The organism is Vibrio sp. STUT-A16, from assembly GCF_026000495.1.
GTDB lineage: Bacteria > Pseudomonadota > Gammaproteobacteria > Enterobacterales > Vibrionaceae > Vibrio > Vibrio diabolicus.
Window position 1 is genome coordinate 922,744 of record NZ_AP026766.1, and the last position, 922,746, is coordinate 1,845,489.

The 922,746-nt window shown below is 44.5% G+C and carries 832 protein-coding genes, 12 tRNA genes, 3 rRNA genes, 7 pseudogenes and 1 riboswitch (2 of these 855 cut by a window edge); of the genes and pseudogenes, 438 read left to right on the plus strand and 416 right to left on the minus strand.

The window, feature by feature from the left end:
- The 6 genes from OO778_RS20595 to OO778_RS20620 all read left to right on the plus strand — a co-directional run.
- Positions 1-637 carry the final stretch of an HlyD family type I secretion periplasmic adaptor subunit gene (locus OO778_RS20595; RefSeq protein WP_005392136.1) on the plus strand. It extends 755 nt beyond the left edge of the window, so 637 of the gene's 1,392 nt are visible here — the last part of the coding sequence; the start codon falls outside the window, past its left edge; the stop codon is at positions 635-637.
- Positions 638-751: 114 nt separating this feature from the next.
- On the plus strand, positions 752-1,435 hold the full coding sequence (locus tag OO778_RS20600; protein WP_005392134.1) for a transglutaminase-like cysteine peptidase: 684 nt from the start codon (positions 752-754) through the stop codon (positions 1,433-1,435).
- A gap of 5 nt (positions 1,436-1,440) precedes the next feature.
- Positions 1,441-3,354, plus strand: coding sequence for an EAL domain-containing protein (locus tag OO778_RS20605; RefSeq protein WP_031780239.1), 1,914 nt, complete (start codon positions 1,441-1,443; stop codon positions 3,352-3,354).
- A 15-nt stretch (positions 3,355-3,369) separates the two neighbouring features.
- Entirely contained in the window at positions 3,370-5,484 is a 2,115-nt protein-coding gene (locus tag OO778_RS20610; RefSeq protein WP_006740888.1) for a type I secretion system permease/ATPase, read from the plus strand.
- Between the two features lie 510 nt (positions 5,485-5,994).
- Entirely contained in the window at positions 5,995-6,588 is a 594-nt protein-coding gene (locus tag OO778_RS20615; protein WP_012842403.1) for a mechanosensitive ion channel family protein, read from the plus strand.
- Positions 6,589-7,447: 859 nt separating this feature from the next.
- On the plus strand, positions 7,448-8,032 hold the full coding sequence (locus tag OO778_RS20620; protein ID WP_264912787.1) for a flavodoxin family protein: 585 nt from the start codon (positions 7,448-7,450) through the stop codon (positions 8,030-8,032).
- Positions 8,033-8,095: 63 nt separating this feature from the next.
- Here OO778_RS20620 and OO778_RS20625 read toward each other — a convergent pair whose 3' ends face one another.
- Entirely contained in the window at positions 8,096-9,721 is a 1,626-nt protein-coding gene (locus OO778_RS20625) for an ABC transporter substrate-binding protein (protein WP_074190283.1), read from the minus strand.
- A gap of 141 nt (positions 9,722-9,862) precedes the next feature.
- On the opposite strand from OO778_RS20625, the gene mpaA reads away from it, so the two are divergent.
- Positions 9,863-10,573 carry a murein tripeptide amidase MpaA gene (gene mpaA, locus OO778_RS20630; RefSeq protein WP_031381642.1) on the plus strand — a complete coding sequence of 237 codons (711 nt, stop codon included), beginning with the start codon at positions 9,863-9,865 and terminating at the stop codon, positions 10,571-10,573.
- A 19-nt stretch (positions 10,574-10,592) separates the two neighbouring features.
- Here the strand turns inward: mpaA and OO778_RS20635 are convergent, their stop codons facing one another.
- Positions 10,593-11,444 (minus strand): SIS domain-containing protein, encoded by an 852-nt coding sequence (locus OO778_RS20635; RefSeq protein WP_033907250.1) that lies wholly within the window; start codon positions 11,442-11,444, stop codon positions 10,593-10,595.
- Between the two features lie 242 nt (positions 11,445-11,686).
- Here OO778_RS20635 and murQ point away from each other — a divergent pair, with 242 nt between their 5' ends.
- From murQ to OO778_RS20650, 3 genes are all read left to right on the plus strand, one after another.
- Positions 11,687-12,589 (plus strand): N-acetylmuramic acid 6-phosphate etherase, encoded by a 903-nt coding sequence (murQ, locus tag OO778_RS20640; protein ID WP_264912790.1) that lies wholly within the window; start codon positions 11,687-11,689, stop codon positions 12,587-12,589.
- Positions 12,590-12,617: 28 nt separating this feature from the next.
- Positions 12,618-14,072, plus strand: a complete 1,455-nt coding sequence (gene murP, locus OO778_RS20645; RefSeq protein WP_264912792.1) for a PTS N-acetylmuramic acid transporter subunit IIBC — start codon at positions 12,618-12,620, stop codon at positions 14,070-14,072.
- Between the two features lie 148 nt (positions 14,073-14,220).
- Positions 14,221-15,276, plus strand: a complete 1,056-nt coding sequence (locus OO778_RS20650) for a porin (RefSeq protein WP_264912793.1) — start codon at positions 14,221-14,223, stop codon at positions 15,274-15,276.
- Positions 15,277-15,365: 89 nt separating this feature from the next.
- On the opposite strand, the gene OO778_RS20655 is transcribed toward OO778_RS20650, so the two are convergent.
- Positions 15,366-16,031 (minus strand): peptidase E, encoded by a 666-nt coding sequence (locus OO778_RS20655; RefSeq protein WP_021484205.1) that lies wholly within the window; start codon positions 16,029-16,031, stop codon positions 15,366-15,368.
- Between the two features lie 37 nt (positions 16,032-16,068).
- Positions 16,069-16,980 carry a LysR family transcriptional regulator gene (locus OO778_RS20660; RefSeq protein ID WP_140271537.1) on the minus strand — a complete coding sequence of 304 codons (912 nt, stop codon included), beginning with the start codon at positions 16,978-16,980 and terminating at the stop codon, positions 16,069-16,071.
- Positions 16,981-17,068: 88 nt separating this feature from the next.
- Here OO778_RS20660 and catC point away from each other — a divergent pair, with 88 nt between their 5' ends.
- A complete protein-coding gene (catC, locus tag OO778_RS20665) occupies positions 17,069-17,728 on the plus strand; it encodes a type C chloramphenicol O-acetyltransferase (RefSeq protein ID WP_264912797.1) in 660 nt (219 codons plus the stop codon).
- 56 nt (positions 17,729-17,784) lie between these two features.
- Here catC and OO778_RS20670 read toward each other — a convergent pair whose 3' ends face one another.
- The 4 genes from OO778_RS20670 to OO778_RS20685 form a co-directional block, all read right to left on the minus strand.
- Positions 17,785-19,464 carry a FapA family protein gene (locus tag OO778_RS20670; RefSeq protein ID WP_264912799.1) on the minus strand — a complete coding sequence of 560 codons (1,680 nt, stop codon included), beginning with the start codon at positions 19,462-19,464 and terminating at the stop codon, positions 17,785-17,787.
- A 251-nt stretch (positions 19,465-19,715) separates the two neighbouring features.
- Positions 19,716-21,743 carry a GNAT family N-acetyltransferase gene (locus OO778_RS20675; protein ID WP_264911390.1) on the minus strand — a complete coding sequence of 676 codons (2,028 nt, stop codon included), beginning with the start codon at positions 21,741-21,743 and terminating at the stop codon, positions 19,716-19,718.
- A 105-nt stretch (positions 21,744-21,848) separates the two neighbouring features.
- A complete protein-coding gene (locus OO778_RS20680; RefSeq protein ID WP_264911391.1) occupies positions 21,849-22,823 on the minus strand; it encodes a ParB/RepB/Spo0J family partition protein in 975 nt (324 codons plus the stop codon).
- Between the two features lie 7 nt (positions 22,824-22,830).
- Positions 22,831-24,048 carry an AAA family ATPase gene (locus tag OO778_RS20685; protein WP_005374503.1) on the minus strand — a complete coding sequence of 406 codons (1,218 nt, stop codon included), beginning with the start codon at positions 24,046-24,048 and terminating at the stop codon, positions 22,831-22,833.
- A gap of 1,240 nt (positions 24,049-25,288) precedes the next feature.
- On the opposite strand from OO778_RS20685, the gene OO778_RS20690 reads away from it, so the two are divergent.
- Complete coding sequence (locus OO778_RS20690; RefSeq protein WP_104970358.1) at positions 25,289-27,259, plus strand: replication initiator protein RctB domain-containing protein; 1,971 nt, start codon at positions 25,289-25,291, stop codon at positions 27,257-27,259.
- Positions 27,260-28,514: 1,255 nt separating this feature from the next.
- On the opposite strand, the gene OO778_RS20695 is transcribed toward OO778_RS20690, so the two are convergent.
- From OO778_RS20695 to OO778_RS20705, 3 genes are read right to left on the minus strand one after another with little or no spacing between them, the layout of a single operon-like run.
- Entirely contained in the window at positions 28,515-28,952 is a 438-nt protein-coding gene (locus OO778_RS20695) for a transcriptional regulator (protein WP_074190279.1), read from the minus strand.
- A complete protein-coding gene (locus tag OO778_RS20700; protein ID WP_065645233.1) occupies positions 28,952-29,884 on the minus strand; it encodes an ATP-binding cassette domain-containing protein in 933 nt (310 codons plus the stop codon). The genes OO778_RS20695 and OO778_RS20700 overlap by 1 nt, the downstream gene beginning before the upstream one ends.
- A 2-nt stretch (positions 29,885-29,886) precedes the next feature.
- Complete coding sequence (locus OO778_RS20705) at positions 29,887-30,735, minus strand: ABC transporter ATP-binding protein (protein ID WP_104970357.1); 849 nt, start codon at positions 30,733-30,735, stop codon at positions 29,887-29,889.
- A gap of 361 nt (positions 30,736-31,096) precedes the next feature.
- On the opposite strand from OO778_RS20705, the gene OO778_RS20710 reads away from it, so the two are divergent.
- Positions 31,097-31,294, plus strand: coding sequence for a hypothetical protein (locus OO778_RS20710; protein ID WP_005392088.1), 198 nt, complete (start codon positions 31,097-31,099; stop codon positions 31,292-31,294).
- A 281-nt stretch (positions 31,295-31,575) separates the two neighbouring features.
- On the plus strand, positions 31,576-32,637 hold the full coding sequence (ribA, locus tag OO778_RS20715) for a GTP cyclohydrolase II (RefSeq protein WP_264911397.1): 1,062 nt from the start codon (positions 31,576-31,578) through the stop codon (positions 32,635-32,637).
- 71 nt (positions 32,638-32,708) lie between these two features.
- On the opposite strand, the gene OO778_RS20720 is transcribed toward ribA, so the two are convergent.
- Complete coding sequence (locus OO778_RS20720; RefSeq protein WP_074190276.1) at positions 32,709-33,464, minus strand: ABC transporter substrate-binding protein; 756 nt, start codon at positions 33,462-33,464, stop codon at positions 32,709-32,711.
- 68 nt (positions 33,465-33,532) lie between these two features.
- On the opposite strand from OO778_RS20720, the gene OO778_RS20725 reads away from it, so the two are divergent.
- From OO778_RS20725 to OO778_RS20735, 3 genes are all read left to right on the plus strand, one after another.
- Entirely contained in the window at positions 33,533-35,428 is a 1,896-nt protein-coding gene (locus tag OO778_RS20725) for a response regulator (RefSeq protein WP_264911398.1), read from the plus strand.
- Between the two features lie 100 nt (positions 35,429-35,528).
- Complete coding sequence (locus OO778_RS20730; protein WP_005374484.1) at positions 35,529-35,738, plus strand: DUF3283 family protein; 210 nt, start codon at positions 35,529-35,531, stop codon at positions 35,736-35,738.
- 135 nt (positions 35,739-35,873) lie between these two features.
- Positions 35,874-36,590, plus strand: a complete 717-nt coding sequence (locus OO778_RS20735; protein ID WP_005392082.1) for a YebC/PmpR family DNA-binding transcriptional regulator — start codon at positions 35,874-35,876, stop codon at positions 36,588-36,590.
- Between the two features lie 73 nt (positions 36,591-36,663).
- Here OO778_RS20735 and rodA read toward each other — a convergent pair whose 3' ends face one another.
- The gene (gene rodA, locus OO778_RS20740; protein ID WP_046875633.1) at positions 36,664-37,746 is read right to left on the minus strand and encodes a rod shape-determining protein RodA; all 1,083 of its coding nucleotides are present in this window, start codon (positions 37,744-37,746) and stop codon (positions 36,664-36,666) included.
- Positions 37,747-38,153: 407 nt separating this feature from the next.
- Here rodA and OO778_RS20745 point away from each other — a divergent pair, with 407 nt between their 5' ends.
- From OO778_RS20745 to OO778_RS20780, 8 genes are all read left to right on the plus strand, one after another.
- Positions 38,154-38,822 carry a hypothetical protein gene (locus tag OO778_RS20745; RefSeq protein ID WP_264911403.1) on the plus strand — a complete coding sequence of 223 codons (669 nt, stop codon included), beginning with the start codon at positions 38,154-38,156 and terminating at the stop codon, positions 38,820-38,822.
- 9 nt (positions 38,823-38,831) lie between these two features.
- Complete coding sequence (locus OO778_RS20750) at positions 38,832-39,530, plus strand: ABC transporter ATP-binding protein (RefSeq protein WP_005374479.1); 699 nt, start codon at positions 38,832-38,834, stop codon at positions 39,528-39,530.
- Positions 39,518-40,786 (plus strand): ABC transporter permease, encoded by a 1,269-nt coding sequence (locus OO778_RS20755; RefSeq protein WP_264911407.1) that lies wholly within the window; start codon positions 39,518-39,520, stop codon positions 40,784-40,786. The genes OO778_RS20750 and OO778_RS20755 overlap by 13 nt, the downstream gene beginning before the upstream one ends.
- Positions 40,779-41,564 (plus strand): outer membrane lipoprotein-sorting protein, encoded by a 786-nt coding sequence (locus OO778_RS20760; RefSeq protein WP_264911408.1) that lies wholly within the window; start codon positions 40,779-40,781, stop codon positions 41,562-41,564. Before OO778_RS20755 ends, OO778_RS20760 begins: the two co-directional genes overlap by 8 nt.
- Before the next feature lie 45 nt (positions 41,565-41,609).
- Complete coding sequence (locus OO778_RS20765) at positions 41,610-42,956, plus strand: hypothetical protein (protein ID WP_264911410.1); 1,347 nt, start codon at positions 41,610-41,612, stop codon at positions 42,954-42,956.
- Positions 42,957-43,979: a sensor histidine kinase gene (locus tag OO778_RS20770; protein WP_264911411.1), complete on the plus strand. Its 1,023-nt coding sequence runs from the start codon at positions 42,957-42,959 to the stop codon at positions 43,977-43,979. It abuts the gene before it with no gap.
- A 15-nt stretch (positions 43,980-43,994) separates the two neighbouring features.
- Complete coding sequence (locus OO778_RS20775) at positions 43,995-44,786, plus strand: LytTR family DNA-binding domain-containing protein (protein ID WP_171305985.1); 792 nt, start codon at positions 43,995-43,997, stop codon at positions 44,784-44,786.
- 68 nt (positions 44,787-44,854) lie between these two features.
- On the plus strand, positions 44,855-45,490 hold the full coding sequence (locus OO778_RS20780) for a DUF2268 domain-containing protein (protein ID WP_264911413.1): 636 nt from the start codon (positions 44,855-44,857) through the stop codon (positions 45,488-45,490).
- Positions 45,491-45,607: 117 nt separating this feature from the next.
- On the opposite strand, the gene OO778_RS20785 is transcribed toward OO778_RS20780, so the two are convergent.
- The 4 genes from OO778_RS20785 to OO778_RS20800 all read right to left on the minus strand — a co-directional run bounded on the left by OO778_RS20785 (position 45,608) and on the right by OO778_RS20800 (position 49,275).
- Positions 45,608-46,102, minus strand: a complete 495-nt coding sequence (locus OO778_RS20785; RefSeq protein ID WP_005374458.1) for a peptidylprolyl isomerase — start codon at positions 46,100-46,102, stop codon at positions 45,608-45,610.
- Positions 46,103-46,224: 122 nt separating this feature from the next.
- Positions 46,225-47,886, minus strand: a complete 1,662-nt coding sequence (locus OO778_RS20790) for a methyl-accepting chemotaxis protein (RefSeq protein ID WP_264911416.1) — start codon at positions 47,884-47,886, stop codon at positions 46,225-46,227.
- A gap of 180 nt (positions 47,887-48,066) precedes the next feature.
- Complete coding sequence (locus OO778_RS20795; RefSeq protein WP_046875624.1) at positions 48,067-48,453, minus strand: DUF393 domain-containing protein; 387 nt, start codon at positions 48,451-48,453, stop codon at positions 48,067-48,069.
- A gap of 27 nt (positions 48,454-48,480) precedes the next feature.
- Positions 48,481-49,275 carry a DUF4344 domain-containing metallopeptidase gene (locus tag OO778_RS20800; RefSeq protein ID WP_074190265.1) on the minus strand — a complete coding sequence of 265 codons (795 nt, stop codon included), beginning with the start codon at positions 49,273-49,275 and terminating at the stop codon, positions 48,481-48,483.
- An 865-nt stretch (positions 49,276-50,140) separates the two neighbouring features.
- On the opposite strand from OO778_RS20800, the gene gltS (OO778_RS20805) reads away from it, so the two are divergent.
- Entirely contained in the window at positions 50,141-51,376 is a 1,236-nt protein-coding gene (gltS, locus tag OO778_RS20805) for a sodium/glutamate symporter (RefSeq protein ID WP_006740921.1), read from the plus strand.
- 101 nt (positions 51,377-51,477) lie between these two features.
- On the opposite strand, the gene OO778_RS20810 is transcribed toward gltS (OO778_RS20805), so the two are convergent.
- From OO778_RS20810 to OO778_RS20820, 3 genes are read right to left on the minus strand one after another with little or no spacing between them, the layout of a single operon-like run.
- Positions 51,478-52,308 carry a hypothetical protein gene (locus tag OO778_RS20810; protein WP_264911419.1) on the minus strand — a complete coding sequence of 277 codons (831 nt, stop codon included), beginning with the start codon at positions 52,306-52,308 and terminating at the stop codon, positions 51,478-51,480.
- A complete protein-coding gene (locus OO778_RS20815; RefSeq protein ID WP_264911420.1) occupies positions 52,308-53,165 on the minus strand; it encodes an ABC transporter ATP-binding protein in 858 nt (285 codons plus the stop codon). Before OO778_RS20815 ends, OO778_RS20810 begins: the two co-directional genes overlap by 1 nt.
- Positions 53,162-53,533, minus strand: coding sequence for a GntR family transcriptional regulator (locus tag OO778_RS20820; protein WP_085344466.1), 372 nt, complete (start codon positions 53,531-53,533; stop codon positions 53,162-53,164). Before OO778_RS20820 ends, OO778_RS20815 begins: the two co-directional genes overlap by 4 nt.
- Before the next feature lie 415 nt (positions 53,534-53,948).
- On the opposite strand from OO778_RS20820, the gene gltS (OO778_RS20825) reads away from it, so the two are divergent.
- Entirely contained in the window at positions 53,949-55,175 is a 1,227-nt protein-coding gene (gltS, locus tag OO778_RS20825) for a sodium/glutamate symporter (protein WP_006740924.1), read from the plus strand.
- A gap of 156 nt (positions 55,176-55,331) precedes the next feature.
- Positions 55,332-56,198: a glycerol kinase gene (locus tag OO778_RS20830; protein WP_264911421.1), complete on the plus strand. Its 867-nt coding sequence runs from the start codon at positions 55,332-55,334 to the stop codon at positions 56,196-56,198.
- A gap of 91 nt (positions 56,199-56,289) precedes the next feature.
- On the opposite strand, the gene nagB is transcribed toward OO778_RS20830, so the two are convergent.
- On the minus strand, positions 56,290-57,090 hold the full coding sequence (gene nagB, locus OO778_RS20835) for a glucosamine-6-phosphate deaminase (RefSeq protein WP_006740926.1): 801 nt from the start codon (positions 57,088-57,090) through the stop codon (positions 56,290-56,292).
- A gap of 374 nt (positions 57,091-57,464) precedes the next feature.
- Between nagB and OO778_RS20840 the strand changes: the two genes are divergently transcribed.
- Positions 57,465-57,716, plus strand: coding sequence for a DUF3081 domain-containing protein (locus tag OO778_RS20840; RefSeq protein WP_005392042.1), 252 nt, complete (start codon positions 57,465-57,467; stop codon positions 57,714-57,716).
- Positions 57,717-57,868: 152 nt separating this feature from the next.
- Here OO778_RS20840 and OO778_RS20845 read toward each other — a convergent pair whose 3' ends face one another.
- Positions 57,869-58,222, minus strand: coding sequence for a DUF413 domain-containing protein (locus OO778_RS20845; protein WP_005392041.1), 354 nt, complete (start codon positions 58,220-58,222; stop codon positions 57,869-57,871).
- A gap of 148 nt (positions 58,223-58,370) precedes the next feature.
- On the opposite strand from OO778_RS20845, the gene OO778_RS20850 reads away from it, so the two are divergent.
- Entirely contained in the window at positions 58,371-59,264 is an 894-nt protein-coding gene (locus tag OO778_RS20850) for a LysR family transcriptional regulator (protein WP_005374436.1), read from the plus strand.
- Positions 59,265-59,345: 81 nt separating this feature from the next.
- Here the strand turns inward: OO778_RS20850 and OO778_RS20855 are convergent, their stop codons facing one another.
- The 3 genes from OO778_RS20855 to OO778_RS20865 form a co-directional block, all read right to left on the minus strand.
- Complete coding sequence (locus OO778_RS20855; protein ID WP_104970341.1) at positions 59,346-60,041, minus strand: pirin family protein; 696 nt, start codon at positions 60,039-60,041, stop codon at positions 59,346-59,348.
- Between the two features lie 9 nt (positions 60,042-60,050).
- Positions 60,051-60,494 carry a DoxX family protein gene (locus OO778_RS20860; protein WP_006740929.1) on the minus strand — a complete coding sequence of 148 codons (444 nt, stop codon included), beginning with the start codon at positions 60,492-60,494 and terminating at the stop codon, positions 60,051-60,053.
- 326 nt (positions 60,495-60,820) lie between these two features.
- Positions 60,821-61,024, minus strand: coding sequence for a hypothetical protein (locus OO778_RS20865; protein WP_017633816.1), 204 nt, complete (start codon positions 61,022-61,024; stop codon positions 60,821-60,823).
- Between the two features lie 194 nt (positions 61,025-61,218).
- On the opposite strand from OO778_RS20865, the gene OO778_RS20870 reads away from it, so the two are divergent.
- The 3 genes from OO778_RS20870 to OO778_RS20880 all read left to right on the plus strand — a co-directional run bounded on the left by OO778_RS20870 (position 61,219) and on the right by OO778_RS20880 (position 63,996).
- Positions 61,219-62,586: an AlkA N-terminal domain-containing protein gene (locus OO778_RS20870; RefSeq protein ID WP_264911423.1), complete on the plus strand. Its 1,368-nt coding sequence runs from the start codon at positions 61,219-61,221 to the stop codon at positions 62,584-62,586.
- On the plus strand, positions 62,583-63,065 hold the full coding sequence (locus OO778_RS20875; protein WP_264911424.1) for a methylated-DNA--[protein]-cysteine S-methyltransferase: 483 nt from the start codon (positions 62,583-62,585) through the stop codon (positions 63,063-63,065). The genes OO778_RS20870 and OO778_RS20875 overlap by 4 nt, the downstream gene beginning before the upstream one ends.
- A gap of 100 nt (positions 63,066-63,165) precedes the next feature.
- On the plus strand, positions 63,166-63,996 hold the full coding sequence (locus tag OO778_RS20880) for a hypothetical protein (RefSeq protein ID WP_264911425.1): 831 nt from the start codon (positions 63,166-63,168) through the stop codon (positions 63,994-63,996).
- 67 nt (positions 63,997-64,063) lie between these two features.
- On the opposite strand, the gene OO778_RS20885 is transcribed toward OO778_RS20880, so the two are convergent.
- Positions 64,064-64,672 (minus strand): YitT family protein, encoded by a 609-nt coding sequence (locus OO778_RS20885; protein WP_006740933.1) that lies wholly within the window; start codon positions 64,670-64,672, stop codon positions 64,064-64,066.
- Positions 64,673-64,873: 201 nt separating this feature from the next.
- Between OO778_RS20885 and OO778_RS20890 the strand changes: the two genes are divergently transcribed.
- Positions 64,874-65,269: a GFA family protein gene (locus OO778_RS20890; protein ID WP_074190257.1), complete on the plus strand. Its 396-nt coding sequence runs from the start codon at positions 64,874-64,876 to the stop codon at positions 65,267-65,269.
- A gap of 35 nt (positions 65,270-65,304) precedes the next feature.
- Here the strand turns inward: OO778_RS20890 and nhaD are convergent, their stop codons facing one another.
- Positions 65,305-66,735 carry a sodium:proton antiporter NhaD gene (gene nhaD, locus OO778_RS20895; protein WP_104970337.1) on the minus strand — a complete coding sequence of 477 codons (1,431 nt, stop codon included), beginning with the start codon at positions 66,733-66,735 and terminating at the stop codon, positions 65,305-65,307.
- 420 nt (positions 66,736-67,155) lie between these two features.
- On the minus strand, positions 67,156-68,181 hold the full coding sequence (locus tag OO778_RS20900) for an acyltransferase family protein (RefSeq protein WP_074190255.1): 1,026 nt from the start codon (positions 68,179-68,181) through the stop codon (positions 67,156-67,158).
- A gap of 251 nt (positions 68,182-68,432) precedes the next feature.
- Between OO778_RS20900 and OO778_RS20905 the strand changes: the two genes are divergently transcribed.
- On the plus strand, positions 68,433-69,023 hold the full coding sequence (locus OO778_RS20905; protein WP_005392013.1) for a TetR/AcrR family transcriptional regulator: 591 nt from the start codon (positions 68,433-68,435) through the stop codon (positions 69,021-69,023).
- A 130-nt stretch (positions 69,024-69,153) separates the two neighbouring features.
- Positions 69,154-70,011, plus strand: coding sequence for an alpha/beta fold hydrolase (locus OO778_RS20910; protein ID WP_074190254.1), 858 nt, complete (start codon positions 69,154-69,156; stop codon positions 70,009-70,011).
- Positions 70,012-70,185: 174 nt separating this feature from the next.
- On the opposite strand, the gene OO778_RS20915 is transcribed toward OO778_RS20910, so the two are convergent.
- Positions 70,186-72,732, minus strand: a complete 2,547-nt coding sequence (locus OO778_RS20915) for a glycosyl hydrolase family 18 protein (RefSeq protein ID WP_074190253.1) — start codon at positions 72,730-72,732, stop codon at positions 70,186-70,188.
- A gap of 369 nt (positions 72,733-73,101) precedes the next feature.
- Positions 73,102-73,605, minus strand: coding sequence for a DUF2850 domain-containing protein (locus tag OO778_RS20920; protein ID WP_041853152.1), 504 nt, complete (start codon positions 73,603-73,605; stop codon positions 73,102-73,104).
- 326 nt (positions 73,606-73,931) lie between these two features.
- On the opposite strand from OO778_RS20920, the gene OO778_RS20925 reads away from it, so the two are divergent.
- Both OO778_RS20925 and OO778_RS20930 read left to right on the plus strand, forming a co-directional pair.
- A complete protein-coding gene (locus OO778_RS20925) occupies positions 73,932-74,216 on the plus strand; it encodes a pyrimidine/purine nucleoside phosphorylase (RefSeq protein ID WP_005392006.1) in 285 nt (94 codons plus the stop codon).
- A 131-nt stretch (positions 74,217-74,347) separates the two neighbouring features.
- Positions 74,348-74,629, plus strand: coding sequence for a hypothetical protein (locus OO778_RS20930; protein WP_041853103.1), 282 nt, complete (start codon positions 74,348-74,350; stop codon positions 74,627-74,629).
- A gap of 3 nt (positions 74,630-74,632) precedes the next feature.
- Here OO778_RS20930 and OO778_RS20935 read toward each other — a convergent pair whose 3' ends face one another.
- Positions 74,633-75,781, minus strand: coding sequence for a GGDEF domain-containing protein (locus OO778_RS20935; protein ID WP_006740940.1), 1,149 nt, complete (start codon positions 75,779-75,781; stop codon positions 74,633-74,635).
- Between the two features lie 533 nt (positions 75,782-76,314).
- Here OO778_RS20935 and OO778_RS20940 point away from each other — a divergent pair.
- Entirely contained in the window at positions 76,315-77,655 is a 1,341-nt protein-coding gene (locus OO778_RS20940) for an MATE family efflux transporter (RefSeq protein WP_074190252.1), read from the plus strand.
- Positions 77,656-77,752: 97 nt separating this feature from the next.
- Here the strand turns inward: OO778_RS20940 and OO778_RS20945 are convergent, their stop codons facing one another.
- The 3 genes from OO778_RS20945 to OO778_RS20955 form a co-directional block, all read right to left on the minus strand.
- Complete coding sequence (locus OO778_RS20945; protein WP_264911428.1) at positions 77,753-79,432, minus strand: pseudouridine synthase; 1,680 nt, start codon at positions 79,430-79,432, stop codon at positions 77,753-77,755.
- Positions 79,433-79,549: 117 nt separating this feature from the next.
- Positions 79,550-80,170 (minus strand): DsbA family protein, encoded by a 621-nt coding sequence (locus OO778_RS20950; RefSeq protein ID WP_074190250.1) that lies wholly within the window; start codon positions 80,168-80,170, stop codon positions 79,550-79,552.
- On the minus strand, positions 80,164-81,030 hold the full coding sequence (locus tag OO778_RS20955) for an MBL fold metallo-hydrolase (RefSeq protein WP_025507420.1): 867 nt from the start codon (positions 81,028-81,030) through the stop codon (positions 80,164-80,166). Before OO778_RS20955 ends, OO778_RS20950 begins: the two co-directional genes overlap by 7 nt.
- A 126-nt stretch (positions 81,031-81,156) precedes the next feature.
- On the opposite strand from OO778_RS20955, the gene OO778_RS20960 reads away from it, so the two are divergent.
- Positions 81,157-82,044 (plus strand): LysR family transcriptional regulator, encoded by an 888-nt coding sequence (locus OO778_RS20960; protein ID WP_074190249.1) that lies wholly within the window; start codon positions 81,157-81,159, stop codon positions 82,042-82,044.
- Between the two features lie 95 nt (positions 82,045-82,139).
- Positions 82,140-82,943 (plus strand): Cof-type HAD-IIB family hydrolase, encoded by an 804-nt coding sequence (locus OO778_RS20965; protein WP_005497695.1) that lies wholly within the window; start codon positions 82,140-82,142, stop codon positions 82,941-82,943.
- Positions 82,944-83,049: 106 nt separating this feature from the next.
- Here the strand turns inward: OO778_RS20965 and OO778_RS20970 are convergent, their stop codons facing one another.
- From OO778_RS20970 to OO778_RS20990, 5 genes are all read right to left on the minus strand, one after another.
- Complete coding sequence (locus tag OO778_RS20970) at positions 83,050-83,439, minus strand: hypothetical protein (RefSeq protein ID WP_242657410.1); 390 nt, start codon at positions 83,437-83,439, stop codon at positions 83,050-83,052.
- A gap of 24 nt (positions 83,440-83,463) precedes the next feature.
- Positions 83,464-84,561, minus strand: coding sequence for a GGDEF domain-containing protein (locus OO778_RS20975; RefSeq protein ID WP_264911458.1), 1,098 nt, complete (start codon positions 84,559-84,561; stop codon positions 83,464-83,466).
- Between the two features lie 5 nt (positions 84,562-84,566).
- Positions 84,567-85,022, minus strand: coding sequence for a hypothetical protein (locus OO778_RS20980; RefSeq protein WP_005391987.1), 456 nt, complete (start codon positions 85,020-85,022; stop codon positions 84,567-84,569).
- Between the two features lie 451 nt (positions 85,023-85,473).
- Entirely contained in the window at positions 85,474-86,313 is an 840-nt protein-coding gene (gene fghA, locus OO778_RS20985; RefSeq protein WP_047009747.1) for an S-formylglutathione hydrolase, read from the minus strand.
- 61 nt (positions 86,314-86,374) lie between these two features.
- A complete protein-coding gene (locus OO778_RS20990; RefSeq protein WP_005391984.1) occupies positions 86,375-87,523 on the minus strand; it encodes an S-(hydroxymethyl)glutathione dehydrogenase/class III alcohol dehydrogenase in 1,149 nt (382 codons plus the stop codon).
- Between the two features lie 293 nt (positions 87,524-87,816).
- Between OO778_RS20990 and OO778_RS20995 the strand changes: the two genes are divergently transcribed.
- Together OO778_RS20995 and OO778_RS21000 are read left to right on the plus strand one after the other, a co-directional pair.
- A complete protein-coding gene (locus OO778_RS20995; protein WP_258430903.1) occupies positions 87,817-88,623 on the plus strand; it encodes an arylamine N-acetyltransferase in 807 nt (268 codons plus the stop codon).
- Between the two features lie 80 nt (positions 88,624-88,703).
- Complete coding sequence (locus OO778_RS21000) at positions 88,704-89,576, plus strand: LysR family transcriptional regulator (protein WP_020841645.1); 873 nt, start codon at positions 88,704-88,706, stop codon at positions 89,574-89,576.
- A gap of 98 nt (positions 89,577-89,674) precedes the next feature.
- Here OO778_RS21000 and OO778_RS21005 read toward each other — a convergent pair whose 3' ends face one another.
- The 3 genes from OO778_RS21005 to OO778_RS21015 form a co-directional block, all read right to left on the minus strand.
- A complete protein-coding gene (locus OO778_RS21005; RefSeq protein WP_264911468.1) occupies positions 89,675-90,448 on the minus strand; it encodes a siderophore-interacting protein in 774 nt (257 codons plus the stop codon).
- 211 nt (positions 90,449-90,659) lie between these two features.
- Positions 90,660-92,582 carry a S9 family peptidase gene (locus OO778_RS21010; RefSeq protein ID WP_104970332.1) on the minus strand — a complete coding sequence of 641 codons (1,923 nt, stop codon included), beginning with the start codon at positions 92,580-92,582 and terminating at the stop codon, positions 90,660-90,662.
- Positions 92,583-92,837: 255 nt separating this feature from the next.
- Positions 92,838-93,422 (minus strand): LysE family translocator, encoded by a 585-nt coding sequence (locus OO778_RS21015; protein ID WP_264911469.1) that lies wholly within the window; start codon positions 93,420-93,422, stop codon positions 92,838-92,840.
- 114 nt (positions 93,423-93,536) lie between these two features.
- On the opposite strand from OO778_RS21015, the gene OO778_RS21020 reads away from it, so the two are divergent.
- Together OO778_RS21020 and OO778_RS21025 are read left to right on the plus strand one after the other, a co-directional pair.
- Positions 93,537-93,977, plus strand: a complete 441-nt coding sequence (locus tag OO778_RS21020; protein ID WP_005374369.1) for an Lrp/AsnC family transcriptional regulator — start codon at positions 93,537-93,539, stop codon at positions 93,975-93,977.
- A gap of 214 nt (positions 93,978-94,191) precedes the next feature.
- The gene (locus tag OO778_RS21025; RefSeq protein ID WP_213963998.1) at positions 94,192-95,370 is read left to right on the plus strand and encodes a lytic polysaccharide monooxygenase; all 1,179 of its coding nucleotides are present in this window, start codon (positions 94,192-94,194) and stop codon (positions 95,368-95,370) included.
- 116 nt (positions 95,371-95,486) lie between these two features.
- Here the strand turns inward: OO778_RS21025 and OO778_RS21030 are convergent, their stop codons facing one another.
- From OO778_RS21030 to OO778_RS21040, 3 genes are read right to left on the minus strand one after another with little or no spacing between them, the layout of a single operon-like run.
- Positions 95,487-96,107 carry an HAD-IB family hydrolase gene (locus OO778_RS21030; protein WP_264911472.1) on the minus strand — a complete coding sequence of 207 codons (621 nt, stop codon included), beginning with the start codon at positions 96,105-96,107 and terminating at the stop codon, positions 95,487-95,489.
- A gap of 37 nt (positions 96,108-96,144) precedes the next feature.
- On the minus strand, positions 96,145-96,456 hold the full coding sequence (locus OO778_RS21035; protein WP_047725283.1) for a cupin domain-containing protein: 312 nt from the start codon (positions 96,454-96,456) through the stop codon (positions 96,145-96,147).
- Positions 96,457-96,465: 9 nt separating this feature from the next.
- Positions 96,466-97,116 carry a Qnr family pentapeptide repeat protein gene (locus tag OO778_RS21040; RefSeq protein WP_005460782.1) on the minus strand — a complete coding sequence of 217 codons (651 nt, stop codon included), beginning with the start codon at positions 97,114-97,116 and terminating at the stop codon, positions 96,466-96,468.
- Between the two features lie 495 nt (positions 97,117-97,611).
- Here OO778_RS21040 and ompW point away from each other — a divergent pair, with 495 nt between their 5' ends.
- From ompW to OO778_RS21055, 3 genes are all read left to right on the plus strand, one after another.
- On the plus strand, positions 97,612-98,256 hold the full coding sequence (ompW, locus tag OO778_RS21045; protein WP_005391962.1) for an outer membrane protein OmpW: 645 nt from the start codon (positions 97,612-97,614) through the stop codon (positions 98,254-98,256).
- Between the two features lie 214 nt (positions 98,257-98,470).
- Positions 98,471-99,496: an HlyD family secretion protein gene (locus tag OO778_RS21050; protein ID WP_264911493.1), complete on the plus strand. Its 1,026-nt coding sequence runs from the start codon at positions 98,471-98,473 to the stop codon at positions 99,494-99,496.
- Entirely contained in the window at positions 99,493-100,983 is a 1,491-nt protein-coding gene (locus tag OO778_RS21055) for an MDR family MFS transporter (RefSeq protein ID WP_264911494.1), read from the plus strand. Before OO778_RS21050 ends, OO778_RS21055 begins: the two co-directional genes overlap by 4 nt.
- A 96-nt stretch (positions 100,984-101,079) precedes the next feature.
- On the opposite strand, the gene OO778_RS21060 is transcribed toward OO778_RS21055, so the two are convergent.
- Positions 101,080-101,325, minus strand: a complete 246-nt coding sequence (locus OO778_RS21060; RefSeq protein WP_005460845.1) for a Rho-binding antiterminator — start codon at positions 101,323-101,325, stop codon at positions 101,080-101,082.
- Positions 101,326-101,505: 180 nt separating this feature from the next.
- Here OO778_RS21060 and OO778_RS21065 point away from each other — a divergent pair, with 180 nt between their 5' ends.
- The 3 genes from OO778_RS21065 (at position 101,506) to ygjK (ending at position 106,671) form a co-directional block, all read left to right on the plus strand.
- Positions 101,506-102,642, plus strand: a complete 1,137-nt coding sequence (locus OO778_RS21065; protein ID WP_264912819.1) for an MBL fold metallo-hydrolase — start codon at positions 101,506-101,508, stop codon at positions 102,640-102,642.
- Between the two features lie 455 nt (positions 102,643-103,097).
- Positions 103,098-103,865: a hypothetical protein gene (locus OO778_RS21070; protein ID WP_020841655.1), complete on the plus strand. Its 768-nt coding sequence runs from the start codon at positions 103,098-103,100 to the stop codon at positions 103,863-103,865.
- A 115-nt stretch (positions 103,866-103,980) separates the two neighbouring features.
- Entirely contained in the window at positions 103,981-106,671 is a 2,691-nt protein-coding gene (gene ygjK, locus OO778_RS21075; RefSeq protein ID WP_264911532.1) for an alpha-glucosidase, read from the plus strand.
- A gap of 141 nt (positions 106,672-106,812) precedes the next feature.
- Here ygjK and OO778_RS21080 read toward each other — a convergent pair whose 3' ends face one another.
- From OO778_RS21080 to OO778_RS21100, 5 genes are all read right to left on the minus strand, one after another.
- Positions 106,813-107,325, minus strand: a complete 513-nt coding sequence (locus OO778_RS21080; protein ID WP_258487624.1) for a macro domain-containing protein — start codon at positions 107,323-107,325, stop codon at positions 106,813-106,815.
- A gap of 59 nt (positions 107,326-107,384) precedes the next feature.
- A complete protein-coding gene (locus OO778_RS21085; protein WP_005497761.1) occupies positions 107,385-107,810 on the minus strand; it encodes a VOC family protein in 426 nt (141 codons plus the stop codon).
- Between the two features lie 154 nt (positions 107,811-107,964).
- Positions 107,965-108,369: a LysR family transcriptional regulator gene (locus tag OO778_RS21090; protein ID WP_264911534.1), complete on the minus strand. Its 405-nt coding sequence runs from the start codon at positions 108,367-108,369 to the stop codon at positions 107,965-107,967.
- 3 nt (positions 108,370-108,372) lie between these two features.
- Positions 108,373-108,807 carry a LysR family transcriptional regulator gene (locus OO778_RS21095; RefSeq protein ID WP_264911535.1) on the minus strand — a complete coding sequence of 145 codons (435 nt, stop codon included), beginning with the start codon at positions 108,805-108,807 and terminating at the stop codon, positions 108,373-108,375.
- Between the two features lie 151 nt (positions 108,808-108,958).
- Positions 108,959-110,266, minus strand: a complete 1,308-nt coding sequence (locus tag OO778_RS21100; protein WP_264911537.1) for a DUF1254 domain-containing protein — start codon at positions 110,264-110,266, stop codon at positions 108,959-108,961.
- Between the two features lie 141 nt (positions 110,267-110,407).
- On the opposite strand from OO778_RS21100, the gene OO778_RS21105 reads away from it, so the two are divergent.
- Entirely contained in the window at positions 110,408-111,322 is a 915-nt protein-coding gene (locus OO778_RS21105; RefSeq protein ID WP_029846112.1) for a LysR family transcriptional regulator, read from the plus strand.
- Between the two features lie 72 nt (positions 111,323-111,394).
- Here the strand turns inward: OO778_RS21105 and OO778_RS21110 are convergent, their stop codons facing one another.
- From OO778_RS21110 to OO778_RS21130, 5 genes are all read right to left on the minus strand, one after another.
- A complete protein-coding gene (locus OO778_RS21110) occupies positions 111,395-111,880 on the minus strand; it encodes a VOC family protein (protein ID WP_029846111.1) in 486 nt (161 codons plus the stop codon).
- Positions 111,881-112,018: 138 nt separating this feature from the next.
- Positions 112,019-112,336 (minus strand): DUF4144 domain-containing protein, encoded by a 318-nt coding sequence (locus OO778_RS21115; protein ID WP_085344589.1) that lies wholly within the window; start codon positions 112,334-112,336, stop codon positions 112,019-112,021.
- A 96-nt stretch (positions 112,337-112,432) separates the two neighbouring features.
- Positions 112,433-113,143, minus strand: a complete 711-nt coding sequence (locus tag OO778_RS21120) for an HAD hydrolase-like protein (protein WP_089202662.1) — start codon at positions 113,141-113,143, stop codon at positions 112,433-112,435.
- 25 nt (positions 113,144-113,168) lie between these two features.
- Entirely contained in the window at positions 113,169-113,705 is a 537-nt protein-coding gene (locus OO778_RS21125; RefSeq protein WP_089202661.1) for a DUF924 family protein, read from the minus strand.
- Between the two features lie 65 nt (positions 113,706-113,770).
- Positions 113,771-115,618: a M3 family metallopeptidase gene (locus OO778_RS21130; protein ID WP_258638787.1), complete on the minus strand. Its 1,848-nt coding sequence runs from the start codon at positions 115,616-115,618 to the stop codon at positions 113,771-113,773.
- Positions 115,619-115,901: 283 nt separating this feature from the next.
- Between OO778_RS21130 and OO778_RS21135 the strand changes: the two genes are divergently transcribed.
- Positions 115,902-116,264: a hypothetical protein gene (locus OO778_RS21135; RefSeq protein ID WP_047009761.1), complete on the plus strand. Its 363-nt coding sequence runs from the start codon at positions 115,902-115,904 to the stop codon at positions 116,262-116,264.
- A 69-nt stretch (positions 116,265-116,333) separates the two neighbouring features.
- Here OO778_RS21135 and OO778_RS21140 read toward each other — a convergent pair whose 3' ends face one another.
- On the minus strand, positions 116,334-116,507 hold the full coding sequence (locus OO778_RS21140) for a hypothetical protein (protein WP_005391896.1): 174 nt from the start codon (positions 116,505-116,507) through the stop codon (positions 116,334-116,336).
- Between the two features lie 234 nt (positions 116,508-116,741).
- Here OO778_RS21140 and OO778_RS21145 point away from each other — a divergent pair, with 234 nt between their 5' ends.
- The 3 genes from OO778_RS21145 (at position 116,742) to OO778_RS21155 (ending at position 120,548) form a co-directional block, all read left to right on the plus strand.
- On the plus strand, positions 116,742-117,884 hold the full coding sequence (locus tag OO778_RS21145) for a sugar diacid recognition domain-containing protein (protein ID WP_258638789.1): 1,143 nt from the start codon (positions 116,742-116,744) through the stop codon (positions 117,882-117,884).
- 158 nt (positions 117,885-118,042) lie between these two features.
- The gene (locus OO778_RS21150; RefSeq protein ID WP_006740985.1) at positions 118,043-119,395 is read left to right on the plus strand and encodes a GntP family permease; all 1,353 of its coding nucleotides are present in this window, start codon (positions 118,043-118,045) and stop codon (positions 119,393-119,395) included.
- Between the two features lie 16 nt (positions 119,396-119,411).
- Positions 119,412-120,548 (plus strand): glycerate kinase, encoded by a 1,137-nt coding sequence (locus OO778_RS21155; protein WP_258638791.1) that lies wholly within the window; start codon positions 119,412-119,414, stop codon positions 120,546-120,548.
- A 96-nt stretch (positions 120,549-120,644) separates the two neighbouring features.
- On the opposite strand, the gene OO778_RS21160 is transcribed toward OO778_RS21155, so the two are convergent.
- Complete coding sequence (locus OO778_RS21160; protein ID WP_264911545.1) at positions 120,645-122,081, minus strand: PLP-dependent aminotransferase family protein; 1,437 nt, start codon at positions 122,079-122,081, stop codon at positions 120,645-120,647.
- A gap of 92 nt (positions 122,082-122,173) precedes the next feature.
- On the opposite strand from OO778_RS21160, the gene OO778_RS21165 reads away from it, so the two are divergent.
- The 3 genes from OO778_RS21165 (at position 122,174) to OO778_RS21175 (ending at position 124,191) form a co-directional block, all read left to right on the plus strand.
- Positions 122,174-123,073, plus strand: coding sequence for a DMT family transporter (locus OO778_RS21165; protein WP_248380509.1), 900 nt, complete (start codon positions 122,174-122,176; stop codon positions 123,071-123,073).
- 67 nt (positions 123,074-123,140) lie between these two features.
- The gene (locus OO778_RS21170) at positions 123,141-123,425 is read left to right on the plus strand and encodes a hypothetical protein (RefSeq protein ID WP_047009765.1); all 285 of its coding nucleotides are present in this window, start codon (positions 123,141-123,143) and stop codon (positions 123,423-123,425) included.
- 238 nt (positions 123,426-123,663) lie between these two features.
- Positions 123,664-124,191, plus strand: coding sequence for a hypothetical protein (locus OO778_RS21175; RefSeq protein WP_054866721.1), 528 nt, complete (start codon positions 123,664-123,666; stop codon positions 124,189-124,191).
- On the opposite strand, the gene OO778_RS21180 is transcribed toward OO778_RS21175, so the two are convergent.
- The 5 genes from OO778_RS21180 to OO778_RS21200 all read right to left on the minus strand — a co-directional run bounded on the left by OO778_RS21180 (position 124,175) and on the right by OO778_RS21200 (position 127,035).
- Positions 124,175-124,687, minus strand: a complete 513-nt coding sequence (locus tag OO778_RS21180; protein WP_256936788.1) for a GNAT family N-acetyltransferase — start codon at positions 124,685-124,687, stop codon at positions 124,175-124,177. The two genes, OO778_RS21175 and OO778_RS21180, sit on opposite strands and share 17 nt — an antisense overlap.
- A 33-nt stretch (positions 124,688-124,720) precedes the next feature.
- Positions 124,721-125,188 (minus strand): HAD family hydrolase, encoded by a 468-nt coding sequence (locus OO778_RS21185; RefSeq protein ID WP_264911546.1) that lies wholly within the window; start codon positions 125,186-125,188, stop codon positions 124,721-124,723.
- A gap of 118 nt (positions 125,189-125,306) precedes the next feature.
- The gene (locus OO778_RS21190; protein WP_124008234.1) at positions 125,307-125,777 is read right to left on the minus strand and encodes a GNAT family N-acetyltransferase; all 471 of its coding nucleotides are present in this window, start codon (positions 125,775-125,777) and stop codon (positions 125,307-125,309) included.
- Position 125,778: 1 nt separating this feature from the next.
- Entirely contained in the window at positions 125,779-126,510 is a 732-nt protein-coding gene (locus tag OO778_RS21195; protein WP_047009769.1) for a glucose 1-dehydrogenase, read from the minus strand.
- 9 nt (positions 126,511-126,519) lie between these two features.
- Complete coding sequence (locus OO778_RS21200) at positions 126,520-127,035, minus strand: GNAT family N-acetyltransferase (RefSeq protein ID WP_047009770.1); 516 nt, start codon at positions 127,033-127,035, stop codon at positions 126,520-126,522.
- Between the two features lie 270 nt (positions 127,036-127,305).
- On the opposite strand from OO778_RS21200, the gene OO778_RS21205 reads away from it, so the two are divergent.
- Together OO778_RS21205 and OO778_RS21210 are read left to right on the plus strand one after the other, a co-directional pair.
- Positions 127,306-128,400, plus strand: coding sequence for a NapC/NirT family cytochrome c (locus OO778_RS21205; RefSeq protein ID WP_264911549.1), 1,095 nt, complete (start codon positions 127,306-127,308; stop codon positions 128,398-128,400).
- Between the two features lie 22 nt (positions 128,401-128,422).
- On the plus strand, positions 128,423-130,870 hold the full coding sequence (locus OO778_RS21210; RefSeq protein WP_264911550.1) for a trimethylamine-N-oxide reductase 2: 2,448 nt from the start codon (positions 128,423-128,425) through the stop codon (positions 130,868-130,870).
- 70 nt (positions 130,871-130,940) lie between these two features.
- Here the strand turns inward: OO778_RS21210 and OO778_RS21215 are convergent, their stop codons facing one another.
- The 8 genes from OO778_RS21215 to thiD form a co-directional block, all read right to left on the minus strand.
- Positions 130,941-131,666 (minus strand): phosphatase PAP2 family protein, encoded by a 726-nt coding sequence (locus tag OO778_RS21215; protein ID WP_264911551.1) that lies wholly within the window; start codon positions 131,664-131,666, stop codon positions 130,941-130,943.
- A gap of 182 nt (positions 131,667-131,848) precedes the next feature.
- Positions 131,849-132,463 (minus strand): thiamine phosphate synthase, encoded by a 615-nt coding sequence (gene thiE / locus OO778_RS21220; protein ID WP_264911552.1) that lies wholly within the window; start codon positions 132,461-132,463, stop codon positions 131,849-131,851.
- A gap of 63 nt (positions 132,464-132,526) precedes the next feature.
- Positions 132,527-133,318 (minus strand): hydroxyethylthiazole kinase, encoded by a 792-nt coding sequence (gene thiM, locus OO778_RS21225; protein WP_005391861.1) that lies wholly within the window; start codon positions 133,316-133,318, stop codon positions 132,527-132,529.
- Between the two features lie 18 nt (positions 133,319-133,336).
- On the minus strand, positions 133,337-133,999 hold the full coding sequence (tenA, locus tag OO778_RS21230; RefSeq protein WP_264911553.1) for a thiaminase II: 663 nt from the start codon (positions 133,997-133,999) through the stop codon (positions 133,337-133,339).
- 18 nt (positions 134,000-134,017) lie between these two features.
- Complete coding sequence (locus OO778_RS21235; protein WP_104216491.1) at positions 134,018-134,968, minus strand: ABC transporter substrate-binding protein; 951 nt, start codon at positions 134,966-134,968, stop codon at positions 134,018-134,020.
- 22 nt (positions 134,969-134,990) lie between these two features.
- The gene (locus OO778_RS21240) at positions 134,991-135,791 is read right to left on the minus strand and encodes an ABC transporter permease (RefSeq protein ID WP_074190220.1); all 801 of its coding nucleotides are present in this window, start codon (positions 135,789-135,791) and stop codon (positions 134,991-134,993) included.
- Positions 135,784-136,539: an ABC transporter ATP-binding protein gene (locus tag OO778_RS21245; protein WP_074190219.1), complete on the minus strand. Its 756-nt coding sequence runs from the start codon at positions 136,537-136,539 to the stop codon at positions 135,784-135,786. Before OO778_RS21245 ends, OO778_RS21240 begins: the two co-directional genes overlap by 8 nt.
- Entirely contained in the window at positions 136,529-137,389 is an 861-nt protein-coding gene (thiD, locus tag OO778_RS21250; protein ID WP_074190218.1) for a bifunctional hydroxymethylpyrimidine kinase/phosphomethylpyrimidine kinase, read from the minus strand. The genes OO778_RS21245 and thiD overlap by 11 nt, the downstream gene beginning before the upstream one ends.
- 96 nt (positions 137,390-137,485) lie before the next feature.
- Positions 137,486-137,593: riboswitch (TPP riboswitch) on the minus strand.
- Between the two features lie 312 nt (positions 137,594-137,905).
- Between thiD and OO778_RS21255 the strand changes: the two genes are divergently transcribed.
- On the plus strand, positions 137,906-139,291 hold the full coding sequence (locus OO778_RS21255; RefSeq protein WP_046875568.1) for a TldD/PmbA family protein: 1,386 nt from the start codon (positions 137,906-137,908) through the stop codon (positions 139,289-139,291).
- On the plus strand, positions 139,291-140,634 hold the full coding sequence (locus OO778_RS21260; RefSeq protein ID WP_074190217.1) for a TldD/PmbA family protein: 1,344 nt from the start codon (positions 139,291-139,293) through the stop codon (positions 140,632-140,634). The genes OO778_RS21255 and OO778_RS21260 overlap by 1 nt, the downstream gene beginning before the upstream one ends.
- Before the next feature lie 80 nt (positions 140,635-140,714).
- Here the strand turns inward: OO778_RS21260 and trmY are convergent, their stop codons facing one another.
- Positions 140,715-141,314, minus strand: coding sequence for a tRNA (pseudouridine(54)-N(1))-methyltransferase TrmY (gene trmY / locus OO778_RS21265; RefSeq protein WP_005391842.1), 600 nt, complete (start codon positions 141,312-141,314; stop codon positions 140,715-140,717).
- Positions 141,315-141,474: 160 nt separating this feature from the next.
- Between trmY and OO778_RS21270 the strand changes: the two genes are divergently transcribed.
- From OO778_RS21270 to OO778_RS21315, 10 genes are all read left to right on the plus strand, one after another.
- Positions 141,475-141,999, plus strand: coding sequence for a DUF3087 domain-containing protein (locus tag OO778_RS21270; RefSeq protein ID WP_074190216.1), 525 nt, complete (start codon positions 141,475-141,477; stop codon positions 141,997-141,999).
- Positions 142,000-142,514: 515 nt separating this feature from the next.
- Positions 142,515-144,063, plus strand: a 16S ribosomal RNA gene (locus OO778_RS21275).
- A gap of 90 nt (positions 144,064-144,153) precedes the next feature.
- Positions 144,154-144,229: transfer RNA gene (locus OO778_RS21280), tRNA-Glu, on the plus strand.
- A gap of 2 nt (positions 144,230-144,231) precedes the next feature.
- Positions 144,232-144,307 (plus strand) — tRNA-Lys (locus OO778_RS21285).
- A 28-nt stretch (positions 144,308-144,335) separates the two neighbouring features.
- Positions 144,336-144,411 (plus strand) — tRNA-Val (locus OO778_RS21290).
- A gap of 322 nt (positions 144,412-144,733) precedes the next feature.
- Positions 144,734-147,618, plus strand: a 23S ribosomal RNA gene (locus OO778_RS21295).
- Positions 147,619-147,711: 93 nt separating this feature from the next.
- Positions 147,712-147,826 (plus strand): 5S ribosomal RNA (gene rrf / locus OO778_RS21300).
- The 16S, 23S and 5S rRNA genes sit together here with 4 tRNA genes alongside, the layout of an rRNA operon.
- A 100-nt stretch (positions 147,827-147,926) precedes the next feature.
- Positions 147,927-148,017 (plus strand) — tRNA-Ser (locus OO778_RS21305).
- A 277-nt stretch (positions 148,018-148,294) separates the two neighbouring features.
- Positions 148,295-149,056, plus strand: a complete 762-nt coding sequence (locus OO778_RS21310) for a cytosolic protein (protein WP_074189712.1) — start codon at positions 148,295-148,297, stop codon at positions 149,054-149,056.
- A gap of 103 nt (positions 149,057-149,159) precedes the next feature.
- Positions 149,160-150,191 (plus strand): cytosolic protein, encoded by a 1,032-nt coding sequence (locus OO778_RS21315; RefSeq protein ID WP_074189713.1) that lies wholly within the window; start codon positions 149,160-149,162, stop codon positions 150,189-150,191.
- Between the two features lie 161 nt (positions 150,192-150,352).
- Here the strand turns inward: OO778_RS21315 and OO778_RS21320 are convergent, their stop codons facing one another.
- Together OO778_RS21320 and OO778_RS21325 are read right to left on the minus strand one after the other, a co-directional pair.
- Positions 150,353-150,709 (minus strand): YibL family ribosome-associated protein, encoded by a 357-nt coding sequence (locus OO778_RS21320; RefSeq protein ID WP_005374274.1) that lies wholly within the window; start codon positions 150,707-150,709, stop codon positions 150,353-150,355.
- A gap of 85 nt (positions 150,710-150,794) precedes the next feature.
- Entirely contained in the window at positions 150,795-151,790 is a 996-nt protein-coding gene (locus OO778_RS21325; RefSeq protein WP_269468970.1) for a 2-hydroxyacid dehydrogenase, read from the minus strand.
- Positions 151,791-152,079: 289 nt separating this feature from the next.
- Between OO778_RS21325 and OO778_RS21330 the strand changes: the two genes are divergently transcribed.
- Entirely contained in the window at positions 152,080-152,562 is a 483-nt protein-coding gene (locus OO778_RS21330; RefSeq protein ID WP_258622851.1) for a L,D-transpeptidase family protein, read from the plus strand.
- Between the two features lie 35 nt (positions 152,563-152,597).
- Here the strand turns inward: OO778_RS21330 and OO778_RS21335 are convergent, their stop codons facing one another.
- Positions 152,598-153,308 carry a glycerophosphodiester phosphodiesterase family protein gene (locus tag OO778_RS21335; protein ID WP_257888412.1) on the minus strand — a complete coding sequence of 237 codons (711 nt, stop codon included), beginning with the start codon at positions 153,306-153,308 and terminating at the stop codon, positions 152,598-152,600.
- Positions 153,309-153,547: 239 nt separating this feature from the next.
- Between OO778_RS21335 and OO778_RS21340 the strand changes: the two genes are divergently transcribed.
- The 10 genes from OO778_RS21340 (at position 153,548) to OO778_RS21385 (ending at position 163,948) form a co-directional block, all read left to right on the plus strand.
- A complete protein-coding gene (locus OO778_RS21340) occupies positions 153,548-154,501 on the plus strand; it encodes an L-lactate dehydrogenase (protein ID WP_257888413.1) in 954 nt (317 codons plus the stop codon).
- A gap of 147 nt (positions 154,502-154,648) precedes the next feature.
- On the plus strand, positions 154,649-155,314 hold the full coding sequence (locus OO778_RS21345) for a response regulator transcription factor (RefSeq protein ID WP_046873911.1): 666 nt from the start codon (positions 154,649-154,651) through the stop codon (positions 155,312-155,314).
- Entirely contained in the window at positions 155,314-156,687 is a 1,374-nt protein-coding gene (locus OO778_RS21350; RefSeq protein ID WP_257888414.1) for a sensor histidine kinase, read from the plus strand. The genes OO778_RS21345 and OO778_RS21350 overlap by 1 nt, the downstream gene beginning before the upstream one ends.
- Before the next feature lie 207 nt (positions 156,688-156,894).
- Positions 156,895-158,994 (plus strand): TonB-dependent siderophore receptor, encoded by a 2,100-nt coding sequence (locus OO778_RS21355; RefSeq protein ID WP_264911561.1) that lies wholly within the window; start codon positions 156,895-156,897, stop codon positions 158,992-158,994.
- 74 nt (positions 158,995-159,068) lie between these two features.
- Positions 159,069-159,836 (plus strand): DUF3450 domain-containing protein, encoded by a 768-nt coding sequence (locus OO778_RS21360; protein WP_053807981.1) that lies wholly within the window; start codon positions 159,069-159,071, stop codon positions 159,834-159,836.
- Positions 159,837-161,204 carry a MotA/TolQ/ExbB proton channel family protein gene (locus OO778_RS21365; RefSeq protein WP_104970308.1) on the plus strand — a complete coding sequence of 456 codons (1,368 nt, stop codon included), beginning with the start codon at positions 159,837-159,839 and terminating at the stop codon, positions 161,202-161,204.
- On the plus strand, positions 161,204-161,758 hold the full coding sequence (locus OO778_RS21370; RefSeq protein WP_104970307.1) for a MotA/TolQ/ExbB proton channel family protein: 555 nt from the start codon (positions 161,204-161,206) through the stop codon (positions 161,756-161,758). The genes OO778_RS21365 and OO778_RS21370 overlap by 1 nt, the downstream gene beginning before the upstream one ends.
- The gene (locus OO778_RS21375; protein WP_005374257.1) at positions 161,755-162,159 is read left to right on the plus strand and encodes a biopolymer transporter ExbD; all 405 of its coding nucleotides are present in this window, start codon (positions 161,755-161,757) and stop codon (positions 162,157-162,159) included. Before OO778_RS21370 ends, OO778_RS21375 begins: the two co-directional genes overlap by 4 nt.
- Positions 162,159-162,779 carry an energy transducer TonB gene (locus OO778_RS21380; RefSeq protein WP_256936771.1) on the plus strand — a complete coding sequence of 207 codons (621 nt, stop codon included), beginning with the start codon at positions 162,159-162,161 and terminating at the stop codon, positions 162,777-162,779. Before OO778_RS21375 ends, OO778_RS21380 begins: the two co-directional genes overlap by 1 nt.
- Positions 162,776-163,948, plus strand: a complete 1,173-nt coding sequence (locus tag OO778_RS21385; RefSeq protein ID WP_256936770.1) for a hypothetical protein — start codon at positions 162,776-162,778, stop codon at positions 163,946-163,948. Before OO778_RS21380 ends, OO778_RS21385 begins: the two co-directional genes overlap by 4 nt.
- 67 nt (positions 163,949-164,015) lie before the next feature.
- Here the strand turns inward: OO778_RS21385 and OO778_RS21390 are convergent, their stop codons facing one another.
- Positions 164,016-164,504 carry a hypothetical protein gene (locus tag OO778_RS21390; RefSeq protein ID WP_264911565.1) on the minus strand — a complete coding sequence of 163 codons (489 nt, stop codon included), beginning with the start codon at positions 164,502-164,504 and terminating at the stop codon, positions 164,016-164,018.
- Between the two features lie 378 nt (positions 164,505-164,882).
- Here OO778_RS21390 and OO778_RS21395 point away from each other — a divergent pair, with 378 nt between their 5' ends.
- From OO778_RS21395 to OO778_RS21440, 10 genes are all read left to right on the plus strand, one after another.
- Positions 164,883-165,512 carry a PepSY-associated TM helix domain-containing protein gene (locus OO778_RS21395; RefSeq protein ID WP_104970305.1) on the plus strand — a complete coding sequence of 210 codons (630 nt, stop codon included), beginning with the start codon at positions 164,883-164,885 and terminating at the stop codon, positions 165,510-165,512.
- A gap of 21 nt (positions 165,513-165,533) precedes the next feature.
- A complete protein-coding gene (locus tag OO778_RS21400; protein ID WP_006741224.1) occupies positions 165,534-166,073 on the plus strand; it encodes a DUF2271 domain-containing protein in 540 nt (179 codons plus the stop codon).
- Between the two features lie 15 nt (positions 166,074-166,088).
- A complete protein-coding gene (locus OO778_RS21405) occupies positions 166,089-166,919 on the plus strand; it encodes a DUF4198 domain-containing protein (protein ID WP_104970303.1) in 831 nt (276 codons plus the stop codon).
- A 42-nt stretch (positions 166,920-166,961) separates the two neighbouring features.
- Positions 166,962-167,282: a hypothetical protein gene (locus OO778_RS21410; RefSeq protein ID WP_046873904.1), complete on the plus strand. Its 321-nt coding sequence runs from the start codon at positions 166,962-166,964 to the stop codon at positions 167,280-167,282.
- Entirely contained in the window at positions 167,279-167,833 is a 555-nt protein-coding gene (locus tag OO778_RS21415; RefSeq protein WP_104970302.1) for a DUF6162 family protein, read from the plus strand. The genes OO778_RS21410 and OO778_RS21415 overlap by 4 nt, the downstream gene beginning before the upstream one ends.
- 22 nt (positions 167,834-167,855) lie before the next feature.
- Positions 167,856-168,782 (plus strand): zinc ABC transporter substrate-binding protein, encoded by a 927-nt coding sequence (locus OO778_RS21420; RefSeq protein ID WP_134645357.1) that lies wholly within the window; start codon positions 167,856-167,858, stop codon positions 168,780-168,782.
- Positions 168,782-169,510 carry a metal ABC transporter ATP-binding protein gene (locus OO778_RS21425; protein WP_017635536.1) on the plus strand — a complete coding sequence of 243 codons (729 nt, stop codon included), beginning with the start codon at positions 168,782-168,784 and terminating at the stop codon, positions 169,508-169,510. Before OO778_RS21420 ends, OO778_RS21425 begins: the two co-directional genes overlap by 1 nt.
- Positions 169,510-170,385: a metal ABC transporter permease gene (locus tag OO778_RS21430; protein ID WP_005393560.1), complete on the plus strand. Its 876-nt coding sequence runs from the start codon at positions 169,510-169,512 to the stop codon at positions 170,383-170,385. Before OO778_RS21425 ends, OO778_RS21430 begins: the two co-directional genes overlap by 1 nt.
- Positions 170,386-170,407: 22 nt before the next feature.
- Positions 170,408-171,277 carry a zinc ABC transporter substrate-binding protein gene (locus tag OO778_RS21435; protein ID WP_104970301.1) on the plus strand — a complete coding sequence of 290 codons (870 nt, stop codon included), beginning with the start codon at positions 170,408-170,410 and terminating at the stop codon, positions 171,275-171,277.
- A gap of 215 nt (positions 171,278-171,492) precedes the next feature.
- Positions 171,493-172,500, plus strand: a complete 1,008-nt coding sequence (locus OO778_RS21440; RefSeq protein WP_264911570.1) for a porin — start codon at positions 171,493-171,495, stop codon at positions 172,498-172,500.
- A 215-nt stretch (positions 172,501-172,715) separates the two neighbouring features.
- Here OO778_RS21440 and OO778_RS21445 read toward each other — a convergent pair whose 3' ends face one another.
- The 4 genes from OO778_RS21445 to speA form a co-directional block, all read right to left on the minus strand.
- Positions 172,716-174,881 (minus strand): S9 family peptidase, encoded by a 2,166-nt coding sequence (locus tag OO778_RS21445; protein WP_258431759.1) that lies wholly within the window; start codon positions 174,879-174,881, stop codon positions 172,716-172,718.
- Between the two features lie 311 nt (positions 174,882-175,192).
- Entirely contained in the window at positions 175,193-176,398 is a 1,206-nt protein-coding gene (gene emrD / locus OO778_RS21450) for a multidrug efflux MFS transporter EmrD (protein WP_005393574.1), read from the minus strand.
- 395 nt (positions 176,399-176,793) lie between these two features.
- Positions 176,794-177,729 (minus strand): agmatinase, encoded by a 936-nt coding sequence (speB, locus tag OO778_RS21455; RefSeq protein WP_264911574.1) that lies wholly within the window; start codon positions 177,727-177,729, stop codon positions 176,794-176,796.
- Between the two features lies 1 nt (position 177,730).
- Positions 177,731-179,653, minus strand: coding sequence for an arginine decarboxylase (speA, locus tag OO778_RS21460; protein ID WP_140343870.1), 1,923 nt, complete (start codon positions 179,651-179,653; stop codon positions 177,731-177,733).
- A gap of 311 nt (positions 179,654-179,964) precedes the next feature.
- On the opposite strand from speA, the gene OO778_RS21465 reads away from it, so the two are divergent.
- Entirely contained in the window at positions 179,965-180,690 is a 726-nt protein-coding gene (locus OO778_RS21465) for an MBL fold metallo-hydrolase (protein ID WP_046873896.1), read from the plus strand.
- A gap of 66 nt (positions 180,691-180,756) precedes the next feature.
- Here OO778_RS21465 and OO778_RS21470 read toward each other — a convergent pair whose 3' ends face one another.
- From OO778_RS21470 to OO778_RS21485, 4 genes are all read right to left on the minus strand, one after another.
- Entirely contained in the window at positions 180,757-181,185 is a 429-nt protein-coding gene (locus OO778_RS21470) for a RimK/LysX family protein (protein WP_005393584.1), read from the minus strand.
- Between the two features lie 62 nt (positions 181,186-181,247).
- Complete coding sequence (gene rimK / locus OO778_RS21475; RefSeq protein ID WP_005393586.1) at positions 181,248-182,153, minus strand: 30S ribosomal protein S6--L-glutamate ligase; 906 nt, start codon at positions 182,151-182,153, stop codon at positions 181,248-181,250.
- 299 nt (positions 182,154-182,452) lie between these two features.
- A complete protein-coding gene (locus tag OO778_RS21480) occupies positions 182,453-183,361 on the minus strand; it encodes a LysR family transcriptional regulator (RefSeq protein WP_114323499.1) in 909 nt (302 codons plus the stop codon).
- Between the two features lie 529 nt (positions 183,362-183,890).
- Positions 183,891-184,136 carry a hypothetical protein gene (locus tag OO778_RS21485; RefSeq protein WP_053807968.1) on the minus strand — a complete coding sequence of 82 codons (246 nt, stop codon included), beginning with the start codon at positions 184,134-184,136 and terminating at the stop codon, positions 183,891-183,893.
- A gap of 167 nt (positions 184,137-184,303) precedes the next feature.
- Here OO778_RS21485 and OO778_RS21490 point away from each other — a divergent pair, with 167 nt between their 5' ends.
- Positions 184,304-185,170: an AraC family transcriptional regulator gene (locus OO778_RS21490; protein ID WP_053807967.1), complete on the plus strand. Its 867-nt coding sequence runs from the start codon at positions 184,304-184,306 to the stop codon at positions 185,168-185,170.
- Between the two features lie 631 nt (positions 185,171-185,801).
- Here OO778_RS21490 and OO778_RS21495 read toward each other — a convergent pair.
- Entirely contained in the window at positions 185,802-186,140 is a 339-nt protein-coding gene (locus OO778_RS21495) for a 50S ribosome-binding protein YggL (RefSeq protein ID WP_005393599.1), read from the minus strand.
- Between the two features lie 266 nt (positions 186,141-186,406).
- On the opposite strand from OO778_RS21495, the gene OO778_RS21500 reads away from it, so the two are divergent.
- Positions 186,407-188,443 (plus strand): PhoX family phosphatase, encoded by a 2,037-nt coding sequence (locus OO778_RS21500; RefSeq protein ID WP_264911578.1) that lies wholly within the window; start codon positions 186,407-186,409, stop codon positions 188,441-188,443.
- A gap of 99 nt (positions 188,444-188,542) precedes the next feature.
- Here the strand turns inward: OO778_RS21500 and ascB are convergent, their stop codons facing one another.
- From ascB to OO778_RS21515, 3 genes are all read right to left on the minus strand, one after another.
- On the minus strand, positions 188,543-189,934 hold the full coding sequence (ascB, locus tag OO778_RS21505; RefSeq protein ID WP_046873891.1) for a 6-phospho-beta-glucosidase: 1,392 nt from the start codon (positions 189,932-189,934) through the stop codon (positions 188,543-188,545).
- Between the two features lie 191 nt (positions 189,935-190,125).
- Positions 190,126-191,253 carry a conjugal transfer protein TraF gene (locus tag OO778_RS21510; protein ID WP_006741246.1) on the minus strand — a complete coding sequence of 376 codons (1,128 nt, stop codon included), beginning with the start codon at positions 191,251-191,253 and terminating at the stop codon, positions 190,126-190,128.
- A 213-nt stretch (positions 191,254-191,466) separates the two neighbouring features.
- Positions 191,467-193,539, minus strand: a complete 2,073-nt coding sequence (locus OO778_RS21515) for an ATP-binding protein (protein ID WP_264911580.1) — start codon at positions 193,537-193,539, stop codon at positions 191,467-191,469.
- Between the two features lie 169 nt (positions 193,540-193,708).
- Here OO778_RS21515 and OO778_RS21520 point away from each other — a divergent pair, with 169 nt between their 5' ends.
- Positions 193,709-195,058, plus strand: a complete 1,350-nt coding sequence (locus tag OO778_RS21520) for a sigma-54 dependent transcriptional regulator (RefSeq protein ID WP_114323493.1) — start codon at positions 193,709-193,711, stop codon at positions 195,056-195,058.
- A 45-nt stretch (positions 195,059-195,103) separates the two neighbouring features.
- Here the strand turns inward: OO778_RS21520 and OO778_RS21525 are convergent, their stop codons facing one another.
- The gene (locus tag OO778_RS21525; RefSeq protein ID WP_258615525.1) at positions 195,104-196,312 is read right to left on the minus strand and encodes a diguanylate cyclase; all 1,209 of its coding nucleotides are present in this window, start codon (positions 196,310-196,312) and stop codon (positions 195,104-195,106) included.
- A gap of 103 nt (positions 196,313-196,415) precedes the next feature.
- A complete protein-coding gene (gene brnQ, locus OO778_RS21530; protein WP_258615524.1) occupies positions 196,416-197,726 on the minus strand; it encodes a branched-chain amino acid transport system II carrier protein in 1,311 nt (436 codons plus the stop codon).
- Positions 197,727-198,562: 836 nt separating this feature from the next.
- Here brnQ and OO778_RS21535 point away from each other — a divergent pair.
- The 5 genes from OO778_RS21535 (at position 198,563) to OO778_RS21555 (ending at position 203,967) form a co-directional block, all read left to right on the plus strand.
- Complete coding sequence (locus OO778_RS21535) at positions 198,563-199,573, plus strand: TAXI family TRAP transporter solute-binding subunit (RefSeq protein WP_005374185.1); 1,011 nt, start codon at positions 198,563-198,565, stop codon at positions 199,571-199,573.
- An 88-nt stretch (positions 199,574-199,661) separates the two neighbouring features.
- Positions 199,662-201,785, plus strand: a complete 2,124-nt coding sequence (locus OO778_RS21540) for a TRAP transporter permease (protein WP_258615522.1) — start codon at positions 199,662-199,664, stop codon at positions 201,783-201,785.
- Between the two features lie 8 nt (positions 201,786-201,793).
- Positions 201,794-203,026 (plus strand): L-2-hydroxyglutarate oxidase, encoded by a 1,233-nt coding sequence (gene lhgO / locus OO778_RS21545; RefSeq protein ID WP_050922992.1) that lies wholly within the window; start codon positions 201,794-201,796, stop codon positions 203,024-203,026.
- Between the two features lie 144 nt (positions 203,027-203,170).
- The gene (locus OO778_RS21550) at positions 203,171-203,488 is read left to right on the plus strand and encodes a GrpB family protein (RefSeq protein WP_005393624.1); all 318 of its coding nucleotides are present in this window, start codon (positions 203,171-203,173) and stop codon (positions 203,486-203,488) included.
- Complete coding sequence (locus OO778_RS21555) at positions 203,485-203,967, plus strand: hypothetical protein (RefSeq protein ID WP_005393627.1); 483 nt, start codon at positions 203,485-203,487, stop codon at positions 203,965-203,967. The genes OO778_RS21550 and OO778_RS21555 overlap by 4 nt, the downstream gene beginning before the upstream one ends.
- Positions 203,968-204,007: 40 nt before the next feature.
- On the opposite strand, the gene OO778_RS21560 is transcribed toward OO778_RS21555, so the two are convergent.
- The 3 genes from OO778_RS21560 to OO778_RS21570 form a co-directional block, all read right to left on the minus strand.
- Positions 204,008-204,406: a hypothetical protein gene (locus OO778_RS21560; protein ID WP_046873883.1), complete on the minus strand. Its 399-nt coding sequence runs from the start codon at positions 204,404-204,406 to the stop codon at positions 204,008-204,010.
- Between the two features lie 174 nt (positions 204,407-204,580).
- Positions 204,581-205,579: a cytochrome d ubiquinol oxidase subunit II gene (gene cydB / locus OO778_RS21565; protein ID WP_046873882.1), complete on the minus strand. Its 999-nt coding sequence runs from the start codon at positions 205,577-205,579 to the stop codon at positions 204,581-204,583.
- 10 nt (positions 205,580-205,589) lie between these two features.
- Positions 205,590-206,978: a cytochrome ubiquinol oxidase subunit I gene (locus OO778_RS21570; protein ID WP_074189741.1), complete on the minus strand. Its 1,389-nt coding sequence runs from the start codon at positions 206,976-206,978 to the stop codon at positions 205,590-205,592.
- Between the two features lie 162 nt (positions 206,979-207,140).
- Between OO778_RS21570 and OO778_RS21575 the strand changes: the two genes are divergently transcribed.
- Entirely contained in the window at positions 207,141-208,385 is a 1,245-nt protein-coding gene (locus tag OO778_RS21575; RefSeq protein WP_074189742.1) for an NADH:ubiquinone reductase (Na(+)-transporting) subunit B, read from the plus strand.
- 298 nt (positions 208,386-208,683) lie between these two features.
- A complete protein-coding gene (locus tag OO778_RS21580; protein ID WP_053808157.1) occupies positions 208,684-210,084 on the plus strand; it encodes a tryptophanase in 1,401 nt (466 codons plus the stop codon).
- A gap of 74 nt (positions 210,085-210,158) precedes the next feature.
- On the opposite strand, the gene OO778_RS21585 is transcribed toward OO778_RS21580, so the two are convergent.
- Together OO778_RS21585 and OO778_RS21590 are read right to left on the minus strand one after the other, a co-directional pair.
- Positions 210,159-210,770, minus strand: coding sequence for a DUF2913 family protein (locus OO778_RS21585; RefSeq protein WP_005393639.1), 612 nt, complete (start codon positions 210,768-210,770; stop codon positions 210,159-210,161).
- Positions 210,771-210,802: 32 nt separating this feature from the next.
- Positions 210,803-210,886: transfer RNA gene (locus OO778_RS21590), tRNA-Leu, on the minus strand.
- A gap of 562 nt (positions 210,887-211,448) precedes the next feature.
- On the opposite strand from OO778_RS21590, the gene OO778_RS21595 reads away from it, so the two are divergent.
- The gene (locus OO778_RS21595; protein WP_005393641.1) at positions 211,449-212,657 is read left to right on the plus strand and encodes a NupC/NupG family nucleoside CNT transporter; all 1,209 of its coding nucleotides are present in this window, start codon (positions 211,449-211,451) and stop codon (positions 212,655-212,657) included.
- A gap of 55 nt (positions 212,658-212,712) precedes the next feature.
- Here the strand turns inward: OO778_RS21595 and OO778_RS21600 are convergent, their stop codons facing one another.
- Together OO778_RS21600 and OO778_RS21605 are read right to left on the minus strand one after the other, a co-directional pair.
- Positions 212,713-213,801, minus strand: a complete 1,089-nt coding sequence (locus tag OO778_RS21600; protein ID WP_074189743.1) for a DUF3541 domain-containing protein — start codon at positions 213,799-213,801, stop codon at positions 212,713-212,715.
- A 69-nt stretch (positions 213,802-213,870) separates the two neighbouring features.
- On the minus strand, positions 213,871-214,476 hold the full coding sequence (locus tag OO778_RS21605; protein ID WP_104970278.1) for an alpha-ketoglutarate-dependent dioxygenase AlkB: 606 nt from the start codon (positions 214,474-214,476) through the stop codon (positions 213,871-213,873).
- A gap of 131 nt (positions 214,477-214,607) precedes the next feature.
- Here OO778_RS21605 and OO778_RS21610 point away from each other — a divergent pair, with 131 nt between their 5' ends.
- Positions 214,608-215,963: a diguanylate cyclase gene (locus OO778_RS21610; protein ID WP_074189745.1), complete on the plus strand. Its 1,356-nt coding sequence runs from the start codon at positions 214,608-214,610 to the stop codon at positions 215,961-215,963.
- A 388-nt stretch (positions 215,964-216,351) separates the two neighbouring features.
- On the opposite strand, the gene OO778_RS21615 is transcribed toward OO778_RS21610, so the two are convergent.
- Positions 216,352-217,908, minus strand: coding sequence for a DUF3612 domain-containing protein (locus OO778_RS21615; RefSeq protein ID WP_074189746.1), 1,557 nt, complete (start codon positions 217,906-217,908; stop codon positions 216,352-216,354).
- Between the two features lie 175 nt (positions 217,909-218,083).
- On the opposite strand from OO778_RS21615, the gene OO778_RS21620 reads away from it, so the two are divergent.
- A complete protein-coding gene (locus OO778_RS21620; protein ID WP_074189747.1) occupies positions 218,084-218,662 on the plus strand; it encodes a malate synthase in 579 nt (192 codons plus the stop codon).
- A 104-nt stretch (positions 218,663-218,766) separates the two neighbouring features.
- On the opposite strand, the gene OO778_RS21625 is transcribed toward OO778_RS21620, so the two are convergent.
- Positions 218,767-219,780: a GGDEF domain-containing protein gene (locus OO778_RS21625; protein ID WP_005393654.1), complete on the minus strand. Its 1,014-nt coding sequence runs from the start codon at positions 219,778-219,780 to the stop codon at positions 218,767-218,769.
- A gap of 366 nt (positions 219,781-220,146) precedes the next feature.
- Between OO778_RS21625 and OO778_RS21630 the strand changes: the two genes are divergently transcribed.
- Genes OO778_RS21630 through OO778_RS21640 form a run of 3 tightly spaced genes read left to right on the plus strand, consistent with a single transcriptional unit; the run spans position 220,147 to position 223,736 of the window.
- Positions 220,147-221,481: a DASH family cryptochrome gene (locus OO778_RS21630; protein ID WP_074189748.1), complete on the plus strand. Its 1,335-nt coding sequence runs from the start codon at positions 220,147-220,149 to the stop codon at positions 221,479-221,481.
- Between the two features lie 3 nt (positions 221,482-221,484).
- Complete coding sequence (locus OO778_RS21635; RefSeq protein WP_074189749.1) at positions 221,485-223,029, plus strand: cryptochrome/photolyase family protein; 1,545 nt, start codon at positions 221,485-221,487, stop codon at positions 223,027-223,029.
- The gene (locus OO778_RS21640; RefSeq protein WP_074189750.1) at positions 223,029-223,736 is read left to right on the plus strand and encodes an SDR family oxidoreductase; all 708 of its coding nucleotides are present in this window, start codon (positions 223,029-223,031) and stop codon (positions 223,734-223,736) included. The genes OO778_RS21635 and OO778_RS21640 overlap by 1 nt, the downstream gene beginning before the upstream one ends.
- 71 nt (positions 223,737-223,807) lie before the next feature.
- On the opposite strand, the gene OO778_RS21645 is transcribed toward OO778_RS21640, so the two are convergent.
- Positions 223,808-223,954: a DUF2256 domain-containing protein gene (locus tag OO778_RS21645; protein WP_074189751.1), complete on the minus strand. Its 147-nt coding sequence runs from the start codon at positions 223,952-223,954 to the stop codon at positions 223,808-223,810.
- Positions 223,955-224,005: 51 nt separating this feature from the next.
- Complete coding sequence (gene msrB, locus OO778_RS21650; RefSeq protein WP_047007986.1) at positions 224,006-225,148, minus strand: peptide-methionine (R)-S-oxide reductase MsrB; 1,143 nt, start codon at positions 225,146-225,148, stop codon at positions 224,006-224,008.
- 203 nt (positions 225,149-225,351) lie between these two features.
- On the opposite strand from msrB, the gene OO778_RS21655 reads away from it, so the two are divergent.
- Together OO778_RS21655 and OO778_RS21660 are read left to right on the plus strand one after the other, a co-directional pair.
- Positions 225,352-225,750, plus strand: coding sequence for an OsmC family protein (locus OO778_RS21655; protein WP_005393675.1), 399 nt, complete (start codon positions 225,352-225,354; stop codon positions 225,748-225,750).
- Between the two features lie 129 nt (positions 225,751-225,879).
- On the plus strand, positions 225,880-226,434 hold the full coding sequence (locus OO778_RS21660) for a sugar O-acetyltransferase (RefSeq protein ID WP_074189776.1): 555 nt from the start codon (positions 225,880-225,882) through the stop codon (positions 226,432-226,434).
- 81 nt (positions 226,435-226,515) lie between these two features.
- Here the strand turns inward: OO778_RS21660 and OO778_RS21665 are convergent, their stop codons facing one another.
- The 6 genes from OO778_RS21665 to OO778_RS21690 all read right to left on the minus strand — a co-directional run bounded on the left by OO778_RS21665 (position 226,516) and on the right by OO778_RS21690 (position 231,255).
- Positions 226,516-226,896 carry a hypothetical protein gene (locus OO778_RS21665; protein ID WP_074189777.1) on the minus strand — a complete coding sequence of 127 codons (381 nt, stop codon included), beginning with the start codon at positions 226,894-226,896 and terminating at the stop codon, positions 226,516-226,518.
- The gene (locus OO778_RS21670) at positions 226,884-227,828 is read right to left on the minus strand and encodes a glycine zipper family protein (protein WP_226977532.1); all 945 of its coding nucleotides are present in this window, start codon (positions 227,826-227,828) and stop codon (positions 226,884-226,886) included. Before OO778_RS21670 ends, OO778_RS21665 begins: the two co-directional genes overlap by 13 nt.
- A gap of 992 nt (positions 227,829-228,820) precedes the next feature.
- Positions 228,821-229,003 (minus strand): hypothetical protein, encoded by a 183-nt coding sequence (locus OO778_RS21675; RefSeq protein ID WP_021035913.1) that lies wholly within the window; start codon positions 229,001-229,003, stop codon positions 228,821-228,823.
- Between the two features lie 164 nt (positions 229,004-229,167).
- Positions 229,168-229,854 carry a YafY family protein gene (locus OO778_RS21680; protein WP_005374113.1) on the minus strand — a complete coding sequence of 229 codons (687 nt, stop codon included), beginning with the start codon at positions 229,852-229,854 and terminating at the stop codon, positions 229,168-229,170.
- Positions 229,855-229,901: 47 nt separating this feature from the next.
- Positions 229,902-230,216 carry a hypothetical protein gene (locus OO778_RS21685; RefSeq protein ID WP_025637937.1) on the minus strand — a complete coding sequence of 105 codons (315 nt, stop codon included), beginning with the start codon at positions 230,214-230,216 and terminating at the stop codon, positions 229,902-229,904.
- A 115-nt stretch (positions 230,217-230,331) separates the two neighbouring features.
- A complete protein-coding gene (locus OO778_RS21690; RefSeq protein ID WP_005384329.1) occupies positions 230,332-231,255 on the minus strand; it encodes a LysR family transcriptional regulator in 924 nt (307 codons plus the stop codon).
- A 138-nt stretch (positions 231,256-231,393) separates the two neighbouring features.
- Here OO778_RS21690 and yjjG point away from each other — a divergent pair, with 138 nt between their 5' ends.
- Positions 231,394-232,068, plus strand: a complete 675-nt coding sequence (gene yjjG, locus OO778_RS21695; protein ID WP_029800868.1) for a pyrimidine 5'-nucleotidase — start codon at positions 231,394-231,396, stop codon at positions 232,066-232,068.
- A gap of 51 nt (positions 232,069-232,119) precedes the next feature.
- Positions 232,120-232,659, plus strand: coding sequence for an NUDIX hydrolase (locus OO778_RS21700; protein WP_005393699.1), 540 nt, complete (start codon positions 232,120-232,122; stop codon positions 232,657-232,659).
- Positions 232,660-232,730: 71 nt separating this feature from the next.
- On the opposite strand, the gene OO778_RS21705 is transcribed toward OO778_RS21700, so the two are convergent.
- From OO778_RS21705 to OO778_RS21725, 5 genes are all read right to left on the minus strand, one after another.
- A complete protein-coding gene (locus OO778_RS21705; RefSeq protein ID WP_005393700.1) occupies positions 232,731-233,165 on the minus strand; it encodes a hypothetical protein in 435 nt (144 codons plus the stop codon).
- Positions 233,166-233,185: 20 nt separating this feature from the next.
- A complete protein-coding gene (locus OO778_RS21710) occupies positions 233,186-233,737 on the minus strand; it encodes a YtfJ family protein (protein ID WP_264911629.1) in 552 nt (183 codons plus the stop codon).
- Positions 233,738-233,815: 78 nt separating this feature from the next.
- Positions 233,816-234,535 carry a carbonic anhydrase family protein gene (locus OO778_RS21715; protein ID WP_264911631.1) on the minus strand — a complete coding sequence of 240 codons (720 nt, stop codon included), beginning with the start codon at positions 234,533-234,535 and terminating at the stop codon, positions 233,816-233,818.
- Between the two features lie 78 nt (positions 234,536-234,613).
- Positions 234,614-235,957: an outer membrane protein transport protein gene (locus OO778_RS21720; protein WP_264911632.1), complete on the minus strand. Its 1,344-nt coding sequence runs from the start codon at positions 235,955-235,957 to the stop codon at positions 234,614-234,616.
- A 707-nt stretch (positions 235,958-236,664) separates the two neighbouring features.
- Positions 236,665-237,921: a type 2 secretion system lipase gene (locus OO778_RS21725; RefSeq protein ID WP_005395362.1), complete on the minus strand. Its 1,257-nt coding sequence runs from the start codon at positions 237,919-237,921 to the stop codon at positions 236,665-236,667.
- Positions 237,922-238,387: 466 nt separating this feature from the next.
- Between OO778_RS21725 and OO778_RS21730 the strand changes: the two genes are divergently transcribed.
- Both OO778_RS21730 and OO778_RS21735 read left to right on the plus strand, forming a co-directional pair.
- Positions 238,388-240,421: a S8 family serine peptidase gene (locus tag OO778_RS21730; RefSeq protein WP_046873865.1), complete on the plus strand. Its 2,034-nt coding sequence runs from the start codon at positions 238,388-238,390 to the stop codon at positions 240,419-240,421.
- 9 nt (positions 240,422-240,430) lie between these two features.
- Positions 240,431-240,778 (plus strand): hypothetical protein, encoded by a 348-nt coding sequence (locus OO778_RS21735; protein WP_005395359.1) that lies wholly within the window; start codon positions 240,431-240,433, stop codon positions 240,776-240,778.
- 122 nt (positions 240,779-240,900) lie between these two features.
- On the opposite strand, the gene OO778_RS21740 is transcribed toward OO778_RS21735, so the two are convergent.
- The 3 genes from OO778_RS21740 to OO778_RS21750 all read right to left on the minus strand — a co-directional run bounded on the left by OO778_RS21740 (position 240,901) and on the right by OO778_RS21750 (position 242,965).
- Positions 240,901-242,157 (minus strand): PTS ascorbate transporter subunit IIC, encoded by a 1,257-nt coding sequence (locus tag OO778_RS21740; protein ID WP_264911633.1) that lies wholly within the window; start codon positions 242,155-242,157, stop codon positions 240,901-240,903.
- 9 nt (positions 242,158-242,166) lie between these two features.
- A complete protein-coding gene (locus OO778_RS21745) occupies positions 242,167-242,454 on the minus strand; it encodes a PTS sugar transporter subunit IIB (RefSeq protein ID WP_104970272.1) in 288 nt (95 codons plus the stop codon).
- A 67-nt stretch (positions 242,455-242,521) separates the two neighbouring features.
- Complete coding sequence (locus OO778_RS21750; RefSeq protein WP_005463973.1) at positions 242,522-242,965, minus strand: PTS sugar transporter subunit IIA; 444 nt, start codon at positions 242,963-242,965, stop codon at positions 242,522-242,524.
- A 249-nt stretch (positions 242,966-243,214) separates the two neighbouring features.
- Here OO778_RS21750 and OO778_RS21755 point away from each other — a divergent pair, with 249 nt between their 5' ends.
- Positions 243,215-244,243 carry a LacI family DNA-binding transcriptional regulator gene (locus tag OO778_RS21755; protein ID WP_025501411.1) on the plus strand — a complete coding sequence of 343 codons (1,029 nt, stop codon included), beginning with the start codon at positions 243,215-243,217 and terminating at the stop codon, positions 244,241-244,243.
- Positions 244,244-244,319: 76 nt separating this feature from the next.
- On the opposite strand, the gene phnX is transcribed toward OO778_RS21755, so the two are convergent.
- The 3 genes from phnX to phnW all read right to left on the minus strand — a co-directional run bounded on the left by phnX (position 244,320) and on the right by phnW (position 247,734).
- Entirely contained in the window at positions 244,320-245,135 is an 816-nt protein-coding gene (gene phnX, locus OO778_RS21760; protein ID WP_264911648.1) for a phosphonoacetaldehyde hydrolase, read from the minus strand.
- An 89-nt stretch (positions 245,136-245,224) separates the two neighbouring features.
- The gene (locus OO778_RS21765; protein ID WP_264911649.1) at positions 245,225-246,604 is read right to left on the minus strand and encodes an aspartate aminotransferase family protein; all 1,380 of its coding nucleotides are present in this window, start codon (positions 246,602-246,604) and stop codon (positions 245,225-245,227) included.
- A 26-nt stretch (positions 246,605-246,630) separates the two neighbouring features.
- Positions 246,631-247,734 (minus strand): 2-aminoethylphosphonate--pyruvate transaminase, encoded by a 1,104-nt coding sequence (gene phnW, locus OO778_RS21770; RefSeq protein WP_053808134.1) that lies wholly within the window; start codon positions 247,732-247,734, stop codon positions 246,631-246,633.
- A gap of 266 nt (positions 247,735-248,000) precedes the next feature.
- Here phnW and OO778_RS21775 point away from each other — a divergent pair, with 266 nt between their 5' ends.
- The 5 genes from OO778_RS21775 (at position 248,001) to OO778_RS21795 (ending at position 253,927) form a co-directional block, all read left to right on the plus strand.
- Positions 248,001-249,011: a putative 2-aminoethylphosphonate ABC transporter substrate-binding protein gene (locus OO778_RS21775; protein ID WP_005384363.1), complete on the plus strand. Its 1,011-nt coding sequence runs from the start codon at positions 248,001-248,003 to the stop codon at positions 249,009-249,011.
- A gap of 325 nt (positions 249,012-249,336) precedes the next feature.
- A complete protein-coding gene (locus OO778_RS21780) occupies positions 249,337-250,443 on the plus strand; it encodes a putative 2-aminoethylphosphonate ABC transporter ATP-binding protein (protein ID WP_065645641.1) in 1,107 nt (368 codons plus the stop codon).
- Positions 250,444-250,451: 8 nt separating this feature from the next.
- Complete coding sequence (locus tag OO778_RS21785; RefSeq protein WP_264911653.1) at positions 250,452-252,176, plus strand: putative 2-aminoethylphosphonate ABC transporter permease subunit; 1,725 nt, start codon at positions 250,452-250,454, stop codon at positions 252,174-252,176.
- 9 nt (positions 252,177-252,185) lie between these two features.
- On the plus strand, positions 252,186-252,887 hold the full coding sequence (gene phnR, locus OO778_RS21790; RefSeq protein WP_258488399.1) for a phosphonate utilization transcriptional regulator PhnR: 702 nt from the start codon (positions 252,186-252,188) through the stop codon (positions 252,885-252,887).
- 131 nt (positions 252,888-253,018) lie between these two features.
- On the plus strand, positions 253,019-253,927 hold the full coding sequence (locus OO778_RS21795; RefSeq protein ID WP_264911654.1) for an EamA family transporter: 909 nt from the start codon (positions 253,019-253,021) through the stop codon (positions 253,925-253,927).
- 47 nt (positions 253,928-253,974) lie between these two features.
- Here OO778_RS21795 and OO778_RS21800 read toward each other — a convergent pair whose 3' ends face one another.
- Both OO778_RS21800 and OO778_RS21805 read right to left on the minus strand, forming a co-directional pair.
- Positions 253,975-254,526 (minus strand): porin family protein, encoded by a 552-nt coding sequence (locus tag OO778_RS21800; RefSeq protein WP_145534312.1) that lies wholly within the window; start codon positions 254,524-254,526, stop codon positions 253,975-253,977.
- 52 nt (positions 254,527-254,578) lie between these two features.
- Positions 254,579-255,487 carry a VirK/YbjX family protein gene (locus OO778_RS21805; protein ID WP_005395337.1) on the minus strand — a complete coding sequence of 303 codons (909 nt, stop codon included), beginning with the start codon at positions 255,485-255,487 and terminating at the stop codon, positions 254,579-254,581.
- Between the two features lie 424 nt (positions 255,488-255,911).
- On the opposite strand from OO778_RS21805, the gene OO778_RS21810 reads away from it, so the two are divergent.
- From OO778_RS21810 to OO778_RS21835, 6 genes are all read left to right on the plus strand, one after another.
- Positions 255,912-256,271, plus strand: coding sequence for a DUF3316 domain-containing protein (locus tag OO778_RS21810; RefSeq protein WP_005395335.1), 360 nt, complete (start codon positions 255,912-255,914; stop codon positions 256,269-256,271).
- A gap of 217 nt (positions 256,272-256,488) precedes the next feature.
- Positions 256,489-257,889: an FAD-dependent oxidoreductase gene (locus OO778_RS21815; protein WP_264911658.1), complete on the plus strand. Its 1,401-nt coding sequence runs from the start codon at positions 256,489-256,491 to the stop codon at positions 257,887-257,889.
- Positions 257,890-258,002: 113 nt separating this feature from the next.
- Entirely contained in the window at positions 258,003-259,127 is a 1,125-nt protein-coding gene (locus tag OO778_RS21820) for a M14-type cytosolic carboxypeptidase (RefSeq protein WP_005395332.1), read from the plus strand.
- A 457-nt stretch (positions 259,128-259,584) separates the two neighbouring features.
- A complete protein-coding gene (locus tag OO778_RS21825; protein ID WP_257080982.1) occupies positions 259,585-260,565 on the plus strand; it encodes an OmpA family protein in 981 nt (326 codons plus the stop codon).
- A 136-nt stretch (positions 260,566-260,701) separates the two neighbouring features.
- Entirely contained in the window at positions 260,702-261,571 is an 870-nt protein-coding gene (locus OO778_RS21830) for a LysR substrate-binding domain-containing protein (protein WP_264911660.1), read from the plus strand.
- Between the two features lie 161 nt (positions 261,572-261,732).
- Entirely contained in the window at positions 261,733-262,506 is a 774-nt protein-coding gene (locus OO778_RS21835) for an aminoglycoside phosphotransferase family protein (RefSeq protein ID WP_264911661.1), read from the plus strand.
- Here OO778_RS21835 and OO778_RS21840 read toward each other — a convergent pair.
- Entirely contained in the window at positions 262,503-263,378 is an 876-nt protein-coding gene (locus tag OO778_RS21840) for a LysR family transcriptional regulator (RefSeq protein WP_264911663.1), read from the minus strand. The two genes, OO778_RS21835 and OO778_RS21840, sit on opposite strands and share 4 nt — an antisense overlap.
- A 256-nt stretch (positions 263,379-263,634) precedes the next feature.
- Between OO778_RS21840 and OO778_RS21845 the strand changes: the two genes are divergently transcribed.
- The gene (locus OO778_RS21845; RefSeq protein ID WP_264911665.1) at positions 263,635-263,871 is read left to right on the plus strand and encodes a hypothetical protein; all 237 of its coding nucleotides are present in this window, start codon (positions 263,635-263,637) and stop codon (positions 263,869-263,871) included.
- 77 nt (positions 263,872-263,948) lie between these two features.
- On the opposite strand, the gene OO778_RS21850 is transcribed toward OO778_RS21845, so the two are convergent.
- Positions 263,949-265,445: an MFS transporter gene (locus OO778_RS21850; RefSeq protein ID WP_182018804.1), complete on the minus strand. Its 1,497-nt coding sequence runs from the start codon at positions 265,443-265,445 to the stop codon at positions 263,949-263,951.
- A 332-nt stretch (positions 265,446-265,777) separates the two neighbouring features.
- Positions 265,778-267,148, minus strand: coding sequence for an L-serine ammonia-lyase (locus OO778_RS21855; protein ID WP_258615042.1), 1,371 nt, complete (start codon positions 267,146-267,148; stop codon positions 265,778-265,780).
- 131 nt (positions 267,149-267,279) lie between these two features.
- Between OO778_RS21855 and OO778_RS21860 the strand changes: the two genes are divergently transcribed.
- A complete protein-coding gene (locus tag OO778_RS21860) occupies positions 267,280-268,122 on the plus strand; it encodes a YdcF family protein (protein ID WP_258615044.1) in 843 nt (280 codons plus the stop codon).
- On the opposite strand, the gene OO778_RS21865 is transcribed toward OO778_RS21860, so the two are convergent.
- Entirely contained in the window at positions 268,112-268,768 is a 657-nt protein-coding gene (locus OO778_RS21865) for a hypothetical protein (protein WP_264911668.1), read from the minus strand. The two genes, OO778_RS21860 and OO778_RS21865, sit on opposite strands and share 11 nt — an antisense overlap.
- A gap of 249 nt (positions 268,769-269,017) precedes the next feature.
- Positions 269,018-269,284 (minus strand): DUF333 domain-containing protein, encoded by a 267-nt coding sequence (locus OO778_RS21870; RefSeq protein WP_005395313.1) that lies wholly within the window; start codon positions 269,282-269,284, stop codon positions 269,018-269,020.
- Positions 269,285-269,562: 278 nt separating this feature from the next.
- Here OO778_RS21870 and OO778_RS21875 point away from each other — a divergent pair, with 278 nt between their 5' ends.
- Entirely contained in the window at positions 269,563-270,081 is a 519-nt protein-coding gene (locus tag OO778_RS21875; RefSeq protein ID WP_005395311.1) for an NUDIX hydrolase, read from the plus strand.
- A gap of 436 nt (positions 270,082-270,517) precedes the next feature.
- On the opposite strand, the gene OO778_RS21880 is transcribed toward OO778_RS21875, so the two are convergent.
- From OO778_RS21880 to flgA, 4 genes are all read right to left on the minus strand, one after another.
- On the minus strand, positions 270,518-271,264 hold the full coding sequence (locus OO778_RS21880) for a lytic transglycosylase domain-containing protein (RefSeq protein ID WP_053808121.1): 747 nt from the start codon (positions 271,262-271,264) through the stop codon (positions 270,518-270,520).
- Positions 271,245-271,682: a flagellar protein FlgN gene (locus OO778_RS21885; protein ID WP_258615046.1), complete on the minus strand. Its 438-nt coding sequence runs from the start codon at positions 271,680-271,682 to the stop codon at positions 271,245-271,247. The genes OO778_RS21880 and OO778_RS21885 overlap by 20 nt, the downstream gene beginning before the upstream one ends.
- A 20-nt stretch (positions 271,683-271,702) precedes the next feature.
- On the minus strand, positions 271,703-271,984 hold the full coding sequence (gene flgM / locus OO778_RS21890; protein WP_006741305.1) for a flagellar biosynthesis anti-sigma factor FlgM: 282 nt from the start codon (positions 271,982-271,984) through the stop codon (positions 271,703-271,705).
- Positions 271,985-272,119: 135 nt separating this feature from the next.
- Positions 272,120-272,917, minus strand: coding sequence for a flagellar basal body P-ring formation chaperone FlgA (flgA, locus tag OO778_RS21895; protein ID WP_264911673.1), 798 nt, complete (start codon positions 272,915-272,917; stop codon positions 272,120-272,122).
- A gap of 77 nt (positions 272,918-272,994) precedes the next feature.
- On the opposite strand from flgA, the gene flgB reads away from it, so the two are divergent.
- Genes flgB through OO778_RS21955 form a run of 12 tightly spaced genes read left to right on the plus strand, consistent with a single transcriptional unit; the run spans position 272,995 to position 282,985 of the window.
- Complete coding sequence (gene flgB, locus OO778_RS21900) at positions 272,995-273,357, plus strand: flagellar basal body rod protein FlgB (RefSeq protein ID WP_005395306.1); 363 nt, start codon at positions 272,995-272,997, stop codon at positions 273,355-273,357.
- Positions 273,358-273,359: 2 nt separating this feature from the next.
- Complete coding sequence (gene flgC, locus OO778_RS21905; RefSeq protein ID WP_005395305.1) at positions 273,360-273,794, plus strand: flagellar basal body rod protein FlgC; 435 nt, start codon at positions 273,360-273,362, stop codon at positions 273,792-273,794.
- Positions 273,794-274,477: a flagellar hook assembly protein FlgD gene (gene flgD, locus OO778_RS21910; RefSeq protein ID WP_005395303.1), complete on the plus strand. Its 684-nt coding sequence runs from the start codon at positions 273,794-273,796 to the stop codon at positions 274,475-274,477. The genes flgC and flgD overlap by 1 nt, the downstream gene beginning before the upstream one ends.
- A gap of 27 nt (positions 274,478-274,504) precedes the next feature.
- A complete protein-coding gene (gene flgE, locus OO778_RS21915; RefSeq protein WP_005395301.1) occupies positions 274,505-275,701 on the plus strand; it encodes a flagellar hook protein FlgE in 1,197 nt (398 codons plus the stop codon).
- 12 nt (positions 275,702-275,713) lie between these two features.
- Positions 275,714-276,445 (plus strand): flagellar basal-body rod protein FlgF, encoded by a 732-nt coding sequence (flgF, locus tag OO778_RS21920; RefSeq protein WP_006741308.1) that lies wholly within the window; start codon positions 275,714-275,716, stop codon positions 276,443-276,445.
- 27 nt (positions 276,446-276,472) lie between these two features.
- Positions 276,473-277,258, plus strand: coding sequence for a flagellar basal-body rod protein FlgG (gene flgG, locus OO778_RS21925; RefSeq protein WP_005395297.1), 786 nt, complete (start codon positions 276,473-276,475; stop codon positions 277,256-277,258).
- 32 nt (positions 277,259-277,290) lie between these two features.
- A complete protein-coding gene (gene flgH / locus OO778_RS21930; RefSeq protein WP_005395295.1) occupies positions 277,291-277,962 on the plus strand; it encodes a flagellar basal body L-ring protein FlgH in 672 nt (223 codons plus the stop codon).
- Positions 277,962-279,083, plus strand: coding sequence for a flagellar basal body P-ring protein FlgI (locus tag OO778_RS21935; protein ID WP_031780462.1), 1,122 nt, complete (start codon positions 277,962-277,964; stop codon positions 279,081-279,083). The genes flgH and OO778_RS21935 overlap by 1 nt, the downstream gene beginning before the upstream one ends.
- A gap of 10 nt (positions 279,084-279,093) precedes the next feature.
- Positions 279,094-279,642: a rod-binding protein gene (locus OO778_RS21940; protein ID WP_074189794.1), complete on the plus strand. Its 549-nt coding sequence runs from the start codon at positions 279,094-279,096 to the stop codon at positions 279,640-279,642.
- Positions 279,643-281,016: a flagellar hook-associated protein FlgK gene (gene flgK, locus OO778_RS21945; protein ID WP_005395291.1), complete on the plus strand. Its 1,374-nt coding sequence runs from the start codon at positions 279,643-279,645 to the stop codon at positions 281,014-281,016.
- Positions 281,017-281,027: 11 nt separating this feature from the next.
- On the plus strand, positions 281,028-281,927 hold the full coding sequence (gene flgL / locus OO778_RS21950; protein ID WP_074189795.1) for a flagellar hook-associated protein FlgL: 900 nt from the start codon (positions 281,028-281,030) through the stop codon (positions 281,925-281,927).
- 17 nt (positions 281,928-281,944) lie between these two features.
- Entirely contained in the window at positions 281,945-282,985 is a 1,041-nt protein-coding gene (locus OO778_RS21955; protein ID WP_012842382.1) for a hypothetical protein, read from the plus strand.
- Positions 282,986-283,073: 88 nt separating this feature from the next.
- On the opposite strand, the gene OO778_RS21960 is transcribed toward OO778_RS21955, so the two are convergent.
- Positions 283,074-285,728, minus strand: coding sequence for a DUF2339 domain-containing protein (locus tag OO778_RS21960; RefSeq protein ID WP_264911683.1), 2,655 nt, complete (start codon positions 285,726-285,728; stop codon positions 283,074-283,076).
- Between the two features lie 424 nt (positions 285,729-286,152).
- On the opposite strand from OO778_RS21960, the gene OO778_RS21965 reads away from it, so the two are divergent.
- From OO778_RS21965 to OO778_RS21980, 4 genes are all read left to right on the plus strand, one after another.
- Complete coding sequence (locus OO778_RS21965) at positions 286,153-287,952, plus strand: sodium:proton antiporter (protein ID WP_264911684.1); 1,800 nt, start codon at positions 286,153-286,155, stop codon at positions 287,950-287,952.
- A gap of 239 nt (positions 287,953-288,191) precedes the next feature.
- Positions 288,192-289,211 (plus strand): type 2 isopentenyl-diphosphate Delta-isomerase, encoded by a 1,020-nt coding sequence (fni, locus tag OO778_RS21970; RefSeq protein WP_264911685.1) that lies wholly within the window; start codon positions 288,192-288,194, stop codon positions 289,209-289,211.
- A 192-nt stretch (positions 289,212-289,403) separates the two neighbouring features.
- The gene (locus tag OO778_RS21975) at positions 289,404-289,667 is read left to right on the plus strand and encodes a DUF3012 domain-containing protein (protein WP_005395285.1); all 264 of its coding nucleotides are present in this window, start codon (positions 289,404-289,406) and stop codon (positions 289,665-289,667) included.
- Positions 289,668-289,947: 280 nt separating this feature from the next.
- Positions 289,948-290,346 carry a GFA family protein gene (locus tag OO778_RS21980; RefSeq protein WP_005395284.1) on the plus strand — a complete coding sequence of 133 codons (399 nt, stop codon included), beginning with the start codon at positions 289,948-289,950 and terminating at the stop codon, positions 290,344-290,346.
- 96 nt (positions 290,347-290,442) lie between these two features.
- Here OO778_RS21980 and OO778_RS21985 read toward each other — a convergent pair whose 3' ends face one another.
- Positions 290,443-290,793: a rhodanese-like domain-containing protein gene (locus OO778_RS21985; RefSeq protein WP_264911686.1), complete on the minus strand. Its 351-nt coding sequence runs from the start codon at positions 290,791-290,793 to the stop codon at positions 290,443-290,445.
- Positions 290,794-291,062: 269 nt separating this feature from the next.
- Here OO778_RS21985 and OO778_RS21990 point away from each other — a divergent pair, with 269 nt between their 5' ends.
- The 6 genes and pseudogenes from OO778_RS21990 to OO778_RS22015 all read left to right on the plus strand — a co-directional run bounded on the left by OO778_RS21990 (position 291,063) and on the right by OO778_RS22015 (position 295,322).
- Positions 291,063-291,353: a co-chaperone GroES gene (locus OO778_RS21990; RefSeq protein WP_005373989.1), complete on the plus strand. Its 291-nt coding sequence runs from the start codon at positions 291,063-291,065 to the stop codon at positions 291,351-291,353.
- Between the two features lie 33 nt (positions 291,354-291,386).
- Positions 291,387-292,985 carry a chaperonin GroEL gene (gene groL, locus OO778_RS21995; RefSeq protein WP_264911704.1) on the plus strand — a complete coding sequence of 533 codons (1,599 nt, stop codon included), beginning with the start codon at positions 291,387-291,389 and terminating at the stop codon, positions 292,983-292,985.
- A gap of 105 nt (positions 292,986-293,090) precedes the next feature.
- Positions 293,091-293,300: a hypothetical protein gene (locus OO778_RS22000; RefSeq protein WP_104972270.1), complete on the plus strand. Its 210-nt coding sequence runs from the start codon at positions 293,091-293,093 to the stop codon at positions 293,298-293,300.
- A 154-nt stretch (positions 293,301-293,454) separates the two neighbouring features.
- Positions 293,455-294,426 carry a leukocidin/hemolysin toxin family protein gene (locus tag OO778_RS22005; RefSeq protein ID WP_264911707.1) on the plus strand — a complete coding sequence of 324 codons (972 nt, stop codon included), beginning with the start codon at positions 293,455-293,457 and terminating at the stop codon, positions 294,424-294,426.
- Between the two features lie 195 nt (positions 294,427-294,621).
- A pseudogene (locus OO778_RS22010) lies at positions 294,622-294,891 on the plus strand (LysR family transcriptional regulator); the annotation flags it as partial.
- Positions 294,892-294,950: 59 nt separating this feature from the next.
- On the plus strand, positions 294,951-295,322 hold the full coding sequence (locus OO778_RS22015) for a VOC family protein (protein WP_005395273.1): 372 nt from the start codon (positions 294,951-294,953) through the stop codon (positions 295,320-295,322).
- A gap of 100 nt (positions 295,323-295,422) precedes the next feature.
- Here the strand turns inward: OO778_RS22015 and OO778_RS22020 are convergent, their stop codons facing one another.
- On the minus strand, positions 295,423-295,644 hold the full coding sequence (locus OO778_RS22020; protein ID WP_074189802.1) for a hypothetical protein: 222 nt from the start codon (positions 295,642-295,644) through the stop codon (positions 295,423-295,425).
- 125 nt (positions 295,645-295,769) lie between these two features.
- On the opposite strand from OO778_RS22020, the gene OO778_RS22025 reads away from it, so the two are divergent.
- On the plus strand, positions 295,770-296,297 hold the full coding sequence (locus tag OO778_RS22025; protein ID WP_047008018.1) for a TetR/AcrR family transcriptional regulator: 528 nt from the start codon (positions 295,770-295,772) through the stop codon (positions 296,295-296,297).
- Between the two features lie 44 nt (positions 296,298-296,341).
- Here OO778_RS22025 and OO778_RS22030 read toward each other — a convergent pair whose 3' ends face one another.
- Positions 296,342-297,292, minus strand: coding sequence for a helix-turn-helix domain-containing protein (locus tag OO778_RS22030; RefSeq protein ID WP_264911708.1), 951 nt, complete (start codon positions 297,290-297,292; stop codon positions 296,342-296,344).
- Positions 297,293-297,476: 184 nt separating this feature from the next.
- On the opposite strand from OO778_RS22030, the gene OO778_RS22035 reads away from it, so the two are divergent.
- From OO778_RS22035 to OO778_RS22050, 4 genes are all read left to right on the plus strand, one after another.
- Entirely contained in the window at positions 297,477-298,889 is a 1,413-nt protein-coding gene (locus OO778_RS22035) for an ethanolamine ammonia-lyase subunit EutB (RefSeq protein ID WP_005388715.1), read from the plus strand.
- On the plus strand, positions 298,882-299,766 hold the full coding sequence (gene eutC, locus OO778_RS22040; RefSeq protein WP_264911710.1) for an ethanolamine ammonia-lyase subunit EutC: 885 nt from the start codon (positions 298,882-298,884) through the stop codon (positions 299,764-299,766). Before OO778_RS22035 ends, eutC begins: the two co-directional genes overlap by 8 nt.
- 11 nt (positions 299,767-299,777) lie before the next feature.
- A complete protein-coding gene (gene eat / locus OO778_RS22045) occupies positions 299,778-301,181 on the plus strand; it encodes an ethanolamine permease (protein WP_258615066.1) in 1,404 nt (467 codons plus the stop codon).
- A gap of 187 nt (positions 301,182-301,368) precedes the next feature.
- Entirely contained in the window at positions 301,369-302,424 is a 1,056-nt protein-coding gene (locus OO778_RS22050) for a nitronate monooxygenase (protein WP_264911711.1), read from the plus strand.
- 60 nt (positions 302,425-302,484) lie between these two features.
- On the opposite strand, the gene OO778_RS22055 is transcribed toward OO778_RS22050, so the two are convergent.
- The 3 genes from OO778_RS22055 to OO778_RS22065 all read right to left on the minus strand — a co-directional run bounded on the left by OO778_RS22055 (position 302,485) and on the right by OO778_RS22065 (position 305,110).
- Positions 302,485-303,885: a fructose-specific PTS transporter subunit EIIC gene (locus tag OO778_RS22055; protein WP_074189807.1), complete on the minus strand. Its 1,401-nt coding sequence runs from the start codon at positions 303,883-303,885 to the stop codon at positions 302,485-302,487.
- A gap of 11 nt (positions 303,886-303,896) precedes the next feature.
- Complete coding sequence (locus OO778_RS22060; protein WP_264911713.1) at positions 303,897-304,337, minus strand: PTS sugar transporter subunit IIA; 441 nt, start codon at positions 304,335-304,337, stop codon at positions 303,897-303,899.
- A 299-nt stretch (positions 304,338-304,636) separates the two neighbouring features.
- Positions 304,637-305,110, minus strand: a complete 474-nt coding sequence (locus tag OO778_RS22065; RefSeq protein ID WP_053808098.1) for a peptide-methionine (S)-S-oxide reductase — start codon at positions 305,108-305,110, stop codon at positions 304,637-304,639.
- Positions 305,111-305,303: 193 nt separating this feature from the next.
- Here OO778_RS22065 and OO778_RS22070 point away from each other — a divergent pair, with 193 nt between their 5' ends.
- Together OO778_RS22070 and OO778_RS22075 are read left to right on the plus strand one after the other, a co-directional pair.
- Positions 305,304-305,693 carry a VOC family protein gene (locus OO778_RS22070; protein ID WP_264911714.1) on the plus strand — a complete coding sequence of 130 codons (390 nt, stop codon included), beginning with the start codon at positions 305,304-305,306 and terminating at the stop codon, positions 305,691-305,693.
- A 91-nt stretch (positions 305,694-305,784) separates the two neighbouring features.
- Positions 305,785-306,525 (plus strand): DNA-binding transcriptional regulator YciT, encoded by a 741-nt coding sequence (locus OO778_RS22075; protein WP_258460293.1) that lies wholly within the window; start codon positions 305,785-305,787, stop codon positions 306,523-306,525.
- Between the two features lie 3 nt (positions 306,526-306,528).
- Here OO778_RS22075 and OO778_RS22080 read toward each other — a convergent pair whose 3' ends face one another.
- The 3 genes from OO778_RS22080 to OO778_RS22090 are packed head-to-tail and all read right to left on the minus strand — an operon-like array spanning position 306,529 to position 308,326.
- Positions 306,529-306,885, minus strand: coding sequence for a VOC family protein (locus OO778_RS22080; protein WP_074189810.1), 357 nt, complete (start codon positions 306,883-306,885; stop codon positions 306,529-306,531).
- A 29-nt stretch (positions 306,886-306,914) separates the two neighbouring features.
- Positions 306,915-307,568: an isochorismatase family protein gene (locus OO778_RS22085; protein ID WP_074189811.1), complete on the minus strand. Its 654-nt coding sequence runs from the start codon at positions 307,566-307,568 to the stop codon at positions 306,915-306,917.
- A gap of 32 nt (positions 307,569-307,600) precedes the next feature.
- Positions 307,601-308,326: an NUDIX domain-containing protein gene (locus tag OO778_RS22090; protein WP_005373953.1), complete on the minus strand. Its 726-nt coding sequence runs from the start codon at positions 308,324-308,326 to the stop codon at positions 307,601-307,603.
- A 299-nt stretch (positions 308,327-308,625) separates the two neighbouring features.
- Here OO778_RS22090 and pncB point away from each other — a divergent pair, with 299 nt between their 5' ends.
- The 4 genes from pncB (at position 308,626) to OO778_RS22110 (ending at position 312,315) form a co-directional block, all read left to right on the plus strand.
- Positions 308,626-309,936, plus strand: coding sequence for a nicotinate phosphoribosyltransferase (pncB, locus tag OO778_RS22095; RefSeq protein WP_074190011.1), 1,311 nt, complete (start codon positions 308,626-308,628; stop codon positions 309,934-309,936).
- 336 nt (positions 309,937-310,272) lie between these two features.
- A complete protein-coding gene (locus OO778_RS22100; RefSeq protein ID WP_005373947.1) occupies positions 310,273-310,632 on the plus strand; it encodes a hypothetical protein in 360 nt (119 codons plus the stop codon).
- Positions 310,633-310,846: 214 nt separating this feature from the next.
- Complete coding sequence (locus tag OO778_RS22105) at positions 310,847-311,365, plus strand: glycine zipper 2TM domain-containing protein (protein ID WP_053808093.1); 519 nt, start codon at positions 310,847-310,849, stop codon at positions 311,363-311,365.
- Positions 311,366-311,535: 170 nt separating this feature from the next.
- Entirely contained in the window at positions 311,536-312,315 is a 780-nt protein-coding gene (locus tag OO778_RS22110; protein WP_074189812.1) for a methyltransferase domain-containing protein, read from the plus strand.
- Positions 312,316-312,379: 64 nt separating this feature from the next.
- On the opposite strand, the gene OO778_RS22115 is transcribed toward OO778_RS22110, so the two are convergent.
- A complete protein-coding gene (locus OO778_RS22115; protein ID WP_005392661.1) occupies positions 312,380-313,276 on the minus strand; it encodes a DMT family transporter in 897 nt (298 codons plus the stop codon).
- Positions 313,277-313,370: 94 nt separating this feature from the next.
- Here OO778_RS22115 and OO778_RS22120 point away from each other — a divergent pair, with 94 nt between their 5' ends.
- The 3 genes from OO778_RS22120 to OO778_RS22130 all read left to right on the plus strand — a co-directional run bounded on the left by OO778_RS22120 (position 313,371) and on the right by OO778_RS22130 (position 316,878).
- Entirely contained in the window at positions 313,371-314,255 is an 885-nt protein-coding gene (locus OO778_RS22120; RefSeq protein WP_005392662.1) for a LysR family transcriptional regulator, read from the plus strand.
- A 180-nt stretch (positions 314,256-314,435) separates the two neighbouring features.
- A complete protein-coding gene (locus tag OO778_RS22125; protein ID WP_005373936.1) occupies positions 314,436-315,050 on the plus strand; it encodes an outer membrane beta-barrel protein in 615 nt (204 codons plus the stop codon).
- A gap of 160 nt (positions 315,051-315,210) precedes the next feature.
- Positions 315,211-316,878: an ABC transporter substrate-binding protein gene (locus OO778_RS22130; RefSeq protein ID WP_074189813.1), complete on the plus strand. Its 1,668-nt coding sequence runs from the start codon at positions 315,211-315,213 to the stop codon at positions 316,876-316,878.
- 75 nt (positions 316,879-316,953) lie between these two features.
- Here the strand turns inward: OO778_RS22130 and ompV are convergent, their stop codons facing one another.
- The 4 genes from ompV to OO778_RS22150 form a co-directional block, all read right to left on the minus strand.
- Positions 316,954-317,730, minus strand: a complete 777-nt coding sequence (gene ompV / locus OO778_RS22135) for an outer membrane protein OmpV (RefSeq protein ID WP_074189814.1) — start codon at positions 317,728-317,730, stop codon at positions 316,954-316,956.
- A 218-nt stretch (positions 317,731-317,948) separates the two neighbouring features.
- Entirely contained in the window at positions 317,949-318,485 is a 537-nt protein-coding gene (locus OO778_RS22140; RefSeq protein WP_074189815.1) for a copper resistance protein NlpE, read from the minus strand.
- A 250-nt stretch (positions 318,486-318,735) separates the two neighbouring features.
- The gene (locus OO778_RS22145) at positions 318,736-319,965 is read right to left on the minus strand and encodes a glycine betaine/L-proline ABC transporter ATP-binding protein (RefSeq protein ID WP_264911720.1); all 1,230 of its coding nucleotides are present in this window, start codon (positions 319,963-319,965) and stop codon (positions 318,736-318,738) included.
- Positions 319,958-320,857: a proline/glycine betaine ABC transporter permease gene (locus OO778_RS22150; RefSeq protein WP_046873819.1), complete on the minus strand. Its 900-nt coding sequence runs from the start codon at positions 320,855-320,857 to the stop codon at positions 319,958-319,960. Before OO778_RS22150 ends, OO778_RS22145 begins: the two co-directional genes overlap by 8 nt.
- Before the next feature lie 502 nt (positions 320,858-321,359).
- On the opposite strand from OO778_RS22150, the gene OO778_RS22155 reads away from it, so the two are divergent.
- From OO778_RS22155 to nqrM, 3 genes are read left to right on the plus strand one after another with little or no spacing between them, the layout of a single operon-like run.
- Entirely contained in the window at positions 321,360-321,650 is a 291-nt protein-coding gene (locus tag OO778_RS22155; protein ID WP_005392669.1) for a DUF134 domain-containing protein, read from the plus strand.
- Positions 321,647-322,162 (plus strand): NifB/NifX family molybdenum-iron cluster-binding protein, encoded by a 516-nt coding sequence (locus tag OO778_RS22160; RefSeq protein WP_167427264.1) that lies wholly within the window; start codon positions 321,647-321,649, stop codon positions 322,160-322,162. Before OO778_RS22155 ends, OO778_RS22160 begins: the two co-directional genes overlap by 4 nt.
- A gap of 1 nt (position 322,163) precedes the next feature.
- Complete coding sequence (nqrM, locus tag OO778_RS22165) at positions 322,164-322,373, plus strand: (Na+)-NQR maturation NqrM (RefSeq protein WP_005392671.1); 210 nt, start codon at positions 322,164-322,166, stop codon at positions 322,371-322,373.
- Here the strand turns inward: nqrM and OO778_RS22170 are convergent.
- Positions 322,351-323,145, minus strand: a complete 795-nt coding sequence (locus tag OO778_RS22170) for an aminoglycoside phosphotransferase family protein (RefSeq protein WP_264911722.1) — start codon at positions 323,143-323,145, stop codon at positions 322,351-322,353. The genes nqrM and OO778_RS22170 overlap by 23 nt on opposite strands.
- 210 nt (positions 323,146-323,355) lie before the next feature.
- Here OO778_RS22170 and OO778_RS22175 point away from each other — a divergent pair, with 210 nt between their 5' ends.
- Complete coding sequence (locus OO778_RS22175; protein WP_164665409.1) at positions 323,356-323,550, plus strand: hypothetical protein; 195 nt, start codon at positions 323,356-323,358, stop codon at positions 323,548-323,550.
- 71 nt (positions 323,551-323,621) lie between these two features.
- Here the strand turns inward: OO778_RS22175 and fusA are convergent, their stop codons facing one another.
- The 5 genes from fusA to OO778_RS22200 all read right to left on the minus strand — a co-directional run bounded on the left by fusA (position 323,622) and on the right by OO778_RS22200 (position 330,317).
- Complete coding sequence (fusA, locus tag OO778_RS22180) at positions 323,622-325,646, minus strand: elongation factor G (RefSeq protein ID WP_170892174.1); 2,025 nt, start codon at positions 325,644-325,646, stop codon at positions 323,622-323,624.
- 293 nt (positions 325,647-325,939) lie between these two features.
- Positions 325,940-326,932, minus strand: a complete 993-nt coding sequence (gene dgcA, locus OO778_RS22185) for an N-acetyl-D-Glu racemase DgcA (protein WP_264911725.1) — start codon at positions 326,930-326,932, stop codon at positions 325,940-325,942.
- Positions 326,933-326,982: 50 nt separating this feature from the next.
- The gene (gene dgcN / locus OO778_RS22190; RefSeq protein ID WP_065646382.1) at positions 326,983-327,987 is read right to left on the minus strand and encodes an N-acetyltransferase DgcN; all 1,005 of its coding nucleotides are present in this window, start codon (positions 327,985-327,987) and stop codon (positions 326,983-326,985) included.
- A 101-nt stretch (positions 327,988-328,088) separates the two neighbouring features.
- Positions 328,089-328,970, minus strand: a complete 882-nt coding sequence (locus OO778_RS22195) for a LysR family transcriptional regulator (RefSeq protein WP_264911726.1) — start codon at positions 328,968-328,970, stop codon at positions 328,089-328,091.
- Positions 328,971-329,108: 138 nt separating this feature from the next.
- Positions 329,109-330,317, minus strand: coding sequence for an MFS transporter (locus tag OO778_RS22200; RefSeq protein WP_264911727.1), 1,209 nt, complete (start codon positions 330,315-330,317; stop codon positions 329,109-329,111).
- Between the two features lie 200 nt (positions 330,318-330,517).
- On the opposite strand from OO778_RS22200, the gene soxR reads away from it, so the two are divergent.
- Complete coding sequence (gene soxR / locus OO778_RS22205; protein ID WP_005392679.1) at positions 330,518-330,949, plus strand: redox-sensitive transcriptional activator SoxR; 432 nt, start codon at positions 330,518-330,520, stop codon at positions 330,947-330,949.
- Positions 330,950-330,958: 9 nt separating this feature from the next.
- On the opposite strand, the gene OO778_RS22210 is transcribed toward soxR, so the two are convergent.
- Together OO778_RS22210 and OO778_RS22215 are read right to left on the minus strand one after the other, a co-directional pair.
- Complete coding sequence (locus tag OO778_RS22210) at positions 330,959-331,354, minus strand: DUF2391 family protein (RefSeq protein WP_005373896.1); 396 nt, start codon at positions 331,352-331,354, stop codon at positions 330,959-330,961.
- Positions 331,355-331,367: 13 nt separating this feature from the next.
- Positions 331,368-332,213 carry a tetratricopeptide repeat protein gene (locus OO778_RS22215; protein WP_005392681.1) on the minus strand — a complete coding sequence of 282 codons (846 nt, stop codon included), beginning with the start codon at positions 332,211-332,213 and terminating at the stop codon, positions 331,368-331,370.
- A gap of 200 nt (positions 332,214-332,413) precedes the next feature.
- Here OO778_RS22215 and OO778_RS22220 point away from each other — a divergent pair, with 200 nt between their 5' ends.
- Complete coding sequence (locus OO778_RS22220; protein WP_074189825.1) at positions 332,414-332,884, plus strand: ASCH domain-containing protein; 471 nt, start codon at positions 332,414-332,416, stop codon at positions 332,882-332,884.
- 50 nt (positions 332,885-332,934) lie between these two features.
- Here the strand turns inward: OO778_RS22220 and OO778_RS22225 are convergent, their stop codons facing one another.
- On the minus strand, positions 332,935-333,522 hold the full coding sequence (locus OO778_RS22225) for a class I SAM-dependent methyltransferase (protein WP_074189826.1): 588 nt from the start codon (positions 333,520-333,522) through the stop codon (positions 332,935-332,937).
- Positions 333,523-333,611: 89 nt separating this feature from the next.
- Positions 333,612-335,129 carry a phospholipase D family protein gene (locus tag OO778_RS22230; RefSeq protein ID WP_046873810.1) on the minus strand — a complete coding sequence of 506 codons (1,518 nt, stop codon included), beginning with the start codon at positions 335,127-335,129 and terminating at the stop codon, positions 333,612-333,614.
- A gap of 518 nt (positions 335,130-335,647) precedes the next feature.
- Here OO778_RS22230 and OO778_RS22235 point away from each other — a divergent pair.
- From OO778_RS22235 to OO778_RS22250, 4 genes are all read left to right on the plus strand, one after another.
- Complete coding sequence (locus tag OO778_RS22235) at positions 335,648-336,805, plus strand: efflux RND transporter periplasmic adaptor subunit (protein ID WP_074189827.1); 1,158 nt, start codon at positions 335,648-335,650, stop codon at positions 336,803-336,805.
- A 13-nt stretch (positions 336,806-336,818) separates the two neighbouring features.
- Positions 336,819-339,971, plus strand: a complete 3,153-nt coding sequence (locus tag OO778_RS22240) for an efflux RND transporter permease subunit (protein WP_258615103.1) — start codon at positions 336,819-336,821, stop codon at positions 339,969-339,971.
- Between the two features lie 341 nt (positions 339,972-340,312).
- Positions 340,313-340,579, plus strand: a complete 267-nt coding sequence (locus tag OO778_RS22245) for a hypothetical protein (protein ID WP_046873807.1) — start codon at positions 340,313-340,315, stop codon at positions 340,577-340,579.
- A gap of 390 nt (positions 340,580-340,969) precedes the next feature.
- Positions 340,970-341,803 (plus strand): DNAase, encoded by an 834-nt coding sequence (locus OO778_RS22250; RefSeq protein ID WP_074189829.1) that lies wholly within the window; start codon positions 340,970-340,972, stop codon positions 341,801-341,803.
- A 533-nt stretch (positions 341,804-342,336) separates the two neighbouring features.
- Here the strand turns inward: OO778_RS22250 and OO778_RS22255 are convergent.
- The 6 genes from OO778_RS22255 to OO778_RS22280 are packed head-to-tail and all read right to left on the minus strand — an operon-like array spanning position 342,337 to position 347,597.
- A complete protein-coding gene (locus OO778_RS22255; RefSeq protein ID WP_074189831.1) occupies positions 342,337-342,996 on the minus strand; it encodes an HAD family hydrolase in 660 nt (219 codons plus the stop codon).
- Between the two features lie 2 nt (positions 342,997-342,998).
- Positions 342,999-344,018, minus strand: coding sequence for an ABC transporter ATP-binding protein (locus OO778_RS22260; RefSeq protein ID WP_258615106.1), 1,020 nt, complete (start codon positions 344,016-344,018; stop codon positions 342,999-343,001).
- Positions 344,015-344,803: an ABC transporter permease gene (locus tag OO778_RS22265; protein WP_264911731.1), complete on the minus strand. Its 789-nt coding sequence runs from the start codon at positions 344,801-344,803 to the stop codon at positions 344,015-344,017. The genes OO778_RS22260 and OO778_RS22265 overlap by 4 nt, the downstream gene beginning before the upstream one ends.
- Before the next feature lie 2 nt (positions 344,804-344,805).
- Positions 344,806-345,696: an ABC transporter permease subunit gene (locus tag OO778_RS22270; protein WP_074189834.1), complete on the minus strand. Its 891-nt coding sequence runs from the start codon at positions 345,694-345,696 to the stop codon at positions 344,806-344,808.
- Complete coding sequence (locus OO778_RS22275; protein WP_046873802.1) at positions 345,693-346,517, minus strand: alkaline phosphatase family protein; 825 nt, start codon at positions 346,515-346,517, stop codon at positions 345,693-345,695. The genes OO778_RS22270 and OO778_RS22275 overlap by 4 nt, the downstream gene beginning before the upstream one ends.
- A gap of 12 nt (positions 346,518-346,529) precedes the next feature.
- Entirely contained in the window at positions 346,530-347,597 is a 1,068-nt protein-coding gene (locus OO778_RS22280; RefSeq protein ID WP_074189835.1) for an ABC transporter substrate-binding protein, read from the minus strand.
- Positions 347,598-347,807: 210 nt separating this feature from the next.
- On the opposite strand from OO778_RS22280, the gene OO778_RS22285 reads away from it, so the two are divergent.
- Positions 347,808-348,536 (plus strand): UTRA domain-containing protein, encoded by a 729-nt coding sequence (locus OO778_RS22285; RefSeq protein WP_264911733.1) that lies wholly within the window; start codon positions 347,808-347,810, stop codon positions 348,534-348,536.
- A 62-nt stretch (positions 348,537-348,598) separates the two neighbouring features.
- Here OO778_RS22285 and OO778_RS22290 read toward each other — a convergent pair whose 3' ends face one another.
- A complete protein-coding gene (locus OO778_RS22290) occupies positions 348,599-350,185 on the minus strand; it encodes a BCCT family transporter (RefSeq protein ID WP_005392697.1) in 1,587 nt (528 codons plus the stop codon).
- 304 nt (positions 350,186-350,489) lie between these two features.
- On the opposite strand from OO778_RS22290, the gene OO778_RS22295 reads away from it, so the two are divergent.
- Together OO778_RS22295 and OO778_RS22300 are read left to right on the plus strand one after the other, a co-directional pair.
- The gene (locus OO778_RS22295) at positions 350,490-352,898 is read left to right on the plus strand and encodes a glycoside hydrolase family 2 protein (RefSeq protein WP_264911734.1); all 2,409 of its coding nucleotides are present in this window, start codon (positions 350,490-350,492) and stop codon (positions 352,896-352,898) included.
- A 242-nt stretch (positions 352,899-353,140) separates the two neighbouring features.
- A complete protein-coding gene (locus tag OO778_RS22300) occupies positions 353,141-354,067 on the plus strand; it encodes a LysR substrate-binding domain-containing protein (RefSeq protein ID WP_005392445.1) in 927 nt (308 codons plus the stop codon).
- 94 nt (positions 354,068-354,161) lie between these two features.
- Here the strand turns inward: OO778_RS22300 and OO778_RS22305 are convergent, their stop codons facing one another.
- On the minus strand, positions 354,162-355,898 hold the full coding sequence (locus tag OO778_RS22305) for a BCCT family transporter (RefSeq protein WP_074189837.1): 1,737 nt from the start codon (positions 355,896-355,898) through the stop codon (positions 354,162-354,164).
- A gap of 319 nt (positions 355,899-356,217) precedes the next feature.
- Here OO778_RS22305 and OO778_RS22310 point away from each other — a divergent pair, with 319 nt between their 5' ends.
- From OO778_RS22310 to OO778_RS22340, 7 genes and pseudogenes are all read left to right on the plus strand, one after another.
- Complete coding sequence (locus tag OO778_RS22310) at positions 356,218-357,405, plus strand: aromatic ring-hydroxylating dioxygenase subunit alpha (protein WP_053307899.1); 1,188 nt, start codon at positions 356,218-356,220, stop codon at positions 357,403-357,405.
- Position 357,406: 1 nt separating this feature from the next.
- Positions 357,407-358,843, plus strand: coding sequence for an aldehyde dehydrogenase family protein (locus OO778_RS22315; RefSeq protein WP_264911738.1), 1,437 nt, complete (start codon positions 357,407-357,409; stop codon positions 358,841-358,843).
- A gap of 142 nt (positions 358,844-358,985) precedes the next feature.
- Positions 358,986-359,147, plus strand: a pseudogene (locus tag OO778_RS22320) (rubredoxin); the annotation flags it as partial.
- On the plus strand, positions 359,136-360,419 hold the full coding sequence (locus OO778_RS22325) for an FAD-dependent oxidoreductase (RefSeq protein WP_264912827.1): 1,284 nt from the start codon (positions 359,136-359,138) through the stop codon (positions 360,417-360,419). The pseudogene OO778_RS22320 and the gene OO778_RS22325, both read left to right, overlap by 12 nt.
- A gap of 12 nt (positions 360,420-360,431) precedes the next feature.
- On the plus strand, positions 360,432-361,748 hold the full coding sequence (locus OO778_RS22330; RefSeq protein ID WP_264911739.1) for an FAD-binding oxidoreductase: 1,317 nt from the start codon (positions 360,432-360,434) through the stop codon (positions 361,746-361,748).
- Entirely contained in the window at positions 361,745-362,095 is a 351-nt protein-coding gene (locus tag OO778_RS22335) for an ethanolamine utilization protein EutQ (protein ID WP_025768531.1), read from the plus strand. The genes OO778_RS22330 and OO778_RS22335 overlap by 4 nt, the downstream gene beginning before the upstream one ends.
- A 401-nt stretch (positions 362,096-362,496) precedes the next feature.
- A complete protein-coding gene (locus OO778_RS22340) occupies positions 362,497-364,542 on the plus strand; it encodes an EAL domain-containing protein (RefSeq protein WP_264911742.1) in 2,046 nt (681 codons plus the stop codon).
- 67 nt (positions 364,543-364,609) lie between these two features.
- On the opposite strand, the gene azu is transcribed toward OO778_RS22340, so the two are convergent.
- The 3 genes from azu to norR all read right to left on the minus strand — a co-directional run bounded on the left by azu (position 364,610) and on the right by norR (position 367,696).
- On the minus strand, positions 364,610-365,062 hold the full coding sequence (gene azu, locus OO778_RS22345) for an azurin (protein WP_005392455.1): 453 nt from the start codon (positions 365,060-365,062) through the stop codon (positions 364,610-364,612).
- 362 nt (positions 365,063-365,424) lie between these two features.
- The gene (locus tag OO778_RS22350) at positions 365,425-366,075 is read right to left on the minus strand and encodes an HAD family phosphatase (RefSeq protein WP_005392456.1); all 651 of its coding nucleotides are present in this window, start codon (positions 366,073-366,075) and stop codon (positions 365,425-365,427) included.
- A gap of 88 nt (positions 366,076-366,163) precedes the next feature.
- Positions 366,164-367,696 carry a nitric oxide reductase transcriptional regulator NorR gene (gene norR, locus OO778_RS22355; protein ID WP_264911745.1) on the minus strand — a complete coding sequence of 511 codons (1,533 nt, stop codon included), beginning with the start codon at positions 367,694-367,696 and terminating at the stop codon, positions 366,164-366,166.
- A gap of 190 nt (positions 367,697-367,886) precedes the next feature.
- Here norR and norV point away from each other — a divergent pair, with 190 nt between their 5' ends.
- From norV to OO778_RS22370, 3 genes are read left to right on the plus strand one after another with little or no spacing between them, the layout of a single operon-like run.
- Positions 367,887-369,389 carry an anaerobic nitric oxide reductase flavorubredoxin gene (gene norV / locus OO778_RS22360; RefSeq protein WP_264911747.1) on the plus strand — a complete coding sequence of 501 codons (1,503 nt, stop codon included), beginning with the start codon at positions 367,887-367,889 and terminating at the stop codon, positions 369,387-369,389.
- A gap of 9 nt (positions 369,390-369,398) precedes the next feature.
- A complete protein-coding gene (norW, locus tag OO778_RS22365; RefSeq protein ID WP_264911749.1) occupies positions 369,399-370,547 on the plus strand; it encodes an NADH:flavorubredoxin reductase NorW in 1,149 nt (382 codons plus the stop codon).
- Between the two features lie 44 nt (positions 370,548-370,591).
- A complete protein-coding gene (locus tag OO778_RS22370; protein WP_006742231.1) occupies positions 370,592-370,930 on the plus strand; it encodes a DUF1971 domain-containing protein in 339 nt (112 codons plus the stop codon).
- Between the two features lie 129 nt (positions 370,931-371,059).
- Here OO778_RS22370 and manA (OO778_RS22375) read toward each other — a convergent pair whose 3' ends face one another.
- A complete protein-coding gene (manA, locus tag OO778_RS22375; protein ID WP_104970219.1) occupies positions 371,060-372,292 on the minus strand; it encodes a mannose-6-phosphate isomerase, class I in 1,233 nt (410 codons plus the stop codon).
- Between the two features lie 76 nt (positions 372,293-372,368).
- On the minus strand, positions 372,369-374,276 hold the full coding sequence (locus OO778_RS22380) for a fructose-specific PTS transporter subunit EIIC (RefSeq protein WP_074189848.1): 1,908 nt from the start codon (positions 374,274-374,276) through the stop codon (positions 372,369-372,371).
- Positions 374,277-374,661: 385 nt separating this feature from the next.
- Between OO778_RS22380 and OO778_RS22385 the strand changes: the two genes are divergently transcribed.
- Entirely contained in the window at positions 374,662-375,504 is an 843-nt protein-coding gene (locus OO778_RS22385; RefSeq protein WP_006742228.1) for an AraC family transcriptional regulator, read from the plus strand.
- A gap of 34 nt (positions 375,505-375,538) precedes the next feature.
- On the opposite strand, the gene OO778_RS22390 is transcribed toward OO778_RS22385, so the two are convergent.
- Entirely contained in the window at positions 375,539-376,315 is a 777-nt protein-coding gene (locus tag OO778_RS22390) for a PTS sugar transporter subunit IIA (protein ID WP_074189849.1), read from the minus strand.
- An 8-nt stretch (positions 376,316-376,323) separates the two neighbouring features.
- Positions 376,324-376,626: a PTS fructose transporter subunit IIB gene (locus OO778_RS22395; protein ID WP_074189850.1), complete on the minus strand. Its 303-nt coding sequence runs from the start codon at positions 376,624-376,626 to the stop codon at positions 376,324-376,326.
- 267 nt (positions 376,627-376,893) lie between these two features.
- Between OO778_RS22395 and OO778_RS22400 the strand changes: the two genes are divergently transcribed.
- Entirely contained in the window at positions 376,894-378,765 is a 1,872-nt protein-coding gene (locus OO778_RS22400; protein WP_139059223.1) for a fructose-specific PTS transporter subunit EIIC, read from the plus strand.
- Between the two features lie 180 nt (positions 378,766-378,945).
- On the plus strand, positions 378,946-379,824 hold the full coding sequence (locus OO778_RS22405; protein ID WP_264911769.1) for an NAD(P)-dependent oxidoreductase: 879 nt from the start codon (positions 378,946-378,948) through the stop codon (positions 379,822-379,824).
- Positions 379,825-379,990: 166 nt separating this feature from the next.
- Here the strand turns inward: OO778_RS22405 and OO778_RS22410 are convergent, their stop codons facing one another.
- The 17 genes from OO778_RS22410 to malK form a co-directional block, all read right to left on the minus strand.
- A complete protein-coding gene (locus OO778_RS22410; RefSeq protein ID WP_258488218.1) occupies positions 379,991-381,430 on the minus strand; it encodes a catalase in 1,440 nt (479 codons plus the stop codon).
- Positions 381,431-381,719: 289 nt separating this feature from the next.
- On the minus strand, positions 381,720-382,337 hold the full coding sequence (locus tag OO778_RS22415) for a glutathione S-transferase (protein ID WP_006742223.1): 618 nt from the start codon (positions 382,335-382,337) through the stop codon (positions 381,720-381,722).
- A gap of 15 nt (positions 382,338-382,352) precedes the next feature.
- Entirely contained in the window at positions 382,353-383,387 is a 1,035-nt protein-coding gene (locus tag OO778_RS22420) for an NADP-dependent oxidoreductase (RefSeq protein ID WP_006742222.1), read from the minus strand.
- A gap of 149 nt (positions 383,388-383,536) precedes the next feature.
- The gene (locus OO778_RS22425) at positions 383,537-384,136 is read right to left on the minus strand and encodes a TetR/AcrR family transcriptional regulator (protein ID WP_006742221.1); all 600 of its coding nucleotides are present in this window, start codon (positions 384,134-384,136) and stop codon (positions 383,537-383,539) included.
- Positions 384,137-384,186: 50 nt separating this feature from the next.
- Positions 384,187-384,507: a N(4)-acetylcytidine aminohydrolase gene (yqfB, locus tag OO778_RS22430; protein ID WP_264911773.1), complete on the minus strand. Its 321-nt coding sequence runs from the start codon at positions 384,505-384,507 to the stop codon at positions 384,187-384,189.
- A 64-nt stretch (positions 384,508-384,571) separates the two neighbouring features.
- On the minus strand, positions 384,572-384,970 hold the full coding sequence (locus OO778_RS22435) for a VanZ family protein (protein ID WP_264911774.1): 399 nt from the start codon (positions 384,968-384,970) through the stop codon (positions 384,572-384,574).
- A gap of 2 nt (positions 384,971-384,972) precedes the next feature.
- Complete coding sequence (locus OO778_RS22440; RefSeq protein ID WP_005392477.1) at positions 384,973-386,280, minus strand: oligosaccharide flippase family protein; 1,308 nt, start codon at positions 386,278-386,280, stop codon at positions 384,973-384,975.
- A gap of 8 nt (positions 386,281-386,288) precedes the next feature.
- Positions 386,289-387,320: a glycosyltransferase family 4 protein gene (locus OO778_RS22445; RefSeq protein ID WP_264911777.1), complete on the minus strand. Its 1,032-nt coding sequence runs from the start codon at positions 387,318-387,320 to the stop codon at positions 386,289-386,291.
- Positions 387,317-388,150, minus strand: a complete 834-nt coding sequence (locus OO778_RS22450; RefSeq protein ID WP_047008449.1) for a putative capsular polysaccharide synthesis family protein — start codon at positions 388,148-388,150, stop codon at positions 387,317-387,319. Before OO778_RS22450 ends, OO778_RS22445 begins: the two co-directional genes overlap by 4 nt.
- A 15-nt stretch (positions 388,151-388,165) precedes the next feature.
- Positions 388,166-389,419: an O-antigen ligase family protein gene (locus OO778_RS22455; protein WP_104970209.1), complete on the minus strand. Its 1,254-nt coding sequence runs from the start codon at positions 389,417-389,419 to the stop codon at positions 388,166-388,168.
- Complete coding sequence (locus OO778_RS22460) at positions 389,385-390,437, minus strand: glycosyltransferase (RefSeq protein WP_168187731.1); 1,053 nt, start codon at positions 390,435-390,437, stop codon at positions 389,385-389,387. The genes OO778_RS22455 and OO778_RS22460 overlap by 35 nt, the downstream gene beginning before the upstream one ends.
- Positions 390,438-390,439: 2 nt before the next feature.
- Entirely contained in the window at positions 390,440-391,249 is an 810-nt protein-coding gene (locus OO778_RS22465; RefSeq protein ID WP_046873778.1) for a putative capsular polysaccharide synthesis family protein, read from the minus strand.
- Positions 391,227-393,407, minus strand: a complete 2,181-nt coding sequence (locus OO778_RS22470) for a polysaccharide biosynthesis tyrosine autokinase (RefSeq protein ID WP_264911781.1) — start codon at positions 393,405-393,407, stop codon at positions 391,227-391,229. The genes OO778_RS22465 and OO778_RS22470 overlap by 23 nt, the downstream gene beginning before the upstream one ends.
- A 15-nt stretch (positions 393,408-393,422) precedes the next feature.
- Positions 393,423-393,935 (minus strand): polysaccharide biosynthesis/export family protein, encoded by a 513-nt coding sequence (locus tag OO778_RS22475; RefSeq protein WP_031780257.1) that lies wholly within the window; start codon positions 393,933-393,935, stop codon positions 393,423-393,425.
- A 33-nt stretch (positions 393,936-393,968) separates the two neighbouring features.
- Positions 393,969-395,174 (minus strand): outer membrane beta-barrel protein, encoded by a 1,206-nt coding sequence (locus OO778_RS22480; RefSeq protein ID WP_264911783.1) that lies wholly within the window; start codon positions 395,172-395,174, stop codon positions 393,969-393,971.
- 10 nt (positions 395,175-395,184) lie between these two features.
- The gene (locus OO778_RS22485; protein WP_005392488.1) at positions 395,185-396,585 is read right to left on the minus strand and encodes an undecaprenyl-phosphate glucose phosphotransferase; all 1,401 of its coding nucleotides are present in this window, start codon (positions 396,583-396,585) and stop codon (positions 395,185-395,187) included.
- Between the two features lie 423 nt (positions 396,586-397,008).
- Entirely contained in the window at positions 397,009-398,127 is a 1,119-nt protein-coding gene (gene malK, locus OO778_RS22490) for a maltose/maltodextrin ABC transporter ATP-binding protein MalK (protein ID WP_005375271.1), read from the minus strand.
- 672 nt (positions 398,128-398,799) lie between these two features.
- Here malK and malE point away from each other — a divergent pair.
- From malE to malG, 3 genes are all read left to right on the plus strand, one after another.
- Positions 398,800-399,978, plus strand: coding sequence for a maltose/maltodextrin ABC transporter substrate-binding protein MalE (malE, locus tag OO778_RS22495; protein ID WP_005375272.1), 1,179 nt, complete (start codon positions 398,800-398,802; stop codon positions 399,976-399,978).
- A gap of 79 nt (positions 399,979-400,057) precedes the next feature.
- Positions 400,058-401,632 (plus strand): maltose ABC transporter permease MalF, encoded by a 1,575-nt coding sequence (gene malF / locus OO778_RS22500; protein WP_031780258.1) that lies wholly within the window; start codon positions 400,058-400,060, stop codon positions 401,630-401,632.
- A 12-nt stretch (positions 401,633-401,644) separates the two neighbouring features.
- Positions 401,645-402,535 carry a maltose ABC transporter permease MalG gene (gene malG / locus OO778_RS22505; protein WP_005375275.1) on the plus strand — a complete coding sequence of 297 codons (891 nt, stop codon included), beginning with the start codon at positions 401,645-401,647 and terminating at the stop codon, positions 402,533-402,535.
- 363 nt (positions 402,536-402,898) lie between these two features.
- On the opposite strand, the gene OO778_RS22510 is transcribed toward malG, so the two are convergent.
- The 3 genes from OO778_RS22510 to OO778_RS22520 all read right to left on the minus strand — a co-directional run bounded on the left by OO778_RS22510 (position 402,899) and on the right by OO778_RS22520 (position 404,852).
- Positions 402,899-403,144: a hypothetical protein gene (locus OO778_RS22510; RefSeq protein ID WP_005375277.1), complete on the minus strand. Its 246-nt coding sequence runs from the start codon at positions 403,142-403,144 to the stop codon at positions 402,899-402,901.
- Between the two features lie 171 nt (positions 403,145-403,315).
- A complete protein-coding gene (locus tag OO778_RS22515) occupies positions 403,316-403,801 on the minus strand; it encodes an acyl-CoA thioesterase (RefSeq protein ID WP_005392490.1) in 486 nt (161 codons plus the stop codon).
- A gap of 145 nt (positions 403,802-403,946) precedes the next feature.
- On the minus strand, positions 403,947-404,852 hold the full coding sequence (locus tag OO778_RS22520) for a DMT family transporter (protein WP_074189861.1): 906 nt from the start codon (positions 404,850-404,852) through the stop codon (positions 403,947-403,949).
- A gap of 98 nt (positions 404,853-404,950) precedes the next feature.
- Here OO778_RS22520 and OO778_RS22525 point away from each other — a divergent pair, with 98 nt between their 5' ends.
- Positions 404,951-405,739 carry a helix-turn-helix transcriptional regulator gene (locus OO778_RS22525; RefSeq protein WP_257889293.1) on the plus strand — a complete coding sequence of 263 codons (789 nt, stop codon included), beginning with the start codon at positions 404,951-404,953 and terminating at the stop codon, positions 405,737-405,739.
- On the opposite strand, the gene OO778_RS22530 is transcribed toward OO778_RS22525, so the two are convergent.
- Positions 405,734-406,651: a M14 family metallocarboxypeptidase gene (locus tag OO778_RS22530; protein ID WP_104972838.1), complete on the minus strand. Its 918-nt coding sequence runs from the start codon at positions 406,649-406,651 to the stop codon at positions 405,734-405,736. The two genes, OO778_RS22525 and OO778_RS22530, sit on opposite strands and share 6 nt — an antisense overlap.
- A gap of 172 nt (positions 406,652-406,823) precedes the next feature.
- Between OO778_RS22530 and OO778_RS22535 the strand changes: the two genes are divergently transcribed.
- Positions 406,824-407,729, plus strand: a complete 906-nt coding sequence (locus OO778_RS22535; protein WP_264911789.1) for a DUF808 domain-containing protein — start codon at positions 406,824-406,826, stop codon at positions 407,727-407,729.
- A 98-nt stretch (positions 407,730-407,827) separates the two neighbouring features.
- Here the strand turns inward: OO778_RS22535 and pyrC are convergent, their stop codons facing one another.
- Together pyrC and OO778_RS22545 are read right to left on the minus strand one after the other, a co-directional pair.
- Positions 407,828-408,856: a dihydroorotase gene (gene pyrC, locus OO778_RS22540; protein ID WP_237311266.1), complete on the minus strand. Its 1,029-nt coding sequence runs from the start codon at positions 408,854-408,856 to the stop codon at positions 407,828-407,830.
- Positions 408,857-409,011: 155 nt separating this feature from the next.
- Positions 409,012-409,176 carry a YqaE/Pmp3 family membrane protein gene (locus OO778_RS22545; protein WP_005375297.1) on the minus strand — a complete coding sequence of 55 codons (165 nt, stop codon included), beginning with the start codon at positions 409,174-409,176 and terminating at the stop codon, positions 409,012-409,014.
- Between the two features lie 267 nt (positions 409,177-409,443).
- Between OO778_RS22545 and OO778_RS22550 the strand changes: the two genes are divergently transcribed.
- The gene (locus OO778_RS22550) at positions 409,444-411,261 is read left to right on the plus strand and encodes a hybrid-cluster NAD(P)-dependent oxidoreductase (protein WP_150917770.1); all 1,818 of its coding nucleotides are present in this window, start codon (positions 409,444-409,446) and stop codon (positions 411,259-411,261) included.
- 82 nt (positions 411,262-411,343) lie between these two features.
- Here the strand turns inward: OO778_RS22550 and nadE are convergent, their stop codons facing one another.
- Positions 411,344-412,174 (minus strand): ammonia-dependent NAD(+) synthetase, encoded by an 831-nt coding sequence (gene nadE, locus OO778_RS22555; RefSeq protein WP_006742205.1) that lies wholly within the window; start codon positions 412,172-412,174, stop codon positions 411,344-411,346.
- A gap of 177 nt (positions 412,175-412,351) precedes the next feature.
- Between nadE and OO778_RS22560 the strand changes: the two genes are divergently transcribed.
- Positions 412,352-412,885 (plus strand): nicotinate-nicotinamide nucleotide adenylyltransferase, encoded by a 534-nt coding sequence (locus OO778_RS22560; protein WP_074189864.1) that lies wholly within the window; start codon positions 412,352-412,354, stop codon positions 412,883-412,885.
- A 14-nt stretch (positions 412,886-412,899) separates the two neighbouring features.
- Entirely contained in the window at positions 412,900-413,382 is a 483-nt protein-coding gene (locus tag OO778_RS22565; RefSeq protein WP_006742203.1) for a hypothetical protein, read from the plus strand.
- Positions 413,383-413,509: 127 nt separating this feature from the next.
- Here OO778_RS22565 and OO778_RS22570 read toward each other — a convergent pair whose 3' ends face one another.
- Complete coding sequence (locus OO778_RS22570) at positions 413,510-414,118, minus strand: hypothetical protein (RefSeq protein ID WP_047008435.1); 609 nt, start codon at positions 414,116-414,118, stop codon at positions 413,510-413,512.
- Positions 414,119-414,309: 191 nt separating this feature from the next.
- Between OO778_RS22570 and OO778_RS22575 the strand changes: the two genes are divergently transcribed.
- The gene (locus OO778_RS22575; protein WP_005392503.1) at positions 414,310-415,419 is read left to right on the plus strand and encodes a 1-acyl-sn-glycerol-3-phosphate acyltransferase; all 1,110 of its coding nucleotides are present in this window, start codon (positions 414,310-414,312) and stop codon (positions 415,417-415,419) included.
- A 74-nt stretch (positions 415,420-415,493) separates the two neighbouring features.
- On the opposite strand, the gene OO778_RS22580 is transcribed toward OO778_RS22575, so the two are convergent.
- Positions 415,494-416,093 (minus strand): hypothetical protein, encoded by a 600-nt coding sequence (locus OO778_RS22580; protein WP_031780261.1) that lies wholly within the window; start codon positions 416,091-416,093, stop codon positions 415,494-415,496.
- A gap of 316 nt (positions 416,094-416,409) precedes the next feature.
- On the opposite strand from OO778_RS22580, the gene OO778_RS22585 reads away from it, so the two are divergent.
- Positions 416,410-416,682, plus strand: a complete 273-nt coding sequence (locus tag OO778_RS22585; protein ID WP_005392505.1) for a YnjH family protein — start codon at positions 416,410-416,412, stop codon at positions 416,680-416,682.
- A gap of 74 nt (positions 416,683-416,756) precedes the next feature.
- On the opposite strand, the gene OO778_RS22590 is transcribed toward OO778_RS22585, so the two are convergent.
- On the minus strand, positions 416,757-417,056 hold the full coding sequence (locus OO778_RS22590) for a YfcZ/YiiS family protein (protein WP_074189865.1): 300 nt from the start codon (positions 417,054-417,056) through the stop codon (positions 416,757-416,759).
- A gap of 607 nt (positions 417,057-417,663) precedes the next feature.
- Between OO778_RS22590 and OO778_RS22595 the strand changes: the two genes are divergently transcribed.
- A complete protein-coding gene (locus tag OO778_RS22595) occupies positions 417,664-418,125 on the plus strand; it encodes a TetR/AcrR family transcriptional regulator (protein WP_005392508.1) in 462 nt (153 codons plus the stop codon).
- Positions 418,126-418,316: 191 nt separating this feature from the next.
- Here OO778_RS22595 and OO778_RS22600 read toward each other — a convergent pair whose 3' ends face one another.
- The 6 genes from OO778_RS22600 to OO778_RS22625 are packed head-to-tail and all read right to left on the minus strand — an operon-like array spanning position 418,317 to position 422,901.
- Complete coding sequence (locus tag OO778_RS22600) at positions 418,317-419,099, minus strand: heme ABC transporter ATP-binding protein (RefSeq protein WP_203347909.1); 783 nt, start codon at positions 419,097-419,099, stop codon at positions 418,317-418,319.
- The gene (locus tag OO778_RS22605; RefSeq protein ID WP_074189867.1) at positions 419,099-420,136 is read right to left on the minus strand and encodes an iron ABC transporter permease; all 1,038 of its coding nucleotides are present in this window, start codon (positions 420,134-420,136) and stop codon (positions 419,099-419,101) included. Before OO778_RS22605 ends, OO778_RS22600 begins: the two co-directional genes overlap by 1 nt.
- A gap of 9 nt (positions 420,137-420,145) precedes the next feature.
- Complete coding sequence (locus OO778_RS22610; protein WP_074189868.1) at positions 420,146-421,015, minus strand: helical backbone metal receptor; 870 nt, start codon at positions 421,013-421,015, stop codon at positions 420,146-420,148.
- A gap of 28 nt (positions 421,016-421,043) precedes the next feature.
- Positions 421,044-421,457, minus strand: a complete 414-nt coding sequence (locus OO778_RS22615; RefSeq protein ID WP_048625312.1) for a biopolymer transporter ExbD — start codon at positions 421,455-421,457, stop codon at positions 421,044-421,046.
- The gene (locus OO778_RS22620; RefSeq protein WP_005392513.1) at positions 421,454-422,152 is read right to left on the minus strand and encodes a MotA/TolQ/ExbB proton channel family protein; all 699 of its coding nucleotides are present in this window, start codon (positions 422,150-422,152) and stop codon (positions 421,454-421,456) included. Before OO778_RS22620 ends, OO778_RS22615 begins: the two co-directional genes overlap by 4 nt.
- The gene (locus OO778_RS22625) at positions 422,152-422,901 is read right to left on the minus strand and encodes an energy transducer TonB (protein ID WP_237311254.1); all 750 of its coding nucleotides are present in this window, start codon (positions 422,899-422,901) and stop codon (positions 422,152-422,154) included. The genes OO778_RS22620 and OO778_RS22625 overlap by 1 nt, the downstream gene beginning before the upstream one ends.
- 160 nt (positions 422,902-423,061) lie before the next feature.
- On the opposite strand from OO778_RS22625, the gene hutW reads away from it, so the two are divergent.
- The 4 genes from hutW (at position 423,062) to OO778_RS22645 (ending at position 426,186) form a co-directional block, all read left to right on the plus strand.
- Positions 423,062-424,432 (plus strand): heme anaerobic degradation radical SAM methyltransferase ChuW/HutW, encoded by a 1,371-nt coding sequence (hutW, locus tag OO778_RS22630; RefSeq protein WP_264911797.1) that lies wholly within the window; start codon positions 423,062-423,064, stop codon positions 424,430-424,432.
- Between the two features lie 29 nt (positions 424,433-424,461).
- The gene (gene hutX, locus OO778_RS22635; RefSeq protein WP_047008487.1) at positions 424,462-424,965 is read left to right on the plus strand and encodes a heme utilization cystosolic carrier protein HutX; all 504 of its coding nucleotides are present in this window, start codon (positions 424,462-424,464) and stop codon (positions 424,963-424,965) included.
- 56 nt (positions 424,966-425,021) lie between these two features.
- A complete protein-coding gene (gene hutZ / locus OO778_RS22640) occupies positions 425,022-425,552 on the plus strand; it encodes a heme utilization protein HutZ (RefSeq protein WP_139059240.1) in 531 nt (176 codons plus the stop codon).
- Between the two features lie 97 nt (positions 425,553-425,649).
- The gene (locus OO778_RS22645) at positions 425,650-426,186 is read left to right on the plus strand and encodes an ATP:cob(I)alamin adenosyltransferase (protein WP_074189872.1); all 537 of its coding nucleotides are present in this window, start codon (positions 425,650-425,652) and stop codon (positions 426,184-426,186) included.
- Between the two features lie 100 nt (positions 426,187-426,286).
- Here the strand turns inward: OO778_RS22645 and OO778_RS22650 are convergent, their stop codons facing one another.
- Positions 426,287-427,201, minus strand: coding sequence for a chemotaxis protein (locus OO778_RS22650; protein ID WP_005392519.1), 915 nt, complete (start codon positions 427,199-427,201; stop codon positions 426,287-426,289).
- A gap of 277 nt (positions 427,202-427,478) precedes the next feature.
- Between OO778_RS22650 and ppiC the strand changes: the two genes are divergently transcribed.
- Positions 427,479-427,757: a peptidylprolyl isomerase PpiC gene (ppiC, locus tag OO778_RS22655; RefSeq protein WP_005375342.1), complete on the plus strand. Its 279-nt coding sequence runs from the start codon at positions 427,479-427,481 to the stop codon at positions 427,755-427,757.
- Positions 427,758-427,881: 124 nt separating this feature from the next.
- Here ppiC and OO778_RS22660 read toward each other — a convergent pair whose 3' ends face one another.
- The 3 genes from OO778_RS22660 to rcnR form a co-directional block, all read right to left on the minus strand.
- Entirely contained in the window at positions 427,882-428,310 is a 429-nt protein-coding gene (locus tag OO778_RS22660) for a hypothetical protein (protein WP_074189874.1), read from the minus strand.
- The gene (locus tag OO778_RS22665; RefSeq protein WP_074189875.1) at positions 428,307-429,233 is read right to left on the minus strand and encodes a zinc dependent phospholipase C family protein; all 927 of its coding nucleotides are present in this window, start codon (positions 429,231-429,233) and stop codon (positions 428,307-428,309) included. Before OO778_RS22665 ends, OO778_RS22660 begins: the two co-directional genes overlap by 4 nt.
- A 197-nt stretch (positions 429,234-429,430) precedes the next feature.
- Positions 429,431-429,703 (minus strand): Ni(II)/Co(II)-binding transcriptional repressor RcnR, encoded by a 273-nt coding sequence (rcnR, locus tag OO778_RS22670; RefSeq protein ID WP_046873754.1) that lies wholly within the window; start codon positions 429,701-429,703, stop codon positions 429,431-429,433.
- Positions 429,704-429,840: 137 nt separating this feature from the next.
- Here rcnR and OO778_RS22675 point away from each other — a divergent pair, with 137 nt between their 5' ends.
- The 3 genes from OO778_RS22675 (at position 429,841) to OO778_RS22685 (ending at position 433,224) form a co-directional block, all read left to right on the plus strand.
- A complete protein-coding gene (locus OO778_RS22675) occupies positions 429,841-430,917 on the plus strand; it encodes a nickel/cobalt efflux protein RcnA (RefSeq protein ID WP_054867525.1) in 1,077 nt (358 codons plus the stop codon).
- A gap of 51 nt (positions 430,918-430,968) precedes the next feature.
- Positions 430,969-431,319, plus strand: coding sequence for a DUF3147 family protein (locus tag OO778_RS22680; protein WP_005392525.1), 351 nt, complete (start codon positions 430,969-430,971; stop codon positions 431,317-431,319).
- 345 nt (positions 431,320-431,664) lie between these two features.
- A complete protein-coding gene (locus OO778_RS22685; RefSeq protein WP_074189876.1) occupies positions 431,665-433,224 on the plus strand; it encodes a methyl-accepting chemotaxis protein in 1,560 nt (519 codons plus the stop codon).
- Positions 433,225-433,355: 131 nt separating this feature from the next.
- On the opposite strand, the gene OO778_RS22690 is transcribed toward OO778_RS22685, so the two are convergent.
- The gene (locus OO778_RS22690) at positions 433,356-434,255 is read right to left on the minus strand and encodes a LysR family transcriptional regulator (protein WP_264911804.1); all 900 of its coding nucleotides are present in this window, start codon (positions 434,253-434,255) and stop codon (positions 433,356-433,358) included.
- 142 nt (positions 434,256-434,397) lie between these two features.
- Here OO778_RS22690 and accD point away from each other — a divergent pair, with 142 nt between their 5' ends.
- Positions 434,398-435,261: an acetyl-CoA carboxylase, carboxyltransferase subunit beta gene (gene accD / locus OO778_RS22695; protein WP_264911806.1), complete on the plus strand. Its 864-nt coding sequence runs from the start codon at positions 434,398-434,400 to the stop codon at positions 435,259-435,261.
- Between the two features lie 31 nt (positions 435,262-435,292).
- Here the strand turns inward: accD and OO778_RS22700 are convergent, their stop codons facing one another.
- Positions 435,293-436,270 (minus strand): hypothetical protein, encoded by a 978-nt coding sequence (locus OO778_RS22700; protein WP_264911807.1) that lies wholly within the window; start codon positions 436,268-436,270, stop codon positions 435,293-435,295.
- Positions 436,271-436,718: 448 nt separating this feature from the next.
- Here OO778_RS22700 and OO778_RS22705 point away from each other — a divergent pair, with 448 nt between their 5' ends.
- Together OO778_RS22705 and OO778_RS22710 are read left to right on the plus strand one after the other, a co-directional pair.
- Positions 436,719-439,136: a M9 family metallopeptidase gene (locus OO778_RS22705; RefSeq protein WP_264911808.1), complete on the plus strand. Its 2,418-nt coding sequence runs from the start codon at positions 436,719-436,721 to the stop codon at positions 439,134-439,136.
- A gap of 284 nt (positions 439,137-439,420) precedes the next feature.
- Positions 439,421-439,651: a PAS factor family protein gene (locus OO778_RS22710; protein WP_005375384.1), complete on the plus strand. Its 231-nt coding sequence runs from the start codon at positions 439,421-439,423 to the stop codon at positions 439,649-439,651.
- A gap of 77 nt (positions 439,652-439,728) precedes the next feature.
- Here OO778_RS22710 and OO778_RS22715 read toward each other — a convergent pair whose 3' ends face one another.
- Both OO778_RS22715 and OO778_RS22720 read right to left on the minus strand, forming a co-directional pair.
- Entirely contained in the window at positions 439,729-440,106 is a 378-nt protein-coding gene (locus tag OO778_RS22715) for a carboxymuconolactone decarboxylase family protein (protein WP_053809605.1), read from the minus strand.
- A gap of 58 nt (positions 440,107-440,164) precedes the next feature.
- Complete coding sequence (locus OO778_RS22720; protein WP_053809604.1) at positions 440,165-440,521, minus strand: MerR family transcriptional regulator; 357 nt, start codon at positions 440,519-440,521, stop codon at positions 440,165-440,167.
- Between the two features lie 518 nt (positions 440,522-441,039).
- On the opposite strand from OO778_RS22720, the gene OO778_RS22725 reads away from it, so the two are divergent.
- On the plus strand, positions 441,040-442,389 hold the full coding sequence (locus OO778_RS22725) for an alpha-amylase family protein (RefSeq protein WP_264911811.1): 1,350 nt from the start codon (positions 441,040-441,042) through the stop codon (positions 442,387-442,389).
- Between the two features lie 108 nt (positions 442,390-442,497).
- On the opposite strand, the gene OO778_RS22730 is transcribed toward OO778_RS22725, so the two are convergent.
- Positions 442,498-442,791 (minus strand): metalloregulator ArsR/SmtB family transcription factor, encoded by a 294-nt coding sequence (locus OO778_RS22730; protein WP_164665806.1) that lies wholly within the window; start codon positions 442,789-442,791, stop codon positions 442,498-442,500.
- A gap of 245 nt (positions 442,792-443,036) precedes the next feature.
- Here OO778_RS22730 and OO778_RS22735 point away from each other — a divergent pair, with 245 nt between their 5' ends.
- A complete protein-coding gene (locus OO778_RS22735) occupies positions 443,037-443,330 on the plus strand; it encodes a hypothetical protein (protein ID WP_005392536.1) in 294 nt (97 codons plus the stop codon).
- 99 nt (positions 443,331-443,429) lie between these two features.
- Here OO778_RS22735 and OO778_RS22740 read toward each other — a convergent pair whose 3' ends face one another.
- The 3 genes from OO778_RS22740 to OO778_RS22750 form a co-directional block, all read right to left on the minus strand.
- Complete coding sequence (locus tag OO778_RS22740) at positions 443,430-445,388, minus strand: monovalent cation:proton antiporter-2 (CPA2) family protein (RefSeq protein WP_264911813.1); 1,959 nt, start codon at positions 445,386-445,388, stop codon at positions 443,430-443,432.
- The gene (locus OO778_RS22745) at positions 445,385-446,002 is read right to left on the minus strand and encodes an NAD(P)H-dependent oxidoreductase (protein ID WP_203347925.1); all 618 of its coding nucleotides are present in this window, start codon (positions 446,000-446,002) and stop codon (positions 445,385-445,387) included. The genes OO778_RS22740 and OO778_RS22745 overlap by 4 nt, the downstream gene beginning before the upstream one ends.
- 167 nt (positions 446,003-446,169) lie before the next feature.
- Positions 446,170-446,595 carry a universal stress protein gene (locus OO778_RS22750; protein WP_005392539.1) on the minus strand — a complete coding sequence of 142 codons (426 nt, stop codon included), beginning with the start codon at positions 446,593-446,595 and terminating at the stop codon, positions 446,170-446,172.
- Positions 446,596-446,986: 391 nt separating this feature from the next.
- Here OO778_RS22750 and OO778_RS22755 point away from each other — a divergent pair, with 391 nt between their 5' ends.
- The 7 genes from OO778_RS22755 (at position 446,987) to OO778_RS22785 (ending at position 458,849) form a co-directional block, all read left to right on the plus strand.
- Positions 446,987-448,558, plus strand: a complete 1,572-nt coding sequence (locus OO778_RS22755) for an ATP-binding cassette domain-containing protein (protein ID WP_264911816.1) — start codon at positions 446,987-446,989, stop codon at positions 448,556-448,558.
- A 206-nt stretch (positions 448,559-448,764) separates the two neighbouring features.
- Positions 448,765-450,924 (plus strand): prolyl oligopeptidase family serine peptidase, encoded by a 2,160-nt coding sequence (locus OO778_RS22760; RefSeq protein WP_264911818.1) that lies wholly within the window; start codon positions 448,765-448,767, stop codon positions 450,922-450,924.
- Positions 450,925-451,454: 530 nt separating this feature from the next.
- Positions 451,455-452,246 (plus strand): hypothetical protein, encoded by a 792-nt coding sequence (locus OO778_RS22765; RefSeq protein ID WP_005479226.1) that lies wholly within the window; start codon positions 451,455-451,457, stop codon positions 452,244-452,246.
- 90 nt (positions 452,247-452,336) lie between these two features.
- Positions 452,337-453,479 (plus strand): efflux RND transporter periplasmic adaptor subunit VmeP, encoded by a 1,143-nt coding sequence (gene vmeP, locus OO778_RS22770; protein WP_031816976.1) that lies wholly within the window; start codon positions 452,337-452,339, stop codon positions 453,477-453,479.
- Between the two features lie 10 nt (positions 453,480-453,489).
- Entirely contained in the window at positions 453,490-456,630 is a 3,141-nt protein-coding gene (vmeQ, locus tag OO778_RS22775) for an efflux RND transporter permease subunit VmeQ (RefSeq protein WP_264911821.1), read from the plus strand.
- A gap of 120 nt (positions 456,631-456,750) precedes the next feature.
- On the plus strand, positions 456,751-457,875 hold the full coding sequence (locus tag OO778_RS22780) for an outer membrane protein transport protein (RefSeq protein WP_264911822.1): 1,125 nt from the start codon (positions 456,751-456,753) through the stop codon (positions 457,873-457,875).
- A gap of 176 nt (positions 457,876-458,051) precedes the next feature.
- Positions 458,052-458,849 carry a hypothetical protein gene (locus OO778_RS22785; RefSeq protein ID WP_074189888.1) on the plus strand — a complete coding sequence of 266 codons (798 nt, stop codon included), beginning with the start codon at positions 458,052-458,054 and terminating at the stop codon, positions 458,847-458,849.
- A gap of 48 nt (positions 458,850-458,897) precedes the next feature.
- Here the strand turns inward: OO778_RS22785 and speG are convergent, their stop codons facing one another.
- Positions 458,898-459,437, minus strand: a complete 540-nt coding sequence (gene speG, locus OO778_RS22790; RefSeq protein ID WP_041853120.1) for a spermidine N1-acetyltransferase — start codon at positions 459,435-459,437, stop codon at positions 458,898-458,900.
- Between the two features lie 245 nt (positions 459,438-459,682).
- On the opposite strand from speG, the gene OO778_RS22795 reads away from it, so the two are divergent.
- Positions 459,683-459,835, plus strand: a complete 153-nt coding sequence (locus OO778_RS22795) for a hypothetical protein (protein WP_005375418.1) — start codon at positions 459,683-459,685, stop codon at positions 459,833-459,835.
- 118 nt (positions 459,836-459,953) lie between these two features.
- Here the strand turns inward: OO778_RS22795 and OO778_RS22800 are convergent, their stop codons facing one another.
- Together OO778_RS22800 and blaCARB are read right to left on the minus strand one after the other, a co-directional pair.
- Positions 459,954-461,003, minus strand: a complete 1,050-nt coding sequence (locus OO778_RS22800; RefSeq protein ID WP_048625291.1) for a sensor domain-containing diguanylate cyclase — start codon at positions 461,001-461,003, stop codon at positions 459,954-459,956.
- Between the two features lie 292 nt (positions 461,004-461,295).
- The gene (gene blaCARB, locus OO778_RS22805) at positions 461,296-462,147 is read right to left on the minus strand and encodes a CARB family carbenicillin-hydrolyzing class A beta-lactamase (protein WP_053809595.1); all 852 of its coding nucleotides are present in this window, start codon (positions 462,145-462,147) and stop codon (positions 461,296-461,298) included.
- A 239-nt stretch (positions 462,148-462,386) separates the two neighbouring features.
- Here blaCARB and OO778_RS22810 point away from each other — a divergent pair, with 239 nt between their 5' ends.
- Positions 462,387-463,736, plus strand: coding sequence for a ferric reductase-like transmembrane domain-containing protein (locus tag OO778_RS22810; RefSeq protein WP_264911825.1), 1,350 nt, complete (start codon positions 462,387-462,389; stop codon positions 463,734-463,736).
- 97 nt (positions 463,737-463,833) lie between these two features.
- On the opposite strand, the gene OO778_RS22815 is transcribed toward OO778_RS22810, so the two are convergent.
- The 5 genes from OO778_RS22815 to OO778_RS22835 form a co-directional block, all read right to left on the minus strand.
- On the minus strand, positions 463,834-464,415 hold the full coding sequence (locus OO778_RS22815) for a copper-binding protein (RefSeq protein ID WP_264911826.1): 582 nt from the start codon (positions 464,413-464,415) through the stop codon (positions 463,834-463,836).
- Positions 464,416-464,478: 63 nt separating this feature from the next.
- A complete protein-coding gene (locus OO778_RS22820) occupies positions 464,479-467,619 on the minus strand; it encodes an efflux RND transporter permease subunit (RefSeq protein ID WP_170891965.1) in 3,141 nt (1,046 codons plus the stop codon).
- A gap of 2 nt (positions 467,620-467,621) precedes the next feature.
- Positions 467,622-469,337, minus strand: a complete 1,716-nt coding sequence (locus OO778_RS22825) for an efflux RND transporter periplasmic adaptor subunit (RefSeq protein ID WP_264911828.1) — start codon at positions 469,335-469,337, stop codon at positions 467,622-467,624.
- Positions 469,338-469,440: 103 nt separating this feature from the next.
- Positions 469,441-470,862: a TolC family protein gene (locus OO778_RS22830; protein ID WP_264911829.1), complete on the minus strand. Its 1,422-nt coding sequence runs from the start codon at positions 470,860-470,862 to the stop codon at positions 469,441-469,443.
- A 218-nt stretch (positions 470,863-471,080) separates the two neighbouring features.
- The gene (locus OO778_RS22835; protein WP_264911830.1) at positions 471,081-471,500 is read right to left on the minus strand and encodes a hypothetical protein; all 420 of its coding nucleotides are present in this window, start codon (positions 471,498-471,500) and stop codon (positions 471,081-471,083) included.
- A gap of 242 nt (positions 471,501-471,742) precedes the next feature.
- Between OO778_RS22835 and fdhF the strand changes: the two genes are divergently transcribed.
- From fdhF to OO778_RS22850, 3 genes are all read left to right on the plus strand, one after another.
- A complete protein-coding gene (fdhF, locus tag OO778_RS22840) occupies positions 471,743-476,011 on the plus strand; it encodes a formate dehydrogenase subunit alpha (protein ID WP_264911831.1) in 4,269 nt (1,422 codons plus the stop codon).
- 78 nt (positions 476,012-476,089) lie between these two features.
- On the plus strand, positions 476,090-477,031 hold the full coding sequence (locus tag OO778_RS22845; protein ID WP_264911832.1) for an endonuclease/exonuclease/phosphatase family protein: 942 nt from the start codon (positions 476,090-476,092) through the stop codon (positions 477,029-477,031).
- A gap of 176 nt (positions 477,032-477,207) precedes the next feature.
- Positions 477,208-477,579: a hypothetical protein gene (locus OO778_RS22850; RefSeq protein WP_118780948.1), complete on the plus strand. Its 372-nt coding sequence runs from the start codon at positions 477,208-477,210 to the stop codon at positions 477,577-477,579.
- Between the two features lie 109 nt (positions 477,580-477,688).
- Here OO778_RS22850 and OO778_RS22855 read toward each other — a convergent pair whose 3' ends face one another.
- From OO778_RS22855 to OO778_RS22870, 4 genes are all read right to left on the minus strand, one after another.
- Complete coding sequence (locus OO778_RS22855; protein ID WP_005498311.1) at positions 477,689-478,786, minus strand: ABC transporter permease; 1,098 nt, start codon at positions 478,784-478,786, stop codon at positions 477,689-477,691.
- Positions 478,786-479,712, minus strand: a complete 927-nt coding sequence (locus tag OO778_RS22860; protein WP_047008399.1) for an ABC transporter ATP-binding protein — start codon at positions 479,710-479,712, stop codon at positions 478,786-478,788. The genes OO778_RS22855 and OO778_RS22860 overlap by 1 nt, the downstream gene beginning before the upstream one ends.
- A 4-nt stretch (positions 479,713-479,716) precedes the next feature.
- Positions 479,717-480,664: an HlyD family efflux transporter periplasmic adaptor subunit gene (locus tag OO778_RS22865; RefSeq protein WP_025442935.1), complete on the minus strand. Its 948-nt coding sequence runs from the start codon at positions 480,662-480,664 to the stop codon at positions 479,717-479,719.
- Between the two features lie 293 nt (positions 480,665-480,957).
- The gene (locus OO778_RS22870; protein ID WP_047008398.1) at positions 480,958-482,589 is read right to left on the minus strand and encodes a methyl-accepting chemotaxis protein; all 1,632 of its coding nucleotides are present in this window, start codon (positions 482,587-482,589) and stop codon (positions 480,958-480,960) included.
- A gap of 545 nt (positions 482,590-483,134) precedes the next feature.
- Here OO778_RS22870 and OO778_RS22875 point away from each other — a divergent pair.
- Entirely contained in the window at positions 483,135-484,157 is a 1,023-nt protein-coding gene (locus tag OO778_RS22875; protein WP_047008397.1) for a lactonase family protein, read from the plus strand.
- Between the two features lie 92 nt (positions 484,158-484,249).
- Here the strand turns inward: OO778_RS22875 and OO778_RS22880 are convergent, their stop codons facing one another.
- On the minus strand, positions 484,250-485,041 hold the full coding sequence (locus OO778_RS22880; RefSeq protein WP_047008396.1) for a PhzF family phenazine biosynthesis protein: 792 nt from the start codon (positions 485,039-485,041) through the stop codon (positions 484,250-484,252).
- 188 nt (positions 485,042-485,229) lie between these two features.
- On the opposite strand from OO778_RS22880, the gene OO778_RS22885 reads away from it, so the two are divergent.
- Entirely contained in the window at positions 485,230-485,763 is a 534-nt protein-coding gene (locus OO778_RS22885) for a YbhB/YbcL family Raf kinase inhibitor-like protein (protein ID WP_047008395.1), read from the plus strand.
- Between the two features lie 21 nt (positions 485,764-485,784).
- Positions 485,785-486,564: an AraC family transcriptional regulator gene (locus OO778_RS22890; RefSeq protein WP_046873725.1), complete on the plus strand. Its 780-nt coding sequence runs from the start codon at positions 485,785-485,787 to the stop codon at positions 486,562-486,564.
- Positions 486,565-486,606: 42 nt separating this feature from the next.
- On the opposite strand, the gene arsB is transcribed toward OO778_RS22890, so the two are convergent.
- Positions 486,607-487,662 carry an ACR3 family arsenite efflux transporter gene (gene arsB, locus OO778_RS22895; protein ID WP_264911833.1) on the minus strand — a complete coding sequence of 352 codons (1,056 nt, stop codon included), beginning with the start codon at positions 487,660-487,662 and terminating at the stop codon, positions 486,607-486,609.
- An 84-nt stretch (positions 487,663-487,746) separates the two neighbouring features.
- A complete protein-coding gene (locus OO778_RS22900) occupies positions 487,747-488,088 on the minus strand; it encodes a winged helix-turn-helix domain-containing protein (protein ID WP_047008393.1) in 342 nt (113 codons plus the stop codon).
- Positions 488,089-488,482: 394 nt separating this feature from the next.
- Here OO778_RS22900 and OO778_RS22905 point away from each other — a divergent pair, with 394 nt between their 5' ends.
- The 7 genes from OO778_RS22905 to OO778_RS22935 all read left to right on the plus strand — a co-directional run bounded on the left by OO778_RS22905 (position 488,483) and on the right by OO778_RS22935 (position 495,965).
- A complete protein-coding gene (locus OO778_RS22905) occupies positions 488,483-490,240 on the plus strand; it encodes an SgrR family transcriptional regulator (RefSeq protein ID WP_047008392.1) in 1,758 nt (585 codons plus the stop codon).
- Between the two features lie 431 nt (positions 490,241-490,671).
- The gene (locus OO778_RS22910; protein WP_005391226.1) at positions 490,672-491,115 is read left to right on the plus strand and encodes a PTS sugar transporter subunit IIA; all 444 of its coding nucleotides are present in this window, start codon (positions 490,672-490,674) and stop codon (positions 491,113-491,115) included.
- Positions 491,116-491,127: 12 nt separating this feature from the next.
- Entirely contained in the window at positions 491,128-492,552 is a 1,425-nt protein-coding gene (locus OO778_RS22915) for a PTS mannitol transporter subunit IICB (RefSeq protein ID WP_081442488.1), read from the plus strand.
- 47 nt (positions 492,553-492,599) lie between these two features.
- Positions 492,600-493,871 (plus strand): zinc-binding dehydrogenase, encoded by a 1,272-nt coding sequence (locus tag OO778_RS22920; protein WP_047008391.1) that lies wholly within the window; start codon positions 492,600-492,602, stop codon positions 493,869-493,871.
- A gap of 59 nt (positions 493,872-493,930) precedes the next feature.
- Positions 493,931-494,449 (plus strand): MltR family transcriptional regulator, encoded by a 519-nt coding sequence (locus OO778_RS22925; protein WP_005435522.1) that lies wholly within the window; start codon positions 493,931-493,933, stop codon positions 494,447-494,449.
- Positions 494,450-494,458: 9 nt separating this feature from the next.
- On the plus strand, positions 494,459-495,193 hold the full coding sequence (locus OO778_RS22930; protein WP_074189904.1) for a nucleoside/nucleotide kinase family protein: 735 nt from the start codon (positions 494,459-494,461) through the stop codon (positions 495,191-495,193).
- Between the two features lie 25 nt (positions 495,194-495,218).
- Positions 495,219-495,965 (plus strand): phosphatase, encoded by a 747-nt coding sequence (locus OO778_RS22935; protein ID WP_264911836.1) that lies wholly within the window; start codon positions 495,219-495,221, stop codon positions 495,963-495,965.
- Between the two features lie 215 nt (positions 495,966-496,180).
- Here the strand turns inward: OO778_RS22935 and OO778_RS22940 are convergent, their stop codons facing one another.
- Positions 496,181-496,516 (minus strand): helix-turn-helix transcriptional regulator, encoded by a 336-nt coding sequence (locus OO778_RS22940; RefSeq protein WP_104972794.1) that lies wholly within the window; start codon positions 496,514-496,516, stop codon positions 496,181-496,183.
- Between the two features lie 141 nt (positions 496,517-496,657).
- Here OO778_RS22940 and OO778_RS22945 point away from each other — a divergent pair, with 141 nt between their 5' ends.
- The 3 genes from OO778_RS22945 to OO778_RS22955 all read left to right on the plus strand — a co-directional run bounded on the left by OO778_RS22945 (position 496,658) and on the right by OO778_RS22955 (position 499,408).
- On the plus strand, positions 496,658-496,969 hold the full coding sequence (locus OO778_RS22945; RefSeq protein WP_006742087.1) for a hypothetical protein: 312 nt from the start codon (positions 496,658-496,660) through the stop codon (positions 496,967-496,969).
- Between the two features lie 696 nt (positions 496,970-497,665).
- Positions 497,666-498,823, plus strand: coding sequence for an aromatic amino acid transport family protein (locus OO778_RS22950; RefSeq protein ID WP_005391218.1), 1,158 nt, complete (start codon positions 497,666-497,668; stop codon positions 498,821-498,823).
- A gap of 237 nt (positions 498,824-499,060) precedes the next feature.
- Entirely contained in the window at positions 499,061-499,408 is a 348-nt protein-coding gene (locus OO778_RS22955) for a hypothetical protein (RefSeq protein WP_074189907.1), read from the plus strand.
- A 153-nt stretch (positions 499,409-499,561) separates the two neighbouring features.
- Here OO778_RS22955 and OO778_RS22960 read toward each other — a convergent pair whose 3' ends face one another.
- The 4 genes from OO778_RS22960 to OO778_RS22975 all read right to left on the minus strand — a co-directional run bounded on the left by OO778_RS22960 (position 499,562) and on the right by OO778_RS22975 (position 504,926).
- Positions 499,562-501,433, minus strand: a complete 1,872-nt coding sequence (locus OO778_RS22960) for a methyl-accepting chemotaxis protein (RefSeq protein WP_074189908.1) — start codon at positions 501,431-501,433, stop codon at positions 499,562-499,564.
- A 447-nt stretch (positions 501,434-501,880) separates the two neighbouring features.
- Positions 501,881-503,245, minus strand: coding sequence for a YjiH family protein (locus OO778_RS22965; protein WP_074189909.1), 1,365 nt, complete (start codon positions 503,243-503,245; stop codon positions 501,881-501,883).
- Positions 503,246-503,700: 455 nt separating this feature from the next.
- Positions 503,701-504,372 carry a YoaK family protein gene (locus OO778_RS22970; RefSeq protein ID WP_005391213.1) on the minus strand — a complete coding sequence of 224 codons (672 nt, stop codon included), beginning with the start codon at positions 504,370-504,372 and terminating at the stop codon, positions 503,701-503,703.
- 152 nt (positions 504,373-504,524) lie between these two features.
- Positions 504,525-504,926 carry a GFA family protein gene (locus tag OO778_RS22975; protein WP_012842460.1) on the minus strand — a complete coding sequence of 134 codons (402 nt, stop codon included), beginning with the start codon at positions 504,924-504,926 and terminating at the stop codon, positions 504,525-504,527.
- Between the two features lie 202 nt (positions 504,927-505,128).
- Here OO778_RS22975 and OO778_RS22980 point away from each other — a divergent pair, with 202 nt between their 5' ends.
- Together OO778_RS22980 and OO778_RS22985 are read left to right on the plus strand one after the other, a co-directional pair.
- A complete protein-coding gene (locus OO778_RS22980) occupies positions 505,129-505,758 on the plus strand; it encodes a hypothetical protein (RefSeq protein ID WP_150917873.1) in 630 nt (209 codons plus the stop codon).
- Between the two features lie 124 nt (positions 505,759-505,882).
- Positions 505,883-507,166 (plus strand): peptidoglycan DD-metalloendopeptidase family protein, encoded by a 1,284-nt coding sequence (locus OO778_RS22985; RefSeq protein ID WP_047008385.1) that lies wholly within the window; start codon positions 505,883-505,885, stop codon positions 507,164-507,166.
- A gap of 107 nt (positions 507,167-507,273) precedes the next feature.
- On the opposite strand, the gene OO778_RS22990 is transcribed toward OO778_RS22985, so the two are convergent.
- On the minus strand, positions 507,274-509,094 hold the full coding sequence (locus OO778_RS22990; RefSeq protein ID WP_074189912.1) for a GGDEF domain-containing phosphodiesterase: 1,821 nt from the start codon (positions 509,092-509,094) through the stop codon (positions 507,274-507,276).
- A 183-nt stretch (positions 509,095-509,277) separates the two neighbouring features.
- A complete protein-coding gene (locus tag OO778_RS22995) occupies positions 509,278-510,165 on the minus strand; it encodes a LysR family transcriptional regulator (protein WP_005391202.1) in 888 nt (295 codons plus the stop codon).
- 105 nt (positions 510,166-510,270) lie between these two features.
- On the opposite strand from OO778_RS22995, the gene OO778_RS23000 reads away from it, so the two are divergent.
- The 3 genes from OO778_RS23000 (at position 510,271) to OO778_RS23010 (ending at position 512,258) form a co-directional block, all read left to right on the plus strand.
- Positions 510,271-511,464, plus strand: a complete 1,194-nt coding sequence (locus tag OO778_RS23000; RefSeq protein ID WP_074189913.1) for a multidrug effflux MFS transporter — start codon at positions 510,271-510,273, stop codon at positions 511,462-511,464.
- A gap of 178 nt (positions 511,465-511,642) precedes the next feature.
- Positions 511,643-511,990: a hypothetical protein gene (locus tag OO778_RS23005; RefSeq protein WP_005391198.1), complete on the plus strand. Its 348-nt coding sequence runs from the start codon at positions 511,643-511,645 to the stop codon at positions 511,988-511,990.
- A gap of 133 nt (positions 511,991-512,123) precedes the next feature.
- Entirely contained in the window at positions 512,124-512,258 is a 135-nt protein-coding gene (locus OO778_RS23010) for a hypothetical protein (protein WP_005391196.1), read from the plus strand.
- A 126-nt stretch (positions 512,259-512,384) separates the two neighbouring features.
- Here the strand turns inward: OO778_RS23010 and OO778_RS23015 are convergent, their stop codons facing one another.
- The 3 genes from OO778_RS23015 to OO778_RS23025 form a co-directional block, all read right to left on the minus strand.
- A complete protein-coding gene (locus OO778_RS23015; protein ID WP_005391194.1) occupies positions 512,385-512,999 on the minus strand; it encodes a glutaredoxin in 615 nt (204 codons plus the stop codon).
- 44 nt (positions 513,000-513,043) lie between these two features.
- Positions 513,044-513,901, minus strand: coding sequence for a DMT family transporter (locus tag OO778_RS23020; RefSeq protein ID WP_005391192.1), 858 nt, complete (start codon positions 513,899-513,901; stop codon positions 513,044-513,046).
- A gap of 465 nt (positions 513,902-514,366) precedes the next feature.
- Positions 514,367-515,338 (minus strand): porin, encoded by a 972-nt coding sequence (locus OO778_RS23025; RefSeq protein ID WP_047008380.1) that lies wholly within the window; start codon positions 515,336-515,338, stop codon positions 514,367-514,369.
- Positions 515,339-515,412: 74 nt separating this feature from the next.
- Between OO778_RS23025 and OO778_RS23030 the strand changes: the two genes are divergently transcribed.
- The 3 genes from OO778_RS23030 (at position 515,413) to OO778_RS23040 (ending at position 517,842) form a co-directional block, all read left to right on the plus strand.
- On the plus strand, positions 515,413-515,691 hold the full coding sequence (locus OO778_RS23030) for a hypothetical protein (RefSeq protein ID WP_074189914.1): 279 nt from the start codon (positions 515,413-515,415) through the stop codon (positions 515,689-515,691).
- Positions 515,692-515,947: 256 nt separating this feature from the next.
- Positions 515,948-517,006, plus strand: a complete 1,059-nt coding sequence (locus OO778_RS23035) for a porin (RefSeq protein ID WP_258676725.1) — start codon at positions 515,948-515,950, stop codon at positions 517,004-517,006.
- A 221-nt stretch (positions 517,007-517,227) separates the two neighbouring features.
- Positions 517,228-517,842: a fumarylacetoacetate hydrolase family protein gene (locus OO778_RS23040; RefSeq protein ID WP_248380117.1), complete on the plus strand. Its 615-nt coding sequence runs from the start codon at positions 517,228-517,230 to the stop codon at positions 517,840-517,842.
- Here the strand turns inward: OO778_RS23040 and OO778_RS23045 are convergent.
- The 3 genes from OO778_RS23045 to OO778_RS23055 all read right to left on the minus strand — a co-directional run bounded on the left by OO778_RS23045 (position 517,839) and on the right by OO778_RS23055 (position 519,766).
- Positions 517,839-518,150, minus strand: coding sequence for an AzlD domain-containing protein (locus OO778_RS23045; protein ID WP_006742072.1), 312 nt, complete (start codon positions 518,148-518,150; stop codon positions 517,839-517,841). The genes OO778_RS23040 and OO778_RS23045 overlap by 4 nt on opposite strands.
- Positions 518,150-518,860 carry an AzlC family ABC transporter permease gene (locus OO778_RS23050; protein WP_074189916.1) on the minus strand — a complete coding sequence of 237 codons (711 nt, stop codon included), beginning with the start codon at positions 518,858-518,860 and terminating at the stop codon, positions 518,150-518,152. Before OO778_RS23050 ends, OO778_RS23045 begins: the two co-directional genes overlap by 1 nt.
- 78 nt (positions 518,861-518,938) lie before the next feature.
- Positions 518,939-519,766, minus strand: a complete 828-nt coding sequence (locus OO778_RS23055) for an AraC family transcriptional regulator (protein WP_145472094.1) — start codon at positions 519,764-519,766, stop codon at positions 518,939-518,941.
- A gap of 229 nt (positions 519,767-519,995) precedes the next feature.
- Here OO778_RS23055 and OO778_RS23060 point away from each other — a divergent pair, with 229 nt between their 5' ends.
- Together OO778_RS23060 and OO778_RS23065 are read left to right on the plus strand one after the other, a co-directional pair.
- A complete protein-coding gene (locus OO778_RS23060) occupies positions 519,996-520,628 on the plus strand; it encodes a LysE family translocator (RefSeq protein WP_258647151.1) in 633 nt (210 codons plus the stop codon).
- A gap of 79 nt (positions 520,629-520,707) precedes the next feature.
- Entirely contained in the window at positions 520,708-521,130 is a 423-nt protein-coding gene (locus tag OO778_RS23065; protein WP_264911842.1) for a GNAT family N-acetyltransferase, read from the plus strand.
- Positions 521,131-521,230: 100 nt separating this feature from the next.
- On the opposite strand, the gene OO778_RS23070 is transcribed toward OO778_RS23065, so the two are convergent.
- A complete protein-coding gene (locus OO778_RS23070) occupies positions 521,231-522,925 on the minus strand; it encodes a phospho-sugar mutase (protein ID WP_203347304.1) in 1,695 nt (564 codons plus the stop codon).
- 330 nt (positions 522,926-523,255) lie between these two features.
- Between OO778_RS23070 and coxB the strand changes: the two genes are divergently transcribed.
- The 4 genes from coxB to OO778_RS23090 are packed head-to-tail and all read left to right on the plus strand — an operon-like array spanning position 523,256 to position 527,542.
- A complete protein-coding gene (gene coxB / locus OO778_RS23075) occupies positions 523,256-524,419 on the plus strand; it encodes a cytochrome c oxidase subunit II (protein WP_264911843.1) in 1,164 nt (387 codons plus the stop codon).
- Positions 524,416-526,047, plus strand: a complete 1,632-nt coding sequence (ctaD, locus tag OO778_RS23080) for a cytochrome c oxidase subunit I (RefSeq protein ID WP_005391175.1) — start codon at positions 524,416-524,418, stop codon at positions 526,045-526,047. The genes coxB and ctaD overlap by 4 nt, the downstream gene beginning before the upstream one ends.
- Positions 526,048-526,066: 19 nt before the next feature.
- Positions 526,067-526,606, plus strand: coding sequence for a cytochrome c oxidase assembly protein (locus OO778_RS23085; RefSeq protein ID WP_005391173.1), 540 nt, complete (start codon positions 526,067-526,069; stop codon positions 526,604-526,606).
- 51 nt (positions 526,607-526,657) lie between these two features.
- Complete coding sequence (locus OO778_RS23090) at positions 526,658-527,542, plus strand: cytochrome c oxidase subunit 3 (protein WP_264911845.1); 885 nt, start codon at positions 526,658-526,660, stop codon at positions 527,540-527,542.
- A gap of 13 nt (positions 527,543-527,555) precedes the next feature.
- Here the strand turns inward: OO778_RS23090 and OO778_RS23095 are convergent, their stop codons facing one another.
- Positions 527,556-527,792 (minus strand): DUF2909 family protein, encoded by a 237-nt coding sequence (locus OO778_RS23095; protein ID WP_005391169.1) that lies wholly within the window; start codon positions 527,790-527,792, stop codon positions 527,556-527,558.
- Here OO778_RS23095 and OO778_RS23100 point away from each other — a divergent pair.
- Genes OO778_RS23100 through cyoE (OO778_RS23115) form a run of 4 tightly spaced genes read left to right on the plus strand, consistent with a single transcriptional unit; the run spans position 527,740 to position 531,032 of the window.
- Positions 527,740-528,582, plus strand: coding sequence for an SURF1 family protein (locus tag OO778_RS23100; protein ID WP_264911846.1), 843 nt, complete (start codon positions 527,740-527,742; stop codon positions 528,580-528,582). The genes OO778_RS23095 and OO778_RS23100 overlap by 53 nt on opposite strands.
- On the plus strand, positions 528,572-529,108 hold the full coding sequence (locus tag OO778_RS23105) for a hypothetical protein (RefSeq protein WP_047008370.1): 537 nt from the start codon (positions 528,572-528,574) through the stop codon (positions 529,106-529,108). Before OO778_RS23100 ends, OO778_RS23105 begins: the two co-directional genes overlap by 11 nt.
- 12 nt (positions 529,109-529,120) lie before the next feature.
- Positions 529,121-530,140 (plus strand): COX15/CtaA family protein, encoded by a 1,020-nt coding sequence (locus OO778_RS23110; protein ID WP_264911848.1) that lies wholly within the window; start codon positions 529,121-529,123, stop codon positions 530,138-530,140.
- Positions 530,133-531,032 carry a heme o synthase gene (gene cyoE, locus OO778_RS23115; RefSeq protein WP_074189923.1) on the plus strand — a complete coding sequence of 300 codons (900 nt, stop codon included), beginning with the start codon at positions 530,133-530,135 and terminating at the stop codon, positions 531,030-531,032. Before OO778_RS23110 ends, cyoE (OO778_RS23115) begins: the two co-directional genes overlap by 8 nt.
- An 81-nt stretch (positions 531,033-531,113) precedes the next feature.
- Here cyoE (OO778_RS23115) and OO778_RS23120 read toward each other — a convergent pair whose 3' ends face one another.
- A complete protein-coding gene (locus OO778_RS23120; protein WP_005391162.1) occupies positions 531,114-531,587 on the minus strand; it encodes an FKBP-type peptidyl-prolyl cis-trans isomerase in 474 nt (157 codons plus the stop codon).
- A gap of 13 nt (positions 531,588-531,600) precedes the next feature.
- On the minus strand, positions 531,601-532,233 hold the full coding sequence (locus OO778_RS23125; RefSeq protein WP_074189925.1) for a thiol:disulfide interchange protein DsbA/DsbL: 633 nt from the start codon (positions 532,231-532,233) through the stop codon (positions 531,601-531,603).
- A gap of 278 nt (positions 532,234-532,511) precedes the next feature.
- Here OO778_RS23125 and OO778_RS23130 point away from each other — a divergent pair, with 278 nt between their 5' ends.
- Positions 532,512-533,138 (plus strand): OmpA family protein, encoded by a 627-nt coding sequence (locus OO778_RS23130; RefSeq protein ID WP_041853166.1) that lies wholly within the window; start codon positions 532,512-532,514, stop codon positions 533,136-533,138.
- Between the two features lie 192 nt (positions 533,139-533,330).
- Here OO778_RS23130 and OO778_RS23135 read toward each other — a convergent pair whose 3' ends face one another.
- The 15 genes from OO778_RS23135 to OO778_RS23205 all read right to left on the minus strand — a co-directional run bounded on the left by OO778_RS23135 (position 533,331) and on the right by OO778_RS23205 (position 544,324).
- Positions 533,331-533,690, minus strand: a complete 360-nt coding sequence (locus OO778_RS23135) for a glutaredoxin (RefSeq protein ID WP_053809555.1) — start codon at positions 533,688-533,690, stop codon at positions 533,331-533,333.
- 111 nt (positions 533,691-533,801) lie between these two features.
- Positions 533,802-534,344 carry a hypothetical protein gene (locus tag OO778_RS23140; RefSeq protein WP_053809554.1) on the minus strand — a complete coding sequence of 181 codons (543 nt, stop codon included), beginning with the start codon at positions 534,342-534,344 and terminating at the stop codon, positions 533,802-533,804.
- Positions 534,331-534,876, minus strand: a complete 546-nt coding sequence (locus tag OO778_RS23145; RefSeq protein ID WP_264911851.1) for a YaeQ family protein — start codon at positions 534,874-534,876, stop codon at positions 534,331-534,333. Before OO778_RS23145 ends, OO778_RS23140 begins: the two co-directional genes overlap by 14 nt.
- A 263-nt stretch (positions 534,877-535,139) precedes the next feature.
- Entirely contained in the window at positions 535,140-537,896 is a 2,757-nt protein-coding gene (locus tag OO778_RS23150) for a hypothetical protein (protein ID WP_264911853.1), read from the minus strand.
- 25 nt (positions 537,897-537,921) lie between these two features.
- The gene (locus tag OO778_RS23155) at positions 537,922-538,026 is read right to left on the minus strand and encodes a GpE family phage tail protein (RefSeq protein ID WP_082038263.1); all 105 of its coding nucleotides are present in this window, start codon (positions 538,024-538,026) and stop codon (positions 537,922-537,924) included.
- Positions 538,027-538,070: 44 nt separating this feature from the next.
- Positions 538,071-538,370 (minus strand): phage tail assembly protein, encoded by a 300-nt coding sequence (locus OO778_RS23160; protein ID WP_264911854.1) that lies wholly within the window; start codon positions 538,368-538,370, stop codon positions 538,071-538,073.
- Complete coding sequence (gpM, locus tag OO778_RS23165) at positions 538,354-539,052, minus strand: phage terminase small subunit (protein ID WP_264911855.1); 699 nt, start codon at positions 539,050-539,052, stop codon at positions 538,354-538,356. Before gpM ends, OO778_RS23160 begins: the two co-directional genes overlap by 17 nt.
- A gap of 11 nt (positions 539,053-539,063) precedes the next feature.
- On the minus strand, positions 539,064-539,429 hold the full coding sequence (locus OO778_RS23170; protein WP_045419968.1) for a phage tail tube protein: 366 nt from the start codon (positions 539,427-539,429) through the stop codon (positions 539,064-539,066).
- Between the two features lie 3 nt (positions 539,430-539,432).
- Positions 539,433-540,578, minus strand: coding sequence for a phage tail sheath subtilisin-like domain-containing protein (locus OO778_RS23175; RefSeq protein WP_264911857.1), 1,146 nt, complete (start codon positions 540,576-540,578; stop codon positions 539,433-539,435).
- A complete protein-coding gene (locus OO778_RS23180; protein WP_045419972.1) occupies positions 540,578-540,778 on the minus strand; it encodes a DUF2635 domain-containing protein in 201 nt (66 codons plus the stop codon). The genes OO778_RS23175 and OO778_RS23180 overlap by 1 nt, the downstream gene beginning before the upstream one ends.
- Entirely contained in the window at positions 540,778-541,347 is a 570-nt protein-coding gene (locus tag OO778_RS23185; protein ID WP_264911859.1) for a virion morphogenesis protein, read from the minus strand. Before OO778_RS23185 ends, OO778_RS23180 begins: the two co-directional genes overlap by 1 nt.
- Entirely contained in the window at positions 541,341-541,808 is a 468-nt protein-coding gene (locus tag OO778_RS23190; RefSeq protein ID WP_088879228.1) for a phage tail protein, read from the minus strand. Before OO778_RS23190 ends, OO778_RS23185 begins: the two co-directional genes overlap by 7 nt.
- On the minus strand, positions 541,808-542,257 hold the full coding sequence (locus OO778_RS23195) for a head completion/stabilization protein (protein WP_264911860.1): 450 nt from the start codon (positions 542,255-542,257) through the stop codon (positions 541,808-541,810). Before OO778_RS23195 ends, OO778_RS23190 begins: the two co-directional genes overlap by 1 nt.
- Before the next feature lie 119 nt (positions 542,258-542,376).
- Positions 542,377-543,441 carry a phage major capsid protein, P2 family gene (locus OO778_RS23200; protein WP_264911861.1) on the minus strand — a complete coding sequence of 355 codons (1,065 nt, stop codon included), beginning with the start codon at positions 543,439-543,441 and terminating at the stop codon, positions 542,377-542,379.
- A gap of 43 nt (positions 543,442-543,484) precedes the next feature.
- The gene (locus OO778_RS23205; protein ID WP_264912832.1) at positions 543,485-544,324 is read right to left on the minus strand and encodes a GPO family capsid scaffolding protein; all 840 of its coding nucleotides are present in this window, start codon (positions 544,322-544,324) and stop codon (positions 543,485-543,487) included.
- Between the two features lie 132 nt (positions 544,325-544,456).
- Between OO778_RS23205 and OO778_RS23210 the strand changes: the two genes are divergently transcribed.
- Both OO778_RS23210 and OO778_RS23215 read left to right on the plus strand, forming a co-directional pair.
- Positions 544,457-546,214, plus strand: a complete 1,758-nt coding sequence (locus OO778_RS23210; protein ID WP_264911863.1) for a terminase family protein — start codon at positions 544,457-544,459, stop codon at positions 546,212-546,214.
- A 21-nt stretch (positions 546,215-546,235) separates the two neighbouring features.
- Positions 546,236-547,204, plus strand: coding sequence for a phage portal protein (locus tag OO778_RS23215; RefSeq protein WP_045419986.1), 969 nt, complete (start codon positions 546,236-546,238; stop codon positions 547,202-547,204).
- Positions 547,205-547,548: 344 nt separating this feature from the next.
- Here the strand turns inward: OO778_RS23215 and OO778_RS23220 are convergent, their stop codons facing one another.
- The 25 genes from OO778_RS23220 to OO778_RS23340 all read right to left on the minus strand — a co-directional run bounded on the left by OO778_RS23220 (position 547,549) and on the right by OO778_RS23340 (position 563,961).
- The gene (locus OO778_RS23220; protein ID WP_264911865.1) at positions 547,549-548,517 is read right to left on the minus strand and encodes a hypothetical protein; all 969 of its coding nucleotides are present in this window, start codon (positions 548,515-548,517) and stop codon (positions 547,549-547,551) included.
- Positions 548,518-548,935: 418 nt separating this feature from the next.
- On the minus strand, positions 548,936-549,442 hold the full coding sequence (locus OO778_RS23225; protein WP_264911866.1) for a hypothetical protein: 507 nt from the start codon (positions 549,440-549,442) through the stop codon (positions 548,936-548,938).
- A gap of 2 nt (positions 549,443-549,444) precedes the next feature.
- On the minus strand, positions 549,445-549,981 hold the full coding sequence (locus tag OO778_RS23230) for a lysozyme (protein ID WP_264911867.1): 537 nt from the start codon (positions 549,979-549,981) through the stop codon (positions 549,445-549,447).
- Positions 549,978-550,220, minus strand: coding sequence for a hypothetical protein (locus OO778_RS23235; RefSeq protein WP_182032943.1), 243 nt, complete (start codon positions 550,218-550,220; stop codon positions 549,978-549,980). The genes OO778_RS23230 and OO778_RS23235 overlap by 4 nt, the downstream gene beginning before the upstream one ends.
- A gap of 144 nt (positions 550,221-550,364) precedes the next feature.
- The gene (locus OO778_RS23240; RefSeq protein ID WP_264911868.1) at positions 550,365-550,718 is read right to left on the minus strand and encodes a phage tail assembly chaperone; all 354 of its coding nucleotides are present in this window, start codon (positions 550,716-550,718) and stop codon (positions 550,365-550,367) included.
- Complete coding sequence (locus OO778_RS23245; RefSeq protein ID WP_264911870.1) at positions 550,718-551,167, minus strand: hypothetical protein; 450 nt, start codon at positions 551,165-551,167, stop codon at positions 550,718-550,720. The genes OO778_RS23240 and OO778_RS23245 overlap by 1 nt, the downstream gene beginning before the upstream one ends.
- Complete coding sequence (locus tag OO778_RS23250) at positions 551,164-551,979, minus strand: hypothetical protein (protein ID WP_264911872.1); 816 nt, start codon at positions 551,977-551,979, stop codon at positions 551,164-551,166. Before OO778_RS23250 ends, OO778_RS23245 begins: the two co-directional genes overlap by 4 nt.
- Positions 551,979-552,530, minus strand: coding sequence for a hypothetical protein (locus OO778_RS23255; protein ID WP_264911874.1), 552 nt, complete (start codon positions 552,528-552,530; stop codon positions 551,979-551,981). The genes OO778_RS23250 and OO778_RS23255 overlap by 1 nt, the downstream gene beginning before the upstream one ends.
- Positions 552,512-553,558 carry a baseplate J/gp47 family protein gene (locus OO778_RS23260; protein ID WP_264911876.1) on the minus strand — a complete coding sequence of 349 codons (1,047 nt, stop codon included), beginning with the start codon at positions 553,556-553,558 and terminating at the stop codon, positions 552,512-552,514. Before OO778_RS23260 ends, OO778_RS23255 begins: the two co-directional genes overlap by 19 nt.
- Positions 553,555-553,941: a phage GP46 family protein gene (locus OO778_RS23265; protein WP_264911877.1), complete on the minus strand. Its 387-nt coding sequence runs from the start codon at positions 553,939-553,941 to the stop codon at positions 553,555-553,557. Before OO778_RS23265 ends, OO778_RS23260 begins: the two co-directional genes overlap by 4 nt.
- Positions 553,938-554,543 carry a phage baseplate assembly protein gene (locus tag OO778_RS23270; protein ID WP_264911879.1) on the minus strand — a complete coding sequence of 202 codons (606 nt, stop codon included), beginning with the start codon at positions 554,541-554,543 and terminating at the stop codon, positions 553,938-553,940. The genes OO778_RS23265 and OO778_RS23270 overlap by 4 nt, the downstream gene beginning before the upstream one ends.
- Positions 554,543-555,475: a phage tail protein gene (locus OO778_RS23275; RefSeq protein ID WP_264911881.1), complete on the minus strand. Its 933-nt coding sequence runs from the start codon at positions 555,473-555,475 to the stop codon at positions 554,543-554,545. The genes OO778_RS23270 and OO778_RS23275 overlap by 1 nt, the downstream gene beginning before the upstream one ends.
- Positions 555,472-555,795 carry a hypothetical protein gene (locus OO778_RS23280; RefSeq protein WP_231570804.1) on the minus strand — a complete coding sequence of 108 codons (324 nt, stop codon included), beginning with the start codon at positions 555,793-555,795 and terminating at the stop codon, positions 555,472-555,474. Before OO778_RS23280 ends, OO778_RS23275 begins: the two co-directional genes overlap by 4 nt.
- 8 nt (positions 555,796-555,803) lie before the next feature.
- Positions 555,804-556,667 carry a DNA circularization N-terminal domain-containing protein gene (locus OO778_RS23285; protein WP_264911883.1) on the minus strand — a complete coding sequence of 288 codons (864 nt, stop codon included), beginning with the start codon at positions 556,665-556,667 and terminating at the stop codon, positions 555,804-555,806.
- A gap of 280 nt (positions 556,668-556,947) precedes the next feature.
- Positions 556,948-557,601, minus strand: a complete 654-nt coding sequence (locus tag OO778_RS23290) for a DUF6710 family protein (RefSeq protein WP_264911885.1) — start codon at positions 557,599-557,601, stop codon at positions 556,948-556,950.
- Between the two features lie 87 nt (positions 557,602-557,688).
- Positions 557,689-558,747, minus strand: coding sequence for a hypothetical protein (locus OO778_RS23295; protein ID WP_264911887.1), 1,059 nt, complete (start codon positions 558,745-558,747; stop codon positions 557,689-557,691).
- 255 nt (positions 558,748-559,002) lie between these two features.
- Entirely contained in the window at positions 559,003-559,260 is a 258-nt protein-coding gene (locus OO778_RS23300) for an ogr/Delta-like zinc finger family protein (RefSeq protein ID WP_045420018.1), read from the minus strand.
- A 69-nt stretch (positions 559,261-559,329) separates the two neighbouring features.
- Positions 559,330-561,282 (minus strand): replication endonuclease, encoded by a 1,953-nt coding sequence (locus tag OO778_RS23305; RefSeq protein WP_264911888.1) that lies wholly within the window; start codon positions 561,280-561,282, stop codon positions 559,330-559,332.
- Positions 561,263-561,661, minus strand: a complete 399-nt coding sequence (locus tag OO778_RS23310) for a hypothetical protein (protein WP_264911890.1) — start codon at positions 561,659-561,661, stop codon at positions 561,263-561,265. The genes OO778_RS23305 and OO778_RS23310 overlap by 20 nt, the downstream gene beginning before the upstream one ends.
- A gap of 86 nt (positions 561,662-561,747) precedes the next feature.
- The gene (locus OO778_RS23315) at positions 561,748-562,026 is read right to left on the minus strand and encodes a hypothetical protein (RefSeq protein WP_264911892.1); all 279 of its coding nucleotides are present in this window, start codon (positions 562,024-562,026) and stop codon (positions 561,748-561,750) included.
- A complete protein-coding gene (locus OO778_RS23320) occupies positions 562,023-562,250 on the minus strand; it encodes a hypothetical protein (protein WP_264911894.1) in 228 nt (75 codons plus the stop codon). The genes OO778_RS23315 and OO778_RS23320 overlap by 4 nt, the downstream gene beginning before the upstream one ends.
- Positions 562,250-562,462, minus strand: coding sequence for a hypothetical protein (locus OO778_RS23325; protein WP_264911896.1), 213 nt, complete (start codon positions 562,460-562,462; stop codon positions 562,250-562,252). Before OO778_RS23325 ends, OO778_RS23320 begins: the two co-directional genes overlap by 1 nt.
- 2 nt (positions 562,463-562,464) lie before the next feature.
- Positions 562,465-562,881, minus strand: a complete 417-nt coding sequence (locus tag OO778_RS23330; RefSeq protein WP_264911898.1) for a hypothetical protein — start codon at positions 562,879-562,881, stop codon at positions 562,465-562,467.
- A gap of 20 nt (positions 562,882-562,901) precedes the next feature.
- On the minus strand, positions 562,902-563,450 hold the full coding sequence (locus tag OO778_RS23335; RefSeq protein WP_264911900.1) for a phage regulatory CII family protein: 549 nt from the start codon (positions 563,448-563,450) through the stop codon (positions 562,902-562,904).
- Positions 563,451-563,673: 223 nt separating this feature from the next.
- A complete protein-coding gene (locus OO778_RS23340) occupies positions 563,674-563,961 on the minus strand; it encodes a pyocin activator PrtN family protein (RefSeq protein WP_088879202.1) in 288 nt (95 codons plus the stop codon).
- Positions 563,962-564,142: 181 nt separating this feature from the next.
- On the opposite strand from OO778_RS23340, the gene OO778_RS23345 reads away from it, so the two are divergent.
- From OO778_RS23345 to OO778_RS23360, 4 genes are all read left to right on the plus strand, one after another.
- Positions 564,143-565,033, plus strand: a complete 891-nt coding sequence (locus OO778_RS23345) for a S24 family peptidase (protein WP_264911902.1) — start codon at positions 564,143-564,145, stop codon at positions 565,031-565,033.
- A 76-nt stretch (positions 565,034-565,109) separates the two neighbouring features.
- Entirely contained in the window at positions 565,110-566,108 is a 999-nt protein-coding gene (locus tag OO778_RS23350; RefSeq protein ID WP_264911904.1) for a hypothetical protein, read from the plus strand.
- 2 nt (positions 566,109-566,110) lie between these two features.
- A complete protein-coding gene (locus OO778_RS23355) occupies positions 566,111-567,229 on the plus strand; it encodes a hypothetical protein (protein WP_264911906.1) in 1,119 nt (372 codons plus the stop codon).
- A 4-nt stretch (positions 567,230-567,233) separates the two neighbouring features.
- Positions 567,234-567,908, plus strand: coding sequence for a hypothetical protein (locus tag OO778_RS23360; RefSeq protein WP_264911908.1), 675 nt, complete (start codon positions 567,234-567,236; stop codon positions 567,906-567,908).
- 253 nt (positions 567,909-568,161) lie between these two features.
- On the opposite strand, the gene OO778_RS23365 is transcribed toward OO778_RS23360, so the two are convergent.
- The 3 genes from OO778_RS23365 to OO778_RS23375 all read right to left on the minus strand — a co-directional run bounded on the left by OO778_RS23365 (position 568,162) and on the right by OO778_RS23375 (position 570,288).
- Positions 568,162-568,395: a hypothetical protein gene (locus tag OO778_RS23365; RefSeq protein WP_264911909.1), complete on the minus strand. Its 234-nt coding sequence runs from the start codon at positions 568,393-568,395 to the stop codon at positions 568,162-568,164.
- A gap of 314 nt (positions 568,396-568,709) precedes the next feature.
- Positions 568,710-569,765, minus strand: coding sequence for a site-specific integrase (locus OO778_RS23370; RefSeq protein ID WP_264911911.1), 1,056 nt, complete (start codon positions 569,763-569,765; stop codon positions 568,710-568,712).
- 313 nt (positions 569,766-570,078) lie between these two features.
- Complete coding sequence (locus OO778_RS23375) at positions 570,079-570,288, minus strand: cold-shock protein (protein ID WP_005375625.1); 210 nt, start codon at positions 570,286-570,288, stop codon at positions 570,079-570,081.
- A 365-nt stretch (positions 570,289-570,653) separates the two neighbouring features.
- Here OO778_RS23375 and OO778_RS23380 point away from each other — a divergent pair, with 365 nt between their 5' ends.
- The 9 genes from OO778_RS23380 (at position 570,654) to OO778_RS23420 (ending at position 580,773) form a co-directional block, all read left to right on the plus strand.
- Complete coding sequence (locus tag OO778_RS23380) at positions 570,654-570,941, plus strand: ribosome alternative rescue factor ArfA (protein ID WP_264911913.1); 288 nt, start codon at positions 570,654-570,656, stop codon at positions 570,939-570,941.
- 197 nt (positions 570,942-571,138) lie between these two features.
- Complete coding sequence (locus OO778_RS23385; protein ID WP_104970152.1) at positions 571,139-572,581, plus strand: sensor domain-containing diguanylate cyclase; 1,443 nt, start codon at positions 571,139-571,141, stop codon at positions 572,579-572,581.
- 117 nt (positions 572,582-572,698) lie between these two features.
- On the plus strand, positions 572,699-573,445 hold the full coding sequence (locus tag OO778_RS23390; protein WP_046873698.1) for an outer membrane lipoprotein-sorting protein: 747 nt from the start codon (positions 572,699-572,701) through the stop codon (positions 573,443-573,445).
- 34 nt (positions 573,446-573,479) lie between these two features.
- Entirely contained in the window at positions 573,480-574,709 is a 1,230-nt protein-coding gene (locus OO778_RS23395; RefSeq protein WP_074189927.1) for an FtsX-like permease family protein, read from the plus strand.
- Positions 574,699-575,934: an FtsX-like permease family protein gene (locus OO778_RS23400; protein ID WP_046873696.1), complete on the plus strand. Its 1,236-nt coding sequence runs from the start codon at positions 574,699-574,701 to the stop codon at positions 575,932-575,934. The genes OO778_RS23395 and OO778_RS23400 overlap by 11 nt, the downstream gene beginning before the upstream one ends.
- Complete coding sequence (locus OO778_RS23405) at positions 575,934-576,650, plus strand: ABC transporter ATP-binding protein (RefSeq protein WP_264911917.1); 717 nt, start codon at positions 575,934-575,936, stop codon at positions 576,648-576,650. The genes OO778_RS23400 and OO778_RS23405 overlap by 1 nt, the downstream gene beginning before the upstream one ends.
- Positions 576,640-577,848 (plus strand): hypothetical protein, encoded by a 1,209-nt coding sequence (locus OO778_RS23410; RefSeq protein WP_074189929.1) that lies wholly within the window; start codon positions 576,640-576,642, stop codon positions 577,846-577,848. Before OO778_RS23405 ends, OO778_RS23410 begins: the two co-directional genes overlap by 11 nt.
- Before the next feature lie 144 nt (positions 577,849-577,992).
- Entirely contained in the window at positions 577,993-579,993 is a 2,001-nt protein-coding gene (locus tag OO778_RS23415) for a methyl-accepting chemotaxis protein (RefSeq protein WP_074189930.1), read from the plus strand.
- A 300-nt stretch (positions 579,994-580,293) separates the two neighbouring features.
- Entirely contained in the window at positions 580,294-580,773 is a 480-nt protein-coding gene (locus OO778_RS23420) for a Dps family protein (protein WP_074189931.1), read from the plus strand.
- A gap of 99 nt (positions 580,774-580,872) precedes the next feature.
- Here the strand turns inward: OO778_RS23420 and OO778_RS23425 are convergent, their stop codons facing one another.
- The 5 genes from OO778_RS23425 to OO778_RS23445 form a co-directional block, all read right to left on the minus strand.
- Complete coding sequence (locus tag OO778_RS23425; RefSeq protein WP_074189932.1) at positions 580,873-581,493, minus strand: HAD-IA family hydrolase; 621 nt, start codon at positions 581,491-581,493, stop codon at positions 580,873-580,875.
- 142 nt (positions 581,494-581,635) lie between these two features.
- The gene (locus OO778_RS23430) at positions 581,636-582,712 is read right to left on the minus strand and encodes a PQQ-dependent sugar dehydrogenase (RefSeq protein ID WP_074189933.1); all 1,077 of its coding nucleotides are present in this window, start codon (positions 582,710-582,712) and stop codon (positions 581,636-581,638) included.
- 138 nt (positions 582,713-582,850) lie between these two features.
- On the minus strand, positions 582,851-583,999 hold the full coding sequence (yiaY, locus tag OO778_RS23435) for an L-threonine dehydrogenase (RefSeq protein WP_005391135.1): 1,149 nt from the start codon (positions 583,997-583,999) through the stop codon (positions 582,851-582,853).
- A 333-nt stretch (positions 584,000-584,332) separates the two neighbouring features.
- Positions 584,333-584,983, minus strand: coding sequence for an isoprenoid biosynthesis glyoxalase ElbB (gene elbB, locus OO778_RS23440; protein WP_074189934.1), 651 nt, complete (start codon positions 584,981-584,983; stop codon positions 584,333-584,335).
- A 12-nt stretch (positions 584,984-584,995) separates the two neighbouring features.
- Positions 584,996-585,145, minus strand: coding sequence for a hypothetical protein (locus tag OO778_RS23445; RefSeq protein WP_006742043.1), 150 nt, complete (start codon positions 585,143-585,145; stop codon positions 584,996-584,998).
- A gap of 120 nt (positions 585,146-585,265) precedes the next feature.
- On the opposite strand from OO778_RS23445, the gene yddG reads away from it, so the two are divergent.
- Entirely contained in the window at positions 585,266-586,168 is a 903-nt protein-coding gene (yddG, locus tag OO778_RS23450) for an aromatic amino acid DMT transporter YddG (protein ID WP_074189935.1), read from the plus strand.
- Between the two features lie 90 nt (positions 586,169-586,258).
- Here yddG and OO778_RS23455 read toward each other — a convergent pair whose 3' ends face one another.
- Positions 586,259-587,155, minus strand: a complete 897-nt coding sequence (locus tag OO778_RS23455) for a cation diffusion facilitator family transporter (protein WP_005391129.1) — start codon at positions 587,153-587,155, stop codon at positions 586,259-586,261.
- 176 nt (positions 587,156-587,331) lie between these two features.
- Positions 587,332-588,210 carry a LysR family transcriptional regulator gene (locus OO778_RS23460; RefSeq protein WP_006742040.1) on the minus strand — a complete coding sequence of 293 codons (879 nt, stop codon included), beginning with the start codon at positions 588,208-588,210 and terminating at the stop codon, positions 587,332-587,334.
- A gap of 171 nt (positions 588,211-588,381) precedes the next feature.
- On the opposite strand from OO778_RS23460, the gene OO778_RS23465 reads away from it, so the two are divergent.
- A complete protein-coding gene (locus tag OO778_RS23465; RefSeq protein WP_006742039.1) occupies positions 588,382-588,957 on the plus strand; it encodes a class I SAM-dependent methyltransferase in 576 nt (191 codons plus the stop codon).
- 141 nt (positions 588,958-589,098) lie between these two features.
- Here the strand turns inward: OO778_RS23465 and OO778_RS23470 are convergent, their stop codons facing one another.
- Positions 589,099-591,087, minus strand: coding sequence for an acetoacetate--CoA ligase (locus tag OO778_RS23470; RefSeq protein WP_074189936.1), 1,989 nt, complete (start codon positions 591,085-591,087; stop codon positions 589,099-589,101).
- Positions 591,088-591,309: 222 nt separating this feature from the next.
- On the opposite strand from OO778_RS23470, the gene phhA reads away from it, so the two are divergent.
- Positions 591,310-592,104, plus strand: a complete 795-nt coding sequence (gene phhA, locus OO778_RS23475; protein ID WP_074189937.1) for a phenylalanine 4-monooxygenase — start codon at positions 591,310-591,312, stop codon at positions 592,102-592,104.
- Positions 592,094-592,432, plus strand: a complete 339-nt coding sequence (locus tag OO778_RS23480) for a 4a-hydroxytetrahydrobiopterin dehydratase (RefSeq protein WP_005375563.1) — start codon at positions 592,094-592,096, stop codon at positions 592,430-592,432. The genes phhA and OO778_RS23480 overlap by 11 nt, the downstream gene beginning before the upstream one ends.
- A 70-nt stretch (positions 592,433-592,502) precedes the next feature.
- Here OO778_RS23480 and OO778_RS23485 read toward each other — a convergent pair whose 3' ends face one another.
- Positions 592,503-594,272 carry a choice-of-anchor I family protein gene (locus OO778_RS23485; RefSeq protein WP_256898514.1) on the minus strand — a complete coding sequence of 590 codons (1,770 nt, stop codon included), beginning with the start codon at positions 594,270-594,272 and terminating at the stop codon, positions 592,503-592,505.
- A 199-nt stretch (positions 594,273-594,471) separates the two neighbouring features.
- Between OO778_RS23485 and OO778_RS23490 the strand changes: the two genes are divergently transcribed.
- On the plus strand, positions 594,472-594,816 hold the full coding sequence (locus OO778_RS23490; protein WP_065646937.1) for a HopJ type III effector protein: 345 nt from the start codon (positions 594,472-594,474) through the stop codon (positions 594,814-594,816).
- A gap of 38 nt (positions 594,817-594,854) precedes the next feature.
- Here OO778_RS23490 and OO778_RS23495 read toward each other — a convergent pair whose 3' ends face one another.
- Positions 594,855-595,163, minus strand: a complete 309-nt coding sequence (locus OO778_RS23495; protein ID WP_082244968.1) for a cysteine-rich CWC family protein — start codon at positions 595,161-595,163, stop codon at positions 594,855-594,857.
- Positions 595,164-595,306: 143 nt separating this feature from the next.
- Between OO778_RS23495 and OO778_RS23500 the strand changes: the two genes are divergently transcribed.
- Positions 595,307-595,522: a DUF3820 family protein gene (locus tag OO778_RS23500; protein ID WP_005391112.1), complete on the plus strand. Its 216-nt coding sequence runs from the start codon at positions 595,307-595,309 to the stop codon at positions 595,520-595,522.
- Positions 595,523-595,562: 40 nt separating this feature from the next.
- Positions 595,563-595,808, plus strand: coding sequence for a hypothetical protein (locus OO778_RS23505; protein WP_046873683.1), 246 nt, complete (start codon positions 595,563-595,565; stop codon positions 595,806-595,808).
- A gap of 140 nt (positions 595,809-595,948) precedes the next feature.
- On the opposite strand, the gene OO778_RS23510 is transcribed toward OO778_RS23505, so the two are convergent.
- Both OO778_RS23510 and OO778_RS23515 read right to left on the minus strand, forming a co-directional pair.
- The gene (locus tag OO778_RS23510) at positions 595,949-596,197 is read right to left on the minus strand and encodes a hypothetical protein (RefSeq protein WP_046873682.1); all 249 of its coding nucleotides are present in this window, start codon (positions 596,195-596,197) and stop codon (positions 595,949-595,951) included.
- A 771-nt stretch (positions 596,198-596,968) separates the two neighbouring features.
- Positions 596,969-598,573 carry a S8 family peptidase gene (locus tag OO778_RS23515; protein ID WP_258459402.1) on the minus strand — a complete coding sequence of 535 codons (1,605 nt, stop codon included), beginning with the start codon at positions 598,571-598,573 and terminating at the stop codon, positions 596,969-596,971.
- A gap of 403 nt (positions 598,574-598,976) precedes the next feature.
- Between OO778_RS23515 and OO778_RS23520 the strand changes: the two are divergent.
- A pseudogene (locus tag OO778_RS23520) lies at positions 598,977-599,244 on the plus strand (IS1-like element transposase); the annotation flags it as partial.
- Between the two features lie 249 nt (positions 599,245-599,493).
- Here OO778_RS23520 and OO778_RS23525 read toward each other — a convergent pair.
- The gene (locus tag OO778_RS23525; protein ID WP_256936649.1) at positions 599,494-600,678 is read right to left on the minus strand and encodes a hypothetical protein; all 1,185 of its coding nucleotides are present in this window, start codon (positions 600,676-600,678) and stop codon (positions 599,494-599,496) included.
- Between the two features lie 484 nt (positions 600,679-601,162).
- On the opposite strand from OO778_RS23525, the gene OO778_RS23530 reads away from it, so the two are divergent.
- Complete coding sequence (locus OO778_RS23530; protein ID WP_029838613.1) at positions 601,163-601,642, plus strand: DUF1456 family protein; 480 nt, start codon at positions 601,163-601,165, stop codon at positions 601,640-601,642.
- Positions 601,643-602,181: 539 nt separating this feature from the next.
- On the opposite strand, the gene OO778_RS23535 is transcribed toward OO778_RS23530, so the two are convergent.
- From OO778_RS23535 to OO778_RS23545, 3 genes are all read right to left on the minus strand, one after another.
- Positions 602,182-602,748 (minus strand): hypothetical protein, encoded by a 567-nt coding sequence (locus OO778_RS23535; protein ID WP_005495314.1) that lies wholly within the window; start codon positions 602,746-602,748, stop codon positions 602,182-602,184.
- Positions 602,749-603,105: 357 nt separating this feature from the next.
- The gene (locus OO778_RS23540) at positions 603,106-603,321 is read right to left on the minus strand and encodes a hypothetical protein (protein ID WP_020332820.1); all 216 of its coding nucleotides are present in this window, start codon (positions 603,319-603,321) and stop codon (positions 603,106-603,108) included.
- Between the two features lie 73 nt (positions 603,322-603,394).
- Positions 603,395-603,880, minus strand: coding sequence for an outer membrane beta-barrel protein (locus OO778_RS23545; RefSeq protein ID WP_264911929.1), 486 nt, complete (start codon positions 603,878-603,880; stop codon positions 603,395-603,397).
- Positions 603,881-604,490: 610 nt separating this feature from the next.
- Here OO778_RS23545 and OO778_RS23550 point away from each other — a divergent pair.
- The 7 genes from OO778_RS23550 to OO778_RS23580 all read left to right on the plus strand — a co-directional run bounded on the left by OO778_RS23550 (position 604,491) and on the right by OO778_RS23580 (position 614,014).
- Positions 604,491-605,300 (plus strand): winged helix-turn-helix domain-containing protein, encoded by an 810-nt coding sequence (locus tag OO778_RS23550; protein WP_005495319.1) that lies wholly within the window; start codon positions 604,491-604,493, stop codon positions 605,298-605,300.
- Entirely contained in the window at positions 605,297-605,785 is a 489-nt protein-coding gene (locus OO778_RS23555; RefSeq protein WP_020332823.1) for a hypothetical protein, read from the plus strand. The genes OO778_RS23550 and OO778_RS23555 overlap by 4 nt, the downstream gene beginning before the upstream one ends.
- 805 nt (positions 605,786-606,590) lie before the next feature.
- Positions 606,591-608,063 (plus strand): group II intron reverse transcriptase/maturase, encoded by a 1,473-nt coding sequence (gene ltrA / locus OO778_RS23560; RefSeq protein WP_264909311.1) that lies wholly within the window; start codon positions 606,591-606,593, stop codon positions 608,061-608,063.
- 385 nt (positions 608,064-608,448) lie between these two features.
- Complete coding sequence (locus tag OO778_RS23565) at positions 608,449-610,767, plus strand: AAA family ATPase (RefSeq protein WP_264911930.1); 2,319 nt, start codon at positions 608,449-608,451, stop codon at positions 610,765-610,767.
- A 66-nt stretch (positions 610,768-610,833) separates the two neighbouring features.
- Complete coding sequence (locus OO778_RS23570; protein WP_264911931.1) at positions 610,834-611,847, plus strand: restriction endonuclease; 1,014 nt, start codon at positions 610,834-610,836, stop codon at positions 611,845-611,847.
- Between the two features lie 322 nt (positions 611,848-612,169).
- Entirely contained in the window at positions 612,170-612,946 is a 777-nt protein-coding gene (locus OO778_RS23575; RefSeq protein ID WP_069522899.1) for an MBL fold metallo-hydrolase, read from the plus strand.
- Positions 612,947-613,042: 96 nt separating this feature from the next.
- Positions 613,043-614,014, plus strand: a complete 972-nt coding sequence (locus tag OO778_RS23580; RefSeq protein WP_047009328.1) for a helix-turn-helix domain-containing protein — start codon at positions 613,043-613,045, stop codon at positions 614,012-614,014.
- A 552-nt stretch (positions 614,015-614,566) separates the two neighbouring features.
- On the opposite strand, the gene OO778_RS23585 is transcribed toward OO778_RS23580, so the two are convergent.
- Together OO778_RS23585 and bla are read right to left on the minus strand one after the other, a co-directional pair.
- Positions 614,567-615,031 carry a VanZ family protein gene (locus OO778_RS23585; protein WP_074189949.1) on the minus strand — a complete coding sequence of 155 codons (465 nt, stop codon included), beginning with the start codon at positions 615,029-615,031 and terminating at the stop codon, positions 614,567-614,569.
- A gap of 168 nt (positions 615,032-615,199) precedes the next feature.
- Positions 615,200-616,075: a class A beta-lactamase gene (bla, locus tag OO778_RS23590; RefSeq protein WP_074189950.1), complete on the minus strand. Its 876-nt coding sequence runs from the start codon at positions 616,073-616,075 to the stop codon at positions 615,200-615,202.
- Between the two features lie 846 nt (positions 616,076-616,921).
- On the opposite strand from bla, the gene OO778_RS23595 reads away from it, so the two are divergent.
- Positions 616,922-617,791 carry a LysR family transcriptional regulator gene (locus tag OO778_RS23595; protein WP_074189951.1) on the plus strand — a complete coding sequence of 290 codons (870 nt, stop codon included), beginning with the start codon at positions 616,922-616,924 and terminating at the stop codon, positions 617,789-617,791.
- 280 nt (positions 617,792-618,071) lie between these two features.
- A pseudogene (locus OO778_RS23600) lies at positions 618,072-618,617 on the plus strand (integrase).
- Between the two features lie 184 nt (positions 618,618-618,801).
- Here the strand turns inward: OO778_RS23600 and OO778_RS23605 are convergent.
- Complete coding sequence (locus OO778_RS23605) at positions 618,802-619,149, minus strand: helix-turn-helix domain-containing protein (RefSeq protein WP_203347148.1); 348 nt, start codon at positions 619,147-619,149, stop codon at positions 618,802-618,804.
- A 192-nt stretch (positions 619,150-619,341) separates the two neighbouring features.
- Between OO778_RS23605 and OO778_RS23610 the strand changes: the two genes are divergently transcribed.
- From OO778_RS23610 to OO778_RS23620, 3 genes are read left to right on the plus strand one after another with little or no spacing between them, the layout of a single operon-like run.
- Positions 619,342-619,749: a nuclear transport factor 2 family protein gene (locus OO778_RS23610; RefSeq protein ID WP_074189953.1), complete on the plus strand. Its 408-nt coding sequence runs from the start codon at positions 619,342-619,344 to the stop codon at positions 619,747-619,749.
- Positions 619,750-619,794: 45 nt separating this feature from the next.
- On the plus strand, positions 619,795-620,322 hold the full coding sequence (locus tag OO778_RS23615; RefSeq protein ID WP_249373364.1) for an alcohol dehydrogenase catalytic domain-containing protein: 528 nt from the start codon (positions 619,795-619,797) through the stop codon (positions 620,320-620,322).
- A gap of 16 nt (positions 620,323-620,338) precedes the next feature.
- On the plus strand, positions 620,339-620,776 hold the full coding sequence (locus tag OO778_RS23620) for a zinc-binding alcohol dehydrogenase family protein (protein WP_258459408.1): 438 nt from the start codon (positions 620,339-620,341) through the stop codon (positions 620,774-620,776).
- A 964-nt stretch (positions 620,777-621,740) separates the two neighbouring features.
- Here OO778_RS23620 and OO778_RS23625 read toward each other — a convergent pair.
- Complete coding sequence (locus OO778_RS23625; protein ID WP_074189956.1) at positions 621,741-622,115, minus strand: nuclear transport factor 2 family protein; 375 nt, start codon at positions 622,113-622,115, stop codon at positions 621,741-621,743.
- A 110-nt stretch (positions 622,116-622,225) separates the two neighbouring features.
- Here OO778_RS23625 and OO778_RS23630 point away from each other — a divergent pair.
- Both OO778_RS23630 and OO778_RS23635 read left to right on the plus strand, forming a co-directional pair.
- Positions 622,226-623,089 (plus strand): annotated as a pseudogene (locus OO778_RS23630) (LysR family transcriptional regulator).
- A gap of 362 nt (positions 623,090-623,451) precedes the next feature.
- Positions 623,452-624,471, plus strand: coding sequence for a hypothetical protein (locus OO778_RS23635; RefSeq protein WP_074189959.1), 1,020 nt, complete (start codon positions 623,452-623,454; stop codon positions 624,469-624,471).
- Between the two features lie 122 nt (positions 624,472-624,593).
- Here OO778_RS23635 and OO778_RS23640 read toward each other — a convergent pair whose 3' ends face one another.
- The gene (locus OO778_RS23640) at positions 624,594-625,400 is read right to left on the minus strand and encodes a sulfite exporter TauE/SafE family protein (RefSeq protein WP_074189960.1); all 807 of its coding nucleotides are present in this window, start codon (positions 625,398-625,400) and stop codon (positions 624,594-624,596) included.
- Positions 625,401-625,523: 123 nt separating this feature from the next.
- On the opposite strand from OO778_RS23640, the gene OO778_RS23645 reads away from it, so the two are divergent.
- The gene (locus OO778_RS23645; RefSeq protein WP_074189961.1) at positions 625,524-626,318 is read left to right on the plus strand and encodes a helix-turn-helix transcriptional regulator; all 795 of its coding nucleotides are present in this window, start codon (positions 625,524-625,526) and stop codon (positions 626,316-626,318) included.
- A 180-nt stretch (positions 626,319-626,498) separates the two neighbouring features.
- Entirely contained in the window at positions 626,499-627,749 is a 1,251-nt protein-coding gene (locus tag OO778_RS23650) for a DEAD/DEAH box helicase (protein WP_264911938.1), read from the plus strand.
- Between the two features lie 150 nt (positions 627,750-627,899).
- On the opposite strand, the gene OO778_RS23655 is transcribed toward OO778_RS23650, so the two are convergent.
- Positions 627,900-628,313 carry a VF530 family DNA-binding protein gene (locus OO778_RS23655; protein WP_005391068.1) on the minus strand — a complete coding sequence of 138 codons (414 nt, stop codon included), beginning with the start codon at positions 628,311-628,313 and terminating at the stop codon, positions 627,900-627,902.
- 486 nt (positions 628,314-628,799) lie between these two features.
- On the opposite strand from OO778_RS23655, the gene OO778_RS23660 reads away from it, so the two are divergent.
- Complete coding sequence (locus OO778_RS23660; protein ID WP_182035728.1) at positions 628,800-630,257, plus strand: DUF3360 domain-containing protein; 1,458 nt, start codon at positions 628,800-628,802, stop codon at positions 630,255-630,257.
- 196 nt (positions 630,258-630,453) lie between these two features.
- Here OO778_RS23660 and trpB read toward each other — a convergent pair whose 3' ends face one another.
- The 4 genes from trpB to OO778_RS23680 form a co-directional block, all read right to left on the minus strand.
- The gene (gene trpB, locus OO778_RS23665) at positions 630,454-631,677 is read right to left on the minus strand and encodes a tryptophan synthase subunit beta (protein ID WP_048625224.1); all 1,224 of its coding nucleotides are present in this window, start codon (positions 631,675-631,677) and stop codon (positions 630,454-630,456) included.
- Between the two features lie 391 nt (positions 631,678-632,068).
- Complete coding sequence (gene rnr / locus OO778_RS23670) at positions 632,069-634,315, minus strand: ribonuclease R (RefSeq protein WP_264911941.1); 2,247 nt, start codon at positions 634,313-634,315, stop codon at positions 632,069-632,071.
- A 294-nt stretch (positions 634,316-634,609) separates the two neighbouring features.
- Positions 634,610-634,822 (minus strand): cold-shock protein, encoded by a 213-nt coding sequence (locus OO778_RS23675; protein WP_005375644.1) that lies wholly within the window; start codon positions 634,820-634,822, stop codon positions 634,610-634,612.
- A gap of 307 nt (positions 634,823-635,129) precedes the next feature.
- Entirely contained in the window at positions 635,130-635,378 is a 249-nt protein-coding gene (locus OO778_RS23680) for a hypothetical protein (RefSeq protein ID WP_104970129.1), read from the minus strand.
- 288 nt (positions 635,379-635,666) lie between these two features.
- Here OO778_RS23680 and pcp point away from each other — a divergent pair, with 288 nt between their 5' ends.
- From pcp to OO778_RS23700, 4 genes are all read left to right on the plus strand, one after another.
- Positions 635,667-636,305, plus strand: coding sequence for a pyroglutamyl-peptidase I (pcp, locus tag OO778_RS23685; RefSeq protein ID WP_264911944.1), 639 nt, complete (start codon positions 635,667-635,669; stop codon positions 636,303-636,305).
- A gap of 197 nt (positions 636,306-636,502) precedes the next feature.
- On the plus strand, positions 636,503-636,766 hold the full coding sequence (locus OO778_RS23690) for a hypothetical protein (RefSeq protein WP_005391057.1): 264 nt from the start codon (positions 636,503-636,505) through the stop codon (positions 636,764-636,766).
- A 63-nt stretch (positions 636,767-636,829) separates the two neighbouring features.
- On the plus strand, positions 636,830-637,816 hold the full coding sequence (locus OO778_RS23695) for a GTP-binding protein (protein ID WP_017635758.1): 987 nt from the start codon (positions 636,830-636,832) through the stop codon (positions 637,814-637,816).
- A gap of 170 nt (positions 637,817-637,986) precedes the next feature.
- A complete protein-coding gene (locus tag OO778_RS23700) occupies positions 637,987-639,279 on the plus strand; it encodes a DEAD/DEAH box helicase (RefSeq protein WP_005386186.1) in 1,293 nt (430 codons plus the stop codon).
- Positions 639,280-639,343: 64 nt separating this feature from the next.
- Here OO778_RS23700 and OO778_RS23705 read toward each other — a convergent pair whose 3' ends face one another.
- The 3 genes from OO778_RS23705 to OO778_RS23715 all read right to left on the minus strand — a co-directional run bounded on the left by OO778_RS23705 (position 639,344) and on the right by OO778_RS23715 (position 644,258).
- Complete coding sequence (locus OO778_RS23705) at positions 639,344-642,370, minus strand: DUF6701 domain-containing protein (protein ID WP_258614131.1); 3,027 nt, start codon at positions 642,368-642,370, stop codon at positions 639,344-639,346.
- A 307-nt stretch (positions 642,371-642,677) separates the two neighbouring features.
- Positions 642,678-643,517 (minus strand): arginase family protein, encoded by an 840-nt coding sequence (locus OO778_RS23710; RefSeq protein WP_006742009.1) that lies wholly within the window; start codon positions 643,515-643,517, stop codon positions 642,678-642,680.
- 6 nt (positions 643,518-643,523) lie between these two features.
- Positions 643,524-644,258, minus strand: a complete 735-nt coding sequence (locus OO778_RS23715) for an IclR family transcriptional regulator (protein WP_005391048.1) — start codon at positions 644,256-644,258, stop codon at positions 643,524-643,526.
- A gap of 348 nt (positions 644,259-644,606) precedes the next feature.
- On the opposite strand from OO778_RS23715, the gene OO778_RS23720 reads away from it, so the two are divergent.
- Entirely contained in the window at positions 644,607-646,079 is a 1,473-nt protein-coding gene (locus tag OO778_RS23720; RefSeq protein WP_264911945.1) for an EAL domain-containing protein, read from the plus strand.
- Here OO778_RS23720 and modF read toward each other — a convergent pair.
- A complete protein-coding gene (modF, locus tag OO778_RS23725) occupies positions 646,067-647,521 on the minus strand; it encodes a molybdate ABC transporter ATP-binding protein ModF (RefSeq protein ID WP_074189969.1) in 1,455 nt (484 codons plus the stop codon). The two genes, OO778_RS23720 and modF, sit on opposite strands and share 13 nt — an antisense overlap.
- Positions 647,522-647,805: 284 nt before the next feature.
- Here modF and OO778_RS23730 point away from each other — a divergent pair, with 284 nt between their 5' ends.
- Together OO778_RS23730 and OO778_RS23735 are read left to right on the plus strand one after the other, a co-directional pair.
- Complete coding sequence (locus tag OO778_RS23730; RefSeq protein WP_074189970.1) at positions 647,806-649,356, plus strand: PAS domain-containing methyl-accepting chemotaxis protein; 1,551 nt, start codon at positions 647,806-647,808, stop codon at positions 649,354-649,356.
- 486 nt (positions 649,357-649,842) lie between these two features.
- Positions 649,843-650,097: a helix-turn-helix domain-containing protein gene (locus OO778_RS23735; RefSeq protein ID WP_011106029.1), complete on the plus strand. Its 255-nt coding sequence runs from the start codon at positions 649,843-649,845 to the stop codon at positions 650,095-650,097.
- Between the two features lie 144 nt (positions 650,098-650,241).
- Here the strand turns inward: OO778_RS23735 and OO778_RS23740 are convergent, their stop codons facing one another.
- The 12 genes from OO778_RS23740 to OO778_RS23795 all read right to left on the minus strand — a co-directional run bounded on the left by OO778_RS23740 (position 650,242) and on the right by OO778_RS23795 (position 663,796).
- Positions 650,242-650,535, minus strand: a complete 294-nt coding sequence (locus OO778_RS23740; protein WP_024703267.1) for a hypothetical protein — start codon at positions 650,533-650,535, stop codon at positions 650,242-650,244.
- Positions 650,516-652,546: a hypothetical protein gene (locus OO778_RS23745; protein ID WP_233262894.1), complete on the minus strand. Its 2,031-nt coding sequence runs from the start codon at positions 652,544-652,546 to the stop codon at positions 650,516-650,518. Before OO778_RS23745 ends, OO778_RS23740 begins: the two co-directional genes overlap by 20 nt.
- Positions 652,547-652,946: 400 nt before the next feature.
- A complete protein-coding gene (locus OO778_RS23750) occupies positions 652,947-653,474 on the minus strand; it encodes a hypothetical protein (RefSeq protein ID WP_069489907.1) in 528 nt (175 codons plus the stop codon).
- A 46-nt stretch (positions 653,475-653,520) separates the two neighbouring features.
- Positions 653,521-654,528, minus strand: a complete 1,008-nt coding sequence (locus tag OO778_RS23755) for a DNA-binding protein (RefSeq protein WP_069489843.1) — start codon at positions 654,526-654,528, stop codon at positions 653,521-653,523.
- Positions 654,529-654,596: 68 nt separating this feature from the next.
- The gene (locus tag OO778_RS23760; protein ID WP_264911950.1) at positions 654,597-656,111 is read right to left on the minus strand and encodes a hypothetical protein; all 1,515 of its coding nucleotides are present in this window, start codon (positions 656,109-656,111) and stop codon (positions 654,597-654,599) included.
- A 166-nt stretch (positions 656,112-656,277) separates the two neighbouring features.
- On the minus strand, positions 656,278-657,390 hold the full coding sequence (locus tag OO778_RS23765; RefSeq protein ID WP_264911952.1) for a site-specific integrase: 1,113 nt from the start codon (positions 657,388-657,390) through the stop codon (positions 656,278-656,280).
- Positions 657,391-657,987: 597 nt separating this feature from the next.
- Positions 657,988-660,153: a hypothetical protein gene (locus OO778_RS23770; RefSeq protein ID WP_069489846.1), complete on the minus strand. Its 2,166-nt coding sequence runs from the start codon at positions 660,151-660,153 to the stop codon at positions 657,988-657,990.
- Positions 660,150-661,370 (minus strand): hypothetical protein, encoded by a 1,221-nt coding sequence (locus OO778_RS23775; protein ID WP_069489847.1) that lies wholly within the window; start codon positions 661,368-661,370, stop codon positions 660,150-660,152. Before OO778_RS23775 ends, OO778_RS23770 begins: the two co-directional genes overlap by 4 nt.
- 318 nt (positions 661,371-661,688) lie before the next feature.
- Positions 661,689-661,886 carry a hypothetical protein gene (locus OO778_RS23780; RefSeq protein WP_069489848.1) on the minus strand — a complete coding sequence of 66 codons (198 nt, stop codon included), beginning with the start codon at positions 661,884-661,886 and terminating at the stop codon, positions 661,689-661,691.
- Positions 661,887-661,900: 14 nt separating this feature from the next.
- Positions 661,901-662,284, minus strand: a complete 384-nt coding sequence (locus OO778_RS23785; protein WP_114716753.1) for a hypothetical protein — start codon at positions 662,282-662,284, stop codon at positions 661,901-661,903.
- Complete coding sequence (locus OO778_RS23790) at positions 662,277-663,626, minus strand: tyrosine-type recombinase/integrase (protein WP_264911955.1); 1,350 nt, start codon at positions 663,624-663,626, stop codon at positions 662,277-662,279. The genes OO778_RS23785 and OO778_RS23790 overlap by 8 nt, the downstream gene beginning before the upstream one ends.
- A gap of 79 nt (positions 663,627-663,705) precedes the next feature.
- Positions 663,706-663,796, minus strand: a tRNA-Ser gene (locus tag OO778_RS23795).
- 329 nt (positions 663,797-664,125) lie between these two features.
- Here OO778_RS23795 and OO778_RS23800 point away from each other — a divergent pair.
- Complete coding sequence (locus OO778_RS23800) at positions 664,126-664,806, plus strand: MaoC family dehydratase (RefSeq protein ID WP_258676770.1); 681 nt, start codon at positions 664,126-664,128, stop codon at positions 664,804-664,806.
- Positions 664,807-664,865: 59 nt separating this feature from the next.
- Here the strand turns inward: OO778_RS23800 and OO778_RS23805 are convergent, their stop codons facing one another.
- Positions 664,866-665,690 carry a phosphate ABC transporter substrate-binding protein gene (locus OO778_RS23805; RefSeq protein WP_005391035.1) on the minus strand — a complete coding sequence of 275 codons (825 nt, stop codon included), beginning with the start codon at positions 665,688-665,690 and terminating at the stop codon, positions 664,866-664,868.
- Positions 665,691-665,956: 266 nt separating this feature from the next.
- On the opposite strand from OO778_RS23805, the gene OO778_RS23810 reads away from it, so the two are divergent.
- Positions 665,957-666,310 carry a DUF3024 domain-containing protein gene (locus tag OO778_RS23810; protein ID WP_104970115.1) on the plus strand — a complete coding sequence of 118 codons (354 nt, stop codon included), beginning with the start codon at positions 665,957-665,959 and terminating at the stop codon, positions 666,308-666,310.
- A 40-nt stretch (positions 666,311-666,350) separates the two neighbouring features.
- Here the strand turns inward: OO778_RS23810 and OO778_RS23815 are convergent, their stop codons facing one another.
- Positions 666,351-667,160: an AraC family transcriptional regulator gene (locus OO778_RS23815; protein ID WP_256952332.1), complete on the minus strand. Its 810-nt coding sequence runs from the start codon at positions 667,158-667,160 to the stop codon at positions 666,351-666,353.
- Positions 667,161-667,232: 72 nt separating this feature from the next.
- A complete protein-coding gene (rnb, locus tag OO778_RS23820) occupies positions 667,233-669,236 on the minus strand; it encodes an exoribonuclease II (RefSeq protein ID WP_046873665.1) in 2,004 nt (667 codons plus the stop codon).
- Positions 669,237-669,649: 413 nt separating this feature from the next.
- Here rnb and OO778_RS23825 point away from each other — a divergent pair, with 413 nt between their 5' ends.
- Entirely contained in the window at positions 669,650-671,584 is a 1,935-nt protein-coding gene (locus OO778_RS23825) for a DEAD/DEAH box helicase (protein WP_012842482.1), read from the plus strand.
- Between the two features lie 73 nt (positions 671,585-671,657).
- On the opposite strand, the gene OO778_RS23830 is transcribed toward OO778_RS23825, so the two are convergent.
- Positions 671,658-673,196 (minus strand): bifunctional diguanylate cyclase/phosphodiesterase, encoded by a 1,539-nt coding sequence (locus tag OO778_RS23830; RefSeq protein ID WP_031780182.1) that lies wholly within the window; start codon positions 673,194-673,196, stop codon positions 671,658-671,660.
- A gap of 363 nt (positions 673,197-673,559) precedes the next feature.
- On the opposite strand from OO778_RS23830, the gene OO778_RS23835 reads away from it, so the two are divergent.
- The 8 genes from OO778_RS23835 to OO778_RS23875 all read left to right on the plus strand — a co-directional run bounded on the left by OO778_RS23835 (position 673,560) and on the right by OO778_RS23875 (position 682,374).
- Entirely contained in the window at positions 673,560-674,753 is a 1,194-nt protein-coding gene (locus OO778_RS23835) for an acetate/propionate family kinase (protein WP_006742422.1), read from the plus strand.
- Between the two features lie 355 nt (positions 674,754-675,108).
- Complete coding sequence (locus OO778_RS25050) at positions 675,109-676,422, plus strand: methyl-accepting chemotaxis protein (RefSeq protein WP_074190857.1); 1,314 nt, start codon at positions 675,109-675,111, stop codon at positions 676,420-676,422.
- 236 nt (positions 676,423-676,658) lie between these two features.
- Positions 676,659-677,315, plus strand: a complete 657-nt coding sequence (locus OO778_RS23850; protein ID WP_031780180.1) for an ABC transporter permease — start codon at positions 676,659-676,661, stop codon at positions 677,313-677,315.
- 24 nt (positions 677,316-677,339) lie between these two features.
- Complete coding sequence (locus tag OO778_RS23855) at positions 677,340-678,509, plus strand: ABC transporter ATP-binding protein (protein WP_264911956.1); 1,170 nt, start codon at positions 677,340-677,342, stop codon at positions 678,507-678,509.
- The gene (locus OO778_RS23860) at positions 678,506-679,240 is read left to right on the plus strand and encodes an ABC transporter permease (protein ID WP_264911957.1); all 735 of its coding nucleotides are present in this window, start codon (positions 678,506-678,508) and stop codon (positions 679,238-679,240) included. Before OO778_RS23855 ends, OO778_RS23860 begins: the two co-directional genes overlap by 4 nt.
- Before the next feature lie 35 nt (positions 679,241-679,275).
- Positions 679,276-680,157: a glycine betaine ABC transporter substrate-binding protein gene (locus OO778_RS23865; protein WP_264911958.1), complete on the plus strand. Its 882-nt coding sequence runs from the start codon at positions 679,276-679,278 to the stop codon at positions 680,155-680,157.
- Between the two features lie 4 nt (positions 680,158-680,161).
- Positions 680,162-680,998 (plus strand): nitrilase-related carbon-nitrogen hydrolase, encoded by an 837-nt coding sequence (locus tag OO778_RS23870; RefSeq protein WP_264911959.1) that lies wholly within the window; start codon positions 680,162-680,164, stop codon positions 680,996-680,998.
- A gap of 14 nt (positions 680,999-681,012) precedes the next feature.
- Complete coding sequence (locus OO778_RS23875; RefSeq protein ID WP_264911960.1) at positions 681,013-682,374, plus strand: MmgE/PrpD family protein; 1,362 nt, start codon at positions 681,013-681,015, stop codon at positions 682,372-682,374.
- Between the two features lie 28 nt (positions 682,375-682,402).
- Here OO778_RS23875 and OO778_RS23880 read toward each other — a convergent pair whose 3' ends face one another.
- Positions 682,403-683,359 carry a GlxA family transcriptional regulator gene (locus OO778_RS23880; RefSeq protein WP_264911961.1) on the minus strand — a complete coding sequence of 319 codons (957 nt, stop codon included), beginning with the start codon at positions 683,357-683,359 and terminating at the stop codon, positions 682,403-682,405.
- A gap of 154 nt (positions 683,360-683,513) precedes the next feature.
- On the opposite strand from OO778_RS23880, the gene OO778_RS23885 reads away from it, so the two are divergent.
- The 5 genes from OO778_RS23885 to OO778_RS23905 all read left to right on the plus strand — a co-directional run bounded on the left by OO778_RS23885 (position 683,514) and on the right by OO778_RS23905 (position 690,120).
- A complete protein-coding gene (locus OO778_RS23885; protein ID WP_258587533.1) occupies positions 683,514-684,407 on the plus strand; it encodes an alpha/beta hydrolase in 894 nt (297 codons plus the stop codon).
- Positions 684,408-684,465: 58 nt separating this feature from the next.
- Positions 684,466-685,335 carry an amidohydrolase family protein gene (locus tag OO778_RS23890; protein WP_264911962.1) on the plus strand — a complete coding sequence of 290 codons (870 nt, stop codon included), beginning with the start codon at positions 684,466-684,468 and terminating at the stop codon, positions 685,333-685,335.
- Between the two features lie 55 nt (positions 685,336-685,390).
- Complete coding sequence (locus tag OO778_RS23895; protein ID WP_264911963.1) at positions 685,391-688,438, plus strand: FAD-binding and (Fe-S)-binding domain-containing protein; 3,048 nt, start codon at positions 685,391-685,393, stop codon at positions 688,436-688,438.
- A gap of 211 nt (positions 688,439-688,649) precedes the next feature.
- The gene (locus OO778_RS23900; RefSeq protein WP_048625206.1) at positions 688,650-689,528 is read left to right on the plus strand and encodes a DMT family transporter; all 879 of its coding nucleotides are present in this window, start codon (positions 688,650-688,652) and stop codon (positions 689,526-689,528) included.
- 40 nt (positions 689,529-689,568) lie between these two features.
- Positions 689,569-690,120, plus strand: coding sequence for a DUF2301 domain-containing membrane protein (locus OO778_RS23905; protein ID WP_104973799.1), 552 nt, complete (start codon positions 689,569-689,571; stop codon positions 690,118-690,120).
- 8 nt (positions 690,121-690,128) lie between these two features.
- Here OO778_RS23905 and OO778_RS23910 read toward each other — a convergent pair whose 3' ends face one another.
- From OO778_RS23910 to OO778_RS23930, 5 genes are all read right to left on the minus strand, one after another.
- Positions 690,129-691,037 (minus strand): hydroxymethylglutaryl-CoA lyase, encoded by a 909-nt coding sequence (locus OO778_RS23910; RefSeq protein WP_264911964.1) that lies wholly within the window; start codon positions 691,035-691,037, stop codon positions 690,129-690,131.
- The gene (locus OO778_RS23915) at positions 691,037-691,876 is read right to left on the minus strand and encodes an enoyl-CoA hydratase-related protein (RefSeq protein ID WP_213960748.1); all 840 of its coding nucleotides are present in this window, start codon (positions 691,874-691,876) and stop codon (positions 691,037-691,039) included. Before OO778_RS23915 ends, OO778_RS23910 begins: the two co-directional genes overlap by 1 nt.
- A 29-nt stretch (positions 691,877-691,905) precedes the next feature.
- Positions 691,906-693,510, minus strand: coding sequence for a carboxyl transferase domain-containing protein (locus OO778_RS23920; RefSeq protein ID WP_238842839.1), 1,605 nt, complete (start codon positions 693,508-693,510; stop codon positions 691,906-691,908).
- Positions 693,511-693,535: 25 nt separating this feature from the next.
- On the minus strand, positions 693,536-694,705 hold the full coding sequence (locus tag OO778_RS23925) for an isovaleryl-CoA dehydrogenase (protein ID WP_158159375.1): 1,170 nt from the start codon (positions 694,703-694,705) through the stop codon (positions 693,536-693,538).
- 66 nt (positions 694,706-694,771) lie between these two features.
- Entirely contained in the window at positions 694,772-695,146 is a 375-nt protein-coding gene (locus OO778_RS23930; RefSeq protein ID WP_017821195.1) for a MerR family DNA-binding transcriptional regulator, read from the minus strand.
- Between the two features lie 275 nt (positions 695,147-695,421).
- On the opposite strand from OO778_RS23930, the gene OO778_RS23935 reads away from it, so the two are divergent.
- The 15 genes and pseudogenes from OO778_RS23935 (at position 695,422) to OO778_RS24005 (ending at position 711,961) form a co-directional block, all read left to right on the plus strand.
- Positions 695,422-696,633: an acetyl-CoA C-acyltransferase gene (locus OO778_RS23935; RefSeq protein ID WP_025767662.1), complete on the plus strand. Its 1,212-nt coding sequence runs from the start codon at positions 695,422-695,424 to the stop codon at positions 696,631-696,633.
- Between the two features lie 23 nt (positions 696,634-696,656).
- Positions 696,657-698,150 carry a CoA-acylating methylmalonate-semialdehyde dehydrogenase gene (locus OO778_RS23940; protein ID WP_017634263.1) on the plus strand — a complete coding sequence of 498 codons (1,494 nt, stop codon included), beginning with the start codon at positions 696,657-696,659 and terminating at the stop codon, positions 698,148-698,150.
- Positions 698,151-698,169: 19 nt separating this feature from the next.
- Positions 698,170-699,324, plus strand: coding sequence for an acyl-CoA dehydrogenase family protein (locus tag OO778_RS23945; RefSeq protein WP_264911968.1), 1,155 nt, complete (start codon positions 698,170-698,172; stop codon positions 699,322-699,324).
- Between the two features lie 38 nt (positions 699,325-699,362).
- Positions 699,363-700,148: an enoyl-CoA hydratase gene (locus OO778_RS23950; protein ID WP_104970097.1), complete on the plus strand. Its 786-nt coding sequence runs from the start codon at positions 699,363-699,365 to the stop codon at positions 700,146-700,148.
- Between the two features lie 8 nt (positions 700,149-700,156).
- The gene (locus OO778_RS23955; RefSeq protein ID WP_258460786.1) at positions 700,157-701,296 is read left to right on the plus strand and encodes an enoyl-CoA hydratase/isomerase family protein; all 1,140 of its coding nucleotides are present in this window, start codon (positions 700,157-700,159) and stop codon (positions 701,294-701,296) included.
- A gap of 11 nt (positions 701,297-701,307) precedes the next feature.
- Positions 701,308-702,213 (plus strand): 3-hydroxyisobutyrate dehydrogenase, encoded by a 906-nt coding sequence (mmsB, locus tag OO778_RS23960; RefSeq protein ID WP_053307783.1) that lies wholly within the window; start codon positions 701,308-701,310, stop codon positions 702,211-702,213.
- A gap of 110 nt (positions 702,214-702,323) precedes the next feature.
- Positions 702,324-703,082: an SDR family oxidoreductase gene (locus OO778_RS23965; protein ID WP_213906892.1), complete on the plus strand. Its 759-nt coding sequence runs from the start codon at positions 702,324-702,326 to the stop codon at positions 703,080-703,082.
- 799 nt (positions 703,083-703,881) lie between these two features.
- Positions 703,882-704,763, plus strand: a complete 882-nt coding sequence (gene cyoA, locus OO778_RS23970) for a ubiquinol oxidase subunit II (protein WP_005388604.1) — start codon at positions 703,882-703,884, stop codon at positions 704,761-704,763.
- 5 nt (positions 704,764-704,768) lie between these two features.
- Entirely contained in the window at positions 704,769-706,805 is a 2,037-nt protein-coding gene (gene cyoB / locus OO778_RS23975; RefSeq protein WP_005375781.1) for a cytochrome o ubiquinol oxidase subunit I, read from the plus strand.
- Positions 706,795-707,397, plus strand: coding sequence for a cytochrome o ubiquinol oxidase subunit III (gene cyoC / locus OO778_RS23980; RefSeq protein ID WP_005375782.1), 603 nt, complete (start codon positions 706,795-706,797; stop codon positions 707,395-707,397). Before cyoB ends, cyoC begins: the two co-directional genes overlap by 11 nt.
- A complete protein-coding gene (cyoD, locus tag OO778_RS23985; RefSeq protein WP_005375783.1) occupies positions 707,397-707,708 on the plus strand; it encodes a cytochrome o ubiquinol oxidase subunit IV in 312 nt (103 codons plus the stop codon). The genes cyoC and cyoD overlap by 1 nt, the downstream gene beginning before the upstream one ends.
- Entirely contained in the window at positions 707,669-708,589 is a 921-nt protein-coding gene (gene cyoE / locus OO778_RS23990) for a heme o synthase (RefSeq protein ID WP_031780178.1), read from the plus strand. Before cyoD ends, cyoE (OO778_RS23990) begins: the two co-directional genes overlap by 40 nt.
- Positions 708,590-708,951: 362 nt before the next feature.
- Entirely contained in the window at positions 708,952-710,055 is a 1,104-nt protein-coding gene (locus OO778_RS23995; RefSeq protein ID WP_074190876.1) for an NADH:flavin oxidoreductase, read from the plus strand.
- A gap of 695 nt (positions 710,056-710,750) precedes the next feature.
- Positions 710,751-711,047, plus strand: a pseudogene (locus OO778_RS24000) (FAD-dependent oxidoreductase); the annotation flags it as partial.
- 719 nt (positions 711,048-711,766) lie between these two features.
- Positions 711,767-711,961 (plus strand): BBE domain-containing protein, encoded by a 195-nt coding sequence (locus OO778_RS24005; protein WP_257887786.1) that lies wholly within the window; start codon positions 711,767-711,769, stop codon positions 711,959-711,961.
- 105 nt (positions 711,962-712,066) lie between these two features.
- Here OO778_RS24005 and OO778_RS24010 read toward each other — a convergent pair whose 3' ends face one another.
- Positions 712,067-712,957, minus strand: a complete 891-nt coding sequence (locus OO778_RS24010) for a LysR family transcriptional regulator (RefSeq protein ID WP_074190877.1) — start codon at positions 712,955-712,957, stop codon at positions 712,067-712,069.
- 155 nt (positions 712,958-713,112) lie between these two features.
- Between OO778_RS24010 and OO778_RS24015 the strand changes: the two genes are divergently transcribed.
- From OO778_RS24015 to OO778_RS24045, 7 genes are all read left to right on the plus strand, one after another.
- Positions 713,113-713,511 (plus strand): RidA family protein, encoded by a 399-nt coding sequence (locus OO778_RS24015; RefSeq protein ID WP_170893292.1) that lies wholly within the window; start codon positions 713,113-713,115, stop codon positions 713,509-713,511.
- A gap of 72 nt (positions 713,512-713,583) precedes the next feature.
- Positions 713,584-715,044, plus strand: a complete 1,461-nt coding sequence (locus OO778_RS24020; RefSeq protein WP_257887787.1) for an aldehyde dehydrogenase family protein — start codon at positions 713,584-713,586, stop codon at positions 715,042-715,044.
- A gap of 69 nt (positions 715,045-715,113) precedes the next feature.
- A complete protein-coding gene (locus tag OO778_RS24025) occupies positions 715,114-716,103 on the plus strand; it encodes a membrane dipeptidase (protein WP_203347363.1) in 990 nt (329 codons plus the stop codon).
- Between the two features lie 109 nt (positions 716,104-716,212).
- On the plus strand, positions 716,213-717,814 hold the full coding sequence (locus OO778_RS24030) for a BCCT family transporter (RefSeq protein WP_005390956.1): 1,602 nt from the start codon (positions 716,213-716,215) through the stop codon (positions 717,812-717,814).
- Between the two features lie 101 nt (positions 717,815-717,915).
- On the plus strand, positions 717,916-719,652 hold the full coding sequence (locus OO778_RS24035) for a hypothetical protein (protein WP_258616126.1): 1,737 nt from the start codon (positions 717,916-717,918) through the stop codon (positions 719,650-719,652).
- Complete coding sequence (locus OO778_RS24040; RefSeq protein ID WP_074190880.1) at positions 719,649-720,380, plus strand: DUF3726 domain-containing protein; 732 nt, start codon at positions 719,649-719,651, stop codon at positions 720,378-720,380. Before OO778_RS24035 ends, OO778_RS24040 begins: the two co-directional genes overlap by 4 nt.
- Positions 720,381-720,524: 144 nt before the next feature.
- Complete coding sequence (locus OO778_RS24045) at positions 720,525-720,902, plus strand: nuclear transport factor 2 family protein (protein WP_074190881.1); 378 nt, start codon at positions 720,525-720,527, stop codon at positions 720,900-720,902.
- A gap of 82 nt (positions 720,903-720,984) precedes the next feature.
- Here the strand turns inward: OO778_RS24045 and OO778_RS24050 are convergent, their stop codons facing one another.
- Both OO778_RS24050 and OO778_RS24055 read right to left on the minus strand, forming a co-directional pair.
- Complete coding sequence (locus OO778_RS24050; protein WP_264911976.1) at positions 720,985-721,980, minus strand: ABC transporter substrate-binding protein; 996 nt, start codon at positions 721,978-721,980, stop codon at positions 720,985-720,987.
- Between the two features lie 141 nt (positions 721,981-722,121).
- The gene (locus OO778_RS24055) at positions 722,122-724,356 is read right to left on the minus strand and encodes a hypothetical protein (protein ID WP_074190883.1); all 2,235 of its coding nucleotides are present in this window, start codon (positions 724,354-724,356) and stop codon (positions 722,122-722,124) included.
- Positions 724,357-724,782: 426 nt separating this feature from the next.
- Between OO778_RS24055 and artP the strand changes: the two genes are divergently transcribed.
- The 5 genes from artP (at position 724,783) to OO778_RS24080 (ending at position 728,419) form a co-directional block, all read left to right on the plus strand.
- Complete coding sequence (gene artP, locus OO778_RS24060) at positions 724,783-725,511, plus strand: arginine ABC transporter ATP-binding protein ArtP (protein WP_102970230.1); 729 nt, start codon at positions 724,783-724,785, stop codon at positions 725,509-725,511.
- 96 nt (positions 725,512-725,607) lie between these two features.
- A complete protein-coding gene (locus OO778_RS24065) occupies positions 725,608-726,351 on the plus strand; it encodes an arginine ABC transporter substrate-binding protein (RefSeq protein WP_005390934.1) in 744 nt (247 codons plus the stop codon).
- A gap of 1 nt (position 726,352) precedes the next feature.
- Positions 726,353-727,042 carry an arginine ABC transporter permease ArtQ gene (gene artQ, locus OO778_RS24070; RefSeq protein WP_074190884.1) on the plus strand — a complete coding sequence of 230 codons (690 nt, stop codon included), beginning with the start codon at positions 726,353-726,355 and terminating at the stop codon, positions 727,040-727,042.
- Positions 727,039-727,707 (plus strand): arginine ABC transporter permease ArtM, encoded by a 669-nt coding sequence (gene artM, locus OO778_RS24075; protein WP_074190885.1) that lies wholly within the window; start codon positions 727,039-727,041, stop codon positions 727,705-727,707. The genes artQ and artM overlap by 4 nt, the downstream gene beginning before the upstream one ends.
- 139 nt (positions 727,708-727,846) lie before the next feature.
- On the plus strand, positions 727,847-728,419 hold the full coding sequence (locus OO778_RS24080) for a protocatechuate 3,4-dioxygenase (RefSeq protein WP_074190886.1): 573 nt from the start codon (positions 727,847-727,849) through the stop codon (positions 728,417-728,419).
- 74 nt (positions 728,420-728,493) lie between these two features.
- Here the strand turns inward: OO778_RS24080 and OO778_RS24085 are convergent, their stop codons facing one another.
- The 3 genes from OO778_RS24085 to OO778_RS24095 form a co-directional block, all read right to left on the minus strand.
- A complete protein-coding gene (locus tag OO778_RS24085) occupies positions 728,494-730,149 on the minus strand; it encodes an ABC transporter substrate-binding protein (RefSeq protein WP_074190887.1) in 1,656 nt (551 codons plus the stop codon).
- A 329-nt stretch (positions 730,150-730,478) separates the two neighbouring features.
- Complete coding sequence (locus OO778_RS24090; protein WP_005390925.1) at positions 730,479-731,096, minus strand: OmpA family protein; 618 nt, start codon at positions 731,094-731,096, stop codon at positions 730,479-730,481.
- 5 nt (positions 731,097-731,101) lie between these two features.
- Positions 731,102-732,415 carry a TolC family outer membrane protein gene (locus OO778_RS24095; RefSeq protein WP_074190888.1) on the minus strand — a complete coding sequence of 438 codons (1,314 nt, stop codon included), beginning with the start codon at positions 732,413-732,415 and terminating at the stop codon, positions 731,102-731,104.
- Positions 732,416-732,783: 368 nt separating this feature from the next.
- On the opposite strand from OO778_RS24095, the gene OO778_RS24100 reads away from it, so the two are divergent.
- A complete protein-coding gene (locus tag OO778_RS24100) occupies positions 732,784-740,403 on the plus strand; it encodes a VCBS domain-containing protein (RefSeq protein ID WP_264911983.1) in 7,620 nt (2,539 codons plus the stop codon).
- A gap of 159 nt (positions 740,404-740,562) precedes the next feature.
- On the opposite strand, the gene OO778_RS24105 is transcribed toward OO778_RS24100, so the two are convergent.
- A complete protein-coding gene (locus OO778_RS24105; RefSeq protein ID WP_104970786.1) occupies positions 740,563-742,224 on the minus strand; it encodes an electron transfer flavoprotein-ubiquinone oxidoreductase in 1,662 nt (553 codons plus the stop codon).
- Positions 742,225-742,362: 138 nt separating this feature from the next.
- On the opposite strand from OO778_RS24105, the gene OO778_RS24110 reads away from it, so the two are divergent.
- Positions 742,363-743,328, plus strand: coding sequence for an FAD-binding protein (locus OO778_RS24110; protein ID WP_074189706.1), 966 nt, complete (start codon positions 742,363-742,365; stop codon positions 743,326-743,328).
- Between the two features lie 66 nt (positions 743,329-743,394).
- Here the strand turns inward: OO778_RS24110 and OO778_RS24115 are convergent, their stop codons facing one another.
- Genes OO778_RS24115 through pdhA form a run of 3 tightly spaced genes read right to left on the minus strand, consistent with a single transcriptional unit; the run spans position 743,395 to position 746,610 of the window.
- Positions 743,395-744,543, minus strand: a complete 1,149-nt coding sequence (locus OO778_RS24115) for a dihydrolipoamide acetyltransferase family protein (RefSeq protein ID WP_074189705.1) — start codon at positions 744,541-744,543, stop codon at positions 743,395-743,397.
- On the minus strand, positions 744,540-745,523 hold the full coding sequence (locus OO778_RS24120; RefSeq protein WP_005395620.1) for an alpha-ketoacid dehydrogenase subunit beta: 984 nt from the start codon (positions 745,521-745,523) through the stop codon (positions 744,540-744,542). The genes OO778_RS24115 and OO778_RS24120 overlap by 4 nt, the downstream gene beginning before the upstream one ends.
- Positions 745,516-746,610, minus strand: a complete 1,095-nt coding sequence (gene pdhA, locus OO778_RS24125) for a pyruvate dehydrogenase (acetyl-transferring) E1 component subunit alpha (protein ID WP_012842500.1) — start codon at positions 746,608-746,610, stop codon at positions 745,516-745,518. Before pdhA ends, OO778_RS24120 begins: the two co-directional genes overlap by 8 nt.
- 657 nt (positions 746,611-747,267) lie before the next feature.
- Here pdhA and OO778_RS24130 point away from each other — a divergent pair.
- The 3 genes from OO778_RS24130 to yegD all read left to right on the plus strand — a co-directional run bounded on the left by OO778_RS24130 (position 747,268) and on the right by yegD (position 750,002).
- A complete protein-coding gene (locus tag OO778_RS24130) occupies positions 747,268-747,588 on the plus strand; it encodes a DOPA 4,5-dioxygenase family protein (protein ID WP_005375836.1) in 321 nt (106 codons plus the stop codon).
- A 325-nt stretch (positions 747,589-747,913) separates the two neighbouring features.
- Entirely contained in the window at positions 747,914-748,537 is a 624-nt protein-coding gene (locus OO778_RS24135) for a hypothetical protein (RefSeq protein WP_264911987.1), read from the plus strand.
- A gap of 112 nt (positions 748,538-748,649) precedes the next feature.
- Positions 748,650-750,002 carry a molecular chaperone gene (yegD, locus tag OO778_RS24140; protein ID WP_006742470.1) on the plus strand — a complete coding sequence of 451 codons (1,353 nt, stop codon included), beginning with the start codon at positions 748,650-748,652 and terminating at the stop codon, positions 750,000-750,002.
- Between the two features lie 306 nt (positions 750,003-750,308).
- Here yegD and OO778_RS24145 read toward each other — a convergent pair whose 3' ends face one another.
- Together OO778_RS24145 and OO778_RS24150 are read right to left on the minus strand one after the other, a co-directional pair.
- Positions 750,309-750,782, minus strand: coding sequence for a copper chaperone PCu(A)C (locus tag OO778_RS24145; RefSeq protein WP_074189702.1), 474 nt, complete (start codon positions 750,780-750,782; stop codon positions 750,309-750,311).
- 93 nt (positions 750,783-750,875) lie between these two features.
- A complete protein-coding gene (locus OO778_RS24150; protein ID WP_074189701.1) occupies positions 750,876-751,337 on the minus strand; it encodes a hypothetical protein in 462 nt (153 codons plus the stop codon).
- Positions 751,338-751,821: 484 nt separating this feature from the next.
- Between OO778_RS24150 and OO778_RS24155 the strand changes: the two genes are divergently transcribed.
- Positions 751,822-752,871 carry a Preprotein translocase subunit SecY gene (locus OO778_RS24155; RefSeq protein ID WP_074189700.1) on the plus strand — a complete coding sequence of 350 codons (1,050 nt, stop codon included), beginning with the start codon at positions 751,822-751,824 and terminating at the stop codon, positions 752,869-752,871.
- A gap of 488 nt (positions 752,872-753,359) precedes the next feature.
- Here OO778_RS24155 and OO778_RS24160 read toward each other — a convergent pair whose 3' ends face one another.
- From OO778_RS24160 to OO778_RS24180, 5 genes are all read right to left on the minus strand, one after another.
- The gene (locus tag OO778_RS24160) at positions 753,360-753,638 is read right to left on the minus strand and encodes a hypothetical protein (RefSeq protein ID WP_046875328.1); all 279 of its coding nucleotides are present in this window, start codon (positions 753,636-753,638) and stop codon (positions 753,360-753,362) included.
- A 3-nt stretch (positions 753,639-753,641) separates the two neighbouring features.
- Complete coding sequence (locus OO778_RS24165; protein WP_226977527.1) at positions 753,642-754,046, minus strand: hypothetical protein; 405 nt, start codon at positions 754,044-754,046, stop codon at positions 753,642-753,644.
- Positions 754,047-754,106: 60 nt separating this feature from the next.
- A complete protein-coding gene (locus OO778_RS24170; protein ID WP_226977526.1) occupies positions 754,107-754,274 on the minus strand; it encodes a hypothetical protein in 168 nt (55 codons plus the stop codon).
- Positions 754,275-754,566: 292 nt separating this feature from the next.
- Positions 754,567-754,866: a hypothetical protein gene (locus OO778_RS24175; protein WP_074189699.1), complete on the minus strand. Its 300-nt coding sequence runs from the start codon at positions 754,864-754,866 to the stop codon at positions 754,567-754,569.
- A gap of 125 nt (positions 754,867-754,991) precedes the next feature.
- Positions 754,992-756,191, minus strand: a complete 1,200-nt coding sequence (locus OO778_RS24180; protein ID WP_074189698.1) for a DUF5666 domain-containing protein — start codon at positions 756,189-756,191, stop codon at positions 754,992-754,994.
- Between the two features lie 90 nt (positions 756,192-756,281).
- On the opposite strand from OO778_RS24180, the gene OO778_RS24185 reads away from it, so the two are divergent.
- The 3 genes from OO778_RS24185 to OO778_RS24195 all read left to right on the plus strand — a co-directional run bounded on the left by OO778_RS24185 (position 756,282) and on the right by OO778_RS24195 (position 759,181).
- Positions 756,282-756,950 (plus strand): response regulator transcription factor, encoded by a 669-nt coding sequence (locus OO778_RS24185; RefSeq protein ID WP_074189697.1) that lies wholly within the window; start codon positions 756,282-756,284, stop codon positions 756,948-756,950.
- Positions 756,922-758,163: a HAMP domain-containing sensor histidine kinase gene (locus OO778_RS24190; RefSeq protein WP_074189696.1), complete on the plus strand. Its 1,242-nt coding sequence runs from the start codon at positions 756,922-756,924 to the stop codon at positions 758,161-758,163. Before OO778_RS24185 ends, OO778_RS24190 begins: the two co-directional genes overlap by 29 nt.
- An 88-nt stretch (positions 758,164-758,251) precedes the next feature.
- Entirely contained in the window at positions 758,252-759,181 is a 930-nt protein-coding gene (locus OO778_RS24195) for an SRPBCC family protein (RefSeq protein WP_047009264.1), read from the plus strand.
- Between the two features lie 147 nt (positions 759,182-759,328).
- Here OO778_RS24195 and OO778_RS24200 read toward each other — a convergent pair whose 3' ends face one another.
- The 5 genes from OO778_RS24200 to OO778_RS24220 all read right to left on the minus strand — a co-directional run bounded on the left by OO778_RS24200 (position 759,329) and on the right by OO778_RS24220 (position 765,960).
- The gene (locus tag OO778_RS24200) at positions 759,329-759,784 is read right to left on the minus strand and encodes a hypothetical protein (protein WP_054868032.1); all 456 of its coding nucleotides are present in this window, start codon (positions 759,782-759,784) and stop codon (positions 759,329-759,331) included.
- Positions 759,785-759,796: 12 nt separating this feature from the next.
- A complete protein-coding gene (locus OO778_RS24205; RefSeq protein ID WP_104970781.1) occupies positions 759,797-761,575 on the minus strand; it encodes a S8 family peptidase in 1,779 nt (592 codons plus the stop codon).
- Between the two features lie 249 nt (positions 761,576-761,824).
- The gene (locus OO778_RS24210; RefSeq protein ID WP_012842508.1) at positions 761,825-762,166 is read right to left on the minus strand and encodes a hypothetical protein; all 342 of its coding nucleotides are present in this window, start codon (positions 762,164-762,166) and stop codon (positions 761,825-761,827) included.
- A gap of 7 nt (positions 762,167-762,173) precedes the next feature.
- Entirely contained in the window at positions 762,174-764,087 is a 1,914-nt protein-coding gene (locus OO778_RS24215; RefSeq protein ID WP_264911991.1) for a tetratricopeptide repeat-containing diguanylate cyclase, read from the minus strand.
- 616 nt (positions 764,088-764,703) lie between these two features.
- Complete coding sequence (locus OO778_RS24220) at positions 764,704-765,960, minus strand: aromatic amino acid transport family protein (protein WP_047009261.1); 1,257 nt, start codon at positions 765,958-765,960, stop codon at positions 764,704-764,706.
- Positions 765,961-766,341: 381 nt separating this feature from the next.
- On the opposite strand from OO778_RS24220, the gene OO778_RS24225 reads away from it, so the two are divergent.
- The 11 genes from OO778_RS24225 to nirD (OO778_RS24275) all read left to right on the plus strand — a co-directional run bounded on the left by OO778_RS24225 (position 766,342) and on the right by nirD (OO778_RS24275) (position 779,715).
- Positions 766,342-766,776 (plus strand): N-acetyltransferase, encoded by a 435-nt coding sequence (locus OO778_RS24225; RefSeq protein ID WP_047009260.1) that lies wholly within the window; start codon positions 766,342-766,344, stop codon positions 766,774-766,776.
- Between the two features lie 292 nt (positions 766,777-767,068).
- Positions 767,069-769,714, plus strand: coding sequence for a nitrate reductase (locus OO778_RS24230; RefSeq protein ID WP_264911993.1), 2,646 nt, complete (start codon positions 767,069-767,071; stop codon positions 769,712-769,714).
- A 20-nt stretch (positions 769,715-769,734) separates the two neighbouring features.
- A complete protein-coding gene (gene cobA, locus OO778_RS24235) occupies positions 769,735-770,640 on the plus strand; it encodes a uroporphyrinogen-III C-methyltransferase (RefSeq protein WP_047009258.1) in 906 nt (301 codons plus the stop codon).
- Complete coding sequence (locus tag OO778_RS24240; RefSeq protein ID WP_047009257.1) at positions 770,637-771,590, plus strand: glycosyl transferase family protein; 954 nt, start codon at positions 770,637-770,639, stop codon at positions 771,588-771,590. Before cobA (OO778_RS24235) ends, OO778_RS24240 begins: the two co-directional genes overlap by 4 nt.
- Positions 771,591-771,760: 170 nt before the next feature.
- A complete protein-coding gene (locus OO778_RS24245; RefSeq protein WP_012842514.1) occupies positions 771,761-772,678 on the plus strand; it encodes a dienelactone hydrolase family protein in 918 nt (305 codons plus the stop codon).
- A 73-nt stretch (positions 772,679-772,751) separates the two neighbouring features.
- On the plus strand, positions 772,752-773,333 hold the full coding sequence (locus OO778_RS24250) for an ANTAR domain-containing protein (protein ID WP_047009256.1): 582 nt from the start codon (positions 772,752-772,754) through the stop codon (positions 773,331-773,333).
- Between the two features lie 265 nt (positions 773,334-773,598).
- A complete protein-coding gene (locus tag OO778_RS24255; protein WP_258642321.1) occupies positions 773,599-774,963 on the plus strand; it encodes a CmpA/NrtA family ABC transporter substrate-binding protein in 1,365 nt (454 codons plus the stop codon).
- 72 nt (positions 774,964-775,035) lie between these two features.
- Complete coding sequence (locus OO778_RS24260) at positions 775,036-776,001, plus strand: ABC transporter permease (protein ID WP_012842517.1); 966 nt, start codon at positions 775,036-775,038, stop codon at positions 775,999-776,001.
- 11 nt (positions 776,002-776,012) lie between these two features.
- Positions 776,013-776,849 (plus strand): ABC transporter ATP-binding protein, encoded by an 837-nt coding sequence (locus OO778_RS24265; RefSeq protein WP_074189684.1) that lies wholly within the window; start codon positions 776,013-776,015, stop codon positions 776,847-776,849.
- A 10-nt stretch (positions 776,850-776,859) separates the two neighbouring features.
- The gene (gene nirB, locus OO778_RS24270) at positions 776,860-779,379 is read left to right on the plus strand and encodes a nitrite reductase large subunit NirB (RefSeq protein WP_074189683.1); all 2,520 of its coding nucleotides are present in this window, start codon (positions 776,860-776,862) and stop codon (positions 779,377-779,379) included.
- On the plus strand, positions 779,380-779,715 hold the full coding sequence (gene nirD, locus OO778_RS24275; RefSeq protein ID WP_074189682.1) for a nitrite reductase small subunit NirD: 336 nt from the start codon (positions 779,380-779,382) through the stop codon (positions 779,713-779,715). It abuts the gene before it with no gap.
- A 95-nt stretch (positions 779,716-779,810) separates the two neighbouring features.
- On the opposite strand, the gene OO778_RS24280 is transcribed toward nirD (OO778_RS24275), so the two are convergent.
- Positions 779,811-780,215: a PPC domain-containing DNA-binding protein gene (locus tag OO778_RS24280; protein WP_074189681.1), complete on the minus strand. Its 405-nt coding sequence runs from the start codon at positions 780,213-780,215 to the stop codon at positions 779,811-779,813.
- A 1-nt stretch (position 780,216) separates the two neighbouring features.
- Entirely contained in the window at positions 780,217-780,792 is a 576-nt protein-coding gene (locus OO778_RS24285; RefSeq protein ID WP_005395660.1) for a TetR/AcrR family transcriptional regulator, read from the minus strand.
- Positions 780,793-780,936: 144 nt separating this feature from the next.
- On the opposite strand from OO778_RS24285, the gene OO778_RS24290 reads away from it, so the two are divergent.
- From OO778_RS24290 to OO778_RS24305, 4 genes are all read left to right on the plus strand, one after another.
- Positions 780,937-781,551, plus strand: a complete 615-nt coding sequence (locus OO778_RS24290) for a glutathione S-transferase (RefSeq protein ID WP_074189680.1) — start codon at positions 780,937-780,939, stop codon at positions 781,549-781,551.
- A 213-nt stretch (positions 781,552-781,764) separates the two neighbouring features.
- Positions 781,765-782,025: a hypothetical protein gene (locus OO778_RS24295; protein WP_074189679.1), complete on the plus strand. Its 261-nt coding sequence runs from the start codon at positions 781,765-781,767 to the stop codon at positions 782,023-782,025.
- 29 nt (positions 782,026-782,054) lie between these two features.
- Positions 782,055-783,248 carry a SpoIIE family protein phosphatase gene (locus OO778_RS24300; RefSeq protein WP_264911999.1) on the plus strand — a complete coding sequence of 398 codons (1,194 nt, stop codon included), beginning with the start codon at positions 782,055-782,057 and terminating at the stop codon, positions 783,246-783,248.
- Between the two features lie 23 nt (positions 783,249-783,271).
- Positions 783,272-783,769: an ATP-binding protein gene (locus tag OO778_RS24305; protein ID WP_005395666.1), complete on the plus strand. Its 498-nt coding sequence runs from the start codon at positions 783,272-783,274 to the stop codon at positions 783,767-783,769.
- 32 nt (positions 783,770-783,801) lie between these two features.
- Here the strand turns inward: OO778_RS24305 and OO778_RS24310 are convergent, their stop codons facing one another.
- From OO778_RS24310 to OO778_RS24320, 3 genes are all read right to left on the minus strand, one after another.
- Positions 783,802-783,993, minus strand: coding sequence for a hypothetical protein (locus OO778_RS24310; protein ID WP_012842175.1), 192 nt, complete (start codon positions 783,991-783,993; stop codon positions 783,802-783,804).
- Positions 783,994-784,027: 34 nt separating this feature from the next.
- On the minus strand, positions 784,028-784,363 hold the full coding sequence (locus OO778_RS24315; protein ID WP_005395669.1) for an Hpt domain-containing protein: 336 nt from the start codon (positions 784,361-784,363) through the stop codon (positions 784,028-784,030).
- 429 nt (positions 784,364-784,792) lie between these two features.
- Positions 784,793-786,943, minus strand: coding sequence for a serine/threonine-protein kinase (locus OO778_RS24320; RefSeq protein ID WP_192943735.1), 2,151 nt, complete (start codon positions 786,941-786,943; stop codon positions 784,793-784,795).
- A gap of 312 nt (positions 786,944-787,255) precedes the next feature.
- On the opposite strand from OO778_RS24320, the gene tagH reads away from it, so the two are divergent.
- From tagH to OO778_RS24430, 22 genes are all read left to right on the plus strand, one after another.
- Positions 787,256-788,449 (plus strand): type VI secretion system-associated FHA domain protein TagH, encoded by a 1,194-nt coding sequence (gene tagH, locus OO778_RS24325; RefSeq protein WP_074189676.1) that lies wholly within the window; start codon positions 787,256-787,258, stop codon positions 788,447-788,449.
- 11 nt (positions 788,450-788,460) lie between these two features.
- Positions 788,461-788,916 carry a type VI secretion system lipoprotein TssJ gene (gene tssJ, locus OO778_RS24330; protein WP_005395676.1) on the plus strand — a complete coding sequence of 152 codons (456 nt, stop codon included), beginning with the start codon at positions 788,461-788,463 and terminating at the stop codon, positions 788,914-788,916.
- 57 nt (positions 788,917-788,973) lie between these two features.
- A complete protein-coding gene (tssK, locus tag OO778_RS24335; RefSeq protein WP_242657399.1) occupies positions 788,974-790,263 on the plus strand; it encodes a type VI secretion system baseplate subunit TssK in 1,290 nt (429 codons plus the stop codon).
- Between the two features lie 11 nt (positions 790,264-790,274).
- Positions 790,275-791,567: a type VI secretion system protein TssL, long form gene (gene tssL, locus OO778_RS24340; RefSeq protein ID WP_046875354.1), complete on the plus strand. Its 1,293-nt coding sequence runs from the start codon at positions 790,275-790,277 to the stop codon at positions 791,565-791,567.
- Positions 791,568-791,583: 16 nt separating this feature from the next.
- Positions 791,584-795,102, plus strand: coding sequence for a type VI secretion system membrane subunit TssM (gene tssM, locus OO778_RS24345; protein ID WP_074189674.1), 3,519 nt, complete (start codon positions 791,584-791,586; stop codon positions 795,100-795,102).
- Entirely contained in the window at positions 795,084-795,779 is a 696-nt protein-coding gene (tagF, locus tag OO778_RS24350; protein WP_074189673.1) for a type VI secretion system-associated protein TagF, read from the plus strand. The genes tssM and tagF overlap by 19 nt, the downstream gene beginning before the upstream one ends.
- Before the next feature lie 9 nt (positions 795,780-795,788).
- The gene (locus OO778_RS24355) at positions 795,789-796,583 is read left to right on the plus strand and encodes a protein phosphatase 2C domain-containing protein (RefSeq protein WP_074189672.1); all 795 of its coding nucleotides are present in this window, start codon (positions 795,789-795,791) and stop codon (positions 796,581-796,583) included.
- The gene (gene tssA, locus OO778_RS24360; RefSeq protein WP_074189671.1) at positions 796,576-797,694 is read left to right on the plus strand and encodes a type VI secretion system protein TssA; all 1,119 of its coding nucleotides are present in this window, start codon (positions 796,576-796,578) and stop codon (positions 797,692-797,694) included. Before OO778_RS24355 ends, tssA begins: the two co-directional genes overlap by 8 nt.
- 15 nt (positions 797,695-797,709) lie before the next feature.
- Entirely contained in the window at positions 797,710-798,240 is a 531-nt protein-coding gene (gene tssB, locus OO778_RS24365) for a type VI secretion system contractile sheath small subunit (RefSeq protein ID WP_005396385.1), read from the plus strand.
- Entirely contained in the window at positions 798,240-799,733 is a 1,494-nt protein-coding gene (tssC, locus tag OO778_RS24370; RefSeq protein WP_005396386.1) for a type VI secretion system contractile sheath large subunit, read from the plus strand. The genes tssB and tssC (OO778_RS24370) overlap by 1 nt, the downstream gene beginning before the upstream one ends.
- A 52-nt stretch (positions 799,734-799,785) precedes the next feature.
- Positions 799,786-801,297: a type VI secretion system contractile sheath large subunit gene (gene tssC / locus OO778_RS24375; RefSeq protein ID WP_046875358.1), complete on the plus strand. Its 1,512-nt coding sequence runs from the start codon at positions 799,786-799,788 to the stop codon at positions 801,295-801,297.
- A 10-nt stretch (positions 801,298-801,307) separates the two neighbouring features.
- Complete coding sequence (locus OO778_RS24380) at positions 801,308-802,102, plus strand: type VI secretion system accessory protein TagJ (RefSeq protein ID WP_074189670.1); 795 nt, start codon at positions 801,308-801,310, stop codon at positions 802,100-802,102.
- Positions 802,103-802,109: 7 nt separating this feature from the next.
- Positions 802,110-802,574, plus strand: coding sequence for a type VI secretion system baseplate subunit TssE (tssE, locus tag OO778_RS24385; protein WP_012842186.1), 465 nt, complete (start codon positions 802,110-802,112; stop codon positions 802,572-802,574).
- Positions 802,571-804,394, plus strand: coding sequence for a type VI secretion system baseplate subunit TssF (gene tssF, locus OO778_RS24390; RefSeq protein ID WP_046875359.1), 1,824 nt, complete (start codon positions 802,571-802,573; stop codon positions 804,392-804,394). The genes tssE and tssF overlap by 4 nt, the downstream gene beginning before the upstream one ends.
- Positions 804,391-805,356: a type VI secretion system baseplate subunit TssG gene (gene tssG, locus OO778_RS24395; protein ID WP_046875360.1), complete on the plus strand. Its 966-nt coding sequence runs from the start codon at positions 804,391-804,393 to the stop codon at positions 805,354-805,356. The genes tssF and tssG overlap by 4 nt, the downstream gene beginning before the upstream one ends.
- A gap of 10 nt (positions 805,357-805,366) precedes the next feature.
- The gene (gene tssH, locus OO778_RS24400; RefSeq protein WP_264912003.1) at positions 805,367-807,934 is read left to right on the plus strand and encodes a type VI secretion system ATPase TssH; all 2,568 of its coding nucleotides are present in this window, start codon (positions 805,367-805,369) and stop codon (positions 807,932-807,934) included.
- A gap of 208 nt (positions 807,935-808,142) precedes the next feature.
- Positions 808,143-808,622, plus strand: coding sequence for a type VI secretion system tube protein Hcp (locus OO778_RS24405; RefSeq protein ID WP_005375967.1), 480 nt, complete (start codon positions 808,143-808,145; stop codon positions 808,620-808,622).
- Positions 808,623-808,670: 48 nt separating this feature from the next.
- Positions 808,671-810,506: a type VI secretion system tip protein TssI/VgrG gene (tssI, locus tag OO778_RS24410; RefSeq protein WP_264912052.1), complete on the plus strand. Its 1,836-nt coding sequence runs from the start codon at positions 808,671-808,673 to the stop codon at positions 810,504-810,506.
- Positions 810,507-810,517: 11 nt separating this feature from the next.
- Entirely contained in the window at positions 810,518-810,808 is a 291-nt protein-coding gene (locus OO778_RS24415) for a PAAR domain-containing protein (protein ID WP_005375969.1), read from the plus strand.
- The gene (locus tag OO778_RS24420; protein WP_104972671.1) at positions 810,809-811,648 is read left to right on the plus strand and encodes an NAD/NADP transhydrogenase subunit beta; all 840 of its coding nucleotides are present in this window, start codon (positions 810,809-810,811) and stop codon (positions 811,646-811,648) included. It begins immediately after the preceding gene.
- A 323-nt stretch (positions 811,649-811,971) separates the two neighbouring features.
- Positions 811,972-813,120 (plus strand): exonuclease SbcCD subunit D, encoded by a 1,149-nt coding sequence (locus tag OO778_RS24425; protein ID WP_114322987.1) that lies wholly within the window; start codon positions 811,972-811,974, stop codon positions 813,118-813,120.
- Entirely contained in the window at positions 813,117-816,173 is a 3,057-nt protein-coding gene (locus tag OO778_RS24430; RefSeq protein WP_114322988.1) for an SMC family ATPase, read from the plus strand. Before OO778_RS24425 ends, OO778_RS24430 begins: the two co-directional genes overlap by 4 nt.
- Positions 816,174-816,232: 59 nt before the next feature.
- On the opposite strand, the gene OO778_RS24435 is transcribed toward OO778_RS24430, so the two are convergent.
- The gene (locus OO778_RS24435; RefSeq protein WP_005396397.1) at positions 816,233-816,613 is read right to left on the minus strand and encodes a cystatin domain-containing protein; all 381 of its coding nucleotides are present in this window, start codon (positions 816,611-816,613) and stop codon (positions 816,233-816,235) included.
- A 315-nt stretch (positions 816,614-816,928) separates the two neighbouring features.
- Here OO778_RS24435 and OO778_RS24440 point away from each other — a divergent pair, with 315 nt between their 5' ends.
- The gene (locus OO778_RS24440; RefSeq protein ID WP_264912055.1) at positions 816,929-817,462 is read left to right on the plus strand and encodes a lipocalin family protein; all 534 of its coding nucleotides are present in this window, start codon (positions 816,929-816,931) and stop codon (positions 817,460-817,462) included.
- A 198-nt stretch (positions 817,463-817,660) separates the two neighbouring features.
- On the opposite strand, the gene OO778_RS24445 is transcribed toward OO778_RS24440, so the two are convergent.
- The 5 genes from OO778_RS24445 to OO778_RS24465 form a co-directional block, all read right to left on the minus strand.
- Positions 817,661-818,656, minus strand: coding sequence for a succinylglutamate desuccinylase/aspartoacylase family protein (locus OO778_RS24445; protein ID WP_264912057.1), 996 nt, complete (start codon positions 818,654-818,656; stop codon positions 817,661-817,663).
- A 109-nt stretch (positions 818,657-818,765) separates the two neighbouring features.
- Positions 818,766-820,298, minus strand: a complete 1,533-nt coding sequence (gene yfcC / locus OO778_RS24450; protein ID WP_264912059.1) for a putative basic amino acid antiporter YfcC — start codon at positions 820,296-820,298, stop codon at positions 818,766-818,768.
- A gap of 203 nt (positions 820,299-820,501) precedes the next feature.
- Positions 820,502-820,822, minus strand: coding sequence for a cytochrome c (locus tag OO778_RS24455; RefSeq protein WP_005396401.1), 321 nt, complete (start codon positions 820,820-820,822; stop codon positions 820,502-820,504).
- A 79-nt stretch (positions 820,823-820,901) separates the two neighbouring features.
- On the minus strand, positions 820,902-821,906 hold the full coding sequence (ltaE, locus tag OO778_RS24460) for a low-specificity L-threonine aldolase (protein ID WP_134645716.1): 1,005 nt from the start codon (positions 821,904-821,906) through the stop codon (positions 820,902-820,904).
- A 22-nt stretch (positions 821,907-821,928) separates the two neighbouring features.
- Positions 821,929-822,444 (minus strand): NUDIX hydrolase, encoded by a 516-nt coding sequence (locus tag OO778_RS24465; protein ID WP_047009230.1) that lies wholly within the window; start codon positions 822,442-822,444, stop codon positions 821,929-821,931.
- Between the two features lie 268 nt (positions 822,445-822,712).
- Here OO778_RS24465 and OO778_RS24470 point away from each other — a divergent pair, with 268 nt between their 5' ends.
- From OO778_RS24470 to dld, 6 genes are all read left to right on the plus strand, one after another.
- Positions 822,713-824,374, plus strand: coding sequence for an ATPase RavA domain-containing protein (locus OO778_RS24470; protein ID WP_005396405.1), 1,662 nt, complete (start codon positions 822,713-822,715; stop codon positions 824,372-824,374).
- Positions 824,375-824,383: 9 nt separating this feature from the next.
- Positions 824,384-825,838 carry an ATPase RavA stimulator ViaA gene (viaA, locus tag OO778_RS24475; protein WP_005396407.1) on the plus strand — a complete coding sequence of 485 codons (1,455 nt, stop codon included), beginning with the start codon at positions 824,384-824,386 and terminating at the stop codon, positions 825,836-825,838.
- 206 nt (positions 825,839-826,044) lie between these two features.
- Positions 826,045-826,118, plus strand: a tRNA-Cys gene (locus OO778_RS24480).
- 36 nt (positions 826,119-826,154) lie between these two features.
- A tRNA-Gly gene (locus OO778_RS24485) sits at positions 826,155-826,230 on the plus strand.
- A gap of 237 nt (positions 826,231-826,467) precedes the next feature.
- A complete protein-coding gene (locus OO778_RS24490; RefSeq protein WP_005396410.1) occupies positions 826,468-827,370 on the plus strand; it encodes a LysR family transcriptional regulator in 903 nt (300 codons plus the stop codon).
- 384 nt (positions 827,371-827,754) lie between these two features.
- Complete coding sequence (dld, locus tag OO778_RS24495) at positions 827,755-829,461, plus strand: D-lactate dehydrogenase (RefSeq protein WP_256936599.1); 1,707 nt, start codon at positions 827,755-827,757, stop codon at positions 829,459-829,461.
- 60 nt (positions 829,462-829,521) lie between these two features.
- On the opposite strand, the gene OO778_RS24500 is transcribed toward dld, so the two are convergent.
- Genes OO778_RS24500 through OO778_RS24510 form a run of 3 tightly spaced genes read right to left on the minus strand, consistent with a single transcriptional unit; the run spans position 829,522 to position 832,065 of the window.
- Positions 829,522-829,995, minus strand: a complete 474-nt coding sequence (locus tag OO778_RS24500; protein WP_046875380.1) for a GNAT family N-acetyltransferase — start codon at positions 829,993-829,995, stop codon at positions 829,522-829,524.
- Positions 829,988-830,911, minus strand: coding sequence for an ornithine cyclodeaminase family protein (locus OO778_RS24505; protein WP_104970753.1), 924 nt, complete (start codon positions 830,909-830,911; stop codon positions 829,988-829,990). The genes OO778_RS24500 and OO778_RS24505 overlap by 8 nt, the downstream gene beginning before the upstream one ends.
- A 2-nt stretch (positions 830,912-830,913) precedes the next feature.
- Positions 830,914-832,065, minus strand: coding sequence for an alanine racemase (locus OO778_RS24510; RefSeq protein ID WP_104970752.1), 1,152 nt, complete (start codon positions 832,063-832,065; stop codon positions 830,914-830,916).
- A 112-nt stretch (positions 832,066-832,177) separates the two neighbouring features.
- On the opposite strand from OO778_RS24510, the gene OO778_RS24515 reads away from it, so the two are divergent.
- Entirely contained in the window at positions 832,178-833,095 is a 918-nt protein-coding gene (locus OO778_RS24515) for a LysR family transcriptional regulator (protein WP_104970751.1), read from the plus strand.
- An 81-nt stretch (positions 833,096-833,176) separates the two neighbouring features.
- On the opposite strand, the gene OO778_RS24520 is transcribed toward OO778_RS24515, so the two are convergent.
- From OO778_RS24520 to OO778_RS24535, 4 genes are all read right to left on the minus strand, one after another.
- Positions 833,177-833,485, minus strand: a complete 309-nt coding sequence (locus tag OO778_RS24520; protein ID WP_017820198.1) for an AzlD domain-containing protein — start codon at positions 833,483-833,485, stop codon at positions 833,177-833,179.
- Positions 833,482-834,213: an AzlC family ABC transporter permease gene (locus OO778_RS24525; protein WP_031780544.1), complete on the minus strand. Its 732-nt coding sequence runs from the start codon at positions 834,211-834,213 to the stop codon at positions 833,482-833,484. The genes OO778_RS24520 and OO778_RS24525 overlap by 4 nt, the downstream gene beginning before the upstream one ends.
- 317 nt (positions 834,214-834,530) lie before the next feature.
- On the minus strand, positions 834,531-835,760 hold the full coding sequence (alr, locus tag OO778_RS24530) for an alanine racemase (protein ID WP_104970750.1): 1,230 nt from the start codon (positions 835,758-835,760) through the stop codon (positions 834,531-834,533).
- A gap of 199 nt (positions 835,761-835,959) precedes the next feature.
- Complete coding sequence (locus tag OO778_RS24535) at positions 835,960-837,591, minus strand: methyl-accepting chemotaxis protein (RefSeq protein ID WP_104970749.1); 1,632 nt, start codon at positions 837,589-837,591, stop codon at positions 835,960-835,962.
- Between the two features lie 552 nt (positions 837,592-838,143).
- Between OO778_RS24535 and OO778_RS24540 the strand changes: the two genes are divergently transcribed.
- From OO778_RS24540 to OO778_RS24555, 4 genes are all read left to right on the plus strand, one after another.
- Positions 838,144-838,230: transfer RNA gene (locus OO778_RS24540), tRNA-Leu, on the plus strand.
- A 37-nt stretch (positions 838,231-838,267) separates the two neighbouring features.
- Positions 838,268-838,341: transfer RNA gene (locus OO778_RS24545), tRNA-Cys, on the plus strand.
- A 308-nt stretch (positions 838,342-838,649) separates the two neighbouring features.
- Entirely contained in the window at positions 838,650-840,173 is a 1,524-nt protein-coding gene (gene amyS / locus OO778_RS24550; RefSeq protein ID WP_264912071.1) for an alpha-amylase, read from the plus strand.
- Between the two features lie 130 nt (positions 840,174-840,303).
- The gene (locus tag OO778_RS24555) at positions 840,304-840,558 is read left to right on the plus strand and encodes a hypothetical protein (protein WP_012842214.1); all 255 of its coding nucleotides are present in this window, start codon (positions 840,304-840,306) and stop codon (positions 840,556-840,558) included.
- 74 nt (positions 840,559-840,632) lie between these two features.
- Here the strand turns inward: OO778_RS24555 and OO778_RS24560 are convergent, their stop codons facing one another.
- A complete protein-coding gene (locus tag OO778_RS24560; protein WP_134645705.1) occupies positions 840,633-841,421 on the minus strand; it encodes a lipase in 789 nt (262 codons plus the stop codon).
- Positions 841,422-841,489: 68 nt separating this feature from the next.
- Entirely contained in the window at positions 841,490-842,419 is a 930-nt protein-coding gene (locus tag OO778_RS24565; RefSeq protein ID WP_264912074.1) for a CHAD domain-containing protein, read from the minus strand.
- 301 nt (positions 842,420-842,720) lie between these two features.
- On the opposite strand from OO778_RS24565, the gene OO778_RS24570 reads away from it, so the two are divergent.
- The 3 genes from OO778_RS24570 to OO778_RS24580 all read left to right on the plus strand — a co-directional run bounded on the left by OO778_RS24570 (position 842,721) and on the right by OO778_RS24580 (position 845,580).
- Positions 842,721-842,807, plus strand: a tRNA-Leu gene (locus OO778_RS24570).
- Positions 842,808-842,841: 34 nt separating this feature from the next.
- A tRNA-Cys gene (locus OO778_RS24575) sits at positions 842,842-842,915 on the plus strand.
- Between the two features lie 982 nt (positions 842,916-843,897).
- On the plus strand, positions 843,898-845,580 hold the full coding sequence (locus OO778_RS24580; protein WP_264912837.1) for an Ig-like domain-containing protein: 1,683 nt from the start codon (positions 843,898-843,900) through the stop codon (positions 845,578-845,580).
- A 71-nt stretch (positions 845,581-845,651) separates the two neighbouring features.
- Here OO778_RS24580 and OO778_RS24585 read toward each other — a convergent pair whose 3' ends face one another.
- Positions 845,652-846,938 carry a DUF11 domain-containing protein gene (locus tag OO778_RS24585; protein ID WP_264912076.1) on the minus strand — a complete coding sequence of 429 codons (1,287 nt, stop codon included), beginning with the start codon at positions 846,936-846,938 and terminating at the stop codon, positions 845,652-845,654.
- 680 nt (positions 846,939-847,618) lie between these two features.
- On the opposite strand from OO778_RS24585, the gene OO778_RS24590 reads away from it, so the two are divergent.
- Entirely contained in the window at positions 847,619-849,214 is a 1,596-nt protein-coding gene (locus OO778_RS24590; protein ID WP_258615407.1) for a DUF11 domain-containing protein, read from the plus strand.
- Positions 849,215-849,277: 63 nt separating this feature from the next.
- Here OO778_RS24590 and OO778_RS24595 read toward each other — a convergent pair whose 3' ends face one another.
- From OO778_RS24595 to rnk, 3 genes are all read right to left on the minus strand, one after another.
- The gene (locus OO778_RS24595; protein WP_258615405.1) at positions 849,278-851,062 is read right to left on the minus strand and encodes an Ig-like domain-containing protein; all 1,785 of its coding nucleotides are present in this window, start codon (positions 851,060-851,062) and stop codon (positions 849,278-849,280) included.
- Between the two features lie 479 nt (positions 851,063-851,541).
- Positions 851,542-852,495 (minus strand): sensor domain-containing diguanylate cyclase, encoded by a 954-nt coding sequence (locus OO778_RS24600; protein ID WP_046875474.1) that lies wholly within the window; start codon positions 852,493-852,495, stop codon positions 851,542-851,544.
- A 239-nt stretch (positions 852,496-852,734) separates the two neighbouring features.
- A complete protein-coding gene (gene rnk, locus OO778_RS24605; RefSeq protein WP_005394604.1) occupies positions 852,735-853,142 on the minus strand; it encodes a nucleoside diphosphate kinase regulator in 408 nt (135 codons plus the stop codon).
- Positions 853,143-853,671: 529 nt separating this feature from the next.
- On the opposite strand from rnk, the gene nirB (OO778_RS24610) reads away from it, so the two are divergent.
- The 4 genes from nirB (OO778_RS24610) (at position 853,672) to cobA (OO778_RS24625) (ending at position 858,550) form a co-directional block, all read left to right on the plus strand.
- On the plus strand, positions 853,672-856,236 hold the full coding sequence (gene nirB / locus OO778_RS24610; protein ID WP_258616140.1) for a nitrite reductase large subunit NirB: 2,565 nt from the start codon (positions 853,672-853,674) through the stop codon (positions 856,234-856,236).
- Positions 856,237-856,249: 13 nt separating this feature from the next.
- A complete protein-coding gene (gene nirD, locus OO778_RS24615; protein ID WP_005387969.1) occupies positions 856,250-856,573 on the plus strand; it encodes a nitrite reductase small subunit NirD in 324 nt (107 codons plus the stop codon).
- Positions 856,574-856,769: 196 nt separating this feature from the next.
- The gene (locus OO778_RS24620; RefSeq protein WP_046875392.1) at positions 856,770-857,618 is read left to right on the plus strand and encodes a formate/nitrite transporter family protein; all 849 of its coding nucleotides are present in this window, start codon (positions 856,770-856,772) and stop codon (positions 857,616-857,618) included.
- A gap of 173 nt (positions 857,619-857,791) precedes the next feature.
- On the plus strand, positions 857,792-858,550 hold the full coding sequence (gene cobA / locus OO778_RS24625) for a uroporphyrinogen-III C-methyltransferase (RefSeq protein ID WP_258616142.1): 759 nt from the start codon (positions 857,792-857,794) through the stop codon (positions 858,548-858,550).
- A gap of 13 nt (positions 858,551-858,563) precedes the next feature.
- On the opposite strand, the gene OO778_RS24630 is transcribed toward cobA (OO778_RS24625), so the two are convergent.
- Positions 858,564-859,004, minus strand: coding sequence for a DUF4174 domain-containing protein (locus OO778_RS24630; protein WP_012842228.1), 441 nt, complete (start codon positions 859,002-859,004; stop codon positions 858,564-858,566).
- Between the two features lie 117 nt (positions 859,005-859,121).
- Between OO778_RS24630 and OO778_RS24635 the strand changes: the two genes are divergently transcribed.
- Positions 859,122-859,610: an NYN domain-containing protein gene (locus OO778_RS24635; RefSeq protein WP_005394594.1), complete on the plus strand. Its 489-nt coding sequence runs from the start codon at positions 859,122-859,124 to the stop codon at positions 859,608-859,610.
- An 88-nt stretch (positions 859,611-859,698) separates the two neighbouring features.
- On the opposite strand, the gene OO778_RS24640 is transcribed toward OO778_RS24635, so the two are convergent.
- Positions 859,699-861,030 (minus strand): anaerobic C4-dicarboxylate transporter, encoded by a 1,332-nt coding sequence (locus OO778_RS24640; protein WP_005394592.1) that lies wholly within the window; start codon positions 861,028-861,030, stop codon positions 859,699-859,701.
- Between the two features lie 420 nt (positions 861,031-861,450).
- Here OO778_RS24640 and OO778_RS24645 point away from each other — a divergent pair, with 420 nt between their 5' ends.
- Positions 861,451-862,188: a siderophore ferric iron reductase gene (locus OO778_RS24645; RefSeq protein ID WP_264912094.1), complete on the plus strand. Its 738-nt coding sequence runs from the start codon at positions 861,451-861,453 to the stop codon at positions 862,186-862,188.
- 89 nt (positions 862,189-862,277) lie between these two features.
- Positions 862,278-864,449 carry a TonB-dependent receptor gene (locus tag OO778_RS24650; protein WP_264912096.1) on the plus strand — a complete coding sequence of 724 codons (2,172 nt, stop codon included), beginning with the start codon at positions 862,278-862,280 and terminating at the stop codon, positions 864,447-864,449.
- Positions 864,450-864,502: 53 nt separating this feature from the next.
- Here the strand turns inward: OO778_RS24650 and OO778_RS24655 are convergent, their stop codons facing one another.
- A complete protein-coding gene (locus OO778_RS24655; RefSeq protein ID WP_005376066.1) occupies positions 864,503-864,694 on the minus strand; it encodes a DUF2986 domain-containing protein in 192 nt (63 codons plus the stop codon).
- 136 nt (positions 864,695-864,830) lie between these two features.
- Between OO778_RS24655 and OO778_RS24660 the strand changes: the two genes are divergently transcribed.
- Together OO778_RS24660 and OO778_RS24665 are read left to right on the plus strand one after the other, a co-directional pair.
- Complete coding sequence (locus tag OO778_RS24660; protein ID WP_053808379.1) at positions 864,831-865,340, plus strand: GNAT family N-acetyltransferase; 510 nt, start codon at positions 864,831-864,833, stop codon at positions 865,338-865,340.
- Between the two features lie 13 nt (positions 865,341-865,353).
- A complete protein-coding gene (locus tag OO778_RS24665) occupies positions 865,354-865,743 on the plus strand; it encodes a nitrous oxide-stimulated promoter family protein (RefSeq protein WP_258616146.1) in 390 nt (129 codons plus the stop codon).
- 49 nt (positions 865,744-865,792) lie between these two features.
- Here the strand turns inward: OO778_RS24665 and OO778_RS24670 are convergent, their stop codons facing one another.
- A complete protein-coding gene (locus tag OO778_RS24670) occupies positions 865,793-866,953 on the minus strand; it encodes an MFS transporter (RefSeq protein ID WP_012842235.1) in 1,161 nt (386 codons plus the stop codon).
- A gap of 176 nt (positions 866,954-867,129) precedes the next feature.
- Entirely contained in the window at positions 867,130-867,564 is a 435-nt protein-coding gene (trxC, locus tag OO778_RS24675; RefSeq protein ID WP_264912100.1) for a thioredoxin TrxC, read from the minus strand.
- 162 nt (positions 867,565-867,726) lie between these two features.
- Here trxC and OO778_RS24680 point away from each other — a divergent pair, with 162 nt between their 5' ends.
- Entirely contained in the window at positions 867,727-868,821 is a 1,095-nt protein-coding gene (locus tag OO778_RS24680) for a ketoacyl-ACP synthase III (protein WP_264912108.1), read from the plus strand.
- 86 nt (positions 868,822-868,907) lie between these two features.
- Here the strand turns inward: OO778_RS24680 and OO778_RS24685 are convergent, their stop codons facing one another.
- The 10 genes from OO778_RS24685 to OO778_RS24730 all read right to left on the minus strand — a co-directional run bounded on the left by OO778_RS24685 (position 868,908) and on the right by OO778_RS24730 (position 882,270).
- The gene (locus tag OO778_RS24685) at positions 868,908-870,233 is read right to left on the minus strand and encodes a DUF1501 domain-containing protein (RefSeq protein WP_264912110.1); all 1,326 of its coding nucleotides are present in this window, start codon (positions 870,231-870,233) and stop codon (positions 868,908-868,910) included.
- A gap of 9 nt (positions 870,234-870,242) precedes the next feature.
- Entirely contained in the window at positions 870,243-871,811 is a 1,569-nt protein-coding gene (locus OO778_RS24690) for a DUF1800 domain-containing protein (RefSeq protein WP_085343775.1), read from the minus strand.
- Between the two features lie 406 nt (positions 871,812-872,217).
- Positions 872,218-873,480: a hydroxymethylglutaryl-CoA reductase gene (locus OO778_RS24695; protein ID WP_264912114.1), complete on the minus strand. Its 1,263-nt coding sequence runs from the start codon at positions 873,478-873,480 to the stop codon at positions 872,218-872,220.
- A 264-nt stretch (positions 873,481-873,744) separates the two neighbouring features.
- Positions 873,745-874,980, minus strand: a complete 1,236-nt coding sequence (manA, locus tag OO778_RS24700) for a mannose-6-phosphate isomerase, class I (RefSeq protein WP_257888306.1) — start codon at positions 874,978-874,980, stop codon at positions 873,745-873,747.
- A gap of 124 nt (positions 874,981-875,104) precedes the next feature.
- Positions 875,105-876,445, minus strand: a complete 1,341-nt coding sequence (locus OO778_RS24705) for an MFS transporter (RefSeq protein WP_213885563.1) — start codon at positions 876,443-876,445, stop codon at positions 875,105-875,107.
- Between the two features lie 6 nt (positions 876,446-876,451).
- Positions 876,452-877,954, minus strand: a complete 1,503-nt coding sequence (uhpB, locus tag OO778_RS24710; protein ID WP_264912116.1) for a signal transduction histidine-protein kinase/phosphatase UhpB — start codon at positions 877,952-877,954, stop codon at positions 876,452-876,454.
- Positions 877,954-878,562 carry a transcriptional regulator UhpA gene (gene uhpA / locus OO778_RS24715; protein WP_046875403.1) on the minus strand — a complete coding sequence of 203 codons (609 nt, stop codon included), beginning with the start codon at positions 878,560-878,562 and terminating at the stop codon, positions 877,954-877,956. The genes uhpB and uhpA overlap by 1 nt, the downstream gene beginning before the upstream one ends.
- Positions 878,563-878,700: 138 nt before the next feature.
- Positions 878,701-880,095 carry a hexose-6-phosphate:phosphate antiporter gene (uhpT, locus tag OO778_RS24720; protein WP_264912118.1) on the minus strand — a complete coding sequence of 465 codons (1,395 nt, stop codon included), beginning with the start codon at positions 880,093-880,095 and terminating at the stop codon, positions 878,701-878,703.
- Positions 880,096-880,501: 406 nt separating this feature from the next.
- Positions 880,502-881,332 carry a formate dehydrogenase accessory sulfurtransferase FdhD gene (gene fdhD / locus OO778_RS24725; RefSeq protein ID WP_258688560.1) on the minus strand — a complete coding sequence of 277 codons (831 nt, stop codon included), beginning with the start codon at positions 881,330-881,332 and terminating at the stop codon, positions 880,502-880,504.
- A gap of 53 nt (positions 881,333-881,385) precedes the next feature.
- Positions 881,386-882,270, minus strand: coding sequence for a LysR family transcriptional regulator (locus OO778_RS24730; RefSeq protein ID WP_046875405.1), 885 nt, complete (start codon positions 882,268-882,270; stop codon positions 881,386-881,388).
- A gap of 666 nt (positions 882,271-882,936) precedes the next feature.
- Here OO778_RS24730 and OO778_RS24735 point away from each other — a divergent pair.
- The 4 genes from OO778_RS24735 (at position 882,937) to OO778_RS24750 (ending at position 887,818) form a co-directional block, all read left to right on the plus strand.
- On the plus strand, positions 882,937-885,261 hold the full coding sequence (locus OO778_RS24735; RefSeq protein WP_264912122.1) for an FdhF/YdeP family oxidoreductase: 2,325 nt from the start codon (positions 882,937-882,939) through the stop codon (positions 885,259-885,261).
- Between the two features lie 297 nt (positions 885,262-885,558).
- On the plus strand, positions 885,559-886,035 hold the full coding sequence (locus OO778_RS24740) for a DM13 domain-containing protein (protein ID WP_074189630.1): 477 nt from the start codon (positions 885,559-885,561) through the stop codon (positions 886,033-886,035).
- A gap of 142 nt (positions 886,036-886,177) precedes the next feature.
- A complete protein-coding gene (locus OO778_RS24745; protein ID WP_074189629.1) occupies positions 886,178-886,978 on the plus strand; it encodes a PhzF family phenazine biosynthesis isomerase in 801 nt (266 codons plus the stop codon).
- A gap of 144 nt (positions 886,979-887,122) precedes the next feature.
- Positions 887,123-887,818, plus strand: a complete 696-nt coding sequence (locus OO778_RS24750; RefSeq protein WP_012842248.1) for an aspartate/glutamate racemase family protein — start codon at positions 887,123-887,125, stop codon at positions 887,816-887,818.
- A gap of 76 nt (positions 887,819-887,894) precedes the next feature.
- Here OO778_RS24750 and OO778_RS24755 read toward each other — a convergent pair.
- Positions 887,895-889,481: pseudogene (locus OO778_RS24755) on the minus strand (FAD-dependent oxidoreductase); the annotation flags it as partial.
- Between the two features lie 50 nt (positions 889,482-889,531).
- On the opposite strand from OO778_RS24755, the gene OO778_RS24760 reads away from it, so the two are divergent.
- The 8 genes from OO778_RS24760 to OO778_RS24795 all read left to right on the plus strand — a co-directional run bounded on the left by OO778_RS24760 (position 889,532) and on the right by OO778_RS24795 (position 898,289).
- Positions 889,532-891,184 carry a recombinase family protein gene (locus OO778_RS24760; RefSeq protein WP_226420717.1) on the plus strand — a complete coding sequence of 551 codons (1,653 nt, stop codon included), beginning with the start codon at positions 889,532-889,534 and terminating at the stop codon, positions 891,182-891,184.
- Positions 891,185-891,435: 251 nt separating this feature from the next.
- Complete coding sequence (locus OO778_RS24765) at positions 891,436-891,807, plus strand: hypothetical protein (RefSeq protein ID WP_264912128.1); 372 nt, start codon at positions 891,436-891,438, stop codon at positions 891,805-891,807.
- Between the two features lie 274 nt (positions 891,808-892,081).
- The gene (locus tag OO778_RS24770; RefSeq protein WP_264912129.1) at positions 892,082-893,782 is read left to right on the plus strand and encodes a hypothetical protein; all 1,701 of its coding nucleotides are present in this window, start codon (positions 892,082-892,084) and stop codon (positions 893,780-893,782) included.
- Positions 893,783-894,672: 890 nt separating this feature from the next.
- On the plus strand, positions 894,673-895,320 hold the full coding sequence (locus tag OO778_RS24775; protein WP_253658031.1) for a hypothetical protein: 648 nt from the start codon (positions 894,673-894,675) through the stop codon (positions 895,318-895,320).
- A gap of 14 nt (positions 895,321-895,334) precedes the next feature.
- Positions 895,335-896,072 (plus strand): hypothetical protein, encoded by a 738-nt coding sequence (locus tag OO778_RS24780; protein WP_264912132.1) that lies wholly within the window; start codon positions 895,335-895,337, stop codon positions 896,070-896,072.
- A 465-nt stretch (positions 896,073-896,537) separates the two neighbouring features.
- On the plus strand, positions 896,538-897,242 hold the full coding sequence (locus OO778_RS24785; protein WP_264912134.1) for a hypothetical protein: 705 nt from the start codon (positions 896,538-896,540) through the stop codon (positions 897,240-897,242).
- A gap of 7 nt (positions 897,243-897,249) precedes the next feature.
- Complete coding sequence (locus tag OO778_RS24790) at positions 897,250-897,669, plus strand: AAA family ATPase (protein ID WP_226420840.1); 420 nt, start codon at positions 897,250-897,252, stop codon at positions 897,667-897,669.
- Positions 897,666-898,289, plus strand: a complete 624-nt coding sequence (locus tag OO778_RS24795; RefSeq protein WP_264912135.1) for a hypothetical protein — start codon at positions 897,666-897,668, stop codon at positions 898,287-898,289. The genes OO778_RS24790 and OO778_RS24795 overlap by 4 nt, the downstream gene beginning before the upstream one ends.
- Positions 898,290-898,359: 70 nt before the next feature.
- On the opposite strand, the gene brxL is transcribed toward OO778_RS24795, so the two are convergent.
- The 13 genes from brxL to OO778_RS24860 form a co-directional block, all read right to left on the minus strand.
- On the minus strand, positions 898,360-900,399 hold the full coding sequence (gene brxL, locus OO778_RS24800) for a protease Lon-related BREX system protein BrxL (RefSeq protein ID WP_198288624.1): 2,040 nt from the start codon (positions 900,397-900,399) through the stop codon (positions 898,360-898,362).
- 144 nt (positions 900,400-900,543) lie between these two features.
- Positions 900,544-903,261 (minus strand): BREX-1 system phosphatase PglZ type A, encoded by a 2,718-nt coding sequence (pglZ, locus tag OO778_RS24805; RefSeq protein WP_264912137.1) that lies wholly within the window; start codon positions 903,259-903,261, stop codon positions 900,544-900,546.
- A 167-nt stretch (positions 903,262-903,428) separates the two neighbouring features.
- Positions 903,429-904,307: a hypothetical protein gene (locus OO778_RS24810; protein WP_226420710.1), complete on the minus strand. Its 879-nt coding sequence runs from the start codon at positions 904,305-904,307 to the stop codon at positions 903,429-903,431.
- Entirely contained in the window at positions 904,307-905,047 is a 741-nt protein-coding gene (locus tag OO778_RS24815; protein WP_264912139.1) for a DUF3944 domain-containing protein, read from the minus strand. Before OO778_RS24815 ends, OO778_RS24810 begins: the two co-directional genes overlap by 1 nt.
- A gap of 342 nt (positions 905,048-905,389) precedes the next feature.
- Positions 905,390-906,940 (minus strand): Hsp70 family protein, encoded by a 1,551-nt coding sequence (locus OO778_RS24820; RefSeq protein WP_264912141.1) that lies wholly within the window; start codon positions 906,938-906,940, stop codon positions 905,390-905,392.
- Positions 906,925-908,055, minus strand: a complete 1,131-nt coding sequence (locus tag OO778_RS24825; RefSeq protein ID WP_264912142.1) for a hypothetical protein — start codon at positions 908,053-908,055, stop codon at positions 906,925-906,927. Before OO778_RS24825 ends, OO778_RS24820 begins: the two co-directional genes overlap by 16 nt.
- Positions 908,048-909,139, minus strand: a complete 1,092-nt coding sequence (locus OO778_RS24830) for a hypothetical protein (RefSeq protein ID WP_264912144.1) — start codon at positions 909,137-909,139, stop codon at positions 908,048-908,050. The genes OO778_RS24825 and OO778_RS24830 overlap by 8 nt, the downstream gene beginning before the upstream one ends.
- A 167-nt stretch (positions 909,140-909,306) precedes the next feature.
- Positions 909,307-911,403: a DUF262 and DUF1524 domain-containing protein gene (locus OO778_RS24835; protein WP_264912145.1), complete on the minus strand. Its 2,097-nt coding sequence runs from the start codon at positions 911,401-911,403 to the stop codon at positions 909,307-909,309.
- A gap of 84 nt (positions 911,404-911,487) precedes the next feature.
- The gene (gene pglX, locus OO778_RS24840) at positions 911,488-915,207 is read right to left on the minus strand and encodes a BREX-1 system adenine-specific DNA-methyltransferase PglX (RefSeq protein WP_264912147.1); all 3,720 of its coding nucleotides are present in this window, start codon (positions 915,205-915,207) and stop codon (positions 911,488-911,490) included.
- Between the two features lie 105 nt (positions 915,208-915,312).
- Complete coding sequence (brxC, locus tag OO778_RS24845) at positions 915,313-919,059, minus strand: BREX system P-loop protein BrxC (RefSeq protein ID WP_264912148.1); 3,747 nt, start codon at positions 919,057-919,059, stop codon at positions 915,313-915,315.
- Between the two features lie 133 nt (positions 919,060-919,192).
- Entirely contained in the window at positions 919,193-919,756 is a 564-nt protein-coding gene (locus OO778_RS24850; RefSeq protein WP_045378184.1) for a DUF1788 domain-containing protein, read from the minus strand.
- The gene (locus OO778_RS24855) at positions 919,756-920,355 is read right to left on the minus strand and encodes a DUF1819 family protein (protein WP_253658044.1); all 600 of its coding nucleotides are present in this window, start codon (positions 920,353-920,355) and stop codon (positions 919,756-919,758) included. Before OO778_RS24855 ends, OO778_RS24850 begins: the two co-directional genes overlap by 1 nt.
- A 9-nt stretch (positions 920,356-920,364) precedes the next feature.
- Positions 920,365-921,270, minus strand: coding sequence for a WYL domain-containing protein (locus OO778_RS24860; protein WP_264912152.1), 906 nt, complete (start codon positions 921,268-921,270; stop codon positions 920,365-920,367).
- A 475-nt stretch (positions 921,271-921,745) separates the two neighbouring features.
- Here OO778_RS24860 and OO778_RS24865 point away from each other — a divergent pair, with 475 nt between their 5' ends.
- A protein-coding gene (locus tag OO778_RS24865; RefSeq protein WP_264912154.1) for an AAA domain-containing protein crosses the window boundary here: on the plus strand, positions 921,746-922,746 show its start. 1,810 nt of this gene lie beyond the right edge of the window; 1,001 of the gene's 2,811 nt are visible here — the first part of the coding sequence; the start codon lies at positions 921,746-921,748; its stop codon lies beyond the right edge, outside the window.

Consider the following 922,746-nt stretch of genomic DNA (forward strand, 5'->3'; position numbering starts at 1 on the left):
CCGCGAAATGACTTCCAGTGAGCTCAAAATCCCGGTATTAAAATCAGCGATTCGAGAATCCATGCTTAATCGTATTGATGTTGCGCTCAAATTCCGTTCAGAACAGCAAGAAAAGCTCAACAGCGCCCAAGACCAGTTATCTGCCTTGGTTGAATCAGCAGTGGGTTTAGAAGATAGAGTCAATCGAACCGTTGTGAATTCGCCAGTCACAGGCAAAATCAAAACGCTGAACATCAACACCGTTGGGGGAGTTATCCAGCCAGGCATGGATATCGTCGAAATTGTACCAACTGAAGATACGTTATTAGTAGAAGCGAAAATTGCGCCAAAAGACATTGCATTTTTGCGCCCAGACCTACACGCCATCGTGAAGTTTACGGCTTACGACTTCACTAAATACGGCGGCTTAGAAGGTGAGTTGGAGCACATCAGCGCAGATACAACCCAAGATGAAGAAGGAAATAGCTTTTACATCGTTCGTGTCCGCACCGATAAAACGAATTTTGGTCAAGATGCAGATTTACCAATCATTCCAGGAATGACGGCATCGGTCGATATCATCACAGGGAAGCGAACCGTTTTGGAATATCTACTTAAGCCGATTTTAAGTGCCAAAACGAACGCCTTGAAGGAGTAAATCACACCAAGGTACTCACAACGGCGAGTATTGAGCGATAAGTGACTAAATAAAAAGCACTTGTTTCTCACTGACGAACCCTTTAGAAGAGTATACTTGTGATATGAGTCGAATATGCGATCCAATTTGAAGCGTAAAGTTACATTATTAATCAGTTTAAGTTGTTTTTCGTTCCAAATTGGTGCGTTAAGCAGTAAAGAACAACAATGGGTCAATACGGTCACAGCGGTGTACGGCGAACGTGCGGGATTGCGCGTAAATACATGGCGAAAAAACCTCGACTTATTTAAACAATTAGAGACACATGAACAGCTCGCTGGCGTCAACGACTTTTTTAACCAGCTGTATTTTGTTGACGACATAAAACTGTGGGGAAAGACAGATTATTGGGCTACGCCACTCGAATTTTTAGGGAGTAATGCAGGGGATTGTGAGGATTTCACCATCGCCAAGTACTTCTCGTTACTCGAGCTAGGAATACCAGATTCTAAGATGCGTTTGATCTACGTAAAAGCCATCGAACTGAATCAGTTTCACATGGTATTAGCTTACTACCCAACCCCAAGCTCTGAGCCGCTCATTCTCGACAATATCAACCCTGATATTGTCCGAGCCTCTAAACGTAGCGACTTGCTACCGATATACAGTTTTAATGGTACAAACCTGTGGTTGATGAAGTCTTCTGCTAGCACTGGAGAGCTGGCAGGGAAAGCATCACGGTTGAGCCTTTGGAATGACTTACGCTCGCGCGAACGTAAGTTGCAGTTAAATAAACCTAAAATTAACTATGACGAGTGAGAAACATGACCCTATATAAGAAGCTTGTAGTGGGAATGGTTACGGTCTTTATACTCTTGTTGGCATCAGTATTCGTAATCCAATTCAACACGACTCGAGACAGCTTGGAACAACAGCAACGTTCAGAGGTCAACAACACCATTAACACCGTAGGTTTGGCATTGGCTCCTTACCTTAAAGACAAAGATAAAGTCGCGGTAGAATCCGTGATTAATGCTCTGTTTGACGGCAGCACCTACTCGGTTGTTCGCCTTACCGCTTTAGATTCTGACTACCAAATCGTGCGCACTTACCCGGTTAAACCAAGTACGGTGCCACAATGGTTTATCGACATGAATCTATTCAAAGCCATTCACGATAAGCGCGTAGTGACCAGTGGTTGGATGCAACTTGCTGAAGTGGAAATCATTAGCCACCCAGGAGCAGCTTACGAGCAGCTCTGGCAAGGCTTTATTGGTTTGTTATCTGCATTCAGCGTCATTTTCCTGGCTGGTTTAATTGCGATTTCGTACATCCTCCGTCGCTCACTAAAACCATTAGCGGCCATCGTGAAAAAAATGCATGAAATCGCTAATAACCAATTTGGTGAACCACTTGCTCGTCCAAGAACTAAAGATCTGATCGCGGTGGTAGATGGCATTAACATGATGTCTGCTCAAATTGAGCTGTCATTCAAAGAACAAGCGAAAGAGGCACAACGACTGCGTGCTCAAGCTTACCTCGACCCTATCTCCAAACTGGGTAATCGCTCGTTCTACATCAACCAAATAGACCAATGGCTTGCAGAGCAAACGCAAGGGGGTATCGCGCTACTCCATGCAGAATACATTGGTGACATTTACGAGACAAAAGACTACCAACGCGCCGATGCCCACGTAAAAGAGCTGTCTCAACGTCTGAAAAACACCATTGATGTGCCGGGAGCTACCATTGCACGCCTATCTAGTGATGAGTTTGGCCTGCTTTTCCCACACATGGATGAAAGCGAACTACGCATTTTGGCGGACAGCATCGTGAACTGCGTTAACGGGTTGAACACTGATCCAACCGGTCTAGCCAAACCAAAAGCAGCCTTAGGTGTTGCGCATAGTAAAGACCAAAAAACGCGCTCTGAAATCTTATCTATGGTGGATAATGCTCTCTCGAAAGCAAAAGCTCAACCAGACAAAGCTTACGGCTTTATCGGCAGTGACACACCTTCTAACTTAATGGGTAAACAGCAGTGGAAAGCGCTGGTTGAAGAAGCGATTCATAGCGATTGGGTTAAATTCCGCTTCCAAGCAGCGAAGAACACTTGGGGTAAAGTGTTCCATAACGAAGTGTTCTCAAGCATCGAAAAAGAGGGCGAAACGTTCCGTGCCAACCAATATTTATTCGCACTAGAGCAGCTAGACGCCACCAATATTTTCGACCAATACGTTATTGAGTCGATGATTAAGATGCTAGAAAGTGGCGAGCTAACCGATCCTGTCGCGATCAATATTGCGCAAAGCAGCTTGTCTCAGCCATCGTTCATTCGCTGGACCACCAGCATGTTGGAAAAACACGCAAAAGTGGCCTCTAAGCTACACTTTGAAATTCCAGAGGAGTGTTTTATTGATCAGCCTCACCACACGGCGCTGTTATGTAATGCCATTCGCCAATCCGGGGCTGAGTTTGGCGTAGATAACTATGGACGTAACTTCCAATCATTGGAGTACATCCAAGAGTTCCGCCCTAACTATGTGAAGCTCGATTACCTATTCACACACAACTTACACGACGAAAAACAGAAATTCACGCTAACGTCGATTTCTCGTACTGCCCATAACCTAGGCATTACGACTATCGCGTCGCGTATTGAAACTCAAATCCAGTTGGACTTCCTCACCGAGCATTTTGTTGAGGTATTCCAAGGATTCATCGTCGACAAGGAATAAAAAGGTTTACCACAGATGAAAGACCCTTTACTGAATTCGCTCATCTACGTTAGCCGTTACTATGGGTTAGCTAACTCGCCAGAAGCGCTGGTCAATGGCCTTCCGCTTTCAGACGGCAAGCTAACTCCATTTTTGCTACCAAGAGCAGCGGAAAGGGCCGGATTGGTTGCCAAGGAAAACCGTGCAGAGCTGGAGAACATCTCCAGCCTGATTCTGCCGGCAATCTTAGTTCTTAAAGGCGGTGACTCATGCGTTCTCAACAGCATTAACGCGGAGACACGCGAAGCCGAAGTCACCACCTTAGAAAGTGGAATGGTGCCAATCTCCATTCCATTAGAAGACCTACTTGAGCAGTACACTGGTCGCTACTTTTTAGTTAAAAAGCAATTCCGTTTCGATGAGCGCTCTCCCGAAGTGCTCAAAACCAACGAAGGTCACTGGTTTTGGTCAACCTTGTGGCAGTCAAAACGTATCTACCGCGATGTTTTAATCGCCTCACTTCTCATCAACCTCTTTGCCGTTGCCGCCCCGCTGTTCACTCGTTTGGTGTACGACAAAGTGGTACCGAATCTCGCGTTTGAAACCTTATGGGTATTGGCAAGCGGCATCTTTGTTGTCTTTCTATTCGATTTCATACTCAAATCGTTGAGAAACTACTTTATTGATGTCGCAGGAAAGAAGTCTGACATTCTGATTTCCTCCAAGCTGTTCAGCAAAGTGATGGGCATCCGAATGGAGTCCAAGCCGCCTTCGGTCGGCGCATTCGCTCGCCATCTTCAAGAGTTTGAATCTATTCGAGAATTCTTCACGTCTGCAACCGTCAGTGCCCTAATTGACCTGCCTTTTGCCATTCTGTTCTTGGTGATTATATGGCTAATGGCTGGCGATCTTGTGTATGTTCCAATGGTCGGCGTGGTCATTTTGATTGTTCATTCGCTACTGATACAAGGACCGCTGCGTCGCTCTATAGAGGAAGGGTCACGCTTAGCATCGCAAAAATACGCCAACTTAATTGAGAGTCTAGCGGGGCTAGAAACCGTAAAAATGCTCAGCGCACAAAGCCAATTCCAATACCGTTGGGAAGAAGCGGTGGCGCACATGGCGAACTGGAACATCAAAAGCCGCCGCATTACCGACAGCATCCAGAATGCGGCAGGCTTCGTGCAGCAAAGTAGTAACGTTGGGATGATCATTCTCGGTGTTTATCTGATTGCAGAGGGCGAGCTCACTATGGGTGGCTTAATCGCCGCAACCATGTTGAGTGGTCGCGCCATAGGGCCTTTGGTTCAGCTGTCTTTGCTCTCAACGCGCTACAACCAGGCGAAGTCTTCTATGACGATTATCAATCAAGTCATGGAAATGCCAGACGAGCAAGAAGAAGGGAAACGCTACATCCATCGCCCAATCATCCAAGGTAAGATTGAAATTGATCGCGTAACGTTTCATTACCCAGACTCTCCTGTCGCGTCTATACGTAACATTTCTCTCACGATAAATCCTGGAGAAAAAGTCGCTATCATCGGTCGGATTGGTTCGGGTAAGACAACGTTAGAGCGCTTGATCATGGGCTTGTATAAGCCAACAGAGGGACACGTACGTATAGATGATACTGATATCGCACAGCTTCACCACGTTGATGTTCGACGTAACATCGGCTGTGTTCCTCAAGATTCGAATCTATTCTTCGGTTCGATTCGCGACAATATTACCTTGGGTCGTCCACTAACCGATGACCGAGACGTGCTTGATGCAGCAAACCGTGCAGGCGTGACCGCATTTACACAATCGGATCCAGCTGGTTTAGAACGTCAAGTAGGTGAAGGTGGTGCGATGCTTTCTGGTGGTCAACGTCAAGCCGTCACGATCGCTCGTGCATTTTTGGGCCGTCCTCCCGTCCTACTCATGGATGAACCGACCAGCGCGATGGATAACCGCTCTGAAATGCATATTAAGCACCAGCTATCTCAGCTCAAACCGAGCGAAACATTGATACTGATTACGCATAAAACGTCGATGCTCGACATCGTTGATCGAGTAATTGTGATGGAGAAAGGCAGCATCATTGCTGATGGTCCTAAAGCGCAAGTGCTGAATGACCTGAAGCAAGGCAAAGTACGTGCGGTTAGCTAACCGAAATTAGCATTTAGAAAAGAGAAAGGCCCCGTTTGACTCATGTTTAACGGGGCTTATTTTATTGAGAATCCAAGATAGTTAAGCTCTTCAAGCACTATCCAAACGAGCACTAGCCCCACAATCACGACCAACATCATAATCGCCTTTTCATCTTCTTCCATTTGATAGATATCCTAGCAAGCCATTTCACTCAACACGTCTTAGGTTATCAGGACAAAAATCATATTCAGCACGTTTATACGCTCCTATCCTCATACAATACCGGATATGAGATACAGCTCAAATATTAAACACTTTAAAACCGCATCAACTTTGGTTGAATATATGCGGTGAGCGCAAACAGAAGCAAAGCTCTGCACACTATTGATAAAACTCTACAACTCTCCGTAGGTTCTAGGGCGAAGTTCCTAGGTAGAGAGACGAAAAATGGAGAGAGAAAATTTGTGATTACTTACATCAGAAAATCAGCTATAACGGCGGTTTTCTTAATATCGTCGAGTTGAAGAAATGAATGATTGGATCCATCTAGATCAAGTGAGCCAGTATTTCACCGCAGGCTCTCTCGGGTACAAAGTCTTAATGGGCATTATTGTCCTGATTGCTTATCGCATTCTGAAGAGAATCGTCAATCGAGCCATTTTAAACTTAGCGACCTCAAAAGGTGTAAAAAAGGCCCGCCTGAGTTTTATTCAGCGTTGTTTTAACGTCGTGCTTTTATTTTTAACCGCGTCTGTTTTTGCCATTATCACCGGGATTGGCTATGGCGATGTGTCATTGTTCCTATCGTCCATTTTCGCCGTATTGGGTGTGGCGTTTATTGCGCAATGGTCAATTCTGAGCAACATCACTGCCAGCTTTTTGATCTTTTTTGTCTTCCCATACCGAGTGGGCGATCGCATTAAAGTCGTAGACAAAGACGAAGACATCAGCGGCGAGATTCAAGAAATCAGTATGTTTCACGTGTTAATTAAGCACGATAACGGTAACTTGATCACTTACCCAAACAACCAGATTTTGCAAAAAGCGGTACTAAAGCTGGCGAAAAACAAGCCAGAGCCAAGTAAAGCAAAATCTCGGATTTATACTCGCAGAAAGAAATAACCCACTAAAAAGCCGATGTATCTACATCGGCTTTTTAGTATCAACTGGTGGTCACAAATAACCCAAAGTTAATGGCGAAAAACAGTGAAGAGACAAAACGTATAAGCTGAAGGTCACCACTGTATTCTTTCGTGATAAACACTTGACGCATCGCCGAAACCAAAAGCGCCACGTTAACCAAAGAAAGCTTCTTCTTTACGAATCTTAAATACGCGCAGAAAATAGAGATGGTGCAAGCAAAAAATTATTATTAATTATCCTACCTATAACGACCTGTTTATCGGTTACTATTATCTAAAGCATATCAAAGCTGTGGGAGCAAAAAAAATTGAGAAAACCAAATAGAATATAGCTAATCCAGTGCCTTTCTTCATCCTTCTGTCGACACCAACAATCCGAGGACAAAAAATAAAAATCAGACCAATAGATATAACGAAGTAAACCTTATAGTACTCTTGTATGTTGCTATGTATTGCAGGAAGTCCACCAAAAGCTAACTCTAGTAAGCCTTTTATACCAACCAAATTCACTGCAAACAAAATTGAGAAAAGCAATCGAGCATTCAAGTCTGGATCTGATTGACCTCGCTCTTCCATTAACTGTCGCATAGAGAAAAACACGTTAGACAAAATGTTCAAAGCTTGATCTCCAGTATTATTTGAACAAATATTATCTCTTATTGAGCATAAGAGGCAGCCGTAAAGTCACGAACTTCTCCTTTCACTATGAAAACTGCCCGATAGATCAAAATAAAATTTCCATCCTTTAAGCCATTTCAAATCTCTTCTTGACCTCAACTTAGCTTTAGGTTTTAGCCTTAGTCGCACGATTCAAAATCAACAATGAAAAAGGAACCATTGTGTCCAAAATTGCGATTATTTATTTCTCTAAAACCGACGTTACTGGTCAGCTTGCTCGCGCGATTGCCGCAGGCGTTGAACAACAAGGCATTAAGCAGCAAGGTGAATGTGAAATCCTCTCTCACCGAATTGAAGGCAGTGAGATTATTGAGGGACGTTTTGTGAATCCTAACCTAATGGATGAGCTTGCTGAGTGTGATGCGATTATCTTTGGCTCACCGACCTATATGGGCGGTGTAGCAGCGCAGTTTAAAGCATTTGCCGATGCAAGCAGTGAATCTTGGTATTACCAAAAATGGGCGAGCAAAATAGCGGCTGGCTTTACCAGTGGTGAAGCAATGAATGGCGACCAATCTTGCACATTACAATATCTACAAACGCTCGCTAACCAACACGGCATGATGTGGGTCGGGTTGGATAAGATCAGCAATTCTGGGGAGCAAAACCTGAATCGTTATGGTGTACAAGGTGGTATTGTTGCACAAGGTGGTGAAGGTGGTCAGTTGCATGCCTCTGATGTTGCAACGGCGGAGTATCTTGGCAAACGAATCGCAATGCTAGTGGACAAGCTCTCCGCTCGCTAACAATAAAAAGAGGCCCCGTAAGACACATCTTCGGGGCTTCGTATTTATCGCTTGTTTTGAGCGCTACTTCTTGATGTAGAGATCTTTCGAGTAGATGCGCCCTTCTACGTTATTCTTTGCAAAGCCACCCACGGTTGGACGAACCAAACGTGCTTGCATGTAGTAATAGATTGGCGCGATAGGCATATCTGTCGCCAGCAACTGTTCAGCTTGATCGTAAAATCCTTGGCGCGCTTTCTCATTAGTTGCAGCCAATGCACTGTTCATCGCGTTGTCATACGCTTCACTGCTGTAACGTGCAAAGTTACCCGAAGAACCTGAGCGAAGTAGGCTCAGGAAAGTAGACGCTTCATTGTAATCACCACACCAGGAAGCGCGCATCACATCGAAATTGCCTTGTTTACGCGCCACTAAGTACGACTTCCACTCTTGGTTTTCTAACTCCACGTTTGCACCGAGATTTTTTTGTAGCATCGACGCTATCGCAACCGCGATCGATTTGTTTGCCTCACTGGTGTTGTACAGCAATTTAAAATCGAGCGGCTTGTCTTGGCTGTAACCCGCTTCTTTTAACAACTGACGCGCTTTCTCGTCACGTTGTTGCTGACTCCACTTACTATACTCAGGGGGCGTTGCATCAAACCCTGCGGTGTACTGATGCGCAAAAGTATAAGCAGGAAGGTTGCCCACTTGCGTGACACCATTCGTAATCACATCACGCATGATGGAGTACGACACCGCTTGACGCACTCGCGCATCATCAAATGGCGGACGAGTGGTATTGAACGCGTAGTAATACGTGCACAGTAATGGCACCACAGTGTAAGCCTGCTTGTAATCTTGTTGAAGCTTCTGTGCCATATGAGTCGGCACATCTGACGTAATATCCAGCTCTCCTGCCGCATAGCGATTGATCGAAGCGTTTTGGTTTTCAAACGGAATGTAAGTCACTCTGTTTAGATACGTATCTGCGCTGTCCCAGTAACTTGGACTCTTAACCAGTTCAATGCGCTCATTCACGACCCACTTATCCAATGTGAATGCACCGTTACTAACAAATTGGTCTGGATCGCTCCACGGCTTGTCGCGGTTTTCCACTGTCGCTTGATGCACTGGCATCATGGACGTGTGCCCAGTCATGGCAACAAAGTACGGAACTTGACTGTCCAACTCAAAACGTAGGGTGTATTTATCCACCGCCTTGATACCGAGCTCGTCCAAAGGCTTTTTGCCCTCTGCTACATCGGCGATGTTTTTGATCTTGGTGAGTTTGAGATACCAAACATTTGGAGAAGCGGTTTTCGGATCTACCGCTCGGCGCAGTGAATAGACAAAATCCTCCGCCGTCACAGGCTCGCCATTCGACCATTTCGCTTCTTTGCGCAAGTGAAAAGTAAAGGTTTGATTGTCGTTGGTTTCCCATGATTCTGCCACACCGGGAATGATGTTTCCGTCACGATCTTGAATCACAAGCCCTTCAAATAAGTCACGAATCACATGCATTTCTGGCAGACCTTCGGCTTTCGCTGGGTCAAGCGTCGCCGCCTCTGCGTCATTCGCACGTACTAAATGCTGTTCTGCGGCAAGTTGAACGCCGTTAGGTAAGGTCTCCGCAGCAACTGATGTAGCAAGAAAAGGGGTGAATAAAGAGGAAATCAGCAACGCCGTTGAATGTTTTTTAAAATCCATATCGTTTTTCGTTCTCCTAACGCGTCTTGTGAAGCAAGTGCCACAATTAACATTTCAACCGTTGACGAGTTTAAACGGTTCAGTTTAGCTAGGTGTAATTAGCTTAGATATTGATACTACTTCATCAATCAGGAGATTACGGTGAGTCTAATTCCAAGAACGGAAAGAGCGGCATTTTTAATTCGGCCAACAATATACGGTCAATCCGTGCTTGGTGCGCCATTACTGTATTTTCCGGCACAAGTCGAAAGTGCTTCGCGAGGTTTGATTTTAGCAGGCACTCACGGGGATGAGACGGCCTCGATTGCAGGTTTGTCCTGCGCGCTAAGAAGCTTGCCTGCTGAAAACTTACGACATGATGTGATTCTGTCACTGAATCCGGACGGCAACCAGCTAGGCACACGCGCAAATGCAAACCAAGTGGACCTCAATCGCGCGTTTCCAACCCAAAATTGGACTGAGCATGGCACAGTGTATCGATGGAGTTCTCACACACCCGTTCGAGACGTAAAAGTGAAAACTGGCACTAAAAACCAGCTAGAGCCAGAAGTTAGCGCATTAATTAACTTGATTGAACTGCGCAAGCCAAAGTTTGTGGTGTCGTTTCATGAACCGCTTGCGTTTGTAGATGATCCCAAACATTCCAACCTTGCCAAATGGCTCGGCGAGCAGTTTCAACTGCCAATCGTTGACGATGTCGACTACGAAACACCCGGCTCATTCGGCACTTGGTGTAGTGAACGTGATTTACCTTGCATCACGTTGGAGTTACCGGCAATTTCTGCCGATCTCACCATTGAAAAGCATCTCCCCGCCTTTATTGCTTTACTGATGCACGATCCGGATCTTTAGTTCGCTGTTGGTTAAGCGATCATGTGAGGATCTGTTTGATGTCGGTACTGATATCGCTGATCAACTGACGGGCACTGTCGTCTCTTTGCTGAACCAAGATGATAAACAGCAAATCGGTGATCACGTTTTGCGCGGTGCGTGAAGCAATGGATGAGCTGCGATGTTCCGTTTCATTGGCAATCGTATCAAACGTAATATCGGCAATACCGCGCAAGCGGCTTCTTCCAGGCGCAGATAACGCAATCACCTTCGCGCCCTGCTCTTTTGCCGCTTCTGCCGCGACGAGAATTTCTTTGCGCTCACCCGAAAACGAGATTGCGATCTGAACATCTTCTGGAGAGAGCGTGCGGGCAACAGCAATCTGCACGTGGCTGTCTTGTTCAGAAAGCGCCGTAATACCAAGTTTAAGCAGTTTAAAGCTTAAATCCTTCGCGGTCAGTGCAGAGCCCCCAATCCCGACCACTTGCACTCGACGCGCTTCACTCAACCATTTCACCGCTTGGTGACACGCTTCGTAAGACAGCGTATTGGTGGTTTGAAACATAGCATCGGTTTTCGCTTTCACCAGTTTCTGTGAAATAACCGCAATGGGGTCGTCAGCCAAAATATCACTGTGCAGCGGTGTCGACTGCATCGCATGCTTACGGCCAATCTCTTCATTCAGAGCTAATTTAAACTCGCTGTAACCTTTAAAGCCGATACGCTGAGTAAATTTCACAATGCTCGATTGACTCACTTTTACTTGCGCCGCAAGTTCTTGGCTGGTGAGCAGCGCCGCCTTTTCTGCGTTTTCAACAATCCAATCGCCGACCAAACGACCACTTTGCGAAAGCTGAGTACGCCTCGCAACTATCTTATTGATAACTGACACAACAAAAACCTCAAAAAATTTAAATAAATTATTCCAAAACAAAAATAATTGGAGTTTGATTTAACTCCATGATTATTCTAACCAAGCCAGTTTATACCGGATGTAATGGACGTATATTTTCTCTCATTATTCCAAATTTCGCCTGCACAAAGAATAACCTCAAGTGTGATTTTTATCACCAAAACAGAATATTTTATTCCATAGAATCGCCCTCAGATTGAACATGACGAAGAGTGTAAAACATGAAAATTGATTTAAGCCGATTGGTGACAGAAAGCCGTAATCCAGCCAGTGCAGAGATTGATACGCTTTCGACCATCGAGATGCTGCAAGTCATTAATGAAGAGGATCAAAAAGTCGCGCTCGCGGTCAAAGCAGTGCTACCACAAATTGCAAAGACGGTTGATGCAATTACTCAAGCGTTCGCCAATGGTGGCCGTTTGGTTTACATGGGAGCTGGCACATCAGGCCGCTTAGGAATTCTTGATGCGAGCGAGTGTCCTCCTACCTACGGCACGCATCCAGACATGGTGATTGGCTTAATTGCTGGTGGACACCAAGCGATTTTGAAAGCGGTAGAAAACGCAGAAGACGACGTGAAAATGGGTCAAGACGACTTAAAAGCGCTTCACCTCACCAAGCATGACGTGGTTGTAGGCATAGCTGCAAGTGGCCGCACGCCTTATGTGCTAGGTGGTTTGGAGTACGCTAAATCCATCGGAGCTACGACCGCATCTATCGCCTGTAATCCAGAATGTGCCATGGCAAAAGCGGCCGACATCGCGATTCTGCCGATTGTTGGCGCAGAGGTTGTCACTGGCTCTTCTCGCATGAAAGCCGGCACCGCACAAAAACTGGTGTTAAACATGCTCACGACAGGTGCAATGATTCGTAGCGGTAAGGTATTTGGCAACTTAATGGTGGATGTAGAAGCCACTAACGCCAAGCTCATCCAACGCCAAACCAACATTGTTGTCGAAGCAACCGGCGCATCAAAAGAAGAAGCAGAGCGAGCATTAACTGCATGCGATCGCCACTGCAAAACCGCCATCTTAATGATTTTGGCCGATTTGGATGCCAAACAAGCCAAATCACGCCTCGCCGCGCACAACGGTTTTATTCGCGCAGCACTAAATAATAACTAAATAATCCGAGTTCTGAAGGATAGACCCTATGGCAAAAATAACTTCAAACACAGTATCGCAGTTGCTGTCCGCAGTGGGTGGCAGTAGCAACGTAAGCAAATGTGGTAACTGTATGACGCGTTTGCGTTTATCGCTCGCCAACAATGGTTTGGCTGATCAGTCAGTTATCAAGCAGATTCCCGGCGTAATGGGTGTGGTGGAAAGCGATGAGCAGTTTCAGATCATTCTCGGTCCCGGAAAAGCTCAACAAGCGGCTGAGATGATGAATCAATTGATCGACAGCTTAACCTCTGGTGACAGTGAAGAACCAGATATGCCGCAACAAGATCTTTCTGCCGTCGCGGCCGAGCAAAAAAAGCAGATGAAGAGCAAACAAACCAGTGCGGTTCAGCGTTTTTTAAGCAAGTTTGCTACCATCTTTACGCCGTTGATCCCTGGTTTTATTGCCGCTGGTTTGTTGCTAGGTTTTGCGACATTATTGGAACAGATGTTTGTTCTCGACCAGACACCAAGCCAGTTTATATTGGATTTGATCGCCTACATGAAAGTCTTTGGTAAGGGTCTGTTTGCTTTCTTAAGTATTCTGATTGGTTACAACGCGCAGCAAGCGTTTGGCGGCTCTGGTGTTAATGGTGCCATTCTCGCCTCTTTGTTTGTGCTGGGTTACAACCCAGAGGCTACATCCGGCATTTACTCTGGCATGAACGAGTTTTTCGGCTTTGCGATTGATCCGCGCGGCAACATTATCGGCGTACTTTTGGCGGCGATCATCGGTGCGCAAGTCGAGCGTAAGGTTCGTCAATACATGCCAGATGATCTGGACATGATCTTAACGTCCGTTGTCACTCTGTTGATCATGGGTGCGGTAACCTTCTTGATCATCATGCCAATCGGCGGCGAGCTGTTTAAAGGGATGTCTTGGTTGTTCCTCAACTTGAACGATAACCCATTAGGCGCTGCAATCTTGGCAGGTTTGTTCTTAATTTCTGTGGTATTTGGCATCCACCAGGGTTTTGTTCCAGTGTACTTTGCATTGATGGAAGCACAGGGCTTTAACTCGCTATTCCCTATCCTGGCGATGGCTGGTGGCGGTCAGGTTGGCGCGTCAATGGCACTGTATTTCAAAGCAAAAAGAGACGCTCTACTGCGCACTCAAGTTAAAGGAGCTATTATTCCGGGTCTTCTAGGCATTGGCGAACCATTGATTTACGGCGTGACATTACCACGCGTAAAACCATTCGTTACCGCTTGTATTGGGGGCGCTGCGGGCGGCTTCTTTATCGGCTTAGTTTCTTACCTTGGCTTGCCAGTTGGTCTTAATACGGTGTTTGGCCCGTCCGGTATCGTGGCGATTCCTCTCATGACATCAGAAAATGGCATCTTCCCGGGCATGATGGTGTTTGTTGCTGGCCTGCTTATCTCTTACATCGTTGGCTTCCTCGCGACTTACTTCTTTGGCTGCAAAGACGTCGATTTAAGCTAAATCATTCTTCCCCTATAGGAATGGACTAGCTCGCGCCCTTGGCAAACAAGGGCGCACCCTCTCTCTACTTCACGACAATTTTTCTTATTCCGTTACTCGGAAGGGGCTTTGTCGTACCTAAAACAATAGAAATGAAAGGTCGTTAATCATGAAAAAGCACATTTTGACTCTACTTATCCCAACATTGATGGCATCAAACGCATTGGCAGCGCAGCTGTATCAAGCGGAAGATGGGTCAGTTTTAAATATTTACTCTCGTCTTGGTTTCAATGTCACCAGTAAAAATGACGAGCACGGCGATGCAAATGGCGAGTTTGATGGCCGTATTGGTTTAAACGGTTCACAAACCATCAACGAGTACGCGTCGATCATCGGCCAAGCGCAATACCAAGTGGGTGCCGCTGAATACGCAAACCAAGTAAACGACAAACCGTCTCTGACCGCACGTTATGTATGGGCGGGTATTGATGCGAAAGATTATGGTCGCATTACTGGTGGTCGCGTGGCTTCTGGGTTGATTATGTTTACCGACATTGGTGATGTGTTCGCCTCTTCCGATGTTTCTATGGCGCGCCAAGCGAATAAAGTCGACAAAACCGCGACGCAAGTTTTCCGTCAAGATGGCACGCTGCAATACCAAAACAGCCTAGGTAATTTCGATTTTTCTGTCGCGTACATTTTAGGAAACAACACTTCTGAACTCGACTACGGTTACAACACTGCACTGCGTTATACGCTAGATATGGGGAATTTGGGTACCTTGGCACCAGTGGTGGCGATGCAGAAAAATAAAGGTGATGCACGTGAAAGCAACGACACCGATTACACATTCTGGGGCGCAGGTACGCGTTACTACCTAGGTGATTTGATGTTGGGTGCGTTGTACTCGGAAGATGAACTAGAGGGCTATTACTCACAAACCAGTACCGACAAAGTGATGGAACTGACGGCGGTTTACAGTGTAAATGACAAATGGGCACTGCGTGCTGGTTATCGTTCTTTAGAAAACAGTGATGGTGACGAGCTAGAGCTGAAAGATACAACGCTAGAAGTGCAATACAAACTGACGCCTCGTTCTTCTATCTACACAAACTACGTTGATCGTAACGGCTCGCGTGGCTACAGCAATGGACAAGAAGTCTCGTTTGGCGGTGCGCACGCAGACGAAAGCTACTACCACTTAGGTCTGCGTTACGAGCTGTAAGCACGATATTTAATGTAAGTTAGCTGAATCCATGAGCTTCTTCTATGTCCGGTCAGTAGTTATTGCCTTTAATGCTGATTTGAAGAAGCTCACCCTCGCAATATGTTTTCTTCGTTACCTGTTTTGACCAACACGCCTGCATCAGGAAAGCTGGTGACAGTAGCTAACAATTTTCCATCTACAAAGTGCAATGCCGCATAATCGTGAATGCCATAACAAGTGATGCTCGGTTGAGAACGAGCAAAGGCTTGGAAAACCTCAAACTTCTCACCGACATGGGAAAAATGCGCCGCAGCCAAACCGTCAATTAATCCAAGACAACGCATAACTTGGTATGCTTCGGGATCACTGTCTGTCACCGCAAACTCAAACCAACAAATTGCACCAGCGCTCATGCCACAAATGATGATGCCTTGTTCATAGCACTGCTTGAGTATTCTATCGATTCCCCATTCGCGCCAAATGGCCAACATCGAACGCGTATTACCGCCACCGACGTAAATGATGTCTTGTTCAAATAGCGTTTCTTTCCAACCAGCATCAAACTTAAACAGCGGAAAATGGGTTACGTTTTCACTAAGCTTCGCATTGTAAAAACGTTCAATAACTTCATCGGCGTCTCCCGTGGCTGTCGGTAGAAAACAAATGTTTGGATTCTCCTTACCAGACAAAGACAAAATGTATTGATCGAGCGGGCTCGGATTCTCTCCCATCATCCAGCCACCACCACCAATCGCAATACAGTGTTTTCGCATTCCTTTGCTTCCTCTATTGTTACTAAGTTTGCTGTCGCTATTCGCCGACAGAATATATGTTCCTAAAGTGATCAATGAACGCTCGCGTTCTTCTTGGTAAGTGCTCACGTTTTGGGTAAAGCAGATAAAGCGGCAAAATCGCATCCGTTTGCCAATCTGGCAGCAAACTCACGAGTTGTTCTTTTTGTGCAGATTCGAGTTTAGCCAGTGCAAATTCATCTAACATGGCTACACCACAGCCAGCCAAAGTAGCATCCAACATGGACTGGACAAGATTAAAACTCAGCGTACTTTCTAACTCAATTCTGCACTGCTGTTGAGTTTGCTTATGCGTAAACGTCCACTTGTCTAACACCAAGTCACGACTTTTATAAAGGATGTGCTCTAAGTCACCAAGATCCTCTGGCGTACTTACATTTGGTTTATCAGCTAAATACGAGCGATGAGCGATCGGTTTACAGTGTAAAGTGCGTAGCTGATGGCCGACGTATCCCTCTGGGGGAGTATCGGTAAAGTAGAATGCGATATCAAACCCAGCCTCAATCAAGTCGAGAGGTGCCTCTGTGAAGATCACTTCGACGCTCACTTGTGGATGTTGCAATCGAAACTCGATCAATGTTTGGCTTAGTAATGCGGCTCCAAAAGAAGCGGACGCCGCTATTCTCAATTTTCCCGATACGATCTCGTTTGCCATGACTTGCTCATTGATCTGCTCAGCGCCTTCGAGCAGTTGCTTTACCTGCTGATAAAACCGCAAACCATCGTAGGTCAAATTAAACTGGCGCGTAGTTCGCTGAATAAGCTGCACCGACAATATCTCTTCAAGCTGTTTAAGTTGCCGACTTACATGCGCATTCGAACAATTCAGGCGCTTTGCCGCGCCAGCAATACTTCGCTCCTCGCACAAAGCGACGTAAAGTGGTACGTAGCTGAGCCATTTTATTTCCATACAGTAATTCTGAATCTCTAAAATTAAACTACTGGAAATAATAGAAAGCATCTAAACTCTGTACAACCTAAATTTGAAAGGATGAGTTATGAGTGTTTTCGACACGTGGTTAAAAGGTCAAATCATTAAAGATCACATCACTAATCCCAATATCATCGTTGGCGATTACAGCTATTACTCGGGCTTCTATCATCAAAAAAGCTTCGAAGAGCAAGCGGTACGCTACTTGTTGGGTGACCCCGTCACACTTCAAGAATGGCAAAGTAGGGAACCCGATAGCATCGACAAATTAATCATTGGCAAGTTTTGTTCCATCGCTTCTGGAGCCACCTTTATGATGGCAGGCAACCAAGGTCATCGCATTGACTGGATTTCGACCTTCCCCTTCTCTCCTGAAGAATTTGGAGAAGGCGTGCAAGACGGTTTCGAGCGTGCCGGAGACACGGTGGTGGGGAATGATGTTTGGATTGGCAGCGAGGCGATGATCATGCCCGGAGTGAACATCGGCGATGGAGCCGTCATCGGAGCACGCGCCGTAGTGACGAAAGACGTCCAACCTTATTCGGTGGTGGTTGGAAACAACCAAGTCGTACGTCAACGATTCAGCGATAAAGAGATTGAAACTCTACTCAATATCCAATGGTGGAACTGGCCAATAGAACACATTAAACAAGCAATGAAAGTAATGTGTAGCAGCCAAGTCGGTGCGCTTGCGGACTACTATCACGAGCACATTGTCGATTTGTAGATAAACAAAAGCCCACACATTTTGTTGCGACATGTGGGCTCAGTGAGTAAGAAAGCTTAAACCGCAGCGACGTCCTCTTCTTCCAAGTTCGCCGAGACTTGAATTTCGTATTGATTGAAACGGAACGAACAACCGCCATGAGTACGCTTTGTCGTTACTTGCTCGTCGCCAAACTGCACCGTCACACGAGTGAAGACACGCTCTTTGGCTTCGACAATATTTTCTTCTAACGCGACTTCAAAGTCATGTTCCGTTTGTTCTAACTTTTGCTTTATCGCTTCAAGCTGCTCGTTGTTTTGTGTTTTCATCACATCAATCTGAGCTTGTTCTTCGTCGGTACGTTCGGCTTTAGGACGTTTCTTAAATTCGAGCTCTTTACGAATCACATCCATCGTTCCTTCTTGAGCACGTTTGTATCGATCTTTGAGCTCTGCTAATCGCTCCTTAAATGCAGAATAGCGCGCGAACGCTTCTACCTTAGTGGCGGTGTCGCCTTCTACGCCCAATTGTAAGCACACAACTTTGTCACCGACTTTTGCATCTCCTCCGCTGAGCGTGCCGTTCCTACCGTTAGCATCCAGCACCATCAGATTGCGCCCACAAACAATATCGTTATTCATGCTGTGCACCGCCAACTCAATATCTTCGCCGGCTTGCAAATCACAATATTGGGCGTAGCTGGCACGAATCGAACCTTTGGCTTTGACGTGACAACTCTTTGGCTGGCCATCACTCACGGTGTGGCCAATGATCCCTTTACCAACTTGAATGTCGTCTTGCGCTTGTACGTCAGCCGATTCAATGAAGCCGCCTACAGTAATAGAGCCCGTCGCTTTAACAATCATTCCGGATTCAATGTTGCCACCGATAATCACATTCCCTTTAAATTTCACGTGACCTGTATTCACGCCAACGCTATTGAGACAGAGTGCGTTATCAACTTCAATGGTTTTGTCTTTAATTAGAGGCGTACCGGATACCGATGCAATCAATAGGTTTGGGTCGTGCTTGCTTATCTCGGTGCCCTTGCCTGGCTTCATTGGGCTGTCTTTTCCAGCTTGTGGAGGAATCACTCGCCCTTGAACAGTAAAACCTGGCGTACCTTTGGTCGCAGGCGTGCGGCGCATCACCTCATCGCCTACGTCAACCGCGATAGTTTCACCGAGGTTACGTAAATCAATTTTGTCGCTAGCAGATTGGCCGTCTTTGGGTTTGAGGATGCGTTTGGTGATGTCTTTAACGAGAGGAGTAAAAAGAGCGTCTTTGCCTTTGATAGGTTGCTTACCAACCGCTACAGGTTGAGAAAAAGTTTCGCCTGGTTTGAGCTGAGTGCTGACAACCAACACTTTCTTCAAAGCCAGTTTGTTGATGCCTTTCGAAACTCGCGCTTGAGCAAGGGCTTGAACAATCTCGGGGCTACGTAAACCTCGGCCTCCGTACGCGCCGACAACGTTCATACTGGCGAGCATGTCATTATTCGATAATTCAACCTCAACTTGCGCGTTGCGTTTTTCCGCAATGACGATGCCTTCGTAGGCCTCGGCTTTACGTTCTTTGGCGCAGTTAATGAATCTCACGACTTCCCCCTCAACAACAAACATCTTTTCAGCGTTCATTGCGACGAGCTGCTCGTTTAATTCATTTTGATTTAGCTCACCACCGAGGTCCACTTCTCCCGGAAGACGGGCTATCACCTTGGTCTTATCTTCAGATAACTCAAGACACAGCTTCCACATACCCTTACCACTTTGCTTCCCATCAACACTTTCAGTCTACCCAAATCCGTTTTCTGAACAAACCTCGCATTTCTTATTATAAGGCTCACGTCACTAAAGAAAGTAATCCATCAATAACGGTTAAACATATATTAAGAGAGCATTTCGATTTAACCTAAAGCTCAATCAAAATACACACTGAAATAAAAAGGAGCTGGATTTACAGTGTAAAATCAGCTCCTAATAATTTCATTTACAGTGTAAATCTCACCTTATTGTTTACAGTGTAAATCGTTCCAAATGTGTCTAACTTCGTCCCTTAACTGCTGCTCAACTTGCTTTCTTCCAGGTAGCCCAAATTGCTGAGCACATTCAGTCCAACTACGGTTAAGAAAAAGCTTACTGATCATCAAGTCGGAAGCGGAGTTCAAACCTAAGTTAAGTAACCACTGCTGAAGCCAAGCAGACACGGACTCATAACTGTTACCACCATCAGCATAGCATTCAATTAGTAATAACTTCGCGGGATGAAGTGGACTCATTCCCAAAGGTTGCGGTAATAGAGCTCGAAAAATTGAGGCTTCTAATTTTGGATAGACGTCAGCCACATTGTTAGACAACATTTCTTCAAATAGCGCCTGAGATTCATCGACCCAAGCCGTCTGTTTGGAATCACAAGCTTTGACCATCAAGACTGAATAACAACCGCTAGCAGCATCGCGCATTGACCCTAAGCGAATTGCACGGAAGTTCGATTGTCGCCAGAAATAGACCAACTCTTCCGTCGCACCGAAACTCGTGGATAAGTAAGCAATGTGTTTAGCCGACATTTGATCAAGTTGCTGCAGCATTTTTTGACCGATGCCTCTTCCTTGCAATTCCGGATGAACAGCAATTCTCATGACTCGCAGCGTCGATAGCTTCGCAACATTGGGGAATCCAAGGTGGTTTGCAATCGTAATTGGGGCTAAGTGTCCTTTAGGACGACGCTTACCAAGCTGAATTTCTTCAACCAATTCTGCGTCAAGCCCACCCTCTTCGACCGCTAATATTACCCCCACAACCGCATTATCTTGCTTAGCAAAATAGAGCTGACTGTTGTCGTCTTGCAAAAGGTGAATCAAATCATTCGGAGAGGTCTGATAATGAGCATTCACCAAAAGAGCGAAGCACTCACGCAGCAAACTAGGCTGCGATATCAAATCGTTCTTATCGGCTTTAGAAAGGGAAATTGAGTCGACCTGGTTAAGTTGATGGTGCGTTAACTCCGCATCCAACAAAAACGCGTCATAGAGCCATGATTCGAGCGCATCATTCATGCTCCAGCGGATGGGCTGTGTCATGTGCCATGTTTTCATTCCCGAACGCTGTTTCTGAAGCCAATCAACAAATTTAATCGTAAAGCCCCGGCCACAACCTTCATAACCGTGAATAGTCGTAGAAAAAACGAGTCGATGATAATGTTCGGTAATGCTTTTGAGCATAGGAACTGGAATTGCAGCCGCTTCATCGACAAGTAACAAATCACATTCAGGTCGGCTCGATAGAAGTTCGTCAGGAGCAATAAATTGAATGGCTCCCTGCCCTAATTCTAATCTGTCCTTATTAATACGCTGTGCGTTAGGGAGTAAACGTAAAGCATGTTGGTAAACAGGCTCAACAGCTTTTATAGATGGTGCCGTAATTAAGATTCTAAGTGGCTTCTGCTGTAATAAGTTCGCACACGCAATGCCGAGGGCACTTGTTTTTCCGCGCCCACGATCAGCGGTCAAAACTAACGGTCGCTTTCGATGTCCAGTTACCACCTTTTCAATTAGAGAAATGGCATGTTCTTGTTCCGTGTAGTGGCTTTCTTTTTCTGCTCGCTTGATGTCTGGAACCGTTGGCAATGGTCTGTCTTGCTCGATAACAACGAGCTTCTCCCATTGTTTGTGCATCCATTGCTGAGCAAAATTCGTAGGTTGTCGAGGCTCAGTAATGATAATAAGAAGACCACCGCCAACCAATGAGCCAAGCGCGGCGGTAAAGCTATTTGCGTCAAAACCATTTCGAGCATCAAACAATAGAATGTCACACTCTCTGCCTAACAACATGTGCCCTTGTTTAGGCGAAACACTGTATGCGTTTTCCAAACCAAAATCGCCGACACAAAACCAACGTTGATACATCTGTGTTTTATGGAACTCTGACACCAATGCATCTTGCCAAGAAGACTCGCCTTGAATGACGATGCCGAATCTTTGGAAAGATTGGTGAGCTTGTTGTTGAAGTGATGAAAGGAAATCAGATTGTGTCTGCATTTTGTCTATCCAACGTTGAACTGACGCAATGGTATCACATCTTTAATTTGACGCTTCTCAGATATAAAAAAACCGCCCGGAGGCGGTTGATTCAATCATCTTTTGTTATTGCAGCTTGTTTTGCACAAAGGCAAGAATCTCTTCCATCAAGCTGTCGTCAACTTTCTTCAAGTTCAACGCCAGACTGCTACCTTTTCGGCTGTAGCTTGCTCGACCTTTTACTAAGTCGACTTTTTCGGTCTTCTTGCCAGGTTTTGCTGGTGCAAGCTCAGCAATCCAGTTTTCGAGGCTTTCCGTGACTTCTTTTGTCAGACGAGCAACGCCTTGAGCTGTGCTTCGCTGCCATAAAAAGCCTTCGCTAGAGCGACACTTATCTAACAGCTCTTGCTGCTGCTCTGGCGTCAACGTTGAAAACTGTTTGTGCAGTTTCACGATAGTTGGACGACCAAGATCGCCGACATTGGGATACGCTTGAAGCAGTTCTAACGGTAATGCCGCCGCTTTTAAAGCGCCACTTACTAACGCTTCACTGCACTGGAACATTTTCGCCAATGCTTTCTGATCTTCAGCTTCACCACTATCTAGTTTAGCCTGCATCTCTTTACCTTTTTCGTACAAAGAGAGCGGCTTGTGAGCATTTGCCACATCAGACAAAAACTTTGCATGGTCAGTATTGATGTTGTCAGCAACATAAACCAAAAAATCTTGCTCCGCGAGGATACAAGACATGCGACGACGGCTACCATCTAAAACTTCAATCTTGCCATCTTTAGTTCTACGACCCACAGCTGGATATTGTTGGCCACGCTCTTTGAGTGTGACTAAAACATCAGATAAAGCATGTTCGTTTAAGAACGATTGCTCACGAGCGTTATCAACAAACACCGTTGTTTCTGTCGCGACTTTCTCTGCAGGAATACGAACAAGTTCAAACTGAACAATGTTTTCACCTGCGACAGCTAGCTCAATCGTTTGAGCTTTTTCTTTTGCCGCGGTTTGCGCCTCTTGTGGAGTCACAACACGACGTTTATTCGTTTTGCCAAATAATTTCGCGTTTAATTCAGACGTTTTCAAAGCCATTTACTTATTACCCCTGATTCAATGACGGCCAATTAGAATGCAGCACACGCTCTAATTCCAGTGCGCTTTTATGTACAGCATCTTGTGCGGTGGCTAGCGTCTTCTTACCTCCTTCAAAATCGCTTACTGTCAGATCAAATACTGTGCTGTAGGTATCGGCACAGGTTTCAAACGCACGGCTACGAGGGATAGTAGCCATCATAACTTGGTCACCTAGAAGATAGTTCATTTCAGTTAAAACAGAAACTTGCTTCTTATTGTCGTCCTCAAACATGGTTGGCATCAAGCGAACAAACTCAAGACCATTCCAGTCTTCCGGAAACATTTCATATACCGTAGGCAAATGCTGGAAGAAGTTTACTGTTGAAGCCCAATCCAGACGCTTAGCCGCACAAGGGATTAACAATGCATTTGATGCATACATCGCATTCCATACTAGTGGGTCAACGTGTGGGCCGGTATCAATCATGATGATATCGAAGTCATCAGCAATTTTATCAATCAGTTGCTCTTTTAGCAGACGAACGATATCGAGTGATGGGTCTTCAGATAGCGTTTGCCATGCTTCAGCATTAAACATTGCGTCTTCTGGAAACGCTGAAATTGACTTTAAATTCGGGTACTGCGTTGGCAGTAATACGTTTTTACGCAAAAATTCACTGTCAATTTCTACACCATCAGGCACGTTACCCAACATAATGTCTACAGCAGAATAGATATTGTCATGCTCTGCCATGCTGATTTGTGGGTTGAGGAATAAACGTAGCGAGCCTTGTGGGTCTAAGTCGATTAAACAAATACGGTAGCGTTTATCCAAATTTAGCGCTAAACATGCCGCTAAATGGACCGCTGTCATTGATTTTCCTGTACCACCCTTCTGGTTCTGCACGTTAATAATCCAAGGTTTGTTACCTGAATTCTTCTTACGCTCATGAAATTTAGGCACTTCAGCCGCATCCATAAGCATATGTGCTTCTTCTAACGTAATTGAATAATGATTCGCGTTATTTTTAGTAAATTGATGGCCAGCCGCTTCCATCTTACCAATCGCGTCATCGAGCTTACGACGAGTTAAACCTGAACGGGTTTCCATCATCGCCTTAGACATTGGTGGGAAATAGTTATCGCTTCGCTCTTCTAAAACAATTTCAATACGGTCAGCTTGAACCTGCTGAGTCAGCTCCGCCAACTCAAGAAGGTTTTCAATCGTTTTTTCTCTTTTCATGCCAAATTCCGTTGGAAGGATTTATGCTTGCAATTGTACAGCAGTAAAGACCAAAAACAACAAAAAGGTGCACGAACATTTTGAATAACCATCACATAAAAAAACACTCAAATCGACGCTTTTATGATTTATGGTAAAAAACATAACTATTTTTAATTAAATAATCTTCGAATAAATGGACACCTTAAACTTAAAAATAAAAGTGTTACAGCGTCACCCATTTACAATGTAAATCAATTTTCTACCGGAACGATTATATTCTTAAGCTAAATTACGGATTATGTTAGGCCAACCTAATTTAAACAAAAAATAGAAAGCAATCTTTCAACATGAACGCTAATAACAACCTTGATCATGTATCCGAGCCAAAAAGGGCAGTTCAAGTGATGTTCCTATGGAAGTATGATCAAGGTATGCTTATGATCATGCTTCCATGATAAAACACAAATACGAAAGCATGATCATGGAAAAATAGAGTAGACGAGGGTGTAAACACGCGGATTAAATAAGATCCATCAATCGGAAATATGATCAAGCTATAGAATCTCTCGGAAGCATGAGTTTTTGTCTCTAATTTACGGTTGAATGCAGTCAGAATGGGGGATGGAGAAGAAATTAGTGGATAGAGAAGCCGGAACAATGAAATTGTTCAAGTTACTATGATAAATCTTACTCTCATGATCATGCTTCCTAAGAATAGTCCGAAACTAGGTTTTACTGCGGAATAAGAGCTACTTGGATGCATTTTCATCACATGAGTAATTTATCATCAATATTGTCTCCAGAACGATAGCTATCTCAGCTCTTGATCATCGATCCGAGTATCAATAACATCGACAATGCTCAATAAAATTCTCATTAAGATCATTATTAAACACAGCATCTGTGGATAACCTGTAAAAACATCATGATCATCGTTTCAAGACTCTTTTGATCATCTTTTCATAAACTTAATGATCATGCTTACGAGCAAATGTGATCATGCTTTCAGGCTATTGTTGATCATAGTTTCAGAATTAACATGATCATAGTTCCGACATGCATGAAAATAATCACTTTATAGAACATGCACTTAGCGGCAAAACGATAGCCAGATCATTAGATCATATAATCAATTAAGATCAGATTAATCAAAAAGATCAGTTATTTAAAAAACAATCTTTTTTCTTTATTTATGATCTGTTTTTCTTTATTCTTCGGAACCATAGCACAACTACGGCTAGTGTGATCTGGATCTAAAATGACGGCTGATGAAAAAATTCTGATTAAAGCACCTAGAAGCCATAAGGATGGCCATCTTTTTGAGGTACATGAATCCTCTGCAGATTGGGTAGAGCAGTACCAACATTTCAAAGGGGTGACCAAAAGCATCTTAGAGTTGCTTAATCTGATCTCATTGCGAGGTTTCAGCAGCAAAGATGGATTGGTTTCAACCACAGAGATTGTGGAAGCAACGGACGGACAACTCACTCGTGCAGCTCTGCAACAACGCTTACGTGCAGCAGTAAACATTGGTTTGTTTACTCAAACTCCAGTGCGGTTTGAAGAAGGACTTGCTGGTAAGACGATGTTACATAAGTTTGTTAATCCTAATCAGCTTATTTCAGTGTTGGGTGCAACAAGTCTTGTTACAGACAAAGTACGCCAAAACGAAAAGCAAAAACGTTCAAAAGCATTGGCTCAAACCCAAGTCAACAAGCGTTTGTTGAATGAACATGGGTTGAATACCCCTCCAACGATGAAAGATGAAGCCGATCAATTTGTCGTGTCTCCAACGAATTGGGCTGGGATCATTGACCAAGCACTTGCACCACCAAGAACTCGAAAAAGTTATCAGAAATCCATGGTGTCGATCTCTGGTACCAAAGCGGTTATTGAAACGCGATCATCCAAAAATATCATGACTGTGGATGATCTGATGACCTTGTTTGCTCTGTTCACGTTGACCGTGCAATACCATGATCATCACAAAGATCAGTATCAACTCGATGCAGCACACGTGCCGAACAAGACGCCGTTATACATTACTGATATTTTGTCGCTTCGAGGCAAAAAAGACAGTGGTCCAGCACGTGATTCTATTCGCGACAGCATTGATCGTATTGAGTTTACCGATTTCCAGCTGCATGAACTTACTGGTCGTTGGCTAAGTGAAAACATGCCAGAAGGATTCAAAAGTGATCGTTTTCGTTTTCTTGCTCGAACCATCACTGCGTCTGAAGAAGCGCCTGTAGAGGGAAGCGATGGTGAAATTCGTATCAAACCAAACTTGTACATTTTGGTTTGGGAGCCTTCGTTTTATGAAGAACTATTAACGCGTGATTATTTCTTCTTGTTCCCACCAGAGATCTTGAAGCAACATACTTTGGTATTCCAACTGTATTCTTTCTTCCGTAGCCGCATGGTGCGTCGTCACACTGACGGCATGCTGCTGAGTGAATTAAACCAGAAGCTGGCACGGAACATCGAATGGCGACGATTCTCGATGGATTTGATCCGAGAGCTGAAGCGTTTATCGGATGGTAAGGGAACGGATGAGCTGTTTGTCGTGAATTTGTGGGGTTATCACCTGACGATCGAAACTATGATCGAGAATGACAAAGTGATGGACTACCAGATCGATATTAAATGCGATGTGGAAGAAGTCTTACGTTATTCACGTGCGCGAACAACCAACGCAGGAAAGCGTAACATGGCGCCTACGCTGCCAAACCCACTTCGTAATGAGATGGTTACCCGACAACAGCTTGAAGAGCTCTCAGGCATCATAGACGGCGAATTTGAGCCTATCCAACGCAAAGCGCCATCCCCAAGAGGGAATTTAGGCCGCCGTGTGAAGCAAAGAAAACACCTGGTAGAGATCAATGCAGACGAGATCACCATTACTTTATCTAAATATACCTCACCAGAGGCTCTAGAACGCAGTATAACGGCTTTATCTGCGATGACAGGGCACTCGTATGCCTCAATCAAAGAAGAGTGTTCTGATTACATAGAGAAGCTTGATTGGCTAAGGGTAGGGGATGAGCCAATTCCTTATGAGACATTAAGCAAAACCGTCGAGCTGTTTAACACTCAAAATGATATTAAGCATCTTACCATTGAGCGCTTGATTGCTGGATTAGCGGTACGTCGGAAGGTGTGCCGTCAAATCTTCGATGGCCACATGGATGAAATGGTATTCCGCGCTCTGGATGAAATGGCGATTTAAAAGCGTTGCTTGATGTGTATCAAGCAATAGGCGTGGCGTATTGATTTGAAATGTAACAATGTCTTTCGATGATAAAAAACAGACTTAACTCTAACAAATCACTGACATTAGGAGCCAAGCCTGAGACTACTATTTATCACGAATAGACAACCTTTTGTCCTTTCTGATGATTAATAGATTGGCTCATATTGTTACATTCATTCTGAATAGACTTCGCGAGTTTCTCCTCAGGAAACTCGCTTTTTTTTATTTCTGCATTTCCAATTAACACAAAAACCAACTTTTGCTATTGTATATAAAACTTTTTGTAATCTATAATATTTATTTAAGAAAAAATAAGATTATTACTTCAAATGAGTTAAGTGAAAAATAGAACGACAATAGCCAATAAATACTCGTTACACCTTCTAAAAGTAAACTTATAACTTAAGGTGAAGCTTACTATCAAATAGTGGATAATAAATCTCTTAAAAATATAGCTATTAGTATAAATATATCAATGTGGCTAAGTATGTTTTAGTTAGATAAAATGATTTTATTACAAAAATAAAAAGAAAATATTAAGAGTTGGTATTGGTTCTCTTTATATAATTGAATTTTTAATGCTCCTAAAAATAAGAATTAACCTAAAAAGTATGTGATAATTACACATAATAATTTCACTTTTCATGTAAACGAGTCTAAGGTGGATGAAAACACATAATCTTGTCTATATCGATATTTATATATCGTTGATTCGAGTTATACAAATGAAAGCTTAGGCCTGTAAAACTAAAAATGTTATTGAAGACCATTAGAGAATGGAAATTGACCTTCTATACTGTAAATAAAGTGATAATTTAAAAATTAGCTAGCTTGTAATTATTATACTTCCTTTTCAATAAGCCCCTATCTTAGAGGATCTTTGTACTTTGTAGGCGAACTATTAGGCTTTTTAGAAAAATAAATTCATTACTGAATGAGATTGTATCATTTAGTAATGAAACTAGTGGATATGAGTCTGTTTTTTTAATTATAAACCTAATATGTGCAATCAGTGAGTGTGAAATGAGTTTTAAACTATTTATTATTTCATTCTCCTGACTTTTTATTGACAAAAGTAATAGTATTTGAGGTATCATATGTCTTGTAGAAGTGATTTCTACGATTTCATGAAAAATGTAGAAGCTGCCTCCAACAGCATCTACGCCTTAATAGAGGGCTACTTCAGCCCTCTATTATTCGTACCATAACCCCGCAATTTTATTAGACTGAGCTACATCTCCAATTTTAAAAATCGCATCAAAGCAACATGCGACTCGATCAGGTTATGTGCTTGTTGTTGCCACTCATTTTGATCGCATTGCTGATTACAAAACTCTAAAGCTAAAACGGTAAGGTGCTGAAGTCGCTTTAAACACCAATCTTTGATCAGAATATCGGTCGATACCTGACATGCCGCTTGCTCGAGCTTTGCGCTCGTGTAAAGCAAGGTTTGATACGCTTTTTGAGGATCTTGGTACCTAGCATGTTGAAACACACGTAAACAACCGTCTAGCCAGCAAGCAATCGCTTTGCTTTGAACTTCGTTCAGTTCTGGGCCAAACACGCCGTCGGGCGCTTGATATAAGATCGTTTCCAGTTTTTCAACTTGATCATGCTTCCGATGTTCATACCACATGGCGATCTGATCTTGCCAAGTCCTCAATTCCATTACGCAGCCTCAGTCCATTGTTTTACATAGTGATTGGGTCCTATTTGATCAAATTCGTCGACAATGATGCTGCTACGACTACGAATTTCATCGGCATCTATCGAATAGTTTGGCTCACTTTTCACTAAGTTACCAAAAGGAAGATCTGGATCGGGAACGGCTGAAATCAATAGTTTGGTGTACGGGTGCTGCGGATTCTTCAGTATTGAGTGTGTATCACCCCATTCAACGATTTGCCCTTTGTACATCACAGCTGTTTCTTCCGCGATGTAGTGTGCGGTCGCCAAATCATGAGTAATGTACAAAAAGCCGATTCCTAGCTCTTGCTTCATGCGCTGCATTAGATTCAGTACCCCGAGGCGAATGGAGACATCCAGCATCGATGTTGGCTCATCCGCAAGAATGATTTGCGAACCGACGGCGAGAGCACGTGCTAAGTTTACTCGCTGACGTTGTCCACCACTAAGCTCGTGAGGAAACTTATTTAATGTCTCTTCAGGTAGTTCCACCAGCTTTAAAAGCGCTTCCAAGCGGGCAGGAATGTCACGCTCGCTTTTGATTTGCTTGTGAATCTTTAAAGGGCGTGTTAGATGATGGCGAATGGTATGAGTTGGATTGAGTGAACCAAACGGATCTTGAAACACCATTTGTACTTTACTGCGATACTCTTGGAGCGCTGAACGTGACGTAATCTCATTGATATTAGTGCCATTGAAAAGGATCTCGCCTTCTGTTGCCGGATAGACTTTAGTGATCAAGCGAGCACACGTACTTTTACCGCAGCCTGATTCTCCAACCAAAGCCAGCGTTTTTCCTGCATACAGATCAAAGCTCACGCCTTGGAGCGCACGGAAGGTTTCCTCTTTCGCTAAACCACCGCCTACTCTGAACTCTTTAATCACGTTTTTCATTTGGATGATAGGCTGATTCATGATTACGCTCCTGGTTGCTCTGGTTGTTTGTGGACGTCGTGGATGTTTGGAAAAGAAGCCCATAGCTTTTGTGTGTAGGGATGTTGAGGATTATTGCGAATTTCGTATGCCTGATTGACTTCGACGATTTCTCCATGCCGCATGATGGCAATGCGATCACACAATTGGCTCATCAGCGCCAAGTCGTGCGTAATAAAGAGTACTGAGAAGCCAAATTCATCTCTAAGCTGATAGATTTGCTGTAAAATCTCCCTTTGTACCACCACATCTAAAGCGGTTGTGGGCTCATCCATAATGATCAGCTTAGGGTTCAAAGACAAAGCAATGGCAATCACCAAGCGCTGACGCATTCCACCTGAAAATTGGTGAGGGTATTCCGTTAACCGTTCTCGCGGAATATTGACCAAGTCCAATAGTTTTTCTGCTCGATCTTTCGCTTGAGCGTTGGTGAGTCCTTGGTGATGACGCAATACGTCTGCGAATTGCTCTTGGATCGTTAAGACAGGGTTGAGTGAGTTCATCGCGCTTTGAAACACCATGGCGATTTCACTCCACCTCAGAGCGGTTAGCTCAGAATCTGAGAGGCTAAGAATGTCTTTGCCATCAAACAATATTTTACCGCCAGAAATGAACGCTGGCGGCTTATGGAGACGATTGATCGAGAATGCGATCGTGCTTTTGCCACACCCCGATTCACCAGCAAGTCCAAATACTTCTCCTTTGCCGATATCGAAGCTGACGGATTTTACCGCATTGAAATCACCATTATCGGTGATGTAATCGACGCATAAATCTCGGATCTGTATGACTGGATTATTGTGGTATGCATGATTTAAGTTAATACCATCCATATAAACACCTTACTAATGTAAAAGATAATTATTATCATTATCAGGTATGGTGGTTTTTAGAAAGTGGCAAGCGGCGAATCAGTGAAGTGACTCGAAAGTTAGGCGAAATAAAAAGTGGTATCCGGCGTTGTTAATGAAGTCAAGGAAGACGAGAATTGAGAGCTGGATCAGCACACTTTTCTTAGGGGGAATTATTCAAATTTAATCGTAAATTTGCCCCTTGGCAAAACTTAAATGATGGATCTATTAAGGAGTTAACGAAAGGGCGGGAGGGGTCACATTTCCCTACAGTTTTTCTTACCACCTCGTTCCTGTTTTGCTATAGATTACGCATCGAAAACATGGTGTGTTCGGAGGAAATATGTCCATTAATTCTATCGACCATGACGAGATGACCAACATCGCTCACAAATGGGAATTACCTGATGAAGAAGCCGTTGTGAAGCCTGAGAAAACAGTGAAATCAGCAGAAGCCAGAAGACGCATTGAAGCGCTACGTGAAATCCGTGAAAGTGGATTGACCATTGAAGAAGCAAGGGAGCTTGGCTTGATACACTGATTGCTCTAGTTTGGTATAGCAATCCATAGGGTAGTCGTCGGGCTGCCCTTTTTATTTTTCGCTCCATTTTAGCCATAGCGTCTCACTACAACATCTCACATCTCTTTATTTTTCTTATCCAAACGTTCTAATTCACCTCTCTTTCACCTAAAAAGTTCTAGATCCAAACTCATTTTCATCTGTGTAGAAGTTTGACAATCTTACCTAGCGTTACTAAAAGATATATCAATAGCGATATGCTTTTTGTTGATTATCGCGACCACAAAGCAAGGAGCGCGAGTATGGTTGACCAAATCCTTTTTTATGAGCCCGATGAGCCCCACGGTTTTCTTTCCAATTTTTGCCATGCCCCAGTTAATATATCCTCCCAAACTTGGCCCACCAGCGAACATTATTATCAAGCCCAAAAGTTCCTCGATGCGCAGTTACAAAGCAAAATTCAACACGCGAGCACTCCCGATGAAGCATTCGCCTTAAGCCGAAAGTACGAACATTTCGTCAGAAGTGGCTGGGAGGATATGAAGTTGGCCGTTATGGCTTTCATCGTTAGAGAAAAGTTTCTGCAAAATCCACCTTTAGCGCAGCAGTTAATGAGAACGGGTAACGCTTGTCTTACAGAGCATTCTCACAAAGATGCCTTTTGGGGGGATGGGGGAGACGGTAAAGGAGAAAATCATTTAGGAGAAATTCTGATGAACGTTCGGGCTGAGCTGAGACATGTCGAGCCCTACAATCTCGTGAAGTTCATCGATAAAGCCAAATTGCCAACCCAATGGGGCACATTTATGATGTATGGCTTTGTTGAAACTGCCACGAACAAAGAGCATCTTGCCCTCGTGTATGGAGAGCCTGCAAGCAGCGCTGCACCGCTTATTCGGTTGCATTCGGAGTGCCTTACTGGCGATGCCTTGTTTAGTACGCGTTGCGACTGTGGTTTTCAGCTCAATAGGGCGCTACAAAATATTGTCGAAGAGGGATGTGGTGTACTGCTTTATTTGCGTCAAGAAGGACGTGGTATTGGCTTGATTAATAAAATTCGAGCTTATCACCTCCAGGACGATGGCGCCGATACTGTAGAAGCCAATGAACGTTTGGGCTTTGCTGCCGATATGCGTGATTACGCATTCTGTAAAGGGATGTTAGAGCATTTGGGCATTGATGCGGTGCGACTAATGACGAACAACCCACGTAAGCTGGCTGCGTTAAAAGCGGTTGATATCAACGTCATTGAGCGTGTGCCCTTGCAAGAAGGTAATAATCCGAGCAATCAACACTACTTGCAAACTAAGGCGAGTAAATTAGGGCACATGTTTGATCCTAAGTTTGTCAATCACACCAAGTAAAGCATCATCTATGTCTCAATAGATGAAAACGCCAACGATACTATCGTTGGCGTTTTCATTCGTTAGGTCATTTATTGATATCTTTGAATGATCTCATCAATTTCGCCCGATGTTTTTAACTCAGCCAAACGTGTATTGATGTAGTCCTGAGTTTCTGGCTGCATTTGGGGCGAAAAGGCCAAATAGATCGAGTAGTTGGGGATAACTGAACTGAAAGATTGGATCTGAAAATCTTCTAGCGACAAATTGAGGCGTTTTAAGTTGTACATAACGCGTGATTCCATTTCGACGAAGGCTGTATCTCCTGGTGTTCGGGTTATCACTCGATATGCGGCATCATAATCTTTAACGCGTATTTCATTCACACTACCATCCTCAAAGAATGGGATTAAATTCGGATAATCAAAACCGAGTAGTAATACGATAGATCGGCCATGCATGGTGTCCATATTCTTGAACTCTAACGGTTTCTCACTACTCGATACCAATACATGTTTTACAGTGTAAATGGGCTCTTCAGACAAGTTTTCTGATTGCACCTTGCCCCAATTTGGGCTGCCGTAAGTTAGCCAGTTTGGTTCCCCACCTTCTTCTAATATGGAGATCATTCGTTTAAACGGATAAGTATGATAATTCACCTGATAATCCGATTCAGCGAAAATGGCACTGACGATGTCAGTCACAATCCCGGAATGCATTTGCCCCTGTTGTTCTATTTGAAATGGCCTTGCTTGGTCGGCGATAACGTAATAGTTCACTTCAGCGGCAGTAGCATAAGTTCCTATCGCAATAAAACTAAAAGCCAATCTAAGTAGAAGTCTTTTCATCGTATCCTCGATTATTATTTGCGCGTGGCTATATTTAGAGTAGCGCAAGTTTATCGGAGCGATTTCATATGGATGAAAAAGAGCGATCTCAACGTCGATTTAGTATCGGCAACCAACTTATGTTGGCGGTGTTAACGTTGAGTTTAATCTTTACTGTCATCATTTCCGCTGTGAGTTTATATCGAGTTTTTAACGAAGATTTAGCCCATTTGCACGTCGAGCTAAAGCAGGTCGAATCCAGTTACTTATCGAGCTTTTCTGCCAGCTTATGGGTGGAGGATAGGGAGCTGTTACTCACTCAAGCAGAGGGCGCAATGCGCATGCCCTCTGTGGATTATTTACGTATCGCTAATGAAGATGAAGTTATCGTCGAACTGGGTACCGCACTTTCTGAGGATGTCGTAGAAAGAAGTTGGCCGATGCAATATCGTGTTGGTGATAAAACCTATGATCTGGCGACATTGACTGTTCAGGCGGATCTGAGATCGATTTATGAAGATCTTTGGCAACAATTTTTTTTCTTACTCACGACAGAAGCGATCAAGATCCTATTGCTCATAATTGGCGTGCTTTGGGTCGCCTTCCGCCTCTTGGTCAATCCTCTCCAACTGCTTTCTGGCGCCGTGAGCGATTTTAGTGGCGGGAAGGTCCCAAGCAAAGTTACGCTCCCAAAGCGTTGGTGTTTTGATGAAGTGAGTGTGTTGGCGGAGAAATACAACCGAAGCGTTGAGAAAGTCCGTGAACATCAGACTGAACTTGAAGAAGAAAGAGATAGAGCGGAAGTCGCCAACCGCAAAAAAAGTGAATTTCTTGCCACCATGAGCCATGAAATTCGAACACCGATGAATGGCATTATTGGTGTCGCTTCATTACTGGGTGACACCAAACTCGATCCTCAGCAAAAAGAGTTTGTAGAGATCATCGATAGTTCTTCTCACTCTTTAATGACGATCATCGACGATATTCTCGACTTTTCTAAAGTCGAAGCAGGTAAAGTCGAATTAGAAAATGCGAGCTATGATCTGCGCCGTATTTTGGATGATGTGATCAGCTTACACGCCGTCAAAGCCAAGCAGAAGAACCTGCAATTGCTTAGCGATATTGATCCTCACTTGCCAGCGGAAGTGCAAGGTGATGCTGCACGCTTAAAACAGGTATTGAACAATTTGTTGAGCAACGCGATCAAATTTACTGATCGTGGTCATGTGAAGCTTCTTGTTGAGTTAACACGTCAAGAGCATGATGTCGCCATGATTCGATTTCGCGTCGTTGATTCTGGCATTGGTATTGCGAAAGAGAACCAACAAGCGATCTTCGAACGTTTCCAACAAGCCGATGGCAGTACAACCAGAAAGTACGGTGGTACCGGCCTTGGTTTGGCGATTGGTGCTCAGTTGGTGAACTTAATGGGAGGAGAAATCCTGCTGACAAGTGAGTTGGGGCTAGGTAGTTGTTTTGAGTTTTCGATTCCAGTTGTAGTAAAAGCACGGTCTACCTACACGGAACGACCTAATGTTTTGACGTTTCCAAAAGTTGAAGATAATGAAACCAGCCTCCAGCATGACAATCAACCTTGGGTATTGATTGTTGAAGATACCATCGTAAACCAGAAAGTCGTGCGTATTATGTTGGAAAAGCTCGGCGTTCGAGTGAGCGTCGCAAATCATGGTGAAGAAGCGCTTCAGCTATGTGAGAAGCAAGCTTTTGACTTGGTGTTTATGGATTGCCAAATGCCAGTGATGGATGGCTTCATTACTACTGAGCGTATTCGACAAATGGGAGAGTGGGGGAAACACGTTCCCATTATTGCGTTGAGTGCCAATGTTATTAAAGAAGATCAACAACATTGCTTTGACGTCGGTATGAATGAGTTTGTCGCCAAACCTGTGACCAAAGATCGGTTGCATCAAATATTCGAGCAGTTTTTACCAAAAGCGCTGAAAATCAGTGCGGGTCCCAAATAGTTAACTTGAAATTGATCAAGTTAAGTGCGTTTCTATTCTGCAATTGTAACTCTGTATGCTATAGTGCGCGGCTAGTATTTAAAGTACCTTGAGGCTGTAAATGTCGTTCAATCTATCCCTATTGCCGCCTGATGAAAAAAACAAAATCGAACTGGATAAACAAGCGTCGTTTTTGGTTTGGAAGCTCAGAGAGGCCAAGTCTGGTCCTGAAGCAATAGAAGAACAGTTGTCCAAGATTAACGATGCTGATGAAAAAGCGTTTTTTCAGCAATCGGTCGAAAAGTACAAACGAGTAATGGGTGTCGCTTAACGCGAATCGTGACAACGGTATAAAACTATGTGGCGAATGAGGTAACCTCCCCATTCCTTTGCTAAGCGAAATTGAAAAGGTTTCGCTTTTTGCTAAAATCCTTCGCATTAAATTTGAATTTAGAGAGACATCCCGATGGGAAGAAGTTTTGAAGTGCGCAAAGCCTCTATGGCGAAAACTGCAGGCGCGAAAATTAAAGTTTATTCCAAATACGGTAAAGAAATTTACATGTGCGCGAAAAACGGCGGTAGTGACCCAGACATGAACTTGTCTCTTCGCCACCTGATCGCGAAAGCGAAAAAAGATCAGGTACCAGCGCACGTTATCGACAAAGCACTAGACAAAGCGAGTGGCGGCGGTGGTGAAGATTACCAACCAGCGCGCTACGAAGGCTTCGGCCCTGGCGGTACTAGTGTTATCGTTGACTGTCTGACCGATAACGGCAACCGTACTTTCCAAGATGTACGCCAATGCTTTGTTAAAGTGGGTGCGAAAATTGGTGTTGAGGGCTCAGTTTCTCACATGTTCGATCACCAAGCGGTATTCCAGTTCAAAGGCGACGATGATGAAATCATCCTAGAAACGCTAATGATGGAAGATGTGGACGTAACTGACGTTGAGCTAGAAGACGGTGTGATCACTGTATTCGCTCCTCACACAGAGTTCTTCAAGACGAAAACAGCGCTAAATGGTGCGTTCCCAGATCTAACGATCGATGTGGAAGAAATCACTTTCGTTCCTCAAACTCACACTCCAGTAGCGGGTGAAGATGCTGAGAAGTTCCAGAAATTCCTAGATCTTCTAGATGACTGTGACGACGTTCAGCAGGTTTACCACAACGCAGAGCTATAATTTCTTAGCTTCCACCGTTGTAAAAAGGCTTCCCGAGGGAAGCCTTTTTTGATCGCACTCTTTGCTAGCAGCATTATGCGTTGCGATATTTGGAATAACACAGTGACATGATCACACCAAAACAGATGCCTTGCGTCAGCATGGCCGTGCCGCCGTAACTAAAGAACGGCAGAGGGCTTCCCATTACTGGCAACAAGCCGCTCACCATACCTGTATTGATAAAAGCATACAGGAAAAAGCTCATCGCTAATGCGCCACTCACAAGCCGACTAAAAAAGTGGTCAGACTGACATGCAAGCAACATGACGCGGGCGGTAATAAACAAGTACAGTGCGAGCAAGACTAAACTACCAACAAAACCCCACTCCTCGGCATAAGTCGAAAAAATAAAGTCCGTATGACTTTCTGGAATAAAGCCAAGTGTTCCTTGCGTAGCATTCATCCAACCTTTGCCTTTCATTCCGCCGGAGCCTATCGCAATCAAAGATTGGATGATTTGGTAGCCCGAACCTAACGGATCCGACTCCGGGTGCAAGAACTGAGTAACGCGGCTTTTTTGATACGTTTCCATGACGAAGAACCACAAAATTGGCGCCAACGTTAATATACTCGCGACAAAGCCACCGATTATTTTCCAGCTCATGCCAGCTAAAAATAAAACGAATAAGGCGTAAATGACGGTAAAAACCGCACCGTCTAAATCCGGTTGTAGCGCGATTAATCCGGCAGGAATCATAGTGATGAGTAAGCAAAATGCAATTTTCCTACTATCTGGTCTGCCGCCTTCAATATGTAGCATCCACGCGATCATGATTGGAATCGAGAGTTTGATTAGCTCCGAGGGTTGAAAGCGAAAAAAGCCAATATCGAGCCAACGTTGAGAGCCATTAGTGCTATCGCCAAACAAAGCGACAGCAAGTAGCAGCGCAACCGCAATAATGTAGAGATATGGAGCTGAGCGTTGATAGCTAGCGGCGGGAATCGATGACATGACCAATATACAAACCAAGGTCAGTCCGCAGCGTGCTAAATGCTTGAAGAGCATGGCCTCATTAAAGCCACTGGCACTCCAAAGTGTTAGTGTACTCAATAGCATGATCGGAATGATCGCCATCAGCAGTGGCAAATCGACCCTGGGGAAAAAACGCTTATTCATTTTCTACGACCTAATAACGCACCCAGTTCGAGCGCGAAAACAACCAGAACTCGAGAGTTCGAACTATTCCGATGCTAAGAATCCTATTTGGAAATAACAGACACCATGCAAAGGTGTGTATGAGAGGAGCGTCGATGTCGTCTGTTATGGGTAAGCTGCTTGGAAAGCTGTGGAATGGATAAATACACTAGACGCAGGTTTTAAGCCAGTATTTTTATTCCTATTGTGGTGAAAGACAGACGCTTATAAACAAGCAGGGATATATGCTCTCTTTAAGAAGGGAATGTCATTCATCGCAGCAAACAACCGTTCATTCTAAATAACTGCCATTGGTCGCATGCAAAAGCAGTGTGCGATCTTCTCCATTAATCTGAAACCATCAAATCACGTTCAACTAAGGACAGTACATGATGGTTTCTCAATCTCGCTCAGTCAAAGCTCTTAAACTGGCAAGTACGTTTATCGCCGCATTTGCACTCAGCAGCAATCTGGCTCTAGCTAACCCAAGCGAGCGCACACTCAGTCAGTTCAACCAAGCAGCGCAGGGTGATTCTGGTTTGGTTGATACCGTTTACGGCGAACTATCCAAACAACTCGAAGAGCAGGGCGCAACGCCGGTGACCTTGGTGTATTTAGGCAGTGCTGAGACGTTGCAAGGTCGTGAGGCGTTTATGCCTTGGAACAAGATGAAGTTCACCGAGCGCGGTCTTGCCACAATCCAAAAGGGTTTGGATTTAATGGCGAATCAGCCAGTACCACTTCAAGAGCAACAACGTTTACAAGGCTTGCCGGAATACCAACTAGCCACCGCCATGGCAGCCACCACCTTTACTGCTCTACCTGACATGTTCAATCACTTTGAGCGTGGCTACGAGCTGTACCTTTCTCTGCTCGATGAACCGAGTTTTAGTCAGCAACCTTTTGCGGCAACGTCTTGGATTTATCGCTACGCCATTGAAGCGGCACTGCGCGCTGAAGACGTTCAACAAGCCAAAACATGGTTAGCGCAAATGGAGCAGTTGGGCGACAGCAATCTAGAAACGCAAACCGCGAAAGCGCTGCTAGCGAAGTATTAGGGAGGCGTCATGATCGTTTTTAATCAACTTAGCCGCGATTACGCCCTTGGCAGCCAAACCGTACGTGCATTGCGAGACGTGTCTGGTGAAGTGTTTGCCGGCGAAATGGTGGCATTGTGCGGACCGTCTGGCTCAGGCAAAAGCACCTTACTTAACGTGCTTGGTATGCTGGATACTCAATACCAAGGTCAGGTGACATTTGCAGGCAGCCCATACCCAACCGGGCAAATGCAGGCGGCGAAAATGCGCCGTGAAAAGCTTGGTTTTGTGTTCCAGAAATTCAACCTTGTGCCTGTGATGACAGCGTTGGAGAACGTGGCTTATCCGTTGCACCTCAACGGCTTTTCAAAAGCAGAACAAACCGAGCTCGCCACACAAATGCTAGAGCACGTAGGTTTGGGCGAGTTTATTCATCACATGCCCGATAACTTGTCGGGCGGCCAGCAACAACGCGTGGCAATCGCGCGCGCCTTAGTGCACAAACCAGCGTTGGTTATTGCTGATGAGCCAACCGCAAGTCTTGATAGCCAAACTGCCAACAAGGTCATCGACATTATGAAAGGGCTCGGACACGAGCTTGGCACCACTTTTATCGTTGCCACACACGACCCTCGCATGGCATCCCGCTGCGATCGCACCATTGAGCTGGTGGATGGCAAAATTACCCAAACGCACGCAAGTGTGGAGGAGGTTTCATGGGCAAGCTAATTCCTGTTTCGGTTCGCCTTGCTTGGTTGAACCTGCAACGCAATCGCCGCCGCAGTTTGTTGTCGATGTTGATCATTGCCATTGCCGTGTTTGCCTTAACCAGTGCGGGTGGTTTTGGTCTGTACACCTACGACAGTTTGAAAGAATCGACAGCGCGTGATACGGGGCATCTGACGTTAACCACGCCAGGTTACTTCGCTAAAGAAGAAGAGATGCCACTGAGTAATGGGTTAACTCATGCGGACGACATCACCAAGCAATTGATTGGTTTAAATGAAGTGCGAGGCGTTCAACCACGAGTTGAGTTCAGTGGTTTGATTTCCAACGGCAACAAGTCCTCGATCTTTATCGGCATTGGCGTGAACGAGCGCGAATTCGATATGAAAGGCCCGTTTTTGGATGTGCGCGAAGGGCAGAAGCTGTCCAACATTCATGCATCGCGTTATGACCCAGCAGAGCCAGAAGTGATGCTCGGCGTTGATTTAGCGAACAATCTAAGCGTGCACGTTGGCGATTGGATTACCTTACTGGCGACCACAACCGATGGTGCATTGAATGCGTATGACTTCAAAGTTCGTGGCATCTATTCAACCGGCGTGCCTGAGCTTGATAAACGCCAGCTTTACGTGCACATCAACAGCGCGCAATCGTTGTTGGGCTCCGACAAAGTCAGTGCGTTATCGGTCTTCCTGTTCGATACCAATTTAACTAATCAAGTCGAGCAACAAGTGGCTTCGGTTCTGAGTAAGCAAAAACAGAACTTTGGAGAGCAAGATATTGAGATTACGCCTTGGCAAGAGCGTGCGTTCTTCTATCTCAAAGTGAAAGATTTGTACGACCGCATCTTCGGCATCATGGGCGCAGTAATGGCGTTGGTGGTCTTTGTCGCGCTGTTCAACACCATGACCATGTCGGTCACCGAGCGTACACGTGAAATCGGCACCTTGTCGGCTCTTGGTAGCTACCCTCGCGAAATCATTGCTGGGTTCTTGCGCGAAGCAGGGTTACTTGCGGTGATTGGTAGTTTAATCGGCGCTTTGTTTACTGCGTTAGTTACCGTCTTACTGATGGTCGTGGATGTGCAAATGCCGCCACCGCCAGGACGCACAGAAGGTTACCCATTAACGATTTACTTCTCTTGGGAGCTGGTGGCCGTCGCAGGATTCGCAGTATTGATGATTTGTTTGGTTGCGGCGTTTTTCTCGGCGCGCAAAGGGGTGAACAAGCCAATTACGGAGGCTCTGATTTATGTTTAATTTCAAATCACTATTACCAATTGCACTGCTGACGGTTAGCGGCATTGCAAGCTTGAGTGCCAGTGCAAATGAAACAGCGCTAGATGCACAGCAAGTTGCGCAATTGATTGAAAAAGCGGACAGCTACCGCTTGCAAGATGATTCCTCCAAAGTGGTGTCATTGGTGCGCTTATATCAAGACCAAGAATTAGATAAAACCCGCCTTTACCACGTGTACACGCGTCCAAATCGTGAATCGTTGGTGGTGTTCAAATCGGCAGTCGAAGCTGGGCAAAAGATGCTGATGATGGGCGACAACTACTGGCTGCAAATGCCAAAGAGCCGCCGTCCGATTCGCATTACGCCAATGCAAAAGCTGCTTGGTGAAGCGTCTATCGGCGACATCTCAACCCTGACGTGGAGCCAAGATTATCAAGGTGAATGGAAAGCGACAGAAACCGTTTCGGTAAACGGGGAAAGTGTCGCGGCTTATCACCTTGCTTTAACCGCGAAAACCAAAGGGGCGAGCTATCAGAAGATCGACTTGTGGTTGTCTGAGCAAGATGCGTTTCCAATTAAAGCTGATCTCTACTTGCGCTCTGGCAAGCTCGCCAAGCAAGCGCAATATGGACGTGCAACCAACAACGGCGAAGACTACGTCAGTGAGATGACCTTGCTTGATAGCATTCAGCCGAGCAAAAAGACCGTTATCGAGTACCAAGAAATCGTGCCTTGGCAACTGGATAACAAGTTCTACAACCCAAGTTATTTGCCTAAAGCCAACACGACTCAGCTTTAGTCTGAGCTTCGTAAATAGAACCATGAAAACGAGCAAGGAAGTCACATGAAATCGCGCCAGCCTAACCTTAACAAAAGCACCAGTCTGTTGATTGCTGCGTCATTGTGTGTGGGCGCGGCAGCCCCAGCTTTTGCCAATGATGAGCTGAGTTTTGAGTGGGATTGGGCTGTCAGTTACGAAACGGCCAAGCAGCGTGATAGCGCATTTATGCAGGCGCAGGGCAGTTCTCGTGATTCACTTAATGCACTGTTGGATGTGCAGGTGAATTATCAGAACTTCAGTGGTTTGTTCGCTCTGTATAGCCAAGGTTTGTACCTCAATCAACAAGGAAAGAGTGATTGGTGGAGTGAGGCTGATAACCAATTGCTGATTAGAGAGCTGGCCTGGCTAGGGGAGTGGCAAGTCGGTGATACCACTCTTGATGTGAGTTTGGGTAAGTTGCGCGTGGATTGGGGGGTGGGTTATGGCTACCGACCATTGGATCTGTTTAAGCCGTATCGACAAAACCCTGTTGGCTTAGTCGCAGAAGAGGGGGCGGGTGTGTTTTCACTTTCACACTACGATATGGCCGGCGAGTGGACAGTGATTGCGACCGATTCAAGCTGGGGGCAACAAGACCAGAGTGCTCTTGATCAAGCCGCAGAGCAGCAAGGTGTTGGTATTCGTCGTTATGCGCTGGTGGGTGACACTGAGTATCAACTTATTGGTTATTACGATGATGTGCGCCGAGGTTTGCTTGGAGCCAGTGCCATTGCGGTGTGGGATGAATCCATCGCCATGCACGGATCAATACTGTGGCAAAAGCAAAGTGTCGGCTATCAGTTTCAGCAGGGTGATCTTTACCAACCCGTTTCGGTTGAGGAGCAGGGCAGCGCATTCCAAGCTTTAGTTGGTGTGAACTGGGCAAACCAAGCCGGACACAACGTGATTGCGGAATATTGGTACGACAGTCGTGCATGGTCGAAAAGCGAATGGCAACAAGCAATAGAGCGTGGTGAATTACTCTCTCAGATCCCTGATCCTAACAACTCTCTGTTGGCTAGCAGCGCTCTACTTGCGACAAGCTACGCCCAAGGGTTTCAGCATGCCAATATCGTTCAGCATAACGTAATGCTGCACTGGAGTTGGGATGTGGAAGCATGGGCTGCATGGAACGGCAAAGGGGATATGGGCTGGCTAAGTGATGTAACCCCTACGTTGGATGTGATGCTGTCGCCACAAGATGGTGGTGTGATCGTCACGCAGTGGCTTAAGTACCAATGGATTGATACTGGCGATCAAAGTGTAGAAGTGGAAGTTGCCGCACGCTTTTTAACCGGAGACGACCAATCTGCTTACGCACAAATCAATGATAAGCATATGATTGTATTTAACATCAAAGGGAAATTCTAAATGTGTTCAGCAAAATCAGTGGTGAAAAGTGGATGGCCGCGTAGCTTATTAGTGACCACGGCATTTTGTTTCTTTATTGCAGCGATGACGCTCTCGGTTTGGGGCGGTCCATTTTATATTCATGTGGCGGTTAGCTTTGGATTTGGCTATTCGGCTATCTTCTTCTCATGGCTTGTCGACCGCCTGTTTCCTACCATTCCTCGTTTGGCGGAAGTGGCTATCTCGCTGGCAGCATGCTTATTGTTTGGTGTGGTGAACGCTCAGCTTTGGCTTGGGGAATACTTCGGTATTTCGGGCATGCTGTCGGTTGGTCTAATGGGGTTGTTATTCAGTGCCATGTGCTTTTTCTATTTCTACTCACGCGAGCAACATGCAATCGCTCAACGAGAGTTGGAAGCCATCAAACGCGAGAAAGCAGAGCAAGACCGTGCGCTGCTGCTGAGTCAACTTAAGCAGATGCAAAGCCAGATTGAACCGCATTTTCTATTCAATACCTTGGCGAATATCAGTGCGCTCATGTCGCAAGATGTCGATAAAGCCAAGCTAATGCTAGAACAGTTAACCGCGCTACTGCGTGCAACGCTCAAAAGCTCACGCGAAGAACACACCACCATAGACAATGAAACGGCGTTACTTGAGGCTTACTTAAGCATCCAGCAAACCCGTTTAGGTGACCGACTCAGCTACAAGATTGAGGTGGAAGAGGGACTAGGCAGAACCGAGTTACCGCCGATGATGCTCCAACCTTTAATCGAAAACGCCATCATCCATGGTATTGAACCGAAGCGAGAAGGTGGCGAAGTCCGTTTGCTCATCAAGCGCGAACAACAGAACTTGAAGATTGAAGTCAGAGACACAGGTGTTGGCTTGAATCACGTTAGTGGGCACATGGGGTCTGGCGTGGGTCTAAGTAATCTCAAGCAGCGAGTGGAAGCTTTGTACGCTGGGCAAGGAGAGGTTTCTATCAGTGAGTCTGCTCAGGGTGGCGTTTGTGTTCGCCTGAGTTGGCCAATAGAATCGTAATCAAGGAAGAAAGGAATGAATACAGGGTTTACTGCCATTATTGCTGATGATGAACCGTTATTGAGGCGTCATCTTGATAAAAGCCTAGCTGAAGTGTGGCCTGAGCTAGAGGTAATAGCCAAAGTCGCCGATGGTGAACAAGCATTGCAAGCCATTGAGCAAAATCAACCTGACATTGCGTTTCTAGATATTCGTATGCCAGTTCTGGATGGCATGACACTAGCGCAAAAACTCAATCAACTCGCCAATCCACCTTTGATTGTGTTTGTTACCGCGTACGATGATTACGCCATCAAAGCTTTTGAGCAAAATGCCGCCGATTATTTGCTCAAGCCTATCTCGGATGAGCGCCTCCTGACGACTTGTGAAAGAGTGAAAGCACGCCTTGCTAAGCGAGAGCAAGAAAGCAGTAATGTGCAGATGAGCAGCTTGTTAGAACAGTTACAGCAATTATCCGCGCCACAAACGCCGCAATATCTTCAGTGGATTAAAGCGACGCAAGGGGAAGATATTCATTTGATTGCTACGTCTGATGTGTTGTATTTCAAAGCGGAAGAAAAATACGTTTCTGTGTATGCCCAACAAGGACAAGGCAAAGTGCAGGAGTATTTGATTCGCACATCGTTGAAAGAGTTGATAGGGCAGCTTAACCCAGAGCAGTTCTGGCAAGTGCACCGATCAAGCGTGGTGCAAGTGTGCAAAATTAACAAAGTAAACAAAGACTTTGCTGGCAGAATGTTTGTTCACGTTGGAGAAAACAAGCTCCCTGTGAGCCGTGCATCTCAAAGTTTGTTCAAAGGGATGTAATCGCTAGAGCTGCTCACTCTTTACACTGTAAACTCCTCGCTCTTAACCAACATTATCAAGGAAGATAAATGAGTTATCGCGTAACCCTGTTAAATGCGACGGGAGAGTTGTCTCCACTCGCTGAGTATTTACATCAGAAACTTGATGATCTGAGCTCACGGCTTTCGAGTTACTTTGATCTCAGTAACATCGACCTGACCGTTAGCCCGTTTGATCGCAATGACGTACCGCAGACAGGGATTGGTGGCTATTGCTTAAGCGCCTATCGTGTAGAGATTCTGCTTGATACGCAACGTACAGATATTAAAAACGTTATTGAGAGAGAACTAGCCGCGGTGCTAGCGCATGAGTTGCATCACCTGTTCCGTATGCGATCGGGAGAGAATGGCGTTGCGCTTGGTGATGTACTGATTATGGAAGGGTTAGCTTGTCATTTCGAACGTAAGGTGAATGGCGGCATCACACCGAGCTTGTTTGAGCAAATCAAAGATCAAGATTGGCGCCCTTTCTATGCTGAGATGAAAGACAAGTTGACCAGCTTAGATTACAACTTCGACGCTTACTTTCTTGGCAGTGATGAAAGTCGCTGGCCGAAATACATGGGGTATTGGGTTGGGTACAACCTTGTCGCTGAATATCTGGTGGACTTTCAAGGCTCTGAGCTTGATTTAGTCGGAGCAAAAGCCGAGCTTTTTTATCAATAAATCCGGTACAAGCCAAACTCATCGATTGAGTCATAAAAACAAAAAGCGCCTAAGTCATAAGACATTAGGCGCTTTTTTCGTTTTGTAGCGACGATTTCTACCAAGAGGAAAATGGGCTTATTCGCTGATCGTCACTTTCTCGATAATGATTGGATCGCATGGCACATCATCATGACCAAGCTTAGAAGTTGTTTTCACTTTCGCGATGCGGTTTACGACATCCATACCCGCAGTCACTTTACCAAACACGGCGTAGCCCCAGCCTAGGTTGGTAGTTGCGGTGTGATCTAGAAAATCATTGTCTTCCAAGTTAATGAAGAACTGAGCCGTTGCAGAGTGGGGTGCATCGGTACGCGCCATTGCGATAGTGCCAACAAGGTTCTTTAGACCACGGTTTGCTTCGTTTGCGATTGGGGCGCGCGTTGGCTTTTCTGCCATGTCTTCGGTGTGACCGCCACCTTGGATCATAAAGCCGTCGATAACGCGGTGGAAAATGGTGCCGTCGTAAAAGCCATCTTCACAGTATTTTTTGAAGTTCTTTGAGCTAACTGGCGCTCGTTCTAGATTCAATTCAATTTCGATGTCACCGAAATTGGTGGTCATGATAATCATCTGGTTTTGCCCTTATGGGTGCTTAGTTGGCGGCATTATAGCTAAGTCGCTTGAGGATAGCAGAAATAAAAACAGCGACGTTAAGGCGTCGCTGTTTCTACTATTAAGTATGGTTAAGGAAGTTAAACCGTGAAGCGTCCCACCAAGCCGTAAAGCTCGTTGGCTTTGTGATTGAGGTTTTGGCTGCCCGAGCGATTTTGATTGGCAAGGTGCGCCGATTGACTACTTTGCTGAGAAATGACTTCGATGCGTTGTGAAATCTCTTGTCCAACTTGGCTTTGCTCTTCGGTCGCGGTCGCGATCAGCGTGTTCATGTCCATGATATTCGCAATCGCTGCTTGAATATCTTGCAGCGCAACCGATGCAGCACGTGCTTCTTCTACTGTCGCTTCGCCACGTGCTTGGCTAGATTCCATCGCTTTTACTGCGGCATCCGATCCTGCTTTAAGTTGATCGATCATCTTGTGAATGTCACCTGTGCTGTCCTGAGTGCGGCTTGCAAGCTTACGCACTTCATCCGCGACAACTGCGAATCCGCGTCCTTGGTCGCCCGCTCGTGCCGCTTCAATGGCGGCATTTAGCGCAAGCAAGTTGGTTTGTTCAGCAATATCTTGGATGACTTCAAGTGAGGATGAGATGTTCTGCACGTCACTCTCTAGACGTGAAATTACAGTGCTTGCTTCAGAGACCTCATTCGCTAGCGCTTCAACGGAATTAGCGGCGGAGTCTACGATGTGTTTCGCTTGTTGTGCGTTGTCATCGGCGTTTTTAGCGGAACCGGCGGCTTGGTTTGCGTTGCCAGAGATCTCGTGAGCGGTGGCCGTCATTTCTGTCATTGCAGTCGCGACTTGTTCCGTTTCCTCACGTTGACCAGAAGCCAATTCATCCACTTGTGAGGCGCGTTGAGACATGTTGTTAGTTTCTGATACTACCTCTTGTCCGACATGGCTGACGCTCTTAATAATTCCTTGCAAGCTCTCAACGAAGATATTGAAGTTATGCGCGAGCTGCTTAAATTCTGGCACGCTAGATTCTTCCATACGCGCGGTTAAGTCGGCGTCACCTTGCGCGAAAGATTGGATTGAGCTGTCAAACTGTTCGATAGGGCGCATAATGCTACGGTTGACGAGTACGGCAAAAATGGCCACGACAACGGCAATAGAGACACAAAACATAGCAATAGCGGCTAAGGTATTGTTTAGCTCATCGTTTGCTGTGTTTTCCATCTCTGTAATGATCGCATCGATGTCATCAGTATAAAAACCTGTGCCAATCATAATATCCCACTTGGGAATGAACATGGAGTAGCTGAGTTTTGGTAATGCTTCGGTTTGCCCTAACTTAGGGAAGTAGTAGGTTGTGAAGTCACCCGTTTTGGCGTTTTTCAACAGGTCTTGGATCAGGTAGTTGCCTTTTTTGTCTTGAAGGTTATAGAAGTTTTCTCCAACCCCTTTGTTGTTTTTTCCGACAACAACACGCACACCTTTTGAGTCGTACGCAAAAATATAACCTGATTGGCCGAACTCTAGCTCTTTGAGCACTGGAATGGCTTCTTGCAATGAGGCATTACGATCCAATAATGGTTTGAGTGCGGAATGAGCCATCTGCACATAGTTTTTCAGTTCCGCTTTCTTCATCGCCATCATCGTCGTGTGCGTATGATTGATTTGTTGTTGGTTGTAGGTACTGGTTTGGAGGTAGGTAAACCACATCATACCCAAAGCAATCGTTAACACGGGAATGATGGAAAGAATATAAAGTCGCTTTCTTATCGTTAGATTCATAGGTACTTCCTTACGTCTCGGCGCAGCGTTACAAACTGGTAAACTTCAATAGCTTTACCAAATAAAAGTGTTAATAATTATTTTTGTACTGATTGCAGATTAACCGAGTTGGCGGGTGAGAAGTACAGGAAGTTGGTGATCGTGGACGAGAGAGACTCACATTTTTAAGCAGGATCACAATTAGCGAGAGCATTGGCCCGAGTTGCAGCGGGAGCTACCAGTAAGCCAGTATGAGACACGATACCTATTGTTGGCAAAGCGCAGGTAAAGCCAGTCTGCAATTGGCTTGAGTAATGGCCAACGTAGTGGAGCATATAGCCAACCTCGTCCTACCAACTGCCATGCTCGGTGAGTCACATCAAGACCAAGTATCAGTTCATTGTTGTCATTCAGCGCATGCAAAATCGTATTGGCTTTTTGCGCGTCTATCTGTGGGTAATCAGAAAATTCATCGCTGTAGATATCGACAATTTTTATCGCTTGTTTTACATCTCGTTGCTTAAGTGCGTGCATTTCTTTGGCGCACAGTGGGCAAGTTCCGTCATAAAATATGGTGAGTTTTGTCATTGCGATCGTCTTATTATTTGATTTGTCTTACTGAGTTCTACGTGGCGATTTTTCTTTTGGTTCATTATGTTGCAGGTAGTGGTTCCAATTCGCGCGTATGTTCTCGTAGTTGTATTGGCAAAAGTCTTTGCGATCACGTAGGTAGTCTTTTTCAACTTCATCGAGAAGAGACTTGTACTGGTCCGGATCACTGCCGTACACCAAACATAAGGTAGAGAAGTAGCGTTGCAAATCAAAACTGTGCTCATCAATGTACTCACCGAAGTCGTAGTAGTCCGGTCTGTCATCGGACTCAAATGCGAACATGTCGGCGGCGCGAATGGCCATCTCTGCGCCATCTTCTAGGAAGTCAATCATTAAGATCGTGGCAAAATTATCGACGGCATCTTCTTCTTTTCCGAGAACAGGGATGTTTTGATCTTCGATGTAAGCATGCCCTGCTTCATGCAGCAAGGTGTGTAATAACGTATCTAACGCCCCTGTTTTTGGGGATTTTCCAAGGCGTTCTTCATACTGGTTATTGGAGAAGTAATTGAGTGATTCCAAATAAAAAGTGTAAGGAATGTGTATCGTGTGCGTATCGGGATCGTACATTGGGCCATCTTCTCCGCCGTAAACCAGTGTGAGTGGTTTGCGAAATGGAAAGTGGATCTGAGATAGCTCAAGAAAAATTGGGTTTACATCGCTGTTTTGGATAGATTGCAGGGCGATTTTTTCATGGGTTGTTTCCACGGGAGAATATTCAATACGGATATTTTCCGCTGCAGTGGCAGATGAGATGGCACAGAGTAATAGCACAGGGAAAAGCGAATGAATTTTCATGTAGGGCTCTTGTTATTTGAATAACTTACATAAAAATTATACATGTTTTTGTGTGATGCATAATTGGGATTGTTTTTATCACCCAGAATCGGGTAGTTAGCCTCGAAAGACTACCATGACAACACCGTACATTTGGTTGCTGGGCCCTCCAGAAAGCCTATCAAAACACATTGAACTCAGTAGACCATAGATAAGTGATTGGCTTTTAAGGTTTATTTTTTTGGTGAGGCTAAGTTGAATTCGCTTCGCTCTTTTGTCTGTAAAAATGCTATTCAGCAGTTAATCATTATGGAGTGGAGTTATGGGAGTGGTGAATGTCACTGAATTGAAGAAAATTATCAGCAATATGTTATAATCCGGCTCCGTTGTGACGAAAACGTTTGTTGCAGCTTGAGAATTTCCTTGGATTCGGTTCGTTTACACACCATGAGCCAGAGTTAAAAAACTACGACAGGAACAAGCAAACCCAATTGTTTTGAACGCGATCTCGGCGTTTAGAGGTTACAACGGGAAGGAACTTTGTTTGATAGTAATTGACACATTCTGTTTAAGTAAGGGAGCCCAACGTGGTTCAGAAAGTGTCACCCAGAATTTACTCACAACACTATACCCCAAGCAGTCACGCACAGGTATTGCGAGGGGGCATTTGAAGGAGCTATATCGGCTCCTTTCACATTTAAGGGCTGGCTAACAGCGGAAAACTGACACATCGCTAAAGGAGCGTCCCTTAAACTAGCCTAAGGCGCATCTACACCAACTTTTGAGTATTTTCGAAACAGTAAAGCGAGAACATTTGCTATTGAATGAAGGTTAAATTAACACTCGATCATTACGGAGGATGAAGAGAACAATAATAAGAGGCGATATGAATCATTTAATATCTGTAGGTGCACTGGAGTCCTTCTTGGTCGCAATCAGTGTGCTTTTCCTGGGGCATTTTATTAATGCTAAGCTACCGATTTTAAAGAAGTTCAACATACCTGAGCCGATTGTAGGTGGCCTTATTGTGGCCTGCATGATTACTGCTCTTCATTTCAACGGCATCGACTTGGAGTTCGATTTGCCGTTACAAAATACGTTTATGTTAATGTTTTTTGCGACGGTTGGTTTGGCCGCAAATTACACTCAGTTGATGAAAGGAGGTGCGAAGGTTTTTATCTTCTTAGCTGTCGCATCGTTTTACATCATCATACAAAACGGCGTTGGCGTTTCACTCGCGGCGGCGCTCGGTTTAGATCCTTTGATGGGGTTAATTGCTGGCTCGATTACTCTGTCTGGTGGCCATGGTACAGGTGCAGCGTGGTCACAAACCTTCCAAGACGTGTATGGATTGGATAACGTTTTGGAAATAGCGATGGCATCAGCCACTTTTGGTTTGATCATCGGCGGTATCATTGGTAGCCCAGTGGCACAGCGCCTCGTAGAAAAAAACAGCATTGAATCGGAGTATGGTCGTGGTGGTCGAGATGCCAAAACTCACGAAAAATTCCCTGAGTTGGTGACCTACAACGAATACGAAGAAGATAAAGTAACGGCGAAAAAAGTGGTGGAGAAACTCTTCTTCCTACTGATCTGTGTTACGGGTGCGAAGTATGTTGAGCAATGGGTCAGCACGTATGAAATCTCATGGTTGATGATTCCAGACTTTGTATATGCGCTGTTCATTGGTGTGATCATCACGAACTTCTTAGAGGTGACCAAGCTTCGTAAGTTAGATGCAGAAACTGTCGATATGCTCGGTACCGTTTCTTTGTCATTGTTCTTGGCGATGGCATTAATGAGCTTGAAGTTATGGAATATCTTTGACTTAGCGATTCCATTCTTGGTCATTTTGGCTGTGCAGTCTGTGGTCTTAGCTATCTTCACTTACTACGTTACGTTCAAAGTGATGGGACGCAATTACGACGCTGCGGTTATTGCGGGGGGTCACTGTGGTTTTGGCTTGGGGGCAACCCCAACAGCCGTGATGAACATGGGCTCTATCGTTAACCGATTTGGCCCGTCGCCGCAGGCATTTATGGTGGTGCCAATTGTGGGGGCTTTCTTTATCGACATCGTTAACTTAATCATTTTACAAGGTTACATTTCATTCCTTGGTTAAATTTAAGTTCATGATCTCCTAAGGTCGAAATAAAAACGGTCACAACACAGGTTGTGACCGTTTTTTTATGGCTCGATTTTGGCCGTTTATCGAACGACGGATTATTGAATGGTTCGGCTGAACTTGAGACTAGCTGTCCAACCAAGAACGCCGATGAAAGCGTAAATGCCAACGTTTAACCAGCCCGCCTGAGGAATTGCATTAAATGGGCTTGGTGCAACAATGGCGTGCAGTGGAAGGTAAAGCACTTCGGAGAAGAACTGATCTAGGCCGTAATAGCCAAATAGTGCGATTGGCATCCAGCGCAGCGCATAAATGGCGATAAACAAAATGACCAGTGGTGAATTCACTTTCTGAGAAATAGCCATTGCGGTTAATGCCAGCGGTAACAGTAGAATACCGGCGAACAATATTCTGATTAAAAACTCTCCCCAATGCAGCAGCACGCAACCTAACGAGGCTTGGCGGTACAATAAAGCCAATTGGTGATCGGTAGAGATGTTCAGCAACCACAACATCAAATCTGCTGCGAGCACAAGCGCCGAGCAAACGAGCGGAATCACCAATAAGCCAAACCCTAGCTTCACTAAGTGAGTTTTTATATCGCTGACCGGCATACTACGCCAAAACATAATACTGCCCTCCGCACGTTCTTTGCGCAGTGTTCTCGGGAAGTATTGAACGGCTAACAAGATAGACAGCAGTCCCGCCCCGCCGGTAATCAACATGTTTACATCGTCACCAAGCTCTTTGTGAATGTCACTAACATCACCACCAAAGCTCATTTGAAAAAACATATTGTGTTGTAGTGTGTCGTTACTCATTAAACTGACAAAGAGGATAAGTCCACATGCCAACACAAACAGTGGAATACGTAAAACAAGAGGGTTTTCTAACCACTCTTTTTGCAACATCGCGACAACTGAACGCATTACGCTGCCTCCTTCTGCAATGCTAAAAATAGATCCGCTAACTTCACCCCATGGATGGCCCCCATTGTTTCTGCTTGTTGGGCATACTGGGCTTTGAGTAACCATTTCGTTGAACCGAGGCCTTTTTGTGACGAGAGTGGGTTCATCGCTTCAATTTGTGTGCAGTGCTCGTCGTTGGCTTCAAGAATGAAATAGTCTTCACTGATACTGTCCATCGAGGTTTGTAGTACAGGGCGGCCATGCTTGAGAATCAGCACATCAGTCAGTAAGTGCTCAATCTCTGATACTTCATGACTGGCGATGATCAACACGCGTTCGCCGTCGTGAAACCATTCCAACAAGTGACGATAAAACGTATCACGATACACGAGATCTAACCCGAGTGTCGGTTCATCCAATATGAGGATTTGGGTGTTAGTCGCGATTACAATCGCGAGGTGCAATTGCACCTTCATCCCTTTGGATAAAGATTTGATGCGCGCACGAGGTTTGATGTCCGTTTGACGAAGCAGCGTATCTGCTTGAGCGCGATTGAACCCTGGATGCACGCCTTCGGTATAGTTAAGCAGTTGAGCGACAGTCATCCAATCTGGCAGAACGTTCACATCCGAGATATAGGATAAGCTCCGCATTATTTTGTCGCGTTGCATAATGGGTTCAAATCCGTTGATACGAACAGTGCCTTGATATTCATGTGCGCCGAGTAGGGCATTAATAAGCGTTGATTTACCTGCGCCATTATGGCCGAGTAAGCCAAGTACTTGTCCTGCATGTAGGTCGAAACTCACTTCATGCAGTGCTTCTCCTTGTTGCTGATATTGCTTGGAGACGTTGTTTACACTGACTAATGCGCTCATTGGTCACCTTTCAAGTGTGGTTTTAGTTGTTGAATGAATTCGTCGAGTGACATATCCAGACGCTGTATTGTGCCGGCTATCTGCGGAATTTGTTGTTGAAGAAAACGTGCCTTCTCGTCTGCGAGCAATTTGAGCTTTGCCCCTGAAGCGACAAACATACCTTGACCGCGTTTTTTCTCTACTAACCCCTCATCAACAAGCAATTGATAGCCTTTCATGACGGTGAGGTGGTTAATTTTCATATCCGCAGAGATGCTACGAACTGAGGGTAGAGCATCGCCTTCTTGCCAGATACCTTGCAGTATTTGTTGAGTGATCTGGTCAGCCAACTGTCGAAAAATCGGTTGGCGATCATGCCAATTGGTCATGAGTGAATCTCTTGGCTGAAATGGTGTTATATATAGGTATAACACCTAGTGTGCCAGAGAGAAAGTAATAATTTAAAATTAAGCGTATGTTCCAGCCTTCGCTTTCCCTAAATATCTACCTATGTGATAGCTATTTTGAAGACTTTATTGTGAACATAAATTAGACACTTCTCATAAGTTGAGAAGTGTTATTTTTCTAATCCAATCAAGGTATTTACCACCAGCTTGGTATTGGTATTCTCATATAATGATAATCAGTGGGATTTTGGGTGCATCCATTTCTTACTTGATGAGAATTTGTGGCAAATACACCCTAGAAAACAAAAGGTTCGAGAGGCAATCTGATTGACTTAGGCACCTATCTCACGTTGAGCGCTTGCTCAATGAATGAGAAAGAGGAGAGTAAAGAGGTCTCATGAATCAGGTAATATCTATCGGCCCACAAGAGTCGTTTCTCGTCGCAATTTGCGTGTTATTTTTAGGGCAGTTCATTAACACCAAATTACCAACCTTAAAGAAATTCAATATCCCAGAGCCAATTGTTGGTGGTCTAGTCGTGGCTTGCGTGATCACGACGATGCACTTAAATGGTGTGGATGTATCATTTGATTTGCCACTGCAAAACACCTTTATGCTGATGTTTTTTGCAACCGTTGGCTTAGCCGCGAATTACACCCAACTTATTAAAGGCGGTGCGAAGGTTTTCATCTTCCTTGTTGTGGCATCGGTCTACATTCTTATCCAAAATGCGGTCGGCGTATCCTTAGCAACCGCATTGGGGTTAGATCCACTCATGGGGTTGATCGCCGGCTCTATTACGCTTTCTGGCGGACATGGAACTGGTGCGGCGTGGTCGCAAACTTTTCAAGAAATGTATGGTTTGCACAATGTCCTAGAAGTGGCGATGGCTTCTGCTACGTTTGGCTTGGTCATGGGCGGGATTATTGGCAGCCCTGTCGCGCAAAAGTTACTCAACAAGCACAACTTAGAATCGGAATACGGACGCACCAACCAAAGCCATCAGAGTTTCCCTGAATTGGTGACCTATAACGAACATGAAGAAGATCGTGTCACGGCGAAAAGAGTTGTAGAAAGCTTATCCATTATTTTGCTTTGCGTGACAGGCGCGAGCTATCTGGAGAGTTGGGTGAGCAGTTTTGGCATCAAGTGGTTGATGATCCCAGATTTTGTTTATGCGCTGTTTATTGGTGTTGTCATCACCAACATCATGGAAGTGACCAAGGTGCGCAAGGTTGATTTAGAAACCGTTGATATTCTTGGTACGGTTTCGCTATCGCTGTTCCTTGCCATGGCTCTGATGAGCTTGAAATTGTGGAATATCTTTGATCTTGCGATCCCATTCCTTATTATTCTTGCCATTCAGTCTGCCGTACTCGCGGTGTTCACTTATTACGTAACATTCCGCATGATGGGCAGTAATTACGATGCCGCGGTGATCGCCAGTGGACATTGTGGTTTCGGTTTAGGTGCCACACCGACTGCGGTCATGAATATGGGCTCTATCGTGAGTCGTTATGGTCCATCACCACAAGCATTTATGGTAGTACCAATTGTCGGTGCATTCTTCATCGACATTGTGAACTTAGTGATTTTGCAAGGCTGCATTGCTTTTATTAAATAGCCCCGCTTCTTTCAGCTTAACATAACAAAGCCAGTCCCTTGAGATTGGCTTTGTTATTTGTAACACGAAATCTTGTTTCTCTGACTTCAAGCCGTGAAATCAATACGTTACTATGATGACATAGTGTTCAGTTTTACAGCAGCATGAGGTACCCACATGTCTGAAAAAATATCGACGTCGGCATTAGCGAAAATGCGCAAGGTTGAAGCCAAGCTGTTGTTTGCCGATCTCAAACGTGCTGGCTACATTGTTCGCCAAGACGAAAAATGGATTCTGACGGAAGAAGGCGCCAAGTTTGGCGGCGAGTATGTGGATCACCCTAAATTTGGCCAGTTCATCGTCTGGCCGACCAATTTACATATTGAGCTGACTTCCAGCTCAGGGAAAACATTAAGCGCCACGCTGCTGGGTGAAAAGCTGAAACTGAATGCGAAGCGCATGAACCAACTGTTGAGTGAGTTGGGGTGGATCGCCAAATCTGAAGAAGGTTGGAGGGTCACTGAAGCTGGTATACGCGCTGGTGGCCAGCAAAGAACCGATAAAGAGACACAAAATACCTTTGTCGTATGGCACGATGTGGTGCTGCGTAATAAGCATCTTAAGCAGTCTGTCATTGAATTTTTAGGGCAAGATGCGGAGTCACACTCCACGGATAAATCGTACTCAAGCTTTCGCCAAAAGTTTGAAGCCAAACACCGAACATTAGATGGGCATTACGTGCGCTCTAAGGGGGAGTTGCTCATCGACAACTGGCTGTACTTGGCTGGTGTGGTGCACGCTTATGAACGTCAGCTGCCGATTGACCAAGATGTCACCAGTGATTTTTATTTGCCAGGCGGTAAAGTCTATTTACAGTTTTGGGGAAGTGATACTGGGGAGATGGCTGAGGCTGACCGTGAGACCATTCGTACTGTTTATGAGCAGCATCATTTTAACCTTATCGAAGTCGAACCGAGTGAACTAGACAAGTTAGATGAAGTGCTGCCTAAGCGTCTTCGTCAGTTTGGTATTAAAGCTTATTAACGACTTAAGCCCGCTGTTCAGATAAGAAAAAACCCGTGATTGATCACGGGTTTCGTATTTTTAGCGTGCATCTAGGCTGTCATTCTATGGATTAAAAACCTTTGATGTTTTCCGCTTCTAGCTCCGAGAAGTACTTCACTGTCTTCACTTTCAGTTCTTGTTGAGCTGGCTCGTCACATACGATCACTGCTTTAGGGTGAAGTTGAAGTGCAGAAACCGTCCATAGGTGGTTTACACAACCTTCTACTGCTGCTTCAAGTGCTTGAGCTTTGTTATGACCTGTTACCAGAATCATCACTTCTTCTGCGTCTAGCAGTGTACCCACACCGATAGTCAGTGCGTATTTAGGCACTTGGTTGATATCGCCGTCAAAGAAGCGAGAGTTCGCAATGCGAGTGTCTTCAGTCAGTGTTTTGATGCGAGTACGAGAAGACAGAGATGACGCTGGCTCGTTGAACGCGATGTGACCGTCGTTACCCACGCCGCCCATGAACAGGTTGATCTTGCCGTAAGACTTAATTTTGTCTTCGTAACGCTTACATTCTGCGTCGTGATCGTCAGTGTTACCGTTCAGTAGGTTGATGTTTTCTTCTTGGATATCAATGTGATTAAAGAAGTTGTTGTACATGAACGAGCGGTAAGACTCTGGGTGATCTGCAGGGATGCCAATGTACTCATCCATGTTGAAAGTCACGACGTTTTTGAAGCTCACTTCGCCGGCTTGGTAAAGCTCGATTAGGGCTTTGTAGGTTGCTAGAGGAGTGCCACCAGTTGGTAGACCCAGAACGAATGGACGCTCAGCAGTAGGTTTAAAGTCGTTGATACGCTTAGCGATATGCGCAGCTGCCCACTTACCTACTTGTGCTGCTCGAGTTAACGGGATAAGTCTCATTTTGTGCCCCTAGTTATTGGAATTTACGATGTACCGAAACATTAATTCGCATTATAAAATAAGTAATGACGAACTGCTATTGTTTTAGGTCAAAATTTTGCTTTTTATTTAACCAGTGTTGATTTTATCGACTGTTTTTATATCTAAATGCTTTTATAAGCCGATTTTTTACAAAGAAATTGCATTATGAAACTGACGAATTGATAGATAAAATTTATGATCTAAATTAAGTTCTGTCTTCGCACTTAACCTTGTTTTTTAACAACCTACAGAGTGTGAAATCGCACACGAACTTCAAATATTATGGGATGGACATGGCACGACGCTCATTCCTTAACCATAATTGAAATGTGTAAACCAGTGAGGAATTCGGTATGAAAAATGAGTTAGATCCGAGCAAAGTACTACAGGCTTACGAATGTGTGATGAACAACGGTACACCAACCGAATTTGGCAAAATGTATGAAGGTGTAGAAGCGTTTTCCGATTACGACGGGTACAACGTTTTCTTACGAGGGAATGGTGTTGAGCTAAAGGTTGGCTTCCACAATACCTATCAATTGGAGTACGACCAAGAGCACTTGAAAGAGAGCTTTTTGAAAAAGATCGCGATGCTTGCAAAGTAGACTAGCACTAAATACTAAAAAAGCCCTTGGGAGAACGCGCCCTTGGGCTTTAGGAGAAGAAATGAGCTTGTTTTTGCTCGCTCAGTCAAACCAAACGAGCTTTCGCCTACTGCCTACTGCTAGAAAAAGGCGAGAATTAGTTTATTTGGTTATTAATCGTCTTCGACCAAACTCTCTTCAATGTAATCTTCTGTCGCGTCAGGCTTATTACGACCATTTAGCGTGTGGAAGCGCTTGCGACCACGAGCAAGTTGGGTGTACTTTAGCCACGTACGCTCAAGTTTTGTTTTTGCTTTGCCTGGGTTTTCTAGCACCTTGATGAAGTGTTTCTCTTCGCTATTTTCAGGTGTTAGTTCGCCTGACTCTAAGCCAAGCATAGTATCCCCATAAATTGTTAGGATTTCCTCTTCCGAGAGAGTAAAATCGCCAGACTTTGCAAAGCCGCGTGGGAATTTTACGTTGTCGTAAAAACGTTTTTTGCCATGACGGAATTCAGTGTCAGACATGTCAACAGCCTCTGTAACCGTTATTGATGAATGTAGTGAACTACGGCGAAAATTAGGCGTAAAGCTAACAAAAGAAAAACAAAACTTTTTTGTCGTCATGATTTTAATTAGTTGTTAATCTGGTTTTATATTAACCAGGAGATGGTTTATGGATGTAAAAGTCTTTCGAACATTTTTAGAGCTGGCAAGGGTTCGTCACTTCGGACGCGCCGCTGAGAATCTTTATATTACCCAAGCTGCAGTGAGCGCACGTATCAAACAATTGGAAAGTTACTTCGATACGCAATTGTTTATTCGTGATCGAAATAACATAAAGTTGACCTCTGCAGGTGAGCGCTTAATCAGTTATGCAGAGGTGATGGTCACCACATTGCAACAAGCGAAGCTAGAGTTATCGCTTGAAGATGGCAAAGCGCTGCAATTAACGTTAGGCGGTACGCCAAATATTTGGGACGCCTACTTGCAGAACTGTTTAAGTGTCGTCACGGATTCATTTGGAGGCTATGGCTTCATGGCAGAAGTGATGGGGCGGGAAATGCTCAGTCGCAGCTTGCTAGAGCGCACGTTAGATATGGCATTTGCGTTCGACCAAATCAAAGCTGATGAGCTTAACTGCAAAAAAGTGGCCGATGTTGTTCTCGTTCTGGTATCGACTGAGAAAGACTCTTTAGACACCGTTTTTGAAAACAAATACGTGTATGTGGATTGGGGAACGCGCTTCTCATCAGAACATTCTGAACGTCACCCTAAGATCCCGGCTCCGTATCTGCGCACCTCAACAGCGCGTATAGCATTGGACTTTATTTTAGAGAAGGGCGGTGCCGCTTACTTACCCATCTCTCTGGTAGAGCCCTTTATCGCCAATGGGCAGCTTCACAAGGTGTCTGGCGTAGAAGATTGGTGTCGCCCTATCTATTTGAGCTATCGTAAAGCTAGCTCGTCTGTAGACGCGATTAAGCAAGTGGAAGAAATTGTCAAAGAGATTGATCCACTGACGGCTTACAGTTTTCAGCAAATTGGTTCCGGCACTTCCGACGAATAGCGTTGAGTGAAAAGTCAGAGAAATTAAAAAGCCGCCTTGGAAAATCCAGGCGGCTTTCTTTTTATCTCGATGAATCGATAGTTATGGCAAGTCAAATAGCAGGGCGGTTGTGCTCTCGTTCGATGTATTGCGTAAAACAACCTTACTTTGCTGTTCGACCTTCGCGCCGTCTCCCGCCGTCAAGGTGGTATTGTCGATGCTAAGGCTTCCCGTTACTTGGTGAACGAATAAGTTTCTACCCGATTCTATCTCAAAGTTAAGTTCGCTATTTGGTTCAAGAATTAACTGATGTAATGTGGCATCTTGCTTAATAAGTAGCGTACCGTTTTCTCCTGTTGGAGTCGCGATAGTTGTTAGTCCAGGCGTGCGACCAAAGTCTTTTTGCTGATAACCTGGCTTGGTTCCAAATGTATTTGGCTGAATCCAAATTTGTAGAAAGCGCAGCGTGTCGTGGTTCGACGCATTGTACTCACTGTGGTAAATCCCTTTCCCTGCCGACATGAGTTGGAATTCCCCAGCAGGTAATGTTTTCACGTTACCTTCGCTGTCTTTGTGTGCGATAACACCTTCCAGCACATAGCTGATGATCTCCATATCACGATGGCCATGTGTATCAAAACCTGCGCCAGGTTGGACTACATCGTCATTGATGACTCTCAATTCAGAAAAGCCCATATGTTGTGGATCGTAATAGCTACCGAAAGAAAACGTATGTTTGCTATCAAGCCAGCCAAAGTTTGCTCGACCTCGGTCTGCTGCATGTCTTACCGTAATCATAGAGCCTCCTTAAGAGAGCTTTTTGTTTAAGAAGTTATCTAATGCTGCTTTACCTGCGCCAGAAAACGCCAGTGAAACACTTGCTGCCAGTAAAGCTAAGCCAAACTCGTAACCGTTGTTTGCCATGAACAAACCGTTTTCAAAGTGGACAGAGAATATCGCTACCACCATCGTGAACGCTAAAGCAACGGCTGCTGGGCGAGTTAGTAGGCCAAGCAAGATGAACAAGCCGCCAAAGAACTCTGCGCTGCCAGCAAGGAATGCCATTAGCACGCCAGGACCTAAACCGATGGATGCCATCCACTGACCTGTACCTTCTAACCCATAGCCACCAAACCAACCAAACAGTTTTTGTGCGCCGTGCGCCATAAAGATAATGCCGATTGGAATGCGAAGTGATAGTGCGCTGTAACCTGCGTTTGAAGTGGTGATTTTCTGTAATAGTGCTTTCATGATTCTGTCCTCTGACTCTTTTCAATGAGTGGGAAGCGTGTGCTCCCGTGCTGTTGAGAACAGTTTAGGTGGCGGTGAGAATAAAAATAACGGGAGTATTTTGATAAACTCGTTCTAAAAAATTGAATAACGGTTTTTTGTTATTTTTAATCAGTTGCTTGAGTGTTTTTTATGAGTTTTTTTATGCCAGTTTTGTCGTGTTTTAAATCAGGTTCCATCATTATTTTCGATAAACATTTTTGCTGTTAAACAAAAAAAGAGCACAGGTTGCTGTGCTCTATTGCTTTCGCTATTAACAAGGGAGAAAGGTGTGTTAAAGAAAACCGTCAGAGGTTCATTAAGCTCTCTAGTGACTCCTCTACATTGTTGTAGTGATAGGTTCGAATATTACGTCCATCCGTGGCATTAATTTGAATTTCTGAGATCTCGTTATCTGAGTCTCGTTCGATAATTCCAATTGAATGATCTACGGATTTACTGGTAATAACCTTTTGGTTTCTTAGTACAATTACGCAAGTGTGTAAGTCCATGCCAATTCCCTTTAGCCGACGTTGTTGTGATGTTCTGAATCTAACTTTAGTGTACAAAAGCGCTAATGCCAATAAATCTCAATATTGAGTTCCGAAAATGGCTAATGGTAGGCGCTTAAGCAAGCTACAATAACACTATATTGAACGATGCCTATGAACAATAAATGACAAAAGGCATGAGCAAGGAAAGCACTATGTTTATTCGCCCCCATACCTCACTGACTTTCGAGCAGTGTCATAAGGCGCGAGTCGCGCGAGACAGCCGTTTTGATGGGCGATTTTATGTGGCAGTGAAAACAACGGGGATCTTTTGTCGCCCAATTTGTCCGGCTAATTTACCTAAAGAAGAAAATGTAGAGTACTTCACCGATAAAGCGCAAGCTCTCCAAGCGGGGTACCGTCCTTGTTTGCGCTGTCGACCTGATAGCGCGCCGGGTTCTTGGGCATGGAAAGGCGTAGAAACGACCTTTCAACGAGCGATTTCGTTAATTGATCGAGGGGAACTGCATCACCACTCGGTGTCTGAGCTAGCAGAGCGTGTTGGGATTTCGGATCGCTACTTACGTATGTTGTTTGAGCAGTATCTAGGCATGTCACCCAAGCAGTATGCGCAATATCAACAATTAATGTTCGCCAAACAGTTGCTTCATTCCAGTTCTATGTCGGTCACCGAAGTGGGGTTTGCGTCTGGTTTTAACAGTACACGCCGCTTTAACGATGCTTTCCAAAAGTTTCTCAAACTGACGCCTTCTCAAGTCCGTCGCAAAGAGTTTGACGGTATGGGTAGCAATCGAATTGCCTTGCCTTATCGAGGTGAATTGAATTGGCAGCACATGCTGAACTTCTACCGTTTACGAGCGATTGAGGGGGTTGAGCTGGTGAGTGATGAGAGTTATCAGCGCAACGTTTGTCTGGATACCAGTAAAGCATGGTTTAAAGCGACCAAAGGTGAAGGGTACCTAGAGCTAGCGTTTGAAATTGAAGATGTAACGAAGCTGCAAAACTTGGTGTCTGACATTCGTCGTATGTTCGATCTCGACGCCGATATTTGTACTGTCGAGCAGCATTTGGATTATGTCGCACCAGGGCTTGTGTCGAGTAAAGGTATTCGGATTCCTGGTGTATGGAATGCATGGGAGGCTGGAGTTCGAGCGATTTTAGGCCAACAAGTGTCGGTTAAAGCGGCGATTGGTCAACTTAACTTATTGGTGACCACACTTAGTGGAGAGTCAGAAAAACGCTTTTTCCCGACACCAGATGCGATAGCGAATACCGACGTGAGCTTTTTGCGCATGCCGCAAAGCCGTAAAGAGACGCTAGTGCGCTTCGCCCAGTTCATGCAGGACAACTCAGAAGCCGACCCCCAGCAGTGGCTTGCTTTGAAAGGCATTGGACCTTGGACAGTCAGTTATGCTCAACTGCGAGGGCAATCTCAACCCGATTGCTTTTTAGATAAAGACTTAGTGGTGAAAAAGGCGATGCAGCGTTACCCATCACTGAATACGCACACTGCGGCCCCTTGGGGAAGCTACGCGACGTTTCACTTATGGAATCAATCATGAAAACATTTTATACCGAAATGCCGAGCCTATTAGGAACGGTGACCATCCAATCTAACGCTGAGGGCTTGCTTGGCATTTGGTTTGAAACATGCACCACTAAGCCGAGTGAACTGGGAGCGCGAGACGATCAACACCCGATTTTGCGCCAAGCTGTTACCCAGTTGAATGAATATTTTTCTGGCCTACGTTATGAATTTGAGCTGCCTTTGGCGGCTACAGGCACGGATTTTCAAAATCAAGTTTGGCAGGCACTAACGACCATTCCATACGGCGAGACGTGGAGCTATCAAGATCTCGCCAACGCGATTGGCAACCCTAAAGCTGTGCGCGCTGTTGGGTTGGCAAACGGAAAAAACCCTATTTCTATCGTGGTGCCTTGTCATCGCGTTATTGGCAAAAGCGGTAAATTGACAGGGTATGCTGGTGGAGTAGAGCGCAAGCAACGTTTACTTTCGTTGGAGCAAGGTACACCACTTTAAGTGAGGCGATTCTCATATTGTGATTAAGCGTGCTACACAGGGGAAACGATAGTGTAGAGTTTCATATTCGTTATACGAATAGAAAAAGGATAATAAGGACATGCCTTTCAAAACGGATTTTGATGCATTCATGAGTGAGTGTTGGCAGCATCACGAAACACAGCCCGAACAAACTTATGCTCAATTGGAAACGTCTCTGAGTGAGGTGGAAAACGTTAACCACATCGAGCGAATATTCGCATTGATGCTGCACACCGCGATTGGACACCTCCAGCGTCCAGAACCGTTTCTTGCTTGTTTAGAGCGCTTTGATGAACGCAAGGTTGCCGAGAGTTCGGCATTGCAACGCAATATTGCCATTGCGCGCTACTTCGTAGATGGCACTGACAATATGGAATTATTGGAAGAGCAAGACCAACGACGAGTTTACGCTTTGATTTCGAATGAACTGTCTGCGCTTGCTCAGCTTGAACTGGCGAGCCAATGGCTGGCGAAAGCCGCGCTAGGTATGACACCACAAGATGCTGAAGGGCCGCTAGCGCGCTCTATCGCAATCACAGCAAACAACTTGGCGTGCCAGTATGAAGCGCTGGCTGAGCGCACGGATGTGGAAAAATCGAGGATGCTAGAAGCGGCGAAGCTCGCGTTGGATTACTGGAAAGTGGCGGGTGGTTGGATGCAAGAAGAACGTGCTGAGTATCGCTTAGCGATGAGTTTACTCAAAGCGGGTGAAGCCGGACAAGCCAAGCAGCATGCCGAGCGCTGCGAAGCCATTTGTCAGCAAAATGGTGGTGACGCGTTTGAGCTGTTCCATGCGCATGATTTGCTGATGCAAGTGCACTTCCATCTTAGCCAGAAATATAAAGCTCAAGTGGATGTGGGGATGCAGCAATACTGCACAACGAGTTCGTTGACATGCTCTCAACGTTGAATAAAAAAGCCCCGAGCGAATGGCTCGGGGCTCATATTTTGTAAGTTCACTCATTACACGATGTTGATTAAGCTATTTGCGCTTTTGCCTGGTATCGTCCTGGTTTATGGTTCATCGCCAAAATCAAGTTTGTCGCCACGGCACCTAGGACGGATAGAGCGATAAGGTGCACATCCACAATGAACAGCGACATCACTACGATGGCACAATCGAGCGCCATCTGAACTTTACCAGCTCGAATCCCAAAACGTTCCTGAAGGTACAACGCTAGAATGTTAAAACCGCCTAAACTCATCTTGTGACGGAAAATCACCAACATACCTATTCCAATTAACCCACCACCTAGAAGTGCTGCATAAAAAGGTTCGATTCGTGAAATTTCAATCACATGGTGCAGATGATCGACCGCAAAAGAAACAATCGAGACCGCAATGAAGGTATTAATGGTGAAGCGCCATCCCATGCGCATTACAGACAAAATATAAAAAGGGAGGTTGAGAGCGAAAAATATCTGACCAAAGCTGAAGTCACTCACTTTGGTAAGGAAGATCGCCAAACCAGCCGTACCGCCGGTGAGCAATCCTACTTTGCTGAAAAATATTACCCCAAGCGACACTAACGCACTGCCGAGCGTCAGAGCCAAGAGGTTCTCTCTTAGGCTATGATCTTTATCCATAAAATTTTTTCCTTGGTTTAAAAACCTCGCCGGAGACAACACGTCCATTCAACGAGATAAACAGTTGCCAAAATAGCAACTAACAAATCGGCCAATAAAATGTCGCGAAAAGTGATGAATGTCGAGTTTTTGGACAAGATTGTGCTGATGCTAGCCTGTTTAACATAATGTACACAGGTAGAAAAACAACAAGGAAAAGTTATGATTAAGAAAGTCGGCACTACCCAAATCACCGCATTACATCGACTGAGTTGTCACTGCGGAAAAGTTGAGCTGGAACTTGCATTACCTAATGGTATTGAGAAGCCGAGACGATGTGATTGCTCCATGTGTCGACGTCGCGGCGCGATTGTGGCATCTGTGCCTCTGAATGGTATTCGTATCGTGCAAGGCGAAGACGTTTTGAAGCTGTATCAATTTAACACTTGCACAGCGAAGCACTTTTTCTGTGGCGAATGCGGTATTTATACGCACCATCAGCGTCGCTCTGACCCGAGTGAGTATGGCTACAATGTCGGCTGTTTAGAGGGCGTCAACCCATATGAATTGGGAACTATCGAAGTGATGGATGGCGTTAACCACCCATCAGACCGTTAGGCCGCATAGCAAGTGAAGAACGTGAGTTGCGGTGCTTAGGTAAATAAACCGCTATTCATCCACAAATGCACTGCAATACTGGCGGCATAACCCAAGGCGATGACGGGAGCCCATTTTAGGTGGCCAAAGAAGGTATATTGACCACGCGCGGCTCCCATTAATGCGACACCTGCCGCAGAGCCAATTGAAAGCAAGCTGCCCCCCACACCCGCAGTCAATGTGACAAGTAACCAGTTCCCCATCGACATGCTTGGTTCCATAGTCAGTACAGCAAACATAACCGGAATGTTATCGACGATGGCAGATAGAACACCAACCATCACGTTGGCCCAGACAGGGTTCCATTGGTTGTACATGACGTTTGAAACCAGTTCGAGATAGCCAAGTAAGCTCAAACCGCCGACACACATCACTACGCCGTAGAAGAACAGCAAGGTATCCCATTCTGCGCGAGATACACGGTGGAACACGTCAAACGGAACGACTGAACCTAAGCGTTTTAATGCGTGATCGTCGCCATTGGCAATTGCCATGGCCGCTTTTTTTGCCAAGGAGTGTTTGAGTGTTTGGCGTAAGAAGTAGCCGAAAAATTGTAAGTAGGCCAAGCCCATCATCATGCCCATAACGGGTGGGAAGTGCAGCAAAGCGTGGAAAGAGACTGCGGTGGCAATCGTCAGAATAAATAGTGCGACAATACGTCTCGCGCCGCGTTTCAGTTCTACGTGTTGGTGAATCGTATTCGGTTTGGTGCTTGGAACAAAGAGTGACATCAAAAATGCAGGAACCAAATAGTTCACCAGTGACGGGACGAATAACGGGATGAATTCAGCAAAGCTGACATGTCCGGCTTGCCACACCATCAGGGTCGTAATGTCACCAAATGGGCTGAATGCACCGCCAGCGTTGGCGGCGATAACAATGTTGATACAAGCAAGATTCACGAATCTAGGATTATCACCAGAGACTTTCATCACTACAGCGCACATCAAGAGGGCTGTGGTTAAGTTATCGGCAATCGGTGAAATAATAAAGGCGAGAAACCCCGTCAGCCAAAACAGCTTTTTGAAGCCAAAGCCTTTGCCGACCATCCACGCCTGTAAGGCATCGAAGAGTTTGCGCTCTTCCATAGCATTGATGTAAGTCATCGCTACTAACAAAAACAGCAGCAGTTCCGCGTATTCCAACAAGTTGTGCTCTAGTGCGGATTTGGCGATTTCAGGCTGGTTGTGTTGAGCAAAGGTGTAGCCAATCAGAATCCAAATTAACCCTGCAGCGAGCAGCACAGGCTTGGATTTTCTCATTTTCAGATACTCTTCCAACATAACCAGTATGTAAGCAATCGAAAAGATAATGAGAGCCGCGTAACCGACACCAGAATTAACAAGGTTCAGTTCATTGGTGGGGGCAGCAAAGGTGGCGCTAGAGAACAACAAACAGCAGAAAGCCACAATTGGATAGATTGGCATAGACATTTCTCCTTTGTCTGGTTGGAGAAATATTAGCCACAAATTAATGAGTTAGTTGTGAGAGAGCTCGAATTAACAGTAGGAGTTAGGAAATGATAGTGTGCGCCACTATTTTCTGAGTGACGCAATGCTTGCTGCGCCAAATAAAACCACAGCGGCATACAAACCGTAAGTTAACCAATGGCTAATCTCTAAAAAAGGAACGAGTCCTTGACCTGCCCACATACAGCCTCCGTTTAATGAGCAATGTTGTAATAGTCGAGCCAATTTAAAGGAAATGAACAATGTTTTTTGTGAGTGACGGCAAATTCTGAAGGATTAGAAAGTCAAAAATTGGTCAGTGAGAGAGAAATCTCATTTTTAACTGGCTAGCTCTAACCCTTTTGAGCTAGAGCTAACTATATCGAGCGCTGAATGGATTTAGCGCAGCAGCCATTTTCTCAACGGTGAAGCCTCAATTGCTTTCACAAGCAGTATGGTTGCGACAATCGTTGCAGGATAAATAAACACATCTTTCGCAAGGTGTTGCAACCCGATAAATCCAGCGACATTCATCATAATAATTATCACAAGCAGATGGCTAACATAAATGCCTAACACGCTAGGAGATAGTTTGAATACCCAAGGCATATCGCCAAAATGTGGGTGGACTAAGAGCCACGTGAAGACACCCAGGGCCCAGACAACAGTACCAAACAGGAAGTCGTGAGAATTAAAAGCGACCTCGTGTTGCATTAGCCAATAAGCTTCACCAAAATGCAGCGCCATACCAAGAAGAATGCATCGAATCGTATTGTTTCGCGACCATCGCCACTGTTCTTCTCGTGCTAGATAACCCAGTGTTACCAGCAAAGTACTGAAAAACGGCCCATTACGAGTAAAGAAAGGCGCTGGCAGATCGGTAATGGTCGAATAACTGCCGGCAAACACGCCGTATATGTATAGCAATACGGCGGTTGGCAGTACCAATTGAGCCATATTGATATGCACGAGGAAGGCAATTAAGGCAACGGCAATGACCAGAGCTGGAATAAACCACAGGTGAACGAGCCCGCCTTCGACGAGTGAATTGAACGGGGTCGACATTAAGTAGCCCCAGTAGCCCTGCCTTTCGGCGAGATACCCCGCCTCAGCGACAGTTTGCCACTGGAATGGCATCAATAAACTGATCACGCTCCAAATGAGCCAAACCTTCATCAGTGGTTTGGCGTAGTTTTTTAGTGTTTCGATAGGTGCGCGGCTTAACTTGGGCTGGATAAGATAACCAGAAATGAGAAAAAACAGTGGCACAGCAAAACGAGCCAATTGGTTGAGCATATAGCCAACCCACGGTGTTCCATCCCATTGCCAGTATGTCAGGGCCATCTGGCAGTGCAATCCTATAATTGCAAACATCGCAATAATACGCGCAAACTCTAAGCTGGCTATTTTTTGTTTCTTTGCCATTACATTACTTACCTAAATAAAAAAACTTAGGTGAAAGTAGCAGGTTGTGGCTGAATTAATGCGTGAAAAAGTCAACAGACTCGCGCTTACACTGAAGCTGTGTTTAAATTTAAGACTTACTTCAAACTTCTTAATTATTAACCCATTAACCAACTCAATACGTGATTAGCGAGTCGAAAATGACACTAATGTATGGTTAGACCAGTTAACTCTAGATTGCAAAAAAGAACGATCGTGCTAAAAATAAGATTATGCAAAAAGGAAAAGTGACAAAAGAGTTTATTCTGCAACGGGCTTTTGAGATCGCCAGCGAAGACGGATTAGAAAGTCTTACGATTGGTGAGTTAGCCAAGCAATGCGGTATGTCGAAAAGTGGTCTGTTTGCCCACTTCAATTCGAAGTTGAATTTACAACTATCGGTATTGGAGCACGCCAATAAAGTGTTCGCCGCCCGAGTTATTGAGCCTGTTCGTGAAGCAGGGGATGGCAATATCGAACGTAAAATTCGAGGGTTGCTCGACTCTTGGATGACTTGGAACCACGCATTTCAAGGAAGTTGTATGTTTCTAGACGCTTGGAATGACACGGCAGATAAAGATTGCCCACTTCAGGCTGGACTGCGTAAATCCATAGACACTTGGCTGAGCTATTTGGAGATCCAAATAACGAAAGGCAAAGAGAAGCAAGAATTTGCAGCAGACTTAGATACACGCCAAGCAACGTTTGATTTATACGGTCTTTATTTGAGTGCGCATGTTTTTTACTCAATTAAAGGTGAGGAAGAAAGCTTGCGCCTGTTTTGGCAAGGGATCGACAACTTATTTTCTCGCTGGAAAGGCTGATACCAGTTATTCGCTTTCCAGATTTGTAGACATAAAATCATAAAGAGCGGCTGAGTTCGCTCTTTCTTATCAGTATAAAAAGCACGACCGTTCTATTTTTTGTGCGAAGCTGATAGTTAAGGACATAATCATGAGTGAAAAAATTTACTTTAATACATCGCAACGTTTCAGTATTAAGCGCAGTTTGGTTAACATCAGTACGCGTTTACACCATACGCTGGCCCCTTCCCATGCAAAGAATACCGCGCGTAAGTTGCTCCTGACACCTGCTCGCACAGCACCTAAAAACACCGAACCTCAAGGACTTGCCAAAGGTGAAATTAAAGGGCATGCAGGCATTATCAAAACCTACACTTTGGGCTCTGGACCTATTTGGGTGTTAACTCATGGTTGGTCTGGCACCGCAAGTCAGTTTTATCCGTTGATGGAACATATTGCGTCGAAAGGTTTCACCGCTTTGGCATACGATCATCCAGCACATGGTGAGAGTGAAGGGCAGTATGGGCACATTCCGGGTTTTGTCAAAGGGTTAGAAGATGTGTTAGATACGGTAGACGATATTGTTGGTCTAGTTGGGCACAGCATGGGCACCGCTTCTGCTCTTGAGTGCCGACATAGCAAATTAGAAAACAAGCCTTTACTGCTTATTGCACCGGTATTGAATTACGTAGAGAACCTATTCGGTAGCATTGCGCGTTCAGGTTATTCGATGAAGCTTTTTAATGCCGTAGTTTCTGAAGTTGAAGATCAATTTGGTTACCCATTACAGTCAATTGATCCGCTGAAGCGTTTGGCTGAGCGCTCGTCTCCAGCCATCATTGTTCATGATGAGCAGGATAAGTTCACTAAGTACAGTATTTCTGCACAAGCCGCTGAAGAGATTGAAAATGTTGAGTTAGTGACAACGCAAGGTCAAGGCCATGGCCGAGTGATGAAGTGTGCACAAGTCTTCAGTAGTTTTGACCGTTTACTCGATCGTGCTTGGTAATATTCATTCTTACTAATCGGCTCGAGCCGTTTTGGGCTAATTAGATTTGAAAGTAATACCTCGGATTGTTTTTCGTCTATGGTATCGCTTTTCTCATTATGAGATAAAAACAAAAAAGGACAGCCGAAGCTGTCCTTTGATCGTTAACTTTACAGAAAGTCTGCAAGGTTGGGCTTAGTTACAGTTAGCTACGCCAACTTCTTTCCAAACGCCCCATTCGCCAGATTGGCTAGGATCGTCACCCTGAGTCCACCATTTCGCTTCCCAAGTTTTACCCGCATGCGTGACTTGGTTGCCGCCTGTGTACACCGCGCTTGCATCCCATGCGTTGTCACAGGTGCCTGGGTTTGGATCGGTGGTATGCTGTGCAACAACCACAGTTGCGCTTGCTGTTGAAGACGCTTTGCCGTCGCTCACACTTACGGTAAAGCTTAGGCTAGTGTCTTGCGGATATTCAGCAGCAGTGAAAGTTACTTTAGAACCTTCAACCGTTGCGTTCAAACCTTGAGGCAGCGTCCAGTTGAAAGTAAGAGTATCGTTGTCTGCATCGCTAGAGGCTGACGCATCTACAACCACAACGTCACCAGCGTTTGCTGTTGCTGGAGCAACAACTTGCGCTACTGGCGCATTGTTCGCTGGGTCAACCACACCTGCTGGCTTCACAGTTACTACAACAAGGTCAGATGCCGTTGCACCTTCGTTGTCAGTCACCGTTAGCTTGAAAGTTAATTGCTCCTCAACGGTAACTTCTGCTGCATCAAAGCTTGCTTTCGCAGTGTTGGCGCCTGCTAGTACCACTGCAGTGCCAGAGACTTGCTCCCAAGCGTAGCTTGCGATAGTGCCGTCAGAGTCTTTCGATAGGCTGCCATCTAGAACCACACTTGCAGGGCCAGTTACAGATTGATCTGCGCCAGCAGCTGCGGTTGGTTTACGGTTTGGTTGAGGAACCACACCGCCAGCCATACCTTCGTGCATTGCGTTGAGAATGTCGCCGTTATCCGCGTCGATTTCCCAAGAGAATAGACCCGCAAGACCTAGAGACTTAGCGTAGCTACCTTTTGCTAGCACTGAGCGGTGGTCATCAAATGTGATCAACTCGCCCGTAGTGCGGTTCCATACCCATGGTGCTTCTGCTTGTGCATCATAGCCGTACTCGAAGCCGTTAATGCCAGTGTTGTTTGCACCTAGCATGAATGACTTAATGCCTTTGTAGTCAATTACGCCATCTTCCCAAACACCTTGCGCTGTACTGCCCTTCAGTTTACCTGTAGCAGTACCTGTCATTGGGTCATTTGGATCGGTTAGCGTATCTGGCGTTACGCCTTCCCAGCCACGACCGTACATTGCTGTACCAAGTACTAGCTTGTTCGCAGGAACGCCTTGAGCAAGAAGAAGCTGGATGCCGTTATCTGCTGTGTAAGCAGGACCTTTGTACGGTTCGCCGTTCTCATCTACGCCACTACCGTCACACTGACCAGGGCGCATGAATGAACCACAGTAAAGCGCAGTCTGGTGACCAGGAACGTTGTTCCAACCGCCATAGAAGTCGTAAGTCATCGCGAAGATGTAGTCCATGTATTGAACCGCATCTGCATAGTCTACGTCTTCAATCTTGTCGTAACCGACACCGATAGCTGACGTTAGCTCGTAAGTACGGCCTGTCTCAGCTTCTAATTCATCAAGCATTACGCGCAATTCACGCATCAGTGCGATGTAAGCAGGGCCATCGTTTACAGGGTCACCCTTATCCGCGGCTGCACCGCCGCCACCTGGGAATTCCCAGTCGATATCAACACCGTCGTAGAATTTCCAAGTTTTCAGGAACTTCTTAACCGATGCGACGAATGTGTCTCGGTTTTTCTTGTCCACGAAATCGAAGAATGGGTCAGACAATGTCCAGCCACCGATAGATGGGATGATTTTTAGATCAGGGTTACGTTGTTTCAATGCCATTAGCATTGCGTAGTTACCCTTGATAGGTGTGCTGTATTCATGACCAGCTTGTGGGAAGCTCTTCTGATAAGCGGCCCAAGGGTCGTGGATCACGACTTCGTAGTCAGGCACGCCTGTACAAGCGGTTTGTAGTGCATTGAAGCTGTTGCCGCCAACAGACTTCACAGACTCATTTGGGCCACAAATTGGGATAAAACCGTAAAGGATGTGAGTCAAGTTGTCGACTGGCATGTTATCGACCGTGTAGTCACGACCATAGATGCCCCACTCAACAAAATACGTACCCATCACGACGCTTGGATCGGTATTGTACGTTTTGTTGTTTGGATCAACGTTCATCGTCAGTGGCTTCAAGTGAGAACCATCGGTATCTGCAATCGTGATTTCAGCTGGTGCGCTTTTCGCACAACCTGTCGCATCACACGCTTCGATTTCCATTTGGTATAGGCCGCCCTGACCATATTCAAATGTCGCTGTTGTTTGGCTACCAGTGATTGGGCCGGTTGCTACTTTTGCACCATCAAAATAGACGTTGTAAGTATCACCTGGCGTGCCACTCCACTGGTTAAATTTAACAGTGATCTTCGCTTGCTCATGGTATTTCACCATGTCGTAGTAGCCTGACGTGGTTTCCATCGCGAGTTCAATTTTAGAAAACTGAAGGTTGTTGGAACCGTACATATCGATACTTGGCGCGGTTGGAGCCGCAACTGCAGCACCTGATAGTGCTAAAGCAACGCCAGCTGCACATAGGTTAAATCGAATCATAACTTCTCTCTCAATCCTTGGATTCATGTTCTACCTAGAACATAGGCTGCTCTTGCACCAGATAAGATGATTGGATTTACTCCATGTGCAAAAGCATCACACTCAGCATTTCAGAGAGTTTTTTTTCGTCAAAAAAAATTAAGACGGTTTTCGAGGCACTTGAGAGAACTTAACTAAAACTCGCACTCTGTTACACAGAAAGTGTCAGACTGAGTCAATAATTTATAAAATCTCAGCAGAAACTAAAATTATTGTTTACTCAGTATCGGGTGGGATAAATGCGATGAATACCTTATTTCATTGTTTATTAAGGTTTTGTTTCATCGAAGTAGAAAGATAATTGAAAGGAGAAATAGCCGTGAAGACGTGCTAGTCACGGCTGAAATGTTCACTTAATGCAGCGCGACGTTTTGAAGCCGCTCCGGTTTCTGAGCCTTGAACGGTATGCTCAAATCCCTTACGGATGAATCGTTGGTCTGGAATAAGAGGCTCAATACGGCGAATCTGAGGTGAAAGGTGAGAGCCCGAGATCTGGTACGCGGTTTTTCCTAATCCAGTGTTCAACGTGATGACCTTTCCATCGAATTCAAATTCTGTCGTGATGAGTCGATGGTTTCGATATACCCCATCCTCTGTGAAAGTCAGACGTTCTGTTTGGTAGGGTGGCGCGCCGATCTCAATCCACTCGCCGTAGACTTTTTCCGGGTCAATATGGTCTTGATAGGATAGGTGGATTTGATAGCTGAAAAACGCCAAAAGACCCACCCCGAAAACGGCAAATGCGCTTTTGAGGGCTTTGGATTGGTGGCGAGCCCAAAATGAAAGTTTTGGTTCCTGTCTTGTTTTCCGCCTTCGGCGAGCTGAGTCCGTCATTGGTCTACTTTTCTTCCCTTTTTTAATATGGTGGAAACCTTCCTTCTCAAAAACAAACAATCCCGCCATTAAGACTAAGAAATTATGATCTAATGTCCACTTTTACATTCAGATACACTCTTATTGATGATTTTATTGATTGCTAGCGTTAACTAATTCACCGACTTTATCTCACTAATTACGTCGTCTGGTTAAGCCTAGAAAAAGGTGGCCTCGCTCAGTAGCAAAGGATGTGCTTTATAACGTTGAGCTTAATGACTTTCAGAGCTTGAGTAACAGGAAGAAACAAGGTAAAAAAGAGCGGACTTTTGATAAGGAAACCAATAATGAGTATTAAGGAAAACAGCTATTTTGCAGGTAGTGTAAAATCACTAGGCTTTAACCAGAATGATCAGGACGTTAGCGTTGGTGTAATGCTTCCTGGTGAATACACGTTCGGCACTCAAGCGCCTGAGCGTATGACGGTTGTAAAAGGTGCGCTTGTGGTCAAGCGTGTCGGCGAAAGTGATTGGACGACTTACCAAAGTGGTGAGTTTTTTGAAGTGGAAGGGAACTCTTCATTTGAGCTTCAAGTGAAAGACGCGACTGCGTATTTATGTGAGTACTTCTAAAGCGTCCTTTTTGCCTGTAATAAAGCCACCTTCGGGTGGTTTTTTCGTCTATGTGCTTCACTTATAACGCATCTTTTGGTTATTTGGGTATATACTTAATAAAAATGCACCCATCGACCAGGGAGGAAGTGATGGCAGTACAACGCAAGCATTCTGATCTCCCTCCTCGTTACGAGGACAAAGATCTCACCAATGAGCAAAGACATCGTTTTACCGAGGTCGCCAATGCAGCCCATAAGAGACGTGAATTCTATCGACGTGCTCTAGGAAAAGGCTTAATGGGCAAAGTGAAGGACCGTGCGTTTAAAGGCCAATTCGGTCGCCAGCAAGATAAGCCGAGCAGAGTGCTGCAAGCTGTGTGGCTAATCGTATTTCTGGTGCTGGGGCTATGGGTGATGCATGTATTCGCTTAACCGTTAGCAAGCTTCTGACACAGCCGGCGTTTCAGAGGCTGACTTCTCTTCGGTATTGCAGTGCTCGTAATACGCGTATTGGTTTTTCCCTGTGTGTTTAGCCGCATACATTGCTTTATCTGCGCACCGAGTCAATTCAGATAAATCCTTCGCATCTTGTTTGTAGATAGCAGCGCCCACACTCATCGTTAACTCGTTAATCATATCGTAGCTTCGGTAGCCTTTTGGGAATAGATTCACAATACGCTTCAAAATGCTGTCTAGGTCACCTTTACTGTTTATGTCGTACAGCATGAGCACAAACTCGTCGCCCGCAAATCGAGCGATGGAGTAGTCGTGTTTGTCGGTTTTTCTGTCTTTATGGCGAACATTGTTTTTTAATCGAGTTGCAAAGGCTTGAAGCACTTGGTCACCAATATCGTGTCCGTAGGTGTCGTTAATATGTTTGAAGTTATCAATATCAAGGAAGACCAGAGCAGTGATACTGTCATCAGATGAATGGTTGATCTCATCGAGCTTTGCTCGCGCCCAAGTTTCAAAGCTCCAGCGGTTGGCAAGCCCTGTGAGTTGGTCAAAATACGCCAACTCTTCAATCCCTTCACGATAAAGTGTTTGAATGTAGTTGAGGACTTTTGTGTAGTAATACGAGAATGTGTGACACACAAATGCAGTTGCTATCAGGGTCAGCATAAATCGTCGTTCTATGATGTCACTGGCTGTTGGTAGCCGATCTAAAAAAACGACGCCAAAAAAGATCAGTAAGATATAGGTACCACTAAACAGCAGACCGACTTTAAACTCATTGATCAGCACCAGAGTGGCGACAATGGGGTATAGCCATAGCAGTTTGCCTGAGGGGGCATCGTTATACAGAAGTAGCAATAACCCTTCGAACATCAAGACTGCACTCAGCCATAGGTCGGCATATTGATGATGTCGTTGAACCTTTATCACATAACTGATACCTAAACAGGCTAAGGCACACAGAGCATGGAAAAAGCTTAATCCCCAATTATCCTCAAACAATTGAGCAATGGAGCCATAAGTTAAACATGCCGCGGCGATACTGGAGCATAAAAAGACAATTTTCTTTTTTCTTGTTGAGCGGATATCCGCCATTTCCTCTAAGCGTGCTCCAGCCAATGTCGACATTACGTATCCTTGCTTAATTAACGTGTACGCTTATTCTAGGCGGTATTTTAGCGATAAATAGAACAACAAAGTTTCCAAATGTGATGTCAGTCATTTTTAGTATGGTCCTAGAAGTGTGGTTTGGTGAGAGTGCTCAAAGCACAACAAAGGCTTATAAAGTTTTCCATGGCGGATCTTTATGGCTTCAGATGGTTCGATTAATAATTCAAAGTAATGCATTTTCACCGCCGTATTTGCAGGATCTATCCTGACTCAACTCTGTTGGGAGTAGCATGAATGGCGCCTTCTACCTATTGAGCTCATTGTTCGTCAATCGACGATCTCTAAATTCCGGCAATGAGTTTTTCGTTGTGAAAAAGCATTAGAAATATTTTTCCGAAACAGAGCGAAATATTGTTGTCGTTGTGACCAATATGCGACTAGAATCCGCGCTAAATCACGACCTCATATCGAGCTTCATTCGAGTTACTCTTTTTCCAAACTGCTTCACACATTTTGTGGGGCAGTTTTTAGTTGTAGGAAAGGTTAAAAACATGCCTAAAAGCCAGAACATCAACCAGCGAATGTCCATTGTGGCGTTAGCTTGGCCGATTCTTGTCGAAATTTTGCTACGGACGGCTTTAGGAACCAGTGACGTGTTCATGCTGAGTGGCTACTCGGACAAAGCCGTATCCGCTGTTGGTGTGATCACGCAGATTACCTTTTTCTTAATCATCGTTTCGACGTTTGTCAGCAGCGGAACGGGGATTTTGATTGCCCAATACAACGGCGCTGGGCGCGAGCAAGAGTCTGTGAACGTCGGCGTTGCAAGTATTGCGCTGTCTGTGATTGTCGGTGCGTTCTTGAGTGTGATTGCCGTGCTTGGCGCGATATTCCTGCTCCCGTATTACGGTTTGGAGGCACAAGTCGAGCAATACGCACGTGAATATCTGCTGATCAGCGGTGCGATGACGTTTAACGTTACGATTGGCGTTGTTTTTACGACCATTCTGCGTAGCCATGGCTATTCACGCTCTCCAATGGTGGTGAACTTGATCTCGGGTGTGTTCAACATCATTGGTAACTATATTGCGCTTTACCAGCCATTCGGTTTACCTGTGTATGGTGTGCAGGGTGTAGCAATAGCAACCGTCGTCAGCCAAGTCATCGGTACGTTAATGTTATGGTTTATTCTCGCACGCAGTAGCATTGAACTACCAATGTCGACCATGAAACAAGTGCCCGCAGAGATTTATAAAAAAATCTTAAAAATCGGCGGCATGAACGCGGGTGAAGTGCTGTCTTATAACGTGGCGCAAATCTGCATTGTGTACTTTGTGGTGCAAATGGGGACGGCATCGTTGGCGGCTTTCACTTATGCACAAAACATTGCCCGTTTCTCGTTTGCTTTCGCGTTGGCAATTGGTCAGGCTGCGCAAATTCAGACTGGTTACTACATCGGCAAAGGTTGGGTGAGCAGCATTTTAAAACGCGTACAAATCTACTTCTTAGTGGGATTTGTGGCATCAACGGCGGCAACCACACTGATTTACCTGTTTAGAGAAGAGATTCTGCGCGTATTTACCGATCAACCAGAAATACTCGCATTGGCAGGTTCGTTAGTCATGGGCTCAATTTTGCTCGAGGCCGGACGTGTGTTTAACCTGATTTTTATCGCGGGGCTCAAAGGCGCGGGTGACATCAAGTTCCCAGTGCAAATGGGGATTTTGAGTATGTGGGGACTAGGCGTGCTTTTCTCTTACATCTTTGGCATCCACTTGGGTTATGGCGTTTTAGGGGCTTGGATGGCAATCGCACTCGATGAATGGGTGCGTGGTATCATTATGGCAAGGCGTTGGCGCTCTCAGGTGTGGACCAAGTTTAAGGTGAGCTAACGGTTTTTGGTATCGCGCATCACGCTTATTCTGTTGTTAGAAACCAAAAAAGGCACTGTTAGTCAGTGCCTTTTTGTTATTTAAAATCTGGAAGGCGTTAGAATTCGCACTCAGCTTTGAACACCATGCGCTCTTTGCTGTATGGATGATCCAGCTCTAGCATCTCAGCATGCAGGTGTAAGCGATTCGCTTTTTCGCCGTATAAACCATCACCAACCATTGGCATGTTTAATCCCATGTGATGAGCACTGTGTACACGTAGTTGGTGAGTTCGCCCGGTTTTCGGATACATGTATACCTTGCTGCGTCCATCTTTGACTTCAATCAGTTGCCAGTAGGTTTCTGCATGTTTCCCGTGTTCAAAACACACCAGTTGACGTGGGCGGTCGTCGGGGTCACCACGCATTGGCAGTGAAATTTCCCCTTCTGGCGCGTTCAATACGCCTTCGAGTAGTGCCATATAGCGTTTTTGTACGCCGCGAGCCATAAACTGTTTTTGCAGACTTTTGTTCGCGCGCTTGGTTAAGGCAAACACCAAAATGCCAGAGGTCGCCATGTCGAGGCGATGAATCACAAACGGCCCTTCCACATCAGGGAACATCGCTTGTAGGCGAGTATAAGCAGAGTCTTTGATGGTTTTACCCGGCACTGAAAGTAAGCCCGAGGGCTTGTTGACGACGACCATAGCGTCGTCTTGGTAGATTATCTCTAGCTCTTTGTCTTCTGCCCAATTCTCCGCCAATGGGTTAGGTTCGACATCCAGCCCTTGCATCATATGGCCCAAAATCGGCTGACATTTGCTGTTGCACGATGGGTAGAATTTTTTGTGTTGGCGAACTTCAGACTTTGGCGACACACCCCACCAAAATTCTGCTAACGCCAGCGGTTTGAATCCGTATTTAAACGCGTATTGGAGCAGTTTTGGCGCAGCACATTCCCCTGCACCTGCTGGTGGTACTGGGTTTGTGGTGTCCGCAAAAATGTCCACCAAGTCGCGTGTTTCGCCATGGCTGTTTAGAAAGCGGTACTGTTTATGCAGTTTGTGCTGTAAAGCGTTGGAGAGTGTTTTGCGCTGCTCTTTCAGATGAGCAAGTTGCTGCTCTAACTCGGCCAAGCGCGCTTCTTTGATTGCAAGCTTTTCATCCCACGCTTGCTTTAAGTATTTGAGAACGTTTTTCTCGGCGACACTTTGCTTACCCAACTCATCCAACAAGATTTTGAGATCATCGGCATTGAGCGTTTGCTCGCCCTGTTGGCGCTGTCGCTTGCGTGCTGCTCGGCCATCAATCATCACTTGGCGCTGTGTTTGCTCCTCTTGCTGATAAGCGGCTCGGTCGGCTTGGATTTGCGCTTTAAGCTCCGCCAATTCCGGTTTCGTGGCACAGGTTTTGTACTCCGCATTGGCGGCGTTGATGGCATCCGTTTCTGCGCGGAAGAAGCCTTCATCGGTCAGCATGTCATACACAGGAGGGACAAATCCTGGAATCAAGTTTTGGTCAGCAATTTTGCCAGAAAACGCACTTAAGAAGCCGAGCTCGCCTTGAGGGCTTTTTACCAGCAATACGCCAAACATTTTGCCTCGCCCCGTTTCTTCATTAACCAAACCAAAATCGTGTTCGAAGTCGGTTTGCGCTAATAAGTGCTCTTGCAATTGCTTTGCGGCTATAACGCAAAGAGGATGCGGCGTGTAGTAGAACGGAAACGTAAACTGCGTTGGTATTTCATAGTCAGAAGTATCAGCAGTAAAACGAGTAAAACAATGTTCAGGCGAGTGCATGGTGGGTATCCGCGCGAGTAAAAAATCGAGCGAGGATTGTACCTGTTTGAGTCAGGATTGCCATGTCGGTGTTGGCACTCGCTCTTGGATTAAGAACAAGAGCGAGTGGGGAAGAGCTTATTGCAGTTTTTGTAATGCAAGCTTCCACTGCGCCGGTTTGTCGTAGTAGGTCGAGTGCGGCAAGGTCAAGTACTCGCCATTTACTTCTGCAATCAGGGTTGGATAACCACCAACGTGTAACTGGCGCATCAACTGTCGGCTAGAGCGAATTCTCTCGTTTAGTTCGGCTTCGCTTAACGTCATGTTTTGCTCCCACGCATCGTTTGCTAAACCTAGCGATTCTGCAATGGCTTTGAGCGTCGATGCTTCATTCACTTTTAACCCGAGCTGGTAATGCGCGGATTGGATGGCCTTTAGCATGTGCCATGGATTCAGCCCCATTTTCTCCGCACTCAAGATCGCTTGTGTTGGTAGGTAAGAATCAAGAACAAACGTATCTTCGCTTTTCACGCGTTGCAGATATGCTTCACCAAATGTTGCTCCGGTTTCGGTTGCGATACGAGCGTCACTGTTGATGATGTGCTGACGAAATTCAGATTCAATCGCGCGTTTCTCAATCATACCGCCGGGATGAAACTCTACCTTAAATTGAGAGGTGTCCATCAAGGCTTCGATGAGTGGTGATGCCCCGTAGCACCAACCACACATGGGATCGAAGAAGTAATGCACGGTTACCATGACATTTCACCAGTATGCACTTTCGCACCGATTTCTAGCGCGATTGGCAATTGAGCTTCTGGGTATTTCGCTGACATGGTGTCAATGAGTTGAACGCTGTTATTGCTGTGTTTTTTCGCTTGCTGAAAATCCTGCAAATATTGTTGCGAGTAGCGAATGGTGTCTGCGTTCAGCTTTGTGCCTGCTTTCATGTGACCAGGGATGACCACTTGAGGTTTAAGCGCAAGCATCTCGCTAAGCTGTTGCTCCCAAGCATTGATAGCGGTTTGGTCAGCGGCATCGGCCATCCACAAATGTACGTTTGAGTACACGGCTACGTTACCTAGAATCGCTTTGTTATCTGGAATCCATAGGTAAGGGCGGTGTGCTGATGTGCCATGGTTACCACGAATTTCAATCTTATGACCTTCTAGCTCTAATGATGCTTTATCGTACGCGACAGGGATCACTGGTTTTACCGGTGCGTTTGCGCCCAGCTTTGGTCCCCAGTACGCCAGCTTTCCAGCCAATTTCTCTTTAATAATTTTTTGAACCGCAGGTGTTGCGATGATCTGCGCATCAGGGAACTGTTGGTGTAAGGCCTCTGCGCCAAAGTAGTAGTCTGGGTCCGCTTGGCTGATAAAAATGGTTTTAAGCGTTTTGCCTGAGTCCAACACTTTAGCGGCAATGCGCATCGCGTCAGCTTTGGTGAAGCCAGTGTCGATGACCATGGCGTCAGTCTCACCGTATACCAAGGTTGAGTTAACGTGGAAGCTGTTACCGTCGGCGTTGTAAACCTCAAGAGTAAGGGGAGAGTGGTTTGCCGCTAGGACAGGGCTTGCCATTAAAATGGATGCAGCAATCAAAGTGAATTTTTTCATAATAAGCTCCTAAAGAATTTGGGGCCAAGCGACGATGGCTTGGGAACGGGAGCTATATTAGAAAATTGATACGCTCGGAAAAATACACAATAATGTGCATCACTATTTCTTATTTCGAGCAAATGTATGGACAGAGTAACGGCAGCAAAAGTATTTGTGGATGTGGTGTATTCTGGCAGTTTTACCGCGACCGCAGAGCGGTTAGACATGTCTCGGCCAATGGTGACTCGTTATGTAGAGGCGATGGAGAACTGGCTGCAAACTCGTTTGTTGCACCGCACCACGCGCAAGGTGTCGCTCACCACCGCAGGGGAGCGCAGCTTGCCTCAGATTGAGCGCTGGTTAAAACAGGCCGATACGTTGACGTCGAACATTGCCGTTGATGGTGAGCTGTCCGGAAAAATCCGTCTCGCGTCTAGCACTTCATTTGGATTCTCACAGTTGATCCCAGCAGTAAACAGTTTTATGCAAAAGCACCCCAAAGTGCATATCGACATAGATCTGCAAGATTCAGTGAGTGATCTAACCGAGCAACGTATCGATCTGGCAATCCGAATTGCGTCAGATCCCGATCCTTCTTTGATTGGTAAGCCGATTGCGGTGTGTGAATCGGTGTTGGTGGCATCGCCGCAATACTTGCAAGCTCACCACGTGATCACGCATCCGCGAGATTTATCTTCACACGACTGTTTGGGTTACAAAAACTTTGAGCGTCACGTGTGGCATTTGTCTCAGGGCGACCAGTTCGAATCGGTGGGAATTGAGTGTCGCCTAACCAGCAATGAGGCTACGGCGTTATTGTATGGAGCGTTACAAGGCATGGGTATTTCGATGCTGCCAACCTATTTGAGCAATACCTATCTGCAATCGGGTCAGCTTGAGTCGGTGTTGCCGAATTGGAAGCCAAATGATCTCAACATTTACGCGCTGTATTCATCGCGTAAACACTTGTCTCCTGCGGTGAGAGCCTTCATCGATCACAGTGAAGATTACTTTAAACTGCACCCTTGGTAATCGCGAAAGGCGTCGTCATCCCGACTTGAGATTCATACAAGATCCTGTACCTTACATGGATATATTTTTCGCAGCGTCATTTAGAGTTTTAGTTAATGTCACAAGTTCGCATCAAATTTATTGCTTCCGATATGGATGGCACATTGCTTGACCAATACGGTCGTTTGGATCCAGAGTTTTTCGACCTGTTTTTGCAACTGGAAGAGCAAGGCATTTTGTTCTCCGCTGCGTCTGGTCGTCAGTATTACAGTCTGCGAGACACGTTCGCGCCAATCAAAGATCGAGTGTTGTATGTGGCCGAAAACGGCACCTTGGTGATGTACCAAGACAAAGAGCTCTACAGTTGTACCATTCCTAAAGCGGAAGTGGCGGAGATTGTGCAAGCGGCTCGTGAAATTGACGGAGCGAACATTGTATTGTGTGGCAAGCGCTCTGCGTACATCGAAACGCATGATCAGCAATCACTGGAAGAGTTTCAAAAGTACTACCATCGCTGTGAAACGGTGACGGATTTGCTTGAGGTCGAAGACGAGTTCATCAAGGTAGCGATTTGTCACTTTGACGGTTCGGAAGAGCTCCTGTTCCCGACCATGAACGCGAAGTTTGGCGCAACGCATAAAGTCGTAGTGAGCGCAAAAATTTGGCTGGATGTGATGAATGCCGAGGCGTCTAAAGGCGCGGCCATTAAGCATCTTCAAGAGACGATGAATTTTACTCCGGCAGAAACCATGACGTTTGGTGATTACCTCAATGACCTCGAAATGCTGCAAGTCAGTGAGCATTCGTACGCGGTTGCCAATGCGCATGAAGAGATTAAGAAAATCGCTCGTTATTCTGCGCCAAGCAACCAAGAGGCTGGGGTACTAAAAGTGATTAAAGAGAAAGTGTTAGCGAAGTAACGCTCATCCTTTCGATGTTCTTTTCTTCTTAACGTAAAAAGCCCCGCAGTGTATGCGGGGCTTTGTTTTTTTGTGTGGTGGGAGGGGGTAGTAATGTTCCCGTTTTTTAGCGCACGTACTTAGCGGTTGCGCTGACCAAAAAGTGCTGCAACTTTCCATTCGATTTTGGTACCCACAAGTCGTTGTGGTATTGGTAGATACGGCCATTGACGGTCACAGACAAGGTGCTATCACCCGTTTGTTCCATGCGAATAAACTGATCCGAAGTGACCAAAAACGGTTCTTGCTCTTCAATGCTCTGGCCCGTTGCCAATACGAAGTAGCCGAATCGGTTGCCAGCATCCGGATCGGTTGAGTAGATTCGATGCCCAACGAGGCTGTAGTCGTCGTTGAGTGCTTGCTCAAGCGTTTTTTGCCCGATGGTTTCGTGCGATGGAATAAATACCCAAGCCAACACACCTGCCGCAATGACTGCCAGTAGAAGCAGTATTTGCATGAACTTTCTCATCATAAATACCGTTTAACGTTGAAATTTCATTTTGTACATGCGCTTATCCGCTATGCTGATAAGAAAGTCAACATTGTTACTGTCTTTTGGGTATTGGGCTAAGCCCATGCTGGTTGATAGTGTTGCGACGTTGTCGGAGTTTAGTATTGGCGCATCAAATACCGCATTGATATGCTCACGAACGCCTTCTTCATCAACATGCTCCCCTTCGAGGATGACGGCGAACTCATCGCCTCCCATGCGATAGACGGTAAAATCATTCAACGCCATAGATTTAAGCCGTCTAGCAATTTCACGCAGTACGGTGTCTCCCACTTGGTGACCGTGTGTATCGTTGACACTTTTAAAACCATTTAAATCTAAAATCCACAGAGAAAAAGGCTTTTTCTCTTGAGTGAGCTCATTCAGCTTGATAAATAGTGCATTGCGATTTCCAAGATGAGTCAGTGGGTCGCTGAGCGCCAGTTTTCTATGGAAATGGGATTCACGATAAAAGAAATAAGTCAGAGACAGGATCGACAAAACGAACGTAGCAAACAGCATATACTGCGCTTGCATTAACCGTTGTGTTTCTCCTTTCTGCGCCTCATAGACTTTGCTGCTTAGGCGAAAGTTCTGATTAACGAAATCGACCAAGCTTAAGTACAGCGTTTGAGTGGATCGATAAAATTGAGCCGCAGCTTGGCTATCGCCAGTTCTTGCTTCAACTAATTGCGCTTCCAACCCCTGAAATTCCTCAAAAAGATCAATGAAATACTGATGCATATTATTTCGAGAGAAAAAAGTGTAGGCTTCATTACTACTAATTAATAAATCGAATCTACTCCAGGCCAGTTCATATTGCAGCTCTGCACCTTCGATATTTAATACATTTTCATCGACTCGTCTCGCTTCTCCGACAAGTTCCGAAAGCTCTTTAGAGAGTTGGAATAAAAACCAGGTTGCTTGTTTTTGCTCATTATTAAAGTTTTGTGACAGTGCGCGTGTCTGCTGCAGAAGCAATACATTTGCGAGAAGCAAAGAAGTGGCAAACACCACAAGCAACATTTTACTGGTTGTAGAGTATTGTAGTGCTCTCTGCTTCTGATAGGTGGGTTCTGATAACTTCATTCTTATTATTTTGCTTTCATCTCATTTACTTGCCAGACCATTTGCGCGTGATATTTATTGTAGTTGAGCTCAGGATAGAGACTAAGAGAGTATATTACCCAAAATGGCCCCTTATTCCTGACTTTTATATAGTGTTGATCTTGTTGGTAAGCCAGTATTGGTTGGTATCTAAGAATGTCTTGTCGAGATAGTGTCGAGTGATAGTCATTCAAGCTACTGACATCAACTTGTTCTGGCACTTTGCCATAGACGTGGGTGAGGAGCGTGCTAAGTTTGACCCCAAGAAATTCAGAAGAAGCAGGGATCCAAGGCAGCGTGGTTGTGTAGCTGGTGGTTGGTAAAGATTGAATCTCTTCCAGTTTTAATGTGACACTAGGTTGTTGGCTACTGCTAAATACGATCGTACTTGCAGATAAGAATGGCGCAACAAAAAACAGACCTAGCGCGACTATCTTTTTCATCATATGCCCTTTGAGTTTTATTCTTTTTGCTGAGCTAGGACAAAGGTGCTAGCGGTACTTTATTTGTAATTGTAATAATAGAGCCAACCGGATGAGATTTTATAATATGTTATGTTTGAAAAGTAACTGTCGGTTTACTGTACGTCAAGGTTATTAAGTGACTTCTTAATTAAAAGGTCAGAAATATGCGTTATTATTTCGCTCTATAACGAATTCGTGTCAGTTCGCAGATTTTTAATGGAAATTAATCCTATTTTCAACCGATGAATTGTATTGTGAATGAGAATTAGAAGGGGTAATGATTGAGGTATAAGCGAACCCGGTTTCATCCTTACATTGTTCTCTATCTATATTCCAATGTTATTTAAGATTAGTATGTTAATACGCACCAAAAATAAAGCCACCTAGGTAGGTGACTTTATTTTTTAATTCATCAAGTTACTTCTATGAATTAGGCAAACAAATACTTCGCATGGAAGTTGAGATGATCGTCAATAAAGCTTGAGATGAAATAATAGCTATGGTCGTAACCAGATTGCATTCTTAAGTTCAGGTTTGAATCATGCACTTTTGCTGCAGCAACCAGCGCTTCTGGCCTAAGTTGCTCGTTAAGGAAGCCATCAGCATCACCTTGATCAACCAAAATAGGAAGTGGTGATGGTTTTTGCTTGAGAAGCTCACTTGCATCGTATTGCTTCCAGCTCTCAATATCTTTGCCTAAGTAAGCAGTAAAGGCTTTTTGTCCCCAAGGGCATTGGACTGGGTTACAGATAGGGCTAAACGCCGATATTGAGCGATATTGTTCTGCGTTTTTCAGACCAATGGTTAATGCTCCGTGACCTCCCATGCTGTGCCCAGAAATGGATTTTACTTCTGAGACAGGGAAATTGCTTTCAATGATCTCTGGTAACTCTTTAGTCACGTAATCGTACATGAAGTAATGCAGTGACCAAGGTGCTTGAGTCGCATTAAGGTAAAAGCCAGCTCCTTTACCTAGGTCATAGTTTTCATCGTCAGCGATACCTTCGCCTCTTGGACTAGTGTCCGGAGCAATGATCGCAATGCCAAGCTCGGCCGCCATACGAAATGCGCCCGCTTTCTGCATAAAGTTTTCATCGGTGCAGGTTAAACCAGATAGCCAGTACAAAGCGGGTACGGGGTTCGATTTAGTTGCATTCGGTGGTAAGAAAATCGCAAAGCGCATCGTGCAGTTTAGGGCTTTGGATTCGTGTGTATATTGTTTGTGCCAACCGCCAAACACTTTGGCCTGGCTTACATTTTCAATGGTCATGAATAAACTCTCTAACAACAGAATGAATTCAGGCTCCCCAAAAGGAGAGCCTGAGGCAGCATTATTGATCCATATGAATAACAGTACGGATGCTCTTACCTTCGTGCATCAGATCAAACGCTTTGTTTACGTCAGCCAATCCCATTGTATGAGTAATGAACTCTTGCAAGCCAAACTCACCAGCCATGTAACGGTTTACGATTTCTGGAAGCTCAGAGCGGCCTTTAACACCACCGAAAGCCGAGCCACGCCATACACGACCAGTAACTAGCTGGAATGGACGAGTTGAGATCTCTTGACCAGCACCCGCAACACCGATGATCACCGACTCACCCCAACCTTTGTGACAACACTCAAGTGCCTGACGCATCACGTTTACGTTACCGATACATTCGAATGAGTAGTCAACACCACCGTCAGTCATTTCAACAATCACTTCTTGGATAGGCTTGTCGAATTTCTGTGGGTTAATCACATCGGTTGCGCCTAGCTGTTTTGCAAGATCGAATTTGCTTTCGTTGATATCGATACCGATGATGCGGCTTGCACCCACCATGCGTGCACCGATGATTGCTGAAAGACCGATACCACCCAGACCGAATATCGCAACCGTGTCGCCTTTTTCAACTTTTGCCGTATTCATAACTGCGCCCATACCGGTTGTTACGCCACAACCTAACAGACACACTTCTTCAAGTGGTGCATCTTTGTTTACTTTCGCTAGCGAGATTTCAGGGAGTACCGTGTACTCAGAGAAAGTAGAACAACCCATGTAGTGGAAGATGGTTTCACCGTTGATAGAAAAACGACTTGTACCATCGGGCATCAGACCTTTACCTTGTGTTTCACGCACGGCCTGACAAAGGTTGGTTTTACCCGATTTACAGAACTTACACTCGCCACATTCTGCGGTGTAAAGAGGAATCACGTGGTCGCCAACCTCAACGCTGGTAACGCCTTCGCCAACCATTTCAACAATACCGCCACCTTCGTGACCAAGAATAGAAGGGAAGATGCCTTCTGGATCGTCGCCTGACAGTGTGAATGCATCAGTATGACAAACACCTGTTGCGACGATGCGCACTAGCACTTCACCCGCTTTAGGAAGCTGTACATCCACTTCTTCCATTTTCAGTGGTTCGCCAGCGGCCCACGCAACCATTGCCTTGGATTTGATGTGAGTTTGACCAGGTTTGATTTCAACAGTCATTGGATTTTCCTTTATATTCTCAGTATATGGAGTGACGTAATAAGCGTAGTTAAGCTTTGCTTACTGCGCTGCGTCGTTTTGTTGATATCTATTCTAGGTGTTTCAATAAAAATGATAATCCGTCCATTTTGAAAATTATTTTTACATATACGTAATAATGTTAAGGTGAGTGGACAACAAGAGTGTGATGCCTCCTCAAAGCGGAAGGGAAAGCGGAAAAGGCAGTTGACCTGAAGTTAGGTAGAGGGGCTAGAGTAGAACGCAATCAACCCATCAGCGAAGTAAGAGTGATTATGAACAAGACGGATCTGAATGCCTATTTAACCAAGCTCGGTTTGCCAAGAGAGCTACCTGCCGATTTAGAAACATTACATAAAGTACACGTGGCGCAGCACCGCAGCCTGCCGTTTGAGAACTTTGATATTGCGTTGCAGCGCGGCATCTCTGTTGAGATTGAAGACATCATTCAAAAAACCGTGTATCACTCTCGCGGTGGTTACTGCTTTGAATTGAATGGCTTAATGCTTGAGGTACTCAATACTCTCGGATTTGAAGCACGCAGTTTACTAGGACGTGTGCATGTGTCGGGCACACCAACGGGCCGTAGTCATCAAATCACGTTGGTGACGCTGGATGAACAAGCATGGATTGTCGATGTGGGCTTTGGCTCCAATACGCCGCGCGCGCCATTACCGTTTATCCTCAACCAAGTGATTCAGACGGATTTACAAACCTTCCGCTTTGTCGAAGATGCTCAGTTTGGTTACTTCCTTCAAGTGTTGTCAACGGATGGAACGGACACATGGAACAACCTTTATAGCTTCGATTTAGAGTTTGTGTTTGCGGGTGATATCGCGTGTGGCAACTTTTTTACTTCCACTTCTCCTCACTCGCGTTTTACCAGCGCAAGAGTCGCGGCGAAAGCAACAGAAAGTGGGTTGGTGACATTGCTTAACTACACACTCAAATACACCAGCCAAGGTGAGCAGACAGAATTGGAGTTAGAGCCAGGCCAAGCTTATCTGGATGCCTTGAAAGAACACTTCGGCATTGAACTTGATGCGCAGTACGGCGATCTTCGTCCGTTGCCTGACGCGTAAAGTTCTCCCGTTTTCAAAGCGTAGCGCGACGAGAATATTTTCATCACTATTTGTCTAAAAGAGGTCGACAGGAATACAGCATGGCGAATTGGGAAGGGGTCAGCGAATTTGTTGCTGTGGCGGAAACCAACAGTTTTACCGGAGCAGCAGCTAAGCTGAAAACATCGGTGGCACAAATCAGTCGTCGGGTATCAGCACTTGAAGAACGACTTGCGGTGAAATTGCTGCATCGCACGACGCGAAAAGTCTCCCTGTCTGAAGCCGGACAACTCTATTACCAGCAGTGTAAACATTTGGTGGAAGGGTTAGAACTGGCCGAGCTTGCCGTCACGCAAATGCAGACCGAACCGCGCGGCTTGCTGCGCGTGACGGCTCCTGTGACGTATGGGGAAATGAACCTCGCGCCGCTTTTGCATCAGTTTTTGGAAAAGTACCCGCGTGTGGATCTTGATTTAGTGCTGACCAACCAAAAGCTGGATTTGATTGAGCAAGGTGTAGACGTAGCGATTCGTCTTGGCCGCTTGCAAGATTCCAGCATGATCGCCAAGCGTCTTTCCTCACGTCAAACCTACGTGTGTGCCAGTCCGATGTACTTGGAGCGTTTTGGTGAGCCACATACGTTGTCGGAATTGGGACGGCATCAGTGCTTGGTTGGCTCTGTCGACTATTGGCACTTTAAGGAAAATAAACGCGATAAATCTTTACGCGTGTCGGGACGGATTAAATGCAACAGCGGTTTTGCTTTGGTGGACGCAGCGAAACGCGGTCTGGGTTTAGTGCAGCTGCCGGATTACTACGTTCAAGAAGCGTTAGACAGTGGTGAGTTGGTCGAGGTGCTGACCGATTACCGCGACGATCGCGAAGGCATTTGGGCACTGTATCCGCAAAGTCGCAATTTGTCGCCAAAAGTGCGGTTATTGATCGACTTTTTGGCGCAAGAGCTTGTTGATTAGCGGCTTAAAGTGCTCATTACAAGGTATGTTGCTAAAACGCCCGGTAATGCCGGGCGTTTTTATTGGGATGAGAGCTGGAATCGAAAAGACATGAACCACTATTGATTGGATTCCGCGTCTTCACGTTTAATCACTTTGTGCCCGTCTTCCGACACGCCTTGTTTCCAATAGCTGCTGATGTAGATATTTTCACGATCAACTTCTTTCTCGTTGCGGAAGTATTGGCGTAGCGCGCGCATTGAGTCGAACTCACAGGCACACCATACTGCGGCGTCCCCATCTAGCCATTTTTGTTCGCGTACCGCTTCTGCTAGGGTTTGACCTTCTGTAAGCCAAATTAGCTCCATACCACCAGGTGCGTGCAGAGGTTGGATGTCTGCCGCAGACATCACACTGATCACGGCGTAGCCTTTTGCCTCTTCTGGTAGCGTACGAATTTTCGCAGAAAGCGCTGGAAGTGCCGTCATATCGGCAGCCATAAAGAACCAGTCAGCCTCGGTATTCAAATTAGAGATACTGCCTGGACCTACGATATTAATCGTATCGCCTTTTTGTGCGGCCATCGCCCAACGCGCGGCAAAGCCACACTGTAAATCTTGTGTGGTGTGGCGGACAAAATCGACTTCGATGGTGTGTGTTTCCGGATGGAAACGACGAATAGTATAGGTTCGCATTAATGGTCGGTCATCGTCGCTTAGCGTGCTCAAATCGGTACTGCCCATCTCATTGAACAATAGCTTGATGTAGCTACCTTCGCAGTCGCGTGGAAACTGGCTTAGCGCTTCACCTTGCAAAGTAATACGCTGCATATTTGGGGTAATTGTCTCTGTATCTGTGACAAGAATCGTTTTAGGTTGAGGCTTCTTCTTCATCTTTGACTCTACTCGATAATTATTCTCTTTCTCATTTAAGGTTATCAAGATCTCTCATAAGAGGGTAGTGTCTTTATATAAATTTACACTGTGAATTGAGCTGGATTATTGGAGTATTGAAGTGGTACTGGGGACTGGGGCGAGCAAAATACGTAGAAAAAATAAGAAAGGGCACGCCAACATGCCCTCTCGAACTTAACGATGTAAAGGCTTACTGAGTCTGCTCAAGTAAATGTGTTTTTAGGAATCTATCCATCGCTTGGTAACCATCAAGACGGTTCTCTAAAGAGCGGAATCCGTGCCCCTCATTTTCCTTCACGATGTATTCGACCTCGACGCCTCGTTCACGCAGTGCATTAACGATTTGGTCTGACTCGCTCTTCACCACGCGTGGATCTTGTGCTCCCTGTAGAACCAATAAGGGTGCCTTAATTTGGTCGACATGGAACACTGGTGAGTAGGCTTTCATCATTTTCGCGTCTTCAGGATCATTCGGATTGCCTACTTGCTCGTGTAACATTGCAAGGAATGGTGCCCAATAAGGTGGAATGGAGTCCATAAAGGTAAATAAGTTAGATACGCCAACGTAGTCGATTCCGCACTTATATAAATCCGGAGTGAATGTCACCCCCGCCAGAGTTGCGTAGCCGCCATAAGAGGCACCATAAATACATACGTTGCCATCTTGTGCGTAACCTTGTTCGGTAGCCCATTTGACACCGTCGGTAATGTCATCCTGCATGGATTGTCCCCATTGCTTGAACGACTTCTCCCAAAACTCGCGACCATAACCAGTTGAGCCCCTGAAGTTCATTTGCAGCACGGCGATACCACGATTAGCGAATAATTGTACCTCAGGCTGAAATCCCCAGTGATCACGAGCCCATGGACCACCGTGTGGGAGCACAAGCAAAGGCAGATCTTTGGCTTCTCGACCCTTCGGCAGCGTTAGGTACCCATGAATGGTTTCTCCATCGCGAGCGGTGTATTGGATAGGCGTCATCTTCGCCATATGTTCTGGCTTATGCCATGGAGCGTTTTCTGCCAATTTCTCCAATTTATCTGCTTTACGATCGTAGAAGTAGTAATTTGGTCGATCGACATCGCTGTAGGTGACGACAATCATTTTACTTTCATCTCGCGTCGCACTGGTTACAGAAATTTCTACATTTGGCAGTTTCTCTGAGAGGCGTTCGAAGGTTTGTTGGTAGGAATCATCTAAGAAGTGATAGTGGTTTTTATCTGTCACGTAAGAGACTGAAACCAGCTTATTAAGCGCTTCAGAGTAGTGAGCGCTATTCACGTCAACTTCCGGGTGAGAGAAGATTTCTCGTATTTCTTTATTGGCTTTTACATCGTATTCAACGATGGCTGATTTATCACGCGTAATTCGTGATGCCACATATAAGTTTTTGTTGTCCGGCGTGAATGAAATGGGGCTAAAGCTCTCTTTGAAAGTGAGATTCTTTAGCGGCTTAAATTCATCTTCAACCGTATCGCGATATAAAACGGAGGTATTAACACCATCTGATGTGGTGATGACACGAATGTTGCCATCGTGATCGGTACCCCATGAGCGCACATTGCCCGGGTTTTGCGCAACGAGAGTATTTTCGCCTGTTTTTAGATTATGTCGATAAACATCAAAGACTTGCGGGTTGCGCTCGTTACTCGAAATCAAAATGTCATCGGGTTGATTGTCTAGTGTGTCGATAACGTATGCCACAACACCGGATGTCGGTGTGATGGTTTTCTCTTCGCCTGTTTTGACATTAACCGTCACGAGATAAAAGTTCTCATCTCCTCCCGTATCACGAGAGTAAATTACGGTGTCTTCGCCAACCCAGTAGTAGTATGCAATGTCGCGCCCTGTTACGGATGTGACGCGTTTTATCTGATCGGGGTTATCTGTGGGATAAACAAAGACGTTCTTACGGTCTTGCCATGGCTTCATCATTGAGATGTAGTCACCAGCAGGAGAGATTTGATAGCTAGAAACTTCGCTGTTTTTAAAGAAATAATCCACTGGATACTCGGGTGGAATGACTTCAGCATTGGTTGTGGTGGATGTTTGACTGCAACCCGCCAATAATAATCCAAAAGTGGCAGCAAGAATAAGCTTGCGAGTGTGCATTGTGTAACGCTCCTTGTGTAAAGGACCTTAAGCTCATGAGCTTTTGGCCAGGGTGATAGATTCATCGCAGTTACTGCGAGCAAGCAACGAACATTAAAATAGCTGTGGCTTATGATTAGTGTGTCTTTAATAAATAGCGCATTGCTTCGCTACTATGACCCTGGCATTGTCCAAAAGTGGCGTTAGATTGTGATTATTGATTCAGTATCTACCTGAACTTTGTATTAGATCACGGTTTTACGGCTATTTTGTCTTCTATATCATTGGGATAGTAGACAGCAGTAAAAGCGCTGCCATCCCATAGTTAAACCCTTTTACACGCCTAGATGTGGTCAACCAGCGTTGAAGTTGCATGCCTGCCGCGGTCCAAAATGTTACCGATGGCAAGTTAGCTAAGCAGAAGATACCGGCGATAAAAGTCAGTTCGAGCCATGCACCGCCACTGCTGTATACCGTAATGGCCGTCAACGCCATCGACCAACCTTTTGGGTTCACCCATTGGAATGCGACAGCCCCTAAAAAAGACATTGGGCGAAAATCGTGTTTTGCTTCGGTTTTGCCGCTCGTGGCGATTTTGTACGTCAAGTACAGCAAATAACTCAAGCTCAATACTTTCAAAATGGAGTGAGTAATCGGGTAAGCGTTGAAGAGGCTCATCAAGCCAATGCCCACGAAAATTAGCATGGCACCAAAGCCAAAGGTAATGCCCAACATATGTGGGATAGTGCGTTTAAAGCCGACATTTGCCCCTGAGGTCATCAACATAATGTTATTGGGACCCGGCGTAAAAGTGGAGACAAAAGCGAACAACGCCAAAGCGCCCAGTTGATGATATTCCATAGATTGTTCCTTGAATCAGTTCTCGATAAGTAAAGAACAACTATAAGTAGAACTGAGGTCAATATTGTGCTTTTATTTGATGATTAGAAACTAAATAAGCAATGAAACATCATCATGGATAGATTTGACGAAAGAATATTGCAAGTGCTTAAACGCGACGGAAGAATCTCCAATGTAGAGCTGTCGGAACGTGTTGGTTTATCTCCATCTGCCACCTTACGCCGAGTGCAAGATTTAGAGCGTAAAGGCGTGATCAAAGGCTACCGAGCAGTACTGGATAATCAGCAACTTGGCGTGGGTTTTGTCGCTTATGTGTCGATTGGTTTGGCCTCGCACTCTAAGCAGGCACAGCTGGGTTTCGAAGAGCATGTGCGTTTTGTAAACGAGGTGGTGGAATGTCACAACATTACGGGATCTAACGAATATCTCATACGCGTAGAGACGCAAGATCTCGCCGCTTATAAAGCGTTCCATGCTGATGTGTTGGGTGAGTGCGAACACGTCAAGTCGATCACAACGATGGTGGTGATGGACACACCAAAAGACGAGCGATAGCCAAACGAGAGTGACAGTTTTTGTGGCACATGAATTTGAAGTGACTCGAAAGAGTCAGTCGAGTATGAGAATGGTTCACAACAAATGCTGGAAAGCAGATGGCACTCTGACAATTTCCATATTTATTCTCACCTTCTAAATAATCCCATCCTGCTAGTTTTGCTTAAACCGCTTGTGTTTCAGAGCGGCGAGTCAGCAAAATTAAGGATGCACGATGAAATCACATGTAACACTTCCTCTTTTGAGCTTAAGCGCTGTTGCCGCATTGAGCTCATTTAACGTCAACGCCCACGGCTGGGTAGAGTTTCCAAGTGCTCGTCAAAATACGTGTTATTTAGACGGTGGCTTTTGGACCAACGAGATCCCTAACCAAGCGTGTAAAGCGGCTTTTGAAGAATCTGGTGCGTACCCGTTTGTGCAACGCAGCGAAATTGCAGCAAACGTACCAAATTACCGAGATATGGAGCATGTGAAAGCCGTGGTTCGCGACGGTGAGCTATGTTCTGCTGGCGATGCAGCTAAGAAAGGCTTGAACATTCCTTCTCCAAACTGGCAGCGCACCAATGTTACGCCAGATGCAAATAACCAGATTGAATTGGTGTTTTACGGCAAAGCGCCGCACAACCCATCGTACTGGGAATTCTATCTCACCAAGCCAACTTATGATGATTCAAAACCTCTTACTTGGAGTGATTTAGAGCTGATCGACACCGCAGGTGATGTGTATGTTGATGCGGAAAAACGCTACCGTATTCAGGTGACTTTCCCTGCTGATCGTTCGGGCGATGCGGTGCTTTATACTCGTTGGCAGCGTATTGATGTTGCCGGTGAAGGTTTCTACAACTGTAGTGACATTACGTTAAACGGAACGGGCACGACGCCACCGACTGACCCTGTTGATCCAACCGAACCGGGCAATAATCTGACATCTCTGGGCTACTTTGTTCAGCAAGGTTTCGGACCAGTAGAAGCGGGTGACACCATCCGTTTTCGTACGTTTAATGCGACAGGCAATGAAATTGTCGATATTTCACTACCAATCAGTGCAAACAATACGGCGACTTGGGCGGCAGAAATTGCGGATCAATTTAATGCGCAGCAAACGGGCGATTGGTATGTGGGTATTTGGCATCAAGAGATGAATCACTACATGTTCGACAGTAACAACGTGAATGCGAACCAAGTATTAGCGCCAAGTGCAGACTTCAGTTATGCGTTGTCACTGATCAAAGCGGATGTCACGCCACCAGTTGAACCAACCAACTTGTGGGACAAGACAGCCGTTTACAACCAAGGTGATGTGGTGACGCACAACGGCAAAGAATGGACTGCCCAGTGGTGGACGTCTGGTGAGGAACCTGGCACTACGGGTCAATGGGGTGTATGGCGTTAAGCCAGTTATTCGGGCCCTGAACAGTAAAACCCTTCTCATGTGAGAAGGGTTTGTTTTTTCAGTCTAAAACGACCATTTTGGTCGAGTGATTGTCTTGAAAATCAGAGCACATATCGTTATTCGCTTGCTCTCCACTCGCTCCAGTTGAGCATCGCGTAGTCTGCCAGTTTTAGCATCGGAATGTCTTCGTGCGTATCACCGTAGGCATAAATAGACGCAAACTCGTCGAGCGAAAACGCGGCCTTAACGCGCGAGACTTTTCTTTCTAAACTGCAATCACCTTGCTGGTAAAAGCCACTCAGTTTTGGCTGTTCTGAGATCAGTTCACTGCACAGCAAGTGGCAACCGTTCGCCTCACACCAAGGCTTGAGATACGCATTGAGTGATGCCGACACCACTACAATGGTATCGCCTCGGTGTTGATGCCAAGCCAGCCTTTCCATCGCTTCTGGCCGTAAGTACAGCGGGATCACTTCATGGGCAAACTGAGTGCCAATCGCTTCAATTTTCTGCGTTTCTTTCCCTGAAAATGCAATAAAACTGCTGAGAGGGCGCATAACACGAGCGGGTAACACTCCGAGTTTGTACAGCGCATAAAATGGCATGATAGCGACCTTTCCTACTCGTTTGCGCAGGCCATAAGCAGAATAGTGGAGGAAAAGGCTAAACATATCCTCTCGGGTGATGGTGCCATCAAAATCAAACAGTGCCAGTGACGGCTTAGTAGTATCGAGCAAACTCGCGCCTATTTTTTGGTTTAAGATCGTTTTGTGTTTATTGATAAAACACCGCCAACCAGATGGTTTCTTGCGTTGGGTCAGTCCAGCTCACTTTGTGTTTGGTATGAGCTGGAATCGTAACGTGATCGCCTGCCTCAAGTCGTTGCACTACATCTGATTCAAAAGTCAGCTCTCCAGCTCCTTTAAGAACCAAGACCCATTCATGTTCTTCTTGATCGTACCAGCCACTTTCGGGCGAGGTTTGCCCCGTAGAGACAATGCGTTCTATACGCAGGTTTTTGTGGGTCAGCAGGTCTTCGAACACTTCCTCGTCGAGGTTATTCGGTAAGTCTTTAAAAAGATTCATGGCCTTTCCTTAGAGAATGATCAGTCCAAAAGGCGCAAGTAATTGCTCTTGTTGCCAATCACAAATCTTAACACCAAACAGAGAAACGCGGCGCACATCCAGCCCGTCTAGTTCGACATGAGTCAGATCACATTGCTCAACGTTAAAGGTTCCCCATTGTTCTGGCGAGAATTCGCAGCGAGATAAATCCGAGCCTTTGAGAGTTGCCCCTGCGAGGTTCGCACCGTTCCAACGGTTTTCAAAGAGGTCACATTTTTCTAGTAACACTCGTTCGAAGTTACAGTAGGTGAGGTTGCAGCCAGTAATAAAAGCAGAACAGAAAAACATGGTGTTACTGACGCGATTAGCAAAGTTCGCACCTTGGAAGTTTGCCCCTTTGAGATCGCACTTACGCAGCTCCAAGCCCATACAATTTGCGCCGTTAAACAGGCTCATCGCCAACATACAGTTCGTGAAGCTGGCATCTTTTAAGTTCGCGAAACGAAAACTACACCCTTCTAGCGCTTTGGATTCGATAAAGCGACAGTCGATGAACTTAGCATCGCGCAGATCGGCATGGTCGAAACTGCACATATAAAAGTGGCAGTTTTTAAAGGTGGCATTCTGAAAATCGTGATGAGAAAAGTTTTCTCGTTCAAAAATGAGATCGGTTTTTAACATGTCTTCTCCTTAGCTGCGAGCAGACTAGCACTCCAAGTGACTGATTTTCCATAAAAATAACTTCTTGTATTTCAGTGCTTTACAAACCCCTCAAATCGCGATTTTAAGGGGGCAAACGAGCGTTTTAAGTGGGTTGTTTTTTGAAAATAGAAGACGTAGAGGACGAAAAAAGTTTTTGCTGGCTACGAGCCTTAACGAGAGGATTCGCATTTATGGGTATGCATGGCAACTCACACGCACAGTTTGCATTACAGAATTGTATCCTATTTGCATAATTTGTTGATCAATATGGCGTTTCTCCATACAAAAAACCTATATTTTTCACAAATTGATTTCCATCAAAATAGTAGGGTTTCTATGTGCTAGATTGCGCACAGCTCAAAAAGATATAGATACCCGTGTGCTTCAAGGCGCTGAGTTTACTTGAAATCTCAGATCAGTTAGTAGGCACCCCTTTGGGTACGACATAACGAAGCCCTACGAAAGGAAATAAAAATGAAAAAAACAATCTGCAGTCTAGCAGTGGTTGCTGCACTCGTGTCACCAAGTGTTTTCGCTCATAAACAAGGTGACTTCGTTCTTCGTGTTGGTGCGGCGTCTGTCGTTCCAAATGACAGCAGCGATAAGATTCTTGGTTCTCAAGAAGAATTGAAAGTGGATTCAAATACGCAGCTTGGTTTGACGTTTGGCTACATGTTCACAGATAACATCAGCCTAGAGCTTCTAGCAGCAACACCATTCAGCCACGATATCTCAACAGATTTGTTAGGTCTTGGTGATATCGCGGACACCAAACATCTTCCACCAACGCTTATGGTTCAGTACTACTTTGGCGAGCCACAAAGTAAGTTCCGTCCATATGTTGGTGCAGGTCTCAACTACACCATGTTCTTTGATGAGGGTTTCAATAGCACGGGTAAAGGCGCTGGCCTTTCAGATCTTAAGTTGGATGACTCATTCGGTCTAGCAGCGAATATTGGTGTGGACTACATGATCAACGATCAATGGTTCCTCAACGCTGCTGCGTGGTACGCAAACATTGAAACAGAAGCAACTTACAAAGCAGGTGGAGCGAAGCAAAAAACCGACGTCAAAATTAACCCTTGGGTATTTATGATCAGCGGCGGTTACAAGTTCTAAGAAAAACCAGTAGTTACACGCACATTACTATTATTGGCATGACTTTGGGGGCGGTTACGGGGACTGCCCCTCTTTTTTATCCTCGTTTTGATTGCACATCATTTACTCAACTTAGCAACACGCAAAATTGGATCTTTACCTTGCAGATCATTTTATTGTCCGAAGATCGAAAAGTCCTACACTGATCACATAATTGAACAAGTGGACAATATAAATGAGCGACGACATCGCAAAGCATTCTTCCTCCAGATCTAAGCTGGTAAAAACTCTTTTCTTTACTCTCTGTGTTATCGCATTTGGTGCGATGTATTGGTCTTGGCAGTATTCAGACAGTCATCCAAGTACGGAAGATGCCTACGTTAGGGCAAAAATTTTGTCGGTAGCGCCTCAAGTAAAAGGCCAAGTGGTTTCTGTGGATGTCAAAGACTTCCAATCTGTTAACAAAGGTGACCTACTGCTGAAGATAGATTCACGCCCATATCTGTTGGCAGTGAAGCAAGCAAAAGCGGTATACCAATTGGCGGTCCAGCAACATGACGTTGCCGATAAGCAGGTAACTGAAGCCGTTGCGGGCTTAGATGCGGCGCGCTCTAACCTGACAGAAGCGCAAGTAGAGTACAAACGTACGGATTCCCTAGTGAAACGCAAACTGGCGTCGGACCAAGATTTAGATACGGCGAAAAACAAACTAGCCAATGCCCAAGCGAGCCTAGAGCAAGCGCGTGCGATGGTAGAAAAAGCCATTGCGAACCGTGGTGAAGAAGGCGCAGAGGCTGCGGTTGTTCAACAAGCGGCCGCACAGTTAGCGCAAGCGGAGCTGAACTTGAGCTACACCGACATTACGTCACCAGTGGATGGCATTGCCGGTGAAATCAATACGCACGTGGGCTCGGTTGTTAGCATGGGTCAAACGCTGTTCCCTGTGATTTTAAAAGACAGCTATTGGGTACGCGCGAACTTTAAAGAAACCGATCTTACTAATATTAAAGCTGGCATGCATGCGGATGTGGTGATTGATATGTACCCAGACGTGGTGTGGAAAGCAACGGTAGAACAACTGTCGCCTGCGAGTGGTACATCGTTCTCCTTGATGCCACCAGAAAACGCAACGGGTAACTGGGTCAAAATCAAACAGCGTTTCCCTGTACGTTTGGCATTAGAAGTACCAGCCGATGCGCCGCAACTTCGCGTGGGTGCGAGCTCAGAAGTCACCATTGATTTGCAAAGTAGCGTGCAATGAGTCATCAAATTACGGCAGGCAAACGGGGGATTGCCACCGTCGCCGTGATGCTTTCTGCCATCATGGTGTTAATCGATATGACCGTTGCGAACGTGTCGCTATCGCACATGATGGGCGCATTGGGCGCAACGGCAGACCAAATTACTTGGGTGCTGACGGGTTACAGCATGGCGGAAGCGATCTTCATTCCGATGACCAGTTTCTGGGTGTCGCGCTTTGGTGAACGCAAAGTCATGCTGGTTGCCGTGATCGGTTTTGTGATTGCCAGTGCGCTTTGTGGGCAAGCACAGTCTCTTGAAGAGATGGTGCTATTTCGCATTATCCAAGGCGCTTTCGGCGCGTCGGTGATTCCATTGGCGCAGTCGACGTTAGTGCAGATTTATCCGTATGAGCAAAAAGGCAAAGCGATGGCGATTTTCTCCATCGGCATTTTGCTTGGTCCTATTTTGGGCCCAGTTGTGGGTGGCGTGATCACCGACAATATCAACTGGCGCTGGATTTTTTACATTAACTTGCCATTCGGTTTGATCTGTACCTCTTTGATTTATCGCTATATCCATATCGACAACAAATCCAAACCTAACTTTGACTGGTGGATCATCGGTTACATGGCGTTAGGTGTGGGCGCGTTGCAGTTTGTGTTGGATAAAGGTAACGAAGAAGACTGGCTCAACTCACGCATGATCCAGACGGCGATATTGCTCGCAGTCATGGGATTGGTGATGTGGATTTATCGCAGTTGGAAAACCAAAAGCCCAATAGCGCCATTATGGCTGCTTAAAGACCGAAATCTTATGGTCTCGTCGCTGATGATTGCTGTGGTGTCGATGGCGATGTTTGGTCTGACGACTCAACAACCGATGTTGTTGGAAAGCTTGCTGAATTATCCGGTCTCAACCACTGGCTTGTTAATGGCACCGCGTGGATTGGCGTCAGCGGCGATGTTGATTTTGGTGATTAAGCTCAATCCGCAATTCGATCCCAGAATCAAAATAGTCTTTGGCTTGAGCTGCATCGGGATTGGTAGTTATTTGATGACGCAATACTCACTGCAGATCGATACATTTTGGATTGTGATGCCGAGTATGATTCAGGGGATGGGGCTTGGTTTAACCTTCTCGACGCTGTCCACCTTGGCGTATTTAACGATTCCGAAAGAGCAATCTGTCGCGGCGGCGAGCATTTACAATCTGTTCCGTACCATTGGTAGTTCGTTTGGTATTTCTATCGCCACCACGTTCCAATATCGAGATAGTCAGCAGCAATGGCATGCGCTGGGAGAGGGTATTAATCCTTATAACCCCAACTTGCATGACTGGGCGGCCAATCAGGGGCTTTCCATTACTGACCCGGTTGCGTTAGACCAATACCAACAGATGTTGCAGCAGCAATCGCAAATGGTCGCGTTTGTGCACACCTTCCAGCTTGTGGGAGTGATGTTCGTGATCATGATGCCGATGCTGATTTTCATCCGGTCGCGTGAATAACAACAAGTTCAGGTGAACCGTGTAAGAGGACGCCTCTCAAGTTGTGTCAGCTTGAGAGGCATTTTTTATTGGACGGCGTCAGTGAAAGAAGGACGTTTACTCAAACGTCACTTCGTCAAAATGCGGATTGGCTTTGAGTGCGCGCATTGCGACTAATTGTTCAGTCGGGAAGGCGGTGTGCTCACCATCCATATCTAAAAACAAGCACTCTTGTCGCTGCATGTCGTAGCCTGTGTCGAACGCGTTGCCCTGATGAGTTTCACCATTTTTTAGCGTGATCTCGATAGGGAGCTTAAACATACAGGCGATTTCAATAAAATCGTATTGGCTGCAAGTCACCATAGTTTTCTCCTTTCAAACCGACGCAGTATTCAGAAGGTTTGAGAACCGTATCCTTAAATAGAAGACGTTTGATTGAAACTGAATCTTCATCTTACACCTCATTTTGGTCACGAAATAGACATACACGCACGTTTTAATAAACCTACTGTTGAGCGTTCGCAAGCGAGACAAAACTACGATATGTCTGAGACGATACTTAAGCGCACATACCTAACGAGTGAACAAAAGACACAAAAGCCAAGTTCACTGATTCCGCCTCAAACCTACCATGCGCAGTTGGCGCACCGTGTTCACCACTCGCCTCAATTTGAAAACGGCCGCGTTAAAAACGAGATGCCAAATGTGCCTAGTCCGCAATCATTCTGGCAGGTTTGTTGGAGTTATCTTGGTGGTAGAACGCCGTTGAGTCCTAACGAACATCTGCCACATTCCCCAATTCAACCCACGCAGTTTGCGCAGCGAAGTGAATCGATGCGCCTTACTTGGCTGGGCCATTCCACTATGCTGGTGGAGGTCGATGGCATTCGAATTCTGACCGATCCGGTATTTGATTACGCTTCTCCGTTCATCGCAAAAGCGTGGTTTGAACGCAATATTCCCAATACTCACGCCAGAGATTGTTTGCCGATTCCTGAAATTATCGTGATTTCGCACGATCATTACGACCATTTAGAAGCATCGACCATACGTTTCTACGCCGATAAACCCGTGACGTTTTATGTGCCCTTAGGGGTTGGCAAGCATCTGATAAAATGGGGCGTTTGCGCAGACAACATCGTGGAATTCGATTGGTGGGATAGCGTGCACTATGCTGGAATCGAACTGATTTGTGCGCCCGCTAACCATAATTCGGGTCGTACTTATTTCGATAAAAACTCGACCTTGTGGGCTTCTTGGATCATCAAAGGCAAAGAAGAGACGCTCTATTTTAGTGGCGATTCAGCTTACGATTCGCACTTTTCTGAGATCGCACAGCGATGTGGACCAATCGACATTGCCTGTTTGGAAGTGGCTGCCGATGTAAAAGGCCAAGGTTATCCGGTCGAAAACTGGGGGCACATGCAGGCTCATCATACCGTGCAAGCGTTTCGCGATTTAAATGCGAAAAAACTGTTGCCAGTACATTGGGCTACATACGAACTGTTTACTCACCGCTGGGACGAACCGATTTTAGATTTGCTTACCCATTGTCAAAAAGAACATATAACGCTGCTGACGCCAATGCCGGGGGAGAGTTTTTACGTTCATCAAGAACATATAAATAAACAATGGTGGCGAGAAAAAGAAATATGTGAGCCAGATATAATTTTGACTTAATAATATGATCTTACTTCAATAATTATTTTATAAATTAACCTTGTTATTTTCAGAATATAACAAGGTTTTTACTGGTCATTGAAATTAAAAATTTCCATAGGTTCACTTTCCAATTGTGATCTCACGCTTTTATAAATCGATTGGTGTCATTTTTTGATACTTTTCATCTGAAAATTTGCGCTCTTATCAGAAAAGTTTTAGTAAAAATCTTTGCCATCTTAATTTTACTCTTCAAAACAATTATACTGACTATTATCTTGATAAGCCCATAGAGAAATGGCCATAACTTGTTCAGGGTGGGTAAAATACATCCAGTTAAAGAAAAGTAAAAAATTTAATGGATAAGATATGTTTTACGCCAACAAGATAGAATATTGAGACCAAAATCACAAGAGTAGGACTCTCTTGAATTTATCATCATGGATGCTGAATAAATAAAATACAGGCATTGTTAGATGAATAATTCTGCAACGTATTTACTTGCTGCTTTACGAGAAAAAATAAAAGAAAAAGGCATTGGATATTCCGAGCTTTCTATTGGACTTGGAATCCCGCTTTCCACTATAAAAAGGCAGCTTCACAATACGTCTCTTGGTTTAGATAAAATCTTGTTGTACGCCACGCACCTTGATACGGATTTGGTTGAGTTATCCATGCGAGGTAAGCAACTGCAGCAAGAGAGTGAACAGTTTATCACCGACACCAACAGTGAGATTTTTCATCAATATCCTCACTTATTTGATTTTCTTTATCTTTTGCGTCGACCTGAGTGGTCTTTAGAAGAGATCGCACGGAGATACCAGCTGAGTGATACTTCCGTTGCGCTCTATTTACGTGCACTAGAAATGATGGATTACATTGAACTGAAAGGGGATAAACACTATCAATTTAAAGATACAGGCCGCTTTATTTTTGAAGAAGGTTCAAATTTAGACACGCTATTTGCACAGCGCTTTCGTGAAGAAGTGTTTAGTCACGATATTCGACCCCCAATTTGTGTTGGACGTATTGCGATTACCGAAGAACAAGAAGAAAAGCTGGCAAATGAAGTGTACAACAAATTAATTGAGTTTGATGTTCAAAATAAAACCAGTGAAAACAGTCAACGACTAAAAAACGTTTTACTCACTTTTACACCTGGTAATCAGATATTTTTGGCTGACACAATTCCGAATATTAATGGCGATTTATTAAAAGCCATCACTATCGCTAAAGAAAAATAAAAGAATAATTATCGGAAGCTTGTGCTTATTTAGTGCGAGCCGGGCTTCTGCACACTAAAAACACTCATTTATATAAATGAGAATATAAAAATAACGTAAATAATAGGGAAAAAGTATGTTTAAAAAGAGCACACTTGCCATTCTGATCGGGGCTACTATTTCGCTTGTTGGATGTGGTTCCAATGATAAAACTGAAATCCGTTTACCACAGGCGCCAACTTCGGAATTTACTAACGTGATTGATCGTACTGGTAATCCAACTTACCTGCGTGATTACGACAGTTATTCGAACCTGAAGTACAACGCGTTGACGGATAACGGCGCGTGGCATGGCCATTTGCTACCTGAAGATGCGGCGGGTTATGGCGCTTTCGGCGGTATTATGCAAGTGACGCAAGAGTACGCGCATTTTATGTCTGGCCAAACGTTCGACAAGCTCACGTTGACCGACAAAGTGAGTGGCCAAACTTACGACTTATCGAACGCAGAAGCGAAAGTCTATTCCATTCCAGGTGCGTTAGTGCAGGTGTTGGACTTGGAGGATATTCACGTGCAAATGGTGCTGCGCTTCGTCACTGATCGCTCTTCGCTGGTGGAAACGCTCATCACTAACAAAACTGATCGTGATATGAACTTGGCGTTGGAGTGGGACGGCGAGTTGGTGAAATACGCGCTGTCGACGCGCAAAGACCAAACCGTTGCGCAGTACTACCCAGATTACAAGCGCCAGATTTCGACCATCGAGAGCGGCATTAAAATTAACTTTAGCGAGATGAAAGACAACTGGGCGATCCGTAATGATCGCGATGCCGAGTTCCGCATTACTCGTTCTCTACCGACGAAGACGTTCACCAACGAAACCTCATTCAGTTCTACCGCGGAGATGAGCCTACCAGCTGAGCAAACATCGGCGGTTTATACGGCGTATTCTAACCTGCATAATGCGAAAGAAGTGCAGTCAGAATCGTTGAAATTGCAAGATGTATTGGCGAATCCAACTCAATACATGGAAGCGTCGAAAGCGCGTTGGGACGGCTATTTAGCGAATGGTCTTATCAACAAAGAAGCGACAGCAGACCAAGCTCGCGTAGCGGTAAAAGCGATGGAGACCCTAAACGGTAACTGGCGCTCTGCGGCGGGCGATATTGAACAAGCGACAGTCACGCCATCGGTCACTGCGCGTTGGTTCTCTGGTAACTTAACGTGGCCGTGGGATTCGTGGAAACAAGCGTACGCGATGGCGCATTTCAACCCAGATGTTGCGATGGACAACATTCGCACGGTATTCCAAGAGCAAGTTCAAGCTGATGACAAGATCCGTCCGCAAGACAAAGGCTACTTGCTGGATGTGTTGACGTACACCAAACCTGTTAGTCGTGGTGGTGCTGGCTCTGAAAACTGGAACGAACGCAATACGAAACCATCGTTGGCGGCATGGTCTGTGATGGAGGTGTATTACGCTCTCGTGAACCAGTTTGATCGCCCAGAAGACGCGCAAAAATTCATTGATGAAATGTATCCGAAGTTGGTGGCATACCACGATTGGTGGCTATCCAACCGCGACCACAACCAAAATGGTGTGCCTGAATACGGCGCGGCAGTGGACCCAGCACACAACACGGAAGAAGGCGTGATGTACGTTTGGGTAGAAACGCGCGATCCTAACTTCACGACCATTATTCCAGCAGAAGACATCATCGAGCAAAACGGTAATTCTTATAAAGTAAAAGGCATGGCGTCTTACAATAAGATTCTCGATGAAGTGGATTACATGACGATTCACGTCGGCGCACAAGAAGCGGCGGGCTGGGAATCGGGCATGGATAACGCGGCTCGTTTTGGCTTTATCTACAACATCCACAATATGAATTCGCAAGCTGAAGACATCAGCAATCCAGACAAAAATGTGGATCAACTTGGTCGCTACGCGGCAAGTGCGTACGGCTTTGATAACAGCATCAAGCTGGAAGGCGAAGAGTGGGTGTACAGCAATACGTCAGCGGAAAACTTAGCGAAACTCGATCTTGCGAAGAAAGATTGGGAAGTTCGTTTTGCAGAAAATCGCACCAACAATAATGCTGCGGACGGCGAGTTGCTTGGCTTCTCTATGCTGCAAGAATCGGTGGATCAAGCCTCTTACATGTACTCAGACAACAAATACTTAGCGGAAATGGCGAAGTTGGTGTCCGATGGCGTAGAAGGTAAAGATCGAGCGCAAGAATTCCTAAATGGCGCGGAAAAAATCAAGACTTACATTAACCAATGTATGTTTGATGAAAGCACAGGATTTTTCTACGACATTCACTTAAATGTGGCTGAAGATGGCACTACTCCTGCGCCTCTTGCAAATGGCTGTGCGGGTTTGCCGATTGTAGAGCGTGGACGTGGCCCTGAAGGTTGGTCGCCGCTGTTTAATGGTGCAGCAACGCAAGAGCATGCCGATAAAGTGATCGCGGTGATGCGTGATCAAGACGAGTTCAACACGCCAGATAAATTCCAAGGAACGGGAGTGCCTTTGCCGACCGCATCGCAAACCAACCCTGCTTACGGTAAAGATGTGTACTGGCGTGGTCGCGTGTGGCTAGACCAAGTGTACTTTGGCTTCCGTGCGATGGAAAACTACGGCTACAAAGAAGAAGCGATTGCAATGGCGAATGAGTTGTTTAACAACGCAGAAGGTATGACGGGTGACATGCCAATCCGTGAAAACTACAACCCAGAGACGGGCGCGGTACAAGGTGCGTCGAACTTCTCTTGGTCTGCGGCGCATTTGTACATGATGTACAACGGATTCTTCAAAAACTAGATCGCACACATTAGGCGCTTTGGATGACCCCCCTAGCATTCGTAGCGCTTAACGAACGATAATTCATTGATAAATAAGACAAACTGGACTGTATTGGCATATTGGCAGTCCGGTTTTTTTATGTCTCTTGTCATACAGATTTCAGTGCTGGGTCAGGGCGTGTTGCCAAATCGAAAGCATCTCTTCACTAAACAAGTAAAAGCGCATGTCGAGTGCCGCGTATTCCGGTCTTTGGCAAACGGCCATCGCGACTTCTGCTGCTTCTTGAAGTGGGTAGCCATACACTCCGCAAGAAATCGCAGGCAGCGCCACACTTTGGCAGTGGTTGGCGAGCGCGAGATCCAGCGAACGTTGATATGCAGATTCCAACACCGCCTTTGGATCGGCGAATTTATCGTAAATTGGGCCAACGGCATGAATGACGTAACGCGCGTTTAAATTGCCAGCCTCAGTAATGCGTGCGTCACCAAACGGGCATCGAATACCGTCGACATCATCAACGGCATAACACGCATTGATAAGCGCAGGCCCTGCTGCGTGATGAATGGCACCATCGACGCCACCTCCGCCGAGCATTCTCGGGTTTGCTGCATTCACGATGGCATCGACATGTGCGGTGGTGATGTCGCCTTGGACTAACGAGATCGCGTTCATTTTTTTGAGCCTTCTACAATGATGAGAAACAAATGGTCAGTAACACAGTTAAGTGTAGCTTACTCATCAATGACTTGAGGTTTTAACTCGACGACATTTCCTTCCGGATCATGTATATAGAGTGATCTACCGAACCCTTGTGCTCCATACCGCTTCGCAAACTCTTCGGTTTCAATGCCGTTCGAACGCAGATATTCCAGTATTTCATTTTCGCAAAAAGGCGCTAGTTGCAGGCAAAAATGGTCAATATTACGACCATTTTGAACTGGTGGCTTTCCGCCAAGTTGCCCTAACTCGCTGTCCACCGTCACCACATCAATCAATGCGTTACCAGCCCTAAGCTGGGTTAAACCAAGCTCCATTACTTCGCGCTCGACAGGGCAGCCCAAAATATCTCGATAGAAATGCAACATGGCGTCGAGGTTGCACGTTCTTAGCACAACATGATCAAGTGCTTGGATTGCGATTGGGTTGTTGGTGGGCATGCTTCACTCCTTTTGTGCGGTTATGGAAAAGTATACGACCTGAACGTCCATATTGATCGTTAAGCCATTTTTAACATATGCACATTTGGTCATAAAGAGTGCACTTAAGTAGAGAGAAAGAGTTTTTGGCGAAACGCCTTGATGTGCGACCGCGTCAGGCGTTTAGGCCTGTAGCAAATTGGTCACGCGCCCAAACTCGCAGACGTTGATGGGAAGTACTCGATTCATCTCGTTTATGGAAAATCAGTTTATAGCTGACCAGCTCGGAAAACATTGGAGTTTTAATGACTTGCAGATTCAAAGCCGATTGCCATTTCTGCGCCAAAGACAGGGGAAGCACGCCTAAGCAATCGTGTTTCGCCACATAAAGCATCATGCCAGAGAGTGATGTTGTCATCATTTCCACAGAACGCTCTTGCAGCCCTGGCTGGTGAATTTCGGTGTTGCTAACTGGGAAGTCTTCGTCTCCGACAAACCGACAGTGCTTTTCAGAATAAAACTGTTCTTGTTCGATTTTTCCTGCGATACGTGGGTGATCTTGACGACAAATCACCACCATTGGCTATTCAAAAACTGATTCACTGATAAACGATGGGTCATGAATGGTCGTTGGGCTAATAATCAAATCGATCTGTTTAAGTCGTAGATCATTCAATAACGAAGGTAAATCCGTATCGGCGCAAATGCTTATCGTGTTGGTTGGTGTGATGCGGTGGATCAGCGCTTCGTTACAGATCAGGCGGAAAGTGCTTTGATCGGATATGGCATCATTGATCATCGCAAACGCCTGATGAAATTTAGGTAGCAACTGATGCGCTACAGAAGTGAGTTTGATTTGTCGCCCATCCTTCACAAATAACGATTTGTTGGTTTCTTTTTCCAAACGCTTCATGGATGCGCTAATCGCTGGCTGAGTTAGCCCTAGGTGCTCTGCAGCGCGAGAGTAAGATTGATATTCAGCAACAATTAAAAAGGTTTGGATTAGATTAAAATCCATACGATACCTAAATAAAAATAATCACTAGATTGAGTGGGTGGCTCTTTGATTTTTGGGCTTGATGTTCGCCCTAGACACCCACCTTGAAATAAGCCCCCTTAACGCACTTACGAGCTAAGGAGGCGACAGAGCAGTGGTTCGTTAAAACGAATTATTTAACTACTTTGATTTCAGGCATTTGATACTCACCACTTTGGATTACATCGTCTGCGCCGTAGAAACGCATGATGGCGTAGAACGGTTTTTCAGGTACTGGCAAGAAGTTTGGATCGTCTGCACGGCCTTTTTCGTTCGCACTCATGTAAATGGTGTAGTAACCGTCTTTGTCCGCTTTCATGGTTCGGTCGCCACGACTGTGACGGTTTAGGTCGTTTTTCGCCATCAAACGGTTGTCGTTGCCGTAAATAGTAACAGACCAGAATTCGCTGACGTTCGGCGCTTTAAAGCGCATCACGTAATCATGCTTCGAACCATCCAGTTTTTGACCAGTGCTGTCGAAATCTGATTTACGGTAAGACGCTTCGATAGGTGGTAAGCCCCACTGACCGAGGTAAGTACCTTCTGCAAAAATATCGCGTGGCGCATCACCCAAGGTATCGCGTGTACCAAGCAACGTACGAGCATCTGTCATTTTAGGCGCAAGTTCGACGAGGTGTTCCATGCCTTTCTTCTCACCAATTTTTGCCAGTTTTAGCTGCTCAGGTGTGAAGTCAGTTTTGCATGGTTCAACGCCGATAGATTGGTATTTGTCCAACCACTGTTTGTCCGCATTGCCCATCGAACCATCACATAGCACGAAGTTCACGCGTTCAAGCCATGTTGATTTTTTTGGACCTGGGTACGTTCTTTGTACTGGTTTTGGCCCGTTCTTACCTAAATATTCCGATAGGGTACGAATGTTCCATTGGTCCATGTAGTTAAGCGCGACTTTTGCATCTTCGTCATTCACTGCCATGATGCGACCCATCAGCTTCACAAGATTGCTGTCTACGCGGACCACTTCGTCGACAGACGCTGGCACTTCACCTTGCCAATCTTGTGCTGCAAACATGAACTGGCCACCTTTTGTGCCGCGAGTACGAGAACTGAACGCTGCGTTGGTGTAATGGCCCATGTCCATTGTGTGCAAGATCCAGTAACGGCCTTCATCCATATCAGGCACGCTCACAATGACAGGTTCTGCAGCAACATCTAACCAGCCCATAAGGTGAAGCGTATCGTTATTAATGGTTGGGTGAGCGGTGTAAGAGTCATCAGCTAGAGCACGAATATTCTGAAAGCGGTTCAGTGGATAGTTGTTTTCTACCGCCGTGTGATAGAAAAACTTGTACGCTTCATCAATTGAGTAGCCGTAGATATAAGCATCTTCTGCAAGATCAACATTGGTGTTAGCCGCAAATACAGAGCTGGCTCCTAGCGCTGATAATCCCAATAGAGTAACGAGTAATTTTTGTTTCATGGCTGGTTTCATCCATTTGTTTGTGAGGATATGTTTCCAGCTAAGCTTAGTCGTTAACCCGTTTATTACAGAAATGAATTGTGAGTATTTAGTCTATATCAAAAGTGATATGGTTTGAGAAAAGCTAAAGAGATAACGTTGATGAACTTTGATTACAATTTGCTCAAGGTGCTGGCAGTGATTCTTGAAACACGCAACACCACAACGGCTGCGGAGCGTTTGTGCACCAGCCAGCCTGCTGTGAGCCGAAGCTTGCGTAAAATTCGGGATTTATTTAACGACGACATTTTAGTGCGCAAGGGCACCAATATGGAGCTCACGCCGAAAGCCGAAGAGATCAAAGCGCAGCTTTCTGGGATCATCAACGACATCGACAAGCTAGTGAATGTTTCTCATAGTTTTGATCCCGCGATCGAAAGCTGTGTTCTGCGTGTTGCGATCAACTCGTCCATTGCGCAATGGTTTTCTGCCGCGTTTACTCAGCTGCTAGCCAAAGAAGCGCCGTTTATGAACTTGGTGATCGAAGACTGGACGGAAACCACGCCAGACAAAATCGATGCGGGTGAAATCGCTTTTGGCATCAACTATTTCCCTATGGAATTGCCGAAGCATCTGGTTCAGAAAAAAGGCGGGCGGGACGACTTTGCTCTGGCCTGTCGCGCGACGCATCCGCATGGTGGCAAACGCATGTATTTGGATGACATTTCAGAGTACGCGTACGCGGTTCACATCATCCAACATTGGAATGAAAAAGAAGATCACATCTCGCGCTTATTACAGCCTTTTTCAGTTGTCCCAAGAATTCAACTGCGTACCACGCACATCAACACCATTTTGAATTTGGTTGCGGATAGCGATGTGCTGTTTCCTTGTTCGCGTCACTTGATCAATCAGTTAGATAAGCGTTTTTCTTTTATCGAATTTGATGACGCGCTGCCGAAATTAGAGGGTAACTTCGGTTACGTTTACAGCGTAAAGCGCCGTAATGATCCGTTGATATTGTGGGTTAACAATACCGTTGAATCGTTGATGAAGTCGTTAGGCATTGAGTCGTAACAATGGTTGGTGAAACGGTTTGAACAACCGGGTTCAGTAACGCACTGATCCCGGTTGTGTTGCATGATGTAATTACTCGTATTCAGAAGCGTAAGTTTCTTCATAAGTGTGCGAGTAAAGCTCGAACAGGTTGCCGAATGGGTCTTCTAGATAAACCATTTTCGCAGGCTTGTTATCGTCTTCTGGGTGGTAACGCATGATGTCCATACGAACTTTGCCACCAAACGCTTCAGTGCGCTTGATTGCACCTTCAAAGTCGTCCGTCTGCAAACAGAAATGGAAGATACCGATGCGAGAAAAATCCACTTCATGGCGCTCTTGACGCTCTTTCATTTCAAATAACTCAAGTCCGATGCCATCGCTTGTCACTAGATGCGCGATGTTGAAGCCTTTAAAGCCCTTACCAAAGACCGCAATACACATTCTGCCAATTGCGGTTTCGCGTTCTTCAATCACTTTCGTGTTACCCATAACGACTTTTAGACCAAGCGCTTGTGTGTAAAACTCAACCGCTTTATCCATATCTCCGACCATAATACCGACATGATTCATTTTCATTTGTTTGCTCCCAACATGTGTGCTTAAACGTTGTTTTGTTTCGATGTGGGAGAGTATATGGCGCGGTTTTAATTACATGAAATTATCATAAATTATAAAAATAATAATTTTGTGTAATCATTATGAGCGGGGTTCGAGCTAATTGGCTAATGCCTCAACAGCTTGCTGTACCGAGGTGAAGTGAATTTTGATGATGCACCTTTGTGCGAGACTAAACTCATGCGACTGGATGAGCGACGTAACTTCCTCGACGGACAGAGTGCGTTCTCCCGGTTGTAAAACGGTGGTGTTCGAATCGTTGTATTGCAACCCGAACGTGTTGCCATTTGAGTCAATTACGTAATCATCTGGCCCCCAAATGAGCGCTTCGCATTCGGAATCAAGATCGGCATGAGAACGCAAATAGATAAGTTCATCGTCGCCATCGAGTTTCAATAAACATGGCCATGTAACCATGGGGCCTCCAGTGTAGTGGCTAAAATTGTTTCAATGTCTGAAAGGGCAAGGTGAGCGCTGGCATTCAAGGTGTTGGCCTTAAACCGCAGTCAAAAATTACGTGTGTTGAGCAATAATCGAAAACAGCTCGTCAACCGTTCTTGCCACGTAATCTGGTTGCACGCTCCAACGCTCTGGCATCGCGCCGCTGTACGCTGCTGCAACGGCAATCACCTTACTTTGGCCACCCAACTGCTGTTCGATGTTGCGTGCGAATTGCGTGTCGGCTTCATGGTCACCGATGTACATCAGCTGTCTATTTTCTGCGCGACCAAAAATCGACTCAACGCATTTGATGCCACTGTACGCATCGGGCTTTTGGTGCCCATTCGAGACGTCATCATACCCGACGATGGATTTAAACGGCGCGCTGATACCGTTGTCGGACAGCACTCGACGAATATTGCTTTGTGAGTTTTGAGAGCAAATGCCGTGAGTCAGCTGTACAAACTCTTTAATGACGCCATCAATGCCTTCAAACAGGGTTACTGGTGTTTGGTTTTTCTCTTGATGCTCTGCCCATAAACCGCCAGCTTGTAGCATTTCATCATGGGACATGCCGTAGTAATCCACGTAGAGCTCTTGCCAGTTTTTCGCCGCGTGGTTTGCGTAGTGATAGTTGGCTTCTGAATGGAGATATTTCGGTAAATTATCGCCAGTTAAATGCGGGGCAACGATGGATAAGATCGCTTTGGTGATGTCGATGTTTTTCGGTACAGAGTTTACGAGTGTCCCATCGTAATCCCACAATATGGCGTCTAATTTCATTCAACGTTCTCGTTGTTATTGATGGTTAAAAACTGGAACCGGGTTGCTGCAAAAATGCTAACTCTTCAGGTGTGCTTTCTCTACCCAAGATGGCGTTGCGATGTGGGTAACGTCCAAATTGGTCGATGATGGCTTTGTGTTTTAGCTCAAAATCGTAGTTATTTTCAAGCCCTGGTGCGCGAAACAATTTCTCAGCTTCGACATGAATTAGGCGAGATTCGCTGTGCATAAAAGGCATGTACAAAAAGCTTAGCTGCTCAGGCGCTAATTCTTGATCGTGTCCTAACCGAATTGCTTCTTGAGCCAATGCTAATGAGAGCGGGTCTTGCGCAAAAGCTTTTGGGGTGTTGCGATACACATTCCGTGAAAACTGGTCGAGCACGATGATTTCGGCCAATCGCCCTTGTACGCTGTCTCGCCAGCTAAAAAGCTCACAGCGAGCGGCTTGCTCTAATACAGAGGTAAATCGTGACGCAATATTTTTGTCCAGTTCTGGGTCGTTTTCAAACCAGTTTTGAGGCGTTAGCTCTTCGAACCAGAACTTGATGATTTGTTGATGCATGGCGCTTCCTTTTGTTGTGCCTTAATAGTAAAAAGCCAGAAGCGTGGCTTCTGGCTCTTGGCGTGTTATCGACCGTAAGTCTCTACGATGTAACGTTCAAAATCGTCACACATTTGTTCGTCAGAGATGACGTTGCTTGCCAGTTCTTTACTGCCGTCGACGACTTTAATCGTCGCGTTCAGTGAAGCAACTGGTGCTCGTTCTCGTGTTGCAAGTGAGTCGATTTTCTTCTGCTGTACTTCCCACGCTTGCTCTGGCGATAGATTACATACATCTGCCAAGTACTTAGCATTGAACCCCTCGCCAGTCAGGCTGAAAATGGTTTCGTTGTGCGACAAATGATTGCCTGCGTGCCAGTAGTGTTTTGCCAGCAGTGGGCCAATTTCTGGGTTATCCGTCAGATAGCCAAACTTCTCAAGGAAGTATGCACGGGTCTGGTACACCGCCATGTGCGCGAGTAGGTAACCTTGATACGCACAAGCCGCTTCGTCGGATAGCAAATGTGGAATCGCCATCAGTGGGCGAGGGCTGCATTCCAAACCAAGGATCTGTTTTTCACAATCGCGAGCCAGCTTAGTGATGCGCTCTGGCGTTAACTCGTCATCGCTAAGTTGATATAACGCGCGTTCAAAGTACGGCACAACCAAGATGCTACGTTCTTCATAAGCTTTGAATGGCTGACGACTGTTGATCATCGCTTGAATGATCTCATCAGGAACCGGATTCCCTTCATCATCCAGTGCGTATTGTTTTAGCCAATCGGCATCGGTTAACAGGCTGTCACAGAACATCGACTGAGTTTCTGCATAAGCCATTGAAGTCGGCGCAAACTCCTGCGAGAAACAAGGCGCGTTCATTTTTACGTTCGCAAAGTGTGCTGCGTGGCCACCTTCGTGGAACAGCGTGTTAATGCCATCGTAGCCGCTGCCCACTTGGTCTGGTTTGGCATTGCTGGTGAAGTTCACCTGTGCTGCGACCCATTCGCCTTGATTGTAGAAAGAAGGGATCGGGCCGTGGCAGAACCCGTTCGGGTACTTACCTTTGCGGTCTAACAAATCCAGCGTTAGCGTCGCGCCAGAGTAATCAATATTCAGACGACCAAACGATTCTACCCAGCGTCTCAGAGATTTTGAGAACGGCACGTATGGGTCAAGGTCACGCATGACGTCACCCGCGAACGAGTAAACAAAGTTGAAGCCTGTTAGCGCGCTTGCGCCTTTCTCTTTCGCCAAGTTTTCTAAGCTGTTTAGGTGCGCATCTCGCGTGCGTTGTTCGAAATCTTCCAAAATCTCGAATAGCTGTTCAGAGCTCATCTTTTCCGTTTTTTGCACGGAGTAATCAAAGAAGGTCGCATAACCCAGTGAGCGAGCGAACTGGTTGCGCAGTTTGATCAGTTCTATAAAGCCGTTTTGCAGTAGCCATTGTTCAAGGTTCAGCAACGCTTGGTGAGCCGATTGGCGAACTTCTTCATGATTGTTGGTGCGAATGGTTGAGCTCAATACTGGCAGTGAACCTTCCACTTGCTCGCCGTTTTCATTGGTAAACGTTTGTACGTGGTTCTGTTTTTTCTCGAACAGCTCAGCTTCAAAGGCAATGAGCTGATTTTTCAACGCTTGTGCTTTTTCGCCCTCGATTGCGTGAGATTCAAACATCGCCAGCCAACCAGAAAGACCCGTAATGGTTTGCTGTTTCTCTTGTGGGTCGGTAATTGAGTCCGCGGCTTCAAGCTGTTGTTTGATGGCAGTAATTTGCTCGGCGTTGCTCAAAAAGCTTGTCCATGCGGTTTGTGCTTGCGTCGAGCCATCATGGTCATCGCTGATCCCCATGTAAGTTTCCCAAAAGAAATCTTCTTTGGTGCGGTGAATCGCGAGGTAACGTTGATTGAGGTCGTTGAGATAATCCGTTGCGGTCATTTTGATCCTTCAAATGGTTGGGAGTAGACCCCTAATTATTGCACGCTTGTTGATAATAAAGGAGGGACAAATTAATTTGCTGGTAGTGTACTGCGTAAACGTGATTTTACTATTTGTTTACATTTTAATGAGTTAGCAAGAGTTGTTACGAGTTTGGAGTGCGCAGTGTTAAGACTGGCACGGGTTTTACAGTTCATCAGTTAATTAATCTGCGAGGTGCTCTCGATGATCTTTGTCATGTGTAATAATATTTCTATATCGCGGCAGTACATATGGAAACGATATGATAAATAAGACAAAAGTTACGCTATTGGCGCTAGGTACGATTTTGGTTGGATGCTCTTCAGTCACGCCGCCAAGAAATGATGCGGTTGAGAACATTCAACAAAAGTGCTCTGTAATTTTAAGCAGTGATGTTTCAGGTGAACAGCGCTGGCAGACATACAACGGCTTGCTTGTAGAATATGCTGTGCATGGCATTAAAACTCAGGCGCAGTTAGAACGCTTTGAAGCGTTTGTGCAGCGAGTACAAAATGATGAATCTGGACAGTTAGTTACCGAGCTGATTGAAGTCACCGATTGGGGATGCTCAAACGGCAATTATCTTGAAGAGATGGGCTTGTTTATTCAAGAAGTTCAAAAGTAAAAAACCGAGCGTTAAGTCGCTCGGTTTTTCTGTTTATGGAGCGCTTTGTGCGCTGGCCCGTCAGGACGTTTACTCCTCTGGGTACTCGCCCATACCTTGCGTTTTACCTTCCGCTTTCCAATGCTCACCGGGGTCAAATGCTTCATCGCATAAATCTACGGTGTAGCCCATTTCTGTGATTTCCTTCAAAGTGAGATTATCTGCAATTTTTGCGACTTCACCCGATTTATTACGTAATTCCATGTTGTTTCCTCCTCTGTAGATAGACGAGCGGTATCGATGCACAGTGACGAATGCATCGGTGACCTTTGTTCTAAGTATATAACTCTCAGCTCAAAATGAGGGTTTAATCCATTTTTATCGTGTGGTTAATTGAGTAATGCTTTGAGCTGCTTCAGTTATTTTTAACTGTATCGTCGCGATAGTTGGCTATTTGTGATTTATTGAATGATTAAATTGTCAATCTGGAAAATCGAAATGGTTATTCTCGACCACTCCTTAGCACAGCAAATTGTCGATCGAACCATGTCCATCATTGGTCACAACGTAAATGTGATGAACTCAGCGGGCATCATCATTGGCAGTGGCGATCCAAAACGCGTTGGGCAAGTGCATGATGGCGCGGTATTGGCGTTGAATCACGGCGATTCGCTAGAGCTGAATGAGCAGCAATGTTTGACGTTGCAGGGTGTCAAACCCGGAATCAATATGCTGTTGAAATTGCATGGAGACGTGGTCGGTATTGTTGGTGTGACAGGCGAGCCCGAGAAAATTCGAGATTTCGCCAAACTGGTCAAAATGACCGCTGAATTGACAATCGAGCAAGCCGCGCTGGTGGAAAAATTTCAGTGGGACAGACGTCATCGCGAAGAGTTTATTCTGGCTTGGATCAATGGCAAATTGACCGATGAAGAGCTGAAAGATTGGGCGATGCGTCTTTCTATCGATATTACTCAACCACGGGTGGCAACGGTGATTGAAGTCTCGACGCCGTCCGCTTCAAAAAGCATGAAGAGTGTGCGCAATATTGTTGAGCTGCTTGAATACCCAGAGCGTAACAACCTCGTTGCGATTGTCTCAGTGAATGAAATTGTGGTGTTGAAACCGTGTCATTCCGCCAAGCTGTGGGATAGCCAAATCGAAAGTGAACGCATTGATAAGTTGATGTCGCGTTTAAGTGATCACGATTCGCATACGTTTCACATTGCGCTGGGGCAGCTGTTTAATGAGCCTAAAGATGTCGCGTTGTCATACCAAAGCGCGAAGCAGGTATTAGCTATTGGCAAGCAGTTCTACCCAGAGAAACGTAAGTACCTGTTCGATGAACTTCGTTTGCCTGTGCTGTTGGCGCCGTTGGCGGATATTTGGCAAGGTGAACAAATTATTGATGGCGTGAAACGGTTGAAAGAGAAAGACAAATCCGGGCAATTGCTGAAAACCCTAGATGCATTGTTTGAATGCAATGGCAATGTAACGGAATGCTCTAAAATGCTGTTTATTCACCGGAACACTCTGCGTTATCGGTTAGAAAAAATCACCGAGATAACAGGGCTGCCAACCACCAATTTTGTGGGGTTAGCGGAGCTTTATATTGCGACTCGGCTCTCAAAAATGGCGTGAGATTGTGCATTTGCACAATACGCGTCATTTTTTGACCACATCATTTGTCACTCCGCCTAAAGGAATTCGAAAGCAAACGATTAATAATTCATGCGTCCCTACATGTTGAGTGAGCCAACACGGACTCGCTCAGCAAAATAAGAATAAATGGAGTTATCATGAACCTAATATTAATCCTGCTCGGGGTGATCGCATTTATTGTGCTCACGACCACCAAATTCAAATTACATCCCTTTTTAGCGCTGATCATCGCGGCGTTCCTTGCGGCATTTGCTTACGGCTTACCGGCAGATAGCATTGCCAAAACCATTGCTTCTGGCTTTGGCGGCATCCTTGGTTACATTGGCTTGGTTATCGTTTTAGGTACCATTATTGGTGTTATTTTGGAGAAAAGTGGTGCGGCGATCACCATGGCCGATACGGTTATTAAAGTGTTGGGTGAGCGTTTCCCAACATTGACTATGAGCATCATCGGTTACATCGTTTCTGTTCCGGTATTTTGTGATTCAGGCTTTGTCATTCTGAACTCGCTCAAAGAATCACTCGCGAAGCGTTTAAAAACCTCAAGCGTTGCGATGAGTGTGGCGTTGGCTACTGGCCTATACGCGACGCACACGTTTGTGCCGCCAACTCCTGGCCCGATTGCCGCTGCGGGTAACTTAGGCCTGGAATCTAACCTTGGTTTAGTGATTGGTGTGGGTGTGTTTGTTGCAGCGGTTGCGGCGTTAGCGGGTATGTTGTGGTCGAACCGATTCCAGCATGTAGAACCAGATGGCATTGAAGCAGCAGAGGAAATTCAGCATGACTGGCAAGCACTCAAAGCGTCTTACGGCAAATTACCAACGGCAAGCCAAGCATTTGCTCCTATTTTTGTTCCAATCTTATTGATCTGTTTTGGCTCTATCGCGAAATTCCCAAGCTTACCGCTGGGCGAAGGTTTTGTGTTTGATGTTCTGACTTTCTTAGGACAGCCACTAACGGCGTTGGTGATTGGCCTGTTCCTTTCTGTTCGCCTACTCAAATCAGACAACAAGATTGAAGAATTTGGCGAGCGAATCAGCCAAGGTATTACGGCTGCTGCGCCTATTCTTTTGATTACCGGTGCGGGTGGTGCATTTGGCGCGGTATTAAAAGCAACGCCGCTAGGTGAATACTTGGGTACGACGTTATCGGCGCTGGGCGTGGGTATTTTCATGCCATTTATCGTTGCGGCTGCGCTAAAATCGGCGCAAGGGTCGTCAACGGTTGCACTGGTGACCACATCGGCTTTGGTTGCGCCTATGCTTACCCAATTGGGGCTAGATTCAGAAATGGGCCGCGTATTAACGGTGATGGCGATCGGTGCAGGTGCGATGACGGTTTCTCATGCAAACGACAGCTTCTTCTGGGTAGTTTCGCAGTTTAGCCGCATGTCGGTGGGCTTAGCGTATCGCGCGCAAACCATGGCTACGCTCGTTCAAGGTGTCACGGCAATGGCATTGGTGTACATTTTGAGTCTCGTTCTCTTATAAGTCTCTGGAAATACGTATGAAAGTGGTAATTGCACCTGATTCATTTAAAGAAAGCTTAACCGCCAAACAAGTGAGCGAGGCGATCAAAACGGGTCTTGCTCGCGTATGGCATGGTGCCGAATTTGTTACGGTTCCGGTCGCAGACGGTGGCGAAGGCACGGTTCAATCTTTGATAGATGCAACTCAAGGCGAACAAGTCTTTACAACGGTGACCGCGCCATTAGGGAATGATGTTGAAGCGTTTTATGGCATCCTCGGCGACGGCGAAACCGCGGTTATTGAAATGGCGGAGGCCAGTGGGCTGCACCTTGTGCCGAGTGACGCTCGCGACCCAAAACTGACCAGTAGCATTGGTACCGGACAGCTGATCAAACACGCGCTAGACCGCGGTATTCAACGCTTAATCATTGGTTTGGGCGGCAGCGCTACTAATGATGGTGGCGTGGGCATGTTGACCGCGTTAGGGGTAACGTTTCTTGATGAATCTGGTCATGCAATTACCCCAAATGGAGGTGGGTTAGCGGCGCTTGCCTCCATCGATATTTCTGGTCTTGACCCACGTTTAGCAACTTGTGAAGTGTTGGTAGCATGCGATGTTGACAACCCACTCTGTGGCGACAAAGGCGCGTCGGCTATCTTTGGCCCGCAAAAGGGAGCGACGACGTCAGACGTCACTCTGCTCGATAACGCATTGCGCAAGTTTGGCGAGTTGACGGAACAAGCGACGGGTAAGCACGTACTGACGCGTGAAGGCGCAGGTGCTGCTGGTGGTATGGGGGCGGCCTTGCTCGGGTACACACCGGCACGTTTGCAACCGGGAATTGAGATTGTGCTTGAAACGGTCAAGCTTGCTCAGCATGTTGCGGATGCGGATATTGTATTCACAGGCGAGGGTCGAATCGATCATCAAACCGCACATGGCAAAACGCCGATGGGAGTTGCTCAGGTGGCCAAGCAGTTTGATTTACCAGTTGTTGCATTGGCTGGTTGTGTGGGCGACAACTATCAGGCGGTTTATGAGTGCGGCATTGATGCGGTGTTTGCTTGTGTACCAAGGGCGATGAGCTTATCTGAGGCCATGAAAGAGGCCGACGTCAACGTTGCCAATTTAGCCGAAAACGTCGCGAGAATGTGGCAAATTAAGTCGCACTGAGGGCGATAACGATACGAGAAAACTCCACCTTTGCGTGGAGTTTTTTGTTGTTACCAGTCTGCGTATGCGGGCATAAGTTCATTTAGCAAGAGCGAGTTAACGAACATGCTTTGCTATCAACTTTGCCAGTGTTTGCATCGCGTGAATCCAATCGGTTTCACTACCAAAGTTTGCCACGCTGAGGCGCACGCAATGTCGATATTGCTCTTGAGTGCCAAATACGGTGCCGGGAAGTAGGCTGATTCTGTGCTTATTGCACGCTTGATACAACGCATAGCTGTCCGTTTCTTTGGGCAGGCGCAACCAAAGCAAGAACGAACCTTGCACGGCGTTGATCTGGTATCGATTTTTTAGAGATTCGTATTCATCCAAGTATTGATGAAGCATCTGGATAAATCGGCGCATGTTGTTTTGATAAACCCGACCCATTCGCGAAGTATGCGTTCGATACTTACCGGACGTTAGAAACGTTGCCACGGCTGATTGCATCAGGTTCAAACTGCCCATGTTCTCACACAGTAGATATTGCTCAATTTGATCTCGATATCGCCCCGCCAACATCCAACCAATTCTCAAACGCGAATCGAGCGTTTTGGATAACGAATTCACGTAAATTACGCGTTGCTTGTCATCGAGCAACCTCAAGCTTGGCAAAGGCTTGTTATAACTTAACCCACCAAATACATCGTCTTCGATAATAGGAACATTGCCGGACGCCAATAGCAATTGCCGGCGCTTTTCTAGCGGCATCATGGCACCAGTTGGGTTGGTGAAGTTTGGCGTTACGATGATCGCTTTTATGTCCCATGCCGCCATTGCTTTTGCTAAGGCTTCGGGGCACATACCGTCTCGTGGGCAACTCGGAATTTCCACCACTTTTAGGCCGAGTGATTCGAGCATCAATAAATTACCAAAATAGCAAGGTGACTCCACCGCGACGATATCGCCTTTTTGTGTCGTTGCGCGCAGCGCTAGGCTAATTGCTTGCTGCGCGCCGTGCGTCACCATGATCTCATCCAACTTGGTTGGTGTGCCCAAATCTTGTGTGGTTTTCGCCAGTTGTTTGATTAAGAGGTGATCACCGGGTGGTAATTGGTAATGGCTCGGTACATGCGTTTGCTGGCGGCTGTGGCGGCCAATCTCGGCGTACAAGCTTTTGATCGCGGGGGAGTCAATGTTTGGGTGGGCAGAGCCTGCGGGCAAACGCTCTTGGTATTCAGGGTACGTGAGGATTTCTTTGCAGATCGAGAGCAAATCCACGCGAGTCGGATCCGGAATTGAGCGAGAGGTCGGCAAGGCGATTTTTACTCGATAACCCGACTTGGGAACCGAGTACACCAAGTTTTGCGCTTCCAGCTCTTGATACGCACGAATCACGGTGTTTTTGCTGACGCTTAATTCTTGGCTCAATGAGCGAATGGAAGGCAGTCGATCATCCACTTGGTAAACGCCAAAATTGATGGCTTGTTTAAGGTGCTTTTCCACCACGAGGTACTTATTCCCTTCACCGCTTTCCAATAAATCTGTACCCATAAAAACACTTCCATCTGTCACTTTTTGAAAACACTGTACCTAATTACATTAACAGTATCTCAAAACATAAAACAAGCGTGAGTGAGGCGATCATGTTAATCCGAGCCATCCCTTTTGTATTTGTCATCCTTTGGGCTTCTGGATTTGTTGGTGCGCGTTTTGGTTTGCAGTATGCCGAGCCAGCGACACTACTTTCTATCCGTATGGCATTCAATGTCTTACTGTTTTTGGTTCTTGTGGCGGTATTGCGCAGAAGGTTGCCGACAGGAAGCGATTTCTGGCACAGCTGTGTGGTGGGTGTGTTGATCCATGGCTTCTATTTAGGCGGCACTTATTTCGCTATTGATTTGGGTATGCCAGCAGGGCTGAGTTCGTTGTTGGTGGGCATTCAGCCGATTTTAACCGCGGCTTTGCTGGTGGTGTTTGTTCGTGAGGAATTTAAACCCTCGCAATGGCTGGGTTTGGCTCTTGGCTTTGTCGGCATCGCCATGGTGCTGATGGGAAACATGGAGTGGCAGTCTGAGCAACATAAGTTCTTAGCCATTGGAGTCTGTTTACTGTCTTTGGTTGGTATCACGTTAGGGACGCTGTATCAGAAAAAACATTGCCAACAGGTGGATATGGTTGGTGGTGCGACGGTGCAATATTTGGCCGCACTCATCATGTTTTTGCCTGTTGCGATGCAGTTTGAAACCATGCAAGTTCAGTGGGAACTGGAGTTTATTTTGACCGTGTTGTGGTTGGTCGTCGTGCTCTCTTGTGTGGCTATCCTACTGCTGCTGTACATGGTGAGAAATGGCGCGTCTTCGAGTGTGGCGTCTGTGTTTTACCTGGTGCCGCCAACAACAGCGATTCAAGCTTGGCTCGCGTTTGGTGAGTCGTTTGATTGGATGGGCATTTCTGGCTTTGTATTAGCGGCCACGGCGGTCTATCTAGTGGTTAAAAAGCCAGAGCTGACGATAAAAAAATCGGTTCAAACAGAATATACCTAAATTGGGTAGGGACATTCACGTGCCAGTGAGTACAATTCTGCTTCATCTTAATCCGTGGAGCAGAGTGATGACGTTAAAGCCAGATCGAATGACCGCGATGCGTAATATCATCGAGCAAGTAAAAGCTGAGCTACCGATTTACGAACCGGAAACCTTTGTGTGTGGGCCGGAAGGGCAGTGCATCGGCTGTCCAAAGAAATTATTAGAAATGGTCGATTCAGAGGTTACTTATTGGGAGTCGGCAATGGAGCGGGGTGTGATTCCGCAGTTTGATGAGATCCGTCGTTTCGGGAAGATGTGCACTAACGTACGTCGCGGACTTGTTCGTAATAACGTTCCACTACTCGGGTAATCTACTTCAGTAAATAAGTGATTGATAAATAAAGTCCTAAAATTGACACATAAATGTGTGCGTTTGCATAGTAACTTGGCGAGCGGTCTCAACTTTGGCCCATGACTCTTGTTTGTCATCTACTAGGGCTTTAAACGTTTTAAATCAGCGATATATTGGCAAGGTCTCACATGGATGTGAGGCAAACGACCATTCATTCTGCTGAGATAAAAAAGTGAGATTAAAGGGATTTACGCTGATGGAAATCACCATAGTGCTCGCCACTTTGGCTTTCATCGCTTTGGCTGCGTTGCCAACACTACTCCACATTCATCGCCAAGCCTATGCGTCGATGTTACACAGTTCCAATTCGTCATTGGGTACCGCGCTTAAATTTTTTAACGCCCGAGTGGCGATAGACAATGCTGCCGAGCAAAACCAAGTCCACTATATTGATAGGAACGTAAAAACCTTAAGTGGTATGCCAGAAGCGAGCGCCAATAGCATTGGTGCGTTATTAGAAATCGATTTGCCGCAGAGTGGCGTGTCCAAAATTGATGTTCCCTGCAAAGGCAGTGACTTTTGTATTATTGGTCAGCAACACCCAAATAGTACCCACTTTGTGTCTATTCCCGATTATCAATTTGTCGACCAGTCAGGTCTTGATCGGGTGGTGTACATTTGGCCGCAAGGGTATACCTTGGCAGAAGAGGCATGCTATTTCTATTATGTAAATCAAGCATCCACAGAGTCTATCGTCCGAGGACACGTTACTGAGGGTTGTTAGGCGCGCTTAACATCATCTTCTGACTCATCAACACTTCGCCATTGGGGAGAGTGACTTCTCCTAGTTCACCATGGTGCTCAAATCCAAATCGTTCGTACAACGCTATCGCGGCAAGGTTGTCCTTATAAACATTAAGTACAATGGTGTCGTAACCATATTCCCAGGCACTTTTAAGTGCAACAGACAATAGCTGCTTACCTAGCCCTTTTCCTCTGAATGTTCTATCGATATGAATACCTAAAATGCCTGTGCTAGTGAGTTGACCGCCTTCATAACCGCATAGTTCGGCAGGAAAAACCTCTACACTACCAACCAGAATGTGATGGTCCAAAGCAACAAATTGAGGAATCGATTCAAGTTCTACGCGACGTAAAATATTGGTCAGGGTGTCTTTATCTGGAGCCGGACTGCGCAGGTATTTACCTTCGGCATAGACTCGGTTCCACAGTTCGGTAAAGCGCTCGATATCGCTTACCTGGATGGGTCTGATTTGCATTCATCTTCCTTGATTAGTGCAGGTTAGTGATGGTTAAGGTACGAGTTCAGATAAACAGCGAATTTGATTCGGAATGGGATCGGCTGGCGCATTGGCTCCTGTTGGATTAAACCAAATCGTATTTACGCCAGCTTGCATTGCAGGGGAAATGTCTTTATGAGGCAAGTCGCCAACCATAGTTAACTCACTCACGTTAACCCCTAGCTGTTTTGCGATAGCAAGATAAAACTCAGGTTGTTTTTTAGCGATGCCGAGATTGGCAAAACAAAAGTAGCCATTTAAGTGCTGGTCTAAGTCGACGCGGACGAATGCACGCTGAACCTCTTCCATGTTGGAATTAGACGCACTGGTCGCGATGTAAATAGCATGATTTTGGGAAAGTGTTGCCAGTGTTTCTTTGGCCAGAGGAATCGTTTCTACGTGTTCCCAATCGCACATTTTTCCTTGTGCGTGAGGGAAATCCACCATTAAGGTGTTCCCCCAATCGAAAAGATAAATCATGTTCGAATCTCCTTTATCCGCACATCATATCGTCTTTTCTAAAATCAGGGGATAAATTGCATCGATAAATGCGATTTAGGTGGCTTTAGTCGTGAAAAGCGCTTAATTGTCGTTATCGTTACAAATGTTTCAGCATAATGCGTGAGTTAGTTTTAAAACCTTGCTTGTCGTAAAACCGCTGTGCTGGTTGATTGAATTCCATCACTTCTAATCGAACTTGTGTAGCATTGGCATCGCGCGCCCATTGCTCACAGACCTCAAGCAGTTGGCGACCGATGCCCTGCTGCTTCTGCTCCTCATCGACAACAATCGTTCCTACTCGACAAATTGGATCTTTGATCAGAAAGCTGACGGTTTCATTCTGAGTGATCATCGCGGTTAAAAAGCCGACTACCTCCTTTTCATGTTCTGCGACTAAAAACAAGCGTTCATCATTCTCGAGAGCCTGAGTGAGGAACGCTCGGTCGTCTTCCGAAGGTGCTACAAAAGCTTCAGGCGCGTTGGCAAAATGCAGTGCGTTGATTTGTAGGTTTAATTCAAAAATTGCATCCAAATCGTCAGGAGTTGCTTGTCGAATGTTGACTTCCATTTTACTTACCGCCTGAAAGATCGATAAAAGAGCCTGTAACATAAGAAGCTTCATCACTGAGTAGCCAAGCGATCGCATTCGCCACTTCTTCTACCGTGCCGCCCCGTTTCAGTGGAATTTGAGGGCTGAGCCTATCCACTCGGTTTGGTTCTCCACCATCGGCGTGCATATCGGTATAAATGAAACCAGGTCGAACGCCATTGACGCGAATATTTCGGTCTGCCAATTCAAGCGATAGCCCTTTGGTTAAGGTATCCATTGCGCCTTTTGATGTGGCGTAATCGACATATTCGAATGGCGCGCCTGAGCGTGATGCCCCAGAAGAAACATTCACAATTGCGCCACCAGTACTGAATCGCTTCGCCGCTTCTCTACAACAGAGAAAGCAGCTATTCACATTAGTGTTCATTACTTTCTGAAAGCGTTCCAAGCTGATTTCCGCCAACGGTGACTGAGTAAATAGAATGCCAACGTTGTTGACCAAATGGGTGACTGAGCCTAGTGCGTTTTCTGTTGCATCGAAAAGATTGAGCACTTGTTGCTCGTCCGATACATCTGCTTGAACGGCGATCGCTTTTCCGCCATTTGCTTGTATGTCTCTGATCACTTGGTGAGCTGCTTCACTTTGCGCACGGTAATTAACACACACGGCATAGCCTTGCTCGGCCAGTTTTTTCGCCGTTGCGGCTCCAATGCCTCGGCTTGCGCCAGTAACGATGACTACTTTATTCAAAATACATCCTTATTTTTGTAGCGAGTAGATTTTGTCGGCGTAACGCTTGTCGCCAATTTGGTATGCGTCAGGAATGACTTCAGATAGCTCGAATCCGCACTTCATGAGAACACGCTCTGAAGCAATATTCCCTTCAGTGACCGTAGCGGAAAAGCGGTCGATGTCATGTGTTGCTCTCGCCCAATTTAGAAGCGCTTGAAGGGTTTCTGTTCCAAACTGTCGGCCATGAAATTCAGGCAAAAGTAAGTAACCCACCTCTGCGTTACCTTCTTCAATGGCAAGGCCAGTGACGCCAATCGGTTGTTCAGATTGCTTATCGAGTATGACGAGGCAAAGCCAGTGCTGACTGTCTGGTGTCCATGGTAATAATCGCGAAGCAAATTTTTCTTTTATTTGTTTTTCGCTCGGGCGATCAAAACAGAGCTCAATGATCTCTGGTTCGGAATGTAATCGCTGAAATAGTTCCCAATCGCTGGCTTCGATAGGTCTTAATCGGCTTCGGTGAGTCTCAATATAAACTGACATGCGTGTCCTTACAGCATTTATGTAGAGAGCCAGTTTCTCATCCTCTTATCTCTTTAATCAAACGGTTGCACTTACAAAAGTGATTTGTGTGGTGAATGTCTAGTTGGGGAATGAATTCTTACTGAATACTCATTTGTGGGATGAAAATAACGAAATTTCATACTTGAGACACATAGAGCAACACGGAAATGATGTGGATCAAGAGAGAACTACCCATAAAGTAGTATTTTGCGATCTATAATTACATTTTATTTGGAAGTGTTGCTAATTATGTCAATAAAAAAACGATATGTTGCACTGCTGGTTGCTGCCGGCATTGGTGTGGGCTGGTTAACATTAGGTGGTACTGCAGCGGTAATGCATTACACCTCTGATACTGAGTTCTGTCTCTCGTGCCACTCTATGGAAATCCCTTACAAAGAGTACCAAGGCTCAGTGCACTTCAGTAATGCGAAAGGCATTCGTGCCGAGTGTTCTGATTGCCACATCCCACAAGAACCGATGGACTACCTGATCACGAAGATTCGTGCATCGAAAGACATCTACCATGAGTTCGTGACTGGCAAGATCGACACGCCAGAAAAATACGAAGCGCACCGCAAAGAGCTTGCGGAGATGGTGTGGGAGCAGTTCCGTGAAAACGACTCTGCAACGTGCCGTTCTTGCCACGACTTTGACGCGATGGAAGAATTTGAGCAATCTCGCGATGCAGCGAAAATGCACGAGTACGCAAAAGCGAACGATCAAACGTGTATCGATTGTCACAAAGGCGTTGCTCACTTTGCACCAGAAGCTGAGCTAGACAGCAAGGCATTTGAAACGTTGATGAGCTTCACCACAAAAACATCACCTGGTGCCAAAGTCGTTTACCCTGTGACTGAAATCGCAATGGGTGAAATGGGTAAAATTAACCCAACGACGAAGTTAGAAGTAATCAGCTCTGAAGGTGATGAGCGTACTGTTAAGTTGGACGCATTCCAAATGAAAGGCGCAGAGCAAGTGCTGTACATGGGTGAAGGTCAACGTGCCATCGTAGCAACGCTAAACGAGCAAGGTCAGCAAGCTCTTGAGGGCGGTGAGTTTAAGGCCGACGTTTACGGCAACGAATGGCGCGCAGTGTCACTAACAGGCACGATCGATTCTCCTGTTGTGGATACACTTGACCCAGTTTGGTCATACGCAGAAGAGCTAGACAACGTTTATTGTGCAACTTGTCACGCGAAAATTCCTTCAAATCACTTCACAGTGAACGCATGGGGACCAGTGGCGAAGAGTATGGGTGATCGAACAGACATCACTGCCGAAAACCTAGAAATTCTTACTAAGTTCTTCCAGCACCACGCGAAAGATGTGGTTGGTCACTAACGATAAATAGAAGGATAAGATTATGACTAATTTAACCCGTCGTGGATTTCTAAAAGGCACAGGTATGGCGGCTGGCGCCATGGCATTTACTTCTTTTGCGCCTATGTCTGTTGCGTCTTCAAACCAGCGTGGCAAGGGCATTTTGACAGCGGGCCGCATGGGCCCAATGTTATGTGAAGTGAAAGATGGCAAGCTAGTATCGACCACTAATGCTCTGCCACAAACTGTACCAAATAGTCTACAAACTACAGGGCCTGACCAAGTGCATACCAAGGCGCGTGTGAAGTACCCAATGGTACGTAAAGGCTACTTGGCAAACCCATCGTCGCCAGAAGGTGTGCGCGGTAGTGATGAGTTTGTGCGTGTGTCTTGGGATGAGGCTTACAAGCTGATCCACGAGCAGCACATGCGAATTCGCAAAGAATATGGCCCAGCTTCTGTGTTTGCTGGTTCTTACGGCTGGCGTTCAAGTGGCGTGCTGCACAAAGCACAAACCTTGCTGCAACGTTACATGAGCATGGCGGGCGGCTATTCAGGCCACTTGGGTGACTACTCAACGGGTGCTGCGCAGATCATCATGCCGCACGTTGTGGGCTCTATCGAAGTGTACGAGCAACAAACTACATACCCAGTGATACTAGAGCACAGCGATGTGGTTGTGCTTTGGGGCTTAAACCCAATCAACACTCTAAAAATCGCGTGGAGCTCAACAGACTGTGCTGGTCTTGAATTCTTCCATCAATTGAAAAAATCAGGCAAGACGGTTATTGCGATTGACCCTATTCGTTCTGAAACCATCGAGTTCTTTGGTGAGAATGCGGAGTGGATTGCTCCTCACCCAATGACCGACGTAGCAATGATGATGGGTATCGCACACACCTTGGTGAAACAAGGTAAGCACGATAAAGCCTTCCTCGATAAATACACCGCAGGCTACGATAAGTTTGAAGCGTACCTGATGGGCGAAGAAGACGGCGTAGAAAAATCAGCAGAATGGGCATCACAAATCTGTGGCGTACCTGCGAAGCAACTTGAGCTACTGGCGGACATCTTCAGTAAAAACCGCACCATGTTGATGGCTGGTTGGGGTATGCAGCGCCAACAATACGGTGAGCAGCGTCACTGGATGCTGGTTACACTGGCAACGATGTTGGGTCAAATCGGTTTACCGGGCGGTGGTTTTGGTTTCTCTTACCACTACTCAAACGGTGGTAACCCTGCTCGTGATGCTGGTGTACTTCCTGCGATTTCGGCATCACTGGGTGGTGGCTCTTCTGCGGGTAACGACTGGGCGGTGTCTGGCGCGGTGCAAAGCTTCCCTGTGGCGCGTATTGTCGAGGCGTTGGAAAACCCAGGTCAATCCTACCATCACAACGGTCATGAACTGACGTTCCCAGATATCAAGATGATTTGGTGGGCAGGTGGTGCGAACTTTACTCACCACCAAGACACCAACCGCTTGATTAAAGCATGGCAAAAGCCTGAGCTGATCGTGATTTCAGAGCCTTACTGGACGGCGGCTGCGAAGCACGCGGACATCGTTCTGCCAATCACCACATCGTTCGAGCGTAACGACTTAACGATGACGGGTGACTACAGTAACCAACACTTGGTGCCAATGAAGAAAGTGGTTGAGCCGCAAGGTGAAGCGCGTAATGACTTCGATGTATTCGCGGACATGGCAGAGATGCTAGCTCCGGGTGGCCGTGACGTGTACACCGAAGGCAAGACTGAAATGGAATGGCTGTACGGCTTCTACAAGGCGGCGCAACAAGGTGGCCGTGGCTCTCGCGTAGCAATGCCGAACTTCAGCAAGTTCTGGGAAGATAACCAACTGATCGAGATGAAGTGGAACGAGAAGAACGCACAGTTTGTTCGTTACGCAGATTTCCGTGAAGACCCGATCATGAATCCACTCGGTACACCAAGTGGTAAGATCGAAATCTTCTCGAAAACCATTGAAGGTTACCAGTTGGAAGACTGTCCTCCACACCCAACGTGGATGGCACCAACCGAGTACACCGGCAATGCAAAAGATGGCGAGTTGCAGCTAATGACCGCGCACGCAGCGCATCGTCTACACAGCCAGTTTAACTACGCGAAGATTCGCGAAGAGTACGCAATTGCAAACCGTGAACCTATTTGGATTCACCCTGAAGATGCGAAAGCGCGTGGTATTAAAACGGGCGATCTAGTTCGTGCGTTTAACAACCGTGGCCAAGTATTGGTTGGTGCAGAAGTGACTGACCGAATCAAGCAAGGTTCAGTGTGTATTCATGAAGGCGGTTGGCCGGATTTGGATCCGAAAACCGGCATTTGTAAGAACGGCGGTTGTAACGTGTTAACGTTGGATATTCCGACCTCTCGACTTGCAAACGGCTGTGCGGCGAACTCGGCACTGGTTCGTATTGAAAAATACACTGGCCCAGAATTAGAACTAACGGCGTTTGAACCACCAAAAAATGGCTAGAAAAAAGTAGCGCTTGAAAGCAAGAAGCCAGCGAATCGCTGGCTTCTTTTTTATCTAGTCATCGTTCACATTAGCGCGAAGCGAGAGAAACAAACGGCATCTGTTTCTTAATCTGAAATGTCGGGAGTAAAGTAAATACAATCGCGACAAACAAGACCGAACCTATTAAATCTTCAGGGCGATGCATGCCCAGCCATAAGCGGCTATATGCGACGCTCATTCCCCACATCCATAATGACAGTGCAGAGATATAGCACTTGTTCTGTAAGAACAACCCACCAAAGAAAGCCAAACAAATCGAAACGAAAATCGTATGGCCGGATGGGAAAGAATAGTCTTTCTCGCCTTGCCAATGGCGTGTCCGCCAATCACTGACGTGTTCAGAAATCTGGTTAATTACGTTGGCTTGTTGCTTTGTCTCCAACTGATAAAACGTTTCTGGTGTTTCAATCAATTGTTCTGCTGCGAGCAATTCCGTGTATGGGCGCGGGCTTTCTGTCATCAGTTTTAGCCCCGTTTTGCTGGCAAAGCCAATCACAAGTAACAGCCCTAACATTGAGAGTTTTTGCATCCACTCAGTGCGACTTGGTTTAAAGCGAAATAAAGAAAGCAGTAGCAGCGTTAAGGTAATTAAAAAGCCTTTGCTTCCAGCAGAATCTGTGAGCAAAGTAAAAGTAATACCCAGACTTTCAGGCACCTGTGAAGTGAGATTGTGATAAGAGCCAAACAGCGACATTGGGATGATGCCAAGAACAAACAAGGCGAGCATCATCAATCCATATTTTTTGGTTTTCATTGAGAGCGTTTTGTTTTTATTGAGGGTTATTCAACCACGTGAAAATAAGGGGCTTATCTTACGTTATCTGGCGTGAAAAACTTATCAACGCTTTGTCAATTTGACGAGAGAATGAAGGTTGAGTGATGAATTGATGGCATTTATCCGGAGGGTAAAGGCGCTCATCCTTAAGCGTTGGGGTCTTAATCCATCAGAGAAAGTAAGTACTCTGCTGCTTTGGTTGGGTTTTCTGCATGACAAATGGCAGAAACCAAAGCCAAACCATGCACACCTGTCGTACTCAGGGCAGGAATGTTGGTTTCGTTGATGCCACCAATAGCGACGATTGGTAAAGACGTGGTGTTCAGCGCCATCTTCAAACCTTCAATACCCCAGTGTTTTTTGGTGTTGGTTTTGGTTGGTGTAGCGAAGATGGCACTCAAACCGATGTAATCAATGGGCAGAGAATCCGCCTCTGCCAACTGCTCTTCAGTCTCAATCGACAAGCCTAGAATCTTGTTTGGGCCAATCAATTGACGAGCGATCTCTGCTGGCATGTCTGACTGCCCGAGGTGAACCCCATCGGCATCGACGGCAAGGGCAACATCAACACGATCATTGATGATTAACGGGACGTCAGTGCCTTCAAGGATCGTCTTGACGGCTTGAGCACGTTCGATAAACGCACGTACATCACCGTGCTTTTCGCGAACTTGCACCATGGTGACCCCACCTTCTACCGCCATTCTTACAACGTGTTTGAGAGTGGGTAAATCTTGTTGGTCGTCGGTGACCAAATACAAACGATAGGCGTTCATTGTGTTTCCTTTCGCCTCCCACTTTAGTTGGAGTGAGAGGCGTTTAAAGCATTGAGAAGCGATTTATCTCACTTGTAATTTAAGACGTGTTGCCAGTGTTTCTTCATCCAGTTGGTAAAGCTCATCCAAAAGATGCATTTGCAAGCTACCTGGCCCTCGCGCTTGCTCAGCCGCAATTTCACCCACAACGCCAAGCACCGCTGCCGCAGCAAGGCCTGTTTCGTCGCCGATTGCTGCGAAAGCGCCAGTCAGTGCCGTCAGTGTGCAGCCCATGCCCGTTACGTATGGCATCATCTCGTGACCATTATTCAACTGGACGGTTTGCTCTTTTGTCACGATGTAGTCAGTTTCGCCGGAGATCACCACGCTCGCTCCATATTCTTCAATTAAGAAGTGAGCCGCCCCAAGGGCTGCATCACTACTGTCGAGTGCATCTACACCTTTGCTTTGCGCTTGCTCACCAGCGAGAGCAATGATTTCGGACGCATTACCACGAATGATTAACTTGTTTGCAAGGCGGGCGATTTCGCGCGAGGTTTCGGTACGTAGTGAACTTGCACCGCAACCGACAGGGTCGAGCACAACGATTTTACCGTTCGAGTTGGCTTGCTCGACGGCATAGCTCATGCGCGGCGTCCAAACGCTGTCTAGGGTGCCGATGTTGATCACCAAAGCGCCAGCAAACGACATCATTTCTGCCATTTCTTGCTTTGAATGCGCCATGATTGGCGAAGCACCGATAGCCAACAAAGCGTTCGCCGTGTTGTTCATCACCACGTAGTTGGTAATGTTCACGACTAAAGGCTTTTGCTGACGCACTGCGGTTAATGCTTGAGTGATTTGTTCTATTAACATGAGATTCTCCAATTAACCTTATTGCGCGTTTAGACCTTGTTGCCAAAACGCCACTTCCATACGCGTTGCAGTTTTGAAGACCTGAATCAGGTTTTGACCGCGCTGGCTGTGGATGTCGATTTCAGCCAGCAACTGGTTAAAGTGTTCGGCCCCACTTGTCACGCCTGATTGGAACTCTTCACCGCCGTACAAGTTAATCCAACTTGCGTAAGGATTGCCTTCGAATACCGTGTTTTCATCTTCAATCAGCATTTTACCAATGACGGCGTAGCCGATGGAGCAAGGGGCGAGCGCGGCATACAAGTCAACTAAGTCGCCCGTCATGCCTGCATCCAATACGTAGCGCGTGTAAGCCACCGTGCCAAAATCTTCCGGCTCGTTTTCGAGATCAGATTCCGTCAATCCCCACTGACCGCAGTAGGTAACATGGTGGGCAATCTCTGAATCTAAAAGCGCATGTACACTTGGTAGTGCGCGGCGCATGTCGCCTAACGTACGTGCTTTGTAGATTGCCAGCGCATAAGCTCGCGCGTACTGTTTTAGGAATAAGAAATCTTGTTTCAAGTAATGCAGAAAACAAGGTTGAGCCAGCGTGCCTTTGGCCAATTGCTGCACGAAGGCATGCTCAGTGTATTCTTGCCAATCTTGGCGGCAAGCGTCGATCAAATCTTGGTATTTCATAATGGGGCAGCCTCGTAATTAGTCAAAACTCGGTACGTAATCTTTTGCTTTTGGTAGCGTTTCGATGATTTTTTGTGAGTACATGAACTCGGCGTAATCGTCATAGCGTTTTAGGTCGACTGCCGATGGGCGAAGCGCGAAACGAGTTAACGTGTCGTTCCAAGCGCGTTGGTTGAGCTCGTTGTTTAGCGTGTCTGGTGAGTAAGCGACAAACTCTTTCCAGGACTTTTTCGGATGGTTGACGATGTAAGTAGTCGCTTGCTCCAGCGCTTTGTTGAACGCTTTGATAGCGGCTTTGTCGTAGGTTTTTGCATTCGCCACAAACACCAGTTCGTCATACGCTGGTACGCCGTGTTCTTCTGGGAAGAAGGCTTTGGCTTTGTAGCCTTCTAGGGCAAGTTGGTTGGTTTCGAAGTTACGTAGGCCGCCCCAAATCGCATCCACCTTGCCAGAAGCAAGAGAGGAAGACAGCGCCCAACCTACGTTGATGATTTGTACGTCAGAAAACTTCACGTTCTCTTGCGCAAGCATGGTGCCGATTGTCGCTTCTTCGTTACCGGCGATCGCAATACCAATTTTCTTGCCTTTCAAGTCGCCAAGGTTTTCATTCTTACCGTTGTCCAACACCATCAACGTGTTGAGGGGAGTTGCAATTAAGGTCGCAGAGCGAATTAATGGCAAGCCAGCCGCTACGTCGATGGTCAGGCTAGGTTGGTATGAAATCGCCATATCGACTTTGCCAGCTGCAACTAGTTTAGGTGGTGTGCTTGGGTCGGCGGGTTCTTGGATATCTACCTTCAAACCTTGCTGTTTAAAGTAGCCTCGTTCTTGTGCAATCACTATAGGGCCATGGTTCGGGTTAACGAACCAATCCAGCATTAAAGTAAGCTCTTTTTCGGCAGCAAGTACGTTAGTTGAAACAATTGATGCGAGCAGAGCAACAGCGCTCATGAGTTTGTTTTTATTCACGGGGTTCTTCCTTTTTCTTTCCCTATTTGTTTTCCCAGGGAATGGCTTTTTTCAGTAATTTGTCAGTGGTGAAATAGAGTGTGATAGACAGTGCGGCGAGAATAAACAGCGCCGCGAACATCTCATCGATGATCATGCGAGCGTTGGCTTGCAGCATCAGATAGCCTAGGCCCTCACTTGAACCAACCCATTCACCTACCACGGCACCAATCGGCGCAATAACGACGGCAACACGAATACCAGACGCTAACGTTGGTAGGGCGGCAGGGAGTTGAATATGGCGCAGTAATTGCCATTTCGATGCGCCCATGGTTTTGGCAAGATCGAGGTAACCAGTTGGTGTATTGCGTAAACCGTCGTAGCAGCATGTCGTGACGGGGAAAAAGATGATGATCGCCGCCATTACTACTTTCGATGCAATGCCGTAACCCAGCCAAAGCATGAGCACTGGCGCGATAGCAAATACTGGAATTGCTTGGCTAGCGATAAGAATCGGCAATAGCCAGCGTTTGAGCGGCTCGAACATCAGCATTTGCAAAGCGAATAGCAAACCCATCGATAAGCCGAGTGCGAGGCCAAGTAGGATCTCTTGCGCGGTAACCCAAGTGTGTTTGAGTAGCACGTCGTATCGAGTGACTAATCTATCCAATACTTCAATCGGCGAAGGCAAGATGAAGCTTGGCATGTCAAACACCACTACAATGAGTTGCCACAAACCTAAGATCACGGCTGCGCTGATTAGCAGACGCAATGCCGGATGAGTCACGCGTTCCTTTTTACTGATACGCGCCGAAACGGAGTTGTACTGAGTCATATCACTCATAGTCTTTCTCCAATTGATTCAAAATCGCTTGTTGTAGAGTTGCGCATTCTCCATCGAGAGATCTTGGTGGCTTGGCGTCCGGAACAACCAAGTGCTGCGCTTGAGCAGGCGTGCCTTGTAACACATAGAGTTGGTGTGCCAATCGCACCGCTTCTTGTGGGTCGTGGGTAATCAGAACAACCGTCTTATCTTTCAATAATTCGGCAGACAAGGTTTGCAACTTATGGCGAGTAACCGCGTCCAGCGCAGAGAAGGGCTCATCCATCAGAACCAGAGGCTTGTCTTGCATCAGAGTACGAGCAAGGGCAACACGCTGTCTCATACCGCCAGAGAGCTGAGCTGGCTTAGCATCCGCGTAATCGGCGAGTCCCACTTGGCTGAGTAAAGTCAGTGCACGTTGTCTATTTTGCTCTGGTGCTTGCTCTTGAGAAAATCGAGAACTGAGGCAGACGTTGTCTAACACATTCAACCACGGTAGCAATAAATCCTGTTGAGCCATGTAAGCGATACGGTCATGCAGTGCAGCGCCATCGGTTGTGATGAGTTCGCCATGCCAGTCAACTTGGTCATCCAGTAGGCCAGCTAAGTAACGCAATATTGTGGTTTTCCCGCAGCCACTTCGTCCGAGTAATACCGTCCATTTACCGACGGGAATGGTCATGTTCACTCCCGCTAAAGTCGGTGTTTGGCTATCTTTGTATTGCAGACTGGCATCGGAAAGCTGAATGCCAATCGCGTTAGCGAACATAGGTATGACCCGCAAAGAAGTGATTCACTGGTCCGTGACCTTTCCCCACTTCCAATTCATCCGCGTGTGCGATAGCTTGGCTGATGTACTGCTTACCAAGGTGCACCGCTTTGTGCAGGTTGTTGCCTTGACTAAGGTAAGACGCAATGGCGGAAGACAGTGTACAGCCCGTACCGTGGGTGTTTTTGGTCGGAAAACGCTTGGCGCTGATTAACTCCGCACTGTTTTGCATGATCAGCAGATCGTTGCTGTTTTCATTTTCTTCAAGATGACCGCCTTTGAGCAGAATAGCTTTGGCACCAAGTGCACGAAGGTCGGTAATCATATCGTTCATTTCAGATTCTGATTGAGGCACTGGCTTACCCGTCAATGCTGCACCTTCTGGCAGGTTAGGAGTGATGATGTCTGCCAGTGGAATTAGTTCTTCTTTTAATGTGCTGATTGCTGATTGCTCAAGTAGCAAATCACCGCTGGTGGCGACCATGACGGGATCAATCACAAGATGCTTGGGTTGGTACTGTCTTATTTTGCTTGCCACCACTTTGATGATGTTCGAATCCGCCAGCATGCCGACTTTTACCGCCACAATATTGAGATCGGTAAACACCGCATCGAGTTGGCTTTCAACGTGATCAAGTGGGATCGGGAAAATCGCAGAAACGCCTTGCGTGTTTTGTGAGGTGATGGCGGTAATCACTGAGCAGGCAAAGCTGCCAGTTGCGGACATCGCTTTGATATCGGCTTGGATGCCTGCGCCGCCGCCGCTGTCGGAGCCTGCGATGGTTAAGACAACAGGGGTGGTTATAGGTGATTGTGCCTGGTGTAAAGATGGCTGTGATTGCTGCGTCATGGTCGCTCCTACTACAAGACGTATAGGAACTGACTTTGACCGTTGTGGATAGATCGATTGTTCGATCGTTTCGCTCGCCAAAGAGGAGCGGCGAAAGGCAAAGTGCGCATAGTTCCCTACGTCAGTGCTAACTGAATCAGGTTCAACGGGTCTCGAATCTCGATCTCAGCCAACGCTTATCGCGTGGCCCCCCGACTATTTCGCTCGGATGATAGCAGGACCCTTGTAGAAGGGATACGTTTTTTGAGAGTAATTATTATTGAGTATTCAATTATGCGAGGTGAGTGATAGAGTAAGCATCTAAATGGTTCGTCGTGTGGAATTTACTAGTGCAACGCTCTGGTGAAAGAGCTGAACCTGGAATATTTAATAAATAATCGTGGTCTCGCTAAGCAAGGATTAGCACAAAACAAGGTTAAAAAACTGTTAAAATTTAACGCGTTGCCAATTTAACTTTGTTGAACTTTTCGACAGTTAATTAGGAAGGCTAAGACGATCATCGAGCAAGGAGACTTCATGCTTAATTCTGCAACAGCGAAGTCAGTGATCGATCATGCTCTCTTTTTAGGGGCTGATTTCGCTGAACTATTCGTTGAACATCATCAAACTAACACCGTCCAGATCGCATCTGGTGAGGTGGACAAGATCAATTCGGGGATTGATTTTGGTATCGGTATTCGCCTCTTCTTCGGTCACAAAGTGCTTTATGGATACACCAATAGCACGGACGAAGCCGAGCTAAAACGCGTAACCTCATTGCTTGCGGCAAAAGACAAGCGTGAGCAAATCGCGTCAGCAGGTTCTTTAAATTTGAACCGCTACCCAATCCAACACGGTTGCCGCATGCCGTTAAGTCAGGATGCCAACTTAGATTCAAAAATCGCGTTTCTATTGAAAGTTGACCAAGCTGCGCGTGCAGAAAGTGAGTACATCAGCCAGTTCATTGGTAGTGTGCTTCAGCGCGAGCAGCAAGTGTCTATCTTCAACTCAGAAGGTTTGCATGTAGACGATACGCGTCACTACATTCGTGTGGCGGGTAACACCGTTGCTCAAAAAGGTAATGAGCAGTCTTCTGGTATGGAAGGTCCTGGCGCTCTTGCTGGTTGGGAGTTCAGCGAACAACTTGATTCGAAAGAGCTGGGTCAAACTATCGCGCAGCAAGCGTTAGTGAAACTTGGCGCGGATGCTTGTCCATCAGGTGAAATGCCAGTGGTAATTGGTAACGGCTTTGGCGGCGTTATCTTCCATGAAGCGTGTGGCCACTTACTCGAAACCACTTCGGTTGCGAAGAAAGCGTCCGTATTCCACGACAAGATGGGCGAAATGGTTGCTCACACCGCAGTGAATGCAGTTGATGATGGCACCATGACCAACGAATGGGGCTCGATTCATGTTGATGACGAAGGCATGAAGACTCAGCGCACTCAATTGATCAAAGACGGTAAGCTAACCAGCTTTATGGTCGATAAAATGGGTGGCATGAAGACAGGTTATGAGCCTACGGGTTCTGGTCGTCGTCAGAACTACAAGTTCGCACCAACCTCGCGGATGCGTAACACCTTTATCGAAGAAGGCGAGCATTCACTTGACGACATGCTGGCAGGTATCGAACGTGGTATCTATGCGAAGAAGATGGGCGGCGGCTCGGTTCAACCGGGAACGGGCGAGTTTAACTTTGCTGTTCGTGAAGCTTACCTCATTGAAAATGGCAAAATCACCAAACCTCTGAAAACAGCAACGCTTATCAGCACGGGCCCAAAAGTGTTGAAAGAAATCAGCATGGTCGGCAAAGACATGGCGCTTGCGCCGGGCATGTGTGGTTCAGTAAGTGGTTCAGTACCAACAACAGTCGGTCAGCCAACACTGAAAGTAGATAATATTCTGGTAGGAGGCGGTAACTAATGAGCCAAGAAAAACAACTTCTTAATGCGGTTGATTACGTCCTATCAGAAGCAAAGCGTCAAGGCGCAGAAGCGGACGTCATTGTAAACCGCAACAGCAGCTTTTCTCTGAAAGCAAACCAAGGCAAGCTGGATGAGTACAAAGTTAGCTCAAGCCAAGTGCTGGGTGTTCGAGTTATTAAAGATGCTCGTGTCGCGACAAGTTATTCTGAATCACTAGAGCAACCAAGTTTAGATTTGATGCTCACAAACGCGCTGCAAAGTGCTCGCTTTTCCAAGCAAGATGAACATCAGAGCATTAGTTGCGTGAACAGCCAAATCACGACTGACGTGGCTGAGATTGCTCAAGAAGACACAACTTCGGTTGAGGAAAAAATTGAACTGTCTCTCGCACTTGAGCAAGGCGTAGTAGCTCTGCCTCACGCCTCTAGCGCACCATACAATGGGTACAGTGACGGTGAAACTCAGCTCATCATCGCGAATACTCAAGGTACGTTATGTCAACATTTCGAGCGATCGTTCACTTGTTACGCGTATACCCTGTTTGAAAAAGACGGCAAACAGTCGATGGCGGGAAGAATGTCGCTAGGTCGCCGTTTTGATGAGTTGGATCCAGCTTATTGTATAGAAGGCGGTTACAACCTTGCTCGTGATCTTCTTGAAGGTGTACCGGTTGCGACGGGTAACTACCCCGCTATTTTCCACATCAATGCGCTGGCAAGTTTATTCGGTGCTTTCGGCAGTGCTTTCTCTGGTGTAAGCGCGATGAAAGGCATTACGCCACTGGGTGATAAGCTTGGTCAACGTGTTGCGAGTGACTTGATTACCTTTACTGATACGGCTTACATGCCAAATGGTATGGCAATCGCGAGTTTTGATAGTGAAGGCTTCGCTACTCAAGATAATGTGATGATTGCTAATGGTGAGCTGAAAACCTTGCTACACAACAGCCAGACCGCAAGTTACTTGGGCGCAGTCTCGACAGCAAGTGCCGCTCGCGGTGCAAAATCGAGCTTAGACGTATCAGCGAATCACAAAGTGATTGCGACAGGCAACAGCAGTGCGTCAGAAGTCAAAGCAGGTGAATACCTAGAATTAGTGGAGCTGCAAGGGGTTCACTCTGGTGCAGATGCTGTCAGTGGTGATTTCTCATTTGGTGCGAGTGGTTTCTTGTGCCGTGATGGTCAACGTGTTCAACCTGTGCGCGGAATTACAGTTGCAGGTAACTTCTACAAGATGCTGCAAGAAGTAGAAGCTGTGGGTGATACCCAGCTTATTAATGATAGCTGCACTTTCTTCGCGCCAGATGTGCGTTTTGCTCGCTTGAGTATTGGCGGCAAATAAGCGCGGTATAGAAAATCAGAAACAAAAAAGAGGACTCAATCGAGTCCTCTTTCATCATCTAGCAACGTGTACGCGAATAACTAGAATTCGCGGATATCCAGTTCGTTGTGGATCAGTACTACACACTGAGAAGCAAACAGCATCTTAGGCCCAAGGCTGATTTTCTCAGTACCTAGGCGCTTCAAGCTGTTGAACGACTTCTTTGGCATCGGAATGTGATCGGTTAGTAAGAAACATGGATTTTCACCAATTTCTGCGTCACGAACAAATTCGCCTTTCTTGTCCAACATATAAAGTTGGTGGTCTTCCGCCAGTTCTTGCACCAAGCGTTCAAAGCTCACTGTACGAACCGTAATACCGGGTTCAACTTCACGAAGCTGCTCTTTACCCATACCAACAGATGCGTCTAACGCACGGGCAACGGCATCGATCAACGTTGACTCGTGAAAACCACCAATATTGGTAATGTCGTTTGAACGAATGGTAATCGTGCGCGAGTAATCCTTCGTGCTCTCTAATACCAAGTGGACAACCACATCTTCACGGTGAGATTGTGCCACGAACATGGTGTTCATCATGGTATGAGCAAGGATCTCGGTATGCGCCTCGTTACCAACACCTTCTAATAGTGCTTTGCTGGTCGTTGGCGCCGCGCGAGCTCGTAAAACAAAAGAGCGCATGAATTTAGCCTCTATATAGGAAGAGTGAATGCGCGGAAGTATATACCCAAGCAGGGAAGGGATGCGAGTTTAATAGTAAATGTGAACTTACTTACAAAGCTTCGATTGTCGTGCGGAGTGTGCTGGTTAGAATAGGAGGCAACCCTGTTAGGAGCGGTATATGGAAATCAAAAAGATAAATAAAGACATTTATAAAAAGAAAGTAAACCTTGTGATTGGCGCTTTTGTTGCGTTGCTCGCTATCTCATCTCTTGCCTTTAGTACCTTGCTTATTGTTTTGTTTGGCAACACTGAAGTCGTACCTGAACAATCAACGGGAAACTTTCATTGGAATTTGATTGGTGTCCTTCTCGCAGTCGCAACTTCCCTCTCTTTATTGAATCAAATTAAAACTCGGCCATACATGGAAGAGGTGTTGTACGTTTGGAAGCTCAAGCAACTGCACAACAAAATATTTCGTAAACTAAAAAGCATTAAAGCAGCCGCGAGCAATGACGATGTAAAAGCGCTCACTACGCTTAAGTTCTATTACACAACGCAACAACAAGTGTTTGAGTTAGACAACAACACATTGACGATGAGTAGTGTAAATAAAGAATTAGAGGCAATTGAGCAAATCGAAGCGGAGCAATCACTGGATCTTGATATCACCAGCTTTAAAGAGAGCTGGGTAGACACATACTGATTGCCTATTTGCTACTTGAAGTTAACAACTGAGTGCTAAAAATAAGCGTTTGAGTGAGATTTAATCACTCGACGTTTTTTTTTAGTTTTTTTTCTAAAAAGGGGTTGCCAAGAAAAATCATCTCCCTATAATGCGCCTCCGTTGTCAGGGCAAAGCGGAAACGCAAAAGCGGTTGGCAACAAGGCGAAAGAAAAGCTTCTAAAAATTAATTTAAAAAAGTGTTTGACACTGAAAGTTAATTCCTTAGAATACGCCTCCGCTTCGATAGCAAAGCTTACGAAGCAAGCTCTTTAACAATATAGACCTATCAATCTGTGTGGGCACTCGTTGATGATAATCCAATTAGAAGCTTCGGCTTCAAGTTAGGTTTCAATGAAACGAAGTGACCATTCGAATTGGAAAGCAGCCTTGAGCTGTTTTATTTCACTTTTTAAAAGTGAAAACCAATAAGAGCACAGTCAATTCAAACATTACTTTATGTAATGTTCAGTATTCATTGAGCCGAACAAAATCTTAAATTGAAGAGTTTGATCATGGCTCAGATTGAACGCTGGCGGCAGGCCTAACACATGCAAGTCGAGCGGAAACGAGTTATCTGAACCTTCGGGGAACGATAACGGCGTCGAGCGGCGGACGGGTGAGTAATGCCTAGGAAATTGCCCTGATGTGGGGGATAACCATTGGAAACGATGGCTAATACCGCATGATGCCTACGGGCCAAAGAGGGGGACCTTCGGGCCTCTCGCGTCAGGATATGCCTAGGTGGGATTAGCTAGTTGGTGAGGTAAGGGCTCACCAAGGCGACGATCCCTAGCTGGTCTGAGAGGATGATCAGCCACACTGGAACTGAGACACGGTCCAGACTCCTACGGGAGGCAGCAGTGGGGAATATTGCACAATGGGCGCAAGCCTGATGCAGCCATGCCGCGTGTATGAAGAAGGCCTTCGGGTTGTAAAGTACTTTCAGCAGTGAGGAAGGCGGAGTCGTTAATAGCGGCCTCGTTTGACGTTAGCTGCAGAAGAAGCACCGGCTAACTCCGTGCCAGCAGCCGCGGTAATACGGAGGGTGCGAGCGTTAATCGGAATTACTGGGCGTAAAGCGCATGCAGGTGGTTTGTTAAGTCAGATGTGAAAGCCCGGGGCTCAACCTCGGAATTGCATTTGAAACTGGCAGACTAGAGTACTGTAGAGGGGGTAGAATTTCAGGTGTAGCGGTGAAATGCGTAGAGATCTGAAGGAATACCGGTGGCGAAGGCGGCCCCTGGACAGATACTGACACTCAGATGCGAAAGCGTGGGGAGCAAACAGGATTAGATACCCTGGTAGTCCACGCCGTAAACGATGTCTACTTGGAGGTTGTGGCCTTGAGCCGTGGCTTTCGGAGCTAACGCGTTAAGTAGACCGCCTGGGGAGTACGGTCGCAAGATTAAAACTCAAATGAATTGACGGGGGCCCGCACAAGCGGTGGAGCATGTGGTTTAATTCGATGCAACGCGAAGAACCTTACCTACTCTTGACATCCAGAGAACTTTCCAGAGATGGATTGGTGCCTTCGGGAACTCTGAGACAGGTGCTGCATGGCTGTCGTCAGCTCGTGTTGTGAAATGTTGGGTTAAGTCCCGCAACGAGCGCAACCCTTATCCTTGTTTGCCAGCGAGTAATGTCGGGAACTCCAGGGAGACTGCCGGTGATAAACCGGAGGAAGGTGGGGACGACGTCAAGTCATCATGGCCCTTACGAGTAGGGCTACACACGTGCTACAATGGCGCATACAGAGGGCGGCCAACTTGCGAAAGTGAGCGAATCCCAAAAAGTGCGTCGTAGTCCGGATTGAGTCTGCAACTCGACTCCATGAAGTCGGAATCGCTAGTAATCGTGGATCAGAATGCCACGGTGAATACGTTCCCGGGCCTTGTACACACCGCCCGTCACACCATGGGAGTGGGCTGCAAAAGAAGTAGGTAGTTTAACCTTCGGGGGACGCTTACCACTTTGTGGTTCATGACTGGGGTGAAGTCGTAACAAGGTAGCGCTAGGGGAACCTGGCGCTGGATCACCTCCTTAAACGATGATTATTGCGATGAGTGTTCACACAGATTGATACGGTTTATGAAGTTTAAGAGATAGAACATCCCCCAAGATGTTCAACTTAGTGTCCCGTTCGTCTAGAGGCCTAGGACACCGCCCTTTCACGGCGGTAACAGGGGTTCGACTCCCCTACGGGATACCATTGGGTCGTTAGCTCAGTTGGTAGAGCAGTTGACTTTTAATCAATTGGTCGCAGGTTCGAATCCTGCACGACCCACCATTTCCTTCCACGGAAATCAAAATAATGTGGGCGATTAGCTCAGTTGGGAGAGCACCTGCCTTACAAGCAGGGGGTCACTGGTTCGAGCCCGGTATCGCCCACCATTCTCTAAGTATTTTTGGAATAAAACGTCCAAACCAGAACAAGCAATTGATACTGGTTGGCATTTTTGACTCTGAAAGTCTTTAGAAAATGTAACTTCCTTGTGAAGAAACATAGCTCTTTAACAATTTGGAAAGCTGACAAAACAACAATTTATTGTTGTTTGTAAAGTTCTCAAAGTATTCATTTATGAATACAACTAAAAACACATTCAAATGTTCTTGGAATTTGAGTCCGGCAAAATCGAATGTCTCTCGCTCATTCAAATAATGAGAGACAACTTTGGTGATTTGAACATCAACTCGAAACTCCTTCGGGTTGTATGGTTAAGTGACTAAGCGTACACGGTGGATGCCTTGGCAGTCAGAGGCGATGAAGGACGTATTAACTTGCGATAAGCCCAGATTAGGCAGTAAAAGCCACTTGAGTCTGGGATTTCCGAATGGGGAAACCCACTTACATAAGTAAGTATCGTTATGTGAATACATAGCATAACGAGGCGAACCGGGGGAACTGAAACATCTAAGTACCCCGAGGAAAAGAAATCAACCGAGATTCCGAAAGTAGCGGCGAGCGAAATTGGACTAGCCCTTAAGCTTTATAGGCGTTAGGTGAACAAGCTGGAAAGCTTGGCGATACAGGGTGATAGCCCCGTAACTGACGACGCATATTCAGTGAAATCGAGTAGGGCGGGACACGTGATATCCTGTCTGAATATGGGGGACCATCCTCCAAGGCTAAATACTACTGACTGACCGATAGTGAACCAGTACCGTGAGGGAAAGGCGAAAAGAACCCCTGTGTGGAGTGAAATAGAACCTGAAACCGTGTACGTACAAGCAGTAGGAGCGGGCTTTGTCCTGTGACTGCGTACCTTTTGTATAATGGGTCAGCGACTTATATTCAGTGGCAAGGTTAACCATCTAGGGGAGCCGTAGGGAAACCGAGTCTTAACTGGGCGTTCAGTCTCTGGATATAGACCCGAAACCAGGTGATCTAGCCATGGGCAGGTTGAAGGTTGAGTAACATCAACTGGAGGACCGAACCGACTAATGTTGAAAAATTAGCGGATGACTTGTGGCTAGGGGTGAAAGGCCAATCAAACCTGGAGATAGCTGGTTCTCCCCGAAAGCTATTTAGGTAGCGCCTCGGACGAATACTACTGGGGGTAGAGCACTGTTAAGGCTAGGGGTCATCCCGACTTACCAACCCTTTGCAAACTCCGAATACCAGTAAGTACTATCCGGGAGACACACGGCGGGTGCTAACGTCCGTCGTGGAGAGGGAAACAACCCAGACCGCCAGCTAAGGTCCCAAATTACTACTAAGTGGGAAACGATGTGGGAAGGCTCAGACAGCCAGGATGTTGGCTTAGAAGCAGCCATCATTTAAAGAAAGCGTAATAGCTCACTGGTCGAGTCGGCCTGCGCGGAAGATGTAACGGGGCTAAGTAGTAAACCGAAGCTGCGGCAATACTCTTTGAGTATTGGGTAGGGGAGCGTTCTGTAAGCGGTTGAAGGTGTGTGGTAACGCATGCTGGACGTATCAGAAGTGCGAATGCTGACATGAGTAACGATAAAGGGGTGAAAAACCTCCTCGCCGGAAGACCAAGGGTTCCTGTCCAACGTTAATCGGGGCAGGGTAAGTCGACCCCTAAGGCGAGGCCGAAAGGCGTAGTCGATGGGAAACGGGTTAATATTCCCGTACTTCTTACAATTGCGATGGGGGGACGGAGAAGGCTAGGTGGGCCTGGCGACGGTTGTCCAGGTTCAAGTGCGTAGGCTGAAGAGTTAGGTAAATCCGGCTCTTCTTAAGGCTGAGACACGACGTCGAGCACCTACGGGTGTGAAGTCATTGATGCCATGCTTCCAGGAAAAGCCTCTAAGCTTCAGATTGTAAGGAATCGTACCCCAAACCGACACAGGTGGTCGGGTAGAGAATACCAAGGCGCTTGAGAGAACTCGGGTGAAGGAACTAGGCAAAATGGTACCGTAACTTCGGGAGAAGGTACGCTCTCGACGGTGAAGTCCCTCGCGGATGGAGCTATTGAGAGTCGCAGATACCAGGTGGCTGCAACTGTTTATTAAAAACACAGCACTGTGCAAAATCGCAAGATGACGTATACGGTGTGACGCCTGCCCGGTGCCGGAAGGTTAATTGATGGGGTTAGACTTCGGTCGAAGCTCTTGATCGAAGCCCCGGTAAACGGCGGCCGTAACTATAACGGTCCTAAGGTAGCGAAATTCCTTGTCGGGTAAGTTCCGACCTGCACGAATGGCGTAATGATGGCCACGCTGTCTCCACCCGAGACTCAGTGAAATTGAAATCGCTGTGAAGATGCAGTGTACCCGCGGCTAGACGGAAAGACCCCGTGAACCTTTACTACAGCTTGGCACTGAACATTGACCCTACATGTGTAGGATAGGTGGGAGGCTTTGAAGCGCAGTCGCTAGATTGCGTGGAGCCGTCCTTGAAATACCACCCTTGTAGTGTTGATGTTCTAACGTCGACCCCTCATCGGGGTTGCGGACAGTGCCTGGTGGGTAGTTTGACTGGGGCGGTCTCCTCCCAAAGCGTAACGGAGGAGCACGAAGGTGGGCTAATCACGGTTGGACATCGTGAGGTTAGTGCAATGGCATAAGCCCGCTTGACTGCGAGAATGACAATTCGAGCAGGTGCGAAAGCAGGTCATAGTGATCCGGTGGTTCTGAATGGAAGGGCCATCGCTCAACGGATAAAAGGTACTCCGGGGATAACAGGCTGATACCGCCCAAGAGTTCATATCGACGGCGGTGTTTGGCACCTCGATGTCGGCTCATCACATCCTGGGGCTGAAGTCGGTCCCAAGGGTATGGCTGTTCGCCATTTAAAGTGGTACGCGAGCTGGGTTTAGAACGTCGTGAGACAGTTCGGTCCCTATCTGCCGTGGGCGTTGGAGAATTGAAAGGGGCTGCTCCTAGTACGAGAGGACCGGAGTGGACGAACCTCTGGTGTTCGGGTTGTGTCGCCAGACGCATTGCCCGGTAGCTAAGTTCGGGATCGATAACCGCTGAAAGCATCTAAGCGGGAAGCGAGCCTTGAGATGAGTTCTCCCTGATACTTTAAGTATCCTAAAGGGTTGTCGTAGACTACGACGTTGATAGGCAGGGTGTGTAAGCGTTGTGAGGCGTTGAGCTAACCTGTACTAATTGCCCGTGAGGCTTAACCATACAACACCCAAGGGGTTTTGATGGACTCAATGAAAGAACGTTGAATGTGTAAGAACGAGAATTAAGAAACAGCTTTCCGAATTAAAGAATTTGCTTGGCGACCATAGCGTTTTGGACCCACCTGATTTCCATGCCGAACTCAGAAGTGAAACGAAATAGCGCCGATGGTAGTGTGGGGCTTCCCCATGAGAGTAGGACATCGCCAGGCTTTAAATATCGCTTTCAAGTTTTATCTTAATTGAGATAACTTAAGGCAAAACTAAAAATTAGCATCGATAGTATAAGACTAAGTTTTAGTGACAATTTGTGGAGAGATGGCTGAGTGGTTGAAAGCACCGGTCTTGAAAACCGGCATACGTTAATAGCGTATCTAGGGTTCAAATCCCTATCTCTCCGCCACCTTTAAAAAACCGCTGTTCTTACAGCGGTTTTTTTGTATCTGCTGTTTTTTAACAGCTGTTATCGAAAACTTCTAATTGGCTTTTCTCCGGCCCTTTCTCTAAGTTCTTTAGCGTACTCACTTTGGGTTTAGTTTACGCAGTAATATCTGCAATCGAAGACATTTTCATAGGTCATTTAGGCTTTAAGTAGAGCTTTGTTAAGTCTCAACGTGGGATGCTTAAAAGCATTTTGATAGAGTTTCAGTCTAAATACTGCTGATGTACTTGGAGAAAAAATGAAGCTACTTTACTGGTTAGATGAATGGCAAGCGCTTACTCAAAAAGAGCAAAATGCTGCTTTACCAATTTCTGGCTACGATTTACTTGATGATGTTTTTGTGAAGTATGAATTCGTCGATATTAACAAGCCATTGTTGTTCACGTTTTCTCCTTCCGGTACTGATGCTCAGGTACAAGACTTAACTCCGGATTTTTCTCCTTGGGGCTACGACCTCGGAATACAACAACAAGTAAATATTATTGCCTTTCAACATTTAGGTAAAAGCAATTGGTTCCGTAGCCGGAATTTGATTTTCTTTCTGGAGCAGTTATCTGAGTTGCTTAAGCCCTTCAAATGTCGTTTGGGTTATGGGCAGAGCCGAGGTGGTTTTGCTATTGGCGCATTCGCTGACTTACTGAAGTTGGATCATCTTTTGTTGTTTTATCCTGTTAGCACAAAAAATAAAGCGTTAGTGCCATGGGATGATCGGCCCAGCACTGAGCTTGCTCAACAGTTCGATTGGGAAAGCGGCTACCATGATCGAGATTTGGGCAATGCCAAAGGTTACATTATTTATGACCCCACCAATCGTATTGATCGTCTTCATGCTGAACGTTATCCAGAGCTTACTCATTTAAAAGTCGTTGGTATGGGGCACGGCACTCAATCCACACAATTAGATAAATTAGAATTTTTTAATCTGGTGGCGAAGGAGTTTGTTCGTCATCAAACCATAGATATTGACCAATTTAATAAGCAAATTCACGCTTTGTTTTAAAAGAGGACTGATATCAGAGTCCCCTGTAACCAGGGGGAGATGATCACACACTAAAAACTAGATTTTTAACACAATTGCTAGGCGCAATTTAGATGGAGGATTAATGAAGTTACTGTACTGGTTGGATGAATGGCTGGCTCTTTCTCGTGAAGAACAGCAAACCAGGCTACCGATGTCCGGGGAGGACTTACTTGATGATGTGTTTGTTAAGTATGAGTTTGTCGACCGCAATAAACCGCTGTTGTTCACCTTTTCCCCTGCTGGTACGAATCTACAAGTACAGGACTTACACTCAGACTTTGCGCCTTGGGGCTATCGATTAGCCCAGAAACAAAAAGTAAATATTATCTCTTTTCAGCACCTTGGGAAAAGTAACTGGTTTCGCAGCCGTAATTTGATTTTCTTTCTAGAGCAGTTATCGACATTACTTGAGCCTTTTGAATGCCGTTTAGGTTATGGCCTTAGCCGCGGTGGTTTTGCTATTGGCGCTTTTTCCAATCTATTAAAGTTGGATCAAGTATTGATGTTTCACCCGGTCAGTACAAAAAACAAAGTGCTAGTGCCATGGGATGACAGGCCAAGTACTGAACTTGCCCAACAATTTGATTGGGAAGGAAAGTACCACGACCTCGACCTTGGAGATGCAAAAGGTTACATCATTTATGATCCAACCAATGAAATCGACCGCCTTCACGCCAAACGCTACCCAGAGCTCACTCACTTGAGAGTCTTCGGTATGGGACATGGTACACACGCGACGTATTTGAATAAATTTGGTTTTTATAAGCAAGTGGCTGTAGACTTTATACGTTATCAGAAGATAGATATAGCGCAGTTTCGTCATCAGACGAAAACGCTGCGATTAAAAGAAGATTACTATCAGTGTCTTAACAAGGCGAATGCGAGTTCACAACATCGTTTGAGCCTACTGAGTACCGCTCATAATGTGCTAATTGAAGAAAAGAAAGAACATGTGAAGGAGCATCAAGCGCAAATCGATATTCAGCCACTTGTTGATATTGCGATGAAGCATGAGCATGACAATCCGCAAGATGCAGTACAACTTTTGGAAGTGGCTCAGCAGTTAGTTCCGAATGATCCCGTTGTGGAGCACAAGTTGCAGCAACTGTCGTAGCGTTGAGATGTAATGCAGACTGGCATTTTGAATTTGGTCAGTGGCTTTTGTCGCTGGCCTTTTTAAGAGCTTATGGGTTGATATTTCGATGAAATTTAATGAAGCAGTACAAAATAAAAAGCCCAAGCAAATTCTTAGGCTTAACGAGTATTAATATGAGTTTAAAACTCTTTTGGCGCAAAGCCTGTCATGACATCGAGGCGAAGCTCTTTACCAACTTTTGTTAGTGGGTGAACGATTACTAAGCCGCGTACGCGTTTTTTCAGTTTGCCGATGTCCGCTTGTTCTGCTTTGGTGATTTCACGAGAGAATGGCATATCAAGTAAGCTTTTACGTTCTTTGTTCAGCTCATAGTTTTGCTTATGCTTTAACTGGTTAAGCTTTTTGGTTAGCTGTTCTACTTCATCCGTGAACTTTGTAATCATTTCGTGATCACCACGAGAACGTGCCGCATCAAGTTTACGTTGGCATGTATCTAAACGGTTGTGCAGCTTTTGAATATCAGTTTTTATGCTCATGGTAATTTGGCTCAAATTTTAAATAGTCGAGAAGTATAGCATAGCTGAGATCACACGCTCTACTATACTTCTCGATTGTCTGGCTTTAGTTAATCAGTTCATTGCCCGATACGTTACCAGAGAAGAAGGCTTCGACGTTATCAAGCGTTACAGAGGCAATATTATTAAGTGCTTCGTGAGTCAAGAATGCTTGGTGGCCAGTAAACAGCACGTTATGACAAGCCGATAAGCGACGGAAAACATCGTCTACGATGACATCGTTAGATTTATCTTGGAAGAACAAGTCTTTTTCATTGTCATACACGTCTAGACCAAGCGCGCCAATCTTACCTTGTTTCAATGCTTCTATCGCTGCTAGTGAATCCAGCAACTCGCCTCGACTAGTGTTAATGATCATCACACCATCTTTCATTTGTGCGAAGGCTTTTTCGTTCAATAGGTGATAGTTTTCTTCACTCATTGGACAATGGAGAGAGATAATATCCGCACTAGCGTAGATTTCTTCAAGCGAACAGTAACGCGCTCCCATTTCTAGTGCTAATGGATTTTCGTAAGGATCATAGCAAAGCAGCTCCATGCCAAGCCCTTTGAAGATACGCATCGTCGCGATACCAATCTTACCTGTACCAATGACACCAACGGTTTTTCCGTAAAAGTTAAAGCCAACTAGGCCCTCTAGCGAGAAGTTGGCGTCACGTGTACGTTGGTAGGCTTTGTGGAGGCGACGATTTAGGCACATCATCAAACCGACTGTGTGCTCTGCCACCGCCTCTGGTGAGTAAGCTGGAACTCGAACTACTTTTAAGCCAAGTTCTTTAGCAGCTTGTTGATCCACTTTATCAAAACCCGCGCAGCGCATGGCAATAAGCTTCGTTCCGCCTAGAGAAAGCTGTTTAAGAACGGGAGCTGAAAGGTCATCATTGACGAAAGCACACACGACATCGCAACCATGTGCCATTTTGGCGGTTTTTTCGGTTAGCCGGAAGTCGTGATAGTGGAATTCAAAATCTCGGTTATTTTTAATTTTATTAAAAGAGGCCTCGTCGTAGGATTTTGCACTAAAAAAAGCAATATTAATCATGGTTCCCTCTCAAAAAGTGCGGACTTTATAAATAAATATACTTATAAAGTAATGCAACTTCGCCGGAATGAATAGAGAAATCTTCTCTTTAACTTTTGCCATATCAAACAACGATAACGATCACGCCTTTCAATGAGTATTATCTTACGATTCTGCACTTGCGGATTCATCCCATTAGCTCCTGAGGTAATACAGGTTCTACCCCAGATACTGTTTGCTTTACGGGCGCTAACTGACTAGCATAATCGCTCTTTTCTTGTTCACTTTAGTTAGGTTAGGCGTTCCGGCAATGTCAGTGAAATGGTGCTCTATGTTCTTGTGTTGCGTGTTGGCTTCTGGCGTCCATGCAGCTGTAGATCTTGTTAAAGTCGACAAGTCAAAGCGTCGAATGTATTTAATGGAACAAGGCACAATACTAAAAGAATACCGCATTGCTTTAGGAGCGAACCCTAAAGGGCATAAACAAGAAGAGGGAGACAATCGTACACCTGAGGGCGAATACACCTTAGATTACGTTATAGAAGACTCTGCTTTTTATCGTTCTGTGCATATTAGCTACCCTGATGCGATTGATACGTTGGAAGCGAAGCGCCGAGGTGTGTCCCCTGGCGGGAACATCAAAATTCATGGTTTAAAAAACGGTGAGAGTCAGTTGCCGATTTATATCCAAAGCTTTGATTGGACCAATGGGTGTATTGCGATTACCAATGAAGAGATGGATGAATTTATCCAGCTTGTCGAGATGGGGACACCAATTCAGATTGAGTGGTAACGAAATGGTGCCTCTGAAGCTCAAGGTGGTATGTGCTATGGCATAAAGCGTTGTGGATGATCACTGAATATACCGTCTAACTGAGGTAGGTACTTCAGTTTGTTTGGATTGTTCACTGTATAACACATCACTTTGTAACCCGCCTGCTGGAGTTTGTTTATTTGGCGCGAGCGAACCCAGTTAATGTTTAGGTTGCAGCTATAGGCGTTAACTTCTTCCAAAAGGCGTTTATCTTTTCTCGTTAAGAATTCACTCAATACACCTAATCGATACTCATTGCAGTATTTATGCAGCGCTCTAATGACATCATGACTAAAACTGGAGAGTAGTACCTTCTCTTGCGGCATGGGACTTTTTGCTAGTACGTTTGCGAGAATTTGTGCCACTTCTTCTGCTGGGTGGCGATCTACCTTAACTTCAATATTCAAGTTAAGCTTATGCTCAGTAGCTAAAGTGAGCAGCTCATCTAATGTCATGATTTTCTCACCTGAAAAATCTGCGCTGAACCAGCTACCAAAATCCAACGCCTTTAACTCTTCCAGAGTCATTTCATCGACACGCCCTTGTCCATTACTGCATCGATTTATGGTGTGATCATGGCAAACCACTAAAACATTATCTTTGGTCGGTTGTACATCAACTTCAACCCAATTTAATTCGAGGTCAATGGCGGCCTGAACGCTCACTTTTGTATTTTCTGGGTAGGAGCCAGCAACACCACGATGACCAATTACTAATGTTTCCATGTTCTTCATCTTCTGCTTTGTGATGAGCCGATTGTACTCGCTTTTTGCTTTGAAGATATACCTCAAGGTGCATGTTGTCAGATCGTCTTAATAAAAGCCACATCGCCCATTCGTCAAGGTAGATCGTTGGAAGCACTCCTGTCGAATCATGAACCAAAGTTGGACTTTTATTCTCCTGCCGCTCATTTTTAAAGAGCAAGGTAGTTGCGAGTGCATCATGGTTATCGGGAGAGAGAAATATGAAGATCGGTGTTATTGGTGCAGGAGCTGTTGGTGTGGGAGTATGTAATTACTTACTCACTCTGGGTGGTTTTAGTGAGCTTGTTCTACTTGATAAAAATTTAGAACGTGCCGAGGGTGAAGTGTTTGATTTTCGTCACACGATGGCACTGACTTTTTCAAAAAACACACGCATTATGCCGTCGGATGATTACTTAGATTTACTCGAAGCCTCTCTTGTTGTTATCACCGCTGGTACGCAGATTAAACAAGGACAAACTCGTTTAGATATTGCTGAGGTTAATGCTCAAATTGGAGTTGATATTGCGCGTCAAATAGAACGCGTATCGCCAAATGCGGTGTTGATTGTTGTGTCAAACCCATGCGATATCGTGGCGCACTTTATTGTCACCAACACCGGTTTTGAGCCGAGTAAAGTTATTAGCAGTGGCTGTGTAGTTGATACCGCTCGTTTAATGAGTATTGTTGCTGGCCGTGTAGACCTAGACCCGAAGAACGTGTTTGGTTATGTATTAGGAGAGCATGGTAGCCATTGCTTTACTCCTAAGAGCTTAATTTCTATCGCTGGGCAACCGGCCGACTATTACTGCGATACCCATAACATTGAGAGAATTGATCCGCACGCACTTCTTGAGGCGGTGAAACAGGCGGGATACGAAATCTTTCGGCGTAAGCAGAACACAGTTCATGGCATTGCCGCCAGTGTCTTTCGAATCATTCAAGCTGTGACGATTAACGAACGATCGGTGTTGCCCGTCGGTACGATGATGTCGGGGCAATATGGTTTGCATGATGTTGTTCTCAGCCTACCTACGGTTATTGGAAAAAACGGAGCAAATTCAGTTCTGATGCATCCCTTCACTGAAGAGGAGCTTGCCACATTAAAAACGATCAGCACCCATTTAAAACACATCGTGGAAAATGTCGCTAAGCAGACGAATCTAACGCCCTGATCTACCCTCATTATCAGGTGCTAGTTAGCTTAGCACTCCGGTCTACTGCCATAGAGCTATTTGTACTAAAGCCCTAGGATGTGTAGTTGTTTAATTTGTAAATGAGTAATAGAATGCGAACCATTTTTATTTGAATGGTGAGTGGTAATGTCTCGAGTTTTGATAGTGGATGATGACGTTCCTTTGTGTGAGCTATTAGAAGCAGTTTTGCAAGAGGAGGGCTATATTGTCTCTTCTGTACATTGCGGTGAAAGTGCTTTGCAATATATGGAAAAAACGCCGGTAGATCTTGTACTGCTTGATGTCATGTTACCAAACCTTAACGGCATGCAAGTTGCTCGTAGAATCTGTCAACGCTTCGCGACACCTATTCTAATGCTTACTGCTCTTAATGATGAAAACTCGATGCTTGATGGCTACCAAGCGGGAGCCGACCAGTACATAGGAAAGCCTTTTAATGTTGCTGAGCTTCTGATGCGCATCAAAGCGATTCTTCGTCGTGTTGGTTTAGAGCGCCAACGTCAGGCGATGTGCAGTACCGTTCAAACGATCAGTGATCAGCTCAATAGCTTACCACTCACAAGCACGGAAGCCGAGTTACTGAGCTATCTAGTCAAAAACCAAGGTGTGGTGATTTCAAAAGCGGAACTCCAAACCGAAGTATTAAAGAAAGAGCTAAGCCCTTTTGACCGCAACCTTGATATGCACATCAGTAATATACGTCGCAAGCTAGTAGAAGCAGGGCTCTCTAAGCAACATATCAAAACCTTCCGTGGCAAAGGTTACAGCTACCTAGAGGCTGTAAACAATTAATGAAGCTCACGTGCCCACTTTTTATCGCGAAACGTAAAGATAGCTTAGCGTTTAAGTTGTTTAGTTATATGACTGCAATTGTGATAAGTATTTTGGTCGTACAAGCAATGGCTGAGCAAGCTCTCGTGAAAGCCATGCTAAAAGTGCCGGACAGTGTGCGAGAAGAAATGCTCGATCTTGCACATCAAGCCAATGTGCTGATTGAGCACGGAGATATGGACGAACTTGCGGATTGGGCGAACGCGCAAAACTTTTATCTGTTTGTGCTGAATGAGCACCAGCAACCCGTCACTCACCGTTTAATGCATCCACACTTCGAGTTCAAACTTCAATTTAAAAGAAGTATTGATGATCAACTTGAGGGAAAGGTAAATCGCCCGATTATCAATATCCCTTTGGTTAAAGATAATAGCCTGGTGATTCAACTGCCACATCGACTGCATCCCGCACATGACTTCATTTTATATTTCTCTATTCTCAAAGTGGTGATTGCGGTAGTTATTTTGGCGTTGTTCTCATTGCTAATGGCACGCAACTTACAACAGCCGCTTGATCGCTTAAGAGAAGCAAGCAAAAAGCTATCTAACGGCGACTTTAATGTCAGTGTGGTGAAAGAGTTAAAATCGAATACGCGCGAGTTTAACGAGCTGGCGCAAGACTTCGACCACATGACACAGCAAATTCATTCTCTTGCCGAAAAGCAGCGATTGCTTATAAGAGATGTCTCCCACGAGCTCCGAACGCCGTTAGCAAGACAGAATTTAGTTCTACACCTTTTGCGGAAGCGAGTTGGGGAGAACGAGCAAAGCTTGGTGACCAGGCTAGAAGATGAAGCTAAAGAGCTAAACCATTTGATAAGCGATATCTTGGAGTTCAGTCGCTTGGAAAATGCGCGTTTCGACAAAGGTGCGAAACGCCGTGATTTAGAGGTGTTGCTCGCACCGCAAGTAGAGCGATGCAAAATCGATTTAAAACCAGAACAAACATTGTCATTCCTTTCAGAAGCAATATGCGCCAAAGCTTTTTGCGAAGAAACGCTCATCATTCGTTGTTTGAATAACCTTGTTGGAAATGCCATCAAATATTCAGGGCAAGCATCTCAGATAGAAGTTTCTCTGGCTAATCATGTCAAAGATGGGCAGCAATTGATTTCCATGTCTGTATCCGACAATGGGCCTGGTATTCCAGAGAACAAGTTGGTCGATATTTTTGACCCGTTTACTCGCTTAGATGCATCAAGAGATAAGAAGCTTGGCGGCTACGGCTTAGGTCTCGCGATTGTCAAAGAATCCATGCGCATTATGGGTGGATCCGTTACGGCGAAAAATCGTGAACAAGGAGGTCTGAGTGTTACTTTGGTGTTCAAGCAGTAAGTATAGTTAAGTCTTATTAAGTGTGATGTTGATCGCGTTATTGTGGTGCGTCATCAGAGAGTACTTTACAAAAGTTTGCAAATGCAAAGAATGTAAATTTAATGCAAATGGTAATACTTATCACTTATATTCACCCGCGAAATAATTAAGAGGGAATCGCATTCAATAAGTATGTGACCCGAAAAATAATAATCGGAGTGAAAGGATATGTTTACTAAGAGCCATTTGGCGCTAGTGATCGGTGCGGTGTTAGCAACACCTGCAGTGGCGGACGTTCAAACAGACGAACATGTAGTTGTAGAAGGTCGAGAGTTCGGCTACAAGGCGGATACAAACAGTACAGCAATGCGCATGGAAATGACGCAGCTAGAAACGCCAGGACAAGTAGCGGTTATCGATGAAACGGTAATTGATGAGCAGCGTGCAAGTACACTTGGTGAAGTGTTACGTAACGATGCAAGTGTTAGCGCGGGTGGTACAAGCCGTAACCGCGAACGTTTCTCTCTACGTGGTTTTGAGCTTAGCAGTTCAGACGGTTTTCTTCGTGATGGCCGTCAACACTGGTCACACTACCGTCAGCCAATTGAGCTTTTAGAGCGTGTTGAAGTGCTTAAAGGTCCATCAGGCTTGCTATACGGTAAATCTGAGCCGGGTGGCTTGGTAAACATGGTTTCGAAAAAACCAACAACTCAAACACAAGCTAGTTTGAGTCAAGATCTAGGTTCGAATGATCACTCACGCACGGTGCTTGATGTGAGTGGCGCGCTAAATGATGCAGAGACACTGCGCGCGCGCGCAATTTTTGCCAAAGAAAGCTACGGCTCTTGGCGCAGCTACGGCGATGGTACCGAGCCAGAAACGGATCGTACGGTTGCGGGCCTAGTGGTTGAGTACGACATCACCGACAACTTTATGGTGTCAGCGCATTACGATCGCACGAAAGACGATGGTAGCGTGGATTCTGGTGCTTACATTGTGGATGGTAAAGCGGTTCGCGGTGATAAGTACATCTGGGATGCGCAGTGGTCTGAAATTAATAACGATGTAGAAAACTATGGCATCGATATTAATGCTCAAGTGACTGACAATGTAAACGTAAAAGCGGGTTACAACCGCCAAGACTTTAAGCGTTTTGATGTGGAGTCTTACCCTAAGTTTGACAATTATGACAAAGACGGTGTGATTCGACACAAAGGGAATGATCGCTCCGATAATTGGGTATTTGATACTGCATATATAGATGTGACGACGGACTTTACTTTGTTCGGTACGGAAAACACGTTGTTAGTGGGCGCTAACTACTTAGATTACAGTTATGATCGCTTTATGGCATTTCATAATGAGGCGAGTATTGCGCCAGGAGAAACGGTGCCTAAGCCTGGCTATCGTAGTTCGAAGAAATCACCAACAACTGAGTACGATACTTGGGGTATCTACGCGCAAAACATGATGACTATCAACGAGTCTTGGCAAGTACTTGCAGGGGTTCGTTATGATGAAAAGCGTGATGATGACCTGACAGAGAATCAAGTTTCTCCTAAGTTTGGTGTGATTTTCCACCCAGCGACAAATGGCTCGGTTTACGTTCAGTACTCTGAAAGCTTTATGCCGCAAGGTGAAGTCAGCAGTGGTCGTGGCAAAACTTACGTGAACGATGGCGAGAAGCTAGACGCAGAGCGTGGTATCTCTTACGAGATCGGAACTAAGTGGGAACTGTTCGATCAGCGCTTATTTGTATCCGGTGCAGTGTTTGATATCACATTAGAGAACATCTCGCTGGATGTTGAAAGCGGCAAAGACGCGGGCGGTAATCTCCTACACAAGAAAACGCAAGGTGGTGAGCAAGTTCACAAAGGTGCTGAGTTAATGGCTCAAGGTTTTGTGACCCCAGAGTTGTCGCTAACGGCTTCTGCAATGTATTTGGATGCAGAGTTGACGAAAGCGGATAAAAAATTCGAGGGTAACCGCCCTGCAGATGTGCCAGAGTTCTCGGCAAGTCTATGGTCTAGCTACAAGGTTCAGGACAATACGAACCTAAACCTCGGTTTGATTTATGAAGGTGATCGCTACGGTGATGCAAAGAACACCTTCAAGAAAGATGGCTACGCTCGCGTTGATATGGGCGTGTCATACAAACATAAGTACGATGAAAACTTGGATATCATTGCTCGATTCAATGTCGAGAACTTATTCGATACCGACTACTTCGCAGGTGGCGGTAGCACGAATAGCGAGCAAAAAGGTGCGAGTGGGGTTGTGGTTGGAGAAGACCGCAACTACATGGCAACAATCCAGTTCAAGTACTGATAACAATTTGATTATTAAAGGGGAAGGGTAGTCTTCCCCTTTGGTCGTTTTTGGAACACAGAAATATAACTCGTATGAATCTAATGAAATCAAGTATCGCTCTGTTGATATCATCGGTTTTGATTCCCGCTCACGCGGCGAACTTAAACGATGCACAAGCTGTGCAGAGTAAAACAAACCAGTCGTCGGCGGTAAGCCAAAAACGTATTGATGCAAGCGCAGAAAAATCACTTACTCTAGAAGCTGAAATTGAGCAGCTGCAAGAGGAAGTCGGTAACTTGAAGATTTATCGCGATCATCTTGCAAGCCTTGTTGAGAGCCAAAATCAAGAAGTTGATAGCTTGAACGAGCAAATTGAGCAGATTGCTCAAACTCGTCAAGGTGTCGTGCCTTTGATGTATCACATGCTTGAGGGCTTAAAAGTGCTCGTCGCTAACGACAAGCCTATACGCAAAGCGCAACGTGAGGAGCGAATTGCAAAGCTGGATTCCATGATGACGCGTGCAGACGTTGCGGATGCAGAGAAGTTTCGTCGTATTTTAGAAGCGTACCAAATTGAAATGGATTACGGCACCAAGCTTGGCGTTTACCAAGGCAAGATTAACCTTGGTGACAATGAAGCTGTGGAGGCGGACATTCTCTATTTAGGGCGTTTGTCTTTGGTAGCACGTAGCTTATCTGGTGAGACATTCTGGAGCTGGTCACAGCAACAACAAGCATGGCAACAAGTGGGTTCTGAGCAAAAATCAGAGCTAGATAAAGCGTTCGCTATGGCGAATAAACAGATCGCGCCGAGTATGTTAACTCTGCCAGTGTCGTTAACCGCTGCGGAGGGCAAATAAATGATGAAAAAATGGTTATCGGTTGCACTAATCTCGACATCCGCATTAATGCCTTATACAACTTTTGCTAGTGATGCGTTGTTACAAAAGGCGCAGCAAGAAAATCGTCAACAGCAATCGCACAATGTCGCGCGTGAATCAGGTTTTAAGAAAACAGAGCAAGAGCTACAGGCTATAAAGAATAAATTGGCCGCAGAGCGAGCGGCTCTTCAAGCAGAAGCGGACTCATTAAGTGTTACTTTCGGTGAAAACGAAGCGGAACTGGCGCAGCTAGAAGAAAAGCTACGTCTAGAAACCGGGAGCTTAGGTGAGCTATTTGGCGTCGTTCGCCAGAACGCAAAAGAGCTAGAGTCAGAGCTCAAGAGCTCAGTAACGGGTGTTGATGCAAACTCATATCAGAAAGATATCGATGCTATTGTTGCAGCTAAATCACTGCCAACGTTGACCCAACTTCAGGCGATGTGGCGCAGCATGGAAGAACAAATCAAAGCAAGTGGTGAGATGGCAAACGTCTCTTTCACACTGCTAAATGGCGAAGGTCGTGAACAAACGGTTAATGGTGTTCGTCTTGGTTCTATGGCGCTGCTGGATGACACTGGCTACGTTAAGTGGAATGGTCAACGCGGAGATGCGGTAAACTATCTTCGTCAGCCTGAAAGCGGTCCAACAGCGAATACTATTTCCTCTGGTGACATTGATGCGCTTGTCATTGACCCGTCACGCGGCATTCTTCTTGAGCAGCTCGCAAACTCACCGACTTTGGCTGATCGCCTAAATGCAGGCGGCGTTGTCGGTAAAATCATCCTTGGTTTATTAGCTATCGGCCTATTGATTGCTCTCGTACGTGGTGCATCTCTGATGATTTCGCGCCAGAAAATCATGAAGCAACTGAAAACTCCAGCACAGCCAGGAGACAACCCTTTGGGTCGTGTGCTTGCGGTGTATCAGAAAGATAAGCATCGCAGCGTAGAAGCGTTAGAGCTACGTCTATTGGAAGCCGTTGTTGATGAGCAAACCCACCTAGAAAAAGGGTTGTCGATGCTGAAGCTTCTTGCTGCGCTGGCCCCTATGCTTGGTCTACTGGGCACGGTAACGGGTATGATCGAAACCTTCCAAGTCATCACTCAATTTGGTAATGGTGATCCGAAAGTAATGGCGGGTGGTATTTCGATGGCGCTTGTAACTACTGTACTTGGCCTTGTTTCAGCCATGCCATTGTTATTGGCGCACAACGTATTGAGCTCTCAAGCAGAAAATATTCGCAGTATCTTAGAAAAGCAAGGCATCGGTTTAGTTGCAGAACAAGCTGAGCGTGATATGCCGAGCAACAAAAGTCACTCTAACACCTTAGCGGAGAACGCAGCGTAATGGAGCAGATCCTACTCAGCACATTGGGTTTGATCAGTGAGGATTGGGCCACAACCTTGATGAGCTTTATGCAACAAGGTGGTCAAATCCTATGGTGGCTGGCTGCCGTCGTGGCGGTGTGCTGGCTGTTGGTCATGGAGCGAGTTATTTATCTCACAACAGTTTTTCCTGGGGTAAAGAAGCAGCTTTGTGAGCAGTGGCAAGCAAGAGCAGAGCACCACTCTTGGTACGCACATCAAATCCGTGAAGGATGGATTGCAAAAGCGCAAATCGAACTGCGCCAAAACCTATCGACCATTAAGCTGCTTGTGGCGGTTTGCCCAATGTTAGGGTTGTTAGGGACGGTGACGGGCATGATTACGGTGTTTGACGTGATGGCATCGCAAGGCAGCAGCAATCCAAAATTGATGGCTTCTGGCATCTCACTTGCTACGCTGCCAACCATGGCGGGTATGGTAGCAGCGCTGGCGGGCATGTTTATTCATGCTCGCCTTAGCAAAGTGTGTGAACGAAAAGCTATCCAGTTAGAACAATCTTTAAGGAGTCAAAAGTGAGACTCGGACGCAGACCTAACCAACAAGATGAAGCTCAAGTCGATTTAACGTCGATGCTTGATATCGTCTTCATCATGTTGATCTTCTTCATTGTGACCAGTTCGTTTGTACGTGAATCCGGTGTAGAAGTGAACCGCCCTCAGGCTTCTAATGTGGTAAGCCAAAAAGATGCGGGCATTTTTATCGCGGTAACGGCAGCAAATGACGTGTACATCGACAAACGAGTGGTTGATATTGAGCGTGTTGAGGCTTCTATTGAGCACCTGTTACTTGATCAGCCTGATGCTTCGTTAGTTATCCAAGCTGACGAGCATGCTTATAATGGCACTGTCGTGAAAGTGATGGACGCTGCAAAAGCGGCGGGCGTGAAAAACATCGCATTGGCGGCGGAGAAACCTTAATGGGCAGGCTGTTACTTGCACTACCAGCATCACTGTTAATTTCTGTGAGCCTGTTTAGCTTTATGGCGTGGATGGTTGATAAAGGCAACCAGCGTGCGCCAGAAGCTTCGGAAGCGGTTCGTTTTGATATGGTGATGGTAGAGAATGAAGCAGACGTGCAGCGTCGTCAACGTTCAGTGCCGGAGCAACCAGAACCACCCCAAGCGCCGGAGCCAATGGATCTGTCTCAAGCTGACACTCAAATGGAGCCGATGAGCCAGATGACGCCAGTCAGTGCTTTAGGTTTGAACATTGCCCTTGAAGGTATCGCGATCAGTGCGCCAAACTTGAAGGGAACAATGGGCAACCAACAAGCACTGCCGTTGTATCGTGTTGATCCTCGTTATCCAAGTAAGGCGCTGAAACGTAGAGTTGAAGGCTATGTCATTATGCGTTTCACGATCGATGCAACTGGACGACCAAAAGATATTGAAGTGATCGAGGCTGAGCCACAGCGTATGTTCGAAAGAGAAGCGATTCGTGCGCTTAAAAAATGGAAGTATCAGCCAAAAGTTGAGGATGGTGTGTCAATTGAGCAGTATGGACAAACCGCTAAAGTGGAGTTCAAGTTAGCCAAATGATGAAAAAATTCTTAATCGGTACGGTATTAAGCCTGAGTGCACTTTCAACCATTGCCAGTGAGTTAAGCCAATACACTGCCGCGAGAGTTCAACGAGCACACAACTTGGCTCAAGAGGAGAAACTAAAAGAAGCGATTTCATCTCTTGAAGCTATGGAGCTTTCTCGTGGATATGACCAAGCTTATGTCGCTCGAATGTTGGGTATTTTTTACTGGCAGAACGAGCAAACTCAAGCAGCAATTGAGCAACTTGAGTTGGCAGTCAATAGTGGTTTGCTACAAGATGAGCAAGCATGGCAAACCCGAAAAATGTTGGCAGATATACTGCTGAACGAGCAACGCTTTTCTAAGGCGTTACCTCATTACTATGCCTTGAGCAAAAACATTCCTAAAGGTCAAAAAGCGCATGAGCTATGGCTGCGTATTTCCCAATCTCATTATCAACTGAGTCAGTGGCAGAAAGTGCTTTCAGCAATGGCTCGTTATGAGAAGTTTGGTCAGCCAGACAAGCTTGGCGCATTGTCGATAAAGCTTTCTGCTGAGCTAGAACTGAAAAAGTGGAAGCCGGCAATCTCGACCATCAAACGCTTGATCGCGATTGAACCTGAGCGAATTGAATGGTGGCGTCAGCTTGTTGCTCTTTACCTGCGTGTTGATGACAACAAACGTGCTCTGGACTCTTTGGCGTTGGCAAAACTGAAAGGGTTACAACTTAGCCAAGATGACTTAAAGCTGCTGGCACAATTGTACGCGAAACGAGGTATTCCTGAGAGAGCTGCGTTGGTGATGAACGAGCTAGAGGATGTAAACTCGAATAGTAAACTGAAAGCTCAGCAAGCGACGTATTGGCAAATGGCAAAAGAGTGGGAAGAGTCTATCGATAGTTGGCGTGTTGCTGCTCAGTTAGACCGACAGTATTACTGGAACTATTCTCAATTATTGGTGCAAGAAGGCCACTATAAAGATGCCCTTGCCGCGCTCGATAAGGTCAGCGGTCGTAAAGCGGATGTCGCACTTATCAAAACTCGCGCTTATTACAAACTTAAGCGGTTTGACGATGCACTCGCTAATGCCAAAAGAGCGAATGAGATAAAACCGTCGAATCAGGCAAAAAGTTGGGTTAAGTATCTATCACAGCTACGCAAAGTAGAATCGACGCAAAACTCATAGCGAACACTTTTATTAAATACCCGAGCTCAATCTCGGGTATTTTTTTGTCTAAAGTCATAAAGGCTATTTAATGTATGAGCTTTTCATAAAAGGCTAACGCATCAAATGGTCGGGAGAAAAAGGGGCTTTTCTCTATATATTCTTGATGTACTTTGCTCAGTGTTTCAAACTTTTCTCTCGATGTAGGTTCGATGTGAAAAGTAAGGCTTTCAGTCGATTCTACAAGCTTTAATGTTGAAGTTCTTGAAGCGTTATTTTTTGCTATTAATAGATAATACGCTAGTTCTTGCTTCTCTTTTAATACACAAGCCTCAAAAGCTTTCTCGCTTAAAAACGGCAGAACAGGAGTAAATGCTTCTATGTGCTTCTTTGAATACTCTAGAGTTTGTTTGTCAGGTGTATTCTGGTCTGCCATAGATTCGCACTGCTTTATTTTCGCACCATAATTATCGATAGATTGGCTTACGTTGTTAAACAAACTGGCTTCAAACTTTTCACTTGCGAAAGTGACACTTGAGAAAAGTGATAAGAGAATTATTACAACATTCTTGTCCATATTTTTCCTTCTGAACTGCACTATAACGTTTGGCTAGCATCAGAAAATCTTCTCTATCTAACCCTACACTAACTTCTTAGCTTACCTTTTTAATCTAGCTTATCGATAGCTTTAAGTTTTTCATTAAATATACATAACGGCGCATTTTGGTGGAGTCTGTCCCACTTTTTAGTATTGGAAATATCATTAAATTTTGAGTCATTAAAATCAATAGGGTTATTATCTAGAGGGTAGGCAATTGGTCACTCATATTGGCGCAAATAGTTACAACATGCGCCAACCAAGCTGAATTGAAAAAGTAAACAATGTAAATTAAATGCCAATACGAATGATTATCACCTAAATTATGCTCCACATTTATTGGTGATGATTGTTTCTATGCTGCTTAAAAGCAAAGGTGTTCAAACTTGGGCTCGCCGCCTACATATCTATATTTCGATGGCTCTTCTCTTAGTTACGCTGTTTTTTGCAATAACTGGAATTACCCTCAATCGCCCCGAATTATTTGAACGCCGTGAACCTATCATTCAACAACATACTCTGACGGTTCCGCACTCAGTTCTATTCTCACATTCAGATACCTTTCAACCTAATCGTGAAGGGCTGGTGGCTTTCTTGACTAAAGAAACCGAGCTTCGCGGCACTCCCTCCGCACTAGATGTGTATACCGAAGTTGAGCAAGGTGAGTTGTTACTCGGAGAGCTGTCTATGGATTTTAAAGGCCCAGGTTATAACGCTACGGTCTTTATCGATATGACCACCGGTGCGGCAGAGGTTGAAACGACGCACTACGGTATTGTTGCGTTGTTGAACGATCTACATAAAGGCCGCAACAGTGGTGGTATTTGGAAGTGGTTTATCGACGTCACTGCGCTTTTGATGGTGTTTTTTGTTCTAACAGGTGTGTGCTTATTACTGCCTAAGAAGAAGACGCTTAGAAAGTCAATGCAATGGATGAGCTTTGGTACGTTACTGTCGCTCGTGATTTATTTTTTTGCTGTTCCATAACAGCTTTTTTAGAGAACACTTATGTTGAACACAGGAAGATTTTTCCGCCGTAATCACTTTTGTAAAGCCGCTTTGATCGCGGCTTTTGCTCCTTTCTCTCTTTCTGCGGCTCCTCTACCAGATAACGCGAAGATCGATTTCGAATTCGAACTTCCAAAGATAGACACTTCAATGTACGCACGCCCTTATGTGGCGGTGTGGGTTGAAAATGACCAGCGTAAACCGGTTAAAACCATTCAGCTATGGGTAGGAAAAGACGAATGGCTAAAAGACCTGCGCAGCTGGTGGAGAAAAGCGGGTCGTTATGATCGTGAACTTGTTGATGCGGTGACGTCTGCAACGCGCCCTGCTGGACAGTACCGTTTTGTCTGGGACGGAACCAATGATGCAGGAAAGCGTTTGGAGCAAGGAAATTACACGTTGTACGTCGAAGTTGTTCGTGAACATGGTGGGCGAAACTACTTACGTCAAAAAATAACGCTAGCGGACAGTGAAGTGCGCTATGAGCTTAAACCAACACAAGAGACGGGTGTCATCACCGTCAATTATCAAGTTAAGTGATTAAAGGACACAACAATGAAAACCAAAATCAAAGCAGTGGCATTGGCGAGTGTAATGGCAATGGGATTGGCTGCAACAACCACCGCACAAGCGCATCCACGTTGGGTTCTGCCTTCTCACTTTACGGTTTCAAAAGAAGGCGGTGACTGGCTGACATTTGATGTTACTGCTTCTCACGGAACGTTTGTTTTTGATAAGCCTGCGGGTAGTGACCAAGCGTTCGTGGTGATGCCGGATGGCCGTTCTGAGCGTCCTAACTTTGTTGTTCGTGGCAAACGTCGTTCTATGTTTGATTTCTTTTTTACGGAAGAAGGCACGCACAAAGTCGCGATCAATAATCAGCCGAGCTACTACACCCAATACAAAGCGGGTCGTCGTGATACGGTGAAATGGGCGCGAGCAAACAAAGCTGAGCGTCATGATGTACTTCCAGAACAGGCGCGTGATGTGGTTACACAACTGAGCTACACCCGAGCAGAAAGCTACATCACGGTTGGTATGCCAACGGAAAAAGCGTTGGAGATTGAAGGAAAAATGCTGGAGATGAAACCGATCACGCATCCATCGGATATCATTGAAGGTGAACCAGTCACTTTCCAGTTTTTCTTCAATGGTGAGCCACAAGAGGGCGTCACAGCGGAGATCACACGTGAAGGCACCATGTACCGAAACCATCAAGAACAAATCGATGTGGTGAGTGATGAAGATGGCAAAGTGATCTTCACGCCAGAGGTCGCAGGGCGCTACTTAATGAAAGCGAACTACAAAGGTGAATTAAAAGATAATCCATTGGCGGATAAAGCGAGTGCCAATGTTCACCTTACGTTTGAAACTCAACTTAACTAATCGAATTAGGCTCAGCAATTGCTGGGCCATTTTGGAATCATCATGAATAACACTTCTCTTCTCAAAGCTGCTTTGCTTTTTTCTGGATTTGCTTCTTTTCACGCTGCTGCACACTTCCCTCTGATGAGTTGTCACTTGGCGCAAGATAAAGTGATTTGTGAAGCGGGCTACTCGGATGGATCGACAGCGGTCGACTACGATGTCGAAATGTACGATTACGACGACAATCTGATCGCCAAAGAAAAAACAGATAAGCGTTCCATCGCAGAATTTACTCACCCTGAAACAGATTTCTATTTGGTATTTGATGCCGGACATGAAAGCCCGGTGGAAGTGGATATCGTTGAGCTGAAAGAGAAATGAGTGTACAGAAAGTTCGCCCTGATGATGGTAACCGAGAAGGAAAGTGGGTCGCACTGACAATCGCAGTGATTCTCGGTTCTGCAGCCATAATTATGCCCTACCATCAGGTCGCGACTGAAAAGCCAGACATACAGGCTCATCAAGTTTTAATCACGGACTTACATCAAAACGAGTTGGGTTTGATCGCTGAACTTAAGCTTGCTCATGAAGAGATTCGTGATTTGCAGCTAGAAACTGGAACTTGGCCTGAGGTTTCTGACATGGAGGCGCTTTGGATTGCTCCATTCGTAAAAGACCAAAATTGGAAGCGCAAAGGGTCTCATCAGTGGAAACGAATCGATGACGGAGTATACATTGGCATGAAGACAAATGCCCAAGGTTCTGCCTCTATGCTTCTGGATAGCCGTGGCTCTCAAGCTGATATTTGGTTTAGTGATTCTAGCCGATCGTTAAATGCGGAGGTACTAAGCGATCTAGCAAAACGCCGCCAGCATGGCTGGCAACAAATCGTTCTGTCAGATTCCTCTTCTTCCCATTCTCACGCCCATTAAGACAACATAATTGATAAGTACTATGATCAAACGCTCTCTTTTACGTCGTATTCTTACAGCCACCGTGTTCTTGACGGTGTCTTCTACAGGCTTTGCTGCCGATAAACTCAGTATTGGTATTACGCTTCAACCTTATTACAGCTATGTCAAAGCTGTTGTTGATGACAAGGCGAACATCATTCCTCTGGTCGATGCTGGTTTTAACCCTCATAACTATTTACCGCAACCCAATGATCTTAAACGCTTAAATGAAATGGACGTAATAGTGATCAATGGTATTGGTCATGACGATTTTGCACTGAAAGTGATCAAGGCTTCTCAGCGTGATGATCTCGTGGTTATCGAAGCGAACAAAGAAGTGCCTTTATTGCCCGCTATGGGGCAGTCTGTTGGTCAAGGAGCAGTGAACCCTCACACCTTTGTTGGTCTATCGACCACTATTCAAAAGGTTTACACCATCGCGAGTGAGCTAAGTAAACTGGACCCAGACAACGCTACTTTTTATCGCCAAAATGCTCGTAAATATGCGAAAACTTTCCGCCTGATGAAGCGTGATGCAATGTTGTCTCTTGGTGAGTTGGACACGGCTGGTATGAAGGTGGCGACAACCCACAATGCTTACGGATATATCCTTCAGGAGTTTGGTGTTGACGTTGCCGCTGTCATTGAGCCTGCTCATGGTGTTGAACCAAGTGCCAGTCAGTTGCAGGAAACGATTGAGAAAATTCGTGAATCGGGTATTGATGTGCTGTTTTATGAGCTCAATATGCCGAACCGTTTTGTTGATACCATCGAAGAGGCGACTGGCGTGCAGCTTTATCGCTTTTCTCACATGACTCACGGTGAGTATGAGGCCGATAAAGTCGAGGTTGAGATGCGAGATAATGTGGAAACACTAATCGAAGCCATGAAATTTGTGGCGAGTAAGCGAGCAGGGGAAAAGGCGTAATGACTGGACCTTCCGTTTCCTTAAGTAACGTGGGCCTAAAATACGCCGACAATATCATTTTGCAGAACATCAGCGCCGAATTCGAGAACGCGAAATGTCACGTGATTATGGGACCGAACGGCGGTGGTAAAACCTCTTTGCTTCGTTCGGTACTTGGACTCACGCCATTTTCGGGAAACATAGCGCTCAATTGGCCAGAGCCATCAGCTGCATCGGGGAAGATAGGGTATGTGCCACAAAAAGCGATGTTCGAGGCAAGCCTCCCGTTAACCGTGATGGATTTTGTACTGCTTAACCAAACTCGTATCCCTCTATTTTGGCGACGTAAAACGAAACAAACTCAACATGCCCTAGCCCAGCTGGATCGCGTGGGTATGGCAACGCGTAGCGACCGTCGTATGGGGCAACTCTCTGGCGGTGAGCAACAGCGTGTTTTGTTTGCGCAAGCTTTACTGGATGAGCCCAATTTATTGGTTTTAGACGAACCTACAACTGGCATGGATGAGCAAGGTGTTCGATATCTTGAAGGTTTGATTCATGAAGTCGTTGGAGAAGGCAAAACGGTACTGGCAGTACACCATGACGTGACTGCAGTGCGCCGTTTAGATGCGCAGGTCCATGTTGTAAATCGTCAAATTGTGGCGTCAGGGCACCATTCAGATGTGCTAAGTCCTGATCGTATAGAAACATTATTCAAGCACTACACAGCAAAAGTGGAGGCTGCATAATGGATTGGTTACGAGAGTTAGCGGTTAGCGGCGTTGAAGCTGGATGGTTAAGCGATAGCTTTTCTTATGCCTTCATGGTGAACGCAATTGTGGCAGCGCTGATATTAGGACCATTACTTGGTGGCCTTGGTACATTAGTCATCGCCAAGCGACTGGCTTTTTTCTCTGAAGCGGTTGGGCACGCTGCGCTTACCGGAATCGCGATTGGTGTGTTGCTCGGTGAGCCGCCAGAGAATCCGATCATCGGCTTGTTTAGCTTTTGTATGATTTTTGCGCTGTTGCTTCACTTTGTTCGTAATCGTACGAATGTACCTTACGACACACTGGTTGGGGTTTTTCTTGCACTAGCGTTAGCGGTTGGTGCTGCGCTGTTAATGTACGTCGCTCGTAAGATCAACATTCACATGTTGGAGAACGTGTTGTTTGGCTCGATCTTGACGGTGACGGACAACGATATCCTTATTTTAGCGATCAGTTGTTTGATCATATTACTGCTTCTTATTCCAACGTTTAACCGCATTTTGCTGACTTGTATTAGCCCGGATATTGCACGTGTACGCGGCTTTAATACCAGCTTTTATGATTACTTATTTGTCATGATGATCACCTTGGTCACCATTGCCGCGGTAAAGATTATTGGCGCGGTATTGGTTGGTGCATTGCTACTGATTCCTGGTGCAACGGCTAGGTTATTGACTAAACGCATGGGCAGTTTCGTTCTCCTTTCTTCTTTATTGGCAACCATTGCGTGTTTAGTAGGAACCATACTGCCGATGGAGCTTGAGCTACCAGTGCCATCAGGCGCATCCATCATCATTGTTTCTGCGGCATTTTTCCTAACAGCAACGGTTTACCGAATTATCCAAAAAGCGTAACCCTCTTTATAAAGTAATGAGCATGAAGATAAAAAAATTAGTGATAACTTTTGGTTTAGTAATATCGACGACATTTCCATCGTTGGCAAGCGCCAAAGACATTTTAACCAGCACTCCCGTCACGTACATGTTGTCTGAGCAACTCATGAAAGGTACAGGGATAGAGACTCAGTATCTGCCTCCAAAGCGTTACGGCGTTGAGCGTCTTGAGAACTGGTTCGTAAATAAAGGTACAGAGCAAGTTAAGCAAGCGGGTCAAGCCGCGACGGTTGCTATTACTCTTGGTGCGATTTGGAAACAAGACCCGACTTATGTTTACGCTCGACAGGGCAACATTCACTTGATTGAAATCGATGCATCGCAGGCCATTTCTCCTAGAGCTCAAGGAGTTGCAGTACTGACATTGGAAAACGGGTCAACATCGAAGTACGCATGGCTGAACCCTACAAACTTAATCCGAATGGCGGGCATTGTTGGAGAGGATCTACAACGTGTATATCCTGAACACCAAAAGGCGATTCAAACGAATCAACAGGCTTTTATGCTCAATGTGCGTGAACTGATCAACCAACAACAGGCAGAGATCTTCGATAAAGGCATCGATTCAGTGGTACTGATGAGTGAGTCACTAGAGGACTTTGCCTCTGGCAACCAATTGTTTGTGGTTGGGCGCGAATTTAAGCCAGAACTCGAGTGGACAGAAGAAGACAAATTATCTTTAAAAGCTCAGTTTGAACAAGATAAAACGCTATGGTTAGTGACGGATAAACGACCGTCGAAAACCTTGACATCGCTTATTAAACCGAGTCGTATACTGCAAATTGATGTTATTGACCGCTGGGGCAGTAAGGGTATCAAAACTGAGAAGCCACTCGCACGTTGGGAGATGTGACACGTAAAAAGCCACAGATTTTATGATGGGGAATGAAAAGTTCCCTATTTTTTTGTGACTTAGTTCAAAACGTGAGCATTAATACCACTGGTTGCATAAGAAAGTGTTTGTTTCATTTCTATTTCATTACTACTTTGTTATGTGTTCGTTGCGATTGATTCGGATTTAATCTGTCTCTAAGCGAACCGGTACAAACAACTATACGGATGTTAACAATGAAAATGAAAACTCTAGCCGTTGCAGTGGCGGCACTAGCATGTGGTTCACAGGCCTTCGCAGCAGAAGTTTACAACAGCGATGGTACATCTTTATCGATCGGCGGTCACGTTTCAGTTGGCGTGGGTGAGTATTTCGAAGAAGAAGTAAAAGTTCACCAAGTATCTCCACGTATTAACGTTGCGGGTAAGAAAGACATTGGCAACGGTATTACTATCGATGCTAAAGGCGAATGGGCACTTAACTACCTAAATGGTGGTGAACAGTCATTCAAAACTCGTCTAGGTTACATCGGTGCAACTCACGAGCAGTACGGTCGCCTTGTTGCAGGTACTCAATGGTCACCTTACTACGATGTCGCTGGTGTTGCGGATCTACCAATCGCGTTTGCGAACGATTTCTTGTACAGCAACCACGGTAGCCTAGGTTCAGCGCGTGCTGATAAAATGCTTAGCTACCGCAAAGGTTTTGAATTTGGTGAAGGTTTTGCTTTCAACCTAGGTCTAGGTTGGCAAGGTGAGCAAACTTCAGACGCCGTAACTTACGAGCAACGTGGTCAAATTGCATTGAGCGGCTCTGTAGCTGGCTTTGGCTTGGGTTACGTATACAGCGGTGGTGATATTAAGGAACAGAGCCTAGGAACTAAAACAGCTGAATCACACCTATTCTCTGTAAACTATGGTCAATACGGTTCAGGTCTATACGCAGCAGTAGTATACGGCATGAATGATTACTTCTTTACTTATGATGGTGCTCTTTACGAAGAGACTGCTCAGTTGGAGGCTCTACTTGCCTACGGCGTAAATGATTGGACATTCAGCGTTAACTACGAAGCTGTTGAAGATGATAAAGCTAACGATACGCTATTTAGCCAATCAGCTCTACAAGCTGAGTATGCTGTAACTCCGGCGTTTGTAACGTTTGCAGCTTACCAGTTTGACCTAGGTAATGACATCGACGTTGAAGAGAACGATTACTGGACAATCGGTGCTCGTTACTACTTCTAATAAATAGGCCAGTTTCTACTGCCTAAACACATTTATTGTGTTAACGCCTACTCGTTGTGAGTAGGCGTTTTTCTTTCTGCTATCCTTTGGCTATAAGAGACACTGGTAATGATGTGCTTAGGTAACCCAACTCTCTGTTTAGAGAGCGCGTCTATAAAAAATGCCCGCAAGTTGCGGGCATTTTTGTTGTTAGAGATGCAGTTCAATTGAAACGATTATTTTTTATCGAGTAAATCGAGGAAGAACGCATACTCTAGCGCATCTTCTTTTAAGCGTTTAAATCGACCAGATGCGCCGCCGTGTCCGGCTTCCATATCGGTTTTGAACAACAAGACGTTATCGTCTGTCTTCATTTCACGAAGTTTGGCGACCCACTTCATTGGTTCAAAGTACTGTACTTGAGAGTCGTGCAAGCCAGTCGTTACCAACATGTTTGGGTAGTTTTGCGCCTTGATGTTGTCGTAAGGCGAGTAACTCAACATATAGTCATAGTATGTTTTGTTATTTGGGTTACCCCATTCATCATATTCATTGGTGGTCAATGGAATTGATTCATCGAGCATGGTGGTTACCACGTCCACAAACGGAACATGTGCACCGATACCGCGATACAATTCTGGTGCTTGGTTGATGACTGCCCCCATTAAGAGACCACCTGCAGAGCCACCAACAGCGAAGACTTTATCTTTCGCGCCGTAGCCTTGTTCAACCAAACCTTTAGTTACATCAATAAAGTCGTTGAATGTGTTTTGCTTGGTGAGTTTTTTACCATCCTCATACCAAGGACGGCCAAGCATTTCAGAACCGCGAATGTGAGCGATGGCGTAAACAAAGCCGCGGTCTAATAGACTCAAACGTGTCGAGCGGAAAGTTGGCTCAATGGTTGCGCCATAAGATCCATAACCATATTGGTAGAGTGGATTCGTACCATCCTTCTTAAATAAGTCTTTACGATACACCAAAGAAACGGGTACTTCTTTACCGTCACGGGCTGTGATCATAATGCGTTCTGATTGGTAATTGTCAGGATTAAAATCACCAAGTACAGGTGTTTGCTTCATGATTTCTGACTCGCCCGTTTTTAGATCGAAATCGTAGTAGGTTCCTGGAGTGGTTAAACTGCTGTAATAAATACGAACTTTCTCGTTATCCAGCTCTAGGTTACCTGTCAAATAGGCAGCAAACGCATCGTCATTAAATGTGAGGGGGAATTCTTTTCCTGTTGAGAGTTGACGTACAGTGACGCTTGCTAGGCCGTTAGAGCGCTGCTCATAGACGAGGTGATCATCGAATAGCTCGAAGTCGACAAGTTGAGTGTTGTCGTCTGCGGCAATCACGTCTTGCCACTTAGAGCGATCGTGCATCTCTTCTTGCTTAACTTTCATCAAACGGAAGTTCACGGCTTGATAGTTGGTATAAATGTAATACCAATCGCCTAGCTTAGAAATGCTGTATTCAATGCCATTTTCACGAGGATAAAAAGGCTTCGCCTTTGCTTTAGGGTTGTTCGCATCGATGATGGAGACGCCGCTGGTTTCTGTACTGGAATGCCAGATATAAATATCTTCGCCATCTTTGCTTTTGCTTAGAGAGGTGTAATAGGCGCTGTCGGTTTCTTCAAAAATCAACTCATCGCTGCTTTGTGGCGTGCCTAAAACATGACGATACACTTGGTAGCCCAGCAAGGTCTGTGGATCTTTTTTGATGTAGTAAAAGGCGTTGTTATCGTTCTGCCATGCAATCGCGCTTGAGGCGCCTTCAATTTCATCTTGTAGGTAATTGCCTGTTGTCAGGTCTTTGATCTTAAGAGTGTAAACGCGGCGGCTTAATGTATCTTCGCCATACGCCAGTAAGTTTTCATTCGGACTAACGTACAAGCCGCCAATACTGAAGAACTCATGTTCTTTTGCAAGTTCATTGACATCTAAAATGACTTGCTTGTCTTTGCCTGCAAAATCTTTCGCTCGAAGATGAACTTCGTATTCGTTATCTCCGGTCACTTCACTTGAGTAGAAGTAGTTGCCTTTACGCACAGGAACGGAGTTGTCGTCTTTTGCTATACGACCTTTAATTTCTTCAAATAGCTCATTTTGAAGAGCTTCAGTGTGCTTGAGAACGGTTTCCGCATACTGATTTTCTTGCTCTAGGTGCTGCAAAATTTCCGGATCTTTACGTTCGTCGTCACGCATCCAGTAGTAGTTATCAACGCGAGTATCACCATGAATAGTCATCGCGTGAGGGACTTTTTTCGCAACCGGAGCTTGAGTTTGTTGAGCAACGATCTGTGATTGGGAGTATTGAGTCATGCTGGGAGTTCCTTGATTGCTGCATCCGGCGACAAGCGCGACCGAGACGGCCAACGTAGTTAAAGTGAAACGCATCTGTTTTTGTCCTTATTATACACCCAAGTGGCCTCATCCTGAGGGCTGGGCTTTCATTTCGTTAGTGGTTTTCAGTTGTCCATTCTTTGTTATGGGGTGTGCCGAAAAAGTGAGAATTCTCAATATTTCCGAGTTGGCTACTCAATTTGAAGGGAGCTGAAAACACATTGTGTAAGCAGCTGTTATTTTTAACAAATATCAATTCGAAAGTTAAATCATTCTCATCGGTAAATCGATATAGTGTGATATGAAAAAAGGGACACACTAGTTTAGTGTGTCCCTTTTGGATTTTGAACGTTAGTCGATAATGATCAGATGACTTGCGGCACTTCGTTTGAGTGGTTGTGCGCTCGATTTACCCACATGAGCCCAAGCATTGCAATTACCGACATTGCCATCATCAAAACACCAAGCGGCATTTGGTTATGCGCTGGGAACAGCGATGCAAGCAAGGTTGCAATACCGGCGCCCAAGTTCTGCATGCCACCCAGAGTCGCACCAGCTGTCCCCGCGTGGTAAGGGAACGGAGCAATTGCTCCGGTTGTTGCGGCTGGGAATAGGATACCCGCACCCAAAAAGTACACGGTTGCGCCACCAACCAGCGTTAACGCCGTGGTTAAACCAAACAAGCCAGGGATGAGCACAATAGCAGAGCCAACAAAAATCGATACCAAGCCCACATTTAAAGCACGACGCTCAGAGCGACGCTGCGCGATGTAGCTAGATAAGCCGGCACCCACCAAGTAACCCGGGATCGGCAAGATAAACAGCAAACTTACTGTGGTCGCTGGTAATGCCAATACACCACCTAGCAATACCCCAGCTGCTGCCTCGAACACACCTACGCCAGCAAACGTCGCAACTAGGCAGATCAAAAAGCCTTGGAAGCGGCGGTCAGACAAAACGTGTTTGTAGCTTTTGGCTACTGGTTCGAACTTGCGTTTCTCTTTTGGTAGCGTCTCCATCATGCTGGTCATCATGGTAATCACCACTGCAATGCCAAACAGCGCTAAGAATAGGTAGCTAGAGCGCCAGCCAAACGCTTCGGTTAAGTAGCCGCCAAGTACGGGAGCCAACAATGGTGAGAAAATCACACACATGCTAATTAAGCTATTTGCTCTGTGTAGCTCAGAACCTTCAAAGCAGTCGCGAGTCAGAGTACGTGACATCGCACCACCGCAGCCAATACCTAAACCTTGGATGAAGCTACCAATCAAGAACCATTCAAATTGGTGTGCAAAGAGCGCCACCAATGTACCTACGATGTAGATAAGTAGGCCTGCTATGATTATTGGCTTGCGACCTAAGCGGTCCGATAACGTACCGTACACGAATTGCGATAAGCCATATGGAATCAGGTAACAAGCCATCACAGCTTGAAGTGATGACGCAGACACCAAAAACTCACCCGCCATATGACCGATTGAAGGCACGTACATTGTTTGGGTCATTTGACCCACGGCAGTCAATATTGCGATTAAAAAGGTAAGTTTCGCTAATGGAAACGAAGCAGACATTTGCGTATCTCTCCAAAAAATTTAAGACGTAAAAACCCTTAGCGCTCTAATGCAGAGTGCCAACAGACTTTTGGTGTTACGGGGCTATTTGCGCGAGATATTAGTCTTTGCGTGTACAATTAGCAATCAAAAAGTGTGAAGTTGAGCAAGATAAAAATCTATAATATAGATTAGAAAAACTAATCTTAATTTGCGTTCGGAAACAGGCTGCTTTTCTTTGTTGAATTACGTTAAATCTCTTATTTGTTGTGAATGTAAACCCACTTATAGGTTATTGGTTTTTATGGTTAAAACCGAGGGGAGAAGAATTGTTTTGGTTAGCCAGAGCAAGACATGGTTCGAACGAAGAAAAGACAGGAGAAGGCACCATGAACAAAAAGGGAGCCGAAGCTCCCTTAGAAATGATTATGTTTATTCGCGCCAGATGCGTATACGTAAAGCATTTCTAGCGCGATGGTTGCTCCCGCTAATGCGGTAACATCACTGTGGTCGTACGGAGGCGATACTTCTACAACATCCATACCCACAATATTCATTCCGGCTAAGCCACGAATGATCTTCAGTGCTTTGTCTGAGTTCAAGCCACCACAAACGGGTGTACCTGTTCCTGGTGCGAAGGCTGGATCCAAGCAGTCGATGTCAAAAGTAACATACACTGGCTTGTCTGCGACGGTGCGACGAATCTCTTCTAAGATCTCGTTCACCGACATGTCATTCGCTTGCATCGCATTAATCACATTGAAGCCGTGATCTTGCTGTTTGTATTCAGTACGAATACCGATTTGTACTGAGTTCTTCGCAGAGATCAAACCTTCTTTCGGCGCATGGTAGAACATCGTACCGTGGTCGTATGAACTGCCATTTGCGTAGGTATCCGTATGAGCATCAAAGTGAATCAGAGCCATTTGACCATGATGCTTCGCGTAGGCACGCAGGATAGGCAGTGTGATGAAGTGGTCACCGCCCAATCCCAACATGGTTTTACCGCTTTTTAGAATTTCACTGGTTGCCGCCTCTAGACGGTAAGTGAAATCTTCCGCATCACCACAGTCAAACACGAGATCGCCCGCGTCGATCACTTTCAGCTTATCCAATACGTTGAAGTCCCAAGGGAACTTCTTACCTTCCCATGCCAAGTTGACTGAGGCACGGCGAATCGCATCTGGACCCATGCGCGCGCCTGGACGACCAGATGTAGCCATGTCCAGAGGAACCCCTAGCACCACAACGTCTGCGTCTGCCGATACCGGATTACGAATGTACGGTAGACGTAAAAACGACATAGAGTTGGAGTAAAGCGAATAATCGGTTTTAGTAAACAAATCATTCATATCAGAAGTCCTCTAAATAGGTGTATCCCGCTAGACCTTGTTCTAGTTCTGCTAGGATTTGTGCTTGTTCATTGGCTTCAACTCTTTGGGAAACCAATTGTTTGTAATTGTCACGAATCGCATCCACGTCGATATGAACGTAGCGCATCATGTCTTCTACACTATCACCTTCATTGATGTAACTGATCTCAAATTGACCGTGTTCATCAACATTGACTACTGCACTGTGGGTGTCACCAAATAGGTTGTGCATGTCACCAAGGATTTCTTGGTATGCGCCTACTAGGAAAAAGCCCATTAGGTATGGTTTGTCTTTGCTCCAAGCTGGTACAGGTAGCGTGCTCTCGATGCCTTGACCATCAACGTAGTGATCGATCGCGCCATCAGAGTCACAGGTGATGTCCAACATTACCGCACGACGCTCTTCCGCATCGCCAAGGCCAGAAAGTGGCAGAACAGGGAACACCTGATCAATACCCCAAGCATCTGGTAGAGATTGGAAGAGAGAGAAGTTCACGAAGAACTTATCTGCAAGACGTTCGCTCAACTCGTCCAGAATCGGACGGTGGAAGCGATTCTTAGTACTCATCTTGCGGCTTAGTTCGAAGTAAATGCGCAGTGACAGTTGTTCTGCCCATGCACGCTGCTCCAAGTTAAGCACGCCAGTTGCGAATTGAGAATGTACCTCTGCCAAATCACTTTGGGTATCGTTGTAGATCTCAATTAACGCACGAGCGTCTGTACCATCTTGTAAGTTTTCCCAGTTTCGCCACATGTTTTGTAGCAAAAGTGGTGCATCTACGCCCAGTTCATGCACTTCTTCCGGTTGGTATGTTTCGGTACCAATTACGTTCGAAATCAATACAGCGTGGTGTGCTGTCAGTGAACGCCCGGATTCAGAAATGATCACTGGCATTGGTTGTTCGTATTGCTGGCACACATCGCCCACTGTGTTGACGATATTACGAGCGTACTCTGCAAGGCCGTAGTTCATCGAGTTTGATGATTGGCTGCGTGTGCCGTCGTAGTCGACTGCCAAACCGCCGCCCACATCGAAGTATTCGATGTTTGCACCCAGTGCGCGCAGTTCGCAGTAGAAACGTGCGGACTCATTCACACCATTACGTACGTCACGGATGTTTGCCATCTGTGAGCCAAGGTGGAAGTGAACCAATTGCATCGCATCTAGGCTGCCTTCGCGTTTCAGACGTTCAATAACGCTAAGCACTTGCGATGCAGACAAACCAAATTTCGATTTTTCACCGCCACTTGCTTGCCATTTCCCCGCACCTTGAGAGGCGAGGCGAATACGCAAACCAAGGCGCGGTTTTACGCCCAAGCTTTTCGCTTCTTCTAGCACCAGATCCAGCTCAGAAAGCTTCTCTAGTACGATGAATACTTTGTGGCCTAGCTTTTCACCGATCAGTGCAAGACGCACATACTCACGGTCTTTGTAGCCGTTACACACGATCACGGAGCTGCCTTGTTGAGCCAATGCAAGTACTGCCAACAATTCTGGCTTGCTACCCGCTTCAAGGCCAAGCTGCTTGGTTTCTAGTTGAGCTTGGCTCGCTAGAATTTCATCCACCACTTCACGTTGTTGGTTTACTTTAATTGGGTACACCAACAGGTATTTGTTTGGATATTGGTATTCTTCAATTGCTTGGTTGAAAGCGTGGCAAATTCCATGCACACGTTGGTGCACGATTTGCGGGAAGCGCACTAATACAGGCAGATTTAACTGCTTCGCTTCTAGCTCGTTTACAATGGCACTGAAAGGGATTTGATGTGCACGATCACTACGAGGTGATACGTAAACCTCGCCTTGGTCATCAATACCGTAGAAACCTTGGCTCCAGTAGTGAACGTTGTAGTCCGCGCGGATGCGGTCTAATTTAGTTGCTTTTTCCAACTCGATTCTCACAAAAATGTACTTAAGTCCTTAATTAATTAGAAGGAAAAGTACAAAAAAGCAAATCATGAGGCATTAACCTCATACCCTGACACGAACTCCGTGTGCGCGCATTAACGGATAAAAGTGCCGCTGAGTCTAATGATTAAAATCTATCATCTCGATTATAATTTCTTGTCGTGCGCTGATGTGAACATTTGTTTACCAGTGCGTCCATTCAGCTGTTATAGTTGGTCTGACCAGCATGGAAGCGGTCATGAAAAATCTCACTCAAATAAGGACATATTTTGCAGCTGCACAGAATTCAGGGATACATTCAGACCATGTATCTCGCCGAATATCCCGATAAATTAATGTTGCTTGATGGTGCAAGTCGAGCAGACATTCCTCACCTTAAAGATTTTATTGAACATCAACTCCATCGTCCTTTTTCTGACCTAAAGTTGGTCGTTGTAACTCACATGCATCCAGACCACGCTGGTGGCGCGCACAAACTGCGTGATTTAACTGGATGTAAGCTATTGGCCGCAAAGCGAGAGAGCCAGTGGTATAGCGGTGTAGACGGTTGGCTAATGCATTTGACCGATTTGATGTTAGCGCGCTGGATGGCGAACCGGATGCGTAAACCAAAGCAAAACCTGTGGTATTCGCGCAAGTTAAAGCCCGATATCGAACTCATCGATGGTGAGTGTATTCCGGGGTTTGATGATTGGCAGGTGCTAGAAACGCAGGGACATACCGATAGAGATTTGTCGGTTTATCATTCTGAACAAGATGTATTGTATGTGGCGGATTTGATGGTGCAGGTTAAGAAACACCTGATTGCGCCGTTTCCCATATTTCATCCAAACCAATATCGCCAATCATTAAAGCGTGTGTTTGAGATGAATCCGCAATGTTTGCTTTTGGCGCATGGGGGAGAGGTGACTTTTGATGAGAAAGCGTATCAGCACATTCTGCATACTGCGCCGACTAAGCCGATGACCCATTGGCGCGTTACAAAGGTCAAAGCGAAGGGCTTGTTGTTTGCGCTATTTAGCAGGAAGTAGACGAAGATAAAGCCAGACGAGTGATGCTCAACAAAGATGCTCGATCACTCATCTGAAGCTACGGGGTTAAGATGCCAATAAATGAGATTGGCTAGGGTCTACCAGCACTTTGTCTGCCATGCCCTGACGACCTAACAGCATCATGTAAGTCATTTTTTCACGGTTGGTCAACGTAATGTCGATTGGCCATTGTTTGTCACCCATGCGCAGCATGGTGGTGATAACGCAGCGATGCTCAAAGGTACCGTTTGAAGATTTAACTTTACGGTTTGCCTTTAGCTTCGCTGTGCAGCGAACCACTTGTTCTAAATGATAAACATCCGGGTGTAGATCGAATGCAACGTAAGACTGACCATCTTTTTCAAAGCAATCAATGTTATCTACATGCAATGAAGAGGTTTGTGCGCCCGTATCAATGCGCGCTTCAAGGTGAGTAATCCCTAACTCAGGTAAGCAAATAGCTTCGGCGTTCCCAATGATCATTTTCTGATTCATAGTGTCATCCTAGCGATGAGTAATACGAGAGCCTACTGAGCAGGCTCTCACTCAAACAATTATCAACCTTTACCACGAGTACGGTTTGCGTGTGGTTTTGCGTTTTTCTCGATAAAGTCGAAAATCATACCAGCAACGTCTTTTTCTGTAGCGAGCTCGATACCTTCAAGACCTGGTGAAGAATTCACTTCCATTACCACTGGGCCGTTTTTAGATTGAAGGATATCTACACCGCATAGGTTTAACCCCATGACTTTTGCCGCGTTAATCGCAGTAGCGCGTTCTTCTTTGCTTAGTCGCACTAACTGTGCAGAGCCGCCGCGATGTAAGTTAGAGCGGAACTCGCCTTCTTTCGCTTGGCGCTTCATCGCTGCAATCACTTTATTACCGACAACAAAGCAACGTATGTCAGCGCCTTTAGCTTCTTCGATGAACTCTTGCACCATGATGTTTGCTTTCAACCCCATGAATGCTTCGATCACGCTTTCCGCTGCTTTGTTGGTTTCAGCAAGCACAACACCGATGCCTTGAGTACCTTCTAGTAATTTAATCACTAGAGGTGCGCCACCAACATTTTTGATCACGTCCTGAATGTTGTCAGGGTGGTGAGCAAAGCCAGTGCGCGGCAAACCGATGCCTTTACGCGATAACAGTTGCAACGAGCGTAATTTGTCACGAGAGCGGCTGATCGCGACCGATTCGTTGACACAAAATGTGCCCATCATTTCAAACTGACGTACAACCGCGGTACCGTAGAATGTGATGGATGCACCGATGCGAGGAATCACAGCGTCGTATTGTGGCAATTCTTCACCCTTATAGCGGATCTTAGGGTTGTTGCTCGTAATGTCCATATAACAGTGCAGAGTATCGATGACGTCTACTTGATGTCCACGCTCTTCACCTGCCTGTTTTAGGCGCATGGTTGAATATAAATTCTCATTACGAGAGAGAATAGCAATACGCATGGCAATTCCTTAGTAAGTCAGTACCAAATTAAAAATATAAGTATAGAGTATAGAATGCAGCAGGTATGTGATATTTAGGTGATATTACCTACTGACTTCAACGATTTAGATGTGTGGTTGGACAACCACTTCGTTAGAGGTGCGCACCTTAGGTTTTTTTCTCGCGAGAAGAAAACGAAAAAAACTCGTCGTTACGACAAAAATAATTTGTTGAATCATCGGGCATTATCAGCGTCGTAAGCCGGAAGTTGTCTGTGGACTTTTTTAAGCAAACGGATTACGACGATTAAAACGCTAGGCTATTCTGTAGTTTGTTTTGAGTTTGTGATGACGCCCAATAACACATCTTTAATTGTTTGATAGCGCAGAGGCAGAACACGACTTCGTTTGCGAACTAAAAATAACTCTTCACACACGGTGTTTTTCAGTTGTGCGATGTGCAAGGTATCTTTTTGTGGGAAGTTGTCGACAGCACTTTGAGGCAGTACGGTGAAACCGAGTCCTTTACTCACAGGCAGTAAAATTTGGCTTAATTGATTCACGTAGCCGGATAATGGTAAATCGCTCATCTTAATTTCTTGGAGCTCTTGTTCCGCGCATTGGTCAAAAAATAGCGTCATGTAGTGCTTGGCATCAGGATGGGCAATGACACCACAGTCGTGCAAGAGTTGTGGTGTTATCTGCTTTTCGCGGTATTGATTAGGTAGGACTAAGCACAACTGCTCCTTACCAATTCTTTCACTGTGAAATAAACCTTTGTGAGGAACATCAGTTACGATACCAATATCAATGCTTCCTTCCGTTATTGCATTGAGAATCGAGTGATTGGGTGCGGCTTCTAAATGCAGCGATAAACCTGGGTGCTGTTTTTGCTTTTCTAAAAGAGGGCCATACAGCATCAATGCCATTGCGCCAGAACAGGCCAGTTTACAGTGACCTGAAAATGCATCATCAAAACTGAGTTCTTCGAGCAACGCTTTCTCTCTTTCTTCTAACTCCAGCGCGTAGGCGTAAACAATCCGACCTTGCTCTGTTAATTCGAAGCTTTTGTTTTCACGTTTGATCAGCGCATGCTGACAACTTTGCTCTAACTTTTTGATGTGTTGGCTGACACCAGGTTGGGTCATAAAAAGTTTTTCTGCCGTTTGTGTGAAATGACCGACTTCAATCAATGTCTTAAATGTATGTAACCAAACAGGATTAAGCATAATGTGAGATTTGCTGTGAGCTTGCTGAAAGACGTAGAGAAAATGATAGCACGGCACGAAATAAATCGACGCAAGAGAATCGGGTGCCTCGCGAATAATAAATAGCAGACAAAATAAAACCCCGCCTGGTTTCCCAGACGGGGCTTATTCTTTTTCGCAGCAATCCGGCTACTATAGGTGCTCCCTGCATCTATCCTTGATTGTGGTTAAGTCCTTTAACCGAGTTCCTTGTTCATCGCCTTCCTAGCGGTGTCCATTCTTGCCTATCATCCTGACGGGCGAACTCTATCCTAGAGCTTAACTACATCCTTGCTGATAACTCATCCTAAGCTACCAAATCTTCATCCTGAAGATACCTAGTCCATTAGGTTTTTTTCCTGTTCCCGCCAACATCCTGTCGACACAATCAGTATTGATGTTTTGCTGATTACTCTCAATTAGCTAGGTAAAAAAACTTTGGCAGCGAATATTGTTTGAAATGATATAACTGATAATTTTCAATGGCTTATTTTAATTTTTCGATTTTGTCTTAGTCAGTGATGGTCGTTTTGCTTACATTGCTTGTGAGAGATGTCGCACAAGGTGTCGAGCAAATGTCCGAATTGGTGTCGTTTTCATCCTGTTTAAGAATTTGCTCAAGATCACAACTCGATTTGTAGCCGTAAAATTTAGCGATAGTGTTAGGTGGAATTTCCATTTCTTTGATGGTGAATGTTGCCCATTCATCACGTGTTTTGTGCAGGACTTGGCGTAGCTTGACAGTGAAGTGACTCATGAAAGCCTCCTTAGTTATCTTGTCTTTCAAGGCAACAATAAGGAGCGTGACGACACAAAGTTGATAGTATGCCGCTTAATATCAATACTATTTCGGCGTGATGAAGATTAAGCTGGCAATACTGATATTATTTGAGCGTGAAACAATACTATTTTGTGGAGTAGCCAATGGCACACATCGAAAAAGTACCGCAAAGACCAGGTTTTTCTTGGCGCTATCGTCGCATTGATGAGCCAGAAAAAGAGTACGATCTCCATTTTCACGATGATGTGTTTGAATTAGTCATCCATCGCCACTTCACTGGCAGTTTGCATATTGGTCATCACGAATTAGAAGTGACTCACAACCAAATGCTATTGATCGCGCCTGGTGTGCCTCATTCAATTCACTCCACATTGGTCGAAAGCAAGTGCGAGACTCATGTGATTTGGTTTAAGCGTGAGTGGATTGCCAATTTGATGTTCTATTGCGCAGAGCTTAGAAAGCTTGATCCGCTTTTAAAGGCGGCCAACAAAGGTGTGCTGTTTTCTGAGCGGACAGCTCAGTACGTTGTGGATCTTCTGCATGAGCTCATGACGTTTCCTGCAATGGAGCAACTCTCTAGATTCCTCCATGTTTTGTCTCTGATTGCTCACGATGAAGGGGCGAAAACACTGATGACTCACTCTTATTTATCGATGAGTGAACACGAATTACAGGAAAGAGAGCGAGTGGCAAGTATTAACGCGTATCTCGAACAGCACTTTGCTAGCAAAGTGACGCTCGCGAACTTGGCGAACCATTTATCACTGAGTGACAGTGCGGTCACAAGATTGTTTCAAAAGCACTTTAAAGAGCCGTTTAGCCAACGCCTAATGAAATTGCGGATCAATCATGCCGCAGATTTGCTGCAATCAACGCCTTTGCCGATTGGAATTGTGTTTGAGAGAGTAGGGTATCGAAACCAAGCCCTGTTTAATCGTCACTTCAAAACGTATAAAGGGCTTACGCCACGCGAGTACCGCCAGCAATATCAGCAGCGAATCCAGCCGTAATTGGGTTGCACACAACTGCGATCACGAACGCGAAAAGAGTTACTCGGCTGAAAGTGAAGGGCAATTGATATCTTACTTGCAAAATTTTTCAGGAATCATTATTAAGATTCAGTGACAGATAATATAGGGAACTTGATTGCCATTTTTCTGTCATATCTGGTGAGTAAGTTAACCGTGTCAGAGAGATAATACGCCGTTTACTAGCCAAAGATGACTGCAAGAAATCGGTAATTATCATTATGTTGTGAAATTGGTCACGGTTAAATAATTGGTTCCCTTATAGATTGAAGGGGATTCGACCTTAGACAATAAGCTCCATAAGGAGCGTTACTTATATAAGATGAGGGATTTTACTATGAAAAAGACTAGAAGAGCTCAGCTACATCGTGTGCGTATTCAATACTGGAAAGACACGAAAGACGCACCAGCTAAAAAATCATAGTTAATGATACCTAAAGGCACGAGCTGGCAGTGGAACGCCGTTTCCCGCTGATTGCCAGCTCAAAAACGCCACAATTACATTCACTCCGCACAACCTCCCAGCACTCTACTTTTACTATCACACACTTCCAAAAGTAAAAAAGCCAGTCCGGAGACCAGCTTTTTATTATTGTCAGTATGACTCTGTAACTTACAGGTAGTTTGCGTCAACCAAGTCGCCAGCTTTTGCGCTTTTCACTTCTGGACGCGCTTCTAACCATGCAATGACTTGTGCTTTTTGCTCTTCAGTAGCACTGCCGTAACGGTCTGTAGAGCATAGGAAGCCTTCAAACAGTTCTAGACCACCGCCGCCGAAGCAAAGGCCAAGCCCATCAATATAGTCGATAAAGTCATCAACGAATGCATCGTAACGGTCGAAGTCGTTGATGTCTGTTTCACAGCTGATCTCGAAACCTAGGATTGCGAACTCACCTAAGAACAGCTTTTTACGGATACGACGGCTCTTGTTATCGATCTTGTCTAATTTCATGATTATCTCTCGTAGATGATTTGAATTCGTACACCTTATACCTTCTATCACACTTTAGCCCAAGTAAAATCAGAATGAAGCGATACAGTTGGTGATTATGTGACCAAAACTTAATTGCTCAATTGGTAACGCTGCTGAGTTTGCTGAACTGCTGAAACACAAGTTTCATATGTTTTAAGCACTTTTGTCATTTTTCTTCTCCAAACTTCTTGCCGTTCAACTAATCACTTATTTATTAATTAAACTATAAGATCGGGAAAGTAAAAATGAGCAAGGAAACCTTTGACGCGACGCGTTATAACCAAAGTGAAAACAAACCATTTGAAGAAGTATTAGAAGCGAGCCTATCTCGACGCAGCATTCTGAAAGGTGGTTTAGGCATCAGTGCGATGACAGCGTTTGGTGCTTTCGGGTTGGCTGGTTGTAATTCATCGGACTCAGGGAGTACAGTAAGCAGTGGCTCGGGCGTATCTAAAGCCGTTCTTAACTTTGAATCTATCCCTGGCTCACTCACTGACGCCGTTTCAATTCCACAAGGCTACACTGCACAAGTATTGGTACCTTGGGGAACACCACTTAATGCACAAGGCAGCGCATGGCAAAATGATGGTACCAACACCAGTACCGATCAGTTAAATGCGCTAGGCATGCACCATGACGGCATGCACTTTTTCCCATTGAACGATAGCACCACAGATGGCTTGCTATGTATTAACCACGAGTACATTGATACATCAGCACTGCATCCAAACGGTCCGACGGTTGAAAATGGCGTACGTACCATTATAGATGAAGTGCGTAAAGAGATTAACGCGCACGGTGTGTCAGTGGTTCGTATTCAGCTTGAAAATAACATGTGGAAGCTAGTCGATACCGATCCATTAAACCGTCGTTATACTGGTGCGACAGCAATGGACTTATCTGGCCCGGTCGCGCACACGTCACTAACCGTCACTCGTTTCTCGCCAGATGGCAGCCAAGCACGTGGTACGTTAAACAACTGTGGCAACGGCTACACGCCATGGGGCACTTACTTAACTTGCGAAGAGAACTGGCCAGGTTACTTTGTTAACGTCGGGACTCGTACAGAAGAACAAGATCGCATTGGTGTTGATGACCAAAGCACACGCTACTTGTGGGAAACACTTGCAGGAAATGCAGAAGAGCGTCTCGATGAGTTCTCTCGCTTTAATGTGGCTCCAACAGGAGCAAGTGCAATGGATGATTACCGTAATGAAGCCAATGGTCACGGTTACATCGTCGAGATTGACCCTTACACGCAAAACTCGCGTGCGAAGAAGCGTACTGCACTAGGTCGTTTCCGTCACGAAGGCTGTACTTTTGGTAAGCTTGAAGAAGGCAAACCAGTGGTATTCTACTCTGGTCACGACTCTCGCTTTGAGTACCTATACAAATTTGAATCTGCGGCAGCGTGGGATCCAGCAGATGCTAACCCTGATAACCGTTTGGCGATGGGTGACAAGTACATGGACAAAGGCACACTGTATGTTGCGCGCTTCAATGAAGACAGCACAGGTACTTGGTTACCGTTGACGCTTGATAGCGTAACAAAATCTGGTGGTACGTTAGCGGATCACTTTAACTCATTGGCTGAAATTATCATTAATACGGCAGGCGCGGCTGACCTCGTTGGGGCAACTCCAATGGATCGCCCAGAGTGGTGTACGGTTGATCCATTTACAGGCTCGGTTTACTTAACATTGACGAATAATACGCGCCGTACTGATGAAACCAATCCTGCGAACCCACGTTTGAACAATAAGTTTGGTCACGTTATTCGTTGGGATGAAGGGGCTTCAGCTACAGACTTTACTTGGGATATTTTTGTCTTTGGTTCGCCAGCAAATGGTGATGCAGATACCAACCGTTCTGGCCTGAATGAGCTAAACCAGTTTGCTAGCCCTGACGGATTAGCGTTTGATGGCCGTGGTATTTTGTGGATTCAGACCGATAACGGCGCAGATGAAGTTACGTCTTACACTAATGATCAAATGTTGGCCGTTGTGCCATCTAAGCTAACAGATGAGAATGGTGACCAAGCAGTGATTGGTGCGGATAACCAAGCGGAGCTTAAACGCTTCTTTGTTGGACCAAATGGTTGTGAAGTGACAGGCTTTACTATCAGCCCTGATTACAAATCATTGTTTGTGAATATTCAGCACCCAGGCAACTGGCCATACAGTGAAGATGCCGCCGAAGAAACGCCTGCTGGTGTTTCTGTGCGTCCACGAGCGGCGACGGTTGTCATTCGACGTGAAGACGGTGGAGAGATTGCAGTTTAATCTCTAAATGCATTAACACCTTAAAATTCAAGCCCTGCAAATGCAGGGCTTGATGGTTTAGGCGAATGCCTAGTCGCACTTTATATCCAGACAACAGGCTTAGCTTTTCAATGAACCGCCTGAAGTACGAATCACGTCTTGATACCAGTAGAAGCTCTTCTTGCGTTTACGCTCTAGCGTTCCTTGCCCATCATCATGACGATCGACATAAATATAACCGTAACGCTTGCTCATTTCGGCTGTTGAGTTAGCCACCAAGTCGATAGGCCCCCAGCTGGTGAAGCCCATCAACTCAACGCCATCAAGAATCGCTTCGTGTGCTTGAACCAAATGATCATTAAGGTATGAAATTCGATAATCGTCTTGGATTTCCCCGTTTTCATCGAATTCATCGCGAGCGCCTAAGCCATTCTCGACGATAAATAGCGGCTTTTGGTAACGATCGTGAAGGAAGTTAAGCAAAACGCGCAGGCCTTTTGGATCGATCAACCAGCCCCATTGGCTCTTTTCAAGGTATGGGTTTGGTACGCTATCGACGATGTTACCCACTTCTTTCTGTTTCGGATCGGCACTCGCACAGCCACTTGCGTAGTAGCTGAAGGAAATAAAATCGACACTTGCTGAGGCAATTTCTTCTAAGTCGCCAGCTTCCATTTGTATTTCAATGCCGTTTTCACGGAAGTAACGTTTCATGTAGCCTGGGTACTGACCACGAGTCTGCACATCACCGAAGAACAACCACTTATTGTTTTCATGCATAGCAGCAAGCACATCATCAGGGTTGCAGGTGTATGGGTAGTTGATTGCGCCAAGCAGCATGTTACCAATCTTGCCGTTTGGTACGATTTGCTGACACAGTTTTACCGCTTTCGCGTTTGCTACAAGCTGGTGGTGAATCGCTTGATAAATGTCTTGTTCACTGGCGTCTTCTTGCAAGCCCACTCCCGTAAATGGCGCATGAAGTGACATGTTGATTTCGTTAAAGGTAAGCCACAGCTTCACTTTGTCTTTGTAGCGTTCTAACACGGTTTTAGCGTAACGCTCGAAAAACTCGATCACTCGACGATCGCCCCAACCACCATAATTCTCAACCAAGGCGTAAGGCATCTCGTAATGAGAAAGCGTTACAAATGGTTGCATATCGTGTTTGGCCAGCTCATCAAAAATTTTGTCGTAAAACGCCAGTCCTTCTTCGTTTGGCTCAAGCTCATCGCCATTAGGAAAAATACGACTCCAAGCGATGGACAAGCGCAGGCAGTTGAATCCCATCTCTTTAAACAGGGCAATATCTTCTGGATAGCGATTGTAGAAATCGATCGCAAGATCTTTGATGCCAGGCGTTCGTTCTTCACGCGTTTGATGCGGGCTTAGAATGCCGTTTGGCAACATATCTGATGTTGATAAACCTTTCCCCCCAAGGTTGTATGCCCCCTCTACCTGGTTTGCCGCAATGGCACCACCCCAAAGGAAATTATCTGGAAACTTAATCATGTTTCTCACTCTTTATATCTAGGAAATGTTTGTGGATTTATTGCTTGAGAATAGTGTAGGAGACATCTCGATACTTGTAGCGAGATCGTGTTTTTATCAGTTCATCACCAAACGTCAGTAATGATAAACATTGAGATATAGGATGGTTGTTAACAATGCCAACCTAAGTGAATTTAGGTTGGCATTCGTATTCAAAACGTAAATGCTAAATTCGCCGCCGCGCCAAACTGGTTATCGCCAGCGTAAGACCCTGCTAGGTCTACACTGATCACATCAAAAGGACTGATGCCAATGCCACCTGTCACCGAGTTATCGAGATTATTTTCTAGGTCAACTTCATAACCAGCGCGGAGTTGCGCCCATCCCCAAGCATTCCCCTCGATACCAACTCGAATAAACTGGGTGTCATCGTCGAGCTCTTTAAAGCGCTTTTGTTTGGTGAGATCGGCGTCTAGGCTCAGAGCGACATAATCCCCGACATAGCCGATACCAAGGGTCGCTTGTGGCGTGAGTTCGTAGGTATAGTTGCCTAGTTTTGTTTCTATATCTTGCTCGAAGACGTCTTTTAACGAGAGACCAGCTCTAAATGCGTTGTGATACCAAGCGACCCCAAGATCCATATTGAACGTGTTCTTTGATACTTCACTTTTGTCGTAATCCTCGATATCAAAGTCATCTAGTGTTGTACGCTGCGTATAGGTTTTAAGTTGTTGGTATTTGGGCGTAATACCAAATGCGAATTGCTGCCCACCTATCGTGTATGCGCGAGCTAAGGCAACGCCATATTCCGCACTACCGAAAGCCGCTAGGTCGACGGCAGAATTGAGGTATCGATCTGCGGTGTTTGTTGAATCTGAGATATCGGGTGCCGCAAGTATCTCCACATAACCAGCGCTAAAAAGGTTTACCGACATGTAGCGTGTCGGAATCGCAATCGCGAGGCTCAGACCTCCGTTAATGACGACTGGAGCACTCTTATCTAATTGATCGAGTAGTCGATTAAGTTCGGCTTCGTTCGCAGGTGTGGGAATGCCCTGAATACTATCGTAAAGGTCTTGAACATCATCAACGGCTGATAAAGCTTCATCCTCATCGTGAATATTGACGCCGAGAGCAGGAATGAGTAGGCCGATATCGTCATTTTCTCGATAGAGAGCGCCTAGGGCTGGGTTGTGTAGAGGAGCGGTTAAATAGTCAGCGGAAACGACGCCTGTATTTCCCATTCCGTGACTTCGAGCGTCTGCTGCGTAAGGTGCTGCAAAAGCGTGAGGTGATAAAATAAAAAGCGCCCCTGTTGCTGCTAAAGTTAGTTTTCTCATAACGCATCCATTCTTACTTTAAATAATTACTTATCAATAAATTAGATGGTGGGAGCTAAAACTTGGTGTCAACCACCAAAAATTGTGCTGATGAATAGCATGTGGCGATTCATCAAGTTAAGCGTAGGTTAGGCAACTCGCTTTATAAAGTTGATCAAGATTTATTGCTCTTTAATTGTGTGGAGAAAAGCTGAAGAGGTGGATGGTATTGGGTTAGCTACGATGAGGAGCGAGCTCAAACATTAAGGTGAAGGACATGCCTTTATCAGCGTTGAGCTGCGCACTGACTTTCCCTTGCATATCTCGCATATTGTTGGCGGTGATGGAAAGTCCTAACCCCAGTCCTTCACCAATTTTTTTGCTGGTTTGGAAAGGCTCGAACATGGTATCGAGTTGGTCCGAAGGTACCCCACACCCATTATCACTTACCACGACCTCGACATTATCGGAAGTGGGTGTAACGGCAATCATTAACTGTGGATCTTGGGTCTCTTTCATCGCATCTAATGCGTTAGAAATTAGGTTGCCGAGCACTTGTTGTAGGCGTTGCTCTTCGCCAATGATATTGGGTAAGTCGTTGGGAATGCGTACCCGAACATCTACCTTCGCGAGTTGAGATTGATAGACGCGTAGCGTCTCTTCTAAAGCGTTTGTCAGCGATATCTCGTGCAGTGTTTCTGGTTTATTGTAGGCAAACGTTTTTAGCTGACTGGTCATGCTTGCCATGCGGTCAATCAACTTTTGAATCAACTTGTTATTGGCTTTCATCATGTCTGTTTGTCCACGTTCTGCTAGCAACTCGTTGGTGGTTAAAAGGGTACGCAGGCCAGTCAATGGTTGGTTTAACTCGTGGGTAATCGCGCTCGACATTCTGCCCAATGCTGCCATTTTGCTTGATTCAATCAATTGCTCTTGGGCTTGTTTTAAAGCTTGAGTTCGCTCTTCCACCCTTTGAGCGAGCTCTTGGTTAATCAGCTGCAGCGATTGTTCCGCTTTTTTACGTTTGCTAATGTCGATTACGGTAGCAAGGAAATACTGCTCACCGTGCCATGGGAAGCTAGTGAGTGAAAATAGTACAGGAAATACGCTGCCATCACTTCGTCGCGCCATGGTTTCTACAGCGCTAATCTCTGCCAGTTCCTTATGCTTTGGCAGATCTCTAAGCAAAGTGAGTGTGGTTGAATTTGAATTACCTGCATCAAATAACTCCCAGGCGAAGGTATGACGATTCACACTTTCAGGAAGACAAAAAAGGCGTTTTGCCATTGGGTTGAGGTCGAACAATAGACCTTGTTCATCAATCAACAACAAACCAACATGTGTTTTATTGATCATCTGTTTAAGTCGGCGTTGCGATTCTTCTAGTAAGGCTTGAATACGCTGCTGATTGAGATGCTTTTGTCGACGCTGTAAACCAATGATCACCAACAGGATAAGGAGCAGGAGGAGCGCTGCGATGCTCCATCCAATGACACTAATCGTTTGCTGAACAGGTTTGGTCGGAATAAGGTAACTGACAAACCAGTTTAAGTCGTCCAGCTTTACTGTGTGTGCAAAGTAGCGCTGCTGATTGAGAGTCCAGAAATGAATCACCGTATTGTCATACAGCGTTTGAGTTTCGACTTTGACTTGGTTATTCGGTTCATTAAACCAGTCGGCGTTATAGTTTGTACTGCTGGAGAGGAAGAAGCGTTGATGGCGATTTTGTAGCGTGATGATGTCTTGGCTGGTGATGGTCTGCTCCGTTAGCAAACTCAGGTTGATTTGAACAACAACGATGCCCGCTATCTCCAAACCATCAAAAATTGGTGCAGAGAGGTAGTAAAGCGGACTAGAACCTTTTGTTTTATTCACCAGTGAGACGCCTTCTCCCTGACGTTGTATTTGTTCGACAATTGCACGGCGGTCAGAGCGGCTGAACCGTTCATCGATCAGACTCGATACCAACACTTCTCCCGAGGTTGAAAGTATCAACCAACCCTCTGTATTCGCGGCTTTATCGAGCTGTGTCAGTTGTGCTTGAAGTAGCTCATAGTAGTTTAAATTGCCTTTAACAAACGCAATTGTTTCTGGGTTATTCGTGACGAGATAGGGAAGGTGATAGAAACGTTTTAATGCTCGGCGGACTTCACCAATGTAGTCGAGGAGTTTCTGTTGTGCTTCTTGTTGAGTTTGGACGCTCAGCCATTGATGGGCCACCTCTCGGCTAGCACCATAGAAAAAGATCACCAGCGCACTGATCAATACGGCGGTTAGCCACATTTTCCCATTCTTAGTGCGCTGCATTCGGACTCCGTTTGGCTGAATATAGTTATCGTAGTTGGTAGTGAAAGAGTGCGCTTAACTGATTGGATGTTAAAGAATTGTGATTAAGAAGTGGGATCTAGCTCCTTTTCTATAGCATGGTTTTTGCTAACTTTAGCAAAGACTTCTATCACCGATCAGGCAGTAACTCATGACTTTTGACGACATTCCGCGTATCGCCCTAATTGAAGATGATGACATCGTTCGTCAAGCAACAAGCCAATGGCTGCAATTGGCGGGGTTTGACGTCATAGCTTTTAGCTCGGGGGAGGAAGGCAAAACCGCCATTCTGAACCAAGAGTTTGATGCGATAGTTAGTGATGTTCGTTTGCCAGATACTGATGGAATTTCAATTTTAGAGAGCCTTATTGCGAATCACATTCCAACACCAATGATACTAATTACTGGTCATGGTGATGTGGATATGGCGGTGAATGCGCTACAAAACGGCGCGTTTGATTTTATTGAAAAACCTTTCCAGCCGGAGCGTTTGTCTCAACGCGTCACAGATGCGGTCGAGAGCCATCGCGCGCAAACATCGACGCTTCACCGCCAAGAGTATCTAGCTAGCGTGAGTGGTTTAGAAGAGGTGCTCATTGGTCAAAGTCGAGTGATGCAGCAATTACGCGAGCAAGTTGCGAAACTGGCGAAAATCGATACTAACGTGATCATTTACGGCGAAACAGGTTGTGGTAAAGAGCTGGTGGCGACCAGTTTGCACAATGAAAGCCAACGCAGAACCCATCATTTTGTGCCAATCAACTGTGGCGCCATTCCTGAGAACCTGTTTGAAAGTGAGCTGTTTGGGCATGAAGCTGGGGCATTTACCGGAGCGGGTAAAAAGCGCATTGGCAAATTGGAATACGCGGATAAAGGCACCTTATTCTTTGATGAAATCGAGAGTATGCCGCTGTCGATGCAGGTGAAAGTGCTGCGTTCATTACAGGAACATACAGTTGAGCGCGTTGGAGGCAATCAACAGATCTCGGTTGATTTACGAGTGATCGCGGCGGCGAAAGAAGATCTCAATGATCATGAAGAGTTTCGGCAAGATTTATACTATCGGCTCAACGTCGCGCAAATTTATTTGCCGCCACTCAGGGAGAGAGAAGAAGATTCACTGATTTTGTTTGAGCACTTCACCTTGCAAACTAACCCTGAAACCAGACCATTGAGTGATGCCGACAGAAACGCTGTGCTTTCCTACGCTTGGCCTGGAAATGTTCGAGAGCTGCGAAACGTGGCTATGCGTTTTGCTTTGGATGAAACGGTATCCGTGATGGAAATTCTCTCTAGCCGTCCTTCGTCAACCACGGAGGAGACGCAAGTGGGTGTTCCACTGGTTATTCAATTACATAATTTTGAGCGCAAGGTGCTGCATGATTCATTGGTCAGGCATCACGGACGCATCAATGAAGTGATGCAGGAGTTGGATTTACCACGTCGAACCCTTAACCAAAAAATGCAAAAGTTTGGTTTAAATCGCTCTGATTATACTTAACGCAATTTTTAAGCTGACTTACCGCTATGGGCGTCACAAATATGATTATGCGCTTTTCGAGGGAGTTGGGACAAACTTATAAGTTAGGCCTTTCCCTTCTCCAAACAAGGTGACTTGGTTTCTGCCCGTATGTTTAGAGCTATACAGCGCTTCGTCTGCTTCAGCAACGACCTCGTGAAGCGATTGTCCCTCTGATAACTCACTGATTCCAAAACTCATGGTGATCTCATTTTCGAATGACTGCAATGAGGCTTCAGTTTCCACCGCCAGGCGAATTTGCTCGGCAACAATTTTGGCGCGTTGTGCTTTTTCAAGTAAAACAATCATGAACTCATCACCACCAAATCGTACTGTGCAAGCTGACTCTGGGAGGTGTTTCTTAAAGATAGCGGCAATCGTAGCCATGACGGAATCGCCTACCGTATGGCCATAATGATCATTAATCGCTTTGAACTCGTCCATGTCGGTCATGATGATGCTTATTGATTGGTTCCGTTTGTGCGCTTGATTAACAAGATTTGGAACAATTTCTTCCATCGCGCGACGATTATGAAGCCCTGTGAGGGCGTCTAAATGTGAGAGATCATTGATTGACTGTATCAAGCGGCCATTAATTAGCCACAACATGCTAAAGCTCATAGCGACAATCAGACAGATGCTAAGTAAAAACGTCATCTGGTGGATAAAACCTGCGGTCATAAAATTTGGCACTTCATTGGCGAAAGCGCTCCAAAGTGCTCTGAAGCCCATAAAAATACTGAAGCAAAAGAAGGAGCACGCCATCACTATGGTTGGGAGTTTTTGGTCTTTCTTAGTGCCTTTCAGCATGGCGATCCCACTAAAAAACGTAACGATGCAGATATAAACACTTAAGTAAATGATACGGCTTTTAATTGAATGGTCATGGAAAGTGAAATAATAAAACGAACCGCTGAAAATGGGCGTTAAAAAAGCGAGTGAGTGGGCCAGTTTTAGAGGGAATTGACGAAAAATGCTCACGCTGTAAAGCGTAAGCAAGAAGCCGATTAATATGAGCGTATTAGCTATGACGATGGTAAGCCAATCTGGTGCGGAGCCTCTAAATCCCAGTAAAAAAGGCCCAAAGCCAATGAATAACAGCGAGAGAGAAAAAGTCTTTAAGCCTTTGATTTTTTTCTGTGTGTATTGGTAACAAAGTAGACTGATTGAGTAAATGCAAGAGAACAGAATAACGATAAAGTTGAGCGTTCTGATGTCTAAATACTGATTGTCCATAAGCGCTCCACATCAATCCATAGTTCAGGCAACTCCTTTGCCTGATATCAATAAGCGAACTACATATTAACTTACTTATTGAGTGATGTCTTATGTTAAACGGCTATTCATTTACCAGCTCGAATTGTTCGGCTTTGTTGGTTTTCGTCGTAAATAGCAGACCAACAATCATCATAAATACGCTAGGTATAATCCAGCTAGCAAAGTCATTGTACAGAGGCATGTAATTACCCATCCACTCATCGGTGGAATCTGGCATGTAACCTAGGATGTGCAGCGCATCAACACAACCAAACATTAGAGCAGTGAATGCGGTCGTAACCACCATGATTTGCGACATCTTGTTGCGCACCGGTGCCATGATCATCAACGCAATCGCGACTGGATGAAGCGCCACAACCGCTGGTAATGTGATAGCCAATAGTTGTTCTAGACCTACGTTAGCGATCAAACCTGCCAACACCATGGTCGTGATAACGCAGCCTTTGTAGTTCACTTTGCTGAAAGTGTTGTCGTAGAACTCACTGCCTGCGGTGGTTACGCCGATAGCAGTAGTCAAACACGCCAATACCATCACGGCACCAAGTAATAGTGAACCAAATGCGCCGAAGTGGCTGAAGGTGAATGCCGTTAAGATGTCGCCACCATTGCTGAATTCAGAGCCTAAGTATGAGCTTGTTGAGCCAATGTAAGCCAATGAGATGTAAACAAATGCCATGGCAACGGCGTACATCAAAGCTGCAATTAGCGTGTATTTTGCGGTGGCTTTCGGACAATCCACACCCATGCTGCGAATCGCGCGGAAGATGATCCAACCAAAACCGATAGAACCTAGCGCATCCATGGTCATGTAGCCTTGGGTTAAGCCTTCAGCAAATGCGCTAGATACATATGGTCCCGTTGCGGCAGTTAGCTCGCCTGCAGGAGAAACCAAAGCAGTTACAGACATGATGATCAAGATTGCCATCAATGCGGGCGTTAAGATCTTGCCTAGGTTGTCGACCAACTTACCCGGATATAGGGCAAATAGAATGGTGATAGCACAGAAGGCAATAGTGAAAGGCACCAAAGCGGCATCACCAAACATTGGCGCAAAGCTGAATTGGTAAGCCACAGTAATCGCACGTGGGATTACGAACGCTGGGCCAATCACGATAAACACCATCACCCAAAAACTGGTCGCCAAAGATTTAGGTAGGGCGGCGGTTAATTTGTCTGAACCGTTTACGATAGCGACCATCACCAGTGCCATCGCAGGCAGACCTACGCCCGTCAAGAGGAAGCCAGACATCCCGCTCAGAAAGTTTTCACCTGCTTGGTAACCCAAAAATGGAGGGAAGATCAGGTTACCCGCGCCTAAGTACATGGCGAAAGTCATGAAGCCCAAAGCGGCGATATTGCGTGCGCTTAACATTGTTATTCCTCTTATGTTTCGCTTGGAAGAAACTGAAAGGAATGGGAGGAGTATGTGGTGTTCCCGTCAGCTTCTTCTCAAGCTGACAGAAAGTTAAGATATAGCCTGTCAGCTCTGAATCAGTTTCAGAGAGAGCAGGAGGATCGCAGCAGCAACGCCAGATGGGCGTTTTAAAGCGAATTGTAATTGCGCAGTTGCTGACATGGATGATCCTTAATGACGAAAAAATACCAAGGAATACGTTTGCCTTGGTGTGTTGTTACCCTAACGAACATAGGGCTATTGGCACAACCCCGAAGTAGAAAATAAGTTGATACGGTTAATGTTTGTTTCTTAACTGGTGGATCGAACTGCTTTTTAAATTCAAAATCAGAATAAATGACTTTTCATTTCTGTAACATGGCTTGTTTTGCTGTATTTTTGTGCTATTTGTAGTCGTTTAGGCTATAAACCTCTGCTGATAAAGTGATCAGTTTAGAATGATGCGCTTTTTCTTCTTATTGTTAAGACGCTCATTAGTTGCAGTTCAATCCAAAATTGCATCGGCAAAATATTGCTTATTAGTGAATAGTGCATTTATTTTGTCTTGATCACACTTTATTAACCTTTTGCGATCTAGGCGTGCAACCTTCTTCTCTTCAATGAGCAAGATCTTGCTCATTACTTTGCTATCAAATCAGCATGATTTTGCTCATTCTTGATATCTTTCAGCACTTAGTTCAATAAATACAAAGGGTTAAAAGTTGGCATTTCAATTGCTCTAGGGAATGTGTTGTTAATAAAGATTTAACATGATGTAAATCCCCAATCGTGAAACGACTACACGGAGAGTAATAATGAAAATGAATAAGCTGGTAAAAGCTTTGGCTGTCGCTGTGACTTCTTTTGGTATTGCTGCTAACGCTGCGGCAGAAGATCGTAGCTACATTCTTGCAACGGCATCGACAGGTGGTACTTACTACCCTGTGGGCGTAGCGTTGGCGACTTTAAGCAAAGTGAAATTGGCACCAAAGCACCACTTCTCCCTTTCTGCAATCAGCTCTGCGGGCTCTGGTGAAAACGTCAAACTGCTGAACGAAAACGAAGCACAGTTCGCGATTCTGCAAGGTCTTTACGGTGCATGGGCTTGGTCTGGTGAAGGTCCTTATGAGAAGAGCGGTCGTCAAGAACAACTGCGTTCAGTCTCTATGCTGTGGCAAAACGTTGAGCACTTTATTGTTCGCTCGGATCTAGCAAAAACGGGCACAGTGACTGATCTGAACAATCTAGACGGTAAGAAATTCTCTATCGGTAAGAAGAACTCTGGTACTGAGAACTCGGGTCGTCAAATCATGAAAGGTCTGAAGGTAGACCCTGATAAATTCAACCTTGCTTACATGGGCTACGGTGGCAGCGCGAGCGCACTTCAAAACGGCACCATTGACGGCATGAACACGCCTGCAGGCGTACCTGTAGGTGCGGTCACTCAAGCTTTCGCTGCGTTGGGTAAAGACATTTCGATTCTTTCGTTTACTGACGAACAAATCAAAGAGGCGAATGGTAACTACAACCTATGGACGAAGTACGAGATCCCAGCGAACACGTATCCTGGTCTAGATAAGCCGATCACTACCATTGCACAGCCGAACTTCTTGGCTGTTCGTGAAGATATCTCGGAAGAAGACGTTTACCAGCTAACCAAAGCGATCTACGAGAACCTGCCTTTCTTACAAGGTATCCACAAAGCAACAAAAGCAATGGCGATTGAGAAAGCGATCGCTGGCTTACCAGTGCCTCTTCACCCAGGCGCGGCGCGTTACTATAAAGAAATGGGCATCGAAATCCCATCAGACCTAATGGCGAAATAACGCTAACTTGGCCCCGAGTTTTGGCTCGGGGCATTTTATCCCTACCGATTTCTAAGATGGAAAAAGCCGCCAGAGCTTGGAGTATGAGATGAGCGACTCAATAGAAAAGGAATTGCAGAAGTTTGAGCTGCCCACGCGCACTGATTTTCCGTGGGTAACCACCACAATTACAGTGTTTGGCGTGGTGTTGTCTGCTTTGCACATTTGGTTTAATACCTTATCGACGTTACCAGAGTTATGGATTTCCGCGACCCACTTTGCTGGCTTTGCGGTGATTTGTGCGCTTTGGTATCCGGCTCATATCTCTCTCAAGCAGAGTAAGGTTGCACTCGGCATCGATGTGTTAATTGCTATGGGGGCGGTCGCATGTTTGCTCTACATTCCTTATGCCGAAGACGCGCTGTATGAACGTGGCGTGAAGTTCGTGACCAGCGATTGGGTCTTCGCCATCATGGCAATTTTGATTGTTATTGAGCTGATCCGACGCACCATGGGCTGGTTTATTCCAGTGCTGATTGTGGTGTGTCTGAGTTACGTTGTGCTTTGGGGTAAGTGGACAACAGGTATTTTCCACTTCCCGGGTTTGAGCATGGAAACCTTGCTCTACCGCAGTTTCTATTCTTCTGAGGGTATGTTTGGCTCTATTTCGCGCATCAGTTGGACTTTCGTATTCATGTTCATTCTGTTTGGTGCATTTCTTGTGCGCTCTGGTGTTGGTGATTACATCATCAATGTGGCACGTGCTGCGGCTGGCAAAATCATCGGTGGTCCCGGTTTTATTGCGGTGATTGGCTCCGGTTTGATGGGCTCAGTATCTGGCTCTAGTGTGGCAAATACGGTTTCAACTGGTGTTATCAGTATTCCTTTAATGCAAAAAGCAGGTTTCCCTTCGCGCTTTGCGGCGGGTGTTGAAGCGGCGGCGTCGACAGGTGGTCAGTTGATGCCACCAGTGATGGGCGCGGGTGCTTTCATCATGGCGTCTTACACGCAAATTCCGTATGTTGATATCATTGCGGTGTCTTTCATTCCTGCTCTTATCTATTTCTTGTCTGTGGCGTTCTTTGTGCGTATTGAAGCCAAACGCAGCGGCGTTCAAAAAATCACGACCAGCGATGAATCATTACTTAAAGTGCTGATCAGCGGTTGGCACAACCTTATCCCACTGGCGGTATTGGTCACGTTGTTGGTTCAAGGTTTTACACCGACTTACGCTGCGGGCTTGTCGATCATCTCAGTGGTGGTGGCTTCTTGGTTCTCGAAAGATCATAAGATGGGACCAAAAGCGATCATCGAAGCGCTATCGCAAGGTGCGAAAAATATGGCGACAACTGCCGTATTGCTGGTGGGTATTGGTTTGGTGATCAACGTGATCAGCACCACGGGCATCGGCAACACGTTCTCACTGATGATCGACGGTTGGGCGAATGGCGACTTGTTCATTATGATCGTTCTGATTGCACTCGCTTCTCTTGTTTTGGGCATGGGTTTACCCGTGACAGCGGCGTATATTGTATTGGGCACACTGTCTGCCCCTGCGCTTTACAAGTTGATTGCGGAAAACCAATTGCTTGAATTGATGGTGTCGGGTCAATTGCCTGAACAAGCGAAAGCCATCTTTATGTTGGCGGCGCCAGAAAAGCTGGAACTGCTTAATGCACCAATGGCGTTGGAAACCGCGAAAGAAATGGTGGCGCTAGTTCCTGCGGACTTTATGGAAACCCTACTAGAGCAAAGTTTGGGTATGGAAGCGGTAGGTTTGGCATTGCTGGCTGCTCACCTCATCATCTTCTGGTTATCGCAAGACAGCAACGTAACACCACCAGTGTGTTTGACCGCTTTTGCAGCAGCAACCATCGCTAAAACACCGCCAATGCGCACCGGTTTGATGGCGTGGAAAATCGCCAAAGGTTTATATCTTGTTCCGTTGTTGATTGCTTACACAGGTTTGGTGAGTTGGGATGTGACATCGGTGATCACTGTAGGTTTCTTTGCCATCATCGGTACCTATGCATTGATTGGTGCGATTGAAGGTTACTTGGAAGGCCCTCTGAACATTCTGACGCGTCTCTTGTTGGTAGTGGTGGGTACATTGCTTGTTTGGCACGACATCCCAATGTTGGTTCGTGTAGCAAGTTGCGCAGTATTTGTCGCGATTTTTATTTACAGTGGTCGCAAGTTCAAATTGCAACAATCTCAACTATCGGTTTTATAAGAGGTCGTATGAAATCAGTCTATGACTACATCATTGTTGGTGGCGGTATCGTTGGTGTGTCGACAGCATGGCAACTGCAGCAACGTCACCCAGACAAATCCATTCTATTGGTTGAGAAAGAGTCCGGCTTTGCTAAGCACCAAACCGGACACAATAGCGGCGTGATTCATGCCGGGGTGTACTACGCACCGGGCAGCTTAAAAGCCGATTTTTGTAAGCGTGGGGTAGAGCGAACCATTTCGTTCTGCGCTGAGCACGATATTCCGGTGGAGAACTGTGGCAAGTTACTGGTTGCGACCAACGAGCAAGAAGTCGAACGCATGAATGCCCTCTATGAGCGCTGTCATGTCAACGGCATCGACGTAAAGCTACTCGATGAAGTTCAACTCAAGCTGGCTGAGCCAAACATCACTGGCTTGGGCGCGATTTATGTCAAAACCACCAGTATTGTCGATTATCGTTTGGTCACTGAGCAGATGGCGGAAGAGTTCCAAAAGCTCGGCGGGCAAATTAGCCTGAGAACTAAAGTGGTGGCTGCCGAAGAGAAGGACGAAGAAGTCCAATTGACCTGCATTTCAGACGGTCAAACCATGCAACTTAATACCAAGTTCTTGGTCACTTGCAGTGGCTTGATGGCGGATCGCATGACTAAGATGATGGGCATTCCAACCGATTTTCAAATCATCCCTTATCGCGGCGAATACTACCGTTTGGATAGTAAGCACGACCAAGTGGTGAATCATCTTATTTACCCAATTCCAGATCCTGATTTGCCTTTTTTGGGTGTCCACCTAACTCGCATGATTGATGGCAGTGTGACTGTTGGTCCAAATGCGGTGCAAGGCTGGAAGCGAGAAGGGTACGATAAGGTCAACTTTAGCCTGCAAGATACCATGCAAATGCTCAGATTCTCCGGTTTCTGGAAAGTGACACAAAAGCATCTAAAAACCGGACTGGATGAGTTTAAGAACTCGTGGTGGAAGCCGGGCTATCTCAAACTGGTCAATAAGTACTGCCCAAGCATCAAGGTCGAAGATCTCAAACCATATCCTGCGGGTATTCGTGCGCAAGCGGTGTTATCTGATGGCACTTTGGTTCATGACTTCTTGTTTGCCGAGAGCGCAAGAAGCTTGCATGTTTGCAACGCCCCCTCTCCCGCAGCGACATCTGCAATGCCGATTGGGGAATACATTTGCGATAAGGTGAATGAGAAGATAGAGGCGAAAACCGAGACGGTTTAACAGTAGAAAGCCAAACCAAAAGTACACCAGAGATGACTCTATTTGTTGAGTAATTAGTGTCGGGTGTGCCGGAAGTTTGGCTTTTACTTTGGTGATTGGATAATTTCCTTCTTATGATATTTGGGTTTATTAGGAGAGGGATGGATGAAATTAGGTTTAGCCAATTACAACGTAGGTGTTGTTAAGCATGATCCTGCATGGCGACAGGATTTTGCACGCAGCCGATCTGAACTGGCGTTAGTGACGGAGATGATGTCAACTCAAATCGAGCATATTGGCAGTACTGCCATTTTGGATATGCCTGCCAAACCTATTATCGATATGGTACTAGGTATTGCGCACTTTCCTCATGTTTCTCTAAAACTTTCTTTGGTGGAACAAGCTGAAATTACCATCGAAAAATATACGGATGCTAAGGCAAACTTCGTACGTAAAGTCATAAATGAGTTGAAGACAAAATGAAGAAACGGCTTGGATTCATTTTACTTTGTAGTGCATTTCATTCTTTTGCGTATCAACTGCATGAGCGCGACGAGAGCTATGTATTAATTGGTCATGAGCTCAGTGCTGGCTATATCGTTTATGTACCAGGCTCTATGGAAGCAGAAATTACCAATGTGTTTAAATTTGATTGTGAAGGCAGTCGTGTTGAAGCCGTGAAAATTGGTAGCGAGATTAATAACGCTGCGACATATGGCGAGCATCTCCAATACTATTTCTTTCTCGTGAGAGATCATCAGTTTCACGTTCCTCTAAGAATTATTGAATCTTTTAAAACGGTTGATAAAAAGTCAAAAGAGGTTCTATCAGAACATTTACCTTTCACAAAGCATGATGACCTTGGGTTAGCTTGTGATTTGATTAGACCTCAGGTTAAAAGCTATTACTTTTCCCAAGCTTTTGAAGCGATACCTAAACATACCCACAGTAAAGGCGACTGACTCAGCCGCCTTTACTGTTTTGACTGTAGAGCTGCAGTGTTTATTGCTCTTTGGAGCAAAGCTCACCTTTCTTGGCGTGTCTTTCGATCATGTAATCGCCTCGGGCACTGTGCAACACAATCGCATTCCAGACTTGGCCATCTTGCAACTCGAACTCAAATGCATAATGGGTGCCGCCGACCATTTTCGTTCTCACCTCATGAATTGCTTTCAATTTATCATCGGCATTCATTTGATAAAGCACCATGTTGAGTGAGCGTCTGGCGTCAGGAGTTGCTTCAGCAATTTGCCAATGGCCCTGTTTGTCTGTTGTGGAGCAAATAGACCGCATTTTACTTTTCATGGCGGATGACATCTGCTTGTCTACGGACAATGCATTTGGTGAAAACAGTAGACCTGTCAAAGGAATCAAAGTTGCCAGAATCTGCTTTAAGGTCATAAAAACACTCCGTTGTTTTACTCTTGCTTGAGTATAGACCTCAATGACTTCAGATGTGGTGCAGTAGACTCTTGGCCTACAATATCGCAGCTCGTATCAACGAACTGATGATAAACAAGGCGACCACGCTTGCCAGCCAAATACCAATGAACCACAAAATGGGTTTTAGTTTCATTAGTGATATCCCTCTCCACGTTTCATCTTACCGCGGAAAACCCAATACGAATAAGCCGTGTAGGCTATGATCAGAGGAAGTAATACCACCGCACCGACAAGTAAAAATGCCAAACTTTTATCTGGCGCGGCGACGTCTTGATAAGTGAGTGCGAAGGGAACCAAGTAAGGAAATGTACTGACACCGAAACCCATCGCGGAAACAAGAAACAGGCCGATGGCAAGTACATAGGCACGAACAGCTTTGTGGTCGAGTAAGGCTTTGAATAGCTGCCAAATGAATGCCGCTGCAATGATTGGTAAAATGAAAAACAGCAGCGAGTTTGGTAATGAGAACCAACGTTCAAATACGATATTTTGGCTCAATGGCAGCCACAAACTGGCGATGAATATACAGGCTACCATCGCTAGTCCCCATCGTCGCGCGACCACGTAATAGCGCCCCATCAGCTCTTCTGGAAGCTTGATTAATAACCAGCATGAACCGAGCAGAATATAAGCACAAACAAGCGCCAGGCCACAAAATACGCTAAATGGTGAAAGCCAATCAAACCATCCACCTGCGTATGCTCGTTCACTAACCTCTATACCTTGGAGCAGGGTTCCGAGCATAATGCCTTGCATCAATGCCGCGGTGAGTGAACCAATGAAAAAAGCGCTATCCCATAAAAACTTTCCGCGTTGTGTTCGGAAGCGATACTCAAAAGAAACCCCGCGCAGAATTAACCCGAGCAGCATTAAAATCAGAGGAGCATAGAGTGCTGGCATAATGACCGCGTAGGCGAGGGGGAACACGGCAAAAAGCCCACCACCGCCAAGAACTAGCCAAGTTTCATTCCCATCCCAAACAGGAGCGATGCTGTTCATCATCATGTCGCGCTCTTCATCGTCATTAGCGCTGAGGAATAGGATACCAATACCGAGATCAAAGCCATCTAACACGACATAAATCAGAACGGCGAGCCCAATCAAAGCGTACCAAATTAATGCGTAATCCATGAGTTAGCTCCTAGGTTAGATGGTTAGAATGTGTGATGGCATCAGTTTTCGTGCCATCAGGAAGTCGGCTATCTAGACCTTCTTCATATCGAGTTGGAGACTTGCGCATCAAACGTAGGAGATAGAAGAAGCCAGCTCCAAAAACCACAAAGTAAACCACGATGAACGCCGTCAGGGAGACGCTCACCGCGGCGGCATCAATAGGCGATGCCGAATTGGCTGTGGTTAAAAGACCGTATACGGTGTAAGGCTGTCGACCGACTTCGGTAGTTATCCAGCCTGCTAAAACTGCAATGAACCCCGCTGGGGCAAACAGGACACAAATACGTTGAAGTGCCCTTGAATCAAAAAGTTTGCGACGTTTTCTTAGCCATAGGCTCCACAAACCAATAACAAGCATGCCAAAACCAAGCGCGACCATTACTCGGAAAGACCAGAAAACGATAGAGACAGGAGGGTGTTCCTCCTCTGGAAAAGCATCTAATCCCTTCACTTCACCGTTGAGGTCATGAGTTAAAATCAAACTACCGAGTTTGGGGATTTCCAGTGCGTATTCCATACGTTTTTCTTCATCGTTAGGGATACCGAAGAGGATCAATGGCGCGCCTTGGTGAGACTCATAGTGCCCTTCCATCGCGGCGACTTTGGCGGGTTGATGTTCAAGGGTGTTTAATCCATGCATGTCTCCAGCAACGATTTGAATTGGTGTCACGATGGCAGCCATCCACATTGCCATCGAGAACATAATTCTGGCTAGAGGGTTATGGTTTGATTTTAGCAAGTGATAAGCGGCAACGCCGGCTACAACAAAAGCAGTAGTAAGGTAAGCGGCGAGCAACATATGAACGAGCCGGTAAAGGAAGGAAGGGTTGAAGACAATCGCCCACCAGTCTTCTGGGATAAACTGTCCGGCTTCGTTGATACTGTAGCCCGCTGGTGTTTGCATCCAACTATTAACCGAAAGTATCCAAAACGCAGACAAAAACGTCCCGAATGCAACAATACAAGTCGCGGTGAAGTGAAGCTTCTTACCCACCTTATCCATACCGAAAAGCATCACGCCTAAAAACCCCGCTTCGAGGAAAAACGCAGTAAAAACTTCATAACCCATTAACGGGCCTAAGATTGGGCCTGTTTTGTCGGCAAATACGCTCCAGTTGGTCCCGAATTGATAGCTCAACACGATGCCACTTACCACACCCATACCAAAACTGATGGCGAAGATTTTGAGCCAGTATTTATAGATCTGCATGTACTGTTTGTTGCCCGTTTTTAAGTACAAGCCCTCTAACACGGCGAGGTAACTTGCCAAACCAATCGTAAACGCTGGAAAAATGATGTGGAAAGAGACAGTAAAGGCAAATTGGAATCTGGCTAAATCGATGGCGAGTGTGTCCATGGGCATTCCCTTTTAAATTTCGAATTAACAGTTCGCCGAATTAGAAGAGATGAGGGAAGAGCGACGAACAAAATGGAATACGAAGAAGGAAGGCTAAGAGATTAAAAAACGATCGCTTTTTACGGCAGTGCGTACCATCTTTTAGGTAAAGGAGGAGTTGTTATGAGCCTTAAACACTACTTTGAGAAAGCGACACCTAAGTTTGGCCCAGGTGGGAAGTATCACAAGTTCTATCCATTGTTCGAAGCTGTCGAAACCATTTTTTACACGCCTGGTAAGGTTAATCAGGGCATGACTCACGTTCGAGATAGCATCGATTTAAAACGTATTATGATCATGGTGTGGCTGGCGGTCTTCCCTGCCATGTTCTGGGGTATGTACAACATAGGTCAGCAGTCCAGCGATGCTTTGTTGTATGGAATGGATCAAGCCTCAGCTCAGCAAGCGCTGGCTTCTTCGTGGCAACTGAGTTGGGTATGGGGCTCGTTAGATGCGGTTTCACAAGCGGGGTGGGCAAGTAAAATGTGGCTTGGTGCTACTTACTTTCTCCCGGTTTATGCGACGGTGTTTATCGTTGGTGGTTTCTGGGAAGTTCTGTTTGCTATTGTGCGAAAGCATGAGGTAAATGAAGGTTTTTTTGTCAGCTCTATACTCTTTGCGCTGATCCTTCCACCGACAATTCCACTGTGGCAAGCGGCTTTAGGTATCACTTTCGGTATTGTTGTGGCGAAGGAGATTTTCGGTGGTACGGGGCGAAACTTCCTAAACCCAGCTCTGGCAGGGCGCGCGTTTTTATACTTTGCCTATCCTGCCAACATGTCCGGTGGTGCCGTGTGGGTCGCGGCTGATGGTTACTCTGGCGCTACTCCACTTAGCCAATGGTATGAAGGTGGGCAAAGTGCCTTGATAAATAATATGACGGGACAGCCAATTTCATGGGGAGATGCTTTTGTTGGTAATTTGCCAGGCTCGATGGGTGAAGTCTCCACGTTATTGATTGCACTAACAGGCTTGGTTCTTATCTTTATGAAGATTGCGTCGTGGCGAATCGTTGCAGGCGTGTTGGTTGGTTTAGTGGCGGCTTCATTACTATTGAATGCGATCGGTTCGGACTCTAACCCAATGTTCTCCATGCCGTTTTACTGGCACTTCGTGATTGGTGGGGTCGCGTTTGGTACCTTCTTTATGGCGACAGATCCCGTCTCGGCGGCTTTTACCAATGGCGGTAAATGGGCATACGGACTATTAATCGGTGTGATGACGATTTTTATCCGAGTGCTGAACCCAGCGTATCCAGAAGGCATCATGTTAGCGATTCTATTTGCTAACTTATTCGCGCCACTTTTCGATTATTTAGTCAAAGAAAGTAATATCAAACGCAGAATGAAAAGGGCGAGACCTTCTTAAAATGAGGGTGACTTCACTGAAAGTTGATTGAAAACTGCACTATATTGAAAAGGTCAGAAACATGGGGTTTCTGGCTTTTTATTTTTATCAGGAGGACGAAGACGATGAGAATAAAGGATATTCTCGATAGCCGTTTGGTGCTGTCGTTCTGGTACAACCTAGACTACTGCTTGTCTCTTCTTAGTAAAATCTCTTCTCGTTGATTTCCTCAATGAAACTGCATTGAAAAGCATTTTATCTATTTGTTTTTTAGTCTTACGTGATAGCGCGTAGGACAATGCGTATAAGGAAATTAACAATGAAACGTATTCCAGAACCTTTCCGTATCAAAATGGTTGAGCCAATCAAAATGACCACTTTGGCAGACCGTGAAGTCGCGTTAAAAGAAGCGGGTTATAACCCATTTCTTCTTCGTAGTGATGATGTTTATATCGATTTGCTGACTGACTCTGGCACTGGTGCCATGAGCGATAATCAGTGGGCTGGCATCATGATGGGGGATGAATCCTATGCGGGTAGCCGAAATTACTACAACCTGTGTGATGCAGTAGAGCACTTCTTTGGTTACAAGCTCACCGTGCCTGCGCACCAAGGACGTGGTGCCGAGCAAATTTTGTTCCCAGCTTTGATTGAGCGTATGCGTCAGGTTCGTGGTGGTGAAACGCCAGTATTTATATCGAACTACCATTTTGATACCACCGCGGGTCACATCGAGCTCAATGGCGGTAAAGCGATTAACGTGGTAACGGAAGAAGCATTCGACACCACTACGCCTTATGATTGGAAGGGCAACTTTGATATCGATAAGCTGGTGGCAACAATTGAAGCGCACGGTTCACATAACATATGTGCGATTATCACCACGATTACTTGTAATAGCTCCGGTGGCCAGCCTGTGTCGATGGAAAACATGCGCAGCGTGTACGAAATCGCAACCAAGTACGATATTCCGGTGGTGATTGACTCGGCTCGTTACTGTGAGAACGCCTACTTTATTAAGCAGCGTGAAGAAGGGTACGAAGATAAATCGATTCTGGAAATCATTCGCGAGATGTATCAATACGGCGATATGCTCACCATGTCAGCTAAGAAAGACCCGATGGTAAACATTGGTGGCATGTGTTGTATTCGTGACCATAAGGAGTTGTTCCAGGCGGTGCAGACGCGCTGCGTACCCATGGAAGGATTTGTAACATACGGCGGCATGGCTGGGCGTGATATGGAAGCGCTCGCTCGCGGTTTGTATGAAGCGGCAGATGAAGATTTTCTTCACTACCGAATTAGCCAAGTTCAATACTTAGGTGAACGCTTACGTGAAGGCGGTATTCCGATTCAATACCCAACGGGAGGTCACGCGGTGTTTGTGGATGCCGCTAAGATTTTGCCACACATTCCAGCGGATCAGTTCCCTGCGCAGGTATTGTGTAATGCTTTGTACTTGGAGGCGGGTATTCGAGCAGTAGAGATAGGATCGTTGCTGCTTGGTCGAGATCCGGAAACGGGTAAACAAAAAGCGTCAGAGCTTGAGTTGATGCGTTTGACCATTCCACGTCGTGTCTATACAAACGATCATATGGATTACATTGCGGATGCGATTATCGAACTGAAAAATCGTGCACATGAGTTAAAAGGGCTCACTTTCGAGTACGAGCCACCAGTGCTGCGCCACTTTACTGCTCGGTTTAAAGAAATCGATTAATTAAGGTTTGAATATAGAAAAACAAAAGGCCGCGAGTTTCGCGGCCTTTTTCGATTTGTTTCTTAGCGTTACAGTTACGCCAACTCTAATGTAATGCGAACGAACTGATCGTCCTGGTACTGCACTTCATAATTGAATGTACCACTGGCGTAAATGCTGCCAAGGAAAAGTGAGCGTTGACTCATTGGTCCACGGAACAGCATCGAAATAGGAGCGATTAGGGCGTTATTATCATCGAAGTGCTGATTTAAGTTCTCAGAAAGCACACACAGCAAACAGCCGTGTTGGTCGTGAGATAAGTCGACGTCTTCCGGTCGAGATAATAATACGGTAGTCCCCAACTTCTTCTCAATCTCGTTAATCAACAGCAAGTAGCTATCTAGATCAGGTTGAGGGTTACTTGGTTTATCTGCACCCACGCAACGTTCGAGTAACGCTTCCAGATTTCCGTTCTCGCCTTTTGCCTGTTGAGTCAAAGACTTTAACGGCTTTTTAATCAGCTTATAGCGATTACTCTTCAGTTTTGGCTTCAGCCATTTCTGCAGTAAGTCGTTACGCTCTTTAAGGGAGAGACCATCTGAGGACGCGTGAATTTTAAAGTGCAGGTGCAATAAAGCGTGAACCGCAAGCTCACTCAGAAGTTGGTTAGCATCTGTAGACTGTCTTGCCTGCTTAGAACTTTGCATTACACTCGAACAAAATTAGGGAAGAAGGATAATGGTGCCGAGAGAGGGACTCGAACCCTCACACCAAAGGCACTAGCACCTCATGCTAGCGTGTCTACCAATTTCACCATCTCGGCATCATGATGCTCTGAATACTCAGAGGCCTCGAAAAGAAGCACCGCGAATTGTATAACCAAAATCCATCTGTTGGCGAGAGCAAAATGACGAATTTTGGATCTTTCGAGTTTGATTGCGTATTTATTGGTCACTTTTGCGTTTTTTACCATCAAAGTCTGTCCTTATGCCCTTACTTTTATTAACAGTATGACGACAAAAGAACGTTTTTGCCTAAATTTTGAACGCTTGAACGTTTGCGTAAATAAATGTGATGAATATCTCTTTTTGTTGGCTATACTTGCGTCCCGTTTAAGCGGGAATTAGGGTTTAGTTGTTCAGGACCCTTACCCATACAAGCCGTCACATGGAGCAGGCCAAGCAATACGCTCGCCAGCAGTGAATGACCCCACGGACCGGACCAGCTACGTTCAATTGCTTGTATAAGGTAAAAATAAGATGTCGAACTATTCGTTCTGTCTACATTCTGGATCTGAAGGCGAGTTATCACTCGCTGCGTTGTCCCTTTCTTCTGCCAATTCCTTTGGCTCTTTTTTCTTTTTCAACGTTCAGTAGGTCCAGCTCATGAGTGTTCTATTTAGTCTATTTGGTATTGTTGCACTGCTAGGTTGTGCTTTCCTACTTTCTGAGGGCCGTTCTTCCATTAATTGGAAAACCGTATCTCGCGCCTTGATGCTACAAATGGGATTTGCTGCCTTAGTGCTTTATTTCCCGTTAGGTCAGGCGGCGCTGGCGAGTTTAAGTAATGGTGTCGCGGGGCTACTCAGCTTTGCTGATGAGGGGATTAAATTCCTCTTTGGTGACCTCGCTTCTTCTGGCTTTATCTTCGCTATTCGTGTCCTTCCTATCATCATCTTCTTCAGTGCTCTTATCTCCGCCCTTTACTACTTGGGCATCATGCAAAAAGTGATTCAATTTATTGGCGGCGCTATCCAGAAGTTCTTGGGCACTAGCAAAGCAGAGTCTCTGGTTGCAACAGGCAACATTTTCTTATCTCAAGGCGAGTCCCCACTTCTTATTCGTCCATTTCTTTCGAACATGACTCGCTCTGAACTGTTTGCTGTGATGGCTGGTGGTATGGCTTCAGTGGCGGGTAGTGTGCTTGGTGGTTATGCCGGTTTAGGTGTCGACCTAAAATACTTGATTGCGGCAAGCTTTATGGCAGCTCCAGGTAGTTTGATGATGGCAAAAATCATTGTTCCTGAACGCCAAACGCCAAGCGATTACAACGATATTGAGCTAGATAAATCAGAAGAAAGCAACGTTATTGATGCGCTAGCAAGCGGTGCCATGGGCGGTATGAAAGTGGCCGTTGCTGTTGGTACCATGCTTATCGCTTTTGTTAGTGTTATCGCGATGGTGAACACGGGACTAGAAAACTTAGGTGACATACTTGGTTTCTCTGGTGTGACGCTACAAGCGATTTTTGGTTACTTGTTTGCACCTCTAGCGTGGTTGATTGGTGTGCCAAGCCACGAAATTCTTGCTGCGGGTTCATACATTGGTCAGAAAGTTGTGATGAACGAGTTTGTTGCGTTCATCGATTTTGTACAGCACAAAGCGACGCTGTCTGAGCATACTCAAGTCATCATCACTTTTGCGTTGTGTGGCTTTGCAAACATTGGTTCAATTGCTATTCAGCTGGGTTCTATCGGCGTGATGGCACCTGAGCGCCGCAAAGATGTAGCAAGTTTAGGCCTAAAAGCGGTTGCTGCTGGCACACTCGCTAACCTGATGAGTGCGTGTTTAGCGGGTATTTTCATCTCGCTCTAATTTAGATTGAAGATGCACACTAAAAAACCCGCCTAAATGGCGGGTTTTATTATTTCTAAGGCTTAGGTATTAAGCCGTAGGGTATTGATTTAAAAGCGTCAGGGTGCTCTTGATAAGTTGGCGCTTTATGTACCCCTTTCCAATCGAGCAGCATGATGGCTAGCACATTACGGTGCTCGCCGTACTTGAGATCAAAACTCCCATCGACCGATGGAATCATCCCTTTTTCAGCGTTGATTGCGTGACGAATAGCTTGGCGGGTTTTCTCGACGACCGGATCGTGATCCAAGCCTGCTAACAAAAACGAAATGCCGACTTCTGCAATCACGTCTTCTTTGGCGCGCAGTAGGATAGTGTCGATGTTGTTGCGAAAGTAATCATAAATCCATTGGTGTTTCTTTTCGCTTACTCGCTCCTGATAATACTGTGAATCGGCAAAGATGATGTGCGTCATCCCATAGAGTTTGTTCCAATACTGCTGAGCTGAAAGCATCTTATCTTTATCGTCGGGGTAGGTGTTACGGAAGGTTTGAGTGAATTCCTCAACCACATCTTGCTCGCCTAGCTGACGAAGCCAGTAGACTTGGTTTGCAAGCTGAGCTGCCCATGCTTCTATCATCTCTTTGTCCGTAACGTAACGCGAGAAATCGTAGCGCCTAATAATTTTTCTCAGCGTTTTGTCTTTCTTATGTTTCAGACCATATTCGTTTGCTCTTGCCATTGCGCCAAGCAAATCCACGCCAAGATAAAGATATTCAGGATGGTGCTTAGTGACGGTATAGCGTCGTTGCCCTCGCTCACTTTCTTTCTCTTGATACGCGGTCAGTCTTTGTGATGAATAAAGAATAATGTCTTCAGGTTCAACGACTTCATTAGCAAATCGGTTTAATCGGCTAGCTACTTGTGCCATGTCGGTCCAAACGGCAGCGTGATATTTCTCATCTAACGTCTGGCGGTACATGCGTAAGCCAAAGTGCCCCTCTTTAAACGCAGGTAAAGTGAACAGTCCCTGCTCGTAGGTACTACGAATCAACTGTGCTGATTGAGCATTATTTAGGAGCGGTATCTCTTCCTGTGATGCCTGAACAGCAAAGGTAAGTGAGCAAGAGAGTAAGACCGCTAAGCTAAGAGGTTTGATACGCATAAATCCATTCCCTATGAAGTCCTGAATCTAAACCTACCATCAATATTAATTAAGAATGTAAAAGCTGAGTCAATAGTTAAAAATCTGTCTAAAAGTCAGATTGATACGTTCAGCTTTGGTTTTCGCGGTTTTTGGTACACAGTGTTTCCAGTGATGTTGGAGCTCGCCAGCCATAACCAGTAAGGAGCCGTGAGAAAGCTCATATTCAATCTCAGTTTTACAATGTAAATTTCTGAGCAAAAATCGACGTGTTTCACCTAAATTCAAAGAGGCGATAACCGGGTTTCTACCTAGCTCTGGTTCATTGTCTTGGTGCCAGCCCATCGAATCTTGGCCGTGTCGGTATAGGTTGGCAAGTACAGAGTTGAAGGCTACATCCGCAATCGTCTCACAGCGCACTTTGAGCTGAATTAACTCAGGAGTCCAAGGGTGAGGCTGCATGGTTAAGCCTGAGTAAGTATATGCTGCATCACCGTGCCACGCTTGTAAACGAGGTTGAAGTACTGACTTGCCGAACATGGTAATGCGCTCTTGATGCCATGGCAGTATTTCCAGAAGTTGGTCAAAGTAGTGATCCGCTTCTAGATGGCTAAGAAAGTAAGGATCGTAATAGAGTTTACCCCTTTCTACTTCTTGCCACTGAGTACCGCCAAATAAATCGCCTTGTTGATGCATCATCTCATACCTAAAACATAAAAAATTTTAATCACTGTTACCTTTCCGATTGGGATTGGTTATTCTTGTGATAATAAGAATTTTAACAATAAATAAAAATCTCGTAACGATATACGAGTTGTGGGGAGAAAATGCGTTATTTACCCAGAAAGCGATACTATTTTGCATTGTTCTTCCTCTGTTTTTTCGCTTTATGCGTTGGGGTTATTGAGCTGTTGCATCGAAATCAGCAAGAGCTTCACCAAGAGCGAGTTCAAGTTGAGGCCAAAGAACAACTTTCCACCCTCCGTTCCAATTTGGAAGCGGTACTTATGGCGGATATCTATAAAGCCAGTACCTTGGCGACACTCATTACTTTACTGCCTAAAAACCAAGAAGACGAATTGAACATTGCGGCTCACCGCATCCTGAGCAAAAGCAAACATATTACGATCATTGGCATTGCGAAGAATGATGTTATCAGTCATATATTTCCCCGCCAAGGTAATGAGCGTTTAATCGGCCTCGATTACCGAACGGTGCCACAGCAGTGGGTACAGGTGCAAAAAGCTAAGGATATACAAGAAATATTTATAGCAGGGCCTGTCAACTTGATTCAAGGCGGCAAAGGCTTGATCGTGCGGGTTCCGGTTTTTCTTGATCCACCGTTGAACCAGGATTATTGGGGGGTGATCAGTGCGGTGATTAATTTTGATGCTCTGATGCGAGAAACTGGCGTGATCGATTTCTCTTATCGCTACCCTTTGATGATTCGTGGTTACGACAGTGGCGGTGCTTTTGGTGACGTTTTCTTTGGCGCACTGAGTGAAACCAAAAGGCCATACGCGAAAGAAATGGTTCATTTTCCTTATGGTGGGTGGAGTATGGTGGTTTTCTCCGGAGACAAACTCGACCATAAAATTCCTTGGCATCAGCTTTATTTAGCAAGGCTCATCGGTTATCCCATTGTTTTTGCACTGAGCCTCGCGCTTATAGCGATTTATCGCTTGTACACCATTGCGGATGATAGAGCACTGCATGATGAACTGACGCACTTACCAAACCGTCGCTATTTTATGAAGTTTTACAAGCAGCAGTTTGAAATAGCGAAACGTTACAAAAAGCGTTACAGCTTCGCCTTAATCAATATAGATCTGGATAGGTTTAAACATATTAACGATACCTATGGTCATGACGCAGGCGACAAGGTCTTAGTCGCTACGGCTGAAAGAGTGAGAAGCTCTCTGCGTAAATCAGATATAGTGGCCCGAATGGGAGGTGATGAGTTTTTAGTTGTCGTTCATAACCCTGGGACGGAAGAAAATGTTCAGTCTCTGCTACAAAAGCTCAGGTTAGCTTTATGTTCGACGCCCGTGATTTACGATGAAGCGCTCATTTACCTGAGAACCAGCATTGGGTACGCGATATTTGATCCGGACATGTCATCTCCAGAGCAAATGATGAAAATAGCCGATGAGAGAATGTATCAACAAAAACATGGCGGATGAACCTGAGCCCAGTTTCAATCAGGGCTTTGGAGCAGTGGTAAGGTTAAGAATCCGAAATCTCACCATCATTTGGGTATAAGAATATATGGCTTTACATGTCAATAGACTCTTTGCTGAGAGAGTCATTATTAGCAGTGCATAAAGTGGCATATTTGCATATTGTTGCATTTTGCAAATGCAGTTTGCGAAATTTATGGTTAATAAAGCAACGATATGCATCTGGATCTATTAAAAAACGGCCTTTTTAAAGTTGGCACGCATCGTGCTTTATCTAGAGTGACCCTTATTAAGCCGAGGGTCACCTAGCCAACTGACGTTGTTAGTGAATACACATTGTTCACAAGTAAATACCGCCAATCACGATTATTGTGATTGGCGTTTTTTCTTTCTAGAGACCAATAATATTCACATCGTCACCTGTCTCATCAGCTTCTCCGCACTTACTGTAACAACTAGGCTGCCTTGGACAAACGGCCCCTCTTGAGCAGATTAGCCTAGCTTGGGTTTGAATACCTCGTTCTATCCAATTGATGTTTAATATCTTAGCGATGGTTGTTAAGTCTTTTTTGATGTGGGGAGGAATGACACTACTTCCGCCGGAAGCGACACAAAGTGACTTCAGCTCTTCCGCAATAGAAACCGCATCACCACCTTGTGCAGAAATCGCAGGGTTTAAATCTATCCCCGCGCACAACACTCGGTTGTTCCCCGCAGGGTCAAATACGTTGACTGATTCACAACAGTAAATACGTGGCTCGTCGCCCACATTCAAAATCGAAATTTGCGCTGAACTGGTATCCAAAGGTTGGGCTAGACGTCTAAATACGGCCCAGTGTTGGCAAGGATCGTTCACTTTGCGCATATTGCCCCAAGGAAGCGGGATGCCATTTCCACGATATACCGCTTTCAACTTGCCCGGACCATAGGCATCAAAGTAGTGCCAATGAGGGTACGGAGAAACCACGGTCATACGACGCATCGCAACGGAAGGAGAAACGCCGGCCTTTTTGTGAACATCAATTTCGTAACCGGAACGGTCAAGCAACTGACGAAATGGTACTTTGGGGCAAAGCAGGGCACCAGCAAAAAAGCTGGACTCAAAATCGCGCCAAGCTTGTAGGATATCTTGCGAGTTGAGCTCAGAGTTGGAAACTGGGCTGTCCATTTGCTCCCAGTTGTTTTGATGCCCAATAGATAAAACGTTATTCATTGCATCACTGCTATGGAGCACGCGATGGCCGATGTATACCGCCAAGTCATATTTCAATCGGGTTGGGTAGTCACGCATTCGTTTATTGAGATAAATGGTGCCAGGTGGTTCCATGAAAGACGTAATCAACTGTTTGGCGCTGACGCCCAGTTCATCAATCACATCCTGTGGTGCTCGGTCTACCCAGCGAATATCCAACCCCATGTTTTTCGCAATATCTATCAGATCTTCTACCGATAGATTCAGGCGTTTCAAGCCGACCTCTTCGGCTGCGCGTTCTAAATCAGGAAAATGGTTTTGATGGTTCTCTTGGTGCGCACGGATCAACAAGTGGGCGAATTGACGTCCAGTAATACCCGTTTGAGACAACATCTCTGGAATCGCGATTTGGAGAATATCATTGGAGAACAAAAAGCTCGGCTCCAATGCCATACCGTTGATACCGCCACGATTCCCTTTGTTGGGGGTAATGGCCTCTAATTCCGGTTCATCATCTAAAAACCACGCAGGATCTTTTTGAAAAACTTCCGCGATTACTTCGAGCATATCAATACTCGGAACGCGTTTTCCGCGCTCTATCATCGAAAGGTAAGATACCGACGGTGCGTACTCAGGATTGATCCTTACACAGCGTGCAGATAAATCCTCCATAGTTAAATGGTTGTTTTTCCTTAGGTTGCGAATTTTCGTACCTAGAAAATGGGACTGACGAATAAGGCTTTTTGACACAGACATTTTGTAAAATTCACATTGTAAAATTTTTGTTGTGAAATTGTAGTAAATATTTCGCTAGTCTACATAATAAGCAGGCAAGGAAATTAACCATCAACTTCACAGAATTGCCTGAAACTTAAACGAAGGAATTAAGTTTTTACTCTAGGACGAGTTTTTTAAGTGCGAGGATATGACGATGAATATGCTGAACTTCGATAAAAAAGAGATGCAACAACAACAACGCCCATTTATCGCTGAAGCTGTATTTGCCGTCGAAGCGGTAAGTGCTGAGCAGCAGAGCGAGAAGCAAGTAAAAGCGAAGCAACTACTAGACCGCATGTTCCCATTGGAGAACGGGTCGCACCAAGATGTATCAAGTTACGTAATTGATTACCACCATGTATTGGCTTACTTCAAAGACGGCACACACAGCGGCCTGAAAAGCCCAAAACACTTTGTGGCGTATACGGGTGAGAAAGAAGATCCAAAATCGATCTTGTTTAAAGACGATTCAGGTAACCACGTAGAAGTGCTATTTGGCTGTCATAAAGGCACCGGTTGTGTGGAGTTGATGGATATTGATGACATTCAACTGGAAACACGCACTACGTTTAATCCTGAACTAACGGGTAATGCGCCGACGGCGATGCGCCACTGGATCAGCTTAATCAAAGGCGACAAAAAAGGTAAGCCGATGGCATGTAGTGAAGATAAAGAATACACTGCGAAAAACGGTGACGACTATATTCTAAGCTACTGCTACAGTGTCGATTAAGATGTGAAGCGCCAGATAAATAGACCCCGCACTCAATAGTGCGGGTTTTTTATTCTATTTCGAAAAAGTCGGTCCTATTAACCAAGCTTACATAACAAATTGATTTAAATGGGCATTACGCGGTTACGACCGAGTTGTTTTGCCTCATAAAGTTGCTTATCGGCTTTATTGACCAGAGCTTCAGGTGTATCACCCACCTCATATTCTGCTACCCCAAAAGAAGCGGTAATGCTGTGAACTTGTGTACCAGAACGCTTATCTCTGATGCGCAGTTTTTCTATCATGCGGCGTAGGGTGTCTGCATATTGGCGAGCAATTCGCAGAGATTTATTGGGCACAATTAAAGCGAACTCTTCACCACCAAAACGATACGCGCATATTCCATCTCGACAGCTTTGTTGTAGTCGACGGGCAATGGCTTTTAGTACCGTATCGCCGAAAAGGTGGCCATAATTGTCGTTAAATGACTTGAAATGGTCGATATCAAGCATGATCAAGGTCATTGCTTGATTTGATGCGATAAGCGAAGACAGATCTTTATCAAAAGCTCGACGGTTGTAAAGGTTGGATAGGCCATCAAACAATGCGTCTTGCTGTACTTCAGCCAGCTGATTTTTGAGGCGAGAAATTTCTTCACTCGCATTAGTTAATTGGCTATTCAAAAACTTTGTCGAGTGACGAATTTCGTGTGACTCTGCGACAAGTTGACGAATCACCACCATCACTTCTTCAATACTTAAGCTGTTGTCTTCAACTTTTTCTAGCTTATTAAAACTTTTGTCTACCATTTCAGAAAAGGAAGAAGTATCTGAAAGTGTATCGCTCATCGAGCTGGACACTTCATGCAGCAGAACTTCTACATTGGTTCTAAGATCTTCAAGGCTAGTTTCTGCTTTACTGGCAACATAGTTGTTATAAAGCTGTTTATTGGTTGCAGGCGGGCAGATACCGTAGTTTTCTAACACCGTATCCAACTCAAAGTTGAGTTCAGGAATGGTCTTGTCAACGTAGGTATACCAAAGCGCATAGTTGGCTGGCGTGGCAGCAACATGATTTTTGATCATTAGTGGGACCGCTTTTTTCAAATTAGCGGTCGATTTTTTAAACTCGTCGGTCATTTCTGCGATGGTACTAGCAAAATGGAATTGGACTTAGATTAACGGATATTAACCAATATCGCTTTAATTTTTATCATTTTTGCATGGTTTATATAAAAAATGAGTGATTAAGACCGTTATCAATATCGCCAAATTTTAATTTTATAAAATCTTAGTATGAAACATGCGCGAACGATGTTTTGGTGTTAAGAGCTCTAAGATGACCAGCCAATTGGTTTAGTGAGATTGTCAGTAACCTAATGATCGTAAAGCTCTATTGCCCGTACAACAACGAGTGGAATAAAAGACTTAGCGCTTAGGCTATTTGCAACAAGAACGCGGGACTCCGAGTTTACAAAAAACGAGTTTACAAAAAGAGGGTGCGACTTGGATAAGAAAATAGGACTGTATTGGTTCACTAATGACCTGCGTTTGCATGACAACCCGCTGTTGATAGACGCTTATGCAGAAATGGATGAGTTAATTTGTTTGTATTGTCGCCCCTCGGTGACACCTTACTTGCAGCATTTTGCGCAGGAGACCTCTTTAGGGCGTGCGAAATTGCAGTTTCTCGAGGCATCGCTTAATGAACTTAATCAATCTTTAGCTAAATTGGGGCAACGATTATGGACGGTGGAACTGACGCCTTATCAAGCGATCAAATATGCCATCAGTCATTTCGGTATCACTCATATTTATGCTGATGCGTTTGCTGGTTCGGATGAGCAACAGGCACTAGAGCGTGCAATTAAAGGCACTCCCCATGTGAACATCAAACAGCAAGCGATCCGCACTTTGTTGTGCGAAGAACAGTTACCATTTGAATTAAGGCAACTGCCTGCGACCTTCACGAAATTTAGAAAGCAGGTCGCAGGTTTAGACCTCTCTCAGCCTTACGAGAGCGTTCATGTTTTACCGCCAGTACCTTCAGGTACGAATTTTCCTACCGCCACGACATATTACTTTGACACCAAACCAGCATTTGATGGCGGAGAACTGAGCGGTCTTGAACATTGTCGACGCTATTTTGCTTCAAGTTTAGCGAGCGAATATAAACAGACGCGCAATGGGCTTGATGGGGTGGAGTATTCAACTAAATTTTCACCTTGGTTAGCTCATGGTTGCGTCTCTCCTACAATCATTTATGCCATGCTCAAACAATATGAGCGGAAGAACGGAGCAAATGATTCAACCTATTGGATCTATTTCGAGTTGTTGTGGCGGGAATACTTTTATTGGTACGCGAGAAAGTATCAACAGAAGTTGTTTCGATTTGGCGGTATCGCCAACCAGCCACCACTGACCAGTTTTTATGCGCAACGCTTTAAGCAGTGGAAGAAAGGCGAGACACCTTTTCCAATAGTTAACGCATGTATGCATCAGCTTAATAAAACGGGTTATATGTCTAACCGAGGGCGCCAACTGGTCGCGAGCTGTCTGGTTCATGAACTCGGACTCGACTGGCGCTACGGTGCTGCTTATTTTGAAACTCAGTTGATTGATTACGATGTCGGCTCTAATTGGGGCAACTGGCAGTATTTAGCTGGTGTTGGCGCTGACCCACGTGGCTCACGTCAGTTTAATCTAGAAAAGCAGACACAAACTTATGATCCAGATTTTTCATTTATCGACAAATGGCAGGGGAGATGCGTAGGCGTACATCTTGATAGTGTCGATATGGTGGATTGGCCGATTGCGCCAAAAAAAGAGAGCGGGAGATAACCAATGCATTACGAGACGGTTCGGCTCATTCTTGGTGACCAACTTAATAGCGAGCATTCGTGGTTTCAACGTGTAGACGACTCGGTGCTTTACCTTGTTGCTGAGTTGAAACAAGAAAATACTTACGTTACGCATCACATTCAAAAGGTGTGTGCTTTTTTCTCTGCGATGGCGAATTTTGCTAACGAGCTGCAGGAAGAAGGGCATCAAGTTTTACACCTCACGTTGGATGACACACAATCTTTCGAGGATCTTGCGCAAGTCTTACAACACTACGTGAGTGAAGTTGGTGCAAGTAAGTTTGAATATCAACGCCCCGACGAATACCGTTTACTAGAGCAGTTAGCCAAACTAAAGCTTGATGGGGTCGTGATGCGTAGCGTCGATTCGGAACACTTTTTGTTACCGTTTGAGGAAATAGAATCGCAGTTTCCTCAAGGTAAACACATCATGATGGAGCACTTTTATCGCCGTATGCGTAAGCGCTTCGACATCTTGATGCAAGACGGTAAGCCTATGGGTGGAAAGTGGAACTACGACGCCAATAACCGAAATAAACTTAAAGCAAAAGACATTGAACAGCTGCCAAAGCCATTAATGTTCAGTCATGACGTCAGTGATATTGTTGAGCGCTTAGGTCGGCACAACATTCAAACCATAGGTAAATTAAATGGTGATTTAATTTGGCCAGTAAATCGCTCTCAAAGCTTGTCTTTACTTGCGCATTTTTGTCAGGTCTGTTTGCCACTGTTTGGTCGTTTTCAAGACGCCATGACAGGTCAGCACGAGGCTAAATGGAGCTTGTATCACAGCCGGATTTCGTTCTCGCTGAACAGCAAGCTGCTGCATCCGAGAGAGGTGATTGACGCTTCACTTAAGGCATTTCATGCCAATGCCGACATAGACATTTCTCAGGTAGAAGGTTTTATTCGTCAGATCTTGGGATGGCGAGAGTACATCAGAGGCGTTTATTGGGCGAACATGCCTCATTACCCGAAAAAGAATGAACTGGAAGCGGGTAGAAAGCTGCCAGACTTCTTCTGGAACGGCGAAACCAAAATGGCCTGTATGCGAAACGCGATTGGCCAGTCTCTTGATTACGCTTACGCGCACCACATTCAGCGCTTGATGGTAACCGGTAACTTTTGTTTATTAACCGAGATCGACCCAGACCAAGTGGATGAATGGTATCTCGGTATCTACGTTGATGCGATTGAATGGGTAGAAATGCCCAATACGCGCGGTATGGCACTGTTTGCAGATGGTGGGATTGTTGGCACCAAACCGTATGCGGCGAGTGGCTCTTACATCAACAAAATGAGCGATTACTGTAAAGGATGTCACTACGATAACAAAGCACGCAGTGGTGAAGGTTCATGTCCGTTCAACAGCTTATATTGGCGCTTTATGAATAAACACGACAAACGCTTAGCAACGAATCCACGTGTAGGGATGATTTTCCGATCTTGGGACAATATGGAAGAGCAGCAACGCCAAGCGATATTAGATACCGCTGAGCACTATATGGAAAACTTGGAGAGCTTGTAATGGACATACTGATCGTTGGTGGAAATGGCGGCATTGGATTGGCGATGGTTCAACAAGCGCTAGTTCGCTTTCCTCAAGCTCGCGTGCATGCCACTTATCGTAAGCATCAACCAGACTGGCAACACCCAAATGTAGCTTGGCATCAAGTGGATGTATCGCAGGACGAGCAGGTGACAGCGTTCAGTGAACAAATTGAACATGTTGATTGGTTGGTGAACTGCGTTGGTATGTTGCACACCCAAGATAAAGGTCCTGAGAAAAATCTTAGCTCGCTCGACGCAGACTTTTTTCAGCAAACCATCATGGTTAATACTTTGCCGAGTTTACTGTTGGCGAAATATTTCACGCCCAAGTTAAAATGCAGTGCCAACCCTAAGTTTGCGACCATTTCGGCCAAAGTTGGCAGTATTAGTGATAATCACTTAGGCGGTTGGTACAGCTATCGTGCATCGAAAGCCGCGTTAAATATGTTCCTCAAAACCATGTCGATTGAATGGCGGAGAATGGTCAAACACGGGACTGTACTCGCTCTTCACCCAGGCACAACAGATACGGCTTTGTCGGCACCTTTTCAAGCGAATGTACCTGAAGGAAAGCTGTTTAGCCCAGAGCGTGTCGCGCGAGACTTATGGGGATTGATTGACAAAGCTACCCCGCAGGATAGTGGGGCATTTTGGGCTTATGATGGTGCCTTGTTACCTTGGTGAAGCGCAGCTTGGTCTGGGCAAAGTAACCTTGGAAAATAAGGCTAGCAGTGCGGCATAAAGTTTTTGTGGTTCTAACTTTTGACTGATTTGTTTCTTCGGCAGCGCTCAGAACAGTAAACGACTTCGTCCCAATTTCTTGCCCATTTCTTTCTCCAAGAAAATGGGCGATGGCAAACAGAGCAGATTTTGGTTGGTAATTGTGTTTTAAAACCTTTCATCTGGTCCTCCCCATTCGCCATCGTATGCCCTTGAAGTTGAATGAATACGAACTATTTATCAAAGAGATACAGATACTCTTCATACCCCTGCGTTTTCATTTCACTTACAGGTACAAATTTCATTGCCGCAGAGTTCATGCAGTAGCGTAATCCTGTTGGCTTCGGACCGTCTTTAAAAACATGACCAAGGTGAGAATCGCCAAACTTACTGCGAACTTCCGTTCTTGGATAAATCAGCTTGTAATCGGTTTTTTCAACGATGTAACCTGGGTTGATTGGCTTAGTGAAACTTGGCCAACCCGTCCCCGATTTGTATTTATCGGTAGAAGAAAACAACGGCTCACCAGTTACGATATCAACGTAAATCCCCGCTTCTTTGTTGTCCCAATATTCGTTGTCGAACGGACGTTCGGTGCCTTCTTCTTGTGTTACGTAGTATTGCAACTCCGTTAAGTTTGATTTGATCTCGGACTTAGCAGGCTTACTGTACTCTTTCACTTTTGATAGCAACTTTTTTTCTTCGATCAACTGACGAAGCGTTTTTGGGGTCTCTTTACGATCATCACCAAATACTTCATCCAAGTATTTATCTCGACCAGACGCATAGCGGTAATACTTATACTTTAAGCTGCTCTTTTTGTAGTAGTCTTGGTGATACTCTTCTGCGGGATAAAACTTTTCAAACTCGATCAATTCTGTTTTCAACGGTTTTGGATAGATCATCGCCTTGTCGATTTCCATTATAAACTGTTCTGCGATCTGCTTTTGCTCAGCGTTATGATAGAAAATAGCAGGGCGATACTGTGGGCCACGGTCGACAAAAGAGCCTTTATCGTCAGTAGGATCGATATGACGGAAAAAGTAGTCCAACACTTGCTCGTAACTAACCACTTTAGGATCGTACTTAACTTCGATCACTTCTATGTGACCGGATTTACCTGATGAAACTTGGCGATAAGTTGGGTTTTCAACATGACCACCAGAATAGCCTGATACGACATCGACTACGCCAGTCAACTGTTCCAAATCCGATTCTGTACACCAGAAACAGCCGCCAGCTAGTGTGGCGATTTCTGCATTCTCTGAAGCCTTCATCTTATCCATCGTATCGGCGGTGCCTGTTTTACTCAAAAGTAGAAACAAGACAGGAAGTGCGAAAGAGAATCCGACCAATAACTTAGATATATTCTTCATAGCTACCTCAACGTTGTTTTCCGTAGAAAGTGTGACTGAAATAAAAAGTGTTACGTATAGAGAAAGGCAACCGAGCGAAAAAATTACAGCAATGTTGAAAATTCCGTTGCCCTTTTATGCGAGAAAGCTAAAGTATCGACACGAAATACACCGCTTGATAGGGCAACGATGTCTTCAACGAGCGATGCTAAATGAGGTAAATCATGCAAGCAGAAGTTAAATGGGTAGAAGATTTTAAATTCCTTGGGCAATCTCAGTCGGGTCACTCCGTAGTGATGGATGGCAATGGCGGTGCAACGGCACCAAGCCCAATGGAAATGGTACTAATGGCCGCTGGTGGCTGTAGCTCTGTCGATGTTGTCGACGGTTTGAAAACGGCAGGACAAAAGGTCTTGTCTGTTAATGCCAAGCTAACCACAGAGCGTCGTGAAACCGCACCACGTATCTTTACGCAAGTGAATATCCACTTTGAAGTGTCAGGTGATGAGCTTGACCCAGAAGTCGTAGCAAAAGTGGCGGCTGACTCGCTAGAAAAATACTGCTCGGTTTGCTTAATGCTAGGTGAAGGTGTTGAGATGACCCACAGCTGGGAAATCGTGTAAGTCGACAGGCTCCACAAAATATAAAAACAGGAAAGAGAAAAGTGCAGGCTTTTCTCTTTTTTTATTCCGCAATTCACGTACCGTGTGATTAATCTGAAAGTAGTAATTGTAGGTTGTAGGAGTCTCCCAGTGACAGAACTCGAAAAAATGATGTCTGGTCAAATCTTTGATGGCATGGACAAAGAAATTGACGCCATTAGAAGTCATGCTCTTCAAGCACTTAGAGCACTCAATAACAATACCGACGAAAGTAAGCGCGACGAATTACAAAAACAGCTGTTTGGCAAAGCGGGTCTTTGCATTGTTCAAGCCCCTTTCCATTGCGAATTCGGTAAAACCATCGAAATCGGCGAAGAGACCTTTATCAACATGAACGTGGTCATGCTCGATGGTGCCAAAATTACCATCGGGAACCACGTGCTAATCGGTCCAAGCGTGCAATTGTATACGGCTTCTCATTCTGTTGATTACCGAAGTCGCCGACGTTGGGAGACGTTTTGTAAACCTATCACGATTGAAGATGATGTGTGGATTGGTGGTAACTCCGTCATTAACCAAGGTGTAACGATTGGTGCTCGCTCGGTGATTGCGGCGAACTCGGTCGTCAACCATGATGTGCCGCCAGATTGTCTATACGGAGGCACGCCAGCTAAGTTGATTCGTCGTCTCAACGAAGAAGAGTAGAGGGCTGTTGGCAAAACACTGGCGATTAGAGAGTTCTACCTGAGCTCTCTTCGTCCATCGTTATATTTAAGTGTTAATTCCTCACTCAATTGCTAAAAGAACGGTCCCAATTGATAAAGTCAGGGCAACGACAACAGAGTTAACAATGATAATAACGAGTAATAGAATCGACAAATAACGATACCATTTTGGTACTTCTCCAGAAATATTAGGTAATTTTCGCTTTTTACCTGAGCTAGGTTGGACGATTAAACGAACAAACATCAATGTCCGGAAAAATGCGTAAGGCCACCCCGTGAATAGAGAAAGCTCAAATTCATTAAAATATGGTTTTTTAAAATAGTTCCCAACAATCTTCTTTGGCATCAGAAAGTGCATGACACCGATAAAAATGGTTTGTAAGAAAATAATAACCACACCAGTCATTAAAGTGTAAAAAAGAAATGTGATTACTTGCTGCATATGGCTTCTATTCCAGTACTAGCGACTAAGTTTGGCTTGCTTTCACTTGAATTATAAAAGCCTTTTGCCACTTTGCCGGAAGCGTAGCCTACAGCCGTTGAACCTGCAGCGAGTACAATAGCAGTCCCCCAACCAATAGGATTTGATACTAAAAATAGACCGACTAACGCGCTGGTACCCATTCCTACAGCTGTGCTAGTTATTGACTCAACAAAAATTTCATTCTTCTCATGTTGGTCTTGTGTATTCGCGATTTGAATACAGGAAGCCGTTAGACCAACACCTACTAAAACATGTCCGCCAACTTTAGATGCCTGAGCTATTTTATTCAGTTTTTCGGCCTGTTTAACTATATGAGCATTAGCTGGTAATCCTCCATTTCGAGCAATACGAATAGACTGGTGAGTCGTTTTGTTGCCAAACAACAGCTTTTCCATAGGGCCAACATTTTTCTTTAGTAGATCTAGATGTTTCTTACGTCGACCATCATATTGTCCTTTACTTATTACTCCGTTTTTATAGTTTGCGTAAAGGTCGTTGATGTTCTCAATGAGCTTAATATTTCCTTTACTCATCAAGTTTCCTGTAGCACCCATCAAGGTACCTCCTGGAATAGTAATCATATTGGCGTTGTTTTCTAACCATGCTAACGCCCAAAACATATCAGCATGTTGTGGTGGAACTTGATTTGAGATCGATTTTGGAGGTTGATTGTAGCTGAGAATATTGGGAGGCAAAACTTTATGGGGCGGAGAACTAGACATTTGAGGTTTAGACGCTGGGTAAGTCCCTAGCTTCGCGATACTTTTAGGAGGTAAAGCATTGTTACGTTGAGTGTTAAGTTGGGTGCTTGATTTGGGTAGAGCTGATAACCAAATGATATCGCCTGCTTTAATGCGGTTAGGATCTGAAATATGCTTGTTCAATGTCATTATATGAGTCAGTACTCTCTGTCTCTGATAGTCCTTGCTACCATATGGAGTGCCATACATGTTTAATATAATTGATGATAAGTTATCATGAGTTTTTATTTTATACTCAAATTATCCCGACATAGAGCACCTCTAGCTAATAATTAATATGCTCAGATACTAACAAAAAACTATATTTAGGAAGTTTATTTTTTTGCATTCTAGACTTTCATTTTAAAAACATCCAAATTGGATGATATATTTGTCATTTACGTGCAATTGTTAGTGTAGTTATTTACATTTAAATTGTGATGTTGGATTTAACTGGATAAGTCAATATCATAAATGATCCGCTAGTGCTAAGAAAGCTGCGATAAAAAATACAAGTGTTAACATTGTAGAGTTTATCATAATTACCCATATTAATATGAAGGATAATAGACGGTACCATCTAGGCACCTCTTGGGATACATCGGGTAACTTTCGTTTTTCACCTGAGTTAGGTTGAACGATTAAACGAACAAACATCAATGTTCGGAAAAATGCGTAAGGCCAACCTGTAAATAGAGCTAGTTCGAAAGTGTTAAAATAAGGTTCTTTAAAGTAGCTATTGACAATGTCTTTTGGCATTAAAAGGTGCATGATACCTATAAAGAATGTCTGGAAAAAAATAACTAATACACCAGAGAACATTAAGTATCCAATAATGTTCCAAATCAATTGCATATTGCACCTATCCTTATAATAAACCGATGCTTTTTGAAAGGTTTTATCCTATTTATAGGGTGTTGATATCCTAATCTTTATCATGAAGAAATAAAGAGACTAACAGATAACCTATATCTTAGCTATGAATGGAAGGGCGTTTTAGAAGAATGTCGAGAATGAAAATAAGAATTATATTATTGTTTTTTGTAAATATAGGTGGTCGTATATAAAATTGATAACGTATAATGGCGAGATGTAAGCCTTGCGTAACTAACAAAGGTTGGTTAAACAAGGCTAATAGTCGGTTATGGATGAATAACGATTTGTTGCTCCTCTGTCATCACAAGTGTCGCTTTGCTTTGTTCGATAAGTTGGGCAGCATAAGAAGGGGTAACGGCCTGCATATCACCTTTAGATCGAAGAGTTAAAGACTCCCACGCTTGATCTCGATATTTCCCTGCTTGGGTGTATTGAATCAGTACTTTCATAGCTTCACGCTCCGGTGTGGTTGACGTGCTACTTAAGTTAACGATCTTAGGTTGGTTGCGCATCTGTTAAAAATGAAACATTGGTTTAACCAAATGTGCCTTTCCAAATATCGCGTATTGAGCAGAGCAATTTGGAATCCTTGTGATGGAAGGATGAAGGGCACTCAATCTTTCGATTCATACTGCGCAATATAATGTTTGAGAGATTTAGTTTCCGCACTCTGAAACTCTTCATCGTGCATACGCAATGCTTGGATACGGTCGAGGCGGAACTGGCGGTAGTCATCGCGCAATTCGCACCAGGCGACCAGCGTCCAGACTTTGCCCCAAAAGAACTGGCCTAACGGTTGGATTTTTCTCTCGGTCACCTGTCCGCTTTCATCTTGGTAATCCAAACTGACCTTAAACTGATGATCAATCGCGTGGCGCAGAAGCTGCCCTCGTTTGGCAGTCTCGGATTGGGTGTGATAATCGGGCACAATCAGCGGACAATCTTCCACTTGTTGTTTGAGCTTATCGGGCAATACCGAAAGTATTTTGGTGGACGCAGAGTGAGACGCTTCGGCAAGTTCAACATCCGACCAGGCTCGAACCATCCGCATACCCAGTTCAAGCGCCATCATCTCCTTTTCTGAGAACATCAAAGGCGGCAGATGAGAGCCAGCTTGCAACAGGTAGCCGACACCTGCTTCACCTTGAATCGGAACACCAGAACTGAGCAACGACTGAATATCGCGATAAATCGTACGTTCGCTGACTTCCATTCTTTCTGCGAGCTCTTTCGCTGTCACGGCGTAACGCTTTGCGCGCAAAAGCGTCAGTAGCTCAAACAGTCGTTCTGATTTGCTCATGATGTTCCTTATCTAGACCTACTGGTTGTTAGTAGTAGTGTGGCTGATTACTTCTCTAGCTCACTGCACATTTTTAAGTTGTGATGTTTAAGCTCGAAGCTTTCGCAGTCAATCATTGATAACAGAGGCTGAAATTCAACGGCTTGCTTAATCTGTTTTCCCGCCTGTTTTGCATCGTCCATTGAACGCCAGTAAATGATGTCTGTCCACACACCGTCCGTCGCTTCGTGACTGAGCGATCGGTACAAAAAGCCCGGCAGATTCTTCACAAACGTTTGTGACTGTTTGGCAGCGGCGATCACGTCTTGCTCTGTTGTGCCTGCGGTTAGACGAAATTGCACAGTTTCGATAACGGTTTCCATATTGTGATTCCTTATTGGTTTTGGCGGATTGCCTGTTGAGTTCCAAATAAGGTTACGCGGATGGAATGTCAGAACATGTCAGTAGTGAAATCTCACTCACTTATCATCAATATGGTTATTTTTCTGGGCTGTTGTAACGATCCCAGTAAGGTAAATCTGTACCGAGTTTTTCGCTGATAAAATCGATAAAGGCTCTTACTTTCAACGGCATGTGCTTGCGCTCAGGAAAAACCGCATAAATGGCGTGTTCTGGTAGAGAATACTCTTCCATCACCGGTTTTAGATTTCCTGCGGCAAAGTCTCTTCCTGCAATAAATGTTGGCAGTTGCGCAATGCCCGAACCTCTTAACAGCAACTGGCGAATGGCTTCGCTGTTATTGACGATAAAGTTTCCTTTTGGAAGCACCTTGTATTCGCTGCCGTTGTTGATGAACATCCATTCGACGCCGCCACGGAAATAGGAGTAGCGCAGGCAGTTGTGACTGACTAAATCACTTGGTTTTTGTGGTGTTCCAAACTCCGCTAAGTAATCTGGCGAGGCACAAAGCACACTTTTACAAGGGGCGAGACGTTTTGCGATTAGATTGGAAGAGGTGAGTTCACCAATACGTATCCCCAAATCAAAACCGTCTTTAACCAAATCGACCATTTTGTCTTCGAGGTTTAAATCCACTTCAATTTTCGGGTAACGAGCGAGAAACTCGCTGATCAAAGGCGCGATATGCAGTACACCGAAAGACATCGGCACGGTAATTTTGAGCCGACCTTGTGGCGAGCCTTGCAGCTCCGATACCGCGTCCACGCCTTGCTGGGCTAGGTTGAGCGCTTGAGAGGCGTACTCAAAATAGCGTTCTCCCGCTTCGGTCAGGCTCAGCTTACGCGTGGTTCGGTTAAGGAGACGAATGCCCAAATCGTCTTCTAGTTGGTTGATGCGTTTGCTGATCGCCGATTTCGTCAGATTCAGCTGTTTGGCCGCAAGGGAAAAGCTGCCGCATTCGACAACAGCAACAAAAACGGGCAGGGAGGCAATCGCGTTCACATCAATCTCCTATCATCGTGAAGCATTTATTGTTGAGCATAAGGATACAATTAATTTCCAATTATAGAGATTATCTTCAAGAAGAAAACAATCTAGACTATGCACCAGTATTACGACCTTGATTTTGGGAAGAAGAAAATGAAGTACGATTGGATCCTGTTTGACGCTGACGAAACCTTATTCCACTTTGATGCTTTCAAAGGTTTGCAGCTTATGTTTTCTCGCAAAGGCGTAGATTTTACTGAACAAGATTTTGCTCATTACCAAACCGTAAACAAACCGCTTTGGGTGGATTACCAAGACGGCAAAGTAACGGCAGATGAGCTAAAACATAACCGCTTTACCGAGTGGGCTGAGAAGTTGAATACCACAACAGCCGATCTCAATAGCGCATTTTTAGAAGCAATGGCCGATATTTGCAGTTTGTTGCCAGGTGCAAAAGAGCTGATGGAAGCGCTGCAAGGCAAAGCTAAAATGGGCATCATCACCAACGGTTTTACAGAGTTGCAAGCAATTCGCCTTGAGCGCACAGGGATGACTGAGTACTTCGATAAAGTGGTGATCTCTGAACAAGTGGGCGTAGCAAAACCGGACTTAGGTATTTTTGAATACGCGATGCAGCAAATGGGCAACCCATGCAAAACGCGCGTACTGATGGTGGGTGACAACCTGCATTCCGATATTCTGGGTGGTAATAATTTTGGTATTGAAACTTGCTGGTTAAATACCACAGGCGCAAGCGTCGATGAGCGTATCGCACCAAATTACACCGTTGAGTCTTTGAGTGAACTAAAGAACATTTTGGTGGCGTAACCGAATCGGGTATTATTCCGCAGTAACCCTCAGAAAAATCAAGGAATAACCATGCCAGACATCAAACAGCTAGACAGCAAAGTCGTTTACCAGAATAAGTGGATGACGGTGCGTGAGGACAAAATTTTACGTCCGAGCGGCGCAGAGGGCATCTACGGTGTGGTCGACAAACCTGATTGTGCTGCGATTCTGGCTATCGATAATGGGATGATTCACTTGGTTCAGCAGTACCGTTACACCGTAGGTCAACGTTGCTGGGAGATCCCACAAGGGGCGTGGGAATCAAACCCAGATGCGGATCATCTTGAGCTCGCCAAAGGTGAGCTACGTGAAGAAACGGGCATGCAGGCGAGCGCCATGGCGTATGTCGGCGCGCAGTTTATCGCATACGGCTTTTTGAATCAGACATGTCACGTCTACTTCGCCAGTGATTTAACGGACGTGGGCAATCAACTCGACAGTGAAGAAGAGGATTTGATCACGCGCGCTTTTTCTGTTGAGGAGTTCGAACAAATGATGATCGACGGCACGATCAAAGATTGTGTCACTATCGCGGCTTATGGTTTGGCGAAGCTGAAGAAATTCATTTAATGATAATTTTTAATGAAAACAGCGGCCTAGTGCCGCTGTTTTTAGTTTGGGAGAGCTCGTTGAGCCATCGCTTACTCGTCGATTTTCTTACCTAAAATTTCTACTTTCGCTTTCTTGGTCACCCCCGCGACTTGCAGCGCTGTGCTGCCAACCGATTCATAGTTCAACTCGATCTTGTCTAATTTCGCGTTATCTTTCGTTGGTAGGCTTAAGCTTCTTGATGACATGCCTTTAGTCAGAACACCTAAACTGTCGAACGTCTTTTCCTGACCATCTTTCATGATCACTTTAACGCTTTTCAGATCGACCGTACCTTGCGTACATTTGATTTTGATGTGGCTGAAACGAGCGTTAGCAAATGGTGACAGTGGATTGACTGTGTCGGTTTCCGATTTAAAACTGACGGTTTTATCTGCAATCTTGTCCCAATCGTTGTCTCCAGCAACCGATTGGAAAGAGGCTACAGCCGCTAAAAGACAGAGTGCGATGGTGTTGAACAGTTTCATAGCTTTTCCTTACCTTAGGTTTAGATATTCTGTTTAATCAGTTCGATGACGTGTGTGACTTCGTCTTGAGTTAAAGCCCCTTCTTTCACGAATAAAATTTCGCCTTGTTTATTTTGTACGATAATCGCAGAACTTTCTTGCTGTAGATCCCAAGTTGTTGCTAATACGCCATTTTTGTCTAACACCATGGAAGACCAAGAGAATGTCTTTTTGCTGTCCTCTGCCGACGATTTTACAAATATACCGGTTCCCCAAATGGCGTCTTCTTGGTTGATCACGGTCGTGGTCTGATACTGATCTTCAGGAAAGTGAGCGGCAGTGATTGCTGACATCAGCGGCGCGTTCATCTCTTTAGCTTTACTACGACCTGCAATGGCTTGTATCACACGGACTTTGCCTAACATCTGCTGAGTTGCCCAAGGTTGATAAGCCACATCGTCTCCTTGCAGCGTCATTTCGCCATAGGTATCAATGCTGACGGATGGGGTAGTTTGACCGACAGAAAGGTTATGAGAGAAGGCGAGTGTCGGGGCGAGTGCGAGTAAGAGTGACAGAACAGATGGAGTTTTCATTGAGATTCCTGTAACGAAGTGAGGTTAGAGCGAATCAAAATAAGGGGCAAATACGATGCCCCTTATCGGATTTGGCGATTAGTTAGAAAGTACAACGCGCGCATTTAGCGGTTGCAGCGGACGATTGTTTTGTCCTATGACTTCCATCAGTTTCGCGGCTTGATCTTTGGATAAGGTTTGAGTCTCTTTAAGCACAAACCAGCGCACACCTTCTGAACATGGTGGTGTGGTTAAAGAGCCGTTAAATCGATAGTAGTTTGCAGTTTTTGGCAGTAAGTCGTTAATCTCAAACGTATCTTTAAAGAACGTGGTTTGATTCTCTTGTGGGATTGCGCTGATCAGTTTAGACAGTGCTGCGTTTTGATCGCCAGCATCAAACATCACCGAAATTACCGCCAACTCGCCGTCTGCGTTGGCGTGCACAAAGTGCGCTTCAAGTGGATATTGGCGGCCTTTGATTTGGTTTTCTGAAGGTGTGTGGAAATGGAACTGTTGCAGCTCGAACGTCTCGCCATCGATGGTGAAGCTGTTACGTCCGTTCACTTGCGCTTGCAGCGTATGACCATTGTTGGTTAAACCAATGACCTGACCAGTGTACGAAAGGTTCAGTGCTTCCAGTTTTGCATCGGCTGGGTTGTCGATGTTGATTGGGCTTTGGTTTTTCGTGGTTGCGCAGTCTTTGGCGATTTCTCCCCAGTGCTCTGGCCCGTGTTTGTCATTGCCATAGCCCCATTCCGAAGCCTGAGCCGCGCCTAGAGTGAGAAGTGAGAGTGAAAAAGCAAGTAGTGTTTTGTTCATAATAATGTCTCTGTTCGGTCGCTTTGATAAGCGTTGTTACAAGGCAATGACCTAGAGGTTTGATCACTGCCTGACAAATTAGAAACGGTGGCTGAGCTGGGCACCAATTAGGAACGCATTTGAATGGGTAACGCCCGTCACCATCGGTGCAGGAACACCTTCATACGCGTACTCTTCTACGTTGACATCTTCACCAATCAAGTACGTCATGCCGATGTCAACCGTGGTATCTGATGACCATCGGTAAGAGGCCCCCGCAGATAACCAGTGACGGTTCGAATCTGGAATAGAAAGCGAAGTCAGCTCATCGACAGGTGTTTTGTCGAACATGTAACCCGTGCGAAGTGTCCAACGTTCATTGGCGTACCAAGTCGCACCGATGGAGTAGTGCGCGGAGTCTTGCCACTGAAAATCTTTTAGCAACTGATCATCAGTTTTCAAGTTGTCAAATGCTGACCAACCAATCCACTGCATAGAATAGTGCAGGGCAAATTTAGGTAAGACGCGGTGATAACCGGAAAACTCCGCAATATCCGGTAGCGGCATAGCAAGTGAGTCGTACGATTCGCCAGCAAAGTGGATGTCGCCCTTGGCATCAATGTTAGGGCTGTGCTTGTAGCTTAAACCTAAGCGATGACGTTCGTTAAACTCGTACATCATGCCAATATTCGCACCAAGCCCAATGCCGCCAGCTTCCACATCAAGTGCGTTGCCTTTTACGGATCCACAACGTTGTTCTAGTTCGTTTCCAAGGATGTTCCCACCAACGCAAACACCCACGTCCATATCGCGGTACAGCTCACCAGAGCCGTAAATCACATCAATACCACCACCGATACTAAGACGGTCGTTCACCTTGTATGCCAAGCTTGCGCCAAGGTTGACACTCGCTACGCTGGTGACACCGCCAAAAACAGGTGCGCCATAGTTTGGTTTAAACTCCATGTCGGTTCCGAAGTTGGAGTATGCCGATAAGCCTAGATACCAGTCGTCGTTGATAGGGTGAATAAAGTAAAAATTGGGTACAACGGCTGGTTGACCAACGCCATCGACGTCATCAATGTCGGTCACGGTTTGAGAGAAGGACGGGGTAATGTCAACTTGAGGGGACGGAGGAAAACCGCCCATACCAACATTGACATCTGCATTAATGTTAGCTTGATGATATTGCGCATTTTTAACGGTAACGTCAGGTTTGACGTAAGTGACACCGAACGATAAGGCATTTTGTTTAAACAGCGTCATCGCTGCGGCGTTACGGCTGACTACAGACGCATTATCACCAATGACGGCATCACCAGCAAAAGCACGACCAAGACCCGTCGCCGAATGTTCGTTAATTTGAAAACCACCGGCATACGCCGTCGATGAGGCTAACCCGATTAATAAATAAATCGGTGAAAGAGTTAATTGTCGCTGCATGTTTTTTCTCATGAATTAATTAGAGGTTGTATTGCAACGAAAAGCAGTAAAATAAACAAATCTGACCAGTATATTTAGGAGTAAAACTAACAGTATGTTGACAATAAATAAATTTAACTTAATAAATATTTATTGATGAATGTATTAATGGTTCATGTCGTGAATGTGGTGATTATTTTACGTGTAAATTAAACTCAGAGCCTCTATTTTTATTTTTGCGGTATTACTTCTCTATTTTTATTGTGCTGACTGTTCCCTAACAAACAGAGGAAAATCCAGCGATAAAGTTTCCGTGATGGAAACTCTGAGTCATTTGTATTTCCATTGCATCCCAACGTTGGTAGTTCGAATCAGCAAGAGAACTATCGTTTAAACCCACATGACACACTCCTCTCGGTCTTACCTGTGTTATGTGGGTATTTTTTATTTAACTTGCCACTTAACTCCTCTTTAAATTCAATAACCATAATTAAATTTAAATGGATAGTATATTGAATAATTTTTTATTTTACTGGTTTGTTGGTATTTAAAAGTTTTGTTTATAATACTTATAACTTGAAATTTTGTATTTCAATTATTGTTCATCTATATTTAAATATAAAGTAGACTCATGTATATGAAAACAAAATGGCCACGATATTTCGTGGCCATTTTTAATTATCAACGTATTTATGATGATTAAGAGTTTAGCTTATAAGAAAGTCTTATTAAAAGCGAAACTCTTCTAAGTTATTGCTGCTTTCCAACATTTTTTCAGCAACATAACGATGCGTGGCTGTGGTTGGGTGAGTCACATCCCAGAACACAAACTTATCTGCGCCAGATGCCGCACACTCAGAGCGTAATGAATGGGTGTACATGTAATCCACAGAAGATGAGCGGTTGATGTCCAGACAAGGATCACTTGCATTCACGAACCCGTGTTCTTCTGGTGCCGAGGTTAACGTCTCAAACAGCGCGTGCGTATCAAACAATGAAATGTTGTAACCTTGAGCTTTATAGTACATCGCTTGTGCTTTGATGAACTCGTTCATTTTCAATACTTTCGCGCGAATCGTTTCAATTTCTTCCTGCGTTGAGTATTTGAACTGTGGTGCTTTGGTTGCGTCTGGCAGTGTCATCAACATGAAGTTCTTCGCGCCCGCGTCTGTTAGACGAATCAGAGCTTCAGCGTAATCCGCTTTTACTTCCGGCACGCTACGGTTGTAGTTCATGAAATCATTTAAACCAAACTCCAACGTAAACAATGTGTTTGCTGGGTTGTAGTTTTTCGCCAGTTTTGTGTAGGTCAAGTAAGAAGAAACTTGTTCGCCGACACCTGTTAGCGCAATGTATTGGTTCTCACCTGCTGCGCCGCCAACTGCCCAGTTATAAAGCGGTAAGTTTTTGGCTTTAGCAACGTATTCCGTCCAAACAAAACCGTTCGAGAAGTGACCTAAGAACCAGCTGTTTGGGTTAGGGAAGCGCCATTGGGAAGCGTTAAAGATGTTGCCTGTATCAGATAAGCTGTCGCCCAAAGCCACTACTTTGTTGATTTGATCTGGTTGCATTGCAGCATCATTGCTCCAGATCGTGTGGTTATAAGAATAGCGATTGTCAGCAGCAAAAAACGTAATGTCTGCGTTCTCGTTCGCCAGATCTAGTGTTTCTTCACAGCGCTGGCGAATCACGTTTTGTGAAGTGTTGGTGTAGAACATGTTTTTAAATGAAACAGAGCTCCACCAATAACCGTCGATAGTGAAGTCACTACCATCTTGGTTTTTTGCCCATTTCCAGTCGGTAGCCGCATCATCCTTAGAGTGGCTCGTACGATACCAGCAGCGAACGTAAGTATAGGTTTGATTTTCTTGCGTGCTGACCACTTCAGACGCAGAAACCATTTCTGGTGATAATGTTGGCTCCTCTGCAACGGCAGAGGCAAGCGGAAGTAATGCAGTTAATAGTGTGATTGTTTTTTTCATCATTCACTCTTCTTGTAATGGTTATGGTTCCGAATACGTGAATACGCTCGGCTATAACAGTATTTAGATGAGAATTTTTCTCACTAAACCTTCTAATTCTGAGTAAATACTCAAGACAGTCAACAACTAAATATTCAATATTTCAGTTTTGGCACCACAGTCAAAAAATCCATTCAGCATAGCAATCGATTAAATGCGTGTTATTTAGAATAATTACTCACTAACATTAATTTAACATTCACTTTTTGTTAATTAAGTGATTGCTTTATAAGGTTTTGTTTATGCTTTTTGATGTTAACTAAAAATGTTTATTGAATGATCTTTTGTACAAAGTTGTATATTCATGAAACAAATTGTTTGGCATTTTTGGCCTATAAACTATAGCTGAAGCTCTCATGCGAACATCATGGTGATGACTTTTCATGAGAATATAGTGAATAAAAATTAGCTCAAATAAGGAATAGGGCAAATGCACTACACAACAAGTAAAAAACAAGGCTTATTTTCGTTGTCTGCCGTAGCGATAGCACTGACCACTTCTATGTCAGCGTTTGCGGCTCCACCAATGGGATTTGATGAATCTAAGTTACCGACGAAGTACATCGTCAAATTCAAAGAAGATGCCGTCAGCCGATCTTCAATGGGTGGTAACTCATTTTGGGGACCACGAATCGCGCAGGAGTCTGTTTTACAACAGGTGAAGGCACGTAAGGTGGAAAAACTGGGTAATCGCGCCATTTACAGCGTTGAGTTGGATGGTGATGACTTAGAACCACTTCGTAATCGCAGTGATGTGGAATATGTCGAAGTCGATCCGCCTCGCTATTTGCTCAGCGAAACTACCCCGTGGGGTTATGAAGCGGTTAATGCTCAACAGTTAGACGACTTCAATGCTGGTAATCGCACTGTATGTATTATCGATTCAGGGTACGACATCTCGCACAACGACCTAAGCGGTAACCGTGTTGCAGGTACCAACGATAGTGGTACAGGATCATGGAGCGATCCGGGTAACAATAACGCCCACGGTACTCACGTTGCAGGTACTATCGCAGCGATTGCCAACACCGAAGGTGTGAAGGGTGTGATGCCAAACCAGAATGTGAATTTGCACATCGTGAAAGTATTTAACGAATCAGGTTGGGGTTACTCATCTGGACTTGTTAAAGCGATCCAAACGTGTGCAGATAATGGTGCCAACGTTGTGAACATGAGTCTTGGTGGTAGTCAATCAAGCCGAACTGAGCAAAATGCACTGCAAAACATTTACGATCAAGGTGTTCTGCTAATCGCCGCAGCTGGTAATGACGGTAACACCGCACACAGCTACCCAGCTTCTTACGATTCAGTTATGTCTGTTGCTGCTGTCGATAACCAAAATGATCATGCGGCGTTCTCGCAATCTACTGATCAAGTTGAGATCTCTGGCCCAGGTGTGGCGATCTTATCAACGGTTACGGTAGGCGAAGGTAAACTTTCTGATATTACCTTGAATGGCGTAAGCCAATTTGATCGCGGCATTGTCCCTCACAATCGTTTGATCAATAACGGCTCTTCGTATGTGCCAGATCCAATCGCTGGTTCAGTAACAGCAATGCTAGATAGCTGTGATGTATCTGGCGGTAACTTTAACTGTGGTGATATGTCGGGCAAAATTTGTTTGACTGAACGTATTGGCAACCAGTCTTCAGGTAACTACCCAGAAGTGGATGCGGTTCAGGCTTGTTACAATGCGGGTGCGCGAGCGGCAATCGTATACAGCAACTCTGAACTACCTGGTTTACAAAACCCATTCTTGGTAGACACAAACAACGCTTATCGTATGGTTTCGGTAACGGTTGATCGTGCATTTGGTCAAGAGCTGTTGGGGTATGTTGGTCAAGAAATTACGGTTTCAACCACCTCTGGTGAAGATTACGAGTACTACAATGGTACATCGATGGCAACACCTCATGTAACTGGCGTAGCAGGCTTGGTGTGGAGTTACCACCCAACGTGTACAGCAGCGCAAGTACGTAATGCCCTAGTTCAAACGGCAACAGACATTGATGTCGCTGGACGAGACAACCGCACAGGTCACGGCCTAGTGAATGCGGAAGCGGCGAAACTATTCTTGGATGCGGGCTGTAACGGTCCTGACGGTGGCGGTAGCTCTTCGGACTCTAGCTTCTCAAACACCAGCCCTGTTGCGATTCCTGACAACAAATCTTCTGGCGCAATCAGCGCAGTAGATGTCGATCGCTCTGGTGATTCAGGTACAGTAAGTATTGACGTTGATATTAGCCACACTTACATCGGTGACCTACGAGTGACGCTAACTTCACCTACTGGTGGAGAAGTCGTGCTTCACGATAATACTGGCGGCAGCGCTAACGATATCAAAGCCACTTTCCAAGCGGATTTCTCTGGTTTTGAATCACAAGGTTCTTGGGAACTAAAAGCGGTAGACAGTGCCAGAAGAGACACAGGCACAATCAACAGTTGGACTCTGACTTTTCAATAAGGAGTGGCTATGAAGAAGTTGACCTTACTTTCTTTGTCTGCGGTGAGTGCTACCGCACTATTGGCAATCGGACTAAGCTCGGCCAGCTTGGCGAACAATCAAGGATTTCCGCTCGTGGATGAACGTTCTGAACAAGCTGAGCAACAACCTACGCGTTACTTTGTTAAGTATCACAAAGGGAAAGAGAGCGAAGTGAGAGCGCTTCTTCGTCAACATAACCTTAAAGTGGTTGATGCGTTGGTGAAGCAACAGGTACTGGTGGTGAGCGGCGAACAAGCTGACGTCGATAAGCTATCTGGTAACGAATCCGTTGAATACACCGAGCAAGAACCAACGAGAAAGTTGTTGTCTCAATAAGATAGCCTCAATATGAAAAACGCCCCTCACGTGAGGGGCGTTTTGTTTGAGTACTTTTCCTGCTAGAGCCTTTGAGAGATGAATGCCGACGAGCCTAATTCTGCATTCACAAGAATAAAAGCTTAGCGCACAATCAGGCCAAGTAGGATACCTACAATGCCGAAGTCAGCATCACTGAATGTTGTGTTTGCAAAGCCAAGATCACCCAGTACTGGCATTAGGAAGACAGGTAGGAAAGTAATCAGTAGACCTTGTGCAAAAGCACCCAAGATTGCGCCGCGACGACCACCTGTTGCGTTACCAAATACACCCGCAGCCGCACCCACAAAGAAGTGTGGAACTACACCAGGGATAATCACAGTAAGACCCATCACGTACAGCAGGAACATGCCCACTAGACCGGCTGCAAAGCTAGATAGGAAGCCCACCAATACCGCATTTGGTGCGTATGGGAACACAACCGGACAATCCAGTGCAGGTTTTGCGTTTGGAACCAGTTTGTCTGAGATGCCTTTAAATGCAGGAACGATTTCTGCGATAACCATACGTACACCTTGCAGGATAACGTACACACCACCTGCAAATGTGATGGATTGCATTAGCGCAAACATAGACCAATGTTTACCGCCACTGACTTCACGGACAAAATCACCGCCAGCGAACAAACACGTCACCACAAAGATGATGCCCATGGTGAACGAGATCGCCACTGGTGTATCACGTAGGAACAGCAAGCTTTTAGGGACATTCATCTCTTCAGTAGAGTGTTCTTTGCTACCGAACTTGCTGCCAATAAAGCCAGCGAGCACGTAAGAAAGGGTAGAGAAGTGACCAATCGCAACGTCGTCAGAACCTGTAACTTGCTTCATGTACTTGTGAGCGATCGCAGGGAAGAACACCATTACAGAACCCACAACCACAGAGCCAAGCGCGATCAGTGGAACGCCTTTCATGCCGCTAGATGCCAGAATCGCTGCTACCATCATCGACATAAATAGTGTGTGGTGACCGGTTAGGAAGATGAATTTCCATGGCGTGAAGCGAGCGATCAAGATGTTCACTAACATACCGAAGAACATGATCATCGCCATCTCTTTACCAAACGCTTCTTGCGCGATAGAGACGATAGCTTCGTTGTTTGGAACCACGCCTGTAATGCCAAATGCGTGTTGGAAAATCGTCGCGAAGTCGCCTAGCGAGCTCACAACTAAGCCTGCACCTGCGCCAAGCACGATGAAACCAAGAATGGTTTTTACCGTGCCTTTAATGCACTCGGTGACTGGTTTTTTCTGGGCAATTAAGCCGATTAGAGCGATGAGACCGACCAGAACCGCTGGCTCTGATAGGACATCGTTCATTAAGAAACTGAAGAATTCCATAACGCCACCTTATAGAGCGCCAAGCTCTTGAAGTGCCAAAGATAAACGCTCTTTCATTGCGACTTTGTCGACCATGTTATCAAGCGCTACGATACGTTGTTCAACGCCAAGTGCTTCCAACTGTTCTGCAATATCTTTTGTGGCGATGAAAATGTCGCAACTTGTGCCTTTTGCTGAGCCAAGATCGATGTGATCCACAGCGGCATCGACGTTCAATTCTTTTACGATGCTTTTGATGCTCATTTCCATCATTAGGCTAGTACCAAGACCGTGACCGCAAACAACCATAATTTTCATAATTCAGACCTTTTCTTTTTTATAGGGGGTATACCCATTTGTGAATGGGGTATGTCAGGAGTAAAACTTAGTATTTGTCGATGATCGCAAGAACATCTTCTTTGCTTTGAGCGTTGCAGATGGCCTCTACATGCTCTTCATTCATAAACAATTCCGCCAGTTTCGAAATCGCATCAACGTGGCTATTACTGTCCGTTGCCGCTAGCGTGACCAGCATTTTTACTGGGTCATTTTCTTCAGAGTTAAAGTTGACGCCGTTTTGGATCACCGTGATCGCCAATGACAAGCGGTTAACGCCATCTTCAGGGCGAGCGTGTGGCATCGCCATGCCCGGACCTACCACGTAGTAAGGACCAAGCTCTTCGTGCGAGCGGTAAATTGCCTCAACGTAACTTGGTTCTATCGCGCCATTTTCAATCAAAGCTTCACAAGATTTGCTGATCGCATCTTTCCAGTCGGTTGCGTCAGAATGGATGCGAATGACATCAGAGGTAATCAGTTCACGTAGCATTGGAATGTTTCCGATTTGTTGTTTTGTTGCTGCGTACTTTATCGATCAATTTGCCAGAAAAACCTGAGAGTGATCACAAATGGTAGCGCTATCTGATAGCGCTACCATTAATTGTGATAGCGCTATCATTTTTATCAGGCATCGAAGTTTCATGTGCTGGTGTTCGAGTTCTAATGCGCTAATATCAAAACCATTAAAGCGCTGTGATAAGATGTCGCAGCTGAAATTAGAGAACATTAAATAAAAACAATGAGCGAACCTCGCAAACGAAGAAGTACCGGCAATGTCACTTTGGCTGATGTCGCCAAACAAGCAGGCGTAGGCACTATGACGGTGTCGCGAGCATTACGAACGCCAGAGCTGGTATCCGATAAGCTGAGAGAAAAAATTCAACAAGTGGTTGATGAGCTCGGCTATATCCCGAACAAAGCCGCAGGGGCACTCGCATCTGCAGAAAGTTATTCCATCGCTCTAATCATTCCGTCACTGTTTGAAAAGGCATGCGCGCATTTCTTACCAAGCTTCCAACAGGCGTTAAACAAAGCGGGTTATCAATTATTACTGGGTTACAGCGACTACTCGATTGAGCAAGAAGAAAAGTTGCTTTCGACTTTTTTAGAGAGCCGTCCTGCGGGCGTGGTACTGTTTGGAAGTGAGCATAGTCAGCGAACGCATCAACTGTTAGAGGCATCAAATACGCCAGTGTTAGAGATTACCGAACTGAGCTCAAAGGCCAGTTATCTCAACATTGGCGTGGATCACTTCGAAGTGGGTAAGGCCTGTACCAGACACCTGATTGAACAAGGTTTTAAGAACGTTGGTTTTATTGGGGCGCGCGGGAATCACTCAACGTTGCAACGCCAGTTACACGGTTGGCAAAGTGCGATGATTGAAAACTATCTCACCCCAGATCATTTTCTGACGACTCATGAAGCGCCATCTTCACAATTGGGTGCGGAAGGATTGGCGAAGTTATTGCTGCGCGATTCAAGCTTGAATGCTTTGGTGTGTAGCCATGAGGAGATAGCAATTGGTGCGCTCTTTGAGTGCCATCGCCGCGTGCTCAAAGTCCCGACCGACATTGCCATTATTTGCCTTGAAGGCTCTTCTATGGGGGAGCATGCTTACCCAAGTTTGACATCGGCAGAATTTGATTACGAGCGCATGGGCACCAAGGCGGCAGAAAAACTGTTGCATGCCATCAAAGGTGAGCCAGAAGAAAGACCAACCAGTATGGGCTTTAAGCTAAAGCGTCGAGCAAGTACTGCGATTAACTGACCCCTCCGCTTTCCATAAATGTAAAAAGCCTCTCAATATGGAGAGGCTTTTTACATTCTGAATTCGCGAGCGAAAACTACGGACGTTCGCCCGCGGCTAGGCGTTGTTCGATATCTACGATCACCTCTGGCAGATCGGAGATGGTGTCGATTAAGTAGTGAGGTGCACTCTTGATAAACTTCGCGCGTGCTTTTTCACGAGCTTTCTCTAAGGTTGCTTCGTCCGCGGCTTGGTATTCTTCAAACGTTAGACCTGCTTCGTTACCAGAAAGCAGCAAACCAACGGTCCACATACCGGCGTTGTGACCTTCATCGATGCCCGGTGCTGCGTCATCCACTTTGATACACGCATTAACGTCAGTAACATTCAGCTCAATCACGTTCTTCAGTGCCATAAATGGTGCCGGGCGACCACCTTGGGGCAGATCGTCTGTCGCGACAACATAATCTGGTTGGTAGCCGTAATCCGCTGCAACTGGAATCAGTACGTCCATCACCTCACGCGGGTAACCCGAACAAGAACCGATCTTCATGCCTTTGTCTTTCAGACCGTTCACAACTTCAATCGCATTAAGGATTGGGTCTGCATGGTCAGCCACTTTTGCTTTTTGCAGAGGCATAAATGCTGCGTAGATAGCGTCAATGTCTTCGCTGGTCATTGAGCGACCAAACTTATCATTCCAACGCTTATCAACCGCAGGAATGCGACCCACAGCTTGGATGTGATCCCATTTACCAAGCCCCATTGGTTCGCGAGCTTCTTCAAGGTTGATATCAAAATCAAAACCTTGTTTGAATGCTTCTACAAAGATGCTGGTTGGCGCAAAAGAGCCGAAATCGACGATAGTGCCAGCCCAGTCAAAGATCACTGCTTGAATTGGTGATTTGCTCATGTTCAATCCTTTTTCTTGCTTGCCAGAGCGCTTGCCTACACGTTGAACCGCGCTCTGGGTAAATTGGTTTTTGTTGAGGTCTATTGACCTTAAAAGTAGTTAAAGTCTTCACACACTTTGGCGATCGCTTCTTCGAAGATCGCCAATGCTTCTGTCAGTTGCTCGCGAGTGATGATCAGCGGTGGGCTGAGTTGAATCACATTGCCTTGCGATACCTTGAAGCTCACGCCATTGTTAAGGCATTGGTACAACACAGCTTCCGCTTCGTCATACGCGCGTGCTTTGCTTTCGTGGTCAGTAACCAGTTCAATGCCCCACAACATGCCGATGCCACGTACATCACCAATCACTGGGTACTTGGCTTTCATCTCTAACAGCTTTTCACGCATAAACTGGCTGTCGACTTTGGCTTTATCTAGCAAGCCGTCTTGCTCAATGGCTTCCATGGTTGCCAGTGCTGCAGCACAACCGATAGGGCTTTTCTCATGAGTGTAATGACCCATGGAGATTTGCTCGGCAGTGTTGTATTTGTCTTTGGTTACCATGGCTGCGATAGGCACTAAACCTCCGCCCAAACCTTTACCGATGCACAGCATATCTGGCTCGATGTCGTAGGCTTGATAGGTGAACCATTCACCGCTGCGACCCATGCCGTTAGGAATGTCGTCGATGATCAGCATGACATTGTGTTTGTCACAGATTTCACGGATGCGTTTCCAGTAGGCTTTACTTGGCACTTGAACATCCGTGTTGCGAACTGCTTCTGCGATAAACGCGCCCACGCCACCTTCTTTCTCAATCACGTATTCAAGGTAATCGGCGTAATGCACATCGCTGCCGTCCGCGACTGGGAAAGCGCCACGGTAAGACACCGCTGGTGGAATGCGCTCAATACCTGCCATTAATGGTCCCATGCCTTGACGGAAACACGCTTCACCACCCACTGAGATGGCATCTAACGATGCGCCGTGGAAGGAATCCCACAACGACACCACCTTGTAGTTGCCCGTGATGTGGCGTGCTAATTTAAGTGCCATGCCGACTGCTGATGTGCCACCTGGCGCAAACAATACGCGGTTCAATTCGCCGCCACAGATTTGGGTGAGTTTTTCGGCACATTCAATCGCGGTCTCGTTGGTAAAACGACGTGGTGAAAACGGCAGTTTGGCAATTTGCTCTTGCACACGTTTAATCACATGCGGATGACCGTAGCCCAACTGATGGACGTTATTGCCATGGAAGTCCATGTACTTTTTGCCTGTAGCATCTTGGATGTAGATGCCTTCCGCTGCTTCCAAGGTATCTAAGCAAGGCGTCGACATGGCTTGATGAAGAAAGACCTCGGAATCGCGCTTCAATAATGCTTGCGTGCGTTCGTCGTCCATCGACGCATTCCAAGCTTGGCGCGCTGGCGTCGTGTTGACATCGCCTTCGCTACGGAAATGAGTCGGTTTGATATTCTGAGTCATAACGCTCTCTCAACCAGAAGGCTGCTTTACGCAACTTGCCAGTACATTGCTTTTTCAATCGCACCGATTAAGCGCTCGATATCTGCTGGGTAAACTTCACCAATGTTGCCGATACGGAAGCAATCTGCGTTCGATACCTTACCCGGATAAATCACAAAACCTTGCTCTTTCAAGCGCGTGTAGAACGCTTTGAACTGGTAATCACTGTGAGTCGGAGAGTAGAAAGAAGTGATGATTGGCGAGTGAAGTTCATCACTCAGTAGTGGCTCAAACCCCAAAGAACGCATACCTGCAACCAGTGTTTTCTGGTTAGTTTGGTAACGGTTATGACGAGCCTCAATGCCGCCTTCTTGTTCCAGCTCTAGCAAGGCTTGATAGAAAGCGCGAACCGTGTGCGTTGGAGACGTGAAACGCCATTTGCCGTGGTTCACTTCCATGCAGTGCCACTGGTCGTAAAGATCAAGGCTCAAAGAACGTGCCTGACCTTGGCACTTTTCTAGCTCAGTTTGTTTCGCAATCACAAAGCCAAAGCCCGGTACGCCTTGGATACATTTGTTCGCTGAGCTGATCATAAAATCGATGCCTAGCTCAGCTATATCGATAGGAATACCACCAAAGCTCGACATGGCATCGAGAATCACCACTTTACCGTGTGCTTTTGCCGCAGAAGCAAATGCCTCAATTGGGTTAAGCATGCCAGTGGTTGTCTCACAGTGAACAATCGCCACGTGTGTGATTGTAGGATCCGATGTCAATGCAGTTTCCACCTCGTTCAAGTGTGGCTGTGATGTTTCGCCTGGGGAAACTACATGGCATGGAATATTTAGATAATCAGCGATCTGAGCGATACGCGCACCGTAAGCACCGTTGTCGACAACCAACAATTTTCCATCTTTGCCAATGGCACTGCCAATCGTTGCTTCTACTGATGCGGTGCCGCTACCTTGCATTAGTACGCTGGTGTAGCCGTCTTGCTCCGTCGCCAGTTTTACAAGCTTAGTGCGGATCACTTCTACAATGTCTTTGTTGTATTCATCATCCCAAGTACACCAGTCTTTTAGCATGGCTTCACGTACTGTTTCAGAAGTAGATAGAGGACCTGGAGTCAGTAGTAGGTATTCGTTTTTCATCTCGATTTCCATCAGAATAGGCTAATTGGTCTACACCAAATTTCGAGTTAACTCTAGCGAGGAAGAAAAGGGCAGTAAATAGGCGAATGTCCAATTTCATAAAACTTTAATATCCAGAAAATTGCGGATCAATTGAACGATTATTCATCGCAAATTTTCGTAAAACTGCCATTTAATGGTCATGATTTCGTCACAAAGGCTCAGTAGGGTGGTTATCGTCAACTGGTACAGACCAAATGAAAACTTGGCCAAATTAACTGGAGAAAATGATGAAAAACCGTTTGATGAAAGGATCGCTGGCTGCACTTGTCTCTCTGCTAGCTACGAATGCAATGGCAGCACAGGAAGTCACGGTTTACACCGCTTTCGAAACTGACATTCTTGCTAAATACAAGTCTGCGTTTGAGAAAGATAACCCAGATATCAAGATTAAGTGGGTTCGCGATTCAACCGGTATCATGACGGCGAAATTGCTGGCAGAAAAGAACAACCCTCAAGCGGAAGTGGTTTGGGGTCTGGCTGGCTCGTCAATGGCACTGCTTAAAGATGAAGGTCTTCTTAAGCCTTACACACCAAAAGGTTTGGAAGAGCTGCACGCGAACCTAAACGACCCTCAATCAAACCAAGCTTGGTTCGGTAACGATGCGTTCTTTAACGCAGTGTGTTTCAACGAAGCGGTAGCGAAACAACTTAACCTACCGAAACCAACGTCTTGGGAAGACCTAACGAAGCCGGTTTACAAAGGTCACATTGCAATGCCGAACCCAGCGTCTTCAGGTACTGGCTACATGCAGGTTTCTGCTTGGCTACAAAACATGGGTGAAGATCAGGCATGGAACTACATGCGTGACTTAGACAAAAACATTGCACACTACACGCACTCTGGCTCTAAGCCATGTGTTCAAGCGGGTATGGGTGAAGTGGCTATCGGTATTTCGATGGCGAGCCGCGGCGCGAAGTTGAAAACACAAGGCGCGCCATTAGCGGTGATCACACCAAAAGGCATCGGCTGGGAATCAGAAGCTGTTGGTCTAGTAAAAGAGTCTGATGCAGCGAAGCGTGTTGTCGACTGGTCAATCTCTAAAGCAGCAAACGAGCTTTACGTAGAAATGTACCCAGTGGTTGCACATAAAGAAGTGAAAGCGACCGTTTCTAACTTCCCGAACGTTCAAGAGAACATGGCGAAGATGGACTTCGCGCAAATGGGCAGCAAGCGTGCAGAGATTCTAGCGGCATGGTCTGAGAAATTTGACGCGAAATCAGAGCCAAAGTCTTAATGGAATTTGCTCTAATTTGAATGCTGAAATCCACCTCGGTTGAGGTGGATTTTTTGTGTTCCCTGTTATTTCAGAGTTCGCTACAAGTAGATTCCTAGTCTCACCTAGGTTCGCTGGAATGACGGACTTGAGAAAGTTGGGTACTTCTATCCGCACTCACAACGTCATTCTCGAGAGTGAGGAAGGAGTGAGTCGGGAATCTCTAATTACCACTTGAACAAACGTCATCGCCCTTCATCTATTTGTCATCTTCTGGCTATAAATTTGTCATTGGAACGTAACACTCCAAAACTAAAGTTGGTATATACCATTTGGAGCGTGTGTTATGTCAACTAACCAACATTACCTAAATATCGAAAATGTAGTGAAGCAATTCGGACAATTCACTGCATTAAAGAAAATCTCGCTAGCGATTGAGAAGGGCGAGTTCGTTTGTTTTCTAGGTCCTTCTGGCTGCGGTAAAACCACTCTGCTACGTGCCATTGCAGGTTTAGACTTGCCAACGTCTGGTGCGATTTTTCAAAACGGTCAAGAGACCACATTCTTGCCACCAGAGAAGCGCGATTTCGGCATCGTATTCCAATCTTACGCGCTGTTTCCGAACCTAACCGTGCAAGAGAACATTGCGGTGGGTTTGAAGAACCAAGGCATGTCGACCAAAGAAGCGTTAGAGAAGGTGGATTACTGGTTAGAAACCATTGGTCTTCCAACCTCTGGCGAGAAATTTCCTAACCAACTTTCTGGTGGTCAGCAGCAGCGTGTTGCTTTGGCTCGAGCATTGGCGTTGTCACCGGGCCTACTGTTACTTGATGAGCCGCTTTCAGCGCTGGATGCAAAAGTACGTGTTCACTTACGTGATGAGATTTGTAAGCTGCAACGCAAGCTTGGTATCACCACCATCATGGTTACGCACGATCAGGATGAAGCGTTGTCGATGGCGGATCGTATCGTGGTAATGAACCATGGTGTGATTGAGCAAGTCGGCACACCTCAAGAGATCTACCAACAACCAGCTACGCGCTTTGTTGCTGAGTTTGTCGGCAGCATGAACTTTATTGAAACCTCAGTTGCAACGGACTCCCAAGTGCGAATTGCAGAAACCCTGATGCCAGCGCCAAGCTTGACCAATCGTAAGATCCAACGTGGTGACCGCTTCGACCTTGCGGTGCGCCCTGAAAGCATCAAGTTTGTTGAAAACTACACCAATTCTTTACCAGTGCGAGTTACGGCAACCGAGTTTCTGGGGGCGTTTTTCCGCATTGATTGCGTATTGCAAAACGACAGCGCCACGAAAACCATCGTAGTGGATGTGCCCGTGGAAACGGTTCAAAAACTCAATATCAAAGCGGGCGATGTACGTTACATCCAGTTTGCTGAAGAAGGGTTGCATGGTTACGCCGTGCCCTCGGTTGATAAAGCGCTAGCGGCGTAGGTGTAAACATGGATGCGAAGACAATGACGATGAATAGCCTGACCACACAAGACAAAGCAAAATCCCTACTCGGACGTGTCAGCCGCGACAACCTTGTGTTGTTCGGTTTGCTCGCAGGCTTGTCGACCATGATGGTGCTGTTCATCTTAATGCCGCTTTGGGCAATGTTGACCAAGAGTGTGCAAAATGCCAATGGCGAATTCGTTGGTTTGGCAAACTTTGCGACGTACTTTTCCTCTTCAAGCTTATGGGTATCGGTGGGCAACACCTTCACTCTGGGCGTGATTGTGACCTCGGTAGTAGGCGTGCTTGCGTTTGGTTATGCCTACGCGCTGACTCGTTCATGCATGCCGTTTAAAGGTTTGTTTCAAATCCTAGGTACCGCGCCGATCCTCGCGCCTTCGTTGTTGCCGGCAATCAGTTTGATCTTCCTTTTCGGTAATCAAGGTATTGCCAAAGAGATGTTGTTAGGAAACTCAATTTACGGGGTGATTGGTATTTCGATGGGTTTGATTTTCTGGACTTTCCCTCATGCATTGATGATTTTGACCACTTCGCTGCGTACTTCAGATGCCCGCTTGTATGAAGCAGCCCGCGCATTGAAAGCTTCACCAATCAAAACCTTCTTTATGGTGACGTTACCTGCGGCGAAATACGGTTTGATCAGTACGCTTATCGTGGTCTTTACACTGGTTATCACGGACTTTGGTGTGCCGAAAGTGATTGGTGGCAGCTACAACGTTCTGGCGACTGACATCTTCAAGCAAGTTGTGGGACAGCAAAACTTTGCCATGGGGGCGGTGACCAGCATTATGTTGCTATTTCCTGCGGTAATGGCGTTCGGCGCAGACCGCTGGGTACAGAAAAAGCAAAAGAGCTTATTCGATACACGCTCGGTGCCTTATCAGCCAGAACCTAACAAAGCGCGCGACAGCATTTGTTTGGTTTACTGCAGCATCATTTCTATCGCAGTGTTGGCTGTGCTTGGCATGGCAGTGTATGGCTCGTTAGTTACGTTCTGGCCTTGGAACAAAGCGCTGACGCTAAACAACTACAACTTTGCTGAAATGAGCACTTACGGTTGGAGCCCATTCTTCAACTCGCTAACGCTGGCAGGTTGGACGGCAGTGATCGGTACTGCCATCATATTTGTCGGTGCTTACTGTATTGAGAAAGGGCGTGCGTTCGGTCCAATTCGTCAGGTGATGCAAATGCTTAGCGTGGTGCCAATGGCGGTTCCGGGTATGGTGCTTGGCTTGGGTTACATCTTTTACTTCAATGATGCGAACAATCCTCTGAATGTGCTTTATGGCACCATGGCATTCTTGGTGATTAACACGGTAGTGCATTACTACACCGTGGGTCACATGACAGCACTGACAGCGCTAAAGCAGTTGCCATCGGAGATTGAAGCCACGGCGGCATCGGTGAAGCTTCCTCAATACAAGTTGTTCTTTAAAGTGACATTACCTGTGTGTTTACCTGCGATTTTGGACATTGCGACTTACTTGTTTGTTAATGCATTGACCACCACTTCTGCGGTAGTATTCCTTTACTCAACCGATACGATTCCGGCTTCGGTCTCGATTCTGAATATGGACGATGCAGGTCAAACTGGCGCTGCAGCGGCAATGGCTGTGATGATCATGATTGCTGCCGCAATTGCGAAGATTGTTCAGATGACTTTGGGTAAATTGTTAGAGAATCGCACACAAACTTGGCGCAAAAGATAAGGACACTTCGTGCAATACGTAAAAATTAAAGATTCGATTGTTGAACAGATTGAAGCGGGCATGCTATCGCCGCGTCAAAAACTGCCAGCAGAGCGTAAGTTGGCGGAGTCGTTCGATACTACACGCGTCACTTTGCGTGAAGCTTTATCACTGCTCGAAGCGGAAGGTCGAATCTATCGCGAAGACCGCCGAGGTTGGTTTATCTCACCTGAGCCATTGCGTTACGACCCAACCCAAACGTTGAACTTCCCAAACATGGCAAAAGCGCAAAATCGCGTGCCAAAAACAGAAGTGATAGCCGCAAAAGGCACTTTGGCTAATAAATTGGCCGCTCGTTTGTTGGACCTTCAGCCGTTTTCAGACGTATTTCGTGTCGACCGCGTTCGTTACCTAGAAGAGCGTCCGGTGGTTTATGTCACGAACTACATTCGACCAGACATATTTCCCAACTTATTGTCTTATGATTTATCAAACTCGTTAACCGACATTTATCGTGAACACTATGGTGTGACGTATCAAAAAATTCGTTACCGCATTTCGACTAGTACTTTGTTGGGTGAGGTGGCACAGGCATTGCGCGCGACGTCTGGTACGCCTGCAATGGTGGTTGAACGTATCAACTACAACCAACATGGCGAGTTGATTGACTGTGACATCGAACACTGGCGTCATGATGCCATCAGCATCGAGTCTGTCGCGGAGCTGAATTAATCTCTGTTTGCTGGGCATCTGTCTAGTTGGCAGCGAGCAATTTATATCTCAAATTCAAAGGCTCCATATTGGGGCCTTTGTTGTACCCAAGCACCATGAGGGGATCTAAATATCATAAACAGGAAAACGGAATGGATCTCTTGGCAATAGCACTCGTTGTATTGTCTGCGGTTATGCATGCTGGCTGGAATATTCTTGGTAAAAGCAACGCTGGTTCAGGGCTCGCGTTTACGATGGCGGCAAGTTTATCTGCTTGCCTTCTACTCACGCCCTACCTTATTTGGTATCTCTTTAACATTGGCTGGGCGACGTTGCCCAGCGTGTTTTGGGGAATGCTGTTTATCAGTGGTTTATCTCAAATCGTCTATTTGGTTGGTTTGATCGTGGCCTACAAGCACGCCGATGTGGGAGTGATTTATCCGATTGCGAGAGCACTTCCTGTAATGATGGTGGGCGCACTCACCGTCGCCTTAGGTTATGAGTTGAATGCTCAGCAGTGGTTGGGTTTCCTGCTTATTACTTTAGGTTGTGTCCTAGTTCCAGTGACCAGTTTTCGTCAAATTACTCTTGGGGAGTACCTGAATGTTGGTGTGTTTTGGGCCTTGATTGCGGCGTTTGGCACGACGGGTTACTCCGTTGTGGACAAGCAAGCACTGAATCTGCTAACTCAACAAACATCGACCATTCTTAACGACCACTATAGCGCGATTTTTTATCTAGGCGTGCAGTTTTGGGTTATGGGAGTACCGGTTTTATTGTGGTGTATTGTTTCGGGGAGTCAGCAAGAACTACAAACCGCTTGGATGATTCGCAAAAGTGCGAGCATGGCTGGCATCATGATGGCATCCACCTACGGCTTGGTGCTGTTTGCGATGACTATGACTGATAACGTCAGCCTTGTTGTGGCTTTGCGACAAATCAGCATTGTATTTGGTTTATTAATGGGCGTGTGGTTGTTGGCTGAAAAATGGTATTTCACGCGAGGCGTCGGGGTGCTGTTGATCCTGAGCGGAATCATTATGTCATTGAGCCCTTCTTGAGGTATAAGGCACCGATGTCGATTCGGTGCCTTGGCACAGCTAAATTTTTAAAATCGCAATTGTGCACCAAACATCACACCGCCAGAATCAAAATCGCTATTCTTGGCGTAGTTGTACTCCAAGTTCAAACCAAAGTGTTTATAGGCCCAAGCGACACCAGCAGCGGCCTCGCCTCCAAGGCTGGACTCATCATATTCTTTGCTCTGACCATTATTTTTAAATGTATAACTTAACGTGTAGTAAGTGACACCGCCTTTCCCGTAAAGCTCAAAGCCAGCTCCCAGAGGGTAACTTGCGTAACCGCTGAGTCGAGGTCCGCCATAACTGACATCGGTGATTTCTGTTAAGGGACTGATAAGTACGGAGCCAATGCCGTTAAATGCGCCCTTATAGCCGGCTTCAATACCAAAGTTGTGATCGAACATGTAACGGTAATATACATCACCAAGGAACATGTCACCTTCATCATGGCTATTGTTCACATCGTAACTAACATTACCGTAGCCTAAATTTGCTCCAACAACATGTTGGGTTGGTTGTGCTTGAGCCGTTAAGGAAAGTGCGGATAGTAAGCATGCAACGGCGTATTTGTAAGACATAAAAACTCCGAATCATAAAATGAAAAAACAAAACGTCATGTGGTGCGTTGGGTTAACGTAGCCTTGTCATGAACTCCGCTTTGGTATTGTCTAACCATTCGTAACGACGTCGATACATCGAACGCTTAGAACGCGACATGCCTTCGATATCACGACGTGGGGCATTTACATCGAGTGAGTAGAAATGACGGTTGTATTCGGTGCCGCCCAACTCTTGCCAGAGTGCATCGTAATCCGTTTTGATTCGTCCTTTACTGTAGCGTCGTGCAGCATAAGTATGGGATTGTGTTTTTACCGCTAGAATCGTATTCACTTCCCAAATTTGCGCGAGTAAAGTGAGCAAACTCACCATCAAGCTTTTTGGTCTTTGCCCGTAAAGTTTACGAGTTAACTTTTTAATTTTCGCGTTGTTCTCTTCACTGCTGCGTGGCCCTTGCAAGCCGCCAATCATAATGCTGCGTCCAGATTCTATGTGGCCGAGAGTAAATGAGAGCGTATAGAAGTTGCCATCCTCCGCGCTGTGTAGCACTAGGCTCATGTCGCCTTCTTTTTGGTAACGCGCTTCGTACACCAATCGCACAGAGTACAATGTCTCGTCGATTTCAAATGATGTTAATGTTAAGCCTGTCGAATCGGTATAGATCTCTTCAATGGTCTGTTTAGAAAACAGCTCTGAAATGGTTTTGTAGTGATCAACCACTAGGTTTGAACGATCGAACGCTGAGTTATTTTTGATGATGTAGGGACGAAACGGTTTTTCTAAAAATCGATGTGTACGTGTACAAAGCAACTCTAACAATGACGATTCAATATTGTCTGACAGGTGTTTAAACGCACGTTTGTAGTAAAGTGCGCGCAAGATAAACTTCGCTCTGTAGGTCCAAATTGGCTTATAGACATCAGCATAATCATCTGAGTAAATCGATTTGCTATGGTAAAAAATGGATTTGTTCGCGGTCATTTTCACTCCAGATTAACGTGTGCTCAACAGCCACAATTAAGAACCGACGGACGAGCAGCGAAGAACCCGAAAAAGGGGGAAATGCAAAGCACTACTAAAAGGGGAGGTTTTGCTGTGCCCGACGTTTATATAAGGTTTTGAACACTGTTCTTTTGTTGGAATTCTAAGAGAAAATTGACCTTAGGTATTGTATGGGTTGGTAAGGAAATGTCAGTTTGGAAGCCACTTTGAACGTTGTGATTACGAGGTAGAAAAATGCTCGTGTTGGCAGAGTATGATGCCGTGTTGCTAAGTTAAAGTGAAATGAGTTGAACAAGAATTGAACGTTATTTGAAATTATTTTGACGTGTTTCTGGTCTTTATACGTACCTTATAAATATCGAGCCAATTTAGGCCCGATATAAAGGTAAGTAAGGAGAGGTTTATGAAACGCTTAATGACTTTAGCAAGTATGATTGCTCTGACTGCTGCACCTTCTGTTGTTTTTGCTGGTGGCTATCAGTGGACAAACGATACCGAAACGATCCATGGTGATGTTATGGATAGCAAACAAGCGGCTTATGAAATGGGTCGTGACATGATTCAGAACTATCAAAGCAAATCACCAGGTCAGCTTCGTGACGAGTTTACAAGCCTTACAGAGTATGTTGATCGCCAGTCGTTTTCTATCACCGACTCAAAAGTCATGGTGAATGAGTTCTTGCAAAGTGACGGGCAAGTTGTATACCAGCCTATTCTCAATGTTCAATACGAGTACCGCATGCGTGAAACCGGTAAATACTAACCAGTAAGACGGTCTCGATTTTCCGATAATTTATATCCTTGCTGTTTGTTTTGGGGAGCGCTGCTCCCCATTTTTGTATTCATTGATAGCAGAAACTTCCACTCTCTCAGCGCAACATTTGCTATCGCTCAGCGTTAGATATTCTTGCTCGTTGATTGTGCTCATCGTTTGTAAAGTGTTTGCGGAAATGGATGTAACGCACTAACGAGGATACCCGATGACACATCATTCATATTGGTTCAAGAAGGCAATTGAAGCTGAGCAACCAGAAACGCCGCAACCGTTACAGCAGAACATTAATACTGACGTTGCTATTGTCGGTGGCGGATACACCGGACTTTGGACAGCGATTATGATTAAGCAGCAATCTCCTGAAAAACAGGTGGTTGTTATCGAAAAGGGCTTGTGTGGCAGCGGGGCATCTGGCGCGAATGGCGGCTGTATGCTGACATGGTCTACCAAGTTCCCGACGTTGAAACGGTTATTCGGTGAAGAACATGCTGTTTGGTTGGTAAAAGAGTCGGAACAAGCGGTGTTGGAGATTGACGACTTTTGTCAGCAATACAATATCGATGCGCAATTATCGTTAAAAGGGGTTTATTACACCGCAACCAATCAGGCTCAGAAAGGTGGAATGCAACCAGTTGTCGACGAGTTACAACGGCTAGATGTGAACAGTTGGCGTCGTTGCTCGGTGGAGGAACTGTGTGCTAATGCGGGTTCACCTCGCCATATTGCAGGCTACCACTCTCCGGTTGCTGCTAACGTACAACCCGCCTTACTTGCGCGAGGGTTACGCCGTATTGCTATTGATCTGGGTGTAGAAGTTTATGAGAACACGCCAATGACGCGTCTAGATTATGGAAAACCTGCCACCGTCTGTACACCTAAAGGAAACATTCAAGCGCAGCAGGTGGTGTTGGCATTAAATGCATGGATGGTGGAGCAGTTTAAACAGTTCAAAAACAGTATCGTGGTGGTCTCTTCCGACATGGTGATCACCAAGCCGCTTGGTGATACTTTGTCTCAATCTGGTTGGCAAGCGGGTTCGAGTGTGTTGGACTCACGCATCTTCGTACATTATTACCGAGATACGCCAGATGGCCGTTTGATGCTAGGTAAAGGCGGTAATCAGTTCTCTTTCAACAACCAAGTTGACGCGATGTTTAACAAGCCGACGCGTTATCAAACGCTACTAAAAAAATCATTCGACAACCTTTTTCCTCGCTTAAAAAGGGCTGAATTTGAGTACTCTTGGACTGGCGGTTCGGATCGCTCCGCAACTGGTTTTCCTTTCTTTGGACAATTGGATGAGCAAAGTAATGTCTTTTACGGGTTTGGTTATTCAGGTAATGGCGTTGCCCAAACTCGAATGGGTGGAAAGATTTTATCGTCGTTGGTGTTAGGGCTAGATAACGAATGGACGCGAAGTGGTTTAGCGCAAGGACCGCTTGGGTATTTTCCACCAGAACCAATACGTTGGCTGGGAGCAATGATGGTACGAAATGCTGTTCGCCGAAAAGAGGAAGCGGAAGACAATGAGAAACATCCGTTTGTTTGGGATAAATGGCTAGCGAAACTCGCAGGACCAGCAGGCAAAGCGGATAAGCTCGACTAAACTGAAGACTTTAGCCACAAACGAGACAGTTTGCAGTGAAAGTCATTGGGGGGCGATGTAGCCTTGTGTTAGCCTCTGTCTTTCAAGCTCAGATTTAAAAGGTGAGTAATATAATGAAAGTATTCAGCAACTTCGATAGCGGCAGCATTCACGTAGTGAAAGCGGACGACAAAAATGACATCCAACTTAAAATCCCTAATGACAATATGTCGGAATTCTACCAGTGGTTCCATTTCCGTCTAGAAACCGAAGCCGAGCAGTCGCACACGATCAAACTGCTTGATTTGGCTAAGTCGGCTTATCCAGAAGGGTGGCAAGGTTATGATGTCGTAGCGTCTTACGACCGTGAAGAATGGTTCCGTATACCAGCAGAGTTCGATGGCGACACGCTGACTTTCACTGTTATCCCTGAGCGTAGCTCAATTTACTTCGCGTACTTTGCGCCTTACACATACGATCGTCATTTAGACTTGTTACACATGGCACAAAGCGCGCACCACTGCCAACTAGAAACACTAGGCCACACATTAGACGGCAATGACATGAGCTTGCTAACGTTTGGTGAGCCGGAAGAAGGCAAAAAGAAAATCTGGATGATTGCACGCCAACATCCGGGTGAAACCATGGCTGAATGGTTCATGGAAGGCATGATCCAACGTTTACTGGATGAAAATGACACGGTTGCGCGTGCATTACTGGAAAAAGCAGTGCTTTACGTGGTACCAAACATGAACCCAGACGGTGGTATTCGTGGTCACTTACGTACGAACGCGGTAGGCGTGAACTTGAACCGTGAGTGGCAAACTCCGTCTATGGAGAAAAGTCCAGAAGTCTACCTTGTGCGTCAACGTATGCTGGAAACGGGTGTTGACATGTTTTTAGATATCCATGGTGATGAAGCGATACCGTATAACTTCGTCGCTGGCTCAGAAGGTATTCCTTCTTACGATGAAAATCTTGCCGCTTTAGAGGCATCATTTAAGCAAGCGCTACTGACTATTACCCCTGAATTCCAAGATGAGATTGGTTACGATAAAGATGAGCCTGGTAAAGCGAATTTGACGGTGGGCTCAAACTGGGTCGCGGAGCAGTTCAAATGCCTGTCGTACACGATCGAGATGCCATTTAAAGACAACAACAATCACCCAGATCCACTTTATGGTTGGTCACCAGAACGCAGTGTATTATTTGGGCAAGATGTCTTAGCTGCAACGCTTACCGTGGCGGATAAAATCTAGTTCGATAACTTAACGTCTGTTCATTATTTCGAAAACAGCTCATTTTAAATGAGCTGTTTTTTTATGCCTTCGATATCCATTCTCTCCTGTAAAAATTTGTTGCCATTCACAGGCTTAAATGTCGATTCTTAAATTTGAGAATATGGGTTTTTATGGTGATTTGCGTCACAGAAAACTGGCTATTTTGTGATATTCTCCGCAACGAATTGACTATGGCTAAACCAACGCAACGAGACTTTATTTCTCGGTTGGGTATGCGGATGAAGCTCATGAATAGATGGTCTTGAGGTTATCTTTCTCCGTTTTACGTCATTGGCGTTTGAATATCATTTTTTGATTCTTTCCTACGCTATTTAGCTATTTCTGTTCGAAGAAAAGAGAAAGTTACGGCTTCATATTTTACGGCAGTATGCTGCCTCGATGTGTTGCTTTGTGTACAAGAAAAAGGAAAAGAATAATGAAAAAAATCGCTATAGCAGTGGCTACTGTACTTGCTGGTGGTGTGATCTCAAACGTTGCACTTGCTGACACTTACATGGGCGGTAAAGTAGGTTACAACTCTCTAAATGATGCGTGTTACCTAAACGAACCTTGTGACGACGACAGTTTTGCAGCATCTATGCACCTGGGCTACAGCTTCAACGAGTACGTTGCAGCAGAGTACGGTGTTGATTACCTTGGTGACTTCACTGCAAACTTCAAAAAGCCGGGCCTAAACACCGTTGACGGTGATCTTTGGGCGTTGACGCTTGCTCCTAAATTCAACCTACCGCTAACGGATTCTTGGAATCTATTCGCGAAAGTTGGTGCTGCATACATGATGGCGGGTGACGAAAAAGATTTCGTACCAACAGGCTCTCTAGGTGCTGAGTACAAAATCAACTACAACTGGAGCCTACGTGCTGAATACCAACGTTACCAAGATATGTCTGATGACGTGATTGAAGATATGGATTCAGATTTCTTCGGTATTGGTTTTAACTACAAGTTCGGCTCTGAGCCAGTAGTTCAAGAAGAAGTGGTTGAGGAAGTAGTAGAAACACGCCCTGCAACACGTATTGTTGAGCATGTTTACCCTGCTCAAACAACAGCGACAGTACAATTCGACCTAGAAAGTGCAGAAGTGAAAGATGCATCGACCCTTTCTGGTACCGTTGAGCTGATGAACACTTACCCACAAGCTCAAGTTGAGATCACGGGTTACAGTGATACGACGGGTTCTGCTGCGTACAACCAGCAACTTACAGAAAAACGCGCGAAAGCCGTTGCTGACGAGTTCCAAGCAAAAGGTATTGCGGCTGAGCGTATGACAGTGAAAGGCATGGGTGAAGCTAACCCAGTAGCAAGCAACGAAACACGTCAAGGTCGTCAAATGAACCGTCGTGTTGAAGTAGTTGTCCCTGCGTTTGAATACCAAACCACTGAGAAAGCAGAATAATTCCTGCTTAAGAGACAGTTCCAAAAGCCAGCGTGTATCACGCTGGCTTTTTTGATCCCGCTTAACAAACTCAGCACTTTCATCAATTTGTCATCACCAGTTCATACCATGGCTGCCAAGTATTTGGGAGAGTGTTATGCAAAGTTTACCGCCGCTTAATTTGCTCCGAGCGTTTGAAGCCACGGCGCGATTACAGAGCTTCACTAAAGCCGCAGAGGAGCTAAATGTGACCCGTGCGGCCGTCAGTCAGCAGGTGAAATCGCTAGAACTGCAGTTAAATGCAACATTATTCGAGCGCAAGGGTACGCACCTTACGCTGACCAGCTCAGCAAAAGAATACTGGCCTGTGGTTAACCATGTGCTTCAAACCTTATCAACCTCGACCCATCATTTATTTACTCGCCCACAGAACAAGCAAATTACCTTACATGTCGCCCACAGTTTTTGCTCGCAATGGCTAATGCCAAGGCTGGCCGATTTTCAGCGTCAATTTCCAGATGTTGCCTTTAAGATCTCGACAACCGCGAATACGGTTCCAAACGCCAGTGCGATAGCAGATATAGAAATTATTAACGGAGATGGCGATTGGCAAGAACAACAAGCTATTCAGCTTACCCAAGAAAACTGGATCGTTGTAGCAAGCCCCGGCTTTATTCAGTTAAATCCGATTGATGACCTCACGAAGCTGTCTCAAACACCTAAAATCTGCACCGGCGGTTATCATGAATCTTGGCAGGTATGGTTTGCGTACCAAGGTTATCAAGGCAAGGTGAGCAAAGTGATAGCCGAATTTGAACATTCATTGCTTGCTATTCAAGCTGCAACCAATCAACTTGGTATATTGCTGGTGAGAGACTTTCTTGTTGAGGATGAGTTACAACAAGGGATATTAGTACAAATCGGAGATTGGCGTATGCCCAGCTCCGGCGCACACTATATGATGGTTAGAGCATCAGAAAAGTCACACGTAAACACCTTTGCCCAATGGTTAATACAAAGCCTTTGATGTTTTACGGTCTATTTTTACAGCGGTACTTATTCTTGCGATTTACCTAACAAAATGCGCGGTTTCTTATAGGGTCAGTCAACCTTCTCTAAAAGCTTTGAGTGTATGATGAGCTAGCTTTACGTTATCTGATGCGCACTTAATCCACACAGGATACTGTTATGGAAACAATGCAAGGCGGTAGAGAAAATGCCATCTATCGAAAAGGGAATTTGATATCTCGTCCTGTCAGTTATTGGACGATGACTATCCATCAGCTACTTACCTATCTTCATTCACGAGGCTTTACGGCATGCCCTAAAGCGGTTGGTATTGAAAAAGGAAAAGAGTGGGTTAGCTATGTCGAAGGAGAGACTGACAACTATCCATTGATTGGCAACATTGCTTCTGTTTCCGCGCTCCAATCTGCGGCAAAAATGTTACGCGATATGCACGATGCATCTGAGGGTTTCCTTAAGCAATATCAAAATGAAACGCTGCACTGGATGCTGCCACCACGAACACCACAAGAGGTGATTTGTCATGGTGATTTCATGCCATATAACGTGGCACTCCGTGGAGAGTTTGTCGTTGGTGTGTTTGATTTTGATACGGCGCATCCGGCGCCAAGAGTTTGGGTTGTCGCTTTTTCGGTCTATGGTTGGGCACCATTTAAAACCGATGAGCACGATAAAATGGGCTGTTTGGAGCAACAAATTCAGCGTGCAAAACTCTTCTGTGACGCTTATGGGTGTTCGAGATTGGAACGGGAAGAGCTGGTGGAGGTGATGACACATCGACTCTCCGCGTTAGTTGATTATATGAGAGGGGTCGCAGCTCAAGGTGATGATAGGTTTCAAGCGAACCTAGAAGATTGCCATCATACCGCTTACCTCAACGATATCAAGTACCTAAGAAAACATAGACAAGTCATCACCCTAGGACTTTTAGGTTAGGGCTGGGTGATATCTTTAATGACATTGAATAACCACTGGTTTATCGGGGCTCGCTGTTGTGATCGACGACAGCTCATCACGTAGCGAACATCAAGCTCTAACCCGCCAGGAAGCGCGATACTTCGGCAGCCCTTAGGCACATGTCCACTCATGGTTATACCAAAATGATCCGTTTGTAGGAGCACTTTTTGAATCATCGCAGGGTGTTCAATTTCTACCTTAGGTGTGGTTCTGAACCCCATATGATTGAGCCTTTCCAACAACGGGTATCGGTAGTCGTTCCATCCCGGCGTTTTGAAAAGTAAAAAGGGGTAGTTTTCTAGCTCTTGGAAATGTTGAGCGGGATGCTCATCTCGAACAAAAAATACTGCTTTTCCTCGACCTAGTTCGTTTTGAATAATTGACTGCGGAAGATCCTCATCAAAATAATGAATCGCAATAGCGTTTTCACCCTCAGTTAATCGCTTTTTCGCGTTGCTCCCCCAACGTAAACAAGCGAACTTTGCTTTTGGGGCGTGTTTTAGTAATTCTAAGTAAAACTTGTCACCAAAGTAATCCCAAAACAATGTGTTCGCATAAATAGTGATCGAGCCGTCAAAATTAGCGGGTGAAAAACTCTGTGGTTTGATGGAATCAATACTGGTGAGGATTTGTTCAAAGTGTGGCATGTTCGCTTCGACAAAAGCGGTCGGCTCAAAGCCATTTTTAGTCTGAATGAACAAAGGATCATCGAGCTGCACTTTCATTTTTGTCAGGTTTTTGCTGATTGATCCGGACGTCTTTCCGAGTGAATCTGCCACCAATCGGACGCTACGTAACTCATACATCCGTTTTAGTACCAATACGTTGTGAATGTCCAGATTAATGCTCATACATCGTCTCATTTGTCTTCTGCCGAGAAATCATATCTCTGGATTGCTGAACAAAAGACAACGTTCGGTCAATTTAAGCATGCTGTCGTATCTTATGGTTTATTGAAGGCGACGGTGGACAGCAAATATGCTTGGTCATATCAATTTAGTTGTTTGGATTTCCATTTGGTAAATGATGACTTTCCTCGTATGAACACGTTTCTGTTGTTACAGTTTTTTCATCGAAAGAAAGTAAGAACAAAAACAGAGGTGACGTATGAAAAAATTAATCGCACTTGGTTTGATGGTTTGCTCAACAAACATAGCATTAGCTGGCGATGGGTCATACACGGGCACGATTGATATGACGATGGCTATGAAAAATCAGGTCGACGTCGAGCGCGCAGATTCTCAACTGACGCTGAAAGGTCGAAATGAAACGGCCTATGGCGGGGTAATCATCCAAACGGATGCTGCTACACAAAAAATTGAACTTCGTGGTCGACGTGATTAATCGAACATGTTGTTGTTAAGAAAATGCCGCGAATATCGCGGCATTTTTTATATTTTGAGATAGGTAAATCATCAAACTCAGCTTTGAACTTCAACCCCAGCTTCGATCTCGACTGGTTGCGCTTGAGTATCGCTTTCTTTCGCCGCATCAAGCATCTTGCGAATAATGAGTGACGCTGCCATTGCGATAGCGACCATGACGACAGCAAGGACAGTGAGCAGTTGGAAATAATCACCATATACGTTTTGTACAATGTCTTGTGTGATGGTCTGTCCTTTCTCTAACGCGATAGAGGTTGAGAATGCAGCACCAATAATACCGCTCAATGCGATTGCCACAGAAAATAGGCTAACAGAGAAGTTTTCGATGTGCTTCGGCGCGACGGAAAGAATAAACGCTACGACCATCGAACCCACGATGACTTCTGCAATCGCCTGGAAGAAGTGAATAGCGAGAAAGATTTCTGGCATGATCACGACATCTTCACCCACGGTAGTCACGGCAAACGTCAAGATACCAAACGCTATCGCGGTCAGTACAAATGCCAAGGCGATTTTTGTCGCGGTAGAGAGGTAGATATCGCGCTTTTCCAGCAACCCAAAAAAGCCAGCTACGATAGGACCACCAACCATACACCAAAGCGGGTTCATTGCCATTGCTGCTTCTGGTTCGAGCGGAATAAAACCAAATAGAGAGCCTTTTAATGTGTTGATAGCAACCATGTTCATCGAGGTCATCATTTGTCCGTAGTAAACAAAGAAACAGGTTGTCAGCAAGGTCACAATTAAGATGGTCCCCATCTTCAAAGACTCAGCTTTGCTTGCTTTAAGCATCAGAGATATGAAGTATGCGATCGCCGCCCCTCCGATGGCATATACGATATTTTGGCCAATATCCATGTTTGAAAACATGAAAAATACCAACGCGATCATTGCCAATGAAATCAATGCAAAGAGTACCCAGTTTTTTAAACTTACGGTTTTTTGATCAAGCTCAGAGGCTACGCCAACAAGATCTTTGCGGAATACCAATAGCATGATCAATGCCGCTACTGCCATAACAGCAGAGATGGTAAAACCGCCATTAAAGCCGATCACAAGGACAATCATTGGGAACAAATATTGACCTAAAAAGGCGCCAACATTATTCACTGAATAATTGATTGGGTATCCTTTTTCAAAATCTTCTTGTGATTTGAAAGTTCGTTTATAGAGGCTAGGGTAAGAGGGTGACATCAGGCCGCGGCCATAACTGGCGAGCGCAATACCACACATTGAAAGTGGAACGTTAGAAGCAGAAGCCCCCAGCACGAGTAATACGTAACCGGATGCAAAAGCGAAATATGCGATAGAAAGTGAGCGATAAGCGCCTAAAAACTTATCTGCAATAAAGCCGCCCGCAATCGCGAAAAGTGGCCCGATCGCCGAAAAAGCACCAACGATCATCATCGTATCGGCTTCGTTGTAATTTAGATCCTCTAGAAAAAATCGAGTTAGACTTACTAATACACCGTAAAATGATAAGCCAAACATCATTTGGCAGAACATCATGGATTTATTGAGTTTATTCCACATAATTTTGTACTCACATTAGCGGAGAAAGGTAGGTATTGTTATTTCTATTAAATAGTAATGAAACGAAAGATTGAGTATTGAAATAATTGTCGCATAACGTGGAAATGCTGCACTATATTTTCTAATGCTTAGGTGGCTAAATGCTAATGTGTTGTTCTAGATCAATTTGAATAAAGCAGTGCTTAATTCTGCTTTTGTTTAATTTTGTTATATTTATTACTGATTGGGGCTAAAGGGGGGGATAGGATTACTGGCAAATAAAAAGAGGTCTTGCGAGAAAGGAAATTGCTGACGAAGTGCATCGCCAGCAATGATATAGCGGGCTTATTTGATTATTCGCATGGCGGTGCCATATGAATGACGGCCAAGCCACCTAAGGAAGTTTCACGGTATTTTTTGTTCATATCTTTACCAGTTTGATACATGGTTTCGATAACTTTATCTAATGAAATAAGGCATTTGCTCGTGCGCTTTAATGCCATACGTGAGGCATTAATGGCTTTCATTGCGCCCATGGCATTTCTTTCAATGCAAGGCACTTGAACCAAGCCGCCGATCGGGTCACAAGTCATTCCTAATGAATGCTCCATCGCAATTTCCGCAGCAATACAAATCTGCTCGTTACTGCCGCCTCTGAGTGCCGTTAAACCAGCGGCTGCCATGGATGAAGAAACCCCGACCTCTCCCTGACAACCCACTTCGGCGCCGGAAATTGATGCGTTAGTTTTGTATAAGATGCCGATAGCGCCAGCGACTGCAAGAAAGTCTTTCAGCTGTTTAATATCAAGCTCTTTGATGAAGCGATGGTAGTACATCAATACCGCCGGAATAACCCCTGCGGCGCCATTAGTTGGAGAAGTAACGACTTGTCCTCCAGCTGCATTTTCTTCGCTAACCGCAAAGGCAAAGAGATTAATCCAATCCATGATCTCCATTGGATCATTCTCAACTGCAGCGTTGGCTTCGAGCTTCTTCAAAAGGTTTGGTGCACGACGAGTGACATTGAGACCACCTTCTAAAATCCCTTCCGTATCGAAACCACGTTGCATGCAGAGCGACATCACTTTCCAAATTTGTTCTGCTCTTTGGCTAATTTCTTCATCTGAGCGGAATGCCAGTTCGTTTTGTAGAATCATACCTCCCAAACTAAAACCGTTAGTCTCGGCTTTTTCCAGCATCTCATCCGCTGATGTGAAAGGAAATGGTACCGCGACTTCATCTTGTTGCGTGCCGTTTTCTAGTTCGTCAGCGGTGGCGATGAATCCGCCTCCGATGGAATAATAAATTTCAAACACCACTTGGTCTCCCGCAGCGTCTAGTGCAGTAATCGTCATTCCGTTTTCATGCAGGGGAAGGTTGTCACTATGAAAGACGATGTCATGGTCGTAGCTAAACTCAATCTGGTGCGTACCAGCGAGCAGCAGCGTGTTGTTGTCTATAGTATTTTGTAGCGCACTTTTAGCGCTACTCATTTTAATGGTATCGGGTTTATTTCCCATCAAACCAAGGACAGTGGCTCGGTCTGTGTGGTGCCCTCTACCAGTGAGCGATAATGAGCCATAAAGGTCCACTTGCACCCGATGCACTTTCGCCATAGAGTCGCTAACTAGTTGAGTGAAATGGAATCCGGCAAGCATAGGACCATTAGTGTGGGAGCTAGAAGGCCCGACACCAATCTTAAATATATCGAAAATCGACAGCATAATTGACTTCCTTTAGCAGTGAACCTTTATAAAGGTCTCTAGAACAGTGTTGTTAACTAGATGTTAAAGCCTGTAGGCCGGGAGTGAAAGAAGATTTTTGTAACACTGCCAACTAAGCGCGAGATTTTGAAATGAAGTTATACAATGTGGTCATCGTTTTAGGTAAACGCCTCGTCAATAGCAGATTGACCGTTGAGGGGGTCACAAGAGTCGAAGCGTTATCTAATACGATTGCGTCATTGCCGACAGAGCGAACGGCGATTATTTTTTGTGGTGGATTAACGCAAGGCCAATGCATTTCTGAAGCAGATGCAATGTACAGTTATTTTAAATCTCTAAATGCGGCCGCTGTGCATCCGTTCCCTGAACATCAAGTACTTTTAGAAAATCGTTCTTTGAATACGTTTCAGAACATGCGTTACGCTTCTCGCGTTTTGTGTGATAGTGGTTTGTTCCAGTTATGGTCAGCGCGTCCGGTTGAGGTCACCTTGTTGTCGAATGACTACCACCTTGAGCGAATCATAGAAATCCAAACCTTGATGGATGAGCAGGGATTATTACGAGTACTAAAATCTGAGTGCGCATCCATGGGCGTTACTCTCAACTTACCATTGGATATCAACAAACATATCAGCGTACCATACCCACATAAAGGGCCTATGGCGGCGGCATTTTTATTACTGGATGAACTCACGACTTACCGAGTTTATTTGGAAGGGGTCAAGCAGGGAGCATTTTTACGAGACTTATCGGTTGTCCGAAAGAAGCCGCTTATGATCGCGAGACATGCCATTCAGCAATTGCTCGCTTTACCACTCGATAAAGATAGTTTGCAACAGATTGAAGATATGAAAAAGGCCATCGAAATGACGGCCTTGGATGAATCTGTAGGAGCTGCGGAACAAGCGTTAAGGAGCGTTCATCCGATATTAACTGCATTGAACCGCCGCTTGGATCCTGAGTCTATTCATTAAGTTCGCGTTTTGTGCGGACTGCGCTCAATGCGATCAAACAGTAGCAAAGGAGTTCCATACCTTCTTCCGAAATATTTTTAACATCACGGATGTAGTTCGCGTCCATCACTTGTTGCCAAAAACTGCCCATGCCATACAAGCGAGAGAAGACCAACAATAGCATTACGGCACCAATTAACAGTTTCATATGGGGCACCGTTAAGATGGTCGCCATTTCGCTCATGGTACCTTTACCACCTTGGTAAGCTTTGGCGCAAGCCAGTGCGGTTACAGCGAGCGCAGGGAAAACCCAAGAACCATGACGAATCATGTCTGTCCAATAGTCTGTTTCACGAATAATGAGCACCGCGAAAAAGCCGGCAATCAAAATGGCCGCATGCTTTAGCTGAGGCTGTTGTTTAGATAGGCTAAAAAATGACCATGATGCAATCGCGAGCATCACAAGCTGGAGTGTTTCTGTTATGGAAAGCTCACCAAGGCTTGAACCCAACACGACATAATCAAGGCGAAGACTGAGGTTAACGAGAATACTGATAGCGACAATCATCAATGCGCTTAAACTCGATTTATAAATGATGCGCTTTGACTCTTCAGTAACAACGTTGCTTGGGGCTGACTCGGCTTCTTTTACTATTTGTGTTTTCATCTTGCTCACCTGTTCCAGAAAATGTGGAAGAAATGTGAATTAGTGTGATCTGTGCTTGGGATTTTATTGTCCAAGTGGAAAGTTATGTCAGAGGGATGTCAAGAATAGAACACTGTTCGATATAGTATCGATGTGCGGTAAAGTCAGAGGTATGTAAAAATGAAGTGAGAAAGTTTTGATAAATCAAATAAAAAAGGAGCCTAAAGGCTCCTAAGTGATAGAGGGAATCTGGCGTGTCGACAAAAAATTTTAGTAGTCGCCACTCTCACTTTCTTTATGATTGTCGCGATAGTATTCCCATTGCTCGACACGATTATCGTCAGACAGCACGCAGTAAGTCACACGTTCGCCATTTTCCGAAACGGTATCCAACTCACCACCTTGCTGAACACAGTAAACGGCTGCAGGATTTGCGACGGAGGTATACTCAGTCGAGCGAGTGGCACCTTCGTAAGTTGAACAACCAGCCAGTACCAACGTTGCAGCCATAGCCATCATTAAATTTGTCTTTTTCATTCTTTATCTCCGCATGGGGTGGGCGAGTATTGTATTGATTATAGGCAACTTTCAGAGATTATTGTCTTATCGATGTTAAAAGTAAGAGGGACGTATAAGAATTTAGATATTCTCATCTTTTACTGGTTATCACGTCACACTTCTATTTGTTGCGGATTGTTACGAAGGTTAGAACCGTTGCGTTCAAACCAATGTCTTGAACGCATTTGGACCGACAACGATGATTTAAAGCGTGAAGTTCGGTAATATGCGCGCAAAACATGACAGTGGTATTTTCGATGAGACACTTAAAATCGACCGTTCATCCGGACATTGAGCACTTGGACGACAAAATTATTTTCCAGCGCAATGCGGCACGCGCCATCGTACTAGATGGTGAAGATGTGTTATTGCTCTATACAGAGCGTTACCATGACTACACTTTGCCAGGTGGTGGTATTGATGATGGTGAAGATGTGATTGCTGGACTAGTTCGTGAACTAGAAGAGGAAACCGGCGCGCAGAATATCCATGGTATTAAGCCTTTCGGAATCTTTGAGGAGTTTCGTCCTTGGTACAAAGACGACGCTGACGTAATGCACATGGTGTCGTATTGCTATACATGTAAAATCGATCGTGAGTTAGGCGAAACGGCTTATGAAGACTATGAAGTTAAAAATGGAATGCGTCCAGTATGGATGAACATCCACGAAGCGATAGCGCACAATGAAAAGACCATGGCAGAAAGCCCAAAAAAAGGCATGAGCATCGAGCGCGAAACGTTTTTGCTTCAGTTGATTTCTAAAGAATTACTATAAATAACTTAGCTCGCCTCATAGTGACTTACCCACTCGTTGCTCTGTTGATAGGTCAGCTTTTAAATCGATAAAAAAAGTCCGGACTCCCCCCCGGAACCCGGACTTATTCCAGACGCGCAAGCGAAGCGTCATCTTGATATTTTAAATTTGTTTCGAACTATGAAAACAATAGCTGTTTTACATTTAGTGTGTAAATAATTATTAGGTCCAACCATTGGTTTTCATGTTTTTTGCAAAAGCAATGTGACGCATATCTGCCCAATTGGCAAGCGCAATTTGGGTACCTTTTAATAAACCACTACTCTTTCTTATCTTTGAGATACCTTACCTCAACTTTTTTGCACACGTTTGCATAGAGATCACGAGTTTTCAAATTGGCCGAACACGATCTTGTAATTTTACGTTTTTCTGACATTGGATTTTGTCGTGATTTTTATCACAAATTGACCAACGGAGGTAGTGGACTAAAGTCGATCAGCGGTTGCGAAACCATCGGAGCATCTGAAGCAAATAAGAGAAAAGGTTGAAATGATGAGGATTGTAACTGACCGATATCTATCAACTTTTCCAGCGCGAAAAATCGACTAACGTATTGGCGAGTCTCTTTAGGTAGTGTGAGCTTCTGAAAGTCGTTACTGCCTGCTCGCTGAATGGCGCGTGCGACACGCCCTTCGCCTGCATTGTAGGCCGCTAATGTCAGCGCCATGTTTTGATCGAATTTGTTGTATAAAAACGTCAGATACTTGAGTGCTGCAGCTGTGCTTGCTTCTGTATCAAAGCGATCGTCTTGTTTTGTATCTACAGTCAACCCGAATCGTTGAGCTGTTGCTGGTATCAGTTGCCAAAGTCCGGCGGCGTTGGCATGAGAAACGGCTTTGGGGTTGTAAGAGGATTCCAACATTGGCACTAAGGCTAGACTCTTTGGTAAAGAGTGGCTTTGCAGTTGTTTGAAAATGTGATGAATCACCGGGCTGGATGAATCGAGACGCTTGGCAATTTGTGGCTTGTATGGGGCTAAAACTTGATATTGCGTTTGAATATCAGCTGGGCTTGGTTTCGCCTGACTGGTGATTGAAAGGCAGGATAGTAAGGCGATAAAAATAAAAAGGCCTACAGTACTCAGCCGAGATGGCGACTGAATCTGTAGGCAAGACGAACATCGTTTAGAACGATTTATCTTCATAAGTGTGTTGCACAGGTTGTTTGAGTTGACTGACCAACTCATGGAACGCCGCAGAGCTGTGGCCATTGCTCTGATTGTATTGTTGGCACTGACTTACCAACGTTTCCAATAGCGCCCATTGTTTTCTAGCTTGCATACCTATTTGGGCAGGCAAAGCATTGAAAATTCGTTTTACGCTGGCGTCATTACACGCTAACCCCAGCTCTCGCATACACTGGCTTCTATCACTGGCTGAGCGGCTAAGTTTATTGAGTATTGGTATTTGTTTCTGAACATTGTTGCTCAGTGCCTCACCATCAAACTTTAAGTACAACGTTTTTTGCTGTTGAAGCAAAGGGATAAGTTGTTGATAGAGCTTGATATCCTCAGGTATTGAGCGAATAAATTGTTGAATTCGCTGCGATACTGCGCTTGCCATGATCTCTTCCTAGTGTGTTATTACTCGTGACCTGTATGGAATTGCATGATCGCCTTTGATAGTGCTTTGGTATCTAGGCTAAGTTCGCCACGCGCTAATGCGTTACGTACTTGTTCTACTTTTTCCATATCAACATCAGGTAGTGATGCCATTTCAGCTTGAGCGCGATCTATCGCTACGGTATTCGCTTGAAATGCAGGCTCGTGTACCTTGCTCTGTTCGACGACGTCGACAGGCTGTTTGCTTGCTTGCTGTAATTTTGTTTGTGGGACATGACCGCCCGCGACTTTGTCGATTTTCATGCTGTGGTCCTCATCATCATGTTCTAAATTAAGTAGGCGGTTAGGATGTGATAAACATTAAATATTTTTTTTGTACTCGAAGTTCAGCGTTACTGACGAGAGCCAAAATTAAAAAATGTTACTCTGAGTCCAAAATCAAAATTGAGTATGAACTTGGTTTAACCCGGTTACGACAGCTCTAATGACCTTGCCAGAACTTAGGTTTTCTACTTCAATTTGTTGCCCTTTCGCACCATCTTCTAAGGCGACTCCTTTCGTGCTGGCGCTAAATCCATTTTTGCTCGCAATCACTATGACTTCATTGCCTTTTTCGATTAAAGGTGGAGCCGATAAATTGGATGGGTTGACCACTTGCCCTGCACGTAAACGGCGAGAGGTTTCTAAGCCTATTGCTTGTCCTGGGCGAGTATAAAAATCGTCTTGTCGCGAGATGGTGCGCGTTTCCAGTTTAACGTGCTTGGCAGTCACAACTTCATTTCGACCGACCGTGGTTGTGGCAACCAAGACAGGCAGTGTCAGAGAAGATTTTATCGTGACGTTAATTCGCCAGGGTGAAGCGATGTCATCGCAACTTACTGAGCGCTTAAGGTTTCCAACTGGCAACGCTTGATTGTCGCGACCAGTGATGACCAGAGGCGATTCACACTCAGGTAGGTGATTCGCCGAGCCTGGCACCCACATGTCGAAATCCAGTTGGTATTCTCCCCACTGGTTAGAGTGAGTATTTTGGGCCACTTCTTGTTTGAAATGCTCTGCTACAACAGATTTTATCTCCTCAACGCTTAGGGTTCTGCCAGAGGTCTTGGCGAAAGTTTGTCCTGGTATTAGAGCAAGCAGAGTTAGCATTAATGTTGAGGAAGTAAGCACTTTCCCCTTGCTTTTAATGCTTTCCGTGAGCCGGAAGTTTGGCTTCCATCCTTGTTTGTAAATCATTGATATATATAACTATTTTTTATGGCACGCATCTTGTTTGTATGTTGGCGTATTCGAGCCAACTGTAAGGAAGATGCATGGCGATCACATTTGAAAATGCTTTAGGTGTACATCCAGAGGCACTTAATTTTCGCGTTCAGCGTACCAAAGTCCTTGCCAGTAACCTAGCAAATGTTGACACCCCTGGGTATTTGGCGAAAGACCTAAGTTTCACCACCGTAATGAACCAGGTGGCTGCAGGCGGTGTGAACAAACCAGTGCCTAAGTTTCAGGTTCAGGCCCAATACTCGGTGCCTTACCAGAACAGCAAAGATGGCAACACTGTAGAACTGGGTGTTGAACAAGCGAAATTCACGCAAAACAACATGGACTTTCAAACTAGCCTGACGTTTCTCAACATGAAATTTAATGGCTTAACGAAAGCGATTGAGGGACGTTAATTATGTCATTCACTGATATTTACTCGATCACTGGATCCGCGATGACGGCACAAACTGTGCGTCTTAACACGGTCGCCAGTAACTTAGCTAACGCGGACGCGGTGTCTGCAAATCCAGATGACGCTTATAAAGCGCTGAAGCCCGTATTCGCGACTGTGTACCAAAAAGCGCAGCTGACAACGGAAAACGGGGTTTATCCCAATGCTGAAGTTCGCATTGTTGACGTTGTGAAAAATGCGGGAGAAGCCGAGAAACGCTTTGAGCCAAACAACCCGTTGGCCAATGGTGAAGGTTATGTGTATTACCCAGATATCGATGTCGTGGCTGAAATGGCAGACATGATGTCAGCGACACGTAGCTTCGAAACCAATGTTGAAGTGTTATCAAATGTGAAAAGTATGCAGCAAGGTCTGCTTAGATTAGGGCAGGGCAGTTAATGAGTCTCGCACAATATACACCTTTATCGTCAGATGCTCCGGTGAGCACTAAAGCAAAAGAGAACAATGGCATTGCACCAAACCCTAAAGATATGAACAGTGCTTCTTCATTAGAGAACGAATTCATTTCTTTGATGGTGGCGCAGATCCAAAACCAAGATCCACTTAACCCACTTGATGGCACGGAATACGTTGGTCAGTTGGCTCAATTCTCTCAAGTTCAAAGTACCGAGAATATGTCCAAGACAATGCAACAGAGCATGATTCTCCTCGACAACATGCAAGTGCTATCGACAGCGGGGCTCGTCGGACAAACTGTTTACGTCAACTCCAAAGAATTTGAGCTTGGTGAAGGCGTACAGAACGGAAAAATCGAACTCGCTCATAGCTCAAACCAAGTGACGTTAGTTGTGAAAGATGAGTTTGGTCAATCTACTAAAGTGCCATTAGGTGCTCACGGCAAAGGTGACGTCGACTTTTCAATTAATCCTGAAGAACTTGGTCTTAAACCAGGCAAATACTCAGTGGCAGTAGAAGTGCAAGAAGGGCAAGCAAGTCCAAATGTGCTCATGGCTGGCACTGTTGAGCAAGTGCGTATTCCAAATACTGGCGGCGCAGCATTAGTCAATGTCCATGGCGTTGGCAACGTTCCTTTCTATCAAATCACTCAGTTTGGTGCTTAACCAAATAGGGAAATCAGAGGTCTTTTTATGAGTTTTAACATCGCACTAAGTGGTCTGGACGCGACCAACACAGAGCTAAACACAATCAGTCACAACATTGCCAACGCATCAACGTATGGTTTTAAAGGTGGCCGCACAGAATTCTCCGCAGTATACAACGGCATGCAACCTGGTGGTGTAGAAGTCGCGTCAATTTCACAGAACTTCGACAAAGACGGCAGTATCTCAGGAACTGGCCGTGCGATGGACTTGGCGATCAACGGTGGCGGATTCTTTGTCACTAAAGACAACATGGGTCAAACGCTATACACGCGTTCAGGTGTATTCGCGACAGATAAAGATAACTTTGTTACAGCTAACAGTGGCGCAAAACTGCAAGGTTACAGTGTGGATAGCAACAACAACCTGATGACAGGCTCTGTGGGCAATATCCAAGTATCTACGTCATCACTGAATGCAAAAGCGACAGACGGTCTTGATTTTGTTGCAAACTTTGATGCAAGTGCGTCTGCCATTGATAAAACGGTAACGCCGTTCAATCCGGACGATCCAAACTCATTCAATTCGTCTTACACCACAAAAGTCTATGACTCGCTGGGTAACTCGCACACGGTAACCCAGTACTTCACTAAGACCGCTTCTAACTCTTGGGAAGTGAATGTTCAAGTGGATGGTGGCGCAACACCAGTGACAACGGTACCAGTAACGTTTGACAAAGACGGTTCGCTTTCTTCACCGACGGCTCCGTTTAATGTTTCATTCCCTGCGGCAGGCGCAAACGCGATGAGTGTCGACATTAACTTGAAGGGCAGTACGCAGTTCGGTGCGAAATTCGGCGTAAGTACTAACAGCCCGAACGGCTACACATCCGGTGAGCTTGCAGGTGTACGCGTTGAAGGTAATGGCATGGTTTACGCGACCTACACTAACGGCCAATCACAGCTGCAAGGTCAAGTTGTACTTGCAGACTTCGCCAACACACAAGGTTTAGCAAAAGTGAGTGGTACGGCATGGACTCAAAGCTTCAGCTCTGGTGCGCCAATCACGGGTGTCCCTGGTTCAGGTACGTTGGGTGATTTAACCCCAGGTGCGCTAGAAGGTTCTAACGTTGACCTAACCAGTGAGCTTGTGGCGCTTATGACCGCACAGCGTAACTACCAAGCAAACGCGAAAACCATCTCTACCAGCGACAAGCTAACTCAAGCTTTGTTTAACGCGGTGTAATGGGAGTTTTGCATGGATAGCTTGTTATTTACTGCAACGTCAGGTGCGAGTCGAGTTCTTAAGGCTCAGCACGTGCGTTCAAACAACTTATCAAACGCTGATACTGCTGGCTTTCGAGCGGATATGGAGCGCGTGCGCAGTGTAGAAATGCAAGGCCCAGGTTTTGATGGTCGCACTATGGTTGTGACCAACTCTGCCTCAACGCGCTTTGATTCTGGCGACATTATGAAAACGGGACGCCCGTTGGATGTCGCCATCATGGGTGAGGGTTATCTTGCTGTTGAAACCCCTGCGGGTAACGAAGCGTACACGCGAGCGGGCAATATCCAAGTCGACACTTTTGGTGCCATGACCATCAATGGTTTCCCTGTTCTTGGTGAAAATGGGCCTTTGGTTGTGCCTGATTATCAAAAGATTGAAATCAGCGAGCGTGGTCAAGTATCCGTGATTCCACCAGGTGGTGGCGCAGAAATCGTCGCGGGAACGTTGAAGTTGGTTAAACCAGAAATGAACCAACTTCAAAAAGAGAGTGACAGCCTACTGCACAGTGTAGATGGCGTGCCATTCGCTGCCGATGAAACCGTGCAACTTTCTCCTGAGCACATTGAGGGCAGTAACGTATCTGCCATTGATGAGTTGATTAGCGTGATGTCGTTAACGCGTAACTTCGAGATGCAAGTTCGCATGATGAAAACGGCCGAGACGTTGGCACAAGCTGGTAATAAATTAATGGCGGCGAGATAAGTCTCGCCCCGCAAGGAGTAATAAAAAATGCATTCAGCATTATGGGTAAGTAAAACAGGCATGGCAGCGCAGGACACGAAGATGACTGCCATTTCTAACAACCTAGCGAACGTAAATACAGTTGGCTTTAAGCGTGACCGAGTTGTATTCGAAGACCTTTTCTACAGCATTCAGCGTCAACCTGGTGCTCAAGTAGACCAAGTTAACGAGTTGCCAAGTGGTATTCAGCTAGGTAGCGGTGTTCGCGTAGTTGGCACGCAAAAAGTGTTTACGCAAGGTAACACTCAAAATACAACACAAGAGTTGGACCTTGCCGTTATGGGACAGGGTTTCTTTCAAATCGAAAACTCGGATGGACAGATCATGTACACACGTAATGGTCAGTTCCATGTCAACTCTGAAGGCTTAATGGTGAACAGCCAAGGCTTGCCGTTAGAGCCACAAATTCAGATCCCAGATAATGCCTCTTCATTCTCTGTTGGTGTTGATGGCACGGTAACAACAACGACGGCGGACGATCCAACGCCACAGCAGCTTGGTCAAATCACGCTCGCAAAATTCATTAACCCAGCAGGCTTAGAGGCCGTGGGTGGTAACTTGTTCCGTGAAACGGAAGCCAGCGGCCCGGCAGATGAACTGATTGCAGGTGAAGATGGCGCAGGCCTCATCAAGCAAGGTGCATTGGAAGGTTCAAACGTACAAGTAGTGGAAGAGATGGTCGACATGATCACGACTCAACGTGCGTATGAGATGAATGCGAAAGTGGTCTCTGCTGCAGATGACATGCTGAAGTTTGTTTCGCAATCAATGTAAGTATGAAATTGGTGATGATGAAGGAAAAAGCAATGAAATGGCTTTCTAAGAGTTGGGCAGTAGCCGCCGTGTTGCTGGTGGGATGTGCCGGCCGTCAGGAATTTATTCCGCCTGAGCCAAATGCCGAGGAATATGCACCACCAACGCTCGATTACACGTTGCCGGAAACCCAGTCTGGTAGCCTTTATCGTCACCAATACACGATGACCCTGTTTCAGGATCGTCGTGCTTACCGAGTTGGCGATGTGTTAACGGTTCAACTATCAGAAGAAACCTCATCGAGCAAAAAAGCGGGTACTAAGTTTGGCAAAAGCTCAGCGGTTAACTTCGCGGCGCCGACCATAGGAACGAAAACGTTCGATGAGTTAGGGGTTAGTGTCGATGGCAGCCGCAACTTTGATGGCAGCGCTTCAAGCTCACAGGGTAACAAGCTGCAAGGTGCTATCACCGTAACGGTACACGAGGTGTTACCTAATGGTGTATTGCGTATCAGTGGCGAAAAATGGCTGCGCCTTAACCAGGGAGATGAGTTTATTCGTCTCACTGGCATTGTTCGTGTGGATGATATTAATCGCAGCAACCAAGTTTCTTCTCAACGAATTGCTGATGCACGAATTACCTACGCAGGTCGCGGAGCTCTGGCTGACAGCAACGCAGCCGGATGGCTAACTCAATTCTTCAACAGCCCATGGGTACCTTTCTAATGAAGACAATGCAATCTTTCTTTACGTCTTTCCTATTGGTGTTGACCTTGGGATTACCAACCACTTCACATGCTGAAGTGGAAATTCCGATCATGGACTTGGTCGATGTACGCGGCATTCGAGAAAACCAATTGGTTGGTTATGGTTTGGTGGTTGGCTTAGCTGGCCAGGGTGACCGAAACCAAGTGAAATTTACTTCTCAATCTATCACCAACATGTTACGTCAGTTTGGGGTTCAAATTGATGACAGTATGAACCCTAAGCTACGAAATGTGGCTTCTGTGAGCGTGACAGCAACCGTTGATCCAATGGCGGGCCCCGGACAAACTTTGGACGTGGTCGTGTCTTCAATTGGTGACGCGAAAAGCCTCCGTGGCGGTACGCTATTGTTGACGCCTTTACGCGGTATTGATGGTGAAGTGTATGCCATTGCACAAGGAAACGTCGTGGTGGGCGGTTTGTCTGCAGAAGGGCGAAGCGGCTCCAAAGTCGAAGTTAATACGCCAACGGCAGGTCGCGTCCCGAATGGTGCGACGTTAGAGAGAGAAATCAAAACTGATTTCAACCAGCGTGATGAAGTCACCTTAAACCTGCGTAAACCAAGCTTCACGACGGCAAAAAATATCGCGCGTGAAATTAACAATACTTTTGGGCCTAACGTTGCTGTTGCGATCAATAAAGCGCGCATTGATATGCGTGCACCAAAAGATACCCAACAGCGCGTAGTGATGATGTCGATGCTTGAAGAAATGAGCGTCGTGGAAGGCCGCAAGCCGGCTCGAATTGTCTTTAACTCTCGCACGGGAACGGTCGTGATCGGTAAGAGTGTCAAAGTGAGTGAGGCGGCAGTGAGCCACGGCAACTTAACCGTGCGAATTTCTGAATCACAACAAGTCAGTCAGCCAAATGCGTTTGCAAATGGCGATACGAAAGTCGTTAACCAAACGGATCTTGATGTGAACGAAGATTTAGCTCAAATGGTGATTTGGCCTCCAGGCACGGAGCTCAACACTATTGTGACTGCGGTAAACAGCTTAGGTGCTACACCTACTGACTTAATGTCTATCCTGCAAGCACTTAGCGAAGCGGGTGCATTGAACGCTGAATTGGTCGTGATTTAAGGAGTTAAGGATGAAACTAGACAGTACCAATGAACAAACTCAACTGAATTCGATGCTGTATCACGACAACAGCGCACTTGCCAACATCAAGCAGAGTCGAGATCAGGAAGGCGCGCTTGAAGTAGTGGCGGGTCAATTTGAGGCGATGTTTTTACAAATGGTGCTGCGTCAAATGCGCAGCAGCAGCGATGTTCTAGCGGATAAAGACAGCCCGTTTGCAAGCCAGCAGCAAGGTGTTTTCCGCGATATGTACGATGGGCAACTGGCAATGGAACTGGCAAAAAAGCAGAGCTCCGGCATTGCCAATATGCTCATCCAGCAACTTAGCCCCTCTATGCGCGAAGTCGCCTTTGATGCTGCGCGTAACATCTCATCTGCAAACGATGGTAAAGGTGCGAATTCTGAATCTATCTCACAGCTTGATGCTAACGAGATTGAGGGGAGCTCAAGCTTATTTAATACCGCCTCTCAAGCCGTCGCCTCTGTAAAACAGGTGCTCGGTGAGGCCGGTATGACTACCGCGTTTTCTCAGCCGTTGATCAGGAAAATGGAGCTGTAAATGAACCTAGTTAATATTGCCCTTTCAGGTTTAGGCGCGAACCGCGTGGCCTTAGACGTAACGGCACAAAACGTGGCGAACGTGAATACTGTGGGCTATAGCCGTCAACAAGCATTGATGGCATCAGTCGATGACGGAAAAGCTAACCGCTTAAGCCCTGGTTTAGGGGTAGAGGTCACCAGCATTCGCCGCGTTACAGACCAATTTCTGATTAAGCAAACGTGGTCAACTAACAGTATGGCGGCGTACGCTTCTGGTTACACCAGCAACATGAGCCAATTGGAAAATACGCTAGGGGCCGATGGCTTCAGTATTTCTGCTGGTTTGGACTCTCTAAACGCTGCGCTTAACGATGCCACGGTTAAGCCTGAGTCGATCCCTTACCGTCAACAAATCATCAACGAATCTGAAGCGTTGGCACGCCGCTTTAATACGCTGACCGAGTCTTTGCACAATCAACATAAAGATATGAGCGATCAGCGTAATGCGGCACTCAACCACGCGAATAGCCTCATGGAAAACATCGCGAAGGTAAACAAGCAGCTGGTTGAAATGCAAGGAACAGGCGGCAACCCATCGCAACTTATGGATGAACGAGATAAATTGATCGGCGAGTTATCTCAAACCATCGAAATCAGAACAACAGAGCAGCCTGACGGCAGTGTTCAGGTAACGTTGACCTCTGGTCAGCCACTTGTGATGGGCACGGACCATGGCAAACTCGCAGCCGTTCCAGACCCTAGTGACCCTTACGTAGCAGACTTACACGTAACATTCTCAAGCCAAAGTTTTGCGATTGGTGACTCTCTTGGTGGCAAATTAGGTGCGATTAACGATTATCAAACCGATGTATTAAAACCAAACCAATTGGCTTTGAATGACATGGCGAAAGCGTTAGCGGATGAATACAACGCTGTGCTCGCTACTGGACAAGATTTAAATGGTAACCCAGGTAAACCATTGTTCAGCTACGACCCTGCCAACCCAGCGGCAAGTTTGGATATCACTGAGTTGACTCCAGGTGAGCTTGCGTTTTCAAGTGATGGTACGCCAGGTAATGCGGATGTATTGCAGTCGTTGATTAATTTAAGCAACAAGCCTGTTTCTGTGACTGGCTATGGCTCTGTGAGTTTGAATGACGCATTCAGTTCTATGGTGGGTCAAACCGCGATTAAAGCACGCCAAGCAGACGCCGATTACCAAGCTAAGTTAGCCATGAACAAGCAAGCACATGCGGCTCGTGACAATGTGAGTGCCGTTAACAGTGATGAAGAAGCGGCTAACTTAATGACGTTTGCTAATGCACACAATGCCAACATGAAAGTGATCAGCACAGCGAATCAGCTGTTCGATTCTGTATTGCAGTTATTCTAAAGGAAACCCAGATGCGAATCAGTGACAATCAATTTAGCCAAATGATGCTGCAAAGCCTGCAAGGTAACAATGCAGGTCTGGGGCACGTGCTACAACAAATGACGACAGGTGAGCGTCTAACTAAACTATCTGACGATCCAATGGCATCGATTAAGCTGCTTAATTTGGATCGTGAAAACAGCGCCATCGCCCAATATCAAAACAATATCGCAAACGTCAAAACCACGCTTTCGAGTCAAGAAACACATTTAGACTCAGTGAAAGAGAGCCTAATGAGCATGCGTGATATTGCATTATGGGGCGCGAATGGCTCACTGACTGATCAAGACCGTACCGGTATGATCACGGAGCTAAAGAGCTATCGTGATTCAATTGAGTCGTCTTTCAATGCTCAGGATGAAGAAGGGCACTACCTATTTTCAGGCACCAAAACTGATACCCCTGCTATAAACAGTACAAGCGGTAGTTATGTCATCGAGGGCAACAGCGATAAACGTGTCGTGACGATTGCGAAAGGCGTAACGATGGATTCCAACATGACGGCAAAGGACATTTTGGACCTTGGTGGCGGCAAAAACGTACTGGATCAAATTAACAATCTAATTACAGAATTTGAGAACCCGAGTCCGAATTTCCAAGCTGAAGTGGACGCAAGCCTGAGTGCCATTGATGATACGTTGGCAAGCGTACTTGGCACGATGACGGAGATTGGTGGCCGACACAATAACCTAGATTTGGTTGGCGGTGCCCATGGTGAGAATAAACTGTTCGTCGATAAAGTATCAGGTGACCTCTCAGCTCTGGATTACGGTGAAGCATCGGTACGCTTGAGCAATTACATGGCGGCTTTGCAAGCAACGCAAGCGAGCTATGTAAAGATCAATGATCTATCGTTGTTTGACCGTCTATAAGGTTAGGAAGTTCTTTTATGGTAATGAGTACAGTAGAGGTTAGACCCCATAGCATACGCTTGGGTGGGCAAGAACAAGCCTCTATCATGCCGACCCGTTCTGCAGACTCAAGTACTGCAATTAAACCGCGCCCGGCGCAAGTTCAGGCTGACACTGCGTCAGCCTACTCTGTCTCTGGGATTCAACTGACCCAAGGTCAGCAGCAAGCGACGGCAGTGCAGATCGCATCGAAATCGTTGCAGGTGATTGGCAAAGAGCTGACTCAAATTAAACGTGGTTTGACGCAAGCGGTGAATCAAGGCGTGCAAAATGTACCTGGCTTGCAGGATACATTGGTTCGTTCTAAAGCCACCATTCAGAACGTTGTGGAGCATGCTCGTTTCGACGGCCAGAAAGTGCTCAACAACGAACTGCATTTAAAGCTAGATAAAGCAGACATTCGTCGCTTTTCTATTCCTGGCTTGAATGTGCATCGCTTAAGTGACAAAGCTGAGCAAATTCGTTTGGATTTCCCTCAGGGTCAAGCGGTAATGATTCAGTTCGATGGACAAGCCGATGGTGCTCGAACTGTCAAAATGCTTGACCGAAGCTTGATTGCTTTAGGGATGCGCGCCTCATTAGCTGACGATGGCAGCATTTTATTTGAAGCCAGAGACAACGCTTATCAGCAAATGCAGCAGAAAGTGATGGTCACGGGCGAAGGGCACCGTTTTCCTGCGGGCCAGCCGAACGTTCTAAATCTAAAGTCAGAGCCAGATGGTATTGCAGAACTTGGGTTTGATTTGGCATCACGCGATGGTATGAAACAGACGATTGCCAAAGTGAACCAGCACCTAAGACAAGTGCAAACGAGCTTGCAGGAAGCGAAAGCATTTCATGGAGAGTTGAACACTCAAATGCGCTCAATTCAAAATAAAACCGCGCAGCTTTCTGTGGATGATGTGAATGCAAAACTGGATGGTTTTGTGCAGAAGTCTGGTGAGTTCACCTCGACTTTTCAAGCGTTGAATGCACAAGCAAACGTGCGTCGTCATACGGTTGTTGCGTTGCTAAAATAACGAACACTCCAATGATTCCCGGCTTTGCATCGCTATCGCCCCCCAATAACGAGAACGGTGCATTGTCGGGAATCTCTCTTTAATTCGTTTATGGTTCGAGTGCTTTTGCCACCGAGCGATTCAATTTCTGGAATAACCACCCAAGCGCGATTAAAGATGCTCCTAAACCTAAGAAGCTGATTGCTCTCCAGAACCCATCCAGAGAACTAACATCCCATAAGAATACTTTGAGTGCGACAAAAGCTAAAACCACTAGACCCACGCGCTGCATCATCAACCCTCTGTGTGTCACACCGCGCCAAGTAAGCAATCCACCCACGAGCAAACCTGCTACTGAATAACTGAACAGTTCTGCCATGCTGGTCGGTTGGTACAACATCATGGATGTGGTTTGCCAGAATTGACGGATAGACATACCTAACCAAATAGCAGCAAGTGCAAAGCCTAGGTTAGCAACCGAAAATCGATGAACCTGTAACGTATTCCAGCCTCTAAAGGTTGCGATAAGTAGGATGCAAGCTGGCAGCAACCAGCCGACGCTTAGCATATTAATGACGGGAAGAGCTTGGGCTGAGACGTTGTCAGTCACCAATGGCGACTCTGCCGTATTAAGCAAAATTATCAGCAATGCGAAGGCACACCAAAGCAGGTAGCTGTAGGCTTCATAGATGCGGCTTAAGCGTTGTGCAAATTGGCTACGGTAGCTGTACACCAAACCCATAACCAGCGCTTGGTTAGCAAAAACGATGGCGCTTGTGAAATCAAGGTGTCCCAAATAGCCGTACTGCCCAGTTAACCAGTAGTTGGTTTGGGTGAATAGCGCCATTAAGAATACATGCAAAAATGCGCCTTCAAACCAGTTGGTCAGTTCGAGGTCCACTTGCTTTAGCGTGGCTCGAGCATAGAGCAGGATGATGAGAGACGGTAGGTAACTCACAATAACCCAAGCCCAATGTCCTGCTTCTACGGGTTGCCATTCAGGGATGAAGGGTAAAAGTGTGAGGCGGATGACCAGTATCCCCATCGCCACTTTAATCGCCCAACTTGCGGGGCGAAATAACCCTGATTGCGTCTGTAGCGCCATTACCGCAACTTGTATCGAGATTGCTGTCGTCAACCAGGTATCGCTTAACCAAACAAAGGCGACGCCTACGATTAAAGCGTGCATGACGGCAGAACATTCCAATGCTAGCGAATGTAAGCGCTGACCAAGTACAACGTAATAAACGGTCACCAATGCGCAGAATGCAGTCCAGTGCCACAGGTAGCCTTGCATAAATTCGTCGACATAAAACAGCGTAATCAAACTCATTGCAGGAGCCAGTACTAACAGAAGTACGCCGCTAAGTTGCGATCGGTCACTGAGTGACTGGCAATAAGTTCGACAGCAGATCAGTGCAATACTGGTGGCCAATGCGAGTAAGATACTGGCACCATGTTCTGGCATATACAAAGCGTCAAACGCGACAGTGAGGACAACAAGTGCGGTCGCAGAGACCAATATGGAAGGCAAAAATACGCGCAATGACCAACCTGTGCGAACCGCTGGGAGCCATACTGTCGCAACGAGCAGCGCATAACAGTACACCATTTGCAGTGTGTCCAATTCTGGCATTCTGGTGACAGCCGAAAAGGTCAATAACGCAATCGCGAGAGAGGTAGCGGTCGGCGGATTTGTCCACTTATTCTGGCAGTGATGATAACGAGGATTGAGTGTCCAACCCAGTCTTGGAACGGCGAAAATAAGATAAAGAGTAATGGAGAGATAAATAGCCAGCCAAGAAAAAAGTGTCTCAAGCGGCATGCTTTCAATGAGCAACAGCATCCAAACAACATGTGGAAGCGCGATGCTTGGAGAAATCCATGCACTACGTACTTTTTGCATTAGCAATGTTGCCGCGACCGAGATCGCGCTGATATACCCAGCCAGTAAGAAGTAATTAGGCTCGCTTCCACCAATCCATAACGGTGCGGTATATCCACCAATCAGACCAAGCACCGCCATCAACGGTCCTTGCTGTAAAGATAGAGCCAAGCTGCAAAATGCGGCAGCGGCTAAGATGATAAGCGAGACACTAGGCGTCAGCATTTGATAAACAACAAACGCAAAGATAACCGTGCAGTAAATACCAGTTAGCCCGGTTCCGGTAACGGCGGCAGGCACATAAGTAAAGCCTTGGGCTCGTGTTGCTCGTTGAGGATTTTGTTGTTCTTTGCGGTGGAACCATTCGCCAACAAGCACCATAAGTAACGAGAGTACAAACGCAAAGGACACACGCATAAATGGCGAAAATTCAATGTGACTACCAATAACCTGTACGAGATACCCCCCACCAATTAGCATTGCCAGCGCGCCCACCCAAACCAACCAGTTTTCTTGAATGTTGCTAAACAGACTCTGCACTCTACTTGGCAATATAGACTCTTGTTCTTGACTAAAAACGTCCAGTTGAACTTCGCTTGTCTGGTATTGAGCTTGATGTGTTGCGTTTGGATAAGATGCTCGGTCGGTAATCGGGTCATGCTCCTTAGAGGATGAGGAGTTTGCTTCTTTTGTTACCTCTTCAACACTGGATTGTTGGCACGTTGGTTGGTTCGAGTCCTTATTTAGACTGACTCGCAGTGATGTTACCTCTTCACGAAGTTTGGTTAGCTCTTTTTCTAAAAGTGCTGCTCGGTTGGCGGCTTTCACTCCGATGAGGATGGCGAGCAATGCCATGAATAGTGCTAGTATTACGTACAATCCATTTCTCCTTGCGTACGTCGCGTGACACACGATTCTTAACTTTGAGCACGTACGCTAAAGCTTAGTCCAAGCGCTTTGCCTTAGCTTCATATAGTGCTAGGTTCCGCGCTTTCTTTAAGAATCATTCTACATAATGAAACTCAATGCGTAATGATGAATTCGACGAAGCGACATACTTGTATGTCACTTTAAGACCTGATGAACAGAAATGAGTCGTTAAGTCATTGGGGTTCAACTATATTCATAATTCTGATGCGATACCCAAGTGACCTCAAAAATGTGTATTTCAGAGGCATGCTGTCGAAGAGTCGAAGGTAAGCCGTTTAGTCTGCATGCTAAGTCATGCTTATTGAACCGCACGCCCGAGGTTATTTGGGTATAGCGCATTCACGCGAAAAAAGACAAAACAGGTAAATGATTAATGCAAGTGGGTAATGAAGCGCTGGTGCTATCAGCGGTTGGGGTCATTGGTTTAGGTTGTCAGTGGTTGGCATGGCGATTGCGCTTACCAGCGATTTTATTTTTGCTGCTAGCCGGGTTGATTGTCGGGCCATTTATGCAGTGGTTAAATCCAGATGAGATTTTAGGGAATTTGCTCTTTCCGTTGGTTTCATTGGCGGTTGCGGTGATTCTTTTCGAAGGCAGCTTGACCCTAAACTTCAAAGAAATTCGCGGTGTGAGTGGCTCAGTCTGGAGTATCGTTTCCTTCGGGGCCATCATTTCGTGGGCAGCAACCAGTATTGCGACGCACTATTTCCTCGGTTTTACTTGGGAGCTCGCCATGTTGTTCGGCAGCTTAACCGTGGTCACAGGTCCGACGGTGATAGTGCCACTTCTTCGGACGGTAAGGCCTAACAGTACGCTTGCTAATATTTTGCGTTGGGAGGGGATCTTGATTGATCCACTCGGTGCGCTTTTTGTTGTGATGGTTTATGAGTTCATCGTATCGCACAGCGCGATAAATAGCGTCGAAGTGTTTGGGACGCTCATTGCCGTGGGCGTCATTCTTGGTGCGGCCTCCGGCGCAGCAGTCGCAACAATTATGCGCCGTGCGTGGCTACCGGAATACTTGCAGCCATTTGCGGTTTTGATGATCGTGCTCGGCGTATTTTCCGTCTCCAACCATATTGAGTCTGAAGCCGGATTACTCACGGTTACTGTAATGGGTATGTGGCTTGCCAACGCAAAGGGCATCAATATTCAACAAATTCTGCACTTTAAAGAGCACTTGACCATATTGCTGATCACCGGCCTATTTATTTTCCTTGCTGCACGCATTAGCTTGGATGATTTTGCTGCGCTGGGTAGTGGCGCGTTATTGCTGTTTGTATTTATGCAGTTGGTGTCGCGCCCGTTGTCGATTTTCCTCTCAACCATCCGCAGTAACTTGAGACTTAAAGATAAACTGTTTCTGTCTTGGGTTGCACCGCGCGGTATTGTCGCTGCCTCTATTTCTTCTCTTTTCGCGATCAAATTGACCGAATACGGTATTGATGAAGCGATTTTACTGGTTCCTATGACCTTCATGGTGATCATCGGAACGGTTGTTTTACAAAGTGCAACGGCACGTCCTGTCGCATTGATGTTGGGCGTCGCGGAGCCAGCGCCACGCGGCTTCTTGTTGATTGGTGCTAACCGAGTAGCCAGAGAAATTGGTCAAGCGTTGGCACGCTATGACCGCCGCATATTGATGACCGATTCTAACTGGGAGTACATCAGTCAAGTTCGTATGTTGGGGCTGGATTACTACTACGGGAATCCGATTTCTAGTCACGCAGATGACAATTTGAACCTGATAGGGGTGGGACAAGTCGTTGCATTAACGCCTGACCAGCATTTCAACATTATGGCTTGCATGCAATTTGTCGACGAGTTTGGTGAAGATAAAGTTCACTGCTTGCAAAAAGTGAAAACCAACGGCAATGGTAGCGAGAAGCACTCCGTGGCTCAGGAGTACCACGGTAAATTGCTGATGGGCGGTAACGTAAGCTATACCCAACTGGCCAGTTTGTTGAGCCGCGGTGCAGAGATAAAACACACGAAATTGAGCGACAACTTTACGTATCAAGACTATTTAGCGCACCACAAAGGGAACTCGGTAGTACCGTTGTTCCACGTTGAAGAAAAAGGGAAAATTCAATTCTGTGATGATCCTGAGCAGTTTGCTCCAACCACCACAAGCACCGTTGTGTCTCTGATTCTGTCAGAAAGCGCAAAGTAAATTAGAGAAGTATGCGGCTCATTTTTATCGTGGTGTCTCGCACGCTGATTACTTCAACTTGGTGAAACACTCGCCTGCTTGTTTAAAACAGAAGGCGAGTTTCTCTTTCTATAATGTCAGAGTAAGTCGTGATTCATTACTGGTTTCGGAAAAGTAATCTCGTGAATTCAGAAAATTCGCATTGACGTTACTGATAAGGATCGCAATACTGCGCGACTGTTTTACTTTAGGGTGACATTATGGCTCCGCAAACTAACCGAAAAGATTTACATCTAGACGCTGTTTTACATCATGACATGAGCATGAAGCATAAAACGGCGGGCTTTGAGTCTGTCGAGTTTGAACACTGCGCGCTGCCAGAATGTGACTTTCAGGCGATCGACCTATCGACAGAGTTTCTTGGCCACCGACTGGCGCTGCCGTTTTTGATTAGCTCGATGACAGGTGGAGCGAAAGACGCTGAAGTGATCAATTGTCGTTTGGCTGAAGCTGCCAGTGAATTAGGCATTGCGATGGGCGTGGGGTCGCAGCGTATTAGCTTAGAAGAGCGCCAACACGCAGGTCTAGGTGAAACCATTCGTGATTTAGCCAAAGATGTGCCGCTTTATTCCAACCTTGGAGCCGCTCAGTTGCGCGACAAAGGTAAACTTGATAATGCGCAGTGTGCGGTTGAATCCATTCAAGCGGATGCGTTGTTTGTACACGTAAACCCAATGCAGGAAGCGTTTCAGAAAAATGGCGACCATAATTGGATTGGGGTCTTACACGCTATCGAGCAGCTTAAATCTCGCGTGAATGTTCCGATCATTATTAAAGAAGTCGGTTTTGGTATTAGTGGTCACGTTGCGCAGCGATTGGTTAACGCCGGTGTGGATGCCATTGACGTAGCGGGCGCGGGTGGCACAAGTTGGAGCGCGGTTGAAGGCTATTGCCAAGATAACCCGAAAATGCAGCGTGCAGCCGAACTTTTCCGCGATTGGGGCATCCCAACGGCAAAATGTTTGACTCAAATACGAGCACAGCATCCTACATTACCTTTGATCGCCTCAGGTGGTGTGCATAACGGACTTGAAGCGGCGAAAACCATACATTTGGGCGCCAATCTCGTTGGGCAAGCGGGCGCAGTCTTGAAAGCGGCTACCATAAGCACTCAAGCGGTGGTCGAGCACTTTGAGCAAATGGCGTTAGAGTTACGTTTAGCATGTTTTGGCACGGGGTCTTCTAAGATCAGCGCATTAACGCAAGCGCGCTGCCTATAGGTGTTTATGGTGTCGTTTACGCAGCTTGGCTCAATAATTTTTCGGTGTCTTAACACGTAGACTGATAATTTCGTTATAGTTGATACAAAAGTCACTTCAACAAGTGATTGCTTAGTTCAGACCGTTGAATGGGCATTTGTTGAAGCGATTGAGTTTTATTTTAATATTGTTTGCAACTGGAACCTTAAATTTATGAAAAAACTAGTCATGCTGATGTTGGCGGCTTCTGCTTTAACCGCTTGTAGTGATGAAGTGGGCACTGAAGGCTGGTGTAACGACATGCGCGATAAGCCAAAAACAGAATGGACAGCAGACAACGCAGTAGACTTTGCGAAGCACTGTGTTCTTCAAGATGGTGTGGGTAGCGAGCAATGGTGTGAGAACTTGAAAGATAAGCCAAAAGGTGACTGGAGTGCAAACGAAGCCACCAGCTTTACTAAGCACTGCATTTTCTAAGCACTACACTTTCTCAACACGGCGTCTCTCATTAAGAGCGATGACTGTGTTAGACAAAATATTAAGAAAACACCAAGCGTCTTGCTTGGTGTTTTTGTATCGACAATAGCTTGAGCTCTCACGTGCTGAGCACACCTATCTTTCCTCTGAGTAGAGTGTTTTGCATTTTCGTTTCATTTTTGAAAACCTGTATTACCTGCCTTTAATTTTTCGTATTGCAGTGGCAAGGTGTCGGTGTATTCGTCTAATTCAATTAGATTCATAACAAAAAGGGACTCAAATGGAAGTACTCAAAGGCTCATGTCTGTGTGGTAAGGTGAAATTGGAAGTGGCAGATGAATTCAAGTACATGGGAAACTGCCATTGCTCGGAATGTCGAAAATTTACTGGCTCTGACTATTCATCTGCGGGCGGTATTGCTCTAGATAAGTTGCTCATTATCCAAGGAAAAGAGGATATTCAAACTTATCAGAAAAGCGAAAATACCATGTTATGTTTTTGTCGCCATTGCGGGTCGAGCCTGTATTCGAAAAAGAACAATGGGATTGTCAATATTCGCCTAGGTGTCTTGGATGATGCTCCATCCCACAAGCCAAATTTCCATATTTTTGTCGCGTCCAAAGCGCCGTGGCTTGAGATATCGGATAACCTGACTCAGTTTGAGGCCGGGCCCAAATAGAGTAGTAGCGGAAGAGAATTATTTAGTAACAGAGGGCGTTGCAATAAGTCTACAACGCCCTCTGCGCTTTTATTTTTGAAATTAGAACAGAGATGATTATTTGGCGTCTTGCAGTTCTTCTAAGCCACCTGCATTGTGCAGATTCGTGAACCCTTGTGATTGCAAATATTGATACGCTTTACCAGAGCGGTTACCACTGCGGCAATACAATACGATCGCTTGATCTTTATCGACGTCTTGGAAATATTTATCAAGCTCAGATAGAGGGAAATTGACCGCATTGTCTAAATGCCCCTCAGAGAACTCTTGCGGCGTGCGTACATCAACAATCATTGCGCCTTGCTCAATCAGTTGCCACCCTTGCTCAGCACGCTCAGAAGCCGCCACGTTGGGAGGAAGCAAGCCAACGCACAATGTTGCAAGAAACAGAGATAAGACCTTTTTCATTGTTTGATTATCCTTTTTAAGAGTATGTAACCACTCTAGATTTGATTGAACACATTTTCCATCATAAAGAGGTTTTAAGTGGTCGTGAATGTCAAAAGTTTCGATAGAAGATTTTATTCAATTCAATAAAAAATTTTTATGAAATCCACCTCTTGAACTCCAATTTTTCGACCTTATTATTCTCATCGAAAGCGAGCGGTCGACTCGCAAATCCATCTTGATGTTTATTCTGTCTTTTATTTTTGGTTCCAAGTAGGAGGCACTTAAAAATGAAAATTCGTCCTTTAAATGACAAGCTAATTGTTGAAAGACAAGAGGTGGAAAATAAATCTGAAGGGGGAATCGTTTTAACTTCTCAGTCGGTGAAAAAATCAAACCGCGGGAAAGTCATTGCTGTTGGTTTAGGTAAACGCCTTGAAAATGGCGAACGCGCTGCGATGGAAGTCAAAGTGGGCGACCAAATCATTTTCAATGACGGTTACGGGGTGAAAACCGAGAAAATTGACGGCGCAGAATACTTGATTCTGTCCGAATCTGATGTGTTAGCAATCGTTGAGTAATTATTTTTGTAGTAGTTTTTTGAGGAGATAATTATGGCTGCAAAAGACGTATTATTTGCTAATGACGCACGTCAAAAAATGCTGAAAGGTGTGAACTTACTGGCGGACGCAGTAAAAGTGACACTAGGCCCTAAAGGCCGCAACGTTGTGCTTGATAAATCTTACGGCGCGCCAACCATTACTAAAGATGGTGTGTCGGTAGCGAAAGAAATCGAACTGAAAGACAAGTTCGAAAACATGGGCGCACAAATGGTGAAACAAGTGGCGTCCAAAGCGAATGATGAAGCAGGTGACGGTACAACGACCGCTACTGTACTGGCGCAATCTTTCATCAATGAAGGTCTTAAAGCGGTAGCTTCTGGCATGAACCCAATGGACCTAAAACGTGGTATCGACAAAGCTACTGAAGCGGCGGTTGAGAAACTACGTGAAATGTCTAAGCCATGCAGCGACAAAGAATCCATCACCCAAGTGGGTAGCATTTCTGCAAACAGCGATCGCGCGATCGGTGAAATCATTGCAGAAGCGATGGAAAAAGTGGGTCGCAATGGCGTGATTACGGTGGAAGAAGGCCAAGGTCTAGACAACGAATTGTCTGTGGTTGAAGGTATGCAATTCGACCGCGGTTACTTGTCGCCATACTTCATCACTAACCAAGAAAATGGCAGCGTAGAGCTAGACAACCCTTACATCCTATTGGTGGACAAAAAAGTCAGCAGCATCCGCGAGCTATTGCCAGTGCTAGAAGAAGTGGCGAAATCTTCTCGCTCGCTATTGATTATTGCTGAAGACATCGAAGGTGAAGCGTTAGCGACATTGGTTGTGAACAACATGCGCGGCATCGTGCGTGCGACTGCGGTGAAAGCACCTGGTTTTGGTGACAACCGTAAAGCGATGATGGAAGACATTGCGGTACTAACCGCAGGTACGGTCATCTCTGAAGAAATCGGCCTAGAACTCGAAAAAGCAACGCTAGAGCAACTAGGTAGCGCGAAGAAAGTGACCATCACCAAAGACACAACAACTATTGTGGGTGGCGCAACAGAAGCAAGCGCGATTGCTGATCGTGTGGCTTCGATTGAAAAACAAATCGAAACAACCACTTCTCAATACGACAAAGACAAGCTTCAACAACGTGTTGCGAAGCTTTCTGGCGGCGTAGCGGTGATCAAGATCGGCGCTGCAACTGAAGTTGAGATGAAAGAGAAGAAAGACCGCGTGGACGATGCGCTACACGCTACTCGCGCAGCGGTTGAAGAAGGTATTGTTGCTGGTGGTGGTGTTGCCCTAACTAAGATCGCGAAAGAATTGGCGGATCTAAAAGGCGACAACGATGACCAAAACGTGGGTATCCGAGTTGCGCTACGTGCAATGGAAGAGCCTCTTCGTCAAATCGCAACCAACGCAGGTGACGAAGCTTCAGTCGTAGCGAATGCTGTCAAAGCGGGTGATGTCGATTACGGTTACAACGCTGCAACAGGTGAATACGGCAGCATGATCGAAATGGGTATCTTGGACCCTGCGAAAGTAACACGTTCAGCGCTTCAATTCGCGGCGTCTGTTGCTGGCTTGATGATCACGACTGAAGCGATGATCACCAACCACGTTGAAGACAAAGAACTTGATATCTAACGTTATCAATCGTTAGTGATTAAGTAAGCGTTAAAACAACAATAACATTGCAAAACCTAAGCGGGCTCGCTTGAGCCCGCGAATCAGTCATTTGAGGTAAGTGTTATGACCCGTTTACCTGCGTTTTCTTTCTCAATATCTGAGCCGAGCGGTAATGAAGCTTCGTCAACGTGGCCGACGGCTATTCACTTCCCCCTAGTTCCAGCTGGGCCAGAGTTTTCGATCGAAAATGCTCTGCCTAAACGTCCGACAGTGACGATATTCACTATCGATCTGTCTCAGTTACTTAAAGGGGACGCTCGGGTCATTCATTAACTGCATCGAAACAGCCAACGTAAGTTGGCTGTTTTTTTTCATTTCTGGGTGTAGGTCAAATTATTGATAATGTGAATCGTTTTCGTTTGATTGTTGCTACTTGTTCAATGTGTTAGCTTAAATTGGGATTGTTCCCAAGTAAGGTAATAAAATAATGAATAAGGAAATACTGCTTCCCTTAATGTTAGGGATTTCCGCTACTGCCGCTGCTTCTGATAACAAGGTTGTAGAAAGTGTCTTGATTGATGACATCGCGCTAGAAGGTTACGTGAAAAAAAGCTATGAGGTCGTGATGCAAAGCGAGCCTGAGCTTTTCCCATACGCGTTTCGTGGTAGCCGTGTGCAAATGAAGTTACTGGTTGAGTTATTCCATAATTCAAAGAACGACAAAAAAGCGGCTCGCGTGATCACTCTAGGGAATGGTTATGTACCAGGTAATCCGGGTGTAAAACACACTTACGATGCTGCGATTGTGGACCGTTTTACTCAAAACTACCCAGTCGCGTTCGACTACAGTATCTATCAAGCTGGTGGCACGCCGGTATTTAGTGAGGATTACTCACCGCAAAACGAAGCCAATGATGTTTCCGTATCGACAACCACGGTTGCTCCGTCTATCGGCTTAACTGCGACTGCAACACCGGGCTCGGCACCAAGTTTTTCTGGCTCGTTGACGACCGATCTCGGTGTGGCTTATACGTCTCGCTACTCAAGTAAGGATTACGTCACCGCAGCCAAACCAAAGGCTTCCATGGAACGCGGTATGGGCGTTAAGTGGACCACCTCTCTTAGCCAAATTTACACCAACGACTACCAGTACTACGGTAAATGGGCGGGCGTTTACCACTACACAGGTTGTTCAAACGAGAACCTATTACCAGAAGAGAACTTGCCGCGTTTGATCTACGGTTTCAAACCGAAATTCCAGTACGTGTTCACACCAGAATTTGAGCGCGGAGAAGAGCCAAAAACGGAGATGATCGCACGAGCTGGCATGAAAGAAGTTGAAGAAGGTTTCTCTCGCAATGCGTGTAACTGGTACGATCAAGGCACAACGAGCCACTACACTGAGGCGCAAATTCGCTTCATGATTGATTGGGATACGCTCACCGTTATCACTCAATAAACGTTTCACTTATCAGGCTGAAGGTTTGTGGATTGTAATGCGGCTCCAGTAGCCGCATTTTTTGTGTTCAAAATCTGACCGCAAACGTATTAAGTCTTTAAGCCCAGCATCGCGCCGAAAATGACCAATCCCGCCCCACATGCTTGGGCGGATTGGCAGCAATCAACACGTTGTGAAACCTTCAACGGCAACACTCAGCAATCATTTGCGCATTTTTATTTTTGCATACAAGCCGCGGTGGATGGCTTAGGCGCGGCGATGGGATCGTATCCTTTTGTTATGGACGATATTAAGCGCGGTAATTTGGTCGCGCCATTTGGTTTTGTGCTATCAGGTTGCAATTATGTTTTATTGAGCCAAGATAAAAAGCGTACAGAACTCGAACATAAATTCATCACGTGGTTACAAACGCAAATGGTAGAGTGTGTACCACTACCATCGCAGCAAAATACGCAAGGCGAATAGAAGGCGTAGAGCGTGATTATGTCAGTCAGTTTGATGGAAAAGGGCTTAGGAAATTGGAAATGGAAAACCTCAATATTGTTGAAATCAAATCATTTGTTCCAGCGAAAGATTACGCGCTCTCAAAACGTTTTTATGAGGCGATAGGCTTTGATATGGCGTCAGACTTCGGTGATGTGGCGTACTTCTCTCAAGGCAGTTGCGCGTTTCTTTTACAGAATTTTTATGAGCCTGAACACGGCAACAACTTCATGATGCATTTGCTCGTAGAAGACGCAGAAAGCTGGCATCAACACTTATCCAAAGTAGGCCATGAGGAATTTGGTTCGCGTTTAACTGAGCTGGTCGAGCAACCTTGGGGTATGCGCGAATGTTGTTTGTTTGACCCTAGTGGCGTTTTATGGCGAATCGGTCAGAACATGAATACTGATTAACGCCAGTCCTCTTTTCACCACATCTATATCGCGCAGGTATTGAGATCTCGATACCTGCGCGTTTTGTTTTTGCTTAACCTTGCCAACGTTTCTCGCGCACTCACGCCTTTTTCGAGGTGGTGTGTGATGGACTGACCCCAAAAAGCTCCTCAAGCAGCATGGCTTTGAGTTCTGTTCTGACTTCTGCCCCACCGATTAACGCCAAAAGTGCGAGTCCACCTGGTATGAGAATCACCATCAATATTGGTCTTAAAATATAAGAAAAGCAGAATATGGTCGGCAAGAAAATCAATCCTTGGCCTAGTTTGTTTAATACGTACATGAGCGATTCCTTTTGTTTTTATATAAAAATTGAGCGTGCTCATTTTTTATAATTGAGCGCGCTCAATTTGTCAATGTCAGCCGCTCAAGGTATGATCCTTTCAGGCTCATTAAGCAGATACATCAATGACGAAGCGACAACAAACCAGAGACAAAATCCTAAAAGCCGCGTGGGCATCTTTTGCTCAGAATGGCTATGACATGACGACCACAAGGCAGATTGCGAGAGAAGCAGGAGTCGCCGATGGTACGGTATTCAGCCACTTCCCGACCAAACTGTCGATTTTGCGCGAAGGGATGCTGACGCAACTGCAACAGATCAGCCAAGAGACGCTAGTCAGTGTGGAAGGTAAGACAGCTATCGACATTGGTTTGGCGCTGACGGAGAAATACTATCGCTACTATTTTGCGAACGTCGAGCTGAGCCGAGCCTTGTTGAAAGAGGTGATTTGGGATTTGGATTATTACCAGTCGTTTAACCAAGCTTTGTTTCAATCTGCGAGCGTAAGTTCTGTTCTTGAAGACAAAATGCCGTTGATTTTTGACTGCTACTTCATGACGCTAATCGCACATTTAAGCCGAGCAGAACCGGATGTTGAAGCCGCGCTTACAGATCTTCATGCTAAGTTTCAGCAAATCATTGCGACTACATAAAATGGCCCCAACGCAGAATCTGAAAGAATATACTGCCTGTCATTTTATTTGCTGGACTCCCATTTTCTCGTTTCAGTTGGCGTCTCACCAAATAGCCGCTTGTAGCTTTGGCTGAACTGCCCGAGATGAAAAAAAACAAAGTCAAAAGCGATTTCTGCAATTGTTCGATTATCTTCAGGGCTTTGTAGCACTCTACGTACTTGATTCAGCCGCATTCGGTGTATGAATTGCTTTGGCGAAGTATTACAGCAATGTTCAAAGGTGTACTGTAGTGTGCGACGACTGACGTGTACTGCGTCACACAGTTCACTGACGGTTATCGGTGTACGGTAGTCTAGATCCTGTAGCTGTTGTTTTATACGGTGCATCACGTGTTGACGATGAGAGATTGATATCGGATGGCTCGTGTGCAGTGAACTGAGTGAGAACAACTCCAGCACAATATCTTTTAAGATTGCTTGATGTGTGGTTTCAGACCATCTTGGCTCGGCGGAACCAAGTAACGTGCCTAAGTAGTATTTAAGTTGTTGAATGTGTTTTTCCGTCAAACCCGTTAAGTGCAATGTGTTGTTTTGGATATTCCCAAGCTCAAGTTGATTTTCTATGATGTGAACGAAGTTTTTGTCGAGCACTATTCCATAGATAGAAAACTGCTCCGGTGTCATTAACTCAAAATCAGCGCCACCTTGCCTAAGCAAAAGTTGGCTTGAATTAAACTGACTGTGATTTAGGTGTAGCGGCTTATTTTCCGCACTCAAACCCAACCAAATACCTCCCTGTTCAACCCTGCATTGCTGTCTTAGCGAGCGGTTACTGTCTTCACGAAATACATGGAAATTGGGAAATCGTCGTTCTCGAATTTGACCTAAAAATCGACCATCGCTGAGTTGGTCATATTCCTGTTGCCAGTTTATCAGACTCGCAGCTTGTTGGTTTGCATCCTTTGTGTGATGGATGCACAGCATTGGTGCAGTTTGGGGCATTTGGTTACTCATCCTTGTGATACTCATTCCTTTTTTGTGAGTCATGTTGGAGCAGTATTTATATAACTCATTGTTTATTATTAGTTTATAAATATTGCCAGTTTTTGATAACGCTACGGAACACATTTGGCAATACTTTCTTAAAGCTTATTGATAGTTCAGCAAAAAGCGAACCAAACAGTGAAGAGGAAGAGCAATGACGGCAACTTATCGTCGGCAACAAGGCAGTAAAGTCTATACCTTTAAGTCATTAGCTGACTTGATGGCGAAAGCGACACCGGAGCGCTCAGGCGATGCGTTAGCCGGGGTTTGTGCTCAGTCAGCGGCAGAACGTGTAGTCGCACAAATGGCGCTGTCTGAGTTACCACTTAAAACGTTTCTCAACGAGGCGGTTATTCCATACGAAAGCGACGATATCACTCGCCTAATTATCGATACGCATGACCTTGAAGCCTTTAAGCCGATTGAGCACTTGACGGTCGGAGATTTTCGAAATTGGCTACTGAGTGAAGAAGCCGATGGTGAAACGTTGGCTAAAATTCGTCAAGGTTTAACACCAGAAATGGTGGCCGCAGTCAGTAAGATTATGCGCAACCAGGATTTGATTCTCGTTGCTAAAAAATGCCAAGTTGTCACGGCTTTTCGGAATACGATTGGTTTGCCGAGTCGCCTGTCTACTCGCTTACAGCCGAATCACCCCACTGATTCTCTCAACGGTATCGCAGCGACCATTTTTGATGGTCTGATGTACGGAAATGGCGATGCGGTTATCGGTATCAATCCGGCAACAGATAATGTGCCTCAAGCTATTAAGTTAATGAACTTAATGGATGAGGTGATTCAACACTATCAAATACCGACTCAGTCTTGTGTGTTAACTCATGTAACGAACACGATCGAAGCCATTGAAATGGGTGCACCAGTCGATCTCGTTTTTCAGTCGATAGGCGGCACGCAAGGAACGAACGATACCTTCGGAATAGACTTATCAATTTTGAAAGAGGCCCATGAAGCCGCGTTGTCTTTGAATCGAGGTAGTGTAGGAAACAATGTGATGTATTTTGAAACCGGACAAGGTACAGCGTTGTCTGCGAATGCATTTCATGGGGTCGATCAACAGACTTGCGAAGCTCGTGCTTATGCTGTCGCGAAACAGTTCGATCCTTTGTTGGTTAATACAGTTGTTGGGTTTATTGGCCCAGAGTACCTGTTTGATGGCAAGCAGATCATTCGTGCTGGGCTTGAAGATCATTTTTGTGGGAAGCTGCTTGGTTTACCCATGGGTTGCGACATCTGTTACACCAATCATGCCTATGCCGATCAGAATGACATGGATAATTTGCTGACACTGTTAGGCGTGGCCGAGTGCTCTTTCATCATGGGTATTCCAGGGTCTGATGACATCATGCTCAACTATCAAACTACCTCATTTCACGATGCCCTTTACGCAAGAAAAGTGCTCGGTCTGAAGCCAGCTCCAGAGTTTGAACAATGGTTAATGGAGATGCAGATTTTCGAGAGCGTGCAAGACGTTCGGTTAAGTGAGCAAATCTCTCGCTCGTTTTCGGGAGCAATTAATCAACTGAATAAGGGGTATTCTCATGGGTAAAGTGATCACCATTGCTCAGTCCACACAAGACGAGTCTGAAGTTGTCACACACAACCCTTGGGGCAAGTTACGCGACTTCACCTCTGCTCGGATCGCTCTGGGTCGCAGCGGAAACAGTGTACCAACCAACGAGTTACTCTCATTTCAGCTGGATCATGCCCAAGCTATGGATGCAGTGCATTGCAGTTTGAATATTGAGTCTCTCGTTGCTGGTTTGTCGGACTCTTACTCGATTCTTGAAAATACCTTAGAGCCTCCAGTGGTAGTGAGCAGTCAAGTGAGTGATCGGCTTATGTACTTGCAAAGGCCCGATTTAGGACGGCGGCTCGATGAATCTTCTTGGCAAACGCTCAACTCGATAGCAAATGAGCATAACACTGACATTGATCTTGCGATTGTTATTGCTGATGGACTTTCTTCTGTCGCAATTCAAAACCATGCCGTGCCTGTTGTTACACGATTGATTTCTCTTTTAAGCGCTGATGATGAACATCAATGGAAATTCGCACCTATCACAATCGTAAAGCAAGGAAGAGTAGCGGTAGGGGATGATGTTGGTGAATGTTTTAACGCTAAGGCCGTGCTGGTTTTAATTGGAGAGAGGCCAGGTTTAACTTCTCCGGATAGCATGGGTATGTATCTCACTTGGGGGGCTAAACGAGGCTCTAAAGATTCCCAAAGAAACTGCATTTCCAATGTGCGCCCTCAGGGGCTCAATTATGACGATGCCTGTGAACGCGCATTTTACTTGCTCAAGGAGGCTCGAAAATTACAACTGTCAGGAGTGAACCTGAAAGATCGCTCCGACATCAATGAGCCAGGTGGCGCAAGCGTTGAAGATAAACACAGCGACAACTTTTTAATTTCATCAAAGTAGAAGGATTTACTATGTCTAAACATCAGGAGTACTTGGCCAAAAGGCAGCTAAAAAGAGGCACCGCAGGTTGGATTTTACTTGCTGGCTTAGGTGTCTCGTATGTTATATCTGGTGACTTTGCCGGTTGGAACTTTGGCATCGCTCAAGCAGGATGGGGAGGCTTTCTTATTGCTGCTATCGCGATGGCAGTAATGTATTTCACGCTAGTATTGTCTTTAGCTGAAATGTCTGCGGCTATTCCTGCTGCGGGTGGTGGTTACAGCTTCGCAAGACAGGCGATGGGGCCGACAGGAGGCTTTTTCACGGGCTTATCAGTTTTGATTGAATATGCGCTCGCACCTGCTGCGATAGTAATTTTTATTGGCTCAGCAGTGAATGAATTGATTGGTATCGATGGCCCTGTTGTTTACGCACTTTTCTACGCCGTCTTTATCGCTATTCATATGGCAGGGGTTGGCGAAGCTCTCAAAGTAATGATGGTCATCAGCGGTTTGGCTGTGCTAGCTATTCTAATCACTACTGCTGTGCTTATTGGTCACTTTGATGTTAATAACTTATTCGATATTGCTCCGGCGACGGCTCAGGCAACAGAAATCTTGCCGTTTGGGTGGTATGGCGTATGGGCTGCGTTGCCATTTGCAATGTGGTTGTTTCTTGCAGTTGAAGGTGTGCCTTTAGCGGCAGAGGAGGCAAAAAATCCGGCGAAAGATGTTCCAAAAGGCATCATTGGTGCGATGTTGTTTTTATTACTAACCGCAACTCTGGTAGTCGTTCTTTTGGCTGGTGCGGTTGGTTCACAGGTCATAGGCGATAGCGCGGTGCCATTAGTTGACGCGCTGAAGCTTACAGGCAATTCAACGATAGCAATGGCCGTGAACTTACTTGGATTGGCTGGTCTTATCGCTTCTTTCTTCTCTATCATTTATGGTTACAGTCGCTTGGTGTTTGCGCTTTCCCGCGCGGGTTATTTGCCGCAAACTTTGTCATTAACCAGTGACAAAAAAGTGCCTTCTCGTGCGCTTTTGGTTCCGGGCGTTTTTGGGTTCTTGGTTTCCCTTACGGGAGAGGGGGACTTAATCTTGGCGATGGCAGTTGTCGGTGCGACGGTATCGTACGCATTAATGTCCTTGAGCCATATTTTATTGCGAATTAAACAGCCGGAGTTAGCTCGCCCATATAAAACGCCTGGCGGGGTAATCACTTCGAGTATTTCTCTGGTGCTTTCTTTGATCGCAATGACAGGTGTTTATGCTTTTGATCCCTCTGCCTTTTTCATGACAATGGGATTGTTTCTTATCGGTGGTGTTTATTATGGTTTATACAGCCGCAACAAATTGGTGGCAGCAACCGCGGAGGAGGAGTTTGCCATGCTGTCGGTTGCAGAATTAGAGCTTGAATCAGATGTAGCACGATAGCCATTTCAATTATTGTTCGCCACTACATCAAGGGAGCCATGTGCTCCCTTTGTCATTTCTATCAAAAGTGCATAGCGCACAAATGCATCACTTTAACTTTATAAGTGGTTAATCATGTGAAAGTCTAGTCTGGATAACTATGGCGCAGAGCCATCACAGGTAAAGGTTAAGTTTTCAAGGAAAGATCATGATAAATAAGGTATTTAATACACTTTTGGGAACAGAGTTACCGATTATTCAAGCGCCAATGGCCGGCGTGCAAGACAGCCAAATGACCATAGCTGTCAGTAATGCTGGCGGGCTTGGCTCGTTACCTTGTGGAATGCTGAATAAAGACGCCATCGTTAAAGAACTTCAACTTATTCAACAGGCGACCAATCGACCGTTCAACCTCAACTTCTTTTGCCATGAAATGCCGGAATACGACGCTAACAAGCACGAAGAGTGGCAAAAAACGTTGCAACCGTATTTTGCTGAAGTTGGTGCAACCGTACAGGCTCAGCCAAACGCTCCGACAAGGATGCCTTTCAATCATGATATTGCTGACGCGATTGAACCATTTGCACCGCCAGTGATCAGTTTCCACTTTGGTTTGCCTGCCGATGACTTGTTAGCGCGAATTAGAGGTTGGGGAGGGAAGATCCTTTCGACAGCGACCACAGTGGATGAAGCACTGTGGCTGGAAGCAAAAGGCGTTGACGGCATTATCGCTCAAGGCTTGGAGGCTGGTGGACACCGAGGCATGTTTTTATCGGATGATTTATCTATTCAATTAGGCTTGATCGCGTTGTTACCGCAAATCGTCAAGCGTGTGAATTTACCTGTTATTGCAGCGGGAGGAGTTGCCGATAGAAACGGTGTTGAAGCCGCACTGAAGTTAGGAGCAAGTGCCGTGCAGGTTGGCAGCGCCTATTTGTTGTGTGATGAGGCAAAAACCTCATCTTTACATCGATATGCCATTGCTAGTGAACGCGCGCAACATACCGCTGTGACCAATGTTTTCTCGGGCCGACCAGCGAGAGGTATTGTGAATCGCGCGATGTCGGAGCTAGGTTACATCTGTGAGTCTGCGCCGAAATTCCCATATGCTTCCATTGAAATGACTCAGTTAAGAGCGCTTATGGAGAAGCAAAACCGAGATGAATTTACGCCGTTGTGGTGCGGACAAAATTCGTCGGGTTGCAAAGAAATTTCGGCGGCAGAAATGACACTGTCATTAGTGGAAGGGATTGATTGGAATTGACTTATTCGTAATAAATAGAGCCCTTTGGGGGAAGGGCTCTTAGGGGGAGGAGCTTAAGGTTTAAGCTTTCACAAGAGTCGCTGCGTTACGCATCGCTTCTTTCGTTGAACACTCAACAACGTTTGCTTTTGCAAAGCGGTGAGCGTCTTTTACTTGGATATCGTGAGCTAGAATAACCAGCTTCGCGTTTGCCACATCTAGGTCAGTGATGCGGTTCTGGATACCGTTTTGACCTTGAGTTTCTACTTTGATCTTCAGACCCGCTGCTGCACCTGCTTTCTCTAGTGCTTTCGCTGCCATGAATGTGTGTGCTACGCCAGATGGGCAACATGTTACTGCTACGATGTCGTACTCGCCTTCGCCTGCTGCTGGAGCAGCTTGAGCTTGTGCTGGTGCTGCTTCTACGATTTCGTCTTCTGCTTCTTCTTCAGCGACTGGTTTCCAGAAGCCAACGATAACTGCAGTTGTTAGTGAGCCTAGTGCGATACCCACAACGTACATTGGGATGTTGCTTGATACAGGTGCTGTGATTAAACCGCCCCATGGTGCGTGTAGTAGTACGTTTGTTAGGAAGCCGAACACACAGCCAACGATACCACCAGCAACGATTGAAGGAAGAACGCGTACAGGGTCGTTTGCTGCGAATGGGATAGCACCTTCAGAGATACCGATAGAACCCATGATTGCTGCTGCTTTACCTGCTTCTTGCTCTTGCTTAGTGAACTTCTTCTTGAATAGGAATGTTGCTAGTGCCATACCTAGAGGAGGCGTACAGATTGCGATACCAACACCGCCCATTAGCCATGGTTGAGTATCAACTTGAGTTTGAGCGAATAGCGTTGCTACTTTGTTGATTGGACCGCCCATATCGAATGCAGTCATACCACCAAGAATCGTACCTAGAACCACTTTAGAAGCGCCAGCCATAGAAGCTAGGAATTCGTTCATAGAAGCCATGAAGATCTTGATTGGCTCACCGATACCCCATAGAACGATACCTGCAGAGATAAGCGTACCAACAAGTGGGTAGATGAAGTAAGCGCCCAACGCAGTCATGTTAGCAGAAAGAGGGATCTTCTTAAGTTGTAGAACTACACCACCAGCGATAAAACCAGCGACGATACAACCTAGGAAGCCGCCGCCCATGTCAGCCATGATGCCAGAAGAGATCATCGCTGGCGCTAGTGCTGGTTTGTCTGCAATTGAGTAACCGATGAAGCCACCAAGAATAATTGGGAACAACACCAGACCTTTAATACCGATATTAGAAATATCAGCCAATAACCCGTCTGCAGGAACCGCACCTTTACCGGATGCCATTACCGCCAGAGCCAGTAGTACACCACCCGCAACGATAAATGGAAGCATGTGAGAAGTACCGAATAAAAGGTGACCTTTCATGGTACTTAGGAGTTTTTTGAAATCGCTATTATTGCTAGCTTGAGCTGTGATTGTACTCATAATTTCACGCCTTATGAATTAATTAAAATATTTAGTATTTGGTTTTCGTCTTTTGCGTTATGAATATCTTCAATAAACTCTTCGCTAAATTTTCCGAATAATTCTTGAAGAACATAAATATGGTGGTCGGTACCGTTATCTGGTGAAGCAATCATGAAGAATACGGTTGGTTTGACTCCCTCTTCGTCGCCATACTCGATGCCTTCGCGCTTTACGCTAACGGCGATTGCAGGCTCTGTAACCGCTTTGCTTTTTGCGTGTGGGTAAGCGATGCCGTCCATTGAAGTCACGCTTAATGCTTCGCGTGCTTCGATGTCGATTAAAAAAGCCTCTTTGCTACTGATTCGATTATTTTCGAATAGCATCTGTGCTAGCTCTTCAAAGACTTCTTTTTTATTATTTGCTTGAAGGTTGCCTTTAATAAAATTGACGTTTGTTAGTTCTGTAATCATTTTTTGACTCATTGGTACTGAAGTAATGAGGCAAATTTAATTAATGTTACGGTTTTCTGAAATAGTAAAAAAAAACCAATAACTATATTTTTGTATCACTGAGAGCTAAGTGTGATAGCCGTCATTAATAATGCGGAATATTATAAAATTTATTATGTGATTTATATTCCAGTTATTTTGAAATAAATAACTGGACATGAAAATGAACTGGAGGAGGATCAATAGCCCTGGTTAGGATCCAAAAAGAGGCGTTGCGCCTCTTAGTTTGAGATAATAGAAACAGCGATAAAGGCTGGCCATTAATTTTTATATTTATGCAGCAAATCTAACGGGATATGGCAGTAGTCATTTGGAAAGCGCGTGAGTCGGTCTTGGTGCTCATCATCACTTGGCACGTAGTTTGTGAGTGGCAGCACTTCTACGGCGATTTTATCGGCATCCGGTCTTGCTGCGATAAACGCTTTAGCAATAGTTAGGTGTTGCTCGTTTTGGCTATAAACACCGGTACGGTACTTTTCACCTACGTCTTCACCTTGCTTGTTAACGCTGTGCGGGTCGATGATCTCAAACAGATACCCCATCAAAGTTTCAACCGAAACCAGCTCAGGGTCGAATTGGGTTTTCACGCATTCTGCGTAACCATCGTATTCGGATTGAGTATTATCCGTCGTGCCATTTGCTCTCCCTGCTTCGGTGCCAATTACGCCCGGAAGGTGGCGCATAAATTCTTGCACGCCCCAAAGGCAGCCGCCTGCGAAGTAAATCTCTTCCATCATTTTATCCTGTAAAACTTTGCGCCATTATGGACATCACTTTCGCTCAAACACAACTCCAACCATAGATTTAATGACTCATCGATGAGCAGTTCGGACATAAAACAGGAACAACTCGATGATGATTTGCTCTCTTTTTTGTGCTGCTTTTCCTCGTTAGATTTAGCGCAGTTAAGAGCTAAGGGGAATCCTAATGAAAATTGAACATATCGCGATTTGGACAGAACGTTTGGAAGAATTAAAAGCCTTCTATGATAAATATTTTAACGCGGTGTCTAACGATAAATACCACAACCCAACTAAGCAGTTTTCGTCTTACTTTCTTTCGTTTGAAAGTGGTGCACGATTGGAGTTGATGTCGATGGAGGGTGTGACCGCTTGTGAAAAATCTCATGCAATGCAGGTAACAGGGTTGGCACACTTTGCCTTCGCCCTAGGATCAGAGCAGGCGGCGGACCAATTAACTAAAACCTTAGTGGATGATGGCTACCAATGGATCGACGGTCCGAGACAAACAGGTGACGGTTACTACGAAAGCTGCATCTTAGATCCGGACGGCAACCGTCTTGAGCTTACGGTGTAACGCGACTTAGCTTATTTCTATCGTTCACAGGCTGCTTTCATATGAAAGTGTTCGGGCGTATACTGCAAGCTCATCAATAAGGAGCGAGCCTGTGAACTCAAGACAAAATGAAATCCTGCAATTAGTTAATGACCGCAAACGCGTTCAAGTGACGGAGCTTTCTGACATCATTGGCGTGTCGGGTGTGACCATCAGGCAGGATTTGAATTTTCTGGAGCAACAGGGCTATCTAAAGCGCGTACACGGCGCAGCTACCGCATTGCAAAGTGATGATATTGATACCCGATTAGAAGTCCGTTTCGATATTAAACAATCACTTGCAAATAAAGCGGCAGACTTGGTCGCGCCAAGTGAGACAGTGCTGATTGAAGGTGGGAGTGCAAATGCATTACTGGCTCGCACTTTAGCTGAACGCGGCGATGTGACCATCATTACCCCATCGGCGTACATCGCCCATCTCATCCGTAACACCTCTGCCAACATCATCTTGCTTGGTGGTGTGTATCAGCATCAAGGTGAGAGCCTCGTTGGCCCGCTCACCAAACTCTGTATTGAGAACATTCACTTCAGCACGGCTTTCTTGGGTATCGACGGATTTCACCAAGACACTGGTTTTACTAGCCGAGACATGATGCGTGCCGACATCGCAGAGGCCATTCTGGCAAAGAATAGACGGAACATCGTACTGACGGACTCCAGTAAGTTTGGACAGATTTATCCTTCTTCAATTGGAAATACCAACGAAATATCGGTGTTGTTAACCGACAAAGCCGCTCCGAAAAGCGACCTTGAGCAAATCAAAAAGCTAGGTGTGGAAGTGGTGTTGGGGTAAGTACTAACGGCTTTCCGACCATACTGCGAATTCATTTCCACTTGGTTCGGTAAAGTGGAATCGGCAGCCGCCGGGAAATTCGAAAATAGGGCGGATAATTTTTCCACCATGCTGCTCAACTTTTATCTGCGTGGCCTGAATATCTGAGCTATAAAACACTAAAAGTGCGCCACCATTTGCGGTTTGGTTTACAAACTCAGATTTGAAGAATCCGCCATCTAACCCTTGTCCTGAAAATGCAGAGTATTCAGGACCATAATCGATAAAGGTCCAGTCAAAGGTACGCTCAAAAAATTGTTTTGTAGCGTTAATATTGGTGGAACCAAATTCAACGTAATTCAATTTTTCATGTTGATGCATAGTGAAATCCTTCTCGGTTACTATCGTCTCTAGGCGAATTTTTCTACGATGATGTCATCCGCTTTTTCGACAAATAATGCGCCTTGATCCTTGAGCTCTGTCAGCACATTTTCAATATTATCAGGCAGCACTGCGCGAGTTGAAGCAAGGTTGACCACCACATTGTAGCCAAGATCCAGTGCTTGCATGACGGATTTCTTTACACAAAAATCTAGCGCGAGACCACCGATCACTAGAGTATCAATCCCGTTGAATTTTAGAAATTCATGTGCGCCTGTCGTTTTAGTATCGGCAATATCATGGAAAAAAATACCGTAAGGGTGCGCGTCAGGATCCATGCCTTTATTAACTTGAAAATCGTAGTCCAACACGGGTGGTAAACCGTCTAGCAGTTCAGAACCTGTTGTGCCAAGCACACAATGGCGGTTCCATTTTATATCCACATTGGGTAGACCGACGGGTTCAAGCATGTTGGCTGGTGTTTCTGCATCCCATTTTGCTTTCGGTGGGTGCAAGTCACGGCTCACCAGTTTTAATAGGCCTTTGGCATGATTACTCAGAAGCTCCGGTACGATTTCCAACGCACCTGCAACGGGTAGTTCATTTGGACATAACTCACTAAAGCCTTTCTCTGGATCAACGTCGATCACTGCTGTAGTTTGATAGTTTACTCGAACAGTCATGGCAGACTCCTTGTCTGTCTGATTGCCTGCGTTTATCCACGCAAACAGTTTTGAAAAAAGGTTACTTCGTCGCTGGTCAGCGTATATACCATTGCGGGTTTTCCACCTTTGCCTTTGTTGGTAGAAGCGACTTTATTGGTGGGTTTTAGTACGCCTGAATCTATCAAGCGGCGCTTAATCGTCATTCGGCTAATATCAATACCAAACTCTTGATAAGCAGAAATGATGTCGGCAACCAAAAACTCTTTGTCTAATGCAAACAAAAGAACCGATGTGTATTCAATGGATGCACGAAGCTTCTGCCACGCTTTTTCAATGGTTTTTTGATGGTCAAACGCGAGGGTCTCTTCTCCATTGAGTATAGCCTGTAGCGAAAACCATTTAAGTTGGCACTCTGGTACACCTGCATTGTTGATTTGCTCTACATTGTTACGATCGACCAAGGCGTAGTGCGTAATGTTTAAGCTCCAGTCTTCTGGATCACGCTTGGGATCGCCGTCGATAAAAGCTTCACTAAAGTGACGAGGGTAAGTATGGATTTTCTCGCGGCAAATTCGGCGACGCGCCGCCTCAAAGTTTTCATCGGCCGGGCGTCCTCCTTCACTGGTTAAGTCTTTATCAAAGACAAATCCGCCCGGTAGTGCCCAGACTCCATGGTATGGCCGATTTGGATTTGAACGTTTAATCAACAACACTTCCAATCCCTTATCGGCACAGCCTGATAGCCTGAATGGAATAATGTCGACAGATACGATCATGGTTGGGTCCTAATATTGATTTGTAAGTAATCTAGCGCATAACAAGTGGTCAATCAATGGGTAAGTAACGAGTTGTGCGAAACGTTTTCGGTAGTGCTTCATAGTACGCCTTGAGTATAAATCTACGAATAAATCTGACTTATTCACAATCTGTGTGCGAATTCTAGACAGAAAAACCTTATAAAAATGAGTGGTTAGTAACAAAAGTTGACAAACTATAGATGGGTGTTTATTGTTTACGCAAATTAGTTAGTAACAAAAAGTTATATACCCAGGAAGGGCGTGTAGAAGGGCACCTAATGACCACCAAACTATTTTCTTCCCGCATCATTCAAAGCGCTTTGGATTTTGATGTCTACAAAGTCAATATGATGAGCGCAGTAACAGCGCTTTACCCTGATGCGATGGTGTCATACAAATTTATTGTGCGTAGCGAGGAAGATCTCTCTGAACTGCTACCAGAGGTAAAAGCAGAAGTTCTTAAACTGCAAGACATTCAATTTACGCAAGAAGAAATCGAATACATCAAGCGTGTCGCGCCTTACCTGAATCCTGACTTTGTTGATGCACTGCGCCATTTCCGTTTCAATCCACAAAGTGATGTCTCTTTCCACAATAAAGCCATGGCTGATGGCTCAAGCCAGTTACGCATTACTATCAATGGTTTGTGGCGAGATACTATTTTGTACGAAACGATCATCATGAGCATCGTGTCTGAAGTTCGTAGCCGTCAGCGTTGGTCAGATATCCCTGTAGCGCAATTTACCACCGTTTTAGAAGAGAAAGTTCGGTACCTAAAATCCGAACTAAAACGTCGTAACATCACTAACTTTAAGTTTTCTGATATGTCGACGCGTCGACGTTTTTCCTTTCAAGCTCAGCGCACCATGCTGGAGTTCTTGTGCCAGGAAGTGCCGGAATGTTTGACAGGAACAAGCAACTACCACTTAGCAAAAGAACTGAATTTGACGCCTATCGGTACCGTTGCTCATGAATGGTTTATGGGCCATCAAGCTCTGGTGAATGTGCGAGATTCGCAAAAAGTGGCTTTGCAACGTTGGCAAAAAATGTTTAACGGTGCACTAGGTATTGCACTGACCGACACGATTGGTATTGATGCCTTCCTTAAAGACTTTGATGAAGAGCTAAGTAATGCGTATTTCGGTGTACGTCACGATAGTGGTTGCCCTTATAGCTGGGGTGAAAAAATGATTGCACACTACCAGTCGCTTAATATAGACCCATTAACAAAAACACTGGTGTTTACCGACGGACTTAACTTCGAACAAGCGTTAGATATTTGCGAGTACTTCCAAGGACGTATTCAGGTGAGTTTTGGTATCGGTACTTTTCTTGCGAACGATATGGGTGATTATGTCAATAAAGAGGGTGAAGCCTACCAGCCACTTTCTATCGTGATCAAAATGGTCACGTGCAATGGTTCACCAGTTGCAAAAATCAGTGACGAACCTGAGAAAGCCATGTGTGAAGATATCTTCTTTTTGATGAACCTCAAGCGCCGCTTCGAGCAACCTCTTGATTTAAATGAGTGTCGTAAACTGATTGATCGTCTAGAAACTGAAGGTCAAAACTATCTCATCGACGCGTAGGCGTTATCCTCCCATCCTTGATAAGCACCCTCTATCGTTACGACAAATTTATATAGACAAACGTAGAGGGTGATTTCGTTATAGTAATATTCAGAAGTAACCAGATACAGCGTAGGAAAGCACTCGAAAATGAGGTTGTTTTTTTTGATGTGCTATGTGCCTATGATTGGTGTAAATCGATACGTTACAGCATCGTGGAGGGTGTATTTTCATCAGACACTAAACTCAGTCTAATCACGTAGTTTATTCCCATGTACCATGAGGTCACTCGGGTATAGACGTCTATCTGCTTTTATGACTTTGGGCTTCGCGTAATTGCTTGAATCAGGAGTCAAAATGAACCTAGTAGTACATTTGCAAAAGAAAGCGATCCGAAAATATGGCTATGAGATGGCAACTCGGCAGGCATGGAAATGTGGCATCAAGGCAAATCTTGTTAAGCGCGTGATCGGCCTTTTTAAAGGACAAATTGTTTGTGTGGTTGAAGGCTGTCGCGCAGAGTTTTCTTCTCCTCTTAATAACCCCCTTCACGAAGATGACAAGCAAGGGCGATATGTGTTTGTTGGCGGTGTATGCTGGGAACCAAACAACATTATTGCTCCTGGCTTTCCTGATTTTATGTTTATGCATGTGCGTAACCTGAGTCACCGTCATAAGTATTTAACCGACGACGAACTGTTTTTAAGCTTGGCTTAAAAATAAGCCTCATAGGTTAATCAAGCCTAATCATAATCAGTAATGATACGGTTTTAGCTCAGTTGACATTCTGTTGAGTGTTTCTTGACGTACCTTTTATAAAACAGTGTTTCTTTACTCGTTAATGACAGAGGGTTTGTTTTCGCCTGATGTGATTTCCTAATTGCGATTTACTATACCGCTCATCAAAGCAAACCATACTGGGATGTAAATCATGAATATGAAATCTATCGCAATTGCAACGGCAGTTGTTGCTGTACTAGCAGGCTGTAAAGACAAAACGCCACCAGCTCCAACCCAAGCAAACATTACTTTGGTTGAAGCGGTGACTGAAACTGTGAAAAATCCACACCAAGTATGTAAAGACGTGGTAGTAACGGAGCAAGTTGCTCCTACGGATGATAATAAAATAATTGGTACGGTCGGCGGCGCAGCAGCTGGCGCGGCATTGGGTAACCAAATCGGTGGCGGCTCAGGTAAAGTGATTGCAACTGCAGCTGGTACGATTGCTGGTGCATTAACGGGTCGTAAGATTCAGGAGAACGTGCAACAAGGCGATGTAGTGACAACGACGAAAAAGCAGTGCCACACAGAATACACAACATCTGAAAAAGTAGTGGGTTACGATGTCACTTATGAAGTTTCAGGTGCGCCAACGACGGTTCGCTTAGAGAGCAAGCCTGCGACAAAAACGTTCCCAATTCAAGATGGCAAAGTTGTTCTTCCGCAATAACTAGCTCCTCAACCGAAGTAATTAACAAGCCCTTTTATCTTTGAGATGAAAGGGCTTTTTCACATAAGCGGTGTTTTCATCTATTTTCCCGCGGGAATGTGCAGCCAGAATTACCAGCTAATTTCAGCGTTCGATACAATCACTTTTCGAAAAGTACGAACGGAAAAAACATGGAAGATTTTTACCTGACCGATCGCGGTTTAGCTGGTTATTTCGAAGCGCAATGGTTCGACAAGTTCATCGAAGATAAGCAGATTGAGACGATAAACAGTCGCTCAAAACAAGTCCCACTCTCTTTTTTGTCATCACCACATTGTTCCCAAGTCGCTGACTTTATTGCGCAGACGGCACTCGAGAGCGGCGTTCAGCCGTGTTCCCTACTTGAGGTTGGGGCGGCGCTGGGAAGAAACTATTATGAGTTAGTGCAACGCTTACCTAGCCTTAAAGAAGCGACGCTGGTTGAGCCTTCAAATAGGTTAATGGATGGTTTTAAGCAGCTTTTAATAGAAGAACAACGGGTCGAGTTAACTTATCTGCACGATGTGAACACCATAAACACGTTAGAAGTAGAGAATAGAGATATCGTGCAAAAATGTGCTCATGTTGATTTGACGCTAATTAATCAGCCTTTTGAGCTCGATACTCTCCAATCTCGCTTTGATTTAGTCGTATGTTTAAATGTGATTGATCAATGTGAGTCGCCACTTAGCGTGATCAACGCTCTAAAAGAAGCCACCAAGGTTGGCGGGCTGATGGTTGTCTCTTGCACTTATCAGTGGAACGCGAAACACATCAAAAATGAAGAAGAAGCGGTCGATGATATAAAAGCGTACTTTGCTGAAGGTTGGCGTTTAGTATCGGAAGCCGATCATGAATATCGCATCCGGTTTAATGATCGTTTTGCAAGGCAGTTTTTATCTCATGTGGTCGCTTACATCAGAATGGATTAGAGCCACAGAAAAAAACCGAGTACTTACGACTCGGTTTTTTTAGTCTTTGAGATAGAGCGCGATTTTAAGTAACGTGCGCCTCTTGTTGCTCTCGCTCTTGTTGAGCTTGCAGCTTTTTCTTGCGACGTTCTCGTTTAGAAAGCCAAACCAGCGGCACAACAATCATTATTGTTCCTATCGCCATAAATATGTCTGGCACTTCTCCAAACCAGATTAATCCCACAAACACGGCACCAATTAAACCACTGTATTCAGCGCTGGCAATTTTGTTGCTATCAATCGAGCGGTAAGCGATCACACATGTTGCCGCATAAATCATGATGAACAAACTTGAGCCAGCAGCGACAGGGAAAGCACTCCAGTCCCAAGGTTCCGCTTCGATCAGAACAAGTAAGAAAGCCACGGGAATACCTGCCAAGTTTGTCATCAATAACGTTTGCATGACAGATTGATTTTTTGGCAGTTTTCGAATGAGCAAGTTATTGATTGCCAGGGTAATAGCCACAACTAAAGCCGAAATCGCTGCCCAGTCGATTTGATCTGGACGAATGATGACCAACACACCAGCAAAGCCCATGATCGCAGCCGCGACCGATTGTTTAGACAGCTGTTCGCCAAAAAATATCGCGGCAAGCGGCAGCATGATTAATGGCGCGGCGTAGAAGATTGCGTTCGCAGTTGCGAGCGGTAAAGATGAAATCGCCAAAACCATAAATATAGCACCAAGCAACCACACGTGAGCGCGGACAGCATGCCATTTAAATCCTTCAAGAAAATGAGTCTTTTTTGTCAGCAAGCAGACAGGCAGTAGGAAAAGCACTGCGGAAATTTGTCGGAAAAAGACAAACTGAAAAATAGGCACTTCATTTCCGACACTTTTAATTAAAGAGTCCGAAAGCACCGCAATGAGATTCCCAACAATTAATAGCAGCATAGCTGCGCCGACCGATGTAACTTTCACTTATTTCCTCTCCTCTTTCTTTGCCAAAGAGTAGGTGATGTCATAGGATGAAGTGAAGTGATATTTATTAGTTTAAGTATGAGATTTTTAGATAATGAAATTGCCACCACTCAGAGCGGTTCACTGTTTTGAATCTGTCGCTCGAAACTCTAGCTTTTCGCTTGCGGCTGAAGAGCTCAATGTGACGCAAAGTGCCGTTAGTCATCAGATACGATTATTGGAAGATTATTTGGGCGAGTCATTATTTATTCGTCAAGGAAGAAAGCTCTCTTTATCGGATACTGGTGCTCGTTATTTAGAGGATATTAGCCCGGCAATTAGCTCTATTGCGATGGCCAGCCAAAAGGTGAGAGAAGGGGACAAAGGCAGCATACGTTTAGCGATTTATAGCTCGCTTGCCGTAAAGTGGCTTATTCCGCGTTTGTCTGATTTTAAGCGGTTACATCCGGAAATCGATCTGACACTCAATATGGTTGTTGGTGATCCTGAGCAGACAGATAGCGTTGGTGATTGCTTTATCACGGTAGAGAAGCCAAAGCGCAACTATATGTCGGTGAAGTTATACGCGGAAACGCTGTATCCGGTATGCAGCCATAAAATTTGGAAAGAGTTACAAGATCAACCCATTCCAGAAGCGCTTTGGCGATATCCTATTTTGTCGACAGATTCTATTTATCGTGAGAGAGGAAAAGACTGGGCAGAGTGGTGCAGAGCGGGTGGTTACACTTTGCCAAAAGATGTCGATGTTCAACATTTTAGTCATATGTTGTTGGCAATTGAGGCTGCACGTTATGACCAAGGCATCGCATTTGCGAATGATTTTATGCTCAATGAAAGAGATAAAGCGCATGATTTGGTGTATATCCCTTCTCATGGATTAGAGACGGGGGACAGCTTTTATTTTATTCATAAAAAGAGCCGAGCCAAGCAGGCGGAAATTATCAAACTCACTAATTGGTTGAAGCAACAGTGCTTGTAAAATGACTAAATTGTCATAATTAAGAAATAAAGTGGCAAAGTTGTGTTTAAATATTTCATGTTTTATTGAGTTTTTATTCATTAACATCAATTTGGTTTTGAAACCGAGTGAAATGGATAGCATGACGTGCTTAAGGATGGGCAAAACACAACCTCAATAATTAACAGGCAGTGAAATACAATGTTTAAAAAAACATGGCTAATGACAGCCCTTCTAGCAACATGTTCTGTTGCAAACGCAGCTCCTTACGTTGGTGCATCGGTAGGTCAAGCATCGTTTGGTGATGTTAATGGCTCTATCAATGGTGGTGGTACTAACGCTAGCACTAAACTTAAACTTGAAGATGACTCAAGCCTTTCAGGCAAAGTATTCGGTGGTTACAAATTCAACGAATACATTTCTCTAGAAGCAGCCATTGGTGGCTACGATGCTTTAGACGGCAAAGTTGTTACTGTTGGTGATATGAAGTATTTATCGATTCAACCAAAAGCGACTCTACCTATTGGTGATCGTTTCAACCTTTTTGCTAAAGCTGGTCTTTCTTACTTCAATGCTGAATTCAAAATTAGCAACTCTGTGATTGACGGTAGCGCAGGCCATACCACCATTTCTGACAGCACTGTGACAGGCATGTACGGTTTAGGCGCAGAGTTCGCTATTACAGAAAACTTTGCTCTACAAGTTGAATGGGAATACATGATGCCTGAGCTAGACATTGCGAAATTTGGTAATGAAAAAGTAACGGTTGATGCTGACATCAACGTGTTCTCTGTAGGTATGAGTTACCGTTTCTAAGAATACTTATTCAAGTTACCTCTTGGCTTAGTACACGTTTTTGACTTCTGTTGGTCGAGCTGAGTCCAAGCTTTGAATATGTTTAGATATAGCACAGGAAGTTTAGTTGCTAAGCGTCCTGTGCTATTTTTTTGCTTTGGAATAACTCTTAGGAATCTTTGTGAACGATGTCAATCTTAGGTATCTGGATCTACTGTTAAAGCACTTTGAACCTCATCAATATCACTTCGTTACGCTGTCTGAGCTTGAAGTGGTAATTTGTACGTCAAGGCGCAATGTTTCTATTGTGATGAAAAAGCTTGCCTCTTACGGTTGGGTAGATTGGAAACCTGCAATTGGCAGAAGTAACGCTAGTCGTCTGAATATTACTATTTCCCTTCAACAAGCGATGACCGAATTTTTGGTTGAGGAGCTTGGTCGGGGAAGAATGAACTCGATAACAAAACTTATCGATTGGTTCGGCCAAAGTGCTGTCAGGGCGCTGACGATTGCCTCTGAAAAAGTGAACCAGTTGAATGAGTCAAATAACGCTATTTTGATCTCCTCTTATCCTTGGGTGTCTAAGGTCGATCCTGCGAACACTTATCGTCATACTGAACTGCATGTGGCGAAAAGTGTTTATGATGTTTTGCTGACTCAAAATTCCAATGGTGGCATTGAGCCTTCGCTAGCACATGAGTGGAAAATGGAAGGCAATGTGATGACGTTATGGTTGAGACCTGGAATATATCGTCACGATGGCGAACTTCTCAGCATACAAGATGTTGTTTGGAGCATAGAAAGACTTAAGGAAATAAAAGGACCAGTACACGAGCTCTGGCAATGTATTGACAGTGTGATTGCCGAAACATCGAGCTGCTTAAAAATTACATTGAAACATCCGAACATGTTTTTTCCATACATGCTAGCCACTCCTCACGCTTCTATTCTTTGTCGAGATGTTGTTTCTTTCGGTTCTGGTTATTCTTACCACATAGGCACCGGACCATTTAAAATCAGTGGTTGGAACCAAGAGAGTATGCTTCTTCAAGCACACAAAGAATATTTTTCAGCACGCGCGTTGTTGGACCAAATTACGCTGTCTCATGGTAATGTTAAGACCTTGAATATGTTGAGTTTTAACCAAACCTCTGATCACGTTGAAGTGGAAAAAATCAGCGCATTTTCATATTTGACCTATCGGCAGCGCGCGGACTCTAATCTCGCAAAAGAAGACTGGCATCAACTCGCCGATTACATCAATGCGCAAAAGAGAATCTATGAGGCGCAAAGTGCCGTTGACAGCATTCAGTTAGCGACTCAAGAGAAAGATTTACTAATAGCAGAGGCTGTTGTGACGCCTAAGCTACAAGGTAAAGTAGCGCTAGCCGAGCCAATCTGGACGATACCAAGTTTAATTCGTCACTCTGAGTGGTTGCACCGAGTGATTCGGGCGACGGGATTAGAGCTAGAGATCGTCATTATTGATGACATTAGTTTTCCTGAAGTCGTATCACATCGAGCGGACTTGCTCCTAATTGAAGAAGTCATGGAAGCGCCGTTTGAGTATGGCGTATTTGAGTGGCTATCGATAGCAACAGGTTTGCGTTTTAGTTTTGATCAAAGCCAGATGTTGATCCATCGAGAAAACCTTCGCGAAGCCATGACAAATGCTCAATCTTTACAATCTCTTTTAGGCGTAGAAAAAGCGTTACGAGAGCAGTACCTTTATTTGCCTTTATTTGTTGGCTATGAAGAGGTGACAAAAACACAGCAAGTGCGCGGTGTTCAGGTGAAAAATACGGGTTATAGCGATTTGCATCGTCTCTGGATCGCTCACTCTAACTAGCATATTTCGATACGGTGAGCATAGAGTATGAATACATAAAGCCATCGCAATGATGGCTTTATGTGGAATGTAGAGTTAGAAGTTGTACGACACACTCGCACCAACAACCCATTGATTTGCACTATCAACAATCGAGGAATCGCTGATACCGCTGCCTAGGCGAGCGTATTGTGTCATTTGGCTCACTTGCCAGTTATCGTTGATTGGCATGACTAGCTTGTAGCCTAAACCATAGCTTACTGTTGAATCACCTTTGTACGCTTTGCGGTTTGCATTTGCTTCGCGTTGTTTTACGCCAAAGTAGTAATCTACGTAGTCTTCACTTTGATAAGTTAGGTTAGCAAAAGGAACAAAATCAACACTACCGAAGTTCATAATGTGGAAGTAAGTCGCGCCCGCTAAGTAACCTTTGTAAGCACCACTGATATCATGTTGAAGGTATGTTGAAATCACATTGTGTTGATCTAACGTAAAGTCAGTGTTCAAACCTAAATCGACAGCAAAGCGACGTTTATCCGTGCCTTTCAGGCTCTTTGCAATATCACCGTCACGCATGACACCACTGCCAACAAGGTAAGCACTCATGTTGATTAATTCATTGGTGTTACCGAAGAAGCGGTAGTTAATGCCACTTAGATCGGCGTTAAAGTCGTCACCATGGTAACCGCCATTTAGAATTGGAGCTGTATTGTATTTTTGATCTTTGAAAAGATCGCTGCCATGAGCCACTCCGACTTCCGCGTTCCAGCCACCTTCATTGTTGTAGATGTTACCGTTACGAATATAAGTATCACCAGCAACCGCTGAACCAGCAGCAGTCAGAGTTAGTAGTGCAATTAATGTCTTTTTCATCATTTTTCCGAGTTGTTCTGATTTGTTTTGAACACTGTACAAAATGAAGTTGTAAGCCTCTATCAGCAAAGCGTATGGAAATGTAATGAACCATCAGGATAAGAAGCGGAATGTAAGATCAGAGGAGGAAGATAAGAAAGGCAACCGCCGTCGATGGAAAGAAAAATCCGAGCTGGGGTAGCTCGGATTTAGATTATTTATCAGGTATCGATACGAACTTATTGTTGTTTCGTTAAGTTGTATAACGGTGCTAGGTCACCTGTTACTTTTTCGCCATTCATGTCTAGCTTCATAAGTACATTTTCACCAACAAAGTATTGGTTTGGCGCATCTTCGTTTGTCAACGTTACGATGCTGCCGTTTGCATCCCAAGTGAATTGGCCTTCAGACTTTGACTGACCGTCTTGTTTGTCTTGGTAGCTTTCTTCAAGTACGTAAGTGCCATCTTGATTTAGTGTGATGGTCATGTCGATACCTGAACAATCCGCACATGGAAGCGTACCTTTGTATGTGCCGTTCCAGTCCAGGGCATTTTGTGCGTTATGCTCAGAGTCTACAAATGTTTCTTCAGTGATGACTTGTTCTTCTGCTACTGGCAGCGTGTCAATTGTCTCTGTAGTAACTTCTGCGCTAGTAGTGACTTCAGTTTCCGTCGCTTGAGGTACTTCAACTGCGCTTGTTTCGGCAGGTTTCTCATCTTGACAGCCTGCAAGAATGATTACCGCGCCTGTTAGTGCCAACATTGTTTTTTTCATTTTATCCCTCTTTAAATCAAGATTTTGTATGAGAGTAATAGTAGACATTTATCAGGTATTTGCGTCATCAAAAAGCAATAGAATGATCTATCTATGTCAATAAAACCGAATATGAGCGTGAAATTGTCAGGAAAATCAGAACAATGTAAATGTTGATTGGGATATCAAGCTTGAGTCTACAAATAAATATCTAGAGGGGCAGAGATAGTGAAAACAGCCCACATTGCTGTGAGCTGTTTTATTAAATCAGTTAAGAGGCCTTATCGATGTTTGAACGTGAGGTGCTTCGTTTTGTGCTGTCTTCATCAGCGAATAAACCAGCAACAGTACGACGCTCTAATTCACCTTTCAAATGGCCATGCTCATCGACAACGGGCAGTGAGTATTCGCACGACATGGTTTCAGTCAATATTTGCTCAATGGCTGAATGGGGAGAGATGATAGGCACTTCTTCATAGATATCATCATCCCAGCTTGGGGTTTGAGTTAACTTCGTCGCGTCTAGTAACCCTTGTTGCGTTATCACGCCTTGATAGCCTGCATCGGTCACATGATAAGCATAATCACGTTTAACACGTTTCATCTCACTGAGCGCTTCTTCAATGGTTTTAGCGGCAATGCGATATGAAGGTGGCTGCATCACAGTCTCAACCGTCAATGCTCGCGCTCTATTGACGTCTTTTACAAAGGCTTCAACGTACTCATCGGCAGGATGCAGCAATATTTCGTCTGGTGAACCTTGTTGGACAAGCTCACCGTCTTTAAGGATCGCAATGCGATCGCCAAGGCGCAATGCTTCATCTAAGTCGTGAGTAATAAAAACAATCGTTTTGTGTAACTGCTGTTGCAGTTCTATTAACTGATCCTGCATTTCGCTCCGAATCAGAGGGTCCAACGCTGAAAATGCCTCGTCCATTAACAATATTTCGGCGTTGGTTGCCAATGCTCGCGCGAGGCCTACGCGTTGCTGCTGACCACCTGATAGCTGAGCTGGGTATTGGTTCTCATAACCCGTTAATCCAACGGTATCCAACCATTCGTTTGCTTTTGATAAGCGCGCTTCTTTACTTATTCCTTGAATTTCCAAACCGTAAGCGATGTTGTCGATAACAGTGCGATGGGGCAATAAGCCAAAACGTTGAAACACCATCGACATCTTATGACGACGAAACTGCTCTAACTCCTTGTTAGAAAGCTGCATGACATCTACCCCTTCCACCAAAATCTGTCCCATGGTTGGATCGATTAGGCGATTGAAGTGGCGAATCATGGTGGACTTTCCTGAACCGGATAAACCCATGATGACGAAAATCTCGCCCTTTTTAATTTGGAGGTTGATGTCTTTTAGCCCGACCGTGTGGCCCGTTTCCGCCAACACGTGTTCTTTACTATGTCCCAACTTGACGCGCTCAATCACGCTGTTGGGTTTGGGGCCGAAGATTTTATACAGACCGCTGATTTCGATAAGTGGACTAGTCATGCTTTAAATCTCCTAGATGGGCTTGAGTGCGTTTCGCATACGCTTGTGAAGCGCGGTCGAAAAGAATCGCTAGAGCGACAATGGCTAGACCATTTAAAAGACCAAGAGTGAAATATTGATTGGTAATCGACTTAAGAACGGGCTGGCCCAAACCTTTTACCCCAATCATCGATGCGATGACGACCATCGACAGTGCCATCATGATCGTTTGGTTGATTCCTGCCATGATGGTTGGCATTGCGAGCGGAAGTTGGACCCCAAAAAGTCGCTGTTTACTGCTGGCTCCAAATGCAGTTGCTGCTTCCAACACTTCTTTATCCACCAAACGAATACCCAAATTAGTTAAACGAATAACAGGTGGAATCGCGTAGATTACTACTGCGATGAGGCCAGGAATTTTGCCGATCCCGAGTAACATAACAACTGGGATGAGGTACACAAATGCCGGCATGGTCTGCATGACGTCGAGTAATGGTGTCACAACTGACTGAATACGATTAGAGCGCGCCATAGCGATGCCGATTGGGATCCCGAGTGTGATTGCCAGCATGGTACACACCGTGATAATACTGAGCGTGCGCATTGTGTCTTCCCACATGCCGAAGTAGCCAATCAGGATAAGTGAGCCAAAACATGCGATAGCCAGTTTCCAAGAGCGACTAGCGGCATAAACGAGGGCGGTGCAGACGCCTAAAACAACGACCCAAGGCGTTGAAATAAGCAGTTTTTCAAACCAGACAAGAAATGAAAGGAGCGGATCAAAGAGAGACTCGATAAGTTCACCATATTCACGAGAGAAATCTCGGTAGGCGCCATCGAGTGTTTTGCGAATCGCTCTAAGATCAGAGCGATCCATTTCTGGGAATTCGCTGAGCCAATTCGAGTCAGACATATTTACTTCCTTTTCTGATATATCTAGGTGCCCTCAAGAGATGTGATTCAGCAAGAATGGCTGGGATCGTAGACCAAGTAATGATTGGTGGTTCGATAGGTCCTCCATCTATTGTTTTACCCTTTAGGCTCATTTCAATGCGGTCGACCTGCACTTTATAGTTACTTAGGTAGACACCCTTTTAATAAAATAATCATTAGTGTTCAAATGAATGATTTGATCGGATTATAGTTTTTCTTCTCCAATAAAATGAATACATTAGCGCGTATTTGTATGAAAAGTCTGCGCAAACTAACGTTTTTATTATCTAGATAATTAGAATTGATCTTTTTGCTCGTTTGTCACCAAAGTTTGTCAATTCTTAGATATCTAATTAATCCTGATGTCTTACGTATTTATCGTGTCGATTTTTGCAAACTTAGTTTATTGGCATATGCTAAAAATGTTATTGGCATATGCCAGTTTAAGGCGTAATTTGACCCTGTGTTTTCGAGGGATAATGATGGCAAGACCAAAGATAGAAAGACGAATATGCGGACGTGCTGCACACCATTGTTTCAAACCCAATGGCGTGCCATTTCATCAGTTGGAGCAAGTCGCCATATTACCAGAAGAGCTAGAAGCACTGCGTTTGGCCGATTTAGAGGGTCTTAGCCAGCAGCAAGCTGCTGAACAGATGGGCGTCTCTAGACAAACTTTTGGTAACACAGTAAAAAGTGCAAGATTGAAAGTCGCAAAAAGTTTAGTTGAAGGTCATGCATTAGTTTTTCCGGATGAGGAGTCAAACTTATGATTTATGCTATTCCTAATGATGGTGAGCGGGTGGCAAACCACTTTGTTAAAGCACCATATATTGCTATTTATTCTGATACTGACGGTATGCTGAAAAACTTAGCGAACATTGCTTCGATGCCACAAGCAGGTTGCAATGCGAAGTCTCAGTTAATTCAGTCTCTGCAAGAGTACAATGTGGATGCTGTACTTGTACGAAATATCGGTGAACGCGCACTAGCCAAATTACTTCGTAGTGGCACGCAAGTATTCAGGCTTTCTACCCGTAGCTCATTGGAAGATGTACTTGCGGTTCCAAGAGAGCCTCTCATTGAGCCGTCTCAAGGTCGTCCCTCAAACAATCATAAGAAAAGTGCTCACAAGCCAAAAGGCGGTTGCGGTTCCTGTGGTTGTGGTGGCAAAAAATCCAAACCCTCCTTGCTGACAAGACCGAAAGCACCAACAGGGCTACTTAAAGTGACATCTCGCCCTGCTATACTTAGGCTAAAGACGATGGCTAATAAGGCAGGTTAATATGGTTTGGTTATTTACCTTTCTTGGTTTTCTCGCAATCATTTTGTTGATGTCGCTTGGCGTCATTTTCCACAACAAGCGTATTCAAGGGAGTTGTGGCGGATTGAATAATGTCGGTGTTGATAAGGTGTGCAATTGTGAAACCTCTTGTGCAGAGCCTGAAAGACGTTTGTATCAAATATCCGAACCTAACTCGTCATCTGAGCGCTAAGATCTTTTGCCCATTTCGGTAAGGTGTGTTTAAACCAGTCAATGTATTTACTGGTCTGTGGGTTCTGTCTCGAGACCAGTATGTTCACCACTTCTACCACCATCCACGTTTTAGCTACTGCAATCGTTCTTGCCAAATTACTCGCATCGCCTTGATTTGCAGTCTTGGTATAGGTATGCGCCACATCAAGATAATCTTCGAATGTGCCCATGCCTTTGACTAGTGGCGCTAAATCTATCGCGATATGCCCTGTCGAAAAACGTTCCCAGTCGAACAGCACCAAATCGCCATTATCTCGTCGCCCCCAGTTCCCGGCATTGGTGTCTCCAGAGATCAAATTTTTGGCGTTGAAAAGCGGGCCGGATTGCTCTTGTAGCTGATAAAAGAACCGCTCTGTTTTTGCGTCTAGTTTGAGCGTGCTTAAAGCTTGGGAAGTGGCTGGTTGTGTCCACTGATGAGGATGATAAACACCATTTGATGTCGGAGATAGTCTATGTATTTTAGCTAGTTGTTCTATCACGCGCGGCTCTTCAAGCAGGAATTCTTGATTGACAGAGTGCGGAATATACTCGATTCGCAACGTATTTTGTTGGTGATCGTAATCAATGAGCTCAGGTGCAAGAATGCCAAGTTCATTGAATGGTTTAGCCTGGTGTTGATAAAAAGCGACCTCAACCTGTTCTACCTGCTGCTTTTCAATGAATGAAATGCCGTGTTTTTCTACCAGATAAACTTTGGCACTGCCCATCTGGTTAAGCTCTTGCTTTGACATGAAACATCCTGTCTTTTGATGGTGGAATCTTCACTTATCTTAAACGCGAAAGGTGTGCGCACCAAGAATACTTAAAGAGAACATTGAAACAAAATAATGCAATGGTTTGAGTATAAAATTGTCGCTAGTGTCTAAATTTTACACAGAGGCTTTTACGCATCGCTAACCACGTTCTACGCTTAATGTTCGATTTAAACAAGGAGAACCACTATGGCTGTAATAAAGCAGGATATTCCAAATCGTGTAACGGTTTATCATGACAATATCGATCAAGAACAAGAGCTGAAAAATGCGATGCTGCCAGAGAAACCGCGCTACTTTAACGGTGCTCCGACTTACAAAGCGAACAGCATCGAAGAGTTTGAAAACAAAATCAGTCAGATCGGTTTGTCTCTCGATAAATAAATTTTAATTTACCTAAAAGCGCCCTCATTTTGAGGGCGCTTTTTTATTTGATTGATTTGAATCTTAGGGAATTAACCTTGTTGAGCACTGCCTTGGCAGACTTGTTTTTGCACTGCTGGTGGCGCGGGCTCGTAATGGCTTAAAGTCATACTAAAACTGCCTTCACCACCCGTGATAGCTCGCAATCGACGAGCGTAATCTTGCAACTCGTTTACTGGCGATTTGGCTTTCAACAACGTGAATTGGCTATCAATCGGTTCGGTGCCTTCTATTAATCCTCGATTACCTGACAAATCCCCAGACACGTCACCGACGTTTGTGGTTGGGACGTGTAACTCCATTTGGACAATGGGCTCCAGCACAATAGGATCAGCGTTGTTGATCGCATCTAAAAAGGCTTTCTTACCTGCGATGACAAACGCAATTTCTTTCGAATCGACGGAGTGATATTTACCGTCATAAACGGTGACTTCCACATCCTTAATTGGGTTGCCAGAAATCGCCCCTTCTTCGAGTGCTTGTAAAATACCTTTTTCGACCGCGGGAATAAGCGCGGTTGGAATGGCGCCACCCACCACTTTGTTGATGAACTTAAATCCTGCGCCGCGCTCGAGTGGGCGAACCTTCAATTGCACTTCACCAAACTGGCCTGCACCGCCACTTTGTTTTTTGTGTCGATAATGCCCTTCTGCAGGTTTGGTGATGGTTTCAAAGTATTCGACGCTTGGTTGGCAGGTTTCGACGTCCAGTTTGTACACGTTAGCCATCTTTTCTAATGCGACTTTGAGGTGAAACTCCCCTTGGCCGCTGATGATGGTTTCGTTGGTGCGAGCGCGATGTTCGATGCGCAGCGAAGGATCTTCGCTGGCGATTTTATTCAGTACATCGCCTAATTTTTGCTCATCTCCACGCTTAAGAGGCTTCAAGCACAAAGAATACATGGAGTCAGGAAGGTCTAACGTCTTGAGCTGAACACCATCTTCTTCGTGAGAGTCATGAACGATTGAATCGAATTCGAGATCATCCACTTTGGCTAAAACGCAGAAGTCGCCTGCAAGCGCACGAGGGATCTCGGTTCTATCTTTGCCCTGCAGTTGATATAAGTGCCCAACTTTAAATGCCTTATTGCTTTCGCCAATATAAAGCTGGCTGCCCGCATTGATTTCACCCTGATACACACGTAAGTAGGCAAGTTTTCCCATATATGGGTCGACGCTGACTTTGTACACGTGTGCGACGGTGTGCTCTAAGGTTTCGCAATTTACTTTGATTTTTTTGCCGTTCTTTTCCAATAGAGGAGGGTTACCTTCGTTTGGCATGGGCATGATCTCCGCCAAGGTACGAAGCAGAAGCTCGACGCCCGCGCCGGTTTGTGCTGAGACAAAACAGACCGGAATCACATGTCCAGTTCTCAGTGCTTCTTCAAACGGATCATGCAGTTGCTCTGCGGTGAGTTCGGAACCTTGTTCCAGATACAGTTCCATCAGTTCTTCATCGACTTCGATAACTTGGTCAATCAAGGTCTCATGAGCTTCATCTACCGTTGCAAGTAAGGTTTCTCGTCCCAATTCTGGTTCGAAATAGCAGTCAACTACAGATTCCCCGTCAGCCGAAGGTAAGTTGATCGGTAAGCAGTGGTCCCCAAAATGCTCAACGATGTTCTCCATCAATCTCTCTAACTGATGACCGTGGTTATCGAGCTTATTGATGATGATCATCTGACATTTTTGCTGCTCTTTAGCAAAGGTAAATAAGCGATCGGAAGTTTGGTTTAGTGGTGTTTGAGGGTCGATGACAAGGGCGGATGTTTCAACGGCAGGAAAGACGCTGATCGTACGGCCAAGTAACTCGTTTTGTCCCGGAGTGTCGATGATATTGAGCCGATGTTTATTCCAGCGCAGTGCGACTGGCGTTGCTTCAATGCTGTGTTGATATTGGATGGATTGAGGGTCGAAGTCGGTAACGGTATCGCCTTTTTCTACGCTGCCTAAATGGTGAGTGGCATCGCAGGTGAAGAGCAGTTTTTCTATCAGCGTGGTTTTACCGGTCCCGGTTTGGCCGACGAAAGCGATATTGCGTATTTTGTTTATAGGCATAGAGCCTCCTTGCAAGATGGCGTGAAAAACCTACGAATTGCTAGGAAGTGGGTTGTTAGAGAAACCCACGCACTGCATTGGAGTAGGGCGGGATTACCGCCTATTCGTCTTCCATGTCATTTTCCGGATGACTCGATGCATAAGACCACCTTCTTGGACTACTGTAATCTTAGCATGCCGTAATAACCGTATAATTTATGTGACTTATTTCATGATGGGGCTGATTGTTTTTTAATCGAGATCATAAACTCAGAGGTTCTGACTTTTCGATCAAAACCTCTGGATTGTTTAGGCTATTTGGAAAGAACGATTTCGCCGTCGCGATAAACTAAGCTCGGCGTTATATCTTGTCCGAGCAACACCGGGCCATCAACATCGACAACGCTCGCCTGAGCAGCAATGGGTAACGCAGCACGCATCGCCAGCGACGTCCCCAACATACAACCGGACATGAGGCTAAAACCGAGTTTTTTTGCATCGTCGGCCAGCAATAATGCTTCACTGAGCCCGCCCGTTTTATCTAGCTTAATATTCACCATTTCATATTTGCCAAGCAGTTGATGCAATTGCTCTCTGGTGTGACAACTTTCATCGGCGCAAAGTGGAATGGGGTGCGGAATGCTAGCGAGTACGTCGTCGCAGTCTTGTGGCAACGGTTGCTCGATCATGGTGATATTAAACGGTTCGAGTTGATCAAATACCGTCGCGATGTCGAGGTTTCGCCACGCTTCATTCGCATCTAAGACAATTTGTGCGTGCGGCGAGGCGTCACGTACTGCTGCAACGCGCTCAATCACGTGTTCACCATCCAGTTTTACCTTAAGCAGTTTTGCGCCTTGGCTAAGGTAAGCTTGCGCCTGTTTTGCCATCGCTTGCGGCGTGTCGATAGAAACCGTCATCGCCGTCACAATCGCCTCGGGTAACGTAAAGAGGTCGTGAACCTGCTGCTTGTGGCTCAAAAGCGCAAGAAGATGCCAAAGCGCGCAATCCAATGCATTTCTTGCCGCTCCTGCGGGCAATAACGATTGAAGCTGGCTTTTGAGAGCCATGACATCAGCTTCGCCTTTGGCATACAAACTTTGCAGTTCATGCGCGGCGTGAGAAATCGCCTTAATTACCGATTCAACTGATTCACCATAACGAGGGTATGGCGTGCATTCTCCTTGGGCGATCATGCCTCGATGTTCAATTGTCACGCGGACTACGTGGCACTCTGTCCGACTGCCGCGAGAGATGCGAAATGGTGTCGCCATAGCAATCGTGACGGGTTCTACATGAATTTTCATCTCACTAGTTTTCCCTAAACCGCAGTTATTTTCTAAACCGTAAATGTTTCTTAAATAGTAAGGATCTTATCTGCAACCGCATTAACGCCAAAACGCACAGGGTCGGTGACGGGCACCTGATATTTGTCGCTCCAATCCTGGCATAACTGGACAGCATCTTCTTCGCTGATCGCCGAAGTGTTTAAGCAAATACCCACTAATTGAGCTTTTGGATTTGTTAGGCGAGCAGCGGCCAGATTCGCTTCTATCGTTTGTTCAATGGTTGGCAAGCTCGCATGTGGTAAGTTGCGGATGTGTGGGCGACCAATCTCATGGCACAGTACCAGAGCGTCCGCTTGTGCGCCGTGAAGTAAGCCCAAACTTACGCCAGAAAACGAAGGGTTAAATAACGAACCTTGCCCTTCGATGATGTCCCAATCGTGGTCGGTGAAGTCGGGGCTGATCGCTTCTACTGCGCCGGAGATAAAATCGGCAACTACGGCATCAATTGAAATGCCACTGCCTGCGATGAGAATTCCCGTTTGACCCGTTGCTTTGAACTCTGCGCGACAGTTTTTACGCTTTAATGCGTGTTCAATGGCAAGGGCAGAGTACATTTTGCCAACGGAGCAATCTGTTCCTACAGTAAGTACTCGCTTGCCTGCGCGAGCTTTGCCATTGCCGACCTTGAGCGGGGCATCATAATGGCGAACATCATATAGTTTGGTTAATCCGCGTTGTTCTAGATCGGCAAGAGGAGCAAATTCCGCCAAACGTTGGTGCATGCCCGATGCAATTTCAAATCCCATTTCTGCCGCTTCAAGTAAGGTTGCTTGCCAAGCTTCGGGAATGACGCCTCCTGGATTTGCCGTGCCGAGCACCAGCGTTTTTGCTCCTTGCTGCTGCGCTTGTTGTAGTGTCATGTCGGTTAAACCAAGCGATACGGTTTCTGGCGTCAGGCGGATTTGGCCAAGACAAATCTCAGGTCGCCATTGATATATACCACGCGCGGTTTTTGCTGCGAGTGGATCGGTTACATCGCCAAGAAAGAGTAGGTAAGGTTGAGCAATTTGCATGATGGTTCCCTTCGTCATCGTTATTGCTCATTAATGTAGCCAGACTGATTTAGGAAACCGAATGCTTATTTGTTAGGCAGGTATGACTTCAGGTTATACCTTTACACCATCTGTTGTTTTAGGGCGGTGATAAATTGCTTTGTCGCAATGGATTGAGGCGTGTGCTCTGCGAATAAAATAGAGACAGAGAAGGACATATTTGGCTCCAAAGAATGCACGGAAACGGCATTATCTTGGCGATATTGTTTTGCAGTCCAAGGGTCTACAATGGCGAATCCTGCTTCGTTTTTCACCAGTTCAGCCGCCGCGGAGTAGCTGCGGACGGTAATGGCATGTTGATAATGCTCGTCACGCGCCGATAAGGTTTGATGCAGCAATAAGCCCAGAGGATCTCGGCTATCTAAACCGATAATGGGTAAATCGTGACTGATGAGTTCTTCTAAAATGACGGTTTTTTCTTCGGGTATCGCTGCACTTTTAGGGGCGATTAGCACCAAGTTTTCTTTTAATAACATGTGTCCCATGATCGCTGGTGGCGTTTCTTCACCGAACGCAATGGCGACATCCAGTTCATGTTTCAGCAATCCTGAGCACAGCTCATCGCGATTGGCCGTTAAGAGCTCAAAGGAGATGCCGTGCTCTTTCGACAACAACGCGACAGTCGGCGCTAACAAGTGTGCGGCCAAAACAGGCGGGGCACCGACTCGTAAATGTTGAGTTCCCTGTTTGACTTTGTTGGTCAGAGATCGAAACTGTCCGAGTTGTTGATAGACTTTTTCTGCCTCTGGCAATAAGGCTTTGGCTTCTTGAGTGGGAACGAGACGACCTTTTACACGCTCAAATAAAGCGAAGCTCAGTTGTTGTTCTGTATGGGCGAGAACTCGAGTGACATTAGGTTGGGAAACGTGCAGTAAGCGAGCCGCGCCTGACACCGTTCCTGCTTGCATAATGGCGTAAAAGACTTCCAATTGTCTTAAGTTCAATGTGAATTCCTTCTGCTCATGTTGGTCGCCTCAGAATACCCAACCTTGCTGATGAGCGATAGAGGCAAAAGTGCTGGCATAAAAAATAGGAAGACGATGTTGGTTGCCTTCCTTTTCGTCATCTCTATTTCTATCGCTTTACTTTGCAGCCGCATTAAGGGGCAGGTAGTTAAACGGCTCGACGTCTCGACTGAGTAATCCCATCAAAACCACTGCTAACACCATGACAACAGCTGCTATTGCAAAACCGTATTGTGTTAGCTCGTAATGACTCAACATCGCGATTAACACGTAACTGAGAGATTGAATGGTGGTGGCAAACATGCTGATGCCGCCATCGACGCGACCTCGTTGATGAACCGCTACGGTGTGATGCATCCAGTTGACTCTCGCAATGCGATTTAGCGCGTTAAACACACCAAACAGAGCCGTAAACAATAAGATGGTCAGCGGGCTTATCGCAAAACTCATTCCGATAAACGCTAGAGATACCATGACCATCGAAGCAAACATAATGTGGCTATGGGAGGCGCGACTCAGCACTTTGGTGACAATGAAACCAGTTAGCAACGAGCCGAGACCAAAACTGATGTTAAACCCTGCAAACCAATCGCCAGAGATGCCTTGTTCAGAAAACCAAATCGGCACCAATTTGCTCAAATACGTCAATGCAGGATAAGAGAGACAAGAGAGCAGAATAAAGCCATAAAAGCGGGGTTCGAGACGGAATATTTGTTTGCTCTCTTTGAGTTGTGCGATGAAAGCAACAGATTTTGATGCCCTTAATTGTTGGGTATACGGCGTCAGAATATAAAACATCGCCGCCAAAGCGGATGCGCTGGCTGCAAACAAAGCAAACTCTTTCATGCCCCACATTTCAAGCAAAACAATACCCAACGCGCCAGCTCCGAGGGTCGTGGATTGCATTACAATTTCTTGCTGACCCGAAATTTTCGCATACTCATGGTGCTGATAATTTTCTTGGGTGAAGGCGTTGTTGGTCGTCCATGCAAAATTACTCGAAACCCAATACACCAATTGCGCAAAAGCAAGCAGCCAGTGGGACTCAAAACCCAACCAATAAGCAATGAACACCACCAAAGCCATGCCCGATTGAATCCATTGATTGAGCACGAGTAGTACTTTGCGTGAATGTCGGTCAACTAAAGTGGAAAAGAAAGGCGTTGCCAGAAAAGAAATCGCGGTGCAGCTCAGAGAAACTAAAGCGACGAATGTACCCATGTTAGGTTCGGAAAGCATGACCCATGGCAGCGCCATCATGAATAAGCCAGAGGAGATACTGTCGAAGAAGCGGCCTGCTAAGTACGGCTGAGTTTTATTTTTCATTATGTTTGCCTCAAGTTCCCTTTGGATTTCAAAACGTTGACTTATAACGGTGCTATGTTTGTCGACCAACTTGTTCATTCCGAACGCATTATTTCGAGACCATCTGGGTTTAGCGTTAATTAAGATGGTGCAACTTTAAAACCTTAAGTAAACTTGAGGTAAAGCATTTTTTAACAAAATTGATACACAGGGAGTCAAGGATGGAAATCAGCGTAGGAGAAGTGGCAAAACGTTCTGGAGTGAAAGTATCTGCCCTACATTTTTACGAGCAAAAAGGACTGATTTCGAGCTGGAGAAATCAAGGTAATCAGCGCCGCTACCACCGCAGCGTTTTGCGCCGTGTTGCGGTGATTAAAGCGGCGCAGCAAGTGGGGTTGTCGTTAGAAGAGATCAAACATGCGCTAGATGAGCTGCCGAAACATCAAGCGCCAAACAAACAGCAATGGGAAGTCATGGCGAGCCATTGGCATGAACAGTTGGAGCAAAAAATTCAAAAGCTCAAAGCCCTGCAAAACGATTTGGGCGGATGCATTGGCTGCGGGTGTTTGTCGTTAGAAACCTGCGCACTGCGAAACCCAGAAGATGTGTTAGGCAAAGACCACTCGGGTTCTAACTTAACGTTAGAAGAGTAGGTGTTATTCCTATTCTTTGTCGAAACTGTCCACCACAATCGCACCCATTGACGCCGGCATTGTGATGACGATGACCCGTTTTATCGCAACCAAAGGCTCATTCATGAGTGGCAGCTTATCAAGACAGAAAAGAACTAACGCCACCACAACGGCCGCAATGAGGTACGCGATAACCACACGAAAAATAAAAATGGATACGCGATTTTTTATGTGGCTTTGGAACACGCTTTGATAGGCGAAAAAACTGAGGAAAATGACAGAAAGGCTTAACAGCATGAGCAGGTTTGCCATTGGCAAGCTTTCACCCAGTCGCCACGCCTCTTCAGAAAAAGAGATGGGGACGGCGAGGGCAAAAGCGCCAACCAACACTTGGCTGGCGTCTTCTAAGTTAAAGTGACTACTCATGCTGCTCATTCCATTATTCGTTTGCTAGGTGTAAGAGCTTTTCAAAGCGCTCGTTACCATGCAGCAATTCGAGGTCTCGCTCTTCGGCAAGCAAGTCACGAATAGATGGGCTGTATTCAATAGCGCGTTCCAAGTCTTCAATGGCTTGCTCTTCAATGCCAAGACGAGAGTATGCACAAGCGCGTTGATACAGTGCAGGACCATTGGTGTAATCGACTTCAAGTACGCGGTTACAGATGCTTAGTGCCCAGTGGTATTCGTTGATTTCCATCGCGGCGTCTGCTTTGTAAGTCAACGCTTCTAAATCACCTGGGCGAATCAGCAAGATCTCATCATAGATTTCAATACGTTGCTCTGGTGTTTGTGAGCTTTGCGCACGCAACCATAAGTTATGGATCTCGTTGATTTTCTCAATTTCTTTATTGTTTTCACTGATAATGCGAGTTTTGCGTTTTAAATCTCGCTCAAGGGCGACAAATTTCTTCTCGTATTCTTGGGCGATCTTTTCTAATCGTTTATCCGCCATCTCTTTGGTGTTGTGTTTAAACTCACGCAGAGATTGCCAGCCTACAAAGGCGATCAGCGATGCGACACCTGCGATGATGTAGAAGAAGTAGGTTACGGTCACGTTGGCATAGTTCAACGATTTATCCGCAACCGTCAGCTCGCGGTCGGTGATCTCTGTGATCATTCGTTTTTCTAGGCTCTGATAGTCCTGACGCAGTGCTTTTAGCTCATCTAAAATATAGCGTTCCATTAATGGTCTATCTAACAGATCCGATTCTGAATACTTTTCGTCCGATGCCATCGTCGGCAAGGCAAGTATCAGCGAGAAAAAAATACCAATAAATAAGCGCATAAAACGTCCTTTCACGAGAAGAGTACAGATAGACCATGCAACAATAGCAAATAGCACAAACGTTTAGCAAAGTTATTACAAAAGAAATAATTGTCGTCTACGTAAAAGTCATATTCTTGTTGTTTTTCAGTTTGTTCCTGGTGGTTATTTGCCGTGATATCTTTTATCCTCCTTGCGAATTTATGATTAATGGAGTGAGCATGGACGCGCGAGCTAAGGATTACTTAGAGCAGTATCTAAAATTATTATCACCAGAACAAAGAGCAGCCGTACCATCAGTTAGTGCTGACTATTATTGTGCCGATGAATACAACGCGAATTTATGCGCAGACTTGGTTCGTATTGGACAGAAAACTGCATCGTGCAGTTTGGAGCTTTGGTATCGAGAGCATGGCGAAACCATGCCACAAGTCGGCCATTTACAAGTCGTCACGAATTGGAACGGTGACCCCGTTTGTGTGATACGAATTACTGATGTCAGCACATGCAAATATGAGGATGTAACCGCAGAGTTTGCCTACGCAGAAGGCGAAGGTGATAGAACCTTAAACTGGTGGCGTGACGCGCATACTGCATTTTTTAAAGCTGAATGCGATGAGTTGAACATAGATTGGCATGAGAAACGTATGCTAGTTTTGGAGCGTTTTGAAGTGGTTTATCCAGTCAATTAATCGCTGATAGCAGCACTGATTTGAAGTGCTGCTTTCTTGAGAGACCGCTTTTAGCGCTTGCGAGCGGTTACACTAAACATGTGCCAGTGTTTTGGGCTTCCGACTACCGTGGTTCCGTCTTCATCTCTTTCATTCAATGAAATGAGTTCGTAATCCGCGAATAAACTTTCCACTTCCTTTTTCGTTAATGCGGTAATGTTCGGATGCATTTCTGATGCAACCCAGGAGTCTTTTACTCCTAAGAAATCACCGCAAAAGATACCGCCAGGTTGTAAGGCACTGTCTATTTTGGTCCAAACTTGCTCAAAGCCTTCGTCCGGGCAAAAGAACAAACTGGCATTCGCGATAACCAGGCTGCATTGAGGGTAGTCAAACTCAGTAAAACAGCACTGTGAAATTGAGAAACGCTTCTGGCCTTCAAAGCGTGTTAAACAAGTTTTTACTGCATCTTCATGGCTATCAAATGCGTGAACGTTAAACCCCTGTTCGAGGAGGAAATGACTGTCTCGACCTATTCCGCAGCCAATATCAAGAGCGACTTTGCTCTCGAGTTTCAATAGGTTTACGGCATTTTCTACGTTTGGGCGGTGAGGTTGGTTTAAAATTTTCTGATAGTACTCGTTCCATTGTGCAGACATTGAACTTCCTTGTATTTATTGTGTTTCCCCAAATCTAGTGTCCATTCTTGTCTTGCTTTATCGGGGAGGTTTTGAAACATTGGCAATTGTTATAGCTGATCTTCAATTGGCAATATGCCGGAGAACCAAGCGCCCATTTTTCGCCATACTCCGGCCTCTGGTTCAGAATCATATTCTTTGCCTGTTTTTATGTCGGTCCAGACAATGTCTCCGTCGCGCAGAGTTAAGGCATAGGCGTTATTCGACAATTGATTCGGCAGTTGTTCTAGAAACATTTGCACATATTCTGGCTGTTCGATAACAACGGCCATTTCGGTATTCAAAGCGGCTGAACGTGGATCCCAGTTCATCGAGCCAACAAACAGAGTTTTGTCATCAATCGTCATTGCTTTTGCGTGTAAACTTGCTCTGCTGCTCCCCGTGAGGCTCCACTTGCTTTTGAGTTTCGCGCTTGCTTTTACTTCCCATAGCTTGACCCCAGCTTCGAGTAGGTCTGTTCGATATTTTGCGTACCAACCATGCACGGCAAACACGTCGTTAGAGGCGAGACTATTGGTCACAATCGTGATATCAACGCCTCGCTTGGCCGCGTTACTCAATGCTTGTGTGCCGACTTCGGTTGGGACGAAATAGGGGGAGATAAGAACAAATGAATGTTCAACACTTTTAACCAGCTCCGTTAAATTATCAATAAGTTGGCTCTCTCGGGTCGCAACTTTATCGGGTAAGTCAAACCATACTTTTGCTTCTCCCCAGTAGAGCTTGAGATTGCCTTGTTTGAGAGCTTGGTACATATCCAGTTTAGTGAAGTCATAACGGCCGGTTGAGAACTTTTCCTCTAGCTGGAGTTTGTCGACCTGCTTTTGAATCGCCAGGTCGGTAATTTGCTGTGAGTCCGGTGTTATCCATTCCATTGGTATCGCATAGGCGCTATTCCAGTAGAGGTCGAACTGATCTGCAGTTTGTTGTACCGCCTCACCATAGAGCAGTAGATCAAAATCACCAAATTCGACCTGTGATTCAAAAGAAAAGTACTCATTGCCGATATTCCTACCCCCGACAATGGCAGAAACACTGTCTGCAATCAGAGATTTATTGTGCATACGGCGATTAAGACGTTCAAAGTCACTGGCAAGTGCGAACCAGCGGGAGTCGCGATACTGATGCGGATTGAATAAGCGGATTTCGATATTAGGATGTGCATTGAGGGCAGCCATCACGTCATCGTTTCGCTTTTGCATATCGTCAAGCAACAGCCTTACTCGGACTCCACGCTTTGCAGCTTCATACAAGCGCCACGTTATTAGCTGACTCGTTTCGTCACCACGGTAAATATAGTATTGAAGATCAAGGCTTTTTTGTGCGGACTCGATTAGAGAGGTGCGAGCAAGAAGGGCATCGTGTCCTTGATTTAAAGGAGAAAAGCCAGTGATTGACTTTGGGTCTTTCCCGTAAGCTTCAAAGTACTGTGCAAGCACAGAGTCACCTTGATACCCAAGTTGGAAGCTAGTGGATTTTTCACTGGGATCGTTCAATGACACGGATGAACACGCCGATAAAATTGTGAATAAAGAAGGGAAGAGCAGCTTAGCGAGTGTATGTAACAAAGTACATTTCCTTGTCTTACAGAGTGTTACTTATCAGAAATTATAGACCTAAGTTGCCGCAGCGTGCATCCAACAAGGTTGGATAACGGGCTATTAATCAATGAATTGTCATGTTCTCGGGATTAAGTTCACCTTTTTGAACGCAGATAATCATTTATTTTAATTATGATTGTGTCTGAATTGGTCATAATCACTAATATCTGGTGATTATGACCAATAGCACACTGGTTAAAATCGTTGAGTAATAATAACTCTTTGAATTTTAATAAATAAATGCCTGGCACGTCCCTTGCTATTTAAAAGAAGAGTTAAGTCAGGGCAACTTGCGAAGTTAGTTAATTTTTTGTTAATTTTATTAACTTTGAATTGGCAATAACTCTGTAGTTAGCAACCGAAAAAGCAAGGTACGCGCTGCTTTGACGTCTATTCAAATGTAATTCCCTCACCATCATGCTTACAGGGAGTCAAAGATTTAATAAAAGCATGGTGATGAAAACAACAATAAAAAAGGATTTTCGATGTTAGCAAAACCCGTATTACGTTGGCTTTTACCTTTCGTTGTCGTTGGTGGATCTTATGCAGGATATGCCGCAATCGCTGCGACAGCTCCGGAAAAAGAGTCAACCAAAGATGCCATTACAGAGCCTACCGTTCAGGCCTCTTCTCTTTTTCCTACCGATCATAAAGTGGTGATAACCAGCCATGGTGAGTTAGTCCCTTTTGAAAAAACACATCTTTCCGCGCAAGTCAGTGGTGAAGTGATAAGTTGGCACCCTAATTTTGTAACGGGTGGGATCGTGAAACGAGGAGAAGTACTGTTCACGATTGAAAGTGACAACTACGAAGCGTCGGTTTTGCAAGCCGAGGCCAATTTAGCTAGCGCACGTGCGAGCTTGATTGAGGAGCAAGCCAAAGCGGAAGTGGCAAAACGCCAGGCTAAGAGACTGAGCGATAAGCAAGTGACAGACCTGTATTTACGTAAGCCTCACGTTTTGAGCGCGCAAGCGCAAGTGAAGTCGGCTCAAGCGGCACTCAAACGAGCAAAAAGAGATTTAGAAAATTGCAAAGTCGTTGCACCTTACGATGCGCTGGTTGTTGAGCGTGATATTGGTGTTGGTCAATTTGTCACATCTGGCTCTCGAGTTGCCACGCTAAACAACATTGAAGTGGCGGAGGTGCACGTACCAATCGCCGGTTTTGATAGTGCATTTTTACCCGAATCCATTGATGAGCTCACTGCGACAGTGACGCAGCAAGGTGTATTTTCTACCACTAGAGAAGGTCGAGTGGTTCGTGATTTAGGCATGATTGATAGCGCTACCCGAATGATTAACATGGTCATTCAAATCGCTGACCCATATGGTATTGATAATCAGCAGCCTCCAATTAAATTTGGCTCCTACGTTGAAGTGAGCTTCACAGGTAAGGAGCTAAAGCATATCTATCGCCTGCCACAGGAATTAGTCAAAAATCGCACGGTATGGGTAGTGAATGGTGAGAATCAACTTCAACCTCGGACGGTAACGGTCTTGAGAGCAGAAGGTGAGTTTTTACTCGTGGGGGAAGGCTTAGAGCAAAGTGATAAGTTGGTACTTACCTTGCCGGAGTACCCTCAAAAAGGCATGGCGGTACAAATCGCAAAAAAGAGTGACGACTCCGAAACCGTCGTACAGTAAGTAGGAGTTTGTCATGGAAGATAATAAACAAAAGGGCTTAATTGCCTATTTTGCGAATAACCCCGTCGCTGCCAACCTTTTGATGGTGTTCATCATCATCATGGGTGTGGTGAGTTTTCTCTTTATTCAAAGGCAGATGTTTCCGAATATTGAGGTTAACTACATTGATGTTCGTGCGACTTATCCTGGCGCTTCACCTCAAGAAATTGAAGAAAGCATTCTCGTTAAGGTTGAGGAATCGATTAAAGATGTCACCGGGATTAAAAAAACGGTCTCAACGGCCTCTAGAGGTAGCGCGTATGTCTCTATCGAGGTAGACGTTAATGCTGATATCAAGCGTGTCTTGGATGATGTAAATCAACGCATTGATACTTTATCCAACTTACCTGCCGGTATGGAACCGATCAATGTCTACCAAGTTGAGTGGCGCCAAGATGTAATCGAAATGGGGTTAGTTGGGGACCGACCGCTTGAAGAGCTCAAACCCATTGCTAAGCAAGTCGAGGATGAATTACTTCAACTCAAAAATGTCATGTTGGTGTATTTGAGTGCACCAGAGGAAGAGATAGCGATTGAAGTTGATCCACTCGTTCTTCGTAAATACGACTTGACGTTGAGCGATATCAGCAGCGCGATCAGTCGTTATTCTGCCAACTTTTCTGCGGGCGAAGTCAAAACAAACTCAGGGATGATCGCAGTAAGGATTGAAAATCAGTACTACCGTGGTGATGAGTTTAGGAATATTCCTGTAAAGCTTGGCGCAAATGGTGCGAAGGTTTTACTGCAAGATATCGCCACGATCAAAGATGGCTTTACGGAAGAAGAGCGCTACTTTGAGTACTCAGGGCAAAATGCGATCTACATGTCTGTTGAAGCGACTCGCGATCAGAACATTATCCCTGTTGCCGAGTCTGTTCGTAATTATATCGAAGCAAAAAATAAGACATTACCGCAGGACGTTAAGCTCAAAGTCTTAGTGGATACGACCTATTATTTAAATGGTCGTCTCGACATGATGTTGAAAAACTTGCTGCAAGGCGCAGCTCTAGTAGCGATTATGCTGACCATTTTTTTGCGCTTTCGCTTGGCAATGTGGGTAATGATTGGGCTGCCAGTGTGTTTTCTTGGCGCGGTGATGATGATGCCTGCATTAGGGATCACGGTAAACATCGTATCTCTTTTTGCCTTCATTATGGTGCTCGGTATTGTGGTCGATGACGCCATCGTGATGGGAGAGAGCGCCTACAGCGAAATTGAAGAAAAAGGCGGTGGCGTCGAAAATGTGGTTCGCGGTGTAAAACGTGTTGCCACGCCAGCTACTTTTGGCGTTTTAACCACAATTGCCGTGTTTGCCCCTTTCTTGTTGTCTAGCGGTATTGATAGTGCTTTCTTCTATGGTATCGCGGGTGTTGTGATTCTTTGTTTGATCTTTAGTTTGATTGAATCGAAGTTAATCCTTCCTGCTCACCTTGCACATACTCACTTTAAGCCAGTTAAACCTGGTGGCTGGCGTGACCGATTTAACCAACGTTTTTTTGGCTTTGTAAACGGTACGTATCGTAACTTTGTAACGACATGTACGCATTGGCGCTGGACCGTGTTTGCTGTGTTTTGCGGTTTACTGCTGATCAGTGCGGCTTTGGTCAACGCGAATTATGTTCGGGTGATCCCTAACCCTAAAGTGCCTACTGATTATCCTGCGATCACTATTGAAATGAACGATACCGTTTCAAGTGAGCAAACAATCAGCGCTCTTAAGACCATCGAACGTGTGATGCAAAAAATTGAATCAGAGACCATCGCAGAACATGGTCAAGGTATGATTCGTGATGTGCTTTCGTACAACCGAAGCCGTACCGAAGGCCGTGTTTTAGTGCCATTGGTTGATGAGGAATTACGCCCGTTCAATACATTTGAACTTGCTCGACGTTGGCGTGAAGCTATGCCAGTTATTCCTGGAATGAAGAGCATCAAAATCCGCGAGCAGAGCGCGGGTGGCGGTGACAGAGATGAGTTTGGTTACTTGCTGTTTGGTTCTAATATTAATGAATTGAACGAGGCTGGGCGTTACTTGATAGAGCGTTTACAGCAGGAAGAAGGGTTATACGATATTTCATCTTCTATTGATTCAGGAAGCAAAGAAGTACTCCTCTCTCTTGCGCCTGTAGCGTACGATCTCGGACTGGATCTCACCATGATCGCAGAGCAAGTGGGTGGCAGCTTCTACGGTGGTGAAGCACAGCGTCTTATTCGTGATGGTGAAGAAATCAAAGTTATGGTGCGTTACCCGCAACTGACACGTGAAGCATTTTCATCATTACGTTACGCTGTGATTACCACGCCAGCAGGTAAGAAGGTCATGCTGGGTGATGTGGTGAAGATCAACGAGCAGCCGGGCGTGAGTAGCATTCGACGTGAAGGCGGGTATCAAACCGTTTATGTCTATGGTTCGATAGACGAAGAATTGGTTGAACCTCAAGAAATCGTGAAGATCATCGACGACAATATCTTACCGGACATGAAGCAAGTCTTCCCGAGTGTGAAAACGGAATTGGGTGGTGATATTGAAGAGCAGGCAGCGCAGCGTAATGAACAGATTCTGTTCTTTATTGCAGGCATGATCATCGTCTACATCTTGTTAGCCGTACCGTTAAAAAGTTATACCCAACCTTTGATTGTAATGTCAGTCATTCCATTTAGTCTGACGGGGGCGATTTGGGGCCACTTCTGGCTAGGTTTGGATATCAGTATGATGTCGACATTTGGTTTGATCGCCGCTGCTGGCGTGGTTATCAACGACTCTCTGGTTATGACAGATTACGTAAACCAAGTGAGAGAAAAGGGTATGAACATCAAACAAGCGGTGGTTGAAGCGGGCTGTGCACGCTTTCGAGCGATCACGCTCACCTCAATAACGACGTTTGCGGGTGTATTGCCGATTATGTTTGAAACGAGCTTGCAGGCGCGTTTTGTCATACCAATGGCTGTCGCTTTGGGCTTTGCGGTGTTGTATGCAACGGTTCTGACTTTAGTGCTGGTGCCTTGTTTGTATTTAATGCTTGAAGATATTAAAAATATTTTCAGATCTATTAAGGGGTTTATTCATCGCTTTATCAATCGTTTCAGAAAGTCGCCAGTGACGTCGAGCGTTGAAGTAAATATATAGAGTTAACAAGCTTGATGTTAACGATTAGGAGCAGCCTTCGGGCTGCTTTTTTATTTCTGTATTTTGATTCAAAGCAGTTCTAGAGTGGGTTGTTATGTAATTTATTCGATGAAAGAACAGCGAGAAAATCTCCTGATAAATTATTCTTATTATGAATGCTTTTGAGTTTTTAATTTCCCTGGTTAATTTAACACTTGGTTAGCGAAATTTACCAGATGGAGATAATGATGAATATATGGTTTTGTTTAAGTTATTGAAAAATAACAAAATAAAAGTTGGCATCGTATGTGCAATATATAAATTGTAACTAAAACGAACTGCTAATCCTCAAGGAGCTTATTATGAAAAGCGTATTTCTATCTACTCTAAGTCTTATTGTTGTAATGTCATCACCAATCGCTGCTGCTAACACTTTAGACAAAGAGGAGTGGAGCTCAGATTTACGTCAGGACTTTTCTGAAATGAAGCATGAAGCTGTAGCAGATATTCAGCAAATGAATATGGATGCCATCCACGCACGCGATGAGCGTATCGTGAAAAACATTAAAGATGAGCAAGAACAGTTAGTAAAGGTAACGTGCCACAAAGAGAAAGCAAGCAAGTCATAACCGCCGATAAAGAGACTAACAGACGAAAATGAATCCAATACGAGTTCAGTGCTAGTCAGCAGTAAGCACTGACCTTGTTGCTCTACTTGCCAGCCTTTTAAGGCTGGCTTTTTTGTTTCTCATTTCACAGGTGGAGCTCAGATCCTCAAGTTTATTATCAATCGTTGGCGTGTTTGATGAGCTATCGCTGGAGCTGATGTAACTTTTAAAAGTGTAGATTTCAGTAAACTGGAGGCGATGTTAGATATTTTAAATTTAGAAAAGAGCCGTTCTCCTTTTTGACCTTCATCATACCTTAGTATGTGCCTTACCTTTACTTGAATTAGAACTCATATTGCAGGCTCTCGTTTAAAGGTATTGATGCATATTTAAAGAACAAGAGTTAGAAATATGGGCCTTATTAAAATTTGTAAAGATGGCTTTCGAGGAAAACCAGATTTTTCAAACTTGCTACATAATGTATTCCAGATAGATGACTTAGTATTGTCATTTGAGTGTCCGAACAATATATATGAAGGGCATGTATACCAAGATCTTGTGGAGTTAAAACAATTCGATGTTGACTCAAAAGAAGAACGGCATGAAAAGTTAATAAAATTGGCTTCTATTTATTTCTCATTTCAAAAAAAAATATTAAACCCTCTATTACCTATAAATAAACAAGGTGGTTTATATATTAGGTTAAGGATCAAGTCTGCCAATGAGAATATTAGATCTGTCAATCAATTATCTTCATTCATAGAAAAAGAGTATGTGGAGTTTTATCATGCTCTAGAGTCTCCTGAAGGATCTAAGAAAGGAGATCATACAGAGATGATGAATGATGCTAACGATTACGCAAATCATCGCTGGGGATTAGAGCCGATAAACGAAGAAAAAAAGAGAGCGAAAGAAGAGTTTCTCGTAGGAGAGTTTCTTCGCAGCTACCCCCCAATTAAATGCCAGGCTATTGATGTTGGAGAGAAAACGTACTCAAAATACGTAGAAGGTAACTTGGAGTATAAGAGGGACTATCGAAGAGTTTACAATTTGCATATCAAAAATGAGTTTTACTTTAGTATCGAGTTTTTATACGAAATCGAGCCTATGTTTGCTCAAAAAAAGTTTTTAGATTGGGTGAGAAGTGCTGATGAAACCTTTGAGAAAAAGGTGTTAGAGTTACTAGAGTTGTCTCCGCTTGTTGATTCGTATACTACCTCCAAGGTAGAGAGATTGACCAAATAGAATTGATCCTGTGCGCTCTGACTTTCAACTTAAAGAAAAAAGCCCGCAAAGAATTTCCTCTGCGGGCGTAATAAAGGGCACCAAATTGGGTGTCTATTCATTTTGGAGGTGGTCGAACGTCCATATAAAACTGACAATAGGCTTGGTGAGAGGCTTACCACCAGCGCGACCAACGGAGCTAAAGTTAACATTGTTGCAATGATTGTTAAAATGTTAATTCTTCAATCAATGTTTTCATTATCGTTAGTCTGGATTGTGAATATGTTGTTCTATTGTTCCTGGAATGCTTGACTGTCGAATTTGAATACATCATGAGATATAGATGGCCCTTTCTTTATCCATTTTGGTTATATAAATCTTGTCATATCACACTGCTAAATCTTCATTATTTTTAATAATTCGACATGGCTTATGCCATTTTGTTACTGGTGTGTTTGTTTTTCGATGGTCTCAAATTTGAGTTCACGTATAACCAGGCAATTAAAGGAAAAGAGCAGCAGTTAGCTGCCCTTTATTGCTATAAAGACTGAAGGCTAATTCCAATGTAATAGCGTCCAATTTGATCGATTCGCGTGTTCTTTTAGTTGTGGGCATGGATTTACCAGGTAGGTGTAATCTGCGTATTCACATAAAGGCAAATCGTTGATTGAATCGGTATAGAAATGGATTTCAGAATAAGGCTCAGGCTGATTTTCTAGCCACTGTTTTAAGCGCGTGACTTTACCTTCACGATAACTAGGGACACCGTCGATTTCAGCAGTATAACGGTTGTCTTTCTCGATTAAATCGATGCCGAGTGCGGTTGGAATATTAAGACGGCGACCAACGGCTTCCACCAAAAAAGTGACGCTGGCAGAGATGATAACCATATCTATACCATCACGAGACAGTTGCTCAATCAGGGTTTTGGCTTGAGGAAACTGTTTAGCCAGAATATGGCTTTCAACACATTCTTCAACCAAGGCGTTTACTTCTTCAATCGGCATGTTTTCTAGTGGCTTCATGGAGAACGCTAGGTAATCTTCCATGTCCATTTTGCCTTCAGAGTACAAGGCCATTAGACGCTGATCTTCCTTAATAAATAAAGGATCAGTCGCGATGCCTCTCTCAACCATAAACTCGTTCCAAATCATTGCGCAGTCAGCGTTTATTAGGGTTTCATCCATATCAAAAACATACAAAGGTTTGGACATGTTTAGGCTCTCACTGGTTGAATTTCGTTTAGGTTAAAGAGTAGCTCTAGTTGGCTGCCATTCGCTAGTAAGCGTTCTGAAGAGCGGTTAAGCAAGTCCACAGTGAGCTCACACTCTTCAACGTTCACTTGATAGCGAATAACATTACCAAGAAGTTGGTGGTTGGTGATCGTACCTACTTGTGGCGCTGAGATGTGGCTTTCATATTGACGACCTTGCTCTTTTACATATATAGACTCTGGGCGAATCGCTACTTTCCATTCGGTATCAATGTTGAATAGTTGCTTGGCTTTATTGGCCTCTACAAGGTTGTAGTGTCCCATGAAACCGGCCACAAACTCGTTAGCAGGATGAGTATAAATTTCTTCAGGTGTTCCTGCTTGAACAATTTCCCCTTTACTCATTAGGAAGATACGATCAGACATAATCATCGCCTCTTCTTGGTCATGAGTTACGAAGATAGTGGTGAGATTCATTTCTTTCTGAATATCTCGGATTTGCTGACGAAGATGTTTGCGGATTTTGGCATCAAGAGCAGAAAGTGGCTCATCAAGCAATAATATGCGAGGTTTCACCACCAACGCTCGAGCGAGTGCGACACGCTGGCGCTGACCGCCAGAAAGTTGATGTGGATAGTGTTTTTCTTTACCTGCCAGATCCACCAGTTTGATGACTTTAGCTACTTCACGTCGAATATCATCATTCGCAAGCTTTTTCATTTTTAAGCCAAATGCAATGTTGCCTTCAACGGTCATATTGGGAAACAGCGCATACGATTGAAAGACCATCCCAATACCACGCTCTTGCGGGACTTGATGCGTGATATCTTCTCCGTTTACCCAAATCTCGCCGCCATCGACAGGGTTAAGCCCTGCAAGGCTGCGAAGTAGCGTCGATTTACCACAACCGCTAGGGCCCAAAAGCGTAATGAATTCACCTTGCTCGATGTTAAAGTGAATGTCCTCAAATACGGTGTTATCACCAAAACGTTTAGTCAGATTTTTCGCAGTGACGTAGCTCATTGTTTGACTCCTCGGCTGAAACGACTTGCCAACCAAGTCAGGAAAAAAATAAATAGGAAGTAGGTCATCACTAAGGCAGACGTGAAGTGGCCGCTTGTCTGACGCATGTTATACAAGTAGATTTGCAAGGTTTCATAACGTGTGCCGACCAAAATATTGGCGAACACAAACTCTCCCAATAGAAATGAAAATGAAAGGAAAAGCGATGCCATCAGCCCTTTTTTGAGGTTAGGTAAAATGACCACCAAAAACGCTTTGGTTGTGCTTGCCCCTAGCAAGTGTGCCGCGTCCATTAAATCATTAAGGTTAATTGCTTCGAAGCTATTGGAAATCGCACGATACATGAACGGTAACGCGATGGTGAAATAAGTGCCTATTAAAATCCAAGGGGTACCGATAAGAGATATTTCACTGTCAGCATAAAGTTGAAGCAAGCCGACGGATGACACCACTGGTGGTACAGCGAATGGTAGCAAAATTAGTACGTTCATGAGCTTATCGAGCTTCGGGAAGTAGTAAAACACCACGAATATCGCTGGCAGAACCAGAAGCACACTGAGGGTTAGCGAAGCAATACAAATAAACAACGAACGCCCAAACGCTTGCAAAAAACGTGGGTCGGTCAGCAATTTAACGTACCAATCAAAAGTGAAACCATCCGGAAGCACCGTGGCGCCCCAGCGTGATGAAAGCGAATAGACAAAGGTCGCTAAAATCGGGATGAGCATGATCCCAACAATGGAATAAACCACCGTTTTATGGAATCGAGTATTAACGTTGTGCATGACTACTTCCTACCTGCATAGCTTTTCGAAATGAGCCATTGGTTAATCACTGTGATAAAGGCAAGTAACGCCATTAGAATCACTGAAATCGCAGCGGCAAGATTAGGTTCAAGGAACAGATCTCCCGATACCAGACTCGCGATTCGAATTGTGATGACGTTATAGTTACCGGAGGTCAACGCATAAACACTAGCATATGCGCCAATCGCGTTGGCTATTAAGATAATAAAGGTACCGAACAAGGCTGGTGAGAGCACTGGCAGCGCGATTTTCGCCCAATACTGTGATGTTTTGGCTCCCAGTAGCGCAGCAGCGGCTTGCCAATCATCACTCAACGCGTCGAACGCAGGGTAGAGCAACAACATCGCCAGCGGGATTTGGAAGTAGATGTAAATGGCCAGCAGGCCCCATTTACCATAAAGGTCGAAATCACCGAGTAAGCCATACTGCTTGAGCAAAAGGGTAATCGCTCCATTGGTGCCCAAAATAATAATAAAAGCGAATGACAGAGGTACGCCTGCAAAGTTGCTGCTCATGTTCGTAAACGCAATCACACCGTCGCGGACTTTAGAATCGACTCTGCGTAGAGAAGAGACCAACAAAGTCGCAATGGCTAAGCCAAAAATGCTCGACCACACAGCTAACCACAAGCTGTTGCCAAACGCCTGCATCATAAAGGCGGAGTCGAGCACTTCAATGTAGTTATCTAAGGCAAACTCGCTATCGTAGATAAAGCTGTTTAACAGTACCCAAATCATCGGTGCGAGTTGAAATAGGTAGAAAAACAGCGCGAAAGGCACTAACCAAATGGCTGGCTTAAAGCGCTTTAACCAAGTACTTGCCAAATTTGAGCGTGATTCGCTAGAGCTTGGGGAGAGGACAGAACTGCTCATAGTGCTAACAATTCCTGAGTGTATGGCTTCGTGTGGTCAAGGTTTAGCAATTGACAAACGGTGCCACAAATATCAGTTTGCTTAATATGACAATCCTGATGGGTAAACTTATCGCCAATGACAAACAGAGGAACTTCTCGCTCTTCAGGTAAAATCCCACCGTGAGAAAGATCGTTGTTCATGCCATGATCGCTGGTCACAATGATTTGATACCCATCAGCAAGCCATTGTTCGATGTAGTTGGAAAGAATAATGTCTGCACCTCGCGCACAATTGCGGTATTGGCGAGAGTCTAGGCCAAACTTATGTCCTGTATCGTCGATATTCATCGGGTGGATCAGTAAGAAATCAGGTTGATAGTTTCGACGTAAATACTCTGCGTCCAGGAACAAGGCTTCATCAGGATAATGATCCCAATGGTAAAAGCAGCCGTGCTGGATATTCAGAGTTTCATCATGCGTGAAACGATCGCGAACAGGTTCAAATGGCGCGCGATTATAAAGCTCACTTACCCAGTGGTAGGCAGCCGCAGCGGTCACTTTGCCTTGGGCTTTTGCCAAACTGAAAATGGAATCGTGTTTGGATAGACGAACGATATTGTTGTTTACGATGCCGCTTTCTACAGGGCGAACGCCCGTTAAAATGCACTCATAAAGTGGGCGAGACATAGAGGGCAGCTCACATTGCACAGGATAAAGCGTTGCGCGAGTTTCTTGTTGGGAACGACTTTGTTCTAGAAGACCATTGAGGTAGCCCATGCAATCACGGGCTACCTGATAGTTCAGTCCATCTAGAACAACAAGGATGACCTTATTGCTCATAACGACTTACTCTTATTGCTGGTGGATTAAGACACTTTCTTGCCATTGACGTGGCAGCTTACGCGCGGACTTTTCCCAAGCTGAGAAGTCAGTCACTGGGTGAACATTGCTGTATTGGTCGTTAGCAATTAGCTTGTCTTGCACTGCTTGAGGCAGTGTGATGTTGGTGCGGATTGGACGCGCATAACCTTCTGCTAAGTTGATTTGCCCTTGATCGCTGAAGATGTACTCACGAGCAAGCTTTGCTGCATTAGGGTTCTTCGCATATTTATTGATTATGGTTGTATAACCAGAAATCACAGAGCCATCTTGAGGAATGCTCACTGTAAAGCGGTCGCGGTCAATTTTGTCGCGATAGTTCAACGCATTGAAGTCCCACATGATCGCCACTTCAACTTCGCCTTTTTCTAAGTTGGCGATGTTCGGATCGGTAAATGAAAGACGACCTTGCTTCGCGAGTTCAGAAAAGAATTTGAGCGCAGGCTTGAGGTTGGATTCGTCCCCACCGTTGGCGAACGCTGCGGCGAGAACTGCGTTGTTTGCCTGTGCTGCTACGCCGACGTCACCTACGGTCACTTTGTAGTCGCCTTTTAATAGGTCATCCCACGTTTTTGGCGCGTCTTTTACGAGGTTATTGTTGGAGATAAAAGAAATAGTGCCAGTGTAAGCAAGTGCCCAATGACCATCTTCGTCTTTTGCCCAATCTGGAATGTCATTCCAAGTTGTTGGTTTATATGGCTGAGTGACGCCTTTTTTAACCGCTACACGTGCGAAGGCAAAGCCTACGTCACCAATGTCTGCGGTCGCGTTGTTCTTCTCAGCTTCGAATTTTGCGATTTCTTGAGCCGAGCTCATATCTGTGTCTTGGTGCTTAAGGTTGTAGTTTGACTTTAAATCAGCCCAAGTGTCTTTCCAGTTCGCCCAACTGTCAGGCATACCTACACTGTAAACCGCCCCTTCTTTTTGTGCTGCGGTAACCAATGACTCAATATCGGCTTCTTTCGCTACTGTTGGTGCTGCGAGCGTTACCGCGATGATTGCCGCTGGTGCAGTAATTGAACGACTTAGCAAAGTTTTCATTGTCTCCATCCTTCTGGAGTAGGTCAGTAAGTTCGCTTTGTATGCTATGGATGGAATGTGACGATTTAGAGCAAGTAATTTGACAGTTTTTATTAATTTCTATGGCACTTATATTTCATACGCTCGGTATGTGTTCTGTTGATTAATGTCATATTTTTGTTACGCACACGCCTTATGTTGTTCATCAAATTATCGTTGGACTAGATCAGAATGAGAGCGACAGGCACCAGCCAATTTGGTACCCAATTAGGAAAAATTAGAAGCAGCTTAAAGCAGCAGATTCTTTCCGGCATCATGTCGGAAGGGCAAAAGCTGCCATCAGAAAGGGAGCTCAGTGAGCTATTTTCTACGACTCGAATCACTATCAAAGATGCATTGGTGTCTTTAGAAACAGAAGGCCTGATCTACCGAGAAGAGCGTCGTGGCTGGTACGTATCTCCAGAGCGGATCTGTTACAACCCGTTGTCTCGTTCTCACTTCCATCAGATGATTCGAGAGCAGCATCGTATTGCAGAAACCAAGTTACTCAACGTGCGAAGTGAAATGGCCGCAGGTGAGTATGCAAAATCGTTAGAGGTTGAGAGAATTACCCCAATTTATGTGATTGAACGGTTACGTTTTATTGATGGGCGAGCGGTATTGTTTGTTGAAAATATACTCAAATCAGCACTGTTTGAAGGTATATTGTCCGAGAACCTCATCATGTCACTGACGGGTATTTATCGTGAGACGTATGGCTACGAGACAAAGCGCTCTCGTTTTGATGTGATTCCAACGTCAGCACCTGCTCATGTCGCTAAAGCGTTGAACTTGGCTGAAGGACAGCCAGTTCTGAAAATTCGTCGAGTAAACTACAAACAAGATGGCAAATTAATGGACTGCGAATTCGAGTATTGGCGTCCAGATGCAGTGATGATTCGCATTGATAGCGTAGGATAGAGTGCAGAATTAAAAAGAGCCCAATGAAGGGCTCTTTTTCGCATATTGGTTAGAGAGGCGGTTTAAACGAGGCCTTGCTCTTTTGCCATTTTACTTGCTATGCCAGGCGCTTTCCAAATGCTTGGCAGCAAAATGAAAGACACAGGTACGGCGGTAATTACAATGAAAGACTGCAATGCAGAAATACCACCAGAGCCCATTGAGATAAGCGCAATAGCGACAATACCCATCATCAAGCCCCAGAATGAGCGAATCACTGCGTTTGGTTCCGTAGAGCCCGTCATTACCACACTGATTGTGTAAGTCATCGAGTCACCTGTCGTCACGATAAATGTTGTCGTTAAGATCAGGAACAGAACCGAAATGATCATTGGGTAAGGTAATTCACCGGTAATCGCTAGCAGTGCTGCAGGCAAGTTAAAGCCTTCAAACGCAGATGAAATCAAGCCAGGGTTATCAAGCTCAAACGCAAGGCCACTGCCGCCAACAATACTAAACCAGAAGCAAGTAATCAGCGGTGCTGCGATGCTAATAGACATGATCAGCTGGCGAATTGTACGACCACGAGAGATACGAGCAATAAAGATCGCCATCATTGGGCCATAACCGATAAACCAACCCCAGAAGAATACTGTCCACCAGCTTAGCCAGCCCGTATCACCACGGTAAAGCGCCATTGGGAAGAAGTTATCTACCATGCGACCAACGCCTTGTACGTAGCCATCAACAATAAAACTTGTCGGTCCAAAGAACAGGATGTAACCAATTAACAGCACAGACAAAATAATGTTGTAACGACTGACGATTTGAATACCTTTGCTCAAACCGCTTAGTGCGGAAAGGGTATACATCAGGATCGCTGCCATGATAACCATGCTTTGCGTTACGAACGTATCTGGCAGGCCAAACAATGAGTTTAGCGCGTAGCTAATTTGTAAACCTAAGAAGCCGATAGGGCCGATTGTTCCTGCTGCTACGGCAATAATGCTACATGCGTCAGCAACATCACCAATCCAGCCTTTAATGGCTTTATCGCCAAACACAGGGTAAAGCAGAGTACGCGGCTTAAGAGGCAGGCCTTTATCGTAATGCAAGTGCATTAAGACAATGGAAGATAAACCACCAAGGATCGCCCAAGCTAAGAAGCCCCAGTGCATAAAAGACTGAGATAGAGCATTGATTGCGGCAGTTTTCGGTGAAGCTTCACCGTATAAAGGCGGAGCAGTCACAAAGTGCGCGATAGGCTCAGCAGCGGCCCAGAACACACCACCACCTGCAAGTAAGGTACAGAGTACAATTGACAACCATTTAAAGTTATCAATATCAGGTTTCGCTAGACCACCTAGACGCACATAACCAGTGCGACCAAACGCAAGAGCCAAACCAATTAGGAAATTCAGAAGAAGCAGTACTTGCCAGTAAGCTCCGAAATATTTAGTAGCAAAGCCGAAGCCGGTGTTAACCATTGCGGTTAGAGAGTCGGTATTCGTTAGAGCAAGTAAAACGAATAGAGTGAGGAAGCTACCACTTAACCAAAAGACAGGATTGGTGAGTTCGAGGCGCTTGAGCAGAGATGGGGGATGAATAGCAGAATAGTCAGCATCCTGAATAGGCGCTGTGTGGGAGGCGGCATTCGTCATATTTGACATAATTACTTCGCTTTTTAGGGCTATGAAGCCGTGCATTTCCCCTCACATCGTTTCGACGAAAAGTGTGAGGATGTTCAAAAAGCCGATGATGTTAACATGTCGAAGTTGCAAATATAACCTTAGATTTCGATTAATTTTTAACAGGTTAGCCAAGTTACTGATTTTTGGGTAGAGATCAAAGGAAAGTGTTTTTACGTGAAGTGCACCGCATTTCGTATGTAAATAACATTTCCCTTGTTTTTGCATGGATTACTCAGGATTACATTGAGCAAACATGTTTCTTCTCCAAACTGAGGTTTACTCAATGGCTCACTTCGAACTTAATGGACCGTGGTTACTTACCTCGCCACAGCGTCCCGATATTGAAATTCCAATGTCTATTCCGGGCGATAATATTTCGGCGCTTTTACAAGCAGAGCGCATTCCGGATCCTTATTTTGCCGATAATGAAAACAAAGTTCGTTGGATTGAAGAGTGTGAGTGGCATATCTCGCGTGAGTTTGAAGTTGATGCGTTTACGTTGTCTGTCAAGCAAGTTTGGATGACGCTAACTCGTGTCGATACCTTGGCAACCTTCTATATTAATGGTGAGTTAGCACTAACTTGCAGCAACATGTTTACTCAACAACGAGTTGATATCAAACCTTATTTAAAACAGGGCATAAATACTGTTCTTGTTCAATTCGCAAGAGTCGATATAGAAGGTGTGGAACGCGCCAAAAAATTGCCTTTCCCAATCCCTTCCGCAATGGGAAATAATCAAATTCCGCACATGAATTTGATCCGAAAAACGCAATGTCATTCCGGATGGGACTGGGGCATTTGCTTGATGGTATCGGGTATTTACGACCCCATTCAAATCGACATTGTGAATGAGCTTTGGCTCAAAGGCTTCTCGACAGAGCAGCAATGGCAAGCCGATGAGAGTGTGTTTCTTGATGTAGTAGTTGAAGTGGAAACGGACAGTCAACGCCATGAACTGATTGTTGAATTTAATGGTGAGCGTCAATGTATTCAAACAAAAGGAAGTGGCCACTATCACTGCCAGTTCCACATTTCGGAGCCTCAACGCTGGTGGCCATCAGGTTATGGCGAAGCTTATCTTTACCCCATTACCATTTCTTGCAGAGAGCAAAAGTTAACGCGCAACGTTGGTTTGCGTCAGTTAACCCTAAATAACCAAGCTGATGAACATGGCTCTGCGATGGAGTTTATCGTTAATGGCGTACCAATTAATGCCAAAGGTGCCAACTGGATCCCTGTTGACGCAATGCCGGGGCGAGAATGCGAAACACGTTATCGCAACCTTTTGCAAAGTGCGGTTGATGCTAACATGAATATGATACGTGTGTGGGGTGGAGGTCAGTACGAGAGCGAGAGCTTTTACAATCTGTGTGATGAGCTCGGCTTGTTAGTGTGGCAAGACATGATGTTCGCATGTTCACTGTACCCATCTGATAATGACTTCTTAAAAGAGGTCGAAGATGAGCTTCGATACCAAATTCCGAGACTTAAGGAGCACCCATCAATAGCACTTTGGTGTGGTGATAATGAAGTGATTGGAGCTATTGGTTGGTACGAAGAATCTAAGCACAATAAAGTCAAATACACGGTTAACTACGATCGCCTCAACCGCATGATTGAGCAGGTGATTACCGAACAAGATAGCGTTCGTCGTTTCTGGCCAAGTTCCCCGTGTAATGGTGAACTGGATTTCGGTGACGCGTGGCATGATGATAGTAAAGGCGATATGCACTTTTGGGACGTTTGGCACTCAGGAAAATCATTCAATGCCTACCTTGACGTGAATCCTCGTTTTTGCTCTGAGTTTGGTTTTCAATCTTGGCCGTCTTTTGCAGAAGTTAAGCAGTTTGTCCCGGAGCAAGATTGGAATATCACGTCCCTAACCTTTGAACAACATCAGAAGAATCCTCGTGGTAACAGTATCATCACAGAGATGTTCACGCGTTATTTCCGTTTTCCCTCTGGATTCGAGAACATGCTGTATTTAAGCCAAGTTCAGCAGGCAATCGCGATCAAAACTGCGTGCGATCATTGGCGTGCCATTTCTCCAGTTTGTCGCGGCATGCTGTACTGGCAACTCAACGACAACTGGCCTGTCAGTTCTTGGTCTAGCTTGGAATACAGTGGTCGTTGGAAGCAGTTGCACTACCATGCAAAACGCTTTTTTGCGCCGCAGTATTTGGTATTTTCCGAGCATACAGGCAAGTTGAGCCTGCATTTGCTCAATGATGCCAAAGAGCCCGCAAGCGTCAACGCACTGCTCAAGTGGGTAGATTGGCAAGGGGAAGAAAAGCAATGTTGGAGCTTAGAACAAACGGTCATAGCAGACAGCAATACGATTTTGTGGCAATTGGATGAATTGATCGAGAAGGATGAACTTACGTCAGGCTTCCTCTATGTTGAAGCGCAAATCGGTGAAGACAGAATAAGCAACACATGGTTTTGCACTCACGAGCTGAAAACTTTGCCTATGGCAAAAGCCAATATTGATGTCTCTATTGAAGGAAGCCAAATTACATTGATTGCGGATAAGCCTGCGTTTTTTGTTCATTTGGAGAGTGATGCTGATGGAAGGTTCAGTGACTCCAGTTTTACTCTGTTGGTCAACGTTCCAATGACGGTTGAGTATTTAGGTGATCATGTTTCAGGTATGCAGCAGTCGTTGAGGGTATACCACCTTAATGATTAAAGCGGGCATAGAACATCTACATGCTGACAACTAAAAAGGGAGCGTTTGCTCCTCTTTTTGTGCTCGTTGTAGCCACGAAACTGTATACGGTTGCCTCTCTCACAACAATTTATGATTCATCTCTATTTTTTATCATTTATAAATTGTCGTTTTTGAGGTGTTGTCCAGAATGGCATTATCCACGTGCAACATAAGATTGCCGGGAATAAAAATAATTACAATACTGCCTTACTGGAAGATACATGAAAATCAAACCCCTCCCACCTTTAAATAGCCTCGTTGCGTTTGAAGCGTCGGCGCGGCATTTGAGTTTTACGTTAGCCGCTGACGAGCTAAACGTGACCCAAGGTGCTATCAGTCGCCAAATTAGACAATTAGAAGAATACTTAGGCAAGGCTATGTTCACGCGAGCCAATCGAAGTATTAATTTAACGCCTACAGGTCTTCAATATTATCAAGCTGTCAGCCAATCTTTGCTCGATATTGCTCAAATCACGGGTGAAGTGAAGAAATGGCAGGGCGAACAAAAGATCACGGTTGCGACGACAAACGCAATGGCCGCTTTGTGGTTGTTGCCTAAGGTCGCTCAATTTCAAAATGAACATGATGACATCGATATAAGGATTTTGGCCTCAGATAATGTGTTGGACTTACGCCGATTAGATTGCGATATCGCCTTGTTTTATTGTCGCACTCCACCTGCGGAAATGGATGTGACAACGCTATTTTCAGAAGAAGTATTCCCTGTGTGTAGCCCGCTTTATTTAGAGAAAATAGGCCAGCCTAGTGAGCCAGAAGAAATCTTCAATAAAACGTTACTCTATCTGGAAGAGTCTCAAAGAGATTGGGTGAATTGGGAGCAGTGGTTTGCGAGTGTTGGATTGCCAAATATTTCGCCTCGTAATCGCATGAACATTAATAACTATCCAATGCTGTTACAAGCGGCTATTAATGGTCAGGGCATCGCGTTAGCCTGGGGCTCATTAGTGGACGACTATTTACAAAGCGGCGCTTTGGTTAGGCCAGTCGAGCATGTTCTTTCAACACCTTCCAATTTTTCTATGCTTGAACCTAAAAATAGAGGTTTAATCCCAGCAAGCGTCAAACGTTTTAGAGAATGGCTTTTGCATCAGTTGCCAGATGAGGTGGGTGATCGAGGCTTAGCCTAAATCAATAAGCAGAGAAAATAACAGAGTTTGGTCATGTTAAAAAGCGGGAATATCAGTTCCCGCTTTGTTTGAATTGATTGGATGAAATGACGCACTAAGTGAGTGCTGGTCCTTGATTGAGTGTGGAATCATCTTTCAGCGAGGATGTTGAAGCGATAGGCTCGGAAGCCACAGTTTTGCTTTCAACAAGCGGTTCAACAGGACCATCAAGTTTCTCTTGCTCTGGGTGAACATGCTCTGGAAGCATTGCCCATGGCTTAGGTTCGCGTCGAATACTATGGAACAGCGTTAAGCTCATTACCGCGATAAAAATAGCGATAGGGAAACCGGCAATAATGGAGGCCGTTTGCATTGCTTTTAACCCTCCGGCGTATAGAAGCACTCCCGCAATGGCAGCGATCATGATCCCCCATAGTACCCGTATAGACGTAGGAGGCTCACTGTGCCCGGCGGCATCGAGGGTACATAGAACTAGGGTACCCGAGTCAGCTGAGGTAATGAAATAAGTACCGAGCAATAGACACGCAAGTACGCTAAGTAGTTTACCAAACATACCTGTATCTAGGTTGTCGAATAGCGTAAACAAAGCGCGTGTCGTATCAGCTTTAGTCGCTTCAAGAATCGGGCCGCCAGAAAAATCTGCAGGTGGTGTTTGTTTGGCTTCTTGTGCCGCAGTAACTTGCTCTTGATGAGCAACACGAGCGTCTTGCTCTACCTTCAACGCTGCGCCACCAAATACTGAAATCCATAAAAACGTGATCAGCGTGGGTACGATGAGAGCACCGCCGATAAGCTCACGTATTGTGCGCCCTTTAGAGATACGAGCTACAAACATGCCAACGAAAGGTGCCCAAGTCATCCACCAAGGCCAGTAATAAGCCGTCCACCAGTTTTGCCAGCCAGAGTCATTCTGTGCATCGCTCCATAAGCTCATACCGACAATGTTTTGTGCATAAAGCCCCGTGCTTTCAAGTAGCGTATTTAAGATATAGCGAGTTGGGCCAATATAAAGTACGACCAGCACGAGTGCGAGTGAAAGCAGCATGTTCCATTCTGATAAACGGCGAATACCTTTCCCTACACCAGATAGCACCGACGCAACCGCACAAGTACAAAGGGAAACGATAATAAAGAGTTGAATCCCCAAACTAATGTCTAGACCAAAGGCTTGATTCAAACCAGAGTTTATTTGGATAACTCCCATCCCCAAGGTTTGAGAGATACCGAAAGCAGTCACCGCGACTGTTAGGATATCAACCGTGTGCCCGATAGGCCCATAAATACGATCGCCAATCAAAGGGTACAAGATAGAGCGTAGGGTAAAAGGCAGATCTTTACGGTAGGAAAAGTAGGCTAATGCGAGTGCAACAATGATAAAGACAGACCAAGGATGTAGACCCCAGTGAAAGAATGTCAGTTTCATTGATGTTGTTGCGGCTTCATTGGTCAGGCCTTGAGTAAATGGGTTGTCAGCGTAATGCCACATCGGTTCGGCGACCGACCAGAAAATTAAGCCTATCCCCATGCCTCCGGAAAAAAGCATGGATACCCAAGACAAATAACTAAACTCTGGTTTTTCGTCATCTTTACTCAAACGAATATGTCCATATCGACTAACCATAAGATAAAGAAGAAAACCGACAACGAGTGAAACAAGTCCGATGTAAAACCACTTCATATTCTGCAGCAAAATGCCGGAAATCGTTTCGAAGTATTGGCCCGCTTGGTTGGCGAGAATGGCGCAGAAAAGTACAAAACCGATAACGACGATCTTTGATGCGATAGTCACAGTCGGATTGAGTCCTTTCAATATCCCAGATGTTGCTCTCATAGGCATCCCTCACAGTGCTTTTGTTTTAGCGTTATTGTTTGTTGCGTTATTGTTAATTTTTGAAAGAGAGTAGAGAGAGGGCTTTTGTGTTTCAACTGATTAATACTCATCGGTTAATGAGTATTAATCATGACAAGAAGAACCTTGTTAATTAAAAGGTTGTTTTGTTGTTTGAGATCAATGCATGAATGACAAAAACTCATCCAAACCCGGCGAAAAAGTCGTTTGTTTGTTGCTGGGTTGTTAATCAAAATCATCTCCACTAACACAACACGATGTTGTACGCACTGGATGCAACTCGACTCTCGGAGATAAGAATATGAGCAATGTCAACCAAACCATTATTCCTGTTGAACTTGTTGATAATGTACTGAACCCAATCAGTGAAGCAACAGGAATGCCGAATCAGGCCTACACCAGCGAAGAGTATTTTACCTTTGAGCGTGATCAGGTGTTTGGTAACACTTGGGTATGCATTGGTTTTGCATCAGACCTGCTTAAAAATGGCTATGTGATGCCACTTGATTTCATGAATCTTCCACTACTCATGATGAGAAATCGTCAAGGTGAAGTCCAAGTCTTCCACAACGTATGTAGTCATCGTGGTATGAAGCTGGTGCATGAGGCAGGCGAAGTTCAAGGCATGATTCGCTGTCCTTACCATTCATGGACGTACGATCTTGACGGCAATCTAAAAGGCACACCACACATCGGTGGTATCGCAAAACACAAAGATGATCGATTTAAGTGTGAAAAACATGGCCTTAAGCCACTTCGTTCAGCCGTTTGGATGGACATGGTATTCGTCAACTTATCGGGCAATGCAGAAAGCTTTGAAGAGCATATCGCGCCGCTAGAGCAACGTTGGCAGCAATTCTTAGGTGAAGAAGGATTAGGGCTTCTTCGCCGCGTGAACATGGGTGGCAACTTAGAGATAGAAGTGAAAAGTAACTGGAAGCTTGCCGTAGAAAACTACTGTGAAGCTTACCACTTACCTTGGGTGCATCCGAGTTTGAACAGTTATTCTCGCCTAGAGGATCACTACAACATCATGTTTGCAGAGCGTTTTGCTGGCCAAGGTAGTCTCGCATACAACCTCTCTGATACTGCAGGAACACACTTACCTAAATTTCCAAGCTGGCCAGAAGATAAACTGCGTCATGCAGAATATGTTGCACTCTTTCCAAACGTGTTGCTTGGTATTCAAGCCGATCATGCCTTTGCGATGATGATTGAACCAATCACTGCGAATAAGAGTGTTGAGCACCTACGTGTTTTCTATGTGGGTGATGAAGCAACGAAAGATGAGTTCGCTGCGTGCCGTACTGCTACCGTTGAGTCATGGCGAGTCGTATTCGGCGAAGATATTGGAGCGGTCGAGGGCATGCAGGAAGGTCGTTACTCACCTGGCTTTGGTGGTGGTGTGTTCTCACCAGAAATGGATGTTCCGACGCATTTCTTCCAAACCTGGTTGGCAAAGCAAGTGAAAGCGGCCCTGGAGCAGTAATATGATGCATTACCTTAATTATATTGATGGTGAGTGGTGCGATTCAGAGCAAGCGCTGACCGTCATGAACCCTGGTACAGCCGAAGCGTATGCGACGGTTGCAGAAGCCACTATCACCGATGCAGATCGCGCAATGGCAGCGGCACGTCGAGTAGTCAATCAAGGCCTTCTTTCGGACGTTCGTCCAGCCGTCAGAACCGAGTGGATGTTAAAAGCCGCCGCAGCTATTCGTGAAATGGTTGATGAAGGTGGGTTAGTTGCCTGTCGTGAAAATGGGAAATCTTTGCAAGATGCCAAAGATGAGTTTTTAGAGTCGGCACGTTACTTCGAATACTACGCTGGCATGGCCGACAAGCTGGAAGGCACGTCAATTCCGTTGGGTAAAGACTATGTCGACTTCACTCAATATGTGCCGTTTGGCGTGTCAGTGCAGATTGTGCCGTGGAATTTCCCTGTCTCTATTTGTGCACGTTCATTGGCACCTGCATTAGCCGCAGGTAACGCAGTGGTGATCAAATCGCCAGAGATTTCTCCACTTGCCATGACGTTGTTGATTAAAGCGATTGAAAAAGCGGGCTTCCCAAAAGGCACGATTAACTTGCTATGTGGCAAAGGCTCAGTCGTTGGCAGTCATTTGGTGCAGCACCAAGAGGTCGATCAAATTGTCTTTACGGGTTCCGTTCCAACTGGCCAACGCATCCTGCAAGATTCAGCGCAACGCGCTACTCCATCGGTGATGGAGCTGGGTGGTAAATCGGCTGCTATCGCGCTGAAAGATGCGAACCTCGAAACACTTTTGAAAAGCGTTCAGGTCGGTATTTTCTTTAACGCTGGTCAAGTGTGTTCGGCAATGTCTCGTTTGCTGATTCAAAAAGAGCGTTATGAAGAAGTAAAAGCGGCAGTAGTGGAAATGGCAAAAAGCCTAACTATTGGCCTAGGCGAAAGCCAGCCGGACATCACACCGTTGGTATCTGCTGATCAACAAGCACGCGTGCTTGAAATCATAGAACAAGCAAAAGCCGACGGCGCAAATATCCTAACGGGTGGCTACGCACCTGATTTATCGGGTTACTTTGTGGCACCAACGGTGATTGAAGCCTCACCAGATATGCGTATTGCTCAAGAAGAAGTGTTTGGCCCTGTACTGGTAATTACACCGTTTGAAACCGAGCAAGAGGCCGTTGAAATTGCGAATGGCACCGATTTTGGCCTGGTTGCTGGTGTCTTTGGTGAAAGCCTAAACCAGACATTGCGTGTGGCGCAGCAACTGCGTGGTGGGCAAGTGTTCATCAATGAATGGTTTGCTGGTGGTATCGAAACACCATTTGGTGGCGTGGGCTTGTCCGGTTTTGGGCGAGAAAAAGGACAAGAAGCGATTTATAGCTATGTCCAGACACGCAATATTGCCATTCGTTTGCAGCAAGACAGCAACGTATAGCTACTGTGTAACTTGATTTTCATCACCTCGCACCGGCTTGGATTTCAGACCACAAGCTAGGGCGAGGTTGATGGAATCGCTACAAATCTGACAGTGGTTTGTAAACACGGAAATTCTGAACAAGGTAGTTGGAGTAAAAGTGATGAGAAAGTGGCTCTGTATTATTTGCGGCTTAATCTATGATGAAGCACAAGGTTGGCCATCCGATGGCATTGCACCAGGAACAGCATGGGAAGATGTGCCGGATGATTGGTTATGCCCCGACTGTTTAGTGGGTAAGGCCGATTTTGAAATGATCGAAATCACCGACGATGCGCCAGTAGAAGAGGTCGCGGCAGTGTCTTCGGTGTCGGTAGGATCGTCTGTTCAGCCAAATGCGGCTCAGCCACTTCCATCTGAAGTCACTCAGCCTATATTTTCAGCTGACCCTATCGTTGTCATCGGTAGTGGCCACAGTGGTTACCAGTTGGCAGCGGCACTTAGAGCGCAATCTGAAACGGTTCCGATCACTGTCTTTACCGCTGATGATGGCGCACTGTACAGCAAGCCTGCCTTGTCTAATGCACTGGTCATGAATAAAGACGGCGACGCGCTACAAAGTGAAAGCGCGTTGGAGTGGGAAAGCCGTCTCAATATCCGCGTTTACCCGCATACCCGCGTTGAACATATCGATCGTGCCAATTCAACGCTACATACCTCCATCGGTAAATACGCCTACAGTCGCTTGGTACTGGCAACAGGTGCATCACCGATTGAAATCCCAATTGAGGGTGATCGCTCTTGTGTTATGAGTGTGAACGACTTAGTTGATTACCGCCGTTTCAGAATTCAGCTACAGAACAAAAAGCGCATCGCAATCCTAGGTGATGGCTTAATTGGCTGTGAGTTCGCGAATGACCTGATCGAAAGCGGTTATGAAGTGACAGTTATCGGGTTAGGTCAATGGCCAATGGAGCGTTTGATCCCGCAACAGTTGGGTGAATCATTACAAAGTGCACTTGCCGATCGAGGCGTGCAATGGGCTCTACAAGACAGTATCGCCAGAATCGAGCCAAGGTCCGAATCAAGCGCGGTTTTGCATCTAAACAGTGGCAAGCAGATTGAAGCAGACCTAGTGCTAAGCGCGGTTGGGCTCAAGCCAAATGTATCGCTGGCTGAGCAAGCAGGGCTCGAAGTGGGCCGCGGCATTAAAGTGAATCAATTCGGCCAGACGAGTGATGAGAGTATTTACTCGCTAGGCGACTGTGTTGAAACCGAGCAAGGTTGGCAGCCGTATATTGCGCCGATTAATCAAATGATTCCTTCCGTAGCGAAAAGCTTGCTAGGCGATGTCGCGTCAATCTCGTTAACGCCAACTCCTGTGATTGTAAAAACGCCGATTCTTCCACTCACTATTTTCCCGGTTGCCCCGAACGAACTGGGACAATGGTATATCGAGAGTCAGGCAGATGAATTGACCGCTGCGTTTTATTCTCCTGAGGGAACGATGCTTGGCTTTGCGTTGCTAGGAAGAAAAGTACAGTCATTACGAGGTCCTTGGCTAGATCAATTGTCATTGAAACTGTCAGCAGCGTAACGGAGAAAGAAGATGATTCATTTACCCAATGATGATGCAACATGTGGTTGGTACCATGCGTTGCCAAGTATTGCAGAAAAACCAGCGTTAAAAGGTAAACAAACTGCTGACTATGCCGTGCTAGGTGCCGGTTTCGCTGGACTAGCTATGGCAAGACGTTTAGCTGAGCTTCAGCCTAACGCACGAATTATACTGATTGATGCGCAACGTATCGGCCAAGGGGCGTCAGGGAGAAATTCGGGCTTTGTGATCGATTTGCCTCATAAGTTTTCACTTGAGCATCCCGATCCTGAGCACAAACAAAAGTTATTATCGCTCAACCGTTCTGCGATTGCTCAGCTAGACACTTTAGTGTCGAAGCACAGTATTTCTTGTCAGTGGTCAGCAAAGGGCAAATATCAAGGAGCCGTAGGGGCGCGCGGTGAAGCGTATCTCGATCACTTTGAGCACCTAATGAAAGACCTTGGCGAACCATACTTCCATGTTAATGGCAGTGAGCTGGCGAAAGTCTTAGGGACAAATTACTACAGCCGCGCAATTTACACGCCGGGCGGCTATTTAATGCAACCTGCTGCTCTGGTGCGTGGGCTAGGGGAAAGCCTTCCAGAGAACGTCGAGGTGTTAGAAAACTCGCCAATCCGCAAACTCAGTAAAGAAAACGGTTACTGGGTATTACATGGAGATAGTGGTTCTGTTGAAACCACTGAACTGTTACTTGGCACCAGCATTTTTACTCGTGAGTTTGGTTACCTTAAAAACAGATTACTGCCAGTGATGACGTTTGCAAGCTGGACGCGTCCATTGACCGACGCAGAAATGCAACGATACGGAGGTGAGCTGAATTGGGGTTTAACTCCAGCAGATCATGCGGGAACGACGTTACGTATGACCGCCGATCGACGTATTTTGATCCGAAATACTTACAAACACGTGCCGAAATATGGCTCAAGCATGAACGATAAAGTCAGAGAGCAAATCCGAGACGATCATCGTCAAGTCTTTTTGGCGCGTTACCCCGAGCTGGCCGACGTAACATTTACTCACACATGGGGTGGGGTGTATGCCATCTCTCGTAACTTTACTAACTTTTTTGGTCAATTAGATGAAGGTGTTTATGCCAGCGCTTGTGACAATGGTGTTGGTGCTGCGTGGGGAACCATTTCTGGAACGCTGTTAGCTGACTATGTCGTTGGTGCGACATCTAAATCATTGGATGACATACAGCAAGTGACAGGAATGCCTTGTTTGAATCCGCCAGAGCCTTTTTTAGGCATGGGAGTAAAAACGCGTATCCAATTAGCAAAATGGCAAAGCCGGAGTGAATTATGAAGCAAGTCAAACTCGTTGATAGTAAAAACCTCGATTTTAATGTTCGTGGTGATACGCCGGGAATGGCGTACGTAGCCCGAGCGTTAAGCCCGGAAATTTCACCAAACATTGGCGTAGGCTTTGCTAAATGGGAAGGCGCTCAAGTGGCTTGGACGGTGCTTTATGATGAGGTTATTTTTGTGATTGAAGGCTGTTTTGAGCTGACCGCAAACGGTGAGACACATTTTGTGCACCCAGGTCAGATGCTGTGGATCCCGGAAGGAACCGAGCTGGTTTATGGTGGGCATGCCCTGTTCGGCTATGTGGTTCATCCAGGAAACTGGAAAGAGCTACACGGGATTGAATGATTTTTTTACAGACGAGACAACGACTTGAAGTTCTACTCGTGCTAAATCAAAAATCGTTCACAGTGTATGTGAGCCAAATCAACTCGCCCGTTAAGGGCGTGTCACCGAAGCCTCCTTCTTGAAGTCATTAGGGTATATACATCAGTTTTAACGATAGCCATATCGAGATGTTTGGTATGGCTTTTATCGTTAAGGATAATAATCTCATTGGATCAAGGGGTATATAATCGTTAAATTGCACTTGCGACATCTTTGCGCTGTGACTGGCAATTCAAACTATTGTTTTAGCCAATAGAAACACTAAAAATTATCCACCAAATAATACGTTACTGAGTCTGGCCGTTGCATTTACGGCTGCCTATTTCGCAGCCGATGATTATTACTTAATATAAGAACTCACCATGCACACTCGTCGTGAACGCGTATTTGATCCCTTTCATCGTCTAACGGTATTTACAGATAAATGGCGACTTGGATCTAAATCTTATCTTACTGATCTCGCATCTATTGCCTTATTGCTGTTACCGCTGACGCTATCTAACGCACTTGCCATCTTTCTTGGTCACGCTTCTAGAATCCTAGGGGTGTCAGAGGTTTCTCAGTTATTGTTCCATCTTTCTGATATTTTAATCAACTTATATCCCACAGCGTTTTGCATTGTGGCTGGTTACTATTTATCGCATAAAGTGAATGTGTCGAGCGCGATTATCATCATTTATTCGTTGGTCATGTTCTATTTAATTTCAATAGAGAATGACAGCCTTTCTAGTAATTACATGTTGCCGAATAACCCGTTATTAGCACTCTTTAGTGCAACGGTGTCATACGTTTATTGTAAAAGTTTCCGAATTGAGCTGCTTGATCCTCAAGCAATGGACTTCTCTTCTCGTCTTTTTAAAGATGTCTTACATTTTTTCGTATTCGTTTTATTTGCGGTTAGCTTATCTCATCTCACCGCAGCGGTGATGGATGCTTTTACTACAACAGTGGCTGGACTTAACTTTGATCCGCTGACGTTCACAGGAGGATTATTTTATCAATCCATCTTGAGCTTATTAGGAGCGGCGGGCATTAATGGTCACAACATGTTGTTTTCCATCAAGCAGCAAATATACGCTGCGACCGAAGCCAACATGGCTGCTTGGCAAACAGGCGAAGCGTCGCTTAACGTCATTAGCCAAGGTTTTTACGACGCATTTTTATCCATGGGCGGGTCAGGGAATAGCATCAGTTTACTCCTGTGTCTGTTATTGTTCGCTAAAGAGCGCAATCATATTTTACTGGCGTTAGCGGCAGCACCATTGGTGATGTTCAACATCAATGAAGTGCTGCTATTTGGGTTGCCTATCATCTTTAATCCTATTCTGGTCGTCCCATTTGTATTAGTGCCGCTGGTAAGTTTTATCATCACCTACTGCGCAATTGCTTCCGGCTTAATTGCGCCTGTTGAAAATATTGTGAACTGGATGACACCGCCTCTGTTGAGTGGTTATGTTGCAATGGGGCATCAGGTCCAGGGGGCGATACTTCAACTGGTGGTGATTGCGATTGGTGTACTAATTTATCGACCTTTTTATCTAGCCTATGCAGGCAAATATGTGGGGCAGCTTGGGGTAAGTAATACTTACAATGGTTTAGAACAATCCCTATTTAAATCACTACTCAGTAGTGTGAAAGATGCGAACACATCGAGTATCAGCAAGTCATCCGCGCAGAAGCGTTTAACTTCCATTCTTCGTGAAGGCGAGTTGGTGATGTTTTATCAAAAGCAGCATTCAACAAAGGATGCGGAACAGTATTCTTACGAAGCGCTTATTCGATATAAAGATGAAGATGGAAACTTACTTTCACCAACGTTTATTGAAGATTTTCACCGGTTAGATGCTATGCCACTGCTCGATAAACTAGTTCTCGAAAAGGTGTTGTCGGATATGAAGGAAATGGGATTATCTGATCAGCGAAGAGTGGCCATTAATGTTTCTGTTGCTACCATTCAACAAGTGGATTTTGTTCAGCATTTACAAGGCAGGTTGGTCTATTTTGGAATCCCGGCTGAATGGCTTGAAATTGAAATTACTGAAGAAGCCGTATTAGACAATGAAGTTTCTTTAACTAACACCATGAAAGCTCTACAGAGTATGGGAGTTCGTATCACAATGGATGATTTTGGTACGGGCTACGCATCGTTTCCTCATTTGTTCAAGTATCCATTTAACAAGATTAAGCTAGACAGATCGCTGCTATTGGACGCTAACGATCATCGTGGACGTCAACTGTATCGATTGGTTGCTAAGTTAGGACATATTGCAAATTGCGAGGTCGTAGCGGAAGGGGTGGAAACGCAGTCTGACTATGACTTTGTGCGGTCAAGTGGGGTTGATAAAGTTCAAGGATTTTACTTAGCAAGGCCTGTACCTTTGGATGAGATTATCCATCGACGTGCTTAACTAACGTGCAATAAAAAGGGAAGCGATGGCTTCCCTATAGTGAGTCTTGTTTTGACTTAGTTAGCTCTTATTTGAACTCAAATTTACCCTGCATGATCGCCCAGTGACCAGGGAACGAGCAGAAGAATGAGTAGTCGCCGCCAGCTTTCATTTTTTCAGTGCTGAAAGTAATGCTGGTGCTTTCACCGCCGCCAATCACTTTTGTGTGAGCGTATACACGGTCGTCATTTGGCTTCACGTAATTGTTTTCTGCACCTGCTGCCATGCCGTCCGTACCTACTGCTTGTAGATTAGCGGTATCTGCGATAACGACGTTGTGACCCATTGATTGTGCAGGCATTTTACCTGTGTGGTTTAGCGTCAGTTTTACTTCTTTACAAGTGGCTGGAACGCTCAGTGTTTTAGTAGAAAACTGCATCATATCGTTAGCATCTAGGGACACTTCACACTCGGCACTGGCTTGGGCACCAAAGCTCATTCCTACTAATGCGAAGGTTGCTGCTAATAAACGTAAAGACATATAACACTCTCCATTTTATATTTTGGGCTGATTTGGATTAATCTCATCCAATAGTTCTCATTATCAGCCAATTTTCACTCGAAAAACGTGCTTCAAGCGGTATATTGACGTTTTGTTGCAAAGTTGTACTGGTTAGTTCCACTATTTGATCACTCATAGGCCCTATTTCATGCGATGGCGTGAGGTAAATCAAAAAAGAAAGGAATACGCTCCGTACAGAGATAAGGTCTATCTTATTAAGCCTTTGGAGCAGTATCTTGGCATTTATTAGAAGTAGATTAGAGAAGGTGAGGGGAGAGACTCAAGTATAAAAAAGCTCAGCCAAATTGCTGAGCTTTAACAGTTAGAGCGGCAGTTTACGTTTAGCGATTTTGCTTCAACGCATCTAACGCTTCATGTAATGACGGCACGATGGAATGACCAAATTGTTTTACCTCTTCGCAAGGTTCAACTAAATCCGGAATCTGATAAGTAACCATATTCGCTGCCACGGCTGCGCGAACACCGTTATTGGAATCTTCAAAGGCTAAACATTGGCTTGGTTCTACATCCAGACGATTCGCTGCCAGCAAATAGATTTCTGGATCGGGTTTACCGTGGTTTACCTCGCAGCCTGTGGTGAGGTTGTCGAAGTACTTACTCAAACCCGCTAATTCCAGTTTGATTTTCGCCACCTCTTTTGCCGTAGAAGTCGCTACTGCGATTGGTAAGCCTTGTGCTTTCAGCCATTCTAGCAGCTCAACAACACCATTTTTCACTGGGATGGCTTGGTGTTTGACGACAGCATTGTAACGAGTACGCCATTCATGATGCAGGCGGTCTAGGTTCTCACCGTAGGCTTTGCGGAAAATTGCTTCAATACCTGCCGCATTGCGACCAATGATCGAGAGATAAACATCTTCATAAAACGGAAGGTTTTGGACTTCACATGCTTCTTGGAAAATACGCATACAGACGCGCTCAGTATCAAGGAGCAAACCATCCATATCAAAAATAGCAGCTTGGTAGTTCATTACATTACAGACTTTTCGATTGTGATGGTGCATTTTGACATAAGCGAGATAGATTTTCTTGCGGAATTCAAACCGTCCGTATCCTTTTTTACTTTATACCTAGCCGTTTGGCTAAGCGGTGTAAATTACCATTATCGAGTTCTAGCTGACGTGCTGTTGCAGCCCAGTTTCCTTGATTCTGCTCTAGTGCTTTTAGAATAATGGCTTTTTGGAAGGTGTCAGTGGCTTGCTTTAAACCAGCGTCTGACAGTTCAAATGAAGAGCTAGGTATACCTGGCTCTTCAGTGATGGGCTGATTGTTCGATGCTTTGATATCGAAATCTTGTCCCACCAATTCGATATCCAGCGATTGAGTTCTAGCTTTGGCAAGCACGCCCGCTCGTTTGATTACGTGTTCCAGTTCACGCACGTTGCCCGGCCAAGAGTAATCTTTGAGTGCTTGAACTAGAGTGGGAGAGAGTCGAACACTGTTCAGCCCCAACTTGCTGCGTAGTTGCTCTGCAAAGAAACCAGCCAGTAGCACGACATCGTCTTCACGTTCACGAAGTGGGGGAACATGAAGAGGGAATACACTCAAACGGTGGTATAAATCTGCTCTGAAACGGCCAGCTTTTACTTCTTCATGCAGAACACGGTTCGTTGCCGCCACAATGCGCGTATTGACTCGAATATGGCGGTCATCACCCACACGTTGGATGTCGCCGTATTGGAGAGCTCGAAGTAACTTAGCTTGCAGTTCTAACGACAGTTCGCCGACTTCATCCAAAAACAGTGTGCCGCCGTCGGCTTGCTCGAACTTACCCTTGCGATTACTGATAGCACCAGTAAAAGCGCCTTTGATATGACCAAAAAGCTCACTCTCTGCGACAGACTCAGGTAACGCGGCACAGTTTAAGTACACCAAGGTATTATTGGCTCGGTGAGAGCGATGATGAATTGCGTTTGCGACGAGCTCTTTACCAACCCCTGTTTCACCCATTACCAACACCGATAGCTCGGTATCTGCCACCGCATCGATTTGCTCTTGAAGTGCTTTCATCCCAGCAGATTTGCCAATGATTTCGTTGCTTAGCGTGCGTTTCTCAGTGTAAGACTCACGTGGCAAGCTGGCTTGTGTTTCTAACTGCTCCAGTAGTAGCGCAGTGTGCAAGCCACCCGCGGCTAACGCACTTACAAAGCGTAGTTCTTGATTGAGTAAACCATCGAACTGATTCGGGTCGAAGGCATCAATAGTGATCGCGCCAATCAATTGATCGTCGATCAACAAAGGGAGGCCAATACATGAATGGACGTGCAGCTTGTCGTCGTGGTTCGGAATTAACCCGTCATAGGGATCGGGTAAGTCGCTATTCGATGGAAACCGTACGATATCGCCAGCGCGTGCAATGGCTTCCAATCTCGGGTGTTGGTTTATAGAAAAACGGCGTCCCAATACTTCCTTTGCTAAGCCATTGATAGCCAGCGGCTTAAAGTGCTGATCTTCATACAAAAGAAGAGCAGAAGCATCACATTTTAATATCTCGCGAATCGTTGTTAATAAGGTATCAAATCGAGCTTGCCGAGTGAGCGCTGAATTTAGGTCTTGCGTGATGTGTAGCCATTGCGCGATTAAAGAAGTCATAGCCAATACCAATTGTGTCAATATGACTATTTTAGTGTCTTAATGACAATTTTCAACTGTGTCTAAATGACAGTTGTTAAAGTTATATTTTAATTAAATTATTGAAATGTATAGCAATTAAAAGTTGGCATGCCCAGTGCAATACAAGAAGAAATTATTTTTGTTTATCCCGTCATTCAAGGTAGTAATTATGACAATTCACGTAAAAAACAACATCCACTGGGTAGGTCAACGCGATTGGGAAGTTCAAGACTTCCACGGTACAGAATACAAAATGACAAAAGGTACCAGTTACAACAGCTATCTTATTCGTGAAGAGAAAACCGTATTGATTGATACGGTCGATCATCGATTCAGCCAGCAATTTATCCAGAACCTAGAAATGGAAATCGATCTTAAGACGATCGATTTTATCGTCGTGAACCATGCAGAGGAAGATCACTCGGGCGCATTGTCTGCATTGATGGAGAAGATTCCGAACACGCCAATTTACTGTACGGAAGCGGCGATTGATTCGATTGTTGGCCATCACCATCATCCCGAATGGAACTTTAAAACGGTAAAAACGGGTGACAGCATCGATATTGGTAACGGTAAGCAATTGGTGTTTGTGGAAGCGCCAATGCTGCATTGGCCAGACAGCATGATGACATACCTAACTGGCGATGCAGTGTTATTCAGTAACGACGCATTTGGTCAGCACTACTGCGATGAACGCTTATTCAATGATGAAGTGGATCAAAATGAGCTGATGGAACAGTGTTTGCGTTACTACTCCAACATCTTAACGCCGTTCAGCAGCTTGGTAACAGCCAAAATCAAAGAAGTACTGAGCTTCAACTTGCCTGTCGACATGATTGCAACTTCACACGGTATTGTGTGGCGCGATAACCCAGTCCAAATCATCGAACAGTATCTAGAGTGGGCGGATAACTACCAAGAAGATCGTATTACCATCTTCTACGATTCTATGTCTAACAATACCCGAATGATGGCGGACGCGATTGCACAGGGCATTCACGATGTCGACCCGGGTGTCGCGGTTAAAGTCTTCAATGTGTCTAAGCACGATAAGAATGAAATTCTCGCCAATGTGTTCCGCTCAAAAGGCATCTTGGTTGGTTCGTCTACCATGAATAACGTCATGATGCCGAAGATTGCTGGCATGCTGGAGGAGATCACAGGTCTTCGTTTTAAAGCCAAGAAAGCCGCTGCCTTTGGTAGTTATGGCTGGAATGGTGGTGCGGTAGACCGTATCCACGCACGGTTGACCGACGCGGGTTTTGAAACGGCAGTCAGCCTGAAAACTAAATGGCGACCAGATGGTAAAGCGATGCGTGAGTGTCGTGAACATGGCAAGAGCATCGCGAAATTGTGGGCGAAACATTCACTAACAAGCCCTGTTGCGTCTCCGATGATGGCTGCGTCTGCACCGCAAGTTCAATCACAGCCCGTTGTACAAGTAGAAACGCAAGCCGTGGTCCAAAGGGAGCTTATTAATCCAAGCTCAGAGGCACATCCATCAGATTGCCAATGCATGATTTGCACCGTTTGTAACTGGGTGTATGACCCTGCTCAGGGGGAGCCTAATCAAGGAATTGAATCAGGTACCGTGTGGTCAGACGTTCCGGACTACTTCCTTTGCCCTGAGTGTCACTTGGGTAAAGATGTATTTGTTGAGTTCAAGGGGTAAGGAGCTGTGATGCAAGCACCAATTGTAATCATAGGCAGTGGCTTTGCTGCCTATCAACTAGTTAAAACTGTGCGTCGAATGGATGCACAGGTGTCAATTCAAGTATTCACCGCTGATGACGGTGCGGAGTATAACAAGCCCGATTTGAGCCATGTGTTCAGTAGAAAACAGACCGCGAGGGATCTGGTGGTAAAAACGGGAGAAGCGTTTGCTCAAGAGCATCATATCGAGTTATTAACCCACACTAAAATTGAGAGTGTGGATACGCAAGCCCAACAAGTGGTAGCAGATGGACAAGTTTATGCGTACTCCAAACTGGTTTTTGCAACGGGTGCAAAAGCTTTTGTTCCTCCAATGCGAGGTGATGCTTCTGGCGATGTCCTAACGCTCAATTCGTTACAAGAGTATCAGCTCGCAGAAGAGCGAATCAGTCAAGCAAAGCGCGTAATGGTTATCGGTGGTGGTTTGATTGGCGTTGAGATTGCAATGGATATTGCGAGCAGCGGCAAAGCCGTTACGGTGGTTGAATCAAACCAACGCTTGCTTGCCAATCTTATTCCTGAGTTTGTGGCGTTGCCTCTGGAAATCCAACTTAAGCAGCAAGGCATTCAACTGGCGTTGGGAAATGGGGTTGTTGAGGTGAATCGTACCGCCGATTCGTTGGTAGCGACTTTGAACAGCGGTGAAGTGAGCGAGATTGATGTAGTGATTTCTGCCGCTGGCTTACGTTCAAACACTCAATTAGCGAATGCTTGTGGATTAGAGGTTGGGAAAGGCATTGCTGTTGATGCTAAGCTGCAGACTTCTGCGAACAATGTATTCGCTCTGGGCGATTGCGCCGAGATACAAGGGCGTATGCTTCCATACCTTCAGCCAATCGTGTTGAGCGCTAATGTTTTAGGTAAGCAGTTGCTTGGGCAGGAAGCGCAATTGAAGTTGCCACCAATGATGGTAAAAGTCAAAACGCCGAGTTACCCAATTCAGCTTGCCGGGGACTTCAGTGCTGTCGCGAATTGGAATGTGCAGATTTCTCAATCTGGCATCGTAGCAAAAGCTGAAAATGAACAAAGCATATTGACAGGGTTTGTTGTGACGGGTGAGCAAGTGGCTCAGGCTTTTCTGTTACTGCGTGAACTGTCTCAAGTCGCGCAATCGTAACTCGCTTCAAGCAGCACAATTTTATATTCAAAGAGGGTATAACCATGTCACATCTTCGTATACCGAAAGACTGGACGGTTCAACGTTCGACGCCATTTTTTACCAAAGGCAGTGTGCCTCCAGCTCTTCTAACTCATCACAACACAGCCGAAGGCGTGTTTGGGCAGTTATGCGTAATGGAGGGGCAAGTCACCTATTATGGTTTTGCAGATGAATTCGCGACAGAGCCTGAAATGGTCGTCGTGATCAACGCAGGTCAGTTCGCGACAAGCCCGCCACAGTATTGGCATCGTATTGAAATGAGCGATGATGCACAGTTCAATATTAACTTTTGGTCGAATAAAGATAAAAGTGGACAAGCGATGTTCCATGCTAAGCAGTAAACCTTTCTAGACAATTTGATTATTGCGTGAATTTATCGGGAAAAGCGCATATTAAGTAAAAGAGCAGAGACGTTTCTCTGCTCTTTTTTGCTTATTGGCAGTAACGACATGCAAACTTAATCAGCGATATTAACTGTAAGCCCGCGCCACACGACCTTCGCAATTCAAACTGTATTGTTTGGCGTAAGCTGGGATGAAAACAGATTGGCCTTTATCTACTACACACGTTTCACCATTTGCGTGTGTAATCACGAGCGGGGAATCTAGCGGCAACAGGATTTCTGCGGTTCTTACATCAAGCGTTCGTTGGTTGGCTTGTTTTACAATCGCGAATTTGAAATCGTCGACGGGAATTGGGTATTCCAACATGTCGTCGTTTTCGATTGGCGCAAGCAGTAGGGTGTCGAATGGCTTTTCTTCGAAGCGTGTGCATGCAACGAGTTCTTTTATATCCATATACTTCGGCGTTAAACCGGCACGTAGCACGTTGTCTGAGTTCGCCATGATCTCAAGCCCCGTACCTTTCAAGTACGCGTGTGGCGTTTCTGCATTCAAGAACATCGCTTCGCCTGGTTTCAGCGTGATGACGTTGAGTAGCAAGGGCGCAAACAAACCAATGTCGCCCGGGTATTGCGCTTCTAACTCCAAGACCAGGTTGAACAGAGGTAAGTCGGTGATGCGAGCTTGTGCCAATAGCACCGTCAACGCCATCTCTTTCTGTTCGCCTTCCAGTGACAATAGACCGGAGAAGAAGCTCGCCAAGCCTTTGGAAGTTTGATTGTCGATAAGGTCATCCACCAAGCTTTGCAGCTCAGGAATCGCCAGCTCAGAGAAGAAGCTGATGATTTCACTTGTTGGGCGGAAGCCATTCATCGCTTGGTATTCGGTTAGCGCGTAAACCAATTCTGGTTTGTGGTTTGGATCTTTGTAGTTACGGTTTGCAGCGGTTAGGGGAATGCCTTGTTTTTCTTCCAGTGCAAAGCCTAGCTCTGCTTGTTGTTTGTTTGGGTGAACCTGAATCGACAGCGCTTTCTCAGCGGCAAGTACTTTAAACAGGTATGGAAGTTCACCAAAACGGTTTGCGACTTCTTCACTCAGAAAGGCGTTCATGTCTTGAGCAATCAGTGAAGAGAGTTTGGTCTCTTCACCGTTTACCATCACCACTGAGCAACCGTTTGGATGCGCGCCCATCCATACTTCGGCTTGTGGTTCGCCCGTTGGGTTTTCAATGCCAAACAGTTGGTTAACAGAAGTAGTGCTGCCCCAAGCGTAGTTTTGAATCACGTTGTTCATCAGGAAAAACATCGGATGCTTAGCTTGAGTTTGAATCGTTTGTGTATCGGACATCGTTAAATCAGACATAGAGTGTCACCATGAGAGAAAATCATGGCTTGGGCGACATTGCCCAAGCCATAGGAGCCATTTGGGGTAGGGGGGATTAAGCGGCTGCTTGCATCATTTTTGCTTTGCGAACTTTCTTCAGAGTTACACACGTTACTGCGGTAACGACTGCGCCAGCTGCCATACAAATCAGAGCAAGTACTGGGTGGTTCATCGCACCAAGTAGAGCGACAACTGGACCGCCGTGAGCAACACTGTTGGTAATGCCGAATGAGAACGCCATTACTGCTGCTACCATTGAGCCAAGTACGTTTGCAGGAATCACTGACATTGGATCTTGCGCTGCGAACGGAATCGCACCTTCAGAGATACCAACCAGACCCATTGCACCAGCTGCTTTGCCCGCTTCTGTTTCTGATTCTTCGAACAGGTCGAACTTGCGACCAAGCGCTGTTGCTAGTGCCATGCCTAGAGGTGCCACAGGGATTGCACACGCCATCGCACCCATAAATTGAGTTTGACCGCTCGCAATCATGCCCACAGAGAATAGGAACGCGACCTTGTTGAATGGACCACCCATATCGAAGCCAGCCATACCACCAAGTACGATGCCTAGTAGAAAGACGTTACCTGTACTCATGCTCGTTAGTAGCGCAGTCAGGCCGTCCATTAGGCTTGCGATTGGCGCGCCGATAACGAAGATGAAAAGACCAGCGATGAATAGCGAACCTGTGATTGGCGCAATCATGATTGGCACCAAAGGTTGAATGAATTTGTGGTAGTTAATCGACGTAATCCACTTCACGAAGTAACCCACAAGCAGACCTGCGATGATGGCACCGATAAAGCCTGTACCTGCTTCTGCGCCGTAGAAAGAACCGTTGTTTGCAATCCAACCACCGATCAAGCCAGGAGCTAGAGCTGGGCGGTCAGCAATCGCGTAAGCAATGTAACCGGCAAGGATTGGGATCATCAGGGTAAAGGCAACCACACCGACATTGAGGATTTGGTTCCACATGCTGCCTTCAGGAATCGCCATACCCGCTTCACTTGGCTGACCGCCTACAGCAAGAGCAAGGGCAATCAACAGACCACCGGTTACGACGAATGGGATCATGTGTGATACGCCATTCATCAAGTAGCGATATAAGTCAGAACGGGCTTGAGAAGCTTTGTTTGCAACTGACGCTTGCGTATTGCCATTGGACTTAGCTTGGTACGTCGGTGCGTTTAACGCTTCACTAATCAGTCCTTGAGCATCGCGGATTGGGGCTTTTACGTTAGTTTTAACCACGCGTTTGCCCGCGAAGCGGTTCATGTCGACTTGTTTGTCACAGGCGACGATGATGGCATCTGCACGCTCGATTTCTTCTGCGGTTGGGCTGTTTTTCACACCGATTGAACCGTTCGTTTCAACCTTGATTTCGTAACCCATCGCCGCTGCACCTTTCTCTAGCGCTTCCGCCGCTAGGTACGTGTGGGCAACGCCAGCAGGACAACCAGTAACACCAATGATGAAACCTTGGTTTGCTGGAGCATCTGTCACTGGTTGCGGTTCTTCTTTAGCAAGAAGGAGTGCCAGTGCGTCGTGGCTGTTTGTTGCGCCTAAGAACGCATCGATGAAACCATCTTCAATCAATTTTGAAGACAGTTCTGCAAGTACTTCGATATGGTGGTTATCGCCACCGTCTGGAGAGGCGATCATGAAGAACAGCTTTGAAGGTAAACCGTCTTCCGCGCCGTACTCGATACCTGATTTGCTTACGCCGATCACAACCGCTGGTTCAATCACAGCGGCGCTTTTCGCGTGTGGAATTGCCACGCCATCTTCAAATCCAGTATTTCCTAATTCTTCACGTGCTTTTATATCTGCAAGAAATTGTGTTTGGTCAGAAATACGACCTTGGGCATGAAGAACGGCAACCAGTTCTTTAAATACGTCTTCTTTTGAAGACGCTTTAAGATCAAGCTTAATTAAGTCTTTATTTATTAGTTTGGTGATCATTGTAGAACCCCTATAAATATAATTTTTATTTCAGGGATATTTTTAAATTAGTGAGAAAAAGACTGTAGTGAAGAAAAAATGCATTTACTGGAGGATTGTAACCGACTAACTATAGTGTGATTTAGATCGTTCACTGGACAAATCTAGCTGCATATCTGTGACATGATGGATAAGAAGCCAAACGATAAGTGAAATGTGGCTTTGCTCCCATTTGAAAAGGGATTGAGTGTTATTGATAAAGTTTTTGTTGCTGGAAAATTGATGCGTTAACTGAATTTTTGTAACATAAAAATGGAAGTGTGATTTTGCTCAATAGCACAAAAGTCCAGTCCGGTGTATATCTATAGTAAATAGCATCATTGATGCATATATAGAGTGTGAAACAATGATTTTTCATGATTTAATTTCAGCGGTATTAAATGAAAGAGAGCCATTTCATAATATTTGGTTTGCAGGAGATTTTCATACGCCGCCTGAATTTAGCTATCAAGTTAATTTCCCTCGCCTAGAGTTGGTTCTGGATGGGGAATATATTAATGAAATGGAAAGTCATGATCGAAAAGTAACGCACATCGTTGCTAAAAAAGGCGACGCGATATTTATTCCACCCAACTGTTGGAATAAACCAGACTGGGATACCGATTGCTCAGTGTTAAGTATTTTGTTTGGGCGTCGACAACTTGGGTTAAGTTTGGTGAGCAAACGCAAAGGTGAGGCAAACTTTTACGATATTCAAAAGCATAGCATCCAAACACGCTCAGGATTTGCGATAGATAACATCTTAGAAGCGTTGAGCTCACTGGCTCGTGAGAATACTAAAAAACCAATGGATGAGCTTTTACTGCAAGCATTACTGCAATACGCGAAGACGATGTTGGATGCTCCAGTCGAGCAGCAGTCACATAGCCGTGTACAAGATCTCTATCAAGGGATTTGTATCTACATTCAAGAGAACTTCCATCGCCCAATCACACGTGACAGCATTGCGTCGAGATTCAGTATTTCCTCGAACCATTTGTCGCGCTTGTTCCGTCAGCAGGGGCACATGACCTTGGCAGACTACATTACTTGGGTACGCGTGGATCGTGCGAAGTTTATGCTCAAGAAATACAACTTCAAACTCAATGACGTGTCAGTGCGCTGTGGATTTAAAGACGTGAACTATTTCTGCCGAGTATTTAAGAATCGTACAGGCAGAACGCCGACGGAATATCGTGGTTCGATTTAAGCCTTCAGTCAGAGTGCGTAAATCATAGAGAAGTTTAGGCGAGCAGCCTCGACATGGCGTACATCAGCAGCGCTTGTAAGTCGACGCTGCTTTTTGTTAGTAGTAGGCGTTCCGCCATTTGATCGGTAAGCAGATTTCGTGTGAGATTAGTGGCCGCAATGATCTGTTCTCGGGTCGGCTTTTCTGGCATCACCAGTGCTATAGCCAGATGAACATCACCCATCTTCGAAGCCCAATCCATCGACTTTTCATTCGCAATAACGGCAATAGAAATATGGTCAACACCTGAAAACATCACATGTGGGAGAGCGATCCCCGGAGTCACGCAAGTTGATGAACGTTCTTCGCGTTTAATAAAAGCAAGAATCAGTTCGTCGGGATGAATGGGGTGGATCAGCTGAGCTAATCCTTTAAGGCATTCAAACTTGGTGAGCGCGGTATGCGCTTTGGCGTAGTGCCATTTGATTTCACAAGGTGGGCAAATTTGCGGTAAACGCTCGGCCAGTTGGCTAGAAAACTCATAGTTGATATGAGATCCCACCACCGTAAAGTGTTCAGCAATCATGTCTTTGATGACGAAGCAGGCCAACTCTGCGTCAATGCCAATCGCTGTGATTTGACACAAATCACCTTGTTGTAGACCTGCTTGCAAAATCGCCACGGACTTGGTGAGTTCCGCAACACGATTTTGCGTTACATTAATGATATGTAAGGTACTTTTGAACTTCTTTGCCACTCGATTGAGTGGCTGAGCAACGTGCGCACTGGCATTTGCATTATCGACGAAAAAGGTGATTTGGTATTCGTTCATCTGCAAATTTAGTCGCGGCAGTGGACGAGGAATACTTTGTCGACGTTCAGCAAAACCACTTCAATGGGGATTTGAATTTTGCGCGTCCCTTCGAATCGGCCAGGTTGTTCTATCTCAATATCCGACACGATCAAAACCCGATCCGCTTGAGCGATATCGTGAGGAGTGAGCTGATTTTCTATCCCCATCGCACCTTGCGTTTCTACTTTAATTTGCACGTTATGTTTTGGCGCAGCTTTCATTAGTGCATCTGCTGCCATATAAGTATGAGCGATGCCTGTAGGGCATGCTGTCACCGCTACGATTTTCATGTTCTATCCATTTTATTTTTTGTGGATATTAGCACAGCCACCGCAGATTGAATTGATTTGAGCTGGATTAACGCAAGAGCTCTATCACAGTTTGAATCTCATGTTACATTAATCCAGTTAATGCACTTTTAGTCCTATATATCAAAGGGTAGGCACTGGTTAATCTATGCCCAAGTCAAATGAGTAGGAACGCATACGAGCCAGGGGATCCTATATCTCAAACTCACTTGGGTATATATTCGAGCGTGAATATTGGAAGGTAAAACAATGGACATCACAAACCTAATTGAGCTGGAAACGATATGTTTAGATCTAAAAGCTCAAACCAAAGATGAAGCGCTCAAAGAGCTGGTCGAGATGCTAGAGGCTGCCGGCAAGCTCAATAGTCAAAGCCAGTTCTTGGCAGATATCTGGAAACGAGAAGAGATCGGTAACACAGGATTTGATGATGGTATTGCGATCCCTCATGCCAAAAGTGATGCTGTAGCGCAACCAGCTGTCGCGGTCGGGATCAGCCGTAATGGGATTGATTATGGCGCCGAAGATGGCGAGCTGTCCGATGTGTTTTTCATGCTGGCGTCCCCAGATGGTGATGATCATCATCACATTGAAGTATTGGCACAAATTTCCACCAAAATTATCGAAGACGGCTTTGTTGAAAAGCTCAAGTTGGCTCAATCGCGAGAAGAAGCGCTTGAGATGCTGACTGATATTCAAACCCAATCCAATGAATTTCTCCCAACTTCTTTAGAATTTACATCAGAACCCCTAAGCCCTTGGGCGCAAAAACTTGGTCGCATTAAAGAGCACCTGCTGTTTGGCACATCTCACATGATCCCGTTTATCGTTGCGGGCGGTGTGTTGTTGTCGTTGTCGGTGATGATCTCTGGTCACGGTGGTGTACCACAAGAGGGCATTCTGGCCGATATTGCCCAAATGGGGATTGCTGGTCTGACATTGTTTACTGCCGTTCTTGGCGGATACATTGCTTATTCCATTGCCGACAAGCCGGGCCTTGCGCCGGGTATGATTGGATCTTGGATTGCGGTAAGTCATTACAATACGGGTTTTTTAGGTGCGATTGTGGTCGGCTTTTTTGCTGGCTTTGTCGTTTGGCTATTAAAGAAAATTCAGCTACCAGACAGCATGAGTTCGCTTGGCTCGATTTTTATTTATCCGCTAGTCGGTACGTTTGTTACTTGCGGCGCGGTGATGTGGGTGATAGGTGCTCCGATAGCCAGCGCAATGACCACCATGAACGAGGTGCTGACAGGCATGGCGGGGTCAGGCAAAGTGATGCTCGGAACTGTGCTTGGGGCAATGACCGCGTTTGATATGGGCGGCCCAATCAACAAAGTGGCGACGTTGTTTGCTCAAACCCAAGTGAACACGCAACCATGGTTGATGGGCGGGGTCGGTATTGCGATTTGTACGCCGCCATTGGGTATGGCACTAGCCACGTTTTTGGCGCCGAGTAAATTCAAGCGAGATGAACGCGAAGCGGGGAAAGCCGCAGGTATTATGGGGATGATCGGTATTAGCGAAGGTGCGATTCCTTTTGCCGCTGGCGACCCTGCACGAGTATTACCCGCTATTGTGGCGGGGGGCATCGTTGGTAACGTGATTGGCTTTATGTTCCACGTAATGAACCATGCACCGTGGGGCGGTTGGATTGTTCTCCCTGTTGTGGATGGAAAAATTGGTTACATCATCGGCACGATTGCGGGCTCTGTTACCACGGCGTTGATCGTGATTGCACTAAAGAAAACCGTCACCGAAGATGAAAGCTACACAGGTCATTCTCAAGTATATGGTTCCGTTCAAGGCGAAGGTGAGGCGGATGTTTTGGCGGTTACATCTTGTCCATCAGGTGTGGCACATACGTTCTTAGCGGCTAAGTCATTGGAAAAAGCGGCTTGTGCACTCGGCATTAAGATTAAAGTCGAAACCCAGGGCGCGAATGGCGTCATCAACCGAATTACCGAGAAAGACATCGAGAAAGCCAAGTTTGTGATTTTTGCTCACGATGTAGCGATTAAAGAACCGGAACGCTTTCGAAAAATCCAAGTCTTGGATGTCAGTACCAAGGATGCCATGTTGAACGCCACGGCTTTGTTGCAAGCTCGTAGAGTATCTTAACATTTAACTTCTGAGAAATGTCTCCTCGATGACCCTGATGAATGCTTTTGGTATTTACTCCAACATCGCGGTTCGCTTTTATTTGTGCCGCGAGTGAAGGATAAATTACGAGTAATGTTTTCAATTCTTTAGTAGCATGTTACAAAACATTTCAGTCAGGTGAACTAAGGGAAGCGTGCAATGGAAAAACAACGAGTAGCATTTATTGGTTTGGGTGTTATGGGTTACCCAATGGCGGGCTATTTGAGCAAAGCGGGATATGAAACCAAAGTATACAACCGCACCAAAGCCAAAGCTGATAAATGGGCTGCAGAATACAACGGCATTGCGTGTGAGACACCGCGAGAAGCGGCAGAAGGTTGCGATATCGTATTTACTTGTGTCGGTAATGACGATGACGTGCGCAGCGTTGTATACGGTGAAGAAGGCATTCTAGTCGGTCTAAAAGCAGGCGCGGTACTGGTTGATCACACCACGACTTCCGCTGATTTAGCCGTTGAATTGGCCGATGCTTGTACCAAATATGGCAATCACTTCATTGATGCTCCGGTATCTGGTGGTCAAGCAGGCGCAGAAAATGGCGTACTAACCATCATGTGTGGTGGCGAGCAGAACATTTTTGATCGTGTGTCTCCAGCGATGGACGTATATGCAAAGCAAATGACGCTTCTGGGTGAAAATGGCCAAGGTCAACGTTGTAAAATGGTAAACCAAATCTGTATTGGTGGTGTGCTTCAAGGCTTGAGCGAAGCGTTGTTACTCGCGCAGAAATCCGGTTTGGATATTGAACAAGTAGTTGAAACACTCAAGCACGGTGCTGCAGGGTCATGGCAAATGGAAAACCGCGCCAAGACGATGGCGGAAGATAAGTTTGATTTTGGCTTCGCGATTGATTGGATGCGCAAAGACTTAGGCTTCTGTTTGCAAGAAGCAGAGCGGGTTGGGCTCACCCTACCACTAACTAAAAAAGTGGATGAGCAATACGCAGACCTTCAACGCGATGGTTTAGGTCGCATGGATACATCTGTTCTGATTAAAGCCGTGGCTAAGAATCAGTAGTAGATAAACAGTTCTTTGGTATCAAAGAGCTTGAAGAAATTTAAGTTGATCATAATCGTTCCCCTTGAACATTAGTGTGTGACTAACGAACTTGAATGAGGAGGTGCTTTGGGGCACCTCCTTTTTTATGTCTACTTATCACAGCATTTGCTGGTGCAGTGTCCGTTTACTTGTTTAAGCCTAGCGCAATCTCAAGGCCTTTGCCGTAAGCTTCGTCCGCTTGATAGGCGTGGTTAACGTGACGTTCTTTGATGAAGTCTGGCACACCATCCATTGCACGAGCGGTGTTGTCGAACAGAGTTTGACGCTGTTCTTCGCTCATAAGACGGAATAGGTCACCCGCTTGGCTGAAGTAGTCTTCGTCTACACGGTGATCGTAATGATCAGCATTGCCGTTGATGCGTAGAGGTGGCTCAGAGTAATCTGGTTGCTCTGCCCATTCTTGTTTGTAGTTTGGCTCGTAACCTAGTGTTGAACCAAAGTTGCCATCAACGCGCATTGCGCCATCGCGGTGGTAGCTGTGTACCGGACAACGAGGCGCGTTAACTGGAATTTGGTGATGGTTTACACCTAGGCGGTAACGCTGCGCGTCTCCGTATGCAAACAGACGTCCTTGCAGCATTTTGTCTGGCGAGAAGCCAATTCCAGGAACGATAGCTGCCGGGTTAAACGCGGATTGCTCAACTTCCGCATAGAAGTTTTCTGGGTTACGGTTCAGTTCCAACTCGCCTACTGGGATCAATGGATAATCTTTTTGTGACCATACTTTTGTTAGATCGAACGGGTTAAAGTTCACTTCATCCGCTTCTAACTCAGGCATGATCTGGACGTACATCTTCCATTTAGGGAAGTCTTGACGCTCAATCGCTTCGTAAAGGTCACGGTGATGGCTTTCGCGGTCTTTACCTACGATCGCTTCTGCTTCTTGGTCAGTCAGGTTTTTGATGCCTTGCTGAGTTTTAAAGTGGAATTTCACCCAGTAACGCTCGTTTTCTGCGTTGATAAAGCTGAATGTGTGGCTACCGAAGCCGTGCATATGACGGTAAGACGCTGGAATACCACGATCACTCATAACGATCGTAACTTGGTGGAATGCTTCTGGTAGTGATGTCCAAAAATCCCAGTTGTTTGTCGAGCTGCGCATGTTGGTGCGTGGATCGCGTTTTACTGCGTGGTTTAGATCTGGAAATTTTAGTGGATCACGGAGGAAGAACACTGGTGTGTTGTTACCAACCAAGTCCCAGTTGCCTTCTTCGGTGTAAAACTTTAGCGCGAAACCACGGATGTCGCGCTCTGCATCTGCGGCACCGCGCTCACCTGCAACGGTGGTAAAGCGGGCAAATAGCTCGGTCTTTTTACCAATCTCCGAGAAGATCTTCGCGCGAGTGTATTTTGTGATGTCATGAGTCACAGTAAAGGTGCCGTAAGCGCCTGAGCCTTTGGCGTGCATACGACGCTCAGGAATCACTTCGCGGTCAAAGTGTGCCAGTTTTTCAAGGAACCAAACGTCTTGCAGTAGTTGGGGACCACGAGGACCTGCAGTCATCACATTTTGATTATGGGCGACAGGACAGCCTGCGGCGGTGGTTAATTTCTTATTTGTCATTTTTCTTCCCCTCCAGGGATCAATACCTTAGCAACTGAAGAGAAGATTATTACGGAAAAGCTGGAAGCAAAAACTGATACTGCTTATCAATTCAATAGGTGGTAACGATGATGAAAAGTAACTTAGAATCAAATTCTTAGCTGATTTTTATGATTGGTTTATTAACGTATTGGCGAAAAGGGTAAAAAGAGCACGCTGGCATTTGCATGAATTGCGCTTTGTTGACAAGGCTAATGTCGGAAATCGCCCCTTTGATATCGCTTTACTGAACATCAAAGGGGCGGAATGATTAGGAGTACTTCACTTCAATTTGCTCAGCTTTTTCAAACGCTGGATGCGTTGCGAGTTGTTTTCCATAACGCTCAATATTCGGGAAGTGACCAGCCAAACCGAACTTATGCACGAGCTCGACAATAAATGACATCATGATGTCTGCGCCAGTTAAACGTTCTTCTACTAGGTAAGTTTTGCCTTCTAGCGATTGCTCGAAATAACCCAGAACGTTCATCGCTTCTTTGTCAGCATAGCCTGATAGAAATTGAGTTTCGTTTGGCTCTTTGCTAATAAAGATTTTTAACAACATTGGTAAGATTGCTGAACTTTCAGCAAAGTGCATCCATTGTAGGTATTCAGTATGCGCCTTCGTCCCACGCTCAGGAGCCAACGCACCATCACTGTACTTCTCAATCAAATATTCGGTCATCGCGCCAGATTCAATGATGAACTCGCCATCATCTTCAAGCAGGGGCGATTTACCGAGCGGATGAACGCTCTTTAGCTCAGGCGGTGCCATGAAGGTCACTTTGTCACGAACATAAGGCACGATTTCGTAATCCACATTTAGCTCTTCAAGTAACCAAATGATGCGCTTTGAGCGAGACTGATTGAGATGGTGAAGTTTAATCATTTATTTATCCCTTCCTTATAATGGGTCGTTAATCTGTACTACAAGCTTGCCGAAGTTCTTACCTTCCAACAGACCGATAAATGCTTCTGGTGCATTCTCCAGTCCTTGTACTAGATGTTCACGGTATTGGATCTTTCCTTCTGCCAACCATTGATTAATATCTTGCGCAAATTCACCGTAACGATGTCCGTAGTCATCAAAAATGATGAAGCCTTGCACCTTGATTCGTTTAGTCAGCAGCTTACCCATTAATAATGGAAGATGGTCGGTACCTTCAGGCAGTTCTGTTGCGTTGTATTGAGAAATCAAACCACAAAGTGGGATACGTGCGCTGGTATTCAGAAGTGGCATTACAGCTTCGAATACTTTGCCACCTACGTTTTCGAAGTAAACATCGATACCTTGATCACAGGCGTTTTTCAACTGTTCTGCAAAGTCGTCAGCTTTGTGATCGATACATTCATCGAAGCCAAGGACTTCTTTGGCGTAACGGCACTTTTCTTCTCCGCCTGCAATACCAACAACTCGGCAACCTTTGATTTTGCCAATTTGACCAACAGTCGCTCCCACAGGGCCCGTCGCGGCTGCTACCACAATGGTTTCACCTGGTTTTGGCTGACCGATATCGAGCAAGCCCATATACGCGGTAAAGCCTGGCATGCCAGCAACACCTAGAGCGTATGAAGGGTTTTGTGGTTCTTTGCCTAGTTTAATCACCATCTCACCAGTTGAGATGGCGTAGTCTTGCCAGCCAACAGTGTATGCAAGAACCCATTCACCCGCTTCATAATCTGGGTGGTTCGATGCTTCTACCTGACAAACTGTGCCAGCGATCATTACGTCATCAACCGCAACAGGATCGGCGTATGACTCGGCATCGCTCATGCGACCGCGCATGTATGGGTCGAGAGATAAGTAAACGGTTCTCAGTAGCATCTCACCATCTTGAGGAGTCGGTTTCGCCACTTCTTCTAGACGAAAGTTTTCTTTTGTTGGTGCACCGTGGGGACGTGACGCGAGTACGATTCTGCGATTTGTTGCGTTAGTCATATTTATCTCACTTATTGATTAGACCGGTCGTCTAGTTTTGATTTCAAAATATCCCGCTCATAGAGCGGGAAGGTGTATTGTGCAATCACAGGAGTTATTACCAACTGTGAAACACATGTAGGGTGTTCATCTTACTTTTACGCTACCTACTATGGGCAAGTTCGCGTGTTTTGCAGTAGATGTTGAGTATAGGTCAGACTTTGCGTTAATGCTGCCTGATCTTGATACAGTTTGTTCAGCAAGCTTGCGCCGTTCCAAAGGTAGTATATCTGCCTTGCCAATAAAGCACTGTCACCATTTGGGATAGAGCCATCTTGAATGCCTACGTCAATGCAATCCGCCATTGCTTGAATGGTTTTGTCTGCACCTTGGCGTAACGCTAGACGCATGGACTCTGAGAGATCGGAGACTTCCGCACTTAACTTGACCAACAAACATTTGTTCGCATTACATACGTCGTCTTCTACTTTGACCATTTCTTCAAAGTAGCTCATTAGGCGTTGGTAGCCATTCAGATCGGTATTGGTAAAGCGTGCGTTTAAACGCTCAAAATACTTAGTAAAGTAGTCTTGAATCATCGCTTCACCAAATTGTTCTTTGGATTTGAAGTAATGATAAAACGAGCCTTTCGGCACCGCGGCCTTTTTTAAAAGCTCTGAAAGGCCAACACTCGTAAACCCTCGGTTTACGATTAACTCGTATCCGACGTCGAGAATATGTTGGCGTGTGTCGTTCGTCTTTGCGTTCATGAAGCGTACTATAGAATGAATTAGACCAGTCGTCTAGTTTTTGTTGTGGGTTATTTGATTAGCTCGTACTCAATCACAAATAGCGTGTCGGTATTTGGGTAGATTTCTCGAATTAACTGCTTGAGTTTTGGCAGTTCGATCGCTTCTTGTTCTGCATGAAACTCATTGATACCTTCAAAGTTGAGTGGTTCTACAGAGCGTATTTTGATGTTGCAGACTTTACGATCCGTCTCTAGGGTAAAAACTTCGACCTCTGTATTTGGAACGTAGTGACTTTCTGATTCATCTCGAATCGTAATCGTTTTTTTGCCTGATGTGATCAACGGGGTTAAGAATTCAAAAAAGGTAATCTTGGTTGGGTGGGATGACATGATGTACTCGTTAGTCTGATTGTTTGGCGTAATTATATACCCAAATAACCTTGAGGTGCTTATTTCAAGAGAACGAGTGAGTGCGCAGGACGCGAATCAACTTGGCACTAAAGTAACCCGAGATAATGCCTATCCAGTTGGTACTGAGATCATCAAAACTAAATGAGCGACTTGGAATAAAAAGTTGGCTTATTTCTTCCATTGAAACGATAGCCAACAGCAGTAGCAAAAGGCGAATGCCAAAGACGTCGGCTTTACTTGAACTTACTAAAGAGGGGAAGGTGAAGACCGATAAAAAGCCGATCAATAAACTGAAAGTAAAGTGAAGCGTACTCGATCCACCTAAGTAGGTTTCCATTTGCAGGTAAGTGGCATGGTGTAAGTCAGAGCTTTTCCACAAAGAGAGTGAAGCCGTAAGCGTCAGAACGAAAACAAAACTTATCCGTGTCAGTATTGAAACCATAATTAACCTATTGGAAAGAAGCCTAAGTAACGTTTTACAAAGTACAACGCTGCTAGATTCTGAATTGCCATGCCAATTGCCATCGCCCATGCTGCACCAATAACACCGAAGGTTTGGCAAAGCGCAATGAGCAAGCAGATAGAGATTGTGCCGGAGGAAATTGTAATGTATTTCATGGTTCTTTCGTGACCGCTCATGAGTAATAAAAATCCTACAGAGCCAGTCGCAACATTGACTAACTGCCCTAAAGACAGGACGACTAACAGTGGCGCAGCAGCAAGAAACTCTTCACCAAAAAACCGCATCACAAACTCTGGGAATAGAGTGCAAATAATCACGGGCACAATGGCCAAACCAACGTTGGCTCGGCAAGCTAAACGGCTCAGGCTTTGCAGTTTGATCATTTGGCGTTCTTTGTAGAGAGAGGCAAACATCGGGGCGACCACAAAGTTAATGGTAATCAGCACAAAGCCAATCAGTAGTGATGTACGTTGAGCTGCAGCTAATAGACCGAGTTCCGCTGTTGAGATAAAAAAGCCCGCAATGACAAGGCTTCCCCATTGAAGGACGTTCGTGAAGATACTACCAATCCAGACTTGCTTGGCAGAAGCGACCATTTTTTTGTTTGGTACGAAAGCCGATGTTTGATATTGACCTGAACCTAGCCAATTAACACTGGATATTACCGCGACGCTCATACTCGCTAGAAGCAGTGCGGTCATCAGATTGTTGATATTTTGCTGACCGATATAGTCCAAGCCAAAGACAAAAAAGACCATCAACATACTCACGCCAAGCTGTAAAGCGAACAGTGATGACACGACCTTTCTACATGCTTGAAGCACACGACTGTTGGTCTGTGCAAGCACCAAAAACGGTATGCAGAACAAGCCTAAAGTAATCGCATGCATTGGCGATTGGGTCTGGTTTAGCTGTTCAGGAAACAGATTAAATCCTACCAACAAAACGGCAATGGCCAGCAAGCAAAACGCCATACTTCGATAAAGTGCAGTTTTATAGTTGTGGCTTTGTTGAAGTGTCTCTTTGTTGTTAAAGGCGATCGCATTGTAGCGAACTAATGAGACATCAAAACCTAGCTGAGAAACGATCGCGAGTAGTGAGACTAGGTTGAATAAAAAGAAAAATTGACCGGAAGTCGAAGCGTCACTGGCCTTCGATACAATCAGTGTTAGTAAAAAAGCAAATAGCGCACTCAACACACGCGTGATTGCGGTTTTCAATCCAGTAGATAGCAAGCTTTTTTTACCGCTGGGCATCAACAGTAATTTTTGTTGAATAGTGTGAAACATAGAGGTATTTAACCGTAAATATTATTGAGTGCGAGGCGCTGTTTTTCTTCACTGAAGGCGTCGTTTAACGCTGTTGTATATTGGCAAAAATCAATTTCATCATAATGATTGACACAGTGCGCGATCTGCTTGGCCATTTCTTCAGGTGTTAGCGCTAAAAATGGGTAGTTGAGATCTTGGGTCGCGCCGATAGTTCGAATCACCATAGGAAGATGTAATTTGGCTGCTTCTAGAATAGTTAACGGCATCCCTTCCCATGCTGCAGTATGTAAGTAAAGGTCTGAACCCTTGAGCTTTTTAACCACCTCATCACGAGGTAACATGCCAGTCACATCCACATTTTCTGTACGCAATTTTTGTTCAAGTGTGTTGTCACCGCCACCTATCCAAGTGATATCTAATGGGCGGTTAAGCGCATATCGATTAAGGTGTTGCAATGTGTCGATGAGAAATTGCGGATCCTTTTGGGGGGCGACACGACCAAGCACAACGAGTCGCAGCGCTTCTTGTCTGTTTCGCAATAAACGCTCTTCACTTTGATAGGACACGTAGTTGTTGAGCAGTTCAGCACGTTTCGCGCCAATGCTAATCGCCAAGTCACATTCTCGTTGGCTACAGCCTGCCACCACATCAATTTTGCTTAGTTTTACTTTCTCTAGCACTCTATAGAGCTGGCGTGCGAATTCGGAGATATCTTCACGTTCGAAAGCATAACAGTGCGGCGTATAAACCAAGCGCGCCTTGCCAAGTTTTAGAAATCGCCCGAGAAATCCCGCTTTACTCGAGTGCAAATGCACAACGTCAGGCGCAAGTGATGCAATCATGTGGTTTGCATCGCGAACAAATTGAAGTAAGCCGCCTTCCACCCATTTGGTCTGTGTGAAAATATGATGGTTGTTCTCATTGGTTAAGTCGTTTTCTCGAGCTCTGGCTAGCAAGAAATGTTGATAGGGTTCGTCTCGAGAGGAGTGAGCATAACTATAGAGGGCGGTTTGAACGCCACCTCCGAAGGCTTCTGTAATATGGAGTACTTTTCTCATGATGATTTTGTTCCTGGTGTCTGCATCCATTTATGCTTGAAAGCATCACGTTCTTGTTCTGAATAAACGTGGCGATATAAGGGAAGATCGTACATATAGAAAAGCTTTGAAAAGTCGTAGTGATGCTTAAAGTGCTGGTGGATATTGGAGTACCACTTGTTTTTCGCTTCATTGCTGTTTTTCAGCACGAAGTCTTGCAGCCCGAGAAATTCACCAATTTCTTTATCGAGAGAACTGAGCTTTTCGCATTTGATTAGCATGACGTTGGCTTGCTCGTTCTTGAATGTGAAGAAAGGTTGAGTGTTGTCCAGTTCTTGACGCATCACATCGATATTGAAGTTACGTTTTAACTCGTTGTCGAACCAGTTCGCAAAATAGTTGAGATTGATATAGTTATCGAAACAATGTTCGAGGTGCTGATACGTGACTGCCATATCTCGGTGAATTGCATCATTCTTTTTGCCTTCGATAAATTGCAAATGGAGGTCTTGAAAGAAACGAGAAAAGACAGTTGCGATTGGATCACGGACCAGTGTGACGATTTTGATCTGTTCGCGTTTTTGTAAGATACGTTTTCGTTGCTTGAGCACTAAGCGGTAGAGCGCACGGTTTTTGAAATCGAAAAATTTACTCACGTCTTTTTTATTGTGATACATGTGAAATTCTTCGTGATCATCAAAGGTGTGGATGTGATAGCTTGGGATATTTCTTTCTCCCAGCGTGTGCTCAATTGACGATGAGCCAACTTTGCCCATTTGGTAAACTAAAACAAAATTGTCAGCTTGGAGTTCTCGGTTCTTTTCAAATTGTCGAGAGATTGAATACTTCATCTATCCTATCCTTGATTATTCAAATTCGTGGTGATGGTTTACCGGAAAAGTATGAGCAATGGTGTTGACCGTTGACTCGCGGCTCATGCTTATCATGACGGGTAATAAGAGTATTAAAATGATGGTGGTATTTACCGCAACGAAGAACACCATGATGAGGGCGTATATCGCGAGTAAGAGGCTTTTTCTGTTGTCATTGAGACTACGGAAGCAAAAGCGAATAAACAGAAAATAACCACCAAACAATAGGGCGATACCGAGCAACCCGTATTCAATTGCGGTATCTAACACAAAGTTGTGGGTGTAGATCGCCAGCTCATCATAGTTAAAGTAACTGATCATAAAGTTGGGCAGCATCTTCGCGCCGACACCTAAAATAGGGTGTTGAAGTAAAATATCTAACCCATTGGCAAGTAAGAGTTTTCTATGAAGGTTCGACACCCAGCGAGCTTCACTTTGGTTGGCAAATAAGACGTCTTCTTGGGTTATTTCCAATGTGTCTGCTAACGTTTCAAACCCAACATAGAGTGTAGTTGCGACGGCAGTGAACACCATAAAGCTTAAGGCCAATAAAATGGTCCACGTATACGTTTCATTAAGCGATTTTCTCATCAGGTTTTTTACGAGCAGCTGGTCAAAGAAGAAAAGCAGACAAAAACCAAGTAGTGCTTTTCTTTCTTGCGACAACACCAGTAATACCAAAGCAACGAGCATCAAAAGGTGGAAAGCGCGAATTTTATCCCGATAAAGGTACAGTAGTGAGCAAAGTACACCGAACCCGTATTTACTTACCCCGAGTAACTTAAACCCGCTTTGATAGCCTTGAGCAAAGTGCCATAAGGCAACGAGCGTACAGATGAAAAACAGCAGATAAGTGAAATAAACCATTACCCATTCATCATCAAACACGCCATAGGCGTACATTAGGCTAAGCAAGCAGAGAATCGCCAGCCATTGCACGGTTTCTATAACTAGCGGCATTAGGGGGACGCGATTTAGCAGGCCATTTAAGAACACATACCCAGTGAACAATACGAGGAACCCCATGCAGGGATGCATGAGTTTTTCAGCTTTTCCTTCCAATACCACTAACGCTGTAAAACCAATGGACAAAAGACTTACGATGTCTGATGGTGCTAGTGCTATTCCTCCAGCACGAAACTTCATAGGAATAAAGAACAATGCTAATAGGCATGCTGCAAACCATGAGGCTCGATGGCTCGATGGCGCGGAGCTATTTGTTGGTGCAAAGCTGCTGGTAGATTCCATAGTAACCTTCACGAAATTTATCGATGGTGTAGAGAGAGGCCCTATTGACTGAGTATTGACTTGCAGCGTCATACCGCTCAACACTTTCACACAGCTGGAGCACTTTCTGGCTCAGCTCATTTGAGTTACCAACCTGAAATAAATATTCGGCACGTCCGGTGACGTCATCCAAACCGGGTACGTCCGATGATAATACGGGTAAGCCTGCTGCCATGGCCTCAACCGCCGCCAAGCCAAAGCCTTCGACATGCGATGATTGCACGTAAATGTCCATGTCGTTCAAAAACGCTGGAACATCAGAAACTACCCCATGAAAGTGAACACGTTGCGTGACGTTGAGCTTTGTTGCCAACGCTTGCAGTGACGATTTTTTTTCGCCATCTCCAGCAAGATGGAGCTCGTATCGTCTCGGTAAATGGACAAGTGCTTGGATAAGAGTTTCATGATCTTTATGTTGGTGAAGTCGGCCCACCATGCCAATCTTGATGATTGGTTTGTCGATTAGGTGGCTGGAGCACTTCGGCATCATAGGAAACCTTTTTAAATCAACGCCATTGTGCACCACGTGATATTTATGTTGGTAGCGAGGCATGAACTTCACCAGTTCATCTTGTACTTTTTCACTAATACTGACCGTCAAGTCGTGGCCCCAATACAAGACATATTCCATGAACTTAAACAACGGATAGTCACGTCGACGGTTGTAAGAGCAGTGCTCAGTCTGGATTCGTTTTTTACCTACCGCCAATAGCGCTAGATAAATGGAAGGGTAGAGGTGCCCGTGAACGACATGCGGCCAACGCAGCAAACAGTATTTCTCACTCAATGACAAAGTGCGCCAGTTAAAACACTCTATCCCTTGGGCGGATAGCGTTGGTAAGTAATCATTTTCATCACACAAGACCAAAATTTTGATTTCGTATTCAGGCTTATGTTCTAAAACAAGGTCGACTAAGAACTTCTGAGCACCGCCGTTCTGAGAAAGATCATTAATAATATGTAGAATCTTGGTTTTCATGATTAATTAGTCAGATATTGCTGTTTAAGGTCGGTGATTTCTGCATTTGAGAAAAAGTGCTTCGTCAATTTAGAATTCAGCATTTCTTCAACGTACTCGGGTGTAGGTTGAAATTGCGTTTTGAATTCTTTCATTAGTGGCGAGTACCATTTGTTGTCTGACTGATTTTCATAAACAACATCCACGGGGTAACCTAAAAAGCCTTCAACTGCGGAGTTAGCCTGCTTTAGCTTGTCACTTCGAATGACCAACAGTGAAAAGTTATTGTTATGGTATGTCTGATAGCCTACTTCGTGATTAAAAGGTTCGTTAAACACATCAATCCCTGTTAGTTGTTTGATCTCGTTGTCAAACCACTGCAGCGCATATTGATGATTCATGTGCTTATCAAATGCCTCTTGGAGTAACTGCGGACGTTCGGTACGGATTGCGCTATCATCTTTTAGGTATTTGTCCGCCATCCAAAACGGAAGTGCTTGAAAGAACATTGAAACATTTCGTCCGATCGGTTCACGCACCAGTGAGATAATTCGAACTTTTTTCTTGTGCTTTAACATACGGCTCATCGCTATGCGCTTGAGTCGTCGCTTTAACGCATTGATCTGAGGTTTATGCAATTGCGCTCTAACAGGGGATATCTGTTTTTGCGCATCGACAGTCATAAGGTCGTGCAAGTGAATCGAGTTAGGAATGGAATGTTCTAATGCACTCGAACCTACTTTGCCCATTTGATAGATCAATACCGGTTGTTCTTGGCTTTTCAACGTTTGGTACCAAGATGCGTTTGAGTTAGTAGGCGTATTTCTGGACATAAAGCGTTTCTCCTTCCTTAGTCTTGGCTTGTGTGATTAAGACGCCAAGAGATGGAACTGAGTGTTGTATTTGTTTAGATAACGCAAGGTTAACCAGTGATGATTTTGTCGATTCTGAGCGAATGACGGTAATCAGACCATTGGCATACTGACCAAGAATAAGTGCATCACTCACTGACAGTAGGGGCGGTGTATCGATAATGATCCGGTCATACTTATTTTGAAAATGTTCGAGCAACTTTTTAAAGCGTTCAGAAGCTAGCAGTTCCTGTGGGTTTGGCGGAATTAGGCCTGCCGGTAATACATCTAAGTTGGCTTCTTCTATATGTGTAACACAATCTTTGATTGGCGTATCCATAGTCAGGATATGCGTTAAGCCTGGGCTTGATTCAGCAATACCAAACCGTTTTGCGATGGAAGGTCGGCGTAAATCGCAGTCGATGATCAATACCTTTTCCATTTTTGAAAACGACACCGCCATATTGATACTGGTCGATGTTTTTCCTTCTTCTGGAATGGCAGAAGTAAAGGGCAATATCTTTTGCTTCGTGTTGGTTAGTCTGAGCAGAAGCGAGGTTCTGACGGAGCGGCAAGCTTCACTAAATAGCTTTTCTTCATCATCTAAATACGCGGTATAACTGACGCCGTTTTTACGCAAATTGCGTTTTTTGACCATAGGAATCACACCTAAACACGTAACACCAAGTTTTTCCTGCACATCGGCTGTGCTTCGGATAACTTCTCGCATCGTTTCTAAGATGATGATCAGAGCGCAAGCAATGGCAAAGCCAAAAAAGGTGGCAATCACTACCAGTTTGATTCGTTGCGGTGCTACCGGAAATAGAGGGATGATGGCTTTGTCAGTAAAACGCGCAGTGACATTTTTGTAGTCGCTGGTGGCGTTGGTCTCTTTCTCACGATTTAAGAACGCTTCATAGAGTGCCTTATTGGATTCAACCTCGCGTTTTAACTGTTCATAACGCGCTTTTTGTGACCCTAACGATTGGAAGTCAGACTTTTTGTTATCGAGTTCTGCTCGAAGCATGTCCTCTTGCGCCTTTGCAGCAAGAAGGTCTTGTTGCTTGCTGAAGGAAATGTCACGAATGAGTTGCTGGGTTCTTGCTTGAATTTCAGCAAGCTGCGCTTTTGCCTGAATCATTCGGTCATGCTTGGGGCCGTAGCGCTGTGCCAGTTCAGAGAGATTTTTGGCTGCCTGTGCTTCCGATAATTTGAGGTCGCGGATCTGCGCTTGATTAGCGAATTCATCAATTGACAGCAAGCTGTCTAAACTTTGTGAAGATTTACGTCTTAACAGTTGGATTAACGTCTGCGCTTCAATGCGCTTATTAACAGCGACATTTAGCTTGCGAGTGAGTTCCTCTAGCTCATTGGCGTAAATTTCATCAATACCGTTTATATCGATCAACCCTTCTTTTAACAAGAACTCTTGCAGCGCTTGCTCAGAGTTACGTAATCGCTCCTCCAATTTTTGTGAGTTATTTGTCAACCAAGTAGCCGCATTTTGTGTAACGACCAATTTGGCTTCAAAATTTGCGTCAATGTAGGCTTGGCCGACCGCGTTAGCGATTGTCGTAGCAAGCTTAGGATCGGTAGAACGAAAGCGAATTCTGACTAATTGGGTGTTACGTACTGGCTCAATATCGAGTTTACTTCTGAAAGCTTGAAGTGCCTGATAATAGGACTCTGAAAATTGGGCGGTTTCTTTTGGGCTTGGTGCCACATTCAGTAGGTCTTGAACAAAAGGGATCGACTTTATTTGGTCGATCTTTTGATTTAATCCACCTGAGCGTGTGAACTCCGGTAGTTGAGTTAGGTTCAGCTCTCTAATGACCTTATCTGCGATATGATTCGATTTTAAAATAGCGATTTGCGTTTGAAAGTACTCTTTTTTTGTCGTGTCGACGCCATATACTTCCTCGATTGAAAGGGCGCTTTTTTGTTCTTCTTGGATGAGTAGCGTTGCTGTAGCTTGGTATATCGATGCTTTGGAGTAGATATACCAAGTACAAGTTAATGAAAACAGAAGCGTGAAAGCTGCGATGCTTAGCCAATTCTTTTTAATCGCTTTAAAGTGATGACCAAAACGAATCAGTTCTACTTTGTTCATCTGGAGATTATTTGGATGAGTCCCGTTCATTTGATTCCCTGTCACTTAAAAGAAGCTCTGGTCGATAAATACAATGTCACCAGGCTCAACGTTGCGGTGCATACTGACACCCTCTATCGTTTGACCCGTTTTATGTTTGGTGAGGTTAATGCCTTTGCGTGAGGCTCGGTCGGTCAAGCCACCCGCTAAAGCGATGGCCTTCTCTATGGTTAACCCTGGACGGTACTCAAATCCACCTGGTTTCCTGACTTCGCCATTAACGTAAAACAGACGAAAGTTATTGATAGTGACCATCACTTTTGGGTTGATGAGATAATCGCCTTTTAAGCCCGTTTCTATTTCGTACTTGAGTTGTTTCGGTGTTTTTTTGATTGCTTTGATTCGGCCAAGGTAGGGGTAATCAAAATAGCCATCTGACGTTATTAGAATATTTTTAATCGTAAGATCTTCTTCACCATAGACCTGCACGGAAATGGTATCGCCAGTATCGAGTAAGTAATCTTCCTCGTTTGAGTCAGCGTTGACCAAAGTGCTAAATAGCAACAACGCTACACTCATGAATGTGATGAATGCCTTCATTAATAATCCTTTTTACAGAGAAAACTGTGCGCTTAAAGTCCAAATGTTCTGTTCGAAGCTATAATCTGGTCGGTTAGAGGTTTTATCTTGGTATTGCCAGTCGGCTTGCAGCTGTACCCAGCGTTTAATTTGATAATCGATACCAAAAGATAGGGTGTAGCGATCGTCGTTTCTGGTGATCCCCGTATAGTCATCTTGTTGATAAATAGCACCTAAGCGAGTTGCAAGGTAACTATTCCAATCGTGCTTGAGGTTCAGTCGATAACGAGTTTGTAGGTTGTAATCGCCATCTTGGTCAGGGTTAACCGCTGCTTGAGTGGTTTTCACGCTGACTAGAGTTTGTTCTTGAGGCAACCATTCAAAGCCGATATCCCAACTAAAGCCTTTAAATGTCTCTCGGTGAGCGCTGTCAAAATCTTTGATTTGATAACCGAGTCGAGCGATGCCTTTGGTTTTTCCTGTGACTTCCCATTCGGCACCGGTGTAATAGAAACTGGTGTTGTTATCTTTGGATGGTTGCGAAGAATTTCGGTGCTGATAGTCGGTTACTATTTGTTTTGTCCCAACCAACCAATAGGTTCTTGGCGTCGCCCTTAAATAGAATTCCAAGTGTGCATTGGGGGCTCGAAAATCGTTGTATTTTGTTTTAGCGTTTGTGCGCCCAGGCAAGCCGTCACGGTAGTTTTGATAGGTTTTATCACTGTAGCCTAAACCGAATTCGAGTCTGCCTTTTGCACCGTTAGAGCCAAAGACATAATTGGTTTTGATATCGTTACGGTTGAACTCTATTGGTGAGTCGATTGCGCTACCATTACCTTCGGTAATGTCTTCCCCTCTAATTTCATGCTGGGCGCGAAAACGATAATCAACCACTAAACGATGACGATGATTGAACTCAAAAAAGTTGGAAAACTGAAAGGTATGATCGTCGAAGTCGTTGCGGTCATCGGATGAAAAACCTGCTTTCAACTTGTACAAAATATCTGCGCGATAGCGATTCCTTTCTATACGTGCTAATAAGCTTGGCTCTATACCCCAAATATTGACCGATTCTACATTGCCGGATTCCTCCGCTTTGTTGATGTTGTCATCGCCCTCGTAGAAAGTTCTTACGAGGGGAATAAACTCAATGCCAGACTCGGTTTGGTAAGCCATCGGTTCTGCGAGTAAGCCAGTTGAAAACAGACTCAATGCTATTGCCATTGTCAGTTTCTTCATAGTTTCAACCTTAGTAAGCGTTAGCACCAGTGAACCCTTTGAAAACGGTCATGAAGATGATTTTGATGTCCATCCAAACAGACCAGTGGTGGATGTAATCCAAATCAAACTCGACTCTCTTTTCCATTTTTTCTAAGGTGTCTGTTTCGCCGCGATAGCCATTAATTTGCGCCCAGCCAGTAATGCCCGGTTTTACTTTGTGACGTAGCATGTAGCGGTCAACAATCTGGCGATACTCTTCATTGTGCGCCACGGCATGAGGGCGTGGACCAACAATAGACATGGTCCCTTGCAGTACATTGATAAATTGAGGTAGTTCATCCAAAGAGGTGCGACGCAAAAAACCACCAAAAGGCGTAATGCGTGGGTCGTTCTTTGTCGCCTGTTTCACGTGAGGGCCTTGATCCATAGTGGTCATTGAACGGAATTTCCAGACTTCAATCTTGCGTCCATCGAGGCCGTAACGATGCTGTTTAAAAATGACCGGACCTTTAGAGGTCAGCTTAATGCCAATCGCAATGGTGAGCAGGACTGGAGAGATCAAGGCTAAAATAATGCTCGAAAACAAGATGTCTTCAAACCGTTTTACCCAGGAAGAAATTCCAGCAAATGGCGTATCAAATACGCTGAGCGTTTGAACTTGGCCGATTTGCGCCCAACGAGAATGCAAAAGGTTATAGGTAAAGAAGTCGGGAATCAGATACGTATTTGCGGTGGTGTCTGAGAATTGGTTAAGAAGCGATGCAATACGTTCTTTTGCGTGCATTGGCATTGCGATATAGACGTAATCCACTTCCCCTTTTTTGGCTCGCTCAAGAGCGTGGTCAACTGCCCCTTTAATAGGGTAAGCAGAATTTGGCAATCTGTCGGAAGAACGCTCATCGTAAAAGCCATCAAAAAGTACACCGTGTTCAGTGTGGTTTTGAATTTCGTTAGCAAGGGTAATGCCGTGAGGAGTTTGGCCGATGATTATTGCAGTACGAGTGTTGAATCCTTTTTTTCTTAAATAGGCTAATCCGGTACGGAATGTCACTCGCCATGCCAAAAGTAGAGCGGGCGTAATCGCAAACCACAATGCCAGAATAGTGTTATCAAATAAGTCATAGACTTCCGAAAAATACAGAACAATAAAGATAAGCGCGGAAGTTACTGCCCAGGCTACACAGACAATAATCATCTGCTCTTTAAACGAACTGGTTCGCCAAGAGCGGTACAGGTTGCCGCTTTCTGCCATAAATAGAAAGGAGATGCCTCCAACAAAAGCCAGTATGACGTAATCTTTCCCCATCGCAGTATTCATGTCTTTGAACACTAAAAGCAGCATAAAAGAGACGATGACAGCAAGATCTGAGATGCGATATAAAAAAGCGAACTCCATCTCGTGAGAGCGGATAAGTCCTTTTTGTTTCATGACTCAGTTTCCCTTCTTACACGCTACCGCCCTTGGGTGTCTCCCCCAATTGCCGTGTCGTGAGCGTTATTAGTAGTTGGTGAACAGAGCATTCTGTTGAATGCTTCTGAGTTTTTTGTCACGTGTAATTTCGTTGATAAGTGTAAAAATTTGCGTTGTTGAGGTAAGTGGAAATAAGAATGAAATTTAGACCTTTGGCTAAGTTTGGCGGGTTAGGAAAAAGCTGGTACTTACTCATGAGGGATGAGGAAAAGTATTAAAAATGAAGTATCAGTACAAAGACAATGGTTTATGTGAAGGTAGAAGAAACGGGTGATCTTATTCGTTAACGATTAATGATTTAGTATCGAATTACTTATATTTATTAGGATAAAAAAATCCCTCTCAAGTGAGAGGGATTTATTGTGAATCAGGACGAATGAATTATTCGACTTCTACGCCGTTTTCTTTGTATAGGCGGCGGCATGCACGACCATCACTGTGGAACAGGTGACAACGGTGTGCTGGAATACCAATCTCGATTTTATCGCCGGTATCGACTGCGAGCGTGTCAGGCTGACGGAAAATAACGTCTGCGTCTGCGCCTTCTAGGTTTAGGTATACTTGAGTTTCATTACCTAGCTTCTCTACAATCATCACTTCACCGTGAATGCTTGCATCAGCTTCAGAAGCGGATAATAGGTGCTCAGGGCGAATGCCTAAAGACATGCGATCGCCACGGTTAACCGTCGTGCCATCCACTGGAATCCAGAAAGATACGCCATTAGATAGTTGAACTTTGACGCGCTCTGCTTCTACTTCATCAATGAATACGCTCATGAAGTTCATTTTCGGAGAACCGATAAAGCCTGCTACAAAGCGGTTTTGTGGGTAATGGTAAAGCTCAAGCGGCTTACCAACTTGCGATACATAACCGCCGTCTAGTACAACGATTTTATCTGCCATTGTCATTGCTTCTACCTGATCGTGCGTTACGTAGATCATGGTGCAACCAAGTTGACGTTGTAGCTTAGTGATTTGCGCACGCATGTTTACACGCAGTGCGGCATCCAAGTTTGATAGTGGTTCATCCAGAAGGAATACATTAGGTTGCGATACCAGTGTTCGACCGATAGCCACACGTTGACGCTGACCACCTGAAAGCGCTTTTGGTTGGCGTTCAAGTAAGTGACCCAGTTGTAGAATTTCTGCAGCCTGTTCAACACGTTTGTCGATTTCTGCTTTGTCTGCTTTTGCTAATTTTAAGCCAAATGACATGTTGTCATATAAGTTAAGGTGTGGGTAAAGAGCGTAAGACTGGAATACCATACCAACACCACGTTTGGATGGTTCGACGTCATTCATGCGCTGGTCACCAATATACAAATCACCTGAAGTAATGTCTTCAAGACCGGCAATACAACGTAAAAGGGTAGATTTACCACAACCTGATGGACCTACGAAAACAACAAATTCACCTTCGTTGATTGTTAGGTCTACGTTCTTAGAAATCAGTACGTCGCCATACGCTTTACAAACATTTTTTAACGTGACACTCGCCATGTAGCTCGTCCTCGATCAATTTTTTATTATTCACCGCTCATCATTATATGAATTATCTAGCGAGCAGTAACAGTAGGAATCGGTAAGTTATTGCGGTTGGTAAGAAAAGTAGGGTAGCACTTCAATAAAATGTCCTGAATAGAAGTGCTACCCATCATAGCCAAGTACGAGTTTCTCTCCCCCACATTATTCGTGTTGTCTCCCCCGTGAAATAATTACCACAAACAACACCAATAATGACATTCCACTCGTCTGGCAATGCAAAACCAGCAAATCTTTTTCCTAATACGTAGGCACTGCTGGGAAAGGGTTCTTACCATCCACTCTTGGATGACTGAAGTTTGTAAGATTGTGCGAGGTGCGACATCCTCCTAATAGAAATAATTGTAGGGGGAGTAGGTAGGGAGGAGTAAAAAAGGAGAAGGAATAAAGCAGTTGGTCGGAAATCACATTATTGCCCCACCTAAAGTTGAAACCGATCACAGGAAGTATCCGTTTTGTGATTTGAGTCTCTTACCCTTGGCGATTTAGATCACGAAAATACGTCATAATTGTAAGGGCGTAGGGATTAGGAGGATGAGACATATTGGATTATTTCAGATGATATATGTCGAAATACGGCTGAACCTCAATGGACTAGCCCTACATCAAAAATATAAAAAGGATACGAACATGAAAAAGTTAAGCGCTGTAGCACTAGGTACTCTTGTTGCTTTGGGTTCTTTTGGTGCTAATGCTGCCATCGAAGAAGGACAACTTACTATCTGGATCAACGGCGACAAAGGTTACAACGGCCTTGCTGAAGTTGGTAAAAAATTCGAAGAAGACACTGGCATTAAAGTGACAGTGGCTCACCCAGATGGCCTTCAAGACAAATTCCCTCAAACTGCAGCGACTGGTGACGGTCCTGACATCGTATTCTGGGCTCACGACCGTTTCGGTGGTTACGCAGAAGCGGGCCTGCTAGCAGAAATTAAACCTTCGAAGAACATTCAAGAAGGTATTGTTGATTTCGCTTGGGATGCTGTACGTTATGACGGCAAATTGATCGGCTACCCAGTTGCAGTTGAGTCTCTATCTCTAATCTACAACAAAGACCTAGTTCCAAACCCACCGAAGTCTTGGGAAGAAGTTGCAGCGCTAGATGCAAAACTTAAAAAAGACGGCAAGTCTGCAATCATGTGGAACCTAAAAGAACCGTACTTCACTTGGCCACTAATGGCTGCTGATGGCGGCTACGCGTTCAAATACACTTCTGAAGGTTACGATGTTAAAGACGCTGGTATCGCGAAAGAAGGCGTTAAAGACGCAATGAGCTTCGTAAAAGGCTTGGTAGACAAAGGCGTAATTTCTGCAGATATGGACTACTCAGTATCTGAGTCTGCATTCAACCAAGGCAAGACAGCGATGACGATCAACGGTCCATGGTCTTGGGGCAACATCGAGAAGTCTGGCGTTAACTACGGCGTGACTACGCTACCTAAGTTCCAAGGTCAATCTTCTAAGCCATTCGTTGGTGTTCTAACGGCTGGTATCAGCACTGCGTCTCCAAACAAAGACCTAGCGGTTGAGTTCATTGAGAACTACCTACTAACAAACGACGGCCTACGTATGGTTAACAACGATAAGCCTCTAGGTGCGGTAGCGCTTAACTCGTTCCAACGTGAACTAGATTCAGATACTCGTATTGCTGCGACAATGGACAACGCGATGAACGGCGAAATTATGCCAAATATCCCTCAAATGAACGCATTCTGGGGCGCGGCTAAGAACGCAATCATCAACGTAGTTGATGGTCGTCAAACTGTCGATGCAGCATTGGCAGACGCAGAAAAACAAATGACTAAATAATTAAGTAAGACCTTTTTAAGGAGGGGGCAACTCCTCCTTACTTTTCTATATTTATTCTATATTCGCTAGCAGGTTCCCTATGCAGTCAGTTCAAGGTACAAATGCTATGACAGCACCAGAAGCCAGCCTTCCGAGCAGCAAAAAAGTGTTCATGAAATGGTCACTTTTAGGCACAGTCGGCATTATCAATGGCTACGCAACAATCCTTATGTATTCACGCGGTGAGATTGCGTTTGCACTACTTACGATCATTCTTACCGCTTTAGCGTTGTTCATCTTTGGTAGTAAAAAGACGTACGCACACCGTTACATCTACCCTGGTATCGCAGGGATGATCCTTTTCATTCTTTTCCCTCTGGCGTACACCATAGGTTTGGCGTTTACCAACTACAGCGCGAAAAACCAACTCTCTTTTGATCGTGCGCAGAGCGTACTTTTGGACAGAACTTATCAAAGTGGTGATAGCTACCCGTTCACTTTATATAAAACGGATCAAGGACATCAGCTTGTGGTTGAAAAAGATGGTGAGCTACTTGCTACGCCCACTTTTCAACTAGATAGCCTCTCAGCATCGGATCTTGACCTATCGCCAATTGAAGAAGCAACGGGCGAGAAAGAATCAATCAAGACGATTGTTAAGAGCCGTAATACGTTGAGCAGTGTTGATTTGCATCTGCCGAGCGGTGAAGACATCCGCATGAGCGGGTTACGTAAGTTTGCGGCAGTTGTGCCTTTGTACACGCTGCAAGAAGACGGCGAAACGCTTTACAACAATCGTACTGAAGAGACGTTACGTCCAAATATGGAAGTAGGTTACTACCAACCTGTCGATGAAAATGGTCAGTTTGTTGGTAGCACAGTGTCTCCTGGCTTTGTGGTGAACATTGGCACACACAACTTTGAGCGTGTGTGGAAAGATGATGGTATCAAAGAGCCGTTTATCAGTATCTTTATCTGGACGATTGTGTTCTCAGCACTCACCGTACTATTTACGCTTGTAATTGGTCTTGTTCTAGCAAGTGTTGTTCAGTGGGAAGCATTAAAAGGCCGTTCGGTTTACCGACTCTTACTGATTCTGCCTTATGCGGTACCGGCGTTTATTTCTATCTTGATCTTTAAAGGTTTGTTTAACCAAAGCTTTGGTGAGATCAACATGCTTCTGGAAGGTTTGTTCGGTATTAGCCCTGCTTGGTTCTCAGACCCGTTCATGGCGAAAACCATGATCCTGATCGTGAACACGTGGCTTGGTTTCCCTTACATGATGATTCTATGTATGGGTCTACTAAAAGCGATTCCTGATGATTTATATGAAGCGTCAGCAATTGATGGTGCGAACTTTATTACTAACTTTACTCGTATCACGCTACCAATGATGTTGAAGCCGTTAACACCGCTGTTGATTGCGAGCTTTGCCTTCAACTTCAACAACTTCGTGCTTATCCAGTTGTTGACAGGCGGTGGTCCAAACATGATTGGTACGTCAGAACCTGCGGGTTACACAGACCTATTGGTAAGTTACACCTACCGAATCGCATTCGAAGGTGCGGGCGGTCAAGACTTCGGTCTAGCAAGTGCAGTAGCAACACTTATCTTCCTATTGGTTGGCGCATTGGCACTTATCAACCTACGCGTAACTAAAGTAGCTCAGGACTAAGGAGAGATTACAATGGCAATGGTACAAGGTAAGTCATTAAAGTATCGTGTTTGGGCTACTCATATTGCGATGTGGGCATTCTTGGCACTGATTATTTTCCCTTTACTGATGATCATCGCGATTTCATTCCGTGAAGGTAACTTTGCAACGGGTAGTCTGATCCCAGACAACCCAACGCTTGATCACTGGAAATTGGCATTAGGTTTCTCGGTGACTAACCCAGACGGTACAGTTACACCGCCACCATTCCCAGTCATGACATGGCTGTGGAACTCAGTAAAAGTGGGTGGTATTTCTGCAATCCTAATCGTGGCGCTATCAACCACATCAGCTTATGCGTTTGCTCGTATGAAGTTCAAAGGTAAGAACACTATCCTAAAAGCGATGATGATCTTCCAAATGTTCCCTGCGGTATTGGCATTGGTTGCTCTATACGCGTTGTTCGACAAATTGGGTCAGTACATTCCTTTCCTTGGTTTGAACACGCACGGCGGCCTGATCTTCGCTTACTTAGGGGGTATCGCCCTGCACGTTTGGACGATTAAAGGCTACTTCGAAAGTATTGACTCGTCTCTAGAAGAAGCGGCGGCACTGGATGGTGCGACACCATGGCAAGCATTCCGTTTGGTATTGCTTCCATTGTCTGTGCCAATCCTAGCGGTAGTATTCATCTTGTCGTTCATCATGGTAATTGGTGAAGTTCCTGTAGCATCACTACTACTTTCTGATGTAGACTCGTACACACTTGCAGTGGGTATGCAGCAATACCTATATCCACAAAACTACTTGTGGGGTGACTTTGCTGCAGCTGCTGTACTTTCAGCAGTGCCAATCACTGCCGTATTCTTACTTGCTCAACGCTGGTTGGTTGGTGGTCTAACCGCTGGTGGTGTGAAAGGATAATCTCTTGTGGTCTGAGATTGATAAGAATAACTAGAAAAGGGCGACCACATGGTCGCCCTTATACGTAGCACGGATATTACAATTTTGGTTTGGCCGCCGATCAGTAATATCTTGGCTTTTATTGGCGTTACGCATAGCTGGCTGTTAGCTTAGTTCCTTACGATTCAATCACTAACAGTTTCTTGTAACCATAACCTGAGTCTAGACTCAGGTTTTTTTATACTTGTTAAATACAGTTGTTCAATAAGCAGGTAAAGATTAGCGGCTTTGCAATGGATTACACAGGGCTAGGGGAATGCCCTGCGTAGCACTTCACATAAATAACCTGAGCTCAGGTATCAGTAAAATTAAGGTAGGTAAGGATTAAAACTCTCGACTGGATGGGGCGCATCCAACGTATTGAAGCAGCGTGTATAAGCTTTCTTGCTGTAGTGCGACGCGACGAAATAAATTTGCAAAGGTGACATCACCGCCAAAGCAGGTTTGAATGTAATGGTTAATTTCTGTTTCGTTATACCCCTCGACGTACATGGTTCTTACCCACTGGTACTCGACCGCTTTTAAATTGGTCAACGTCTCTTCACTTAAGGTCGTTTCTTTTAGTCTCAAGATCCAAACTCTATCCAACTCCAAAATAGTGGATGGATTTAAGCAAAGCTAGGTGAAGGATTTATGACAGAGGAGGCCGAGTGTGAAGCAAATGGCAAAACCATGATGTTGCTCCACACTCTGGATATAAGTAACGTTGAGGTAGTCAATAGCGTTCTTAACGGATGTAGGTTACTTGAGATACTTTACGTGCGCTTCCATCTCTTCCCCGATTTCTTTGCGCATGTTCATAAGGCGGATAGCGGATTGTTCCAAGGCTTTATCTTCATCAGACTCTGGAACCCATTTCGGTACGTCGGTTGGTTTCCCGTTCTCATCTACAGCAACCATAATAACGATACAGTGAGTGGTGAGTCTGTTTTTCATTTGCTTTGGGTCACTGGCTTGCACGTCAATCGCGATGTGCATTGAGCTTCGTCCGGTATAAATGACTTTCGCGCTAACTTCGACTAAGTTGCCGACATGAATCGGCGCAACAAAACGAATACCACCTGCGTATGCAGTAATGCAATACTTGCCACTCCACGCTGCAGAGCAGGCGTAGGCTGCTAAGTCGATCCATTTCATTACGGCGCCGCCGTGCACTTTTCCGCCGAAATTGACGTCACTGGGTTCTGCTAAAAAGCGAAGGGTAATGTCTCTTTGACCACTGCTCATCTGTCTTTCCTTGATGGGTTATTGTTTTCCCAATTTAGCAGTAAGATGAATTTTCGGGAATAGCGAATGAAACAAAATATTAACTTTTATTCGAACGCTGAAAACAAAAAGCCACAGCGTAGTTCTGTGGCTTGGGAAACTGGGATTAATTGGCGGTGGAGGCAATCTCAGAATTGGGCAATGGCTTTCTGTGTCGTATTTTTATTTGCGACAGGATAACGCCAGAGATGACTAACAGCCCACCAATAATGTGGTAAGCGTAAATTTTCTCACCAATCAACGTTGAAGCAAGTACGACAGAAACCACGGGCATTAAGTTCATGAACATGGCACTTGAATCAGCGCCAATTGAATCGATCGCTTTCACCCACATTAACGGCGCAAAAATGGAAGCCGCAATGCCAGCATAGGCGATTAATGGTAGCGCGTCTTGGCTTGGTAACAGTTGCTCACTAGAGAGCCAAAGTGGTGTAAGCATCACAACCGAGAAGAAGCCTTGCATGTAAACCAGAGTCAAACTACTGAAAGGCATTTTCCAGCGTTTTAGCAGCACGCAATAAGCCGCGTATACCATGGCTGCAATCAGCATAAGGCTATCACCTTGGGTCATGTCTTGATGTAAAAAGTAGGTGATATCACCATGACCAAGCATAAACGCCAAGCCGCCGAGCGAAATCACACCACCGACGATACTTAACATTGATACAGACTTGCCTAACAGAGGAACACTTAAAAACACACTGATCAAAGGAACCAAAGAGGTAATCAGTGCCATGTTGGAAGCCGTTGTCGTTAAACCAGCGTAGTAGCCAAGTGATTGGTTGAGCACCATGCCAAGTAACGCAAGAAATGCCAGCTTAGTTAAGTAAGGTCGAATAATGTGTCGTTGTTTGATGATCGCAGGCAGACAAAATGGAGTTAGAAGTACCATTGCGACAAACCAACGATAGAAACTCATCGCACTTGGTTCAATGGCGCTTGCTGCCATCTTATTCACAATTGAGTTACCACCCCAAATCATAACGGTGAAAAACGGAAGTAAATAAATCATGAGAACCCTATAGCACAATTATTGATGGCGCTAGTCTGGCAGGTCTTTATAATAAAAAGTATCTCTTAAAAGACATCGTAAGCGATAGGAAGACAATTTTGAAAAAGAGCGCCAGAAATCTTCATCCCTCATTATCAATCGACCGCGCACCATCGGATGTATTTATGAATTTTGAAGCCTTTCTCTCTAATACAGAAACACGAATTCATAGCCATCCTTGGGGGCAAGTGCAGCTGATCAGCGGTGGGATCCTAGAGATGGATGCAGAAGATACAAGATTTCTAGCGCCTCCGCATCTTGCAATTTGGGTTCCTGCTGGAATCCGTCATACTAGTTACAACCGTAAACCTATCGAATATTGTTCTTTGAACATTGCCCCTGAATTGACGGCGCACTTTCCTACCAAAACGAGTCTGATCAAAGTGACTCCAATCGTGTCGTCCATTATTGAGGACTTTCGCCAACGAGACATTAACGTGGCGCAAAGTGATGAAGACAAGCGCTTGGTCCAGGTGTTATTGGACCAGCTCGCAAAGCAAGAAGTGGAACACCACTTTTTACCAACGACCGATAACAAGTATCTTGAACCGATCTTAAAAGCAGTAGAAGAATCGCCGACGGATGAGATCAGTTTGGCGGAGTGGGCGGAAAAAGTGCATACCACAGAACGCACGTTGGCGAGACACTGTCAGAGTGAGTTGGGCATGAGCTTTACTGAGTGGCGCTTACGTGTACGCTATTTGCATTCTATGGAGTTGCTGCGTAAAGGGCAGACCGTAAAGGAAGTCGCGTTGACGTTAGGTTATAACCAAGCTAGCCCTTTTATCGCGATGTTCAAGAAATACTCCGGCATGACACCGGAGCAATATAAGAGCCGCTTATTATAACTGAGCCAGAACGTAATTCAGACCACCGACCACGGCTGCAACTTGCGCATCGTTGCACTCTTCGTCGGTCACCGTTGGGCTGTCTGGGTACACTTCCGTTGTCGTGCCGTAAACGCAATTTGTTACGCCGCCACACAGACCCAGCTTCACCATTGGATAGTTGATAACGCCAAACTGTACGACTGGTGAACCAATGATTTCGCCATTTTCATCTGCAGGTGCAATGTGAGTCACTTTCGCAACCGATTCAATCACCGCTTTTTGAAACTCGGGTTGAGGGTTTTCACTATCTCCAACTGTGTAAAAACCGTCTGGGATCATGCCCTCGATGTACTCAATGCCATCACGAGCGGCAAGCGCAGGACGGAACTCTGTTTCATCGGAGTCTGTCGTCTCGTGCAAATCAATGTGCATTAATACATCGCCTAATGTAGCAACGAGCTTCATGAGGTTGGCAGATTCTTCGGCAGGGCTATCCTTATAGAAAGAGCGGTTTGGATCAATCGCGTTTGGGTTCCAGCGGTTGATCACCTCGTAACCCCAAGGGCTCACGCAAGGTGCAACGACAATATTGAAATGCTCTGCGTAGCGCTCTGCTTCTGTTTCTACAAACTTTAAAGCGCCATGTACACCACTCGTCTCGTAACCGTGCACGCCACCTGTAACCAAAACAACAGGCTTCGTTGAATCCCAGTTGCGAGTTTTGATACAAAATAGAGGGAAACGTGCCTCGTTGTATGAGAGCGCACCGTATTGTTCAACATCAAAACGCTCGCGTAGGGCATCGATTTTACTGACGACTTCATCTTGGTAGCTACGTTTTACTTCTTGCGTTGCTAACCAAGCTTTACGTTCTTCTTCGCTCCAAGGTTGGCCAGGGGTACCGATTGGGTAAATGTATCCACTTTTCATCTATACTTTTTCTTTTGACTGCTGAAAGGTATCACAAGACTAGACCTGTCTTATCTTAACGGCAATATAAAACACCATTTGGGATAGTATTCTTTGCAAAATCATCACTTTGATGAGTGATTTATTGGTGTTACATTTTGTTACTTACTCAATTTCATATAAGAGACAAAAAATGGCTGGAGCAAGTTTACTCACACTGTTGGATGATATTGCCACGGTACTCGACGATGTCGCCTTAATGTCGAAAATGGCGGCAAAGAAAACCGCAGGTGTGTTGGGTGATGACCTAGCGTTAAACGCTCAACAAGTGTCTGGTGTTGCATCTGAGCGAGAAATTCCAGTGGTTTGGGCGGTTTCGAAAGGCTCGTTCAAAAACAAATTGATTTTAGTTCCTTCAGCATTGCTAATTAGCGCGATTATTCCATGGCTTATCATGCCACTATTGCTAATTGGCGGCTTGTTTCTCTGCTTTGAAGGGGCAGAAAAGGTGCTTGAGAAAGTGTTCCCTCACTCGCATCCGCACGAAGAAAAAGAAGAGTTAGTTAATACTGGCGAGTCGATAGAAGAGTATGAAAAACGCAAAGTTGCTGGTGCGATTCGAACGGACTTTATTCTTTCAGCGGAAATCATTGTGATTGCGTTGGGTACCGTGACTGGGGCGAGCCTTGTGACGCAAATCTTAGTGGTGAGCTTAATTGCAGTCATCATGACCATTGGTGTTTATGGCTTAGTAGCAGGCATCGTGAAATTGGATGACTTGGGCTTCTACCTTGAAATTCGCTCAAAAGGTAAGGGCTGGATGGCAAAAGTCGGCAGTGCTTTAGTTGCTTTTGCACCAAAGCTGATGAAGTTGTTAACGATTGTGGGTACTGCCGCGATGTTTTTAGTCGGTGGGGGGATTGTAGTGCACAACGTGCCTGCCATTCATCACTTTGTAGAGCCGATTATTATGAACTTTAGTGGTCATTCGGTTGCTACAGCGATTCTGCCTATTTTGCTTAACGGTATTATCGGTTTTGTGGCGGGTTTGATTGTGGTTGCTGTGTGGACAGCTGTAGAAAAAATTCGCGGCCACTAATAATCACAGCTCAAAACAAGAAAAGAACAACAAGGGTCATGACTTCTTTTCACAGAAAGGCATGACCCTCTTTTATGGGTGGAACGTCAGTAAAGTACTTACTTCACTTTCCACTCAATTTGTTCATTTGCTCGAATAGGCACAACGATATCATTGCCAAATGGCATCGTTTCCGGCACATCCCAAGCGGATTTTTCTAACGTTACCGTATCTGTGTTGCGCGCAATGCCGTAAAAATCAGGACCATTGAAGCTTGCAAACGCTTCCAAGTTTTCCAGCTTACCTTCATTCTCGAATACTTCTGCATAAAGCTCTAGTGCTGCGTGTGCGGTGTAAGAACCAGCACAACCGCAAGCTGACTCTTTTGCCCCTTTCGCATGTGGCGCAGAGTCGGTACCTAGGAAGAACTTCTTGCTACCACTGGTTGCAGCTTCGATCAGCGCTTGCTGGTGGGTTCCGCGCTTAAGAATTGGCAAACAGTAGAAATGAGGTTTAATACCACCCACAAGCATATGGTTACGGTTGAAAAGAAGATGGTGAGCAGTGATGGTAGCAGCTACGTTATCTGAGGCGTTATTAACGAAGTTTGCTGCGTCGGCGGTAGTGATGTGTTCTAGAACGATTTTAAGATTAGGGAAGTCATTGACGATAGGAGCGAGGACAGTATCAAGGAATTCTTTCTCTCGGTCGAAGATATCAACATCGTGATGTGTTACTTCGCCATGAACCAAAAGTAACATTCCGACTTCTTCCATCGCTTCGAGAACGTGGTAAATGTTCTTCGCATTGGTCACACCGGAATCTGAGTTTGTGGTAGCGCCAGCAGGATAAAGCTTGGCAGCAACAATGTTTCCGGTGGCTTTAGCCTTACGTATTTCATCTGGTGTGGTGTTGTCTGTGAGGTAAAGCGCCATCAAAGGTTCAAACTGTTCGCCATGTTGCTCTTTTAGAATTCGGTCACGGTAGGCTAGGGCGAGCTCAGTTGTAGTAACTGGTGGGACGGTATTTGGCATGATCAGCGCACGGCCATTGTAGCGGCTGATGTCGCGAACGGTGTCTTTAAGAACTTCCCCATCGCGTAAGTGAACGTGCCAGTCGTCAGGACGAGTGATTGTCAGTGTTGTCATTAATTGCTCCCACCATTGAAAAGTTGTCTGATTGGAGCCCAAGCGCCGTATTTGCTTTTGAGCAAACGCTTGCGCTTAGGCGACAGGATGATAGAGGAATTGCCCTGACATTTCATCCCATTTTTCACTTTTCTACAGAGTGAGAGTGTAAGTGATTACTTCATTGTTAACCAAAGCGCGTGGATCGTACCCGGCAGAAAGAAGAAACACGTCAATATTAGGTTAATCAAAAAGTCTTTATTTAGACCTTTCTCCATAAACACCGCGACAGGCGGAAGAAAGATACATAACAAAATCAGAACCAGTTTTCTTGTATCCATAATTAAGCTCCAAATCAATAAATGGGGGCAGTGATAACTTGGGTGAATTATGTGTGTCGTATCACACTTTATCAAACGGTATTTGGTCAGAACGGTGTTAAAAAACGCGAATATTGAGTGTAGTAAATACTTGTCACTAAAACCAAATTTATAAGAATATGGTTTCGAGAAAGTTGCGATGGATGAAGAGGCAGTAGACTCTGCAACTTAATGTGATTTGAGTATACAATACCGCAACAAATAAAAAACACCCGTAGGAAGAAGGCCATGTCGCAACCCGTTTTATCCCAAATTAATGTTTTTCCGGTTAAGTCAGTTGGCGGATTATCGCTGTCGTCCGTATGGGTTGAGAAGCAAGGATTGAGCTTCGATCGTCGCTTTATGATTGCGAAAGCTGATGGCTCGATGATCACTGCGCGAAAGTATCCGCAAATGGTAACCATTAAGTCTGCCTTATTATCCGATGGGGTTGTGTTTAGCAGTTTGGGGATGGAGCCGCTTAAAATCCGTTATCAAGACTTTAAAATGCAGGAAACGCCAGCAACAGTTTGGAAAGACACCTTTACTGCATATACCACCACAGATGATGCAGATGATTGGTTTAGTCGTGTATTGGGTCAACGTGTTGAGTTGTTGTTTAGTGGTGAGCAATCGAATCGTGTTCGCGAAAAGCTAGGACAAAACGTTAGCTTTGCCGATGGTTATCCGGTGTTAGTGATTAGCCAGGCTTCCCTTGATGAACTGAACCGAAGAAGCTCTGAGCAACACTCTATGGATCAGTTCCGTACTAACTTAGTGGTCTCTGATACCAAGCCGTTTGAAGAAGATTCATGGAAGCGCATACGAATCGGTGAGGTAGAGTTTGAGTCTCTCAAACCTTGCGAGCGCTGTATCCTGACTACGGTGAATACCCAAAGAGGCACATTCCGTGAGAGCAAAGAGCCGCTCAAAACCTTGCAACAGTTCCGTGCAAACGATGTCGGTGGTGTGTTCTTTGGCCAGAATCTTGTCGCGCGAAATGAAGGCATTATTCGTCAAGGCGATAAAGTTGAAGTATTGGAGTACAAAGAGCCGGAGTTTTACGCAGATAACTCGCCAGTGCGCATGACGTTAACATGTGTTGAGCGTGAAGAAATCGCCCAAGACTTCGTGACCTTATGGTTAGAACCAAACAAAGGTTCTTTACCTAATTACTTGCCAGGACAACACCTGCCAATAGAAGTGAATATTGATGGTAAGAAAGTAGGTCGACGCTATACGCTATCATCCAGTCCGTCTCGTCCGGGTCGCTATGCTATTTCTGTTAAGCGTATTGCAGGTGGAAGAGTCTCTAATTCGCTCTTAGACAATTTACAAGTCGGTGATGTTTTAGAGGCAGAACAACCTGATGGCCAGTTCCACCTAAAAACTCATGAAGCGCAGCCTCTATTGTTACTCTCTGCAGGCAGTGGAGTAACACCAATGCTATCGATGGTACGTTACTTAGCGGATCACAATCAGTTGGAGAACGTGGTTTTCTACCATCAATGTCGTACCGAAAATGATATTCCTTGTCGCTCTGAGTTGGAGCAGTTAAAGCGTAAGCACCCGGGGTTAGAAGTGAAAATCTGCTTGACGCAGCCTGCCGTTGATTGGTTTGGGTTAAAAGGGCGTTTAAGCTTGTCACACATTAAGCAAATCAAAGATATTGAACAGCGCCAAGTGTTTGTGTGTGGTCCTGATGGTTTTATGGAGAAAGCGAAAAATCTCCTACTAAGAAAAGGGCTGCCAGAAGAAAACTACCATCAAGAAGCGTTTGGCGTATCTTCAGTCACTTCAAGACCAGAGAAGAGCATAGCGATCGATTTTAATGGGACGAAAGTTGTAGGGAATAATCAGAAAACGTTGTTAGATCAGCTTGAAGACGCAGGGAAGGTTGTTAGCAATAGCTGCCGTGCTGGCTTATGCGGAGCGTGTAAGGTTCAGCTTACGTCGGGTCAAGTACATCATCCGGACGTGCCTGCGTTGACAGATGAGGAACGTGCGATGGGAACCGTATTGGCGTGTTGTGCTGTTCCAGAGACGGACGTGACGGTAACAAACTAAGCGAGAAGGCTCCCCGGTTCTCAATAAAAACGCTGCTAACTTTAGCAGCGTTTTGAGTTTAAAAGTGAACGGAAAATATCGCTTAGTCGTAAATCGTCGGGATTGGCTGACGTTTGTGCTGCGTTGCTTTGTAAATCGCTACCAGACGATCACTCACTTGCTGTGGAACGGGTTTGCCTTCTAAGAAGTCATCGATCTGTTCATAAGTTAAGTTCAGAGCATCTTCATCTGCTTTTTGCGGCTCTAGTTCTTCTAGATCTGCCGTTGGTACTTTCTTAACAAGTAGTTCTGGTGCGCCTAATGTTGCAGCCAACTCGCGGACTTGACGTTTGCTTAAACCAAATAGAGGGGCAAGGTCGCACGCGCCGTCACCAAACTTAGTGTAAAAACCGGTGATGTTCTCTGCTGAGTGGTCTGTTCCCAATACTAAGCCGCCAACGTAACCAGCGATTTCATATTGTGCAATCATACGAGCTCGCGCTTTTACGTTACCTTTTACGAAATCAATTTTGTCGGCTTCAGTCGGAAGCAGGCCCGTCCCTTGCAACGCGGTATCAGTCGCCGCATGCAAACCGTCAACACCATCTTTAATGTTCACAGACACAGAGTGTGTTGGCTTGATGAAAGAGAGTGCCAGTTGCGCTTCATCTTCATCTTTTTGCTCACCGTAAGGCAGACGTACTGCGATAAACTGATATTTGTCAGTACCAGATTCCGCATTCAATTGTTCTACTGCAAGCTGGGCAAGGCGACCTAACGTGGTTGAGTCAACACCGCCACTAATGCCAAGCACCAGTGACTTACAACCTGCTTCTTGTAGCTTACGCTTAATAAAAGCAATACGGCGTTCAATTTCAAAATGCGGATCAATTGAAGGGAGTACACGCATTTCATCACGGATGGATTGTTCCATTTAGGGTTCCTTTTCCTGCAAATATTTCAGACACTAAAGCCCGCTTGCTCAAATGGTGATAAACCATGCAATTGAGACTGATAAACACGACTTTAGGGTCAAAAGCTGTAAAGATTAGTAGTATCATACCGAAATCATCAGATTAGAAAACTCTCTTCAACCAGGTAATTACCGGATATGAAAAAAATCGCCATTTTTGGTAGTGCATTTAACCCACCTAGTTTAGGGCACAAAAGTGTTATTGAGTCATTGAGCCACTTTGACCTTGTGCTACTTGAACCTAGCATTGCACACGCTTGGGGCAAGAATATGCTCGATTACCCAACTCGGTGCAAAATGGTTGATGCATTCATCAAAGATATGGGACTTTCTAATGTTCGGCGTTCTGATGCAGAGCAAGCTTTGTACCAACCCGGACAAAGTGTGACAACCTATGCGTTGTTAGAAAAAATTCAAGAAATCTACCCAACAGCCGATATAACTTTTGTCATAGGTCCTGATAATTTCTTCAAATTTGCTAAATTTAGTAGAGCAGAAGAGATTATGGAACGTTGGACTGTTATGGCGTGCCCTGAAAAAGTAAAAGTCAGAAGCACGGATATACGTAACGCATTGGTTACGGGTGAAGACATAAACGCCTACACAACCCCGTCCGTCTGTGAATTGTTGCTTAACAAAGGCTTATACAAAGAAACATTATCTGGGAACTGAGAGGTCAGATTTTCATGGTCAGATTAGCCGTATTTAGTGCATGTGCGCTGCTTGTGGTCACACAAGCTCATTCTGCGTGTAACTATTTTTCTGATCGTTCTGTTGTGTTTGAAGATAACACCCTTCCTATCTGTGAAGAAATTTTAGATTCCATTGGCGTATTAAGTACGGATGCGTTGATTTGGTATGCTGCGGAAGCGAAATTCGAAGGGCCAACAGAAAACTATTGGGAAGAGTGGGCGATTAAGCCGGAAGACACACCACTCCTAACCCAAAATCTAGAAAAGAATTATTTTGGGCTTGGTTTTTGGATGCCGGAAGAGCTCCGAGACGAAGAGAGCAAAATGGACACAGAAGAGTGGCTCCGTAGTCATGGCCTGATGTTCAGCGTGGGTTTTGGTGATAAATCCGACGGACAGCCAAGAATGCGATTTGATTATCGTTGGCACGAATATTACGACGCTGACTGGATGATGCAGATAGAAGTTCCCTTCTAGTCACCTTGAGCGAACATAAAAAGGGCGTACATCATCCATGTACGCCCTTTTTATTATTATCTGAGTCTCTATTTTCTGCGCGCGTCACTCTGCGTAATACTAAAAAGATGGCTCGTTAGAATGCGAGTTATAGCGCTTCTCCAAAGACCAAAAAGCAAAGTTGCTCATATTCTTCTGTGTTACCCGCAAAAAGCGTATCGACAATCTGCTCTTCTTTCTTTCCCGACAGCTTCATTTTTCTTGCTTCACGGAGTGTGAGTACCAAGCACAGCTCTTTAGAAATGTCCATGTCACAACCAGGTGTCCACTGATTGATGGTTTTTGTTAACGTTGAGTGCGCTAGTTTAGGAGAGAGAGTCAATACTTCATGTCTTACTACCGTCAGCAGATCGGTTTGCAAATCCGAGCGCTCGGCTGTTGTTGCTAGTTTCTCGACGAGGGCTTTTAGCAGCGGTGAAGGTTTCACAAACCCTGCTTGTTGTGAGAAGTCATCATTTAAACGCACAGAAAAATCACAACGATATACACGAGAATTAGGTAAAAAGGTGAGGGAGCTCAAACATCCTTGAGGAATCCAAAAATATTGGCCTGGTTCAATGGCATACTCCTGCTTACCCAATTTAATGACGGCTAACCCTTCGACGACAGACAGCAGACTGTGCTTCAGTGCTTTTTTGCGCGCAGCTACTTCAAGAAAGGGGTATTTAGCGTCGTGAAATTCAATTGCGTAGTTCATTATGAGTACCAGTGTTTTTTGGCGCTAAGGGTAACGTTAAACCTATACGATTCCAACCAGCTGAGAGAATTTTTTAGCATGAGAAATTGTAGTCTAACTGGTATGACCATGTTAAAAGTATGGGTTGAAATGCTGCTTGTCAGCAAAACTATGCGTAAAATGTGCCAGCTTTTTTTGATATGTAATGAACAATGACTGCCAATACCGATCCTTATATTGAAATTCGTCCTTACAATGACGAAGAAATTCCAGCAGCGCTGGATCGTCTAATCCAAGATGATGAATTTATCACTGCTATTCTCGATCATCGCTTTGCTAATAAAGCAGCGTGGTTTAAAACGCTAATGAGCCCTATCCTGCGCATCTACCTGAAAGCTAAATGGAGCAAGCTTGATTCTGTAGAAGCGATTCAGATTGAAGTGAAGAAGTATCTGAAAGATACATTGAATAAGACAACGGATGGCGTCACTTTTTCTGGTTTGGATAAGCTGGATAAAAACACGTCGTACTTATTCGTTTCTAACCACCGTGATATTGCGATGGACCCTGCGCTAGTAAACTATGGCTTGTACCAAAGTGGGCACCGTACAGTTCGTATTGCGATTGGTGACAACCTGCTGAAGAAGCCATGTGCGACTGAATTGATGCGACTCAATAAAAGCTTCATCGTTAAGCGCTCTGCTAAGGCGCCTAGAGAAATGATGAAAGCATTAGGACAACTGTCGAGCTACATTAAACACTCGCTTGATACCGGTAATTCAATTTGGATTGCCCAAAAGGAAGGTCGTGCCAAAGATGGAAACGACTTTACTGATCCTGCGATTTTAAAAATGTTCCATGTTGAAGGCCGCAAGCAGAAGATCAGCTTTGGTGAATACACGCGTTCTTTGAAAATCGTTCCTGTCTCGATTGCCTATGAAAATGATCCATGTGACATTGCCAAAGCAAAAGAGCTGTACGAAAAAGCTGAAAATGGCCGTTATGAAAAAGGTGAATTTGAAGATATCGAAAGCATCATTCAGGGCATCATTGGTTATAAAGGCCGTGTGCATGTCGCGTTTGGTGATGTGATTGAGCAAGAGTTTGAAACGCCAGAATCTCTTGCCGGTGAAATCGATCGCCAAATTCACAATAACTACAAGTTGTACCCAATCAACTTGTTAGCTGCTGGACGTGAAGATTCGAGCATCATCACAGAGGCGGTGAAACGTCATCTTGCGGATAAATTGGAGCAGTTACCTGAAGGGGCAAGACCTTATTTGGTGGCGAGCTATGCCAACCCAGTGAACAATCAAGAGTAGTATTCATCGCTGAACTTGATGGATTATGAACGCCTTAAAGCCTCGGTTTTCCGGGGTTTTTTCTTGTTTGCTTTTTAAGGAGCAACGGCCCCGCCAAGGGTTAAATTGCTAGGCCACTTGGTGATCTTGTTACCACCTAAAAAGATATTCCCTTTCACCGTCATCGTGTCTGGAAATACTTGTAGCGCTGATCCTCCTATATAAAGGTTACCATCAACCACCAATCCTTCAGGAAGAGCAGAGATAGGAGTGCGAATAACACTTAAATCGCCTTTGACTCGAAGTTTAGCTGGGAGCGTTTTTAATGGTGTATCCGTCAAGTTCAGATAACCGCCGAGTTTGATGCCCCTAGGCCAGCTTTCGATCTTACTACCCAGTAGATTCGCATAACCTTTTATCTTTGTACCTGAGCGAATGGTTTTGAGTGCGCTGTTGGTTGCTTCCAAACTGCCTCCAACATCAAGCCCCTTAGGCAGCTTTTTGATCGGGGTTTGCGAGATATTTAAGTTGCCTTTGACCACTAACCCAGAAGGTAATTGGGTGTAAGGTTTGTTTCGTAGATCAAGATTACCGTAATTATCGGTGTGACCAAACTTAGAGTAGTAATCTAGCTCATATGCGAAAGATGGGAAGCAGAGCAGCATCAAGGTAAGGAAAAGGGAAACAAAACGCATAGCCAGAGACTTAGTAAACATAGAGATCTTAAGTGCTCATCTTATACTTAAATAGACTCATTATGCATACTTTGTTAACAGTTTTTGATTTTTAGCCCAAGAACTTCAAATTAGGGCTTTATCTGAAAGCATACACGCTCTCACGATGCCGGGTTGCTTCAGTGTGCAAGTTAGGGAATGATTAAGTGATTGATTATATAGTTTATTTAAAAGTAAATGTGAGAAAAATATCAGTAGAGATATGAAGAATATGAGGTTCTGCCAAGAACTGAACAAGCGTCCTTGTTAGTATCATGAGCGTCTGAGGGAGATTTTCATGAAGTTAAAAAGAGTGTTTATTTTTGCCGCTGGTGTTGTAGCAGTACTACTATCTGGGGCCGCTTTTGCTAAATCATACAGTACGCCAGAAAGCAAAGCGCTGGTGGTCGCTGACGGCAAGGTAGGTCAGCGTATCTGTTACTACGATGATAAAGCCTACACCACCGGAGCCGTGATTAATGTTGAGGGTGTATTACTGATGTGTACAGCTGAGAACGATTTTGAAACGAATGGTTCGTTAAAGTGGGTGGTATTCAAAAAAGATAAATAAACGCCAAAAAACGGTCTGTTTAATATTAGGATAACGGAAAAATAAAAAAGCGAGCACAGAGCTCGCTTTTTCCATTAACGCGCGATTGAGCGAGTTTTTAATTCAAAGATAAGCTTTTCAGCACTTACTTCAAATTTGAATCGAGCCGTCGCTTGGTTTGACTCTTCTGTTATTTCAGAAACATTGTATTCAACATCAGCACATACTGATTTAGCGAGCTCAATGTATTTTTGTAGTTCAGACTCTAGCTCTGTTTTTGTCTGTGCGAAAACCGTTACGTCGGCAACTTCGTCACCTTCTTTGATGATGAAGCCAATCTCGCCTGCGCAGCCGCAAGCTTCACATACTTGGTTTTTTTCTAATTCGACACTCATAACGAATCCTCTTGTAAATACTAAGGGTATTCTATCAGGTATTTGATCTGTATCTACAAAAATGACGAGTTTTGAATAAAAAAAGAACAGAATAGGCGCTTGTTAAGTAAGGGTTAAAGATTGGATTACTAAATCATCAAGAACGTTAATGTGATATATATCAACATTTAAAATCAATTAACGAACATAGTGACGAGATTTCGCTCAGCCCAGTTGAACTAATGGACAATTTATAAGACTATTTCTTGATTGATTATTTTTAATAATTATCATTCTTGGTCTTTGAATAGTTTCGATGAATAAATGGCGCAAGGTTTTGATGAGACTAACTTTTCGCCTTATTTTGAGTAGCATGTATTGACAAAAACATAACTGCAAATTGCACATTACGCAGTGTAAAGACGTTATGATTTGGAACTTAACTTTATATTAAGTAGTCGCAGTACATATATCCAAATGGCCTTAATGCGCAGGTGTTAGCGGTTCAATTTTTAGGTTTCGCTTAACGAAGTGCCTTGGGCAACTTGGGTATAATGCTAAGAATGATTTCATTCTGGCCTCATTTAATAGTGAGTTAGATGGATTTACAAAGAGAAGAGCTTAAAATATGCCAAAGCGTAGTAAAGAAGATACCGAAATCACTATCCAAAAGATCATGGATGCCGTTGTTGATCAGCTACTAAGACTAGGTTACGACAAAATGTCGTACACGACTCTAAGTCAGCAGACAGGTATATCTCGTACCGGTATTAGCCATCACTTCCCTAAGAAAACGGACTTCACGGCCGCACTGGATGGCCGTATCTTTAAAATGTTTATTGAACACCTAGAGTTTGATAAAGGGCTAAGTGCATTTTCACAAAGTTGGATTAAAGCACTGGAAGATGCTGAGTTCCTCGCGATTTTACGACTGCTATTCCATCACATTGTCACGGCCGAAAATGCGCAAGAATTTGCTGCTAACGGTATTGACCGTTTATACAAAATGGTTGAAAGCCAGTTTGGCGCAGGTGGTGACAAAGAGCTCGAGTGGTTGATTGGTCGTTCATTGATCCAAATGAGTAAGTAATAGCAATTGAGAGCGATAGATGAACACTTGTTTGCTGCTTTGGTTGTAAAGCCAAGGCAGAACACAGTAATTTTCTCGCCGCTCTTTTGAGCCCAAGATTCGATTAAATATCAAAGCAAAGGCCCGCAATATGATTATTGCGGGCCTTTGTCGTTTGGAAAGCAGAAGAGACGGCTCAGAAGAGATACACGCTAAGCGGCGGCGTGTACCTGAGGAAAGTCTAAAGTTGGATGTTTTGTCACGATGGAGCGGTAGCCATAAACGTGCTCAATGCGCTCTGGCGTCAGTGCATTCCATGGTGTGTCATCACAAACCAGTTTTCCGTTATGTAAAAGTACAAGTCGGTCTGCGTACTGGGAGGCTAAATTCAAGTCATGCAACACGACAACGACTGCGGCGTTCTGTATTTTCGCGGCCTCACGAGCAATCTTTAACGTGTTGTGTTGGTGGGCGAGATCTAACGCAGAGGTTGGCTCATCAAGCATCAAGATTCGTTCCTCGCCAGATTGGTGTAGCTGTGTCATCACGCGTGCTAGATGTAATCGTTGCTTTTCGCCACCAGATAAAGATGGATAGAGGCTTTCTGCCAAATGCATTACATCGGTTTGTTTCATGTAATGTAAAGCTAACTTAGTGGTTTCTTTATTGGACAGCGATAGCGGAATCGCGCCTAATTCGACCACTTCTCTGGCTAAAAATGGGAAGGTCAACGTACTGTGCTGTGGGAGCATCGCAATGTGTTTTGCGCTTTTTTCAGGCTCCCAATCATGTTTTTGTTTACCGAAGTAGGCGATGTCATGATTTGAAGAGATTTCACCACACAGAAGCTTGAGCAAAGTACTTTTTCCCGCACCATTGGGGCCGAGTAGGGCGGTCACTTCACCAGCTCGGATATCAATATTGATGTCATCGAGAACAATGCGCTTGCCATATTTCATCGAAATGTTTTTACCCGATAAAACGATCTGGTTCATTACAAAATCTTCCCTTTCTGCTGGAACAATAAGTAGATGAAGAAGGGTGCACCGATCAAGGCGGTCACGATACCGACGGGTAATTCTGCTGGTGCCACGGCAATACGAGCAAACATATCAGCAGCGGTAAGAAGCAGCGCTCCCATGAGTGCAGAGATTGGCAGTAGCGTTCGATGGTCGGGGCCTGCTAGCATGCGTCCTAAGTGAGGAATCACTAGCCCGATAAAACCAATTGCACCACTAATACTCACCGTAATACCAACCCCCAATGCAGAGAGCAAAATAAGCTGTCGTTTGAGTTTTTGGACCGGAACTCCCAAGTGTCTTGCTTCTGATTCCCCTAGTAGAAGAGCATTCAGCGCCATCGATTTTTTCTGGAACCAGAATAATAGGACGACCAGCGTGACAGCGGATAGGCCTATCCCCGACCAATTTGCGCCAGCTAATGAGCCCATCGACCAAAGTGTTAGATCTCGTAGCATCTGATCATCAGCAATAAAGTTCATGTAACCGATCGCCGCTCCTGAAAGCGCGCTGATGGCAACACCAGCTAACAACATAATCGTAACTGAGGTACCAAATTTACTTGTGCCGAGCTTATAAACGAGAATAGTCGTCAACGCACCACCTAGGAAAGCAAAAAGAGGCAGCGCAGCGAAGTTCATTAGTTGCGGATAGTTTTGGCTAAACTCTGCAAATACAACAATAGCGAACGCACCGCCAAGTGCAGCACCAGCAGACACACCAATGATGCCGGGCTCGGCCAGCGGGTTACGGAATAAGCCCTGCATAACCACACCACAAATTGCCAAAATGGCGCCGATGAACATACACAAAATGGTGCGAGGTAATCGGATCTCGTTAATCACCAACTGAATGTGAGGAGCGAGATCAGAACTGCTTCCTGTTAGGCTACGCAAACTGTCAGTGAAACTAATGCTCATTGGACCTACTGTAATAGAGGCGATAGCAACAAATGCTAAAAAGCCGCTAAGTACGGATAACGTCGTTGAAAGGGAGATACGTCTTAACAACATGTCATGTCTCTATGGGTAAAGCAGCGCATTCAAACGTTCGGCTTCTACAAGGCTTTTAAGACCCAAACCACCAACAAGGGCGTGACCGTCAATCGTGATGATATTTTTATTCATTCCCGCAGGTGTTGCGGCGAGAAGTGGCATTGCTTTTAAAATCGCATCGGCACCGCCCAGCGTTTCATAGCTGCGACCGCTAACGAGAATAACGTCAGGCTGCATCTCTACCATGGCTTCTGTGGATAAAGGCTTGTAAGAAGACAGCTGGTCAGCAGCTGGGTTTAGTCCGCCTGCTAGCTGAATAATTGCATCGGGTGTGGTTTCTGATCCTGCAACGTTCGCAGGTCGACCTTTATGGATGAGTAGAAACAGTACTTTCTTTTTCTGAGCTTGAGCAGGTTGATTTGCATTGAGTGCTTGAACTTGCGCTTTCACATCTTGCTTTAAATCTTCCGCTTTAGCCTGGCGATTCATAAGGTTCGCAATTTGATCGATACGTTGGTAAAGGCCCTCAACGTTGGCATCGGTATTGACGATTTCTACATCTACCCCCGCCGCTTTTAATTGGTTCAATGCTGTTTTCGGTCCCATCTCATCAGAGCCAATGACTTTTGTCGGACGTAAGGCGAGCAACCCTTCTGCTGAAAGGCGGCGATGGTAGCCTACTTTAGGCAGTTCCATGCCTTTTGGTAACTGACTGGTTACGTCGATAGCAACCAAGCTATCTTTGGCGTCGAGTTCAAGCAACAGTTCAGTGACGGCACTGCCTGCACTAACAACACGCTCTGATGATGGTGTTTCATTGGCAAAAAGTTGGCTACTCGCAAGTAGGGAAATGGCTGCCGTAACAACAGCATGAATGGTGGCACGTGTGTTCTTCATTTTGAAAGGATCTCTATCTTACTTATTTTTATGATGGCTCTTCAGTGAGCAACTGAGTTGCCTGAATTCCGTTTTCTTGCAAAAAGCCGAGAAGTTGAACTAGCGACTGAATGTTCGCGGTTTTTTCTGCTCCAATCACAATCGGTTTATCGCTTGATTTACTCTCTTCTAGCAGCGCGAGGGTAAAGTTGTCCCAATCGATGTATGTCTTGCCGTTAATGGCCCAGTAAGGCTCGTCTTTGAGAATATTTACCGTGATGGATTGCTTATCGACATTTGCAACGGCCTGAGATTCTGTACTCGGTAAATTGACATCTAATGAATCGAGCTTGACCGCTGCAGTTAACATCAGGAAAACCATTACGATAAAAATGATATCCAACAGCGGTGTTAAATCAGGAGTTAAGTCGTTACGAGTGTTGTCTTGTGGCGTTTTAATCATTGTGCTTCAGCCTCGACCTTTGCAGAAGAGCGCACTGCTAATGTTGAATTGTCTGGCGACACGTGTTGCAGAGAGATACCTTCAAGCCATAAGTTGACATAGTTTAATGTGTGTTCGAGTTTGGCGATCACACGATCCGCCCACAAACCAATGATTTGTGCTCCTGAAATCGCAGGAAGGGCGATAATAAGACCTGCTGCAGTAGTGCGCATGGCCAAACCTAGACCGTCTGCCAAATCATTCGGGGTGATATTCCCCGTTGAGACAGCGATGCCTTTGAACATCTCAATTAAGCCAAGTACCGTACCAAGCAAACCAATCAAAGGGCTAATGACGCCAATCAACGTCAGTAAGCGAAGGCCAGAATGCAGCTGATGACGTTTTTCTTGCAGCCAAATGCCTGCGGCATCTTCTCTTAGAGACTTTGAGAAAGAGTGATGGGCAAGCAACATGGCAACGCCACGATAAAGGAGCGGTCGCTTATGTGACAATTCTTCTGCAAGCGTCTCAAGATCGTTTCCATTCGTTGGGTCTAACCCAATGAGTTTTTGGCGAATGGCTCGTTTCCCGACGCCAAGGCTAATCAAAACGTGGAATAACCGCTCGGTAATGATCATGACGGTGAGGGCTGAGCAAATGATCAAAGGCCATGTCATTAGGCCAAGTTGAGTTTGTAATTCTTGTAGTTGTTCCATTATCCATCCAACTTAAAACGAACAGGTACTTGTACTCGGTGAGCCACTTTTAGCCCGCCCGAAATATGTGGTGTAAATTGCCACTGTTTGATGGCACGAAGCGCTGAGGCGTCCAGCGATTCTGTGCCGGAAGACTCAATCAAAACCTGTTTAATTTGATTGCCATTTTCATCGAGCCATATTTCATATAAGGCTACGCCTTCGATACCGCGTCTTTGTGCAGATCTTGGGTAGCGAGGCTGAGTTGGTTGATTAACAAACGTTGGTTTGTCGACCAAAATAGGTTGAGACGTTGCCCCTTTGGATTGGCTCGCTGGCGCGGTTTGCTGAGCGACCATCTCTTTCTTCGCCGGTTCCGTTTTTTTCTTCGGTTTGGCTTCGGGCTGATTCTCTTGTTTTGTTACGGCTTTGGCTGGTTCCACCGTCTTAGGCTTAGATTGTTTAACCGGCTCTGTTTTTTTCTTCACTACCTTTTTCTTAACAGCGTCTTTCTTGACGACCTGTTTCTTTACGATCTTCTTTTCTGGCTCAGGCTGCTCCTGAGGCTGCGGCTCTTTTGGTGGTGCCACATTTTCTGGCGTGGATGTTTCGACGGTAGGTGGTGGTGCCGATACAAGGTTTAAACTTACCGAACTTGCTGGATTTCCAGCAGGCATCGCGAACACTTTCGTTTCTTGAGAAACAAAAAGAAGTGCGGCATGGATGGCAAGGGAAGCACCTCCTGCAATGACATATCTTTGTACGTTCACGGAATATCTCGGGAAACTATGAAAACTTGAGCAGATTATTACTCACAACCGAAATAAGATCAATTATCAATTGCATTATCATTACGCTCAAATTATGATTCTTGCAGATTTTTAAAGACCAGCCTCTACCCCTTATATGGTGGGAGCTAAGCGAGTATATATGAGCGTCGATATCGATAAATTTGACGAATCAGTGTTGGGAAGCGATAGCCCTGACCCATTGCGATTTGCCTTTGTTAAGAAACATTCGGCACACGCTGGCGGAGCGAGCGTGCCTGTACCTCCACCTCAGCAGCAGGCGATTTTTTCAAGCGTTACCGCTAACTCGGTTAAAGCGACCAATAAACGTTGTCTTTATATTCACGTTCCATTTTGTCGCGTACGTTGCACCTTTTGTAACTTCTTTCAAAATGCTGCGAGCCGCGCACTGGTTGACGAGTACTTTGACGCACTGATGCAGGATCTCAAGGAGAAAGCTGCATTGCCTTGGACACAAAACGGTATTTTCCATGCTGTGTATATCGGTGGAGGAACGCCAACGGATCTGTCTCCAGCACAGGTTCGCGTGTTAGGTCAGGCGATTCATGAGCACTTTCCTTTGGCCGCGGATTGTGAAATTACCTTAGAAGGCCGTATCAACCGTTTTTCTGATGAGCTATACCAAGGCGCTCTCGACGGTGGATTTAATCGTTTCTCTTTTGGTGTACAAAGTTTTAATACACAAGTGCGTCGCAGCGCGAAACGATTAGATGATAGAGAAGATGTGCTCAAGCGAGTTAGCGAGATTGCCAACGAAGACAAAATTCCTGTCATTATCGATTTACTCTACGGCTTGCCTTATCAAACCAAAGAAGTGCTAGAGCAAGATTTAAATGATTTTCTCTCGACTGGCGCACACGGGTTGGACTTATATCAGTTGGTAGTCGGTGGTTCAGCACCCATGCTTAACCTTGTAGAAAAAGGAAAAATCCCCCCACCAGCTACCACGCCAGAAAAAGCAGGCATGTATGAGCTCGGTGTGAACTTTATGGACAAACACCATATGAAGCAACTGAGTGTGAACCATTGGGCAATCGATAACCGTGAACGTAGTTTATACAACAGTTTAGCCAAGACATATGCAGAGGTACTGCCAATTGGCTGTGGCGCTGGAGGTAATATCGGTGGTTACGGGGTGATGCAACATCGCACATTGGCGACCTATATTAAAGCCATCAAAGAAGGGCAAAGCCCCATCGCTATGATGATGAAGCAAAGCCCTCTAGATCCACTATTTGCTGCACTCAAATCCGGGTTTGATCGCGGTATCGTTCAGGCAAACCAACTGCCATCGTTTATGGGGGAGGACACGTTCGGATTTTTAATGCCTCTATTTAAAGTGTGGCAGCAAAAAGGTTTAGTGGAACTGCATGAACGCAGCCTAGTTCTTACTCTTGCTGGTAGTTTCTGGGCTGTTTCATTGGCTCAAGGTTGTATTCAGGTACTTACGTCAGAGATGAACGAAACCGTACCGAAAGTATCCAATAATTAATGAAAAAATTGAAAAAAGACGGAAAACATATGGAATCAATCAAACAACAAGTTGAAGCATTACTAGAGCAAGAACCGCAATTATTGCCAGCAGCAATGGCAGAACGTCTCGGTATTTCTGAATTTGAGGTTGTTGCGGCTTTGCCGCAGGAAATGGTGGCCATCGCTCCAGGAGCGCAAGCACAAAGCATTCTAGAAGGTTTGGTTGGTTTCGGCCCGGTGACGACTATTGTTCACTCTTTTGGCTCTATTTTTGAAGTCAAAGCGCCATTCCCAAAGGGAAAAGTGGCGCGTGGCTATTACAATTTAATGGGCAGAGAAGGTGAGCTACACGGTCACTTGAAGCTAGATAATGTTAAAAATGTAGCGTTGGTCAGCAAACCGTTTATGGGTAGAGAGAGTCACTATTTTGGCTTTTTCTCTGAGTGCGGAAGCAATATTTTCAAAGTTTATTTAGGCCGTAACGAAAAGCGCGAGCTACTTGAAGATCAAGTCACCGCATTCCGCGCCTTACAAGCCGAATTGAAAAAGTAATCACAAACATAATCGAGGCTCAACTCGAATACTAATTAGTAAAGTCAGGTATCATTATGGATCAACAAGTTAAACAAGAGCGTTTGCAAGGTCGTTTAGGGCCAGAGATCAAAGAGTTTCGTCAGGAGCGTCGTACGCTTCAGCTTGCAACTGTCGATGCAGAAGGTCGCCCTAATGTAAGTTACGCGCCTTATGTCCAAAATCAGGAAGGTTACTTCGTACTCATTTCTAAAATCGCTCGTCATGCTCGTAACCTTCTAGAAAATCCAAACGTTTCTTTGATGATGATCGAAGATGAAGAATCTTCAAAGCAGTTGTTTGCTCGTAAGCGCTTAACTTTTGATGCTGTGGCAAATATGGTTGAGCGTGACACGGAGATGTGGCACCAAGTTGTTGGACAAATGAAAGAACGTTTTGGGGAGATAATTGATGGTCTCAGCCAACTAGAGGATTTCGTGTTGTTTAACTTAAAGCCAGAATCGGGGCTATTTGTTAAAGGCTTTGGTCAGGCGTATCAAGTGTCTGGTGATGATTTAGTAGATTTTGTTCACCTTCAAGAAGGTCACAAGAAAATCGAAAGTGCTTGATTGTAAATCGGTCATGTAAATATCGATCATTCGGAATAATGAACGCATAAGGGGAGTTAGGTTATACTGGCTCCCTTTTTTATATTGGAACAAAAGCATGAAGCCTGTGAGCAAGGAATTGAGCGAGATTTGCTATCCGTTTATTTACGAGGACAGTCCGGTTTGTGACTTTGAAATCACGGCTGATGAACTTTGTAGTCGTATTGGTTTAGTTCTCGCGATGGATCTGGACGAGTTTAGCCGCGACATACTGACAAGAATGCAGCCTAATGTTTATCACCTAAATGGTTCGGTTCGCGGAAAGCTAGCGATTACAGAAGCGGAAGTTGAAGAGCTAAAGGCAGATTATGACTTGCTTAAGCAACGCATTGATGGTGGATTCAAAGGTTTCGTTCTACCCGGAGGGCACCCTGCATCCAGTCAATTGCATTTGTGCCGTTGCCAAGCTAAAAAAACGGTACGAGCATTAGTTGCGATCGAACATGCAGGTAAGAAGCAACCTGCCCCCATTCTATTTCGTTACGCGAACTTATTGGCGAATGTACTTTATAGCTTGGCTTCTTATATTAATCACATCAATCAAGTCGAAGAGACAGAGTTTGTATCTCGTAGTTACTCGATGCCAAAGAAGTGACCTGAGAAACTAGCAGCTGCGAACATCAAAGCTTCTGCGCGAAAAAATGGCCGCAAAACACCATATTCGACAATTTGCTTCTTGGCTGTTTAGTTAAGAGTTAAGAAGCCATAGCTTTGGCTTCTAGTTCTTTTGCACCGCGCAGCATGGCTTCAATCAGCTCACCAGCATTGAACTTCTCAAGCGCCTCGTGTGCGCCAACTTGGTGAGCTCTGTCTACACAGATTTCGCTCGATAACGATGTATGCAAAATGCGGTATGAGTGATTAAGAGCGGAGTCATTTTGTACTTCGAATGCTAGCTCGTAGCCGTCAAGCCCTGGCATCTCAATATCACTGACCAAAATATCGATTGGTCGATGAGCCTCAGCCTCGCTTTTCATCAGCTCTAATGCGTCTAAACCATTTTTACAAATTTGGTATCCGATATTGATACTATCAAGAGCATCACACAGCTGTTTACGAGCGATGGAAGAGTCATCCACCAAAAGAATGCTTAATGCTTTTAGGCGCTCACGTTCAACATCTGTCAGCATCGGGATCTTTGAGTTTTCGTATTGCGGATAAATTTTGGAAAGTAGCAGTTCTACATCCAGCATCTGAACCGTTTTGTCTTCGTAGCGAGTAATACCTGTTACGAAAATATTTTTCCCAGCGCTCGCTGGTGGGGTTTCAATGGCTTTCCAATCGCATTCAATGATCTTCTCAATACTACGAACCATAAAGGCGACCACGGTTCGCAAACAGTCTGTCACGATCAAGTAGCAATTCTTGTATTCTTCTTCACTGATAGGACGAAAGCCGACAGCCGCTGACATGTCGATCACAGGCACTGTTAAGTTACGTATTGTAACGGTGCCAATGACGTGATGATGCGAGTAAGGGATCTTCGTGGTTGGCATATACGGAACGATTTCACGGACTTTTAGCGTGCCTATCGCGAAACTCTGTTGCAGGGTGAGTTTGAACATCAACATGCCCTGAGATTGATTCGCTTTACTAACGACTTTTGCCATGAAATAACCTTATAAATACCACCGAATTGTGTCTAATCTAATCTTATCAGACGAAGGCTTCAACCATCGGAGAGACAAATGTGAGCTTTTTAGACAATCTCTTAAAGAATAGTGATTAACTGAGCAAAACTTGGTTGTATTTTAATCTTGTTATGCCGAAAGTTTTATAGTCCCATGTATTTGAACCTTGAAGCCGCCTAGGTATAAACAAGAAATGTTTGGCGTGTTAAAAGGGATTGGGTACACTTGCGCGACCAGAATAGTGAGAGATAGATCAATGGCAAATACAGCAGCCGCATTACATATTCTTGTGAAGCACAAAGAGCAAGCAGAAGACATTATCAAGCAACTGAAAAAAGGCGCAAAGTTTCAGACACTAGCGAAGAAGTATTCCACTTGCCCGTCAGGTAAGCGCGGTGGTGATCTTGGTGAGTTCCGCCGTGGTCAAATGGTACCTCAGTTCGACAAAGTGTGCTTTTCTGGCGAGGTTCTGACGCCACATCTAGTCAAAACCAAGTTCGGCTGGCATGTTGTAAAGGTGCTTTACAGAACGTAGTGATTTCTTACAGGTAAGCTTGAGCTTTTTAAATATTACCTGTTTCTGCATATTGTGAGTAATACATGACAGGCATAAGTTAAAGCCATGTATTACTCATAAATTTCCTCTATTTTCCCTACTGTTAGTCAGTACAAAGAGATGCCGCATCAAGTTTGATTTGGCATGAGTAAGGTTTTGGGGAGTCCCAATAGATCTTATCAAATTCTGAGTTGCAACCTGCATCTTCCATTAGTGCTGTATCCCCGTCACATATCAACATAACTGCATTATTACCTTGAAACTCTGAAAGAATTCGATAATTAGAAATGTTTCCATCGATAGCTAACTGTGAGAGTTTGGTGATTTGAGCTGGATTAGCTGACATCGCATTTTCGAATATTTCTTTCTCTGTTAGTCCTGCTGTTTCTCCAAACTTGAGCTCACCGTCAACAGCTTGGGCTACATCTTTTAAAATCGAGGCCATATCAAACATGACTTCTTCAGAATATTGAGATTTGGTGGCGCAAGAAGTCAATGAGAGAAGAAGGGTTATAACGATGATTAGCTTCATAGATTTCCCCAAGCACTAAGCTGTCCGTTTTCATTTCGACCAGTGTCTAAATTCCAATTTTCAAAAAAGCCAGTGTCTTGGTTTTCATAAATGGAAGCTGCCAGCTTTTCCCAAAATATTTGGATTGTCTTAATCGCCTTATCAAAAATTTCATCGTAGTGCTTAATACCATCTGGCGTTTCTAAATCCTGAATATAAGTAGAATCAACTTCGTTTGGAAGTGGGTAAGTTAACCCTAGTTTAGAAGCCACATGCCTCGCCCAAGGAAATAAGCGATGCGACTCCTCTGCATTATCCACAACGGATTGAAATCCTTCGTGCCAGACGTTTACGTCAGGTTCGCATTCTTTAGCATATTCAGGGTAAGTAGCTGAAAGGGCACTAGACCAAATAGTACGAATAACTGGATCTATTAGGTTGTTGTTAATTTGGTCCACACAACTGCCGATGTTTTCTCTGACTCTATCTGCAAGGCCAATACTTCCGAGTTGCATCCTGGATGGCCAAATATAAGCATCTTGGTGCATTTCGCAAATTCTGTGGTGCTGGGCGTTTTCTGCGTAAGGGCCCACTTTTAATTCAACAACAGGATGAAGAGTAATATCGGTTGCTACATGTGCTACAAAGCCACATAACCATGAGAAGGTTTTTTCAAAGTGTTCGTTATCTGCGGCTTTTACATGCTGAATAAGAGCATCAATTAGCTTACCAACGTGGTTGTAATGCATTTTATCTGCCCATTTATTTTGCGCAGAATTCATTAGAGCAAGGTAAGGATAGTCGGGGCTCACACAACCGAGCTCTAAATACCGTTTATTTTGAGCTAAAGCCTTTTTTGCTTCTTGAGGTATGTTTAACTTCATCAATGCATTATTAGCAGAAGCTTCATTTACCGCTGTGATATGTGCGAAAGCACCAGGCATAGTAACCTCCATGTACAGTTTAAATGCATGGAGTTTACTATGCAGACAATATGTTCGTTGCGACTCGAGTCTTATAAAAAATAAATGTTTATGTGTTGGATATCGAGCGAGGCATTTGCAAATTATCGCCTTAGGACGTGCGTTATCTATTTTAATGAAATTCGATAATGGCACTTCAAAAAATTCATGAAATCGTGTTATTTGATATAGGAGTCCAACACTTTCAGTACAACTTCCATATCAGCTTCACGTTTTTCTAATTCTTCCTCCAATACGACGTGTTCGATCAGATGGCCTTTGATCACCTCTTTCATTAAGCCATTTACAGCCCCTCGAATTGCAGCGATTTGTTGCAACACATCTTGGCACTCATGTTCTTCTTCCAGCATTTTTTTGAGACCATTCACCTGACCCTGTATTTTGCTGACACGGGTATTGAGCTTCTTTTGATCTCTGGTTGTATGGGACATGACTTATCTTCTTTAAGTTACTGACTGCGAGATTCTAACTGATAATGTAGCACTTATCTTATACTGGGGGGTAGTATTTAATACTAGGGGGGGAGTATAGTTTGGGGCAACTTTAGAAGAGCATATTGAGAATAACAATGGATTTTGTCGCATTATTACAACAAGGTAATGGATGGTTTTTTATACCCAGCGCCATTTTATTAGGAGCGTTACATGGATTAGAGCCAGGACATTCAAAAACGATGATGGCGGCGTTTATTGTGGCCGTAAAAGGAACAGTGAAGCAGGCGGTGATGTTGGGGTTGGCTGCAACGCTTTCCCATACGGCGATCGTATGGATAATTGCTGCGGGTGGGATGTATATAAGTCAAAGATTTACTGCAGAAGCTGCGGAGCCATGGATGCAGCTTATCTCTGGGGTAATTATCGTTTCGACGGGTTTATGGATGTTCTGGAGAACGTGGAGCGATGAGCGAGCTTGGCACAAAGCTCATAAGCAAGCTCGAGACTGGAGAACGCAAGTTGTCGATACTGGTCATGGGCATCTATCGCTTTCTATCGTAGAAGAAGGGCATCACTGCCGTTTTCAGTTACGCACACTTAACGGTAAGCCTTTAACGGCTGAAAACGTTAAACTAGTGCTACCTAACGCAATCAGGCAGCCTTCTGATATTTATCACTTTATTGAGCGCGATGGCTATTTGGAATCCGCCTCCTGTATTGAAGCCTCTGATGATTTTTTCGTCACGTTGATGGTCGGGCACCATGATCACACCCACGATTTCGAGGTGCATTTTCATGCGGATTCCCACTCGGAAGGTGAGAATAAAGAGTACCAAGACGCTCATGAGCGTGCTCACGCTCTAGATATTCAAAAGCGCTTTGGCGATCGAGATGTTACCAATGGACAAATACTTCTGTTTGGTTTGACGGGTGGGTTAATACCATGCCCGGCGGCGGTCACTGTTTTACTCATTTGTTTGCAACTTAAGGCCATGACACTTGGTGCAACCTTGGTGGTGTCGTTCAGTATTGGTCTAGCGTTAACTTTAGTTGCGGTTGGTGTTGTCGCGGCAGTGGGCGTTCAAAAAGCAACATCGAAGTGGAGTGGTTTGAACGATGTGGCTCGTCGTGCACCTTATCTATCGGGGATCTTGATTAGTGCCGTTGGTATGTATATGGGCATGCACGGGTTTACGACGTTAATGAGCTAAGCTCTGTTGTAATTATTACGTCGCTTTTTGTTTATTAAAGGTAGCTCTTTCATGTTGTGGATGATTACTAAGTACGCGTTAACCGCAGGAATAGTGGTGCTGATATCTGAAGTTGCCAAGAGAAGTGATAAAGCGGGAGCGCTGATTGCCGCGCTCCCGACGGTCACTATTTTAGCTTTGATTTGGATGTATATTGAAGGTCAAGGTCAGGAAAAGCTCGCGAACCACGCGTTTTATACTTTTTGGTATGTACTGCCTACATTGCCGATGTTTCTAGTTTTTCCTTTCTTACTGAGCCGATATTCGTTTTGGTTCTCTTTGGGAATTTGCGCCATTATTTCAATCGTTTGTTTCTTCATTGTGACCATCGTTATCAAAGAGTTTGGAATAGAATTAACTTAATTGAGCAAAGGAGAATTGTAAGAATATAGGTCGAAGCGCTCGCTTATTTATATTTTCAAGGCTCTAACTAGAACTCTTTCTTTAACGCTCGATGCTAGTGTGGCCGCTTACTTTAAGTTAGCGATTGCTCTCTTGTCTTTCAGCCAAACCTCGTAGAAATGTGACGTTTTGAAGACTTTTCTTCCTTCATTCTAAAGTTATCGGTAATCAGGCAGATACAGTGGCTACAAAGTTACGTCTAGCTTTGCCAGACAGGCTAAAAATATAGTTTGTGTTGGTTATAAGAGGCGAAAGGCTTAACGCTCTGTCGTGAGCATCACATTGAATTGTACCGAGACAATTAAAATGAAAAGAATCATCATATTAGCCGTTTGCGCCATGTTTGGTATTGCTGTCGTAGCAAGTATGGCATCAACGTACCTAATTTCGAGTCAGAAAATCGATGACATCATCTTAAACAAATCCCAAGTTCAAGCTGAGTTTTTAGCAGGAAATGCAAGTTATATTTTGGAGAACTCAGCCAACCCAATGCAAGACTTACAATCGCTCGTTGAGGGTTTGAAACAACGTTCAGACGTAAGCTATGCAGTCGTAATTGATCGCAATGTGACGGCGGTTGCTCACAGTGATAAGCAAAAGCTAAATAAAACCTACAATGATAACTACACCGTTGAAGGTGCAACCAAGGGTGTACAACAGTATTCAAAGTGGTATGCCGATGTCCAGAAAGTGTGGGTGTTTGATATCATGGCGCCGATCTACGTGAATGGTCAGTTGTACGGAACGTTTGATATTGGTATTCCTATTACAGAAGTAAGCCAAGCGACGAATGGAATTATTACTTCCCAACTGATTTCCATGGTGGTGATCTTCGTTCTGTGTGTTTTGGCTCTATCGCTTCTACTCAACAAGCTGATGCGACCGCTCTCTGCGCTTAAGGAGGCGTTGCAAGACATCTCGAAAGGTGACGGAGACTTAACGGTTCGTTTGCCAGCAAAAGGTAATGACGAAGTCGCACAAATTTCTTCGGCGTTCAACGTGTTTGTTAGCAAGGTACATGAAATCATTACACAAGTTGTAAATACTGGTGTAGAGCTGAATGGTTCTGCTGTTGCGCTGCGTGGACAATCTCAACAAGCGCTCGCAAGAGGGCAGGAGCAGAATGAGCAAACCATGTTGGTTGTCACGTCTATGAACGAAATGATCGCGACCGTCAACGAAATCGCGTCAAATGCTGCTGGTGCAGCAAGTGCTGCGAGCACGGCAAGTAATGAGACTCAAGATGGCTACAAGACGCTAGAACGCACCAAGACGGCGATGACGAATCTTGAAAACGAGATGAACAGTACTTCCAATATTATCGTAAGTCTTGCGGACAACACTCAGTCGATTGGTAGTATTCTCGAAGTCATTAGAGGGATCTCTGAGCAAACTAACCTATTGGCGTTAAATGCCGCTATTGAAGCAGCGCGCGCCGGTGATGCCGGACGAGGTTTCGCCGTAGTGGCAGACGAGGTTCGTAATCTTGCAACTAAAACGGCTCAGTCCACTGATGAAATTGACAACATGATCCATCAGTTGCAAACCGAAGCCCAAAGTGCGGTTAATTCAATGAGTAACAGTAGAACCCTAATTGAAGAAGGCACTGCAGAAACGGAGCTCGCTCGACAAGCACTAGAGGCAATTGCAGATCAAGTGACCACTATTTTGGATATCAATACTCAGGTGGCAACGGCAACAGAACAGCAATCGACGGTAGCAAATGAAATTAACATGAATATGGATACCGTCAGTCACTCCGTGAAAAACGCGCTAACGGCGAGTGAGCAATTGGAAGAATCAAGTCAACAACTTGCGGAATTATCGAGAACTCTCGATCGTCACGTAGGAGCGTTTAGAATTTAAACGCCAGCGGAAATCCTTTTGCAAAAGCCAGTAAATCTCGATTGCTGGCTTTTTTATTTGAGAAAATCGAATGTCGATTTGCTCTACTATGCCAGCTTTTATAGTTATTGGGATAAACGATCAGTGATTAACTAGGCGTTAAGCTTCGCGTGTTGTTTTAAGTGCTCAACAAACATAGAGATTTTCTTGGCTAAGTGCTTTCTAGAAGAGTAAAACGCATAAAGCACTAAATCTTCAGGTTCGTATTCTAGAGGGATGACTCCAAGCTTGCCGCTCTCGATCTCATCTTTGCATGATTCTATTGGAAGTATTGCGTATCCAAGCCCTGATAACGCGCCAGATTTAGCGAGATGGCCACTGTTTACTTTGAACGATGATTGTACTGTTTGCGTAATATGACCTCCGTCGGGATTTTTAAACACCCAGGGAGCGCCATTTACTGCAGTAAGTGTCGTGATACAGGGAACATGATTTAAATCCGTAATTTTGTAAGGGCGGCCGCACTTATTAAGCAGTTGAGGCGCAGCCAAAATAGCACTGGGCCAGCGTTTTATTTCCCTTGCTACGCAATTGCTGTCAGACAAAGTCCCTCTATGAAAACTCAAAATGACATCAAAGCTATCAATAATCTCATCTTTAGGGTTTAGCGTTGTATCGCAAGATAAAGAGATTGACGGGTATTGCGTGCAAAAGGTGACAACCGCTTTGGCCAGTACAGGTGTGTCTGGCATAAGAATACGTAGCTCTCCCGTTACAGTGTGCGAGTGGCGAGTCACGGTTTCTAGCGCGTTGTTGAGTTGTTCCAATAATGGACGAGTGCTGCTATAGAGCTCTTCTCCAGCCTCGGTAGGCGTCATTCGCCTTGTTGTTCTATTGAACAACCTGATGTTTAACTTTTCTTCAAGCAGGGCAATATGTCGGCTGACATTCGATGTTGGTATATTCAAACACTCAGCGGCTCGCTTAAAGCTGTTGTTCTCATAAACACAATGAAAACTTTTTAACCAGGTTTGGTCGACGTTATCAAACATTCTATTGTCCCACTTTGTTGGATTATCAAGCCAGCATATTGCACTTTATCCTCAGACTGAGTTGCATACAATTTTATTTAACAGTCAGAGCGGGCAAACGATGCAGATGTCGTGCTACGAGGTGATCAATAATGAGGTACTCATGAGTTGGCTAGAAAGGTTATTTGAGAATAAGAATATAATAGGTTCGCGCAAAGCGTCTATTCCAGAGGGCGTTTGGACAAAATGCCCTGAATGTGAACAAATACTTTATCGCGCGGTATTAAAAGAGAATTTGGAAGTATGTCCTAGGTGCTCTCATCACATGAGAATGGCTGCACGTCAAAGGTTGAACACTTTTCTGGATCATGGAACACAGCAAGAGTTGGCAAGTGAGTTGGAACCGCAGGATATTTTGGGTTTTAAAGATTTAAAACGATATAAAGAGCGAATTGCCATCGCGCAGAAAACGACTGGAGAAAAAGATGCCTTGGTTGTGATGCAGGGGAAGTTGCTAGGCTTGCCTGTTGTAGCTTGTGCGTTTGAATTCTCTTTCATGGCTGGTTCGATGGGGGCGGTGGTTGGCGAGAAATTTGTCCGCGCCGTTGAAACTGCGATTAATATAAAATCTGGGCTAGTGTGTTTTTCTGCTTGCGGAGGGGCGCGCATGCAAGAGTCTCTGGTAGCACTAATGCAAATGTCAAAAACCAGCGCCGCGTTAAACCACTTATCTGAGCACAGATTACCCTATATCTCAGTATTGACGGACCAAACTTATGGTGGCGTCTCGGCGAGTTTAGCCATGTTGGGAGACATCAATATTGGTGAGCCTAAAGCAAGCATCGGCTTTGCGGGAAGGCGTGTTATTGAACAAACGGTACGTGAAAAGCTACCAGACGAGTTCCAAAGAAGTGAGTTTTTATTAGCACATGGTGCATTAGATATGATTGTAGACAGACGTGAAATGCGTGATCGCGTTGGCGGCTTATTGGCTAAGTTAACCAACGCGAGGGTGGTCTCAGAATAGGTTGTATTAAAGTTAGGCTTAGTACTTGCGTTTATTGAGCCGTAATCATTACAAACCGTTCATTTTGCCCCCATCTTGGTTCCGCATTCATTAGGCTGAGATCCAACGCAGTTTGGTATGGGTCAACAGCAAAATGGTCGCTTACTAAACCCCAGAGCATCCAGTTGATTGCGGTTTCATTCTCGGTAAGCTCTTCGAGTGGCGCTTGGAGGAAAAAGTACTCATCTTCGCCATCGTAACCGAGCCGATCATAGATAATGTTGCGTAGCTCTCGATCCAAATCATGTTGGAGATTGATTGAGTCGCACAGTTGCTCTTCTGTTGGGCCATTCTCATGGCGATAAACATTGCGTTTTGACTCTTTGCGTAAAGTACCTGAGCCAGTTTTAATGCTTACTTTCTTTTGCGAGTGTTGCTCAAGAACTTGAATGATTTCATCCTCTAGTTGGTCGAGTTTACTCAGCAAAACTTGATTGTTTATGTCACCAGCGGGGGAGGCCATCGTTTGGAAGGCTTTCACTCTCTCGTAGACTGCTTTCCCGTGAGGAAGGGCTGCAAAACACTGTTCTCGGAGCGCTTCATTGGCTTGCCAAATGCCCGAGTAGAGCTCGTAATCATGTGGATATGGTGGAAGATCTTCAGTATCTTCCCCTAATAATTCTCGCCAGCGCTTTTGCCACTGTTCTTCTTTTGCGTGTTTTACACGCGCGTATTGCTTAACCCAGCGGTTACGAAGTTTTACCCCAAAAATGGCAAGTCCCCATGGAGCGAGCAAATAAAAATAATAGTGAGAAGAGTTATCCCAAAAGTAACCGTAAACGTAAACACCAAAAGCAAGCACCCAAGTTCCAATAGTACAAGCAATAACCCCGGACATTATTGATGATTGGCGCTTTGTTTCTCTTAATGTATTACCTTCAGCACATAACCAAAAAATGCCGCCAAAAACAAAGGCAAACGTTGTCATGAAGTAGGCAATCCCCGCTCCCAAAAATCCCCAAAGTGACATGTATTATCCCTAGCCAAATATCTGCTTTATTCACTCATCAATGACTCGAGGAGTAAATGTGTTTGATTTGGCGGAGAATTTACCATTAATGCCAACCTTTTGATATGCACTCGATGACTTATTGGGAATGAGTCACAAATAAAAATAGATGGTATCAAGCATCAAAATTTAATTTAGAACCTTTGATTGTCGTGAACTCTATCTGGAAGAGTTAAGGGGGGCGTTTAAGAGCAATTTTCCTCATAAAGTCGTTATTTAGAAAAAGGTAAATTAATGTTTTTATTGATAATTGTGAGAAATCTTGGGTTGGGATTGATCCCATAAATTTAGAGTAAAAAGCCTATTTTTGGGAGCGATTTCATAAATTTTATGACACTGATTTCACTGTTTGAGCTGTAAAGAATATAAACCCCCACTCCATGTATGTTAATAATCAATGAGTGTTGTTATGTCTCATATCCGTTTTTTCCCGCGCCATCGTTTGGCGCTTGCTTGTATGCTAGCGAGTGTGTCTAGCTTCTCTTTTGCACAAAACCAGTGCGCTGTTGCTGATTTACAACAATCGAGAGACTTGGCTGCTGCCGTTTCTGGTGCAGAGTATGATTGCTACCACGCTTGGTTTTCAGCTCCTTCCGCAACGCTGAACGATATTTACAGCGAAGCGAGCTTAAGCCGTATCCAAGTCGCGTTGGATCAAGAAATTGCCCTCTATCGTGGAGAAGCAGAGCAAGCTCGTGTTATAGAAAATCTGGGCGAGTTTATTCGTGCTGCATACTACGTTCGTTACAATGCTGGCACAGGTACACCTGAGTTTTCGCAAGCGTTGAGTCAGCGTTTTGCTCAGTCGACGAACCTATTCCTAAACAATCCTCATGCTTTGGATCAAGGTCGTGAACAAGTTGGCGCAATGAAGAGCCTGACTTTGATGGTTGATAACGTGAAGCAGTTGCCGCTGACCATGGATAGCATGATGGCCGCGTTGATGCACTTTAACCGTGAAACCGCGCAGGACACGCAATGGGTCGATGGTTTAAACAACCTGTTCCGTTCTATGGCAGGTCATGTAGCAAACGATGAGTTCTACCGCTACATGGCAAACAATACTCACCATATTGATACATTAGCTAGATTCGCATCTGATAACGCTTGGGCATTGGATACGGATGCGAGCTTTATTGTTTTCAATGCATTACGTGAAACTGGTCGTTTGCTTGCGAGCCCAGATCAGGAGACCAAACGCAAAGCCTTGGCTGTGATGCAACAAGTGATGCAGCGTTACCCATTGGGCAGCGAGCATGACAAACTGTGGCTTGCTGCCGTAGAGATGATGGGCTACTACGCACCAGAAGGCCTAAATGGTCTGAATATTGAGCAAGCTAAGCAAGATCTAGCTGCGCGCGTGATGCCAAATCGTTTTGAGTGTCAGGGGCCTGCCATCATTCGCTCTGAAGATCTAACTGATGCTCAAGCTGCAAAAGCGTGTGAAGTACTGGCTGCGAAAGAAGCCGACTTCCATCAAGTGGCGAATACGGGCAATCAACCTGTTGCTGATGACTTGAATGATCGTGTTGAAGTGGCGGTGTTTGCTAGTAACGACAGCTACGTTGATTATTCTTCGTTCCTGTTTGGTAACACAACGGACAACGGTGGTCAGTACCTTGAGGGGAATCCATCAAAAGCGGACAATACCGCCCGTTTCGTGGCTTATCGCTATGCGAATGGCGAAGATTTATCGATCTTGAATCTAGAGCATGAGTACACGCACTATTTGGATGCGCGATTTAACCAGTACGGCTCATTCAGTGATAACTTAGCCCACGGTCATATCGTGTGGTGGCTGGAAGGTTTTGCTGAATACATGCATTACAAACAAGGCTACCAAGCGGCGATCGAACTGATTGCAGGCGGTAAACTGAGCCTTTCAACTGTGTTTGATACCACATATTCTCACGATACTAATCGTATCTATCGTTGGGGTTACTTGGCCGTTCGATTCATGTTAGAAAATCATCCGCAAGACGTAGAAAGCTTGTTGGCGTTGTCGCGTACTGGTCAGTTTGAACAGTGGGCGCAACAGGTGACGACATTAGGTCAACAATATGACGCAGAGTTTGAGCGCTGGTTGGATACGTTAGAATTGGAGCCAGAGCAACCAGGTACTGACCCAGAAGAGCCAACAGAACCTGAAGCACAAGTGACTGAATTGACGGCGAACCAAAGCCTTCAACTCAGTGGCGAAGCGTATAGCGAAAAACTGTTCTACGTTGACGTACCAGCCAACACCGTTCGCTTTAATGTATCTATTGAAGGTGCGGGGGATGCGGATCTTTACATGAGCTACAACAAAGTTGCGCATTACTACGACTTTGAAATGAGCCAGTATGGCGATGGCAGCAATGAAGAGATTGTATTTGAGCCAGAGCAGGATGGTTACGTGAAAGCAGGTCGTTACTACATCAGTTTAACTGGCCGTGATAGCTATGACTCTGTGAATCTTGTGGCTGCTTTAGACGTTGAAGCGCAAACACCGCCAACACAAGTGCAAGACGATTTGGCACCGGTGGTACTAGAGTCTGGTGAAGCAAAAATGCTGACCGTTCACAAGCAGCGTTATGCGGCAGTGTATGTACCTGAAGGTGTTGAAGAGATTCGTGTATGGCTAACGGCTCACTCTCAAACGGGTAATGTCGATCTATACGCCAGCAGAGAGCATTGGCCTACGGTTGAGCAACACGAGTACGTGTCTAACTATGCAGGTAGCAACGAATACCTTGCGATTCCTGTTACTGAAGCGGGTTATGTGCACTTCTCTCTTCAAGCACCAGAACAAGGTGATGACGTTGAAATGTTAGTGCACTTCAACTAAAACATGCTTGATTAGCTGAAATCGAGATAAAAACGTCGCTCATTGAGCGGCGTTTTTGTTTGTATCGGACGCTATTGTAATCAAACAGCGGCGAATGCCAGTTAATCGGCTGATTTATCGAGTTATCCTTTGCTCTTTTTCTAGACGGCTTTAGGTTTGTATTACAATTTACCGTGCACATAAACTTTTTTAGCGACGCGTTCTGTGACCTAGCTTCTGATTTGTGCTTTCCAAACGGATACAATATATATGCACCCCGTGCAATAAAGTGAAAAGGGAAAGACATGAAAACGCTTATTTATGAAACGTTGATTAGCCTTGCTAACCAAGAACCAGAACAACATGCAAGAATCCGACAAAATCTATATGAACAGTTGGATCTGCCGTTCGATAAGCAGCTGGCTTTGTATTCTTGTGCCCTTGGTCCTGCAAGTTCAGGCAAGTTGGAGAGTAGTCAAGGCATTAACAACGCGGTAGATTGCGCGGTTAAACTGCTTGAAACCCCTGAGCGCTAATTCACTCGTTGTTTAAATCACGGCCCGATCCCCAAGGGCCGTTTTTAATTGCCTTTAAATTGATTTCAACGTCGTGATTACTCTGCTCTTTCCGCCAGCACTTCTTTGAAGGCAAACATGCCGTTTAATGCCGCTGGAAACCCTGCGTAGACGGACATCTGTAAGATGACTTCTTTAATTTCAGCCTCGCTGCAGCCTACATTCAGTGCTGCATTGAGATGTACTTTCAGTTGTGGCGAACAATTCCCCATTGCCGTTAGCGCGGCGACGGTTGCGATTTCTCTCGATTTTAGGTCTAAGCCTGGGCGAGCATAAATATCGCCAAACGGATACTCAATGGTGTACTGAGCTAAATCTGGGCAAATATCTTGTAAGCTTTCGATGACGTTATGACCAGCGTCGCCATCAATGTGAGAGAGTAGTTCTAATCCTTTGTTAAAGCGTGATTGTTCCATTGATATGTTCCTAGTGAATAAATGCAAACATACCTTAATCCTTAGAGTTAACTCTAAGTCAACGAACTTTTCCGCTTTTATACAAGGCAATTTTTTCTTCTAGAGCCGTTAAGTGCTTCTGCTGCTGTTCAATGTGGATCTTGAGGTTTTCTTGATGTTGCTCTAGCAAGGCTTGGCGTTGTCGTACAGACTCTGAGCCGACTTCCCTTAATTTTGCATATTCCAGAATCTCTTCAAGTGGCATTGCAGTTTCTTTTAATCGCTTTACGAAGCTAATCCAGCTTAGATCTTTCGCACTATACACTCGATGCCCACTCGCGTTTCTATGGACATGTTTAAGTAAGCCAATTTTTTCATAGTATCGAAGTGTATGAGCAGACAAGCCGACGAGGCTAGAAAACTCTTTGATATTCATGATTACCCTCCAAGGTAATTCATACCAATAGGCATAAGCTAAGTTCCGCATTTTGAAGTCATTTCGGGATAGATACAAACGGTAATCTTCCATGTTTTAAGGTGGGATACGCAGAAGGGGGCTATTTTGAATACGCGCCAAACGTGATCCACCTGCCAGTTTCACTTTATTAAAAATTAGTTACTCAATAGAGTGGTTTGGCTGTTTTTAGTCTTTGGCCTCCTTTAGGGCGTACCCGGGCATTTTCTTTCATATATTTTGAATGTAATCTTTTTCAATACAAAACAATGACTTAGTGTGTTTTGTGTGCGGTGTGCTTGAATGTCATCTACTCGTTTACGTCCAGAACCGTTTCTACTTGGGCAATGGAGGAGTCACTACGCCTTCATTTTCAGCCTTGAGTTAGGGCGAAAAGGGTGAGGGCGTCTGATGAATAGCTCTTATAATTTCGACTATTGAATTCACTCACAAAAAAATGCAAACAAGTAATCGTGAGTGAAAACGAGTAGGAGAACAACATGAGTGGCTCACAGGAAATACAATCATTCGGTGCGAATGTTATCTTACATGCGTTTGATTGGAAGTATGCTGACATTGCCCAACGAGCAAAAGAAATCCACGAGCTAGGTTACGGCTCCGTGTTGGTTTCGCCACCAATGAAAAGCGCCCACGATGATCGCTGGTGGCAGCGCTATCAACCTCAAGATTACCGTGTCATCGACAATGCGTTGGGTGATACCAAAGACTTTATCCGTATGGTTCGTGAACTGGAGCAAGTTGGCGTGTGGGTTTACGCTGACGTGGTGTTTAACCATATGGCAAATGAGGCCCACCTTCGCCGAGACCTCCAATACCCAAGGCAAGAGGTCTTGGAGGAATACCAACAAAACAAACAGAAATATCAGTCGCTAACGTTATTTGGCGACTTATCTCAACCGCTTTTTGATGAAGAGGACTTTGTTGAAGCGTTCGGTATTAAAGACTGGAAAGATAAATGGCAGGTACAAAATGGACGCATCACAGGTGGACCAACCGATCCTGGCTTGCCAACCCTCCGTGTTTGTGACCATGTCGTTGAGCAGCAACGCGCTTACCTAAAAGCACTGAAAGCCATTGGTGTGAAAGGTTTTCGTATTGATGCCGCGAAACACATGACGTTAGAGCATCTTAAACGTGTTTGGACAGACGACATCACGCGCGATGTGCATATATTTGGCGAAATTATTACCGATGGCGGTGCGACAGAGGAAGAGTATCAGTTGTTTCTTGAGCCGTATTTACAGGAAACTCGCTTAGGCGCTTACGATTTCCCGTTGTTCTCGACCATTTTTAAGGCGTTTGCTAAAAAGGGCAGTTTCAAGTCGTTGATTGACCCATACTGTTTCGGTCAGGCCCTTTCGCCCGGTCGCGCGATTACATTTGTTGTCACGCATGACATTCCTAACAATGACGTTTTTCTCGATCTGATCATGGATGAGGAAAATGAATGGTTAGCTTATGCCTACATTCTAGGCCGCGATGGTGGTGTGCCATTGGTTTATACCGACTTAAACACTAGCGGTATTACAGATAAAAATGGCAAGCCAAGATGGCAAGGCGCATGGAACGATCCGCGAATGGCGAAAATGATCCAATTCCATAATATGACGCATGGCGAGTCGATGAGTGTTCTTGAAGGTAACGATGATATGCTGGTATTGAAGCGAGGGAGCAAAGGCGTTGTCGTGCTTAATAAATCGCAGCGTCAGCAGTCTTTGACATTGAAAATGGATGGTGACTGGGTGGATTTGATGACGGAGCAGGACGTTCCATCTGACGGTAAGTTAATTGTGCCACCTAAAGCTTCAATGTTGCTCGTCGAAAACTAAAAAATAAAACACCGAGCTTAGTGAGCTCGGTGTTTATGTTTGTCGGCGGTCATTCAAGAACGGGTAAAGTCTAATGTAAAACCGAAGTCTTTCGCCTCTGCTATAAGGTTATGAGCACTCATTAACGCAACATTCAGCCTTTAAAAAGCTGATCACATCATCTAAACATTGGTACTCTGCAACGCAAAAAAGGGTTCGCCCCTCACGACGTTGGGTGAGAAGCCCGGCTGAGGCTAGACTAGAAATATGATGAGAGAGAGTGGATGCAGGAATGCCAAGCTTTTCTTGTACGCCGCCTACCGCGATACCTTTGTATCCCGCTTTGACAACTTCTTTGTAAATACTTAAACGAGTAGGATGCCCTAACTCTTTTAGTGCTTTAGCGACGGCTTCAAGCTCCATACTGACCTCTAAAGAATGACTACAGTAAATTTGTTTCGATAATAGGGAAAGTCTCGGTAAATGCCAACTCTTGTGATCTAGGAACGATTTAAATCAGATGAGATTCATACCGGCTCATACCAGCACAACAATAATTGTCTACTCCAATGAGACAGATCAATCTTCATTATTATTTCACCCCACGTTCAAACTCCCTCGTCTACACTCATGGGTGAGTTGTCAGTTGGCAGACCAAGGAGGCGGCCATGATTGCGGTTCATAGAGATTATTGTTTGTCTAACAGTTCGGATTTACATGCTCACGTTAAAGTTAACCCTGTCGGTAAATTAGAAGTTGAGATTGTAGAACTTCAAGAGCGCCATACCACAGAGTTTGATGATTTGTCTTTTGAGAGTCGTGGGTGTGAAACTCGAATCTGTGGTAAAGAAGACACAACTCCGTGGCAGTTCAATCTTGCAGTTACTGATGCGTTAGAGCTTTCTCATTTAGTGGAAGAAGCAAACGAAGAGTATGAGATTTTAATGAATGATCTTATGTAATCTCGTGAGAAGATCATTTTATCCTGCACGGCATGTGACTCGGTACTGAAAAAGAAAAACCTCCCAAACGGGAGGTTTTTAATATTGAGCAAGTTACCGTCAGAGCGGCTCTTCTCTCGGCGGTGTTAGTTCTTGAACGTTATCTTCATTGAAGTCATCGGCGTAACCTTTCGGCGGTGGCGTCCAACCACGTTCTGAGCGCGAGAGTTTGTCATGGCGATCTTTTTGCATCTCTTCCGCCATTTTTTCCTCTAACTGAATAAACAGTTGTCGGAAATTGTTGTCATAACGTTCGCCTTCAGAATCATCTTCCCAAGCTTTGTAGAGTATCTCGGACTTGCGTGCTTCAACACGCTTGTATGTCGCTTTTTGCTGCTCAACAAAGAAGGGATGAATACCAAGTGCTTTCATCGTGTGACCGCCCATCTCCAATGCGGAATGGTAGGTTTCCGATTCAATAATATCAGCCCCAGCTTGACGCAAAAGATAGCCGTGACCACGGTCAAAGGCGCGTGCGATCACCGTTACTTTGGGGTACGTGTGTTTGACGTACTTCACCAGTTCCACACTCGATTCTTGGTTATCAATTGCGACGACCAACGCAGCCGCATGCTCGATGCCTGCAGTGTGTAGCATATCTGGTCGAGTCGCATCGCCAAAATAAGCACGAGTGCCAATCTGGCGCATGTTATCAACTTGGTTGGCTTGGTGATCGAGCACCACTGTTGTTACACCATTAGAAACAAGCAAGCGGTTAACAATCTGACCAAAACGGCCGATACCAGCGATGATTACTGTGCCTTTTTCTTCAATCGTATCGCTTTCTCTTTCGTTTGATTGAGTTTCAAAACGCGGCAGTATTAATTTGTCAAATAGAATGAACAAGCCTGGCGTTAAGAACATTGAGATAGCAACAACCAGCGCAAGAGTTTGCGAGAGTTCAAACGGAATGACGTGGTTTTGCACAGAGAAGCTTAGCAACACAAAACCAAATTCACCCGCTTGAGCCAAGCTTAAGGTAAACAGCCAGCGGTTGCTGCCTTTCACTCTAAATATCAGCGCGAGAATAAATAGCACCAAGGCTTTCAATACCATCACGCCAATGGTCAGTGCCATGATCAACCAGAAGTCACCAAATAGAACTGAGAAATTGATCCCAGCTCCGACTGTGATGAAGAACAGACCCAGCAGCAACCCTTTAAATGGTTCGATATTGGACTCTAGCTCGTGACGGAATTCGCTGTTCGCCAATACAACGCCAGCCAAGAAGGTTCCTAAGGCAGGAGATAAGCCCACTAAACTCATCAGTGCTGCGATGCCGATCACCAGCATCAATGCGGTGGCGGTAAAAATCTCACGCAGCCCAGAGCTAGCAACATAGCTCAACAGAGGTCGACTTAAAAAGTGACCACCAACGACGACAATCGCAATCGATGCTATGATGACTATTCCGTACGCCCAGCCCGGTAAATCGGCCACGAGGTTTAAATCGTCATGATGCTGCGCAGCCGTTTGAACAGCATTTTGTGCTTGTTCGACTAACTCCGGCAGGGCCAGCAGTGGAATAAAGGCCAACATCGGGATAACAGCGATATCTTGGAAAAGCAAAACAGAGAACGCGTTTTGTCCGCCTTCTGTCTTCGTTAACCCTTTTTCGCTAAAAGTTTGCAAAACAATTGCGGTAGAAGAAAGGGCGAAAATCAAGCCGATGGCTAAGGCAATGGTCCAAGGCTGCTCAAAGTACAGGGCAATACCCATAATCGCCGCGATGGTACCGCCAACTTGAAGACCGCCTAAGCCCATTAAACGATTTCGCATTGACCAGAGCATTTTAGGCTCTAGCTCTAACCCCACTAGGAATAGCATCATCACCACGCCAAATTCGGCAAAGTGCTGAATTGTCGTTGTTTCCTCACCGACTAAACCGATAATTGGACCAATTACCACACCAGCGATGAGGTAACCTAAAACGGAACCGAGCCCTAAACGCTTGGCAAGTGGTACCGCAATCACAGCGGCAATCAAATACACGAAGGCTTGTAAGAATATCCCTGTCATGAAGCCTCCTTGATGAGCTTCGGAAGTGCGCTGTTGAGTTTGATTAATGACGCAGCTGCTTCAACATCTAGTCTATCTTCGACTAATGCTGTTAGCAGGCTTTTGTACCGTTCGGCATGACGGGGAATTCGTCCTTCCTCTTCGGCTGTACGTGCGCCGAACAAAGCAAGAGGCGCAATGTAGTGCATACCCGTGAGCGCTGACATTTGCTCGATAGGAGCGAGCAGTTCCCGAATCGTAAAATGGTTGTAGCCTTCGGCTTTATAGGCTTCTTCCTTGCCACCGGCCGAAAGTACGCACAGCATGGTTTTACCTTGTAGTTCGGTTCCTTCAGTGCCGTAAGCAAAGCCATACTCCAAAACCAGATCTTGCCACTCTTTTAAAATTGCTGGGGTTGAATACCAATATAGTGGGAATTGAAAAACCACTACATCATGCTCACGCAAGCGTTGTTGTTCACGGTCGATATTGATATCGAAACGAGGGTATTCACCATAGAGATCAACACATGTCACGCCTTCAATTTTTTGAGCTTCTTTGAAAAGTGGAGTATTCACTTCTGAACGATGCTGGGAAGGATGAGCAAAGAGAATTAATACTTTTTTATTCGCCATAAGGATCCTTGCTATCTAAATAACCATGCCCGGTAGGAGCGCAGGTTGGTTAGAAAATGTAACTCATAAATGGCCGTCAAGCTAGCTTGGAAAAGTGCTTAAGCTGTTTCAATATCAATAAAAAACCACCAAATAAGTTGGTGGTTTTGGCAAGCGTCAAATTCTAATTAATCATGAATAGGAACGACTAAAATATCGACTGGTGACTTGTTGATAAGATGTCTTGAGTAGGAAATGATTTTGCTCCAGAAATCTTGGTGATGGCCACAAATCAGCAAGTCCACTTCTTGCTCTTTGATGGTAATTTCGAGCTTATCGGCTAAATCACCAGTACCCACGAAGAAGTGTTTGAGTGGATAATCCATGTACTCACTGAATGTTCTCAAACATTCCATAGAGTGCTCATTCAGCGGCCTTTGGTCTGGGTTCTCTTTAATGTCTACGAGCTCACGATAAATTTCCCCGTGAGTTCCATCAATATGGATGAATGAAATATCGGAGTCGAGATAGTTAGCCATCGCTACGGCTCTGTCGATCAGAACTGTGCTCTCATCGGACAGTTCGAGTGCAACAAGGATATGTTTGTATTTCATTACCACGCCCTTATGTGGATTAGCTTTACTGTAAGCATAGTATGGCTTGGGCAAAATTTGTGTAGATAAGATCTCGAAATCGTTCAAAGTTTTGATAAATAATGCTGCTTGCTTTTTAGTCAGAAAACCCGCTAAACTTCGAAAATCATTTCTCTAGGAGATTACGCCAAAATGAAGAACTAAACCTGTTATCCATATTTTTACTTATTTTTTGGATCTGCAGGGTTAGTAGGCGTAGCTCACTTTCCGATATTTCTTTGCAACAAGACAAATTTTTGATTTGACGTTTATCGTCGAGCTTTACATAAAGCTTAATGCGTTTGTGCACGCGTTTTGTTGCAATCTCAAATCATAGCTACGGCTGTTGTCCCTGTCATACAGGAGGCAAATTATGCCAGTTTTACAAGCTTTTAATGTTAGCCATCAGTTTGATAATGGCGAGACGCTATTCCAGTCTATTTCTTGTTCCATGACTAAACGACGTGTTGGTTTGGTTGGGCGCAATGGCATCGGTAAGTCGCTTTTGGCTTCCATTTTGGCGGGCGAAACTCAGCCTTCCAGCGGTGTAGTGACTTTTCCCTCTTCTTTCATGATGTATCGCCAGCAGCCGTCTGATTTGCTTTCAGGTCAGCAATCGATCGCCCAGTTTCTGGGCAAAGATGCGGTCTTGCATGCTTTAAAGCAGATTGAACAAGGTGATGTTTCTGAGCATTGGTTCGAACTGGTTGGCGAACAGTGGGATATTGAACCGAAACTCAAACAGCAGCTTGCTGCGATGGGCTTGCCGCAAGACCCTGATTTCTCATGTGCTCGGCTCAGTGGTGGTCAGTTGGCGCGTTTGCAGTTATGGCAATTGTTTGAAAACGAAACGGAGCTTTTGATTATCGATGAGCCATCCAATCACCTCGATACCGAGGCGAAACAATGGCTGATAGAGTCTATGAGGCATTTCGGTGGCGCGATTTTACTCATCAGTCACGATCGTGAGCTGCTGCGAGCAATGGAGGAAATTTGGGAACTATCGGGCCTAGGCTTACAGGTTTTTGGTGGAAATTACGATGTGTATGCCGAGCAAAAACGCACTGAGCTGCAAGCGGTCGAAAGGCAGTTAGTGCAGGTCGATAAACACAAAAAACGGTTAGCTGAGCAAGCCCAGAAAAATCGTGAAAAAGCAGACCAACGCGCCGCGCAAGGGAACAAACTGCGCAAAGACGGCAGTCAGCCCAAAATTTTGCTTGATGGCAAAAAGGATAGCGCGACCGCCAGCACATCAAATCGCAATAAGAATGAGCAACTCAGACAAGCGCATTTACAAGCCAAAGAGCGGGCGTTGCAATCGCGACATGAGCAGCTCAAAGCGCAAAAGCTTTATCTTGCAGATAATCCGAACCGTTCGAGAAAAGTGTTGTCGATACAAGAAGGTATATTGCCTTTTGGGGATTCTACTCCTATCACTTTGCAGATTTTTGCGAACGATAAAGTCCATCTCAAAGGGAAAAATGGCTGCGGAAAGTCAACCTTGTTAAAGACGTTGCTTGGCGAGTTATCGTTGCTGAGTGGTGAGCTGCAAGTGAATACACCCTTGTATTATCTCGACCAACACTTTGGCGCAGTGAATCCAAATCTTTCGTTACTTGAGAACGTAATGGAGACCTGCCAAGAGATGACGGAAAGTGAAGCGAGAACCTTATTGGCGGGGATCGGTTTTCGTCGAGACGCTGTGTTTCGGTTGGGGCGCGTACTGAGCGGTGGCGAGAAGATGAAGCTCGCGATGCTGATCGTCAGCCATCAAAACTCCCAGCCTTTGCTGCTGCTTGATGAGCCAGATAACCATCTCGATCTCGATTCAAAAATAATGCTTAGTCAGGCGTTAAATGCATACAAAGGTGGATTTGTTCTGATTAGTCACGACCAAGATTTCGCTTCTGAGTCTGGGGTTTTGCGTCAAATCGAACTGAATTAAACGAAAGAGAGCAAACGCCATCGTAGCTCTTCAGCGTTGTTCCTAAGCTCTACACTTCCACTTACCGATATGTAGAATTCGCAGGAAATGAGGGAGTTAGGATGGCTTTCACAACTCGTTTAATGAAATTAGATTCATTTTGTCGATATATAGTAGAGTTCTGATGTATTGCACAAAAAGACAACAGAAAAATAAAAAGGAATTTCATGAAAAAGAACACCCTAGCATTAGCAACGGCTCTCGCACTCGGAAGTGTGTTGTCTGTGGCGCATGCAAATGAAGCGGCGCAGTCGTCGGCTGAACAGGTAAATCCGAAAGCCGTCACGTACCCAACCACACAAAAAGTGGATGTTGTCGATGACTACTTTGGTACAAAAGTGAGTGATCCTTATCGCTGGTTGGAAGACGATCTCAGCCCAGAAACCGCAGAATGGGTGAAGGCACAAAATGCAGTGACGTTTGATTATCTGTCGAAAATCCCTTATCGCAAGCAGATTGAAGAGCGCATTACTAAGCTCATGGATTACGAAAAACAAAGCCAACCGTTCAAAGAGGGTAAGTTCACTTACTTCTACAAAAATGACGGGTTACAAAACCAAGACGTGCTTTATCGGCAGCTAGGTGATGGTGAAGCAGAAATTTTCCTCGATCCAAATACTTTTAGTGAAGATGGCACCACATCGTTAGCGGGAGTGAGCTTTTCACGAGATGGATCTTTGGTTGCATACAGCATTTCGGAAGGCGGTAGCGATTGGCGAAAAGTCATAGTTCTAGAGACAGAAACCAAAAAGCCCGTCGGCGAAACGCTGGTGGATATTAAGTTCAGCGGCATCAGTTGGCTCGGCAATCAAGGCTTCTATTACTCAAGTTATGACAAGCCACAGGGGAGTGAACTCTCCGCGAAGACAGATCAACACAAGCTCTACTTTCATAAGCTTGGGACGAAACAAAGTGAAGACCAGCTGATTTTCGGCGGCTTTGAGGAAGAGAAATACCGTTATGTTGGCGGCTATACGTCGGAAGATGAACGCTACTTGTTTATCTCAGCCAGCATATCGACATCGGGTAACAAACTGTTCTTTAAAGATCTGAGTAAGCCAAACAGCCCGCTTAAAACCATTTTAGATAACACCAGTTCTGATACTTGGGTAATAGACAACCAAGGCACGAAACTGTACTTGGTTACGAACCTTAATGCGCCGAACAAACGCGTCGTGACGGTGGATGCGAGTCAGCCGCAGCCCAAAAACTGGAAAGATTTGATTCCTGAAACAAAGAATGTGTTACGCGTTTCTACCGCGGGTGGCAATTTGTTTGCGAGTTATATTGTTGATGCGATCTCGATGGTGAAGCAATACGACATGAACGGCAAACTCATCCGAGAAATCAAATTGCCTGATATTGGCAGCGCATACGGTTTCTCGGGTAAAAAAGAAGAAACCGAAGTCTACTATTCTTTCACCAACTACAAGATGCCAAGCACTACGTATCGTCTGAACATCAAAGATGGTGATAGCGAGGTGTACTACAAATCTAAAGCGCCATTTGACCCTACTTTGTATGAATCTCGCCAAGTGTTTTACACCTCAAAAGACGGAACAAAAGTGCCGATGATCATCACCTATAAAAAAGGGACACCGATGGACGGCAGCGCACCAACCATCCTATATGGTTATGGCGGCTTCAACATTAGCCTCACACCATCTTTTAGCCCGACACGTGCGGCTTGGCTGGAGCTTGGTGGTTTTTACGCGGTAGCGAACATTCGTGGCGGTGGGGAGTATGGTAAAGAGTGGCACAACGCTGGCATTCAAATGCAAAAGCAAAATGTGTTTGATGACTTTATTGCGGCGGCTGAATACCTAATTGATGAAAAGGTAACGTCATCAAACAAGTTAGCCATTAACGGTGGATCGAATGGTGGCTTGTTAGTGGGGGCAGTTATGACGCAACGTCCAGAGCTGTTTAAAGTGGCGCTGCCAGCAGTCGGCGTACTGGACATGCTACGTTATCATACTTTTACCGCAGGTGCTGGTTGGGCGTATGACTACGGTACGGCAGAGCAAAGTAAAGAGATGTTCCAATATCTGAAAGGTTATTCGCCAGTGCACAATGTAAAAGCGGGGGTGGAATACCCAGCAACATTGATTACAACGGGTGATCATGATGATCGTGTTGTTCCTGCTCACTCTTACAAATTTGCTGCTGAGTTGCAGTCAAAACAGGCGGGTTCAAATCCGACCTTGATTCGCATCGAAACCAATGCAGGACATGGTGCTGGCACACCAACGCGTAAAATAATTGAGACAAATGCAGATATTTATAGCTTTGCACTGTTCAATATGGGGATAGAGAAACTGCAATAGTGCGAATCGTTTGCGTTTTTAGTTAACGAAATGCATTGGTGCTTTTGCACTCGAAAATAAAAGGAGATCACAGAGTGTGATTTCCTTTCAATTTATTGTGGAGTAACTATTCTAAATTGACCGCAAGGCTAATTAAATTAAGGTATTTGCAATTTATTACAACTCTCTTCTTTACCTGAAGAGTAATATACGATACAAATAAAACTTGATCGCGATCACCTAACACCATTGCACTCCTTATTTATATGGTAAATTTAATTAATCATTTGTTCTAATGATAATTGAATTTTCATAAGTTTTAATATTCCCTTCTTCGTAAAGCTTACCAAATTTCAAGTTATATAAGATATAAGTAGCAGTGATTGAACTTTTACGACGCTTTATTTTATTTTAATTAAAACGTCTAATGTTTCGTCATTATTAAATTTGCTTTGATAATTTATATTATCCAAAGCGAGTTGTGTTGCTTGCTATTTATGATGACCTCATGACGTGAATAATTTTATAATCATTAAAATGGATACAGTTTTATGAATTTAGTGAAACCGTCTGTTGTTATCATGGCAGCAGCCCTTCAACTCGCGTCTTCTGCTTATGCTCAGACAAATAATGACGAAGAACTACAAGATATGTCTGACCCACTTGCGGTTTACACCCAAGCGGGCTTTGGTATTACTGACAAAGGCGCGAACATCAAAATCGGTCAAACTTACCAATCTAGCCAGCCTGGCACCATGGCGATGAACATCATCGAAATGAAAGGCATTGGTGGTGAGCTATTTGGCATTCGCGACAATGACGATCCAATGTATGCCAATGTTGATGACAGCATTGACTCTTTCCGACTACGTAATTTCCAAGTAGAAGTCGCAAAAGGTCTAGGCCGTCAATTAGATGTAAACTACGATGTTGATAACGATAAATTAGATGCATCTTATAGCTTTATTCAAGGCCTACCTAAGTTTGGCATGTTGCAGTTATTTCCTTTAGCTGGTGCGGGTGTCACTATTGCTAATGATTTTAGTGGTGATGACAAAGGTTATGAAATTCCAGGTACTTTCACCGTTGTCGGTATGTACTCAAAAATTGAATTAACCGATAAAATCTGGATTAACTACAACCCAATGTATATGCATACATTATCAGGGTCTAGTCAATATAAAGATACTTATTACGCGGGTGAAGATAATATCTTAACTCATGAGTTTGCGTTGTCTTATCAAATTAATCCTCGCGCAAATATTCGTTACTTTGCAAACTGGAATGAGCACGTTAATTTCGGTGATGGTGATCACCGTATCGAATTTAACTACCAATTCTAACTCCCTCGTTTATTTCCAGAATAGAAAGTGTGTTTATCCATATATTTAAATGTTTAGGCTAGGGCACTTTCTACATAAAGTAGGTTTATCATGAAAGCCAAATATAAATTTGCGTTGGTATCTATTGCTATATCTTCTGCATTACTATCAGGATGCAAAACTGGCGATATCGCAACGAAAACTGCCCAAGCACCCTCTGTTGAAACCGTTACCCTAACCGAAACAAAAATCACTCCTTATCATACTTTTATCGGTCGAACTGAAGCGGTAAATGACGTTGATATTATGCCTCGAGTCGGTGGCGAATTAACCGCGATTCATTTTAAAGATGGCGATATGGTCGAAAAAGGCCAATTGCTGTTTGAAATCGACGACCGTCCTTACAAAGCGGCACTGGCGTATGCAAAAGCGTCGTTGCAAAAAGCAAAAGCACAACTCGTTCAAACTACGCGTGATGCAGAACGTGTGAAGAAACTCATCAAAGATAAAAGCATCAGTGAGCAGCAATACGATGACGCCATTGCCGCGTACGCCGCAGCGATTGCTTCGGTAGAAGAGGCGAAAGCGACGCTGGTTTCAGCAAGGCTCGATCTTGAATTTAGCTCTGTGCGTGCTCCTTTCTCAGGCCGCGTGGGTTTCAGCAACTTCCGAGTGGGTGACCGTATTTCGAAAATTCAACTCGTTCCTCTTGTTTCGATCACTCAAATCGACCCAATTCGCTTTGGCTTTGATGTGGATGAGAAGCTCTACCGCCGCGTAAGAAGTGCGATTGATGTGGCTCATCGTAACGATGACAAACTGGATGTTGATTTAACACTGACGCTTTCAGACGGTTCATTGTATCCGCTTGATGGCAAGATCTACGCCGTTGGCAACAAGATCGATTTAGAAACAGGCTCAATTCGAGCAGAAGCACAATTTGATAACCCAACTTACGCGCTAATGCCGGGTGAATATGGCAACTTGACCATCAAGCTGCGCAACAAAACCATTGATGGTTTGCTTATCCCATCGGCGGCTGTTCAGCAAGACCAAGCGGGTGACTACGTCATGGTGGTTGGTGATGATCACGTGGTGTCACGTCGTAACGTTGAACTCGGTCAGACCTACGGTGTGAAACGTGCTGTGCTGACTGGCTTGGCGGCTAACGAAAAAGTCATCGTTAATGGTCTACAAAAAGTGCGTCCGGGTGCAACGGTGAAAGACGTTGAATTACAGAGTGAACAAGGCTGAGTGAGTACTGATGTTAAGTAAATTTTTCATTCACCGGCCGAAGTTTGCTTTGGTGATCTCACTGGCGATGACATTGATGGGTATGATCGCCCTGAAAGTCTTGCCAATTTCTGAGTATCCTCAAATCTCTCCAACGGTAATTACGGTGAGCACCATGTATCCGGGTGCAAACGCGGACGTGGTTAAAAAGACGGTAGCACAACCGATAGAAGCCAAAGTCAACGGCGTTGAAGACATGATTTACATGTCTTCTGTGATTGGTAACGATGGTTCATACACACTACGTATCTATTTTCGAGTGGGCGCAGATGGCGATATGGCGCAGGTTCGTGTGAACAACTTGGTGGCGCAAGCGACGTCTTCTCTCCCACAAGAAGTAAACCAAATCGGTGTGACGGTTAAGAAGAAATCTTCCGACATGTTGGGCGTTATTACACTGCGTTCTCCGAAACAGTCTCACGATAGTATCTACCTCTCTAACTATGCGGATCTCAATATTGTTGAGCGTCTAAAACGTATCGAAGGTATGAGTGACATTACGCTGCTGGGTAAGAAAGACTACTCAATGCGTATTTGGTTGAACCCAAATAAACTGGCCACCTTGAAGCTTTCCGCTAGTGATGTTATTGGCGCAATTAAAACGCAAAACATCCAAGTGGCGGCGGGTAAGATCGGTGGTATGCCAGCTCCGGGTGACCAGCAATATCAATATGTTTTGCAAACCAAAGGCCGCCTTACTTCTGCGGAAGAGTTCGAGAACATCATCATCCGTGCGAGCAAGAAAGGTTCTTTGATTCGCTTGAAAGATGTGGCTCGTGTGGAAGTTGGCGCACAAGGTTACGAAGCTGATGGTCGTATGAATAACGAACCAGCCGCCGTTCTGGCCTTGTACCAGTTGCCGACAGCGAACGCGCTAGACGTGATGGAGCGCGTGAAAGAGGCCATGACAGAGTACGAGAAATCGTTCCCAGATGATTTGGTTTACGACATCGCGTATGACTCTACTGAATACGTAGAGACATCGATTGATGAAGTGTACGAGACGCTGGTGATTGCGGTACTTCTTGTCACCTTCGTTGTGTACGTTTTCTTGCAGAACTGGCGAGCGACCATCATTCCAACCTTAGCGATTCCGGTTTCCATCATTGCGACGTTCGCAATCATGGGCGTGATGGGCATGACCATTAACACCATCTCGTTGTTTGGCTTGATCCTCGCCATCGGTATCGTGGTGGACGATGCGATCATCGTGGTAGAGAACGTGGAGCGGGTTATCCATGAAGAGCATTTAGACCCGATTCCGGCCACGATCCAAGCCATGAAAGAAGTGACGGGGCCAGTATTGGCAACAACGCTTATTTTGTTGGCGGTATTCGTACCGGTTGCGCTATTGCCGGGTATTTCTGGTCGAATGTTCAACCAGTTCGCGGTCACTATCTGTGTGTCGGTGCTGATCTCTGCGATCAACGCATTAACGTTAACGCCAGCGCTTTGTGCGTTGATGTTGAAATCAACTCACTCGCAACCTATTGCGCCTTTGCGTGCGTTTAACCGAGGTTTTGAAGCAATAACGCGCAAATACCAAGGTTTAGTTGGCTTCTTGAGCCGTCGTATTGTGCTGAGTATCGGTGTGTATGGCGCGCTTATTGCGGTGCTGGCGTTTGCGTTCATGACCGTACCTTCTTCTTTCGTACCGAACGAAGATAAAGGCGTATTCATGGTCGAAATGCGTTTGCCAGACGCAGCAGCATTGCAGCGTACTGCACCATTAATGAAGAAGTACGTTGATGAACTAAAACAGATGGAAGGTGTGGAGAACGTGGTTTCGGTTGCGGGCTTCTCGGTAATTAACATGGCGTCTATTCCAAACTCGGGCATGTTGATCATCAAACTGGATAACTGGAGCAAACGTAAAGCCCCTGAGCTACACCAACGCGCATTGATGAATAAAGTTAACCAAATGCTGAACTCAACGCCAGATGCCGCTTCGTTCGTTTTCGCGACGCCAGCAATCAAAGGTATGGGTGCGGTGGATGGTTTCAACCTTGTGCTGCAAGACAACTTGGGCCGTTCTCCACAAGAGTTGGCAAAAACAACCGCTGATTTTGTTGCCCAAATCAACCAACTGCCTGAAGTGGCGCGTGCGTTCTCGATTTTCCGTGCGAACATTCCGCAACGTTACATCGATATTGACCGCGATAAAGCGATTTCGATGGGTGTACCGTTGAATGAAATCTTCAGCACACTGCAAGCACAGTTGGGCGGTGCCTACATTTCTGACTTCAACTTGTTTGGTCGTTCGTACCAAGTGAAAGTGCAAGCAGAAGAGCAATACCGTGACAACATCGACGACATCGACCATCTGTTTGTTCGCTCAAGCTCTGGAAAAATGGTGTCACTGGCAACGCTAGTGAAAGTGAAGCCGATCTTCGGCCCTGATACCTTGTCGAACTACAACATGTTCAGTTCTGCAACCGTGAACGGTGCGCCAGCGCCAGGTTACAGCTCGGGTGATGTTGTAAAAGCCATTGAAAAACTGGCTGCGGAATCTTTGCCAAGTGGTTACTCGTACGAGTGGTCAGGCATGACTTACCAAGAGATGAAAGCAGGCAACATGGCACCAATCGCGTTCGCACTGTCTTTGCTGTTCACCTACTTGTTCTTGGTGGCTCAGTACGAAAGTTGGACTATTCCTGCTGCGGTAATGATGGCGGTTCCAGTCGCGATTCTCGGCGCTATGGGCACGCTACTGCTGGTGGGACAACCGTTCGATTTGTACGTGCAGATTGGTGTGGTCATCTTGATCGGTATGTCCGCCAAAGTGGCGATTCTTATCGTGGAATTTGCCAAAGTTCTGCGAGAAGAAAAGGGCTTATCCATCATTGATGCTGCCAAAGAAGCTGCTCGAATCCGTTTCCGTGCAGTACAGATGACTGCGTTCGCCTTCATCTGGGGGGTATTCCCGTTGGTGATTGCATCGGGTGCTGGTGCGGCATCTCGTCACTCACTGGGCTTTGCGGTATTCGGCGGCATGATTCTCTCTACGTTTGTAGGCACGTTGCTGACGCCGGTGTTCTTCGTGATGATGCAATCTCTGCGCGAGAAGTTTAAGCGAAAGAAACCCACTGAACTTGAGGTGAGCGAGCAATAACGCTGATTTCAACCGACTAACTCCACAACACCCCCACGCTGTGTGCGATTGGCCAATGCCTTTCATTGATATACAACCACCGTCGCAGCGTGGGTTCCCCTAACAATAATAGGTTTTAACATGAAAAATCTTTCAAAAATCGTCGTAGCGAGCTCTCTACTGACGTGTGCTGCTGCGCAAGCGGGTGGGTTATACCTTTACGAAACTACAGCATCGGATATTGGTTTGGCATCCGCTGGTATGGCGGCTCGTGCGCAAGATGCCTCAGTAATGGCAGCAAACCCGGCTGGTCTGGCGAATGTTTCTGGTAAATCCTTCTCTGGTAACCTGATTGGCCTTTACGGTGACGCGCAACTAGACACGATGACTGGTGATGCGGGCAACGTGATTGGTTTTGTTCCTATGGCGTCGGCATTTTACAGCCAACAAGTGAACGACAAATGGACGCTGGGTATTGGTTTATATGGCAACTACGGTCTTGGCCTCGAGTACGAAGGTCTTTTGGATAATCATTTAGATATTCCTACAGCAACGACGCAAGCCTTGACCATTCAACCTTCCGCTTCTTACCGCATCAATGATCACTGGTCTGTGGGTGCGGCGCTTGGTATTCAGTACGGTATGTATGAAGTAGAAGGGACGTTGGCTAGCTCTGGCGTGCATAAAAAATACTTAGACGAAGACCAAAATACTCAGGTTAATGGCCGAGTAGGTGTGCTTTATGAGGCAACATCAGGCACGCGTCTTGGTCTGTCTTACTCTTCTGAAACCGAATTTGAATTCGACAATAGTAACTCCATTGCTCCGCAACAACTGATCTTCAGTGCTTACCATGAAGTGAATGATGACCTAGCGGTGATGTGGAACGTGAATTGGCAAGACTGGAGCGAATACACAACCGCGCTGAAGGCTGCAGATTTGGTCGATGTAGAGACACAAGACACTTACCAAATCGCATTGGGTACTCAGTACAAACTGAATGAAAAAATGGTGTGGAATGCAGGCTTTGCATTCGATACCAGCATGTATGAAAGCCAATCAAACGGTGACATTACCGTTCCTACTGGCAAGGCGTACCGCATTGGTACAGGCATTGATTACAAATTGGATTCAGAAAACTCAATTGGTTTCGCGTTTGAAGCGGTCTTGATGGAGTCTTCAGAAACAGAAACGCCACGCTTACAAGCTGGCTTTGATGAGCCTGCGCTGTACTTCATGAGCATGAGCTACAACTGGAAAAACTAATCATTCCTAATCGCTAAAACGCCTTCCTTACAGGCCATTCTACCCTAACTACCTGCACTGGATACTGTCATGCCATCTGAGGTAGTTAGGGCGCTTCTGTCACATCCAGTGAGTGATGATTCAAAAAGTATCTGCGCAGCTAAGTGCGGGTATTCAACATCTCAAAGGACTAAAAAATGAAAAATAAACTAGCGTTAGTGTGTACGACTTTGTTGGTCAGTACGCTGGCTCATGGTGCCGAGCATCGAGTAAAAGACAATAAAAACAAGTTGGCGGATGACCCAACAAAAGTCATCACGAAATTTGGCGCGTCGTACGCAAACAACTACGATTTTGATGATCAAAACATCTCATTCTCGGGCTCACTTGCGCTTGACCAAGCGCGCAAAATTAACCTGCGTATCAATGATGATGCGAGCGAGTGGCGTATTGGTGGCTCGTGGTTGTTTCCGGTCGGTATCGTGAACTTCAACTTCGGTAAAAATGAATACGTAAACGGCGCGGATCAAACCAACTACAGCGTTGGTACCTTTATGCCGCTAAGTTATTTCGGGATTGAGCCAGCAGGCTTCCAAATTTTCCCAATGGCAGGCTATACGTACAACACTGGTGATGTTCCCGTATGTGACGGTGCAGAAAGTAGCCACTGTAGCGAGCCTAACTTTACGGGCACTCCAAGTGCAGAGAATGGCTTCAATCTGATGAGTTCTTCTGGCAGCAGTGGTTACGTTGGTGCATTTGCGCTGAAATCGTTTACCAAAGAGCTGACGTTAATCAGCTTCGCAGCAGGCACTTACGGCTCAGAAAACAGTGAAGGAGAGAACTACAAAGGCTTCTTTGGTGGTATCGGCCTTGGTTATCTCGTGAATAAACGTCACTCGTTTAACGTAATGACGTTTGTCATGGACAACAACACGTATTTAGATGAGGCAGATAGGCGCGTCGCATTATCTTACCAATATCAATTTGAGTAAATTGAAAACGCAGCAACGATGGCTGCGTTTTTACTTTGATGGAATAAATTAGTGAATCGCGTTCTTTTCTTCGATCTTTTTCTGATATTGGTGTTTTAATATATACATACGCTTAACATCGCTATAGGCTCCGTTAATAAAGTATTCTTCTACTAAATGGCCTTCTTCAATAAAACCACATTTCTTATATAAATGAATAGCGACTTCATTATCCACTGCGACCAATAAGTATATTTTACGTAGATTAAGAATCGAGAAGGAGTAATCCAATGCACGATTAATCATCTCTGTCGCATAACCTCGTCCTTGATGCTCTGGGGCGATGATTATCTGAAACTCAGCGCTTCGGTGAATGTAGTTGATCTCAATAAGTTCGACCAATCCAATCACTATGCCGTCTTCATCTTCAACCACAAAGCGTCTTTCTGCGTCATCATGTATATGTTTTCGGTACAGTTCTTCGAGCTCATCATAAGATTCATAGGGCTCTTCGAACCAGTAGGCCATGATATTTCGGTTGTTATTTAGTTCGTGAATAAAGCGCAAATCAGAGCGTTCTAGTGCACGCATTTTTAGGCCTTTCTTCATCATTTATCTCCAATGAGGCGAAGTAAACCTCCGCAATTGATGCTAGAAAATCTTAACGTATTTAACAAGAATAGCGCATCTGTTTTTGGGAAATATTGTGTTTTTTTCAATATGGAAACTTAGAGTTCACGCCAAATAAAAATTAATCTTTACGATAAAAAATTCGATTAGGTGGTTTGCCTAATATCATATTAAATACCGCGCAACGACTTAGTGTCTTAATCTAAATAAACAAGGTATTCAATATGTTTTCAATCGGTGACGTAGTAGTAGCGACTAAAGGTATCGATCTTGGCGAAATGGTTGTTACAGGTTTAAGCAGTGGCGGTTTTTACACACACGTAAAAGCAGGCGAGAAAACGCTAACTTACCCAGCTAAAGATCTTAAGAAAGCATAATTAAATTTGCTCACTCTTATTTCTAAACTGGCTTAAAGTTCGTATTACTTATTTTAGGCGGGTTAGAATTTATAAAAGGTAGCGCAACAAGTCGCTACCTTTTTTATCACTCTCTTTTCTAGTTTTCTTCTGTTTTATGAACCTCAACACGGTTTCTACCGGTTTCTTTGGCTTTGTAAAGGGCTAAGTCGGCGCGTTTTACGAGTGGTTCAAACGAGTCATCCAAGCTACAGACTTGAGTTACACCAATACTAGCGGTAAAGCTCATATCACGACCTGAGTGTTGAATCGTCGTAGTTTCTAGCGCATTGCGAATCGTTTCTAATGTGTTTAGGGCTTCTTGCGATGACCGGCTTCTTAGTACGATGGCAAACTCTTCACCGCCAACTCTGGCAAGTAAGTCACAGTCAAGTAGATGGCTTTGAATGGTGTTGACTGCATGGATCAGAGATTTATCGCCAGCGTCATGACCAAACCGATCATTAAGGCTCTTAAAGTTGTCTAAATCTAGAATAGCAACATGGAAGTCAATGCCTTGGGTGCGGTATTCATTCAGGCGGCTTTCGATTTGTCGCATGAATTCTCTGCGGTTTGGAATGCCAGTCAGGTCATCCGTTGTGGCAAGATGCTCCATTTTCATAATTTGTATATGAAGAGCAATGTTTAAAGCAATCCAGTTAGCAATGCACTGAAGCTGTGCCGCTTGTTCGTTTGTATAAGTGTGCGTTTGGTGATGTGCAACATTAAGCGTGCCCAAACAGACTTTACCGTGCATTAAAGGCGCATCCATACACGTCCCCATGCCATTGGATGCCAGCATCACACAATCGACCTCATCAGATTGAGTGACATCGTCACAGATCATCAGTTGTTGTTTTTTGAACACTCGGCCAACAAAAGCTCGGTGAATAGGTACCAAGAATTCAGCCGGAATCGCTTTATTACCAGAGAAAGAGTAGACCTTTAGATGATCATCATTTTCATAAAGCGTGATACTCGCGCGGTCGGAATTGAATATACGATTTATCCATTCTGCGACTGTATCGAGCACCTGCTGCAATGTTTCCGATTGAGCTAAAAAGTGAACAAACCCTATCGGCATACAGATCGGACTTTCCATGTTCTGCATCGATAAGTCATCAGGGTTAAAAGTTCTTTCAAGTCTCAATAGACGTCTCCTTGCGATGTTGCAAATACCGACAATAAGTTACACGAAGCTATTTTCAAGAAAAATGTGTTTCTACGTAAGATTATGGTTTATTTATCGCTATCTATGTGTGTTCAATTGCTTAATGTGGGCGTTAACTCACGCCTAAATGAATAAATGTTATACCTATTTATAAGTAAGTCATTACTCAATAAGGGGTGTTTTTGAGGTAGAACCAAAGAATAAGAAAGCCCTTCAGGGAAGAGAAGGGCAAAGAGGGTGAACTTAGGAAAGTAAATATGTAAGCAGTGAATTAATTATCTTTGTATTTCTGTAAAATCAACTGACTGATTTGCGCGATGAGCTGGTCTCTGGCTTGCAGTGATAGCTCGGTTTCTGTGACATAGATACTAATGTAAACAGGACGATGGTTTTCCTTCCATATGATTGCGTTAATACCACGCGAACCGTGACCACCCGCACCAGAGCGGTCGGCGATAGACCAACCTGTTGGTAATACTGAACGCATTAACGAGTCTGAAACCTTGTTGTCCTGCATCCAGATTTTTAATTGCACGCGAGACTCGTAAGACAACGTTTCTCCTTCAATCAAGGTTCGCAGAGTGTTTACCATGGCGTTAGGTGTGGTGGTGTCGCGGTTGTCTCCCGGTGTCGCTTCGTTCAAACGTGGTTCTAATCTATCTAGGCGCGTCGCTTTATCACCAATTGAACGCAGAAACATTGTCACGGCCTTAGGGCCGCCGATTTCATTCAATACTAAGTTGGCAGCAGTATTATCACTCATCAACATCGCGGCTTCACAAGCGTGTTCTACGCGTGTGTTTTGGCCTGCGAGTTTGTCCATCACTGGAGACCACACAACGATGCTGCGCTCATCGACTTTCGCGGTCGCATTTTTACTTAGCTTACCGCTGTCCATATCACTTAGCATTGTGGCGCAAGCCAAGGTTTTGAATGTGCTCATGAGTGGGAAGCGTTCATCGCCACGGTAATCCCAGCGCTCATCGGTTTGCGTATCCCAAACCGAGACTCCAATTCTGCTTGAGGTTTGTTGTTCGATGAGAGAAATGTCTTCATTCAATTGGGAAGCGTAACTTAGGGTTGAGCAAACCATTAGCCCAGCCAACAAAAATAACTTTTTCATGCGTCGTGTTCTTCATTTTGGTTTTGGTTCGCACTGTGGCGATGTTACGCAAACTATAACGAGCGAATACTCTAACCACTGTTAAATCCATGTCGATTTTTTGTAGGATTCTGCGCAATACCTCCAAGTTTGTTATTGATCTTGGGTATATTGTGGGTTTACTCAACTTTACGAATATTGACGTTGCATTACGCTAGAAAAACTAAACTAGAGTTGTCGTCAATTTGAGAGTGATGTTCATGAAAACTGTACGAAATTTTGTATGGATGATAATTGCCGCCGTGTCTGTGTTGTGGTGGATGAGTGAACCGCAACTGCTTTCCTCGACCCAATTCTCCCAATGGAGCTCCGCGCTTATTCAATATTCTGGTGTTTTGTCGTTAGCTTTGATGTCTATTGCGATGGTGCTGGCGCTGCGCTTACCTGTGATAGAGCAATGGGTTCATGGCATGGACAAGGCATATCGAGTACACAAGTGGTTAGGTATAGCAGGCGTCAGTTTGGGTGTGATCCATTGGCTTATGTATAAAGTGCCGAAGTGGCTCGTTGCTGCTGGTTGGTTGGAAAAACCAGTAAAACACACTGGAGCAGGGCCATCAGGCAATAACTTCGTTGGTTTTGAGTTATGGGTTAAAGAACTGCGTGATATAGGCTTGAATTTAGGTGAGTGGGGCTTTTATTTGCTATTGGTATTGCTAGCAGTGTCACTCTGGACGGTTGTTAAATACAAACCTTTCAAGTTGTCCCATCGTTTGATGGCTGTGGTGTATTTGATGGTTGCCTTGCATTCGGTCTTATTGATAAAGCATGCGTACTGGGGCGATCCCATTCATTTTATCGCTTTTGGTTTTGCATTGATGGGCTCTGCGGCTGCCGTTTATAGTTTGTTTGGCTTTGTCGGACGAGCGAACCGCTATCCAGCCAAAGTGGTGTCGACTCGCTACTTCCCTCAAGCGCGCGTGATGGAGCTGGTTTTGGCGCCAAGCAATAACGGTCAAGGAAAACCTTGGCAAGGGCACAAAGCAGGACAGTTTGCTTACGTTCGTTTTGGTAATGAAGATCCACATCCGTTTACGATTGTTTCAGGTGAGCACGATCCAGAGGTCCGTTTTTTGATCAAAGAGCTAGGCGATTTCACGACCAATTTGTACCAGCGCGTGAAAGCGGGTAATGAGGTTGTTGTTGAAGGGCCATATGGACGTTTAGAGTTTGATGTCAACAAGCCGCAAGTTTGGATTGCTGGTGGTGTCGGAATAGCGTCGTTCTTTGCCATCTTATCTTCATTGAAAACGCTAAAAAGACATCCGCCAGTACATTTGTTTTATTGCACACGTGGCTTAGATAGTCATTTAGTGGATGAACTGTGGAATGCTGCGCGTCAGGCACAAGTGAAACTGAACGTGATAGATACTGCGATTTCACCTCGACTTAATGTTGAACGAATTGCGAAGGAATGCGGCGATTTATCGCGTTATGAGTTTTATTTCTGTGGACCGGAGGTATTCTCTCGAACCCTGAAAAAAGAGTTAGAGGCATATCGTTTTGATACAGAACATCACTATCATGAAGAGCTGTTTGTGATGCGATAATCTAGTATTTGGGGTGAAATAAAAAGGAGCTGAATCAGCTCCTTTTGTATTTACATTTAACGTCTAAGAACCGTGTGAATGCGTAAATCCGGTTTCACTACAGTTCCACTTTTTTGACCATGCCGGCTTCTGCATGACCGGGGATATTACACGCGAACTCTACATTTTTATCGCCATGGAAGTGCCACAGGAGTTGTTTCGCTTTGCCTGGTTCAACAGTGACCGCATTGCCGGAGTCATGCATGTGATCGCCAGACATGGTTTTCATCATTTCACGGTGTTTAAGCTGTTCTTCTGCTGAACCAATGGTAAATTCGTGATTGATTTTGCCAGTATTCATTACCACAAATTGAACCACATCATCCGGTTCTATTGTCACGTCTTTTTTGAATGTAATTTTCATATCATCCGTTAAGAGTACATGAACGACTTTGTCTGGTTTTGCGCCATTTGCAGGCATACCAACCGCTGACATGCCCGGCATGCCGCTCATACCAGAATGATCCATTTTACCGTGGTCCATTTTTCCATGATCCATCGGCATTGTATCCATGTTCATGGAACCGTGATCCATTTGACCATGCTCCATATTTTCGTGGTTCATGTTTGAGTTATCCATTTGAGCAAATACGCCACCCGATACCATGGTTAGAGCAAGAGTGATAAGAGTCTTTTTCATGTTGATTTCCTTTACTATCAATGAGCTATCGCGCCATTACTCTCTGAATAATGGCGCTCGTTGTTATTTATCTTGGTGTTGAGTTGATTTCACTTCACGCTGTTTCCACAGCTTGAAGATGGCAGGTAACACAAGCAGTGTTAACAGCAGGGCAGAGGCCATGCCACCAATCATCGGTGCAGCGATGCGTTGCATCACTTCAGAGCCTGTCCCCTCGCCGTACATGATTGGAATAAGACCAATGATTACCGTTAATACGGTCATCATGACAGGCCGCACACGTAAGCCAGCACCTTCGCGAATTGCGTCTGTAAGATCCCGCGCTTGAAGCGGTCGTTGTTTCTCTTCTGCATCCAGTTTTCGGTGGTGCCACGCTTGGTTGAGATACACCAGCATGATGACGCCTATCTCCACCGCAACGCCGGCGAGGGCGATAAACCCAACCCCCACGGCAATAGAGAAGTTGTAGTTCAGATAATGCATCAGCCATAAGCCACCAACCATTGCTAAAGGCAGCGTCAGCATGATGATCAGCACCTCACCTACACGGCGAAAGCTGAAGTAAAGTAGCATCATGATGATCGCAATAGTGATTGGTACTACGACACTTAAGCGGTCTTTGGCGCGTTCCATGTATTCGTACTGACCTGACCAAGCCAGCGAATAACCCGCAGGTAATTCAAGTTGATCTGCTACTACTTGTTGTGCTTCCACGACGTATGAGCCCAGGTCACGACCTTCGATATCCACGAAAACCCAACCGTTTGGACGCGCGTTTTCGGTTTTGATCATCGGTGGACCATCTTCATAACGAATATCTGCCACGTCTGCGAGTGCGATGCGTGCGCCGTTGGGGGTTACCAGTGGTAGGTTTTGCAGTTTAACAACCGAGTCACGGTAGTCTTGCGGGTAGCGAACGTTAATCGGGTAGCGTTCCAAGCCTTCAATGGTTTCTCCAACATTCATACCCCCAACAGCTGTTGAGATAACTTGCTGAACGTCTTTGATGCTCAATCCATATCTCGCAGCTGCGCGGCGTTTGATATCAATCGTTACGTAACGGCCACCCGCGACACGCTCCGCATATACAGATGAGGTGCCGTGAACGCTATTAAGAATAGGTTCCAGCTGAGCACCAATTTTTTCGATCTCTTTCAGGTCTGGGCCTGCAATCTTGATCCCAATTGGCGTTTTAATACCGGTCGCCAGCATGTCGATACGCGTTTTGATTGGCATTACCCAAGCGTTGGTGAGTCCCGGAAACTGAATCAGTTCATCGAACTCTTTGCGTAACGACTCTGTCGTCACGCCTTCACGCCATTGATCGTGAGGTTTTAGCTGAATAACTGTTTCAATCATGGTAAGTGGTGCAGGATCGGTGGCCGTTTCCGCACGGCCAATCTTGCCCCAAACCGTTTTGACTTCCGGTACGGTTTTGATCAGCTTGTTGGTTTGCTGAACTAGTTCACGTGCTTTACCAATCGAGATTCCCGGATACGTAGTCGGCATGTACATCAAGTCGCCTTCATCCAATGGTGGGATGAACTCGCTACCCAGTTGACTGGTTGGATAGTAAGCTGACGCCATTAGGCCTAAAGCGATAACGATCATACTCTTAGGGTACTTGAGGCTGGTATTCAGCAACGGGCGATACAGCGCAATTAAGCCTCTATTTACTGGATTCTTATGCTCTGGTAATACGTTGCCACGGATGAAATAACCCATGAGCACAGGTACGAGGGTAATTGCCAAACCTGCTGCTGCGGCCATGGCATAAGTTTTAGTAAAGGCGAGAGGGGAGAACATCTTGCCCTCTTGACCTTCCAGTGCAAATACTGGCACAAAGCTTAACGTGATGATAAGCAGTGAGAAGAACAGGGGCGCGCCTACTTCTTCAGCGGCTTTGCCAATCACTTGCCAGCGGTTCTTATCCGTGAGAGGCGTTCGTTCAATATGCTTGTGGACGTTTTCTATCATTACGATGGCACCATCCACCATAGCACCGATGGCGATGGCAATCCCCCCGAGCGACATGATGTTGGCGTTAATGCCTTGAGAATGCATGACGATAAACGCGGATAAAATACCGACGGGCAAGCTCAGCGCGATAACCAAAGACGAACGGATGTGAAATAGGAAGAGGGCACAAACAATCGCCACGACGATGAATTCTTCCGCCAATTTCTTCCACAAGTTTTCTACGGCAGCGTTAATCAGCGTGGAGCGATCGTAAGTAGGCACGATTTCTACACCATCCGGTAAGCTGCGCTGTAAATCTTCCAGTTTGTCTTTAACTTTGCTGATGACTTCACTCGCGTTTTCGCCATAGCGCATCACGATCACGCCACCAACCGCTTCACCTTCGCCGTTAAGCTCAGAGATGCCGCGACGCATTTGCGGACCTAAGTTGATGTCAGCAATGTCGCCCAATAAGAGCGGTGTACCTTTCTCTGTCACTTTGAGCGGGAGTGATTCAATATCCTCAATACTCGTTAGGTAACCTGTAGTGCGAACCATATGTTCCGCTTCTGCTACTTCAACAACAGAGGCGCCCGTTTCCTGATTGCCGTTTTGGATCGCCATGTTCACTTGTTGCAGTGTCAGGTTGTAAGCACGTAGCTTTGCTGGGTCAATCTGAACTTGATATTGCTTCACCATACCGCCAACGGTTGCGACTTCAGAGACGCCATCGACGGTTTGCAGCTCATATTTCAAGAACCAGTCTTGCATACTACGCAGATCAGCAAGATCATGGTTGCCAGTTTTATCTTGCAGTACATAGCTGTAGACCCAACCCACTCCCGTCGCATCTGGTCCTAATGTCGGTTTTGCACTCGGTGGTAATTTAGGTGCTACTTGGCTTAGGTACTCTAAAACGCGCGAACGTGCCCAATACATGTCGGTATCATCGTTAAAAATGATATAAACATATGAGTCACCAAAAAATGAATAACCACGAACGGTTTCCGCTCCTGGTACGGCGAGCATGGCGGTTGTTAGCGGGTAAGTAACTTGATCTTCAACTACTTGAGGTGCTTGGCCTGGGTAGCTTGTTTTGATGATCACTTGAACATCAGAAAGATCCGGAATGGCGTCTACAGGTGTATTCTTTACACTGTAAAGTCCGGTTAAAACAAGCGCTAAGGTAGCGATCAAAACCATGAAACGGTTTTTGATCGACCAGCGGATTATTGCTCCAATCATAGTTAGCCCTCAACCGCTTCAAGTTGCTTCAAGACGTAGTCAGCTCCTTGTTTTTCAACTAAAAACCGTACTTTCTGACCTTCTTTGAATCCGGATAGATCCACTTCATCACCTACAGAGAAGTTCATCTCTCCTGCCTCCCAGTTCCATTCTGCAACTGGGAGGTGGTTGAGAGTTATCATCCCAAAATCCGCCATCAACATGCTGATATCTCCGGTAATCCATACGTCAGTCACGACAACGCTGTCATCGGCTTTGTAGTCAACGACTTCATATTGACCTGACTCTGTTTTCTGAATTTCAAACTCGATAGCTTGGCCTTTTTGCAGAGTGCCTACATCAACGTCATCTGCGAGGGTAAAGTTCATGACCATACCCGGCCAATCCCACTCTGCTACGGGCTGATGATTAATGGTCAACATACGGTGATCTTTCATCACATCGGTGATTTCACCCTTAGCCCAAACTGTTTCTGCTTTGGCTTCAGTAGGTGATGAAATACGGGATAGATCAGCCGTTTGGCTTGATTCCGAATCCAACATAAAGTGTGCAGAGGTTACGATGCGATCATCTTGAGACAGACCTTGTAACACCTCGATTTTGTCGTCGGCTTCACGCCCGACTTTGATGCGCGTTGAACGGTATTTACCATCGCCTTCAGACAACACGACTCGGGTCATACCGCCGGATCGAATAACGGAAGACTTAGGAATAGTCATAACCGCGTTATCAGTGACTGGTTGAAGGGCAATGTTGGCAAACATATTAGGCTTAAGATCGCCATTCGGGTTAGGGAACTTGAGGCGTACACGCAAGGTACGAGTTTTAGGATCCAGAATAGGGTATACGTAGTCGACAACCCCTTTCCATTCATTGCCTGGAATAGCATCAAGCGTCATAGTGGCGCTACTTCCTGCTTTCATCCAGTGAGCTTGGCGCTCAAATACTTCGGCATCCACCCATACGTTTTCAAGTGGGCCCGCGCTGATCACCGCTTGAGCAGGGGATAGGTAACCACCTTCACGAACGTTCAAACTCGCGATGACGCCATCTTCCGGAGCTTTAATTTCAATAGTTTGCGATGCTTTCCCGCGTTGAGTGATGGCTCTGATTTGAGAACGATCAACACCCAGTGTCACTAAACGTTCTGTCGCGCCTTTCACCAGGCCATTACGCCCAGTTCGGTAGGCGTTCAGCAGCTCTTCTTGTGCTTTGACTAGCTCAGGCGAGTACAGCGTGAACAGCACATCGCCTTTTTTGACCTTTTCACCCACGGCATTGATGTAAAGCTTTTCAACCCAGCCGGCCACGCGAACGTTGGTTTGCCACAAATGACTTTCGTCAAACGCGATATAGCCGACAGTTTCAATCCGAGGTGAAAGTTGCTCTAAAGAGACTTGAGCAGTTTTTACACCTAAGTTGTTTTCAACTGATGGGTCAATTTTTACCGTGCCGGGTTTGTCTTGTTCACCCGCGAGATCTTCAGCGTACACTGGGATCAAGTCCATGCCCATTGGCGATTTGCCCGGTTTGTCGCGCTTATAATTTGGATCCATTGGAGCAACCCAATAGAGTGGCTCGTTTGAGCTGCTCGCCGCGCTACCGCCTGTGCCGCTCATGTCGTGGTTTGCACCAGATAGGTACTGATTAACGCCAAACCCTAGTGCCCCGCCAACAAGCAGAGCGATGGTTGCTATCTTGATTGAATTTGAACTCATTCCTAATTCCTTATTTTCCCCATGAGGCATGACAGCGATGTTGATTGCTTATTGGTGTGCATTCGCCATCGTCCCCAAACTTGGGTTCTCTCATGTTTTTGTTTTAGTTCGCGCTTGCTTCAGGCGTGATGTTGGGTGTGGATACTTGATATTCGAAACCACCCAATAAAGCCGCTAAGTTGCTGTTTACGATGTTTAAATCGGTAATAAGACGTTGCTGTTCGAGCTTTAGCGCCAGCTCGTCTGTGCTTGCCATGATCACATCGTTAAACTGTGCGGTGTTGTTTTGATAACCCCTTTCTACCGCGTGAATACGAGCTTGAACTTGGGGAAGTAAGGTGGATTGATAACGCTCTAAACGCTGACTCAAGTTAGCGCGATCAACCAGCAATGTGTTGACCTTCGCGTTCATCTGAGTCAGTAACGTATCTTTTTGTGAGCGAGCAGCACCCACTTGATACTGCGCGGCGGCTAAGTTGCGGTCTTGGCGATTACCAGTGAACAGGGGAATGTCCATTGTTAGATACGCGCTCACCAAATCCGATGCAGGTTCGCCTTTCATATTGTTGGCTTGACGATAAGCGTACATCACTTCCACACCGAATTGAGGCGTGTAAGCTTGCTCTGCAATGTCCACTTGAGTTTCATTGGCAGAAATACTTACGTCTGCCATTTTCACCATCGGGTGATCACTCAACTGTTGGTAGTGCTTGGTCGTTTCGCTATTTGCAGACAACTTTTGGTTTAATGACGCCCAAGTCAGTGTGTTGCTGGCTTGAAGTGTTGAGCGTCCGTTTTGGGTATAGGTATTGAGCCAGTCAGAGCCCAGCCATTCTGAGAGTTGCGAGACCAAACGGCGCTGCATTTGTGCGTTGGCTTGCAGCTTTTCATCCAACTTACTCACTTGAAGCTGTGCATTCAGTAAATCTTGCGCTTCGCTTTTGCCGATTGAGTAATTGGTTTGAATGAAGTTTTCCATTTCCGTCATGAGCCGACGGTTTTCTAGCAAAATTTGCTCTGCTTTCTGCTGATAGCCCAGCTCCAACCAAAGCTGAGTCATGCTGTTTGCCACTTCAAGCTCCCGTGCGTGAACTTGCAACGACAAACCATCGGCTTGTTGATTGGCTTTCTTTTGTTGAAGATTGAGCGTCGAGCCACGTTCGAACTGTTGCATCAAACCGACGGAGATATTGGTCATCGGATCCTCGTCAAATTTGAAGCTATCGACAGGCAAACCACCAAAACCGACTTTCAATTTCGGGTCCATCAAGGTTGCGCTGGCTACGCCTGTTTCACGCATTGCTTCCGATTGAGCATAGAACTGCTTACGGTTTCCATCGTTACTCAACGCAACGCTAATGAGGTTTGCTAGCTCATTGGTTGACTGAGCTTGGATTGATTGAGCTTGCGCTTCTTGTTGTGCTTTCGTATTGGCTGGCGATTGTGCCACCACATTGAAAGCAGGTAGGGCAACCAGAGCCAGTGAGCATACTGGTGCCACTAAGCGATTTGGGTTGAATTCCATAATTTACATCCAAATTGATACCAAGCTCTTTTGCGTTTCGGGATCGATTGAACCGAGCGGGAGAGCGTTGGTATTTGCCAAACGGATGACGCACTTTTTTATCGCTAAATAGCAGGTAACAAATGGAGTTACGAGCGAATAGCTGAGGTGAGCACGCTATCAGTTGGGCGCAAAGAAACTGCCTGCAAAGCGATGCAGGGTCGAATGCTTTGTATGGATTAAACTATCGGAGGCCGATACAAATCATGGGTGACTTGTACCACTGGTGCGGTAATTTCTGAGGCAATGGATGCGCGATAAGCCAGTGGGGATAGTTGGCTGTCAGTGACTGGTAACGGGACGAAAACGAATGAACAAGATGCTGTGCAGCAATTGTGGATCATGCCGGAGCCATCAACACAGCTCATGGGCATTTCTGTAGAGTCGGAGCTCAACGATGAGGCCATCTCCATGCTCATGCTCGGGGAGCCACAGTGATCGTTCGCACTTGCCATTTCTGTCATGTGTTCAGGCATCATAGCGCCACTCGACATCATTTTGATACTCATTAAAGGCGCGCTGTTAACCACGCTAGATACCAGCAGTATCAGCGTTGTACATAACGTTAGCCAAATTGTATGCAGTGATTTAAGGCGCATACGGAGTCCAGTCAAAATGAGTGTAAATAACGAGTAACCGCTTAATAATAAAGGTTACCCTAGGGGGAAAGTCAAGCATTCACCCCCAAGTAAGCGTGAGATATTTGGTGCATCTTGGGATCGGTTGGACATATTAATCGCCAATAAATATCTCTTTATTGAGTTTTTTGTCACACGAACTTTCCATGGTAGGGGTTATCCTTATAGAATGTAAGGTTTAATGTGCCTGCTTCGGGGGTTGTATGATAGAAATTGTCATCGATGGAAAATATAGAATTGTAGAAGAGGGGCTAACCCTTCTGGAAGCAGCCAAAGTGTGTGGGGTCGAAATCCCTTCACTGTGCGGAATGAACAAAAGTAACGAGAAAATTCCGTGTGATTTGTGTGTTGTCGAAGTGGAAAGTGGCGGAACTAAGCGCGCCTGTGATCTCAAAGTGTACCGCGGTCTCAATGTCGTCACACAATCAGAACAACTGAGTGAGCACCGCAGAAAAGCGCTCAACCGAATCATGACGGACCACTACGCCGACTGTGAAGCTCCATGCAAAACGGCGTGTCCTGCTGGGGTAGACATCCAATCTTACCTCTACCATATCTCGCAAAACGATCATCAAAAAGCGATTGAAGTTATTAAACGCACACTGCCAATGCCGTTGTCGATTGGGCGCGTGTGTCCGGCATTCTGCGAAAGTGAGTGTCGCCGTTCTTTGGTGGATGAGCCGATTGCCATTCGCCAACTCAAACGCCATGCCGCAGACGCAGATTTAGCGGCGCATGAAGCGTATGTCCCAGAGAAAAAACCAGCGAAGCATCGCAAGATCGCCGTTGTTGGTAGTGGCCCCGGTGGCTTAACGGCAGGTTATTACTTGTCGAATGAAGGTTATGACGTCACCGTATTTGAGTCCATGCCAAAAGCAGGCGGTTGGCTACGCTACGGCATTCCTGAATATCGCCTACCCAAAGACATTCTAGACAAAGAAATCGAACTGATGTGCCGCAACGGCATGCAAGTTGAAACCAACAAAAAGCTTGGTGTTGATTTCACGCTGTCTCAATTGAGTGAAGACTACGATGCTGTCTGTTTGGCTGTGGGGGCGTCTCAAGCGGTAGAAATGAATTATCCTGGTAGCGACTTGGACGGTTGCTACCTCGGTGTTGATTATCTGAAAGATTACGTTATAGAACAAAACTACGTTACGGGCAAAAAAGTTGCCGTGATTGGTGGTGGTAACACTGCGATCGACTGTGCGCGTACGGCGCGTCGTGCGGGTGCCGATACCACTTTGATCTATCGTCGAACTCGTGACGAAATGCCAGCCGAAGACTACGAAATCGTCGAAGCTGAACATGAGGGCGTGAAGTTCCATTTCTTAACGAATCCGGCGGAAAACATCGCGGATGAAAACGGCCGCGTGAAGGCAATTCGATTAGAACGAATGGCGTTAGGTGAGCCAGATGCGTCTGGTCGTCGTAGTCCGAAACCAACGGGTGAGTTCTTTACTGAAGCATTTGATACCGTGATTGCAGCGGTATCGCAAAAGCCGGATCTCAGCTTCTTAGAAAACGATGAGCTCTCCATTCCTCTAACGCGTTGGAACACATCTGAATCCAATGCGCAAACCATGCACACGGGTACGGGCAATATCTTCAGTATCGGTGATTTTCGTCGTGGTCCTGCGACAGCGGTTGAAGCAGTGGGAGACGGGCGAGTTGCGGCAAAAGCGATTGATCTGTTCCTCAATGGCGATATGGCGGATATGCCGAAACCTGCGTTCAACTCTCGTAAAGAGAAAAAACTGGTACAGGTTGACCCACTTCATTTTGAAAACATCCAAAAAGTTGCTCGTTCAATCATGCCGGAGTTGACTCCAGCGCAGCGTGAGCAGAGTTTTGCTGAAGTGGAACTGGGCTTTGATAACGAAGAGGCCATGAAAGAAGCGGCGCGCTGCTTAGAGTGTGGTTGCCAAGCGAATACCGACTGTGCCTTGCGAGATTACTCAACGGAATATCATGCCGAGCAACATTTCGATGTTTCCGTGGACGTTTCCTCTGCTAACGTGATTGGTCATCAAGATTGGCTCGATTTGCGAGCGAAAGATCTTCGTCATAAATACGAAGTAGACCGCAGTTCTGAGTTCATTGAATTTGATGCTAACCGCTGCATCAGTTGTGGTCAGTGTATTCAAGCATGCCGCGAGCAAGCGGTACATGGTGTGTTGAGTTTTGTGTCGGATAAAAATGGCCGACCAGCTTTACGACCAGATGATCGTCCACGATTCCGTTTCGATGAAAAAGGCGCAAGTTGCAGCGGTTTGACGCTCATGGGCGATTCAAAATGCGTGCAATGTGGGGCGTGTGTTCAGGCATGTCCAACGGGCGCGATGGTGGACAGCCGTGACCGCTCTCAAGGCAGGACCGAACATCTAAAAGCCGTCGATACCATTTGTACCTATTGTGGTGTGGGTTGTAAGTTGACCATGTTTGTCGATGAGCGACAAAACAAAATCCGCTATGTAAAAGGGGCGGATTCGCCAGTTAACCAAGGAATGCTGTGCGTGAAAGGCCGTTTTGGTTTTGATTTCATTAGCAGCGAAGAGCGTTTAACGACACCACTGATTCGTAAAGATGGTTGGTTGCAGCCAGCAACTTGGGACGAAGCGATTCAGCTAGTGGCTTCGAAGCTTTCGACCATCAAGCAAGATTTTGGTAGCAACGCACTGGCCGGATTCTCTTCAGCGAAAACCACTAACGAAGATAACTACGCGTTTCAAAAATTCATCCGTCGTGAACTTGGTACGAACAACGTTGATCACTGCGCACGTTTGTGTCACGCATCAAGTGTGACTGGGCTTGAAGCATCGTTGGGGAGTGGTGCGATGACCAACGACATTCCGAGCATTAAGCATTCCGATGTGATCTTTATTATCGGTTCTGACACCACATCTGCGCACCCGATCATTGCTTCGCACATCAAACAGGCGATTCGTCATCACGGGGCACGCTTGATTGTGGCAGACCCGAAACGAGTGGACATGGCTGAACATGCAGAGCTGTACTTGGCGCATCGTCCGGGCACGGATGTTATGTTGCTCAATGGCGTGATGCAGCAAATCATCAAAAATGGTTGGTACGATCAAGAATACATCGAAGAGCGCGTCGACGGCTTTGATACCTTGCTTCAAGAGGTGATGTCGCCAGCGTACAATCTCGACAAAGTTGAGTTAGTGACGGGCGTAAAAGCGGACGATATTTTCGCGATGGCGCGAATGATCGGTACGGCAAAACGCACGGCGGTGTATTACTCAATGGGTATTACCCAGCATACAACAGGGCACGACAACGTTCGTTCGATTGCAAACCTGCAATTGTTGTGTGGCAACATCGGTATTGAGGGTGGTGGTATTAACCCACTGCGCGGTCAATCAAACGTACAAGGTGCGTGTGATATGGGCGCATTGCCGAACTGTTATCCGGGATACCAAAAAGTGTATAACCCGATTGTTCGTCAGAAATTCGCGATTGAGTGGGATGCGCCGAACTTACCTTCTGAGCAAGGGCTTACCCTAACGGAAATCATCGATGCGGCGTGCAAACGAGAAGTTCGCGGGATGTACATCATGGGCGAAAACCCAGTACTGAGCGATCCAAACCAAGCACACGTGATTGAAGGGTTGGAAGCACTCGACTTCTTGGTCGTGCAAGACATCTTCCTCACCGAGACGGCGCAGTACGCCGATGTGGTATTGCCTTCTTGTTCATTTGCGGAAAAATCCGGTCACTTCACCAATACTGAGCGACGCGTGCAGCGCGTTAATGCGGCAGTGAAAGCGCCGGGTGAGGCGAAAGAAGATTGGTGGATCATTCAAGCGATCGCAAACGCGATGGGTAGCGATTGGCATTACCAGTGCGTTTCTGAAATCACTAGCGAGATCGCGCGTGTAACGCCGCAATATGCAGGGTTGCGTTGGGACGCGATCACGCCGAACGGTGTTCAATGGCCAAGTAACAAGAACAATCCAAACGGTACTCGTATTATGCACCAAACCCAATTTACCCGAGGGAAAGGTCAAATGGTGGGCGTGCCGTTCCGCTATGCAGCTGAGTTGCCTGATGAAGAGTATCCTTTGGTGCTTACAACAGGGCGTGTGCTAGAACAGTTCCACACCGGTACGATGACGCGCAAAACGAAAGGGTTGGATAACCTTGCTGGGCCAAGAGCGATGATCAGTGTTGAAGATGCTGAAGCAATTGGTATCCATAATGGTCAGCGCCTAAAAGTGTCGACTCGTCGTGGCAGCATCGAAATTGATGCGTTTGTGACTAAGCGAATGCAAAAAGGCGTCGTGTTTATTCCTTTCCATTTCGTTGAGTCGCCAGTCAACCGCTTGACGACTACGGCAACGGACCCGCATGCGAAAATTCCTGAATTCAAAGTCGCAGCGGTTAAGATTGAAATCAGTGAAACGGCCGCTCAACCAGAGCCTGTCGAGGAGGAGGTACACCACGTCTAACATCAACGCTTCACGCACTGGCGAGTTGAGAAATTGCATTTAAGCTTATGATATGTAATAGCGAAACGAGCAGTGCGTGTGTCGAGCGTTTTTAAGTGGATCATATTGCTCCTACCCGCTCTTATTTGGCTGGCGGTCAGGCAAATTGAACATATTTGGTGGGCGGAGAATCTTACCTCGATTCCCGCCCTCATTGTGTTCACTTACGTTGTTTTAGCCTCGGCGTTTTTTATTGCTCGCCGATGGTTGCAAAGTGCATTTTCTGCCTTTGTCGCTATTTTGTTTGTCTCGTTACTTGTTCCGCCGCAGCGCAGCCATGTGGCGTCTTGCTCGCAGTCTTTGAGCGTCATTCAATTCAATCTTTTTTACGAAAACTCGGACATCAATCAGTTCATCAACTATCTGTTGAGGCATCCTGCTGATTTGGTGGTAATGCAAGAACTGACGCCGCGTGTTGGCAGCCTTTTGCACATGTTGGATGATGTCTATCCGCATTATTATGGTGGCCAACGTGACGTGGGGTACCCATCAAATTTGATGATTCTTAGCCGACACCCGATCACGGAGGTTTCGGTTTATCGTGCGCCAAATGGACAAGAAGTCATCAGAGCGGTTTGGTTGCCTAAAGGTCAAGCACCGATCACTTTGTTTGCGGCTCATCCACCGTCACCAAGAACCAGCGAGCTTTGGCATCAAAGAAATGCGCTGGTGCGAACCATAGAAACGCTGACCGCGCTTTATCCTGAGCCAGAGGTGTTGGTTGTGGGGGATTTCAATCTCTCCTCGGTTAGCCCTCGTTTTTCTACGCTGTTCCCGAGTTTTCAAACCGCGCCAGTGACGAGCTGGCCAACCAACATCAAAGGCATAAACGTGCCCGAGCCGATGATGATAGGTATTGATCATTTGTGGCTAAAATCTGATCAAGGACAGCGAATCATTTGCTCTCGACAATCCTCTGCTTTACCACAAGGCTCAGATCACCGTATGGTGACAACCCAGATCGGTGTGCATATTCCATAGTTAAAGCCCTTAGAATTTGTTGTGTTGCATAAGTTAAACCTGTGCTGAGCTTGTCATAGAATTGACTCTCTCTGACTGTTCTCTGTTATTTGAGCAAGTTCCATGACCTAAACTTTGCTCGCTTCCTATACTGAACTAACGAAGCAGGATTTTTATAACAACAAGAGGCAGCTTGCATGACAAGAACAACCTCATTTGCACTCGTTTTATTACTGATGTGCGCATACTTTGGTTACAACCGTTATTACGTGTATCCGCAGCAGTTGGAAACACAGGCCAAATCCATGTTGATACAAATGGCAAATCGCGAAGAATGGATGGATGTGTTTGAGATGATGAATCGCGTAGAGGCGCACAAAGGGCATTTAGAGCTCGTGGCCGATGTTACGTCTTCTGATGGCAAACGTGCTTACAGTGAAGGCTTTATTACCTATACCGATCATGAAGGTGTCGTCTGTAAACAGGTGGTGTTTAACTTTAAAATCAACTCGTTGAAAAACTACAGTATTTCAGACTTACGAGACTGCTCGTACGGCGAATATTATTAAGGTGAGTTGCTTAGTTAAGTCCGGTAAAACTAAATTTGAATATCCAAACAAAAATAGCCTCATTGTCGAGGCTATTTTTGTTTCTGCAGAAGAGAAAAAATTGGCAAGTTTAATCGAGTGATTTCTTAAACCTCAGTGACGCGACGACCAATCCAAATACGGTAAACCCGAGCAACCAAAGGGTATCTCGCCATAAGTCCATCAGATCCGCCCCTCGCAACACAATGCCTCGAATCATGCGCATAAAGTGAGTGGCGGGCAGGGCTTCTGAAATCCACTGTGCTGCGACTGGCATGCCCTCGTAAGGGAACATAAATCCAGACAGCAGAATCGAAGGCAGAAGAATGAACACCGTCATTTGCATCGCTTGAAGCTGTGTTGTAGCGATGGTGGATATGACCAATCCTAAAGTTAAGCTGGCGGCGATAAACAACAAGGTTCCAAACAGAATTTGGCTGATTGCACCGTTAATCGGCACGCCGAAAATCCAATGTCCCAACCCTAGAATGATAAAAACCTGAATTAAGCCGACAAAGATATACGGCACGATTTTCGCCACCATTAGCTCTATCGAATGGATGGGCGTGGTGATCAATAGCTCCAAATTTCCTCGTTCACGTTCTCGTACAATCGCGGCACTGGTGAACAAAATCATCGTCATGGTGAGAATCACACCGAGTAAGCCGGGTACGATGTTGACGGCAGAACGCCGACTTGGGTTGTAGTAGAGTGCGACTTCGAATGTTTTGCTTGGCGCTGGGCGAATCTCGAAATCAAAATCGGTCAATGGCATGGTTTGCAACGACAATATTGCCGAGCTGATCATGGTATCTGACCCATCCACAATCCATTGCCCAAGCTCTCGACCTTGCATCATGCGTTGTGTGAGATCGCTTGGCAAAATCAGCACTGCGCGCACAATACCATCTTGAATCGCTTGTTCAGCCTCTTGCGCGGTGGCATAGGTTTCTTTGATATCCACCACTTGAGTGACTTTGACGGACTGAGTAATGATCCGCCCGGCGGTACTGCCACTTTGGTCAACAACACCTACCGGAATGTTGCGAATGTCCGTATTGATTGCGAAGCCGAACAGCAAAAGCTGGATAAGCGGGATCATCACCACCATGCCAAATGTGATTCGGTCACGGGAAAGTTGGCGAATCTCTTTGATCATGACGGCTTTCATGCGAGCGATAGGTTTCATCATTGGCGGCCTTTCCCTGTCACGCTGACAAAAACATCTTCTAAGCTTGGGCGAGCGTGATTCATTTCAGCGTTTTGAAGTTCAGGAAACGTCTGCTTTAACCATTCAATCGGCTGCTCGACATGCTGGTGGATAAGGATGCGTAAACGAATCCCCAACTGCGCCGCAGAGCGAACTTCGTCACGTTGAATCAGCTTTTCTTTAAGTTCACGAAGTTTGTCGGCTTTCACCTCAATGATATTAACGCCCATTTGTTCCATTAACCGTTCGGGTTCACCATCGGCACGAATTTCGCCTGATTCCATGATTGCCAGACGGTGGCAGCGCTCTGCTTCGTCCATGTAATGCGTGGTGACCAAAATCGTCGTACCTTGATCGCACAAGTCGAACAACTGCTCCCAAAAATCGCGTCGATTTTCGGGGTCAACAGCGGATGTTGGCTCATCCAAAAATAGCAGTTCGGGTTTGTGCATGGTCGCCGCGGCGAGTGAAAGGCGCTGCTTTTGACCGCCACTCATGCCGCTTACGCGCTGTTTGCGCAATTGATCCAACCCGTAAGTGGTGAGCTGCTCTTCTATCCGCTCTTTCAGCGACTTGCTGCTTAAACCAAAAATTTGCCCAATAAATTCAAGGTTCTCTTGAACGGATAGGTCGTCGTACAACGAGAACTTTTGTGTCATGTAGCCAATTTTGAGCCGCAGTTGTTCGGATTGTTTTGGGATGTCTAACCCAAGCACATCCACACTGCCTTCGCTTGGGCTGAGAAGGCCGGTGAGCACACGAATGGTGGTCGACTTACCGCAACCATTTGGCCCCAAAAATCCGTAAATGCTGCCTTTGGGCACGTTGAGAGTGATGTTATTGATAGCAGTAAAGTCGCCGAACTTTTTGACCACATTTTGAGCTTGAATTGCATACTCGGTCATTGGCTTACTCCACCAAATCTACTTGGGCAGGCACACCTGACGGCAACGTTTTTGCAGACTCAGGTAAATCAACTTCTGCTAGATACATCAATCGTGAACGTTCTTCTTCGGTTAGTGCGAAGTAGGGCGTGAATGAAGGCTCACTAGCCACCCAACGAACGGTGCCTTGTAATGGACTCTCAAGACCATCGACATTCACCGTCACGGTTTTCCCAGGAATAAACCCGATTCGATAATCGGCAGGAACATACACTCGCGCATACGGCACGCGGTTGGCTTGAATCACGGCAACCACACCGTTCACTGGTACGCGTTCGCCAAGATTGTAAGGCAAATTATCGAGCGTACCGTCACGCGTAGCCGTGATGGTGAGTTCTGCCAGTTTTTGCTCTTGCAACGCTACTTCGGCTTTTGCCGCCATTAAAGCGGCTTTAGCTTGTTCGATGTCTTCGAGGCGAGAACCTGCGGTGAGCTTACTGAACTCTTCTTTTGCTGAGTCTAATTCGGCTCTCGCCGAGTCCCTTGCCGCAAGAGCGGAATCTTTTTCGGATTGACTGATGAGCTTTTTACGCACCAGTTCTGCTTTGCGTTGATAGTTTTTCTGCGCTTCGGTGAGCTGCGCTTCCGCTCGGGCTACGCGAGCCGATGCAGCAGCAATGTCTTCTGGGCGTTCACCATTGGTCAATTTAAGCAAATACGCTCCCGCTTTGGCTTGCTCGGCAACGGCGTGTGCAAGAACTGCTTGTTGATTCTTAGTATCGAGCTGAACCAACACTTCCCCTTCACTGACCAAGCTGCCTTCTTTGACTGGAAGGGCTCTAATTATCTCATTAGATGTGGCAGTAAACGTTACGCGGTCACGCTCCAGGGTGCCAAGCGCTTGGTGCGTGTTATCTTTTGAACAGGCGCTTAAAAGGGCAATAACCAATGTGCCAAAAATGATTCGCTTCATAGTGCGGTGCTTCCTTTGGAGAAGTAATGCATGAATAGATAACTTGCGAACGGGAGCGTGTTGATTGAGCCCGCCAACCCGTCGCTAGCCGTCATCCATAACGATTTCTTTTTAGAGCTTAGCATTTTATCTACAAGCGATTCTTTTTAAATAGAGAGGCTTAGCGTTGGAAGAGGGCTATGAAGGCCTCAATTTAAAGAACCTTGACCAAGCTCCGGTTTTTATCGGCAAATGACATTAAAAAAGCCCAGCGATGAGCGCTGGGCTTGAATAGATAAGAATGACGTGAGTGACTATGCAGTTTTGAATTGACCGACGATCTCTTGTAGACCTACCGCCAGCTCACTTAAATCGCGACATGCAATTGCTGTTTGGCGTGAACCTGTCGCCACTTCGCTAGAGAACTGGTTGATGTGTTCCACGTTACGATGCAGCTCTTCTGTTACCGAGCTTTGCTCGCTGCAAGCACTCGCAATTTGAATGCTCATTTCAGCAATGTTATCTGCGCCTTTTTCGATTTGGTCGATGGTTGCACCGGCTTTTTGTGCTTGCTCAACGCACTCTTGAATCAAATCGCTGCTGTTATTTGTTGCTGAAACGGCACTCTTCGAACAATTTTGCAGTTTAGAGATGATCGTGATGATCTCTTCGGTTGAAGCTTGAGTTCGGCTTGCTAGCGTTCTCACTTCATCCGCTACGACGGCAAAACCACGGCCTTGTTCACCAGCGCGCGCAGCTTCAATGGCAGCGTTAAGCGCAAGCAAGTTGGTTTGTTCCGCGATGTCTTGGATAACGTCAACCACAACACTGATGTTAGACGCATCTTGTTCCAGTTCTGTCACCATGTTGCCAACTGATTGAATCGCCAATGACGCTTCGTGGATTTGGTTAATACATTCTTGAACGACACCGTGGCCTTCTTTCGCATCGTGAGAAGCACTGTTTGCAGTTTCTGACGCCGCTTCGGTGTTGTTGGCGACTTCATTTACTGTCGCTTGCATCTCGTTCATTGCTGTTGCGATAAGGTTTAGCTGAACTTGTTGTTCATCCATGCCGGTTGAAGTCTGTTCGGAAATCGTGCTCACTTCTTCAATGGCGGTGCCTACTTGAGCTGTGGTTGACGAGATACTGTCGACCAAAGTAAGCAACTTCGCTTGCATATCAACGCAGGCATCTGCCAAGGTGCCAAGCTCATCATGACCAATTTTGTTACGTGGAAGCTGGTAAGTTAGGTCGCCCGACGCGATTTTCGACGCCATGTTTACCACGTAATTTAGTGGTGTGCAGATCTGTTTGGTTAGTAATAGGCCTAGCGTAAAACTCAGTGCCAATAGCGCGACGATAGCAATAATGCTGTAGGTGATTGCGCTGCGCACTGCTTCATGAGCGCTAGCAATATCTTCTTGTACGTAGGTTTGGTTTAGTTCCACTAAATCACGAATCGCATCGGATAATTGTGTGAATGTAGAAAATCCGTTTAACAATGTTTCATTTGCTTCGTCGATTTTATTATTCAATAGCAACTTCGCGTATTCATTGTTAAACGCACTGTATTTAACCCAAGCACTTTTTACTTTATTGAAAGCGTCTCGGTCGCGTTGATCCCACAGTCCTTTCTCATATTGGTCTAGATATTTATCAATTTTCTGTTCAGATTTTTCTAATCCGGCTACCCATTCCATGAATTGAGGGTGATTCACATTGGTTAATAAAGAGAATTCATCCTTTCTTAAAATTCCGAGTTCAATTTCGGTATTTTTTACGAGCAATACGCTAGGTACGGTGGTTTCAGAAAATACGGTAAGCTTTCCTTCTATCATCTTGATTTCAGATGTAAAGAAAACGGAGAGAGCGATAACAGATAACGAAATGATCAAAATCATCGCACTGATTTTATACTTGATACTTAAATTAGAAAGTTTCATAGACTCACTGATAATGGGGTTTTGAAAGGCTCGGAGTCTATTACTGAGATTTGAAATATAGTGTGATTAATGTCTCAAATAAATTTATCGTGAATAAAATTAAGTCGTAATCTAAATGTTCATAATTAAAATAAATCCTTGTTATTTATAAAATTAATTATAATTTTATAAATAAATGGAAATTAATAATGTGTTTCAATTTAGTGTTTATAGGAAAATTAACTGTTACATGATTATTATTTATTTTATCCCGATTTTTGTTTCTTATTATAGCGTTTGCTAATGAAACTTAGATCTTGAACATAAAATACATTCTTCGTCTTTAATATAACACTTGAAAGTAACCGTAAGTCGAGGCTTTCATACTCAAGGCTGACATACTGTTTAAAACGCTAAACCACTTTAACTGCAAACGGCGATGTCGTTGCGGTTTTAAATGAGCAATTGCTTCACATTTTAAGTGGCTGAGTCGTAAAATGGATTGCGGTCTGCCATGACAATAGGCAAGGTGTTGAATAATACGAATCACTCATATAAGGCCATCCATGACAACAACTGGTCACGTGCATTTTTATATTGGCACTTACACCAACCCACCGAGCACGGGCATTGCGCGTCTATCGCTGAACACTGAAACGGGTGAACTGACTCGGCTTGACGATGTTGTAGTTCAACGTAATCCGTCCTATCTCACGACTACCGAACACGGGCTGTATACGTTTAGCGAAATAGATAGAAATGAAGGTGCAGAGCTCGCGTTTTTTCGCGGTAGTGAATCCGTCTCTTTGCCGATTAATGGCGATTATCCGTGTCATTTGGATATCAAAGAACCGTTTTTGGCGGTTGCTAATTATGGCTCTGGAAATGTTAGCGTATTTCAATTGGAGCGCGATGGTAAACCGCTTGGTTTATTGGCGGATTTATACGTTGATGGATGCGGGCCGAATTTAGAGCGCCAAACTTCTCCTCACGCTCATCAAGTCACGTTTTTAAAGCACAGTCATCAATTGGTTGTCGTAGACTTAGGCAGCGATAGCGTCCTTATTTATGATTACGATGCCCAGCCGCCGGATTTTTCACTGTCGCAAGTGATTCATTTGCCCGCAGGTTCGGGACCGCGCCATCTGGTGTTTAACCAACAAGAGTCGACAGCGTATGTGGTTTGCGAACTGTCAGAAACCTTGATTGTTCTGGTTAAGCACCAAGATAAATGGCTTATCTCGAATCAAACAGAATTGTTAGAAGGGGAAGAGAATCAGCAAGCGGCGGCGGCGATTCGTCTGTCGCAAGATGAAACGTTTTTGTATGTCTCTTGCCGAGCTCAGAACAAAATCAGTGTGTTTGATGTGTCTGGCGATACGCCGAAGAGGCGAGCAGCCATTCACTGTGAAGGGGTTTTTCCACGAGATTTTGTGTTGTCTTGTGATCAAAAGTGGTTGTTGGTTGCCAATCAACATTCCAACAATGTGGTGAGCTTTCGTCGCAATCCTCAAACAGGGGAAATTACTGCAACGGGTTATGACTGTGAGATAGGCTCTCCAGTGTGTATTGTCGAACAACCTTTGTAACGATTAACGCTGAAACAACAGGAAATAGAAAAGCCTAGCGGGCGGCTAGGCTTTCAGGATAAAAACAGTTAACGCCAATCTTCAACGTACAGTTAGACGTAAATTTTGCCTTTCATATACAACACACCATCACCAGATACATTGACGCAATCCTCCTTGACTTCGCAGTACAGAACGCCACCACGCGCTGATGCTTGATACGCCACTAAAGATGCTTTGCCGAGCTCTTGCGCCCAATATGGTGCTAAGCCTGCGTGGATTGATCCTGTGACAGGGTCTTCATCTCCGCCGTTCGCTGGCCAAAAGTAGCGAGATACAAAGTCGTATTGACTGCCTTTTGATGTGACGACTACATCGTAAGGGGCGAGTTGTTTCAGTTGGTCGGATCGATATTGAACATCAAAAACGGTTTGTTCATCTTCCACGATAACGAAGTAAGCTTGTGGGCTAAGCAGTACGTGTGTGACTTCGCAGTTTAATCCCTCAATTAATTGCGTAGGAATGGCGTTGACGGGCTGTGGCATTCTTGTCGGAAATGTCATTTCAATCTTGCCAAGTGCGTTCTTAATTACGGTTAAGGTGCCCACTTTTAATGTATGAAACTCAATACTTCCTGTAACGCCGAGTTGGTCGAACAACACCATGGAAGCAGCAAGCGTTGCGTGTCCACAAAAGTCGATTTCTGTGAGTGGCGAAAACCAGCGTACTTCATATTGATTCGTACCAATCGCTTTAACAAACGCGGTTTCAGAGAGGTTGTTTTCCGCTGCAATGTTTTGCATTAGATCTGGTTCTAACCACTCTTGCAAGGGTACAACTGCGGCTGAGTTGCCTTTAAATTGCGTGTCTGTAAATGCGTCAATGACGAAGATATCCAGTTCCATTTTGTCTTCCTTGTTCTATGAGCGGTTAGTTAGCATAAACCAGATGCAACTCAGAAAATAAGAAATTTATGTTAGAATCTTAAAGTTTCAAAATAGAAGATGATTTTATGTTTCATGATACTTATTGGTGTGCCCTGGCTTGGGTTGATGAATAGACTTGAATTGAACTCATTGAAAGGAAGAAACACATGAAAGCGATTCACAAGTCTGTTTTGGCCCTTAGCGTTTTGGTTATCGGCTCTGCCCATGCTTTTGAACTAACGAGCAAAGATATTCAAGAAGGTCATCCAATGGCGAAGACATTTGAATATTCAGGTTGGGGATGTGATGGTGCGAACCAGTCTCCACAACTGATGTGGAAAGACGTTCCAAAGGGTACAAAAAGTTTTGCGATTACCGCGTACGATCCTGATGCACCAACAGGCAGTGGTTTTTGGCATTGGATAGCGTTTGATATTCCCGCCTCAGTTAACGAGCTGCCTCGTGGCGTTGATATCAGTAAGCTCGGCGGTAAGGAGTCTCGTATCGATTACGGTACTACTGGTTTTGGCGGCGCATGTCCGCCAGAAAAAGATGGTATGCACCGCTACCAGTTTACCGTTTGGGCGCTGCCGAGTGATAAGTTGAAGTTGGATGAGAACACGCCAGCGGCGGTTGTAGGATTTACGTTGAATAGTGTCGCATTGGACAAAGCGAAGTTAACCGCGACTTACACACGATAATTAAATACTTAAGGGGAGAAGATGGGGCATCAATATCAAGTGACGCTGTTTCGTGCGGAGCAGCAGCAAAAGCTGCGTAACGTCAGGATTCACTCCCCGAGTATTATCCAGATCATTAAAGGGAGTAAGCGTCTGTTTTGGAAAGACGAAGCGTTTGATATTCTTCATCCTAACATCATGCTTTGTGAAGCAAACGCTTCGCTGAATTTTGAAAACCTTCCTCAACAAGGGCGTTTTCTCTCACGAATGTTCAGTTTTCACTGTGTACCTAGCGATGAAATGTTAGAGCTGAGTATGAGTAATGCATTGGGAAATTATGTCCCAGCGGTGGAGACAGACAAAGCACTGCAAGCGACATTAAATGCCTTGTTTTCTTTTGAACGGGAAAGTTTAAGTGAAGCGACGCAACGTTATTGGATGATGGGGTTGTATCAGCAGTTAGCAGAACGAGGACTATTGCATCGGCTTTTCTCGAGTTCCAATACCTCGTTCAGTCAGAAACTCAGCCGCTATCTGTCACGCTCTCCGGGCGATGACCACCCTTTGGAATTTGTTGCTGAGCGCTTTGCTATGAGCCGAGCAACGTTGATACGCAAACTCAAGCAAGAGGGCACTCAGTATCGGGAGGTGCTGGCAGAAGTGCGCTTAAATCACGCACTCTACCTGATGCAAAATGGTTCATACAACGTTGCGTTACTCGCGCAGTTGTGTGGCTATCAATCGGAAGGCCGTTTTAGCCAACGATTTAAAGGCAAGTTTGGTTTAACGCCCAGTGAGTACATAAAAACTGTCGTCAGTTAGTACTTAATATTGCTGTTTGGCTCGATCTTTATGTTTCCAATTTTAGCTCTGGTATTTGGTTTTCATCCTCAGTGCGACGTTAACCAAAGCAATCAGAACGGGAACCTCGATTAGCGGACCAATCACGCCAGCGAATGCTTGATCGGAGTTCAGGCCAAATACAGCAATGGAAACCGCGATCGCCAGCTCGAAGTTGTTGCCCGTCGCCGTAAAAGCGATGGAGGCATTTTTATCGTAGGGGATGCCCATTCTCTTCCCGATAAAGAAGCTGGTAAAAAACATCAATACGAAGTAGATCGCTAGTGGGACTGCCACGCGGAACACATCCATTGGTAGCTGTAAAATCATCTCTCCTTTGAGGCTGAACATCAGCACGATGGTGGCGAGCAAAGCGATCAAAGTAATGGGTGAAATTCGAGGAATAAACACATCGTTGTACCACTTCTCACCCTTTGCAGCGACTAACCATTTACGACTGAGAAAACCAGCGAGGAACGGAATACCTAAGTAAATCAATACGCTTTCCGCAATGTCTCCCATGGAAATATCAACCACAAAACCTTCATAGCCAAAGAGCGGTGGAAGTACGGTGATGAATAGCCAAGCCATAATGCTGTAAGTTAGAATTTGAAATGCGCTATTTAATGCCACCAAGGCCGCGCCATATTCTTTGTTGCCGCCGCCAATATCATTCCACACTAAAACCATAGCGATGCAGCGTGCAAGGCCAATCAAAATAATACCGACCATGTAACCTGGATGATCACCAAGAAAGGTTAAAGCAAGAACGAACATGAGGATTGGGCCGATGATCCAGTTCATAACGAGAGACAGCGTGATGGCTTTTTTATCTCTCGTTACCGTTCCCAATAGACCGTAGTTCACCTTGGCGAGTGGTGGGTACATCATCAAAATCAAACCAATGGCGAGTGGTACGTTCGTACTACCAACTGACATTGCTTCGTTCCATTCTGCTACTTGCGGGTAGGCTGCGCCTATCCCCACGCCGATGGCCATTGCGACAAAGATCCAGACCGTTAAGTAGCGGTCAAGAAAGCTCATTTTTTCGCTGGCACTATTTAAAACTTCAGTCGTCATAGTGGTCTCTATTCGTTTATCGTCGAAAGGCGATATATAAGGTTATAGTTTATCTTTGCGCGCATGGAAAGCGCGCAACGTGTCTTAGCTAAATAAACCGGAAAATTGAGCGTTAAACGCGTTCAGTTTTTCACGTTGAATACGGTAACAAACCTTTGGCGGGTTAGGCTCTGCACTGATAAACCCTGCCTGTTTTAGAATACGTAAGTGTTCTGATACGGTCGATTGCGCTAAACCTAACTCAGAGACTAAATCGCTATTTAAGCAGCCGCCCATGGTGTCTAAAGTGTGAAGAATATGCAGAATGCGTAAGCGAGCAGGATGAGACAGCGCTTTCGCTTGAGCGGCGAGTGCTTGCTCTTTATCCAGTTGTTTTTGTGTGGCTTCAAAAGCAATTTCGCATGTTTTGCTGCATTTGTTGCTCATGAGCAGACCTTTATAGTTAATCGTCGAATTACGATTAAGTGTACGTGTGCTTTTTCTAAGGCGCAACTGCTGGCAGTAAAAAAGCAGAACTTAAAGATACGACGAATAGGGGGTGTGGTATCAGGAGCTAAGTTCTGCTTGGGGGTTAGGTCATGAGCAATTCTCTATATTTCCTGCTCGCTAAATTAGTATGGTGAAAAAAGGGGAGGCGAAAAAGAGAGTAGATTTCTTCGCTTTATTCCTGATAAAACCGAATTGGTGGGGTTTTCCTACAATATAGGCACGAAATGTTAGTAAAAGGGGAACAAAGTGTTTGGAAGTTTTCTTATTTTATTGCCGCCAAGTTCAGTAAAATACGCCTATTGAATGGCCTCCTAGAGTTAAGGTGCGTGCGGTGTCTGATCTCAACTTATTTCGTTATTACCAACGCTTGCTCTCTTTTGGTGTTGGTAATGAAGCAAAAACCACGCTGCAAGAAATCGCCGATTTGTTGTTTACTTCGCCTCGTCATGCGCGCAGTTTGCTGGCGCAGATGCAAGAGATAGCGTGGTTAAGTTGGCGACCAAAACCGGGACGGAACCAGCGTTCAACATTGTTGTTAAACGTTGAACTCAGCGCGCTAAAAGAAAGCCTTGCACTAGAGCGAATCAAGCTTGGTAAGTACGAGAAAGCGCTGTCGATTCTGGATGAAGATGAAGCTGCATTTGGGCGACTCCTCAAAACAACGTCGGGCGCATCGGTAAAAGAGGGGCGGCTCAATATTCAGCTGACCTACAAACGCATGTTCGAGCGTGTGGTTCCGCATCAACTGCAGCGAAGTAGTGAACGTTTTTTGCTTCGCCAAATTTATTGTTGTTTGGTTTCGAGCGATTACAACGGACAGGTGCAGCCAGAGTTGGCTCATCATTGGCGTTATGATGACCGCTTGTACGAATGGACATTTTATCTTCGTCCGGGTCTGACTTTTCATAATGGCAATCCAATTGATGCTGAAACGGTTGTCAGTTTGTTCGCCAAATTAAGCTCTTTGGAATACTACGAAAAAGAGCTGGCGCATGTTGCCAACATTACGGCACTTAATCCGTTGAAGGTTGTTTTTAAGCTTAACCGACCTGACTTGGGTTTTGCTGGACTTATTTCTGGCGTGAAATATGGCATTCAGCCCGTGAGTCAGGTGAACGTTGCGAACAACAAGTTGGTGGTGGGGAGTGGTCCATTTTCCGTCGTTGAGCACAGTGAAAACCGTTTGAAACTGCAAGCGTTTGATGGCTATTACGCGTGTCGAGTATTAACGGATTTTGTGACGATATGGATCGTCAACGATGAACAGATGGAAAATCCATCGCTTGCCGCAAACACATTGCAACCAGAACCTGATTCTGCTGATGACATGTGCAGCCACTATATGTCGACGCCAAACAGTGAAGTATCACCAGCGAGTAAACGCAGTCGAACGGAAGACGGTTGTTTGTTCGCACTGTTTAACTATCACGCGAAGCACGCTTTGTCTCAGGCTCAGCGCCGATACATCAGTGAATTGATTCAACCTGAACAGCTAGCTGAAGTGATGCGTAATGAAAACATTATATTTGGGAGCATACCTGCTTATAACTTATTACCTAACTGGAAACCGGTGTTGCGTCCATTTGGAGAAGCGGTCAAGTTGCCAAAGCTGATCACCATCGCAGGGTACAATTACACGGCACTACGCCGGTGCGCGCGAGCGATTTCTTCGCGTCTAAAACATGCGGGCAGCCGAGTCGAGATCGTTATGTACTCCTACCGTGAACTGAGCGAGAAAGCCAAAAACGGCACGCTTGATGAGACTCTGGTTGTCACCAATATTAACTTGGACGATAACCGTCATGCGTCTGCGTTTAGCAACTTCTTTAGCAATGCCGTGCTTTACCACACCTTGGGGGCGAAAAATGCGGCGTGGTTGGATGCTCAAATGGAAAATGTCCGCGCATTTTCACCGCTTGAAGATTACCTGAGCGCGTTAGAGCCGATTGCGTCCACATTGATTAGCGAATATTGGATTGCACCGATGTTTCACCATACTCAGACGCTACGTTTTCAAGGGGTCTTGGAAGATGTCGCACTCACAAACTGGGGATGGCCAGACATACGATCCGTTTGGTCTGCGGACTGATCAAAACCGCCTGAATGGCGGTTTTTTGTGTCTGCAAGTTGGTGAAAGCCAGTGACGTTTTTATTTTTTCTAGCCAACAAGTGTGAGGTTTGTCTACGTTTTAGCGTGAGCTATCAATAAATGGCCCGAAATGAACTTTGAAACTAATCACGAATTATATCGAGTCAATAGGTCTAATGTGATCTGATTTAAATAATGTAACTTTAAGAATATTTTCGAGAAGGTGATTGTATTCAAAATTCGTCTATTGACTTGTTGCTCAAATAAAATTTGTAGATTTTTTACGTGTGGGATTTTTGAGCTCTGTCCATTTAAACAAATTGACAGGCTTTAAAGTGTGACTCGAAGCACAAAAGTAGCGCGGTTGCGCGGTTGGGACTCTGTTATTGATAATTAACCCATCAGATGACGAACTGTTGATAGGGTTAAATATGTTGTACGAGTTAATCGACCACGAACTAGTAGATGTAATTAATGATCGCGCTTACCAATGGCAAGATGCGGTTAAAAAGACAACGCAATACCTAGAAAATAAAGGTTACGTCTCCCAGCATTATGCTGATGCAATCATCCGTTCAACGGAAGAAAACGGTCCTTACTATGTGTTATGCCCTGGATTGGCTATGCCTCATGCCCGACCTGAAACTGGTGTTTTAAAAACAGGCTTAGGCATTCATATTTTCCCTTCACCAGTTGATTTTGGTTCGGACCTTGGTCCTGCCAATATTCTTATTACCTTAGCTGCGAAAGACTCTGATACCCACATTGAGGTGATTCAAGCGTTGAGCGAGATGTTTGTGGATGAAGAGAACATTGCAAAACTGGCACAAGCTTCTTCCAAAGAACAAGTGCTGGACATAATAAAAGCATACTAAAAGGAACATAACGTGAAAGCAAACATGCGAGCCAATGTGCAAGCCTTCGGGGGTCATTTGACCGCCATGGTGCTGCCAAATATCGGAGCCTTTATCGCTTGGGGCTTTATTACTGCACTCTTTATTCCTACGGGCTGGATGCCAAACGAAGCCTTTGGCGAACTCGTGGGGCCAATGATCACCTACTTGCTGCCACTTTTGATTGGTTACACCGGTGGTCAGATTGTTGGTGAAAAACGCGGCGCGGTAGCGGGGGCTATCGGTACGATGGGCGTGATTGTCGGGGCTGATATACCGATGTTTGTTGGCGCAATGATCATGGGCCCACTGAGTGCTTGGGTTGTGGTGCAAGTGGATAAACGTATTCAACACCGCATCCCTTCTGGTTTTGAGATGGTGGTCAACAACTTCTCGTTGGGTATCGTCGGTATGTTGTTGTGTTTGTTCGCCTACGAGATTGTTGGCCCTTCAGTCACCGCAGCAAACTTGTTTGTGAAATCAGGCATCGAAGCGTTGGTTGCGACGGGTTTCCTGCCTCTGTTAGCGATCATTAACGAACCAGCAAAAGTGTTGTTCCTGAACAACGCCATTGACCAAGGTATTTATTACCCACTAGGCCTGCAAGCGGCCGCAGAAACGGGCAAGTCCATTTTCTTTATGGTGGCGTCTAACCCAGGCCCAGGTCTTGGTATGCTGCTGGCTTACGCAAAGTTTGGTCAGGGTTTATCTAAACGCTCTGCGCCAAGTGCCATCATCATTCACTTCTTTGGTGGCATTCATGAGCTGTACTTCCCATATGTACTCATGAAACCAATCATGATTGTGGCAATGATTGCTGGTGCGGCGACAGGCATCGCAACCTTCAACCTATTTGATGCCGGTTTGGTCGCGGGTCCAAGTCCAGGCTCTATCTTCTCTTACCTTGCTCTTACTCCGAAAGGTAGCTTCATCGCGACCATCGCAGGTGTGACAAGTGCAACGATTGTCTCTTTCTTGGTAGCAAGTGCGATTCTGAAGGTGAGCAAATCAGAAGAAAAAGAAAGCGAGTTTGAGAAGTCAGTTTCTGACATGAAAGAGATGAAAGCGGAAGGCGCAGTTAAGCCAGTTGCAGCTGCTACGACGCAAGAACTAAGCAAACCAATTTCATTCGTCGCATTCGCTTGTGATGCAGGTATGGGCTCTAGTGCAATGGGCGCTTCGACCTTCAAACGCAAGCTAGTACAAGCTGGGATAGAGATTGAAGTGAAGAACTTTGCCATCGAGAAAGTCCCGAGTGAAGCCGACATCGTCGTGACGCACGAGAGCTTAGAAAGCCGCGCAGTCAACGCGACAGGTTTACCAGTCGTAACGATCAAGAACTTCCTCAACGACCCAGCGCTTGACGAGCTGATGGACAAGATTAAGCAACAAGCGGTCGCGACTGAGCAACCAGCCTAACAATGCAGTTTGGGGCGGCAGGTATCGCCCCATTTAGGAGATAAATCATGGTACAAACAACGGCAGCGGTTATCTGTGGTGAGAAAAACGTTCAACTAAGAACTTTTGATTTGCCAAGCATTTCAGCCGATGAACTTCTGGTTAAAAACATTTCAAACAGCATTTGTCTATCCACTTACAAAGCAGCATTGTTAGGTAGCAAACACAAACGCGTTCCTGAAAACATTGACGAAGTGCCAGTAATGACAGGTCATGAATACGCAGGTGTGATTGTTGAAGTCGGTGAGAATCTAAAAGACCGATTCAAAGCTGGCGATTACTTTGTTCTGCAACCTGCCATGGGCTTGCCAACAGGCTACTCGGCGGGCTACAGTTATGAGACATTTGGCGGCAACGCGACGTATTCCATTATTCCTAAAATCGCTATCGACCTAGGCTGCGTGCTGCCTTACCACGGCGATTACTTTGCTGATGCGTCGCTGGCTGAGCCAATGTCTTGCATTATCGGTGCGTACCATGCGAGCTACCACACCACGCAATACGTGTACGAGCACGATATGGGCATCAAAGAGGGCGGAGCATTAGCGCTACTTGCGTGTGCTGGCCCAATGGGCATTGGTGCGATTGACTATGCGATCAACGGCCCTGTAAAGCCAAAACTGATCGTGGTGACGGACATCGACGCCGCGCGTTTAGACCGAGCTGAAAGCCTCATTCCCGTTGCAAAAGCCAAAGAGCAGGGCGTTGAACTGCACTATGTGAATACCGCTCAAATCGACGATCCGGTCGCGTATCTTAAAGCACTCAACGGTGGCAAAGGCTACGACGATGTAATGGTCTACGCGGCTGTTGCTCAAGTGCTAGAACAAGCCGATGAGCTGTTGGGTAACGATGGCTGCCTAAACTTCTTCGCAGGCCCAACCGATAAGAATTTCAAAGTGCCGTTTAACTTCTACAACGTGCATTACGAATCAACCCATATTGTAGGGACGTCCGGTGGTTCAAAGGGTGACATGGTGGAATCTATTGAGCTTTCCTCACAAGGCAAGATCAACCCGTCTTTCATGATCACCCATGTTGGTGGCTTACAAGCTGCACCCCATACGATTCTGAATCAGTTGGATATTCCGGGCGGTAAGAAGTTGATTTACCCACATATTGACCTGCCATTGACCGCGATTGATGACTTTTTATCGCTGGCAGACCAAGACCCGTTCTTCGCCGAATTAGACGCAATTTTGAACGCGAATAACTATGTGTGGAACGCACATGCAGAAAAAGCGTTACTTGAGTTTTATGACGTGAGCTTAACGGTTTAGTTGCAACGAATTTGTGTGGTAGCCTTTGCGCTGCCACATAATGGAGAGGTCATAATACGTTGTCACGTGAAGACGAATTACTGGAGAAACTGGACGAGTGCGAAAATGCGACTGCGTTTCTTCAGGTTTCTAACAAAATAATTAACCTCAAGTTAAAAGCATTACTTCCGAGTGTGTTCGTCCAAGACGATCTCGTGAAGGAGTATGCTGTGGATCCTTTATTGAAAGAAGATGGTCCTTTGGTGACGACCGATGTGGTATCGAAGCTGATGTTTGCGATGGGCAAAATCTCTTTGGAAACTTACGCCGATATCGGATTGTACGATCAGGTCTTGGAGTACGTGGTTAGCCAACCGGAGAAAGTCGAATTTGCGGATGACGTGATTTACGACTTCATCAAAAACCAAGCGGTACTCTCTTCTCAGCAAGACAGCTTTTATCTTGAGTCGATCAATCAGCTTAAGTTCTCTTCGTTTGAGTCCTTTTCGCAAATGAGATACGAATCTCTCATCAAAACAGTGTTGAAGCTGTCATGTGAAATGTTGATAGAAAGAATCGAAGGGGAGATCAATCAATAAGGGTTCACCATGAAAGTGAATTTAAACGTCAGTGGTTTTGAAACCGAAGCTACCTTTCCTGATGCCGACGTAAAGCGAATCCATCAACCTCTTATCGAAAAATTTACCCGTCTTTATCATGAGAAGCAGGAACGTATTGTGGTGTTCTTGTGCGCGCCTCCGGGTAGTGGCAAGTCAACCCTTGCTGCGTTCTGGGAATATCTCTCTGAACATGATGAAAGCCAAGAGCCTTTACAAGTGCTGCCGTTTGATGGTTTCCACTATCCAAATGAGATCCTCGACAACAATACGATTGAACGAGATGGCGAGCTCGTGCCTCTGCGCAGTATTAAGGGGTCCTATCAAACATTTAATCTGACGGAGCTTATCGACAAGCTCAAACAGCTCAAAATGAAAGATACAAAATGGCCATACTACGACCGCAATTTGCATGATCCAGTCGACGACGCCATTTTGGTAAATCGGAATGTGGTTGTCGTTGAGGGGAATTGGTTACTGCTTAATGAACCGGTGTGGAATGAACTGCATCGTTTGGCCGATTTTACCGTCTTTGTAGATACACAGCCTGAGTTTCTACAAGAGCGTTTAGTCAATCGTAAGACTCGTGGTGGTACAGAGCCAGAAGCTGCATTGGAGTTTTATTTGAACTCAGATGCCGTAAATGTAGATAAGGTTTTAAATCACTCAATTCCAGCGGATCTCACGCTGTTTCTCAATCAAAACGGTTCGTTCGAAATTCGATAATTCGTCCACAATTTAGGAGGTCACCATGGATATCGTCGTTGATAGCCACACCCATACTATTGCCAGTGGACATGCCTACAGCACCATTTTAGAGAACGCATTGGCAGCCAAGAATAAGGGGCTAAAACTTCTTTGTACCACCGATCATGCTCCCGAAATGCCAGGAGCCCCTCACTACTGGCATTTCAATAATCAAAGAATTTTGCCCCGCTTTTTACACGATGTAGGTATTCTCCGTGGTGTCGAAGCCAACACGCTGAATGTGAAAGGGGAGATAGACTTACCATCGTCTTCTGACCAACATCTTGACTGGGTGATTGCGAGTTTCCATGAACCCGTATTCAAGCCCGCAACCGAAGCTGAGCATACTGCCGCTCTGATAAATGCGATTAAAAGCGGCAGAGTGGATGTTCTCGGTCACTTAGGTAACCCAAATTACCCATTCGATATGGAACAGGTGCTGCGCTGTGCTAAAGAGCACAATGTTGCGGTTGAAGTTAACAATACATCTTTGACAGGCAAAAGCCGTAAGGGCAGTGATTCTCGTTGTGATCGAATTGTCGAGCTGGGCAAAGAGATTGGCGTTTACTTCAGTACCGGGTCTGATGCGCACTTCTGTGAAGAGATCTCCAAGTTAGATTTGGCGATTGCTTTGCTGAAAAAACACGGTGTGGAAGAAGAGAAGATACTCACTACGTCGACGAGCCGATTCTTGAACTTCTTATTGCTGAGGGGTAAGGCGAGGATTCCAGAGTTTAAGGATTTTTACTAAGTAAAATCCCAAACACATTAAACGAAGTATTTTCTTATACAGCCCTAAAACCCGCCAAGCTGCGGGTTTTATTCGTTTTGGGGAGGCGTAGAACAGACAACGCGAATGTCATTTAAAGCGTGAAAAGAAGAATCAATGAAAAAGGGAACGAAGGCCATAATTCGAGAATATTATAGGACGAGCGGGAATTTTATTGTTCTTAATCAGTCATAAGGTTATGAGCCGCTTTTTGTGTTCCGCTGTTCAATAACGAGCGATAACAGGCGAACAAGTAGGGACTGAGCTTCAGGAGACAGCAAGCGTGCAACGGCAATTAGATCATCCGCTGTTACGTGTTGAACGTCTCTTATATCCAATGCGATGTCGAGATCGGTCAAATGCAGAGAGCGCAGTATGGAGCGATATTGGGAAAGTTTCAGGTCGGATTCTCCACGCTCTATCCGTTGATACGTTTTCACGCTCATCCCTGCGATGTTTGCCATTTGTTCACGGGAGAGGCCACTCGCTTTTCTTCTCGCAATCAGTGCTTCAATAATAGGGTCGACCTGCATGTGCTCTCCTGAAAGGACAGTTTTGACCTAAATAAAGCAAGAAGTGGACCAGTTTAACCATCTCATATTTACCTGTTTTGCAATCAGTATAAGAATAGCTATCTAATAAAAATGTACATATTTTAGTCAGTTATAAACTCAATGGAAAAGTATCAATCATACAAATCAATCGAGACAAAATCTTCAATTCGCAAAATGCAACGCATTTTAGATCAATTATTTAGCGAGCTTAATGAGCAGCATCGTGTCACTAAAGAAAATGTTGTCGCTCTGACTCGACAGTCTCAACAGAGGTTGATGAACTACAAAGAGCTTTATCTTCATAAAGAATCGATAGGTGAGGTAGAGTTGCAGATTGCGTATGAAAATATGAGTGTGACTGAGAAGCAGGTCGCGGATATGGGCGTTTCAGCATTAACTTATATCATCGGAGCGTTAGATAAAGCGTATTAATAGAATGGGCAAGCTAGCTTAGATTTAGACAGTTTGGATAACACCAAAAAGAAAGGATGCAAATGCTGGGGAACCACACCCAGCATTCGGACACTCATTTACCTATAGTTTCGAACCGTAGATCAGTGTTTAGAGGTATGTGAACCGAACAGTGTCGGTACGCAGCGAATAATAGCGATATTGTCCGATCTAGGCTACGCCCCTGGAATCTAACACCTTTACTTGAACTGTAAATTAATTTGTACACCCATCCAAAATTGAGCGGTTGAGCACGTTCTTACTCTCATTAGGCGATAAAAGACTGATTAGTGATGAAAATAACAACACATCTTAGGTGAATGAGGAGAGTTGTTAAAATATATCGCTATAAGATTGACCTTTTGCTTTTCAATCGTCCTGCTTATGCCTTACAATCTTTTCGAACCAAATCCATTCACAACGAATGGGGTTGATGAATTAAGATGAACAATTTTGCTTCGAACCCAAAGTTGTGCGCATTTCATCAACGATGACATCGCCCAAAACGACTCTCAAGAGTTCATGTGCAATTGAATTAACCACCTTTTGCTGCATGTTTTCTTAGCCATATAGGGTTCTTGTAACCAAATTTTGGTTGAGTAGAGTGTTTTGTTGGGTGTGCTTTGGATGTAGCACAACTGGCGAGAAATAAACGGATTGAATTTAGAGGTATTAACCGTGAACCTAAAACTTGTCGGCAGCTCCCTGATCGTTGCAGGTACTGCTCTTGGCGCTGGTATGCTTGCTATACCAATGGTGCTTGCTCAATTTGGCCTCCTCTGGGGCACTCTTCTTATGTTATTCATCTGGGCTGGGACGACTTACGCTGCGCTGCTCCTTCTTGAGGCCAGTTGCAAAGTAGGCGGCGGCGTGAGCATGAATGCAATTGCTCGCGAAACGCTAGGTAAAGGTGGCCAGTTGGTAACCAACAGCTTGCTTTACGCCCTGTTAGTTTGTCTATTGATGGCTTATATCATTGGTGCGGGTGATCTCGTACAAAAAGTAACAGCCTCAATTGGGCTGCCAACATCTACGATCGCAAGCCAAGTCGGTTTTACTCTTTTAGTCGGTATCATTGTTTCGGCAGGCACAGGGGTTGTAGATAAGCTTAATCGCGGTTTGTTCCTAGGCATGATCGTGGCGCTGATTCTGACACTTTTTGCGCTTGCACCAAGCGTCTCGTTTGAGGGACTTGATGAAGTCGTGAGTGACGATAAGATGGCGCTAATTAAGACAAGCTCGGTGCTTTTCACCAGTTTCGGTTTTATGGTCGTGATCCCATCGCTCGTAACTTACAACAAAGAAGCGAGCAAAACACAACTGCGTAATATGATTATCGTGGGTTCAACTATTCCGCTTGTTTGTTACTTATTATGGTTGTTAGCAGTTGTCGGTAACCTACCACCTCATGAGCTTGTTCAATACTCCAATGTAACAGAGTTAATCTCGGTATTAGGTCAGCAATACGAAGGTTTGGAGTTTATCTTATCCATGTTCACTGGGTTAGCACTGCTAACGTCGTTCTTAGGTGTAGCAATGGCGCTATATGATCAAAATGCAGACCTACTGAAAGCAAGTAAGCCAGTGATTTTTGTTACTACTTTTGTGCTACCACTACTAGGTGCTGTATTTGCGCCAGAACACTTCTTGGCTATTCTTAGCTACGCGGGTATTATTCTTGTGTTTCTCGCGGTCTTTGTCCCATTATCAATGACAATGAAAGTGCGTCGAGTGCCAGTAGAGGATGACAATATTTATGAAGCTGGTGGTGGCGTAATGGGAATGAGCATGATCTTCCTGTTCGGCTGTTTCTTGCTGTTTGCCCAAGCAGTATAAAATCACGCTAGCTTATTTGAAAACTGAGCCGCCCGTTGTGTATAACGGGCGGCTTTTTTGTGTTTATAACCCAAACACAGAAGACTTAAAAAGTTATCAATATCAGTGATACTTTACCTTTCTCTGATAATCACGATAAGCTTTGACCTTGTAGTAAAACTCCTTGGCGAAAGACTGACATGTGCAGTGATTCACCTACCTATTATGTTGCTATTGATATTAATAAGAGGCTCTGTTGTGTCAAAGCAATTATCTTTTGCCATGGTTGGCGTTATATTGTCTTTAGGTGTGTTTAGTACAGAAGTGATGGCTGACCCGAAACATAGGCATGGTCATCGATATGATCACCATCATGAGCATCACCATCATCATAAACGCAAGCACAAGCATAAACATAAGCATAAGTATAAACATCGTGACGTTATTTATGTGGAGTCTCGACGACCAAGACGCAGTTACTACTACCACGACCGAATTCCTCGTAATAGTACCTACATAAAGATTGGAGATTTCACCTATTTAAAAGTGGATGATCGTTTCTATCGTCGCTCCAATGACCGCTATATCCATGTTGAATTCAACTAGAGTGGGAAAGGCAGCATAGCAAGCGTGATAACAGTTTTTAGCCGAGTGGCGACAACACTAAAAACTAGGCGCTCTAAGTCTAGATACCACTGCGATAGAGGTCTAAAAACAAAAACAGCGAGCATTGGCTCGCTGTTTTTGTTTAGGTGAAGACTAGACTGTAAATCGGTTTAATATTTGATCTTGTTTATGCACATCTTCTTGCTGTGCCTGCATAGCATCGTTAGTTCGATTTGCAGATTCGGCGACTTGAGTCGATAGGTCTTTAATATTCACCGTATTGTTGTTGATCTCTTCCGCAACTAAGCTTTGTTCTTCCGCCGCTGAGGCGATTTGTAAGTTCATATCAGAAATACGCTGAATCGCATCACGAATACGTTGTAGCGCGTTGTTTGCCAAGTCTGCTTTTTCTACGGCTTCTACAGCGCTACCCTTGCTTTGATGCATAGCATTTGCCACAGATGATGCGCCAGATTGCAGCTGCTCAATCATAGTACGAATTTCTGTTGTTGATTCTTGAGTTCGTTGCGCCAGTGTACGAACTTCATCAGCAACGACGGCGAAGCCTCGGCCAGATTCTCCCGCACGTGCAGCCTCGATTGCGGCATTCAGCGCGAGTAAGTTCGTTTGGTCCGCAATATCGTTGATGACTTTTAGAATCGTTTCGATGTTGGCGGTTGCCGATTCAAGCACTTGCACTTCTTCGACAGCAAGGTCAATGCTATCGGAAAGCATGTTGATCGTTTGTGTCGATTCACCGACCACAGAAGAGCCCTCAACCGTTGCTTGATCTGCTTCTTTGGCTGCACTTGCTGCGCCTTGCGCATTATTGGCAACTTCAGTCGCGGTAACAGACATTTCGTGCATCGCGGTGGCTAATTGTTCTAGCTCTTGTAGCTGAGTTTGAATAGCACCAGCCGAATCTTTTGCACCCTCAGCGGTGATTTGAGTGCCATTCAAAATTTGATCAGAAATACTCTTCGACTCAATAATTTGCTGTTGCAAGTTTTCCATGAACGTATTGAAGTTTGTAGCAAGCTCTGAGAATTCTTGGTCAGTATCAGTTTCAAGGCGCTGTGTAAGATCGCCTTTCCCTGACGCAACATCTTTAATCGCGTTGTTTAAAGTGTCCAGCGGACGCATGAGCGTGCGAATGAGTAGAGTCAGTGCAATAACAGAAGCAATCACGGCAATGATTGAATAAATAATAGCGCTGTTGCGAAGCTCTCCTACGGCAGAGTAGGCGATAGCTTCATCAATAACTGAACCCACGTACCAGTTCTCGCCCGGGATGTGAGTCAAGTTAACCATATAACGATCGCCATCGATCTCAATGTGTTGCGTTGATTGTGTAAGATCGACCTGTGGTAGGTAGCTACCAACTTTTTCACCGTTGTACTTACTTTGAGGGTGGGCAATGGTTGTCCCATCAGCGGTGACCAAAAATAAGTAACCAGCGTCAAACAGATTAACTTGGTTGACGAGGTCAGAAAGGGTAGTGAGCTCGAGGTCATAAAACATACCAGCTAAGAACTGGCCGTTTTCTTTTACTGGTGTACCAACAGAGATGATGACGTTTTTTGAAGACGCATCGACGTATGGGTCTGTTACGACCAAATCGCCTTTGTTTTTAGCTGCGATGAACCAAGGACGTTGACGCGGATCGTAGTCTGGTCCTGCTTCCCAGCCGTCGTCATTTTCAATCACGAAGCCATTGCTTTCATAACCAAAGCCAATCGCAAGAAAGCTGGCTTTTGGTGTTGGTCGCTCAAGAATGTTCTGAACGTAGTTGTGTGAACTTGGATTAAGTTCGATAACTTCAGTAATAGAACGAGCGAGATCCTTTTTAGCATTCATTTCTGATTGCACGGTATTTCCAACACTGGTCAATATCTCGTTCACACTCGAGTCAATGTGCTCCTGCGTTTGGGAGCGGATCGTCATAACTTGTTGCGTCGACAGTAGTGACACGGTAATTAGCAGCAAAAATGACGAGGCTGTGACAACCTTATGTCTAAATTTCATGAGCTTTCCTCTGATTCTCCCGGTTGGCTTCACTATGCTTTCACCTCTTTTTAAACGAGTGAATTCTGCATCAAGAGAAACCTATTGTGTTTGGTTATCTTTTTTATCGACATCTTTGTCAAAAACATGAGTCTATTTGTTGTCTTTTTTAACCAAATTTAAACAAAACGGTAAGTTATGACAAAAACCGTGAGTTTGATCAGATTTGTGCGCTCTGTTAATGAAAGCGTCATAATGAAAAGAATTGTGTAAAGCATAGTGTTTCAGGTTGGCGTTATTGGTGAGATGAGAGCGACTTAACTGTCGTAAAAGGGGGCGTGATTGGAGCTGTTCGTTGTAAATTATGAGCGTTTGCTAATTAAGTGATCTGAATAGAGCTGTAGATAGAGTTTTAGACATAAAAAAGGCCCCGACAATGCGGAGCCTTTGTTGATTGATGCTTTGATTTTAGAAAATCAGATGAGCAACACCAGCAATCACAGGTAATGTGATTAGCGTACGCAGAATGAAAATAACGAACAGTTCTACAATGTTTACTGGAATTTTGCTGCCTAGTAGTAGGGCGCCAACTTCTGACATGTAGATAAGCTGAGTTACTGACATTGCTGCAATAACAAAACGTGTCATTTCATTATCAATTGATGCCGCTAAAATTGCCGGGATAAACATATCCGCAAAGCCAACAACGATAGTCTGTGATGCGGCGACAGCTTCTGGAATTTGCAGTAGCTCTAGGTATGGAATGAATGGCTGACCTAGAATTTCAAATACAGGAGTGTACTCTGCAATCACTAATGCCACGGTACCCAGACCCATAACCACAGGCAGTACACCAAACACCATGTCGATTGCGTTATGTACGCCTTCTTTAAATACCGACTGAACAGATGTTACCTGACCCGCGCGCTTAAGTGCTAGATCCATACCCCATGAGAATGTGGTGTGGCCTTCTGGTACGGCGTCAGCATCTTTATCTGGGTTGCTGCCATCAATGTAACGATCTTTCTTCAGGCTTAGCGGCGGTAAGCGAGGAATGATAACCGCAGCGACAATACCTGCTAAACAGATTGCGCCGTAGAAAGGTAGGAACAGATGCTCTAACTGTACCTGAGCGATAACCACTAAGCTAAACGTGATCGATACTGCTGAGAACGTTGTCCCGACAACAGCGGCTTCACGCTGAGTATAAAACTTATTTTCGTACTGTTTGCTGGTTAGCAAGATACCAACACTGCCGTCGCCTAACCAAGACGCCATACAGTCAATTGCGCTACGTCCAGGCAGGTTGAATACCGGGCGCATTATTTTACTCAGTAATGCGCCAAACAGCTCAAGAAGACCAAAGTTCAGAAGAAGCGGAAGGAGTAGGCCCGCAAAAATGAACACCGCAAACAAAGTTGGTAGAAGACCGGTAAGAACAAGGCCACCTGTGTTTTCTTCCCAAATCGCTTTTGGACCCACTTGGAAGAATGTCATTAATACGGCTGCACCGCCGATTAAGCGAACAACAAGCCATAGTGGCGATGGATTGAAAAGACCGTTTAAAAATCCATTACGTAAAATCGCTGCAGGCTTGAAAATTTTGCAAAGAACAGAAGCGACTGCCATGAAAGCGATGATACTGGTGACGATAGCGATCAAGGTATCGCCTAATACTGCCGGGATGACTTTTGCCATAACCGCAACAGGGATAGTTAGGCCGCCATGGTATGAGATCGGAGCCATAAAGAGTAGAAGACCGATTAGGGAAGGGATGAAAAACATCCAAAAGTTGCCCTTAGGAGCTTCAGTAGCATTAGTGGTGTTATGCATAGTTGTCTCGTGTTACTACTAGTCAATACTTGCCATTTCCATGACATAAATATTCACTAAACATCCGTATTTAATCACAGTTTTGCGGAGGGTACCCGCAAACTGCATCCATTGCAATACTATTCATTAAATACATCTAGTTATTCAGCCGATTTGTCGGGTAATTGGTCAAATAACGTATAAGTGTATACGAATATGTTGCTTGTGTTAGAAAATTGTAGCACGGAGCGCGGGCAGCGCAGAGAATTATGGGGTGCATTGTGACTGGAATAATAAAACGGTAAACAAATGTGACTTTGATCTAACTAACTTTTTGCCGGAAGCCCTGTTAGCCCTAGTTGTTATAAGGTTTTTTAGCTGCGTTACAACACGATAAAACGTTTATTATGATGTGCAGCGGTGAGATAGTTGAGCTATAACCGATTGAAGCATTCGGCCTCAATCGGTTCGAGATTTTATGCTTTTTGTTGGCGACTAAGCACGTAAAGGTAACTCCAGTAGATCAGAGCCGTAGCGAAAGCCAATATTGCAGGGAAAACGAGCGTATATAATCCATATACCACGAATAGTGCGGCTCCCGCGACACCGCCCAGCAAGAATCCGAAGAAAATGAATAGGAATAGCTTTGCTTTACGTCGATCAAATTGACGACCTCTTAAGCTTTCTCCAATCATAATCCCCAGATCGGTGATGATCCCAGTCATATGTGTGGTTCTGACTACTGCGCCGCTGAATGTAGTGATCATTGCGTTTTGTAATCCACATGCTGCTGACGCTAGATATTGGCCGTACAAATCCCCTTGCACCAAAAAGCCCAAACTGAGTAGGAGCAAGCTCCCTTCTATGCACAGTGCAACACCATATCTTCGCCCTAGTTTTAACGCACTGCTCTCAATAAAAAAGCCGCTAAAGGCAGCACCGATCAAAAAGCTAAATACGATGAAGAGCAGGTGAATGGAGCTATCCACACCTGTTAGCAAGCTGTTCCCTAGCTGAGTTACGGTTCCCGAAAGATGTGTTATCGCTTGATGTTGAAAGCCGAGAAGACCAACGGCATTGACGCAGCCCGCGAGAAGGGCAAGTAGAAACGCGCCATATTCCACCCAACGAGGAAGTCTGGAAATCACAATAAAACCCCACCAAATGTTAGGAGCCGATTATAACGCTCACACCGCGTTACGAAACCCCTTACAGTAAAACTCGGTTGATCATTCTCAAAAAAATCTCATTTATCGAGCTTTTGAGTTGACCGTGATAACGACATAGAGGGGGATTTCCCCTACCTGATGTGTTCCATTGTACATTCGAAACTCACCCATCCATGTTTCCTCTGCTCATAGATGGAAACCGTTGGTTGGTGGAACTCTTTATCAGTAAAAAGACCGACGGGAATGATCATGATTTCAGGAAATGTAGAGACCAATAAGCGCATTGTCGTGCCGCAAGAAGGGCAAAACTCATACTGAACCTCGCTGCCATCATCCCCCATTCGGGTATAGCAGGTGACTTCACCGTTTAAGGTTACGTGCTCTTTATCAAAGCGAGCCTGTACCCCAAACACACTGCCTGTCCGCTTTTGGCATTCAAAACAATGGCAGACAGATGTACGGATGGGTTCTCCCTTACAACGGAGCTCAACTAAACCGCAAGCGCATTCGCATGTATGAATGGTTGTTGTCATCGTGATTACCTATTCTTCCCAATACACCAATGAATTTGGAACACTGAGAGCAGTGTCAGTGGCCAGTTATGAACTCTGGGCTTGAAAATCATTTGGATACAGTCAGTTTAGTTTAATTTTGAAACACTTGAAGGGATGAAATCATTTGGGTATACAATGCTATACTCGCTTTTCATTTATCCCTTTAAACAAGGAAGTCTTCATGGCTCACAAAAGAATCCTGCCGATACCACTTATTCTTCTTATTCCGATCGTATTATTGGTCGTGGTTGTGATCGCGGGTGTTTATCGCTTTAGTTTGTCTGATGAAGAGATCATGGCTAAGTTCCCTCAAACGGAAGCAGAAACCAATGTTATTGTGCAAGAGACGCTGGGAATTACTTCACGCAACCCATGGACGATTCAAGTACCAGAGCAGGGAGCGGTCACTTTTCTTGATGAGTGGGATAAAGAAAACGGCTATTTGATAGGCGATTATGATGCAGGTGCGACAAAAGGTCAGGTACTCGTTCCAACTGCGTTTATTAGTCAGCGTGAGATTGAGAGTGTTTCATGGATTGCTGCACCGATGATTGTAACGACACAAGGTAGCGGTTCGTTTAACTATGTTGGCTTGTTTAAGTTTGACCCCGTGCCGAGCCGAGTTGTCCTTTTAGACAGTATTTTTGTCGGTGACCGCGTTAAATTTACCCAAATTACATGGGAAAGTGATGCCATTATCGCGCTTTCATATTTAGCGCATGGTGACGATCAAGCAATGGCAGATACGCCAAATCAATTAAATTCATCCACATTAAAGCGTGTAGGGAATAACTTACATATGCAACAGTGATGAATTTTTTTTGAGTTCTGTAAAAATTCAGTGTTTTCTGCGCTAGATCTCGAAATTTCATAGTGATTTCTTATACGGGAATGCATAAGCTATGAGCCTTGTTTGAAAGGAGATAGTAATTCCCGTGTCTACAAATGAAATTACAAGACGGTTGCCGAATCTGACAAGTCGTAGAGCGCTGCTGTTATACTCCTTGCCAGTTTTAGTTGCGATTGGTGTTTCTCACTCTCTCAAAGAGTCATCTTTAACCAAAACCATCGCATTGAACCTGCCTGAATCTCAGGTCGTTGAAAAAATTCTTGATGCGACAACTGCCGAAGTTGTCACTCCCCCGAACTTCGAATATCAAATCCAAGCTGGTGACAACCTAAGCACTATTTTTAGCCAGCTCGGTTTCGGTTACAGCTCGTTAATGAAAGTAATGGAAACGGATTTGAACTACCTTGCACTTGATACACTAAAGCCGGGCAATACGCTCCGTTTTTGGCGTGATGATGCGACAGGCGAGTTAGAGAAAATGGAACTGCAATTTTCTATTGCAGATAAAGTGGTCTACCAACTAAATAGTGATGGTAGCTATGACTTTACCGATATCTCGATTCCTGGCGTGTGGAGCCAAGAACCATTGGTTGGTGTTATTCAAGGCAGTTTCTCTTCTTCTGCAAGTCGACTAGGTCTAACGTCGGCAGAAGTGAGTCAAGTTGTGAGCTTACTCAAAGAGCAACTCAACTTTGGGCGTGATCTTCGTGCAGGTGATCGATTTGAAGTCGTTCGTCGTTCGCAAAGCATCAATGGTATACCAACGGGCAAGAACGAAATTGAGGCGATTAAGATTTACAATCGCGGACGTGAAATCACGGCTTACCTTCATACCGATGGTCAATTCTACAATGCTAAAGGCGAGAGCTTGCAACGCGCATTCCAGCGTTATCCTGTAAGTAGCCGTTGGCGTATCAGTTCTGGCTTCAATCCTAATCGTTTACATCCAGTAACGGGGCGTGTCGCACCGCACAACGGTACTGACTTTGCCGTGCCAACCGGTACACCAGTCGTTTCTACTGGTGACGGTACAGTAATCATGACTCGTAAACACCCTTATGCGGGTAACTACGTGGTTGTTGAGCACGGCAGCAAATACAAAACCCGTTACTTACACCTAAGTAAGATCCTGGTTAAGAAAGGGCAAAAGGTTTCTCGAGGCCAGCGTATCGGTCTTTCCGGCAAAACAGGTCGAGTGACAGGGCCACACCTTCACTATGAATTGATTGAATACGGCCGTCCAGTTAACGCTATGCGAGCAAACATCCCAATGGCGAGCTCTGTTCCTAAGAAAGAGATGGCAACCTTTGTCGCGAACAGAGATGAAATGGATAAGCTATTACGCGATAAAGAGAAAGCAGTGCTGTAACAAAGTACTTCGCTCAAAAAATAAAAAGAGACTAAGCATAGCTTGGTCTCTTTTACTTTGTGCATTAACTAGATTTACATTCCATGACCGTCGCTTGTTTAGAGCTCTTAGGCGCTCCGCACTTCACGTTCATTTATCAGGTGTACGATTTCATCAACACTGTGTGGGCGAGAGTAGAAATAGCCTTGAATGTAGTGGCAGCCCATTTCAATTAACTTTTGTAGTGCTCTATCGTCTTCTACGCCTTCGGCAATCAAATCCACATCAAGCAGTTCTGCCAATTGCGCTATCAAAAACACCACTTGTTCAGAGGTTGTATTTGAGAGCATGTTTTGGACGAAGGTTGCATCGATTTTAATGCTATCAATCGGATAATTGTGTATATAGTTCAAGCTTGAGTATCCCGTACCAAAATCATCCAACGCGACTTTAAAACCTAAGTACCGCAATGAGTTAAGTACCATCTGTTCACGACCACTTTGCGAGAGTAAAACGGTCTCGGTGAGCTCTATAACAAAGTCTTTTGCTTCATGCTGATACTTTTCAACCATGTTAGTTAGGTGGTTAATATAGCGGTTAGAGTCGACCAGCTCATACGCAGAGCAATTGATAGAGAGTTTGACTTTGTATCCTAAGTTAGCTTCTAGCTCTTGTTTTGCGATACATGCGAGTTCAATAATACGTTCACCCAACTCGATAATCAGGCCTGATTGTTCGGCAGCTTCAATGAATTCCGCAGGGGAGATATTTCCGTAAACATTGCTGTTCCAGCGGGCTAGGATTTCAAAGTAATTCCAGCGATCGCTTGTGATATCTACGATTGGCTGAACAACGACATACAACTCTTCGCTATCATGTATGTTAGCGCTTAGTTGAATGCGCATGGCTTCAATAAGCTGCGTTCTACGGTGATAAAGGGCGCTAAGGTGTGTGTCGTAATGCTGAATTCGTGTATCGCGATGTTTTTTACAGTCTTTGAGAGCGAGACTGGCATTCAAAATTAGCTCATCGCTGTTCAACATATGTACTGGTGCGCGCGCGATACCAATACTAACAGTGAAAGAAATTCGGTTAGATTTGTCGCTGTAGCCGCTTTCAATTTTGTCGAGTACTTCCTGACACACGGCGACAGGATCTTCGTCGTAAGTAATGAAGGCGAATTCATCTCCTGCTACACGAAAAGCGTTGTTTGGCGATGACAAGCTTTGTTGAATAGCGTTCGCCGTAAACTTAATGATTTGGTCGCCGATGTAGTTTCCGTTGATATCATTGATCGATTTAAAGTTATCGATGTCTAGGTAAGCCAAACTGAATGGACGAGTGGCCTGTTGCGTCAATGTCTCCAAGGTGTCAGCTAAGCAGCTACGGTTGAGCAGTCCAGTTAGGTTATCATGCGATACTTCATAGCTAAGCTGATTAAGAAGCTTATCTGAACGTTCACTGACCCACTTTTCACGTAAGCTGTGAATAATGACATTGGCATAAAAGCGGTGGAAGTCGAGGATATCTTGCGCTTCCTTAGCGTGGATGCTTCGGGTAAAGGTAGACAATAAAATTCCCAGAACCTCGCCATTTTGTGTCTTCAATGGCAGGCCAATGTAAGCCTGAATGCCATCCTCTTGAAACATCTGATCTTCAGGAAAGCGTTTGTAAACTTGGTCCTGATAGAAAATATGTTCGCCAATGTCTTTTGCCACTTTTTCACAGGGGGTGCCTGAAAGGTGGTAGCTTAGATTGTCTGTAATTTTTCCATTGCTAGCGAAGGAGATGGTATGAGCCGAATGTTGAAGATGCGCAACTTCTACAACGCAAGTGCAATGGCTCTGCAATTGTTGATGAATATCTAACGTGACTCGGTTTAGCTGAGCCGTGCCATTTAGCTTCAATATTTCATCAATTTTGTGGAAACTGATTTGTACCTGACCCATTGAGCATTTCACCTAGCGTTGTGATTACCATATCGTGTGAGACACGAAGAATTATTATTTGATATGCATCAAATAAACTATCGTTTACTAAGGCGAATTTTTCAAATTTTGTGAACGAACAAATCATTATTTTCATGTTTTTATACTTGAACCTTTTAAAGGTATAGCGATCAAAACGCTAAGCTAGGCGCGCTTCTCCTCTTCTAATCGCGATTTGAGATAATCGAGGAACAGCTTAGTTCGGGTATGCTGATAATCCAGCTTTGGATAGTAGGCATATACAGTGGCTTTATCCGCTGTGATATCGGGCAGGATAGGGACTAACGCGCCGGATTTGAGATCATCTTTGATCATGACGTTATTCGTCATCAGAATACCCATGCCTCTTTTGGCACCATGAAACAGCGCTTCTGGGTTAGTCGTGGCAAAGTTACCGGACAAGCTGATACGTTTACCTCGATTGGTTTTGATTTCTCGTGAGGGCTTTTCACCCCAAATCAGGACATTATGCTCTGTCAGATCCTCAACGCATTGTGGGGTGCCATATTTTTTTAGGTAACTAGGCGCGGCGTAAAACTGGGCTTTATGTTCGAAAAGTGCGGTGGCTTTGAAACTTAGCGAATTAAGTTGCTCTAATTCCCGGCTAATAAACAGGTCTAAGCTTAGCTCTGGCAATTGGCCCGGTAGCGTTGTCGTTAATTGAAGCGTAATGTCTGGATATTTCTCAAGAAAATCATCTAGGTAATGCACCAAAAACTTAGAACCAACCGCCAGTGTCGCGCCAATTTTCAATAACCCCGCTGGTGATTGATTGACTGAGCGAGTTTCATCTAATACTGATTGCCATGAATCCAACTGATTTTTTGCTCGTTGATAAAACAGCGCACCAGCTTCGGTTTGGCTAATAGAACGGGTCGTGCGTTTAAGTAGCTGAACGCCAATTTTATCTTCTAGCCATTGAACTCGTTTACTGATAGCTGAGCTGGTGGTATTGAGTTTCCGCGCTGCAGCATTAAAGCTACCTTCTTCGACCACACGAATATAACTCTTCACGCTTTGAATCCAGTCCATTGTGTCTCCTTGGGAATTAATTCCTTTCCAACTTAGCTGATTATCATCTTTGAGTATCAAATATACACTGTTTGCCATCAATCTGTCACAAAGTAGGAGGAACGTTTGCGTAAAACACCATTGTTATTAGCGATGATGATCATTGCCACAGGCCAAGTTGGCGTTAGTATTTATCTTCCTTCTTTACCATTGATTGGTCATGACTTGAATTTGCCGCAACATTCGATTCAGAATCTCGTCACACTATTTCTCGTTGGTTTCGGTATCTCTCAGCTTTTTTATGGCCCATTGTCTGATGCGATTGGTCGTCGACCAGTATTTATTCTGGGCCAAAGTGTGTACCTAGTTGGTACGGTTATTTGTATCGCCTTTTCGGACAACATTATTGCTCTTGAAGCGGGGCGGTTACTTCAAGGTTTGGGAGCGGGCAGTGCCTCGGTGCTTGGTCGCTCCGTATTGCGTGACAGTTATGACGGTATGCAATTAACCAAAGCGCTATCTTATATTTCAGTCACGGCATCTGTGATGCCAATTATTGCTCCGCTGTTTGGTGGTTGGATTGCTTTTCACCTGAGTTGGCATGCTGTCTTTGTGTTTGTGCTGATTTACTTAATGGCAATTTTTACGCTTGGTTTATTGGTGCTGCCAGAAACGCTGCCTTACCCGAAGCGAAAATTTAAAGTAGGCCAGGTGAGTGCAAATTATTTGCGCCTGTTAACGAATACTCAAGTGATTGGTAGTGCGAGCTACAACTGGCTTAGTTATTTATCGGCTCTGGTCACGCTTTCCTTGTATCCATTTTTAATGCAACAAGAGTTAGGCTTAACGGCGGCGGATTATGGCTCGTTGATGATCATACCGTCAGTTGGTTTGCTGACGGGTAGCTTAGTGCTTAATTTGATCAACGCTCGTTACAAAGCTCAGCAAATTTTGCTGATGAGTTTCGCGATTGTTGCTATTGCTGGCTTCATGTTGTTGGTTACACCCTTCAGTGTATTTTCATTACTAGTGGCATTTACGTGTTTAAGTTTTGCCCAAGGCATGTCGTTTCCGGTATCAATTAGTTTGTTGCTGTCGCCACATAAGCAACAGGCCGGAGCGGTTTCTGCGCTATCTGGATCAATTCAAATGTGTTTAGCCGGGTTGTTTGGCGGATACTTGGTAGATTCTTGGGTCACGAATCAAAACCAGCTTGGGGTGTTTTATTTGTTTATTGCGTTACTTTCTTGCTGTGTGCTTGCATTGAGTCAATTTCGTAAAGTACCCAAAGGGACGATTCAAGCAGAAACTTCCACCTGAATATACTTGCAACGAAAGAGGCAGCTTTCTAAAATGCGCTGCTAAATTAAGTCAGGATCATTGTGTATATTGAATGACTCAGTTTGAGAGGAAGAGGGCAATGCCTGATGCTCCTCTCAAGCTTGGGGATACATTTCTGCCCAAATGACTATCCGATCTCTAATCGTTAGGTGAAAGAATGCAACAAAACGAATTTGAAACACTGGTAAAAGAAATTACTCAGCAAGAAAGCATGCCAAAGGCACTCGAAGTCTTGAAGGCGTGTGAGGAAGAAGAAGTTGCACAAGCGGCACAATCCCTAACGGGTCAGTTTGGTCTTGCAGAAGTTGATGGCGAGAAACGTATTTACCATATTACCACTCAAGAAGACGAGTCCGGAGAAGAGCAAGAATACGTGGAGCATGTCATGAATGAAGGCGATCACTTGATCAAATTTGCTGCGTGGTTCTTTGAAACATTCTTTGAAATCAAACAGAAAGATACGTACGTCGCAGCGGGTAAAACATACCAGCAACCTAAGCGATAGGCGCCCGTTTCGAAAAAGTAATCAGAACCAAACTGAAAGTTAATTACAAAATAAACGTGACGCCAGTCTTGTTTTTATCTAATTGTGGTGTAAAATTACAACATAGTTAAGTCAATACATTCAGGAGAAGGTCATGGGTAACGAACTTGGTGGTGCTTATATTGGCCAGATGATTGCAAAAGACGCGATGCACAAAGCGCTTTACGGTAAAGCGAAGAAGAAAAAAGCTTCTGTTTTTGCTCGTGTTATGAAAAAACTGGCGAAATAATTTAAAAAGCCCTGATTGAAGAATCAGGGCTTTTTGCTTTTATCTGTCTTGTTTTTAGTGGCAGCCTACATATTGAACAACATTGGTAAACCACTACTCAAAGACGGGTGGCATTTGAATCAAACGCTAAGCGGATTGGCTTGGTATCTCCACGACATTGTTAGGCACTTTATCTAGCCCCTTTGCTGCTAACCACTTTTCTAAATCGTCAGCGCCTCCAACATACTTTCCATCCAACCAGATCTGCGGCACTGTTACCGGCGTTTTTTCTCCAATGATGGCCTTTACTTCGGGGATCATGCGATACAAAGCAGCGCTGTCTTTAACCACGTCATGATACTCGTATTGAACACCAGCATCGTCAAGTAGTTGTTTCGCTTTGACACAGTAAGGGCAGGTGGCTTTACCATAAACAATGTTGCCTTTTAGCTCATCGCGTTTGACCCATTCAGCGATAACTGATTGCACAAGCACGCCCCGGTTTAGCGCTTCTCCTTGGCTGACCACTTTTCCTTCGACGAGAAGAATAGGTGCATGCCAGGCCCCTGCTTTTAATGGTTCCCACCAATGTGATAACCAATCTTTTACTTCCAGTTCAACGGGGACATCAGCGAGTTCGTTTTTAAAAGTATCAGTCAAAATATCTTTAGTTAACGTACATTCACCACAAGGAATATTGACTTTGAATGGACCCCAACTACCAGCCCAGCGGTACAGTGTAATTTTGATTGGTTGACTCATATGGTGTTCCTCATTTCCTTTCCTGAAAATATAGAACCTTGAAATTAGACTTTTCTTTCAACTAGCTTTGTCTTTTTCGCTTCCCAGTGTGTAATAAACGCAATGGAGGCAATAATAATCGCGGCGCCTAGCCATAAACGACCAGGTGGTACCCAGCCAAACACCAACCAGCCAGCAACGACATTCAAAGGCAGTTTTGCGTGATCAAATGGTTGCACAAACGAGGCGTCTGCTACTGCATATGCTTTAACGATAGCCCATTGAGCGAGTGCTGTAAGCGCGCCTGCGGCTAAAAGTACGCCCCATATCGTCCAGGTATTTGGCATCGTAAATGTCGGTATTGCCAATAAGATATTAAACGGCGTTATCAGCAGTAATAAATAGACAACCATGGTTGAGGGCGGATCGTTGACCGACATTTTCTTTACCATCAGAGAATACGCTGCCCAGAAAAATGCGGCGCCAACAGGGAGCAGGGTCGCCCATGTAAATGAATCTGCCCACGGCTCAAGAATGATCATAGCACCAACGAACCCTGTTAATGTTGCTAACCAGCGTGCAGTACCTACTTTCTCTTTGAGTAACAAGCCAGATCCAACCGTTGCAAATAATGGAGAGGTCATCAGCAGCGCAATGCCTTGCCAAATCGGAACTGGATAAGCGAGTGCCCAAAGCCAAAGCTGAATCCCGATAACAGAGAGAAAAATACGGAAGGCATGCCAACCAAAGTGTTGGGTTCTTAGTGAGCGTCTAATTCCAAGTGTACGCAGATAGGGGAGAATGACAAATAAGGCAATAGCGTATTGGAATAATGCGAATGTGGTGGAAGATACACCAAAGTTGATGCTAGCAATTTGGGCGAAGCTGTTCACTATGGCGAATGCCAAGCCAGCTGTTAGCATCCAGGAAGCACCTTGAACAGGATGATGATTCAATTGAAAAATTCCAGTTTGATAGAGGTGGCGGGATCATACGTCCTATTGTTTTTCGCGCCAATAAAAAAATGCCTCCCAGAGGGAGGCGACATTACCAATTCAAAGGACGTGCCTGTTATAACAGGTACAAAGAACGAGAAGCACAAACGCTGCCATGCATTTGCATAATTAGTATTGCAGAACGCGTGCCAATTTTTATCTGTTTGATTTTAATTGGCTTTTTTGTTTTAGTTCGGTTGGCTATTAGGAGAAATGCACTAACTTAGTGACAAATCGCATTAAAAGAGGGCAGAAGCAGGAGTCGTTACGCTCGTTTTTCATTGCAGAGCGATGCTTGGATATTGTGAAAACTTATCGAGTTGTGTTGGGTTACACAAAAAATGGCCAGCAAAGGTGCTGGCCAAGTGGACTCGCTCTTAGGACAAGAGTGAATTAGAAATCGTAACGTACGCCTAGGCGCAGTGTATCTTCGCCTTCTGTTACTAGACCTGTTGCTGGATCTTTTGCTTCATCAAGTTGGTTGATGTAGTAAGACAGGTAAGTACGGAAGTTGCTGTTTAGTTTGTAGTAACCAACAAGCTCGATACCTTCAACGGTGTCGTACTTTGAACCGTTGTCTGGATCATTCTCTTGAGCTGTGTATAGCGCAGCAAGTGTCACTTTGCTCGCTACTTTGTAGCTTGCTACTAACTCGTAAGCCGTAAAGTCTTCAGAGTCAGTCAGGGAGCCTTGAGAATAAGTACCTGCTAGGTAAAGGTTATCCATCGAGTAAGCGATACCACCTAGAATTTGATCTTCAGAGTTGTCTTTATCTACGTCGCCACCAGAATATGCAAGACCGAGGTCTAGGCCCATTGGCAGTGAGTACATTCCAGAGATGCCGTATTTATCTTCGTTATCACTAGAGTTTGCTTGGTAGGTTGCTTGCAGTTGTAGTGCATCAAACGCACCACGGTATGCGAAAACGCTGTCTTGCTTATCAGAAGACGAATCGATAACTTGCTGAACACCAGAGAACTCAGTGATATCCGTCATGTCAGAGATGATGACTGCAGCCATGTCTTGACGACCTACAGAGAAAGCACCGATATCAGAGTCGACACCTGCATACATGTAGCGGTTTTTGAATTCACTCTTGCCCGTTTTTTGCTCGGCTTCGTAAACACCGAATGCAGAAAGGCCATTGCCGATGTCCGTTTTACCTTTTAGATTAAGACGAGCGCGGCTTTTATCTTCCATAGAGCCTTCGACTTCAGCACCACCTGAACCGATGAAGTCACCACGGAACTCAACGCGGCCGCCAACTTTTAATTCAGTACCATCGTTTTTGTATACTGTTGCTGCGAATGATGGTGCTGATACCAATGCTGTAAGAATTGCAGTAGTTAGTGCTGCCTTTTTCATTTTCTTATTACCCTAGTTGTAATCGATGGGCTTTCTTGCCCGATGTGTTGATGACGCTAAGGTAAACGCTGAAAATGAAAGATAGATTTCTGTTAAGTTATGATTTGATTGCACTTTTATTGCTGGCGAGAATAAGTGCCCCTTCTTATATCTCTTATAAAAAGAAAGGTTTTATCTTTTTTGAGGTTTTTCTGCCTTCTATTGGAGACCGTGCTTTTTCCAAAAAGTTCCTGAACCTATTTTTGTTCCAAAATGTAAGTAAATATTTCATTTTGACGGGAAAGTTATTTTCAAAAGTTGGGGTTCATCAAGTATTTGTGAGCACTATCTCGTTAAAGCATTTCTTTTTGTAAGGTTTTTTAGCCTGGATTTTTTTCGGATAAGTAAACGTTTGCTTTTTAGTTTTTTGCTGAGAATTTTTCACTCGGTTATCAGGAACTAATCAAATAAAGTGTCGGCAGTTGTTACACAAAGGTAAATCCATTCTGGCGGAAAAGATGCCCCAGAGGGCCTTTGTATTCCTTTCTGTGTTCATCATTTCGTTTTACGAAAGTGAATCAGAGCTGGGTCTAAAACTGACTAACCAACTAATAAGTAATGGATTTAGAAATGAATAAAAAATTATTAGCAGCGGCAATCGCAGCAGCAACTTTCGGCACTCAAGCAGTGGCAGTGGAACTTTATAATAACGATGGCACAACATTTTCGATGGGCGGCCACGTTTCTGTTAACTTAAATGGTTCAGAGCAAGGTGACACGGATGTTGGTACTAACTCTCCTCGTATCAATATCTCTGCGACACAAGATTTAGGCAATGGCTTCACCGCAGACGCACGTGGTGAATGGGCTCTAAACTACTTAGATGGCGGTGAAGAGTCGTTTAAAACTCGTCTAGGTTACATAGGTTTAACACATGAGGTTTACGGTCGTGCAGTAGGTGGTACGCAATGGTCACCTTACTATGATGTAGCAGGCATCGCGGATATGCCAATTGCGTTTGCGAATGACTTCATTTACGACGATCACGGAAACCTAGGCACAGGTCGTGCGGATAAAATGCTGTCTTATCGAAATGGCTTTGATTTAGGCGAAGCAGGTGCGATTAACGTTGGTCTTGGATGGCAAGGCGCAAATGATGAATACACGCGTAACGACGCAGGTACTATCACTGGTGGTCTTAAATACGATGACCGCATGCAAGTTGCGCTTTCTTACGCAATCATGGGCGCGAAAATTGGCTACTCATACAACGGTGGTGACTTCCAACACCCTGCTTACACAGGTAAACACACCGCGGAATCACATGTTGTGTCTGCATCTTACGGCGCTTACGGCCAAGGTCTGTTCCTTGCCGCGGTATATGGTTCAAATGAAAATATGAACTTCAGTGTAAATGGCGACCGTTTGGCGGAAAGTGATGCGTACGAAGCGATCATCGCATACGCTCTAGCGAACAGTTTAAACTTGAGCGTTAACTACGAGATGGTTGAAGGTAAAGAGTTCAAAAACTCTAAAACAGAAACCGCTCGTGAGGAAATGGCACTGCAGGCAGAGTACAACTTCACGCCTAAATTTGTTGGTTACGCGGGTTACCAGTTTGACCTAAATGATGACCATGGTCGTGAAACTGATGACAAATGGGCGATAGGTGCTCGTTACTACCTATAATAGGATTTAGCGAGAACAATCATTCATCCTTATTGATTTAAAGCCAGCCTCGTGCTGGCTTTTTTGTCTATTTGTTTTGCAAATACCTTGATGTTTCAATTAGATGATACAAAACTCAAAACGGGGTGAATGTCTTATTTTTCACACTAGAGGATGGGATTTAGTGTCGTTAAGTCAATAGGTTAGATTATGATGAGGTTTTTGTTTTGCAGGGAAGAGCGATGAGCGTTATTCAAGTTGAAGAAAAGAAAGTAGAAGTGGGTAAAGTGCTTTGTGTTGGGCGAAATTACGTTGAACATATTCATGAGCTTGATAATGCGATACCTGAGCAAATGGTGGTATTTAATAAACCCGCGACTTCCGTATCGACGACTCTGCGTTCATTTCATCAAGAGCCTCTCCATTACGAGGCTGAAATCTGTTTTCTGATCAAAGATGGACACTATTCAGCGGTCGGTTTGGGATTGGATCTGACCAAGCGCGGTTTGCAGTCTTCACTTAAACAACAAGGGTTGCCCTGGGAGCGTGCTAAAGCGTTTGATGGCTCCGCAGTGTTTAGTCGATTTGTCTCTTTGGATAACATTGATATTAATGATCTTAACCTAGAGCTCTTGATTAACTGCGTTCGTGTACAAAAAGGTCACGTTAACCAGATGCTCTATCCGCCGCTAACCATTTTGGATGAATTAACGAGTTACACAACACTTCAAGATGGCGATGTGGTAATGACCGGCACACCAAAAGGGGTTGGTGAGGTGCATCAAGGTGACATCTTCCTTGGACGATTAAAGTGTGGTGATGTCACCTTGTTGGAGATTGAGTGGGTGGCGAATTAAAGCCAAATTCGCAGAACGAGAAATACCACCATGCTGATCACCGTCGTTAAAAGAACATTTTTAGTAAAGTACGCGATTAACGCAGCCAGCAAGGCAGCCAATAAAAATGGGTTGTGCACATTCACGCTGAGTGCTCCATCGGGAATGAAAACGATAGGCGCCCAGATCGCAGTGAGTACCGCAGGGCTGGCGTAGTTGAGCACTTTTTGTGTACGTGTCCCTAATCGCAGTGGTAGCTTGGGTTCTAAAAACAAGTAGCGGCTGGTGAAAACAAGCCCCGTCATCAGTAAAATAGACAACATGATCATTAGTGTTTCTCCTGTACTTGTTCCACAAAGTAGCCTGTAAGCATGGCTAAAATGCTCGAAATCATCAAACTTCCTTCCACTTGGTAATAGGTTAGGGCGACCGAGCTCACTAATGCCACGACAACACTCGCGAGCACCGCCATATTTTTAATAGTCGGAACTACAATTGCGATAAAAGTCGCGGCCACAGCAAATTCCAATCCCATTTCGTTCAGTTCAGGGATCAAGCTTCCCGCAATAATGCCCGTCAATGTCGCGATATTCCAAAACAGGTAAAAACTCAGACCAGCCCCAAGCGCATACCAGCGATTAAATTGTTTATCGGAATGATGACCTACAATCGCAAACAGCTCATCAGTGAGTAAGAATCCGAGTGATAACCGCCATTTAAGAGGAAGTGGTGCAATTTTACTGCGCATCGATACACTGTAGAGGAAGTGTCGAGAGGTGATAAAAAACGTTGTTAGTAACATGGTTACTAGACCTGCCCCCGATTTAATCATCCCCATCGCGACGAGCTGCGCGGAACCTGCGAACAGAATGGCGGATAGTGCTTGTCCTTCCAAAGGGTGAAGCCCAGTATCAATCGCGAATGAGCCTGCGAGCAAACCCCAAGGTAACACCGCGATACTCAGTGGCATCATCGCAAGTGTGCCTTGCCAAAATAACGCAGCTTTTGATTCTTCTTTTAGCGGCAAAGTGTGGTCCATAGTTTCTTCTTAGTTGTTCCAAAATCAGGCTATCAAGGTAACGTGGTAGCGGCATAACGCCTTGTACAATATTGCTCTTTAGCTGTGACGAATGTATTGACCGGGCGTGACGCCCATGGCTTTTTTAAAGTGTCGATGCAGGTGGCTTTGATCATGGAAGCCACATTCTTGCGCTACATCTGAAATTTTTTGTCCAAGTTTGAGCAACTTCTTCGCCATTCGTAAACGTTGTTGAATTTGATAAGCATGGGGAGGGAAGCCAAACTGTTTTTGAAACTCTCTTAGCAAATGAAAAGGGCTTAACCCAGCCAGTTTTGCGAGCTCTTCTAGCGAGACGTCCGTTTGCGGGAAGTCTTCCAAAAACTCTTTGACCAGCTGTGTTTGTCGCTGAGCTCTGGTTGATTCTTTCAGTGGTGCCCGATGAGTGCTGTGTTTACTGGCTAGCTTGATCAACGTGCCGTAAACCAAAGTTTCTCTCAATAAACGGTTGTCTGATTTTTCTAGTGTTTCAAATACCAATCGTAACTGACTAGCCAGCTCAGGATCGTAAACCACAGGTTGAGGAAAATAGGGCAGAGCTACATTTGGTGAACCAAGCTCTTGTCCTAAAGTTTGAAACTGCTGAGGTACGGGGTACATTGCTTTGTATTCCCAGCCGCCTTCCGAGGCTGAATGCCCGTTGTGTACTTCATCTGCATTAACAAGGATGATGCTGTCCTGTGGCGCGATATGATTTCCGCCTGTTCGAAAGAACTGCTGTGCTCCCTTCTCGATGACGCCAATAGTGTAACCCTCGTGACTATGGCGTGAGAAATTCTGCTTCTCATACTTTGCATCAAGAAGCTCTAAACCGCCGAGCTCTTGAGCTATCTTGAAGGTAGCGATTTCCTTATTCTTTTCTTTCATCTTTATCCGGTCTGCTCAAGAAAATCATCTTAGAAGTGTAACGGATCCATCGTGCTTATTTTTGTACAAAATTGCTATTCGATTTTGATAAACAGGCGAATTGATTGATATTTTTCAGATAGACAAACTATGATTTTTATTTTTTGAATTATCTTGGCTATTTTGGGCTGGATGATGTCATTTTGTTGGTATAACATTCGCCGCCTTGTTGTAGAAAAGCGGTTCCATCATGATTGATTTATCTGTACTTCCTGTTTATCTCACTGCAGTTGTCGCCTTATTGCTCTTACCAGGGCCTGATATGTTGCTGATCGCGAGCTCAAGTATGAGTTACGGTAAGAAGGTCGGTCTGTTTGCTAGCTTAGGCAATGCGACGTCTGGTGTTATTCTTACTTTGCTTGCTGCGATGGGGGTATCAACCTTGATCGCAATGAGCCCAATCGCCCTTAAAGTCCTTCATCTATTAGGTGGCGCATACTTGCTAAAAATGGGATGGGACTGCTTACGAGCTGAGGCATCAGCGGCTCCAGAGCTTGATGGTCAAAACAAAATGGCGTCAACTTATTATCAACGTGCTTTGATGAGTAATTTGCTTAACCCTAAAGCGTTGGTATTTTTTGTGATGTTCTTGCCGCAGTTTGTCTCAAGCAATATCACAGCGTCTTCTGGTGAGCAGATGCTAGCACTAGGGTTATTGTTAAACGTCCTTGGCTTGTCATTCAATTTATTACTTGTTGGGCTGGCAGGCACATTGGGTAAGGGGCTGCTTGAGAACGAAAAATTCCGCACGTATCAACATAAACTAATGGGTTTGGTGTTCGTTATTCTGGCGTTGTGGATGCTGAGCAGTTTCGCCTTGTAAAGTTATCATATTCCATCAGAAAGCCAGCAATTGCTGGTTTTTTGTTTTAGGATATTGGTGTTTCCTAAGGAGAGGGTATATGAAGCTTGAATTTTGTTTAAATCCAGATCAAACAGACCTTGATTCTGTTCGTGAAGGTATTCGATCTTATAACCGAATGCACTTGCCTGAAGGGGAAGTGCATGCTGTGGGCTGTTTTGCTAAAGATGAGAATGGCAAGACCATGGGTGGTCTGACTGGCGAAATGTTTAAAAACACGGTGTTTGTTGAGTTTTTGTGGGTAGATGCTGAAAGTCGAACCTCTGGTCTCGGTAGCCAGTTAATGTCAATGCTAGAAGACAAAGTAAAGCCTCACGGGGTTACCCATGTTTATTTGGATACCTACAGCTTTCAAGCTCTTGAGTTCTATCTCAAATTCGGTTTTGAGAAAGTAGGGCAGTACTCAGGCTATCCTGCAGAGGGCATCCACAAGTACTTTCTACAAAAGGAAATTGTAAGCTAGGGAAAAGCACTGGTTAGCTTGACTTGTTCTAGTCAAAATCAAAAAAAGAGGCGCGAATTTGCGCCTCTTATCGTATCAGATGTCTCGGCTTCTCTTTGACTTACAAACTTGTCTGATGCGCGTCGATAAGTTCGTTCATCTTCGCCTCTGCCGCTTGCTGTGCTTGTGCATAGCTCATATCCGCAGGGAAAAGGTTGATGACTTCGTAGTAACATTTTAGTTTTGGCTCAGTACCCGAAGGGCGAACAATCACACGAGACTGATCTTCTAGGTGATAAATCAATACGTCACTTGCTGGTAAGTCAATGGATTCTTCTGAGCCGTCATCAAACATGCGAACTGATGTTTTTAGATCTTCAGTTACTGCGACTTTTTTACCAGCAATCTCTGTTGGTGGGTTTGCACGGAGCTTGTCACCGATTGGTGGAGAGTTCGGGTCGAGAGCGATACTGCGCTGCGCGTTAAAGTAGAAACCGTGCTCGCGGTACAGTTCTTCCAGTTTATCCCATAGTGTTTTGCCTTGAGCTTTAAGCTTACCTGTTAGCTGAGCAAATGCGACGATTGCAGATAAACCATCTTTATCCCACACTTTGTTACCCACGGTATAACCGAGCGCTTCTTCATAAGCAAACAAGAATGGATTGGCTTCTGTCTCTTGCTCCATGGCAACGTTAGTGAGCCATTTGAAGCCTGTTAACGTTTGGTAGTATTGGGCGCCATGCGCTTTGGCAATGCTACTCAGCATTCTTGATGATACGATGGTGTTGCCAACCAGAGCGTTAGGTTGCTGTTCTAGCAAGTAATCGCCAAACAGTGAACCCACTTGGTCGCCGGTTAACATTTGGTATTCGCCATCTGGGCGTTTGACCGCCACTGCAAAACGGTCGGCATCTGGATCGTTGGCACAAGCGATATCAGCATCTACGGACTTACCTAACGCCATCACCATATCCATTGCTCCCGCTTCTTCAGGGTTTGGGAAGTTGACGGTTGGGAAGCTACCATCAGGTTCGCGCTGTTCCTTAACACTTGCCACTTTTTTGAAGCCAGCGTCGGCAAGTAGCGTTTCCGCCATATTCGCGCCAACGCCATGCATCGCAGTGTAAGCGATAGAAATATCGGTGTTGTTGTCAGGAGTAAGCAGCGCGTTTTCATTCATTGTCTTACGGTAAGTTTGGTAGTAGTCGTCTTCCAACCAAACTAACAAACCGTGCTGTTTTGCATCATCGAGAGACATTAAAGGTAATGGCTTCGTTGTTGCGGCATCAATTTTCGCTGCGATTCCAGAGTCGTGTGGAGGAATGATTTGTGCGCCATTCTCCCAATATACTTTGAAGCCATTGTACTCTGGTGGATTGTGGCTAGCGGTAACAACAACAGCGGCTGCAGCATTCAATGTACGGACACCAAATGCAACAATTGGGGTTGCTGCAACGTCATACGTTAGGTAAACCTTGATGCCAAGGGCAGTCAGTACGGAAGCGGTATCATGCGCGAATTGTTTCGAATCAGGACGACCGTCGTAGCCAATAACGACACCACGACTTGCGGCATCTTTGACTTGCTCTAGCAAATAGTTTCCTAGGCCAGTGGCTGTCTCTTGGATCACCAAACGGTTCATTCGGTTTGGACCTGCGCCCACTTTGCCGCGTAACCCTGCTGTACCAAAGGCAAGGCGCGATCCAAAGCGATCAGTAAGCTCTTGTTCATTATTTGTATCGACGAGGTGTTGTAGCTCTTCGCGAGTCTTAGGATCAGGGTCTCGTTCTAGCCATTGAGTAATTAGTGCTGTCATATCAATCATTCCTTAGTAGGGGGCGCCTACTTTCTTGGACACTTCGTTTTGTAAGTATCTCAATGTTTTCTTTTAAATTAATGTAAATGGTTCTCAATTACATTTCAAAGAGGGCAATCGATAAACCGAATTAATTTTTCTTATCCGAACAAAATTTAATCATATTTAATTTCTTGAAGAACCTTGGAACTATAACTAGCCTTTTAACATAAATATAACAAACCGTGTCGAAATCGTAGTTTTTGTGATTTTTCGTAAAGTTGTTCGATATTTGCATCGGGACGCAAGGAAGCTCGCGCAAGCGCAGCGGCTGAGCAGAGGAGAGATCTTTTGAAAAGATTAACGACTACTCTAGCCTTATCACTGAATGTGATTTTAATCACATTCTCCTCTTTCAGTTGGTCAAAGAAAAGTGACTACAACATGACCAAAGGGGTCACAGCGATAAGTGGGCAAGTGTATGAATTACATATGCTGATTTTCTATATCTGCTGCGTAATTGCTTTGATTGTATTTGGTGTCATGTTCTATTCCATCTTTCGTCATCGCAAGTCAAAAGGAGCAGTTGCCGCACATTTCCACGAAAGTACAAAAGTGGAAATTATCTGGACAGTCATACCTATCATCATTCTTGTCGCCATGGCGATTCCCGCAACGAAAACTTTAGTCGCAATGGAAGACACAAGCCAATCAGATATCACGGTCAAGATCACAGGCTCGCAATGGAAATGGCATTACAGCTATTTTGGTGAAGATGTTGAGTTCTTCAGTTTGCTTGCCACCAGCCAAAAGCAAATTGATGGTATCGAGACAAAAGGCGCGCATTATCTATTGGAAGTAGACAACCCTTTGGTGTTGCCTGTGAATCGCAAAGTGCGTTTTTTGATGACTTCTGATGATGTTATTCACTCATGGTGGGTGCCGGATTTTGCTGTCAAGAAAGACACCATCCCTGGTTTTATTAATGAAGCATGGACAAGAATTGATGAGCCAGGCGTATATCGCGGTCAATGTGCGGAGCTATGTGGTCGTGCACACGGGTTCATGCCGGTGGTGGTGCATGCGATGGAAGAAGAAAAGTTTGATGAATGGTTAGCGAGTAAGAAGGAAGAAATCGCACTTCAAAAAGCGGCGGCACAAGAGGCGCTCTCTCAAGACTTATCCATGGATGAGTTGATGTCGCAGGGCGAATCGATATACACGGCGCGTTGTGCTGTGTGCCATCAGGCTAATGGTGAGGGGATTCCGGGTGCATTTCCCGCGATTAAGGGCAGTCCTATCGCAACAGGCCCAATTTCAGAGCACATTGATGTGATTGTGAATGGCCGTCCGGGCACTGCAATGCAGTCTTTTTCGAACCAGTTAAGTGACAAAGAAATTGCTGCGGTCATCACATACCAGCGAAACGCATGGGGCAACGACACTGGTGATAGGGTGCAAGCATCCGATGTGAATGCCTTTAAGGCACAAGGCAGTGCTAAGGAGGAAATATGAGTAAGCCAATAGAAAAGGCAGTGAAGTCTGCTCCAGCGGAAGCCAGTGCAAACAGTACCATTGCGATTGATGATGGCCATGATCATCATGCTCCTCAAGGTATTGCTCGTTGGCTGTATTCCACAAACCATAAAGATATTGGCACCCTGTACCTTTGGTTTAGTTTTGCGATGTTTCTGACTGGTGGTGCGATGGCGATGGTCATTCGTGCCGAATTATTCCAGCCTGGACTTCAGCTGGTTGATCCACAGTTTTTTAATCAAATGACTACGGTACACGGTTTGGTGATGGTGTTTGGTGCTGTGATGCCAGCATTTACGGGCCTTGCTAACTGGATGATTCCAATGATGATCGGTGCTCCAGATATGGCGCTACCTCGCATGAACAACTTGAGCTTTTGGATTCTACCTTTTGCATTTCTTATTTTATTGAGCTCGTTGTTTTTACCTGGCGGCGGCCCCGATTTTGGCTGGACGTTCTATGCTCCGTTGTCCACGACTTATGGCCCAGATAGCACCGCGCTGTTTGTATTCTCTGTTCACATCATGGGTATCAGCTCCATCATGGGCGCGATAAACGTTATCGTGACGATAGTAAATATGCGAGCTCCGGGAATGACTTGGTTCAAGTTACCAATGTTTGTTTGGACTTGGTTAATCACCGCTTTCTTATTGATCGCGGTTATGCCGGTATTAGCGGGTGCGGTGACGATGGTTCTTACTGACAAATATTTCGGGACTAGCTTCTTTGATGCAGCTGGTGGCGGCGATCCGGTGATGTTTCAACACATCTTTTGGTTCTTTGGTCACCCAGAAGTGTACATCATGATTTTACCGTCGTTTGGCATCATTTCTGCCATCCTTCCTGCTTTCAGTGGCAAGAAGCTGTTTGGTTATCATTCGATGGTTTACGCGACGTGCAGCATTGCGTTGTTGTCTTTCCTTGTGTGGGCGCATCACATGTTTACAACGGGGATGCCAGTTTTTGCAGAGCTTTTCTTTATGTATTGCACCATGCTGATTGCGGTACCAACCGGGGTGAAAGTCTTTAACTGGGTCGCCACCATGTGGCGTGGGGCTCTGACATTTGAAACACCAATGTTGTTTGCCATTGCCTTTATTGTGCTCTTTACGATTGGCGGTTTCTCAGGGTTGATGCTGGCGATTGTGCCGGCGGATTTCCAATATCATGACACTTACTTCGTGGTTGCGCATTTCCACTATGTGTTGGTATCTGGTGCTGTATTCTCGATTATGGCGGCTGCGTACTATTGGCTACCTAAGTGGACAGGCAATATGTACGACCACAAGCTGAGTTTGTGGCATTTCTGGTGCTCGATTATTTCAGTAAATGTTTTGTTTTTCCCGATGCACTTTCTAGGTTTAGCGGGTATGCCAAGACGTATCCCGGATTACGCTATTCAGTTTGCTGATGTCAATCAAATCGTCTCCATTGGTGGATTTGCGTTTGGGTTGTCACAATTGATCTTTTTATGGGTGGTGATTAAGTGTATTCGTGGCGGTGAAAAGGCCGCTGCAAAACCGTGGGAACGTGCGGAGGGCTTAGAATGGACAGTGCCAAGCCCGGCACCCCATCATACGTTTACTACGCCGCCTAAAGTCGATTAGAAACGAAGGGGTGAGTGAGATGAAACCGAATCCATCAAACAAAAAGCTCACAGTGAAGTTGCTTTTAGCGACCCTTTTGATGTTTGGGTTTGGCTACGCACTTGTCCCATTGTATGACGTAATGTGCGACGCACTGGGTATCAATGGAAAAACAAGTGAAGTGGCCGCCATTCAACCAACTGGTATGCAGCCAGATATGAGTCGAACCATTCGCGTGGAGTTTATGGCGCATGTAAGTCCCGATATGCCTTGGGAGTTTAAACCCAAAGTGATTTCGATGGACGTTCATCCCGGTGAAGTCGTGCAAACCGAATACCTTGCATTTAATGAAAGCGGGCAGAAGTTGGTAGGGCAAGCCGTTCCCTCTGTTTCTCCCGGGAATGGTGCCGCTTATTTCAATAAGATTGAGTGCTTTTGTTTTAACCAACAGCCTTTGGATGGCAAACAACAAGCTCAAATGCCGTTGATTTTTTATATCGAACCGGACTTACCGGAGTCGATACACACGTTAACGCTGTCTTACACACTCTATAAACTTCCTCCTCCTACAGGTTCTTAGCCACTCAAGGAGAGAGATACAGACCAAGGCTGGTCAGTAAGGAGAGAAATTATGAGTAACAAGCCAGGAACATATTATGTTCCCGCTCAAAGTAGCTGGCCGATCATCGGTGCGTTTGCTCTATTTTTAGTTGCCGTTGGTGCAGGAATGACCGTTCAGGGAACACAAAGTGAAGGGGCTGTGGGAACCATTGGTAGCATTGTGCTAGCGGTAGGTTTCCTGTTCTTGCTTTACATGTTGGCGGGCTGGTTTAGTAATGTGATTACTGAGTCACTGAGTGGAAAGTACAGCTCGCAAATTACTCGTTCTTTTCGCCAAGGGATGAGCTGGTTCATCTTCTCTGAAGTGATGTTTTTTGGTGCCTTTTTTGGTGCGTTATTTTACGCCAGGATGATTTCTGTGCCTTGGTTAGGTGGGGCAGATAACAACTCCATGACCAACGAGGTTTTGTGGCCAACCTTCGAAGCAATGTGGCCACTCACACTGACTCCGGGTGGAGAAACAACACAAGCTATGCCGTGGCAGGGCATTCCCCTTACTAATACTATTTTGCTGCTATTGTCGTCGGTTACGCTACATATGGCGCACATAAGCCTTGAAAAAGACAAAAGAACGGCACTGATTGTTTGGTTGGAAATCACCATCGTGCTTGCGGGCTTTTTCCTATATTACCAAGCGGTCGAGTATGCTCATGCTTATCAAGAAATGGGGCTCACGTTGCAATCTGGTATCTACGGAAACACCTTCTTTATGCTGACGGGTTTTCACGGTTTGCACGTTTGTCTTGGGACGATTTTCTTAATCGTATTATTGCTCCGAATCGCTAAAGATCATTTTTCGTCTAAGAACCATTTTGCCTTCCAAGCAGGTAGTTGGTATTGGCACTTTGTGGATGTGGTTTGGTTATGTCTGTTTGTGTTTGTGTACGTGCTGTAGGTGCATTGGGCGATTAGTAAGGACGGGGATTCGGAGCCAGCCAGCCTGAACTGAGCGCAATAAGTAGAAGGATAACTACTAAAGCGGAGAACATGACTCGACGGCCTAAGTAATGACTCATAGGTTTGTCTCTTTTTTCGGGATTATCTGGGTCTTCACGAACCATTTCGATAAGCGCTTTTGCGAGGTTGAAGATAATGAAAAGCAGCAAAAGGACAAGCGTCAGTTTGAATAGAAATACGGTGGACATAGCACCTCCGGTTTCATCGTTGTTGTTATCAAGACAATTATGGCTATCGAAACGGTTTTGGGTTGCAGTTGGTTTAACTGTGGTTGTGTTTTCTCTTTTGGTCAAACTGGGTTTTTGGCAGCTTGAAAGAGGGCAAGAGAAACAGGCTTTGGAACAAGCCATTCTTGCGCGAGCGGATAGTGCGTACCAAACATTAGGCGAAGTTCTTGAAGAAAACGATTGGAGAGAAGGCAGCATCCTCGGGAAAAAAGTGGAAGCTAATGTTGTTCCTCAGGCGTTTCCCGTGATTTTACTGGATAACCAAACGCATCAGGGCAATGTGGGCTATTTAGCATTTCAGATTGTCTCTATGAGTGATGAATCAGGAACCTATGCATTATTAGAGCTTGGTTTTGTGGAGGGAATAGCAGATCGTTCAGTATTACCAACCGTCACAACACTCGAAGTGTCGACCTTTATCTCGGGACGTCTGTACCGAAAATCTGCTAACCCGTTGAGCTCTGAATTAATGCCAGAAGTTGGCGATGCCATTCGTGTGCAGAACCTGAATATCGCGCAACTGAATCAGCTACTTAATATTGAACTTATGCCCGCAGTCTTGCAGCCAGACAATCTAAAAAATTGGCCTTACGACTTTCCTTGGAACCCATTGCCGCTCAACAGCGCCAAGCATTTCGGTTATTCGATTCAGTGGTTTTCGATGGCGGGCGTTTTCTTATTATTGACCTTAATTGTTTTTGTTCGTTGGCAAAGAAAGTTGCGTCACATGGAGGTGAAGCATGACATCTAAAGTAACCAAAGGGCGGCTAATGTTGATTGCGTTGGTGTGTACGTTTGCGCTTCCTGCCGTCATCGCTAAGGTCATTCTCACCCAAGGGTGGTATCAAAGCGGTGTGACCAATAGAGGTGTGTTAGTTGAACCATACACAACGTTAGAGCTACTTGGTCAAGAGTCCCCACTCAAGGAGCACAGGTGGCAACTCGCTTATGTTTTACCTAATGAGTGCACAGAACAATGCAGGCAGCAGCTTTACCTGCTTCAGCAAAGCCATGTCGCTTTAGGAAAATATCAAGAGCGTGTGGTGCCGGTGCTTTGGCAGACAGAGTTGTCCGGTACCGTAGATGTATCGATGACGACAATGCAAATGAATCAATCGGTTACCGCCAAAGTGAAACCCGGACAAATGTTAATCGTTGATCCTCTGGGGCAATTGGTGATGTCTTACTCGCCAAAACCGAATGAAGATTTAGTCTCGTTCAACAAAGGTATGTTAGCGGATTTACGCAAGCTCTTAAAATTGTCACGAGTTGGTTAGAAAGGGGTGTATATGAAGTTAATTCAATTGGTTAAGTTCAGTTTGCTCCTAACTTTCGTGGTGATCATGTTAGGCGCGTATACTCGCCTTTCTGATGCAGGGTTAGGTTGCCCTGATTGGCCCGGCTGCTATGGGCATCTTGCTGTGCCTCATCAAGAAGAAGACGTAATACGTGCCAATCTTAATTTCCCTGAACGGGCTGTCGAGCATGAGAAAGCATGGCTTGAAATGATTCATCGCTATTTTGCAGGAACGTTGGGTTTGGTCATTTTTGCCATGACAGTGATATCAATGAGGTCTGAGCGCGTGAATCCTACTATTCCGATGCTGCTCAGTGTACTTGTGATCGGGCAGGCACTTTTGGGGATGTGGACCGTGACGCTCAAATTAATGCCAGTCATCGTAATGCTTCATCTGCTTGGTGGCTTTACTTTACTGGTTCTGCAGGCGATTTTTTACTGCCAGTTAAAAGCGCAAAATAATCTCTATTTTTCTCCATCTTCCAGCTCGCTGCGAGGCTTCTCATTATTGGTTTTTCTGGTTGTTTTTATGCAGGTGCTGCTCGGAGGGTGGACTTCGTCAAACTATGCCGCGCTCATGTGCACCTCACTGCCTATTTGTGAGGGAGATTGGATGGGTCATCTCTCATGGAAAGAGGCGTTTTCTTTCTGGCAAACCGGATTCGAGAATTACGAATTTGGTGTATTGGAGTATCCGGCAAGAATGACCATACATGTTACGCATCGCCTCGGTGCGATGGTCACCGCCACTGTCGTATTGGCTTATAGCATTATGCTCATGAGGCAAGATTCCCATCATTCACAGCGCATTGGAGGATGGTTACTACTCACTTTAGCGTGTCAAATTATGTTGGGCGTGAGCAACGTTGTATTCCAACTTCCTATTTATGTCGCCGTAGCACATAACTTGGGTGCCGCCATTATGTTGAGTCTTGTTTGTGTGAGTCAGTTTTATTTGTGGCAGGGCAAAAAAGCTTGGAGTTACACCGCGAAAGGAGTTCGCTATGAGTAAAGAAATCGCACTGTCGTTAAATGAGCGAAAGCGACTAAGTTCCGTTTATTTGAAGTTAACGAAGCCTAAAGTAGTCGCATTAATGCTGGTGACGGCCGTTGTAGGGATGAGTTTAGCGCCTGTTACTGAGTTTCCTTGGTTGCAGGCGGCGGTTGGCCTAACAGGCATTGGTTTGATGGCAGGCTCCGCGGCAGCGTTTAATCACCTGATTGACCGCCGCATTGATGCGAGAATGGCTCGCACACACAAACGTCCGTTGCCATCGGGTGAAGCTAAGCCGTTATCGGTGATAACCTTTGCGACGGCGTTAGGCGTCATAGGGTTTGTTCTTTTATATGCGCTGGTCAACCCACTGACGGCATGGCTGACTTTGATGAGTTTACTCGGCTATGCGATGGTGTACACCATGTACCTCAAACGCGCTACGCCCCAAAATATCGTAATTGCAGGTATTGCGGGTGCGATGCCGCCTCTTCTCGGTTGGACTGCCGTAACAGGGCAGTTGCATGCGAATGCTTGGCTGCTTGTGATGATCATTTTTATCTGGACGCCACCACACTTTTGGGCACTCGCAATTCATCGCGTAGAGGACTATCGTAAGGTGAATATTCCAATGTTGCCAGTGACACATGGTATCGAGTACACCAAAACTTCTATTCTGTTGTATACGGTGTTGTTGACGTTGGTTTGTGTGCTGCCGGTGTTGGTTGGAATGGTCGGCGTAGTTTATCTTTTTGCCTCGTTACTACTTAACGCTGGCTTTATGTACCATGCATGGAAGCTAAAATACGCGCCAGAGCCCAATACCGCGATGGAGGCGTTTAAATTTTCTATCTATCACCTTTTTGCGTTGTTCATTGCATTGCTTTCGGATCACTATATTGGCTTGTAGCCTCTCTTTAAACAGAAAACGCCGCGTGGTTCGCGGCGTTTTTTGTTTTGATACTTTGGCTTTAATGCAAAGTTTCTAGAGTTATTGAATCTCTAACAATTCAACATCAAAGATCAAAACACTTGCTGGTGGAATTGGGCCTGAGCCACTTTTGCCATAACCGAGCGTGCTTGGTACGAAAAGGCGGATTTTTTCACCTTCGACCATGTATTGTAGGCCTTCTTGCCAGCCTTTAATGACTTGGTTAAGACCAAACGAAATTGGCTCACCGCGATTAACGGAGCTATCAAACACAGTGCCATCAATCAACGTGCCGTGGTAGTGCACTTTGACTTTGCTTGTCGCGGTTGGGTGAACCTCACCTTCGCCTTTTTCAAGAACAATATATTGAAGACCACTTTCTGTTGTAATGACGCCTTCTTTCTTTGCATTCTCGAGCAAGAATGCTTGGCCTTTCGCAAAGTTTTCATCCGCTACTTTATGGTTTGTCCAAGTACGGTAAATGAAAAAGCCCGCCAGAATGAAAATAATGAGAGGGAACAAAAATTTAGACACGTAAGCTCCTTGTCTATTTAGGTTGTTTTAGCAAATAGTTAATGGTTTCTGCCATGGCTTCGACGCTGTCATGACCACCAGTAATGACTTGGTATTTTCCATTAACGATAAAGGCTGGAACGGAGTTAATTTGGCCGCGAGTTGTGACCGCTTCTGCCTTAGTGATGTACTCAAACAGCGTTTTTTGCTGTGCTTCATCTAAATGGTAAGGGCTGATAAGGTTGCGAGACTCAAAGGCTTTCTCTACGGCGATTTGACGTTCCTCAGCAGTCGTATCAGAACCCATTTGTACGGCAGCAAAAAGATCCGCCATAAATGCTTTGTCAGGTGTCGACTCTAGTTGCATGACTGCAGTGTAGAAGATGATGGCGCTTACTTGTGCACTCTCATTGAAAGTTACATGCATTTTTTCAACGCTTTGCTCAGTTAGCGATTCGATTTGAGGGACAAACTCTTCCATTGAACGGCAGTGGCCGCAAGTTAGGGCAAAAGCTTCTGTCAATGGCGCCAAATCATATTCTTGAAGAGATACAGGCAAAACTTCGTATTGTTTGCCTTGCTGAGGCTGAGTGTTGCCGCTATCGCATGCCGACAAGGCCATCATGGCGGCAATCACAGCAAAGCCTTTCGATATGGTTTTTAACATAATAATGCTCTAAGTAAGAAATTTGCGTTAGTTTATCGGTTAACGATAGTGACTAAAACCATTAAATAACAATAAAGTGAGACGATTGGTAACAGACTTTTCCTGATGTGTAGGCTGCAGGGAGGTATTTTGGCATCGCTTTTTATTTGAGAGATACTTGATATTGATTCCAGTGGCATGAACGCTGCATATACAAACCAATCGGTGGATAAAAGCGCTAAAGATTCGGCGTGTTTTGTCGACACAATGGACAAGAGTTTTTCTAAGTTGGTAGTGGTATGAAGCAGTGGTTTTTAATTGTTTGCGGCATTCTGACTGGGTGCAGTAGCCTTGATCAAGACATGGTTCCTGGCGGGAACATTTTAGATACAGCTCCTAAAACAAACACCGAGCTGAGACATCCTGAGTGGGGCTATCCGAGTGCTTCCAGTGTGGCTTCTTCACCTCGCACGTATCAGACTGAGAGGGCATCAGTAAAAAAGTCGCAAAATGTGACCTCTCTGGAAATGTTTCTGAACAGGCACAATATTCCTCATGAGACACTCAGTGGCGGTCACTTAATGATACGTTTGAAAGAGCAAGTGCATTTTCAAACTGGCTCTGCTCAGTTATCAGCGCAATCTCAAGACTGGATTCGAAACATTGGTCACTATCTAGCAGGAAGAACGGATGTGGATGTCGTGATCGATGGCCATGCCGATAGCACAGGAGCTGCCAGCTTTAATGACACGTTGTCAGAAAAGCGAGCTCGTGAAGTGGAAAAGCAACTACTGGCGACGAGTATTCCTCGTCAACGCGTGTTTTCTAGAGGTTTTGGCGAGTATGTGCCGCAGTGCAGTAATTCGACAGCCAATGGCAAAGCTTGTAATCGACGCGTAGAGCTAACGCTGATCGTTGATGAGTAAGGCGGTGGCTAGTCGATAAACTACGTCGTGTCGTTTTCACTGAGCCCTTATGTGTTTACTGGCGTTTCCGTCTGGGAATGAGCAAGAAGAGTGAACCCAAAGGCTAGGCACAGCAACGAGCAGCTAGACTGAATAGAAAAGAGGCACCTGTATGGTGCCTCTTTTACATCCGCCAATGTTCATAGGGGGAACTTAGGCAAATTCTTTTTCAACGTAAGCGACGATGTCAGATGACTCGTATAGCCACTGTGTTTCGCCATCTTTTTCGATACGCAGGCAAGGGACTTTAATTCGTCCACCACCTTGCTCTAGTTCAGCTCGATGAGTCGGGTTATTTTTTGCATCACGTAGCTCAATATTCACTGATTGACGCTTCATTGCACGGCGGACTTTTACGCAAAAAGGGCAAGCTTCAAATTGGTAAAGTGCGTATTGCTTTGCTTTTTCATCAATACGTTGTTGTTCTTCTGCACTGCGTTTAATACCACGAGGTGAGAACACGGCGTTCAGCAATAAGATAACCTTGCCTAAAATCCAACGGATAAACTTCATAATGATCCCTTGATGTTCATTGGGTAATTGTCCTTTAAAAATGCAATCATGATGCTTGTTGCATTGAGCGTGAAGTCTATCAGTTGTTTGAAATGGATAAAACCATGTATTTTATGCGGAAAATAAGCGTTTTAACTTGCCCCAAAAGCCGCTAGTCGAAACTGGACTGGCTTCTCTACCTAGATAAAAGCTTTGCATCAGTTCGGTTCTGAATGCATCAACATCCATGCGTTTTACAACAAGTTCGTGTTGCAATGTATTCTGAGTTTGCTCGGCATGATCGTGCGCCAAGCTAAAGTCCATATTCAAATAGCCTTGAGTATAAAGCCAAAGGTGGGTTATCAAGATAAGGTCTTCTGCGGACTGGTTAGTGAACTTATCCGCGTGCTCATCACCCAAGGAGTCAGTCAGCACTTGCTGCATTTGCTGGGCAGAATGCGCATGTTGCTCATAGTTAGCGCTGGCTTCAATATGCGACTTAGTCAAAAGACCAAGCAGGTGAAGAGTAGGAGCCGTGGTGGGTTTGTTCTCACAAACTTTTGTAAACAGTTGTGACTGTTCTTTTAACCAACGTCGCTTTGCCGCTTTATGTTCTTTAACGAAGGGAATTTCTTTGAATCCCATCTCTTGACTCAGTTCACTAAGAGACGTCATGGCTTTTTAGTTCCTTCACCGTTACTTCGACGTGTTGATCGTTGATATCAACAAAAATAGAGCTGCCGGTAATCATAACAGAAAGGCTAGTGCCTCGGTCAAGGTGCTGACAAATCAAGTCGATAGCGTCGTAGTCAAAGCTTTCTACGTTGACGGGAAGCATTGAGAACTTTCCTGACATTTTATCCCACCATACCGTCGCTTTAGTGCTATAAGTGTAGACTTTCACGTGTTTTGCTAGGCGAGAGGCTTTCTTAATTCTTTCTGGTTCTGGTTCGCCAATTTCAATCCAGTGAGCAATGCTTTGATCATCGCCAACATGCCATAAATCAGGCTCTTCAATTGTAGAAAGCCCTTTCGTAAACTCTAAATTACTTTGAGCGTTTAAGCAGTAAGCTAAAACACGAGCTAGCATTCGTTGAGGTTTTTCTGAAGGGTGAAGGGCGATAGTTAGATTTTTAGAATCGTAATAGTCGTTATTCATATCGGAAATGGCGATACGAAATTTATAAATAGTGGGCTTGATTGCCATTGTTTTTAAAGGGCTCCGAGAGTTTGAGGTGTACTATAGGTGTACCAACATGGTTTTGTTTGATTCGTAGTTAATATTTTTATGTCGGCTTTTTCCTTCTAGTAGACATCATATCAACTACTTACCATTGAGGTATACCTTAACGTATATCTAAATGTACGAATAAAAAATACAGTAAGGATTTTGGTAGAGTAATAAGCTCTCCTAACTTTGTTGCAAGTTGCGTTGAGACCACTGAGCCCGAGAGGGCTCAGATGTTTTACTCAGTAACTCCAACTCATATCCCCAACATCTAAGTTGAGGTCTATTCCTTTATCTACTTTGGCTTTTTCCACCACAACAGGTTTGTCAGACTGTATTCTTAAATCGATCTCTGACTTGTTGTTTACGGTTTGGGCTGTGAGAGGTTGGTAACCACCACTCAAGCTTGAATGGCCCAAAGGTTGGTACTTCTCGTTTTGTCTTGATTGCTTGTTGATTTGACTGCTATCGCTAGGCACGTAGTCAGTGGAGGTATCCCAAACATCTTGCTTTTGTGAGTTCACCGATTGATTGACGGTTTCATTGGTAGTGATACCTAGCTCAATATTGCGGTTTTGCATCTCCTTCATCAGTTTTGCTTGAGCCTGTACTTTGTCCGCGCCGTTTATTTGAGTTTCGATAATGTATGGATTGTAGGGCTGAATGGTTGGTGGCTCATCACCTTGGTAAATGGCTGAGTAGTATTGCTCCTCATAACTTTTCTTTGTTTGGCTAGTGACCTCATTGGTGTTTAGGCCAAGTTCAATGTTGCGGTTTTGAAGCTCTTTCATCTGCTTGGCTTGGGCTTTGATTTTTTCCTGACCATGCACTTGATGATCGACAACATAGGACTGTTTGAGCTGTTCATTTGTCACTGAGCTTGCGGTGTCACTTTGCTCAGTGATAGAGCGCTCAACCTGCTCTTTGTTAATCAGCGTGTTGGTAATATCCGTAGTCGTAACGCCAAGCTCTACATTACGGTTTTGAAGCTCTTTCATCTGCTTGGCTTGGGCTTTGATTTTTTCCTGACCATGCACTTGGTGATCGACAACATAGGACTGTTGGAGCTGTTCATTCGTCACTGAGTTTGCTGTGTCATTTTGCTCAATGATAGAGCGTTCAACTTGCTCTTTGTTAATCTGCGTGTTGGTAATATCCGTAGTTGTAACACCAAGCTCTACATTGCGGTTTTGAAGCTCTTTCATTTGTTTGGCTTGAGCTTTGACCTTTTCCGTACCTGTGACTTTGGTGTCTATCACATAAGGATTATATGACTGGTAGGTTGAAGGCTGTGCTAGCTGGTAACCTTGGGCTTGCGTTTTTTGATGGGTGGCTTTATTTGGATCCTCTTTTACTTCTTCGTCCTCACCCCAAAAGCTATTCCAGGTACTTTTGATTTTCTCGACTATGTCGCTAAAGCCCCCAAACTTTTCCAAAAGCATATCAATGCCATTGATAAAAATACCCAGTGGTGAGATGTCGAATAGAATTTCAAAGATGGAGTTCTCTGAGAAATACGCTTTCATCTTGCTAACTATCGCGGAAATGCCACCAAGCTTATCAATCAAATAGCCAGCGATAGCAATCACAGCACCAATAGCAATGATAATTTGGCCAAAAGGGTTAGCGAGAGCGACGGCATTAACGCCAATGAGTGCAAGTTTTACCCCTGCAAGAACACCAATCACAGTGGACATATTATCACTCAGCCAAAGAACGCCACTGCCAAGTGTGCGAAATGCATTAAACGCGCTTTTAACAATTTCTCTGAGTTCTGCAATTTTCTCTTCACGCCAATCCATATCTTTCATGTTCAGAGCTAGATCTTCCATGATGAATGAAAGCTCAGCCATGATAGGAGTAAGAGCACTGATTTTCAGTGAGTTGACGATCGTGTTTAGTTTGCCTAGCGACTCGCTAAATGCTTGGGCGTTCTTGGTGGATTCTGGCTCCACAGGGCCACCTGTATCATTAAGTAGCTGCTTGGCTTGTCGGTAGCCTTCCACACCACCACGAAGGACGTTAAGCATCTTTTCACTGTCACCACCAAAGAACTCATCAGCCATGAAGTTCTGTTTGGCTGTGTCGGTTTCCTTTGCGATTTCACGCAATAACACTTGATAGGCTTCACCAGCATCTTTAGCGTTCATCAGGTCTTCATAGGCTTGATGGTTGCCCGTATCTTTAAAGTAGTCATTCATCGCGCCAGATTGGAAGGTTTTCATCTCTCCCCAACGCAATGCCATTTCTTTAATTGCTGCGTCCATATCTTCCGCTTCTGCACCCGATTGAGTTGCTTGCAAGCGCATAGCCTGAAGTTCTGCCACTGGCATGTTGATGTCGTCCGCAGCACGTTGCAGCTCATCAAGTTCATTTGCAGTGTCATTGATAATAATCCCGAAGCCGGCCATCGAACCCAATACACCAGTAGTGGCAAGCGCTCCGTTTTTTACCCCTTCAACCGTTGGCATTTTGAGAGCCTTGTTGATGCCCCGCGGAATCTTCATCACCTTTTGAAGGCCAACGTATCTCTTTTGCAGCTTGGTTATTTCTTTGCCGTGGTTCTTATAACTCTGGTTAAGCCGGTTATACTCGTTATCAAGTTGCTTGGTATTGATGCCGTTTTTCTTTAGCTGCCTACCGAGTTTCTTGAGATCGTTTCTGTAATCACTTTGCTCACCAGTTAGTTTGCTGAGCTTATCCTGCTGTTTGGCAATTTTCTCTGTTAGGGCAGCGTTTGGGGTTTGAGCTGCTTTTGCCGCTCGCTTCAATTCATCAAGCTTTTCACTGGCTGCCGCGACAGCAATATTGTTCTTTCTAAGCGCGTTGAGCGATTTGTTGTAGGTATCAATCATACCCATTGAGGCTGAGTCTTCCGCTTGGGCTTTTTCCACCTTTTTCATTTCTTCGCCGTAACGGTTAGTCTCTTCACTCATTTTTTTGAGTGGTGCTGTGGTTTTGTCGATCACTCCCATGACGACAGAGAGGCTCATTTTCATAATCAGTCCTTACAAAAAAGGAGAGCTATGTGCTCTCCTGTTGGTATCGTTCTATTGCTAGCTCCCGAAAATGCAGCAGCTCGTCAAAAGTCAGTTTGTCTATTTCGCTAGGCTGCCATCGAAACGCCATTGCCAAGTCTGCATAGAGAGGCTCTACATGCGGAACGTCTTCTACTAACGCTCCGTACTGACGAAAAAAGTCGCGAGTGTTGTAAGTAGCGGTGCCCAGTTCGCAGGGTCGAGGTTTAGCATATCGCGTTCATCAAGCTCTGAGATTCGTGGAATGACTTGCTTACCTGCATCAAAATCCGCCTGGCAAATATCATTGAGGTTAACCCCACGAAGGTGACCAGAGTGTGGTTTTTGCAGCTCAACTTTGGTGATCTTAATCGTCTCTCCGCTCACCATTTTCTCAATTGGAACAGCAAGCGTGGCAATCTTGCTTGTGCCTTTATCTTTAATCGGGTTGGTCATAGCCTAACTCCTGCTTCAGTTCTTTTAGTTTGCCTTTACAGCCGCCTTTGCTTGGGTCTAGTTTCATCACTAACTCAAACAGGTCATGAGCTTCTTTACGGTTGCCATCTTCGTAGTGCCAATCACCGACCAAGCGGAAGATTTTCACTTTGAGTGGAACGTTGGTAGCCAGCTCGCCTTTTTGAAGGTCAAGAACGGCACCGGTTAGGTACTCACGGTTAAAGCCTTTGTTGGCTTTATAGGCTTCGTGCGAGTATTTGAAAACATAGCCTAAGAAAGCGGTTTGTCCGTCCATCTTCCAGTTTGAAGGGGTATCTAACCCCCCATCAATTGCGAGCCTGAATTCATCGTGAATGGTTTCGAGTTTGCCTAAATCAACATGCCATAGAAACCAATGCCACATCACATCTAGGTTGCCGTAATTCCCCTTATGGGTTTTTAGTAACTTTTGGATAAGTTGGCGGTACTTCTCGATCAACGCTTGTTTAAATGGGTCTTTCTCTTTCGAGCCGGACAACGTGCGCAGGTAAGAGACATCCTGCTTTAGAATTTGTTGGATATCTTCCCACGGTTTATCAGCAAGGCTAGGGCGAGATATGTTACTCGCCACTGTGCTTGCTGCTAACGTTACTGCTTGGGGGGCTGCGTGTTGAGCGCTTCTCTTCATCAGTATGGCTAGCATTGGATCACTCCTTATTGTGGAATCATCTCAACACCGTTAAAGAGCACTTCTAGCTGCCCGTCTTTGGTGTTCAAAGTCAGGGTTTCAACGGTCCACGCTTCTTTCAAGGTGTAGACCTTGCCACTGTCAGTTTCAACGGTGATCGTTTCATCCACAAACTCTGCGATGGTTTTTTCATCGGTATCTTTTGCGTGAATGATGGTGCACTTAATTGATGGAGCGTCTTCATAAGACTCTGAGTAGCCAAGAACGCCATCGTCACCCACCTGAGGCTCACGCTTAAGGTTACCAAAGCCAATCTCTGCGCCTTCTTTGATGGGTAAGCGCCCTAATGAGCCAGCGTTAATGACGGCACGGCTAGTAATTTTTGTTGCCATAATTTACTTCCTGAACTGAATTTTACCCGCAACAATAATCAAGCCATTCACGAACTGTGGTGAGTCTTGATAGTTGACGCGTTGTTTGTTGTTGTCATCAAGCTCGACAATCAGTGAGGCTTTATAGCCGTCAAAGTCTTGCACGATGCCTGCTAATTCCAGATCTCGGTAGAGTGAGAGAAGCTGGCTTTTGAACATAGTCGGCGTAACAATGGGCTGACCAGGCGCAAACTTGGTGCCGTCTTTGGCGACCTTATGACGAGGGTACACACTCGTGATAAGAGAGCGTTGCTTTTGGCGGTAGTACATGGCTGTCGCTGGCGTCATTACGTCTAGGTAGCTGTTATCTGCCATGCCAGCCCCATTTTCGGTGTATGCCGTGACTGGGCGCTCAACCAATACTTCCTTGGCAGAATTGACGGTATAGGTACTTAGCCCTTCATAGAGGAACAGGTTACGCTCTGCCCAATCCCATTCTCGTTCTGCAAGGCTATAAACGCCGTTTAGCTTGAGTGTTTGCAGTGGGCGACATGGGTCTATTGCCAGTGAAGGCGCGATTTGTCCAACCCATGCCCCGATCGCTTTTGCATCAGATAAGGCTTTGTCTTCTGTGTCACCAAAGTTGTTGACAGGCAAGAAGCTGATTAACGGGCAGTTACTGCCAGCACCGTAGGTAATGAGCTCCGCATGAGTGCCTTTTTTCGGGATGTAAGCAAGACCAGGGATTTGCTCTAATGCTTCATAACGCTTTTCAAGGAACAGCCCAAGCTCACGAACGGTAGTTTCATCATTGAGTGAGCACATAATGTGGTGATATTGAACATCCCCCAGTGCAGCAAGTGCGCTTGCAATGTCACCATTTTCGACACTAATCGCGAAAATAGGCATGGTTTCATCTTGCTTACGGAAGTACTCAATCATCTCAACAATGTCTGATTGGCTTGCATCTTTGCTGAATTTATCAGCAGCGATGCTTTCATCCATACATAGCGTGACTGTGTTTGGGGCAACCTTTGCTTCAGCCACCGCATTACCAATAGCAAGAATGCATTGCAGGTCTTCGGCGCTGTTGGCCAGGCTGTTGTCAATTTCGATATAGACACCGGGCACTCGTGCTGTGCTTGGTACCTCTTTAAAGCCAATTCCCATTAGTTCTGCTCCTTATTGGCTGTGGCTTTAGTAGTGGTTTGGACTTCCACCACGCTTTTGTCGCTAAGGCGGCGTAACCAATAAGCATTGCGAGGTTTGATTTCACCTGCGGCTTTTAGAGGATCGCGTGTCTCTGGGTCTCGAACGACCAGACCTTTAGCGGGTTTAATTTTGAATGTGGGTTGTTCAGTTTTTTTCATTACGCTGCATCCTGTAGTGCAAAGTGTTCTGCAGCCATCGCCATGAGTTCGCGCTCTAGCTTTGGTGTCCAGCCGATAAAGGCACGTTGTGGCATTTCATAGTTTCGCTTGGTGAGAAGGCCACCTTCCCAACGACCCGTTTTATTATTGAAAAAACCATTTACTCGAGTTGAGAAGGTGATTTTTGAACCTTCGTTGTGCTCTCGGCCTACCTTGCCTGCTATGCCTTTTAACCCGACCGCAAAGTTTTCTTCTGAAACCTCTGTTCGCAAACCACGAATAAAGCCATACAACATGTTTTTGTTGTTCACGGTGTTCAGTGCAGCGTGTAAGCGTCTATGTTTTTCGCCATGTTTGCCGTGTTTACCACGCGATACCACAGTTACTTTGCGGCTGGTTCGCGCTTGATATGGGTTGTTCTCAATATCACGCTGTGAACGGATTTGACTGCGGAAAAACTGACGTGCGTGATTCGCCATTTTTTTGTTTAACTCAAATTTTTCTGTTGCAGTGAGGACCAGGCTTTCAACAATCTGAGTGAGTTGCTCTGGGGTTTGAAGTGTTAGCATGGCAAATCATCCTGATGACCGATGAGGTGAACCAGCTCACCGAGCTCCTCTAAATCAGCAATTTGCTCAAAGTCACTCACACAGCGATAACGAATGTCGTTTTGCAGCCAGTCACCTTGCACATCCTCTTCCAGTGAAAACTCCTCACTCAAATCAATCTTAAGGCGGATGTCGCACTTACCGTCGTCGAGCAATTGGGTGGCAAAGGTAGGGAAAGGCAGTCCTTTGCTTGGTCGCTCTGGGTCATATTTGTTCAACCAGCTCACCAAGTGCATGAACAGTGCTTTCGGCCGAATCGCAACATCTTGCATGTCAACCACCGCGGTGTAGTCGACGGTAAACCCATCGACTTGTTCCGCTTGAGAGGAGAACATCACTCCGTTCTCTGCCCAAACCGTTAAGTTTTTGGCGTCGGTGACATGCTTCTTAAATAGCTCGGTTAAACTTTGTAGTGATTCCATTACACAACCTCAAAACAGTAGGTTTCTTCACCGTTAATCAGCAGGTCAACCGCTTGGCGATATTGCACTTCGCAGTGCTGCTTTTTATCGGTGAGTGCTTGTTGTCTGTCGGCAGCTTCGGCAGTGGTGTCACTGCTGAGTTGGATGCCAATCAATTCACTAGCAGTAAGCGCAAACACGGCCTGCTTGTAGAGAGTCTCGCCTGAATCTTCATCTTCAAACCGTACTTGCGACAATTCGTTCAAGTGAGCAAAAGGTTCAATGGTGTCCTTTAGCTCTCGGTGCACCTTTATGCGCGATACCGTTGCTTGGTGCAGAATGCCCGGCTCTGTCTCATTGCTAAGGAAATGGAACAGAGACTGAAACTCTGACACCTTGAGCGCTGGGTATTTGTCAGTTTTTGGTAGCTCTGAATTAAAAATCTCATTTTTATCACCAACAAATTGCATTGCTTCACGCCTTTTGGTTGAAAAATGCGGGCAGACAAACACTGAAGACTGCGCAGGCATTGGAGTAACCCAGACAGTTAGAGTGTTAACGCCCGCATTGAGGGGGTGTTAGTTAAGGGTTATACCCATGCTCCGTTAATCCAGAGCTTGACGTTTTTGAACTCGACAGCGGCCGCTTTGCCCAACTCTTCAATGACGTAAGCCATGTTCATTGATTCGAAGTTTTCCACCTGGTCTTTGGCGTCATTTTTCTTACCAACAGAGCGACGTACTGAATCAATCTGAATGTATAGAGATAGGTTGTCGTAGCTAGTGACCATGATGCCCGTTGAAGGGAAGCCCGGTACTTTTACAGCGGGTAGGCCACCATAGGTTCCAATGACTTGAAGCTCTTGGATCTTGCCTTTTTCGCTTGGCGTATTGCCGTGCGCTTCGTAGAACTTTGCTTTGTCGTAACCAAGCAGATCAGAACCGATAATAGCGACTAAGTTACTGTCGTCTTCGCAGGCAGGGTGAAGCAGCGTTTTAACGTTAAGCACGGCTAAATCAAGGTTGATAAAATCACCTTTCTCTTTGCCTGCTGAACCATCACCACCTTCACCGATACGGATCTTGCTAGAGCCTTCTACTACTTCTGAAATCAGTCGGTCAGCATTGTGAGCACGCATCGCTTGATACCAACCGATATTGACATCTTCACCGTGTGGATTAGCTGCGCGGTCTGTGGTCTTCGCAACACGCTCGCCATACCAACCAATCGTGACTTTATTAGCATCAATCTGCTTACGTGTTTCAGAAGAGACGATCTTGTTGAAGTTTTTGTCGTGTGCCCATGCGTCTAACTTTTCATAACGGATTGCCGTATCAAAGTTGGTTTGTTCACACATGTATGGCATAGCGCCAATACTTGAAAAGTCTGTCGGTTTGCGCTCACCTTCGCCAGAGGTATCGGTACGGCTGGCAATCATGCCTGTAACACCAAGGCCGATAGATTCGCCTTTCTGGTTTTTAACCGGCACAACGTTTACTTTGCCTAAGAACCAGTTGCTCTCACGGATTTGAGCGATGATTTTCTGGGTGCCGTTTGGTGTTACGTTAAACTTCTGAGTTGGGTCGGCTACATCATTTTGTTCACCGACCTTTTTAATGTAAGCACTCAGCTTCGTTTCTGTTTTTCTATCCATTTCACTACCTAATTGAATTCGTTATTGGTTGAGAAAGAACGCGTTATAGATACAGTTCTTCTTCGCCGTCTGAGCCCGCTGCTTGACGCTCATCTTCGTCAGTAAGTTTGCTGAACTTTTCGATTGTGCCGCTCAGTTCACCAACTTGGTTTGAAAGGGTTTCTACCTGGCTCTTTAGCTTGGTGAGTTCGCCGTCATCGCCAGTATTATCAGAGCCTTCTTCTTGGCTTTCTTGCTTGTTGTTAGCTGACAGGCAAGTCACGAGCTGACCTAACTGACTGTTTAGCTCTTTGTTCTGCTCAATGCTTTGCTTAAGCAGCTCTTCAGTTTCTTTACTCATCTCGGTTTCATCCTCTTGTTGAGAGAGCTGCTCATCAGCGTTATTGCCGTTGAGCCAGCATTTAAATTTGTTAAATAGGCTTTGCTCTGAGTGTTCAGAGTCCTGCACAGAGAGAGAAGACAAATTCACGGTCTGCCCTGTAGACACATAGGTTTTGTCAGCAGATTTATTTGACAGTTGGATTTGCGTAGTGCCAAGAGAAGCAGGGTTGTCAGTCAGCGCTAAGCCTGTGAGATAGGCTTTGCCTGTTTTGCCAAAGTCCTCTTGATACTCAACAGACGTATGCAGTAACTGACCATTTTCAACAGTGCGTAGAAGCATTGAGTTAGGCTTTATGACTGCCCAAAGCTCATCATCTCGTTTTTCAGTAGACAAGACTGAGCCGTATTTCCAGCTCCATTGAAAGTGCTCTTCGTTGATTAGAGCGTTGTACTTTTTCGGGTCGTAAGTTTCAGCAATGTCATCAATAACCTGCTGTGGCACCTCACGCCCATCGACGGTTGGGCCTGCCTTCAAAATACAAATTGGCTCAGACTTGAACATCATTTCTCTCCTAAATTCGATGACTCCAATCTAACGAATGCCCTTATCTTTTTGTATTCATGGTGATTCTAGAACTCTGATATAGAAACCGCTCAGGCTGAGTAATTACGGAGCCTGTAGCACTATGCAAGCATGGATACCAATGTAGTTACTGAGAATGAGCCAATCTACACCCATGCGCAGACCCAAGCGCTGGGGTTGTACTTGCGCCAATATAAACCTGCCGAGATTGCAGAGCAGGTAGACGTTGCCACGCGCACTGTACAGCAGTGGATTTCACGCTTTGGCTGGAAAAAAATGCGGGACGATTCGCCCGTAGAACTGATGCTGCGTCAACGTATTGCTTACTTGATGTGGATTGACCACAAACTAGAGTGTCAAGAACGTGAGCTGAAGATGCTGCTAGACCAGCACTACAAGCGAGTGGAGGCTGATAAAAAGCGCAGCCGGCCTGCTGGAAGTGGGGAAGGGGAGAGCAAGCGAGGACGCAAAGCAAACAAGGTCAAAAACGATATCTCTCACATCACCAAAGAGATGTTGGATGAGTATCGTGAGAAGACGTTTTTTGAGTACCAGAAAGAGATCCACCGGCACAAGCAAGATGATGCGATCAATGAAATCCGCTTTTACCTTAAGTCTCGCCAGATTGGTCTCACGTTTTATTTTGCATTTGAAGCCTTTGAGGATGCCGTGCTTAACGGAGATAATCAGGTGTTTATCTCGGCCTCTAAGAAACAGGCTTACATCTTCAAGAACTACATTCGGAAGTTTGCCCTAGAGATTGGTGATGTCGACCTTAAGGGTAAAGACGACCTTGAACTGAGTAATGGCGCCAAACTAGGTTTCATGTCGACGAACGTGTCGACATCTCAAGGCTTCAACGGTCACATGTATTGGGATGAGGTTTTTTGGATCCCTCGCTTTGCCGAGCTGGACGACTACGCTGGCGGTATGTCTATCCAAGCGAAGTTCCGCACGACCTATATTTCCACCCCTTCGACTATGGCTCACGAGGCGTACCCGAAATGGGAAGGTAAGAAAGAGCACAATATCGACATCAGCCACAAGGCACTAAAAAATGGTGCGTTGGGGGAAGACTTTATCTTTCGTCAGATGATCACCGTCGATGATGCGATAGCCAAGGGTGCGAACTTCTTCAACATGGATAAGCTGAAGCGCAAATACCCAGTTAAAGAGGTATTCGATAACTTGCTACGTTGTAAGTTTTTGGATGACAGCGCTTCGTTCTTCTCTCTTAAAGCGCTACTGGGCTGTAAAACAGATACGTCACTTTGGAATGATGTGGACCATGAAAAAGCGCACCCTGTTGGTAGTGAAGAGGTATTGGTGGGCTATGACCCAAGAGGCGGCGGAACCGGGGACGGCTCAGACGATGCTGGCTTGGTGGTTTCTCTCAAGCCAAGGCGTAAAGGCGGCATGTTCAGGTTGATTGAACGTATGAGGCTAAAAGGCTCTAGCTATGAGCAGCAAGCAGAGTCCATTCGCGCCATTACGGAAAAATACAATGTTGTCCATTTAGCGATAGATACAAGCGGGGTTGGCTCTGCTGTTGCAGAACTGGTGCGTAAGTTCTACCCGGCATTGATTGAGCTGAACTACTCGCCCGAAATTAAACGGATGATGGCGTATAAGGCGCGAGAAATCATTAACAATGGTCGATTGCAGTTTGATGCCGAGTGGGACGACTTGGTGCATTCCTTCCTGATGATCCGACAGCAGACGACCAATATTAGCAACCAAGTAACGTTTGTTTCTAACCGAAGTAAGATTGGCTCACATGCTGACCTTGCTTGGGCTTCAATGCATGTGATGTGTTGGGAGCCGATTGATATTAATACCGACGATGACACCACCGTTGAGATTTTCTAAGCCAAACCGTGGAGAGGCAAAGTGATTGAAATTGAATTTTCGAACCCTGTGAGCGTGATGAACAGTGACATACTCAGTTACTTAGAAACCGCGCTGATTGATGGATTGTACGAGCCACCTATCCCGCTTGATACGTTAGCAAAGGCTCTACGAGTGAATCCCATGCATTCCAGTGCGATTGAGTTTAAGCGCAATACTTTGGTATATGCGATCACCTTAAGTGGTTTGCTCTCTCGCCAAGACTTAAAGCGCTGGTCACAAGATTACTTAACCTTTGGGAATGGCTATTTGCAGGTAATTCGTAATTTTGGGGGGCGAGGTCAGGTGGTCAAACTTAAACACCTTCCAGCGTTATATATGCGACGCCGTGAAGATTTAGGTTGGACGTACAAACCCAAAGAGTACGACGATGACGGACGAATCGACTTTAAACATGGTCAGGTGTTCCATCTTTGTGATTACGATGTTGCCCAAGAGATTTACGGTTTGCCGGCACATGTGAGTGGGCTAACCTCAATTTGGCTGAATGATGATGCCACGCTCTTCCGTCGTCAGTATTACCGTAATGGTAACCATGCAGGCTATTTGCTTTATATGAATGATCCGAATATGAGTGACAAGCAAGAGCAAGAAATCAAAGACAAACTCAAGGCGAAAGACGGCATGGCGTTCAAAAATATGTTTGTCAATGCTAAGGGGAAGGACACCAACCCGCCAGAACTGAAGCCGATTGGTCAGGTGGAAGCGAAAGACGCGTTTAAGGACGTAAAGAACCAAACCATGAATGACGTGCTAGCCCTCCACCGTGTTCCGATTGAGCTGATGAGCGTTCGCCGTGAGAGCATCACATCATTGGACTTAAACAAAGTGGATTGGTTATTTCACAAGAATGAGTTATTGCCCCTGATTGACTCCATGAAAGAGTTGAATGACTTTGTGGGGCAAAAAGTTATCAGTGAGAATGAGTATAAAAAACTCGAAGTTGCTTAGTATCGAGCTGAGATAGATTTGTTTCTAATTATATTGACCCATGCGCGATCTTACAGGGCTGATAAGTACCATCATACCTATGAATACAATGCCTATCTGACCTATCCAACGGTTTTTTACTTAATTATTGGCTTCGTTCAACAAATTTACGTTTGAACATCAGTTGTTCTTCAGTATTGTTCGGTTGCTTAAGGTGTTCGAGCAAACGCCGGGTTGTCCGTTTCTCTTAATATACATCTGACTATTGTGGTGGTTAATTAAAGTTTTTTTAAGTCAATGCTATAAAAGAATGCCAGCACAAGCTGGCATTTCGTTCTTTTGGCTAAAATATTAATGGAAAGAGCTTAGTCATTAAATGACGATAGCGCACTCTTCAAGATGACCTTATTGTAGTTTTTATCTAGATCGTCCTTATAAGGTGTGGACTTTCCATTTCGGAAGCTGTAGTACGTTTGAATGGAAGGCAGTGAGAAATCATACTGAACCTTAGACACTCCTTTGTACGGGTACAGGGAGAAGTGGAATAAAACGTCACCTTCATTTGTTCTAAAGAAACCAGACTTCTCTGAATCATTTTTCTTATTTGAGCTCAAATATGTAGAATTGTGGAGGCGCTGTATATTTGCAAAAGCGGTGACATCATCGTTAGATAATGTGGTGCTGCCATTATAACGTGTTGTCGCGGGAATTGAGATGGCTATTCCTTCCAGCTCTTTTAGTTTTGAGTTAACTTGTTTTCTAAATTTATCAAAATCAAATTGAAAGTTTTCGACCTTAGTGCCGTTGTTAAAATATAACCCTCGCTCAAAGTGCCCCTTATTGCCCTCTCGATTCTTGGTCTCTCTTGGAGCGATAGTGAATACGTGATAGTCACCTTTAGTGGTAAATCTCATATCAAGCCAAGGCGCTTCATAAGAAATAACTTTGCCTTCACCTAACTCTTTTGAGCTGATAAACGTGTTAAAAGCATTACTTCGGTCAAAGAAGTTAAGGCTATTTTTGTCAAAATCAGCGATGGTTGAATAAAACTCAACTTCGGATGCAGCCCCGGACTCATGAGATAGGGCATAATGGACTCGTTCCCTAAATTCTTTGAGGGGTACCTTTGCTGAAATCCTAACTTGGTAAAAATACTGATCTCCTGATTCATGCCACACTGCATAGTCTGCTGGCTTAGCTCGTTCTTCACCTAGGTTTCCAATGTCTTGAAGTGTATTTGTAATGTTATTTGCTACATCATCAATAGTAGATTGGCAACCAGATAATGAAAGGGTAGCTACTAACACTGTAACTAGCGGTCCATATTGTCTCATATTACAACCATTCCTTTATGCACATTGTATACTAATTGGTCATTAACTCATATTAAAGGCCCGTAGCGCAATATGATTAACAGTGCATTGATTCATAATGTTGATGAGTAGCTCAATTTATAGGCTTTAAAATACTTAATGCTTAAAAAAAGGAGCTGAATCTGACTCCAATTCACAATTTATATAGAAAGAAATGAGACGCCGTTTACTGCCAATAATAACCAAGAATTTTGGCCTCCTCTTGACTCAGGGGGTAAGCTCAATAAATAAATTGCGAGCTATATCAACAATACTGGACGCTTACCTACGCGACTTTCTGATACCCAAAATTGTCCGCATTTTCTAATTTAAGTGATTAATCTAAGAAGATTTGGTTCAAGTATCAAAGATGCCATACTGCTCGTAACTCAATGTATTTTCATTTCAGCTGCGCAGCAATCCACCGCTGTAATGTTCTTAGGCGTTGAGCATTTTCTGCACATGTCTGAATGTTTGCTACATCTTCGGCTAGGACTTCTGCATCTCGCTGGTATGGAGTGGTTGCGGTGGTACCATCAGTGACGGTGGCGGGTTGCTGAATACCGATTGCTCTATTATGCGCTCGCACGGACTCGGCGCGGATGTGCAGCCAGTCAGCATCATTAGCAATGCACTGCTTATTAGTATTTTCTTGGGCATACTCAATCACCTTTTTCTCTATAGTTCGATATTGAATTCGGATGTCAGGTTGTTGCTTGGCAAGGATAACAGCTAGGGTAAAGGCTTCATCTTGCTTTTGTTCATACTTATCAAACAGGGCATTCTGCTCTTGTTGGGCTTTGGCTAAAGTCGTCGTTACGCCATAGTCATAAGAGAGATAAGCGATAGCAGTAAAAGCAGCAACGACGCCAAGGTTTTTAACTAACGTGAGGTGGCTTGCTAACATGATCACCACCCATTCAAACAGACGTGTTGTTCTTTGTTTCTGCGTTTGGGAATGCCACCACAGTTGCTTTCGACAATGAGACAGTTCTTACCATTTACGTAAATCCATCTAGGGTATTGTTTACATGCTCCAATGTTGTCGCCCTGGTTGAACTTTTTAAGGAGAGTCGAGCTTTTGAAATTGCCTGCCCCAAGGTTATAAACAAAGCTCACCATCATGTCGTATTCGCCTTGTTTTGGCGTTTTAGTGATGTACTTTTTAACCACCTTCTCAGCCGCAGCAACGCTTTCAACAAACTTCTCTGCTGCTTGACGTTCAGTAATCTTGGTGTGTTCTGTTACACCTTTGGTATGCCCGAGCCCGACAGTCCAAACATTGGCGCTGCATTGGTAGGCTTTAAGCCGGCATCCTTCTTCATTAGCGATATGACGCAAGCCGTTTTCGCTCACGCTCAGTTCTGAGTCAATATTAAAGACAATGGCAAGTATGGAAGCGACAGCGCAAACCGTACCCTGAATCGCTCTTGTTTTAATCGTCATGCGGCGCCATCCTCTTGAGCGTTTAATTTAGCTAGCTTCGCTTTGTTGAGCTTGATGGATACGGCGTAATGTTTAATCGCCATAATGCCAGTGATGATACCTACTGCCGCGGCTATTAACTGCGCGATATCATTCACACCAAAACTCACCATGGTGGATAAGATAGAGGTGATGGCTTTCTTTATCCCGGTGGCATCTAACAGCGATACGACAAGCGGTTTTGCTCCAGTTTCGTTCATTTAATTTCTCTCGTAGCTTGTGAATAGTGCCCCCATGAGCCAGTCTAAATTGCTGAGTTTTAAAGGGTAGTGGTTGGATTTCTAGTGGTGGGATATAGAAGTGTGAGTAAAAAAAAGCCCCAGAGTGGGGCTTTGATGTTGGTATTAAATGATGATTGGAGTTCCGCTATCTGTAACTGGACGTTGTGGACGTTCGCCATGCGGAAAGTCTGGTGTCGATGGGTAGTCACGCAGTACTTGTTTGTAAGCTTCAACCTCTGCGAAATATGGGAAGCTTTCGCCGTAGTTTTTCGCATCAACGTAATCGAGCTCTTGATTGCGCCATACTTTTTCTTGATCAATTTTTGTTTGCTCTCGCTGCTCTGGTGTTGTAGCCGTTTGAGTTAGAGCACATACGAGCTTACCGTTAAGAAACAGTTGTTGAGTGTAGCGTTCTCCGTTCTGAGGGCGAACATTCACTTCTTTGCCATCGATGATGAATTTAACTTGTTTATGCATTACTGGACCTCTACGTCACACCAACCTATATGAGCAGCACCGCTACCGCCTAACTCAATTGTTAAGGTTTTAAAGGGCACTCCAATCAGTGCAAAAATGGATGGATAGGAATTTGATGACTCCGAACTAGCATTGTTTTTATTCAGATACACAAATGCAGTATCACCGCCACTATCTGGCGGCAAAAGAATGTCAACTCCATCTATTGTGAGTCTTCTAATATGGACAGTGTTTGGGCTTCCGGTCGAATAGGCCATGTTAATGATACAGTGTAGGTCGCTTGGCGCACTAATATTCAAAACCGCACCGTTAGCGGTAGAAAAGAACATTGCACCGTATACCCATCCAGAATTCCCGCCTTCTGTACTGTCTGGCATGGTGATTGACGGTTGATTAACAACTTTATAATTCATTCCTGAAGCCGCAGGATTTTTTAAGTCTGTGCTCATACGTACCACTCCCCGTCAATAAACATGAATAAATACTCTACATGAGATGTCACCACGTTCACCGTTGTGTCTTTCTCTCCTGTTGATTGAATCGTAATTTGTTTACCGTCTGGCGCATCAAACGATAGTTTTTCTCCCCCTGGAGAAACAGGTATCTCCACGCGAACGCGACATACGCAATCGCTACCAGGTGTAGGCAGTTTTATAGGCTTGAGCACTTTAAAAATGTTGAGCTTGTTGAGCGCTAGTTCATCGTGTTGGGTTTTTATGACGTTTGGCTCGCTATTTCTACTCAACGCCGTGCTTAATTTCTTCGCTGTTACTATTCGCTCATCATCAACGCCTGCGGCCACTTCTGCATCTGTCGCTACTTCAGCAATACCAGGTGTCTCTTCAGTTGCGTAAGGAGTCGTTGCCACTTCGACAGTAATATTGTCGATGCGTGATGCTGAAAGGTTTAGGTCAAACACCTCAGTTACGATGGAGTTAGCACGCTTTAGAGTCATCACTTTGCCATCGTCACTGTCCACACCAAATAGAGTTTGGGCTTCATCGTCTAAGTGGTAACCGATCTCTTTGCCTTCAAACTCTTCCTTTCCAACGAAGTCGGCTTCAAAGTGAAGATGGCCTGTTTTAATGATGCGGCCACGAATCACAGGCTTGCGGATGATTTCCGCGCGTAGCTCGGTTTGGTCTTTGGTTGGGGTATAACCTTCTGTGCCGATACTGATGTGAGATATTTTAAACTCGACACCCAGATCACCGGCACGAACGGATGCAGCTCGACCTGCATCTGTAATTACTAGCGCCATTATTGAGTTACCTCGTGTGTATGTGTTGTCCGGATATGCCGCGCATTTGCAAGCCCTGTAAAGTGCTCGATGGTTGGGCATATTTCGTATTGATGAATATTTCGCGTGACTTGGTAGTTAGCGGCTTGCACGTAAAGCGTGGTCTCGTTGTTGTAGATCCATTGAATCTCAGTATGCGGTAGTCGCTTATCTTCAAAGGCTTTCCATGCATCCCCGGCGCTTGAGCGTGACGATGACTTAAGCGAGACATAAATGAGATTCGGTGTTGCTACGTCGTCGTAAACCGTGCCGCTTTCTTTTCCTGTCACTTCAAACAGCAGGTCTTGATAGTCATTGATTTTCCAGCCAAAGAGATCATCTTTAAGCTCTGCAAGTAGGGATAGCTCTACTTCGTCATGCGTGGTTTTGAAGTCTTGTGCCATGCCCTCAATCAGATTGGTCAGCTCTTTGTTTTCGACCTCTTGCCAGTAATCGCCTTTGGGTAGTAGTGCACGGATAGAGTCAGCAAAGTCGCTCTCGCTGTAATCAATGATTAAGTCGGAGGTGTCCATGTTACGCCTCCTATTGTGTGAATTTGATTGTTCTCAATGGTCACTTCATCAAGTGGCGCTTTGAGAATAAAACCACTGGTAATCTCTGCTACCACCAGAGTGATGTCCGTTGGGGTAATTGGTTCCGGTTTTTGCGTCTCTTCATCGATCACTCCCATCTTGCCTTTGATTAAGTCTTCCAGTGCGGTGATAACATCTTCACGTACGCTTTCGTCTTCAATGCCCTGGATCTCAATATCAATCGGCATTTTCTGAGGTTGATGAGCAAATGGGTGACAACCTGCAAGTCGGTTTGTCTCAAATGCTTGCTGGACCAGGTTCATCACTTCATCACTGACGGCAGGGTTGTTATTTCTTGCACCTATATAAACCTCAACCATGCCGCGCTTTGGGGTGTTATCGAGTGCCCAAGCAAAATCGACATCAGCATGAGCAGAAATCGCCCATGACTCATAGTCTTCACGTTTACCGATCATTTGGTTTTTATTGAAGGCATTAACTACGCGGCCTCGCCAGTGTTCAAGCTCTTCAATGCCACTACCGCCACTAATGCCGAGGCTAACAATGTTGTTTGGGTCTACGCCGTTGAGTGCTTCTGTCAGCTTAAGCTTTGCCCCGTTGGGTAGATTGCTATCCGTACCTGCTTTAAGCGCGATGACCGCTACCGCTTCGTCGCTATTTTGCTCACGAACGGTTTTGTATTCGTTGCCGGCATCATCAACCAGTACTCGACCTTTGGGGATGGTCACGACCGCCCCTGTCTGGAAAAAGCTCACTGGCCCCGTAGCGAACTGAGGTTGTAAGCGAGGCTCTTTATGCCTTGTTGCATGTAGGTATAACCAAGCCTCCGAACAGCTTTCTGGGTGTAGCTCTCGAAACAACAGGTCTTGATAGCCATACTGCCCATAGCTAACACCTGCAATGGCACTGGCGATGGCATCAATAGCAGGGTTGTTTTGACCTGTTTTCGCTATGAGCGTTGCTTTGGCTCGGTCAATTAGGTATTTCAGGCTGCGTTGAGTGCTCATAGCTCAACCTCAAACTTGGTTCCATCGGTTAAGGTGATCATAACGTTTCGTCCCATGACATTAGGTGCTTCTTCCCATGTGGTGACATCAATGCGTTTGGCGTAGCCTTCATCAATCAGCCATTGCAGGGCATCTTGATAAAAACGCCTGGCTAAGCTGATGGTTTGAGCTGTGACTTTATCGCGCTTAAGTGTCCAATCACGTGAGCCGACAATGTTCAGTAGTTCGTTGCTCCAAGTACCGCCGCGCTCGTCGCTGTCCATTCTTGCTCTATCGTTCTGAGTAGACTCAGCATAGTTATGAACACTTTGTTGTACGGCGTGGGTCATCCCCTCTTTTGAACTAATGGGGGAAGTTAGGGCGTTAAGGTTAAAGCGGTTCATTGATTGGGCCCTTGTGTTACTTTGCCTGCACCATCATCTTGGTAGTTGTGTGTATGCTTCTCGACACTTACCCCACCAAACGTCCCTGATTTACCACCAACAGCGCCGGCTGCGCTGATATTTTTCGTCACAGATAAACTTCCGCCTATGCTTACATCACCTGAAAATGATGACTTTGGTGCTGTTATTGAAACTGATGGTGCTTTCACCGAGGTTTCTTGCGTTGATGTGACCTCAATCTTCGCCATTGAGTTAATTTTGATGCCGTTATTGGTGAAGTGGACGAGGTTGCCTTTATCGTCCAGCACTGCCACTTCACCAGGCTCTAGTTCAATTTGGTGGCGTTCGTCTTCCACATTCACGGTCACACCACGAGCCGTCACCCCGCCAATAAACAGGTTGTAGGTTTTGGCGCCCACTAAAGGGCGGCTCATAAACCCGTAGTTGTGGACGCGCTTTATCTTGTCGTTCGTACGACCTGTGGCAGTTTTGATTTGCAGCATTCCGGTGGTTGCGCCTGTCACGGTTCCTGTTCCGGTAATATTCTTAATACGCGCCATTAACCGTTGTTGCTGTTGCTTTTGCGCGATGGAGCGATGCATTACTTCTGCTCCTTAAATGGTCTGAATAGTTCAATCGATGTACTTGCTGAGCTTTCGGATACCCGTAGGCTTAAAGCTTTAATTACGAGCATTTCGTTAAAACCTTGTTGCTCATCCATCACTCGTATCACTCGGTTTAATCCATCAATAGCAAGCTCTTGGAACACGTCAGCAATCGTGCTAGTTGCGGTGAGGCTTTCGGCTATGGCGAGGTCACGTTCATACCTGGCGCGAGAAAAACAGGCCTTTGCGTTTTGTAATTGGTCACAGATGATCACCATGACTCTTTGCTTATTCACGTTAGGGTTGGTGATGACCGCGTATGAATCATCCCACGCACCTTGAACCTCTGTGTGGTAGAACTGCTTGTTAAAGGTACGCTTAATACCAAGGCTTTCGATGTTTTTACCCACCTGTAGGCCAATACCTTGTATGGCTGCGTGAGCTGTGTGCTCAATAGTTAGAACACCATTGCGCTCAATCAGCATGTAACCCTGCTCACGGATGATTTGAGCAATGTTATCAACGGGTGATTCAGCCGTAATTTGAAACTCATCAACCAGGGGCATGGCGCCTATCCAGCTTTGTACCGACAGCCCGAACGGTTTCGCGATGTTTGCCAGCAGCTTGGCTACGTTCTGGTTATAGAGCGCATCCATAGTGATACGTGAATCAATCATGTTGGCACTTCTGGAGCGGCCAGTGATTGTTAGTTTGTGAGCGCTGCTTTCGGTGCTTGAATCAGTATCATCAATTTGCCCGATCAGAATTGGCTTATCATCTAAACGAAATTCAACAGGCAAAGGTGAGGTAATGCTCATCGGCGGAATGTCTGCACTGAAGGTGTGCGCAAGCTGCTCTACAGAATAGTTCAATGATGCCGAGTAAAACGGTACAAGGTTACCGCTGATAAGTAATGTGACTTTCTTCATTTCACATTCCTCACGGCAATATCACCACGCATAAAGAGTGGATGTTGCAATGCGTTCAAAGCCGTCACCATCGCTTCGCTACTTTGCTCATCATGAGCGAGGGCTAGTGCCGGTGTGTATTTTGGTTTCACCACGGTTCGGTGCGGCGTAATACCTGCAATGACTTTATCGCGCTGAGTTTGTACGTTGCCTTTGAGAGAAGTCAGACTTTCATACAGCTCCAGAGCTTCTACGGTAGAGTTGGCTGTTACTTCTCCTATGTTGGTATCAAGCGCAGATAGCAGGGCGTTGAGATCGTTTAAAATGACATTGCTATTCATTTCTCCCCCTATGCGGTTACATCGTAAGTGTCAACCGCTTCAAGCTCAGTGAGGCTTTCGCTCATCTTGACCGCGGCGGTCACCAATTGAGTGTTGTAGTGAGTGCTGGGCGGTTCTTCTCCCATCAACCCCAACATGAACGCCTGAGCCGAACGTGCATGATTTGCGGCTTCGCTGATTGAGTCAGGCTCTAGCTGCACACCTTCTGCAACGGCATCCACAGCGATGCTCATTAGGCTGGCAAAGTCTTTAGGGTCATTGCTGATACTGCTAATCGCTGAGTAGGCTGTGTTTAGTGCGTTGTTGATGTCCTGCTTCTTCTCAGCATCCAAATCAAGGCGATTAGTGATGTCTACCAGGGCATCATGCATCTTGGTGAAGTCATCTTGAGTTTGAGCAATTTCAGCTACGCTCATTTCTTCCACATCTTTGACGAACACCTTAGTAGAGATTTTTTCGACGGCGCTGGCCTGCTCTCTGGTTCTCACAATGCTTGGCGCAGAGATAGTTGGAGATATGCCGGCACGCACGAACGAAAGGCTAAGCGTGACCAAGCCGCGTTTGGTGCTGATGTTTTGGGAATAAGATTGGTAGACGAGCTTTAACTCACCAAGCCAAGGGTGTTCGAGTTCGCCTTCTGGAGAGGCTTCACAGTTCGCGATAAAGGCATTGGCATCTGCAAGGGAACTCGTGCCAACAAAGACAATTTCAAAGTTGAAGGTACGGGCCTTGCTGCCCATCACCTTGATGTGTGGCAGGTCTTCATAAGGGATTTCAACAACGTGCAGACGCTGACCGCCATCAATGGCCGTCGATAGGATGTTGAGCTTATGCCCGTTCCATCGTCCGTGCTCGTATTGTCGTTTCCACATCAGAAAACCCATCAAATCCAAGGAAAAAATCAGAATTTTGCAGAATGAGGAAAATTCGGTAGTGGGGTAGGCGCTTGGGGCTTGCGTCGGCTCACCCCTCCCTCCACACCAAAATTCAACACTGCAATTTTGCGCAATCAGAGGCGCAATTCATTTCGGTAGGTTTATTTGAGCACAGCCCTTATGGGAACAACATCAAGGGCTGTTTTAAATTGCAGATTTAGAGATCGTTCAAGATCGTTTTTTTGCGTTTTTCAAGAAAAGAGATCTTTGGTTAACTTTACTTACTTGCTTGTAAAGGGGGAGGGCAAACGGAAGCTAATAAGCGACTAACTTCCCATGCCATACCAAGTTCTGGACAATCACAGTGCATTACAATTTTGTTTGTATCATTATTAATCCAGAGCGGTCCGTTGCACCTGTATTTCTTTAAAAGTGGAGTAAGGTTATACCAGTCTTCTAAGGCGATTTCACCTTCTCCCATTAGTATGCCCTGCGCAATTGAATGGTTACCACCAGTGACCTTTATTAACATAAGTGGCCAGTAATAATTTGCAGAGTGATTGGAGGATGAAGTGAATCTTCCGTTTATTCTATTCTCGCCTATAACACCGAGGTTGTTAATTATTCTATTTGGATGCCATGGGAAAGTGAGGACTGGTTCAATTAATGAAATATAGCTGTTGGCTTGTCCTTGATAACAACCTTGTAGTTCACTAAAACTACAAAAATTAAATGCTATGTCACCACAGGCATCATGATCTGCAAGTAAGTAGGGCTCTAGCATCAATCGTGATTGTAGCCTCCGCCATATTGTACGAAGTAGATCTTTTAGACCTTCAATATTATTGTTCGCTAATAACTCATGCGCTCTTCTGAGTAGCATTTCCATTTCTAAAGAGTTTTCTTTGCAACGAGATTTTTTCTTAAACATATCTATCATTATATAACTTTGTAAGTAATGCATTATGTATACACTAACTATCAATACAGATTATTAATTTTTACACTTGAGAGAGGTTTATTCGTTAGTTTTTTCGAGTAGCTTCTTGGGGCTAAATTTGATCGGTCCCCACACAAGTTCGCCAAGCTTGATAACGCCACCAAATAGCTCTACCTCTTCATCACCTTGTTTACTTTCAATAAGTAGCAATTGATTTTTTTGGACATCAATAATGTTTTGTTGTGACTGAATTTCTCGTTGCAGCCCTTGAATAGTTGCTTCTTTTAGTTGAATTACTGAACTTTTCACTTCAAGTTGACCTTTGAAATGATTTATCTGCGTTTGCAACTGCGTCACCATGAACTGTTGTTGTGGGTCTAAAGGGTGAGCTGCGGGTAAAAATTCTGCATAAGGGAGAGCGATGTATTGCGAGAAAAGCTCTTCAATCTTTTCGAGAACTTGTTCACTGTGTTTTGATGAAATTTTTACTTGAGTTTGTTCGCCATCATTGTTCACTGAAACTAGAGCATCAATCCCAATGTTCTCGAGGAACTCACCAAACCAGATTAGATATTGGCTACATATTGATTGGTATTCTCGGGGGAATTGGAAAGTCTCAAGTATATACTCGTCCAACATTGCTTTGTTCAGTTTGTTTAAAGTGTCGTTGTTTGCTTCTAGGAGTAGGTTGGATGCGAAAGTTGCTTTTTCATTTAAGTTATCAGTAGGAGCGAGCTTTAATGTACAGCTAATATAAGCATACCCTTCATCGATATCAGTGCTTATATTCGAAGATATTGTTTGTATGTGATCGGAATATTCTCCTATTGTGAATAGTTGTTTCCAGTTGATGAGCTTTTTAGTCATAATGACTGATAGGATACAACCCTCACCTCTATTTTTGATGGTCAAATAATCAATTTCACTTCCATTTTTCGGAAAGTAATCACCATCTACAGCGAATGGGGTAGGTAAGTCTGCTACTTTGCAGGTTAGAAGCAATAAAAGAACTTCTTCGTTAACTTGTTCTATTTGATTCTTATCCTGATTTGCATGATAGATTTTTTCAGAATGAATTAAATTCCCATTCAGTATGGTGTTAAACATACCATTTTGTTCAATGACTTCTACGCCCATCTTTGCCTCATTGCTAAACTCATCAAGCCCCTCTGTTTAAATAGAGCTTGTCTCTTACCTCAAACTAACACAGAAATACATATGAAAGAGCGTGATACGGCCAACTTTCAAACTTTGATTCTGTTCAAGCTAGTTCATTCATTGGATAGTCTTACTCAAGTAAGTTGCTAATTTCAGGTTAGGGGGATGCTTCATTGATTTTCAATTTCTTGAACTTCGGAACGTCGACATTGTTCAGTGCTGTTAATTTCCAATTTATCTAGTAGGTTGTTGCTCAAGCTGATTGAAAATATCCATTTGATTTAAGTCACCCTTACAAAGCTCCGGCTGTAGTTCAGGGTCCGGCTTCTTGCCTGTTTGCTCAATGATTTTGTGTACAGAGGTTAGAGTGGTGAAAGCAACTCCGCAGTTTAGGTTTAGACACTGGCAGTAAGCCTCACGAGTCTCTCTGGTAATCGCTCGTGAGGTTGCAATTCTGGCTTTACTTTCGCACTTAGGGCAGGTGATCAGCATGTTGTTTCTCCTTAATCCTAATATTTTCGTTCAATATCTACCCCTAAGTAGTGAACGACAGAACTAGCTCTATTCACAGGAACTCTTATACCTACCTCTCTCTCGGTAAGGTAAACAGTCTGTTTTGATTGCTTTAATGTAGTCAACGGGAGAGTTTTCCCGGTTAATGAACTCCTCCCATTCTGGATCGGAGCGGTTTAACTCTTGTTCCAAGAAGAAGTTATCGATGATTTTTTTGCTTTTGGGTGGAATTCTATAGTTATTGCCACTGGACCAAGGTCGGTCGCTCCCGCTCCCTTCAGAAGCCTCCGACAAGTCGGAGTCTTTTTTAACTAACTTCCACTCAGTCTCACGGGTAAACACCACAAGCCCTGAGCCCTCAAGTCCATCGGTTGCAGTGACAATTTCACCGTATTTGTTTTCACGTTCTTTCTTGAGTAGCTTTATTGGACGCATAGATGCACTTAGTCGGTGACCGCCCATGTAATCCATATAAACTGAAAAGAAGCCGTTATCAGCAGCTCTACGAGTTTTCTCGAACAAGCAAAACTCTTGCTCTTCATCAATACGGCGAAGCTCTCGCCAAATTGTCACAGGTGGTGTGCGTTGAAACTGGAACTGACGAAAACAGAATGTGCGCGACCAGGCTGTGACGTTCTTCACCGTATCCTGTAACTTTGCTCGTCTATTGTCGGTATCGGTCAAACCCTCAAGGGCATGACCATCTACGTTTTTCGAGATGTATTTAGCTAGATACGCAACAGCACCGCCAGACTCTTCACTAATAAATTTTGCATCAAAGCGAGCTTTCATTGCTTTGGTCTTTGGGGTTCCGTTATCAAAGAATAAGTCTTTCTTTTCGCGGAATTGATAATTTTGAAGGCCACCGATGAATGCTTTTGCTTGGTCTAATGGCATAAAAAACACGCCGTGCCAGTGTGGTGTTCCATCTTGGTGGGGTTCAACAACTCTCATTCCGTAATAGGTTAGATTGCGGTAATCCGCCCAAGCGCGGAATAACTCCCAGCCTTTGCTTAACCAAGCATGAGCATCCTTAGGAGTACTGCCGTCAAAGTTAGGGTTTTCAATCCAGTATTTTCCGTGCTGCTTTAAGCGGTGGAAGCGACTAGGGGAGGTCATCGTAATGAATACCGCGATGTGATTATTACTTTCTGCATATTCTTGGCATCCAGCAATACGAGTCATCAACTCATGGCGGCGGTTAGCAGGGTTGCTTTGTGATGAATCAACCACAGTTTGTAGATCTATTGTTTCGCCACTCTCTGACTCAATTGCCATAAGCTCAATCCATTCTCGCTGTCTGTCTTGGCGAATGGTTAGCCATTCACAGGCAGAGATAGAAGCATAAGGTGAGCTATGTGGTGATACCATGCCAGCAGCGCGGCGAGCATTCTCAAATACAGCCACACTGATTCTACCAATTGCTCTGCGCCAAAATCCGTCGTCCATCAAACGTACAATTGCTGAATAAGCTTGCTCATCATCTTCTACATAAGTGAACTGAGGTAGCCACAGAGATGCTCCAACGAACTCATTCACAAAGGAAAGAGTTGCCATAGGCGAGAGTCCTTTCTCGGCTGCTAGGCGCACACGATTCCCGCAACGGCCTGCCATCTCAACGGCTAACTTAGCTCGCTTAATTTCATTATCTACTTTCCACCAAGGCTCAGGTATTACTGAGAACGCCGCGGCTGCAGCACCACTTCGTTTCTCAATAAAGTCTATTGCTTTTTTGAAACCATATTTACGCAAGCGGCTAGCAGCAGCCTTATCTATATAATTACGAATATCAAAAGGTAGCTTGAGCTTGTTGGCTGTGGTAGAAGCAAATTCAAACACTTGCTCTCTTGGTGTTTTCTTACCATCATGCACCCACTGACCATTGATGAACTCAAGTTGAGACGTACCTTTTTTGTTTTCGAGATACGCCATCAGCTCCCTATGAATATTGCTAGGGAGCCGATTAAGTGGATTATTGAGATTAGTGTTGTGTTGTTTCATTTTGCCCTTGGCGTTGTACTGCTCGATCTGGAAGGTTATTGGCTTTAACTGCTAGTCTTGTTCGCCACTTTGTATCGGTGTCAGTTTTTGGCTTAGTTTTGTTTTTCGGCTTACTCTTGATTTCCCAAGGGTCTAAGCACTTATCTTCGGTGCAAATGTAATTGAGAGGCGCATTTTTACTGCTCTGTCTCTGACGCTTATTCAGCCCTAACTCTTTCCTCAACACTTCCATACGACTCAATGAGCGCTCTGTTTTTACTGGATCAAAATCAGATAGCCCCTCCATATCAGGACATGGCATATGAGTAGGGCTGGTTGCTCTCACCCCTTTGTCATAAATAGAAATAGCAGGGCAGTATTCGACATCTTCAACAGACATATTCACCTCTCTTTGCCGCATTATTGGTCTAGCAAATGCGGCTTTCTACAAATTGATTTCGTTTAGAACGATCACATCCGAAGCCTTTAAAGCTCATCTATAGAAATACCCAACTCTCTCGCGAGCTGAATATCTTCGATTCTGTGGCGAGTTTTCTCTGGCATCTTATTCACCAGTTTTACTGGGCAAGTAGCTGGTGCTGGAGCTGCAATATTCGGAGAGGTTGCTCTAGTCTTTCGTTTTTGTTCAGGCAGACTACTAAGCTGAATTTTGCGCGTGTATTGCTTGCGCTTTTTCGCACAAATGGTCTCTCGATTTTTCTGGTAGTACTGGCGCTGGTACTGCTGCTTTTCTGTGAGGTTCATACTTCGGTTAACTCCTGTGCATCGACAATCATGTAGCCGCCAGCACCTTCACCCTGGCTAAGAATGCCGCGGAGTAGGTGATTACAATCTAACTGAGCGCAAGCTTGCTTTACTGCATCATCTAATGAATCAAAGTCACCAAGCTTAGTTACTTCAGGTTCAAGTGTTTTGGCGTGGCGTTTCACAGCGCCATCACCAAATAATCGAAGGGCGAAGTATTCCATCACGCCACCTTTACTTCTTGTTGCATTGCTATAAGCGCTAATCCGGCTTGTGCATGAACATCATTCCACATGCGTATTAGGTTGCTTTGAAAGTTCTCTTGTCCCTCTACAGGGTTAGAGCGGAATTTATTGATGTTAAGAATCGCCACGTTTTGCCAATGAAGTGCCTCATCAATAGTGGAAATTTGGATATTGATTGATTGTGTTTCCATGACTAACCCCCAATCACTTCTAAGCAGTACTGTTCGAACTGAAATAGCTCTTCATCGTTCCAACGGCCAAGATCACGTAGGCCAAGCATTTCCAAATACAAATGGCGGTTGCTCATATCAAGCTGCGACCAGTGGTGCAGTTGAGGTTTTGCTTTTTCGTGTAGACCAGAGCGATACCAGCTCGCAAAAGAGTGAGAAAAAAACACGCGAGCACGATCGCCTTGCATTGCTTTTTTGATATCGGATATCACCTCAGATTGTGGGCGGTGTGTTTCGACTAAAGTTTGTTTCTTAGCAATCGCATCAAGCCAGATAAGAATTTCGTGCTGTTGCTCTTCACTACTTGCATTAAAACGATCAGTGATTTGCTCAAAAGAGCTAGTCAATATTTGTTCTAGATAGTTTGAATTATTTCCCATTGCTACACCCCTGTAGAAAGTTAAGAAAGACCCGGTATAGGTGCTCCATTGGCAATAAAGTCCACTCCCATTGAGAAGAATGGTTGAGCGCTGCCAGAGCGGTTTTCTAGGTCATTGATTAGAAGCACTAAGTTGCTAATGCCCTTTTGTGCTCGGTTGATGATTTTGTTTCTGATAGAGCGAGGCAGGTACAGATCACCTGCATGCTCAAGCGCCATACGAGAGAAATCACCGGCACATTCCGAGTTCTCTAATACGCGTCTTAAAAACGTTTCTTGGGTTGCTTCACTCGCATTACGGGGTAGTTGAGCTGCTACGATATCCAGCTCACGAAGAAGTGCGTAAACAATGGAGTAGTCATCTGTTGCTTTACTGATAGCAATCAGCATTGGTGGCGTAAGCAGTCTTGCTTGTTCAGGGTTCAGCATATTGCGCATTACGTTGCGTTTGATGCCGAGAGCGTCAGCAAGGTCACTCATATTGTGTTTGCCTGAAAAGGCAACACAGGCTTCATCAAAGTTGTATTGTGCAGAGCTTAAACACTCGCACATTGCTTGATTCGCTTCCATATCCGATACTCACCTTGTAGCAAGTGAAGCGAAAACCAAATGCGGGATGACAGCAGGGGTGTGAAAAGCTATCCTAAAAAGGAACGTAAGTTCACACATGAAAGTCATGTTCATTGAATTGTTCTTTTGTGTTCTGAGTCTCGCCAAAGTCTAAGAAGGCACATAGGAACGAAGCACTGGTTTTCATACTCGGCATTGAGGCTTTGCTTCAATGCCGTTTTTATTAGTGGTGTCCAAACTTCCCGTAAATGGATTCCCATTCCTTCTTTGCTTCTGCTTTTTTTCGGTCGATATATTCGGCAAGGTCATCAACAGAAACAAAAATAGGCGCTTTAGTACCTTTGTTTGTTTCTGTTTCTTCATGGAGGCGAAAGGTAGGTACTGGAAATTCATTCGCGCTGACTTTTCCTTTAGCAGTCGCGTACTTCATTCCAAAATATTCTTCTGAGATCTCAGACAGTTTGACCACTGGTGCACCAAATACGGCGTGCAACGCATATTGAGTATTCATAAGGTTAGCCTCATTTCCACTAAACCACTGACGTGGTATAGTCTTAGTTAATTTCACTTTAACGTCGTTAGTCAAACGGACAAATAGAAGTTAAAGTGTGTTTATAGTGTTTTTGTGTGTTTTTATGTTACGCATTTCACCGGTGTTCGTCTAGGTGTTTTGCTGTGCTTTTGGTGTTTTTATGAAAGAGTGGTTTCTTAGTACAGAATTGGTAGGGTTAGCTGGAATGGCTAATTCATCATCTGGCGTTGCTCAAAAAGCCAGAAGAAACAATTGGTTAAGTCGAGGTTCGAAGGAGAGCTCTCGAGCTTTGGAGTACCATATTTCCAACTTTCACCCAGATGTGAAAAAACAGCTGATTGAGAAGTACGTCACAGATAAAGACGAAGCCCAACAGCTGATGGATCTGCCCCCACCATCGGAAAAAACATCTGTGCCATTAGTTGCTGATATACTGGAGCACACGACGCTTACAGAAGAAGCTTTGGAACTTGAACTGAGAAAGTTTGTAGAAAGTAATCCAGGCGGTACGCCTATAAGTGACTTTATTGAGCAAATGAAGCTTCTTCGCCGGAAATATGACAAAGATAACGTTACAGAACTATCTAACGTGAAATCAGTAAAGCTTGCTTCTGAGATGGGGGATATGTGTGCTGTACCTGTCTATAACGTTTATGCCTCTTGTGGTTTTGGTGCTCAAAATGACGCTGAGTATCAACTAAGAACAGAGTTCCTGCCTTGTATGTGGCTAAAGCGCTTTGGCTTAACAGAAGAAACAGCGCGCATCATTATCTGCCACGGAGACTCAATGGAAGACACGTTGAGTGACGGTGATGAAGTTCTAGTGGATATTCGTGAGCTTGATCACCCAGTTAAGCACGGTGTGTATGTTGTTCGTATCGGTAAGCATGTTTACATCAAACGCCTGAAGTACGACATCATGGCAGAAGGCTATGAGGTAATTTCAGACAATAAAGAAGAATATGATTCATTCATCGTGAACGAGGAGAAACTCAATGAGTTCGCGGTGATAGGAAAAGTAGTCACCACCGTTATGAAGGCGGTGATTTAAGAATTCAAGGCATCCTACGGGGTGCCTTTTTTATTGATAGTAACATCATCAAAATGGTGCGGAGATTGATAACCCAATGAGTGAAACAGCCAACATTGCAAAAATGGCAGAGTTAGTATCGAAGAATCTTTTTAGCGCTTTTAAGTGGGGAAGAAAAGAAGCGCAAGATCATAGCTGGGATTGTGTCACACCGGAAGAACACGATGGTAAAGACTCACATCCTTCTGATTGTGTGTTCCACTACCGTGATCCGTATGATAACCAAGTCAAATACGTTAACACAGACCTGAAGAGCTATCAGAAGACCTCTATTAACAAAGTGCAAATTCGTAAAGCGATGCACTCACTAACGTATGCAACTAACTGTGCCCAATATAATCCAAACTGGCAGGCCTTGTATCAACCAGTAGATTCCCATCAAGTACATGGAATGCTGTTTGTCTACAACCATTGTGGTAAATACACTGGGAACTTTGATGATATTTTAGATGATGTTAATCAATCAGACAGAGAACGCACTAAAGTGAATCATCTTGAAGGCTATTCTCAGGTATATGTGATGAGCCCGGAAAAAATCACAGAGTTGAATAGTATTGCTAAAGATTTAAAGCTAATGACTGCAGATGGTCTGTTGCCTCAGAGTGACAAGTATTGCTTCTTCCACCCGAGTGAAACCCTAAACAAAAACCACTTCAGTCAAGACTACTCTGAACCAGCAACTCTAGAGGTTCTGTTCTCTTCTTGGATTATCGTTAAGCATGATAAAGCTGAAAATACTGATGCGGGTGGCTATGTGATTTACTACATGGAACAAGGCGACACAGTAGAAGAATTTGTCTATCTGTTAGATGCGTTATCTTACTATCAGATTCTAAATGACAAAGGCTCAGTCAAGATTAAGTTAGTTAAGCGTAATAAAAATGGGGCTTTAAACTTACAAGCAGCAATTGCCAAGTACTTTGGAGATCTTGGCTACAGCGAGGAACAAATTAAGGAGCTTAAGGAAAAGCTAAAAGCAAATACGATTGACAAATTTGTACCTCAATTCTCTGACGTCGAAGTAGGGTTAATGTAAACATGAGCAGCGAAAATAAAAAAGTCGGCAATCGCCTTTACTTTATGAATGATAAGAGTATCCGTGACGGTCTGATTGCTCAGAGGGTAAAGCCTGAGCACTTGATTTCATTCTTATCTAAGAAAGGGATCTATGTTGCCCAAGACAGCACCAAGCCAATGCTTATGGATATGGTACAAACCATGCGTTTTGACTACTTCGACTACCTATATCTTGCGTCACTATTAGAGAACCCCGATCGCCGAGATAATCAGGCTACTACAGAATTACCTGCAAAATTTACAGCCCCAAAAATTTCCACCGCACTGACGTCATTGACATCTAAATTGGAAAGTGAAGAAGTGGGCCTTAGCTATAAGGTGTCGGGGAAGAAAGTCATTGTAGAAGCTAACTATGTAGACACAGATTACTCTAAGGCTCCAATGCGACAGAGGACGCCGAAAAAAGATGTAATCGAAATTGATTTTTCAGCGCCTGAAGATACTAGCATTATGCACCCTGCTACCGAGATGGGAAAAAAGTTGAAAGATATGGTTATCGAAGAGATGAACAAGCAGCTGCCTGCATCTGTCGAACCGATAGAAATCGATTTTGAGCATCATCCTCATGAGTTACGAACAGAGTTTTTTACTAAGTTATTGGATGTGTTTGATTACAAAATGTACGATGTTGTGAATGTAAGCGTTCGTGACTCGAACGGAGATGATGAAGATAGTGACGTGACAAGCGAATTGAGAAATGCTGCACTGTCAGGTAAAAAATTGCTGACATCATCTTTTTATCAAAGCCTTGCTAGGGATCACTACAATATCTATAAGATGTCATGGAAAGTCAGAAAAGCGGTCACTATAAAAGTTGACCCTGAAGATGATAGTAAAGATATTTTTAGTTCAGATATGTCCGACAGTTTCACAATTGAGGCTAAGTTCGACGATAAAGAAAAGTCTAAGGGATTTAGCTATAAAGTTAAGGCCGTACATCGTTACAATAGCTCTAAGGGCACTCTTAATGTGACTACAGGCAAGTTAGATAAGCACGAAGTAGAAGAGCTGTCTAAATTGCTCTTTAAAGCAGCTACAGAAGCATACTTAGAGTTAACTTCTGATAAAGGTAAGGAATAATGCTATGAGTCGTATCTCTCTATTTGAGTTCAAGGTAGACATGAGTATTCGTGACATCGCGAATGCCTTTCTTGATATGAGATATGCTCAAAACAAAAAATCAGGTTTTATGCTAGGTCGTGTTGCGCACGACCATATTTTAGTTAAGCACGTGACGGAAGTAGTTTCAGAGCGAACAATTACTAATCCATTTGGGGAGACTGAGAGCACTGTCGTCCAAGAGTTTTTAGTGAATGAGCTGGAGGTTAGAGAAGGGCTTGTAAAGGTAGTTAATCCTTCTAGAAGCTTACACCAACTCAAGCATGATCTTTCTTCGTCTATGAATTATCGCTGTTCACTTTCCCCTCTTCAAATCGACTTAAAGTCTTTTGCAAAAAGGGTCCCTGAACTAATGGATGGTGCTGTTAGTGTAATTGCACTAAATGTTATGTCGAAAGACGTTATGTCTGAAAGCTCAGTGAAGATGTCAGTATCTAGTAACAAGTGTGTGCTAAAAAAAACGTATGATTATTTTGAGGGCCATTCTTTTGAAATCAAGAAGTTGAAAATTCAGTTTAAAGGGCTAGGTACTGTTGAGTTAAGTGACCGGGGAACCATGAAGCTTGGAGAAAGCACGGATGAAGGTCAGCTCTTCAAGTTTGTTTCTGAACATTTCATTGCGAATCTTCTATCTCGTTAATTGGTACATATCACTACTTCTAGCTAAAAGGAGCCTACAGGCTCCTTTTTAACATTTGAATGTAGATAGATACCGACCAACATAATCACCGTCGACTCGCTCATTCTTATAGTAGAGCGAGACCACTGTAAAGAAACTTCCCTGCGTGTTCGGAACATACCGGATAACGAGTAGTGAATCTGGGCTGACACGCATCATGATCTTAAGTTTGCCATCTTCTTCTGTTGTGTAGACACTTCCGCTTTGGCCTAGCTTAGTAGCAAGTGCTTCTTGAACTGTCTTTTTGATTTTTTTTTAGCCAGTGACCATGGCGAAACTCGATATGCTTTTGACCAAAGCCTTTGTTACCAACCTGAAGCCTAATTGGTAGGTCTTCATCAAAGCCTTCAATAGTTCCTGCTGGAATGATGGCCCAATCTTTACTATTGTTTTTCAACCAGAAGTCGAATTGCTTATCGCCTGTTTTAGTAAAGGTATCGGTTGTCATTGCTTTTCTACGATCAAATTAAGAACGACGTATTCTAACAACATGGTGCAGTTGACACTAGAACTGATTTTATCTATGATCATCTTAGGTCGTTTAAAGACGATTTGTCAGCCTGAGGTAACCAATGAAGGCTAGGCATAATAGTAAAAGCACAGTTACCCTAGACGTGCCGAGCGTGGTTCAGATTGCGGGAAGATAAATCATTAACTTGAAGCAATTTGTTCAGTGACTTAAAGAAAATTCATATTCTTATTGAGACTGCGGGCGCCGCTCCGACCGACACATGATAAAAAGCCGCTTCTTAGCGGCTTTTTTCATATCTTTCGTTCATGCAACTTATGCGGAAACAACTGAGTGTAAACTTGCCATAGAGTGTTGAGATTGCGGTGTCCCGTTACCTGAGCGACTTCTTCAATGCTGAACCCTTTCTCAAACAAGCGACTTGCACCTTCACGGCGTAGGTCATGATACCTGAGATTATCAATTCCGATCTTTTGGCAAACCTCTCCAAATCCTCGACCAACTGAGCGCTCATTATAGGGGAAGATACATGCGCTTTTACGTTCTTGACGCATGACAATGTCAAAGGCGCCGCCTAACAGTGGCACAACCATGTGGTTACCGGTTTTCTTACGAGGGTCTTTTCTGTCTCGGACGATAACAGTCTTTTGCTCTTCGTTTAGGTCTTCCCATCGAATTCGGCATACCTCACCAACTCTCATACAGCTAAGAATGCTAAAGTCGAGTAAATCAGAGTAGGGGATTTTGTTCTCTCTACGCTGTTCGCGTTCTTCTAGTGCTTGTTTTAGCAGTTCTAGTTCGCTGGCTGTTGGACGTCTAGTTCGTTTCTCAGATTTACCAATTAGCTTCATTTCAGTGAGAATTGGCGTGGTTTCAATTATGGTGGCAAGGTTGGCAGCTACATTGAAGACAGGTTTGGCTTTTTTGAAGATAGAGCGCAGGTAGTAAACATCACTGTAAACGGTTGAAGGTTTAGTTCCGGTGGCGCAGCGGTTTCTACAGTGGTCAATTAAGTCTTTGGATGTTAGTTCATCAGCATGGATTTTAGCAATGTCACAGTCGCGCAGAAACTTGATGATTGTCTGCTTAGAACGCCCTGTATTGTCCCAAAGCTCTCGATTCTCTATAAACATATCAATCAAGTGCCCAATGGGGATTGAGCGTTCCTGAGCGCCTCCTTCTTCCAATTTTCGGACTTCATTCTTTGCCCAAGCAGTGGCGAGCGTCTTCTTCTTATGTGTTTTAGAAAAACGCTTTGCGATTTTGCCGCGGTGTTTGACTGTAACCGTTGCTTTATAGCGAGACTCACCACTTGCTAAGGTTCGTTTTTCAATACTAAACGATGCCATTGTTTGAGATCTCCAAGGTGTACCAGAAAGGTATTTTAAGGGGTACAAAAGGTGTACCGCGCATCGGAGATTATAGCACTTTATACTAAATCATCTACATTGAGATGCTTTGTTAAGTGGTTGAATTTGTTGTGGTAGTGAGGGCCGTCTAGATGGGGTAAGGGGTGGCAGTATTAGGTGAGATTTCAGTGTAACTTATAAATAGTCGGTTTAAGAGCCATGGATTTATATCGTTTTTTGTTGGCAAAAATAAGTTATAGACAAAAAAATAGCCAGCTTTAGAAGCTGGCTATCGTATCAAATTCTTTAAGAATTAAAGTACTTTGATTTGCTCTGCTTGAGGGCCTTTTTGACCTTGAGAGATAACAAATTCTACTTTCTGGCCTTCAACTAGAGTACGGAAGCCGTCACCAGTGATTGCAGAGAAGTGAGCAAATACGTCAGGACCGTTTTCTTGTTGAATGAAACCGAAGCCTTTAGTTTCGTTGAACCACTTAACTGTGCCAGTAGCTGTGTTAGACATGTCTATTTCCTAAATATCTAAATAATGTAATCTTTCGCCTCAACGGCGCTTATAGCGTGGAAAAATAAATTGCTATTGCGTACCACAGGACGACGGGTTACAAGTAATCCAACGAAATGTGAAAACAAAGAACTTTCTTTCTAGCCGTGTTTGAGTCTAGGTTAATTCCACGAAGAGTCAACATATATTAGTGCTTTATGGACAAATATTTGTATTTAGTCACTATTTAACCAGCATGTTTTTGATTAAATTTCAAATAAATGACGGTGATGTGAAGTTTTTCAGCATAACATTCAACTAAATCTATAAATTTGACTTATTTATATAATTATTGTCCAATCTGGTTCGACCATTAAGGAGGATTTATGGCAAAACCTAAAACCAGTCCTCAGCCGAATGAGTTACAACACGAGACCGATTTCGGCAGAGGTGAAATCAAGGACAATGCGTTAAAAGCGGTTGTCACCAGTCAATTGTTCAGAACACGAGTCGTAAAAGCGAAAAAAGGTAAAGGCAGCTTCAGTCGGAAAATGAAGCATAGAGGCAAAGAGCCCTATTCAAAGTTCTCCCCGATGTGGATTTTGAATAGGGCTTTTTTTATTGATGCTGCTTTTTATCAACCTATTCAAATTCAATGGTTTAGTGTTAGTTAAATCACTCTTATCTCACCTTATACTGGCTAGCTTTCTTCTTAAAACTAGACGCTGAAAAGTACCAAATAAGTACTAAAACCTACTAAGTTAGATTCATATCAATAGGAGCCACTTCCTGTCCGACACCGCTCTGCTATATCTTTAGATCAGACAAAACAGCCGAGATTATGGTTTAAAAAGACTGGTGAGAAGTAGGTATGTCATCGACGAGTTATGGTACTTATGGTTGCAAGTGTACAAAAGCGTGTGCTTCTTTGTTACTACTATGGCTGTCTATTTGCCCGATGACGTATGCGCACAAGTCAGAGTCTCATTCTTTAATAGTTGCTAACTCCAAAGCTTGGAAGCCATTCTCTTACCTTAGCCCAGACGGTGAACCCAAAGGCATTTTGATCGACTTCTGGAAAGCGTATGCGGCGGACAACCAAATTGATGTTCAGTTTCTGCTTCTTGATTGGGAGGCTTCTTTACAGGCCGTAAAAGAGGGGCGTGCTGACTTTCACGCGGGATTAGTTTACTCATCGGAAAGAGCCGATTACTTGGATTTTGGCGCAGTTATCATGCCCATTCAAACCAAATTATATGTCAATCAAGACGTGCTTTCGATTGATGTCAAAAGTGTTTTAGCTGGTGAAATGACGTTGCCAATTGGTGTCGTTAAAGGAAGTTACGAGTCTGAGTTTATTAAGACGAATTATCCTAATGCGCCTATTGCAGAGTACATTAATAACGACACGATGATACAGGCCGCTGTCGCTAAGAAGGTGCTGTATTTTGTCGCGGACCTTCAAGTTGCTAACTTTTATATGGCAACTATGCCGGGAGCAGGCATGTTTGTTCCTGTAATAAATTTATATAGTAAAGACCTTCGGATTGCAGCAGGGTTGCATAGTTCTGCTTCCATTTTGGATGTCTCTCGAGCGTTTGAAAAAGTTATCGATACAGATCGAGAAAGGATCCTCAATCGGTGGAGTGTGGTGAAAACGGTCTATCCTCTTTATCTCCTACCTATTGCGATTTTCGTTATGGCGGTCGCGACGCTGTATCATATCTTCGCACTCAAACGCATGGTTGCGCTGCGCACAAGACAATTGACGATTGCTAACCAGCAATTGCTGGAGATGACGTTAACGGATTCCCTAACAAAACTCTACAACCGTAGACACTTGATTGAACAATTGGCGCTCTTGAATCACTTGCAGCGAAGCTTGACGGTAATGGTATTTGATATTGATGATTTTAAATCAATTAATGACCAATACGGTCATCTTGTCGGAGATAGAGCGATAGTGGCCGTGGCTGAAACAGCAAAATCAATGACTGATGAACGTATGACATTGGCGAGAATTGGCGGAGAAGAGTTCGCACTCGTGACGGCATCGCTCTCTGAGCGAGAAGCGCGCGACTTTGCTCAAATGCTCTGCAAAGCCGTGTACGAACAACCTATTATCCTTGGCGGGCAAGCGATTCATTTGAGCATTAGCTTAGGCTGCGCATACTACCCTGAATTTACTCACATCGTGAATTTACAAGACGCTGATCAACTGATGTATCAAGGTAAGTCTGAAGGTAAAAATCGCTCGGTGTTTCAAGTTATAACAGACAGCCAGGTTCAACCTGAGCTTCGTCAAGTCCCTTAGCGTTTTTGAGTCACCAATCGCTATTTCTAAATCCTCACTTGCTATACTCAATTGAATTTAAAATTATTATACCCGTTTAGCTTCAAATTCTAGGTCGTGTCGGTACAAAGGGAAGGTATGTATAAAACGTTTTGTGTTCTCGCTTGTGTACTTCTCTCTTCTTTTTCTTACGCTGAGAGCGCTTTCGATATAGTCCAAAAGTCTGATCAAGCGATGCGCGGGAAATCTAGTTATAGCGAAGCCACCATGAAAATTGTTCGCCCTGACTGGTCACGTTCAATGACCATGAAGAGTTGGACGAAAGGTACGGAATTATCTTTGGTCTTGGTGACTGCTCCGGCGAAAGATAAAGGTAGCGCCTCGTTAAAACGTCATAGAGAAATGTGGAATTGGGTGCCGAGTATAGAGCGAGTGATTAAAATTGCGCCATCCATGCTCAGTCAGTCTTGGATGGGATCAGACTTCACGAATGATGATTTAATTAACCAATCTTCTATTGTTGTCGATTATCAACATCAACTGCTTCAAAGTGAAACCTTTGATGGCGACAAAGTTTGGGTAGTTGATGCACTTGCCAAGCCTGACGCCCCAGTGGTTTGGAGCAAAGTCAGACTGTGGATTTCTCAAACGAGCTTGTTACAGCGCAAAGTCGAGTTTTACGATGAATTTGATGAACTGGTAAATGTTTTGACGACTTACGATGTGAAAACGTTGGGTGGGCGAGACGTTGCGACTCGCATGGAGATGCAGCCGATAGATAAACCAGGAAATAAAACGGTTTTGATTACGCACGAAGCGCAATTTGATTTTGATATCGATGATGACTTTTTCTCCCAGCAGCAAATGAAGGCTCTGCGAGATTAGGGTGGATTTTGGTTTAGATAAGAGGTGAGATCGGATGCTCATCAAGCTCGCATGGCGAAATCTATGGCGGCAAAAACGGCGGACATTGTTAACCGCTTCTGCGTTAGCTCTTGTTCTGTTTCTCTCCTTACTGACTCGAGCGTTCCAAGAAGGAAGTTACTCCTCAAATATTAAAAACGCTGCGAAGTTCTATACGGGATTAATTCAGCTACAACATCCCGATTTTGGGGACTCCTCTAGCATTGATGATGTCCTTCCACAAACGCCTGCGTTCATTGCATCTGCCAAAAATAATCCTGATATCGACATCGTTCTGCCGAGAATTGAGTCATTTGCGCTTGCCGCCAAAGACGAACGATCCAAAGGCGTGATGGTGCTCGGCGTTGAGCCTGACGCTGAAGATAGCTACTCCAGCATTAGTGACAAAATCGTACAAGGGCGCTTTATTGCATCTGGACAAAACTCGGTGCTTGTTGGTGAGGGTTTGGCAAACTACCTTCATTTGAACGTTGGTGATGAACTGGTGTTGTATGGTTCGGGTTATCGTGGTCAAACGGCGGCTGGACTGTATCAGGTGTCCGGTATTTTGCACTTTCCTTTGCAGCAGTTAGATTCTCAGTTGGTCTACATGCCTCTTGATACCGCACAAGCGTTGTATTCGCTTGATAACCAAGTCACCGCATGGGTCCTTAACACTCAAAGTTTACGCGTGTTGCCTGACATTGTTAAACAACTAAAGCGCCACTACGGGAATGGCGTCGCAGTAAAAAGCTGGCAGGAGCTGTCGCCAGAACTTTCTCAACAGATAGCCTTGGACAAAGCGGGTGGGATCTTTTTGATCTATATCTTGTACGGCATTGTTGGTTTTGGCCTGTTTGCCACGATTTTGATGATGACGTTAGAGCGCCAGCGTGAATTTGCGGTGATGCTCGCGACGGGTATGTTGCGCAGCAAGCTTATGGGGCTCGTCGCCATTGAATCGATGTTTATCTCCGTTATTGGTCTTGTGCTCGGTATCTTGATCAGCGCGCCTGTGCTTGCGTATTTCTATATCAATCCGATTGAGATTACAGGCGATGCTGCACAAGTGATGCTGGAGAGTGGCTTTGAACCAATCGTACCTGTTTCGCTAGAGCCGTATTTGTTAATTGATCAAATTCTTGTCGTTCTCGTTATTTTATCGTTATGTCTGATGTATCCGATGGCTAGACTTCTTCGCTTGCCCATTGCTAGTGGGCTAAAAGGAGGCGCGCATGTTGATTAAATTGGCGTGGCGTAATTTATGGCGGAACAAGCTCAGAACTTCCATTATGCTAGGAGCGATGGTGTTCGGCTTAATGGGCGTTGTTGCCATGATTGGATTCATGAACGGTTTGGTCGACAGCATGATCAAAAACGCGATTGCGTGGCAAACCAGTCATCTACAAGTGCATCAGAAATCCTACCTTAATAATCCTGACCTTAGTGACACAATAACGAATTATCAAACGATAACGGCCGCTTTGGCTGCACATCAAGATGTTAAAGCGGTATCGGCGCGATTTCTTGCTGATGGCATGATTGCTTCTGCGCGTAGTACGAGAGGCGTTCGGATCAATGGCATCAATATTGAACAAGAGCAAAGTATCACACCGCTTACAAGCCATGTGATAGACGGAGAATGGTTAAACGAAGTGGGAAGAAACCCCATTCTTGTTTCGCAAAAAACCGCAAATCGGTTGAAGCTGCGTGTTGGATCGAAAGTGGTTTTAACATTATCTGACATCAAGGGTGATGTATCTGGCGCAGCTTTTCGCGTTCGAGGTATTTTTAAAACGCCATCCACCACGTTTGATGACGGTAATGTCTACGTCCGTAAAGTCGATCTCGAAACAATCGCAGGCTTGTCGGGTGCGCATGAAATTGGCGTTTTATTGAACTCCAACGAGACTAAACAGCTAGAAAGTGCAGAGGCATTTACGTTATCAATATTGCCACAAGCCAACCGTGAACAATTGGTCGTGAGAAAATGGCAAGAAATACAGCCTTTACTCGCAACAATGATGAGCTCAATGGATATCTCTAACCAAATTATGTTGGTCGTTTTCGTACTTGCCATGACTCTCGGAATCATCAACATCATGCTGATGTCAGTTTTTGAAAGAACGAGAGAGTTTGGGGTGTTAATGGCGGTTGGCATGCAGCAGCATAAAATTCGCACACTGATTATTTTGGAAACGCTATTCCTTGGTTTGAGTGGTTGCGCGTTAGGGTTATTAGGAAGCGCAGTCATGCTGAAAATACTGAGTATTACTGGCTTATCGCTTGGCGCACTTGCGGATGGATTAGGTGCTTATGGCGTCGATACCTTGCTTTATCCAAGAGTATCGTTTTACGAGTATCAATTGATTATTGTGGCTATTTTTGTCGCGAGCTTATTTGCGGCTTTGTATCCAGCAAGGCAAATTCTCAAACATCGACCTGCGGATGCCATGGCGGAGAAAACGTAATGACGATTAAATTGGAAGGCTTATCCAAGACGTACAACCCAAAGAGTGACTTCCCGGTACATGCGGTTCAGAGCGTAGATTTGGAGATCAAGCAAGGTGAGTTTGTTGCTATTATGGGACCTTCTGGTTCAGGGAAAACGACGCTACTAAACATGTTGGGCGGGATCGATTCACCTACATCAGGACGCGTGGAAATTGATGGATGCTTAATCTCTGATATGTCAGAAAAAGAGTTGATCGCTTATCGGCGCGATAACATTGGTTTTATCTTCCAAGATTATAGCCTGCTCCCCGTACTGACAGCTCTTGAAAACGTCGAGTTTGTTATGCAATTGCAAGGGAAAACAGAAAGGGAATATCGTGAACGCGCCAGCGCATTACTGCAACAGGTTGGATTATCGCAGCAGATGCATAAACGTCCGAGTCAAATGTCTGGAGGCCAACAACAGAGAGTTGCGGTTGCAAGAGCATTGGCACCAAAACCAAGGTTTGTAATGGCAGATGAGCCTACCGCCAACTTAGACGCAAAAAGTACAGCCGAGCTGCTTGATATAATGGAACAACTCAGCGAAAAAGAAGGCACCACATTTATCTTTTCTACCCATGATCCTAGAGTTATTAAGCGCGCGCATCGAATCATAGTATTTGAGGACGGGCGTTTGGCTCGAGATTTTGCCAACATTGATAACACCATAGAGAAGAGCCATGCATGGTAGAGTAGAAGGCGTAAGCTTACTATCCAAGTTATTGTGGCTTATTTTTGCGTTAAGTCCTGCGGTAATTTGCATTAAAATTAATGCCAGCATACCGGGTTTGGAGCCTGAAAAAGCATGGGATATCAATGGCTATGTGAAATACATGGCGACCTATAGTATGCCTGACGAGCAGGGTAATACCCTTGACCATCTACTCCATAACCGGATTAACGTTGAATATCGTTTTTCTCCTGAATGGCGAATAAATCTTGGTATCAGGAATAGAGCATTGTGGGGCGATGCGCTTGAGATTCCTCAATATGCGGAACTCGTGGCGCTTGATAATGGGTATTTTGATCTAAGCAAAAACTGGCGAGAAGATAATGTAATCCTCAATACCCAACTGGATCGACTCTACGTCTCTTGGAGTGACCAAGATTGGGGTGCAAGGTTAGGGCGGTTCCGGGTCAACTGGTCAATGAACACCATTTGGAACCCAAACGACATCTACAACGCCTATTCTATTTACGACTTTGATTACGAAGAGCGGGCGGGCACCGACGCTGTCATGGTGAGTAAAAAACTTGGGTTTGCCGACGGGTTAGATCTCGTTTTCTCTCCGTCAAAGCAGTCTAAAGAAAACAGCACGTCACTACGATATTTCTCCAACGTTTCTGGTTGGGACTATCAAATCATTGCGGGCCGATCTCGGCAAGACTATGTTCTTGGAGCAGGGTTCGCGACTGATATCTATCAAGCCGGGTTTCGAGGCGAGTTAAGCTGGTTTGATCCTATTGATACAGAGCATCAAGGTCAGCCTACTGAGGATACGACAGTCGCTAGTTTGGAGTCAGATTACAGTTTTGGTGGTGTGCGTAACTGGATGGTGAGAGGTGCTTGGTTGTTTATTTCTGAACCAAAGCCAGCGAGCAGCGCATTAACTTACCTAAACCTCCCTCTCTCTGCGAAAACCTTGAGCTTCACGGAGCATACTGTTTATGCCGATGCTAGCTTCGACTTAACGGCGCTCAACCGCGTCACCTTATCGGCTAGTTACTATGATGATGGCTCTTACTTTGCTGGATTATCCAGCAGCTATTCGCTCAGTAATAATTGGCAACTGCTAACTGTAGTTCAACATTTTAACGGTACGGACGGCAGCTTATTTGGAGAAACACCTGCAACTTTGGTGTTTGCTAATATCCGGTATAGTTACTAGAGACGCCTTTCATTTAGCTGCTATCCCTAAATAATGCAATCAATCACAAATAATGCCTTGTTCTGAAGTTGTTTTTGATACAAGCATTTAACATTTTTATAAACATCGTTATATTTAAGGCTCATCGTTGTCAGGAGTTTATGGATGAACCTTACGATATCAGGGAAGTTGCAGCTCAGTTTTGTGCTGCTAGCCGTACTTTTTATGGCATCAGCGGTATTCACGTATCGCAACGTCACCACCGTAGAGCAATACGCCTCTTCGCTACTTAAATCCGATTTACCGACCGTAGACACCAGTCGCGGTATCCAACAGTCCGTTCAAGCGTCGTTGTCTTCTATTCGAGCCTACATGTTGCTAGGTGGCGATGAAGAGGCGAGCGCACGTCTGAGTGAGGACGTGCGTAATATTATGGCGTCAACAGACGAGTCGCTTCCAACGTTGCAGGCTTTGATCTCTGAACAGGATTTTCAAGCGACTCAAAGCCAGTGGGACGCGGTAAAAGTCTCTTTGAACAAGCTGATTAAACTTAGCCACAGTGATGAGAACTTACCCGCGCACAACCTCTTTATTAACGAAGCGGCACCCATTGCAGAAGTGGCACTTGATCAGCTTCAAAGCTTAATCAATGAAGAGTCAGGAAACCCATTTGGTGGAGACAGAAAACGTCTGTTTAAAGTCTACGCCGACAGCTATACCTCGCTCGCTAAGGCTCTGTCCGCCTTGCGAGACTTCCTGTTGTACGGCCAGCAAGATCATCTGGACAAATACCACGACTTGATTAAGTACCACAATCAGTCTGTGGCGGAAATCGATAGCAAACTCGACAGACTGACTGATAACGACCAATCACTGTGGTCACTGTTTAAAGAAATGCAGCAACTGTACTTTCCTTTAGCAGAGCAGGTGATCGCATTGCGTCAGTCGCCAGAGTGGAACGAATCAAACTTGCTGATGGCGAACGAACTGTTGCCAGCAGCAGATGCCCTAGATCAAAGTTTAGAAACGATCGTATTAGCTCAGCAAAGTCGTGCTGATCAAAGCGGACAGGGTATTAATCAGTCGATCAAGAACGTACTGACCACTATGTTGATTGCAGCGGCATTAGTTTTGTTTGCCGCAGTAGCGATTTCAAAATACATGGGCAACACCATTGGTCGCCGAGTGAAAAACTTATCGGAGCGTGCAAAGACGATCGCTTCAGGGGACGTTTCTCAGCCTCCGCTCACCGTTGTTGGGAAAGATGAATTGGCAGACCTTACCGATTCGATTAACCGCATGAACCAATCGTTAGCGAGCATTGTGTCAGGGGTGAGTGAAAAAGCGCACCAAGTGGATGCCAGTATGGGGGCTTTGTTGGAATCGGCGCAAGTCACCTCATCGAATGTGGAACAGCAACAGACCAGCATTGTTGAAATGGGAAGCCAATTGGATGAGATCGCTTTAGCCGCGCGTAACACCCTAGATCAAGCCAATCAATCGGTGCAGAAGCTCTCTGATTCAAAAGGCGAGATTGAACAAGGTCGTGATGCTTTAGAGCAAAACAAAGTCACCATGGAAAGCTTACATGGCAGCATTGAAACCGCGAGTACGCAAGTGACGCAGTTAAGCAAAGAGAGCGAAGCCATTGGCCGAGTTACGGAGGTGATTGAAGGCTTGGCAGAGCAGACTAACTTACTGGCATTGAATGCGGCGATAGAAGCCGCGCGTGCGGGTGATCAAGGACGAGGCTTTGCGGTTGTGGCGGACGAAGTGCGTATGTTAGCGACTCGCACTACTCAATCGACGACAGAAATCAACGGCATCATCAATGCGATTCAACGCTCGACTAATTCGGTAGTTGAGGAAATTGAACACAGCCAATCACTTGCGGAGCAAGGCGCGGAGCACATTGAAAAAGCGGTAACTCGTTTGCTTGTTACTACTGAGCAAATTGGCTCTTTGAATGAACAAATGGCAGAACTTGCGGCAGCGGCAGAGCAGCAATCTCATGCGACTAGTTCGATCACTGGATTGATGTCCGATATTACTCAATCAGTGGATGAGGTTTCGAATAACAGCCAACGTGCATCAGAGACGTCATTGCAAGTAAAAGAGCAAGTTACCGAGCTTAATCAACAGATGGCAACTTTCAAAACGGCGTAGATGAGGTTTACATCTTTTCATCTACTTTTGCTCGTTAACCAAATAGTAAAAAAGCCCCAACCCTTTTTACACAAAAAGGGTTGGGGCTTTTTGTTGGATGATACGCCGATATTCGTCTGCTTGCTCATTGGATTTGGCTATTTAAATCATAGCTAAAACCAAATTTTCTTCACCGAGCCGGAGTCGTAATATGACTCCATCGGCAGCAAATACTGCAAAAGAATTTTTAAACTTTATACCAATCTGAGTAAGAGAATCGTTCGTTACTACGATTGGTATCATCCTTCTAGGAGTAAGATTATGAACAAACAAGTAAGCCTAATTGGTCTAGACAGCGAACAATCAGCACAACTAGCTCAACAGCTAAATCAACTGCTAGCACATTACCAAGTGTTGTACATGAACTCTCGCGGTTACCACTGGAACATTAAAGGTGCGCAATTCTTCGAACTGCACGTAAAATTTGAAGAGATCTATACTGATCTACAAACTAAAATCGATGAGCTTGCAGAGCGTATTCTAACTTTGGGTCATACGCCAGCGCACGCATTCAGCAACTACTTGGAAGCAAGTGAAATTAAAGAACATCAAAACGCGACTTCTGGTGAGGAGTGTGTACAAGGTCTGGTTCAAGGCTTTAGCGTTCTACTTCTAAAACAGCGTGAGATTCTGCAAAACGCGGGTGAAGCAGGCGACGAAGGTACCGCGGCATTGATGGGTGACTACATCCGTGAGCAAGAAAAATTAATGTGGATGCTTAACGCTTACCTACAAGGCTAAGCGACGCATCACCCAAGCACTCACTTCGGGGCGCATAAATAAATCGGGAATAAGTCAAAGGAGCACGCGAGTGCTCCTTTTGTTTATGAAAGTACCTAGTTAGTCGTGAATGTGCTTAAAAGACTGAAAATGTTCGAGTAAATCGGTCAGTTCTGTTACAGCAAGAGAGGCGGAGTCGTGGAATTGTGCAGTCGTATTGTGGTGAACCAAGCAGGATGGCATTTGGGCGTTGTATGCGGCTTGTAGGTCATAAAGGAAATCGCCCACATAAAGTACTTCATCTGGCATTAATCGCCACTCTTTGGCTAGGACTTGGAGTGATAAAGGATCAGGTTTTGCTGGATAGCATTCACGAGTGAGGACATGTTCAACATTAATTCGGTTATGTTCCAACTTGCGCTGCGTAGCGATCAAACAGTTGCGCGTTACTATCGCGGTTTTAACTTTATGCTGATGTAAGTATGCCAAAAGCTCGTGGCAACCCAACATCGGAGATGACTGCTCGGCATCAGAAATTTCATGATCAAAGATGACATTATGGGCATGCTCTCTCTGATGTGGATGGTCAAGCTTATCAACAAAATCCAATAAATCTTCGTTTTGTGGACAGCCTAGTTGCTGACGAAGATCTTTGAAGTTCATATCGGAGCTGACGAGTGTATTGTCTAAGTCGAAAATAACGGCTTTGACTCTTTCAAGTTTTAATGGAAAAGGAACCATGATGACCTCGTACGACTTAAACCAAGCTATCTTTCTAAAAACAAAAGGTTACTGTTAATTTTAGATTCAAACGTGTTACTTGTACGAAAATAAATCACTGATACGTCACAAATTAAATAGTCTCAATGATGTTGGTGTTTGATTACTTCTCTTCAAGACGGAAAATTTTGCCTGTATCTGTTGAAAAATAGACATAGCCATCCGGACTGATGGTGATATCTCTGACTCGCTCGCCAAGATTCTCCATCAATCTTTTTGATTCGGTGAGCTTGCCATTCTCAATAGAAACCACGTTGATGTGCGCCAGCTTCAAGGCACCGGCGAGGATTTTTCCATCCAACTCTGGGTACTTATCACCACGATACACCACCATATTGCTTGGCGCGATAGACGGAATATAAACCAACTTTGGGTCTTCCATATTCGGTAAGCTTTTCGCTTCTCCAACGTCTAACGGTCCCCAATACTCTTTACCCTGAGAGACTCTCGCCCAGCCGTAGTTTGCACCTTTCCTAATCAGGTTGATTTCATCACCACCACGAGGGCCATGCTCAATCGACCAAAGCTGTTTTGTTGCTTTGTCGTAAAACATGCCTTGTGGGTTACGGTGCCCGTAGCTCCATATTTCAGGGCGAGCCTCAGAAGTCTTGAATGGATTATCTTGTGGTACCGAGCCATCAAGATTGAGGCGAAGAATAGTGCCTGCATGGGTTTGAGTGTCTTGCCCATTATCGCGTTCGCCACGGTCCCCAATTGAGAAGTAAACCTTGTCATCGACAAACGCAATACGGCTGCCGTAATGACGGCTGGTGTCCGTGATGGCGTCGGCGACAAAGACGTCTTTCCAATCCACAAGTTGATTGTTTTTCAATTGTGCGGTCGCTAAGGCCACAGTATTTCCTTTATCGGTACGTTTGCTGTAAGTAAAGAAAAGTTGTGGATTTTGTGGAGCGGTATTCGGCACTAGAGCTACATCTAATAAACCAGCTTGCCCACTGGTGTTCACATTCGGTACTTTGAAGAGGGTTTGCTGTTTTCCCGACGCAATATTAAGTAATGAAACGGTGCCGTTTTTTTCATTCACGATCATTTGTTGCTTATCGAGAAATTCAATTCCCCATGGGATTTGAAACCCATTGGCAACCTCATTGGCACGATAGTCCGCAGCATCGATAGAAAAAGCTAGGCAAGCGAGTAGGGTCGCAGTGATAGTTCTCATGGTTCCTTCCAATATGAATCCAAGATACTTAAAAGCTAACACTAAAAGAGGACGTTTGGCAGGGTATGCGAATATAAAAAATCCCCAATACGAGATCGGGGATTGAATTAAGACTAGAGAATTGTTTACTTAGCGAGCCTACATCGCTTCTTCGAAGATCTTAGAGATCTCTTCGTGCGTTGCTTGTTTCGGGTTAGTGAAACCACAAGCGTCTTTTAGCGCGTTGTCCGCTAGGGTTGGGATGTCTTCTAGCTTCGCACCAAGTTCTTTAATGCCTGATGGGATGCCGACATCTTTAGCGAGCTCAACGATAGCATCAATGGCCGCCGCAGCACCTTGCTCTGCTGACATACCTTCAACATCAACACCCATTGCTTTAGCAACATCACGTAAACGCTCTGGACATACTTGCGCATTGTAACGTTGTACGTGAGGTAGAAGAATTGCGTTACATACACCGTGTGGCAGGTCGTAGAAGCCGCCTAGTTGGTGCGCCATTGCGTGAACGTAACCAAGAGATGCGTTGTTGAATGCCATACCTGCCATGAACTGTGCGTATGCCATTTGCTCGCGAGCTTCAAGGTTTTCACCGTTTTTCACTGCTGTGCGAAGGTGAGCTTGAATCAGTTCAATTGCTTTGATTGCTACCGCGTCAGTGATTGGTGTCGCAGCGATAGATACGTAAGCTTCGATTGCGTGTGTTAGCGCATCCATACCTGTTGCGGCAGTAAGAGACGCAGGTTTAGCAAGCATCAACTCGGGATCATTCACTGACATCAATGGTGTTGTGTGTTTGTCCACAATCGCCATCTTAATGTGGCGCTCTTCATCTGTGATGATGCAGAAACGCGTCATTTCAGAAGCAGTACCAGCCGTTGTGTTGATTGATACGAGAGGCAGCATTGGTTTTGCGGATTGGTCAACGCCTTCGTAATCGCCGATCTTGCCGCCGTTTGACGCTACTAAAGCGATACCTTTTGCACAATCGTGCGGTGAGCCGCCTCCGAGTGAGATAACGAAGTCACATTCGTTTTCTTTTAGTAAAGCTAAGCCATCATTAACGTTGGTGATAGTAGGGTTTGGTTGAGTGCCATCGTACACAACGGTTGCTACGTCGCGTTCAGTGAGAAGGTCTTGAACTTGTTTGACTACACCGATTTGGTTAAGGATCTTATCCGTAACGATCAAACCTTTTTTAAAGCCTTGAGATTGGATGCTGTCTGCTGCGTCTTTTAAACAACCAGCGCCCATTAGGTTTACCGTAGGGATAAAAAATGCACTTGTCATATTGGATAGCTCCGTCGTTATTTTTAATAATCTTTCTTAATTTGCCATTTACTGTCGCACACTCGTTTCCAGATTGAAGTTGATCTGAAGCAAGTTTACCTATTTAGAGGTATTTGCAAGAGAAAAACTGTGACAGTGATCTTGTTGCACAGCGTATAGGTGCAACACAGATATAAAGTAGAACAAATATGAAACCATTGACGCAATCGATTGGCAGAAATTGATATCTAATACGGATATATCTCTAAATTAGACTAAAGTATAAAAAATCCCCATTAATAACTTAACTATCAATGGGGGTGGGAGGTAGGTTTATAAGTTATCTATCAATAATTAGGCAATTTCAATCAGCTTTGATACTAACTTTTCGATACCTGATGCCGCTTGAGAGATATTCTCTGCCAACATATAAGCAGGGGTTGAGAGAACGAGGTGTGTTTCATCAAAAACGATATCCTCGACAGAGCAAGTGATGTGTTCACCGCCCATTTGATTAAATGCTATCGAGATCGCTTCATCGTTGCCTACGGTGCCTTTCACGCCTTGATCATAAATCATCGGAATAATGACAGGAGAAATACACAGATAACCTGCTGGCTTTTTCGCATGAGCGAATGAGCGACATGCTTGAGCTACGTGTGTATTAATCGAGCACTCAGCCCCTGATACTGCGAAGTCAGTGAGGTTTTTAGCGGCACCAAAACCGCCAGGTAAGAGTAGGGCATCAAACTCATCTGGATTCAATCTTGCAACATCATCAATATTGCCACGTGCAAGGCGTGCAGATTCCACCAACACATTTCGTGTTTCGTCCATCTCTTCGCCAGTTAGATGATTAATCACGTGTAATTGATCGATGTTAGGAGCAAAGCAATGCCATGATGCACCTTCTTTTTCAATGGCATGGAGTGCTAATACGGCTTCATGTAGTTCTGTGCCATCGTAAACACCTGAACCACTGAAGATAACTGCGACTTTTTTCATTTGAGAATTCCTTTAGTCTGAGGTTTCCGTTTGTTGCTCTGTTTCTTTTAGATGCTGAGTGCTCGAATCAGTTTCGGCGATTTCGCTATCGTCGTCTTCTTCATCATAGTAGCGCACAACAAAAGGTGTAAGCATAACACTCGAGGGCAGAAAATGTTTCATATCGACTCCAACTGCGTAATGGAGTGATTTTTATACTGATTTTTATAAAACAGTACGTTGAACCTGATCATTTTTGAGTTAAGCTGATGTTTCCTTTGGCATTCGTGAGTGGTAGGTCACATGAAATCAGTGCAATTTCGTTTCACACTTTATGGTTGTATTGCCATCCTCTCTTGGAGTTGTTTACTTGGCATTGCCAGGTTGGTAACCGAGAGCCTAGGTCCCGTGGGCGGGGCGGCCATGTTGTACTCTCTCAGTTCTATTTTCCTTCTTATCGTAGTTGGCATTCCGAAGTTATCGTACTTTTCTCCAAAGTATCTCGTGCTTGGTGGCGCGATGTTCGTTTGTTATGAAATATTTCTCGCTTTATCTCTGGGATATTCCAACTCGCGTGCGCAGGCTATTGAGGTGTCGATTGTCAATTATCTTTGGCCAGCTCTCACCGTTTTGTTTGCGGTCTTAGGCAGTAACAAAAAAACAAACTGGCTGCTTTATCCAGCGGTTGCGCTGGCGTTTATCGGAGTCGCGTGGACGGTGAGTGGTGAGAATGGCTTATCCGTTACTCAGATTATGTCCAATGTCAGTAGTAACCCTTTGGTGTACTTTATGGCTTTCGCAGGAGCAGTTATATGGGCCTTTTATTGTAATTTAACCCAGAGGCAGCAATCCAAGCATAACGCGATTACGTTGTTTTTCATTGCTACTGCTGTTTCGTTATGGGTGAAATATGCGTTTGCTGATGAGCCAGAGATGACTTTTTCATTGGAAGCAATGGGCTACCTTTTTGCTTCTGCGGCGTTGATGGCTGGTGGTTATGGTTTGTGGAACATCGCGATTGTTGGCGGAAACATGGTCTTTCTTGCGACACTTTCTTACTTTACACCCATTTTCTCTGCGCTATTTTCTTCCATTATTCTTGGTGTGACGTTGAGCCCGAGCTTTTGGCAGGGGGTTGTGATGGTTACGGTGGGCTCTTTGCTTTGCTGGGTTGTCACCAAGGAGAAGCGTGAAGCTGCAGGTTAAACCAAAATTATCTGGTTTTATCTTTGCGCTGTATGCTCAAATGACAGAAAGAAAAAAGCTCCCTCGGTCGGGAGCTTTTTCTTTCGTGCTCTAACAGTTTGCGACGTTTAAATGGAGTTGCAGTTTAAATCTGTGTTTCGACAGACGTTTCGTTAACTGAGTACGAGTTTGTTCCAACTTATCTAATGCGATGGTGTCGTCATCGACGTGCAAATCGATGTTAATACGAAGCTCTTGGCCCACTTTAGTGATACCCGCTAACTTCAGCTGGTGGTCAGATGTTTTTTCTATCTCTAGTACATCATTGCCAACGACCTGACATAGCTCTTTGCTTGGTGTCATCATTAGTAGCTCACGTAGTGCACCAACCAACATATCAAAAGGAACTTTCAGAAAGTAGAAGCCCATTAGCACCATCATCATAGGATCGGCATAAACCGCATATTCAGCGAATGGCGTTAGTGATACAACCCAAGCAGCAACAAATCCTACCGTCACCGCTACACTTAATAGCGTATCCATCTGCCACTGTTTTTTCTCTGCTTCAATCAAGCCTGATGAGAAGCGACGGCTGCGTTTCGCCATAAACCACCAAGCGTAACCACAACCGATGACGTTTACGATGCCGAATAGAGTGGCAATAGAAGCATCGACTTCACGGCCTCCGGACATCAATGCTGAAATTGCAGAGTAAAGAGAAAAGCTTACAACCACTAAAATAACAGCCGCTTTTATCGCAATAACGATTGGCTCTAAGACCGCTTTTCCAAATGGGAATACAGATTTTGAGGGCTTGTTAATATAGTAGGAAGCGGCCAGTGACAATAAAGTTAACAGTAAGCTGACCAAAGAGTAAACACCGTCAAAAACGATGACAATTGATCCTACAAGCAAGCCAAGTACCATACCACCAGCAGCGAACCCAGATGCTAAAAGGGCTGAAATGGTTAGAATACGGTTTTCGTTTTTGCTTGTCCTGTCACACATAAAAGATGCCTTTAAATTTTAATACCTTACTATTCTTCTCGCATAAGGTAATTTAGGCAACCACTAAGTGAGCAGGTTCTAATCTAAAAAGTTGCGTTTTTGTTTATGTTCTTATAAAACAATGACTTGCTGCATGATTGTGGTGCCAATAAAATTGGCGCTCACTGATAAAATGTTTAGAAGTCAAATAAATACTCGCTCAATTTATCCGCTAACCATGTCATTGCTGGGTGCTCAGTTTGACCGTTAGGTGAAAACATACAGTAGTCTTCTTGTGTCAATCCGTATGTATGCTTGATAACGGCGAGCTTTTGCTGGCGAAGGTAATGGCGGATTAATGGTTCTGGCAGTACACCCCAAGCGTCTTCTTCTAAGATGGTGTTGAGCATGTAGTCAAAACTTGAAAAGCCAATGTATCGAGTCGAGAAAGGTTGCAGTTCAGGGTTGTCTTTCTCATTTAGGTACACCATCAACGCTTGCATCTGGCTGCGTAGATCTTCGTCTGAGACTCGGCGCATCTTACTTAGGCGATGTTCTGCACTGCATACTGACATCATACGTATCTTGCCTAGCGGGTTATACACGATACGAGGATCGTCGACGCGCTCATAATCAACACCAAAGGCAAAATCCACTTGGTGGGTACTGACTAAGTTGGCTAAGTCGCCACTGGATGCCAAGATTAAGTTGAAGGTTGTGGAAGGGAATCGGTTATTCAGTGTATGAGAAAGCTCTTGCCAGAGATCATCAGGTAAGGAGTCGTCACGTGCAACCCAAACTTCCGCGTTAAAACCTTCCGAGATTTGAGCACAGGTTTTTCTTATCCGCTGTGCGATGATAAGTAGGTGTTCGCAATCTTTGTAAATGGCTTTCCCAGCTTCAGAGAGAGTGAGCTGGTTGCCAGTTCGGGTAAACAACTCAACGTTGAGATCTTTCTCTAAAGCCTTAATCGACATACTGAGTTTGGTGCGATTACAATCGAGTTGCCTTGCTGCTTCAGAAACAGAACCACACTCAGCGATGGTGCAGAAGGCTTCTACTTGAGTTAAGTTCATGATTTGACACAACCAATAAATGAATTCAAATAATTTGGGTATTATGCAGATATGCTCCCAAAGCCGTGAAAGATTATCGAAAAAAACGCGAATCCGCCAGATAAGTCTATGGTCTTTTAACGGTTTTGCGGTAATCTATGTGGGTTACAAAAAGTGAACATGGAGGCCACGATGGCACAAGATTGGGACGGCTTAGCAAAAAACTGGGAATCAAATCCAGCAACAGAGCAATTTGCGCAGTCGGTGTTTGAGCAGTTACAACAGCTAACTCAGCTTGATGGCATTAAAGTACTAGATTTTGGATGCGGAACAGGGCAGTTAAGTCAACGATTGTCACCGATGGTTAAAGACATTGTAGCATTAGACGCATCGGAAGCCATGATTGAAGAACTCGATAAAAAAGAGCTTGCCAATGTAGAACCTGTCGTAGATGCATTGTCTCGCGGCTTGGTCGCTCAGCATCCAGCGTTTCGTGGACAGTTTGACCTAGTAGTTGCATCGTCAGTTTTAGCGTTTGTGGAAGACTTAGACGCGTCATTAAAAATCTCGCATTCTTTACTTAACCACGGCGGTTACTTTGTTCATTTTGATTGGATTGCAGAATCTGAACAAGACGGTTTTACCCTTGCGAAGTCTAAACGTGCTTTGAAAGATGCAGGTTTTACTGAGGTTGAATCGCAACACGTTTTTGACATTACATCTGACGGTAAAACAATGTCGGTATTAATGGGGCTTGGTCGCCGTTAATACTGAATAAAGAACACCACATGATAAAAGCGAGCTACCTAGCTCGCTTTTTTCTTATCGGTTGAGGGTATGATGTCCCAAGTTAACCTCACTTGTTCTTCACCTATCGCTGCGGACGCAAGCAAAGTGGTTCTATAACAATCAAGTGTTCTGAGGTTGTTTTTGGGCGACTATCCTGCGTATCTCCTCCAATACTTCAGGGTTGGCTATTGCGCCTAAATTTTCTACGCTCCGATTGTTAACGACTTGCTTAACGGCTAACTCAACCAATTTTCCCGAACGGGTCTTAGGTATATCGCTTATTACGTAAATTGCACTAGGTACATGTCTTGGAGAACATGCAGATTTTAGCTGTACTTTGATGGAGGCGATCATCTCGTCGTTGAGCTCTATCCCTTTCATTAATTGGACAAACAGCCATATTTGTTCGTTGCGATCGACTTCTTTTCCTACTGCGATGGAATCTAGAATACCGTCTATACTGTTCACTTGCTGATAGATTTCGGCTGTGCCGATTCTTACGCCACCGGGATTCAACGTGGTATCACTTCGACCATAAAACACGTATCCACCAACGCTGGTTTGTTCAACATCGTCGCCGTGGTGCCAAATATTGTCGAACTTATCCCAATAAGCACGATGGTATCTTTCCCCGGTGTCGTTCCAAAAGCCAGCGGGGAAGTTGGGCAATGAATTGGCACAAACCAACTCACCGCGCTCTCCGATTACGCTATTACCTTGCGGGTTAAAGACTCTGACATCGACCCCTAATCCCGCTGATTGGCACTCTCCTCGATAAACGGGAGAAATAGGGTTGCCTAACACAAAGCAGCCACAAATGTCTGTCCCGCCTGAGATCGATGCGAGGTGGACATCTTCTTTAATGTGCTGATAGACATAATCAAACTGTTCTGGATACAGAACTGAGCCCGTTGAGCAAATGGTTTTCAGACTTGGAAATGCATCACTTTTCGGCGGAGAAAAAGAAACTTTTTCCAATGCCTCTAGGTATTTCGCCGAAGTCCCAAACAGCGTCACTTCGGCTTGTTCAGCGAGGTCCCAAAGCACGTTATGAGCGGGATAAACAGGGCTACCATCAAAAATTACTAAACATGCGCCGCTCGCGAGTGAAGAAACGTGCCAGTTCCACATCATCCAGCCGCAGGTCGTGTAATAAAACACTCTGTCGTTAGGTTGGATGTCGCAATGCAGTTGGTGCTCTTTCAAATGGTTAAGCACTGTTCCGCCGACGGAATGAACGATGCATTTCGGTTTGCCTGTCGTGCCTGAAGAATAGAGCACAAATAGCGGATCGTTAAAATTAACGCGAGTAAAAGTCAGCGCTTCGGGTGTGTATTGATTCAGGACGTTTTGCCAATCTTGAGTGCAGACGTCGCATTCAAAAATGTGTGGTTTAAGGTAGCTAATTTGGCAAACCTGTTTAAGACCATCAAGATGATCCGCAATATGCTGGTTTTTCTCAGACATATCGAAAGTTTTGCCATTGAATGTATAGCCATCACAAGTAAACAGGATTTTAGGTTTCACTTGACCAAAGCGCTCCAAAACGCTTTCAACGCCAAAATCAGGTGAGGTAGAAGTCCAGGTTGCCCCTAAACTGGTGGTTGCTAACATGGCTATCACCGTTTGAGGTAAGTGAGGCAAATAGCCAGCGACGACATCACCTTGCTTGATTCCACATTCTTTCAACCATTGCTGGACACTCGAAACTTCTTCACACAATTGTTTCCATGTGTAGGTTTGCTTTTCTTCACGTTCATTTTCAAACCAAATCGCGAGATCATCGGGTTGGTGACACGCGTAGGTTAGCAAGTTTTCTGCGTAGTTAATTTGTGCGTTTGGGAACCATTTTATGTCTCTATTTTCGACGGGTTGCTGCCAGCGACTTTCTGCTTGCTCCTTTACGGTCTCTCCTTGAGTACCAATGACGTCGCAGAATAACCAGACTTCTTGCCAAAATTTTTCCACATGATCGAGCGACCATTGATGCAGATCGGCGAAGTTTTCAATGGTATTTCCTTGTCGATTAATGTGTTCAATAAACTGTGTGATGTTGGCTTCTTCGATACGACTTTCGCTCGGTTGCCATACTTTGCTGCTCTCGCGCATAGGTCCCTCTATAACAAAGTGGTAACAGATTTTAGTTTGAGAGGAATACACGATAAAGTCAAACAAGCTAGATATTATATCGTGTCATAAAAATCATGCAGTTACGACGTGTTGTAAACAATATGTTACATCGGATTGATACTGAGAAAATCGTGTGGGGATTGGAAGCTCTCAAGACTGAAGATAGGCTTAATGTAAAGGATTTGTTAATGGAGATGTGCCATGACTCAGTATCGTTCTAAACCCGTAAACCAGGAAGGCAGGGTTGAATGGAGCCGTGAAGAAGACGCCATTTGGCGAGATTTGGTAACACGACAAATGGGTGTGATCCAAAACAGAGCTTGTAAGGCTTATTTACACGGTTTAACGCTGCTTGATTTACCTCAAGACCGCGTTCCTCAATTGCCAGAAATTAATCTTGTCCTGATGGAGACAACAGGTTGGCAAGTGGAGCCCGTTCCTGCGCTTATTGACTTCGACCGTTTTTTTAATCTGCTCGGTAATAAGCGCTTTCCCGTCGCCACATTCTTGCGTACCAGAGAAGAGTTCGATTACTTGCAAGAGCCGGATTTCTTCCATGAAATATTTGGTCATTGTGCGATGTTAACCAACCCAGATTTTGCTGCATTTACCGAACATTATGGTCAACTAGGGCAAGCCGCTACACCAAAACAAAGAGCGTATCTCGCTCGTCTCTACTGGTTTACCGTAGAATTTGGCTTGGTGAAAGAAGGGGACAAAACCAAAATTTACGGTGGTGGTATTCTCTCATCTCCTGGCGAAACCCTCTACGCATTAGAGAGTGATGTAGCAATTCGCGACCCATTTGAATTACAAACTGTGCTGAGAACGCCTTATCGTATCGACATCATGCAACCGAAGTACTACGTGATTGATGACTTTTCTCAGCTCTTTAAAATCAGTCAGTTAAATTTATTGAAACAAGCCGATCTAGCGATTGAAGCTGGACTGCTTCCTCCACTTTTTGAACCAAAGGAACCTGCTCATGTTGAATGAACAAAAATGCGAAGCTTGTAGTATCGATGCCATTGCACTAAGCAAAGAAGAACAACAATCTCTGTTGCTGCAATTGTCTGATTGGCAGATCATTGAAAGAGAAGACATACCTCAACTAGAAAAGGTGTATAAATTTAAGAACTTCAAACAAGCATGGGCTTTCAGTAACAAAATCGCGGAACTGGCAGAAGATGAGTTCCACCATCCTTCTATTTTGTTGGAGTGGGGTAAGGTCACCGTAACTTGGTGGAGTCACTCGATCAAAGGTCTGCATAAGAACGATTTTATCTGCGCATCAAAATGTGACGCGCTAGCATCGGCAGAGTAGGACATTACCTCATACAAAAAACGCCCGGCTTACGTCGGGCGTTTTGGTTCTAAATGACTTTTACATTACTTTATAGATTGATTCGGAAGACGGAAGTCGTGCCAGATACTTCATTGCCAACGGCGATAAAATGACCACCATTGCGAGTAAAGTAATTAATGGATTCTGGGCCTAAATCGCCTGCTTTTGGATTGTATGTGCCGTTCGCGCATTCACCATCTTCGACTTCTGTACACACTGGTTGATTGTAATCGCGACGGTTTACGTAATGTAGGAACTGTGCTTTTTTCGGATCGGTAATGTCATAAATCATAATACCGCCTTGGCGCTCTAAGCCGATGAACACGTAATGGCGACCGTTAATTTGTGCTACTTCAATCGCCTCTGGCTCAATGCCTTTATCATCACTTCGGTCATCGCCACTGTGATTGTTATCGTTGGTACTGTTGAAGTTTTTACCTTCATTCAGCAGCGCGATGGTCGCGAAATCGTCACCACTATCGAACACCAACTTGCCGTTTTCATCCCAAATCGAGAATGAACGTGCGCCAAATGCTTGAACCTTATCTTGTGCAGAAAGCGTTTGTGCCGGCTTAATCACTTTTAAACGCGCGAGTTGTTTGTTGTCTTTTAGTGCCTCTGCCAATGGGTGTTCTGCTGCTACTTTCAGCTTCTTACCGCGCACTTCATCAATATGGCTTAAACAGCTCCCTTGCTCAGATGTGTATTCATCTGTACCAAGGTAATCGTCTTCATCCCACATAAAGCCAGCTTTGTCGCACAGTTTTTGAGTGGTTTTGAATCCGTACTCACGCCCGTCGCCTTCATTTGCGGATACGATGTAAGTACTCCCATTCACTGAGTAGCTGTCGATGGTGTCAGGCATAAATAAGCCAACCAGTTGTGGGTAGCTTTTCAAGTTTCCAATAATTTTGTCTTTGTTAGATGCATCGAGTTTAGCGTCCGACCAAGACTTCTCACCTAAGCCAACAATTTTTTCTACCGATTTGCTCACTGGATTGACGATTGCCATGGCGTTATTTTCTTGTAGCGCGACATAGATTTTACCGTTATCTGCAAAAGTGAGGTATTCAGGCTCTAGATCTTGAGCGATAGTGGCGTTTGGCCCCGAAATACGCACATTCATTGGGAGCTCTGCTTTTCGTGAACCATCAAACTCATTAAAGCCAATTTGTGTCACTTCTGCTTGAGTAACGCCAAGGTTCAGATCGATCAAAGTGACGCTACCTTCAGGATCGACGCTGTAATCGCTGTTTGGTTCGCCCTCATTAGCGGTTGCGATGTATCGGCCATCTTTCGAGAAGCCCACCATGTCTGGCAATGCGCCTGTTGGGAACGTCGTGACTAATGACAAATCGTCGGAGCGGTACAAACCAACAATACCATTCGCTTGTTTATTACTGTTTTCAATCGCAACCGCGACCAAACCATTGAATACAGCGACACTGTTTGCAGCGCCAATTTCAACGCCAGCTGCTTCGCCAGCGCTGTTGAGATCAATGAATGCGGTTTGCGTTGGTACGCCGTTGTCATCCATAGAAAGTACATCGACACGTTTTGCTTCAGCATTGATCACATAGAGCTTATCCGTACAGGCGTCATAACTGACGATTTCAGCTGCCGATGTGTCGAATGGGGCATCAGCAACGGATGTCCCGATAAACGTTAACCCTTGAATTGAAGTTTCCCCAGCAACGGGCGCAGTGGTAGGTTTGCATTGTGTAGCGAATGAAGCCACGGTATCTTCGGGTTGTGATGAACACGCGATGGCAAGTGATGACAATGCGAGTGCACCGATTGCCTTTAAAGGGGTGATCATGATATCTCCTTATCAATCCGATACGTTGTCAATCAGCATGGGGTTTATGCTTCTGTCCATTTCCGCAATTGGAATGATGGAACGCTGAATGACGTGTGATTTGGTAAGGCTCTGAATATATGTATGATTGATGACTCTTATATTGGCTTTTTATGAAACTAATGTGTCATCAAAATGATGAAGTAGGGATAGAGGAATAATGGAATTAAAATCGTTTTTAGATTTATTGGCAGCTTCACCAGAGCAGGTCGAATTTGAAGCAACGATGGCGGTGATCGAAGATAACTATACGTTTGAGCCAACCGCTTTTGTTAATGGTGAGACGCAAAACAACGCGGGTGAGAACAACGGTTCGTGTAAGATCTTCGCTTTCGGCTTGCTAAATAACCTAGACAAAGAAGCGACACTAGCCTGCTTTGGCCGTTTTTATCGTGAAGATGTATTGCAGCATCCAGAGAATAGCGATCACCAGAATATTCGTAATTTTATGGTAACAGGGTGGGATGGTATTAAGTTTGAAGCACCCGCTTTAACCGCTAAATAAACACCAGTCAGAAAACGCAGAACAGTAAGCCAGTCGTATTATGCGACTGGCTTTTTTTCTAGACATTTTCGGCACAAACACAGCTGGTTGGCGCTTGGCTTGGGTAAATCACGGGTTTCAATAGTAAAGCACCAACAGGTTTCTTTGCCTGCGGCGATATCACAATGGGCTTGAGTCCCGCACTCAGGACAATTGTGCGTTGAATCTTCCCCTGCGATTTGTTCGATAATCGTATCTCGTTGGAGATCGGTTTTGTCTTTCCATTGGATGATTTCATCCATCGTTCTGTGACAACCAGAGCATATTCCGGCGTTATTTTTACATGCTGCTCGACAAGGTGACTTCATTGCTTTCTCGTTCTCATTTTTTATGCCGCGTACTCTAGCACAAAGCGAGTCAAAGCCGCCAAAATAAACGTGAGTGCGATTTGCTGGTGAGGAGAGGGCGGCAGTGATATTCTTGGACGAGTTACCTCAAATCTTTGTCACTTATGTTAGAAAAAGAAAACCTCATTAAACTCGCTAGAGTGCAAATGCCATTTGGAAAATATGCAGGGCGAGTGTTAATCGACCTACCTGAAGAATACCTATTGTGGTTCGATAAAAAGGGCTGGCCAAGTGGCGAGCTAGGGGATTTGCTCAAGCTGTGTTTAGCGCTCAAAATTGAAGGCTTAGATAGTGTCGTGAAGCCTTTGAAGCGTATGTAACTAGCCACAGAAACTCCCACTTTTAATGAAAAGACTTATTATGAATTTTGATATCGATGCACTGAAACACCACCAATTGGTCGAAGATGGTAAATTAGAGGGATGTTACATTCATCAGCCAGCTCAAGGTAGCCAGCAAGATGACAAAGCTGTTTTGGCAGAGCGCCAAGCGTTGGAAAAAATGGGGTATAAGGTAATTCAGGTGAAAGCTAAAGGCGGGACAACAACGTTTGCCGAGGCGATGCAAAAGCTTGCGAAGGAAACTGGTCACCTGCCTAAGGAGTAAGTGAGTGTAACCTGCCACAGCTTCCCTAGTTATTCCACGATACCATGTATTTTCATTCAAAAGAGCCAGACTGTTAGGCTGACTCTTTTTTGCTCCAAACCCGTTGAGAGCTTAAACGTTGATCGTATTAATAAAGTCCGTCAGTAGAGAAACCAGTTAGTTGCATAAATAACGAGAAGGACTAGAAGACCTAGAAGGAATGGGAAGGTTAGCATCATTGCGAACTTTTTCTTGAAGCTTGGTTTATCGAATACCACGCCTTCGGCTTCCCTTACTCTTCGCTCTTCATCAAAATGCCATTTAATAGCTAAGTAAGCTCCAATACCTAATACAATAAGCTTAAAAGCTCCAGCAAAGTACGGAAAGAAGTTAGCCCAACTGTCGTTCATTATCCATCTCTCTCAAATTAAATATGGGCTTTACGGTAGCAGAATCCAAGGCTCATGTTTAGTGCGCTCCCAAAGTCAGGTGCCTTGGCTAGCACAAGCCTACTGATACTGCTAACTGTCCACAACTCTCTTTGCAACATCCTTGGTTATTAATGATTTAATAGAAAAGGACTAGAGCATTTATATCCAGAGGCGTGTCTGTATGGTTTGTAACGTCTTTGCCCCATTCCAATTTACCTCGTTTGATCGTCTCTTTGCCTAATAGTTCCCATTTATAATGATCTTGCGTGGTTCAAGGCCCATTTCATCCAATGTTACCGTTGTCAGCCCATCAACATGTGCAGTATAGGGTCTGAGTTTTGAGTGGATACAATCTTCTCGGATTAGCCACCATATCGTTCACGATGACCAACAGCCAAGGTCAGGTCACGCGTTTGTCTCACAGCCTAAAATTGCAAGTGAGAACCGCGGTCACAGTAAAGAATTTGTTTTGTATCATCTTGGGTTTGCCATCATGCCAAGATTTATGATGGAGAAAGAGTTAGCTCGAGGAGATTAAGTTCGCATCCTATTTGATGTACACGACTTGGAGAACCCGACTTATGCGGGTACTACTAATAGAAAGCTTCGATGCCGTTTCGAGTTGAGTTCTTGAAGAAAAAGGCCGGTGCGTTTGAATAGCATCGAACGCCACCTATTAAACTCAGTATTCCCGAAAGCAAAGCCCACCGAAAAGCGGGCTTTGTTCTCTTTTAGTAACGAGAATAACAACTAGTAGTTAGCTTGAATGCTGACACCGCTATAGTTTGAGTAACCTTGAATCATGACGTGATAACGTCCACTTTGTGTCGCGCTGACCGTACATGTTTCATTGTTACCGTATTTGAAAGGTCGGCAGTCCCATGCGTTCAGTGCTGGTTTTGCACCAAAACGGAGATACAGGTCCGCATCACCGCTGCCACCATACATTTGTACGGTTAAGCGCTGCCCAGCTTCTACATCAACATAGTAATACGCTACTTGACCGGTTGAGCCACTTAAACCGCTCACTGGCACACCCGAGGTTAACTTACCTTCTGGATCCGGTGTTGGATCTGGGCCACCACAGTCTTGGCCACAATCAGCATCCGTTAAGCTATAAAGTAGCTTGTTCACGCTGCCTCTTGTGTCCGTCACCTTTCCGCTAGTTGCGCGACTAACGATCAAGGCCTCTACTTGGCTTGGAGATAACGAACTGTTTTCTTGAAGATACAGTGCTGCTACACCCGCTACATGTGGCGTCGCCATCGAAGTACCACTAATGGTTTTGTAACCACCGTCATACCACGCAGATTTGATTTGTGAGCCTGGCGCAAATACGTCCACACAACTGCCCCAGTTTGAAAAACTCGAACGTGCATCCGTGCTAGTAGTTGAGCCGACAGTCACACCAGTAGCAACGCGCGCTGGAGAGTAGTTACAAGCATCAGCATTCGAGTTACCTGCTGCTAGCATAAAGCTGACACCTGACTGAACCGCACTTTGCACCGCGCTATCGAGAGCGACAGATTGACCGCCACCTAAACTCATGTTGGCGACTGAAGGTCCGGAAGCGTTCGCAGCCACCCAGTCCACACCGGCGATAACACCAGACGTAGACCCCGATCCGCTACAGCTCAATACTCTCACGCCGACAAGGTTGACGTTTTTCGCCACACCATACAAGCTGCCGCCAATGGTGCCCGCCACGTGTGTGCCGTGTCCATTACAGTCACTTGCATCTGCATCATTATCGACAAAGTCATACCCAGAAACCGAGCGCCCACCAAACTCAACGTGTGCATTGTTCACACCAGTATCGATAACATAAGCCGTTACACCAGTTCCATCAAAGTTGGCACTGTAGTTGTTATCGAGTGGCAAGTTACGTTGGTCGATTCGGTCTAGTCCCCAAATGGCATTGGTCTGATTTGCGTCTGCCGAGACTATTGGGTCAAGCGATAGGATTCTGTCTTGCTCAATGTAGTCCACACGAGGATCAGAACGCAGATCTTTCAGTTGCTCAGGACTCAAGTTAGCGACAAATCCACTTATCGAGTGGTCAAAAACCGACTCCACTTGTATCGAATACAAACCAGACATGCGGTCTACAGACTGTTGCGTGAATTGCTCGAATTCTGTTGAGTTGCTCGCCATCATTTGCGGTTGTTGAAATACCACTATGTAGCGATCTGCAATGGCGATGTCGTCCGGTGCAAGCATCAAAGTGGCAGGCAATGTGTCGGGATCTTGTTGTAACTCTGCACTGTCCGGAATCTCATTGGGTTGCGAAAAAGCGAGAGAAGAATGAAAACAGATCGCGGAGGTGATACAACAACTTAGTAGTTTCTTTAACATAAAATGTTCCTTGAAATCATAGTCTTGTTGATTTTACCTAGTACCAAACTGTCAACACGAAAACACAGACAATCAGCGTGGTACGCTCAATACGTGCTGCAGTGACGTTACACAAATCAAACTAGACAATGAGTAATCATATGCATAATTGATAATAATTCGCATACTCAGAAACATGATCAATAACTAAGCTTTATTGAAATTGAAATGCAAAGATTCATTTAGATTTAGAGCAAAATCCCTAAAATAGAATAATTCTACACACCTGGCTTATTGCCTGTTATATGCACTATTCTTACCGATAATTTACGCAATAAAAACCTAACTATCCTTTCATTGGTAATGACTCAAATCGGTTGATAGATGTTAATATAGCCACCTGATTTCTGATGTTTTTTAACTCATGGCTACTATCCAAGTTCAATGTCGTTTCTGTAATAAAACAGAGCCCGTCCGTGAACATGGAAAAGGGCATTCTGGCTTTCCTCGTTTCAGGTGTATCGAATGTCGAAAGGGCTTTGAACTCGATTAAGTTTACGAAGCCCGCAAGCCAGATGTAAAAGAAAAAATTGTCGATATGTCAATGAATAGCTCTGGAGTTAGGGAAACAGCACAAGTGTTGAATGTCGCATACAACACGGTATTGAGCACTTTAAAAAATCTCGCCAAGGTAAGTAACCTCAATCCCTTTAGATAGAGCAAATATAAGACTAATTTGTAAACTTGAAAGGCTAGCTGCATTGGTTGAGGAATATGAGGAAAAACACTTCCCCATTTAAGAACTGCAACACACCTTTGCTCCTTCCCGTGCCAGTGACGCTCAATCTCACAAATCACAGTGAGTGGGTTTGACCTACTTTTCCTTGTCTGTGTAGTGTCTGGGAAGTCGGAGGACTATCATCTTATGCTTTTAAACGCCGTTAATTTTCATACGCATTGAGCGCTTGTAGCAGCAAAGGTTTAACGATGGGGTAAATTTGATTTAAACGCAACTGGTAGAAATCAAACGCTTCTTTCCAAGACTCTTCGTCCTGCCAGTCAAGAGTTATTACAGGTAGCGAGATTTTTAGCTTCTCTGGGACAAATTCAGAGTCCTCCGGCAATAGTGGCATCAATGACTCTCGCCTAGCATACAGGTACTCAAACAAGTATTGTCCAAGTGCGTCATTTCTGAATCTCACAAAGACACCCACCTCATTGGGTTTAGATCGGTAAGTTGTTATCCAACTATTGTGTGCCCTTGGTGGTAACTCGAACCATAAGTGCCCCTTAGTCGAAGGGGTTGGTAACCTTACACTAGTGTCATCAAGCTCAAGATAATCAAGCAATGCACTCCAATACTCATAGGATTGACCAGAACCTTTGTTTGTGGCTGATTCATTTTGCTCGTTGGTGGATTCAAGTTTCTCAGTAACTTCACTACTTACTTGATTAATCGAAATCACTCGGCGCTCAGTAATTTCAGTTTTGCGCATCACTTGAGGATTCACGAGCAGTTGTTCGCCTGGCATGTGGAAGATCTGCACCTCAACCATGGCAAAAGAAAACTCCATTGATGCATACGTATTAAGAAAGTCCTTTATCTCAAAAGCCCCCTCTCGAATACCATCGCCCACTACCAATAATAAGAAGCGGCCTTTTGAGAGGTTTCGCTGGACCGTATCAATGAATGAGGCTTCTAATACTTCATGGCCATCCGCCTTAACCAATTCAAAAAGCGATAGACCACCATTAATTGCACAAACCTTAGTATCAAGTTCGTCGTAGCTCCAATTCATCAAGTCTTTAGCGTAATCGAGTATCTGTCCAATCACTTCTCTACGAGATTGAGGATTACGATAGAGTTTGGTCTCCGCGATGACCAATCGGCCCGATGGCGTCACATAGATGCAGTCCACTCGATCCGACTTAGTGGCAAGCTCCATACACACTGGTACCGCACCGGTATAGTCCGCATCAATCTCATAAAAGGGTAATAGGTCAGCGTTAGCAAAGATAAGTTGCTGTAACCACTTCTCATCGTAGATACCTGTTGCCTGCAACTCGACTCGTTGAAGCCTCTGAACGCTGCTTTCGGGGGATACGATGATTGGACCATTGCTCATGAAAGAACTCCGTTGCTAGCTAAAAACGCTGAGGAAAACAAACCGTAAGATTAGCCCAACGCATTACTTTACGGCGTTTACGAAGTCTCATTTTCCTACTTTGACTTGCTGACTTCATTAGTCAGCGAGCAGTTCAGCACTCCCATAAGAGCAAGCTATTGCACTGTCGTGATGCAGTCAGATGGGAAGGCGTGTTGGCTAACTCAATTCTGCCCCATTCCTTGCCAGTAACCTTCTACTTCACAAATAACAGTGAGGTGGTTTGACCTACTTCTTCTAATCAGCATAGTGTCTATGAAAGTGGGGTCTTACCAACTTAGCCAACTAGTTCGAATAGGCCGTCTTATTTCTATTTTTAACCTACCGAAGAAACGTGTTCTCTGTTAGAGTCACCATCAACTACGCTATTGAATAAAGACACCCACAGATCGCATGTCATTGATGGATTTTTATTCACTCTTAGAACTCATTTTAGGAATCCCTAGTGACTAACAACGAAATTTTACGTCGTATCCAACACGCGTTAAACCTTAAAAACGCGCAGATAATGAAAGCTTTCGCGCTGGCCGAAGTCACTGTGGCTCACGATAAAGTGGCAAACTGGTTAAAAGATGAGAGCGACAAATCTTGCGTTAAGATGAAGGATCAAGAGTTAGCGGTATTCTTAAATGGCTTTATTAACCTCAAGCGAGGAAAAAAAGACGGCGAGCAACCTAAGCCAGAAGTCACGTTGACCAACAACATGATTCTCATGAAGCTGCGCATTGCGCTAGACATGAAAGCAGAAGATGTGTTGGACGTATTAGAAGTGGTTGGTATTAGTTTAAGTAAATACGAAATTGGTGCGTATTTCCGCAAGCCAAACAACAAAAACTACAAACAGTGTGAAGACCAACTGCTGTGCGACTTCTTAAATGGTGTGCAGTTTACCAATCGTCCCGATTCTGAAGAGTTTACTGGGTAATTTTTATCTCGAATCGAACGTGGTAATTGATTAAAAAAGCGAGAACCATTTTATTTGGCTACTCGCTTTTATCATGCTAAAGACCGATATTAGAGCTTCACAATCACGTCTACTCTTTGTCTTTTTTCAGTAGATACCTATCGAACCACGCTGAAATCTGGTCGGCTTTTAGAATCAAGACACACACCGCCCCTATGACCCTACCAATATAAACCCAAGCTAAAACCTTAAGCCAGTTAGGGGCCACTATTCTGGTCAAGATGTTCCAGACATATTGTAGTGATTAACTAAAACTGGCCACGTATATAGAGCTTTTCCATACTTTTGGTCATGCGTGCAGAGTCACGACTGACGCCATTGGTAACACTAATTTGCCCCAAAATGGGTTGATAATGAGTAAACAATCTTTACCAGATGCTTTACAACTCATTAGAATTACTTAGTCATGGTGTTACCTACTTCGGATTGTAGAGAGAGTGTGGGTAGGGATATAAATAAGTTTTAGGGAGGTTAATCGTAACCTCCCGTGCAAAAATTACCTAACAGTCGTTATCCGAGCAAGTAAAGTCATCTTTAGACACGCTGATTTTCCCACTAAGTTGATTTGTACCATTAAAGTCATAATCTAACGTTTCTGCTGAAGAGCCAAAATTGCCATCATCATTAATATTGTGAGCGTCGAAGTCCACTTTAATCGAAGGATAATTACTAATATCTATTTTAAGGTAGTGATCTAAGTCACCCTCACTTGAATATGAAATACGCAACTTTTCTAAAAATGGCGAATATTCAAAATACTTACCTGAATCATTTGAGGTTAACATTATGACACTGTTGCTAGTCGTGATTTCTAAGCCTGCTTCATTACCATCAAAGTCATCGAGTGCATCAGGATCATAGCTTTGACTACATGTGTCTGTACTTGCTGTAATGTTACATTTAGCTAAAATATCTTTAACCAGTAAACTGGTTGCCTCTAAAATGTCCTCTGCGGCATTTCTAGCTTCGAAACTAGATAATTCTGTGGAAAGAGCTTTCTCTACATCATCTGAACCGCAACCTACCAATACACCTGAAACTGCCGCTGCGAGAATTAATTTTTTCATATTATTTATACCTTTGTCAATTAGTTAGACTTAAGAAAATAACCTATTAAAATAAGATTAATATGCCGGATTTAAGTCAATGTTTACCAAGTCTTAATAACCTTTAGAAGAATAACTTGATAGTGTCAAACTATTTGAAAATTAAATAATAAATGCTTGTGATATTTTCCTGATAAAAATACCTCTTCCAGTCTAGAGTAATGATTTAATCGCGACTAAACTGGGCGTTAACTTAACTAATTTTCATAATGGTTCATGAGTACGTTTTTAGCTTTTGTTTTCCGGTTGATTTTGTTATTATCAACCCTGTTCATGTCGTAAAAGAGATACCCCCTCTGAGGGCTGCAAGATTATCGATTAATTACAGGTTAGGTCTCTTTTCTTTACTTCGACTTTGTTTGCTTCCATATAGTAAATATTGGTGTCTTCCTTAAAGTGTTCACACAGTTCCTCATTCGAGAACTTAGCGGCACGCTCCGTGCTAGCATTAGCGGCTTTTTCTTTTAGCGCGGAGCACCCTGTAAGACTAACAAATAAGATTGAAAACATAATTGTAAACAGGCTTTTGTTCATTATTAATTTCCTATTGGAGTTTAGTTAACAGTATTCTTAAATGACACACAGTAGAACGACATTTAGTATGGTGTTAGAAGTTGTAGCCAAGTCCAAATGACAAGCTACCTGATGTTGCATCGAATGAGTCTGCATCATCAAAGTCAATGGTGCTCTTGCCAACCAAAAAGCCAGCGTTGACAGATAAACGTTCGTCGATAGCATAATCAGCACGCATACCTGCTACGAAACCGTCGAGCTCATAACTGTCGTAATCCAACTTCCCGTTTCCGAGTTGGTAACCGATCACAGGGGTGACTTTGAACGTGTCTTGGAAGAACTTAAAATCATAACCTATAGTAGCTTTGAACGTACGAAGGTCACCGTCACCAGTATCATCCCATTGATCAGATTCGACATCACCTTGCATTGAGATGAAAGTCTCTGCGCCGATTACGAAGTTTGTGTCACCTAGGCTTGCATCACCATGAACTACAACGCCAGATGTAGAAACACTAACATCTCCAGCATTAGGCTGATCATAAGAGAAGCCTTCTCCAGCCAGTCCGATGCTATTCACCTGCGTAAGCTCCACCAAGGCTCATTGCGCTGAGAGCAGCACCAATCACTAAATGTTTTTTCATTATCATTACCTTTAATAACTCATAATTATTTTTAGCAGGTTCTCCCCAGCTACAATCAAAAATCATTTTTAAACAAGCTGATTGATCACCTTCAATGGAGTGAATGCTAAATAGGTATCTCGATAATGTATCTTTATTAAAATTAATAATATTAAAACCAAATAAAAACAGATAGTTAAGTTAAGTCGTTTTTATTGATAAATGGAGTACGTTGTTGTTGAAATCTTGCGACAAAAACACTACTGGAGCCTGTACAATGCGATTGTGGTTCACACACACTTTTGATTGATGAAGATGTGGTGCCTCAGTGGAAGCAAGCCAAACGTGGTAGAACACAACATTTAAATAATCTTGCTATTACGGCAGCCCTCATGGTCAAGCGTATCTTCTCTTGACTCTTGATGGCGTTGCAAAGCTGGAACGACTCGATGTTATCGATTGATCTAATTTAGTTAGTGCTTAATGATAGGCTATGGTATAGGTCTGTAGAGGCTATTCGAGTTTCAGCTAAATCACTATATCAAATGGAAGAAAGAAGAGAGAGAAATGGAAGTTAACGATATCAAAGTCAGTTGTGGTGAAGAAGGAGGAAGCTACTTTATTACCGTTGATGAGACCCGGTATAAGTGTTCTTATGCTGAGTCGGTCATATTAAGCCATTTTTTGAACAATAAAGGCAAGTTCTTCTCTAGAGATGAGTTGGCGTCAATTGGATGGCCGGGGAAGCTGGTCTCAAAAAACTCAGTTCCGGTTTCTATCGCTAATCTAAGAAAAATATTTAAGAACCATACCAAAATCGACGTTATATCCAATGAGAAAAACAAAGGCTATGTTGTTCAAGTTGATAAAATTAAATTTATTGACATTAACACTAATCAAGAAAAGTCTACTGACACGATCACGAAAGATAGTTCACCAGAGTTACTGGATGCTTTCAGTGAGTCCAAGATTAATAGAACCAAATTGTTTGTATCTAAAATTGCATTATACCCACTTCTTTTTGTAAACATTGCTCTTCTTCTAATCGTACTCTTCTTCAATCATACCAGATTAGAACCTCCCAAGGTAAATGTAATAAATAACGATGATTATATTGCGGTTTTTACTGGTGATAGCCAAGTATTGGCTCAGCTGGAAAGTGTGAAGAGTAGTCAAGAATCAATGCTTCTTAGATTTCAAGATATAGAAGAAGACCTCAAGTTAGCGAAACATGAAAATAAGAATATTTTGTTTATCAACTCGTCAGGAGATCGGGTAGTAATAGATTGTTTGGTAAATGATCAATTGGTTTCTTTCTCAGGTGACGATATTGAGAAGATTGTTAGCGAGTTGAATGAGAAGGGGTGTAAGTTATGAATTATTTAAAATGGCTAAACGTGATTTTTTTTGTAGCTACTATCACCTATACCTTATTCCCTTTAGACAAAAAAACTTCGCCTATTGACGGTTACTTCAAAAGAAGTGAGGTGATTATCACTAAAGGAGAAGATCGAATTGAACTGAATACCAATGCTGATTTTCTTGCGAAAGAAATGAAATACACTTCTATTATTACCATAACGGATGTCGATAAAGAAAATCAATACAGTACGTTTTCTATCGATGGTGAAATGTACTTGAAAAATGGACTTATTGTATCAAAAACAAATCAAGTTGAAGATACCGACCATATTAATAAAAAAGTTGTCTTCACAGCATCCACGTCTCCTATTGTCAGCCAGATTCAAAAGTCATTTTTGGGTATTGATATCTACAAACCGCGTCGGTATCAATATATACTAATTGATAACTTCTTCTGCTATTACGATGTAGAAAAGCTCATTGCTCGTTGTATGGAGTAGAGTATTATTTATGCGGCCTAAAGTAATTGATAGGAGCCAGCGTTCCTGTCATTCCTTGATTTAGCTCATTTCGTACTGTACTGATCCGTAGAGGTATATTCGATGATATTTAAACAAAACCCGTCAGCGTTAAAGTTGCACCATCTATACTAAAACTAAGCGACTTTTCATGCCTTTAATTATCAATCCCTTGCTAATTTAGCAAATGCTCGGGCACATTTTTGTCCGTGCGACGTGAAGTCGCATGAAGCGCTGTTCACCGCGATAAGAGTGAACCGTTTGTATCACCAGACGACCCTAAGGCTCTGAATAAAGCAGCGAGCCTGACAATGTAACGAAGTTTGGCACTGTGCCAAACGGGAGCAGAACCGTGAGGGAATGCTCCTCCTGATAACCACGAATTGGGTGAGTGCTAGGGAATCAGTATGATGAACGAAAGTGAATCCATGTAAGGTGCGTTATACGTGAAGCAGCGGAAGTGGTTAATACGCTGTGGCCAAACGGCGATGGGAGTAGGAAAGAGGTTGGACAATACTCTTTCGTGATCGATAGGCTCCTCGCACTATAGTGGGCATCTACCCTGATATTGCGCGACATGCGGAACACGGTAAGCCAGTATCGTTCCTTCGGGAAAGCTGTCTGTGAAGAGAGCCGATAGCGGTGCTGGTAAAGGAGGTTGGAAAAAGCGAATGCTGCATTGTAATGATGCAGATACAAACGGATGTTTGACACGAAAGTGTGCCCACTTCCAACTGGTCTCCCATTGCAAGATGATTTGGAAAACTTTATTTAAGAAGGAACGCAGATGATCTCTTCTCATGAAGTGAGTGCCCCTTCTGGCAGCGCCCAATGGCAATCCATCGACTGGAAAGCGGTTGAGCGCCATGTGTTAAGGCTCCAGATGCGCATTGCAAAAGCAATCCGAGAAGGTAAACACGGTAAGGCGAAAGCACTACAGTGGATACTGACTCACTCGAAAGCAGCAAAACTTCTCGCTGTTCGTCGAGTATCACAAAACAAAGGCAGTAAAACGCCAGGAATTGACGGCGACATCTGGAACACCGATGCACGTCGAATGGCGGCAGTCAGCTTACTGATCAGAAAAGGCTATCGAGCTAAACCGCTCAGAAGAATCTATATCCCGAAGAAAAACGGCAAACTTAGACCATTAGGTATCCCGTGTATGATAGACCGAGCGCAACAAGCGTTACATCTTCTAGCACTAGAACCTATATCGGAAACAATTGCCGACCCTAACAGCTATGGCTTTAGACCTAACCGAAGCGCAGCCGATGCAATACAGCAGTGCTTCAAATGCCTGTGCAAAAAGGGAGCAGCACAATGGGTTCTTGAGGGGGATATCAAAGCTTGTTTCGACAAGATAGGTCACCAGTGGCTACTTGATAATGTACCGACAGACAAAAGGATGCTCAAGCAATGGCTGGAATGTGGTTATATAGACAAAGGGCTATTCTACAAAACGGCAGAGGGAACACCACAAGGAGGGATAATTTCACCCACCCTGATGTTGCTCACTCTTGTCGGACTAGAAAAGTTAATTAAGTCTATCGCTCGCAAGACAGGCAGCAGAGTAAACTTTATAGGTTATGCTGACGACTTTGTTATCACGGGGTCTTCAAAGGAAGTCCTAGTGAATGACATTAAGCCGCAACTGATGGCTTTCTTACAAGAAAGAGGTTTAGCGCTTTCTGAAGAGAAAACGCACGTTACTCATATCAATGATGGTTTTGACTTTCTTGGTTTCAACGCCAGAAAGTACAAAGGGAAACTGCTCATTAAACCGAGCAAATCCAACGTATTATCATTCTTACGAAACATGCGTGACCTCATTAGAAAACACGCAACAATCCCAGTAGCCGATCTCATTAAGATGATGAATCCAAAGCTACGAGGATGGGCGAATTACTATCGCCACTGTGTTGCTAAACAAACCTTCGGCTATGTTGGTCATCAGATGTTTCTAGCGTTATGGCGATGGTCAGTCAGGCGTCACCCAAACAAGGGACGTAAATGGATCGCACACAAGTACTTTCTAAACTATCAAGGGCAATGGATTTTCCATGGCTGGTTTAAAAAGGATGGACTGTATGGCGTGATCCGACTGTTTCAAATTGGTCAAGTGCCAATCAAGCGACATGTAAAAATCATGAGTCAAGCGACCCTGTTCGATCCTTTTTGGGAAGGTTTTCTCAATGAACGTAAGGTGAAAAATACAGGTCGTAACTCATGGTTTGATCCTGTCGCCACTGCTTTGTGAGTTGCTGGGTAACAATAACGCCTTAGTGGAGGCTTGAGCCGTATGCAGTGAAAGTTGCACGTACGGTTCTTAGGAGGGCGGCATCTGGTAACAGGTGTCGCCTATCCGACAAAGATGTGCCGACGGGGCATGAAACACGAAAATGCCCCATTTCTTGTTACCACTATCCCTTTCTAAGTTGTAAGAAAGTCATTTTCAATACTTGAACTTATGAAAGGCAAGACCAGAACTCATCGCTTGTCCTTTTTCCTACACTGACAGAACTGTTAGTAACCGAATGAAATATATTGTTTTAGTTGGATTTTGGATATGTATCACTGAAATTGTCCATATGCTGGCTATGGTTGAGATAGTTGGAAAATCAACCATATGCGGATAGACACGAATGATTAATGGTATCAGTAAGATAAAGAGCCTTCGTTCGTTTGGAATCTACGAGAACCATACGAATGTTGGGTGTGATGAGTTTGTGAGGTTTAATCTTATTTATGGATGGAACGGCTCTGGAAAGTCAACGCTTTCAAGATTGTTTAGAAGTATTGAGAATAAGTCTTTGAATAGCTTGTCGTATGAAACTCCGTCTTTTGATATTGAGTACAGTACTGACGGAACGAATGTAAATACTTTGACACAAGCTAATATCGAGACCAATCCACTCAACGTTCGAACGTTTAATAATGACTTTATTCAAGAAAACATTGATTGGAGCGGTACGGTTAAGAGCATACTTCTAGTTGATAAACAGAAAATCTCAGAGCGTAAGCAACTTGACCAAAAGAAAAATGAGTTGAAGCAAAAACGAGAGGAGTCGAAGAGTGCCACCAAGACCGCCAGTGATTTAGAAGCCGAAATTAATAAGTTCCTCTCAGATACGGCGAAGAGCATCAAGATAAGCTTGAAAGTGATTGGAACAGATGACCGTAAGTATTTGAACTACAACAAAACGTCACTTAAGAAATTAATCACTTCCGACCCAACGGGGGTTAGTGACATAGACTCAGTACTTTCAGAGGAAGACATTGTTCATCATACGAAATCTGCCTCTCCTGTTGAAAAACCAAAAATTTCTTTGTCGATTTCACCTATACAAACAGACTTTTTTGAAAGTGATTTTAATGCACTGAAAGCATTAATGCAGAAGACCGCTGTAAATGAGGTAATAGATTTTTTAAAAGAAAACCCTGATGTCCAAACGTGGGTGTCTACTGGTATAAGTTTGCACGAAAAGCATGAATCAAATGAGTGTCACTTTTGTGGAAGTACGCTAACTGAGTCTAGGTTGACTTCGTTGAATAATCACTTTAGCGAGGCCTTTAAACTGTTAAAGGAAGAAATTGCGCAAGCTGACAAGTACTGCAAGTCGTTACCAGAAATCGATCTTCCAGCTGTAGATTCTTTTTTCGAAGAGTTTCAAGCTGCTTATAAAAAAGCTATAGCTCCACTCGACGAAATTAGAAGAAAAGTTTCAGACATTGTAAAGGGATGGGAAGATTGCCTCGTCCAGAAAACAAATGACCCTTTTGATGTTTCTATGGTAGTTGTAAATGTCCCTCAGAGTCTTATTGATGAATACAACAATGCTGTTGAAAGTATCAATGCTTGTGTGAAAGAGCATAATGACAAGTCAGGTAATTTCCAAGCTGTGACAGCGACACACAAACAAGCTCTTGAGCTACATTATGCTGCGGAGAAAGTTATTGATTTCGACTATGACATGAAGAAAAAGGCGTTAAAAGCGGATCAGGATAAAGCTAAGAAAGTAAGTGATGAAATTACAGCTATCAATACAGAGGTAGTAAGGCTTGAGGCTGAGCTGTCAAATGAATCTATTGCGGTAGACCCTTTCAATGATGAGCTTGCTAAGTTCTTGGGGCGTACAGAACTTAAGCTAGAGTTTGATGCTAAAGAGAAAGGGTACAAAATATCTCGTAATGGCACTGGTAAGCTGGCTAATAACTTGAGTGAAGGTGAGAAAACAGCAATAGCATTCGTGTATTTTGTGACAAAACTTAAAGAGCATGATAACGATATCAAAGAAACTATAGTGGTTGTTGATGACCCAGTATCTAGCTTTGATTCAAACCACTTGTTCCATTCGTATTCATTTTTGAAAAAGCACTGCGAGAACGCTAAACAGCTATTTGTAATGACACATAACTTCTCGTACTTCAAGTTAGTCAGAGATTGGGTACTCAAGAAGAATAAATTCCCCAAGGGTAAAGACCCAATAATTAAATCAAGAGCATATACAATTGAAAGTACGTGTGACGGTGTTCGAAAATCTAAAATTGTAAGTGCTGGCGGTACGTTGACAGAGTACAACTCTGAGTATCACTACTTATTCTCAAAGCTGTATTCATTCAAAGACAAAGCGAATTTGAATCTTGATGAAGTATACCTGTGCGCAAACTTATCGAGAAAACTACTCGAATCATTCTTGTGCTTCAAGCTCCCTAAGAAGAGAAGTAACTTTAGGCAGTTGGTAGATGATGGTACGCGAGGGTATTCAGATATCAAGTCAGAGGATGTTGAAAAAGTATATCGCTTTATAAACAAGTACTCGCATAACCAAGAGATAGAACTGGAAGATAATGCAGATAACTTGTTAGGTGAATCACCCGCTATTTTGAACACAATCCTAGACATGGTTAAGACAATAGATGAGCACCATTACAATGAAATGGAAGCGGTAGTAACAGCTTAAGGTTGGTTGATTGCGTTGTTCACGTCTTGATGCAACGTTATACCCTCCAGTGAATTACGAGGAATTATGGCAAGAATTTGGTTTTCTCCTGGTGACCTTGCCGATCATCTCCATGAGATAATAGGTTACAAAGCAGGTTTAGCTAGTTCAATTGAACAGATGTGCGATTTACTGTCAGGTACTGGATATGCTGATGATATATTGAGATCTGAAGGTAATGGGCTTGCTATTCGCTCTGAAGATTACGAGGGTTTATATTACCAACTTTTATATAAGGTTGGTGTTACTGATACCCCAAGACAAGGATTGTTTACACAATCACAGTTCTTCATAAGAGCAATGAAAGAAAAAGGTTTAGATTACATTACTGATCTTCAAAATATTTACAGTAAACATTATAGACTGGGTGTAGAACTGGCAGTAAAAAACGGTCAAAGCTCTGTTGATCCTATGCCAATGCTAGCTGAAGCAATGGAAAGGTACGGAAAAACTGGAGCGAGTGACCTTATTGAATTGATGAAAATGTACGACGCTCATTTTCAGAATAGCCCTCATACTGCAGGGAGGTGGGAAGAATGGAAAGATATAGTCGATCTAAATGATTTATTCGAGAAACATCAACCTGTAGTTTCACATGGCACTTTCTTAGATCAACGCTTCATCAATTACCTGTCGAATAACTTGGCTAAATTGGGTGAAATCCACTGGCGAAAATTCGAAGAATTAATTAGTGAGTGTTTTAGTCAATCAGGATATAAAGTTGAACTTGGACCTGGTACCAATGATGACGGTGTTGATGTTCGTGTTTGGAATGATTCTGCTCAAATACACCCTGAATTTATCATTCAATGCAAACGGTATAAGTCGAAGATCGATAAAGTAACAATAAAAGGCTTATATGCAGACGTTTTAGAAGCGAAAGCAACAACGGGCTTACTAGTTACCACATCAGAATTTAGTCCAGGGGCTAGGACTACTATTTCAGCTCGAAGCTACCCAATTAAGGAAGTTAATGGGGAAAAGGTTTCTGAATGGATAAAAGCGCTGAGAACTCCAGGTTCAGGAGTTATCAGGATATAACATACAACTATAGCTTCAACATACTTTTTCTAATCTGACAGAAACGGATTGGAGTTATACATCTAACTCGTTTCTGTCCAACGGCTTGCTGACGGGGTAGATCATCGTAACGCAGAACTGCCCCAAACAGTGTTACGTCAGTTGTTGAACACTAAAATGGTTTCTATTAGTTTCCCTCAATTTATCTAATAACAACTAATTCCAAGAACAAATTTTTGTCCCAATAGTATCCTTATGTGTCCTTTAAGCCACTTTTGAGCGTCTATCCTATTGCATAAAATGACTCCATTACAGCAAAACACAGCAATACTGGAGCACAATTATGAAAATCACACAAATTCGCAATGCAACACAAGTCATAGATTATGCAGGTAAAACATTCCTTATTGACCCAATGTTAGCGCCAAAAGGCACTTACTCTGGATTTGAAGGAACAGCAAATTCACACTTACGCAATCCAACAGTTGAATTGCCTCTGCCTCTTGAAAGCATCATCAATGTGGACGCAGTTCTTCTAACTCATACTCACCCAGACCATTGGGATGAAACAGCAGTGAATGCGATACCTAAAGATAAATTGATTTTTGTACAGCACGAAGGTGATGAAACTATTCTTCTATCACAAGGTTTTACCAACGTTAAAATCTTCTCTGAAGAGACTGAATATCACGGTATTTCATTTACACGTACAGTCTGCCAGCATGGCTCTGATGCAGCATTCCAACATGATCAAATGGCTGAAATTTTGGGTGAAGTGACAGGCGTGATTTTTTCCCATGCCGATGAAGAAAAGTTATATGTGGTTGGTGATACGATTTGGATTCCAAGTGTAGAAGAAACCATGAAAAAAGAACAACCAGGTGTCGTTATTCTCAATACAGGTTGGGCGCATGTACTGGGCTTTGGTCCTATTATTATGGGTAAAGAAGATGTACTAAAAACACACCAAGTGCTACCTAAAGCGAAAATCGTTGCGACTCATATGGGGGCGGTTAACCATGTATTGGTGACTACTCAAGAAATGCGCGAATACGCAGCTGCAAATATGATTAGCGATTTTGTGTTTGTTCCAGAAGATGGTGAAACAGTGATAATCTAGTTTTGATGTCATAAAGCAAACCTATGGCCTGCGTTTATGAACCGCACAGAGTAGTGTACTAACATTGCTCTGTGCATTTTACTTTGGAAACGAACTATGTATCTCAATGAAAACCATAAAATTCCTTCCGTTGCTGTTGTTGTTTTCAATCGCTTTAGCCCGTTTCATATTTCTGTCCCTAGCATTGTGTTTGGAAGAGATACCCTTAATGAAGCTTTTTTCGAGCTTAAATTTGTCGCTGGAGAGGAAGGACCGATTTTATCTGATATCGGTATGGAAATTCATACCGAGGCGCAGCTTGATTTCCTAGAGTATTGCGACATCATCGTTGTACCTTATTGGAGAACAATTGACGAGCGCCCTAATGAAAAGTTGCTCAATGCTCTCTGTCGTGCTCATGCCCGAGGCGCATTGGTTGTCGGTTTATGTCTTGGTGGTTATGTTCTCGCTTATGCTGGCTTATTAGCGGGGAAACGAGCTGCGACACATTGGGAATTAGAACAGGATTTTAGTCAACGCTTTCCAGAAGTTTCGCTCGATACGAATGCCTTATATGTTGAAGATAGCGGGGTGATAACCTCAGCAGGTACTGCCGCAGGTATCGATTGCTGTCTGTATGTTTTCCGAAAATACTACAGCAGTACGATTGCGAACCGAGTAGCAAGAAGAATGGTTGTGCCTCCATACAGAGATGGTGGGCAAGCTCAGTTTATCGATCAACCTATACCTGTGACGACATCTGATTCACGTATCAATGCATTAATGGACAATATCAGGCGTGATATCAATCAAAAATATTCACTGGATGAGCTAGCAGATTCAGTGATGATGTCCCGCCGAACTTTTACGAGAAAATTTAATAGAGCTACAGGTATGTCATTTGGAGAATGGCTGACGGCTGAGCGACTAAACTTGGCTCAGGATCTACTTGAATCTACAGATTTGTCTATTGAACAGATTGTTGCAAAAACAGGGTTTAGCTCAGTTCTCATTTTCAGAGATAAATTTAAAGAGCGTTATGAGGTAACCCCTAACCGATGGAGGAAAACGTTCCACCAACAGCCTTAGACAAATATTCAGCGTTCCAACTAAGGTTTGCCATACATTTCCTCATGTCAATTCCGATTATTAGGGAGGTTAGCGTAGCTCATTAATGTCCAACGGCTTGCTGACGGGGTAGATCATCGTAACGCAGAACTGCCCCTTTATGCGTTAGACCTTTTACTCATTCATACTCTATTAATATGAGTTTACCCTAGCAAAAGTTATCCACTTTCTAATACAACATGCTGTTAATCATCACGATATATAACGAAGGAGGAGGGTAAATTCGATCTATCAGTACGCATACTGTTCTGATCCAGTTAAGATGGATATGCATTATACGACATATTAATTTTCAAAGTTAACCTTTCCCCTGTCTTGAGCTGACCCAGTACCAGCTCCTTGGCAATGGAGACTGCTTTTTGACCTGAAGGACTGGTTAAGCTAACCGCTTCTTTGCGAAACTTTCAGTATACGCTGGGTTACGACGTTTAGTCATAAATCACCGCTCAATGAAACTCTAGAGCTAAACTTAGTAAGATGTCTATTAAACGTGGGGTACTCGGTTCAATAACGCTACCTCGATGCTAAAAACTTTTTATATCTAAAAAGAGCACAAAAAAGAGAAAAACCTAGAATTGCTCCTAAAGTATTAAAAAGTACATCATTTAGGTCAGAAGTTCTTCCAGAACCTACTGCAAATTGCATAACCTCTATCAGTGTACTTAATATGCCCGATACTATAATCGACGGAAAGCACCTTATGCCGGCAAGTCTTAGAAGCATTCCACAGGGCAAGAACAATAATGTGTTCAGGCAAGCGTCAATGACGTCTGCACGATTTGTAACATCTAATAACGTAAAGTTAATAGCGCTACCACCACCAGAAGGTGTACCAAATGTTAAGGTAATTAATGCTGTGGTCCATATTAAAAAGAGAAGTAAAGTGATCAGGTTTTTGATTTCTTTAGTATATTCAACCCAAACACAAGAAATAATCAATAGTGTCCATATTAGAGTAATTAGATAGAATAAATTCAAAGCTTTACCTTATTAATTATACAAAATCTATTTTTCTAAGAATGAACTGCTTATAAATACACGAGAACAACTGATTGACATAGATAGCCCTAAATACAATTAAAAATATGCTCTTTGGACGGCAATTTATCGTACCACCACCGATTTAACGGTGGTGGTTAAAAATTGTTACGGGTATTGTTCAAAAATTACTTTGCCGATCTCTGCGATTACCTGATCACGTTCTTTCATCGTAGTGTTACTTTTTCGAACATACATGGTAATAATCAACGGTTCATGATCTTTAGACCAAGCCATTGATATAATTCCTCTTACGCCGTAGTCACTTGCCCCAGAACGGTCTGCGATGGCCCAACCTTGTGGCAGAGAGGCTCTTAACAAGTCGTTTGCCACTTTATTGCCTTTCATCCATTGTTTAAGTTGAAGCTTAGACTCTTCGGATAATACATTCTCTAATAGAAGCTTGTTAAGACTGGATGCCATTGCATTCGTTGTCGTCGTATCTCGAATATCGTATTCGATATTTTTAGTCAACTCGGGCTCGTATCGGTCTGATCTAAGTACATCGTCTCCTATTGAGCGCATAAACTTCGTCAGCCCTTCGGGACCGCCACCCGCAGATATTGTATAGTTAGCTGCAGTATTGTCGCTATATGTTAAAGAAGCTTTACATGCTTTTCGTAATGTTAGTTTTTTACCTACGTAATCTTCTGTTACAGGAGAGTACGTTACAATATCGCTTTTCTTGAGATAGATGGAGTCATCTAATGAGATCTTATTTTTATCGACTTTAGATAAGATATTTGCACATGCTAATGCTTTTATAGTGCTATTAAAATGAAAACGTTTATCACCATTTACAGAATTAATGTTACCTGATTCCGTATCTAAAACAGTTACTCCAATACTCCAACCTTTATCTTCAAAATATTGAACTCTTTGCTCTAAATCTGAAGCATAGGCACCGAATGAGAGCAAAAAACTAATAGAAATAAATAATTTTGAAGATAACGATTTATTTTTAGATACGATATGTTTTTTCATTTCTAACCCTTAAAAATTAATATGGTGGTTGAATTTCTATAAAGTTTGGTGGTTTTATGATCCACTCTGAAATACTTGATTACCAAAGTATTTGTTAACAACTTTTTTGTAGATCACTAAGGATATAATGTTTGTTTATGAGTATAGGAACTTAAAAATACCTATAGGTTTATCAGTTTCTCTTGAATTGAGATAAAAACGGGCTTTCAATTGATTTAATTAGATCTTGCTAATTCCGACCTCCTTGCCTTAATTGGTCTTGCAACGTTATCAGTGATGGTACTGAGAGCAGCTGTTTCACTTTAAGTACGCTAGTTATATTCCTGATTGTTTGTTCAAACTTTATCTACCCTGATACGCTTATTGTTCTAGTCCTGCCTAAAGAATATGGTAAGCCGCTTTCACGCATTCCTGACTTGGTTAGTTTTAATTGGCACGAATCACGATACCCGCATCTTGGCTTGGAATGTAAACCACAGAAGCACCAAATCCAGCGGTCGAGCCTGTACTGCTGACCCATACCTCGTTCGCCGGTGGTGTCGGCGGCGTGTTTATTTGGGTGGGTTTCCCGTCGAATTGCCTTCCACAAGAGCTTTAAGTTTTCAGGGATGAGGGTACATCTCCCACGCTAGTCGCGTTAATGGTAGGCGCAAACAACATAGCTAGAGTTACTGCATTGATGGTTAATATTCTCACACACATTGAAGTGAACCTGTTCATTTATAACTATTACTTATTGGTTTTTATTACGTATCACTCTAAAAACACAACAATCGTAAGGATAGACGTATCAGAGAACAATATGTTAAAACTGAACTCAGCCATAAGTTTAACTAAGATCTAATTATGAATATCACACATCTTCCGTTGAATGCACTAAGGGCATTTCTTATCTCTGCTAAGCATTTGAACTTCACTAAAGCCGCTATCGAGCTCTGTGTCACGCAGGCGGCGATCAGTCAACAGGTTAAGATGTTGGAGCAGCAACTGGGGGGAGCGCTGTTTTATCGTCTTCCGCGAGGGTTAGCGCTGACCGATGAAGGAATGATGTTATTGCCGGTGGTTAGAAATGCGTTTGACAGTATGATCGATACGTTAGAGATGCTTGAACAAGGAATTCACCGAGAAGTGGTCTGTGTTGGTGCTGTGGGCACTTTTGCTCTGAACTGGTTGCTCCCAAGAATCAAAGACTTCAATGAACGTTTTCCCTATATCGATGTCAGAATCTCGACCAACAACAATGTGGCGGCTCCTGTGTCCGAAGGGCTGGACTTCTTTATTCGTTATGGCAAAGGCAGATGGCATGCGACCGAAGCAGAACATTTGTTTCAAGCCCCCTTAACCGTACTTTGCAATAAAACGGTCGGCCACCACTTAGAGAAACCGCAGGATATTCTGGGGTACACTTTGCTGCGTTCATACAACCCTGAGGAGTGGGCGTTGTGGTTTCAAAAAGCCCATATACCGCTACCTAAGTCCAGGCTCAACAGTATCACCTTTGACTCATCCATTTCGATGATTGAAGCCGCAGTTCAGGGATTCGGAATTGCATTAGCGCCTCCCGTTATGTTTGAAAAGACACTAATGGAAGAAAAGCTTATCCAGCCCTTCGATATCTTTCTCGACAGCGGCTCCTACTGGCTAACAAAACGACAAAGTCAAACTGAGACCAAAGCGCAAACGCTATTCAAGCAGTGGATCTTGGAGTATTGTTGATAGTGCACGGGTATTAATCTGAAACGTCCAGCTGTCATAGTCCTCTAAGTAGAGGACATCGATGTCCGCCACCTCTGTGGGGTAAATCGATAGTTAGCCGCCAGACGATCACTATCCCACGCATCTGTTAAGGTGTAGTGGCCACACAACCGCATTGATTACATGCTTAAAGCTGATGTATTTGTCGTCATGCCCGTAAGTTCCCATACCAAGCTGCTGCAACAGTTGTAGTCGATAGCCAGACTTTATGTTTACCAATAACACCTAAGAGGAGGTCAACATGAGAAAGTTATCTTCAGGAAAATGTAGCGGGATAAAAAGACCACTCAAGTTGGAAGAGATTTGGCGAATCAGAACTAGGCTAGAGCTTGAAAGTAACCTAATACAGCTTGCACTATTGAACTTAGCCATTGATAGCGAGTTGAGGGCGAGCGATCTACGAAAGATGCACGTATATGATGTTTCTTCGGCAGGAGTGATCTATGAGAGGCTTCAATACATCCTGCAAAAAACAGGTACCGATGTACACTATGAGATTACTCCGAGAACGCAGCAGAGTATTAGTCGGTGAGTTTACTCAGCACATCTACAGGCAAGTAGTTTTCTATTTCCAAGCTGTCGCCGTAAAGGCCAAGTCATCAGTTATTCGTTTTATCGTACGATTATCAGGAACTGGGCTGTAAAGTTGAGGCTGAATGCGGGCTATTATGGTATTCATTCCATGCTTCGTATTAGAGCTATTCTGGACTATGCCAGAATGAAAAACATAAGGGTACAGATCCTACTTGGACACTTAAAGCTAGATAGCACTGAAACGGATTGCTAGTTTCATACTTCAGAGAAGCCTGTGCTCCTACGACTGACGAAAACAAACACTCAATACCTGTTAACTCATAGAAAAATAAGGAGGAAGATTTGAGGTGCAAATTTATATAGATGATTCATCAGAACCTATTTATTATCAATAGCTCTAGTTTTGATTTTAGAGTTTGTTGTCACACAAACCCTAATTACCTCGAATCCCAGTCGTCCGCTTTATGCACAATAAAATTAACTATTTGTGCAAACTCTTTTCCTTTATGTGTTAAGCCATAGTTTACGGTCACTGGTATAGTATCTTCTTGCCTACGCCATACAAAGCCATACTGTTGAAGCAGCTTCAAACGTTCTGTGAGCACTTTACTTGAAACCAACGCTAACTGTTTGCGAATTTGTCCAAAACGCATTTCATCACTTTGACCCAAAAGCCAAACGATATGAGCTGTCCACTTCGTGGATATCAAAGTTAAATACTTATCCACGCTACAGTAGTCATCGGGCTGTACTTGATGATTCACTACCTTTTTTGTCACTTTCATAATAATCCATACTGCTCTTATGCATTAGTGATCAGTCTAATGTTCAAGTTTACCACAAACCATTAGTTACCTTTGTGTAACTAGTTACTTTTTAGTAGCTAATTTTAATTAGTAACTAAGTTCATTATTGTTATCAAATCAACAACGCACCAATTGGGTTTACATTGGCGCAGTAATAATCAAGGACTAATTATGCGATTTATTTTACTTTTTCTCCCTATTTTCTCATTTGGCCTACAAGCTGCGGAATATATCAAGCCTCAAACACCTGGAGAGCTTCACGCTCTTTTTGGACAGTATTTTGCCCAGCACGATTTAGAAGGTTTGAGCACTCTCTTTGATAAAGATGCAGTACTCGTCCTCGATAAAGAGGGCAATCAAGCTAAAGGTCATGACGAAATAAAAGAGGTATTAAAAACATTCATGCAAGGTGATGTGGAAATGGTGACAAAAAGTGTATCTATCCACATTAATAATGACGTTGCCATGATTCGCTCGGAGTGGGAGATATCAAATACTATGACAGGAACAGCTCTTGAAGTTATGCGCTATGTGGATGGTGGCTGGGTTTACATTATAGATAACCCCAACGGATTTTAGTTTAGAAATTAGGCGAATTTAAACAAATAAAATAGGTAACAACTTATGAAAGCAGTGCAATTAAAAGCATTTGGTGGCATCGAAAACCTAGTTACTAGTGAAGTAGAAAAACCAACCATTACTTCAACACAAATTCTAATTAAGGTGGCATTTAGTGGCATAAACTACGCTGACACGTACATCCGAAAAGGTGCTTTCCCAGGGCTCCCTACTCCACCATTTACTCTAGGAATGGAAGGCTCTGGCATTGTAGAGTTGGTAGGCAACGACGTTAAAAACTTTCAAGTTGGTGAGCTGGTTGCCTTTGCTGGAAACCAAACATACGCTGAATATGTGATCATCGATACACAAAGCACACAATCTTGGGAAGTGGCTGTCCCAGTAACACTTCAAAAAGATATTGCTAGTAGTATTGCTATGTCCGCTCGAACAGCAATGTTGTTAACATACAGAGTGAATCATGCTCAAAATAAAATTGCGTTGGTACATGGTGCAGCAGGCAGTGTCGGTAGTGTATTGGTACAACTTCTAAAAAAAACAAGGTTATACGGTTATTGGCTTAATAGGTTCTGATGATAAATATAGTTTCGTGAAGGAATTGGGCACGGATATCGTACTCAATTATAAAAACCCTGGGCTTAATAAAACCATTTTTCAACAATTTCCTGAAGGGTTAGATCTGATCTTTAATGCCACTGGCGGAGATACGATTGCAAGAGATATCGAGTTACTGGCTGAAAACGGCCACATCATTTGGTACGGTTTTGCCCAAAGTAGTCAAGCGCCTCAGCTCGAATCAGCTATCACTAATGCATTCATGAAATCGATAAAGTTTGAAGTATTTAATGGTGGCTCAGTTTGTAAGCAAGACAACATTCGAGCGATTAAAGAGCTTGAAGAGCTGATACAAAACAATGAATTAAAGATCCATATTCATAGTCATTACCCACTTGATTGTGCATTTTTAGCTCATGAAGAGCTTGAACAAGGTCAAACCCAAGGCAAACTATTACTTCAAGTGGAATGAAAATCGTAAGACATGGCTCAGTAATGACTGAGCCTATTTTCAAGTCACTTCCTATTTCGAATCGAATTAGCAAATGCACTTGTGATCTTTTACTAATGAGAGAGTTTTACTGCTATATCTCACTTTTTCCAGAGCCGTCACAGTGGGCACTTTCTAACGAGATAGTGTGAATACTCAGTGGCAGAACATTTCATTGACACCATAAATGTCATTGTAGGTGGGGGAGCCGCTGCCTAAATGTGTGAACGCCTTTGGTTCACAATACAACTCTAACTCCAAAAATCCTGTCTCGGAGCCAATTCAGTAATGGAAGTTGAGGTTTTACTCCATTCTACTTAAATGCTGAAGTTCTAATATCGTATATGGAAATTACCATAAACTTTCTTCCTGAATGATATTTGAAGGTTTACGGATGCTTTCGCTATCCTTTTCAAAGACTAGAAAGAACAGAGTCATTTTACTTTGCTCAGAACGATATGTATTGGACAACTTCATCCTAATAGACGTATAGAACTTGATGCCTTTTTCAATATTCTTAATTTTAAGAGTTGAAAGGTTAAAAGATTCAGAACCCATCCGCCTAGGAGCTTTGAGAGCACTTTTTGAGGTTTTTATGAATAATTTCAATGCAATAGTCAGTCAGGTGATATAAGTAGGCAAGCCCTTTAACGTCAAAGCACTCCCCGATAAGAAGACCATGTTCGATAATCTTGCTACGGGTAGAATCTAAACCATCTACAACGATGTTACATTTCCAATATCCTTCGATTGCGCCCGTCTATCTAGACTCGGTCATATTGGTTTCTGCTTGATAACTCAATTCCAACATGGTTTGTTCTGAGTCAAAGGACAGGTAGTAGTGCGACTGTCCTTTAGTTTCGCTACATACCTAATCGGTTCTGATAAAAATCCAGAGTGATCTCTGGATTTTTTATCAGTAGGCGGTGTGCCGCAATTCTCACTATTAACGCTCACCTTGGACTTCAAAATCATCATGAACCAATCGGGCATGTCCGTCACTCTCAACAACCCAGTGCTCTCGATGCACAACACCAAAGACATTATTCATTGTCCATTTCGAAGAAAGAATATAACCATCGTCACCACACGGCTCCCATTTGACATCGGTATAGATTATGTCTCTGAACCCCTTATCCATAATATCTTGCCAGAATGCTTGAATGGCATCCTTACCTTCAAAAGTACCAAATGGTCGGGCATGCATTGTGCAGGCTTGAGTATATTGATCTGCACATCCTTTAGCATCCTGTGTATTGAATGCCTTTTTCCAATCCTCAATGCCCTTCTTGCAAGCAGCTAATACATCACGTTCTAACATCACAATCTCCTCAATTAATATCGTAGCGTTTCGAGTTTTAGGTTAAACATATCAATTACCAAGAAAAACAGAGATAATTGAAATTACTGTTTAATTAAAGAGAACAATAAATGAATAGACTAAAGCAGATGTCTATCTTTGCCCACATTGTTGAAGAAGGTTCAGTTTCAGCTGCTGCGCTCAAGCTCGACCTTTCCAAATCAGTGGTAAGTCAACACTTGAAAATTCTTGAACAAGAGCTAGGTTTGACGCTAATAAAAAGGACTACAAGAAGGCAGGCGCTAACTGCAACAGGAGAAGTCTTCTATCAAAACTGTAAAGAGATCAATTCCATTGCCAATTCAGCGTGGGAACAGGCTCAGGAATCTCAGGTTGAACCAAAGGGGCGCATACGTATAACTGCTCCAAGTGCACTCATGGAGATACTAGTTACACCTGTGGTAGCAGAATTAATGAGGCGGTATCCGAAGCTTAAACCTGAGCTTATCAGTGATGATCAAGCCTTAAATCTTATGAAGCACGATGTGGATCTGGCAATTAGAGTCGGTAGCTCGCAGGATAGCAATCTCAAGCAAAAACGGATTGGTGAGTTCAGGGATGTTTTCTGTGGCATTCCAGACATAAAACTTGATGATATCGATAAGGAACCCTACATCGCTAACCACTGGCAAGGCAAGTTCGTTCGGCACAAGTTTAAGTCAAAGACGGGCAAAACTATGATTTATGAGAAAGAGGCCGACTGTATCGCTAACTCGTTTCACAGTTGTTTGGCTTTAATTAGATCAGGAGCTGGTATCGGTATCATTCCCGACTTTTATTTCTCTCAGATTGAGCCAGAGGTTGTGTCTCTATTACCAGATATGATGTTACCTAAGAATCCCGTTTATGCGTGAAATCCATTCAATAAAAACACTCCACTAGCCGTACAGCTATGTATCACGGCTCTTGAAGAACGATTAAGAAGTGGTGTTTAAGTATATGCTCTAGGTGAATATTATTTATTGCGCATTTATATGCAAGCTAGGTATTTCGATTGAGTTCAACACTCTGAAAGAAAATGTCCAGTTCCACGTCCGCGCAAATCTACCACCGCTGACAACAACGATCTTTGACATTTTGGGATACGAAAAGTTATTCAATGATAGCTAAATTAGAAAATCCACTGACTCACTTTTGTCCAAAAGCTTGTTGGCGTAGTTCAAAGCAAACACTCGCTTTGGGTTACTCGACTCCAAGTAACTTTATTGCTATGTTTCGCAAAATATATGGAGAATCTCCTGCGCGTTATTTTTTCCAGATGCCGTGCAGAATAATGTGTTGACCGGCTGGGGTAAAAATGAAAACCAAAATAATAATGTCGTTTCTACTCGCTTCATTGTGTGTCAGTGTCAGCGCCAGTACGAATGGGCCGAAATACCATTCTGCGCTAACAGTCAAAACGGTATTCAGTGAAGACAGAGACAAGCCTGTGGAAGTCTACTACTGGTATCCCACAACGAACGGAAAAACCAACTTCACGTTTGGTAGGGGTAACATTTTTAAGTCAGTCGAAACGCAGTTAGATGCCCCTTTAGCAAGTGGAAAATTTCCCGTTGTGCTTTTGTCGCAGGGCGGAACACGGTCAGCATTTTCCCATAGTGGTTGGATAGCCTCGAGCCTGGCGCAACAAGGTTATGTCGTTGTTGTACCAAAGCCTCCTGCACCGAACGAAATCAATGCAGAAATGGCTGTTGATGAAATCACATTCAGAACCAGTGATTTGGTGCTTGGGCTGAACGAATTAAGTTCGGTCGGGATACTGTCCGGAGGCGTAGATACTGATGCAGTGCAGGGTGTCGGCTTTTTTCTGGGCGGGACATCTATGCTGATGCTCTCCGGAGCGCAAATAAGCCCGGAAAAATATCGAACATCGTGCCACAACGTCACCAATGTAGACTGTCATTGGTTACGTGAAAATAACGTTGATATTACCAACATCCCGGATCAAAAATTCCCCCGATTTCAGTCTGAAAGCAAACTGAAATCGGTCGTCGTTATCAACCCTGAGCTAACGAAAACTTTTGTCCATGAAACTCTGGCCTTGATGAACAATGCTATCACCGTGGTGACGCTTTCTGATCGGCTACATCCCGCACTGACACCAGCCGAATCACTTGTTGCTCTTCCCAATGTGACATTTCAAGAGATTCCCAGTGCGAGTCAGTTTAGTGCGTTCGCAGAATGTACTGAGCGTGGCATTAAAATTCTCGCATCAGAAGGGGAGGAAGCACTTTGCCAGGAGCGTGACGAGGTTTCCAGAAAGGATAATCACCAACAAATTTTGGATGTAATTCTGGCTGGCTTAACAAAGTCATAAGAGTGCAACAATGCGGAGCTTTCTTACACATTGTGTGCTTGGACCTGCAAAGCGAGAAGTAAGTTTTTCAGGCTTGTCCCCACAACATATTGCAAGACATACTGATGACTGTATTACTTGCCCTAATTAAGTACTTGTACCAGCATTTTAAAACTCAGAAGAACACACAAAATACCAACGATTTTCTTAAGAACTTTATTTGGGAAATACTCTGCACAACGCACGCCGAGGCTAGTAGTTAAGTAGCTACTAATGGAGAAGCTGAGCATTGCAGGAAGGTATATGTATCCTAATACTAAGTTGTTCCAATCTGTGTTTCCCCATCCGTTTAACATGTAACCGAGGCTTCCTGACAGCGCGATAGGGAAACCTATCGCAGCAGAGGTACCAATAGCACGTTTTACCTCAAAATTTTGCTGGACAAGATAGGGGATGATCAACCCCGCACCGCTTATAGAGACAAGTGCTGATACAGAGCCAATCACCGAGCCTACAGTGATATTACCGATAGCCCCATGTGGGTTAGGGTTGTACTCATTTTCAGTGTTGAGAAACATCTTATAAGCAACATACAACATGAATACGCTGAAAAAACCTGCCAGATAGATCCCCTGTAGATACGATGCTACGAATGTGGCGCAAAATGTTCCGACTAGAACTCCGCTCAACATTTTTACTACCATTGTCGAGTCTACATTCTCTTTTTTGTAGTGAGCGCGCATGCTGCCCAATGTTGTAATAATCATCGAAGCCATTGATGTCCCTAACGCAAGATGGACCACTTCTGTATCAGCTATTCCCTGTAGTGAAAACAGAAACGCAAAAATCGGGACGGCCATTCCACCACCACCCACACCAACGAGTCCAGCGAGAAAGCCAATGCCCAAGCCTGCTGTAATGTAATAGATAATAAAGATAGGTTCGTTCATGATGGTTCTGCCTTCGATAAAAATGGTCGTTGTTAAAATGTTAATCGAACGCTAACTTGCTATGGTAACGTTAAGAGGACAGAAAATAATGAATAATGGCCAAAATGGAATTGAGTAAATAAAGTGACAAACTCTGATTACAGCGAATGGAAAAATGGCGCCGCGTTGATCGCTAAGGAGTGGCAGCATGAAAGGAGCGACTTCAACCATTTGGAGCAACGGCCACATAATTGGCACAGTCATCATCGAGGCCAGTTACTGTGTATAGATGAAGGGCTAATTCAGGTCAAAACCGATGAAGGAACGTGGATACTACCACCTCACCGAGCTGGTTGGATCCCCCCGGGTGCGATGCACAGTGTTTATTTTTGTGGTTCTCTGAAAGGTCGTTCATTACTGTTTACTCCAGAGAGTTGTGAGCGGTTTCCAATGAGACCTTGCGTGATCCAAATGAGCGATGTGTTGAAAGCCCTATCGGTTAGAGCATCGATATGGAGCAAAACAGACGATCTATCCATACAGTCTTTACGTATTCTTGCCGTAATATCTGATGAAATCGTCAATAGCCCTCATGAGTCACTCCACATCCCACAGCCCAGAGATCCGAGACTGCAAAAAGTTACTCAAGCAATTTTAATAGACCCAAACAGCAAACATTCTGTGGAGCATTGGGCAAATATCGGGGCCGTCTCATCTCGGACGTTAAGACGATTGATTCGAAGTGAGTTAAACATGAGTTTTAGTGAATGGCGGCAACAAGCACTGCTAATACATTCGTTAGAAATGATGGCACGCGGAGAATCTGTAGGAGCGGTTGCATATGCTTTGGGTTATTCGACGCCCAGTAACTTTATCGCGATGTTTCGTCGGGTCTATGGCGATTCACCCACGCGTTACTTTTCGAGTCGTGGCATATAGTTGCTAAGAGCTTACCTAAATTAGGTTCGTTTTTATGTACTGAGGTTTACATACATTTACTCACCCAACATAAATACGTGCTTCTCTCACCAATCTTCTGTTTGGGCCATTATCTCTAACATCCAGACGCGAAATAGCATAAGATACACGGCCTTTACTAGCACTGAGCCACTCATCGTAATGACAGATAAAACACAGCAAGCGACATTTGCCGATCTTGGCCTGATTCCAACCTTAGTCGAGCGACTAGAAGCGTTAGAATACAGCCAACCGACGCCCATTCAATCTCATACCATTCCTTATATCCTTGAAGGGAAAGATATTGTTGGCGGTGCCAATACGGGCTCTGGTAAAACCGCTGCTTTTTCGCTGCCAATTCTGCAAAAAATTGTTCAGCAAGACGAAACAAATCATCGCCGTGGTAACTTCGTTTCTCACCTGATTTTAGTTCCAACTCGTGAGCTGGCATCACAGGTGGCATACAACGTCAAATCTTACTCATACCACCTTAGAGATAAGATCAAAACGGTTGCCGTATTTGGTGGTGTATCGGTGAACCCACAAATGCTGGAGCTTCGCGGTGGCTGTGACATTATCGTAGCTACGCCGGGTCGATTACTTGATCTGGTATCCAGTAACGCGATTAAGTTGGACCAAGTAAAAACGCTCGTGCTCGATGAAGCTGACCGTATGTTGAGCCTCGGATTTACCGAAGAACTCAATAAGATTCTTGCGTTACTGCCAGAGAAGAAACAGACGCTGCTATTTTCTGCTACTTTCCCTGATAAAGTCACGACGCTTGCTCAGCACTTGCTCCGCGACCCTGTTGAAGTTCAGTTGCAGAGCGCAGAAGCCAGCACTTTGGTGCAACGCGTGTTTAGTGTAAATAAAGGTGAGAAAACGGCGGTACTTGCGCATTTAATCAAACAGCATCAGTGGCGACAGACTTTGATTTTTGTGAATGCTAAGAATGCCTGTAACCATTTAGCTCAAAAGCTGTCAAAACGCGGTATTACTGCTGAAGTTTTCCATGGTGATAAAGGGCAGGGCGCTCGTACTCGTGTACTTGACGGTTTTAAGTCTGGCGAGATTCAAGTTCTTATTGCCACCGATATCGCAGCACGTGGCCTTGATATTGAAAAGCTGCCAGTGGTGATTAACTTCGATCTCCCGCGTAGTCCTGCTGACTATATGCATCGAATAGGGCGTAGTGGTCGTGCTGGTGAAGTGGGTCTAGGGTTATCTCTTATCGATTACGATGACTACCACCATTTCAAAGTGATAGAAAAGAAAAATAAGTTCCAACTTGAACGCGAGCAGGTAGTAGGTTTTGAAGTGGAAGACGATCAGAGTGAAGCCTACTTTTTACCAATGAAGCCGCGAGCAAAGCCGGCAGGTACGGGTAAAAAGAAGAAAAAGCGTAGTCAATAGAATACGTAAACAACCTGTGAGTTTACTTACGGGAGGCGCTGGAGAAGGGGGCGCACTAGCTTGAGTATTTTCTTCTAGCCATTTCTTTAAAGAACAATAGAGCCTTGCTGGAGCTACCAGTAGGGCTCTATTGCTTTTCAAGGTTATGTACTATCGACGCGTCGGACGTCCACGAGGTGAGCGTTTTTTAAATGCGGATGCAGCTTTAGCTTGTGACTTGAGGATAGAGTCAACGGTTAGCGGCATTGGCTCTTTAGGTTCAAGACCATGCGGGAACGTACGAGCTCTCGGTGGTAAATCATATTCTTCTTCACTTGCGCGTGGCATGCGCTTAAAGCGATAAAGGTAAAAGTTTTCTAATTTTTCTCTCGCCCATTCGGTCTTCTTTAAATACTTCACACTACTTGCAATCGAAGGCTTAGTGTTAAAGCAATTAAAGCGCATTGCTGTATCTAGAATGTCCCAGCCATAAAAATCCACCAACTCTTGCAACATAGTTTCTAGCTTTAACCCGTGCAGTGGGTTGTTTCGTTGCAGTTCGATTCTTTCTTCGTCAGTCATCATTTTAGGGGCCTTACTCATCAAAGGGTGGAGTTTAGCAAACTATACATTACAGAGATATCTATAGTCAGGCAGCGATGGTTTGGGTTGCAACTCGATTTGATGTTGTTAGTGCGTACTTGCATGAGCACAATTAACCATTTACCTGTGTGAATTCAGACATGTTTTTCTACCTTGAAAAGCACAGGTGGAGTTGCGATTGTTCCTCTTCTTGAATTGCTGTTCAAAAACTCTCACTAAAGATCAGCGTACTCTAATGTAATGTTAAATCTTTGTGTGATAAGTGAGATTTTTGTTGTTCTTTTACTAATGTCTAATATTCCTACCGATAGCAATACATGCTTAATAGGTTCAAATCAAAAATTAGCCATACCACTTTCTTGGTGTGGCCTCGATGTTTGATGTGAGTGTTGTCTCGTATTGGTCTGTATACCAAGCGAAACTCTAGTTGGCATAGTTCAACGTTGAAATATAACAAAGGATAGCTCAATGTCTGACTCAAGTAAGACCTTTTACAGGGATGTGCGCAAAAAACCGCATGAATTTGAAAGTCGTGAAGACTTTCTAAACCATGATTTAACCATCATGAGCTTTCGTCGCTGGGGTATTCATTTGCCATCACGTGATTACAGTATTGAAATCGAAGACTGGGTGCCTGCATTAGCCGCAACCATTGGTAAAGTGGTGATGGTCACCGCCATGGTTGCTGCATTTGCTGCTCAGTTCGGTTTATCTCCGGAGTTCGTTGCAGAAAACGTGCGTTACGAATTGCTTATCGCGGGTGCTTTGTTCGTTATTTTGTTTTCTGCCATCCTAAACCCGAACGCAAACTTAGCCGGTACCCACGGCCCAATGATACCGCTGATTCCCATGATTGCTGCCGCAGGAGGGCATCCTCTGGCGCTTGGCTTGATGGTATGTGCTTTTGGCTTAATTCTCGCTTTGACTAAAGGCGGTTCTAAACTCATGACCTTGACTGGCATTGGGGTTCGAGGAGGGTTATTGATCTACCTAGGCGCTGTTGGGTTGCTCGGACAAATTAATAAGACTGAGGCGTGGGCTGCTAGTACGGATCAAGGTTACATCTCGTTTGTGGTCATAGGCCTAACGGTTATGGTTTATGCCTACCTAGCTAAGATCAACAAGCGTTGGTTGGCAATCCCACTGTGTTCGGCTCTCGCGGGTATTGTTGCTTATGTGATGGGCGCTGAGTTTGCTTTTACCACTGAGCCGGGCCTGCCTAATTTCAGTCCATTCTACTGGTGGGGTGAAGATACAGGCTGGCAACTAGGCTGGCCAACCCTAGAGCACTTTATTGCCGTGACTCCATTTGCGCTACTGGCAGTCGCTATGTGGTCCCCTGATTATCTCGGCCATCGTGTGTTTCAAGAACTTAACTACCCAAAAGAAGCGAAAGGCGTACTCATGGATGTCGACGACACGATGGTCGGAGCGTCTGTTCGTCAGGGAGTTGGCTCACTATTAGGTGGCGGAAACCTAGCTTCTTCTTGGGGAACGTACATGATTCCAGCCGCAATTGCCAAACGTCCTATTCCAGGTGGCGCACTGTTAACGGGTTTCATGTGTATTGCCGCGGCGGTAATTGGTTATCCTATGGATCTAGCGATGTGGGAACCTGTTCTGCGCGTTGCTTTGATTGTCGGTGTATTCTTACCACTTCTTGAGGCGGGCATGCAGATGATCCATAAGCATAAAGACTCACTCAGTGCAGGTATCTGTATTTTTGCCTGTGCATTCGTTAATCCAGTCTTTGGTTGGGCAATCACTATGCTGCTGGATAACCTTGGACTTATCGGCGACCATGAGCGTGCCAACGAACTCTCGAGAAAAGATAAATACCTGATTCCTGGTACTGCATTTATCGTCTGTGCAGGCTCCCTTGCTGTCGTTGGTCAGCTTCCGGGCATTCCTGCTCTGATCGGTTAATCGAATTATGCTCTAAAGGCATAGTTGGAGTGGTGAGTGAGAGGGCTTTCTCAAGCTATGCCTATTTCTCAAAAGTAAAAGGTTTGGACTGTGTAGTTAAGCCTTCAAAGCGCATGTAGGGAAAGTAAGGCGCAAACAAAAAGCTACCTAGTAATAGGTAGCTTTTTGTATAGACATTTAGCCTACCAAGCAGGGACTAAATGATTGATTCAATGCCGTATTTTGCGCCGTAGTGTTCAACGACAAAATCAATGTCTTTGTCACCGCGACCGGATAAGTTGATCAGAATTGAGCCAGTTTCTCCTTGCTTCGCGAGTTTAATCGCGTAAGCGACAGCGTGTGAGGATTCAATCGCTGGAATAATCCCCTCTTCGCGAGACAGTTCAAAGAATGCATCAATTGCTTCGTCATCAGTGATTGAGCCGTAATTGACACGGCCAATGTCTTTTAAGTAACTATGCTGAGGCCCAACCGAAGGGTAATCCAAGCCACTTGCTACAGAGTACACTTCTTGAGGTTCGCCTTGCTCATCTTTGAGCATGTAAGACTTAAATCCGTGCATAATACCTGGCTCACCAAGTGTGAGTGTTGCAGCATGCTCGCCAACCTTTTGCAAAGAGCGGCCCGCGGGCTCGACGCCGTGAATAGCGACTTGTTCATCGTCTAAGAAAGCAGTAAATAGCCCCATCGCGTTAGAACCACCTCCAACGCATGCGACGAGATTATTGGGTAACTTGCCTGTCATTTCTTTGAATTGAACTCGTGCTTCGTTACCGATAATTGATTGGAAATCTCGTACCATTTTAGGGAATGGGTGAGGGCCAACGACAGAGCCTATCGCATAAAGTTGTGTGTCAGGATCTTTTAAGTAGGCTTCGAAGGCAGAATCAACCGCTTCTTTGAGAGTCTTGCGCCCGTGAGTGGCAGGGATGACATTGGCACCAAGGATTCTCATACGGACGACATTCGGGTGCTCTTTGGCAATATCAACTTCACCCATGTAAATATCGCACTTTAAGCCGACCAGTGCGGCGGCTGTCGCAAGCGCGACCCCATGTTGCCCTGCGCCAGTTTCAGCAATCAGTTTCTTCTTACCCATCTTTTTAGCGAGAATGGCTTCTCCTAAGCAGTGGTTAATTTTATGTGCGCCTGTATGGTTTAAGTCCTCGCGCTTTAGGTAGATGTCTGCTCCGTATTTCTTTGACAAGTTTTCCGCATGGAAGATTGGGCTAGGTCGTCCAACAAAGTGCTTATACAGGCGAGCAAGCTCCGCTTTAAATTCAGGATCTTTGCTGCATTCCTCATAAGCTGCGTTGATGTCACGCATGATTTGTTCAAGCTCCGGCGGCACGAAGCTACCACCGTATTCACCAAAGTATCCTTCTTCATTGGGCATGGTGAGATCAAACGAGTTTTTCATTATTTACATCCTAGTTAACGAAAGTATTGATACTTTTATACCCAAAATTTAGAAGTGGTTGTGTGATCAGTTGCTTAAATCAGAGTTCGCGATCTAGTGCACTAGTTAAAAAGTACAATTTGTGTGGTTGGTAACGGGTTGGATACAACATAAGGTAAGGTTTAAGAGGCGCAAAAAAGCCCCGAGAGATCCTAGGCTGTCATAAGAACCTCTCGAGGCAAACAGAGTGCTGGAAATACACTCTGCGATGGTGTCTGGAAACAAAAGTTAGATTCGTTTCCTTTGCCAGATATTAGGTTTTTAGAATGAGCTGATGTCAGCTAAATGTCACAAGTTAATCGCGATATCTAAAGCTTATTTTTTATTTTTGAACAATGGGTTAGAAAACAGACTAACCTACCGTGTGTTCTGCATCTTTTAAATTGAACATGATCTTTCTTTGTTTCGAATCGACGTCTTTAACTAACACGTGCACTTTAGTCCCTAAAGTAAACGTGGTGCTCTGGCTAGAAATTTTTTGTTTGACTGCATCAAATTCGAACTCTCCATTTTGAAAACTTGATAAAGGAATGAGACCTTCGATTCGGCTTTCCTCTAACTCAACAAATACTCCGAAGTGTGTGACTCCAGACACCGTCCCCATGAAGTGTTGCCCGATAAATGGCTTCATGTAATGACATTTCAGTGCTGACTCAACCTCTCGACTCACTTCATCTGCCTGACGAGATTGATGCGAACAGTGCACGCTCAGTTGCTCGATTACTTTTGTATCGTAAGGGTAGTTGTTCGCAGCACCTGTCAATTGACGAATAGGTTTTAGTTTCATGAGCAGACTGCGTAGCTTGCCTGTTTTTTGCTCTCGAAGTTTAGCGCGAATGGCGCGGTGAACGAGTAAGTCTGGGTAACGACGAATTGGCGAAGTAAAGTGTGCGTATGCGTCATAGGCTAAACCGAAGTGACCCATATTCTTCGGCGAATACTCGGCTTGACTCTGAGAACGTAGCAGTAGGGTACGAATCACATCACACTCATCTAAATCTCGTACTTGTTCCAGTAATGCGTTGTAGTCATGAGAAGTTGGTTTATCACCACCCGCAAGCGTTAGCCCTTTGTCTGCAAGCATCATTCTTAATGAAGACAGTTTTTTCATCTGAGGACCAGAGTGCACGCGGTATAAGCTCGGTATTTTTTGTTGCTGCAAAAATTGAGCGGTGGCAACGTTGGCACACAGCATGAATTCTTCGATCATTCGGTGGGCATCATTTCGAACTACAGGAACGATGGACGCGATTTTCTTTTTATTGTTTAACGTGAATGAAAGCTCTTGCGTGTCAAAATCAATGGCACCACGGACTTGACGTTGACCAGATAGGTTCAAATACAAGCGATGGAGATTCACCAGATGCTGTTTAATGTTTTGTTTTGGGTTCTTACCTTGGTATGTTTTTGCTTCCGCTGATTGGGAAACAATGCGGTAAGCTTCGTTATAAGTTAAACGAGCATGCGAGTGAATGATCCCTTCAGAAAACTCTGAATCTAGCATGTTACCTTCGTCGTCAAAGGTCATCTCACATACCATAACCAATCTGTCTTCATTCGGGTTAAGCGAGCACAAACCGTTAGATAATGTTTCTGGTAGCATTGGTACAACGTATCCGGGGAAGTAAACGGACGTTGCACGAGATTGCGCCTCAAGATCTAAATGGTCGTTTGGCTGAACGTAGTGAGATACGTCTGCAATCGCAACGAATAACTTCCAATGCCCATTGTCCATTTGGTATGCGTAAACGGCATCATCAAAGTCTTTCGCGTCGTCCCCATCGATAGTGACGAACGGTAAATCTCGATAATCCACTCGGGACGTTTTGTCTTTTTCTTCTACGTGATTGCCAAATGCGGAGGCGGCGTGAAGAACTTCATCATCCCAATGATCATTGATGCCATGTCGACGTAACGCCAATTTAACTTCAATCCCTGCTTCTCCCGGACGCCCTAATACTTCCGCCACTTCAACCGTTGTTGATTGTCTGTGATCTGGATAGGCAGTGACTTTACAATGAACGAGTTTACCGGCACTTTTGGTGATAAGATCATTTGGTGTGACATGAATGGTTTGAGTCAGTTTCGCGCTTTCTGGCACTAGATAGAAGTTCGAACCTTTTCTCTTTAACAAGCCCACGATGTGTGTTGTTTTTCGTTCCACTATTTTGATGAAACGATGATTTGAGCGTCCTTGATGCTGAGCATTGCCTTTCAGAACCAGTACGATATCGCCATCAAACACATTAGTAAGTTGGTGTTTAGGTAAGAAAAGGTCTTTTTCATTACTGTCGTAAGTGACAAAACCAAAGCCGTCTGCGTGAATGCTGACCTTTCCAGAAACCAAAGCGGTTTGATCGACTTTCTTATAACCACGGCGATGCGTGAAAATCAACTGGCCATCGCGCTCCATAGCGCGTAAACGTTTTTTTAAAGCGTCTTTTTGTGGTTTCTCATCTAAGCCAGTAGAGCGAGAAATTTGCTCGTGACTTAAGTGATTTTTAACTTTATCGAATAGGCTAAGGATAACGTCTCGGCTAGGGATAATGTGCTCGTAATTATTAGAATTTATTGATTGTGCGGATATATTTAATTTCATTTTTTTCTCTTATATTCGCCAATCGCTTTTATTTTATAAACTTTATTTATATGAGCAAAGCATGAGGCGAAGTGATTCAGATATGAATCAGATTAATTTAATTCCAAACTGGAATTGCAAGGTAGGTAGTGTGATTACCTAAAGATGTATACCAAAGTGACTTTATTGAAAGTGATTAATGACGGTGTGGGAGAGGTAAGTGATTTGGGTATATAAACTTAGATAGAGAATAGTAAGGGCGGCAATAAGTGGAAGGGGATTGTGGCACCAACAACGTTGATGCCACACAAAGAATTACAGTGCAGTTACTTCAGCAGCTTGTAAACCTTTGTTACCTTGTTCAACAACGAACGATACTTTTTGGCCTTCAGTAAGAGTTTTGAAGCCTTCAGAAACAATAGAACGGAAGTGAACGAATACGTCATCACCGCCATTGTCTTGAGAAATAAAACCAAAACCTTTAGTTTCGTTGAACCATTTTACTGAACCAGTTAATTTATTAGACATAGATACCTCTATATTTGATTGTTTTAAATATTGAATTTTTAGCTAATATCAAGTGCTACTATATGATTTTAGAGATAACTATTTTGTCGCAGGAACGTAAACGAGGAATTCGATGTGGAACTGAGAGAAACTTTGATCTTTAATTACATTAATAGCTCTTTCCGTAAGAGCTGATGTGCAGTATACCGACAAAATTAATAAAGGCTAGCCTTTTCTTTTTTTATTTTTTAAGTACACCAAGCGCATTGCTTTCAAAGCATACGCTTGGTGTATAAGACGGCATGGTGTTATAGATGGTGCTGAGCGCTTAGTGTTTTCTGTTTGAGCCGTTACGAACGATGTCTTTACCATTGTCATATACGTGCTGCGAAACCCAGCGGCCAAGGAGCAATTGGTGCTTTTCTCCTAATACGGCAACAAATGGACGGCCATCGGTATTAGTGGTGGCTAGCGCAACGCCAGTGACACCTTCAAGACCCAGAGCGCCGCTTTCTACTAAATGCAGAAATGCCTCTAACTCTTCAATCGTTTCGATTACATGGTTATCAATATTCATTGTATTCAATCTCTTCGAATTGCATTGCGGTCGCGTACTCTACCTAAGATAAGCGTGGAAACCAAGTTTCTGCGTGAGTCATGTAATGAGAGAGCCAAGCCCTGCCACTAATCATCGATAGTTAGTCTCGATAGTCCGGAACTTGTGTAGATTCAATAAAGATGACAACCCTCGCTGGTTAGACATGAGTCACATAATGTTGTCTGGTTTATGTCAACAATACTTTTGCTATTGGATGGGGTGAAGGGGAGTGCAATAATTTGTGAAACTCTTTTCCTAAAGGCTGTTATGAAGAAAGTCCTGATTACCGGTTTTGAACCTTTTGGTGGTGACGCCATTAACCCCGCCTTAGAAGCGGTCAAGCGATTAGAGGCTGCGGCAATAGAAGATGCCATGATCGTTACTTGCCCAGTTCCTGTGATTCGGCATGAGTCAGTGAATACCGTTATTGATGCAATAGAAGCGCACCAACCAGATTGTGTGATTACCGTTGGGCAAGCGGCTGGACGTGGCGCGATCACCCCAGAGCGTGTCGCAATTAATGTGGATGATTTTCGTATTCCAGATAACGGTGGTCATCAGCCGATTGATGAACCCGTAGTGGCTGATGGCCCAGATGCTTACTTCTCGACGCTGCCGATAAAGCGTATTGTTCAAACGCTGCAAAAGCAGGGGATACCTAGCCAGATTTCCAACAGTGCCGGAACATTTGTATGTAACCACCTTTTTTATGGCATCCAACATTATCTAAAAGACAAACCTATTCGTCATGGGTTTGTTCATATCCCATTATTGCCAGAACAAGCAGCAGATGGCCGTCAGCCTTCCATGTCTCTGGAGATGATAGTCGAAGGGCTAAGGCTGGTGGCTCAAGTTTGTATTGCCAATGAAAACGACATATTGGTCAGCGGCGGGTCGATTTGCTAGCAAGCGTTTTACAGTCCACTAAGTGTCTGAAAGCTAGTAATAAGTTCATCGTTTGATGTTGTAATAAATGTTAGCTTTGTCAAATTTCACAAGTAGCGAAAGGAGTAGCATTGAATAGTCAGGTTGGATGTTGTTCAAACTGGCACTCCCCTAATACAGGAGGTATTAGGGGCTACCCTTACGAAAGGCGAGTTATCATGAAAAGCAACAAAAGTAAGTCTATCGCACTTATCTCTGTCGTTGTTTTCGCATTGGCTATCGCTGCGCTTAAATTCGAAAACACACTCGGAGTTCTTCCCATCGTAGTCGCTATTATCGCGTTTTTTACCTGCGTCATTTACACCAGTATGTATCTTTCTGATATGAAGCGTTCAGAGTTGATAAGTCACTCTGATCATTCTCAAAAAATGTGTACCCACGCATCACGCAATGAGCTTGATGAGCGCGATAAAAAGCGTTGAAGCGAGTCACATTCTCCGTATACTTTGCTGGAGCATTAATGCACTAACGTGTCGGAGATAAGCATGTCAAATCGAGTACCAACCAACATACTGACCGGATTTTTGGGTGTCGGTAAAACGACCACGATTTTAAATCTACTGAAGAACAAACCGGAAAACGAAAACTGGGCGGTTTTGGTCAATGAATTTGGTGAGATTGGCATCGACGGTGCATTGATGACCGACCAAGGTGCGCTGATTAAAGAAGTGCCGGGTGGCTGTATGTGTTGCACGGCGGGCGTGCCAATGTCGGTCGGTATTACCGCGTTACTGCGCCAAAAACCGGACCGTTTATTGATTGAGCCGACAGGCCTTGGTCATCCAAAACAGGTTATCGCGACGCTTACCTCAGAACAGTATGAACCTTACGTTGATCTAAAAGCGACGATCGCTCTGGTTGATCCGCGTAACTTAAGTGATGAAAAATATCTTTCTAACCAAAATTTCGTGGACCAGTTAGACAGCGCAGATGTGGTTATAGGCAGTAAGGTTGACCTTTGTACCAGTCACGACATTGATGTGTTTAATGACTGGGTGACGGACCAATCTCCCTCAAAAGTATTCAGTAAGCTTATTCATGATGGTGAGTTACCGATAGAAGTCTTGGATATCGAACGGGTTTACGGCAGCGCTTCTTCCCATATCGAGTCACATCATCATGACCATGCTCACCAAGAGCCTCAATTCCAGTTGCCGCCAGGTGAAGCCTTTGTGCGTAAAGAGAACAAAGGGCAAGGGTATTTTAGTTGCGGGTGGTTGTTTGGGGCAGAGTACACGTTTGATTTTGATAAACTCTTCTCAATGCTTTCGGACTTAACGGCTGAACGTGTTAAAGCGGTGGTCAACACGGATCAGGGGTGTTACGCGTTTAATGTTGCCAACCGAGTCGTGTCGGTGAATGAAATCAGCTTAGAAGGGTTTGAATCACGATTAGAAGTGATAGATTCTCAGCTGTTGCCATGGGATGAACTTGAGCAAATTCTCCTTCAGTTGTCTGGCATCAAGCGTTAAATCGAACAAATGTTAAACGGAAACGGTGAGCCAGCAATCTGTCTGCGTTCGCCGTTTTTGCTTTTGTAGCGTTTCAATGAGAAAAGTGAGATAAATCACTCAAATTCGGGTATAGTGCACGGCTAAATTTTTAAAGCTATTTTTAGTGGTTTGTTTAAGGAATACGCTCAATGTCATTTTCATCTCAAGGTTTTGCGCCAGAAGTGGTTAAAGCACTGGCAGAATGCGGTTATGAAAAGTTAACGCCAATTCAACAGAAGGCGATTCCAATGGCTCGCAAAGGCCATGATATTTTCGCTACAGCACAAACAGGTACTGGTAAAACGGCTGCGTTTTCTCTGCCTATGATTCAGCAGTTGTTAGACAGTAACCGTAGCGCTTCTCGTAAGACTGCTCGTGCACTTATCTTGGCTCCAACTCGCGAGCTTGCTGAACAAATTGCTGACAACATCAAAGCTTACACGAAGTACACAAATCTGTCGGTGGCGGCGATTTTCGGTGGCCGTAAAATGTCTTCTCAGGTTGCGGCACTGGAAAATGGTGTTGATATCCTTGTGGCTACACCTGGTCGATTGGAAGAACACATCGAACAAGGTAATGTCTCGGTGGCACACTTAGAGTTTTTGGTGTTTGATGAAGCAGACCGTATCTTGGATATGGGCTTTATTCATGCAGTTCGTAAGATCATGCTGGATGTGGATACAGACCCACAAATCATGATGTTTTCGGCAACGACTTCAAGCCAGCTAAATCTGTTAGCGAAAGACATTCTGCGTAAACCAAAACGTATCGAAGTAGAGCGTGCAAATACTACGGCACAAACAGTTGCTCACGTGCTATATCCAGTTGATCAAGAGCGAAAAACGGAACTGCTTTCAGAGCTAATTGGTCGCAAAAACTGGAAACAAGTGTTGGTATTTGTGAACTATAAAGAGACCGCAAACGAAGTGGTAAAAGAGCTGAAACTTGATGGTATCAAAGCGGTGGTTTGTCATGGTGACCGTGCTCAAAGCGCTCGTCGTCGTGCGCTAGAAGAGTTTAAGTCCGGTAAAGCACGTGTCATGGTGGCTACCGATGTCGCTGCTCGAGGTCTAGATATTGAAGACTTACCTCACGTTGTGAACTATGACATGCCTTTCCTAGCGGAAGATTACGTTCACCGAATTGGTCGTACGGGCCGTGCAGGTAAACAAGGTCATGCTGTTTCATTTGTAAACCGAGATGAAGAGCTCACGGTGGTTCAGGTTGAAAATCTAATCCAGCAACGCATTCGCCGTATTGAGCTTGCAGGCTATGAACCAAAACAGCGTGAATCTTACATTGAAAAGCTGCACTCAAAACCAGCATTCAAGAATCGTCAAGGTCGTCGTAATAATCCGAACCAGTCGGCAACAGACCAAGGGTCGGCAGAGCGTCGTCTTGCTATGGTGAAGCGCCTGAAAGCGCGTCGTGGCGCAAAGTAAATTACATCAGTTTGTGATGAAAAGAGCCCCTCAATTGAGGGGCTCTTTTTTTTGCCGTTTCGCGTTAATTTAGGCCAAGCATATTGGGTTCACCACGATAAATAATGCGATCGTTTCCTCGGTGAATACCAAACGTAACAATGACGGGTGGGTTTTCCTCTTCACTTGTAGAGCTATCCCAGTCGTATTTCAGCCAAGGGATGCGATTGCCTGAGCTGTCTAAATCTAGGTGGAATTGTATTTGCTCGCGCGCTGAGTCAATTTGGCTTGCAACGATATCGGTCATTCTGCCAATACTCATCGTTCCAACGCCAGAAAGCAGGGCGTTGTTTGCTGGCACATGAGACCAAATTGGCGTGCTGAAGTAATATTCACCATTCGCCGTTGTTGAGCTGTCATCGAAGTTAGTCGTAAATCGACCGTTTTGCCAAATTTCCACATCAAGTGGCACTTTGATCACCATGCCTTGGTTGCCACCTACATCTTGAAAGTTCAAACGACCGAATCGAATGTCCGGTTGTTGAGTGAGCACTTCGCTGTTATCAAAGAAATTTACCTCATCAACGGCTTTAGTCGTGACTATACCTATTTTGCTGCTGTCACTGTTAGTCCCTTTATTAAATGGGCCATCAGGGTATTGTTTGTCGGTCGTGTTCTTTTTCCAACATGGGCTATTGTTACAAGTCGCATTGGTCGACGGCTTCTCGATCACAAACGTTCCAACACTCGCGTTACCCAGTAGTTTCCAGTCTACCTTCTTAGGCTTAGGCGGCAAAAACCGATCGGAGTATGAGCTTAGCTCGCCTAAGTCGAAATGTTGTTGAAGGTTAGATGAAAAGTGGACGTAGTTCTTCACGTTTTCCTTATTCGCATTGAGTGCGACAACATCGTAAGTGACTTTCTCAAAAGGTTGATTCATGTAAGCAAAAGTTTGGCCATGTGGGTAGTGCCATTCTTGGTCTTGCACTTGAAAATATTTTGGGTAAAAACGACCGATGTAACGATAGCCTTCGTTAACAGTCATACCTAGATATTTACTTTCTAGGTTTGCTTTTACTCTCAAGCTCCCGACTTCTTCCCAATATAATCCATTAAAGACGAATTGATCATTCTTGGCTGAATTATGCGCCTGAGCCAGTGAGTAACTACTTTTTAGCAATTTCGAGGTTTGGTTCGCTGTCTCTGATGGCGTATGTTGCTCACCCGACAAGACAACGGATGCTGCTGGAGCGTCATCAAGCATAAAATTACGGGTGATAGAGGCATCACAATAACGTGCTGATTCAACAGAACCACTTACAGAGCCGTCAGTTTGCCAAATGATCGGCTTCACTGTTAGAGAGAAAAGTTCTCCGGCGGCAATAAACCCATCTCCTTGTTCAGAGGTGCCAGAAGGCAAAGCACGTTGGTTGTCACAGATAGCCAGTGTCCATGGTCGCGAGTACACATTAAATGTTCCGTTCACTTCCACTTTGCCTTCTTCTGGGCACTCTTCAAATCCCTCACATTCAAAATGATCGGACAATGTCACTTCAAATATGCCGGACTCGTTCGTGATAAGACCATGTTCAGACAAGCCGTCTTTAAATTCCGCTGAATAGCTAAAGTTTCCTTCACTTCCTCCTAATGGTTGAACCAATGGATGAAAAACCTTAGGAGTACCATTGTAGTTGCTTGCGACTACAGGTTCGCCGGTGGAAGCACAAGCAAGCAATCGCGTATGCACGTTTTCTGGTTTACCTGCAATAACGCGTATTTCATTTAAAGTGGCGCTTTTCGTCTTAGAGTAGGCCTCAAACATAAATGGCGTAAACATAAAGCTAACCGTTTGATGCTTGCTGGTGTCTTCTGTCATAGTGAAAGTCAGCGTGTAGTTAGTACCTAACGCGATGGTATCAATATCGTTCGGGACCACTCGAACAACGAGCTCACCATTGTCGTCAGACATAAATTGGTTTGCTTTTAATATCTGCTTACCTTTGACCACCTCTAAAGTGAACAAGTCAGGGTGTGATAGGGCTGCACTGACTTCTGCGCTTACAACTTCTCCATTATTGGTTGTTGTTGCTGTAAATTGCGGAAGATCGTCGCCGCACATCAGTGCCATATCGTCCGATGGTGTGACGCTTAGGTCGAAGTCGTTCTCCGATGGAGGTTGCATGCTGCAATTCGGAACATCTTGAGGGGTGATCGGACAGAGCTGAGAAGAGTAGTGACAATCAGTGTCGCCCAATCCACAGTATTGCGTGTATCTGTTGTCTTGTGCTTTCGTTTGTGCACTTCCTGGCGTTTGTTGGATTTCACCACAAACTTGACTTGGCTGATTTGGAGCGTTGTTGAAGTTCAATGTTTGGAAGTATTTAATTGCTGTAGTAGAGCCATAGAACGAACCGTTCAATGCGGCAGATGCTCCTTTAGTCTCAGTAGTGCCGTAGATCTCCATGTCATCAATAAGCAGAGAACTGTGCGCCACAATGTCACCGACGACAAAATGATCTTGTAAAGGATGGTTTGTTTTTAGGTGTAGTGTGTCGCCTTGTGATTCGACCTTACCGCAGATGTTTGCATTGAATATATCGGTCGTGCTGTGTGTCGAAATCTCACCAATAATGGTGTTGTATGCTCCATCAATGTGAAGTGTCGAACCTGTTAGCTTAATATTCCCGTCTATGAGAATGTTATGCAGCTTTGTTGGATAAGCCGATAGAAGATCACCATAGATAACAGTGTGCTTGTTTTGGTAATCGTCAATGCTTGAAGCTTTCTCATTGTTAACCGTTAATCCGGTAGCGAGTGCGTGTAGAGAGATACGCTTATTGGGTTCACCAATCGTATTGTTCCCCTCTAACACAATGCCATAATCTGCTTTTAACGTTATCTCTTTTTCCGGTAATGAGGAGACAATTTTGTCACCTGCGGGTAGGACTATTTCCCCTGTACAGCGATAAGTCGTGCCATCGCTTTCGATACTAAAACTCTTGTGTGAGCAAAGTTGACCTAACTCAGATAGATCTTTGACGTCATAAGTGGTGGCGTGTGAGGCTAGCGGTAAAACAAGAACCGCAGCGAAAATACTGCAAAGACGCATCATCAAATGTCCTAAAAAAGTGGAACAAGATGGCATCAAGCGAGCGTGAGCAAGTGCTCACAGAAGTTGAAATGTCGGCGGTGTTTTTGGTTTTTAATCCGCTTACTTATTGAACTTTGGCTATTTTTATTTCGTATGTCATACCAAAGTATAGTGGCGTTATTAGAACGTAAGTATGAGATTAGTTCAATAGCTAAGTGTGACATGAGTCGCTTTATTCATGTAACTATTTGTTGGTAAAAGATAATAATTAACCATGTTGGTTCAGAATCAGTAGCTTGAGCGTCCTGATTCTGAACAGAACTTAATCCTAGGCTGCGTGAACAATGAGTGGAGCCATTTGATATAACTCTTCTAGTATGGCTTTCGTTTGTCTCGAATAGACCAGACGATCGCGATCGCCTACGAGTTGAATGGCTCTGACTTTACCTGCAACCAGACATTGCCTAATGGTGCGTAGAACCATTTGGATATCAATTTCTGAGGTACCATCAAGGCTGTTTTTGGTTTTTAGGGAGCCAAGGTCGATACTGAGGATTATTTGGTCGCAATGGTCGAGGTAATTGCCGATTAACTGCTTTACATTATTGCGATGACGGAAAGAAAACTCTTTATCGGTTACCCAGTCACAACCTTGATCCTCCGCGTATTCCCACGTTTCTTGCTTTGTATCTTGTTCGCTAACACCAGCAAAAAATAATCGCACGTTTTGATAGCGAGAAAGCGCAAAATGGAATGCCGAGCCTAAACGTGGTTCAAGTGTTGGCTTCAAATTCATGTCATGTCCAATATTTACCACACCCACTTCGTCTCGATAGGACCCGACCACAGGTAACATGGACAAGATTGCCTCGGTACAGTTAGTTACTAAAACAGGAATGGAGTGGCGAGAAAGCGAAAGGCTTAACGCTTCCTGAAACTCGCCATTTTCCAGCTTGTCGTGGTTGAAGTGACCAAAGTTTTCAGCGGTTTCATGATCATGCTGTTGGTATAGCCAATCACTAGCATTTTCCAAACTTTGATCAGCTAATTCAAACGCGCCCTTAGACATGGGTGGCAAATACTCACACACTGTCATAAAAGAAAAAGGGTAATGCTGCGGCTGTTTCACGGTGTGGTGGAGTTTATAGCGTTTGAAAAAGCTTAACATGATGAATTACCTTTCTGGTGGTAGTGCCCTTGCCGCTTGCAACACATGCAAAATAATGCGCTGCTTATCCTTTTCGACTCGGTGGGCCGGAGCCATCACCGAGACCGCGCCGATCAGTTTGCTTCCTTTCATCACTGGTGCACTGATGCCAGAAACACCCGGGTCAATTTCTGAAGTACTGACGGCATATCCGTGTTTACGGATGGTTGTGAGCTCTTGTTCCCATTCGTCTCGTCGGTGATCTTGATTAAAGTATCTCAAGATTTTCTCGCATCGACTTTGAGGCATAAAAGCGAGCATCACTTTAGATGAGGCACCACGTAGCAGAGGTTGACTTTGACCCTGGACGAAGCTGCAACGTAGCGCCTGCATACTTTCTTTTTGTCTGACACAAAGCGCGCGATACCCTGCAGGTACCATATAAGCGGCCATTTCCCCTGTTTGTTGTACCAACCGAGCCAGTATGGTTTCGACCATATCTAACCCATGCTGTGCGGTCTCATAGCTATGCATGAGCAGCAATGCTGCCGGGCCAACGACAAATGTCTTGTCGTGTACGCTTTCTTCAATCAAGTTCCACTCTTTGAGCAGCTTCAAGTGTCGGTAGAGACTGCTCAAAGGAACGTTCAATTGCTCGCTTAGCGTTTTCGCAGAGACTGGGAATGGACTAACTGCAACTTGCATTAACAACTGCAGTGCTTTTTCGTTTACCTGGTTCGCATTAGCTTTGTTTGTCGTCATGAGAGTGTTGTAACGTGTTATATGAATTACGACAAATATAATTCTTAATCACTGAGAAAAGAAAAATAATTTTAATGGGTAATTCTCGTAGAGTGAGAATTTGACGACTGAGGGCTTACCTCGGTACCGATAGGCTCAAAAATGATGTCGTATTGACGTCTCAGGTTTGAGTCGTTTGATGCTAAATTGGAACAGGAGGGATTAAGGCATTGTTTAGTTTGCGGTATTACCAAGTGTTTCGCATACTGAGTTAATCTAAATAAATAATATTATAAACGAGAGTTGCTAGTGGGTATCAGAATCCAGATACCATCTAAGTAAATCGGTTTTATAAAAGGTTACTTTTATATGCTGAATAAGGCGCTTTTTAAAAAAGCCATCATTTTTTTGTTGCCCATTCCTTTGATTGTTGGCGAGGTCTTGTATTTAGCTCGTGAAAGCGTGCAAAACAACCTCAATCATCTATTAGAAAAAAACGTTCAAATCGCAGACGAAATTTTATTCCAAATAGAGACCGAAAACCGCACGGCTTTGTTGCATCCTAGACGATGTGAAGAGCTTCAGCAAAACTTGATGTTTGAACGAGATATCGAAGAAATGCTGATTGTAAAAGATGGGATCATTACGTGTTCTTCTAAACTGGGCGTAATTTCTAAGCCGTTAGCCGAGCACATTACATTTCCTGAGGGACAAGCGTTAGCACTGGGAAACGTGGATAGCGTATATGACCAATTTTTGCTCGTCGTGACCGAAGGAGAGCGAGGTTATCAAGCGGTGACGATTATTGATCATGACTACTTTAATGCGAAGATAGGATTTAATAACGATTTACGTTTAAAACGCTCTGCCTTATTTATTCTTGACCAAGTTGCACCTGAAGAAGCGTTGAGAACGGGAAGTAATCCTATTGGCATCAAATCGTCGCAAATGTTTGAGTATGAAGCTTTGAGTGAAGCTAGCGATCTATTCGTCAAACAGAGAACACTTTCCTATTTTTTGTATTCAATTCCAATCATTTTTGTTATCTATCTTTGCTTATATGCGTTAAATAAATTTATCGATCCTCATCGAAGCTTGGTTCTGGATTTAAAGAAAGCCATAAAGAAAGGCGAGTTGACTCTGTATTACCAGCCCCAGATTAACGTTGATACTGGTCAACTATTTGGTTTTGAAGCCCTAGTGCGATGGGAACATCAGAATAAAGGGTTCATTTCTCCTGATGAGTTTGTGCCAGCGGCGGAGCAAAGTGGATTGGTCTTTTTGCTCACGGATTACGTTCTCGATAAAGCGGCAGAAGATTTTAGTAAATTAGACTTTAATCAGTCTGTTCACCTTGGTATTAATGTGCCGCCAGGTTACTTGGTTGGGCCAAACGCGATTAGAAAGATTCAACTCATTGACAGGAAGTTAAGTCGAAATAACGTCTCATTAGGCATAGAGATAACAGAACGTCAACTCATTGATGCTGAAGCCAGAAAGTGCATTGCAGCGCTGCGAGTACATGGTATTGATGTGTTAATCGACGATTTTGGTACCGGTCAAACCTCGCTGGCGTTTCTGCAGCACATGCGTATTGATTACCTAAAAATCGATAAATGTTTTGTCGAAACTATTGGTATACCTAGCCTTAGTGCTTCTGTTTTAAAAGCTATTGTTCACTTTGCGGAAGAGCTAAAAGTACAACTCATCGCTGAAGGTGTAGAAACAACGGCGCAAGCCGACCATTTGAAAAAGATGGGAGTGCGATATCATCAAGGATATTTTTACTCCAAGCCTTTACCTTATGATCAACTTGCTCAGCGAAGTCATTATGATTGGTAAACGTTAGCCCGATAACATTGGTCATTGTCATCAAAAACAAACTCTAACTCATTCTTGATGCTATCCAAGCGGTCTTCTTGGTAATGAGATACATACAATAGCTGGCTTAAATTCTCTCGGGCGATGAGCTCAAGAGTATTCTTAACTAAACGCCTACCAAGAAAATCTAACCCTTGATATGGCTCGTCCAAAATCAGTAATGTTGGTTGTTTAACGATGGCTCTTGCAATCAACAACAGGCGCTGCTGACCGTACTCTAATTGCTTGAATGAGGTTTTTCGGTATTGGCTCATATGTAGGATGTCGAGCCATTCGTTTGCGATGTCCACTTCTTTACGAGTGGGTTGGTTATACAACCCTATGGAGTCGTAAAAACCGGACAAAATCACGTCTAGCGCACTGCAGTTAACGCGGTATTGAAGGTGTAACGCTGAAGATACCATACCTATGTGCTGCTTAATTTCCCAGATTGTCTCGCCAGACCCTCGCTTTTTACCAAAGATATCAATGTCATTGCTGTAGCACTGAGGATGATCACCAAAGATTAACCCAAGCAAGGTGCTCTTCCCACAGCCATTTGGGCCTTTGATCTGCCAATGCTGACCTTTGTCTATTCGCCAGTTTAAGTCAGTAAAGATCTTCTTATCAGTGTATTCAACAGACCCATTTGTTAGTTCAAATATTGGGTTGTTGAAGTGTGTCGAGTGCTGATGCTGACGTATCAAGCTCATCATTTCTTCACTCTGTTGCTCGGACTGAGATTTAAGTTGTCCAATGATTGGATGATTATCCAAACTGGATTTATCCATTGTACTGTCCAGCTTTCCTGCACTGAAAAGCGCAACGCGATCAATCCACTCAGGCATATCAGACTCGCGAGAGAAGGTGACCAGTAGCTGTACGGTTTGAGAAAGCGAGTGTAAATAGTGAGCGAGAGCTGCTCGATGGGCAATATCTAAACCAGTAAATGGGTTATCTAGCAGTAACAAATCAGGCTGTGTTGCTAAAGCGCGAGCTAACATCACTCGTCTTGTTTCCCCTGTAGAGAGAACACGAAAGCCACTGTCTTTAAGGTGAGTTAGGTCGAGGTCGGTAATCAGTTGATCTATTAAATCAGCGTCTTGGCTGCGCTCCTGAATGAGTGAGTAAATGGTACTGCCTTGATCGATACGATCAAGAAAGTCTGTATCGTCCTTTTCTAATTCTCTTTCCAGTAATCGCTGTTGCTCTGATAACGACACTTGAGCAACGGACAGCCCATCAAGCTCAAGTTTCCCGCTTATTGGTGAAAGTTCACCACAAATAAGGTCTCCAAGTAGAGCTCCAATATCCCCATCCGCGCTGAATATTCCCCAAGATTGCTGAGTGTCTATTTTCCAATCGTCAATAAATAGGTGAGCCGTGTTCCCTTGAGCGGCAAGCTGACTAAAACGAATAGTCATATGTTTGTCTTCCTTGTTTTCGTTGTAATCGTTTATTTATAACAATTTACGAACTCAGTAAGGAAGCGCTTTTGTGTATTAATTTTAATCAATGCAGCATCTTGTGCGCACTCAAGGGTAGTGCTATTTGAGAGTGAAACCGCCACTATGTTTGCAGGTAATAAATTGACCTATCAGTAATTTTATTGAATTTTACAATGAGCTTATCATTATGCGCATAAATGTTATGCTGCTACACTCATACTTGCCGTTTATTTAATTAATCAATGTAAGGACACATGTTTATGAGTGAAACGGAATATGATTACCCTTCGAGTTACAGCCTAGTTTCTATCACCGATACGTCCAGCTATATCAAATATGCCAGTGAAAACTTTAATGAAGTCGCGGGGTTTGGTGATGGTGAACTTATCGGTAAGCCTCACAATGTTGTACGCCACCCAGACATGCCGAAGCAGGCTTTTAAAGATTTATGGACGCACCTAAAAGCCGGAAAACACTGGATGGGAATGGTGAAAAACCGACGTAAAAACGGAGGGTATTATTGGGTTGATGCGTTTGCTTCTCCTATCAAATCCAATGGTGAAGTTGTTGAATACCAATCGGTTCGATTTAAACCTGAGCGTATACACGTTCAACGAGCGGAAAAAGCGTATTCAAAGCTTCGGAATAACGGTAAACCATTGCAAATGTATCTTCCTCGTACGCGTTTGTGGATGAGAGCAGCCTTCTTTCTTTTCATTTCAAACTTTCTTGGCTTGCTAACTCTACAAATGAATCAATCACCAGCGGTGGCCTTTGGCATTGCTGCATTACTTTCCGTTTTCTCAATTTATGTATTAACCAGGCCAGTTGAGAAGCTTGCTAGACAGGCTAGGCAAGACTTCAACAATCCACTAATGGAGTATATTTATTGCGGAAAAATTAACGATCTGGCTGAAATTGAGCTGGGTATGAAGATGCGTAAGCAATTTGCAGATGCGCTATTAGGGCGAGTCGGTGTGTCTGTAAAAGACTCTTGCGAAGAAACGCGTGCAAGTGCCAACAGTGCTGCGACGAATAGCCAGCAAGTGACGGAAAACTTGAGTGCACAGAAAGTAGAGATCGACTCGGTCGCTACAGCGGTCAACGAGATGCAAGCCTCATCATCTGAGATATCAAATAATGCTCAAGCGACTGCTGATGCTACGCTAGAAGCGCAGAACACGATGACAGATAGCAGTAGCGTTATCGATAATGTTAACCACTCGGTACTAGAGCTGGTGGATGAGCTCGGCGAAATCTCTAAAGTGGTCATGCGTTTGAACCAACAAACCGAGCAAATAGGAACCGTTGTTGAAGTGATCAATGATATTGCTGAACAAACCAACTTATTAGCGTTGAATGCAGCAATTGAAGCGGCGAGGGCAGGCGAACAAGGGAGAGGGTTTGCAGTCGTTGCGGATGAAGTGAGAACCCTTGCTAAAAGAACACAGGAATCGACAACAGAAATTAAAGCGGCCATTGAAGGAATTCAAAAGGGCAGTAAATCAGCGGTTTCTGCGCTAGAGAAAGGCAATGAAATGTCTATTGGAACGGTATCATTATTAGGCACGGCTTTAGAGAGCATCCAACAGCTGCAATCTCTCGTTCAGGATGTAGTCGAGCGAAATCAACAAATTGCGGTATCGATAGAAGAACAGGTTTACGTAACGGATGAGATTAACGAAAACATCCAGTCGCTTAACTTAAAGTACAGTGAATCGTATGATCTGATGACAGAAACGAATCAGATGAACTCTAAAGTGCAAAGTTGTACCAATGACCTATCTGAAATGATTAAGAAGTTTGCTTAAACACTAGAAAATAGAAATAAAGAGCCCGCTAACTTTTAGCGGGCTCTTTATTGGAATGTGGTGAAGTTCTGGGGCCGTATACGACTAGGGGTTCGAACCTCCGTCATTTTACAAACACTAAAACGACGAAAGCTCGCAATAAATGCGAGCTTTCTAAATAAGTGGCGGAGAGATAGGGATTTGAACCCCATCTCTTTGAAAACCTATATATATCAAGCTCTTGAATTTTCTAGCTTTCTACGTTCATCAACCAAATGTCACGTTGACGAATGTTAATCACAATCAGTATACGAAAACAATCGAACTTAGCAAGAGCATCAAGCATATAAGCCAAAATATTTTTCTAGTATCCTTACCCAGTCAACTAATCCTCTTAATCTTAGCTATTACTGATTACCCCTGTGCGGGGGTAAAATTAACTTTAACCCTCACAGGGGTTAAAGTGCTAATATCCCCTACAGGGGTTAATTTAGATTGGAGGCAGATATGCTCATAACAAGTCCTAAGCAACTGGGGATATACTTGCGTGATGTACGCAGGAATCAAAGGCGCAACCAAACCAAAGTCGGAGATATTGTTGGTCTAAAACAGACAACGGTGTCGAAACTTGAACGTGATCCTGCCTCGTCCAGTATCGAAAGTCTGATGCGCCTGCTATCATCACTAGATCTTGAGCTACATATTCAAGACAAAGCTGTAAGCCGTGAACAAGCAAAGCTTCGTGATCCTGATGATTGGTAAAATTTCATAGAACCACTAAAGCCGTTTAAAATAAAAATATAAAGGTTTATTTTAGCCAGAAAAAGATAAAAACGGCTTTAGATATTCCGACGATTCATTAATTACCATTGGAACTTAGGTTTGCATTATCATCTTTATATTACATTAATATTTTGAATATTTCTCTAACGCATCCTTGTATTTAATTTCACTTTCATCTTGAAAGTTCTTTTTTTCTTCAATCAGTTTTTTGAATTTCTTATAGATATTTTCATATATTATCTTATGAGCTTCGTTACCAATTCTTGACTCGTCAGGATTATCCATGTCGAAGTCTTCTTCAAACACTGTATCAACAAGAAACAGTAAATCCTCTTTACCAATTTTTTCTATACTTACCCAGTTTATACCGTCAACAGTATAGGTAGCCTGTGATCTCTCAATTTTTAATCGCTTCATAAGAATCTCCTCGCACTCTATATGGTTCTGCACCAGCTTCTAGACAATTAATAATGACATCATAGTTTGGTTGTGTTTTTCCATCTAAACTATGCAGAACTCTGTCAGTCGGATGACCATAAAATATGTTATACGTAACTTCTCCATCTATGACGTCTTTTCTTGTATATAAAAGGTAATCAGGGCTTATTGATGCTCCTACAGTATTATTATGCGTAACCAAAATTACAGGCATGTTCTTAGAAAGGTCTTTAATAATTTTATTGACTTTATTTAAGAGAAAAACATTATCAAAAGATGACTCTGGCTCATCGATCATTAGCATATCATAGTTGTATGCATCATTTATATTTTGAAGAAGCCTAAACTCTGAACGTTCTCCACCTGACACTTTGTAACCAAGAGAGTTTAAAACCTCATAATTAATATCACAAAAAAATGTATGTAGTTGTGATTTGTCAATAGTCTCAATCTCTTTGAGTTCCTGTAGAAATTCATATGCATTATCATATTTTTCATACGCATCAGAGAATCGACCTTTATTGCCATTGTTTCTGCGAAGTTCATTTGCCCCTTTATAAGGTTCTTTTCTTGCTACAACATTGTATCCGTATATTGATTCAATAGACTCTTGGCTTTCAGTTTTTATAAAACCAACAATGGATTCAAATTTGCTAATATTTTTTCTATCAAGAGCGGTTTTATACAAATCTACTTCTGAAATTGGTGCTGTGGCAGATTGAACATTCAATTGAGCTTGAGCATCTCTTATAATGCTATTTACATACAGTTTTTGAGCGTTAATTTTATATTCTCTATTGTGTTCCACAATCAAATCTTTGAGAAGATTAATCAAACTATCTCGATTTATATGTTGGTCAATTATGTTTTTATAGTTAACATTATCTAATATATTTCTAACAGATTTAATTAATTCCTCAATTGAACTCAAACTTGTAGGTTTGTATTGTTCTTCACTAAAAATAGCGGTTGATGAAAATGAGTCATGCCTATCTTGATTTTCTGCAAATTGTTTTAGCGACTCAAGATATTTCTCGATACTTTTTTCAGATTGAGTAATATTAATTTCTTTTACGTCATCAATAACTGACTTAAACTCTTTTAAATATTCAGTTATGTAATGTTTTTTTCCATCTCTCAATTTTGACTCAAACTTAGATTCATCATCACTATCACTTCTTTCAAGAAGCTCAAATTGTTTGATGTACTTAATTTTTTCATTTTCAGAATAATTAAATATTTCATTTAGAGTATGAGACTTTCCTGAGGAACGCTGTCCTAGTAAAACATTGAGTCCTGTTGATATTTCTAGCCCATTATCAAGCACTTGGAAGAATCGGTTTCCTTCCTTTTCAGTTAAAGCCAATTTATCACTATTTTTCAAGGCAGTTTTTAACGAAGAATGTGTTAATTCTCCGACATCGACATAAGTTTGTCTTACAGGTAAGTGCTCTAAGTCACGTTTAGCTCGCATATCACTAAAAAGAACTGGGGTTAAACCAGTTCCATTTAATGCATAGAGAAACTTTTTAACGCTCTGTACTTCGCCACAGGTAACTACATCCCCTAATTTATGCAACGTTGGTTTCTTTATAGATGGAGTTTTATCAATATGTGGAATGATGATGTATTTGGAAAGATCTTCAAATATTTCTATAAACCTATTGTAATCTATATCACTTTTAGCATCAGGAATGTCTTTAGTCACTAGTGAACATCGGGAACTGAAGTCTTCCACGTCTGAGTTATCAGCGATTACTAGTATATGGCCACCTTCCAGATCAACTTCAATACCAGGGAAAACCACAGTCTTTGATAACTCTTCTCTTATCAAGAGAAACTGCTCTTTATCAAACTTGTTATGATTAGTGATAGCAATACAATCTATATTACTTTCAGTCACATACCGCCTGAGAGTATCCAGTGAATAGTCAAAGTATGGGTCGCTAGGGGTCACAACTGTGTGCACATGCAGATCAATTTTTTTCATTTTGGCTCTTCCCTAATGCTAGTATCACAATCCACCAAAAAAGGATAAAGTGATGATTGCAATCGAGTCTACCAATCAACCGAATTCAAGCAATGAGAAACTACGGGTTGTTTGATCTAATGCAAATAAGCACTCTGTTGATTATGAGTATATGTTTAAACAACCTAAACGGTAGCAGTATATATCGGAGGAGTATGTACGAAGCACTCAGCAGAAACAGGCGAGGATGATGCTTTAGAAGCTCAGCATAAGAACGATTTTCTCAACTGCTGGGTTAAGATATTGAGGAAAACTGCTATAACCTAGTAATCATCACACCTGTGCTCAAACAGGAAATGGACGAGATCGTCGGTGACTACAAAATCGACCTCAATGGAGAGTTCTAGTAAACCTACCGTGCTCAATCAAACTCATTGCAAAGCATATGAGTATTCCTGCCAACGCGCTTCAAATCTCGAATCGCCGCAGACTCTGTTGCGATTCTCAAAGGTCTATCAGAAAGAATTGTATTGTTCAGAATATCGATATCGCAGCGATCAGTGTGTGTAAATTCGATCACCCCGTATGGAGTCTTGAATACACCCTTTCGACCAGTAGTCATTACTGTCAGACGATCAATAGGAATCTGAGAAATTACACCATATTCTGAAAGAGCAGATTCAAGCGAGATGTAATTGTATTCACCACGACGTAGACTTTTAGCCACATATTCAATGGTATAACCACCTCTGTAGCGACTTAAAGCAAACACATAAACGCCTCGGCAAGCTCGTTCTAGTACCCCAAACTTGATTAAACGCGGTAAACTTTGCTTAAAAGCTTCTTCACTGTCATCAAAAAATACTCTTCGCAAGTTGCGCTTGGTATATACATAAATGCGTTGCCTATCAAATTTATGCAGACGTTCTAACGCCGTTTGAATATCCATATTGTTTAGTGTGATAAGTAGACGATAGGAGTAACCATAGCATACTTTAGTGTCCACTTGATGAGTCATTGACAGCATCACAAATGGAGTCAGTTTCTTCTAAAAAGTACGTCAGCTGCTTCTCAAGTTCATGATTTACACGGTTAAGTTCTGCGATATTAGATTGATACTCATGTAGCTTACTCTCTAAGATTCGATAATTTACTGAAAGATCGGTATTTTCATCCTGGACAGTGCTTAACTTACGTTCAGAATTTTCCAGTGCTTCTGTCATTGACTGTAGCTTAATCGAACTTTCAGTTAATTTGAGACAAGTGCTCTCATAGCGTTCAGATAGTTCAGTCAGCTGAGATTCAAGCCTTTCCACATCGTTAAGTGCATATTCTCGTTGTACTGTTAGTGCTGAATGCGCTTTCTCGACTTTTGATAGACTGGCTTGGAGACCACAAATGGTATCTTGCTGGTTTTCTAACCTGTCATTTGCTTGATTGAGTGAACTCGTAAGTTGACTGATATTTTTTAGTAACTCAGATTTCTCGTGTTGTGATTCGACTAGCTCAGATTGCAGAGCTTCAATTTTCTCCTCTAGTTCATCATTTGCATCTGTAGCCCTTTGGAGAGTCTGTTCAATATCCAAAGCTTCTCCCTCAGACTGCTCTTTTTGTTTGATCGCGTGTTGGCTGATTGCCTCTGCTTCTCTAATGCGTGTGTAAGTAATTGACTCAAAATGGGTATGAATACAGTCATTCATAGCGATAACAATATCTCGAAGTGATGTGGAGATATCATGTTCCTTTCTTTCGAGAAGCTCTTGAATTTCCGCTGGTAGCTCATATGAGGTTCTTACTTGAGTAGTTGTTGATGGGGGATCATTTTGTGCTTCTGGAATCCTACCGTCAGCAATGAGCTTTTCCAGATCAGCCTGAATCGAAGAGCTTTTTCCTCGTTGTAAATACTCTCTAATTCGCCACCCGCTGGGCTTCTTTCCTCTGCTAATCAGCTCATTAGCGGCTTGGATGAGGTCTTCATCAGTGTAAGTTTTCGGCCTTGCCATGCTGTTCACCATTATTATTGTTTTTTTAATGAAAGTTAGTAAGTTAGTAAGTTAAGAACTTAACTAACTTACCTTTCAAACGTATCGCTTTCTGACTTTTGGTCGGTCTTATTGCGCTCAAGATTACTTTTGCGCAGTTCTACTGATTCCAACAGCAGCTTTGCTTTTACCTGAATGCTGGGTGGCAGGTTCAACATATCTTTCATGGCGTTATCCAAAAATGATTCAACCATCCGTGATTGACCTGATTCTTTAGCTTTCAAACCCAAGAAAACTGACTGGCAGAACTGGCTTAAAGGACGGATGATGTCATCTTTTAAGTTTTGAACTAATTTTTCTAAAGCGAGCTTTTCAGCACGCAATTGAACGATTTCTTTTTTCTCAGCAGAAATATCTCGACTATTTTGCCTTTTTAGTTCATTGATCATTTCGTTTTCGCCTGTAGAAATAGCAACTTGCGTTTTAATGTCGTCTAGTTCACTTCTTCCAGCTTCAATATCACTCGCGAGTTCCTTGCGTTGTATTGCTTGTCTTTTGAGCAAGTAGTTATTTAAGTTGTTTTTCCTCTGGCTTTTCGGAAGTTTTGCTTGCTGATTCATTTCTTTACGCTGCTTTGTTCTCCTTTCTGTTTCAGTAGAAAACTCAACTAACAACCCCTTTGAACGACACAAATGTTTATTCGCAAAATCCTGAACCATTCGTTGAAAGTAATGCCCAAAGTCTTGCGTCTCCTCACGTGTCAACTTTGAATCATTCGGAAAGAAATCCTTTACCCCTGTAACTTTTTCTATGTATTCGCTCACAACTTGTATTTGGCGTTTGTGAAGATCAAATTTGTTGGTTTTCTGATTCAACGCAGATAAAAAATAATGCGTGTGGCACCCTGTGTTTTGGTTTTTATCCCGTTCATCGTCATGGCAAATAATTGTTTTAACTTCATAGTCTGGGAAATAATGCCCAAGAAATAGTCGAGTGAACTCGATATAATCCGAAGCATTCACCAGATCACTACCAACCTCCCATCGGTGAGGGATCTTAAAAATCCCTTCTTGGATGAATATGTTATTGGTCGGCGCTCTGTGTTGTAGTTGATTGTGAGCGTTCAGATAAGTCTCTAGCATCTTGAGACGCTGTTTCTTGCGCTGCATTGTCAAAAGAGAAAACTTCTGAATAGAGGAGTACGAAACATGACCATCAGTTTCTAAAATACTCTGCAAAAACTTAGCAGCATCCGTGTTACCACTTTTGATTTCACTATCTATTGCGTTTTTCATTTTTCGGCGATACTGGCGCTGCTGTGTTTGAAGCTTTAATTGGTTGTGAATACGTGGCTGTGGAACAATCTTATACAAGAGTTCAAGCCGCTCAGCTTCAGTCCAAGATTCTATTGGAGAAATATGGTTGTTTATCCACATGAAATTGTGTTGACTTAGCTCCTCGTTCCACTCAAGTTTCTTGGATATTTTGGCATTAGTTGGAGGAGCAATCCGCAGTGAATGCGCAAGAGAGTGTTCGCATTTCACACGACTTTCTGTAGTTGAAGAGTAATTCATTCGTCGGTGGAATAGTCTGATTGTTCTCATTCTCGACCTCCCTGAGGTCGAGTTAGAGAGTCAAGAGAGCCTTCTCTTGCCCGCAGCTTCCGTGCATCTTTTGCGGAGCAAAAGTGTGACGGAAGCGTAGCGGGTTGCCATGTCGTCACATTTTCAAAATGTACGACTTTATGTTTGGTCTCAATGGTCACCGTGCTCATCTGTCGCTCTCCAGCATGCCTTCAAGAAGTTGAATGAGCTGTGGTTTGGACTGAAGTTTTTTCAACAACACTAACGAAGAGTGAGGAACAGCAGGTAAAGTCACTGTTGGCTTTATTTGCGGTAGGCCGAATATCTCCTGAAGGTGTTGCGCAGCCTCTCTTGCGTAGTTTGGTGAATCTTCACGAATCCATCGACCGTAGTGCTTGTCGATCATTGTTGTGCTTTTATGTCCCATTTGAACCGCGAGCCAGTCTTTGCTGATCCCCGCAGTTAGGCACTGGGAAGCAAATGTATGGCGTAGCTGACCAACACCTCTGTGAGCCACACCCGCTCGTTCTAGAAATTTGATGAAGAATCGCTCAGTGAATTCTTTAGCATCAGTAAAAGGTTGATTCGTTTTCGTATTTAGGAAAATGAAACTGACAGAGTCTTTCGTGAATGTTTTATTGTCACATTCAAGAATGTTGATTGTTTGTGGGTGGCGCTTTCCTGTAAGTTTCAGCTGCTCTTTCAATAGTTTTAAAGCAAGTGGATTTAAATCAACTTCACGTACAGAACCTTTAGTCTTCGGGCATTTATAAATGTTCAATACACAAGCGCGACGGACATAGAGCACTTCGCGTTCCCAGTTTATATCTTGCCAAGACAACGCTATCAGTTCACTGATACGAAGACCTGTCAGCAGATTCAGCATTACTGCATTCTGTCCCTGGGTGCAGACATCCTTGCACTCATGCATCCGTGCTAATTCCTTTTTTGTGAAAGGGTTTGGCTCAGGATCCACAGTTTTGAAGTTCTGTACGCCGTTCATTGGATTTCGTGCAATTACGCCATCACGTACCGCTTTCAAAGAAATGCGACGTAAGATTGTCAGATGTTCGTTGATGGTTTTGTTTCGAAAGCGCTCATGCCAACTTACCAGAAGCATATTAATCTGAGTGTGGCTAACGGCATTGATGGGGAATTCTCCCAATGCCTCGTTTATATTCTTTGCTCTGCTGAGGTCGGAGGCTAATGTCGAGGGAGCAGCACAATATTTTCTCTCTATGAGATATGCGTCGATGTAGTCTTTTACAGTTGGTGACTTTGTAGTTGTAATAGTTTTCATAATATTTTCCGTTTTTTATCGAATGCAAGTCATTCGTCAAAACGGAAGGTACGGCCAAAAACCACAGTCGTCAATGATGTAAGATATTGAAAATTAACAATAAAATATTTACTTTTGACATTGTTTATCTATACGTAGAAAGAATCGATATCGAATTTGAGATTATTTATCAAACCTATAGACATCGAGTTTATCGAGATTTTTTACCTAGAAAATTTTTTTAAAAAAATGATCTGATTGGTCAAAAAATAACCAGAATATTGGTTGGTAGGGGAAGGTTGTGGTGAGTAGCAATCTCTAAAATGCTAAGACGATTGGGTTTAGCTTAATGGACTGAAAGGCATGCTTGATGAACTTTAGTCACTTCCCGAAGAGTGAGCCAAAGTTTAGATATCATGGCGTATGGACTAGCTTTCCATTGCCCCAAATGAGTTTCAGATATGGTTCACAAAGTACGGTTCGTGTTTCACGAACTGAATATCTGAAAGGATTGTTGAAACCATAGTTAACGACTTGACATATGATACTTAAAGTAACGATGTCCAAGTCTAGACTGTTGTATGAGTTGTCTAGACTTGGAAAGGATATCTATGCCGTTTAATCTATTAGGTTTATTTGATTATCCAATCGCTTCAAAAGAAACTTGATGTCATTAGATACCCCTTCAAGTTCCAAATTTACGATTTCCTTAAGGTGGGTATTGAGCAATTTTAGCTGACCGCACCATAGCGCAAATAGAAACTCTAAAGAGGCTTCTCCTTGTGGGTTATCCCAATTTTGTAGGACAGAGACTATTATATCTGTCATTTGCCGACTGTAAATCTCATCGACGCCATAGTTAAGCTCAATAGGTCTAGCTGCTCGCAGCAAACAAGCTTGAATTACACCGTCGTTAAAGCGATCAAAACAGACTGGACTAATCAATGTTGAATGATATGTCGTAGCCAATCCATTGTCACTTTTACTCCTCAGGTCATGTAAGATAGCTTGGATAGTCCAATATACATCAGCTTGGCTAGATTCTTGTGTATCAAGTTCTAATCCAGCCCAAAAGGCAAAGGTTTCCCTCAATTTTAATGACTCACCGTTAGCTGATGTTAAAAATAAATCATTTGGAGAAACAGCGTCTAATATGTTCGTTCTTTCTGCCAACAAGTTAGGTAAGGGATCATGATGGTCTACATCTGATAACGGATCATCAGTATCACTAAAGGCGGAAAGATATTCTTTTTCTATGTCCCAAACGGATTTGTGGCTTTCGTTGAATCTAGGCAGGCTGCAACTTCGTAGTACGACTAGTTCAAATCCTCCCAAGCATAGATCTTTTTCAAGCTGCTCGAATGCCGCTTGGCTAGGCAATTTTGAGAACCCTACAAAGTAAGTGATTGTAGCGAGATTTGAAATTCCACGAAGCTTTCTTGCCGTAGCTAATAATTTCCTTCCTGATGTAATTGCACCAGCAACTACAAATATTGAACTACGATCTTTTAGCTCCTCCTCATTTATTTCAGAAAACTTAACCCAGTCAATACTATTATCATTAATTTGATTTTCAATCTCTTTGGCCAATGCCAGAGAACCATCATCATCTAATGAAATAACCGTTTTAACATCTCTAGAAAAGTGTTTATTAAGTTTCTTTTTTATTGATTTTTTGAAACTTTCCGCACTGGAAATAAGCAATTTATTTATATCAATATAAAAATGTTCCTTTTCCCAATCTTCATTAGGAGAAGTGTCAAATTTTAGTAAACCTTTAACTGCAAATTCCCTAAAGAAATTTTGACGCTTTAAATCAAAATCTACTTTTTTTATAACTAACAGTTCATGCTTAGGAGTCTCTGGGAGGAACTGTTCGCCTTCAATCCTAATAACTTTTGACCCTTGTTGACAGAACTTACAATGTTCTTGTGGGACCGAAATTATACCTTGATCAACAACATCCGAGATATTAAAAAGCCCTTTTTGTTCACTAGGAATATTTGAATAAAATAAAGTCAAGATATTTTCTTGTGAAAAAGCTGTATCTTTAAGCAAAGTATTGGTTAAACCACCACTTGTAGTTGCAGATATAATAACCAAACTATCAGGACTTGTTACAAAGCCGTATGGTTGCTCAAATACCGAATATGATTCAAAGCTTTCTATTATTGGTTGTTTATTTTTAAACTGCTTTGATAACTGTATAGCAATACTAACTAAGAAAGAAATTGATGAAGTGTCAACATATATTCTTGAAATGTTTTTGGATAAGTAAGGAAGTAAGCTAATTGCTAAAAAAGCGACTTCCACACCAGATGTAAATAAGTTTGATGCACGAATAAACTTGTCACAATGATCTCCTGATGGCTTTTCAAAGTGATAACTAGGAGAAGAGGTTATAAGACCTTTTCTACTCTTGAATATGTGATTGGCACCCGTCGTTAACATCTCTTTTTTAAACTGAACCTCTTCACTCTTACCTATTTCATGAATACTGCCATCTTCACCAATTGATAGGAAATCTAACTTTTCACTTATATTACCAATAAATGATTCAAATTCAGATACAAACAATGCGTTTTCAATGATTTTAGTTTTGAACTCTTCTGTCAAATCATAGCCAAGAACTACAACATCACTGGGTACTAAGTTCAACATTACATCTTCTTTTATCTCTTTAATCATTGATGATGCATCAATATCAAAGTGACAAAATAATACCAATGTTTGCTTTGATGAATTAGCTTTCTTATTGAACCTAAACGAAAAATAACGACTCATAGTGAATTACCTTCCAATTCCGTTTTGTCAACAAGTGGTATTAAGATAGTGATTGATACGCCTGCAGCGTTTGCTTTCTGAGTTATATTGTTATTGCATTTTTGTCTTGAATCCCAATCCATAAACTCGTAACTGTCATTTTCTTGCTCAATAAATGGTTGATTAACAAAGTCGCGATATAAGGATAACCTATTACTCCTCACTCTCATAAAACCATTTAAGAGGGTAAGATTTGCCATTACTGCTGGTAATCCATTACCTTTAACTAGATTGTTGGAAGAAGTACTTCTAAATTTGAAGCATTTTTTTAATATTTCGTACTCATTTGAAATAGTAAGTTGCTCAAAAGAACCATCTTTAGGGTTATCAGCAAGCCAACGACCGCTATATCCTAAACCAGCATCTATGATGCTAATCTCAATAAATCGATTTGTTGATCTAGAAGTTTTTCCTAACGCTGATAAGTAATCTTGCAATACTTCGTTATTACTAATTGAGTTTGCTACCGCATCGTCAGATAAGTTAATACCATATGTATAAATAACTCTAGTTGCGGGTTTTAACCATATATTTCTATTTTTACCTCGGCTACCATGTTCATGCGTATTGACGAATAATTCATAAAATAAACGTCCTAGCTCGTTAGCATCCTCTTTTCCTAGTAGTTCGCTACCTCCCGCGACAATGGACGATTTCCTTACCATAGAGCTAATTATATTTGTAATCTGCTCTAGGCTTTGCGGTGCAGCATGCTGTGTTGTGGAAGATAGATAAAAATTTCTATCAAATCCTTTACTACTATGATCAACAAAAGAATACCAACAAAGTCGTCCATGGTTTTGACCGTAAGAGTGAGTTGATTGTTGTTCTATTGCTGCTTTAGCTAAACTGTTAACTTTTTTCCTCACGTCCATTTTTTGATCGAAATTTAAAGAGACTTTTTTTGCCATCATTGCAGCAGTAAACTTATGTGGATATTTAACTATATGTTCCAGCTGTTCTTCGACTTCCAAAGAACTAGGTTTAACAATCAGTTCTCGTTTCTCATTATTGCTAGCCCACGTATTTACTGCCTGAATTGCCGCAGCGTATCCTCCAAATGCGAAACCCTTTGAAGAGATCGGTAGCTCTAACTCGGGATTACTTTGTCCTTCACATATTTTGGATATGACATCCTCTATTTTTTCTATATTAAGTGAAGCAGGCAGTGTGATCATACTTAATTTCCTTTATCTTCATGAGTCTGACTAATTGAAAATCAGCATTAACAACTCATCATGCTAACCATGCATTGAAAGGCATATTGTATAGTATTTAGTTGTTTTTTGGATATAGCATTTCTTAAAATAGACATGTTGGAACAACATAAACTACCTCTGCATATCAGATTCATATTGAAGTTAGTTTCAGCTTTACAGTTGCAAAAAAAAGTGCTGGAGGGCTGCGGTATCGGGCGTTAGACTCTTTTGCCTTTACCCAAAATCTCTTTAAAAGCGGCTCGTTACAGCCGCTTTTATCTAGGTTTAGAAACTTTGTTAGTTATAGTTAGTTGACTCAGTAGCTATGATTTTTAGAACTTCCGCTGCAATTCGTACAGCCTTTATGCCAGCAGGTATATCGAGTTTATCGGAATACTGAATCCATACCTCGCCGTCTTTCGCAATACGTATCATGGCAAATGTATCATTGAGATATGCTTTGTTGACGCCTAACTGTTCATGAATGTCTTCCATACTAAAGCTCCTTCCTAGCCTAGATTTATTGCAATAGAGTACGGTGTATTACGGCGGTCTATACTGAGTTGCATTTTGTTTTCAGCTAGAAACTGCATAAGAAATATAAGCTTATCTTCCCGCTCTATTTCTTGGGTATCAACCTCGTATCCCAGAGCTTCCTTCACTGAGTAGAAGGACTCAACACTTGAGTAAATTTGATCAATAAACAACGGATAATCGAAGATCGTTTTAGAAGAGTCACGCAGCAAAGCTGATCTGAGTCTATATACTGCCCTAATCTGTTCTATTGATATCCCGCAAGTTAACAGATTGAAAAAGTCATAGCTATTTGTAAACTCAGCATGTTCAATAGCTTCTAGAATCGCTTTAAGTTCAAAATTTGCGAGTTTACGCATACTTCACCTCCACTGCTGGAAATTTATTAACTGCTTCATGCAATTGGTGAATTTTCGCTTGTTTTCCGTATCGTCCGAAGGTGATGTTAGGATGAGCATGCCCAACGATTTCAGCCACTATGTGCTCTGGTATATCAGCAATCTTTAACTCATCGATAAAAGTATGTCGGAATGAGTATGCCGTTGGTCGCGCATTCGGCTTCATTCCAATTGCTGTTTGCAGCTTCCCTAAGTTAGTGCGATATCGAAATGACCAATCTTTGTTGTCTCCATGCGGCTTGTAATCAAAAAGCTGTTTTTGCTTTTGCTCTCGGCGTCCTTGCACATACTCAAGAAACCCTTCGTTTATCAATTGATTGTGCAAGGGGACAATACGCAAAGCATTGGAAGTTTTTACCCGTTGATCCGCTTCTGAGTCTGAAATAGTAATGCATGGGACACCTTCAATTATTTGAATGTCACTGGTCGTTAACTGGCAAACTTCGGAAGGGCGGCAACCGTGGTATAGCTGTATCTTGGTTGTCCAATTAAATTGAACTTCTTTTTTACGATATTCGGAACTAGAAAATAACTTTTTAAGCTCTTTTAACTGCCAGCGGTCACGCTGTTGTGATGCTTTAGCTACACGACTTTTCGGCGCTTTAATCGCTTTGAAGACATTTTTCTCAATGAGTTCAATTCGTTCACAGTAATCAAAGAACTGCTTATTGGCTGCAATGTATTCTTTTACTGTCTTTGCACTTAGTCCTTTTTCAATTAAGTGATCTCTGTAAGTGTTGGCAGCTTTCGCAGATAAGCAGATCTCCTGTTTGGCTAGATAGCTCAAGAAGTTAGTACACCGTTGATTTAATTGAGTTAGAGTCAAAGGCGTTACTTGTTCCAGACGTTTACTACGAATAAAGTTATTTAACTCTGTGGTAAGTTCTTGTGCTCCAATCAAACGACTGTTTACGCTTTCTTCAGGAGCAGGAGCAGGAGCAGGAGCAGGAGCAGGAGCAGGAGCAGGAGCAGGCATGGCTCGGGTCTCTATACTCATTGACGTACATTTTGACTGTGGGTTGTCTACATGCGGAAGATTAGAGCAGAACTGTTGGCGAATCTCCCCCACCTTTGTAGATAAGCTAATCTTAAAATCTGTATAAGGGATGTTTTCTGCTAAAGCTTGTTCATGTAGCGTGTGGATCGCACTAGCAAGCTGAGCATTTCGTTTGGTAGCTAATCGACGATATTTAGTGAAAAGAGAGAGACGAATCTCTCTCGGATAACCCAGAGAAGTTTGCAGAATAGCTGGAGTGGAAATACGTGTATAAAACACGTTATTGCTCAATTTAATCAAATACATATGTATCACCTACTTGTATTAGGTGACATTTGATCGTCTTAAAACGAGAAAAGCCCTTGATAAATCAAGGGCTTGAATGTGGCGGAGAGATAGGGATTTGAACCCTAGATACGCTATTAACGTATGCCGGTTTTCAAGACCGGTGCTTTCAACCACTCAGCCATCTCTCCGTTGCGGAACGTATAATAGGGAGCATAGTCCGACTTGTAAAGTGCTGAATTATAATAGAAGTACTGTTTGCTCGTTTTATAGTCGCTGATGTAATGTTAAACAGTTTGAAAATGGGGTAAAAAAGAGACAAATAGTAGCAATTTATAGAGTTTTTACTTTATATTGGCGCAAGTCAATAAAATGGTGTTTTATTGTTATCTTTATGATATTTAAGAAATAACTTGCTTTTAGGGTACAGGTGTTCGCCCGAAAGTATTTGCAAGACTTTGTGAACTAATTCAAAATTAACTGGTATAGCCAGTTGTGCTTAAATTTTTTAAGGGTGTTTATGAAGGTCACAAATCTATTTAAAGACAAAGTTGATGCGATTTCTGCTCATCAATCCGAGTTTATGAATTGGATGTCTCCAACGCTACGCGATTATTGGAGTGACTTTTTGGGAAAAGCTCAGAATAGCTTTCTTTTCTCAAAAGTTCGTGATCACCAACAGCCAGCTGTTAACGAAGAGGTTGCGCCTCAACCTGCACCAATCGTAATGGCATCTGAGGCTCAAAAGCTGTATGACGAGTTAAGTGAAAAAATTGGTGAGGTGATTCACACTGGTGACTGGGTGCATGTATCTCAAGAACGTATCAATCAATTTGGTGCGGTAACGGAAGACATGCAGTGGATTCACACAGATCCAGAACGCGCGTCAGTTGAATCTCCATTTAAGACAACCATCGCCCATGGTTTTTTAACATTAGCATTGTTGCCTAAATTGACTGACTCAGTGGACCCTGATAAGCCAATGTTCCCAACAGCCAAAATGGTCGTTAACTTAGGCTTAAACCAAGTTCGTTTCCCTTACCCTGTTAAAGCAGGAAACAATGTTCGTGCTGTCAGCACGTTAACAAAAGTAACGCCGATCAAAAAAGGTTTGGAGATCGAGCGTGAAATTAAAGTGGAAATCGAAGGTATTCGTCGACCTGGTGCTGTTGTCGTTTCTGTTATTCAACTGCATTTCTAATTCCAGAGCCAGATAGAAAACACATAAAAAGAGAGCATTAATATGCTCTCTTTTTGGTTTTATTGATTAAAGCTTTTTACTGGAGTGTAACCGTAATCAGCAATCGCTTTTTGTCCTTGTTCTGAGCGAAGGAAGGTGACGAACCCTTTACCTGGTTCGCTAATCTTATTGACTTTGTAGAGTACTAGGAATGGCCGCGCCAATTTATACTTGTGATTGCTAATGTTTGCCGAAGTTGGGTCAATACCATCTAATTGAATCGCTTTTATTGAGCGATCTACTGATCCCACAGAAATAAAACCAATTGCACGAGTATTATGGTTCACGATGGTTTTTACCATGCTGTTGCTATTTACAACCAAGTTGTTCGGGCTGATATCTGAGACGAGGCGATCATTTACGATTTTGGTTAGTCCTAGCAGACTTTCAAAACTGTAGCGTGAGCCTGAAGACGCCTCTCTAGTGACAACAGCGATAGGTTGATCTGCACCACCAACCTCTTTCCAATTCTTGATTTTACCTTTGTAGATATCAAATAGTTGTTGTTGAGAAAGGTTTTTTACAGAGTTTGTACGGTTTACAACAACAGCTAGGCCATCATAAGCGATAGGATATACGTTGAGATCTTCACCTTTTTCGCTTTCTGTCAGATAGCGAGAGCTCATCCCAATCTCGGCTACACCTTTATTAACCATTGTAATACCCGCACTAGAACCAATACCTTGAACTGCAATGTAATCGTCCGGGTGTGTTTTGTTGTATTCCTCTGCAAGTACATCCATTACGCGAGCAACCGAGGTTGACCCAGAGATATTAATTTCTTTTGCAATGGCGGGGAGGGAGACTGCTATGGCCAATAACGTCGCCACAGTAAAACGTAACATATTAAACTCCATATACGGTATAAAGCAGCGTTTATGATATTGCGTTCAGGTTACACTTTTGTGAACTGTCGGGTCTAAACAAGGGAATTCTTTCTAACCAAGAGGTGATGTAGGTAGCGTTTCCAAGCAAAGTGAGATGATAATCTGAGTAAATGAGAATATAGCCACCCTTTGTTTGAGGTAGGCAGATAATCACCATCGATGGTGGTGTAAAGGTTATATACTAGGATCGACAGCTCTAACTATCATCCATCGGGAGAACGTTGATGTCAGTGTCCCAAATGGCGACAAGTCGTTTATACAAATCAGTTCAATCGCTCTGCTCTGCGCGTAATGCTAACCTGCCTGTCGAGCAGGGTAAGTGCCTATATGAGCCAGTGGAGAATGGTGTCGAACTTCATAGAGCGCATTTCCTTCTTGATTCACAGCACAGCGAATATACCTCTCCCGTCGCGAAGATCGTGTTTGATGAGGGCAATCAGCTTTGGTATTTCTACGTCCCAACGTACCGCAACGAATTATTAAGGTGGATACCTTATAAGCCACTTCCATACAGCCAAACGCTTGAAGACCTACTCACCGAATTGGAAAGCGATCCTCAAGCGTGTTTTTGGGAATAGGGAACGCTCCAATTCTAACAGCTGCCAATGTCGCCATAATTTATGCTTTGGATTTAACGACTTGGTTTCTAAAGTCTTTCGGTGTCATGTTGTAAACCGATTTAAATGCGGTACTGAAATGCGCAGCACTTTTAAATCCGGATTCAAACGCTATTTCTGTTATAGATTTTTCTGACATGCGCAGCTGGGTTGCGGCGAAGTTGATCCGCTTCACTTTTAATATCTGTGAAAATGAAAGATCCTCTGCGGCGAGGCGGCGTTTTAAGGTCGCAATAGACATGCTCATATGAGCCGCTAAGCCTTCCAGAGTGATATCTTTCTCGATATTGTTCTCAATATACTTGATGGCCTTTTGAGAGTCGCTTAGGCTGCTTGCATCATCTATGATTGATAGGATGTTTGGCTCTACCTCCACCATTAACGACAGCAGTGCCATTGCGATATGACCTTGTGTGTAGTCTGGAGCATTGCGACTCGCTAAGTTGACCAATGTGTCTTTTAGTTGTGCTACTTCGCTGCTGGTTTGCGCTGAAAAAGGATAGAAGCGCCTTTCTTCCGTCTTGGAGCGTAGCATTGGGTGCGCTTTTTTAAAGTCACAGAATAGATTTGGGTTGAAGACTAGAGCCAGTGCTTTAAAGCCTTTTTCACTAGGGATGGCTTCTGCGCTGCTCAAATCAGCGGAGTTGTAGAGAGTAAAATCTCCTGCTTTAAGTTCAAACTGTTCACCATTTGGTTGATGAACTAATAGGGCACCTTCTTCAACAACATATAAGCCATTATGTGTTGCTGTGTAACGCTCACTTTTGCGCGCAGTGAAGTGATTAAAGCGAATGATCTCAATGTTCGGCATATTTGTTCTTATCATTTTTACATAACAAATAAAAAAGGCGCTCAATAGAGCGCCTTTTAACTTCATTCGGTATTATTCACTTACAGTCTGTTCTGCTTGTGCTGCTGGTTGTTCAGCAAATACCTGGGTTGGCTTTGCAACTAAACTGCGGTTCTCTTGGTTTACGTCCGCAAGGACAATTTCCAATGTATCACCAAGTTTGTATACGACCTCTTTATCGATAGAGATGGTACCGTTGTCGCCATTGCACTCAATTCTTTCTTTATTATCAAGAATTAGTGCACCAGGAATAAAGGCTGCTGCGCCATTTTCGAGAAGTCGGACACGTGCACCAGCACGATTAATATCGAAAATCTCACCTGTGAAACAAGTTTTCTTGTTCGGCTCATCAGCAAGCGTACGTGCATATAACCAATCTGAGACATTTCGCTCAGCAATTTTATGATGTTTACGGTGCAGAGCTAGTTCTTCACCGACTTGATCATCAGGTTTTTGCACTGGCTCTTTGCCTAGGATGACGGCCTTCAACATGCGATGGTTGATCATATCGCCGTACTTACGAATTGGTGATGTCCAAGTCGCATAGATATCCAGCCCCATAGCGTAATGAGGAAGAGGCTGATTACCTACTTCACTGTAGGCTTGGAACTTACGAATACGATTATCAAGGTAAGAGGTTTCTTGCGCAGCCAACCAGCGACGCAATGCAGCAAAGCCTTCTAGAGTGGTAATTGACTCCGCTGTGAATTCCAGTTCACCTTCTGGGTTGACAAGTTGAACCACTTCTTCAATCTTCTCAGTCTTAATGCCAGCGTGAGTATTGAAAACACCTGTTTCAAATTTATCGCGCAGTGTACGACCAGCACAGATGTTTGCGGTAATCATTGACTCTTCAACCAAGCGATTTGCACTGCGGCGCATATCTGCATGGATAGCAACCACATCGTTGTCTTCACTCAGCTCAAAACGGTAGTCAGGGCGGTCTGGGAAGACCACTGCGTTTTTCTCACGCCATTCTGCGCGAGCAAGAGAAAAGTCGTAAAGGTCACGAACGATCGTCGCGATCTCTTCAGATGGTTGCCATGCTTCTGAGCTGCCGTTTTCTAGCCAATCAGACACATGATCGTATGCTAGGCGTGCGTGTGACTTGATGTTTGCTGCAAAGAACTTGATATCGTCGCCAATTACGCCGTCTTTATTTACTGTTACGGTACAGCAAATAGCAGGGCGGATTTCGCCTTCAATCAGAGAGCATAGGTTGTCTGCTAGATCGCGAGGCAGCATTGGAATATTGCGGCCCGGAAGATAAATAGTATAGCCACGCTCACGTGCTACTTTATCCATTTCATCTTCTGGTGTGATGTAGGCGGTTGGATCTGCGATAGCGATAGTCAGTTCGAAATCGCCAGATTCGGTTTTCTTCGCGTACAGCGCATCGTCCATATCTTTGGTTGATTCACCGTCGATAGTCACGAAAGGAACGTGTGTCATGTCTACGCGTTCTAGATCGGCGTCGTCTTTTAGTTCCCAGTTCTCGATGCCTGCTGGCTCAGAGTTTGGTAGATCGTTTTGAGCAAGCGTTACCCACCAAGGTGCAATTTTGTCGTTCGCATCTGTGATTTTTTCAGAAATTTCTACGAAGAAAGAGTTATCGCCTTTTAGAGGGTGGCGAATAAGATGTGCGACAACCCAATCTCCCTCAGCGAACTCGTCAGGTTTTAGACCTTTCTTTAGTTTCGCTTTAAGAGAAAGCTTTTTAAGCTGCGGGTGATCAGGTGCTACGTTTAGCTTGCCTTTGAACATTTTGACTCGACCAATAAAGCGAGTCACGGCTTGTTCTAACAGCTCTTGTGGCTCAGCAACTTCGCGTTCATTTTCTGTGCGGATAATGGCGACTACTTTGTCACCGTGCATGCACTTTTTCATGTACGCAGGTGGGATGAAGAAGCTAGTCTTGCTGTCCACTTCCAAAAAGCCAAAGCCTTTATCTGTGGCTTTTATTGAGCCTTCTTTTTTCGGCAGGTTTTCTTGGATTTGCTGCTTAAGCTGAGCGAGTAGTGGGTTATCTTGAAACATCTTTTCTTAAATTACCTATGGAGTTGGGCACACTATAATCATTGCGAGCTATTATTACTACCTGTGGAGCGCAATTTCGCCGTGAATTTTGCTGATCGAATTGCAGGAAATCGGCTTAAATATTGATGAAAAACTCATCTGCGAGCTGCGCAAATCTACGGGGAATGGTGGGGCTGGTGGAAAAATATGCTAAAAATGCCATTATTGAGAATAAATTGTGATGTAATTCAATTTTTTCTGGCTTTTTTTATGCTTTTAAGGAATAATCCGCCTCCCTTAGTCGTCCCTAATGGCTTATCGCGGTTGTGTACTGTGCTGTGTTCCTGTCTGAATGGAATCAGTAACTGGATGAATCAGTATCGAATTGGAAGAGCATATGGGACTGTTTTTTTGTTTAATTAAGTAGGATCCCAATGCAAGATTCTGTTATTCAATTCAGCGATTTATCTCTGAATGATTCTATCCTTTCTGCTCTAGACGGAATGGGTTTCGTGTCACCAACTCCAATTCAGGCTGCGGCAATCCCACACCTGTTGGAAGGTGCTGACGCGCTGGGTAAAGCTCAAACAGGTACAGGTAAAACGGCAGCGTTCTCTCTGCCTCTTCTAAATAAGATCGATCTCAACCAACGTAAACCACAAGCTATCGTTCTTGCGCCAACGCGTGAGTTAGCGATTCAGGTTGCGGCTGAAATGAAAAACCTTGGTAAGAACATCAAGGGTCTTAAAGTTTTAGAGATTTACGGTGGTGCTTCTATCGTAGATCAGATGCGTGCTCTTAAGAGCGGTGCACAAGTTATTGTTGGTACTCCAGGTCGTGTACAAGACCTTATCAACCGTGAACGTCTACACCTAGATGAAGTAAACACGTTTGTACTAGACGAAGCTGACGAAATGCTAAACATGGGTTTCGTTGATGACGTTACTGCGATCATGGAACATGCACCAGAGTCCGCTCAACGCGTTCTATTCTCTGCAACAATGCCTCCGATGCTTAAGAAAATCGTTGAGCGTTTCCTACGTGAGCCTGTAATGGTTGACGTTGCTGGTAAGAACCACACTGTAGACAAAGTTCAACAGCAGTTCTGGGTAGTGAAGGGTGTAGAGAAAGATGAAGCGATGTCTCGTCTTCTTGAAACGGAAGAAACTGATGCATCAATCGTCTTCGTACGTACTCGTCAAGACACTGAGCGTCTAGCTGATTGGCTATCTGCACGTGGCTTTAAAGCGGCTGCTCTGCACGGTGACATTCCTCAGTCTCTACGTGAGCGTACTGTTGATCACATCAAACAAGGTGTTATCGACATCCTAGTTGCAACTGACGTTGTGGCACGTGGTCTTGATGTTCCACGTATTACGCACGTATTCAACTACGACATCCCATTCGATGTTGAGTCTTACATCCACCGTATCGGTCGTACTGGCCGTGCTGGACGTAAGGGTAAAGCTATCCTTCTAGTTCGCACTAACCAAATTCGTATGCTTCGCACTATCGAGCGTGTAACTAAGTCATCTATGGAAGAAATTCAACTTCCTCTACGTGACCAAGTTGCTGAAGCTCGTCTAGCTAAACTAGGCGCTGAGCTTGAAGCAGAGAAAGAGCACAAAGCTCTAGACAAATTTGCTGAGCTGGTAGAGAAACTACAAACTTCTCTAGACATCGACCCAGCAACGCTTGCTGCTATGCTTCTTAAGCGCCAGCAAGGTAAACGTCCTCTGTTCTACATTGGCGAAGATCCAATGGTTGAAGCGATTGAGCGTGATAAGCAACGCCGCAAAGAGCGCCGTGAAGGTGGTCGTGACGGCGGTCGTAACTTCAACAACCAAGATTGGGATACTTACCAGCTTCAAGTTGGTCGCGAGCAAGGTGTTCAAGTTAAAGACATCGTTGGTGCTCTAGCGAACGAACTAGGTCTAGGTAAAGGCTCTATCGGTGCGATCAAGCTAGCACAAGGCCACACATTCGTTCAGTTACCAAAAGCAATGACTTCTGAAGCTGCGGGCAAGCTAAGCAAACTACGCATCCGTCAACAAGATGTTGGTGCTGTAGTATGTGACTTCGATGACTTCCGAGAGTCTCGTGGTGGTCGCCGTGACGGTGGTCGTCGCGATGGCGGTCGTCGTGATGGCGGCGGTTACCGTGGCAACCGCGAAGGCGGCAACCGTGGTGGTGATCGTCGTGAAGGCGGTCGTCGCGAAGGTGGCTTCCGTGGTAACCGTGACGGCAACCGCGATGGTAACCGTGAAGGTGGCGAACGTCGCTTCGATCGTAACCGTGGTGGTGATCACCGTGGTAACCACCGTGGTGAGCGTGGTCACGGCCGTGGTCGTCGCACTCAAGAAGCATAATCACGAATCAGTGATTAGAGCAATTGATTAAATTGCCGTAAGAATTGAAAGCCGAGCGAAATGCTCGGCTTTTTTATGCGCGTCGAATACGGCTTTGTTTTTCATCGTGCTCATTTACCCAGGTTATTACTTCGTTTAAGGGTAGGGCTGGGCAGAACAAGTAGCCCTGAATGATGTCGCAGCCACGACTGCGTAAAAAATGCAGTGTATCCATGTCTTGAACGCCTTCTGCGACGACTGAATACCCTAGACCATGCGCTAACGCTATTGTGTTCTCAACGATAGAGCGGGTGCCCTCTGTCCGGCTTGCGGTACAAAGAAATGATCGGTCGATTTTAATTTGATCAACTGGGAGATCTCTCAAAAGCGACAGAGATGAATACCCGGTGCCAAAGTCGTCCAAGCTGATCTTAATACCCAATCCTTTGATTTGGTGAATTAGGGGGTTGAGCTCAACAACTCTATCAATCGCCATCGTTTCAGTAATCTCTAAGCTTATAAGGTCAGCAAATTGAGGGTTTACTTTGAGCAGTGTTTCCAAGCGGTTGAACAATAAATTAGACGAGAGATCTTTTGCAGATAAGTTAACGTGGACAGGAAGCTTGATGTCTTTTTCTATAAAGGTCTGGAGATCTTTTTCAACTTGGTTTAGGACCCACATGGTGATGTTGTGCACTTGATTACTTCGCTCCGCGATGGGGATGAAGTCGTTAGGCGAAATCGTTTTACCATTTTCATCATGCCAACGGATCACGGCTTCAAAGCCGACAGCTAAGTTAGTATGTGCGTCAATCAACGGTTGGTAGTATAGCTGGAACTCCTCTTTTTCCAGCGCACATTGAATACGAGAAGAGATTTCGAGCTGGTATTTGGCCCCGACGTTCATGTCCTCATTATAAAATGCAAAGAGATTGCCATTTCGTTTGGCGTGATACATGGCAATGTCCGCGTGCTTTATCAATAGATCATTGGACAGAGCGTCATAAGGGTAGGTACTGACACCGAAAACAACGCGGGAAGAGACTTGAAACTCATCTAAATGGAAGCGATTAGACAGTGCCGAATCTAACTCTTCGATGAGACTTTTGCCTGTTTCCTCGCATGCTGACGAGGTGAGGATGACAAATTCATCGCCACCAACGCGGAAAATTTTGTCACTGCCTTTAAGTTTCTCTTGGAGACGTTGCCCAATTTGAATCAGCAGTTGGTCTCCACAAAAGTGTCCCATAGCATCGTTGACTTGTTTAAAGTTAACGACATCGAAAAGGATCACTGAGAAAGGGTCTCCAGACTGTATTCTATCTTCGATTAACTCAAAGCAGTATTTACGGTTAGGGAGTCCAGTAAGTGCGTCGTGAACGGCATTACGCTTCTCTTTTTCAGCAACGGTATGAAGTTCCAGTATGGAGTCGTTGCTCCATTTGATAACCAGCACCACAAAAATGCTGCCACCGAATAAAATGAGAGAAACTCCGGTTTCCAAGAGGGAAGCGATAGGTTTTTGCATTATAGCGTGTAAAAAAGCGGCATACGCAAAAATGAAACAGCTGATTAACAACAATAGGAAAGTCCACCCGGGTACATCAGTTCTCGAGCAGATGTTTTTTGTCATCTGCCATCCCCAGCAGAGCAAAATCAAACCTAAGATCACTAATAGAAATGCAATAGTGGGCACATTATTACCCCGATTTATTGATTGGTTTATTATTTTTGTTCACCCAATAAACAACGTAGCTCATATCTCTGAATTTGTACAAATTGACCTATTCATAAATTATGTTTAACAAGTCATATTTTTTAGTCTTCAAATAAAATCAAAACTTGCTACAGATCAACAAAATTTGTTCAATCAAATCGCTTTTACTAAAAGATTGTTGAAAGATTAAAAAATTATTGAATAATAGAGGGGCAAACAAGAAGTACGCAGCGCACAAGCGCTATTACAACCTCTGCTCTACAACAGGATAACTATTTCATGTCTAATTCGTTTGTACTGGTGATCAACTCTGGTAGCTCTTCATTAAAATTTGCTGTTATTGATTCTGAAACCGGTGAAGCTTTGGTATCAGGTATTGGTGAGTGTTTTGGCCTACCTGAAGCTGAAATCAGTTGGAAATATCAGGGAGAAAAAACCGTTGAAGCAATTCCTGCTGGCGGTAACCATCATCAGTACGCTGTTGAGCGAGTGGTAAAACTACTCGAGACTTTGGGTTTGAGCTCAAAATTTGTAGCTGTAGGTCACCGCATTGTTGCTGGTGGCGAAACCTTTAAAGGCACAGTAAAAGTCGATGAAAAAGTTATTCAAGAAGTTGAGCGTCTTGCTGAGCTAGCGCCACTTCATAACAAAGCGAATGCAGAAGGCATGCGAGCAGCAATGGCAGCATTCCCTTCACTGCCTCAATTCGCTGTGTTTGATACTGCTTTCCACCAAACAATGCCTGCAAAAGCGTTTATGTACGCGCTTCCTTACGAGCTTTACGAAGAGCATAAAGTGCGTCGTTACGGTGCTCACGGCACAAGCCACTACTACGTAAGCCGTGAAGCAGCGAAAATGCTAGATAAACCGGTTGAAGAAAGCAGCTTTATCACCGTGCACTTAGGTAACGGTGCATCAGTGAGTGCGGTTAAAAATGGCGAATGTGTTGATACAAGTATGGGTTTGACGCCGCTAGCTGGCCTAATGATGGGCACTCGTTGTGGTGACCTCGACCCAAGTGTTATCGAGTTCCTTTTCCGTAAAGGTTGGGAAAAAGACGAAGTGTTCGAGATGATGAACAAGAAGTCAGGCTTCTTAGGTGTATCCGGTGTAACAAGTGACGCACGTGGTGTACTAGAAGCCATGGAAGCGGGTAACTCACGTGCGAAGTTGGCATTTGAAATCTTCACTTACCGTGTTGCGAAATACATTACTTCTTACCTAGCTGCTCTGGATTCATTAGACGGCATCATCTTCACTGGTGGTATTGGTGAAAACTCACTACCAATTCGTCGTGAAATCTTGAAAAACCTAAAACTGCTAGGTTTTGTTGAAGATGAGAAAGGCAACGAAGATGCAAGATTTGGCAACGCAGGTGTTATTGCAACATCTGAGTTGCTCGGTGCGAAAGCACTAGTTATTCCTACCAATGAAGAGTGGGTAATCGCTCAACAGTCGGTGGAACTGCTGTAAAACGGCAAAAATTTTTGGGAACTAAGTCAAAGCCCTTTCCTTTATGGAAAGGGCTTTTTTTGATCCAAATACATCCTTTCTCCATACAACTATCCGCATTAATACGGATCTCTAATAGCTGCCAATTGTCTTAATATTGATAAATATATAAACAATTTGGGCGGTGAAGAAATTTCAGTATACTGCGCTTAAGTCATACCAAAGAAAAATAGCCTTATGTCATGTAGGTGTCTCAGCTCGGAGACAGGAATTGCGTTTGAAGAACGATCAAACGAAATCGTATCTTTGCAGGCTATTGGGCATATAAATAATAAACCGTTGACTAGTTCGAAGATTAGTCAAATGAGAGAAAGTTATGTTTTTTAATAAGTCGCTTCAGCAAGAAAACCAACGATTAAAGCAGGATCTGCAACGCTTGCAGCAAATCCAACACAGTTTAGATGAAGAAATGCTTCGCTTAACGCTGGATAAGAAAGGCTGCATTACCTCTGTAAATACAAAACTTCACCAACAACTCTTTTTCGCTGATGCGGATATTTTAGCGAAACCGATTACCGAGTTGGTACCGTCAAATTCGCGCAATACAGAGCACTTTCATCGAATGAAGAGAGCCGTTCAAGACAAAGTATTTTGGAATGGCGCGATGCAAGTACTTAAAGGCAACGGCGAAGAAGCGTGGTTACGAACGGTTATCCAGCCTGTTTTAAACGAACATCAAGAAGTCGAAAGCTTTTTTGTGTTTGCTTCTGAGCTTACGCGAACGATCAAAGCATCGCGTGAGCAAGAGGACATGCTGAATGCGTTGAGCCGTTCTATGGCGGTTATTGAGTTCACGTTAGATGGTAATGTATTAAAGGCCAATGATAATTTCCTTAGTACGATGGGTTATACACTGGATCAAATTAAAGGGAAACATCATCGTATGTTCTGCGATCAGGAAGAGGCTGGTTCTGAAGCTTATCGCGAGTTCTGGCAACGTTTGGCAAAAGGACAGTTTGCTTCAGACCGATTTAAGCGAGTTAACCGTTACGGTGAAGAGGTATGGTTAGAAGCCTCCTATAATCCTATCCATAACGATAGAGGAGAGCTCTACAAGGTCGTCAAGTTCGCGACCGACATCACCCAGCAGGTGATGCAAGAGCAGCAAATGGCTCAGGCTGCGCAATTGGCTAATGAAGTTTCTCAAGAGACCGGAACACAAACACTGCAAGGTCAGCAAGTGATAGGTTCGACGCTAGAAAAGGTGCAAACACTGTCTGACCAGATGCAGCAAGCGAATACGGCCATTGACGAGCTCAAAGCGCACTCATCACGCATTAGTGAACTGGTTAATAGCATCAGTGGTATTGCAGACCAAACTAACTTACTAGCGTTAAATGCGGCGATAGAAGCAGCTCGCGCGGGTGAGCATGGTAGAGGCTTTGCCGTGGTGGCTGACGAGGTCAGACAGCTTGCCACAAGAACCAATGCGACCACGGATGAAATTGTCTCAATGGTAACTGAAAACTTAGAGCGAACCGATAATGCTGTCCAACTGATCGCCAAGTGCCAAAAAGAAGCACTAGATACGCTAGAGCTTTCAGAAAAAGCGGGGAATGTGATGAACGAAATACAAGATGGCGCTAGCCGTGTCGTAGAGGCTGTGGAGCAATTTAACCGCTCATTGTAGTTGGTTCTTCATGCTATCAATGGCTTTTTTCAGTTCCGATATAATCAACTTGTTTACTACTGCTGCTCATCGCCAACAAAGCGCTTTTTTTGGTGATGAGAAAGCTAATTATTTTCCCCCTTAATATTTCGTATTTCTATCTTAACGTGTCGCTATTTTACAACACTGTTAATAAAAAGTAGCGTAATTTAATCTCCTGTTAACTTGGTTGCGAATCACAGTTGGGGGAGACCTACTTGGACTTACTAAATTTCACCATAGATAACTTAGCGCTGCTAGGTACGCTTACCATGGAGCACATCTCTTTGGTCGCTCTGGCTGTTGGGCTTGCCATCCTAACTGGCGTACCTATCGGCATTCTTATCACACAAAATGAGCGCGTTGCGAAAGTGGTGCTTTACGTAGCGTCCATCATTATCACCATTCCTTCAATCGCACTGTTTGGTTTGATGATTCCTCTCTTATCGACCATTGGTCATGGGATTGGCTACGTGCCCGCCGTGATTACCGTACTGCTTTATTCTCAGCTGCCTATTATTCGCAACACTTATACCGCCATTCACAACGTAGAACCGTCACTCCGAGAGGCAGCTCGCGGCATCGGGATGACGCCTTTTCAGCGTTTGAAAATGGTGGAAATTCCATTGGCGATTCCGGTGATTATGGCGGGTGTGAGAACGGCAGTAGTAATGAATATTGGCGTTATGGCGATTGCCGCGTATATCGGAGCAGGAGGGCTAGGCGTGTTTATCAGCCGCGGCATCTCGCAAAGTGATCCTCGACAACTGATCGTTGGTGCCATCGCCGTCAGCCTTCTGGCTATCATCGCGGATTATGGATTGATTCGACTACAAAAAAGATTAACGCCACCGGGCCTGACTGCAGCTCGATAAAGGACAAATAATAGGGACATTAAAATGATCAAAATTGACAAGCTAACCAAAATTTTTGAAACGCCTAATGGCCCGGTGACTGCCGCAGATCACATTGAGATGGAAGTTCCCAGTGGTGAAATATGTGTGTTACTTGGCCCGTCCGGTTGTGGCAAAACCACCACGCTGAAAATGGTCAACCGAATTATTCCCGCGACATCGGGCAAGATCTATCTTGGTGGTGAAGATACTTCTGGGATGGATACGGTCACTCTGCGCCGCAACATTGGCTATGTTATTCAGCAAATTGGCTTATTTCCCAACATGACGATCGGCGAAAACATCGCGGTGGTTCCCAAGTTATTAGGGTGGGATAAGGCAAGGTACATGACGCGTGCAAAAGAGCTATTGGAGATGGTGGCTCTTGATCCTAGTGTCTTCCTTAATCGTTATCCAAATGAGTTGTCTGGCGGACAGCAGCAACGAATTGGAGTTGCTCGAGCGCTAGCTGCGGATCCTCCCGTCATGCTGATGGACGAACCATTTGGCGCGATTGACCCGATCAACCGTGAAGTAATTCAGGATGAGTTCCTTAAAATGCAGCAAGAGCTCAACAAGACCATCATGTTTGTCAGTCATGACATTGATGAAGCGGTCAAAATGGCCGATAGAATTGCGATTTTCCGTGATGGTCACCTGGTTCAGTACGATACGCCTGACGATTTGCTCGCACACCCGAAAGATGATTTCGTGAAAAACTTTGTCGGAGATGATCGCGCACTTAAACGTCTTCGCTTAGTGACGGCTGAGTCCGTCATGCAGACCACTTTTGCGTACGTGAAACCTAACGATACGCTTGCCGACGCTCTAACCAAAATTGACGCGTATGGGTATCGCGACGCCGTGATATTAGTGAATGACCAACACCAACCTATCGGTTATGTGCCCAAAGCTACCGCAATCAATATGAAGGGGTACTGCGGCGAACATTATGTCGGCCTGAAAACAATCGCCCGAACCACGGATGATCTGCGTAAAGTCGCGTCGAAGATGTTCACGCACGACATTGTTTGGATGCCGTGTGTTGACGAGAACGGCTGCTTAGTGGGCGAAGTCACACAGCGCGGCATTACCCATTATCTAGGCGCAACTTATCAGCGCGATACCTCTCCTAGTCAGCCGCAGCCATTGCATCAGGCTAAGGAGGCATCGTGACCAATCAGCTAAAACAAACCTACTATTTCATTTTATTGGCGTGTGTCTTTGCGTTGGGTATTTATTTACAAGGCGTGGGCACGATCGATGATTTTCTTTACTACCAAGAAGACATTGTTTATTTGACGGTTCAGCACATTGAACTGGTGCTGCTATCTGGTGGATTGGCGATCCTAATCGCGATTCCCGTCGGCGTATTGCTCAGCCGTCCTCGTTTTCAGAAAGTCGCAGAATCGGCGATGCAGGTTTTGAATGTGGGGACCACGATTCCTACTTTAGCCATTCTCGCGCTGGCAATAAGCTTTCTTGGCATTGGCACCGTGCCTGCGGTATTTGGACTGACGATTGCCTCGTTGTTGCCGATTGTCAGAAACACCTACATTGGACTGAAAGAAGTGCCCGCTCATTTAAAAGAAGCGGCGTCAGGCATTGGTATGACCGAGTTACAAATGTTGTTTCAGGTTGAAATTCCTAATGCGCTGTTCGTCATTTTTGCCGGTATCCGCACGGCGTTAGCTGTCAACGTGGGTACCGTTCCACTGGCCTTCTTAATTGGTGGCGGTGGGTTAGGGGAGCTCATTTTTACCGGTATTGATCTGGATGAACCCATCATGATGCTGGCAGGCGCTATTCCTACAGCGATGCTGGCTATCGCTATCGACAGTGTGGTAGGAGCCGTTTCCTATGTCACTGTACCTAAAGGCTGTAACCCTATTAGAGCTAGACAATAACAATCCTAAAAATTGAACACAGACAGGAGTCAAACATGTTGAAGCAAATTACTCGCCGCTTGCTGGCCGTTGGTGTACTGCTTTCAAGTTTTCACGCATCTGCGGAAATCGTCGTAGGTGGTAAAAACTTTACAGAACAACAGCTTTTAACGGAGATCACGTCTCAATATTTAACCAAAAAAGGCTACGACGTTGATAAACGTTCGGGCATGGGCAGTGCGGTTTTGCGTAAAGCGCAAGAAAACGGCCAGATTGATCTTTATTGGGAATACACGGGCACATCACTGATCATTTACAACAAAGTCAAAGATAAGCTCCCAGCAGAGCAAGTGTACCAACGCGTTAAGGAACTGGATGCCAAGAAAGGCCTAGTGTGGCTTAACCCTTCAAAAGCGAACAACACCTACGCGCTCGCTATGCGCAGTGACGATGCGAAACAACGTGGCATCTCAACCCTGTCCGACTTTGCCGAGCAAATGCGCCAAGAGCCGCCAATGACCATTGCTTTGAATGCAGAGTTTTATGCTCGAAAAGATGGCTTCCGACCTTTACAGAAAACCTACAAATTCAAAGCTTCACGAGATCAAGTGAAACGTATGGATACGGGGTTAACTTATGATGCGCTGAGAGGGAAAGAAGTCGATGCTGCGCTCGTATTTGCAACAGATGGTCGTATCAAAGCATTCGGTTTTACCGTTTTAACGGATGACAAACAGTTCTTCCCTGATTACGCGATCACTCCTGTCGTTCGTCAAGAAACGCTAGATGCGAACCCAGAGCTTGCCGAGCAAATGAACGCGCTTTCTGCGGCGATCGATGGCGATACGATGTCGACATTGAATCAACAAGTTGATGTGGAGCGACGTTCGATCTCAGAAGTCGCAAGCCAGTTCCTATCTGAGCATAACTTGGGGTAATACCATGACTATCCTGCAAGTCAGTGTGGCCCAAATCAACGCCCAGTTAGGCGATGTGAATGCCAATCTGAATACTCATCAGGATTACATAAAGCAAGCTGCGGCGTTGGGGTCGCAGCTATTGCTGTTTCCTGAACTCTCCTTGATCGGATACCAGCTCCAATCCTCAGTGCGTGAAGTTGCCATGAAGCGTGATGATGCTCGGCTTAAAGAGCTTGCGCAACTTGCGCCGCACATGTCCGTAATTGTCGGCTTTGTGGAACAGGCCGCGCCGGGAGAGTACTACAACGCGATGGCTTGGTTGCTCGGTGGTACGGTGGTTGCTGTGCATCGCAAAATCAATTTACCAACCTATGGTGGGCTTGAAGAGGGCAAGTGGTTTCATTCGGGAGATGCCACCACCAGTGTTTGTCTTGATGATAATTGGCGAGGCTCGGTTTTAATTTGTGCCGATTTATGGAATCCACCTTTGGTTCATTGCGCATTACTCGATAAGCCTGAAATCTTGCTTGCGCCGATTAACTCGGCCAGCAGTATTGTCAGTAAAGATTTTTCCAATGAAGACAACTGGTTAGTTAACGTTAAATTCTATGCGGTGCTCTACGGAACCCCAGTTTTGATGGCCAATCGTTACGGGCCAGAGGGCGAAGCGTGGTTTTGGGGAGGAAGCTGTATTTTGTCTGCAACGGGTGAGCTCTTGGCGCAGGCAGAAGACAGTGAAACCTTGATAACTGCAACCTTGTCATTGGACGATATTGATAAAGCCAGATTCGAGCTGCCTACCATGCGAGACAGCAATACACCATTGATCACAACACTATTGTCGAAGGCAAAACGCTAAAACTGGAGCAGTAGATGATGCAATCTATTCATCGATTTATTCACGAATTAACCTTTGAACAGCTTCCTGCTGACGTTATTGAACAAGCGAAATATTGCGTCTTGGATTTGTTAGGTGTCGCCGCAGCTGGTAAAGCGACGCAGCTGCAAAACATGGTAGCCAAACTCGCGCAGAAGCAGTTTGCCGGTGATACGCCGATGCTGTTTTCTGATCACACGGCCAGTGGTTGTGGGGCAACTCTATATGGCGGCATGTTGATTGACAGTATGGACGCGCACGACGGCCAAGTCCTGACGAAAGGCCATGTTGGCGTCGCTGTTTTGCCGGGGCTGCTCGCCAGTATGCATGAGTCAGCAGTTACGGGAGAAGAGTTATTAACGTCCCTCGTCATTGGCTACGAAATAGCAACTCGCGCCGGAATCGCGCTGCATCAAACCGCTTGTGATTATCATACTTCTGGTGCTTGGAATGCGTTGGGCGTCGCTGCGGTGTCTGCAAGAAGAAAAGACTTAACGGATGCACAAACAGAGCATGCGCTCGGCATTGCTGAGTTTTATGGTCCACGCAGCCAAATGATGCGTTGTATTGAACATCCAACCATGCTCAAAGACGGCTCTGGCTGGGGAGCAATGGCGGGCTTTGCCAGTGCAGAGCTGGCAGAAGAAGGATTTACTGGCGCGCCAGCCGTGACTCTGCTGGACCAACAAACTCACGCTTTGTGGGCAGATTTAGGGCAGCGCTGGTATATTCTGGAGCAATACTTTAAACCGTATCCGGTTTGTCGTTGGGCTCAACCTGCGGTTGAAGCGGTGAGAGCACTGCAACAAGAAAATAAACTAAAACCTGATGAGATTGAACTTATCGAAGTTCACAGCTTTCACCAGGCGGTGTGCCTGCATACCAAGCGCCCTGAGACAACCGAGCAGGCTCAGTACAGTTTGCCATTTTCAGTCGCGAGTGCGGTCATGGATAATACGGTCACGGTAGAAGCCGTTACCAAAGGACTGAAAGATCCTGCTCGCTTGGCAATTACGGAGCGGATGAAGTTAATTGAAGAGCCTGCTTACAATGATAAGTTTCCAGCCGAACGCTGGGCGCATGTCGTGGTGACGTTGAAAAATGGCGACAAACTGACGTCGTCTCCCTGTATTGCGCGAGGTAATCCTGAAAATCCTCTCAGTCGAGACGAGATGCAAGGTAAGTTTCGCACTTTGGCAGAGAAAGAATTGTCCGCTTCGCGCGTGTCAGCGATAGAAGAGGGCTGTTTGCAACTTGATAAAGCCAGTAAAGAGCAGGTACTTGCTTGGCTATCACTGCTTTACCAAGGCACTTTGTCTGATAAGCCATCTGACACGTCGCCTAGCAAGTCACTATGAGATCGAACTTCTTTTCTCTTACTCAATCTTAAGCTAAACGTCGCTCTTCACGCGGCGTTTTTTCATAGCGTTTTTTGTAGCAGCGCGCAAAATACGATGTAGAACTGAACCCACAAGCGGTGCTGATTTGAGTGATGGACAGCATGGTTTGCAACAACAAATGTTGAGCGCGTTCTAAGCGCAATTGAAGGTAGTAATTGCCTGGTTTGTCTTGCAAGTATTGCAAAAATAACCTTTCCATCTGCCTGAGCGATAACCCGACTTGCTCGCCAATTTCATAGCACTTTAGCGGCTCTTCCATGTTGGCTTCCATGATCTCTACAGCGTCGAGCAGGCGCGGGTGGCGGATGTTGTGCTTACGGATTAACGACATCCGCTGTTTATCATGTGCTGGTCGAATCGCAGGGTGAATGCATTGCTCTGCCACTTGATTCGCCAAGTCACTCCCATGTTGGTTTGTAATTAAATGAAGCATCATATCCAAACCGGCTAGGCCGCCCGAACAAGTTGGTGTGCGTGGGTCGAATTCGTACAACTCACTGGTCACGTTAATGTTTGGAAACTCCTCTGCCAGGCTGTTGGCGGACTCCCAATGCACGGTACACGTTTTGTTTTTTAACAGGCCAGCTTTTGCTAACAACACGCTGCCTGTCGAAGTCGAGCCCACGGCGATGCCTTTACGAAGCGCTTGCTTTAACCACTGATTCACCGAGCCACTCGCAGCAGCAACGTGGGCACCAATACCTGCTACAACCAGCAGCAAGTCTAAATGGGCAATGTTGTTGACTGACTGCGTTGGCGAGAATGAAACGCCATTACTGGCCGACACTTCTTTATCTTCGAATCCATAAATATCCCACTGATACAAATCGCAACCAGCGAGGCGATTTGCCATTCGAAGAGGTTCGATAACCGCCGAAAAAGAGAGCATCGAAAAATCAGGAATAAGGAAAAAACCAATGCGATACGTGTGTGTCGTTTTCATTCTCTGTGGTCACCAAGTGGGCAGTTCGTCTATGTCGTATTTCTGGATAAGAATGTCGCAATTGTTAAATTATTGCTATCAAAATTCGAACATGATGTGACTTAAGACAAGGAGTTCTTTGTCGAGCATACACATTCATTTGGACGAGATAATTATGATTGAACAAAAAGCCCCAGTAATTAGTGATGGTCTACGCCTTGATGGCGCTTTCTTTACTGACGAGAACGTTAACAACCCAGACTTACCGATCGTTATTGTCTGCTCAGGCTTTACTGGGCAAAAAAATATTCACCCAGAGCGTTACGCGAGAGCCTTAACTGCGAAGGGTTTTACGGTATTCGGATTTGACTACCGTGGCTTTGGTGAATCTGAGGGCATTCGTGAGCGAGTTATTTTGGATGAACAAGTACGCGACATCGCCAACGCGGTTGCGGTTGTGAAAAAGCGCGCTAACGAGGAAGGGCGCAAAGTCGTACTGGCTGGCTGGGGCATGGCGGGTGGATTAATTCTTGATGCTTACCGAGTTTGCCAAGATGCGATTGATGGCCTTATCTCCATGAACGGCTTTTATGACGCGGTACGTGTTCAGGTTGCTCAACGTGGCGAGCACGGCTGGAAAGCGTTCCGTCAATTTATGTTAGAAGAGCGTACACGTCTTGCTCTTGGTGGAGAAAAGCAGGGGATTGATCCATTTGAAATCTACCCGCTTGATCCAGTAAGCCGAGAATATGTATTCACTGAACTGGTCAAAGCGCCGGGCTACGGCGTGACATCTGATCTGGATTTTGCGGATTCTCTCATCAATTTCAAACCGGAAGCTCTACTGGACGAGCGATTTGCAGACGCGCCAATCTTGATTGCGCACGGTGCAGAAAACGACCTTCACCCAGTGACCGAAGCAAAGTCGCTGTACGCGAAATACCCTGGGCCGAAATCTCTTTTCCTACTGCCTGAAGGTGGTCACACCGAGTGGATGTTGGACGACGATCCTAAGTTTATTCAGTTCTCTGGTGTGATCGCGAACTGGTTGAGTGAGAACTTCAGTTAAGTCTTCAAGAGGTGCTTGCGTTGATGGCACCTCTACCTTTCTGACAGGATGATTTTCGATGAGCATAATTCCATTTTGTGAAGCGGCTGACCCATTTGTAAATAAACCAACAATCGCGATTCCTGAAGGCGCGGTTGATTGTCACGCCCACGTTTTTTCTTCACGTTATCTGTACTGTGAAACGCGAACCTACACGCCACCTGATGCCAGCGTCGGCGCGTACCTGCATTTGCACCAGCAATTAGGCATCCGTCATGGCGTGCTGGTTCAGCCGAGTGTGTATGGCAATGACAACCAGTTGCATCTTGATACATTGCGGTATTTGCGCCAGCAAGGTTACGACTACAAAGGCGTCGCGGTCGTGGATGCGGATGTTTCCGAGCAAACGCTGGATGAGCTACAAGAAGCGGGATTTTGTGGTGTGCGGATGAATTTGCTGTTTAAAGGCGGTATTGAGTGGCGTGATGTTGAACGTTTAGCGGCTCGCCTTGCTGAGCGACACTGGCACCTTCAATGCTTAATTGATGTTTCGCAGTTTGATGACTTATATCACCGATTAAGGGCTTTACCCGTGCCCGTAGTGATTGATCATCTTGGACATATGCCAACAAACAAGCTGATTTCTCATCCTGGTTTTCAAACCTTATTGAAGCTTAAGGCCGAAGGGAAAGTGTGGACAAAATTGTCGGCACCGTATCGTTTGTCGCCTCAATCACCGCCTTATGACGATGTTTCTCCATTTGCTCAAGCTTTGTTAGAAGCGAATGAAGAGCAGTGTGTTTGGGGCTCGGATTGGCCTCATCCATGTTTTGCTGCTGAGATGCCAAATGATGGCCAGCTATTAGATACCTTGTGGCACTGGACGCAAGATACGACACTGTTTGGCAAGATTCTGGTCGATAACCCCAAGCGCCTCTACCACTTTTAACTCCGCATTCATGTTACGAACCTAAAAAGACAACCGTAAGGCACCGATTCAAATTATGCTTCCTGCACTTCCGCTACAGGTTTCCTCTGATCCTGTGGTTATCAAGTTCTTTAACACCCTTAAACAGCTTGGTTTCAAGGGGGATACTGATGCTCGCTATACCACTCGATTGAGTATGGCGACTGACAACAGCGTCTACCAGCAACTTCCGTTGTCGGTCGTCTTTCCTGCCAACCATCATGATGTGGTAATACTTGGCAAGGTCAGTGCTCGTGATGAATTTAAACACCTGACCTTTTCGCCCAGAGGAGGCGGAACGGGCACCAACGGACAATCATTGAACACGGGGATTGTGGTTGACCTGTCTCGCTACATGAATCGAGTGTTAGAGATTAACGAGCAGGAAGGCTGGGTGAGAGTGGAAACAGGGATAGTCAAAGACCAACTCAACGACATCGTTCGCCCTTATGGTTATTTCTTCTCGCCAGATCTATCGACCAGCAACCGCGCAACATTAGGTGGGATGATTAATACCAATGCATCAGGCCAAGGCTCTTTGCAATATGGTAAAACCTCGGATCATGTGTTGGCGCTCAAAGCCGTATTGGCGGATGGTTCGGTGCTCGATACCGAAGCAATTCAACAAAACAAATGGTTAAACAGTGATGTAGTATCGCGAGCGTTAAAAATTACAGAGGAAGTTTGTCGAGACAAGCGTCAACAGGTTCTGGATAAGTTTCCTCCTCTGAATCGATTTCTTACTGGTTATGACCTAAAAAATGCCATCAACGACAAGAGTGAAGAGTTTGATGTCACGAGAATATTATGTGGCTCTGAAGGTACGTTAGCTTTTATCACTGAAGCCAAGCTCAACCTTACGCGAATACCTACCACGCGACGGTTAGTGAACGTTAAATACGATAGTTTTGACTCTGCATTGCGAAATGCTCCCTTGATGGTCGAAGCAGAGGCGCTATCGGTAGAGACGGTTGATGCAAAGGTGCTTAATCTTGCAAGAGAAGACATTGTCTGGCACTCGGTAAAACACGCGATCTCAGATGTGCAGGGCAAAGAGATGCAAGGGATTAACTTTGTCGAGTTCGCAGGCAGTCACAGCGATGATATTGAGGATAAAGTTGAACGCTTACTTTCAATTCTCGATAAAGAAATAGCTCACCGACGCAGTGGTATCATAGGTTATCAAGTCTGTCGTGACCCCCAAGACATCCAAGCCATTTATGGTATGCGCAAGAAAGCGGTTGGGCTGCTTGGCGCGACCAAAGGTCAGGCAAAGCCGATTGCATTCGCGGAAGATACCTGTGTACCGCCTGAAAATTTGGCGGACTTTATCGCGGAATTTCGTACGTTGCTAGACAGCAATAACCTGCATTATGGCATGTTTGGGCATGTGGATGCTGGCGTCCTTCACGTGCGTCCGGCGCTCGATATGTGTGACCCTGAGCAAGAAGCGTTGATGCATCAACTATCCGATGATGTGGTCGCGCTGGTGGCAAAATACAATGGTTTAATGTGGGGAGAGCACGGTAAAGGATATCGCTCAGAATATGGACCTGCCTTCTTTGGTGATGAGCTCTTTACTGAATTAAGGCGCATTAAAGCGGCGTTTGACCCCGACAATAAAATGAACCCGGGCAAGATTTGCACGCCACTGAATAGCGACGCTGAAATGGTAAAAGTCACAGCGACCAAGCGTGGCTACTATGATCGTCAGATCCCCGTAGAAGTCCGAGAGTCGCTTAAGCCCGTGCTGTCTTGCAATGGCAATGGGCTGTGTTTTAATTACGATGCTGATAGCCCAATGTGTCCATCATTTAAAGTAACAGCCGATCGTCGCCACTCTCCGAAAGGGAGGGCTGGGATAATGCGTGAATGGCTGCGTCGCCTTAATGACAGTGGCTTCGATTTGCTCGCTAACGAACAACAGCTTCTCAATCAAACATTATCGGTTAAGCTTTTGACTCAGAAGCTGAGTAAGTTGATATCTCGCCCCACATCTGACGACCTATCGCATGAAGTTTATGAGGTGATGAATGGCTGTCTAGCGTGCAAAACGTGTGCGAGTCAGTGTCCTGTTAAAGTTGATGTGCCTGATTTTAGAGCACGTTTTTTACACGTCTATCACTCGCGTTATCGCAGACCTCTGCGCGACTATCTGGTGTCGAATATTGAGCAACTGCTGCCGATTATGGCAAAAGCCCCCAAGCTGGTTAATCGAATTGCATCTAGTAGGCCTGTTACGCAGGTATTAGAGACATCCATCGGTTTTGTTGATTCGCCAGTGCTATCGAACCCTACGTTGCAAAGTCGATGTCAGGCACTTGGCGTGAGCCCGTTCGACTTTGCGTATCTAGAATCGCTTTCCCCAGAAGTGAAGCAAAATTACGTCTTGATTGTTCAAGATCCATTTACCAGCTTTTATGAAGCCGAGTTGGTTGCGGACTTTATTCAGTTATTGCAGCGGTTAGGGAAACACCCTGTTGTTCTGCCTTTCAAACCCAATGGGAAAGCTCAACATGTAAAAGGTTTCCTTAAGGCATTTGCCAGAAATGCACAAAACACCTCGGATTTTCTCAAACAAGTTGCTGAGCTTGAAATTCCTATGATCGGTATCGATGCAGCCTTAGTGCTTTGTTATCGTGATGAATACCGTCAGGCTCTAAAAGAAAAGCGGGGCGAATTTACAGTTTATACGGCTCATGAATGGCTGGTGGATACACTCAATGAATGGCCAGTTGTACGCGCATCGGATGAAGAGCCTTGGTATTTGATGGCGCATTGCACAGAAAAGACCAAAATACCGCAGACTGAGAAATCTTGGCAGTCTATTTTTCATCACTTTGGCTTAAAACTGCATGTGATATCTGCGGGATGTTGCGGTATGGCAGGGACATTCGGCCATGAAGTGGATAAGAAAAGTACGTCTGAAGCTATTTATCAACTGAGTTGGAAACCGAATATAAAGAACCTGCCCACTGAGCGTGTGTTAGCCACGGGGTACTCCTGCCGCAGTCAAGTTAAGCGTTTTGAAGGGGAGGTCGTTCGACATCCGTTCCAAGTTTTAGCCAGTTTGTTTAGTGCATAAGATGCTTAGGCAATTTAGTATACGAAAACGCTTGCCTTAAGACTTTACCTGCCTTTAATGTATCCGACCGCAGAACTTCAATCTGCTTAACAACAACACAGGAGAGAATCGGGCTTTCACTTCCGCTCGACAGAAACTCCTTTCAAATTGATACAACAGCGCAGCAAACTTCCCTTGCTGCGATACTGTGTTCCATATTTTGTGAGTACTTATGTTTAACTCAGAACGCAAAGCGACGGTTATTCTGGTTGCGACAACGATGATCGCGGCACTTGGTTGGATCTTTTCTAAGGAAACAATACAGGGTTTACCACCTTTCGGCTTTATCGGGGCGCGATTTACTATTGCATCGCTCTGCCTGCTGCCGTTGTGCTATCGACCTTTGTTGAAAGCGAATTTGAGAGATGTGCTTTCTGCTGGTGGTGTCGGGCTACTGTTAGGTAGTGCCGTTATGACATGGATTTACGCCATCTCCATCAGCGACACGCTTGGGGAAGGCGCATTTATCATGAGTCTCTCCATGCTATTTGTGCCGATTGTTGCGTGGGTTATGTTTCGTCAACGACCACAACGAATTTTCTGGCTTTCTTTGCCTATCGCGGTATTAGGTCTCGCCTGTCTCTCTTTAGTTGGCGGTTGGAAGCAATCGGCCAGTCAATTTTGGTTTCTTGGGGCGGCACTGGTTCTTGCGCTTCATTTTAATGTGAACAGTAAATACTCTCAAAAATTACCTGTGTTGCTGCTTACTTGCGTGCAGCTTTTTTCTGCTGGTTGTTTAGGTTTGTTGGTTTCTTTCTTTATGGAGTCTTTTCCGGCAGAGGTTGACTCCTCCATTTGGTGGTGGTTCGCGTTGAGCACTTTGCTAGCGACGAGCTTGCGTTACGTAATGCAAACCATGGGGCAAAAATTTGTTCAGGCAGGTAATGCTGCCTTGATCATGATATTAGAGCCAGTTTGGACCGTCATTCTAAGCGTGCTTTGGTATGGCGAAGTGCTAACGGCAAATAAGCTAGTAGGCTGTGTGCTTATCTTATTTTCTCTTATTATTTATCGTACTGGCGGTCGATTTCGTTTGTCTATCCCTAGGTAGCTTCAAGAAATGTGGGTAGGGAACAATTTAGGAGTGAAGCATGGCCAATACTGAGCATCAGGAATCACTAGACTTTTTAGATATTTTAAGTGTCTGTTTATACCGTTTAGGAATTAGCGTATTTGCCTTTGGACTTATCGCGATGACGATATCGGGTTTGCACCTTATTGAAGGTTCGGCATTTTATGATCGAAATGTGTTGCTGCTCATCGCCATTGCAGGTGCATTAACTGCAGCCAATATCCATGTCTACAGTAAAACTGTACGTACTGTCATCAGCTGGTCAACTTGGGTGGGACTGCTCTTCATGGTGAGCGATCCAGACTTATCCAGCGTGTGGCTTTCTCTTGGTTTTGTCTTTGTCACTTTTTCCGGTGTGGCGCTGAAAGAGTCCTTTTGTTTTAAAGTTCCAGGCTTGAAAGCGGTGCCAGTGCTACTTGCCATCGCAACCTTCGCGTTTTGTTTCGAAATACTGTCGGTAGCGACTATTGCGACAGGGTTGTCTGGCTTAATTATGGGCTTCCTGTCTATATCAAAGTGGCGGATGCCACTTCATTTTGATATTGGTATCAAAGCAAACTACGAGGTTTAATAAACGTCTTACGCTAGAGATGTCATACGGTTACGCAAAGCTAGCGATACTTTTGACGTGGGTTCTCGATTAAGCTCTTCGCTGATCATCCAGCCAGCTTTTGCTAACAGCTCCAAGTCGATCCCCGTTTCGATCCCTAATCCTTGGCATAAATACAGTACATCCTCCGTCGCGACATTCCCCGAGGCCCCATGAGCGTATGGACATCCACCTAGCCCAGCTACACTACTGTCGATGGTATTGATGCCCATACTCAATGCTTGATGAATATTGGCGAGCGCTTGTCCCCATGTATCGTGGAAATGGACAGCAAGCTGGGGGAGAGGTGTAACCAACATGACGGTTTCTAGCATAGCTGCAATTCGATTTGGCGTGCCTGTGCCGATGGTATCGCCTAGGGATACCTCATAGCACCCTAAATCGATGAGCGATTTGGTCACGCTCGCCACCTGCCTAGGGGCTGTCGGGCCATCGTAAGGGCAGTCGGCAACGCAGGATAGATAGCCACGAACAGGGATGCCGTGTTTGGTGGCTAATCGCATTACAGGTTCGAAGCGAGTTAGGCTTTCTGCAATCGAGCAATTGATATTGTGTTGGCAGAATCCTTCTGAGGATGAAGTGAAAATTGCGACCTGATTGGCGTCAGCCTCCAACGCTTGTTCTAAGCCTTTTAGGTTTGGAGTCAGGGCAGAGTAGGTAACATGATTTCGCCGTGTTATTGCTTTCATGACCTCTGTTGAGTCCGCCATTTGTGGCACCCATTTGGGTGAGACAAAAGAGCCCACCTCAATATGCGTTAACCCAGTATCAGAGAGTAAGTTGATCAGCCGGATTTTAGTCTGGGTCGCAACAGGAGATTCATTTTGCAACCCATCTCTAGGACCTACTTCGACAATCTTTACTTTGGAAGGTAGCATTACTTGTCCTGTGACTTGGTGACCCAACTTGGGCTACGTTTTTCAAGAAACGCTTGCAGCCCATCTTGACCTTGGGGTGATACTCTAATGTCCGCAATGAGCTTGCTAGTATAGTGAATCAGTTGTTGATCGATGGGGTTTTGATGACATTGATGGCAGAGCGTTTTCGCTTTACGCATCGCATCTGGGCTATTAAGTAGCAACGTCTTGATTACGCTATCGACCGCATTTTCAAGCTGTTTGGCTTCTTTCACTTCGTGCACAATACCAAACCGTTCGGCATCTTCGGCTGAAATGACTTCACCACTTAAGATATAGCGTCTAGCTTGTCTATTCCCCATCGCGCGCATGACGTAAGGCGCAATGGTTGCTGGAACTAAACCAAGCCTAACTTCACTTAAGCAAAAGTTGGCACTTTGGCTTGCGATGGCGATATCACTACAACAAATCAACCCTAAAGCACCACCATAAGAGGAACCTTGAACAACTGCGATGGTGGGTTGAGGGAACGAATCTAATGTTTCCATGAGTCTTGCCAAGTTTTGGGCATCAACGAAGTTATCTTGCCTCGTGCTTTCGGCCATCGACTGCATCCAATTCAAATCGGCCCCGGATGAAAAATGCTTACCGTTACTTCTTAATACCAAGCACCGCACATCCGTTCGTAAAGCGAGATAATCTAGGCGGTGGATCAGCAAGTCGATCGTACAAGCGTCAAAAGCATTGTGTTTAGCTGTTCTGTTTAGGGTAATGGTCGCTACGCCATTATCATCGACATGCCAAAGAACATCATCTTGCCTTTGGGCGTTGGGAATAATGCTTGGTTGCATTTCCTGCATACTTACTTCCTTAATTCATCTTTGGATATTTACATTCTGAAGACGCCAAACTCGCTATCAGGAATGGGGGCGTTTAATGCTGCCATTAACGCTTGACTCAACACCTGACGCGTTTTTTTAGGGTCAATAATTCCGTCATCCCATAGCCGAGCACTCGCAAAATAGGGATGTCCTTGTGTTTCATACAAGTCTATGATCGATTCTCTAAAAATGTGCTCTTCTTGCTCTGACCACGCTTCCCCCTGACGTTCCTTCGCGTCTTTTCGAACTTGTGTTAAAACGCCTGCTGCTTGTTCTCCGCCCATCACAGAAATACGCGCGTTCGGCCACATCCACATCATGGTTGGATCATACGCTCGGCCGCACATGCCGTAATTACCAGCGCCGTACGATCCACCGATGATCACGGTAAACTTCGGCACGTCAGCACAAGCGACGGCCATCACTAACTTGGCGCCATGTTTTGCGATGCCTTCTTCTTCAACCTTTTTTCCGACCATAAAGCCGGTAATGTTTTGGAGAAAGAGAAGCGGTGTTTTCCGTTTGGCGCACAGCTCAATAAAGTGCGCGCCTTTTTGTGCCGATTCAGAAAACAAGATACCGTTGTTTGCCACAATACCAATCAAGTGTCCTTGAATACGAGCGAAGCCACACACTAGCGTTCTGCCATACAAGGCTTTGAATTCGTCGAAATCAGAATCATCGACGATGCGGGCAACAATTTCTCGAACGTCGAATGACAGTCGTAAGTTGGCATTCACTATTCCGTAGATTTCTTCTGCGTCGTAGCGGGGAGGAAGCACGGTGTTTTCTGGCTTAACAGGTCTTGTTCTATTGGCATTGGCAATGGCTTCTCTCGCAAGCATTAGGGCATGTTCATCATTTTCAGCGTAATAATCTGCGACACCAGATTTTCGACAATGCACGTCTGCACCGCCGAGCTCTTCACCCGTCACGACTTCGCCAGTGGCCGCTTTCACCAAAGGTGGCCCCGCCAAAAAAATGGTGCCTTGCTCTTTAACCATAATGGACACATCCGCCATGGCAGGAACGTACGCGCCCCCAGCAGTGCAAAGCCCCATCACAACAGCAACTTGGGGGATGCCTTTCGCCGACATTCTCGCTTGGTTAAAGAAAATGCGACCAAAGTGTTCTTTGTCGGGGAAGACGTCGGACTGATGAGGGAGATTTGCGCCACCGGAGTCCACCAAGTACACGCAGGGGAGTTGGCAACGTTGGGCAATCTCTTGCGCTCTAAGGTGTTTTTTTACCGTGAGTGGGTAGTAGGTTCCGCCTTTTACCGAAGCATCGTTGGCGATGACCATGCATTGAATCCCCTCTATGATACCAATGCCGGCGATAACGCCAGCGCAGGGGATCGCTTCGTCATACACTTGCCAGGCGGCAAACTGGCTGATTTCAAGAAAGTCAGTGTTGTCATCAAGCAAGCGCGCGATGCGTTCTCGTGCGGGGAGTTTTCCTTTTTGCCTCTGGTGCTGAATGGCTTTTTCACCGCCGCCCTGTTTGATGGTCTCGATGTGTTGATTAAGTTGAGTGACCAACGTTTCCATCGCAGCTTTATTGGAAAGAAATAACTCGTCAGTTGGCTTAGTTTTACTTTTGATAATGGCCATAATGACTTCCTTGTCGTATGTTCCGTTAGCGAGATTCTTCGAACAACTCTCGGCCTATTAACATGCGGCGAATCTCTGAGGTACCCGCGCCGATTTCATAAAGCTTTGCATCACGTAGCAAACGACCAGCAGGGTATTCATTGATGTAGCCATTCCCACCGAGCAGTTGTATTGCATCGAGTGCCATTTGTGTGGCGAGCTCTGCACTGTACAAAATCGCTCCTGCCGCATCTTTGCGTGTTGCGTTACCTCGATCACAAGCCGCTGCGACGGTATATACATACGCTTTTGCTGCACTCATTCGAGAGTACATATCGGCGATCTTGCCCTGAACTAACTGAAACTCGCCAATGGATTTTCCAAACTGCTCTCGTTCATGTACGTACGGGACCACAATGTCCATGCAAGCTTGCATTATCCCGAGTGGTCCGGCAGCGAGGACGACGCGCTCGTAATCCAGCCCACTCATTAACACCTCGACGCCTTTATTCAACTCGCCAAGAATATTCTCTTTTGGCACTACGCAATGGTTAAATACAAGTTCGCAAGTATTCGAGCCTCTCATGCCTAGCTTGTCCAGCTTTTGAGCATGAGTGAAACCTGCGAAGTTACGTTCAATAATGAATGCGGTAATGCCACGTGAACCTGCGCTGACATCCGTTTTAGCGTAAAGCACCACTACGTCAGCATCGGGCCCGTTTGTTATCCACATTTTGTTGCCATTCAGTACAAAATGGTCGCCCTTGTTCTCCGCTTTCAGTTGCATGCTTATCACGTCTGAACCGGCATTGGGCTCACTCATCGCTAGGGCGCCAACGTGCGTACCATCAATGAGTTTTGGAAGGTATTTTTCGCGTTGAGAAGGCGTGCCGTTACGAAAGATTTGGTTGACGCACAGGTTAGAATGAGCGCCGTAGCTTAAAGCGACAGACGCAGAGGCACGGCTGATTTCTTCCATGGCAACAACATGAGCGAGGTATCCCATGCCTGCACCACCAAGCTCTTCATCGACGGTCACACCAAGCAACCCCATTTCTCCCAACAAAGGCCATAAATGATTCGGGAACTGGTTATCGCGGTCTATCTCAGCGGCGATGGGCGCAATATGTTCCGTAGCAAAGGCATTAACGTGTTCTCGGAGCATATCGATGGTATCACCAAGTCCGAAATTGAGTGGGGTATAGGTGCTTTTCATAACGTCTCCCGGTATCAGAGGTAAGGTGGAAAAGCCGGTAGCGGTGTTGCTAATTGAGTATAGCGTTTATGTCTGCTTGCTTTTGAGTGTTTGAATACAACGCTCCTTAGCGGCATTCAACTCAGCCATAACGACGCTGATGTCGTTGAGTTGTTGTTGTAGGACGGCTTGTTTCTCTTCAATGATATTGAGCATTTTCAATAACTGTCCTTCGGTTTGTTGCATGTCGTAGAGCTCGAAAAGTTCACGAATTTCTGCCAGCGAAAAACCGAGCCGTTTCCCTCTTAAAATCAGTTTGAGGCGAATTCTATCCCTGCGTTGATAAACGCGCATATTGCCTTTTCGCTCTGGTTCAATCAGACCCACGTCTTCATAAAACCGGATACTGCGAGTAGTAATATCAAACTCCTTGGCGAGGTCACTGATCTTGTATTTTTCCATAACATACTTACCTCGAATAAAAATCCAGTTTCTGGAAATCGAACCTTAAATGGGAAGGCCGAACATCAACTTTGAAATATAAACGTCTGCTTGGTGTGTTTTTTCATCTCATTGTAAAGGCTAGTGCTATGCTTACGTAAACGTCAAGAAATCGCGGAATGAAAGTTTGTTAGTGAAAAAGGCGATAAAGGCTGGTGTGGCGCTTGGTGAGTAATTCTATGTAGGGTGTCATCAGTCTGCCAAGTGTTCACATATACCTTAAGGGAATGCGAATCATGGGAAAAGACATCTGGATTGTCAGCGCGAAAAGAACGCCAATTGGGCGCTTTCAAGGCAAGTTGCAAACTTACTCTGCTCCTCAATTAGGCGCACTGGCGATCAAGGCGGCAATGCACGAAGTGAATGTGACTTCGGTGGATGAAGTGTTCATGGGATGTGTGCTTCCAGCAGGGTGTGGACAAGCTCCTGCGAGGCAAGCATCTATGGGGGCAGATCTTCCTTTGGGTGTAGGGTGCACCACCATTAACAAAGTGTGTGGCTCTGGCATGAAGAGCGTCATGTTAGCGCACGATCTCATTAAAGCTGGAACGATTCGCTCTGCCATTGCTGGTGGTATGGAAAGTATGACCAATGCGCCGTATTTGCTGAGGGAGGCGAGAAAGGGAATGCGTATGGGGCACCAGTCTGCGTATGACCACATGTTTCTCGATGGGCTACAAGATGCTTACGAAGGGCACTTAATGGGTGTTTATGCTCAGCAAGTCGCTGACAGGCTTAAGTTCACCAGAGAGCAAATGGATGAATGGGCCGTGATGTCGGCAAAACGTGCGTTGGAAGCTCAAGAGCGAGGCTTGTTTGCCGATGAACTTTCGCCGGTTTCACTCAATACCAAGTCAGAACAAGCGGTGCTGAACTACGATGAGCACCCTCGCTCGATTGACCTTGGTAAAATTCCTCAACTCAAACCTGCATTCGATGAAAAAGGTACGGTGACCGCTGCTAATTCGAGTGCCATTTCAGATGGCGCAGCGGCTCTTGTGCTTATGGATGAAGACACTGCGCGTCATCAGGGGCTTAAACCACTTGCGATCATCAAGGCGCACTCTACACATGCCAGAAAACCTGCAGAATTTACTTTGGCACCCGTCTACGCAATTGAGCAACTGCTGTTCCAGCTAGATTGGTCAATTTATGAAGTGGACCTGTGGGAAATCAATGAAGCCTTTGCCGTCGTGACACAAATAGCGGTGGCGGAACTTGGACTAGATACGAGCAAAGTAAATATTAAAGGTGGAGCCTGTGCGCTTGGGCATCCGATAGGGGCTAGTGGCGCACGAATTCTGGTGACATTGATTCACAGTTTGCGTCAGCTACAAGCGTTAGGCACCAATGGTGATCTCGAAGCCAAAAAAGTGATGCGGGGTGTTGCGTCACTTTGTATCGGTGGTGGAGAAGCCACGGCGATAGGCATTGAAATACCGCTTTAATTGAAATCAGAAAGGAGTAAATGATGACTCGTTTGGTTCCCTTGTTTATTGGTGGCGAGTTTCGTGAATCTCAAACATCGGATTGGGTTGAGGTAACCAATCCCGCCACTAATGATGTCATTGCGTACGTTCCATGTTCCACAGAGCACGAGATGGAAGCCGCCATTGATAATGCGAAAGAGACATTCCAATCTTGGAAGGAAGTGGCAGTATCCGAGCGTGCCAGAGTCATGCTTCGCTATCAGCACTTGCTCAAAGAACATCATGATGAGCTTGCCACACTGCTTTCTCATGAGACGGGTAAGATTTTAGCGGATGCCAAAGGCGATGTGTGGCGTGGTATCGAGGTGGTTGAGCAGGCGGCAAACATTGCTAGCAACATGATGGGAGAAACCGTCGAAAACGTTGCCACGGATATTGATAGTTACTCAATGATTCAGCCCTTAGGTGTGTGTTGTGGGATCACGCCGTTTAACTTTCCTGCCATGATTCCGTTGTGGATGTTCCCAATCGCCATCGCTGCGGGCAATACGTTTGTGCTCAAACCCTCCGAACAAGTGCCATTGACCTCTATTCGTTTAGCCGAACTATTTGAGCAAGCCGGCGCGCCAAAAGGGGTGTTGCAGATCGTTCATGGCCGCAAAGAGCAAGTCGACTTTCTGCTGGCTCATCCTGATATTCGAGCGGTGTCATTTGTTGGCTCGGTTCCTGTTGCCCGTTATATCTACACTACGGGTACGAAACACTTTAAACGCGTTCAAGCTTTTGCTGGTGCTAAAAATCACATGGTGATCATGCCTGATGCGAACAAGGAACAAGTGGTGAATAACTTAGTGGGGTCCTCCGTTGGGGCGGCGGGGCAGCGTTGTATGGCAATTTCTGTTGCGGTATTTGTCGGCGATTCAAAACAATGGATTACAGACCTTAAACAGGCAATGGCGAAAGTACACCCAGGGCCTTGGGACGATGAGCAAGCTGCTTATGGCCCACTGATCAGTGAGCAAGCCAAACAACGCGTATTGGACCTAATCGAAGATGGCAAACAACAAGGCGCAGTGTGTGAACTGGATGGCAGTCAGTGTGAAGTGGAAGGCTTTCCCGATGGAAACTGGATTGGCCCAACCTTGTTTAGCGGTGTAACAGCGAATATGTCGATTTACACGCAAGAGATATTTGGCCCTGTTTTAGTTTGTATGGAAGTCGAAACGTTGCAAGAGGCCATTGAGTTGGTGAATCGCAACCCATACGGGAACGGCACTTCCATTTTTACGGCTAATGGCGCTGCTGCGAGAAAATATCAGCATGACATTCAAGTCGGTCAGGTTGGGATCAATGTGCCTATTCCAGTCCCTTTACCATTTTTCTCCTTTACTGGTTGGAGAGGCAGTTTCTATGGTGATTTACATGCGTATGGTAAACAAGCGGTACGTTTTTATACCGAGACTAAAACGGTGACGGCACGTTGGTTTGATGACGATATTCCAACGGGGCCTAATTTGACCATCCAACTGCGCTGAGTGAATAGAAGGAGCTTTTATGGACTTTGAACTTAATGAAGATCAACGTGCATTTGCCGATACCGCTCAGCAATTTGCCGATGAGTGTTTAGCACCGATGGCGGCGGAGTGGGATGAAAAGCAGATCTTCCCCAAAGACGTATTGAGAGAGGCGGGGGAACTGGGGTTTCTCAGTCTCTACACTCCAGAAGCGCAAGGTGGCCTAGGGCTGAGTCGCTTGGATGCTTCAATTATCTTTGAACAACTGGCCATGGGATGTACGTCCACTACGGCGTTTATGACGATTCACAACATGGTCAGTTGGATGATAGCCAGTTTTGCTACCGATGAAGCCAAAACGCAGTTCTGTCCGAAATTAGTTACGGGGGAGTGGTTAGGCTCCTATTGCTTAACCGAGCCTAACGCAGGATCAGACGCCGCTGCACTGACCACTTCCGCTACAAAAAAGGGAGATAAGTATGTCATCAACGGCGGCAAAACCTTTATCTCTGGCGCAGGAGAGACAGATGTTTTGGTCGTGATGGCGCGAACCGGAGAAGCGGGTGCCAAAGGCGTGTCTGCATTTGTTGTTCCTGCTCACGCAGATGGTATCAGCTATGGGCGCAAAGAACCCAAAATGGGTTGGAACAGCCAACCAACACGAGCGGTTACTTTTGAAAATGTCGTTATTCCAGCTAGCCATTTACTGGGCGAAGAAGGGCACGGTTTTGTCTTTGCGATGAAAGGGCTTGATGGAGGGCGTATAAACATTGCGACCTGCTCCGTCGGTACGGCTCAACAGGCCCTTAATCAGGCGACACGGTACATTCAAGAACGTAAGCAGTTCGGCAAGCCGCTTGCGCAGTTTCAAGCCTTACAATTCAAATTGGCAGACATGGCGACAAAGCTAGTGGCTGCGCGGCAGTTGGTGCGCTATGCCGCCAGTAAACTCGACCGAAATGACCCAGATGCCACTGCTTATTGCGCGATGGCAAAACGGTTCGCAACCGATGTGGGCTTTCAGGTTTGCGACCAAGCGCTGCAGCTTTATGGCGGCTATGGTTACATCAAAGAGTATCCAATGGAGCGTCATTTCAGAGATGTGCGTGTGCATCAAATTCTGGAGGGGACAAACGAAATCATGCGCTTGATCATCGCGCGCCGTTTGCTCTCTGAGGAATCGGCCTTGCTGTAGCGAAGTATTGGATTTGCTCATTGAGAAAGGATTCAGATATGCCATTAACCCAAGAAGCCATTCAACATACGATCACTAATCATGTTGCGGTGGTGACAATGAACAACCCGCCAGCCAATACGTGGACAGCAGAGAGCCTCAAGGTACTGAAGTCGCTGATACTCACACTTAACAATGATAAGCAGGTCTACGCACTGGTTTTAACTGGCAGTGGAGAAAAGTTTTTCTCTGCTGGTGCGGATCTCAAGCTATTTTCTGATGGTGACAAAGCGGTTGCGTTAGAAATGGCGCGATGCTTTGGTGAAGCTTTTGAAACGCTCTCGGAATTCCGTGGTGTTTCCATTGCCGCCATTAATGGTTACGCCATGGGCGGAGGTTTAGAAGTGGCATTAGCTTGTGATATTCGAGTAGTTGAAGAGCAAGCGGTACTTGCTTTACCTGAAGCCAAAGTCGGACTTTTGCCCTGCGCTGGCGGTACCCAAAACCTCACAGCGTTAGTAGGGGAAGGCTGGGCAAAGCGTATCATTTTATGTGGAGAGCAAGTCAGCGCTGACAAAGCAAAAGAACTAGGCTTGGTTGAGGAGTTGGTTCCCAAAGGCGAAGCTTTAAGTAAAGCGTTGGAGCTTGCTGAATCTGTTGCGAACCAGTCGCCATCTTCTGTCGCTGCGTGTAAGGCGCTCATTCAAAATATGCGCTCTGCGCCACTTAAGCACGGCTTAATGAAAGAGCGAGAGTTGTTTCTGAATCTTTTTGATACGGAAGATCAAGTTGAGGGTGTTCGCGCCTTTTTAGAAAAACGCCCACCGCAATGGAAAAACCGATAGGAGGCCACATGGCAGGGATGGTAACCATCAGTGAAATAGAGTGCTTAGATGGCGTGCACCGCATTGGTATCGCAACGTTAGACAACACCGCTTCATTGAATGCATTGACGTATGACATGTTAGTCCAACTCAACGATCAGCTTATCAAGTGGCAAGACGATCCGCATGTGACTTGTGTGGTACTCACTGGCGCTGGAGAAAAAGCATTCTGCGCTGGTGGCGATGTTCGAGCTATGTATCACGTCATGCATAACGAGAGTAAAGAAAAAATCGTAGAGTTCTGTACGGACTATTTCTCGTTGGAGTATGAGTGTGACTATCTCATCCACACTTACAACAAACCCATTATCGGTTGGGGAGAAGGTATTGTCATGGGCGGTGGGATGGGGCTTTTTATGGGAACCAGCCATAAAGTTGTGACAACAACATCACGCCTTGCTATGCCAGAAATCAATATCGGACTGTATCCTGATGTGGGAGGTACGTGGTTTTTAAGCCAGATAGATCCGCAAGTGGGCTTATTCCTCGGATTGACAGGTTCAATGGTAAATTCAAGTGACGCTGTCACTATTGGTTTGGCCGATTGGTTACTGTTGGAAGAGCAGTATCCCACCTTACTGGATGAGCTAAAGCGGCTCCAGTGGGGCAAAGAAGATGCGAAAGAGTTGGTAACTGCACTACTACAGTTAATGGAAGAACAAGTTATTGATAGCAAACCAACCACGCAAATTTGTCCATACTTAGATCAGATAGAGGAAGCGTGCAAAGGCTTTGATCTTAATACGATAGCACAGCGAATCATGGCTATCGACGGGAACAGTCAGTGGATAGAAAACGCGAAACAAACGTTCGCCGCAGGCAGTCCGATCACCGCGCATATTTGCTTCAGACAAGTGAAAGAATACCACAGCTTACCACTTGCAGGTTGCTTCCGCTTGGAGCTGAGTTTATCGGTTCGCAGTGCCTTATTAGGTGAGTTTAAAGAGGGCGTCCGTTCTCGGCTTATTGACCGGGATGGCGAACCTAACTGGATGTTTAACAATGTCAGTGAAGTCGATGAAGATATCATCGATACCTTGTTTACCTCACTTTGGCCGGATGACGAACATCCGCTTGCTGATTTGGGTGAACAAACACTAGGTCAATAAGGAGAATGATCATGAGTACCATCGCATTTATCGGTTTAGGAAGAATGGGGCATCCGATGGCGCAAAACTTATTAGCGTCTGGATTTAACGTGCAAGTATTTGATGTCGATAGCGAAGCGGCAAAGCAACTTGCACCTTTTGGTGCGGTGGTGGCGAGCTCTATCGAGGAAGTCGTGGATGGTGCAAGCACGGTCATCACGATGCTACCAGCAGGATCTCACGTTCGTTCCGTGTATCTTGGCGACTTACACGGCGGCGTAGGTGTCCTCAATCTTGTCTCGCCAAGTACCTTGATGATTGATTGTTCAACCATTGATCCGGACTCTGCGCGATTAGTCGCCAATGAAGCGGCAAATAAACGCGTGTTGTTTGTCGACGCGCCCGTTTCGGGGGGCGTTGCTGGCGCTAAAGCGGCGACATTAACCTTTATTGTTGGTGGTTCGGATCAAGCGTTTTCTAAAGCCAATGCGATTTTGCAGTATATGGGAAAAAATGTTTTCCATGCTGGCAAAGCAGGCGATGGTCAAATGGCGAAAATCTGTAACAACCTTATGCTCGGCATTTTAATGTCTGGTACGTGCGAGGCATTAAACCTAGGTATCGATCATGGACTCGATCCAAAAGTGCTATCAAACATCATGCTGCAAAGCTCTGGCCGAAATTGGGCATTGGAGCTTTACAATCCTTGCCCAGGCGTGATGGACAGTGCGCCAGCCAGTCACGATTACCAGCCGGGCTTTATGAGCAAACTCATGCTAAAAGATCTCGGCTTGGGGTTAGATGCGGCGTTACAAACACATTCTTCGGTTCCGATGGGGTCGTTAGCGCGCAACTTATATTCTTTCCACAACGCGAGCGGCCACGGCGAGCTCGATTTCTCAAGCTTATTTGAGTTATACAAGAGTAAGAAAGGCTAGACCGAGTTTTGTGACAAACCAGCCCGAGATGGTGACCTAAAACGCGCATCATTTCGGCCAACTTAGACTAGTTGAGATAGAGAACATTACGAGCTATGGAGTGCACCAATATGGACATAAAAAGTAGTGTTATTGCCATTACAGGAGCAGGGCAGGGGCTTGGGCAAATGATGGCCATTACCCTTGCTCAAGCTGGCGCTGATTTAGCGTTGTTGGATGTAAACGCCAGTGGCTTAATGGAAACACAAGAGCAGTGTCGAATGCTGAGTGCGAAAGCGTTGACATATCAAGTGGATGTCACCAACGAAATCGATGTTGAAACCACGTTTGAAGCGATTATCCAAGATTTTGGTCAACTCAATGGGTTAGTCAATAACGCTGGCGTGTTAAGAGATGGGTTACTTGTAAAAGCAAAAGATGGCGTGATCAGTAAGATGTCTTTGGATCAATTCAATTTGGTCATGAACGTTAACGTGACAGGAACATTTTTGTGTGGGCGTGAAGCTGCCGTCAAGATGATTGAGAGTGGCTCCCGAGGCGTTATCATCAATATTTCTAGTGTTGCGAGAGCAGGGAATATCGGACAAACCAATTATTCTGCATCTAAAGCGGCGGTCGCGACCATGGCGACAACATGGGCTCGTGAGCTCGCAAGATACGGTATTCGCGCGGCGGCGGTTGCACCAGGTGTAGTTCATACCGCGATGGCAGAGCAAATGAGACCCGAAGCCATAGAGCGACTAGAAAAGATGATCCCAGTTGGCAGGATGGGCGAAACAAGCGAAATCGCGCATGCAGTAAAATACATTATTGAGAGTGATTACTTTACTGGCAGGGTTTTAGAAGTGGATGGCGGCATTCGTATGTAAGTGACCACTGAAATAAGGCTCTGATAGACCTGAATAATAAGTCTCTTTCCATTTCAACATTTTCTATGTTGTGGAGTGCTAATTCTGCGCAACCCAAATGTATTTACAACTTATGTTTGGATTTACCTTGAGAATGATTTCTCACAATCCAATAAAGAGATGTAAATACCACTCAAATATTAAGTGAAATCATTAATTTGATGTTGATCACACTTTTGATTTTTTAGCTTCCGCTTCTCATTAAGGCTATCTGCGTAAATGAAGTTGATAGTCAGTCTCATCAATTTTTAGTTTCAACTGTTTGTTTTTAAATAATTAATTGTTGAAGCACGAGAAATTCGTGTTGAGGTTAATATTCTATTTAAAGTGTGTAACTTCCATTAATGGAAGGTTAGTTTCCAGTTGTGGCTAATGAGCTTTAACTTTTTACTCCTCATAATGCGCCAAATGTAACATAGTGTTTCAAAGTGTAACAATAAACTCACACTAAGAGTGTGGTTTTGATCTCCACTCAATTCCGTTTTGTTTCGCTCTGAGCCCGACGTTACTCATGCTCAACACATAAACATTCTAATGACTATAACAACTGGTTCTTGGCTTGATACCAATCGTATCGTAGCAAATAACGGTTCATCCTAGCTGGTAAAATGCTTGATGACGAAGTTGAAAAAATTGTAAGTAGAATAACTACTTATCGAGGTTTTTTCTTGTTCTCATACATTACCTCTGCGCTATTTGTGAGCTCTTATTTACTTTGATTGGCATCTGCTTTGAAACCAGACAACCATCGAGAAAGTTAATGGAAGCCTCAAGATATAAACGCATCTTGTCGAGGGGAAGTTTGGCGTCCGTCATACTTATGCTCTCAGGATGTAATTCAGCTTTACTTGACCCCAAAGGTGCCATTGGTGTGCAAGAAAAAGAGTTAATTATTACTGCTCTTTTGCTGATGTTGATCGTTGTAATCCCTGTGATTTTAATGACGATTTACTTCGCTTACCGATACCGCGCCTCTAACACTGAAGAAGAGTACGCACCCGAGTGGTCACACTCGACCAAAATCGAAGTGGTGGTATGGACAATTCCAATCATCATCATTGCGATTCTTGCGACGATCACATGGCGTTCGACTCATGAACTAGAGCCATCCAAACCTTTGGAAAGTGATGTTAAACCAATGACCATCGAAGTGGTGTCACTCGATTGGAAATGGTTGTTCATCTATCCAGAAGAAAACATTGCGACGGTGAACTATGTGGCGTTCCCGAAAGACGTGCCAGTGCAGTTCAAACTGACTTCGGACAACATCATGAACGCGTTTTTCATCCCTCGCTTAGGTACACAGATCTACGCGATGCCAGGCATGGTAACCAAGCTCAACCTCATAGCGAACCACGAAGGTGACTACAAGGGTTTTGCATCGAACTACAGCGGCGAAGGCTTTTCGCAAATGAAGTTCACAGCTTCAGCAATGTCTGATCGTGCTGCGTTCCTAAATTGGGTGCAGAAAGTGAAGGCGAGCCCTGATCGTATTGAAGATTGGGAGCAATACAGCTCACTGGCAGCGCCAAGTATCGCAGAGCCAGTCACTTTGTTCTCTAGCGTTCCTCCGTTCTTGTTCACCGACGTTGTGACTCAGCATCCTGGTTCAATGAACTGTTTGCCTGAAAACCAAGGATAATCGTAATGTTTGGAAGATTAACTCTTGATTCAGTTCCATTCCACGAACCTATTATTGTCATCACCCTAGCGGTTGTGGCGCTGGTTGGTTTAGCCGTAGTTTACGCGGTGACCAAAGCCGGAAAGTGGCAATATTTGTGGAATGAATGGTTTACTTCAGTAGACCATAAAAAACTTGGCTTCATGTACATCGCAGTAGCGATGGTGATGCTTGTTCGTGGTTTTGCTGACGCAGTCATGATGCGTAGTCAGCAACTCCTTTCTTCTGCGGGTGAAGCAGGTTACTTACCACCGCATCACTACGATCAAATTTTTACTGCCCATGGCGTGATCATGATCTTCTTCGTAGCGATGCCATTGGTCATTGGTCTGATGAACATCATCGTGCCATTGCAGATTGGTGCGCGTGACGTAGCTTTCCCGTATCTGAATAACTTGAGCTTCTGGCTGTTTGTTGTAGGTGTCATCCTAACAAACATGTCTCTCGGCTTAGGTGAATTTGGTCGTACCGGCTGGTTGGCGTATCCGCCGCTTTCAGGTATTGAGGCTAGCCCAGGAGTCGGGGTCGACTATTGGATTTGGGCGCTGCAGATATCAGGTGTTGGTACGACGTTAACAGGCGTGAACTTCTTCGCGACCATTTTGCGTATGCGTACACCGTCTATGCCAATGATGAAGATGCCAGTTTTCACTTGGGCGTCTCTGTGTGCAAACATTTTGATCATCATTTCATTCCCAATCCTAACGGTGACTATCGCTCTGCTTACGCTGGATAGATACCTAGGCATGCACTTCTTTACCAATGATCTTGGCGGCAACGTAATGATGTACGTCAACCTGATTTGGGCTTGGGGTCACCCAGAAGTGTACATCTTGATCTTGCCAATTTTTGGTGTGTTCTCAGAAGTCACCGCAACCTTCTCACGTAAAAAGTTGTTCGGTTACACATCGCTAGTTTGGGCTACCGTAGTTATCACGATTCTTGCCTTTGTCGTTTGGCTACACCACTTCTTTACGATGGGGTCTGGCGCGAACGTAAATGCCTTCTTCGGTATTGCCACGATGATCATTTCTATCCCAACAGGGGTGAAGATCTTCAACTGGCTATTCACGATGTACAAAGGCCGCATCCGCTTTACGACGCCAATGATGTGGACGGTGGGCTTCCTTATCACCTTTACTGTTGGTGGTATGACGGGCGTACTAATGGCTGTTCCGGGCGCAGATTTCGTTCTGCATAACTCAGTATTCCTTATCGCTCACTTCCACAATGTTATCATCGGTGGTGTGGTGTTTGGATGTTTCGCTGCGATCACTTACTGGTTCCCGAAAGCGACCGGTTTCACCATGAATGAAACTTGGGGCAAACGCGCGTTCTATCTTTGGATTATTGGTTTCTTAATGGCGTTCTTACCGCTTTACGCGCTGGGCTTCATGGGGATGACTCGTCGTTTAAGCCAAGACATCAACCCAGAATACTTCCCACTGTTGTCGATTGCCGCAGCAGGTACGGTTGTGATTGCGCTGGGCGTATTGTCTCAGTTCATCCAAATTTACGTGAGTATCCGTGACCGCGAGCAAAACCGTGATCTAACTGGTGACCCGTGGGGTGGTCGTACTCTTGAGTGGGCAACATCGTCTCCACCGCCGTTCTACAACTTTGCGCACCTACCAAAAGGTGATGTGCTGGATGCCTTCTGGTACCAGAAACAAAGTGGCGAGTTCGATCCAACTAAAGAAGTGGAATACGAACGTATTCATATGCCAAAAAACACGGCAACAGGCATCTACGTGTCGGCTTGGTCGCTCCTATTTGGCTTCGGCATGATTTGGTACATCTGGTGGCTAGCGGCAGCAAGTTTGGTCGGTATTATCGTGACGTGTATTCAGCACAGCTACAACGATGACGTGGATTACTACGTGGAAGTTGAAGAGATCAAAGCAATTGAGGCCGAGCGTCGAGCTCAGCTTGAAGAAGCGAAGAAAAACTCAGTGAAAGACAGCGAAAGTAAAGATGATCTGGAGGTGACGTATGCAAACTAATATCGCAGCACATCACGACCATGATCACCACCATGACACGAATGGCAACAAGCTATTTGGCTTTTGGGTTTACCTGATGAGTGACTGCGTACTGTTTGCGACCTTGTTCGCGACATACGCTGTTCTGTCGAGCAATTCAATTGCGGGCCCAACAGGTAAAGACATTTTCGAACTCCCATTCGTGTTTGTCGAAACCATGCTGCTGCTGTTTAGCAGTATCACATTTGGTTTCGGCATTATCGCGATGAAGCGCAACAACGTTGCTGGTCTCAAACGTTGGATGTTAGTAACGTTCGCGCTTGGTCTTGGCTTTATCTGTATGGAGGTCTATGAGTTCCATCACCTGATTGAAGAAGGCTATGGTCCACAAACAAGTGCATTCCTATCGGCATTCTTTACGTTGGTTGGTACGCACGGCCTGCACGTAACCTTTGGTCTGATTTGGTTAGCGGTAGCGTACCATCAACTGTCGACGAAAGGTCTGAACGACAATATGGCAATGCGCTTTAACTGCTTAAGCCTATTCTGGCACTTTCTAGATATCGTCTGGATTTGTGTCTTTACCATCGTTTACTTACTGGGAGTAATGTAATGGATCAACATGTAGAAACCAGTTCGTCAGATTACGTGAAAGGCTTTATTGCCTCACTGATTCTGACGGTAATTCCGTTCTACTTTGTTTGGACGAAATCATTACCAGATACAACGACCTATGCGATTCTATTTGGATGTGCATTAGTGCAGATATTTGTTCACTTTAAATACTTCTTGCACATGGAAACAAAAACATCCGACGGACGTTGGAATCTTGTATCACTGATGTTTACCGCCATTGTTGTACTTATCCTTATCGCTGGCTCGGTATGGATCATCTACAACATGAACGTCAACATGAAGTTGTAGGTCAAGGTATGCTGAAAAGTTATTTGTCTATCACTAAACCGGGCATTATTTTCGGCAACCTGATTTCTGTTGCGGCGGGGTTCTTCCTCGCCGCAAAAACAGAACCAGCCAGTCTAATGCTGTTCGTTACGACGTTAGTTGGTGTTGGGTTAGTCATCGCTTCAGGTTGTGTGGTGAATAATATTTTCGATCGTGATATCGACCAAAAGATGGCACGTACACGAAATCGTGAAACAGTGAAAGGCAACATCAATATCGATATTGCGTTTGTTTATGCACTTGCTTTATTGCTGGTAGGAACCGCACTGTTATTTATCCGAGTGAACCCACTATCCGCTGTCGTCGTGTTGCTTGGCTACGTGTATTACGTGTTCTTTTACACGATGTGGTACAAACGTAACTCGGTGTATGGAACCTTAGTGGGAAGTATTTCAGGTGCAGTCCCGCCATTAGTGGGTTATTTAGCGGTAACAAACTTTATTAGCTTGGAAGCGATTTTACTCTTTACCATGTTCTGTCTCTGGCAAATGCCGCACTCGTACGCGATTGCCATGTTCCGCATGCAAGACTACCGAGAAGCCGGGATTCCCGTATTACCAGTTAAAGAGGGCATTCATAAAGCGCATCGACACATGAAAGCGTATGTCGTGGCGTTTGGCGCAGTATCGTTGGGATTATTTTTACTTGGTGAAGCTGGGTATGAATACTTAGCGGTTGCAGCGGTCGTTTGCTTTATGTGGACGAAAGTGACTTTTCGCAGCATTGATGACAGCAACTACATCGCTTGGTCAAAGTCGGTGTTTAAAGTCTCACTGCTAGTGGTGATGGGGATTAGTGGTGTACTAGGATTAGAGCTTATTCCGTTGCCGTTTATTTATTGAGTTTGAAGTTCTTTAATATCACTTCCATGTAGCTCCCATTCTGAGAGCTACATGCTTTGCTAGACTCGAATTCATGCCTAAAAGAGATAATATGATTATCCCTTTTAACTATGGTCTTGGTTCATGTTTCGTCGTTTTACTCTTCTTTCAATTGTTGCAATTTCTTCATGCGTATTTATCTCACTAAACCTTAATCCAGATTAAAGTTTTGTCACCCACGAGGCATTAAGGTGCGCCTGTAGTTTGCAGGTCTCACGGATTCAGAGAAGGAACAGCCATACGTTGTGTATCGCTGTTCCTTTTTTGTTCTTGGTTACTTGGGAAAAGATAGAACCATAAAGACAACATTAAGAGGACTGGTTTTGAGCATTTTGTTTTCCGAAGCCCGCATTGGCAACATGACCCTAAAGAACCGTTTTGTGCGCAGCGCAACGTGGGAAAACATGGCGACCGAAGATGGCCACATGACGGATAAGCTTTACGATATTTACGAAGAGTTGGCGAAAGGTGAAGTGGGTCTAATTGTTACTGGTTATGCCAATATCGTGGAAGAAGAGAAACCCAACGCTGGGATGATGGGGATCTACAACGACTCTTTTATTGAAGAATACAAAAAGCTAACAGAGCTAGTACATCAACACGATTCTAAAATCGTAATGCAAATTGCTTACGGTGGCACCAAAACCACCTACAACGTCGGTGAGCGTGTCATCTTTGCTCCGAGTGACGTGCCTGAGCGTGGCACGAATACGCAAGGCAAAGCGATGACTAAGGACGAGATCGATTACATCGTAAAGGCATTCGCATTTGCGAGTAAACGTGCTCAAGACGCTGGTTTTGACGGCGTAGAGATTCATGCGGCACACACTTACTTAATTAACCAGTTTTTAAGCCCGTACTATAATCGTCGCGAAGACGAATATGGTGGTGGCTTAGAAAATCGCATGCGTTTCCTTTTAGAAATCTTTTCTGAAACCAGAAAGCTGGTTGGGAATACTTTCCCAATCCTTGTGAAGCTTACCGCGACAGAATTCTTTGACGGCGGTTTAACGTTCGATGAAACTCGCGTTGTTTGTAAGAAACTCGAAGAAGTGGGCGTTGATGCGATCATCGTGTCTGGCAATATTCACGGCAAAGCAAACGAACTTGTTGGTGAAACGTTCGATGGTTATACACTACAAGAAGAAGGTTACTTTCACGAATATGGGCACGTGATCAGTCAGGACGTTAACATACCGGTGATTACTGTCGGCGGATTGAGTGACATTGATGCGATTGAGAAAATTGCAGAAAACACAGATATCCAATTTTTTGCTGTGTCACGTCCTTTATTGGCTGAGCCTCAGTTAATAAAGCGCTGGAAAGAGGGTAATCGAGCGCCAGTGGATTGCGAGCGTTGCTCAAAATGCCGAACCAAACGTGGTAACTTTTGCGTAGTGTATAAGAACCGAAATCGTCGTAAATAACCCACCTTAAGTGACGGTATATCACTGATAAATAGTGCAATAGTCTTCTAAAACACTAAGAAGGCTATTCAATTTAATTCAATATCACTGCCTCTAACGGCTATTCACTATTCGCAGTCCGAAATATTTTTATAATCCTATTTAATTGATAAATAAAGGTCTTATAATTAATTATTAAAAATATTAATTATAAGACAAAGTTTCATATCTGAAACTAAATTGCATTCTAAACTTACAATGAACTTATTAATAATTAGGTGCGAGTGTCACGCAGGGTAAAGAATAGAGAAGGTGCTTTGAGGTGCGGTATCATTGCGATAACTATCTGATTTTTATAACTGTGTTTCAGCTTTATCGAACCCAAGAGAGTAAGGGAATTTGTGACCCTACGGTATCGTTACTGTGGGGCCTTGTTTATTTTCTGAAAATAGCTACTCAAACGTCACGTTTAATTGTGAGGGACTTGTATTAGCTTGTCGTTGCATTGTGCTTTGCAAGCCTCATGTAAAACGTGAGAGGCAACTAATATGAATAGTCTAGAAAATGCAACCATTGAACACTTTAAAAATCAATTTCAGGGTGATGTTGTTTTGCCCGGAGATCCTACGTACGACGAAGTTCGTCAAATCTGGAATGGCATGATAGATCGCAGTCCCGGTGTTATCGCTCGCTGCAAGTCTGCCGATGATGTCGTGATGGCGGTTAACTTTGCTCGGGATAACAATCAGCTACTTTCGATCCGAGGTGGCGGGCATAATATTGCTGGCAATGCGGTTTGCGATCATGGTGTGATGATCGACTTGTCACTTTTGAATCATGTTCAAGTGGATGAAAGCGAAAGAAGGGCTTTCGTTGAACCTGGCTGTACGTTGGCTGATGTCGATGAGGCCACACAAAAATATGGATTAGCAACGCCTGTCGGCATTAATTCAACCACGGGAATTGCGGGGTTAACGCTTGGTGGTGGTTTTGGTTGGTTGAGCCGAAAATATGGTATGACGATAGACAACTTGGTCTCTGCAAATGTCGTAACTGCAGATGGTCGTCAACTGCTCGCGAATGAGACAGAAAATGCTGATTTGTTCTGGGCGTTACGTGGGGGCGGCGGTAACTTTGGTATCGTTACGCGTTTTGAATTCCAGCTACATCCTGTCGGTCCAGAGGTGTTAAGTGGTCTCATTGTCTTTCCATTTGAGCAAGCGAAATCCATTATCACCCAGTTTGCGAAATTCACTGAGTCGGCCCCTGATGATCTAAGTGTCTGGATGGTGAGTCGGAAAGCGCCGCCACTCCCATTTTTACCTGAAAGCGTTCACGGAAAAGAAGTGGTTGTACTCGCGATATGTTATGCGGGTGACCCGGCTGAAGGTGAGAAGTTAATTGCACCGTTGAGAGAGTTTGGTGATGCACATGGTGAGCATGTTGGTGTACAGCCATTTGCGGCGTGGCAGCAAGCGTTTGATCCATTGCTTACTCCGGGTGCACGTAACTATTGGAAATCGCACAATTTTAACTCGCTAAGCGAAGGTGTGATTGATGCGGCGATAGAATACGCAGGTAAGTTACCATCGCCTCAGTGTGAGATTTTTATCGCCTCTCTTGGCTGCGCTGCCTCTAGACCTGAGCCCGAGTCTATGGCTTATTCTAGCCGTGATGCAAACTATGTGTTAAATGTTCATGGAAGATGGGATTTAGCAGAAGATGATGAAGCTTGCATAAGCTGGGCAAGGGAATTTTTTGCCCAGCTTATGCAAGTGGCGGAGCGTATATCAATTTCCTTACACAAGACGAAGCTGAACGTACAGAGTCTGCCTATGGTCCAACCTTTGCGCGTTTACAAGAAGTGAAGAAGAAGTTTGATCCAAATAACTTGTTCAGAATGAATCAGAATATCAAGCCAGAATAAGTGCAATAAGAGCGTCGTCATTTCATATGACCGGATCTGTCACTTAATATCAAATAATAGTGGCTCTAAAATCTAATGGAGCCACTATTAGCTAAAACCTTCGAACTACGTTTCTTCATCTTGATAGTTTAGATAACGTACACACAAATCATGAAACGCTTTAGCTTGAGGCGAGATCGTGCGGTCGGTCAACGTAAAGATACCAATTTGCCTTTCAAGCGGTGGATCGATAAGTGGGATCCAAACCAAGCGTGTTTCATTGGTTGGGAAAGCAAGCTTAGGTAGGGTCGTGACACCAATCCCAAGTTCTAAGACAGAAAACAGCGAAGTGATATTCTCGACCGAATAGAGCGCTTGCTCACTCAATGCTCTGGCAGGGGTTGGATCGAGAAGCGTACAGGTGCCGTTGCGAATGAAAGGTTGTTCGAGCAAAGTTTGCCACTCGATTCCCTCTGTTTTATTGGCAATCGGGTTATCTTTTAAACACACCACGCCAATGGGGTCGGACAACAGCGGTGTAAAGTCAATGCCGCCCTCATCAAGGTGAGAGGGGTTACCGAGCGCTAAGTCGACCTCACCGGAGAGTAGGCGAGCCTCGACGCCAGCGGCATTATCGTCTATCAAGCTTACTTCTACATTTGGATACTGTTCGCAAAAGGCGCCCAACACGCTAGGAATGAGCTTCGCTGCAACAGAAGGAACGCTCGCAATTCGCACTCTCCCTTGCTGTCCGGCAGCGGCTGCTTTGAGATCGTTGTCTAGTGCACTGTAGATATTGAGAAACTGAACCACTTTGGGAAGACAAATTTCACCAAACGGGGTCAATTTGGTTTTGTTTCCGGGTTCAAACAGCGTTTGCCCTAGAATTTTTTCAAGCTCTTTTATCGATGTTGACAGTGCCGCCTGAGAACGATTTGCACGATGTGAAGCGGCTCGAAAGCCTCCTTCCTCGACTACCATCACAAAATGCATTAATTGTTGAAGCTTAATACTCATCCCTAATGCCTCTTAATCCCTTTATTTACGTTATTCTCAATGAGGTGATAAGTTTTATTTATCAAATGTAAAAAATTTACCGTTAGATTTATCGCCTGTCAATGTGCATCATTTAACCATATTGAAACAAAGCTGTTACAAAGGTTGAAAGGCACGTGAATACTCCTACTAAAAAACACCCAGTTAAAACCAGTCTGTTTGCTTCTAAAGCGCCGCTTGAATGGGCGATTGTTAACAATGGAACTCTGTATACAGCACAAATTCCTATTGATGATACAGGCACGGTTGTTGAAGGTGGCATCGAAGCACAAACACGCCAAACCTTTAACAATCTCATTCACACCCTGGAGTGTGCCGGGGAGTCTTTGGACTCGGTTTTGCAGGTCCTGATTTACGTGACCGACAGAGAATACTTAAAAACCGTTAACCAAGTGTACGCAGAATACTTTGAAGCGCCGTACCCAAACCGCGCCGCCATGGTGGTTGCAGGGTTAGCACGAGAAGAAATGTTGGTGGAGTTTGTCGTCTACGCGTCGGCAAGCCAACCAGAATAAATCCAACAAGAATAATTGAGATCAGTGAGTGGGTGGCTTGCCATCACAAATCGGAAGAACAAGGAAAGAACCATGACTTTTATTAACAATGTTCAAGCAGAAAAATCCCTCTATATAGCAGGTGAATGGCAATCGGGCATGGACACCATCGCCAATATTAACCCTTCTGATATCAGCGAAAACATAGGCGATTTCGCACAAGCGAGTGTGTCGCAAGTAGAGCAAGCGATTCAAGCGGCTAAATCAGCGCAGCCAGATTGGGAAAAAACACCAATCGAGCGTAAACAAGCAGTGCTGCAAGCGATTGGTGATGAGCTCATTGCACGATGTGACGAATTGGGTACCTTGCTTTCGCGCGAAGAAGGCAAGCCATTTGCTGAAGGTCGAGGTGAGATTTACCGTGCCGGCCAATTCTTCCAATATTTTGCTGCTGAGGTACTGCGTCAAATTGGCGATAACGCTGCTTCCGTCCGTCCAGGTGTCTCCGTTGAAGTTACTCGCGAAGCCGTCGGCGTTATCGCCATTATCTCTCCTTGGAACTTCCCAACAGCAACAGCGGCTTGGAAAATCGCGCCAGCACTTGCGTTTGGCAACAGTGTCGTCTGGAAGCCTGCCAACCTAACTCCAGCAAGTGCCGTTGCACTGACTGAGATTATCCATCGCCAAGGTTTACCTGCTGGCACGTTTAACCTCGTTTTGGGTAGCGGTTCGCAAGTTGGTAATACCCTTATCAATTCGAAAGATGTGAACGGCGTGAGCTTCACTGGTTCTGTGGACACAGGCCGTAAAGTAGCGGCGGCAACGGCACCAAACTTTGTGCGTTGTCAGCTAGAAATGGGCAGCAAAAACGCGCTCGTAGTGGCAGATGATGCAGACATTCAAATTGCCGTTGAAGCCACAATCGCAGGCTCATTCTCGGGTGCAGGTCAAAAATGTACCGCGTCTTCTCGTCTTGTGGTTATGGACGGAATTCACGACGCGTATGTTGAAGCGCTAATCAAACGCATGAGCGAACTTAAAGTGGGTCACGCACTAGAAGAGGGCGTATTTATGGGCCCTGTTGTTGATGGTAACCAGCTGAATGCGAACTTTGAGTGGATTGAAAACGCTCGCCAAGCGGGCGCAGAGCTGGCTTTTGGTGGCGAGCGTCTGAGCCTAGAGCATGACGGGTACTACATGTCACCAACCCTGTTCTTGAACACACAAAACAGCTGGGAAGTGAACCAAGAAGAAGTCTTTGCACCAATGGCAAGCGTGATTCGCGTTTATGATCTGGATGAGGCAATTGCGGTCGCGAACGATACGCGCTTTGGCCTGACAGGCGGCATTATCACGCAAAGCCTGCGCAATAGCGCGATCTTCAAACAGCAAGTCCAAACGGGCTGCGTCATGGTTAACTTGCCAACTGCGGGTACAGATTATCACGTCCCATTTGGTGGCCGTAAAGAATCTAGCTTTGGTCCTCGTGAGCAAGGTCAGTACGCCAAAGAGTTCTACACCGTGGTGAAAACCGCTTATCAGCGCCCTTACTAAGAACAGCAGGGTAGCTGATGGTGTCAGCTACCCGCACTGAAAGGCTAAGAAATTGTTTAAGGAGTGGTTATGTACCAACAACGGATTGTGATTGACGGATTGCAGTACTGCAATTGGGATCGAGAGTACTTCCAAACACTCAAGGCGAGTGGCATTACCGCCGTTCATGCCACCATCGTCTACCACGAAACTGCGCGCGAAACCTTAACGCGTTTTGCTGAATGGAACTTGCGCTTCGAGCAAAATGCGGACCTCATCATGCCTATTTATTCAATGGCAGATGTAGAAAAAGCCAAAGCAGAAGGCAAAGTTGGCATCTTCTTCGGCGCGCAGAATTGCTCACCGATTGATGATGAAATTGGCCTGATTGAAGTGATGCGCCGCCAAGGTCTACTGATCATGCAACTGACCTACAACAACCAAAGCTTACTAGCGACAGGTTGTTACGAACAAAACGATTCCGGCGTAACTCGCTTTGGTAAGCAAGCGATTGAAGAGATGAACCGAGTCGGGATGATCATTGATATGTCCCACAGCGCGGAGCGTTCAACGTTGGAAGCTATCGAGCTCTCTTCGCGTCCAATTTGTATCAGCCATGCTAACCCGACGTTTGCGCATGACGCACTGCGCAACAAGTCCAACACCGTGATCAAAGCACTGACGGAGCGCGGTGGTTTGATTGGATTCAGTTTATATCCATTCCATTTGCCAAATGGCAGCCAGTGCACGCTGGATGATTTCTGCCAGATGGTTGCGAAATCCGCAGACATGTTTGGCGTTGACCATTTAGGTATCGGTAGCGATTTGTGCCTAAATCAGCCGCAACAAGTGTTGGAGTGGATGCGCAACGGTCGTTGGTCAAAAGCGATGGATTACGGCGAAGGTTCGGCAAGTAACTCGGGATGGCCAGATGCGCTGCCATGGTTCTGCGGCAGTGCAGGGATGGAGAACATCTACAACGGATTAATGCGTCACGGATTTAGTGAATCTGAGGCAGGAAAAATATTGGGTGAAAACTGGTTCAACTTCCTCAAAGAAGGATTAGAGCCTATTTCATAGTACTCCCAAAATTAGGAACCGCCTGCCTACATAACAACAATACGGCAGGCGTAAAACTCACATTTGTAGCCAGTCTTTGGCAGCTGCAAAGAACCTCTGGAGCCAGAGTATGTCTGATTTAACCAATAGCATGAAAGCTTCCACGATGAGCGTGTCATCGGGCAAGTCAAAAGCAACACACAACACATCAACAACAGAAAACACGACGGACAAATTGGGACTGAATAACCCGGCCTTTTGGTATAGCGGTGGTTTTATCGCGTTGTTCGTTGCTATTGCACTTTATGACGGCGAGTTGTTATCTACGATCGTTAACGCTGGCTTTGGCTGGGCAGTTCAGGTGTTTGGTCCTTACTGGCAGTTACTGCTGCTTCTCACTTTTCTTATTGGTCTTGGCTTGGCTGCAGGGCGAACAGGCAAGGTGATGTTGGGCGGGATTGCTAAACCAGAAATGGATTCTTTCCGCTGGATGGCGATTATTTTCTGTACCTTGTTGGCTGGTGGTGGCGTTTTCTGGGCCGCGGCTGAGCCTATCGCACACTATGTTAGCCCACCCCCTTTGTACGGCGCGCAAGATAACCCGCAGCAAGGTGCGGTGAATGCGTTGTCGCAATCCTTTATGCACTGGGGCTTTCTGGCTTGGGCGATTGTAGGTAGCTTAACTTCCATCGTGGTGATGCACCTGCATTACGACAAAGGCTTACCGCTAAAACCCCGTATTTTGCTTTACCCAGTCTTGGGCGAACGAGCACTTAAAGGCCAACTCGGTGCATTGATTGACGCATGCTGCATTATCGCGGTAGCCGCGGGCACCATTGGTCCAATTGGGTTTCTTGGCTTGCAGGTTAGCTACGCGTTAAATGCATTGTTTGATATTCCTGATGGCTTTACGACTCAGCTTATCATCATCTTGTTTGCGATTGCGCTTTACACCTTGTCAGCACTCAGTGGATTAAGCCGAGGCATGCAACTGCTTAGTCGTTACAACGTGATTCTGGCAATGGCATTGATGGTTTACATCCTGTTTTTTGGTCCTACGAATTTTATCTTTAACGGATACATTCAAGGGGTCGGAAGCATGTTGGATAACTTTATCCCAATGGCGACCTATCGCGGTGACGAAGGTTGGCTAAGCTGGTGGACAGTATTTTTCTGGGGCTGGTTCCTTGGTTATGGTCCGATGATGGCAATCTTTATTGCGCGTATTTCCCGTGGTCGCACTATTCGCCAAGTTATTTCAACCATCAGTATTGTGGCTCCGCTCACCACCTGTTTTTGGTTCACGATTGTAGGCGGCTCTGGCCTAGCGTTTGAAATTGCTGAACCGGGCAGTGTGAGTGCGGCGTTTGAAGGCTTTAACTTGCCAGGTGCTTTGCTTGCGGTGACTCAGCAACTACCAATGCCAATGCTGACTTCAATTCTATTTCTGATTTTAACCACGATCTTCATCGTCACGACGGGCGACTCAATGACCTACACAATCAGTGTCGTGATCAGTGGTGAAACGGAGCCGAATGCGATCATCCGTACCTTCTGGGGCGTAATGATGGGTGTGACAGCTCTGATCCTGATTTCGCTTGGCTCTGGTGGCATCTCTGCACTGCAATCTTTCATTGTGATTACCGCGGTTCCGGTTTCTCTGATTCTGTTGCCGTCACTTTGGAATGCACCGCAAATCGCAATCAAAATGGCGAAAGAGCAAGGGCTATAACAATTATCTAATTCAAACAACGTGGAGCTTGTGCGGGTGTTTTCCTCCTGCATCCGCACAAACCCTAGTATTCTTACAATAACAAATAGGTGGTGAGCAAAATGGATGCACATCGTTCTACTTATACGGAAGCAACTATGCGCGACGCAGCGATTGTCATGGCAGCCGAAAGGCTTGGCGCAATGCACCAAAACCGAATCAGCTTTGTTCGTAGCCTGATTCGTAATATGGCAAGCCAAAATTGGCAAGTAACCAAGCATGAGTGGCAACTTTGTCCGCGTGGTTATGGTCACGTTATTTACAAATTGACCACGCTAGAGCACGTTTATCATTTGGTGGTGTTCTGTGATGAAATTGCTGATGACGAGCGTAATGACCGCGTCATTGCTGAAAAGTGGGACGTCACATTCGCACTGGTTCAAGGCGATGTTGATGTTACTTTGTTGGAAAGATTGAGAGCAAATGTACCGCTGCAAGAAGCGGGACGTAATCCGAATAACGTGCTTGTTCTGGCTCGCGCAAACAAAAGCGTGCGTGTGTTTGAACACATTGTTAGCGCACTTTCTCAAGGCAAGCAGCCCGAGCCAAAAGAGCTGGCGGAAGTGGGTTATATCCTGCGTACCACAGCTGTGTATGGGAACGGAAAGTTTGGTATCGCCGATTTCAAACTGTTAGAGAATAACCCAGATTTCAGCCAGTCCTTTAGTGCGCAAATGTGTGCCGTATATATGTTGCGTGAATTCAGCCTGGATTGGGTGCACTACCTGGCACTTCAGCAAGGAGGCGACAACGCGGTGGCTTTGCATCGTGGCTTGCAGCGCTACCTTGGTGTCGGAAATGCTACTGGCTTAGGCATGGCTCCATACTTGATTAATCATCCGTGTATTGTTGACCAATGGATGACCTCTCGTGAACGTGCGGTAGCGCGAGTCTTTGCGATGCCATGTGAAGCGTCGTTCCATGCTCCTTTGCAAGGATTGCTGCAAAAAGCACAGCGTCATTTAGAGCAAGTCATCACCATCAATGAACATCAAGACAGGCTCAATCATCAAGCGATAGCAGACATCAAACAACTGCTATCGGAGCTAACAACGTTAATGGCATCACATCCGAACTGGGCGAGTTTGGTCGAGCATAAGAAAACAATGAGTGTGGAAGCCCAAGAAATCCTCACCTCTTGCTTGATTGAACTCTACCCATCTTTGGTGGATGAATTTGCCTGCCAAATGAATACGGATGAAACGCTATCGATTCCGGGCGGGAAAAAGATCCAAGATTTACTGGAAGTGTTGCAAAGCAAATACCGCTGGGCGATTGATGCAGATTACTCACTAGCCGAGAACAACTACTGGTTCTGGTATCGCTCGCAAGACAAAGAAGAGCCAAGGCTTGGTGTTCGTGGGGAGGAAGCAGGAGAAGAAAAAGAGCTGCCGCTTGATATCGGCAGACAAGTGAATCGCTTGTACCACGCCTTGCTTGGTTGTGATGTAGAGATGTCCGTAGCAGAGTTTCTGTTGCAGAACCCGACTTATCGTTCGATCACACGTCGTGTATGGACGTTAGGTAACCGAGCAATGGGTGATATTCAAATGAACGTGCTGCGCCAAGATGCACTGCCAATGCACTTATTGCGCTGTAAGTTGGCTATCTTTGGTGCGACTAAATTTGATCCACGCTCGGATCGTTGGGTTCGAGTAACCTTCTTCCAAGGCGCGCCGTTGTTGGATGAAATTCACGATCCTAAACTGGCGGACACATGGATTTTCCCGAGCATGCCGGAACGAGAAGAAATTGCGCAAAGTGACAATCAAAAAATCAACGGAGGATTTGCATTATGATCGTCTCTCACAACGAATTGGTGGCCGCGGTTAATAAGGCATTTCTTGGCATGCGCCGTCACTGTGGTGAGGCGGATGTCATTGCGAACATGGTGGCGGACTTGCAAATGGTTGGCTTGCACGGGGTGCGTCACTTTAATAACGCCAGCCTGTTTCTTGGGTTAGATTCGGACTGCGCCGTATCGGTGACCAACAGCACGCCATCGAGTATCGAGATGGATTTGCACAATGGCAGTGTGGCGTGCCACTTACCCGCAGTGTTGGATTTCGCACTTGAGAAAATGATCAACAGCAAGTCGATTACTATCACATTGAAACATTGCCATAACCGTTGGCTAGGTTTTAGTGAGTTGTTGAAGCTCTCTGCAAAAGGCATCGCGTGCCGTGCACAATGGGTCAATGGCTCTAGTCCAAAACGAACGCTTTATGTGTTAAACCGTGGACGAATCGCGCCAGAAGTCTTTTTCTCGGATCAGTTTGATGGGCATGATACGGATTTGCACAGTATGGTTATCGAACTCTCTGTGAACGATTTCGATATCGAGAAAAGCGCACAGGGATACACCATTCACATTGAAGGCGATGAGTTAAGCAACACGCAACAAGCCTCTTGGCAAAATGGTATTTTTGTCGAAGACCAAGAGTGGGAAACACTGAAACAAACCGCAACCGCGTTGCTGGTGGAGAACAGTGAGCGTTCCATGCAGGGCGCTGGTGGTGTGGTTTAAGCTCTGAAGGGACAGTGATTCCAAGTTTCAAGTGATGAAGGCTGCGGTTTAGCGGCCCTTTTTGTGCGTGATGTTCGGTCACTTCTTAGGTTCTAAGGCTATGATTATCGTTAAATACCAAGTAGAGCGACATAGGGAAGAAAAATGGACCTGCAAGAGAACAAAAGAAATGCCATTGCGTTTTACGAAACCGCCTATCGAGGTAATCCAAAAAAGGCAGTTGAAGACTACGTTGGCGATGAGTACATTCAGCACAATCCATTAGTTGGAAATGGCCCCGAGGCTTTTATCGAGTATTTTGAGCGGATGCAAAACGAGTATCCCAATAAAGACATTAAGTTTGTGCGAGCCATTGCTGAGGGGAATTTGGTGGCACTACACACTCACCAAACATGGCCTAATGATATTGAATACGTGACGATGGATTTCTTTCGTTTTGATCATAATGGGAAAATCGTCGAACATTGGGACGCTCTGCAAGAGATTCCTAAAGAAACATTGAATGGTCACACCATGTATTAACGAATCGTTGATTAGTCTCCCATGCCGTTTATTCAAACGGTATGGGAGGTTAAATGATTTGTGGCACTTTAAGTATTAATCATCAAAGCGCTTTTTCGATTCTCACCGCTACGTCTTCAGATACCCAACCTTTCCATAAGTCAGGATAGGTATTAAAGAAGTAAAACATCGTTTCCTCACCATCTGCGTAGTTATCTTCCATCCAGGCCAGCATTTCACTCATTTGCTCGTTGGTAAATCCGCGTTTCTGCAAGTACGCGAATGCTTGGGGTTCTTTGTTCGCAAATGCCTCAGTTGTTACTGTGCGAACCGGAGAAGGTGGGTACATTGTTACTTTTGGTGAAGCACAATCAGGCTGGGTGGTACAGTTGCGATACTCTTCCAAATCTGTTCCGCTACCAAAATCCACTTTGACCATATCATACTTGCCCAATACGGGTGTTGGTGACCAGTAGTAACCAAACCAAGGCATTTTGCGATCATAGGCTTTGGCGATGGTGCCAGCTAATGCTGCGCCAGAGCCTGGGTCAATCATCTCAAAGCCGTGCTCACTTAACCCTAATGCATTAAACAAGTGACCGGAGGTGATTTGGCATGTCCAACCAGCAGGGCAGCTATAAAAGGCGAACTTGTCATCATCCTCAGGGTGTTCAAATAGTTTGGCGTGCTTGATGACGCCTTCTATCGTCGCGAGCTCTGGATACTGTTTTACCAGATAGGCAGGAACCCAAAACCCTTCTTCACCACCATTGACAAGCGACTCACCAGCGATGCGCAAGCGTTTATCCGCAATCCCTTTATCAAGTGCTTCTTTAATACCGTTTGTCCATAACTCTGGCGCAACGTCAGGCTGCCCCTTTTCAATCATAGAGGTGCCTGTAGGAACGCTATCACCAGGGATCAATTCCGCATCGCACTGGTAGCCTTCATTTAAGACAAATTGGTCGATGTGCGCCATTAAGCTGGCCGAATTCCAATTCATATCCGCGATGGTTATTTTTCCACATTCATCCGCATTTGCATGAGTTGATAATGCTGATAGCAGCAGAACAGAGAGCATTGAAGGTGTCGTCTTCATGTGACTGAATTTCCTTGTCGTTGTCATTTACTTCAGTATATACATCGGTTTACAAAGATTCAGTGAACAAGGTTTTTTCAGTGACGTTAAGCATAAAAACGGCGATTTATGAAGCGTTTAGTGAGAGTGGTTGAAAGGGAGTTAATACAGCAAGAACACCCCTTCGTAGCCGCCGATCTCAATGTGAGAAACATAGTCGCCGATGTTACCGTCTTGATCTACAGGTCGCATAGGCTCTGGAAGTGCGATAGTTATCTTCGGTGAGGAGAAATAATCGATATTCTTGCCAAAGAAATCAGTACGATACAGCACTCGGCCTTTTGTGAATTCGCGGGCTAACACCATCTCCGTAGGGCCATGCATCACTACCGTATCTTCTGAGCGATACGCAAAGTACGTATGGGTTGGTAACAAATCGATAGCGCCATTAGGCAAGTCAGGATGAGCCACTTTGCTCATAGAAGCATCTCCAATCACCGTGTAATCGGCGGAATAGGGCGTGCTGGTGGACATCATTAGCGGAGTCGCCTGATACCCATCTGGGATTTGATTGGCTGGCGTACCTAAATCGATGGCAAGCAAGGTGCTAGGTTGATAAGCAATATTCTTTGGTACGCCTGCCTTCCAGAAGTTGTTAATGGTGGTGTTATTGCTTCCATATAGGTAGCCATTATTCCACTGACTAAAGTAACTGCGCTCAGGGTGATAGTTTAAGTAGAACACTACTAGTGCAGAATATTGGTCCTGCTTCCAATTGTTTTCTGTGTTACCAAAGTATTGGACGCGACCATAACGAGTTGTTGCTTGATAAATCACGTTCTGGCCAACTTTGGCGAGAGCAGAGTTATCCCAAAACTTAGCCAAGCCAGCATAGCCACTAAAGCCAGTGGAAGGGAAAAGGTAGTGCTCGCGCAAGTACAAGGAGCCAGCACCAACCAAGTGGTTTTGGCCGTTACGACCGAATAAGTTGGCCGTGCCTATGTTGAGGCCAATTAACGCATCCGCATCCAGCGTCGCCAATTTGTTTAAGAACGCCGAGAATTGCGCTTTGTATGCATCATCAGCGGCTTGGCTTCCCGCCACCAAACCAAGCTCATCCACCGTACCACCGGAATAAACGTAGAACTGATTTTCTCCGAGTAACTTATTCGTATCGTCGTTGTACGCACCGTTTAAACCTTGTTTCGCCCATTCAGCTTGATAATAGTGGCGCATTGTATTGGCAAAATCGGGATTGCCGAGATTAGTCAATGCCCAAGAAGAGGTTTGATTCCACATGCGACCAAATGGAATAACGCGTGACTCCCAACGAAATCGTGCTGTTGCATTCTTATTTGAGCGGCTCTTGAACTCTTGCCAAGAAAGATAATTGTCTTGGTTTCGATCAGCTGATTCGTCAAAACCTCGAATTTGTCGCCAGCGCTGAATGGTTTGACCTTCAGGTGTCTCCGTTGGTGCTCCTAAGACATTGACGATAGGGAAGCTATCTTTGAGTTGAATGTTTTCGAGGCGTGGGCGGTTTTCTATGTTGTCGTCATGCCAAGTAATTTTCGCAACGTAAAGGCGGCCGCCGTCGCGTAAAAAAGTGGACCCAAAATACTGACCGCCACCATAGGTTTGTCCGCTACCATCGTGTGTCGTAGCGCGAACCCAATCCGAAGGAACAGACCAGTTTACCGTTTGGTTTTTAGTCATGTTCTCAGTTTTGTCTTTTTTAATTGCGAAGTTTTTCCATTCTGTTACCAGACCGAATGAATCGATGGCAGAAGGGTATTCAATTATGAAGTTGCCACCTTGAGCAAACTGGGAAAACGTAAGGGTTAAGCGGTCGAACTTCTCTGAGTGATAAACATAGAGGGCACCACCATTATTCGCCTGACCGAATACATCAGCATCCCATGGCGGTGGTTGATATAGCCAAAAACCGGCGTGGTCAGCGCTAGCCGTATAGCCAACGATCATCGGTTTTCGATTGAGTAAGGTATTTTCACCATGGCTTGAGTCGACTTCAGCTAGGACAGTGTCTTCCGAAAAATGAAGAAAAAAGTCCTCATAATCGATGTTATTTATTTCTGCTTGGTTACGTATATCGTTTTCCAGCCAACCTGAGTTAAGTTCCAGCTTTTGGTTGTACATGTAACCAAGCGCTTTTACACGCTCGTTATCACTCTTATTTTCGTAAGCTCCAAACACGATATCGGCATTATCCAACTCCCATTCAAGTGCAGCGGCAGCAGAGATAGGCTTATCTTGAAGATCAATACCCTGTTCATGCAACCCAGGTAACACGATTGCTGTTCTACTCCAAACGTTGGGTACAGAAAGTAAGCTCAGAGAAGCGAGTGTAACGAGAGAAAAACAATGCGACTTCAACATGGAGCTATCCCATTAATACTTAGATGACTCAAATTAAGAGTCAGATACAAAGAGAAATTATAGTCCATTCGCGAAGTCGTAATCAGGCCCCTGCCATAGAGGACTTTACAGGAAAACTAACAGGGGATGCTGTGCAAAAATGAGCGGGTGTACTTGGAATAGATCATCCTCATAGACTCAAAACTTCCTCTACACGTCAGCACAAAAATAACCACCATTTTAACCTTGTTTCGGTCGTCACCATGTTGTTGGGTTTTCTTCAACAAATTCAGTTAAAACTAACTCTTCAAACCAGTCAGATACTCTGTCTTGGTGGTTGCTGATCATACAAAAAATTAACAAATTAAATTTTTATACATTTTTATTGCATAAAAAGTCCAGTTGAGTAATATAAATACCAAGTGACAATTAATGCGGTATGTCAGCATGACTATTCAGGTAAGCGGAATCAATAAATCCTACGGTGAGACACAAGTGCTTCACGATGTCAGCTTTAAGTGTGAAAGCGGCGAAACACTGGTGTTACTTGGTCCAAGTGGTGCAGGGAAGAGCTCTCTACTACGTGTTCTTAACCTTCTTGAAGGTGCGGATAACGGCAAGCTAAACATCGCAAATGATGTTTTTGATTTCTCTACTGAAATCAAAGAGAAACAAGGTTTAGCACTTCGTCGTAAAGTAGGCATGGTGTTCCAGCAGTACAACTTATGGCCGCACATGACAGTAATGGAGAACCTGATTGAGGCTCCGGTAAAAGTCGCTGGCATGGATAAAGAAGAAGCGAAGAAGCAGGCAATGCAAATTCTTGCGACGCTGCATTTGGCAGACAAAGCGGATGCATGGCCGATGCAACTTTCTGGTGGTCAGCAACAACGTGTGGCGATTGCTCGTGCATTGATGATGAAACCGGAAGTCTTGCTTTTTGATGAACCGACCGCTGCGCTTGATCCGGAAATTACTAACCAAGTCGTTAAGATTATTAAAGATTTAAGCGAAACCGGAATTACACAAGTAGTTGTGACGCACGAAGTGGATTTCGCCAAGAAAATCGCTAGTCACGTACTGTATTTAGAAAAAGGACACATCGTTGAGCACGGCACAAATGATTCGTTTTCTAACCCGCAAACCGCCCAGTTTGCTGACTACTTAAATCACTAAATCACTAAATTACGTTTTTAAAGTTCAGTCTATTTAACAGATAAGCTCGGCTGTCATTGCGAGTGTCAGCCCACTAAGTACACACGGAGTATTGCAATGAAAAAGATTCTACTAGCTTCACTAATCGGCCTTTCTTCTGCAACTATGGCAGCAAACGCAGCAGCACAAGAAGAGATCAAATTCGCGATGGAAGCGACGTACGCCCCATTCGAATACATGGATGAAAATAACCAAATCCAAGGTTTTGACGTGGATCTGGCGAACGCACTATGTAAAGAAATGGAAGCCAAATGTACCTTCCATAACCAATCTTTTGACAGCCTGATCCCTGCATTAAAATTCAAACGTTACGATGCGGCTATCTCTGCAATGGATATTACTGAGGCGCGTTTGGAGCAAGTGAATTTCACGAATGCATACTATGAAAACTCAGCAGCGTTTGTTTCTATCAAAGAAAAAGTTGCTGATCAAAAAGCACTAGAAGGTAAGCGCGTTGGTGTTCAAAACGGTTCAACACACCAAAGTTACCTGATTGAGCAAATGCCGGGCGTAACAGCGGTTCCTTACTCTAGCTACCAAGACGCATTCATCGATATGAAGAACGGTCGTATTGATTCTGTATTCGGCGATACAGCTGTCGTAGCTGAATGGTTCAAGAAAGAAGACAATCTAGCATACGTGGGCGAGCACGTAACCAACCCTAAATATTTCGGTAACGGTTTCGGTATCGCAGTAAACAAAGGTAACGATGAGCTAGTGAACAAGCTGAACACGGCACTGAAAACAGTGAAAGCGAACGGCGAATACGACGTAATCTACAACAAGTACTTCGGTAAGTAATATGGCACTAACGGGTTACTCTTTATCGCTTGTTCAAGCTAGTTGGATGACTGTCCAGCTAGCCTTCACAAGCCTTTTAGTCGGTTTGATTCTGGCAGTGGTATTCGCCAGTGGTGAAATGTCTCGCCGCGTTTTCGTTAAATGGCCAATGACGGCATTTGTGACGATTGTGCGTGGCTTGCCAGAAATCCTTGTCGTGTTGTTCATCTATTTTGGTTCGACGCAGGTTCTGTTTTTAATCACCGGCGACTTTATTGAAGTTAGCCCGTTCTTGTCTGGCGCGGTGGCGTTGTCATTGATCTTCGCTTCTTATGCTTCTCAAACTCTACGAGGCGCATTGAAAGCCGTTGGAAGAGGGCAAAGAGAAGCAGCAAGTGCACTCGGCATCAGTCAAGCACACGCTTTTGTTCGCATTGTTTTGCCACAAGCAGTAAGACACGCACTACCAGGTTTAACTAACCAATGGTTGGTTTTGCTGAAAGATACCGCGCTTGTATCACTGATTGGCGTAACGGATTTACTGAAGCAAGCACAGCTAACATCTGCAGCGACGCATGAAGCCTTTACATGGTACGCAACTGCTGCGGCGATTTACCTAGGCATCACTTTGATTACACAACGTGCCGTCAAACTGATTGATAAGAAGTTCTCAATTCAAGGCATGAGCATGGGACAGGAGGCAACCGCATGAACGAACAACACGTTTGGCAAATGCTGAATGGCTTGGGCACTAGCCTTCAATTAACCGCCGCTTCCTTGGTTGTCGGCTGCCTCTTAGCTTTGATGATGACGCTGACTCTGATCCTACGTACTCCGGGTTTGCATTGGGTAAGCCGTGGCATCATCACCTTGTTTACTGGTACGCCTTTGTTGGTACAGATCTTCTTGGTTTACTACGGTCCGGGTCAGTTTGATGTAGTGAGAGAAAGTGTTTTTTGGACATGGTTAAGCCAACCTTGGTTCTGTGCGATGTTAGCGTTAGCGCTTAATACCGCGGCGTACAGCACTCAGCTGTTTAAAGGCGCGTTTAACGCAATTCCTTCTGGTCAATGGCAAGCGTGTCGTGCTCTAGGGATGAACAAAACCGCAACGCTAAAAGTGCTGCTGCCATACGCTATTCGTCGTGCCGTTCCGGCTTATTCGAACGAAGTTATTTTGGTCTTCAAAGGCACGTCATTAGCGAGCACAATCACGATCATGGATCTGATGGGTTACGCGCAGCGCATTAACGCACAAACTTACGATACGTTGACGGTATTTGGTATTGCGGGCGCATTTTATTTAACGGTAAATGGTGTGCTAACTCTTATTTTCCGCCAGGTAGAGAAGAAAGCACTAGCCTTTGAAGCCGTTTAATTATTAGTAGCTAATTTGTAAATGCCTCTGTTCAAGCGTTACCCTGAAAAGAGGCATATTTGTTTTAGTGTGCTGCTATGCTGGAAAAATCATCAAGAATCACCAAACTTAAGTAAGGTAAACAATCACTGGTGATGATATGGAACGTCGACACTTCTTAGCTTTATGGTCGCTAATATTTGCGCCTTCGCTAAAATCCGCTAGCCCAATGAAGCCGACACCGCCTCAAACGGAAGGGCCATTCTATCCCGTGGTTCCAGTGCCACTTCGTCAAAATTTGATTTTGCAGTCGAAAGGTCTTATTGGTGAGCCCATTTTTCTTCAGGGTAAGGTAATGGATACAGCAGGGAATCCATTGTCTGGAATGAAAATAGAAATATGGCAATGTGATGGACAAGGCATCTATGAACACCCGAATCAACCTAACAATAATAAGTTTGATCCTCACTTTGCAGGCTTTGGTGCAGTTTTAACTGACGAAGATGGGAATTACCTTTTTCAAACGTTATTTCCGGTTCCATATAGCTCTCGACCTCCCCACATCCACGTAAAATTGTGGCGTGGAGAGAAAGAGCTGTTAACGACACAGCTTTATTTGAAAGGGCGAACTGGTAAAGAGTGGTGGGGCGGAAAAGCCCGTGATTATTTGCAGTTTGAGCCTGTCAACATTGATGGTCGAGTCGTCGGTGAGTTCAATTTTGTGCTCGCTTAGTGTGATTAAGCATTATTTTGAAAACTCACATCGTAGACTACAAAAGTAATTAGCAAACAGAAGCTTCTAACAGATTAGTCTTGTCCGGCTCTGACTCTTAATTTGTAGAAATCACTGTACCCAGATTTACGGAGTTGAACACCGCTTACACCTTTCGCTCTGGTGATTTTTTCTTGCCCCCAGAACAATGGTAAGATTGTTGTATCAGCTCTGAGCTCCGAGAGTATTCCCTCCAAACGTTTTTCAGGCGTGGGATCTGATACTGCATCGTGTACGTGATTAACATGCTGTTCAAATTCATCAGAGTGAAGAGCAAATCGAATACCTGTACCTGTTAATAGCCACTCATAAATTCCATAGGTTAAAGGTGGCTCAATGACATCTTCGACAAAGAGCAAGTCGGCTTGTTCTTTTACAAGTTGAGGATTACTAGCGTCAGTTAGCTCCACAAATTCTACATGCAACCCAGTTTGACGGATTAAATCTACGATCCATTGGTTCGCTTTACTTAAATAATCAATCGTCCACTTTGGATGGGTTATGACCAACGTTCCCTCAAGCTGAGGAGCACTCTCGTTGTGAGAGCTATCATCGAGAATGTGCATCGTTTCCAAGCCATTCGCTTTGGCAAATTCAAATCTACGACTCTCGATAAAAGAAAATAGGCGCTGCCAAGTTTGCTCGCTTAGTGAGCACTCGGCGCGACGATTACGTGCTAGAAAAGAAAATGCCTGAATCATATAACATTCGGTATCGTCAGTTTCCTGATTATAACTGATGTATTGATCCAGCTCAGTCCCTTGATGAGAGAGTGTTATTTGCTCCAATAATGCCTTTTTTGCGAAATAGTTATGATGTTTCTTCAGTACTATTTTGTCGGTATCCCAATGCCTAAGTACAAACGGGCCAGTACCTATTGTGATACTGCGACCTTTAAAGCTCTTCTGACGTCGAGTAGTGATAGACGCATTTGCGGTTGCTAAGCAGTAAATGAATAAGTTATTAGGCTGCTTTAAGTCAATACGTATAGCTTGTTTGGCATTATCGAAGCTGATACGAGTGACTTGCTGAAGTAATTTTTGGACGGGGCCATCTGTTGTAACGAGCTTATTTAAAGAGTGTACGACATCTTCTGCTTGTAATGTTAGCCCATCGTGACAGCAGATATCAGGGCGGAGCCAAATATATATACAACTGCCTTCATTTTTGTACTCACAAGCGAGGTGATTTTTTAATTGACCGTAGTGATCAACGGTAAATAGGGTGTCATACAAGCTGCGTATTACCTGCAGTTCTGAAAAGCGATAAGTCAGTGAAGGGGTTAGCTCATCTACCCAAGGATACTGGCTGACGATGAGTGTATTTGAATCTTTGTTTTCTTCTGAAACTTCTGCGAGTGCTTGGCTAAGTGCGCTTACAGCGGTGCTACGGTAATGCTCAAGTAACCTCGAGATGACGTCAAAGCTACCATTGTTGATTTCATTACGAATCGTAAAGTAGAGGGCTTGATGTATTGTTACCGTCACTTTTAGTGTGCTGGCTTTCCCACGACCACGACCTGGCTCCCAATGGATCCAATTGTAGCTGTCAAGTATTCTCAGTATATTAGATATGTTGCGTCTAGAAGTTGAAAAAACCAGTTCTAAATCGTCGAGGTTTACCTGATACGTTTGAGAGTGTTTGTAATGTTTTAATAACTGGCTCAATCTACGAAGACATGTTTCTGTCATGTTTTATTATGTTTCCTCAATAGATGATTGATTTATTAAAGCTATATAATAAATTGATTTCATATTGTGGTGAAGAAAGGTGATTGCTTAAACCCCTCAGTGTTATTGATTGGCTTATCTTCTTCCCATTTAAAAGTATTGGTGGTTTTCATTTTGACTCTAATATATTACTACTAATATAGAGTAAAGGCTCACTTTTTAATTTTTGCCATAATATTAGTGAGTTATGATTAATGTTAGTGTTTGTTTTATTAGTTGTGTCTAATTAGTTAGGCGTAATGACATGAAAATACCCCCACTCATCTATGCAAATAAGCAGGGGTATAAGTTTATTTTACTTCTGGGAAGGTAGTGAATATCGTCCACTCATCTTTAACCATTCCTTGCTGGCCGACAACAGTGGCAGTAACGCGGCGGTTTAATGCGTGGCTGACACGATCCATACCCGGCTCTGCTAACTGTGTGTCGCCAAAAGCAATAATTGCGAGGCGGTCACCCGGGATTCCTTTTTCTATCAATAGATTGCGTACATTCTCTGCACGATGGCGAGATAGGTTTAAATTATAGTCTGCGCGTCCTACCTTACTTGCGTATCCTTGTATCTCTATAGAAGTGGTTGGATACTTTTTAAGAAATGCAGCCAACTCATCTATCTTGTTTTTAAAAATTTGGTTAATAAGAGCAGAGTCATTATCAAACAAAATCTTAAGTTGGTATTGCTCTTCTTTATGCAAATAGGTTTCACAACCATCATTGTCCACTTCTGCCCCTATTGGAGTGCCGGTGCAAAGATCACGAGCGTTTATCACACCATCTTTGTCCAAGTCGTTTAGGTCAGCAATCTGATTCGCCTTTGGTATAGGAATGTACGTCAGCTCATCTTTTGCGTATGCACTATGATGACTCATTATGACCAAAGCCAGAGTGATTAGAAGATTCTTTTTCATTGTATTTAGTACTCCACCGATTGAGTCCACGCTTCCGGTATGTCGACGCGCAATGCGTCTAAAAGCTGCCCGGTTGAAGTCAGGGTCCGATATTGTGCGTATTGCTGAGCAAATTGTGTTTCTAAGTAGTTTTTGCGTGATTCAAACAACTCGTTTTCAGTGTTCAGCAGATCAAGTAGGGTGCGCTTTCCAATACGATATTGTTTTTGGTATGCAATAACGGTGTTTGACATGGAATCAACGTGTTGTATTAAAAATGACTTTTGTTGTTTAGTCAGCTCAAGAGCGCTCCAAGAAAGGCGGAGCTCTTGCTCCACACTTCGGTATGCTCGCTCTCTGAGGTCTTTCGCTTTATTGAGTTGGTAGGCCATACTGTCACTGTTTGCAGAGTCTCGGCCACCGTTGTAAAGGTTGTATCGGACACGGAGCATTGCTTGTGTTTCAGAGTTGAGACCATTTACTCCTCCTACATCATCGTTCCAGCTTTGTTTCGCTTCAAATGAGATGACAGGGAAATAGTTTGCATCTGCTTGTTTATATTGGAACCTGGCAGAATCGACATCTGCGAGTGCTATTTTTATGACAGGATGATTGTCAAAAGCCTGCGAGTGGGCCTCGTCTAGAGAATTGGGGATAAAGTTTTGGTCTGCGTGCGGAAAAATAAGGTTAGTTGGTGCTTCACCAACTAAGCGAAAGAATGCTGTTTGAGCGTCTTTATGGTTATTTTGTGCAGCTAAAACATTACTCTGAGCTTTTGCTAAACGAGCTTTAACCTGGTTAAGATCGGCAACTGAGCCAATTCCTGACTCTGTACGCTTTTTAATATCAGTATAAATTCGCTTATGTGTGTTTAGGTTGCTAGTGGAAAGCGCAGTCAGCTTTTGTGTTTTTACTACATCCAAATAAGCTTTGATGACTTCTAACGCAACATTTTGGGCATCTGCAAGTAACTGATAACGCACAGACTCTGCATCTGCAGAGGTACGATCAATGTCATATAGGGTTTTTGAACCATCCCAGATCAACTGGGTAAGAGTAATTGCCATATCTTTGCGGGTCATCTCGGTATCACTCTTACCAGTAGAGTCGGAAGGATGAATGCTCTCGTAACCGATACCCGCGTCAATATCGAGACTAGGTTTATATGCTCCACGTGATTTATCGATAATATAACGACTACTCATATACTCGTTAAACGCACTTTTGATATCAGGGTTCGTTGCAAATGTTGTCGCTATTGCTTGTTCTAAAGTTTGTGCGCTAGAAACCAGTGGTATTAGCAAACCAAAACACGCGATACTAATATTACTTAGCTTCACTAAAATCTCCCCAAATAATTTAACGCCAGTTATTTTTCAAAAATAAATATTAAAGATTACTAATATTACCCAAGGCAAACGTTTCCTTTTGCTTGCTTTTTTGGAATGTAAGCTGCTATTTCAATGAAAATTTAATGACAAGTTTAAAGAATATTAAAAATAGGTCGCATAACATATGTTTTTACGGTGCAAAATAAAACAAATTTAAAACATGAAAATTATTGATAGGATAATTGCGTGTTTTAGATGGGTTAATTGATGCTAGCTTACGCCCAATTGTGTATATCGCTTCTTGAAAATAAGTCTTATTACTTTCTTAGTTTTATGGACTTTGAGATTTTTGTATTTACTAAATGAGGTATAAGCTCTTGGTTGGACCATCAAAATTAACCGCACAAACCTATGTTGTAATCGGCCTAGATGGTCAAATTAAAGCTTTTGCGTCTAAAGAAAACTTGTTACCGGGAGAAGTGGTCGTTGAATTAGTAGAGGGGAAGATCCAACCTCAGCATGTATATATTGCTGACACAGAAGGTGAAGCTCAAACTGATTCTACCGACAAGCTTGCGAAAATATTAGAGGCCATCGAAAAAGGGCAAGACCCGAGCGAACTAGGTGATGAATATGCTACTGAAGCTGGTGAAGTTACGGGTTCAAGTTTGACGGCTTCTGGTACTGTTGAACGAACGGGGGCAGAAGTACTAGCAAGTACTTTTTTTGAAACCGCCGGCGTGACGACAGAGCAAAGTACAACGCTATTTAATATTTCTCGATTCACAACCTCAGAGCTTGGTGAAACTGAAGCGTTGATTGATGGTGAAGATAGAGGTGCCGTTCAAGAAGACGTGACGCTTGGAACTTCTGGCAACCTCAGTGTTACTGATCCAAATACAGGTGAAGCGTTATTCCAATCACAGAGTGAGGTTCAAGATAGTTATTGGGGCGTCTTCTCAATTGATGCTTTCGGTAACTGGAATTATCAGCTGAATAATGAGCACGAAGAAGTGCAGGCTTTGGATCATGACAGTGACCCAATCATCAGAAGTATTACCGTTTTATCTGTAGATGGCACTGAGCATGAAGTTGTGATCTCTATTACGGGCACTGAAGATGCGCCAGTCGTGACGGGCACGTTCACGGGCAAGGTGACTGAAGGCAATCTCGGTGATGTTGCGACCGCAACAGGCACCATTGCTATTACTGATGTCGATAATGGTGACGATCCGATTTTTGCAAACACCAACGTTACGGGCACCTACGGTGAGTTGGTATTGGTGGATGGTCAGTGGACGTATACGCTGGATCAAAGTCTGGTTCAAGAGTTAGACGAAGGTGATCAGGTACGAGATACTATCACTCTCACGGCGACCGATGGCACCCAACAAAAGATCGTGATTGATATTACGGGCACCGAAGACACGCCTATTGTTGACGGTACGTTCACGGGGTCGGTGACCGAAGGCAATCTCGGTGATGTTGTGACCGCAACCGGCACCATTGCTATTACTGATGTTGATAATGGTGATGAGCCAGTGTTCAGCAACACTACCGTTACGGGCACCTATGGTGAGCTAGCATTGGTGGATGGGAAGTGGACGTATACGCTGGACCAAAGCCAGGTTCAACAGCTGGACGAGGGTGAGCAGGTGCAAGACACCATCACCCTGACGGCAACCGATGGCACCCAACAAAAGATCGTGATTGATATTACGGGCACCGAAGACACGCCTATTGTTGACGGTACGTTTACTGGCAAGGTGAGCGAAGGCAACCTCGGTGATGTCGCGACCGCAACAGGCACCATCACTATCTCTGATGTTGATAATGGCGATGAGCCAGTGTTCAGCAACACTACCGTTACGGGCACCTACGGTGAGCTAGTATTGGCGGATGGAAAGTGGACGTATACGCTGGATCAAAGCCAGGTTCAACAGTTGGACGAGGGTGACCAGGTGCAAGACATCATCACTCTCACGGCGACCGATGGCACCCAACAAAAGATCGTGATTGATATTACGGGCACCGAAGACACGCCAGTCGTGACGGGTACGTTCACCGGCAAGGTGACCGAAGGCAACCTCGGTGATGTCGCGACCGCAACAGGCACCATTGCTATTACTGATGTTGATAATGGCGATGAGCCAGAGTTCAGCAACACTACCGTTACGGGCACCTACGGTGAGCTAGTATTGGTGGATGGGAAGTGGACGTATACGCTGGATCAAAGCCAGGTCCAACAGTTGGACGAGGGTGACCGGGTGCAAGACACCATCACTCTCACGGCGACCGATGGCACTCAACAAAACATCGTGATTGATATTACGGGCACCGAAGACGCGCCAGTCGTGACGGGCACGTTCACGGGGTCGGTGACCGAAGGTAATCTCGGTGATGTCGCGACCGCAACAGGCACCATCACCATCTCTGATGTTGATAACGGCGACGATCCGATTTTTACAAACACCACCGTTACGGGCACCTATGGTGAGTTGGTATTGGTGGATGGAAAGTGGACGTATACGCTAGACCAAAGCCAGGTTCAGCAGCTGGACGAGGGTGAGCAGGTGCAAGATACCATCACCCTGACGTCGACCGATGGCACCCAACAAAGCATCGTGATTGATATTACGGGCACCGAAGACACGCCCGTCGTGACGGGCACATTCACGGGTAAGGTGACTGAAGGCAACCTCGGTGATGTCGCGATCGCAACAGGCACCATTGCTATTACTGATGTTGATAATGGCGATGAGCCAGAGTTCAGCAACACTACCGTTACAGGCACCTACGGTGAGTTGGTGTTGGTGGATGGAAAGTGGACGTATACGCTGGACCAAAGCCAGGTTCAGCAGTTGGACGAGGGTGAGCAGGTGCAAGATACCATCACTCTCACGGCGACCGATGGTACCCAACAAAACATCGTGATTGATATTACGGGCACCGAAGACAAGCCTATTGTTGACGGTACGTTTACCGGCAAGGTGAGCGAAGGCAATCTCGGTGATGTCGTGACCGCAACAGGTACCATTACTATTTCTGATGTTGATAATGGCGACGATCCGATTTTTGCAAACACCACCGTTACGGGCACCTATGGTGAGCTAGCATTGGTGGATGGTCAGTGGACGTATACGCTGGACCAAAGCCAGGTTCAACAGCTGGACGAGGGTGATCAGGTACAAGACACCATCACCCTGACGGCAACCGATGGCACCCAACAAAACATCGTGATTGATATTGCGGGCACTAATGATGTTCCTGAATTTGTTAGTGGGAGTAATGACAACTTTGGTCTGGATGCCCAAGGTAAAACCGACATCGATAGTTACCAGTTTAGCGTTGATGAAAACAGTCAATCGGGTGTAATTGGAAAAGTAAATGCATTCGATGTCGATCAGGACAGTCAGATTACGTATCACTTAAACGGTCATAGTGAACTGTTTGAAATCAACAGTCTTACCGGTGAGATCAGTGTCAAAAATGGTGCAAATCTGGACCATGAATCTATCGATAACTACCAGCTAGAAGTGGAAGCTCGTGACCAGTTTGGCGGTAAAGACACCGCTCAGGTCGAAGTGTTGGTTCGCGATATTAATGAAGCCCCTATTGCTGAAGATGATAAGGGCATTGAAAAAACAACCAAGACAATTGACCAGAGCAACTGGGATGACAGTGCTGATATCACAGTTGATTATTATGTGATTGATACTCGATCTGGAAACAAGGTTTCTGATGCATCGAAAGCTGATTATGTTGGTGACGGCGACCACAAATATGGCGTTAGTTCTGCGCTAGACAGCGGCTCAGACCGGGTTCAAGATGGTCAGATTCGATATGATGATGCAACCGGACAAAGTGAAGCAATGCGCTTCTCCTTTGCTAATGGTCAGGTTGCCGATCATGCTGAAGTTGAAGTGAAAAACCTATGGACAGACACTTCGAACGGTAGCTGGGAGCCTGGTATTGAGCGCGGTGTTTGGAAGGCTTACTACAAAGGTGACTTGGTTGCGACAGGTGTGTTTGAAGGTACCCGTGGTGGTAATCAAGTAGTCAACATCAATGCAGATGGGCGTTTCTTCGATAGTATTGAAATGTCTACTACCAGCTATAAAGACGGTGTCATTGATCCTAAAGGCTCAGAGTACTTTATTACTCAGGTATCAGCGGACCTGACGACCTTTGATGACGCTTACCAGACCAACGGCTCAGGCACTTTAGAGCTGGATGTTCTAGCGAATGACAGCGACCCGGATGGTGACGCTCTGACTATTATCGACTATCCATCAGAAAGTTTCCTTAATCTGCAAGATGGTAAATTGGTCTTTGATGCGGCCAAGTACCTAGAGTCACTGCCAACTGATCAACAAACCCTGAAAACGGGTGAAGTGAAAGATTATACCTTCGAATACACCATCCGTGATGACGATGGTCTGACTGATAAAGCAAAAGTTACCGTTAGTGTGATGGGTGAGCCTATGTCGCTCAGCGATGCACACGCAGCATTGGATGAATCTCAAGTTGGCACGGATACTGGCGTACATGCTGAAGGCAACTTTATCGCAAACCTCGGGTCTGCAACGGAGGCTGAATATCACTTCAACGCCGAGCAAAACCTAGGTGGTTTCACCAGCGATGGTAAAGAGGTCGTGTTTGAAGTGAGTGCAGATCAGAGCACTCTAACTGGTTATACTGGAACAGGTGCCGACCGCATCAAAGTGGTTCAAGCCAACATAGATAGCAAAACGGGTCATTTCACAGTTGATCAACATATGCCTCTTGATCATGCGGAGCAGGGGGCGGACATGCTGGATATCCGCGCTAGCGTCGAGGTGGATGCCGGAGGTCAGTCTGAGAGTGCCACCTTGCATCTGAATGTAACGGATTCATTACCGTCATCGTCTTCAGCTCACTACGAAATAAATGACGTTGATTCACAAAGTAATAGTGTTGTGATTGCACTTGATGCGTCAGAATCAATGCTCGACTGGGTAACAGATGCAGACGGACAATATGTTACTCGCTGGCAACTTGCTCAAGACTCTATTAAGTCAATGTTTGAGCAATACCAAGATTTGGGTCCAGTAAGTTTTAGAATTGCAACTTACAGCGGAAAACCATCTGGCCAGATTTCTGAGTGGCTAGATTCTGCCGAGGCCATTGATGCCTTTATCTCTGGTATACATCCATATGCATCGACGCCATATAACCAGGCCGTTGACCAAATAAATGAAATACTTAGTGATCCAGAAGATGATGCATTACTTAGTAATACCGATACCCAGCTTTACTTTATCTCAGATGGTCGACCTTCCGATTTTACCTATTGGACAAATCAAACGAACGTGGGAGAAATTCAAACCCGTGAAAACTTGATTAAGTGGTCAACATCAGATGATTTTGAAAGTGAACAGCGTTATCAGGACATAGTGAATGGTCGGGTTCAGCCTACTTCTGAAGAAGAGGGCATCATTCTGCAAAATGCGATGGAAAATGGCATCAGCAGTAGCGGTCAGGATGTTGAAAATATCTGGTCTGTCGGTATCGGTAATGGTGCGTCTCTGGAACACCTGGAGTCGATCGCGACAGATAAAGGCAGTGCTATTGTCGTTGTAGATGATTCTCAGATTGGGGATTTGCTTAGCAAAACGGTCTCAGGCCAGTTGCAAGGTAACCTTCTGGATGACAATGGCGGTGATGCTCAGTGGGTAGATCACATCACTATCGATGGCGAGATATATTACTACAACAAAATAAACGGTGATGTCACTACCAGCGATGGCACGAAAATATCGGATCATTCTCTGGCGCAAATTGATACCAACCACGGCAAGCTGACCATTAACTTTGAAAATGGTCACTACGACTATCAAGCGAGCAATGTTGTAGGTCATCAACAAGAGAAGCTTGACGTTACGGTTATCGATGCTGACGGTGATACTACAAATAGTGAAGTTACCATTGATATCCGAGATCGCGCACCAGAATTCATCAGTGTCGGTGATACAGACCAAACCCAAGGCACCGATGCCAACGGTATGCCAACAGAAGATACAGCAAGCTTTGACGTCGCTGAGCAAGAAGTTGGGGTATTAGTCGGCCAGGTGGAAGCGTTTGATCCGGATGGCAGTGACACCATAAAGTATGAATTGAGTGGTGGTGATGCTGATCTATTCCGTGTTGACTCTAATAGTGGTGAGATTTGGCTAAAAGATGGTGTAAAACTGGATCACTCGACTCAGCAAACGTATCAGTTGGAAGTGTCTGCAAGCGATGGTGTTGATACCGATACAACTCAGGTTATCCTGAATGTCACTGAGAACCATGCCCCAACCTCATCTCCAGTTCAGGGCTTTGCTCAGATGGAAGACTTACCGATCAATAAAGTGACGGTAGTGTTCGACCACTCGAACAGCATGACCCGTACCTTTGACGGTGAGAATACCGTGGGTCGTGATGCAACCGCACCGAAAACTGAATCGAGAGCTTACAAAGCAGCAGCAGCGTTACATTCCATGGTTGAAAACATGATTGCCGATGGAGGAGAATCAAACACCTATATCCGTCTGGTACGTTTCGACGGTGATACATCCACACATAGCTGGCTGACCTTGAGTGAAGTTGAGTTGATGACACGCCCACCAGAGATGAATGGCCGTGATCCAAACGATTTAAGTTTCCAAAATGAAGTGTCAGAATATGTGCGTAACTGGTGTGACGTAGAATACGGTACTAATACGGATTACGATAAAGCTTTAGAGGCTGTAATGGAGCCTGGTGAGGCGAGTAATGCCGTTTACCCTTGGCAGGATGGTTGGGACTATTTCGGTCCAGAAAAACCGTCTGAGAGTAAGGACACCATATTCTTTATCTCAGATGGCGAACCCAACCCTAGCGAGGGCGCTGTTACTTCTCCTGATCTAGCCGAGCGCTGGGAGGATTACAAACAGACTCATGACGCCAAAGTATATGGGATTGGTATTGCTCTCTCTGATAATGTCAAAGCAGCAGAGGCTCTAGATGAGCTTAGCGACAAAGTGGTGTTTATCGACTCAGGTGAAGACTTGGGGCAGTACCTAAACCAGTTCTCTCCCGATCCAATTGCCGGTGAGTTACTGGCGGGAAGCCAGGACGCTGATGGTGATAGCATGACCGTTTCTTTGGCAGAAGGCGATTTCACTCTGTTGGGCGCAGAACTGCACGGTGTAAGCGTAAATCAGCCGTTAGTTTCTTCATCCAGTGACGTAGATGGTCAGCTTCATATCCAGACAGCGTTCGGCACCTTGGAAGTGTCATCCAATGGCAGTTATAGCTTTACTCAAAGCGATGAGCTTACTCTACAGGGTGACCAGCAGGCGGATATGCATTTCTTGTTTAAAGTGTCTGATGGTAAAGGTGGCATAAGTGAAAACGTCTTTACACTTACATTGAACGATTCTGGCACCGATATTGCCCAAACTGAGCGCCATGCGTCGGTGGGAGATGAGTTTGCGAATAGTATCACTGGTGGCGAAAGCATTGATATTTTGCTAGGACAAGCAGGTGAAGATACGTTGAGTGGTGGCGCAGGCGATGACATTCTGGTTGGTGGGCTTGGAAACGATATCCTGACGGGAGGTCTAGGCAGTGACATCTTGACAGGTGGAGAGGGTATTGACACCTTCACCTTTACTCAAGAATCACTGGACATGACGTCATCAAGAGATGTGATTAAAGACTTTAGGCTGGATGAAGACAAGTTGGATTTGAGTGACATTCTTGAGTTTGTCGGTGACGACACAACGGATATGGATAACTTGTTGGAACACGTAAGCGCAGACTACGATAGTGCCCAAGATACTCTGAATTTGACGATTACTGGAGAAGGCAGCAACACAATGTCAGTGGCATTAGAGAACTTTGATTTATCAGGGTTGGAGCTAGGGTCGTCAGCGACATCTCATGAAATTGTTGATCAGCTGTTCCATCACCAAGTTTTTAACGTGGATTAGTATTACCTGAAGATAAAGTTATTTTAGTAAACAGCACCTGATTGAATCATCAGGTGCTGTTTTTCTTTTCTGCTGTTGTTAGTTACCGACTTTTTGCCTAACCACTTCAAAAATTGGCAGTAGTAAATGCACTGCTTCGCACTTTAAGTGGTTCTTTGGTTACATGTTTTGATAGCTTGGTCCGCCACCACCTTCTGGCGCTTTCCATGTGATGTTTTGTGAAGGATCTTTGATGTCACAGGTTTTGCAATGCACGCAGTTGGCGGCATTTATCTGAAACTTCAACTTACTCTCAACTTCCACCACTTCGTAAACCCCCGCAGGGCAATAGCGCTGGCTCGGCTCGTCATACATACCCAAATTCACATCAATTGGAATGTGAGGATAAGTCAGAACAAGGTGACAAGGTTGATTCTCTTCGTGCTGTGTTCCCGACAAAAATACCGACGAAGGCTTATCAAAACTGATTTCACCATCTGGTTTTGGGTATGTAATTGCTTGGCACTCTTGTTTAGGTTTTAACTGTTCGTGATCGTACGAATAGTCCTTGACAGTCCAAGGTAACGGCTTCTTAACCAGTGGTTGCCATAGGTTATGCTCAAAGGTCGAAAGTGCACCGCCCAGTATGCTGCCAAACTTGTGGATGTTCGCACCAAAGTTACGTGTTTCGGCGAGCTCGTCATACAACCATGATGATTCAAACAATGACTGGTAGTCTGGCTCAGAAGCCCCAGTTTGTAGGGCAGTATGTACTGCTTCTGCTGCAATGATTCCGGACTTCATCGCTGTGTGGCTACCTTTAATTTTAGCGACATTCAAAGTTCCTGCATCACAACCAATCAATAAACCGCCGGGGAATTGCTGTTTCGGCAGAGAAGAAAGTCCACCTTTTGCAATGGCTCTTGCGCCATATGCGATACGTTGTGCACCTTTAAGATGTTGCTTGATAGCTGGATGGTGCTTAAAGCGTTGAAACTCGTCAAACGGGCTTAAGTAAGGGTTGCTGTAGTTTAAATCTACGATCAAACCGACCGCGATTTGGTTGTTTTCCATATGATATAGAAAACCGCCGCCAGTGGTACTTGTCTCGCTCAAAGGCCAGCCAGCGGAGTGGATAACACTGCCAGATACATCCTTGCTGTCAGTGGGTAATTCCCATATCTCTTTTAGGCCAAGCGCGTAGTGCTGAGGTTGCTTGCCTGCGTCTAGGTCGAACCTTTGAATAAGTTCTTTACCCAGATGTCCGCGACAACCTTCAGCAAAAAGGGTGTATTTTGCCTTTAGCTCGATACCTGGCTCAAAGTTAGATTTGGCTTGGCCGTTCTTATCTAGTCCCATATCGCTCGTATTAATGCCTGTCACGGCGCCACTCTGATCATAATTGATGTTTGCAGCGGCAAAGGCAGGAAAAACTTCCACCCCAAGACTTTCTGCTTGGTTAGCGAGCCAACGGCAAAGGTTGGCAAGGCTAATTACATAATTATTTTCGCCATTTATCATTGGACGTGGCGTAAGGAAATGAGGGACGCGAATATGGTTTTGCTCAGTAGTAAGATAAAGGAAATGGTCTTGCTGAACTGAGGCTGATAGCGGGGCATCCATTTCTTTCCAATCGGGGAAAAGTTCATCCAAGGCATTGGTTTCAAAAACAGCGCCAGATAAAATATGTGCGCCCACTTCTGAGCCTTTTTCTACAACGCAAATTGAAAGTGCGTCACCTTCACTATCTTGGTTGAGTTGAGCTAGGCGACAAGCGGCACTTAAGCCCGCAGGTCCGGCTCCCACGATCACGACATCAAACTCCATGCATTCTCGTTCCATCTATCTGCTTCCTTTTTATTATCGTCATCTGCGTGACAGGTTTTTGGTTTCTATACAGAAAACTATAGCTCAGTTGACGTTAACGTGAAGTGAACTAAGCTCAAGTAATGGATCTGAAGTGTTATACGAGGCATGACCATGGATGACCGACCATTAGCAACACTTGTCATTGCGGAACATGACAATCAGTCGTTGGCTGCAGGGACGCTGTGTGCAATTAAAGCGGCATTTGATATCAAGGATGATGACAAATCGCTTCCTGTTTCTGTATTGCTTATTGGTTATCAGTGCCAATCGGTTTTGGATGAGTTGAAGTGTGTTAAGGGCGTTGCAGAAATTATCTGGGTTGACGCAAAGGAGTATGAGCATGGGTTAGCGGAAAACATCGCGCCTTTGATCTCACAACTAGCCAAAAATTACTCACACATTCTTTCTCCTGCCAGTACATTTGGTAAGAATGTGATGCCTCGCGTGGCGGCGTTACTCGATGTAGGGCAACTTTCGGACGTGATGACAATCGAGTCTATCGATACGGTGATTCGTCCAATATATGCCGGGAATGCATTGGCGAGAGTCACGTCGAACGACCCCTTTAAAGTGATGACCATACGAAGTACGGCTTTTGATGCCCAAGAGCTGTCAGATACGCCAGTTGTCCCTAAGGTTACTCAAGTCGATACGGTGATTATCAACAAACTTAGTGAGTTTATTTCGCAGCAAACGCCAGAAAGTGAGCGACCAGAATTGCCAGCGGCTAGAGTGGTGGTATCGGGTGGTCGTGCATTCGGGAGTAAAGAGAAGTTTGCTTTAGTCGAACAATTGGCTGATAAGCTAGGTGGAGCGGTAGGAGCGTCCCGAGCGGCGGTCGATGCGGGTTATGTGTCTAATGACCATCAAGTCGGGCAAACTGGTAAAATTGTTGCACCTGAATTATACATTGCCGTCGGAATTTCTGGTGCTATTCAACATTTAGCGGGAATGAAAGACTCAAAGGTGATTGTCGCAATTAACAGCGATCCCGATGCGCCTATTTTTGACATCGCTGACTATGGGTTGGTCGGCGATTTATTTGAGGTGATGCCGGAGTTGCTAGAGAAGCTGTAGATATAATCAGCTTCCTCAAACAAAAGGCTTCCGAACTGGAAGCCTTTATCATTTGGTTTTTACCAGTTACTTTTCGCTCGGGCGTTGCAGGTGCTCTGCAAGTACTTTCGTAAACCTTGCAGCTTCACCACCAGTACAAGCGCGATGATCAAACGTTACTGATAGCGGCATTGCTTTCACCGAAATTGCTTGACCATTTCTTATCACCACTCGGTCGAGTATTCGACCAGCACCAACAATAGCGACTTGCGGAGGTGTGACGACAGGTGTCGCGTAAATGCCGGCAATCGCTCCAAAGTTGGAAAGCGTAATCGTCGCGTGCTGTAATTGCTCTCGACCGATTTTTCTCTCTCTGATCCCTTCAACGGTTTGATCGAGCCAACGACGAACATCTTGTGGCTCGTATTCATCTGCGTGGCGCAATACGGGTACGTACAAGCCATGACGGCTATCTACAGCAATACCAAGATTAACCGTATTGTGCACGCAACGCGTCATGGTTTCTGCATCAAACCAAGCATTTAAAGCGGGCTCTTCCTGACACGCATGAACAATCGCTTGAACCAGGCGGATACTGATGTCTTCGTTCGGCAGCCAGTCTTCCAGCAACGTTTCTTCTGTAATGGTCACGGCAGCAACGTGCTCGTGTGACTCAGTCATCGACGACACCATGGTGCGTCGAGCGCCTTTCAATACTTCGGTGCCCGGACGCTGTTTTCCGGCTTCGTCGTAAATGTCGGCATCAACGATAAGACCGTTTGGACCACTGCCTGACACGAGATTAAGATCTACCCCAAGTTTTTGTGCCAATAGACGAGCCGACGGTAGAGCAGTAACTAGATTACTCTCAGTCGTGTTGTGATTGCCTCCAATCCAGAAGTCATCGACGTTAACGTGATGCGCTTGATGAGAAACATTGCCGACAACGGTCGCGGCGTCAGCAGTCTCTTTTTTCTCTACCGTAGCCCCGCGCTCTGCGCCAGTTTCGTCAATTTCGAGTAGCAATGCGCCAATATTGACGATATCACCTTCTTCCCCATGGCGGCTGACTACACGGCCCGAGTAGGGGGCGGGAACGTCGACCGTCGCTTTTGCTGTCTCGACAGTTAAGATCACTTGATCCAACTTAACCATGTCACCGACATTAACGTGCCATTTTACAATTTCTGATTCAGCGAGGCCTTCGCCGAGATCGGGTAAGTTAAACGTCTTCATTTCCAATCCTCCACGAGTTCGCGCGCTGCGGTCACAATGTCTTCTTCCTGAACCATGAAATAATCTTCGTTACGGTAATAAGGCATAATGGTGTCCATTCCAGTTACTCGTTTAGGTGGGGCTTTTAGTAAGCACATGGCGTGTTCGGCTGTTCGAGCTAAAAGCTCAGAGCCCACACCACAAGTTTTACTCGCTTCATGAACAACGAGTAAACGTCCGGTTTTTTCTAGTGAGCTGAAAATCGTTGCGGTATCAATTGGCTTAATGCTCGCCAAATCAATCACCTCGACTTCAATTCCTTGACTAGATAAGGTCTGTGCGGCTTGAAGTGACTCTACGACGCATGCGCCCCAAGTAACAAGCGTGATATCTCGCCCCTTACGTAAGGTGAAGCAGGTGTCGAGTGGAAGTGCTTCGCCATTATCAACGACTTCAGATTTTACGGTTCGATAAATGCGTTTCGGTTCGAAGAACATGACAGGATCATTACTTCGAATCGCGGCGAGAAGCAGGCCGTATGCGCGTTGAGGTGAAGAAGGAATCACTACTTTAAAGCCAGCAGTGTGCGCAAATAGCGCCTCTACACTTTCTGAGTGGTGCTCTGGAGCGTGAATACCGCCACCAAATGGCGCACGGAAAACCGCAGGGCAAGTGAGGCGGCCGCGAGTTCGGTTACGCATGCGTGCCGCGTGGCACATTAAGTGCTCCATTGCCGGAAAAACAAAACCTTGAAATTGAAATTCGGCGACAGGTCGTAACCCTTGCGTTGCCATACCGACCGCAACACCGCCGATTAACGCTTCAGCGAGGGGCGTATCGATCACTCGTTTGAGACCAAACTCTTGTTTGAGCCCTACGGTGGCACGGAATACGCCACCATTATCACCTACGTCCTCACCTAACACGACAACATTTTGGTCTTGTTGCATTTCGTGGTGCAGAGCGAGGTTTACTGCTTCAACTAACGTTAGTTCAGCCATGTTTGCCTCCCTGCATTCGCATTGCTTTGTTGATGAGCTCATCTCTTTGAGCGTGAAGCTCTTGGGGAAGCGATTCATACAAATAATCGAACCCAGTTTCTGGTGCTTGTGACGGTAAGCTGAGGTAGCGTTCAACTGCCAGTTCCACTTGTTCCTTGCAGTATTCTAGCCATTGCTGCTCTTGTTCATCGCTCCAAGCTCCTTGATTAAGGAGATACGTTTTAAGACGTGCTATAGGTTCGTATTGCCATGCGGTTTGAACATCGTCCTCTTTACGATAACGAGTCGCATCATCGGCAGTAGTGTGGTCACTTAATCGGTAACTGACCGCTTCGATGAGTGTTGCGCCTTTCCCTTTTCTCGCTCTCTCAAGTGCGGTCTTGGTTGCATCATAAACCGCGACGACATCGTTACCATCTACTGTAATGCCCGGGATGCCAGCGCCTTGCGCTTTTTCTGATAAGAAATCGGCAGCACATTGAAGGCTACGCGGCACTGAAATTGCCCACTGGTTGTTATTCACAACGAAAACAAGTGGAATATTCCAAGCTCCCGCACAGTTTATTGACTCTAGAAAATCCCCTTTGGATGTACCGCCATCGCCGCACATGACTAGCGCAGCTTCATGGTTACCTTGAATTTTCAGTGCGGAAGCCACCCCGACAGCGTGCGTACATTGCGTCGCAATGGGGACACAGAATGGAAGATCTCGGCTAGGAATTGGGCTGCCCTCAGGAGCAAAATCACTACCGCGCTCATCACCGCCCCAGTATTGAAGATTCTTCTCCATGCCAATACCACGACACCACATTGCAGGCATATCGCGATAATAAGGGACAAATACATCATCGGCTTTCAGCGCTCTGCCGACCGCAATGCCGATGGCTTCAGCACCTAGGTGCGAAGGGTAGGTCCCTAACTTGCCGGTGCGTTGCAACGCAACGGCTTTGTTGTCGTAAGTGCGAGTCAATACCATGTCTCGGTAAAACCCGACCAAAGTTTCAGTGTCAGCCCAGTTGGGTAGTTGGCCGACTAGGTCCCCATGATGGTCGATAAACCGATGCATGGGTAATGCCTGAACGTTCATCTCAAGCTCCTTTTGACGCTGCGTGTCTTTTGGACTGCAGCTGTTCATATCAAACCAGAGTTTGTATGGGTACTCAAACTCTGATATCAGCGCAAAGGCCATACCTAAGGTTGCTTGTGTTTTCTATAGCTGTAGGCATCTGTACGTCCTTTAAACTATTTTTCGATAACACCGCTGCGGCTATTTCATCGCAAGACACAGAGAAACATTTTTTCTGCATCTAACCCTCTAACTAAATCGTGGTATAGCCAGATACAATAAGTGTAAACAAATTGTTAAATTGTGCTTCATTTTGACTTTTGACCAGTAGTAAAGTTTTGCTTACACCCTGATTTTGTAGAGTAATATGCTGATTTTTAATTGCTGGCATTTTTAAACTCGAATTTAATTGCTATTGAATGAAACATATTTGCAACAAAATTTGGCTGTAAAATTTGACAAAGTGAGTCATTATTAATGAATCAACTCAAGTAGTTGTTATGTGTTGTATTGAGATTTTTTGTTGTGCCCGAAACTCCGGCCTTATGAGAATACATAACTTCTTCCCAACAGAGTGGAATCAGGGTAGGGTGACGGCATTACAAATGTATACCCTCGGCGGTCCTTGAGCTTATCAGCAGTAGATGGCGCTCAAGTCGAAGTGATTATGGAGAAATTATGTATCACGCTCATGTTTATTTTCCTTTAAGAGAACAAGATAAAGCGCAAGCCTTGAACGAGATCATCCGTCAAGAGCGTCAAGATGTGCTGCGTGTATTTCCTTTGGTTGGAAGATTGGTTGGCCCACATAAAATGCCGATGTTTGAAATTCACCTAGAGTCATTGAGTGAAGAGTTTTTGGCTTGGCTCGATACGATTCGAGGTGATTTTTCTGTGCTTATCCATCCTGTGAGTGAAGAAGAGTTGCTCGACCATACGGAACGCGCGATTTGGCTGGGTAGAGAGATTGGTGTATTTGAAGAGAAGCTAGAGAAATAGTTGTTCCTCCCGCATGTATGACCGCTTTGAATGCTTCTCCCCTCATCGCGGTCACCGTAGCAAGTTAGCGTTTTCATGTTCGTTAATAAGTCGCGATTTCCTTTTCTCCATTCTGCAGGCCCTGTTTTTGTGTGCTAAACCTACAAGTAGGTTTTTGAGCTTAAGCATCAAGTGAAACCATATTTCTGTTTAGCATGTCGTTAAATAAGTTTTGGCAGCAATAAAATAATAAGTTCAGATAAATAAAATAGGTATAGCAGGGAAGTGCAGTTTACGACCCCAACGCCATTGGTAGTGGAGCCGATAATTTCTGAGGGGGAAGGGTATGTTTTCGATACTCTTGGTCATACTTTCACTGTATATATTTTGGTTGTTGTTTCGCAACGGACCTGCATTCGCCGAGCGCGTCGCTCATCAAAAACGTAACTGGGTTGGACCTACCGCCAACAAAGAAGAATGGCGAGGATATTGTACGGATGTATTTCAGCCGTTCAGTTCTCAAACGACTTTTTACGCCATTGCTTATTTTGCCAATTACGTAGCAGCAGCGAACGCAATATCTTGGTCAACGATATACGAAGGCGATTATCCGGTCATCATAAGCCGATTTGGTAGCTACTTCATTTTAAGTACGCATGATGCACTGGTCGTAGCTGGGTTTATTGCGCTTGCTTTCTTTATCATCAATTGGCAGCTTGCCATGCACTGTTCTGGTATTCTTAGTCAGTATCTAGTGCGGATTCTTATTATCAATCGAACTCGCTTTGTTGCGATTAGCTTAGTGTTTTGCAGTTACTTTGCGTATCTCTTGACTGTTGGTATTTTCTGGTTGTTCCATGACGGTTATTCGATCTGGCACGGGTTAACGCTTACTCCTGTATTCTTATTATTAGCGTTATTGGTTGCGGTTGTTTTGCCATCTATGAAAAAAGAGAGCAATAAACCTTAGATAGACTTGCCACGTTAAATTACACACGATTTTAGGATAGTAATTCCTATGCCATTAAGTTAGCATTGCCGGCTTTTTAACGGTCTACAGGCCCTTATTAGTGGGAGGAACTATGTTTATCGGCTTTGACTATGGCACTGCAAACTGTTCAGTGGCAAAAATGGAATCGGGTGAGCCAGTAATGCTTAACCTAGAAGGGAGCAGTCCATTTATTCCTTCCACCCTTGCTGCACCGACTCGTGAATCGGTATCCGAGCACTTATTTCGCCATCGAGATATTAAACCATTAGATCAAGTTGGTGAGCAGGTTTTACGCCGGGCAATCAATTTAAACCGAGAAGAAAGTATTGATCTCGAATCTGACGACATTGCATTTGGTCAGGCGGCGCTTAATCTCTATTTGGAAGATCCTCGTGATATCTATTACGTAAAGTCGCCGAAGTCTTTTCTTGGCGCTTCTGGCTTGCGTGACGTGCAATTGGCTTTCTTCGAAGATCTTGTCTGCGCGATGATGGACAATATTAAGTCGCAAGCCGAAAACGATGCGCAGCAAAGTATTACCGATGCTGTTATCGGCCGGCCAATTAACTTCCATGGGCGTGGCGGTGAAACGGCTAACATTCAGGCTGAACGCATTTTGTTGCGGGCAGCGAAACGTGCGGGCTTCCAAAATGTGGAGTTTCAGTTTGAGCCTGTCGCGGCGGGCCTAGAGTATGAAGCGACACTCAGCGAAGACAAAACCATTCTAGTGGTCGATATTGGCGGTGGTACAACGGACTGCTCGTTGATTCAAATGGGGCCGTCTTGGCGTGGCAAAGCGGATAGGACCGCAAGTTTGTTAGCTCATAGTGGCCAGCGCGTCGGCGGGAATGATCTTGATATCGCGTTAGCATTTAAGCAGCTCATGTTCCCGTTTGGCATGGAAAGCAAAATGGAGTCAGGTATTGTGATGCCGACCACCCAATTCTGGAACCCGATAGCAATCAACAATGTAGAAGCGCAGAGTGATTTCTATTCGCGAGAGAACCTATCCGCGTTGAAGTTGCTTCAAAAGCAGGCTCAAGAGCCAGAAAAGCTTGCTCGTTTGCTAGAGGTGTATCATGAGTCTTTAGGCTACAACATTGTTCGCCGTGCCGAAGAAGCGAAAGTGGCGCTTTCAGAACAAGCTTCTTACCGAACTGGCATCAACTTACTGTCAGAACTGATTGAAGTCGATGTGCAACGAGACGAAATGATCGAAGCGATTCAGTCGCCGAAGAATAAAATGACGGCGTTGGTGACAGAAGCGGTAGAGCAAGCTGGGGTGAAACCCGATGCTATCTTTATGACTGGTGGTTCGGCACGCTCGCCAATTTTGCGCGATGCGGTGCAAACCGTACTGCCAAATATTCCGGTCGTCAGTGGAAATTATTTTGGCTCGGTAACTGCTGGCCTAGCTCGTTGGGCTGAGGTCTGTTTCAAGTAGAAAGAAAACTAATTGCGCTATGGGCATTGTTACCAAATTTATGATTTCGCTGAGAGATTGAGTTTCATGCGAGTAGGGAACCTTGTTAGGGTTCTTAAATCTTTCAACGGCATTCTGAACAATGAGGGACGAGCGTGATTCAGAATCTATTGTCCGAGTATGCTGTTATGTATATGACTTCGTCTCGCTAAGCGCTACTCGCTGCCATTATTCTGAAGAATCGGGTTATGATCTATCGGAATAATGATTTCTATTAAGCTGAAATAAAAATGCCCGCTAAATCAGCGGGCATTTTTGTTTACGTCATTAATGGTGCATGTGTTTTTCCATGTGTCCTTGTTTTTCAACCGCCATTTCTACTTCCACCTTACCCGCGTTTTTGAATGTTAACGTCATAGGGAAGCGGTCACCTTCTTTGAGCGCTTGTGTTGGATTGAAAATCATTAAATGGAAGCTACCTGGCTTAAACAACACTGAGTCATTGGCGGGAACGCGCACTTCGTCAATCTTAATCATTTTCATCACACCATCTTCTTTCTTATGCGTGTGAATTTCGACATGTCCTGCGATTGGGCTTTCTGCTGCGATCAATGCATCTTCACTGTTACCGTGGTTGGCTAATTGAAAAAAACCACCGATAACAGGTGCGTTTGGTGGCGCTTCGCGGCTCCATGGATGGTCGATATGAATTTTTCCTGCTTCATAATCGTGCGCTAAACTCAGTGGGCTAGCGATGACAGCAATAAGCGCGATAGCGGCGGTTTTTAATGATTTAAGCATGTGTTTTTCCTTTTGAATGAATAGCTTCTCTGAATGGACAACAAACAGAGTCATCGTTATTTTTGAATAAAGTTGTCAATGATTAGATGCCTGTTAGGCAGGAAAAACACTCGGCGGAGAATGCTTAGGCGCGATGTGTTTGTAAACGAGCTTATCGCATTTTGAAAATCGGTAAGGCGTCAGAGCTTTCTTGACTCGGCGCTGCCAATGGATGGTAGTCAGGTATAGCCCAATCGCAACCAAAAGAAAGAATTGAACCGCTTGAAGAAGCGGACACTCAAACTGAAAGCCCTCATGTAAATTAAGATCTTGAATGAGCGTAGAAGAAGGTTGAGCGTTAGCTTCAATCAGCGTATTGATATCCACCCATTTGAAACCATCTGCGGTACACAGTAAGACCTTTTCACTTTGAACTTTGTTAAGCCAGGTTGTGTTGTGAACTTGTGTTGGGTTAAGAGTCGCTGTGGACGCTAAATACAACTGAAACAACACCGCGATAATAACCGCAATAGCGTGCAAGCGATGGTGTTTATGCTGTATTAGAGTGTTTTCCATACAATTGAGTGCTTATCTTCTTCGGCGCGGGATACTAACAAATTAACCAAACAATGTAATTATCAGTTTACTAAAAGGTGATGCAAGTGTGCATTATTTGTTTTATTGCCTATTTTTAACGCTTTAATAGCTTGGCTCTTTACGATTTAAAGCAACGTGTTACGGCAGATGGCATGTTTTGATTAGGCTTGCATTCATAACCTCCAATTCAGCTTGTCTGTCTTGCCTAGTCGCTTTTGAAGATACTGAATTAATCTCTCTATATGTCACTGAAACTTCGGTTAGTGGGTGCCGAAGTGGTGTTTTTACGTGCTAGATTTGGCTGATATCGATTCAAAATGCACACCGAATCTTCACTTGTTTTCCATTAACGGAATTATGACAGTAATTTAATAAAGGATACGGTATTCTGCGCTCCTTTGTACATGCCAGAACGTCCGTCCTACTTAGTCGGAGGGGCGATTAATCTTAAGAAATTTCTCAAATGAAATACGAACAACAGATTGGATATCGATACCCTAAAGGTCGATTTGCCATGGTGAGTGTATACGCATTCACTGGTGCTGCGATTTTAGCATCGACTATTTTTTCTCTATTGCTGTTTTTGTCGATCGACGAAAACCCGATGATGCAAACCTTATTTGGTGGTTTAGCGATTATTTTTGAAGCGGGTAAGTTCTACGCTTGGTATGAATACGGTGAGCGCCGAGCCCATCGCAACTATACAGGGGCGGCAACCGCTCTCGTGTTTTATTTAGTCTTAGCTGCGATCTCCATTGGCGGTAGTATTGGTGGCATTAACAGTGCAACAAACAGCGCACAAAGTCATATTTCGGTAGAGCAGGCGAAAGTGGAAGCGTTTAATCGCCAAATTGCGGCAATCGATAAACAGATTGAGCTCAACAATATGGCAGCGCAGAAATACATCGAGATGGAGCGTATCGCGACCGGTGTAACTCGCATTCAGGAGCAAAACAAAACCTTACGCGAAGAGCAGCAACGCTTGGCTATGGAACGTGATAGTTTGCCACCGGTCACGCAAGGCTCAGTGATTGGTTTGATTGATAGCCTAGCCAACGCATTTGGTACCACCTCCCAGCAAGCTCAGCTTGGCTTGGTTGTATTTCTTTCGATTCTGTTGGATTTCTTTGCTACATTTTTTGTCGGCCTGATTGGTGAAGAGCAACGGTTTCGACATTTCTACCGCCGAAATGAGGGCATGATACTGAAAACGGTTCGCGATATCGAACCAGAGCCAGTGGGGTATCTTCCTCATATCAAAGAGGAAGAAGAGCAAGAAATACCAGTAACGCCGGAGCCTGAAGAACCAAAAGAACCGAAAACTTTGTTAGAGCAAGTGAGCGATGCACTTAAAACGCATCAAATTACGTGCACTAAAAAAGCCGTTGCAAAACAATTTAGGCTATCTGCGGAAGAGGTAGACAAGGTGTTTGAGGAATTGGCAGAGCTCGGTTTAGTGGGTAAAAAAGCCAACCACCATTATCATTGGATAGGTCAGACAGAGGCCGCATAATTGGTTATCAATTAGAGATCGAAAAGAGCGTCAATCGGCGCTCTTTTTTGTATTAGCTCGCCATTAACTAGTTTTTAACTTTTAAATAAATTATGAACAACTGGTCTTGCAAACTGAAAGTTCACTTGGATATCAGTTGAGGCTAGATTTGATATGTCCGAGTCAGCTAAATATTCACGCGCAAGGGATATATGTTTCAATACAGAAACTATTTTCTATCATGGTACAGCGAATAGTTCAGACGGCTCAATGGTGGGCATGAACTATGCGTATTCAGGTGATTAAAGGTTCTAAGTCAGCGAGTCAAAAATTAGCCGAAAGATACATTTTGCTTCATTCAGGAAGTCATAATAGCGGTCGCGTGATCGAGGATACACGTGAGGAAACATTTGCTCCCAACTTACCGGCCCGAATCGGTTATTAATACACCAAGAATGAAAGAGGCGCTAATTTGGTGCCTTTGTTGATAGCTACACAACATGATACGACTAATCTCTTTCTGCCTTAAAACGATACTGCTCCGACAAACAGACCAGAAGACCAACTAAAGCCGAAACGAAAATTACACACACTTGGTAGGTGACTTTCCCTGCCCCAAGATCGTTCAAAATCTCGGTAGTAGCAATCATAGGAAGCGTTACCGTGATCAGCAAGCTTAATAAGCGAGAAACCTTAGATTTCTTTCCGTGCCGCTTGGTATAGAAATAATGCGCATAATCCGAGTACATGATAAACAAGGAGATAAAAAGACCCAGTATCCAAAACATAGCTTACAAATCCTCTATTCTAAGCATGTTACGTCGTAATAACTCTTGCTTTGCAGCTAGCGCATCAGCCTCGTTAAAGCCTTTGAGTACACTCGCGAGAATAACCGCTACAAAAAATGCTCTCGCGCCAGCTCGTTGCGCAGTTGATGAGAGGCTGAGTTTCTTGAAAGTCTCTTCAGCGATGTGCACAGAAGCCATTTCTTTAATTAATGCAGCCCCTTGACCTTTTGATAGCCCGTATATAACAGCTGCTGCAAAGCCGACCTCAAGTTTAATATCGATGGTGATAAACCATGTAGAAAGGAAGTCTGCGACTGCCTGATGAGTATCGAAATACTGGCGCAACTCACCATCTGATAGACTCCAAGGGTTCCACATGGGCTTAGCAATACTTTGCGCTATCAGCATTTGAACCTTACCGAAAAATTTCGGATTCCCTAAAGCCTGTGCTTGTTCAAGGACTTTTCTTTAGTCGAGTCGATTGAGCTGTCGATACAAAATGACACCTGTTATTACAGGCAAAACCTTTTCTCTGTTGTTTCTGATAAAACTCAAATCTGCATCTAAGCCTGTCAGTATCGCCAACTGAACTACAGGTTCGGTTTTTAGCGTCTGCTCACTATAACCTCTAACCATCGTTAGACCTCCTTTTTTCATATATTGTATGTGTACAATATAGACAAGTGATTTGTATGCAAGTTGTGGCACTTTTCATTAGGCTCAAAGTCTCAGAGTTAAGAGAAACTATTACTAATTAATTGACTTGTGTAGTAAAAATAGTACGAGGTCAAAGTCCTGTATTGGAATATGAGAAAACAAGGTTGAACTTGGGCATCAAACAACAGGTAAGTAATCAGTTTATTTCGGCAACATGCTTTCTACGCTCAAACTCTATGGTGTAGACGTTAATTTTTATTGAGCTTTTTTGTCACGTCTTTTCACCGTTTTCCTCTCTTTTTTCTTGTGTCGTTGTATCAACAGCTTTGCCCGCCCCCCTTTCATCTGGCAGTTTGTCTTTTCTTGGATCAATCGCGGTATCTTTCAATGTTTCTTTAGGTGTACAACAACTGCCAATACCAACCACGGTTTTTTTCGCAACGGTTTTGGTTGTTTTTTCTGCATCGCAGTCAGGGGGAGTCACGTTAGCTAAGCTGGTGGATGAAGCTAAAAGTAAGATAAGCAGAGTGAGATAACGTTTTTCATAGTAGTCACCAATATTGTGGAACATAGGTAAAGTGTAATTTGGAGAAAAGAGTTACGCGGAAATTTGCTAGTTTGAGTCTAGGGAAGCATAGTAAGGTGAAAACAAAAAAGTGCCACCGAAGTGACACTTTTTCTTTAGCGTAGAAGGGATCAGTTGTCGTAAACGTCCAACTCCACTTCACGGGCAATATTTTGGTCGTTGATGATTACACCATCGACTTCGACACGAGCACCATTTAGGTTAAGTTCTTCGATGCCTTGGAAGCGTGTTTGTGCATCAATCACAACGGTAGTGTTGTTTAGCAATTGATCTGCGTCGTTTTCGCAACTCTCGATGTCAAATGTTCTTGCTTCAGCATCGTAGTTTGATACGTATCCTTCACATTCAAATTCTTTACCTTGCCATTGGTTGTTATCGTCAAAGTCTGGTTGCTCAAACTCAATAACGGTAGCGATGCGTTTGCCATTTTTCATGACAGACGTTACCTCCACTTCTTGGCCTTGTTTTAGGTTCGCTTTGCTGCCATCTTCAAATCGTGTTGCGTTATCGATGAAGAATGCACCTCGGTAGTTTAATGAAAACTCACTGTAATCATTTGCAACCCAAGTCACGATGCCTTCCACATCGCTGTCATTGCTTATGACGTCGTAGCCTTCAACTTCTACCTCATTTGCCATGAAGACGCCGTTTTGCATTTCACCTTCTACTTCCACCCATTGGCCGATGCTAAGTTGGCTAATGTTGTCGTAAGATACGGTTATATTTGAACCAAGCTTAAACGTGCCAGCATTTTCTTCAATACTAGTAATGCGACCTTCCAGTTCGTAGTAGCTTCCAAGAGTTGGGTAATCGTTATCTACGTCGATTTCGACCACAGACAACACTCGATAACCCGCATCAGCAGTCGGCAAAGATGACACCATCACCCAGTCGTTGACCTCTATATCATCACTTAAACCGTCAAACTGCAGATCTACGCCGTTTACCGTAAATGCTTTCTTCACATAATCAATTGCTGTAACACGTCCGGTAATGGTTGGCTCAAGTGTTACTAAGAAGCCATCGTCAGACGCTTTACGAACATCTGTTCCTACTTGAACCATCATTTTGGGTTCTACATCGGCCAATTGCATTGATGTATCGCTATAAACCACCCCAGACACATGGTATGTATATCCATTGACGGTTAACGTGTTTTCTTCAGCGTTGACCGCTTCAACAGAGCCAATCGCTACACTTGGTTTCACTACTGGTTGAGTTGGTGTGCTATCGCTATTGCTGCCACCACCTGAACCACCACAACCAGACAATGCCAAACCTACTACAGAAATAAGAGCGAGTTTTTTCATTGTATTAACCTCAATTTACGAGCTAGTTTAGGAAATTGCCTGTATCTTATTGGGCATATCGTGAAGAGATCGTGAAGAAATGTGATTTTTATGAAAATTTTAATTGTAGATGACAACCACAATGTCTCGGAGACGATTGCGGACTATCTTGAGCTTGAAGGCATGATTATCGATTGTGCGTATCATGGTGAGGCCGCACTGAAGCTAATCGAGGATAATCATTACGATGTAATCATCATGGATATCATGATGCCTAAGCTCGATGGCATTAGTACGGTACAGAAACTTCGACAAGATCAGCTCTGTGGAACGCCAATCCTCTTCCTAACCGCAAAAGATACGTTAGATGACAAAATCGCGGCATTTAAAGCGGGAGGCGATGACTATTTAATGAAGCCATTTGCGATGGAAGAGCTTAGTTTGCGTGTTCATGCTTTGGCTAATCGCGGTCCAAGGCAAGATATTGGCACGCTCAAGTTTGCGGACATTTGTTTAGATGCGCGCACAGGCAAAGTGACGAGAAAAGACAAAGAAATTAAGCTGAGCCGAATTCAAACCAAGATTTTAAAGTTACTTCTCCAACGTGCTCCAGCAGCGGTCTCGCGCACAGAAGTGATCGATAGTGTGTGGGGAGACGAACCACCCGGAAGTGATGCACTTCGTAGCCATATTTACGGTTTAAGAACCGCGCTAGACAAAGGTTTTGAAGAATCACGATTAGAGACTATTCATGGACAAGGTTACCGACTTAAAGCATAACGAATATCCAAGCATTTATCGCAAGATCCGTTGGGGTTTTGGGGTCATGACGTTTGTGATGTTTACTCTTTTTTGGTCGCTGATTTATGTGGCAGAAAACAAACTGGAAGTGCTGAGTTTACATCACTGGCTCGATACTGAAGCTGCGCTTTATAGTGAGAATTTCGAGAAACAGGGCTGGGATGCGCCATTGCCAAACGTATTGGAATTCAACTCATATTGGAGTGAAGCACCGACACCCGATTGGTTGCTCTCTTTTACTTCACCTGGTTTTTACGAATACCTGCTTGGTGAAGAAGACAAACACTTTGTCGTATTGAAACACCCCTCAGGGAAGGGGCTTATGTACATTGTGTTTCAAGATGACTCCGATGATTACCTCGACGAATACGAAAGCTCGCTGCATCAGTTTACGCTACTGCTCGGTGGCTTATTTTCATTTGTTATGGTCGGGTATGGCATTTATATGGTGCGAATATTGTCTCGACCACTAGCGCAAATCGAAGACAAAATCAGCCAAATGTCACCGGATCAACCCGCTTTCCAAGTTGAAACCAAGTTCAGCGAGACACGCCAAATAGAGCAAACTTTGCTGGATAATAAAAACGATATCGCGGGCTATTTCAAACGAGAACAAGAATTTAGTCGTTTTGCATCGCATGAGTTGAGAACGCCAATCATGGTGATCAAAGGCTCAACAGACATTCTAACGCGTATCCCAGAACAACCTCGAGTCGCGCAAAAAGCCATCGCGAGAATGCAGTCAGCTTGTGAAGACATGCGCGTACTGACAGAAGCGTTTCTCTTGCTCGGTAAAGAGAAAATAGAGCCTCAGCATTACGGAGAGCATCAGCTTCTTACTTGTTTACAAAAACAACTGGAAGAGCTGGCTCCTTTATTTGCCAAGCAAGATTCGAACTACTCTTTGCACGAACAACATAGTGGTGTAGTGACGGCTCCAGAGAGTTTTGTGACCATTGTTATCAACAATCTGATTAAAAACGCCTTTAGCTATAGTGTAGGGGATATTGAAATTGAGTTGAAAGGTCATGCTCTTAAGATCCTGAATCGTCACGATGGTAACGAGACGTACAACGCCGGCTACGGTTGTGGGCTTGTTATCGTACAACGCATATGTGAACGGATGGGATGGGCGTTAATACTGGACGATGATGGTGTTCGATTTAGTGCGAAAGTGGAATTCCGTTCCTAGCTTTGTGCGTCTAACCCACAGTCAAACAAGAAAAAACTGGAATTTGAATTAGACTGAAGTTAGTGACGCGGAAACTTGAGGAACCGTTATGCTTTCTTATCAGGTCAGCAGAAGTATTGAAATTAATAAGAATCAAAGCGAGATTATTGGCTATCTCAAGGATTTTAATAACTGGCCTGATTGGTCACCTTGGATCATTCTTGAACCGAGCTGCGAGCTGACATTCAGCGATAATCAAGGTCACGTTGGAGCCGGTTACCAATGGAATGGTCAGCGTATTGGGACTGGTGCCATCGTACTTGAAAGCACTCAAGAACATCGGTTAGATATGGAGCTTCATTTCTTTCGCCCAATTAAGAGTCACGGAAAGGTGACTCTAATAGTGACGCCGTCACAAGATGGTTGTTTAGTCGAATGGCAAATGCAATCACGCGTTCCTTGGTATCTGTTCTTTTTGAAAAGTATGTTTAAGTCGATGATAGAGATGGATTATCAACGTGGGCTACGCATGCTTAAAAGCAAACTTGAAACCGGGCAAGTGCTCTCAGACTTGGTTGAAATTGGTAATCGAACTCAGCCTCAGGTTCATTACATCGGAATTAAAGGCGAGGCCAGCATTCCAGAACTAGGTCCGGTAATAGAAGAACAAGTTCACAAGTTAAAGCAGATAGTTGATGACAAGGGCTTATCTGTGAACGGTGAGTTATTTTGTTATTACCAGTCGATGGATATGCAGAAAGGCACGTTTGAGTTTATCACTTGCTTACCACTTGATAACGCGGTAACTGCGCCAGAGGGAGCGGTTTCCGGTACCATACCTGAGAGTGAAACATTTGTCGTCGAGCACCGTGGGGAATATCAGTTTTTGGGAAATGCATGGGCTTTAGCGATGAACTTGGTTCGTCAGAGTGGTATGAAAGCCAAAACCAGTCCATTAGGGATTGAGCGCTACTTAGATAATCCGCAAGAAACCACGCAGGATAAACTAAGAACCGAAGTTATTTTATTTAAGAAATGACAGGCGCAGCCGGACACGCTCCCCTAAATATCATGCTAGTTCCGTAGTAATCTACAAAAGAAAAAGAGGGTCTCTATACCCACCTATAAAAATGCCTCAGCAATCGCTGAGGCATGGTTTTATCAGCCAACTTCTCTTGCTAGAGAATTATTGTGCACGGTACTTACCGCTGTTTAGTTCAATTTTAGACGCTTTTACCCGGCTGTCTGCGTTTAGATAGTCGCTAATGCTTAGTAGATCTTGATCTTGAGATGCTTTTAATACCGCAGACTCTCCCTCTGCGAAGACAACTTCCAGCTTTAGCTCTTTGGCGACCGCTTTCGCTTCGTTAGAGTTGTTTACCGTGATGTAAACCAGTCCAGTGGCCTTGGATACATTGCTAAACGCATTCTTAAACACTTCATCACCGGCTTGAAGTTTTACTTCTTCGGATAGGCTCCTAGCTGTACCCGTTTGCACCTTGCGATAATCTTGGCCATTAATCTCAACCGCTTCTGAAGGCACAAACAGTTCAGGTGCGGGTTGTTGAGAGAGTTGTTGCTCAGCGTATGCGCTAGCCGTCATCATAGAAAGAGCCAGCATAGAAAATGATATGTATTTCATGTAATTGACTCCTTAGTGTCCAAAGATGCGCATCGACCAGTTCTTAATAACACCTGGCTGAGCGTTGTTTGCCATCGGAACGTCATAGATGGTTGAAGAGTTAAAATATGCAATGTAAGAAAAGACTTCGTCGCCATTCGTATCGATTGCTCGTAATGTCCATTCGCCTTTTGCATCTTCGCCATAGAATTGGTTAGACAACATTAGTTGGTCTTTGTAGCCAGTAATCGTTGGGTCAAGAGATTGACCAACAAGACCATTACGTGGTGTTTGCAAAACGGAACGAGTCCCTGATGGCGAAACGAGCTCGATAGCTAAGTCGGGCAGGCGAGAGTGGTCTAATGTCAATTTCACTTGAACGGATTCTACCTTCAGATCATCGGCAATGGCGATACTTGATGAACCGCCAGCCAAACTCGCATCGGGTACACTTACTTCTTTAGTATTGTTAACCCAAGGCGTAATAACTTGAGGCGGTAAAACACGATTCGTCATGCGAGCACGTTGCATTGCTTCATCCAAATCGACAGCGCCGAAGCCATAAAAAGTATGGAAATCTACGCCTGCAGCGTTTTTCTGCCAAGGAGAAATGGCCTCGTAGCTAACCTGTTCACCTTTGTGGTTAGTAAATTCAAGTCGTACGCCTGGATGCGTTTTATCCGTTACTTTTGCTGTTTCTGCTAGTAAAGCACGTACATCACGAGCAGAAAGTGCATGATTCGTGGACATGATTGCCGCGATGGCACCGGACGTGTTTGGCGCAGCAGACGAGGTTCCGTTCATTGTACTGGTATAGTTACAGTTCGGGTCTAGCTCCGTTCCGCCGTGTAAGCCATTGATACCAAGTCCGTCGCTGGTATTTTGCCCTTCTTCACAACCCATCAAATCGGTGGTGACCATGGCAGGGAAGTCTTGCCCATATTCACCTGCTGGTGCGGCAACCCATACGTTAGATCCCACCGATGAGTAACTCGCTCGCGTGCCATCCGCACGTAGTGCACTGGTGATTAAATTAAAATAGTTGGCGTTGTCATAAGACTGAGCGGAGTTGTGCATCGGCAAGCCTTGGTTGTCTCCACCAGCAAAGAAGTTACTTGGTAATACGAAGAATCTTCCCGCATTGAAATAGCGATAACCATTGCCGGCTGACTTAACAAATACAGCACCGCGTCCCCATGAGTTACTTTCGCTGACATTTTTTATCATGTCCATTTCAAGTTTAAGTTGAGGATCGCTTTCATCAAAAGTTATTGGGTTGATCGGGCTGAAACCATAGCTTTGGTTAAATACACGAACATCGCGTGTGGCTGGGTCCATGCCGTGAGAGATTAGCCAGCCTTCTAATGTCTGGTTGGCTAACCAGTTAAAACCAATAAGAGAAGAGTGAGAAGCAACACCGCGTCCACCTTCACCATTGTTGCCGACTGCGCTGATCAAACCGGCGACAGCAGTGCCGTGACCATTGGTGTCAACCGGATAACTTAATGGGAAAGAAGAGTCTTCGACGAAGTTTCTGCTACCTGTAACTATATTACCTGCAAGATCTGGGTGATCGATCTGCACTCCAGAATCAATGACCGCGACTTTTACACCAATACCCGCAATACCCATTGCTTGAGTGAGCTTGGTGTTTAGGTCGTTCCCAGCAACAGCTGGGTTAGCAGCAAAAGCAGTTTGCCCTGTGTTGTCTAAGTGCCATTGTTCAGAATAGAGTGGATCAAACGCCGAGACGGCAGGTGCAATGCCTACTGCCAACATAGCAGCAAATAGGCGGTTAATGCGTATTTCCATTTTTGACCTCATGTCTTTGTTTGGAATTTTTTAGCTCCTGTTTCATATTCCTCTAACAGGAATAAACAAAGCTAACGACAAAGAATAAGGACGAAAACCATTTACAACTTGTTTACATCAAAAGTTCGACGAACAACATGAGTCAGTGTTAATTTACTGAAACTATAGGGTTTTTTAATGTCGAATAGCGCACGCATGAAAAGTAAAAAGCAGAAAATACGGTCGTACTGTCTGCTTTGAGAGGAAGGATTATTTAGTTGAAGCGGGTTGAATTGTCGCCATTGGTTTCTTCGGTTTGGCCTTTTCTTTGGGTAACACGTTATCAATCCACTTTTTGATGTATAGCTTATTGAACTCACTATCACACCACTTCTTGTTTAAACCACGTCGGTTAAACTCAGCGCCAATCGCAACTTTGGTTTGGTTGGTTGCACGGTTGTAGTAGAGGGTCTCGCACAACTGAGTGTTACTCATTTGTTGGGCATATACGTTAACACTGCTGCTGCGCATTCCCAGTTGAGAGGCTTGATGGTTACTACACGCAGTGAGAAGTGCAGGCGCAAAAATAGCGATGGTTAGGATTTTTTTCATTTTGCTCTTATGACGTCGGGTGAATAACGAAGCGATTTCTTCCTGCTTGCTTTGCGTCATACAAAGCTTGATCTGCGAAGAAAAACCATTGATCCCATTCTTGTTGAATAGTTTTTACGGACAGTCTGTCGACAGCCCCGAGAGAAATTGTCGCGTTTAATGACTTAGAGTCAACCACTAGTGGCGTGTTTTCCACGATATATCTCAATCGATCCAAGAATTTAGCGCAATCTTCAGTTCTGTTTACTTCAAATAATAAGACAAACTCCTCTCCACCCCAACGGATGAGTAGGTCCCCAGAGCGAGTCGATTCATTAAATAACCTGGCAATATGAATTAACATCTTGTCGCCAATATCATGCCCATATTCATCGTTAAACGTTTTAAAATGATCGATATCTAATACGGCTAAGGCAAACGTTCTATCTGGGCTTCTACGAGCCATTTTATCCAGCCAAATGGGAAGGTAGCGACGGTTGTGCAATTGAGTTAATGGATCGGTAGTATTTTCTTGAGTGAGTGCTTTATTAATACGCCTAACGCGTAGTACGTAACGAAAGCCAACGACACCAATCGCTGCGATAGCGATAAAGTAGAACATTTCTCTATAGCGTTGTGAACGCAGCTCTGAAGCTTGCAACGCATTTTTCGTTTCTAGTAGCTTGAGTTCTTTCTGAGCTAACTTAGCTTCGAGGTCAAACTTAATATTAATCATCTCTTCGCCGTGAATATGATGAGAAAATTCAGCTTCTAGCTCTCTTAACTGAGTCAAGTAACGAAAAGCCGCTTCAAAATTATTAAGGGTTTGATTCGCGTTTACTAGGACCGACAGCATATCAATGCGCTGTCGTATTTCTAGCTCATCGGTTGATTTAGTTTGCTCAAGTACGTTGATAGCTGTCGAAATAGCTTTATCGTATTGTTCATCTGCGAGGTATGCTTCTGCATATGCTTCATAACAAGGCATTTTCTTCGCCTCTACGTTTCCCGTGATAGGGAGAGCTACGCAACGCTGTGCAACCATCAACGCTTCATCAATTTTCCCTATCGAACTTAACATTTGTGAGAAGCTGGATAATGAATAGTGTTTGATGACGTCTGACCCCGTTTGCATTGAGAGTCGGATTGCTTCATTAAAATAGTGTTCTGCCTTTTCGCTATCTCCACTGCTTAAGTGAACAATACTTAAGTTTGCGTAGATAACCCCAATGAAAAGGCTGTTGTCATATTGATATTCGCTGTTTAAATAGGTATCGAGTGCTTGCGTAAGGTAGCTACTGGCGCGAGCCCAATCGGATGCATCGATATAGACGGTACCGATGTTATTCAGCGTCATGGCAACTTGCATTTCAAACACGGTTCTCTCTAACAACTCATAGGCGGTTCGGTAATACTTGAGTCCGCTACGTAGTTGATTCCGTGAAACCTCTAAGTTCCCTAGCCAGCGATATGCTCTTCCTTCTAGCGCTAAATAGCCGAGATCGCGAGCTTCAGCGATGATGTCATGGAGTACAAGTTCTGCATTCCAATTGTCGTCTAGTTCAATCATGGTTACCGCTTTATTAAGCTGTGCTTCAGCGACTACCCACGGTAAATGATGCTCTGTCCCAAACTCAATTAAATCAGGCATATCTTTGGGCAGCGGAACGCCTTCGTAGCGCTTTAGGTAAAGGCGCGCAAAGTAATAAAGGGCAAGAGATTCCGCTGACGCATTCTGTGGCGCAACTAATTCATCTTCTTCAATTGAGCGCGGCTTACCCATTGAACGAAAATAGAGATTGAGCATGGAGCTGCTTTGAGGAGAAATGTGTTCTTCCAGATAGCCCAGTTTTTCTGTGTTGGCAAGTACATGGGTTGGATGGAAGAAGAATCCAAGTACTGAGAACAGCGCGCAAGTTAGCGTTTTAATCGGAAAGTGCATGAGCTTATTAATAAAATGTGATCTCGTTTAACCCTAATACTAGGTAAGTCTATCACTTCTTATTGGCTAAGTGCGGATGGATTCCGAGTTACAAACGGCTTGTGAAGAAAGTTTCGCGAAAGGTGAGGCTAATATTCTGATTTATAATGATAAATCTGTTCAAAAGTGGAAAGATTGATTTAACGACAAGATAAACAGTGCGACGAATCTAGTGTGTCGAACATTGTTAGTGGTGTAAGTTTCATCATTTAGTCGGTGCGATTCGCATCTCGAAAGATGGCTGGTTCGCTAAAAAATTATCTTTCTGTCATAAATATTTAATGTTTGTATGGGTTGTTAAAAAACTCGATATTAGACATAGTGTTATTAAGCCAATAAAAAATGGCTTTTATAATAAACAGGAGATTAACTATGCATAATGAAATGATTCAACCTTCACACTTCGGTATTATTGGCCGCACTTGTATCGCTTCAGTACTTATGATTGCGGGCGTTTTTGCTCTTATTTAAGAGTCAATGGTAACGATGGTTACCCGCTTAAGAGTAAGAAAATTCAGGGAATCACCTTAATCTCGTATAAGGTATTCCCCTGAAAATCCAACCTAATAACTACTTTTTAGCTGAAGAAGCTAAAAATCAATGCACTTACCGCTACAATGCCCGCAGTTAAAACAAAGTAAGTTGAGCCATTCCCACGATATTGTTTCAATGCATCGATTTTGTATACCGCTAACATTGGCATAATAAATAAGATCATCGCGATAACAGGCCCTGACAACGCTTCCATCATACCAAGAATGCTTGGGTTCATGATCGCTGCTGCCCAGATTGAAAAGAAAAGTACTGCAACGCTGATACGATCAACCCGCTTTTCAGACAGTTTAGAGTGTTTGGTAATTAAACCATTTAAGCTTTCGCGTGCACCTAAAAAGTGCCCAAGAAAAGAGGAAGTGATAGCAACAAAAGCCACCAAAGGACCAAGCGTTGCGATAAATGGGTTGTCTGTTGCATTGGCTAAATAAGACAGCACCGACACGTTTTGTTCTTTAGCTTGAGCCAATTGCTCTGGTGACAGCGCTAATACACACGAAAAGACAAAAATAAGCACAAACGCAATTAACATGATGCTAGTGCGTCGAAGAATTACTTCGGATTTCGCATCCGCTTGATCGCCATAATGGCGACGTTGCACATTTGCAAAGCTTGAAATCGCAGCTGCGTGACTAAACGAGAAAATAACCACAGGAACCGCTAACCACATAGTGCTAGCAAAAGCAGACGCTTCAGGGGCGTCCATGATTGGCATGGTCCAGTTTGGTATCAAGTAAAATGAAAGAAAGGCAAGAATAGCCACTAATGGGTAAACCATAATGGCAAAAGCCCGTAGCATGACTTTTTCGCCCGCCATCATAATGGCAATTAATGCAAACACTAGTGCACCTGAAAGCAGAGGGCGAGGCAAAGAAGCCATATCAGCTTGGTTAACCATAAAACTGTCTACGGTATTGGTAATACCGACACCGTAAATTAACAGGATCGGGAAGATCGAAAGAAAATACAGCAGTGAAATAGAGCGACCCGCTTTTGCGCCAAAGTGCTCTTCTACTACATCAGTAAAGTCTGCATTTTTGATCTTGGAAGACAGTACAAAGCGAGCTAAACCACGGTGGGCAAGATAAGTCATTGGGAAAGCAAGCACAGCCATTGCGACTAACGGCCAAAACCCGCCAATACCAAGGTTGATCGGCAGAAATAGAATGCCTGCACCAACGGCTGTTCCAAACAGACTAAGGACCCAATGTGTATCGTGTTTTGACCAAGATGTTGTTGTGTTTAATTCACTGGAATTTAACGCATTTCGAGATTCTTTCACTTAAAACTCGCTTTTATAAAAATAATAATGCGGAGAATGGTATAGGTTTTGGTGTTTGTTATCACATCGGAAGTGTGGTGAATCATGCTGAAGATAAGGGGTGGTTGTAACTTATCAAACTATGAATTTTTTTAAAAACTAGAATTTTAATCTAAAAATTAAGCAATAAATTGGTGTTATATTTCAAATTTTTACTAATGGGTGGTTTTTGATTTCGTGGTTAAAACTTAATCATGGATGTATATGCTAAAGAAGCTTGCTCTTACTTAATGAGCCATGGTGCATATTGGAGGGCTAGCAAGTGGCAGGTCTATGAGTCCTGCATTTAGATGAGTTTTAGGTATATACTGCCGCCACAAATGTTAAAGGAGGAATCATTGAATGGACATTCTGTCTGCACATAAAGACGACTTATTGGCTGTGTATACGCTTGAAAATACTTTATTTGGAGAACATGCCTATCCTCAATTTTTCTTTCGGCAAGCTTTTGATTGTTGGGGGGAAAGCTTACTAGTGGCGAAAGAGGGGGAGCAAGTCGCAGGGTATATTTTGCTGACGACAAGCACAAATGCACAGCAATATTGGATCATGTCACTGGCTGTCGATACTCAACATCGTGGTAAGGGTATTGCGCGTTCTCTGATTGAAAGTGCCATCGCGCCGTTGAAGTTGGGCTCAAGTGTGAAGTTGACGGTCGATCCGAATAATCAGCCTGCATTGTCTTTGTATCTCTCCCTTGGCTTCAAAGTATTAAAAGAAGAAGCGCATTATTTCGGTGACGACGAGTCTAGATTGGTCATGGAATTAGTAAAGTAACCCTGCACGATAATGAACGAAACTTGCACTCAATCAGTGCGCGGTATTACTTTGCAATAGTTGTTTACATTCTAACGTTTTGTAAATTAAAGATTTTCAATCTTGGCACCTCGTTTGCTTTGAGATAAATGTTCATCGTTAACTCGATGCGCCGCTCTCTATAGCAGGCGAGAGCGGGATAGTGTATTACTTTTGAAAATGTACTAACAGCGTTAAAGGCATTGCTGCCTCTCTCGATTCGGGAGAGGCTTTTTTTTGCCTGTAATTTAGGATTAGTCGCGCAGGAGGCGTTATGTCACAAGGGTGTAGAAAGACAACTTGTCCGTATTGCGGAGTAGGCTGCGGAATTGAAATCAGCAATAACAAGATTATTGGAGATGCGCTTCATCCGGCCAATTCCGGTTCACTGTGTGTAAAGGGTGTCGCATTAGCAGAAAGCTTAAAAATGCCTTCAAGGTTGCTCTACCCCAAGCTAAGGGAAAAAGAAGTGTCATGGCAGTCGGTCACAGACTTAATTGCACAAGAGATCCATCAAGCGAAAGCAGAGTTTGGACCGGATTCAGTCGCGATGTACGTGTCAGGCCAGTTGTTGACGGAAGACTATTACGTCGCCAACAAACTCATGAAAGGTTATGTGGGTAGCGCGAACATCGATACCAATTCCCGTTTATGCATGTCTTCTGCGGTTGCTGCTCACGTGCGCGCATTTGGCGAAGATGTCGTTCCAGTCAATTACGACGACATTGATAATACTGAACTATTGATCATTTGCGGTGCGAATACCGCTTGGACGCACCCTGTTCTATTTCGACGTATTCAACAAGCGAGAGAAAACAATCCTAACCTCAAGCTGGTGGTCATTGACCCGCGTGAAACGGTCACAGCGCAGCAAGCGGATTTGCATCTACCGATTAAAAACGATGGGGATGTGTCACTTTTTAATGGGCTGCTCAAGTTTCTTATCGAGCAGCAATGTATTGATTCTGAATACATAAATTCCCATACCGACGGGTTTGATGCGCTTGCAGAAGAAGTTTCTGATTTGCGTTACGATGTCACTAATTTAACGTCTTCCATTGGTATTTCAGAAGAAAAACTCACGACATTCTTCCAATGGTTCGCACAAAGCCCAACCGCAATCACGCTGTTTTGCCAAGGGGTTAACCAAGCCGAAAATGGTGTCGATAAAGGCAATGCAATCATTAATGCACACTTGGCGACAGGTAAAATTGCTAAGTCAGGTTGTGGGCCGTTTTCTATTACAGGTCAGCCGAATGCGATGGGTGGGCGAGAAGTCGGTGGTTTGGCAAACCAACTAGCGGTTCATCGCGCTTTTGACGCAGACTCTATAAAGCAAGTCCAAGCGTTTTGGGATTCACCCGAAATTGCCACTAAGCCTGGATTAAAAGCCGTCGAGCTGTTTGAGGCGGTAGAACGTGGTGAGATTAAAGTTCTGTGGATCATGGCAACCAATCCCGTGGTTTCTTTGCCTGATAATCAGATGGTTAAGCGCGCGTTAGAGGCTTGTCCTTTTGTGATTGTGTCTGATATTACCGCGGAGTCGGACGTTGCTAAATATGCAGATGTTTTATTGCCAGCGGCTGGTTGGGGTGAAAAGCAAGGCATGGTAACCAACTCTGAGCGTCGACTTTCAAGGCAGCGCCAGTTTCAAACGCCTCCGGGTGAAGCAAAATCAGATTGGTCGGCGATAAGCCAAGTCGGACAAGCTCTGTGTGCATTGGAAAAGACACAAAATGGTTTTGCGTTTACTTCAGAGCGAGCAGTTTTCAGGGAATATGCGACAATGACAGGCATGAATGCGGATTCACCTTTGAAGCTCGATCTGTCTCAATACGCGAACTTAACCGAGCAAGAATACGAAGAGTGGGTGCCAACACAATGGGGAGGAGAGCGTCCTTTTGCTGATGGCGTCTATTCGCACCCAGATGGTAAAGCGCGTTTTGTCGTGACCAGCGAATCTCCAACGCGTTTAGAAAGAATAAAAGGCTGGTGGCTCAATACGGGCAGGCAACGCGATCAATGGCATACCATGACGCGTACAGGGCATATCGCACACCTAGCCGCCTCTGAGTTAGAGCCAACCGTGTACATGAATACACTCTCCGCCACTCAAAATCGCTTAAAAGCAGGGCAACTCACCAAGCTGTTTCAGCCTACTTCAAACACCGGTATTTATGCCAAAGTGGCCATTGATGAAGGTTTGGGTTTTCAAGAGCTGTTTATGTCAATGCACTGGGCGGGCCGATATGGCGGCGAAAGCAGTGTTAACGCGATAATAAACAGCGCAAAAGACCCTATTTCTGGGCAACCTGCGTTTAAGTCGTCTTATGTTGAAGTGCAAGACGCAGCGGTAAAAACCTACGGTATGTTCATCGGTACACAGTTTGATTCCGGCAAGTTTCTCTACAGCGCATTTCAAGCAGAAAGCAATTTGGGCATCTGGCGCTTTGCACACGATAAACGACCAAAAAAGCAGAGTTTTTGTCGAACGGAAAAGAGTCGCAGGATTACGATAGATATTGCCCTAGGTTGGCTAGCGGTGGATTACGACCTTGTTGGAGACGTTCGTATCATTCGTTCTGTTTTGGTGGTGTCTAGTGAACCGATTCAAACCGACTACACCAACTTTACTGGCTTGATTGGTAAGCCGATGGAGCTATCGCAACTGCTTACCATCACTCAATCGCAAAGCAGTGCCAAACTGGTCTGTAGTTGTTTCCGTGTTACTGATAAACAGATACATGACGCGATGGAGAAACAAGACTGCACTTCACTGACCCAACTTCAAAACAAACTCAAATGCGGTACCAACTGTGGTTCGTGCGTTTCTCAAATCAAACAAATGCTCGACAGCCATCAGCATCAAAAGGGCAAACTGCAAGCGAACCAGCAAAGTCTGGCGATTCAAATAAAGTAAGTCATAAAGAGGATAAGCACATGGAAGCGCCTTATCAAAAGTCTTGGTTTAAGAAAGGACAAGCGGACCAGAGTCAAGAACGCTCGTCTCGCTTTTCTAAGCATGACCAAGCAAGCAAACTGAACCAACTTTTAGAAAATCACTCCGAAGATCTAGATGCGAACCACAAAGGTTTTGTCTCTATTGTCGGAGCAGGACCGCACGATCCAGACTTGTTAACCGTGAAGGCAGTGAAAGCGATTATGTCGGCAGAGGTACTGTTGTACGACCGTCTGGTAAACAAAGATATTTTGGAGTTGGCCTCGCCACAAGCCGATTGGATTTACGTGGGCAAACGATGCGGACAACCTAGTATTGGTCAGGAAGAAATCTGTGATTTGTTGGTGTCGCTCGCTCAGCAAGGAAAGCGAGTTGTGCGCTTAAAAGGGGGAGATCCTTTTGTATTTGGTCGTGGAGGCGAAGAGGCGTTAGCGCTCGTCAAACACTCTATCGCTTACGAAGTCATCCCCGGTATTACTGCTGCGATTGGATGTTCAGCAAACAGCTTGATTCCGCTGACTCATCGCGGCGTTGCTCGCAGCGTTACCTTTGTGACGGGGCAAGTGGTAACAGGCGCATTTGAAGCGTGGAGCCAACTGATGCAAAGCGGACAAACATTGGTGTTCTACATGGGATTAGAAAAATCGGCAGACATACAAATCGGTTTAGTCGGCGCTGGTTTGAACCAAGATTTCCCTGTTGCGGTCATCACTCATGGTTGCAGCCCTCAGCAGCAAGTTCATGTTACCCAACTCAATCAGCTCAATGAGTTATCGATTACACTTAAAGGCATCAGCCCAGCATTGATTGTGATAGGAGAAGTTGTCAAACTGCGCGAACAACTAATAGAAACCGTACAGTCAGTGACGGAATACGAGGGAATATGAGCAGCATTTTGGAGTGTATCAGAACAGTCGGTCGTGGTGAACGTGGTAGGAAACCACTGAACTTTGACCAAGCGTTTCGAGTCATGGATGAATACCTAAACGGTGAGTGCGACGACGATCAGATGGCGATGTTATTGATGCTTATCCGCGTACAAAACGAGACTCAACAAGAAATCGCTGGCTTTGTGAAAGCATTCCAATCCCGCATGCCTGCCATTGGTGCAGACATTGACTGGCCATGTTACGCCGGTAAGCGAGAAGCAGCAGGTCAGCCTTGGCACCTGTTGGCAGCGAAGATCCTTGCCGATAATGGTCATAAAGTATTGATGCACGGCTATCACGATCGTCAATCTGGTCGTTTACACGCAGAAGATTACCTCGACAAATTTGCTATCAAGAAAGCGGAATCAGCAGAAGACGCAAAGCGTGTGTTAGAAACACAAAACATCGTGTATCTACCGCTCAGTGCATTTGCTCCTCAAGCAGAAACCATGATCGGTTGGAAGAATCGTTATGGGCTGAGAACGCCGATTAATACCGTGGTTCGTGCATTGAATCCGGGGCAGGCGACGGTTGGTATTCGTGGTAGCTTCCATCCTGGATTCCAACAACTTCATGCAGAAGTCGAATATGAAATCGGTCAAACCGCTCACGCTGTTGTGTCATTCAAAGGGCAATCGGGCGAATCAGAATACAACCCGAAAGTAAGCCAAACGGTATGGTTAAGCCAAACAAGCGGCGTGACATCTCACTACTGGACGGAGCAAATGCTGTCTGAGGTGCCAATGCCTACGAACTGTCCGTTTGGGACGTTAGAAGATGACATGAACCAAATGGCGAATACGGTTTTGGCAACGATGACAGTTGTGCTCTTTGCTCAAGTGCACGATAGGGAACAGGCCTTTGAACGTGCGTTTGCTTATTGGGAAAACTATTGTTGTGGCAGTTAATCCTGTGACGAGCTAACCGCGAAACGTTGTTGGATCGGAATCCTTTATCTATTGTTTGTGTAAGCTTGTCAGTGATGTATTTATCACTTGAAGTGTCTCACACCTGGTTGGGGCAAACATCAGTGAGGCCTGATGAGTTTACTTTTCGATAAGAAATGAGGACAAGGATAATGGTTCTAAAGCACTCAAATTCTAAAAACAAGGCGTCACATCCCATTCCACAAGAAGCTTTCGATTGGTATGACGAATACGCGCATGGCAAAATCTCTCGCCGAGAGTTTCTCAACCGTCTTGGTGGCCTCGCTGTTTTAGGTTTTAGTATGACGGCCCTAGTTGATGCCCTGACTCCAAATTATGCGCTCGCAGAGCAAGTTTCCTTTAATGATCCTGAGATCAAAGCAACCTATGAAACCTTTGCCTCGCCCAATGGACATGGGGAAGGTAGCGGCTATTTGGTTGTGCCACAAAAGAAGACCTTAAAATCGCCGACCGTGTTGGTGATTCATGAAAATCGAGGTCTAAACCCATACATCAAAGATGTCGCCAGGCGACTCGCGAAAGATGGCTTTATTGCTTTCGCTCCTGACGCGCTTTATCCACTCGGCGGCTATCCGGGGAACGATGATGAAGGTCGCGCCATGCAGAAAGAGATGGACAGAGCCAAGATCGAACAAGATTTTATTGCTGCTGCTAATTTCATTAAACACTACGAGGGTGGGAACGGTAAATTGGGCGCAGTTGGGTTCTGCTTCGGTGGATACATCGTCAATATGCTTGCAGCGGTAATGCCAGAAGAGCTGGATGCAGGTGTGCCTTTCTACGGAACACCAGCGGCGCAAGAGATTCAAAAGCAGGTCAAAGGGCCGTTGATGATTCACTTCGCAGGGCTCGATAAGCGCGTCAACGACACATGGCCTGCCTATGAGCAGCAATTGATCGCGAACGATGCGCAATATCAGGCGTTAATGTATGAAAACGTCAACCATGGCTTCCATAACGACTCAACGGCTCGCTACGCACCAGAAGAAGCGGCGCTCGCGTGGGAACGCACACTAGGTTTCTTCAAAGAACATCTCGCCTCTAGTTAAAACGCTTCAACTTTAATTGGCACAGTCCTTGTTATGTCTCTCTTAGTGAGTGAGATATAAACAAGGAATGTGCATGACTCGATCAACGTCAAAAACACCCATCATAGTGTGCTGTGATAGCCTTCAAGAGCAGGCTCGACTGTCCGGCTTGTTGAGCAAAGATTACGACAACATCGTTGGCTGCCAATTGGCACAACTAGAAAAGCTGATGCAGAGAGAGAGCACTGCAAGCGTTGTAGTCGGATGGCAGCAGCCGACGGCGGAACTGCGTTTGATTGTCGATTTCTGTCGCAGAAAATCGGCACCACTCCTTATCGTGCTGAAGCAACTATCATCCAATGATATCAATCGGTTATCAGAAAAAATGGACTATGTTCTCATGCCACATGATAGTGAGTTTGCACTTCAACCCTGGATTGAACATGCGACATTAGTGAGAGCGAAATTCGAAAGTATGCAATCGGAAATTGAATCGCTGACCCATAAGATTGAAGAGCGCAAGCTGGTGGAAAAAGCCAAAGGTCTGCTGATGAAGATGCACAGTGTTGATGAAGATCAGGCTTATAAAGCGCTTAGAAATTCAGCCATGCAATCGAGCCAAACGCTCTCACAAGTGGCGAAGAATCTGATTACGGCATTGCAGTTAATGGATTAACTTCTCTACTACTTTGGGGTTATGGCAGAAATTCTACCGTGGTGCGTGTTGCACTAACAGCAAGCAAAAACAGTTGCTTGGTTACGAGGGTAGACTCTAATGTGCTGTATTTAAAGTAGAAAATAAGTTGGCACAGTACTTGGATTAGTTAAAACGGGTTTATTGTTGAATCGCTTATCTCAATTATCAACGGCGGTAATTGTAGACTTAGCAACGGCGCTACTGCTCTTCGGAGTAGTGGCGCTTTTTTTATGGGAGCAAACCAATGAAATGGAGTTCGATGCTGAAAGTGTCAGCAATTTCGTTATCGGTATTCACCACGGTCAGCGTAAAGGCAGAGTTGGGTGAGCCAGAAATTGAAGACCTGAAGTTTGGTTTTATTAAGTTAACCGATATGGCACCGATGGCGGTTGCTTATGAGAAAGGCTTTTTTGAAGACGAAGGCTTGTACGTCACTTTAGAAGCGCAAGCAAACTGGAAGGTGCTCTTAGACCGAGTCATCGATGGTGAGCTTGCTGGCGCTCACATGCTTGCTGGTCAACCATTGGGCGCGACGATTGGTGTCGGCACAAAAGCAGAAGTGATTACCGCGTTCAGTATGGATTTGAACGGTAACGCAATCACGGTTTCCAATGATACTTGGGAGCAGATGAAGCAGTACATTCCAAAACAACCAGATGGCAAGCCTGTTCACCCAATCAAAGCAGATGCCTTAAAACCAGTTGTCGACAGCTATCTGGATAAAGGCAACCCGTTCAACATGGGCATGGTGTTCCCTGTATCGACGCACAACTACGAGTTGCGATACTGGTTAGCGGCAGGTGGGATTCATCCAGGCTTTTATGCACCAGAATCCGGTGACAACAGTGGCCAGTTGGATGCTGACGTTCTTTTGAGTGTTACACCGCCACCACAAATGCCAGCGACAATGGAAGCGGGCACGATCAAAGGGTACTGCGTAGGCGAACCATGGAACCAACAAGCCGTATTCAAAGGCATTGGTACGCCCGTCGTGACCGACTACGAAATCTGGAAGAACAACCCAGAGAAAGTATTTGGTGTTTCCAAAGCTTGGGCTGAGAAGTATCCAAACACGCACATTCGCGTAGTGAAAGCCTTGATTCGAGCTGCACATTGGTTGGATGAAAACGACAATGCCAACCGCCAAGAAGCAGTGAAGATGCTATCAAAAAGCGAGTATGTGGGAGCCGATGCCGAAGTTATCGCTAACTCAATGACCGGCACATTTGAATACGAGAAAGGTGATAAACGCGACGTGCCAGACTTCAACGTGTTCTTCCGTCATAACGCCACGTATCCGTATTACAGCGATGCGATTTGGTACCTGACCCAAATGCGTCGCTGGGGACAGATCTCAAGCGAGAAATCCGATGATTGGTACATGGATGCGGCAAAAGAGGTTTACCGTCCAGATATCTACCAACAAGCAGCTCAAGCGCTAATTGAAGATGGTGTGTTGAGCAAAAAAGACTTCCCAGATTTCAGTGCTGAAGATGGTTTCCGTGCGCCACAAACACACTTTATCGACAACATCGTTTATGACGGTCGTGAGCCAAATAAATATCTAGAGAAGTTCTCTATCGGGCTTAAAGGAAAAGACAAGGTTTAACCATAACGATAAACGCCACAGGCGAGGGGATTCGCTTGTGGTAACAAGGATGTAAATTTCTTAGGAGTGAGTATGTCTAGTAATGTCATTTCCCTTTTTCCTGCGAAGCAGGTAGTGAACCGAAGTCGGTTGGTGCTTTTGCCCGTCATTGGCTTGTTGATCTTTTTGGCAATGTGGCACTTAGCAGCGAGAGAAGTGCAAACCTCATTAGGTACGCTACCGGGACCTGTGCAAACTTTTCAGCAGTTCAGCAACCTTGTCGATGACCATTGGCAAGAGCGAGAAAAAGAACAAGCGTTTATCGAACGTCAGGAAAAACGCAATGCTGCGAAGTTAGCCAAGAATCCAGACGCGGAAGTGAAGATTCGTCCTTACACAGGTAAACCGACGTTCTTCGACCAAATCGTGACGAGCTTAGTGACTGTGACAGCGGGCTTTCTGCTGGCGACGGTTATCGCGATTCCACTTGGCATCGTGCTTGGTCTTAATCAAGGGCTGTATCAAGCGTTCAACCCAATCATTCAATTGCTCAAGCCCGTATCACCTTTGGCTTGGCTGCCTATCGTTACTATGGTGGTGAGTGCTACTTATGTGAGTGATGACCCGATGTTTGCTAAGTCGTTCATCAACTCACTGATCACAGTGGCGCTGTGTAGCTTATGGCCGACGCTGATTAATACCGCTGTGGGTGTAACGAGCGTTGATAAAGACTTAATCAACGTGAGCAAAGTGCTTCAACTTTCGTGGTGGCAGCACATTCGCACCATCGTTTTACCTTCTGCCATTCCAATGATCTTCACAGGTTTACGTCTCTCTTTAGGTATCGCTTGGATGGTGTTGATTGCGGCAGAAATGCTCGCGCAGAACCCTGGGTTAGGAAAGTTCGTTTGGGATGAATTCCAGAACGGCAGTTCAGCGTCATTGGGTCGCATCATGGTGGCAGTCATCACCATTGGTTTTATCGGTTTGATGCTCGATAGAGGCATGCTGCAACTTCAAAAGTGGCTGTCTTGGAATAAACAACAAGCGTTGAGATAAGGGAAACGATCATGGAAAAAGCATTATTAGATCTAACACGTTTAGGGATGCGATTCCCAACGCCAGATGGCGAGTTCATCGCACTAAAGAACGTCGATTTACAAATCAATAAAGGTGAGTTTGTATCCCTGATTGGCCACTCTGGCTGTGGTAAATCAACGGTATTGAACTTAGTCGCAGGGCTGCACATGCCAACAGACGGCGGCGTGATCGTCGATGGACGAGAGGTGGCAGGGCCGGGACCAGACCGCGCAGTGGTGTTCCAAAACCATTCATTATTGCCTTGGCTCACCGTGTATCAAAACGTTGAGCTCGCAGTAAAACAAATTGCCGGCAAAAAGGGCAAAGCGTGGATTCAGGAACAAGTGAATCACTACTTGGAGTTGATTCAAATGCAGCATGCCGCGCACAAAAAGCCGGATGAAATATCGGGTGGTATGAAACAGCGAGTCGGCATCGCCAGAGCACTGGCACTTCAACCAAAGGTTTTGCTGATGGATGAACCATTTGGCGCGTTGGATGCGTTAACACGTGCGCACTTACAGGATGCATTGATGAAGATCCAAGCCGAGCTAAACAACACCGTCATCATGATTACCCATGACGTGGATGAAGCGGTGTTGCTATCCGACAAAATCGTGATGATGACTAACGGACCGGCAGCAACAATTGGTGAAGTGTTAGAAGTGAATCTACCGCGCCCTCGTGAGCGTGTGGCACTGGCGGATGATGTGCAGTATCAGAAGTGTCGACAAGCGGTGCTGAAGTTCCTTTACGAGAAGCAATCCAAAGTCGAGATTCCTGTTTCGAAAGAAGACAAACCCAAAACCGTAGCGCAAACGGCATAAGGAGGCAGCGATGAACAGTCCTTTAACGATTCCAGTAAAGAACGCATTGAGTCACATTGTTGTGGTAGGCAACGGTATGGTCGGGCAACACCTCGTCGAGCAATTAGTGCAGAAAAACGCGCATTTGGAGCACCGAATTACCGTGATTGGTGCAGAGCGTTTTATCGCGTATGACCGTGTGCAGTTGTCCTCTTTGTTTGCGGGTAAGTCTCATGATGATTTGATGCTGAGTAATCAAGAATGGTACGACATGCATGGCATCCAACTCGTACTTGGTAGCCAAGTAACTGGCATCGACAGAGAGCAAAAGCGCATCATACTTGATGGTGAAGATGTGTTGGGTTACGACCAACTTGTGCTCGCGACCGGTTCTTACCCGTTTGTGCCGCCAATTGAAGGTAAAGACCGCGATAACGTGTTTGTCTACCGCACGCTTGATGACCTTTCACAAATCAAAAAGGCATGTGAAGGCGCAAGAACGGGCGCAGTGATTGGCGGCGGCTTGCTGGGTTTAGAAGCGGCAAATGCACTCAAACTATTGGGGCTAGAAACTCACGTTATTGAATTTGCGCCTCGCCTGATGCCCGTGCAATTAGATGATGGTGCTGGCTTAGTGCTAAAAGAGAAGATTGAAGCGCTAGGACTAACCGTTCACACCTCAACGGATACGGAACGAATCTGCGATGGTGAGACGGCTAAACATCGTATGATGTTTAAAGACAAAAATCCTCTCGAAGTGGATGTCATAGTCTTTTCCGCAGGTATTCGCCCTCAAGATGAATTAGCAAGGCTGGCAGAGCTAGAAATAGGCGAGCGAGGCGGAATTGTGATTAATAACCGATGCCAAACCAGCGATGAGAACATATACGCGATTGGCGAATGTGCCCTTTGGGAGCAGAAGATCTTTGGTTTGGTCGCACCCGGTTACACCATGGCGAGAACCACCGCCGATGTCTTGACTGGAATGCCGAGCGAAGGTTTTAAAGATGCGGACATGAGCACCAAACTCAAGCTGCTTGGGGTGGATGTGGCGTCTATCGGAGATGCACAAATGCAAACCGAAGGCGCACAGGAAATGGTGTTGCAAGATGCGGTTGCAGGCATCTACAAAAAGCTGGTGGTTGATGCGAGCGGCACCCAATTGCTTGGTGCGATTCTCGTTGGTGACAACAGCGATTACGATGCGCTCTTACAGTGTTATTTGAACAAAACGGTCCTGCCAGACCACGCGGCGAACCTGCTGTTTGACACCGGAATGCTTGATGGAGAGATGCCAGACAGCGCCATTATCTGTTCTTGTCACAACGTCACAAAAGGCGACTTAGTTGCCGAGATACAAGCTGGCACCACCAACCTGACGGATCTTAAAGCCAACACCAAAGCAGGTACTGGCTGTGGTGGCTGTAGCAATATGGTCAAATCGGTATTGGATACTCAATTGGCAGCCATGGGGGTAGAGGTTAACAACCACCTTTGTGAGCACTTTGAGCTGAGTCGGCAAGAGATGTTCCATATTTGCCAAGTGGAACAGATCAAAGACTTCGACACCTTAATCGCACTGCATGGCAAAGGGCATGGGTGTGATATCTGTAAGCCGACAGCAGCATCAGTGTTTGCTTCTTTGTGGAATGAACACATCATGGAGCCACAGCATCAATCTCTACAAGATTCTAACGATGCCTTTATGGCAAACCTGCAAAAAGACGGCTCTTACTCGATTGTACCTCGTGTTCCGGGGGGCGAAATTACACCAGACAAACTCATCGTACTTGGTGAAGTCGCTCAGCAATACGATCTGTACACCAAGATCACTGGCGGTCAGCGCGTGGATTTATTTGGCGCGCAGTTAGAACAGCTTCCTGAAATCTGGCAAACCTTAATTGATGCTGGTTTTGAAACAGGGCACGCCTACGGCAAATCGGTGCGCACCGTGAAATCTTGCGTGGGTTCTACTTGGTGTCGCTATGGTGTTGATGACTCGGTCGGATTAGCCATTGAGTTAGAGAACCGCTACAAAGGATTGCGAGCGCCCCATAAGCTTAAGTTTGCCGTATCGGGCTGTACTCGTGAGTGTGCAGAAGCGCAAAGTAAAGACATTGGGGTGATCGCCACCGAAAACGGCTGGAATCTATACGTTTGTGGTAATGGCGGCATGAGACCAAGACACGCTGATTTGTTTGCATCCGACTTATCCAAATCAGAGTTGATCACCATGATTGACCGAGTATTGATGTTCTACGTCAGCACCGCTGATCGCTTGCAGCGTACGTCAGTGTGGATGGAGAACATGGAAGGGGGCTTAAATTACCTTAAACAAGTTATTCTGGATGACTCTCTCAACCTATGTGATTCTTTGGATGAACAAATGGCACGAGTCGTAGATACCTATCAATGTGAGTGGAAGAGTACGTTGGATAATCCTCAAAAATTGCAACGCTTCCGTCCTTTCTTGAACAGCACGTCGGGCAGCAAAGTCTTGCCGTACCAACGTGTGCGCGGTCAGCGTATTCCAGTGAAACAGGAGGTGTAAATGGCAGCTTTAACCAAAGTGAAATTGTGTCAGCTTGATGACCTAATGCCGTTCATCGGTGCCACTGTGTTAATTGAAGGCGAGCATGTCGCGTTATTCTGCATTCCTGATAGCGGCGTTTACGCCGTTCAAGATTGGGACCCAATTGGTAAGGCTTATGTGATGAGTCGAGGGATTGTCGGTGATATCGATGGTGAGATGTGTGTTGCGTCACCACTGTACAAACAGCATTTCAGCTTAAAGAGTGGGCAGTGTTTGGAAGACGAAGCGCACTGTCTAAAAACGTGGCAAGTGACGGTCGACGATAATCAGGTTTGTTACTTAGCCGAAGAATGATTCCCGAATATTGCTTGGGATAAGTAAATTCTTGGCGCAAGAGATAAGTGAATAAAGCTCCAGAGACCACACTGTAAGGCTCTGGAGCTTTTTTATTATTTGGAAGGATTCACTTGTAGTTCGGTATAGCCAGTCGAGTCGTCCATCGCTCTAGTGAACTCAAGCTCTGAGTAAGAATGGATGATCAATTCTGCGGTAGTATCAATAACCGTGCCTTCCATTAAATGCCCGCCCCAGACTCGTCCTCCACGATCAGACACCGAGATATGAACGTGTTGATGTTCAGGCGTTAGGGTTCCCATCACAGAGACGATTTCAAATGGCTCTTGTTTGGTTAACGTACTCTCTGCACCTGCTAAACGAAGGTTGAGGTGAGAGATACAGCCAACGCATGAAGCAATCGAGCCTGCTTTGACATCGTGCTCCGCGACCAATTTCGCTAGGCTCAGCTTTAAGTCCATGCCTTTGGTAAGACGAACTGCTATCACTTCAATCGACATATTACTTCCTAATTAAAACCAGCAAGCAGGAAAGCGCCGTATCCAAATCGGCATAACGTTTGGCTTTGCCAAGTACGCGCATACCTTGCATGTTGTTGAGAACAAAACGAGCGAGCTCTTCTGGTTTCAGCGTTTTTGGCACTAACGTTTCTTTTTGCGCGTTGGTTAGTGCATCCGCAATGATGTCGATAAGATGGTCAAACAAAAAATGCCCTTTGCGCAGTACGTCATCGTCTTCGCCAGCGTGCTCAATCAACGCATTTTGAATAAAACACCCACAGTTGCGTTTGCGTTGCAGCTCAGCAAAAGATTTAAGGAACGATTCCAATTCAGGTAAAGACGCGTCGTCTTTTTCCAAATCATTCAGTGACGGTAGCGAGACCTTTTTCAAGTAGGTATCGAGCGCTTCGTAGTAAAGCTGTTGCTTGTCACCGTAGGTGTTGTAAAGACTGAAGCGGTTAATGTTCAACTCGTCGGTGAGATCAGAAATGGATGTATTAGCGAAACCTTTGCGCCAAAAAACGTCCATAGCGACTAATAGTTTTTCTTCTCGATCGAAGTTGGCTTTTCTTGCCATATGTGTACCTACCTGAGCGGTTTTTCTCAAACCACTCCTAAACTTATTGATCAACTTTTGGGAAATGAAGTTCTTGACTGATCGTTTATAAACTGGCTACAGTATATCCTAACCAATCGGTTAGAAAAAGAAAAAGGATATAAAATGAAGCTCTACGAAACCGCGATAACTCCAAGTTGTAAGCGAGTTAGCATTTTTTTAAAGGAAATTGGTGGCGATGTTGAACGCATCGCTTTAAATGTGCGTGACGGCGAAAATCTAGCGGAAGATTTCAAGAAAAAAAGCGTCAATGGAAAAGTGCCATTGCTTGAGCTTGAAGATGGCACGACGATTTGTGAGAGCGTCGCAATTTGCCGCTATCTCGATGAAGCGTTTGAAAACGATTTGGCGTTGTTTGGGGCAAACCAACTTGAGCGTGCGCAAGTGGAAATGTGGCATCGCGTGGTGGAGTTTCAAGGTCTATATGCCGCTTTTCAAGCATTTAGAAACATCACAGCTATCTATGAAGATAGAGAGCGTTGTGTTAAAGAGTGGGGCGAAGAGTCCAAGCAGCGCGTGCAAGAGTTTTTACCGTTGTTAGATAAGCGACTTGGTGAAAGCGAGTTCATTGCCGCTGACCATTTTACTATCGTCGATATTACAGGCTTTATTTTGATTGGTTTTGCAATTAAAGGCCTAGAAATCGATGTGCTTACTACTGCACCAAACATTGCGCGTTGGTATGAGCAAGTTTCAGCTCGGCCTGCATTTCTAGGTTGATGTACCAGCAGCGAGTAGATCATTGCTCGCTGCTATTGCCTTTCGAATTCACAAGGATATTCAAATTCTTCAGCTTTTTTCTTATTTCGTCTCCTATCGCCTATAATTGGAAAAACAACCTCAATGGGCTTCAATGCGTTTTAGAGCCTAGCGCTCTTAGTCTGTAGACGTTCTTTTCATAGTGGGAAGTCTATTAATAGACAAGGAGAGGTCATGCGTATTCAAGTTAAAACTATCAATAATGTTCTTATTGCTCTTTTAATGGTTTCGGTCTTTGGTCTCGTCACGCTGTACCTCAATAACACACAGCAGAATGAACAGATTGAAAAACTGCAAAGTCAGTTAATAGAGAAAGAGCATCAGATATTAATCTCCAATGAGGCGCTGTCTTACACTCGATATCAACACCAGTTATTAGCTGAAGATTATAGTCGTTTTAGAAATGAGCAATCAGTGACTAGTGTTCTGCGTTAGCGTGCCCGACTACCGTCTTAAGGAGGCGAATGAAATCCATTCTTTTGGTCGATGACAGTAAAACAGTACTACTTTATATCAGCAGTGCATTAGAAAAGCAGGGATATGAAGTTATTGCTGTTGAAGACGGACAATCCGCACTTGAAGTGCTGACTTATCGCAAAGATATTCAGTTTGTACTTAGTGACTTAATGATGCCTGGCATTAATGGTATTGAGCTGTGTCGGCAATTAAAATCACAAGTTAGCGAACGTTACATTTTCTTTGTTTTATTGTCCTCTAGAAATGACCAAAGCTCGATCGTGAAAGGCATCGATGCTGGCGCAGATGACTTTGTGGATAAGAAGACGTCTGTAGAGGAACTTCAGGCCAGAATCCGCGCGGGGTTTCGTACTTTAGAACTGCACAACAAACTCGTTGAGAGAAATAAAGAGTTAGATGCAGCCTATCGAATGATCCATCAAGATTTACAGTCTGCTAGTCACCTGATGGAGCAACTACTCCCAGCGGAGTCGTCGATCCAGAACATGCAATTTAGTTACGCCTACAAACCGTGCTCCCAGATTGGTGGTGACATGTTGGGGTATTTTGAGCTTGATGAACAACATGTCGCATTTTATGTTTTCGATGTTTCAGGCCATGGTGTTTCGTCTGCTTTGATGGCTTTTTCTATCCAACAGACGTTATCTCAAAATCTGGGACCTGATTCGATAACCATGGAGCTAAGAGATGGCGACTACTGTATCAGTGAACCAGCAGCCGTTATTGATCGGCTAAACCGACGGTATCAGCAAACTAGGAACAGTCAGCTTTATTTCACCATGGTTTATGCCATTCTTAATACAGAATCAGGACAACTTCGCTATTGTACTGCTGGTCATCCTAAGTTCATTGTTTGGCGAGCGAGCACCGAAACTACAGAGCTGGCGGGTGAAGACAACTTTATGATTGGCGCTTTGCAGCCGATGGAGTACGTTGGTAATCAAATTATTCTGAGTGAGGGAGATGTAGTATGGCTTTATTCGGATGGTTTGATAGAAGCAAGGAGAGGTGAGGAGATGTTTTCAGTACAAAGGTTGGCATCAAGTATAAAAGCTGTTTGTACTTCGCAATTAGAAGTAGAAGTGCAGGCTAGATGTGTCTTTGAACAAGTACAATCGTGGCAGAACAAAGATGAGTTTGATGATGATGCGAGTCTTTTACAAGTAAGGTGGCGTGGCTGATAGCCTAGGGATAAAGGAAAAGAATGTTCCAGAGCGAGTTTAAACGAACTTACGGTGGATCCCTTACTCGCTCTCGAAGTGCGAGCAAAGAGGTTGCTAAGTTTTTAATGGATAATCAAGTATCGTTAAGTACGGCTCAGTCGTTGGAGCTTTGTGTTGTTGAGCTTATGAACAATGCTTACATCCATTCTTACAGTGAAATTGAAGGCAAGCCGATAGACGTGGAGTGTAGGATTAGATGTGACCCAATGTCAGATTTCATTGAACTTAGGGTTTCTGACTACGGAGCGTCAATCAATGAAATGACATTCAACCAACATAAAAATAAACAGATTGAGGCTCCTAACTTAATGGATGATGATAGTTGGTCTGCTTCAGGTCGTGGACTGATGTTAGTCGCTCAATTATCTGATCAGTTCAAGTTAGAAAAAGAGATTGGAAAAAACACGTTTGTTTTAGTGAAGAGGAACGGCGAAAAACTAACAACCAAGCAAGATCTATTCACCCCACCTGGTCCCTAGCGTTAATCTGACGGTTACGTTGTATGTTATTGTTATTTTGTATTTGTGGTTGGTGCAGGTGACAATAATGCTTCCAACTCTTCTGGTGTCAGTATATCACTGATGTTTAGCATATTGCTCTCATCATCTAACGCCATCTTTGTACGACTAAGCAAGTACCTCTTTTGAGTTGGCGTTAAGTCTTTGAGAGACTCAATCAGCTCCTTGAAATTGCTATTGTTCATTGCCATATTTCCCCCAGTTAAGCCTTAATTTGTTTTATTGCATATTCTTCAAGTAAGCAAAGATTTGTTGATTAATGGCAGCTAGCTCTTTAGTAACTATAGCTATATCTGAGCTATCTGGCTCGTTATCGTTTCTTGTTTCTGCTTCTATTTTTGTGAAAACAATGACAGCGGTTTCTTCACCAAAGCTTTCTAGAATGCCCTTTAGACTGTGAGCCAATAAGTAGAGTTCCGGCCAACATTTGTTTGCGTACAACTCATTGATACGCTGTATGTCATTGGCGTGGTCTTCTAAGTATGTGGAAAAAACGGTGACGATAAGATCTACGTCGTTCTCCATGTATTTATTGAGAACATCAAAATTAATCATGTTTACCTCTGACTAACCGCGAGGTAGAAAAATGTATCGGATAGGAACGTTGAAGTGGGGGGAGTTGAGCGCTGAACAGTGTGCTTATCACTTGAGCTAGACTCATAAAAACAAAGTTATTGTTCGGTACACTTTGACTTATATACAAGTGTCTATGATCTAATCTTTTGTGCAAAGCATTTTGCACTCGTGTCGTGGCAACACAAGTTACGTGATAGTGGGTTCCAAATAAAATGCTGGGTTGGGAACAGTCTTGTCTACCTAGTTTAAAGTAATCATCAAACAAGTAAGCCAAGTGCTCGCCAACTTTGACTATTCCTTCAGTCAAGGTTAACTCTCCTAATAGAGTACAAATACAAGCTAGCAACCTAGTTGCATAATGGCAAGTAGCTTGACGCAAAAAAGGGGCCTTGCGCCCCTTTTGTACAATTAGCTTTGCTTGGAGTCCTGTTCTACCTGTCTCATTAATTCGTTCGCTTTCTTCATTGCGCGCCTTGCGCTTGTGGTCCTTCTCTTATTGAGCAGTATGTCGGAGAAGCGCAGGTATTTATCTGCAGTTTTGAATCTCAAATCGTTAATATCTTGAAAACCGATAGGAAAGTTCTTCGAAAACTGATCAACATCTTTCACTAAGTTATCGAGGTGAGTTGTTGTTCTTGCCTTTTCTAGGCGGTAATAGAAGTTTTCAAATTCCTCTTGGAACAAAATTCGAGCAGCCTCGTCCGGAAATGGTAGAGGATCGTTAGAGTCTAGCGCGGTCTCATACAGTTTCATTTCGAGAACTGCATCTTTCATCGCGTTGCTTATTTTTAAGTTGTTTTGATGCTCTTCAACGTTTGAGAAGAAAGTATTCCCAACCTTAATTAGCGCAACAAGTGCTGCAGCATCTTTATTTTTGAGTGCTTCAGTTAGGTGTTTACCAAAAACATCGCTAGATAATGAGCTTGGTGTAAATGGGTAATCCTGATGAATTTGATTTAACTCATCTTTCAGTTCATAGACGGACTTACTGCCTTCTTCTTTACTGTATCGAGACTTTTCCAGTTGGCTATTGATTTGTCTGGCTATCGAAAGCAATGTGGAGTGCTTGCTTGATTGAATATCTAACGCCAGAACTTCAATTTTATGTGAGTCAGGGTAGTAGGCTTTTGCTTTGTTTAGTACAGACTCGATTTCATCATAATTTGGATAGTTGTTAGCATCAGAATTCAGAACCTGATCAATCTCAGATTCAAACTCACTTAGAAGGTAGCTCTTGTGCTGTCGTAGTAAGCCAGCTTTAATCACCGGGTGTAAGTTTTTCTCACTATTAATCAGTGACAAGCTTTTTTCTGGTGGTGTATCAAGCAACCATTCCTGCCCATTAATCTGATCATTTTGCTTGTTAATAGCTATTTCTAAATCAGAGATGGTTTCTTGTTGTTGTTGATAGCCAAACACGATTCCGGTAACCAATAGTACGCTTGCAGCTACACCGCTAACGATAGGCCAATATCGCAAGTTCAACTTTTGTTTTAACTGCTCTGGGGTAAGGTCTTTGGGGATGATGCCAGTTGAAAACACGCGTGCAAAGATAGGCCACTTAGATGCTGGCATATTAGTAGGTTTCGAGACCTTCATTTTCTTTTTGAGAGCTTCATTAACAGGAGTTCTTGAATAAGGATGCTTGCAACTCAATAACTCGTAAGCAATACAAAATAGCGCAAACATATCGTCGCTTAAGTTTGGCTCTTTACCCGACAACAAGTTGAGCGATGCGTAGTTTGGAGTATAGCCAAGAGTCTCCACATTTTCGGATTTACGTTTAGCTGCGTATTGATCTTGCTTTAATTGATGAGTTTTAGATACACCAAAGTCGAGTAATTTAACATTACCTTCAGACGTTAAAATGACGTTAGCGGGCTTTAAATCGGCATGCACGACACCAAGTGAATGGGCGTAAGACAGCGCGTCAAGTACCTGATTTAGAATCGATAAAGTTGCGTTAAACTTCAGCCCATGCGGCCTAGATCGTTGTATTAAATTCTCTAATGTTTCCCCGTTAATATATTCCATCACTAAGAAATATATTTCGCCATCAACACCAAAATCAAAAACCCTAATAATATTAGGGTGGCTTAATCTTTGTGTTTGCTGAGCTTCACGTATCAACATGCGTGCAGTCTCTGGTTGAGATGCAAACTCTTTTTGTAAAATCTTTAATGCTACGTAAGGGGTTTCTGAACCTGAAGATTCTAATATCTTATCTTTAGCCAAATAAACATCACAAAGTCCGCCATGGCCAAGAACCGACTCGATTTCATATCGATTTTTGACAGTTGTGCCTATTAAATTCTCATTAATAACATCTTTGTCATTATTTGATGTGTTATTTTTATTGTTTGTTTTCTTATTAACTAACGGAGTGTTTTCTTTTTGAGACAGTTTTGTATTTGTTTCATTTTTATTTTGAACGGAGCCTTCATTGCTAGCAACTTTATTTGATTGGATTGCATTGTCTCGTTTTTGAGTCTTTACAATTTTAGTTTTGTCTCCGCTATCTTTATTATTTATAGAATTGTTTTTATTACTGTCTTCCATCACAAGAACTCCGTATAAATGATGGGGGAATATATACCTTTCTGCTCAATGAAAAGTCATTATGTTAGAATTTCGCGGCCAAACTAACATTCGTTTTTTTATTGATGAAAGTCTAAGTGTCAAAAATTTGAACTTGGTTGGATAATTAAAATTGTTGAACATTACGTGATTGCTTTGATAAAAAAATGATTCATTATTCCGTGCATGATTTTCAATGGCAGGTTTAAGGTTTTTATTAATCTTACTGTTAATAAGAAAGTGACTAATAATAAAATTAAAAATAATATTTAGCAGGTCTTTGGCGAGGTTTACATGAAGTTGGTTTTAACCATAACAAGTTTTCACAAATTTACTCCAGAGATTGAGAGTGAGTTTGTGTTTGAATCAAGTGATGAGCATGCCAAAGTTACATTTGGTCGGTCTGAGCAATGTGATTGGACACTGCCAGACCCTGAAAGAGTAGTATCCGGAACTCACGGAGAGCTCATCAAGTTTGGTGATAAATACTTGATAAAAGACTTATCAACTAATGGCACGTTTGTTAATAACGCTGTGACACCTGTGGGCCAAGGAAATGAGATTGCACTAAGTGACGACGATACGGTTAGTTTAGGGGATTACCAAATTTCAGTAAGTATTCAAACTAGCACTGAGGCATTCAATAATCAGGAAAATAACTTTCGTTCCAGTTCAGAACCTGAAGCATTCTCGAGTTCATCTGAAGCAGAGTTTGTAGACCTCGGCCTTAGTGCCAGTGAGCTTTTGAATGAGAGTGTTCCTTCTGACTTTCAATTAGATATTGGCTTAGTCGATGATTTTATTGATATCCCCAAACCAGAAAAACAGAGTGTAGATCCTACACCTGTACCGGAAACCCCACGTCAGCTAGAACGTCAGCCAGCTCCCAAATTTGATAGTAAAGGGAGCGAGCTTGCGGCGTTCATTAAAGGAACGGGTATTGATCCAACGATGATTCCCAGCGACAACAGAGAACAATGGTTTGAACAGCTGGGGGAATCATTTTCTTTGATGTTAGTTGGTTTAATGGAAACGCTGCACAATCGTGCGGTATTTAAACAAACAAATCGACTTAGTCATACTGCGTTTCGGAAGTCAGAAAATAATCCTCTGAAGTTCTCTGCGAATTTAGAAGATGCAATTCATAACTTATATAACCGTCAAACTGCAAGTTTCCTAAAGCCAAGTGCAGCCATTAAAGAAGCGTTTAGTGATATAGAAAGTCATGAACAAGCGTTAATGAAAGGTGTTGAGGGTACGGTTTCAAGTGTTATGTCGCTTGTTGAACCTACGTCGATATACTCAGAAGCTTTATCTAAAGACACGGTTATTAATAAGGTTATTCCAGCAAGGAAATATGCTCAAAGTTGGAAGCGGTTTGAGGATATTCATGAAAAGCTATCCGATGACATTATCAATAAAGAATCTCCATTTTATTTAGAAGATTTCGCTAAACACTATGAGTTAGCATTAAAAAATAAAAGCTAGGAAATAGGGTGATGAAAAGAGTTTATCAGTACATTTTGTTATTAATTTCAATGGTTTTATTTGGATGCTCAGCAGCCAATTTAGTTGTTGATCCATATTCAGATCTAGAAATAACAGCAAATCACAATATTAACCCTGACTCCAATGGTAGGCCATCCCCTGTAGTCGTGTATGTTTTTGAATTAACATCAAATACCCTTTTTGAAAGTCAGGATTTTTTTTCAATTTATGAAGAAAGTGAAAAAGTCTTAGGCCCTGATTTAGTGAATAAATATGAAATATCATTAACTCCAGGTCAGAAAGAAACATATCAGGCAAGTATGTCTCCAAAGACTGAATACTTAGGCATTGTCGCAGCGTTTCGAGATATTGAAAATTCAAATTGGCGACAAGTCATTGAAGTGGATAAGACCGGTTACAACACCTATCAAATTCTGTTAGAAGATCTGTCTTTGGTCGTAAAATAACGTTTAGTTGGCTAATTATAAATGACGCAATACTCCAAGACGGCTTGGTGCGAAGGGATGTTTTTACGTCCCCAGCACTTTCAACAACATGAACGCGCAACCTCTCAAGAATTCAAAGGCTTACATCAGTTTGGTGGGGCTTATAATTGGGGGGTTTGGAAATGTCGAGTAAAAGAACATGCATTAAAAGATGGTCTGATTGAATTAGATCACTTTGAGGCAGTTTTGCCAGATATGACTCTGGTTAATACCTTAACAGCCAGCGATTCGGTTGTGCCTTTATTTATTGATAAAGACGTAGAAAATACGTTAGTAAAAATCACTCTTCCCCTTTCAAATGTCAAAGGTAAAAATGTTTCTGATGTAAGTGAGGCGATCGTTTCTCGTTATGTACTTAAAGACGTTGACGTTATAGATAATCTCACTGGGCAGGATGAAGAAACGATTCAAGTCGCAGCCCTAAACCTGGAACTGAAAGCCAGCAATGACAAATTAGCGGGTTATGTTGAGTTACCGATATTGAAAATAAAAGAGGTAACGGCAGAAGGCGAAGTAATACTAGACGATTCGTATGTTCCACCGCTTATCAATTTACTTAGCGACAAAGTTATGTCGGCTTACTTGCGTAACGTTATTGCGATGACAAAGATGCGTGCCGACGTTATTGCGCAGCGATTGATTAAGGGCAAAGCCGCATCTGCATCTGCTGTTGATTTCATCATGCTACAAATGTTGAACAGGTATGAGGCGATGTTAAAGCACTTTAGTGACCTAGACAGGCTACATCCATTGGAATTAGCTACGATCCTGAAAGGTTATATTGGTGAATTAGCTACGTTTTCTGACAAAACCAAGAGGATGCCAAGCTTACTTGCATACGATCACTTAGATGTATCAAGTGTTTATAGCGAATTGAATCAAGTTCTGAGTCAATATCTGAGCGTTGTCCTTGATCAAACTGCAAGCAAACTTCCTTTGGAGCCACGACAATATGGAATTCAAGTGACGCCACTTCCAGATAAGCGTTTACTTGAATCATGCCAGTTTGTACTTGCGGTCAAAGCTGATACGACAACAGATGAAATCAGACGTTTAGTCCCGGCGCAGCTCAAGTTTGGACCAGCGGAGCAGATTCGTGATCTGATCAACAATCAGATTAATGGCATAAACGTAGCGCCATTGAGTGTAGTACCGAGGCAGATCCCTTACCAAACGGGTTATGTCTACTTCGAAGTAGTCAAGAAAGGCCCGTTTTGGATGAGGCTGAAAGACAGTGGTGGTATTGCGCTGCATTTATCGGGGCATTTTCCGAATGCTGACCTTGAGCTGTGGAGTATTAGTCAATAGGTGTGCTCAGTATGGAACAAACGATCGTAAAACCAACACCGGGTGGAAGAGCACCCGCACCGAAACCACAATCAGAAAAGTCAGCAGATAATACGGTAGTTATCTCAAAAAGTCCTGAATTGGTGAATAACGATTCAGTGGTTGCTTATGGGAACAACCCTTTATTGGCAGAAGCGAATGGTCTTTTATCCATTATTGGTCAAATTCGAGCGACAGCGACTCATTCTGACCCGTTGTTTCTAAAAGAGACGTTGGCACAAAAACTTAGAGATTATGAGAACCGACTACGCCACCACGACGTTGATTTGGACACTATTGATACGGCTCGTTACTGTTTGTGTTGCTCGTTAGATGAAGCGGTGCTCAATACTAATTGGGGGGGGCATTCATTTTGGAGCCATGACTCATTGCTTAGTTCTTTCTATGCAAGCAGCCAGGGTGGGGAAGCGTTCTTTAAGTACCTTGATAAGTGCATGGCACAACCAGATACAAATTTAGATTTGCTTGAATTGATGTACGTGTGCCTATCGCTTGGGTTTCTCGGCCAATATCGTTTGGAAAAAAACGGACTGGAGTCTCACCGAAAACTGAGAAGGCAGATTATCGCTATTCTTAAGTCTTACGGAAGAGGGATACCTCAAGAGCTAAGCAATAGTATCGAACAACACATTTTGAATGGCTCTAAGGCTTCCGACAGAGCTCCTCTCTGGGTTGTGTGCTCCGTAACGGCTGCATTATTGGTTTGTATATTTATGTATTTTAGCTATGAGCTAAACAAGGCTTCCAACCGCACCTTTTCTCAATTAGTCAATTTGGTTCAACCGCAACAGCTTAACCAAGATACAACGTCAGAATCAAAATCAGCGCCAATTGCAGAAAGGATCTCTATGTATCTGGCAACCGAGATCGGGAAGGGGCTAATTAACGTCGAGCCGTTGCAAGACAGGGTAAGAATTTCGTTAAAGTCGCAAGATCTATTTGAATCAGGTAGTGCTGATGTTGTTGCGTATATCCAACCCGTAATTTCTAAACTCGCTAGAACGTTGGAGTCGACCCAAGGCAAGATCATTGTGACAGGTCATACCGATGATAGGCCAATTTTCACGAGTAAATATCCTTCGAACTGGCATCTATCACTAGCTCGAGCTACTGCTATGTCTGAACAACTTATCTCGAATAGCGCACTAGAAGGTCGAGTCATACCAGAAGGTCTGGGTGATGCAAGACCATTGGTTGAAAACAATAGTGACGAAAACCGAGCTATTAACCGTCGAATTGAAATCGACCTCCTTGTCGCGAATTAATAACAGGTAGATAGAGATGCGTATTAAAGAAATTGGCAGAATATTTACTCAAAGGTGGTTTCTCGGTCTTATCGGTGTCGCTGCTTGTTCAATTTTTATTTGGGTTGTTGGTCCACTTATCACGATAGCGGGATATGAGCCACTAAAGAGCGACTTCCAACGACTCGTCACGATTTTGGTGCTGGTGTTTGTGTGGGCTTTATTCAACGTGACTAAGCAGCACAAGCAAAAAGTTAAAGAAGACGAAAGTATTCAAACGTTACTTGAGGTTGATAGTCAGTCAGATAAAGAAGCGGCGAGTGAAATTGACTTAATGCGCGAGCGTATTGAGCAAGCTGTCAAAGTAGTAACGAAAACACATAAAGGAAAGCGAAGCTTATATGACTTGCCTTGGTATGTGTTGATCGGCCCTCCAGGGACAGGGAAAACAACAGTGTTAAAGCAGTCAGGGCTGGAGTTTCCGTTAGCGGATAGCCTTGGTTCTGACTCTATTGCTGGAGTCGGTGGAACTCGTCATTGTGATTGGTGGTTTGCAAATAAAGCAGTTCTGATTGATACGGCCGGTCGATACACGACACAAGACAGTCAAGAAAAGGTCGACTCTAAAGCATGGCACGGCTTCTTAGGGTTGTTGAAAAAATATAGAACGCAAAGGCCAATTAATGGTGCAATTGTCACGATCAGTTTAGCCAGTGTGATGTCGCAGACAAGAACCGAGCGAAGCCTTCATGCCCGAGCTATCAAGTCGCGCCTTCAAGAACTGAAGAATCAGTTAGGGATGCAATTTCCTATTTACGTACTACTGACCAAAATGGATTTAGTTGCGGGTTTCAATGAGTTCTTCTCTGATCTAAGTAAGGAAGAGCGTGAGGAATTGTTCGGTTTCATGTTTCCGCGTGAAGTGGCTGATGAAAGAGGGGTTATTTCTTTATTCAATAAAGAATTTCATGGCATGTTGGAGCGCCTTGATGCGCGAATGCTGAGAATCCTTGAAACTGAAGATGATTTAGAGAAGCGAGCACTTATTTTTGAATTTCCTAAACAGCTAAGGGTATTGCAAGCTAACCTTGATGAATTTTTAGCGGAAATATTTGCACAAAATAGTTTTGAAGAGCCAGCCTTGATTCGTGGTGTGTTTATGTTGAGCTCGGTCCAAGAAGGCTTACCAGTCGATAAGTTAATGAATGAATCGACCAATGGACTTGGACTAAATCGCCTCGCTCTAGCAAAAAGCCCAACAGGATCTCATAGTTATTTCGTGAAGAACTTGTTTGATAAGGTTATTTTCAAGGAACAACTGTTAGGAACGGTTAATCGTCACTATCAAAAGCAGTCAGGGTGGATGCGCCGAGGTGTTTACATTGGCTGTGCTTGTCTACTGCTAGGTGCGTCTGCACTTTGGCTTATGAGCTACAAGTGGAATTCTCAGTTGATTGTCGATACCAATGAGCAAGCCGGCCATATTGAAGCAATGATTGGTGCTGAGAGCCTAGATTTTGAGGCGGATATTATCTCAGCCGTAGAGACATTAGACCGATTGATGACGCTTCCTCTAGGAAAGCAAAGCAACTACGGCGATGCTGATTCCGTAAAAAGGTTTGGTCTCTATCAAGGAGATAAAGTCTCACAGGCGGCGAACAATGCATATTCTGATGCGTTGACCCAATATTACGCTCCCTTGCTTCTTGATAGCTTGGTGACGGAAATGGAAAGTAATCAACAGCATCGAGAGTATTTGTATGAAACGTTGAAAACTTATTTGATGTTATTTAATCCAGACAAATACCAACAAGATGAAGTGTTGGCTTGGTTTAACTTTTATTTTGAACGTCAATATCCGGGTGAACTAAATCTAGACTTAAGAAAAGGTCTGTTACAGCACACTCAAAATTTATTAGAGAATAATGGACAAGGCTTTTCTTATAATACTGCTGCCGTGACTAATGCTCGCGAGGTTTTGACACAAATGTCTCTACCAGAACGTGCTTATCAGCGAATGAAGATACAATTTTCGAAGAGTCATGTTCCTTCATTTCGTTTGACTGATGTCTTGGGGCCTAAAGGGCTTGAGCAGTTTGAACGAGCGAGTGGAAAGCCGTTATCACAAGGCATTTCGGGCTTTTATACGTACAATGGCTTTCATAGCATTTTTCAGATTCAGATCAACCGTACAGTAAAAAGCCTAATGGAAGAGAACTGGGTTTATGGTGACGATCTTAAGGCTCATGAAATTGATCAAGATAGCGCTATTCAAGGAGTCCAATCTCGATACTATCAAGATTATGTGAATGAATGGAAAACTCTGATCGAAGATATTCAACTTAAGCAGGCTCCGAGCCTAGAGCTTGCAACAGAACAAGCTAGAGTTCTATCTGGAGTTGAAAGACCAATCGAATCGTTGTTGAGGGCAATCCAAAAAGAAGTTGGTTTGTCGAAAGTATCATTGTCAGAAAATCAGAAGGCCGCTTCTGAAGTTGCTGGTAAGGTTGCCAAAGTTAAATTTTCGAATACGGCAGATAGACTAGACATGTACTTGCCTGAAGAAAATGGTTTCAATGTTGCACTGCCAGGTAAAGAAGTCGAATCTCATTTTTCGGAGATCTTACGTCTCGGCGAACAAGACTTTGATGATATTCAACAAGCGATGGTTAACTTGCGCTCGTATTTAAGCGACTTATCAAGCTCGGGTAATAATCAGAAAATTGCTTACAAAAGTATTTTAGATGGGACCGTTACACAAGATGTGGCTGCTTCCTTTGCTCGCGCTAAAGAACTTTTGCCTAGGCCATTTAATCAATGGCTAGGTGAACTTTCTCAAGAGTCAGTTAAGTTTGCGGAGAGCGGGTCGAAAGATCATCTAAATCAGCTTTGGGTTACGCAAGTGGTGCGCCCTTATCAGCGGACTATTGCGGGTAGATACCCATTCGAGCCAAATGCAAGCAGAGAAGTAAGGCTGAAGGACTTCAAACGTTTCTTTGGTTATGGAGGTACGCTTGACTCATTCTTCCAAGAGTATCTTGAACCGTTTGTCGATACTTCGAAAAGTCGTTGGCGATTAGAAAAGGAAATTGGAGTTCGTCCAGAAACGCTGATGGTCTTTCAAAGAGCGAAGCGTATCAGGCAGTCTTTCTTTGAATCTGATAATTCATTGCGCGTAGAGTTCGGTATGAAACCAGTGTATCTGGATCAGCACATTACTCGGTTTGTTCTAGAGCTAGGTAAGCAAGATTTGGTTTATAAGCATGGACCAGCACGAGCTAAATCCTTGAGCTGGCCTGCGGGTCAAGACCAGACTCGAATAGTGTTCACACCACCAGAATCTAAACGCGAAATTGCTCATACCTATGAAGGTGAGTGGGGCATATTCAAGCTTTTGGATCAATCACTTAAAGCAAGACCAGAATCACGTAAAGACAACATAGTTATGATTGATTTAAAGGGAAATAAGGTGCAGCTAGAGCTTATTCCGTCTAGTGCTATTAATCCGTTTTGGTCAAATGAAATGGAGAGGTTCAGATGTCCACGAACCTTGTAACATCAGCCTGGGGTTATATCGGTAAAATGCCTGCAAAAGGAGACTTTGTGAAAGATGGCTTATCACAAGATTTTTCAGAGCGCTGGCATGACTGGCAGCAGGCTGTTATTGCAGTCAGCAGAGAACAATTGGGTGAAAGTTGGAATGAGCACTTTTTAACCGCGCCTGTGTGGCACTTTGCTCTGGATGTTAGTTACTTAGAAGACTCGACATACATTGGTAGCATGATTCCTAGTGTAGATGCATGCGGTAGATACTTTTTCTTTACTATAGCTCGTGCCGTAAAAGGTGAAGCTGCGCAATATTGGGGGGACAAAGCTTGGACCGAGGACAGTGCATCTCTTGCCCTAGCAGTACTTGAGGACGACTTTGTATTTGATGTTTGGCATAAGAGCATGCAAGAAAAAAACGATTTAGTGGCGAATGTAAAAAGTGAAGTGCGGCCTCTTAAATTTCTTTATCAAAGCCAAATATCTACGATTTTTCATGACCAAGGTGGAGTAGATCAAAGCGCACTTTTGAATTACCTCATTAAAGAAAAATTGAGTAAGCCATGCTTTTGGTGGACTGAAGGCTCGACTCTAGTTGAACCATGTATGTTTATGACCAGCGGTTTCCCTTCTATTGGTCAATTTTCTGCCATGCTTGATGGCGGTTGGAAAAAGTGGAATTGGTAGGATAGAAGAATGAATTGGAACTATTTTACCTTTGCTAAATCGCATGCAGGAAAAGTACGTCCTTATAACGAGGATGCTCTTTTAGATATGACAGAGCAGCATATTTGGGTTGTAGCCGATGGAATGGGGGGGCATAGTGCTGGCGACATCGCAAGTCAGATGCTGGTGGATAGAATCGCGCGCCATATGCAGGATGTCCCAAATACCAATATCGATGATATCCGGAGTGTGGTTCAAGCAGCGAATTTAGAAATTTACCAATACGCACAAAATCACTTAGACGGTAAAACGATGGGAACAACTCTCGTTTTGTTGTTTATCCAGGACGGGTATTACCACTGTCTTTGGGTCGGTGATAGCCGAATTTACCAGCTTAGAAATGGTCATTTTTCTCAAAAAACACGCGATCATAGTCAAGTTATGGATTTAGTCGATCAAGGGTTATTGGCATTTGAAGATGCTGAGTCACATCCTCTCGCAAATGTTATTACCAGAGCTGTTGGGGTAGATGAGAGTATCACTATTGATCAAGTTTCGGGGCAGTTGGCTGACGGAGATCAATTTCTTCTGTGTAGTGATGGGCTTTCTAAAGAATTAACGAGTGATGAAATTCACCGGACATTGTATGCGGACTCAGTAAATCAAGCAGGATTAGCGCTCATGCATTCGGCGTTAGTGAGAGGTGCAAGTGATAACGTTACTTGTGCGTTAGTCAAAGTTCGCCAAGCGCAGACGGAATTTGAAGCAGTAACGAGAGAAGACGCGACGATCCCCGTTTTTCATAGAGGGAGGTCTTATGAATAGTGAGATGTTCGATTGGTATGAACAAGCGTTGACTCCTATATCTCAAGAGAATCCCACAGGTGTTGACCCTAGAGAAGATGTATCGCCACAGTCTGCTTATTACCGATTAAAAGATCAGCGTATGGCTGCGCGAAATGCAGAGCGCAATGCACTTATAGAAGAAGAAAGTATTTATACCCACAGTAACTTATGGCGGGTATTTATAGAAGAAGTACCAGAGATACTTACGAATCAATCTAAAGATTTAGAGTTTGTTGCTTGGCTTATAGAGGCTCTAACTCGATTGTATGGTTTTCGCGGTATGGGCGTTGGGTACAAACTCGCAACCGAGTTCATCGAGAAGTTTTGGGATGCTCTCTATCCAATGCCTGATGAGGATGGCATTGAAACAAGAATATCGGCGATTACTGGCCTCAATGGTATCGATAGCGAAGGAACACTTATTTTCCCTATTGCTTGTATCCCGCTTACTGACGTAGGCGTTGAGCAAGCGTATGCCTACTGGGAATATCAGCAAGCTATTGAGTTGGAGCGTTTAGATGAAGATAAGCGCCGAAATCGAGTCGATCTTGGCGCTACAGAGCTATCTGATATTACAACTACAGTTAAATCTACCTCTGATGCCTTTTATCGTGAGCTAATCGCTGATCTGGAGTTCGCCACAGAGTCATTTAATGAATTCAGTCAGCGATTAGATGAAGCGGTAGGTGATGTTACTCCTAGCTCTTATATATCAAAAAGGCTTGAATCAATACACTCGGCATTAAAGCATCTCCTTGGAGAGCGTTTTAATCAACCACAAGCTGTGTTTGAAGAACTGGAGGAGGTGGATGAATCTTCTTCTTCGGAACAACAAGTGAGTTCACAAAGTTCTGATGCACTATTAGCGACAAACATGAAATCACGAGAGCAGGCGATTAGACAATTGCAGCAAGTGGCTGATTTCTTCAGAGAGAGTGAGCCTCACTCACCAGTTTCTTACTCCATCGAACAGATCATTCGTTGGTGTGGAATGCCTCTGCCGGAGTTACTGGCGGAACTTATCTCCGACGGAGATGCAAAGAAAAGCTACTTCCGTTTGGTTGGCATAGCAGAACAAAATGAAAATTAATAAAGGGAGAATGGTATGACGAGTATCCACTCGAAACTGTCACGAGTACGGAAGCCTCGTGTCCACATTACCTATGATGTTGAAACTGAAGGTACAACTCTTAAGAAAGAGCTACCTTTTGTTGTAGGTGTAATGGGTGACTTCGCTGGTCAAAACACTGAAGCGTTGAAGCCTTTGAAAGACCGCCGTTTTATTCAGATCGATCGAGACAACTTCGATGATGTGCTCAAAAAGATGAACCCATCGGTTAAGTTCAAAGTTGCGAACAAGCTTGCGAACGACGATTCACAGTTTGAGGTGGATTTGAACTTTAAATCAATGCAAGACTTTGAGCCCGCTGCGATCGTAAATCAAGTTGATCCACTGCGCCAACTGATGGAAACGCGTAATAAACTGCGTGATTTGATGACAAAAGTTGACCGTTCTGAAGAGCTTGAAAACATCTTAGAGGATGTTTTGAACAACACAGACAATCTGGCAAAACTTGCGGGCGAGTTAGATCTTGGCAAGAAAGCGAAGTCAGACAGTACTGAAGGAGCTGAATAATGACGACTGAAGCTGAAAAGCAGTTAGATCCAACTGTTAATGAACAAACAACTTCATTTTTAGATCAAGCTATTGGTGCAACTAAGCAGACAGAAGCCTCTCGTGCTGAAGAGCTAATTAAAACGCTCACTGAAGAAGCGATGAAAGGGACGGTTACTTGGAACAAAAACCTAACGGTCACTTTTCGTGAAGCAATTAATTTACTTGATAAACAGATTTCTGATCAGTTGTCTGAAGTAATGCATCATCCTGAATTACAGAAACTTGAAGGTTCTTGGCGTGGTTTAAATTATCTAGTGATGAACTCAGAGACGAGCTCTACTCTGAAAATTCGCATGATGAGTATGACCAAGAAAGAGTTACATAAAGACTTGAGTAAAGCGGTTGAATTTGACCAAAGCCAGATCTTTAAGAAAGTTTACGAGTCTGAGTTTGGCAGTGCAGGTGGTGAACCTTATGGTGCATTAATTGGTGACTATGAGTTTACCAACCACCCAGAGGATATTGAGTCGCTGCGCCTAATGTCAAATGTAGCCGCTTCAGGCTTCTCCCCATTCTTGTCCGCGGCCTCACCAGCACTATTTGGTTTTGATGAGTGGACTGAACTGTCAAAACCACGCGATCTAGACAAGGTCTTTGAGTCGCTAGAATACGCTCAATGGCGTTCGTTCCGTGAGAGTGCTGATTCACGTTTTGTTAGCCTGACTATGCCGAAAGTTCTGGCTCGTTTACCATACGGACAAGCCACTGCTCCAGTTGAGGAATTTGGATTTGAAGAGTTCGAAGTAGATCCAGTGTCAGGTATTGCTGTCAATGCTGAGCATAATGACTACTGTTGGATGAACTCTTCGTACGTTCTTGGTGTTAAGTTAACAGACGCCTTCTCAAAATATGGATTCTGTACAGCTATCCGTGGTGCAGAAGGTGGTGGTCGAGTGGATAATTTGCCAACACATTTCTTCATGAGTGATGATGGCGATCCTGATATGAAGTGTCCAACAGAGATTGGTATTACCGACCGACGTGAGGCAGAGTTGGGTAAACTTGGTTTCTTACCGCTTTGTCACTACAAAAACACCAACTATGCGGTGTTCTTTGGTGCGCAAACCTGTCAAAAACCGGCGAACCACGAATCTCCAGAAGCAACGGCTAATGCGGCGATTTCAGCACGTCTACCTTACATGATGGCGACATCTCGTTTTGCGCATTATTTGAAGGTAATGGCTCGAGATAAAATCGGTAGCTTTATGGAAGCAGAAGACGTTGAGTCTTGGTTGAACCGCTGGATTCTAGGCTATGTAAATGCTTCAGAGGGTGGTGGTCAAGAGATCCGAGCGAAATACCCTCTAGCAGATGCTCGTGTCCAGGTTAAGGAAATCCCTGGCGCACCAGGTTCTTACAATGCTGTAGCATGGCTTAAGCCTTGGCTGCAAATGGAAGAATTGACGACATCTTTGCGACTTGTTGCAAAGATCCCTCAGTCGGGTGGATAAGAGATGAATTGGCTGGTCGTAAGGCCAGCCATACCAAATCGTTATGTTCTAGATGGAAATAGCAGTGTCACTTAACTTTCGCGATCCCAGTAAGCTAAAGCATGAATTCAGCACAGGGGGCTATGCTGAGCTTGATAGCCCTTGGTTGACTCGATTCAATGAATCTTCTGATCTTGTAGAGGCAGCTCGAATTTGGCTAGAAGGTACGCGTTCAAGAGATTTGGACAGTTTTCGTCATAGTGTGATGAACACGATAAACCGAATTGATGAGCTATTAGAATCTCAATTAAACGAAATAATACATCATCCTGAGTTTCAACAACTCGAAAGAGGTTGGATCGGCGTGAGGTATTTATGCGAACAGGTCGACACTCGCTCATCAGACTCCGTCAAAGTCAAGGTGTTGGCGGCAACATGGAATGAAGTCAGTAAAGATGCACTAAAAGCCATCGAGTTTGACCAATCAGCACTATTTAAGCTGCTCTATCAAAATGAATATGGCATGGCCGGGGGAGAACCCTTTGGCGTGGTAGTTGGCGATTATCAACTTCGTTGTGATGCGAGTAAAAATTATTTTGATAGAGATCTGTCTGTGCTCAGCAAGATCTCTCAGTCTGCAGCGGCAGCATTCAGCCCGTTCATTATGTCAGCATCGCCGGAGATGTTTGGTGTTGACAGTTTTTCACAGCTCTCTGCGATAAGAGATATTGCGGCCCAATTTGAACAGGCAGATTACGCAAAATGGCGCAGTTTGAGAGACAACGATGATACCAAATTTATTGGCCTGACTGCGCCGAATGTTTTATTCCGTCAGCCATATAAAAGTGATGGTTCACGCAACGATCAGTTCGACTTTCAAGAGCATGTCTACGACTCTAATCGCGATTTGCTATGGGGGAGTAGTGCGTATTGTTTTGCGGCCGTATCAATTAGAGCGTTTCAGGAGCATGGGTGGTTTACGCACATGCGAGGCATTAAGCAAGGGGATTATAGTCAGGGCATTATCGTCGCTCCTACTAGGAACAAAATGCGTGTTAATGGCAAGAATGACCGTGAAAGATGTCCTTTAAACTTAAAGATCTCTGAGAGAAAAGAACAAGAGTTGTCTGAATGCGGTTTCATTTCTATTTCTCCTGTACCTGAAACCGATATGGTAGGGATGACCTCGAATGTATCTCTCTACAAGCCTAAGCAATATGCAGAAAAACACATTTCAACGAATGCAAAGCTCACGTCGATGTTGCAATACACGTTGTGTGTGTCGCGAGTTGCACATTATCTCAAGGTTATGGGGCGTGACAAGATTGGTGGGTATCAAGATGCAGAAAGCCTAGAGCGAGACTTTCAACGATGGTTGCATCAGTACACTACCGCGTCGGATGAAGCATCTGATGAACTTAGGGCGAAGTATCCCTTAAATGAAGCGAAAATTACGGTTCGAGAGAAAAGAGAAACTCCAGGACACTATTACTCTGTTATCCATTTGCGACCGCACTTCCAGCTCGATCAAATGGTATCTAGCATTAAATTAATTACTGAATTATCACCAGAGCACTTGGTGTAAGGAAATAACAATGACCCAATGGAAAAATGCTTTGTCCCAAGGCCAATTGCAACAAGCTCTAGAGCTATTAATTGATGAAATTAAAGCGGCGCCTAAAGATGCAAGCTTGAGAAGCTCGTTCATTGAGCTGCTTTGCATTGATGGAGACTTCGAGCGTGCGGATGAGCAACTTATGCAATCGATCAAATTGTTTCCTGAGTATCTACCTGGTGCAAGTCAGTTGCGACATTTAGTGAAAGCGGCCCAGGCTAGAAAAGATTTTATCGACGGTGCGGCTAGTGCCAAGGTATTAGGTGACGAGGAATTCACTAAAGAGCTTGTTCGCTTTAACCTCGCTCTCAAAAATCAAGACTATGCAGAAGCGTCACACCTAGCGCATAGCATTGAAGAGCATCGTACTATTAAAGGCTTTAACATAAACGGTACAAACTATGAAGATGCTAGGGATATTGATGATCGTTTAGGTGGTTACATTGAACTGTTTTCCACCGCGGGTAACTATTTTCTTGTTCCAATTTCTAGCATTCAAGCGCTAGAAATAAAAGCACCTACCTCTTTATTAGAAAGTATTTGGCGACCTGTAGAGTTTGATATTGACGGACTTGGCGAAGGAGAAGGTCATATGCCATTGACCTATGTTGACTCAGAAACTGACGCACAAAAGCTAGGTCGAGAAACGGATTGGAAGCAGCTTGGTGAGCAAGAATCCTTCGTGGGTTTAGGCCAAAAATGTTGGCTAGTTGGTGATTCAGCCCTCCCAATCTGTGACTTGACTACATTGTTAGAATCGAAACAAATAGCGTAACAAGAACATGTCTTTAACCGTTTCTCTGCTGGACAAATTGATGGATAGTGATCCTTCAACTAGAGATGAAAAAGATTTCCCTACGAGCCAACAACAGATGTTGAACAGCTTGCTTAGAGATCTGGAGTCTATGTTAAATAGTCGTATCGGATGGAAAAACATTCCTGATGACCTTTTAGAGGTTCGCTACTCAATATTGAATTATGGTCTGCCAGATTTTTCCTCGATGCCTTATAGCAGCCAAGAGGGGCAGAATCAGCTTTGTGACATTGTTCATGATGCAATTAAAGAGTTCGAGCCTAGGTTAAGGAATCCTTATGTCCAGATTTCGGACGAGAAAAACGCTATTGATAGGGTGTTGAGGTTGCAAATTAGCGCCACTTGCTTAATCGATAACAGCATTCATGAAGTGCGATTCAATTCTGAAGTAGAGCCGGTAAATTTAGGTATGAAACTGAGTAGAGCGAAATGAGTGAAGAGTTTCTCAAATACTATAATCGCGAGTTAGCTTATTTACGTCACAAAGGACAAGAGTTTGGGGAGCAGTATCCTAAGATCGCTGCGAGACTCCGTATCAGTGAGGAGCAGGTTGACGATCCACATGTAGAAAGATTGCTAGAAGGCTGTGCATTTCTAACGGCAAGGATTAGACAAAGTTTAGACAATAGTTATCCTCAGTTCACTGAATCTTTGATGGGGCAGTTATATCCGGATTTTCACGCACCAATTCCATCAATGTCCGTCATTAAGATGAACTGCTCTAGCTCCACTTCCTCTTTTTTTGACGTAGAAGAAGGTGAGCGAGTCGTTATCGGTGCTCCTGGATACCACGAATGCGAGTTTAGAACCTGTTATCCGGTCAGAATGTACCCTGTTGATGTGACCTCTGGCGCTTTCAAAAACGCACCGCTTAAATCGGTGGGCTCCCAATGGGAAAGCCATGCTCATTCAGTTTTGAAAATCCAGCTCACCGCTCAAGATGAAGAGACATCTCTGAGTGACATGGGATTAGAACGGTTGCGCTTTTATTTAAACGGGCAATCTCAGTTGACGTTTAAACTTTACCAAATGCTATTTCAAAATCTAATTGGTTTATCTGTCGTTGCGGGTGGCAAAGAAGTTCGTTCTTTAACGAAAAGGCATCTTATTGAAGTGGGATTTTCAGAAGATGAGAAGGTTGTTCCATACAGTAAGAGAAGCTTTTCGGGAGCAAGATTACTTGTTGAGTATCTGCATTTCCCTGAGAAGTTCATGTTCTTTGATATCACTGAACTCGGATTATCAGAGTTAGCTCTTGGAGAGCAAGCTGAACTGTATTTTTACTTTGATACCAATGATGATTGGCTTCCTAAGCAAGTGGATGAAGAGAGCTTGATGGTTGGTTGTGTACCAGTCGTCAACTTATTTAAAAGTGTTATGGAGCCCAAGCGTATTCTACCAACCGAGTACGATTACCACTTATCACCGCAATACCAGGAAGCCGAGAGTAATGAGGTTGTCTCTATTTCTGACGTAACGTTGAGAAACTGGAACAAAACGTATCACAACCTGCCATGTTATCACGCTGGTGAGCACACGCATTATATGAACGCGAGTGAAATTTATTGGTTGATGAGACGTGAGGATAAAAATTGGGCTGGTGGATACGATGAACCGGGCAGGGAAACTTACATTTCTTTTGTTGATAAAAGGCATCAATTGTTCAGTCCAGAGAGCCGAGAAAACTGGTTAATGTACGTTGAAGCGGAGTGCTGCAATCGTAATTTAGCGCAGAAGCTTCCATTTGGAGGCGGTCTTCCAAAAGTCTCTTTGCCGGAAGTAAATGACAACTTCGAGTCAGTTCGTTGTTTAGTTTCTATATCAGAAACCCTCCGGCCAGAAATGGATGAAAGTACACGATGGCAGTTAACTAAGCTTCTAACTTTAAACCACTTTACCGAAGAAGATGGATTAACAACTTTGAAGCAAACTCTGAATCTCTATGCATTTTCTGGGACCGCAGAAACGAAAGCGGTAATTGATGCTTTAGCGAAGTTAGAGTTCGAGCCGACTACAGGCAGAGTAAGTCAGAAAGGTAAAGTTGGTTTTGCGCACGGTATAAAAATCATTTTGACGGTTTCTGATCAAATTTTACCTAAAGAGCAAATCTTCCTCCTAGGTAGTGTGCTATCCGTTTACTTTGCACAATATGCTGAAATTAACATTTTTACGCAGCTAGAAATAAGACTTAAGTCAACGGGAAAACCCTTCCACTTATGGCCTGCATTAACTGGCGATAAGGTGTTGCTATGATCGCGGAGCAATTTTATCGAGATCTAAAGCAACATCCGTTGTTTGAAGCAATTCACCTTATCGAACACGAGATCTTGCAAGCCGAGGCACAAATAGGGACAGATGCTCTACCTAAGCATGAAAAACTAAACCTAAAGGTCAACCCATCGTTAGGTTTTGAAAATGCGCAGCTTTGCGATCTGAAACATATTGATAGCCACAAGCTAGCACTAGAAACTAATCTGATAGGCCTAACGGGTGAGCAGGGGGTGCTTCCTCAGCACTACAGCGAGTTAGCTTTGCATCGTCAAAAAGAAGGCGATACAGCAATGGTGGACTTCTACGATATTTTTAACCATCGTTTACTGTCTCTTTACTATCGATGCTGGCAACTAAGTCAATTGACCGTTCAGTCTCGTGCTCATGCACAGGGATTACGTTCACCTTTAGAAGATTGTAAATCGGCATTAACTGGGCAGGGTAGTTCTTTGTCCCTGCACTATGGTGGTGTTTTTGCTTCACCGACGAGAAGTAAAGCTGGACTAAAAAGTGTTCTTGAATGTTTATCTGGATGCCAAGTAAAGATTCATGAGTTTCAAGGGCAGTGGCTACATCTTGCAAAAGAAGAGCAAACACGTCTTTCATCTCGAACTATGCCAGAAGGGCAGTTTGCTCAACTTGGTTCCGGAGCATCCTTAGGCTCGAAAGCTTGGAATATAAACGCAGGAACAACGATCGAGTTTCTGCCAAAGCACAAAGATCTGGTTAGTAAATTACTGCCTAACCATCCAAATGTAGAAATTATTAAACGTGCGGCTTATGAATTTATTGGTAAGCATAAGCAAGTGAAATGGCAGCTCACCACCAAACATAGTTTATTACCTCAAGTTTGTTTATCAAAAAAACATGGTCAGTTAGGTGTTGGTTCTGTACTTAAAAAACATAAACGCACAAAAGATCGAACCATAACAATTACTATTTAAAGGAAACATAATGGCTTCACTCTCACTTTCAGCGTTGGTCGAAAGATTGTCTCCTCAGGCTAAGGAAACACTTGAACAAGCAGCTGCGATGGCAAGCTCTCGAACCCATCACAGTATTGAAATGTCTCACTGGTTAATGACGATTATTCAACACCCTGCCGATATTTACTCGGAAGTTTTCGACGAATTTGATGTCGATAAAATCAAGGTTGAAACTGATCTTCAAAAGACACTTGAAAAATACAAAACGGGATGTCAATCGGTCCCAGGTCTTTCAGCTCACACAGTGACTGTGATGCAAAATGCTTTGCTATCGGCAACGATTGAATTCAATCAGGAGCAGTTGGATTGCATTCATCTTTTATTTGCCTACTTGTCCGATAATACGTTAGTCAACATGGCTGGTTCGATTAGCCCTGAGCTAAACAAGATAGAACCATCTCGGTTATTGAACTTTAAAGAAAGTAATACGCGTCAATCAGGATCGAATGACCTAGGGAAATCAAACGCGAATTCTGCGCTGAATCAATTTACAACAGATCTTACTGAGCAGGCTAGGGAAGGTAAGATAGATCCGGTTATTGGTAGAGACAATGAAATCCGTTTAATGATCGACATCTTATTAAGACGTCGACAAAACAACCCGATTCTAACTGGTGAAGCTGGCGTTGGAAAAACAGCCGTTGTTGAAGGCTTGGCGCAAAAGATTATCGATGGCGATGTACCTCCTGCTCTACAAAATGTAGCGATTAAGTCTTTGGATCTGGCGTTATTGCAAGCTGGTGCTGGCATGAAAGGTGAGTTTGAAAACAGACTTAAAAACCTTGTGAAAGAAGTTAACGACGCACCACAACCCATTATTTTGTTTATCGATGAAGCACATGGTCTGATTGGTGGTGGGGGACAAGCAGGACAAGGTGATGCAGCGAATATTCTAAAGCCAGCGTTAGCGAGAGGTGAACTCAGGACGATCGCAGCAACAACTTGGGCAGAATATAAAAAGTATTTTGAAAAAGACGCGGCTCTTACCAGACGCTTTCAAGTAGTGAAGGTCGACGAGCCAGCGCCGGAGCTAGCGATCGAGATGTTACGTGGTTTACTTGACGTAATGGCACAATACCATGACGTCCACATCACTAGCCAGGCCCTCAATGCTGCCGTTCAACTCTCAGCTCGATACATTAATGGCCGACAACTGCCAGATAAGGCTGTGTCTGTTTTAGACACAGCCTGCTCGCGAGTCGCGTTAAGTCAATCGTCTACACCGGGAGGTCTAGATGCGAAAAGGAATAAACTAAAAGCTAAGCAAGCTGAGTATGAGCACCTAAGCCAAGAAAGTCAGCTAGGAGCACCTCTTGATATGCAGTTGCAAGATATCAGAAAAGAGATTGATGTTCTATCTATTGAAATAGTTGAACTAGAGATGCTGTGGGAGAAAGAAAAAGAGTGGGTAAGTGAAGCTAAGTCACTTAGAGCTCAAATAATCAAGGAGGGTTCTGAGACTGCTAGGGACAAGTTACAAGAGCTCGAAAGTAGCCTCTCCGCTAACTCGCAGCCATTAGTATTTTCGCATGTCAATGAAGCGCTTATTGCAGAAGTAATTTCAGATTGGACCGGGATACCACTGGGCAAACTTCAGGATGATGAAATCCAAGCTGTACTGAGTTTGAAAGAGAGTTTGTGTAAACGAGTTGTCGGACAGGATCACGCTTTGGAAGTCATGTCTGAAGTGATAAAAACTGCCAGTGCACAGCTCACGGATGAGACACGACCAAATGGTGTATTTCTTCTCACGGGACCAAGTGGAGTGGGTAAAACTGAATCTGCTTTAGCTATTGCAGAGAAAGTGTACGGCAGTGAAGAGAATGTCACAACTATCAATATGTCCGAGTTTAAAGAAGAGCACAAAGTTTCCTTATTATTAGGCTCGCCTCCAGGTTATGTTGGGTATGGCGAAGGTGGTGTACTTACTGAAGCCGTCAGACGCAAACCTTATAGTGTGATTCTCTTGGATGAAATGGAAAAAGCACACCCTGGAGTTCAAGATATTTTTTATCAGGTATTCGATAAAGGCTCAATTAAAGATGGTGAAGGTCGCGATATAGATTTTAAAAACACTATTATTATTATGACCGCGAATACAGGGACCGAAACGACGATGTCTTTGTATTCTGATCCTGATTTATCTCCAGAACCTTCAGCACTAAAAGATGCTTTGCGTGACGATTTGTTGGTTGACTTTAAACCTGCATTTTTAGGACGTGTTAATGTATTACCTTATTTGCCTCTATCAAGAGAAGTATTGATAGAAATAACAAAATTAAAATTAGCCAAAGTTACGAATCGCATTCGTAAAAATTACGGCGCTGACCTATTTTTTGATGAAGAACTAATTAATGATATTGTAGACAATAGTAATGAGTCGGGGAGCGGTGCACGTGTGGTACAGACAACCATAGAAAACACATTACTTCCTAAGATTTCTCATGAAATATTGCATGCAATTCTTAATGATAAGACGTTTGATGAAATTATTGTTAAAGGTACAACTAGTGGACTTGATGTCTCAATAGTTTAACATCCTTTACACTCTCAATAATAATTGGGAGTTGGTTCATATTAACTATTATTTTTTATAAAAAACGCTTAAATTAAGTCTTATTTAAAGATATAACAGGGCGTATTTAAAATGAAGTTTTTGATACATTAATCACTAATTATCATCAAACGTCAGATAATTAAATTACTACGATATATGTCAATTAATAATGCTATAGGAGATTAGCATGCAGTCTAATACGTATCTTAAATACGCAGATATTAAGGGTGAGGCAACTGCCGAGCAATATAAAGATTTGATTACACTACTATCTGTAGATTGGAGTGTAGGTCGTGAGATCTCATCATACACTGGTACAGCGATGGACCGTGAAGCGAGCGCTACTCGTCTATATGATTTGACTATCACTAAACTTCAAGACCGTTCTTCTCCTGACTTATTTAAAGAAGCGACAATTGGTAAAGGTAAACCTGCGGTTTTCCATATTACTAAGCAGGGTGAGAAAGTTGAAGAAATCATGAAGATCGAACTGACTGATGCGATGATTTCTAACTACTCAGTTTCTATCCAGGATGATCGTCCAGTTGAAACCATCACTATTTCTTACACTGAAATGATGATGACAGTGACTCCTACTGACGATAAAAACAACACTTCTGCGCCATTGGTATACGGCTACAGCGGTGTTAAAGGTCAACAAATGTAATTTTTATGCGGGGGAATATTCCCCCGCATTTTTTGAAAGAAGTATTTAATGAAAAGAGCAACTCAAGATAACAATTTCATCCGAATTTCCTCTCCATTCGGAAAAGATGCCATCATACTAAACTCATTTGAGTATAGAGAAGAGATCTCAGAACTTTTTTCATTGCGTGCTAAAGCTTACTTTAATGATCAACGAAGTGAGTTAAACGAAATAATTGGTAAAGAAGTAACAATTACCCTTGAAAATAGTGAGGATGTTTCTTCAAAACCTCGTTATATACATGGCTATGTATCTGCTGCAAGATTGGAAGGGCAACGAGTTTCTAATGCTCATAATGGTGAGAATTATAAAAATATAGAGTTATTAATAGAGCCTAAATTACGTTTCGCCGATTATAGAAAAAATTGCAGAATATTTCAGCATAAAGATATAAAAGAAATTATCTCCGAAGTACTCTCGGAGCATAGTGTCGCCTTTAGTTTTGAGTTAACTAAGTCGTACCCTAAATACACATACAAAGTGCAATATGAAGAGTCAGACCTTGAATTTGTCCGACGCTTATTGTCAGAAGAAGGGCTATCGTTCTGTTTCACACACACTAAGTCTGTCCACACGCTTAAGATTTTTGACGACATCAGTTTCTATAAGCCGGGTACAGAGTTTTTAGTCGATTTTGATACAGGTACGGCTAAGTCTAGCCATATTTCTTCTTGGCATGAAACCCAAGTTTTGACGACTAAAGCAAGCCAAAAGTCTGGCTATAACATGCTTAAGCCTTCGTCTAATCCTAAAAATACTGCCAAGGGTGAAAGTGATTTTTTTACCGTGCCTGAAAGCGAGTATTTTGAATACATGGGTGAAACGGAAAGTGATGACCAATACGCACTTAGAAACACGCACGCTATAGAAGCACTACAGCAAAACGCATATCTGTGCCGTGGCGAGGCAACGTGTCGAACGTTCAGTGTGGGAAAGTGCTTTAAGTTTAAAAAGCATGAAGATAAGTCTCGAGTCGGCAAAGAATACGTACTGTCCTCCGTTTTTTTATCTGCGGCTGTTTATAATCAGACTGGTCAAGGTGGCACTGCTGCGCAAGGTGTTAAAGTATCATTTAGTTGTGTTGACTCAAAAACAATCCTTCGCCCTTCAGTGAACTATCCGAAACCTCAGATGAAAGGTTTGCAAACCGCAGTGGTAACGGGAAACAAAGATGGCGAAATTTACATAGACAAACACGGTCGTATTAAAGTTCAGTTTCACTGGGATCGTGTTGGTAAATACGATGTAAACAGCTCATGTTGGATTCGTGTTGCGCAAAATATCGCGGGTAACGGATGGGGCTCGGTGTTTCATCCTAGAGTAGGACAAGAGGTCATCGTCGAGTTTGTCAATGGCGATCCTGACCAGCCAATTGTTACGGGGTCACTGTACAATGGTAGTCAACTCCCTCCCTACACGTTACCAGAGCAAAGCTCTCAAAGTGGTTATAAATCGCGTTCTGTACAAAAAGGCACATCTAATTTTAATGAGTTGCGCTTTGATGACAAACCCGGTGAAGAACACATCTATCTTCATGCCGAAAAACTTTTCCAAATGCTAGTTGAAGACTGTGTTGATATTGCCGTTCAAAACAGTAAAACCGAAAAAGTGACGAATGATGTCAATCAAGAGATTGGCAAGAATGCGACCTTGAAAGTAGGTAAAAACTTTTCTAATGAAACGGGTGAAGTGCTGTCTTTTAATGCAGGAAAGAGTATCGAGATCAAAGTCGGTGGCGCTTCGATTCAGATGTCTAGTTCCGGAGAAATCAACATCAAAGGCAATAAAATATCTATTAACGGCTCTGCTATCGCTCTTAAAGCTGGGCAAATTTCATTGAACTAAGGTGATTTAAAGTGGGTAAACCAGCCGCAATATTGGGCAGCTTTCATCTTTGTCCTAAAAAAACAGGAAAAATTCCTCATGTAGGTGGCCCCGTCGTAGTTGGCTCGCCAAACGTGACAATTGGCGGCATTCCAGCGGCTAGGCAGGGAGATAAGCTTATCTGTATAGGTCCTCCGGATAGCATCTCAGCAGGCTCTTCTAGCGTTACAATCAACGGTAAGCCAGCGGCAAGGGTCGGGGATTCAACGTCTCATGGTGGTAAAATTCTGTCTGGCATGCCTACGGTTTTAATCGGAGGCTAGATGCCACTCGCATTTCAAACTCATCTTCTTGCCATTAATGGCAGGCCATACACTGTTCGTGAGATAGCTAACGAATGTTTTAGATTGCCCGCAGAAACACCAAGATCCTATCCTGATCAATCACTGTATGAGCAGATATTAAATCTTGTGCGCTCTAAGCGCGAGATACTGGAGCAAAGTGATATCAAAGGGAATATCTGCGTTCTTTTACCGTCTTCGGTAGATAAAAGCTTGCTTAAGGCATTGATAAACGAGTTTTCTCTTATCCTTGGTAACTCTGCCAATAGAGAAATTTATTTTTATCCTTATGGTCAAGCGGCGTTCTTGATGGCGCTAAATCGGATAAACCGTGAAGTTAACGAAACACAAGCAACTTGGATACTGGCTATAGAAATTGCTCGCGATGCAGAAGAGCATGCCAAATCTCAAAACTCGATCATTTTGACGAAGTGCTTTTTTCAACAGTCCGGCCTTGTTACTGATGATGTTAGAATTGATTTAGATACCAAACAACAAAGCATTGCTGTCGATAAAGTGTTTAAACAACTTGGAGTAGGGTGTGATCACTCACTTAGTGAGTTGCATTTATCCGTTGATGGAGATGAGCCTCGATGGTTAAATGCTATGCAATTCTTGTCTCCCTGGGTGACCGATCAAACTCAGTATCAATTTATTGATGTTAAACTAGGAGGGCTGGGCGCATGCGGAGGTGTTTTAAAAGTGTTAATGATTGAGGAGCATCAAAGAAGCAGCCTCAACTCAGACTTCCACGTTTTGCAAGCTGATATCGAGCCAGATGGTTATACGGTGGGAGTTCTATACAATTGGCATAACGAGTAGTTCTTGAGCTAGTTTGTCCCTTCTAAACGTTGGTTTTTAATGGTTTAAATGTGACGGTTTTTTTATTCGAGACCATCGCTTAATGTTGCTTAAAAGGTGTTTATACAACGTTCTTCTCGCTTTCCGGTGAAATAGTGAACCATAGAACATAAACTACATGAAAAGCTGTTCGACTCAAGATATCCTAACCCAAATTAAATATATTGAGCTTTGGTTTGTGCCAGATTCAGCCAGTCGCGTAATACTCTGATGTTTACACGGCTGAAATTCGGATTCTTGCAGGAGCAAACCTAGCTTAAAGATTTGGCGGAAAGTGAATTCGAATGAAGTTTATCCACACCTCAGATTGGCATCTTGGTCGACAATTCCACAATGTATCACTACTCGAAGATCAACAAGCAGTACTCGAACAACTGATTAACTATATTGAACACAATCCCGTCGATGTCGTTGTAGTGGCGGGAGATATTTATGACCGTTCGGTGCCACCAACGGTTGCAATAGAACTGCTAAATCGAGTCGTGAAGCGTATTTGTACTGAACTGAAAACACCGATGATATTGATATCTGGCAACCATGATGGTGCAGAACGATTAGGTTTTGGCTCAGAGCAAATGAAAAATGCAGGCCTTCATATTGTTAGTAACTTTGAAGATATGCTAACTCCCATCATCATAAAAACGGACTCTGCGGGTGAGGTAGCGTTTTATGGCATGCCTTATAACGACCCTGAACAGGTCAGATTTGCCTACAAAACCTCGGTATCAACTCATGATGAGGCACATCAACTGCTTGTAGAGCAAATAAGAGAGCATTTCATTTCAGAGCAAAGGCGTGTTCTCGTTAGCCACTGTTTTGTTGATGGTGCTATTGAGTCTGACTCTGAACGACCACTATCTATTGGTGGCTCTGATCGCGTAAGTCATGAGCATTTCTTAGATTTCGACTACGTCGCACTTGGTCATTTACATCAGCCTCAAAAGAAAGGCGCAGAGCATATCCGTTATTCTGGTTCGCTCATGAAGTACAGTTTTGGTGAACAGAACCAGAAGAAAGGCTTCACGTTAGTCGAACTAGACAAGAAAGGATTTGTCTCTGCTAAACATATTGAGCTAATTGCCCCTCATGAAATGCGCATTGTTGAGGGAGAGCTAGATAAAGTCATAGAGCAGGGCAAGACTGACCCTAAAAATGAAGATTATTTGTTAGTTCGTTTGATGGATAAACATGCGATTTTAAATCCAATGGAAAAGCTTCGTTCGGTGTATCCAAACGTTTTACATCTTGAGAAACCGGGTATGTTAATTGGGGTAGAGCAGGAAATGGCGCAAGCAAAGTTGGCCCGAAGCGAAATTGATATGTTCCGAGACTTTTTTATTGAGGCACAAGATAGTCAATTATCCCAAGAGCAAGAACAAGCCGTTACTGACATTATTAAGCAATTATCACAGCAATATAGGGACCAAAGATGAAACCAATCAAACTTACCATGCAAGCCTTTGGTCCGTTTGCAAAAACCGAAGTCATTGACTTTGAAAAGCTTGGCCGCAACCCTCTGTTTTTGATTAATGGTCCTACAGGCTCAGGTAAAACGTCGATCTTAGATGCCATTTGCTTTGCCCTTTACGGTGAAACTACCGGTAATGAGCGGCAAGGCATCCAGATGCGATGTGACTTATCGGCGCAAGACTTACCAACCGAAGTCGTTCTAGAATTTTCGTTACATGGCAAACAATACCGAGTTGTGCGATCTCCAGAGCAGGAAGCACCCAAAGCGCGTGGCGAAGGGATGACGGTAAAAAAGCACACTGCGGCTCTTTATGAACTCGGCGAGACCGAAAAGCTCATCACTAGCAAGACGACTCAAGTTAAAACAGAAGTGAGCAATATTATTGGTTTGAATGAAACGCAATTTCGCCAAGTAATGGTATTGCCTCAAGGGAAATTCCGGGAGCTGTTGCTTGCTAGTTCTAAAGAGCGCGAAGAAATTTTTGGTCAGCTCTTTCAAACGGACATATATAAAAAAATTGAGTACGCGCTCAAGGATAAAGCGAGCGCAATCAGTAAAGCGAAAGATGAATTTGATAATCAAATTCGAGGCGCTTTACAAGTTGCAGGAGTGAGTTCAGAGCAGGAATTATTACACCAGCTCGAACAAGCAGCTGAGCAGCTAGAGGTCGATAGAAAGAATGAACAAGCTTCGTTAGATAAGCTAAATGTTGCTAAATCTGAATTACAAAAAGCGGAAACTATTAATGGAGAGTTTTCGAAACGAGAGCAAGCAGAAAACGCACTCAAGCTGCATCTAGAACATTCAGACTCGATAAAAGCTCGTCAACAGCAATTAGAAAACGCTAAAAATGCCAATAAGATAGAATTACCCTACGTTTCATTACAGAATGCAAAAGCTCAAACTCAAGAGCTCAGACAAAAAATAGTTGCCTTGAAAGAGAGTCTTGATAAAGCCAATGCTGTTACGAAAGAAAAAGAAAACTTGCAGCAAAGTGCAAAAGAAGCCGCGGCAAAAGTCCCACAGTTAACGCAACTGCAGTATCAACTTGAAAGCATGAAAGACAAGTTGGTTGAAAAAGCCAACTTGGAAAGAAAAATAACGGCAGGTCATCAACAAAAACAACAAGTTGAAGCAACGTTAAAACAGTACATAGAGCTGAAAGACAAGTTAGCGTTTCAGGCGCAACAGGGCCAGAAAGATCTAGAGCAAGCCCGAGTAGATGTTGCGCTTGTTGGAAGCATCGATGCGGAAATAAAACAAAAACAACGACTACTACAGGATCTACAAAAGCTGCATGGTCTTACTTTGGAGCTCTCTAAACTCACGGCGTTAACCGTAAGCAAGCAGCAGTCATTACAGGAAGCCAGTCAGCGCTATATGCAGTGTCAACACGCCGCTGATACGATAGAGCTTAAGTGGCATAATGCTCAAGCGGCAGTATTAGCGCAGCGACTAAAGGCAGGTGAAGCATGTCCGGTATGTGGCAGCCAAGCGCATCCTAACCCTGCGACGTTTGTTGAAGAAGTCGTTACAAAAGAGCAAGTTCAGGCTGCCAGAGTGAAAGAAAGAGAAGCTCAAACCTCACTGAACCAGCTAAGTAATCAGCTAGAACAACATAACGTTGTCATTATTCAGCATCAGAATCAAATCGACCAGTTGAAAGAAGAGCTTGGTGAGCATGCAGCATCTGAGATCTCGACGGTTCAAACTGAGTTGCAGGCGCTTAATGATCAACTTCTACGTCTACAATCTATTGATATTGAAAAGCTAGAAAAGAACGTTGAACAGCTTAATCAACGCTGCTTAGTGGGTGAAAATAAAATTCATGAGCTGCAGAATCAAATGGCGGCAAATGAATCAACCGTTCAAGCAAACCAAGAACAATTGACTCAGTTACAAGCTTCTATTGATCCGAAATACAGTTCCGTTGGCGCGCTTGAGCTCGAAATTACGCTGACAAAAGAGCAAATTCTGACCTTGAATACAGGTTTAGAAAAGGCGCAAAACGCTTTGCAGCAAGCGGTATTAGCGCAATCGAATGCTGAAAGTCAGTTAGTGACGAACAAGCAGTGGCTATCTGAGTCAGAACAAAAGCTTAGCCAAGCAGAATTAGCGTGGAATGAGGCATTACAGGCGAGTAAATTTGAGGATGAAAGCTGTTATCTAAATAGCAGAGTGACAGATGATGAGCTTCAAGCGTGGCAGAAAGAAATAGACAACTTCAAACAGACACAAACCAAGCTTGAACAAACACTACATGATTTAAACCATGCATTGAAAGCGCTTGAAAGACCGGACTTGGATTCGCTTAACGACAGCTTAACCACTCTGCAGGCGCAGTATATTGAAATAAGGAATCAGCTCGATACCACGCGCTCAACCTTTGAGCGAATTGAAAAAGTTCGTAAAGATATTGCTACGCTGCATGAGAAAAATAGCAAGTTAGAAGAAGAGTACAAAGTGTTTGGTACGTTATACGACGTTGCCAGCGGTAAAACAGGCAGCAGGGTTAGCCTGCATCGCTTTGTTCTTGGTGTACTGTTGGATGATGTTTTAATTCAGGCCTCTCAACGTTTAAGCCTCATGAGTAAAGGGCGCTATATTCTTGCTCGAAAAACAGAGGGCTTCAAAGGCGCTGCGGGTCGCGGCTTAGATTTAATGGTTGAAGATGGCTACACAGGAAAAACACGTGATGTTGCGACACTTTCCGGTGGTGAATCGTTTATGGCAGCGCTTGCTTTGGCGCTTGGCTTGTCGGATGTTGTGCAATCCTATAGTGGTGGTATCCGTTTAGACACTTTATTCATTGATGAGGGGTTCGGTAGTTTAGACCCAGAATCTTTGGATCTCGCGATTCAAACGCTAGTGGATTTACAACAGACTGGACGCATGATCGGTGTTATTTCTCACGTTTCTGAGTTAAAAGAACAAATGGCGCAGAGGATTGATGTTGAACCATCAAGAGTCGGTTCAACGGTGTCGATTAAATCTCTATGTCGTTTCGCTGTCTAATTCAGTGACTACTGTTAGATCAAAAAGCCCCTATTGTTAGGGGCTTTCTTACTAAGTCGCTACTGTTCGCAAAAGTGGCCTTCTTTTGGCGATTGGGTAATCGCATACTCACCATCTAGGTTGCGATAAACAACCGTATTCCAAATAGAGCCATCATCCAATTCAAACTCAATGGCATAGTTGACGCCGCTAACGATTTGCGCGTGAACGTTCAGTATTTGTTTGAACGACGCTATTGTGTCCATTCTTTTCAAAACAAAAGCCATTGCCTTTTGTGCATCAGGGGTAGCATTAAACTCATTCCACCCACCTGGCATGTTTCCTTGTGTATTACATACATCTGCCGAGGTTGTTAATTGTGTCGCTTGGCTTGGGTTTTCCTGCTGGCAACCTGCAAGCAATACCAAAAGTGCACAAACTGACACTGTTTTTAATTTCATAACAATAACCTCTGTCTATATCGCGACGTATTATAGGAGGGTGATATGACAGCGTATGTCTATATTGTGCAAAGTTTCAATATGCATACGGTTAAATGCTGACAAAATATACAAGTATGACCAACTTGTAAGTAAAACATAGAACAATATTGTTAGGGAATTGTTGACATAACGAGGTTTTGGTGTTCAGCAATGCTATTGATAATGAAGAACTGTGATGTGTAGCTACGTACCTTTGGGACAGTAGTGCGACTTAGTGATCGATTTGCTACCTTCTACAGTAAAATCAATCACTAAATCAAATTTAGGTGTTGTATGAAATCGCTAAAAACATTATTACTTTTATCACTTGTTACTTTATTTGGCTGTACCTCTAAACCTGATGGGGTGGAGCCAGTTAACAATTTTGATTTAGAGCCTTATCTAGGCAAGTGGTACGAAATCGCACGGCTCGATCATTCGTTTGAGCGTGGTCTATCCAACGTTACGGCCGAGTATCGGCTTCGCAAGGATGGTGGAGTTAAGGTGACAAACCGCGGGTATTCAGAAGAAGATCAGCAGTGGTCCGAAGCTGAAGGTAAAGCTTATTTTGTTGAAGACGAAACGGTTGGGCACTTAAAAGTCTCCTTTTTTGGGCCAATCTATTCTTCTTACATTGTGTTTGAGCTAGGTGAAAACTATGACTATGCGTTTGTCTCGGGTTACAACCACGACTACTTGTGGCTATTGTCTAGAACACCCAACGTTGATGAGAAAATCCTGGAGCGTTTTAAGCAGGTTGCTAAAGAGAAAGGTTTCGCGTTAGATGAGCTAATTCTCGTTGATCAAGAGAGTGGACGACAGTTTTAAGTTCATCAATGTGACTTCTAAAATCAACAGAAGCGAAGTTTCTGTCTAGCGGTTTTGAGTTTTGCTTGGAATGTTTTTGTTACCTTGTAACCTCATGTAATCAAAAATATAGCCCCATCATTTGTGATTACTCGTGATGGGGCTTATATAAATTTGAGTGAGCGTCGAAAGGTGGATCTATCGACAAACGGTTATGGTTTACTTAATCAAACGAACGATCAGAGAGCCAGGCGCCCGAATAGATTCCACATTGTGGCTGAGCACTGTACCACTTGTTGGGGCAGTGTAGTGCTCAACTTCAGTGCCAAAGCTGTCGTATTGAATAGCAACCATTTGGCCTTGCTCGACAAAATCCATCAAACCAACATGAGGTAGTACAAAGCCGCCATGTGTCGCTTTCACACTGACAATCTCGTTTCCTTCCAAGCATGAAGTGATAGGCTCTATCTCACCTTCTACGACGTTATGCTGCTTCAACACATTAAAAATGCCTGATACGGTTCGACTAATGAGTTTTTGCTCTGTGTAGCGCCCCATACCCACTTCAACCGTAATGCTTGGGACACCATGGTTATTCCAAACTGTTTCAAGGACGCCAGCATCTCCGGGATCATTTAAAATCGCATCAGGATTAATGAGACGAGCCATTTCTAATGATTGCTCAATTCGGAAGTCTGCAAACACGTATAGTGGGTAGGCCGCACCACTGGTTTGAGTGTGAAGGTCAATGGCTAAATCAGCATTTGGCTTGAGCAGATCATTCCACAATGCATATAAGTAGCGTTGTGCCTCATTGCCGTTTTGGTCACCAGGGAAAAAGCGGTTTAAGTTTGCAGGAGACGCATCCGGGTCTGCGGAATAGAAATCGCGGCTGTGGTTTAGCATACCTGGCATGTTAATGGTTGGAACAATAGTGACAGTACCAGCGACTTCAGTGCCAATGAGTTCTCTAGCGGTCTTCTGCGCTGCTAACACACCATTATATTCATCACCATGAACCCCTGCGGTGATCATGATTTTCTTGCCAGGTTTTTCACCTTTGAATACCAAAACAGGAAGATGTTGCCACTGAGAGATCGCGTTGGTCGCGATGCGGAACCAAAACTTATGCTCACCCGGACCTAGGTCTGCTACATTGAGAGATTGAATCACTTGATGACCTTGAATCATGTCATCGAGAAGTTGTGTTGCCATTAAAGTTACCACTCCAAAACCATAAGCCAATCTAAAACCTTAACGTCGCCATACGAAGAGTATTAATAAGGCGAGAACGTGTCTCGCCTTAGTGCCAATTGATTTCGTTTTACGCAAACCCCATCATATGAGCTGCGATAACGACGACACTCGACAGGGTAAAGAGTAATAGGATAAATCGCCAGCAGAATTTTGCCCAATCACCCCAGTCGATGCGGCAAACACCAAGCGTTGCCATCAAGGATGCTGAAGTAGGGACGATAACGTTGGTAAAGCCATCTCCAAGTTGGAATGACAAAACGGCAACTTGGCGCGTGACACCTGCAATATCCGCCAATGGTGCTAATAAAGGCATCGTCAGTGCCGCTTGTCCAGATCCGGAAGTAACGAAGAAGTTGAAGATAGATTGGAATACATACATTAACCATGCCGCAGCTACGTCAGGAAGCCCACTGATCACGCCGCCAGCACTGTTCAGAATAGAATTCAGTACACTCGCTTCATCAGTCGTACCGCCACCTAGGATAAGTAACACACCTTTCGCACAACCAACCAATAGAGCAGGAGCAAGCATAATAGCCGCCCCCTCCTTAAACGCATCGGCTGCGCAGTTGAGCGTCATACCGTTTAAGCGAAAAATCGTACCGATGATCGCGACAACAAAGCCCATAGTGAAGAATTGAGAAGCGATTTCTGGGATGTACCATGCGTTAGCGACCACGCCCCAAACAACCCATACTGTGGTCGCGATGACCGTAAGAATGACGAGTGTATCGCCGATATTCCAACGAGACTCTTGATTGCCAAGCTCTTGCTGACGGAAGTATTTGTCTGTGCGGTGACTGTAAGAAAGTTCTGGGTTTGACTTCACGCGAGCGGCGTAGATCATGGTGAAGGCGATACCGATTAACGTAAAGCCAGCCCATAACCCCATGCGCACAGTCATGCCGGATAAAACAGGTACACTCGCAATGCCTTGTGCAATAGCGACGGAGAAAGGGTTCATCCAAGAAGTAGCGAAGCCAATTTGAGTCGCAACATAGGTCACCATTACCGTAGTGATACCATCATAACCAAGGCGAACCATAAGCGGAGCGATAATAATCGCAAATGCTACGGCTTCTTCACCCATACCAAATACCGCACCGCCCAGAGAGAACAGCAAAAATAGCACTGGAATGAATAGCGCTTCGTTACCTTTGGTCTTATCGATAAGGCGCAAGATACCGTTGTCGATGGTGCCTGTTCGCATTACAACGCCGAAAGCACCACCGATAACCAACATGAACATAATCACGCCGATCGCGCTGCCCCATTTAGAGCCTGAAACTAGCCCTTCGAAAGGGAAGTTCATGAGACCAATGCCACCACCAGAAGCAAACAGGCCAACCTTGTTGTAAACCAATTCACCGTTTTCGTCGGTTGCATAAGAGAAAGAAGATGGATCGATAACCGTGCGAGTTTTTTCTGCACCATCGACCATATAAGTCACTTGCTGACTGTCAAAATGGCCAGCAGGAATTAAGTAGGTAAGAATCGCAGCGAGAATACCAACAATGAAGATCAAAATGAGGGTATCTGGCATCTGCCATGATTTGGGTGTAGCAACCGAGTCCGTTGGTTGCGCATGTGTGTGAGACATAACTTACTTCACGTTAAATTCAATGAAGCATGAAATATCAGTAAACCAGAATAAAAAGTCAATATTAATGGAAATATTGAACTATAAATTCATCAAATATTTGAAGTGAAGTCATTGTGATTATTTTACAAGCAAAGTTTGGTTAAATGTTTTGGCTCGGGTCGAGGGCTCACAAGCTCTTGTTGTGAGCCGAGATAAATAAATCATTTGTCTTGCGTCTGTTCTGCATAAAATGCAGCGACATCACGAAGATCCTCATCATTTAACATTCTTAATTGTGCGCCCATCATTTCGGCAAGCGGCCCTTTACGTTCGCCTGCTTGGTAAGACTTCATCGCATCGTATAGATACTGGGCATTTTGACCTGCAAGATTTGGATAGGCATCATTACCTGCGACGCCTGTTGCACCATGACAATAGACGCAGCTAGGGGATTTGATTTTACCTTTATCAGCGTCTCCAAAAGGCGCGGCATGGCTAGCGGAAGAGAAAATAAGAGAAGTTAGAAGTACAAATCTGAACATGAAGATTGTCTATTCGCTAAAAAGTCATATCGATACAATAAAGCTTCCCCTTAGGGGAAGCTCAATGATCAAAATCAAACTAAAGCAGAGATTTAATGCTTGATAAGAAATTGTCGATATCTTGCGCTGAAATGTCTTTATGAGTCACGAAACGAATGGGGTTTCCAGGTGTTATCGTGATATTTTGTTCCTTTAGTTTCGCAGCGATATTTACTATGTCCACTTGAGGATCAAGCTTCGCGAATACGATATTCGTTTGAACAAATTCAGGGTTGACTGAAAAACCAGGCAGTTCAGCTAAACCTTCCGCTAAGGTTTTTGCGTTGATATGATCTTGTTTTAGCTGTTCCACTTGTTCGGTAAGGGCGAGTTTGCCTGCTGCGGCAAGAATACCCGCTTGACGCATACCACCGCCGACCATCTTTCTTAAGCGACGTGCTTTTGCGATGTACTCTTTGCTACCAAGCAGTAACGAACCAACAGGGGCAGCCAAACCTTTCGACAGACAAATCGTCATTGAATCAAAATACTGACCGATTTCTTTTACCGGAACGTCAAGCGCAGCGGCTGCATTAAAAACGCGAGCGCCATCTAGATGCATCTGCAAGTTATGTTTATTCACGAAGTCACGTGCTTCTGCTAAATAAGACAGAGGTAATACTTTACCATTAATCGTGTTTTCTAAGCTGAGCAGCTTGGTACGAGCAAAGTGACAATCATCTGGCTTAATCGCCGCTGCCAGTTTATCAAATGGGAGTGTGCCATCTGGGTTATTTTCGACTGGTTGAGGTTGAATTGACCCAAGTACTGCTGCGCCGCCAGCTTCGTACTTGTAGTTATGTGCTTGCTGCCCACACAGATATTCATCTCCGCGTTCACAATGCGCCATTAGGCCGAGCAGATTGGCTTGCGTGCCTGAAGTGGTAAACAAAGCCGCTTCGAATCCTGCAAGCTCTGCGGCAAACTCCTCAAGCTCATTGACCGTAGGGTCATCACCATAAACATCATCCCCAACGGGGGCCTTAAACATGGCCTCTCGCATGGCTTGGGTAGGCTGTGTAACGGTATCTGATCGAAAATCCATGAATGTCTCCTTGGTCAAAGTCCTAAATATATCCGCAAAGGCGCGCTTTGCTTAAACAAGCGATCGTTTTGGCATCGGTAATTGTGCCATCAATAATCTTGTCTTCGAGTTGTTGGAGTGACAAGGTAACAACCTCAATCACTTCATCTTCATCACATTCGTAACGGTTGGTTTGGCTGAGCTTCTCAGCAACAAATAGGTACTGTATCTCATCACAAAATCCGGCAAGGGGAGTGACTTGGCCGAGAGAAGTGAATTTTTCTGCACTATAGCCCGTTTCTTCTTCTAGCTCTCTTTTCGCGCAGCAGAGAGGGTCTTCATTGCCTTCTCTTGTACCAGCAGGAAGCTCCAAAAGCCATTTATTAAGTGAAGGGCGAAATTGATGGACAAGAACTACCTCACCTTCCGTTGTAATAGGGAGAATCACCGCAGCGCCCGGATGATGGATTGTGGTGTGCGTAATTGCCTGTCCTGTAGGAAGCATAACCTCTTCTTCAATCAGAGAAATTTGCTTCCATTTATGAATTATTTTGCTCATGCAGTTATTAACCCTAGCTGTTACCGCATTTTGACGTTTTTCGACATTAACCACAAATGGTGGGAAACAAAAGCAAAAAATGTTGCAACACGACGAAAGCGTTTGCACTTTCAGTGAGCTGTATCTCATAAATGGAAACTTTGATTGCTGGCTAAAGAAGGGGGTAAGCATCTGCTATAAGGGGAATTCAACAAAATACATTTGTAACAAAGTTATAACAAGTGTATAAAAATGTTAACGCAATACCAGTTCAGCAGCCGGAGAACGTATGACACAAACCTTATTTGCCTCAAATGCCGAAAAAGCGCTTCTCTCAGAACGCATCAACAAGTTGGCTAAAGCGTTAACGGATGGCGTTTATGAACGCGAACATACCATCAAGCTCTGCCTCCTTGCGGCACTTGCTGGTGAAAGTGTTTTTCTTTTAGGCCCACCTGGCATTGCAAAAAGCTTAATTGCCAAGCGACTTATCCAAGCGTTCGATAATAGCAGTTACTTTGAATACCTGATGACTCGATTCTCAACACCTGAAGAAGTTTTTGGGCCACTGAGTATTCAAGAACTCAAAGATAACGGTCGTTATGTTCGCTTAACTAAAGGGTATTTGCCAACCGCACAAGTCGTATTTTTAGATGAAATCTGGAAGGCGGGCCCCGCCATTCTGAATACATTGCTGACAGTGGTCAATGAGAAAACGTTCAAAAATGGCAGCGATATTGAGCGTGTGCCAATGCGTTTGTTGGTATCGGCTTCCAATGAACTGCCAGATGAAGACAGCGGTTTGGATGCACTCTATGACCGCATGTTGGTGCGCGTGTTTGTGAATCGAATTCAGAATAAACAAAACTTTAAGTCGATGTTGACGGTAGGCACGTCACAAGAGGCACAAGTGCCAGAAGGGCTAGCAATAACAGATGAAGAATATCATCAATGGCAACAGCAGCTCGACAAGCTGACTTTAACCGATAATGCATTCGAGAAGCTTTTCCAGCTTAAAACGATGTTAGAAAGCAAAGTCGAAGCTCAGTTTGGCGATGTCGCTAATACCGACATGTATGTGTCAGACCGCCGCTGGAAGAAAGCCGTGAAATTGCTAAAAGCGAGCGCGTTTTTTAATGGCCGCGATGAAATCAACCCACTTGATCTACTGTTGCTGCAAGATTGTTTATGGAACAGCCCTGAATCGCGAGACGTGGTACGCGAAGTGGTCCAAGAGTTCGCCCTAAAACATGCATTTGACCAACAAGACGCCGAACAGGAAATTGAATACTGTCGCGAGTCTTTGGTCGATGTTCAGCATGAGCTTGAAGATGCCTACCGCATGACGTTAACGTCTGAAGCGGCAACGGGTATTCTGCGCAAAGAAACCATGCGTTTTGATACCTCTAAAGCTAAGACCTACAAAGTTGGCGCAGCCGTTAACTTAGTTAAACTGGTTATTTTGCAAAGCAACATGTCGGTTTCAGAGTCAGAGAAAGGCGATAGCCGCTGGGTTTACGTGCCAAAAGATGAACTAGACCGAGTCATCAAAGAGGGACACGGTGATGTGTATGGCTACGTCAATCAAAACACCAACATGTGTCGTTTACGATTTGATGTTGATGCCGCAAATAACCTAGTTATCCGTGATATCGCAAACCGAGGCATTCTGGTGAGCTTAGTGACTCAAGAGGGCTTGGATGTAGAGCTTTACCAAAAGTGGTTAACGCAGAGTGAAAAAGCCGTAAATCAACTCAGTGAAGCAGAGCACCATATGCGCAAGGTAAAAGCGAATTTCCATGATGCGCTTCCGCATAGCTTTGTTGATCCTGAACTACCACGCCTAATGGAGTCGAGTCTGCAGCAGGTCAGTCAGAGACTTGAGTCTATCCAAGCTGAAAGCGAGAAAGTTATTCAACGCTTTAAAAACTTACATCAGTTTTTCTCATAAGGAGACGACATGCTAGGTGCAGACGGACTTAACCTCGCGCTGATGGTAGCCGACTCTGGCATCATCGATAGTGCAGTTAATGATTTAATGGCGCGTTCACAAGTCATGATGATGGCAGAAAACCGAGGCGTTAAATCTTCAGTCAAAGGCCACTTATTAAAGTGGCGAGGCAGTGTTAAAAAACGGATTACCAAAGTATGTGAGACAGAGCGTTTCCAACAAGAGCTGTCTTTATATCAAGAAGTCATTCACTGGGATGAAGAGGCGTTTTTCGAAAACATCGAAGATGTGATTAAAAAGCTTGAGTGGCACTCCGCTTTTTATATGCAGGCTCGCCGAATGATGGAGAAGAACAAGGGGATGAATAATCCCATGTTCCCACATTACTTCTGTGATCAATGGTACCAAAGTCTAGCCGATGCGATTAAGCAAGCGCAAGTAAGCGAGCTTGAGGCCAATAAAGAGAAAGTGCTGAATGACCTGTATCAGCGTATGGAGACCATGCGTAATATGGATAAGGTCACGGAGTCGGGTGATGCTGAAAGTGTAGGGCGCTTATGGGATATGGCATCTGCCAAGTTGAGCAAAACTGACTTAACAGTGATGAAACGCCATGCGGAGTTTCTGAAGAAGCACCAAGGCTTGCAAGAAATAGCCGAGCAACTTGGCCGTATGGCGGGGCAAGTGAATGATCCCGAACTTAACCGCGCGCCTACTGAAGAGCTACAAATGATCGAAGAGAAGAGTGATGAAGCGACAGATGATATTGTCGGCATTCACGAAAGCGATGATTTAAATAAGCTACTTCCCAACGAAACGATGTTTTTGGCGTATCCTGAACTCGAGGTCGTGTTCTATAAACACTTAGTCGATAAACGACTTATGAACTACCGTACGCAGGGCAAATCGCGCACGTTACGTAAAGTTAAAGCTCACCGACCTGACAACAAAGCGGTAGATATCGAAAAAGGACCGTTTATTGTGTGTGTGGACGCGTCCGGCTCAATGAGCGGGTTTCCTGAGCAATGCGCCAAAGCCATGGCTTATGCGCTGATGCAAATTGCATTAGCGGAGCAACGTGATTGCTATGTCATTATTTTTTCGACGGAACACATTACGTATGAGCTAACCAAACAAGATGGTCTGCGCGAGGCGGCGGACTTTTTAACTTATAGCTTCCATGGTGGTACAGACTTAGAGCCAACTTTGATCAAATCTATCGACTTGATGTGCGGTGATAAGTACAAAAATGCCGATATGGTGGTCATTTCCGACTTTATCGCGCCAAAACAACAAGACGAGTTGCTTGCCAAAGTGGATGCGCTTAAAGCGAAGAAAAACCGTTTTCACGCGATCAGCCTATCTAAATACGGAAACCCAGCATTGATGTCGATGTTTGATCACACGTGGTCTTATCATCCTAATGTTGTGGGCAGGTTGCTTAAACGGGTCGGTAATTATTAAGTGACATTGAAATTCTATTGAGTAAAACGTACAGAAAGCTAGATTTATATTGCTTCGTTTTAAGCCGATAAGATCGAACTTTGGTCTAATTGGCTTAAAAGAAATCAAACAAACAGAAAATGAAAGATTTTTGTTTGACTATCTTCTCTCAATCCGTAAAGTAGCCACCAACGCAACGGGGAAGAGCCCTGAAGCAAAGTAAAAAAGGCGCCTTGGCAGAGTGGCTATGCAGCGGATTGCAAATCCGTGGACCTCGGTTCGACTCCGGGAGGCGCCTCCATTATTCTTTGAGAGTGAATGGCTTTCGAGAATCAATGCGACACTAGCTCAGTTGGTAGAGCGCAACCTTGCCAAGGTTGAGGTCACGAGTTCGAACCTCGTGTGTCGCTCCAAATTATTCAGATATGGCAATTGCGGTATCTCGATGCCAAGTGCATCAACTTAAAACCAGCGAAAGCTGGTTTTTTTTGTATCTGAATATTGATAAATTTACGCCATCTCAATTTCTTGAACTGTGGGTATAACCCTTGTTTCTGTCACCAGTTATGTTGTTAAGTGTGACCCGATATTTCGCAGATTGACCAATATCCGTTTACAATATCGGTCTCCAAAGGATTTGACGAAGACGCATGAGAAATACCGACGATTACATCATTTTCTATCACCTGATCGAGCAAGGTTCATTTAGCGCTGCAGCAAGACACATGTCATTGACCAAATCGGTTGTCAGTAAACGCATCGCGAAGCTTGAGCAAGAGCTTGGCGTACAGCTTCTTTACCGAACAACGCGAACGTTAACGTTGACGGAGGCAGGGCGGGCGTTCTTTACTCATGCAAAAGCCGTTTATCAAGCGGTGGCAACGGCAGAAGAATCCATTGTGGGGTTAGGTAAGAATTTATCTGGAAACATTAAAGTTTCTGTACCCACTATCTCTGGTGAGTTAATTCTTCCTCAAGTGATCAATGAGTTTAATCAGAAATACCCTGACATCAATATCGACATGGATCTTGATAATCGTTTTGTCGATATTGTGAATGAACGCTTTGATTTGGCCATTCGAACGGGAGTGTTGCCAGATTCTAGCCTGATCGCAAGAAAGCTGGTGGATGCCAATTGGATTGTTTGTGCGTCACCTCAATACCTTGCTAAACATGGCATACCTAAACAACCTCAAGCCTTGGATAAACACAATTGTTTAGTCTATTCCTACCAAGAAACCGGAGCGCATGAGTGGGCGTTTAAAGATGGAGACGAGGTATATCAAATCACCGTCGACGGTAACCTCTGTACCAACAATTCTTCTGTATTGAGAAATGTGGCGTTGTTAGGGCAGGGAATCATCTATGTACCGCGTGTCTTGGTTTATGAAGACTTAAAGCAAGGCCGCCTGATTCAATTGTTCAAAGATGAAACCGCCAAATGTTTGGGTATTTATGCAGTGTATCCTTACACTCGTCAACAGCCAGAAAAAATTAAGATCTTCATTGATCATCTATACACGAGCTTTCAAAGTCAAAATCATCGATTTTAAGACAATAACTCAACACCAATCGTTATGTTGGTGTTGAGTTATTGTTTCCATCTTCATTTCTAAAAATTCTTATAAATTTAGAAGCTTAAGCTTTCTCCTTGTTTTATCACTAATATTGATAACAAGATGCTGCGCACAACTGTTAACAAATGGTTTTGCTATTGTTTCTTTTAAGAAACGGTCTGTTTCTTGCGTTAAACTTTCCGAATGTGAAAGATAAGTGACAGAAAAATAAAAGAATTATTTTGTTTGTTGTCTGTTGGCTAAGTGTTGCTCGCCTGCCTGACATAGACGCCGATAAATGGACTGCTTATAGTGGCTCAAACGCCCATTACCGTCACTAAACGGTGATGTGAGCGAAGTACAATAACGAGAGATACGGATATGAAACAAAAGCAGCTGATTGACGAATTTAAAACTATCGTTGGGGAAGAAAATGTCCTAACCGACGAGGTTAAAACAAAATACTACCGCTCAGGTTTTCGCTCAGGTAGTGGCACTGCGCTTGCTATCGTGTTTCCTAATACTCTTGTAGAACAATGGAAGATAATTAAACAGTGCGTTGAAGCAAACTGCATTATTATTATGCAGGCTGCCAAAACAGGTTTAACAGAAGGCTCAGCTCCAAGTGGTAATGATTATGACCGTGATGTGGTCGTGATCAATATTACCAAAATCAAGAAGATTCACTTATTAGATGGCGGTAAGCAGGCGGTATGCTTGCCAGGTGCAAGTTTGCACTCATTGGAAAAAGAATTGAAGGCGGTGAACCGAGCGCCGCACTCTATCATCGGTTCTTCATCATTAGGTGCCACTGTGGTTGGTGGTATCGCCAATAACTCAGGCGGTGCGTTAGTCAAGCGTGGTCCTGCTTACACGGAACTGGCGATCTATGCGCAGGTCGATAAGCAAGGCCAGTTACACCTGGTTAATCACCTTGGTATTGAAGGGTTAGGTGAAACGCCAGAAGAAATTCTGACAAACCTGCAAGAAGGAAACTTTGACCCAGCGAAGATCATTCATGACGAGCGAATGGCATCAGACAAAGAATACGATGAACGTGTTCGAGACGTGACTTCTGACATTCCTTCTCGCTTTAATGCCGATGAACGTCGATTATTTGAAGCCAGTGGCTGCGCTGGTAAATTGGGTGTTTTCGCCGTTCGAGTTGATAGCTACGCAGTACCCGAAAAAGAGCAGGTTTTTTACCTTGGCACCAATGATCCTGCGAAACTGACGAAGCTGCGAAAAGATTTCTTATCTACGTTTGAGAACTTGCCTGAGATGGGAGAATACTTGCATCGAGATATCTTCAACATGGCAGAGAAGTACGGCAAAGACGTCTTTTTATCCATCGACTTATTAGGCACAGATAAACTGCCAAAAATGTTTGCACTTAAAGCTAAAGTAGAAAATTTCTTAGAGCGCGTCCCGTTTGTTAGTAAATATCTGCCGGATACCATTTTGTACTACGCGAGTAAGTTGTTCCCACAACATTTACCAGAACGAATGCTGGATTTCCGCGATAAGTATGAGCATCACCTGGTATTAAAAATGAGTGATAGTGGTATTGCTGAGGCGCAAAAATACCTCAATGAAGTTTGGGCTGTTGAAGATGACTGTGATTTCTTCGAGTGTACGCCGGAAGAGGGTAAAAAAGCTTATTTACATCGCTTTGCAGCAGCAGGTGCAGCAATTCGTTACGAGACGATTCACCGAAAAGACGTAGAAGACATCGTTGCACTTGATATCGCTTTGCGACGTAATGATGAAGAGTGGCTAGAAACTTTACCGGAAGAGGTGAGTAAGAACCTTGTTCAAGCGCTCTATTATGGTCACTTTATGTGTTATGTATTCCATCAAGATTACATTTTCAAAAAAGGGACCGACACGAAGTTGATGAAAAAGCTGATGCTAGAACACCTCAATAGCCGTGGTGCTAAATACCCAGCAGAACATAATGTGGGTCACTTGTACGAAGCTGAAAATTCGCTGCAGAAGTTTTATCACGAGCTAGATCCAACCAACACCTTTAACCCTGGTATTGGCAAAATGGACAAATATAAGCGCAATTGTAACTGCTGTGCATAAGCATTGAATATTAGTCAAGTCAACCTGGTGGAACACTATATGGCCGACCAGGTTGGCTTTTTACTCTTTGACGCTAAAAATCAACTCTATTTCATCATCAAGTCTTCTTCCTGTTGGGGTAAAACCAAGCTTTTGGTAAATATGGAGAGCATTCCCTTCCTCTTTATCCATTGTGGTCAGGGACACGCCTTGTAAACCGATAATGGAAGCGTATCGCTTGCTAAAGTTAATCGCTTGATTTCCCAATCCCTTTCCTTGAAAACGATGGTCAATCATGACGCGCCACACGTACAAATGATCCTTTTGAAAGTGATCATCGAACTTGTCGAGTAGTCTTGGATCGATAAGAGAGATGAGCCCTGCTGGCTTGTCGTCTAAATAAATGCCGTAACTGACGCTATCGTCGTTGAAACTCGCCTCTGCAAGCCATTCTGCGTTATTAGCAATGAGATGTTTTTGGGACTCTTCCACGGAGAGGTCGATAATGTCATCGATGGTGTTACCGTTTATTTTTAAAAAGCTAACGTTATTCATGGTAATCTTCCTTGGATAGGTATTTATCTAAAACCATTTGCGCAACATAAAGATCTTGATAGGCAATTCCTGAGCTATCAAAAATAGTAATGTCGTTTTTGTTCCTTTCTTTTAATTGAAGCTTGTCACCGATCTGATAGATCTCTTTATCTGGCGCATGCTGGAACTCACCAATCGTTTTGGACTGAGATAAATAGTCACAGTAGAGGGTGGCGTTCTCAAATAGCGATGGTGGAAGTTCCTGTTTTCCTATTTTATCTGCTCCCATTGCAGAAATATGAGTTCCAGGTTTTACCCATGAAGATTCAAACAAAGGAGCGGTGGACGCTGTAACGGTAACAATAATATCTGCGCTTTCACAGGCTTCTTGAGCGGATTTGATGTCTGTTGTTAACCCTTCTTTGCTTAGCTCTTGCGCTAATTGGTTGGCGTTAGTCTGATTTCTACCAACAATCAGGACTTTAGATAGATTCCTAACTTTTGAAATGGCAAGCGCTTCGTATTTAGCTTGATGACCTGTGCCAAATAACGCGAGTACAGATGAATCTTGTCTCGCCAGTAGATCAACAGCGATGGCATCAGCTGCTGCAGTTCGGTAGGCATTGACCAAACTTGCTGACAAAATGGCTTTCATTTCCCCCGTATCCGGTGAAAGAAGAAAGATATGAGTACCATGGTTTGGTCGCCCAAACTGATTATTGCAAGGCCAATAGCTTCCCATTTTCCAACCAAGTAATTGATTTGTGCATGCTGATTTGAGTGAAAACATTGAGCCTTCGATCTGGCCTGATGCGTTAACGACCGGAAATATTGATGAGTGCTGATCTTGTACCGAAGAAAATGCCGCTTTGACCGCTTTGTATGCCAGTTCGTGAGAAATTAACGCTGCTGTCGTTTTTTCATCTAGATAAATCATGTTTACCACCCTGAAACACGTTGCCATTGCTCAATTTGACCCTCGACCAAGTCAAAGACATAGTATTTACTGTGCATCGCGCTTGTAGAACATGCATGATTTGGGACGATGTGTACTCTAGAACCAATGGGAAAACATTCGAAGTCGATCTCGCTTCCAGAAGCCGCTTCGAGTATGCCGTGCTCTTGATTTACCTGCACGACTTTCAGTATTTGATTCTCTTGGCCGTTCGGTTGGAGAACCACGCCATAACATTGTTCGTCATGGCCTTTATCTAAAGAAAGAGCCATCCAACCAGCATCAACAAATATTTGCCCCCTCGATTTGTTGTGTCCAATAACACTACTTACTACTGAGATTGCGATATCGTTTAAGGTACACACTCCAAGCCGATGCATCACTAAGTCAAACAACGAATAGACGCCAGCTCTGACTTCTGTGATTCCACTTGTGTTTGTGTATGAGCATGCCGTCGGGGTAGACCCCACGCTGACTATATCGCAGTAAATCCCAACCGACTCGAGGCGTTTCGCTGCAAGTTGTGCAGTCGCTACTTCATTACTGGCGGATTGGTTTAACGCTTCTCGAGACTTACAGTGGTAAGACTCACCTGCGTGGAGCATCACCCCTTTAAAATCGGCCAAACCCTTATCTAAGCTATTAGCCATTTCAATTAGGGCTTCGGAATCTGCACTTACACCACCTCGGTGTCCGTCGCAATCAATCTCTATCAGGCAGCTAATGACACACCCACGTTCTTGACAGTAGGTGTTAACAAAATCGACTTGTTCCATGCTATCAAGTAAAACCATAATACTCATACCGCGTTTCAGTAGCAGTTCGACTCGCAATAGCTTTTCTTTTGATATGCCAACAGCATAGAGAATGTTTTTACAACCATAACTGGCAAGCTGTTCTGCTTCTTCAAGGGTGGATACAGTGATTGGGTCCTCTATAGAGTCAATTAAGTAAGGAAGCGCATCTAACGATTTTACTGTCTTAAAGTGGGGCCTTAGTGGTGTGCCTAGTTTCGACATATGGCTGCGCATTTGAGTAAGGTTGCTCAAAAATTTTTGTTTGTCCAAATAGAGAAATGGTGTGCCAATAGCATTGTATTGTTTTTCTAAATTAGGGTGTTCTGTATGCTTAATCATTTCATTTACCTAAGCTTGCAAAGTGAAATTAACTATTGATGAAATGATTATGAAGTAGGAAGAAGTTGAATTATATTAATAAAAATCTACTTATACATTAGGTTGGAAGTTAATGTTAACGACAGAAGATATTCGATTTCTTGTGGTAGTTTCTAACCATAGAACATTGGCAGATGCGGCTCGTGCGCTCAATATAACGCCTCCATCAGTCACTCAGCGTATTCAACATATCGAAAAGAAGCTATCGCTTAAGTTACTTCAACGGCCTTCGCGCATAGTTAGCTTAACAGAAGAAGGGCGCGTTTTAGTCGATACAGGTAGTTCTATCCTTGAGGATTTGGATGAACTCACCGATAAACTCAATGAAAGCAGAGGGGATGTCAGTGGTCGTCTAAGAGTATTGGCGCCCCTTGGCTTTGGCAACGATGTGATAGCCCCTTTATTAGGTGAGTATAAAAAAGCTCATCCGCGCCTAGAAGTGGAGCTAGAGTTATCAGATAAGCCAAACTGGGCCAACCATCATAAATGGGACATTATCATCTACATTGGTCACCTGGCGGATTCCAGCCTTAAGATGGTGAGTTTAGCCCCAAACAAACGCTTTGTTTGCGCTTCGCCGGAGTATTTATCACGTTATGGACAGCCTGAAACTCCGCAAGATCTTAAGAAGCATCAATGTATTGCGTTGAGAGAAAATAATGAAGATGTCACGTTGTGGAGCTTTACTCATACAGTCTCAGGAGCCATAGAAAATGTTCGAATTCGTCCTTCACTTGCAAGTAATGAGGGCAGAGTGATTAAAGATTGGGCCTTAAGAGACTTAGGGATCATCATGCGATCTGAATGGGATATTCAGTCACAGGTTGATAGTGGTAAATTAGTGCGATTATTACCAGATTACGAGCTTCCAAATGCCGATATTGTTGCCCTCGTGAGTTCTGCTGCGCATGAGAGGTCAGCGCGAGTCACTGGCTTTTTATCTCTACTAAAAGAGCAATGCCAAAAAGCGCCGTGGTTAAGTCGAGACTAAGTTGTTGTGGTTAGTTTATAAGGCTCGGTTAAGCTCACAATCGAAGAATGTGAGCTTAAGTAATTATCTAGCTGAGGACGGTTAAAGAGCGCGTACCGCGGCGGCTGCGATGATGCCAGCTGCAATTGCGGGCAGAGGCTTTTTCACGATGAACATGACAACGGCAGTAGAAAACAGTGCTGCTCTAGCACCATTATCACCCTCTACTGCTAGCGGAGCTAAAAGGGCAACCAGTACGGAGCCTGACATCGCAGTAATGAAACGTTGAACCCGTTCGCTAATTGGAATGAATGACATAACATACACACCGCCCCAGCGGGTTATGAGCGTGACTAGCGCCATAGCGATGATGATAAGCAGTGTGCCACCTAAGGTTGTTTCGATGTTCATGCTTTTTTCTCCTTCCAACAAGCACCCAATACTCCGCCAGTAATGGCGCCAACCACTACGTGGCTATTCTCTGGTAAATACCAATACGCCAACATAGATGATGCCGCTGCTGTGGCCCAAATCGCAAAGATTCTTAAGTCTTTCGGCCCTGCCACAACCATCGAGAGCAGGAAGCACCCCATAACCATATCGAGTCCGAGGCTCACCGGGTCTTTGATTGCGTTACCAAAATAAATGCCGATCCAGGTGCCAACAATCCAAAACGACCACATCGCTAAGCCGCCACCAACAAGCAAGCCAAAACCTGGTTCTTTTCTACCAAATGCATTGAGTGCCATTGCCCAGTTTGCGTCTGATGCTACCAGCATTACACCGTAACGTTTTGTCGGTGGGAGTTGTCGTAACCATGGATAAAGCGTAGCGCCCATCAAGAGGTGACGAGCATTAATAGCAAATACAGTAATAAGCACTGGAATCAGAGGTACTTCTGCTCCCCACATTTCTAGCGTGGCAAATTGTGAAGCACCGGCGAAGACCAGTGTGCTCATCAACATAGTGGGAAATACATCTAGTCCAGTTTGTACGGCGGCAACACCGAATGCGAGGCCAAATATGACCACAAACATGGACAGAGGTAAAAGTTGGGTGAAACCGTTCCACACGTCGACCCGAGTAAATTCGTGTAACTCTGATGAGGAACGCTGAAGATGTTGAGTATTTTCTGTCATAGAGATACCTAGCCAGCAGGCAAAAAGGGCAGTGCCATATGAATGCGTTTGTTATTCTTTTGTAAACTTCATGTTTAACATCAATTGAAAGGGCTTTCAAACACTAAGTGCTATATAAAAAAACAAGTATACCTGAACGGTTTTAAGATGAAGGGGTTAGAGGATTTGTCACTTGCTAGGGCTCAAGGAAAGTAACGCAACGCAAATAGCAAGCTCTGTTCAATTGAGAAGAGCACGGGTTGTTACAGATTAGTATATAAGTAGGAAAGCGAGCACGAGGCTCGCTTTTTCGTTTTGTTACGAATAACTGAAAGGGTTTATTTTACGTAGACACGAGGGTTCGCAGTACCCCAAACCGTGTATAGTTCTGGGAAGATGACCTCTGCATGTTTTTCCATTTCTGCTGCCGAAATCGTTTTGCCTTGCTGAGAGCCAAACAGTACAACTTCAGAACCAGGCTCAACATCTTTGATACCTGTAATATCAACCATGGTGGTGTTCATTGAAGCCACACCTGCAACTTTTGCTCGTTGGCCATTGATCAGTACTTCTGCCGTATTGCCCATTTTTCGTGGGTAGCCATCAGAATAACCAACAGGAATGTTCGCCATTAGGCTTTCTTTGCTCGTTTTGTAGCTGCTGTCGTAACCGACAGTGCTATTTTTTGGCAGGTGGTGAACGGATGCCACGCGTGTTTTGAAAGACACGATAGAAGGGTACTCAGGGTTGGTTGGCAGATCACCATATAAAACGCCACCAGGACGAACCATATCAAGCTGTGCTTCAGGAACATTAAGTGCAGTGTAAGAGTTTGCCACGTGCAGCAAAATATCTTCGCGTTTTAGGCCCGCTTCTTTAATCAGCCATGCAGAGCTGTCTTTGAACGAAGATAACTTTTGACGAACTTCGTCTGCATTGTAGTTAGGGAAATGAGTCATGATGCCAACAATATTAACGCCAGCTTGTTGAGCGATTTCTAGCGCTTCTTGCTTGCCCGCTTTTGTTGTCATATCAACGCCATTTCGTCCCATACCACCGTCGTTAAGAGCAAGGTGAACTTTGATTTCTTTATCCGCTTTATCTGCTAGCTTAGACAGTGCTTTGGCTTGCTCTGCAGTGCCAATCAGTTCTTCGATATTTAGGTCGATTGCTGCTTCGATCTCGCCAATATCCGCCGAACGTACACGCATAAGTTGACCTTTAAAGCCACTGTCACGAACGGTCTGTGCTTCAGCGTTACTTGCAACGGCAACGCAAGGAATTTGTTGTTCGATAATGGTTGGCATCAGGCCCGCGATGCCATTACCGTATGCGTCGGCTTTCATCACGGCGCAGATTTTCGTTTTGCCATCCATGTGCGACTTGAACTGCTCAATATTATCGCGGAATTGACCTAAGTTTATTTCCAGCCAAGCGTTAGCGCCTTGAACTTGCTCTGCTTTTACTACAGTGTTGCTAATTTGAAGAGGGGCAGCAGTAGCTTGCATCGCAGGAGCAACGGTTGCAGCAGCGATAGTCAGTGATAGTAAGGTTTTATTTAAGCGCATAAAGTCTCCGTACGCGTTTTTTGTATTGGTTATGTTATTGAGTACTTGGGGAAAGTACCTGACGAAGTAAAACGCTCCAAGTAGTGCTTTGGAGCGTTTTTGAAGATCATGATTCAATATACCTAAATATATCTCAGTGATTGCACTCAATTTGCGCAAATCGAGGTTGATTCAATATCAACTAAGGTATCCACTGAGTTTAACTCAGTTTAAAGCGGCTCATTACATCTTTAAGAGAAATTGACAACTGGCTTAGCTCACGACAAGCCTGTGCGGTTTGCTCTGAGCCCTGTGATACTTCTTGAGATGCCAAGTGTATGTTTTCAATGCTGCGGTTAAGCTCTTCTGCAACAGAGTCTTGCTGGTTACAAGCCGTGGCGATTTGGGTGCCCATGTCTGAGATATCAGAAATCGAGTGTTCAATGTCGCTCATCAGCTGTTTTGATTGAATGCCTTGCTCTGCACATTCTGAGATACTGGTTCTAGAAAGTTCTGTCGCAGATTTCGCGTCTTTTGCAAGCGATTGTAGCTGTTCAATGATCGACGTAATTTCGCTGGTTGAATCTTGCGTACGGCCTGCAAGCGTTCGAACCTCGTCCGCAACCACGGCAAAACCGCGACCAGACTCACCAGCACGCGCAGCTTCAATGGCTGCATTAAGAGCAAGTAGGTTGGTTTGATCGGCAATGTCACGGATAACATCAACAATAACGTTAATTTTATTCGATTGCTGTTCAAGCTCTGCCACAGTATCGCCCGCAGCACCAATTACGTTTGAAACTTCATGAATCGCGTCAACCATGCCTTGCGTTTCACGAACACCGTGTTGTGTACGACGGTTTGCTTCGTTAGCTTGGTTCGCTGAATCTTCAGTATTACGTGCAACATCGGCTACTGCTGCTTTCATTTCTGTCATTGCCGTAGCAATGTGTGTGATTTGCAGTTGTTGATCCTTCATACCAGACGCAGAAATATCAGAGATTTGATTCATCTCTTCTACTGCACTGCTTAACTGTGTGACCGCAGCAATCACGTTGTCGATAACTTGGCGCAAGTCATCTTGCATCTTAGTGGTCGCATCTGCCAGCTCACCTAGCTCGTCATTGCCGATGGCTTTACGATCGATGTCGTTTGATAGGTCACCTGTTGCGATGGCATTTGCTTGCTCGACAACAAGTTTTAGTGGGCCACAAATAAGGCGTGTCAGCACGTACGTCATGCCTACCATGATAAGCAGAATAATCACGTTGCTTGCAATTGACGAGTTACTCAATCCATTTACAGAAGAAAGAATATGAGTTTTGTTACTGTCCATAGCATTTTTAAGTAGACGGATCAGTTCACCGAGCTCAGAGTCAACCGTTTCGAAAGCAGGTAAAGAGTTCGCCAAAATAGGGTGGGCCTTGCTTTTGTCGTTGGCTAGCATCGCTTCGTTGTACTGATCCATAGTGACCAGGTACTTTTTCCACTGACGCATAAGGCGCTGGTAAGTTTGTTGCTCTTCACCAGGCCAAATCGTTTCACCGTAAGAATCGAGCTCTTTGCTGATCTTTTCACGTTCGCGAATGTTGCTGGCAATTTTGTTTCTGATTTGGTCTGCGTCTTCATAAGTGTATGTCGCAAACTGAGCACGGCGCCAGCGAGACAAGTGATCTCGGATCGAATCTACTCTTTCCATAGCAGGAAGCGTATCATCGGTATAGTTTAAAAGCTCAGATTTAATGCTTTTGAGCTCTGTAGATAAAAATACGCCAAACGCAATGTTGACGATGGCAATGAGTAAAAACGATAGCGATATCTTTTTCGCTATAGAAAGATTCTTGATAGACATTAGTGATATACCTTGTTTTTCTTATGGTGTGTCGCCAAAGTAAACCACGTCCTTATATGTGATATATGTCCATTAAATTACTGCAACGAGTGTAAGCTATCATTATTTATTGATATTTTCGATAATGAATTGAGCTTTTTTTGAAAATAAAAAATGTCAATGATTTTATAAAGGTACGACCACATTCGATGCAAAGTTATCGGTAACAAAATATGATATTTCGTGTGAAACAGTGCCAAGAGTAGGGGCTCCAATTGTTACAGATGTTACAGAGCTGAAGAGAGTGGTGACTACGATCCGCGTTAGTCAGGCGTTTACAAGCTAAGCAGTTATGGGCATCAACATGTGTGTGACTTAGAGTTGATGAAAGCTAACGAGTGTTTCTTGGCCTAATTGAATGCCAATTGTACCGTCTGGATCGCTTTTTAAGCACTTAAATCAAAAAGATAAAATTTATTGTTGACCAGATAAATTAATCCGTTAAAGTACGCCTCGTTCTCACGGCAAAGGTCGCTGAGACAGATGGTGTCTAACCCATCGCATGATTGCGTTGCCCTGGTGGTGGAATTGGTAGACACAAGGGATTTAAAATCCCTCGGCGTTCGCGCTGTGCCGGTTCAAGTCCGGCCCGGGGCACCATCAAAATCTTTGGTAACAGAGATACAAAAATCAGAAAGGCGCCTTGGCAGAGTGGCTATGCAGCGGATTGCAAATCCGTGGACCTCGGTTCGACTCCGGGAGGCGCCTCCACTATTTCGAAAGCCAGTCTTAAATGACTGGCTTTCTTCGTTTTAAATCCATCAATCTATACTCGTTCACGCTTCTCTAAATTCCTCCCATGTTTTGATCACCATTCAATATTTTCAATGCACTAGTCATTGATTTTATAAATGTTAAATAACTCAATAATTGTATAGGGTGATTGGTGCTAATTTCTCTTCGATTGTAATCCGAACTTTTTGTATCACAGGCAGCAACTTGACTAGCGTGACCGTTGGCAATGCTTGGTGTGTATGAGCAGAAAGGAGGATTTTAGTCCTTAACGTGAGAGAAAAATAATGAAAATATTTAAATTAAAACGCACTATTTTACCTTTAACCTTGTTGCTAAGTTCATCTGCATTGGCTGCTGAGAATGGCACAATGATGCAGTATTTCCATTGGTATGTGCCTAACGATGGCACACTGTGGACTCAAGTGGAAAATAACGCTCCAACGCTAGCAGAAAACGGATTCACAGCGCTCTGGCTACCACCTGCATACAAAGGAGCGGGTGGCAGTAATGATGTCGGCTACGGCGTTTATGACATGTACGACTTGGGGGAGTTTGATCAAAAAGGATCAGTGCGCACCAAATACGGCACGAAAGATCAGTATCTTAGCGCTATCAATGCCGCTCACAATAACAATATCCAGGTTTATGGTGACGTGGTGTTTAACCACCGTGGTGGTGCAGATGGGAAATCTTGGGTTGATACTAAGCGGGTAGATTGGAACAACCGCAACATTGAACTTGGTGATAAATGGATTGAAGCGTGGGTGGAGTTTGATTTCCCTGGACGCAACGACAAGTACTCTAACTTCCATTGGACTTGGTACCATTTTGATGGCGTGGACTGGGACGATGCAGGTAAAGAAAAAGCCATTTTTAAATTCAAAGGTGAAGGTAAGGCATGGGATTGGGAAGTCAGTTCTGAAAAGGGGAATTACGACTACCTTATGTATGCTGACTTAGACATGGATCATCCTGAAGTTAAACAAGAACTGAAAGATTGGGGTGAGTGGTACATCAACATGACTGGTGTTGATGGCTTTAGAATGGATGCGGTGAAGCACATCAAATACCAATATCTTCAAGAATGGATTGATCACCTACGTTGGAAAACAGGGAAAGAACTCTTCACGGTCGGAGAGTACTGGAACTACGATGTGAATCAGCTGCATAACTTTATCACCAAAACTTCTGGCAGCATGTCTCTGTTCGACGCACCGCTACATATGAACTTCTACAATGCGTCTAAATCGGGTGGTAGCTACGATATGCGTCAAATCATGGATGGTACGCTGATGAAGGACAATCCAGTCAAAGCGGTAACCTTAGTAGAAAACCATGATACTCAACCTTTGCAGGCGTTGGAGTCGGCGGTCGATTGGTGGTTTAAGCCGCTCGCTTACGCGTTTATCTTATTGCGCGAAGAAGGTTATCCATCCGTGTTTTATGCAGATTACTACGGCGCGCAGTACAGTGATAAAGGGCATGACATCAATATGGTCAAAGTGCCTTACATCGAAGAGCTCGTAACACTGCGTAAAGACTATGCATATGGCAAACAACATTCTTATCTTGACCATTGGGATGTAATTGGCTGGACTCGCGAGGGCGATGCAGAACATCCACATTCAATGGCAGTGATCATGAGCGATGGACCAGGTGGCTCGAAGTGGATGTATACGGGCAAGCCAAGTACACGCTATGTCGACAAGTTGGGCATCCGAACTGAGGACGTTTGGACAGATGCGAACGGGTGGGCTGAGTTCCCTGTAAATGGTGGATCTGTCTCGGTTTGGGTTAGCGTTGAGTAATCCATTCTTGTGATTTTGATACAGAACAGGCAAATTTTGATGAAACTTTGCAGTGAATCAATACGTTATTTGATATTCATATAACAAATGAGTAACTTATATTTGAGCATTATCTAGAGGAAGATGAAGAATGGAATCTATTGCTGATGTATTGGTTGTGGCTATTGTGTTCGGTGCCATATTTGGGGGCGGGATAATTAAGTTAATCTTGAATCATCGTAAAGAAGTAAGAGCTTTGGAGATATCTGAACGTAATACGATGAGCCAAGAAGAACAAGATAACCTTAACAAGCAAATTGGTGATTTGAAGCGACGCGTTGAAGTGTTAGAGCGCATAGTCACAGATAGCAAATATCAACTTGAAAAAGAAATTGCCTCTCTGTAATTCACCACAAAAACGTAAAGCCGGCTGAGTCCGGCTTTTTAGTGCCTGTACATCATAGTTTTAGGGTACTTAGCTCAGCGTTCGTCAAAGAAGTCTTTATCGCGGATGTACTTACTCATAAAGTGATAAGAGAATGGTCGCATCAACCAACTAAATAGAGAACGTCCAAGTCGAATGAACGTTGGCGTATTCTCGTATATTTTCCCATTATACAACCATAGCATTTTGCCTACATGCCAATAGAGAAAAGGCACTGGCGGCATGAATGTCACGATGTCGATATCGCAACAAATCCGGTAAGTTTTGTGCCCCAAACGATAGCGTTTTTTGAAGGTCCAATCTCCAACTGCGGGCTGACCGAAAGTCACAACGCGTTTAATGCTCTTTGGGTATTTTTTCTCAATATAGTCGGCAAAAACACTGCCAATCGCGCCACCTGAAGAGTGACCAGTAATGGTGATTCTTTTTCCCTTAAGAATGAGCGGTACAACGATACCTTCGAGGCGCTCGATCACGGTCAGCCCCAACCGATCTTCATTTCGGCTCGGTAAACTTTCTTGAAACAGAAGATGATAGAAACCCGCGTGAATGCGGTAATTCAGTCCCAGCCTTCGACAGCTTCTCGTCCACATCGCGAAGTTTAACAACCAATCACTGATACTGTGTGAGCCTTTAATCACTACGACCACTTCACTCTGTTTTTTACTCCAGAGCACACGAATCATAATCTTACCGTGTTCATTTCTAATGACTCGTTGCCCATTAGGATCGAATCCGTATTGAGTTTGTCTGAAGACGCGAGGATAGGCGAGATTACAGAGTACGGCATAGCGCTCATATTGGTATCGTTTTAATGGTTTCACGTTATCTTTCTTTATGGAGCCTAACGACTGACTGTAATTAATGAATATTAAAAATACGTGAACCTAGGTTAGTGCTGGTAGAGGCTTTGTGTGTTGGTATCGTGGATGAAAGCCTCAAATTGGTCTAAGTGCGTTAAGGTGGTCTGGCGCGAAGTATCGTGATGTTCACTAAGCACGTTAAGCAGCTTTTTCAGGGTCTTACGATCTTTTTTATTGAGGTTTACTGCCTCTTTGATCTGTGTGAAAAATTCAATTTGACTTGAAGTGTCGTTAAAATCACCGAGCTTGTCTTGTAATAGTTTTAATTGTTTCACGTTGTTTTTGTGCTGTGGGGCAGGGTAGAGTGTGGAAAACCCTTCTAGCAAATAACGCAGCGCTTTGCACTTTATCCTCATCGAGTGAATCACGTTGTCACAACTTTTGTCCGAGATCTTGCTCCGTGCTTTGTCGACCTTTTTAAATTGTTCGGAGACTTTTTGGCTTGCGAAGAGTAACGCAGGTACGTTGTTATCCACTCGTTCGTGTTGTGTACTTCGCAGCAGACTATTCCTGACCAAAGTGCAGTGCATAGTGTAATCTTTTGTCGCTAGCCAACGCGCAACTTTTGCCTGTTCGTAAGTACGTTCGGATTCTATAAAGCCAAAAAGCTGCTCAAGAGAGGATTTATGGCTTGGGAGAATTTCAATGTATTGGCTTTTGTCCAAGATAAATACGTCCAAATCACGCAGCTTATTTGTTTTCTTCATCATTATTTTTAAATGAGGTTTCAAAATACGCTGTTCAAAAGGAGGTATCAGTTCGCGAAGTAGCAAGCATAGTGAGCGTATGCGCCTCAGTGTGACGCGATATTGGTGTGTATATTCAGGGTCCAAGTCATGGGCGATCCCCTGTTCCAGAGAGCGTGCATAATCAAATTCAGTAAGTAAGAAGTGGGGCACTACGAAGTCGAGTTCGGAATCAGTATGTAGCGGTAATTGAAATGATGACCTTCGAAACATGATGAGCGCTTATTTGTCCCCTGCAGTACGAGTTAAGTTTATACCCATACTGCCAATTTGTGCGACTTGTCGATTCCTCATTGACATGAAGTGATGAAGCAAAGTAAACGAGAGCAAAGCATGCTGATGTTCTTGTGAGCAAAATGATCGCCCTTTGTTCGTTTGAGTTGGCTTTTTAACCATTTGAATAAAAAAGACTAATTTTTTGTTGACCAGATAAATTAATCCGTTAAAGTACGCCTCGTTCTCACGGCAAAGGCCGCTGAGACAGATGGTGTCTAACCCATCGCATGATTGCGTTGCCCTGGTGGTGGAATTGGTAGACACAAGGGATTTAAAATCCCTCGGCGTTCGCGCTGTGCCGGTTCAAGTCCGGCCCGGGGCACCATCAAAATCTTTGGACAGAGATACAAAATCAGAAAGGCGCCTTGGCAGAGTGGCTATGCAGCGGATTGCAAATCCGTGGACCTCGGTTCGACTCCGGGAGGCGCCTCCACTATTTCTAAAAACCGGCCTTGTGCCGGTTTTTTACTATCTGGTATTGTCAAACTATTCTAATACACATTTATTATTGAATAATTAATTTTTGTACAAATACCAACCTCAATTATCAGTTAATCACCCTTTAACTGGTTTTCATGAATTGCTATCTATAGCGTTATATTATCAATGTGATTTTAGTTCAATATTGAAAATAAAGTTGCACATATATCCTGCTTGTTTCTCTATATGTCTCTAGTTGATATTGCACTGTATCGCTCAGTCTGTCTTTTAATCGAGTATAAAACTAGGTGAGCAAAAAACTTTTCACCACTTTAATTTAACGTAAATTTAACAATTAAAGATGGATAATATTACTCAAGAGTTGTTGAGGTATATTATTCGAATGACTCGTTATTAAGTTAATGAATTTAAAGGTTATAATTTCATGCGATGAAATTGAGGTTGTTTTAGTTCAATTTCTACTTGTTTGATTTTTAATGATTTAAATTAGCTGTAGTGCAAGTGATTTATTAAAGTCATTGTTGAATACAAAGGTTGTTCATATAAAACAATCATAAGTTTATTTTAAGTAACTGACAAAAATGGACAAATTTATTATTACACAAACTTAACCTAAATTACTTATCGCTCTGGTTGAATTTTGACCGGTTGCTTTGCTATGATTCCGGCTCTTATATTTTTGGTGGTTATCCTTTTATAACCATGTTGATGTATATAGGAACATATTTGGCTTTATAGGCTAGGGCATTTTATTGCCTAAAATTTATATTATTTTACCCTACCATTTCTGCTTATATTGGCGGGAAGGTGAACTAGTTATTAATTTAAAATTAGGTGAAGCAGTGATAAAAAATATTAAAATAAATAGAACAATCCTAAATAAAGGGTTGTCATTTTTATTAGTAATATTCGCTTGTTTACAGAGCATCCATTACGCCAGTGCAGCAGGAAGTACGACGGGACAGCAAAATACATTGGTTATCCTGCTGAACTTCAAAGAAAACCCAAATGAGCAGCCATTAACTTTATCAGAGGCAAATAATCTAATCTTTGGCACAGTGAATGACTTCTACCGTGAAAGCTCTTTTGATCAAATGTGGCTGTCTGGGAAAGTCGTGGGTTGGTTTAATCTACCGTTGTCTAATCAGGTTTGTGATTTTACCGCTGTTCAAGATGCAGCGGATCAAGAAGCCATCGCTGCGGGAGTGAAGCTTGAAGAGTACGATCGTATTGTTTACTTGATGACAAAAACGGCATGTGGTGTCGCTGGATCGGCAACTATTGATGGCATGCCTTCACGCGCGCACATCAATGGTGATTTTTCTCCGATGAATATCGCTCATGAGCTTGGACATAACTTTGGTTTGCATCACTCTCGTGCTCTTGATTGTGGCGAGCATACGCTTTCAGACAACTGTACGTTGCGTGAATACGGTGATACCTATGATGTAATGGGTGGTCCAGACATCGGCTATTTGAATACTTTCCAGCGCGAGCGACTAGGATGGCTAGAGGGAGAGCACGCTTCAAAGACACTGGAAGTTACTCAAAATGGTACTTACTCCATCGCGAATTACGAGACGACTAGTGAGCAGCCAGTTACGATAAAAGTACCTCGTGGTACTGATCCCTCTACAGGTGCAAAAAAATGGTTTTACATTGAATACCGCCAGTCTATTGGTTTTGACGACTTTTTAGATGCTCGTTCTTACTCGTTCTATCGTGGGGACGTTACGGATGGCATAATCATTCGAAGCGCTGTAGAAGGCGATGGGCGCAGCAGTAATCTGCTTCACTTTAAAACTGATTCTGAATATCGTGCGGTTTTTGGCCGAAATGACTGGTTTGACCCATCTATGCCGGTCGGTGGTAGCTATACTGACCCAGACTCAGGTGTAACATTGAGTTTGGTGAGTGCAGCGAACGGCATCGCCGAAGTAAGCGTTGTCTTTGACAGCTCTGACAACGGTAATATCGGGACTTGTACTGTTAATGCTCCATCAGTGACTGCGAAAGCTGCAACAAACAACTCGGTTGCAGCCGGTGATGAGGTTCAATATCAGGTCACTATTACCAACAAAGATAGTGCAGATTGTTCAGCGAGCAGTTTTTCTGTAAACGCGTCAGTGCCAACTGGTTGGAAAGCAAGCAGCAATGCAATCACGCTAGCAGCAGGTGAAACCGGACAAGTAATGATATCAGTCGTATCTTCGGTTAACGCTAGTGATAAAGACTATGCTTTGAATATGATCGTGACGCACGGAGAGGACTCAAGTCTGCAAACCGCAGCATCCGTGAATTACTCTGTAACCACTGAAATCTCGCCATCACCAGAGCTCGTTGCTGTTGATGATCAGGTGACTATGTCTTCGAAACAGTCGGTGATTATCGATGTGATGGCAAACGATGTTGTTGGAGAGCAAAACTCTGCAAGCGTGCTTTCTTTTACTAGACCAAGTAAGGGGCGACTAGAGCTGTTATCAGATGGCACCCTGCGTTACACACCTGAGAAGAAATTCAAAAATAACGACAGCTTTACCTATACCATAGGTGATGGTCAAAGCAGCTCGACCGCTCAGGTCTCAGTGAAGTTAGAGTCCTCATCTGGTGGCGATTCTGGCAACTCTGGTAACAATGGGAAAGGTAAGAATAAATAGAACGATATAGTTCGAAAGAAAACGCCTGACGAGTTAACGTCAGGCGTTGTTTTATTAAGTTGCAATAGACCTTATTCAGGGCAGCTAACAGGCTCTGGACAAGTTGGACATAGCGTACATTCTGCAGACGCTGTTATCGCTTCTACGACAACATTACCGAAGATAGTTTCACCACTCGCATCCACAGTATCTGTAAACGCTCTGACCTCTTCACCCGGTAATGGAAGGCCTTCACCATCTCCTGGGATTGGCTCGTAGTTACCAGTAAAGTCGTAACACTCAGCAGGCGCAAGCATACCAACCTGGATTGGATTCGAGTCTTTGTTGTCGATTACGACAATGCCGTCAATGGTGACATTGGAGGTATTACATACACTACCACTGTAATTGACTTGAAGACCGTATTCATTAATACCTGTATCTTCAAAGCGATTCACGACGACGACACTACAGTCTTTCTCTAGAGACAATGAACCAGGGATGTTTTGGCTTGGGCATTCCCAATCTGCGTTGTCAGAAACCGCAACACCACCACCAGTTTCAAGTGCTGCGCTTACTTCTGCGTAGTTAGTGATACCGTTTTGGTCAATAATAAACGAACCATTAAACTCTTGCGTTTGTCCGACGGCGAGCATCGCTAAATTGAACACATGGTCACCAGCAGCCATATCATTGTCAACGGCTGTAGTGTCTGTTGCCACAACATCATACAATGCAAAGTCACCGGTGTTTTCTACAGTGAGTTTATAGTTGTATTTCAAAGTGTTACCATTGACAACATCACCAAATGTACAAGTTTTAGTGACTTTAATGTCTGGTACGCCTGGTGTGTAACAGAATGAAATATGACTTAAGCCATAGTATCTACCGTTTTTACCCACAGGTGCATGTAGTAAGGCATCATCTTGATACAATAATCCATCTGTAAAGTAGTTATATAGGTTTCCGTCAGGACCACCTTTTACGAAGATAGCTTGCATAATCACAGGGCTATCACCTTGATCCCAACTGAAGGTTTTTGCCCCAGGTTGTTGATCAATAACCACTTCAAGCATGCCATCACCGAAAGTGCCGTCTGTAACTGGCTCAAGCTTGTATTCTATCAAACCGTCGATCTCTGGAAGTAATTGTTGACAGGTGTTATTCCCTTCAACAAATATTGGTTGCACGCCTCGGCTTGAAGGGTCGCCAGCGGATGCGTAAACAATTTGAGAGCTCAGCACTAAGCTAACCGCTATGACCCAAGTAAACAGCTTAAACATGCTGCTGATATTGATCGCTGTAAGTATATTCTGGCTACATAAAGTGGAACAACGGTAACTCTTACTGCCCCACCAAGAGTTAAATATGGTTTTCATAAAACCTCCTTGTGTAAGTGGGCTCGCTACGTCCTTGAGCCCACATACGTGATAGTTTTCTCACAGAGTTAAACTGCGCCAGTTGACTAGCATAGAGTGTTCCACATTTAACCTTTTGTATTTGTTGATTATTTTTTATTTTTGTACAGAGGGGTGAACAGTTTGTTTATATTGTCATAAATGGTTGAGCTAAAACTTATTCGCTAAACGATTGAATATGTTTTAGTTAAATGAGTATTCAATTAGATGTGTAAAGGGTGTAACACTATGCAAACAGGTGTTACACATCACCTTCACATTAGTTGGGGCAGGTGAGTAAGCGTCTATTTCATATTCATAGTGGACAGTTTCAATACCGTCGCTTTTGTGCATCTGTCACAGGTGTAAACAATAAAGTGTCAATCTGTAACATTATCCTAGAACACGTATATATCTTTGTTATCGTAGGTTTTTTTGTCTCTTTTGTTTTCTTTCTCTTTCTTTAAAATTGAACACTCTGTTCATTCTCTTCGCTGTTGAAAATATTTAGTTTAATAAAATCATAACCTTAAGTAGTGGCATGCTCTATGCGTTATACGAGCTCGAAACGAAAGTTGTATCTCGCTTTCACTCTTTCTTAAAAGGCAATTAATGACATAGGGACCTTCGTCTAGCTTTAGAAGCGTTCTAAGGAGTAGGTTATGAATTCTTGTAAGTCAGGTATCTGGCATACGATGAAGAGCTTTCTTTATGCAATATTTACAAGCTTGCTAATAGGTAGCTCTGCATTTGCAACACCAACAGATGGCGTATTTGAGTTAGAAGCAAATGCTAATGCGATAGATGACTCTGGGGTAGGTGCTCCAGATGACTGGTCAACGCCGCCAAACAGTGGTGGAGCATTAGTATTTAGCTTTGAGAATGACACGGCAACACCGGATACAATCTTTACTGGTGGTAATAAAGACATCAAAGACATACCGGAACTTGGTTGGAAGACTGGTACGGTACTTGATAAAGGGGACATTCTTCATGCGTATGCAGCGGCATACAACATTAATAATGACCTTGTACTCACCTTTGGTGCAGACCGTTTTGGTAACAGCGGTGATGCCTTCTTAGGTTTTTGGTTTTATCAAGACTCGGTTAGTACAAACCCAGACGGTACATTCACGGGTCAACATATTGCTGGCGACCTTTTGATTCAGGTGAATTATTTGCAAGGAGCAAATGAGGGGCCAGAAATTTTGGTTCTTGAATGGGACACAACTTGTGCGAAAGCTGCTAACAATAATCCACAAGATGGTCAGTGTGCTGCGACAAACTTACGTTTGAAAGTTAAGACAAATGCACTGTGTTCACCAGGCGCGCAAGATGTGTGTGCTTCAACCAATACAACTGACTCACCTGCACCATGGGCGTATACGCCAAAAAGTGGTGTCGAAAATGTCTTCCCTCCAGAAACCTTCTTTGAAGGTGGTGTAAATCTTACTGAACTTCTACAAACAGACACCTGTTTTAGCTCGTTTGCAGCCGAAACAAGAGCATCAAGCAGTATTACCGCTCAGTTGAAAGACTTTGTGGTTGGTGACTTTGAGTTGTGTAGTGTTGATATCACCAAAACATGTAATCAAGCGGTCGTGAATGATACAGAAGATGGTTACGTTTACTCATACAGCGGCGACGTGATTAATGATGGTGTTGGTACGCTATACGATGTTGTTGTAGAGGATTTAGAAGCAGGTACTACACATAGCTTAGGTGCTATTGCTTCAGGTGACAGTGCTTCATACAGCGACAGTTTTGAAAGTACAAATAACGGTCTAACTAATACGGTAAGAGTCACAGCAGCTGCGACTCCGGGTGGTCAAGCGACCATTACTGATACCGCAAGTGATCCATGTGAGTCATTGAGCTTGTCTCCAATGATTAGTGTAACGAAATCATGTGAAAGCGGCTTCAAACTTACTGAAAACGGTATCATTGCAGAAGTGAGCTTCTCGGGAATGGTATGTAACACAACGCCTGGACTTACTTTAGTGAATGTTTCTGTTGTGGATGACTCAGGTACGCCTGAGGATACTTCTGATGACGTGAAAGTGGTAGATAATATCGAACTCGCTTCGGATCAATGTCAGTCTTATACTGGTAGTTATATCCCAACGGCATTTAGCAATGCAGAAACGCAATCTTTCCGTGATACAGTGACAGCGGTTGGTTTCTTAAAAATCGATAATACTCAAGCGACGAATGAAGCTTCTGCAGACTGTGATATTTGTCCTGCACCAAGCAACTAATTGACGTCTTTTGAATAAAAAGCCTGGAGTATTCTCCAGGCTTTTTCATATGAATTGCGTGATTTAGTTCGGTTTCCCTTTACCGTTTCCACCACCATTCCCACCAGAAGTCGATTGTAAGGTGATGCTAATCGTCGCGGTTGAAGAAGATTGACCGTCACTGATCGTATAAGTAAATGAATCATTATTCTTGAACTTCTTCGATGGTGTGTATTCAATGGAGCCATCGCTCAGTACACGGGCGCTGCCTTTGTTTGGCTTAGCGACCGTAATTGCAAAAGAGGCCGATTGTTCAAACGAGTCATTATTTAACTGCTCGATGCGAACGACGGATTTATCACTGATCGTTACGCTATCATTCACCGCCTCAAGTGGTGACGTTGACTCAGACAACACTGTGTAAGATAGCTCGGTTTTGGCTGATTGTTCATTTTCAGCATCTATAACGTCAACGGTTATGCTGTAAGAGTTCGGCTGAGCATCGCTGTTTGACGTAACCATGACCGTCGTTTCTGCACTCATGCCGGAAGGAACCGTCAAGGCGCTTGCGTCATAATTCCATCCGTCAGGAACGCTTAAAGCCGTTGTATAAGTCGCGTCTGCACATTCTGTATTGTTCTGGTTCGTCACTTTAAGATTATACGCTAACGTTTCTCCGGCATTAGCATCAGAACCTGATAGTGGGGTTAGAGAGAGTAGAGGCGATGTCGCAACGCATTGCCCGGATTCACCACCAAATATGACACTGACCTGTGCGTTTTGACCATTAGCACTTTCCAAAGTAATCGACACGCCTGTTTTTGGATCGGTGAACGTTCCACCAATTGGAAGAGCAGGGTCTTCCCAGTCATTACTCCCAAATAATTGTTTGAAAGTGGAGTCAGGCTTCATGTGTAGCAAGCGGCTACTTTTAAGATCACCGTCTGTCGCTAGGCGCACAACCACACCTTCTGTCACATCTTGGCGGTATACGATGTACGAACGGTCACGTAAAAAGCTGTCGTAGCCAAGAGCTTGTCGATATTCAACGTAAAACCATTGGCGCTGACCTGTAATTGGATCGGTGCCTCTTGGGATTTTTAAAACTTTTGATGAAGTACTTTCAAAGTCTTCATAGGCATCAATAGAGTAAACACCATCACTAGAAATGATTTGAGCAGGGGAGGCCTGCCACCCTAAGTTTTCCAATTGGAAGGCGCTAAAGTAACCCATATCGTAGTTACCCATTGTATCGTAGCTATCACCGTACTCTATGACAAGGCAATCACCAGCTAACGTACCGTCTTTACAGTCGAGTGCGGAAGCGTGATGCAATCCAAAATTATGTCCTAATTCATGGGCGATAACTCGAGGCTCGAAAACCGCATTTATTGACGCTCTAGAGGGGGTTACTCCTTGGCTACCAGAGCCTTCTGATGCACATCCAGTTTTGGTTGTTAAGTAGATAAAACGGTCATAGTTTGATAGTTGATATCCCGCAGTTTCAGCCATTTTGTTGGCTTCCGCTGCTACAGCATCATCATCGCAAATTTGGTTTGATATCGGTAAGGTGAATGTTCCAGCAACATCACCAGATAGCCAAAGTTGCCCCTGGGACATTTGCGAATAGAAGTCGCTAACGGTATTAAAAACAACATGATGGGCGTCTTCTTTAGAGAGCGGGATCTCTTGAGGGTTTTCTTGGAAATTGACGAGTACAACTAATGTTTTTTGTTCACCACTAGCCACTTGCTCAGCATAAACCTCTGATGAAAAAGAATATGCTGACACGAGGGTTACAAAGCCAAGAGCTAGCAAGCGTAAATTTGACGCAACAAAGCCCAATTGAGGGAGGATGACCTTCTTCAATTTATATACCTACTTAATATTTTGATATTAAATGAAATTACAAATTCATAATGTTTTAAATAAAATAAATACCGAGCTCTATCCAAATAGAACCAGTAATTATCAAGTGTGCATTATGTTTTATAAAGTTTGTTTTATATTTGTGTGTGTTTATTACTTTTAAACACGAGGCGAGATATTAGCAGAAGGGGTGGTTAAAATTCAACCATGCATTTCGGTTTTTATAAGTTTATGAACTATAATGTTTAACTGCTTTTTACTAGTGGTTTTTATAAAAATAATAAGAAATAATATTGTATGCAACAAAAGCAGTTACAAAGACAGTAATAATATTACACCGTGTAATATGCAACATTCTTAATTGTTTGTTATTTCTTTTGTTTCCTATATAAATTACTTATTAAAAATAAGACGCTATCAATTCCATAGAGAAAATTGTCAAATTAAAGAAATATTAATTTCAAAAAACAAGAGACTTATTATATCTGGATATAGGCAACGCCATTTTTGCCATTTTTCTTTATCTCATACATTGCATGATCGGCTTTTTGATAAACTTCATTAAACTGTTGTTTTCCTTTATCAAATAGACAAACACCGATGCTCATTCCAATCGTTACTTTATTTAAGTCCTGATTTATCGCAGGAATGATGGAACTTAAGAGTCGATCACAAAGTTGAGATATTTCTTCTTGATTTGAATAAGAGCTTAAAACGACAAACTCATCTCCTCCTATGCGTCCGACTTGAGACTTGCTTGGCGCAAGCTCTGTTAAGCTATTGGCGATATTAATGAGGAGAGTATCACCAGTATGATGGCCTAGCTGGTCGTTAACTGCTTTAAAATTATCTATATCAACAAACACTAAGGCAGACTGCTGAGACGGCTTGGTTTGAGGTTGATGATTAAAGTTTTCCTCTATTGCTTTTCTATTTAACAGTCCGGTCAATGGATCACTCGAAGCTAACTTAGCCAGTTGCTGCTCATATCGCTTTTCTTTTGTAATATCGATATGAGTGCCCATCATGCGTAGTGGTTCGCCATCAGAACCATACTCGACGATGCGCCCTCGATCGTAGACCCAACTATCACTGCCGTCTTTATGAATCATGCGATGAACTACCTCATAAAGGTCGGTTTTGCCAGCTAGGTGATCTTCAAATGCACCCACCGCAAGATCATAATCTTCAGGGTGGAGATTGTTTTTCCACGTTTCAACCGTCGCGGTTAACTCATGGGGCTGATAACCTAGCATTTTGCCCCACTGCATATTGAATATCGTCAAAGTACCTGAAGGAATATGCTGCTCCCACAAACACAGTCCATTACTGTCGAGTGCAGCATTCAACTTTTCTTGTAGTCGCGCATTCTTCCGCTTCAGCTCTTCATTTTCTTTTTCTAAGCAGGCAATTCGAGTTAGATATTCTTCCATTTTGCGCATAGTTTACGTCGTTTTCGGAGCGACAATATACGAAAAATACTTTGCAATTTCTATGATTGAGCTTGGAGATATAGGTATTGAATATGCGGTAAATAACAAAAGAATCGGTGATGTTACTTAAGAGCAGCAAAGTAAATGCTTGGAAAAACAAAGAAGGAAATAGGGGATAAGCGAGGGGCTCTCCTGGTGCAAAGTCATAAATGAGGCCTTTGCACCGGGACTACTGAGGGTTAGCGGTTTAGTGCACCACAACGCTCAGGCTGGTAGGTGATATCGACAATTTCAATTGTCTTCACTTGATTATTTGGCATTGGCCATTCAAGTTTTTGACCAACAGACAAACCGATCAGTGCGCTGCCTACGGGCGCAAAAATGGAAATATCATCACTGCTTTTCAGCTCAGATGGGTAAACCAGTGTCTTTGTCATGGTTCTATCTTCACCTGCAAATTTAAACTCTACAGTTGAGTTCATCGTGACCACATTATCTGGCATTTGTTCTGGCTCAAGAACCGTCGCACGGTCTAGCTCTGCTTCTAGCTCAACAAGCTCCGCCGCGATGTTTGGCATTTTATCCAACAAAGCCGTGATTCGGTTCATATCTAAGCTTGAAATGTAGATAGAATTGTTTTCTGACATTTTATGACTCCCAAATAAAAGGCCGCCTCACAAACATGGGACGGCACTCTATATGTCAATTACGGTATCAATCATATGGATTTTATTCCATATGAACTAAATCAGATTCTAGTCTTTATAGTGCGACTTAGCTAGTAAAAGATTTTTGTTGTGAGACTTGATTTTTCTAAAACTTTCAGTCACTTCAGTTGTTCACCTTTAATAGCCTTGAAACGGCTAGGTTAAAACGAATGCTTTGTTTTTAAACAAAGCAGGGTTTATCGTTAGCGTGGCTTAACTCGACAATCATTGCCATTCTGTAAAAGCCAAAACTGTATAGCCCTTTGTGAGCATGACTGCGGTTATCTCATTTTGTAAAAACTACCAACATCCGTTAATAAATTACCTTTTATTCTTCAATATCAAGATAAAAACGTTCATCTACCCCTTTAGGGTAGTTTGAAATTGTAATTGATTTACATCATGTATTAATTTTCTTTCACAATTAACAATGAGCTCAGTGATAAGAACCTAACCCTTAGGAATTATAATGAGCAAGTTGAAGCTAGTAGTCATCGGTAACGGTATGGTAGGGCACCGTTATATTGAAGACTTAGTCGAGAAAGCTGATATCTCTAATATGGAGATTACCGTTTTCTGTGAAGAACCTCGTGTCGCATACGACCGTGTGCACCTTTCCTCTTACTTTTCTCACCATACTGCAGATGAACTTTCTTTAGTGAAAGAAGGCTTCTACGAGAAACACGGCATTAACATGTTGATCGGTGAGCGTGCGATTAATATCAACCGTGAAAACCGCATTGTTTACTCAAGCACTGGTCGTGAAGTTCAATACGACAAGCTGATTCTTGCTACTGGCTCATTCCCATTTGTTCCACCTATCAAAGGTCACAAAAGCAAAGACTGTTTTGTTTACCGCACTATCGAAGATCTTAAAGCGATCGAAGCGTGTGCGAAGAAGAGCAAATCAGGCGTGGTTGTCGGTGGTGGTCTGCTAGGTCTTGAAGCAGCTGGCGCATTGAAAGCACTAGGTGTAGAAACGCACGTTGTTGAGTTCGCACCAAAGCTAATGGCTGAGCAACTTGATCTAGCTGGTGGTAACCAACTTCGTCAAAAGATCGAGCGCATGGGCGTGAACGTTCACACTAGCAAAAACACGCTTGAGATCGCGGCAGAAGGCACAAATGCACGCAACGTTATGCGTTTTGCTGACGGTTCAGAGCTAGAAACAGACTTCATCGTATTCTCCGCAGGTATTCGTCCACAAGATAAACTAGCACGCCAAATGGAGCTAGAAGTGGCACCTCGTGGCGGTGTTGCTATCAACGACCATTGTCAGACTTCTGATGAGAACATCTACGCCATCGGTGAGTGTGCGTCTTGGAATGAAATGTTCTACGGTCTTGTTGCTCCTGGCTACAAGATGGCGACAGTTGCCGTTGATCATCTACTAGGTAACACAGAAAGCAAATTCGAAGGCGCTGACATGTCTGCGAAGCTGAAACTTCTTGGTGTAAAAGTAGGTTCAATCGGTGACGCAAACGGTCGTACCGAAGGCTGTAAGAGTTACGTTTACCAAAACGAAGAGCAAGAAGTTTACAAACGTCTTATCGTTTCTGAAGACAACAAGAAACTGCTCGGTGCGGTATTGGTGGGTGATACATCTGACTACGGCGATCTGCTTCAATTGATGTTGAACGAAATCGACCTACCAGAGCATCCAGATGCCTTGATCCTTCCTGCACACGCAGGTGCTGAGAAACCAGCACTCGGTGCGGATGCACTACCAGAAAGCGCAGTGATCTGTTCATGTTTCGACGTAACCAAAGGCAAGATCGCTCAAGCGGTTGCTGATGGTCACCATACATTGGGCGACATCAAAGCAGTGACTGGCGCAGGTACAGGCTGTGGTGGTTGTATTCCTCTAGTGACCTCTGTTCTAAATGCAGAGCTTGCTAAATCTGGCATCGAAGTGAAGAACGACGTGTGTGAACACTTTGCACACTCACGCCAAGAGTTGTTCCACCTAATCCGCATTGAAGAGATCAAAACGTTTGATGAGCTTCTAGAGAAATATGGTAAAGGTTACGGTTGTGAAGTTTGTAAACCACTTGTGGGCTCTATTTTGGCGTCTTGCTGGGGTGAGCACATCCTTAAGCCACAACTGGTTAAGCTGCACGACACGAACGACAACTTCCTAGGTAACATCCAAAAAGATGGTACTTACTCTGTGATCCCACGTATGGCGGGTGGTGAAGTAACACCTCAAGCACTGGGTGCGCTAGCGAACGTTGCTGCAGAATACAACCTATACACCAAAGTAACCGGTGCTCAACGTATTGGTCTGTTCGGTGCTCAAAAAGACGATCTTCCAGAGATCTGGCGCAAGCTTATCGACGCTGGTTTCGAAACAGGTCAAGCGTACGCAAAAGCACTTCGTATGGCGAAGACATGTGTTGGCTCAACTTGGTGTCGTTACGGTGTTCAAGATTCTGTTGGTCTAGGTTCTTACATCGAGAACCGTTACAAAGGCATTCGTACACCTCATAAGATGAAGTTCGGTGTTTCTGGCTGTACTCGTGAGTGTGCGGAAGCACAAGGTAAAGACCTTGGCATCATCGCGACTGACGCAGGCTGGAACATGTACGTATGTGGTAACGGTGGTATGAAACCTCGTCACGCAGACCTACTAGCAAGCGATCTAGATAAAGAAACGCTAATCAAGTACATCGACCGCTTCATGATGTTCTACATCCGTACTGCAGCGCCACTACAACGCACATCAGTTTGGATGGAAAACATGGAAGGTGGCGTTGACTACCTACGCGAAGTGATTGTTGACGACAAACTTGGCATCAACGCTCAACTAGAAGCTGACGTAGCGAAGCTTGTAGACGAGTACGAGTGTGAGTGGACTGCGACTATCAACGACGAATCACAACTGACTCGTTTCGCACACTTCATCAACTCTGACAAGCGCGATGACAACGTTATGTTTGTACAAGAGCGTGAACAGCACCGCCCGGCAACTTTCACGGAAAAACACCCTGAAGCGAAAGGCGACATCCTACACGTAGCGATCACTGAAGCATAAGGGAAGGTTGATTATGTCATTTGAAAAGATTTGCCAAATCAGCGACATCGTACCGGGCACTGGCGTTTGTGCACTGGTTGATGGTCAGCAAGTTGCGGTATTCCGCCCAACACAAGCAGAAGAAGTGCTGGCGATCAGCAACACAGACCCGTTCTTCCAATCAAACGTGCTTTCTCGCGGTTTGATTTGTGAGCACCAAGGCGAACTTTGGGTAGCAAGCCCACTTAAAAAGCAACGCTTTAACCTGACAACAGGTGCGTGCATGGAAGACGAGCGTTTTAGCGTGAAAGCGTACAAAACGCGTGTAACCAACGGCGAAGTAGAAATTTCTGCATAAGCTTGGTTTGCATTCCCTCCTCCTTAAGGGGAGGGAATGCACTGAGTACTTAGATTCAATAGACAAAGGCTTTCCAAGCGTCATCTTTGGGGAACAGGGAAGCGAGATGATGTCGACAGCAGTGGGTGTCAACGGGAAGCCTTTCTCTATTCAATCTTTAACTTTTTAACTTTCAATTTTGAATAAGGACACATTCATGTCTACAGACTTTAAACCTGCTGAATTCGTGCAAACCATGATCAACGTGGGTGAAGCGAAAATTAATACCAGCACTCGAGATCTTCTGCTTCGCGGCACGATGGCAGGCGTTATTCTGTCTCTTGCGGTGGTGGTTGCTATTACCGCGATTGTACAAACGGGCATTGGCCTTGTGGGGGCGCTTGTTTTCCCTGTGGGCTTTGTGATTCTCAGTGTGATGGGTTACGACCTTGTCACAGGTGTTTTTGGTCTTGCTCCTTTGGCTAAGTTTGCTAACCGTCCGGGTATCACTTGGGGTCGTATTTTCCGTTGCTGGGGATTGGTAGGTTTGGGTAACCTGATTGGTTCTCTAATAGTGGCTTACCTAGTGGCTATCTCTCTAACCGGTAACTTCTCTCTAGAATTGAACGCGGTAGCGAAGAAGTTTGTCGCTGTATCGACTGCCCGTAGCCTTGGTTTCGAAAACATGGGCATGGACGGATGGATCACGTGTTTTGTACGCGCTATCTTCTGTAACCTAATGGTGTGCCTAGGCGTGATCGGCAACATGACAGCACGTTCAGTATCTGGTCGTGTAGCGATGATGTGGTTCCCAATCTTCATCTTCTTCGCGCTCGTATTTGAGCACACCGTGGTAAACATGTTCCTATTCCCACTGGGTATGATTCTAGGTGCGGATTTTGGTATCGCGACTTGGTTGAACTTCAACCTTATCCCAACCATTCTAGGTAACATTGTTGGTGGTCTCGTAATGACTTGTCTGCCACTGTACCTAACTCATGCGAAAACAGCGCCCTCTATTAATGCTGAAGAAGAAGTAAATGCAGAGCCTGCAATCGCAAAATAAACTGCTTTTATCTGGCCCTACCTATGGTAGGTAGGGCTACTCAACTCATTTAACTTTCAATAGATATTGTATTGATTTGGCTATAAAAAGTAATAACTCCTTGGAGTAGTTTGAACCTTAAGTTAATAACGTGAGTGTTACTCTTTATATCCAAATTTCCGATAGGCGTTGATATGACTACTGCGAACTCATCTTTAAACAGCGGCTTTGTTTCTCTAGTAGGTGCGGGGCCGGGCGATCCAGACTTGCTGACAGTCAAAGGTTTGAAAGCGATTCAAGCGGCTGAAGTTGTGGTGTATGACCGATTAGTGTCGAAAGACATTCTTGAATTGGCGCATGCATCAGTGGAGATGATCTACGTAGGCAAAAAATTGGACTTTCACTGTGTACCTCAAGATCAAATTAACCAAATCTTGGTACAAAAAGCACAAGAAGGTAAACGCGTTGTGCGTCTAAAAGGTGGTGATTCTTTCATCTTTGGACGCGGTGGTGAAGAGCTAGAAGAGCTAGCCGAATTTGGCATCAAATACGAAGTGGTGCCGGGGATCACCGCGGCGGCGGGCGCGACGGCTTACGCAGGTATTCCATTAACGCATCGCGACCACGCGCAAAGCGTTCAATTTATTACAGGTCACGTGCAAAAAGACGGTCGCGAAATTGAGTGGCATTCGTTAGCGCAATCTAACAACACACTTGTGTTCTACATGGGGTTGAAGCAAAGCGGTCACATCATGGATAAGCTGATCACTCATGGATTAGATCCAGAGATGTCATGCGCCATTATTGAAAATGGTACGCGTCCAGAGCAGCGCGTGTTCCAAGGAAAACTGAACGAACTTTCTGAAATGGCTGAGAAGGCGATCAGTCCAGCATTGATCGTCGTTGGCAGCGTGACGCAGTTGCACAGCAAACTAGACTGGTTTAGAAAATAAGTTCGTCTAATGGTTAGATTTTGCAGGGGCTATGACGTCTCTGCATTTCTTGCTTACGCATTGGCATTTGATCAATCAAGTTGTTGATAAATGGCCAATCCGTTTCTGCGCCCCATCGGTATTTCTCTTGACCATCTTTACCCAGTAAAATTGCGGTATGTGAGCCTTTTTCAATTTCATACAGCTTGGCAAGCATTTTCAAATCAAACTCTTCTTTGAGCCAAGCTGGAGACGTATAACCTTGTTCTGTAATGACTAATGTGACCACATCTCTGTCTTCCAACTCGCACTCATTCATGAGTGTTTCTAGTAAGAATTGTTTAACGTATTCATCGTTTTCTGGAGCGAAGTAAAGCACACTCCGATGCGGCCAGTACTTTGAATGTGCTGGATAACCAAATGCTGTCGATGACAAGATACAAGAAAGTAGTATCACTAGTAACTTTCCGCCCATGACAGTTCCCCTAGAAACCCAAATACCGTTTATACGTTAAGTTTAGTGGAATTGGCTCATTGTGCTTTTACCAAAACTGACTTAGGGTAGGCAGCAAATAAATCAAGCGTAGAAAAGATGAATTCAGAAAGAAAACAAAAGATCGCCATTTTGGTTGATGTACAGAATGTGTATTACACCTGTCGCGAAGCGTATCGCAGTAATTTTGATTACAACCAGTTTTGGTATGTTGCGACGCAAGGGAAAGAGGTGGTGAGTGCTCGTGCTTATGCCATCGCGAGTAACGATCCAAAACAGCGTCAGTTTCATCACATTTTACGCGGTGTTGGGTTTGAGGTAATGCTTAAACCCTATATTCAGCGTCGTGACGGCAGCTCGAAAGGCGACTGGGATGTCGGTATTACTCTTGATGCGATTGAAATTGCGCCTGAAGTTGAGGAAGTGATTCTCGTTTCTGGAGATGGGGACTTTAGTCTGCTAGTGGAACGAATTCAGCAGCGCTTCAATAAAACGGTGACCGTTTATGGTGTGCCTAAGCTAACATCCCAAACTCTGATTGATTGTGCAGATAACTTTGTCGCGATTGATGATGACTTCTTACTGTAATCACTAACGTGACAAAGAAAAGGCGAGTCATTCAGGCTGTACGCTAACGTACAATGACTCGCCTCTAATTTATTGTTGATTTGGCTAATTATGAAGGAATGATCATTTGTCCTAACAAGTAGCCCAGACAGCAGGCACCAATCACACCAATCAAACCTACCGACATAAATGAGTGGTTGAAGTACCACTTACCAATCTTAGTGGTACCTGACGTATCGAAGTTCACTGTCGCGATATCTGAAGGGTAGTTCGGAATAAAGAAGTAACCGTATACCGCAGGCATTAGGCCGATAAGCAGTGCCGGATCCAGACCCAAGCCAAGACCAACAGGCAGCATCATACGAGCCGTTGCTGCTTGAGAGTTCACCACAACCGATACAATGAACAACGCAAGCGCGAACGTCCAAGGGTAGTTGGTTACCATCTCAACGATGCCAGATTTGAACTGAGGCATTGCGTATTGGAAGTAAGTATCTGACATCCAGGCGATACCGAAGATAGCAATGGCAGCCACCATACCTGATTTGAATACTACGCCGTTTGGTACGTCACGTGGGTCAGTTTTGGTTGCAAGCAAAATGATACCGCCGAAGCAGAGCATCATCATTTGAATCACAACGGCCATGCTGATTGGTTTCGCGCCATCCACTATGGTACGAATGTCCGGCCACATCGCGATAACGACGATAACCAAGATAGAAGCGATGAACAGCAACACAGAGTTACGAGCACTTGTTGGTAGCACTTCATCAAGAGACGTTGCAGTGGTATTGAGGATCTTTTCACGCCACACCGGATCTTTTAAACGCTCTTGGTATTCTTCATCGTCTTCCAGTTCTTTACCGCGTTTTAGGCTGTAAAGTGACATCAGCAACGTACCGAATAGCGTTGCAGGTACAGTAACGAGCAGAATAGAAAGCAGAGTGATCTCGTGTTGAATATCGGACAGCTGGGCCAAGTAGTAAACCACTGCCGCTGAAATTGGAGAGGCCGTAATCGCGATTTGTGAAGCGACGGAAGCGGCTGCCATTGGACGTTCTGGACGAATGCCGTTTTTCAGTGCAACGTCGCCAATGATTGGCATGATGGAGTAAACCGCGTGACCTGTACCGAGCAAGAAGGTCATAAAGTAAGTAACAAAAGGAGCGATCAGGGTGACGCGTTTTGGGTTTTTACGAAGCACACGTTCGGCAACTTGCAGCATGTATTTCAAACCACCAGCCGCTTCAAGAATGGATGCACATGTTACCACCGCTAAGATGATCAACATAACGGTGACAGGAGGGGAGGTTGGCGGCATCTTAAAGATGAAGACTTCAATCACCAAACCAATACCAGATACGACCCCAAGGCCTATACCACCATAACGTGAGCCGATATACAGCATCACGAGCAAAAATAGAAACTCAAGATACAACATGTGGATTTCCTTATTCAAAACAGGGGGCTATATAGCCAAATTACTTAATTACATTGTCCCGATATTCAGAAAGAAAATACTTCATGTTGTTCACACTCCTTTGGATAAGAAACAGCAATATTCAATTATTGGCAATAACTCACGCTACACAGGGAAACTGTTAACACAGTTTTATCAGGGTGTTTTTATGCTGTGTATTTTTGCGATCATGTCAGCACTAAATGCGAAGAGGTTTAAGAGTTTGTTGCTATTCATCGCATACGTAACCAGACCTTACGGGCGCAAAGAGCTTGAAAATAGAGACAGAGACCACAGATGTGAATAGGTTCTTGTTATGTGAACACAAAAGATAATAGTTTGCATTGCGATTAGTGCTTGGGTATAAAGGTGTCAGAATGACTACACCAACAATAAAACATCATGTCTGAGCAATTTTTCCCGCAACTATTTCAAACTTCGAGTGAGATTACGCCTTACCTGCACGGTGATATTGGCGAAATAGGGCAAGAAGTTATTCATATCGAAAATGATATCAATCCGATCATTCAAGGCCTTTACCAACAGTTGTCTGAGGCTCATCCGGAAGCGGGGAAAGCGTATTGGTTGACGAGAACGTGGGATTTGTTGTGTTGGCAGCCTGTTTATGTTGCGTTCATTTCTATCTACGGTTTCCACACGTTGCCAAACATTCGTGAGATGGCGCAGCACCTCAAGCCTTGTTTTGTGTCTGGATATCGATTCGCTGACGAAACACATATACATGGTAAGCCAGAAGAATTAATAAAAGAGGCCGGACGTCAAATTCGAGAGTTGTTCGATTTCTACCAACAAGAAATGAGTCAATGGACGCGCATTCGCCCAGGCTTCACTCATCAATTGATGTCGGATGGGATCATGGCTTGTTTGATTCGTCTTCAACAGCGTTTTCCGCAAATGACCAACACAACATTACGTGAGCATGCCATCTTGTGGTTACAGGCATTGGGTTTAGATGCCAACAATAGTCATTCACTTTATGAGACGTCACTGGATCAGCCGCTAAAATTGGTCAGAAAAAGCTGTTGTTTAGTCTATAAGTGTGAAGGCAGAAAGCTTTGTGAAGATTGTCCTCGTTTAGAAAAAAATCGACAGTTTATGAGCAAGTATAATCCTAATTAACATTTGGTTAACTTATGTAACAGTGCTCGATTTGAGAGTGAGAATAAGTATCATTGCATTCTCTTGTTGACAACAAAAAGATAAATACAATGATAAAAAGGACGTTTTCTCTTAATCTCATCGTACTTGCGATGAGCAGTGGATACGCAGTTAGCTCAATAGCAGCAGAAGATCTTCAACAAACATCGACTCCGAGCGATGAGCAATTGGTTGTTGTAGGCAGTGTGATGCCGAAATCGATCTCCGATATTCCAGGAACGGTTTGGTTTGTTGGCCAAGAAGAGATTGCTCAGCAATATCGTGCGGGCAAGACACTGGGTGATATTCTTTCTGCAACCATCCCTTCTTTAGACGTCGGCACCGGTGGTCGAACTAACTATGGTCAGAACCTTCGCGGTAGAGCAATGTTGGTAATGATTGATGGTGTCTCGTTACAGTCTTCTCGCCCGATTAGTCGTCAGTTAGACGCAATAGACCCATTCAACATCGAGCGAATTGAAGTACTATCTGGTGCAACCTCTATTTATGGTGCAGGCGCTACTGGTGGTGTTATTAACATTATCACCAAGAAAGCGTACTCGGATGACTTGTCGTTTGAATCCTACGTGAGTGGCACTACAGGCTTTAATAGCAGCGATGACTTTGATTACAAACTCGCTCAGTCTATCTCGGGTGGTAATGAGCGAATTACCGCTAGAGGTTCGGTTGTGTACACCGAGACACAAGGTGCATTTGACGCAAATGGCGACATTGTCACCCCAGACATTTCACAGGGCTCTTTGCAGTATAATTCAACGCTCGATGTTATGGGATCGACCGAGATTCAAATCTCCGATGCCAGCAAGTTAAACCTTGTCGCACAATACTATGACAGCCAGCAAGATTCGCCATACGGTTTGTACATTGTTAACAATAAATTTGTTGATGTACGAGAGGGGTTCGATTCCGACCGTGAACATGGTACAGAGCGAGTTCTCTTAAGTGCGAACTACGCTCACGACAGCGTATTCGGTCATCAACTGATAGGCGAGTTATCTTACCGTAGTGAAGACCAAACCTTTACTCCTTATTACCAAAGTGCCTCTCAACAAAAAACAGAAGTTTTTGCTGGGCGCTTAGCGTTAGCTAAAAGCTGGGAGTCATTCAAACTTGTTTATGGTGTCGATGCGTACTTAGACCGTTTTGAGAGCAATCAAGCTCTATTCGATCCAAGCATTGCAAACAACTCTGGAAACTTGATTAATAAAACGTACGCCGAAGTTGGTCGTTACCCAGCTGTAGATGTAACGTCTTACGCAATGTTTGTTCAAGGTGACTATCAAATTAATCAAGATTGGTCCGTTCAAGCAGGCTACCGCTATCAATACATGGACAACAAGATTGATGACTTTGTTGCCTATAGCGTACAAAAGAAGATTGCCTCGGGTAAGGGGGTGTCAGCGGATGCGGTACCAGGTGGCAGCACCGACTACTCTGTAAGTCTGTTTAATTTGGGCACCATTTATCAGCTTAATGATGAATCTCAACTTTGGGCAAACTTCTCCCAAGGTTTCGAACTTGCTGACCCTGCGAAGTACTATGGTCAAGGCAGTTATGATGCTGTGGATGCAAACGGTCACTATGCGTTGAACAACAGCATTAATGTGTCTGACTCAAAAATGTCAGGTATTAAAACGGACAGCTATGAGATTGGTTACCGTCTTGATACCAACTCTCTTGCGCTTCAGGCGGCAGGCTATTACTCGCTTTCAGACAACTCCATCAAGTATGATAGAAAAACGTTGTTGATTACGAATGTTGACGACGAGCAGCGTGTTTACGGTGCAGAAGCAAACATCAATTACTGGGTGACCCGCGATATCCTGTTAGGGGCATCAGGACACTACGTAGTTTCTGAGCTGAAAACCGATGGTAAATGGGAAGATTTGAGCGCAGGTAAAGCCAGTACGTCTAAGGCTAATGCATGGGCTGCATACTACCAAGATTCGTACTCGATTCGTCTACAAAGTCAGACGATGTTTGATTACGAAGATGACGCCAACAATAAGTTGGAGGGCTACACCACGTTTGATCTTCTGGGTAATGTAACACTACCTGTTGGGCAGTTAGGCTTTGGTATTCAAAACCTATTTGACGAAGACTACACAACCGCTTGGGGTCAACGGGCGCAGATTCTTTACGCGGCACACTACGATGCAGCAGCGTACGACTACAAAGGAAGAGGTCGCACATTCACACTGAACTACAGTGTTGAATATTAGAGTCAATTCTTCTCGTACAACAAACAAAAAAGCCGCATAAAGCGGCTTTTCTTTTAGGCTTGATCTGTCTGCGCTGTGTCTACAACGTTTTCCGTGTGCTCTGAAGCTTGGTTTTGTTCTTCAGCTTCCATTTTTGCACGTTCAGCTTTGGAGATATAACGCGGCTTATTGCTCTTATGTAGCTTAGCGTTATGCTTCTTCTGCTTCGCTTTTAAGATCTGATTGATTTTCTTCTTGCGGTTCATGGTGGTGGTCCTTTAATTTAGCGGGGCAGGATAGTTATTTTTTTATCAAGTTACAACTAAATAAGCCCTTACGTCGGTCGCAAGATTCAAGTACGTTTCTATGTCCAATCATCTCTCGCGTTTTAATGGAGTCAAAATGAAAACACTGATCACTGAACGTTTGATATTACGTCTTGTGAGTGTGGATGATGCACCATTCATATTAGAACTTTATAACCACCCAGACTTTTACCGTTTTGTCGGAGATAAACAAATTCGTACTGAATATGAAGCGGCGCGTTATATAAAAGAAAACATGCTACGCATGCAAAAAGTTAAAGGCGTGAGTTTACTCGTAGTAGAGAAAAAAGACGATGGACAACCGATCGGTATTTGTGGGCTAGTTAAACGTGACACATTGCAACACTACGATCTTGGGTATGGTTTTTTACCTTCTGCTTATGGTTGCGGCTACGGAGTCGAGTCGGCAACCGCGGTGCTGGAATATGCTCGAGGGGAAATGAAACTCGATAAGTTGGCTGCCATCACCAACAATGACAATATTCGTAGTATAAGTTTGCTCAAAAAACTGGGCTTTGAGTTTGAACGAGTTGAGCAGCAATACGATAATGGTCGAACGTTAGAACTTTACACAATGACGTTGTGATTTTTGGAAGCTCATGAGCGATATTTTACTTGGCAAGCTCGCCACTGAATTTAAGACGGTAAAAGCCATGGTAGAGGTTTACTGTCACGATAACCATGGAACAAAAAGTGACTTGTGCTCAGAATGTCGTGAGCTGCTTGAATACGCAGAAGTTCGTCTTGACCGTTGTCCTTATGGAGAGAATAAACCTACGTGTAACAAGTGTCCGATTCACTGTTATAAACCGGATCCGAAAGAGCAAATGCGTTTGGTCATGCGTTACTCTGGCCCCAGAATGCTACTGAAACATCCCATCTTGGCGGTTCGTCATTTACTTCATGAAAAGCGCGCGGTACCGGAAAAACCTGCTGCGAACGCGTCAAACCGTCACAAACGTTTATCTAAACAAAAAAGCGAAGAATAAAAAAACGAGGGCGACATGCCCTCGTTTTCGTTGAGTAGAAGTTGCGTGGTTAGAGGCCAGCCGCCATACGCTGCTTAGTTTTGCTCGCTGCAAGTAGCATGTATACGCCAGTCGCAACCAACGCGGCAAACAAGTAGCCTAGTAAGCCATGTTCTTGGCCCATAAATTTATCAGCCACAACCGGGCCAGCAACAGAGCCAATGCTGTAGCTAAACAGCATGACTTGTGTGGCAGAGACAATAAAGCGCTCATCAAGTCCTTCGCAACCTAAGTTGATCGCAATTGGGTACAAGGCAAAAGTAGCTGCACCTAAAAAGAATAATGCAGCAGCTAATACCACGGCTGACGATGAAATAAAGGTTAAACCGATCGAAAAAATACCCAAAATACAGAAGAACGCCATTAGCACTGTGCGGCTCATGTATTTGTTCAATGTGGTCACCATTGGTTGAACCAACATGCCACCTAGGATCACTAGTGCCATCAATGTACCAATGTCTTGATGGTTGATTTTACGGTTAGTGAGCTCAACAGGCATTAATCCGTAGATCGCGCCTAAGGTCAAACCTGATACAACACAACCAATAATTGCAGCATGGTTTAGCTTGGCAATTTGCTTAAATGACAAAGCGGTTGATTCATGGCTGTTTGGTTGTTCACACTCTATAAACATCAGCACCAACATCGCCATTAGGATCAATGTCGTGATCGCGATAAACGGAACGCCGCCACTTACGCCAAGTACGCCAATACCAAACTGGCCTAATGCTGAACCGCCATAAAGCGATAGCATGTACAAGCTCAAACGTTTTGCACGTGATGCTTCGTCGCCAGACATTAGCCAAGATTCAACAATGACAAAAACGCCCGCAACGGCAATACCTGCGATAAAACGAGCAGCAAGCCACACTAACCCGTTAGCAAAAACGGGTAGCGTGACAATCGTTAGCGAGAATGCCGCTAAGCAGCCAATAAACGCTTTACGGTGACCCACTTGACGCACGACACGTTCAATAAACATCGCGCCGACCAATAAGCCGCCATAAAAAACACTCGCCAACCAACTCGCATAATCTGCTGAGATGTTGTATTCACCGAGCATGAGAGGGATCAAGCTCATTAAATAGCCCGAAGCCACCGCATAAAGAGACAGTGCGACGACTGGAACTGTAACTCGTGGTGATGCTGCAGGAACGACTGTGTTTTCCACTGTTTTGCGCCTATAAGTTAAATGAAATCTATGGGTTATTCGGCGCGAATATGAGGCTAATAGTTAGGCAAGTAAAATGATTAATTTAAGTCGTTTCGACAAATAATATTTGTTAAATAGATAGGTCGATAAGTTGCATAAAAACGCCAACCTACCAGTGAGGTTGGCGTGGAGAATTACTTATTAAGTGCTTGATTTAACCATTGATCAAACTGACTTTTCGGTAGCGCACCATTGATCATATCAACGCGTTGACCGTTCTTGAAAACTATGATGGTAGGAATGCTTCGAATGCCAAATTGTGCAGCGAGCGCTTGTTGTGCTTCTGTATCAATCTTTACAAAACGAGCCGTTCCTGCTTGTTCATGAGCGACATCCGAGAAAATAGGAGCAAAACCGACGCACGGATTACACCAAGGGGCCCAAAAGTCGACGACAACAGGCGTATCACTTTGTAATAGGGCAGAAAAGTTATCTTGCGTTCCTTCGATAGGCGCGCCATCAAAAAGTGCACTTTTACATTTACCGCAAGTTGCAGACTCTGCAACACGCTCATTAGGGACACGATTCAGACCGCCGCATGAAGGGCAGCGAGTTTTAAACGATGACATGACTTCTTCCTTTATTACGTATTGATGAAAACATGACTTACCAGTCAGCCTCATTATTTGTATACTTATTTTTTAACCTGCCGAGATAACGCAGAGCAGGTTTGTATTTGAGCCTAAGGTTCTAAGAAATTTTATTAAAATACAACAATAAATAGGTCTGCGATGACAAATTACTACGCTGAAATTACAGGTTGGGGGAAATGTGTTCCTCCTGCCGTGCTCTCTAACGATGATCTTAGCACTTTCCTTGATACTTCAGATGAGTGGATTCGTACCCGCACCGGTATCGAAAACCGCCGTATTAGCCATGTAAATACTTCAGACATGGCAACCGTTGCTGCCAAACACGCATTGGCGCGCGCGGGCATTGACGCCAGCGACGTTGATTTAATCATTGTGGCGACTTGTTCTCCGGATTCACTTATTCCAAACATCGCATCTAAAATACAGCAGAACTTGGGCATTCGTTCTGCGGCGGCCTTTGATTTAAATGCCGCATGTACGGGATTTGTCTACGGCCTTGAAACGGGCACACGTTTGATTCAATCAGGTAACTATCGCAACGCGATCATTATTGGCGCGGAAAGATTGTCTTTCTACATCGATTGGGCCATGCGAGATACCGCTGTTCTATTTGGTGATGGCGCGGGCGCCGTTGTGTTATCAAGAACAGAAAAAGAAACGGGTCTATTGCAATCTCAAATTGGTTGTGACGCTAAAGGTCGCGATATTCTTTCCGTACCAAAGTTTGGTACTTGTATGGACCGTTTTGCGGAAGACAACGGTTACTGGGATTTCAACTTCGTAGGACAAGAAATTTTCAAACGTGCGGTAAAAGGCATGGGGCTAGCTGCGAAAACCGTGCTTAAAGCATCACAGTTAACTACCGAACAAGTCGACGTTGTTATTCCTCATCAAGCGAATATTCGTATTATTCAAACCCTATGTGACCTATCTGGGATCCCACACGACAAAGCGTTTGTGAACATCCAAAACTACGGCAATACTTCTGCAGCGACGGTGCCAATTGCATTGTGTGAAGCGGTAGAGCAAGGCCGAGTTAACCCAGGTGATAACATGCTTCTTGCTGCATTTGGTGCAGGTTTGACATGGGGGGCGGCAGTATTGAAATGGGGTGACCGCGTAACGCCAATTGGTGAAAGTGATGCGGCTCTGCCTGAATGTGAGCAATCCGCGCTAGAATTACTTGAGCGTGCCATTAAGCTGTGTAACGAGCGCCGTCGCGACGAAGCGTAACGGATACTCAGCGGGAATGATATTGAGAAGGGAGCGTAAATGCTCCCTTTTTCATGACACGTTAATTAAGAGCTCATTAAAGCAGCTTAAGCCATAAAACCAAGGTTTGAGTTAGCAAAATTGCGGATATTCGGGAACACGTATTCCAATGCCGCGTTATCACTCACGCCCATCCATTGCGCGAGGGTTGAGCCCACTTGATCAGCTGCAATTTGGGGTATGAGTCGACCTTGAGAATAGTCATCGTTACCACCCAATACTAGTTCAGGCCATGTGCCGATAGGTCGCTGACCATTCACCGCGCCCCCAATCAATAGTTGATGACCACCCCAACCGTGATCGGTGCCGTTACCGTTGCTTGTCATCCGTCGACCAAAGTCAGACATTGTAAAAGAGGTGACTTGCTTGTTTAGCCCCAACCGTTCAATCGCACGATACATTGCGAAGAGGTTAGTCGCTAGATCTTCGAGTAGTACGGGGTGTCGAACTAATTGAGAATCGTGTAGGTCGTAGCCAGAGTGTTTAACGAAGAAGACTTGTCGTTGTTGCTTTAACACATTTTGGCTTGCGACCAATTTGTAGACGGTTTGCATCTGCTTGCCGAGTGTTGATGAGGTGAACAGCGGCGCGTCATCAATATGATTGAGTTGCTCGCTTAGCACGCGGCTCATCATCATCGACTCATCAACCATCAAATTAAAGTGATCACTAAACGGATTCTCTGTTTGATGAGAAAGCAGTTGGTCATAGATCCCCTTGTATAGCGGGTTATCAATCGCGGTAAGCTGAACCGCACGGTCTTTTTTCAGGACGGTTTGGCGGTGTTCCATCGCGCGTAACCAAAGCGAGTTCCCGTGCACACTGTATAGTGGGGTTATTTCTGATTCAGAAGTTAATACGTCCAACATTCTTCCTGCCCAACCCAAGTTGCTAGATTCTTGCATACCACCAAGTAACCAAGCGTCAGTTTGTGAATTGTGGGAAAACAGTTGCTCGGGAAGTGACGCTTCACCTAGCTCAATCGCTTGTTTTGTAACGGGATGGCTGAGAATGCCGCTATTGAGCACGATATTGGCATCGCCTTGTTCGAAAATTGAAGACAGCGCCTTTAGTTTGGGGTGTAAGCCAAGTTCTACCAGATTATCCGAGCTATCGGCGGTACGCAAATTGATAGGGAGTATGTCGTCTTTGGCTACAGAAAGAGCCCCTCTGACTTTGGCATATTGGTTATAGTGCGCGTCAGACAACGGCAGTACAGTGTTGAACGCATCGTTTCCACCTGCTAAATAGACACATATTAATGCTCGAAAGTCATTAGATGGCGCCGCGAGAGAATAACCCGGTAGACCAAGCGAAGCTAAAGCGCCCATCGATGCAGTGCTTTTTATAAAATGTCGTCGTGAAATATCCATAATCCACTCCTAATCCTGAATATAGAATTCATCGCCGGAAATGGCGGTAAAAATCACCAAGGCGAGCTTTGTTGTTGGCACATAGTCCTCACGATATTCATCTAACACGGTGAGCATGAGTTTTTTTAATTCCGCCGAGGCCGTTCCAGCAAAGAAGCGTTCGTTAACCAGCTCGACTAAGGCATCGTGATCATCCAAAAGAAGATAGAACTCGCCGAGATCGAGTGTGTAGGAATCACCGCCGCCTCTGCGAGAGCTGGTCAACATATAGTTGACCAAATCGGTATAAACGGACCAGTTCAGTAGCTCATACTCCGGAGAGCTAATACCAGACTCCGTAAACTCGTTAGATGGTTGGTAGTCAGGAGAGTAAAAATTAAATACGGAAGGAGAACGAAGAGGTCCTTGATTGGCGATATTCATCATCGTAGTAGCGTCTTCGTAACGTGTAGATTTGATTGTAAAACCCGCTGCTCGATGAAAATTAGTTAGGACCAGTATTGGCTCTTTCACTTTTATTGGCGGGGTATCTGTCATGCCTAGAGCCTCAGAATCGAGCAAGATGGCATGAATGACCGCGTTTAAATCTCCTTTTTCTCCTTCGCCATTGTTATTGAATACCGAAGCAACACGTGCGATGTACTCCGGACTTGGATTCGAAGTTACAAAACGTTGGATAAGTAGCTTAGAAACAAACGGCGCCATGTTTGGATGAGACATCAAAATATCGATCACTTTTGAAAGCTCTTCTTGCGCAGTTAAACCAGCAGGAATTGTGTTACCAAGCAATCGTTTCTCGCCATCATCGTGTCGGTGGCTGATGACTCGCATCGGTTCGACAAACGCTAAATCGGCATTTTTCCACCCAGTTAATGCTCGAGCGAGCTCTTGAATATCCGTTTGGGTATATGTGGGGATAGGCTTACCCGTTGTACGATCAAGCTTTTTACTGCCATCGATATTCAGTTCATACAAGCCTAGGGTGAACAACTGCATCAACTCTCGAGCGAAGTTCTCATCAGGTAATGCACCCGTCGTGTTGTTCTCTTTTGCGCTACCGAGCATGGACAAATAGCTGCCCATAACAGGATGAATGGAAACGTCATATAATAAATCTCGGTAGTTGCCAAAAGCGTTAGCAATCAATACATCATAGTAGTCGACTAGACCAGTGGGCTTACTGGAAAGGACACCGCCATAGCGAGAGACCACTAAGATCTGGCTTAATGCATACGCCATGCGCTGTCTGAGTTGATCATCAGCGGTAATAACAATTTGATACCAAGCGTTTTCGCGATTGGATTGTGCGCCTTTGGAAAAAGGTGTCCGATAGAGCGGTTGATGATAGGTGGCAGGAAGGTAGATTTGTTGAGATATCCAACTTTCCATCCCGACTTCTTCTACCTCATCAATTAATGTTGGTGTTGGCCCAAAAGTGCTCTGATAGAGGAAACGCGCAACGGTTTGATCGGAGGGCGTTAGTTCCATTTCTGCTGGTACTGAAGGGACGTAACTTAGTAATAAGATAATCAACCCTAGTACCCAACAAGAGATTTCATTCTGTTTCTGACGTCTCATAGTTAACTCGCTTACCCGAGGGAACGACTTAAATCCATTTAACGGGAGTGATTAAGCTCAGTTGAGCTAAATAATAAATTTAGAAAAATCAAGCAGCTGCAGGAACGAGTATAGTCTCTATAAGTGACTAACAAAAAACTCAATCTATGAATTTGGTACTTTAGTGCTAGATGTTTATGATATTTATTTAGGTAACGTACTGATATTTAATATCGCGTGAGAATAGGGTCAAACAGTGATATAGCGAGGAATGTGTGGTGATACTGCAATAATGCGGTCAACGTGAGAGTGGTGTAATCATTAAGTCTGCAATATAACTTAAACTAATTTGTGAGCTAATAAATAAAGTTGCTTTATTGGCACAAGAGAAAACCGCATGGGTATTCTCTTGTACAAAGTAAAAGGATTATTTTCTAGCAAGTTTATGGTGAGCCCGGGAGAAGTGATCGGCACAAAATGCGCCCACAATCGAGAGTTCGCCAGCCAGACAAAGCGCGGTCGCGACTTCGGCTAAGGCTTTCGCATTGCCGTTGCCGTGCAAACCCAAAATATCCAAACATGCCTTTTGCGTTGGAAGGCCAGTGCCCCCACCAACCGTTCCCACCATGATGTTTGGCAAGGTCACGCACGCGTACAAGTTGCCTTGAGCGTCGACATCTATACGAGTGATACCAATGGCAGACTCTGCAACGCAAGCGGCATCTTGACCACAAGCAATGTACAGCGCGGCAAGAGCGTTTGCGTAATGCGCGTTGACGCCAATTGTCCCGCTGAGTAAACCACCCACCGTGGTCATTTTGCCAAATTGAACCATAGACTCTGGCGTGGTATGCAGATATTTTTCCACCAACTCAGCAGGAATGGTGACTTCGGCGGATACTTTCTTACCGCGTACCGAGCGCAGTGTGTGCGCGTTTGGTTTTTTGTCGCCTGATAAGTTGCCATCCAAGAATGCTTGAGTTGGTTTGATTGGGCTGGTCGCCAAAATATGATGGAACACTTCGTTTGTTGCGATGGTCACCATGTTTTGTCCGGAAGCGTCACCAGTCACGTATTCAAAGACCAAATAAACGTGGTTTCCTTCGATATTTACATTGATGTCTTTGAGTTTGCCATGTGAGGTGGTGGATTCCGCTATTTGACGAAATACGTCAAACTGGGTCACAACCCAACTGACGAACTGGCCAGCGTCGGCAAGATTATTAAAGGCGAACACTGGCGTTCGGCTCACTCCTTCACTCAGCAACAATGCGCTCGCGCCACCAGCGGCGGTAATAAGATTTGCGCCACGGTTGTAGGAAGCGACTAACGCTGCTTCTGTCGTTGCGAGCGGAACCAAAAAGTCATCGTTCGCATACAATCCATTGACGCGCAAAGGGCCTGCGATGCCGACCGGCACATTGACAGTACCAATGAAGTGCTCGATGTTGTTGGAGTAAGCGTCGCAATGTGACTGTGTGAAAGGATCAAGAAGATGATCTTTATTGGTCACGTGTTCCAATACTTGCCAACGCCGCGCCAAATGCTTATCCGATAGGCCAGGGCTTAAGCAGAGACGTTTCTCTGGCTTGTGAAACTTCGGTTCTAATGCCGATTGAATCTTACTGCTGGTTTCTATATCGGAAAGGGCGGAGCTTTGAACAGGGTTATCTTGGTTTAACTTCGGCATACAAACGTTAACTGAAAAATCGAACCAGAGATTGTAGTGATTGGGGCTTTGATTACAACGTTGATTATACGTTTTGCAACAAATACCACTGTGTGAGCGCCTTTGTTATCCAAGTAATTTGATATTGGAGCGGAGGATTTACCGGAAATAAATGGGTTTTGACAATGAGTGCCTTAAAAGCGGACTGGCTCAATCTATGAAAGGAATACATTGTCTAACCCAGTCCCTTGGGTCAGACGCTAGTTTGAATCAGTTGTTCAAAAACTAGTTGAAGGCGCGAGCCACACGTCCCGCACTTTGAATGCGATAATGGCCAACGTAAGCAGGAACAAATACAGATTGTCCTTTCGCGGCGGTTAACGTCTCACCGTTATCACTGATGAGTGTCAGTTCGGCATCAATCGCCATCAAAATCTCTGCGCTGTTTGCGTCAACCACGTCGTGATTCGGTTGGTTAAGAATGCTGAAACTAAAGTCTACCACTGGAACGGGGTAAAGGCTCTGGCAACCATTGGCATTGGGTTCTAGAACAAGGCTGTTAAACGGCTTAGGCACAAAATCTGTGCATTTAACCAGTTCTTCAACATCCATATGTTTCGGCGTGAGTCCTGCACGCAAAACGTTATCTGAGTTCGCCATGATCTCTAATCCCGTACCTTTAATGTAAGCGTGTGGCGTTCTTGCGCTCAGGAACATCGCTTCGCCAGGTTGCAGCGTGATGACATTCAACAGCAATGGCGCAAACAAGCCGACATCGCCAGGGTATTGAGTGGATAGATCCAAGATGAGCTGGTAAACGTCGCTGTTAGTGCCTTGCTCCGAGTCAGTGCCTTGTTCCGATTGACGTGAAGCGTGGGCAAGAAGCTGTTTCAGTGCTCTTTCTTTCGTTTCGCCTTCCATGGTCAGAATGTGCACAAAGAAATCTCGTAAACCTTGTGAGTTGATTTCGCGTTTGAATGTGTCAAGAGGCGCGCGTAGCTCATCGATATCGCAAAGGCTAAATGCCTCAATAATCTCGGCATACGAGCGAAAACCGTTCATGGCTTGGTAACTTGTCAGCGCGTACACCAATTCAGGTTTGTGGTTTGGATCTTTGTAGTTACGATGGCTCGCGTTTAGTGGGATGCCAGCACTTTGCTCTTTTTCGAAACCTATTTCAGCATCTTGTTTACTTGGGTGAACTTGAATCGACAGTGCGTGTTCGGCCGCTAAGATCTTAAACAGAAAGGGCAGGTCGCCAAATTTCGCTGCGGTTTCTGCTGATAAGTAAGCGGGTTGGTTTTGTTTGATCAGTTCAGACAAAGGCAGCGTGTTTTGCTCAATCTGAACTTCAGAGCAGCCGTTTGGGTGAGTCCCCATCCATACTTCTGCTTGAGGCTCATTCGTTTCGTTAGAAAAGCCAAACAAATCGTGAATAGAAGAGGTGCTTCCCCAAGCGTAGTTTTGGATTTTGTTGTTCATTTGAAAGAAGCTATGCGATGAAATAGTGTTCAAATTCATGAATTTTTCCCATAGTTAACCCTCCGAACTGAATCGGAAGAAAAATTGAGCAGAGATACGCTAAATAAGGATGGCGAGCGCGGTTAGGTCACTCGCCAATTTGCCCGAAGGGCGATAAGTCGATTTACAACCGAGGTTTTGGTTCGAGTGGTTTTCGTGATGGTTGCGCTTGCAAAAATGGCAGCAACAAAAGGCCAATGACGGCTGCACAAACTGAAATGGTGATGAAGAAACCCGTCCAATGATATTCTTCAAGAATTAACGCCAGTGGATAGCCAGACAATGCTGCGCCCATGTAGGCGAACAAGCCCACGAATCCTGTTGCCGCGCCTGCAGAATCTTTGTGAGAGCACTCAGCCGCCGCCATACCGATCAGCATTTGTGGCCCAAAGACAAAGAAGCCGATGGAGAACAATCCCGCCGCTTGGAATGCAAAGTTGGTCAGGGGCATCAGCCAAAGCGCAGAGACAGATAAGAAAATCCCAATCGCGAACAGCAAGTTCATTGGCCCCCGGTTACCGCCAAAGAGTTTGTCTGAGCCCCAACCCGCAACCAATGAACCAACAAAACCGCCGATTTCAAACATCGACAGAGCAGCGTTGGCGTTAATCAGGCTATAGTGATGCTGCTCTGTTAAGTACAGGTTTCCCCAGTCATTGATTGCCGTTCGGACGATGTAAACCAACACATAACTGAACGCGAGCAGCCAGATGTATTTGTTGTTAAACACGTACGATTTCAGAATTTCGCGGTAGGTGAGGCCACGTCCGTAATTTTCTTGCGCAAGTTCTAGCGCGTCGTTGCGCCATTGTCCGACACTTGGTAAACCCATTGTTGTGGGTTTATCGCGCAATCGCCAACAAACGAATAGACCGAGTAATACACCGATGATGCCGGGTAGAATAAAGCCTTCACGCCAGCTGTAGTGCAACGTTAAATAGCCCACCAAAATAGGGATCAGCGCGCCACCAACGTTGTGTGCGGTGTTCCAAATCGCCCATAAGAAGCCACGCTCGGAGCGTGAATACCAAGTGGTTAGCAGCTTGGAGCACGAAGGCCAGCCCCAGCCTTGGAACCAAGCGTTTAAGATCCACAGAGTAATGAAAGCTGCGAGTGAGCTAGAAAAGCCGAACGCGATGTTGACCAGACCTGTCGCAATCAATCCTAATCCCATGAAATAACGAGGGTTAGAGCGGTCTGAAATCGTACCTGAAATAAACTTCGAGCAGCCGTAAGTAATGTAGAAAAGCGTACCGATAAGACCCAAATCGCCTTTATCTAAGCCAAGATCGGTAATCATCGCTGGTGCGGCGTAGTTAAAGGTCTTACGGGTAAAGTAGAAACCGGCGTAGCCGATGTACATCCCCAACATAATGTGCAAACGCCAATGGCGGTAACGCTGGTCGATTTGCACGTTGCTTAGACTCGGTTGAGTAAATTTAGGTGAACGTAAAAATCCAAACATCTTGAGTTACACCTTAGGTAAAGTAATGCTGATTTGTGTGCCGATCACTTGATCGCTGGTGGAGTAGATAACCATTTTTCCACCTAACGCGTGCACACGCTCTTGCATGCCGCGAACGCCCATGCCTTTCATGCTGTCCTGAACTTTGAAGCCGACACCATCATCGTGAATCATCAGTGACACCGCAGCTTCTCCAATTGTCAGTTCAATATTGATCATCTGCGCTTCTGCGTACTTGGCTGCGTTATTTAATGATTCTTGGCATAAACGGAATAGGGTGACTTTGAGTGTGTCACTCAGGCTGGTGTAATCGCCCTGCCAGTTCAGTTGGACGTTGGTTCCGTGATTGGCGAATTCCATTTCTCGCGTTAGTTGCTCGACGGATTCTTTTAAGTCCAAATCATCCAGCATTTTTGGTCTTAGCTTGCTTAACAGTCGCTTAGTGGTGTCGTACACGTTGAGGGAAAGCCCTTCGATCATGTCGGCGCAACCCACGCTTGTTTCTGCGTTATTTACTCGCTTAATGATGTTGGCTTGTGTGCGGATCGCCGTGATGTTCTGGCCGATTTCGTCATGTAGCTCGCGCGCAATATCGCGTCTTACGGATTCTTCCGCTTTGATAAGCTGGCGAGACAAATTCTGATTGCGTGCAAGTTCGCCGCGCAGTTTGTGATTGAGGTCTTTTTGTTTCTGAACCCCTAAGCCGAGCATAATGCCGGTGATGGTTTGCGCCGAGAGAGATAATAACAAATCGGTGATTTCTAGATTTGATACGCCGCTGCGAGCTGCAATCAGCGCAATGCTGTTGAGCATGGTGGCGAGTAGGGCACCTTGCCAGCCGTAACGCAGAGCAAGCACGATGATTGGAATCGCCATACAAAATGGCGCAAATCGTTTTAGCTCTTCAGGCAAACTGGTTTGCACCAAAATACTGCCGATCAAAAGCAGCGCATAAAGCACGATATGACGCACCTGAAATACAACGGCATTACTAAGTAGGAGAGAGCTAAGCGGAGACCAACGACTTTGGAACAAATAACTCCATAACAAGTAGCACATAGGCACCACGAGCAAGCCTCCAGAAATGCTAGCCAGCCACACCATGTAAATCGAAGGAACGTGAAAACCAACAGCCATCACATTAATAAACGCGCTAATGATAATGACAACGCTCATCACGGCTAAATGGCGGTTTTGGTCTCCGTAGTAATATTTTTTCGCAATCAGAGTGACCGGGATACTGGCAATGCTCGCAATCAGCACGGTAAGCCACTGCGGTTGACCCAGTAACATCGCAAGTGCGATGGAAAGCCCCCACTCCGAAAGGTAAATCGTTGGCCAATAAGCGGTGCGAGTGTGTAGGGCGACACCTAATCGTAAAGCGAAAGGAAACAATAAGATCGCCAGCTCTGGATCGTTGACAAAGTAGTAGGCGATCACCCACAAACAGAACCAAGCACAGGCCATAACGAAAAGTCCGCAAATGGTGGTAACAGCATAAGCTCGCATTAAAAGGACTCTTGAGAAAATAGTTTGGCGAGCTCAACGTTGTTTTTCACGCCGAGTTTGTCGATGGCATTTGCACGATGAACATGCACGGTCTTGTGGCTCAAGCCAAGCTCTGCCGCGACAGACTTTACATCCAACCCGGTCGCAAGTAGCTGACAGACCTCGTTTTCACGTTTTGTCAGTTGGCATAGAGAGGTGGTGTTGTCGCTAGGCGTTGCAAGTTTAAGTGCAATATCTGATGTGAGGTAACAGCCACCAGAAGCACTGGTTCTCACGGCTTGAATAAGTTCGTCTGGGCTACAGCGTTTACTAAGATAGCCTTTTGCACCTAGCTTTAGTGATTTTTCCACCATCGCAGGGGAGTCATGCACGCTAAGCATCACGCAGGCAATGCCAGTTGGTATTTCGCTAAGAAAGTTTAAGCCGCTTTCATCTGGCATGGAAATATCTAGGATGACGACGTGTGGGTGTACCGCAGGCAACCCTGTGCGTGCTTCTGCGACAGAGCCGAATTCACCAACAACGGTAATATCACTTTCTAAATTTAATAATTGTGCGAAACCCGAACGCACGATGACGTGATCATCAACTAGAGCAACATGAATCATTATTACAACCAAATAGAGCAGAAGACTAACAACAATAAGCTCCAACAGGAGCCAATAGAAAAATCTTTAATGATACTGAATTGAACCATGCTTTTTAATGATCTTGCGCGCTTTACCGAAGTAAAGCGCGCAGAGAAGTTAGGCTTGGTCTTGTGCAAGTTGAAGCTTCTTCGCGTGTCGAATCTTCTTCTCTTCCGCAATAGCGACGAAAGCAAGCAAAACAATACAAATCATGGCGGAGGTATCTAGGGCTGCGAAGGTACCTTTCCAACCTGTTAAGCCGAAGATAGGTGTACCGTCTGCAATCATACCCAAGCCTAGTTTTGCAAAGCTATCGCCGATTAGGTAAGCGAAAGTACCTTTTACGCCGTCAGCCACACTGATTGCTTTTTTAGGGACAAAACCAACCGCGGCAACACCGATAAGAAGTTGCGGACCAAACACCAAGAAGCCCAATACAAATAGAGAGGCCAAGTACATGAACTCGCTAGTGGCGTGCTGGTAGAACTCAAGCGATACGATGATCAAGCCAAGAGATACACAAGCAACCAATGCGCGGCGACCGTTTGCTAGGTCAGAGAGGTAACCCCACATCAACGTACCCACAAGCGCACCGACTTCGAACAGAGTAAAGCCAGAGATTGCCGTTTCTTTTGACATACCAAGCTCCTGGTACGCGTATACCGTTGACCATTGGTCGATACCGATACGAACGATGTAAAGGAAGATGTTTGCAAAGCAAAGTAGCCAGATAACTTTGTTTTTAAGAACGTATTCAACAAAGATTTCTTTCTTGGTCATCTGGTTTTCTTCAGCGGCGGTGTCTTCTTCACTCACTGCTTCATCGAAAAGTTCTTCTACTTTACCTAGACCATAAGCTTCTGGAGAGTCGCTACCAAAGCGCATACCGATAAAGCCAACGATGATCGCGATGATAGAAGGGAACACGAACATGCCGATTACGTGGCCGTCGAATAGGTAGTTAGCACCGAAAAGAGCAACACCCGCTGCGCCCGCACCACCAACGTTGTGTGACATGTTCCACAAGCCTAGGTAAGAGCCGCGCTTGTTACGAGGTGTCCATTTTGTAATGGTTGAATAACTAGAAGGGCCACCAGTACTTTGGAAGAAACCACTCAGAGCGTAGAAAGCCACCATCAAGAACAGGCTTGCACTACCGCCGCCCATGCTGAAGCTGAAACCAAGCATTGCAAGACCAGAAAGGATCAGCATAAAAGGTAGGAATTGCTTGGTGTTCTTACCGTCAGCGTAGTAAGACACTACGGTTTTACCGATACCGTATGTGATGGAGAAGCCAAGGCCAATAAGACCTAGGTCTGTCATGCTCAAACCGTAAGTTGAGATCATGTCGTTTTGCGCGACATTGAAGTTCTTACGAATCAAGTACATGGTTAGGTAGCCGATGAATACGACCAAGTAAGATTGGATGAACGGTTTAAACCACATCTTTCTTCTAACTTCGACAGGAAGATCGAGGGTCGGCTTCCGCACCTGTTCGAGGAATTTTAACATGATGAACTCTCTTGTAATTGTTTTAGAAACACAACGGAGACCGTTGTGCACTCTTGTTACCTTTGACTGAGCGGAATTCTAGAGAGTGGTTTTGTGAGGCACATGAGATGGTTGCCTAGATCGGATAGGAAAAATTCCTAGAAATGCCTAGGAAGGTAGAAAAGCGTGAAAAGAGTCACACAAAGTCCTTATTAATTTATGGGTTTTTGACAGGGTTCTTATCGGATTGGAAAGCGTTCAAATGCAAGCAGGTTAATATACGCAAGCTTAGAGCTGACAAGGGGTGAGCACGTTTGGTTGGAGAGAATAGTGTCTTGTCACTAAGTATCAATTGGGAACGAGAAGCAAACAAAAGAGACCCAGAGGTCTCCGTTAGAAATATTAGGAATTCGGCTAGGTCGACGTGTTAAGGCGCAGGGCTGTATAGACGCGGCGAGCCGTATTTTGGCAAGTGAATTAGGTTCAAATGGTTTCTTCTTGCCCATTCGACGGTTAACGCTGTAGGTGCAGATAAGCAAACCAGTGTGGGGATGCGCGCGCGAACGGCTTTGTGGATCAACTCTAAGCTGCAACGGCTTGTCATTATTGCGAAGCCACTTTGAGGTTCGATGTGATTGTTGGCCAATGCGCCAATCAACTTATCCAGCGCGTTGTGGCGGCCGATGTCCTCTCGGCACAACTTGATGTTGCCTTGTAAATCTGCAAATAAAGCGGCGTGTAACGCGCCAGATTCACGTGCGGCTTCTTGATGCTGTGCGACTTTGTCTCGCAGCCCTTCGAATACATCGGAGCGCGGAGGAAGAGACGGTGTCAGCGGCACCAAATCAGGCAAAGCTTGTTCAAGAGCCTCGACGCCACAAATGCCGCATCCGGTTGTGCCAGCAAGATTTCGGCGTTGTGTTTTTAACGCCCAGAAAGCGCGGTTGCTGATTTCCACTTCCGCATAGTGAGATTCGTGATCGCCACCAATTTCAATGTCTTTGATCTCTTTGAAGTCGTGGACGATGCCTGTGCTTAGGCTAAATCCTTTCACGAAGTCTTCCAGATGGCCTGGCGTCACCATCATGACCGCTTGGCTAATGCCGTTGTAGCTGATAGCTAAGGCGGATTCACTCGCCAGCGACATTTGTTGTACTGGGCGGCCATCAATCAATTCTCGGTAATTGAACGCACTTGGTTGAGGTGGTGCTTGATTGAAATCGGACAGTTCAAAATAAGATTGAGTAGTACATCTCATGAAATCACCTCATAAGCCGTTGTGTATGCCAAAAATTGACGTGTGGATTGTTGTTATCGATTGAATATGCTTTTCGCTTCTGCGAAACATTGATCAGTTAGCGCGGAGAAGGGTTCTTGTTTTCGCTTTAACAAACCTAGCGGGGCGTGAACGGCGGCTTCTTCGATAGGGATAATGCGAAGCGTATCGTTCAACTCTTCCAATCCACAATTCAGCGGCATAATGGCGCAACAAAGGCCACTGGTTACTGCTTGGATCAAGTGAAAGGTGGAGTTACTTTCAATGACGGTTTGCGGAACCAGCCCTTTACTCACAAAGCTAAGATCAATGGAGTGGCGATAGTGCATACCCTTCGAAAGCAGCCCTAGCGGAATGTTATTGAGTGACTCCCACAACACTTCAGATTCGGCAAAATCAAAATGACGCTCATCGAATAAAACGCCAAGTTTGGTTGAATCTAGTTCGATAACATCGAAGTAAGCGGTGTTGACTTGATCGACATAACACATCCCCAAATCAAGTTGATTGCGATTGAGTTGGTCTATGATCTGTTCGGTCGTCATGGAGAGTATTTGAAAGCGTAACTCAGGGAACTGTTGAGCTAATGGTTTGAGCAATTGCATAGGGTTTTGGCTGGCGAGTGGCACCATTCCAAGCCGAAGTGAACCGACCAACTGACCACGGCAGTTGGCGGCTTCGGCTTGCAATCCATCATGAGCGGCTAAGACGGTTTTTGCCCAAGCTAAAATGCGTTCTCCGGCTTCAGTAAATCCTTCAAATCGTTGACTTCTTTGGATTAATTCGAGATCGAGTTCTTCCTCTAAGCTTCGGATTCTCATGGACAAGGTAGGCTGCGTAATGTGGCACAATGCGGCGGCTTGACCAAAGTGTTTGGTCTGTTCAAGTGCGATGAGATATTTAAGTTGTTTGATATCCATAATGGCTTGTTCACCTTGCGTTGTGAGTCACATGTACGGGGGAACTCCCTAAAAAGGGCACAGCACTACCGTACTTTTTAAGCGCTGGAGCGTTTTAACTGGGGAATGGGAAACCAAAACCAAGTCAAGAATAAAACCACGCTTAAAATTGATCTGAATCAAGGCTATTCCTGATATTAATTAGGGTCAAATTTAAAGTATCTATAGTGTGATAGATATTATCTATTATCAAGAGTACCGATTTTATTGAGTTCGTTAAGCGAACTAGGTGGAATAGAATGGGAAAACGATTAACCTCATCAATTGTATTGATTAAAAATGTGATGACCGTCAGTGGAAAAATTCGTCATAGATTTTGTTTATCACTCGGTCAGGATTATCAATTGGACGCATATTGAATAACGACTTAATCTTTGATTTAGATCAAGACGCAACAATGCAAATTGAATCTAACAGTCTTAGACACAGTAGGCGGGTATCCGATATCAAGAATCTAGATAAGTAAACGCTCGGACAAGCGAGAGCATGTTGAGTGGTTACTTATTTGGGTTAAAAAATACATGGATTAGAAACTAAGCCCTTCAATACTTCCGCATTATCTCAATAAATAACGCGCTTGTTTTCACGGGCACCCTGCTTGCTGGTATATCTGCGAGGAGTAAAGTCGTGAGCCAAAAAGAACAAATAAAAGCATACAAAGGTCCAGCTGGTGGTTGGGGTGCACTGAAAGCCGTAACCAGAAGTTGGTGGGGCAGTGAAAATGCAGTTAAAAACATTCGCACTATGCTCAAAACCAACCAAAATGGCGGTTTCGACTGTCCGGGATGTGCATGGGGCGAGTCGCCAGATAGTGGTAAAGTCAATTTCTGTGAGAATGGCGCGAAAGCGGTAAACTGGGAGGCGACCAATCGTCTGGTTGATCCTGATTTTTTTGCCAATCACAGCGTTTCATCTCTCTCAACGCAAACCGATTACTGGTTGGAATACCAAGGCCGTATCACGCACCCAATGCGATACGATGCCGAGTCCGACCACTATGTACCTGTCTCTTGGGATGAGGCTTTTTCTCTTGTGGCTAAACATCTCAACCAATTGGATTCACCACACCAAGCTGAGTTTTATACTTCTGGCCGAGCAAGCAACGAAGCGGCGTTTTTATATCAGCTATTTGTACGCGCATTCGGTACCAACAACTTCCCAGATTGTTCCAACATGTGTCACGAAGCCAGTGCAATCGGGATGAAAGACACCATTGGCGTTGGTAAAGGCACAGTGATCTTTGATGATTTTGAAGAAGCTGATGCGATTTTCGTGATTGGTCAAAACCCGGGCACGAACCACCCACGAATGCTTGAACCTCTGCGCGAAGCGGTAAAACGTGGTGCACAGGTTATCTGTCTAAACCCGCTGAAAGAGCGCGGATTAGAACGTTTCCAAAACCCTCAAATGCCGATTGAGATGTTGAGTAACGGCTCAGAGCCTACCAACACGGCGTACTTGCGTCCTGCTTTGGGCGGAGACATGGCAGTGTTTCGTGGCATCGCGAAATTCTTGTTGCAATGGGAGCGCGAGGCATTGCAAAACGGTGGCAAAGCGGTCTTTGACCGTGAATTCATCAAACAACACACGATAGGTATTGATGAGTATTTGGCTGAAGTGGACGCAACCTCTTGGGAACACATCGCGGAACAATCGGGTCTTGATTTAAGTGAAATCGAGATGGTGGCGAGCATGTATCGACGTGCAGAACGTGTGATCATGTGTTGGGCGATGGGGTTGACTCAGCATCGTCACTCTGTGCCAACCATTAAAGAAGTCGCAAACGTGCAAATGTTACGAGGTAACGTTGGTAGGCCGGGCGCGGGTCTTTCACCAGTGCGTGGTCACAGTAATGTTCAGGGCGACCGTACGATGGGCATTGATGAAAAACCTTCAGATCTGTTGTTGGATCGCATTGAAAGTCGATTTAACTTTGCCGTCCCGCGTGGTGAAGGCCACAACACTGTGCAAGCCATTAAAGCGATGGAAGAAGGGCAAGCGAAAGTATTTATCGGTTTGGGCGGTAACTTTGCACAAGCAACGCCAGATACAGAACGTACGCACAACGCGATGCGAAACTGTAATTTAACCGTACACATTTCGACGAAGTTAAATCGTTCTCACCTTATCACAGGTAAAGATGCGCTTATTCTTCCATGCTTAGGCCGTACCGAGATTGATCAGCAAGCGACTGGCGCACAAGGCGTGACGGTTGAAGATACCTTCAGCATGGTGCATATCTCATTTGGTCAGCTAAAACCGCGTTCGGAGCATTTGCGTTCAGAACCAGCGATTATTGCCGGTATTGCCAATGCTACACTTGGAGCAAAACCAATTGATTGGCTGTGGACGATTGAAGATTACGACCGTATTCGCGATTTGATTGCCGACACGATACCGGGCTTTACCGACTTTAACCATAAGCTTAAACACCCGGGTGGATTCCACTTGGTAAACCCAGCAGCCGAGCGTCGATGGAATACACCAAGCGGCAAAGCACAGTTCAGCTCTAGCGAGTTGCCGAAGCAGTTGATCAGCGAAGCGATACTCGAAAAAGGCCAAAAGCCAGATTTGATCTTGCAAACCATGCGCTCACACGACCAATACAATACGACACTTTACGGCTTGAATGACCGTTATCGTGGAGTATTTGGCATGCGCGAAGTCCTGTTCATCAATGACGCGGATATTCGTAAACTCGGATTTGAACCGGGCGATAAAGTAGACATGGTGTCATTGTGGGAAGATGGCGTTGAGCGGCGTGTGAGCGGATTTACGCTTGTTGCCTATGACGTACCAGCAGGTCAGGCGGCGGCTTACTATCCAGAAACGAACCCATTGGTTCCCTTAGATAGTTATGGGGATAGAACGTTTACGCCAACCTCTAAGTTTATTGCGATCAAATTGGAAAAATCGACATCCGATAAGATCGCTTTGGTGGAAGCAGAATAGTTCCCAAACCAGCACAACGACATTCCAGATAACCAAACGGCTGATATCAATTATCAGTCGTTTTTAATTGCTCACTTTGCCTTTAGATCATTTCGTTGAAGGCGTGTAGGGGGCTGAATTAAAATAGTTATTTTCGTTAATAACGGGGTTATTGGATAGCACTCTAAAAGGCAGCAATTAAGGCGCATTGGTCCAGCTTGTGTATAATATTAATGAAATTAGGCTATTAGACGTATAACCTGACGGATGTCTGTATTTGAGCCTAGATCTAAGCTGATGAAACTAATAAGAAGATAGATGACCTTGAAAAGTATAATTAAATTAACGTTAAGCCACTTAGTGGCTGTTGCGATTGGTATTGCGATAGGTATCTATACTTTACCGATTCTTATTGCACCGCCTGCGCCGACCGATGAGCAAGTTGCTAAGAGCAAGCAAGGTGCAGAATACAGCGCAGTGTTTAAGAGGGAACTCAAAGGTAGCGACGCTTTTCATTGGGGAGAGGGAGAAATTCATTTGAGTTCTGAAGTCATTACGTTGGTAGGAAAACTCGCTCCCGGACCAGACTATAAACTCTATCTATCTCCTAAGTTTGTCGAAACGGAACAAGCGTTTAATGACCTTAAATCTGAGATGAGCTTGGTTGGTGATGTTAAAACATTCAATAACTTCGTTGTTGAGGTTCCTCAAGGGGTTTCCATTTCTGAATACAATACTGTTGTTGTTTGGTGTGAAACATTCGGTGAGTTCATTACTTCGGCAAAATACCAATAAATCCCATTAGGAGAAAAAGTGGTTTCTTCTTAGTTAATAAAGGTTTTACTGCTCAAACAACAGGTGCAATACATTACGTGGTACAAATGCACTAAGTGCTGCTAATGGTTCTACAGTGGTTGATAGAACTTAAGGATATTTTGTGGAAGTTAAAATTTTTCAGGTCGACTCGTTTACATCAGAGGTTTTCAAAGGCAATCCTGCAGGTGTGTGTATCACAGAATCAAACCTTGATGAGGAAATGATGTTGGCCATAGCGGCAGAGATGTCACTATCTGAAACAGCGTTTCTGTCATTAAATACAATGCAACTTCGTTGGTTTACACCTGAAACGGAAGTCGCTTTGTGTGGACATGGCACATTGGCCACGGCGCACGTGCTGAGAGAGCAAGGGTTATATAATACTGGTGATACCATTGAGTTTGTTACGCTATCCGGCGTTTTAACTGCACAACTTGATCATGACGACATTCATTTGGTGTTTCCTGCTCCTATTTTAGATATGCGAGCAAGTATTAACACAGACTTGCTTCACGGCTTAGGGCTCGATGTGGCTGATGTAATCGCTTATGGTCAGTTTGATAATAAGCAGTTGATCGTCATCAATGATGAGTCTTTGATAGAGCAACTCGAACCTGATTTTAGTGCGCTGCTTAAACAAAAAGGTCGTGGAGTTGTTATCACTGCTCAATCAAGCACTGACGCTGATTTTGTCTCTCGTTACTTTGCCCCTTGGGTTGGTGTTGATGAGGATCCAGTGACAGGTTCTGCTCATTGCGCTTTATGTGTTTACTGGGCTAAAGAGCTCGGTAAAGCGCAATTAAAAGGCTTTCAAGCATCCAAGAGAAGTGGAGTTGTTTATACAGAATTATTGAATCCGGAATGCGTTAAGCTTTCTGGAAGTGCGGTAACAATGTTGCGAGGAGATATGAGAATCGCGTAGTCGTTCTTTTTGGTTCTCGTTTTTCTGATTGCAGGTTTATCCAGTTATCACTAGTGACAAAGCTAGAAGGCTGTCTATTCACGTAGTTGATTTTGTTTGTAAAAACACCCCTGCCATGGTGGTGTATAACGATTGGAGAGTTATATGAAAACTATCGGTCTTCTAGGCGGCATGAGTTGGGAGTCGACGCTTAGTTATTACAAATTGATCAACGAAGGAGTCAAAGAGGCGTTAGGCGGCCTAAATTCCGCAAAAATTTGTATGTATAGCGTGAATTTTTCAGAGATAGAGAAACTTCAACACCAAGGTAAATGGGAAGAAACGGCAAGTATTCTATCTGATGCTGCATCTTCAATAGAAAAAGGGGGCGCTGATTTTATTCTTATTTGTACGAACACAATGCACAAAGTTGCTCCTCAAATTGAAGCCAGCATTAATATCCCCATACTACATATCGCAGACGCGACTGCTGAGTTACTTCGTGAGAAAGGGGTTCAAAAGGTCGGACTCCTTGGTACTCAATTCACAATGGAGCAAGACTTTTACAAAGGACGGCTTTCCGACCTCTATGGGCTGGATGTCATAACTCCTGCTCAAGATGATCGCTCTATAGTGCATAACATTATTTATAAAGAGTTATGCCAAGGTGAAATCAAAGAAGAATCGAGAACGATATACCTGCAAATTATCGAAAAACTAAAAGAGCAGGGAGCTGAAGCTGTGATTCTCGGGTGCACTGAAATTGCCTTACTTGTAAACCAAAGTCACACCGATGTTACGCTACTTGATACCACTTCTATCCATGCTCAAGCAGCAGTCCGTTTGGCGATAGAAGGTTAATGAGTTAGATTTGAGTCCATGTAAATAAACAAAAGAGAAAACCAATCCCTCGGTTTTCTCTGTTTTTATTATCCCGTTATAAGCGCGAGAATTTGAGTGTTCTGTATCCACCAATCAAGTTACGAGCTTTGTAACCATTGTTGACCAGTTGACGGTATGCCACGTTACCGCGCAAGCCTACTTGACAGTAAATCACAATCTCTTTGTCTTTTGGTAGTTCACCCATACGATGGCGTAACTGGTCAACCGGAATGTTGATTGCCCCTTCAAGATAACCAACAGACTCCAATTCACCCGGGTTACGGACGTCGAGGAGAATTTGATCTTCAGTCAGGTTGTCGATTTCATCGTAATGAATCGCCGCTGCGTCACCTTTGATGATGTTATTTGCCACAAACGCCGCTTGGTTGATCACATCTTTTGCACTGCCGTAAGGTGGCGCGTAAGTCAGTTCAAGATGCTGCAGTTGTTCAACCGTCATGCCAGCACGTTGTGCAACAGCCATAACGTCGATGCGTTTATCGATGCCATCTTTACCAACTGCTTGAGCACCTAAAATCTTGCCTGATTTTGGATCGAACAACATTTTGAACGACACCACTTCTGCACCAGGGTAGTAGCTCGCGTGGCTTGCGGTATGCACGTACACTTTGTCGTATTCAATACCAGCGCGTTTCAATTGTTTCTCATTTTTACCTGTTGAAGCCACAGCAAGGTCAAAGATTTTACAAATCGCTGTCCCTTGTGTGCCTTGGTAAGTTTCTTTGCGGCCTAGCATATTGTCTGCTGCCATACGACCTTGACGGTTTGCCGGGCCTGCAAGTGGCACTAGAGTTTGCTCGCCAGTCACGAAGTCTTTCTCTTCTACCGCGTCACCGACAGCGTAGATAGATGGATCGCTGGTTTGCATGTGTTCGTTCGTGTAAATACCGCCTAGCGCGCCAATTTGAAGGCCAGCTTCTTGCGCCAGTTTTGTCTCAGGACGCACACCGATTGCCATGATCAGAATATCGGTAGTGAGTTTTTCACCGTTGTTCAGTGTTAACTCCAATTCACCTTCTAGGTGTTGGTGTTTCTCACTCTCACCAGAGTCGAAACTTGCAACGTGCTCGTTAGGTAGGAATTTCACAGATTCAAGCGCGACGCCAAGTTTGAGGTCGACACCTTTGTCACGAATTTCTGCATGAGCAAAGCCTGCCATTTCACGGTCTACTGGCGTCATGACTTGGTCTGCCATTTCGATCAGAGAGGTTTTAATGCCAAGTTGGTGGAAGGCTTCCATCATTTCTAAACCGATGAAACCGCCGCCAACAACCGTCGCATGCTCTGGCTTGTTCATTTGGATCGTTTCGATGATGCGATCCATATCTGGAATGTTACGTAGAGAGTGGGTTAGCGGGTTATCGAGACCTGGAATTGGCGGAACAATAGGGCCGGCACCTGGGCTAAGCAGCAGAAAATCGTACGATTCTACGTATTCAGACTCATCCAACAGGTTTTTGATCGTAACGGTCTTGTCCTGTCGGTTAATAGAAACCACTTCATTCATCACGCGAACATCAACGTTAAAGCGTGCTAAAAAGCTTTCTGGCGTTTGTAGTAGTAACTTACTGCGTTCTTGGATATCGCCGCCGATGTGATAAGGCAAGCCACAGTTGGCAAAGTAAATTGTATGATAGACTACAAATTTTATAGGCTTATCGAGAGTTAGTTATGAGCAAATACCATCTTTATCATCGTGTCAGTAAAGTTGTCCAAAGTGAAGAAGGACACGGTATTGATCGTCAACAACAGAGCAGTGAAGTTTGGATTGAAAACCATAACAAGAAACGAATTGATAATGGTTTGCCGAGTTATAACCGTGGACAGATATACGAAGATAGAGGGCGCAGTGGGTATACAGCGGCTAACTTAAAAAACGGAGAGCTTGGTCAACTCATGAGTGATATTGAGCGCGGCTTTATAGTGGAAGGCGACATTATTGTTATAGAACTGATTGATAGATTTAGCCGAGCTAAGCCCGACTTTGTGCGTAAGCAGTTTGAAAAAATTTTGTCAGCGGGTGTGAAGATAGCAATTACAAAATGGGATATTGTTTTTGAAGAGGATATGCAAGGGATTGAAGGAGTAAGTGCAAGAGTATTGCTTGAGATTAGCATTTATCTTGCGAACCAGGAGTCGTCCCAGAAAAGCGCAAGGATTCGAGCAAGCAATAAAACAATGAAAGAGAAAGGATTAAAGCATATAGCTAAAACACCCATCTGGCTGGCTCGTTCATATGACCGAAAGGGTCATGAAGTTATTCCTCAAAATGCTGAGATTGTTCAGAAGATCTTTGAGCTGAAATTGGAGCATGGTTGGGGAGCTTTAAGAATCATGAATCACTTAAGAGCGTTAGAGGCAAAGGGCAAGCTAAAAGGTTTTGTTGCGGTGGATAATAAACCAAATCTAATTTTAGCCAGATATACATACAACGATGACGGGGAGTTAGTTCAAGGGGCGTTGAATTCTCCTCTTGCCGAATCTACAGTTAATACAATTTTACGTAATAAAAATGTAATTGGTCACTTGGGCGATCAAAAAACGTACTACCCACCAATTGTAGATGAAGCTGTGTATTATGCAGTGCAGAAAACTTTTGGCACAAGTACGGGAGGGGGAGGTAATGAAGATTTCAAGAATGTATTCCGTAACATCGCAACATGCGGTTGGCCTAATGGGCGAGGGAATGAGTGTGGATACTCGTTGGCGTATGAACGAAGAAAAGGAACTGAACCGCCCAAAGGAATGTATCTCAAGTGCAATAACAAGAGGAAACGTCATCGTTGTAAAGCGAAAAACGTCAACTATTTTCAAGCTCAAAACACAGTCTATGCAGTATTAAAAGAAATTAAATATGAAGTGAGCAGCTCGATTGATATTTCAGCATTAGAAGCGAAAAGAGATGAGAAAATCAAACAATTAGATACTGTTAGGGAATATATGATCAAATTCCCTTCTGATCCGAGCTGGGAAAAGGATTACGAAGAATTGCTCGCCAAGGAAGCTCTTATTACCGAAGAAATCGAAAATTCTAAAGCAAGAGTAACAGGGACATTAAAAGACCTAAACTTAGACCTCAGTAGATCAGAAGACAGATTCAGATTTAATCAAATAATGAAAGATTATAAAATTACAGTTGTCTTTTGCGAAATGCAGGTGGTGGTTAAAATCGGAGTTTGGCACGATTTTGAAATCAGAATCCCGCATGACTACACGGAAAGAGATGTTAGCAAGTTTGTTGTAAATGTAAAAGACAACATGAAAGGTATTGTATTGAGGAAGGGAAACGTTCCATCGCTGTTGCTATCTTCGGGAAAGCTGTAGCGTTTGAACGGTCAGGTCGTAAATTTATCTAATCTTTTATAATTAAAAGGAAATACTGAAAACAATAGAGTGTTTCAGTTACGTCTGTTTTAATATGAGTTGTTACTGTATTGAGATTTCGTGAAAGTAGCGGAAATCCTGTCTCATTTTAGTTTTATTAAACAAATTGAGTCAGTGTTCAGGGTTTTCTAGAACAGAATGAGAACTTTATTTAAAACCCGTTTAGTCAGAGTATCGTGTAAAGGTTCGTAATGTATCAAGTAATTAAAAACCCAGAAAAAAATCTAGTGGATATTCTGGTTAGTGAAAGCAATTCCAGTGCTGAAAGAGTGATTAAGTACTGTAAAAATCGCTTGATAGAAACAACAGAAAAGAACCTCGAAAAAGTAATAGATATGCACTTAGCAAAATCGAAAACCATAGGTTGCATTTATATTCCGTTTGCTAGTAAAAATGCAGAAAACCTAGCTTTGATATGTGTTAAACGTCATATATTAATTGCCGATGCGAAAACTGAAGAAAGAGTGACTTTTCAATCGAAAGATTTTCCCCAAGTAGCTTACCCTCTCGCCGTTTATCAAAAATTTCCTCATTCAAAAAACCCTAAAGAAATATCTCTTTGAGGCTACGCGCAGCAAACTCAATTTATCTCAGAGAGAGCAAGCTATCTCATTTCTAGCAGATAGACTTGAGGAAACACCTCAAGAAATCCAATCATTTATTCATACATCACCATGTCCAATAAGAAAAGTCGTCAAGGAAACAGTCTCAATTAATACTGATATTGCTATTGATTCCGTAGTTTATCTACATATGGGCCCCTTCTGGCATGACAATCGAAGCGTATATGTTGTTCGTGCGGGTACTGGGGTCGGTAAAACTCACCAGGCATTAAGGATGTGTAAACGAGAAAAAACAAAAGGGAGAAAGACTGCAATCATTAGTAACTTGGTTAGTGTCGTAAAGCAACATAAACCTGAAAAGATCAAGGCAGCATTTTACGACGAGGCTATGCATGAAATAGAAAATGCTGATCATTTCAGTCTAACTATTAATGCGTTAGTGAACGACTTTCACTATTACAAGGTCGCTCAATCTGACACAATAGTGATTGATGAGAGTGAGAAAGTCCTTCAAGCGTTGTTTGATCCGAACGTCACTTACATACCGCTATCAGACAAAAAAATTATTCGCAAACGTCTCGCTGATCTACTTCAAAATAAATCGAAGAAATTAATATTTATGGATGCAGATGCCAGTGATGCTGTTACCAGTGCTTATGTTCGTGAGTATCGAAATGAGAATGAAGAAGAAGTTATAACGGTAAACTTTCCTACCACTGCTTATAACAAGATCGAGGCGTATATTGATGAACTGACGTTAGTCCAAGCAGATCTAGTTGCAAATAAATTGCTTAGTTCGAATAGGCAGTTTATTGCGTGCGATAGCCGAAAACTGATTGAACACCTGCTGAGAGAAAGCGGCTACATCGATAACAAAGGCTATGCTTGCCCAAAATCTGCACTAAAAGCAGGAATTTTGGTCGTCCATAGCAAGGTAAAAGAGTTTGAAGAGCAAGCTGCTTTTTTAGAAAAGCCTAATCAAGAAATAAGCAAATATCGAACGGTTATTGTTAGCCCAAGTTTGCGTGAAGGCTTTGATATAAGAACTCGTTACTGTGATGAAGTGATCGTACTAAGTCGTAATGTTTTACAGCCGTTACAGCTTGTTCAGTTGGCTAGGCGATTAAGAAAAGCCACTAAGATCCGATTTGCAGTGTCGCATAGTCTCGACTTCAAATATGACACATCAAAGTTGCGCTTTGAGCCGCAGGGTGATGAAGCGCTAGCTGAAAGGTTGGAGAGAGAGTTTGATAAGCGTGAAACACTACTAAAATTAAATCAACCACTAGCTTTGCAGGAGACACTAAAAGAGCTTGGTTTTGACTTAACTGTGCAACCGATCTCGTTACTTGACGTAAGTCATGTGAGCCAAAGTTCTATTAGCACGGCTAAAGAGCGATTAGAAGAAATTCCCAAATCGAGAATTTTGTCACAAGCGGAGTATTATCAGCTAAGTAGAAGCTCTGCACTAACAATTGCCGATGAAATGGCAATTGAGCGGTGGAGAATCGCAGATATGCTTAATATTTCTGTTGAAGATGTGACAAAAGATGTGGTTGGCTTCCATGATCAATTTGAATTTAAAGCGTCACAAGCATTTCTTCGTGCTGCACAGGGAAAATCAGCAAAAGATAGCCTTGAATCAAAGTTAGCTATTGTCGTATCTGCCGTAGGAGTAGAGGGGCTAAGAGTAGACGGTACATTTGAAATAGCAGACTCACTAAAAGTATATAACAGCATCATTACACATAAGGAGCTACTTAAAGGAACCTTCGACAAGAAGTACGCTGTAAAGTTCGATAGTATGGAAGTTACTGAATCAAAAAATTCTGCAACTACTCGCTTAAATGATCTGCTTAAACGCTTGGGTATCGAAAAAGGTAAACCTATCGGTAATAAGAAAAACCGACGCAGACCATACCAATTTAACTCATTGGCTAAAGCAGCGTTAACTAAGTCGGAAAGTGACCGATAGAAAATAAAATGGGTCACTAAGTTCAATTTTATTATAAATAAATACTAACTTTGTGATCTGGTTGGGTGTCGAAACTTTATAAGCAGACCATAGAGAAAGCACACTGCTAAGCAGTGTGCATTTTCTAATTTTCAGCTTAATCTATAGGATGCATTACGAATCTTAACTATGCTAATCAGGTATATATTTTCTAGCTAAGTTGAAGCTTTGCAAAAACCAAAAGGATTAAACCTTGTATACTCCGACTGACTAATGCTGGCTATCTCGACTTAAAATTTTTTGCAGAACTTGATCTGTATAGCGGCTTCTATATACCTATGAGCTATACCGTTATTTATGTCAGAAATAATCAACATTGGTTGCTACTTCAGCTCGAAGGGGAAGAGCTTCAGGACTTAATTTTAAATGAAATACTCGACCGTAAGGGTTATAAGAGCTGAGAGTCGTATGGTGATAGTTTTCTAAAGAAAAACGACTTAGCATTTGTCTCACCATTTTAACTACTTACATATACTCTGGTGACTAAATCAAGGGGGTTATCGTTGTCGGTGGTCTTATATGGGAAAGTAAAATGGCTGTTGTGTATGATCACAGGTAATTATAATCGGTCAATAACTTTAACGATATTGACCAACCAGCTCGGCTACCAAATACATAATCAACCAAAGTGATTTACTTTACTTATATTTGAAAAATCATTGACTTTTTATATATAAGTAATTAATGTAATTCATAAGTTAGCTGGCAATTGGTCTCCTATCGCTAACTAGACACTAAATGTATCGTTCTGATATCGGTGTCCTCAATAGATAATAACAGTATTAAGAAAAATAAAATTGCTTAAAGCAAAGTTTAAACTTACTTAATTCTAACTCTCTATGGAGGACATTATGTACAATTGTGATACTACTGACTTCGATCAATCTAATCATCCTTTAACTTCATCAAAACTTCATTTACACATATCTAATATTATTAATAATATCGGTGTTGTTAACAATATTAATCGTAAAGAATATATATGTGACATTCCATTAATTAAATCAGTGCAACTGGCACTATTAAATAGAAAGCCAGACATGTATTTAGATTGGGATATTAGTTACAGCCTCTCAAAATACAACTCAAACATAACTGAATATACTGAGTTAGAAAGCTATATTAGGCAAGTCTATCTTGGTACGGATTTTATGTACTTTCTCGAAAGTGATCTTAGCGGGGAACTTTCTGCTCTAAATGAGATTAAGCATATTTTGTTATTTCACGGTAACAATCTAATAGTCGATAATGACTGTTTTTCTGCGTTTAAGTTCAGGTTAATCACCAAGAGTGGCTCTCATTTGTCTTGCTTATTCATAAATAGAACCTCTGATTTACAAAGTCATCATGTTAAAGGTGTAGATTATATTTTCTGCCAAGTCGATGATTTTCTTATACCTTTGTCAGAAGAAATAACTAAGTGGGAATATAAGCCACATCTAAAAGTTGTCACAATTGCCACATTAGTTTTGTGGCACGAGAAGAAGCTGTTTTACTAGGGAAGGGAGACTATATGATTAGATATTCTGAAACGTACTGCTTTGGTGCGCTTAGATTTGTTTATCAACTCACACCGATAGAGAGGATGTTACTGAGACAGAACCCGAGAGGTTCTCAGTTTAATAAAGAATTGATTGAATGTTGTTTAATGATAGTTGATGGAAGAACTAAGGTGTCGGATATGAGAATAAATGATGAGTATTTGCAGAAACTTTTTGAGCGATTTAGTAAGAAGTCTGTAAGTACTGAAATTGGTAACTATATAATTGACCAGGATAATGGGCGGTGCATCACGATTGATTACGATGTATATCAATTACATTTTCAAGATATAAAAACTGATTTTAATTACCAGAACCGAAACATGAGTCACGGTACTACATTATTAAACGTCAATATACCTTCGTACGGTGTCATGTCAAAGTTGAAAGTGAATGATAAGTTAGAGATGATCCCACACAACGCTGCGTCATTAGCAGTCACGTTTTCGAAATCAAAACCCTCTTGGATTTTGAAAAGTTTCGATGCAATCAGATTTTCAAATTCAGAAAAAAGTAGCGCTCTTATAGCTAAATTCCTGACTGCTGATGGTTGTGAGACTAGATTTATTTTTAGCATTTATGCATCTCACGTTAAGAGTAATCGAGAAAACTTGGATGTAATATGCTTAATCGATGACCGTGAATACGAGGTTTGTATTCACAAACAAAAGCAAATGAACGCAATCTCAATAATTGATTTGTTAGTCTAAAGGGAGCTTATTGCTTAATGTAGACAGGGCAGTATGATTCATCATACTGCTTTTTCTAGAGATGCGTTGTTCCCGAGAATCGTGGTGTTGTTCATGACTTCCTCGACTGATCTTGAGCGAAGCTTTTCCACTAATACGCTCAATGCTCATGCTTTTATTATACATAAATGCAGTGAAAATGAGATTTTGGAATTTTATTTGTTTTATAAAATGGTTTTTTCTGTTGACTTTGTATTGGATGTAGTGGTAGCTTTTATAGCGTTCCACTGAGGAAGCTCTATGGACTCAATAATAATATAACAACTTAGATAATAAAATAATACGTTGGATGTGTATTTCTATAAAAGTACTTGAAACAGCATCTAAAGATACGTGCCAAAATGACTAAAAATTAGTCAGAAAGTTTGGTGTTTGAACTAAGTTATCAAACTCAATAATGAGTTTATATTATTAATGGAGTCCATCATGGATATTTTTAACACAGAAAAACAGTTCACTTCTTTCTTCCTAGATCTTGATGGGGAGAAATTGAATTCTCTTTTAGAGTCCTCCAACGCCCATCTCATAGTTACGTCTTGCGACGGTACTCCACTCCTAGATGATGTATCAGGTCAATATCAGATAAGACTCTTTGTCGATTTAGAACTAGCTGCTATTTGTAATGCTGATGAGTGCTACGGTATTAGCGACTTAGAGCTACATCCGTCTTTTGCTAATCATAGGCAACTTATAACCCAACTTTTTTCTGGGTATTTGCTTGCTCCAGAGTTTTTGTTCGAAATCAGTGAGTTTAATGCTATCTCATTGATAGTACGACAAGCATTGCGAGATGGTCAATACGCAGTTCACACTCTTAATGGTGATGAAGTTCTTCTTCTACACGATTATGGAGACATCGCTGCGTTGAGTTTTTCCGCCGAAGACCAAAAGGTATCATTTACATCTGAATTAGTCATAGGCAACGCAATTTATAGTGACAAACTAACCTCTGAAATACTCGATTCGTTTGGTGCCAAGGTTCAAGTACTGACCAAGCAAGTTAAAGCAGACTTTGTAGAAAAGGTTAAGACTCTGAATGAAGATCTTCGCTTCAATCGTGTTCCTCGTGCCATGTTGATGACTAAAGAACCGTTATTTGTATCGTCAATTCTCAAAGAGGGTCAGGTATAAGATGGTGATCAACGAGCAAAAACTTACTCTAGTGAGAGGTATCCCAGGCTCTGGGAAGTCAACGCACGCTAAGACTTTAGATGCAAAGTTGGTTGAGGCTGATCAGTTTTTCATCGATAAAGATGGCCGATATCAACACGATAGTACTTACATTAAGGATGCTCATAACTGGTGCAAGCTTGAAACTAAGCGTCTCTTGAAAGCTGGTTTCAATGTTGTTGTTGCAAACACGTTTGTGAAAAACTGGGAAATGAAATTTTATCAAAACCTAGCGAATGACATGGGACTAGCCTTTGAGGTCATTGAAATGAAGGGGAATTATCAGAATATACATGGTGTTCCTGATTCAGTGGTTGCTCGTATGGCTTCTCAGTTTGAAACGCTTGACTCAAGCTTTGGAACTACAAAAAGAGGTTACGCAGCATGAGTAAGATTGAAGTAAGATTTAGTAACATTGAAAAAAATGAATACGAAAGCTACGAAGCATTGGTATGGGCGAGTGTTGAGAGTGATGCTATCAAGTGGGAGGGTGAGCTTTCGGTTCAGTTAGTGGATGGTGAGTTTGATTGTTACTGTCAAATTCAATCTTGCGATATCAGTCATGATGACTGCCTTTGGGCTAATTACAAAGATACAGATGAATTAGGTATCTTTGAGGAAGACCTAATGAGCAGATTCTTTGAAGAGGTGGTCGCTGAAGCCGAGGAAGGCTTTTCTGAAGCATGTACCCTTGATGTACTGTTAGAGGAACGTTGTGGGTTGAAACTAAATGAATCTTCTACAAGTGCTGTTGGCTGTGGAGTCGTGGGCGGTTTCCATTTAGAAAAATACACCGAAGTCAATGGAGATAAGGTTGTGCTCGTAGCAATCGACTTTGAAGCAAACGGCGATCTCATGATCAATCGTACCAAAGTGTTTGATAGCGAGAAAGAATACGACGAATATGTAGAGGAGTGTAGTGAAATTAACGGACGTCAGCTATTTTGGAATGATGGGAATTTTGCACTACAGATGTATAAGAAAATGGTTGCTTGTGAGTACGATTGATTCATTTCGCTAAGCTAATTAGATGAGATACAGAAGCGATCAAAATGATCGCTTCTTTTTGTAGGTTAGCTTAACTAACCCCAAGCGCTTTGTACACTGCGTCGATGGGGTCACTGTAAAAGCTTACTTGGAATTTAGTAAACGTTTCAGCTGGAACTGTCGGTATATCGCTAGCAGATGACATTGGGATTAGGATCTTAGTCGCTCCAGCCTCAAGAGCGACTTGCATAGAACCAGCTAAATCCTGCACAGGATTTAGTACTCCACCTAGTGTCATAGTGCCGAGGACGACCATTGATTCCTGCATCGGCTTACCCAATAGGATAGAGCAGTTTGCTATCAGTGATGCAAGGCTAGAGCTGTGTGAATTACCAGACATTTGCAAGTCAACAAAGTGTAAGTGGAACTCATGATCAGAATACTGACTATTAGCCGCGATTCGTGACAAATTTCCTTTGAAATACTCGAAGCCAACTTTTACTTGCTCTTTTGCTTCCGTATCAGAGCCAAGCCCTGATGTGGTGAGTTTGCCGTTGCCTGCTGTTTTTTGCGTTTCAATTCGGAAAACACCAAGTTTACCCGCAGCACCAGGACTCACAAAGTGAATCACACCCGCATTAGGCATACCTGGTGGGATAATCTGCGAACCACCTTGCTCTGGAACGTTTACAAAAAACTCTTCGAGCGTCTCATTATCGATGTATGAGAAATTGACATCGAAGAACTCCATACCGCCAATTTTCTTGAGCTGTTCTTTTACGCGGCGACGAACTTCAAGGGCATAAGTCAAACATGTACGCACATCTTCTTTAGAGTACTCTCCATGAGGTACTAGAAGTTTTAACAGACCTGATGTTGTTCTACGAACGGCAATAACGTCACGTTGATTGAGGTTGTTACCCAACTTAAAGAACTTATCGATAGCGTCCGCGAAGCCGTGTTTGCGCATTTCACGCATGTATTCAGCAAGGTAGTCTGTTATTAAGCCGTAACGGTTGGTGAAGAACTCAGGTCGCATCTTAGGAATTTCCCAGCCAGGAATGTAGGCATGGAAACGGTCAAAGAATGCAGAGTCAATCATCTCGGTGGGGAAAGGAGCCAGTAGATGACTAGTTTTCACCAAGGTCTCAACGCTTTGGTCAATGTTACCGACGAAAACCATCGAAGCTTTCGCTTCAATGGAATCCCTACCACGGCTAAAAGACCCTGAAGCCATGTAGTCCTTCATGATCTGCACGCCATCTTTGTCTTTAAAACGGATACCAGCGACTTCATCAAAAGCGACGATATCCCACATGCCAACAAGGCCTACCTGGCGGCTCGACATATTGTAGAAAAGGTTTGCTACCGTTGTTTGACCACCAGAAACGAGTAGGGAGTTTGGAGAACACTCTTTATAAACGTGAGACTTACCTGTGCCACGAGGACCTAGCTCACACACATTATAATTATTCTCAACGAACGGAATCATACGAGCGAGAATATGCCATTTGGCACGTTGTTCCAGGTTCGTTGGTTCCATGCCAATAGATCGCAGTAATAGGTCGAGCCACTGATCTAAAGTAAAATTTTTACGAGCGCTAAATACTTCCTCCATGTTCATAGAGGGCATCTGAATAGCTTTTAGACCCAGAATAGAAAATGGCGATGTTTTCTGACCTTCTTCAAAGAAGTAGCTCAACGTTACGATACACCAGATCCCTCCAGTTAAGAGCTTTTCATTCTCTTTGACCATACTTGCAGGGATAACGGCATCTTTAATACCAAGGTTAGATAGGCTAGCCTCATATACGTCTTTCTTTTGGTTGAGCTTAACCGATATCTTATCAATGACTTTATGTGTACCGCGTTCACGTATGAGAGATTTAACTTTTTCAGCTTCATCAGGTCGAACGTAGTTATCCGTTAAGATTTTCTTAACGCGTCCCATTCCTGCTTCGATAAGATCGTCATCGGTTGCCGAACAGTACATACCAAGCAGATATTCAAGGACGTAAACGGGGACGTTTGCCCCTTCTTTAAGCTGTTTCGTTAAGTCTTTGCGAACAACGCGCCCTTTGAACTCAGTGGTCATGAGAGCGTCTAAGTCGACATCTCGAACATCTTTGATTTCTTGTGTAATGACCTCTTCCTGAGAAAGGGGGCTTTCATCAGGTTGTGGAGACGTGTCATTTTCTTTATTGTCAAAATGATGGTAGTGATGAACTTCCGTTGCTTTACTATCGTTGTTATCGTCAATCATGAATAGGTTCCGTTAAAAAAGATCATCAAAATCGTCTTGGATTGCTAAGTCGATTGTTACCGAATGAGTTGCGTAGCGATCACCCTGCTCACTATCCCACATGATTAGTTTATATGGGGTGGTTCGATCGAAGTTGCTGCCGTTTAGCGTCAGTATCGCATTGCGTTTGCGTTCATCAGAATTTAAGGCTGAAGAGTCAAACAGTATCTGTGCTTTGTTTGAAACAACTGTGCCTTCAGGATCTTCTATCCAAATATTTAGGTTACGTTCTTTAAATTGTTCGCCAACGGCATTTGTTTGTAAGAACTCAATTTTCTCACTAAGTGTAACAATACGAAGCCCATTACTAAGTGGCACTACACCTACTTTTTGTTTTGCGGTTGTCTTTTGCTTGGTCGTTTTCAAGTGCTCAATACGAAGAACTGGAACACAAATCTCTTGTGGCATTATTCCACCGTGAATGAACTTAGCACCACCCACAAAGTTAAAGCGGTTTGAGCCTCGAGGAACAATAAACTCGGCTTGGTCACCATTGGCAGACAACTTAGCCGTTACGGCCATGTCACCTTTCCAGTAAAAACTGTCTTCTGGAAGCTTCTGTCCGATGAGGTAGCGCTTTTTAGCTTCAACTGTGCCATGTGGCTTTACTGATAGTGCCGTCTTATCAGATTCAACAACATCACTAGATTTAAACAAAAATCCGTGGTCGGCAGTCACAAGGATACGATTACCGTTTAGTTTATTAATAACTCTTTCTACTAGTAATCTCACTTGCTCAATTCCATCTGCACAAGCATCAAATGTCTGGTTTTCTGTTGCGGCTTTATCGCCGATTGCATCAATCTGGTCGTGGTAAATATAAACAACATGAGCGTCTGAAACAGCTTTACGTCCTTCCTCATTTGTCCAATTGAGCACATCGGATGCTTTCACTGCCATCCCGTGATACTTCTCAAGGATAGCGTTGCGATTATCCAGACCATGTACACTCATCCCATCAGCTTTGTATTTAATATCCTTACCAATATGGGCAGTGAGTTCTTGGTGGGGAAGAAGCGATGCCATTCCAAGCTGGGTATAGCTAGGAACCACACCAAGCTGAGATTTAATGACAGACTTAAACCGTTTTTCTTTGTTTATTTTTTCATGTATTTCATGGGCAACTTCATAACGAAGAGCATCACTGACAATGACAAATACACGTTTGATCTGGCTTGATTGGAATATACGTTCCACTTCATTCTTGTAGAAATCGTATTGGTTAAAGACGCCACTAATCTTCCATGTATCTAGTAGGCTTTCTTGATCGACATGTTTGCCCCAGGCGATCGCCAAATCGTGTAAGTACCAGTTGACATATAAGTCTTCGATATCTTCAACAAGTTTTAGCTTCTTCAAAATATCTGAGCCTTGATGGGCAACATGGCTCGCATTTTCAAAGAAGCTTCGGTAAGCGGTATCGAAAAGGAAAAGCTCTTGCTCATAAGCCCTGTAAAGTTCTTTTGCTGAGCTGAAATCAAATCCATCAATATACTTAGCTCGTAAGGTATAGAACTGCTTAGCCGATTTGATAGCTAAATATACATTCTTATATTTAGTATCCACAAATTCAGGCTTAACGTGGCACCAATGCGTAGTAAGCCTATGTGATACAAGGCTGTTTATCTCTTCGCTACTTAACGATGAGATGTTGTTGACGAGTAAGATAGATAATTGTTTATCTGCAAACTCAAAGGTCTCAACAAGTTTTAGCTTTTTCGGGGTATCAATAAGTCTTAACTTGTCGGAAATCTCATAATCTCGCTCTATCTGCCGAGCAAGGCGATTGTAGTTATCTTGATGAATGCGGCTTTCTCTTAGTTGAATAACGAAGCTAACAACTTGAGCACGTCTGCCTGAATTCATACCAACACGTTCTGCCGTATACCCAGCTTCAAGCTGTTCTTTTGTTGGCATTGGTAATAGGTGTGTTGTAAAACGAGTAACTACTTCGTCGACATTTGAGCAACCACTATTGATTAGTGACTGATAGCATTCTGTAAAGAGAAGCTTTACAGCCAATTCTTGAATCGATGGCGCTTTAATATTCTCATCTGTTGTTTCAACGATATAACCTAATTCTTCATAAGCAAATCTCCAAAATGGTTCGCTTAAATTGAATTTATCAAGTTCGGTTAGTAGTTCTTTGGATTCGAAATCATTAGCTAGTTCAGCAAGTAAAGCTTGTAAAATAGTAACAAACGTTGGCGTTTCGATTTTTAAAGTCGCGGCAATAAGTGCTAACTCTAGCTCCCTTTCGTTAGCTGAAGGTGGAAGGATCTTCTTCAATCGAGTAACACGCTGTTTATTGCCAAAAAAGGTTTTGTACTTAGCAATGACAGGTCGAAACTCCATGTTCATACCAATATCATTCAGGATCATAGAACTGCTATCGGCATAGAACTCTTGCGCATAAAGTCTAATGTCATATAACCAGTCGCGTGTTGGTTCGTTAGGTGCTTTATTGCTATAAAGCAGAAAAGCCGTCTCTGGTTCTAGCAGTTCAATACGGTGTTTAACTTCGAGGTGTGACAACGTATCTAGATGGATTATTTTCGTACTTTCGTAAGATGAGTCTAGAGAAAGCGATCCGATAAGGTCGTTGAACTCATTGTCCGTGTCCTGCCAAAAGACAAGTCTGCTTTTTTCAAATTTGGCTATTAGCCCGCTAGTGATCTGGTCAATATTCATTGTTGTTTTGCATCGCCTAAATGTTGGCTGTGAAAAAAGTGCTAACTGTTTGGGAGTTTAACACTTTATGAAGCAAAAATCGCTGAGAGCTGAAGGGGTAAAGTGAGAGATTGGTGCTTGTGTAACTGTTGTTTACGTTGAGGCTAAACAAGCACCAAATTGCTCGATTAACTCGCCAACTCCAAAGATGGACTGACAAGTTGCTGGAGTAGAGCATTGTTGTTACTAGAGTCAAATAGAGCTTTCAAGTCATTCTTTTTATCGTGGAAGGTTAATGCTATAGGGTTTGCATCCCCACGGATCGTTGCTTTTGCTTTTGAGTTACACCAGTTTCTGTATTGCTGTAGCGTGTGGTTGTAGCGCTTTGTATTTTCTCGCATAAGATGTTCGGATAATTTAAATTTACCATAACGGTCACAAAGCTGACTTTCTAGATAGATTGCCTTTGGCATTATATCCAGAACCATGGTGATGAAATCTAGCATTTGCTCGAGGTGACGATCGGTAAGCTGATCTGCAAACGAGATAAGGTTATCAATCAATGATAGAACCTCGTTTCTCTCAATAGAAAGTTGAGAGATAAGGTTTACGGCGATATCTTGGGTTTCAGAAACCAAAGATTTATCCAACAAAAGAACCCTTGTAGACTCTATCGCTCCAAAATACTTAGATAATTTTTCCATGTAAAACAATATATTTTGAGCGCTAATATCTGAAGAAATTAGATCCATTGTCTCTTGAAGCTTGTCTATTTTTCTTGCCAAATACATTGTTTGAACAACGATAGCACCAACAATAATAGTTGTAGACAGTCCAATAGCCGCCATTTGAGTAGCATGGCTTGCTTGTATTAGCTTACTGATCTCATTTAATTTTTCAGGATCGAATGCAACTTCTTTTAGCGGCATATGCTGCACGATCCCAGATTTTTCAGCCAGTTCTGTCCAGTAGGCGACCCCATCTCTTAGAGTTATTTTCCCGTTTTGTAGGCCTTCAAGGACTTCGGGGTAAACTTTTTCCCAGTCAAAAGTAAATATAGTTTCCATTAGAAAATAGGCTCCTCTCCATTGAGCATTTGCTGGCGCATTGCTGCAACTTGTACGACAGCGGGCAGGGTTACTCTAAAAGCTGGTCCACTAATAGCTGGTACAGTTAAAAGCACAGTAATTGCTATACCTATAGGCCCAGATAAAACACCGATAGCACGCGCTAAACCAGCGTTGGCTGCTATGGTTAAGCCTCTTCCAAGCAGCGCTTTAGCTACTGCATTAGCAACAATCATAGCAACCTGATAGGACATAAATCCTCCCATTCGAATGGCTGCGATGATTGCAGTCAAGGCGGCACTGCTTGTTAATGACGCATCGATTTTTAACTCTTTTCGTAACTCCTCTCGCTCAGCTTCAGACATTTTTTCCCAGGAATCCGCAAATAGCTTTGCTAGAAGAGCCTGCTCAATATCAACAGCCTCAGCTTTGTAGTCTGTTTTGATGCTAAGTTTCTTGCAAACATCAATAAGAATTTCCTTATATTCAACCCCTGAACGTCTGAATAAGTTAACCAGCGTATCACCGCCAAAATGCTGTAGCTCACCAGCAATTTGCTGCCACACTTGTTGGTAATCGCCTTTCGCAGCTTGGAACTGCTTGTCTCCTGTTAACGTCTCGGTGTAACGAGTTTTTCCATCTTTGTCAGTGGTAAGATAGTTAACTAAAACACCTAACATATCGTTATCTGCATAACGTAGAAGCTCTAAATCTTTATCTTGTTTGTAAGTATTGCTCATTTTTTTTCTTCTAGAGATTGCAAGTGAGTGCCGAGACTATACAGCTCTTGGCTACAACTTATTGTTGTTTGAGGGATATTTTTAAATCGTCATAAATTTAAAAGCAACCTTAGCTGCTCTTTTAAAGGTTTTAACAACAGCCAATTTTCCACCTAGAGCCACAGTTCGAGCAAGGTTGATAGAACAAATATTCATCCCACTGTTCGTTAGTCATGTTCTGCTTTAGGTACGGATTTTTGTCATTAAACTCTTTAAGAAGCTCTCCAGGGACAAGGTTCCATGCATTCGGGAGGTGAGTAACGTTCGACCTTACTGCAACACCTTGATGTTCACCTTGCCCCTTCAGTACTTTTTTCCTTGCGTACCTACCGAGGTATCTTTTGTCGCTTGAAGTGCGAACTCTAAGTCGAAAATTTGTTGTGAGACTGAATGCTTTAGGTCATTCGCTTTTGCACTGACAGTTACTATGTAGTTTTCGTCTATTTCCATAAGTACATCTATTCTTTCCTTCATTGGCGGAAAGTCTGGGTTAACAGGAACGCTAAGATTTGCATAGGTTGTACGTCGATCACTTGCTGCTGATTTTCCAACCATTTGAGGGCGCTTAAATGTTAACACTGCTTTGCCGTCTCGAGGATCTGCGCAATATAGCCCCTGAGTGATTGATTTGGTGTTTCCACGTTTTGGTAGGTCAGTACCTTCTGGAATAAGCGACAGCAGGGAGTTGCGAGCTTCAACCAATTCGAAAGGTTTGGCAAGAGTCAAGCCCAAGTCATTTTTTGCTATCCAAGCTGCACCTTCTGAGATAATTCGATCGCCTTTTGGTGATACTTCCAATACAGCGACCCCAAATATTTCTCGCAATTGTTGCTCAATAATAGGCATATTAACCATGCCACCCGTAGCTAAGCAGAGAGCGATGGTTTGATGATCCATATCCGCCTGTTCAGCACTTAAGAGTGTCTCAATCTCACTAATGCCTTGTGATACAATTGTGCTGGATATACGGTCAAGTATTTCTTTTGTTAGCTCAAATTCAATTTCAGATTCTTCTTCTGAGTCAGCACTATAGTAGTCAGGAACGAAGATGATGTCTTTTGAACGCTTTGATAAAGTTATCTTAGCCTTTTCACACTGTTCAAGAAGCTTGGCTTTCATACCTGGGTGACGAGGTTTTTTTGTTTCCTCAGTCCAACCAAATTTAAGTGCGTGCTGTTCTTCTACAAAGTTAAGAATTGCGTCATCTAGGTAATCTCCGCCTACTTTATTGTTACCACGGTTCATCACCTGCACAATCGTACCACTGCGTATTTGACAGAGTGTTAGATCGAGAGTGCCGCCACCCCAATCAAAAACGAGTACCGTTTTCCCTTCATCTCTTAGCATCGCATTCTGTGGGTCTTCCTGATCTTGATAATAGCCATAGAGGGCAGCTAACGGTTCATGGACAAAACAGTCAATATTAATTCCCGCATCTAAAAGGGCTTCTCGCAGGGCATGTCTCGACCTGCCATCCATCGCAACTGGTATTGTTACCACGGCAGTAGATAGATCGGCAATTTCACTCGCATCATCTTCCTCTGCGTGTTCGACTAGAAACCTCATTAAATCCGCGACAACATCTTTCGGGTGTTTGATCTCACCCCCAACAGGAATATGATCTCCGCCGATGAACTTTTTGGGGCCGCGAATTGTATTACCAAATACCCCGATACCACTGTCTTCAAGCTTTTTCTTAGCTTTTGTACCACATACAACTTTCCCGTGATCATAAGAGACAACTGATGGGTGAGGGCGGTTTCTATCAGTAAATGACTTAACCATCCCTTCTTTAGTTACTACAGAAATTAAACTGTTTGTCGTACCAAAATCGATGCCTATTTTTTGAACCATCTGAGTTCCTCCTCAACGCGTTCGATCATCACATCTAAGTTATGCAGTGCCACATGTACTTTAGGGGCTTCGCGGTCCAGAGCTTTGTAAGAGTTTTCCAGCGTAGATAACACTTCTTCTTCTAAAAAGTTCAGTGCTTTTGCTTTTGCTTTAGAAGTGTCATCTTTAAGGTGAACTTTTTGAGCTTTTAGCGACTGCTCACTTTCAGAGTGCTGTTCCTTTAGAGAGAAAATTTCTTCACTGAGCTGTTTAATAAGGTTGTCTTTCTTCAAACCATCTGCTTTCAAGCTTTCAATCTGCTCTATAAGTTTACCGTGCCTCTCTTGCAAATCAGAATTCGTTCTCTTGAGGTTAGTACTTTCACTTTGAGCAGCTTCTTGTCGAGCTTTAAAGAACGAGAGAGTAGAGGAGAAGTCCTTTAGTAAGGAGCTATTAGTTTGTGAAGCTAAGAAATACACCATCCCCGTTGTTGCTTGATTATCCACTTCTAGATTTACATGTTTTTCGATGTCATCAGGAACACGTGTAGCCAATAAGCGAGCAAAGCTGTTTAGAGCGGTATCTATATCAGCCTTACCTGTTTCAAATGCCCATATGTGAGCGATAGCTAGAATGTTCGCCTCTAAGTTACGCTTTTGAGAGGGTTTGTAGTTCTCACCTTTGTATATTTCAAATCGATCTTGCAGTACTTTAACTAGTCGAGCTAAGTAGCCAGAGTTAGTCTGGGATATGTCTTTTAGCAAGAAAATATTTGTATCTGAAGTTGGGTTGAGAAACGTAATGTTATTAATGACATGACACGTAAATTCTAGGACTTCTTTTCGAACCTCAGGATGTCGAGCCTTTTCACTTGCGACTAGTAGTGAAAGAAGTGTTTTAAGTTCACAGTCGGATTTTAATACTATTTTGCTCAGAGATTCTCTCTCATTAGTGGACAGCTTTGTAGATATTGGCAAATCAACCAAAGAGTTGACGTGAGAAGCCAATAATTTTATTGGTTTCATCTTATCAGTCTTTTTATCAATCACTGGACTAAATAGGTTCTCTATCAGTCCTCTGAGGCTACTGAAGTTGATAACCTGTTTTTTTGATTTTAGTGAAAGAGTGTTACTCATAGTCAGTTTCTTCTATAAAATTAAGGTTGAATGTATCGACCGATGCAAGCCGTTTTATCAATAGCTTTATAATTGTCTTATGCCCAGTGTTGTATGCTTTTTTAACTAATAGGAATTGTAGTTTTTGTCGATCATTTAAGCTTATGTTGCGTCTAGGGAGTCGATCTAAGAACTCTTGGATTGAGTCAACAGAATGTTCATCAAAATTATTTATAACATCATCGACAAGCAAGGCTGTCATACGATCGACAGGCAATTTCTTAGTGGTTTCTTGCAAACCTTTATCAACGTATAAGGATCTATCATTCAAAAACAGCGCCATTGCTTGTTTTAGAAAAGGAACAGATTCTAATCCAGTTGTACCAAATTGATTTTGGTTGAAATCAATGACACTTTGAATAGCTCTCGAAAGGGGGGTGTTGAACTGTTGTAGTTTGGATCTTGCTTGGTTGAAGCGTTTATCAAAATCCTCAAATGTTAACACCTGGGCTTTGCCATCCTTGGCCATGATGCCTTGTAAGTATTTTACAATTCCGTCAACGTATTCGACAGTAGTATTAAAATCATCACAGGATTTGACGAATTGTGTTACAAGTTCTTCAGTAAAATCATCCCTACTGAGAATTACCCAGAATAAGTTGTCGACTTGTTCTAATTCATTTGAATCAGCTACATCGATATCGATCTTAAATTCTCTAGTCACACCTTGGTTAACCGCTCGTACTTCGAAAAAGTATTTATGTTTAGAAGAGAGCAATTCAGGTGCGACATCAATATCAATAGCTTCTCCATTGATAAAGATCTGATCGCAATACGTCAACTCGATATCCTCGGGAGAGAGTTTCGTATGTATAACAAGTCGAGTAGAGCCAACAGCCTTTTGGAAGATATGTAGTTGAGGGTTTTTGCTTGGATGCTCATCCCATTCATGGCTAACCCTAAGATGATCGGTAGCGAAGGTTGCACTACAAAAACGGCAAGCATACAAGGCAGTATTGGGAGTAAAAGGGATACTGGTATCTGGTGTTGGTACGGAACCTCCACTATTACCAGGGTCGATAAAATTTGTGTAGTAGTTGCTCATAAATCACCTGTGAAACACCCTTTGTGAAAGGACTGAACACTTGCTGATACTGAGGGAGATATCCCTAACAGTACTATCTAGCCCGAAGCGAGAATGTCTATTAATCTGTTTTTGTCACTAGAATAAGGCACAGTCATCAGACTGTGCTAGCTCTAACTAAATGACTCTTAACCTTCAACTTGTATGTCAATGACTTGCTGGATCAGCTGGATGGCGTAGGGGATATCTGATAAATCAGTGATTTTATATTCCACATCACCATTGCCCCAACGACCAAGATTAGTCACGTCTCGGCATAGTTTCTTTGGATCATGAATCTCAGTGAACTTACAGTTGAGAGATAACCTTAGTCCAGAAGCCTGAGGGACAACATCGACAAAGTTGGTATCCAGTTTGAAAGCGACATAAAGCTTCAAAAACTCTTGCTTCACATTTTCGTCGAGCGACATTACTTTTTGGCTAAACACTTGGAATAGTTCTTTTGAAGAGCCAACAGCAATGTAAGGATGATCTGCAATTGTGTAAGCGGTTTTCTCGGATGGCTGGGTTTGGTATTTCTCTAAAATTTCAGCACTTAAGTTCGGGTAACGCCATACCGTCTGCATTTTGTCCGCGAGTAATTTAGAGCGAGCTTGAATTGATTCTTTGTTCCACGTGTCATGATCTCTCAGGCTTTGATTCAATGTTAATGGACTGCTTGCGAAACCGCCTTCCATATCACGCTTTTCAGTAAAGAATCGGTCACTTAGCTCAGAGTTGTAACCTGTTAGCGTGAGATTACCAATAGTATGAACGTACTCCTCTTGGATTGATTGCCAATCATCACCAAGCGCTATTTGCCACTGAGAAGACAGGTTTTTGTTCTGAGGTAATACGTGCTCAATAGTGTAATTTTCAACGCTTATGCGCTCTTTCTTATCGTAGTTCTCTAAGCGACGCAGCCAATAGGCTCTGCTGCGAACGTTGTACATATCTTTGTGCTGTAGGCAGCGATTTAATTCAGAATCTGACGGGAAACGACGATAAGAGCTTAAACTAATAAGCTCAGCCTTAAAGCTTTCCAAATAGCTGGATTTACGAATGGAGCGAGCGAAGCTAGCGAATGTTTTGTTAAGCGAGTTGGTTGGAATATCGCATACATAGCGTCGGAACACATAGCTCTCAATCAGGCGTACACACTCAATAAATTCATTGAGCGTTAAAATCTGGCTATCGTAGTCATGATACAGCTCTAGTATCAAAGGATAAGATACATCGACTTTATATGCGTTTAGGTCTTGAAAGGCTTCTAGCAATTTTTGCTCTTTTTCCTGTTCTAAAGAAAAAGCGATATAGAATTGAGCGTGTTTGCGTACATCTGCCACGACATCTTCTATATCAAGATGTGAGCTACTGACGTATTTCTTGAATGCTTCGTAAACATCATTGATTCTTGGTGGCTTGTTAGTCTTAAGCGTTAAATAATCGCGCATGAACTGATTAAACAACCAACTGTACTCACCATTTCCAAAGTCGCTTTCCATTGGGAACCAGTATCGCTCATAGAGGGTGTTTTGCTGTTTTGGTTCAAGCCCCATGAGTACGAAGTTACGGATAAGATCCGCTTGGCTTAAATCCAGACCTGTTGAGTTGAGGCTTTCAAATATAAGCTGGGGGTTGTCTCTCTCGCGATCTAAAGCGATATCGACAATAAGTAGTTTTTGCAGGCCAAGGTAGATTTCTGATACTTTCTCGTTACCAAGGCGACTCAACTTGTCTTTGAAGAATTGGTAGTTTTGAATAACACGAGACGTTGCATCATCATCGTGTTTGGTTTCATTATCGATAATGGCTCTTAGCTCTTTGTCATCTGCTTTAGTGAGTAGGAGCTTGTAATAAAGATCACCATCTTCAGCATCATTACAAAGGTAATATTTCTTCAGCTTCTTAGCATTTGTACCTTCAATGACGGATGTATTGTCTGCACTACGAGCATTCAGTTCTGAAACTAATGCAGCGATTAACAGTGTCGTAGAGGTCAGTCTCTGTTGTCCATCAATAACTAACAACTGAGGGACATCACTATGGCTGTATAAACCTCGTTCCACATAGACTACAGACCCTATGAAATGAGCTTCAAGGTCAGTCGTACCCGCACGAACGATATCTTTCCATAGTTGCTCACATTGTTCCTGAGTCCAGCTATATTGGCGCTGGTAAATAGGAATGATGAACTGAGCTGATTTTTGTAGAAATTTAAATAACTTACTTTCTGTTGCCTTCATAGTTTACCAACTGAGTTTTTAGATATTGTCATTATTGTTAGTACTGTAGAAAAAGAGCAGCCATAAGGCTGCTCTATACTTCTGTTACTTTATTACTTCAGGGTTCTTACCGTGAATTGCTTTCACATCAGCAAGTAGGTTACCGAACTTGCCGTAGTTGACCTTAACGCCGTCATCGAGGTCTATGTTGATCTTCATTTCAGCTAAGTGTTTTAGCTCTTCATCGAAAGTGACCAGTTCAGCTTGCTTCTTCTCAATCGTTTTCAGCTCTTTGTCGATTGCGCGTAGCTCTGCACCAGACGCTGTTGCTTTTGAATCTTCAAGAATGTTCTTGCGGCTCTCAAGCTTACCCATAAGAGGTGTGACATACTCTGTACGCATACGTGACAACGTACCTTCGTTGTAACGGTGTAGGTAAATCAAACACTCGAATGCTTTTGCTTTACCTGAGCTAAACAGCCAGTAAATTGGGCGCTTCTTATAAGTCTTCAAATGGTCTTTGTAGAACTGAGTCGAGAAGTAACGACGGATAGTATCGATCGAGCTTTCACCTTTCTTAGCTTTGATTGCATCTAGGCACAAGCTCTCAGCAACAAAGTCCAAGTTTTCTTGTAGGTGCTCTTCACCCCATACGGTTTTGACAAACTGACGGAAGCGGGTCGTGGCATCATCTTCAAATACCCAGTCCTCATCTGCTAAAGGAACAATGCCGTCATCATCAGCAGGGAAGGTTTTATATGCGCCTTCTGCAACAAACTCTTTGAAGCCGTTGTTACTAGAGTTGGCGTAGACTAATCCTTCGCGATCTAAGGAGTAACGTCCCATTGAGCAACCCATGAAATAACTTAAAAGCTCAGTAAGGTTATTGGATAAGTAAGTGTCATTAATATTGCTCGACTTACTATTTTCAGTGTATTTATAGAAAGGATTGCAGTTAAGTGTAATGTTAGATAATTCAACATCACGATACTCACTTGAATCTAGTCCATAAGCTTCAGAAAAAAGAATGTTATTCTCTTCTTCAAGATTCTTAACCGTATTTATAGATAGTTGGTTTTGATTACGAACTTCCTCGTAGGCTTGGGATATGAGTTGTGTCTTACTACGAGTAGCAACTAATGGGTTTTTTCTAAATTCCCAATATGTTTCACTAGAACACCAGTCATGATGCGAAATTTCTATTAAAATTCTTGCGTTTGAAATGGCTTTGTCAATCTTTTGGGTTACATATGGTAATGATCGAAAGTATCCTACGTGAAAGTGTACAGTCGGATTGATTACTTTTACTAGGTCTCGAATTATATTTGTATTTGATAGAGCAAGTGTTAACAGTAAATCATCGTCGTTTTTAAACACTGCTGTATGACCTGTTGCATCAAAAATAAATCCTTCTGGTGCAAATCTAAAAGAGGAATCACCTGAAGTAATATCACTCCAAGTTATTCCTTTTTTGAAATAGTAACCAGAATTCTTTATAATTCGTGTTGGAGAACCATATAATGATGAAGCGAATTGAAAAAGTTCCTCGCCGTCATTTTTCCAGTTCACTACATATTCAAAGTTCCCAAACCACTTTCTGTATGGCCCACCTTTATTGCAAGGGAACCATTTTTGAACGCTTCCAATTGTGTCTTCGCGACTCTTGGATAAGTAATTAATATTGCTGTTTTCAACTTCATACCATAGTCTTAGAAAGCGATTATTATCGCTTGTTTGCAACCCAGCTCTTGCGTCTGCTACTGTTTCAAAGCTTGGATTGTTTTCAAAAATGTCAAGGATTGTCGAATCTAACCAGTATGCGATAGGGCTCCCTGGGATCGATTTGAAGTGGGTAGCGACGGCATTGTTCAGGCGTTTATTCAATACGGGAAATACTTTAGGCTTTCCATTCTTTGCTATGTCATTGTTATCGCAGTAGGAGAAAAAACTATTATAGTTCCTTATGTATGAGTTTCTGAAAATAGTTGCACTTGTGCCAAATGCTATTTTCATTACACCATTCCCCATGTGGAGCATACTTTCTATAGTTGAGCTGGCGAGCAAATTTTCACGCATTTTTTCATAACTAGAAAGAAACATCCACGATTGCATTGTAACCATTGAGTTAAAGCCATTTGGTGTTAACCACTTAAATCCACGTTCGATAAATACCGAGAAAAGGTCTGACTTTGAATTAGGGTAACATTTCTTAGCAAAGTCCTTTAAAGCGCCGTTCATGCCTTTTGAACCCATGTAAGGTGGATTTGCTACCGCTACATCATACTTAGTTGCTAATACAATGGCTTGTTCCACAATAGGTAATAGTGCTTGTGCTGCTTCTTTTGCCGTTGGTTCATTACCTTGTTCTTTCTCAGCTAGTTTTTCTTGCAACGTAGTCAGAGGTTCTAGGTATTTACTGTCAATTTCTACCAATGAACCTAAGTTTTTGGCATCAATAAACTGCTCTTTTAGGTAGCGAAGTAAATCAAGGTAAACTTTGTTTTCTGCTGATAGTTCAGCCAGTTCTAGCTGCGGTTCTGAAAATAGGTCTCCCATTGAACCTGTTTGCTTGTTGCCATCAAAATCCAAATCTGTCCAAAGCTGGTTAATGTTCAGGTTTTCAGTTGATTGAACTGAATGGATGTTAAGCTTGATATCACGTGTGAAGATACGTTTATCATCTTCACGAGCTTTCATTAGTACCGCGAATGCTGCCAACTGTGCAGCGCGATCATCAATATCTAGACCATAGATGTTTTTGGTTAGGATCAGCTCTGGAATATCGCGTAAGCGATAGCCACGCTCTAGGTAAATTTCACGCAGCACTTCATACACTTCAACTAGGATGTGGCCACTGCCACAAGCAGGGTCGAGCACTTTGATTTCTTCAGGATCAATACTTGTCGGTGTAATGACTTTGAGCTGTTCGATTACATCATCACTTTGCTCGGCAGGCGTGATGTAATACTCCATTTTTTCTTTCAGTTCGGAGTCAGGGTAGGTTGCTAACCACTGACGACCTAGAGAGTTTTGTACTAGATACTTGACAATCCAGTTCGGCGTAAAGAGCTGAGTTGCAGCAGGGATGTCCTCGCGCTTGACGACTTTGCCAATAACAGCATCTTTGTGCTCAGAGATGTAGAACTGGTAAAGCCAACCGATAACTTCAATCTCTCGCCAATTATCTTCAGGGATATCGTTAACCAAATCCTTTAAGATTGAATCGGTTTTTGTAAGGTTATCTGGCAGCAGTAGCTCGGTTGCATCATCCAGCTTTTCAAACATGAATGGCATGGCTTCGCTTAGCTGGTGGCACTGCGCTAGAAGGAGAGTGCGGTAAAGCTCTTCTTCTTTGTTACCATCAAGCACCATGTCAATGATTTGGTCTTTGTTCAAACCAAGCTCATCAGCTACGTCAGCCGCTGAGTTTAAGATCTCAAAGCCTTCACCAAACTGTGCGCCTTCGGTTTTACTTAACACACGAAAACCATGGTCTAGGTATTCGTTAACCTCCATATAGCGGATAGCTGTTAGGCGGTTAAACCATGTAAAGGCTGTTTCGTTGATAAACTGGTTAAAACCGTCTTTATGCACGAATTTACCATCGTGCGTGCCTAACGCTTCAATACGTTTTACTAGCTGGTTACGCTGCTGGCCTTGCTTGCGAGTGTAAACTTCTTTCTCGATAATCGCGCTATCACCGTCAATCGTGATCTCGCTAATTCGGTCTTCGAAAATACCGAGTTTTGCTGCTCGGTTCTTAACTGCTTCCATAAAAGCAACACGAGCTTTTGGTGCGTAGGCTTTAAGTTTGTTGGTGTTCATTGAATACTCATTTCATTCGTTTAGAAATCCACGCTCAATGAGCGTGGTTCACTATTTATCTTTATGGTTCAGTTGGGCCTTTCTCTGTGTGAGAGACGCTGCTACTTACTTGATTCGTACTTTATGGTTCGAAGCTAACAATTCGGAAAGTTGAGTTTTCAATGCCGCTAAGTAGCTTTCTAGCTCTTCTTCCGTTTCTAGGTAAGTGGTATCACCTAGCTCTTGGAAAACGGCCCCAGCTTTAACCGTCACCACTTTTTTCGCTTTAGGTTTTGTGACTACAGGTTCCGCTACTTTTAATGGCTCTTTGGTCGCGTTCATTGTTGCAGAGGAAGTGCCATAACCATTCGAGTCGTTAGGTTCTAGTTCTAATGTACCGTTACCACCTTTGGAGTCATTGCCTGCATTAGTTTCAGCTTCTTGCTTGCGACGTTCTGCTTCTAGCGCTACTTGGCGTTCAGCCGCTTTAATTTGCTGGTCGATAAAGGCATTAATGATTTCTTCTGCTTGCTCTACTAAACTCTCTGAATTTCGAAGCTCTTCGTTGATTTCAGCGATGCTGGTCAGGTGCTCTAATCGTTTTAGAGACAGTTGTAACGGGCGAAGCGCATCATTACTGATGGTATCTGGTGCTTTAGCCTCGCTAACGTGTTGTTGAACGTCATCAATTGCAGCCTCTAGTTTGCTAGCCACCTCTTTACGGCGAGCTACCAGCATCTCATCGTTTACCGCTCTTACCGTTTCGATTAAGCCTTGCACCTGGCGGATCTTTCCGTAGGGACGCTCATCGTTATATATGGCTTCTAGTTTCTCTAATGCATTATTGGCAACTTCAGACGTTTTGAGTAGGTGACGGTTTTTCGCAAACTCGATACTCAAAGCATTCGCCAAGCTTTGCCATGTTGAAAATTGTTTTTCATAGAAGACTTCAAGCTCTTCATAATCCTCTTCAAACTCTTCTAAATCAGAACCTTGACGTAAGAATTCATCAATGAACTTGTAGCTTCCTTGTTGCTCGACAAGGGACGAGATCGAGATAATGCCATCTTCGATTTCAGTTTTGCCTGGGAACTTACCTGTGGTTGATTTCGCTTTAAAATCTTTGAGCTTTGCGAGCATGCTCTTTAAAAGCTGAAGTGCTTGCTCATGAAGATCTTTTTCGGTTGTCGGTGCATTCTTATGGAATACAGACTTGTACAACTTGGCTGCTTTCTTCAAGTTTGCTTCTGATTGTTGCTGAATGCGTCGGATTCGCAAGTTAGCACGCTTGGAATTTTTGTCTAAATGCTCAAAAGCACTGCGCAACGGCACGTCTTGCTGATTAGCTTGAAGCGTAATTTTGTTTGCGACGGCTAGGCGAGCAATCATCAGGATTATTTCGTAATCATTCCAACCGAATGGGCGACGAGAAAACTTCTTCACCAAGTCACTAGCGGTCAGGGGACGCCCGTATTCATCACTGATTGAGATGTGTTGCTCTAGCTCGAACAGAGCGCGAGGGTTTGCTTCAACATCTGACAAATCAATATTCAATTGGCTCAAGTCGTCAACGATAAGAGTTTGCTGAATTTGTTGACGAATATCACCAGAATAGGGCGTCACATACTTAAGTTTACTGAAGGTGTCTTCGATAACCTGGCGGTATGCGTTGTCGATGATAGCAGTGGCTGTTGCACCTTTAGTTTTATAGCTCTGCCCTAACAAGTAAAAGTCTGATTGCTTAATAACATCTTCTAGCTCAGAGACAATCTGCTTACGTCTTGCACTATTCTCCGCTGCTTTCGCTCGGATAAGTAGTTCCATATCTGCATCACGACCTGCATTACGTTTTGTGTACTTAGCCGTACGAATGTAGGTTCGTAGTTCCCCAAATAGACGCGCCTTGTCTTGTAGTTTAATTAAGATGGCATCTTTAGATTCATTACCGCAGACAGCATCGGTCATATCGTCATAGCTAGCGTCAATTGGCGAAACAATCTTTAAGTGCAGATCGTTGTCAATTGAGCCTTTCTCGAACGGTTGACCATTGCAGTAGCGTGAAACTGGGAAATCTTGTTTGTTCTCAGGATAGCGATAGGTTTTGCTGCTGCGTAAAATCTCTTCAAATAGGATTTTACTTAGTTCCGCTGTTTCATCGGACGTTTCGATCTCTGTGTTTTGGATCTCTTTTTCGATTTCTTTTTCTTCGTTTGTTAAGAAGATGTACTCGTCTCCTTGACGAGCAATAAGAAGGTTATTTTCCAATGCGTCCAAGCTTTCAGTAATATCAATACGAAGTTGGCGTTTGTCTTGGTCGACTTCCGAGATACAAAGCGTCACGATGTTGTCGATGGTAGATTTCATCTCATCTACGTAACGGATCATAAATAGCGTTTGTAAAACTTGAACCGAGAAATCGGAAATAGAGCTTTTCTCTGCCGCGTGGTTAATGTCTCGCACTACCGCTGTATCTAGGAATTTCTTTATTGAAGGATAAAAACTATAAAGCGGGATTAAACGTCCAATCTCGTCACTAACGAACTGATTAGTAGCCGTTTGAAATGCTTCGATGAGAGAACGTTCACCTTTTGCTAGGTGAGTACCCGCAGCCCCAGCTTGGGAGATACCAGAAAATACTTTTTGGATTAGGTTGTACTGGTACGGTGCAAACGGATAGCTCGATACGAAGTTGTTTGTACCTGTGAAGTTAGAAAACTCAGCCTTATTGGTTTTCTCAAAGCTAAGCTGGCTTCGAATGATGTCGCCTTTTTCATTATACAATGCTGCTAGCGCAGTTTGCGCAGGCTCTGTTTTAGCGAGTAGACGTTTCTCAATAACCTCGTTGACGTTTGAACTTGAGAGCGAGATTCGATCAAAGCGTTGTTGGATCCGAGAAAAGTCATTTTTACGAGAACCTTGTTGCATTTGACCTAAAACAGTGTCCATGTCTTCTTGTGATGTCACTACCACCCATGCACGACCTTCACAGATTGTGCCTAAATTTTCTGTAATAGTTTGTAGCTTCAACATCATTTGAGCGTTTTGACCAATGTATTGACCAATCTCATCCACAAAGAAGCTGATGCGGCGTTCAGGACTACCATCAAGGTATTGCTTAACCCATTTACAGAAATTTTGAATGTCTAAGCTGAAGTTGTTTTCAAGTCGCTCGATAGCTTGGCGACCCGCTTCTTCAGACTGGCCTGTTACTTTAGCAAATGCTTCAGCGAGATCGTCACGGTAAAAGTCATAAGAGTCACGCTCTTCTAACCATGATGAACCCGATAGCTCTTCAAAAGCTTGGTGGAACTCTTGCAGTTTGCCACGTGCATCTAGATCACGTTCTAGGTCTGCGATGTGTGCGTGGTCGCCCGAGTAACCCATTTTCTCATTAAAGACTTTTAGGAATACTTTTAAGATGGCATCTTCTTTGTCATCTGTGTCAGCACGGCTATCAATGTTAAAGAGGATAACGTTGTTCTCTTTTTGGATCGCACGACGCATATCGCCCAGTAGCATTTGGTCTTCTGCTAGCTTGTCTTCAAAGAAATCAATTGCTCGTTTTGTTACGCCATCATTGGATGTCTCAACGTTTTTGAGCAAGTACGACATGATTTTAATGAAGTGAGATTTACCCGAGCCAAAGAAGCCTGATACCCAGATGCCAGATTTACCCGTTTCAGACGCCTTTTTAGGGTCATCAACAGACGGCATGTAGTATTTGAAGAATTGCTCAATGTGACCTTTAAGTTCAGCGGTGATGACATACTCATCAAGTTCGACGAAGACGGTTTCATTTCCGACTTGATCGGCTTTAACTACGCCGTTGATTGGGCGTGAGATATCTTTTTTAAATAGCTGCTTTAACTGCATGGGAATTCCTAGCTAACTTTCTCAATTTGTTAATGAGAATATTTCGATTCAGTATTTACTTGTTTAGCATACGTTTTTATCAGTAACTACATTTGCTTGGCAGTTACCTTTTCTTAACCGTCACTATGGTGCGCTATGCCAACTTAAAGGCTCGGTAATAGTTGTTTGATTCGATTCGACCAAATGGTTTAAGTGAAGCGCCATCATATTCACCAGGGTAGAACATGACCGTCGGAACCTGGCCTACTTTAGCGTGCAACGCATTGAGTAGTCCGTGACCTCGGACAATCGGCCAAACACTTCCCATTCCGTGAAGCATGATAAAGTCACAATTTTCTATATTTGCTTCTTTCACGATGAACTCTGCAACTCGGTTTTGCTCCAATGGCCCTTTGAGAGCTTTAAACAGAGCTTCATCACCTTTGGCAAACTGCATTTTGAATGACTTATCCAATAATCGCCGTGATTCTAGTAGTTTGATGATCATTTCAAACAGGTTAATGCTGGCGAATGTATAACCACGATTTAGCAGCTTTTTTTCTAGTAGTTCGATATGCTCGCGAACCGCTAGTTCATGTTCAGGTTTGTAGTCGAAAATGTAAAAACCAATCTCACCCCCGAGTTCTTTGTTTTGAAGGAATTCGTCGCTCTCTAAACGAGATTGGATGTTATCTAGACGCTGTTGTAGCTGGAGCATTAGTAGATCTCCATAGCTTGGATGATATCGTCTCTATCCATCTCAACGAGTAGATCACGAACATCAGGAGTTATATAAATATTGGTGAGTACTTTTGTTTTTGTGCTTTCCAAGAAACCGCCATCAGTCATGACTTTAAAAGCAACTTGAGCAATTTTGTAGGTTGAGGATTCAGACATATCGGCAAAGTCAGGGTATATGCGACACTTATCTTCCCAGAAGTACTCCCAATCTTTCATGTCTATGTTTTCGCGGTACATACGTTTAGCGTCCATCACAACAGTGCGCATGAAGTCTGCAAGCAGTGGAGAGTTCATTAAGGTTGCAGCCATCATTAACTGCGCCGCTTCCTCGTGGTTAGCATTAACAAGTGCTGATAGGAATTTGTTCCCCAGATTTGCGATACGTTTTTTGATTGTAGCCGCGTTACGCTTTGCTGAAGCTGGCGAACGCTTTTGCAGAATGTTTTGTTCAACAATGGCTTCATCCCATTGTTCTTTATTTGGTTCAGAAAGGAGTAACTCAGCAATTAGCTGAGCTTCATTAATCATTAGGCTGCCACCAATTAGGTCGCCAAGGTATTTCTTATGTTCGCTCATCTTCACGTCCTATTTAATGCTGTTTGTCGGGACTGAGTGTTCTGCTGCGGGGTCGGTATAACCTGATGCAAGGTGCAAGTTTTCAACACCATATAAAGTCGGTCGGTTTGCTAACCAAAGTTGATGTTCGGGTGTTGTTTGTGTTGCATTTTCAGAGCAATCGACATTCCAACGACGCAGTAAATAACCAGTTAAAGCTGCACGAACTTCGATTGATAATTTTCCATTCTTCATAGAGTAATCAAGCTCAATCGCTTTTGGGTATTGTACGTTATTCGGGTGTGGTACTAGCTCTAATGGTACGAACCTCATCCATTGTTTATCAGCCAGCATGGTTTGAGTCTGAAGTACGGTGTTGTCCGATAGTTCAGCTTTGGTAATTCGAGAAATAACAAAGTCGCGGAATTCCTTACTCTGACAATCGTATGCACGAATATGCCAGCGTAGTCCGTTATCGACGATAGAGTGGGGGATAACAATTCGGGTGCTTTCGCCACTTCTTAGGGATACATAGCGAATTTTCACACCTTTGCTGTTTAACGCGGCTTGAGTTAGTACAGCTACGATGCTGGTGTCAGGCGCGTTAAGTTGGCTCGGTACTTCAAATGGTATGCCTAACCCATTGATGACGCTGTCTTCCCCTGAAAGTTGGTTTGCAAGCTTTCCGAGCGTGTCGTTTGTGTTGTGGTTAAACAGTGGGACAAATGCTTTTGTTTGAAAATACCGTTTCTCAGCATTGTCGTAGGTAAGGTTGTGGGCTGCTAGCTCTTTGTATAAGTTGATATCGCGAGTCGCGTTGGATAGCCCCATTTTAAAATGTTCTACAACTTCGGAACGCGTAAAGTGACCAACAAACATCAACTTAAAGTCAATGAAAGCAAGCCTTTGTTTTTGTGAGTAGTTGAGATTATCCATGGATTTCATACTATTTTTAATTTGGGCATAGTATGAACCATTTTGGGTTAGACTTCAATTTGAGATATGACTCAGGCAGACATAACTCATTAAAACTAATCCATGCACTTTTCTCAATATTATATCAGCATAGATAGTGAGATTATCGCTGAATCGCTGAGCAGATAGAAGAGGCTGTATGGCTCTGCCATACAGTATTCCTAATGTTTAGTGTTCGCTTAATTGACCCTTTCACATCAAAGGGTTCCGAAAATGTGCCTGCCCGTTTGGAGAAATGAATCACACATGTACGGTGTTGTATTTGATGGATTGATTCAAATCATTAAAAATGGAACAAATGTTCCTGAGTGGAATTAACTCTCCATAAGTTCAAGGTTTTACTTGATTCTTTGTGAAAAAAATCAATGGTTTAATATTTTTATGTAATGGCATGCTAATTGTATCTAATTACTAGAAAAACAAACGAGGATAGGCAATGGCATTACTACATTATGCAAATTTAGAAGAACATCGGCCAGATATACTCCTTCAAAAAACATTTAATGGCTTGGAGGATTTTTACAAATATCTAGACACCACAAAAAGATATTTAGAAAGTTCAGGAGCGGTCAAACGCCTTCGCTGGGAGGTTGTCGACAGGGAGGTTATTCCTGTTGGAGAGCGAAAGGATGTGAAGGGAGTCTGGATACAGCTATTGGAAGTAGATAGTTCTACTCAAGAGTCAGTATTTAAGTCATTTCTTGATGAAAGTAACGAAGATATCTACGAGGCAGATAATGCAAATTGGAGATTTGTTGGCAGCCCTGCAATTGATTGCCCTGCCTGCAAAGACCGTAGTGGCAAGCCTAAAATGGCGTATCAAACAGAGGAACATGCATTAGAAGTCGCTTCATACTCGAAAAGGTCGTTAAAAGTCTATGAGTGTGAGCAAGGGTATGGTTGGCACTTAACCAAGCACTTTGATGCTGATCGAGTCTGGTTTGATAATAGAAATAAGATTTCCATTCTAGATAGAGAGCCAGAATCTGAGCAATTGTTAGTCAATAAAATGCCAAGTAAGGAATTTATTGTACTACGTCCAAATACATATACGCTTCGGTGCCAGATAAATGCGATACAGGCTTTGCAGAGTTCACCAAGCATTTTCCATCGACCTCTATTAAGGTTGTTTGAATCAAATGATCATGCTAGATGGGATAAATTCCCAAACTTAGAACAGTCTGATTTTGCAGCACTTTTCGAAGAGTTTTTAAATGTAGGCAGTAACCAAACTGCCCGAGTTGATAAATGGTATGTACTAACGGATGAAAGCCGACCTGGTACGCTTGAACAACGAAAATTCGTAGAAATTTCGCTGAACACACCTGATTTTGCATTTATGGAGGGACCTCCTGGTTCAGGTAAAACGACCGCGATATTAGAGCTTATCATTCAACTTATCTTGCGAGGTAAGCGAATCTTATTGTGTGCCTCAAC

Bases quoted from the DNA above. Each gene is read 5' to 3' on its own strand.
- OO778_RS20600 (WP_005392134.1), top strand. From the start codon at position 752: ATGCGATCCAATTTGAAGCGTAAAGTTACATTATTAATCAGTTTAAGT.
- OO778_RS20605 (WP_031780239.1), top strand. From the start codon at position 1,441: ATGACCCTATATAAGAAGCTTGTAGTGGGAATGGTTACGGTCTTTATA.
- OO778_RS20610 (WP_006740888.1), top strand. From the start codon at position 3,370: ATGAAAGACCCTTTACTGAATTCGCTCATCTACGTTAGCCGTTACTAT.
- OO778_RS20615 (WP_012842403.1), top strand. From the start codon at position 5,995: ATGAATGATTGGATCCATCTAGATCAAGTGAGCCAGTATTTCACCGCA.
- OO778_RS20625 (WP_074190283.1), bottom strand. From the start codon at position 9,721: ATGGATTTTAAAAAACATTCAACGGCGTTGCTGATTTCCTCTTTATTC.
- murQ (WP_264912790.1), top strand. From the start codon at position 11,687: ATGAAAATTGATTTAAGCCGATTGGTGACAGAAAGCCGTAATCCAGCC.
- murP (WP_264912792.1), top strand. From the start codon at position 12,618: ATGGCAAAAATAACTTCAAACACAGTATCGCAGTTGCTGTCCGCAGTG.
- OO778_RS20650 (WP_264912793.1), top strand. From the start codon at position 14,221: ATGAAAAAGCACATTTTGACTCTACTTATCCCAACATTGATGGCATCA.
- OO778_RS20655 (WP_021484205.1), bottom strand. From the start codon at position 16,031: ATGCGAAAACACTGTATTGCGATTGGTGGTGGTGGCTGGATGATGGGA.
- OO778_RS20660 (WP_140271537.1), bottom strand. From the start codon at position 16,980: ATGGAAATAAAATGGCTCAGCTACGTACCACTTTACGTCGCTTTGTGC.
- catC (WP_264912797.1), top strand. From the start codon at position 17,069: ATGAGTGTTTTCGACACGTGGTTAAAAGGTCAAATCATTAAAGATCAC.
- OO778_RS20670 (WP_264912799.1), bottom strand. From the start codon at position 19,464: ATGTGGAAGCTGTGTCTTGAGTTATCTGAAGATAAGACCAAGGTGATA.
- OO778_RS20675 (WP_264911390.1), bottom strand. From the start codon at position 21,743: ATGCAGACACAATCTGATTTCCTTTCATCACTTCAACAACAAGCTCAC.
- OO778_RS20680 (WP_264911391.1), bottom strand. From the start codon at position 22,823: ATGGCTTTGAAAACGTCTGAATTAAACGCGAAATTATTTGGCAAAACG.
- OO778_RS20685 (WP_005374503.1), bottom strand. From the start codon at position 24,048: ATGAAAAGAGAAAAAACGATTGAAAACCTTCTTGAGTTGGCGGAGCTG.
- OO778_RS20690 (WP_104970358.1), top strand. From the start codon at position 25,289: ATGACGGCTGATGAAAAAATTCTGATTAAAGCACCTAGAAGCCATAAG.
- OO778_RS20695 (WP_074190279.1), bottom strand. From the start codon at position 28,952: ATGGAATTGAGGACTTGGCAAGATCAGATCGCCATGTGGTATGAACAT.
- OO778_RS20700 (WP_065645233.1), bottom strand. From the start codon at position 29,884: ATGAATCAGCCTATCATCCAAATGAAAAACGTGATTAAAGAGTTCAGA.
- OO778_RS20705 (WP_104970357.1), bottom strand. From the start codon at position 30,735: ATGGATGGTATTAACTTAAATCATGCATACCACAATAATCCAGTCATA.
- OO778_RS20710 (WP_005392088.1), top strand. From the start codon at position 31,097: ATGTCCATTAATTCTATCGACCATGACGAGATGACCAACATCGCTCAC.
- ribA (WP_264911397.1), top strand. From the start codon at position 31,576: ATGGTTGACCAAATCCTTTTTTATGAGCCCGATGAGCCCCACGGTTTT.
- OO778_RS20720 (WP_074190276.1), bottom strand. From the start codon at position 33,464: ATGAAAAGACTTCTACTTAGATTGGCTTTTAGTTTTATTGCGATAGGA.
- OO778_RS20725 (WP_264911398.1), top strand. From the start codon at position 33,533: ATGGATGAAAAAGAGCGATCTCAACGTCGATTTAGTATCGGCAACCAA.
- OO778_RS20730 (WP_005374484.1), top strand. From the start codon at position 35,529: ATGTCGTTCAATCTATCCCTATTGCCGCCTGATGAAAAAAACAAAATC.
- OO778_RS20735 (WP_005392082.1), top strand. From the start codon at position 35,874: ATGGGAAGAAGTTTTGAAGTGCGCAAAGCCTCTATGGCGAAAACTGCA.
- rodA (WP_046875633.1), bottom strand. From the start codon at position 37,746: ATGAATAAGCGTTTTTTCCCCAGGGTCGATTTGCCACTGCTGATGGCG.
- OO778_RS20745 (WP_264911403.1), top strand. From the start codon at position 38,154: ATGATGGTTTCTCAATCTCGCTCAGTCAAAGCTCTTAAACTGGCAAGT.
- OO778_RS20750 (WP_005374479.1), top strand. From the start codon at position 38,832: ATGATCGTTTTTAATCAACTTAGCCGCGATTACGCCCTTGGCAGCCAA.
- OO778_RS20755 (WP_264911407.1), top strand. From the start codon at position 39,518: ATGGGCAAGCTAATTCCTGTTTCGGTTCGCCTTGCTTGGTTGAACCTG.
- OO778_RS20760 (WP_264911408.1), top strand. From the start codon at position 40,779: ATGTTTAATTTCAAATCACTATTACCAATTGCACTGCTGACGGTTAGC.
- OO778_RS20765 (WP_264911410.1), top strand. From the start codon at position 41,610: ATGAAATCGCGCCAGCCTAACCTTAACAAAAGCACCAGTCTGTTGATT.
- OO778_RS20770 (WP_264911411.1), top strand. From the start codon at position 42,957: ATGTGTTCAGCAAAATCAGTGGTGAAAAGTGGATGGCCGCGTAGCTTA.
- OO778_RS20775 (WP_171305985.1), top strand. From the start codon at position 43,995: ATGAATACAGGGTTTACTGCCATTATTGCTGATGATGAACCGTTATTG.
- OO778_RS20780 (WP_264911413.1), top strand. From the start codon at position 44,855: ATGAGTTATCGCGTAACCCTGTTAAATGCGACGGGAGAGTTGTCTCCA.
- OO778_RS20785 (WP_005374458.1), bottom strand. From the start codon at position 46,102: ATGATTATCATGACCACCAATTTCGGTGACATCGAAATTGAATTGAAT.
- OO778_RS20790 (WP_264911416.1), bottom strand. From the start codon at position 47,886: ATGAATCTAACGATAAGAAAGCGACTTTATATTCTTTCCATCATTCCC.
- OO778_RS20795 (WP_046875624.1), bottom strand. From the start codon at position 48,453: ATGACAAAACTCACCATATTTTATGACGGAACTTGCCCACTGTGCGCC.
- OO778_RS20800 (WP_074190265.1), bottom strand. From the start codon at position 49,275: ATGAAAATTCATTCGCTTTTCCCTGTGCTATTACTCTGTGCCATCTCA.
- gltS (WP_006740921.1), top strand. From the start codon at position 50,141: ATGAATCATTTAATATCTGTAGGTGCACTGGAGTCCTTCTTGGTCGCA.
- OO778_RS20810 (WP_264911419.1), bottom strand. From the start codon at position 52,308: ATGCGTTCAGTTGTCGCGATGTTGCAAAAAGAGTGGTTAGAAAACCCT.
- OO778_RS20815 (WP_264911420.1), bottom strand. From the start codon at position 53,165: ATGAGCGCATTAGTCAGTGTAAACAACGTCTCCAAGCAATATCAGCAA.
- OO778_RS20820 (WP_085344466.1), bottom strand. From the start codon at position 53,533: ATGACCAATTGGCATGATCGCCAACCGATTTTTCGACAGTTGGCTGAC.
- gltS (WP_006740924.1), top strand. From the start codon at position 53,949: ATGAATCAGGTAATATCTATCGGCCCACAAGAGTCGTTTCTCGTCGCA.
- OO778_RS20830 (WP_264911421.1), top strand. From the start codon at position 55,332: ATGTCTGAAAAAATATCGACGTCGGCATTAGCGAAAATGCGCAAGGTT.
- nagB (WP_006740926.1), bottom strand. From the start codon at position 57,090: ATGAGACTTATCCCGTTAACTCGAGCAGCACAAGTAGGTAAGTGGGCA.
- OO778_RS20840 (WP_005392042.1), top strand. From the start codon at position 57,465: ATGAAAAATGAGTTAGATCCGAGCAAAGTACTACAGGCTTACGAATGT.
- OO778_RS20845 (WP_005392041.1), bottom strand. From the start codon at position 58,222: ATGTCTGACACTGAATTCCGTCATGGCAAAAAACGTTTTTACGACAAC.
- OO778_RS20850 (WP_005374436.1), top strand. From the start codon at position 58,371: ATGGATGTAAAAGTCTTTCGAACATTTTTAGAGCTGGCAAGGGTTCGT.
- OO778_RS20855 (WP_104970341.1), bottom strand. From the start codon at position 60,041: ATGATTACGGTAAGACATGCAGCAGACCGAGGTCGAGCAAACTTTGGC.
- OO778_RS20860 (WP_006740929.1), bottom strand. From the start codon at position 60,494: ATGAAAGCACTATTACAGAAAATCACCACTTCAAACGCAGGTTACAGC.
- OO778_RS20865 (WP_017633816.1), bottom strand. From the start codon at position 61,024: ATGGACTTACACACTTGCGTAATTGTACTAAGAAACCAAAAGGTTATT.
- OO778_RS20870 (WP_264911423.1), top strand. From the start codon at position 61,219: ATGTTTATTCGCCCCCATACCTCACTGACTTTCGAGCAGTGTCATAAG.
- OO778_RS20875 (WP_264911424.1), top strand. From the start codon at position 62,583: ATGAAAACATTTTATACCGAAATGCCGAGCCTATTAGGAACGGTGACC.
- OO778_RS20880 (WP_264911425.1), top strand. From the start codon at position 63,166: ATGCCTTTCAAAACGGATTTTGATGCATTCATGAGTGAGTGTTGGCAG.
- OO778_RS20885 (WP_006740933.1), bottom strand. From the start codon at position 64,672: ATGGATAAAGATCATAGCCTAAGAGAGAACCTCTTGGCTCTGACGCTC.
- OO778_RS20890 (WP_074190257.1), top strand. From the start codon at position 64,874: ATGATTAAGAAAGTCGGCACTACCCAAATCACCGCATTACATCGACTG.
- nhaD (WP_104970337.1), bottom strand. From the start codon at position 66,735: ATGCCAATCTATCCAATTGTGGCTTTCTGCTGTTTGTTGTTCTCTAGC.
- OO778_RS20900 (WP_074190255.1), bottom strand. From the start codon at position 68,181: ATGGCAAAGAAACAAAAAATAGCCAGCTTAGAGTTTGCGCGTATTATT.
- OO778_RS20905 (WP_005392013.1), top strand. From the start codon at position 68,433: ATGCAAAAAGGAAAAGTGACAAAAGAGTTTATTCTGCAACGGGCTTTT.
- OO778_RS20910 (WP_074190254.1), top strand. From the start codon at position 69,154: ATGAGTGAAAAAATTTACTTTAATACATCGCAACGTTTCAGTATTAAG.
- OO778_RS20915 (WP_074190253.1), bottom strand. From the start codon at position 72,732: ATGATTCGATTTAACCTATGTGCAGCTGGCGTTGCTTTAGCACTATCA.
- OO778_RS20920 (WP_041853152.1), bottom strand. From the start codon at position 73,605: ATGACGGACTCAGCTCGCCGAAGGCGGAAAACAAGACAGGAACCAAAA.
- OO778_RS20925 (WP_005392006.1), top strand. From the start codon at position 73,932: ATGAGTATTAAGGAAAACAGCTATTTTGCAGGTAGTGTAAAATCACTA.
- OO778_RS20930 (WP_041853103.1), top strand. From the start codon at position 74,348: ATGGCAGTACAACGCAAGCATTCTGATCTCCCTCCTCGTTACGAGGAC.
- OO778_RS20935 (WP_006740940.1), bottom strand. From the start codon at position 75,781: ATGTCGACATTGGCTGGAGCACGCTTAGAGGAAATGGCGGATATCCGC.
- OO778_RS20940 (WP_074190252.1), top strand. From the start codon at position 76,315: ATGCCTAAAAGCCAGAACATCAACCAGCGAATGTCCATTGTGGCGTTA.
- OO778_RS20945 (WP_264911428.1), bottom strand. From the start codon at position 79,432: ATGCACTCGCCTGAACATTGTTTTACTCGTTTTACTGCTGATACTTCT.
- OO778_RS20950 (WP_074190250.1), bottom strand. From the start codon at position 80,170: ATGGTAACCGTGCATTACTTCTTCGATCCCATGTGTGGTTGGTGCTAC.
- OO778_RS20955 (WP_025507420.1), bottom strand. From the start codon at position 81,030: ATGAAAAAATTCACTTTGATTGCTGCATCCATTTTAATGGCAAGCCCT.
- OO778_RS20960 (WP_074190249.1), top strand. From the start codon at position 81,157: ATGGACAGAGTAACGGCAGCAAAAGTATTTGTGGATGTGGTGTATTCT.
- OO778_RS20965 (WP_005497695.1), top strand. From the start codon at position 82,140: ATGTCACAAGTTCGCATCAAATTTATTGCTTCCGATATGGATGGCACA.
- OO778_RS20970 (WP_242657410.1), bottom strand. From the start codon at position 83,439: ATGCAAATACTGCTTCTACTGGCAGTCATTGCGGCAGGTGTGTTGGCT.
- OO778_RS20975 (WP_264911458.1), bottom strand. From the start codon at position 84,561: ATGAAGTTATCAGAACCCACCTATCAGAAGCAGAGAGCACTACAATAC.
- OO778_RS20980 (WP_005391987.1), bottom strand. From the start codon at position 85,022: ATGAAAAAGATAGTCGCGCTAGGTCTGTTTTTTGTTGCGCCATTCTTA.
- fghA (WP_047009747.1), bottom strand. From the start codon at position 86,313: ATGACCATTGAAAATGTAAGCCAGGCCAAAGTGTTTGGCGGTTGGCAC.
- OO778_RS20990 (WP_005391984.1), bottom strand. From the start codon at position 87,523: ATGACTGTTGAAATCAAACCTGGTCAAACTCACATCAAATCCAAGGCA.
- OO778_RS20995 (WP_258430903.1), top strand. From the start codon at position 87,817: ATGAACAAGACGGATCTGAATGCCTATTTAACCAAGCTCGGTTTGCCA.
- OO778_RS21000 (WP_020841645.1), top strand. From the start codon at position 88,704: ATGGCGAATTGGGAAGGGGTCAGCGAATTTGTTGCTGTGGCGGAAACC.
- OO778_RS21005 (WP_264911468.1), bottom strand. From the start codon at position 90,448: ATGAAGAAGAAGCCTCAACCTAAAACGATTCTTGTCACAGATACAGAG.
- OO778_RS21010 (WP_104970332.1), bottom strand. From the start codon at position 92,582: ATGCACACTCGCAAGCTTATTCTTGCTGCCACTTTTGGATTATTATTG.
- OO778_RS21015 (WP_264911469.1), bottom strand. From the start codon at position 93,422: ATGGAATATCATCAACTGGGCGCTTTGGCGTTGTTCGCTTTTGTCTCC.
- OO778_RS21020 (WP_005374369.1), top strand. From the start codon at position 93,537: ATGGATAGATTTGACGAAAGAATATTGCAAGTGCTTAAACGCGACGGA.
- OO778_RS21025 (WP_213963998.1), top strand. From the start codon at position 94,192: ATGAAATCACATGTAACACTTCCTCTTTTGAGCTTAAGCGCTGTTGCC.
- OO778_RS21035 (WP_047725283.1), bottom strand. From the start codon at position 96,456: ATGAATCTTTTTAAAGACTTACCGAATAACCTCGACGAGGAAGTGTTC.
- OO778_RS21040 (WP_005460782.1), bottom strand. From the start codon at position 97,116: ATGTTAAAAACCGATCTCATTTTTGAACGAGAAAACTTTTCTCATCAC.
- ompW (WP_005391962.1), top strand. From the start codon at position 97,612: ATGAAAAAAACAATCTGCAGTCTAGCAGTGGTTGCTGCACTCGTGTCA.
- OO778_RS21050 (WP_264911493.1), top strand. From the start codon at position 98,471: ATGAGCGACGACATCGCAAAGCATTCTTCCTCCAGATCTAAGCTGGTA.
- OO778_RS21055 (WP_264911494.1), top strand. From the start codon at position 99,493: ATGAGTCATCAAATTACGGCAGGCAAACGGGGGATTGCCACCGTCGCC.
- OO778_RS21060 (WP_005460845.1), bottom strand. From the start codon at position 101,325: ATGGTGACTTGCAGCCAATACGATTTTATTGAAATCGCCTGTATGTTT.
- OO778_RS21065 (WP_264912819.1), top strand. From the start codon at position 101,506: ATGTCTGAGACGATACTTAAGCGCACATACCTAACGAGTGAACAAAAG.
- OO778_RS21070 (WP_020841655.1), top strand. From the start codon at position 103,098: ATGAATAATTCTGCAACGTATTTACTTGCTGCTTTACGAGAAAAAATA.
- ygjK (WP_264911532.1), top strand. From the start codon at position 103,981: ATGTTTAAAAAGAGCACACTTGCCATTCTGATCGGGGCTACTATTTCG.
- OO778_RS21080 (WP_258487624.1), bottom strand. From the start codon at position 107,325: ATGAACGCGATCTCGTTAGTCCAAGGCGACATCACCACCGCACATGTC.
- OO778_RS21085 (WP_005497761.1), bottom strand. From the start codon at position 107,810: ATGCCCACCAACAACCCAATCGCAATCCAAGCACTTGATCATGTTGTG.
- OO778_RS21090 (WP_264911534.1), bottom strand. From the start codon at position 108,369: ATGGTGGTGATTTGTCGTCAAGATCACCCACGTATCGCAGGAAAAATC.
- OO778_RS21095 (WP_264911535.1), bottom strand. From the start codon at position 108,807: ATGGATTTTAATCTAATCCAAACCTTTTTAATTGTTGCTGAATATCAA.
- OO778_RS21100 (WP_264911537.1), bottom strand. From the start codon at position 110,266: ATGAAACAAAAATTACTCGTTACTCTATTGGGATTATCAGCGCTAGGA.
- OO778_RS21105 (WP_029846112.1), top strand. From the start codon at position 110,408: ATGAACTTTGATTACAATTTGCTCAAGGTGCTGGCAGTGATTCTTGAA.
- OO778_RS21110 (WP_029846111.1), bottom strand. From the start codon at position 111,880: ATGAAAATGAATCATGTCGGTATTATGGTCGGAGATATGGATAAAGCG.
- OO778_RS21115 (WP_085344589.1), bottom strand. From the start codon at position 112,336: ATGGTTACATGGCCATGTTTATTGAAACTCGATGGCGACGATGAACTT.
- OO778_RS21120 (WP_089202662.1), bottom strand. From the start codon at position 113,143: ATGAAATTAGACGCCATATTGTGGGATTACGATGGGACACTCGTAAAC.
- OO778_RS21125 (WP_089202661.1), bottom strand. From the start codon at position 113,705: ATGCATCAACAAATCATCAAGTTCTGGTTCGAAGAGCTAACGCCTCAA.
- OO778_RS21130 (WP_258638787.1), bottom strand. From the start codon at position 115,618: ATGACCGCAACGGATTATCTCAACGACCTCAATCAACGTTACCTCGCG.
- OO778_RS21135 (WP_047009761.1), top strand. From the start codon at position 115,902: ATGATAAATAAGACAAAAGTTACGCTATTGGCGCTAGGTACGATTTTG.
- OO778_RS21140 (WP_005391896.1), bottom strand. From the start codon at position 116,507: ATGGAATTACGTAATAAATCGGGTGAAGTCGCAAAAATTGCAGATAAT.
- OO778_RS21145 (WP_258638789.1), top strand. From the start codon at position 116,742: ATGGTTATTCTCGACCACTCCTTAGCACAGCAAATTGTCGATCGAACC.
- OO778_RS21150 (WP_006740985.1), top strand. From the start codon at position 118,043: ATGAACCTAATATTAATCCTGCTCGGGGTGATCGCATTTATTGTGCTC.
- OO778_RS21155 (WP_258638791.1), top strand. From the start codon at position 119,412: ATGAAAGTGGTAATTGCACCTGATTCATTTAAAGAAAGCTTAACCGCC.
- OO778_RS21160 (WP_264911545.1), bottom strand. From the start codon at position 122,081: ATGGGTACAGATTTATTGGAAAGCGGTGAAGGGAATAAGTACCTCGTG.
- OO778_RS21165 (WP_248380509.1), top strand. From the start codon at position 122,174: ATGTTAATCCGAGCCATCCCTTTTGTATTTGTCATCCTTTGGGCTTCT.
- OO778_RS21170 (WP_047009765.1), top strand. From the start codon at position 123,141: ATGACGTTAAAGCCAGATCGAATGACCGCGATGCGTAATATCATCGAG.
- OO778_RS21175 (WP_054866721.1), top strand. From the start codon at position 123,664: ATGGAAATCACCATAGTGCTCGCCACTTTGGCTTTCATCGCTTTGGCT.
- OO778_RS21180 (WP_256936788.1), bottom strand. From the start codon at position 124,687: ATGCAAATCAGACCCATCCAGGTAAGCGATATCGAGCGCTTTACCGAA.
- OO778_RS21185 (WP_264911546.1), bottom strand. From the start codon at position 125,188: ATGATTTATCTTTTCGATTGGGGGAACACCTTAATGGTGGATTTCCCT.
- OO778_RS21190 (WP_124008234.1), bottom strand. From the start codon at position 125,777: ATGGAAGTCAACATTCGACAAGCAACTCCTGACGATTTGGATGCAATT.
- OO778_RS21200 (WP_047009770.1), bottom strand. From the start codon at position 127,035: ATGTCAGTTTATATTGAGACTCACCGAAGCCGATTAAGACCTATCGAA.
- OO778_RS21205 (WP_264911549.1), top strand. From the start codon at position 127,306: ATGTCAATAAAAAAACGATATGTTGCACTGCTGGTTGCTGCCGGCATT.
- OO778_RS21210 (WP_264911550.1), top strand. From the start codon at position 128,423: ATGACTAATTTAACCCGTCGTGGATTTCTAAAAGGCACAGGTATGGCG.
- OO778_RS21215 (WP_264911551.1), bottom strand. From the start codon at position 131,666: ATGAAAACCAAAAAATATGGATTGATGATGCTCGCCTTGTTTGTTCTT.
- thiE (WP_264911552.1), bottom strand. From the start codon at position 132,463: ATGAACGCCTATCGTTTGTATTTGGTCACCGACGACCAACAAGATTTA.
- thiM (WP_005391861.1), bottom strand. From the start codon at position 133,318: ATGTTAATAGAACAAATCACTCAAGCATTAACCGCAGTGCGTCAGCAA.
- tenA (WP_264911553.1), bottom strand. From the start codon at position 133,999: ATGAAATACCAAGATTTGATCGACGCTTGCCGCCAAGATTGGCAAGAA.
- OO778_RS21240 (WP_074190220.1), bottom strand. From the start codon at position 135,791: ATGAGTGATATGACTCAGTACAACTCCGTTTCGGCGCGTATCAGTAAA.
- OO778_RS21245 (WP_074190219.1), bottom strand. From the start codon at position 136,539: ATGTTCGCTAACGCGATTGGCATTCAGCTTTCCGATGCCAGTCTGCAA.
- thiD (WP_074190218.1), bottom strand. From the start codon at position 137,389: ATGACGCAGCAATCACAGCCATCTTTACACCAGGCACAATCACCTATA.
- OO778_RS21255 (WP_046875568.1), top strand. From the start codon at position 137,906: ATGCTTAATTCTGCAACAGCGAAGTCAGTGATCGATCATGCTCTCTTT.
- OO778_RS21260 (WP_074190217.1), top strand. From the start codon at position 139,291: ATGAGCCAAGAAAAACAACTTCTTAATGCGGTTGATTACGTCCTATCA.
- trmY (WP_005391842.1), bottom strand. From the start codon at position 141,314: ATGCGCTCTTTTGTTTTACGAGCTCGCGCGGCGCCAACGACCAGCAAA.
- OO778_RS21270 (WP_074190216.1), top strand. From the start codon at position 141,475: ATGGAAATCAAAAAGATAAATAAAGACATTTATAAAAAGAAAGTAAAC.
- OO778_RS21310 (WP_074189712.1), top strand. From the start codon at position 148,295: ATGAAGCTACTTTACTGGTTAGATGAATGGCAAGCGCTTACTCAAAAA.
- OO778_RS21315 (WP_074189713.1), top strand. From the start codon at position 149,160: ATGAAGTTACTGTACTGGTTGGATGAATGGCTGGCTCTTTCTCGTGAA.
- OO778_RS21320 (WP_005374274.1), bottom strand. From the start codon at position 150,709: ATGAGCATAAAAACTGATATTCAAAAGCTGCACAACCGTTTAGATACA.
- OO778_RS21325 (WP_269468970.1), bottom strand. From the start codon at position 151,790: ATGATTAATATTGCTTTTTTTAGTGCAAAATCCTACGACGAGGCCTCT.
- OO778_RS21330 (WP_258622851.1), top strand. From the start codon at position 152,080: ATGTCAGTGAAATGGTGCTCTATGTTCTTGTGTTGCGTGTTGGCTTCT.
- OO778_RS21335 (WP_257888412.1), bottom strand. From the start codon at position 153,308: ATGGAAACATTAGTAATTGGTCATCGTGGTGTTGCTGGCTCCTACCCA.
- OO778_RS21340 (WP_257888413.1), top strand. From the start codon at position 153,548: ATGAAGATCGGTGTTATTGGTGCAGGAGCTGTTGGTGTGGGAGTATGT.
- OO778_RS21345 (WP_046873911.1), top strand. From the start codon at position 154,649: ATGTCTCGAGTTTTGATAGTGGATGATGACGTTCCTTTGTGTGAGCTA.
- OO778_RS21350 (WP_257888414.1), top strand. From the start codon at position 155,314: ATGAAGCTCACGTGCCCACTTTTTATCGCGAAACGTAAAGATAGCTTA.
- OO778_RS21355 (WP_264911561.1), top strand. From the start codon at position 156,895: ATGTTTACTAAGAGCCATTTGGCGCTAGTGATCGGTGCGGTGTTAGCA.
- OO778_RS21360 (WP_053807981.1), top strand. From the start codon at position 159,069: ATGAATCTAATGAAATCAAGTATCGCTCTGTTGATATCATCGGTTTTG.
- OO778_RS21365 (WP_104970308.1), top strand. From the start codon at position 159,837: ATGATGAAAAAATGGTTATCGGTTGCACTAATCTCGACATCCGCATTA.
- OO778_RS21370 (WP_104970307.1), top strand. From the start codon at position 161,204: ATGGAGCAGATCCTACTCAGCACATTGGGTTTGATCAGTGAGGATTGG.
- OO778_RS21380 (WP_256936771.1), top strand. From the start codon at position 162,159: ATGGGCAGGCTGTTACTTGCACTACCAGCATCACTGTTAATTTCTGTG.
- OO778_RS21385 (WP_256936770.1), top strand. From the start codon at position 162,776: ATGATGAAAAAATTCTTAATCGGTACGGTATTAAGCCTGAGTGCACTT.
- OO778_RS21390 (WP_264911565.1), bottom strand. From the start codon at position 164,504: ATGGACAAGAATGTTGTAATAATTCTCTTATCACTTTTCTCAAGTGTC.
- OO778_RS21395 (WP_104970305.1), top strand. From the start codon at position 164,883: ATGCTGCTTAAAAGCAAAGGTGTTCAAACTTGGGCTCGCCGCCTACAT.
- OO778_RS21400 (WP_006741224.1), top strand. From the start codon at position 165,534: ATGTTGAACACAGGAAGATTTTTCCGCCGTAATCACTTTTGTAAAGCC.
- OO778_RS21405 (WP_104970303.1), top strand. From the start codon at position 166,089: ATGAAAACCAAAATCAAAGCAGTGGCATTGGCGAGTGTAATGGCAATG.
- OO778_RS21410 (WP_046873904.1), top strand. From the start codon at position 166,962: ATGAATAACACTTCTCTTCTCAAAGCTGCTTTGCTTTTTTCTGGATTT.
- OO778_RS21415 (WP_104970302.1), top strand. From the start codon at position 167,279: ATGAGTGTACAGAAAGTTCGCCCTGATGATGGTAACCGAGAAGGAAAG.
- OO778_RS21420 (WP_134645357.1), top strand. From the start codon at position 167,856: ATGATCAAACGCTCTCTTTTACGTCGTATTCTTACAGCCACCGTGTTC.
- OO778_RS21425 (WP_017635536.1), top strand. From the start codon at position 168,782: ATGACTGGACCTTCCGTTTCCTTAAGTAACGTGGGCCTAAAATACGCC.
- OO778_RS21430 (WP_005393560.1), top strand. From the start codon at position 169,510: ATGGATTGGTTACGAGAGTTAGCGGTTAGCGGCGTTGAAGCTGGATGG.
- OO778_RS21435 (WP_104970301.1), top strand. From the start codon at position 170,408: ATGAAGATAAAAAAATTAGTGATAACTTTTGGTTTAGTAATATCGACG.
- OO778_RS21440 (WP_264911570.1), top strand. From the start codon at position 171,493: ATGAAAATGAAAACTCTAGCCGTTGCAGTGGCGGCACTAGCATGTGGT.
- OO778_RS21445 (WP_258431759.1), bottom strand. From the start codon at position 174,881: ATGCGTTTCACTTTAACTACGTTGGCCGTCTCGGTCGCGCTTGTCGCC.
- emrD (WP_005393574.1), bottom strand. From the start codon at position 176,398: ATGTCTGCTTCGTTTCCATTAGCGAAACTTACCTTTTTAATCGCAATA.
- speB (WP_264911574.1), bottom strand. From the start codon at position 177,729: ATGAATGATTTGTTTACTAAAACCGATTATTCGCTTTACTCCAACTCT.
- OO778_RS21465 (WP_046873896.1), top strand. From the start codon at position 179,965: ATGTATCTCGCCGAATATCCCGATAAATTAATGTTGCTTGATGGTGCA.
- OO778_RS21470 (WP_005393584.1), bottom strand. From the start codon at position 181,185: ATGAATCAGAAAATGATCATTGGGAACGCCGAAGCTATTTGCTTACCT.
- rimK (WP_005393586.1), bottom strand. From the start codon at position 182,153: ATGCGTATTGCTATTCTCTCTCGTAATGAGAATTTATATTCAACCATG.
- OO778_RS21480 (WP_114323499.1), bottom strand. From the start codon at position 183,361: ATGCTTAATCCTGTTTGGTTACATACATTTAAGACATTGATTGAAGTC.
- OO778_RS21485 (WP_053807968.1), bottom strand. From the start codon at position 184,136: ATGAGTCACTTCACTGTCAAGCTACGCCAAGTCCTGCACAAAACACGT.
- OO778_RS21490 (WP_053807967.1), top strand. From the start codon at position 184,304: ATGGCACACATCGAAAAAGTACCGCAAAGACCAGGTTTTTCTTGGCGC.
- OO778_RS21495 (WP_005393599.1), bottom strand. From the start codon at position 186,140: ATGAAATTAGACAAGATCGATAACAAGAGCCGTCGTATCCGTAAAAAG.
- OO778_RS21500 (WP_264911578.1), top strand. From the start codon at position 186,407: ATGAGCAAGGAAACCTTTGACGCGACGCGTTATAACCAAAGTGAAAAC.
- ascB (WP_046873891.1), bottom strand. From the start codon at position 189,934: ATGATTAAGTTTCCAGATAATTTCCTTTGGGGTGGTGCCATTGCGGCA.
- OO778_RS21510 (WP_006741246.1), bottom strand. From the start codon at position 191,253: ATGAGAAAACTAACTTTAGCAGCAACAGGGGCGCTTTTTATTTTATCA.
- OO778_RS21515 (WP_264911580.1), bottom strand. From the start codon at position 193,539: ATGCAGCGCACTAAGAATGGGAAAATGTGGCTAACCGCCGTATTGATC.
- OO778_RS21520 (WP_114323493.1), top strand. From the start codon at position 193,709: ATGACTTTTGACGACATTCCGCGTATCGCCCTAATTGAAGATGATGAC.
- OO778_RS21525 (WP_258615525.1), bottom strand. From the start codon at position 196,312: ATGGACAATCAGTATTTAGACATCAGAACGCTCAACTTTATCGTTATT.
- brnQ (WP_258615524.1), bottom strand. From the start codon at position 197,726: ATGTTAAGCGCACGCAATATCGCCGCTTTGGGCTTCATGACTTTCGCC.
- OO778_RS21535 (WP_005374185.1), top strand. From the start codon at position 198,563: ATGAAAATGAATAAGCTGGTAAAAGCTTTGGCTGTCGCTGTGACTTCT.
- OO778_RS21540 (WP_258615522.1), top strand. From the start codon at position 199,662: ATGAGCGACTCAATAGAAAAGGAATTGCAGAAGTTTGAGCTGCCCACG.
- lhgO (WP_050922992.1), top strand. From the start codon at position 201,794: ATGAAATCAGTCTATGACTACATCATTGTTGGTGGCGGTATCGTTGGT.
- OO778_RS21550 (WP_005393624.1), top strand. From the start codon at position 203,171: ATGAAATTAGGTTTAGCCAATTACAACGTAGGTGTTGTTAAGCATGAT.
- OO778_RS21555 (WP_005393627.1), top strand. From the start codon at position 203,485: ATGAAGAAACGGCTTGGATTCATTTTACTTTGTAGTGCATTTCATTCT.
- OO778_RS21560 (WP_046873883.1), bottom strand. From the start codon at position 204,406: ATGACCTTAAAGCAGATTCTGGCAACTTTGATTCCTTTGACAGGTCTA.
- cydB (WP_046873882.1), bottom strand. From the start codon at position 205,579: ATGGATTACGCATTAATTTGGTACGCTTTGATTGGGCTCGCCGTTCTG.
- OO778_RS21570 (WP_074189741.1), bottom strand. From the start codon at position 206,978: ATGGACACACTCGCCATCGATTTAGCCAGATTCCAATTTGCCTTTACT.
- OO778_RS21575 (WP_074189742.1), top strand. From the start codon at position 207,141: ATGAGCCTTAAACACTACTTTGAGAAAGCGACACCTAAGTTTGGCCCA.
- OO778_RS21580 (WP_053808157.1), top strand. From the start codon at position 208,684: ATGAAACGTATTCCAGAACCTTTCCGTATCAAAATGGTTGAGCCAATC.
- OO778_RS21585 (WP_005393639.1), bottom strand. From the start codon at position 210,770: ATGCAAAGTTCTAAGCAGGCAAGACAGTCTACAGATGCTAACCAACTT.
- OO778_RS21595 (WP_005393641.1), top strand. From the start codon at position 211,449: ATGAGTGTTCTATTTAGTCTATTTGGTATTGTTGCACTGCTAGGTTGT.
- OO778_RS21600 (WP_074189743.1), bottom strand. From the start codon at position 213,801: ATGCGTATCAAACCTCTTAGCTTAGCGGTCTTACTCTCTTGCTCACTT.
- OO778_RS21605 (WP_104970278.1), bottom strand. From the start codon at position 214,476: ATGCATCAACAAGGCGATTTATTTGGCGGTACTCAGTGGCAAGAAGTA.
- OO778_RS21610 (WP_074189745.1), top strand. From the start codon at position 214,608: ATGCGTTATTTACCCAGAAAGCGATACTATTTTGCATTGTTCTTCCTC.
- OO778_RS21615 (WP_074189746.1), bottom strand. From the start codon at position 217,908: ATGTCTGTGTCAAAAAGCCTTATTCGTCAGTCCCATTTTCTAGGTACG.
- OO778_RS21620 (WP_074189747.1), top strand. From the start codon at position 218,084: ATGAATATGCTGAACTTCGATAAAAAAGAGATGCAACAACAACAACGC.
- OO778_RS21625 (WP_005393654.1), bottom strand. From the start codon at position 219,780: ATGACCGACGAGTTTAAAAAATCGACCGCTAATTTGAAAAAAGCGGTC.
- OO778_RS21635 (WP_074189749.1), top strand. From the start codon at position 221,485: ATGCATTACGAGACGGTTCGGCTCATTCTTGGTGACCAACTTAATAGC.
- OO778_RS21640 (WP_074189750.1), top strand. From the start codon at position 223,029: ATGGACATACTGATCGTTGGTGGAAATGGCGGCATTGGATTGGCGATG.
- OO778_RS21645 (WP_074189751.1), bottom strand. From the start codon at position 223,954: ATGAAAGGTTTTAAAACACAATTACCAACCAAAATCTGCTCTGTTTGC.
- msrB (WP_047007986.1), bottom strand. From the start codon at position 225,148: ATGAAGAATATATCTAAGTTATTGGTCGGATTCTCTTTCGCACTTCCT.
- OO778_RS21655 (WP_005393675.1), top strand. From the start codon at position 225,352: ATGCAAGCAGAAGTTAAATGGGTAGAAGATTTTAAATTCCTTGGGCAA.
- OO778_RS21665 (WP_074189777.1), bottom strand. From the start codon at position 226,896: ATGCAGCAAGTAATCACATTTCTTTTTTACACTTTAATGACTGGTGTG.
- OO778_RS21670 (WP_226977532.1), bottom strand. From the start codon at position 227,828: ATGACATTGAACAAGCATATTTCAGATCCTAACCGCATTAAAGCAGGC.
- OO778_RS21675 (WP_021035913.1), bottom strand. From the start codon at position 229,003: ATGAAAGTACTGATTCAATACACCCAAGCAGGGAAATATCGAGATCAA.
- OO778_RS21680 (WP_005374113.1), bottom strand. From the start codon at position 229,854: ATGAGCAAATCAGAACGACTGTTTGAGCTACTGACGCTTTTGCGCGCA.
- OO778_RS21685 (WP_025637937.1), bottom strand. From the start codon at position 230,216: ATGGAAACCGTTATCGAAACTGTGCAATTTCGTCTAACCGCAGGCACA.
- yjjG (WP_029800868.1), top strand. From the start codon at position 231,394: ATGAAGTACGATTGGATCCTGTTTGACGCTGACGAAACCTTATTCCAC.
- OO778_RS21700 (WP_005393699.1), top strand. From the start codon at position 232,120: ATGCCAGACATCAAACAGCTAGACAGCAAAGTCGTTTACCAGAATAAG.
- OO778_RS21705 (WP_005393700.1), bottom strand. From the start codon at position 233,165: ATGAAACTGTTCAACACCATCGCACTCTGTCTTTTAGCGGCTGTAGCC.
- OO778_RS21710 (WP_264911629.1), bottom strand. From the start codon at position 233,737: ATGAAAACTCCATCTGTTCTGTCACTCTTACTCGCACTCGCCCCGACA.
- OO778_RS21715 (WP_264911631.1), bottom strand. From the start codon at position 234,535: ATGAACAAAACACTACTTGCTTTTTCACTCTCACTTCTCACTCTAGGC.
- OO778_RS21720 (WP_264911632.1), bottom strand. From the start codon at position 235,957: ATGCAGCGACAATTAACTCTTTCACCGATTTATTTATTAATCGGGTTA.
- OO778_RS21725 (WP_005395362.1), bottom strand. From the start codon at position 237,921: ATGATGAAAAAAACAATCACACTATTAACTGCATTACTTCCGCTTGCC.
- OO778_RS21730 (WP_046873865.1), top strand. From the start codon at position 238,388: ATGCACTACACAACAAGTAAAAAACAAGGCTTATTTTCGTTGTCTGCC.
- OO778_RS21735 (WP_005395359.1), top strand. From the start codon at position 240,431: ATGAAGAAGTTGACCTTACTTTCTTTGTCTGCGGTGAGTGCTACCGCA.
- OO778_RS21740 (WP_264911633.1), bottom strand. From the start codon at position 242,157: ATGGAATTCTTCAGTTTCTTAATGAACGATGTCCTATCAGAGCCAGCG.
- OO778_RS21745 (WP_104970272.1), bottom strand. From the start codon at position 242,454: ATGAAAATTATGGTTGTTTGCGGTCACGGTCTTGGTACTAGCCTAATG.
- OO778_RS21750 (WP_005463973.1), bottom strand. From the start codon at position 242,965: ATGCTACGTGAACTGATTACCTCTGATGTCATTCGCATCCATTCTGAC.
- OO778_RS21755 (WP_025501411.1), top strand. From the start codon at position 243,215: ATGAGCGAACCTCGCAAACGAAGAAGTACCGGCAATGTCACTTTGGCT.
- phnX (WP_264911648.1), bottom strand. From the start codon at position 245,135: ATGAGCAAATCACCAATTCAAGCAGTGATCTTTGACTGGGCTGGCACT.
- OO778_RS21765 (WP_264911649.1), bottom strand. From the start codon at position 246,604: ATGACTCAGAATATCAAACCGACTCATTTCCGTAGCGAAGGCGATGTC.
- phnW (WP_053808134.1), bottom strand. From the start codon at position 247,734: ATGAAAAACGAATACCTACTACTGACTCCAGGTCCTCTATCTACTTCT.
- OO778_RS21775 (WP_005384363.1), top strand. From the start codon at position 248,001: ATGATGAAAAACCGTTTGATGAAAGGATCGCTGGCTGCACTTGTCTCT.
- OO778_RS21780 (WP_065645641.1), top strand. From the start codon at position 249,337: ATGTCAACTAACCAACATTACCTAAATATCGAAAATGTAGTGAAGCAA.
- OO778_RS21785 (WP_264911653.1), top strand. From the start codon at position 250,452: ATGGATGCGAAGACAATGACGATGAATAGCCTGACCACACAAGACAAA.
- OO778_RS21795 (WP_264911654.1), top strand. From the start codon at position 253,019: ATGGATCTCTTGGCAATAGCACTCGTTGTATTGTCTGCGGTTATGCAT.
- OO778_RS21800 (WP_145534312.1), bottom strand. From the start codon at position 254,526: ATGTCTTACAAATACGCCGTTGCATGCTTACTATCCGCACTTTCCTTA.
- OO778_RS21805 (WP_005395337.1), bottom strand. From the start codon at position 255,487: ATGACCGCGAACAAATCCATTTTTTACCATAGCAAATCGATTTACTCA.
- OO778_RS21810 (WP_005395335.1), top strand. From the start codon at position 255,912: ATGAAACGCTTAATGACTTTAGCAAGTATGATTGCTCTGACTGCTGCA.
- OO778_RS21815 (WP_264911658.1), top strand. From the start codon at position 256,489: ATGACACATCATTCATATTGGTTCAAGAAGGCAATTGAAGCTGAGCAA.
- OO778_RS21820 (WP_005395332.1), top strand. From the start codon at position 258,003: ATGAAAGTATTCAGCAACTTCGATAGCGGCAGCATTCACGTAGTGAAA.
- OO778_RS21825 (WP_257080982.1), top strand. From the start codon at position 259,585: ATGAAAAAAATCGCTATAGCAGTGGCTACTGTACTTGCTGGTGGTGTG.
- OO778_RS21830 (WP_264911660.1), top strand. From the start codon at position 260,702: ATGCAAAGTTTACCGCCGCTTAATTTGCTCCGAGCGTTTGAAGCCACG.
- OO778_RS21835 (WP_264911661.1), top strand. From the start codon at position 261,733: ATGGAAACAATGCAAGGCGGTAGAGAAAATGCCATCTATCGAAAAGGG.
- OO778_RS21840 (WP_264911663.1), bottom strand. From the start codon at position 263,378: ATGAGCATTAATCTGGACATTCACAACGTATTGGTACTAAAACGGATG.
- OO778_RS21845 (WP_264911665.1), top strand. From the start codon at position 263,635: ATGAAAAAATTAATCGCACTTGGTTTGATGGTTTGCTCAACAAACATA.
- OO778_RS21850 (WP_182018804.1), bottom strand. From the start codon at position 265,445: ATGTGGAATAAACTCAATAAATCCATGATGTTCTGCCAAATGATGTTT.
- OO778_RS21855 (WP_258615042.1), bottom strand. From the start codon at position 267,148: ATGCTGTCGATTTTCGATATATTTAAGATTGGTGTCGGGCCTTCTAGC.
- OO778_RS21860 (WP_258615044.1), top strand. From the start codon at position 267,280: ATGAAGTTATACAATGTGGTCATCGTTTTAGGTAAACGCCTCGTCAAT.
- OO778_RS21865 (WP_264911668.1), bottom strand. From the start codon at position 268,768: ATGAAAACACAAATAGTAAAAGAAGCCGAGTCAGCCCCAAGCAACGTT.
- OO778_RS21870 (WP_005395313.1), bottom strand. From the start codon at position 269,284: ATGAAAAAGACAAATTTAATGATGGCTATGGCTGCAACGTTGGTACTG.
- OO778_RS21875 (WP_005395311.1), top strand. From the start codon at position 269,563: ATGAGACACTTAAAATCGACCGTTCATCCGGACATTGAGCACTTGGAC.
- OO778_RS21880 (WP_053808121.1), bottom strand. From the start codon at position 271,264: ATGAAGATAAATCGTTCTAAACGATGTTCGTCTTGCCTACAGATTCAG.
- OO778_RS21885 (WP_258615046.1), bottom strand. From the start codon at position 271,682: ATGGCAAGCGCAGTATCGCAGCGAATTCAACAATTTATTCGCTCAATA.
- flgM (WP_006741305.1), bottom strand. From the start codon at position 271,984: ATGAAAATCGACAAAGTCGCGGGCGGTCATGTCCCACAAACAAAATTA.
- flgA (WP_264911673.1), bottom strand. From the start codon at position 272,917: ATGATTTACAAACAAGGATGGAAGCCAAACTTCCGGCTCACGGAAAGC.
- flgB (WP_005395306.1), top strand. From the start codon at position 272,995: ATGGCGATCACATTTGAAAATGCTTTAGGTGTACATCCAGAGGCACTT.
- flgC (WP_005395305.1), top strand. From the start codon at position 273,360: ATGTCATTCACTGATATTTACTCGATCACTGGATCCGCGATGACGGCA.
- flgD (WP_005395303.1), top strand. From the start codon at position 273,794: ATGAGTCTCGCACAATATACACCTTTATCGTCAGATGCTCCGGTGAGC.
- flgE (WP_005395301.1), top strand. From the start codon at position 274,505: ATGAGTTTTAACATCGCACTAAGTGGTCTGGACGCGACCAACACAGAG.
- flgF (WP_006741308.1), top strand. From the start codon at position 275,714: ATGGATAGCTTGTTATTTACTGCAACGTCAGGTGCGAGTCGAGTTCTT.
- flgG (WP_005395297.1), top strand. From the start codon at position 276,473: ATGCATTCAGCATTATGGGTAAGTAAAACAGGCATGGCAGCGCAGGAC.
- flgH (WP_005395295.1), top strand. From the start codon at position 277,291: ATGAAATGGCTTTCTAAGAGTTGGGCAGTAGCCGCCGTGTTGCTGGTG.
- OO778_RS21935 (WP_031780462.1), top strand. From the start codon at position 277,962: ATGAAGACAATGCAATCTTTCTTTACGTCTTTCCTATTGGTGTTGACC.
- OO778_RS21940 (WP_074189794.1), top strand. From the start codon at position 279,094: ATGAAACTAGACAGTACCAATGAACAAACTCAACTGAATTCGATGCTG.
- flgK (WP_005395291.1), top strand. From the start codon at position 279,643: ATGAACCTAGTTAATATTGCCCTTTCAGGTTTAGGCGCGAACCGCGTG.
- flgL (WP_074189795.1), top strand. From the start codon at position 281,028: ATGCGAATCAGTGACAATCAATTTAGCCAAATGATGCTGCAAAGCCTG.
- OO778_RS21955 (WP_012842382.1), top strand. From the start codon at position 281,945: ATGGTAATGAGTACAGTAGAGGTTAGACCCCATAGCATACGCTTGGGT.
- OO778_RS21965 (WP_264911684.1), top strand. From the start codon at position 286,153: ATGCAAGTGGGTAATGAAGCGCTGGTGCTATCAGCGGTTGGGGTCATT.
- fni (WP_264911685.1), top strand. From the start codon at position 288,192: ATGGCTCCGCAAACTAACCGAAAAGATTTACATCTAGACGCTGTTTTA.
- OO778_RS21975 (WP_005395285.1), top strand. From the start codon at position 289,404: ATGAAAAAACTAGTCATGCTGATGTTGGCGGCTTCTGCTTTAACCGCT.
- OO778_RS21980 (WP_005395284.1), top strand. From the start codon at position 289,948: ATGGAAGTACTCAAAGGCTCATGTCTGTGTGGTAAGGTGAAATTGGAA.
- OO778_RS21985 (WP_264911686.1), bottom strand. From the start codon at position 290,793: ATGAAAAAGGTCTTATCTCTGTTTCTTGCAACATTGTGCGTTGGCTTG.
- OO778_RS21990 (WP_005373989.1), top strand. From the start codon at position 291,063: ATGAAAATTCGTCCTTTAAATGACAAGCTAATTGTTGAAAGACAAGAG.
- groL (WP_264911704.1), top strand. From the start codon at position 291,387: ATGGCTGCAAAAGACGTATTATTTGCTAATGACGCACGTCAAAAAATG.
- OO778_RS22000 (WP_104972270.1), top strand. From the start codon at position 293,091: ATGACCCGTTTACCTGCGTTTTCTTTCTCAATATCTGAGCCGAGCGGT.
- OO778_RS22005 (WP_264911707.1), top strand. From the start codon at position 293,455: ATGAATAAGGAAATACTGCTTCCCTTAATGTTAGGGATTTCCGCTACT.
- OO778_RS22015 (WP_005395273.1), top strand. From the start codon at position 294,951: ATGGAAAACCTCAATATTGTTGAAATCAAATCATTTGTTCCAGCGAAA.
- OO778_RS22020 (WP_074189802.1), bottom strand. From the start codon at position 295,644: ATGTACGTATTAAACAAACTAGGCCAAGGATTGATTTTCTTGCCGACC.
- OO778_RS22025 (WP_047008018.1), top strand. From the start codon at position 295,770: ATGACGAAGCGACAACAAACCAGAGACAAAATCCTAAAAGCCGCGTGG.
- OO778_RS22030 (WP_264911708.1), bottom strand. From the start codon at position 297,292: ATGAGTAACCAAATGCCCCAAACTGCACCAATGCTGTGCATCCATCAC.
- OO778_RS22035 (WP_005388715.1), top strand. From the start codon at position 297,477: ATGACGGCAACTTATCGTCGGCAACAAGGCAGTAAAGTCTATACCTTT.
- eutC (WP_264911710.1), top strand. From the start codon at position 298,882: ATGGGTAAAGTGATCACCATTGCTCAGTCCACACAAGACGAGTCTGAA.
- eat (WP_258615066.1), top strand. From the start codon at position 299,778: ATGTCTAAACATCAGGAGTACTTGGCCAAAAGGCAGCTAAAAAGAGGC.
- OO778_RS22050 (WP_264911711.1), top strand. From the start codon at position 301,369: ATGATAAATAAGGTATTTAATACACTTTTGGGAACAGAGTTACCGATT.
- OO778_RS22055 (WP_074189807.1), bottom strand. From the start codon at position 303,885: ATGAGTACAATCACAGCTCAAGCTAGCAATAATAGCGATTTCAAAAAA.
- OO778_RS22060 (WP_264911713.1), bottom strand. From the start codon at position 304,337: ATGATTACAGAACTAACAAACGTCAATTTTATTAAAGGCAACCTTCAA.
- OO778_RS22065 (WP_053808098.1), bottom strand. From the start codon at position 305,110: ATGGAAGAGATTTACTTCGCAGGCGGCTGCCTTTGGGGCGTGCAAGAA.
- OO778_RS22070 (WP_264911714.1), top strand. From the start codon at position 305,304: ATGAAAATTGAACATATCGCGATTTGGACAGAACGTTTGGAAGAATTA.
- OO778_RS22080 (WP_074189810.1), bottom strand. From the start codon at position 306,885: ATGCATCAACATGAAAAATTGAATTACGTTGAATTTGGTTCCACCAAT.
- OO778_RS22085 (WP_074189811.1), bottom strand. From the start codon at position 307,568: ATGACTGTTCGAGTAAACTATCAAACTACAGCAGTGATCGACGTTGAT.
- OO778_RS22090 (WP_005373953.1), bottom strand. From the start codon at position 308,326: ATGATCGTATCTGTCGACATTATTCCATTCAGGCTATCAGGCTGTGCC.
- pncB (WP_074190011.1), top strand. From the start codon at position 308,626: ATGACCACCAAACTATTTTCTTCCCGCATCATTCAAAGCGCTTTGGAT.
- OO778_RS22100 (WP_005373947.1), top strand. From the start codon at position 310,273: ATGAACCTAGTAGTACATTTGCAAAAGAAAGCGATCCGAAAATATGGC.
- OO778_RS22105 (WP_053808093.1), top strand. From the start codon at position 310,847: ATGAATATGAAATCTATCGCAATTGCAACGGCAGTTGTTGCTGTACTA.
- OO778_RS22110 (WP_074189812.1), top strand. From the start codon at position 311,536: ATGGAAGATTTTTACCTGACCGATCGCGGTTTAGCTGGTTATTTCGAA.
- OO778_RS22120 (WP_005392662.1), top strand. From the start codon at position 313,371: ATGAAATTGCCACCACTCAGAGCGGTTCACTGTTTTGAATCTGTCGCT.
- OO778_RS22125 (WP_005373936.1), top strand. From the start codon at position 314,436: ATGTTTAAAAAAACATGGCTAATGACAGCCCTTCTAGCAACATGTTCT.
- ompV (WP_074189814.1), bottom strand. From the start codon at position 317,730: ATGAAAAAGACATTAATTGCACTACTAACTCTGACTGCTGCTGGTTCA.
- OO778_RS22140 (WP_074189815.1), bottom strand. From the start codon at position 318,485: ATGAAAAAAACAATGTTGGCACTAACAGGCGCGGTAATCATTCTTGCA.
- OO778_RS22145 (WP_264911720.1), bottom strand. From the start codon at position 319,965: ATGACTAGTCCACTTATCGAAATCAGCGGTCTGTATAAAATCTTCGGC.
- OO778_RS22150 (WP_046873819.1), bottom strand. From the start codon at position 320,857: ATGTCTGACTCGAATTGGCTCAGCGAATTCCCAGAAATGGATCGCTCT.
- OO778_RS22155 (WP_005392669.1), top strand. From the start codon at position 321,360: ATGGCAAGACCAAAGATAGAAAGACGAATATGCGGACGTGCTGCACAC.
- OO778_RS22160 (WP_167427264.1), top strand. From the start codon at position 321,647: ATGATTTATGCTATTCCTAATGATGGTGAGCGGGTGGCAAACCACTTT.
- nqrM (WP_005392671.1), top strand. From the start codon at position 322,164: ATGGTTTGGTTATTTACCTTTCTTGGTTTTCTCGCAATCATTTTGTTG.
- OO778_RS22170 (WP_264911722.1), bottom strand. From the start codon at position 323,145: ATGTCAAAGCAAGAGCTTAACCAGATGGGCAGTGCCAAAGTTTATCTG.
- OO778_RS22175 (WP_164665409.1), top strand. From the start codon at position 323,356: ATGGCTGTAATAAAGCAGGATATTCCAAATCGTGTAACGGTTTATCAT.
- fusA (WP_170892174.1), bottom strand. From the start codon at position 325,646: ATGCCTATAAACAAAATACGCAATATCGCTTTCGTCGGCCAAACCGGG.
- dgcA (WP_264911725.1), bottom strand. From the start codon at position 326,932: ATGAAAATTCATGTAGAACCCGTCACGATTGCTATGGCGACACCATTT.
- dgcN (WP_065646382.1), bottom strand. From the start codon at position 327,987: ATGCAAATTGCTCAACCTTACCTACTCTTTCTTGGCGATGTAACCGAT.
- OO778_RS22200 (WP_264911727.1), bottom strand. From the start codon at position 330,317: ATGAAAAATAAAACTCAGCCGTACTTAGCAGGCCGCTTCTTCGACAGT.
- soxR (WP_005392679.1), top strand. From the start codon at position 330,518: ATGGAAATCAGCGTAGGAGAAGTGGCAAAACGTTCTGGAGTGAAAGTA.
- OO778_RS22210 (WP_005373896.1), bottom strand. From the start codon at position 331,354: ATGAGTAGTCACTTTAACTTAGAAGACGCCAGCCAAGTGTTGGTTGGC.
- OO778_RS22215 (WP_005392681.1), bottom strand. From the start codon at position 332,213: ATGCGCTTATTTATTGGTATTTTTTTCTCGCTGATACTTGCCTTGCCG.
- OO778_RS22220 (WP_074189825.1), top strand. From the start codon at position 332,414: ATGGACGCGCGAGCTAAGGATTACTTAGAGCAGTATCTAAAATTATTA.
- OO778_RS22225 (WP_074189826.1), bottom strand. From the start codon at position 333,522: ATGTCTGCACAATGGAACGAGTACTATCAGAAAATTTTAAACCAACCT.
- OO778_RS22235 (WP_074189827.1), top strand. From the start codon at position 335,648: ATGTTAGCAAAACCCGTATTACGTTGGCTTTTACCTTTCGTTGTCGTT.
- OO778_RS22240 (WP_258615103.1), top strand. From the start codon at position 336,819: ATGGAAGATAATAAACAAAAGGGCTTAATTGCCTATTTTGCGAATAAC.
- OO778_RS22245 (WP_046873807.1), top strand. From the start codon at position 340,313: ATGAAAAGCGTATTTCTATCTACTCTAAGTCTTATTGTTGTAATGTCA.
- OO778_RS22250 (WP_074189829.1), top strand. From the start codon at position 340,970: ATGGGCCTTATTAAAATTTGTAAAGATGGCTTTCGAGGAAAACCAGAT.
- OO778_RS22255 (WP_074189831.1), bottom strand. From the start codon at position 342,996: ATGTCCAAACCTTTGTATGTTTTTGATATGGATGAAACCCTAATAAAC.
- OO778_RS22260 (WP_258615106.1), bottom strand. From the start codon at position 344,018: ATGAGCTACGTCACTGCGAAAAATCTGACTAAACGTTTTGGTGATAAC.
- OO778_RS22265 (WP_264911731.1), bottom strand. From the start codon at position 344,803: ATGCACAACGTTAATACTCGATTCCATAAAACGGTGGTTTATTCCATT.
- OO778_RS22270 (WP_074189834.1), bottom strand. From the start codon at position 345,696: ATGAGCAGTTCTGTCCTCTCCCCAAGCTCTAGCGAATCACGCTCAAAT.
- OO778_RS22275 (WP_046873802.1), bottom strand. From the start codon at position 346,517: ATGAGCAATAAGGTCATCCTTGTTGTTCTAGATGGACTGAACTATCAG.
- OO778_RS22280 (WP_074189835.1), bottom strand. From the start codon at position 347,597: ATGAAAACTTTGCTAAGTCGTTCAATTACTGCACCAGCGGCAATCATC.
- OO778_RS22285 (WP_264911733.1), top strand. From the start codon at position 347,808: ATGAGAGCGACAGGCACCAGCCAATTTGGTACCCAATTAGGAAAAATT.
- OO778_RS22290 (WP_005392697.1), bottom strand. From the start codon at position 350,185: ATGTCAAATATGACGAATGCCGCCTCCCACACAGCGCCTATTCAGGAT.
- OO778_RS22295 (WP_264911734.1), top strand. From the start codon at position 350,490: ATGGCTCACTTCGAACTTAATGGACCGTGGTTACTTACCTCGCCACAG.
- OO778_RS22300 (WP_005392445.1), top strand. From the start codon at position 353,141: ATGAAAATCAAACCCCTCCCACCTTTAAATAGCCTCGTTGCGTTTGAA.
- OO778_RS22305 (WP_074189837.1), bottom strand. From the start codon at position 355,898: ATGAGAGCAACATCTGGGATATTGAAAGGACTCAATCCGACTGTGACT.
- OO778_RS22310 (WP_053307899.1), top strand. From the start codon at position 356,218: ATGAGCAATGTCAACCAAACCATTATTCCTGTTGAACTTGTTGATAAT.
- OO778_RS22315 (WP_264911738.1), top strand. From the start codon at position 357,407: ATGATGCATTACCTTAATTATATTGATGGTGAGTGGTGCGATTCAGAG.
- OO778_RS22325 (WP_264912827.1), top strand. From the start codon at position 359,136: ATGATCGAAATCACCGACGATGCGCCAGTAGAAGAGGTCGCGGCAGTG.
- OO778_RS22330 (WP_264911739.1), top strand. From the start codon at position 360,432: ATGATTCATTTACCCAATGATGATGCAACATGTGGTTGGTACCATGCG.
- OO778_RS22335 (WP_025768531.1), top strand. From the start codon at position 361,745: ATGAAGCAAGTCAAACTCGTTGATAGTAAAAACCTCGATTTTAATGTT.
- OO778_RS22340 (WP_264911742.1), top strand. From the start codon at position 362,497: ATGCACACTCGTCGTGAACGCGTATTTGATCCCTTTCATCGTCTAACG.
- azu (WP_005392455.1), bottom strand. From the start codon at position 365,062: ATGTCTTTACGTTTATTAGCAGCAACCTTCGCATTAGTAGGAATGAGC.
- OO778_RS22350 (WP_005392456.1), bottom strand. From the start codon at position 366,075: ATGAACTACCAAGCTGCTATTTTTGATATGGATGGTTTGCTCCTTGAT.
- norR (WP_264911745.1), bottom strand. From the start codon at position 367,696: ATGACTTCTTTAATCGCGCAATGGCTACACATCACGCAAGACCTAAAT.
- norV (WP_264911747.1), top strand. From the start codon at position 367,887: ATGACAATTCACGTAAAAAACAACATCCACTGGGTAGGTCAACGCGAT.
- norW (WP_264911749.1), top strand. From the start codon at position 369,399: ATGCAAGCACCAATTGTAATCATAGGCAGTGGCTTTGCTGCCTATCAA.
- OO778_RS22370 (WP_006742231.1), top strand. From the start codon at position 370,592: ATGTCACATCTTCGTATACCGAAAGACTGGACGGTTCAACGTTCGACG.
- manA (WP_104970219.1), bottom strand. From the start codon at position 372,292: ATGTCTGATTTAACGATGTCCGATACACAAACGATTCAAACTCAAGCT.
- OO778_RS22380 (WP_074189848.1), bottom strand. From the start codon at position 374,276: ATGATCACCAAACTAATAAATAAAGACTTAATTAAGCTTGATCTTAAA.
- OO778_RS22385 (WP_006742228.1), top strand. From the start codon at position 374,662: ATGATTTTTCATGATTTAATTTCAGCGGTATTAAATGAAAGAGAGCCA.
- OO778_RS22390 (WP_074189849.1), bottom strand. From the start codon at position 376,315: ATGAACGAATACCAAATCACCTTTTTCGTCGATAATGCAAATGCCAGT.
- OO778_RS22395 (WP_074189850.1), bottom strand. From the start codon at position 376,626: ATGAAAATCGTAGCGGTGACAGCATGCCCTACAGGCATCGCTCATACT.
- OO778_RS22400 (WP_139059223.1), top strand. From the start codon at position 376,894: ATGGACATCACAAACCTAATTGAGCTGGAAACGATATGTTTAGATCTA.
- OO778_RS22405 (WP_264911769.1), top strand. From the start codon at position 378,946: ATGGAAAAACAACGAGTAGCATTTATTGGTTTGGGTGTTATGGGTTAC.
- OO778_RS22410 (WP_258488218.1), bottom strand. From the start codon at position 381,430: ATGACAAATAAGAAATTAACCACCGCCGCAGGCTGTCCTGTCGCCCAT.
- OO778_RS22415 (WP_006742223.1), bottom strand. From the start codon at position 382,337: ATGATTAAACTTCACCATCTCAATCAGTCTCGCTCAAAGCGCATCATT.
- OO778_RS22420 (WP_006742222.1), bottom strand. From the start codon at position 383,387: ATGACTAACGCAACAAATCGCAGAATCGTACTCGCGTCACGTCCCCAC.
- OO778_RS22425 (WP_006742221.1), bottom strand. From the start codon at position 384,136: ATGAACGCAAAGACGAACGACACACGCCAACATATTCTCGACGTCGGA.
- yqfB (WP_264911773.1), bottom strand. From the start codon at position 384,507: ATGTCATCCCACCCAACCAAGATTACCTTTTTTGAATTCTTAACCCCG.
- OO778_RS22435 (WP_264911774.1), bottom strand. From the start codon at position 384,970: ATGGTTTCAATACTGACACGGATAAGTTTTGTTTTCGTTCTGACGCTT.
- OO778_RS22440 (WP_005392477.1), bottom strand. From the start codon at position 386,280: ATGTTTCACACTATTCAACAAAAATTACTGTTGATGCCCAGCGGTAAA.
- OO778_RS22445 (WP_264911777.1), bottom strand. From the start codon at position 387,320: ATGAGAAAAGTACTCCATATTACAGAAGCCTTCGGAGGTGGCGTTCAA.
- OO778_RS22450 (WP_047008449.1), bottom strand. From the start codon at position 388,150: ATGAAGTATTCAATCTCTCGACAATTTGAAAAGAACCGAGAACTCCAA.
- OO778_RS22455 (WP_104970209.1), bottom strand. From the start codon at position 389,419: ATGGAATCTACCAGCAGCTTTGCACCAACAAATAGCTCCGCGCCATCG.
- OO778_RS22460 (WP_168187731.1), bottom strand. From the start codon at position 390,437: ATGAAAACCAAGATTCTACATATTATTAATGATCTTTCTCAGAACGGC.
- OO778_RS22465 (WP_046873778.1), bottom strand. From the start codon at position 391,249: ATGTCCAGAAATACGCCTACTAACTCAAACGCATCTTGGTACCAAACG.
- OO778_RS22470 (WP_264911781.1), bottom strand. From the start codon at position 393,407: ATGAACGGGACTCATCCAAATAATCTCCAGATGAACAAAGTAGAACTG.
- OO778_RS22475 (WP_031780257.1), bottom strand. From the start codon at position 393,935: ATGAGTGTAGCGTTGTTGCTATTTAGCACTTTGGTCAACGCTGACTCA.
- OO778_RS22480 (WP_264911783.1), bottom strand. From the start codon at position 395,174: ATGAAGAAACTGACAATGGCAATAGCATTGAGTCTGTTTTCAACTGGC.
- OO778_RS22485 (WP_005392488.1), bottom strand. From the start codon at position 396,585: ATGAAACAAAAAGGACTTATCCGCTCTCACGAGATGGAGTTCGCTTTT.
- malK (WP_005375271.1), bottom strand. From the start codon at position 398,127: ATGGCGAGTGTCACGTTAAAAAATGTTTGTAAAGCGTATGGCGACGTA.
- malE (WP_005375272.1), top strand. From the start codon at position 398,800: ATGAAAAAGTTAAGCGCTGTAGCACTAGGTACTCTTGTTGCTTTGGGT.
- malF (WP_031780258.1), top strand. From the start codon at position 400,058: ATGCAGTCAGTTCAAGGTACAAATGCTATGACAGCACCAGAAGCCAGC.
- malG (WP_005375275.1), top strand. From the start codon at position 401,645: ATGGCAATGGTACAAGGTAAGTCATTAAAGTATCGTGTTTGGGCTACT.
- OO778_RS22515 (WP_005392490.1), bottom strand. From the start codon at position 403,801: ATGAGCAGTGGTCAAAGAGACATTACCCTTCGCTTTTTAGCAGAACCC.
- OO778_RS22520 (WP_074189861.1), bottom strand. From the start codon at position 404,852: ATGATTTATTTACTTCCGTTTTTCACCGTTATGATTTGGGGTGGTAAC.
- OO778_RS22530 (WP_104972838.1), bottom strand. From the start codon at position 406,651: ATGAAAAGTGGATACATTTACCCAATCGGTACCCCTGGCCAACCTTGG.
- OO778_RS22535 (WP_264911789.1), top strand. From the start codon at position 406,824: ATGGCTGGAGCAAGTTTACTCACACTGTTGGATGATATTGCCACGGTA.
- pyrC (WP_237311266.1), bottom strand. From the start codon at position 408,856: ATGACAACACTGACAATCACTCGTCCTGACGACTGGCACGTTCACTTA.
- OO778_RS22545 (WP_005375297.1), bottom strand. From the start codon at position 409,176: ATGGATACAAGAAAACTGGTTCTGATTTTGTTATGTATCTTTCTTCCG.
- OO778_RS22550 (WP_150917770.1), top strand. From the start codon at position 409,444: ATGTCGCAACCCGTTTTATCCCAAATTAATGTTTTTCCGGTTAAGTCA.
- nadE (WP_006742205.1), bottom strand. From the start codon at position 412,174: ATGGAACAATCCATCCGTGATGAAATGCGTGTACTCCCTTCAATTGAT.
- OO778_RS22560 (WP_074189864.1), top strand. From the start codon at position 412,352: ATGAAAAAAATCGCCATTTTTGGTAGTGCATTTAACCCACCTAGTTTA.
- OO778_RS22565 (WP_006742203.1), top strand. From the start codon at position 412,900: ATGGTCAGATTAGCCGTATTTAGTGCATGTGCGCTGCTTGTGGTCACA.
- OO778_RS22570 (WP_047008435.1), bottom strand. From the start codon at position 414,118: ATGAACTACGCAATTGAATTTCACGACGCTAAATACCCCTTTCTTGAA.
- OO778_RS22575 (WP_005392503.1), top strand. From the start codon at position 414,310: ATGACTGCCAATACCGATCCTTATATTGAAATTCGTCCTTACAATGAC.
- OO778_RS22580 (WP_031780261.1), bottom strand. From the start codon at position 416,093: ATGCGTTTTGTTTCCCTTTTCCTTACCTTGATGCTGCTCTGCTTCCCA.
- OO778_RS22585 (WP_005392505.1), top strand. From the start codon at position 416,410: ATGAAGTTAAAAAGAGTGTTTATTTTTGCCGCTGGTGTTGTAGCAGTA.
- OO778_RS22590 (WP_074189865.1), bottom strand. From the start codon at position 417,056: ATGAGTGTCGAATTAGAAAAAAACCAAGTATGTGAAGCTTGCGGCTGC.
- OO778_RS22595 (WP_005392508.1), top strand. From the start codon at position 417,664: ATGCCAAAGCGTAGTAAAGAAGATACCGAAATCACTATCCAAAAGATC.
- OO778_RS22600 (WP_203347909.1), bottom strand. From the start codon at position 419,099: ATGAACCAGATCGTTTTATCGGGTAAAAACATTTCGATGAAATATGGC.
- OO778_RS22605 (WP_074189867.1), bottom strand. From the start codon at position 420,136: ATGTTGTTAAGACGTATCTCCCTTTCAACGACGTTATCCGTACTTAGC.
- OO778_RS22610 (WP_074189868.1), bottom strand. From the start codon at position 421,015: ATGAAGAACACACGTGCCACCATTCATGCTGTTGTTACGGCAGCCATT.
- OO778_RS22615 (WP_048625312.1), bottom strand. From the start codon at position 421,457: ATGATTAAAACGCCACAAGACAACACTCGTAACGACTTAACTCCTGAT.
- OO778_RS22620 (WP_005392513.1), bottom strand. From the start codon at position 422,152: ATGGAACAACTACAAGAATTACAAACTCAACTTGGCCTAATGACATGG.
- hutW (WP_264911797.1), top strand. From the start codon at position 423,062: ATGAGCGTCGATATCGATAAATTTGACGAATCAGTGTTGGGAAGCGAT.
- hutX (WP_047008487.1), top strand. From the start codon at position 424,462: ATGGAATCAATCAAACAACAAGTTGAAGCATTACTAGAGCAAGAACCG.
- hutZ (WP_139059240.1), top strand. From the start codon at position 425,022: ATGGATCAACAAGTTAAACAAGAGCGTTTGCAAGGTCGTTTAGGGCCA.
- OO778_RS22645 (WP_074189872.1), top strand. From the start codon at position 425,650: ATGAAGCCTGTGAGCAAGGAATTGAGCGAGATTTGCTATCCGTTTATT.
- OO778_RS22650 (WP_005392519.1), bottom strand. From the start codon at position 427,201: ATGGCAAAAGTCGTTAGTAAAGCGAATCAATCTCAGGGCATGTTGATG.
- ppiC (WP_005375342.1), top strand. From the start codon at position 427,479: ATGGCAAATACAGCAGCCGCATTACATATTCTTGTGAAGCACAAAGAG.
- OO778_RS22660 (WP_074189874.1), bottom strand. From the start codon at position 428,310: ATGAAGCTAATCATCGTTATAACCCTTCTTCTCTCATTGACTTCTTGC.
- OO778_RS22665 (WP_074189875.1), bottom strand. From the start codon at position 429,233: ATGCCTGGTGCTTTCGCACATATCACAGCGGTAAATGAAGCTTCTGCT.
- rcnR (WP_046873754.1), bottom strand. From the start codon at position 429,703: ATGTCCCATACAACCAGAGATCAAAAGAAGCTCAATACCCGTGTCAGC.
- OO778_RS22675 (WP_054867525.1), top strand. From the start codon at position 429,841: ATGGATTTTGTCGCATTATTACAACAAGGTAATGGATGGTTTTTTATA.
- OO778_RS22680 (WP_005392525.1), top strand. From the start codon at position 430,969: ATGTTGTGGATGATTACTAAGTACGCGTTAACCGCAGGAATAGTGGTG.
- OO778_RS22685 (WP_074189876.1), top strand. From the start codon at position 431,665: ATGAAAAGAATCATCATATTAGCCGTTTGCGCCATGTTTGGTATTGCT.
- OO778_RS22690 (WP_264911804.1), bottom strand. From the start codon at position 434,255: ATGTTTGATAACGTCGACCAAACCTGGTTAAAAAGTTTTCATTGTGTT.
- accD (WP_264911806.1), top strand. From the start codon at position 434,398: ATGAGTTGGCTAGAAAGGTTATTTGAGAATAAGAATATAATAGGTTCG.
- OO778_RS22700 (WP_264911807.1), bottom strand. From the start codon at position 436,270: ATGTCACTTTGGGGATTTTTGGGAGCGGGGATTGCCTACTTCATGACA.
- OO778_RS22705 (WP_264911808.1), top strand. From the start codon at position 436,719: ATGTCTCATATCCGTTTTTTCCCGCGCCATCGTTTGGCGCTTGCTTGT.
- OO778_RS22710 (WP_005375384.1), top strand. From the start codon at position 439,421: ATGAAAACGCTTATTTATGAAACGTTGATTAGCCTTGCTAACCAAGAA.
- OO778_RS22715 (WP_053809605.1), bottom strand. From the start codon at position 440,106: ATGGAACAATCACGCTTTAACAAAGGATTAGAACTACTCTCTCACATT.
- OO778_RS22720 (WP_053809604.1), bottom strand. From the start codon at position 440,521: ATGAATATCAAAGAGTTTTCTAGCCTCGTCGGCTTGTCTGCTCATACA.
- OO778_RS22725 (WP_264911811.1), top strand. From the start codon at position 441,040: ATGAGTGGCTCACAGGAAATACAATCATTCGGTGCGAATGTTATCTTA.
- OO778_RS22730 (WP_164665806.1), bottom strand. From the start codon at position 442,791: ATGGAGCTTGAAGCCGTCGCTAAAGCACTAAAAGAGTTAGGGCATCCT.
- OO778_RS22735 (WP_005392536.1), top strand. From the start codon at position 443,037: ATGATTGCGGTTCATAGAGATTATTGTTTGTCTAACAGTTCGGATTTA.
- OO778_RS22740 (WP_264911813.1), bottom strand. From the start codon at position 445,388: ATGACAGGGATATTCTTACAAGCCTTCGTGTATTTGATTGCCGCTGTG.
- OO778_RS22745 (WP_203347925.1), bottom strand. From the start codon at position 446,002: ATGGCGAATAAAAAAGTATTAATTCTCTTTGCTCATCCTTCCCAGCAT.
- OO778_RS22750 (WP_005392539.1), bottom strand. From the start codon at position 446,595: ATGAAATACAAACATATCCTTGTTGCACTCGAACTGTCCGATGAGAGC.
- OO778_RS22755 (WP_264911816.1), top strand. From the start codon at position 446,987: ATGCCAGTTTTACAAGCTTTTAATGTTAGCCATCAGTTTGATAATGGC.
- OO778_RS22760 (WP_264911818.1), top strand. From the start codon at position 448,765: ATGAAAAAGAACACCCTAGCATTAGCAACGGCTCTCGCACTCGGAAGT.
- OO778_RS22765 (WP_005479226.1), top strand. From the start codon at position 451,455: ATGAATTTAGTGAAACCGTCTGTTGTTATCATGGCAGCAGCCCTTCAA.
- vmeP (WP_031816976.1), top strand. From the start codon at position 452,337: ATGAAAGCCAAATATAAATTTGCGTTGGTATCTATTGCTATATCTTCT.
- vmeQ (WP_264911821.1), top strand. From the start codon at position 453,490: ATGTTAAGTAAATTTTTCATTCACCGGCCGAAGTTTGCTTTGGTGATC.
- OO778_RS22780 (WP_264911822.1), top strand. From the start codon at position 456,751: ATGAAAAATCTTTCAAAAATCGTCGTAGCGAGCTCTCTACTGACGTGT.
- OO778_RS22785 (WP_074189888.1), top strand. From the start codon at position 458,052: ATGAAAAATAAACTAGCGTTAGTGTGTACGACTTTGTTGGTCAGTACG.
- speG (WP_041853120.1), bottom strand. From the start codon at position 459,437: ATGAAGAAAGGCCTAAAAATGCGTGCACTAGAACGCTCTGATTTGCGC.
- OO778_RS22795 (WP_005375418.1), top strand. From the start codon at position 459,683: ATGTTTTCAATCGGTGACGTAGTAGTAGCGACTAAAGGTATCGATCTT.
- blaCARB (WP_053809595.1), bottom strand. From the start codon at position 462,147: ATGAAAAAGTTATTTTTGTTGGCTGGGCTAATGGTTTGCTCAACCCTA.
- OO778_RS22810 (WP_264911825.1), top strand. From the start codon at position 462,387: ATGAAAACTGTACGAAATTTTGTATGGATGATAATTGCCGCCGTGTCT.
- OO778_RS22815 (WP_264911826.1), bottom strand. From the start codon at position 464,415: ATGAAAAAGACTCTTATCACTCTTGCTCTAACCATGGTATCGGGTGGC.
- OO778_RS22820 (WP_170891965.1), bottom strand. From the start codon at position 467,619: ATGATTGGAGCAATAATCCGCTGGTCGATCAAAAACCGTTTCATGGTT.
- OO778_RS22825 (WP_264911828.1), bottom strand. From the start codon at position 469,337: ATGAGTTCAAATTCAATCAAGATAGCAACCATCGCTCTGCTTGTTGGC.
- OO778_RS22830 (WP_264911829.1), bottom strand. From the start codon at position 470,862: ATGGAATTCAACCCAAATCGCTTAGTGGCACCAGTATGCTCACTGGCT.
- OO778_RS22835 (WP_264911830.1), bottom strand. From the start codon at position 471,500: ATGCGCCTTAAATCACTGCATACAATTTGGCTAACGTTATGTACAACG.
- fdhF (WP_264911831.1), top strand. From the start codon at position 471,743: ATGATAGAAATTGTCATCGATGGAAAATATAGAATTGTAGAAGAGGGG.
- OO778_RS22850 (WP_118780948.1), top strand. From the start codon at position 477,208: ATGACAAGAACAACCTCATTTGCACTCGTTTTATTACTGATGTGCGCA.
- OO778_RS22855 (WP_005498311.1), bottom strand. From the start codon at position 478,786: ATGAAACCTATCGCTCGCATGAAAGCCGTCATGATCAAAGAGATTCGC.
- OO778_RS22860 (WP_047008399.1), bottom strand. From the start codon at position 479,712: ATGACCGAGTATGCAATTCAAGCTCAAAATGTGGTCAAAAAGTTCGGC.
- OO778_RS22865 (WP_025442935.1), bottom strand. From the start codon at position 480,664: ATGAAGCGAATCATTTTTGGCACATTGGTTATTGCCCTTTTAAGCGCC.
- OO778_RS22870 (WP_047008398.1), bottom strand. From the start codon at position 482,589: ATGAAACTTTCTAATTTAAGTATCAAGTATAAAATCAGTGCGATGATT.
- OO778_RS22875 (WP_047008397.1), top strand. From the start codon at position 483,135: ATGACAACAACTGGTCACGTGCATTTTTATATTGGCACTTACACCAAC.
- OO778_RS22880 (WP_047008396.1), bottom strand. From the start codon at position 485,041: ATGGAACTGGATATCTTCGTCATTGACGCATTTACAGACACGCAATTT.
- OO778_RS22885 (WP_047008395.1), top strand. From the start codon at position 485,230: ATGAAAGCGATTCACAAGTCTGTTTTGGCCCTTAGCGTTTTGGTTATC.
- OO778_RS22890 (WP_046873725.1), top strand. From the start codon at position 485,785: ATGGGGCATCAATATCAAGTGACGCTGTTTCGTGCGGAGCAGCAGCAA.
- arsB (WP_264911833.1), bottom strand. From the start codon at position 487,662: ATGACGACTGAAGTTTTAAATAGTGCCAGCGAAAAAATGAGCTTTCTT.
- OO778_RS22900 (WP_047008393.1), bottom strand. From the start codon at position 488,088: ATGAGCAACAAATGCAGCAAAACATGCGAAATTGCTTTTGAAGCCACA.
- OO778_RS22910 (WP_005391226.1), top strand. From the start codon at position 490,672: ATGTTGTACGAGTTAATCGACCACGAACTAGTAGATGTAATTAATGAT.
- OO778_RS22920 (WP_047008391.1), top strand. From the start codon at position 492,600: ATGGTACAAACAACGGCAGCGGTTATCTGTGGTGAGAAAAACGTTCAA.
- OO778_RS22930 (WP_074189904.1), top strand. From the start codon at position 494,459: ATGAAAGTGAATTTAAACGTCAGTGGTTTTGAAACCGAAGCTACCTTT.
- OO778_RS22935 (WP_264911836.1), top strand. From the start codon at position 495,219: ATGGATATCGTCGTTGATAGCCACACCCATACTATTGCCAGTGGACAT.
- OO778_RS22940 (WP_104972794.1), bottom strand. From the start codon at position 496,516: ATGCAGGTCGACCCTATTATTGAAGCACTGATTGCGAGAAGAAAAGCG.
- OO778_RS22945 (WP_006742087.1), top strand. From the start codon at position 496,658: ATGGAAAAGTATCAATCATACAAATCAATCGAGACAAAATCTTCAATT.
- OO778_RS22960 (WP_074189908.1), bottom strand. From the start codon at position 501,433: ATGAAATTTAGACATAAGGTTGTCACAGCCTCGTCATTTTTGCTGCTA.
- OO778_RS22965 (WP_074189909.1), bottom strand. From the start codon at position 503,245: ATGCATAACACCACTAATGCTACTGAAGCTCCTAAGGGCAACTTTTGG.
- OO778_RS22975 (WP_012842460.1), bottom strand. From the start codon at position 504,926: ATGACAACAACCATTCATACATGCGAATGCGCTTGCGGTTTAGTTGAG.
- OO778_RS22980 (WP_150917873.1), top strand. From the start codon at position 505,129: ATGGCTCACAAAAGAATCCTGCCGATACCACTTATTCTTCTTATTCCG.
- OO778_RS22990 (WP_074189912.1), bottom strand. From the start codon at position 509,094: ATGGGTCAGGTACAAATCAGTTTCCACAAAATTGATGAAATATTGAAG.
- OO778_RS22995 (WP_005391202.1), bottom strand. From the start codon at position 510,165: ATGGACTGGATTCAAAGCGTGAAGAGTTATATTCGTGTGGTCGAAGAA.
- OO778_RS23005 (WP_005391198.1), top strand. From the start codon at position 511,643: ATGCAACAAAACGAATTTGAAACACTGGTAAAAGAAATTACTCAGCAA.
- OO778_RS23010 (WP_005391196.1), top strand. From the start codon at position 512,124: ATGGGTAACGAACTTGGTGGTGCTTATATTGGCCAGATGATTGCAAAA.
- OO778_RS23015 (WP_005391194.1), bottom strand. From the start codon at position 512,999: ATGAGTCAACCAATCAAAATTACACTGTACCGCTGGGCTGGTAGTTGG.
- OO778_RS23020 (WP_005391192.1), bottom strand. From the start codon at position 513,901: ATGCTAACAGCTGGCTTGGCATTCGCCATAGTGAACAGCTTCGCCCAA.
- OO778_RS23025 (WP_047008380.1), bottom strand. From the start codon at position 515,338: ATGAAAAAGGCAGCACTAACTACTGCAATTCTTACAGCATTGGTATCA.
- OO778_RS23030 (WP_074189914.1), top strand. From the start codon at position 515,413: ATGAAAGATAGATTTCTGTTAAGTTATGATTTGATTGCACTTTTATTG.
- OO778_RS23035 (WP_258676725.1), top strand. From the start codon at position 515,948: ATGAATAAAAAATTATTAGCAGCGGCAATCGCAGCAGCAACTTTCGGC.
- OO778_RS23040 (WP_248380117.1), top strand. From the start codon at position 517,228: ATGAGCGTTATTCAAGTTGAAGAAAAGAAAGTAGAAGTGGGTAAAGTG.
- OO778_RS23045 (WP_006742072.1), bottom strand. From the start codon at position 518,150: ATGATCATGTTGTCTATTTTACTGATGACGGGGCTTGTTTTCACCAGC.
- OO778_RS23050 (WP_074189916.1), bottom strand. From the start codon at position 518,860: ATGGACCACACTTTGCCGCTAAAAGAAGAATCAAAAGCTGCGTTATTT.
- OO778_RS23055 (WP_145472094.1), bottom strand. From the start codon at position 519,766: ATGAAAGAAAAGAATAAGGAAATCGCTACCTTCAAGATAGCTCAAGAG.
- OO778_RS23060 (WP_258647151.1), top strand. From the start codon at position 519,996: ATGATTGATTTATCTGTACTTCCTGTTTATCTCACTGCAGTTGTCGCC.
- OO778_RS23065 (WP_264911842.1), top strand. From the start codon at position 520,708: ATGAAGCTTGAATTTTGTTTAAATCCAGATCAAACAGACCTTGATTCT.
- OO778_RS23070 (WP_203347304.1), bottom strand. From the start codon at position 522,925: ATGACAGCACTAATTACTCAATGGCTAGAACGAGACCCTGATCCTAAG.
- ctaD (WP_005391175.1), top strand. From the start codon at position 524,416: ATGAGTAAGCCAATAGAAAAGGCAGTGAAGTCTGCTCCAGCGGAAGCC.
- OO778_RS23085 (WP_005391173.1), top strand. From the start codon at position 526,067: ATGAAACCGAATCCATCAAACAAAAAGCTCACAGTGAAGTTGCTTTTA.
- OO778_RS23090 (WP_264911845.1), top strand. From the start codon at position 526,658: ATGAGTAACAAGCCAGGAACATATTATGTTCCCGCTCAAAGTAGCTGG.
- OO778_RS23100 (WP_264911846.1), top strand. From the start codon at position 527,740: ATGAAAAGCAGCAAAAGGACAAGCGTCAGTTTGAATAGAAATACGGTG.
- OO778_RS23095 (WP_005391169.1), bottom strand. From the start codon at position 527,792: ATGTCCACCGTATTTCTATTCAAACTGACGCTTGTCCTTTTGCTGCTT.
- OO778_RS23105 (WP_047008370.1), top strand. From the start codon at position 528,572: ATGACATCTAAAGTAACCAAAGGGCGGCTAATGTTGATTGCGTTGGTG.
- OO778_RS23110 (WP_264911848.1), top strand. From the start codon at position 529,121: ATGAAGTTAATTCAATTGGTTAAGTTCAGTTTGCTCCTAACTTTCGTG.
- cyoE (WP_074189923.1), top strand. From the start codon at position 530,133: ATGAGTAAAGAAATCGCACTGTCGTTAAATGAGCGAAAGCGACTAAGT.
- OO778_RS23125 (WP_074189925.1), bottom strand. From the start codon at position 532,233: ATGTTAAAAACCATATCGAAAGGCTTTGCTGTGATTGCCGCCATGATG.
- OO778_RS23130 (WP_041853166.1), top strand. From the start codon at position 532,512: ATGAAGCAGTGGTTTTTAATTGTTTGCGGCATTCTGACTGGGTGCAGT.
- OO778_RS23135 (WP_053809555.1), bottom strand. From the start codon at position 533,690: ATGAAGTTTATCCGTTGGATTTTAGGCAAGGTTATCTTATTGCTGAAC.
- OO778_RS23140 (WP_053809554.1), bottom strand. From the start codon at position 534,344: ATGACGTCTCTTAGTGAACTGAGTCAAGAGATGGGATTCAAAGAAATT.
- OO778_RS23145 (WP_264911851.1), bottom strand. From the start codon at position 534,876: ATGGCAATCAAGCCCACTATTTATAAATTTCGTATCGCCATTTCCGAT.
- OO778_RS23150 (WP_264911853.1), bottom strand. From the start codon at position 537,896: ATGAAAATGAGCCTCTCTGTCGTCATGGGAGTGATCGACAAAACCACA.
- OO778_RS23155 (WP_082038263.1), bottom strand. From the start codon at position 538,026: ATGGCGTTTCGATGGCAGCCTAGCGAAATAGACAAACTGACTTTTGAC.
- OO778_RS23160 (WP_264911854.1), bottom strand. From the start codon at position 538,370: ATGACCAACCCGATTAAAGATAAAGGCACAAGCAAGATTGCCACGCTT.
- gpM (WP_264911855.1), bottom strand. From the start codon at position 539,052: ATGCTAGCCATACTGATGAAGAGAAGCGCTCAACACGCAGCCCCCCAA.
- OO778_RS23170 (WP_045419968.1), bottom strand. From the start codon at position 539,429: ATGGCAACAAAAATTACTAGCCGTGCCGTCATTAACGCTGGCTCATTA.
- OO778_RS23175 (WP_264911857.1), bottom strand. From the start codon at position 540,578: ATGGGAATTGGCTTTAAAGAGGTACCAAGCACAGCACGAGTGCCCGGT.
- OO778_RS23180 (WP_045419972.1), bottom strand. From the start codon at position 540,778: ATGAAAAAAACTGAACAACCCACATTCAAAATTAAACCCGCTAAAGGT.
- OO778_RS23185 (WP_264911859.1), bottom strand. From the start codon at position 541,347: ATGCTAACACTTCAAACCCCAGAGCAACTCACTCAGATTGTTGAAAGC.
- OO778_RS23190 (WP_088879228.1), bottom strand. From the start codon at position 541,808: ATGGAATCACTACAAAGTTTAACCGAGCTATTTAAGAAGCATGTCACC.
- OO778_RS23195 (WP_264911860.1), bottom strand. From the start codon at position 542,257: ATGCAATTTGTTGGTGATAAAAATGAGATTTTTAATTCAGAGCTACCA.
- OO778_RS23200 (WP_264911861.1), bottom strand. From the start codon at position 543,441: ATGGATAGAAAAACAGAAACGAAGCTGAGTGCTTACATTAAAAAGGTC.
- OO778_RS23205 (WP_264912832.1), bottom strand. From the start codon at position 544,324: ATGTTCAAGTCTGAGCCAATTTGTATTTTGAAGGCAGGCCCAACCGTC.
- OO778_RS23210 (WP_264911863.1), top strand. From the start codon at position 544,457: ATGGATACCAATGTAGTTACTGAGAATGAGCCAATCTACACCCATGCG.
- OO778_RS23220 (WP_264911865.1), bottom strand. From the start codon at position 548,517: ATGAGACAATATGGACCGCTAGTTACAGTGTTAGTAGCTACCCTTTCA.
- OO778_RS23225 (WP_264911866.1), bottom strand. From the start codon at position 549,442: ATGTTAGCAAGCCACCTCACGTTAGTTAAAAACCTTGGCGTCGTTGCT.
- OO778_RS23230 (WP_264911867.1), bottom strand. From the start codon at position 549,981: ATGACGATTAAAACAAGAGCGATTCAGGGTACGGTTTGCGCTGTCGCT.
- OO778_RS23235 (WP_182032943.1), bottom strand. From the start codon at position 550,220: ATGAACGAAACTGGAGCAAAACCGCTTGTCGTATCGCTGTTAGATGCC.
- OO778_RS23240 (WP_264911868.1), bottom strand. From the start codon at position 550,718: ATGCATAAACAAGTTAAATTCATCATCGATGGCAAAGAAGTGAATGTT.
- OO778_RS23245 (WP_264911870.1), bottom strand. From the start codon at position 551,167: ATGAGCACAGACTTAAAAAATCCTGCGGCTTCAGGAATGAATTATAAA.
- OO778_RS23250 (WP_264911872.1), bottom strand. From the start codon at position 551,979: ATGGCGCTAGTAATTACAGATGCAGGTCGAGCTGCATCCGTTCGTGCC.
- OO778_RS23255 (WP_264911874.1), bottom strand. From the start codon at position 552,530: ATGGACACCTCCGACTTAATCATTGATTACAGCGAGAGCGACTTTGCT.
- OO778_RS23260 (WP_264911876.1), bottom strand. From the start codon at position 553,558: ATGAGCACTCAACGCAGCCTGAAATACCTAATTGACCGAGCCAAAGCA.
- OO778_RS23265 (WP_264911877.1), bottom strand. From the start codon at position 553,941: ATGAACCGCTTTAACCTTAACGCCCTAACTTCCCCCATTAGTTCAAAA.
- OO778_RS23270 (WP_264911879.1), bottom strand. From the start codon at position 554,543: ATGCATCGCTCCATCGCGCAAAAGCAACAGCAACAACGGTTAATGGCG.
- OO778_RS23275 (WP_264911881.1), bottom strand. From the start codon at position 555,475: ATGAAGAAAGTCACATTACTTATCAGCGGTAACCTTGTACCGTTTTAC.
- OO778_RS23280 (WP_231570804.1), bottom strand. From the start codon at position 555,795: ATGAATAGCAATGTCATTTTAAACGATCTCAACGCCCTGCTATCTGCG.
- OO778_RS23285 (WP_264911883.1), bottom strand. From the start codon at position 556,667: ATGTGGAAACGACAATACGAGCACGGACGATGGAACGGGCATAAGCTC.
- OO778_RS23290 (WP_264911885.1), bottom strand. From the start codon at position 557,601: ATGTTTAAGAAAAAATCTCGTTGCAAAGAAAACTCTTTAGAAATGGAA.
- OO778_RS23295 (WP_264911887.1), bottom strand. From the start codon at position 558,747: ATGGGCGTAGAAGTCATTGAACAAAATGGTATGTTTAACACCATACTG.
- OO778_RS23300 (WP_045420018.1), bottom strand. From the start codon at position 559,260: ATGCTGATCACCTGCCCTAAGTGCGAAAGTAAAGCCAGAATTGCAACC.
- OO778_RS23305 (WP_264911888.1), bottom strand. From the start codon at position 561,282: ATGAAACAACACAACACTAATCTCAATAATCCACTTAATCGGCTCCCT.
- OO778_RS23310 (WP_264911890.1), bottom strand. From the start codon at position 561,661: ATGTCTGTTGAAGATGTCGAATACTGCCCTGCTATTTCTATTTATGAC.
- OO778_RS23315 (WP_264911892.1), bottom strand. From the start codon at position 562,026: ATGAACCTCACAGAAAAGCAGCAGTACCAGCGCCAGTACTACCAGAAA.
- OO778_RS23320 (WP_264911894.1), bottom strand. From the start codon at position 562,250: ATGGAATACTTCGCCCTTCGATTATTTGGTGATGGCGCTGTGAAACGC.
- OO778_RS23325 (WP_264911896.1), bottom strand. From the start codon at position 562,462: ATGGAAACACAATCAATCAATATCCAAATTTCCACTATTGATGAGGCA.
- OO778_RS23330 (WP_264911898.1), bottom strand. From the start codon at position 562,881: ATGGGAAATAATTCAAACTATCTAGAACAAATATTGACTAGCTCTTTT.
- OO778_RS23335 (WP_264911900.1), bottom strand. From the start codon at position 563,450: ATGGAAGCGAATCAAGCAATGTGCGAGTGTTTAAGCTCTGCACAATAC.
- OO778_RS23340 (WP_088879202.1), bottom strand. From the start codon at position 563,961: ATGAATACTCAATATGCGTTGCACGCCGTATTTGGTGCACCAGTGGTC.
- OO778_RS23345 (WP_264911902.1), top strand. From the start codon at position 564,143: ATGAAAGAGTGGTTTCTTAGTACAGAATTGGTAGGGTTAGCTGGAATG.
- OO778_RS23350 (WP_264911904.1), top strand. From the start codon at position 565,110: ATGAGTGAAACAGCCAACATTGCAAAAATGGCAGAGTTAGTATCGAAG.
- OO778_RS23355 (WP_264911906.1), top strand. From the start codon at position 566,111: ATGAGCAGCGAAAATAAAAAAGTCGGCAATCGCCTTTACTTTATGAAT.
- OO778_RS23360 (WP_264911908.1), top strand. From the start codon at position 567,234: ATGAGTCGTATCTCTCTATTTGAGTTCAAGGTAGACATGAGTATTCGT.
- OO778_RS23365 (WP_264911909.1), bottom strand. From the start codon at position 568,395: ATGACAACCGATACCTTTACTAAAACAGGCGATAAGCAATTCGACTTC.
- OO778_RS23370 (WP_264911911.1), bottom strand. From the start codon at position 569,765: ATGGCATCGTTTAGTATTGAAAAACGAACCTTAGCAAGTGGTGAGTCT.
- OO778_RS23375 (WP_005375625.1), bottom strand. From the start codon at position 570,288: ATGTCTAACACAGCTACTGGCACAGTTAAGTGGTTCAACGAAACTAAA.
- OO778_RS23380 (WP_264911913.1), top strand. From the start codon at position 570,654: ATGGCAAAACCTAAAACCAGTCCTCAGCCGAATGAGTTACAACACGAG.
- OO778_RS23385 (WP_104970152.1), top strand. From the start codon at position 571,139: ATGTCATCGACGAGTTATGGTACTTATGGTTGCAAGTGTACAAAAGCG.
- OO778_RS23390 (WP_046873698.1), top strand. From the start codon at position 572,699: ATGTATAAAACGTTTTGTGTTCTCGCTTGTGTACTTCTCTCTTCTTTT.
- OO778_RS23395 (WP_074189927.1), top strand. From the start codon at position 573,480: ATGCTCATCAAGCTCGCATGGCGAAATCTATGGCGGCAAAAACGGCGG.
- OO778_RS23400 (WP_046873696.1), top strand. From the start codon at position 574,699: ATGTTGATTAAATTGGCGTGGCGTAATTTATGGCGGAACAAGCTCAGA.
- OO778_RS23405 (WP_264911917.1), top strand. From the start codon at position 575,934: ATGACGATTAAATTGGAAGGCTTATCCAAGACGTACAACCCAAAGAGT.
- OO778_RS23410 (WP_074189929.1), top strand. From the start codon at position 576,640: ATGCATGGTAGAGTAGAAGGCGTAAGCTTACTATCCAAGTTATTGTGG.
- OO778_RS23415 (WP_074189930.1), top strand. From the start codon at position 577,993: ATGAACCTTACGATATCAGGGAAGTTGCAGCTCAGTTTTGTGCTGCTA.
- OO778_RS23420 (WP_074189931.1), top strand. From the start codon at position 580,294: ATGAACAAACAAGTAAGCCTAATTGGTCTAGACAGCGAACAATCAGCA.
- OO778_RS23425 (WP_074189932.1), bottom strand. From the start codon at position 581,493: ATGGTTCCTTTTCCATTAAAACTTGAAAGAGTCAAAGCCGTTATTTTC.
- OO778_RS23430 (WP_074189933.1), bottom strand. From the start codon at position 582,712: ATGAGAACTATCACTGCGACCCTACTCGCTTGCCTAGCTTTTTCTATC.
- yiaY (WP_005391135.1), bottom strand. From the start codon at position 583,999: ATGACAAGTGCATTTTTTATCCCTACGGTAAACCTAATGGGCGCTGGT.
- elbB (WP_074189934.1), bottom strand. From the start codon at position 584,983: ATGAAAAAAGTCGCAGTTATCTTCAGTGGTTCAGGTGTTTACGATGGC.
- OO778_RS23445 (WP_006742043.1), bottom strand. From the start codon at position 585,145: ATGAAACATTTTCTGCCCTCGAGTGTTATGCTTACACCTTTTGTTGTG.
- yddG (WP_074189935.1), top strand. From the start codon at position 585,266: ATGAAATCAGTGCAATTTCGTTTCACACTTTATGGTTGTATTGCCATC.
- OO778_RS23455 (WP_005391129.1), bottom strand. From the start codon at position 587,155: ATGTGTGACAGGACAAGCAAAAACGAAAACCGTATTCTAACCATTTCA.
- OO778_RS23460 (WP_006742040.1), bottom strand. From the start codon at position 588,210: ATGAACTTAACTCAAGTAGAAGCCTTCTGCACCATCGCTGAGTGTGGT.
- OO778_RS23465 (WP_006742039.1), top strand. From the start codon at position 588,382: ATGGCACAAGATTGGGACGGCTTAGCAAAAAACTGGGAATCAAATCCA.
- OO778_RS23470 (WP_074189936.1), bottom strand. From the start codon at position 591,087: ATGCGCGAGAGCAGCAAAGTATGGCAACCGAGCGAAAGTCGTATCGAA.
- phhA (WP_074189937.1), top strand. From the start codon at position 591,310: ATGACTCAGTATCGTTCTAAACCCGTAAACCAGGAAGGCAGGGTTGAA.
- OO778_RS23480 (WP_005375563.1), top strand. From the start codon at position 592,094: ATGTTGAATGAACAAAAATGCGAAGCTTGTAGTATCGATGCCATTGCA.
- OO778_RS23485 (WP_256898514.1), bottom strand. From the start codon at position 594,272: ATGATCACCCCTTTAAAGGCAATCGGTGCACTCGCATTGTCATCACTT.
- OO778_RS23490 (WP_065646937.1), top strand. From the start codon at position 594,472: ATGGAATTAAAATCGTTTTTAGATTTATTGGCAGCTTCACCAGAGCAG.
- OO778_RS23495 (WP_082244968.1), bottom strand. From the start codon at position 595,163: ATGAAGTCACCTTGTCGAGCAGCATGTAAAAATAACGCCGGAATATGC.
- OO778_RS23500 (WP_005391112.1), top strand. From the start codon at position 595,307: ATGTTAGAAAAAGAAAACCTCATTAAACTCGCTAGAGTGCAAATGCCA.
- OO778_RS23505 (WP_046873683.1), top strand. From the start codon at position 595,563: ATGAATTTTGATATCGATGCACTGAAACACCACCAATTGGTCGAAGAT.
- OO778_RS23510 (WP_046873682.1), bottom strand. From the start codon at position 596,197: ATGAACGACAGTTGGGCTAACTTCTTTCCGTACTTTGCTGGAGCTTTT.
- OO778_RS23515 (WP_258459402.1), bottom strand. From the start codon at position 598,573: ATGTTAAAGAAACTACTAAGTTGTTGTATCACCTCCGCGATCTGTTTT.
- OO778_RS23525 (WP_256936649.1), bottom strand. From the start codon at position 600,678: ATGAGCAATGGTCCAATCATCGTATCCCCCGAAAGCAGCGTTCAGAGG.
- OO778_RS23535 (WP_005495314.1), bottom strand. From the start codon at position 602,748: ATGAAAAAATTAATTCTCGCAGCGGCAGTTTCAGGTGTATTGGTAGGT.
- OO778_RS23540 (WP_020332820.1), bottom strand. From the start codon at position 603,321: ATGAACAAAAGCCTGTTTACAATTATGTTTTCAATCTTATTTGTTAGT.
- OO778_RS23550 (WP_005495319.1), top strand. From the start codon at position 604,491: ATGGAAGTTAACGATATCAAAGTCAGTTGTGGTGAAGAAGGAGGAAGC.
- OO778_RS23555 (WP_020332823.1), top strand. From the start codon at position 605,297: ATGAATTATTTAAAATGGCTAAACGTGATTTTTTTTGTAGCTACTATC.
- ltrA (WP_264909311.1), top strand. From the start codon at position 606,591: ATGATCTCTTCTCATGAAGTGAGTGCCCCTTCTGGCAGCGCCCAATGG.
- OO778_RS23565 (WP_264911930.1), top strand. From the start codon at position 608,449: ATGATTAATGGTATCAGTAAGATAAAGAGCCTTCGTTCGTTTGGAATC.
- OO778_RS23570 (WP_264911931.1), top strand. From the start codon at position 610,834: ATGGCAAGAATTTGGTTTTCTCCTGGTGACCTTGCCGATCATCTCCAT.
- OO778_RS23575 (WP_069522899.1), top strand. From the start codon at position 612,170: ATGAAAATCACACAAATTCGCAATGCAACACAAGTCATAGATTATGCA.
- OO778_RS23580 (WP_047009328.1), top strand. From the start codon at position 613,043: ATGTATCTCAATGAAAACCATAAAATTCCTTCCGTTGCTGTTGTTGTT.
- bla (WP_074189950.1), bottom strand. From the start codon at position 616,075: ATGAAAAAACATATCGTATCTAAAAATAAATCGTTATCTTCAAAATTA.
- OO778_RS23595 (WP_074189951.1), top strand. From the start codon at position 616,922: ATGAATATCACACATCTTCCGTTGAATGCACTAAGGGCATTTCTTATC.
- OO778_RS23605 (WP_203347148.1), bottom strand. From the start codon at position 619,149: ATGAAAGTGACAAAAAAGGTAGTGAATCATCAAGTACAGCCCGATGAC.
- OO778_RS23610 (WP_074189953.1), top strand. From the start codon at position 619,342: ATGCGATTTATTTTACTTTTTCTCCCTATTTTCTCATTTGGCCTACAA.
- OO778_RS23615 (WP_249373364.1), top strand. From the start codon at position 619,795: ATGAAAGCAGTGCAATTAAAAGCATTTGGTGGCATCGAAAACCTAGTT.
- OO778_RS23625 (WP_074189956.1), bottom strand. From the start codon at position 622,115: ATGTTAGAACGTGATGTATTAGCTGCTTGCAAGAAGGGCATTGAGGAT.
- OO778_RS23635 (WP_074189959.1), top strand. From the start codon at position 623,452: ATGAAAACCAAAATAATAATGTCGTTTCTACTCGCTTCATTGTGTGTC.
- OO778_RS23640 (WP_074189960.1), bottom strand. From the start codon at position 625,400: ATGAACGAACCTATCTTTATTATCTATTACATTACAGCAGGCTTGGGC.
- OO778_RS23650 (WP_264911938.1), top strand. From the start codon at position 626,499: ATGACAGATAAAACACAGCAAGCGACATTTGCCGATCTTGGCCTGATT.
- OO778_RS23655 (WP_005391068.1), bottom strand. From the start codon at position 628,313: ATGATGACTGACGAAGAAAGAATCGAACTGCAACGAAACAACCCACTG.
- OO778_RS23660 (WP_182035728.1), top strand. From the start codon at position 628,800: ATGTCTGACTCAAGTAAGACCTTTTACAGGGATGTGCGCAAAAAACCG.
- trpB (WP_048625224.1), bottom strand. From the start codon at position 631,677: ATGAAAAACTCGTTTGATCTCACCATGCCCAATGAAGAAGGATACTTT.
- rnr (WP_264911941.1), bottom strand. From the start codon at position 634,315: ATGAAATTAAATATATCCGCACAATCAATAAATTCTAATAATTACGAG.
- OO778_RS23675 (WP_005375644.1), bottom strand. From the start codon at position 634,822: ATGTCTAATAAATTAACTGGTTCAGTAAAATGGTTCAACGAAACTAAA.
- OO778_RS23680 (WP_104970129.1), bottom strand. From the start codon at position 635,378: ATGAATATTGATAACCATGTAATCGAAACGATTGAAGAGTTAGAGGCA.
- pcp (WP_264911944.1), top strand. From the start codon at position 635,667: ATGAAGAAAGTCCTGATTACCGGTTTTGAACCTTTTGGTGGTGACGCC.
- OO778_RS23690 (WP_005391057.1), top strand. From the start codon at position 636,503: ATGAAAAGCAACAAAAGTAAGTCTATCGCACTTATCTCTGTCGTTGTT.
- OO778_RS23695 (WP_017635758.1), top strand. From the start codon at position 636,830: ATGTCAAATCGAGTACCAACCAACATACTGACCGGATTTTTGGGTGTC.
- OO778_RS23700 (WP_005386186.1), top strand. From the start codon at position 637,987: ATGTCATTTTCATCTCAAGGTTTTGCGCCAGAAGTGGTTAAAGCACTG.
- OO778_RS23705 (WP_258614131.1), bottom strand. From the start codon at position 642,370: ATGATGCGTCTTTGCAGTATTTTCGCTGCGGTTCTTGTTTTACCGCTA.
- OO778_RS23710 (WP_006742009.1), bottom strand. From the start codon at position 643,517: ATGTTAAGCTTTTTCAAACGCTATAAACTCCACCACACCGTGAAACAG.
- OO778_RS23715 (WP_005391048.1), bottom strand. From the start codon at position 644,258: ATGACGACAAACAAAGCTAATGCGAACCAGGTAAACGAAAAAGCACTG.
- OO778_RS23720 (WP_264911945.1), top strand. From the start codon at position 644,607: ATGCTGAATAAGGCGCTTTTTAAAAAAGCCATCATTTTTTTGTTGCCC.
- modF (WP_074189969.1), bottom strand. From the start codon at position 647,521: ATGACTATTCGTTTTAGTCAGCTTGCCGCTCAAGGGAACACGGCTCAC.
- OO778_RS23730 (WP_074189970.1), top strand. From the start codon at position 647,806: ATGAGTGAAACGGAATATGATTACCCTTCGAGTTACAGCCTAGTTTCT.
- OO778_RS23735 (WP_011106029.1), top strand. From the start codon at position 649,843: ATGCTCATAACAAGTCCTAAGCAACTGGGGATATACTTGCGTGATGTA.
- OO778_RS23740 (WP_024703267.1), bottom strand. From the start codon at position 650,535: ATGAAGCGATTAAAAATTGAGAGATCACAGGCTACCTATACTGTTGAC.
- OO778_RS23745 (WP_233262894.1), bottom strand. From the start codon at position 652,546: ATGAAAAAAATTGATCTGCATGTGCACACAGTTGTGACCCCTAGCGAC.
- OO778_RS23750 (WP_069489907.1), bottom strand. From the start codon at position 653,474: ATGGATATTCAAACGGCGTTAGAACGTCTGCATAAATTTGATAGGCAA.
- OO778_RS23755 (WP_069489843.1), bottom strand. From the start codon at position 654,528: ATGGCAAGGCCGAAAACTTACACTGATGAAGACCTCATCCAAGCCGCT.
- OO778_RS23760 (WP_264911950.1), bottom strand. From the start codon at position 656,111: ATGAGAACAATCAGACTATTCCACCGACGAATGAATTACTCTTCAACT.
- OO778_RS23765 (WP_264911952.1), bottom strand. From the start codon at position 657,390: ATGAAAACTATTACAACTACAAAGTCACCAACTGTAAAAGACTACATC.
- OO778_RS23770 (WP_069489846.1), bottom strand. From the start codon at position 660,153: ATGAGTCGTTATTTTTCGTTTAGGTTCAATAAGAAAGCTAATTCATCA.
- OO778_RS23775 (WP_069489847.1), bottom strand. From the start codon at position 661,370: ATGATCACACTGCCTGCTTCACTTAATATAGAAAAAATAGAGGATGTC.
- OO778_RS23780 (WP_069489848.1), bottom strand. From the start codon at position 661,886: ATGGAAGACATTCATGAACAGTTAGGCGTCAACAAAGCATATCTCAAT.
- OO778_RS23785 (WP_114716753.1), bottom strand. From the start codon at position 662,284: ATGCGTAAACTCGCAAATTTTGAACTTAAAGCGATTCTAGAAGCTATT.
- OO778_RS23790 (WP_264911955.1), bottom strand. From the start codon at position 663,626: ATGTATTTGATTAAATTGAGCAATAACGTGTTTTATACACGTATTTCC.
- OO778_RS23800 (WP_258676770.1), top strand. From the start codon at position 664,126: ATGAAGGTCACAAATCTATTTAAAGACAAAGTTGATGCGATTTCTGCT.
- OO778_RS23805 (WP_005391035.1), bottom strand. From the start codon at position 665,690: ATGTTACGTTTTACTGTGGCGACGTTATTGGCCATAGCAGTCTCCCTC.
- OO778_RS23810 (WP_104970115.1), top strand. From the start codon at position 665,957: ATGTCAGTGTCCCAAATGGCGACAAGTCGTTTATACAAATCAGTTCAA.
- OO778_RS23815 (WP_256952332.1), bottom strand. From the start codon at position 667,160: ATGCCGAACATTGAGATCATTCGCTTTAATCACTTCACTGCGCGCAAA.
- rnb (WP_046873665.1), bottom strand. From the start codon at position 669,236: ATGTTTCAAGATAACCCACTACTCGCTCAGCTTAAGCAGCAAATCCAA.
- OO778_RS23825 (WP_012842482.1), top strand. From the start codon at position 669,650: ATGCAAGATTCTGTTATTCAATTCAGCGATTTATCTCTGAATGATTCT.
- OO778_RS23830 (WP_031780182.1), bottom strand. From the start codon at position 673,196: ATGACAAAAAACATCTGCTCGAGAACTGATGTACCCGGGTGGACTTTC.
- OO778_RS23835 (WP_006742422.1), top strand. From the start codon at position 673,560: ATGTCTAATTCGTTTGTACTGGTGATCAACTCTGGTAGCTCTTCATTA.
- OO778_RS25050 (WP_074190857.1), top strand. From the start codon at position 675,109: ATGTTTTTTAATAAGTCGCTTCAGCAAGAAAACCAACGATTAAAGCAG.
- OO778_RS23855 (WP_264911956.1), top strand. From the start codon at position 677,340: ATGATCAAAATTGACAAGCTAACCAAAATTTTTGAAACGCCTAATGGC.
- OO778_RS23865 (WP_264911958.1), top strand. From the start codon at position 679,276: ATGTTGAAGCAAATTACTCGCCGCTTGCTGGCCGTTGGTGTACTGCTT.
- OO778_RS23870 (WP_264911959.1), top strand. From the start codon at position 680,162: ATGACTATCCTGCAAGTCAGTGTGGCCCAAATCAACGCCCAGTTAGGC.
- OO778_RS23875 (WP_264911960.1), top strand. From the start codon at position 681,013: ATGATGCAATCTATTCATCGATTTATTCACGAATTAACCTTTGAACAG.
- OO778_RS23880 (WP_264911961.1), bottom strand. From the start codon at position 683,359: ATGAAAACGACACACACGTATCGCATTGGTTTTTTCCTTATTCCTGAT.
- OO778_RS23885 (WP_258587533.1), top strand. From the start codon at position 683,514: ATGATTGAACAAAAAGCCCCAGTAATTAGTGATGGTCTACGCCTTGAT.
- OO778_RS23890 (WP_264911962.1), top strand. From the start codon at position 684,466: ATGAGCATAATTCCATTTTGTGAAGCGGCTGACCCATTTGTAAATAAA.
- OO778_RS23895 (WP_264911963.1), top strand. From the start codon at position 685,391: ATGCTTCCTGCACTTCCGCTACAGGTTTCCTCTGATCCTGTGGTTATC.
- OO778_RS23900 (WP_048625206.1), top strand. From the start codon at position 688,650: ATGTTTAACTCAGAACGCAAAGCGACGGTTATTCTGGTTGCGACAACG.
- OO778_RS23905 (WP_104973799.1), top strand. From the start codon at position 689,569: ATGGCCAATACTGAGCATCAGGAATCACTAGACTTTTTAGATATTTTA.
- OO778_RS23910 (WP_264911964.1), bottom strand. From the start codon at position 691,037: ATGCTACCTTCCAAAGTAAAGATTGTCGAAGTAGGTCCTAGAGATGGG.
- OO778_RS23915 (WP_213960748.1), bottom strand. From the start codon at position 691,876: ATGCAGGAAATGCAACCAAGCATTATTCCCAACGCCCAAAGGCAAGAT.
- OO778_RS23920 (WP_238842839.1), bottom strand. From the start codon at position 693,510: ATGGCCATTATCAAAAGTAAAACTAAGCCAACTGACGAGTTATTTCTT.
- OO778_RS23925 (WP_158159375.1), bottom strand. From the start codon at position 694,705: ATGAAAAGCACCTATACCCCACTCAATTTCGGACTTGGTGATACCATC.
- OO778_RS23930 (WP_017821195.1), bottom strand. From the start codon at position 695,146: ATGGAAAAATACAAGATCAGTGACCTCGCCAAGGAGTTTGATATTACT.
- OO778_RS23935 (WP_025767662.1), top strand. From the start codon at position 695,422: ATGGGAAAAGACATCTGGATTGTCAGCGCGAAAAGAACGCCAATTGGG.
- OO778_RS23940 (WP_017634263.1), top strand. From the start codon at position 696,657: ATGACTCGTTTGGTTCCCTTGTTTATTGGTGGCGAGTTTCGTGAATCT.
- OO778_RS23945 (WP_264911968.1), top strand. From the start codon at position 698,170: ATGGACTTTGAACTTAATGAAGATCAACGTGCATTTGCCGATACCGCT.
- OO778_RS23950 (WP_104970097.1), top strand. From the start codon at position 699,363: ATGCCATTAACCCAAGAAGCCATTCAACATACGATCACTAATCATGTT.
- OO778_RS23955 (WP_258460786.1), top strand. From the start codon at position 700,157: ATGGCAGGGATGGTAACCATCAGTGAAATAGAGTGCTTAGATGGCGTG.
- mmsB (WP_053307783.1), top strand. From the start codon at position 701,308: ATGAGTACCATCGCATTTATCGGTTTAGGAAGAATGGGGCATCCGATG.
- OO778_RS23965 (WP_213906892.1), top strand. From the start codon at position 702,324: ATGGACATAAAAAGTAGTGTTATTGCCATTACAGGAGCAGGGCAGGGG.
- cyoA (WP_005388604.1), top strand. From the start codon at position 703,882: ATGGAAGCCTCAAGATATAAACGCATCTTGTCGAGGGGAAGTTTGGCG.
- cyoB (WP_005375781.1), top strand. From the start codon at position 704,769: ATGTTTGGAAGATTAACTCTTGATTCAGTTCCATTCCACGAACCTATT.
- cyoC (WP_005375782.1), top strand. From the start codon at position 706,795: ATGCAAACTAATATCGCAGCACATCACGACCATGATCACCACCATGAC.
- cyoD (WP_005375783.1), top strand. From the start codon at position 707,397: ATGGATCAACATGTAGAAACCAGTTCGTCAGATTACGTGAAAGGCTTT.
- cyoE (WP_031780178.1), top strand. From the start codon at position 707,669: ATGGATCATCTACAACATGAACGTCAACATGAAGTTGTAGGTCAAGGT.
- OO778_RS24010 (WP_074190877.1), bottom strand. From the start codon at position 712,957: ATGAGTATTAAGCTTCAACAATTAATGCATTTTGTGATGGTAGTCGAG.
- OO778_RS24020 (WP_257887787.1), top strand. From the start codon at position 713,584: ATGACTTTTATTAACAATGTTCAAGCAGAAAAATCCCTCTATATAGCA.
- OO778_RS24025 (WP_203347363.1), top strand. From the start codon at position 715,114: ATGTACCAACAACGGATTGTGATTGACGGATTGCAGTACTGCAATTGG.
- OO778_RS24030 (WP_005390956.1), top strand. From the start codon at position 716,213: ATGTCTGATTTAACCAATAGCATGAAAGCTTCCACGATGAGCGTGTCA.
- OO778_RS24035 (WP_258616126.1), top strand. From the start codon at position 717,916: ATGGATGCACATCGTTCTACTTATACGGAAGCAACTATGCGCGACGCA.
- OO778_RS24040 (WP_074190880.1), top strand. From the start codon at position 719,649: ATGATCGTCTCTCACAACGAATTGGTGGCCGCGGTTAATAAGGCATTT.
- OO778_RS24045 (WP_074190881.1), top strand. From the start codon at position 720,525: ATGGACCTGCAAGAGAACAAAAGAAATGCCATTGCGTTTTACGAAACC.
- OO778_RS24050 (WP_264911976.1), bottom strand. From the start codon at position 721,980: ATGAAGACGACACCTTCAATGCTCTCTGTTCTGCTGCTATCAGCATTA.
- OO778_RS24055 (WP_074190883.1), bottom strand. From the start codon at position 724,356: ATGTTGAAGTCGCATTGTTTTTCTCTCGTTACACTCGCTTCTCTGAGC.
- artP (WP_102970230.1), top strand. From the start codon at position 724,783: ATGACTATTCAGGTAAGCGGAATCAATAAATCCTACGGTGAGACACAA.
- OO778_RS24065 (WP_005390934.1), top strand. From the start codon at position 725,608: ATGAAAAAGATTCTACTAGCTTCACTAATCGGCCTTTCTTCTGCAACT.
- artQ (WP_074190884.1), top strand. From the start codon at position 726,353: ATGGCACTAACGGGTTACTCTTTATCGCTTGTTCAAGCTAGTTGGATG.
- artM (WP_074190885.1), top strand. From the start codon at position 727,039: ATGAACGAACAACACGTTTGGCAAATGCTGAATGGCTTGGGCACTAGC.
- OO778_RS24080 (WP_074190886.1), top strand. From the start codon at position 727,847: ATGGAACGTCGACACTTCTTAGCTTTATGGTCGCTAATATTTGCGCCT.
- OO778_RS24085 (WP_074190887.1), bottom strand. From the start codon at position 730,149: ATGACAGAAACATGTCTTCGTAGATTGAGCCAGTTATTAAAACATTAC.
- OO778_RS24090 (WP_005390925.1), bottom strand. From the start codon at position 731,096: ATGAAAAAGAATCTTCTAATCACTCTGGCTTTGGTCATAATGAGTCAT.
- OO778_RS24105 (WP_104970786.1), bottom strand. From the start codon at position 742,224: ATGGAACGAGAATGCATGGAGTTTGATGTCGTGATCGTGGGAGCCGGA.
- OO778_RS24110 (WP_074189706.1), top strand. From the start codon at position 742,363: ATGGATGACCGACCATTAGCAACACTTGTCATTGCGGAACATGACAAT.
- OO778_RS24115 (WP_074189705.1), bottom strand. From the start codon at position 744,543: ATGAAGACGTTTAACTTACCCGATCTCGGCGAAGGCCTCGCTGAATCA.
- OO778_RS24120 (WP_005395620.1), bottom strand. From the start codon at position 745,523: ATGGCTGAACTAACGTTAGTTGAAGCAGTAAACCTCGCTCTGCACCAC.
- pdhA (WP_012842500.1), bottom strand. From the start codon at position 746,610: ATGAACGTTCAGGCATTACCCATGCATCGGTTTATCGACCATCATGGG.
- OO778_RS24130 (WP_005375836.1), top strand. From the start codon at position 747,268: ATGTATCACGCTCATGTTTATTTTCCTTTAAGAGAACAAGATAAAGCG.
- OO778_RS24135 (WP_264911987.1), top strand. From the start codon at position 747,914: ATGTTTTCGATACTCTTGGTCATACTTTCACTGTATATATTTTGGTTG.
- yegD (WP_006742470.1), top strand. From the start codon at position 748,650: ATGTTTATCGGCTTTGACTATGGCACTGCAAACTGTTCAGTGGCAAAA.
- OO778_RS24145 (WP_074189702.1), bottom strand. From the start codon at position 750,782: ATGCTTAAATCATTAAAAACCGCCGCTATCGCGCTTATTGCTGTCATC.
- OO778_RS24150 (WP_074189701.1), bottom strand. From the start codon at position 751,337: ATGGAAAACACTCTAATACAGCATAAACACCATCGCTTGCACGCTATT.
- OO778_RS24155 (WP_074189700.1), top strand. From the start codon at position 751,822: ATGAAATACGAACAACAGATTGGATATCGATACCCTAAAGGTCGATTT.
- OO778_RS24160 (WP_046875328.1), bottom strand. From the start codon at position 753,638: ATGTTTTGGATACTGGGTCTTTTTATCTCCTTGTTTATCATGTACTCG.
- OO778_RS24165 (WP_226977527.1), bottom strand. From the start codon at position 754,046: ATGCTGATAGCGCAAAGTATTGCTAAGCCCATGTGGAACCCTTGGAGT.
- OO778_RS24170 (WP_226977526.1), bottom strand. From the start codon at position 754,274: ATGGTTAGAGGTTATAGTGAGCAGACGCTAAAAACCGAACCTGTAGTT.
- OO778_RS24175 (WP_074189699.1), bottom strand. From the start codon at position 754,866: ATGTTCCACAATATTGGTGACTACTATGAAAAACGTTATCTCACTCTG.
- OO778_RS24180 (WP_074189698.1), bottom strand. From the start codon at position 756,191: ATGAAAAAACTCGCTCTTATTTCTGTAGTAGGTTTGGCATTGTCTGGT.
- OO778_RS24185 (WP_074189697.1), top strand. From the start codon at position 756,282: ATGAAAATTTTAATTGTAGATGACAACCACAATGTCTCGGAGACGATT.
- OO778_RS24190 (WP_074189696.1), top strand. From the start codon at position 756,922: ATGGACAAGGTTACCGACTTAAAGCATAACGAATATCCAAGCATTTAT.
- OO778_RS24195 (WP_047009264.1), top strand. From the start codon at position 758,252: ATGCTTTCTTATCAGGTCAGCAGAAGTATTGAAATTAATAAGAATCAA.
- OO778_RS24200 (WP_054868032.1), bottom strand. From the start codon at position 759,784: ATGAAATACATATCATTTTCTATGCTGGCTCTTTCTATGATGACGGCT.
- OO778_RS24205 (WP_104970781.1), bottom strand. From the start codon at position 761,575: ATGGAAATACGCATTAACCGCCTATTTGCTGCTATGTTGGCAGTAGGC.
- OO778_RS24210 (WP_012842508.1), bottom strand. From the start codon at position 762,166: ATGAAAAAAATCCTAACCATCGCTATTTTTGCGCCTGCACTTCTCACT.
- OO778_RS24215 (WP_264911991.1), bottom strand. From the start codon at position 764,087: ATGCACTTTCCGATTAAAACGCTAACTTGCGCGCTGTTCTCAGTACTT.
- OO778_RS24225 (WP_047009260.1), top strand. From the start codon at position 766,342: ATGGACATTCTGTCTGCACATAAAGACGACTTATTGGCTGTGTATACG.
- OO778_RS24230 (WP_264911993.1), top strand. From the start codon at position 767,069: ATGTCACAAGGGTGTAGAAAGACAACTTGTCCGTATTGCGGAGTAGGC.
- cobA (WP_047009258.1), top strand. From the start codon at position 769,735: ATGGAAGCGCCTTATCAAAAGTCTTGGTTTAAGAAAGGACAAGCGGAC.
- OO778_RS24240 (WP_047009257.1), top strand. From the start codon at position 770,637: ATGAGCAGCATTTTGGAGTGTATCAGAACAGTCGGTCGTGGTGAACGT.
- OO778_RS24245 (WP_012842514.1), top strand. From the start codon at position 771,761: ATGGTTCTAAAGCACTCAAATTCTAAAAACAAGGCGTCACATCCCATT.
- OO778_RS24250 (WP_047009256.1), top strand. From the start codon at position 772,752: ATGACTCGATCAACGTCAAAAACACCCATCATAGTGTGCTGTGATAGC.
- OO778_RS24255 (WP_258642321.1), top strand. From the start codon at position 773,599: ATGAAATGGAGTTCGATGCTGAAAGTGTCAGCAATTTCGTTATCGGTA.
- OO778_RS24260 (WP_012842517.1), top strand. From the start codon at position 775,036: ATGTCTAGTAATGTCATTTCCCTTTTTCCTGCGAAGCAGGTAGTGAAC.
- OO778_RS24265 (WP_074189684.1), top strand. From the start codon at position 776,013: ATGGAAAAAGCATTATTAGATCTAACACGTTTAGGGATGCGATTCCCA.
- nirB (WP_074189683.1), top strand. From the start codon at position 776,860: ATGAACAGTCCTTTAACGATTCCAGTAAAGAACGCATTGAGTCACATT.
- nirD (WP_074189682.1), top strand. From the start codon at position 779,380: ATGGCAGCTTTAACCAAAGTGAAATTGTGTCAGCTTGATGACCTAATG.
- OO778_RS24280 (WP_074189681.1), bottom strand. From the start codon at position 780,215: ATGTCGATTGAAGTGATAGCAGTTCGTCTTACCAAAGGCATGGACTTA.
- OO778_RS24285 (WP_005395660.1), bottom strand. From the start codon at position 780,792: ATGGCAAGAAAAGCCAACTTCGATCGAGAAGAAAAACTATTAGTCGCT.
- OO778_RS24290 (WP_074189680.1), top strand. From the start codon at position 780,937: ATGAAGCTCTACGAAACCGCGATAACTCCAAGTTGTAAGCGAGTTAGC.
- OO778_RS24295 (WP_074189679.1), top strand. From the start codon at position 781,765: ATGCGTATTCAAGTTAAAACTATCAATAATGTTCTTATTGCTCTTTTA.
- OO778_RS24300 (WP_264911999.1), top strand. From the start codon at position 782,055: ATGAAATCCATTCTTTTGGTCGATGACAGTAAAACAGTACTACTTTAT.
- OO778_RS24305 (WP_005395666.1), top strand. From the start codon at position 783,272: ATGTTCCAGAGCGAGTTTAAACGAACTTACGGTGGATCCCTTACTCGC.
- OO778_RS24310 (WP_012842175.1), bottom strand. From the start codon at position 783,993: ATGAACAATAGCAATTTCAAGGAGCTGATTGAGTCTCTCAAAGACTTA.
- OO778_RS24315 (WP_005395669.1), bottom strand. From the start codon at position 784,363: ATGATTAATTTTGATGTTCTCAATAAATACATGGAGAACGACGTAGAT.
- OO778_RS24320 (WP_192943735.1), bottom strand. From the start codon at position 786,943: ATGGAAGACAGTAATAAAAACAATTCTATAAATAATAAAGATAGCGGA.
- tagH (WP_074189676.1), top strand. From the start codon at position 787,256: ATGAAGTTGGTTTTAACCATAACAAGTTTTCACAAATTTACTCCAGAG.
- tssJ (WP_005395676.1), top strand. From the start codon at position 788,461: ATGAAAAGAGTTTATCAGTACATTTTGTTATTAATTTCAATGGTTTTA.
- tssK (WP_242657399.1), top strand. From the start codon at position 788,974: ATGTTTTTACGTCCCCAGCACTTTCAACAACATGAACGCGCAACCTCT.
- tssL (WP_046875354.1), top strand. From the start codon at position 790,275: ATGGAACAAACGATCGTAAAACCAACACCGGGTGGAAGAGCACCCGCA.
- tssM (WP_074189674.1), top strand. From the start codon at position 791,584: ATGCGTATTAAAGAAATTGGCAGAATATTTACTCAAAGGTGGTTTCTC.
- tagF (WP_074189673.1), top strand. From the start codon at position 795,084: ATGTCCACGAACCTTGTAACATCAGCCTGGGGTTATATCGGTAAAATG.
- OO778_RS24355 (WP_074189672.1), top strand. From the start codon at position 795,789: ATGAATTGGAACTATTTTACCTTTGCTAAATCGCATGCAGGAAAAGTA.
- tssA (WP_074189671.1), top strand. From the start codon at position 796,576: ATGAATAGTGAGATGTTCGATTGGTATGAACAAGCGTTGACTCCTATA.
- tssB (WP_005396385.1), top strand. From the start codon at position 797,710: ATGACGAGTATCCACTCGAAACTGTCACGAGTACGGAAGCCTCGTGTC.
- tssC (WP_005396386.1), top strand. From the start codon at position 798,240: ATGACGACTGAAGCTGAAAAGCAGTTAGATCCAACTGTTAATGAACAA.
- tssC (WP_046875358.1), top strand. From the start codon at position 799,786: ATGGAAATAGCAGTGTCACTTAACTTTCGCGATCCCAGTAAGCTAAAG.
- OO778_RS24380 (WP_074189670.1), top strand. From the start codon at position 801,308: ATGACCCAATGGAAAAATGCTTTGTCCCAAGGCCAATTGCAACAAGCT.
- tssE (WP_012842186.1), top strand. From the start codon at position 802,110: ATGTCTTTAACCGTTTCTCTGCTGGACAAATTGATGGATAGTGATCCT.
- tssF (WP_046875359.1), top strand. From the start codon at position 802,571: ATGAGTGAAGAGTTTCTCAAATACTATAATCGCGAGTTAGCTTATTTA.
- tssG (WP_046875360.1), top strand. From the start codon at position 804,391: ATGATCGCGGAGCAATTTTATCGAGATCTAAAGCAACATCCGTTGTTT.
- tssH (WP_264912003.1), top strand. From the start codon at position 805,367: ATGGCTTCACTCTCACTTTCAGCGTTGGTCGAAAGATTGTCTCCTCAG.
- OO778_RS24405 (WP_005375967.1), top strand. From the start codon at position 808,143: ATGCAGTCTAATACGTATCTTAAATACGCAGATATTAAGGGTGAGGCA.
- tssI (WP_264912052.1), top strand. From the start codon at position 808,671: ATGAAAAGAGCAACTCAAGATAACAATTTCATCCGAATTTCCTCTCCA.
- OO778_RS24420 (WP_104972671.1), top strand. From the start codon at position 810,809: ATGCCACTCGCATTTCAAACTCATCTTCTTGCCATTAATGGCAGGCCA.
- OO778_RS24425 (WP_114322987.1), top strand. From the start codon at position 811,972: ATGAAGTTTATCCACACCTCAGATTGGCATCTTGGTCGACAATTCCAC.
- OO778_RS24430 (WP_114322988.1), top strand. From the start codon at position 813,117: ATGAAACCAATCAAACTTACCATGCAAGCCTTTGGTCCGTTTGCAAAA.
- OO778_RS24435 (WP_005396397.1), bottom strand. From the start codon at position 816,613: ATGAAATTAAAAACAGTGTCAGTTTGTGCACTTTTGGTATTGCTTGCA.
- OO778_RS24440 (WP_264912055.1), top strand. From the start codon at position 816,929: ATGAAATCGCTAAAAACATTATTACTTTTATCACTTGTTACTTTATTT.
- OO778_RS24445 (WP_264912057.1), bottom strand. From the start codon at position 818,656: ATGGCAACACAACTTCTCGATGACATGATTCAAGGTCATCAAGTGATT.
- yfcC (WP_264912059.1), bottom strand. From the start codon at position 820,298: ATGTCTCACACACATGCGCAACCAACGGACTCGGTTGCTACACCCAAA.
- OO778_RS24455 (WP_005396401.1), bottom strand. From the start codon at position 820,822: ATGTTCAGATTTGTACTTCTAACTTCTCTTATTTTCTCTTCCGCTAGC.
- ltaE (WP_134645716.1), bottom strand. From the start codon at position 821,906: ATGGATTTTCGATCAGATACCGTTACACAGCCTACCCAAGCCATGCGA.
- OO778_RS24465 (WP_047009230.1), bottom strand. From the start codon at position 822,444: ATGAGCAAAATAATTCATAAATGGAAGCAAATTTCTCTGATTGAAGAA.
- OO778_RS24470 (WP_005396405.1), top strand. From the start codon at position 822,713: ATGACACAAACCTTATTTGCCTCAAATGCCGAAAAAGCGCTTCTCTCA.
- viaA (WP_005396407.1), top strand. From the start codon at position 824,384: ATGCTAGGTGCAGACGGACTTAACCTCGCGCTGATGGTAGCCGACTCT.
- OO778_RS24490 (WP_005396410.1), top strand. From the start codon at position 826,468: ATGAGAAATACCGACGATTACATCATTTTCTATCACCTGATCGAGCAA.
- dld (WP_256936599.1), top strand. From the start codon at position 827,755: ATGAAACAAAAGCAGCTGATTGACGAATTTAAAACTATCGTTGGGGAA.
- OO778_RS24500 (WP_046875380.1), bottom strand. From the start codon at position 829,995: ATGAATAACGTTAGCTTTTTAAAAATAAACGGTAACACCATCGATGAC.
- OO778_RS24505 (WP_104970753.1), bottom strand. From the start codon at position 830,911: ATGATTTATCTAGATGAAAAAACGACAGCAGCGTTAATTTCTCACGAA.
- OO778_RS24510 (WP_104970752.1), bottom strand. From the start codon at position 832,065: ATGATTAAGCATACAGAACACCCTAATTTAGAAAAACAATACAATGCT.
- OO778_RS24515 (WP_104970751.1), top strand. From the start codon at position 832,178: ATGTTAACGACAGAAGATATTCGATTTCTTGTGGTAGTTTCTAACCAT.
- OO778_RS24520 (WP_017820198.1), bottom strand. From the start codon at position 833,485: ATGAACATCGAAACAACCTTAGGTGGCACACTGCTTATCATCATCGCT.
- OO778_RS24525 (WP_031780544.1), bottom strand. From the start codon at position 834,213: ATGACAGAAAATACTCAACATCTTCAGCGTTCCTCATCAGAGTTACAC.
- alr (WP_104970750.1), bottom strand. From the start codon at position 835,760: ATGCGCTTAAATAAAACCTTACTATCACTGACTATCGCTGCTGCAACC.
- OO778_RS24535 (WP_104970749.1), bottom strand. From the start codon at position 837,591: ATGTCTATCAAGAATCTTTCTATAGCGAAAAAGATATCGCTATCGTTT.
- amyS (WP_264912071.1), top strand. From the start codon at position 838,650: ATGAAAATATTTAAATTAAAACGCACTATTTTACCTTTAACCTTGTTG.
- OO778_RS24555 (WP_012842214.1), top strand. From the start codon at position 840,304: ATGGAATCTATTGCTGATGTATTGGTTGTGGCTATTGTGTTCGGTGCC.
- OO778_RS24565 (WP_264912074.1), bottom strand. From the start codon at position 842,419: ATGTTTCGAAGGTCATCATTTCAATTACCGCTACATACTGATTCCGAA.
- OO778_RS24585 (WP_264912076.1), bottom strand. From the start codon at position 846,938: ATGAAAACCATATTTAACTCTTGGTGGGGCAGTAAGAGTTACCGTTGT.
- OO778_RS24590 (WP_258615407.1), top strand. From the start codon at position 847,619: ATGAATTCTTGTAAGTCAGGTATCTGGCATACGATGAAGAGCTTTCTT.
- OO778_RS24600 (WP_046875474.1), bottom strand. From the start codon at position 852,495: ATGGAAGAATATCTAACTCGAATTGCCTGCTTAGAAAAAGAAAATGAA.
- rnk (WP_005394604.1), bottom strand. From the start codon at position 853,142: ATGTCAGAAAACAATTCTATCTACATTTCAAGCTTAGATATGAACCGA.
- nirB (WP_258616140.1), top strand. From the start codon at position 853,672: ATGAGCAAGTTGAAGCTAGTAGTCATCGGTAACGGTATGGTAGGGCAC.
- nirD (WP_005387969.1), top strand. From the start codon at position 856,250: ATGTCATTTGAAAAGATTTGCCAAATCAGCGACATCGTACCGGGCACT.
- OO778_RS24620 (WP_046875392.1), top strand. From the start codon at position 856,770: ATGTCTACAGACTTTAAACCTGCTGAATTCGTGCAAACCATGATCAAC.
- cobA (WP_258616142.1), top strand. From the start codon at position 857,792: ATGACTACTGCGAACTCATCTTTAAACAGCGGCTTTGTTTCTCTAGTA.
- OO778_RS24630 (WP_012842228.1), bottom strand. From the start codon at position 859,004: ATGGGCGGAAAGTTACTAGTGATACTACTTTCTTGTATCTTGTCATCG.
- OO778_RS24635 (WP_005394594.1), top strand. From the start codon at position 859,122: ATGAATTCAGAAAGAAAACAAAAGATCGCCATTTTGGTTGATGTACAG.
- OO778_RS24640 (WP_005394592.1), bottom strand. From the start codon at position 861,030: ATGTTGTATCTTGAGTTTCTATTTTTGCTCGTGATGCTGTATATCGGC.
- OO778_RS24645 (WP_264912094.1), top strand. From the start codon at position 861,451: ATGTCTGAGCAATTTTTCCCGCAACTATTTCAAACTTCGAGTGAGATT.
- OO778_RS24650 (WP_264912096.1), top strand. From the start codon at position 862,278: ATGATAAAAAGGACGTTTTCTCTTAATCTCATCGTACTTGCGATGAGC.
- OO778_RS24655 (WP_005376066.1), bottom strand. From the start codon at position 864,694: ATGAACCGCAAGAAGAAAATCAATCAGATCTTAAAAGCGAAGCAGAAG.
- OO778_RS24660 (WP_053808379.1), top strand. From the start codon at position 864,831: ATGAAAACACTGATCACTGAACGTTTGATATTACGTCTTGTGAGTGTG.
- OO778_RS24665 (WP_258616146.1), top strand. From the start codon at position 865,354: ATGAGCGATATTTTACTTGGCAAGCTCGCCACTGAATTTAAGACGGTA.
- trxC (WP_264912100.1), bottom strand. From the start codon at position 867,564: ATGTCATCGTTTAAAACTCGCTGCCCTTCATGCGGCGGTCTGAATCGT.
- OO778_RS24680 (WP_264912108.1), top strand. From the start codon at position 867,727: ATGACAAATTACTACGCTGAAATTACAGGTTGGGGGAAATGTGTTCCT.
- OO778_RS24685 (WP_264912110.1), bottom strand. From the start codon at position 870,233: ATGGATATTTCACGACGACATTTTATAAAAAGCACTGCATCGATGGGC.
- OO778_RS24690 (WP_085343775.1), bottom strand. From the start codon at position 871,811: ATGAGACGTCAGAAACAGAATGAAATCTCTTGTTGGGTACTAGGGTTG.
- OO778_RS24695 (WP_264912114.1), bottom strand. From the start codon at position 873,480: ATGCCGAAGTTAAACCAAGATAACCCTGTTCAAAGCTCCGCCCTTTCC.
- manA (WP_257888306.1), bottom strand. From the start codon at position 874,980: ATGAATTTGAACACTATTTCATCGCATAGCTTCTTTCAAATGAACAAC.
- OO778_RS24705 (WP_213885563.1), bottom strand. From the start codon at position 876,445: ATGTTTGGATTTTTACGTTCACCTAAATTTACTCAACCGAGTCTAAGC.
- uhpB (WP_264912116.1), bottom strand. From the start codon at position 877,954: ATGCGAGCTTATGCTGTTACCACCATTTGCGGACTTTTCGTTATGGCC.
- uhpA (WP_046875403.1), bottom strand. From the start codon at position 878,562: ATGATTCATGTTGCTCTAGTTGATGATCACGTCATCGTGCGTTCGGGT.
- uhpT (WP_264912118.1), bottom strand. From the start codon at position 880,095: ATGTTAAAATTCCTCGAACAGGTGCGGAAGCCGACCCTCGATCTTCCT.
- fdhD (WP_258688560.1), bottom strand. From the start codon at position 881,332: ATGAGATGTACTACTCAATCTTATTTTGAACTGTCCGATTTCAATCAA.
- OO778_RS24730 (WP_046875405.1), bottom strand. From the start codon at position 882,270: ATGGATATCAAACAACTTAAATATCTCATCGCACTTGAACAGACCAAA.
- OO778_RS24740 (WP_074189630.1), top strand. From the start codon at position 885,559: ATGACCTTGAAAAGTATAATTAAATTAACGTTAAGCCACTTAGTGGCT.
- OO778_RS24750 (WP_012842248.1), top strand. From the start codon at position 887,123: ATGAAAACTATCGGTCTTCTAGGCGGCATGAGTTGGGAGTCGACGCTT.
- OO778_RS24760 (WP_226420717.1), top strand. From the start codon at position 889,532: ATGAGCAAATACCATCTTTATCATCGTGTCAGTAAAGTTGTCCAAAGT.
- OO778_RS24765 (WP_264912128.1), top strand. From the start codon at position 891,436: ATGTATCAAGTAATTAAAAACCCAGAAAAAAATCTAGTGGATATTCTG.
- OO778_RS24770 (WP_264912129.1), top strand. From the start codon at position 892,082: ATGTGTAAACGAGAAAAAACAAAAGGGAGAAAGACTGCAATCATTAGT.
- OO778_RS24775 (WP_253658031.1), top strand. From the start codon at position 894,673: ATGTACAATTGTGATACTACTGACTTCGATCAATCTAATCATCCTTTA.
- OO778_RS24780 (WP_264912132.1), top strand. From the start codon at position 895,335: ATGATTAGATATTCTGAAACGTACTGCTTTGGTGCGCTTAGATTTGTT.
- OO778_RS24785 (WP_264912134.1), top strand. From the start codon at position 896,538: ATGGATATTTTTAACACAGAAAAACAGTTCACTTCTTTCTTCCTAGAT.
- OO778_RS24795 (WP_264912135.1), top strand. From the start codon at position 897,666: ATGAGTAAGATTGAAGTAAGATTTAGTAACATTGAAAAAAATGAATAC.
- pglZ (WP_264912137.1), bottom strand. From the start codon at position 903,261: ATGAATATTGACCAGATCACTAGCGGGCTAATAGCCAAATTTGAAAAA.
- OO778_RS24810 (WP_226420710.1), bottom strand. From the start codon at position 904,307: ATGGAAACTATATTTACTTTTGACTGGGAAAAAGTTTACCCCGAAGTC.
- OO778_RS24815 (WP_264912139.1), bottom strand. From the start codon at position 905,047: ATGAGCAATACTTACAAACAAGATAAAGATTTAGAGCTTCTACGTTAT.
- OO778_RS24820 (WP_264912141.1), bottom strand. From the start codon at position 906,940: ATGGTTCAAAAAATAGGCATCGATTTTGGTACGACAAACAGTTTAATT.
- OO778_RS24825 (WP_264912142.1), bottom strand. From the start codon at position 908,055: ATGAGTAACACTCTTTCACTAAAATCAAAAAAACAGGTTATCAACTTC.
- OO778_RS24830 (WP_264912144.1), bottom strand. From the start codon at position 909,139: ATGAGCAACTACTACACAAATTTTATCGACCCTGGTAATAGTGGAGGT.
- OO778_RS24835 (WP_264912145.1), bottom strand. From the start codon at position 911,403: ATGAAGGCAACAGAAAGTAAGTTATTTAAATTTCTACAAAAATCAGCT.
- pglX (WP_264912147.1), bottom strand. From the start codon at position 915,207: ATGAACACCAACAAACTTAAAGCCTACGCACCAAAAGCTCGTGTTGCT.
- brxC (WP_264912148.1), bottom strand. From the start codon at position 919,059: ATGCAGTTAAAGCAGCTATTTAAAAAAGATATCTCACGCCCAATCAAC.
- OO778_RS24850 (WP_045378184.1), bottom strand. From the start codon at position 919,756: ATGCTCCAGCTACAACAGCGTCTAGATAACATCCAATCTCGTTTAGAG.
- OO778_RS24855 (WP_253658044.1), bottom strand. From the start codon at position 920,355: ATGAGCGAACATAAGAAATACCTTGGCGACCTAATTGGTGGCAGCCTA.
- OO778_RS24860 (WP_264912152.1), bottom strand. From the start codon at position 921,270: ATGGATAATCTCAACTACTCACAAAAACAAAGGCTTGCTTTCATTGAC.